We start from the raw sequence: 875245 nt of genomic DNA, 5'->3' as shown, positions 1-875245 counted from the left end.
TTCTCTCACTCTATTGCCATTTTCATGATACTTATTCTTATTAAGCCTTTTCTTCCTTGCAGGAGCTTTAGTTCTGCTGTACTACTATCTGTGACAGTTAGGGTGCGGAAGGTGGGTTAGATTATTAATTGTTGAGGATAATCCTGATGATATAGAACTAATACTACTTGCATTTGAGTAAACGGGGCTGCAAGAAAATATTGTTATTGCCAGAGATGGCGTAGAGGCAATTAACTATCTGTTTAGAGAAAACACGGCATTAAATTCCCTACCATCGCTCATGTTATTAGACTTGCAAGTACCCCGAATCAATGGGTTAGAGTGCTGCGGCTAATTCGTTCTCATAGTCGAACTAAGTTGTTACGTTATAATAGCTACATTCGTAAACCAGTCGATTATGACCAGTTTGTGATGGAACTGCATCGTTTGATTGATCCTCCTTTTGATTTAGAAGGCTTTATTATTTATGCCTCAATTACAATCGGTATAGTAGATAGTAGCATTGATTTTCATCAACCGGAAGAGTTTTTGTGAGCAGCAGGAATCGCTAATTACAATGCCAAGGAACAAGGATTATAATATCCCACAGTTATCTACGATCACAGTATGCAGAGCAAAGTTTTAGAGCGATTTTACATGGAAACAAAACTTAGACAAGCAATCAGTGAGCAGCAATTACAATTATTCTATCAGCCAATACTTGACCTAAATACTTTTCAAGTGCTGGGACTTGAAGCTTTAATTCGTTGGCAACATCCCCAGAGAGGATGGATATTACCACATGAATTCATTCCCTTAGCACAACAAACTGGGCTAATTATTCCCCTTGGTGATTGGATTTTGGGAGCAGCTTGCCGACAGTTAAGTATTTGGCAAGATCAATTTTTGGATGATCTACCTTTAAGTTTGTCAGTACATTTGACAGGTATACAGTTAGATGAACGGGATATAGGTTCTAAAATTATTCATCACTATCAATCTCTCCAAGGTCTTCAAGTAACTCTCAAATTGGAAATTACAGAGAGTATATTGATGATTAATACACAAACAATGATTAATTCTTTGGAGGATTTACGTGCAGTAGGTATCAAGATTAGTATTGATGATTTTGGAACTGGTTATTCTCCTTTATCTTATTTATTTACGTGATTTACCTGTTGATACCCTCAAAATTAATCGCTCTTTTGTCTCATGTATGGAAAAAGAAAAATGTAGCTTGGGAATTATACAAACAATTATTACTTTACCACATACACTAGGCCTAGATGTAATTTCAGAAGGTGTGGAAACAGTTTCACAAATGAAAATTTTGCGATCTCTTAGTTGGAAGTATAGAGAAGGCTATCTACTTCCTAAACCAATGCCACCCCATCAAATTGAGGATTAGTTGCAAACAGCAAAAACAAAATTAAGCCTAGATGCTAACCTAGATTTGCAATTAATATCAAAATCTCTTGATCTTTAATCATATGTTAAACAAGTTACAAAATTCTCAAATTGTCAGCAGTCTGTGGTCATTTAGGGCAATTGATGCAGTCACAAATAGGTTAAATCAAGCTCAACGGTATTTAGAAAATAGCTGGCAAACAGCTACACAAGTGAAAAATACCACATCCCAAGTAATTGACAATGCAATCACGGCTTATGTAAACAAATTAACGACCCAACATCCAACTTTTTTACAGTTTTTACAAATGCTCAATTGGGCAGTAAATCACCCAATTATCACTTTAGTAATTCTACTGTTTTTTATTGCTCTGGCTTGGAGCATTATTAAAGGTATTATTCGGTTAATTGAAACAGCCAGTTGCTCAATATTGAAAGTTCCCTTAAAATTACTGCAAGTTTTAATCAAAGCTATTTATTTATCATTGGCTAAGTTTATTAATAAATATTGGCACAACATACCATTTACTAATAAAGATAATTATGCTTCTAATGTCATATCTGTAGATACAACAAATTTAGAAAACGAATATCAAGATAAACAGAAAAGACTAGCAGAAATTTCTCATTCTTTAGAATTAATTCATCAAGAACAGCAACAACTTTTACAAGAAGCTGCTAATCTCATTAGTTCCGACAGAGGAAATAAGGAATAACTTACAGGGAATAAAATTAATAATTACGAATTACCAGTTGATTAATTATTTTATCTTCCTGACCAGATACAAATTTAGCAAAACGTTGGGTTAATTGTGGAACAAAAACAAAAGGTATACCCTGAATACTTCGGGGGAAGAATTTATTCAGGCATCCATCCCACCTTCCGCACCCTAACTGTCACAGATAGTAGTACAGCAGAACTAAAGCTCCTGCAAGGAAGAAAAGGCTTAATGAGAATAGTATCATTAAAATGGCAATAGAGTGAGAGAATAAAGTTTTGTAAAGAAGATAAAAGAAAAGAAAATTTAATGATTTAAAAATTAAATTAGAACAGAAGAAGAAATGATTGAATCACAACAGGAGTTGTGGATAATTCTTTTGTGAAATCAAAGCTTCAAAAAATGGAAATTCAAAACCTAGACCATTTAGGCATAGTAGCAGGAATAATAGACGCCATAGGAGTAGTAGAAATAATCCTTGAAATTGGAGAGAAAGTAAGTCCGGGTCATGTAGTAAAACCCATGATAATCAACGGGTTAGGATTTGTATAAAAACCCTTATATATGTTTCCCCAAGATTTTGAAACAATCCCCTGTGACCATCTAATAGGAGCAGGAGTAAAACCAGAACATCTCAAGGACGATAAACTGGGGAGAGTCATGGATAAACTATTTATAAAAGGATTGGATAGAATATTTTTTGTTGTCGCCTTAAAAGCAGCCCCAAAATTTGGAGTATCCCTATGAGCAGGGCATCTAGACTCATCATAAATGCACATACATTGGCAATATAATACCAGCTTACCAGAAGTAATATTTGAGAGTCAAAAAGTAGGAAATAATCAAGAAATAGAAGAATTAGCAGTAAAATCACCAAAAGAAATAACCATCACCTACGGTTATTCTGGTGACCATAGACCGGAGTTAAAACAGTTCATCATAGAAATGATATGTTCAGGAGATGGAGACATACCAATATATATTTTTAAAACTAGCATCGGGAAACCAAGCAGATTCATCATGCTTTGGTAAAATAGCAGTAGAGTACCAAAAACAATTAAAAGTTAACTAAAAGTTAACAGTCTCATAGTAGCAGACTGGGCCTTATATACAGAATCAAGTCTAAAAATGATGAATGATGTCATATTTAAGCTGGTTATGTCCAGTACCATTAAGCGTAGAATCAGCACAATGATTAATATCAACATTACCAGAACCAGAATTTGTTGATAGTAACTTACCCGGATATAAACTAGCTTCAAAAACAGTAAATTATCCAGGAATAGAACAAAGATGGTTAGTAGTGCAAAGTCAAGAAAGAAGAGAATCAGACCTGGGTAAACTCTCACAAAAAATTACCAAGGCACAATCAAAAGCTGTGCAAGATTTGAAAAAATTATCACCAGAAAAATTTGCTTGTGAAGCTGATGCTATCAAGGGGTTATCTAACCTATTCAAACAATTCAAATATCACCAAATTAACCAGAGTAAAGTTACTCAAATCGAATCTAAGAAAAAAGATAGTTCAGGAGAGATATCCTCTGAAATATCAGCTACAGTCTCCCAGAATAAAAGTAAAATTAATACAGAATTCCTGAGGGCAGGGCCTTTTATTATTGGTACAAACCTTTTGGATTCCAATGAACTTACCCATGACTCCATCTTGAGTGAATATAAAGCTCAACAGTCTTGCCAGAGAGGGTTTGCTTTTCTCAAAGATCCATTATTTTTGCAGACAGTATTTTCCTAAAAAGTCCAGAGAGAATAGAGTCCCTGGGAATGATTATGGGTTTATATCTGCTGGTTTATACTTTAGGGCAACGACAAATTAGAACCCCTTTGAAAGAGTCTAAATCAACAGTAAAAAATCAATTGGGCAAACCAACTGACCGCCCCACTTTACGCTGGATTTTTCAATGCTTTCAGTCTATTCATTTAGTTACACTTAACCAAGAAAAACACATCTATTACTGGACTCAAGAGAGAGATTTAATTGTGAATCCTTTACCAGAGCATTGTTTTCCCTACTATCAATTACTTACCTAATTTTTCTCTCTATTAATTTATCTCTATTAATTTAATTTCTATCAGAAAATAACCTAATGTCGTTGATTTATAGCTCTATTTTACTATGTCCATAATTTCTTTTTTCACTTCAATCTATTAGTCTAAGTTATGATTTATCTCTTGAATATCTTCATTTATCTGTTGACTCCTCTGGGCGGTGTTCTTTCTTATTGCTCCTTATTGAGAACAGCTTTTGATGCTATTTTTGGTGCTTTACTGTTTCTCCAATGCCTTTTTTCACTGCATATGTTTCTTTTTATGCTCCCTTGGATTTTTTCTCTCCGTAATTTCTCTCTGTGGCACTTTATGGTGCCGAATGTGGGTTGTATATGTCTAAGCCAGACTACTTTAAAAACAAATAGTTTATCAACAAAAAATTCAGAATTAATTCTGGATGATGGAAAAATCAATAACCGGCTTTAATACACCCAGCTTATAATTTAGTATTCTTTACAGCGTAGCTTTGGCGCGAATAATCATGGCTGGTTTTAGATTCCCCATAGGTTGATGATCATTTATGAATTCTTCTTCAAAAACCATTGCCCTTCTTGTAAGATAAAAACTCACTAGACCTATTGCAAAATTTTTATGTGGTATGATAGAGAGTTTTAGATTTTATTGATGTATTTTTGGTGTTCTTTGGGCTCGCTAATTCAAACATAACCGTGTAACTCTAACTTTTGGCTAAAACAAAGACAATTGCCCATTATAACATAAAATTAATTCTGCAAGAGGTGTAGTCTATAGGGTGAAATAAAAAGTTGCTCTTTCTCCAATCACTCCATTTGCCCACACATCACCACCATGACGACGAACAATTCTTTGCACAGTCCCTAAACCAATAGCTGTTCCTGGAAATTCTTCAACGGTATCGAGACGTTGAAATGCTTGAAATAGTTTGTTGACATAAGCTTTAGCAAACCCGACTCCATTGTCTGTGATCATGTATAGGACTAGTATTTGATTTATGAAAATGCTCCGTACATCTGGAGAGACGGAAAATCAAAGGTAGTGTTTTGAATGAACCACTCAAACATCCACTTAAGATGAGAAAATGTTGGGATTAAAGCACAAAAACGTCGCAGCCAAGTTTTCCCTTGCAACCAAACATCTTCTATGGGGTTTTGAGAGGGACAGTTAGAAGCAAAGCGGACGCAATAAATTTTCCATTGCTCTAAAGGTAAACCTTGGTTAATAGATGCTAAAAAATTTTGAATTTCTTTTGAACGATGATAACTAGCTCCATCCCAAAAAATAAGTAATTGTTGGTTAGGTGACTCTTCTAGTAAATAGCTGAGATAATCAATAGTATTTTTTGAGTTAGCTGTATCATAGGTTTTCAACAATAAATTTTTACCTAAATAGTCAACTGCTCCATAATAAGTTTGTTTATCTCGTTCGTTACTAATACTAATTGGAATGCTTATTTCTTGGTCAGTTCTACCCCAAACATATCCAATACTATCTCCCCAAAGTAAATGACACTCATCTAATAGCAAAACTCTCAATAGCCCAGCTTCTATATCTTCTCGGCAGGTCGCCAACAATGATGAAATCTCTTTTTTTTGCGGCAACTGCTTCTTCATTAGCTTTTGGATTTCCTGAAGATGTTTTCTTCTAACTAATTCCTGCCGCATCAAACAAGTCATAATAACTACGTTTTGATTCATAAAGTACATCATATTCAAAAGCCAATTTATACTCAATTTCGCCAAGCTTCCAACATTCCTTCGTTTGTAACCAAGCCAGTACTTCTTCTCTTTGTTGAGTATTCAAGTGGCTTTTTCTCCCTTTGTGTTTCAGGCGCAGTCCTAAAATTCTATCTTTCTCATAGGCTTGTTTCCATGTTGTTATTGAACCAACTGAAACATCTAAAATTGTTTGAATTTCCTCATACTTGTAGCTTTGATAAACCAGCTTCACTGCCAATGCTTTTCTTACTTCCCTTGCATCTGGACGCTCATCTATAAATTCTTGTAGTTCTGCAATTTTAGATTGTAGCTCCTGGTTGGTCATTGTTAGCTATTAGATAAGACAGTTTCCCAGTATTATCTCTTAGTCTCTTTCAAAAATCAAATATGATTTCTATAGGTTAAACGTGAATGATTATTGTGTTATAAAAAAATACAACTCAATTCAATTTTTTCCTGTATTTTAGTAGATGTCAACTTCCAAGCATTATTGAGTAAGTTCTCCATCACAATGCGTAAAAGTTGAGCATCACCCGAAACAATGAGATGAGGAGAAATCAGCCACTGTACCTGCCTTTCTGGTTCGTTTTCACTCAGTTGTTGAGCAATTTCTTGAGTGATCGCACTAAATATTAACTTGATCATATCGCATCGGAGTGCGGGTGACTCGTGAAAGTTGCAGCAAATTGTCAATTAGTTCACCCATGCGTTGAGTTTCAGCCCGAGTCCGAGTTAGATAGTGTTTACCTCGCTCATCTAATTGATCTTGATAATGTTCTAGCAATGTCTGACTAAATCCATCAATATTGCGTAAAGGAGCGCGGAGGTCATCAGAAACCGAGTAAGAAAACCCTTCTAATTCTTTGTTAGCTACAATGAGTTCAGCAGTGCATTGTTGTACTCTTTCCTCTAGTTGTTCATGAAGTTGGCGAATTTCCAGTTCAGTTTGTTTGCGAGCAGTAATATTTGTACAAGCTCCCACCCTTGAGGGGGCGACAAGAACCGTCTGTTTCGAGAACGGGTAAAGCCCACACCCAAAAACAGTGGTATTCTCCGTTTGAGTCAGAAATACAACATTCATTTTCATATAAACAATTTTTTGCGATTGCCTGTAACCAAACTTGTATTGTTCGTTCTCTATGATCAGGATGAAGAGCATATTGCCAGTTCAAGCCCTGGTATTCTGTAAAAGTCTGAGCAGTAAAAGCGTCCCAACTTTCCTGAACAGTAGTAAATTTTGCTACTTACAGCATCGGTATTCCGAATCACTTGTCTCAGTACTTTCTACCAAGGGACAGTAAAGAAACTTTACTGTACTGGAAGGCATTTTGGTCAGTAGCATTTAAATATCTTGCATTCCACCATACAATTCCACCTAAAAAAACGATATTGATAATAGATTGAACAATCAATCCCGTCTCAACAGAAATAGTATTAGTTCGCTATGCCGACAAAAATAATCCTGAAGTTACAATCGGAATACCAATCACCAAAGGCAAGAGATTGCCGGCAAGAATTCCACCAAGATCAGGACTCATCACTTCTTGTATCCAACCTTTTCTGGATCAGCAAATAAAACTCCTAACCCTAGTAACAGAAACAAAATACTGGTATGCACTGCCATATTAGTCAACGGTGTAATTTGATAAAAAGACCTAAGAAGCTATTAATAAAGTAAATGTAAAGGGGAGTAGAAAAGGAATGTTGGAAGGATAGGATACATCAGATATAGTGTATTTACATAGCTAATCATGGCACGAAAGTCTTACCCCACAGACTTAACTGATATGGAGTGGTAAATCCTGGCCCCATTGATTCCACCAGCCAAAGAAGGAGGGCATCCACCCACAACAGATATAGGTGAAATATGTAATGCCATCTATTATCATTTGAAAACTGGATGTCAATGGAATATGCTTCCAGGTGACTTCCCGCCAAGGTCAACGGTATATAGCTATTACAGTAAATGGCAGGGCCAGGGGGTTTGGGAAAAATTCAACCATACATTGGGTGGTCAAGTTCGCTCGAAATTAGGTAAATCAACACAACCTACCGCGCTCGCTGCAGACAGTCAGTCGGTCAACACTGACCAAAAAAAGGGGATGTGTATGGTTTTGACGGATGTAAAAAGGTAAAAGGAAGAAAGGGGCATACTTTAGTTGATAGCCTGGGACTTGTGTTGAAACTTGTTGTTAGTGAAGCGAATGCCCCAGAACGAATACTTGCTGCCTATGCACTAATGGAACTGCTAGATGAACCCACAGAATTATTGGAAAAAGTCCAAGTTTTATGGGTTGATTCCGGTTATGACGGTGATAAATTTGCACTTGCAGTTTGGTTCATGATTCAAGCTCATGTTGAAGTCATAGGACCTACTGAGCAAGAATTTAAAGTTTTACCACAACCCTGGGTAGTAGAAAGAACATTTGGGTGGTTTAACCAATATCCTCGTCTAAGCAAGGATTATGAGCGTTTAACACAAATGAGGGAAGGGGCTATATATGCTCTTATGACTAGAATTATGCTACTTCCTCTTGTCTCCTCAACATTTACTTTATAAATCATTTCTGACTCCAAGTATCTAACCAATAAACCCTAATAAGGCAATTAAAAAACTGCAAAAAGCTAAAATTTGACTTATACCTACCAGCTTGGTTCGTAGCAAAGTTAAGGCTGAACCTAACCATAAAAACCATACTGTATTATTATTAATAATATACCTCTAGTCATATTTTTTAAATCTATCCATTAAGGGATTGTCGTAAAAATTATACAGGGAGAATAGGCAGTAAATATCCTCCCCTGCTTCCCTATTTCTAATTAACTTCGCGCAACTTACGAGTATTATCTACCAAGCTTTGAGCAAACTGATCAAATCTTTGAGATAATTTTTCATCCAGCAGTTTACCTTCTGGACTGAAAGCACTATAAGCTTGTCCAATAGCAATCTGTTCGGGAATTACCCAACCATGCACCCATCTCATAATGATTCGCAGGTCATTGAGAGCATTACTATTAGATTGACCACCTAAAATACTAACCAATCCTATCACTTTCCCTGATAGTTGATCAAAACTCATTAAGTCTAAAGTATTTTTGATCACACCGCTAACTCCCCCATGATATTCTGGTGTGGCTAAAATTAAGCCGTCAGAATTGCCAACAGTATCGCGCAACCGTTGTACATCTGGATATTCTGGGTATTCTTTAGCACCTGTGCAGAATGGTAGCTGCATTTGCCGTAAATCCAGAATTTCCACCTCTGTACCTAAAGCCGCTACTCGTTGTGCTGCTACTTGTAACCCTAGCTGGGTATATGAGCCGGGTCTTAAACTACCACCAATACCAACAATTTTTACCATAGTTCACCCACAAAACTAGAATTCTTAAAAGGCGGAGTCATTACGATTATGATTATTTTAATGAGGAATTTTGTTATTTGTCAAACTCCTTTTGGGGGAGCATGGAACAAACCAAAAGTTGACAGAGAAAAGGCGATATTAATAAGTAGTCATGCCAAATAAATTGCACATTTCGGTAAGGGAACAGGGAACAGAACAAGATTATAGGGATTTCTATTTTGTGGCAAAATGTATAATTAATTTTTTAATTTTTCTCAGGTACTGATTCATCCATTTTCCTCTAGCCCTGGGTCATCATCTTTTCTGAACATCATTCACCAATTCCCGATATCTCGAAGTTAGACTAGATGAGAAAACTGTAATTTCCAGTTATTGCTATTTCTGCTAGAAGAATAGGCATAAAACCAAAAATCAGCTTATGCCAAAAGAAAAAGGGTAAATTTTATGACAAATCTTGGTAAGAAGGCATTGAGAAAACAGCTTCAAACAAAGCGAATTCCTTGGACTGGGGCATTAGCAGCTACTATGATGATTCTGCCAGGAATTTTTGGTGGTAGTCCCGTCTTGGCTCAAAAAGTAGAGCGTAACTCTTTATCTTATGGGGAATTACTCCAAAAAACTGAGCAAGGGGAAGTGAGAAAAGTAGAACTTGATGAAACTGAACAAATAGCTAAGGTTTATTTGGCGGATCAAAAGCCAGATGCACCACCTATACCAGTAAGACTTTTAGAACAAAATACGGAGTTAATCAATAAACTCAAGGAAAAAAACGTTGAATTCGGTCAGGTTTCCTCCGCTAACAGCAGGGCTGCTGTAGGGCTATTAATTAATATGATGTGGATTTTGCCACTGGTAGCTTTAATGCTGTTGTTCCTGCGTCGTTCTACTAATGGTTCTAACCAAGCAATGAATTTCGGTAAATCTCGCGCTCGATTCCAAATGGAAGCGAAAACTGGAGTGAAATTTGACGATGTAGCTGGAATTGAGGAAGCAAAGGAAGAATTACAGGAAGTTGTAACTTTCCTCAAACAGCCAGAAAAATTTACTGCTGTGGGCGCTCGTATTCCTAAAGGTGTACTGTTAGTTGGACCTCCAGGCACTGGTAAAACTTTACTAGCTAAGGCGATCGCAGGGGAAGCTGGTGTACCATTTTTCTCAATCTCTGGTTCTGAATTTGTAGAAATGTTTGTCGGTGTGGGTGCTTCCCGTGTCCGCGACTTGTTCAAGAAAGCTAAAGATAACGCTCCCTGTATCATCTTTATTGATGAAATTGACGCAGTAGGTAGACAACGGGGTGCAGGTATTGGTGGTGGTAACGATGAGAGAGAACAAACCTTAAACCAACTATTAACAGAAATGGATGGTTTTGAAGGTAACACAGGGATTATTATTATTGCTGCTACCAACCGTCCTGATGTTTTAGACTCTGCATTGTTGCGTCCTGGTCGTTTTGATAGACAGGTGACAGTTGATGCACCGGACATTAAAGGACGTTTGGAAATTTTAGAAGTCCATTCCCGCAATAAGAAATTAGATCCTAGTGTATCCTTAGATGCCATCGCCCGTCGCACACCTGGCTTTACAGGTGCAGATTTAGCCAACCTCCTCAACGAAGCAGCCATTCTCACTGCTAGAAGACGCAAAGACACAATTACCATCCTAGAAATTGATGATGCAGTAGACAGAGTAGTAGCTGGGATGGAAGGTGCAGCTTTAGTAGATAGCAAAAACAAACGTTTAATCGCCTACCATGAAGTGGGACACGCTTTAGTGGGAACTTTAATTAAAGACCATGACCCAGTACAAAAAGTTACCCTAATTCCCAGAGGACAAGCATTAGGTTTAACTTGGTTTACACCCAATGAAGAACAAGGATTAATTTCTCGTTCCCAAATCCTAGCGCGGATTATGGCAGCTTTAGGCGGTCGTGCTGCTGAGGAAATTGTTTTTGGTAAAGCAGAAGTCACAACAGGTGCTGGAAATGACTTGGAACAAGTGACAAATATGGCACGACAAATGGTAACGCGATTTGGGATGTCTGACTTAGGTCCGTTGTCCTTGGAAACTCAACAAGGAGAAGTATTCTTGGGGCGTGACTGGGGGAATAAATCAGAATATTCTGAAGAAATTTCTTCTAGAATTGATTCTCAAGTCCGGGGAATTATTAGCAGTTGTTACATCAAAGCCAAAGGAATTCTCCAAGAAAACCGCATAATTTTAGAACGTTTAGTTGATTTATTAGCAGAACAAGAAACTATTGATGGTGATTTATTCCGCAAAATTGTTGAAGAAAATACACAGGTTCAGGTAAAAGGCCAAAGGTTAGCTGTGCCTCATTAGGAATTTATTAAAAGGACTTACGCGAAGGGTGTAGGGGTGTAGGAGAAAGTCCAATGCCCAGATCCCTAATTTCCCTTTTCCCATGGGTTAGAAACTGTAAGTTCTGTAGAAATTGATCTTAATCTCATTAAATTAGTACAAGTAAACTATAAGTTCTACTTCTGTACACCAATGTTAAAGTTTCGTTAGAAATAGGCTTTATTTAAGGTTGCATCGTCATTAGCCAATATGTACTATAGGTTTAGCTATGGGGAATTGAATTAGGCTTTACACATCTTTACAATTTGATTTTCTTCTGGGGAGTCTCTATCATCAGTGCTTATGGTTGATTTTGCTGATTGGTAGGCAAAGAGGGACGATATCGCCAGAATAAATTGCCCAAAGTGCCTATTAAATTGTTTAAAGTTATGTAGCCTTTTACTTACAGCTTATCAAGCACTGGGGTAAACTATGCCTTGATTATGATTCCTTCGCAGAGAAGAACACCTGAAAGGAGCAGTTTTTTCAATGTCTCATACCGTAAAAATCTACGATACCTGCATCGGCTGCACTCAATGTGTCCGCGCTTGTCCCACTGACGTACTGGAGATGGTGCCTTGGAATGGCTGTAAAGCTGCTCAAATTGCCTCTTCACCCCGCACAGAAGATTGCGTAGGCTGCAAACGTTGCGAAACTGCTTGTCCCACCGATTTCTTGAGCATCCGGGTTTATCTGGGTGCTGAAACAACTCGCAGCATGGGTCTAGCATATTAGCACACTGAGATATTAAAATACTCGGTAACATAGTGCTGAGAACTGAGCTAGGGAGAAACAACTTGATTCTTCTCTCAGCACTCAGCACTAACAGCAGGAATCAGGAGTCAGGAGTAAAACTTTCCTACTGTCTAGGTTTCAATTTAGATACTGTACTTCATTGATCTGCAATCTGCTGTAACACTTTTGAATTATCTCCATAGAAAATGTCTTTAAGCTTTGGCAGCAGCCATTTCTGCCCAAGAAACTTGTTGTTTTAGTCTTGGTCAACCAAAATCTATAACAAAACCGAGTGGTCAAAGGAGCAACTTGCTCCTTTTTATTTGCTATAATCAGCCGTTTATGCTGACAACTATACTTAATTAATTTCCAGGAACAGCAAATTGTTAACAGTTGTCAAGCCAATAGTAGGGTAATGAAACCAAATATAACTGTTAAATACAACTAACTGATAACTGTTAATTGATAACTGATAACCGGAGTAGTGTAAACAATGTGCGGAATAGTTGGCTATATAGGCACTCAAGCGGCGACAGATATTTTACTGGCTGGATTGGAAAAGTTAGAATATAGAGGTTATGATTCGGCAGGAATTGCCACGATTTGGGAAGGTGACGTTCATTGTGTGCGGGCTAAGGGCAAACTGCTGAATTTGCGTTCTAAACTCGAACAAGTCGAAACTCCTGCTCAAATTGGGATTGGTCACACTCGTTGGGCAACTCATGGTAAACCAGAAGAATATAACGCTCATCCACACATGGATACGGCGCTGCGGATAGCCGTCGTGCAGAATGGGATTATTGAGAATTATCGTGAGTTACGGGAACACCTGAAGGGCTTAGGACATGAGTTTAGTTCTGAAACAGATACAGAAGTCATTCCACATTTGATCGCTGAATGTTTAAAGCATATTTCTGAAAATACTGTCTCTGCTTCTATGTTTCTAGAGGCTGTTCGGGAAGCGGTGAGTAAGCTAGAGGGGGCTTTTGCTGTTGCGGCTATTTGTGCAGATTACCCAGATGAATTGATTGTAGTTCGCCAACAAGCTCCTTTAGTAATTGGTTTTGGCCAAGGTGAGTTTTTCTGTGCTTCCGATACTCCGGCCATTGTTCCCTACACCCGCGCTGTATTGCCTTTAGAAAAGGGTGAAATTGCTCGTTTGACTCCTTTAGGGGTTGAGGTCTATAACTTTGCAGGACATCGCTTGAAAAAGCATCCCCGTACCCTGAACTGGAATCCCATCATGGTGGAAAAGCAGGGATTCAAACATTTTATGCTCAAGGAAATTTATGAGCAATCGGGGGTAGTGAGGGCTTGTTTAGAGGCATATTTTCCTGCTAGTGCTGAAAAACCTATGACGCTGGGTTTACCAGAGGAATTTTACGCAGATTTGGAACAAATTCAAATTGTTGCTTGTGGGACAAGTTGGCACGCAGCTTTAGTGGGTAAATATTTGTTAGAGCAGTTGGCAGAAATTCCTACTCAAGTGCAGTATGCTTCTGAGTTCCGCTATGCACCATCACCTATGACGGCTAATACTTTAACTATTGGTGTCACACAATCGGGTGAGACTGCGGATACTTTAGTAGCTTTATCTATGGAAAAGGAACGCAGACAGGGAAAAGAAGCTAAGTATCAAGCCCGATTATTGGGTATTACCAACCGCCCAGAAAGCACTTTGGGGCAGATGGTAGGTAGTATTATTAATACTCATGGGGGTATTGAGATTGGTGTAGCTGCGACAAAGACTTTTATTGCCCAGTTGATGGCGTTTTATGGTTTGGCTTTAGATTTGGCTCATCGTCGGCAAACAATTACGGCTGAAAGGTTAATAGAAATCATCGCAGGTTTGCGTCAGTTACCTACAAAAATTGAGGCGATTTTAGAAACCCAAGAAAGATATATTGAGCAGTTGGTTCATGATTTTGCAGAAACTAAAGATTTCATTTTTCTAGGAAGAGGAATTAATTTCCCGATTGCTTTAGAAGGGGCTTTGAAATTAAAAGAAATTAGCTATATTCACGCTGAAGGGTATCCAGCGGGAGAGATGAAACATGGTCCGATCGCTCTATTAGATGTGAAAGTTCCTGTAGTTGCGATCGCAATGCCTGGTAGTGTATATGAAAAGGTGATTTCCAATGCCCAAGAAGCCAAAGCTAGAGACTCGCGGTTAATTGGGGTGACTTCTGTTAATGATGGGGAAGCAGCAGAAATCTTTAATGATTTAATTCCTGTTGGGGAAGTTGAGGAAATTCTTTCACCAATTCTCACGGTTATACCTCTGCAATTGTTAGCTTATCATATTGCAGCGCGGCGGGGTTTGGATGTGGATCAGCCAAGGAATTTAGCGAAGTCGGTGACCGTGGAATAATTGCTTGTTTGCGAATTTATTTGTTGTAGGAGAATAATTTGGTTCAACAATAAATAAAACGACCCAACAATAAATACAACGGTTGAACAATAACCTCTAAAGCAGTACGATGGTACTAAGTAAATATGTGATCGTCCTGTGGAGTGGTACGCTACTTGCGATTGTGCCCAGCGCAGTACCAAAGGCGAGCCCTAATAGAGGTTATTTTTTATGCCTAGCAGTACCAAAGGCGAGCGCTAATAGAGGTTATTCTTTATGCCTAGACGTAGATATTAATGGACACAAGCTAAAATTGAGCGATATATGAAAGTTTAATTACTTGGAAAAATCACAATGGCGAGCGCTAATAGAGGTTATTTTTTATGCCTAGACGTAGATATTAATGGGCACAAGCTAAAATTGAGCGATATATGAAAGTTTAATTACTTGGAAAAATCACAATATTTCATCTGTTATTAGTTCCATGATATCACTAATTTTCTCTTTTGCCACTAATAAACGTTGCTGCTGTATAATTAAGTTGTTAATTTCTTTTTAACTCCTGTTTTATCTTGATAATTATCATTAATTTCTATATCTTCATTTTCCTGGAATCAATTACTTCCTGAAACACTCGAATAGCATTCATTTTGCAGATATTTCATTTTATCTGTTATAATTAAAAATATGTGATTTATCTGATTTAGTTGACATTGAGTAATAAAATAAGGTTTCTGTTTATTATTTGAATCAAATTCATTTACTATAAAGCCTTTAGATTTGGAACTCTGGGAGACAGGTGAGCGCAAAGAAATGAAAGCGTCTTTAGAACATATTGCTGAAACGCTAGAATACCTTTCCAGCGATACTGCTCCTATGAGAATTAGTAATAGTTATGTTGGTGATTATCTGTGCATAGCTAGAATTAAAGTCACTCACGAAGTTTTAGAGTCTTTACTGGAACTGGAACCTGTCAAGGAAATTGATTGTCGTCCCCAACCTGCATTTGATAGAACTGCCGATTATAATTTACCAACTTCCCGTTTACCCGAAGTTATTTCTCCACCTGAAGAGAATTCCGGCATTCTTGTTATCGATTCAGCTGTACAAAGAGATCATCCATTAATTGCGCCAGTGCTGACTGAAGCTGATGTATTTCCAGATCCAGGACAGGAATTAATAAAACGTGGTGCAGATGATGTACATGGACATGGTACAAGTTTTGCTGGCATTGCTATCTATAGAGATTTCGAAAACTCTATTGAAAAACTATCATTTGATCAATAATTAATTCACCTATGATATTAGTTGTAAGTTGTAATCGTAGTAAATCGGCAAATCCAGATGAGATTCCAATACAACTTTATGCTTTAGTTGTTAGTATTAGTCATTATGATCCTCAAGTTAATTTATATAATCTTATGAGACTCCAGATTGACCAGATTGACTAAAGAGAAAGAAACCGAGCAAGGGTTTAAATACTAAAAACCCAAAAATTAACGTAAACAAATAGAGATTTTGTGTAAGCATTTTGCTAACTCATGAGAGCGATATATCTGCGAGCGCACTTGTGGAACTCTAAATTTCCTATTATCAGGTTTCTCCATGTGGCTAAAGGCTTATGGTATGTTGCTTTGAGGGATTTTCTAATTCATTTATTTTTGTATCCTGTCAATACTGATATTTCCGTTAAGTATCCTAAAAAATGCTATATCTTCAAATCCTTGTAGGACAAGCATTTAAGAAAATGTTCAACCGTTTTATTCGGAGTTTGTTAACTGGTGCTAAGTATTATTAGGAACTCAATAAAAATGTTCGACCGTTTTTATAAAATCGTCGTAAGGATTGAGGTGGTGGGGTATTGACAAGTGTGATAGGAGAGGCAGAATATAGCAGTTATGGAAAAGAAGCTGCCACCAAAACTAGACAGCAAGATATTGAAGCAGTTGGGAACAGAGCAACTGGTAGAAATCATTATTGACCAGGGGAAAAGTATAGAGAACCTAAGAAATAGAGTAGTAGAACTGGAAAAAGAAATAGAGAAACTCAAAGTCAGTAGAGATTTAGAGACCATAACATAATCCAAACCACCCTTGGGAGACATCCTCAAAGAAACCGAGAACAAACAAGAAGATAAACCAGAAGAAAACCAGACACGAAACCGGAAACCAGGAGGACAACCAGGGCATAGGGGAAAAAGGAGAAAGGTGTTTGGTGGAGTAGATAGAATAGATTTGAGATAGTGGGACGGCAAGTCTGTGGATGGTGAGGTCAGGGGGAATTATTTGGCGAACCAATAAAAATCCAAACACAATAAGTAGGGGACTTGGTGGACAGGCCAATGGAAATGGATTTGGAGTGTGTGTAGGGAAAGACAAAGGGCACACTGGTCACCAGAGATAGTACCGGGACAAGATATAGGAATCACAGGACAAGCTTTTTTGGGATGGATCAATAACTAGGGCCATTGAGCCTATGAAAAACAACACTTGTTGATGTGGGAACTGGGTCAAATAGTAACATTAGTAGGTACCAATGAAGGAATAGATGGTCCAGTAGCTCAAAGTGTTGATAGCCTCAAACAGTGGATAAAACAAACCCAGCCTCATATCCTTGGGGATGAAACACCCTGGGTAGTCAAAGGGGTGAAACAATGGTTATGGATTTTTGCCAATAGTCACTTCCCTTGATTTCATGGGCCTGATACTCCTTGTCCTGGCGAATTAGAATCCATGGTGGGTTCAAGTTACTCTGGTGTACTCAGTTCTGATCACTTTACTGCCTATAAGGATTATCCCGTCACAGCTCAACAGAAATGTCAGGCATATCTACCCTACCCTGTCACTTCAAGACACTAATCAAAATTCCTGGCTTCAATCACCAAGAAATTGGCACAAAATTCATCGACCTCATAGATGAAGATTTTAAAAACTACCCTTTATTCCAACAAACCCAAAACCTTCATGAATTCTTGACTTGGCCATCCTAGTTTCAACCAAAAGTTGAATCTTCCATTCATTCATTAATCAACCCCCAGGGGAACCTGGTAAACTTTTACCTTCCTTAGGCAATAGACCTTGATCATAATTTAGCTGAACCAAGGTTAGGTTTAGTAGTGAGACAACGAAAAGTCTCTGGTGGTTCTCTTTCTCTGGAGCTATTCTAACATACTGCCAATTTATTGACCGTTATACAAACTTGTCCCCATCAAGCACTTTCTCTAATTGAGTTTTTTGACCAACCTATGAAGGCCATGGTTCACTCTGCTTTCCATACACCTTCTTTAATCCCTCTACCTTAGACCTGAATCCTTACCAATAGACCTCTTGCCTATTCTCCCTATTCTGATTTTAAATTCCTAGCCGAAATTGCTAATTCTGTGTCTGGCTTTTGTTTGCAAGCTGGCAATATTAAAGAAGTCTATGATGCTCTTTATAACACGGGAGATGTGTTAAAAGAAGCGATAGGAATAATCATAGAAGAACCTTTAGCTAGTGACTACAGTTATCAGCTGTTCTTCTACCCCACCGCTAAGAAAATTAATGGTACAAATCAAACTTTGAAAATTTTTGGTTTGAAACCAGAAGATGAGTCATATCTCTATAAATATAAGCAAATTACCAAAGAGGCTTATACTCAATTAACAGATGTTCCTATTGTTCAAAATGATCAATCTGTCTATATTTTTGCTAAGGCTAATTTAGCAGAAGGAAATCTCAATACTGCTAAATATGCGCTTGCGAGTACCTTTAACGCCCCTTTAACAGCAAGACACGCGAAAGCTTTAACAGATGAAGACATTGCTAAGTGTACTCAAGATTTAGAAATTGCAATCTTTTATGCTCATGTCTTAGATAAACATGAAATATGAGATCATGTAAAAGTGAATGAAAAAATTTCAGTTTCGGCATTGATGTATATTGTATCACAACATCGTCAACATATTATTATTAAGCTCAAATATCTGCAAGCAACTTACCAAAGAAAAGGTGTCAAGCGTGTTAATGGTGTGCGGGGAGAAAATCGGGAGTTAATTAAACCTTGGTTAGAAATAGAATATATTGAACCAGGTGATTATGTACAGATAGAGACTTTTACTGTTAATATGCTGATCCAGCAGAAAGTCAAGTTGGGAAAACCAGAAGATAAAACAGCAATTACTGAAGTTACTGGTGTGTTATTAAATAATTTAATAACTTTCAATAATTAGACTATTGTTAGTGATGGAGAAGTGAATATAAAGGCTTGAAAAGTGAAAATTCTTACTAAGGAAGCCTTTAAAGATGTAAAAGTACTTGGTGTGATTGATGGAAAATATTTTGATTTTCAAAAAGAATATACGATTCAGTTATAAGATTTGCCTTTAGTTAGTTTTGAGGGGAATTACAGGAGTATTGATAGGTTATTTACTCAGCTTGCGGAAATCAAGATTTCATCTAGTATTCTTGCTGCTCATTTACGGGAAGCATCGGATATATTTATTCCCGCGCAAATAGAAGAATTGAAAAAACATTATCTTTCTAAAAGTCTGTATCTGAACTTTCCTACGAAAAATGAATATAGAGACTTGAAGGTAGCTTTATCTGATAGTACAGTTGATTCAAGGGGAAGTTATAAAATTGATATTAGTGGTACAGAAATCCTCAAGTTGAGTAAGCTATCTTCTACTAATCAGTTTCTCGATAAGAGATATGAAGTTTATGATTCAAAATCTGGGGGAATTTTCACGAAACAAACTTTTGAAATGGGCCTAGATGAAAATATAGATTTTCGTCCTAAAACCTTATCTTCGAGAACGAAAGCTACAAAAGCTGATGATTTGATGAAAGGAATTTTTGATGCTTTTATGGGACTAGAAGCAAATGGTAAAGTTGCGGAAATTTTGAATTTAGTTGGTGCAGGAAGTTTGGCTTTATTATTACAAGCAAAACACGCTGGTACACCTGTAAATAAACAGGAAGTAATCAACGCTATGACAACTGCAAGAAATCAGTTAAAGTATTAAACAGAAAAAGTTTATCGAGAAAAGATTTCTCCTTTAGGATTTTACATTAGTGTAACTGGTTTGTTACCTGATGAAATGTCTGCTCAAGCGATGACTGCTGATGAAATTGGTAGTAAATACCCGGATTTGCGGTTTTCTAAAAGTGAGCAGGAAGCAACCTGATTTTTCGTAGTTGGTGACACTGTAATTAGTATTGATGCTCAAAACAATATTATAGTAAGAAGTCGGTTGTTGTTAGTTAGTCGATACCCAGATCCCCAAGTTCTTTGAATAATCTTAATTACTTACCAAAAATTGGGAGCATCCCGATTTGGCAAAAATATAAAGAATCCAGATTTAATCAAGTGGTTCTTCTGACTCTTGCTCAGATCCAGAACTAATGTCTAGCAAACAATCATCCAGGGTATGAATTGCTGCTCTTTCCAAGAGTATTCTCTGTATTTCATCACCAAGATAACGTCTAAAAACAGATATAATAGCATCAATATGCTCTTGAGTACCAGCTTTACCCAAATGCTTATATTTAATCAGTTTGTCTGGTGTCGGGCATTGGAAATATGGGATTGGCACTTGTAATTTGTAGTACCAATATTTCTTGAAGTTTTGACGGACTTGATAACCGGCTACCCAAGCCCCGGATACAGCCAGAACACCCTGCTTCAATAAAATGTTGTTTTTCTAAGGCTGTAATGGCCTTTTTAATCCACTAAAATTGAGCTATTTTATCCTGTGACGAATATCAGAGTCGGCAATTTCTGCAAATAGATTCCAAATTCTATCATGCCCATCTCCCAAGCAGTAAAGAGTTTTACCGATGTTTTGGCTATTGATCCAATTACTTAGGGAGAGATTGTCTTGAAAGAATGCTCCTTAATATATACCCTCTAATCGCCCTGTTTTATACTCCTTCCAGTATGCAGGCTTTCCTTTCTCTTGAGAGCGTAACCACACTTTTCCCTCCTCTAAGCACCTCTAAACAGACCTCTGTTAATTTCTGTTTTACCTTCGGGGGAGATAAGTCCACTTTTTTGACTTGGCGATGATAGGTACTATAACCAACTTCTATCCCTGTTAGAACCTTAAGGTCATTCTCTGCATCCTGGAATGACTCCTTGGCTGCAACTAACAAACAGCACTTTTCAACCAATGGGCTAAATCGCCTATACGATTCTCTCCCCAAAGGAGATGCTTGTTTGTTAGTGACTTTAATCTTACCAATGCAACTCCTGATTGTCCGTGTTTTACCTTTGTTGTGACAGTCTTTTCTACGACAAAAAAAAGGCGCTTTTCGGACTGACATGTTCTAAAACCTGGTCGCCTACAGATGTTTCGATGCCCTCAAATGTTTGGATTTTTTCGGGTGGGGTATTTTTATAAAAGATTTTGGCTATCTCTTTGATGTGAGCTTCTAAAAGTTTTTCATCTTCTGCTGTCATTGTTTTAAAGAATACTCTGTGATTCCCATAATTTTCTCAGTTATGGACCGCATTCGTATAGTCCCCCTGAATTCGCGAGGCATCATCGGGAATTATTTCTCCTTTCTTTCATCTTCTTCCCAAATTGGGATACCCCCCAAAAATTGAATTCAGAAGTCGGGGATCTAATCTGTAACTATAAAAAAGTATTTTGACTACATTTGAGGTTAATAAACAAATGACACAGGAGTTAATAGACCTCAGAAATAGTATTTTAGAACAACGTTATACAGAGGCCTTGGCTATTGTCGATGAGTTAGAGGGGATGAGTAGACAAGCAATTTTGCGGAATATTCAAGCTTTTGTTAAGGTGTTGTTGATTCATTTGATTAAAAATCAAATTGAGAAACGATTAACAAATTCTTGGGCTGCTTCCATCCGTAATTCCACTAGCGAAACTGAAAAACTCAATCTCAAGGAAAATAAAAAATCATATTATTTTAATCAAAATGAATGGTTTACTTATATTCAAGATGAAATGGAGAGGGCTATTCGTGATGCAAGTGTGGAAGTTTTAAATGGTGTTTATACTCCTTTTCAACTTGCTTAAATGGTAGAGAAAGAACAGATAATCGATCAAACCCAGGAGTTATTGAAATTAAGTTATGATTATTCACCTCAGGAATTACCAGCAGTAATTGATGATTATTTAGCTCAGTTACCTGGTGGAGGAAATTGGAAATTAGGAAAAAGATAAAGTACAAATATCAATTACTCAGATTGTTCATACCCTGCGCTACAAAATAGGGGTGCTATCAATGCACCCCTATAATTAATAATGAGGGATATGGGAGTATGTTTTACTCAACTACTGTAGCGGTAGTTCCCTCAGCTGATGGTGGTAGACTAGGTAACTCTAGACAGTATCCGGCACCATAAACAGTCTTGATATAGCGAGGATGACGGGGATCTGGTTCGAGTTTAGTTCGCAGATGGCGAATATGCACCCGAATGGTTTCTATGTCGTCGTCAGGGTCATAACCCCAAACTTCTCGCAGAATTTCGCTGGGAGAAACTGTTTGACCATGACGTTGAAGCAAACAATGAAGTAGTTCAAACTCTAAGTGAGTCAGTTTCACAGTTTCACCGAACCAAATGGCCTCAAATCTTTCTGGAACGAGGGTAAGAGAACCATAGTTGAGGATTTCACTGTGTTTTGCTGCTTGAGGGATACGGTCAGTCCTTCTTAATAAAGCCCGCACCCGCGCTAACATTTCTTCAACTTCAAATGGTTTGGTCAAGTAGTCATCTGCACCCGCATTAAATCCTTCTACTTTGTATTGAGTTTGGCTTAAAGCCGTCAACATCAATACAGGAATTTCTGCGGTGCGTTCATCCCGACGTAGGCGTTGGCAAATGGTAAACCCGTCTACTCTCGGTAACATGAGATCGAGCATTATCAAGTCGGGTTGTAGCTGGAGGGCCAGCGCCTGACCTTTGATGCCGTCTTCAGCTTGACTAACATCATAGCCAGCCATTTCCAAGTTGACGGCAACAAGTTCTGAAATCGCTGGGTCATCGTCTATGACAAGAATCCTCGGCATTCTTAAAAATTATGACTACTCTCTTTAAGGATAAATAAGAATCTTTGTGATATGCAAAGATTACTATTTGGATTGTAAAAAAGATTTTAAATCTAACATAAATATTAAGATTAAAGGATTGTTAAATCAAGATCAAATTACACCAATTTTCATATATGGTCTATGACTCTACCTACAATCCGCCATATTTCTTACGAAATGGCGTTGCTATGACTGCTTACACTGCCTTGCAGGCAGGACGTAACTGGGAAACTAGCGTTCCCTATCCAGAACCACTTTATCAGCAAGTGATATTTACTGGTGGGCAGGATGTAGCAATTTTCGGTTGGGTTGCTATTCCTAAAAATGCTCATAGCACTATTGTTGGTACTTATGGCATTACAGGGGAGTTGGAACAACAATGGTTTTTGAGGTTAATGGGATGTAAAGCATACTCGCAAGGATACGCTGTGGTGTTATTTGATTGGCGAGCGCATGGTAAAACGGCTGAATTATCCCCAACGTTAACTTCTGATGGGTTGTATGAAGGGGAAGATTTTGTGAGAATTGCGGCTGAAGCAGCAAAAATGGGCTGTCCAAATAAATTTTGGTTGACGGGGTACTCTTTGGGCGGTCAACTGGCTCTGTGGGGCATAAAAGCCGCTGTAGATTTAGGAATTAAAGGGATTGATGTTGCTGGTGGGGCGGTAATTTGTCCGAGTTTAGATTCCTTGCGATCCCTTACCTATTTAGTAACAACACCCTTTGGTAAGTACGTAGAACCCCGTATTGCTGGACAATTAAAAAAACTAGCCTGGAAAATACATGAACATCATCCCGGCCATTTTGATGCAGCAGCTATTGAACGTGCTAACAGCATTTGGGGATTTGATGAAGAATTAGTAATAGGGCGTTTGGGTTTTTCATCTGTGGGAGAATATTATGAAGCCACCAATGGGTTAAATATTTTACCTCAGTTACAAAAACCAACTTTAGTTCTTTATGCTGCGGATGATCCTTTATTTCATCCCGGTATTGTTCCTGATTTAAAAATTGCCAGTTCCCAAAATCCAAGCATAGATTTACTACTCACTCGCTATGGTGGTCATGTTGGTTATGTGAGCAGTAAGAAATGCCAATATCAAAATCAAGATCCTGATCAATGGTGGGCTTGGAATCGTATTTTACAGTGGATCGAGGAAAAACAAAGAGACAAACTAGAGCTAGTATCCTCATTTTGAATGTTCAATTACCTGTGAATACATTTAATCATTTTTGGCTACCTGCTCCCACAAATTTGATTTTGTCGTCAGATGATGTACATATCTGGAAAATAGACCTGATTCAACCGGAATCACAATTACAATTGTTTCGTGAATCATTATCTAGTGATGAAATTAGTCGTGCTGAACGGTTTTATTTTCCTGAACATAGTCAGCGTTTTATTGCTGGTCGTGGTAGTCTTCGCACTATTTTAGGAAGCTATTTAGGTGTAGAACCTGCACAGGTAGAGTTTGAATATCAACAGCGTGGTAAGCCAATTTTAGCAGCTAAGTTTGCTGATAGTGGGCTGTTATTTAATCTATCTCACTCTCAAGATTTGGGTTTATGTGGTGTGAGTTATCAAAGATTAATAGGGGTAGATTTGGAATATCTTCGCCCTATGTCAGATTTAGAAAATCTTGCCAAAAGGTTCTTTTTACCAAGTGAATATGAAGTAATCAAATTTCTTTCCAATGAACAAAAACAACAAGTATTTTTTCGTTACTGGACTTGCAAAGAAGCTTATTTAAAAGCTACTGGAGATGGTTTAGTTCAACTGGAAAAAATTGAGGTTTATTTGACACCAACAGCACCTGCTCAATTACTTCTACCTGGAGATTGGAGTTTGCAGGAGTTAGTACCAGCAGATAATTTTGCCGCAGCGGTAGTTGTGGCTAATACTGGTATAAGTTTCCAGTTTTGGCAATCATAAATTGTGCGCTTTCAAATCAAAGTCCTAGGTTTCATTTGAGTTTATTTTCATCTATTGTATGTTCAGAAATATTGTTTTAAAACTTCTGCTGTAGCAAGTCCGGTTTTTTCCCAGCTAAACAAATTTGCTCTCTCTATGCCTTTTTGACAAAGTTGTTTTCTCATTCCTGAATCATTGATAATTGCTTGCATTGCTTCTGTGATTTCCCCTGTGTTATGAGGATTAATGAGAATAGCAGCATCACCAGCTACTTCGGGAAGTGAAGAAAGATTAGAGGTAATAACGGGAGTTCCACAAGCCATTGCTTCCAGGACAGGAAAACCAAACCCTTCCCACAAACTCGGAAAAACGAGAGCAACTGCTTGATTTATGATTGTTGGTAGTTCACTGTAAGGTACGTAGTTGAGGAATTTGACACGATGAGTGATACCCAGTTCTTCAACTTGCGCTTGCAATAATGGGGTGTAACGTTTATCAGTGGGACCTGCTAACCATAGTTCATAATCTCCCTTATTAGGTAGCGCAGCAAAGGAACTGATGAGTCGCTGCAAGTTTTTGTAAGGGTCTTGACGACCGATGTATAGGAAGTAATTACTGGTGGGTAGGTTCAGACAACGGAAGTGAGTGCGATTGTGTGCTAGGAGAATAGGTGTGATTTTACTGGTGGGTATTTGGTAAAATTCGGTGATGTCTTTAGCGGTTGCTTCTGAGTTACAAATAATATGTTGTGCTTCCTTAAACACTTGGGGAGTATAGTAACGGTGGTATGGTGTTAGCGGTGAAAATGGTTTGGGAAAGTGTAATGGTATCATGTCATGAGACATGATGATAAAACGACAGTTACTGTAAAGAGGTGCTTCTGGTATGGGGGAAAATAAAAGTTGAGATTTAAAGTTTTTATATATCTTTGGCAGTTGAAATTGTGTCCACATTAGCCGGCGTAAATGTCCTTTAATACCGTCAGCAGGAGTAAGATCATTTGGGACTGGGTAGCAGTTGAATTCAGAATATTTTTGCGCTGTTAATAGGGTAGGTTGGAGAGATTGTAAATAGGGAAATAAATTTAGAGCATAGTTGCTGATGCCGGTTGGTTGAGAGAAGATAATAGATAAATTTATTATTAATTGATTAGAGAAGGAATTATTTACTCTGTTCATTAAGTAATGCTTTTCTTTGTCAAAATGCTGGAACTATAAGTTATAATGTGGGAAAATTAAGTGCGGTATGAATTGACATCTCTCTTTAAACTCCTAAGAAACACATTGCGTTGAGTCAGAAATAGGGATGAGTTCTAAGCCAAAAGCTTGAGCTTTTATCTTCAGGTTTTTAAGTATCCGGTCTCGATACTGTTGTTCGTAAGCATCAATACCATGGTCAGTATAGTGTTCGCCAGATGTCCAAAGGCGATAAAAAATACGTGCCAATTTATGAGCGGTAGCAGTAATGGCCTTGAGGGCGCCCATTCGTGATTGCATACGACGGTAATATGCACCCAAAGCAGAATGACTGCGACATAGAGTTTGTGCCGCCATGCGAAAAGCAGTCGCGCTGCGACTGGCAATAGGGCGAGTTTTGGAACTTTTAACTTTACCGCCAGTAACACGACTACCAGGACATAGGCCTAACCAAGAGGTAAAGTGCTTAACACTCTTGAAGCGTTTTGGATCTAAACCAACTTCAGAAAGCAGTACCAGTACAGTTAAAGCACCCAAACCATCAACAGCAGTAAAATCTACACCACTGATGCGATATAAATGTGTACGTAAATCAAACTGTGGTGCATTACCTGGTTGCTTTTTCCCCCGACGCTTGGGTTTAGCTAAAGGCTTTTTTTCAACATCAACTTTATCAGTAAATGAAGCCAAACATTGCTCAATTTGGTTATCGCACTTTTGGATTTGAGCTTGATAAAACTCGTAAAGTTGTAATTCTTGCTCAAGGATAAAAACTAATTCTGAACGATAGTCTCCAGTTAAAGAAGCAGCTATTTCTTCCAAGCTGGCTTTAATACGCCCATCCTTCAAACTGGCCAATTTTACTGGGTTTCGTTCCCCAGATACAATTTCTCTAATAATGCTCAGGCCAGTAGTGCCTGTAATATCATTGATGAAGCAATGTAATTGTATATTCATCTATATTAACGCTTTTTGCATCCTCTGTACATGGATGGAGTCACTTTTAATCAGATTATCCCTTTGACGTATGTAACTGCGAAGCTTACATATTTGGTCTTCGGGACGGAATGAGCCGGACAGTAAACCGTAAGTATGTAATTGTTGTAGCCACTGACAATCTAATACATCGGTTTTGCGACCCGGTACAGTTTTAACATAGTGAGCATTGACGAGTTTAACGTCAAAACCACGACTCTCCAAAATCTGGAATACAGGTATCCAATAAACCCCTGTAGATTCCATTGCCACGGTCTCAACACTGCACTGCTTTAACCATTCTGCCATTGCATAGAGGTCGCCAGTAAAACAAGCAAAACTGCGTATATTTTCCTCATCCCTCCCCACAGGCACACTTACCCAATGCCTATCAGCACCAATATCTATTCCTGCCGCATTCGAGTTGATTTGGGATAGTAAATTCATATCCAAATCTTGTTTTTTCGGCTTTTTATAGTTGCTCATGGCACAAGGGCAGCATTGATTGCATCGCTGATTTAAATTGGGTGTACCATGCCTGGGTGGGCAAGTAAATCTAGTCTCCTAAAAGGGATAGTAGCTTTAACTACTTCACCAATACCATTGCCAATAACACCCAGAACCACGCTCACATTCGGACGAATACTGTACTAGTGTAATAACGGCTTTGACTGTCATGATACTTTTTCAGTGTATAAGTTATTAGTCGTAGAAGTCTTGTTAACTGTGTTTCTTTCATTTATTGCGGGCGTGTAATCGCGCCCCTTGGGCGCTCACATCTTGCACCAACAAAAACTGACGGAATTAAATTACAGAGTATGTATTTTAGCAAAACCCTTGACTTACCCATAGAAACCAATAGAAATAAGGTGGTCTTATCACCCATATTTTTAGGTTGCTTGGGTTTGTACGGAGAGGTGCAAGATATGCCTCATGATGATCACTTATGTAGAAATCAGGTAAAGGAGACTGTTTAGTTATACCTTTTTGATGATATTGTAGCAAAGCCTTGTTGGTGGCAAAATGCTTCTTATCAAGGTATGTCTAAACGGTGAAAAAATTTATAGGTAAGATAGCCTTTCGTTCTTCTATCTTGATTAAAGCCGATGGAAATGGAAACTTCATTTTTCAATAGTTTCTGGGCTATAGCTATTTATGATGATGACGTAGTGTGGCGTTAGCCACACTTTATCCCCTAAACCCTGAAACTTGAAAAATCAAAACTTATTTTCTTCGCTGTAAATATAAATCCCAATGTTCACCAGAACGTGCTGTCAGGTAATCTTCAACAGTCAAGGATTTTATTTGTGAGTCAATATCTATATATTGAACTATAAATCCTGCTGCCTGTATATCTTCTAAAAATGATTTAGGATCATAGTTGCGATAACTACAAAACTCCATAATTATAATTATATTTTTATTTCTTTTTATGGTCTGCTGCATCCCACGCCAAATAGCTTCTTCTGATCCTTCAGCATCTATTTTAATCAAATCAACACGTGGCCAATCTTGAGTTAATTCATCAACTGTTACTGTCTCAACTTCCACTATACTATCTCCTGGTAGGTCAGCTGGTCTAGATATTGTTGCATCACCTAAATAACCACCTTCAGGAAGTACAAGATTGACTTTTGTCCCATTTGTATCTGAAACAGCTTTTTTCAAAACCTTAGAATTTCTTTTAAAACCATTAACAACTAAGCTTCGCTCTACAAGAGTAGCTAATCTTGGATTGGCTTCAACGGCTACAATCCGACCTGATTCAGCTACAACATCAGCCATAATTAGCGAATAATATCCGCAATTTGCACCAATATCGAGACAATAAAAACCTCTTTCAAGAACACGAACCATTGCTTGAGTAATCCAAGATTCCCAGTATCCATTAAGACAAAGGTGAGGAGTCAAACTCATGTCTTGAGAATTAACGTAGCACATATATTTAGTTAAAACTCGACATAAAATCATCTCATTACCTAAATACACTGTCTGGGACATTTTACGGCTATTTAATTCTAATTCTTTCCGTGTCAATGAGCTAACATCTTTTATGTTGAAATAAATGTTGTTGTTAGCAGAATCTTTTTCTAACCTTGATTGCAATTTACTATATATGCTTTTCATCAATTTAATTTTTTCCCAAAAAAATTCTAGATGAATATAGTTACTGTCTAATTTAGGCATATAAGTGTGATTAGTAAATATGACGAAAACTTCATTAGCAAAAATTGGAAAATATTTATCTAAAATTTTATCTAGAAAAGCATATTCTATATTTTCCATCATACCCTTATGGATAATGACCCACTGAAAATCATCACATGAATGCTCTCCGGTTAAGGAATAGTATATAACATTTGTTAATTTTTCTTCAAATTCAGTTGGTGCTATGATTTTATCTCCGTCTTGAATTCTTTGTTGTAAAAAATATACTGTATTTATCCAGTATTTATCATTGATTGGAAAAGTCATATTTTTGACCAGGTGTAAGGATTCAGTTAGCTACAATCAGCAAAATGCTTAGATTACTTTTGTATAAGCTTCATAAAGTTTATTTGCATAATTTTCCATACTAAATAGTTTTACTCTTTCTTTGCCAGCTTCTATAAGTTGGTTTTGTATTTGAGGATTATTTATCAACTTCTCAATTCCCAGTCTAATTTCATCTGAATCGAAAGGATCTACATAAAGAGCAGCATTTCCACAAACTTCTGGTAAAGAAGCTACATTAGAGGTTACAACAGGACATCCCAAAGACATAGCCTCTAGAGGTGGTAAACCAAATCCTTCGTACAAAGATGGAAAAACAAAACAAAAAGCACCATTATAGAGATATAATAAATCTTTTTTCTCTACATATTCCAATAACTTAATTTCCCTGCTAAAATCTTTACCAAATACTGCTTCTAATTTACCGATTTCATCTTCCCATAACCATCCTTTTTTGCCAACAATAACTAGCTGCATATCAGTATCTAAACCACTATATGCATCTATTAATCGGCCTATATTTTTTTTAGGTTCTATAGTTCCTACAAATAGAATATATTGTTTATTTTTAAGTTTATACTTTTTTAACTTAGTTTCTGTTGTATGGTTTTCAACCAAATGTGAATTATCAATTATTGGTTGATATGTCACATAAATTTTATCTGGATTAACATCAAAACAATGTAAGATATCATTTTTTGTACTTTCTGAAACCGTTAGAATAATCTCGGAATTTTTAATTGCATCCTTGATTAAATTAAAAAAACATTTTTTATCATCTAAAGTAGTATAAGGAAGTTTTAACGGAATTAAATCATGAATAGTTGTAATTTTTCTGGCAGCATTTACTTTAATAGGAATTGGATAAGTAACATGCCAGATATCAATTTTCTTTTTAATGTTTACTCTGGTTTGTAAGTGAAAATGTTTATATAAATTATTGGCTGTTCTATAACAATTAGAAATATTGAATATTTTTCCTGAACTAGCTAAATACTCAAAAATATAGTCGGCATCTCGTTTGATGACAAAATCACTAACTTGCACTTCTTTGGCTTGATAAAATCCTTGAATAGCAGCACTAATAATACTCTTAATTTCTAAATTGCTACTATTAGATTTTTGTATGTCGAAAAATAAAGCTTCATTTAAAAGTAAATCACTATTATAACTATTAGTATAACGACTACATAATAAATCTACATTTGCTTCTAGAGCAATCAGAGCCTTAACTAAGGTGAAACCGTAGGTTTTTATTCCTGTCCCTTGGATCATTTCTAGGTTATATCCATCTACTAATACATTAATTCCCTGTAAATCCATTAAATTTCTACCTTTATATTTGCATTTTATCTAATCTTTTTTATATCTGGTGATTTTCGTAATTTTACAAACTATTCAAATAATAATCAACAGTTTGGGCAGCATTACCAGAAAATATTATTTTTCCCTTATTTATCCAAATTGCCCGATGACAAGATTGTTTGACAAATTCTAAATCGTGAGAGACAACCAAAACAGTTGCATTATCATCCCAAAACTTATCCATCCTTTGCTTGCACTTATTCTTAAAACTTTCATCTCCCACCGATAACACCTCATCTAAAATCAAAATATCCGGCTGCACATCTGTGGCAATGGCAAAACCCAAACGTGCGACCATACCTGAAGATAAACCCTTAACTGGAACTAAAGCATAATCCTCCAATTCTGCAAACTCCAAAATAGACTGCGCTCTTTCTTTCATCTCAGTCCTAGAAAAGCCCAGCAATACACCATAAAGCAGTATATTATCCATGACAGAAATTTCTGAATCAAACCCTGCTCCTAGTTCAATCAAAGGAGCTACGTGACCACGTACTCTTACAGTTCCACTAGTAGGTTGTAAAATACCGGAAATTATCTTTAAAAGGGTGGATTTACCAGAACCATTAGCACCTATTATACCTATCTTCTCGCCTTGAGCAACTACTAAATCAACAGTACCTAAAACTAATTTTTTGGCGGGCTGGCGATATTTACCTTCTAAAATAGAAAGCATAGTTTTCTTTAAATCATAAGAAAATTCTTCTTGTGTACGTCGCCACAGTGCAACCTGATCCAGCCGAATAACTTCCATTTACAGTAAATCCATAAACTGATGTCGCCACAGATGAAAACAAGTCCATCCTAACGACAAAATAATTATGCCACTAAGTAAAGCGCCCCAAATTAAACCTAAATCTGGTGGTGCTCCTGATAATGTAATTTGACGGAGACTTTCAATTATGGGGGAGAGGGGATTTAAACTAAGGAATGGTTTGACTTGCTTTGGTACGATTGCTGCTGGATAAAAGATAGGGCTGCTGATCCAAATCACAAAGACAAGTAACTCATAAAAGTAAGGTAAATCTCTAAAAAATACATACAAAGCACTGACTAAAAATCCAATGCCAGTGGAAACTAGAATTAATGCCAAAAATGGAAATAGCAATGCTAGGACATTGACTGGACTTTTGGAATTAACTAAAGTCATCAATGCTAGTAACGGAAATGCCCCAACGGAAAACTGAAATATATTCGCTGCTACCATAGCTACAGGGAAAACACTGACTGGCAGACAGATTTTATTTAATAATGCTCCATTACCTACTACACTCATCAACGCTTGGGATGTGGAAGCTGAGAAGAAATTGATTACTACCAATCCTGTAAATGCTGCTAATACGTAGTTGAGGATTGAGTGACCATAATAGGATGAGAAGGTGGCTCCAAAAATGGCAGTGTAAAGCCCAGTCATAATTAATGGGTTCAGCAGCGACCAATAAACACCCAAGAATGAACCACGATAACGCACTTTGAGAGTCCGCACTACCAAGACGTGCAGCAGTTCCCAGTAACGCTGGACTTGCAACCAAGTTAAATTATCTTTGATAGAAATGGTCATTCTCAAGCACCACCAGAGGCCATAGCCAAGTTATTCCGGCATTTTATACTATTTTCAGTATTAATTTAACCCAAACTATCAGGATAAATTCCCAGCGATAGCGCAGCGCTACGAAGGAATCGCAATTTTTCTGCTAATTTTTCTGCTAATTTTCCCGCCCGTTGTCGTTCATTCTCGGCCTGTTCGGGTATTCAATGGTGAGATCGTTTAATTTGATGGTTGTCATAATAGTTTTTTCCTAATTTGCCAAACTATCTGGATCTACTCCTAGTGATCGCAAATGTGCTGCTAAAATTCGAGCTTTTTCCTTTTCCGCTGCTAATTGTCGCTCCACTTCCAGAGCTTGTTTTTGGGTAAGGATTCAGGTCTAAGGTAGAAGGATTAAAGAAGGTGTATGGAAAGCAGAGTGAACCATGGCTTTCATAGGTTGGTCAAAAAACTCAATTAGAGAAAGTGCTTGATGGGGACAAGTTTGTATAACGGTCAATAAATTGGCAGGATGTTGGAATAGCTCCAGAGAAAGAGAATCACCAGAGACTTTTCTTGATGTCAGTGCTAAACCTAACCTTGGTTCAGCTAAATTATGATCAAGGTCTATTGTCTAAGGAAGGTGAAAGTTTACCAGGTTCCCCTGGGGGTTGATCAATGAATGAATGGAAGATTCAACTTTTGGTTGAAACTAGGATGGCCAAGTCAAGAATTCATGAAGGTTTTGGGTTTGTTGGAATAAAGGGTAGTTTTTAAAACCATCTATGAGGTCGATGAATTTTGTGCCAATTTCTTGGTGGTTGAAGCCAGGAATCTTGATTAGTGTCTTGAAGTGACAGGGTAGGGTAGATGTGCCTGACATTTCTATTGAGCTGTGACCGCATAACCATTATAGGCAGTAAAGTCATCAGAACTGAGTACACCAGAGTAACTTGAACCCACAATGGATTCTAATTTGCCAGGACAAGGAGTATCAGACCCGTGAAATCAAGGGAAGTCACTATTGGCAAAAATCCATAACCATTGTTTCACCCCTTTGACTACCCAGGGTGTTTCATCCCCAAGGATATGAGGCTGGGTTTGTTTGATCCATTGTTTGAGGCTATGAATACTTTGAGCCACTGGACCATCTATTCCTTCATTGGTACCTACTAATGTTCCCACTCCAATTTCTATTTGACCCAGTTCCCACAACAACAAGTGTTGTTTTTCATAGGGTCAATAGCCCTAGTTATTGATCCATCCCAAAAAAGCTTGTAGTGTGATTCCTATATCTTGTCCCGGTACTATCTCTGGTGACCAGTGTGCCCTTTGTCTTTCCCTACACACACTCCAAATCCATTTCCATTGGCCTGTCCACCAAGTCCCCTACTTGTTGTGTTTGGATTTTTATTACTTCGCCAAAGAATTGCCCGTGACCTCACCATCCACAGACTTGCCGTCCCACTATCTCAAATCTATTCTATCTACTCCACCAAACACCTTTCTCCTTTTTCCCCTATGCCCTTGTTGTCCTCCTGGTTTCCGTTTTCGTGTCTGGTTTTCTTCTGGTTTCTCTTCTTGTTTGTTCTCGGTTTCTTTGAGGATGTCTCCCAAGGGTGCTTTGGATAATCTTATGGTCTCTAAATCTCTACTGACTTTGAGTTTCTCTATTTCTTTTTCCAGTTCTACTACTTTATTTGTTAGGTTCTCTATACTTTTTCCTCTGGTCAATAATGATTCCTACCAGTTGCTCTGTTCCCAACTGCTTCAATATCTCTCTGTCTAGTTTTGGTCCCAGCTTCTTTTCCATAACTGCTATATTCTGCCTCACTTATCACACTTGTCAATACCCCACCACCTGAATCCTTAGCTTTTACACAAGTTGATCATCCGTATTATCTCCCAAATATTTGATGGTCATCCAGTATTAAGGTTACCTTGTTCTAACCATAAAAAGTTAAGTCTGTAAGTCTTTTGTCAAGAGGCTTTCAGATAATTGTTGAAAAAACTGGTCATACCCTCTTTGAATATAGGGAAAATAAGCGACAATTAGCTTAATGGTTGGCTTGGGTAGGAGAAGAAATGCCTCCATTATGAAGAAGTTTGATGTTTTTGTAAAATCACGTCATTTCTAATTAACTGTTTTTGTAAAGCTACAACAATAGCCTGAGAGCGATGGCTAACTTCTAGTTTTTGTAAAAAATCATGGACCTGTACCCGCACTGTTCCCGGTGTAATATAAAGTGCAAGGGCAATTTCTTGATTAGTTTTTCCGGCTGCCAATATTAACAGAATTGTTCTCTTTGTGTTAGTCGATTAGCAGGTTTTAAGCTATTTTTTGCTTCCAACTGGCGATAGCATGGCTAACGCAGATATAAATGGCGAACGAACTTCCTTGGTTACTGTTTCATCCCACCAAGATGCGCCAGCAGCTACAGAACACAGAGCTAATAGCAATTTTTCAGCAGCTACTCCTTTGAGACAATAACCTTGAGCGCCCACTTCAACTAACTTCGTAATCAGGGATTTTTGGGAATGGGAACTGAGGAATAAAACTGGCAAATTGGGATATTCTTGTTTAATTTGGTGATAGGCTTCAATACCCCCGATTCCTGGTAATCCTACATCTAAAAGAACAACATCGAAACAATTCTGGTTGACTAACTCAATGGCTGTGTCACCATGTTCCGCTTCAGCGATAATCTCCAAATCTGCTTCCTGCTGCAATCGCACACGCAAGCCCAAACGGAAAAGTTCATCATCCTGAACTAGGAGAATTTTTATTGTGGTAGAAGACATCTCATGTGTTTAAGACTGAAATGGCAAAACAGGGAGCTTGAAACCAAAAATGGCATCATTGGAAACTGTGTTTTCTGCCCAGATTACACCATTATGAGCTTCAATAATTTACCGAGATAAGTAAAGTCCTAGTCCAGAACCTTTAGCTTGGCGCTGGGAAAGTCCACCGCGATCACTAGTTCCTTGGTAAAATCGTTCAAATAACTGAGACAATTGTTCAGGTTGGATACCTGCACCTGTATCTAAAATTTTCACAATTTGATAGGAGGTTTGGGTTTCTAAGACAACTTCGACATGATCACCGCGTAGAGAATGGTTAATAGCATTAATGAGAAGATTGTTAAAAACTCTTTGCAGTTGCAAAGCATCACCGTGAACCCAGAGCGCTCGCTTCCAATCGAAGCTACCATAGTTTAATGATAGATGAATGCGCCGATTTGGTGCTAATTCAATTAGTGTAACAGCCGCTGCTTCTGCTAAGATGGTTAAATCTACCGCTTCTAAATCCAGTTTTAAGCCTTCAGTATCATTGCGATAGATGTCTAACAAGGTTTCTAATAAATCTAGAGAAGTTTCATGACTGCGTGCTATTGTTGCCACAACTTTCTGGTGGGTTGGTAAAACTGCACCATATTTTTCTTGTTGAAAGGCTTTAATAGTTTCAATTGCACCCAAAAGTGCAGTTTTTAAATCCTGGGTCAGTGTGGAAGTGAAATTTTCTCTTAGTCTCACTAATTGGGCTTGGGCTTCTAGTTGAGTTTGAGTAAATGCAATAGCTTTTTGAGATTTTCGCAGTCGGTGACTTAAAAATCCTGTGACTATAAACGCCATGGCTGCAATTACTTGACTAGCAATAGGAGAGGCCCGAATTACTTCCCTTCCGGCTATCCACACATTAGACCTCTTGCAGAATTAATTTTATGTTATTATAATGAGCGATTGTCTTTGTTTTACCCAAAAGTTAGAGTTACAGGGTTATGTTTGAATTAGCAAGCCCAAAGAACACCAAAAATACATAAAACCTAAATCTCTCTATCATACATACCACATAAACAATTTTGCAATAGGTATATTTAGCATGGTTAGGTAAACAGTAATAAATGTTGCGCTTGTTGTTGCTATTCCTCCAAACCAATAATTAACTAATAAAATTGCTCCACTGTAGAGATATCCAAAAACATACTTAGTAAACATACTCAGTTGGGGTGGAATACTCTAAAACTCCTAGAAGTATAAATATAGTTACAACTAGCAGTACTTTACTGACTTGTAAGTTATAATTTATGAATTTATTTTCTAAATGTGCCATTTGTAAAGCCGCCTTTTATCACTATTAGACTTATCTTTAAAAGGAATTTTGTGGGAAAATAAACAGAAAGAATGTAACTGTATATATCAATAATGACAAGTTCCCTAGAAACAATAGAATCATACCTCCAGGAATCAAAAGCATTAATTGGAATTAAGTATGAAGACTTTATCACATAAGTAGCATTAGCAGAAAAAAGGTATCTAGAGAAACAAGCAGAAGTTGAAAAAAGGAAAATTAGGTTAATAGCCTCTGGAAGAGGATGTAAAGGAGAAATGACCCGAAAGGAGGGAATATATCTATCCCTAGTAGACCTCAGACAGAAGCCAACATTTTAAATTATAGGATTATTGTTTGATCTATGGAGGACAAAAGCAAATAACACATTTAATTATTGGGTAGAAATTCTGAGGGAAATTTTACCTGTCTCCCAAATAGAAGGAGCAAAAAATGATGAGCAAAAATATCAATAATTATGGGAAGGACTGAGTGAGTATAAATTAATAATAGATAGTGCAGAAGAAGCTATATAAAGACCAGGTAACTATCAAGAGCAGAAATAATATTATTCAGGCAAGAATAAAATACACACTCTAAAGAATCAATTTAGAGTATTGCCAGGAGGTGAAGATATAGTTGATGTTCCTATTGGACAATTAGGTAAGATAAGCGATATTACACTATTTAGAAATAATCGCCACAACCTAGATGCCAAACAAAGATTTTTGGGAGACAAAGCTTATATAGGAGAAGAATTTATTATCACAGCTTATAAGAGGCCCAAAAAAGCGGAACTTTCAGAGATTCAAAAGAAAGAAAATATCATCAATAAGAATTGGTGTTGAACATCTTATATGTCATATGTAGAGTCAAAACTTTTCGAGTGGCTAGTGATAGATTTCCTTTAGCCCGACATCGTTATAATCCGGTGATAATGGCAGTATGTGGATTAGTTAGCTTAGATCTAAATTATTCATTTATACTAAGTCATGATCTTTAAACTATCAGCCTTTAGATTTTCCTTTTTAGAAAGCTATGTTTCTCAAAACTTTTAATAATTTTCATATTTTCATCCCCAAAGCCTTATTTTTGCCTTCAGCCATAATTAGTGTTTCATCCCAGTTATAGTTCGTGTAAAGCTTTCAAAGTAAGCTTTTTATCTTTTGTGGACAAGTCTATTTTAAACTCTAGGAATCAAATAGGTATTTTTGGCGTTAGCCTGAAATAGCTGAATGCTTATGTATATTTTAATGGCCAGTTCAGTATTTGTGTTGGACGATAATTATATTAATTTTAGATGATCTGTCTCATTAAATATAGTGTTTATGGGGAATTATATCTAGCGTTTAGATTTACCCTAAACTCCCTAAACACTAATATATATCTTTGGGTAAACACCTTAATATAAAAATTCAAGATTTTTTATATCCTTCTATTCCTTGGTTTTGATTTCGAGAACAATATGAATTAGTTTAGGTAGCAAACTAATGACCTAAAGTAGCTTTTTTGAAAAGTAATCCTGGTGAAAAACTTAAAAAATTTATTTAAGGAGTGTGAATAATTCATGTTACAAGGATGGATACGGATTGCGTTGACATTAATTATTCTCATTGCAACTACTCCTTTTTTAGGAAAAAATATAGCTCGGGTTTTTCTGGGAGACAAAACACTGCTTAACTCTGTCTTAAATCCCTTAGAGAGAATAACTTTTGTTGTCAGTGGAGTCCGTTATGAAGATGAAATGACAGGTTTGCAATATGCCAAAGCGGTACTTTATAGTAATCTTGTCATGGGGATCTTGGTATTTTTGATTTTGATGACTCAAGGATTTTTACCGCTCAATCCTACAGAGTTAAAACCACCAACTTGGGATTTGGTATTACACGCCACTCTTTCTTTTTTAACTAACGCAGATCAACAACATTATTCTGGTGAAATAACCTTTATTTATGCCAGTCAAACCTTTGCTTTGGGTTTTTTAATGTTTACTTCAGCCGCGACAGGTTTAGCGGTGGGTATTGCCTTTATTCGCGGTTTAACTGGGAGAAGATTAGGTAATTTTTCCGGTGATTTAACTAAATCAATTACCCGGATTTTACTACCTATGTCTATTGTAAGGGGATCATTATTAATGATGACTGGTGTACCTGAAACCCTTGCAGGAGGAGCAACACAAGCTATCGCTCGCGAACTAGTCGCCCATTATGAGATAATCAAACAAATTGGTGAAAATGGCGGTGGCTTTTTTGGTGTTAACTCAGCCCACCCCTTTAAAAATCCCAACGGTTTTTCTAATTTATTAGAAACTTGGGTAATGATTACTATACCTTCAGCCTTGATTTACACATACGGGGTATTTGCTAATAATGTCAAACAAGCTTGGTTAGTCTTTTGGATGGTATTTATCATCTTTGTTTTATTGGTAGTAATCAGAGTAATTGGTGAATACCAAGGAAATCCTCTTGTTAATTCTCTGTTAGGATCACAGTAACCTAACTTAGAAAGAAAAGAAGTAAGATTTGGTTGGGTGCAAACAGCACTTTTGGCAATGATGACAACCACAACAATGTTTGGTACTGTCAATGGAGTGCACGATTCATTAATGCCTCCTGGCGGATTTTCTACACTCTCAAATATGTTTTTACAAATTATTTGAGGAGGACAGGGAACAGGGACAGCAGATTTATTTATCTACTAGATTTTGGTAGTATTTGTAACTGGTTTGATGGTAGGAAAAATACCAGAATTTTTAGGACGCAAAATTGAAAAATAAGAAATCGTTCTGTCCAGCATAGTCTTATTAGTTCACCCCTTCGCGGTTTTGACTTCTTGGTCGATAGTTTTTGCCTTCCCCGATGCTCTTTTAGGTATTAGTACCCCAGGAGTTCATCGCGTTTTTCAAGTACTTTATGAATATGCTTCTGCTGGTCTAAATAACGGTTCTTGTTTTGAAGGCCTGGGAGATTTTTTGTTTGCATTACGAACTCCGTTCTCACACACCCTACAATACCTAATTTTTCATAAATCAAATAGTAATCCTATATTAGGTTACAAACTACAGAATTAATCATGGGCAATATGTCGATTCCACAAGAAATAATTACATGAAAATCCCAAGCATAAATTGTATGTGGATTTTGGGTTTTAATACGAATTAAATCCTGGGTTTAAACTCTATGATTATGACCGAACTATCAGAATTATTTGCATTATCGACTTCTAACCGAAATCGCCTTCCTCTCAGTCTATTTTTACTGCTTTGTTTTAATTTATTAATATTACCAGCAGTCCAAGCAGCAACACCGGGAGCAGAATATCGTTTTCGGCTTACACAATCACTCTGTTCGGAGTTGTTACCCTGAGTCTTTGTGTTTATTTATTAGTTCTCATTTTTCAACCAGAGAAATTTTAAGTAATCATTGATAATTCGTAGATTGGGTTAAGCAACAGCACAACTGAATAAACAGTGTGAGCTTTTTGAAATGGAGGACTTTGAAAATAAGCCAGAGACATCAAATTAGTCATGCGATTCGTTCAACTTTAGTTTTGTGGGTGTTAACGGCTTTTATCTATCCCCTCTTTATGTTGATTTCGGGACAAGTTGCTTTTTCTGATCAAGTGAATGGTAGCTTAATTGGAAATTCCCAAGGGGTGATTATTGGTTCAGCGTTAATCGGACAACCTTTTGTAAGCGAAAATTATGGAATCGTCCTAGTACCACTAATTACAGCACAGCCAACCCAAAAAATGATGTAGCTGGAATCTTAAAAACTGGTGTATCTGATGCTAGTAATTTAGCTCGCAGTAATCCAGCCTTGCTAGAACGAACGGGATTGGAGGTGAAATGAAGCGACTTAAAAAAGCAGATATCCAACCTACAGGGGATTTAGTTTACACTTCTGGTTCGAGTCTTGATCCTCACATTACCCCCGAAACTGCGAAGGTGCAAATTGCCACAATAGCACAAGCGCGAGGAATTGAGGCAAAGCAACTAGAAACTTTAATTTCTCAAAACACTAATGGTCGTTTTTTGGGTATATTTGGTGAACCAGGGGTAAATGTTTTGAAGCTAAATTTATCATTAGATCATGTTTTCAGCGTCCTCTGAGAATTATGAGAAGCGACCCTAGTTTTTATAAGAAATGTTAAGCTAACTTGGCCTTAGGTTTCGAGGATCAGATTTTGGCTCACTATCCATAAGGGTATATTCCTTAAGACTTATGCTTATAGAGGTCATAACCCTGAAACGCCTATTCAACTTCAAATTCATAATTACAAAAAATTAAGTGTAAAGTTTAGTAAAAAAATGCTCATCTTTCCCGCAGCTTTCTATATACTGGACTTCACTGAATCAAAACAGTTAACTCGTAAACAACGAGCCACAACTGGAGTTCAACTTTAAACTTTGCTGTGTAATTGGGAGGAATAGTCATGGTTTCGGCTCAAAGCTCTAATCAAGGGAATACCTACTCCTTGCTGATGATTAAAAGCTTTTTAATCTGGACTTTTACATTGGCAGTATGTCTGTTAGTTGTCGGTTTTCCATTAGTTGTTTTAATGGCTACGGTCGGATGCCTGTTGTCGATTGTCCTACAATCTATAATGCCTGTAAGTGCAGTATTGCTGGTGGCAGGTGGTTTAATCATGTTCAATGTTATGGCAGTATTAATAGTGGCTGGTATACTAACTGCTAAAGGTATTCATCCCAACGAAATGAAATGGTTAAGCTGGTTACATGGTGAAGAAGATAAAGTTCAAACCACCGTTTATGCAGCTTGTCCTTTAACTTGTGAACTTAAAAATAATTAAGATCTCTAAATTCGACAAACAGTACATCTGCCCGGTAAAGCCGGGTTTTTTCATGTTTAAGGGAATAGGTGACAGGTGACAGGTGACAGGTGACAGGTGACAGGTGACAGGTGACAGGTGACAGGTGACAGTTAAAAAGTAATTTTTCCCATCTCTTTACATCCCTGTTCCCTTGTCAGTTGTCTAATGTCTAATGACTAACAACTGACTAACAACTAACGACTAATAACTAATGACTAAAAAAATTGGCATTATTTTCGGTACTCGTCCAGAGGCTATTAAACTAGCATCGGTAATTCAAGTTTTCCAAAGTTCTCCAGATTTTGTTGAATTACAGGTAATTCTGACGGGACAACATCGAGAGATGGTTGCACAGGTAATGCAAGTTTTCCACCTGCAAGCAGATTGGAATCTGGAGATTATGCAGCCTAAACAATCTCTGAATGATATTACCTGTAGGAGTTTACAAGGTTTAGAAGCTTTATTTATAGAACAAAACCTAGATTTAGTGATAGTCCAGGGAGATACGACAACAGCTTTTGCAGCAGCTTTGGCTGCTTTTTATCAAAAAATCCCTGTTGGTCATGTGGAAGCGGGGTTAAGAACTGATGACTTATTTAATCCTTATCCTGAAGAAGCTAATAGAAGGTTAATTTCCCAAATTACGCAGTTACATTTTGCTCCTACTTCTCTGGCGGTGGAAAATTTGCAAGCTTCTGGAGTGCTAGGGGAAATTCATCTGACGGGTAATACGGTGATTGATGCGTTGTTGAATGTGGCTGCAACTAACCCAGCTTGTGATATACCGGGTTTAAACTGGGGTGAATATCGGACTATTTTGTCTACAGTCCATCGTCGGGAAAATTGGGGTGAACCATTGCAAGCTATCGCCAAAGCATTTTTACGGATTCTAGATCAGTTTTCTGATACAGCGTTATTGTTGCCTTTACACAGAAACCCCACAGTTAGAGAACCATTGCAGGAGTTATTGGGTAATCATCCCAGAATTTTCTTGACAGAACCGTTAGATTATGGTGAATTAGTAGGAGCAATTGTGCGAGCGCACCTAATATTAACAGACTCCGGTGGTTTACAAGAAGAAGCTCCCAGCCTTGGTAAACCTATACTCGTTCTCAGAGACACCACAGAAAGACCAGAAGCTGTTACCGCAGGTACAGCTAAATTAGTGGGAACCCAAACAGAGAGTATTGTTACTGCTGCAAGTGAGTTACTCAGCAACCCAGAAGCATACACAGCAATGGCTAATGCAATTAACCCCTTTGGTGATGGTCATGCAGCAGAACGGATTTTGGAAATTGTGAAAAATTATTTGAAGTGATGGCGATTGGAGACTGGGGACTGGGGATTGGGAACTGGGGACTGGGAAATACTTTTACGAATTACGAATTAAATCAAGATGGCTACCAATTTATTCACAAAACCCACTAGTGCTTATGGTGGTGAAGTTCAAGAATATTTATGGTCTTGGGAAAATCAGCCTTTGCGGGTGATTTTCCCAAGACCATAGGAGAAGGTTCACCAGTTTTGTGACTTCCTGCTTTTAGTAGCGTTTCTACACGGGGGGAAGTGGGGGAACTAGCCAAATTACTTGCTTGCCATTTTCAATTTACCGCTTTAGATTAGCCGGGTTTTGGAGAATCTGACCGATTGAATTTAGATTACAACCCAGTTATATATCAGCAATTTTTAGCATATTTCGTGGGATTTGTTTTTAATACCCCGATTATTCTGATTGCAGCGGTTCATGCTACTGGTTCTGTATTGAAGCTAGCGATTAAAGAACCAGACGCTTTTTCACATATTGTTTTCATCGCATCGCACCGACTTGGCGTGGTCCACTGCTGACAATGGGAGTAAATCCGAATATAGGTGCTATGGTGAGAGGGATAGTCCGAGTCATACGGATCGCTACGCGAACGCCTATTCTTGGTCAAGGACTTTATAAACTCAACACCACCCCATCCTTTTTAAGTTGGATGTATAGCCGCCACGTTCTTACCGATACCGCTAAACTTACAACCGACTTCATCACCGAAAAATGGCAAAGCACCCAACAACCAAACGCCAGATTTGCGTCTGCGGCCTTTGTCATCGGTAACATTGATACCATTCATAGTCAATCTGAATTTCTGTTCTTGGTATAATCCTTATCTGTACCAGTAATGGCAGTTATAGGCACATCTAGACCCCCGAAATGACGTCAAGAAATGGACGCTTTAGCAGCTTTACCAGGAATAACCACCATTCTCGTTCCCGGTTCCTTGGGACTGCATGAAGAATACCCAGCAGTTGTTGTTGAAGCAATACTACCATTTTTAACCTGAGTGTGTTAAATAGAAAATAATTATCAACAAATCATCAAAATTACTTTGAATTATGATGGCTTCAGAAATTTCTAACTTAGTATCCGTAACTGTTTTAACCGGCTATTTAGGCGCAGGTAAAACCACCCTACTCAATCATATTCTCACTTACGAACACGGTAAAAAAGTTGCTGTTATCGTCAATGAAATTGGAGAAGTAGGCATTGATAATCAACTGGTTATTGATGCAGATGAAGAAATTTTTGACATGAACAACGGCTGTATTTGTTGTACAGTACGTGGCGACTTAATTCGCATAATTAGTAATTTGATGAAGCGGCGTGATCAATTCGACCATTTAGTAATTGAAACCACAGGATTAGCTGCTCCTGCACCTGTAATTCAGACATTCTTTCTTGACGAAGATATGCAAAGTCAACTAGCACTAGATGCGGTAGTTACAGTTGTGGATGCCAAGCATATTTGGCAACATTGGGAAGCAGACGAAGCCCAAGAACAAATTGCCTTTGCCGATGTTATTTTATTAAATAAAACAGATTTAGTCACACCAGAAAATTTAGAAAAATTAGAAAAACGGATTCGGTCGATGAATGCAATGGCAAAAATTTACCGCACTCGTAACTCTGAATTAGCAATGGATGCTTTGTTAGGAGTAAAAGCCTTTGATTTAGAACGGGCTTTAGAAATTGATCCGAATTTCTTAGGTGAAGATGCTCATGTACACGATGAAAGCGTCTATTCTTTAGCTTTAGTAGAAAAAGGTGCACTAGACGGGCAAAAATTAAATGCTTGGATGTCAGAACTTCTTAGCACCAAAGGCACAGATATCTTCCGCATGAAAGGCATTTTAAATATTGCTGGAGAAAATGATCGCTTTGTCTTCCAAGGAGTACACATGATATTTGATGGTAGACCAGATAGACCTTGGAAAGCTAACGAAACTAGGAAAAATGAACTGGTTTTCATTGGTCGTAATTTAGATGAAGCCAAATTAAAACAAGATTTTCAGGCTTGTATCGTCTAAGTTAACATGGGAATTTGGGAATAAAACTCAAATATTTCCTCTTCCCTATCCCTTAATCCCTATTCTCTGCCCAAAAATGAACTTTACAACTAGTAAATCAAAAAATTTTGACATCTACTATTCAGGTCAGCTTGCAGACTATGTCATATCTTTAGCTTGGTCATCTCCTGGAAAAACCCTTGCGATAGCTTCCGCTGCTGGAGAAGTTGTACTTTGGGAAGATGGCGAAATTACGAACTTACAAACAGCTACAGGTAAATCAATTGATTGTGTTGCTTTTTCCCCTGATGGTAAATATTTAGCCATTGCGGGACAAGATGGGAAAGTGAAAATCTGGCGAGAAAATCAATTAATCAATACATTAGAAAATGAACCTGCTTGGGTTGATAAATTAGCTTGGAATCATACAAGTAATTTGCTAGCTTTTAGTTTAGGGCGTTACGTTAAAGTATGGGATGCAGAGACAGAAGAAATTGTCATCACCCTCAATTTTGAAAAATCATCAATTTTAGGTATTGATTGGCGTAAAGATGGACACTACTTAGCTATTAGCGGCTATCAGGGAGTGAAAATTTGGGATACTAACAATTGGGATGAAGAACCTTATATTTTGGCTACAACTACAGTGAGTGTAGCAATGGCTTGGTCGCCTGATGGCAAATATTTAGCGTCTGGGAATATGGATCGCAGTGTGACAGTATTAGAATGGGAAAATCCTGACCCTTGGGTAATGCGTGGTTTTCCGGGAAAAATTCGCCAGTTAGCTTGGTCAGAAGTCACAACCTCTATAGGTGCGTCGCTTTTGGCTTCTTCCAGTGTAGAAGGTGTGGTGGTTTGGGAAAAATCAGCAGATGAATCATTGGGTTGGGAAGCGCGAATATTGACTAATCATGTGGATATAATTAATGTGATCGCCTATGCACCCCAAAGCCTCATTCTTGCGTCCGCCGGTGCTGATGGTTGGTTGTGTTTGTGGAACCAAGCCTATGAAGTATCCCAAATTCTCACAGGTGTCCGTGGGGGTTTCTCTACCCTAGCATGGCACCCCCAAGGTAAATTATTAGCCGCAGGTGGGGAACAAGGTGAACTAATAATTTGGTCAACAAGTACTGACTAATCATAAATAATTGGCTATGCTGTATCAGCAGCAGCTTTTAAGTGTGAACTATGAACATAGCTAAACTGATTTTCCTTGCTTGTCATGTCTTTATGGCATCTCTTTTGCTGGTAGTTAGTCCAGCGCACACATCTACTAAATTTAAAGGTGTACCTGCTGCAAAAATATTTATAGTAGCATCTGCACAAGCAAATCTAGAATTAACAGCACCAATATTAACTCAACCAAAACCTCAAATTATTAATCATATTAGTTGCAGTTGTAATACTTGTATCCAGTCCAATTTTAAAATGTTGCAAGGTAAGTTACCTGCTGCTGGCTTTCAATCAAGTTAGGACTTATAAAAATTTTCAAGGCACAGTAAGTCTGTGCCTTTATTAATTGAGATATCAGTACACAAAAGTAAAAATACATTCTTATTTTTGGCAGGAAAAATCCTATAGAAGAATTTACTTAGAAGTGCATTTTTGGTTTTAACAATTGGGTTTTCTGGGTGTGGAAATGAAATTAAAAATACAACATATATTCAGTCTAATGAAACCACTAGAATTAACAAAAATCTTCCTCAAGTTGTAGCAACCACAAGTGTATTTTATGACCTAACTAAACAGATCGCAGGAGACACAATTAATCTCATTTCCTTGATTCCTCCTGGTCTAGATCCGCTCATTTATCAACCAATACCAGAAGATATGCAAGCCGTTGAACAAGCAAATCTGATGTTTTATCATGGCTATAATTTTGAACCAGGTTTGATCAAAATTATTCAAGCTAATAAAAACAGTGCGAACAAAATAGCCATTAGTCAACGTGCTGTACCTTAAGCAGAAAGATTGCAAAAAAATGGGAGAACTTTCACTGAACCACATATATGGCACCATGTTAAAAATACCATCGAAATAGTGGAAGTAATTAACACTAATCTAGTTAAATTATTACCAACAAATCCAAAAAAATACAACAGTAACGCCAGCAAATTAAACCAAGAATTGACCCAACTACATAACTGGATTAAATCTACACTTGCTACTCTTCCTAAGAGGAATTGCAAATTAATGAGAACTCACGAAGCGATGATTTATTATGTCAAAGCTTATAATTTTTCCCTATAAAGGTAGTTGACCTAATATTAGCGATGAAGATAATTTGACAGATACAAGACTAAACAATTTAACTGAATATATTCAACAAGCAAAACTACCGACAGTTTTTGCAGATACAACAACTAACCCCATTTTACTTGAGCCAATTGCTAAAGAAGCAAATATGAAACTTTTCTCCAGACAAATTTATATTGATGGACTTAGTGAACCTGGTAGTGACGGAGAGACCTATCAAAAAATGATGGATGCTAATACGCACAGTATTGTGGAAGGATTGGGTGGAACTGATTTAAAATTTGATCCTAATCTTGCTAAGTAGACTTGAGAAAAAAAGGCTGTAGTGGGATATTCAGGACTTACGCAACCGGCACAGCAATGGCACAGAGCGCCCGTTATAGCGCCTAAATTCCCTTTTTTAGGCTATCCATTACTTTCAAGAAATATATTTCCTTGCCAGGTAAGGATTTCAGGTCTTAAATCTGAATGTGTTTCTTTCATTTGTTGCGGGAGCATAAACCGCACCTGTGGGAGGCTCACATCTTTCCTAATGGGACGTAAACAAAAATCAAGCCCAAATGTAGCCCAAACTGGCTTGATCAGAAGGAAACACGTCCGGATTCCAGTTGAACCAATCAATAAATAGAAAAGATATGGCTGTTCTCAACGCTTCTAAAGCTGCAGTAAAAGTATTCAAAGGTTTCTTAGCCCACCTTGGTCTTAATCCTCCAGTCCACTGATGGCAAAGAATAAAAGTGTAGGCACAGAAAACCAAAATAAAATGGCGCAGTCAACTGCTGTTATCTCCAACTTGATATTCGTTGAGTCCTAACCATCCCTTGGCTTCCCTGTAAACAAGTTCTACCCAATTTCTTTGAGAACATGTATCAACTATCCATTGGGGTGTGACAATTGCTCAGAAACATTGGTCATAAAGTACTCAATATCAGTGGCTTGAGAGAAAGTAGAACCGTTGATGACGATAGCAATATTCCCCTTTCCAGTTAGTTAAGGCTGATATTTCTACCTATTTAGTTACTACCCATAATGTTTTGGGTTTATCTAACTCCAGTTGAATTTCTGTAAAAGCCTCTTGGGGTAAACTTTGTACTAATTCATCTAACCTAATTATTTGTGGACTATCCTCTTGGTCACTGCTAAGGACTGTGGGATTTTTAGCTAATCCTCCTAAATACTTTAAATGCCGATTTTCTATCTTTAATAAGAAAGATGTATTGTGGCCATATCCAGGATCTATAATTACTATTCCTGGTTGATAACCATGGCTTAAGGTCAGATCTATTAATTTAATTCCTAACTCAGGTTTATTGTCAAATAGAGGGTCTTGTTTCCCTTTGAGTAAAGAATCACCATGGTGATATAACTCTATATCTAATGGTAAGCTTTTACTGCCATCATATAGATGTGTTGTTACTACTACTATTCCAGTATCCCTTTTCCCAATTTCTGCAATATTATATTGTCTTCCTACTCCATCCCTAAAATTCCCGCTTTTTCTATGGACAGAATCATCAATTATTAAGCTAAATCCTCTGGTGATTCTCCTCTGACTACACTTGTTCATAATCTCTAACCGACGGTCATTGACTTGGGAAATGGACCAAGATACTTCCGTTAAAACGTGGTGTAATCGGTGGTACGTAACTTCTAGGGCATTCTCTGCCATTTAAAATAGGTTTTTTCTCTCACTTTCACCCAATCATCCCCCTAAATCATGTCTAAACTCTCTTTTTTCCCCTTCATTAGTAAATACACCATCAAACCTTTAACACCATCTTTCAAACCATGGTGCCATTGCTGGGGCAGTGGTTTTTTTCATCAGCCTCTTTTAACGTGAAAGCTACACCGAAACCGCACTATACTCCTTTTTACTCTTAACTTTTGTTTAAGTCCCGTTAATAGCAGTTGACTATGGGGGATTTCTTAAATTTTATTCTGCGAACTAATTGGAGTAATTGGAGTAATAAATATTTATGGCTACAATTTTTTGCGCCTTATGTGCTTGGATAATGATGATTTTACTACTTTGGAGTATTTCGATAACTGTCACAAAATGGATAATTTATTTACATGATCTACATTAAATTCCTTGTCATAAATGTGAATATTTTACTAATGACTATCGTCTCAAATGTACGGTACATCCTAAAAAAGCTTGTTCTGAACACGCTATTGGCTGTGTTGATTTTGCGCCTAAAACTGCTGCTTATAATGCTTGTCAAAAAGGCCGTATCTGGAAAATATGAAAAAGTAATTTACAGTATGATTAAAATTTTCATCCTGATTACTCAGGATATACCATATAAATATTGTAATTTCTCACCTTATCCTTAGTAAGTTACTATGAATACTCAATCTGATTTTCTCTGTGAATTCTGTGATTTTCTGTATACTTGTCATCCCTATAATGGTCAATTAACGGCAGGATATTTATTATTTAATGGACATCTTCAAGAGTTTTCTCAACGACTAAAGTACATTTGCAATTTGCACAGTGGTGGTACAATTCCTCCAGAGGAAGCTTACAAAGAAATTCATTGACTTTGGAAGCACTTAAAGCGTAGTAAAAAAGGGATTCCGGTTGATTAGTTAGTCAGCGCTTTTGAGTCATCTGTAAAACTTTGTTGTTGCAAGGCTTTGTCACTCTCCGCAGAATATTTGATTTCGCTGTAAATTAGACCAAACAAACAGAAAATGCCGTTAGTTTCTGCTTATACTATACTATAAATGTTTATATCCCCCTAGCCCCTTTTTGATGGGGGCTATAGTCCTAGGGAAGATATCTGTATTACAAGGATTTTAAGCTGAACTTACTGGCTATTAAATGATCTTGGCAGAACGCAGACCAAATAGCAAACCTACAGCTATACCCATAAACACGCCTAAAAATACAATATATTCAACTACAGCCATTTCAGTTTCTCCACAATTTAGTTCACTAAATCTATTGAATCACTAAATAATTCATAATTCATAATTCGTAATTCGTAATTCGCAAAGAAGGGAATCGGTAACAGGTGACAGATGACAGATGACAGATGACAGGAGGTAAATTTATTCTCCTCGTCCTCCCCATCACCCTCATCCTCCCCAGTCCCCAAACTGCGGTAAAATACGGGGACGAGTAATTATATTAGGGTTTTTAAATGAGTTCTGTAATTAAAGTAGATATACCAGGAAAATCTTATGAAATTGTGATTGCACCTGGGAGTTTGGATAACCTAGGTAAACAGATGGCGAGTTTGAAACTGGGTAAGAAGGTATTGCTGGTTTCCAACCCGATGATATTTAAACATTATGGCGAAAGAGCAATCGCATCTTTACAAAATGCCGGCTTTGAGGTCACAAGCTATAACCTGCCACCAGGGGAACGCTACAAAACCCTAAACTCCATCCAAAAAATCTATGATATTGCCCTCGACAACCGCCTAGAACGTTCCTCCACAATGGTGGCTTTGGGGGGTGGTGTAGTTGGCGATATGACTGGGTTTGCAGCTGCTACATGGTTGAGAGGAATTAACGTTGTCCAAATTCCTACCAGCCTCTTAGCAATGGTAGATTCGGCTATTGGTGGTAAAACTGGGGTAAATCATCCGCACGGTAAAAACTTAGTTGGCGCTTTCCATCAACCTAGCTTTGTCTTGATTGATCCAGAAGTCTTAAAAACCCTGCCAGCGCGTGAATTTCGGGCGGGAATGGCGGAGGTAATCAAGTATGGCGTAATTTGGGACGCTGAATTATTTACCCAATTGGAAGCGAGTAAACACCTTGACCAACTCCGCTATGTAAAATCCGACCTGATAAATTACATATTAACTCATTCTTGTCAAGCAAAAGCAGATTGTATCAGCAAAGATGAAAAAGAATCTGGACTCCGTGCAATTTTGAATTATGGTCACACTATCGGTCATGCGGTGGAAAGCTTGACAAATTATCGTCTGTTCAAACACGGTGAAGCTGTGGGTACTGGCATGATAGCAGCAGGAGAAATTGCTGTGAAATTAGGACTTTGGCAAAAAGCCAACACAGAACGTCAAAACGCGCTGATTAAAAAATCTGGTTTACCGACACAATTACCAGCAGGTTTGGATATTCAAGCCATTATTGATGCTTTGCAATTAGATAAAAAAGTCAAATCAGGTAAAGTGCGGTTTGTGTTACCCACCCAAATAGGTGAAGTGAAAGTCACAGACGAAGTACCCACAGATATTATTAGGCAGGTATTACAGGAAATCCAATAATTAGGGCATTGGGCATTGAAGTAAATCAATAATCTCCTCGCCTTGAGGCAGGAGAGTGTCAAGCCCCTGAAATTTTTCTTTCATGTCCAGCCCATTCTTGATTTCGCAGGAGATATTTTTGGACTTTATCGGTGCTAGTTTTTGGTAAATTCGTAAATACAATGGCTATAGGACATTTGAAACTGGCTATTTGACTGCGACAAAATTGAATTAATTCTTGTTCTGTAACTTGCACATCTTCATGTACCACTGGTGTAATTAATGGTAATTGTCTCTATTTTATTTATTTGTTATTAACCAAGGTGTATTCTCAGGATTACCAGTTTGAAGAAAGTGTTTATACTCTTCTCCTTGTAATGGTTTAAAATCTTCCATATCATAAATATTAATAATATGTTTAACGGTGTTTAACTGATTCTGGACTGGGCGAATAATATCTGCTAATTCTGTATCAATAAAGAAAAATTTTGCCCCGCTATCGTTAAGAATATAGGCAACTTATTGAGGTGCTAAATGGGTGTTGATAGGGACTAAAATTCCCCCAGCTAAAGGTACAGCAAAATGGGCTCCTAGCATTTGGGGAGTGTTGAATACAAAAAAAGCGATGCGATCGCCTTTTTCAATTCCCGCATAACACAAGGCTGAGGCTAAACAATTGACACGATCTGCAAATTCCTGATATATAAATTTTTCCTGTCCATAGATAATCGCAACTTGTCATGGTGTTTAGTAATTAATACACTATGGCGTAAATACAGCACGAGTCAGGAGTAAAACTCTCTTGCTGTCTAGGTTTCAATTTAGATTCTGTAGCTCATTGATCTGCTATTTGCTGTAAACCACCCATTCCAAATTTCTGAAAAGCTTATGCTGTATTCATTTTTAATTTTTAATTTTTAATTAATGGTGGTACTAACCATTTGCAGGAATTTAGAAAAAGCAAATCTCGACTGGGATTCTGGGATATCCTTATAATAGAGATTCGCCCAAAGAAGTAGAATGAAGCTGGCAGCAAGAGTAAGTCAGGTGACACCCTCCATAACCTTAGCAATCGCAGCTAAAGCTAACGCCATGAAAGCAGAGGGTATAGATGTTTGTAGTTTTAGTGCTGGAGAACCAGATTTTGATACCCCAGCACATATCAAAGCCGCAGCTGCGAAGGCTTTGGATGAAGGTAAAACCAAGTATGGACCCGCGGCTGGTGAACCAAAGTTAAGGGAAGCGATCGCTCACAAACTAAAAACCGATAATGGTCTGGATTATAAAGCAGAGAATGTGATCGTTACCAATGGCGGTAAGCATTCTCTCTACAATTTGATTGTTGTACTCATTGACCCCGGTGATGAGGTAATTATCCCTGCACCTTATTGGTTAAGTTACCCCGAAATGGTAACTTTGGTAGGTGGTAAGTCGATAATCGTCGAAACCGATGCTTCCACAGGCTACAAAATTACCCCAGAACAGCTAAAAAAAGCCATTACCCCAAAAACTAAGTTATTTATCCTCAACTCTCCATCTAACCCCACGGGGATGGTGTACACACCAGAGGAAATTAAAGCCTTAGCGAAGGTGATAGTTGATGCAGATATCTTAGTTGTGTCTGATGAGATTTATGAAAAGATTCTCTATGACGGTGCAGAACATATCAGCATCGGTTCTCTAGGGAAAGAAATTTTTTCCCGCACCTTAATTAGTAACGGTTTTGCTAAAGGTTACTCAATGACTGGGTGGCGACTTGGTTATTTAGCAGGGCCTGTAGAAATTATTAAAGCTGCTAGTACCATACAAGGGCATAGTACATCAAATGTGTGTACCTTTGCTCAATATGGAGCGCTCACAGCTTTAGAAAGTTCTCAAAACTGTCTAGAAGAAATGCGTCAAGCTTTCGCTAAACGTCGTCAGGTAATGTTTGAAAGACTTAACGCCATTCCTGGTTTGACTTGTCCTAAACCAGACGGTGCTTTTTACCTATTCCCTGATATCAGCAAAACTGGTTTAAAATCTCTGGAATTTTGCAACGCTTTGTTGGAAGCACATCAAGTTGCAGTTATTCCCGGAGTAGCTTTCGGTGCTGATAACAACATTCGCCTTTCCTATGCTACTGATATGGCGACCCTTGAAAAGGGAATGGATAGGTTAGACAAATTTGTACGTTCTCAAATTTAGGGACTGGGGACTGGGGACTGGGGACTGGCGCAGATGGGGCAGATGGGGGAGAATAAATTTACCTTCTGTCACCAATCACCAATCACCAATCACCAATCACCAATCACCAATCACCTATAACCTTCTCTAATTAATTTCTCCACGGGTAAAAGGGAACAGGTTACAGGTTCAAGGCTACAGGGAAGAAGAGGAGTAGAGGAGAAAATAAGTAATTATGAATTACGAATTATTTCAATCCCATGTCTTGCAACCCTTGACGGAGACGTTGTGCTTCCTGGGGATTATTTTTTTCATGGAGTGCGATCGCATATTCAAACGCTGCTAAACTAGTTTCGACATCACCGGCTTTCAGTAGCACTACTCCCAAATTTTGATAAGCTTCTGCATAATCAGGATTTAATTGAATAGCCTTGTCATAACAATCAATGGCTTCAACCAACGAACCCATAGCTTTACATACCATCCCCAAATTATAATAACCAGTCACAAAACTAGGATCAATTTTGATAGCCGTTTCATAAGCATTTTTTGCCCCTAGAAAATCAGCTGATACCTTCAACAAATTACCTAAATTATTATATCCTCCCAACTTTAAAAGAGGATAAATCGGTAACTTTACAGCAGCTTGATAATGGGAAATTGCCTGGTTGAAATTTTTAAAATGTGTATGAGCAATTCCTAAATGATAATGTAATTCATACAAAATATCATAATTGGTTTCCTTAATATCTTGACTAAGAGAATTTCCAACTTTTCTTGATTGAGAATTTTGAAACCCCCTTAAACGGATTTTATCTTTGTGAACCTGATTATTTGACTGGTTTAATTGATTACCAATCATCTGACTTAATCCCTGATTTAATAATTCCATTCCCTCATTAATTTTCCCCATTTCTACATACAAAGCACCCAACTTACTGCAAACATAAACATCATCAGGATTTGCAGCAAAAAATTCCTCCATTGCGGCTGCGGCTTTACCATATTTGTGCTGCTGACTAATTATAGCTTTTTGATATCCAGCATGAAGAATAGCTACCTCTGGTAAATAGCCAATTTGCCAATAAGTCTCTTTAGTTGAAATTGCTGCAATACTATCATCAACCAACGCATGATATGGACGATCAAATTTAATCTTGGCATGGTTGCGAAATAGTCGAGAAACCAGAGAATACGGTGATTGAGTCGCACCAATTTCCTGACGGACGAGATTGATTAATAAATAATCTTGGATATTAATTGCTTCTTGCAAATAGGGCGCTATTTCTGGTGTTAGACTTTCATCAGCATCTAACACTAAGATCCAGTCTCGTGTAACATATTTTAAAGCTTCATTACGAGCCGTACTAAAATTATTACACCATTCAAAATAATGCACCTTAGCGCCGAATTGTTCAGCGATTTGGATTGTTTGATCACTTGAACCTGTATCGAGGACTACAATTTCATCTACCACATCTTCGACACTTTGCAAGCATTTTGGTAGGTTGGTTTCCTCGTTTTTGACAATCATGCACAGACTGAGTTTCATAAATTCATCATTTTTTATAGTGATAACTTATGTACGCTCAAAACAACAAGCTATAGTCGTGGTATAGCAAGGGTGTTGACAAGTAACTATCCAGCGCCTATTGAGGATTTTGAGGCTTATATTAAGTGGGCTGGTGATAAAGATACCAAAGCACAACGACAAGGTTGGGTGAGGGAATTGGAAGCCGGGAAAAATCCCTTTACTGATGAGGTGTTGAAGAAATTACAGTAGAATTGATGGGGTGATGGGGAACAAATCCCCAATTACCAATTACCAATCCCCAATTACCAATCACCATATTAAAGAGCAGCTTCTTGATAAATTATTTCTTGAAACTGAATCATATCTTTCTGTGGATCAGCAAGGCTCACTTTCACTAATAATTGTTCTCCTAAATTGACCGTCCTTCTAAAGGCCATTGGCAATTGTAAACCTAAATCTTCTAACAGAATTAATGCTAAATTGCTATCTTCTCGTAACCACATCAAAACTGTGATTTGCCATATCTGTTCAGGATGACGACGCAAATATTCTAGAGCATAATATCTGTTAGTTTGTCGTTCCACCATTGTCACTTCTTGGGTGGTAGTGGTGACGGTCATCATCACTTCTTTGAGTTGTTCGGCTGAAAAGGGCAAATCTTCACCCCGCAGGTGTGCCTTGAGTTGGAAGTGGGTTAATAGGTCGCTGTAACGACGAATTGGTGAAGTTGCTTGGGTGTAGGTATCTAGTCCCAAACCAGCATGGCGCACAGGAGTAATACTCATTTCGCTCTTGGGCATACACCGACGCATGGCACAGGCACGAACAAAGCCTGCGGGAAGTAGGAGTAATTCTTCTTCTGGTGGTAGTTCTGGTTGGGGTTGACCACGGAAGGGTAGGGGAATGTTATGGGTTTGACCGTAACGTGCGGCTACTTCTCCCGCAAGAATCATCATTTCGGCAACTAATTGCCGGGAGGAGGAATCATCTAAAATATCTATGGTGACATCATCGCCTTTGACTTTAATCATTGCCTCTGGCATATTGATGCTGATGGCTCCTTGGTTATATCTCCAGGTTTTACGCTTTTTTGCCCAATTTGCGATCGCAGCAATTTCTGGTTCTGCTTCTACCCCTAATTCCAGCATCTCATCTACATCTTCATAGGTGAGACGATAGGTAGGCTTCATCAAGCTGGCATGAATACAGTAATCTTCCACAGCCCCAGTTTCGTCCAAAACTATGCCAAAGCTGAGGGAGTAACAAATTTTCCCCTGTACCAAACTCATCGGACCAGTTGCTAGTACCTCCGGGAACATGGGAATCATCCCCGTCGGTAAATAAACAGTGCTTCCCCGCTTTCTGGCTTCTAAATCTAATTCATCTTCTGGCATTAACCACCGCGTAGGGTCAGCAATATGCACCCATAGCCGTTCCTGTCCATCTAGTAATACTTCCCAACTTAGACCATCATCTATTTCCGTGGTACTTTCATCATCAATTGTGTATACCTTGAGATGAGTTAGATCCAGTCGATTTGTATCTAAGTCAGTTGGTGGAAAATCCAAGCGTTGTTGCGCCACTTCTAATACCTTGTTGGGAAACTGGACGGGAATTGAAGAACGACGCAGGAACAGGTTCTCATGCGGACCCCACCAACCCAAGTCGATCAACAGTTGAAAGGCTGCTAGAGGTGTACCAGAACGTCCCAGCATATTCATGGTTTCTAAGACTGGGGCTGGAGGTGGGTAAGCGCGGGCTAAAGAATCGGAGTTTACCCCCGTCCGCACAATATCCGCCACTAAGGATGCATACTTTTCTAATGCTTCCAAACGCTGACGGTCTTGCCGTTGCCATTCTACTGCTTCACCCTTGAGTGCCTGTTCTACACGCGCTAAAAATTCCTGCTGTCCCTTAGCTTTTTGCGCTTCTACTTCTATTTGATGCTTACGTTCTGCTACTTGTGCTGCGCTGCGGGGTTCATAAGCTTCACCTTTTTGCTTGAAATAGAGTTTGTCTTCTGATAACAAGCAATGAGCAGCGTAACAGTATGGCGGTTCAGATTGTGAAAACAGCAAATTAGCCATTTGGCTAGGGGTGACTGTTTCTCCATCTTCCACCAATAATTCCCAAGCCACTTCTAAGCTAGATGGATCTAGGTACGGTTTGACTTGTTCTGAAAATTGGGCAATATCTGAGGGTTTGTAAGTTTCCCCGTTTACTGTATAGGTTAGTTGTCGAGGCGCGAGGCTGTGGGATTGACCTCGTTCATCTACTACAAACCAACGGGTCTTTCCGTCTGGACGATCTACCACTCCCAGACGGCGATCGCCTTGAACCCTAAATTCAACTAGCGTCCCCTTCTCCACAACTCTCGCACTTATTTAGTAATTTTAGATTTTAGATTTTAGATTTTGGATTGAATGACTAGTAACTTAAGTTACCTATGGTCTGGTTTAGTTTGGTAATTGGTAAAGTTCTTACCTGTTCCCTATTACCTATTCCCTGTTCCCTATCACCCAAATCCAAGGATTTGAAATCTGGAATGTTATTATACACTCCCTTAACCTGAATGGAATTTTAGATTTTGGACTGAAAGTAAACGTTTAATCATAATGCCAACGTTACTTATTTGGATCATTATCTCCAATCCAAAATCCAAAATCCAAAATTTTCTTAGCCTTCTGCGTTGATGAATGGCAACAATGCCACAATCCGGGCGCGTTTAATTGCTAATGTTAATTCACGCTGTTGCTGAGATGTCAACCCAGTAATCCGCCGGGGCAATATTTTACCACGCTCAGTGATAAATTTACGCAATAAATCAACATCTTTATAATCTATTGGCTCTCCTGGCTTAATTGGCGACAGGCGACGACGGTAATAGCTCATCTTTACTTGATTTCCTTGTGAACAGTGTGTTTATTACAGTGGGTACAGAACTTTTTCAGTTCTAAGCGGCCAGTGGTGTTCCGACGGTTCTTGGTGCTGGTATAGCGAGAAACGCCTGGAGAACGCTTGTCTGGGTTAGTACGACACTCGGTGCATTCTAGTGTCACTATTATGCGGGCACCTTTACTCTTAGCCATAATCTTACAAAGCCATAATCTTACAAACAGTAAAGCCGGGAGAGATTTAACACAAATGACAATCTTCTCACATTTCGCCGCACTTTTTCAACTATTCGCTTAAATTTTCAATCCAGCGAATAGCCGCGCTGTGACGAAACGATCATAGTTTTAGCATAGCGGTCATGGAGAGCCTGTCGCATCTGAGTCTCTGAGAAGGCTGCACCACAGTCAATCCCTAGGGGAAGCACTAGCAGTATAGCAGTCGGATTCGCTATTATGTTCCTCAAAAAAATTGAGCCTAAGAAGCAACCAAAGCAAATAATCCCCTCACGCTGCAATAATGCCTGTACTTCAGGTATTCTGCTGACTATTTGCCCATGGTCAACTTCTATAACTTTTAAATTAAAAGCCCATCTTCCTAAACTCTGTCCCTGATTGTTATAGACGATTAAAACCCGCAAAATCATCCAAGTGAGAATAAAAACAAAGATTTGGGCAAATTGAATAGCTAGATCATTGCTTCCCAAGAGAGAACTGACCAACCAACCATGCACCAACAAAATCTATTCCCAGTGCCATGCCTCGACGGGTAATTTCTGCCTTGGGATAGTGTTTTTGGGCTGTTTGAACTATGGTCATGTAGAATAGGTATTGATGTGTAGGTGTATGAAAAGAATTGTTGCCCGTATCTTTAATATTAAATTAAAGCGATATAGCAGCGTTCAGAACTTAGTTAAAGAAGAAGCAAAAAATAGTACAAATTAGCCCATTTTATAGGAAAAAAAGCTGAAACGAAGACAGGTAGGACTTGTGTGTACACCTTAGCCTTCACGCAAGGGATGAAAGCCGCAAATCACATCACAGGATTAGGTTTAAACGGTGATAAAATTAATTATTAATTCCCAAAGTTCTGGTTAAACCAGTGACTTCATCTGACCATCCTATAAGAAACTTAATTGTGACACTTGGGTAAGACCTATAGAAGTTGCACAACACTAGATTAAAATATCCAAAACTATCATAATTAAATATGCTGTCAGTCAGAGATGCAGAAGCTACTATTTTCAATGCTATACAACCGCTGGATAACCAGCAGGATATAGAATTTGTCGATTTGTTGATGGCAAATAATCGTATTTTAGCCACTCCTGTTACCAGTTCCTTCGATTTTCCCCATTGGGATAATTCGGCAATGGATGGTTATGCTGTGCGTTATGCAGATGTGCAGCAAGCAAGGGCTAATAAACCCATTATTTTGACAGTTGTGGAAGAAATTCCCGCCGGATATCAACCCCAAGTGACTATTAAACCAGGAGAAGCGGCGCGAATTTTTACAGGTGCGGTGATGCCAACAGGTGCGGATACTGTTGTTATGCAGGAAAAGACTCACCAGGAAGAAAACCGCATTTTTATCTTTGCTGCACCTCAACTAGAAGAGTTTGTTAGACGCAAGGGTGATTTTTACCAAGCTGGAAAGCAACTGTTACCCGCAGGTATTAGTTTAAATGCTTCTGAAATTGGGGTTTTAGCTGGGGCAGGACGTGAGCAAGTCTGTGTTTTCCGTCGTCCCCGTGTGGCGATTCTTTCCAGTGGTAATGAGTTGGTGATGCCGGAAGAAATGCTCAAACCTGGGCAAATTGTTGATTCTAATCAGTATGCTTTGGCTACTTTGGTAAGGGAACTGGGTGCGGAAGTGTTACTGTTAGGAATTGTTAAAGATGATCCTACGGCTTTAAAAGAAATTATAGATTATGCGATCGCCAACGCTGATATAGTTATTTCTACTGGTGGTGTATCTGTGGGCGATTATGACTACATAGATAAGATTTTAGTGTCTCTGGGGGCAAAAGTTCACTTTAGCTCTGTGCAAATGCGTCCGGGAAAACCTCTGACTTTTGCAACTTTCCCCAATTCATTATACTTTGGTTTACCTGGAAATCCTGTTTCTGGTTTGGTTACTTGCTGGCGGTTTGTACAACCAACAATTAAAAAACTGGCGGGACTTTCTAAAGGTTGGGAAGGAAAATTTTTGAAAGTGCGATCGCATTCAGAATTACAATCAAATGGTAAGATGGAAACTTATGTTTGGGGTAAGTTACATCTGGTAAATGGTGGTTATCAATTTCACAAAGCCGAGGGTAATGATAGTTCGGGTAATTTAATTAATTTAGCGCAAACAAATGCTTTGGCTGTCTTACCTGTGGGTAAAACTTTGGTTTATTCTGGTGAGGAAGTTTTCGTTTTGCAGCTATAGCTGGTGATTGGTGATTGGTGATTGCTGATTGCTGATAGAAGTTGTTTAATTTATCTATAAATCGTTCCTAATTTATTCCCAAACATAAGAAGTGTTGTTCTTCTGTTACTAAACCCAAAGAACTTTCCATAACTTGAGTCATAAGCCCTCCTTTGATGAAAGCTGTCATTATTAATAATGACGCAAAGTATACATATATTACTCTTCTTGCCTTTGCGTCTAATTCTAGAATATCCTAAACTACCGCTTCTACTTTTTCCTTTTCTGGAATATAAGGTTTTTCTGCACCTTGGGCTAAATAAGCGGCTAATTGACTTTCAATTTCATCGCGCACAATTTGCCGATATTCCATAAAATGTTCGATGTGGGCGCAAGTAGAAACGTACTGTTCAATTACTTTGGGGTTATGCTTGAGAATGCTCAAGAAGTGATGCCAGAATTTCCAGCGGGTTTCCCGTTTAAAACCTTGTCTCCAAATTACAATTAGCAGTGCTTTGATAACTACCCATTCTGGCGTTTTAGCTGGTGCTGTCCATTCGGGAGAACCCAACATTAAGAAACAGCGATAGGTGCGATCTAAATATGCCACTGGGTCATATAAAGCACAGAAGGCTTCCACATATTCCCTAGCAAGTTCTTCTAGGGGACGGGTGGGAATAAAATTCATCAATGTGGTTTGATTGATGTTTCCGTCTTTATTTTCCCGCAGTCTGCCTTCTTTTTTTAGGCGATGCCACAATGCAGTGTTGGGTAATGCTTGTAACATAGCAAAGGTGGTAGAAGGGATGGCTGCTTGTTCTGCAAATCTGACGATGCGATCGCCTGCACCGGCTTTTTCACCATCAAAACCAATAATAAACCCAGCCATTGGCCGCAGTCCAGCTTTAATGATAGTTTCTACAGACTCAGTTAAAGAACTGCGAGTATTTTGGAATTTCTTAGTTAGTTGTAAACTATCTTCATCTGGTGTTTCAATACCCAAAAATACTGCTTTAAATCCGCAATCAACCATCAACTCCATCATCTCTGCATCTTGTGCCAAGTCAATGGAAGCTTCTGTGTCAAAATTGAAGGGATATTGATGTTCAGCCATCCAAACTTTTAACTCTTTCAGCAACAATTTCACATTGCGTTTGTTGCCAATAAAGTTATCATCTACCATGAATACACCACGTCTCCAACCCAACTCATACAGATAATCTAATTCTGCTAACAGTTGTGCGGGTGTTTTGGTTCTGGGTTTGCGTCCATATAATACAATGATGTCGCAAAATTCGCACTGGAAGGGACAACCACGCGAAAACTGCACCGACATCATATCATAGGCATCAGATTCTAATAAATCAAAGCGGGGAATGGGTGTACCTGTGACATCAGGTTTTTCTGTAGCGCGGAAAACTCCAGATTTTTCACCTTTTTGTACAGCTTCCACAAACATGGGTAAAGTGATTTCTCCTTCATCCAAGATTAGGAAATCTGCCCCTGCTGCTTCTACTTCATCGGCTGTAGATGTGGGATAGGGTCCACCCAAAGCCACTAACTTACCACGTCTTTTTGCTTCCCGAATTTGATCTAGTAAGTCTTGTTTTTGGACAATCATAGCCGAGAATATGACTATATCTGCCCATGCCCATTCTTCTTCGGTGGCAGCGCGGATGTTACGATCTACAAGTTTAAATTCCCATTCTTGGGGCAAAATCGCCGCTACTGTGACTAAACCCAATGGTGGTAACAAAACCTTTCTGTCTACCAGTGCTAGGACTTTTTCATAGGACCAAAAGGTTTTGGGAAATATTGGATAAACTAGCAAAACACGCATAGTATCACCCCTCACGATTTATTTGTAATCTAACTGTAACCAAAATTAAGACTAATTGACTTTTTTCTATATTGGTCTGCTGTATGTGAGAATGGGGAAAGAATCTTTCTAGTTAAGGAGTCCTACAGTGCTTGCTCAATTAGATCGTATTACTGTTAATCCTAACGTTTGCCTCGGATAACGAACCATCCGGGGAATGCCTATTACTGTGGGCTTTGTGCTAAAATGGCCAGTAACCTTTCCGTTCAGGAAGTTTTAGAAGCTTATCCAGAATTAGAGGATGAAGATATCCGACAGGCTCTCAACTATACTCCTTGGACAGTTTCTGACAAAACTGTAGGTATTCCTTCAGCATGAATAACCTTCGCTTGATTGCTGATGTGCATATTTCCCCTCTAACAGTTGCAGCATTAACATTGAAGGGATATGACATTTTGCGCTGTACAGATAGATTTACTCCCTAATACAGCGGCTGATGTAGATATTTTGGAACTCATTTTTCTAAGTATCACTCTTATAATCGTAATGATCCTTTTTTTAATTTAGTAGATACTCAGACGAAAACTGAAATTATCAATTACTTGAAGCTGTATCATAAGTATGGTGATAATACTATTTCAATGGAGCAATTTACCCCATATATTTCAAAAGTTTAAAAAAAATTGTGAGTAATACTGAATACTATCTCCAAAACATTGAAAAGTATGCCAGCCCGTAAGTAATACAGTGCGATCACAGCGCTCACTCTTTTTGTAGATTTATATTCTTAAGACTTACGCAAAATCTCTCTGAATTTCTCTTTCTTTCCTGTCCTATCCCTTCGGGACGCTACGCGTTAGCGGAGCTTTCGCTTTAGCGATACGCTCCTTTGTGCTTCATTCTTTCTTAACTTCTGCCTTTTTTAGTTACATGAGAGCGATAGCTGGGAAGAGCAAAGCGATCGATCGCACATACCGAAGATCATTCTTGTTGTTTTAGCCAAACTTCCAAATCTGCCATCGTTGGTAAATTAAATACAACCCACCTTCCGCACCCTAACTGTAACCTAACTGTCACAGATAGTAGTACACAACAACTAAATCTCCTGGAAGCAAGAAAAAGCTTAATGAGAACAAGGATGATTAAAATGGCAATAGAGTGAGAGAATAAAGTTTTGTAAAGAAGATAAAAGAAAAGAAAATTTAATGATTTAAAAATTAAATTAGAACAGAAGAGGAAATGAATTAATCACAACTCCTGTTGTGATTAATTCTGTTGTGAAATCAAAGCTTCAAAAAATGGAAACTCAAAACCTAGACCATTTAGGCATGGTAGCAGGAATAATAGACGCCATAGGAGTAGTAGAAATAATCGTTGAAATTGGAGAGAAAGTAAGTCCGGGTCATGTAGTAAAACCCATGATAATCAACGGGTTAGGATTTGTATAAAAACCGTTATATATGTTTCCCCAATATTTTAAAACAATCGCCTCTGAGAGATGATTTATAAAGTAAATGTTGAGGAGACAAGAGGAAGTAGCATAATTCTAGTCATAAGAGCATATATAGCCCCTTCCCTCATTTGTGTTAAACGCTCATAATCCTTGCTTAGACGATGATATTAGTTAAACCACCCAAATGTTCTTTCTACTACCCAGGGTTGTGGTAAAACTTTAAATTCTTGCTCAGTAGGTCCTATGACTTCAACATGAGCTTGAATCAGGAACCAAACTGCAAGTGCAAATTTATCACCGTCATAACCGGAATCAACCCATAAAACTTGGACTTTTTCCAATAATTCTGTGGGTTCCTCTAGCAGTTCCATTAGTGCATAGGCAGCAAGTATTCGTTCTGGGGCATTGGCTTCACTAACAACAACTTTCAACACAAGTCCCAGGCTATCAACTAAAGTTTGCCCCTTTCTTCCTTTTACCTTTTTACATCCGTCAAAACCATACACATCCCCTTTTTTTGGTCAGTGTTGACCGACTGACTGTCTGCAGCGAGCGCGGTAGGTTGTGTTGATTTACCTAATTTCGAGCGAACTTGACCACCCAATGTATGGTTGAATTTTTCCCAAACCCCCTGGCCCTGCCATTTACTGTAATAGCTATATACCGTTGACCTTGGCGGGAAGTCACCTGGAAGCATATTCCATTGACATCCAGTTTTCAAATGATAATAGATGGCATTACATATTTCACCCATATCTGTTGTGGGTGGATGCCCTCCTTCTTTGGCTGGTGGAATCAATGGGGCCAGGATTTCCCACTCCATATCAGTTAAGTCTGTGGGGTAAGACTTTCGTGCCATGATTAGCTATGTAAATACACTATATCTGATGTATCCTATCCTTCCAACATTCCTTTTCTACTCCCCTTTACATTTACTTTATCAATAGCCTGTGAGCATCTAATAGGAGCAGGAGTAAAACCAGAATATCTCAAGGACGATAAACTGGGGAGAGTCATGGATAAACTATTTATAAAAGGATTGGATAGAATATTTTTTATTGTCGCCTTAAAAGCAGCCCCAAAATTTGGAGTATCCCTATGAGTAGGGCATCTAGACTCATCATAAATGCACATACATGGGCAATATAATACCACCTTACCAGAAATAATATTTGAGAGTCGAAAAGTAGGAAATAATCAAGAACTAGAAAAATTAGCAGTAAAATCACCACAAGAAATAACCATCACCTACGGTTATTCTGGTGACCATAGACCGGAGTTAAAACAGTTCATCATAGAAATGATATGTTCAGGAGATGGAGACATACCAATATATATTTTTAAAACTAGCATCGGGACACCAAGCAGATTCATCATGCTTTGGTAAAATAGCAGTAGAGTACCAAAAACAATTAAAAGTTAACAGTCTAATAGTAGCAGACTGGGCCTTATATACAGAATCAAATCTGAAAATGATGTTAGATTTAAGCTGGTTATATCCAGTGCCATTAAGCGTAAAATCAGCACAATGATTAATATCAACATTACCAGAACCAGAATTTGTTGATAGTAACTTACCCGGATATAAACTAGCTTCAAAAACAGTAAATTATTCAGGAATAGAACAAAGATGGTTAGTAGTGCAAAGTCAAGAAAGAAGAGAATCAGACCTGGGTAAACTCTCACAAAAAATTACCAAGGCACAATCAAAAGCTGTGCAAGATTTGAAAAAATTATCACCAGAAAAATTTGCTTGTGAAGGTGATGCTATCAAGGGGTTATCTAAACTATTCAAACAATTCAAATATCACCGAATTAACCAGAGTAAAGTTACTCAAATCAAATCTAAGAAAAAAGATAGTTCAGGAGAGATATCCTAATGAAATATCAGCTACATTCTCCCAGAATGAAAGTAAAATTAATACAGAATTTCTGAGGGCAGGGCCTTTTATTATTGCTACAAACTTTTTGGATTCCAATGAACTTACCCATGACTCCATCTTGAGTGAATATAAAGCTCAACAGTCTTGCCAGAGAGGGTTTGCTTTTCTCAAAGACCCATTATTTCTTGCAGACAGTATTTTCCTAAAAAGTCCAGAGAGAATAGAGTCCCTGGGAATGATTATGGGTTTATGTCTGCTGGTTTATACTTTAGGGCAACGACAAATTAGAACCCCTTTGAGAGAGTCTAAATCAACAGTAAAAAATCAATTGGGCAAACCAACTGACCGCCCCACTTTACGCTGGATTTTTCCATGCTTTCAGTCTATTCATTTAGTTACAGTTAACCAAGAAAAACACATCTGTTACTGGACTCAAGAGAGAAATTTCATTGTGAATCCTTTACCAGAGCATTGTTTTCCCTACTATCAATTACTTACCTAATTTTTCTCTCTATTAATTTATCTCTATTAATTTAATTTCTATCAGAAAATAACCTAATCTCTTTGATTTATAGCTCTATTTTACTAGAATTTATTTTTTTACTTCAATCTATGAGTCTAAGTTATGATTTATCTCTTGAATATCTTCATTTATCTGTTGACTCCTCTGGGCAGTGTTCTTTCTTATTGCTCCTTATTGAGAATAGCTTTTGATGCTATTTTTGGTGCTTTACTGTTTCTCCAATGCCTTTTTTTACTGCATATGTTTGTTTTTATGCTCCCTTGGATTTTTTCTCTCCGTAATTTCTCTCTGTGGCACTTTATGGTGCCGAATGTGGGTTACAACATCTCTCAAGAATTATAATTATTGCACAGGTAATACCTTAACTCATTCCATTAGTAATGAATTAACTTCACGAAAGCGATAATTTAGACAACTAGTAATCCATTTTAAAGCTTCTTCTTTTTTACCTTTTTGTAAAATATCCTGATAAATTACTGACTCTTGCATAATATCCTCCCGTCAAGATTGGCGAATAATGAGGAACATGAAGTTCGTGTACTTCCTACAGGTCGGCGACCGTTGCTGGGAACTTCTCTGCTGGAGTTTCGTGAGCTTGTGGTGTAATTTACAGAGGGTGGATTGATGACAATCGACGAGTTATAGCAGTCACTATAATGATTAGGATGTTGAACAGAAGCTGATTTAAAATTTTTAAATTCACCTTAAAAGGGCTATTTTTATAAAATTAATATTTATTTCCCACCTTTAACACCACTAATTTTCAAAACATCACTCATCGTTGCACAGTAATTAGGTAAATTGAAACTGCTGGGATTAATAGCGTTAGCATAGCTAAAATGACGATAGTTCATACAGAATCTATCCCAAGCTGCCATTTGAATGCGAAGTAAAGCAATAATCACATTTGCGAAACCTAAAAATAGAGGAATGCGAAAGTAAATCTTTTTACTTAAATAAGCGCAAACTTCTTCTATAGCTTGATTAGCAGTTAACGCAGATTGACCCAAAACAAATCGGCGTGGATCTCCTGGTTGTGGTGGATAATCAATTAAATATTGAACGATTGTAGCAATATCTTTGCCATGAATAAAGTGAAAACTGCCATCTGCTTGTAAAAAACGAATGATATTAATATAGTTAGTAACTTCAGGAATACCTGATGTGAGATGAGAATAAGGTTTTGTTTCATCACCACCTAAGACTAGGGTAGGAAAAACTGTAGTGATTTTGGGAAAAATAGCTAATTCTTGGATTTTATGTAAACAATCATATTTAGAACGGATATAATCTGTACCTATTTCTCCTGCTTCTTTGAGTGGTTGATTGTCGTGATCTAAGACACTGGCCGTTGAAAAATAAATTACGTGTTGACATTTCTCAGGATTTAGCAGGTTCATTAATTCTAGAGTCTTGGAGACATTGATATCAAAAACGCCGTTACCCCCCCAGCAAGTGGCTGTTAAAACAGCAATATCAATGCTTTTGAGTAAATTAGAGAAATTAGTAATTTCTTGCATATCACCCTGTAAAATGGTGATTCCTGGACGGGCTGTAGTATCAACTTGTAGTTTCTTTGGGTTTCTCACCAATAAATAAAGTTCGTGATTGGTGTTTTGAATTAAGGCTTCGCTGATATAGTGACCGATACAGCCACTTGCACCCGTGATTAAAATCCGTTTTTTGGTCATGAATTTGGAAGTTTTGGGTAGAGTAAGAGGTATTGTAAACTCAAGATTAATCGAATTTAAGGCAATTAAAGGCTTTATAATTTAAAATTTTTAGAAAATATAAAACGTATGTACTCATATATTATATAATTGGTTAATTTATTCACCTTATTCACCTGCTTTTAACTTTAATAAAGCTTTGGCTTTTGCTGCCCGTACCAAATGTTCTAAATACTGGTATTGTTCCCAAATCATCTCTTCAGTTTATTATCAGCAACTACTCTCAACTTTAGAAAATTTCCCCATAAAAATCAGGTGGGCTTTCTGCCCACCTAACTGACTAAACCAACGCATTCAGGTTTTTTGCGGTTTCAAAGAAGAACGCGACGTTTTCTTCTGGTGTTTCTGGAAGTACACCATGTCCGAGATTGAGGATGTGTCCCCAATTGCCTGCTTTGCGAACGGTATCCAAAACGCGATCACGGATAAATTCCTTAGAACCAAATAAAACACCGGGATCAAGATTGCCCTGTACTTTCACGTACTTACCTAATCTAGCTCTGGCATCTGCCATATCTACTGCCCAGTCTACAGTAATTATATCTGCACCAGAAGCGGGCATTCTTTCCAAAAGCCCTGCACTACCTGTCACCAACAAAATTAATGGTGTATCAGGATGAGTTTCTTTGACTTTCTCGAACACCATTTTTTGATAAGGTAAAGCAAAGGTGTCATAATCTTGGGGACTTAATTGTCCTGCCCATGAATCGAACATTTGCACTACTTGAGCGCCGCAGTCAATTTGATAGCGCACATAATCAGCAATGGAGTTAGCTAATTTTGTTAATAGCTGATGCAGAATAGTCGGGTCTGAGAAGGCCATGTTTTTGATGATGGAATAGGTTTTAGAACCTTTACCTTCCACCGCATAAGCTGCTAATGTCCAAGGTGCGCCCACAAAGCCTAACACCGTTGATTGATTGCCCACTTCCTTACGCAAGGATTCCAAAATCATTTTAATAAACGGTAGGGCTTTTTCTGGATCTAGGGGATGCAGTTTTTCAATTTGTGCTTGAGTGCGTATGGGCGAATAAATAATCGGTCCCTTCCCTTCCGCAATATCCATGTCAATCCCTATTCCTGGTAAGGGGGTGACAATATCGGAAAACAAAATCACTCCGTCGGGTTGGAAAGCTCTCCAGGGTTGGAGGGAAACTTCAATCGCTACTTCTGGAATTTCTGAGCGATCGCGAAATGAAGGATATTTTTCTCGCAAATCCCGATATACTTTCATATATCGTCCCGCTTGTCGCATCATCCAGACAGGGGGACGATCTACTACTTCACCACGTGCAGCCCGAAGAAGGAGAGGAGCCGTTGAGGAAACACCCATTTAACACTTCATCCTAAGTCACTTTTATATGTCACTGTTTAGCTTATCATCCTCAGATTCCCCTTTATCAACACATCTCAAAAGCTCTTAGAATTGCTTTACTTAACTTAATAAAAAGTTAAAAAATGAGGACTCAGGAGTCAGAATGTTTGTTATTTTTCACTCCCAATCACTTCTAAACGTTTTTGTGCCTCTTCTAAAGCTGCTTTTGCCTAAGAATTACCTAATAATGTAGTTTCAATAGCTCTACCCAAACTATCAGCAATCCGATTATAGCCAGCTACAGAAGGTACAGAATGTGCTACAGGCAACTGTTCAAAAAATACTTTGAGTAATGGATTTTTGTTAATATATTGCTGATAAGTTTGACTACGAGCTGCAGAAAAAGTAACTGGTAAAAAACCAGTTTTCATAGTCCATTCTGTTTGGAATTATTCACTTAAGACATACTCTAAAAATGTGAGTGCGGCTTTTTCTCTTTCTGCTGAGGTTTTCATCACAAACAAACTAGCAGTACCTTTGACTGTTGCGGATATTACCCCAGCCGATACAGGAAATACTTGATGCCCCACTGGAGATTTCATAATTAATGTCCAAGGCCCAGTAATCTGCATTGCCACACGACCTTCAAGAAAGGCATCCTCTTCGTAACCTCGTTCTGGAGCAGAAAGCAAAACTGAGCCATCTTTAATTAGGTCCTACCAAAATTGTAAAGCAGTGATTGCACCCGGATTACTTAAACTTGGGTAATGATCAGTGATAATTTCTCCTTGGGCAGCAAACAAAAACGGCAACCAACTAAAAACTGTCCATCCTCCTTTACCAAAAGTTAGTAACATTCCATACTGTTCCGGTCGATGATCTCCATTTTTGTCAATAGTCGATTTTTTCACTACTGCTCTCAATTCTTCCCAAGTCTTTGGTGGTTCCGTAATTCCTGCTGCTTGGAAAAGCTTAGATCGCTCAAGAATCCCAATATTACTGGTTTGCAAGGGAACAGAGCAAATCTGATCATTTATCTCCATCCCTGCTAATAAATTTGGTCTAATATCTGACTTGACTCCCAAGTTTTTTAACCAATCCTCTAAAGGTTTAATTGCTCCCAATTCTACAAACTATCCAGTACATTATGGTTAAAAAAATAAAATGTCTGGTGACGCATTACCAACAAATGCTGTTAATATCTTTGGTAATTGAGGATCTGGTTTAAATATAGGTTCAAATTTAATATTCTGATGAGTTTGATTAAATTTATTTACCAGCGTTTGAAAAAAATCTCTATTTTCAGGAGGATTGAGTGAATACCAGAGTGATAAATGAATTACCCCTTTGTCTTTTGGTTTTATGTGCTGACAACTGAATAAAAATAGCAGACAAAAGACCAGAATAATTCCTAAACTAGAAATTCGTTTCATCCTGTAGAAAATTTGATTGCCACAATTGATTATTTTGGATGAGTAAAGATTAATATTCATCTATAATTAGGAAATTAGGAGAGAATAATAGTCAAGTTCATTTATACAGTTTTTCACCAAACACCTCCTGGAGCAAAATTTCTAAGCTATTGGCACAGGTAGACTCACTAAAAAGTCTTTCTATTTGCTCAGAACGGTCTATTATTTCTTTAGGTGTTTCTACATGAGTAATAATTGCTTGTGCTAAAGCATCAACATCATTTGTTGGTACTAAAGTTCCACATTGCAGCACTTCAGAAATCTCACGGGGACCAACAGGACAATCAGAGGAAATAAACGTTACCCCACTAGCTACAGCTTCTACAAGCACCATACCAAATCCTTCATAATGAGAACCAAGTATAACTGCTCTAGATAATGAGAAGTAAGCTCTAGGATTAGTAACAGTACCTGCAAATAAAACAAGATTACTAATTCCTAAAGAAGTCGCTAATTTTTGGATTTGTGTTTCTAAACCACCATCTCCTAGTAAAATTAACCGGATGTTGGAGTGATATTGACTAGCTTGAGCAAATGCTTTGAGTAATGTTTGATGATCTTTTTGATGATGAAATCTGGAAGCAGATACAAAGGTAATTAAATCAGGGCTTTTGAACCACGATTCCGCTGTAGCATTTAACGGCTTATGACTTGGATCAGGTATTGCTGGATTATAACATATTGCTATGCGACGAGGACTTAAGCCCAGATCTAAGAATCTTTCATATAGACTTTTACAAACAAATACTAATCCACTAGCTTGCTGAAGACTACGTACACTAATCCAATTATCAATAAGTATAAATAAATTCTGTAATAGTTTTATCACTGAGTATAACCTGCTTTTGCTTTCAGCAGGTAGTTCAGAAATAACATCAGTATGAATATAACTGATAGAGGGAACTGAAAAACTGCCAGGAATAAGTTGAGAGATATAAAAAAGTTTAGTGATAAATGCCGTATGGCAAACAACAATATCTGGTTTTAGGTCAGAAATTACTTTCCTTAATTGGATAGCTATCCATAGTTGGTGTATCGGTCCACCGATATAAAATAAACTACCTGCAACTTTCATGATTATTAGTTTTTCAGCAGCTTGAAAGGCTACTATCCATTGAGGATCTAAATTAGTCAATACTACGCTAGAGACTTTGTACCCAGCTTTAGATTGGGAAGAAATTAGGGAATCCGCAGTCCGTGGCGCTCCACCAATATTACTCAAAACTATATGACAAATATGCTGTTTTGATTTTATCATTAGCTCTATTATTTCAGCTTAATTAAACAAATTTAAACAAGGAAATTAGGAGATCTCTGAAAAAGTTTTAGTAATACTATTTTCTCCTCTCGTATAATTATACGTTTCTGGTTTAGTTATTTTGGCAGTGGTAAGTATTTTTTCGGCTCTTGCCCAAAATTCTGCATCTTCAGCGTAGGAAATATGTTTAAATCCCCCTAATTCAAAAAATACTTTTCTTTTGCCAAAAAATGTCGGACCTAAAACACAATCTCGCAGATTAATTAATTTACCTGGCTGATAACAATCAGCAATAAAAATTTCTTCTTCACAATAAAAACCGCCTTCTATCAAATCAACTTCTGGATTGGCTCTCATGTATTCAATGCGCGATTCTAAATGGTTGGGTTTATATGAATCGTCGCTGTCGAGTAAGGTAATATATTTACCAAATGATGCTTGAATTCCAGCATTTTTGGCATAACATTGTTTTTTATTCTGATGTTTTAAATAACGAATATTGTTGAATTTTTGTAGATAAGGATTGACAATTTCAAAGGTATGGTCTTGGCTACCATCATCAGCTATAATTAATTCCCAATTTGGGAAGGTTTGATTGAGAACACTGTTAATAGTTTTATCTAAATATGTTGCTCTATTGTAGGTACAGACAACTACTGATATTTCAGGAACTGGGTCAAATTGGATAGGAGTCATAGGAGATTAAGGTTTGGTTGGTAAATGCAAGTAAGTAAATGTCAGTGATAGATTAGGCTCACACATAAAATCATTTATAAACTAGCATGAGTATCATACCAAGGTTCTTTGATTTTCAGAATTTATAAGAGAATTTTGGCGATAGCAAAACGGTAAATTATTCCGTTGAGTCCGAGTATTTTTTAGTCCGTATAAGTGCCTTTATATACCGTACTAGCCTCACTTTCTGATAGCCAATCACCTGGTGTTTCTTCTCCAGAAAGTCCACTAGCACCATATTCAAATTGATATGGAATATATTTGCCTTCTCTTGTTGGTGAGGGACAAACTTCTTGAGTTACTTTTGCTTGATTAAGGGCTTTAAATTTTTGATAACCAAGTTTTTTTAAAAACTCCAGTTCCTCAAGTAAAGCATTCCAAAAGGCTTTGTTGGATTCTTTGGATTCTATGGATATAAACTGTGGTTTAGTATCAAGCTGCTGTAATTCGCTTATAGGACATAAATCTGATCCTTCAATATCTACTTTAAGATAATAAGGAATGCCAAATTCCTCCAAGATGCTTTTAAATCTGCGTCCTGTGAGAGTCATCTCCACCGAACGAGTACTAAAAGAGCGATCGCTGGAGATGACTCTATCTGGTGAAATTGTACCCCAAAAACTTCTATCTAAGTTAGCGTAAAAGGTGATAGGGTCCTCTTTCGAGGATACAGCAACATTTAAAAAAGTAAGTTGTCCGCTTTCTATATATGAATTTAGTCGTCTCTTTGTGGATTCACAAATATCAGGATGAGCTTCAATGCGAACAACTCTAAAGCCTTTTTTTAAATAAAATTCTGTATCCTGTCCGGTGTGAACACCAACATGAATGATTAAGTTTCTATCCATAAATTATTTTACCCTCGAATAAAATAAATACAAATACAATGATTAATCTATCCCGATTTCCAGGATTTTAACACTATTGATGATATCAGGATACAGGCTGATTTCATTTGGATGAACCGCAAATAATAGAGGCTTTCTTTAAAACTTTTCAGAGTAAGTTTTTGGAAACTTTTCACCCTTACTATACCACAGCTCGTTGTTATCGTAAGAGGGGTTGAAGGAAATCTTTCAATAGTATGGTGGAATTTTCAAGATCCCCTGATTTGCATCCAAAGTAGCCATTACCCCTACAGGTAAAGCCGCATTGGGGCTATCATGACCAAAGGGTAAATCTGAAACTATGGGAATATTTAAGTCTGATAATCTATCTTGCAAAACTTCCTTTATACTCAAAATAGGTATATGAGGTGGTGTATCACACTTGGTAAACCCTCCCAAAGCAATACCGCAGACTTTAGATAAAACCCCACTTAAACGCCATTGAGTTAACATCCTATCAATCCGATAGGGTGGTTCTGTCACATCTTCCAGCGCCAATATTACACCATCAAGGTTAGGTAAAATCGGTGTACCCAAAAGATGGGTAGCAACTGTTAAATTCCCAGGAAGCAAAATTCCTGTAGCCACTCCACCACCCCAACTATTCCCCTTTAAAGGTGCGATCTCACGACCTTCTAAAATATCAAATAACCGCTTTATTGACCATTCTGGCTCATTGACTAGGGTAGTCATGACGGGACCATGTACACCCGAAATACTAGCGTTGTACAGACTCCACAACAGGGCTGTTATATCAGAAAAGCCTATCAACCATTTTGGATCTGCTGTGTTTTGTTGCCAAGTCCAATCTTCTAAAATGCGGGTACTCCCAAAACCACCTCTAGCGCAGATAATACCCCGACATTCCGGGTCATTCCATGCTGCTGCTAACTGTTGACGACGGTGGGCATCTGTACCAGCAAGATAACCATATCTATTTTCTATGCGATCGCTGATTTGGACACGGTAGCCGTGGGCTTTCCAAATTTCCAAACTTTGTTCAAAAGCCCCAAATTCGCCCAATGCACCACTAGGAGCAATAACGGGTAATAAATCACCTGGTTTTAGAGGTGGTGGTAAGATAGCAGATTTGAAATTGGACATTAATTGGTAATTTGTAATTTGTATTGATGATTGGTCATAAGATTATCATGTTTGTATTGTTCAATATAAATAAATTTTTAAACAATTTTACGAGTTTAATTTCCCCAGAACTAACAAGAATCTTAATTAGGAATTACGAATTATTAATGAGGGTTTTCTGTACTCGAATTGGACATTAATTGGTAATTTGTAATTTGTATTGATGATTGGTCATAAGATTATCATGTTTGTATTGTTCAATATAAATAAATTTTTAAACAATTTTACGAGTTTAATTTCCCCAGAACTAACAAGAATCTTAATTAGGAATTACGAATTATTAATGAGGGTTTTCTGTACTCGAATCAGTTATTTATCCGGTAAAGCTACGCATACGGTTAATTTGATTTAAAGCATATTGGGCTGTTGCTTGAACTTCTGGATCTGGATCTTCTAAGGCATAGCGTAAAATTTGACTCATCTGTGCCATCATGTCATAAATCCGCAATAAATCACGGATGGCATTTTTCCGTACTTGGGGATTATCATTTTGCATAGATATTGCCAAAGCACGGTTCATAGGTTTGAGGGTACGAGTACCAATTTCTGCCAATGCTGACAAAATCAAACCTTGTTGTTGTGAATCTGCATTAATCAGCAAATCTACCAAAGGTTGAACTGCACGTGAGTCACCTTGTTGAGCAATATTCCAAATCGCCTTTCGTTGTTGTGTCAAATCACCACTTTGTAAATCTGCCATTAATCGGTCAAACAAATTGAGTGTAGATACCATAGAAGTATGTTCAATTGGTAATAATTCTGTTGTAGAAGTTGGTGATGGAACAGAAGGAGCAGATTTGAGAAAAAATCTTCGTTTTTTTCGAGTAGATGAATTCAAAAGGGGTTGTTCTGAATTTCCAGGTTCTACATCTGGCTTACTATCAGCTAACCTTTGTGCAATGTACAAAAATGCGCTCACACTTCCTAAAAATCCAAAACTTATTATTTTCCACCAATTATCATTTTTTGGCTGAGGTTGTATTTGAGTCTTTATTTTCTCCGTCACAGGAGGAGAAGTATTACATTTAATTCTCCTGGATAAAACTTCTTGGAGATGCTGTCTTGTAGACTCATAAGCAATACCATCTGCTTTCTTGAAACCTTGTTCTTGCTGAAATCGAGTTACGGCATTTTGGGTACTAGAACCATATTGTCCATCTATCAAATCATTGTAATAACCTAACGCTTTGAGTTGGACCTGAATTACTTCCACTTCTGCACCTCGAACACCTGGACTGAGAACCATTAGTTGAATAGGCGCTGATTTAGGTGTAGCAGTTATGGCTTGATTTGGATATAAAACCAGACACAGACAAGACGATAATATCAGGAGGGAATTGGTAATTGGTAATCGGTAATTTCTGATTGATAATTTTTTCTTATCCCTCATTTTCCCCATCTCCTGCTGATTAAGTTAAGGTAAAACTTCTGGTTCGGATTTTATTACAGATAAAGTAACATTTGTAAATTTATTTGTGCTAGATGCTTCTAAACCTGGTTGTTGTTGAGTATTTTTTTCACTGACAGTCACTTTTTTATTTTGACCTGCTAAGTTTTATCGTTGGTTAATTAGATAAATACTAATTAGAGTTAGGAAAACTCCCACCCATTGAATGGGACTGAGAACTTCTGAGAGAAAAAGATGACCAAATATCAATGCAAAAACAGGTGTGAGAAAGGTGAGAGAACTTAAGCTAGTTAGATTCCCACTGGAAGCAAAATAGAAGAATAAACCATAAGCGATCGCACTACCAAATATAGTTGCATAACTTAAAGCCAACCAATCAGAGATCACCAAACCTTGCCACTGTTGCGATTCCACCACAGCAGAAATTCCCCACAACGGCAAACTGCCTAAAATTATATGCCACCCAGTCGCTGTAACCGGGTCAGCATACCTACACACATAGCGAATCAGCACAGTTCCCACAGCCATTGATAAAGCTGCCAGTAACATCAACCATTCACCACTCGCAAACAATTGTTGCCAGTTATCAGTTGTAATCTTTACCCCTGAGTCCAGAAGAGCAAAAATCCATTCTTCCGGCAAGCCAATTAAACTAATACCTGTGACTCCCAATCCTAACCCTAACCATCCCCAAAGGCCAATATGTTCTTGAAACAGCCACAAGGAAAGTAAAGCTACGGCTAAAGGTTGGGAGTCAATCATCACAGAACCTAAACCCGCACTGGTTATAACCAAACCCTCTGCTAAAAATCCTTGAAATAGGGTACCATCAACAAAAGCAAATATAGTAATCCATAGCCATGCTAACCATCCTTTGGGTTGGGGTCTACCCATAAATGCCCCAGTGATGAGAATTAACACCCCCGCAGGTAGCAAACGTACTCCTGCCATGAATAGCGGTGTGGTATGGGGTATTACACCTTTCATAGCTACCATTGCCGTACCCCAGAGGAAAAAAGGGGCAATTAACAGCAAAGAAGCTACGGTAGATTTAGATCCTCTGAGTTGCAGTTGCATTAGTTAGCTGTAGTCTTTAGTAAATTAGGTGGAAACATTACTTTACCTAATTTTACAGAAACATTGCTTTTTGTGTTAATCTAGCATCTTAGAAACCAAGAATTAATACTTAAAGGTAGCTAAAATGACAAGGTAACAGTAAATAATGAATTACCAATTACCAGCCTAAACTGGATGAGTAGTACAGTAAGGCGTAAATAAACCAACCATTTCAAATCTCTGAAAAGCTCACGCCGTATTCATCTTGAATTTTGTTAGCGTAGCTCTTCTGAAATAAGCATTTTGAATTCAGGGCGGTACTAGCAGCTTGAGTGAATATAGAACTAAATTTTAACCCTTACTATACAACAAACTTGGGTTCTGCTTATTTGGGCAATAGCTTGGAATTAATGGCAGGTATTCCCGATGAAAGTATTGATTTAATTTGCACCTCTCCACCATTTGCATTGGTGCGTGAAAAAGAATATGGCAACGTTGATGCAGACCAATATCTTGAATGGTTTCAAGAATTGGCAGCACAATTTCACCGGATTCTTAAACCGAGAGGTTCATTAGTTATTGATATTGGTGGTAGTTGGATTAAGAGAATGCCAGTTCGTTCTCTTTATCATTTTGAACTAGTTATTGCTCTGTGCAGATCAAAAGAAAAAGGTGGATTAGGATTTTTTTTAGCACAAGAACTATATTGGTATAATCCAGCCAAACTTCCTACCCCTGCTGAATGGGTAACAATTCGCAGAGAACGAGTTAAAGATGCAGTCAATACAGTATGGTGTTTGTCTAAAGAACCCCATCCTAAAGCTAATAGTAGAAGAGTATTAAAGCCTTATAGTAAATCAATAAAAAATCTGCTCAACAATGCTTATAAGCCTAAAATTAGACCATCAGGACATGATATTTCCAATAATAAATTTGGTAATGACAGAGGAGGTGCTATTCCTCCTAATATTATTGATAGATGTGAGAATAAAGAGCAAGAACAAATTGCTAAACCAACCCTTCTACAAGAAGAAATATTTCTGGAAGATTTAATACAGCCTGTTAATGTAATTAATGCTTCTAATACTGATTCCAATGATTATTATCAAAAGCGTTGTAAATAAGAAGGTGTAAAACCACATCCAGCCAGATTTCCGGAAGCATTACCAGAATTTGTAATTAACTTGTGTACAGAACCAGGGGATATAGTTTTAGATCCTTTTGCGGGTTCTAATGTGACAGGTAGAATTGCAGAAACTTTACAAAGATGTTGGTGAGCTTTTGAGATTGATGAAGACTATATCAAAAGCTCAAAATTACGATTTGAGTTTTGTGATATTAATGAATAATAACATCCCTGAGATCTGACATCAATTTATAATTTATTGATAAGATAAAAAAATAAATCGGGGATCTGGCGTTATAGGAATTCGAGCAACTTACCTAAGTAGCTAAACCCCCTTTCATCAAGCTGTTATGGATTTTGATTACGTAATAATACTAATGTGTTAATCTGTACTAACAAATAAGATCGAAATTAGATATTGAACATCTAATTTTGATTAACCAGGAGCATTAAAAATGCCGCTAGGACTGCCTGAGTTCTTGGAAACCCGGAAAAAGTTGTCCTGTAATTCTTCTACTTGATACTTCTGGTTCGATCTCAGGTCAGCCTATCCAGGAGTTAAATAGAGGACTGGCAGCTTTTAAGGAAGATGTATTAAAAGATGCTCAAGTTTCTTTGGGTGTAGAAGTTGCTATAGTCACCTTTGGCCCTATGCGACTGATACAAGATTTTGTCACTATTGATAATGTTTCTGCGAGAAACAAATAATCTAGATGATGATAAATATATTATTGATTTTCTTAATTCTGAACGACTAAATTCTCCTATTGATGATGATAAAACTTTGCTTTTGTGTCTCTGGGAAAGAGAGTAAAATTATATGACAGTTCTCACCTGTGCAATTACGGGGAAATCAATTACTCTTGTAGGTGAACCAATAGATAGTGGTGAAGTGAAAGTTTGGCGAACTAATCTAAATGGTTATTTAGCTAAAATATATCATTCACCAACATCTGAGTGTGTGCAGAAGTTAGCAGTAAAGATATCGCATCCTCCCACAGATCCAAGTTCTCACCTTAATCATATTTCTTTTGCTTGGCCTACGTCAGTCCTCAAAGATATTAATGGTAATTGTGTGGGTTTGTTGATGCCAGAAGTGAGAAATTCAAGACAAGTTATTGATATTTATGATCCGCAACATTGTAATAAGTTTAAATTAGGGATTAACTGGCGATTTCTGCACGTAAGGGCTTTGAATATTGCTTCATTTATTGCTGCACTCCACGATTCTGGTTATGTATTAGGTGATATTAAACCGCAAAATATTTTAGTTAATAATCGGGATTTACCTTCAATTATTTATACAGATCATTTTCAGGTAAAAAATCCTCAAAATCGGAAACTTCGTCGTTTTTTGGTAGGTTCTGAGGGATAGATATATACCACCAGAATTAATTGGTAAGGATATTTCCAGTATTGAACAGGAGGTACATGATAGATTTCGGTTAGCAGTAATTATCTATTAATTATTATTTGGTGGTAATAGTCCTTTTCAGGGTAACTGAATAGGTGCTGGGGAAACTCCTGAAATTAATGAACTCATCCGTCAGGGTTTATGGTTATATAGTCTACATAGTTTGATTCAACCTGTAGATAGAACAATTCTTCTGGAGATTGTGCATTCGGAGGTGAAAAAATATTTTCTTAAATGCTTTAATGATTGGTATAAAAACCCGAATCTGCGTCCTACAGCTAAAGAATGGATGCAGGTTTTAAAAGTTGGCAGTAATGAGCTAAATGTCTGTGAAATGGTAGATAGTTATTATTATAGCCAAACTTATGGTATTGAGGGGGCAATAAAGGCCCTAAAAACCTTTCTGTATAATGGTTCTAGCCTTTAGCCCCTACTGATAAAATGTCCACCTATTGCTAATAGAACTGATGAGTTGTTCCATTAACAAGACCATTCTCTTCGTATCTTCAGGGTTTATGCTGACGTAGCAGCCTGATAACTGCACAGTTAATTGTCAATACGCACCGTTTTTGAGCAATTTTTTCAAGAGGTCTATCACGTAACATCTTTGTCCTGTGATCGTTTCACCTTGCTTGTCGCCCCCTCAACTTATGGTAACTGTTATTGGTGTGATCGCTCTATAAAACTTGGTGTTGATATATTTGGGCTTGATAAACTAACAGAAAAACCTGCTGTTAATGCAAAAACAGTAGAAGGAATTCTCACTATTGACGGACATTCCAACTGGACAAATTCTATAGTATACAGTCCAAATAGTAATACTCTTGCTAGTGTAAGTCGTGACCAAGTTATCAAACTATGGAATACATCTACAGGAGGGTTAATAAAAATTCTCACTCGAAATCCTGATTGGGTTAATGCCCTAGGATACAGTCCAGATAGGAAAATTCTGCTTAGTGGTAGTGGTGAGAAAACTATTAAATTGTGGAATGTTTCTATAGCTAGGGAAATACACACTTTGAGAGGATATTTTAACTCTGTGCGTTGTTTGGTTTACAGTCCAGATGGGAAAATCCTGGCTAGTGGGAGTGCTGATAAGGGTATTAAACTCTGGCCGATACTATCACGAACAGTTCTTTCATCACCATCTATTCCTGTATCAAAACCAGTTCGTTTCCATACATCTACTCCAAAATCAAAACTAGTTCGTTCCCGTCCATCTAGTCCAGTAAAAACAATTTTTCAAGACTAATTGAGCAAGAAATAAGCCAAATAATCAAATATCATCCACTGTTATTATTTTATTACTCTGAGTGGTAGCAATTACCAGAAGCAGAACTTAGCTAATCAAGAAATACCAGAAGCGCATAATTTCTAATTATAGTAGAAAATGTCAACGGTCAGAAGTGATATTTAGCTTAATTCATTTTCTCAAATCTTTTGATATCAAACAACAAATTACAGCATGTATTAAAATCGTACCCCACTTAATGATAACAAGGAATTGATTTCAACTTCGTCCTCTACTGTATTTAGTCAGTTGAAAATGGCTAGAAACTAATAATGGGAAGAGTTATTTTTATCTGCGATGGTTACTAAACCATGTATACCTATTCCTGCGATCACAAATCCCAGTAACGGCCAAGTAGCATCTGCAACAACATTCATCCGATGGGCTAAAGCTCGGTGATAGGCAAGTTGTAGACTTTTTTCATTAGCCTTTCCGTCCCTTGCTAACTGTACAACATAACTTTCAGCTTTGATGAGTCCTGAATAATACACCTCTTGCAGAATTAACTTTATGTTATAAAAGGGGGTTTTCTTTGTTTTAGCCAAAAGTTAGAGTTACAGGGTTATGATTTGAATTAGCGATCACAAAGAACACCAAAAATATATAAAATCTAAAACTTCCTATCATACCACAGAAACAATTTTGCAAGAGGTCTAATCTGTAGCAAAATAATACAACGAGATTAGAAATACTAATAAACTAGGCATTACTAAAGTTAAAACCAGAATTCTTGGGCGTGTCTTCATAATAAGAGATGATTTATAAAGTAAATGTTGAGGAGAGAAGAGGAAGTAGCATAATTCTAGTCATAAGAGCATATATAGCCCCTTACCTCATTTGTGTTAAGCGCTCATAATCCTTGCTTAGACGATGATATTGGTTAAACCACCCAAATGTTCTTTCTACTACCCAGGGTTGTGGTAAAACTTTAAATTCTTGCTCAGTAGGTCCTATGACTTCAACATGAGCTTGAATCAGGAACCAAACTGCAAGTGCAAATTTATCACCGTCATAACCGGAATCAACCCATAAAACTTGGACTTTTTCCAATAATTCTGTGGGTTCCTCTAGCAGTTCCATTAGTGCATAGGCAGCAAGTATTCGTTCTGGGGCATTGGCTTTACTAACAACAAGTTTCAACACAAGTCCAAGGCTATCAACTAAAGTCTGCCCCTTTCTCCCTTTTACCTTTTTACATCCGTCAAAACCATACACATCCCCTTTTTTTGGTCAGTGTTGACCGACTGACTGTCTGCAGCGAGCGCGGTAGGTTGTGTTGATTTACCTAATTTCGAGCGAACTTGACCACCCAATATATGGTTGAATTTTTCCCAAACCCCCTGGCCCTGCCATTTACTGTAATAGCTATATACCGTTGACCTTGGCGGGAAGTCACCTGGAAGCATATTTCATTGACATCCAGTTTTCAAATGATAATAGATGGCATTACATATTTCACCCATATCTGTTATGGGTGGATGCCCTCCTTCTTTGGCTGGTGGAATCAATGGGGCCAGGATTTCCCAGTCCATATCAGTTAAGTCTGTGGGGTAAGACTTTCGTGCCATGATTAGCTATGTAAATACACTATATCTGATGTATCCTATCCTTCCAACATTCCTTTTCTACTCCCCTTTACTTTACATTTACTTTATCAATATCCTCTAAAATCATCATTAATTTTAATAGGTGTTAAATTTTGCCAAACTTTGGGCATAATACTGTTTCTGCTTGCACTTGGTTGGTTGAATATAACTACATGAACACGGCATTTTGGGGAAAAATCAGATTTGGGTGGTGGTTTCCGATATTGTGCTGCATTTTGGGTAGTGTTTTGGTATTGCTACCAGCATACGCAGTGTCTTCACCAACCATAAACAATCTCAAACAACAGCAACAGCAAATTCAGCAACAGCATCAGAATGTGGTTCAAGAACAGAATCGCTTAACGAATCTGCAAAAAGAAGCACAAAAAAATCTTGGTGGTTTAAATCAAAATCTCCAAACTACTAATAGCCAAATTAAAGATAGTGAAGCCAGGTTAAAATCCGCTACAAAACGACTCGAGCAACTCGAAGCTGATTTGGTTCTAGCAGAACGTAGTTATCAAGAAAGACAAGCTGCAACCGTGGCGAGATTGCGGTATCTTCAGCGTTCATCGGCTTCTCAAGGATTAGCTGTTTTGTTGCAAAGTCATAATTTGAGTGATTTTAATAGTCATCGTCATCAGTTGAAGTTAGTTTATCAGGCAGACCAACAAATTTTAGCTAAATTAGCAACCCAAGGAAATTTCTTAATTCGGCAAAAAACGGAAGTAGAAACGCAAAAAAATTTGATGGCTTTAATTAGAGAACAATTATTAGTTCAAAAAGCTGATTATCAAAATCAAGCGCAGTCACAAGCAGAATTAATTTCTCGTTTAAATAGCGATCGCTTGGCCTTGGAAGCAGCACAAAACCAACTAGAGAAAGATTCCCAAAATTTCACTGTTTTGATTCAACAAAAAATCGCTGAACAACAAGCGAAAGAAGCCAAGGAAGCAGCACAGACTAAAGCTAATAGCAAAATTTGGGTTCTTGGTACAGGTATTTTTGCCTTTCCTAGTGATGCACCTACCAGTAGTCCTTTTGGTTGGCGGATACACCCTATTCTTGGTTATCGCCGCTTTCACGCCGGTTTGGATTTTGCCGCTAGTTATGGTAGTACGATTAGAGCCGCAGATTCAGGTACAGTGATTTTTGCTGGCTGGTATGGTGGTTATGGCAAAGCTGTGATTATTAGTCATGGTAAAGGAATTACCACCCTATATGGGCATACCAGTGAGTTGTATGTGACAGAAGGGCAATCAGTTCAAAAAGGACTAGCGATCGCAGCTGTAGGTTTCACAGGTTTATCCACAGGTCCCCACCTCCATTTTGAAGTTAGGCGCAATGGTACACCTGTTGACCCAGCTAATTATTTAGGTTTGCTGTAGAAGTTCAACCAGGTATCGAGCCGAGATGATTGCAGGACGCTCTGGGTGATCGCCTCTCCCTAGAAAATTATCAGTTATACCCAAGGCATCCTTTAACTGTTATTCTGTTATGTACCAGTTATGACAGAAATTGCTCCTACTACTACCACTGTTTTATGTTCGTCCTACTGTTGAAAAAGTTTAATTACCGATTATTCGGTTTGAGCTGATTACGCTCTGCGTCATGATGATCAGGTTCGGCATAACGCTTTTTCTGTTGTAGGCGGGGTCGGCGATGTTTTACCTGTGGTTTTTTGCGTTGCAATTCCTTCTGGGGTTTTTTAGCCTGTTGTACAATCGGTGGATTGGGATCAGATGGAGCTTCGGCGATCGCTTGATTGGGTGCAACGAAATTGGATGTACCAATCACAAAAGGAATCACTGCTACGGCTAACATTCTACGAATATCCATCATCATTAACCTCGAAAATTACTGTTGTTGACATTTATGATTAATCCATCTGAAAATAACAGCTTGCCTACTTTCTGAATTACATTTTTGTAATTTGAGCTAAAGATTGATACACAGGAAATGCCAACAGAGATCCAAATTTCCATTGCCAATGTATCAATTGACATTCCCGCGAGCGAGCGCACTCACCTTTTCGACTGGTTCCATTGGAGCGATCCGGCATATAATACCGGTTCACTTTAAAGTTTATATAAATAGGCAGCAGGGAGCAGGGGGCACGGGGAAACAATTAAGCACCAATGATTTGTATCGGGCTTTTCGTGAAATGGTATAACCGCCAAGTTGAAGGCATTGGACTCGGACTGAGTTTAGCTCGTGAAATTGCTCGCGCCCATCGTGGCGACCTCACCCTCAATTCCATATCAATTCCAGAAAATTTAAAAAGTCTGCTATAGTAGTAGAGTGTTTGGGCGCGTGGCTCAGTGGATAGAGCAACAGATTCCGGTTCTGTGGGTCGGGGGTTCAAATCCCTCCGCGCTCGTTGGTTTTTGTCGATTGCCAAATTAAATGACTGCATTGACAAATTATTTGGGTTGTTTTACCTCTTCAATGACAATCCCTGCTTTATTTGCCTGACTTTGAATATTTACAATCAATCTGCCGTAACTCCATTGATAGACGCTAACTCGATAGTAAGGAAGCGGCTCAATTGACAGGTTCTACCCTTCGCTAGATAAAGTATTGGCAAGAGAAGTAGTGATCGCATCCCTGGATGAAGGTAAACCTGTAATTCCTGTGTGGTTAGATATTATTTATCAACACTTAGCATTACACACCAGGAATTGAACCGCAAACTAGCGATCGCTAGTTTGCGGTTCTGGAATAAGTCCAGATGATCATGTAGTTTTTTTGGTAATTAAATTTAAGTATTCTACCAAAATCATGGACATCGACTGGAAACTCTAAATAATGCCACTACTTACAAACACCCGCAGGCGTTCCATTCTTTCTCTAGCTATTATTCTTCCCATTGGACTTTTATACAGCCACTATCGCTATTCTATTTTGTGGTTGAACCAAGAAGTAGGAGGGATTTTTTTTTATGAAATATTTTGGTGCTTGTTCGCGTTTTTATTTATTCCCACTCGTTCTTCAATTACGGAAATCCCTTTATGGGTATTGATAATTACTTGCTTGTTGGAATTTATGCAATTGTGGCATCCACCATTTCTAAATTGCGTAAGTTCATTCTGGTAGGGAAAAATGTTAATCGCTACTGCCTTTAGTTGGGTTGATTTCCCCTATTATTTTATTGGCAGCAGCTTAGGGTGGCTATGGTTGCGGCTAATAGTTAGGCGAAAAAGGCTAAAAAGAGAATAGCATCAAAAACCGTCAACCCCTTCGGGGAATTAAAAATCCAAAACTCAAAATAAAGGATAATCAGTCGTGGGTTCAAGTCCCCACTGATTATAGACTACTGAATTTCATTCCGTGGAAGCCTGTACTCATAATTCAGTAGCTGAGCAAAATTGATTATACATTTTGCTACAAAATAGAAATCCCTAGTACCGCCGTGAAGTCAAAATTCAAAATGAATACGGCGTGAGCTTTTCAGAGATTTGGAATGGTTGGTTTATTTACGCCGTACTATACTAGGATCTTGTTCTGTTCCCTATTTTTTTATCGAAATGTGCAACTTATTCAGCAATCCCTACTTAATCAATTTGTACCAAATATTGCATCAACACAAGCAGGAGCTTTTCTTAATGATTTGAGTCCATTTTTGTATTTTTGTAACGTTGAGTTAAAGTAAAAACTTCATGGGGATTTTTGGAAGTTCCTAATAGTTCGTTTCTAGGATTAGACCAACTCAGATCTGCCAATAGACTGAGACTAAATGTGAAAATGGATGCTAATAATAGTTTTTCCAGCATAAGTGTTACTCTCCATAACCACCAAACAATAATTAAATTATTGAATTGATATAGTTTAAAACTGATTTACTTAACTCTAAGTTATTTCCTACTTCCATCAAGTAACAGTGATATTAAAGTAAAATTAAGGTGATTAATATCACAAGAGTATTTTTACTCTATTTTCAGATCCCTCTGCTTTTTCCTATTCCCTACATCCATGAGCCAATAAATTAAATTCCATAGTATATCTAATGATAGAAAGATAAATTACTCCAGGGGATTGATGAACCCCTCGTCAAAAAACGTAGTAATAATAGAGTTATTGCCTTAAGTACTTTCGGGAATAATTCTTTAGTATTTTTTTGGAGGAATATGAGTATGATTATAGGTAGACATAGACGCGCTCTAGGTGTATTTCCTCATCGTCGTGATGCTGAACAAGCAATGCATGAATTGAAAAATTCTAGCTTTCCAATGGAAAGAGTCTCTGTGCTCGCCAGACATCAAGATGATGGAGATGAAATAGCTGGTACGCAAGTGCGGGAGAAGGTTGGTGATAAGGCGGATGAAGGGGCAAAAGCTGGAGCGATTTCTGGTGGGGTTTTAGGTGGGTTAACTGGTTTATTAGTTGGGCTGGGGACTTTAGCGTTACCAGGAATTGGACCCATTATGCTGGCTGGAGCCACAGCTACGGCCTTGGCGACAACTCTGGCTGGGGCTGGGATAGGTGCGATAACAGGTGGTTTAATTGGTGCTTTGATTGGTTTAGGAGTTCCTGAAGAAAGAGCCAGGGTTTATCACGAAAGAGTAGAACGAGGAGAGTATTTAGTCATCATAGATGGTACGGATGCAGAAATTGCTAGAGCTAGAGAAATTCTTCATACCTGGAGAATTGAAGAGTTTGAAATTTATGATCATCCAGATGATAGACACGCAACCATGGATGTTGTGCATCGGGATGTGACTGTTAATAAATATGCCATTGGTTATTTCACAATGCTGCACGATGCAGAAGCAGCAATTAATGATTTACGCAATGCAGGTTTTCCGTTAAACCACACTTCTTTAATTCACAGGGAAAGTCCACAAAGGACTGCATTTCGCGGAATTCATGTGAAAGATCGCTTTGAGCCTACTCTTTTAAATCTGCCACCTAACCGGACTCAGTTCTACAACGATTGCATCCATCAAGGTAATTATATCATCATCGTTAGCGGTACTGATGCAGAAATCCACCAGGCTGGGGTAATTGTCAGCCGATATCACATTAAACAGTGGGAAGTTTATGAACAAAATGGCCATGGGAATATACCTTTGCAAACCACCAAAAGAGCTATCGGTATCTTTTCCCATCATCGAGATGCAGAAGCAGCATTGAGAGAATTAAGAAATGTTGGTTTTCCCATGAACCAAGTATCCCTGATTGGGAAAGACACAAATGGTGGTGTAAACAGGAATGTAGACAGAGGTAATAAAGCAGACGAAGGGCTAAAAGCTGGTGCTGCTACTGGTGGGGCTTTAGGCGGTTTGGGCGGTTTATTAGTAGGTCTTGGTCCCTTAGCAATTCCAGGAGTAGGCCCCGTAATCGCAGGTGGTGCAGCAGCTACAGCTTTAGCCACAACCATCACAGGTGGTGCTGTGGGTGCAGCAGTAGGAGGTATTGCTGGAGGATTGCTTGCCTTAGGAATTCCTCAATCACAAGCGCGAGTTTATAGCGATCGCTTCCAAAAGGGCCATTACCTAGTCATTGTCGATGGCACAGAAGCAGAAATTCACCAAGCAGAAACAATTCTCAAACGTAAAGGAATAGAAGAATTTGGTATTTATGATGCCCGTACTGTCAGCGAACCTCAACCCAGTTCAGTGAGAAATACCGAAACCATTCCCAGTCATTACGCTGGAGAAGCCCCTGTAGTCATTATTGACCACCGCGAAACAACAGTTTAATTCTTCAGCAATTATTCTCAATATTAGGAGCATTAATATCAAAATTTTGCTCCTAATTTATACCTCATATTAGTCACAAAATTCACAACTATATCAAAAACTCCACAAACCAATGAAAAAGCTAACTTCTTTCTTAATTGGTTCAATTTTACTTTTTAGTGCTGCTTGTAATAATACAGCCAAGACAAGTGTAAATGCGCCCGAACCGGGAGCAGTTCCAGCAACTCCCGCCGCGCAAACAACACAAGCTGCAAAAGAAGACGCTCAAAGTGAAGTCCGCAGAAGACAACTCAATGCAGATATCCGCGCCCGTGAAGAACGAAATTTGGCAACTGGTGATCGTACAAATAGAGCTACAGGGGATTTAGCAAGTGAAGTCCGATCTAAATTAGAGGCTAATATTCCCGGAGGACAATTAACAGTTAATTCCGCTCAAGATGGCACTGTTACCGTATCAGGAACTGTGAATAATCAAGAACAGTTAGCTAAAATTGAACCTTTAGCAAAAGAAATTAAGGGTGTAAAAAATGTAATTATCAAAGCAACTATTTTACCACCAAAAAGCTAAAGTCGCTAACAATTAATAAGCATAATTTGGTGGATATAAACCAATTCTCATCAAGATACAAACTGAAATATTTTTGACGTTTTCTTTTGTGAACAGGAATTACGCAACTGGCATATTAGTAGCGTGCGTCAGACCTATAAATTGGTTAATATCAAACAATTTTCGACATCTGATGCACCATACAAGAGACTTGATTGTGACACTTGCATAAGTCCTATAGTGAATTCAAAATAGTGCTTACAGCAGGCTTCCGTAAGCGTACTCCGACACGGTTTTTCAATAGTGATGTCTTTTTAGCTGGGGATGTACGTGAAGGATTCCCGCAAGGTAAGCCAAATCAGGCGTAAACGTCTCAGGAAATTTATGGTAGTATTGTTTTACTCGCTAAATACGGTGAAAAACCCGATCAGTGGAAACAAAAAAACACACAATCAAGGCAACATTGAGATTAAACTCAGTGAAGCTATTAGAGGTGCATTAACTAGACCTTGAAGAGTCCGTTTTAGGGCCACTTAAGAATCCCGGACCTAAATAAAAGTGCGGAGAAAAGTCAACAAAACTGTTCTGCCAAATGGCAAACGTTATGGAAATTCAACAACAGCCACCAGACACAGTAAATTCAGGTTCACCTGAAGGTGCATTAGCCCTTCAGGGTATAGCAACGGGAAATTTACCCAAACTACCGTCAGCTAAATCCTCTGACACCCAATGGCAGCGAATTAGCAAACAAATTATTGATTTGTTAGACCAACTACCAAACTATATAAGTAGTTTTTTCGACAAAAACAAGCAAGCTATTTTAACTCTTGTTTTGATTTTGTCTGGGTTTGTGACGGTCAAGGTCGTGATTGCCGTTCTAAATGCTATTAATGGTGTGCCACTGTTAGCACCCATTTTTGAGATAATTGGCATAGTTTATGCTATCTGGTTTACTTTCCGTTATCTCATCAAATCGGAAACTCGGCAAGAATTATCCTACAAAGTTAGTTCTTTCAAAAAAGAACTTATAGGGTAAGACTTTTCAGAGCTGTTAAGATAAATTTATTCACTAATTTAATGCGGGGTTGGTATTGTCTACCCTGCATTTTTTATCAGTTATCGACATCATCTCGGTTGATAGCAGGATATCAAGGTGGTTTTAGTTCTGCTCTACACGCCATCTCAAGATAGATAATCTAAAGTAATATTCTTCCTCAATTCAGTTCTTAAGACAGTATTTTTATATTGAAAATTAAACTAGTCTAGTTGTCGAAGTTATTCTCAAAAAAATTAAAGAGGAATAAATTTATGGCTAATAAACCAGTGAAAAAAACAATAGACTCTGCTCATCGAATTGATGCAGGTGCTTATGATAGAGGAATTATCCCAGCAGAAACAGCAGCACATATAGCTAGAGAAGGAGAACATTATAAACATCTTCCCACGGAGGAAAATCTCTTTAATGCACCTACAGATGATCAAACAGATATTGAAAGCATACGCACTACTGACGGTTACACTGTAGCAGGACTTACGCAACTGGCACCAATAGGGGGCGGGATGTAGCCCTGGCACGGAACAATTGAACTCAAACCAAGCACATAGGAAGACTTGGGCGTTTTAGTTGCTGAATTAAATAATTAGAAAGGAATCTATGCTTGTTTTGATAAACAGTTTGACCAGTTTGATAGGCTAAATTCTTTAATCTAATCTAAACTAACATTGCACAAGCAATATGATTTATTTGAAGCCTAGCTTTACGACATTGACAAGATTCAATGCCACTTATTTGTTTAATCTCTCGGTGAAACTCCTCCATTTTCCAACGAATTTTACACACCTCTTGTACAACATTCGTAGAACTTTGAGATAAGTCGTTAGTAGTGACATAATCCGTTCTGTTGGTAGAAACAGCAACCCGGAATAGTTTCACTTTTTTCTGAGCGGGAAACCCTTTAATTTTTATAATTTTACCACATTCTAACTCTTCAGTACTCCATTGTCATAATTCAATAGGTTTATCTTTTTCTTTGGCAAATGTATCATCAACTAACCGATCCTTTTTTAAAGGGCAATAATAAATTTTGTCTAAATTATCAATATACAGCATGAAACTCTTTACTGCATACCATGTGTCCATCAAAACCGTATCAAAGGGGAAAAGCTGATGATACACCAGGTTTTGCAGCATATCTTTCACATGGTCTATCTTGGTTTTACCATCCACATCAGCATTAAAAATGCGGTAATCTATTACCCCAAATCTTTGAACTTTAGGATTCACATATACACAACTGACTACACCAATTCCTTGGAGTATGCCATGTTCATTACCACTATATTGTCTCCTCACCATCTCTATTTCTTCAGAATATCTTTTGTCTAAAACACTATCATCAAAAAATATGATGTACCCATTACCATCAGGTTCTACTACCTCTTTCACCTTATCCCATAGTAAACGAGATGTTAACTTTTCGGTTTTTAAATAATAGTTAATTGCATCATGGCTAATACTTTCTAAATGCTCTGCTAAATTAGTTATTGTATAATTAATTTGACTACTTCATAAGTATTGGCAGTAATCAAGTTTAGTAAATCTCATTACCGTTAGCAACATTTATCTAATACAATCTCCTACCTATTTTCTCATGAATATTTGAATAATGTTTCCTGTTGCAGCTACTTCTTATGGGTTGATAAAGCTTTCCATATCCGATTTATTTAATACCGATGTACTATATTCACCCATCGCCTGTGCCAGTTGCCTAAGTCCTGTGTAGATAAGGAAGGTTTCTTGAATAATTATCCAGTTGAACCCGAAATGTATTATGAGGTTCCCGGTGATGCACGGGAAGATATGGCTGAAGACACTATAGAACGTTTGGAAGAACTTACAGAAGTCAATAAAGATAAAACAGGAGAGTTGACAGAAAAAGCAGATAGACGCGGTAAAGGAACGGGAATAATTTAGTTAATTATCTATCCGTAAATGAGTATTTTATCTCCACAGTTAAGTTAGGTAATCCCTCTAATTTTTCTGTCGGAATATATTCTGGTACGGTTGGGACGAAAACTCTCAAACCTGCGGGTATACAATTAATTTCTATAGGAGTTGTACCAACAATTTCTCCATCTATAACAACTTTTTGTGGTGGGTCGGTTGTAATTTTAAACTGTTTAGCTCGGATATAACCAATGTCATCCCGTTCTACTGGTGTGCCTGTAGAAGCTGTTTGAAATAAATGAAATGTGGCTGCGATCGCACCCGCTTTAGTCTCTGGTGATACAATGGTTAAATCTAGCAATCCATCATCGAAAATAATACCTGCTGGGCCTTGAGCTAAAACTGAAGTGGGAGGTGCTGCATTTGCCACTGTTACCGCAGAAGCAATAGTCTGAATTATCTTAATCTTCGGTTTCAATTTCAACAGCAAATTTTTGTAAGTTTCCTAATTCTTGAATTCCTGCCAGGATATATGCCATCATCCCAAAGCGATTTTTAGCTTCTCGGTCTGTTTTTGCCACAGTTCCCGCGTCAAAGTCAATACCCGCTAATAATACCATTGGTCGATCATTGCAATAGGCTACATCTATTCTCCGGGTTTTGCCTTGTAAAATTGTCTGACAAGCTGCGGCTATTGTATCAGGAATATTCAAAGCTGCAGCAAAAGCATTTGCTGTTCCCCGTGAAATAATACCAAAAGGGATATCTGTATTAATTACTGCTTCTGCTACTGCTGATAATGTCCCATCTCCCCCAGATGCAATTATCGCTTCTACACCCGGTTCTACTACTGCGCGTGCGAGTTCATCAGCATCTATTTTTTCTGTAGTGAAATAAACATCTAAATCAATTTCTGGTTGTAATATTGACCTAATCTCATCTAGTTCTAATTCTGGATTACCTTGACCCGCAACTGGGTTAAATATAAGGCAAGTGGAACGACTCATATAGATAAAATAATAGACTTAGGGATGACACCAAGTTATTTTTAGCATAGATTTGAGATTTAAACTTCTATCTATTGGTAGGTTTGGCTGTAGATTGGTGAAATTTTTAGCCAACCATTTCTTCAATCTTTTCCCGAAATTCCAGTGCCGCATCTAAAGGATCATTTGCTACTGCATAATATTGCGCCAAAATTTGCAAGTCTAAATTTCCCAATAACTCACTTTGGGAAACCACTTCATAAGTGTCACCCCGCAGATGGTAAATTTCAAATTGATTATTGTGAAAAAACCAAACTTCCCTTATCCCCAATCTTCTATAAACCTCTAATTTATCAATTCCCCCACTGGGGACTACAACTTCAATGGCAATATCAGGAACTTCTTTTTCTGTTCCTATACAATAGGATTCGTCTGGTTCTACTCCTCCTCTTTTTGCTTGTTTACGAAAGGTTGTAGAACCCAGGGTAAAATAACGAATACGTTTTTCTTGAAAGTAGATTTATAATAAAGACCCAATAACAGTTTTGCGAAATTAGTGAGGACGACTTGGTGAGAATAATTCTATCACTCCATCTAAATATGTCACTCTATAGTGCGGACTGTCACCTAAATCATTGAGTAAAGCTTCATAACTCTCCCAAGTAACACCAGTTATAGTTTGCCGTTCTTCTGGATCTTCGGCTTGTAATAGTTCAGATAATTCTTGAAGTAAAACCATAACATAAGTTATTAAAACCGAATTACTGCTAAGTTGATCATATTTTAATTTATCTAACTCGCTATTTATACAATTTTATTGTGAAATGCACTTTCTGTATTCTCAGGACTATCTGCTGCTACATATTGTGCCAATTTGGCAACTTTGTAAATAAATGTAAAGCAATTCCCAAATAAAATCCTCTGTAATTAGTCTCATCCAATCCAGTACGTCACTTGCTGCGGTAGTCTAGATAAATGTGAATTTACCGCCTGGTTTGACATATAGTTTTATGACTTCAGTTTTTAGTCCTCCGCGCCCTATTCGTATTGGTTCACGTAAAAGCCAACTTGCTCTAGTTCAAACATACTGGGTACAAGAGCAACTCCAGAAAAGCTTCCCTAATATCACTTTTGAAGTCCATACCATGTCTACCCAAGGCGACAAAATCCTGGATGTAGCATTGGCCAAAATTGGCGATAAAGGACTATTTACCAAAGAACTTGAACTGCGAATGATCAATAAGGAGATTGATTTTGCAGTTCATTCGCTTAAGGATCTGCCTACTAACTTACCAGAAGGTTTGACACTCGCAGCAATTACAGAACGAGAAAACCCCGCAGATGCGGTGGTCCTGCATAAAAAGCATAAAGATCAGCAAATTGAGACTTTACCAGCAGGTGCGGTGATTGGTACTTCTTCTTTGCGAAGACTGGCACAGTTACGCTATAAGTTCCCTCATTTTACTTTTAAAGATGTACGGGGGAACTTAATCACACGCATAGGAAAATTAGATGCAGGTGAGTATGATGCTTTAATTTTAGCGGTAGCTGGGTTAGAAAGATTGGATATGAGCCATCGCATCGATCAAATTCTCCCACCAGACATTTCTCTCCATGCAGTTGGACAAGGCGCTTTAGGCATAGAATGTCGTTCTGATGACACTGAGGTAATTTCCTTACTCAAAGCCATTGAACACTCACAAACACGCGATCGCTGTTTAGCAGAAAGATCATTTTTACGAGTTTTAGAAGGTGGTTGTCAAGTTCCGATAGGTGTAGATACGCAGATTAATAGTAAGGAATTAACATTAAAAGGTCTTGTCGCCAGTGTTGATGGTCAAAAACTGGTTAAAGATACCGTCACTGGTACTGCGGCTGATGCCGAAAAATTAGGAGCACAACTAGCCAGGATTTTACGGCAAAAAGGCGCGACAGAAATTTTAGAACAGATCTTTACTGAGATTCAACGCGGATCATAAAGTTATTGGGGACTGGGGACTGGGGGTGATGGGGGGAGATGAGGGAGATGAGGATGATGGGGAAGTAATTTTCCTAATCACCAATCACCAATTATCAATTACCAATTACCAATTACCAATTACCAATTACCAATTACCAATTACCAATTACCAATTACCAATTACCAATTACCAATTACCAATTACCAAATAAATACCATGCGAATTCTATTTGTTGGAGCGGAAGCTGCTCCCGTTGCGAAAGTAGGTGGAATGGGTGATGTTGTGGGTGCATTACCTAAACTCTTAAGACAAATGGGGCATGATGTACGGATATTTCTGCCTTATTATGGCTTTCTCCCAGACAAAATGCAGATTCCCTCAGAACCCATCTGGAAGGGATATGCCATGTTCCAGGACTTTTCCGTTTATGAAAGCGTTCTTCCTGGTACTGATGTTCCTTTGTATTTATTTGGACATTCGTCTTTTAATCCCCGCCGTATTTATGCTGGAGAGGATGAAGATTGGCGGTTTACCTTGTTCTCTAATGGTGCAGCGGAATTTTGTTGGAATTACTGGAAACCAGAAATTGTCCATTGTCATGACTGGCACACAGGAATGTTACCTGTTTGGTTGAACCAATCCCCAGATATTACCACCGTATTTACCATTCATAACCTGGCTTATCAAGGCCCGTGGCGCTGGTATTTGGAGAAAATTACTTGGTGTCCCTGGTATATGCAAGGACATAACACCATGGCCGCAGCAGTGCAGTTTGCCAACAAGGTAAATACAGTTTCTCCCACCTATGCAGAACAAATTAAAACCCCTGCTTATGGTGAACAAATTGAGGGTTTGCTATGTTTTATTAGTGGGAAATTATCAGGAATTATCAATGGCATAGATACGGAAATATATAATCCTGCCAATGATAAATATATCGCCCAAACTTTCACCACCGAGACATTAGAGCAACGCAAAGTTAATAAAATCGCCTTGCAACAAGAAGTAGGTTTAGAAGTTAATTCCAAAGCCTTTTTAATCGGCATGGTGACAAGGTTGGTGGAACAAAAGGGTCTGGATCTAGTTTTACAAATTCTCGACCGCTTCATGGCCTATACAGATGCTCAGTTTGTCTTGTTGGGAACAGGCGATCGCTATTATGAAACCCAAATGTGGCAAATAGCATCTCGCTACCCCGGACGCATGGCAACTTATTTACTGTATAACGATGCCCTTTCTCGTCGCATCTATGCCGCTACTGATGCCTTCCTAATGCCCAGTCGTTTTGAACCCTGCGGTATCAGCCAAATGATGGCTTTGCGTTACGGTTCTGTTCCTATTGTCCGTCGTACAGGTGGATTAGTTGATACAGTATCACATTATGATCCTGAAAATGAAGCAGGTACTGGTTATTGCTTTGATCGCTACGAACCTCTAGACCTATTTACCTGCATGATTCGTGCTTGGGAAGGCTTCCGTTTCAAACCACAATGGCAAGAACTCCAAAAACGAGGTATGAATGAAGACTTCAGTTGGTATCGTTCTGCTCAACAATACGATAATCTCTATCGATCAATGTACGGTTTACCACCACGAGAAGAAGAACCAACATCAGAACCAAAGTTAATTTTAACCGAAGCTAATGATAAATCCTAATTGATCACGTAGAGACGTTTGAACTAACGTCTCTGCAATTCAATATACTAACTTAAATTTTCAGGGTCAACACCTAATTTCTTTAACATTTCTGCTAATCTGTGGTTCTTTTCTTCAGATTCTAAACGCTTTCCTTCAAATTTTTGAATCCGTTCTTCTGGTCTGGAAAATCTTTTTCCTTCTTCATCAAACCAATACAACCATTCTCTAGTTATACCTTGATAAGTTCCTCTTTCTCTGCCGATTCCTAAACCTATTTCTGGTAGCCAAACAGGACTTCCTGAAATTAGTACATATTCACGATTTACTAATTTATAACCTTCTAAAGGTTCTTTTGTCTTTCTTTGGGGATTATAAACCAAATAATATAAAATCCCTAAATCATGGGCATAACAATCTTTTTTAGTGCTGTATTCTCCCCGATAGGTTTGGGAAACAACTTCTAATACCAAAATAGGTAATTTATTTTCTTCCCATAGCACATAACTAGGACGTAAACGCTAATCAATGGATCTATCTACCCCAATACTTAAAAAGCCATCTGGAACAATTGCAGGTTTATTTGGGTCATCATACATTCCCATATCTACACCGAAAAACCAATCCCATCTTTGAGACCAAATCAACACGAGTATGGCTTTTAATAAGCCGGGTATTAAATCTTGTAGTCCGTTATCCACTGGTGTGTCGCCAGAGTCGGGTAATTCTTCTGAAGATGGTAAACAGTCGAATGGGTTGTACTTTAGCATGATTGATGCTACCAATATCTATGTCGATTATATGGGAATGCTATTTGATTCATGCTGAAATCATCCCCCTTTTAACCCTGTCACCTGTCACCTATTTTAATGGTAGCAATTTTCCTGATGTTAGCTGAGAGATGTTGAAACAGCAAATAAAGAACTCAAGAGTTTCTTATGAAAAAAAATACTATTTCTCGGTTATGTAGTTCTACTTTCATTGGGTTGATATCTTTAAAATCTGTTGTAACTAAGACTACATCTGCATTACCTCAGACAACCAAAGCTTCCCTAGTTAAGCAAACTCCTTTACCTAGTAGTCACTTAATCTGGCCGACTCATGGGATCCTTTCTCAAGGTTTTCGTAAATATCAACATGAAGGAATTGATATAGCGGGTGCTATTGGCACTCCTATTTTTGCAGCTGCATCAGGTACAGTTCTTAAAGTCGGTTGGGATGATTGGGGATTAGGCAATTTTATCGAAATTCAGCATCCTGATGGTAGTGTGACAGTCTATGGTCACAATAATCGTTTGTTAGTCAGCAAAGGTCAACAAGTTAATCAAGGGCAAATTGTTGCAGACATGGGATCTAGCGGTAATAGTACAGCCCCTCATTTACATTTTGAATTTTATCGAGATCGTCGGTTAGTGATTGATCCTATGCCGATTTTATGCTCTTCAACCACTGCCAAACTACCATTAGAACAACCAGTTTCACCTTCACAACCAATTCCTCTCAATATTGCACCTATCCAAGCTGATGCTGAATGTGCTGGAATTACAGTTATTACAGCTGAGACTGCAAAAATTCGTGTTCAAGTCTGTGAAGAAAAGGGCCAACTGTTTTACATTGGACAATCAAAGCAAGATGCTAGTAAACCTGTCAAGATAGCTGCTTGGAATGTTGGTAACAATAAATATCGAGCAGATAATGAATGGTACTCATTCATACTTAGTTACTCCAGAAAAGGTGGAAGTGTGGCTAAACGGTAGTCAGATTCGTACTGATAGTTTTAATACTTCCTATAATGCTGGCAATTAAAATTACTTCTTAGTTTAGTTAATTGATGATTTTGATACAAATACCGTAATGTGACAGTTTACAGGGCGTAATATGGCGTCAAAAATTCTGCAAATTAAAGAGTATAAAATATATCTAGATTCAATCTATAAAGAATCACAGTCACTGTTTGTAATATCCCTAGTGTTTACATAAAGGAGCAAAAAATCATGGAATATATGGCTTATTCTTATATGTACATGGCGAATGAAGAGACTCCCGTTAATGTGGATTTGAATCTTCCCAAGTTGCAATTTAATTGGAAAAAATTACTGAAGTCTTCTGCGTGGTTAGCTTTAGCTGGTATTACTGTTTTAGTTGGTTCTGTTTCCCAAGTTAAGGAAGCTTCAGCAGATTATGTGAGAACTAATGGTAATTGTTTATATATCCGCAGGCGTCCTAGCAGTGGTAACTCATCTGTAGCTTGTGTACCTAATGGAACAAACATTGGAGATACTGGAAATGTGAGTAATGGTTTTGCTAAAATTACTTCTGGACGTTACCAAGGATATTATGTTGCTGAAAAATGGATTGGTATGAATCCTGAAACTTCACATGGTCGTCCTGGCCTTGGTGTTGGTGGTCGAGTTTTGCTGAGACAGGGCGCTAGAGGTGAGCGTGTGAGGGTGGTACAACGAGCTTTAGGTATAAGAGTAGATGGTGTTTATGGACCGAATACTGCTTACCATGTCCGCAATTTCCAAAGAAGAAATGGTTTGCTTGTAGATGGTATAGTTGGTCCTTCTACTCGCAGGGCTTTGGGTATTAGTTAGTGAGAACAAGGAATAGGGAATGGGTAACAACAGGTAGGAGAGTGTCAATCTCATCTGAATCAGTACCCAGGGATGCCCTGAATTTGTCGAAGGGTCGAAGTGTCCCCAGTCCCTAACCTTCTAATTTACATTCGAAAGCTTTTTTCTGCATGGTTTTGAAGATGTTGTAAAAACCATTGGCGCGGGAAGGAGTTAAACTAACATTTAAACCTGTAGCTTGAATAAAATCAGGAGTCAGTTGCACGATTTCTGTTGGTGCTAGTCCATTTAATCCTTCTATCAATAACGCGACTAATCCCTTAGTTAGCTGAGAATCCGAATCTCCTTGAAAAACCACTTTCCCGTCATGCAGTGATGCTGTTACGTATACCTGAGAAACGCAACCAGGAACTTTGTTTTCGGGAATTTTATAAGCTTCGGGAAATTCTGGCAGTTTTTCTGCATACCAAATTAACTGCTCATAACGCCGCTTTGGGTCAGCAGCACGTTGGAAGCGTTGAACAATCTTAGCTAAAGCAGGTGGTAAGGAGTCAAGACTTAAGGACATAGTTAATTCAGAAAATAATCAGTCTCACCTTGAGTTTAAATTATCTGGAGAGCGATCGCTGTTCAGGTTGGTAGACAGCTTAAATTCTCAGTATAGTGATTGTTTATGTTAAGGATTGGCAATAACTGTTAAATATTGCTGCAAGTTTGGGATTTTTCTTGAATTGTCTTAGTAATTCTGAAGATTATATTGTCAGTGATTCAATAATCTCAGGAGCAAATCCGGTGTTGACCTCAACTTTACTCGCTACTGTACCTACACCCCTAGAATGGAGTCCTACTGTTGGCATTATCATGATTATCGCCAACATTCTAGCTATCGCTTTCGGCAAATTTACAATTAAGTATCCCAGATCAGCACCAGCAGTACCCGCAGCTAATTTCTTTGGTGGTTTTGGTTTACCTGCTGTACTAGCAACTACAGCCTTCGGTCATATCTTAGGCGCTGGTATCATATTAGGACTGCACAACATAGGTAGAATCTAAGCCTTAGCCTCAAACCCGCCTGTATTAAATTGCTTATTATTCACTTTTCAACTTAAGAACCAGAGAGCAAGTTCTCTGGTTTTTTGTGTCTGTATAGAAAAACAGAAATCATTTTTTAACCGACCTTCGGCACCCTAACTGTACCCTAACTGTCACAGATAGTAGTACATATGAACTAAGGCTCCTGCAAGGAAGAAAAGGCTTAATGAGAATAGTATCATTAAAATGGCAATAGAGTGAGAGAATAAAGTTTTGTAAACAAGATAAAAGAAAAGAAAATTTAATGATTTAAAAATTAAATTAGAACAGAAGAAGAAATGATTTAATCACAACAGGAGTTGTGGATAATTCTGTTGTGAAATCAAAGCTTCAAAAAATGGAAATTCAAAACCTAGACCATTTAGGCATAGTAGCAGGAATAATAGACGCCATAGGAGTAGTAGAAATAATCCTTGAAATTGGAGAGAACGTAAGTCCGGGTCATGTAGTAAAACCCATGATAATCAACGGGTTAGGATTTGTATAAAAACCCTTATATATGTTTCCCCAAGATTTTGAAACAATCCCCTGTGACCATCTAATAGGAGCAGGAGTAACACCAGAACATCTCAAGGACGATAAACTGGGGAGAGTCATGGATAAACTATTTATAAAAGGATTGGATAGAATATTTTTTGTTGTCGCCTTAAAAGCAGCCCCAAAATTTGGAGTATCCCTATGAGCAGGGCATCTAGACTCATCATAAATGCACATACATTGGCAATATAATACCAGCTTACCAGAAGTAATATTTGAGAGTCAAAAAGTAGGAAATAATCAAGAAATAGAAGAATTAGCAGTAAAATCACCAAAAGAAATAACCATCACCTACGATTATTCTGGTGACCATAGACCGGAGTTAAAACAGTTCATCATAGAAATGATATGTTCATGAGATGGAGACATACCAATATATATTTTTAAAACTAGCATCGGGAAACCAAGCAGATTCATCATGCTTTGGTAAAATAGCAGTAGAGTACCAAAAACAATTAAAAGTTAACTAAAAGTTAACAGTCTCATAGTAGCAGACTGGGCCTTATATACAGAATCAAGTCTAAAAATGATGAATGATGTCATATTTAAGCTGGTTATATCCAGTGCCATTAAGCGTAGAATCAGCACAATCATTAATATCAACATTACCAGAACCAGAATTTGTTGATAGTAACTTACCCGGATATAAACTAGCTTCAAAAACAGTAAATTATCCAGGAATAGAACAAAGATGGTTAGTAGTGCAAAGTCAAGAAAGAAGAGAATCAGACCTGGGTAAACTCTCACAAGAAATTACCAAGGCACAATCAAAAGCTGTGCAAGATCTGAAAAAGTTATCACCAGAAAAATTTGCTTGTGAAGCTGATGCTATCAAGGGGTTATCTAAACTATTCAAACAATTCAAATATCACCAAATTAACCAGAGTAACGTTACTCAAATCAAATCTAAGAAAAAAGATAGTTCAGGAGAGATATCCTCTGAAATATCAGCTACAGTCTCCCAGAATGAAAGTAAAATTAATACAGAATTTCTGAGGACAGGGCCTTTTATTATTGGTACAAACCTTTTGGATTCAAATGAACTTACCCATGACTCCATCTTGAGTGAATATAAAACTCAATAGTCTTGCCAGAGAGGGTTTGCTTTTCTCAAAGACCCATTATTTTTTGCAGACAGTATTTTCCTAAAAAGTCCAGAGAGAATAGAGTCCCTGGGAATGGATTATGGGTTTATCTCTGCTGGTTTATACTTTAGAGCAACGACAAATTACAACCCCTTTGAGAGAGTCTAAATCAACCGTAAAAAATCAATTGGGCAAACCAACTGACTGCCCCACTTTACGCTGGATTTTTCCATGCTTTCAGTCTATTCATTTAGTTACACTTAACCAAGGAAAACACATCTGTTACTGGACTCAAGAGAGAGATTTCATTGTGAATCTTTTACCAGAGCATTGTTCTCCCTACTATCAATTACTTACCTAATTTTTCTCTCTATTAATTTAATCTCCATGAGAAAATAACCTAATGTCGTTGATTTATAGCTCTATTTTACTATTTCCATAATTTCTTTTTTTACTTCAATCTATTAGTCTAAGTTATGATTTATCTCTTGAATATCTTCATTTATCTGTTGACTCCTCTGGGCGGTGTTCTTTCTTATTGCTCCTTATTGAGAATAGCTTTTGATGCTATTTTTGGTGCTTTACTGTTTCTCCAATGCCTTTTTTCACTGTATATGTTTCTTTTTATGCTCCCTTGGATTTTTTCTCTCCGTAATTTCTCTCTGTGGCACTTTATGGTGCCGAATGTGGGTTCTAGCCCAGTCCTGTTTATGTCTATGATATCTATGGTCATCATGGCTAGACCAGTCCACGCTAGTCAAACTGTTAACCCTGTAGGTACTCATCTATCTTCTGTGCGTTTTCCCCACTAAGCAACTGTGCGTCAGGTATGTATACAAATGGATAATGCTACTCCAACTACTGCTAAACCAGCTATGCAAATAGCACAAGTTCAACCTGATAAAAATCAGCCCGATGAACTAGAATTTACGGAAGCAGAAAGTGATGAAGCAATCAAGTTGTTTGGCTGTGATTGTCCAGTTTGCCTTAATGCTGTACGTCAGTTGCATGGTATAGCACCCTTGCCTGTATAAAATCAGAAAAGTATTTATACGGTAAAACGCATGATTTTTTTACATTAAAACCCATATTCGGCACCATAAAGTGCCACAGAGAGAAATTACGGAGAGAAAAAATCCAAGGGAGCATAAAAAGAAACATATACAGTGAAAAAAGGCATTGGAGAAACAGTAAAGCACCAAAAATAGCATCAAAAGCTATTCTCAATAAGGAGCAATAAGAAAGAACACCGCCCAGAGGAGTCAACAGATAAATGAAGATATTCAAGAGATAAATCATAACTTAGACTAATAGATTGAAGTAAAAAAAGAAATTATGGAAATAGTAAAATAGAGCTATAAATCAACGACATTAGGTTATTTTCTCATGGAGATTAAATTAATAGAGAGAAAAATTAGGTAAGTAATTGATAGTAGGGAGAACAATGCTCTGGTAAAAGATTCACAATGAAATCTCTCTCTTGAGTCCAGTAACAGATGTGTTTTCCTTGGTTAAGTGTAACTAAATGAATAGACTGAAAGCATGGAAAAATCCAGCGTAAAGTGGGGCAGTCAGTTGGTTTGCCCAATTGATTTTTTACTGTTGATTTAGACTCTCTCAAAGGGGTTGTAATTTGTCGTTGCTCTAAAGTATAAACCAGCAGAGATAAACCCATAATCCATTCCCAGGGACTCTATTCTCTCTGGACTTTGTAGGAAAATACTGTCTGCAAAAAATAATGGGTCTTTGAGAAAAGCAAACCCTCTCTGGCAAGACTGTTGAGCTTTATATTCACTCAAGATGGAGTCAGAGATGATTTATAAAGTAAATGTTTAGGAGACAAGAGGAAGTAGCATAATTCTAGCCATAAGAGCATATATAGCCCCTTCCCTCATTTGTGTTAAACGCTCATAATTCTTGCTTAGACGATGATATTGCTTAAACCACCCAAATGTTCTTTCTACTACCCAGGGTTGTGGTAAAACTTTAAATCCTTACTCAGTAGGTCCTATGACTTCAACATGAGCTTGAATCATGAACCAAACTGCAAGTCCAAATTTATCACCGTCATAACCGGAATCAACCTATAAAACTTGGACTTTTTCCAATAATTCTGTGGGTTCCTCTAGCAGTTCCATTAGTGCATAGGCAGCAAGTATTCGTTCTGGGGCATTCGCTTCACTAACAACAACTTTAAACACAAATCCCAGGCTATCAACTAAAGTCTGCCCCTTTCTTCCTTTTACCTTTTTACATCCGTCAAAACCATACACATCCCCTTTTTTTGGTCAGTATTGACCGACTGACTGTCTACGGCAAGCGCGGTAGGTTGTGTTGATTTACCTAATTGCGAGCGAACTTGACCACCCAATGTATGGTTGAATTTTTCCCAAACCCCCTGGCCCTGCCATTTCCTGTAATAGCTATATACCGTTGATTTTGGCGGGAAGTCACCTGGAAGCATATTCCATTGACATCCAGTTTTCAAATGAAAATAGATGGAATTACATATTTCACCCATATCTGTTGTGGGTGGATGCCCTCCTTCTTTGGCTGGTGGAATCAATGGGGCCAGGATTTCCCACTCCATATCAGTTAAGTCTGTGGGGTAAGACTTTCGTTCCATCAGTAGCTATGTAAATACACTACATTTTATGTATCCTATCCTTCCAACATTCCTTTTCTACTCCCCTCTACATTTACTTTATCAATAGCCTCTCATGGGTAAGTTCATTGGAATCCAAAAGGTTTGTACCAATAATAAAAGGCCCTGTCCTCAGAAATTCTGTATTAATTTTACTTTTATTCTGGGAGACTGTAGCTGATATTTCAGAGGATATCTCTCCTGAACTATCTTTTTTCTTAGATTTGATTTGAGTAACGTTACTCTGGTTAATTTGGTGATATTTGAATTGTTTGAATAGTTTAGATAACCCCTTGATAGCATCAGCTTCACAAGCAAATTTTTCTGGTGATAACTTTTTCAGATCTTGCACAGCTTTTGATTGTGCCTTGGTAATTTCTTGTGAGAGTTTACCCAGGTCTGATTCTCTTCTTTCTTGACTTTGCACTACTAACCATCTTTGTTCTATTCCTGGATAATTTACTGTTTTTGAAGCTAGTTTATATCCGGGTAAGTTACTATCAACAAATTCTGGTTCTGGTAATGTTGATATTAATGATTGTGCTGATTCTACGCTTAATGGCACTGGATATAACCAGCTTAAATATGACATCATTCATCATTTTTAGACTTGATTCTGTATATAAGGCCCAGTCTGCTACTATGAGACTGTTAACTTTTAGTTAACTTTTAATTGTTTTTGGTACTCTACTGCTATTTTACCAAAGCATGATGAATCTGCTTGGTTTCCCGATGCTAGTTTTAAAAATATATATTGGTATGTCTCCATCTCATGAACATATCATTTCTATGATGAACTGTTTTAACTCCGGTCTATGGTCACCAGAATAACCGTAGGTGATGGTTATTTCTTTTGGTGATTTTACTGCTAATTCTTCTATTTCTTGATTATTTCCTACTTTTTGACTCTCAAATATTACTTCTGGTAAGCTGGTATTATATTGCCAATGTATGTGCATTTATGATGAGTCTAGATGCCCTGCTCATAGGGATACTCCAAATTTTGGGGCTGCTTTTAAGGCGACAACAAAAAATATTCTATCCAATCCTTTTATAAATAGTTTATCCATGACTCTCCCCAGTTTATCGTCCTTGAGATGTTCTGGTGTTACTCCTGCTCCTATTAGATGGTCACAGGGGATTGTTTCAAAATCTTGGGGAAACATATATAAGGGTTTTTATACAAATCCTAACCCGTTGATTATCATGGGTTTTACTACATGACCCGGACTTACGTTCTCTCCAATTTCAAGGATTATTTCTACTACTCCTATGGCGTCTATTATTCCTGCTACTATGCCTCAATGGTATAGGTTTTGAATTTCCATTTTTTGAAGCTTTGATTTCACAACAGAATTATCCACAACTCCTGTTGTGATTAAATCATTTCTTCTTCTGTTCTAATTTAATTTTTAAATCATTAAATTTTCTTTTCTTTTATCTTGTTTACAAAACTTTATTCTCTCACTCTATTGCCATTTTAATGATACTATTCTCATTAAGCCTTTTCTTCCTTGCAGGAGCCTTAGTTCATATGTACTACTATCTGTGACAGTTAGGGTACAGTTAGGGTGCCGAAGGTGGGCTAGAAAGCAAGGCCAAGATAAATTTTCTGTTCATTTTCTTTAAACAACTTTGTCACTAGGGAACCAAACCAATTCACTTATTCATATCAATTGGTGTTAATCAGTCCATCTTATACAAACTTGCTGACAATATGTGTTCTATTCAATGGAAACTATAATATTTTTCCATTGCCTTTCCACCTTGCAGTTTCTTGGTCTTACTCCCCCTCTGTAGATTAACTCAATGAGTAGAGCGATCGCACACAAAGATATATCAAACAACTCATTGTATATTTGCAAACGCCGAAAGGTGTATGAAATCTCATGGACTTGGGAACTTGCAGCTAGGCATAAAGTCATATAGGACATCAAAATCAAGTAACTTATTTGACCCATCAAGTCAGAAAAGGATTTCAAGAACTACAATTCTAGTACCGTAATTAATAGTATCAATCAGATGGATTTTGTCACTTTTTAATAAATGCGGAAATTTTGCTTAATTAAATAACAAGTAAGTAAGTCGGCGGGAAAAAACAGAAGTATGTAACATAAAGTAAAATCACCAAAAACCTCTTCCCTATTGTCTTTTATAACAACAATTTTTAACGCCAACTTACTTATAGGTGTAAAGACGTTCCGGTGAACGTCTTTACATGGGAACATACCCAAAAATCGGGATTTTTTGATTTGGCAGCCTCATAATTAAGGATACAAACCCCTATCAGTCAAAGCTTGCGCGAATCTACCCACACCCAGTGTATAAGCAGCTAACCGTCGATTTACTCCTCTCATCTGTGACCCTTGAATTACTTGACGATAAGCATTCACCATTAAGTGTTTCATTTCCCGGTTCACTCGCTCTTCATCCCAGAACAGGTAAGAAAGACCTTGTACCCATTCCAAATAACTCACCACCACACCCCCAGCATTGGCTAAAATATCCGGTGAAACCTTCACACCACGAGCTTCTAGAACTCCGTTAGCCTCTAAAGTTACAGGGCCATTAGCAGCTTCAGCAACAAACTGCGCTTGTATCTGCTCAATATTTTCCTCAGTGATTTGATTTTCCAAAGCTGCGGGAATCAAAACATCACAAGAGACCTGTCAGGAAAATTAAGTTGGTGTGGAAAAAATGGTAGAAGGGAATTTTGAGGGTGTAGCAAAAGGAAAAATCCACTAAATTAACTATATTCAAGAATATCCACATGGTAGAAAACAAATACTGGGAATAACTAACCATCAGTTTCAAAACTTGTTAGCCCAAGGTGAAATGCAGCATAAAAAACTTCAAGGTGACATAGAAAGTAAAAAGATAGGTATAAATCAGAAAGGAGCAGGGGGGAAAGGGAAACTAGAGATCAAAGAACAGGTATGTCTATCCTTGTTCTATTTGAGGAAAATGCCAACATTTGAGGTTTTTGCACTTCGGTATATCCAAAACGGAAGCATAGGACACATTTCATGACTGGCTAGAGATATTATGAGATGTTTCCCTGCTAGTCTCCTTGAACAGGTAGAAAAACATGATAGGGATTATGCCATGGCGACTCAGAACAAAAGGCAGGAAACAAAGAGTTTTCCACCAAGGGGATTTTTGTTGAACAGGTCATTAGACTTGTAAAAATATTCCGGGTACCTCAACAACGATTTCCCCTGAATTCCCCAATTTACTCACAAGTAATTCTTACTATTTATGGTTTAGTCACATTAGGAATTAGTTCATTAGTTTTGCCCATTTCGTAAATGTTATGGATATGAGGTCAGTTATGAATTTGTCATCAACATCTTCATGGATAGGAACTATCCGTAACTATTCCCAACCCTGATTCTTTCCTTGGCTCTTTCCTCATCTTAACACTATGGAAAGCTAGACACAGACAGACTCCTTTGTAAATTTTCGGACGTCTCTTTTGAAAGCGAAAATCACGGAATTAATTCAAAAACCCTTTGAAGCTCTCTTTCCTTTGCGTTCTTTGCGTCCTTTGCCGTTTGTTTATTTCATGCCTTGGATAAGTTGTTAGGTCAGATAAAAATAAGTAGGTTGGCGTTAAAAACTATCGTTATCAAAGGCAAAAGGCAACAATGAAGAGGGTTTTGGTGATTTTACTTCAAGTTACACATTTGGGATGCTTCCGTATCGAATCCCCGACTTCTTGGAGGAGTTGGGGATCTTATTTAGGAGTTTGTTGGGTTGCCTTAAGTTAATTGAATGAATATGTCTGGCGTAAACTTCCCATCTAAACCATAAGGAATATGATGTTTTAGATGTAGTTTTGCAACTGCACCTTTTTGAAAATTTTGAGCATCTAAGATGATTACATCTGAACGATGATGTTCTGTATCATAGACTAAAGATATTACCCAACCATCATCTTCTGATTGAGAGTTTGGACGAGAAATAAAAATAGGTTTACCTGTAAAACCGCATGGTGCACTACTCCATATTTCCTGTTACCCCGACTCTAAATCAAGTCTTAAAATTGCTTGTAAAGGCGCATTTCCTGTTAACTGATGAGCAGAAGCAGTATATTAATAACGGTAGGGTCTACCCACACATGATTCGGGTGAATAATGGGAAACTCAGAAGCCCGACTATCTATTAAGTTGCTTTGCACTTGATTTTTTTGTAAATAGAGATTAAAACGCCATAGTTGTCCTGGTGCATTAGCTTCAAAATTGGTTTGTCGATAATCACTATTTGCTTCCGAATCTGTTCATGATTCATAGCAAATAGAATCAATTACAATTTCGTTCCCAATTTCAAAAGCATTGACATGATGGGAAATAAATCCTGCTTTGGTTTCTAAAACTTTGATTCCTTGAGGTTGTGTTTCTGGCGTGCGAGGAATAACTATGATTTTTGTAGGTTGATTTTTCTTGAATTTAATACATTGTCCGGCGCTGGCTATTCCTAAAGTAAAGGACATGGGATTAAAATTAACAGGCTTTTGGAAGAAAATACAGTAATTTTCAGTAATTACAGAATCATGAATGAAGCAAAAACCAGGAACTTTATGCTTTTGTTTGCTGATAATTTCCTCAGGTGCATTTAGTACACTCCAGTATTTTGCTTGCATAGAAGTATGCATGATTTTGCTTTGCTAGGTGTTAAAACCAAAAATTAGGTTGGGTTTTTGTGGGCAATTAATTAATTATTAACTGAATTAGCTGGAAACGTTTTGATGTTGGTTTCTTCTGTATCTGACAAAAAGTTGAGAAATAGTAACGGTAAAAGGGCAAGTACATTAGTTATTATCACCAATATCCATAGGGTATCAAAGTTAGTATCTGTAATTCCTAACCAGTGCATAATTATCGCTCCAATTTCTTTGGAAATAGCTCCTCCTAAATTGAATATTGACATTAAGAGTGAAAATAATGTTGCTTCTATTCCCAAGGGACAAATTCTTGCTGCTAAGACCATGATGGGCATAAATGCAATTTGTCCCATGATGGCAAGAATTAAGCTATCTCCTAAACTAAACCAGTGGTCATCTATTCCTAATGCTCTATTTGTATGTGTAACTAACACTAACATTGTCATTCTCAATGCTGCGGAAATCACGATACTCCAACCACAAATGATGCGAAAAGAAACACTTTTAAAATAGCTTTGAAAAATCCAAATACCAATTAATGAGGCTAAGTTTGTGACTAAATGTACTCTGCCTAAGAATTCTGGTGCAAAGTGCAGTTCGTTGGTGAAGAAGTAGAAAAAAGCTGCTTCTCCACTAGGGGTAGATTGCCAGATAAATATAAATGCTGTGGGTATCCAAATTGCTTTTTGGGTAAAGGCTTGACCTAATTGTTTTATTTGAGTTGTGATGGTGAGGGGATGAGTTTGATCAGGCTGTTGTTGGATATCTTTGTTAACTGGTGTTTCATGAATGAACCAAGCTACTAGTGAGATAATTAACGGAAATATTGCAGTCACCAAAAATACTGTGCGAGTGCTGAAATATTCTAAAAGTAAACCGCTAAAATAGGCTGTAATTAAACCACCAAGGGCGGTAGTACCCCAACAAAGGGATTGGAGAGAACCTACTTGTGCTTGGGATTCTACTCTGGCACGTTCTACAACTAGGGAGTCAACTATTACATCACTGAAAGCGACGGAGAGGGAAGATAGTGCGATCGCAATTGTTGCAACCCAGGTACTATAAGCTAAAGTAGACAAACTCACCCAAGCAGCAGCCCCCAGTATTCCAGATAATACTAGATAGGGGCGGCGACGGTAGCCAAAGATTGGCAACCCATCGGAAATAAAGCCAAATAATGGCTTAATCATCCACGGTAGGGCAACTATGCCCAATAATACTGATACCTCAACTGGACTCAGATGCAATTCATCTTTGAGGAAGAAACTGATGGCTAGACGCGCTAACCCTAATATGCCTTGGACAAAGTAGACTACAAGAATCGCCATTAATTCTGGCTTAGGTTCATTACCCAAGAGAATTTTTTTGATTACTGAGTCTTTGACCTTGGACAAGCCAGAGGAGTGAATCAGCATTTGATAAATATTCTTTAAGTATTATCTACTTTTTTATCATATCTGGATAGGGATGAAGTTGACACTTATCAGTTTTTTCTATAAATAAAAACCCATTAGTTATTTAAACCAAAGAGCAAGCGTCATCTGTAGTTTGATGCTTGCCTTCAATTAATAGACCTCTTGCACAATTAATTTTATGTTATAATGGGCGTATATCTTTGTTTTAGTCAAAAGTTTAGAGTTACAGGGTTATGTTTGAATTAGTGATCGCAAAGAACACCAAAAATACATAGAATCTAAAACCCTCTATCATACCACAGAAACAATTTTGCAATAGGTCTAATATGCATTTGTTGTGTCCCACTCTGCTGATATTCAGAACGGTCAGCACCATAACATGTCACAGAATTCAAGGTCTATTTGTATCTGGGTTTTGCCAATACCTATACAGCAGGAGTCAGGAGTCAGGAGTCAGGACTAAAACTCTCTTGCTCTCTAGGTTTCAATTTAGATTCTGTACCTCATGGAGCTGCAATCTGCTGTAAGTAGGTGGGTGTTAAAAATTGTCGTTATGACAAGGCAAGAGGTGAACCAGAGCGGTCTTGGGAAGCCACTGCAGTGGAAGGATTTCCCGGCAAAAGCGGGGTGGCGTGGTTTTCCCCATGTAGGCGCTTCGCCTTCCCTCAGGGTCCGACTGGAGAACCCTAAGGGCAAGAGGCACTCATGCAATAGGGAAGAGGTTTTGGTCAGTTTTACTTTTCGTTACATACTACTCTCCAAGAAGCCGCTGCGTATCTACGGTTTTTTTCTGCCTTCCTACTTAGATTCCAGATGCTTTAGACTTTATGTCCTAACCTACGTAGGCTATTAGATATTAATCTACAGAAGTAACTACAGATGAAGTAACTACTCCTGTGTTACGGGATTCTAAATTATTCGATAAGCGACTCATGGTCAATAGCGGTACTTCTTGTCGGCACGACAGGCAAAACCAATATAGTTCACCATGACGAACATGACGCAGGATTGAACCACCGCAGCATGGGCAAGTATTCGCTCTATTACTCATACCAATGTCCTCCTAAAAAAGTTTGTTGTTGTAATTCAGAGAAAAAAATTTTGATTAAAGTCGACTGGATCTGTTGGTTTAAGTACCAACTACTCTGCTTGGTGATAGAAACTGGGATGCTATGCCTGACAGCAATCAGATTTTACTGCTGATCTTTTCTGCATCTTGATTAATTAGGTTGACATAACTTCTTACTAATCCTGAGATCATTTTATGGGGATAAAACATTTGTACTTACTGTTTGGAAATTTAAATTAACTTTTTTGAGTTCCAAAAGTGTAAACTGCATGTAATTTTGGTTAACTCTACCATCAATTCACTAACAGATATGTCAGAGGAGCAGTAATAGGTAATAATTAACGTCCCTTCTAAATTACAAGTGGACATTTAGTATTATCATCTATCTTGGGGATCATAATTAATTAAAATATTCTGTAGTCTAACTGACAATTTTTACTATTTTGTATTGCTGAATACGAATTTACTTCAGGGATCAATTAGTTATAGCCTACTTTGGGGTGAATGGCACCACAAACAAAAAAATTAACAATAGGAAATGATGACAAAAAATTTACAGTTTTTATATTTCTTGATTGGTCGTCATACTGATAAGTAACTAATGAAAATCGCTACTTGGAATGTCAACTCAATTCGTACACGCTTAGAACAGGTTATCAATTGGTTAAGTGAAAGTCCTGTTGATGTCCTGTGTTTGCAGGAAACGAAGGTTGTAGATAAGGATTTTCCCCTAATTTCCTTTGAAAACGTAGGCTATCATCCTTATATTTACGGACAGAAAGCTTATAACGGCGTTGCGCTCATTAGCCGTCAACCGCTGGAAAATGTGAGTATGGGTTTCTGTGCAATTTTACCAGAGTTAGAGCCACAATGGGACGAGCAGAAGCGGGTCATCACTGGTGTTATTGATGGAGTGAGGATTGTAAATACTTACGTTCCCAATGGTTCGGCGGTGGGAAGTGAGAAATATGAATATAAACTTGGTTGGTTAACGGTGTTGCGGAAATATTTGCAGGTGCTGTTGTTATCAGACCCGGCTATTTCTATGTGTGGTGATTTTAATATTGCTTTGGAAGATATAGATATTCATGATAAAGTGAAGATAGAAGATCATATTATGGCATCTGAACGAGAACGCCAAGCTTTAAGAGATATTCTTTCACTGGGTTTTGCTGATGCTTTTCGTAAGTTCAATAATGAAGGGGGAAATTATAGCTGGTGGGATTATCGGACTGCGGCTTTTAGAAGGAATTTAGGATGGAGAATAGACCATCATTATGTAACACCTGTTTTGTGCGCTCGCGCTCAAAGTTGTATTATTGATGTTGCACCAAGGAAGTTAGAACAGCCTAGTGATCATACGCCGGTGGTTGTAGAGTTTTAGTTGGGTATAGAGTTTAATAAAAAAATTATCGGTATTTCTGTTGCTCTTGGTTTTATGATTTTGGCAATGGAGTTGCAAGGTGGCCGTTCTCCATCTCTAATCACATCTTTCACCAAACCAGGATGCAAAATCAAAGGTAATATTTCCATTAACACCGGGAGAAGGTTTTATCATGTTCCTGGTGCAGAGGATTATGATTCAACAGTCATTGATCCAACAAAAGGAGAAAAATGGTTTTGTACAGAGTCAGAAGCCGTTGCAAATGGTTAGCGTAAAGCACCAAAGTAAAAGCACCAAAGTAAAATTTTTAAGTCTGTAAATTTGCTAATGCGATTGCCTACGGCAGCAATGGCATCCACCCATCAACGATAAAGAGATGGCCTGTTTTCATTAATCTTCAAAGATACTATCAAAAATTTCTCGCTTTACCCTGAAATTAACATCCCTAATTTGTTGGTTTAATCTATCTAAATCATAGATACTAATTTTACCATCTAGCTGTAATTTATGAATTACTGCTAAAGTTCCTTTAAGATTTAATCCTAACCTTACTGCTTCTTTTCTAGCTGCAAAGTCATCAAGAATAATATATATAGTTGGGTTGTAATTGTACACCTAAAATAATTGCCTCAGATTCTCCTATTCCTAAACGCTCATTTAACCGATTAGCTAAAGCAGCTAATTGTACTTTCTGTATTAATAATTTATCCTCACTGATTAGTGAATAAATATGTTTAGATGATTTATCTTGTTTAGCACTGATTTCTTGTATAACACTTTCTGGTCAGGAGAATTGAGATTCTAGTGTCGGAAATAAATCAAGAAAATCTAAACGAGATCAAAAAATTAAAGTGGAAGAATTAAATATTATTTTCATAATGCTTACCAGGTTTTTCCTGTAGCGATATCTTCAACTCTAAGATATGAAAAATCGATCCCCATTACTTCCAAAACTTCTTTCAAAAACATTTCTGTATCCATTTCCATTATTTCTGCTGCTTTATGCAAACTAATTAATCAAGATGTTCAAACGCCAAGTAGAAATATAAATGTTTCTTTTTGTTCTATGTTTTGGAATAATTGCACTTGGGAAGCAATTTCTCTAAGGGTAGTTTTGTGATTCATTTATCCCATACTTCTAAGTAGATATTGTAAATTTTACAAGTATATCAATTCTCACTGCTTTTATGGGGACTTAAACAAAAGTTAAGAGTAAAAAGGAGTATAGTGCGGTTTCGGTGTAGCTTTCACGTTAAAAGAATCTGATGAAAGAAACCACTGCCCCAGCAATGGCACCATGGTTTGAAAAATGGTGTTAAAGGTTTGATGGTGTATTTACTCATCAAGCCCAAAAAAGAGAGTTTAGACATGATTTAGGGGGATAATTGGGTGAAAGTGAGAGAAAAAACCTATTTGAAATGGCAGAGAATGCCCTAGGGGTGACCTACCACCGATTACACCACGTTTGAACTGAAGCACCTTGGTCCATTTCCCAAGTCAATGACCGTCGGTTAGAGATTATGAACAAGTATAGTCAGAGGAGAATCACCAGAGAACTTAGCTTAATAATTGATGATTCTGGCCATAGAAAAAGCGGGAATTTTAGGGATGGAGTAGGAAGACAATATATTGGAGAAATTGGGAAAAGGGATAATGGAATAGTAGTAGTAACAACACATCTATATGATGGCAGTAAAAGCTTACCACTAGATATAGAGTTATATCACCACGGCGATTATTTACCCAAAGGGAAACAAGACCCTCTATTTGAGAATAAACCTGAGTTAGGAATTAAATTAATAGATCTGACCTTAAGCCGTGGTAATCAACCAGGAATAGTAATTATAGATGCTGGATATGGCCACAATACATCTTTCTTATTAAAGATAGAAAATCGGCATTTAAAGTATTTAGGAGGATTAGCTAAAAATCCCAAAGTCCTTGCCAGTGACCAAGAGGATAGTCCACAAATAATTAGGTTAGATGAATTAGCACAAAGTTTACCCCAAGAGGCTTTTACAGAAATTCAACTGGAGTTAGATCAACCCAAAACATTATGGGTAGTAACTAAAGAAGTAGAAATATCAGCCTTAAGTGGAAAGGGCAATATTGCTATCTTCATCAAGGCTTCGACTTTCTCTCAAGCCACTGATATTGACTACTTTATGACCAATATTTCTTCATCAATTCTCATACCCCAATGGATAGTTGATACATATTCTCAAAGAAATCGGGTAGAACTTGTTTAGAGGGAAGCCAAGGGATGGTTAGGACTCAAAGAACATCAAGTTGGAGATAATAGCAGTTGACTGGGCCATTTTATTTTGGTTTTCTGTGCCTACACTTTTATTCTTTGCCATCAGTGGACTGGAGGATTAAGACCAAGGTGGGCTAAGAAACCTTTGAATACTTTTACTGCAGCTTTAGAAGCGTTTAGAACAGCCATATCTTTTCTATTTATTGATTGGTTCAACTGGAATCCGGACGTGTTTCCTTCTGATCAAGCCAGTTTGGGCTACATTTGGGCTTGATTTTTGTTTAACTCCCGCTAACTCACTTGTTTCACCAGGATAAAAGCGAGCATCCAATATTTCCGTCAAACTATAATGAGAATCAGAAGGAAAAGTGCGACTAGGTAAATCTGTTTCCCTAACAGCTAATTCCATACCTTTTAAATAAGTTTTACCAACCACCTCTTCGAAATAAGATTTCAAGTGAGGATTTTCTTCTAGTAATTCAATAGTATCTAAGCGTTTAATAGGAAGGGTTGCTAACGAACTAGGATTGGGGTGTTGTGGTTGAAATTGCTATTTTAGTTAATTTACAATTAAAATACTTAAACGATTTCGCGGTTCTTGGCATTGGTATTTTCTCAAAGATTTAATTTCTTTAATCACATTTTACAAGTCAATTTATTCCATTGATGGTTCCGTAGTAGAGAAACTTGTTCCTGTGTCCAAGCATAAAAGTCTCTTGTGTAGAGGCTGGATATAGCTATTGTGATCTTTGGATTTGTTTCTGGTATCTGCATCAGTTTTGTTTAACCCCAACATTTCCATTGTATGCAAAATAGTATAACTTCGGTTTTTAGGAATTTGCTGATTTCAAAATAGTGATTAAACTTAACTACATCAACAGCCCCATACTCAAATCCAAAACCTATGATTCTAGTCACTGGAGCAACGGTCGGAATTGGTCGCCGCGTCGTGCGCTTATTACGCCAACAACAGAAGTCTGTGCGGTCATTTGTTCGTCTCACTTCCCATTACAGCGAGTTAGAACACCGGGACTCAGATATCTTCATTGGTGATTTGCGACGAGAACAGGATATTCAGAAAGCTTGTCAGGGTGCAAAATATATCATTAGCGCCCACGGTTCAGGTAATGATGTTCTATCTTTAGATTATCGCGCTAATATTGAACTCATTGACCAGGCTAAAGTCCACGGTGTTGAACATTTTGTCTTTATATCCGTTTTAGGTGCAGAAAGAGGATATGAAGATACACCTGTGTTCAAAGCCAAACTAGCAGTAGAAAGATATCTGCAAAGTAGTGGCTTAAATTACACTATTTTACGCCCATCTGGATTAGCATCAAACCTGCTACCACTGGCGGAACAGTTTCGAGGAACGGGTTTGTATCTGCTCATAGGTGAACCAAAAAATCGTACATCTATTGTTAGTACCGATGATTTAGCCAGGATAGTTGTAGATTCTCTAACACTTCCAGATGCTCGTAATCAGATTTTACCAGTAGGAGGCCCAGAGATTTTATTACGTGAGGATATTCCTAAAATTTTTAGTCGCATTTTTAACAAAGAACCCATAATCATTAATGTCCCCTTATTCGCTGTTGATAGCTTCCGGGGTGCATTAGGTTTATTCAACTCCTCAGCACAAACAACTTTAGGAACTTTTCGCACTTTACTAGCTAATGAATTTTTCTGTACATCAGGAGAAATTGCCAATTTAGAAAGGATTTATAACTTTCAGTTGGAAACTGTAGAAAAGTTTTTGTGCCGTTATTTAGCAATTTGAATTTGGTAATGGGTAATTGGTTATTGGTTATTAAGAAATAAGCCATTACCCATTACCCATTACCCATTACCCATTACCCATTACCCATTACCAAATATATGAAATATTCCCTCGCTGCAAATGCTGTTCAAGCACGTCAAACAAAAGAGAGATTCGCAAAACCAGAGGAACAATTATCTTATGAATTAGGTAAAGCTGTACAGGAATTACCACCGCTATATGCAAGATTATTAGCGGGAACAATTAGCGTGATTATATTTGGCACAATTTCCTGGGCGCATTTTTCAGAAATTGATGAAGTAGCGACAGCACCAGGAGAATTAATTGCTTCTACTCAAGTTAGACCAGTGACATCTTTGGGTAGTGGATATATTTTAGCAGTGAAAGTCAAAGAGGGCGATCACGTTACCAAAGATCAAATTTTAATAGAACGTGACCCCAACTTACAACAAACCGATGTTAACCGACTGGCTAAAGCTATTAAATTAATTGAGGATGACTTGCAGCGTTTAGAAGCAGAACGTATCCGCGAAAAAACTGCCGGAACAAAACTGCAAGACGAACTTTTAAATTCTCGTTTATTAGACTACAAAGCCAAACAAGCAGCAGCAGAAGCAGAAGCACAACGCCAACTTTCAATTATCAATCAAGCAAAAGTTCGTTTAAGTCGCTTACAAGAAAATTTAGCCAACGCCCAAACCAGCTTTACTAATGCTCAAACTAACCTAGTGAATGCTGAAGGCATCCGTGCTAAAGTTGATAATAATTTAACCATAGCTCAAAAAAGAGAAGAAAATCTCCGCGCTTTATTAAATCCCGGTGCAGTTCCCAGAGTTGATTATTTAGAAGCACAGGAAAGATTAAATCGTGCCAGTACAGACATTATTAAAAGCTCAGATGAAGTAACTAATACCAAAAATAGACTGACAGAAGCAAAAGATAAAGTTAGATCTTTAGAAAAAGATATTGCTGCTCAAGACCAAGAAATTCGCCAAGCAGAACAAGCTTATCAAGCAGCACGTAATCAAGGCTTACGTTTAGCATCAGAACGCCAAAGTGAAATTTTAACCCAAATCAATAAACGCAAAGAAGAATTAACTAATGTTGCGGGTCAATTAGAACAAGCAAAAATGCAGAAAGATAGGGAAACTATTAAAGCACCTGTCGCGGGAACAATTTACAAAATTAAAGCTACTAAAGGTCCCATTCAATCTGGTGAAGAATTGCTATCAATTGCACCAGAAGGTGAAGAAATGCTTTTAGAAGTAAAAGTTCTTAACCGCGATATTGGCTTTATTCGTCAGAATATGAAAGCAAAAGTTAAATTAGAAGCTTTTCCTTTTCAAGAATTTGGAGTTGTTGATGGTGAGGTTTTACAAATTAGTCCCAATGCAGTAGTTGATAAAGACTTGGGTTTAGTTTTCTCAACCAGAATTAAATTGACTCAACATTCAATGAATCTCCGAGGACAAGAAGTGGAATTTACTCCAGGAATGGCTGCGAATGCAGAGATTATCACTCGTGAGAAATCAATTCTGACCTTCATAGTTGAGCCAATTACCCGCAGGTTTAGTGATGCTTTTTCTGTTAGATAATTGGAGAGAATTGGAAATTATTTCTGAATTAGTAGGGGGAAACCGCAATGCTAAACCCTTCTCTTGTAGGGTGCGTTAAATGTCAAAATTCTGTCGATTGTAAATGAACTATGGAGTCTGATGCACGCCAATACTACGGGAGCATCCCAATTTTGCAAAAATATCATAAATCGTCATTCTGTTAGCGAAGCGTGGCGTAACCGATAGGGAACGGAGTGAAGTGAAGAATCTCCGAAATGCTAGAGCCTCCGGCACGCTTCATGAACATTGCGCTGCGCTTCATACCCTGCGGGAAGCAAGCTACAGCATGACAATAAACTTACACATTTGGGATCCTCCCAATACTACTAATATGCCAGTGGTGTAAGTTGTGACATAATCGATAACTCTGCCAGAATTACCACTTATGTCTAATCCAGTCGTAAATTTCTAAATATTCTGCTCCGGGTATATTCTAACAATAGTCGTATTGCATACCCTCAGTAGCTAGTTTTTGGAACTGTTCAGGTTGCTGATATCACAAATCAATAGCTCGTCCCATTGCTGATTCCAGTGCTTGGTTATCCATTTGATGAAATACATAACCACTGGGTTTTTCTGGCGGTAAATTTTGATCGTAATCTCGGTCAAAAACTGTATTTACTAACCCCCAATACCACGCACAATGGGTACTGTTACCTATTTGAAACCGATCATTTGAGTTAACCCACAGGCTTCATAATTACTGGGAACAACAATCATGTCTGCACCAGCATAAATGAGGTGGGATAATTCTTCATTAAAACCCAGTTCTAAATGGACATCTGGGTTAAATTTCAAAAATTTTTTCTCATGTTGGAAATGAGCATTTATTGCTGGTTATCTGGCTGAACCTAGTAATACAAACTGCGCTCCTTTGCTCAAGGCGTAATACATAGCATGATGTACAAGGTGTACGCCTTTTTGATTATCTAATCGACCAATATAAGCCGGGTTTATCACCATGATATAACATCAGTTTTTCTCGTAAAGCTTTCTTGTTATATGCTTTTTGTTCAAAAAAATCCCAATTATAGTTATGGGGGATGTAACGGTCAATTTCAGGATTCCAAAAATCATAGTCAATCCCGTTGAGAACTCCAGTGAATTTCTCTTTTTGTAAATGCAATTTATAACCTAAACCGCAACCGACTTCATTCACTAGTTTGGGCTTCTACAGCATGATGTGGTGAAACTGTGGTGACTGCATTAGAGTAAATAATTCCCCCTTTCATAAGGTTCAAAGCAAAGGGATTAAAGTTATCACGCAGCTTATTATATTGGAAGTAATAAGATGCTTCATTTAAAGCAGTTGCTTGGAGAGTTCCCACACCACCCATACCTTGATGTTTAAAATTGTGAATGGTGTAACAAACTCGTTGATATTCCATGCCATGATATTTGTAAATTTCATACAGCATGATGGGAATTAAACCGGTTTGCCAGTCATGACAATGGATGATATCTGGTTTTTTATTGCTTCTGAGCAGAAATTCTAAAGCTGCTTTACTGAAGAATGCAAACCGCATATTGTCATCATCACAACCGTAATAACAACCGCGATGAAAGAAGTTGTCCTGACTGTGTGTGTGGTTGAATAAAGAAACAAACCCGACCATGTACCCAACCGCAGTATATAGAACAGTGGACTGCTCCGCCATACCAGGGTACCCACAGGTTGAGGTAGGCATCATGGAGCCCCCAAATATGGTCGTATCGCATACAATCGTACACGGATAATATCAGTTCGACTCTATTTCCCCAACCTTCTAATTCCCTCCTGAGTTGGTAAACAACATAACATCCCCTAACCCTCCGGCTTTAATCACAGGAGCGCATTCTGAGGTAATCTGTACAATGTACATTCCTAGCCCTCGCTTCATAAAACTTTATGCTTACTATATAGTAGTATATGAAAAATGTACTCATTGATAACCGTGTGCGGGGATGATGGAGCACTGGAATGAACTTTTGGGGATGGGGTGCAGTGTGTGGGTCTTCTGTAAGCGTTAGCAGCTCGACTTAGGCTTCACCGAACAATGTAGGGTGTATTACTGATTTGTGTAAGATGTGAGCATGAAAATCTATCCTCAGTATTAGTATTAACGAATTAAATTTCTAGACAAAATCATTGGATTTATGTCTTAAAAGGTGATGTTTAAAACCTAATTGTATAAAAATCATGTATCAATTTAATTTGGTTATTTCAATAGACGAATGTGAAAAATTTAGACAAAATTCTGTGATTTTATTCCTGATATAGGACTCTGGTTTGATTACTGATACCACAGCGTGCCCTAGGCATAAATACTTGTTTAGGCAGGCAAGAGGCAAAAGGCAAGAGGATTCCAGAATATTAAGGTGTACGGAGTTTTGTATGGCTACGCCACCCAAGCTATCAAAAATCAAATAGGAGTCCTATATTTAGTATTTCTATACTTAGGAGAACAGTATTTTTGATATTGGAATTTTCTATGATAGGAGTTTATTAATATAAAAATATATAAACATGGAAGTTTAATTTATCAATACCTTCGCCAAATTACGAGGATTAAACGGCTGTAGAAATATTATGAATACGACCAAGAGAGGTAAGTTTGGCAAAAATCTGGGCTAATAAAATAGGGTCTGGCGGTTGCGGAAGCATTTTTAACATTTCACGAACATATTGAAAACCACGACAGTAAGCCTTCAGATTAACAATGTCTGCACCAGAATTATCTTGACGAAACTAAGCTAGAAGATAATGGGACAAATTGACTATGAAAAAAGAAAGATTAGCAGGATTACTCACCGCAGTTTGACCCAGATTCATAAAATCTTCCAATCCCCAAAACTCCTTGGCATCCCGAAAATTAAATTCGATTTGGAAACGAAGTTCGTAGTAGTCGATTATTTTCTCATATGATAAATAATGGTCACTAGAAAACAGAATTATGTGACTGCGAGCATTAGTTTTCAGATTTGTTTTCACCAAAATAACTACATTCAGGGATTGGGCAAATTCTTTGTGGCATAAGGTGGCTTGCTAAGTATCGGTTTGGATATCCTCTTCAATACTAGTGTGACGCAAATATGCCCCAGGAATATTACGCCAGTCCAACTTCTCTCCGTATTTACGACGCGAACGATGATGAGGATCAGCATTGTGATTAAGTTATATATAACGCTGAATCGTGGCGTAAGTTTGAAATTATGTGCAAGTTTACCTGCCGAGCCATCTGCAAAGCATTATTATTTCCAAAGTGACCGTCCAAAACTAAGTATGTGAGGGAAATAAAGTTAGCTATTAACTGAAATAGCTCTTTAATCATCTTCTCTATTCTGAGTAATTCTGATGTGAAAATCACTTCTGTTTGATTTTGATTTTTACTTCCTTTTGGTCGTCCTCTTCCCCGTTTATCTTGAGGTTTTTTCCTGGGCTTGGTAAGCCACTACTTTTTTCTAAATCGCTCTTGATTATCTGTTCTATCTGAATTGAAAATGACTGTCTTTTTTCCACACTTACTAATGAGAACGTAAAGAAACATACTCCTGATACTGGGTTGCTTAATAGACTAGATTAGAATCTATCTAACCCATATGTTTTTTTACCTGCTTTAGTGATTACTACCTCGTCTCCTGCCAGCAAATAAACATCATTTGGGCAAAACAAATGCCGAGGAAAAAATACCCAAAACACTGTTGCCCAAGGTATGACTGTGTGAAAGAATCTCCTCACTGTGCGATAACTACCTCCCATAGCTGCCCAACGGGAGATTCCCAACATCGTTACTCGTCCGTTCATGGCTCACATGGCCACCATGATCCTGCTCAACTGCCGCATCGTCGTCACTTTTATCTCTGGTAGCAGGCATTGCAATAGTGATAGTATGTCGAACATGGGCTGTGTGTGGCTTTCGAGTTGTTGTTTTGGAAGACTATAACTCTACTACATCAGCCCTCTCTCTTCATACTCTTTTTTTTGGCTAAGGTATTGATTTTTGAGACATAATTATTGTATTTATGTCCTGTAAGTATATGCACAAAGCTTTATTTATATGGGAATATTAATTATATTATTTTTAATTTAGTTGCCTAATCCAAATAAGGTGGAATTCACATTTAGCTGAGAAGATCAAACAATGAGAAAATATTAATTGCAGACTTAAATATTAATCATGTGAACAGCCTTTTTTGTGAGCTATCTCAGGCTGAAATAGAGACTGTATATGGTGGTAGTGGTGGGAGTATTAATAATTATTAACTCACTAGTAATAGTGGAGACACAACAGTTGGAGCATCGCCTACTATTGAAACAGGTACTATCCATGGTAATTAAGATTAGCACTGTATATATGTCCAGATCAACAAATATTTGGATAAATTCTTGGTAATTAATTATTTTATTAAAGTGATGAAACTACAAAAGTTTTAGTTATAGGAACAGACAAGGCGGTTAGGACATTCTTGAAAGCTGATGATACGGTTTTTACTTTTGCCTCTTGCGTTCTGCCTTCTGCTATTTTTGGGGCAAAATACTGTTTTTTTATGGCATTTGTTGTCAGAGATTTTACCCACCATAAATTTTTACACCTGCTCATTTCTGGATTGTTAAATTAAGACAATAGCTGCAATGATGAATACTGAGTTATCTTCTGTTGAAGTCAATGGACTTTTTCATCAATTAACTTTAGAAGAAATAGAGTTAATATCAGGAGGTAATACTCTTATTCATTTATGGAATAGTGGTTTAAGTAATCTCTATCTTGGTAAGATTACTGATAAGTGAAATTGTTTGCAAAGTGCATATTAAAAACCATTAACTGTTTACAATAACAAGCTTTTCGCCGTCGATTTCTCGCAAATTGATGTCTATTTACTAGTATACTAATTTCTAGGGGTTAAAGGTTAGTTAACACCAAATCTTAACCCCTTAGTAATTAAACTGCTATAACAAGCTTTTCGCCGTCGATTTCTCGCAAATTGATGTCTATTTAGTAGTATAATAATTTGCGGAGGTTAAAAGTTAGTTTATACCAAATCTTAACCCCTTAGTAATTAAACTGCTATTGTCTCTAAAGTTCAAGATTGTTGCTGACGAGGACCTAGACAAATCATTTTAATAGGTTTATTTGGACCTGTCACCAAACCACAACCTTTTGGTTTAACTTCAAGAGTATTAACTAGTTCCATTTCCCAACCTTGAAGAATTTTAGCTAGTGCTAATCCCATTTCAAATTGAGCAAGTGCTAGACCAATACAACGTCCTGCACTAGCCGCAAATAGTGAAAATTGTTTTTCTAAAAAGCGTTCTGTGTTAAATTATTTAGGGTTGGGATAAATATCTTCCCGTTGGTGGGTTAAATAAATTGAACCCATGATGACTGTACCTGGTTCTAATTCATGACCATCTACAGAAATAGGTGTTTTGACTCGTCTAGGAAAAGTTAACATCCCCACTGGGTAACTGGCTAGGTTTCTTTACAAACGGCGGTGAGATAAGGTAATTGAAAGATGGCGCTGGAGTCTGGATTTTCAGTTAAACTATCCAGTTCTGCTAGTAACTATCGCAGTTGCTGTGGTTTCATGACCAGCTACTAATAAGGTCATTAACTCATCACGTAATTCTAGATCACTCATAGGTTCACCAGCTTCATCAGTTGCCAGCCCTTGCGGCCATGAGTAAGCTAAGGATATCTGTGCAGGATGGGTCAGGATTTTCGCGTCGTTGCTGAACTTCTTCATACAGGAGTTGGTCGGCTTTATTTTGGCGCTGTTGCTGTTTTTCCCAAAATTGGAACATACCAATCAAATTTTGTAGGGCGGGAAAATAAAGTAAGGCCACTCTCCATACCCCACTAGCTAACTCTAAAATTTCACATAGTTTCACATAGTAGGTGCTGTAGTTTTTCGGCACGTTCTCCTTCATATAGTCCAAATACAGCTTGCATCATCATCCGCAGGGTAATATCTTGGGTTACTGTTCGCACGTTCAAGGATTTATTTATTAGACCTCTTGCAAAATTGTTTCTGTGGTATGATAGAGAGTTTTAGATTTTATGTATTTTTGCTGTTCTTTGCGCTCGCCAATTTAAATATAACCCTGTAACTCTAACTTGTGGCTAGAACAAAGATAAATCCCCATTATAAAATAAAATTAATTCTGCAAGAAGTCTATTGGCTGTTTATTCATGACTTTCTCGGTGATATAGTTAATTACGTCAGCATAAGTTCGCATTCTTTCCTCATGTAAGGGAGGCATCATTAACTGCCGTTGACGCTGTTGTTCTTTACCACTTTGGGAGATGACTGAATTTTTACCTAGTAAATTTCAAAAATGTTATTCAATTCTCCTGGTGCTCCTAACTCTTTAGTATCCTTGCTTAAAAAGTGCTGCATCACTTCAGGAGTATGGATAAACACTAAAGGAAGTAAATTGTTTTGCAACTTGAGAGTGAAAACATGACTGTCAATTTTAGCACATTCTTCCATGTAGGGCATGGGACCAAATACCCAGCGTAGCATTTGCAAGGTGGCTGGGGTTTTGGGTTCTTTTGGTAGAGGCATAAAAATTTTTTTACTAGATGTACGTCTTTTCTTAAAAATTAAGTTAACTGGAAATAATTAGTTTTTCTAGGTTGAGTATTTAAATTACTTATCCTGATGTGGGAAAAAAGGAATCTACTGTTACAACCTGAAAGTTGTAAAATTTTGGTGACATTAAACGAGCTTATCCAGTTTATTAGCTTTTTATTAAGGTACTCAGCATGACAGCTACTACGACAAAGGCATCTTCCGCAGTTCCAAATTTTTGTGAAGGGATACAATATTTTAGGGAAGCACTGCCAGATTTTGACACTTATGGGACAACGCCGGCGATCGCATCTGGTAAAGTAGCTATATTAAATCCTACCGATACAAATGCAGTTTATCAAACCTTACTCGCTGCCGATGCCCTGCGGTACTTAACTCTTCAAATCACTGGTAGTAAGGCTTCTGGACATCCCGGCGGTTTTGCCAGCCAAGCGGAAGCTTATGCAGCTTTGGTCATGCTGGGACATAAAAATATTATCACCGAAGTGGGACATCACGCCCCTGGTTTCTATAGTGCCATGTTCTTAGACAGGTCTTTAGAAGACATGGGCATTTTTACAGTACAACAATTGCGTGATCGCTTTCGAGAAAAGCATGGATTATTAGGACACCTTTCCGGCTACATTCCCGGTATCCTTGCACCAGCAGGCCCCTTGGGACAAGGACAACATTTCGCTATGTCTGCTGCACTCCTGCACCGTGAGAAACTCTTCCCCTTCACCGTGGGAGACGGGGGACTGGGTGAACCCTATATCATGAGTTCAATGGCGCATTTTAACACTGCTTACCCCAGTGTCACCAACTTCTTACCGGTGTTAGTGTGGAACGGTTATAGCCAAGAACACCACAGCATGGTATCTCAGAAAACCAACGAAGAGATGATAGCCTACTGGCAAGGTAACGGTTTTAGCGAAGTCGTGTTAGTAAATGCCAAAGATTTTGACGACCAAAATCAAGACGGTGACTATGTTGATAGTACCGCATTTTCTTTTGATAACCGCCTAGATTTTACCAAAGCGGTATTAGTAGGAATGGATAAAGCTGAACGTTCTGCACTTAGCGGTAAATTGACAGTATTTATTATCAAACAACTCAAAGGTGCAGGGGTTCACGCCTTGGGTGCAAAATCACACAACCTCTATCCTAAAGATACTTTAGACGCGCCCCATATCGTTACCGCTTTACAAAAACGGGCATTACCTGTGGAAGCATGGGAAACAGTGCGAACAAATGCCGAACGTGCGGGAGGTGGTCCAGCAGCAAAAACCGCAGTGACAGAATTTGAATTACCCTTAGCAGATTTAGGGGAATTACCATTAGAAGAATATACAGTTGGCGGAAAACCAAAAGTTGCGACAACCGCAATGGGCAGGTTAGTAGGAATAGTTGGAAATAAGGATAAAAATTTCCTAGTTACTAATGCTGATGGAAACGAAGCATCAGGAATTGCTAACATTAACCAAGCTTTAAAAATCAATCACCCCACCACCGATGATTTATATAATCAAGCCCCAGGTGGTCAAGTTTACGAACCTTTGAGCGAAGATGCTTGTGCAGGTTTAGCCGCTGGTTTATCCTTAATGGGTGCGAGAACTCTGTGGTGTTCTTACGAATCTTTTGCCATCAATGGTTTACCAATTTGGCAAACAGTTACTCAAGCGATGGCAGAATTACGCCGACAAACTCCCTCGACCATTACATTATTTACAGCCGGGGCGTTAGAACAAGGACGTAACGGTTGGACTCACCAAAGACCAGAAATTGAAGCTTATTTTGCCTCTTTGATGAGAACAGGAAATATATTCCTATTATTTCCTCCAGATGCTAACAGTATTCAAGCTTGTTATGACTGGGCTTTGAGAACAAAAAATAAGGGCATTGTCATAACTGCCAGTAAATCTCCTTTGCCAGTTCGTAGCACCTTTGCCCAAACTGAAAAAGGCTTAATTGATGGTGCAGTATTATTACATGAAGTCCCTGGTGGTAAGACAGTTGTATTTGCTGTAATTGGCGATATGACATTAATTCCTGCTTTTGAAGCGGCGGCATTTTTAGAAACTGAAGGTATTGGTGTGAAGATTGTTTCTATTATCAATCCCCGCCGTTTATATCGTCCTTATGATACTGCTTGGGAGACTTGTTCTGAACCAGATGGTGGTTTTTTAAGTGATGCCGATTTTGAGCAATTGTTTGGTGGAGATGCCTTAATTGGTGTGACAGGTGGTGCTGCAGCGATGTTAGAACCAATCATGTTACGCAGTAATTCTAAACGTGATACTTTCGCCTGGAAACGTGGGGAAACTACCGCGAGTGCCGGTGAGTTGATGGCGTTTAATGGGTTGACTGCGGAAGCATTGACTAAGCGGGCTATTGAGTTAGCGCATTAAATAATACAGGCAGTACAATGTAGTAAACCCCATGTAGGTAAACTTCTAGATGGGGTTTACTATTCGTAAGGATTCGATGGATAAAACCACAATGATTAATCCAATCAATTTCCAAACTCCAATATTTTTTTGTCCTCCTCAAAATGGTGAGATTATTAATTTTAATGGTAAATTTTAATGGTAGGCAATATTTTATCGGTAAAAGTATTAATCAAGGGTATTTAGGTCAGGTATTTAAAGGCGAGGATGAATGGGGCAGCGAACTTAGCGAACTTGCAGCTAAAGTTATTGAACCCCAAAATCAGACTTATGAAGATGTTTGACAACGGTGGCTAAGAGAGAGAAATATTTTAATAAATCTGCGGCATCCAAATATAACCTATATTCATACTTCCTTTGAATGTGAAAATACTCTTTATGTCATTCTTGAACGTTGTCATTCTCGACTCAAGGATGTGATACAAATACAACAATATGATATACGTGAAGCTTTACTAGCATACATTGTAATAGATATTTTGCAAGCACTTGACTTTATTCACAATAATATAATAAGGAAGGCTATGTTCATCTAGATATACATCCTCGTAATATTTTTGTATTTGAAGTAAAAGATATAATTGTTCCAGAGAAAGATCCTATTTACAAGTTTAAAATAGCTGATTTGGGAATAAGTAGATCGGAAAAATATTTGAGTGTTTATAATACAATGGCAAAATGGATGCTACCTCCAGAGCATTTTAACCAAATATAATTTGGAAAAATTCAGCGTCAGGTAGATATATACCATACTGGATTATTACTATGAAGTCTGCTTCCTCCATACGTTCCACAATTCACGCAACAAGGAATTTTAGATCGAAAGCCACGCCAAATAGCAGAGAATCTTTCTTCGCCATATAGTGGCGCAATAGCGAGAGCATTATGTAGGCACGTTGCTAACAGAACCGAATAAGAGGATATTGATAAAGTAAATGTAAAGGGGAGTAGAAAAGGAATGTTGGAAGGATAGGATACATCAGATATAGTGTATTTACATAGCTAATCATGGCACGAAAGTCTTACCCCACAGACTTAACTGATATGGACTGGGAAATCCTGGCCCCATTGATTCCACCAGCCAAAGAAGGAGGGCATCCACCCACAACAGATATGGGTGAAATATGTAATGCCATCTATTATCATTTGAAAACTGGATGTCAATGGAATATGCTTCCAGGTGACTTCCCGCCAAAGTCAACGGTATATAGCTATTACAGGAAATGGCATGGCCAGGGGGTTTGGGAAAAATTCAACCATACATTGGGTGGTCAAGTTCGCTCGAAATTAGGTAAATCAACACAACCTACCGCGCTCGCCGTAGACAGTCAGTCGGTCAACACTGACCAAAAAAAGGGGATGTGTATAGTTTTGACGGATGTAAAAAGGTAAAAGCAAGAAAGGGGCAAACTTTAGTTGATAGCCTGGGACTTGTGTTGAAAGTTGTTGTTAGTGAAGCGAATGCCCCAGAACGAATACTTGCTGCCTATGCACTAATGGAACTGCTAGAGGAACCCACAGAATTATTGGAAAAAGTCCAAGTTTTATGGGTTGATTCCGGTTATGACGGTGATAAATTTGCACTTGCAGTTTGGTTCATGATTCAAGCTCATGTTGAAGTCATAGGACCTACTGAGCAAGAATTTAAAGTTTTACCACAACCCTGGGTAGTAGAAAGAACATTTGGGTGGTTTAACTAATATCATCGTCTAAGCAAGGATTATGAGCGTTTAACACAAATGAGGGAAGGGGCTATATATGCTCTTATGACTAGAATTATGCTACTTCCTCTTGTCTCCTCAACATTTACTTTATAAATCATCTCTCAGCACTCGATTTTTGGCGTGAAATATTAGAAGCAAGCAAATCTTAGCGTAATTAATAATGGGTTGGTTTCTTAGGGTGATTTGACAAAGGAAACCCACTAATTAAATGATTTAGATCTCCGACTTCTATAATTAATTATTTACCTGATAGAAAAATCCTGAAAAGAAGTCGGGGATCTTTAACTTTGCAAAAATTCACAACCTCATAATCATTGATACTGTTAGATCATAATAATGTATTATCTAATACTCCTAGTGATTACGTGCTCACAAAGTAGCAAAATAGTGTAGTGATAAAAAATGTCATCTACTTAGGAGGTATGGGAGAATTAGAGAAATAACTAAACCTTCTACAGCAGAATGCAATCTAGAAGATTAGACTCTGTTGTTGCTATCAGAACTAAAGCATGGGGGATGTTATAGATTGGCAGAGATATTGGAAAACGTTTCACATGATAGTGTGAATAGATTATTGCTCAGAGAGAGATAGGAACCGAAGCATTTATTCGATACAGTAAAGAAAATCATAAATATAGTAGGAGGGATTTTAACTGTAGATGACACAGTAGTATAAAAATTGTATCGTGACCCAAAACATGCAGAATTAATCAGTTATTTTTAGTCTGGGAAATATCATAAGAGCATCGAAGGAATAAATTTAATCACACTGTACTACAGTGATATGTATGGCAATTTAGTACCAAGAAATTACAGATAGCATTATATACGACAAAAAGGAGGGAAATACGAAGAACGATTATTTTCAGGAAATGCTCAAGGAAGTGATTGATTGGGGTGTAAAACCAAGAATAGTTACAGGAGACAGTTGCTATTCAGGGGTAGAAAGCTTAAAATTTTTAGAAAACCAGAAATTGGGTTTTCTATTTGGGATTGAGAAAAATAGAACCGTATCGAATAAACTAGAAAAGTATTGTCTCTTAAGGAGTTTAGAAATTATCGATGAAGGTTTGATAAGTCATTTGAGAGCATTTCGATTGATCAAATTGTTTAGGCAAGAGTTCAACAAAGAAGACTCTAGAGACTATATAGTGTATCTACCAGATCAAGAAGCTCTCAATCAAATCACCAAAAGTGAATTTGTGACAATGGGAGGATCCACTATTGGAAGATACACAAGTGATAGGAGAATATAAGGATAAACAAGTGTGGATTAGCAACCATGAACCAGGATAAAAAAGAACGGCTCAAAGCCTGCTTAGAAGAATAGGCAACATTGTTATATGAAGAAGCAGACAAAAGTCAGATAACAGACTTGGAAGGCATAGAAAAAACAGTAAGGAGTCAAATATTAGAAGTGGTAAGTCCAGAAATAGCCCTTTTTTTATTGAAGGAACAAGCGGAAGGAAAGTAGGTAAAACCAGGAAAGTCAAAACCTTGGTAGGAGAGGAGAACTAAAACTAAAAGCTAAATAGTTGCAGAGACTGGGTTTGAAGCCAAGAAGTCGATTAGGTCCATTACTTCAAAAGTGCTGCTTGAGGCTATCAGCTAAGGAATCATATCAAAAAGAAGAAGTTGAAATTGAGGCATTAACAGGAGTAAAAGTTGGCCATAGGAGGCAACAAAAACTAGTTGTGGAACAAGATTGGGAGCTACCACAAGGAAAACAAGCTGTCTGTGAAGTGAGGGTGGATGGTGGAAAAGTACAAATAGGGGGCAAACACCACAAGCAGGCTGGTACTGGCGAGACTATAAAACCCTTCGTCTACAAGGAATTTATGATGGCGCATTTTTTGATAACAACCAATCATTCATTAGTTGATTATGTTAATAGCCAGTCTTTGGTTAACCCCTTGTGTGTTTGGGGGATGGTCATGATGGAGTTTGGAATTTAGTTAAAGAGTTTGGAACTGAAAAATTCAAACCTTTGGAAATTTTAGATTGGTATCACCTCAAAGAGAATCTTTATCAAATTAGTGGTTCTTTAAAGCGTCTCCAAGCTGTTGGGAGTTTATTGTGGTAAGGTCAGATAGAGCCGATTCAACCTTTATTTAATAATTGTCGAGGCAAACAAGTTAAGAAGTGTTTCGACATAGGCGAAAAACATCCCACTGGCATTATTAACTACACCTACTACCAAGCTAAACAACTGTGTTCTATTGGTTCTGGATCTGTCGAATCTGCTATTCAACAGATTGGAGCAAGGATTAAAATTTCTGGCCCACAGTGGAATGTTGAAAGTGTCTACCAAATCCTTTCCCTTCCTTGTGCTTATCTCAATGGTTTACTTCCTATTTGAGTCTTTCTGCCAAAACTCCATGGTCCCGTGACAATTCATGATACTCATTGGGGGATTGAAAGTTTTCATAGAGCCATCAAACAAGTATGTGGAATTTATCAATTTATGGTTAGAGATAGCCAAGGAATTAAAACACAGATATTTTGTTCAGTATTTCTAATTGCTATGAATTGTAAAGGAACTTATTCACTTTAGTTGTGGGCGACTACATCGTGGAAAATCTTACCAATGCTGGTACTGCTTAATAATCATGGATGAGTTTTTTTATCAATGCGTAACTCCTAATTCACTAGAAAATAAATGTATATGTAAATATCTAGTCAAAAAATATCGTGTTTGTGTCTATAAAGGTATCCCTAATTACGACATTACAACGGAGATTTTATCATGATACTAGCATACATTCTTACAGAAAGTGATAGAGATATAGAAGTTGTACGGATATTACTGCCAAAAAAGCTGAGTCAAGACATTCAAATTATACCGACTCTAAGCTCTTACAGAGCTCGTTCTTTAGCTAGTTCACCAGGGGAAATGCACCTTATTTCCTAATAAAAACTAATGAGGATTTTAAAATCATCTATATATATAAGTGCAAAGCTTGATGGATATATAAACAAAATCAATCACTTTTTTATTAAGCGATGAATTAGCTTATCTCCAATTGAATAACTCTTAGCTAAGGATAAATGAGCTAACTATTCATCCATAAATAAGTAAACTTATCTGTAAAAATAAGCAGAAGAAAATATTAAGTAAATTGTTGACAAGTTAGTTGAGGCTAAAGCTAAAACTCTTTCTCAAGAGTTATTATCCATTTCTGCCAAAAACTGTTTATTTTTTATCCCCCGCTTCACGGGGTTCTCTTTACCCAAAAGATTGACTGCTATCTGGCGCATTACTGCAAAGTTTTGTGGAGCATTATCTTTCCTAATCCGGCAGTCATCTTGTTTTAAAGCTACATCTAATACCCAATGCAATGAATTTTCTGTTGCCCAATGGCTGCGGACAGAATTAGCCAATCGTTCTCCATTTGACTCAAGACTACTAATAAAATAACGAGTCTCTACTGTTGTTTTATCATCCACTTATCCGATAGATTCTACCATCCCAACACTTTTTAGATTTGACCAAACTGAATCAGGATCAAGCTGAAACCCAAAGTTGCGGATTTCATGAAGACCATGCCCTGTTTCTTCGGGTTTATATGTGCTATGTTGAAGCTCTTGAAAACCTGTACTTATCCCTGACTTAAATAGCTGTTCTACTGACTCATACAGATTACCTTGGTTCTTTTTTAAAGTAATTACATAATCTGCATTTTCTTGCGTAATTAACTTTACTATGTCTTTGTGACACCCGATGGCATCAATCCTGACAATACATCCAGCTAATTCTAAAACCTTTAATAATTCGGGAATTGCTGTAATTTCATTTGATTTCTCATGCACCTTCACCTGTCCCAACACTAATTTATTTGTAGTTGCCCATGCACTTACCATTTGGATTGCACTCTAGTCACTATTTTTACCATGAGAACTACATAAAGTTTTCCCGTCAATTGCCACAACTTCACCATCCCTTATCTTATGTACTGATTTCATCCAGTTCAAGAAACAATTTTGAAATTTTTGCGGGTTCAATTGTGCAAATACCCTTCCAAATGTGTCCTGGGACCGGAGCCCATTTCCTAGTTCTAAAAAGGTTTTTAACCACTTATATTTTGTGCAGCCATACAGTTCAATTGCCACCCAACTATCTGCTTCACAAATTACTGCACAAATTCCAATGGTAAGAATGTCAATTAACTTGTGTCGTTTCCTCCCCTCTACTCTTGGATCTTCCATCTGTGCAACGTGGTCAGTAATCGTGATTTTGGGCTAGTAATCGTGATTTTGGGCTTGAGCTTCACACTTTTTGGGACTTTCTTCTTCTACTTTTACAATGACTTTACCATCAGAGCCTCATTGGTCAACCTCCATATCATCAGCCCTCACTACCTTTCTCATTTATTAGTATATATGTACCATATATACATGCGTTCGCCCTGGGTTCAGCACTGCTTGCTACTCGAAAAATACCAATTGCTCTTGTCATAGATGCAGATACAACGAATCTCAAATATTTGAAAAGAAAGACTTGATGAATTATGTATTAAGTCAAGCACCATCTGGAATTCCTTTTCAAGTTTCTCTGGCAGTTCCAGAAATAGAATCCATATTTTTACAAGATAAATCATTAATTGAAAAAATAGCAAAACGTCACTTTAATGATTTAGAATGGCAATTAGCTCAAAGTAAACCTAAAGATTTTTTAGAGACAGTCTTAGATAAGAAACAGTCGCTCAATGACAAAATAAGTAGGTGGGCGGAAAAATTTATAACTATGTCATGGCTAATGCAGCAAAGGGGAATCAAGCAATGCCAAGGGTTTCAAGTAACTTACATTTTGTAACATACTTATATTTATTTGTGCCTCCCTACTTACTTAGAAATATAAATGATGAAGAAATTAAAAGATTGCAACAACATCCATTAATACGAGAAATCAAGGGTTTCTTATCATCACTTATGGAGTCTTCTGTTGCAATTAGTTAACCTACATAGATAGCACAAAATGACAAAAACTACCAAAATATAGTTCTTAGGTTGGGTTGAGGAACGAAACCCAACAATATAATAATCGAGCTCCCCGACTTCTAAGATTGATTATTTGTATTAGCGAAAAATCTTAAAAAGAATTTGGGGATATTTGGGACGGAAATAACACTCATGAAAAGAATCAATATTTCCTTACCTGACACATATCGGAACTTATATAGAATAGTAGCTCAAAGTGTTTACAGCAGCGAAGCGTGAATATTTTCGGGATTAGTACGACAATACCAAAAACACATCAGAAATGACTGCTCAAAATTGGGAAGATATTCGTCAAGCAGTGCGTGGAAGAATTAACAAACGTCAAGCTACAATTTATCCATAATGTTTGCAATTAAGAATTGATATCATAAATAGGGAATCTTTGACTTGCATAGATTATATTAATATAATAATACCGAAAAATTTTACTCAGTTGAGACAGAAATGACTGCTCAAGATTGGGAAACGTTAAGGTAAAATTTAACAGTGATGTTTGCAATTAAAAAGAACTCATAAATCGGGCATCATTGACAATGAGTTTTAATCAAAATAAAGTCATAAACATACAGCAGATTACAGATAAATGAGGTAAAGAATCTAAATTGAAACCTAGACAGCAAGAGAGTTTTACTCCTGACTCCTGACTCCTGCTGTAAATTAACGATGACTCTCCAAATCCTAGACAAAACTAACACAATTTTAGAACAGGTATCGCTTGACAATCAAGACAGTTGCTTGTATCTTAATTCTGAATTGATATTACCCAATAGGATAAACTAACTCTCTGACACTAGTTGCAGAATCTTGTTCTAATGCTATATTGGCTATAGCTTGTGCTTCTGTGATTGTTAGCTGTGATATTGCCCGTTTTAGCGGGGCGATTGCTTGAGGATTGACACTCAATTCATCTAATCCCAAACCTAATAAAATGGGTGCAACTAAGGTTTCTGCTGCTACTTCTCCACATAGTCCTACCCAAATATTAGCAGCATGGGCAGCATGGACAGTTCGCTGAATCATTCTTAATACCGCTGGTTGTAAAGCATCCGCTAAAGTTGCTACTCTAGGATTTGTGCGATCGCCAGCCATAACATACTGACTCAAATCATTTGTACCAATACTGAAAAAGTCAACTGCTCTGGCTAACTGATCAGCTATAGCTACTGCTGCGGGTGTTTCTATCATCATCCCCACATTCATATTTTCATCAAAAGGGATACCAGCTTGTCGCAGTTCCTCCTGTACCTGATTGAAAATTGCCTTAGCTGCTCGTAATTCTGTTAAAGTAGCAATCATCGGCCACATAATTTTGATATTATGCCCTACACTAGCGCGTAAAATCGCCCGTAACTGAGTTTTCAACAACTGAGGATTTTCTAAACAGAACCGAATCCCGCGCACACCTAAAAACGGGTTAGCTTCTGTAACAGACAAACTCAAATAAGGAAGTTGTTTATCTCCACCTATATCCAAAGTGCGAATAATTAACGGTTGCTTATCTAAAACTTGCGTAATCGCTTGATAAACTTTCAGTTGTTCCTCTTCTGTAGGTGCGCTTGTTCTGTCCAAGTACAAAAACTCTGTACGAAGTAATCCCACACCTTCTGCACCATGATTTACAGCTAATTCTGCATCCGTAATACTACCAATATTTGCCAATACTTTAATGTAGCAACCATCACGAGTAACTGCTGGTTGATGTGCCAGCTTTCGTGCTTCTGCTTGGGCAATTTTCCAAGTCTCTCGCTTGGCTTCTAGTCTATCTAATGTCTCAGTTGCTGGTGCCACCCAAACCTTGCCACTTTCACCATCAAGCGCCATCAATGTACCACTTTGCAAGTTTAAGACCTGGGCATCTATACCCAAAACAGCAGGAATACCAAGGGTTCGAGCGATAATAGCACTATGGGAAGTTGCACTTCCGGAGGTCATGCAAATACCCATCACTTTGCTTGGATCAAGCTTAACAGTATCTGAAGGACTTAAATCTATCCCTACTACAATAGATGGTTCTGTAAGTTCCAAGTCAGTGGGAGCATTACCTAGTAATATTCTTAATACCCTCTGTCCCACATCAACCACATCGTCAACTCGTTCTTGTAAATAAGAATCCTCTAGTTTGCGGTAGGAATTTGCTACTTCATCCACTACAGCTTGCCAAGCTACTTCTCCGTTGAGACGTTCTTCCACAATATGCTGACGTACGGCTTCTAGCATCACAGGATCTGCTAAAAATAGGAGATGAGCATCAAAAATTGCCGCTTCCGCATCACCAATTTGAATAGATGTGTGGGAGAGTAAAGTTGCAATTTCCTGTTTAGCAATTTGAATAGCTGTTTGTAATCGTTGCCACTCTACATTCACATTTTCTATGTGATATTCCGTACAAGCTACAGCGGTAGATTGATAATGAACTAATGGGGCGATCACAATTCCTGGAGAAGCCGCAATTCCCCACAGTTCACCCTGGGTCGGTGGGGTAAATTCTTGAGGTGGTGGTGTTAATCCGACAATGCTATCATCTTCCCCAAAATTGTTGATAATCAATTTCTGTAAAGCTTTTAGCGCCTCCTGGGCATCAACTCCAGTGGCAGTAATCAGCAATTCATGTCCTTGACGTACTCCCAAGGTAGCAACTTGGTTAATACTGTCACCCCGGACAGGTTCTGTATTTCTAGTTAGATTCTGTACCCTGATTTGCGCTTGAAATTTGGATGCAGTGGCAACAAACTGGGCTGATAGACGGGCGTGTAAACCCAAGCGGTTACGGACTTTTAACCGTATTTCGTTGGTGGGAATTTCGGAATTATTTGTAGGTTGGCGACTGACCGTTGATAATGGACTACTAATTAAACCTAGTTGTGTTTCTTTTGCTACTAATGCTCCTTGTGCTTCCGCCATAACTTGCTGGATACTTACACCCGTAGCAGCAGCGATAGTCGCAGCAATAGCACCTTCTACTAACGGTGCTGCACACAGATATACGTGATCTCGTTGTTCAGGGGGTAGAAACTCCAGTGCCATTTCCGCACTTATTAAAGCACTACCTAAATCCATCAATACGAGAACACCATGATCAGAGAATACAGAGGCAATCGCTTCATAAACCTTAATCGCATCTGTACCTAGTGGATTTTCTGGATCATCAATGCCTGCTGCCACAGCAAGGGGAACTTGTCCTTGAACCATCTGTGCAGCTAGTTCTTGTACTCCTAGAACTAATTGTTTACTGTGCGAAACAATAACAATGCCAACCACGGTAATACCTTAGCCAGTTACCCATTCCATTATTCCTTGTCAAAAGACAAAGACCGCATTTATTTAGGTTGTATTTAGGTTCTAGTGGACAAGATTAACTTTTATAACAAGAGGCGAGTACAGGAGTCAGGAGAAAGAATCGAAATATGTTTTTCAACATATTGCTTTTGTTAGGTAGGTAAGCACCTGAAATTCATAGAGATTGATGTCAGTATTAAGAAATCAAAATTCAGAATCCAAAATTGATATTATCCCTTATGCCTCGCTATCAAAATTCAGCCTATCTAATAAATATTTTGTAATACCAATTCTCTATGAGGCTGCACAGAATAAAGCTTGGTGAAACAGAGCTTCAAGGATGAAATCATAACTGGTCAAAGAGGAGATGACCTCAGAAGATAATTGAGCTAATTCATGTTGAACTCCTTGACGCAATTGGTCGAGATGTGAGAAACTTTCACCTTTGAACTGACGTTTAATAAACTCCCATAATCGCTCCATAGGGTTAAGTTGAGGAGAGTGAGATAGTTGAAAAATGGGAATAATATTTTTAGGGCAAGACAGTGCCAAAGCTTGGTGTGCAGAAGCTTGATCCATCTGCATTAATGCCATATCAGAACCTAATTCTTGAGATAGGACATCCAAGAATTTCTGAAAATTCTCACTGTTTAGATGAGGATATTCCTGACAAAAATGCCATCCAGAGGTGGGTTCAACAACTCCATAAAGCCAAAATGCTTTTCGTGGCCACTGCACCCTCACTACAGGTTTAACACCACGAGCCGTAATCACTCACTCCTCCAGTTTCGGTCTTCAAACCTAATCTGGTTTCGTCCTGGCACAGGTAACTCAGTCGTTTTCCCCCACCCAATAGTTTCTCTAAAGCTACCAAGGCAAGGGGGATGTTTTCTTAAAAAGGTTTATAGCTTGCTCATCTTGTGATGAGCTGATGGGTCGAGGTACTTTCAATTTTGCCCCTAGTTTGTAGGACACTAAACTGTAAACTGTCTTGTATTTGACTTGGACGTGCCATTCTTGCTCTAGCCATTCCACAATTTGCCTATAACTACTAAACCCTTGGGGGGATTCTAACTTTGATATTAGTTGTGATAGCATTTCACCTTGTATTAAAGGAGTTGCCCCAGGCGCAGTTTTTACCTCTCAAAGAGAAGATAGTCCTCCTTTTCCATACCTTTGTAACCATCCTGTTATTGTTGACCCATCTCTGCCCAATCTTCGGCTCACTTCTTGATGCTGGGTTACTTGTTCTGTTTTTATCCACCACAGCATTTGTAAACGTTCTTTGTCTAATGCTGTCCGCGCATTTTTCAGGCTTTTTGACAAATACTCAGCACTTTCTTGAACTTCTAGATTGAAAGGGCGTGCCATTGCTTCCTCATGAGTCTTTATCTTCCATAATCTTTATTCTACAGTTCTATCTACACTCATTTAGACTTGGTATAACTTCAATAAGCTCGAGTAGAGAGTTTAGAGTTGGTGGGGTAGTATTGAAACGGTGAGCGCTCACTCTTTTTTTATCGAGTCTAAAGCCGCATCTTCATATATTATTAATCACTTCAGTTGTTTAAGTTTATTATCTGCCAATTTCAATAACTGCTGTGCCTCAGAATAGGAAGTTGTTCCTGATTTAACATTACTAAGTTGATTCATAGTTCCGATAATTTCGGCTTTGATTTCATTTCTATTACTTGATTGTGAAGCAATCAAATGTTGAATTTTCCTTTCGCAATTAGCTTTACTGAGAGTTTTCTTAGCATCATTTTCCGCTTGACGACGATTTTTAACAGTTCCCGAATTAGTTTGATACTCTGCTATTAACTTCTTGGCTTCTACATAACTGGGTTCTCGAACTTGAAGATTTTCTAATTCTTGAATTGCTTTTCCCATAAATCACCAATTTGTTACCATTTCTGCACAGTATGAGGTGGATTCTGGGAAGCTTTCGCTGCTGCGAAAGCATATTGTTCTGCAGCCGCAATGTAAATGATAATGCGGGGATTAATCACAGTTTCTTGTTTAACTTGATAGGAGGTAATTAATTTTTGTGCATCCACATATTGGGGATTTTTATTTGGCACTCTTTCAAGTCTGTCAATTACCTGTTCCCATAATTCCGATGCTACCTGAGAATTTTTTGGTTGAATTTTCTGGGCTTCTAGATCAGATTATTGTGCAGCAGCAATAAAACTACTAATTCGCCCATATTCAAAATCGCGTTTGAAGGCTACAAGTTGAGTTTGGGCTGTTTTACCTGCTAATATTTTTTCAGAGATTTGATCTAATTGATCTATAGCAGCTTGCCATAATGCGAACGCAGTTTCTCGATCTTTTGTATTTTTAGCCTGTTCATATTGCTGTTTTGCTGTCAATAGAGCCTTTTTAGCTTCATTCAAGGGCACTAAAGCATTTTGAGCCTGGAAAACAACAGCTTCTAGCCGCGCTACTCGTTCTCTGGCCTGCTCAAATTCATCTAAAGTAAACTGCCACCTACAACTAAACAAACTACAATAACGCTGAGGATAGTAACCCAAAAACCAGACTGATAAATTATCCAGAAAAATTGGGAGCATCCCAAATGTGTAAGTTTATTGTCATGCTGTAGCTTGCTTCCCGCAGGGTGTGAAGCGCAGCGGAATGTTAGCGAAGGGTGTTGGAGGCTCTAGCATCTCGCAGATTCTTCACTTCACTCCGTTCCCTATGGCTTACGCCACGCTTCGCTAACAGAATGACAATTTATGTATGATATTTTTGCAAAATTGGGATGCTCCCGAAAAATTTTTTCGTCTGCACACAACCTCTAGGCAGCGTTACCACCATAAATAAATACTATGGAATCAATCAGATAATTTTTAAAATGTCAACAGCTTTAATTACCGGTGCGTCAGGTGGAATTGGCAAAGCTTTTGCAGAGGAATTAGCAGCATCCAAAACAAATCTTGTTCTCGTTGCACGTTCATCTGAAAAACTCAACCAAATAAATAGCCACAGAATGACAACAAAAACATCAACTACAAGTCGATATTATAGCCAAATATTTCACAGAAAACAATGCCAAAGATGAGGTATCTTATCTCATTGAAAACCAGGGTAAAACAATTTATTTATTAATCAATAATGCTGGTTTTGGTGATTATGGAGATTTTGCTGAACGGGACGGAGAACAGCAATTAAAAAGGATTCAATTAAATATTATGCCATTGGGAGATCTAACCCACAAATTTCTAGCTTTAATGCGTCAGCGTCGTTCAGGCAAAATTATTAATGTTTCTTCAATTGCTGGCTTTCAAGCAATGCCGTATATTCTTGTTTATGCTGCAACTAAAGCCTTTATTCTCAGTTTTAGTGAAGCATTATAGGCAGAGAATCAAGACTATGGTGTGAAAGTTTTAGTGGTTTGTCCAGGTCCTACAGAAAGTGACTTTTTTACAGAAGCGAAGTTTCCTGAAATTTTAGCAGGTGCAAATAATAAAATAGGGACTCCAGAAGAAGTTGTACACGATGCTTTACAAGATTTAGCAGGATACGCTCATGCATGACAAAGCGATGAATTAGAAAATAAAGTCATTGTTAATATGTACTGATTGTTACCACGAGAATCCTTAGTAAGTGCGCTCGCAAAACAGTTTAAGGATAATTCGTAATTCGCAATTATCAAGTAAGGATTCAGGTCTAAGCTAGAGGGATTAAAGAAGGTGTCTACAAAGCGGGAGGATCCACTATTGGAAGATACACAAGTGATAGGAGAATATAAGGATAAACAAGTGTGGATTAGCAACCATGAACCAGGATAAAAAAGAACGGCTCAAAGCCTGCTTAGAAGAATAGGCAACATTGTTATATGAAGAAGCAGACAAAAGTCAGATAACAGACTTGGAAGGCATAGAAAAAACAGTAAGGAGTCAAATATTAGAAGTGGTAAGTCCAGAAATAGCCCTTTTTTTATTGAAGGAACAAGCGGAAGGAAAGTAGGTAAAACCAGGAAAGTCAAAACCTTGGTAGGAGAGGAGAACTAAAACTAAAAGCTAAATAGTTGCAGAGACTGGGTTTGAAGCCAAGAAGTCGATTAGGTCCATTACTTCAAAAGTGCTGCTTGAGGCTATCAGCTAAGGAATCATATCAAAAAGCAGAAGTTGAAATTGAGGCATTAACAGGAGTAAAAGTTGGCCATAGGAGGCAACAAAAAATAGTTGTGGAACAAGATTGGGAGCTACCACAAGGAAAACAAGCTGTCTGTGAAGTGAGGGTGGATGGTGGAAAAGTACAAATAGGGGGCAAACACCACAAGCAGGCTGGTACTGGCGAGACTATAAAACCCTTCGTCTACAAGGAATTTATGATGGCGCATTTTTTGATAACAACCAGTCATTCATTAGTTGGTTATGTTAATAGCCAGTCTTTGGTTAACCCCTTGTGTGTTTGGGGGATGGTCATGATGGAGTTTGGAATTTAGTTAAAGAGTTTGGAACTGAAAAATTCAAACCTTTGGAAATTGTAGATTGGTATCACCTCAAAGAGAATCTTTATCAAATTAGTGGTTATTTAAAGCGTCTCCAAGCTGTTGGGAGTTTATTGTGGTAAGGTCAGATAGAGCCGATTCAACCTTTATTTAATAATTGTCGAGGCAAACAAGTTAAGAAGTTTTTCGACATAGGCGAAAAACATCCCACTGGCATTATTAACTACACCTACTACCAAGCTAAATAACTGTGTTCTATTGGTTCTGGATCTGTCGAATCTGCTATTCAACAGATTGGAGCAAGGATTAAAATTTCTGGCCCACAGTGGAATGTTGAAAGTGTCTACCAAATCCTTTCCCTTCCTTGTGCTTATCTCAATGGTTTACTTCCTATTTGAGTCTTTCTGCCAAAACTCGATGGTCCCACTTTTATCATTCTTTCGTAAGGATTTAGGTCTAAGGAAGAGGGATTAAAAAAGGTGTATGGAAAGCAGAGTGAACCATGGCTTTCATAGGTTGGTCAAAAAACTCAATTAGAGGAAGTGCTTGACGGGGACAAGTTTGTATAACCGTCAATAAATTGGCAGGATGTTGGAATAGCTCCAGAGAAAGAGAATCACCACAGACTTTTCGATGTGTCAGTGCTAAACCTAACCTTGGTTCAGCTAAATTATGATCAAGGTCTATTGCCTAAGGAAAGTAAAAGTTTCCCAGGTTCCCCTGGGGCTTTATCAATGAATGAATGGAAGATTCAACTTTTGGTTGAAACTAGGATGGCCAAGTCAAGAATTCATGAAGGTTTTGGGTTTGTTGCAATAAAGGGTAGTTTTTAAACCCACATTCCGCACCCTAAACTGCTACAGAGGGAAATTACGGAGACAAAAAATGCAAGGGAGCATAAAAACAAACATATGCAGTGAAAAAAGGCATTGGAGAAACAGTAAAGCACCAAAAATAGGATCAAAAGCTATTCTCAATAAGGAGCAATAAGAAAGAACACCGCCCAGAGGAGTCAACAGATAAATGAAGATATTCAAGAGATAAATCATAACTTAGACTAATAGATTGAAGTAAAAAAAGAAATTATGGACATAGTAAAATAGAGCTATAAATCAACGACATTAGGTTATTTTCTGATAAAAATTAAATTAATAGAGAGGAAAATTAGGTAAGTAATTGATAGTAGGGAAAACAATGCTCTGGTAAAAGATTCATAATGAAATATCTCTCTTGAGTCCAGTAACAGATGTGTTTTTCTTGGTTAACTGTAACTAAATGAATAGACTGAAAGCATGGAAAAATCCAGCGTAAAGTGGGGCGGTCAGTTGGTTTGCCCAATTGATTTTTTAAGGTTGATTGAGACTCTCTCAAAGGGGTTCTAATTTGTCGTTGCCCTAAAGTATAAACCAGCAGACATAAACCCATAATCATTCCCAGGGACTCTATTCTCTCTGGACTTTTTAGGAAAATACTGTCTGCAAAAAATAATGGGTCTTTGAGAAAAGCAAACCCTCTCTCACAAGACTGTTGAGCTTTATATTCATTCAAGATGGAGTCATGGGTAAGTTCATTGGAATCCAAAAAGTTTGTAGCAAAAATAAAACGCCCTGCCCTTAGAAATTCTGTATTAATTTTACTTTCATTCTGGGAGAATTTAGCTGATATTTCATTAGGATATCTCTCCTGAACTATCTTTTTTCTTAGATTTGATTTGAGTAACGTTACTCTGGTTAATTCGGTGATATTTGAATTGTTTGAATAGTTTAGATAACCCCTTGATAGCATCACCTTCACAAGCAAATTTTTCTGGTGATATCTTGCACAGCTTTTGATTGTGCCTTGGTAATTTTTTGTGAGAGTTTACCCAGGTCTAATTCTCTTCTTTCTTGACTTTACACTACTAACCATCTTTGTTCTATGCCTGCATAATTTACTGTTTTTGAAGCTAGTTTATATCCGGGTAAGTTACTATCAATAAATTCTGGTTCTGGTAATGTTGATATTAATCATTGTGCTGATTCTACGCTTAATGGCACTGGACATAACCAGCTTAAATCTGACATCATTTTCAGATTTGATTCTGTATATAAGGCCCAGTCTGCTACTATGAGACTGTTAACTTTTAATTGTTTTTGGTACTCTACTGCTATTTTACCAAAGCATGATGAATCTGCTTGGTGTCCCGATGCTAGTTTTAAAAATATATATTGGTATGTCTCCATCTCCTGAACATATCATTTCTATGATGAACTGTTTTAACTCCAGTCTATGGTGACCAGAATAACCGTAGGTGATGGTTATTTCTTTTGGTGATTTTACTGCTAATTCTTCTATTTCTTGATTATTTCCTACTTTTTGACTCTCAAATATTACTTCTGGTAAGCTGGTGTTATATTGCCCATGTATCTGCATTTATGATGAGTCTAGATGCCCTGCTCATAGGGATACTCCAAATTTTTGGGCTGCTTTTAAGGCGACAATAAAAAATATTCTATCCAATCCTTTTATAAATAGTTTATCCATGACTCTCCCCAGTTTATCGTCCTTGAGATATTCTGGTTTGACTCCTGCTCCTATTAGATGGTCACAGGGGATTGTTTCAAAATCTTGGGGAAACATATATAAGGGTTTTTATACAAATCCTAACCCGTTGATTATCATGGCTTTTACTACATGACCCGGACTTACTTTCTCTCCAATTTCAAGGATTATTTCTACTACTCCTATGGCGTCTATTATTCCTGCTACTATGCCTCAATGGTATAGGTTTTGAATTTCCATTTTTTGAAGCTTTGATTTCACAACAGAATTATCCACAACTCCTGTTGTGATTCAATCATTTCTTCTTCTGTTATAATTTAATTTTTGAATCATTAAATTTTCTTTTCTTTTATCTTCTTTACAAAACTTTATTCTCTCACTCTATTGCCATTTTAATCATCCTTGTTCTCATTAAGCCTTTTCTTCCTTGCAGGAGTTTTAGTTATTGTGTACTACTATCTGTGACAGTTAGGGTGCGGAAGGTGGGTTTAAAACCTTCATCTATGAGGTCGATGAATTTTGTGCCGATTTTTTGGTGATTGAAGCCAGGAATCTTGATTAGTGTCTTGAAGTGACGGGGTAGGGTAGATGTGCCTGACATTTCTGTTGAGCTGTGACCGGATAACCCTTATAGGCAGTAAAGTCATCAGAACTGAGTACACCAGAGTAACTTGAACCCACAATAGATTCTAATTCGCCAGGACAAGGAGTATCAGACCCATCAAATAAAGGGAAGTCACTATTGGCAAAAATCCATAACCATCTTTTCACTCCTTTGACTACCCAGGGTGTTTCATCCCCAGGGATATGAGGCTGGGTTTGTTTTATCCACTGTTTGAGGCTATGAATACTTTGAGCCACTGGACCATCTATTCCTTCATTGGTACCTACTAATGTTCCCACTCCAATTTCTATTTGACCCAGTTCCCACAACAAGAAGTATTCTTTTTCATAGGGTCAATGGCCCTAGTTATTGATCCATCCCAAAAAAGCTTGTCCTGTGATTCCTATATCTTGTCCCAGTACTATCTCTGGTGACCAGTGTGTGTGCCCTTTGTGTTTCCCCACACACACTGCAAATCCACGTATATCTTTGATTTTCTACTATTTGGATTGGCCTGTCCACCAACTCCCCTAGTTATTGTGTTTGGATTTTTATTACTTCGCCAAACAATTGCCCCTGACCTCACGATCCACACACTTGCCGTCTCACTATCTCAAATCTATTCTATCTACTCCACCAAACACCTTTCTCCTTTTTCCCCTATGCCCTGGTTGTCCTCCTGGTTTCCGGTTTCGTGTCTGGTTTTCTTCTGGTTTCTCTTGTTGTTTGTTCTCGGTTTTTTTGAGGATGTCTCCCAAGGGTGCTTTGGATAATCTTATGGTCTCTAAATCTCTACTGACTTTGAGTTTCTCTATTTGTTTTTCCAGTTCTACTACTCTATTTCTTAGGTTCTCTATACTTTTCCCCTAGTCAATAATGATTTCTACCAGTTCCTCTGTTGCCAACTGCTTCAATATCTCTCTGTCTAGTTTTGGTGGCAGCCTCTTTTCCATAACTGCTATATTCTGCCTCACCTATCACACTTGTCAATACCCCACCACCTCAATCCTTACATTATCAATTACTACCCAGTCCCCAGTCCCCAGTCACCTACATATATCTAGTTAATTGCATGCGGTAACGGTCTTTTTTAGTAACGGTAATTTCACCAACTTCTAAACGTCCTTTACCGGGAATGGCAATTAAATCTCCGGTTTTCAGTTGGGAACTAGCTTGAGTGATTTCTTTCCAATTCACACGCACATCACCGGAGTCGATTAAATCAACCATTTTGCTACGAGACATCCCAAAACCGGCTGATGCGATCGCATCTAATCTTAAAGAAGCTTCTACAGTCGTCAATTCTTTCTTTTTCGGTTCGCGGATTTTTAACTCATTGATATCAATGGGTTGAGTTTTTACTGGAACAGAACGCACCTGTTTCAAACTCATCTCCAAAAATTCTGTTAGTTCCGGGACTACAATTACTTGCGCTCCCCTTTCTCCCAAAACCATAATATCTCCAGTCTTTTCTCGAACAATTCCCGTCCCCAAGATCGCCCCTAAAAAATCGCGGTGAGTTGCAGTATCAAACAGAAAGTTACCGACAATTTCTAAAGCGGTGATTGCAACTTGAGATTGATCTAAGGGTAATTCAGAACGTGCGATCGTCACTCTTTGACGTTCAGCTTGAGGATATCCACCCCAAGCTACCAAATGCACATCTGTTAATCGACTAAACACCCGTTGAATTTCTGCTAACTCTGGCGGAGACAAAAAATCAGTTAAAACCACTTCCCAGGTCTTTATAGCTTGCTCTGCCTGGTCAATCACCCGAGCTATACTATCACGATTTTCAACACCTCTTAAAAGTTCTTTTCTGGGTAACATGGGGACTGGGGACTCGCTAGTAATTGAATAATTACGAATTACGAATTACGAATTAATTTATTTCTGCATAACCTTGGATATTTTCTGGGTCAAACTGGCGTAATATGCGAGTAGCTTGGCGAGTCAGAGTTTCTGAACCCTGAACGACAATTATGTATTTTCCAGCATCCAAGCGATTGCGGTAGGGTAAAGCATCTCCACCACCTGAAACTAAACCTACACCACCACCAACAAATACGCTACCCATAGCGCCGCTACCAGCACCAAGTAGCCCGCCAATTACATGATTGCCAATTTCTCCAGCCCAAGCAAAGGTATCTAAGGCAGTGATGAAACTGAAGGTAAAACCAGCAAAAAAGCCAAATGGTAGCAGCCAGAATGCCATCAATCTTGCTTGTTTTTTAGCTTCTTCCTTGGGATCAATCAAACCAAACTCATCAGCGGTTTTGTATCCTCTACCCAGGATAGAGCTATTTATACCTACTTTTTCTAGGTCTAAGTAAGCAGCTTCAGCTTGGATGCGATCGGATAATACGGCAACAAGGTAATTCATTGATCTAAAAATTGTTATCTGGAAAAAATTGTCCTTAATTAACAGGGTATCAGCAGTAGTATACTACGGCATCACATCAATAGAGCAACCATTTAAAATAGAGAAAAAGCCTACTCCATAATATTTCTGACTTTTGACTTTTGACTTTTGACTTTTGACTTTCGCCTTGTGCTACTAGCTCCACCCCACAGTCAGCACTAAATATTATTTTAAAGAATCCAAAGGCTCACAAAAATTATTCACGCCTTGCTTGAGGACATATATTAAAACTGGGGTTACCAAAATATTGGGAAACTCTGGGATACTTTTCAGGTGTGACATCATGCCAGCAACTGAGTCATTGAGCAAATCTTCCCGATATTCTTGTTCACACAGGACTGCACGCCATTTTTTTGCTAAAGCGTCTAACCACTCAGAATTTGTTCGTCCTGGTTCTTGTCCAGCTTTGATAGCAAGGGTCATAGCTGCATCTTCTAAGTCTCCATCACAATCCTCAATCAAGTCTAATGCTTCCATTGCTTGAAGATCATCTGCTAGTTGAGAGCGGAACTGGGCAATTTCTTTGGATGTGATTTTAGTCATTGGGCATTGAAAATTTAGTTATTTAACTGATAACTGATAAAAGCCTCATTTGCTAGTAATTACACTGCTAAATGAGGCTTTTGGCTCTTTTAAAAAGTTGATTTACTTCTTAAAAGCCCTAGATGTTACATAGCGTTGTAACTCGGTTAAAGCACGGTTGTAGTTCAAGATGGCGCGAACGCGATTACCTTCGGATCTGGTAAGTTCATTTTCCGCGTTAATCACATCTGTTTGAGTACCTACACCAGCTTGGAATCGCAAACGAGCTAACCGTAGGGACTCTTTGGCTTGCTCTAGAGCCGCGTTGGAAGTTTGGACGTTTTCCAAGTTAGCGATCTGGGTAGAATAAGCCTGTTCTACTTGAAAACGGATTTGGTTACGTTGTTCTGCAAAATTAGTTTCAGCGATCGCAATATTAGTTTTAGCCTGGGCTGCTCTTGCTTTTGCTGCACCACCATCATATAAATTCAGGGTGGCTCGCACTCCCACAGAATAACCATCGCTAACGTTGATACTATCATTAAACACATCTAGCAGGTCATAGCTGGCAACTAAACTAATTTGCGGTCCTAAAGATGCTAGAGCTTGTCTTCTTTGTTGTTCGCTAATATTCCGCTGTGCCAACTGCTGTTGTAGTTCGGGGCGGTTTTGATAAGCTAAGATAATGCTATCTTCTAAACCACGTTCCCAAAGACCAGCTAACTGCACAGGGTCAGCAGCAGTGATATTTATCGACTGTGGCAGATTTAGGCGAGTAGCTAACCGCCGCTGAGCGATGGCTTGCTGAGAACGAGCATCAGTTAACTCTTGTTCGGCATTGGCTAAATTCACCTGCGATCGCAACATATCAAATCTTGTACCCACTCCAGCCCTTTCCAAAGCCTGTGCATCTCGCAAACTAGCCTCAGAATTCTGTACCGCCGACTGAGAAATACGTACATTTTCATCTGCCTGTTGCAGATTATAGTAATCTGTGGCAACATTCAGGCGAATTTCTTCAGATTGTCTTTCTACATCTAATTCCTGAAATCGTACCTGTTCCTCAGCCTCTGTAATTGCTGCATTTCGTCTCCCAGACGTATAAAGATTATACGTAAGTTCTGCTTGACCACCAAAGCTAGTATTCGATTCAGCATCAGGTGACAGAGGATTTAACCTCTCTTGCTGTTTAGCTTGCAGTGTGTTGCTAGAACTACGGCTATTAGTGACATTACCATTCACCCCCAAAGTAGGCAACAAGGCAGCCTGGGCTTCTCGGAGAGCAGATTTACTGCGCTCTAACTGCAATATCGACACTTGTAATTCGTTGTTATTCTGCTTTGCCAGTTCCAGCGCCTCGGCCAAAGTAATGGGCTGATTTTTCTGAAGCCTGACTTCCTCTGGTTTTGTGGGAAATAGCAGAGGATTAGGATTAGAATTCAGGTTTTCCAGAGGTGACCCTTTAGAGTCTGTCGGTGCAGGTGTGGCAGTTTCTACGTTTGGAACAGATGGCTCTGAAGTATTAGGCGTTTGTGAATCACCAGGATTAGTAACTTGAGCTACCTTCTTGGACGCCCCATTTTTTTGTGAACAAGCCTTTAAAGCCAGAAGCATAGCAGCTTGGCTTTTTTGCCTTGCCTGTAAACATTTTTCCCCTTCCCGTAACTGTGCTAATTTTGCACTAGTCACTGCATTTGGCAAAAGTGTTTTCGGGCTGTTTTCTTTTGTCACGCTGCCATTATGAACCAAAGAGGCTTCTCTAACATCGTGACTAGCCACAGACGTCACACTCAGGTTACTAAAATCCAGAGTAGCTACTAAAGCTGGAGAATTATCAACTGCGGTATTGCGCTGCTGTCTGTTGATGTCGTCCACAACTGAGGGTTTCCCATTGGTTGCAGTCAAGATACTAGGAGAAGACACCACTTTGACGTCACCAACTTTATGGGTATTAGCCCAAGCCGATTGAGTCGTTAATACTGCTGCTGTTACACCAGGCAAGAAACTATGAAATAAGTGCTGTCCTTTCACCGCATCCCCTCACACGAAAATCAATCTATGTAGCGGCAGAAAACTTGTCTTCACATAGAATATAGCACGATACTAAATGAAGCAAATAATATACTACTATACCGAATTTAAAAATCAGAAATCTACTTCTCTTCAAAACGTTTGACAATGCGAGAAAGTTCCGCCTTTTCGTCCATGATAACGCGGGTAGGCGCTCCACTAACAATTCGTTCATAATTACGGAATGAATCTTTGATATTCGGCCCATCAGCCGTAATATTGTACTCCCTAATCCCCTTATCGTGCCACGAACCCCTCATCTTGAATACGTTGATTGCCCGTGACATTTCACCATGTATTTCCACATACTGCAACATGAGAATTGTATCAGTAATCGTGGAAATATGAGAATCAGTGATTGAATGTGACCCCATAAATTGGTCGCTTGTGTTCGTAAAGAACCCTGTTATCTCTTCTTGTTTGGCATAGCCTGTAACACCAATTACAAACTGACGAAAAGCATTATTGCTTACGCCTCTAGCCAGGGCTGAGAGAGAATCAATGGCAATTCTAGCTGGCTTAAAATCAGCAATTTCTGATTTAATAATTTGCAAGTGGTCTTCTAACCCAGTTGATTCGGGATAGGTACAAATTATTTTTAATAAGCCTTGGTGTTCTAATTCTTCAAAATCAATTCCCCAAGAATAGGCATTTCGAGACAGTTGAGCGCGGGATTCTTCATAAGCAAATAAAATTGCTCTCTCACCGCTCACACAGCCATCTTGAATAAATTTACTGACTAACAGAGTCTTACCAGTACCTGTGGCTCCTGTGGCTAAAATAATCGAATCTTTAAAGAAACCACCACCACACATTTCATCTAGAGTTTTGACTCCCGAAGATACGCGGACATTTGAAGACCTTTGTGTTAGCCGCATTGCTCCTAATGGGAAAATGTTAACTCCTGCATTAGTAATGGTGAATGGATATTCACCTTTCATGTGAGTTGTTCCACGTAATTTGAGAATTTCAATTGTCCGTCGTCGGCGTTCTCCTTCTAAAACGTTGCGAACAATGACTACATTGTCGGAAACAAATTCTTCTACTCCAAAAGAAGCTACAGGTCCATATTCTTCTCCACGTTCTGTGGTAATGATAGTAGTGACATATAATTGTTTGAGACGTGCTACTAGGCGAAATATTTCTCGTCGCACTACTCCCACTGCTTCATATTGTTGGAATACTGCTGTGATTGAATCAATGGAAACCCGATGAGCTTTGTATTTGCGAATGGCATACTGTAAGCGTTCAATTAAGGCTGATAGGTCAAAGTTGCCGACAATATCTTGACCTTCAGGATCCGGAGATGCATCGAGAATAAATAACTTTCCTTCTTCAATCAGTTTTTGCAAATTCCACCCAAAAATATGGGCATTTTTAATAATGTCGCTTGGTGATTCTTCAAAGGTAACAAATACTCCTGGTTCATCAAAGTAAGTGATGCCATTATACAAAAATTGTAGGGATAATAAGGTTTTACCTGTACCAGAAGTACCGCTGACTAAGGTTGTTCTCCCGACTGGTAAACCGCCATGACTAATATCGTCAAAACCCTCGATCATTGTGCGGATTTTCTCTACACCCCCAATTGGTGGATTTTGTTGCTCTTGTTGCGCTTTGTCACTCATTGCTGATCAAATATGGGTATTTAACCCGGCTTTTTAAATTACTTGGGTACTCAGTTTTTAGGAATTTTATGAATTAATATCTTAACTATTCCCAGTCTTCTTCACTCAATTCTTCATAAAGTAAGTCTAATCCTATCAAAACTCTTTCTCTATCTGAAAGATCGCCGATGATTTTGCGAACTGGGGGTGGCAAAATCTTGGATAATGTCGGTGTGGCTAGTATTTTGTCTTCTTCCGCTAATTGTGGATTTTTAAGAACGTCGATTACTTTTAGGGCATATACTCCTTGAAACTCCTGTTCTAGGATGTTTTTAAGTGTGCTTAATGCTCGCACAGAGTTGGGTGTGTTCCCTGCTACATAAAGCTTGAGAACATAGGTTTTTCTGGCTTTATTCATAAATTTACTAGTACCGCCGTGAATTTAAAATGCTTCTTTCAGAAGGGCTACGCTAACAAAATAGTGCTTCCAGCAGGCTGCGCTAACAAAATTCAAAATGTATACGGCGTGAGCTTTTCAGAGATTTGGAATAGTTGGTTTATTTACGCCGTACTCTACTAGATAGACTCTGAGTATTAGGAATACAATATACAGAGTATTACTAAATACATGATGTGTATTTACTTACCTTTGCTATGTACAAGGGGTTTTTGCTGCTGTCCGGTTAAAACGCAGTGCTAAATACCTACTGGGCGAAAACAGAGTGTGGGGTGTAGGGTGTAGAGAAAATCATACCAATTAAACAAGTTCAATTTATTTTAGAACTGGAAACTCTATAGACTTCACACAGATGTGCCAAAATATCTATCAATGTCAGCCTGTAATCTAATAATGTTTCATCGCTCCTCCCTTCTAATTTTAGTTGTTTGGAAAATTCGTCAATCAGTTCCATGTGGATTTCTATAATTTGTGGCACAGGAATATTAGCATAAAATAAGGCGTTGATGAATTTATCAATCGCTATTTTCAATGTTTTGTCTGTTGTGAAGTAATCTATCAAAATGTGTCGGTAATCTGATTTAAGTTGTGCTAATAGTTCCTGCCTTTCATCTGCACTCATTTTCTGAAACCATTGCTGGTTTTTTTGGTAATTACAGGCTAAGACGTAGGTATATTGAGTATTGTTATCTCCTGTTTGATTGGTATTTAACTGTCTCGTGTTATGTAGTTGGTGGATTTTTGCAGCACTAGTAGGAGTCAATTGTGAACCAAAAAATAGGTTCACAATGTCATCTATGACATTATTTAACGCCTCTATGAAACCTTCCTGCTGATTGGGAATAGCAATGTTATATAAATATTTTTTAACACCTAGTAGCCAAATCAATAATATGGGTAGTATCATTTATTTTTTATAAATCTTAGATGAGCGCCTCAATTATGATATTAAGGCTGAATTCAATTTGATTGAGCGAGGTAAAACCTTTTCGGTAAACTTTGAGTAAAGAACGCTTTATGTCGGCCAATTGTTGAGGAATTATGTATTTTATAATAAATACCTATTTTTGCAGATGTGTAATATAAGTTAATATCCAGTTGTTCAAGAGTTCAATAGAGGAGGATATAGTAACCAAATTTTATGAGCTGGGTTATGTATATCTATCTGAATATAGATAGATTTATCCATTTCACTCCTTGATTAAGATACATAAACGCAGTTAAAGTATTATCTCATTCTAAATCATTATAATTCCTCAAGGTTCTAAAGCGAATCTTTGGAGCGATAATTGTTTTAGCTGTAACTATAGATAAGGAGTTTCAATACCAACAAGATACGGGTAAGGATAGCGCGTTGTTGGCGAGAGTGGCAACCGGAACCACAGCTGCTCTGGAAATTGTGGGAGGCAAGCAATTGTCAAGGAGAGTCGATTTAATTGCTTCTATAAAATTTAAATTGCCACCAAGAACGCTTGTATGAATTTTCTTGGAGGAGATTTTTTCATGCATGAAAACCCTCAGCACTTTGGCAGATAATGGATGCCAAAGGCGGACAGAGGAAGAATGACCCCTTAAGTCTTATGTTAATGTTACATTACCCGCTTTATGACTTTCTATCAACCGTACCCAGCTGCCCGGAAACAAGCACTTTGGGAGTGGTGCTGGAGATTTTGGAGAAAGAGCAGTGCGATCGCTTGGTAGTGGTGAATCAACAACAATACCCTATAGGATTGTTGTACTCTGCCCGTTTAATCCCGAATTTATTAGCAGCAGCTAGTGGCGAAACGTTTTTAACTCTACACCAGTCAATCTGTAATTTAAGTCCCAGTCTGATTTCACCAATACAGACAATATCAGCTTCTGAGCATCTGGACAAATTTAATTTGTTTTTGCGTTATCAACAAAACCAAAAAAATAAAATTTTAGATTGGGCGTTGACTGATTCAGATGGTAAATTTGTGGGTCTGGTGGATAACTCACGCTTACTAAGTTTTTTGACTAGGAAGAGATCAACAATAGGTCTGGGCCTCCCAGGCATGGGAACAGAAAATCAGGGTGTGGACAAAACTCGCTCATACGACCAAAATGAGCATCAACCATTCAAGCACAAGCCTTTGGTTAAGTTGCTGGAAAGACTACCTTGGCCTTTGATGTTACAAACTGGTAATGGTGAGGTTTTAACGCAAAACCCTGCTTGGTGGCAACAATTAGGAGTCCTGAAAGATCCAGAAGGAATTAGACAACAAGTAGAAACTATTCTTGCTCCTGTCCGCCCTCAAGACCTAGAATACACTAATCAACAAGCGGTGAAGATTCATCCCCATAACAGAGTCAGCGAAACCGAAGAAAGAGCCACGGAGATGAAATGGCCTGCTGATAGTAATCACTTTTCTAGAAGAAATGAAGCTCTTCACTCACCATCGGTTTTACCAATTATCGACGAGCTACAAGTACCTGCAAATACTACTTCTGGTAGTCACTGCTATTTAGATGCTCAACAGGGTACTTGTACTTGTGTTGTGGAAGTGCAGAATGGTCAGGAGCGAATTTGGCAGTTTGCTAAAATTCCTTTAGATAGTCATGAATTAAAAGTTTTGAGTGGTGATTCAGAATTTACGCTCACCACTGAAAATTCAGAACTCTTAACTGAGGATCTCTGGTTGGTTTTAGCCACTGATGTGACTGAACAGCAACAACTTTTCAAAGAATTAGCAGCAAAAAATGCCGATCTGATTCAACTGAATCGGTTAAAAGATGAGTTTTTAGCTTGTATTAGTCATGAACTGAAAACACCACTGACAGCAGTTTTGGGTTTGTCACGTTTGTTGGTAGATCAACAATTAGGAGAATTAAACGAGCGACAAGCCCGTTATGCGAGTTTAATTCATCAAAGTGGCCGCCATTTGATGAGTGTGATTAATGATATTTTGGATTTGACTCGGATGGAAACTGGACAGATGGAACTTACTCCCTCCCCAGTGCAAATTCGGGAAGTGTGCGATCACGCTTTATCAGAAGTTAAAACACTCCACAATCAACCTAGCAAATTTATTCATTCCTCTCGATCTGAAAGCAAGCATTCACAGGATCATCAATTCAGCTTAAGTATTGAACCGGGCTTAGAGCAGATAGTTGCAGATGAATTACGATTGCGTCAAATGTTGGTACACTTGCTTTCTAATGCCTTTAAGTTCACCGAAACCTCTGGAGAAATTGGGTTGCGGGTGAATCGTTGGGAAGGTTGGATTGCTTTTACAGTTTGGGATACAGGTATTGGTATTCCTGAACATCAACAACATTTAATCTTTCAAAAATTCCAACAATTGGAAAATCCCCTGACTCGACAGTTTGAAGGCACTGGTTTAGGACTAGTATTAACAAGGGCTTTGGCTCGTCTACATGGGGGAGATGTCAGCTTTTTGTCTCAGGAAGGTAAAGGTAGCCAGTTTACTCTGCTATTACCACCCACTCCTCCCAGAACCAGCTTTGGGGAATCAGAAGGGGGAAATTCGGAATCACATCAACCCATTTCTTCTCAACGATTAGTGTTAGTGGTTGAAGCAGTAGCTCGATATATTGAAGACTTAACCCAACATCTTAAAAGTTTAGGCTATCGCGTGGTGATTGCGCGATCGGGAACAGAAGCACTGGAAAAAGCCCGTCGTTTGCAACCAAAAACTATATTTTTGAACCCCTTACTACCCCTACTTTCCGGTTGGGATGTGCTGACTTTACTAAAATCGGATAGTGTAACTCGCCATATTCCTGTGATTGTCACAGCAACGGGAGCAGAAAAAGAACACGCTTATGCTCACCGTGCTGATAGTTTCTTGAGTTTACCAGTTGAACATCAGGCTTTAGTACCGATTTTGGAAAGATTGTCTAATACACCAGAAGGTGAACAAATAGGTTTAGAAAATAACAACAACACCCCAATAAAAACGCCTTTGCGGATTCTGAGGTTGGTGAATTCCGAATTAGAATTTGTTAATCCCCAACCTTCTTTGCGAGAACATCGAGTCATTGAAGTAGATGATTTAGATCAAGCAGAACTTTTAGCAAGGGTTTGGCAGTTTGATGTCATTTTATTAGATGTGGAAGCTTCTACAGCCCAAAATTATCTCCAAAAGTTGACTAAGTATCCACGTTTAGCGGCTATACCTTTGGTGACTTGCGATGTTGCTACTACTTTAAGTGCTTCCCAAATACCAGAATTATCTGTGTTTCCTTACTTAACTCCTTTGGGCAAAGAAAATGCTAATTCCAAAGGAAAACCAGATGCTTTATTGTCAGTGCTGCAAATTGCTTCTGGTATTTGCTGCCCTCCCAATATTCTAGTAGTAGATGTGACCATGTTACGTGATTTGCCACAGGTAAAATCCAAGCAGGTTAAGGGTGAACAACTAGAAAAGAAATCTGCTCTCAAAAGTGAGTTTGCACAGGGTGAATCTTCTGCAAATACAGAACGGGGATCAGAATGGTTTCAAGCTTTAATTCAGTACTTACAAACTGCTGGCTTTAAAGCGGCTATGGGAAACTGCTGGGCAGAGATGCTGCAACAAATTCGCCATCAAAGTGTTGATTTAATCCTAATTTGTTTGGGTGAATCTGCTATTCATAAAGAAGTGCAGAAAGCATTAAAAGCTCTGCCAGATTTACAGTTGAACTTACCACCTATTTTGGTGATTGCTCAAAGATTGAATCAGGTGAAAAATGCAGAAGTTTCACAACCAAACAAGGAAGGATATCAGCTATTAAAAAATAATAATGTGGTTGGTGGTTTAGCAGATATTGCTGGTAATATTGCTACCCAGATATTACCTCGCTCTATCTCCATGGAAGATTTATTAAAACAAATTAATCAGGCTTTGCTAAATGGTAAAAATTGTTGATTGCGCATTGGGTAGGGGAGTAAATTACGAATTACGAAATGTCTGTTTTTTCCTTTTTGTTTTGTTTAATTCTCTGCAAGGGAATACGAATGAGATTATAAGCTCCTTTGGTGGCGATATTTTTATAAATATCTGGTGGTAAGTTCATATCAATTAACTTTTTCTGCTCGGTCAGAAGTAGCAGTGATGCTGGATGTGTTTTGTTGGCTGCTTGATTGTAAATATGGTCTAAAGCTTGTTGGGAAAATTCCAGGTAATTAACTTTGTTTTGAGTGTAGAAAGTGACGGTCGGTTTTTTGAAACCGACCATGACTAATTCTTCATTGGGTTGTTTTTCTTTGACTGCGAGCGCAGATAATTGTCTTAAAGGTTCCTGACGCTCTTGATCCATCAAGAATAAAGCAGGCATTAAAACCAATGATAAAAATGCTACGAAACCCACCAAATTAATAGTAATGATGGCACGCCAACGGTAAGAGAGGATCAAAATAGCGATAATTACAGCACCAGTCAGCCAAATTATACCACCCACATTAGCCATTCCTGAATTTTGTATTTGTTCGTACAATTCAGGTGCAGCGGGGTCTTTGCCGATAATGTGGGATATGTTGAATAATGCCACTCCAAGTGTTGAGAGAAAAGCCACATTCACCCAACTACTGATGTGGAAAGCTTGAGGAGTTTGTGTGTTTGGGTACAGGTTACTCCAAGATAAGGCTACAAGAATGGCTGCTGCTGGCATTAAAGGTAATACGTAACTGGGGAGTTTGGTGACGGAGATGGTGAAAAAGCAAAATACACCCAAAAACCAGAAACAGGCAAATAAACCCAATTGTTGAGAACGTTCCTGATTTTTCCAGTGCGAGCGCTGCCAAAATTTTAACCTGGCTATGGACATAGGTATAAAAACTGAATATGGTGCAAAACCCAACAATACTACCAAAAAATAAAAATACCAAGGGGCTGAGTGACCATTCACAACCTCTGTAAAGCGTTCTATGTTGTGATAAACAAAAAAGGTATTAATAAAATTCCAGCCGTTGCGCCAAGTCACCAAGATGTACCAGGGAGCAGATAAAGCGAAGACTATTCCCATGCCCAAAATCGGGCGCATTTCTCGCCACAGTTCGCAGAATTTGCCTAAGTATAGGGCAAAGGCAATCATAATTAATCCTGGTAAAACTATTCCCACTGGTCCTTTGGTTAAAATTGCTCCGGTCATCAATACATAACAAGCCAGATACCATTTATTGGGGAAGGGAGAAGGGGAAGAATTTTGAGCGTATCCCAAAAAGAAGCAAAGCAAAGCTGAGGCTATACAACCGGTGAGTAACATATCGGAAACACCAACTCTCCCCCAAACAATCATTTCGGGATTGAGTGCCATTAAAGCTGATGCAATAGCTGCTGTTAAGTAACGACGATTAGGATTTGCAACTTGCTCTAATTGATCTTTTTTGGCAAAATGCCAGTGTATACCGTAGAATGCCAAAGCTGTCACACCCGTTGCTGCTAATGCCGAGGGTATGCGTGCTGCCCATTCATTCACCCCCATAATAGAGTAGGCGAGCGCTTGACACCAGTAAATTAACGCTGGTTTGTCAAAACGAGTTTCACCATTAAAAAAGGGTGTAATCCAATCACCTGTAACTAGCATTTGCCGGGAAGCTTCTGCAAACAGCGGCTCAGTTTCGTCAATTAAGCCAATATTGCCCAAATTCCAGACAAAGGCGATGTAATTAATCAACAGCAACCACACTATTGAAATAGTCACAGCAAGGGCTGGACGCTGTTCTATCTTATTAATCCATTGGTCAACAGAGGAGCGATTGCTCAATTTTAGCCTCATAAATCCATACTTACAGACACGGTAAATGGTGTCTTTCCCTTAAACACAATAATTCAAAAGTCGTTCTTTGGTCAGATTTTATTCTGACAGAAGTCGGGGATCTGAGGAGCGATATTTATTTAACCATCTCTTTCCGCATCTTGAAGACCTTGGGGATCAAAACGATAGCGATAATGAAGTTCAATCAATGATGATAGGTTTAACTTTGTAAGCGATATCATTAACTATGGTTGAATTGTATCTATGGAATGTTGTTGAATTTGATCTGATAACAGGTTAACTTATTCTGCTGCTGAGATATATGCTAAGCTAAATTGCAGTGCAAACCGATCCATTTGGGCTTCTGGGAGGGGGTAAGTTCCAAGAGATTCAACTGGGTTTTGTGTGGCAATTACAAAAAGTGGATATTTTAGTTTTCGCAAGTTTCCATCCACAGTAACTTGAAATTCTGCCGTTGCTTCTAATAGTGCTGATTGGGTGCGGGGTGAAGCACGGTTGATTTCATCAGCTAAAACTATGTGAGCAAAAATCGCACCTTCATGGAAATTAAAGGTTTGTGCGTTGGGGTTTAAAATCGAAACACCTAAGATATCTGATGGTAATAAGTGAGGTGTAAATTAAATTCGTTTCAAGCTGACATCAACAGAAAATGCTAAGGCTTTAGCTAAACTGGTTTCACCAGTTCCGGGAGAATCTTCTCACAAGATCTGTCCACCACTAGCAAAGGCAGCTAACAATTTTCTAATTGCTGCTGATTGCTCTTTCATCACTTTTTGAATGTTGTTACCAATTGTTCGATAAATTTCTCGACCGGACAGTTGAACGTTTGAATCTGCCATAGGTTTGATCAATTTAATTTTTCCCAGCACCTTTAACCCTACACCTTTTAAGGAGTTAGTAGCAATTGCCATTCTTTGGTTTGGGAATTCCATTCTGGTGAGGAGGTTTCTCCAACAATATAGGGTCCCCAATAGCGTCGGGTGCCATCTTGGGCAAAGGCTACTAAAATATCTCCTTTTTCTAGTTTTAAATTACCCTCTGGGAGGGATAAAATTAAACCTTTTTGACTACCTTCTTGGGGAGCAAAATCCCAATGGGCTGGAAAATTATATTTATTTTTGCTGGCTGCGGAGTTTTTTACGGATGAATGTCGGGCTAATAGGGCTAGACGTACAGGTTGATTTGTTTGATTACTCATTCGCAAACTGCCTAAGCCTTTGCTTTTATTAGCTGGGTTTTCTGAAGTGGGTTTTTCTAATTGTTTATGTGTTGCACTTGTGACATTATCTGCACTAGCAGATATGACTTTTTGTGAGCCAGTTGGTGGGGCTATCTTTTCTTCTAATGCAGGAGTTTGATCAGTAAGTGTTGATAAAAGGTCTGGCTGGTCTGGCTCAAAGGATACACTCAGTCCTAAGCATCCGGCTATCAGTCCTAGTAGTCCCAATGCACAAGTTATAACTGCCAAGTTGCGATACATGGAAGATTTCATAATCATACTTTTTAGAGATAAGATTTTTCTTAGTTGTCAGTTTTAAGGGATATAGATACAAGGAAGAAGGCAAGAGAAGAAATTTCTCTCCAGTCCCCAGTCTCCAGTCTCCAGTCTCCAGTCACCTTCATGCAAAATACTCGTCTTAATAACCTATTAGATACTATTGCTAGGAGTTTGGGGCAATGGTTTGTTAATCCTTGGCGGCGATTTTCGCTGCTGTTAATTTCTTGGTTGTTTGGTTTTTTTATGGGTTCGGCAGTGTCTACTACTGCTGGACAAAAGGCAGAGTTGGATATTGTTGTAGCTGCTTTTTTAGTCTTACTGACGGAGATTACCAGCAGAATATTTTATAGTCGCAACTTTTTTGCTAGACAAGCAATTTGGGTAGAATCACTCAATTTACTCAAGATTGGTTTTATCTACAGTCTATTTTTAGAAGCTTTCAAATTAGGTTCTTGATTTGTTTGGGGGTGCTGATTATGACCGATGAGTGGCTAAATAAATTTTTTACTAAAGGTATTACGGATGCCTATTGGCAAGTTTCTGCACAAGAAGAAGCATTGACGGATTCTGTGAGGGCAAAGATTTTTGGCATTACCCCGGAGAATGTAGCTCAAGTTATTTTAGAGCGATCACAGCTACTTAAATCTGTTTTACCCACTTTTAGCCAATTTTGCCAAACTAACCTGGAAATGCTGTCTCAAGCCATGTTACAGGTTTTGTGGGATTTATGGCTACCGCTGGCGATCAAAATTGTTTCAAGTCGTCAAAATTTGGGTAGACCTTTTATCCAGGGGATTTTAGGTGGACAAGGTACTGGTAAAACCACAATGTGCCAGATTCTGAGTTTGATTATCCAGCAGTTGGGATACTGTACTTTGTGTTTATCTTTGGATGACTTGTACAAAACTTATAGCGATCGCTTGGCTTTAACTCAGCAAGATCCCCGTTTAATTTGGCGCGGCCCACCAGGAACCCACGATATCGACTTAGGTTTAATTTTACTCGATCAGATTCATGAAGGCAAGAGTCCTATAAGCGTTCCCCGCTTTGATAAATCAGCTTACTCCGGTGCAGGTGATCGCACCACCCCAGAAATTTTTACCCACGTTGATATAGTCCTATTTGAAGGCTGGTTTGTTGGTGTGCAACCCATTGAGCCCCAAACTTTTGATACTGCACCGCCACCCATCGTCACACATGAAGACCGCGCTTTTGCTCGTGACATGAATCATCAACTCCAAGCTTATTTACCATTATGGTCACGCTTAGATAGCTTAATAGCACTTGAGCCCAACGATTATCATTGTTCTTTACAATGGCGTAAACAAGCAGAAAAGAAAATGATTACTACTGGCAAATCAGGTATGAACGATGCAGAAATAGAAAAATTTGTCAATTACTTTTGGCGCTCATTACACCCAGAATTATTGATCAAGCCGTTACTGAAATCTGCCAAAGTTGATTTAATCGTGAAAGTTGATACTAACCACTCTTTTGGTGCAATATATAGTCATTACTCTTGATATTGCTAAATATATCAACCGAATTAGCTGTAAAGCGCTCACAATATAGCTCACTGAATTCTAAAAAAAGCCGGGTATATATAGGAGTTCTATATATTGGGTATTACATTTATTTTCACCCACCAACTAGAAAATATATAAAAAACATAAATGAATTATATATGAAAAATAAATACTTTAACATACCGGAAAGTCTCGATTATAGTAAATATGAACAACAACCAATTCACATCCCTGGTTATATACAGGCACATGGTGTACTCCTAGCTTTACAAGAACCAGATTTAACAATCTTACAAATTAGTGAAAATACAAATCATTTTTTTGGGATTCCCCCAGAGTCTTTACTGGGGCAAAACTTAAACTGCCTCTTATCTTCAGAACAAATAGAATCAATTACTCATTCGTTACAAGAGGATAAACCCGTAGTTATCCATTCATTAGAAATTACAATTTACAACCAAAAAAAGTCTTCAAGATTATTAGGAATCCTGCATCGTTCTAATGGAGTTCTAATCCTAGAGTTAGAACCTCATGCAGCTATCACAACAAATGCATTAGTAGGATATACTTATCTTTTAGAAACAGCAATTTTCAACATACGTAACGCCTTCCATTTATCGGATATTCATCAAATAATTGCCCAAGAAGTGAGAAAAATAACTCAGTTTGATAGGGTAATGATATACAGCTTTACCCCAGACTACAGTGGAGTTGTTATTGCCGAAGATAAACAAAGTAATTTAGAAAGTTATTTAGGATTACATTATCCTGCTTTTGACGTTCCTAATCAAGCCAGACAACTTTACTACAAAAATCGGCTGCGAATCATTCCAGATGTTAATTATCAACCTGTAAAAATTATTCCCAGCAATCATCCTCTTAGCAATGAACCCCTTGATTTAAGTTGTGCAATATTAAGAAATATCTCATCCTGTCATGTAGAATACTTACAAAATATGGGTGTGACTGCTTCAATGTGCATTTCACTCATTCATGAAAATAAGCTTTGGGGTTTAATTGCTTGTCACCATTACTCCCCCAGATATATTGATTATGAGATTCGGAAAATTTGTGAAGTAATCGGTCAATTCTCATCTATTGAATTAGTTAATCATCGCGAACGAGCCTTAAATTTCTACCGTCAAAAAGTCAAATTAATTCAACAAGAACTAAATCACAATTTAACCAATGAATTAGATCACATCGGTAAGGTCTTCCAGCGGAATAAAACAAATTTATTAAAATTATTAAAAGCGAATGGCACTGCTGTTTTATTACAAGGACAATTAATATTAATTGGTAATACCCCATCAGCAGAAGATACGCGGGATCTAGTAGAGTGGATATTAAATCAAAAAAATCAACAAGAAATTTTTTACACAGATTCGCTCCCACCACTATATCCAAACGCTAGCAAGTTTCAAGATATAGCAACTGGTATTTTAGCAATTTCAATATTTCTCCATCAGCAGTCTTATCATATTATCTGGTTCAGACCAGAGCAAGTTCAAACTGTAAATTGGGCAGGTAATCCCCATGAAGCAATAGCTGTGAACTCACAGCAAGAATATTACCTCACCCCACGTAAATCATTTGAACTATGGAAACAGACAGTTAAACACAAATCACTTCCTTGGCAAATATTTGAAATTGAAGTGGCACAAGAGATGAGAAATAGCCTCATGCTTGCTGCACTAGAGTTTTCCCAAGTAGCATTACAACAAGCAGCTGAACAGGCAGAAATTGCCAACCGTGCTAAAAGTCAATTCTTGGCCAAGATGAGTCATGAATTACGAACTCCACTCAATGCCATCTTGGGTTTCACTCAAATATTAACCCGTAATAGCTCATTATCTCAAGAAGATCAAGAAAATTTAGACATCATTAGTCGCAGTGGTGAGCATTTGCTCTCATTAATTAATGATGTATTGGAAATGTCTAAGATTGAAGCTGGTAAACCAACCCTAAATGAAACCTATTTTGACTTGTATCGTCTCATTTACTCAATTCAAGAAATGTTTGCTCTCAAAGCTGCAGATAAGGGAATAAATTTAATTACTGAATTTGGTGTCGAGGTGAATAAATATGTTTTTGGAGATGAAGGCAAACTCAAACAAATACTAATTAATTTAATAGGTAATGCTATAAAATTTACCGTTGTTGGTCATGTCGCTATCAGGGTATCCTGTCCTCCAAATTATGCACCTTTAGCTGTAACAAATGGCAAAGTTCTAATTGAATTAGAAGTGGAAGATACAGGTGCCGGTATTGCTCTTGAAGACCAAGAATTAATTTTTGAAGCATTCCTCCAGTCCAAAGGTGGAAGACAGTTTATGCAAGGGACTGGACTGGGATTAGCTATTAGCCGTCAATTTGCTAGACTCATGGGAGGTGACATAACAGTTAAGAGTATTTTAGGTGAGGGTACAACCTTTACTTGTCGTGTTCAACTCAGTCTTGCTAATAAGGGAGATATCATTTCTCCTATTAAAAATACCAAAAGAGTTGTTGGTCTAGAACCAGGACAACCTAGATACAGAATCTTAATTGTTGAAGACATTTTAGAAAATCGTCTTTTACTAGTTAAACTACTAGAATCTGTTGGGTTAGATGTACGTGCAGTAGAAAATGGTTTACAAGCAATTGATATTTGCCAAGAGTGGGAACCCCATCTGATTTGGATGGATATACAAATGCCAGTGATGAACGGGTATGAAGCAACCAAGCAAATTAGAGCCATGAATCAAGGAAAAAATATCATCATGATTGCTCTAACTGCAAGTGCTTTTGAAGAAGATAAACAAGCTATTTTACAAGTCGGTTGTGACGATATTATTTCTAAGCCTTTTGAAGAAAAGATGCTCTTTGAAAAAATGGCTCAGTATCTAAATTTACGCTATCTCTATGCAGAGATTCATCAGCAACAAAAACAAAATAAGCTGAAAACTGATCATAGATTAATAAAATTGAGTAACTCTGATTTACAGGTTATGGCACCATTTTGGATTGCTCAGGTTCATGCAGCAGCAATAGTGATTGACGATGCACAACTTTATGAACTGTTTGAACAAATACCCGCGGAACACAGACAACTAGCTGATGGTTTAAAAAATTTAGTTTATAACTTCCATATAGAAACAATTATTAACCTCACTGCTCCTGACTAAAATCAAATTAAATTAAATTGAATTATGTTCTCATCTGATTACGAACACAATTTCGGACAAATTTTAATTGTTGATGATAATCCAGACAATCTCCGTTTATTATCCAAAATGTTAGAATCAAAAGGATTTAAAGTAAAAAAAACAGTTAGTGGAGAAATTGCCATACAAGCAGCAAAGATAGAACCTCCTGATTTGATTTTACTGGATATTAATATGCCAGATATGAATGGCTATGAAGTGTGTAGACAATTAAAGTCTCAAGAAAAAACTGCCAATATACCTATAATTTTTATTAGTGCTTTAGATCAGACTACTGATAAAATTATAGCCTTTGAAATTGGTGGAGGAGACTACATTACTAAACCTTTTCAAGAATTAGAAGTATTAGCAAGAGTGAGGAATCAAGTTGTTATTTACCAGCAAAATCAGCAACTTATTCAACAAAACAAACTCTTACAACAAGAAATCAAAGAACGTCAACGATTTGAAGCAGCGTTGCTGGCAGCAAATCAGCAATTACAACTTTTTGTTTTTCTCGATGGATTAACAGGAGTTGCCAACCGTAGAAAATTTGATGAATATTTAAATTCAGAATGGCAAAGACTCGCTCGTGAAAAATTGCCTCTGTCTTTATTATTATGTGATGTAGATTTTTTTAAAAATTATAATGATACTTATGGTCATTTAACCGGAGATGATTGTTTAAAGCAAATTGCTAAAACACTTAAATTATCAGTTAGGCGGCCATCTGATTTATTAGCTCGTTATGGTGGAGAAGAATTTGCAGTAATTCTTTCCAATACCAATGATAAAGTAGCTATTTACTTAGCTGAAGACATTCGACAAAAAGTATATAATCTCAAGATTCCCCACGCTCAATCTAAAGTTGATAATTATGTTACTTTGAGTATAGGAGTTGCAACTATTTTCCCTAATATGCAAATTGCTCCCAATACTTTAATTGAAGTTGGAGATCAAGCACTCTATACTGCCAAAGCGCAAGGTAGAAACAGGATTGTATCTAAAAATTTGATGTCATGAAGATAGAGGAGAATTAAAAATTAAGAATTAAAAATTTAATTTAACTCTGGGGAAGTGGGAATAAAGAACCGCATGAGTGTCAAGTTTTTAACCTCTATAGAACTGACAATAATTCCTTGATGATACAAACCCCTAGATTTATTTATTCGTGGAATTAATCCGAAATCCAAAATCCAAAATCTTGGTTACGGCTAATCAGGATTGACAATACGGTGATCTCTTAGACCCTCTGACGAGATTGGCCAATCGGAAAAAGTTTGATGAATATTTAAATTTGCAATGGCAAAAACTTTCTCGTGAAAAATCACCCATTTCTCTATTATTATGCAATGTGGATTTTTTCAAAAACTTTCTTCATGCTGATGATCATTTAAAAACAGACAAATGCTTACAGCTATTAGCTACAGAAATTAAATCAGTAGTTAAACGTTCAACTGATTTAGTAGCCCGTTATGAAAATAAAAAATTTGCTGTAATTCTCGCTAATACTGATTCTCAATATCTGTTTATGTAGGCACGTTAATCCAAGAAGAACTAGATTTTTTAAAAATAAATCACTGTCAATTTAGAAACAATTTTTCCCAATGTTAAAATGCTCCCAAACTCTTTAGTTGATATGCTAGAAAAGGCTATTGATACTATAAAAGTATAAAGAATTTCCTCTAAGCAATACTACTCAGTTAAGATGCACATTTTCTGAAGATATCCCTTATTCCCTCTAAAAAAATGGGATAATAGAGGTATTTTAGCCCCAGGGGATGAATAGTATTGCCAGACTACTACATTAAAAAGGCGTACATTAATTAGTGGGGTGGTTATGTTACTGAAACTGTTGAACTAAATCATAGAAAGGTTGCCAATTATCTGCTTCTATTATCGGTTCCCAAATTGATTCAATTACAGGTCTTAATAAATTAGCTCGTGGATTATATTTAGTTAAATTTTTTGCAATTATTACCATTTTTTCAGGGTCAAAGTTATTGAGAATTTTATGATAAAGTACACACCAATTATGGAAAACTGCAGATGCTCCTAAAGCTGGAAAAATTTCAGAATCATTCATCACAAAAGCTGGCTCATCTCGCCATTGACTTGAAAAAGTAAGAGTCATATCCGCGAAGAATTGATGATAACTAACTTGACTATCTTTTAATAAGGTAATTGTCAATTCCAATAAATCATCAGCTTCTACAAAATGCAAATTGCCAAGCCCTAATTTTTTCAAAATTAGATTTCGATATTCAACCTGATAATATTCGGCAAATTTAGATAGACCATTTTGTAAATCAGCTATATCAATTACTGCCTTTAGCGGTTCTTGCAGCATTTCTAAATTCAAATGACAAATACTCGGTTGCTGACCGTAACAATAGCGTCGATAATAATCAAAGTATGCAGCGGTGAAGTATAAATCATAAGTAGGAATAAAGGCATAAGGTCCATAGTCAAAACTCTCCCCTGTAATTGACATATTATCAGTATTCAAGACTCCATGACAAAAACCTGCCGCCATCCACTGTGCTACTAACTCTGCTACTCGCTGCACTAATTCTGCATAAAAGAGGGCATATTTATCATGTTCATTAATGAGGTTCTGGTAATATTGCTCAATCACATGATCTAACAATTTCTTAGTTAAATCAGGACGTTTTAAATAGTGCAGTCTTTCAAAAGTTCCAAACCGGATATGAGATTTGCTCATGCGTATCATTACTGATGAACGAGTAGGGGAAGGTTCATCTCCACGCCATAAACCTAGTCCGGTTTCAATCATGCTTAAACAGCGGGAGGTTCTGACCCCTAAACGGTTAAGTGCTTCGGCTGCAAGAACTTCCCTGACTCCACCTTTGAGTGTGAGCATACCGTCACCAGCACGGGAGTAAGGTGTTCTCCCAGAACCTTTTGTACTAAAGTCGTATAATTCGTGATCGCTTCCCCGTATTTGTCCATAGAGAAACCCTCTACCATCACCCAAATGTGGGTTATATTCACCAAATTGATAACCGTGATAACGCAATGCTAAAAAGGGTTTTCGTTGTTGAAATTTACCAAAAGCGGTAATAAAATCTTCATTTTTTACTAGTTGTGGATCAAGTCCTAAACGGGGTAATAATGCATTATTGCGCCAACGCAGAATATGTTGAGGAAATTCCTCTGCAGCAACTTCATCGTAGTAATCATTACCTAGAGATTCTAAGGCGCTTTCGTAGTTGAGAGATAGTAAAGGATTACTAGAATCTTTGTAATTTCGAGTTTCAGCCAGTGTCATTATCAGCCATTCTTAATTGTTCTTATCTTTATCTTACATCTGATATGATTAGGGACTAGTAATTCGTAATTCGTAATTATCAGGATTCAGATCCCCCAATTCTTTAAGGAGTCGGGGATCTTGTTGTTAAGTATACTCCTGACTCCTGATAGTGTAACCTAGGGGAAGCTATAGCCATACTCCTGAATTTCTCGTAAGCATTCAGCTAATGCCTAACGGCACGCTACGCGAACAGCAGTCAGTTTTTTCAGGCTAACGCCAAAAATACCTATTTGATAATTAACCAATTTCTCAAACATTCTGACTCCTGACTCCTGACTCCTGAATTCTTACAATTTCTCTAATTATGGTTTCCAGTTATAATTAGTCAAACTGGTGAGAACATGATCTTCCCATTTACTATTAATTAATATATAGTCTCTAGCATATCCTTCAATTACAAAACCTATTTTTTTTAGCATGTTACCACTACGGCGATTGTGTGGCATATAATTTGCCATGATGCGATGGAAATTTAATTCTTGAAAGATATATTCTGTGCTGGCTTTGAATGGTTCTGTCATGTAGCCATGACTTTGTGCTGTTTCTGCTAGACTATATCCAACATTACAAAAATTAGCTGCTCCCCGCACAAAACTACTAAAATTGACAACGCCAATAATTTTCGTGCGGTTGATTTAGTGATATATAAATAATCTTAAGGCGCAGCCGTGAATTAATTCCAGATGATATTGTTCGATTTGATATTGCCAATATTCTGCTGTGAAAAACCATCAACCCAAGTGGGTGAAAATGGTGTAAGATAGGCTTTATTAATAGTAAAATATTGGATAATTTGTGGTATATCTTCGGGAATCCTGACTCTTAATAACAGACGATTGGTTATGTGATTAGTGGCAGTTCTGATTTCATACACTAGAATTATTAATTCTGTGTATTTAAGTAACAATCTACAAAAGGATAGTGAAGGTGGGAATACGCTACGATTGGCAGCAACATGAGATTTTGGCAATATATAATACACCATTTCTAGAGCTTATTTATCAAGCTGCTAGTGTGCATCGCCAATTTCATGACCCAAAACAAATACAAGTTTGTAAGCTTATCTCTATTAAAACAGGTGGTTGCCCCGAAGATTGTGGTTACTGCGCTCAATCTTCCCGCTATAAAACAGAGGTAAAGCCGGAAGCACTGTTAGAAAAAGAAACGGTGATTAGCATCGCTCAAAAAGCGAAAGAAACTGGTGTAAGTCGCGTCTGTATGGGTGCTGCGTGGCGGGAAGTGCGGGATAATTCCCAGTTTGAGGAAGTGCTGGATATGGTAAAGGATGTTACTTCCATTGGTTTGGAGGTATGCTGTACTTTGGGGATGCTAAATGCGAATCAGGCCAAGCGGTTAGAGGATGCGGGACTTTATGCTTATAATCATAACTTGGACACTTCCCAGGAATATTATAGTACAGTGATTACTACGCGCACTTATGGTGATCGCTTGAATACAATTGAAAATGTCCGCCAAACTAATGTTACTGTCTGTTCTGGTGGCATTCTCGGCTTGGGTGAAAGAGTGGAAGATCGTGTAGGAATGTTGTACACGCTATCCAATTTACAGCCCCATCCAGAGTCTGTACCGATTAATATTCTCTCACAAGTTCCTGGTACACCGTTGGCAGATCAACCGGAAGTAAAAATTTGGGATGTAGTGCGGATGATTGCTACCGCTAGAATTGTCATCCCTACTTCCGATGTCCGCTTAAGCGCAGGTAGAGCAAAACTTTCCCAAGTTGAACAAGCTTTATGTTTTATGGCGGGGGCTAATTCGATTTTCTCCAGCGATGACAACAAAATGTTGACGCTGACAACTCCTTGTCCTCATTATGATGCAGACCGGGAAATGCTGAATTTACTGGGTTTAGAAATGCGTCCACCATTCCAGAAACATGAAAAAACATCTGCTGCTTTGACTGTGTAGATCCTGATACAAAAGTGCTAACAATTGCTGAAAATTGTCCGCATTTTCTTCCTGCTTCATACCTACCGTGTACACACAAGTCCTACCTGTCTTCATTTCAGCTTATTTCGCCCTCTAAATCCCCCAATGATGGGCGACTTTGAAAATTCTTGTCACCCCAGGATTGGGAGTGAGGGGGAGGTTCGGTGAGGGCTTGGCTATATTCGAGCACTTGTGTGTACATGGTAGCTCTTACTTATACTCCCACTGCAATCTTCACCTTTTCCCGTTTACCAGTTGCAACCAACCATTTACCACCAGAAGGGGCTAAAGTCACACCCCGACGGATAGGTTGGACAGGAATATTATCAACTAATTCCAAATATAGCTGCGATAAAACTGTGGCTAGAACCAACTTCATTTCAAACATAGCGAACGCCATACCAATACAGATACGATTCCCACCACCAAAAGGAAGATATTCATATTGTGAATATTGACGTTCTAAAAAGCGTTCTGGTTTAAATTTTTTCGGTTCTGGATATAAATCAGGACGACGATGAGTTAAATATATGCAAGGTGCAAGTAAAGTACCTGGTACAAATTCATAACCCATAATTTTTGTTGGTGTTTTAACTATGCGAGGTAAAGTAATCATCGCAATCGGATAAATGCGTAATGTTTCTTGGCAAACGGCAGTCAGATAAGGCAAACGATAAATTTCATTTAATTCTGTATTTTCAGTAATACTATTTAATTCATTAATCAGCTTTTCTCGAACTATGGGTAAATTATGAACCCAATATAATGCCCATGTTAAAGCTGAAGCCGTAGTTTCATGACCAGCTAATAACAAAGTCATTAATTCATCACACAATTCTATATCTGTCATTCCTTCTCCATTTTCATCCTTGGCTGACATCATTAAGGAAAGGATATCAGTGCGAGATGAATCAGGATTATTTCTGCGTTCCTGAATTTCAGTGTACAGAATTTGATGAATTTTTTCTCTTTCACGCAGGAATTTTCCCCAAGGACTCCAAGCCCCTAAATCTACTTGTAATGCAGGAAAGAAAGTGACAGCAGAACGCAAAGGAGAACCTGATAAATCCAGTAAAGAAGCTACGAGTTTTTGTAACTTTGTCAAACCTTGTCCTTCACACAAGCCAAATACAGCTTGTAAAATTACCCGCAGAGAAATTTCTTGCATGGAATCCCGCACAGAAAAAGGTTGCCCAAGTTGCCAATCACTAATTACTTGTTTTGTAATGTTAGTGATAATTTGTGCGTAGGCTTTCATTCGTTCTCCATGAAATGGAGGAGTTAATAATCTCCTTTGATGTTGGTGAGTTGCTCCATCTATTAATAGTAAAGAGTTATCTCCAACTAAAGGTTTAATCAGTTTATTTGATCTTCCTGCATCAAAATAATCAGGAGGAGTTGTAAAAATTTCTTGAATCCCTTGGGGGTTGCTAATAAATACTATTGGTTCTGCATTTGTTAGCTGAAGTGTAAAAAAATCTCCGTAGGTCTTGGCAGATGTTTCCAAGAGTTTCAAAGGATTAAAAACCCATTGCAGACGCTGAATAAATCTGGGAATTTCTGAGCTAGGTGGGAGTTGCATGACGAAAATTACTATCAATTTATTTTCTGACTAGGCTAACAAATCTACCAATAAATGCCAAATATTTCTCAAAAATCTACCTTGAGGTGATTTCTACTTAAATGTAGACTCCATTAAGTTTGTAAAGGAGCAATTACTTTCTATACAAGTGTATACATAAATCTACGATAGATGTTTATATTTTGGATTTGTTGGTGAATGGTCTAGTTTTACTGATTGTTACTTTAGGATCAGGTTGGATTTCCCGTCTGCCTCTTTCTTTTGCCATGATCTACCTAATGGTTGGGAGGGTTTTTTTTAGGACCTTATGGTACAGGTTTGATTCAATGACGTCGTCATAAATTATTAAATGCCGAATTGCTGGAAAGATTAACTCAATTTGTTGTGATTATTTCTGTGTTTAGTTGTGGCTTAAAAATAGTTCCACTTTTCCAGTGGAAGTTGTGGAATATTAGAGCACGACTGATTGGATTGTTAATGCCAATTTCCATCTTTTCCCTGGCTGCTGTAGGGAAATTATGGTTAGGGATGAATTGAGGATAGGCAATTTTATTACGTGCAATTCTGGTACCAACTGACCCTGTATTAAGCTCGGAGGTGCAACTGACAGATACAAATGACGATGATGAGTTACGCTTTGATTTAACTTCTGAGGGAGGCTTAAATGACGCTTTAGCTTTTCCGTTTGTTTATTTTGGCATTTATGTCCTTAAAGAGAGTAATTGGCATAACTGGTTGGGAACATGGTTTATAGTAAATGTAATATGGCTGAGCGCATCTGGGATAGTTATGGGGCTGATTGTTCCTTAGACCTGTCAGGAAAATTAACTTAGTGTGAAAAAAATGGTAGAAGGGAATTTTGAGGGTGTACCACAAGGAAAAATCCACTAAATTAACTATATTCAAGAATATCCACATCGTAGAAAACAAATACTGGGAATAACTAACCATCAGTTTCAAGACTTGTTAGCCCAAGGTGAAATGCAGCATAAAAAACTTCAAGGTGACATAGAAAGTAAAAAGATAGGTATAAATCAGAAAGGAGGAGGGGGGAAAGGGAAAATAGAGATAAAAGAACAGGTATCTCTATGCTTGTTCTAGTGGAGGGAAATGCCAATATTTGAGGTTTTAGGTTTGCATTTCGGTATATGGAAAAGGGAAGCAAAGGACACATTTCATTACTGACTAGAGATATTACCAAATGTTTTCCCTGTTAGTCTCCTTGAACAGGTAGAAAAAGATTATAGCGATTATGCCATGGCGACTCAGAACAAAAGGCAGGAAACAAAGAGTTTTCCACCAAGGGTATTTTTGTTGAACAGGTCATTAGATTTGTAAAAACATTCCGGGTACCTCAACAAAGATTTACCCTGGATTCCCCAATTTAGTTACAAGTAATTCTTAGGATTTGTGGTTTAGTCACATTAGGAATCGGTTCATTAGTTTTGCCCATTTCATAAATGTTATGGATATGTTATGGATATGACGTCAGTTATGAATTTGTCATCAACATCTTCATGGATAGGAACTATCAGTTACTATTCCCAACCCTGATTCTTTCCTTAGCTCTTTCCTAATCTTAACAATATGGAAAGCCAGACAAAGACTCCTTCCTAAATTTTCAGACCTCTCTATTAGGAGCCCAATGAGAATTAATTTGTATTTCCCGTTCTTGGATAATTTCTGTAAATAAACTGGTAGGTAATGCTGCTTCTACAGGTGAAACTCCAGGGTGTTTGAGTTTACCTTCTAGGATTAATTTGGCGATACTACCAGTACCCATACTAGAAGCAACAGCAGTATTTTCATGGACTAAAGTTGCAGCATAAACAATTGTTTGACCATCTTTTTCTCCTGTCACTTCTGCGCGTACTACTACTCCAATTCCAGTAAAGATATTTGTAAAATTAGTCATGCTATGACTCACATGAGACAAAAATTCGATCATATAACGGCGCTGGATTAACCATTTTGGGAAAATATGGGCAGCTATCCAAGTTAGATGGTTGTAAACATCAGGAATTGAACCAAATTTAGTAATTACGGTTTTTACTGTGGGAAAAGAATGAGGTAGTGTGATAGTTTCTGGCATATCAAACCAATAAACTGCTCTGCTTTGATATGGATGAGGAAAGTTAATATTTTCCCGGTCAGAATAAGGTGCAACTAAGTGCCATTCACCATTTATCCAAGCTTCAAAAGAATGCTGTAAACCGAGAAATGTAGTTCGCATCACGGTAACTCCAGCGCCACCAGAACCGGAGACTAAATAACTTAAATGTATTTTTTCTGGTTTTTCAAATTGCTCGATTCCCTGAAGTACTAAACTGTTAGAAATACCAGGGAAAATACCGGTATTAATAATTGCCGTTACTCCCGCATCAACAGCTTTTTGATGTAAATTTAACGCCTTTTGGGTATAGGAACGGTGATCACTGACATCTAAGTAATTTGTACCTTGCTCAATGCAAGTTTCTAGAACTTGTGTATCTCGATAGTGAAATGGCCCAGCACAGTGGATGACTAGATTTGATTGTGTGATCGCATCCCTCAATTTGTCAAATTCCCTCAAATCTAACTGCAAAAACTGCACTCTCTCACCTAAAGATAAACTCCCCTCTGGGGAACGTCCAGTGATAGTAATATCTGTCTGTGTGTGATTGAGGATATCATTAGCAACTGCGCTACCAATGCGTCCCCGTCCTCCAATAATTAAAACACGGTCTGTCATGATTACAGTGTGGACAACATTATCTTTATTTCATCAGATTTATGTCCCTTTTGTCATCGGTAACAAGTCATACAATTTTAGATCTGGGATTGAGAATACCCTTCGGTATCCGAGTTTTCCATAAACATCCTCTCAAAATTATTTTTTAACTCGGTACTACATAGGAATCAATACTGATTACTTTGTGATTTTTAATTTATTATGTAGTGTAGATTGGTTTAGGGAAAAAGTTTGATTTTTCCTTTAAAAGCAAAAGCAAACACATATTACCAAAACTTCAGCAAGTTTTTATCTCAACTTAATAATATCTTTATTTGTTATGTGTTAGGCTTACCGACATTAGTAAAAATACAGTACATAAAGTTTTGGAGTTAATATCTTCAATGTATAAAATTAACGTGAATAAATCGGCAGACAGCTTTTAAGAGAAAATGAATTTCTCTGCCGAATCAATATCTTAATTAGTATCTACTCTAATTTTTTGGTACTCAGACAGGGTAATTTTATCGGCTGGTGGGCCTTTATCCATGACAAAAATCCAATCTGCCCTGAATCCTTACAAATTTACAAACCTATAACCTATAAAAATAGGTGCGTTAACGTTATGTAACGCACCCTATATCTCAGTTATAACTATCTAATACCAAATACCGACTCTACAGTAGACTTTATCGAATTACCCGCATCCTTCAAAGTCTGAGTAATTGGGTGCTTATTCTGCAAAAATACCCTCGCACAATTGCGTCCTGGCATTCCTGAAATTGAACCACCGGGGTGTGTACCTGCACCAGTTAAAAAGAGATTGTCAATGGGGGTTTTGTAGTTAGCTAATTCTGGCAAAGGTCGGAAAAATATCATTTGATCCATAGTCATATCAATATGATAATAATTTCCTTTGTAAGCACCTAATCTTTCTCCTAATTCTGCTGGACTTTCTACCCTTCTAGCTATAATTGAAGTTTTCAAATTTGGTGAATAAGTTGCTAGTTTGTCTACTACCCTATCTGCAACTTTATTTTTCAATTCATCAGTCCAACCTGTACCTTTTAAACCTGTACCTTCTGCACCTGCAATTTGATAAGGTCCAAAAAATTCAATCCACACTGTATGTTTACCTGGAGGTGCTAAACTGGGATCAAGGAAGCTGGGCATGACCACATACATTGATGGGTCAGAATCGGGAATTTCTCCTAATGTACATTTGCTATGAGCCTGTTCTACATGATTCATAGAATCAGCAATTAAGATCGAACCAGTGAGATATTCATCTTTATGATCATGGTGGGGAAAATGTAGAGGTTCATCTAAAGCTAAATCTATCTTCATGATAGTTTCATTGTTGTTAATGATGCGGCGTTCTAATCTTTCCCATAAATCAGAATCAACTGCATCAATATCACTTTTATCAGTCATTTGTAAAAACAAACGTTGAGCATCAATATTAGAAATTACTCCATATTTAGCTCGATATTCTTGACCACCTGCCACCCGCACACCCACAGCTTTTGCATCATCAATTAAAACTTTTTCCACGTGCTGGTCTGTAAGAATTACGCCACCTTTGCTTGTGACTAAATTCACCAATGCTTGCACCAATGCACCTGTGCCTCCCCGTGGTCTAGCCATACCGGGATTATGACGCATGGACATCATCATGACACCAATTGCCAGGTTTTTTTGTGAAGGTGGCGCACCCAGTTCTGAAGCTAATCTGGCCAGTGGCGCTTTCAAAAATTCTTCATCAAACCACTCATTGAGAATATCTTCTGCACTATTCAACATGGTACGCACAAAGTCAAGGCTTTTGGATGGAGAACCAACGACTGAAAATAAGTCTTTGACTTTTTGAATGTTGTAGTTACCAAAAATATCTATAATTGATTTTGGTGGGGCATTAAACATGGGAATCATGGCATTAATTGCCCGTTGCCAATAGTCTGTAAATTCAGCATATTTTTTGGCGTCTCGTTCGTTATAACGAGCAATTTCTGTACAGGTTTTTTCTAAAGATTTATGAGCTAAGAAATATTTACCATCAGGATGGGGACAGAAAACAACTGGGTCACATTCTAGATATTCTAAACCGTGTTTCGTTAGTTCTAACTCTTCAACAACTGGACCCAAATGAATAAATTCATGGTCAATAGCACACAAGTTAAATTTAAACCCCGGTGCTTTGTCTGGTATACATTCTTCGGTTGTGGCTGCACCTCCAGGAACAGGGCGCTTTTCTAGTAGCAGGACACTATAACCCGCTTTGAGTAAATAAGCAGCACAAACTAAACCATTGTGTCCTGCACCGATAATTACGACATCATATTCTTGCATGAATTTCATTGTCAAATAAACTAGGTTGTAGAGGTGAGAAAGTTTTAACTAATTTACATCATTTTCAATTTATTAACATTTACTGTTTACTATAGTAAGCCTTAATTGTCATAAAGTATAGTTAGTTGTATCGGCGCAATAAGTAGGGGTAAGAGAAAAAAAAGAAAAAGTTGAGGGTGGGACACAGGGCGTTATAAAATATGAGACATGAGGCAAAAAATTTTAGCAAAAGACTTATCACAAACAGAGTTGCTCCAAAGCATTGAGCGAAAAGGAATTGCAGAGGAATCCATAGGTCAGAAAGTAGAGATATTACTGAATCTAATAGAGCAGTTACAATTAGAAGTTAAAGAATTACGGGCAGAAAATCAAGGGTTAAGAGATGAAAACAACCGATTGAAGGGAGAAAAGGGTCAGGCAAAGATAAAAGCCAAGAATCAAAAAGGCTTCACAAGTAATCACTCATCGGAGAAAGAGCGACAAACGCTAAAAAAGGACAACAAAGGCAGTAAGAAGGCTCGGATTAAAATAGACAGAGAAGAAATACTAGAATATCCCCAAGAATTACTGCCAGCAGAGGCGCAGTTCAAAGGGTATGAAGAAGTAATCATCCAAGACATCATCCTGGCAACCGATAACGTACTATTCCGGAAAGAGAAATACTACTCACCATGAGAAGGAAAAACCTATTTGGTAGAACCTCCTTGGGGTTATGAGGGAGAATTCGGTTTAGGAATAAAAACCCTGATTATCAGCTTGTACTATGGGGGTAACATGACCCAAGGTAACTTGTTAGAGTTCCTAGAGAATTTTGACTTGCTGGAGCATTTTCAACTACCAACTAAATGGAGAAATACTCTCCAAGTATTACCTCAAGAAACTGTGTTGAGTGAGGCAGAGTTTCATACCCTACTGGATACACATCTGCCTAAACTGGGTTCACAACAACGGACTCGGATTATGGAAGCAGTAGCTATTGCTTTCTATCATCAACAAACTGATTGGCCAGTGAGTGGTGCAAAGTCTGGTTTATGATGATGCTCCTCAATTGAAGTTACTGACTGATAATATCGTTTTCTATTGGGTAGATGAAGGAAGAAATTATAAGAAGTTAAGTGCGTTTATTGCTTGTCACCAAAAGGTTTTAGATAAATTCCTGGATGATTTCTGGAATTACTACCGAGACTTACTCCCTGATCAAGATTCTCCCAGTCAGCAAACAGCAAATAAACTCCGGTATAAGTTTTGGAAGTTGTTCCACACTGACAGTGGTTATCGACAATTAGATGAGCGAAAACCATTAACTCTGGTCAAAATTTCTGAGTTGCTTTATGTTTTAGAGCATCCTGAATTACCTTTGCACAATAACCCGGCTGAGTTAGGTGCTAGAACTATGGTGCAGCGAGGCAATATTAGTGATGCCACTCAGACTCTCGAAGGGACTCAGGCTTGGGATACTTTTATGTCTCTTGGTCCTACTACTCGTAAGTTGGGAATTAGCTTTTCTGAATATATTCGTGACCGCATTTCTAAGGTTGGGAATATTCCCTGTTTGGCGACTGTTTTTGACGAAAAATCTGCTCTCAATCCTTTTGGGTGCTCATGGATGCCTGAATAGCTTCTTCCCCCGAAGTATTCAGGGTATACCTTTTGTTTCTCGTGAGGGAATTTGCCTAACGTGCGCTTCAAGTATGAGTATTAAATTACTCTTTTGTATTTCCATCTCTTTAATATAAAAGACCATGTTTTCCCACTCAAAAGATGGTAAATTAATAATTTCTCTAACTTTTTCTATGGCGGCGGCAATTAATTCCATTCTAGTTCCTTCTCCTTCCGTACAGCGAAAACTTTCCAGCATGGGAGGTTTGGTTTGAGTGCGTAGATGAGCGATCACATGATAACCTAAAATGTGAGTATCTTCCTTTTCTTTAATCCAGATTTAACCTTGAAATTCAAGTTTCCCATCACCGGTGAGCAATATTTGCATTTCTGATGGTTCAAAACTGACAATCTCTCCATCTACATTCAACCTGAATTTTTTCACTAAGCCGCTAATCATATCTGAGGTCAAAGCGTAGTTAATATCTGCTTCCGTGAGAACAATACGAATATTGGCATTTACTGGGGTATTGAGTTTAATTTGACCTAAAATAACACTTAAAGGATCAACAATAATATTATCTGTTTGCAGATTAATTTCTTGGATACGGATTTTCTTTTGTACCACCCATCCTTGACCTGCAAGGGAAACTCCATCTACTCTTCCCTGAAATATTTTCCCAATATCCGTTTGGACTTCTACATTTATTTGTTCTACTTCCTCTAGTGGTTCAGATAGACTTCTGGCGGCTTCTTGACATAAGAATTGATCCTCTAGTTTTGGCTTTTCAGATATTATAATAATATAATATATTTTGATCTCCCAGCCTCCTAGTACTAGCTAATGTAGACTCTGAATACTGAGAGTGTATCTATCTTTAGATAGAGCTAGTTAGATAGATGTTAATTCTTCCAAAGGGGTATTCAACTTTAATTGAGCAGTATTGGTACCAATTCCAAATAGTGTTTATAGCTAGCACAATACAGCGTAAATAAACCATTCCAAATCTCTGAAAAGATTACACTGTATTCATTTTGAATTTTGTTTGCGTAGCGTCTCCGAAGGAGATATTTTATTAGGGTAGCTCTTCTGAAAGAAGCATTTTGAATTCACGGCGGTACTAGTTAAGCCAATGAACTTTTAAATTAATGTAGAGACGTTTTAGGAAATATCTCTACATTAATTTTTAACGTATTTTAAAACTCACCAGCTAAAGCGGGAATACAGCGTTCACACAATAAGGGATGTTCTTCAGATTCACCAACATGGGTAGAATAGTTCCAACAGCGATCGCACTTCTGTCCATCTGCGTTTACTATTCCTATAGTCCAGTCTTCTGTTTGCGTGGAATATTTCAATCCTGCCATTTTCTCATTAGAGTCTAAAATTTCCACTTGGGAAGTCAGCAATAAATATCGCAGTTTATCAATACCGTTACCCTTCACAGGGTTAAAGGCTTTGATAGCTTCCCACAACTGTTTGTGAGGGATATGCAGTAAAACCTTTGCTTCCAGGGAAGAACCGATTAATTTTTCTACCCGCGCTTGTTCAATCACTTTGTTAACATCGGTGCGGAGTGAACGCAGAGTATCCCAAAATTCTGCTAAATCTTCATTTTCCCATTCATCATCTACCTGCACCCAACCAGCCTCAAATACTGATTTATAAGGTGTTTTGTAGGGGATAAACTGCCAAATATCTTCAGCAGTATGACACAAAACTGGTGCGATCGCTCTCGCTAAATTCTCCAAAGCAATCTGCAACACCGTTTGACAACTACGACGACGGAAACTATCAGCAGCACTGATATACAATCTATCCTTCGCAACATCTAAATAAAAATTCGACAAATCCACAACACAGAAATTCTGCACAGTTTGGAAAAAGCGGAAAAACTGGAAACTGTCAAAAGCTTCCGTCACCTCATTAAACACCTCACGGATGCGGTGCAGCATATACTTATCCAAATCTGGTAAATCATCAAACGCTACACCATCCTGTTTTGGGTCAAAATCATGCAAACTACCCAACAAAAACCGTGCAGTATTGCGAATCTTATTCCTAACATCAGCTAATTGCTTGATGATCTTACTACCCAAACGCACATCACCAGAATAATCTACCGATGACACCCACAACCGCAAAACATCAGCACCATAAGCTGGTTGTTGATTCTGGTTACTACCACCATTGATGATAACTTGGGGATCAACCACATTTCCTACAGACTTACTCATTTTCCGTCCTTGTTCATCCAAGACGAAACCATGAGTTAAAACTGTTTTGTAAGGTGCAATACCATTCACTGCCACACTGGTCAACAAACTTGACTGAAACCATCCTCGGTGTTGGTCAGAACCTTCTAAATACATATCCACAGGATAACCTAACTCTGGCCTTTGTTTCGCCACCGCTGCCCAAGAAGAACCAGAATCAAACCAGACATCCATAGTGTCTGTACCTCTGCGGTAAGTTTTGCCATTGTGACGATATGTTTCCGGTAACAACTCCTCCACCGACAAATCCCACCAAGCATCAGAACCCTTTTCAGCAAAGATAGATTGAACGTAGTTAATAGTTTCCGTATTTAGCAAAGCTTCCCCCGTTTCCTCATCATAGAATACGGGAATGGGAACACCCCAAGTCCGTTGACGAGATATACACCAATCAGAACGTTCTGCAACCATTGGTGTAATTCTATTCTCACCTTGTGGGGGAATCCAACGCACAGATGAAATAGCCTTTAAAGCATCTTCCCTAAATCCTGCCACAGAAGCAAACCATTGTTCAGTAGCCCGGAAAATAGTTGGTTTCTTCGTTCTCCAATCATAAGGATACTTGTGAGGATAGGCTTCCTCCTTCAACAGAGAACCCACTTCCGTCAAAGCATCAATAATCGCTTGATTCCCCTCACTCAAAACATTTAACCCAGAAAATTTACCAGCATCATCAGTGAAATTACCACTACCATCGACAGGTGCAAGAATCGGTAAACCATAACGCTGACCGACAATATAATCCTCTTGACCATGACCAGGAGCAGTATGAACCAACCCTGTACCCGAATCAGTAGTGATATAATCACCACCAACCACCACCTGACTTTCACGGTCAAACAAAGGATGACGGTAAGTAGTATGTTCCAAATCTTTGCCAGGGAAAGTTGCCTTTACCGTTAACTCAGCATCCAAAATCGCAACCAACCTTTCCACTAACTCAGCCGCAACAATCAGATACTTAAATCCTCTCTGCATCGCTGTGTCTGTGCGTGACACCTCCACCACAGCATATTCCAACGCACCATTCACAGCCACAGCCAAATTACCCGGAATAGTCCAAGGAGTAGTAGTCCACACAGCCACGCCCAAATCAGGCAAGAGACCATCCAAACTAGATTTTAACCCTTCGGCAACCTTTGTTACCGGAAAAGCGGTGTAAATACTACGAGAAACGTGACCTTCAGGATATTCTAACTCCGCTTCAGCCAAAGCTGTTTTAGAACTAGGACTCCAGTGAACAGGCTTTAAACCGCGATAAATATAACCTTTGAGGAACATTTCCCCAAAAACGCCAATTTGCGCGGCTTCATATTCTGGCTTCAGGGTTAAATAAGGATGATCCCAATCACCCCAAACACCGTACCGTTTAAAGCTTTCCCGCTGTTCATCCACTGTCTTCAGTGCGAACTCTTTCGCCTTTTGTCGCAATTGTAAAGGTGTGAGATTTTGCCGTTCTGCCTGTTTCATATTTTGCAGAACTTTCAACTCAATCGGCAGTCCGTGACAATCCCATCCAGGGATATAGCAGATTTTACTACCTTTGAACAATTGGTAACGGTTAATAATATCTTTGAGAATCTTATTTAAGGCATGACCAATATGCAACTGACCGTTAGCATAGGGAGGACCATCGTGCAGTATAAATAATTCGCCGGAGTTTTCTTCAGAAAGGCGAGAATAAATGTTGTTTTCCTCCCAGAATTTTTGGATTTCGGGTTCGCGCTTGATTGCGTTAGCCCGCATATCGAAGTTAGTTTTGGGTAAGTTGACGGTATCTTTGTATTTTCCAGTTTCGGTCACAGTTTCATGCCTAAGATATGTTTGCAGTTATTTGATCAATTATAAGTCAAGGTAGAAAGTCTAAAACCCTTCTGTGTCAGTTCTAGACATTGAGTAATTTAGAAATTACTATAGTTCCAGTATAGATAAAAACATTACCTATGAGTAACCATTCCTTTTTTGATGAACAGAAAGAGCAATTTTTAGTAGAAGCAAGAATTCTTGATAAATATTCTTGGGCTTGGGTAAAAGTAATTATGCCTACTGCTAAAAAAGCAGGTTCTAAGATTGCCTACATAGACCTTTTCTCCGGTCTAGGTATATATAAGTATGGAGCAAAGTCAACACCAATTAAAGTTTTAGAAACAGCAATTGCTGATCCAGATATGCGAAATATGCTGAAAACCTTATTTAAGGATGCCAATCCTGAATATACCAATTCTTTCCAAGAAGCTATAAGTAAAATTCCTGGTATTGATAATTTAAAATATAACCCAGAAGTGATAAACCATGAGGTAGGGGAAAATTTTGTTAAAGCGTTTAATCAGCTAAATTTTGTTCCTACATTATTTTTTCTAGACCCCTGTGGATACAAAAGACCTGTCAGGAAAATTAACTTGGTGTGAAAAAAATGGTAGAAGGGAATTTTGAGGGTGTAGGAAAAGGAAAAATCCACTAAATTAACTATATTTAAGAATATCAACATCGTACAAAATAAATACTGGGAATAACTAACCATCAGTTTCAAGACTTGTTAGCCCAATGTGGAATGTAGCATAAAAAACTTCAAGGTGACATAGAAAGTAAAAAGATAGGTATAAATCAGAAAGGAGCAGGGGGGAAAGGGAAACTAGAGATAAAAGAAAAAAGAAGAGGTATGTCTATGCTTATTCTATTGGAGGACAATGCCAATATTTGAGGTTTTAGGTTTGCATTGCTGTATATGGAAAACGGAAGCAAAGGACACATTTCATTACTGACTAGAGATATTACGAGATGTTTTCCCTCCTAGTCTCCTTGAACAGGTAGAAAAACATGATAGGGATTATGCCATGGCCACTCAGAACAAAAGGCATGAAACAAAGAGTTTTCCAACAAGGGTATTTTTGTTGCACATGTCATTAGACTTGTAAAAATATTCCGGGTACCTCAAGAAAGATTTCCCCTGGATTCCCCAATTTAGTCACAAGTAATTCTTACTATTTTTGGTTTATTCACATTAGGAATTGGTTCATGAGTGTTGCCCATTTCATAAATGTTATGGATATGAGGTCAGTTATGAATTTGTCATCAACATCTTCATGGATAGGAACTATCCGTAACTATTCCCAACCCTGCTTCTTTCCTTGGCTCTTTCCTAATCCTAACACTGTGAAAAGCTAGACACAGACTCCTTTGTAAATTTTCGGACGTCTCTAATGGATTATCTTTGGATCTTATTTGCTCAGTTTCTAGAGAAAATTAAGGCTGTGATTGTATATTCTTTTTTAACTATAATCGCATTAATATGGATGTAGGTAATAAGGTATTTGAATAAAATAATAATGTAATTCTTGAGGGAAATAGAGTAGATAAATTAGGTAATTATTTAGAATGAGTTAAACCTAAACTACAAGAAACAGACTTAATAATTATAGAATTTGTGAAGCTTTACAAGACATGCAGTTTGAATATGTTTAAAGCTCTTTCTTTAAACATGAAAACAGAAAATGTACTAGTTATTACTTAATATTTTTTGTAAGCAAGCACTTCAAAGGCTATGAAATTATGAAAGAGGTAATGGCAAAAGAAAGTTGTAAGTACAATCAGGGTGTCCCTTCTGTTGAATATAATGCAGCTATTCTTAGACAACCATTTTTGTTTGAGTTATCACGTCCTCTGGATGAATTATAACAAATGCTGCTTGATGAATTTGCAAGTCAAACAATAACGATGCAAGAAATTTATATACAGCACAATATTGGTAGATGTTTTATTAGCAAGAATTATAAAAATGCTCTCAAATATTCCCAATTTTTTGGTGCATTGACCAAACCATGTTTCAGCGATTTTTTTTATTTAAAATGCTCAAATTCTGTGATACTATCCTGAGGTAACTATTCCATCCTCAAATGATGATGTATAATATGAACAGCATGATTAGATGCAGTATAAAAGAGGTGTTTAGCTGCCTTAATAATGCGTGTTTTATTAGAAATAAAATCTTTAAACTTGACTATAATCAAAATATCAGCCTTACCTGCAAGTACCGTTTCTAGAATATGGGTATCTTCTTAATCAGGAATAGCAACTATACCAGTCCCACCTAAAGTTAATTGTGGAGAAAAATAAATTGCTCCGAGTTGGGTATAACTAATAATTGCAGATAGATAAGAATCGATAAATGCTGTGGGAATACTTAGCTGTTCCTCAAGGACTGAACCTAAACGGTTAATCATACCCGAAGATATAATTAACTGTACTAGCCCTAATTCACAATAGCCTTGCCTGATGATTCTTACTAAATTTTGACTGGATGAATTCTGCTTTCCTTTCCTATCCGACAGCAAAGATGCACATCAGATGTTAAGATCAAAACATAACTGTATTAAATTTGGTGGTTGGAGCATTTTCAGATAACATTTAACTTGATAAACTGACTTATTAATGAATATATAATTAGGTGTATTTAATCGTAGCCATTTCTAACTTTAGATAAAATACAGTTTTTATTGTACCACAAAGTTCACAAGGAATTTATATGTTTGAACAAACTAGATTGACTTAGACCGATAAAGAAATCGATAGCTTGATGAAAGATTCGTCTAAAATAGCCCAACAAATACAAGTATGAAATATTAATTTAAACTTGCAATTTTTAGCTAATCTTCCAGCAGAGGCTTATACAGCATTGTAACATAGAGAGGTAATAGCTTCACCTGAAGATTGGCAAAAAGTCACCCATCAAATCGCACCTATCTTAGTAGATGCTCAATATGAAATTACTCATCGTCAAATTATGGAACAGATGAAACTGGATAATTTAGATGAGATGGAATCTGATGATTATATTTTAGCTGCTGCTTTGAAACTTACCAGTTAGTTTATTAAGGTATTGCTCGTTTAGATGAATTAACTGAATAGTATATAAAATGAGTAAAATTCAACCCAAATTAATAGATGTAGTAGCATTAACAGTTGATATCCCTCTTCTGTCACTTTCCGGGTTTTCTGAATAAAAGAATAAAAAAAGGAAACCCTGAAAGGTAGGTGGGGTAATGGATGTAGAGTTACAAATCCTGAAACATTTAGCAAGAGATGCTCACCCAACAGTTGTCATGATAGATGAATATTGTGCAAAGTATAAAGACCTGTTTAAGGAAGTAAAAAATTATGAGTGCTTCAAGTATTATTTACACATGGGGATAATATCAACTATAAAACGAAAATCGGTACCAGAGATAGCAAAGGTAGTGAGCATAAACTCAGCCCAGTCATTACATCATTTTCTAGCTAATTCAGATTGGTAAGTAGATGAATTAAAACAACGAAGATTAAATAAACTCAAGCAAGAATTGAATGAGCAGGCGATTACAGTAGTAATACATGAAACCGGAGATAGAAAAAAAGGGAAAAAGACTGATTATGTAGCTAGACAATATTTAGGAAGCGTGGGAAAGGTAGATAATGGAAAAGGAACACTAAACGAGTCAGATAAATATAAAACTAAAATAGAGTTCCCATCAGAGATAATGACAGAATTAATGGAATCAGGGTTAAATATTGAATTAGTACTAGCTGATAGCTGATATGGCGAAAGTAGCCAATTCATTAGAAAATTAGGTGAATATAAGTTAGATTATGTAGTATCAATTAGAAGTAATCATGGAGTCTGTTTACCTTCAGGAGAAAGCGTTAGAGCGAATAAGTGGTGTAAATTTGAGAGAACATTTAGCAATCAAAAATCAAAGACTAGATACATTAGGGAAATAATTTATGGTAAAGAAAGAGCCATAAATTACTGGGAAATAACTACTGACCCAGAAACCATGCCAGAAAATTCCACCTCCTTTGTAATGACGAATCTTCAAGGTAACTTGAAGAAGACTTTAGGCAACTTATATGGATTAAGAACCTGGGTTTAATATGGGTTTAGACAGTGTAAATAGGAACTAGGATGGACAGATTACCGTTTCACTAATTTCCAACATATTGAGAGATGCTGGGAGATTATTTTTAGTGTTTATACGATGATTAGTTTAAATTCTCCAGTCTTCTTAGGCTTCAATCAATCTCATCAACTTGAGACTGAAGCACAAGAAAATAATGATGCTGTTTTTTCTAATCATCCGCAATGGAATCATGAATCTGGATGGAAGAATACTTTAAAGAATCTACGTCTCATTATCCAACCACTCTTACTATTTTGGTTAATTTATCCCTGGTTAAGTATTTTCCCTAATTCACATTTAGTGCTGGGATTTAATCATTTAATTGCTGCCATGAATCAATTTAAACCCTGTTATGCTTCTGGATGATTTAGCTTCTTTACTACTTGCTTATTCTGGAAAGTGACAGCAGAGAGATATACCTGAATATAAGTTATTGCGTGGTCAAGTTGGTACAATAGTCGAATTACTAGCAGATGGTACTGTATTTCAAGTATAATTTAGCGATAGTAATGGACAAACATACGAATCTTTTGGCTTGCTTCCAGAGCAAATTATGGTTTTACATTTTGAGCCAATATCCCCTACTTTAGTGCTGGATAGTGTTGTATTTGAAGTAGAATTTAGCTAAACCCGCCACAAGCCTGAAACTCAATTCCTTGAGTCAGTATTGAGAGGAATGACGAGTTTTTCATAGGTTTCAATGTAGTGGTAGCTACAAAATTAAAATCCTAGAGCTTGACTGCTTGCTTCTTTTCTGTAGTCTGGGAATTATTGCTACTGTTAACAGGTTGTGGATCTAAAAAAGCTTCTTTACCTGTAATCAATCGAGAGCGACGATTACGAGTGATATAATTCCACGCCCACTGAATTACTACTACTAATTTAGTATCAAACTCGATTAAGAAGTAGATGTGAATTACTAGCCAAAATACCCAAGCAAGGAAACCAGTGAGTTTGATGAAGCCTAAATCTACAACAGCTAAATTTTGCCCAATCATTGCCAAACTACCCACGTCGGTGTAATGAAATTCTGGCAAAGTATGACCTTGAAGCCGTAGTTGAATCAGTCCACCTACATACTCTCCTTGTTGTTTGGCTACGGGTGCAACACCAGGTAAGGGTTTCCCATTTTGATGGGAGAAGTTGGCTAAATCTCCAATTACGAAAATGTTTTTATAACCCTTGATAGTCAAATTCGGTTCTACAATTACACGCCCAGCGTGATCACATTCTACATCTGTACGTTCTGCTAAAATTCTCCCCAGTGCCGAACCCTGAACACCTGCTGCCCACAAGATAGTTTTTGAAGCAATTTCTATCAATTCACCATCTTGCTTGAAAGTAACAATGTCATTTTCAATATTTGTCACCCTGGTATTAGTGTGGATAACCACTCCCAACTTTTGCAAGGCTGCTGCGGCTGCTTGGGATAACTCTGGTGCAATGTGTGGGAGAATGCGATCGCCCCCTTGCAATAGTAAAACTCTCGTTTCTGAAGTGTTAATGTTGCGGAAATCTTCTTGTAGAGTTTTGTATGCCAACTCTGCGATCGCACCTGCTAATTCTACACCAGTCGGACCACCCCCCACAAGCACAAAAGTCAAAAAAGCACGACTTTTTACGGGATCCGTTTCTTTTTCTGCCCCTTCAAATGCTGAAAATATCCGGCGACGCATTTCTATCGCATCTTCCACAGTTTTCAAGCCAGGAGCAAATTCTCTCCAGTTATCCTTACCAAAATAGGAATGGTTAGCACCTGTAGCCACAATTAATGTATCATAGGGTATTATTTCATCACCCATAATAACTTTTTGCGCTTTTGGATCAATATTATTTACTTCTCCCAGCAGCACTTTTGTATTCTTGCTTTTGCTAAATACAGAACGCAATGGTGCAGAAATATCAGCAGGTGATAGCGTACCTGTGGCAACTTGATATAAAAGCGGCTGAAATAGGTGAAAGTTACGTTTATCAATGAGAGTAACATTTACATTTGTGTTAGCAAGAGCCTTTGCTGCATACAGTCCACCAAAACCACCACCAATGATGACAACCTCATGTGATGGCTTTTTTTGAGGTGAAACAACCATAGAAAATATTTCCTTTTGTTAAGACTTATGTAACGTTTCTTAACACAGATGTAACAAAATTATAATGTACTTTGCCGTTTATTTAGAACACCTAAAAAAATACTAAAAGTATTCAAAGTTACGAAATAAGTCAACCCCTTCGGGGAATTAAAGATTAAAAGCTAATCAGTGGAAGCTTGTACTCACACCTAGGAGAGTGAATAATTGAGAGAATTAGTAAGCATTCCACAGCAATTCCTATCCAAATTAAGGGCATCCTTGACACCATCACCAGTGAAAGCGACCACATGACCAAGGGTTTTATATGCTTCGACTAACCTGAGTTTCTGTTCTGGCATCACCCTGGCAAATACTAAATTCGTTTTGTCCTTGTGGAGTATTTGCCGTAATTGAGTATCAGAAAGATGTCCTAATTGTTCTCCTGTAATAATTCTAGCCTTGCCTTTGACTAAACCAATCTTTTGAGCGATTGCAGCTGCTGTTAAGCCATAATCACCTGTAATCATTGTCACTTGAATACCTGCACGATGACAAAGGGCAATCGCATTGGCAAATTCTGGACGTGGTGGATCAATCATTGCCACCAATCCCAAAAAGGTCAAGTGCTGTTCCAACAAATTATTACCAAGCTGTTTCAATTTAGCCCCACCTTGACTTGTTGCTACTCCTAGTACACGATAACCTTGACTAGCAAGTTGATCATTAGCCACCGCAATTTCTTCCCGCTGGGTTTGCGTCAGTTCCAGCTTTCCATCTGCATGCCATAAATATCGTGAATGTTGCAATACATCTAAAGTTGTATCCTTGCTAAAAACCAAGTACTGTGAATTTCCAGTATTGTCCAACTGCAAATGCCCTTCTAGCAAAACTGTCATCATTCGTCGATGGGAATCAAAAGGTACTTCCCGAATTCTTGGTGCTTGATGTTGCAACTCCTCCAATTTCAAGCCAGCCTTAATTGCTGCTACTAGTAGTGCTGCCTCCGTAGGATCACCTGATCCTAGCCATTGATTGGAGTTGGGCGGATGATTTAACTGCGCATTGGAACAAAGTGCCGCACCAGCCAACATTAACCGCACCTGAGACTCATATTCACCATAGGTAATTTCTACTTCTCCCTTGGGTTCATAACCTACCCCAGTTACATTAATCTGAGTATTGGGAATCCATAATTGGCAGACAGTCATTTCATTTCGAGTCAAGGTCCCGGTTTTGTCGGTGCAAATAACAGTTGTTGCACTCAGAGGTTCCACCGCAGACAAACGCCGTACTAAAGCATTCTTATTTGCCATGCGCTTAACACCAATAGCTAAGGATAGATTCACAGTAGGTAGTAAGCCTTCCGGGACAAATACCACAATAATGCCAATCGCAAAGATAAAACTTTCTCTGAGTTACATTCCTCCCAACAACTAACTTAGTAAGTAAAAATATCACCATACCCATACCCAAAGCAATCATGGTAATGATGTTAACTACTCTGGAAATCTGCACTTCTAAAGTGCTGGCTTCCCGCTTTACATTTGTTGTGAGATGGGCTACTTGACCAAATTCTGTATGTGTGCGTGTTGCATATACCACCGCCAGTCCCCGACCGGCTGCAATGGTAGAACCTGCAAATACGAAGTTACTAGCTTGGGTGGGAAGCATGGATATTGTCTGCAGTGACAGGTTGGCAAATCCGGGGAACTGGCAAAGATTCCCCTGTGAGTACTGACACATCTACATATAAAGACTGACCTGACTATCAATAATTCTGGCATCAGCGGAGATTTTATCACCTTCTGCTAACTGCATCACATCGCCGCTAACTAACTCACGGGCAGGAATTACAGATAATTTCCCATCTCGATAAACTTTTGCTTAGGAAGGTAAGATTTTTTTTAAAGCTCCTAAAGCTTTTTCCGCTTGAAACTCCTGCCAAAAACTAAAAATAGCATTAATCCAAATAACTGCCCAAATTGCCCAACCTAATTCTGGTGTTTGAGAAATAAAAGCTAAAATCCCCGCTATCCACAACCGCAACGCCATAAAATGGGTTAACTGGTCGGTGAAAGGTAGAATTAAAGGTCGTGTTTGTGGTTCGGGAAGTTCGTTATAACCGAATTGTTGTAATCTTAAGTTGACTTCTACCTCGCTGATACCTTGGCGAGTTGTTGTTAGATTCTTTTAGAGATCTGTAGGTGTCAGCGTCCAAATATGAGAATTTAAAGGCATACTCTCAGTATCAATCTGGCTTTGATATCCTAGATACTGAGTCTATACCTCTTCATCTGTCGGAGGTGAGGGGTATGTTTTCTAGGGTGGTTAGTATGTAGTATGTAGGGTGCGTTAGGACCGCGAAAATATCATAAACTATACATTAAATTATATACGCTCCTAAGAGATGATTTATAAAGTAAATGTTTAGGAGAGAAGAGGAAGTAGCATAATTCTAGTCATAAGAGCATATATAGCCCCTTCCCTCATTTGTGTTAAACGCTCATAATCCTTGCTTAGACGATGATATTGGTTAAACCACCCAAATGTTCTTTCTACTACCCAGGGTTGTGGTAAAACTTTAAATTCTTGCTCAGTAGGTCCTATGACTTCAACATGAGCTTGAATCAGGAACCAAACTGCAAGTGCAAATTTATCACCTTCATAACCGGAATCAACCCATAAAACTTGGACTTTTTCCAATAATTCTGTGGGTTCCTCTAGCAGTTCCATTAGTGCATAGGCAGCAAGTATTCGTTCTGGGGCATTGGCTTTACTAACAACAAGTTTCAACACAAGTCCAAGGCTATCAACTAAAGTCTGCCCCTTTCTCCCTTTTACCTTTTTACATCCGTCAAAACCATACACATCCCCTTTTTTTGGTCAGTGTTGACCGACTGACTGTCTGCAGCGAGCGCGGTAGGTTGTGTTGATTTACCTAATTTCGAGCGAACTTGACCACCCAATATATGGTTGAATTTTTCCCAAACCCCCTGGCCCTGCCATTTCCTGTAATAGCTATATACCGTTGACCTTGGCGGGAAGTCACCTGGAAGCATATTTCATTGACATCCAGTTTTCAAATGATAATAGATGGCATTACATATTTCACCCATATCTGTTATGGGTGGATGCCCTCCTTCTTTGGCTGGTGGAATCAATGGGGCCAGGATTTCCCACTCCATATCAGTTAAGTCTGTGGGGTAAGACTTTCGTTCCATCAGTAGCTATGTAAATACACTAGATTTTATGTATCCTATCCTTCCAACATTCCTTTTCTACTCCCCTTTACATTTACTTTATTAATAGCCTCTAACACACCAAAATTGATTCCAATTGATTTAATAAATTAAGTTGCCTTACTCTCGTCTAACACACCCTACTGTCTGAATCAGGATTTACAGGATTTGGTGATGTACAGGATAATGATTTCTAATATCTTAGTTGGTAACCGCTTAATAAATGGGGGCAGACTACCTTTTCAGGAACGATTTTACGCCATTTGAGGCTTCTCATTGAACGATTCACCCCGGATTATTGAGCGGTTACTTTAGTAGTTTGTTAATTTATTTAACATGCTGACAATTATGATGATGTATTGATGAGATACCCAAAACTAGAAGATACCGATTGAAAGGTCCCAAGAATTCTTAGAATTAGTAGACTACCTATAATTTTCCAACTCAAATAAATCAGCAGTTAAACAAATGTATGAATAGCTCGAGATTTACTATTTTTATCGTCTTTAGATTTCCTTGGATTTTCATGGATACTGCTGCTGTCATTGCTCTTCTTAAAGCATATGGTCAAGAAATTAGGTTTGGTAAAACAGGATTGATAGTTGCTATTTCTATCATTTTACCAATTATTATTACCCTGAGCTATGCAGCATTTAAGGGGACGTTTTAATGATGATTGTCAGAATCAGGATATTCAGGATGTTGGTTTTTGTTGCCTGTATTTACACTAGGTCCTTGAGCTTCTAATACATTCTTCATTTTCTTCCAAACAGACTTTGATCTTGCAGCGTCAATAAATTCATGTCCTTACTAAGTAAGCCTCTTTGCCCTCGCTTGAGGAGTAGTACTATGCATAGATGATACATCGATACTTTGCCTTCAACCAAACCACCATCAATCATAATAAAAATATCGTGACCAATTTGTTCATCAGTGTACCCATTGATTATTATCTTATTAGGTGCATATTGCAACCATATTTATTTCTCTGATTAAATCCATGTCACGTTTCATAAATTACTAGAGAAAATTTGATTTCTATTATCTATATCAGAAAACATTCTAGTAAAAGTAGTTGCAATATATTGAGCGATACTATATCCCAACCAGAATTCAGATGTTTTCCAGTGTTTACCCTTGTCTCGTTCATTTATTGGCGGAAAGCAATTTAATTTATCTCTTACAATTTCTATATCTTGATTATTCGTCAGTTTTATGCATTGCTCAACTGCCTCAACTAAGTTAAGACCAATTTTTTTTACTTGAGTTTCATCATTCCAGCCGTTTTTAATAATTAAGATTGCTTTCAAGGGGAGTATCCCAATTTGGCAAAAATAAAAGAATCCAGATTTAATCAAGTGGTTCTTCTGACTCTTGCTCAGATCCAGAACTAATGTCTAGCAAATAATCATCCAGGGTATGAGTTATTCTCTGTATTTGATCACCAAGAGAACGTCTATAAACAGACATAACAGCATCAGTATGCTCTTGAGTACCAGCTTTGCCCAAATGCTTATATTTAATCAGTTTGTCTGATGTCGGGCATTGGAAATATGGGATTGGCACTTGTAATTTGTAGTACCAATATTTCTTGAAGTTTTGACGGACTTGATAACCGGCTACCCAAGCCCCGGATGCAGCCAGAACACCCTGCTTCAATAAAATGTTGTTTTTCTAAGGCTGTAATGGCCTTTTTAATCCACTGAAATCGAGCTATTTTATCCTGTGACGAATATCAGAGTCGGCAATTTCTGCAAATAGATTCCAAATTCCATCATGCCCATCTCCCAAGCAGTAAAGAGTTTTACCGATGTTTTGGCTATTGACCAAATTACTTAGGGAGAGATTGTCTTGAAAAAATGCTCCTTAATATATACCCTCTAATCGCCCTGTTTTATACTCCTTCCAGTACACAGGCTTTCCTTTCTCTTGAGAGCGTAACTGCACTTTTACCCCCTCTAAGCAGACCTCTGTTAATTTCTGTCAGGACTTACGCAACTAGCACAAATAGCGGGCGGGATGTAGCCCTGGCACGCAACAATTGAACTCAAACCAAGCACATAGGAAGACTTGGGCGTTTTAGTTGCTGAATTAAATAATTAGAAAGCAATCTATGCTTGTTTTGATAAACAGTTTGACCAGTTTGATAGGCTAAATTCTTTAATCTAATCTAAACCAATATTGCACAAGCAATATGATTTATTTGAAGCCTAGCTTTACGACATTGACAAGATTCAATGCCACTTATTTGTTTAATCTCTCGGTGAAAATCCTCGATTCTCCAACGAATTTTACACACCTCTTGTACAACATTCGTAGAATTTTGAGATAAATCGTTAGTAGCGACATAATCCGTTCTGTTGGTAGAAACAGCAACCCGGAATAGTTTCACTTTTTTCTGAGCGGGAAACCCTTTAATTTTTATAATTTTACCACATTCTAACTCTTCAGTACTCCATTCTCATAATTCAATAGGTTTATCTTTTTCTTTGGCAAATGTATCATCAACTAACCGATCCTTTTTTAAAGGGCAAGAATAAATTTTGTCTAAGCTATCAATATACAGCATGAAACTGTTTAGTGCGTATCATGTGTCCATCAAAACCTTATCAAATGGGAAAAGCTGATGATACACCAGTTTTTGCAGCATATCTTTCACATGGTCTATCTTGGTTTTACCATCCACATCAGAATTAAAAATGCGGTAATCTATTACCCCAAATCTTTGAACTTTAGGATTCACATATACACAACTGACTACACCAATTCCTTTGAGTATGCCATGTTCATTACCACTATATTGTCTCCTCACCATCTCTACTTCTTCAGAATATCTTTTGTCTAAAACACTGTCATCAAATATGATGTACCCATTACCATCAGGTTCTACTACCTCTTTCACCTTATCCCATAGTAAACGAGATGTTAACTTTTCGGTTTTTAAATAATAGTTAATTGCATCATGGCTAATACTTTCTAAATGCTCTGCTAAATTAGTAATTGTATAATTAATTTGACTACTTAATAAGTATTAGCAGTAATCAAGTTTAGTAAATCTCATTACCTTCAGCAACATTTATCTAATACAATCTCCTACCTATTTTCTCATGAATATTTGAATAATGTTTCCTGTTGCAGCTACTTCTTATGGGTTGATAAAGCTTTCCATATCCGATTTATTTAATACCGATGTACTATATTTCACCCATGGCCTGTGCCAGTTGCCTAAGTCCTGTCTGTTTTAAGTTCGGGGGAGATAAGTCCACTTTTTTGACTTGCCGATGATAGGTACTATAACCAAATTCTATCCCTGTTAGAACCTTAAGGTCATTCTCTGCGTCCTGGAATGACTCCTTGGCTGCAAGTGACAAAAAGCACTCTCCAACCAATGGGCTAAATCGCCTATACGGTTCTCTCCCCAAAGGAGATGCTTGTTTGTTAGTGACTTTAATCTTACCAATGCAACTCCTGATTGTCCGTGTTTTACCTTTCTTGTGACAGTCTTTTCTCCGACAAAAAAAAGGCGCTTTTCGGACTGACATGTTCTAAAACCTGGTCGCCTACAGATGTTTCGATGCCTTCAAATGTTTGGATTTTCTCGGGTTGGGTATTTTTATAAAGGATTTTGACTATCTCTTTGATGTGAGCTTCTAAAAGTTTTTTATCTTCTGCTGTCATTGTTTTAAACCATACTCTCTGATCCCCACAATTTTCTCAGTTATGGACCGCATTTGTATAGTCCCCCCTTAATTCGCGATGATGCCTCGCGAATTATTTATCCTTTCTTTCATCTTCTTCCCAAATTGGGATGCTCCCCTTTCAAGTAAATTCCTACTGCCATTCTAGAAGTCTCAATGGCTTTTACTTGAGGACGTTCTTCCAACAAAAGAGACACTGTAGCTTGTAACTCTTTATGGGCGCTTTTTATAAAACTTGTAGCTAAGTGATTGAACGTATTTAATTGTAAGATATCGTCGTACCCATCAGCATAGTCTACACAGTTTAACCAGAGCAAAATGAATTCCCAGAAAATTTCATGTTTGGCTTTAATTTCAAGCTTAGAATTATCTGGCATTGATGTCGAAGAATGAAACGCATTTATAGGACACAAGCCAAATCCAATAGGAATATCAACTTGCCAAAAACATGAATCAAAGTAGAATGCTCATTTGTAGAGTTGTAGAGTGAGCCAATCTGATGAGAACCAGGTTTAGTATTTCTATAAAACCAGTTTTCAATTGTCTTATCAATATTTGATGGGGATATCCAAGAACAATTAAACTGCTTTGAATATTCTAAAATAGCCAGGCTCAGTCTTGCTGTAGGTAGTACATCTTCCCTACGGAATTTTCCATTTATTGGTTGCAGCCAATCTTCAGTTGGTTTCATATATATATAATTCACCTAATAAACCCTAAACTACTTCATATTACAAAATATTTCTTGTGGTGGTGTTTTAGCAATATGGCCTCAATTATTACAATAATAATACACTACAGATAGAAAAAGATAAAAACGCAAAGACACAAAAAACACTTTGCGTCTTTGTTTCTTAGCGTCTTTGAGCGAAACTCAACAGGGTAAGCTATTTCACTTACCGCATAAATTAAATGATGATAGTGCTTTCAAACAAATTCAAAACAATTTGAATTTTGAATTTTGAACTTTGAATTGTTTATGCACCTTCCCGCAACTTATCCAAAACACTGCGGTCTTCCAAAGTCGAAGTATCCCCCGATACCTGCTGACCTGCGGCTAAATTCCGCAATAAACGGCGCATAATTTTACCAGAACGGGTTTTCGGTAAGGCATCAGTAAACCTAATTTCACCAGGACGTGCGATCGCACCAATTTCTTGAACAACGTGCTTCTTCAGTTCCTTACTCAACTCCTCACTGGCTTGATAAGTACCCTCTAAGGTCACAAAAGCTATAACTATCTCACCCTTTAACTCATCAGGTTTACCTACCACCGCAGCCTCAGCCACCGCTGGATGAGATACCAACGCAGATTCTAATTCCATCGTTCCCAGGCGGTGTCCAGAGACATTCAGCACATCATCCACACGCCCCATCACCCAGAAATAGCCATGCTCATCCTTTCTTGCACCATCACCAGCAAAGTACGTATAGTTACCATCTTTGGGGGGAATATGTTCCCAATAAGTCCGACGAAAGCGATCAGGATCACCGTAAACAGTCCGCATCATTCCCGGCCAAGGATGACGAACCGCTAAATAACCACCTTCATTTTCTGGGACAGAATTACCTTCTAAATCCACGATATCTGCAATAATCCCAGGGAAAGGCAAAGTCGCTGAACCTGGTTTAGTGGGAATTGCACCAGGTAAGGGTGTAATCATAATACCACCAGTTTCCGTTTGCCACCAAGTATCAACAATAGGGCAGCGTTCACCACCAATGATTTTGTGATACCACATCCAAGCTTCTGGGTTAATAGGTTCACCGACACTTCCCAGTAAACGTAAGGAAGAAAGATTGCGTTTTCTCGGATGGTGTTCACCCATCTTAATAAAGGCGCGGATGGCTGTCGGTGCGGTATAAAAGATAGTTATGCCGTATTTTTCAATTATATCCCAGAAGCAACCAGGATTAGAACCACGGGGCGCACCTTCATACATAATAGTGGTTGTACCATTGGAAAGGGGTCCATAAACAATATAGCTATGTCCTGTAATCCAACCTACATCAGCAGTAGACCAATATACATCTGTGTCCTGGAGGTCAAAAATCCATTTTGTGGTAATATGGCTGTATAAGTTATAACCACCAGTTGTATGGACAACACCCTTGGGTTTACCAGTACTGCCAGAAGTATAAAGGACAAACAGCATATCTTCGCTGTCCATTGGTTCGGCGGGACAATCTGCGGAGACACCTTTTTGTAAATCATGCCACCAGTGATCCCGTCCTGGTTCCATCTGGGTTTTTTGACCTGTGCGTTTTACCACCAGCACATCTGTGACGCTGGGAACTGCGTTATCAGCTAAGGCTTTATCTACCTGTTCTTTCAGGGGAACGATCGCATCTTTACGCCAACCACCATCTGCTGTTACTACTAATTTAGCCTCAGCATCGTTAAGGCGATCGCGCAAAGCCTCCGCACTAAACCCACCAAAGACAACGCTATGGGGTGCGCCAATTCTCGCACAGGCTAACATCGCAATAGCAGCTTCGGGAATCATCGGCATATAAATACCAATGCGATCACCTTTTTTGAACCCCAACTGTTTCAGTACATTGGCAAACTGGCAAACTTCTCGATGCAATTGGGAGTATGTTAGCGTGCGGGAATCTCCCGGTTCACCTTCCCAAATCAAAGCAGCCTTATTTTTCCGCCAAGTAGTCAGATGTCTGTCAAGACAATTGTAAGAGATATTAATCTTACCACCCACAAACCACTTCGCAAAAGGAGGTTGCCAATCTAGCACAATATCCCATTTTTGAAACCAATCTAACTCCGTTTCCGCTAATTTTGCCCAAAAAGCCTGTGGATCAGCCTTAGCTTGATCATAAATCCGCTGATATTCTTCCAGACTTTTGATATTAGCCTGTTGCGAAAAATTACTAGAGGGATGAAAAAGTCGGTTTTCCTGTAGGATAGATTCTATAGTCGGTTGAAACATGATGATCTATGTAAACGATATAGTGACTGAGAACTATTTTTAATGGAGTTGTGTCAAGTAGTATTTAGATTTTCGTTAAGCTGGATGAAAATCTTTAATTTATTCAGTTGACACAAGTCAAAACTAAACCAAAATGAGTAGATTAAGACAGATTAAAGCTCAAGATAATAAGCTGTGGCCCATTTAAATTGTATAATTTTGAGCCTAAAATCCTTCTATAACCTAGTTCGGGTTAAAAAACTAGATGCGTGACAGTTTATTAAGTATGATTGAGGAAATGACAAATGGTGCATCTTGTACCTTGCTAAAGGGTAATATAACAGTGTACTGCTTAGTTAATAGGTATTTTGCACCAACTAACTGGGTAAAAACCTGGGTCGTCATATACTGAAAGTCTCGCTATCACAAGACTTGGGAGTAATTGCCAATAGCATTTTTTTTTAACCAAATTTAAACACTAAACCATGAATCATATATACAACTTAAAAGGGTATAAAATTTACAGCAAATAGTTAGTTACTGAAAAGTAGGGCGTAGTTTGCAAGCAAAAGAAATTAAGCATAAACTAAAGTTGCTCATTGAGCAAGCCTCGGCAATAGATCCTCAGTTATCAAAAAGATTAGATGAGATCAATCGGTGGGTCAAATATATTCGGCCTGGTTCCCTGACTGCTAAACCATTTGTCCTTGCTTTTCTTCTTGAGGTGATTACCGACTCTACAATTTGGCTGATAATTCAATCCTTACCTTCAGAAGCAGCACGACAAGCAAAATTCAACCAGATGACCCCAAATGAGAGGTATTGGTATAGCTATCTATTTCCTAAGTGGATAAACTCAACAGATGCCAAATTTTATATTTGGAAGAAAAAAATGATGGCGGGAGAGTTTAATCAGTTTGATGGTGATATCATTAAATCAATAGCTCAAGATATTGTGCGTCGTGAAGGGAACATTTGGCAGCGTTATATTGCCGACCTTTCTATGGCAACAGATTTAATAGTTAGTAATCATCAACAAAAACCACTCTGTATTCAAGTTACCAGTGTCAGCGAAGAGTTCCATGAGCAAAAGTATGAAAAGTGGCAAAATGCACTGCAATTGTGGCAAATAGAGAGAGGATTGTTCTTAAGTTACAATCCTGGGGAGAGTGACTTTATCAACCAATTAGTCAATGTGGCACTGTATAACAGTGACCATCTTGATCAAGGGAACTATCTAAATTTTTCCTGATATCAAATTTTTGATATCCAATATCTGAGTCCTAGCCTAAATTGTTACCTGCTTACAACAGCATTTATGGTTAACCAACAAGAAATGAACAGCATTACTCAAGTAGATGAATTTGCTGAAATTTTAGCAGCAGCCCGTAGAATGCAGCAAGACTGGCTAGAATATGGGCTAAATTTTGTTCACCTTTATGTTGAAGATGTAGATGGAGATTGGTTAGAAACGTGGGGAAATGATGAAATATTAGGTAATTCTCTATTAGATTCTATAAAAGAATTTCTGGTCAGTAATGACAATGTTGCTGTAAAAATTAGGTATGGCTTGGGAGATAGACCACTGTTTGATTTAGCAATAAATTTGGAAGAATGCTTGAGGATTACTAGAGAAGATGAAAAAACATCTGCTGTCAGAGATATTTTAGCTCGTCATCTTCTTGCTTGCGATATCGAATTGCTTGATTTAGCAAATAGTTTAGTAGAAAAGCTGATGTAAGTAAAAAGCAGAAGATAGAAGGGAAGAAAGCAAACTTTAGCTTTTTCAACTTTTGTCACTGGATAGTTATTTTCACCATGCTGCACTAGTAGTCTGTCAACCCAAGAAATGACGGGTGAAGGTAAGCAGGGGAAGAATAGAAATTTTTTTCCTATCATCACCCTTAAAATGTCTTTGACAGACTACTAGTAAAAAACGGTAAATTATTCAGTAGAGACGTTGCACGCAACGTCTCTACACATTCTCGTAGATTTTTATCAAAAAAAAGCACCTGCTAAGCTGGTTAGGACATCAACAAGATGATAAATCTTAGAGGATGTTTGAAAAGAGGATGTTTGAAAAGAGGATGTTTGAAAAGTTGGAAAAGGTATAATTTGTTATTCTGTATCCCTTCGTTTCACTGCGTGAATGCGAAGCGTGCCGGAGGCTCTAGAATCTAGGGTCTGAGCGATTAATCTGACTGCTTCACTGCGCTGCGCTACGTACCCTGCGGAAAGCAAGCTACAGCATGACCTTTCAAACACCCTCTTACACACAAACAGACTTGCACTATTTCACCTAATCTAGAAGTCTTTAAGGAACAAGAACACCTCTGAGTTCCTGCACGTGCTGTTGATAAACAAACCAGGTTTGATTAGTACCAATGTCATCTTGACAGGGAAGTGGTTTTTCAAGTATCACTTCCCAATAATCTCTCAACTTTTCAGTGTTACCTCTAGGAGGTGTAGGTGTAGTCTGAATTACTCTTCTAAGAGAAGAAATAGAAAATTTATTACCACACTACAGCCAGAGACAAGAGTAATTTCTGACTACCTAATCTAATTCTCATTTTGATTTTATTTAAGTCTCGTGAGTTTTACCTGAGAGTTTAGTAACATTATTTTTGCACGAATTACCTGATATTGATATCTAATGCTGCATCATTGCTATGAAATGCAATCATGCACCAAACAGCAGAGGATCTATCTGTACAAGGTAGACCTGTTTGAGTTATGGTGTGTGTCATAAGCGAAGCTTACAGCAGTTTGTGATCGCACCCTTAGCCCCTAAAGAGTTAATTTTTTCTTCCTCTTTAAAAACCTGGAGACATTGAGCACATCTTTTCTTTTTCTAATTTATAGCCCATAGAAATCCTCATTCAGAATTTGTCCAATGGAAAAAGGACAAGTTATAGGATACTCACTGTCTTCCGATACACGAACCCCAAATTTAGCTAGTTTACCCTCCTTAATTGCCACTTGACGGGCATCGGGATAGGCTTTTTCTACAGCTTCCATCAAAAAACTTTTTAGAGATGGGGTATCGGCCAAATTGTCGAGAACCCGTTGACGATGTTCAATAACTGAACTGTACCAACTTCCCTTCATTGAATCGGGTACATCATGCTGAATCTTGAACTTGAGTAAGTGAGTCAAGAAAATGTTCAGATTGCTTCTGAGGGTATTCTTCTCGGATTTACCCAAATTAACTAACTCCTCAATTAAATGCTCAATATCCAGCGACTCAAATTCATGATTTTGTAACTGCTGAATCGTTTGCTCAATCCATAATTGCAAATGGCTATGATATAGCGTATTAGTCATCTTTGAAGTTTACTCCTAATTCAACTAATTAGCCCCACACTAACAGTCTCTAGTTTACGAGCATTTAGATTGGTTCTTGGGTAAGACAACCTCTTTGAAATCTCATGGTTTTGGGAATTAGAAACCACCCTATAGTTTACCTGACGCAAAAACAGAAGTAGAAGCGTTGACATTGAGTTTTAGATATGCATTCATAGAATTGATAAGGAATAACTATTTAATAAAAATCCTAGAAGCTTAAAGAAACAGTTGATTCCTCTCTGCATCTCTGTGTGAGAAAACATTCTGAGAGTTGAGATTCTTCCTAAGAAGAATGTAATATTTGCGGTTGAGTAAACATGATAGATAAATATCATATTTTATTTTGTGTTACCCAAAGCAAATTTCTATGGTAAATACACTGCTGACTAAAAAAGTAGAGGCTATTGTTTTTGATGCTCCTGTATATCTATTTTATGCAGCTAATGAAGGCGTAAAGTAGAAGTTGTTGGTACTATCTTCCGTGAAGAAAACTACGGCAGAGTTCTACCGAACGAAAGCCCCGCCAGAAAAAGAATCAACAGTGCCTTACTCAGTTTGCGAGAAAATGTTACTTATCAAGCTTTGTATGATAGGTTGTTTGAGGCGAAAAAACCTTAAAGATTCAAAATTCAAAATTCAAAATTGGGTAATGGGTAACAGGTAGTTGGTAAGTGCTACCCAGTCCCCACCCCCTAATCTTTCGCCAGTTGGGCTTTAACCTGTTGCCAAAGTGCATCTAATTCTTCCAAGCTATACTCTGTCAGGGGGCGATTAATTACATCTTCCATTTTTTGTAATCGTTGAATAAATCGCTGACTCGTACCTTGCAAACCTGCACTCGGATCAAGATTATGCCATCTAGCAACTTGAATAATTGCAAATAGTAAATCACCTAATTCTGATTCTTGTCTTTCCGGTGTTTCCTCAGTTAAAGCCTGTTGAAATTCCCCTAATTCTTCGTGAAACTTTCCCCAAACTTCATCAACATTGTTCCACTCAAACCCAACACTAGCAGCCTTTTGAGAAATCTTCATTGCTGCATTTAAAGGTGGAAGACTACGCCGATAACGACTAAGTTTATCACTCAGTTTTTGCGTTGCTGGTGTTTCTCCTTTTTCTGCGGCTTTAATAGTTTCCCAATTTTGACGCACCTCCTCCATATTTGCCACTGTCACATCACTAAAAACATGAGGATGACGACGAATCAATTTTTGAGAAATACCTTCAGCGATTTGTTGCAAAGAAAAATCACCGGCTTCACTGGCAATTTGTGCTTGTAATACTACCTGTAATAATAAATCACCTAATTCTTCTGCGATCGCTCTTTTATCTCCTGTTTGAATAGCATCAACCACCTCATAAGCCTCCTCAATCACATAGGCCGTCAGACTTTCCCGCGTTTGTGCCAAATCCCAAGGACAACCACCTTCAGGCGATCGCAATTTTGCCACTACATCAATTAATTCTTGTAAAGCCACCAAAGTTTGATTATCTGCCATAAAACTTCCACCTACCTCCGGGTTTACCTCTGGGTACCTCTGGGTTTTCTCACCGCCTTGACACCCCTTATCGGTTTACGCTTCTTAATTTTGCCATGGTTCAGCAACCCTTGAATCCCCTGCTTTTGGAAACGTTTATAAGCCGAATTAGTCCAATCGCTGAGAGAATGACTCATAGCACCGAGTTCAAACCCCACAAACAGAGCAAAAAATTCCCCATAATATATAGATATAGTCCGCCCCACAATCCTCCAAACATCCCCCCAGTTGAAAGCCACATTACCCAACTTAGCGAAAACTACCAAAACCAAAATCGCCACAACCGCCAAAAAAGTCGTGAGATAAACCACCCGCAGAGTCGTACCAATAATTGGCCCATGGGACAAAAAAGACCGATGACGCAGACTTTTTTGATAAGGCAGCCAAATCCAACGCAAAAACCCCCAACGCTGAAACTGACGGGAGTAAATATCTAAATCTGGGCCAAACATAAACCCACCAAACATAAACCCACCCGCCACCAACAAAGTCACATTACTACTGCGAGTGGACACCAAAGTCACACCCGTCACCATAGGCAAAGACCAGATAGTAATGCGATCATGCGTTTGACCAGAAGGCATCTTGGAAAATTAAAAATAAAAAATAATTAAAGATTCAATACTCAGTAAGTATAACCGACAACCTAGCTCATGCCCGCAAAAAAAAATTTCCCCAAACCCCTTGCACAATTTAAAAAGAGTATGCTATATTAATTAAGTGATGAGAAGGGGCGGTTAGCTCAGTTGGTAGAGCGCCTGCCTTACAAGCAGGATGTCATCAGTTCGAGTCTGGTACTGCCCATTTAAAATAAATTTTCTGCCATAGCAGTTCACACTTAATTTGTGGGCTGCTACAAACTTTTTAGGGTAAATTGTAAACCAAAATTTTCTAAACAAAGCTTTTAGATTTGACAAATACTAGAGGCGCTATTGCGTTGGTAATCATCGGTAATCATCAAAAATTTAATTTGTAAATTCTCACTATATATAATAAAGTCCATTCCATTCCAGATAACCAACTCTTATATAGAGTATTTACTATGCTCTGTCAAGTCCTATTGACATTTTGTAACAATTTTGTTAAAGTAGTTTACATAAAGAAACAAACGAAGGAAAAACATTATGTATACCACCACCAACGAAGAAGGCATCCTCAACAACTACGCAACCGAACCAAAACTGTACTACGCTGAATATCCTTCACCTGAACAACAAAGCCGCTACCTTTTTCAAGGTGCAGTGGCAGCTTTATTCGTGACATTTACACTTTTAATCGCGTTGGGTGTTAGCTAAGATGTTTTAAATCTTTTCAGCTTCGGTATTGGAATCTAATCGTCATTCTTATTTCTCCTAATCAACCTCGGTCAGTTTCACCGGGGTTTTTTATTGCTTAATCACCGTATATTAAGCTAAAACTAGTAAATCTAAACTCCTAAAGATTATTAAAGCCCCTATGCAAAGCACAAAAATAAATCTTATTGACTCAATCAGCAGGGCATACACAAAATATTTTTGTCATACTGAGAAACATGTAGCCTAGGGAAGTATCTCAGCGATTCTCCATTTTGCTGACGCTACATTCAGAATGAAAGTTTTTTGGTCAAAGTGCGTAAATCCTCTTGCAATGACCTTTTTTGAATGTTTAATTCCCCAAAAGGGTTGAAATTGTCTAATTAATTCTGTTAAATAACTTATCTAAAGTTGCTATATATACAGCACTTTACATATAAAATGAACACATATAAATATCTAAAATGCTTATAGAGTAAGGGTTATAGGGTTTAATATTGTACCAAACCGTTGAGCAAAGTGCTGTAAAGGTAGAAAAATGCATTTATTTTATAAGCTTAAATTTACTCCTTCTCAGTTAGTAAGTCTGACAGTATTGCTAACATTACTATTATTTATTCCTCAAGTTTGGCTCAATTGGCAAGCATATTATAACTTCAACAATATTGCTAAACAGGAATTTCACCTCCAAAAATTAAGTAATGAAATTACTTATTTGGATGAAGTATTAACCATGTCAGCCCGGATGAATGCGGCTACAGGTAATATTCTTTGGGAAAAAAGATATCGCCAATTTGAACCTAAACTCGATCTGGCAATTAAAGAAGCTATTAAAGTAGGTCCTGAAACATATAAAGATCAGAATCCCCAAAAAATTGATATTGCTAATCAGCAGTTAATTGCCATGGAATATAAATCTTTTGATTTAGTTAATAAAAATCAAAAACAAGCTGCACAAAAAATATTGTCCAGCCGTAAATACGAAACTCAGAAACATATTTATACCGATGGTATTGCTAAAAGGAACAAGAATATATCACTTGCATTGGAACAAAAAGTTGCTGAATATCGCCAAGGAATGATTTGGGCTATTTTAGGTTCTATTTTAAGTTTAACAATACTTATCCCAATATGGATTTTAGTATTACGTCTATTGCAAGAATATTTAAAAGCTAAAAAAAATGCTCAAGCTGCCCTAGAAGAAACTAATTATATGTTAGAAATGCAAGTTGCAACGCGAACGGCAAGCTTAAACCAGAAAAATCTTCAATTACAAAAGACACTACAAGAACTTCAGCAGACTCAAGTACAACTGATTCAAACTGAAAAGATGTCTTCACTAGGTCAGTTAGTTGCTGGTGTTGCTCATGAGATTAATAATCCTGTTAATTTCATTTATGGCAACTTAATTCACGTTAGGGAATACACTCAGAATTTATTAACTTTGATTAACCGATACCGACAAGAAAATTCTAATTACAATCCAGAAATAAATATTTTGATTGAGGAGATAGAATTAGATTTTCTGATTGATGATCTCCCTAAAATATTATCCTCTATGGCAGTTGGTGCTGAACGTATCCGTGAGATTGTCTTAAGTTTACGGAATTTCTCGCGTCTTGATGAAGCAGAAATGAAGCCTGTTAATATTCATGAAGGGCTTGATAGTACACTGTTAATTTTGCAAGATATTATTAAAGGTCAGGAGGAACAGCAGGAAATTTTAATTATTAAAGACTATGGAAATTTACCTCTTGTTGAATGTTATGCAGGAGGATTAAATCAGGTATTTATGAATATAATTGTGAACGCTATTGATGCTTTGCGTCAACAGGAAATAGATTCTTCTAAAGATATTAACAAACACTTCAGTTCAATTATTATTCATACTCAAGTCAGAAATGACGAGAAGGTAATTATCAACATTCAAGATAATGGCATAGGAATAGGAGAAACAGTTAAAAATAAATTGTTTGAACCATTTTTTACTACTAAACCTGTAGGTAAAGGTACTGGATTAGGATTATCTATTAGTTACCAGATTATAGTAGATAAGCATAAAGGAAAGATCGAGTGTATTTCTGAACCTGAAAAAGGAACAGAATTTGTGATTGAGATTCCTATTAGACAGATAAAGCCAGCAAATACATAGCAGACGAAGTAACCTTTAGATTGAAGAAAAGTCAAATTCCTATAGCTTTACCGATAACCTGAGCGATTTTCTGATAAAATCAAAAATCTGACTCCTTTAACATAGATTTCAGTATGAGCAAGGGAACTCTGTTTGACAAAGTTTGGGACTTCCACACCGTTGGGACACTTCCATCAGGACTAACGCAACTATTTATTGGACTTCATCTCATCCATGAAGTTACCAGTCCCCAAGCCTTTGCTATGCTCAAAGAAAGGGGTTTAAAAGTTTTATTTCCACAACGCACAGTAGCGACAGTTGATCATATCGTTCCTACAGAGAATCAAGCCCGTCCCTTTGTGGACAGTATGGCCGAAGAAATGATCCAGGCTTTAGAAAAGAGTTCTCAAGAAAATGACATAACTTTTTACAATATTGGTTCAGGAAATCAAGGTATAGTTCACGTCATTGCCCCGGAACTGGGACTAACTCAACCGGGAATGACCATAGCTTGTGGAGATAGCCATACATCGAGTCATGGTGCCTTTGGTGCGATCGCATTTGGTATTGGTACAAGCCAAGTTCGCGATGTTCTAGCCTCCCAAACCTTAGCATTATCTAAACTCAAAGTCCGCAAAATCGAAGTTAACGGCAACTTAAAACCTGGAGTTTACGCCAAAGATGTAATTTTACACATCATTCGCACATTAGGCGTAAAAGGTGGTGTAGGCTACGCTTACGAATTTGCAGGAACAACCCTTGCAAAAATGAACATGGAAGAACGGATGACCGTTTGCAACATGGCCATAGAAGGTGGTGCAAGATGCGGTTACGTCAACCCCGATCATATTACCTACGACTATTTAAAAAATAGAGACTTCGCCCCTAAAGATGCCAATTGGGAACAAGCCGTTACTTGGTGGGAATCCCTACGGAGTGATGCCGATGCTGAATATGATGATGTAGTACTATTTAATGGCGAATACATTCCCCCCACAATCACATGGGGAATTACACCAGGTCAAGGAATTGGCGTAGATCAAAAAGTTCCCACAGCCGAAGAACTCTTAGAAGAAGACCGCTTTGTAGCCCAAGAAGCATATCGCTACATGGACTTATACCCCGGTCAACCCATCCAAGGAACAAAAATTGACGTTTGCTTCATAGGTAGCTGCACCAACGGACGGATTAGCGACTTACGAGAAGCTGCTAAAATTGCCCAAGGTCGCAAAGTAGCAGAGCATGTGAAAGCTTTCGTTGTTCCCGGTTCAGAGAGAGTCAAAAAAGAAGCCGAAGCCGAAGGACTAGATAAAATATTTCTCGCAGCCGGTTTTGAATGGAGAGAACCAGGATGTTCCATGTGTTTAGCCATGAACCCCGACAAACTCCAAGGTAGACAAATTAGCGCCTCCTCCTCCAACCGCAACTTTAAAGGAAGACAAGGTTCTGCTTCCGGTCGTACCCTACTCATGAGTCCCGCAATGGTAGCTACAGCCGCTATTAAGGGGGAGGTGTCCGACGTGCGCGAATTGCTTTAACCCCATCCCCAACCCCTGCAGCGAGGAGGGGAGTGAAGATACTTTCTTAAGCTCTTCTTCCTTCGTGTTCATTGCGCCTTCGTGGTTTATTTCTTCTTAAAACTATGGTAAGTGAAGTAAAACAAATCTCTGGTAACGCCCTTCCTCTCATTGGTAACGACATCGACACAGACAGAATTATACCCGCCCGCTACCTAAAAGCAGTCACCTTTGATGGCTTAGGAGAAGGCGTATTTATCGACGATAGAAAAGCTTTAAACGGTGAACACCCATTTGACCAAACCGAATATCAAGGGGCAAAAGTCTTAATAGTTAACCGTAACTTTGGCTGTGGTTCATCAAGAGAACATGCGCCCCAAGCCTTAGCCAAATGGGGAATAAAAGCTGTTATTGGTGAAAGTTTTGCGGAAATCTTCTTTGGTAACTGTGTCGCAATGGGGATACCATGCGTAACGGCACCAAGGGAAACAGTTAAACAGCTGCAAGACTTGGTAACAGCCAACCCTCAAGCATATATAACCATAGATGTGGAAAATCTACAAGTGCAAATTGGAGATTTTACCACCCCAGTCGTAATGAGTGAGGGAACAAGAACAGCTTTTCTTTCTGGAACTTGGGACGCTTGCGGACAGTTGGTAGCCAATGCAGAACAGGTAAAAGCAATAGCAGCGCAATTACCTTACATTGGTTGGGGTAAGTTAGCCGCTTAAATAAACAGGTTCTCCTCTTAGAGAAACTTCCCAGACAATATGACAATATTGTCTGGGAAGTTTCTCTAAGAGGATGTTTGAAAAGTTAGAAAAGGTATAATTTATAATTCTGAATGGAGCAAAGCGGAACGTATCCCTTTGGGACACTGCGTGAAGGCGAAGCGTGCCGGAGGCTCTAGAATCTAGGGTTTGAGCAATTAATCTGAGATGCTTGCTTCACTTCGCTGCGCTACCTACCCTGCGGTAACCAAGCTACAGCATGACTTTTCAAAAACCCTCTAAGAGAAGGGCGATCACTAACCAAAGACATTTTGTGATCTTTTAGATTGTGATTAGGTTGAACTTATTGAGTCAGAGATATCTTTAATGATTTAATTATTCTAAACGCATTGAGCCAGTAACTTTGCAATTAAAAGATCATCAGTATCATGGAAAATACCACAATGAGGCAAATCTTTTTCTCTCTAGCAAATTTGTGATGATATTTCTTCAAATATATATTGTTTAGATTGTTATCTATTGTTTAGATTGTTGTATGTTCAAAACAGGAAAATACCCATTAGGTTTACAATTAAAAGTTGTTTCTTCTTTCATATATCTTTTTGAGTTCTATGACATTTTCTAGTTCAGTTTCTTTCTGAAAAAAATCCAGCAAATAAAAAGACAACAATGCTTCTCCCTCTAGTCTTGGAAAAGCAGAACTTTGTGGCATTCTATTATCTAGACTTAGGGGTTTACAATAGCGGGTAATATTACCAATTTCGATTTCTGTTTTCGATTTCTGTCATTTTTATATTTCCTCATTTATATTTCTTAATGTAATGTATTTATATATAAATACATTACATTAAGAAATTTCATCATATCCATAATATACATAGAACCGTTCAAAATAATTCGTTTATCTATATCCCACCTTCGGCACCCTAACTGTACCCTAACTGTCACAGATAGTAGTACATATGAACTAAGGCTCCTGCAAGGAAGAAAAGGCTTAATGAGAATAGTATCATTAAAATGGCAATAGAGTGAGAGAATAAAGTTTTGTAAACAAGATAAAAGAAAAGAAAATTTAATGATTTAAAAATTAAATTAGAACAGAAGAAGAAATGATTTAATCACAACAGGAGTTGTGGATAATTCTGTTGTGAAATCAAAGCTTCAAAAAATGGAAATTCAAAACCTATACCATTGAGGCATAGTAGCAGGAATAATAGACGCCATAGGAGTAGTAGAAATAATCCTTGAAATTGGAGAGAACGTAAGTCCGGGTCATGTAGTAAAACCCATGATAATCAACGGGTTAGGATTTGTATAAAAACCCTTATATATGTTTCCCCAAGATTTTGAAACAATCCCCTGTGACCATCTAATAGGAGCAGGAGTAACACCAGAACATCTCAAGGACGATAAACTGGGGAGAGTCATGGATAAACTATTTATAAAAGGATTGGATAGAATATTTTTTGTTGTCGCCTTAAAAGCAGCCCCAAAATTTGGAGTATCCCTATGAGCAGGGCATCTAGACTCATCATAAATGCACATACATTGGCAATATAATACCAGCTTACCAGAAGTAATATTTGAGAGTCAAAAAGTAGGAAATAATCAAGAAATAGAAGAATTAGCAGTAAAATCACCAAAAGAAATAACCATCACCTACGGTTATTCTGGTGACCATAGACCGGAGTTAAAACAGTTCATCATAGAAATGATATGTTCATGAGATGGAGACATACCAATATATATTTTTAATACTAGCATCGGGAAACCAAGCAGATTCATCATGCTTTGCTAAAATAGCAGTAGAGTACCAAAAACAATTAAAATTTAACTAAAAGTTAACAGTCTCATAGTAGCAGACTGGGCCTTATATACAGAATCAAATCTGAAAATGATGTCATATTTAAGCTGGTTATATCCAGTGGCATTAAGCGTAGAATCAGCACAATCATTAATATCAACATTACCAGAACCAGAATTCGTTGATAGTAACTTACCCGGATATAAACTAGCTTCAAAAACAGTAAATTATCCAGGAATAGAACAAAGATGGTTAGTAGTGCAAAGTCAAGAAAGAAGAGAATCAGACCTGGGTAAACTCTCACAAGAAATTACCAAGGCACAATCAAAAGCTGTGCAAGATCTGAAAAAGTTATCACCAGAAAAATTTGCTTGTGAAGCTGATGCTATCAAGGGGTTATCTAAACTATTCAAACAATTCAAATATCACCAAATTAACCAGAGTAACGTTACTCAAATCAAATCTAAGAAAAAAGATAGTTCAGGAGAGATATCCTCTGAAATATCAGCTACATTCTCCCAGAATGAAAGTAAAATTAATACAGAATTTCTGAGGACAGGGCCTTTTATTATTGGTACAAACCTTTTGGATTCAAATGAACTTACCCATGACTCCATCTTGAGTGAATATAAAACTCAATAGTCTTGCCAGAGAGGGTTTGCTTTTCTCAAAGACCCATTATTTTTTGCAGACAGTATTTTCCTACAAAGTCCAGAGAGAATAGAGTCCCTGGGAATGGATTATGGGTTTATCTCTGCTGGTTTATACTTTAGATCAACGACAAATTACAACCCCTTTGAGAGAGTCTAAATCAACAGTAAAAAATCAATTGGGCAAACCAACTGACTGCCCCACTTTACGCTGGATTTTTCCATGCTTTCAGTCTATTCATTTAGTTACACTTAACCAAGAAAAACACATCTGTTACTGGACTCAAGAGAGAGATTTCATTGTGAATCTTTTACCAGAGCATTGTTTTCCCTACTATCAATTACTTACCTAATTTTCTTCTCTATTAATTTAATCTCCATGAGAAAATAACCTAATCTCTCTGATTTATAGCTCTATTTTACTATTTCCATAATTTCTTTTTTTACTTCAATCTATTAGTCTAAGTTATGATTTATCTCTTGAATATCTTCATTTATCTGTTGACTCCTCTGGGCGGTGTTCTTTCTTATTGCTCCTTATTGAGAATAGCTTTTGATGCTATTTTTGGTGCTTTACTGTTTCTCCAATGCCTTTTTTCACTGTATATGTTTCTTTTTATGCTCCCTTGGATTTTTTGTCTCCGTAATTTCTCTCTGTGGCACTTTATGGTGCCGAATATGGGCTATATGCGAACTGGGCTTAAAAATAACATACTCTAAAAAGTAATCTTTTTTAAACCGCACAGTTATTGAGTTGTTTCTATCTCTTTCCTATTCTAAATAAAAGAATCTACTTTCAGTTACTGTTAAACTACTAGGTTTAGAAATATTTCCAATGGTTTCAATAAATAAAAACATTCCTTTAAAAGATTCCAAAGAAATATGAGAATCTTCTTCTGAATCGCACAAATCTTTTAGTTCGCTAATCCGGTTTAAAAGATAATTATTTTTCAATTTAATAATATCAATACTATATTCTAGTATTTCTTCAAAGGTCAATAATTTATCTATTTCATGTATTTGAATTAATTTCTTGGTTTGTTTTTTGAGATTATAAGGGTTATATTCTTCAATTATGTTTATTGATTTGTTGGTTGTTAGTAAAATTTTATTTTCTTTATTTTCATTGAATACACGAAATCCAAAAAGATGTTTTTTTCTATAAAAAATCTTGGTTCTTCTGAAAACAAAGATGAAAAGAAAGAGGGACTGAGGTACTCTTGATATTGTTGACTACTGGGGGTTACTTCCATCTTACTCTTCCATTAATTTTTCAATCTCATCTGAAGTTGGGATCTTTTCATTTGTTTTTTCTTCAAATTCTTTCAAAGCTTTATCTAATGAGCTTACAAGTGATTTGGCAGTAATGTGAGAAGCATTGAGCACCGCTTCTGCTTTTCCATTGCGTCTTAATGAAATTAAAGTATCACTTTTAGATACTCCAATAGCAAACTCGTTGAAGTAAATACTATTTAATTCACCAGATTTGATTATCTATATCATACTTTGTTCTTGATTGTGTTTTTCTGAATCCACTACCTTGCCTCTTAGTGCTATTGCCAATATTATAGATTGATTCGAGGAAAACCCAGTTACTTTAATTTAATCTCACGCAAAAACCATAAAAACAACTTTGCGCCTTTGCGTCTTTGCGTGAAAATATCCTTCTACAGGCTTTGGAAATACTTATCTAAAGCCTCATGTACCAACTCAGTCATTGGCCGATCTTGCTTTTCTGCTGTTTCCTTAAGTTGCAGATAAACATCATCTCGCAAACTCACCCGATGACGAGATTTACCGCTACTGGTAGGTTCTCCCGGTGTGTAGTTAGCTGAAAATTCGCGGATAGCATCAAAACCTGTGCGATCACAAAAATCACCAAAACTCTCTTTACCCTTCCGCGACTTCTTAAACAAGACAAAAATTGGCTCTAAAAAGCTTTCTATGTCATTGTCGTGTAATTTTTCAATGATAGGTTGTGCTAACCGTGTTTGATCTGGTGAACCACCCAACCAAAGTTGATAAGATTCCGGCGCACTACCCACAAACCCTAATTCTGCCATATAGGGACGAGCGCAACCGTTAGGGCAACCAGTCATCCTTACTACAAAATGGTCTTTTTGTAAACCCAGTTTATCTAATAAAGCCCGGATTCTTTCTAAAATTCTAGGAATTGCCCTTTCTGATTCCGTAATCGCTAAACCACAAGTAGGTAAAGCGGGACAAGCCATAGCATAGCGGGTTAACGCTGCGATTTGCGTAGGGTCAACGATAATACCACACTTGTCGAGAATCTCTTGAATAGCTTCTTTATCTTCCGGTAGAATATCGTAAAAAATCAGGTTTTGGTTAGGTGTGAGGCGGATGGGTAAGTTAAATTGTTCAACAATTGACCGCAAAGCGGTTTTCAGTTGAAATTTACCTTCATCTTTTACCCGACCATTATCAATGGAAATCCCTATGAATAGTTTACCGTCGCCCTGTTCATTCCAGCCCAGGAAATCTTGATATTTGAACTTGGGTAATTCTTTAAACGGTTCGACAGATTTACCAAAGTATTCTTCGACTTTAGCGCGGAATTTATCTATACCCCAATCATTGATTAAATATTTTAATCTGGCGTGTCTTCGGTCTGTGCGATCACCATAATCTCTCTGAGTCGCAACAATCGCCTTAACGATATCATAAACATCATCTTTGACCACATAGCAAATTGGGTCAGCTAGTCGCGCAAAAGTTTCTTCTTTATTGTGGTTTCTTCCTAAACCACCACCCGCAAAAACATTAAAACCTTGGAGTTCCCCTTTCTTATTGGTCATTACGACCAAAGTCAAATCTTGGGAATACAAATCAACGGAATTATCACCAGGAACAGTCACGCAAATTTTAAATTTGCGGGGCATATAGTGAGTACCATAAATTGGTTCTACGGAATCATGAATAATAGTACCATTACCATTCTTTTCCCTAGCTGCTTTCACATCTGGATGCTCTTCCGCACTAATGGCTTTTTCCCCATCCAACCAAATCTCATAATAAGCACCAGTTTGGGGTGAGAGCAAATCAGCGAGATTTTGGGCATATTCCCAAGCATACAGATATTCTGGGCGATTTTTAAAAGGTACAGCGGGAGCCATAACGTTGCGGTTGATGTCACCACAAGCACCCAACGTTGAACCCAAGTTTCCAACAATTGTAGTGATCGTACTTTTCAGATTCTTTTTCAAAATCCCGTGAATCTGAAAACCCTGACGAGTTGTAGCTCTTAACGTATGATTACCATATTCATCCGCCAACTGATCCAAAGCCAAATAAAGCTGCGGTGGTACTAACCCACCAGGATTTTTTGTCCGCAGCATCATTTGGTAATCTTTCTCCTGTCCCTTAGCACGATTATCACGGTTATCCTGTTGATAAGACCCATGAAACTTCAGAATCTGCACCGCATCTTCACTAAAGTGGGTTGTATCCTGAAGAATTTCTGTTGCTACAGGTTCACGCAAAAAATTACTATTTTCTTTGATACCTTCAACTCTGGAAGGCTTGCGGTTGGTCAGAGAGGTAGGAGCAGTGTTAACCATTACAGTAGTATGTTTGTCAATAATGCACGAGTTAAAGCCAAATTTAGGAATTGAAAAATACCTTATTCAGCTGGTAAAACACCGAAAATCCGGTCGGGATTATGAAGAATAATTTAATCTTAACACGGTGAAATGCTGGCTTTATTAGTGATGTAACACTTAATAAAACCAGCATCAACAGTAAATAGGTGTAATTAAACACAACATATTTTTGCTTTCTCCTGTTGACCTAAGACTATGAACATAGTCTTAGGTCAACAGTATCTATAAACTTGAATTGCACCAACTTACTGAGGATATATATTCTATCAGACTAAGTTAGCAACTCAGCTAACTTTTTACCGAAAACGATAGCCGATACCACCATTGATGCTAACAGCAGAAGCATCACTATTTTGGTAAGCACCGAGTCCTACTTTAGCGTTAGTGTAGACTAGGAAATTTTTAGTAACTTCAGATTCCATCCCTGCACCTACAACTACAGCATCTCTGTTACCAATGGGAGTTGGTTTACCATCTGACTCTACAAAAGAATAGCCACCAGTGATAAAGGCATTTGTTTTATTAGCAATGGGTAAATCTACAGAAACTTCAGGAATGATCGCACTGGTTTCATCACTCCAAAGGACATTACCCCGTGCAGAAAAAGGAGTATTGCCCAATTTGACACGACCTGTAATACTTCCACCAAAGGTAGCCGCATCACCACTTTTTCCACCATTGGTAACACCAGCAGCTACACCAGCACCAATATAACTAGCATCTGTGCCTTTTTGTGTTTCAGCAGAAGCTCTACCAACAGACAGAAATGCAGGAATAATTACTAAGGAAGATAAAGCAGAAATTGTAACTAAAGACTTGAGAAAGCGTTTCATAATTTTCACCTAATTTTAGAAGTTTTACTGTTAAATTCTAGGTCGAATATCAGCTAAAAATGTTCCAGATGATTTTAAAATTTACTACAGTTATTGTTTGTTCCTATTGATGCAATCTATGGAAGATTAAGTGGGAGAAGTAAATTTTTGAATCATTTTGAATCAACAATTATAATTACACATCTAGAGCCTAGTATTCCAGATTCAGAGATTTACTAGCAATTTTCCTGGAAATTGAATCATGGTAACGACTGAAAACGTATTGTCGGGTTTAATCGGTGTATGTGTCGGAGATGCATTGGGTGTACCCGTGGAGTTTACAAGCCGTGCTGAACGCCTAAAATCTCCAGTCACATCAATGTTGGGTTATGGTACGTGGGATCAACCACCTGGAACTTGGTCAGATGACAGTTCACTAACTTTGTGTTTAGCAGAATGTCTTTATGAGGGATTTTCTCTCCATGCTATTATATATAGCCAAGTCCTTCTGGCGTTGGTACAAAGAAGGTTACTGGGGCGCTTACAGTGAAGTCTTCGATATTGGTGGCACTACAAGACAACCTGTTGTTAATTGCCATCAAGGTGTATCACCTCTAAAAGCAGGAGGTACTGGTGAAAATAGTAATGGCAATGGTTGTTTGATGCGGATTTTGCCAATGGCTTATTTTTATCAGACTTGGACTTTCCAGGAACTGATAGAACGAGTACATCAAGTTTCTTGCATTACTCACACCCATCTCAGTTCCCAAATGGCTCGTGGGATTTATATTAGTATTGCTGTGCAGTTATTGGCAGCACTGAAACCCAAACCCGCTTATTTGCAAGGCTTAGACAAGATTCAATCCCTTTATTCTAGTAGTGAATATGCTTTAGAGAAACCCCATTTTGATAGAGTTTTCAGTGATGAAATTGCCCGAATACCCATCGAAGAGATTAACTCTGGCGGTTATGTGATTGACACCCTGGAAGCATCTTTATGGTGTTTATTAAATAGCTCATCCTACGCCCAAGCTGTACTCATATCTGTCAACTTAGGGGGGATACGGATACTACTTACTGGGGCGGTAACTGGTGGTTTAGCGGGAATTCATTACCGTGTGGCAAATATTCCTACCGAATGGCTGGAGCAAATTGCCCGCAAATCGGACATTATAGACTTGGCAAATCGTGTCTCCCTAAGGCACTCTAAATCAGGGTGTAGGGAAAGGGGTGTTTCTGTCCTTCGTAACGGGTGTTTTACTACCTATTAGACTGCTCTGAGGAAGAATACTCACTCTATTTGCACTTGTTCATTGATCCATTGTTGCTAGCTAGGACTAGAGAGCAGAATCGGTAGAGCAATGATTTCTGGGAGTTGATAAGAATGGAGCTCTGTGATTTTGGCTTCTAAAGTTGAGAATAGCGCCAAATTTCTTTTCATCACCAACGGCCATTCATTCTCCTTGTGGATTTCTCCTTGCCATCTGTAAATAGAGTGGATAGGTGACAGACTGACCGCAGCCGCGAGTTTAGCTTTGACAACTGCTTGTAAGATCGCTTTAGCTTCCTGCTCAGAAGCAACTGTCACCAATACTACACCATAACCAGTTGGTTGCTGCATTTTTGCTAAACTAGAGACAAGGAGTAAACCTGGCCATCAATCAACAGTCGGGTAATGCCTTTGGCTTGTAGATGGGTACTAGCCTTATGCAGCATTCTACTGTCAGGAACTTTAATCACGCGATCGCGCTTAGTAGAGAAGCGTTTAGCAACTCGATGATTATCAAAAACTGGCAGAGTTTTCTGTTGAGTTTCGATAGTAGGAATCAGACCCAAATCCCCAAAATCCTTGAGTGGTCTGGTAATTAATTCCGCAGAACGGTCAATTACCAAATAGCAAGTTTTCGGCAAATGTGCCACAGACAAAGGTAAAACTTGAACAGCTACTTCCCCTGGTCTACGTTTTGTGACTAAGGGTTTGTGCTCCTCAAAGTCTTCATCCTCAAAGTCCTCATCATCTTCATACAAATCGTCATCTAAATCATCCAAATCATCAGACTCATCCAGCAAATCATCGTCGAATAAATCTCCAATAACGCTTGCCTCCGGCTCTTCATCCTCTAGAATTGTTCTAGGGATGCTGGGGAGTTCAGTCGGTCTATGTCTAACGATTTCTATTTCTTTAACTACTGGTAGTTTCAGTTTTTCCGTCCCTGGTTTTTCCGTCCCTGCTTTTTCCGTGGCTGAGGAGCGCGTTTTCACCCGTCTAATAGCCGGAATGGGTGGTGGAATCGTCTCAGACTTAGGAAGTTCTTCTATCGCTGGCTTCTCTGGTTCAAGATGAAGCAACTCTAAGCGGGGCCTATTACTGCTTAGAGTTGCTGTCTCTATCTGTGGTTGACTCAACAGAGGTAACTGCTCGTAACTTACCTGTGCTCTGCCTTCAGGGGTTCTAGCAGCACGTTTTAAAGAAACAAGGTATTCGTAATCTTCTTCAGGTAAGGTACTTTTGAGCAGTCTGCTAATTGTTGAGTTACTCACTCCATACCGTTCTGCCAAAGTCGAAGTAGTTTCGGCAGTCTCTCTATATAACTTGAGAATTTCTTGTTTGTCAGAATCTGTTAATTTTCTCACGGTAGACACCAAAATTTGCTAAGTTCGTTTGCGTCCACTTGTACGTCGCTTAAGGCTTAATGATGCTTCATATTCCAAAGTAGCGCCCATACCAAATAACACTCCACTAAATACCCAGAAAACTTCTAGTATGTCTCCACTTTGATAATCTGGAAGATAATTAGTGGCATATTTAAACCACATATCTGCAATGTATAGCGAAAATGCCGCTGCTGCAATCATTCTCCAGGAGAGAGAAACTTTTCCTCCCCAAAAAGCCAGCAACATAATAGTCGCAATAATTAATAGCAGTACATCACTAACTATATAGAACCAATTCAAAACAAAAGCAATTTGTTGATAAATAGGAGCAAGTCCCTCGGCCGGTCCCTTATTTGTCTGAGAAATCGACCAGGCTACAAAACTTCCTAACACTCCAATTGAGGCTACAATCAGCCACTGCAATTTTTCTAGATTGATGCGCCGTGAAAACAAAGCTAAAGCCATACCAGCGCCGAGAAATAAGTAAGTCAGTACAAAAAACACATCCCCTAGAGACACTTCTGGATCTTGCTTTAACACTACTTCTGTGTAGCCGAAAAATATGCCTCCAACGCAATAAGCAATCATACCCAAGCCGATCAAGAGCCAAACCTTTCGACTACTGACAATTTGAGTGCTGCGCCAGTTTCTTAAGCATAATACACCTGCACCCAAGTAAGCCAAAGCTTCAAAAATATTTGTTCCTAAGACGTACCAATTACCACGGATTTCTGTGTTATTTGACCCTGGTATTTTAGCGCTAAACAACAAAAAGTATAACAGAGCTAACACAGACCAGCTAATGCCAAGCAAGATGATGTTTGGAGTAGAGAAAATGGACTTTGAACGGTACGAATTGTCGTCAGATTTACTCATAGGTTTCAACTAGGTAAATGCACTTTAGCAATATTTTTGGCGGAATTGATTGTGTTACAGACAACAGTTGACTAGATAGAGCATAGGATTTTTCACCAAAACCACGACTAATGGATGGTTGGTGAGCAAATAATATCCATGCTACTGCCAAAGTTTACCTAGTGGAGATTGATTTAACCAACCGATAAATACTAATCGCTCTTCTTCTGGCATATCTTGTAATCGATCCTCTAATTGACGGGCAAAGTTGGTATCACCAAAATATGTTTTTCCTAGTCGATGTAGCTCTTCCAGGAGAATAATCACATGAGTTTCTTGCCAAGTAGGCAATTTGGGCATTTGTGAAGGCTCCACAGTTATCATAGATTTGGCTGACTCTAAAGAAGACGCTTGAGGAAATTGCTTTTGTTGTAATATCCCCGTTATCTCTTTTTCAAATAAACTAGCTTGCCGATTGCCTAATAAATCTTCAATGTCTAGATAAACGGCTTGCAGTAGTAGAATACTAGCCAACGTCAAAATTTCCGTGTTGCTATGCCTACCTGTGTCATTTTCTAGCTGTTCCAAGCGGATTTTACCCCAGACGCTATAACGTTCTGGTTCTTCTAGTAAGACACAGGCTTTACCACGATTGTCTGTGAGGGATCTCCACAAAGCTTTGGCTTCAACCTCTTGACTGGCTTTTAAAACACTTATCAGGCGAAAAGTTTGCCCCTGATAATGGAGGATCGGCACCTGCTGATCCCGCGTTGGGTGCTGAATTGTTGATATTTCAACATCCTGGCGTTTAAGAATAAACATGGCACTAGCAAATAACTCCTCACAGGGGCTGTTTTGACAAGGGATATGTCATGGACTTGGGCAAGATTGCCAAAAGTATAATTATTTATATTATGGTTATGGTGGGGTAAAATTAGGCAATTGCCAAATGCTTTACGAACTTATGCAGAAAATGGCATTAGTTGATATGAGCAAATTACCCCTTGACATCACAATATATCTGAAATCTGCCATTTGGTTAGTTTTTAGTGTACATCGACTGACTAACGACTAGGGAATTAGTGTTGATATTGGGAAATTTTTAATTTTATCTTGCTTGTTACTAGGAAAAAGAGATATCATGGTGTATGATGGCTTTTTGAGAAGCCAGATATTTGGTCTTGGGCGCGTAGCTCAGTGGATAGAGCAATTGCCTTCTAAGCAATCGGTCGCAGGTTCGAACCCTGCCGCGCTCGTTTTAATTTAAGATGTACCCTCAAAGCTCTTTAAGTAATGACATGGGCTAATGTAGGCTAAATTACAAAAGCTTTTCCTGGGAACTTTGTAATATACCGATATTACTTATAGATGTCGAGGTTAGCAAAAACGAAGCTGCTTTTTGGGCTATAACTTCAGAAAGCTTAACCTGATTGATAGTAACTAAACCTTCGTTGACGAATGAATCTCTCACTAAGGCTTTTTCTCCACTATTAAAAGAAGTTTCATAAAATACTTCTTTAATTCCAGCGGAGATAACTAACTTTAAACAAGATAAACAAGGTTCCAAGGTTACATATATACTAGCACCATATGTAGATATACCATAGTTTGCGGCTTGTGCGATCGCATTTGCTTCGGCGTGTACAGCCCTTGATGGTAAGGTCTTACTTGCATCACAACTAGTTAGCCCTGGATAGCAATATCCTTGAGATGTACAATGGGCTGAACCAGATGGTGAACCATTATAACCTGTGGCTACGACTTGCTTATTTTTAACAATTACAGCACCCACTGGAAAAGCTATACAAGTTGAGCGAGTCGCTGCTAGTTTAGCCAACATGAGAAAGTATTCATCCCAAGTTGGTCTTTGATGGTATTCGTTAGATGAGTCAATATCCTGCATAGTTTGTTAATTTTAAACTTTATTCTACTGCTGTAGTGACAACAAAAATCCTAGACGCTATTTTTGCCACTTTAATAGATTCCACTTTAATAAAACGGGTTTCAATTGATTTAAAGCATCTTCACAGTCATTAAATTGAATCTCAGTAATCACAGTGGGAATACCACGAGGAAATCTTGATATCCTTTTACTTCTTTCGTACATAATAATAGGAATTTTGTTATTTTCTGCATAAGCTAATTCCATTCCTACACCGAAAGAAAGGAAACCAAGATAAGCAATAATCAAGTCTGATCTGATATGCTGACCTGATGCTTATATTGCTCGAAAACTTCACGAGGAGTAATATCAGGATTATTTACTGGATCAGTGTGTAAATATGGTTCATAAGCTTGAAGAAAATTTCTTCACAAACCAAGCCTATTTTCTCATAAAATGCTTTAGTTTCTGCTGGATTTTTCACATCAATCCGCGCACCGGACACATACACTTTGTACATTTCTACTACTTACCTTTTAGCACAAAAACAGACAACTAAGTTTTATCACAAAAATCAGTGATTCAAATTATCAATATCTTTCTGCAAAACATAGAGGTTATTATTTTTATTTGCGTGTGGCTGAATTAACTATTGGATGAATTTGTGTTTTTATCTGTCTAAGAAACATATTTAAGTTGGAGGTATATGAAGATGAAGGTTTAAATAGGGCAATAGCTGAAATAATTACTGCTAATCAGGCTGCAATTGCACTTAGTGCTGTCCATCTTACCTGCTCATCTGAACCTAAAAAACTAAGCAATGTATCTTGAATACCTACTTTAAGTTTTTTCTTCTGATTCCAGCATCAGTTTATTTAGGAGTCCAGTATTATTTCTAATCCAACTATTTTCTCTGTGACTAAAATAATCATCAATTTCATTACGATGACGCTGTCCACGAAGTACATCTAGTGTTGCGGGATTATCCGAATTGGGTTCAGTTAAGGTTTTAGGACTTAATTTTTCAATTGCCTATTTGGCAATTGGGCTTTGAACATCTCTTACATTAACTCTAATGGCTTCCTCTGAAAAATTATGAATGGCTATACAAGGAACACCTGACCAGTTAGGATTTACTCTTGTACCAATATGTCCTAAACCAACTGAAACTCTATCAACCACAGAATAAAGTGGACCTCAAAATAGATTACTAAGCCAGAGAGATTCATCAGTCCATACTAGAGTAGTATCTTTTGGGGGTATGTAGAAAAACTTCTGTTCTTGATTAGGGTTATCTTGCTTTGCTTCTTTATCTATTGGTAAGCATTTTTTTAGTCCAATTGCATAAGCATACTCACTAGCCGTTAGACATAAATCAGAGGCTTTAATGCTAGCTGGTTTAAGAGGATGAAAAACTCTTCCTTTACCAAGCTCCCTAATAATATCCCGATCACTCAAAACTGACATGAAATACTCCCTGGGCTTTAGATATCATTAGAATTTTGTACAACCATTCGCAACAAGGTTGCTTGTTACCAGTTACTTATCTTGAATATATGACTTGTCAAGTTTAATACAGTCTGCCGCTTTTTGCAATTCCAAACCTAAATATGCAGCATGATCTGGACGTATTGCAGGGGAAGCAGCACAAATTTCTCTGACTAATTTTAGAGCATTTTTACCATAGTAGCAACCGACAATCTCCCCACTACCGGGGGTTGTATGTGTGACAACAATTTGACCATCTGCAATTTCAATTAAAAAGTTTCCTGTGGGATCATAGTAATCTATGTTCCTGCAAATAGCCACATATTGTTCTTGAATCAGTTGTTCTGCATTGCTCCAAGTATCATCATATATATGAGCTGACTGACTCAGAGTTATTAGTGGTCCCATTTTCAAATCATATTCAGAACGTTTAGCAATTTCATCTCTAATATGTTTTTGCAAAGCTCTTAATCCCATTGCATTTGCAGGCCAAGCGGCAAACATATCATTACTTCTGAGAGTCGCAGTTAGTGATAATTCATTATCAACAATTCTCAGCCAAATATGATTCAAACAAGGACTGCCACCTTGATCATGATCTTTTACATCCCATAATGTCATGACTGCACTAGCCGCATCAATTTCTCCAACTAATTTATTAACCACCTGCTCAATTTGATCTCGTCCAAACCAAGAACGCAAACGTTGACCATAGGTATATTTCACTCCTTCACGATTAGGTGAATCATCTAAAATTTGAGAAATATATTGTTCTAGAAAGCTTCTATGAATTGGTAAATAATTTGGTTCAGGAAAATAAAAATCAGCAGGTTCATCGGTGATAACTGCTATCATATCTATTAATTCTTGCCATTTGCCATCATAGCCAGTTGGTCTTATTGTGCCTGTGGTTTTAATGCGATGAATAATTTTTACCCAAGTTTCAGCTATGGTTTTACCTTCTATGCGATGTCCATAACGTGAACCAGGTAAAACTGTGGGTTCAACGGTAGACATGGGAAATTCTAATGGAAATCCCCAAGGCTCAATTATTTCTCTTTGAGAGTACTTTTTAACTAAATTAACTGCTTGTGTAATTGATTTAGCTTCTTGAACTTCTATTGAATGTCTGAGTTTTCCTAAGGAATTAATATCAATATCAATTTCAATATAACCAGGAATGGCAGAAAGAATTTTCCAGGATTTACGTCCGGTGTCACTTAAACTTTCTTCAACACCATTGTGAAAAAAGTCGAGTAAGCATTGAGAAGCACCTGCGTTTTTATCTTCTTTGGTGGCGTTAAGAATTACTAAATAACGAACATGGGGATTTAATAATAAATTACGGATGAGTAAATTTATCCCTCTGGTGGGAGAGTACAACTGACCGATAACGGCGTAATCTGAGGGTTGCAGGTGTTTAGTGATCGCTTGCTTGACTGTCCACCCTGTAATTACTGCTGTTTGCCCATTTCCATAAATCAACTGGTTAGGCTTATGTTGGGCTGTGTAACGAAATTGAGTTGTTTGACCTGTGTGTGTCATCTTTAGCTAAAGGTAAAATCTTCTTAAGATAACATTACTCTGATAGATCAATGTTTTTACTTTCACAAATCTTAACTTTTATTTAGCAATTTAGATTCTATCTAAAGATTTACGCAAGTGTCACACTCAAGTTGCTTGTAGGGTACGTCAGATGTAGAAAATCTGTTGATACTAAGCAATTCCTAGGTCTGACCCACCTTAGTAATATGCCATTTGCGTCAGACCTGGATCTCAATACCATCTTTAATGTAAGTTGTTATACTGCAAACGGGTGAAACTTGGTGGTAGCTGAAAATACTTGTAAAGTATTGATTTAATTGTTATATTTCTTTACATAGGCAAAATTATGGAAATAAAATCATGCGTGGAAGCGGTTCTATGATAGACGACCAAGGTAAAAGGAACAGCTTTGCAGTTGAGCCAAAGATATATGTAGACGAACAAGGCGATCACACAGGATTCACAACCTATGCAGAACTACTTAACGGTCGGCTAGCAATGATTGGATTTGTATCTTTGATAGGATTAGAAGTATTGACAGGACACGGTGCTTTAGGTCTTTTAGCAAGACTTTAAAAATCATTAAAAATTGCGTTATATAAAGTTGTATAAACCAGAGAGATGGGAATTTTTCCGTCTTTAATTTTGGGAACTTTTGAGGGAATTCAATGCTATACTATAAGTAGTAAGTACAGGGGGGAATCTATGGTTTTAACTGCTTCAACGATGTTATCTCTAGGTACTAAGGCACCAGATTTTTATCTACCAGAAGTTGGATCTGGAGAAATAATTTCGCTAGCTAATTTTGCAAATAAAAAAGCACTGTTAGTGATGTTTATTTGTCGGCACTGTCCATTTGTAAACCATATTCAAACAGAATTAGCACAATTAGGAAAGGATTACTTCAACACCGATTTAGGGATTATAGGTATTAGTGCTAATGATGCTAAAAATTATCCAAATGATGCACCGGAATCATTGAAAGAAATGTCCACTGAGTTGGAATTTAAGTTTCCTTTGTGCTACGACGAAACCCAAGCAATAGCGAAAGCTTACACAGCAGCTTGCACACCGGATTTTTTTCTATTTGATCAGGAAAGAAGACTAGTTTATCGCGGAGAATTAGATGATAGCCGCCCCAGTAACAACAAACCCGTAACAGGTGCAGATTTGCGAGCAGCGATTGAAGCTGTGTTGGCTGATCAAGCCATTACAAATGAACAACAACCGAGTATTGGTTGCAACATTAAATGGAAATCAGGAAACGAACCTAATTATCAGTAAGGAATAGGTTGTAGGGAGCAGTAGGGGAAAATAACAACTGATAACTGATAACTGATAACTGATGTTCAATGATCAATTTCCAAATTGAGGATATAGCGTCCTAGTTGGATTTTCTCTGACCACAATTCATACTCAAGCCGTAAATTTTCTGGTATAATTCTTCCGGTGATGTCTAGAGTATTCGTAAAATTACGTAAACGAATTGGTTTCTGCGGTTGTAAAGACTCATTGGGCAACCAATAACGACTAATGCCATAAACACCTTTTTCCCAGAAATGTCGGTAACTTACTTGAGTGTTACCTTGCATAGTCATAATTACTCGGTAAGGTGAAATCTCCAACCACAAAATTCTGGGACTGGTGGGAGTGTCAAAATTTTTTTGAGTTTGAGGAAGGGGATCTTCTGGACTGAGTAAACTTCCTACTTCACAACTAATTAGAGGTGGTGCAGTCAATAGTAAATGAAATCGCTCAGTATCTTTTTGATACAATGTCCCGGCAGTTTCAACTACAGACCAGACTGGCAAGTCAGTGGAAATAATGGATAAACAAACAGGTTTGCGGTGATGGGTGAGCATGAGAGCAATAAGTGTGAGAAGCCGTTGAATAAAATCAAATGAACATTAGGTGAGCTAAAAAGTTAGTTTAAACAACTAAATAGTAAAACCTGCTTAATATTAACCGAATCTAGTAATTTGTTAATCTGGACAAGTCAATATGCAAAAAGGTGTAAATTAAAGCTAAACAATAAAAATGATGCTTTTTTTAGAGATAATTAGTCGATAAATCAAGGTTGTGAATATTTTTCTCAAGACTCTCAGAATATAGCCAGAACTTAAGGAGAGCAAAAATTCATGGTTGAGGCACGAAAAGCGATAGGATACTAGGAAGGAATTCACCAGTGGCAGCTTAAGAAGTCACTGAGAGATTTCAAATCTATTCAAAAGCCAGTGTATCCTAATGTCGGCTGCTGTTATAATTTTAGAAACTCAAGAAAACGCTTCTCATAACTTAATTATTCAGCGACCCCCTGCTGGTCTGTCTCTACAGGGTCGCATCAGAGTTCCTGGGGATAAATCTATTTCCCATCGGGCTTTGATGTTGGCTGCGATCGCTGAAGGTGAAACTCAGATTCAAGGACTGCTTTTAGGTGAAGACCCCCGCAGCACTGCTAACTGTTTCCGGGTGCTTGGTGCGGAAATTTCTGAATTAAATACGGAATTTGTGCGGGTAAAAGGGATTGGACTGGGGAATTTTCAAGAACCTTTTAATGTGTTGAACGCAGGTAACTCTGGTACAACCATCAGATTGATGTTAGGCCTTTTAGCTTCCCATCCAGGGCGATTCTTTACAGTTACAGGTGATGATTCGTTGCGAGCGCGTCCTATGTCCCGTGTTGTCAAACCTTTACAACAAATGGCAGCAGAAATTTGGGGACGCAAAGGTAACTCGTTAGCACCCTTAGCAATTCAAGGACAAGCCCTCAAACCTATTCATTATCATTCTCCTATCGCTTCGGCGCAAGTGAAATCCTGTATTTTGCTTGCAGGTTTAAACACCGAAGGTCAAACTACCTTCACCGAACCCGCTTTATCAAGGGATCACAGTGAACGGATGTTACGAGCTTTTGGGGCAGAATTGAGTATAGACCCAGAAACCAATAGTGTTACCGTGACTGGTAATGCTAAACTCTACGGTCAAAAAGTGATTGTTCCCGGAGATATTAGTTCAGCCGCTTTTTGGTTAGTTGCAGGGGCTATTGTTCCCGGTTCTGATTTGGTTGTGGAAAATGTCGGTGTGAATCCCACCCGCACCGGAGTTTTAGAAGCTTTATCAATGATGGGAGCAGATATTGAACTGGAAAATCAGCGAGAAGTTGCTGGGGAACCGGTCGCAGATTTGCGGGTGTGTTCTAGTCAGTTAAAAAGTTGTACCATTGCAGGGGATATTATACCCAGATTAATTGATGAAATTCCCATTTTGGCGGTAGCTGCGGCTTTTGCCCAAGGGACAACCATTATTCGAGATGCAGCAGAGTTGCGAGTCAAAGAGAGCGATCGCATTACTGTGATGGCACAACAACTCAATCAAATGGGAGCAAAAGTGACGCAATTACCTGATGGAATGGAGATTACTGGTGGTACTCCTTTGATGGGTGCTGAGGTAGACAGTTATACAGATCATCGGATAGCTATGAGTTTAGCGATCGCTGCTCTTAATGCTAGTGGAACTACTACTATTCACCGTGCAGAAGCAGCAGCTATTTCTTATCCCAATTTTACCAACACTTTAGTAGAAGTTTGTCGTTAAAGGTGATCGAAGAGGCTCTTGTGCAGAGAGCTTTCTAGGAGGGGGGATTTTAAACTCCCCTATGCCACTCATGATTGCAAGCCACCACTGAATTAGGGCTTGCTGATAGCGTAGCGTGGCGTTAAGGCATATAAATGGAAAACCTGGATAAATCAATAGTTGAAGGGCTATTTAAGGTTGATAAGATACAGGAAATCCGCCTTGATACTATGAAAACTCAAACACTTTTTCAGATTCTATATGATTCTAAATCCTCCTGTTCTTCCTTCTTCCTTCTTCCTTCTGACTCCTAATCGCCACTAAGAACTTTTTCAGCACGCCCCAATGATCTTGAATTTTTAATTTTTAATTCCCCGACAAAGCTCACAGGGGATTTTTGATTTTCCCCTGTTTCCTTATATATTATAATTTTCTGTTTCTGGATGCAAAATACTGCCGATATAATTCACAGCTTGGTATTACTTTATCTTTTAACTGTTTAATCAACCCCATAGTACTCAGTATATAAATCATGATCGAATCTAATGATTTTAGTTCTTGAGCATTGATGACACTATCTAACGCTTTTGCTAATTCAGCGTCTTCTTACAATGTTGCTTGATGACATTGCAAATGAGAAGAATAAATTCCACTCGATGTAGCTACTGTATTCAGAAATTGAGCAAAGTTAATTTGCCCACGACTAAGATGATAAATAGCCGTATGTGTTAACGCTGGATGTCCTTCCAGCATCGCCATCAATTCTCCAGCTTCCTGGTAATCAGTCCATTTGAGTCCATAGCGTTGAGCTAACTGCTGTGCCTGCTCTAGATTAAAACTGCTTAACTCTATTGGCAATCCTACATTAAATGGCGATTGTTTTAATTGAAGAGGGACATAAATTTTAGTTCAGTGGACTATAATCGACCTTAACTTTTGCCAAATTCGTTCTCTCTTACCTTCTTCATACCAAGAACGAAACAAAGGTAAAACATCTTTTGCCACATGAGGATGTTCAAAAATATAATTGACTTCATCGAACGCTAAAACTAGTGGAGTATCAATTTGCTTTAAGATATGGTTGCAAAAATAAGGAGAACAACTAATTTTGCTGCCGATATCTTCATCCCAATAGTCTTCTAACTTTGATTCAAACTGAAGTTCACGAGTAATATTTGCACACAGCCAGCGCAAAAAGCGATTCAAATCGTCCAAAATTACGTCATCAATTTGTTCTAAATTTAAGCTAACAGTACGGTAGCCTTGGTGAGTGAAATAATTTAAAATTCTCAGTAGTAAAGAGGTTTTACCCATTTCCCTAGATGCTTTAGTTCGCACTAAAGACCCGGCTTTTTTAATTTCTTCATAAACTTGTATTTCCACCGTAGTTCGTTCAATGTAGAAAGGAGAATCGAGAGGAACTGCACCGCTTGGATAACAGGGAGAATTGAGGTAACTGTCCATATTTTCTATAGCCCCAGGAGGATAGGGGCTAATATGGGATGAAGATAGGGTTGCTGAGATGTCTTTGAGCCTATTTAACTCCGAATTAGTGGTAACTATCTGGTAATTAGACATTTGCCTTGTCAAATTGTCATTTACCCAATCTAAACTAAAGACTTTCCCATAGATTGGGTTCTTAACCGTTAAACTTCCTTGGTGTTGTGCCACAAGTCCCGACAAACGCAATTCTAGGTACTCAGGGGAATTGTAAGCAGGGATTTTTCGCTCTAGTATAATTCGCTTATATAGCTGCAATAATTGTGTGCTTTTTGGAGTATTGCGAAGCAAGGGCTCGCGAATCATCCTTAAATGCTCTGGTTCATCCTGACTTTCCCAATTCTTGATAATTATATTCTCTCTAGTTCGCTCCACCCACTACGATTACTCATACTCTTGAGGAGGACAAAATTCTGTATTCTCATTGTAAGAATTAACTATTAACCAACACAGTTTTTGAGTTGGAAAATGTTGTCCATTAGTCCAATATATAACTTCTTTTAAAATTGCTTCCGGGGTGCTAATTTTTCCTATCAATCCCTTGACTAAAGGCTGGCTATCTTGTAGATTAAATACTTGTAATTCAATAGACCTCTTGTAGAATTAATTTTATGTTATGGTGGGGGTTTTCTTTGTTTTAGCGAAAAATTAGAGTTACAGGGTTATGTTTAAATTAGCGAGCGCAAAGAACACCAAACAAAAATACATAAAATCTACAACTCTCTATCATACGACAGAAACAATTCTGCAAGAGGTCTAATGATAAGTCAATACCCATTTGCTGTATTGCTCTGACTTGAAATCCTGAATCCAAGTTATTGACTAAAGATACTTTGTTACTAAATCGATTAGGGATTTTATGATAAAAATTTTCACCTTTAATTTTTAAGTCTGGTGAAGGTGCAAACTCTTGAAATGAGGGATTTGGATACTTTCTCCAGATGTCAACTGGTTCAATAGTATGGGTATCTGCGTCAATAATTTTATATCCATTCAACATAAAGAGATTCTGCTATATATATTACTTTGAAACTACTGAAGTATACAGTTAACAAATACCTACTGAAGAGCAAATATGTAATTAATTTTGTTGAGTAAATTGTCAAAGTTGATTCTATTGTTAAAATAGCTGTAGGAGTGATAATTAGACTGTACGAGGTAACAGTATATATATGAAAGAGTTTTAGAAAAGTGAATACAGTCAACTAAGTTGAGCTTATTGAAAATTTAATCAATCAACTCAGAGATTGATCTGTATTCTTGAAAGTTTTTCCTTAAGAAAGCTTGTATAGTCTGGTTGTGATAGATTTTTACCACTCCTTCAGCATGCATGATGTAAATATGTTTTGAGCTTAGAAAGTAGCGGTAATATATGGAGCAGTAGGAGTAATATGTTGCTCATCATTATCATCAACCGATGCCTGAATCTGGTCATTTGTGAGGTTAAAATCAGAGAGATGTAGAGGATATGCTACTACTAAATTCCATTTACCATTGGTTGTTTATTGTAATTTTCCAACAAAGTCATTCCACTCAACCACAATATTCACTTTTCCTATAATTTCGGCGATCGCTACACCGTTATCTTCAAAAAGTTTGTTTATCTGGTCGGAATCTCCACTTAGTAAGACCTTTCTAATCTCTTCTCCTCCAGGAATTCATGATTTGGCAATTATCTGAGACATTTTTTTATTCATGCTCTGTAAAAGAGTCATGGTAGATTTGGAACTAGATTTTGCTGCACCTAATACTAATAAATTATTAGCGTCTAGCAGTCGCTCATTTATGTTATGGTTGAATTTACTCAACATAAACTTATTCCAATCTTCATAAAGAAGACTGAACTTTGTGTTCTTTATCATGGTCTTATAAATTCTAGCAAGTGATACAGAAAACAAAATTATTATTAGGTAGTTGCTTATGACAACTACATGAATCACCCTGATGTTACATAGATATATGGAACTATTATCTTAGTTGTTTGGTTTTAGATTTTTCACCCTCTCCCATCTTACGATATGCTTGTCCTCCCATCAAAAGACCCAAAGCAATTCTCTGCCACGCATTACTATTGGGCAAAATCATGAATCTTGGTTTTTGACTGAGATTATTGAAGTAAGTGGACAAAATTAATTAATCATACAAAATCTGGGCTGAAGTCTTTGTATAGCAAAGAATTGATAAAAATTAACATGTAATTAATTCTGTCCTGGTACTAATACAGCAATTTTAAATGAAATGTGAATCAACTTTAGGATTAGCTTCCAGGATTCAGTTCAGAACTAAAACGGAACTGCTATAGTATCTTTGGTTTTTCAACTCAAGAGTTGAGTTATAATCAGGAATATTAAAAAATTAAGTTCAGTTAAGTTCAGTTAAATTCAGGTATAGCAGATGCAAAAAGCCTCCGAGGTAAAGCTGATCTCGAAGACTAACTTTGTGGCTTGTTATAATATTGAACTCAGGTTAAATTAGATCCACACCGGATACGGCTTCAACTGGTCTTAAGTCAGAGACTCTTTCAACCAACCCATTTTGACAGGAGTATAATAAAGCCGTCCTGTACCTAAGCGTTTCCACATATGTCGCATTCCTGGCACAATTACCTTAGCTACTCTCAGTCCGATATCAGGAGGAGTCTGATCTAGAACTAGCATTTCCAAACCATTTTGCTCAACGATTTGTTGACAAAGCCTAATCTCTTTGAGAAGATCATCACTGGCTATGTGGGGATAATCTGCACAGACTTTCGGGACACTCTGATGATCTGGTGATCTGGAATCAGATAAGGTTGATTTGCTACAGTCGTAGATTTCCACCATTCTAGAGCTAGGGAATCGGCAGATGGGGGATATTGAGTGTTATCATCCTCTGTAGCCCTGAGAACATTAGATAGAATTTGGTTAACTTCGGTTAAAGCTCGACTAATAGCAATTTTCGGGTCGAAATAGACACCATATCCTAAAATAATATCTTCTGCTTCTCGATCTCTGTGGGGACTAATAGCAGCGACAGCGGCAATATTCAGGTCCCTAGTAATATCTAATACCCACAAGTCTCTGTTAAGGTTTTGGTAATATTCTTTGAGGTTTTAGAAATAACACTCATTGAAACTCCCTAAATCTACTTGGGATTGTGGCAATCTATTATACCACCACAATGGTATACAGTCCCACTCAACTATTTCCATAAATCCTTGGAGAATAGCTCCTTCGAGGGTATTACCTGCGGCACATCCATTGGACTCTGCCCAACAGTCTGGTGCGTGGGATGGGAAATAGCCATAATAGCAGTAAGCTGTTAGCAGATACTTGAATTCTTGGTGGGTTAAAGACCAACTGGTGTCCAGTCTATTTCTCTTTCTATATCAAAGGGTTCTGGGACTTTTTGGAACCAACCGTTAGACTCGGTATTCCATTGTTCTCGATTCTGGTATTGCTGTGGGCTGAAGTTCATACAGGTATTGGGGTGAATTGCTTTGTCCCCCATCTGTTGGTAACTGCTTTTGTGTCTGATTTCATCTCCCTGAAATACCCCAGAATACCTTTCAATGGCTTCACAGAAACCGCTAGCTCTGGCTTGGCTATCAGTCCTACCTTTTCCTGCACTTCTACCTCCAAGATTTTGGCTTCAGCTGTCTAAATCGTCAAAGATGCTGAGAAAATGATGGTTGCTTGGCTATGTAGGTATGCTTTAACCCATGACTTGATATTTTTTGCAGTTCTCGAACATTACCTGTAATGGGACTAATATGATGTTGATATTTTCTGAAAGTTTCTTGGGGTGAACAATAACGGTGTCCTCCCTCTGCGGTAAAGTTTTTCTTCCGGTGTCCTAAAACAATTGGTAAGGGTTTGTTATTCAATTCATTGGTCTTCTCTCCACAACTGCGACATTGGGGACGCTTGACGAGGATATGATTTGGGTATGGAAGGTAAGGGCATCATAGGTTAATAAAGTTCCTTCTAATTGTTGATTTCCGTTTTGGATAATCCACTTAAAAACTTCTGTAGCAACCATTCCTAATGCTGTTTACACTGTGGAAGCTAGCAATCCTAGAGGAGAAGAAATAGGGTTGGAAATATTTTTATACTTTTGAATAAACCTTTCAACGGGTCGATTATCTCCTAAGCGGTGTGCAAGGCATTCCCAACATCCAGTTTTTTTGGGATGAAATAGAGGGCCTATCCATATTTTTGTGCCAAGAGGATTGACTAACATCCAGGGAGATTGAGACTTTAATGCTTGTTGATTAAATTCTTCTAGTTGAGGGTGTAGGTAATCGTCAGTTAAGACTACTCTCAAATCTGCTGTATCAGCTACTTGAATATGTAGGGATTAAAGGATGGTGATGAAGTCTTCGGTAGGAAAAGAACCAATGACTTTGACTGCAACTTTGGCTGATTGCAGTCGTTAAGCAGCTACTATGGGAGTGATATCGATATGATGACAGAAGATGGTTAAGTGGGAGGGTAGTGAGTCATCTTGTTCTAGCAAATAGCCTTTTTGTTCCATTTGGAATAGGGCATACTGGGTCTGGATGCTGAGATTGATCATACTTTGGAAAAAGTCGCTGGTTTCTTGATTAGGTTTTTGTTCTGACAGTAGTTCTAGTTGAATGATGTTAATAATTTCATCAACGGTATAATCGTGTTCTTGTAGTAAAGAAGCTATGCGACAAGAAAGGCGAGCGCTTAAATAAGGTGTTTCTCTCTCGGATAAGAAAATACTTGCTCTGGTTCTATAATCTCAACGGAGTAAGCAGGTTTGAAGTTCGGTTTATTGATCATCTTTTTTGTTGTTGAATGAACTGACGAAAATTGATGAATAGACGTTTGATTGGTTGAACACACTGTCACTGGAATAGAAAGTACAGAGGTTACATGATTAGCCTTAACCATACTCTTGCATTTTTCTCTGTACCTCTGCGTGTCTGGGTAAATAAATCATTTTTCTACCAAGAATAAACCCCCTACTAAAATTTAGGAGAGGGAATAACAAAAGTTTTAATTAGTTTTAATTACTTAAAGTTTTGGTTTAAAAGTCGAAGCAACGTGCAGTTCTTTCAACTGCTTGGTATCCACAGCTGAAGGTGCATCTGTTAATAAACAACGTGCTTGTTGAGTCTTCGGGAAAGCAATGACATCACGAATTGATTCTTCCTCTGCTAACAACATTACCAAACGATCTACACCGTAAGCAATGCCACCATGAGGAGGTGTACCATATTCAAAAGCTTCTAACAAAAATCCAAATTTGTTTTGTGCTTCTTCTGTTGATAAACCAATAGCTTCAAACACTTGTTCTTGAATTTCTCGCTTATAAATTCGCAGACTTCCACCACCAACTTCAAACCCATTAAATACCAAATCATAAGCTTGAGCGCGGGCGGTTTTTAAGTCTTGCAAATCATCAGGATGGGGTGCTGTAAATGGGTGGTGTAATGCTTCCAACCCTTTTTGCTCAGCATTCCATTCAAACATTGGAAATTCTGTAATCCAGAGGAAGTTAATTTTATCTGGTGGAATTAAATTAAATTCTCTAGCTACAAATTGGCGAATTCTATCTAAAGTTTTATTTACAGTACCAGTATCAGCAGCTGCAAACAATAATAAATGACCTGCTTTTGCACCTGTGCGGGTGATAATTTCCTCTTTTTGTTCTGGTGTTAAATTATCTTTAATTGCCCCAATAGTGTCAATTTCTCCATTTTCCCGAATGCGAATATAAGCTAAACCCTTCGCACCAGCTTCTGCTGCTTCTCTGAAAATGTCTCCACCGGGTTTAATGCGAACATTAGAAATTACATCGTTACCGTTGGGAATGGGAAGAATTTTAACTATACCGCCTTTGGAAATAGCATCGTTAAAAACTTTGAACCGAGAATCTTTTAAAACATCGGAAACATCAACTAATTGCAAACCGTAGCGGGTATCAGGTTTATCACTTCCATATTTATCCATCGCTTCTTTATAGGTGAGACGAGGAAAAGGATGAGGTAAATCAATTTCTCTTACTGTTTTGAAAATGTGACAAACTAATTTTTCGTTGAGTTCAATAATTTCATTTTCAGACATGAAACTCATTTCCATGTCTAATTGTGTAAACTCTGGTTGTCTGTCTGCACGTAAGTCCTCATCGCGGAAACATCGCGCAATTTGATAGTATCTATCCATGCCCGATACCATCAATATTTGCTTAAATAGTTGTGGTGATTGAGGTAAGGCAAACCATTCACCTTCATTAACGCGACTGGGAAGGATATAATCTCGTGCACCTTCTGGGGTGGAACGGGTGAGAACTGGTGTTTCGATTTCGATGAAACCTTCGGTATCTTCCAAGTAGCGACGCATTGCTTTGACGACTTGGTGACGCAGTTGCATATTCTGCGCCATGCGTTCCCTTCGCAAGTCTAAATAACGATATTTTAACCGCAAGTCTTCCCGCACTGTTTCTATGTCTGCGGTGGAAACCTGAAAAGGTAACTGTTTGCGAACAGCGTTGAGGAGTTCAATTTTATCGGCGTATATTTCTAATTCACCGGTAGGGATGCGGGGATTCAGGGATTCTGCGGGACGTTGGGTTACTCTACCAGTAATTTCTACAACGTATTCATTGCGTATGGCGTTGGCTGCTTCGTAGGATTCTCGGGTGCGTTGAGGATCGCTGACGATTTGAACAATGCCTGAGCGATCGCGTAAATCTAAGAATATCACGCCCCCATGATCGCGGCGACGGTCTACCCAACCGTACAAGGTAACAGTTTCTCCAATATGCTCTTTTCGGAGTTCGCCGCAATAGTGAGTTCGCATAGTGATTAGTTCGTTTTTTTCTGGGCTAGATGGGTGAATAAATGTCAAGGCTTTCCCATTATCCAGCATCAATACTAATTCTAGTCATTTTGGGTCAAGAAAAATCATCTTTTTAGGAGTCAGGAGGCAGGAGGCAGAAGGCAGGATAGAATTTTTCCCAATGCCCAATGCCCCATGCCCTCATATCGTTACCGCTTCCCGTACTCCTATAGGTTCACCAGTCAAGCTAAAGGGGCGAACTTCGGTAATTTTCACCTTGACTATTTGCCCTTTGAGTTCGTTAATATCGCCTGTGAAGAAGGTCAGACGGTTTCCGCCTGTGCGTCCCATCACCTGTGTGTTATCTTTGGTGTTTTGGTCTTCTACTAGGACTTCTTCGACTCGTCCAAAATAACGTTGTGATCGCTCTGCTGCTTTGACGTTAACTAAATGATTTAATCTTTGCAAGCGCTCACTCTTCACTTCTTCACTCAATTGATTATCCCACAAAGCCGCAGGTGTTCCCGGACGGGGTGAATAAGCAGCGGTATTTAACAAATCAAAACCAATATCATCCACTAATTTCAGAGTATTTTCAAACTGTTCCTCTCTCTCCCCCGGAAAACCAACAATTGCATCACCACTAATGGACGCATCCGGCATATAACGACGAATAGTATCAATAATTCGCCGATATTTCTCATGGGTATAACCCCGTGACATCCCCTTTAATATCTGATTATCCCCAGATTGGAAGGGAATATGGAAATGTTCGCACACCTTTGGCAACTCTGCACAGGCTTTGATTAATCTTTCTGTAAAATAACGGGGATGGCTAGTAGCAAACCTGAGCCTTTCAATACCAGGCACATCATGAACATAATAAAGTAAATCTGTCAAGGTATGCAGATGACGACCTTCAGGAGTTGTTCCTGGTAAATCTCTGCCATAAGCATCAATATTTTGACCCAACAGAGTAACTTCCTTATAACCCTTTCTGCCTAATTCTTCCATTTCGGCGCGAATAGCTGTCGGTGTCCGAGATTGTTCCACACCACGCACGTTGGGAACTACACAATAAGTACAACGCTCATTACAACCATAAATCACATTTACCCAAGCTGTCACCTGACTATCCCGACGCGGTTGGGTGATATCTTCTAGAATATGCACTTCCTCAGTCGCCACAACTTGGTTCCCATCAAAAACAGACTCCAGCAAATCTTCGAGGCGGTTAGCGTGTTGAGGACCCATCACCAAATCTAATTCTGGCACACGCCGCAATAGTGCCTCACCTTCTTGTTGGGCAACACAACCAGCAACGACTAAAGTTAAATCAGGCCGTTCATGTTTACGTTTTGCTTGTCTACCCAAGTAAGAATAAACTTTCTGCTCCGCATTCTCCCGAATTGTACAAGTATTATAGAGAATCACATTTGCATCATTGGGATCTTCTGACCATTCAAAGCCCATTTTCTCTAATATGCCAGCCATGCGCTCTGAATCGGCTTTATTCATTTGGCAACCAAAGGTAGTAATGTGGTAGCGGCGGTTCATGGTCATGGGGAATTACGCTGAATCAGTATCATCTATTTTAAGTCTATTCACCATTCTATCGAAACCTATTACTTATGTAGGCTTGTAACACAGAAAAGGGAAATTGGAACAGATTTGAGATTATTGCTGAAAGCAGATGTACTTCATAAAAGTATGAGCTTGCGCTGATAAATTATGCTTTTCATACCACTTATAAGCATTATCCGCTACTATGTCTCCATCTGATATATTCATTTTCTGTTGATACCTGTCTCCCAACCAGTAATTTTTTCCTGCTACCAAACCGTCTAAGTTTTGTCCTTCATACCATATACCTATAGGCAAAAATTTGTGAGCGCAGTAAGCAGCAAATATTGTTGATTTTGTCAAATATTCCAACGGGTAATTAAAAAAGCTGACCAGGGAAGTTGATAATATACTGCTGATTTCTGAAGCGGACTTAATTCCTAAGCAAGTAACGGGAATATTATTAATTGGGAAAATTTTAAAATCCAGAGGAGATCGAATATCTAATATATTTCCTCAATTTCCAATTCATCACAAGTCCGCTGTAATGCTAATTGCGATTTTTGATAAACCCGAGAACGGGATCCACCACCACTAAATACTACTAAACACCGAGAACGTTCTGATAACGGGGTGAGATATTCTGGTTCACCCACATTAGAAAAAACTGGTAAAGCGGGAATATCAGAGTGTTTTCCTTTGCTGAAGTTACTAATAATCTCAGCATATCCTTGTTTCCTGGTAATACAGCGATCACTGTATTACCAAACGCGCTGCTAAATTTCTTTGTAGTGGTGATGTCTAAAACTGACTAGTCCAAATCGCCCCAAAAGCATAAATTCCATGGAACATAGTCACTCACGAAACGGCGATTATTTGCCCCTTTTCACAACTTTTATAAACCAGCCACCAACGAAACCGGACAACCTCTCCTTGCATAACCATAACCAACATCATGCAACAGTACAGTTTGTTCTCAATTCTGATCATAAAGTAATGATTCTAACGAAAATGATTCTAACAAATCAGTCTGGGACTGATTCCCTACCTGCTTAACAGGAAATCCTTCTATGAAATCTTGTCCAGACCAATTTGCATCCCCAATCAACAACTCAGTAATTACACTAAAATCTTGACGCATTTGTTCATCTAAATTTAGCCCATAGTCTCCTACTCCATCAATAGCAGGGGGTAAAGTAGGTACAATAACAGTGATTTGGTCTAAATTGATCATATCAATTACTTACATTCGATAATTTGCCCAACTACAGCTAAAATTAAAAATACCAATAAAATCAAACAGTGATCTGCTCAAATCAGTGCACAGTAAACAGTAGTCAAAAACTATAAACTTGAGTAAATAAAATGGAAGTCCTAGAACTCAAACACGAAATCGAAACGTTGTCTGGCCGCCTGGGTAAAACCCAGGACTATCTTTGACGTACCTGCACTCAAAGCCAAAATTCACGATTTAGAACAAGTATCAGCCCAACCAGAATTTTGGGACGACCAAACCCAAGCACAACAAACACTTCAAGAACTAAACGATCTTAAATCCCACCTCGAACAATATTATCAGTGGCACACCAACTTAGAAGATACCAGAGCAGTCATTGAGCTACTAGAGTTAGAAACCGACGAATCACTCCTGCAAGAAGCGGAATCTACCATTATCAAGCTTAATCGTGAACTTGACCAGTGGGAATTACAACAGTTACTTTCTGGCCCATACGACTCTCAAGGGGCAGTTTTAACCATTAACGCAGGTGCAGGTGGTACAGATGCTCAAGACTGGGCATTTATGCTGATGCGGATGTATACCCGTTGGGCTGAAACGCACGGTTACAAGGTGACATTAGCAGAAGAGTCAGAAGGTGACGAAGCCGGAATTAAATCAGCCACCCTAGAAATTACTGGTCGTTATGCCTATGGCTACTTGCGTTCCGAAACTGGTACTCATCGCTTAGTCAGAATTTCCCCCTTCAACGCTAACGGTAAGCGTCAAACCAGTTTTGCTGGGGTCGAAATAATGCCACAAATAGACAACACCGTCAAGTTGGAAATTCCAGAGAAGGATTTGGAAATTACCACAACTCGTTCTGGTGGTAAAGGTGGGCAAAATGTCAATAAAGTAGAAACAGCAGTACGGATAGTTCACTTACCCACTGGACTGGCTGTGCGTTGTACAGAAGAACGTTCTCAGCTACAAAACAAAGAAAAGGCCCTGGCTCGTCTCAAGGCCAAGCTGTTGGTCATAGCCCAAGAACAACGCGCCCAAGAAATTGCTGAAATTCGTGGTGATATGGTGGAAGCTTCCTGGGGAAACCAAATTCGTAACTATGTGTTTCATCCTTACCAGATGGTTAAGGACTTGCGTACTAATACGGAAACAACTGCCATTACGGATATCATGAACGGCGAAATTGATGCTTTCATCCAAGCCTATCTAAGGCAAGAAAATCAATTAGTAGACAGTAATTCTGGATAATTGTTGGTGGTTGGTAAAAACACATACATCCTCAATAAGAGGAAGATACCCGATTTATTCAACGAGTCGGGTATCTAATAGCACGCCATTTCGTAAACTATACATGATCGATTTTCACTAAAAATACCTGTTAAAGTTATAAATAGAGATTATTGTGAAAAAATTATGAGCAATTCTCCTTCAACCGAACCTAAGCCCAGCTATGTGAAACTTGCCATGCGAAACATGGTGAGGAAGGGTGGAACATCCCTCAAACATTTTGGACTAACTGCAGTAGGGCTATTAGCTATGCTCGTCGGTCTTGCTTACCTAACTCGCTAACTGAGGAGATTTTGTGCCTCCTAAAGTCGAATTATATGTAGAAAGTTGTTTTCAAGAATCTACTCCAGCAGTAGCGGTAAACATAGAAGCTAATCAGCTTCTAGTATCTGATGATACCTGGAAAGCCTGGTTTGATAAATGGTTGGAAATCCTTACACCTGATCTGCCACCTGCACTAAGTTACGAAATAGGGCTGCGTTTGACAAACGATACTCAAATTCAGGAACTCAATGCCCAATACCGTCAAGAGAATAAACCCACAGATGTTTTAGCCTTTGCTTCCTTAGAGACAGATTTTCCCCAAAGCGAGGAAATGCTTGCTTCTCAACCTTTGTATCTAGGTGATATTATTGTATCTTTAGATACAGGAAATCGTCAGGCCCAACAGCAAGAACATAGTTTAACGACAGAGTTAGCTTGGTTAACTGCTCATGGTTTATTGCATCTAGTCGGCTGGGATCATCCTGATGAGGAAAGTTTGATGGAAATGTTAAAACAACAAGTTATATTACTGGATGGGGTAGGTATTTTTATTAACTTAAGAGAATAAGTGTATATTACATTTTTGCTCTTGGTGGCGATTTTGACAACATTTTTGTCACAAATTCTTTAAAATTGCGTCAAAGTTTAATTGCCCCCTTAAAATTGATCAGCGATTTTAGATTTTTTGGTTTTACTTTCTGATCTAACAAACGTCCCGTTTACCCTAAGACTCTTTAGAGGTAATAAATAAAAATCTAAAATCCAAAATCTAAAATTTCTTGACCAAGATTTCCACTTTATAATATTTGTATTGTCTAGCCTATGTCCCAGCACCTTTCGCCACCACCTACACCAAACCGCCTATCAACCCTTGTGTCCAAAGAACGGGAACTTTCCTGGCATATAGCTTCTAATTTATTTGTTAGTTTTAAGTATGCCTGGGCGGGAATCAGCTATAGCTTTCAAACTCAACGCAATTTTCGTATTCATGTAGCTGTCTGTGCTTTTGCTATTGGTTTGAGTCTGTTTTTACATCTAGAAGCAGTAGAAATATCCATAATCGCTATCACTAGTGGTTTAGTTTTGACCTTGGAGTTAGTGAATACAGCCATTGAGTCTCTGGTTGATTTAACAGTTAAGCAAACTTACCATGACTTGGCCAAAGTTGCTAAAGACTGTGCTGCTGGTGCTGTGCTTGTATCTGCTTGGGTATCATTATTAGTAGCTGCTACACTCTTAGCTCCGCGCCTAGTAGCTTTAATCATGACTGCTCTTTAGAAGATGTTTATCAATCAACCCTTTCCCATATTATTTAAAATTGTGGGAAACAAGCTTTGTCTATCTTTGATGTAGAGATGCTCAAATTAAAGATGGCAATTGTTAATTTGGGTAAATTGGACAAATTAAAAAAATGATTGCGATAGATGGTTCTACTCCCAATCTGACACCAAAAGGGATTCCCAATCCAACATTAATTGTTCGACTGAGGCTCACGAACGTCTACCATTTAAATGGTATTAGGTAAAATTTGTGATTATAGTCATTGATAATTACGATAGCTTTACATATAATTTAGTGCAGTATTTGGGAGAACTAGCCGCAGATTTGCCAAATACTCCTGAGTTGAAAGTTTTTCGTAACGATAAGATTACCGTAGATGAAATTCGGGCATTTAATCCCGATGCAGTGGTAATTTCTCCTGGGCCTGGTCGTCCAGAAGATGCAGGAATTTCTCTAGATGTAATTGTAAAACTAGGATCTAGTTTACCGATTTTGGGTGTTTGTTTAGGACATCAAAGTATTGGTCAGGTATTCGGTGGTAAAATCGTTTCTGCACCAGAATTGATGCATGGTAAAACCTCTCTGGTATCTCACAAGGGAGTTGGGGTTTTTCAAGGATTAGAAAATCCCATTACCGCCACCAGATATCATAGTTTGGTGATTGACCGCGAAACTTGTCCGGAAGTATTAGAAATTACCGCTTGGGTGGAAGATGGAACAATTATGGGAGTACAACACCGGAACTATCCTCATATTCAGGGAGTCCAGTTTCATCCAGAGAGTGTGCTTACTTCTTCGGGTAAGCATTTACTGCAGAATTTTCTAGAACAATTACAGTCGAGAGAGTGATTCATGAAACGACGAGAGTTGATGGGTTATGCTGGAGCAGTTTTAGTGGCAGCATTAGTTGCTAATTTAAGTTCTAACCTTCCAGTTAATGCCCAATCTAGTGGTGTATCTGTTCAATGCTTGGGTCACACTTGCTTTCTATTTACTGGTGGTGGTGTGAAAATTCTCGTCAACCCATTTCGGACTGTTGGTTGTACAGCTGGATATCGTCCTCCAAAAGTTGCAGCTGATTTGGTATTTATTAGCAGTCAACTACTGGATGAAGGAGCAGTAGAGGATTTACCAGGAAATCCCAAGCTGATTTATGAACCGGGTGTTTATGAATTTAAAGGTATTAAGTTTCAGGGAATCTCCATAGATCATGACCGCAAAGGTGGCAAGCAATTCGGTAAAAATACTGCTTGGAAGTGGACTCAAGGAGGAATAAATATTGTACATTTAGGGGGCGCAGCTGCACCTATTAGCATTGAGCAAAAAATCCTCTTGGGTCGTCCTGATGTGGCATTTGTTCCCGTTGGTGGTAGTGCTAAAGCTTACAATGCTCAGGAAGCAAAACAGGTTGTGGGAGTATTGAATCCCAAGTTGGTAATTCCTACCCATTATCGCACCCAGGCGGCTGAGCCAGCTAATTGTGAAATTAAACCAGTTGATGATTTTCTTAATTTGATGCCTGGTGTAAATGTGAAACGGAGTAATGGTAATACGGTGGCTATTAACTCAAAAATGTTATCTGAAAATACGGAAATCCAAATTTTGAGTTATAGGTTTTGAGTGCCCAAAGGATGTTTTAAAAGTATCCCTAGTTTTCAAGTTTAGCAAATCTATCTGTAGCATCAATTAAAGTGGTACGTATTCCTGGTTCACTGATAGAATGTCCAGCATCAGGAACTACGATAAATTCTGCTTCTGGCCAAGCTTGATTGATACAATTCCCAAGCAGATACCATCGGATAAACAACAAACATCATAGCGTCCTTGCACAATTACACTAGGAATATGGCGGATGGAGTGAACATTGGCTAATATTATTGATTATGAGTTGCAAAAAAAACCACGATTTATAAAATAATGGCATTCAATCCGCGCAAAAGCTGCCGCAAATTCATCATTACCAAACTGTTGGATGAGTGTAGGATCTAATAATAGTTTACTTGTACTTGATTCCCAAATTGACAAAGGAAGCTCTCTTCGGGATTGAAATTTTTAAATCTGGATTTGTCAAGCATTTGTAATAAGCTGTTATCATATCCCCTCGTTCAGCGATGGGAATAGGTTTAAGATATTCGTCCCAAGCATCAGGAAAAATATAACTAGCACCTTCTTGATAAAACTAGGATAATTCCTTAATTGCATTTTGTCTTAACATAAAAATGCCACGCAAAATTAATCCTGTGCATTGAGAAGGATGGGTTTGACTATAAGCTAATGAGAGGGTACTCCCCCAACTTCCAGCAAATACTACCCATTTTTCTATTCCTAAATATTGTCGTAATTTTTCAATATCATTTACTAAATCCCAAGTGGTATTTTCCCGCAGTTCTGCATGAGGTGTACTTTGAACACAACCACGTTGATCAAACATGAGCAACCGCCATTTTTCGGGATGAGAATATTGTCGATAACAGGGTGGAGATCCACCACTAGTTCCTCCGTGTAGTAAAAGGATTGGCTTTCCTTGGGGATTCCCTGATTCTTCAAAATGAATTGTGTGCAACTCAGAAACTTGTAAATAATATTCTCGGTAGGCTGGAATAAGTGGGTATATTTCTCGCATTGTGGGGATTTTTATCAAAATAATGCTGTTATTATTGATTTATATTTTTCAGTAACAAATCCAGAAGAATTTTGTTTATAAAAAATGTATCGGTATATTTTCTCTTTAAATATTATATATTCAGTAGTTAATAGTAATTTTTGGTCTTTTGGCATTTTGGCAGATTTTCTATTTGTTGCATTGCTATCCTAGATGCGCGAATGTCTTTGTGCGATAATTCCGACTTGCAGAGTCCCTCGGTCTACAACCGGGGGTCTTTTTTGATTTGACTCTTCAAACAGCATTAGTGATTGATGATTGGACATTTACTAAAAAACTGCTTTAGGGAGTCCCAAAGCAGTTTCGTTAGTGCATCAATTATATTGATGCCCGATTTTTGGTATAGAGGGTTCAGTATAAAGTCCTGTCACCTCTATTCAAAATAATTTTTATATACCCCGAAAAATCCTGAAAATCTTTCCTTGGATGTATGCAATATGACTAAAAAATCTGCTCTTCAGATAGAGTGCATAAGTTTGTGATCAAGATAAATTTAGATCAAGACTAGTCCACATTCCAATGTCTTTGATTCTATCCTCCAGTGATTGACCTTCGCTGGAGGTGATTTTTCAGCAAAGAAGTTGAAATAATACAGAACTTAGACAACTGGCATAGTTAGTAGGGTGCTCACCGAAAGTAGGGTGTGGGGTGTAGGGAAAGATAGCTTATCGTGGATCATAAAAGGTACAAGCCTTTTAATTTTATTCAGGACTGACGCAACTGGTATATTAGCAGGGTGCGTCAGATGCCGAAAATCTGTTGATATTAACCAATTTATAGTTCTAACCAATCCTACAAGATACTTGATTGTGACACTTGCGTAAGTCCTATTAATTGATGGAGAAGACAAAAATGTGGCTCCAGACGCGCAGCGCCAAAAATACAAAGTCCTCATTTGAAACCCCTGATTTTAATGATGGGATTCCCTACACCCTATCCCCCTTTCCTCCTTGGTTGTGGGCTTATGAAAAAGCGCCAGTAAACGCGGATTTAAATCTGGCGCAGAAACTCTATCAGTTTTATGAGTGTTATAAATAAAGTGTAAACAACAGAAATCAGGACCAAGCTTATTCAGCTTAGATAAACTTTTTATGTAAGGATTCAGGTGTAAGGAAGAGGGATTAAAGAAGGTGTATGGAAAGCAGAGTGAACCATGGCTTTCATAGGTTGGTCAACAAACTCAATTAGAGAAAGTGCTTGACGGCGACAAGTTTGTATAACCGTCAATAAATTGGCAGTATGTTAGAAGAGCTCCAGAGAAAGAGAACCACCACAGGCCTTTCGTTGTGTCACTCCTAAACCTAACCTTAGTTCAGCTAAATTATGATCAAGGTCTATTGCCTAAGGAAGGTAAAAGTTTACCAGGTTACCCTAGGGCTTGATCAATGAATGAATGGAAGATTCAACTTTTGGTTGAAACTAGGATGGCCAAGTCAAGAATTCATGAAGGTTTTGGGTTTGTTGGAATAAAGGGTAGTTTTTAAAATCTTCATCTATGAGGTCCATGAATTTTGTGCCAATTTCTTGGTGATTGAAGCCAGGAATCTTGATTAGTGTCTTGAAGTGAGGGGGTAGGGTAGATGTGCCTGACATTTCTGTTGAGCTGTGACCGCATAATCGTTATAGGCAGTAAAGTCATCAGAACTGAGTACACCAGAGTAACTTGAACCCACAATGGATTCTAATTCGCCAGGACAAGGAGTATCAGGACCCATGAAATAAAGGGAAGTCACTATTGGCAAAAATCCATAACCATTGTTTCACCCCTTTGAGTACTCAGGGTGTTTCATCCCCAAGGATATGAGGCTGGGTTTGTTTGATCCACTGTTTGAGGCTATGAATACTTTGAGCCACTGGACCATCTATTCCTTCATTGGTACCTACTAATATTCCCACTCCAATTTCCATTTAACCCAGTTCCCACAACAACAAGTGTTGTTTTTCATAGGGTCAATGACCCTAGTTATTGATCCATCCCAAAAAAGCTTGTCCTGTTATTTCTATATCTTGTCCCGGTACTATCTCTGGTGATCAGTGTGCCCTTTGTGTTTCCCCACACACACTGGAAATCTACGTATATCTTTCATATTCTACTATTTGGATTGGCCTGTCCACCAAGTCCCCTACTTGTTGTGTTTGGATTTTTATTGGTTCGCCAAAGAATTGCCCCTGACCTCACCATCCACACACTTGCCGTCCCACTATCTCAAATGTATTCTATCTACTCCACCAAACACCTTTCTCCTTTTTCCCCTATGCCCTGGTTGTCCTCCTGGTTTCCGTTTTCGTGTCTGGTTTTCTTCTGGATTCTCTTCTTATTTGTTCTCGGTTTTTTTCAGGATGTCTGGCCACGGTGGTTTGGATAATGTTATGGTCTCTAAATCTCTACTGACTTTGAGTTTCTCTATTTCTTTTTCCAGTTCTACTACTCTATTTCTTAGGTTCTCTATACTTTTCCCCTGGTCAATAATGATTTCTACCAGTTCCTCTATTGCCAACTGCTTCAATATCTCTCTGTCTAGTGTGGTAGCTTCTTTTCCATAACTGCTATATTCTGCCTCACCTATCACACTTGTCAATACCCCACCACCTGAATCCTTACCTCTTGTAGTCGATTTATTTTAGCAACGAATATTTTAGAGACAAGCGAATTAGAAACCATAGAAATATTGAGAATATATAAAGAACCGTAATCAACAGAAAGAGGATTTAGATTTATTAAAGACCCGTTATTTTCCGCCCATAGTCTTTTTGTGAAAAATCCAGAAAGAGTAGAGACAATGATGATGTTAATGGCATTGTGTTTTTTGGTTTATAATCTGGGACAAAGACAATTAACGGGACTTAAACGAAAGTTAAGAGTAAAAAGGATTATAATGGGATTTTGCTGTAGCTTTCACGTTAAAAGAAGCTGATGAAAGAAACCACTGGCCCAGCAATGGCACCATCGTTTGAAAGATGGTGTCATTTGATGATGTATTTACTCATCAAGCAGAAAGAAGAGAGTTTAGACATGATTTAGGGGGATGATTGGGTGAAAGTGAGAGAAAAAACCTATTTCAAATGGCAGAGAATGCCCTAGTGGTGACCTACCACCGATTACACCACGTTTTAACTGAAGCACCTTGGTCCAGTTCCCAAGTCAATGAGCATCGGTTAGAGATTATGAACAAGTGTAGTCAGAGGAGAATCACCAGAGGACTTAGCTTAATAATTGATGATTCTGTCCATAGAAAAAGCGGGAATTTTAGGGATGGAGTAGGAAGACAATATATTGGAGAAATTGGGAAAAGGGATACTGGAATAGTAGTAGTAACAACACATACATCTATTATGATGGCAGTAAAAGCTTACCATTATATATAGAGTTATATCACCACGGTGATTCTTTACCCAAAGGGAAACAAGACCCTCTATTTGAGAATAAACCTGAGTTAGGAATTAAATTAATAGATCTGACCTTAAGCCGTGGTTATCAACCAGGAATAGTAATTATAGATGCTGGATATGGCCACAATACATCTTTCTTATTAAAGATAGAAAATCGGCATTTAAAGTATTTAGGAGGATTCGCTAAAAATCCCAAAGTCCTTGCCAGTGACCAAGAGGATAGTCCAACAATAATTAGGTTAGATGAATTAGCACAAAGTTTACCCCAAGAGGCTTTTACAGAAATTCAACTGGAGTTAGATAAATCCAAAACATTATGGCTAGTAACTAAAGAAGTAGAAATATCACCCTTAACTGGAAAGGGTAATAATATTGCTATCGTCATCAACGGTTCTACTTTCTCTCAAGCCACTGATGTTGATTAGTTGATTACTAATGTTTCTTGAGCAATTGTCACACCCCAATGGATAGTTGATACATATTCTCAAAGAAATTGGGTAGAATTTGTTTACAGGGAAGCCAAGAGATGGTTAGGACTCAAAGAATATCAAGTTGGAGATAATAGCAGTTGACTGCGCGATTTTATTTTGGTTTTCTGTGCCTACACTTTTATTATTTGCCATCAGTGGACTGGAGGATGAAGACCAAGGTGGGCTAAGAAACCTTTGAATAGTTTTACTGAAGCTTTAGAAGCGTTTAGAACAGCCATATCTTTCATATCCTTTCTATTTATTGACTGGTTCAACTGGAATCCGGACGTCTTTCCCTCTTATCAAGCCAGCTTGGGCTACATTTGGGCTTTATTTTTGTTTACGTACCGTTAAGAATCTCGTTAAAGACGCAAAAAGCGACAGTTAAAAATCAACTGAATAAACCTACAGAATCCCCTACTTTACGTTGGATATTTCAGAGCCAGTGCGTTGGGCTGGTTCCCCGACTTGTTCGGGAAAATCCTCTGAAAGAGGCAGCAACTGGTGTATGTTTTCAAGGGATTCATTTTCTGATTACACAAGGAGTTTATAGGATTCTGAACTTGACAGAGGAACGTTGTGGAATTTTCCAATTCTTACCTACAGCTTGTCAAAAGTATTATTTATTTTCTTAGTTTTCAAATCTCTAATTCACTATTGCATAGTCTTGTATTTTCATAAGTGATTGAGAAGTTCAAATTAAACGAAGTAGGGGACATTGTTGTCTAACTAGCTTTTCTTATACAATCAGAAAGCTGGAACTTTGACGTGCATGATTTATATTTTCATGGCTACTGGGTTTTAAAAAAAAATAGTTCTGAATTGCCTGTAAATGTAGTTGATTTATGCTACTTATTTAAGTGCGGAATGTGGGATAGAGATAATTGCATATTAAAATCTGAAGATGAAATAAACAGTAAATATTCAGTACCAGTCAGCAATCAGCAATAAAATCCTTTTGGTGTAAGTTTTTATTACTAAATTTTGTACTTCATTTACCTACATTAGTTCATAAATACCTGGTAATTAAACAGCAGAATACACACAGTAAGTATTGCGTCCTTGAGCCTTTTACTGATAAAGTGCTTGGTCTGGTGCGGCAATCATGTCTTCTTATAAAGCCCAAATGGTAGGAATCATACTAACAATACCAATACTCAATGTTACTTGACCACTAACAGATTATCGTTGATGAGAGATGGCTATTCTGGCTATTTGGGCTTGAATTTTTTGAGAGATATGAATTGCTCCCTCTAAATCTGTATTAGGTAGTAGGATGGCAAATTCTTCACTACCATAACGGGCTACCAAATCCGCAGAAACTTTGCAACTTTGTAACATTGCAACTACTACTTGACGCAAACATTCATCACCTGCTTGATGTCCATAGTAATCATTGTAGGATTTGAAAAAATCTATATCACTAAGTAACAATGCCAAAGGTAATTGTTCCCTTTACAATCGTAGCTACTCATTAGTCAGCGATTCATCAAAACACCTGTGATTGGCAATTTGTGTTAATCCATCTAGATTAGCTAATCGTAATAACTCCTTATTTGCTTGTTTCAAAGCTTCTTCTGTTTGCTTACGGCCAATAAGTCCACTCAATTCCAAAGCAACTGCATTTACCAACTCCACAAGTTCTGGATTATGAGGTAAAGGCGATAGCTTAAAAAAGCACATCACCGCAAGTATATTTCCTTCTATATTAATTGGTACTGCAAATACAGTTTTTAAACCGGCATCCTCCACCAATTCAACCCTTGAAAAAGAATCTCGCTGCACCAGAGAAGCATCCTGAATCCATTCCGGTTGCTGAGTTTTCCAAACTCGTCCTATTAGTTGAACTCCAGCTGCAAAACTGTACTGTTAACTGGCTCGATGAAACCGTCTTCACGCTTGATCAAAACAATCATAGTAAGCTTGATATAATTCCAATCTTGTACCATCTGAATTAGTCATCCAAGCCTCACGATATTCCCAATCAATCATCCGAAAACTTCACTCAATACAACCTCTATGGGATGATGTAAATTGGGAGCTTGACTAACTAAATTAATCGTTGTTAGTAACAACTTCAGTTTGGACTCAACTTGCTTGCATCCCTCAATTTACCTCGTTAAATCCTGATTATGTTCATAAAGTTACTGGCGTTTTATAACAATAGTTAGTTGATGCTGAACTCTAATTAATACATCCTCTGCTTGAAAAGGTTTAGTAATATAGTCAACACCTCATCTAACCTTAGTATTGGATAAATAGCCCATGAAAAAATGTGATTAAGTTGATATCACATTCCTAATGCTCTCAACACTATTTATTATGTAAGTTACACGATAAATATCTTATGTAATAAGCTAAATTATACATAAACTTTCCACTTCCTTTTGTTGTGAATAATGGTAAAAAATAAAAATACCATGCTTTCTGATGAAAGACATGGTAGTGGAATCGAAAATATGACTTAACAATACTATTGAGTTAGTTTTAAAAAACTTGATGCTATTTCAGCACAGCCCTTAATTGTCTCAGCACCCTACCAGCTTCCAGAAAGTTTTCGTTTTTTGATAGCTGTTTGAGAGTTTCTGGACTACTTTCTCGGACAATCTGGTTGTAACCATTGATGGCAGCATTTAACCTATTAATATCCATATTAGCCGTGTTAATATTAACATTCTCCACAGGATCTGCTTGGGAAATTACAGAAGTAGCTTTTAGAACTTTAAGACTTGCCACTAAATTGCCTGTTGTTACTTGAGCAGTAGGAAGACCAGAAGTTGCTGCTCTTCGCGAGAGACAAAGACCATATAGAGTCTTTACCAGTTGCTGTAAAATATGTGAGGAAGCGCCTAAATTCACAAAAATGGTTCTGATTTGAGTAGCCCCATCATCAGCACCATTTTGGGTCAAAATAAATGGTGCTGATGATAATAAGATTAGTTTTACTAAATTAGCTGGGGTTGTTTGTCTTGAATAATTGCTTCACTTTTTTGAGGAATAACTAGATTTTTTTCTATTTGCACTTCTGATGCTAATTTTTCTGTATCAGGCAAATGAAGATGCTTCAGCCGTTGGGCTATAACTCAATTCATTACTTTGATGCTCAGTGACAAATTTTTCATTAGCAGATGCGGTTTACTGAAAAGTAGCTGTAGCTACAAAAAGAAAACTTAGGAGGGTTGCTCCTGTAAACTGCACCCAATTAGGACTTATAGTAGTTAAAAATTTTATATTTGTCAAAATCTGCTCTCCTCACAAATCATGATTTTCTATAGTAAAGATTACAAAATTCATACCGAGACTTTACGGGTAAACACTAAAAATCATTCCTTGGATAGATTTATCGCATTTCGTAACTAAATAAATGTAAGTTAAGGGTTGATCACCTATATATAGCCCTGCGATTTGTATTTATGTATCCCTTATAGAAGACAAAGCCATATTCTTTATTGAGTCAGGGAATAGGCAACAAGAAACAAAACACATCTCCATCAGATGTGTACGCAATTTTGTAAGCGCAAAGCGCAGGCTAAGCCAACAAAAATCAGATATAAGTCCTATATTTGTGGGAGATGTATAATGTAATTCAGTATTAGATGGTATTTATTCTAACTAACGAAATAGAATACATACGATTGTATGTATAGTTTTGCAAAAACTGCCCCATAAGCAATTTTTGAGTTATTTGTTAATATAACATTTCCTTGCATAAGTGGATTTCTTAACGCCGACTTAGTTAACTGTTATTCAGAACGTCAAACATAGCTATGATAAATAGATTTTTCCTACAAAAAAATTGGATTCTCATTCACCAAAAATTAACACCTTATTTATTCTTATTACCTGCTTTAATCATTGTAAGCTTAACAGTCTTTTGGCCGGCAATACAAGCATTTTACCTCAGCTTTACCAGCTATCAAGAAATCGGAGAACCTACTAAATTAATAGGATTTGATAACTTTTTCCGGTTGTGGAAAGATGCTGTTTTTTGGAAAACCCTAGAAAACACTATTCTATATCTTATAGGAGTTGTACCAATTTTAGTAATTGCTCCTTTAATTTTGGCAATTTTGGTAAATCAAAAATTGCGGGGTATGAATTGGTTTAGAACTGCATATTATACTCCTGTAGTGATTTCAATGATAGTAGCAGGAATAGCTTGGAAATGGTTGTATGCAGAGAAGGGTTTACTAAATCAATTTTTTAAAAATTTAGGAATATTTCCTGAAGGAATTCCTTGGTTAAGCAGTCCTGAAAAAATCTTAGGAATTGTCCCCATTTCACTTGCCAGCGTCATGGCTGTAACTATTTGGAAGGGTTTAGGATATTACATGGTAATTTATTTAGCAGGGTTGCAATCTATTCCTCCTGATGTTTATGAAGCGGCAGCAATTGATGGCTCAGATGGTATTCGTAAACATTTAGATATTACCATACCTTTAATGCAGCCTTATTTAGCTTTGGTAGCTGTAATTTCTGCTATTTCTGCTACTAAAGTTTTTGAAGAAGTTTATATTATGACTGGAGGCGGTCCACTCAATAGTTCTAAAACAATCGTTTACTATTTGTATGAGCAAGCATTTATTAATTTAGAATTTAGCTATGCTTGTACAATTGGTTTGGTGCTATTTTTAATAATCTTAGGATTATCAGTTTTGCGATTAGTCATAAATCAGCAAGGGGATAATAATCTGAGTTAGCAAGTAATGAAATACCTTGAATTAAAGGACAGGTTAATTACTGTGCAGTATTAAGAGATTCAGATAAATCTAAATTACTGGCAATTTTGCTAGCTTTAAACTATGAGTGGTAGGGGAATTCCCAATCCCCCAGTTTTCCCCGCCCTGTACAAGAGCCTCTTTCGTAAGCATAAATTTGTGGTAAGGGTACAAAAACTTGGTTAGAGAACTTAACGCCAAAGAATATCCACTTTAGGGTGGAGAGCGTCAAGAAAACTTCCTATTAACTCTTATGAGTATAATTTTCCATATACCTTTAGAAAGATATTTGATATTTTTAGCTGATAAAGAGCTAAAAAAAAGCTGTTGTTATTAGAAAACTCAAGATATCAAGACGTTAATCGTTGTAACTCCCATTCTTTAGGTATAACATGAGAATATGTTTATCACAAGCTTTTACTAGCGCCTTTAGCGCCAGTTTTTTTTATGGACATTCAATTAATCAACATCGGTTTTGGCAACATCGTATCCGCCAATCGAGTAGTTGCCATTGTCAGTCCAGAATCTGCCCCAATTAAGCGCATCATTACTGATGCTAGGGACAGAGGCCAACTGATTGATGCAACTTATGGTCGTCGGACTAGGGCTGTAATTATAACTGATTCCAGTCATGTAGTTTTATCAGCGATTCAGCCGGAAACGGTAGCAAATCGCTTTATTATTTCCCGCGATCATCAGACGGCAGATAATTAATTAGATGTGGGTCTATAAACCCTCCTATTTGTTATGTATCGGCCGTAGCATATGAAATAGACAAGTGTTCTGTCACTAGTGCTACAAGTTTCTAATTTCTGAGTGCCTGGTTGCGCTGGCAACTAATACAAGACTGATGAATAGTGTCTACTGATTAATTCACAAGTTGAACGGATAATGCAAGTTTTACCCTTACCTAGTGGTGCTACTACGAAAGAAAGCCCGTCTCTGGGCAAGCTGATTGTTTTGACTGGCCCTAGTGGAGTCGGCAAAGGAACTTTGATGCAAAAGCTGCTTCAACGTCATCCAGAACTGTATTATTCAGTATCTGTAACGACTCGTTCTCCCCGGACAGGAGAAGTAAACGGCAAAAACTATTACTTTATCAGCTGCAGCAAGTTTGAACAATTAGTTGCGCAAGGGGAATTCTTGGAATGGGCAGAATTTGCTGGTAACTATTACGGTACACCCCGTGCAGCAGTGCTTGACCACATTCAGTCTGGTCAGTTGGTGGTGCTAGAAATTGAACTGGAAGGGGCAAGACAAATTCGTGCTTCCTTTCCTAGCGCCCTCAGTATTTTTATACTACCGCCGTCATCTTCGGAACTGGAGAAACGGATACGTGGACGGGGGCAAGATTCTGATGAAGCGATCGCTTGCCGTCTGCACCGCGCTCAAGAGGAAATACAAGCCGCACATGAATTTGATATTCAAATCGTGAATGACGATTTTGACGCTGCTTTAAACGAAATTGAAACAGTCCTATTTGGATAATTAGCAGTTGAATTTGGTAATAGGTAATGGGTAATTGTCAGTTGCTGCAATTACCCGTTGCCTATTACCCATTACCACACATGAAATTAACCTATTAAACCTTGGATTATGCCCAAATTGCTAGTCAAAAAGTAAGCAACTACAGCACCACCAATACCACCGATTAAGAAAGCACTAGCGAAGTTATTCCAGCTTTCTTTGGAGTTAAAAGCGTCTACTGGAGGATTGGGTACAGTCACACTGGGAAGAGCTTTAGCTGGATTGCTATTGGAATACAGGGATAGGCAAGCTGTAAGAATTACAACCAAGCCAATGCTACCCAGCAAACCAGCTAAGTTAGCATTGGGAGCATCGCGCAGGGGACCTAATTTAGAAAAAGGTCCAAACAGTAAGTAACCGTGAGCCATACCTACTTCTAACCCACGTCTCAAAGGAGTTAGACCAGGACGATAAGCAGGCAAGTTGCCAATAAACCATTTAACCAAGGGAGAAGAATTCACTGGGGTTTCTAGATTCCCATCTTGTGGATCACGTCCAGCAGGTCTTACTGTCTCCCTATTTCTAGGATCACTGGGGAGATTCTTGGATCTATCTACTGCTTGAGCCATATTTTATCTTGCCTCTAAATTCAAAATGTTGGCATTTATTTTAGTTATCAGTAAACAGTTATCAGCTATGGGATTGTTTACTGTTCACTGTTTACTGATGTCAATCCCGTTTTTCCCCTATGGTAGAGGGTGGAAAAGTAAGTCAGGGAAAAAGCGGTTAAATTCGATCAAAATGCCTGCTGTGATTGTCAGCCAGATAGTAGCTGCCACAGGTGCTGTGGAAATAAACTTGATCAAATAGGATGATTGATCGCTTTTGTCAGCCATGAATTTAGTCTCCAAGAACAATTGAATGAGAACAGATGAATTAGCGTGGCGAAATGGGAATTTCTGAATCCTTAGCTGTTAATTCACCAGAGAGAAGTTCTTTGATTGCTGCTGCTGGCCAAGCAAATCCAGTGCTGATAATGGGTAGTGCTAGACCCAAATCAATTTGGATTTCTTTTTGCTCAGTATCAGATTCCTTTTTGATCGCTTGTAGATAAGCACGACCAACCCAACCAATCCAACCAGCAATGTAAAGGAAGAGAATGCTAGGGATCAAGAAATCACCAGCGCGGTCAAGACGACCATCAACAATCAAGTGAGGATACCCTTCAGGTCCACAGAGTGCCTGAGAATAACGATCAAACCGCTTTTTACCAGATTCTGGGTCAGCAGTGGTATTGCGGGCATTTTCGGCTAGTGCTTGAAATGCGGGAGAGTCTTTACAAGGTACAAGGTTAGCTCCCAGAGCTTGTGCTTGAGGAGCAAAATTGAACCAAAGACCAATCGCTAAAATCAAAGCAAACAATCGTCGCATGGAGTTGTTTCCTTTTATTACAAAACAAGAAGTTATTTGTACAAAACGAAGCGGCTTGTACAGTGTTTAATTTGGATAACTAGCAAGTCATCATACTCTTGGCGGGTAATCGAGTAAAGTTTAAGTAAATAAAAGTTAAAGCTTCTCAACCAAAAGTGAGGATTGGGGATTGGGGACTGGGGAATATAGGGAAGTGATTTTCCTAATGACCCATACCCGAGACCCCATACCCCATACCCAATTACCAATACCTATGACAACCGTTTTAGCTATCGAAACCAGTTGTGATGAAACTGCTGTGGCAATTGTGAACAATCGTCAAGTGTGTAGCAGTATCATAGCCTCGCAAATTCCTGTCCATCAACAATATGGAGGGGTAGTCCCGGAGGTAGCATCACGCCAACACTTAGAAACTCTTAATCAACAGATAGCGCAAGCTATGGATGAAAGCTCTATGGGTTGGGAACAAATTGATGCGATTGCCGCCACTTGTGCGCCAGGACTGGTAGGAGCGTTGTTAGTAGGTTTGACATCTGCCAAAACTCTAGCGATGGTTCATAAGAAGCCTTTTTTGGGAGTTCATCACCTGGAAGGACATATTTACGCAACTTACTTGGCGCAGCCTACTTTATATCCCCCATTTCTTAGCTTACTCGTTTCAGGTGGACATACAAGCTTGATTTATGTAAAAGATTGTGGTAAATACGAAACTCTAGGAGAAACCCGTGATGATGCGGCCGGGGAAGCTTATGATAAGGTAGCACGGTTATTAAAGCTTGGTTATCCGGGTGGACCAATCATTGATAAATTAGCACAAACAGGCGATACCCACGCATTTGCGCTACCAGAAGGAAAAATTTCTCTACCAGGTGGGGGTTATCATCGCTATGATGCTAGTTTCAGCGGATTAAAGACTGCGGTGTTACGGTTAGTGCAGCAATTTGAGAAACATGGTAGAGAACTGCCAATAGCTGATATTGCGGCCAGTTTTCAGGAAACCATAGCCAAAGCTTTAACCAAAAGAGCGATCACCTGCGCCCGTGATTATAAACTAGATACGATCGCCGTAGGTGGTGGCGTAGCAGCCAACACTGGACTAAGAAAGCACCTACAAGCAGCAGCTGGGGAGCATAACATCAGAGCCCTCTTCCCCCCCTTAAAATATTGTACAGACAACGCCGCTATGATAGGCTGTGCAGCGGCTGATCATCTAGCCCGTGGACATACATCACCTCTAACCTTGGGCGTGAACTCTCGGCTATCCCTAAGTCAAGTTATGCAATTGTATTAGAAGGCAGGGGGAGAGATCAGGGAGATGAGGGATATGGGGAAGTAATTTTCCTAATGCCCAATACCCAATAACTAATGACTAATGACTAATGACCGAATGTGATCAGCAACTGCATCTGGCTGTTCTAACATAGCTAGATGTCCACAATTAGCAATTTCAATAAAATTATCGCCAACATACTGAAAAAGCTGATGAAAACTAGCTAAATGGCGTACAAACTTAGGTTCCATCACCTTATCATCAGCACCAGCTAAAAAATAAACTGGTTGCTTAATCTGTGAAACCAATTGGGGTAAGCGGTTAACTTCTTCCTCAGTGGTAGAGTCCAAAAGTGTCCCTAGAGCTGCTTGTGGATCAGCAAGTATGAAATCCATTACTCGTTGACGCGCCCAATAACGATTTAAAGGAATTGAAACACTCGCTCTAGTAAAGAGCAAATCAATCAAAGGAAATTGGGACAACCAACGTGGGCGAACTTGTAAAAATTTCTGCCCTGCCGAGCGAAACTGCTCAAAAGCTTCTTTGAGATAAATCCCACCACCAGCATTAATACAAATGATTCCCTTAACACAATCAGGTAATTGAGCAGCAGTTGTGATAGCAATAGTACCCCCCAAAGAATGACCAATTAGCCAAACACTTGAAAGATTCAGATGTTGCAGCAGGATGATTAAATCCTGAGAGTATGCACAGGGAGAATACGGAGATTCAAGGGGATAGGTGACCACATCATGATCTGTAGTGGCAGTTAAGCTGGAAACAGTTTCTGCTCGATTAAAATCCAATTTTGAATCAGACTGGGATTGGCCAAAACCTCGCAAATCATAAGACAAGCACTGCAAATCTGCTGAAAGGCGAGAAATCACGGGTTGCCAGTATACACGGCTATTGAGCCAGCCGTGGATAAAGACTAAAGCATGGGGGCAAGACGTGGGAGCCGTCAACTCGTATGCGTGTGGAACGCCTAAGATTTCTATTATTGCCATACGTATATCGTACCGCTTGGCAGGAGGTGGTAAAGAGGACAAGGAGTCAGGAGCAGGGATCAAGGGGGAGCAACGCGATTTTGTGAGATCGGGAGGCAGGGGAGGAAGGGACTTAACTAAACACCCAAAATGCGTGTATTTCTGAGCCAGTGAGAGTTGTCACTAATTTAATGAGAATTAAAACTATTTTCTTTTTTCCCCCTGCTCCCCCTGGTGATTTGATGATAAATGATCTCATTTTCTCGCGTTGCTCCCCTACTTCTTCCCCCACACCCTTCATTGACCGAGTAACCTCTGTCGCACTCCTTCAGCAATTTTGTGACCCAGATATTCAGGTATCAAGCTTTCATTGGGTCCTAACAAGTAAAGTATGAGTCGTGTACGTCCCCGCCAAACCAACAAATTGGCATTGACCACCAGCAGGTCTTCCTGCCAGATGCCGTACATAACTTTATAAAATAATCCCGGTTGATTATCAGCTTCAATAACTAAGGCTGGAAGGTGAAAAACTGGATCAACGTAGAACTCGGTTTGTACTTGTTCTAAACCAACATTCAGGTTAAATTCTACTGCTAACATCTCTTCTACCTCAAATCGACTGCCCAAGGCTTCACGAATAGCACGACAAACATTTTCGGCGGTTTTTTCGGTTAGAGCTTTGCTCCCACGAGATACTAGAAGTTTAATAAAAACTAACATTGGTGGTCGAATCTGACCATAAAGACTCAAACCGTGAATAGTTAAACCATAAGCTGCCAGTACACCAAAGATATCGCTGAGGAGAAAAGACTGATTACGGTATGCAAAATGCAATGCGCTTTTAGTCCCCTCCGATTTCATTTCTATAACAGCCCGCCTAGTTTTATATAAGCGGTATGCCAGTCGTAAATTTTGAAGTTGTATCTCGCTGCTAACAAATTGCTCATAAAATTGTGGAAACGCTCTGTTAAAGCGTTTTAGGAGTTCCAGTGTCGAAGATTTTAAACCAGAAGTCATTGTTGGAGGTAAGACTTGCTTGCTTTGTTAAAACTAAAGCTCACAACTGTGTTATTTACTACTTTGCTCTTAACTATGGCAACAGTTAGCAGTAAAACTAGCTTTATATTTGCTTTTGTAACTAAATTTTGTAATTCATTTACGTACAGAACTCTGTATTTTCCATTTTGGCGGCTTTCTCATAGGGTTTGCCCAATAGTGAGAATAGTAGTAGAGGTTTGATATCATACCAGCTACTCGTGGCAATTATACAGAATTTCTTCTTGCCTATTTAGGTGATTTACAGAAAAAAATTACCACACAATAAATATTATTCTATCGTCCGGATCAAAGGCTGTTCGCTCTCTTAAATCGGTAAAATCATTTTGAGAAATCACCTCAATATGATACCATCACTAATTTCTTGCTCTCTAATATTGCTGGAGTATGTATGTGTTTTTGAGCCTTTATCACCCGAAAGGTCTACAAAATTGTCAGTTTGGACAAATCACAATGCCTCATAATGTAGTATCTTGATTTTAGTGGATAAACAAAGCAACCACTTTCAAAAACCCAGGAGTCAAGAGGCAGCGCATCTGGAAAAAAATCTCCCGTGCTTTAGCTGGGGGAGTAAAACTAAATGTTAAAGTTAAAAATGATTGGTGTGAGACATTCAGTAGCTGGCTGTTATTATGGCTAATCCTCAAAATGCAAAACCAAAAATCTTGAGTTAAGTGTTTAGGGATAGAGTAAAGATGGTCATTTTATGGATGAATCAACACTCTCAAAGAGTAGCAATCAATTCAGTCATGTTACCCGCACCACGTTGGCATGGGTTTTTGGAAAACTTGGTTTAGTAGTTCTGAATCTGTAGCGACAAATAAAACAACCGCATTTGGTGAGCATACGGCGGGCGATAGAGGCAAATCTGGTGCTAGTAGCGATAACATCGTTTTTAGCACTGAGCGAGATATCGACCTGTATGAACTAGAAGAACTCTGTGATGCGGTTGGTTGGTCCCGTCGTCCTCTGAGAAAAGTAAAAAAAGCCATTGAGCATAGTTTTCTCGTCGCGTCTATGTGGCAAGTGCGAGGAAATAAAAGAAGGTTGATTGGTTTTGCCCGTGCTACCTCAGATCATGCTTTTAATGCCACTATTTGGGATGTGGTAGTTCACCCAGACTTCCAGGGTCAAGGGATGGGTAAGGCATTGATGAAATATGTCCTCAAAAAACTCAGAAGTGAGGAGATTAGCAATGTTACTCTTTTTGCTGATCCCCAAGTTGTAGATTTTTACCGGACTATGGGTTTTATGCCTGACCCAGAAGGTATTAAAGGGATGTTTTGGTATCCTCAGTAATCCTTAATTTGCGAACAAAACAGGTTGCCACCATAAATTCGCTATCATGCTGAAGATGTGCTATTCTTATTTGGTTTGGCGATAAGCAGTTATCTAGCAGGATCAACTTTGTCAGGCTAAGTCAACAAAAAAACTCTTACTGAGGAAGTAATTTAATGTTTTCCAGGTAAGGGGTTGGCAATCTGCTTTAAGAATGATATAGTTAGAGAGATGCTTAAGCAAAACATGATTTTAGTTATGTGCTGCTAAACTATCAAAAGCAAAATAGTATTTCCGGGATGTAGCGCAGCTTGGTAGCGCGCCTGCTTTGGGAGCAGGATGCCGCAGGTTCAAATCCTGTCATCCCGATTGTTAATAAAAATAAGTCTTTTAATTTTGGCTAGGGCAGAACTGTGCGATTTTTCTCTATGCTATAGAAAAAATGTCAATCTTGGTTGATTTTTGATAGTGCAATGGCACATGGAACGATTGATTTAGTGATAGCGTCATCCATAATTGTGAAAAAGAATAAAATAGCATTGTTCTTAATCATTAGGAGTCCCGGATATCAATCTTGCCTTGGGAAGAAATATAATAGGCCGATACAGCATTTAGTAATGAATAGAAAGCTCAGATTAAAAACAATTAGATAAGTCTATAAGTTATTTATACATTAAATAGCTTGGTATAACTAAAACTAGTTGTTGCTGTATGAAACGCCATAAAACGCCATCATTTTCTCAGATGTCTAAGTTAATTCAATTATTGATATTGAGGTGAGGAGTAGTTATGAAATCATTAGTTCGCTGGGGCACAAGCTTAGGTTTAATAGGTAGTACGCTGCTAGGAAGTGTTACGTCTCTCAATAGTCCTGTGTTGGCCTTATCAGAACAACAAATAAAAAATAAATTGGACTCAGTACCCGTTTATTTGATTACTAATGATAAAGGTCTGCCATTGAGTCGTACCTTGCCTCCACAAAATGGGAAACAAAGCGCCTCAGTAACAGGTGTATATATGAGTCGCCAGGAAGCTTTGGCTTTTATCAAAGAATTGCAGAAAGCTAAAATTAAAGACCCAAAACTGGAAGACATGGCAAAAAAACTGCAAGTAACTGCGGTGCCTCTGGGTGTAATTTATCAACAGTTGCAACAAACCAAGGATCAATCTAATCGACTTGTGTTCGCTTTCAAACCTGTAGAGAAAGAATTAAAAGGGGCTTTAGACTTGCTACGTGCCAGCGGTCAAAAAGTAGATCAATTTAAGAGTGTACCGATCTTTGCGGTGAGATTTTCACCAGATAAAGGATATGTCCCCATTCAACTGGGTCAAAATAAACAGCAAATGATTCCTTTATTCTTGAGTAGGCAAGATGCACAAGGTTTATTAACGCAAGTGAAGCCTAAATTTCCCAAGGCAGATATTCAAGTTATTGATGTGGATGGGGTGATTAAAACTTTAAAAGATAAAGACGAGCCTTGGTTAAACCAGGTGGTTTTGGTTCCATCCCGAGAGTCAAGAGAATATATTAGGACTCTGCCTCCAAATAATAATGCGCCTAAGCCTAAAGCTTAGCCTTCTAAGTAGGGTTAAATATGATAAATCAACAGCCGGTTACTGGTTTGGAACTTTGGCAGTGGCGAAATGAAGCTATTCAGAGTGCTATCACTCATGATATATCTCCTGTAGAAGTAGATTGGCTTTTACAGGAAATAGCTGGATTAGACCGCTTGAGCCTGCGTTTGGAATCTTTCAAAGCATGGGATAAAGTCCAGACCCAGATTTCTTTGGCAGAGTTAGACCAGTTGTGGCAAAGGCGCTTACATGACCGCTTGCCGGTACAGTATATTGCTGGAGTCACACCTTGGCGAATGTTTAAACTCGCAGTATCAAGTGCAGTTTTAATTCCCAGACCAGAAACGGAGATGTTGATTGATTTGGCTGTGGCCGCTGCTGTAAGTGGCGGTGTACAATCAGGTCATTGGGCTGATTTGGGGACTGGTAGTGGTGCGATCGCACTGGGATTAGCTGAGGTATTGATAAATGCCACTATTCATGCTGTTGATTTCAGCCCAGAAGCCTTAGCGGTTGCTAAAACCAATGCTGAAAATGTGGGTTTTGGGGAACAAGTTAAATTTTATCAAAGTTCGTGGTGGGAACCGCTAGAATCTTTGAAGGGTCAGTTTAGTGGAATGGTATCAAATCCGCCATATATCCCCACTGATACCGTACTGACTTTACAGCCGGAAGTGCTTAAACATGAACCACATCTAGCTTTAGATGGTGGTGCTGATGGTTTAGATTGTATTCGTCATTTAATAGAAGTTTCCCCTGCGTATTTGCGTCCCGGTGGAGTGTGGTTGATTGAAATGATGGCAGGACAAGCAGATATAGTAAGAGAATTATTAGAAAATAAAGGTCATTATTGTAATATTTCCATTCATCGTGATTTAGCAGGAATTGAACGTTTTGCTGTGGCTTATACAACTGTCTGAATCAGGATTTAGAGCATTAAGAAGATTAACAGGACTTTATTTTCACTTGCAGATTACTGATTAAGGAATATCAGCTTGTTAAAAAATTTGTTCAGAAGTAATTACCAATCCAGGAAAAAGAGGATCTTCTAAACTATCTGTACCGCGTTTTGTTTGAGGAAGTGCATGGGTTTCTGTCAACAATAGATAAGTAGTTTTTTAATATTTATGAATGTTTCTCTAGAAGTTCTGCTAAATGCTGCAAAAGCTGGAAAACTAATCAGCTTCCCCACAGGTACGGTTCCCGCACTGGCCACCATACCTGAACAAGCAGAATTGATTTATGCTGCGAAACAACGCAGTTTAGATAAACCCTTAATTTTAATGGCTGCTAAAACTGAGGATTTATGGGACTATGTTCAAGGTAGCGATATTGAATATCACATATGGCAAGAGGTAGTGAATAGATATTGGCCTGGTGCTTTGACTTTGGTTTTACCGGCTAGTAATAAAATATCCCAAGTCATGAATCCTACTGACCCTACAACCATTGGAATTAGAGTACCAAATCATACAGTTGCTCAAACTATTTTGGCACACACTGGACCGATGGCTACAACTAGTGTCAATTTATCAGGACAACCTGCTTTACAAACTCTTGCAGAAATAGAAATGCAGTTTCCGGAAGTTTTTACTCTAGAATCTACAGAATATAAAGGATTAGGTATACCTTCTACAGTTGCTAAATGGATGGGGAATGATTGGCAAATTTTACGTCAAGGTGTGATTAAAATAATTCGTGATTAAGTGATATAACGGGGATTTAAACCCCGCTACAACACTGGGTCATTTTATGAGGTGGGGGATTTAAATCCCCAGAATTTGTGAAAAATTAGAAATTAAAGATTAAAAATTAAGTATGATGAAAAAATGACAAGATATTATTGAGCATCAAGCATCAAACTTTTTATGACAACTTTAAACGATTGGTCATATTTAGCGGCAGGAATAGCAGTCGGGAGTAGTTTAACCTGGTTTTTGAGAAAATCATCACCAACGTCGTCTGATTTAGCTCCAGTATCTTCACAGACAGAGAACTTATTACAAGATAACTTATTACAACAGGTAAAAAATACAGAACTGGCTTACCATCAAGCTAGAGAAATGAGCCAATTTAAAGCCGGTTTTTTGGCACGGACTACCCATGAATTGCGATCGCCCCTCAATGGTCTAATTGGATTACATCAGTTAATTTTGAATGATTTGTGTGAAGATCCAGCCGAAGAGAGGGAGTTTGTAGCTCAAGCCTATGAGCGATCGCTAAAATTGCTCAAAATGATTGATGAAATTCTCAGCGTGGCCAGAACCGACCAAGGCACAAACAAATTAGAAATTCACTCTATACACTTAACCCAAGTTTTACAGGAAGTTCATCAATTAACTTATATACTGGCAGCAAATCGTAATTATTCATTTACTATATCACTTCCAGAACCAGAAATTTACGTTTTAGCAGACTATCGCTGGCTACGTCAAATACTAGTTAATTTAGTAAATACTACCTTTTTGCAAATGGAAGAAGGCGGTATTTATCTTTCTGCTAGTACCGCAGCTACAAATAATTGTGTTTATATCTGGCTTGATGTCCCGAATCATGCTGTAATTTACAGTGAACCTATAGATTTAATTAAATCTGGAAAAAAGATAAATCAAGAAAATATGGAAATGTCATCAGGAATGAAGCTGTTACTTAATCAAAAATTACTAGAAGCGATGGGAGGAAAATTAGAAATTATTCCTTCTCCCATCACCAAAGAGGCAAAGCAGGATTTGACCAGATTACAAATATCTATGCCCCTAGCGATTCCTGAAGCTGAACATCACCACATGAAAGAGAATCTAGATGAGATTGATTGTATAGCACCATTGTAGTTGTACTATTAGTTTGAAAACCTATCTTTTTGTAAAATGCATGTTGGTAAGTAGTCATCAGGTAAACTCGCTCTACCTGCATTCGTGGATGACTCAAAACGGTTTCTACTAATTTAATTCCCAGTCCATTACCTTGATACTCTGGATGAATGACTACATCCCAAATTGTGGCGCGATAAATACCATCAGAATTAGCTCTAGCAAAGCCAATTAAATGCTCTCTATCCCAAACAGAAACCACTGGTTCACTATTAGCAATAGCTATGCTTAAATCCTCAACACTACGTCCCTTCGCCCAGAAAGCGGCGATATTAAATAGGTTCTGGAGTTGGTAAAGATCAATTTCTGCATGGCGTTCGCTAAAATGAATTTGAGAATTTTTCATGTATAGACACCCAAGTTTGGTAGTATCTTCGCTTCTGTTATGGCATATTTTGGGGGAAAATCCTCCAACCGTACATATATATGCAACTAAACAATTGAAAATAGTGCTTCTAGCTGTTGCGGCTCCCAAACATAAACGCTCCGGCTTGCAAACAAGACAATTTGTGGCTCAAATTAATTGTAAACAGACTCAAAATAATTGTAACCAGCTTGCAATCAACCAGTTCGGGTCAAATTAATTGCAAATAATAAATACTGCCTGCACTTGCAGTGGATATGCTTGTCTATACGAGTATTGATCTTCTGCCATATTTAATGAACCAAATACAACTTGTGACTAAAGTGGTAGTCCTGCAACTAACATTTGCTCCTGTAATTCACGCGCACGAGTTGGATCAAGTTGCCCACGAAACAGTGATTTAATTTCAGCCGGTTTAGCATTTCTTCCGCCAAGCCTCTCACTTCATAGCCATGCCTTGTGAGAGTGGGTTCCAAATCATCAATTGGCTTCGACAGAACGGACTCCAAAATCGCCGTAGTAACAGGTTGAACCGCGACTCGGTATGCAGCCTCCAAAGCTAGGGTCATAATATTGTTCAATTTGTAGTGGTATCAATAGCCGCGTGGCAAGTAATTCAATAGCTTCTGCCTCCAATATTTCACCTATGGGAGGATCAGACATACTATATTCCGATACTAGCCATTCAATATATTCTCGCTGATTACCAAGAATACCTTCCAAGGAAAACAGAGTTGCTCGATACCCAATTTCCTCCATAGTCGGACGGCGCAAATCATTTTTCAATTTGGGATGACCAGCCAGCACCACCGAGATGCCAAGTCTGGGTTTACTTCATAGGCTATGCCCTCAACCCATACTCTAGCGGAGCCATCCACTTTCCTTCGTTGCGCTTCGCGGGCAAAAGTACAAAACCGCTCCCAACTACACATCTGCCTGATTCCGCTTTTGGGCAGATTCTGCAACGAATCCTCCAGGGGAGAGTGCGCTTCTATACGGTGTCCTTGGTAGTTATAATTTAGCAAAAACTAGCGTAACCATAGGTTAGCCTCAACTTCATTTTCTGGTTCGTGAAAGTGGTAAAGGGTTTGGTAGGCTTCTTTAACTGTCCGAAACGGTCTTTCAACTTTACCTTTGGACCGAGCTGTTACTCTTCTACCATCTTTACCCGCAGGGATATGGGTAGCAAGTTTCATTCCCAAGCATTCCATCACGTTTTGAAATACATGGCTTTTAGCAATTGGTCCGTTATCCGTATAGATCATCTCAGGAATCCCTTGGAAGGGGCATCCATCCGAGGGTTTCGCTGTCATGGCATTGAATAAGAGGCGCAAGGCTGCTGTCACATCCTCTCCATAGACGCAATGATATTCCTGATAACACACACCACTACGGTCATTGACGACACTATAAAGTATCAATAGCGGATTTCCGCCGATTCTACCCACAAGGGTTGTTTGACGTCTTTTAAATCTGACGGGCTAAGGTCGAAATGCCAACATTCATTGCTGTACTCTGCCTGAAAACCTACTGCAGGTAGTTGATGGGTCATTGTGAGATGGTCATAGCCCCATGTTTTCAAATAAGGGTTGACAGTAGCTTTGGTTAACAAGCCCTTGGGTGGTTGAATTAAAGCTTGTGGTGTGTTCATCCCGAAATCTTCTAAAAGTTCAATTGCCCGTGCCGTGGAGACGTGCCGCCCTTTCTTGTTGCACGTGCGAATTTTCGTCGCTGCAATGACTTTGCAGTACATTTCCATATCTGCTTGTTTCTATATCTGCTTGTGACAAGTTCCCAGGTGTGCCACTATCTGAGCGGTTGATGGATTTGGGTCGGGATGAGTTACGCAAAGCGCGATATAGGGGATCTATTGACACGCCGTACAAATTTCCCGTTTCTTCCATGAGCTGCGGACGGTCTCGGCAATGGCTTGGTAACATATCAAGTCGATGGCGCAAGTTGGTTAAAGATTCTGATGGGATTTTCTTGCGGATCATGCTCCAAGTATGTTTACCTCATTTACTTTTGTAGCAGAAAACTGACCACAGAAATTACTTTCTCTTGCTAGTTGGGTGAAAAAGTATCACAATTCGAGATAGATTAGTTTCAAATGAGGCTCTAAAACTCACCACAGAAATTTTTGAAGGAAGTTTAGTGCTGTGGATACACGGTTATTATCTGAGGCTGAAGCTCTACTAGTAGAGTATGAGGAGTTCCTAAGAGGTAAAATGCATAGCACTTTTGATGCTTATATCCGCGTTCTCAGACAACTTCTGCTTTGGATTGTAGAATGGCCTGGGTATGGAGGAGATTTTTATCCCGAAGAGTTGACAAAAACGGCGATGGAAATTATTTATCTTGCCTATCTGGAGCAGTCAGGTTCTAGCATTGCTCATAGGGCGCGGGTTAAATCTGCTGTCAGTGGTTTTGCTCGTTGGCTGATTGAGGAGAAGGGGATTTTGCCTCGTAATCCCACCAGAGGTTTAAACATTCTACCTCAAGCACTTTTAGCTCCAAGATAATTGAGTACTGATGAACGTTATATTTTACGGAACCTGATCGAAGAAGATGGTCATCGACGTAGCCACGCTGTGTGTGCACTGGGGTACTGGGCTGGTTGTTGCGACTGGGCTGGTTGTCGCGTGAGTGATGTTTCGTGGTTAAGGATGGAGCATACCCATATTGGCCTCAAAGTTGCTTGGTTGCACGTTGGTTACAAGGGCGGTAAGGCGGGAGATATTGATCTAAATTAATGCTGCCCAACAACCTTTGAATAAATATATTTATCACGATGGACGAGATCCTGAGAGTTCTTACACTTTTACTTCTCAGCGCAGTGAGCGGCTAACTGTTGCGGGCATTCATCGCTGGTGGAAAAACATTAAAGCACAAGCAAATGTTCGACAGTGGGAACTTATCCATGATGTAACTTTTCATGATCTGTAACATGATTTTGCTCACCGAGCGCGTGAAGCCGGATGGACTTTGGAGGAGGTTGCTTATTATCTCAGTCATATCATCAAAAAGGGAACTCCAGCTATTCAAACTACGGTTCGGTATACCTAAAGTAGCCCTTGAGCAAGTGAAAGACAAGCTTACCTTGCTCAAGGGATAAATCGTCTCTTCGCCATGTTACCCAAGTTCTTTTACTATTGAGATGACTCCAAAACCTTTTGCAAATAAACAGGATGCTTATTTGCAAAAGGTTTTGAGCGACAAGTTGTCTTGTTTGCAAGCCGGAGCATTTATGTTTGCGAGCCGCAACATCTAGTAGTAAGATATAATCGAATAAGACAACCAATAGGTATTTCCGTAGTATTTCAGGAGAAAAGCATTATGTCTTTAACCGTGAAAGAACTATAAGAAATACAGATAGCATATCCAGACTATCGGATGGAATTAGTAGGTGGGAGCATCATTATTATGAGTCCGTCAGGTTATGAACCTGAAGAAGTAGGTACTCAGTTTGCAGCTTTGTTAAGAAACTGGGTCAGGCCTCGTAAACTAGGCACTGTAGTTGGTTCTAAGGTTTTAAATTACCTAATTCTGATTTGCGTGCGCTCGATGTTACTTTTGTACGTGCTGATAGACTTAAGCAATCAACAGAAGATTATGCAGAATTAGTTCCTGACTTGGTAGTTGAAGTAAAATCTAAAACTGATTCTATAGATGAACTCAGAAAAAAGATTCAAGACTTTATTAATTTACCTTCAAAAGTGGGAATTTTAATTAATCCTAAAACAAGAAGAGTAGAAGTTTCTTGTAATGGTTAAACAGTGACTTTAAAAGATGGTAATATTTTAAAACTTCCTGATTTATTACCTGGTTGGGAAGTGGCGATTCCTGAAATTTGGTCTCCTGTTTTTGAGTAGTTTTGATAATGAGAATTAGTAATTAATAAAAAACTCTTATCAATCACCCTTCGAGTTCGCCAGTGAAGTCTTGGGGGTTTCCCCCAAGACTTCACTGGCTCACCAATAAACCATCACCAATTACCAAATTTTAACTTCTCAAACTCACTCCGAATTTCTCCACTAAAGCTTCACGAACTTTATTATGCACTGCTTCTACTTCTGCATCGGTGAGAGTGTGATCGATTGAACGATAAATTAACCGAAAAGCTAAACTCCTTTGTCCTGGTGGCACATTTTCACCACGATATTCATCAAACAATTCCACAGAATCTAATAACCCTTTACCAGCTTTCGTGATCACCTTTTCAATTTCCGAAACGGTGACTTTTACAGGAGAGAAAAAGGCAATATCTCTATCACTGGCTGGATAGGTAGAAAAAGGCTGGAATTTAGGAACTAACAGTTGATCATCATCCAGGGTATTCAAGAGCACATCTAAACTTAATTGGAACACATATACGGCCTCGGGCAAACTTTTTTCCCGTCGCAATTGGGGGTGAACTTGTCCAAAAGTACCCAATCTGATTCCCCGCACCCATAAAGAGGCGGTACGTCCTGGATGCAAACGGGAATCTCGATTTTCTGGTTGAAATTCTACCTGCAAATTAAATTGACGAAATACACTTTCTAAAATGCCTTTAGCTTCAAACCAAGTCAGGGTTTGTTCCCGTCCATCACGTGACCATTTACCAAGGGTAGAATCACCACCCATGATCCCAGCCAGCATTTCAGCTTCGTCTAAACCTTCTTCTTCTCGCCAGAAAATCCGCCCAATTTCAAAACCATTCAGCATCCCATTTCCCTGTTCTATATTATATTGACAAGCGTCAATTAAACCAGCGATTAAATCAGTTCGCAGTGCTGAATATTCGGCAAATAAAGGATTTGAAAGGACTATCTGTTTATCTTCTCCTGGTTTGACTAAAGAATAATGAATTAATTCCGTCAAACCTGCTGCCCGTAAATAAGATCGTATTTTGCGGAGTAGTTCTTGATCTAAAGATAAATAACCAGCTTCTGCTTTATCCGGTAAGGTGTCGCAGAATTTATCATAACCATAAAGACGGGCAATTTCTTCAATTAAATCAATTTCTCGTTCTAGATCACGATAACGATAAGGGGGTACTGTCACCTTCCAAGTACATTCCTCATCTTTCAATAATTCACATCCCAACGCAGTGAGGATTTTTTCTACATCATCTACTTCCAGTTCTCCAGTTTCTTCTTCTGATTGAATCGGACCTAGCACTTCATTGACTCTATCTAAACGCAGTAAGATAGAATGTGACCAAGTGGAGGGATCAGGACGAGTATCAAATATTTCTTGTTGGAGAATCACACCTGACGCTAATTCATTAATTAACGATAAAGCGCGGTTATTAGCTATTTCTAATTCGGCTCGATTTACGCCTCTTTCATATCTACCAGAAGCTTCACTTCTTAATCCCAGGCTGCGGGAAGAACGACGAATGGCGACAGAATCAAATAAAGCTGCTTCTAAAATTAGACTTTGTGTACTTTCATGAACTTGTGTTTCTTCTCCACCCATTACTCCTGCTAAAGCAACTGCTTTGTTATTAGCAGTAATTAACAAATTTTGGGTTGACAAAGTGCGGGTTTGTCCATCTAAAGTTTTTAAGGTTTCTCCAGCATCAGCAAAGCGCACACCAACGGTTAAATTTTCACTACTAGCTACAGATTGTAAACGCTCTTTGTCAAAAGCGTGGAGAGGTTGTCCCCATTCTAATAAAACATAGTTGGTAATGTCTACAACATTATTAATTGGTCTGACTCCAGCGGAACGTAAACGTTGTTGTAACCACTCAGGAGATGGGGCGATTTTGATTTGTTCAATAACTGTACTGATGTAAGCCGGACAAGCTTGAGTCTCACGGATTTTTACGGTTAAATTTCCTGTATTTTGGGCAATTGTCACGTTTTCTAGTTGTGGAATAGATAATTGACCACCAGTCAAGGCTGCGACTTCCCTGGCGATCCCCACCATAGATAAAGCATCAGCACGGTTAGCTGTCGCGGTGACATTTAAAATCACATCATCTAAACCCAACAATGGACGAACATCACTACCCAGAGACAGATTTTCTTGGGTAAAAATATGAATTCCGTCTAAATCTGTGGGTAAACCCAGTTCTTTTAAGGAACAGATCATCCCGTTAGAAGGGACACCTCTAAGTTTAGCGGGTTTAATTTTTAAATCAATTTTTGGTAAATAAGTTCCTGTGGTGGCAACTGGGACATAAATATCAGCACGGACATTAGCCGCACCACAAACAATATTTAAAGTCTCATCTGCACCAATATCTACTTGACAGATGCTCAATTTATCAGCGTTGGGATGGGGTTGACGCTCAAGCACTTTCCCCACAATTACGCCATTGGACCAAGTGCGGCGATCTTCAATATCTTCTACTTCAAACCCTGCTATTGTCAAGGTTTCGGCTAATTCTTCTGGACTAAGTTTTATTTCTACTAGTTCACGCAGCCAGGTTAAAGAAATACGCATGGAGTGTGCTTGTTTTCCGATTCGTCTTTTGCTGCTCTCATTTTAGAGTGTCTGGTCAGTAATTGAAAATTTCCAGGGAATGGGGTGTAGGGGTATATTGTCAGGGAATGCATATATACTGAAAACCGTTTAAAAGTGTCATTCTGAACGTTCGCAGAGCGTCTCTGAAAGAGATAGTGAAGAATCTCCGAGATACTTCGTTGCACTACGTTACCCATGCCTTACGGCACGCTGCGCTATCAGTATGACATAAGTCCAAGTTTCACCCCTTTGCAGTATTATGAGGCCTTGAGTATTAATCAAAACTTATCTAACCGAAAAATTTCTATATATATTATTTTTCTTTGTAAATAAGTATTAAGAAATTCTTATTAAAAAAGATTGCAATCTCTTGATTTAGTTGCTAAGGTGTGTAGTGCCAACCAACTGGTGAATGCTCGGATGAAAAAGAGGTAAAACCGATGCTCTGTATCCACTCTGCCAATCAACTTGAGTTTTGACTAATCTATGGTATCAACGAGGAATTTCTGTTTTGTACAGGCAATTAAGGGGTATTGCAAAGGAGTAATAAACAGAAATATCTGGCGTAACAATCTTACTGTTCATCAATTATCTTACCTTTTGGATAGCAAAAAGCAGAGGTAAGTCCAAGAATTTGGAGGTGAAAACCGATGAATATTCAAGGCAAAGTTGCTTTAATTACAGGGGCTTCCCGTGGAATTGGTAAAGCGATCGCATTAGAATTAGCCCAGCAAGGAGTAAAGCGGCTGATATTGGTAGCACGCGATCACCATAAATTAGCCCAAGTAGCCCAAGAAATTGAGGAAATAGGCACCGAAACGATTATCATCGCCTTAGATTTAACCCAATCAGTCAACGTGAATATTGCGATCGCCCAACTGTGGCGCAACTATGGACCTGTCCATATACTTGTCAACTGTGCAGGAGTCGCATATCAAAACTCATTTCTGCAATCAAAACTTCCCCAAGTGCAAGAAGAACTCTCCGTTAACTTGTTGGGAATGTATAACCTCACGAGTCTGATAGCGCGACGTATGGTTAGTCAAAGAGAGGGAACAATTGTCAATGTTTCCAGTCTGATGGGGAAAGTAGCAGCACCAACAATGGCCACCTATTCAGCCACCAAATTTGCAATTTTAGGCTTTACTCAAGCCTTGCGTCGGGAACTAGCAGAACACAACATCCGCGTTGTCGCTTTACTTCCCACCCTCACCGACACAGATATGGTGCGCGACTTAAAACTATTTCGTGGAGTCACCCCTATGACACCCCAGCAAGTAGCCCAAGCACTCATGATCGGACTGCAAAAGGATACATCAGAAATTTTAGTCGGATGGCAATCTCATTTAGCCGTCTGGTCTCAAAACTTTGCCCCTTGGTTGCTAGAGGTAGTTTTAAAACTAGCAGCACCCAGAAAACAACCGCAAATCAGCTTAATTAAGAGTTTAACTGCGAAAATACAGCACTTTAGTAATTGGTTGTTCTCTAAAAATAAAGTTGCGTTCGTATCAGAGCGCAAGTAATCAATCACAGGATCCCCGACTTCCTAAAAAAGTTGGGGATCTAAGAGGATACATAAATGCTAATTCATACAAGGTGATTTATCACCCAGCCAGACTGGGTGAAGATAATTATTTCTTGCTTGTCAAGACGGTAGTAAACATCATTAGCATTCCACCTAGAAGAATGGCGATCGCTAATCCTCCAATCACCAAGTCTAAAGTATGATTATCTATGTTCATGCTTAATTCCACCAAAAGTTACGTGATATTTTCTAGACACTTTTAGGATTATTCGTGTTGTTGTCTTGTTTGCCAAGAAAGGTAGAAAAACAAAATAGCCAGCAAAATATAACCCACAGCCCAACTACTACCTGTTCCTCAACCCACATAACCGTATCTGCGATCTTCTACTTATAGCTGTGCATCAAACCTACCCAAGATAAAACAGCCCCTGCTAATGACCAATAGGCAGCTTGACAAAAATCTCGTTCAATAACGTAAACAGTGATAGTAGCTAAAGTCATCAGTTAAACGCCGAACTAACTTTACATAGTTCTAACCAGACTTCTTTAATAGTAAATGCAACAACATTAACTATTAAACAACTCGATAACACCCTTGTCGAGTCGCATCTGGTATTTCAATTACCCCCTGAACTCTACCAACAAATAGACAGACAAGCATGATTCAACCTACAACCCGAATTACCTGGCTCTGTCTCCAATCGAGGATTTAACAGTGAAACTAATATAGAAATCATAGCTCTACTTTAAAACCTGATTTCCTACCACTCCTGTACCCACATTTGAATAATGCACCTGCTTCTCTTCATCAACTTAGTCAATCAGAACCCACTCATCTACTTTTTAACACAGAAAGTTGGTTAGGCTTACAAGTTAAACAACCACGTTTACCAGTTGAAACTGGCTACCGTAGCTTCTGGGATTACCTAAACCTATCTATAATAAATAAGGACATATCTGACAGCGCAAATTTTAACAGCGCCATTATCAATTTCTTCCAGGATTGGACAGAAAATAATCTTCAATCAATAACTGATGAAACCATTGCTCAGTCTCGAGATAAAATAAGCAAAGGGCTGTAAGAATGGATAGATAGTAGTATATCATCTATGGATGAAGAAACTATTTCTCAAAGATTTAAGGAAGTAGTAGAGGGGTTTAAGGGATTAGCTAATCCTAGTTATGACTATGAAGATATTTTTCAAAGATTGGTCAACTTTTTTTTATAGAAGATGACTGGGCATTTATCAAAATTGAAGGTGAACCTATATTAGGTCTTACCTGCCAAGGTAAAAATGGTACATGGAATTGCTACGCTAAAGTATACTCAAAACAGCAAATAGTTTTTTACTCAATTTATCCTACTCTCGTACCTGAAAATAAACTGTTGTCTGTTTCGGAATTTATCAATATAGCTAATTGTAACGAGCTAATTGTAAACTAGTTATAGGGAATTTTGAACTAGATTTTGAACTGAGAGAATTTCGCTATCAAACTAGTTTTGATGTATCTGTTGCTATTCCCACTTTCGGACTCATCAACAACTTAGTTTATACAAACATCACCACACTGGATGAATTTTCACCAGGACTTATATCTGTAATTGATACTGATATATTACCGAACTATGGTATCGACCAGATTGAATATGTTCCTAATTATACAGAGTCGTCTTCTTTGATTGATGAGGGTATTACAGTAACAGATGTTATAGAAAAAGCAGACAAAATTCAAAACTATCCACAGTCATCAGATATAGAGGAACAGCAATTATCTCTAGCATATATTGATGACGAAAAGATTACTAATGAGAACCATCCCCTGACTTTACTTGATAAGTAAGAAGAGAAGTGTGACAATATATTTCATATATTATCAAGATTAACACCAGAAGAAATTGCTCAATCTCATGCAGTGTTCTAGATGCAAAAACCCTATCAAATGAAACAGGCTTAAGTTCTCGTTTAGCAAGTTAAAAATTAAATGATTCAGAGATTAGATGCTGATGGTGAGGAATTATTTTTACAAGCATATACTTTCTGTAAACAAAATACATTTGATACTACAATAGTCAAATTAATCCAACTTTATTCAGGATTACCAGGACAGACACGGTTACTTCTGCAACATCTCAAATCTTGGACTGACGAGTACGGGGAACCACCAGTTAATTCCCAACCTCAGACAACTATAGTCGAGTTGAAAAAACTATTTGGGAGTATTGAAGAGCGCTGTCAAGAACTTGCAGCAGGGACGTTGCAAGGTAAACAAGAAGTAGAACTATTAATTGAAATTGAAGAATTCAGAGAAGGTTTAGCTTTTTTTTGATCAAACTATCAAAAATATAGGTGAAAATCCCAATATGGGGTTAGCCTCTGACGAATCAACATTTACTACCTCTGTGGAGTTCCTATTACCATGTTTAGTACCAAAAACCTTAAATTGGAAAAGATTGACCTCCAAAATTTGTTTTCTTTTATAGATAAATGTATGTTTTTACTCTTCTTTCATGACTTCACTTCCGTAGTAACCGATTCTGACAGTTAAAGGTGCGGAATGTGGGATAAAATATAAGTTTATCTGACGGTTAAAAATTCTTTCATGACATGGACTGCCATCCACGCCGAAATACATTGTACTATCCGCGCCCGTCATTTATTTGCACGTAACCAAAAGTTATTAGTCGCGGTTTCTGGTGGACAAGATTCTTTGTGCTTAATTAAACTATTATTGGATTTACAACCAAAATGGAAGTGGAGTTTAGCTATAGCTCATTGTGATCATTGCTGGCGTGAAGATTCCCAAGCTAATGCTCACCATGTGGAAAATTTAGCACACAATTGGCATACACCTTTTTATTTAGAAACCGCTACAAATCCAGTTAAGAATGAAGCCTCAGCCAGAAATTGGCGTTATCAAGCTTTAACAAAGATTGCCGAAGTTCATAATTATCAATATATTGTCACTGGACACACTGCAAGCGATCGCGCGGAAACTCTACTCTACAACTTGATGCGCGGTACTGGTGCTGACGGTTTACAAGCTTTAACTTGGCAACGTCCACTAAATGAGAATATTATCCTCGTACGTCCATTGTTAGAAGTTACCCGTTCCCAAACGGAGCAGTTTTGTCAAGAATTTAATTTACCAATTTGGCAAGATTCCACCAATCAAAATTTACAATATGCACGAAATCGCATTCGTCAAGAATTAATCCCATATTTAAAAGAAAATTTTAACCCCCAGGTAGAATCAAATTTGGCTCAAACTGCCGAACTCCTGCTTGCAGAGGTAGAGTATTTAGAACAAACAGCCCATCAATTGCGGTTGGAAGCGTCAGAAAAGGGTGAGAATGATATTTTACAACTAAATCGTCCCATCTTAAAAAGAGTACCCCTAGCCTTGCAACGTAGGGTAATGCGTCAGGTATTACAAAAAATATTACCTGATGCTCCCAACTTTGAACATATTGAGAAGTTAAGGGTTTTAATTACAGCCCCCAATCGTTCCCAAACCGATCCGTTTCCTGGAGGTGCGATCGCTCAAGTACAAGGTGACTGGATTTTCATAAGTTAATAAAAAAGAAGGATTTTAATCCTTCCTTTTTACTAAGAAACTAATACATCCGGCATATTCATCAAACTTTGAATGGTTTGACGCATTTCGCTAATAGTCTGACGTTGAGAATCACCAACCTCTTCAACATGAGTTAAAGAGTCTGAGATCGTGTGCAGCTTATCCCGCAAACTATCCAAGCAATCTTGAATAGGTTGTAGTGCTTGTTGATATAAATTTACCCTACCCCAGCATTCAGCAGTTGCCGTTTGCAAGTTGAGTAGTTGTTCTTCCATTGATTTGAGTTCTTGATCCTTGGACTCTAGCTCCTGAGTTTGATGATCAATTTCCCCCTGCTTAATCTCAATATCAGCACTTAGCTGTTGAATCTCATTTTCCAGCTTTTGCAATTCGTGGAAATTGTGTTGTCGTTGGTTATCAATTTGGGAAACAATTGAATCTAAATTAATCGTGTTATTACCTGGAGAGTCGATAACAAAGTGTCCTTGTCGTTGCAGCAGTATCTTTTGGTGCTGTTTAAAAGTTTGCTCCTGCCTGAGTAAATTATTGCGTTGAGGTCTTAAACTTTTATTGAGCATCCGATAGAGGTCTTTTTCTTCAGCTAGTTCTAATTCTAAATTTTTTAGTTCTTCTCCAGACACTTGTTGTATGTTTGCTTCTAAGTCTTTTATACCTTGTTCTTTGCAATTTAGCTCTTGTTCTTGGTCTTGAACGAAACTAGAATCAATTTCCAGTTTATCGTGCAAGTCTTGAACTATTTTTTGTAGTTCTTCCAGGGAAAGGTTCTCCAAAACTTCTACATCAACTTGCTGGCCAAAAAGCAGATTGTCAGCCATTGCTACCAAAGCCTGGGTTTGTTGGTATAAATCTTGTTGAGTTCCCAACTGTTCTTTAAGTATATCAGACAACCCTTGTTTGTTTTTAAGTGTTGCTGTAGTTAGTTGTAACTCGGCTATTTGTTGGTGTAGAGAATTTTGGAACTGTTGAAATTCGGTTTGGTGATCGCGCCAAGATTGCGACAGTTGTTCAACTTCACCTTGTTGTTGTTGAGCTAAAGACTGTTGCTGCTCCAGTTGTTGCCAATGTGGGTTGAGAGTAGCTTGCTGTTGTTCTAGGAGTTCAAAAGCAAAATTGAGGTTTTCCCGCAATGCAACAGTGGAACCAACACCACCAGACAAGCGATTGAGTAAATCAGTAATTGCCTTAGTTTGCGCCTCATCCACAACCGTGCCTTGGGGGGAATATGCTTGGAGGTCATCTAAACGACGCTGTTCTCCCCGCAAATGCTCCCAAGCACCTTCTAGTTCCTGACGATTGCGTTCAACTTCAGTCCGGAGCTGTTCAATTTGCTCACGGGATGATTTCACTTCCTGCTTTTGTTTTTCTAAATCTTGTACCTCATGTTCCAGGTGTTGCAGTTCTTCCCAGCGCGATTCCATCTCCATTTCTCGGCGATTTAGCTCTTGGACTTGAAACATTAGCGATTGCTTCCACTGGTCAATCTCATCTTCTTTCAGCTTAAATTTTTCCATTTGGCGGGAAAAATTCTGCAAAATATTTACTAGCGGACGACCTGCTTCCTGAATTCGCTTTACTTGACGATTCGGACTCAGTTCCACCAGTACCAGTGCGCCATCATTTAATTTACTGGCTTCTTCAGCCCCAATAGTTTCTTCCGATACAGTACTCCAATTCTGGTCGCTGCGTTGACAAGCTAGTAGTTTGAGTTCTGTTTTAGAACCACCACCGAGTAAACCGCCCTTCTGCTTTTGTACTTCTGCTAGATACAGCACACCGCTAGTCCTTTTGATGCACTTTATGTCCGTGTTTTAGGATATACCTTAGATTATTCTGTTAACTTATCTTATTTATGCTAAGTTTAGCAGCACAAGATAGACAAAACTATTTATGGAACTGATATCTCATATCTTGATATATCTTGATATATGGTAGATGCGCTCTGGGCGGAACTTTTATGTCCTGTATACATAATAGTGACTACGGCTACCGTGTGAACACTATTTTCGTCAAAAATCCATTACAAAATAATCATACTTGGTTACTAAAACTGCTGGCATAGATAATCATCCTGCCATTCTACTGGAAATATGGAAAACCTGAATTTAAGTAGGGTGCGGTGTGTGGGGGTATCCCCATCAATAAGTTGAAGAGCCACTGCGTTGGCAGGGTCTGCCCGCTGAAATCTAGTGGCGTGGGCTTTCAACCACTTGGGTATCGAGCAGGGTGTTGATTTAATCAAATAATTTTTTATTAGCCCAATACACCCTGCACCTTAACCCCTGCACCCTAATTTTGGTAACAATTAATCAAGTAATCTCTCTGGAAAGTCAAGGAGGGTTTTTTAGCTAAATGCAGGGGAATTTAAAGGAGATGGATATTTGCAGTATTCTACAACTGATTTCCTTAGGACAAAGAACAGGGCAGTTGTGGGTGGAAGCGCACAGCTCTTATCAGAGGCATAAACCTAGTCCAGAAGAAGGTATCAAGGATCATCCTGTGGGGGAAAGTAAACCACAGTCTTGGTTCGTATTTTTTCTAAACGGGCAAATAGTTTATTGTCAAGCTGGTGAAAGTAGTTTATACCGAATTGACGATTATTTGCGTCACTACCAAGTTGAACAACCGCGTAATAAAACGCAGCTTGCGAACTTAGAATCAATGATTTCTCTGGAGTATGGTTACATTTGGTCACTCTTGGAACAGAATATAATCACTCCAAAAGTAGCCCGGAATATTATTCACGGCTTGGTGCATGAGACACTATTTGATTTACTGAGTTTACACCAAGGTAGTTTCATTTTTGATTTAGGTGCAGCACTTGTCCCAGAACTAACTAACTTGGAGATTACGGTTTTGGTGACAAAAATTACCAATTAAGTGCAAAAACGGAAGCACATGTATCCACATATAGAATCACCAGAACAGTTACTAGTTCTGGCAGACACCACCAGACTCAACGACGCACTACTAGCATCAAAAGTGAATAAATTACAACATTGGGCTGATGGTAAAACAACTTTGCGCCAATTGGCTCGTTATGTGAATCGTGATATTTTAACCGTTGCCAAAGCAATATATCCTTACGTACAATAGGGATGGCTACAATTAGTATATTATGTGACTTCAGGTGCTAATAATCAACTACCAAACTGGCAGCAGGTAGATAAACACAAAGGACGGGTAGTATGCATTGAAGATGCAATCACCATCTGTGAAATAGTAGAGTCAATCTTAAAACCACAGGGGTATGAAGCAATTTCGATCACCAAACCTTTAGAAGCCCTCAGCCTCGTTTTTCAACTCAAGCCAGATTTAATTTTATGCGACATTGCCATGCCAGAATTAGATGGATATGAAATATGTTCCATACTGTGACATTCTACAGCATTTCGTCTTTTACCAATTATCATGCTGACAGGGAAAGAAGGATTTATCGATTGCGTCAGAGCCAGGATGGTTGGGGCTACAGATTATTTAACCAAGCCATTTGCAGACACTGAATTACTGATGCTTGTGGAAAAATATATCAACATAGATTCGGCTGTGGGAAAATAAACAGAATACAAGACTTGTGGATTTGCTCAAAGATAGGGTAAAAAATGTTATCACAGAATCAGCCAACACTAGCAAAACTGCCATACTCAGTAAACTAGTGAAGCAGTATAAATAATTTATACAATAAATCGCTTGTATAGACAATTGGGGAAAATTCCAGAGAAAGAAAGTATAAAGCAGGAGGTAGATAGGGATTTATGAGTACAGTTCTGATTGTTGAAGACAGTATCGCCCAAAGGGAGATGATTACAGACCTCCTTAAAGCTAGTGGTCTAACTGTTACCCATGCTGGGGATGGAGTAGAAGCTTTAGAAGCAATTCAAAGCACACCTCCCGATTTAGTAGTTTTAGATATTGTCATGCCCCGGATGAACGGCTACGAACTTTGTCGGCGTTTAAAGTCCGATCCCAAGACCCAAAATGTCCCTGTCGTCATGTGTTCATCCAAAGGTGAAGAATTTGATCGCTATTGGGGTATGAAACAGGGAGCCGACGCTTACATAGCCAAACCGTTTCAACCAACTGAATTGGTAGGAACAGTCAAACAACTGCTGCGAGGATAAGGATGAAAAGAACATGGTTAGCAAACCCGACTTTTTAAGTGGTAGTGGTCAAGACCAATTTCGCCCGGAATTACAACTAGAAAGTCCTGAAGGGGAGTTACATTTAAGATTTTACATTCCCTCGCATCAGGAATTTGCATTGCAAGCAACTGGCATCCGGGAAGTAATAGAACTTAGTCCTGATCGCATCACCCCAATTCCTAACGCTTCTCCACTGCTTTTAGGCACTCTTAATTTGCGAGGGCGATTAATTTGGGTGGCAGATTTGGGTCAATTTCTAGGGGATGCAACTCCCTTAAACACAGATAAATCTGAGATACCAGTAATTGCTATTGAAGATCAAGACATAATAGTAGGCTTAGGGGTCGAGCAAATCTGTGGTATGGGCTGGCTAGATGCACAATCTTTGATGCCGCCAAATAACATCCCAGATACTATGGCTCCCTTTTTACGTGGAGAATGGTTAGATACTAACAATAATAAGTATCTGCGACTAATAGATCAAACGGCAATTTTGCGAAGTGCTAGGTGGGCAGGATGAAGTCGGGAGGGTGGAAATGGCAACAACAAATATAGATGATCAAAATTCTAAATATCAGCAGGCAGTAACAGCGTATACACAAGGAGATTATGAGGTTGCGGCTACTTTAGTGGACCAAGCGGTAAATAATCTACCAGATGATCCTAATTCTCATCTGTTGCGGGGTCATATATACTATGTTTTGCAGCATTTTGAAACAGCAAAAGCCGAATATGAGCAGGTGTTTCATTTAACAGATGATGAAGGAATTATTGGTTCTGCCACTGGTTATCTTGAAAATATCAATCTATATCTACAATCTTTGCGTGAAGACGCAGCAGAAATAGAGTTCGAACAACTAATAAATTCTGAGAAAGTATCAAACGGGCTGGTAACTGATGAAGGAGAATTACTAGATTTAGGAGTTGATATAGACTTGGATAACTCCAGTTTTAATCTAAAATCTTTTGGTGATTATGAAGTATCTGAAGAAGCTCTCGAAGATATATCTGTGAGTAATCCGTTTGATAGTTCATTAGACAGTCTTAACTTTGATCGAATATCCAGTAACACAGTAGATTTTGGTAATGATCCTTTTGCTTTAGATCAACCATTTACTGAACTACAAGCAAGTAGCAGTGGCAGTGAAGCATTAGGAGAATTGGAATTATCTCCTGTCTGCCAAAAAAATAATCATTTCTCTGACCTTGATGGAAATTCTGATCAAGCGGATTCAGCCATGAATGATGTTCAAATGAACTCAGATTTTGGAGATATTAATTTATCAGATGACTATAACGCTTCATCGCTGGCTGAATCATTCAGGCAACCAGAAGATTCATCAGAATTTGAGAATATAAATATGGGGAATTTGGGCTTCTCCAGCAATAGTCAGAAAAGTCTTCATGTCATCATTGATGAACAAGAACTCCATGATGATTTCACTAGAGAAGATTTTATAGACATCAGTGACGAGACTTCTTTGAGTAGTGCAGACAGTTGGTTACAAAAAATTCCAGAGGAACTAAACAATAACTCAGCTTCTAACTTTAATAATCAAGTATCTTCATCTTTAAATAACAATTCTGATCATACCGATCAGCAGGCTAATTCAGATGGGAAACAAAATCAACATAACTTTGATGATGATAGTTTCGATTTAGAAGCATTTGAGTCTGCCTTTGGCTCAGAAAGCTTTGCTAGTGATGAAGATAATAACCGTTTGCAGGGAGAAACTCCACAAAATATTCAGTTTTTGGATGATTTTAACGAATTTGATCATTTAGGCAGTATTCCTAGCTTTGATCTCAGTGCAGATTCTAACTACAATGATATAGAGTTATTGTCAGACACCAGGGAAAATAGAGTTAGTAAAACCTGCGGTAGCAGTAGTTTTACTGATAATGCTTCACTGAATAACGTCGTTGACCGTGATGAAGAATTATTCACAATTACTGGAGCGCAAGAAGCAGTTCCTGTTTTTACAGAAACAGATGCTTCTAAACTAGAACCAACTGTCAATATAGATCAAGGCTTGTTTGGATTTTTTGAGAATGCGTCTCTAGAGAAGAAGCAATGGTATATCGCTGGCACAGTGGGGCTAACCTCAGCCGTGGTAGCAGCTTTGATTAGCTTTGGCGCTACAGAATTTTCAGAACCCTCACAACGGGAATCGGTGCGGAATACAGGTTGGGCAATGGCTTTGGCCGCAGGAGTAGCTGGTGGTATGACCGCTGGCTTTATGGGTAATCTCGCACTTAAGCAAATTCGGCGCACTACTAAAGATTTACAAGCTCAGTTTGATGCTGTCCGAGAGGGAAATCTCAATGTTCAAGCCACAGTTTACTCAGAAGATGAATTAGGCTACTTATCCACGAGTTTCAACGATATGGCGCGGGTAATTTTCACAACTACCAATGAAGCGCAACGCAAGGCGGTGGAACAAGAGGAAGCAAAAGAAAACTTGCAACGCCAAGTTATCCGCCTCTTAGACGACGTAGAAGGCGCGGCTAGAGGAGATTTAACAGTTCAAGCTGAGGTGACAGCAGACGTACTAGGTGCTGTTGCGGATGCCTTTAACCTGACAATTCAAAACTTGCGGGATATTGTGCAGCAGGTGAAAGTAGCTGCACGAGAAGTAACCAAAGGCTCGACTAATTCAGAAACTTTTGCTAGAGCATTATCTGGGGATGCTTTGCGTCAAGCAGAAGAGTTAGCAGTGACGTTGAATTCCGTACAGGTAATGACCGAATCTATTCAACGCGTAGCAGTAGCGGCAAAAGAAGCAGAAACTGTAGCTCGTGATGCCAGTGCGATCGCTCTCAAAGGAGGAGAAGCAGTAGAAAATACAGTGGCGGGGATTTTGGAAATTCGGGAAACAGTGGCAGAAACTACCCGCAAAGTGAAGCGATTAGCAGAATCTTCTCAAGAAATTAACTCTATCGTCGCCTTGGTATCCCAGATTGCTTCTAGAACCAACTTATTGGCGCTCAATGCCAGTATTGAGGCAGCAAGAGCAGGAGAAGCGGGAAGAGGATTTGCGATTGTAGCCGATGAAGTCCGCCAATTAGCTGATAAATCTGCCAAATCTTTAAAAGAAATCGAACAAATCGTGATGCAAATCCAGAGTGAAACTAGCTCTGTAATGACAGCGATGGAAGAAGGTACACAACAAGTAATTAAAGGAACAAAACTAGCAGAAGAAGCCAAGCGAGCGCTAGAAAACATTATCCAAGTAGCTGATCATATTGATAGTCTAGTACGCTCAATTACCAGCGATACTGTAGAACAAACCGAAACCTCTCTTGCTGTCGCTCAGGTCATGCAATCAGTGGAACTCACAGCCCAAGAAACATCCCAAGAAGCACAGCGAGTCTCAGCCGCTTTACAACACCTGGTGGGAGTATCCCGCGACTTGATTGCTTCCGTAGAACGCTTCCGGGTGGAAACCATTGAATCTAAATAAAGGAATAAGGATGAAGTATAAAATATATTTGTGCTTCACCTTGCTCCTACCCTGACATAAGCCTTTGGGCTACTTAAGAATCCCTTTACCTTGAGGTTGGGGAGTGTCAATCATCCTTTATTCTTCATCCTTGTTTATGCAGCCGGAACAACAACAACGGATTTTGGGTTACTTTATTGAAGAAGCTAGAGAACACCTGAATACAATCGAACAGGGGTTACTGAAGCTACAAGATACCCTCAACGACCCAGAAATGATCAACGAAGTCTTCCGGGCTGCTCACTCCATTAAAGGAGGGGCAGCTATGCTGGGCCTAAACAGTATCCAGCAGACATCTCACCGTTTGGAAGATTATTTTAAAGTTCTCAAAGAGCATCCAGTTCAGGTTGACCAAAAGCTAGAGTCTTTGTTTCTTGGTGTCTCTGATACTTTAAAAGCGTTGTTAGATCATGTGGGTAGTCCGTTTGGTTTGTCAGAAGAAACGGCTAATACTTTGATGTTAGAAACTGAACCATTCTTGGAGGGACTAAATCAACATTTAGAACTACTGCTTGAACAATCAGGAGCAACTACCACCCCCATTGCTGCAAATGCACCCATACAAGCACCAAAACAGGATTTAGTACCTCAACAAGAGCCAGCAAAAGCTGTAGTAGCTAGTGAACAGTGGTCAGAGTTTCACTCTCATGTACTAAAGTCCTTGCGGGAGATATTGCAACTGTTTAAGGAAGGTAACACATCTTCATCACGGGATAATTTAAAGGAATGCTGTCACAAGTTAGTTAAACTTGGTGAGACAATGAATTTGTCCAATTGGTGCAAATTGTCTCAAGCAGCTGCCAATGCGATAGCCAATCCTGATAATACTTATTTGACCTTAGCTAAAATAGTTATTACCGAAATTAAACAAGCCCAAGAATTAGTTATTCAAGGTAGAGAAGCAGAAATAACCATTTGTCAGGAATTAGAAGCACTGGAACTAATTCCCGAACTTGAGTGGCCAGATGAACTAAAACTTGATTGGGTTGAAGACCAACCAACAGTCACAGGAGTTGCAAATATACTAGAAAAACATACAGATAATGTACTGCTGCCAGAAATAGCACTAACTGAAACAGATATAACTTCTGTGAGTGCCACTTCCTTATTCACTGATCAAAACGACATATTCAATCTAAATAGCAATGCTCCTGACCATAATGGACTAGAGGTAGGAACTGCTGAATTGGGTGCCCTAGCAGACTTGTTTGAAGGTGAGACTCCTGATTTAGAAGAACATTGGCAAAATGAAGAAAACATAGAAACTACCATTCATCAAATAGGAAGTAATAACACTGGATTTGAATATGCTGATGCCGATTTAGCTGATTTACTTTCACCATTAGATAATGACACTAACAATGATCAGCGACAAAGCCCCACTAATATCACAGAAGACCTATTCTTTGGAGAACTCTTTTCAGAACTAGAGAATACAGAACATAGTGATATTGCCATTACTCATACAAATTTAGAATTTTCCCTAGCTAATATTGATAATGAAGAATTGACGATAAATGAGCCAGAAGAGTCACAATCTTCAGAAGAAATTGGCTTAACAAGTATCAATACGACGGATGAATTAGTGGAAAGTCTCTGGGGATTAACACCAGATGATGACGAATCTCCTTGTTCAGAGGAACTCACACCACCAGAATCCGTAGTCACTACCAGCAGTTTTGAAGAATTTTCAGCCACTAACAAGATCGATTCACCAGAGGAAATAACTGTAGCTGGTGAACCCACATCAGAACAGCATCAGCTTCAACTAGAAAACTTGTTTTCAGATAATTTGCTGGGCGAAATAGAACCCGTTATTCAAGCAGATTTATCAATAGAAACAACCGAAGATTTAGAAATTGGTGATATAAATATATTTTCTTTACCAGAAACATCAACAGCAGAAATTTCACAAGCTGAAAATGATTTTGACTTCTTGAATCCGACAGATACAGCAGCAATATTAGGAGTCAATGCTGGAGTCGGACAAGATGTAGTGAGGGAATTAGAAGAAGATATATTTGCATCATTTGGAGAAACTTTAGGTGATACTCAACAGCCACTTTCTAACCTGAATTACTTGGAAGACTTTGATTGTACTGCACAGGAGCAAGAAAAATTAGGGGATTTGGGATTGGTATCAGAGCCAGATAATAATATATTTTCTGACTGGTCAGATTCCCAATATACTTTTAGCATTGTTGATGATGGTGAATTGTATTTACCAGAAATGTATAGCTTCTCTCCTGAGCCAGAAACTCTGGATTTTAGTCCAGAATTTACTAAACAATTTTCCGAAACAAATGCTGAACTGGAACTAGATATTTTTGCTGGTTTTGATGACAATAAAGAGAATGTATTAGTCTCCCTAGAGAATATAAGTATAAGCCAAAGTTCCTCAACACTTGCTCGCCAGGAAAATACAAAGATTAATACTGCTCATAATTTCAATATTCTCAATTTGAGTGTCGCGACACAGCCAGAGGCACAAGAGGAAGAAGTCAACGAAACTTTGGTACAAGACATCAATACTGCCTCCTGGGATGCTACTTTCTTAGAATTGGGGCTAGAAAACGAAATTACAGATGATTTATCTGATCAGTTTCTGGTAAACCTTGAACAAGCAAATCATGAAGAACTAGAGGCAGAAACTACAGCAGTAGCTAATCCAGAAAATCAGGTTCATATCCAGGATGAATTTGCTGATTTAGAAACATTATTAGATTTAGAGGAAGAAATAGATTTATCCCCTAATGTCGATTCCATGCCAGATGTGGATTTTGCGGCTTTAGAAGCATTGCTGAATACAGATGATGCCCAAGCAACACAAACGCCTAAAACAGCACCGATAGTCAGTCAACCAACAGTCTCCAAAGCTCAGAATGCTTTTGTGGACTCAGAAATATCCGATGAATTTAGGAACTTAGAGAAATTGCTGGCTGAAGTCAATCAAACCATTGCAGCTCAAGGCAGAACTACAAAATCTACTGCCAGTAAAACACCACGTCCCACTACTCGTCGGCTCAGAGAAGAAGGCATGAAAATTCCAGTTAAACAACTGGATGAGATGAGTAACTTAGTTGGAGAGTTGGTGGTAAATCGTAACACCTTAGAGCAGGATCATGAACGTCTGCGACAGTCATTGGATAACTTGCTGATTCAAGTACAGCATCTTTCAGATGTGGGTGGAAGAATGCAGGAGTTATACGAGCGATCACTCCTAGAAGCTTCTCTGTTAAGCAGCCGCAGATCCAGAGACTATGGACAGTCTAGCAATGCTAATAATGACAGAGGGTTTAGCGAACTGGAAATGGATCAATTTACCCTTTTCCATACCCTCTCCCAAGAAACAATAGAATACATTGTCCGACTGCGGGAGTCAGCCAGCGACATTGACTTTGTCACCGAAGAAACTGAGCGTGTAGCACGGCAGTTCCGCCAAGTCACCACCCAGCTACAAGAAAGACTAACCAAAGCGCGAATGGTGCCTTTTGCTCAAGCCATTGATCGCTTGCGTCGAGGAGTGCGGGATAACGGTATCAAGTATGGAAAACAAGTAGAGTTGGTAACAGAAGGGGCAGATACATTAATTGACAAGATGATTTTGGATCATCTGACCGATCCACTCACTCATATGCTCAACAATGCGATCGCTCACGGTATTGAAACAACAGAAGTCCGCAAAGCAGCAGGTAAACTACCTCTGGGCATCATTACCATCCGTGCTTTCCACCAAGGCAACCAAACAGTTATTTCCGTGACCGATGATGGTGCTGGTATTGATCACCATAACGTCAAACTCAAAGCAATTCAAAAAGAGATCATCACACCAGAAGAAGCGCAAAATATGACCCGCCAAGACTTATATGAACTTTTGTTCCTGCCCAGTTTCAGCACCGCCGATGAAATTGATGATATCAAAGGCCGGGGTGTGGGCATGAACGTAGTTGAAAACGATATTAACGAAATTCGCGGCACAGTTAGCACAGATTCTGTACTAGGTAAAGGAACCACCTTCACTATTCGTCTACCACTCACCCTGAGTATCTGCAAAGCTCTCTGCTGCATATCCGATAAATCCAGAATTGCCTTCCCAATGGACGGCGTAGAAGACACAGTAGATATACCCATCACAGATATTCACAAAGATATTGATGGACAATCATTTATTTACTGGCGGGATACAGTTCTACCATTCCGACCTTTACAGGAAATTTTAGCCTTCAATCGCCAGATCAGTCGTGCCAGTATCTACAGCAGTACGCGAGATGATGACATGCTTTCTGTCGTGATCTTGCGGTCAGGTAATTCAATGGTTGCCCTCCAAATAGACCAAGTTCTCAGCGAGCAAGAAATAGTTATTAAACAATTTGAAGGGCCAGCACCCAAACCCAGTGGTGTAGCCGGTGCTACCGTTCTCGGTGATGGTCGCATTATGCCCATTGCCGACGTTTTAGAAATCATCGACATCTTCCAAGGTAAGATGTCCAGACAAATTGGTGGCGGTTCTTGGCCGCGGAAAGCCCTTCCTCCTATGCTTGAAGCCCCAGAAGTAAAAATTGAACCCACAGTTCTAATAGTCGATGACTCAATCACTGTTCGAGAACTACTTTCCCTCACCTTCAACAAAGCAGGTTATCGCGTTGAACAAGCCCGTGATGGTCAAGAAGCCTGGGATAAACTACGTTCTGGTTTACCTTGCGATATCGTCTTCTGTGACATTGAAATGCCCAGATGTGATGGACTAGAATTGCTATCACGCATCCAAAAAGACACCACTCTCAATCATTTACCTATAGCCATGCTCACCTCACGAGGTGCAGATAAACATAGACAAATGGCCGTTCAATTGGGTGCTAGTGGTTACTTTACCAAACCCTATCTAGAAGAAGCACTACTAGAAGCAGCTTCCCGGATGCTGAAAGGGGAAAAACTGGTTATCGCTTAAGTAGGGACTGGGGACCGGGAAAAGTCCTCACTACCCAAAACCTAATTTATATTCTTGAGTAGTAGCCTAAAGATGGGGATATGGGGAAAATAGAGAATGCACTGCAATAATTTCTATAACTATGTCTAATTCTCAAACTCCTCTCACCTATCCCACCACCAAAAAAAGCAATCAAGTTGATAATTATCACGGTACTGTGGTTGTCGATCCTTACCGTGCTTTAGAAGATCCAGATTCGGAAGAAACAAAAGCCTGGGTTGACGCACAAAATCAAATTACTTTCACTTATCTAAACCAAATTCCAGCGCGAGAAAAAATTAAACAGCGTCTCACAAAATTATGGGATCATGAAAAGTATGGTATTCCCTTTAAAAAAGGTGAAAACTACTTTTATTTCAAAAATGACGGACTGCAAAACCAAAGTGTTCTCTATATTCTGCCCATTTTAGATGCAGAACCTAGAGTTTTACTAGACCCTAATCAACTTTCCGCAGACGGTACAGTTGCTCTTTTGGGAATTGAAATTAGTGAAAATGGTCAACTTTTAGCATATAGTTTATCTACCTGTGGTTCAGATTGGCAAGAATGGAAAGTTAGAGATATTCAAACAGGTGAAGACTTACAAGATCATTTAAAATGGGTGAAATTTTCTGGTGCTTCTTGGACTAATGACCATCAAGGTTTTTTCTACAGTCGTTATGATGAACCAAATGAAAAAACCAAATTAGAAGATGTTAATTATTACCACAAACTTTATTACCACAAACTTGGTACATCTCAATCAGAAGACATATTAATTTATCATCGTCCTGATGAAAAAGAATGGGGTTTTAGTGGAACTGTAACAGAAGATGGCAAATATCTGATTATTTCTGTTTGGCTAGGGACTGACTACAGAAACTTGGCTTTTTACAAAGATTTGACTAACCCTAATGCTGAGGTGGTCGAATTAATTAACCAATTTGAGGCAGATTATAGCTTTATTGATCATGATGATGGAGTTTTCTACTTTCGTACAGATTTAAATGCACCACGGGGTAGAGTTATTGCCATTGATACTCAAAATCAAGCGTCAGAAAATTGGTTAGAAATTATTCCCCAAGCCCCAGAAACATTAGAAAGTGTTGGCATTTTAAATAATCAATTTGTGGCTGATTATCTCCAAGATGCTCACAGCCAAATTAAAATATTTGATCTCACTGGTAACTTTATCCGCGAAGTAGAATTACCAGAACTCGCTTCTGCTAGAGGCTTTGGTGGTAAACGTTATGATACAGAAACATTTTATAGTTTCACCAGCTTTATTAGACCGGACACTATCTACCGCTACTACATGAAAACTGGTAAAAGTGAAATTTTCCGTCAGCCCAAGATAGATTTTAATCCTAATGATTATGAGACAAAACAAGTCTTTTATCAAAGTAAAGACGGTACACAAGTACCGATGTTTATCACTCACAAAGAAGGCATTGAATTAGATGGTAATAACCTAATTTATCTCTATGGATATGGCGGTTTTAATATTTCTTTGACTCCTAATTTTTCCGTAAGTTTGTTAGTGTGGCTGGAAATGGGGGGAGTTTATGCTGTACCTAATTTGCGCGGTGGTGGTGAATATGGAGAAGAATGGCATCAAGCGGGAATGAAGGAGAAAAAGCAGAATGTTTTTGATGATTTTATTGCTGCGGCTGAATGGTTAATTGCTAATAATTACACTCAACCTAAAAAACTGGCTATTGGTGGTGGTAGTAATGGTGGTTTGTTAGTGGGTGCTTGTATGACACAACGCCCTGATTTATTTGCTGCTGCTTTACCCGCAGTGGGTGTAATGGATATGTTGCGTTTCCATCAATTTACTATTGGTTGGGCTTGGATAGCTGAATATGGTTCTTCGGAAAATGCGGAGGAGTTTAAAACTCTTTATGCTTATTCACCGTTGCATAATTTGCAGATGGGGACAGCTTATCCTAGTACTTTAATTACTACGGCTGATCATGATGATAGGGTAGTTCCTGCCCATAGTTTTAAGTTTGCGGCAGCTTTGCAAGAATGTCATGTTGGTAATGCACCGGTGTTGATTAGAATTGAAACGAAAGCTGGACATGGTGCAGGTAAACCGACGGCGAAAATTATTGAGGAAGCGGCGGATAAGTGGGCGTTTTTGGTGCGGGTTTTGGGGGTTGAGTTTTAGGTTTTTTCGTTGTGTCTTTGTGGTTGGAGAACAAGATAACCTGTAACTAATTCAATCACTTTCATTGTCGTTCCCACTATGAGCGGAACATGATGCTCATTTAGTTCTACATATTTATATTATGTAGCGGTGAGTGTCATAATTTATCTGTTGTTGCTTGGGGTGGCTAGATATTTTAGTCAATTTAATTAAGAGGAATTAAGTTATACCAATTCTCTATGAGGCTGCACAGAATAAAGCTTGGTGAAACAGAGCTTCAAGGATGAAATCATAACTGGTCAAAGAGGATATGACCTCAGAAGATAATTGAGCTAATTCATGTTGAACTCCTTGACGCAATTGGTCGAGATGTGAGAAACTTTCACCTTTGAACTGACGTTTAATAAACTGCCATAATCGCTCCATGGGGTTAAGTTGAGGAGAGTGAGATGGTTGAAAAATGGGAATAATATTTTTAGGGCAAGACAGTGCCAAAGCTTGGTGTGCAGAAGCTTGATCCATCTGCATTAATGCCATATCAGAACCTAATTCTTGAGATAGGACATCCAAGAATTTCTGAAAATTTTCACTGTTTAGATGAGGATATTCCTGACAAAAATGCCATCCAGAGGTGGGTTCAACAACTCCATAAAGCCAAAATGCTTTTCGTGGCCACTGCACCCTCACTACAGGTTTAACACCACGAGCCGTAATCACTCACTCGTCCAGTTTCGGTCTTCAAACCTAATCTGGTTTCGTCCTGGCACAGGTAACTCAGTCGTTTTCCCCCACCCAATAGTTTCTCTAAAGCTACCAAGGCAAGGGGGATGTTTTCTTAAAAAGGTTTATAGCTTGCTCATCTTGTGATGAGCTGATGGGTCGAGGTACTTTCAATTTTGCCCCTAGTTTGTAGGGCACTAAACTGTAAACTGTCTTGTATTTGACTTGGACGTGCCATTCTTGCTCTAGCCATTCCACAATTTGCCTATAACTGCTAAACCTTTGGGGGGATTCTAACTTTGATATTAGTTGTGATAGCATTTCACCTTGTATTAAAGGAGTTGCCCCAGGCGCAGTTTTTACCTCTCAAAGAGAAGATAGTCCTCCTTTTCCATACCTTTGTAACCATCCTGTTATTGTTGACCCATCTCTGCCCAATCTTCGGCTCACTTCTTGATGCTGGGTTACTTGTTCTGTTTTTATCCACCACAGCATTTGTAAACGTTCTTTGTCTAATGCTGTCCGCGCATTTTTCAGGCTTTTTGACAAATACTCAGCACTTTCTTGAACTTCTAGATTGAAAGGGCGTGCCATTGCTTCCTCATGAGTCTTTATCTTCCATGTTCTTTATTCTACAGTTCTATCTACACTCATTTAGACTTGGTATTAAATGTAAATAGAAAAACCTAGTTCGTCTATCCTCTCAGACTCTATTCTACAACTGTAACTTTTTTTCGTGAATGGCTTATGAAGCTACGTTTTTATATGGTCTTACCTTTGTGTCTCAGTCTGATTCTGAGTGTTCATGCCGTTTTCTGGCAATTTTACCACTGCTGCCACACCAGTAGTTACATCTCTTTCTGCACTCTGTTTTACCCAAGGGGTGCAAAAAACGGTGTTGGAAAATGGCTTAACTGTACTCACCAAAGAAGTACATACTGCACCTAAGTGTGCAGGTTTGGTATAAGGTTGGTTCCCGCAATGAGGGAAAAGGAGAAAATGGGATTTCTCACCAACTTGAACATTTAATGTTTAAGGGTACTACTGACCGTCCGGTGCAATTTGGGTAGTCAGTTTAATGCTTTTACTACTTTTGATGAAACGGCTTATTTTGATGAAACGGCTTATTTTGGTACAGTGCAGTGAGATAAGTTAGAAGCACTGTTGACTCTGGAAAGCGATCGCATGAAAAATGCTTTAATAGACTCAGAGCAACTAACTACTGAAAAGCGTGTGGTCATGAAGAATTAAACCGAGCGACAATACAACTCTAAGCTAGTTTTATTTTGAATAATCAAGATATCACGAGTCAAGCTAGTCACTTGGCGTATAACCAAGTTACTGCTGGAGACTTTCATTATATTGAAAAGTATTTGAGTGCGAGCGCTCAAGTTACCCCCGAAGATGTGCATACGGTGCAGTCCATCTGAATACAACACTAAATTTTGACTAAATTTTGAACCGGGAAGTGGTAAATTAGTTTAGAAAAAGGTTACAGGGTAAAGGTTTTTCTTTCCCTTTCCCCTTTAAGCAACAAATTTTGGGATGCGCTTCAGTAAATTTCCGTGTTGTCTAATTGACTGGTTATTCGTAAAATCATCATGAACACAAATAACAAAATATAGTCCGAAATAAGTTGTTTTTGGCAAAAAAACGAAAATTTTTTTGGTGTAATTACAGGAAATTTTATAAAAAAATGTGTTATTTATTAACTAATAGATGTAATACGCTTAATCTTAAAATATCTCTGCAACGAAAATATGACAATAGTACAAAATAAAAAAAACAGGATATTAATCCTCTGCGCGAAAACTTTTTTGCTCAAATCTCACCAGAAATAGCCGCCACTTTTACTAAAGAGCAAATTGAAGCCCTTAAAAAGGGTTTCCCAAATCGTGAATGGAATGATCATTCCATAGAACTGAGAATATCTTTTCTTGTTTCTCTAATAAGTTTTTATTTAGTGATATTGGCAGGTGAAGAAAGACGTTTAAAACAACCTCTGAATTCTCTTTGATCAAGTATATGAGAGGGGTGTATATTCCCATACCACACCCCCCAGACATCAAGCCTCTGGTAAACTCTCAAATAGCTGGTTGACCAGCATCTTCGTCTTATTTTCCAGATGTTGCCAATCCACTTCTCCTAAGTCATCGAATAAACTAGTATCAATATCCACTGAGATATTCTCAGCATCGTAATTTAAGAAACACACTTGATAACACAGATCCCACAAATCCACATTAACTTGCTGCTCTTGACGTTGCAAGCGCAAATGGTATCCTGGATGGGGCATAGGTAAAGTGGCAAGACTTTTCCTAAAATCTTCCACCTGTTGGGGTGTGGCATTTTCCATATCTTGCAACCAGTGTGTCACTACGACTTTTGTTTCATCAGTTGAACCAGGAGGCCAAATCAGTACATCATGATAAGTTCCTTTCCACGAGGATATATCAAGGTGCTTACGAATATTATCGACAACCCGAATAAAAGCAGGCTGCATCAGCAGTTCGGATTGCTGCCATACAGTGGAATTTGTTATCTTAGGTGGCATTGCTAGTTAACAGAGATGCTAAAAGAAAAGAAAGAACTTGTTAGTTTTATTCAAAAACTGTGTTTTTACTCTAAATCTTTTCTCAAGATAGCGGATTTCTTAGCAGAAAATCTGGAGATATTGACTACCAACTGGAAAATTAGGTGTTAAAACTGGGGAGGGAATATGATAGGCAAACTACTAGACCATCGGTACCAAGTCATACGCATTTTGGCAACGGGAGGATTTGGTCAAACTTATATTGCCCACGATACTAAACGACCTGGTAATCCCATTTGCGTCGTCAAACACCTCAAATCAGCTAGCACAGATCCCAAAATTTTTGAAACTGCTAAACGTCTATTCAATAACGAAGCGGAAACTTTAGAAAAGCTAGGTAATCATGACCAAATACCCAGGCTACTCGCTTATTTTGACGAAAATGAAGAATTTTTCTTAGTCCAAGAATATATTGATGGACATACCCTAAGTGAAGAACTAATCCCCGGCGAACCTTGGAGTGAAAGCCAAGTCATGCAAATGTTGCTAGAAGTTCTGGGTATTTTAGAATTTGTCCATCAACAAGGTGTAATTCACCGGGATATTAAACCAGACAATATCATTCGTCGGTCTTGTGATTATAGATTGGTGTTGCTAGACTTTGGAGCAGTCAAACAATTGAGATCGCCTTTAGTCACAGTTGCCGCACGGACTACTGCTACTGTAGCTATTGGTACACCTAGCTATATGCCTACAGAACAGGGACAAGGTAAACCCCGTCCTAATAGTGATATTTATTCCCTGGGGATTATTGCTATTCAAACTTTAACCGGAGTACCAGCCAAGCAATTACAAGAAGATTCTAATACCGGTGAAATCCTCTGGCAGCATTTTCTTCCTGTTAACTACCACTTGGCAGAAATCTTAAGTAAGATGGTGCGTTATCACTTCAAAGACCGCTACCAAACAGCTACAGAAGCACTGCAAGCGTGTAGAGATTTTCTAAATCTTACCTCTGGATATTCCTTATCTTCAGAAGCTCCGAAACAACTTAGCTACAAAGCCCACAAATCTCCATCTTTCCCACCCCCATCTCAAGTTGTTTCAGAGCACACTGTCGCTGTGGCCCCTACTAATCCTGTAATTAACAATGCAGTTAATAAACCTCTTACAGAATCTAGTAAACCTGATCCATTACCTTTAATCATTGCCATCTTATTAGCAGGTAGTGCAGCGGCTTTGGTCACAAATTTATATCCCAATGTGAAAAATATAGCTGCTAATTGGACAGCAAAAAGTAGCACGAAAAACTGCTTGGCTGTAGTCACAGCTAATTCTAATATCCGTTCTGAACCGAGTGCTATCAATTCTGATAATATTTTAAAAATAGTTGGTGATGCTAGTGAATTTGATATTACTGGTAAGCGCACAAAACGTGGTTGGATAGAACTGAAACTAAAATCTGGACGTTTGGCTTGGGCGCATTCAGATGTGATTTCTAATAATGATCAATGGATTTCTTGTTTAAGGGATCAAGGAATTTCCATTCAAACCGTAGATGATCAGCCTTTAATAGCATCTCGATCAACTCCTACACCACAAGCAAAACCAATTACTGTATTTACTTCCATTACTTCCAAAGCGGAAATATCTGATCAATCAACTTCTGAAACTGAGAGAAAGCCAGCTAATGAGGACAAACAGAAAATAGTAGGACGTGCCAGACAGAAGTTTGAGTCAGGTGATGTAAATGGTGCGATCACAATTCTCAAATCAGTTCCAGCTAATGCTGCTTCAGGAATCAAAGAAACTCTTGAAATTATGAATCAATGGCATAAAGATTGGGAAAAAGCCGAAGCACTTGCTAATGAAATTAACCGAGCCATTGATAACGGCCAATGGGATAAAGTCCTAGCTTATCGAGATCATCCAGAAAAGTTACCCAATATTAAATACTGGCAAGATAAATTAGACCCAATGTTTAAACAAGCAGCGCAAAATGCTGCTAAACAAGTTCTTCCCAAGGAAGATAATAAAATTTATGAAAAGACAACAACCACTACAAAAGCCCCTAGTGATACAGACAAGCCTGAAAGCACCTTTTAACTGCATGGTAATGGAAATCATATTTTTCCCATTAACAATTAATTACCCATTACCAATTACCAACCTGTTAGCGTAGTTCGTCGTATTCCGCATTCTCCACCACTCGTCTAGCTTCTGGGCGTGAGGATGGTAACAATTCAGCCCGTCGGACAGTAGCCAAAGGTGGTGTCGGTCCATTGTAGGGGTGAATCACCTGCACAGTGCGAGTAGGACGTTGCTTGGGAGAAAATAAAGATAAGACCCCAGCGACAACAACACCACCACCAATAGTGAGTGTAGCTCCTCCCACAGCCCAAATGATCGGTGAAGACCACCAGCGATTTTGTTCAGGAGGTAGTGCAGCTACTCTTGGTTGATTTTGCTGTTGGGCTAACTGCCACTGCTGTTGGGTGAAATTTTGTAATTGACCCTGTAATTGGATATTTTGTAACCGTATTTGTTCGTTGTCAGCTTTCAGCTTTTCTAACTGCGTATTCAACTTTTCCACTTCCGGACTCTGACTAGAATTGGGCGCTACGGGTTGTTGATTTGTATATACTGGTTGTCCGTAAGGTGGATACTGTATGGGCTGCTGCATAACCTGGGGTGCTACAAATGTGGCTGGCATTTGTGGAGCAGCAGCGAAGTTAGATTGTATTGGGGTGTTTGTTCCTTTCAACAGTAGGAGAGCCGCCAGACCAGCTACAGCAACTCCGCCGATAAATGCCATACTTTCACTCATCGTTTTTACCCCTCAACTCCGACGGTAGCATAACTTGATTTTAACTGACTCGCTCTCACACTCATAATGTCTTGCCTGTTTCAATTCACATAAAACTCAAACTATAAGCAAATTTATCAGGTAGTTTTTTTTCAGCTTGGTATGTGCTGTTAACATTCAAAACCACATTCAGTCAAATTGTCCACTACATAGATGATAAAAAAACTACGCTGTTACCTTTTTTAATCTACTTTTCCCAAATCATCAAGAGGTAGTTTTGATACCTGACTTCAGATTGTGGCAGAATTCTGCGATCGCATCAAGTCCTGCTTCCGGTGTTCCTTCTGCCAACCGCTTGACAATAGCACTCCCGACAATCGCTGCATCTGCACCCCATTCTCGGACTTGACGTGCTTGTTCCGTTTCCCAAATACCAAAGCCCACACCAATAGGTTTATCTGTGACAGAGCGAATTTGTGTGAGTAAATCAGAAACTCGGCTTTCCATTTGGTTTCGCATTCCCGTCACACCAGTTACACTCACCAAATAGATAAATCCTTGGGAAGCACGAGCGATCGCTTTTATCCTCTGGGCAGAACTTGTAGGAGCGACTAAGAGAGTTAAATCAATCCCCACCTCAGAAGCTGGTTCTAACAACCCTGCCGCCTCTTCCAGAGGTAAATCAGGAACAACCAAACCCGCTACACCAGCAGCCTTAATTTGTTCCAGAAACTTCTCAATTCCTCGATGCAATATCGGGTTGTAGTAAGTAAATAAAACAATTGGCGCTTGTAAACCAGGAGTAGTTGCGTGCAGCATTGCCAACACCTGATCCAAAGTAGTACCCCTCTCCAAAGCACGGGTAGCAGCCGCTTGAATCACAGGACCATCTGCCAAAGGATCAGAATAGGGAACACCCAACTCAATAATATCCGCACCAGAACGATCTAGAACTTGCAAAGCCTTACCAGTAGTTTCTAAATCAGGATCACCAGCAGTAATAAACGGAATCAGAGCGCACTCGTGATTCCGTCTGAGAGTTTCAAAACAACGAGAAATTGTAGTAGTCATTAGTCGTTACTCAGTAGTGAGTAGTAGTTGGTTAGATTCCCAATCCCAGCCCCCAGTACCCAGCCCCCATTCACTTGTCACCCAATTCTATTTCAGCTTGGATTTTCGCTAATTCTTCAGGAGTGAGTTCATCCAGTTGCTTTTGTAGGAACGCCTTTTCATACTCTTCCCGTTGTTGATGGTAGGTCATTTTTTTACTCCCTGCACGGAAAAGATAGGTGGCTAACCAACTAATCAAACCCACAACCAGTAAAGCTTGGCTCCAAATACCAGCACTTTGACTATCTAAACCGACCAGCTGCAAGATTGCATAAGCCAAGCCACCAGCCACAAAAATGCCAAAAGTAATTCCGATTGCGTCAATGCGTCGCATGAGAGTAATGACCTAACAAATCTAAATTAAACAATCTGTCTGCGCCGGGGTCGAAAATTTGCAATTGGTGAGAGCAGCAACAGACCCGGAAAGAAGAAGAACACTAAAAAGTACATAAAGCCACGCTCTATAGAACTAGCCGTATACCACCGCAGCTTTAGGTAAAGCATCACAGCCATTGGTACTACCAGAAGATAAGCTCCAGCCAAAATCAGATACAGTAGTGCTACAACCATAATTCTTTGTCGGATTTGAGAAGACTATTTGGTGCATCTACTCCCCATGATATGATGAACTGTCAGACTCAGGGAAGTATCACTGATAGCTTTTGCTAGAAAAGCAAATAGATTTTTCAACTACTTCTTGTCATAATCGCAAATTCCAGCTAGAATTATGATATAATGAATGAGATTTTGCCATAAAAAGCGATTAGTTGCTAGATAAGAAAAAATCCTGTTTAAGAACAAAATTTTTCAAACTACTTGCGCAAAAGATGCAACTAATGGTAAAATAGACAAAGAGGTCTTGACCTCCAGACATCGGAAACCCTTTGGGGGTGTGGCGGAATGGTAGACGCTACGGACTTAGAAAACTGGGCCTTGATAGAGAAATCTTTTAAGTGGAAGCTCTCAAATTCAGGGAAACCTAAATCTGTTTACAGATATGGCAATCCTGAGCCAAGCCCAGAAAATTTAGACTTGAGATTTGATTTTGGAGTTAAACTCAAAATTTAAAATCCCAAATTCAAAATTCCGGGAAGGTGCAGAGACTCGACGGGAGCTACCCTAACGTAAAGCCGAGGGTAAAGGGAGAGTCCAATTCTCAAAGCCTGAAGTTGCTGAAGCAACAAGGCAGTAGTGAAAGCTGCGAGAGAATGAAAATCCGTTGACTGTAAAAAGTCGTGGGGGTTCAAGTCCCCCCACCCCCATTAAAAAAATTCAAAATGAGAGGATGGGTAAATGGTAGTAAAAACTGTTTACCCATTTTTTCTTATTAACTAGCAACGCGTTCATCGAGGGAAGCTAAAACAGCGCCAGCGATTTCTGCGAAAATACTAATGAGACGATAGAGTGCGATCGCACTTATTACCAAAGCAGCAGGGAAACGATGCTGTAAAATTCCTATAGTCGTTGCTTCAAAAACTCCCAAACCACCAGGTGCGCCAGGAACAACTAATCCTAGCACCCAAGCAAAACTAAAAGCACCCAGTAATAAAGGAATTTGGCTCAAGTCTAACGAACCCAGAGCATACATAGTTAATATAAATCCAGTTCCACGCAATCCTAAAAAAACTAGTTCTCCCAACAAAGGACGTAGAGGATAACATTCAATACTTAAACTACTAATAGACTGATTCTCAGGGTCAGATTTTTTATTCTTTAACCTATATAAAAAGCGAATCAATAGGTTTAAAAGCCAAGGATGAACAGCACCAAGCACCACAAATAAACTTACAATTTGCAGAATTTGGATCACAAAATTACTATTATTTAATAATAATTGACTACCAAATAAAACAACAATAATCAAAGCCGCAGTAGCCATCAGTAAAGGTTCTAGTAAAACACTTAGAGTTGCTGCACCCGCAGAAACATTAGCATTCTTAGCCGCTAAAATTCGTCCATAGTAATGCCAAACATTACCAGGTAAATACTTAGCTATATTCGTCTTTAGGTAAACTTGGATAAACTGAGGCGATGATACAGATTGATTTAACTCTTGCAACACCCAAGTCCATATCCAACCAGCCCACGTATGTGCAAGTAAAGTTACACCTGTTGCAACTGCCAAACTTGCCCATCCTGCTGCATCAATACGCATAGAACTCACTTCTGACCAATTATCCTTTAAGGCTTTTCCTAAAAAAAACAGTGTTACCCCCAAAATGAACCAGCGTAAAACTTTTTTCATTAGTAGAATTTAACCGTAAAATTGCCAAAATTATTATATTAAATAATATCTCTCCATAGTTAGATAGAATTGTAATTTTTTCAGAAGTAAAATGTGACCTACGCCAGAGGTTGATAGGGTTTTATTTTTTTAAGTTGGTAAATGTTGTTGATGTATGTTAATAACTTAAGCCTCTACCAAATATGTGTAAGTATTGGCTGTGTAAATTAATAATCTGACAACTCATTGAAGTTTAATCCTGCATAAGGAGGAAAAAGTGAAATACTTGATAAATTTCTGTAAAAAATTGCAAATACGCCAAATTATAACTATCTTTGTAGCTGGAATATTATTGATAGTTAACACCGCTTGTAGTGGAGTAAATGCTCAAGGTGTACCCAAAAGTACTCCTGTACAAGCTGGTGGAGCAAATAATCCTTATCAGAGTGGTCGTGACAAATATACAAATTTGGGAATATCCACTGACCCAAAAGTAACTGCTAAACATGGTAATTCAGAGGATGATCAAGCTAGTTTACCTTTAACATCACAATTATTACTAGCGGTGAATAAAGAAGCAGAAATTCTTTACCCTGGTGCAGAAAAATCTTCAGGTAGGGTTAGGAAAGAAGCAGAACTACCAATTATCACACAAGAAGAATTCAAACATTCTGAACCAGGTGGATTAATTCAGCGTGAACCAGATATAAAAACTCGCATTCAAGAGCGAATGGAAACTGTCACAGAGTCAGTTGAAAAAGCTTCAGGATTTTTAAAAGAGAACGGAGATGAAGCCAGTGCTAAACCTGATCTATAAAAAGATCCAGTTGTAGGCAAATAGAACTTTGATTTTTAAATCAGATAATAAAATACAAGGAGAAGAAGGTGAAGAAATTAATTACTTGGGTACAGAATCTACGCCCACTGAAAATTATAACGGTATTTTTGGCAGCAACTTTTCTGTTTCTAGTCCAAGCTTGTAATCGTCCCACTATAGCCGGACAACCACCTCAACCTGCGGGACAACCGCCAAATGTGCAAAGATATGACCCCACAAAAGATTATCCTATTTCTCCATATCAAGGGGGAATGAACAATTTTAGTGATGTTGATCCTAGATCAAGAGAAGCACAAAAATCAGCCAGAGATAGAGCAGATGCACTAATAGAAAATGCTCAGAGAAACATTGAACGCAAAGGAATTGATACTACCGATCAATATGTCCGTAACTATCGGGAAGGAACGCCTTTTGGTGAGAGAGTAAAAAATTTAGGTGAAGATGTGGGAAGTTCAGCCAAAGAAGTGAGAGAAGGAGTAACTAAAGGGACTAAAAGAGGAGTAGAAAATCTTCAGGAGAATGTTGGAAATGCTGCCAAAGGTTTAACCAAAAATGTACAGCGTGGAACTGAAGATGTTGGTAAAAATATTCAACGCAGAACTGAAGATGCAGGAGAAGCAGTCAAAAGAACTTTAAGAGAACCTGATTGAAATTAATTTGATGTTGGTCAGGTAGACATTGCCCACCATTTTTTTATTCAATTTCTTCAATTAAGTCTAGTTTTTATCCCCTAAATCTGTTTTTTTTCAGAGTTAAGTTTGACAATACCAATTATGTAACGCCAAACGTTGAATTTCACGGCAGGGAATATTATGTTTTCGTGCTAAGTCTGCACAATCTTCATATTCTGGCTGCACGTTAGTAATACTTTTCTCTGTTGCTTGTCCTTTCCAGGCCACTTTCACACGCACATTACCATAAGGCGTTTCTACTTGTTGTATTTCCCGTTGTAAAATAGTGCGTTGTTCAGTAGTCCGACGAATTCCTAAAGTAGTGGTTTCGCGGAATAAAATCTCTTCACAACTGGCTAAATGTTCTGGATAACAAATTACAGTCAACAAAAGCCCTGGACGGGATTTTTTCATTCCTATACCTTGAGTAAAGACATCCACGGCCCCTGCGGCAAATAAAGCATCAAAGACATAGCCAACAGCTTGGGGATTTAAGTCATCAATTTGAGTTTCTAGGACAGAGATGATTTCTAAATTAGGACTAGTATTAGCAAAATCAGGAATATTTGTCTTTTCATTTACACTTTCACCGATCCAGAGTCGTAGTATATTGGGGATGAGTAAATCGAGAGAACCTGCTCCTAGTCCCACTTGTTTGAGGATAATTGGAGGTGGTGAACTAAAACTTCTAGCTAAGGTAGTTGCGATCGCTGCCCCTGTCGGTGTTACTAGTTCTTTGTCAATACCATTACTATACACTGGACAACTCCGCATTTCCCACAACTTCAATACTGCTGGTACTGGTACTGGCATTTGACCATGTGCAGCGCGAACAGTTCCCCCACCAGTCGGAAACGGTGAGCAGTATATCAAAGGTAATCCTTCCTGATTGCTGTCGATACCTAACCAATCCAACCCCAAGCAAGTACCAACAATATCTACAATCGCGTCTACAGCACCCACCTCATGAAAATTAACTTTTTCCGGTTCAATACCATGTACCGCTCCCTCTGCCACTGCTAACTGGCGGAATACAGCTAAACTCCAAGCTTCTGCCTGTGATGGCAATTTAGCTTTGAGAATCATCTTCTCTATTTCTGGTAGATGGCGGCCATGATGGTGATGGTGATAATGGTGGTGGTGTACTAAATGGACATGGATTTTAGTAGCTTGCTGAGTCTGCCGATGAACAAGTTCTGCTCGTAATTGGTATTCCTGCTCAATTCCCAAAGCATTAAGTTTTCCTACTAAATACTCTACGGGAACACCCAGACTTACCAACGAACCCAGGCACATATCACCGGAAATTCCCGTTGGACATTGAAGATAAGCAATTTTATTCATAAATTGGTCAGTTGTCAGTTGTCAGTTGTTAGTTGTCAGTGGGAAAAGGCAAAAGGCAAAAAGTAAAAGGTTAATTTCCCCAGTCCCCAGTTCCCAATCAGGTTATGGCCAAAACTTTTACAATTCATCCTGATAATCCTCAAAACCGTCGTATAGAGGATATAAAGTTGGCGCTTTCTAGTGGCGCTATCATGCTCTACCCTACTGATACAGTCTATGCAATTGGTTGTGATTTGAATGCCAAGTCGGCAGTGGAAAGAGTGCGGCAAATTAAGCAGTTAGGGAATGATAAACCATTGACATTTTTATGTCCTTCCCTTTCTAATGTGGCAACTTATGCCTTCGTAAGTGATATAGCCTATCGGATTATGAAGCGTTTGATACCAGGTTCCTACACTTTTTTGCTACCTGCAACCAAGTTAGTGCCGCGACTGGTGCAAAATCCCAAGCGAAAAACCACAGGAATTAGAGTGCCAGACCATACTGTATGTTTGGCATTGCTGGAAGCCTTAGGAAATCCGATTATTTCCACTTCGGCACATTTACCACCCAAGGACATAGACTATGAAATAGCTGAATTAGATTCAGAAAATATTATGTCGCGGGTAGAGCTATTTGACCGTTGGGATAACTTGGTGGACATTATTATAGATACAGGTGAAGAACCTACGTATCATGTTTCTACCATTTTAGACCTAACGGATGAAGAACCAGTCATTACACGGAGGGGGTTAGGTTGGGAAGCAGCAGCAGCTTGGGTATAATAATTAAGTCTTACAGATGCAACCCTCTGTTTCGCAAATTGTGATAAACATACTCCAATTTTGAAATTGTCATACAAAAAGATGCTGGGATCACGGGAAAAGGGATGGCAGCAAATCTTTGCATTCCTAGGGTTTGGACTAATTGTAGCGCCTACTCAAAGCCGATGTCTCACCTTTGATCTAGTTGCTGATAAAAGAAGCGACACACTTGATAAGCCCTTAACTTGTGAAATTTATTACAGTGTTATCAGTAAACCTCATAAAAGGTAAGTTTTGATGAATCAATACCAACAAAATTATCCAGTTATGACTGTGCTTAAATACTGTGTCTGCGTTTTAGTTAAGGTGCAATACCAATTTCAGGAAAAGTCATGAAAGCTAACCTCGTCAATCTGCCAAATTCCACACCTGCTTTTGATGGTGATATTTCAACCGAAGACTTATCAGATATTAACTCTGAGACTTTATTGCAACTGCTTTGTCAGGAAATGCAGAGTCAGGTAAAAGCTTCAACTGGATGTGTGCAAGCCGTAACTAAACGCATAGCTAAAGAAGTAGAACGGATATGTGATAAAAGTTCCCGCATCCAAACTTCAGGGCAAGTTAGGTCTTGGCAGATTACTTTAGCAAGACACCGTTTACAAAAGTGCCTGCGTTACTATCAATTAGGCTCAAAACAAGGGCGTGTAGAATTACATAGTAGTTTAGGTGCTATTGTTTATCGCCATGTTACTGTTGCTGGCTCAGAATTAGGTTTTGAAGCTCGTTACAATCTGATTGAAGATTTTCTGCAAGCTTTTTATATTGAAGCGATTAAAGCTTTTCGCAGAGAAAATGAATTAGCTGAAGATTACACACCACGTACTCAACTACAATTAGCTGAGTATATGGCTTTTACGGAGCAGTATGCTAAACGGCGGATTAATTTACCTGGTGGTGCTAATCAACAGTTGATTGTGTTACGCGCTCAAGGTTTTGCTCGTCGTCAACCCCAAGAAACGACTGTAGATATTGAAATGGCTGTGGATTCAGCTAAGACTGAAGAGGCAGAATCTTATCAACGTAATTTGGCCGTGCAACAAATTAGGTCACAGATGGTTGCTAAACCTAATTTTGATCCATCTGAGGAGTCGGAACGCGATCGCGTGATTACAGAGTTGATGAAATATCTGGAATCTCAAGGTCAAGCTGATTGCATGGATTACCTGTCTCTTAAACTTCAGGATCTCTCAGCACCGGAAATTGACCAAATTTTAGGATTAACTAGCCGTCAGCGCGATTATTTGCAACAACGCTTTAAGTATCACGTTGAGAAGTTTGCTAAACAACACCACTGGCAACTAGTACATCAATGGCTGGGTGCTGGTTTAGAACATAAGTTGGGTTTATCTTCTCAGCAGTGGGATGCTTTTTGGAATCAACTCACAGAACAGCAACAGCAAATCTTTCAGCTAAAAACTCTAATGGAGAATGATCAAGTGATCGCTAAAGCTGTCCAATGTACCCCTAAACAACTACAAAAACGCTGGACTCAAATGCTAGAACTCGCATGGGCTATCCGCAATGGTCATGCTGAAGTTAAAACCTGCTGAAGCTAAGGTGAAATTGCTAAATTTATCTAAATACCTCACCACCTCATACACCTGTTCCTACAAAACAAATATCTCCTCTATTTCTCCCCAAGTAAAGGGAGAATTAGAGAAGAAGTTAGGGAATAGATATTTTATATTTTTTCAGATTTTAAAATTTAGACTTTAATAAATATATCTGTTCTCAAGTACAAACTTATCATATTTATTATTTTTATCCAAATACTCAAATTTTATCTGACTTTCTTAATTTTGAATTCCTATTCCCCTTTACGACTGCTTTTGTGGAATTCTAGAATAAATAGGACTTTTCGCAGAGGATTTGAGTATGACTATGACTCAAGGGGGACAGGCCAATAAATCTGGAAAAATTTTCTAAAAAACTTTAGAAGGAACTTTCGCAGGGTATGGATACATCAACTTGGGAGAGCAAGTCAAAAAGAAACAACGTCTTGAATCTCTTTTAAGTTGTACCAATTTCCCAAAAAGATATGCAACGCAGGTTCACATAGGGAAGGGAATTTATAGTACCTATACATTTGTAGATTTCTATATCAGAGGCTATTGATAAGGTCAATGTAAAGGGGAGTAGAAAAGGAATGTTGGAAGGATAGGATACATAAAATCTAGTGTATTTACATAGCTAATCATGGAACGAAAGTCTTACCCCACAGACTTAACTGATATGGAGTGGGAAATCCTGGCCCCATTGATTCCACCAGCCAAAGAAGGAGGGCATCTACCCACAACAGATATGGGTGAAATATGTAATGCCATCTATTATCATTTGAAAACTGGATGTCAATGGAATATGCTTCCAGGTGACTTCCCGCCAAGGTCAACGGTATATAGCTATTACAGTAAATGGCAGGGCCAGGGGGTTTGGGAAAAATTCAACCATACATTGGGTGGTCAAGTTCGCTCGAAATTAGGTAAATCAACACAACCTACCGCGCTCGCCGCAGACAGTCAGTCGGTCAACACTGACCAAAAAAAGGGGATGTGTATGGTTTTGACCGATGTAAAAAGGTAAAAGGAAGAAAGGGGCAAACTTTAGTTGATAGCCTGGGACTTGTGTTGAAAGTTGTTGTTAGTGAAGCGAATGCCCCAGAACGAATACTTGCTGCCTATGCACTAATGGAACTGCTAGAGGAACCCACAGAATTATTGGAAAAAGTCCAAGTTTTATGGGTTGATTCCGGTTATGACGGTGATAAATTTTCACTTGCAGTTTGGTTCATGATTCAAGCTCATGTTGAAGTCATAGGACCTACTGAGCAAGAATTTAAAGTTTTACCACAACCCTGGGTAGTAGAAAGAACATTTGGGTGGTTTAACTAATATCCTCGTCTAAGCAAGGATTATGAGCGTTTAACACAAATGAGGGAAGGGGCTATATATGCTCTTATGACTAGAATTATGCTACTTCCTCTTGTCTCCTAAACATTTACTTTATAAATCATCTCTCATTCATTGGTTCTGTTTCAGATCCTTCCAGTTTAATCATTGAATGTGAATGTAAATGGCAAAATACTAGTGGTTCAGTTGATGAAAAGCTTCCTTATGTAAATGCGGACATTGAAAATTTCTATCCTGCACCAACAATTGTTATGATTGATGGTGGAGGTATAAAACCAGGTGCAATTAATTGGTTAAACACACAAGTTGGCAACAACAAGTTGGCAACAATAATAATTTGCTGGTAATTTGTGAACTAACTTCATTTATTATTTAGGCTAACAAAAATATTTAATAAGAAGTTACTAAGACTTCATTAATATTTCCACGCTTTTTAGGATTAGGATTAATTGATCTTGCTGCTGTTATCGTCTGAATATTAAAATTCCTATAAATATTACGAGTAAACTCACAATCTGAATTACACAGCATAACTTTTACACCGCATTTAGCTAATTCAATAAATACGTCTCTTAATTGAACTTGCTGAGTTTCACCAAAACAATATCGACTGTAAGCTGTAAAATAGCTAGTTTGACTGACAGGACAATATGGAGGATCAAAAAACACAAAATCATCACTGGTTTTCGCATATTTTAAGACTTCTGTAAAATCAGCTTGTTTAATCTCAGCTAGAGAAAGTTCTTGTGATGCAATTTTTAATATATCTTCTTGACAAATCCCAGGATTTTTATATTTACCCACAGGGACGTTAAATTTACCTTGGGAATTGACCCGATATAAACCATTAAAACAGGTTTTATTCAGATAAATAAACCGAGCCGCTTTTTCTATATCCGTGGTTTGAAGATCAGAACGTACTTCATAGTAATACTCTCGATTATGTAGGTTTTTATGTTTTTGAAGAAGTTCAATTAATTCTTCAACATTATCTCTAACGCAGCGATAAGTAGTAATTAGATCGGTATTAATATCAGTTAAGATAGCTTTAGTTGGTCGCAGATGAAAAAAAACAGCCCCTCCTCCTAAAAAGGGTTCATAGTAAGTTTGGTAATTTGTGGGAAAATATTGTTGATATTGCTGAATTAACCTACTTTTACCCCCTGCCCACTTCAAAAAGGGACGTGGACAAGTTTTTTTGGGGATTTGACTTATCATGTACTTATGATTAAAATAAAACTAACCTACTAAGCTAGTAAAAATAAAACCAATATAATCTAACAAATGATATTTTATATGAATTGAGCGATTTTCAGCACTATAGATTACAATTAAGTTAAATAAGCACCTGACAACAAACTACAGTTTATAACAAGGCAGTCTATATTCAAATGTTTGACGGATTTTGGGATAACGTATTTCGCTACCCCCGGTACTTGATTACTATTGTCTTAGGTCTTTTCCTGAATACCTTTGAGCCATTAATGCCGCTGTTGAAACGCCCAGTTACCTTAATAGCCTTTGTAGGCTTGTTTGCAGGTAGTCTGGTTTTCCTAACGCTCACTATTCGGGCGATGCTGGGCTTGAGTACAATTTAGACAATAGCTTTACCGGGTTTTAGCCTCACGGACTGTTGCTGTTAGTGTTATCAGCCGCAAGCACTGTCCTAGCTATTTTGTTTGCATCTATTTTGCATCTATTTATATCATACAACCTCTGTGAGAAGGCGGAATTTATATGGCTACAAATCGCCGCGTTTCCCGCGTTGCTGAATTAATTAAACGAGAAGTTAGCCAAATGTTGCTCAACGGTATTAAGGATGACCGTGTGGGGACAGGAATGGTAAGTGTCACCGATGTGGATGTTTCCGGTGATTTACAACACGCCAAAATCTTCGTCAGTATTTATGGGACCCAGGAAGCAAAGGCTGAAACAATGGCAGGCTTAAAATCAGCGACCGGTTATGTTCGCAGTGAACTGGGTGCTAGGGTAAGGCTACGTCGCACTCCAGAAGTGATATTTGTTGAAGATCGCTCTCTTGAACGAGGTACTAAAGTGCTAAGTCTATTAAACCAACTCCAGCAGGAGCGTTCACTGGAAAGCACACAGGAAGATGACCAAGATTTTCCTGAATAATTAACTTAAATTTAGCCTTTATTTCATCCAAAGCCTGGGTCTTATCCAGGTTTTTGTCTTTTGCAGTGAATTAAAGGTTTAAGAAATTATTTCTTAGTTTGATTCCATATATCTTATGGAATAAGCATAACTTATAGAACAGAGTACAAGTTAAAAGATTATTAACAAACAGGTGTCCAAGGAATTTATTGGTGTTACTTAATATTAGTAATCAGTAATTATGTTACGTCTTCGTTGTCAATGGATAGCTGGAAGTTGGCATAATTTCTGTAATTCCATTTTTACCTCTTTTATCCATCTTCAAACTGTCTAATATTTTAGACCTACAACTCCCATTTAACAGAATTTTCTATGGTAATCAATACATGCACATGCTTATTTGATTACTGACCTAAGCAGCTTATTCCCACCAGCCACAAATTATTGAATGCAAGTCTTCTTAGGATATTTTGAGAAGATACTTTGTCTTGCAATTTGATTTCTTTCCTGTGATTTATTTTACTTTCATTCCAAAGGAATATTTGGGCTATCTCTGTGGTTGGCGTAGCTAAAAGCACACTTTTTACCCCACCTCACAAAATCGCCTTGCTCCCTTAGGACATCAACTTATATATAAGCAAAGTTTTTACCCTGTAATTTCTTACCAGCTCTAGATTCCAGTACAAGATAGCTGGTTAGGTTGATTGTTTATGGAAAAATCGTAGTATTGTGAGCAAAGTCTTTATAATGATTATTTAAGCTATATATAAGCGATTTCTCATACCACTTAATTGAAAACACTAAATCAAATTGTGACCATAGATATATAGATATCAATGTGTTAAATCTGTTAATTAGTAGACAAGATTAGAAAAGTATATTTTGCAAGAGCAGGGAAAAGTTTCAAGGGTAAAGAAAAATTTTAGCCCTTTTCCCCTTAACCGACAGGTATTGGGATGTATTACGATTCAGCCTAGTTAGCTTAGCTGCTTTGGCGTTAATAATATGAAGGAGAGTTATAAAAAACGTTATCAATCCTTGACAAACTTAATATTTCTTTAGATAATTTACAGATATATAGCGTCAAAATGATAATAGTTCCGTATAGCAAACTACAAAACCTAACCACAGGTCTAAATTATCGTCATTTTTGTTCCTGATTAATGTTGGGAATACTATCTAAATCTAAATTTGTGAGTAAAAACAATGAGTGTGAATACGGTGTCCTCTATAAATTACTACTCTCTAGACGTAATCCAGGACGAAGCACGCCGACTGGTGCAAAAGGGAATTGTGAGCCGTCAACAACCAATATATACACTCTGTCAATACATTCCAGCGAGAGAGTGGGTTTGTGTTGAATGTGAATTGGAGAAATGTGACTTTTTATTGCGTGATCGCATTGGCGATTTAATAGGTCGGGAAGAATGGGACAACGACTAATAAAAAGTTGATAGTGACTTGGGTGTTAATTTTTCATGGGTGGATTTGACAAAAAATAATTAAACGTCAAATCTTAGGTTAATCTCCGATTTTGATGAGTATTTCCCGATTCATAAACATTTTTTTTGCTTGAAGGGGCGACAAGCAAGGTGAAACTATCATAGGAAAAAGGTTTTAGGTGATAGACCCCTTGAAAAAATTGATGAAAAAACGGTGCTTATTGACAATTAACTGTGCAGTTATCAGGGGGCTACGCCAGTATAAACCCTGAAGATACGAAGAGAATGGTCTTGTTAATGGAACAAGTCATCAGTTTTATTCGCAATAAGTGGACATTTTATCAGTAGGGTCTAAAGGATATAACCCTTATACAGAAACCTTTTTAGGTTCTTTCTGGCCCCTCAAGATTTTTTCCCTTAAACACAGAATTATTCTCATTAGAGACAGTTGGAATTTATACTACTTTTCTAGTGGACAATATCTATAACGGGCTACGCCTATGGGTCGTAAGTTTGAATAAGTAATAATTTTTTTTATGAATACTTGTCCAGGGTTCAAAACTTTGGGCAAGTATATTTTTGTCAAACTTGTTACCCTCATTATTCATTAACTCACATGAAGTGTAAATAGCAGTCCACTTTCGCAAAAATCAAAAAATCAAATAGGATTTCTATAGAGCGTGTTTAAGGAATCCTATCACCGACAGCACCCTACAAAAATAGGATGGCTGTGGCGGGCTAAATCTAGCCCGCCACAGCCATCCTTCAGCTGAGTAAACCAGGCATAATTAAGGTTGTCTAGCTTCCCTACCAGCACTATAGTAGTAATTGTAACTAGTAAGTTTTTGCTTATCCCCGTTAGCAACCACACCTAAGACATTGATGGGAGAGTTTATCAAGCTATCCTGAAGTTGCATCATAGCCGACTTATCTGTTTTGTCTATCCTCACCACCAGCAGCATACCATCAGTCTGAGGTGCTAGTAGTCTGGCATCAACTAACCCCAGCATGGGAGGAGCATCATAAATTACCAAATCAAAATTCTCATTGAAGTATTCCATCAGTTGTTTCATCTTATCTGATGCCAGCAATCTGGCTGGATCTGGTGGGACTGAACCAGCCGTAATTACAGATAATGAACTCATCTCAGGTAATTGTTGAATCACCTGTTCAACTGGCATATTGGAAGTAAGAACATTACTTAAACCTGACAAATTCTGCAAATTTGATAATTTATGAACCTGGGCGCGTCGTAAGTCACCATCCACAAGTAAGACTCGTTTCCCCAAGGCTGCTGCTATTTGTGCAAGATGGAAAGAAACTGTGGTTTTCCCATCTCCTGGCATAGTGGAAGAAATAGTTAAAGAACGAATTGGTTGATCAGAATTTAGCAGTTGAATATTGGCATAAAGAACCTGTAATGATTCCCAAAATAGCCCTTGTCCATAATAGTTATAGACTTTACTCTGACGACGGAAAAGATTAGATAACCAACCATTTACTTCAGAGCCCTTACGGGATTCAGATTGTGAACCAGAAGTGAAATTGAGGTAAGAAGATTGATAACCTGCAACGCTTCTGTCGATGGGAAGAGTTCCCAGGAAGGGCAATTTTATTTTTTCCTTCAGACTGCCAATATCATGATACGTATTATCTAGTTTTTCCAATAGGAAGCCAATAGCAATTCCCAAAGCTAAACTGCTAAATAATCCCATTAGTAAATTCCGGGGTATATTTGGTAATATAGGTAATTCCCCTTGATTTGGTGGTTGTATTAATTCCCACGGCAATTCTGTTTGAGCTACTTGAATTACCAGGCTTTCACGAGTAGCTAAAAACCGATTGAGACTTTCATTTGCTAGTTGCAAATTCCGCTGAATTTCACTGTATTGTCTGGCTAAAATTGGTAATTGCTCAAGTTTGATTTTTGTTTGGTTTTCTACTTTAGCTAGTTCTTGACTTTGTACCTCTAGTTTCTGAATCAGAGTAATTGCTTCAGCGAATTTTAACCCTATATACCGCTTTTGCTCGTCTTCTATGAGAGGCAAAATATTTTCTCTTTTTTCTTCTAATACTGATATGGATGGACTATCCGGTTGAAAACGTGCTAATTCTACAGATAGCTGAGTTTCCAACTGCCTCAATTGAGATACTAATTGACTATATATGGGCGCTTGATTTAAGGTTGCCTGTTGTCCTTGTGGTGTTGATAAGCCTACATAACTGGCTCGTGCTGTAGCTAACTGTTGATCAATTCCTAGTCGCTGCTCTTCCAATTGTTGGAGTTGTGTTGCAACTAGACCAGACTGGTTTTCTGGATCCAGAAAGTCGTATCTTTGTCGGAATATTTGCAATTGTTGTTGCAATTGAGCTACCCGATTTCTGATAGCAGGTAATTGTTTTTCTACGAATTGAACTCCCTGATTTAACTTGGTTTTACGTTTTTCTAAACTGTATTCTAGATAGAAGTTAGAAAGTGTATTTAATACAATTTCAATTTTCTTGCGATCTCGGTTTTTATAGCTTATTTCTATAACTTTGGTTGAACCCAAACGTCGGATAGTTAAATTTTTGAGCAGTGATTTATAGGTAATATCAGGATAGGAAGATTGTAAATTTGGCAAAATATCTTTCATCAATTCCTGGCTTCTGAGAACCTGAATTTGACTTTCGTAATCTAGATTAGATTTAGGGATAGTAGAATCAGGCAGTGGTATTTGGCCTAATGTACTATCGCTATTAACAGGTTCAACTAAAATCTGAAAATTGCCTTGATAAATGGTTTCTTCGTTGACCGTTGAATAAATAACAGTAGCCATGACTACAGATACAACGCCAGCAATTATTAAGACCCGTCTTTGAACAACAGCTAAGATGTTTTTTAGACTGCCTTCATCTTCTTCAGATTCCAAGTAGGAAAAGTTCTGATATGGCAATATTTCAGGCGTAATTATTGGCCTACCATTTTCATTAAAAGTTGAGATTCTACTAGCATTCTGCTTGTTCATAGATTTCTATTAGAAAAGTAATTAGTTAAATAAATATTTTCTGTTTTTAGAAGTTGGTTATTTATCAAAATAATCACCAAATATCCTTGACCGTTAGTTCTAAAAGATTGGTATATTTATACTTCCCTAGCCTTAACAATACTTAGTTCTCTATCTAAAATTAGATAATTTATTTTATTGTTTTTTTGCCTCATTGCGACATTTGGGTGAACACCAAGTGTTAATTTCATAGTCTAACTCTGTGCAGTGAGTCTTAATAACTTATCAAATTCTGGAATGCAATAGCGATAAATAGCGAATATTGTTTTGTATCGTTCGATGCCACAAATAGGATGTTTGTATTCTACACCTTACCTGTTCAGTTATGTAGTTTATGGTTAAATATATTTCAAGTCAAAGTATAACTGCTTATTTGTAAATACTATTCATATTGTGCGGGAAGAGGAGAAAAATATTCTACTTGCTCTATTCACCGTTTCTTCATGGGTTGACATTGATCATCGGCTCTAAAGATTCTCCAGTTACACTACCGAGAGTTAAAATAGCTCACCTTCCTACTGTGTCTCCTATACTAACTAATGTGTAAGTTTATTGTCATGCTGTAGCTTGCTTCCCGCAGGGTATGAAGGAAGCACAGCGCAATGTTCGCGAAGGGATACACTTACTTCACTCCGTTCCGTATGGCTTACGGCACGCTTCGCTAACACAATGACAATTTATGTTATGATTTTTTACTAAAATGGAATGCTTCCGATTTAGCAGCTATGCAACTACTTTCTTGAATATGGACAGGGACGGGAATGAGTTTAAAATCTGTTTGCTTGATTCGAGTCATGATTGCCAGTAAAAAAATAAACACCTTGGGATAGACAAACATGATTTTCGATAACTGTGGGTGCGGGTGCAAGGTTATCTAGCTAAGTATTTTCACTGGTGGAGACATGATTTGCAACAGTTAAATGCTAGGGAAACTTCACTCACACATACGCATACCCTTACCAAGGATGGCTCCAAAAAGCTTAATTATACCAACTTTTACAGATAAAATTGGCAGCCAATGAATTTCAACTAAAGGTGAAGTAACAAAGTACCACAAAAGTTTCTAAAGGTAGGGTGCACCAGGAGTATAATTGCCAATGGTGTATTTATCTAGACACATACAATGGAGACAGAAAACGAGGGTTTAAACTTGCTCCGGTACGACCTGATACAATCCACAATAAAGAGCGTCCACTATCACGGACAATGGGAAATATAGATTCTCTGGGTCGTTCGGAGGGAATAGAAATGGGGGTAAAGGTGATCCCTTGACTACCTAACACTAGCGTAGCTATGGTTTTAGCTCTGGGAAGGTGAAAATCTGAGGTAATTAGATAAATGTGTTTAATATGGTATTTGTGGAAATCGTGGACAAGGGTAGTACAATTAGTAACTGTATCAACAGCACGGTAGTCAAGGTGAATACGCTCTGTGGGAATACTTACTTCCTCAAAAATAGCAAAGGCTTGGGCTGGGAGTATACCACTGGAAATCCAGATGTGTAAATTAGGATGATTTTGGGCAAATTCAGCTGTAAACTTTTCTCGTTCTTGACCACCGCCAAGGGTAAGGATAGCTTGGGGATGGGGTGCTTGGTATGAGGCAATCGCAATTCTGATAGGGATAATGCTCAGAAAAACTAGACTAAAACTGGCTAAACTTAGAATCCAATATTTTTTTAGCAGGTAATATGACCGCTTCATAATGAGAATCAATGTGTTTTTGTTAGTCTTAACAACCACCTGATAGTTAGTAGCATTCAAAGAGATTTGTTTTGGTAAGCAGGGGGAGCAAGCCCCAGTCTAACCTTAACCTGTCACCCTTGTTCTTGATTAAGAATAGCTTGGTAAGTAGAGACTAACTGTTGAGCAACTGTCTGCCATGAATAGCGTTGCAGAGCAACGAGGCGACCATTTTTACCCATTTTTTCCCGTAATTGGGGATTCTTTAAAAGATCAGCGATCGCACTTTTTAAAGATCCTATTTCTCCTTCTACAATTATTCCAGCTTCAGCTTCATCAATTTCTGGAGCGATTTGTACACCTGGAGTTGTGATAATTGGTAAACCGGACACCATAGCTTCTGCTAAAGCAATACCAAAATTTTCCGAATAAGTTGGCAGTACAAACAAGTCAGAACCTTGTAACAACAAGTCTTTCTCATACCCACTAACAAACCCGACAAATGAAGTTTGGTTTGTTATATTGAGAGATGCGACCATTTTCTGCAAAGATTGAACATACGTGTCTTGTCCAGAACCAGCAATCAGTAAATAGAAGTTCTGTTCTTGTTTTTTTAACTCACCTAATGTTTGAATTAACAGTTCAGGACGTTTTTTATAGTGCAGACGGGAGAGAAAAAGAATAATAGGAACTTCCTCAGAAACATTATACCGATATTGTAATTGAGATTTAGCATCACCAATTAATGTTGGAGGATTAACTCCCAGGGGTAAAACAACTTTTGGCGGCTTCACTCCAAAAGCGATCACATCCTCCATTTCACCTACAGATGTACAGTGAATAGCAGCTGCTTGATTTAAATTACGTTTTTCAATTAAATAACTGTAAACATGCTTTTTTAACTTACTTTGTGCCAATGCCCAAGGCGTTAATTGTCCCATAATTCTCACTGTGTATGGAACTTGTTGCCACTGGGCAAAAATAGCAGCACAGCTAGGAAGATAGGAAAATAAATAGTGATTATCTAAAATGTCATAATTTTTGATGTTTTGCCACAACCACTGTGTAAATGCCAAAGAAGGTAAAAATGCTTTTATTCTAGCTGCATGGGGAAAAAACCAAACTGGTAATCCCTGGTATTCTACACACTCCAACAATGGCACATTTAGCAACAGTCCGTCATCATCATTAGTTGTGGCAATTTCTACATCAATTCCTTCTTTCCTTAAAGCCCGTACTAAATTCAAGACTACCTGAGTTGGACCACCGAGTTTAGGGCTGATAGAAGGAATTATATGTAAAACTTTCATTTAAAAAATACCACCATAGTTAAGTTATTGTCGCAGCTACTTTTGACGTAAACGTTTAACACCCAATAAACCGGGAAAAGTTTTAGCAATAAAGATTAGCCCCAGAATTGGTAACATAGATGTTGTCAGGGCTATCAAACTACGCATAGAAATTACAGATGTAAAAAAGCCCAGTGCATTGACGACTATACTGTATCCTGTAGTATTAAAAGCGGCTGTACGAGACCACCAATTAGCTAATACACCTATACAAAGGGATATTAATATTACTGCTACAATACCACCCATCATATAGCTTTCACCAACATAAGTAGCGGCTACTGTCCAACCATCAGCACCTACAACTTCTTCAATAGATATACTCAAACCTTCTGGTTTATCTGGCCATAATATTCTAGGTATGGGTTTAGTTAGGAATACTACTAAAAGTTCCAGACCTAGAAAATCATGTTTAGTGGGAAAAGCATCCACCAATAAACCTATACTATTTAGGTTGTAGTCAACAGCTAATGTTCCTTGCACTTTCTGAGTATCATAGGCTGCGGTTGCTAAATATCGGCTGATTCCCATCTCTCTAAAACCCAGCATATGACGGGTAGCAAACACTATTAAATACCCCATTATAGCAATAGGAATCACTACCTTAAATATATTGGGACGTTTTAATGTGAGTAAATATCCTCCCAGGAATGTAGCAATGTAAGATCCCAAGACATTACGTGTTCCTCCGGCAAATCCTTCAAACAAGGTAAAGGCAAAGATAAAAATCACCAGAAATATCTGCCAACCACGAAATGATTGACGACGATTCCAGATAATACCAGTTAGGGAAGGTATAACGAAAGAGAACAACTTTAATTCCGATAAAAATACTCGCCAGTCTCCTAAACGCCCTCGTCCCCAAGGTACACCAAATCGTGGTCCTAATAGAGCTTCTATCAGTTTCACTGGGTTGAAGTCAACTGACATGAACATATAAAAGTAGGCCAGGAAAGCTGATATTAAGAAGAATCTAAATAAAGCTTTGTCAGGGATGTTACTACAATCTAACCACTGTGGTAGTGCTGGCTTAAAAAAGTTTATATGACGACCGATAGCTAAACCTGCAAATCCTATTAGTAGAGCTTCGATAGCGTGCTTTGTTTGCTCAGGAGTCAAGAGTTGATCAAACTTGGTCTGTGGATATAAAAATTCAATCAGTGTTAAGAAATACAGAGCCACCATACAAGCTAAATCGCCTCGAAACAAATTGTTCCATCCCCGTCTGCTATCAAAGAATATGCTCACTCCTATGGCTATCCCTACCTCAATGGCAACTTGACGTACCATCAAACTAGGATTCAAGTCCAAGCTTATGCTTGTAAATGCAAGAACTAAGCCAGCAAGAAAGGCTAATGTGCCGAACCATGTTGCCTTAGCAAAACCTTTTCTTTGATTGGTAGACCCTGGTTCTGGATAGTAGGGATGACTGGAGATGTTCATGAGTAGGAATATGAGTCCTATTTAATTTGTGAGAATTGAAAGCGTTAGTTCCCTGACTTTTGTAAAACAATAGGGGGATTTGTTTTTTAGGTTGAGTTAATAATTTAGAATTGCTATATATAAGGATACGTAGGTATCTACCATTTTTTCCAGGGAAAATTGCTCTTTGATTATTTGATAGCCAACATTTGCTACTGCATTACGCTCCTGAGAATTAATAAAATTCTTTAGATCTTTAAATTGGTCTTGTTCAGAAGCTACGAAATAAACACCTTGAGGAAACTTTAACTCATCCGCCAGAGTTGAGGTAATTACACAGGGTAAAGACCAAGCCATTGCTTCTAATAGTGCAAATGGTAAACCTTCAAAGGCCGCAGGATGAAAAAATCCGTCTGCGGCTGCTAAATATGGTGTTACGTCATTTTGCCAGCTTAGGCGTTGGATATAGTCTTGGGCATGATTTTCTATCACCCATTGATCCCATAAAGAAGTTAAGCGACCATCTCCCACCCATAAGAAACGAGCAGATGGTAGATTGCTTTTGAGGTGACTAGCCCATTGTAAAAATAGCAGTGGTTGTTTTTGTGCTTCCATTCTTCCCACTGCTAATATTAATAATTCTTCTGGATGAAGTTTTAGTTGTAAACGAGATGCTTGTCGTTTGACTAAATGTTCTGTTTCCTCTGGTATTGGAACTCCATTCTGGATAACGACTATTTTTTCTGAACTTGCAGATGAGGTAGCAAGGAAAGATGTTAATTCTTTACCTCGATGTTCGGAAATTGCTACTAGTGAACCTCTATATTTTCTCAATGAGATTTTGGCTATTAAATCCCGCCACTTTCCCAAGAATGCCCCTAAGCTGTCCTGCGTTTGGGTAATATGAATGGTTACCAAATACGGAATTGATAAATAATGACTCCAGGATAGTAAATCTAAACCATCTTCTAAATTCTGCTTGTTGAAATGAAGAATATCAGGTTTAAATGCTTGCCACTGAGAAATAATCTTTTGATTTATTTGGGGGAATATATGGGTAAAGGATCTTAATTTAAGACTGTATGTGTTTTGGTATGGCGAGCGCAATACTTCTCCAAACCTACCAAATGAACTTGCTAATTCATTCATGATCGGATGTTGAGAACACCACAATCCCACAGCATAGCCCCGATTTGCTAGTTCTTGCCCCAGATAAATTAAATAGAGTTCACCTCCACCTCGTGACCCAGAACTGCTGCTAACAAATAAGATTCGCATTAAATTGTGATAATTAATTGTTGAATAATCTCTAACATAACTAACCCAAACAAACTATCGAGCCACTTTTTGAAACACTTCAATCCAACTTTCTGCACCTGCCTGTAGCGAAAAATTAATTGCTTTTTTTAGTGATTGTTCGCTTGCGGCTGCAATTGTTTCTGGATTGTTTAAATAATATATTAAAATTTCAGTTAGACTAACAACATCACCTGATGGAAATAGAAAGCCATTTTTACCCGTTTCAACTAAATCATAAGCAGCACCAACTGTATCAGAACAAATAATAGGTAATCCAGCCCCAAGAGCTTGATTAACAACTACTCCCCAGCCATCATATCGACTAGGTAAGACAAATATATCAGCTTCTCGAAAGAAATGAGGCAAATTTTCAGGAGATTGAAATCCTGCGTATTCAATTTTTTGCCGAGTTATTATGGGTAATAATTCTAACAATTGAGGAAGTTCTGCTTCTCTTCCCACCAGCAATAAACGAGCATCTAAACCAGCTTGAATCAGATTATCAAATGCTTGAGTGAGAACATCAACTCCCTTGCGGGCAATTATCTGACCACAAAATAGAATAGTAACGGGATTGCGTGGACGCTGGGGTAAATCTTGGCTAAAAGTACTTAAATCACAATAGTAAGGAATATTAAAAATAGGTTGATCAGGAAAACGTTGTTGGTAGTCTTGTTGTGCTTTAGTGCCAATGGCAGCGATCGCTCGACAATATTTTAAACTACCTGCTAAGTATTTTTGTAATTTTTCTTTAATTCCCTGTGAACCACCCACCATTTTTTCACCCCAAAAAATACAAGGAATTTTTTGAGCGTGCAATCTGAGTAACAATTGAGTAGTTACATTCATATAGCCATTTAGCACCACCACATCAACTCCAGTGGTTGATGGAAAATGCCAGTTAAAATGAAATCGGGATAAACCCCAAGCTAAATGAAACCCTGGTAATACTTGTTCATAAGGTTGCAAGGGTTTTTCAGGCCAAGGAGAATCGACATAAGCTGATTCTAAGTATAAGATTTTTAAGTTTAAACTAGGATGTTGAGATATGGCGTAGAACAAATCTCTTTGATATGGAGATGGCAGTATAGAATAGAAAATGACACTAATTTTTTGAATCTGGGCATATTTCATAACTTAGATTCTTCTAAAAGAAAGTTAAATTAGCAAATTAATATTCCCGATTTACTTCCTCTAAACAATCACAACAAAGCTCGGAAAATGCCGCAACTAGCCCTGCAATTACATACATATCATTGCCGCCAGTATCTTTGTAAATTGACTTTCAGGAATATGCAAAATGCTCAGCTTCTCATATTTATCATTTTTATTAGAAATAATTCAGGTAGTGATAGAGGCTAACTTCTTAGAGAATGGAATCTTGTAATGACTGAAATAAATTTGCAAGACTAAACTTTAATGGTGAAGCTAAACCATTAGACAAATATCGTAATTGCGCTGAATCTCTCAAAATAGACTGTATCAAATTAGCAATTTTATTGCCACTAACTTCCTCCAAAATCCAACCATTCACATTATCTACAACTACCTCACCACAGGAACGAGAAGCAATAATAGGTAATTTCCATGCTTGTGCTTCCAGTTGAGTTAATCCAAACCCATCGGAAATAGTCGGGAACAAAAACACATCTGCCCTCTGGTAGTATTGTGCTGTTTTACTCCTGTTAACATGGCCTAACCAACGAATTTGCGGATGGTTTTGGAAATGAGATGGAATCTCAATTTGCACAGAGCCGACAATCCAGAAGTCAACAGCAAATCCCTCAAGTAATTGAACAGCATCTAATACAGCCGCAATTCCTTTTCGCAAAATTACCTGTCCCAAAAATAATACCCTTAAAGGACGCTCTTGAGAAAATAATTCTGGATAAGTACGGACAAAGTTACTAGCTGCCTCTGGTGGAGTATATACTAATGGAATGATATGAATTTTTTTAGGCTCAACACCTGTTTTTTCTAGGAGTTGACTCGACCAATTGGAATTGACCACAATAACATCAGCTAGAGTACATTCTTCTCTCCAGGTTTGCCAATATTCAGGAGGTGCTGGTTGCCAGTTTGCACGATATTGGGGGTATCGTTCATACTCTTGAGTAACCATTTTTTCTTCCCACAAACCTGGGTCAATTTGACATAGGACTGTATACCATCCCTGTTGTTTTGCAAATCGAAAAATGTCTAAAGCCGCATAGCTGTAGGAAAATAGTATGAGAGGAGTTGTAATCTGGTCAGATAGCCCTGCTAAGGTCTTGATAGTCTGTTGTTGAAACCATTGATTACGAGCAATAACTCGTTCCCATCCTATCTTCTTTTGCAAACGTTGAGTTAATTCAAATCGAATTAAAGAACTATTGAAAGCGTGAACAGATGCTTGATTTAAGTCTGGGTGGTATCTTTCCCGTAAATTAGCTAAGACAGATTTAGGTAAATAATTTAGTGCAGATTGAGGTGATACCCAAGCATCTGTAATCAAGTGAGTAAGCTGTCCCTGCTGTTGTAAAGCTCTAGGTATGGTGTAATGCTCACGGGCTCCAATCTGGGAGGATATCCAGTTATAAGGTTCTGTAGGCATGGATGAGGAATCTATTTCTAATACTAAAATGAGATCCTCCACTTCTCAAAAAAGTGGAGGATATAAAAACTGGTATTAACTTTTACTTTTGAAAGATGTTTACCTACAGGTCAAGCATGACCATTAAGGAAAATCGATCAGGAATAAGTCTGTCGCTACTAATAGACATAGGAGTGAAAATTAAATATGCGATCCGTTTTCTAGAACCCTTGTAGAGACGTTACATGGGTAGGGATTCTCGGCTCTACATTGTTTTCTACCAGATGTCTATTACTATTTTTCCGACTTTTGCAATCGGAGGTTGTTGAATAATAAGATCCCCAACTTCTCAAAGAAATCGGGGATCTAAATAGTAAATATTAACTTTTACTTTTGAAAGATGCTTAACTATAAGTCAAGCATGGCTATTAAGCTATGAGTGATACGTCTGCGGCGGCTAAGGTTGCGCCTCCCAAGTTAGCGAAGGCTCCGCCTCCTCCCCAACCAAAAGTGTTCAAGTTTGCATTGTAGAAAAAGTCTCCAGTTCCTTGATTATAAACAAAGTAGGCATTTTGAGAATCAAGACCAGTATTAGTAGCTTGGTTGACTGAGATAAAACCATTAGCAACAGCTGATAAATCTAACCCTGCAGAACCTGCTAGTGCAGCGACGTTAAAGGTGCTAAGGTCTAGAGTAATATCATCTGTTCCAGACACGAAGTCCGTAATTGTATCTTTGCCGATGGTATTAGTTACTGTCCCTGTGAACCGTAAAAGTGTCCCTGTTTCTCCTAAAAATAGCCCAGTTAAAGCTAAAGCTTGACCACCAAATTCAAAATTGTCAGCGCCTGTTCCTCCTGTGAGAGTATCAGCACCAGCCTTTCCTTTCAGAGTGTCATCGCCTGCGCCACTGATGAGGGTATTAGTAGCAGAGTTTCCAATTATAGTGGTATCAACAGCGTTGGTTTGTGTGACATTAGCAGAGCTGGTTCCAGCGATATTAATGAATTCAACTTCTGCACTAGTAGTCCAAGTACCGCCAGCAGCAAGGACGGTAACGTCAACAGTATCAGTGCCTTCGACCGCAGCCTCTACGAGAGTATCAGCAGAATCAATAATGTACTTATCATTACCAATTCCACCAGTCAAGGTATCTGTGCCTGTTCCAGCAATTAAGATGTCATCTCCTTGATTACCGAATAATTGATCATTATCGGCACCGCCATCAATTTGATCGTCGCCGAAGCTGCCATAAATGGTATCAACACCAGCTAATCCAGTTAAGATATTATTTTGCTGATTGCCGATAATCTGATTGTTAAGGTTATTTCCTATGCCTGTAATGGCAGCGCTCTGAGCATCAAGAGTCAGGTTCTCGATCTGATTTCCGCTTGCAACTAATGTAACTCCAGTTGCACCACTTGATAAAGAAAAGTCCTGCTGTGAAAAAACGGTATCTGTTCCACCACCTGTTTCGTCGATCTTTAAGTCTGTGTATGCAAAAGAGTAAATCTTATAAACATCGTTTCCTGTACCACCTATATAAACACCTGCGCCAGCGGTTATATCAAGCTCGTCATTACCAGCTTCTCCTTCGAGTCTTGCATCGGCTGCTCCTTTTAAGATATCATCTCCACCTCCAGCTTTGACCTTGACGTTAGGTACAGTGGCACTAGAAGTAACAAAAACATCGTTAACGCCTGTACCGTTAATCGTTGCATTAGTAGGATTAGAAACTCCAACTCCATTCTGAGTGTAATAGCCATCATAGATAATGAAATTTGCCATATTCAAGAGACTCCTTGATGTGATCTAGGTCTAGAACTTAACTCAATTTTGGCACTCTTTCTCAGGATATTACTTACGTATATTATATGTAAGTAATATCCTGACACTTAATCTTAACTTTTTAGCTAAGATTTACTCAGTAAAAACTACTGATTGGTGAAGAGATTGGTGAAGTTACCAAAAATCTACGAATGTCTAAAATACTGACTTTGTTGATTGAGTATAACGTATGATTATTGAAATTCATTGAAATTAATTGAGGTATGAATTTCACGAGAGTAAGATCTTCTCTGAAGATACAGGAACAGTATTTCTACGTAAATGGAGATAAGATAGTAATGATTTGGCGGAAATCGGTTGACGTTGATGATGATATTGTCTAATCAGTTTAGGGATTAGAAATAATCCTTCTACAATGCCAGATGTTCTTCCGTGCCTGATTAACCAGAAAATACGGCTCAGACACTGTCCAATGCCTAACCAACAAAAGAGCATAGGATACCGCAGATAAGCTAATAACATTAGATTAGCGATGCTTGCAGCCGTAATGCGTGGGTTGTTGTGGTGTTCTAATTGAGTATTATGAAATACTCTCAGCCATGAACTTTCGAGAATACCCCACCGCATATGATGAAGCTGCAGAGATAAATCAACTTCTTCCATTCCATAAGCAACTGGCAAATTAACATATCCAGTAGTTTGTTGAAATACTTCTTTCCTATAAGCGCATCCACAGCCGATAAAATCGGAAACCCATCTACTGGTTGGTTGTGCAGGTAAAATTGTTTCATGCAGATGAAATATTCTAGCTAAAAAAATCGCTGCTCTCGGAAAAGAATTGAAAATTTTTGTTAATCTTTCAAAGTAGTTTGTATCTAGAGGATAGGAATCGTCATCAAAGCTGGCTATAATTGGGTTGGTAGCATGGCTAAGGGCTATATTTCTCCCTCCACCTGGACCTACTTGAATTGAACTTTTAATAATCTTGACGGTCTTAAAATTTCTGCTTTTGAGTCCTTCTTCCGTGGTGTTGTCATTACCATCTATATGAATAATGATTTCATCTGGTCGAGGATTGCAATTGAGAATTTTATCTAATGTTTCTAAAAGCTTTGCTAAACGATTATACGTAGGAATTATTACAGTAACTTTACAAGTATTCATAAGAATTATGATTTATCAGGGAACAGGGTTGAAAGTCTTTTGGTATATAAGTTTTGATCTCTTGGTGTTTGGTGTTCTGATTCAACTGACAACCGCTATCACCGTAGATTACTTATAAGTAACATCATCTTTCAATTTTCATCATTAGGTTTAGGTTAAATAATTTTATTGGCGGCGATAGCTAATTATTGACACACATATTATCAGCCATAAGAACCCAATTATATAACGAAACCGACCTAACCCAAGATGCCATAGGAATGTCTCTTTATATAATTGCCAACCTTTGTGAATTTCGTTTCCATGTAAACAGCTTACGCTAACAGGTCTAATATGTCTTGTCAATATTTCTAGTCTTTGTTTCTCTCGTGTTTTGCCACCAGGATATTGATTTTGTTTTTCTTGTTGTATTAGGTAGCAAGTTCCATCATAAGTTTTCGTAGCTATAGAGATGGCACTATGAGAATGTTGACGATAGGCTAATACATAGGGAGAATCAATGTAAACAAATCCTTCTGCTGTTCCTAATCTTAACCACAAATCGTTGTCTTCTGAATTAATCCATTGATCTGTGAAACCGCCTAATTTTTGTAAAATATCACGACAAATAACAACTGAACTGGTTAAAAATGACCTGACATCTTTACTGGATGCGTATAAATCTTGATAATATCTGTATTGAAGTTGGGGAATTTGTACAAATTCTAGCTCGTGTTCATTACTAAAAAATATAGATTCTCCTGCCAAAAAAGCTGGATTATTTGTTGCCTTAATGATTTGAGCATAAACATCTAACGTCCAAGGAAACCATAGATCGTCACTGTCAAGAAAAGCAATATAGTCTCCTTGAGAATGTTCAATGCCAATATTTCTTGCTTTTCCTGGACCTTGATTTTGTTGAGTAAAGATTTTGATTTTACTGCCGTATTGTTTTAAAATTTCAATAGTATTATCTATAGAACCATCATCAACAACAATAATTTCGTAATTATCAATATTAATATTTTGATTAAAAATTGAGTCAATTGTTATTGGAATTAAATTAGCTCTATTAAATACAGGAATAACGATGGAAAAAAATACCATACACCATACTAAGATTTTGAATTCAAAAATATTAATCAAATGTACCCGATTTAAAATCTCGTTTAAAGAGAGAAATTTTTTCTTCTAACTGATTTAGTTTATCATTAAATACTAAGTCTTTACTCAATTGAAACTTAGAGTGATGCACAAGCTTTTTAAGATAAGATACCATTCTTTTAATTTCAAAATATTTGAATACCGGATTTTTTCCGCTAAAACTATTAAATCTGTAAAACCGATTAATTTTGTATTCCATACTCAATGATTGGCAAAAATCCTTCCATTTAAAGTCGGGTATACCTGCATTAGATTTTACAGAGATCCAAGGTACTCGCAGTGCGTCAGCCACGATTGCACCATGCATAGCGGCGCTAACCACAAGTTCAGATTTGCTAATTTCTTGAAGAACTTTTTCTACCTTCCAACGTGGATCAATACAAATATAGTTTAATTGTCGACAAACTTCTAAGAATATTTCTGGGCTATTTTCCATCTCCCACGCATAGGGAATAAAAGCCACTTTATATTTTTTACTTGTATCAGCACGACGATAAATTCGGTTTACTAAAATAGCAGTATCAGCAATTCCTAATGCTTCTGGGAGGTTTAAGGCAGCAGCAGTCAGGGGACCTCTGACACAATATATTTTCCAAGTATCATCTATTTGCGGAAGTTTACCAAAACCATGACCAGTCCCAAAAATAACAGTACGTTTGAACTGTGGTAGATTTTCATTAAGCAGTGTTCCAAATCCTACAAATACGCTTTCAGAAGCATCATCATTAAAAACTCCGGGTAAAACTTGTGGCCAAAGCCAACCATTGAGATCATCACCAAAGTTACTAAAGGTAACATAACTTCTGGTTTTGTTTGCATAGTATAATTTCATTATAATTTCTCAATTACAGCAGCGATTCAGCATTCAGCAATAAAATCTTGTTGGTGTGAGATTTTGCAAGTCTCGTTGTGTACTTCATTTATCTGCAATATGCTGTATGTTGCAAATAATAACTAAGTCCAAATTCTGAGAGAATGCATTAATATTTTCAGTATTCTTTGGGTACAAGATTCCAAATGATTCGGTAGTTCGGCTGTATCTATAATATAACTTCCATCTTGTTGATCAGAATTTAGTTGATGAGAGTTGGTAATTTTATTTCGCCAATCTTTTTCTACAGCATGATCCCAACCAGGAAAACCCCGTTCTCTAGCAAGACGGCGAGTATCCAATCTTTTCTGAATTTGTTCAGGAGTTCTGTATTTATAATGCTTATATAAAATACGTTCTTTATTAACTACGCCTATATGTTTTGGCCATGAACCAATATCCCAAATTAAACCATCACGATGTCTGAAAAATCTAGGTTCAGAATTCTCAATTTTGTAAAACTTTAGTGATAATAATATTTCCGAGATTGGTTGACTAAAATCTAGGGAATTAATATCTTTATCAGTTAGGTAGTATTCGATAGCCATTCCCCAAACAACGTGATTAAACTGACTAACGTTAGCCAGAAATTCACGAGGAGACTTGAGATAAAATTCATCAGCATCAAGATGACACCACCAATCACCTGGCTTCGCTTGATGCTTGAAAGCATTGAATACTTCACCTCTGAGGGATTCTTGAAAGACTTTCCCATCTTGCTTCCAGGGAATAATTTGTCCATTCTGCATTGACAGAACTTTTTCCCAAGTACCATCTGTGCTTTCACCATCATAAACGTAGATATAATCAGACCACTGACAAGCTTGTTCTAAACAGAATCCAATAATATCAACTTCATTTTTGACTAAACAAATGGAGTGGATTTTAAATTTTTCCTTTTGCATATTTAATTATCTATTAAATTAAATCTAAAACCTGTCTTTTCAATTTTGCGGTTATTTCAGCAGCCTCAAAGCCAAAATAATGATATATGATCTGATATAATTTAGGCACTGTGGAGCTAGGTAACTGAAAATCGTGTTCTGATTTATAGATTTTCTTAATAATACTTTTAGCCCATGTTCCATTGAATAACCAAATTATTCTAGCACAGTCAAATCTCGATTTATTAATAGCATTAAGACGCTCATTATTAAGTTGATTAATTAATTTTAAATATGATTCTAAATCATCTGTGATTTCTGAACGATGCTGATAGGTTAATATTTTATCTTTTTTACAAAGAGTGGATTCACTCCATTGCCTGTAAACTGAACCAGAATCATGAAAATATGCAAATTTTTTCCCTCCTTTGAGAAGTCGTAAATATAACTCATGTTCTTGACAGACGGGTTGATTAATTTTCCATTTGCCTACATCTAAAAGAGCCTGTTTTTTCCACAGAGGACTACCTGTTTGCGGTAACTGCCACAAAGCTAACAAAATCCAAGGATCATGGGGTTCAGAAATAGGCAAAATCTCTTGCTTTACCATTTCTGTTTCCCAATATTCAAGAATACTGGGACTATAAATAATATCTATACTAGAGACTTGTTCTAGAAAATTGATTTGTTTTTCAATCTTGGTTAGCAGTAAATAATCATCTGCATCTAGATATTGTATCCATTCTCCTGTACTTAGTTCTAATAAACGATTACGGGCAACGTTACTTCCGCGATTTTCTCTTGTTTCCCAATAAATGGAATTACCAAAACCCTTAATTACTTCTAAACTTCCATCTGTAGAACCATCATCAACAACAATTACTTCTTTATAAGGATAAGTTTGATTTAATGCACTTTCTATGGCTTGTGCAATCCATTTTTCTGCGTTGTAGCAGGGAATAAGAATACTGACTTTTGGGTTCATATTGGATGGTTTTATACCACTAGAAAAATGAATAATTTAAACTGTCATTTCCTTTAGATATTTAGTTGCGTGGATTTGCAAGCGAGTTATCAAGTCATATTTAAAATTACTATGTGGTTTAATTACAATATCACTGTGTTCAGCGGCTGGAAAACTATTGAATAAATCTAGGTAAGTTTGATATGGATGATAGTCCGTAAGGATCTTATTCCTAGCTTGCGCCAGAGCAGGTTGGGCAGTTATATATATATCCTGAGTAATAGCTTGTTCTATAGATTTGACTGACCCTGCAATATCATTTACATCAATCATTTTTAATGATTCTGGCTCAAAATAGTCCAGTATATTTGGCGCTCCCCAGTAAAATGGAAAGCAGTTAGAAACAAAAGCATCGGCTAATTTTTCTGTCCAGTAATGTGGCCAAGCTCCATTTTCAAGAACTATATGATATTTGTAATCAAGTAGAGCATCTGCCTTACAATTAACCAATTCTTGAATACCTCTACCAAACCAATCTAACTGTCCACCAAGGTGTTTTTTGATTTCATACATAAAGTCTAGTCTTTGGCGATGACCAATAGTGTCAGTTTTGCTAGAAACTACTGCTGATATTAGTTTGGTTTTTGGTAAATTATATGTGTTAATTGCATCACGAATATTTATTTCCACATACCAATGATATCCAGCATAGGAAAGGATGCGCTTTGTGGATTTTACTCGATTATCTTGACCTAATGTACAGTAAAATTGTCTTGTATATCCTTCAGGAAGATGCAGGATATCTGGTGGTTCTTTTAAAACTAGCAGTGTGCGTGTTTTTGGACAACTCAGTTGGTATGTTCTATCTAATGCTTTGATGCTCTGATAGACTATGATTCCGTCAAATTTACCCTTTTCTGGATTAATAACAAATTGGGTCGATTGCCAAAAATTATCTCCATTTTCTGTAATAAATTGCTGAAAGTAATTTTGGGAATGAACGGAGGGATCTGACATTAATAATGCAATTACAGGCATAGATGAAAAAGTAATTAAATTAAAGTAATTATAAATTACTGGACTAATTAATTAATTAGTCCAAGACGTTTTCGTAAACCTGATAAGTTTTGATGCCAATATTATCCCATGATAATTTATCGCAACCATTTTTAACTAAATCACTTAATTTATTTAAGTCCACTTCAGTGCTTGCTTTTAATGATTTCAACAATCCCTCATTATCTGGGAATTCATAAAGCAACCAATCCCCTGATCCTAAAGTTTCAACTATGCTATTAGTACGAGGAGCAATAATTGGTTTATTGTAAGACATCGCTAAAATCAAACTACCAGAAGTTAAAATCTTTTCAAATGGTAACACGACTACATCAGCAGCACTAAAATAAAGATGTATTTTTCTATCTTCTACAAAGTCTGCATGAAGAATAACTCCTTGTGCCGAAGCAGCTAATTGAGTTAGTTTATGTAAATAAGGTTCATCTAATGCTTTTCCTGCTATCAATAAGGTGCTTGCTTGCAGAAATGCCTGGTTGTCACTCCAAACTTTTAGTAAATGTTCAAGTCCCTTGTAAGGTCGCAACATACCTAAGTTGAGGTAAATACGACTATCTAATGGTATTCCCAGAGCTTTTCTGGCTTCAATTTGAGAAATTAGGCTTCCGTAAATTTCTCTATAGTGTCCATGTGGAATAACTGCAAATTTTAATCTTTCGACTTGAAAATTCTGAGCAATATCTTCTATGGATAAAGCATGGTGAACAATAATTGTATCTGCTAATTTAAACAAATTTCGTTGCAACCATTTTTCTGAAAAAATAAATTGTGAATCATGGGAAATGTGATTATGATATGTCCAAACTATTTTCACACCTGCCCATTTAGTTAAGAAAATATCAATCAGAAGTTTTAAAGCATAAATTAATTTTGTGAATATATTTTTACCTTTGAAGTATGGATTTATCCAATGTAAATGTAAAATATTTATTTGTTTTTTACTTTTAATTGCTCTATAGATGGGAAAGACTCGACGATAACCACAAGGAAATAAAACTTTTACTCCTTGATTCTCTAAGGCTTTAGATAACAGTGTTTGATAAGGGTTATCAGTGCGGTAATCAGGTATCATCAAAACCCTTAAGGTTACTGCTAATTCTTCAGCAGAACTCATCGATGTAACTCCTTAAGAAATCCATTCTGCACCAAATGACGAATTCCTTCGCTGTACATTAGGTGTCTAATTTTGCCCACATAGTGACGAGATGGTGAACCGTTGATACTTCCTTCTAAATGGACATCATAAGCTGGTGGTAATAGTTCTACTCCAAAACGAGAACTACACAAAGCATAAATAGTTTGTTCAATGCGCCAGAAATGTCCAATAATATTTGGTAGGTCTAAAAATTCTTCTATCCAATTCAAATTCAATGAGTTTTTGTGAATTAGTCCTAATCCTGAATTGACTCTAGCAGCTAAATCAAAACCAATATTGGTTTTTACCATTTCTGGTCCAACTGTGTAAGCAGTATCTACATCAGCATTCAGTGTATTGAGTTGATAATCTGGGTTTTCAATGCGGTTGAGTAGTTCTGTGGGTTCTTTAAAAAATAAGATATCACTATCTAGAAGCAGCAAGCGATCGCTTTGCAAATATAAAGCGAAATCAAATACTTTAGGAGATAGGTGATTAGTCTTGCGAAACTCTAAACAGCGAGGATAAGATGATAATAATGGTAAAACGTTTTCCTCAGCTTGTTTTCTGTCAATAATCCGTGCATTGGGAAAATGATACTTAAAAGTTGCGATATTTTCCTGAGATAGAGTTCCATCATCGTGAATACACAGAGAATATTGACGCTGGGAAAAATGATAAAAAGACTTTAATGTCCAGACTAAGTTTAACCAATCTTTGGCAGAAGTCAGAACATGAATTTCACAAACTCTATCAGATGTATTAGGAATTGGCTGAGAATTTAATATACTTTTTCTCACACTATCTCTATAGTATGCTGTGATAAATCCATGCTTATATTTTTGTTGTAACTGATAAATTATTGAACCAATAGACATTTCTAATTCAACTCCATTTCAGTATTTTTCCGGTTCAGTATTTTTTTTTAAGTTTCAGTATTTTTTTTAAAACTGTTTTCAAAGAACTAGATAGAGTAAGTGAATTGTTTTGTTGATGCTTAACAAAATTTTGCAGATTTTCTGTTAAATATATTGACTTTTCTTTTTGTTGATTAACAAATAAACTAATTGTTTCTCTAATTTCGGATTTATTTGCTAAAACAAAATTTATTTTTTCAGAGAGTAAAGCAAATTCTGTAGTTTCTAAGCATAAATCTGAAAGATTAGCTTCTGCTAGTAAGCTATGCACTTTTTTATCGTAATTTATAGCGATAAATGGTTTTCCCATCTGCATAGCAAAGATGATAGCGTGATATCTACACGCCACCAAAATTTCACTTTCTCTTAATGGTTGCAAAGAAAATTCTTGGGGTGTTGAATCAACAAAATATTTCTTTAATAAATCAAAATCTCTATCCTGATTAAAATTTAATGGGAAAGGATTAAGTTGAAATGCTGATAATTCTTTAAACCACATTTCTACATCAAATTCTTTCCAGTGACATGGAACTAAATTGACTGCAATCTTATTGCTAGTGGAGCTATTGTTTTCTACTGGAAAAGGAAAACACCAAGTTAGGTCTGGATGCACTTCTACTTTGGGATGATTATTGAGTAAATACCTACTCTGATCATCTCTAACATAAAAGAATTCTGCTCTTTCAATTAAATCAGACAATTCAGCTAATAACTCTGGAGAAATTATATTGACTCCTAACCCAAGAACACCTATATTAGCTTTACATTTTTTTAGCCATTGTTTTGTATTTATCCATATTCCTACTCTTTCAAAGACTAGACCACCACCACCAATCAATATCCAATCGAAATTCTGAAGATATTCTTGTGGAGGAGGTAGATAGTGAGGTAAAAATATAATATTGTTACCCTGAAATAATTTAGTAATGCAGTATTGAATGCGGTCGTCTCCAGCATTAAGAGCATTATAGTAGCCAAAAACAGCAATTTTCATTATATATATGATATTTTTTCTAAAAAATATAAATAAAAGAGTTGATTTAATTTATGTTCTTAATAAATGAATTACTTTATAGCTTCAGTCACTTTATCAGAAAACACACCTCACTCATTCAAATAACTATCTCTTATAGTTAATTTAACTCGACTCCATTTTTTTGAAATCTTCTCATTGTTGGGTAATAAAAATTATTCAATCCATCCAGTGAACATTATTTTTTAATAATGACTTTATCCTGTTGACAAATCCTGAACTCAATAAAATTTGTGGATTAGTCAAAATAATTTTTAATAGCTTTGCATATCTCTTCTGTTTCCTATCGTTTGATTGAATAGACATTTTAACTTGTTCCAAGAATACAGCTTGGTACAACCAGTTACCCTGTAATAAGCATCGCTTTTGAAGCGAAATTATGGTGGAACTACTCCAAAGCAGTGGTTGTATAAGATGAAGTAATTCAGCTGCTACTTTTAAATTTTGATTGGATTTTTGATGCTCAGTACATCGAAAACAAGATAATTCAGAATCTATTTTCCTGACGAGTCCATCAGCTTGAATGATTCTGCACCAGTAGTCATAATCCATGACAAAGGTAAGTTCTTCCTTTAAAAAACCAATCTTCTCTGAAATGCGTCTTGTCCAAAAAACTTCCGGTTGCACAAATTGGCGTTTTTTCCACCATACATCCCACAAATCTAAAATTTCTTCTAAAGTTTGTATATCGCCAAATTGTTCACCGATTTTTTCCCCTTGTTGGTTTACATAGCGACAGACTCCGTGCAGTAAGTCAGTGTCAGGAAATTGGTGAAAATGTTCAGCTACCTTCAACAGTGTTCCTGGCAAGTAATAGTCATCACTGTTGATATAAGCGATGATATCACCAGTGGCTTTGGCAAGCCCTTTATTAATAGCATGAGTTTGACCGTTATCAGGTTCACTTACCCAATAATATATCGAAGGTTCATATTTATTGATAATATCAACGGTGTTATCTGTACTACCGCCATCAATAATTATATATTCTAGATTAGGATAACCTTGGAGTAATACTGAACGAATCGTTTCTTCAATAAATATCCCTTGATTATAGCTGGGTGTGATAATACTAATGCGAGGGTATGTAGAAATATTTGCTGTTTTGGATATGCAATCTTGCTGCTGATTAGTCCAAGGCCAATCTGATTTATGCAATGAATGTGAAGACAAATAATCCAAGCTCATATTCCTAGTTGTTCTGGTATATCTCTATATTTAGAGTGTTTTGCAGGGCTACCAAAAACTATTGAATATGGTTCAACATCTTTGGTGACTACTGAATTAGCGCCTATGACAGATCCTCTGCCAATAGTTATACCGGGCAAAATTACTGAATGCGTACCTATCCAAACATCATCCTCTATCACTACCTGCTTGTGGATCACGTTCTTACGCATATCCTGTTGTTGATAGTCATGGGTAACTGAAGTAATAGCTGTGTGAGAACCAATCAATACGCGATGGCCTATTTTAATTCCCCCTTCACACCACATATGTACATATGTGCCTAGTGAGACGTAGTTACCAATTTCCAGATTACTGGGCTTGCTAATATACAACGGCACGTAAATATGGCATCCTTCACCATGACTTTTTAACTGGTGTATCAAAGTGTACTTTTGACTTTCTAGCAAATATTCATTAATTTTTTGGAAAAATTTTACTCTGATTGGTATGATAAATTCTCTAATCCTTTTACTCAGCATACCAAGTGCCTTGAATACTTATTTTTCCTAAGCGTTGATCATATTTGTTCCCATTTATAAATGCTGATTCTACGTAAAATGATTCAGCAAGTTCTACCCAGTCAACAAAGCGTTTATTTTTATCAAAAATACCTGCCGATATTGTATATTTACCAGGCATTAGGGGATTAGTAAATTCTACACTTATTGTTCCATAATTGGATAATGGTTGAATATTACTGAGGGAATCTCTTTGGAATAAACTAGTTTGTACTTCTCCATCTTCTAAGTTGTAGATAAGCACAAAGAAATCTAATTCATCTATTGGTTTATTAATTTTATATTTAATAGAGATTTTGACTTTCTCAAAGATAGATAAAGCAATCTCAGAATTGTCTAGATTATTTATGGTAATTTTTTCTATTTCTGCTCTAAAATCACCTTTTATATGATGATATATATTTGCCTGATGAAAATGTTTTCCCTGAGTAGATTTTTGCATATACTGTGATATGGCCTCATGAGGATTACCTTGAAAAATTAAGTTGCCTTGATACAATAAAAATGCACAATTACACAGTTGTTTAACTGTCGCCATATTATGGCTAACAAATAAAACTGTTCTCCCCTCCTTTCCTACATCCTCCATTTTCCCCAAACACTTTTGCTGAAAAGCAGCATCACCCACTGCTAATACTTCATCTACGATTAAAATCTCTGGTTCTAAATGTGCTGCTACCGCAAAAGCCAGTCTTACATACATTCCTGATGAATAACGCTTCACTGGTGTATCTAAAAATTTTTCTACTTCAGAAAAAGCAACAATTTCATCAAATTTTCGTTTAATCTCTGCCTTACTCATCCCCAAAATTGCACCGTTAAGGTAAATATTCTCTCTTCCTGTCAATTCTGGATGAAACCCAGTACCTACCTCCAATAAACTAGCAATTCTTCCCTTAATATTAATACATCCGTGGGTAGGTTCTGTAATTCTACTTAAAATCTTTAAGAGCGTTGATTTTCCAGCTCCGTTACGTCCAATAATTCCAACTCTGTCACCTTGTTTAATCTCAAAAGATACATCCTTTAACGCCCAAAATTCTTCACAGTTAGGATTTTCGGTTTTGGCTTTAGGATTGATTAAACTACCAAGAGATTTAATCTGATTAGCTATTACATCGCGTAGGACAGTATACCTTTCCTGTTGCTGATGAGCAATAATATATTTTTTACTTAAGTTTTCAATGCGAATAACTGTGTCTGACATAGGTAAAAATTTTGTGGAGAGAAACATTAACTATACTCACAATTAATGCTTCTCTGAAGAATTACAAATAATTTAGATGAGTCAGTCCTAAACAAGCGCAATAATATACAATATACAGCAGCATTATAAAATATCAGACTTTTCTATGAATTTTACCATATTTTGTTCAATGTTTTTATATTTAGTTAAACAGTGAAATTCAGGCTTTAAAGCTGGTTCATAGCAGTCATCAAGCAGTCATCAAAACGTATAAAAACTTAATTCCTCATTACGTATAAAAAACTTAATTTCTCATTGACTTAATTTTTCATTGAGAGGAAAAATAAGTATTCGACGCTCGTTTATACTATACAAGCCTTTAACGTTCTGTTCTCGGAACATAGCGTTAGGCATGGGGAGTACTAAAGTTCAGCATAACTTTTCAAGAATATTCTTAGAGAATAGTGTTTCTGTTACTGATGTTCAATAATATATTTTCTGACAGCGAATCTAAATTACATCTGCGAACTTCCTTTCCATCTTGCGGAAATACCAGATACCACTCAACAATAGTGAAAATACAAGAATCAAAGAGAGAATAAACCCTGGTATATACAAATTTGTATCACCACCTAAAATTGCCCAACGGAAACCATCAATTACCCCTACCATTGGGTTTAATGAGTAAATAAACCGCCACTGTTCAGGAACAAGGCTGCTACTAAACCCTACTGGTGACATGTACAAACCAAACTGCACAATAAACGGCACAATATAACGGAAATCCCGATATTGAACATTCAAGGAAGCAAACCATAATCCTGCTCCCATTGAAGCAGCAAAGGCAATACTAATAAATAAGGGTAGGAACAAAATTCTCCAACTGGGGACGAAGTTGTACCAGGCCATTAGTGCTAATAAGATTATTCCAGAAATCATAAAGTCTATAAAGCTAACTACTACCGCACTTGTAGGTACTACTAATCTGGGAAAATAGACTTTGGAAATTAGGTTAGAATTGGTAATCAAACTGGTGCTGCATTCTGAGAGGGAATTGGCGAAAAACTGCCAAGGTAACATTGCACAAAAAACAAGGATAGGATAAGGCACACCCTGAGATGGCAATTTTGCTAATCGCCCAAACACGACTGTAAATACCACCATCGTTAAAAACGGACGAATTAAAGCCCAAGCAATGCCAATGCTTGTTTGCTTGTACCGAACTAAAATATCTCGCCATGCAAGGAAATAAAATAATTCCCGATAGCACCAGAGGTCTTTCCAGTATTGCCCTTCGGTTCTTCCGGCTTCAATTATTAATTCGGGCTGGGAAATTGTGTCTTTCATATCAGAAGTTTTCTTGCTGCTAAGCTCAATACACTACACTGGTTTAAATTCTCATAATCCTTAGTTAATCACCCAGAAATCTTTTATGGTGTTACCACCAATAACCTGTGATTGCCTGAAGGTAAACTCTCCTACAGAGGGGTTTCTATGGGGATTAATAACTCCTGTTGCTTGCTGCCAAAGTTCTGCTGATGCTAATGATAACTGATATACTGATTCACTTTTACGGATGTGATACCATTTGGTTGCCTGGCAATCTTCACACCAAAAAGCTTCTAACCACTCTCCCTCTAAAGGAACTGCCGTTTTGGCCGCTACTAACATCAGGGCTTCTTTTCGTCTTATGCCTCTCTCTTGTAATTGTCCTGCACGTTCAGCAAATAAGCTGTATTTTTGACTCATGCTGTCCATGTAGCAGCTATGTAGTGGACAATAAATACCTCGCCGTTTGGAACGATTCCGATTTCGGTCACACCTTCTCTTCACTTCGGCCTCCCTATAAGTAAGTTTGATATAAAAATATCACAAGAAGGTTGCGTTGGCAGGACTGAGATCAACAAGACCATCAAAGCCCTGCTCCTAATTTAAAAAAAGTTGAGTTATTAAATTGGAAAAACTAAGTTTAGTTAATTAGTTGCATATGTTAGCACATTTGTAGTTTATTGGCATACTGCAGCCAATAAACTACAAATGTGATTTTTGTAAAACCTGGAAATATTCTTTGGCTATAATTTGCGGTGTAAAATTTGACTGCAAGTACTGCCGTGATGCTTTGCCCATAAGTTCTGCTAATTGGCGATCGCTATTTAGCAAACGGATAAATTCAGCTAGAGCAAGACTATCTCCATTCTCTACACACACTCCACAGTTGCCTTCAGCAATGAGTTGTCGCAAATAAGAATATTTTGAACAAATCGCTGCTATTGGCCTTCCAGCTGCTAATGCTGGGTAAAGCTTGCTGGGAGCAACAAGACTTTCCATGCCAGCCTCTACACTTACTAAGGAGAGGTCGCAAGCTGTCAGGGAGTAAGGGAGTACCTGTTTGTCTTGATACGGTAGAAATAAAAAATTGGTTACTCCTGATTTATTTACCGCTTCTATGAAACTTTTTCGTTTTGCTCCACTACCAATGCAAACAAACTGAATAGGTTCGTTTCGTAGTTGTTTGGCAGTTTCCAGAATGGTGTCCATGTCGTGACACCTGCCCATATTACCAGAATAGAGGACAGTGAATTTGTTGACTAAATTATGCTCCTCGGCAAACCAATTTATTTCTTTAGCAATCGGGACAATTAAGTCAGGATCTCCCCAACTATGAATCACAGATACTTTATCTGCTACTTCTGGACAGATTGCTATTACTCTCTTTTTCATATCAGGACTGAGAACCACAATACCCTTGGATTTACGCCACATCATTCTGTTCAGTTGCCGCCAAAACCCTGCCAGCCAATGATTTCTTTTGATTACTTGCAAGGCGATCGCAATATCAGGATAAAGATCATAGATTAAGCAAACGTAAGAAATTTTCAAACATAGGTGTGCTAAATATCCTGCAATTGGTAAAAAAGGTGGCGCAGACGTTACTAGAAATACATTGTGCCGACGGAAATTCCTGATAATATGAAGAAAAGCACGCAATGTAAATAGGACACCATTTACTGCTTTGCCACGAATCCTTCCCGACCAAACTTGGGTAGACCGTGATCGCCGAATACGAATAGCACCTTCTTCCTCAACTGACGGTGCATTTGCGGTCGAAAAAGCATACCCGGGTTGCCCTGTAAATACCTCAATATTTACCCCTTGTTGCTCTAACTGTTTTACCAGTTCTTCAATTAACTGTCCAGTAGCCGCATAGTCTGGTGGAAAGAATTCCGTTATTATTGATACTTTAACTGATTTTGTAACGGAGTTTTCATTATTTTTAGCAGTATCAGATAAGTTTATGGTAGATAACCCCGATCCTGTAAATTTTTTCTCCTTATAAATTTGTTTGCTGTCACTAATTGGTTTGGTACCTTTCCTTAGTACGTCAGTACTATCTCCAAATTCCTGAGTTCGCGATGCTGTAGGATTAGAAGTTGTTGACTTTTTCGGCCAGAATGCCATGAGTGTAGTTTCCTGCAGAAAATTTTTATGCTTACAGGTAGGTAATATTGACAACAATTAACCAGTAAATATTTTTCCTCAATCGCTAGTTGTTCATTTGGTTAATTTTATATCACCTGTTATCAAACGCTGATATTGTCACTAACCATAGGGTAAATACCTGTTGCGGGAAGATTGATTCTTTAAAAATGACTAAGGAAAATCACTTTTCTCAATACATAGATTTATTTGCACAGCTAGCGAGAGAGTATATAGAGAAAACAAAGTTTTCAGGCATTTAGTTGAGTACAGTAGATAAAAAGCCATGATAAAAAATTCTCGTGAGTAAGAAAATACACTAGGAACAATCTTCATCAAATTTTGATAAACTTGTTCTATATATATCAGAATCAAAATATCTGAAAAAGTTTCCTGATCATTTTTTTAAAATTATGATATTTTAAGACCTAACAATTAGCGATTATACTACTAATCATCCAGAGAACAAGGTCAAATTAGCTTCTACTGTACTGTTATAGACTTAAATTATCACCAACTCTATCCTAACGCTTCAATAAACTACGTCGTAAATTATCCAAAGCCTGACAGGCACTCATATAACGAATAAACGATCGATGCCACATTGCCCCAAATCTGCACTCATAACTTTTCACTTCATCTCCTGAGCCAGCTAAACCAATATATACTAACCCCACTGGTTTAGCCACATTTCCCCCAGTCGGACCAGCAATTCCCGTAATACTTAATCCCCAAGTGGTGAAGAGACGACCTTTTACACCCACAGCCATTTGTTCTGCTACAGTAGCACTTACTGCCCCAAACTTATCTAAATCTTCTGGGTTAACTCCCAATAAACCAACTTTTACCGAATTGTCATAAGAAATTACTCCACCCAAAAAGTAATCAGAACTACCAGAAATTTCCGTCAACATTTGCCCCAGTCCACCACCAGTGCAAGATTCTGCTACTGATAAAGTTTCCCCTGATGACCGCAATAAGTCACCAACAACAGAAGCTAAAGTATCATCATCAGCACCGTAACAATCTAATCCACCTATTTCCCGAAGTTGTTTTTCAATTGGTGAAATTAAATCTGCTGAGGCTGTTGAGTCAGATGCTTTAGCAGAAATTCGTAGCCTGACTTCTCCATTACCCGCATAAGGGGCGACTGTCGGGTTAGGTAAATTCAGATAAGCAGATACCTTTTCTGCTAAAATAGATTCACCAATACCCCAAAATTTTAAACTCCGACTGTAAATAATTTCCTTGCCCCAACCTTGACTTTTCAGAAAAGGTACTGCTGTTTCTGACCACATTCGGTGCATTTCGCTGGGAACACCAGGGAAGGTAAGAATTGTTAATCCAGGTCGGGGTTGCCAAATAATACCTGGTGCTGTTCCTGTAGGGTTGGGTAAAATTTCTGCACCTTGGGGAATTAATGCTTGTTTACGGTTACTAGGAGACATTACCCGACCACGTTGGGTAAATTTCTCACTTATATCTTCAATAATTGCGGCGTTTTCAACCAAAGGAACACCAAAAAAATCAGCAATGGTTTCACAGGTGAGGTCATCAGGTGTAGGGCCAAGACCACCAGTGAAAATGAGAATTTGCACTCTGGAAGCAGCAATTTCGATAACTTGCTTAATTCGTTCGGGATTATCCCCAACTACTGTTTGATAGTAGTGCGGAATTCCTAGTTGTGCTAACTGCTGGGCAAGAAATTTGGCATTGCTGTTAAGGATATCTCCTAGTAGCAATTCAGTACCGACACAAATAATTTCTGCACTCATGGGATTGGGGGCTGGGGGTGATGAGGGTAATGGGGAAATAATTTTCCTAATTATTGACTAATGACTAATGACTAATGACTAATAACCAAAATTAGGATTGTCGAGACAGTTTCCAAACTCGCCAGATGGCAAGGCTTAATAAGGAGCTAGAAGCACAGGCGTAAGTCATACCACTGGGAATGCCAGCAATAGCTAATGCTAAACTACCTACCCACAGAGTTAAAGAATAAATAAACAACACTGTTAATCTATGGGACAAACCTACTCTTAAAAGTCTATGGTGTAAATGGCTGTGTCCATCAGCTACCCAAGGTAATTTACCCCGGCGTAGTCGGGTTAAAATGACGGCTGACATATCAACAATTGGTACTGCCAAAATCAAATATGGCAATATGACAGCTGTAAAAGCTGGAACTTTAACTAACCCAATTACACCCACAGCGGCTAAAGTGAATCCCATAAAATAGGAACCACCATCACCCATAAATATTTGGGCTGGGTTGAAGTTATAGCGGAGAAATCCTAATGCTGCACCAGCTAAGGCGGCTGCAATTAAGGCTGCTGCTGGTTGATGCATAAATAAGGATACGAAGAGCATGACTACAGCGGCAATTCCAGTTACTCCAGCGGCTAGTCCGTCTAAACCATCAATCCAGTTGATAGCATTTACCATTCCTACTAGCCAAATTACTGTAATCGGTAAACTCAGCCAGTGTAAATTAACTATGCCGATTGTGGGAATCGTAACGAAATCTATGCTGACTCCTGCTTTCCATGCACCAGCTGCCACAATTATTTGTATCAACAGGCGTACTAAGGGGGATAGGTTTAATAAATCGTCTGTTAAACCAATGAGAAAAAAGCCTACACCACCTAGTATTACACCGCAAACTTGCCACTCTTTGTCCGGTGGCAGATTTGCGAAACCCCCCAACCACCAGACAATTAACAGGGATATGAATGTACCGGCAAAGATAGAAACTCCTCCCAGGCGTACCATCGGACGTTGATGAACTTTTCTGCCTCCAGGTTTATCTAAATGTCCGCTTTTGATGCCAATTTTTTTGACATCGGGTATAGTCCACAGAACGACTATGGCGGCTATAAGGAAGGCAATCAGATGATAAATCTGAGCAGGCATCGGTATTTTTTAATAAGTATTTGTTATGAGAAAATTTGTTTGTGTGAGAGCGATTTCTATCTATATGTACTACATTTGGGACATTTATCACCATCAGAATATTTCAGAATAGCGATTTTAGAATTTAGAGTTTGAGATAATAATTCAAAATCCCAAATCTAAATTCTAAAATCGCTTACGCTAGAACTGGCTGGGGAATTTCTAAATGAGGATACAAGGGGAAGCGATTGCACAATGATGCTACTCGTTGCTTACAATCCTTGGCTACTTTATCTGAACCTGGGTCAAGTAAGCGATCGCTAATAATATCACCAATTTCCCTAAATTCTGTTGCACCTAAACCCCTTGTTGTCATTGCCGGTGAACCTAGTCTGAGACCACTGGTAATAAATGGTGATTCTGGCTCAAAAGGTACAGTATTTTTATTAGCAGTAATATTCACACCGCTAAGTAGCTGATCAGCTTTCTTACCGGTCATGTCGATAGAACGTAAATCTACTAATATTAAATGATTATCAGTCCCATCTGATACTAGCTTTAACCCCCTATTTTGTAGTTGGGTAGCCAAAGCGCGAGCATTTTCAATTACTTCACCAGAATAGGTTGTAAACTCTGGCTTGAGAGCTTCACCAAAAGCTACTGCTTTACCAGCAATAACGTGTTCTAATGGCCCTCCTTGAGTGCCAGGGAAAACTGATTTATCCAGCTTTTTACCCAGTTCTGGATCAGGGGTTAAAATCAAACCTCCTCTGGGACCCCGTAAAGTTTTGTGAGTTGTTGTTGTTACTACATCACAATAAGGAAGCGGGTTGGGATGATGTCCTGTAGCCACTAAGCCAGCAACATGAGCAATATCGGCAAGCAGGTAAGCACCTATTTCATTAGCAATGCTGCGGAATTTTTCAAAGTTTATAATCCGGGGATAAGCTGAATAACCACAAATTAACAGCTTAGGACGTTCTTTCAGGGCTAAATCACGGATTTGGTCATAGTCCAGTTGTTCTGTTTCCCTACTCACGCCATAGTGACGTACTTTAAACCACTTACCGGAAACATTAACTGGTGAACCATGGGTCAGGTGTCCACCGTGTGACAAGTCCATGCCCATAATTGTGTCCCCTGGTTCTAACAAAGTTAGAAACACAGCAAAGTTAGCTTGTGCGCCAGAATGGGGTTGAACGTTAGCATGAGCAGCACCAAATAACTGTTTAGCTCTGTCAATGGCTATTTGCTCAATTTTGTCAACGAATTCACAACCGCCATAATAGCGTTTACCTGGTAAGCCTTCTGCATACTTATTGGTTAATATAGAGCCTTGAGCCGCTAATACAGAAGGCGAGGTGAAGTTCTCACTGGCAATTAACTCTAAGTGGTCACGTTGACGCTGTAGTTCTTGGTTAATTAACTCGCTAACAGCAGAATCGGCGGATTTAAGTAGGTCTGAGTTGTTATTATTCACATTATTTATCCTTGTAGAGATTGGTGAAACTTGAGATTTTTTCAGTAGAGTATTAACTGTGTTATAACTCTTCTTTTAATTTTATTGACTCTTGACCTCATTATTCAGCGCCAAGCCAATCAATATCATGTATCAGCAAGCTGTTTTTGAATGCTTGACGACACAAATAGGTAACACTGTTAAAGAGATAGATAAAAATGGCATTTTTATCTATCTCTTTAACAGTGTTACCTATTTTTAATTATGTGTCTTTCTACTAATTGCATTCTGACTCCAGGCATCTAAAAATACACTCTGTTTTTTGTTTTCTCCGATGCAAAACGTAAATTCTTGCACAAAAACTAGTAATGATTGACACAAAATCTTTTAAGATATCTTCTGTTTCCTCTTCGGCAATATTTACTACTTTAATATCTTTGCCTTGTTGATTCAGTAAGAATTTTAGATAATTGAAACCTATTCTAGTTAAACGGTCTTTGTGTTCTACCACTATCCGATGATAGTTGTCTTGAAGTAATGTTATTAGTTTTTTCGATTATCGTTTACTCCACTCCCTACTTCTTTGACAACTCCTGTAATTTGATAACCTTTGGCTTCATAATATTTTTTCAATCTTTACTATTTGGCTATCAAGGTTAGATTTATTTTCTGCGCTAGAAACACGAGCATAGATAACTACGCCTTCAACAGTTTTGTTTGTGTCTACAATTACTGTACCTGTTGGTAGTTGGGAAGCTTTCAGTTCTACCCTTTTCCACTTTCCACATTATCCAGGCAGTGTGGTAACTTATTCCTTTCGATTTGGCATCGTCAGATAATTTCATTCTCTTAGTCAAGACCTTAACCAAAATAAAAGGCTACAAAAGTTTTGGCCAAACCGACGAAATTAAACACACATAAGCGTTTCGCTTAAAAGCTAGTTTGGAATCTCAAACCCTTATACTGCAGTTAATGCGTTAAAAAACACTTCTAGGAAACCTGGAAGGAATTTTTAACACTGATTGTTTTTGACAAGCCTCAAAGAAATGGGAGTTAATGGTTAAAGCATCATGAACTCACCCTCCTATTTCTCCTATTTTGGGGACGGTATTGCTTAGTATAACACAATTGATTATATCTGAATATATTTGACTATATTTTTTTGTGGTTTAAATTATACACCAGATACTAGCTTTTTATCTTCTGCCTGTAAATAAGCAATTATGAAAATCTCAGTATTAATTCTGACTAACAACAATGAATATCTGAAAAATATAATATACAATGAATCAACGTAGCCAATAGCAAATTTTTGCTATTGGCTACGTTTCTAGCTTGATGCTAAAAATAAATATCAATGGAGGTGGATTTCTTGGCTTTCTTGTCCACAGCAAATTACCAAAATTGACAAAGTTCAGATAGCACACAGATTGAAAGCTCCCTTGCAGTATATACTCATATCCTCCCTGGGATAAAATGTGGGCGGAAATGAGGATTTAGAGGAGGTATTTGGATGCTAGTCATTTTAATGGATGATTAAATCTTTACTCCTGAGCAGGTTTGCCAATCTTGTGTGTTCGCTAGTAACAGTGGAGAGCCTCGCTGGCATGGCGGTCAACTGCACTTTGGTCAAGCTATTCGGAAATTTGCTGAACAGCGGTCAGAATAGTATGAGTGTGTGATGGATTTTCGCATTGCCCATATAAATTAATCTAATTTTCTAGCAATATCAAGCAATTGCGTTATCCTATGGTCAAATAGCTATTGAAATTTAGCCATAGGAGAATTTACTATGTCTTGGCGCGGATCGATAACTGTTCCTGACCGAATTTTCGCTTGTTTGCCATATTTGCTACCTTTAATTGACAGTCTGGTCTTTAGTAGCTCTTTGCTTCAACAGTTTCCTGTATTGGCAATTCTGCTTCTACCACTGCAACCAGTGCAAAAAATTTACGCTGGTCTAGGGCAAATTGGTCAAATAATTGTGTTTTTTGCCTTGTTCATCTTGGTGGTGAGAAACGAAAAAGTTAGTCATTTCATTCGTTTTAACACAATGCAGGCAATTCTTTTAGATATTGTGATATTTTTATGTTCCATTCTACTGCGAATTTTAACTCCGATTCCTGGTACTGGTTTTGCCATAGAAACTCTGGCCAATACTATATTTTTAGGTATTGTGGCATCTGTTGTTTATTCTGTGTTCCAGTCTCTGATGGGACGCTATGCGGAAATTCCAGCAATCTCTGATGCTGTTTATCTGCAAGTGCGTTAGAGGTTAACGGGTTATCACACTATTTTCTAGGCGACCAATACCTTCTATTTCTACTCGAACGAGATCGCCTAGGTTTAATGGCCCCACTCCAAATGGTGTACCTGTTAGCACGACATCCCCAGGTAATAGTGTCATCACTTGACTAATATAAGACACTAAAAAATCTGGCGAGAAAACCATCTGATCAATACAGGCAGATTGGACTGGATGGGGGTCGTCATTTAAAAAGGTCTGCAATCTGGCTCCTGGATTTAATTCTCGGACAATCCAAGGGCCTAAAGGACAGAATGTATCAAAACTTTTGGCTCGTGTCCATTGAGCATCTTTTTTTTGTAAATCCCTGGCTGTGACATCATTGGCTATGGTGTAACCCCAAATTTTGGTTTGGGCTTCTTCTGGTGTACAGTCACAGGTGCGCTCGCCGATTACCAATGCTAACTCGCCTTCATAGTCTACTCTTTGCGACTGCGGAGGATACTTAATTTCTCTTTCCGAAGCAATTACAGATGTAGGCGGTTTGAAGAATATCAATGGTTCAGCAGGTACAGAAGTTCCCATCTCTGCTGCATGGTCGGCATAATTCTTACCTACCCCCACAATTTTGGAAGGAGAACAAGGAGCCAGAATTTGGTATTTGTCTGGTTCCAAAATTAAATCACTGGGTTGACCATCCAACCAAGGTGGAGCATCTAGAACTTCCACGTTGAATGATAGTTGCAGCAACCCATAGTAAATTGTGCCTTCTTGACTCTTAACTCGCACATAGCGTTGCGCCATAACCTTGATGAATATCCTTAAAAGATCCAAATTTCGGTTGATTTGGCTTAATGATTTAAATTGAAAACTGGTAAGATTATAGGATAAATGCTGAAAATTCCATCAAAAACCCCAAGCCTAAAGGCGGGAGCTTGAAAAGCCCTGATCTGACCAGACTAAGTACCTTGGGAACTACGTTTAGAGGCCAGAGTTCAAGACGTTTAACTCCAGAACTCCAGGGATTAAAACTAGCATCAAAGTTTATCTTGCTGTTAATTGTGTTAATATAGTATTCCTTGTTGCTTCAGATGTTAATTTGTACCACCAGTGTTTAGATAATACCTGTATACAGTAGCATCAGCAGCCTTTTTGTCCATAAGGTGACTAGAAATATATGACGACCGTTTACGAGACAATGTACATTCTCCGTCCTGATTTGGGAGATGAGCAAGTAGAGCAAGCTGTTGCTAAATATCAGAACTTATTAACTGAGCAAGGCGCTCAGAATATCGAAATTCAAAATCGAGGTAAACGTCGTCTTGCTTATGAAATCAATCGGCATCGTGACGGCATCTACATCCAATTTAACTATACAGCCCTAGCAACTGCGATCACACCCGTAGAACGTGCGATGAGACTTAGTGAAGAAGTAATTCGCTACATGACAACTAAGCAAGTAGTGCGTGAAGATAAAACAGCTAAAGAAGCTGTAACAGCCTAAAAACTGCTAAGTGGGGAATTCCTTAATAATTCCTCACTAAAAGCCTACCAATATTTTTTCTATCACAGGCATATTGGTTGCTATACAGTAACATTTAACACTTCAAACGCCAATTATCAGTAATTTTTAAATAAATTTGCATATTTGAACAGTTGTCAATTTCTCTTAATTGCGGTATGTTTTTCATAAAATAGTGGAGTAAGTGTTTTTGCCCTAACTTATCATGTATAGGAAAAAACAGTTCAGCATAAATCATGAATTTATTTTACAGACTATTATCGCAATCATACTTAAGAGATGTAAGCCACTGTGAGCCAATCTGACACCCCCAATATCCAAGCTATATCAACTGAAGTATCCCAGTTGCGTCAAGAGTTGCAACTTAGAGACCAATTAGTGCAACAGTTATCTCAAGAACTGTTCCGTTTGGTAAAGGGAAATACCAGTTTTATCCCTCAACGGTCTGAAACCCAGTGCGATTTAAGTCAATTAGAAGCTTTAAGAGAACAACTTCAAGCTGTCGAACAGCAAGTAACTTTCTATCAAGAGCAAATTACATCTCGTGACTCGGAAATTTACCAATTGCGACAATCAGTTCAAGAACTCACTGATCGTAGTCGCATGTTGGAGCAAGTAGTCCAAGAATTACCGCAAATTTACCGTCGGAAATTTGAGGAAAGGATGACTCCAGTGAGAGATAAAGTAGCAATGCTACAGCGAGAAAATCGCCAACTACAAGCTGAACTACAAAGTGTAAGTTATCGGTTAGCACTAAAAACACGGCACGCAAGTCATAGTGGTATAGACTTACCAAATTTCTCTAGTTCTATATCTGGACAAAGCAGTATATCTGCTCCTCAAAATGCCTAAATTTACGACAGGGAACAAGAGGTTTGAAATGATATTTTGTATCCCTGACGCAAACAATTTTTAATTTTTTCAATTTTGAATGTTATTAGTTGCATTTTTAAAACCTAGTTGCTAAATCTCTAGTTACCCTAGTACGGCACGGCGTAAATAAACCACCCATTTAAAATTGTTCAAAACCTGACATCATAGTCATTTTGAATTTTGAATTCGGCATGTTACTAGAGGTTTTTTAGGTCAAATAGAGATTTAGCTTCCTAGATCCAGAATTTAAAGGGTAATCATATTGGGTAATTTGCTAACAAAGTGAAAAAATCAAAGATGTTGTTTAACCTGGCTAATTTTTTCTGAGAAAAATCGGGATTTAGCCTGCTTTTACCAGACTTTGCTCATTGAAGCTAGAAAATATGTCTTCGTAATTGTTAACTATCTCAAACACTGAATCTAGATGAGTAAGTTCCAAAATTAATCTTACAGGAGCATGGACATTGCAAAGAACCAAACGACAACCTATTTGACGCACCGTTTTTAGTGCTTGAACAAGAGGAACTAAACCAGAACTATCCATAAAATCAACTTCTGCTAGATCAATAACCCAAAGCTGGTTAGGCAGGGGGGTTACTCCAGCCATCTCTTTGCTCAAGGCCGTACCAACTTCTAAGTCTATACTTGCTTGTGGTTTGAACAAAATAACCTGGCGTTCTTGTGTAAGAGTCATAAATTTAACTGGGTAGTTGAACTGGGCATTTGAAACCTTAAAAGAAGGGATATTACATCACTACTGATTAAGTTATAACAGTGTAATTACTGTTTTCACCCGATTCTTCGGGACTTAATGCAATTATAGTTGATACGATCTGATACAGAAATGACAACGTATAATTTTTGATAGATAAATCGAGTATAAGCATTAATGCTTCAGTATTTCGGTAGGGAATTTAACTATTCTGAAATTTTTATAACTTTTATATATTTTTATAACTTTTTTATAAGAAAATCTGAGTAGTGCAGAGCAAACAGAAAAAAAATGATTTTTTGTCGCATTTTGATTGACACTCTCACCATAAACAAGCCAAGATATACTAAACGTAAAAATTTGTAAAGTCGGCGGTGCTGGATGTCTTTTGAGCTAATTTCACTAGAAAACATCCAAGATTTTGCTCAATCCTACGGTTATTGGGCAATTTTTCTGGGGATTGTGCTAGAGAATTTGGGCATTCCTCTTCCCGGTGAAACTGTGACTCTAGTAGGAGGTTTCTTAGCTGGTAGTGATGAACTTAATTACTGGCTTGTTCTGGGTGACGCTGTTACAGGTGCTGTAATTGGCGGTAATTGCGGTTATTGGATTGGTAGGGTTGGTGGTTGGCCTTTCCTACTACAAGTTGGAAAGATATTCCGCATATCTGAAGCACGACTATTAAGTATTAAAGATCAATTTAGTGAAAATGCTGCTAAAGCTGTATTTTTTGGTCGCTTTTTCGCCTTACTGAGGATTTTTGCATCGCCACTTGCTGGTATAGCTGAAATGCCATTTGGGAAATTCTTGGTATATAATTTAGCAGGGGCAACTGCCTGGGCTGGTGTAATGGTAACGTTAGCTTTCTTTGCTGGCAGAATTGTTTCCCTAGAACAATTAGTTGCTTGGGTAAGTCAATTTGCTATTTTGGCGTTACTTATTCTAGTGGTTGTGATTGTTGTGCCTATTTGGTGGGAATCCCGCCAAGTTAAGCATCAAACTGGGGACTAGGGACTGGGCACTGGGGAGCAGGGGAGAAAAATATTCTCCCCTGCTCCCCAGCTTTTTATTTGTTGCTCTGCGCCCAAATGCGGGTAGGTAGACCCCAAACGTAGATAAACCCTTCTGCAGCTTTGTGATTGAATTGATCTTCTGCTCCGTAGGTTGCTAAATCAGGAGTGTAAAGGGAATTATCACTCCAGCGACCAACTATGGTGGCATTACCTTTGAAAAGTTTTAACCGCACAACACCAGAAACTTGCTCTTGTGTTTGTTGAATAAAGGCATCTAAGGCAGCTTTGAGAGGGCTGTACCAAAGTCCGTTGTATACAATTTTGGTGTAAGTTTCTTCAATGCCCCGTTTATACTGAGTAACATCTGCTGTTAAGGTCAGGCTTTCTAAATCGCGGTGGGCGTTGATGAGAACTACCATTGCAGGTGATTCGTAGATTTCCCGTGATTTGATACCTACTAAGCGGTTTTCAATGATGTCAATCCGCCCAATACCGTGATTTCCTATGATTTGATTGAGTTGTTCAATTAATTCAACAGGGTTTTTAGACGTACCGTTGATGGTCGTAGGAATACCTCTTTGGAAGCCAATTTCTAGATATTCTGGTTCCTTAGGAGTATCTGCTATGGCTTTGGTCATTTCATAGATTTCTTCTGGTGGCTCATTTGCTGGATCTTCCAACGTACCAGCTTCAATACTGCGACCAAGCAGGTTTTTATCTATACTGAAGGGAGAGGATTTTTTCACGGGTGCAGGAATACCAAATTGTTCACCGTAAGCTATGGTTTGTTCTCGACTCATTCCCCATTCTCTAGCTGGGGCAAGAATTTTCAGATTGGGATTGAGGGCTGTACAGGAAACATCAAAACGTACTTGGTCGTTACCTTTACCTGTGCAACCGTGAGCGATCGCATCAGCACCGTATTTTTGAGCTGTTTCTACCAGAATCTGAGCAATTAAAGGTCTAGCTAGGGCTGTTCCTAGAGGATAGCGATTTTCATACAGAGCATTGGCTTGAATTGCGGGAAATGCATACTCTGTCACGAAACTCTTTTTGACATCCGCTACCAGGGATTCACTTGCACCAGATTTGAGAGCTTTTTCTCGCACTAGTTCTAATTCATCTCCCTGACCTAAATCTGCTGCTAGGGTAATTACCTCTTCAACTCCCCACTCTTTTTTCAAGTAGGGTATGCAAACAGAAGTATCAACTCCACCAGAATATGCTAATACAACCTTTTTGGCGCGACCCATCAGTTTCTCCAGTTGGGAAAACAAACAATGAGTCATTATTATATCTGACTAGACAGTATATATTTTCATGATGCAACAGGCATCTAATTAAAAATTCTCAATTCCAAATCAAGAAACCGTGACCTGGTAATATTTGTCATATTCTAAGAATATAAGTAATTGCATTTTGGGTGAAACTGTGTTTTTTAGTGTTGTAATTCCAACTTATAATCGCCTACCGATTTTGCAAAAATGCCTGCGTGCTTTGGAGTCACAGCAATTGAGAGATGATAACCTTATTCAAGGTTATGAGGTGGTTTTGGTCGATGATGGTTCTACTGATCAGACTTTGAACTGGTTAGCACAACATAAAGAAGAGTTTCCTCATGTACGTTGTTTTGAACAAGATCATGCTGGACCTGCTGCGGCGCGAAATTTGGGAGTAGAACAAGCACTGGGAGACATGATTATTTTTATTGATAGTGATTTGGTGGTTCTGTCTAATTTCTTGGAAGCTCATACAGATGCTTTAATACAAGGAAGAGAGAAATTAGGAAGCGACAGCTTTTTTACCTATGGTGCTGTAATTAATACCTGTAATTTTGAAAATCCTACTTCAGAACCTTATAAAATCACAGATTTCTCTGCGGCTTTTTTTGCTACGGGTAATGTGGCTATTCCCAAACATTGGTTAGAAAAAGCAGGTTTATTTGATACTGGGTTTCAACTTTATGGGTGGGAAGATTTAGAGTTAGGTGTGAGATTAAAGAATTTAGGTTTACATTTGATTAAATGTCCTGAAGCTGTTGGTTATCATTGGCATCCAGCATTTAGTTTACAACAAATAACTAAATTAATTGATCAAGAAATTCAACGGGGAAGGATGGGAGTTTTGTTCTATCAAAAACATCCGACTTGGGAAGTAAAAATGATGATTCAAATGACTTGGTTTCATCGTTTATTTTGGGGAATTCTTTCTTTAAATGGGTTTTTGAATGAAAAAAGGATGGCTCCATTTTTGCAGTGGTTAATTAATTTTGGTAAGCCACAGTTGGCATTGGAAATTGCGCGGATTTTTTTGAATTGGTATAATGTGAAGGGTGTTTATCAGGCTTATGCTGAGATTCAAGACCAATAATTTTTTCGCGCAAAGTCGCAGAGGAGCAAAAGCTCAGAGGCAAGAACGATATAATAAAATCATACAAATGAGCAGGGTTTGATTATGCAAACACCGCAAATTGAAGAGGCACAGTTACAAGAAGGTGAAAATCTTTATGAAAGGGATTTTTATTTTTATGCTCGGACTCAACAACAGGTTAATGTGTTACTCCATCAACAATGGAATCAGCTTGATATTATAAATTTGTTTGAGGAGATTTTATCTTTGGGGAGAAGGGAATGTCAAGAATTGAGAAATCGTCTGGGGATTTTACTTGGGAGGATCGAGTTTTAGCAGAAAGACTCAAATAGGAAGTAAACCATTGAGATAAGCACAAGGAGGGGAAAGGATTTGGTAGACACTTTCAACATTCCACTGTGGGCCAGAAATTTTAATCCTTGCTCCAATCTGTTGAATAGCAGATTCGACAGATCCAGAACCAATAGAACACAGTTGTTTAGCTTGGTAGTAGGTGTAGTTAATAATGCCAGTGGGATGTTTTTCGCCTATGTCGAAACACTTCTTAACTTGTTTGCCTCGACAATTATTAAATAAAGGTTGAATCGGCTCTATCTGACCTTACCACAATAAACTCCCAACAGCTTGGAGACGCTTTAAAGAACCACTAATTTGATAAAGATTCTCTTTGAGGTGATACCAATCTAAAATTTCCAAAGGTTTGAATTTTTCAGTTCCAAACTCTTTAACTAAATTCCAAACTCCATCATGACCATCCCCCAAACACACAAGGGGGTTAACCAAAGACTGGCTATTAACATAATCAACTTATGATTGGTTGTTATCAAAAAATACGCCATCATAAATTCCTTGTAGACGAAGGGTTTTATAGTCTCGCCAGTACCAGCCTGGTTGTGGTTTACCCCCTAGTCGTACTTTTCCACCATCCATGCTCACTTCACAGACAGCTTGTTTTCCTTGTGGTAGCTCCCAATCTTGTTCCACAACTAGTTTTTGTTGCCTCCTATAGCCAAATTTTACTCCTGTTAATGCCTCAATTTCAACTTCTGCTTGTTGATATGATTCCTTAGCTGATAGCCTCAAGCAGCACTTTTGAAGTAATGGACTTAATCGACTTCTTGGCTTCAAACCCAGTCTCTGCAACTATTTAGCTTTTAGTTTTAGTTCTCCTCTCCTACCAAGGTTTTGACTTTCCTGGTTTTACCTACTTTCCTTCCGCTTGTTCCTTCAATAAAAAAAGGGCTATTTCTGGACTTACCACTTCTAATATTTGACTCCTTACTGTTTTTTCTATGCCTTCCAAGTCTGTTATCTGACTTTTGTCTGCTTCTTCATATAACAATGTTACCTATTCTTATCAGCAGGCTTTGAGCCGTTCTTTTTTATCCTGATTCAGGGTTGCTAATCCACACTTGTTTATCCTTATATTCTCCTATCACTTGTGTATCTTCCAATAGTGGATCCTCCCTTTTACTTGATCATTCATTGAAGTGGGAATCTCAACCAGATAAACGCAGTCGGAGTTGCTTAGCAACTATTAGAAATCAAAAATGATATATCTTAAAGTTACTAAATGATAATCCTAGCTTATGCTCTTATGTTGTAGAAGCAATTACAGAAGCTTATCAAAATGGTAGAGATTTAGCAGTAGGTGAAACAAATCTTCAGTGCTGATTTAGATTAAACTGGCACTTTTGGAGATTGGCCAGAGGATTTTGGTGATGTATCTGTACAACTACAAAACCGTTATTTGAGTCCTGCGGAAGCTCGTTCAATGCAAGGTATACATGGGAGCTAAAGTAAATTCTAAACGTTTGGTAATTGATGCTTCCGTGGCTCGTTATGCTGGTGATGAGGGAGCTAATTATCCAAAATCAGTTCACTGTCGTCAATTTCTCTTCCCAGTTTTATATATCTACCACCAAGTTGTGATGACACCATCTATAAAAGAAGAATGGGATAAACATCAATCAAAATTTGCACTCACTTGGCGACGATAAACAAATGGTAGCAAAGAGAAGGTGGAAGTATCTGACAATATCAATAAATGATAGTTTATGGACTCAAGTAGAAAAGATTGCTGGAAGCGTGAGTAATAAAAGAATTGAAGAAATGACAAAACACTTATGTTTATAATAAGCAGGAATGGCAACAGATAAAATTGTTATATCACTTGATTATAATACCACTAGAAAATTTTTTAGTGAAGCGTCTGTTAAAATCGATGAACTCAGGAATATTGCTTGGGTAAATCCTGATAAAATTGAAGGAGAACAACCGATCGAATGGCTAACAAATGGGTCTGAAGAAGAAAACTCTCGCTTAGTAATCAACTATAACCGCGACCAGATTAATTGATTTATTGCGAAAGAGTTCGGCAGAGTTCGGCTTGACCTAAAAATTAAACATATTTGTGCTACCCTAGTATAGTTGTCTAAAATTCCGCACATCCGGGAATTCGGGTGTTTCTGTTATGGAAATGCACCTGGGTGGAGGTTTAACCCGAATAGGAGTAACAAAATATGGCAGTCGTTTCTCTGGCTCAGATGATGGAGTCAGGTGTTCACTTTGGGCATCAAACCCGACGTTGGAACCCAAAGATGTCTCCTTACATCTACACTTCCCGCAATGGTGTACATATTATCGACTTGGTGCAAACTGCCCAGTTGATGGATAATGCCTACAACTATATGCGATCGCAAGCAGAGCAAGGGAAGAAATTCTTGTTCGTTGGCACAAAGCGCCAAGCAGCAGGGATTATTGCTCAAGAAGCTGCCCGTTGTGGTTCTCACTACATTAACCAACGTTGGTTAGGTGGAATGCTCACTAACTGGGCTACTATCAAAACGAGAGCAGAACGTCTCAAAGATTTAGAACGTCGGGAAGAAAACGGCGCACTAGATTTATTACCCAAGAAGGAAGGGTCAATGCTGCGTCGGGAAATGACGAAGCTGCAAAAGTACTTGGGTGGCATTAAAAATATGCGGAAAGTACCTGATGTGGTGATTATTGTTGACCAACGTCGGGAGTATAACGCAGTTCAAGAATGCGAAAAATTGGGTATTCCTATTGTGTCCATGTTGGATACAAACTGTGACCCAGATGTAGTAGATATTCCCATTCCAGCAAATGACGACGCAATCAGATCAATTAAGTTGATTGTCGGCAAATTAGCAGATGCTATTTATGAAGGCCGTCATGGTCAGCTGGAAGCAGAAGGAGATTACGAAGATTACGAAGGCGCTGAAGACGATTACGATTACGATGAAAGTGAGTACACTGATACGCTGATTCCGGACGAGGAAGAAGAAGAATAAGCAGAAGTTAGTAAGGGTGTATGGCAATACGCCTTCCGAAGAATAGCCTATGAAACTTCATCGCTTTTCTTCACTAGCCCTGAGTAAGATAGAAATACTCAACACCCGTGAGCGATCACAACTCTAGGTCAAGTTAGGAATTGAGGCAACATGGCGGAAATATCTGCAAAACTCGTCCAAGAGCTACGCCAAAAAACCGGTGCTGGCATGATGGACTGCAAAAAGGCGTTGAAAGAAACTGAAGGCAATATTGACGAAGCTATAGACTGGCTGCGTAAAAAAGGTATTGCCAAGGCAGATAAAGCAAGCGATCGCATCGCAGCAGAAGGCCTAGTAGACACCTACATTCAGCCTGATGCTCAGGTGGGTGTACTGATAGAACTCAACTGCCAAACAGATTTTGTTGCCCGTAACGAGGCTTTTAAATCTTTAGTCAAGAACCTGGCAAAACAAGCTGCAACAGCTGATAGTGTAGAGTCCTTGTTGGCTCAACCTTATATTGAAGATACCAGCGTGACTGTAGAACAATTTATCAAACAAGTAATTGCTACCCTGGGTGAAAATATTCAGGTGCGTCGCTTTGTTAATTTTTCTCCAGCACCAGGGGTATCAGGTATAGTGGACAGCTACATTCATACTGGTGGTCGAGTAGGTGTTTTGGTTGAACTCAATGCCCAAACTCAGTCAGCTATTGGTAATGAAGATTTCCAGAGCTTGGCTAGAAATACAGCTATGCAAGTTGCGGCTTGTCCTAATGTCGAGTATGTCAGCATAGACCAAATCCCTGCTGAAGTTGTCACAAAAGAAAAAGACATCGAAATGGGTAAGGATGATTTGGGTAAGAAACCAGAGAACATTAAAGAAAAAATTGTTCAAGGACGAATTGACAAACGCCTTAAAGAAATGACTTTGTTGGATCAACCTTATATCCGTGACCAAAGTATCTCGGTGGAAGAGTTGGTGAAGCAAGTTAAGTCTAAAGTAGGTGAAGATATCCAAGTGCATCGCTTTGTACGCTATGTACTAGGTGAAGGCATTGAAAAGCAAGAGATTAGCTTTGCTGAAGAAGTTGCTGCTCAAATGGGCGCTAAGTAATTTAGTCATTAGTTATTTAGTCATTAATCATTGGTCAGTTGTTATACATTTATAATTAACAATTAACTAAAGGCTTTTGACTATCAGCTTTTGAGTAATTATTACTGAAATAACAGGTCTAGCAAGGTTTGCTGGCCTGTATTTTATTGGAATTCAGTACACTAGTACAGTACGGCGTAAATCAACCAACTATTTTGAATTTTGTTGGTGCAGCCTGCTGGAACCACTATTTTGAATTCACAGCGGTACTAGAGGTAATTGGAAATCTCAAGTCCTGTGTTTTTAAATGTGGCAGAGATTTGGAGTGAGCAATTGTTAACATTTTTGTATTGGTTCAGATGGAAAATAACGAGAAGATATGGCCAGAGCAATTGAACGAATAGAACAGGATATTACAATCCTAAAAGAGGCGATTAGAGGGATAGCCACTGAACTCCACAGCAATTATGTTAGTTATTTAAATATCCTGGGCAAATCCTTACAAAAACAGTTGACTTTCGCAGCTTATCACCTTTGTACTCAGGGATATCCTGACAAGTTTCTGAAGTTGTCACTGAATCAGCAGCAAAAATTACAACAAGGCATTCGTAAATTAGGCCAAAAAGGCGCTGAACAGCTGCTTGTTTATATTCAGGGAGAGGCAACTCAGGTATCTGAGGAAAATGAGACCAATGAAGAACATGGTGAAATTGAGGAATCCCAGGAAATTGACGAAAGTGAAAATAATCCCTTCAGCTTAAGCAGTTCTCCATCGGTAGAAACCACTAATACGGCAGCTGCTACACTAAAATCCAAAATCCAAAATCCAAAATATTTCGGCCCTTCCAACCCTGTAGAAGTGGCTGAATGGCATCAGGACTTGGAAGCAGGAATTCAGGAGACGCTGAAAAGAATTTCCCATGATGCTAATGTTTTGTTTCAAAAGGCTGGGATTTTACCCAACAAATTACCAGAACCAATGTTAGCAGCCTCAGCCTCAGCCTCAGAAGCTTCTGGTGAGATGATACCAGGACCACCCAACCTATTAAACATAGTTATAGAAATCAGTAGTGAGAAGGAATTAGAAGATTCTCGTTTGACGCAACTGATGACTATTAACTTGCGACTGGGAGAAATTGAATTTGCTGATACCACACTCTTGTCAGGGCGTAAGCAAGTCCGTAATACTTTACTACAGTTGAGTAAGTTGGGACGAGATTATCAAAAAAAGCAACGAGAACTAAAAGTTGCAGAAGCGGAAGCTGCCTGGCGTGCTAGTTGGTTTGAGGACTAGCTGTAGGCAATAGATTACAGTTGAGAGGGAAGAGGTTTTTACTAATCACTACTGACCAATGACTAATAACTAATGACTAATGACTAATGAAAAGCCCGATTGGATCAGATTGCATAAGGCCTTGGCTGTAGAGGCTGAACATGGCTTTACAGATTTGGTGGGTAAGCAATATCGCTTCAGTGAATTTCTAAGTTTGACTTTTGGGAAATTCCCCCCAGGTTTGCCACCAAAAGAGCGATCGCACTGGCACCAAATAGCAATGCAATTTGATGAATATCCAAATTGGGAAGTACAAGTCAGACAGCACTTAGTAGCAGAAGTCAGAAGATATCTCTACCAATTACAAACAGATCTGGAGGAGGTAGACCAGAAAAGCGAAAGGGAGCAGGGGAGAATATACCCAAGCAAAGGCCAAAATCCCACAACCCCAATCGTTGCTGAAGTTAGTCGGCGACTCGGTCCCAAAATTGAGCAAAAACTCAGCGATATAGCAGAAATTGGTATTAGAAAAGCTGAAAACTTGGCGCGTTTGGATTTATTAACTGTCCGTGATTTATTGTTTTACTATCCTCGTGATCATATTGATTATGCACGTCAGGTGAATATTCAAGAATTGCAGGGGGGTGAAACAGTAACTATAATAGCAACAGTGAAGCGTTGTAACTGTTTTACTAGCCCTAAAAATAAGAAGTTATCAATTTTAGAATTGATGCTCAAAGATAATACAGGCCAAATTAAAGTTGCTCGTTTTTATGCTGGGGCGCGATTTAGTAGTCGTGCTTGGCAGGAAAGTTTAAAACGCCGTTATGCTGTGGATAGTGTGATAGCGGCTTGTGGTTTGGTTAAAGCTAGTAAATATGGTTTAACCCTGGATAACCCAGAGTTGGAAGTGTTGGCAAATCCAGGAGATGCCATTAATTCGCTAACTATTGGACGGGTTGTGCCGATTTATGCTTTGACTGAGGGAGTGATGGCAAATACAGTGAGACAAGCTGTAATTGCAGCTTTACCTGCTGCGGTAAATTTGAAAGACCCTTTACCTGGAGGTTTGCGGCAAAAGTATGGTTTGATGGAATTGAAGGATGGGATCGCCAATATTCATTTTCCTGAAGATAGCGACACTTTAAAAACTGCCCGCCGTCGTTTAGTTTTTGATGAATTTTTCTATCTCCAACTAGGTTTATTGCAACGTCAGCGAAAAGCTAAAGAAATTCAAACCAGTGCCGTCCTTGCACCAAAGGGCAAATTATTAGAACAATTTAACGAAATTCTTCCTTTTAAACTTACCAAAGCTCAACAAAGAGTTATCAATGACATACTCAACGACTTACAAAAACCTACACCGATGAATCGTTTAATTCAGGGTGATGTGGGTTCAGGTAAAACAGTCGTGGCTGTGGTTGCTATTTTAGCCGCTATTCAATCTGGTTATCAAGCAGCCTTGATGGCTCCAACGGAAGTATTAGCAGAACAACACTATAGGAAGTTAGTGAGTTGGTTTAACTTACTACATTTGCCTGTTGAATTATTAACAGGTTCAACAAAAACACCGAAAAGACGAGAAATTCATTCTCAGTTAGAAACAGGTGAACTACCTTTATTAGTAGGAACTCACGCCTTAATTCAAGATAAAGTCAATTTCCAACAATTGGGTTTAGTTGTCATTGATGAACAGCATCGGTTTGGGGTGGAACAAAGAGCGAAATTACGACAAAAAGGTGAACAACCTCATGTTTTAACCATGACTGCGACTCCAATTCCCAGGACATTAGCTTTAACAGTACATGGTGATTTAGATGTTAGTCAAATTGATGAATTACCACCAGGTAGACAACAAATTCAAACAACTTTGTTAATAGGTCAGCAACGACACCAAGCTTACGATTTAATGCGGCGAGAAGTTGTCCAAGGTAGACAAGTATACGTGGTTTTACCGTTGGTGGAAGAGTCAGAAAAGCTGGATTTACGATCGGCTGTAGATGAACATAAAAAATTACAAGAAAGCGTTTTTCCTGATTTTCAAGTTGGGTTATTGCATGGACGTATGACTTCAGCGGAGAAAGACGAAGCAATTACCAAATTTCGGGATAATGAAACGCAGATATTAGTTTCTACTACTGTAGTTGAAGTTGGTGTAGATGTGCCAAATGCTACGTTGATACTAATTGAGCACGCGGAAAGATTTGGTTTATCGCAGTTGCATCAATTACGGGGGCGTGTGGGTAGAGGTGCAGCGCAATCTTACTGTTTATTAATGAGTAGTTCCAGAAGTGCAGATGCTCAACAACGATTGAAGGTATTGGAACAGTCTCAGGATGGGTTTTTTATCTCGGAAATGGATATGCGTTTTCGGGGGCCTGGAGAAGTGATGGGAACTCGTCAATCAGGGATAGCAGATTTTACTTTGGCTAGTTTAGTGGAAGATGAGGATGTTTTGCTGTTAGCGCGACAAGCAGCAGAGAAGGTGATTGATATGGACGTAAGTTTGGCGCGTTGGCCGTTGATGGAAGAGGAGTTGAAGTATAGGTATGCCCGGTTAATGGGTGGATCGATTTTAACGTAATATATTTGGGTAAAATATTAATTACAGGGAATAAAATACTTTAATGTAATGGCAAAAATAGCTTTTACAGACAAGGAAATGGAGAAAGCTTGCCTAAGAAACATATCTGCTTATCACAAAACACCTATACCTCGTACCAATGCCCATCGCTTATTATTATTTTACGCCGTTGAATGTGGTCTTAAAGTAATGTTCATGAAAAAAAGTGTTGTACTCCCACTGATTTCCGTTCATTCCAAGAAATCATTGAATACCGACATACATAGTATAAATAATATGTTAGATTGTATAGGTGCTAATGGAAACTTAAGAATCCCTGAAATACGCATAGAGGACATACCCGATAAGATAAATAATAAGAAGAATAAAAAAGAAAAGAGAAAATTAGATAGTGGACAGATTAATCAAATATGGAGATATGGAGGAAACATCAAAAGACCTGTCCGGAAAATTAGCCTGGTGTCAAAAAAATGGTAGAAGGGAATTTTGAGGGTGTATCAAAAGGAAAAATCTACTAAATTATATTCAAGAATATCCACATCGTAGAAAACAAATACTGGGAATAACTAACCATCAGTTTCAAGACTTGTTAGCCCGAACTGAGATGTAGCATAAAAAACTTCAAGGTGACATAGAAAGTAAAAACATAGGTATAAATCAGAAAGGAGGAGGGGGGAAAGGGAAACTAGAGATAAAATAACAGGTATGTCTATGCTTGTTCTATTGGAGGAAAATGCCAACATTTGAGGTTTTAGGTTTGCATTTCGGTATATCCAGACAAAACGGAAGTAAAGGACACATTTTATTACTAGCTAGAGATATTGCGAGATGTTTTGCCTGCTAGTCTCCTTGAACAGGTAGGAAAACATAATAGCGATTATGCCATGGTCACTCAGAACAAAAGGCAGGAAACAAAGAGTTTTCCACCAAGGGTACTTTTGTATTTTTGTTGAACAGGTCATTAGACTTGTAAAAATATCCCGGGTACCTCAACAAAGATTTCCCCTAGATTCCCCAATTTACTCACAAGTAATTCTTACTAACTATTTGTGGTTTAGTCACATTAGGAATTAGTTCATTAGTTTTGCCCATTTCATAAATCTTATGGATATGAGGTCAGTTATGAATTTGTCATCAACATATTCATGGGTAGGAACTATCAGTTACTATTCCCAACCCTGATTCTTTCCTTGGCTCTTTCCTCATCTTAATACTATGGAAAGCCAGACACATACTCCTTTCTACATTTTCAGGCGTCTCTAATACTCAAAGCACGAGCAGCACTACCAAGAAAATAAATAACTTCAGGATCATTATCATTATAAATTGCAAAGAGTTGTTCAGTGTGTTGATCTGGTATCCAACTGCGAATAATTAAGCGTTCTCTTTCTAAAAAATTGGTCATTTCATCTTAGTCAATAAAAATTAACAATTATTCGAGATAATAACTCTAGATCAATAAAAAGGATAGAATGCACGATGTCACAATTAGAACGACTGTTAACAATGCTAGAAGATGAGCTAACTAAGTACAGCACTGATGCTCGGAAGATGGAAAAATTACGCAGGAAGATCGGTTTATCCATATCTTTAGCGGAACAGAGGCAAATTAAAGAAGAATTATTAGCTACAATACCATCTAATAAAATTGCAGAAATTCTAGAAGTGCAAAGACAAGCAGCAGCCTTACTATTTTGGGGAATTGCAGCTTTGGGTTTGTTATTTGGCATTTCTCTCAATCAGCCTATATGTTTGTTAGCAGCCATAGTTGGTACTGTTGCAGCTTTTAGAATTCAGAAATGGGGTTGGCAATTGCAGGCAAAGTCTCTATTATTACGCAGAGCAGAAGATATTGAAGCGTGTATTGCTAAACCAAACAAGTAATTTTCCCCATACTTGTGTGAGAACATCTAGGTTAGACCACCACCGCTTCTAAGGAAGTTACCAAGATCATGAGGAGAAGCTGAAATTATTGACTACCGATTAGATCAGGACTGTTAAAAGCCAACTATTGACTGCTGACGGCGATAACATCCAGAGAAGGCCCCTGATGTTGCTAAACTAACAATTGTTACTGTTTATAATCGGTTTTTACTAAAAAAGCATTGATGGAGATAGCAATTATGACAAAGTATGATAAAATTTTCAATTCCACAGAAACTTCAGAAGAATCACTGAGTCCAGAAGAGGCAGTAGCGGCTATAGCAGTAATTACTGCTATAGTTGATTCTTCCATTGAAGACTTAGATGCTGAAAGTTTAGCGGATATACTGTGGGAATTTGAGGTTTTTGACGAATACTCAGAAGAGGAAATGCTAGAAATAGTTGATAGACTAGTAGCGATCGCCCAGGATGAGGGATTAGGAACATTATTTAATACCGCCAACGCCAGCCTTTCCGATGAAATAGTATTAGATGGCTTTGCTGCTGGCGTCATCATGCTATTAGACGATCAAAACCTGACTATTCCCACACAAAAACAACCTTATCTCAAACAACTACAGCAAGCCTTAGAATTAGAAGATATAGAAGCCGAAGAAATTATCAAAGAGGTAATAGCCGCAATAGAAGAAACAGAAGAAGAATATGCACCCCAAGAATACGAAACAGTAATCTTAGATGAATTTGGTCAGCAAGTATATCAATCACCTTTAGGTAATTTTGTTGTTCCCATTCCAGTTACCTCAGAACAGGGGGGAACAATTCAAAGTCAAGAAGGAATAGTTGGCTTTTCTGATGATGTCGGAACTTTACTGAGAATTGATTATTATCCTCTCCCTCCAGAGTATTTAGAGGAAATCGAATCTCAAGGACAGGAAAAATACCTCCACTCTACTCTCATTAAAAAGTATCTACCACAAGCCATTTTTACCAATGTTCAAGGTGCAGAAATCAAATACACAGAATATCTGCAAGATACTTTAAAGGGATATTATTATGTATTAGTTGATATGCCTAAAGGTTCAACAATTTCTAAACAAGAAAATAATGGTAATGCCAACAGATTAGATGCTTATCGCGGGTTATTAGCTTTTATCAATGGAAAATTTTTGTATATAGTTAGCAGTCAGCGTACCTTTTTTAACGGTGATAGTCCTGGTTCTATTTTAGATGAAGCTGAGGACATCAAGCAGAATATTTTAGAGTTTGTGGAGACTATGGATTTTAATTAATTTGGAATTTTTGTGGTGGTAATTTAGGGGTGATAGCTGACAAGAAATCCCCTTTTTAAATTCCGTGATTTCGAAATTCTAAGACATCAGTAAGAACTTTTAAAACCTCCTTGTTATATAGTAACTTACTAAAGAAAATGCTCCTTGTTGAAAATGATGATGATTGCTCATTTGATTCTTCTTTGTATAAATAGTTATTACAATTTACAAAATAATCTATATGACCTTGGACCTCTATCTGTTTTAACTTGGATAAAATTCATTTTTGTGAGCTATTCTTTTGATCTGTAAATTCTTTGATTAATGGATAAATTTCATCAAGATACTCTTCTAGAATTGTGTCAATTTGTGCTTGGATAATCTGTATTTGTGAGTAAAAATCCCAAATGAATTACTATATTACTAGTACAGCACTATAAACTTCTGAACCTCCAGGCATAGTAATAACCTCTCCGTTGTAGTATTCGTGACGTTATTAGGCGAGGCAGTTTCTTCCATAGCTCGATACTCATCTGGACTGAAGTGAGTTTTTGTCACTTCTGAAGCCAGGATTGGCGGATTGGTTTGAGCAATAGCCACAATCACACCTCCTATAATAGACCTCTTGCAGAATTAATTTTATGTTATAATGGGAGTTGTATTTGTTTTAGCCAAACGTTAGAGTTACAGAGTTATGTTTGAATTAGCCAGCCCAAAGAACACCAAAAATACATAAGATCTAAAACTCTCTATCATACCACAGAAACAATTTTGCAAGAGGTCTAATGTTAGACCTGAAAGGATTATCAGTTAAAATAGAAAAAAGAAAGATAATTACAAAATCTCTTTCCCTAATACCCTACGCTTCAACGCTACTATTCTAGGTCGCGCACCTTGACTTGAAAAACCTAACCCTTATCGGAAAATTTCAGGAATATAAAATAGCTTAATTTCCTCTTTGTGTTTATCTTCATTAATCACTCCCATTTCTTCTAATAATGTTACTGTTTTTTAATCCATGTCAAAATCTTCTACAGCAAAGGGAATTATCCGTTAAATCGGATGATAGTTACGAAGTGTATCTTCTACCCATGTTTTGAAAGCTAGATATTCTTCTTTAGCTTCTCTCACTTTTTTTTCACTACATGGTTTCAGAGCGCTGCGAATTGCTGGAGGAGGTAAGAGTCGGCTTGTAGACCATTTTTCAAAATGTACTTCTTTAGCTCTATTTACTGTAATATCCGCTGCATTTTATAATAAACGGACAATATCTCTGGCTTGAAGTCTGCCATTAAAATCTGTCAAAGCTGCAAATACCCAAGAAGCTGTGTAGGCTTCTTTAGACTTATCTATCCCTAGTGTCTTACCCCATAGCTTCTCTAATTCATCTATGAGATTCTCTTTACTTAGACTGTAAATACTATCTTTTTCTGCACCTATCACATTAGATTCGCTACGAATCCAATAAACTAGTTTCAAGAAAGACAGGACTTACGTAACTGGCACAAATAGCGGGCGGGATGTAGCCCTGGCACGGAACAATTGAACTCAACCAAGCACATAGGAAGACTTGGGCGTTTTAGTTGCTGAATTAAATAATTAGAAAGGAATCTATGCTTGTTTTGATAAACAGTTTGACCAGTTTGATAGGCTAAATTCTTTAATCTAATCCAAACCAACATTGCACAAGCAATATGATCTCCTTGAAGCCTAGCTTTACGACATTGACAAGATTCAATGCCACTTATTTGTTTAATCTCTCGGTGAAACTCCTCGACTTTTCAACGAATTTTACACACCTCTTGTACAACATTCGTAGAACTTTGAGATAAATCCTTAGTAGCGACATAATCCGTTCTGTTGGTAGAAACAGCAACCCGGAATAGTTTCACTTTTTTCTGAGCGGGAAACCCTTTAATTTTTATAATTATACCACATTCTAACTCTTCAGTACTCCATTGTCATAATTCAATAGGTTTATCTTTTCCTTTGGCAAATGTATCATCAACTAACCGATTCTTTTTTAAAGGGTAATAATAAATTTCGTCTAATCTATCAATATACAGCATGAAACTGTTTACTGCATACCATGTGTCCATCAAAACCCTATCAAAGAGGAAAAGCTGATGATACACCAGGTTTTGCAGCATATCTTTCACATGGTCTATCTTGGTTTTACCATCCACATCAGGATTAAAAATGCGGTAATCTATTACCCCAAATCTTTGAAATTTAGGATTCACATATACACAACTGACTACACCAATTCTTTGGAGTATGCCATGTTCATTACCACTATATTGTCTCCTCACTATCTCTATTTCTTCAGAATATCTTTTGTCTAAAACACTACCATCAAATATGATGTACCAATTACCATCACCTTCTACTACCTCTTTCACCTTATCCCATAGTAAACGAGATGTTAACTTTTCGGTTTTTAAATAAAAGTTAATTGCATCATGGCTAATACTTTCTAAATGCTCTGCTAAATTAGTAATTGTATAATTAATTTAACTAGTTCATAAGTATTGGCAGTAATCAAGTTTAGTAAATCTCATTACCGTCAGGAACATTTATCTAATACAATCTCCTACCTATTTTCTCATGAATATTTGAACAATGTTTCCTGTTGCAGCTACTTCTTATGAGTTCATAAAGCTTTCGGTATGCGATTTATTTAATACCGATGTACTATATTCACCCATTGCCTGTGCCAGTTGCCTAACTCCTGAAAGAATCTTGATTCCAAGATAAATCATAAGCACGGTAAAGATTCTCAAATTGACTAAGATTTTGAGTAATCGTATACCTTAGAAAATCACGACGCAAGAAAATTATTACAACAAGATTAGATTGCCTAATTTCTGACAATTTTTCTGGCAAATCATCAGTCAAAGATTTTAAGGCAGTCTGCTGTTGATTACTAGAGGCAATTTCAGTAAAAATATCTTCTAACCCGTCAAACAAAAAGATTATTTTTAATCCTTTATTTTTTAAATCTTGATTTATGGTACCAAGAGTATTAGGAGTATCTAAATTTGGATTAATACCTATAGCTATGGCAATTTCATCAACCCAGAATTCTGTCCATTTTGGTTCATTCCAATTTTGCTCTTCAAGTTCCTTTTTAATCCTATCTGTATACTCTCAATGCACAAACTCAAGAACATTATTACCTAAATCTGCTCTAAGTTGAATTCTGGATTCTGTGATAACAGTTTTAGCATTTTCCTTAAGGAAATATATATGTTTTCGTCTCAGTTTCCTTAGTTCTACTATCAATAGAATTCAGAAAACTTTCCCATTATTTAAAACGTGATAACTGTATATAGTTAAAAGTTTTTCCAGCGCCTTTAGCTCCAATTGATACTATATGAAGTGATTTATCTATAAAATTAGTAGCTAAGTTCCGCAAAGGGACTGTTATCAGTAAGTCTTCTCCTTGTCCTGGTTCAGCGGACTTATGTCGTTGACATAAATCCCTAAGTCTTTTCACCTCTTCCCGTTTGTGTATTTCTGATGTTAATTCCTGATTTTTGGCATTTGGTGATAATTCTTTAGCGCAATTTCTAGCAATTTCCATCACTGAAGTTTGACTGAATTTTGAGCGTGCATCTTCCCAGTTATTTACATAAAGTAATTACTCTGTAAAGTAAGCTTGTTTAATATACAATCTTGCCTCATCTAACTTATTTTCTTGTGGTTCCACATAAGCGAATATTCAATCGGTTGTGACATTAGGGAGTGATTCTTTTAGGTCTTATTTTAAGTTGAAGATATTAATTATTTATTATTGTTGGCTCATAATATGTGTTATCTCTGACCTCTGCTTCTAGTCGTGCAAATTTACCAATTTCTTTTAAAATAAGACTTATACCTTTAATAGATTGATCATTAATTGTTGTAACTAAAAACCTTTGAATTCATAGATCAAAAATTATTGGACTGGATATTTAACTCAATCCGGCTCTCAAATCAATAAAATATAATCTGCATCAACAATTTTACCTAAGCCATAAATAGCATTGCTATATTCCCAAGTTCCATCTGGACTTCTAAGCAAATGTTCAGGTAAAATAGGAGTATCTAGTAATTGTTCATCTTTAAGACAGGCAGGTAAGAAATAAATTCTTGATTCTCCGTCATTTTTAACTGATTTTATAACTTCATCTGCAAATAAAGAAAGTTTTTCATCTCTATCAATACTAAGATAGTGGTAAATTTCTAAAAAATCAATAAAAAAAACTTCTGGCTGTTGTTTTTGAAAGGCATTCCAATAAGTAAGACCTGGTGCTTCTCAATCAGCATCAATCACCAAAATAGTTATAGATTCATTTAACTGTTTAGCTCTATCTAGCAAAGCAAAAAGATGGGCTGCTAAATTTAATGTTCTACCTACACCACCTTTAAAAGAATAAAAAGCTATTAAACTAGGCTTATCAATATAAGCCTCTGGAAGCTTAACTATATTTTTGGACGCGGGTTGTGTTTCTGAGTCACTTTCTAGATAAACAATTTCCTCCCAAAAATGACGTACCTCAATATCAGTTATGTAAGGTTCTTCTCCACTGAGAAGTTCTACAGGTAATGTAGTTTCACCAATATCAAAACAAATCACAGATTCTTCTTCCTGATACCAGTCTTTAAACCATTTCTTTAAATGATAAGCAACTTCCTCTCGAGACTCTTGAGTGGGAATATATATTTCTAAACTATCTGAATAACAGCGTATTTTCACTATTCCTGTTGGTAGATGACTACCGTAGTTAGTTGTTTAGCGAATAATTCTTCTGATATAGAAATCATATTTGATTCTTGAAAAGGACTAGGAGATAATACTGAGAAACTGTCTTGTCTAATAGCTAACAATGACCAACCAGGAGCTACAATCTAAAATTGCAGAACTACAAGAATTTATAGATGAGCTTCCAGATGCAAGGGAAGTAAGAAAAGCATTGGCAGTGAAGCTGGTTTATCAAAGCTACAAGTATGAGGAAATTCAAACAATTTTAGATGTTTCAGTTAGTTCAATAACAACATGGAAACAAGCCTATGAGAAAGATGGAATTTTAGGACTGCGCCTGAAACACAAAGGGAGAAAAAGCTACTTGAATACTCAACAAAGAGAAGAAGTACTGGCTTGGTTACAAACGAAGGAATGTTGGGAGCTTGGCGAACTTGAGTATAAATTGGCTTTTGAACATGATGTACTTTATGAATCAAAACGTAGTTATTACGACTTGTTTGATGCGGCAGTAATTAGTTGGAAGAAAACATCTTCAGCAAATCCAAAAGCTAATGAAGAAGCAGTTGCCGCAAAAAAAAAGAGATTTCATCATTGTTGGCGAGCCGCCGAGAAGATATAGAAGCTGCGCTATTGAGAGTTTTGCTATTAGATGAGTGTCATTTACTTTGGGGAGATAGCATTGGATATGTTTGGGGTAGAACTGACCAAGAAATAAGCATTCCAATTAGTATTAGTAACGAACGAGATAAACAAACTTATTATGGAGCAGTTGACTATTTAGGTAAAAATTTATTGTTGAAAACCTATGATACAGCTAACTCAAAAAATACTATTGATTATCTCAGCTATTTACTAGAAGAGTCACCTAACCAACAATTACTTATTTTTTGGGATGGAGCTAGTTATCATCGTTCAAAAGAAATTCAAAATTTTTTAGCATCTATTAACCAAGGTTTACCTTTAGAGCAATGGAAAATTTATTGCGTCCGCTTTGCTCCTAACTGTCCCTCTCAAAACCCCATAGAAGATGTTTGGTTGCAAGGGAAAACTTGGCTGCGACGTTTTTGTGCTTTAATCCCAACATTTTCTCATCTTAAGAGGATCTTTGAGTGGTTCATTAAAAACACTACCTTTGATTTTCCGTCTCTCCAGATGTACGGAGCATTTTCATAAATCAAATACTATTCCTATATCAAGCCAAGTGAATAATTTTATTCCATTCATAATTTGTCAATTTCTATTGCAATCTATTTTTAGATTACTAACAGTTTATTCTCTAGATCTTCATCAGTTACCTGTTTTTATTCTTTTTTAGTAATTAAACCAATAGAGAGTGTCAAAAATTTATAAAGGAGTCTGTGTCTGGCTTTCCACAGTGTTAAGATGAGGAAAGAGCGAAGGCAAGAATCAGGGTTGGGAATAGTTACGGATAGTTCCTATCCATGAAGATGTTGATGACTAATTTATAACTGACCTCATATCCATAACATTTATGAAATGGGCAACACTCATGAACCAGTTCCTAATGTGACTAAACCACCAATAGTTAGTAAGAATTACTTGTAAGTAAATTGGGTAATTCAGGGAAAGTCTTTGTTTAGGTAAGGTACCCGGAATATTTTTACAAGTCTAATGACCTATTCAACAAAAATACCCTTGGTGGAAAACTCTTTATTTCCTGCCTTTTGTTCTGAGTGGCCATGGCATAATCACTATCATGTTTTTCTACCTGTTCAAGGAGACTACGAGGGAAAACATTTTGTACTATCTCTAACCAATAATGAAATGTGTCCTTTTTCGATATACCGAAATGCAAACCTAAAACCTCAAATGTTGGCATTTTCCTCCAATAGAACAAGCATAGATATACCTGTTGTTTTATCTCTAGTTTCCCTTTCCCCCCTCCTCCTTTCTGATTTATACCTATGTTTTTACTTTCTATGTCACCTTGAAGTTTTTTATGCTACATCTCAGTTCGGGCTAACAAGTCTTGAAACTGATGGTTAGTTATTCCCAGTATTTATTTTGTACGATGTGGATATTCTTGAATATAGTTAATTTAGTGGACTTTTCCTTTTGGTACACCCTCAAAATTCCCTTCTACCATGTTTTTCACACCAAGTTAATTTTCCTGACAGGTCTTTTGAGTCACAACGCCAGCATTTAATTGACGAGCAATTGCACGAACACAAAAATGCTACTGGCTCTTGGGCAATTGTTGAAAAAGATACAAGAAAGATTGCGGGGGCTATTATGCTCTGCCAACTGCTAGATGAACATCACGTACCCACCCAAGATATAGAAGTAGGATGGTATTTAAAGCCTTCTGTTTATTTAGAGCCTTCTGTTTGGGGTAAAGGATATGCTACCGAACCTGGACGCACTATAGTTGACTACGGCTTTAGTAAATTGCATTTATCAGTCATTTATGCTGTAGTGAAACCAGAATATTATGCTTCTATCCGTGTTACTGAAAGATTGGGAATGAAACCATTAGGATTAACAACCAAGTATTACGGTATAGAACTGCTTTTATTTCAACAAACTGCATCTGATAAAATCGAGAAAATAGAAAATAAGTAATAGGGAAATTAACCTCTTGCCTTCTTCCACTGATAAATGATAACTGACCAATGACTAAAAAATGGTTTCGGATATGTATGACAGCGATATTCATCCTGTCATTTAGCTTACGATTTTGGGGATTAGACCGATTTAATACCCTCGTATTCGATGAAATTTACTTTGCTCAATTTGGTAATAACTATCTTACCCATACACCCTTTTTCAATGCTCATCCTCCACTGAGTCAATATATAATTGGTCTGGGCATTTGGATTGGTAATCATATTCCTTTTTGGCAACATACTGTCAATGGGTCAACAGGTTCTTTATTATCTCCTTGGAGTTATCGTTGGGCAAATGCTTTTGCAGGTTCATTGATTCCTTTAATAGTTATTTTACTAACTTACCAGTTAAGTTATCGTCGTGGTTTTGCTTTATTAGCAGGATTTATTACGGCTTGTGATGGTTTGTTATTGGTAGAATCTCGCTATGCTTTAAGTAATATTTATATAGTTTTGTTTGGTTTGATTGGACAATGGTTTTTTCTGTTAGCTTTAGGAAAGCAAAATAAACAACGTTGGTTTGCTTTAGTTATTGCTGGGATTAGTTTTGGCGCTTCCGTTGGTACAAAATGGAATGGTTTATGGTTTCTAGTGGGTACCTATGGGATGTGGATAGCAGCTTGGATAATTCGGTGGTTGCAATCTTTTGCACCGTCATCTCGTGTTCCCTTATTTTCTTATCTACATCCTTTAATTAATTCTACAAACCCTCAATTTAACAGTGATGAAATTAATATTCAAACCCCACTACAAAACCTAACTCAAATCAATATTGTACAGATGTTATCCTGTTTGGGAATTATTCCCGCAGCAATTTATAGTCTAATTTGGATTCCTCACCTACAACTAGATACAAGGTATGGATTTATAGAGGTTCATAAACAGATTCTACAGTTTCATCTTCAGTTGGGTGGTAATAGCTCTAGTGTACATCCTTACTGTGCAGCTTGGTACAAATGGCCGTTATTAACTCGACCAATGGCTTATTATTATCAAACAGCTCAGAGTTTTAAAGATCCCCTTCCTGTATTTGGACCACCCTTACCTCCTGGTGCGGGGAAAGTTGTTTATGATGTCCATGCGATGGGTAATCCCTTTTTATGGTGGTTCGGCTTGTCAGCGATGATATTTTTAATAGGGATGCTATTTGCAAAAATAGTTATATCAGGGATACAACAAAAACGGGTATTTATTCCCAAAAATATGGGTGTTGATACTTGGATTGGTTTATATATAGTTATCAACTATGCTGCTAATTTTTTACCTTGGGTGAAGGTAAATCGCTGTGTCTTTATATACCATTATATGTGTGCAGTGGTTTTTACATTTATTGCGCTCGCATGGTTTATTGATCAGTGTCTTCGTAGCTATTATCCGAAACTGCGTATACTTGGTCTAACAATAACCTTCACTATCATGGTTGCTTTCATTTTTTGGATGCCCATTTATTTGGGGTTACCTATTTCTACTGATGATTATAGAATGCGGATGTGGTTTAATTCTTGGATTTGATTTTTAGTTAACATAGCTACATGAAATAGCATTTATCCAATCACCTGTATTTCACATTTCTTATTGGTATTTAGGATAACTGACTGTTAGAATGTATGCAGTTGGAAAATTAGGGTAACTCTACCCAATGACAACTAATACAAATAATAATATTGACCAGACTAAAAAATTAGAAGAGCATGGTGAATTAAAGATTAGCTCAATAGCTGATTTATTTTTCGCTCGCTATGTTGGTGGGATTTTTATCAGAGTGACAGCATATTTCTGAATAATCTGCGAATTAATTTAACAGTGCTAAGAAAGTTACATTTGGGTAGGATACTAAACCTGACAGGTGAGAGAATCTATCGCTAACTCCACTCTTGATGCACCTAAATAATAGAGGGGAACAGTGATGGATATCGGCTTAGAAGTGGAAAATATTCCAAGTGTTAATATAACTAGCTTGAAAGAAGCACCAATTCATATTTCGAGCAAAATTCAACCTCATGGAATTCTATTAGTATTGGCAGAGCCAGACTTAAAAATATTACAAGTTACTAATAACACCTTAAATGTTTTCGGAAGATCTGCCGAAGATATGGTGCAAAAAAGATTAGTAGATTTACTAGATGCCTACCAGCTAGACAGAATTAAATCCGGGTTATCAGAACAAAATCTGGAGTTTATCAACCCTACCAAAATTTTGGTTAGGAACAAAGGTATCGCGTAATTATATCTCTTACTCACGGTAAAACTCGTGAAGAAGCAATTTATCATGGTAAATTCATATCCCCGACCTCTGACATCAACTGATAATTTCTTTACAAGGAAGATAGAAAAAAAGAAGTCGAGGATCTTAGAGCGTTAGGCTATTAACTATAAGCCTCCATAGGTAAACAAGAACAAACAAAATTCCTATCACCAAAAGCCGCATCTATTCTTCCCACACTTGGCCAGAGCTTATATTCCTTATTCCAAGGTGCAGGATAAGCAGCTTGTTCACGAGAATAGGGATGATTCCATTCACCAACAATCAAACTTTCCGCAGTGTGAGGTGCATTTTTCAACACATTATCTTGAATATCCATTTCACCAGATTCAATGGTAGCCACTTCTTCACGAATTGCAATTAACGCATCACAGAATCTATCTAATTCCTCTTTAGATTCGCTTTCCGTTGGTTCGACCATAATTGTACCAGCCACAGGCCAAGATACAGTAGGTGCATGGAAACCATAATCCATCAAACGTTTTGCAACATCATCAATTTCGATATGCGCTGATTTTTTCAAAGAACGCAAATCTAAAATACATTCATGTGCGACTAAACCATTTTTTCCCTGATATAAAATCGGATAATACAACTCTAATCTCTTAGCGATGTAATTAGCATTCAGAATGGCAATTTTGGTTGCTTCTGTCAAACCATCTGCGCCCATCATGATCATATACATCCAAGAAATAACCAAAATACTCGCACTTCCCCAAGGTGCAGCAGAAACAGCACCCAATTCACCACCCATTCTAACTACAGAATGTCCTGGTAAAAACGGTAGAAGATGGGAAGAAACACCAATAGGACCCATACCGGGACCACCACCACCATGAGGAATACAGAAAGTTTTGTGTAAGTTCAAGTGACAAACATCTGCACCAATATCACCAGGACGACAAATACCCACTTGGGCATTCATATTAGCTCCATCCATGTAAACTTGTCCACCGTGATTATGAACAATAGCGCAGATATCCTGAATTGCTTCTTCAAACACACCATGAGTTGAAGGATATGTCACCATTAAAGCAGCAAGTTCATGACTATGTTTTTCTGCTTTAGCTTTTAAATCTTCAACATCAATATTACCTTGCTGATCACAAGTAACTCCGATAACTTTCATGCCACACATTACCGCGCTTGCAGGATTTGTTCCATGTGCAGATTGAGGAATTAAACAAACATTTCGATGTCCTTCTCCTCGACTATGATGATATTCATTAATTACTAGAAGTCCTGCATATTCACCTTGAGAACCTGCATTCGGTTGTAAGGAAATTCCCGCAAAACCTGTAATTTCTCCCAACCATGCTTCTAGTTGCTGGAAGAGAATTTGATAACCTCTGGTTTGGGAAGTTGGAGCAAAAGGATGTATTTTACCAAATTCTGCCCAAGTAACAGGAATCATTTCTGAAGTGGCATTTAACTTCATTGTACAAGAACCCAACGGAATCATAGATGTTGTTAATGATAAGTCCTTGGTTTCTAGTTGATGCAAATAACGTAATAAATCGGTTTCTGAATGATAGCGGTTGAAAACTGGATGAGTGAGATATTGAGTTTGACGAAGTTGGGAAATGTGCGGATAAGAAGAAGTTAATCTTTCTACTGTAAAAGGTAATTCATCTTTCAGAGCGAAAATTTGCCATAGGTCGATTAAATCTGCTTCTGTGGTAGTTTCATCTAAGGAGATACCCACGTTTGAATTATCAAAAATGCGTAAGTTAATATTTTTATTGTTGGCAGCATCAAGAATTGCATCTAATCTGGTATTTCCTAATTCTACCCGTAAGGTATCAAAGAAGTTTTCAGAACTAATTTTATAACCTAGTTTTTTCAATCCTGCTGCTAAGGTTGTAGTTAATTGATGGATATTTTTAGCAATTCCTCTGAGTCCATCGGGTCCATGATAGACTGCATACATACTGGCCATTACTGCCAATAAAACCTGGGCTGTACAAATATTACTGGTGGCTTTATCTCTGCGAATATGTTGTTCACGGGTTTGCAAAGCGAGACGGTATGCAAGTTTTCCATGAATATCTTTTGATACCCCGACAATGCGACCTGGAACTAGCCGTTTATACTCTTCTTTTGTGGTAAAATAGGCTGCGTGTGGTCCCCCAAATCCCAAGGGAATACCGAAGCGTTGTGTGCTGCCTACGGCAATATCAGCCCCTAATTCACTGGGGGGTGTGAGTAATGTTAAACTCAAAGGATCTGCTACTATAGTCACCAATGCACTGTGAGCATGGGACTTTTCTATAAAATGGCGATAGTCGTAAATTGTGCCATCAGTTGCAGGATATTGTAGAATTGCGCCAAAAATGGATTCTTGAAAATCAAAACTCTGATGATCACCAATAATGATATTTATGCCCAGAGGTTTTGCTCTAGTTTGCAATACGTTAATGGTTTGAGGATGACATTCACGGGAGACAAAATAGTTATGTGATTTATTTTTGCAGATATCATAACTCATACTCATGGCTTCTGCTGCTGCTGTGGCTTCATCCAATAAAGAAGCATTAGCAATTTCTAAACCTGTTAAATCAATAATCATGGTTTGGAAATTTAACAGTGCTTCTAAACGTCCTTGGGCAATTTCTGGTTGATAAGGTGTATAAGGTGTGTACCAACCGGGATTTTCTAGGATGTTGCGTTGAATAACCGTTGGGGTAATGCAATCATAATACCCCATGCCGATGTATGAACGGTAAACTTGATTTTGATCAGCTATTTGTTTTAATTTTCCCAGTGCTGCATATTCGCTTTGTGCTGCTGGTAATTGTAGGGTTTGATTAAAGCGAATAGCTTGCGGTACTGTTTTATCAATTAATTCGTCAAGGTTTGTCAAACCTAATACTCCTAGCATTTGCTGAATATCACCAAAGTTTGGTCCAATGTGTCTTTGGGCAAAACTGGTTAATTTCTGACTGTTGTCAGCCAAAATATTGCGCCCAGACTGAGGACGAGGGGGATTAAGTACCACAAATTATTCTCCTGATGCTACTTTAATATATTGTAATGATTACTGTTGTTCAGAAAGAGACAACTTTTCTATTTATCTGAAATTTCATAATTCGTTGATATATATAGAGACGTTCCATGAAACGTCTCTATATGTTAGAGATTGTGAGTTTTGAATTCTACTAAGTTGAAAAATGATTGCAACAGATGGAAAGATAAAAAACTTACAAACTGTAGTCGTGCAAAATAAATTGTACATTTAGGAGAGGGAACTCTTAACAGGGAACAGGGAACAGATAAGCATTATAGAGATTTTTATTTGTTCCAAAAATATTCAATTAATTTTGCTCAGGTACTTATCGCAAGACTTTCACAATCCAAAATCCAATATCCAGAATCCAAAATGTATTACTTACTCACCTTCCACTAAAGCCCTATACTCATCAGATGTCAAAGTATCATCAATTTCGCCAAGGTCATCAACACGCACTTTGATAAACCACCCTTCACCATATGGGTCATCCGATATTAGTTCAGGATCAGCAATTACGCTGTCATTGCGTTCTATAACTGTACCACTGACTGGTGCATTGACTTCTTCAACAGCTTTCACAGATTCAATTGTGCCAAATCGCTCTCCTTTTGAGATAGCATCACCAATTTCTGATACATCCAAAAATACAATGTCACCCAATTGTTCTATAGCAAATTCGCTGATACCAATAGTGGCGATTTCTCCATCTAGGCGTACATATTCATGAGTATCTAGATAGCGCAAATCCTGCGGATATTCACACATAAAACTTCCTCTTCCACGTTAAAAAATTGGTGTTACTAGAGTAACCCAAAAGACATTATTCCTTAAAAACCCCAAAGGTTATCAGCTAGTAACACGATTTTGTGACCGATAGAAAGGACGTTTGACCACGACTGAGGGATAAGCTTTGCCGCGAATTTCCACTTCTATCTGCTGTTTTGTGGTTGCTAACTGGCTAGGAACGTAAGCTAAAGCAATGGGATAACCAAGTGTAGGTGAGAAAGTACCACTAGTTACTTGTCCTACTGTTTTACCCGATGATAATACGGAGTAGCCGTGACGGGGAATATTTCTGCCTTGGGTTTGCAAACCTACAAGTTTACGCTGCACTCCCTTGGTTTTTTGCTGTTCTAAAACACTACGCCCAATAAAATCACCTTTGGTATCTAAATTTACTAGCCAACCCAAACCCGCTTCTAGGGGTGTGGTGCTATCGTCGATATCTTGTCCATAAAGCGCCATTGCGGCTTCGAGACGGAGGGTGTCTCGACAACCAAGTCCACAGGGGATAACACCAGCATCATAGAGACGTTGCCATAATTCTATTCCGATTTCTGAATCTACCATGACTTCAAAACCATCTTCCCCAGTGTAACCTGTACGAGCTAGGAATGCGGGTCGTCCAAAGATTGTTGTTTCTAGGTGTGCAAATGCTTTAATGGGGGTTAAATCTGCTGTCACCAAGGACTGAAGATAGCTAGTAGCTTTTGGTCCCTGAACGGCAATTAAGATTTTATCCCGTGAATGGTCTTGAAATTCAACTGTTTGAATATCAAGGTGTGTCAATATCCAGGATTTGTCTTTATCAGTGGTTGCGGCATTGACTATAATTACTACCTTTTGTGTACCAATGGTGTCTAGACCTTGGTAGTAAATAATTATGTCGTCAATAATTCCTGCTTGGGGATTTAATAATACTGTGTATTGAGCTTGACTAGGTTGCAGACGACTTAAATCTGAGGGAACTAAATTCTCCAGTTGGTCAATGAGGTTTTTGCCTTGGAGAGTAAATTTACCCATGTGGGAAATATCGAATATTCCAGCATTATTTCTAACAGCTTCGTGTTCTTTGGTAATACTGCTATATTGTACAGGCATTTCCCAGTCCCCAAAGCTGGTAAAACGGGCTTTAAGTTCTACACCGATTTGATATAAAGGGGTTCGTGCTAGAGATTGGGTGATATTTTCTTGATTAGCCACAGGTATTTTAGGCGATCACACATCAATATTAATCTATCCTATGGGATTATCATTACTTGTCTTCCCTAGTGCTGTTTAATAATAAATAGTGTAATTGTTGAGATTTATTAAGCAAAAGTTATGAAGTATTGGCAAATACTCGCTAGTTTGGTTTTAGCAGTAGTGTTCTTTGTGTTTCCCCTGTCAGCACAAGCAGCAAGTTCTTCCAGCATTACCCATTCTGCTGGGGAAAAACTACAAGGTCAGGATTTTTCTGGACAAAGTTTAATTGGTGTTGAGTATACCAACGTCAAGTTACAGAATACGAACTTTAGCAATTCTGACTTACGGGGTGGAGTTTTTAACGGTACTTTGTTGGAGGGTGTAAATCTGCATGGTGTGGATTTTAGTCAAGGTATTGCCTATCTAGTAAAGTTCAACAATGCTGATTTCAGTGATGCAATATTAACAGATGCAATGATGTTGCGTTCAGTTTTTGATAATGTTGATGTCACTGGTGCAGATTTTACCAATGCGATTTTAGACGGGGTAGAAATCAAGAAACTCTGTCTTAAGGCTAGTGGTGTAAATTCTAAAACTGCTGTAGATACTCGTGAATCTTTAGGATGTAGATAAGAAAGGGGTGTAAGGGTGTGGGGTGTAGGGAAAGATAGTTTGTCCCACCTCATCATTTATCGATGAAGAAAACAAAAATGTGACTCCAGAGGCACAGCATCAGAAATACAAAGTCCTAATTTAAAACCCCTGATTTTAATTATGGGGTTCCCCACACCCATTTGACTTTTGACTTTCGCCTTGCGCTACTAGTACAGTAGGGCGTAAATAAACCAACCATTCCAAATCTCTGAAAGGCTCAGTCCGTATACATTTTAAATTTTGTTAGCCTAGGGTCTCCGAAGGAGATATTTTGTTAGGGTAGCTCTTCTGAAAGAAGCATTTTGAATTCACGGCTGTACTAGTTGTATAAATTTCAAACCGTATTGTTCAATTGTGTCAGCCATACGGTGTTTTAGCTTAACCTGAGAGAAGCTTAAATCTGACCTGATAGGGCAAAGTGGGATGAATGTTGGAACAAAAGCGGTTATTATGACCCAATGCTGATTAGCACAGATAAAAATTGTATAGTTTAAGCTGTCAATTATTGATTTTTCCTGGGCACAAGCTTTTCAGATGGGAAGAAGAGCAGTTGAAAGGCATAATATGCCAAAACGATCAACAATATTTGATATCTTAACAAAAATCGAGGAATTAAATATGCTGGAATTATTAGGTTCAGGTTTGGTTTCACTTTGGCTGGATATGGCTGGAGTCAAAATCCAACCTTTAAATGCTTTAGATGCATTGGCTTGGCAAAGTAGTCCTGGCTTTGTCATTGCCCCTGATCCAAACCCAGCAGGAGCTATGACAGTGCAGGAATATCTCAAAGACTTGATGACCTCCAAGGTAGTCACGCCAAATTTAATCAACCATCAGGGAATTTGGTTGCAGTCTGGACCGATGTTAATGGCTAATCACCAAGGGACAATACCTCTACCCGCAGCATCTTTAACTAAGGTGGCTACTTCATTAGCTGCTGTTAAAACTTTCGGGCCAGACCATCAATTTGAAACTTTGGTTAGTGCTACAGGCCCCATAGTCAATGGGGTGGTAAATGGTGATTTGGTGATTAACGGAACTGGTGATCCCATGTTTGTGGGTGAGGAAGCGATCACACTTGGTAATGCTCTCAATAAAATCGGTATCAACCAGGTCAACGGAAATTTGGTAGTTGTTGGCAATTTTGCCATGAATTTCCAACGTCAGTCTCTCTTAGCTGGTCAAATGCTTAAACAAGCACTGGATCACAAAACATGGAATCGTGCTGTGATTTACCAATACTCAATTATGCCCAAGGGAACACCTAAACCCCAAGTGGTGATTGCTGGTACTATCAAAATAGCAGCACAGCCTAACCCTAAACAAACTATACTGGTTCGTCATCTCTCCCTCCCGTTAAAGGAAGTAATTAAGGAGATGAATGTTTACAGTAATAACGATATAGCAGAAATGTTAGCGGAGTCGGTGGGAGGAGCAAATGTAGTAAAAACAACAGCAGCCGCTCTTGCCAATGTACCACAGTCGGAAATTCAGTTAATTAATGGTTCTGGACTGGGACGAGAAAATCGGATTTCCCCCAGAGCCGTCTGTGCTATGTTCATCGCATTACAAAGAGAAGCATCTGTCCATCAGTTGACTTTAGCTGACTTGTTCCCCATGTCCGGGTTAGATTACCGAGGTACATTACACTCTAGACACCTACCCGGTGCAACAGTGATTAAAACTGGAACTCTCAGCGATGTCAGTGCTTTAGCAGGAGTTTTACCAACACGCGATCGCGGTTTAGTCTGGTTTGCTATCATCAATCGTGGTTACAATGTCTCCAGTTTTCGGGCTGAACAAGATAAACTTTTACAACATCTGGTCAAACAACTGCAAGTATCATCTAATATTCCTACCGCGCTTACTCCTCACTCACCGAAAAATACTTTACCAAAATTAGGCGTACCCAGCCGCAATGAAATTTTGTATAAAAATTAATCATGGGGAATAGGTGACAGGTGACAGGGAAGAGGGAGCAGAAAAGTAGAAGAGTAGAGGAGTACGGGAGCAGAGGAGAAAATGACGAATTACGAATTACTAATTCATTCCTGCGGAATAATTTCTGTTACCACTCTGTCGTTATAACTGCCACCTTTAACAACAATATTGTCTGTTTGTAGATTAGCCAGTGCGGTTGCACCTTGAAGATTTAACGGTGGATCAACTTGAAGATAAACCACATTCCCCTGGGCTTCTAGTAATTTTCTTTCTAAATACCAAGTAAGTAGATTTGATTTTAAAGATTGCTTGTGTTGTCCTACAGCATTCACATTGCCTGTTAAATAAACACTTTTTTGTAGAATCTTTACTTCTGCTTTATTGCCAGTTACAGTCACATTTTCAGCTTGGTGAAAAACACGCACAGGGGAATTTGCCTTAACAGTTTCTTGATTGATATTCCAGGTCATAGAGTTACTAACTATCTGCATAGGTGGTTCTATTAACTCTAGTTTGGCTTTAGGTCCAATAGTAGCAATTTTGGTTTTTAAGTTAATTTCTGCAGCATTTCCTTGACCACGATCAGTGATTTTATTATCTTTATAGCGGTCAATTTGAATGGGGCACTCGCTAATTAATTTTCCTTCTTTAATCTGCCAAATTAACCTTTCAGTTCGCATTTGCAACTGAGGATCAGCAGATATCGCAACTACTTTACCAGCAAATTCTATTCGTTGTTCCCGGGTTTTTACTCTTACTTCTTGAGCGGTTGCTTGTAGTTCTTTATGAGTCCCATTTAATTGATTACGAACAATTAATAAATCTTCTTTATGTCGCCATTCTAATTCATTACCTTTTAAGATAGTACCATTATGGGGATCGGTAGCAATAATCTTACCTTTAAGGAATAGCTGTTTTCCATCCTGCTGAATATCAGCTGTTTCACCTCTAATTGTGTAAACTACTTTACCATCTTGGTAGAGTTCACCATCGGGATTTTGTGCTTCACCAATTTCTTTTTCTTTAGTATATTTTGCCTTTTTAGCTTTGACTTTCCAAATAGGTCTACCTACTTCATCAAATTGTTCTAAAGCAACGCCAAAAAAAGTTAACTTACTATTGGTATCCTGGTTAGATGAATCCCCTCTATTTGGTTTATGAGGAGAAGGATTACCACAAGCAAACAAACCAATGACCAAAAATAAGGTCAAAGGCAGGTAAGACCAATTTTGTGGTAATTTTAAATTATCATCAGAATAGAAGCGGGGAAATTTGGTTTTACTTCCCCCCTGAAGTTGTGAATTTGTGCTTCCATTCGTCCTGCCTTGTTGATGTTGCATGATTATTCGGGAATTTCTAGATGTCCTTCGCTATCTCTAGAATCGTCCAAGAATCCCAGACTCGATAATGGTCGATAGGGATAGCTTTGACGGGGTGTTTTTTGAATATCTTCTTTGATGGCTTCTAAATCAATATAGCGATCACTCACATTAATTAAGCTATCACTAGTCATAGATCGCAAGCTCACCACCTCTACCCTGACACCCCGATAACTGACCGAATTTACAGCATAAGCTAAATCGCCATCACCACTAACTAAAACAGCGGTATCATAGGAATCGACCAAGGCCATCATATCAACAGCTATTTCCACATCTAGGTTAGCTTTTTTCGACCCATCTGGCAGTTGCACCAAATCCTTAGCAATGACCCGATAGCCGTTCCGACGCATCCACAACAAAAACCCCTGCTGTTTTTCATTCGTCCGGTCTACACCAGTGTAGAAGAAAGCCCGCAATAGTCTTGACCCCCCAGTTAAACGGCATAAAAGCTTAGTGTAATCGATTTCGATTCCTAATTGTAAAGCAGCATAAAATAAATTTGAGCCATCAATAAATATTGCTACACGACCACGATTTTCTAAAACTTGTTCAGGCGTAAAAATAGAATCATTTTCCAAATTATTCAACATCATTGTCATACCTCGGTTGTTATCCCTGTTATTTTTGGTAGAAATCACGAATACCATTTTGAATTATGGATTATGGATTGGAAATCGCTTTATGCGTTTACGTTATGTACATCCATTTGTTACCATCATTTTTCTTTCTTGGTATAAGTTTTACATAATTGTTAGATTGGCTTATGATAATTTGCCGGGGCTGAATTTTTCTAGCCCTGTTCAGTCTTTAAACTCAATGACAAATGGAAAGTCTTAATCGTTTTTTAGGGTATCTATCCGTTTAAAAATGGGTTGGGGTGTACCCAACTGTTGTTTATCTGATAGCAAGCCCCATATTGCATGGGTACTAAAAGGCGCAACAATTGAAGTTTCTGTTTGATCGTTAAAATTAATTCCCCAGCCTAGTTGCTGATAAATATCACTGCTGATATTAGGAATAATCGGGGATAGGAGATAAGCTGCTAGTCTCACAGATTCAAGAACTGTGTACAACACCACTTCCACTTCTTCCTGCTTTCCCTGTTTATATAATGACCAAGGAGCTTGTTCATCAATGAACTTATTACTGGCTTGTACCAGCGATAAAACAGAGTGGCAGGCTTCATTAAAAGCTAAAGCTGTGTATGCTTGTTTCACCTGTTCTCCTAGACCTAAGCCAATCGCTTTTAAAGCATTCTCATTCGGAATCGCTTCTGGATCGATTGACGGCACTTTACCAGTGGAGTATTTCTTCACCATGTTCAAGGTACGATTTAACAAATTACCTAAATCATTTGCCAAATCTGCATTAAGAACATTGATGAACCTAGTTTCATTAAAATCTCCATCCTTGCCAAATTCGATTTCCTTAAGGAAGTAATAACGAACGGCATCACTACCATAACGTTGGACTAATGAGATAGGATCAAGGGTATTACCTAGAGTTTTTCCCATTTTTTGACCATCTTTAGTCAAAAAACCATGCCCAAATACTCGCTCTGGTAAAGGTAAACCAGCTGACATGAGCATTGCTGGCCAATAAACTGCATGGAAACGCAATATATCTTTACCGATTAGGTGCAGATTAATAGGCCACCATTTTTCTAAAGCATTGGCTAAAGTCGCTTCTGCATCAGGTTCTAACAATGCTGTTACATAACCAAGGAGCGCATCAAACCAAACATAAAGGGTATGTTTAGGATCTACCGACACTGGAAAACCCCAATCCAGATTTACCCGCGAAATCGAAAAATCTTGTAAACCTTGACCGACAAAGTTGAGGACTTCATTACGTCGGCTTGGTGGTTGAATAAAATCTGGGCTAGATTGGTAAAATTCCTCCAGTTTGGTTTGATACTTGGATAGACGGAAAAAGTAGTTCTGTTCGTCTCGCCACTCTACTTCTTTGCTAGTATGTATAGGGCAGCGTTTTCCATCTAGTAGTTCTCGTTCTTCCTTAAATTCTTCGCAGGATACACAATACCAGCCTTTTTGTTGTCCTTGGTAAATGTCGCCATTTTCCCAAACTCGCTGGAAGAATTCTTTAACAATGGCGTAATGGTTCAAAGCAGTAGTGCGACTAAAGCGATCATATTGAATGTTGAGAACCTCCCACAAATTGATGAAACTGGGTACAATTTGATCACAAAACTCCTGTGGTGGTTTTTCTAAACTTGCTGCTGACCGCTGAATTTTTTGCCCATGTTCATCTGTACCCGTAACTAGCAATACCTGATGTCCTAATGAGCGTTGAAACCTAGCTACAACATCCGCAGCCATTGTGGTGTAAGCACTACCAATATGGGGTACATCGTTTACATAGTATAGAGGTGTGGTTAGTGCAAAGGTTTTTGAAGTTTTATTCACTAGATTCATACACAATAAAAAACAAATTATTAAACAGATTTTTTTCTTAGTTAATCCTGTAAAACCAGGTAATTATATAACATTGCAAGTATTTTTTCAAACTAAAACTTAACATTAGCAAATTTCTCACCTCAAGAATTGTTTTTTAGTATCTAAAAATCGTGCTGATTTATCCAAAAATTACGGAAAATACTTGTTATTAATCATGTTGTAAGCTGTTCATTACTCAACTTCGATGCTCCTATAAGCCAATTAAAATCTATAAAGATTAGGCTTAGTCACCCAAATATGTGATTTATACATTTCTATCTGATAACCCAGCATAGCGTTATTAATAGATGCTGAACCTTATAGTGAAGAAATGTAAAAAATACATCAAGAAAAAATGCGAAATTTTTACAAAAAATATACTAATTGACTGGGGATAGGAAATTGGGGACGAAGAATCACTTTTATGAATTATGAATTATGAGTTACCTGCCTTAAGTGAGTTTGTGAAGGATGGGTTAAGCGATTTCACTTATTCATATATAATTCATTCAAACTTCACTAAAATCTGTAATCATAGTTTCAGACTCGGCTGATTTTTATCTCGAGAAGCTGATTTAGTCATTGGTTCTTGGGAATAGGGAACAGTGAACAACAATAAAGAAAGTGCGATGGCTGATAACTGATAACTGACCCATCTCCCCATGATTGCCAATGGAACGGTAGAGTAAAACCAATACCGTCGCCAAAATAGGAGGGTGAGTTGATGATGCTTTAAGCATTAACTCCCATTTCTTTGAGGCTTGGCAAAAACAATCAGTGTTAAAAATTCCTTCCAGGTTTCCTAGAAGTATTTTTTAACGTATTAACTGCAGTATAAGGGTTTGAGATTCCAAACTAGCTCTTCAGCAAAACGCTTATCTGTGTTTAATTTTGGTAAAATGGCAAAATTCCTGTAGCCTTTTATTTTGGCTAAGGTATTGTAAAACAAGATCTAATAGATTGTAGATACATTGGCAAAATGGCAGACGTTGAACTTAAACCTTGTTTCCTGACTCCCAAACGAGTACAACTAGAATATCCGCTGTTTGTCTATTTGCCTGGAATGGATGGAACTGGTCAACTGTTGCGATCCCAAACTGCTGGCTTAGAAGTAGGCTTTGATGTCCGTTGTTTAGCGATCCCCAGAAAAGACCTCACAACCTGGGAGGTGCTGACTAGTAATGTTTTAGACTTGATTCACGCAGAATTAGAAAGAAGCTGTCACCGTCCAGTTTATTTATGTGGGGAATCTTTTGGCGGTTGTTTGGCTATGAAAGTCGCTACCCAATCACCACATGTGTTTAAACGTATTATTTTAATAAATCCCGCTTCAGCTTTTCAACTGCGCCCTTGGTTGAACACCTTATCTCAACTAGCTGATTTAGTACCATCATGGTTTTATGATGTTGGTGCATTGGGATTATTACCATTTTTGGCATCGTTATCACGGATGTCTAGTAGTATTCGCCATGAACTACTCAGAACTATGCGTTCTCTACCCGCAGAAACGGTAAATTGGCGTTTGTCGTTATTGCGTGAGTTTCATATTGAAGAGGACAAATTGCAACAACTCAAGCAGCAGGTCTTACTTATAGCCGGGGGGAGCGATCAGTTGTTACCTTCTGTAAGTGAGGTAGAACGGTTAGATAATATTTTACCTAATTCTCAAAATTTAATCTTACGTGATAGCGGTCATGCATGTTTGTTGGAGGAACATGTGAATTTGTATGCAATTTTGAAAGAGAATGAATTTGTAGAAACTGTAAAATACAGTCATGCTACTAGAATTTAAGACAGAACTTGCCGTAGTTGGTTAAATAAGCTATGAGGTTCTTGGTATCTAGTTGAGAGCATTGTGAGTGAGTAGCCCCACCACGCGATCGCCCGGAAGCTGATCTGGCGCTTATTTTACCAGTAACAATTGACTGGATGCGCTCAAAAGCAGATTGAGCCTGTGCCTGTGGCAGAAAAACAGGGGACAGTAAACTTCCAGACAACAGGGTTATAGGTGTGCAGATAGTTATAGTTTGGCGTAAGAGCGAGCGCTTGATCATCAGTCAATAACCTCCTGAGTAAACTAAACTTTTCGTAATTGATAAGTTAAAAAAACAACTCCTCCACCTATAGCCAGTAATGCCAAGGTGGGCGGTACAAAAGGAATCCAACCACTTTACTTTGGTAAACTAGAATCAGATAGCAGACATTGATGAGACTCAAAACCAGATGGTAAGTCTTGTATATTATTCCAATAACTGTCAACCAATAAATGTGTTACCCAAACCCACCGCATCAGCAATGATAGAACCTCGGTGTCTTTCAATTACTTTGACGGATCTTTGAAACCCTTCTTGTTCAAAACTTGCTAATTCTAAGGTTTTACCAATCTCACCAATAATGGTTTCATCTTTAAATAGTTCGTATAGTACCTTGAGAAATATCTCATAGGGTGTATATGCTTTATTACCAAATTTGGAGGTATTAAGATCATCAATTAAGTTGGCTTTGTAGTCAATATCAACACTGGGGTCATTCTAGGATTTTTCAAACCAGTTATGTCTGAGGTCGTGAGCAATCGCCCCAATTTTCTTGACAATATTTAACACTGTTTAAGCCAACAAGTGACTGTTGTGGAAGGGGCTGTAGATGTCTTACAAGTATTAAAGGAGCATGGACTGATACAGGAAGTTTTTACAGAAACTCAAATTGCTGCATTAAGTCAACGCTTTAGATAAATTATCAGAGAGGGAGATACTCATTTAAATAGGCAAATTGCATATCTCAATGACTTAATCCCATGATTTAAATGAAGCTTTACATTGGTAAGTTCTGAGATCAGATGGAAGGTCTTCATACTGGGAGGCGAAGGTTCTTACGTAAGTCTTCATGGTCCTGGAGTGCCCTTACCCAATCCCAATTTGGGCATCCCTCGAAATCCCTTTGGCAGTCCAGGTGTAACAAAAAATCCTAATTTAAGACTTTCGCCTGCCCATGACGGCGATAGGGTGACGTTGATTGAAGTTCCTCATAACCCTGGCTGCTATATTCCTAAATATAATCCCCCAATAGGTGGTGCTTCTACACCTTCTTCTCACAAAGCTGGTGCGATCGTTCCTGTCAAAAATACACCAGTTAATACTGACTTATCAGTACCTTTTTCTCACCAAGGTGGAGTGATCGCATATATAAAAGCTTCACTCCCTGCCACCGGGACTAACAACACTGGGGGGCAGATAGTTCCACCAAATCTTCGCAACTTAATACCTGAAGTCAACACCCCGCCAACTGAACCTCCACGACTTCTTCCAGTCAAAGTGGAGCGCTCGCATATATAAAAGCTTTACCCCCTGCCAGTGGGACTAACAACACTGGGGGGCAGATAGTTCCACCAAATCTTCGCAACTTAATACCTGAAGTCAACACCCTGCCAACTAGAACTTTAACACCCGCTACTCATCAAGATCAGGGTATGACTCATAACCTACTTGGGGGAATTTCTACACCCAAAACTTGTGGTGAGGTTTCTCATCCAGGAATCGAAGTTAAAGTTACTGAAGATGGTGAAGGTTTAATCTGTTCCCCTTGTAAAGGGATCAATAAGGAATATGACCCAGAGCTAAAAGATCCTGCGAACCAACACCTCAAAAATAAGCTTGAAGCGGCCAAAGCAATACCGGATAGCGACCGAGTTGCAAAAGCTGAAACTGTAGCTAAGGTTAGAGACAAACTCCAATAGGATCTGAAACCGAGAACGGTCAACCTTACAAATCCCAAGAAGGACATTTATCAGAATATTCCCACTTATATCAAGACATTCCAGGAGGCAATTAACAACCTTAACAAGTACAGATGCTATATCAAAGACCCCAATAAGATTAGTGAAATTGATGCCTCCATTAATCGAGCGCAAAATTGGATTAATAAAATGCAGGCTGCTTTAAGTGAGTGGAACAAGCGTGTGTTAAATTACCCAAATATATGGAATCCTGATGGTAGGTCGAAGGCACAGCCCGACTGGCCATCTGACCCCGTGGCGGCTACCAGAAGAAATTGAAGCAGATTTAAATTGCCAAGATCCCCAACGTATTCTAGCAGGGCTTCGAGACCTCAAGGACTGCATGGACGAGTTTGACGAATTTTAACTTGCTCCTATAGGTACAGATATTCTCAAGCCTTTCGGTAGTACTGTTTCGAGTGAAACCCAGCTAGACCTGCTCCACATACTAGTACTTTAGTAGATTTAGGTGATGCCGTAGCGGATGAACTTTCTCTGCCCTTTGATGAAATCTCATTAGAAATGATTTATCGTCGTCTTTATCATTTTACGATGGCTCATTAAAAAGTAATGCAACAGAAGAAAGTTAAGTATTTTGCTGACCTCCAAAATCGAGATTTAGGTATTATCAAACAACAGCGAAAACCAAATGTTAGTTTAATTGTTGCTCCGTTTCCTGATCTTCAACGAGGTCCTGAGCAGTTCTTTTTGCATATTTCTCCAAAAGCCTCTTGACAAAAGACTTTCGGACTTAAGTTATTACCAAGGATTTAGGAGGATATCAAATTTTTAATGCTTTAGCTACAACCTTTAAAATATTATTTTATGAAGCTAATTTAGGAACTATCAAACTTCGTCGTTTAAGAATCACCATTTCATTACCAACAACAGGATTGCGTGCTATTAAATTATCTTGATAATCAAGAATTTCTAAATGAGTGAAATCTAATTCTTGAGAACGCTGTAAAATATCAGCAGCTAATTGGTTTTGTTTATCCGTTTCCAAAGCATACCAATCATCAGCAATTTTAACAGTTAAATCGCTAGAACGGAAATTGGCTTGAATAGATTTGATCAACTTGGTAGAAATGATTTCCTCTCCATTGCGGGTTAAGGAAACACTAATTTCAGCTAATTGATCTTCAATAGCCGCAATTAAAGCTTGTTCCGGTGTTAATTGTAAAATTGGAGTAGGTATTGGTTCAGGTTCAAGTTTAGGTTCTAGTGTAGGAGTTGCTTCTAGCGTAGGAGTTGCTTCTAGCGTAGGAGTTGCTTCTAGTGTAGGAGTTGGTTCTGGTGTAGTAGTTATTTCCGGTTCTGGTAATACAGCTACAGTTGGTATTGGTGTTGGTGCGGTAACTTTCTTAACTGGGGGAAGAGTCCCTACCTCAGAAGGTTTAAGAATAAACACCGTTGTTGTCCCAACTATCACCACAGCAACTCCCACGAGAATTCCTGTCAAAATAGTATCTGACAAATTGTTAGAAACATTTGACGGTAAAAACAAGCGAAATGTCCTTAAAAATCCATCCCAACTCGATAACACCCGTTGCAAAAAATTAGGTTTTTTCTCAGTACTAACAGGTGTATCTGTCTCCAGTTGGACGACTGTGTTTTCTAAAACCCCAATTGTTCCTTTCAGAACTTGGATAATTGTCATCTTCCAAATTGGTATATTTTTCTGATATGGTTTTTTAGAAGGTTGATTATTTTTGGACATGGAACTTTCACCCAGATTAAGGAATCAAAGACTCAGATAGTAGATTCTGACTCTTACTATGTATTTATTTTGCCATTTAATAAACTTAGTCATTTATGAAAGGCAAACGCCGTCAATTTTTATTTTTCAGTAGTCTTACCGCCATTGGTACAGGATTTATAGGATGGAAATTATTTTGTCAAAATCTTGAAAATCCTCTTTTAGAACCAGTAATAGCTGCTAACCCAGCAAAAAAAGATTTATTATTGCGTTTTGTTTCTGTTGCTGATATAGGAACTGGTGCGAAAGGACAGTATGTTGTAGCCTGGTCAATGAATTCTTATCACCAAGAAAATCCTTACGATTTAGTGATTTTAGCAGGTGATAACATTTACAATAACGGCGAAATTGAGAAGATAGATGCAGTTTTTGAGCGTCCTTATCAACCTTTGCTGAAAAAAGGTGTGAAATTTCATGCTTGTTTAGGTAATCACGATATTAGGACTGATAACGGTGTTCCCCAAATGAACTTCCTGGCTTGAATATGACCGGACGTTATTACACATTTATTCGAGATAATTTGCAGTTTTTTGGTTTAGATACTAATGGTAATGCTGATTGGAAAAGTCAGTTAGTTTGCTTGGAGAAGGAATTAAGCCTAAGCAAAGCTGATTGGAAAGTTTTATTTGGTCATCATCCAATTTATGCTTCTGGTGCTTATGGGAGTAATCCAAATTTTATCAAGATTTTTACTCCTTTGGTTCAAAAATATAATCTTCAATTATATATCAATGGTCATGAACATCATTATGAACGTACTCGTTCTATTAATGGGACGACTTATTTAATTTGTGGTGCCGATGCTCGTAATCATTCTGTTAGTCTTTCTGTGTGGACTGAATATTCTACGAGTAATTTGAGTTTTGCTAGTTATGAAGTGTATGCAGATAGAATTGAGGTAAGTGGTATTGATACTTATAATCGGGTTTTTGATCGTGGTGTGATTAAGTTGAGGAGTGTTTAAAAGCAGTGGTATGAGGAAGAGTTCTTAACGAGGTCTAGATAATTTGTTCAAGAAATTGAGTTCATTGGAGTTTAACTTATGAGAGTTAAGCAGTTAAAAATGCAAGCTTTTCGCGGTATAATTGATATCCTAGAGGATATATTAGACCTCTCGCAGAATTAATTTTATGTTATAGTGGGGGTTGTATTTGTTTTAGCTAAAAGTTAGAGTTACACGGTTATGTTTGAATTAGCGAGCCCAAAGAATACCAAAAATACATAAAATCTAAAAATCTCTATCATACTACATAAACAATTTTGCAATAGGTCTATTGTGATTAAATTCAATACCTTAGCCAATTTACCAGGGTTCAACAGATGTAGGCGCATTGTGAATAGGACCGAGAGAGGTAAGCTTAGCAAAATCTGTGCTAAATAAAATAGGCTCTGATTGTTCCGGAAACATTTTTAACATTTCATGAACATATCGAAAACCACGACAGTAAGCCTTAAGATCAACAATCCCAGAACCAGGACTATCTGGACGGAACTGAGCTAAAAGATCATGGGAGACTGTAATTAATTGGGTAAAAAAGGTTGGTAATACTTTGCCTGACAAGCCGGAAAAGGATGAAATACCAGAAATTACTCAAATTTATGAGTTGGAAACATAATTTGGTTATGGACAGTAGTAAATAAGCACATTTCCGGAGTTATAGCCTGGGTTTTAGGAGACCGTAGTTCTGAAACTTTTACGCTTTTGTCTAAGAATTGAGGAGTGAGGAGTCAGAATGTTTGAGAAATTGGTTAATTATCAAATAGGTATTTTTGGCGTTAGCCTGAAAAATCTGACTGCCGATAGCTGAATGCTTACATAATCTTTACGGGAAAATATTATGATTCTTGAGGCAGTGATTTTGTATATTAAGCCTGGATTAGAAAAGAATTTTGAATCTACCTTCAGAAAGGCCTCTAGTATTATTTCTGCAATGAATGGATATTCATCCCACATTCCGCATTTAAATAAGTAGCATAAATAAACTACATTTACAGGCAATTCAGAACTATAGTTTTTAAAGATCCAGTAGCCATGAAAACATAAATTATGCACGTCAAGGTTGCAGCTTTCTTATTCTGTGAAAAAAGCTAGTTAGACAACAATGTTGAATTTAAATTTTTAAATCACTTATGAAAATACAAGACTATGCAATAGTGAATTAGAGATTTGAAAAATAAGAAAATAAATAATACTTTTGACAAGCTGCAGGTAGGAATTGGAAAATTCGACAACGTTCCTCTGTCAAGTTCAGAATCCTATGAACTCCTTGTGTAATCAGAAAAAGCATCCCTTGAAAACATACGCCAGTTGATGCCTCTTTCAGAGGAGCTTCCCTAACAAGTCGGGGAACCAGCCCAAGGCACTGGCTCTGAAATATCCAATAATTCTTACCTTCAATTATCTAGGCAATTATTATACTCTCCATGCAAATGCAATGAGGTTGAATCTAAATGGGAATATTTGGTTGCTACTCCATATTTTTTTACTACTTCTAAGGCAATTATTAGGAATAATTTAGTTAATCCATATTTGTATAACTTATCCATTACTCTGCCTATTCTATCATCATTTAAATCTTCGCCTTCAATTCCCGCTCCTAATAAATATTCTATAGCTTTTTCCTCAAAAAGTTGAGGAAATAAATATAATGGTCTCCATAGAAAACCTAGTCCATAATGATTGCTTTGACTATTTCTCCTGTATTCACTTTCTCTCTACTATCTATTCAGAATATCTTATTGATTTTTTCTACAATTCCTATGTCATCTATTATTCCCAAGTGATCCAAGTTCTTACTCTTAAAGTCTTATTTTTAGTAATTCATATTTTTGGGTATTTTTATTTAGTCCAGGCTCATTTACATTTATCTTCTCATCTTTTATCCTGAATTTATTGTCAATACTTACGAGTTCCAAGTTGTTGGCAATTTTTATTGTATTGTCTATTTTTTTACTATTTCAATTATGTGCTTACTACGTAGCTTTCTATAATTATACAGGTACGTGTACTACGAAATGAAGTGCTGAATGTGGCTTTATTACTTGTTAAATGGGAAAGTCTAGAAGCGCATACTGTGGGTTTTAGAAGTTCAACATATCAAGAGTGGGAAAAATTGCTGCACCATTATTATAAGCTATAATGAGCCATTTCCTACTGTTGAACATTTTGAAGAAGTCGAATTGTAGAAAATTAGATCAATCCATTTTTTGCAACTGCGCGACTCTAGGGTGAATAATTTTCTGTCCCAAATTCACAAATTTAATTGCTACAGAAAGTTTATTTCCTTCTCCGAAAACGTGGGTTATTTCCCCAACACCAAACGATTTATGTAAGACTTGATCTCCTACTTGCCACTTCTGATTGGTTTCTGGGTTCTCACTTTTTGTAGACGCTGTTTTAGTAAAGGTGCGAGTAACTTTGTTTTCAGTGGTTAATAACTCTTCTGGTAATTCGTCAAGGAATTGTGATCGCATGGCTGGTTCTCTTAAACCATACAGTCTTCTCTCTCTTGCATGACACAAGTATAACCTCTCTTGGGCGCGCGTTATTCCCACATAACACAAGCGACGTTCTTCTTCTAAAGATGCAGGATCTTGTAAGGAACGATATCCAGGAAATAGTCCCTGTTCTAATCCTACTAAGAAGACTACTGGAAATTCTAAACCTTTAGAAGCGTGTAATGTCATTAAGGAAACAGTTGTTTTTCCTTCTTTTAAGTTATCTAAATCTGAACTCAATGCTGCACTTTGCAAAAATCCTTGTAAGGAAATATCATCACCTTCATTTTCTTCCTGAAATTGCGATATTGCATTATAAAGTTCATTAACGTTTTGGATTCTATTATCAGCTTCATCTGTACCTTGATTTTCCAAGTCTTGGACATAACCAGAATCTTCTAAAATTCCTTGCAAAATCTCAGAACCAGGAATTTTTGAGATTTGTTCTTGCCATTTTTGAATAATTTTAGCAAAACCATTGACAGATTTTGCAGAACGTCCCGCTAAGGTATTAACTGATGTCTCATCAGTTAATATTTCCCACAATGTTGTCCCTAGTTGTTGGGAAGCATTCACTAAAGCTTCAATGGTAGCTTTACCAATTCCCCGACGAGGTGTATTAATTACTCTCAATAAACTAACTGTATCAGCAGGATTGTTTATTGCTCTCAAATATGCGACAATATCTTTAATTTCTTTCCGATCGTAAAATTTCATTCCTCCCACAACTGTATAAGGAATTTGATATTTTACTAATAAATCTTCAAATGGTCGAGATTGAGCATTAGTCCGATAAAGGATGGCAAAATTACCCCAGTTTAATTCTGGGTTGTGATGTTCTAATGTCCGAGTTTGATTAATGACAAAAGCTGCTTCTTCTATTTCATCTTCAGCTTTATAGCAGTGAATTTCTTCACCTGCATCTCTGGTGGCTTTGAGAATTTTATCAATACGTTGGGTGTTATTTTCAATTAATTCATTTGCAGCTTGGAGAATGTTTTCACAAGAACGATAGTTTTCTTCTAATTTCACCATTGTTCTGGTGTCATCATCTTCTAACCCATCGCCAAAATTTTGCTGAAATTCTAGTAAAATTGTGAAGTCTGCCATTCTAAAGCTGTAAACTGATTGGTCAGCATCACCTACTACAAACACAGATCGATTTTCCCAGTTCCATTCACTCTTTCTATTTTCGTCGTTTGTTACTAAAAGCTGAATTAAATCATATTGTGTACGGTTTGTGTCTTGATATTCATCTACTAAGATATGGCAAAATCTGCCATGCCAATAACCTAAAACTTGTTCATTTTGTCGAAATAATCGTGTAGGAATTAATATTAAATCATCAAAATCTAAAGCGTTATTTCCTGCAAGTTTATCTTGATAAAGACTGTAAACTTCAGCAATTACCCTTCCCCGGTAATTGGGTTGTTCCTGTTCAAACTCCTCCGGTGAAAATCCCTGATTCTTGGCGTTGCTGATAGCGTAACGAACGGATTTAGGTTCAAATTTCTTACTATCTAAATTTAAGTCTTTTGTAACTATTTCTTTAATTAAGCTCTGTACATCAGATTCATCAAAGATGGAAAAGTTTTTATTCCACCGTCGTCCTTTTTCATCTTGATATTTTTCGATATCATAGCGCAGAATCCGAGAAAATAAACTGTGAAAAGTGCCACACCACATATCTTTAATGGTGGTACGGTAAACCTTGGATTTGAGTTGTGTTTGCTCGTATTCTGGTAACGAATCTAACTTTTGCCCGTATTCTTTAAGTGCTAATTGTTCAGAAAATAACCTTTGAATCCTATCCTTCATTTCCCGTGCGGCTTTGTTGGTGAAAGTCACTGCGATGATATTTTCAGGATTTACACGGTGTTTAAGAATCAAATTAGCAATTCGATAAGTCAGCGCACGGGTTTTACCAGAACCAGCACCAGCTACAACTAGCAATGGTCCGCAGTAATGTTCGACGGCTTGACGTTGACTGGGATTGAGATGGCTAAGGAAGTCAATGTTTGTGGTCATGGATATGCGTGAGCTATGCGGTGACATCTATAAATTGTAGCTATTGGTCAGGTTACAATATCCTAGTGAAACTTGGGCAAAGAAATATCAGATGCAAACAGGCCTTAAACTTTTTCACCTGTTACCTATTACCTGTTATACTCATTGCCGCACTGTCAAAGGTAAACTTACCTTAAAATTAGAACCAACCCCAAGCTGACTGTTAACAAGAATTTCACCCCCCATCATCTGGCAAAAATGACGGCTAATAGCTAATCCCAAGCCGGTACCACCATATTTTTTGGTAGTGGAAATATCCCCTTGTATAAAGGGTTGAAACAATTTCTGCTCTTGACTGGGTGACATTCCGATTCCGTTATCAGTTACGGTGAAAATAATTGATCCGAAGGGTGCTTCTTTAAGGATGATTGTTTTATCAATCTTAACAGTTAGTGTTACTTTGCCGTTGGTAGTAAACTTGGCTGCATTGCTCAGTAAATTTAATAATACCTGTCGCATCCTCGTTTGGTCAGCATACATCGTCCCCAAATACTCATCACATTCTAATACTAAGGTGTTGCCATTTTTTTCTATTGCTGGTTTCACTGTCAGAACAACATTATTAATCAGAGTTATGATGTCAAATGTCTCTGGGTAGAGAGTCATTTTCCCCGCTTCGATTTTTGATACATCTAGGATGTCGTTAATTAGTTCTAGTAAATGTCTACCAGCAGAATTGATAGTTTCTAAGTCGGTGATAAAATCTGGCGATGCACCAATATCAACAGCATCATCTTTTAGCAGTTGACTTAAACCAATTACTGCATTTAAAGGTGTACGTAACTCATGACTAACATTGGCCAAAAATTGGCTTTTGGCTTTACTAGCAGCTTCGGCTAATTCTTTGGCTTGTTGGAGTTGTCTAGTACGCTCAGATACTCGCTCAATTAAGCGATTTAGCGATTTAGCTAGCAACCCAATTTCATCGTCAGTAGTAATGGGAGCGCGTAAATCAAAATTGGATTTTCTAGCTACCTGTTCAGCTACTTGTGTTAATGTAATTACAGGTTCTGCGAGCGCTCGACTGGTACGCCATGCCACAACAGCAGCAACAGCAACCGAAACCAGCATACTAACTATGACAATAGCTCTCTCAACAAATCTAGCTTGCTCTACATCTGTCCGTCTCTTTAGCTCTTGTGTTTGAGCAGTCTCTAAAATTCTAGTTAATTGATCCGATAAAAGATTGAGCTGCTCAACTATCTGACTATTCATAACTCCCAGTAACTGCTCTCGCGCTATCTCTACTTGTTCCGGTTGTATTCTTGGCGTGTCAATTCTCGTCAAAATAGGTTCTATCTGGTTAATAAATTCTTCTAAATACTTAGAATAATTGAGAAATAAAATTTCTAAAGTCGATTTGTTTGCTGCTAAGATCTGAGGATCGCTGTTGATATATGTATCAATGCTTTCTTCTAATTTTTGTGCTTGAGCAACAGACTTGAGAAACTTATCTTTTTTAATTTTTAATTTTTCTGGGTCGTTCAATACCGCTATCAAGCTTGAGCTATGGAGTTGAGCCTCAATTACTGCATCTTTATAATTATTTAGTAATCGTTCTTGCTCATTAGCTTGATTGAACTGCCTGACTTCTCTACCTCGGTAATAGTTAGCCAGTACCAATCCTGTCAATGAGCCAAAAAAGCCAATAGCAATAGCCACAAAGTAACCATAGCCAATTTTTTGATGGATACGCCAGGAACTGGCTTTGAGTTTCCGACGAGAGGGAAATTCTATAGTTGGGAGTTCTTCTATTTTCCGCTCTTGAGTTGACACTTTTTTGAGTTCCGAACTTTTGTCAACAAAGGTTGGCTTTTGATTTGGCATCCATAAAATATCCTAAACTTTAAACCCAGTCTTCCGGTAATTATAATTGACTTTAACTTATTCAATAATAGGAGTAAATCTTTTTCCGATCAAAGGTAAGATATTTTTATAAAAATATGAATCCCTAAAAATCTAACTCATACCATATAAAGCTCTTAATGTCTAGTCTATATGAACAGACAAGACAATTGTTACATATTAATATCAATCTGAATAAGTTGATTGACGAAAGAGGCTGAAGATAGCTTTAATATCAGATAAAATCAGCGTTTAGACTTGAATGCATCAGAGGTAGACTGATTTTTGCATGATTTGTGCTTCGATGAGTACGATTATGAGCAAATAACATGGCATGGGATAATCACAGCCTGAGAATTCCAGTTGGTTAATTGACAAAACAGAACTCAGAAAGCTGACTTTAATACATCCTGTCGCCGTTTGACTTCTATCCTCTTGCTGACTTTCTACCCTGTAGTTGATGCAGTGGAGGTAATGGGGCAATTATGGTTATAGGACAATAAAACTCCTTTTTAACCTAAACTCAATTGTGCTGATGCAGCAGTCAATTGCTTACTCAACAGCCTTGTAGTTGGAACTGTGCAAATCAAGAAAACTCAACTCTCAAAATTATGGAAGTGAAAATGCAAGAACCAGAATACACAGAAACCACGTCAAAAGAGACAACAATCCCAGATATTAACACCCAAGCAGGAAGCATCACCAAACTCCAGCCTCCTGTACAGTCTCAGGAAGAATGGCTCAAATATGGGCAACAAATTTCAGGCTTTTTAGGCACATTACCTGACTATCTAGGCAACTTCCTTAATCAATATAAGCAGCCTATCGTTAGTGTGGGATTAGTAATCACAGCAATTGTTACAGTTAAGGTACTATTAGCTGTACTAGATTCTCTCAATGATATTCCTTTGGTAGCACCTACTTTTGAGTTAATTGGTATTGGTTATTCTGCCTGGTTTGTTTATCGCTATTTACTCAAAGCTTCAACTAGGCAAGAGTTAACCAGTGAAATCACAACCCTCAAATCACAAGTTGTTGGTAAAGACTCTTAATTATTAAGGAGTTCAGGATTCAGTGAACAGTGAACAGTGAACAGTGAACAGTGATAACTGATAACTGAATCCTGCCTTTTCAAAGTACTCTTAAGATGCTGGGAATGCTATCTATTGCTTCTAGGGTTTGAATTTCGGCTAAAGCTTGTCTAAAATCTCCTTCCCGAACATCATGGGTGACAACAACAATCTCGGCTAGTTCTGCCTGAAAACCAGTTTGCACTAGGGACTCCAGGCTCACGCCATATTTGCCAAAGCAAGTACCTAATTTACCAATTACACTTGGTTGGTCTTTTGTCAAAAACCGCGCATAAAATCGGGTTACAAGTTCAGAAATTGGTGCAATTTGTAGGTAATTTTGATGTCTACAGGCTAAGAGAGGATTAGATTTGGGGGTATTAATTTTCAGAGTTGCTAACAGATTTAAGATATCCGAGCAAACGGCACTAGCAGTAGCACCAGCACCAGCACCAGGCCCAAAAAACATCACTTGGCCAATGGGTTCTCCTTCGACAAGAATGGCATTATAAACACCGTTAATACTGGCTAAAGGATGTGTTTGAGGTACTAGGGTGGGATGAACTCTAACTGATAGTTGAGAGTTATCGCTAGTTTGCCCTTTGGCAATTGCTAATAATTTAATCACAAATCCTAACTTGGTGGCGTAGCTAATATCTGTCTTACTGACTTGACGAATTCCCTCACAATACACATCTTGTAAGTTGATGCGGCCATCAAAGCCTAATGAGGCCAAGATAGCTATTTTATCGGCTGCATCTAAGCCATCAACATCAGCGGTGGGGTCAGCTTCGGCATAACCTAATCGTTGAGCATCAGCTAGGACATCATCGAAGTCACTGCCTTCTGTTTGCATCCGTGTCAGGATATAGTTAGTTGTACCGTTAACAATGCCTGTGACAGCATGAATGCGGTTGACACTCAAAGACTGTTTCAGGGGTTGAATTACGGGAATGCCACCTCCTACGGATGCTTCTATCATCACATATACCCCGGCTTGATTGGCGGCGGTAAATATTTCTGCACCAAATCGAGAGATAGCGGCTTTATTAGCAGTAACTACGTGCTTACCATTTTTAATAGCGGTGAGGATGAGCGATCTCGCTGGTTCCAATCCACCCATAATTTCAACAATTATATCTATTTCTGGGTCATTGACAATCGCTTCTAAATCTGTAGTTACTACCTCTGGTGGCAATTCTACCAAACGGGGTTTGGAGAGTGATCGCATTCCCACCCGATATATTTCTATTTCTTTTAATAGAGGGTGACGACCTTCGCTGTCTTGCAACAGTTGTACAGTCCCCGTTCCCACAGTACCTAATCCCAATATTCCTAGTTTTATACCCACAGATTTCGCACCCAAAAAACTCTATATACAAAACAATTGTAGGCAGGGCATCGCCCCACCTACTGATTATCCATAAAAAGACAAAAGGGAAAAGGGAACAGATCACAATAAAGACAAAAGGGAACAGATCACAATAAATACTGTTGCCCGTTGCCCATTGCCTATTAGTATGTTTCTACATGCCAGCGATGTGCCTTCTTGAGATCCTTTTGGTAATCACTCCAAGTCACACCTTCCTTAGCAGCAGCAGCACTCAAAGCTGCATCAATCCCACCTTCCATACCGCGTAAACCGCATATGTAAGTGTGGGTTTTTTCATTTTTAATCAACTGCCACAGTTCATCAGCGTGTTCTGCTACACGGTCTTGGATGTACATTCTGCCACCTTCGGCATTTTTCTGTTCCCTACTGATAGCATAGGTGAGGCGGAAGTTATCTGGATACTTTTGTTGCATTTCTTCCAGTTCTTCCTTGTATAGAATGTTGGGAGTCGTTGGTACACCAAACAACAACCAAGCAAATCCTTTAAATTGGTACTCTGGGTTAGCTGCTCTTTCACCATCTTTAAACATCCGCCACAAGTAAGCCCGCATGGGAGCAATACCTGTTCCTGTTGCCAACATAATCACATTGGTATCAGTGTCATCAGGTAACAACATTTCCTTACCAACAGGACCTGTAATTTTTACATCTGCCCCTGGTGCCAACTGAGTCAGATAAGTAGAACAAACACCATAAACTGTTTCACCGCTTTCTGGATGCTTGTACTCTAATTGGCGGACACACAATGATATTGTCTTATCATCCACATCATCGCCATGACGAGTTGAAGCAATCGAGTAAAGTCTTAGTTTTTCTGGTTTACCATTTTTGTCAACACCTGGTGGAATAATACCGATACTTTGACCTTCGATATATTTTAAATTACTACCAGCAAGGTCAAACTTCAGGTGCTGAACAATACCAATGCCACCTTCTTTAACTAACGGTTCATTCGAGATACACTTACCGATAAACGGAGCGTTAGGACGGTAAGTATTTACAGGAACATCAGCGTGTTTGGCTTTCCCTTGAGTCATGGTATTGCCTTTTTTCTCCTTAGCAGGTGATTTAGCAAATCCTTTAGATTCGCTATTTGTATTCACAGGTGTGGCTTTACCATTATCCTCAGTGTTAGCATTCACTGGAGTAACTAACTCGCTTACTTCGCTGTTTGTACTTGCCACAACAGCTTGACCATTAACTGGCCCTAAAACTGTGCTTGGCTGAATACTAACAATTTTGCCGCCTAGACGAGCGATCCGTCGCATTTCTTGATTCATGCGGTTGTAAGGCACTCTGATGAACACACTGCCACTTTTACGAATAGGGTAGTTAGTTTGGTCAGTTGCTTCGTTCTGACGCAGACCCACCACTTCGTAAACGAAGATGCGGCTACCTGATCCTATATTGGCAGCACCCTCAACAGCACCTTGATTGTACATTCGTTCTACCACTCCGATATTTACTTAACCGTTTATCAAAAAATAATTCCCATCCTATGCCAGCTTTAGTTTACCGGATTTTAGTTGCATAAAACTGGCTATCTGGGAAAACAGCATCATTAACACTTATCAGTTATCAGTTTTACCACCCTCATTTAATTCCCTACCAATTGCAGCAAGGTTTTATGATGGGTTTCAATAATTTACCTAATGCTTGATAACGGTTAACTGTGGACTGATTGATAATGATGCCCTGCTCAGTACACTCGGCCAAGGCATATCGGCATGGTAAAAAACACACCTGTTCACTATTCAAGGTAGAGGATAAGTCTTCAATAGAATGTTAATAGTGAATCAATTTAAGGTTTTTTTCGGGAACTGCATCATGGGGAGGAGTATTGCTTACGCAAGGCTTCGCTATCAGGAGACAGGAGTTCAGGAGGTAATACATAATTTTTCCCATTACCTCATCGCCCTCATCTCCCTAATAACCCAACACCCTATTTCTTCATAAGGAGTGCAGGGAAAAAAAATTAAGTTTTTCTTCAGTTTCTGCTACGCTTTTGATTGGTACACTAAAAGATTGTTTTTAACAGCAAAACTTGTTACAAAATACATCTTTCTGTTAAAATCTAGTATAACACTAGGATTAAATACTTACCAGCCAAGAATTCAGGATAGTTCAGTAGGTAACTAATTAACAAGCATGACTATGTTGCTCACTGCCCTGATATTCTATTTTTATGCTGGATAGCAAGAATGCAGGATTTTACCATTGGGGTAAGCTCTTGGTTTCACAAATCTGTTGTGAGAAGAATTATTCATTGACACATCTTTTTTAGTATTTAGAGGAGATTTATGACTAAGCCGGAACGCGTGGTACTGATTGGAGTAGCCGGAGACTCAGGGTGCGGTAAATCTACATTTTTGCGTCGATTGATCGATTTATTTGGTGAAGACCTGATGACAGTTATCTGCTTGGATGACTATCATTCCCTAGATCGTAAACAACGCAAAGAAACTGGTATAACTGCACTAGACCCCAGAGCTAACAATTTTGACCTGATGTATGAGCAAATTAAGGCTCTCAAAGAAGGCCAAGCGATTGATAAGCCGATTTACAACCACGAAACCGGCTTGATCGATCCGGCAGAACGGATTGAACCAAACCATATTATAGTAGTTGAAGGTCTACATCCTTTATATGATGAACGGGTGAGAGCCTTGCTTGATTTCAGTGTTTACTTTGACATCAGCGATGAAGTCAAAATTGCCTGGAAGATTCAACGGGATATGGCTGAACGAGGCCACCGCTACGAAGATGTGTTAGCGCAAATTAACTCTCGTAAACCTGACTTTGACAAGTTTATCGAACCACAAAGAGAATTTGCTGATGTGGTTTTGCAAGTATTACCCACAAACTTAATCAATAATGATACAGAGCGCAAAGTTTTGCGGGTACGGATGTTGCAACGAGAAGGTAAAGAAGGATTTAATCCAGCTTACTTGTTTGATGAAGGTTCCACTATTCAGTGGACTCCTTGCGGACGCAAACTGACTTGTTCCTACCCTGGTATGCAAATGTACTATGGTTCTGATGTTTACTACGGTCGCTACGTTTCTGTATTAGAAGTAGATGGTCAGTTTGACAACTTAGAAGAAATCATTTACATCGAAAACCATCTCAGCAATACTTCTACTAAATACATAGGTGAGATGACTCACTTATTGCTACAACACCGTGAATATCCAGGTTCCAACAATGGTACTGGTTTGTTCCAAGTACTGACAGGGCTGAAAATGCGTTCTGTTTATGAGCGATTGACAGCTAAGGAAGCAAAGTTAGCGGTTCAAGTCTAAAGCCAGCAATGTTAATAAACAAAAGGGGTTGCATCTGTGGGTGTACCCCTTTTTTTATGGATTAATGTGTTGTCTTAATAGTCCAAAATATAGACAGTGAGTCTGTAAATATTGTTATGATTTCAGAAATTAATAGCTGAACTAAATGCCTGAATTTAGCCAGTGAACAAAATTGATCTAGGAGGAATTCCTTTGTCTCGACGCTATTTATTTACTTCCGAGTCCGTAACTGAAGGTCATCCAGATAAAATCTGTGATCAAATTTCAGATACTATTCTGGATGCTCTACTTACTCAAGACCCCACTAGTCGGGTTGCGGCTGAGGTTGTTGTTAATACTGGTCTGGTGCTAATTACTGGCGAAATTACTACCAAAGCCAATGTGAATTTTGTCAATTTGGCGCGGAATAAAATTGCAGAAATTGGCTATACTGATGCAGTCAACGGCTTTTGTGCTACCAGTACTAGTGTGCTAGTAGCTTTAGATGAACAATCACCTGATATTGCTCAAGGTGTAAATACTGCTCAGGAAAGCCGTGCTCAGGATAGTGAAGAACTATTCGATAAAATTGGTGCTGGTGATCAAGGTATCATGTTCGGTTTTGCTTGCAACGAAACACCAGAATTGATGCCTTTACCTATTAGTCTAGCTCACCGCATTGCGCTTAGGCTGGCAGCAGTGAGGAAAATGGGTGATTTAGTTTATCTGCGTCCTGATGGTAAAACCCAAATTACTGTGGTTTATGAGGATGGCAGACCCGTAGGTATCGATACGATTTTGATTTCTACTCAGCATACACCTAATATTGGGGATATTACGGATGAGGCTGCGGTACAAGCCAAAATTAAGGAAGAGCTGTGGTCAATGGTGGTAATACCTGTGTTTGGCGATATTGAAGTTAAGCCAACTGAAGAGACACGCTTTTTAGTCAATCCTACAGGTAAATTTGTGATTGGTGGACCTCAAGGTGATTCTGGTCTAACTGGAAGGAAAATCATTGTTGATACTTACGGTGGTTATTCCCGACATGGTGGTGGTGCTTTCTCTGGTAAGGATCCCACGAAGGTAGATCGTTCTGCTGCTTATGCTGCTCGTTATGCAGCTAAAAATATTGTAGCGGCGGGGTTAGCAGAAAAATGTGAAGTGCAGTTAAGTTATGCCATTGGTGTAGCCAGACCTGTAAGTATTTTTGTGGATACCTTTGGAACTGGTAAAGTGGATGATGAAATTTTGCTGCAATTAGTCAAAGATAACTTTGAATTGCGTCCAGCAGGAATTATCCACACTTTCAATTTACGTAACTTACCCAGTGAAAGAGGCGGACGTTTCTATCAGGACGTTGCAGCTTACGGTCACTTGGGAAGAACTGATTTAGATTTACCTTGGGAACGCCTTGACAAGGTCGATGTGTTAAAAGTAGCGGCTAATAAGTCTCTTTCAGAAGCCATCGCACCAGTATTAACATAAAATCTGGTGGTCTTAAATCATAAGATATTCCATGAGCATACCTCTGCTTAATTTTAATGAAAGCAGAGGTTTTCTATTTGTTCTATGAGTAAATTGCGCCTAAAACAACCTTAATCTAGAGTTTATTTCCAATCAGGAATTTGCGCGTCTTCTCCACCAATGCCGATACCAGTATTATATATTTCTGCACCAGTAATAGTTAGGTCATTCATCGATGCTTGATATACGTTGGAATCGTTAATAGTAGCACTGGTTAGGTTTGCACCATTGAGATTAGCTTGTTTGAGGTTGACGTTGGTGACAAAAGCTGATGTTAAATTTGCACCTGTCAAATTTGCGCCTGTGAGGTCAGCACCTTCGAGGTTGGCTTCTGTTAAGTTAGCACCGCGGAGATTTGCGCCTCGTAAATCTGCACCAATTAGATGAGCGCCGCTGAGGTTGACTCCTGATAGTTCACAACGCTGACATTCCCCACTGGACAAAAGTTTTTGTAAGTCTTGTCTATTCCCAGCTTGAACTGAGTTAGCAAACAATAGGGGAGCGACTAAGGCTATAGCGGTTAATAGCTGGCGTTTCATAATGATTCCCCCTTCCTTATATAGAATAGCATCCGTTCTTTTCCTCACAAATTGATTATCTCACTAAATGCGGGAAGAAGGTTAATTTATTTCACAAGCTAGATGTGATGTTTTTCCAATTGGTTACTAATGCTCTAACTACTACTGGGTTTAGGTTTGAGGTATGTCTAAATGCTGATTTGAGATAAATTGCGGTTACTAAATTTAGTGTTAACTATTTTGAAGTTGCATTACAGAATAAGGTTTTACTGTGGTACAAAATGAATATTTTTTCCTAGTACGTAGATCGTTGTAAGCGAGAAATTCTCGTATATACTTTGTAACCGGTTCTGGCTGTTCCTGCTGAACCCAATGACCAGAATTAGGAATATATTTGATTTGTCAGTTCTTGACATATTCTTGAGTACCATAAAGTAAGTTCTTTTCCTAGTGCGGTGTCTTGTTCTCCCCAAATCATGAGGGTGGGAACTTCGAGAATACTCCAATTTTTGTTGAGGAGGCGCTGTTGAAAAATATTACAATAGTAATTTAACATAGCTGTGATTGCTCCTCCTTTACCAGCAGCGTCTTTGTAGGCTGCTAGGTCTGCTGTGGTGAAGGCGTTTTTATTGAAAGGTTTCTTTGGTAATAGCTTCATAGTCAGAAGCTTGCATGACTAGTTCGGGAAGCAGAGGAAGTTGAAACAAAAAGATATAGTAACTGCGTAAAAGCTGCTGAGGAGTGCTTAAGCCTTGGGAAAATTTGGCTGGATGGGGGAGGTTTAGTATAATTAGTTTTTCTATCATGTCTGGGTGAGCGTAGGCAAAATTCCAAGCTATCGCAGTACCCTAATCATGACCAACTAAAACACAACTTTCATATCCTAAACCTTGAATTACTTCTTCAATATATTTAACAAATTCATCCATGACATAAGCAGATTGTGTTTGGGGTTTATCACTATCGTTATAGCCACGTAAATCAAGAGCAACAACTTGATAATTTTGGGTAAATTCGGGGATTTGATGCCGCCATGAGTAGCAAAATTCAGGAAACCCATGCAACATTAACATTAAAATTCCTTCACCTTGGGTGACATAATGTAATTTGATGCTATTAGTAGTTATATAAGCGTGTGTCCAAGAATTTTCTATGATAGGCATAAATTCAGATTGAATTGGTGACTACTGTAACTGTTTATGAAATAGATTATACAATAACTTTTGCAGAACAACATCTATTAAAGGTTATACCAAGGGGAAAAACAATTGCTATTGACAGATTCACATAACCTAGTACCGTCGTGAATTCAAAATGCTTCTTTCAGAAGATCTACCCTAACAAAATATCTCCTTCGGATACCCTACGCTAACAAAATCCAAAATGTATATGGCGTGAGCTTTTCAGAGATTTGGAATGGTTGGTTTATTTGCGCCTTGGGGTACTAGTCCCCAGCAAGATATTCGCAATCCAAAATCCAAAATCCAAAATCCAAAATCCAAAATCTAAAATGGTGTCAGGGTGTAAATGAATAAAGTAGAAATACGTGGTATCTGGTTAACCACAACTGATAGTCAGGTTCTCAGATCAAGACAAAACATTGCTGAAGCAATGGAATTTTTAGCTGAAACGGGATTTAATGTCGTCTTTCCTGTTGTTTGGAATCAAGGAGTTACCTTGTATCGGAGTTCCACAATGTGGAATATGTTTGGTATAGAAATTGGTTCAAGTTTTTTAGGGCGTGATCCTTTAGCCGAATTAGTAGAAGAAGTACGACGAGTAGGTTTAAAAGTCATAGCTTGGTTTGAATATGGTTTCGTCAGTTCCTATAATTTAAATGGCGGGATGTTATTACAACAAAAACCAGAATGGGGAGCATATAATTACCAGGGTAACTTCCTGAAAAAGAATGGTTTTGAATGGCTGAATGCTTTTGGTTTTCAGGTGCAGGAATTTCTATTAAATTTATTTTTGGAAGTTGTTAAGAATTATGATGTTGATGGAATTCAGGGAGATGATCTTTTTCCGGCGTTAGCATGGGAAGGTAGATATGATCAATGGACTGTAAACCGCTACCGTCAACAGTTTAAGAAATATCCACCAAAGAACCACAAGGATAAACATTGTTTAAAGTGGCGAGCCAATATTCTATCTAAGGTTTTAGCACTGCTTTACCAAGAAGTGAAAGTAGTTAATCCTGATTTATTAGTTTCAGTGGCACCTAATATTTAGGATTGGGGATTTCGAGAATATTTACAAGATTCACCAAGTTAGTGAAAGCGGGGAATTGTTGATATTGTCCATCCACAAACTTATCGACGTGATTTTTTCAGTTATAAATGCGTTCTTAATAGGTTGGTAAATAACTAATTTCCAGATGCTATGTTACGAACACTAGCACCAGGGATTTTAATCAAATCAAATTAGGAAATTATAGAATTAGTCCAGATTATTTATTACAGATAATTGAATATAATCGTCAATTGCGAATTAATGGAGAAGTATACTTATTTTATGAAGGTTTGCGGGAGAATAATAATCAGTTAGCGAAAGTTTTAAAAAAAGGACCCTATGCTCAGTCGGCATTATTTCCAAATTTGGTAGATTTACAATAATTTACAAGATATTAATTTGAGTTATCGCAGGTCTACTTCCATGTTGCAGCGATTAGAGAAACAATTGAGAAAAATTTTTAAGGGAGAAAATCAGTGGTTAAGTTACAACCTGAACAGATTATCGAAACTCTCAAACAAGATTTACCGACTTTGTTTGAGCAGGATATTTTTTATGATATCTATTCACAGGATATCTTTTTTCGTGACCCGGTGAATAAGTTTAAGGGTAAGTTTAATTATCGGATTATTTTTTGGACTTTACGTTTTCATGGTCAGTTGTTCTTTAGGGAAATTGCTTTTGATTTACATGATGTGTGTGAGTCGGAGGAGAATACAATTTTAGCAACGTGGACTGTGCAGGGTGTGTTGCGAGTTCCCTCGAAGGCGCGGTTATTTTTTAATGGATATTCGACTTATAAGTTGAATAATGAGGGTTTGATTTATGAACATATTGATACTTGGGATAGGGAAGCGGGCGAGATTTTAAGGCAGTTTTTTAGGAAGGGGGTGTGATTTCGCATTGGTGTTGAAAGTGGGTGGTAATTGAACCACGAAGAAGCGTTCGTGTAGCATCCCGTAGGGATAGAGCGCGAAGGAAGAAGGAAGAAAAAAATAAGGAAGAGTTTTTATTTCTGAATTTATTTGCTTTCCGAGTCTTCCAGTTTTAACTTAGGAATACGTGAAAATTCTCTGGTATTGTTGTGTGTCACTAATATTAAATTGTTAGCTAAGGCAATAGCGGTAATTTGTAGATCATACGCGCCGATGGGTGTTCCTATAGCAGTCAGTTGAGCGCGAATTTTACCAAAACATAGAAGCAGCTTCATCATTAAAAGGTAAAGAATCATAATAGACCTCTTGCAGAATTAATTTTATGTTATAAGAGGGGTTGTCTTTGTTTTAGCCAAAAGTTAGAGTTACACGGTTATGCTTGAATTAGTGATCGCAAATAACACCAAACAAAAATACATAAAATCTACAACTCTCCATCATACCACATAACCAATTTTGCAAGAGGTCTAATGATCGAGAAATGATTGTTGTTTTTCCAATGTGCGTTTAGAATTATTACTTCGCATTGCACCATAAGAAAGTTCTGCTTTTACCACAGAACATACAGCTATATCTTTAGTTAGTACTGATAAAATCCGGTTTTGAACAGATACAGACCGAGCATTCAAGTACATTACACAAACATTAGTATCAAGTAGGTAGAGCATTTGTTTAATCAAACATTCCTTCTATTTTTTCATCTAGGTTATCAAAAATACCTTCATTATCAATGATAATAGGATCATCAGCGCAAATTTAATCTAATGATGCGAGTGATGCTTTTTCAGCCTTGGGTTTTTATTGATAAACGATTATTACTTCTACATCAGCATCTCGTATCTGGGGTAAAGGTATGTGTAATATTCCATCATTACCAATGTGAGATTCTAGTTTCATGCTTTGCATAATCAGTTTTTTTCCCTATATTCTGATAGCTCTGATTTGATTGTAAACAATTTTAGGAATGCTTTTATATAATACCCAGATCCCCGACTTCTTTTTTGACCTTGTAAATAAATTATAAATTGATGTCAGAAGTCGGGGAGCTTATTCGACTCATAATCCTCACTATCCTCACTTAGACAACTGCCGAATATTGCTTCAACACCTGCCTTAAATATTCCCCAGTATAAGAACGTTGATTTTCCGCCACATCTTCCGGTGTACCTGCAATAATAATTTGTCCTCCTTGATCTCCTCCTTCTGGTCCCAAATCTATTACCCAATCAGAACAACGAATCACATCTAAATTATGTTCAATGACTAAAATCGAATTTCCTTTATCCACCAATTTTTGTAAAACATCCAACAATTTATGTACGTCGTAAAAAGACAATCCTGTTGTTGGTTCATCTATTAAATAAAGAGTCTTCCCTGTTGCACGTCGAGATAATTCTGTTGCTAATTTAACCCGTTGTGCTTCTCCACCAGATAAAGTTGTGGCTGGTTGTCCTAACTGCACATAACCTAAACCCACATCCACTAATGTTTGTAATCTGGTGACAGCTTTGGGAATGTTTTCACAAAATGCTAATGCTTCTTCAACGGTCATATTGAGAACGTCGGAAATTGATTTATCTTTATATTTAACTTGTAATGTTTCCCGGTTGTATCTCGCACCTTTGCAAATTTCACACTGTACATAAACGTCAGGTAAAAAGTTCATTTCAATGACGTTTACACCTTGTCCGCTACAAGCTTCACATCTTCCACCTTTAACGTTGAAAGAAAATTGTCCCGGTTTGTAGCCTCTGGTTTTGGCTTCGATAGTTTGGGAAAACACATCTCGAATGATATCGAAGACTCCGGTGTAGGTTGCTGGGTTAGAACGGGGAGTTCTACCAATTGGTGATTGGTCGATGACTATGGCTTTGTCAACGCAGTTTAAACCTTTAATTTCATCAATATCTTTGGGAAAGGGAATTCTTTTTAAAAGATGATGTTGTAATGCTGGATAAAGTAGTTCATTGATTAAGGTAGATTTTCCTGAACCAGAAACACCGGTGACAGCGACAAGTTTACCTAAAGGAATTTCGACATCTATATTTCTGAGGTTGTTGCGATGAGCGTTTCTAATTATTAAAGTTCTGCCATTTCCTTCTCTTCTAGAGACTGGGGTATTAATGACTCTTCTTCCTGATAGGTAAGCACCGGTTAAAGAAGCTTCTGCATTTAATAAATTTTCTAAATTTCCCTGAGAAATAATATTTCCGCCATGAATTCCTGCACCAGGACCAATATCTACTATATAATTAGCTGCACGTATGGTTTCTTCATCATGTTCGACGACTATTAATGTATTTCCTAAGTCGCGTAATTTGGTTAAAGTTTTCAATAAACGTCCGTTATCTCTTTGATGTAAACCGATGCTTGGTTCGTCTAAAACGTAGAGAACTCCTGTTAATCCAGAACCAATTTGTGTTGCTAACCGAATTCGTTGGCCTTCTCCACCTGATAATGTCATGGCGGGACGATCTAACGTGAGATAATCTAACCCGACATCTAATAAAAACTGCAATCTGGCTTTAATTTCTTTGAGAACTAAATCGCCAATTTGTATTTGTCGTGGGGTCAATTTCAATCGGTCTATTCTTTCTCGACATTCGCGGATGGAGACGCTGGTTAAATCTGAAATTCCATATTGTCCTAATTTCACGGCTAAGGCTTCGGGTTTTAACCGCTTTCCTCCACAAACTTCACAAGGTTGATCGATTAAATATTCTTCTAGTTTCTGTTTAACTAATTCTGTGCCCCCTTCATATTGTCTTTGTAAGATGGGAACTACTCCTTTAAAGGCTTGTTTTTTCCCTTCTGCGGGTTTTTCTTCTCCATATAAAATTATCTGCTGCTGTTCTGGTGTCAATTTGCTCCACTGGGTCTGTAATTCAAATCCATAGGCTTGTCCTAAACTATACAGTAATTCTAAATAGTAGGAATTTTCTTTTTCTGACCAAGGTGCGAGCGCAGCATACATGGGCGAATCTTGGTTAGGTATGACCAGTTCTGGAGAAAATCTTTTTAAAGTCCCAATGCCATGACAATGGGAACAAGCACCATAGGGAGAATTAAAAGAAAACAAACGTGGTGATAATTCTTCCATAATTGCACCATGTTCTGGACAAGCAAAGTTTTCTGAAAATACCATTTCTGATGCTAATTCTTGTGCGGAAATATCTTGATTTTCTCCCCCATTTGATATATACTTACTATGTGGTACCTCCTGCTTTACTTTATGGCAGGTATGATTTAATACTTCGATTATAGAAATCCCGTTGGATTGGTTAAGGCAGGTGGTGAGAGAATCAACTAAACGCTCTTGAATACCGTCTTTTTTAACTAACCTATCAATAACCAGTTCTATATTATGTGTAATATTTTTATCTAACTCAATGAAGTCAGATAGTTCTAAAACCTCTCCATTGACCTTAATCCTGCCAAATCCTTGTGCGGCTAAACTAGATAATAATTTGCCGTGAGTTCCCTTTTTCCCCCGGACGACAGGTGCGAGAATTTGGAAACGGGTGCGGTCTGGAAGTTCCATGATGCGATCGCACATCTCGTCAATGGTTTGGGGAGAAATACAGCGATCGCATTTAGGACAATGGGGTTCACCAGCACGACCATATAACAAGCGCAGATAATCATAAATTTCCGTTACCGTTCCCACCGTCGAACGAGGATTATGGGAAGTTGATTTTTGATCAATGGAAATCGCGGGACTTAAACCTTCAATCGCTTCCACATCAGGTTTATCCAACTGTCCCAAAAATTGCCGAGCATAGGCGCTGAGAGATTCCACATAACGCCGCTGACCTTCTGCAAAGATGGTATCAAACGCCAAAGACGACTTACCAGAACCAGAAACGCCGGTAAAGACAATCAAGCGATCGCGAGGTAGTTCTAAATCAATATTTTTCAGATTATGCTGCCTAGCACCCCGAATCCGAATAGTATTCTGGCTGTTGTCGGGGTAAGGAAGACGATGATTTAAAGATGTTGCTAGGTGTTCTGACATATTGACAGGCTAGGAGAAAGTTGCACTGTGAAACAGTTCTTAATAATACTATTTTTATTCAAGATATGCTAGGAGACAGGCAAGATCATCTGTTAACTTGAACATATTAATACTAAAATCTTGTTGACGATAGAGTTATGGTTTTGCAAATCTCAGCCCCAAGCCAGCCAGAAGTCATTTACCCAGATTGCGACGGACAACCGGTGTCAAACAATACTATTCAATTTCGCTGGTTAGTAGAAATTCAGCAAAACTTAGATTATCTTTTTGCTGATGACCCAAATGTATTTGTTGCTGGAGATTGATCTTGGTATCCAGTGGAAGGAAAAAACACCATTGTCACTGCACCTGATGTATTAGTGGTCTTAGGTAGACAAAAAAAAGATAGACTTTCCTATCTACAAATGGCAAGAAGATAATATTCCACCTCAAGTAGTATTTGAAATTCTTTCTCCCAGCAATACAAAATCGGAAATAGAGAGAAAATTACTTTTCTATGATCGTTATGGAGTGCAAGAATACTATTATATATGATATGATCCTGAAGAAAGTCATCTCCAAGGTTGGTTAAGAGGTGAAGATGGTTTGGATTTCATTTCTGAAATAATAGACTTTGTGAGTCCGCGTTGAAAAATTCGGTTTCTATTAGGTGAGGAGACTTTACAGCTTTATCATCCTGAGGGTAGACCATTTTTAACTTACGCAGAAATTGCTCAACAGGTAGATAAAGAAAAACAACAGGCTGAACAAGCAGAAAAAGCTAGAGAAGATGCCATACCCAAATTATTACAAATGGGTTTGAGTGTGGAACAAATAGCCGAAGCTTTGGGTTTATTAGTTGAGGAAGTACAAGCAACTAGTGCAAAAAATACAGATTAACAGTCAACCAAAGATAAAATAAAGATAGTGCGTAAAACACGTAGGAATTCAGGAGTCAGGAGTCAGAATGTTTGAGAAATTAGTTAATTATCAAATAGGTATTTTTGGCGTTAGCCTGAAAAATCTGACTGGTGATATCTGAATACTTACTTCAAGACTTAACGCATTTTAGGAATATTATCTGTGATATTTAGCTTAAATTGAGCATTGGAATTAATAGCATTACCAGGTTGATAAACCATCAAATTAGTTCCTAGTGTAGCTAATATTCCCAGAGTAGCTAACCCTAGCATAGCTATAGTTTCTTTATGATCTATTGCTGAAACTAAATAATCTATCTTTTTTCCTGAAGTAAGCAGACGAATTGGCTTGAGTTCCTTTAAAGCATCCGCAGCATTAGTATAGCGTTGTTTCTGGTTAGGTTCTACCATTTTTCTTAACCATGACCGAAAACTTAGACTGAGATGAGGAAGTAATTTCTGACAATTGAAGCCATAGTTGTCATCCATTAATTGACCGATATCTTTAGCATGGGTATTAGTTAGTAAGCAAATTAATGTTGCACCTAAACTATATAAATCTGAAGCTTCTGTTAACCCATGACCAAATTGTTCTTCTGGTGGTATGAATCCAGGAGTACCTGCTACAAAGGTACTCAAATCTACTTTAGTATCTTGGAGTTTCGCTAACCCAAAATCAACAAGATAAATGTTTAATTTTTTATCTACTAAAATATTTTCTGGTTTAATATCTCGATGAATAATCGGAGGTGTATGTTTTTGTAGATAAACCAAAATATCTAAAATTCACAAAGTAATTTGTTTGACTTCTTCAGGATAAGAGCAGCGTTTTGAACCTAAAGATGGGGCTTTTTTATATTCCTGGATGAGATAGAAAAAACCAGATTTTTCAAAATAATTTAGATAACGAGGGATGCGGGGAGCATCCAATAGTTGCAAAAGTTGAATTTCCCTTTCATAGGCTTTCACACCAGACCAGTCAGCCGTTATATCCGCAAAACAAAATTCTTTAATTACTACTTTTTGCTGAGAGTTCATGTGATTAGCTAAATAAGTAATGCGTCCTCCTTCTGAGTTGCGTCCTAACTCTTTAATGACTTGATAGCCAACTGCAGAAAAATCTGGATAATGATTGTAGGAATTAGTCCTTTCATCTCCATGATTTACATTGAATTCTATCATAGACACACATACCTCGGGTATTGTCAAGACAAAATTCAGAAAAAAGTAAGTAGGTGGGCGGAAAAATTCATAACTATGTCATGGGGAATGCAGCAAAGGGGAATCCAGCAATCCCAAGGGTTCAAAGTAATTTACATTTCGTTACATAGTTATGTTTATTTGTGTCTACCTACTTATCATCCCTTCTAGAGATAGGAATTAGGTAATGGGTAATGTTTTTCTCTAATTATCAATTACCAATTACCAATTACCAATTCCAGATGGTTTTTGTGTTTTACCCTACCGACTCCAAAACTTTTTGTGCTAACCAATCTATAATTTGAGCATTGACAACTTCTGGAACTTCGTCATGGGGACAATGACCGACACCAGGAATAGGCACAATTTTGATATCTTTGCCATTTTCACGCGCCTCTTCATAAATCTGAGCCCCAGTAATTGGTGTCCAAGGATCATTAGCACCCCAAATTACTAATAAAGGATATTGTACCTTAAGCAATAACTCCTCTGGAGTGGGGCCGGGAGGTGCAGTGAGGATGGAAGCAAAAACTTGTTGCGCTCCTGGATCACAGGATGGTGTATAGAGTAAATCAACGAGTTCACCAGTTACTGCATGGTGATCGCAATATACTTGATACAATGTGCGACGAATTTGCGATTTTTGGCGAATGCGGTTAAACACGAATTTACCAGTGATAGGGTTAGCTACCAACTTATTAAAAGTGGCCATGACAACTCGGAGAACTGGGTTCAGTTCATTGGGACGGTGACTCAAACCACCCGCACAGTTGATTAACACACCACCAGTAGCAATTTCTGGGTATTCTGCTAACACAATTAAACTCAAAAGTGCGCCAATGGAATTCCCAATAAATATCGCTGGTGTTTGGATATGTGCATTCCAAAAATCTTTTAATAGTTCTGCCCAGACTTCCATGCTATAATCTATGGCTGCTTTATCAGAACCACCAAAACCCAACAAATCCAAAGCAAAGACCTGATAACCAACATCAGCTAAAACCGGAATATTTTTGCGCCAGTGACCAATGGAAGCACCAAAACCGTGAATCAGTACCAACGGCTGACCACTACCCATCACAGTATATTGAATGCTGTAATCTCGCCAAGTCCAAAGCTGTTTTTCCAATGGTTGTAAATTCTGGCTTGTTATGGTCGTCATTAGTTAAGATTCCTAAAGTATTATCTCTTTATGATAATCCTCCTGGCATTCTGGACAAAAAATTATGGAAAAAGCGATATATGACGTACACTATCACCTGTAAGTTTTACCTAGATAAAAAAGCAATCAGTTAAGTAAGCTTATTACCTACTTAACATTCTAGGTGCATAAGTACGGTGTGATATGAATACTATGATTCTAAGTATACTGACTCATTTTAGGAAAGTCGCTATTGCCGCAGTTTCTGTTATAGGGTTGTCGGTAACACATTATACTTTGGCAGCATCACATTTATCTGCTACAGTCACATCAAAACCTAGTGGTGATAGTCAGCAGCTTTTAGCACAAAAACCTACTCGTGAAGTAGTAGATACAGATAGGACAACAACTATTGGAGGGGAAACTGTAACTACTACTACTGCTACCACTGTAAAGAGGGAAAAATCAGGATTTACTCTTTATATTTGGCAACCAGGAGGAACAATTTCCGAAGTAATTGCCCGTGTTTCCATTAAAGATAAACATGGTAACAGGTTTAATAAAGAAAGATTTTTAGGTGATTACAAATATAAAATTAAGCAGAAAGCCAAATTTGTGAATGGGTTTAAATTGGGTGATCGCATAGTTGTAAGATTGTATGATACCCGAAATCGTTTTATTGGCTACACAGAATTTGCGTGCTTACCCTACCATACAGCCGTCAACTTGATTTTATCCGCCAACCCCATACAAGATCAAGTAGTTCGTGTCTTTTATGGCGTTGATAACAACGAAGATAGCATCGTTGACAGAGATGCCACCATTAGCTACGATTACTTCACCCGACTCCATAAGCAAAAAGTTACCTTTCTCGAAACTTCGGAAAACATTAAAATCACCCAATACCAAGCCGCAGGATTTTCCAACGTAGCTAAAACCAGCGTTTATCCTGTATCCTTCAGCGAAGGAGATTTCGCCTTAGTAGGAAAATCCATTAGCACCGTTGATTCAAACCTAGCAAAAGCTATAACAGCCGTTCCTGGCACTTTAGTACAGCTAACTCAACTTAGCAATAACCCGACATATCAACTCAGCCAGTTATTGAGTAAATATCGTTCAATAGGTGTAGCCAAAGGTATCCAAGTCACATTTTCCGATATCTCCAAAGACTACTGGGCTAAAGACTATATCGCTGAATTAGCAGCAATGGAAATTATCGAGGGTTTCCCCGATGGTACTTTTCGACCTAATGCCCCAGTCACACGCGCCCAATTAGCCACCCTGTTGCAAAAAACCTTTATCAAAAGCAAAATTCGTCCAGCAATAGCCTTTAGAGATATTCCTAAAGGATATTGGGCTGAAGATGCCATCCGTGAAACTTATGAAATGGGCTTTTTCACCATCCTTGATCTTGATAGGAAAAACTTCAACCCCACACGAAAGCTTACTCGCTTAGATGTTTTAATCACATTAGCCAAGGGATTGAATTATAAATTCACCGGCTCCATAAAAGATATCGTATCAATTTATAACGATGCCTCCAGCATCAAAAGCGAACACCGTAATTTCATCGCTGCCCTAACACAAAATGGTGTAGTTGTCAACTTTCCTAATATTAAATTGCTGAATGGTAAAAAAGTTGCTACCAGAGCAGAAGTTTGTGCATTATTATACAGAGCAATGGTGAGTGCTGGTGAAGCAGCTGATTTCGCTTCCAAATATACCATCAGGCCAGTTAAACCAGACATGACAGGTGAGAGAAGGCGTTGATCAATTTTCCCCTGCTCCCCTGCCCCTCTACTCCCTACACCCTTTCTTTACTTAAAACTTTTCCATTTCAGAAAGTGATTAAATCTCATCATTTCTCTGCAGTTCTACCAGTTACACAAATTGTCATTAGTTGGCAGAAAACAGATTTTATAGAAGTTTTAAAAAAAGCTGCTAACACTGCTGGACTAACCGTAGTTCGTGAACTAGCTTTCGTGAACTACCTTTTGCATTTCAATCACAAGGAGTATCAGCAGTTGTTTTATTGTCAGAATCTCATATAGTACTGCACTTTTGTCCAGAAGAAAATAAAGTGACAATTGATATTCATATATGTGATTCTCAACAAGAGAATTTAGCAAAAGCGCAACTTTTAACACAGATACTCGCAAAAGAAATCAGCAATTCTGAATAGATAAATAAGTAGCATTATTTATCTATCACTAGTTAGAAGACTTTAGCCCCCATTTAATAAGACCAGAAACTGATAACTTTTAAAAGCACCAAGTAATTACAAAAGAAGCAGCAATATACGCAAAAGCCTCTATTAAACCTGCACCCACATTTGGTATTTCTTGATTTACAATTTCGTCAGAAATTTTCACACCAGGAACTAAAATTAAATCTGCTAACCAAGGAATTCCTACTAGGAACCTAAACAAAACAATAGAATTAAATCATATTGAGTAAAACTCACAACCCAATTTACAAACTCTGCGGAAAATGCCACTCTGACTATATATATTGTCCAGTTGCAATCAGTAAACCAGCTAAAGCTACTCCTGCGGCTGGATTATTGCGTTTTTCAATTTCTACAAATACATTAGACCTCTTGCAGAATTAATTTTATGTTATAATGGGGGTTATCTTTATTTTAGCAAAAGGTTAGAGTTACACGGTTATCTTTGAATTAGCGATCGCAAATAACAACAAAAATACATAAAATCTAAAACTCTCTATCATACCACAGAAACAATTTTGCAATAGGTCTATTATATTGAGTTACATGGGGATTACCATAATTTACCTGTTGAATTTCAATATCAACTCTATACATACAAGTTTACCCATGAGTAACTGTAACTTTCAAAACCTGCTTGAGAGATACATCAGTATATAATCTATTCCTAGTTTTTCCCAGAAAACTTCAAATCAATTTACGTAGACAAACTTCAAATTTGATTGGTATGAATTAGCATATAGTTATACCTGTATTCACAAAAATCCGCAGTATTAATTCAGTTATTGTGCATATAAATATCTCAAACAGGAAAAAGAATTTGAATTCCTTCTTGCTGATAGTGTTTATGTGGCGTCTTTACAAACAAATGTTTACCAACTCGCTGGTCGAGAAATTCGCTGACACGCATATAAAGAGTAAAATAAATACTAAAATCATTAAAAGTATGAAAGCTCATATAAGGTTAATTTTCAATTAATTCTGGTGCAATTTCTTGCATCACCTCTTTAGCAACTTCCACAGTTACTCTTTCTACTAAATCCAAATCGCTATCGTAGCTTACACCCACATTCATAGTCAAAGTAATTTCTTTAGCAGGAAGATGGTATTTTGTAAAAATCGCCGAAGCCAACTTAGAATTAGGAACAATAATCACATTATTAGAAATTTCCTTGATCGTCGTATTTCGGCAAGTAATATCTGTGACATAAGCCTGATGACTATCATCTGATTTTAGATAATTTCCAGTTCTCACCTGTTTAGAAATAACCAAATAAAAACCAGAAAATAAATTAGCCAGAGTATCCTGGAGAGCTAAACCTACTGCTAAACCTCCAATTCCTAATGTCGTCACTATGGGAGTAACTTGAATACCCACAGTTTGCAATAATATTAACTTTGCCAAAACTAGAACTGCAATTTTAGCCAGATTAGAAAGTAGTGATTTAGAAACTCCTTCAGTTCTATGCACGAATAAAGTTACAAAACCAGATGTTAGTCTAGCCAAAACTAACGTCACCCAATCAAGCAAAATTATCGTCAGGAATTTTCGCATAACTAACATTGATAATATCTGGTTTAAGAGGAGAACTCAGAATAGCCCGAAAAAAACCTGCGAAAACAAACTAAATAAATGTCATTCTGTGCAGTGATAAAAATATCATCTCACTACGAGGGATTTGTTTATTAGCAACAAATGTGTTGAGCTTTCGAAGACAAACCTTTTCACCAATTAATCCAGCTAGTAAGCGAGCTAAAATAAATCCAATCGGTATCATCAATTGCATCATAGATAATTGTGAATTAAGAACTTCAGAATTAGGTTATCGGTGACAGGTAACTAGTTCATCCGTCTTTATCTGCAGTTATCTGCGTGCATCTGTGGTAAATTATTCTGGAAATCTTAATTCTATGTAGCTTAATCTTAATTTTGTATAAAATCTATGTATAATAGACCTATCTTTAAAAGAAATTTTGTGGGAAAATAAACAGAAAGAATGTAACTGTGTATATCAATAATGACAAGTCCCCTAGGAAGAATATAATTATACCCCTAGCAATCAAAGATATTAATTGTGATTAAGTATGAAGACTTTATCACATTAGTAGCATTAGCAGAAAAAAGGCATCTAGAGAAACAAGCAGAAATTGAAAAAAGAGAAATCAGGTTAATAGCGTCTGGAGGAGGACGTAAAGCAGAAATGACCTCAAAGGAGGTAATATGTGTATGCCTAGTAGACCTTAGACAGAAGCCAACATTTGAAATTCTATGATTATTGTTTGACCTATGGAGGACAAAAGCAAATAACACACTTAATTATTGGGTAGAAATTCTGAGGGAAATTTTACCTGTCTCCCAAATACAAGAAGCAAAAAAAGATGAGTTAAAGTATCAAGAACTATGGGAAGGACTGAGTCAGTATAAATTAATAATAGATAGTGCGGAAAAAGCTATAGAAAGACTAGGTGACTATCAATAGCAGGAAAAATATTATTCAGGCGAGAAGAAAATACACACTCTAAAAAATCAATTTAGAGTATTGCCAGGAGGTGAATATATAGTTGATATTTATATTGGAGAATTAGGTAATATAAGCGATATTAAACTACTTAGAAATACTCGCCAAAAGCTAGATGCCAAACAAGGATTCTTGGGAGACAAAGCTTATATAGGAGAAGGATTTATTACCACACCTTATAACCCACATTCGGCACCCTAAACTCCCACAGAGAGAAATTACGGAGAGAAAAAATCCAAGGGAGCATAAAAAGAAACATATGCAGTGAAAAAAGGCATTGGAGAAACAGTAAAGCACCAAAAATAGCATCAAAAGCTATCCTCAATAAGGAGCAATAAGAAAGAACACCGCCCAGAGGAGTCAACAGATAAATGAAGATATTCAAGAGTCAATCATAACTTAGACTAATAGATTGAAGTAAAAAAAGAAATTATGGACATAGTAAAATAGAGCTATAAATCAAATAAATTAGGTTATTTTTCGATGGGAATTAAATTAATAGAGAGAAAAATTAGGTAAGCAATTGATAGTAGGGAAAACAATGATATGGTAAAAGATTCACAATGAAATCTCTCTCTTGAGTCCAGTGAGAGATGTATTTTTCTTGGTTAAGTGTAACTAAATAAATAGACTAAAAGCATGGAAAAATCCAGCGTAAAGTGGGGCGGTCAGTTGGTTTGCCCAATTGATTTTTTACTGTTGATTTAGACTCTCTCAAAGGGGTTCTAATTTGTCGTTGCCCTAAAGTATAAACCAGCAGACATAAACCCATAATCATTCCCAGAGACTCTATTCTCTCTGGACTTTTTAGGAAAATACTGTCTGCAAAAAATAATGGGTCTTTGAGAAAAGCAAACCCTCTCTGGCAAGACTGTTGAGCTTTATATTGAGCTTTATATTCACTCAAGATGGAGTCATGGGTAAGTTCATTGGAATCCAAAAGGTTTGTAGCAATAATAAAAGGCCCTGCCCTCAGAAATTCTGTATTAATTTCACTTTCATTATGGGAGACTCTAGCTGATATTTCAGAGGATATCTCTCCTGAACTATCTTTTGTCTTAGATTTGATTTGAGTAACTTTACTCTGGTTAATTTGGTGATATTTGAATTGTTTGAATAGTTTAGATAACCCCTTGATAGCATCAGCCTCACAAGCAAATTTTTCTGGTGATAACTTTTTCAAATCTTGCACAGCTTTTGATTGTGCCTTGGTAATTTTTTGTGAGAGTTTACCCAGATCTGATTCTCTTCTTTCTTGACTTTGTACTACTAACCATCTTTGTTCTATTCCTGGATAATTTACTGTTTTTGAAGCTAGTTTATATCCGGGTAAGTTACTATCAACCAATTCTGGTTCTGGTAATGTTGATATTCATCATTGTGCTGATTTTATGCTTAATAGCACTGGACATAACCAGCTTAAATCTGACATCATTTTCAGATTTGATTCTGTATATAAGGCCCAGTCTGCTACTATGAGACTGTTAACTTTTAGTTAACTTTTAATTGTTTTTGGTACTCTACTGCTATTTTACCAAAGCATGATGAATCTGCTTGGTTTCCCGATGCTAGTATTAAAAATATATATTGGTATGTCTCCATCTCCTGAACATATCATTTCTATAATGAACTGTTTTAACTCCGGTCTATGGTCACCAGAATAACCGTAGGTGATGGTTATCTCTTTTGCTGATTTTACTGCTAATTCTTCTATTTCTTGATTATTTCCTACTTTTTGACTCTCAAATACTACTTCTGGTAAGCTGGTATTATATTGCTAATGTATGTGCATTTATGATGAGTCTAGATGCCCTGCTCATAGGGATACTCCAAATTTTTGGGCTGCTTTTAAGGCGACAAGAAAAAATATTCTATCCAATCCTTTTATAAATAGTTTATCCATGACTCTCCCCAGTTTATCGTCCTTGAGATATTCTGGTTTTACTCCTGGTCCTATTAGATGGTCACAGGCTATTGTTTCAAAATACTGGGGAAACATATATAACGGTTTCTATACAAATCCTAACCCGTTGATTATCATGGGTTTTACTACATCACCCGGACTTACGTTCTCTCCAATTTCAACGATTATTTCTACTACTCCTATGGCGTCTATTATTCCTGCTACTATGCCTCAATGGTATAGGTTTTGAATTTCCATTTTTTGAAGCTTTGATTTCACAACAGAATTATCCACAACTCCTGTTGTGATTAAATCATTTCTTCTTCTGTTCTAATTTAATTTTTAAATCATTAAATTTTCTTTTCTTTTATCTTCTTTACAAAACTTTATTCTCTCACTCTATTGCCATTTTCATGATACTTGTTTTTATTAAGCCTTTTCTTCCTTGCAGGAGTCTTAGTTCTTTTGTACTACTGCCTGTGACAGTTAGGGTGCGGAAGGTGGGTTATTAAGAAGCCCAAAAAAGCTGAATTTTCAGAGATTCAAAAAGAAGAAAATAAGAAATTACCTTCAAGAAGAATTGGTATTGAACATCTCATATGTAGAGTCGAAACTTTTCGAGTAGCTAGTGTATAGATTTCGTTTAGCTGGACATCGTTATAATCCGGTGACAATGGCAGTATGTGGATTAGTTAGGTTAGATCTAAATTATTCACTTATACTAAGTCATAATATTTGAATTATCAGCCTTTAGATTATCTTTTTCAGAAAGCTATGTTTGTTTCTCAAAACTTTTATTTTGATATTTTCATCCCCAAACCCTTATTTTTGCCTTCAGCCATAATTAGTGTTTCATCCCAGTTATAGTTCTTGTAACGCTTTCACAGTAAGCTTTTTATCTTTTGTGGACAAGTCTAATAGTAATCTGTTCAAAAATTTCTGATCCATTTTTGCAAAGATTATTTATATAACCACGTTATTTTCGTAACATTTCTGAAATTGATACCAATCTCACTGCAGAGAAATTTTCTACACATATGCTGAGTAGTTGTTGACCTAAAAATTTAATGGCTTAACTTGCCTAAGCAATGGATTTACCTATTATTTATCATCAAGATTATATACCTCCTCTACCACCAGGGCATCGCTTCCCGATGTCGAAATTCGGACAACTGTATGAATTGCTGTTAACGGGACGTCAACAAAAATCAAGCCCAAATGTAGCCCAAATTGGCTTGACTTGATAAGAAGGAAACACGTCCGGATTCCAGTTGAACCAATCAATAAATAGAAAAGATATGGCTGTTCTAAACCCTTCTAAAGCTGCAGTAAAAGTATTCAAAGGTTTCTTAGCCCACCTTGGTCTTAATCCTCCAGTCCACTGATGGCAAAGAATAAAAGTGTAGGGATAAAAAACCAAAATAAAATGGCGCAGTAAACTGTTTTTATCTGGAACTTAATATTCTTTAAGTCCTAACTATCCCTTGGCTTCCCTGTAAAAAACTTCTACCCAATTTCTCTGAGAATATGTATCAACTATCCATTGGGGTGTGACAATTGATCAAGAAATATTGGTCATAAAGTATTCAATATCAGTGGCTTGAGAGAAAGTAGAACCGTTGATGAGGATAGTAATATTCTGCTTTCTAGTTAAGGCTGATATTTCTACTTCCTTAGTTACTACCCATAATGTTTTGAGTTTATCTAACTCCAGTTGAACTTCTGTAAAAGCCTCTTGGGGTAAACTTTGTGCTAATTCATCTAACCTAATTATTTGTGGACTATCCTCTTGGTCACTGCTAAGGACTGTGGGATTTTTAGCTAATCCTCCTAACTACTTTAAATTCCAATTTTCTATCTTTAATAAGAAAGATGTATTGTGGCCATATCCAGTATCTATAATTACTATTCCTGGTTGATAATCACGGCTTAAGGTCAGATCTATTAATTTAATTCCTAACTCAGGTTTATTCTCAAATCGAGGGTCTTGTTTCCCTTTGGGTAAAGAATCACCGTGGTGATATAACTCTATATGTAATGGTAAGCTTTTACTGCCATCATATCATATAGATGTGTTGTTACTACTACTATTCCATTATCCCTTTTCCCAATTTCTCCAATATATTGTCTTCCTACTCCATCCCTAAAATTCCCCCTTTTTCTATGGACAGAATCATCAATTATTAAGCTAAATCCTCTGGTGATTCTCCTCTGACTACACTTGTTCATAATCTCTAACTGACGCTCATTGACTTGGGAACTGGACCAAGGTGCTTCAGTTAAAACGTGGTGTAATCGGTGGTAGGTCACCCCTAGGGCATTCTCTGCCATTTGAAATAGGTTTTTTCTCTCACTTTCACCCAATCATCCCCCTAAATCATGTCTAAACTCTCTTTTTTGCGCTTGATGAGTAAATACATCATCAAATGACACCATGTTTCAAACCATGGTGCCATTGCTGGGGCAGTGGTTTCTTTCATCAGCTTCTTGGAACGTGAAAGGTACAGCGAAACCGCACCATACTCCTTTTTACTCTTAACTTTTGTTTAAGCCCCGTTAAATGAAAAAGTAGCACATCCAGAACAATTTCACAGTCCTGAACGTCCACCCCAAGAGTTGATTGAATTAATTCATACCCCAAATTATGTTCAAGCTTACTGCGAAGGAACATTAGAAGCAAAAGCACAGAGACGCATTGGTTTACCTTAGAGTTCAGCTTTAGTAAATCGTATCTATCATCGCATTAGGTGGAACAATATTAACTGCTAAATTAGCAATCAATGAAGGTTTAGCTTGTAATATTGCTGGTGGAACTCATCATGCTTTTCCCGATTATGGGTCAGGCTTTTGTATCTTGAATGATTTAGCAATTGCTGCTCGCGTCATTCAAAAATTAGGACTTGCCAAAAAGATATTAATTCTCGATTTAGATGTACATCAAGGAGATGGAACAGCCTTTATATTTGAAAACGATAATAGCATTTTCACATTTTCCATGCACTGCGAAATAAACTTTCCTGGTAAGGATTCAGGTGGTGGGGTATTGACAAGTGTGATAGGTGAGGCAGAATATAGAAGTTATGGAAAAGAAGCTGCCACCAAAACTAGACAGAGACATATTGAAGCAGTTGGGAACAGAGCAACTGGTAGAAATCATTATTGACCAGGGGAAAAGTATAAATAACCTAACAAAATAGAGTAGTAGAACTGGAAAGAGAAATAGAGAAACTCAAAGTCACTAGAGATTTAGAGACCATAACATGATCCAAACCACCGTGGCCAGACATCCTGAAAAAAACCGAGAACAAATAAGAAGAGAATCCAGAAGAAAACCAGACACGAAAACGGAACCCAGGAGGACAACCAGGGCATAGGGGAAAAAGGAGAAAGGTGTTTGGTGGAGTAGATAGAATAGATTTGAGATAGTGGGACGGCAAGTGTGTGGATGGTGAGGTCAGGGGCAATTCTTTGGCGAACCAATAAAAATCCAAACACAACAAGTCGGGGAGTTGGTGGACAGGCCAATCCAAATAGTAGAATATGAAAGATATACGTAGATTCGCACTGTGTGTGGGGAAACACAAAGGGCACACTGATCACCAGAGATAGTACCGGGACAAAATATAGGAATCACAGGACAAGCTTTTTCGGGATGGAGCAATAACTAGGGTCATTGACCCTATGAAAAACAACACTTGTTGTTGTGGGCACTGGGTCAAATAGAAATTGGAGTGGGAACACTAGCAGGTACCAATGAAGGAATAGATGGTCCAGTGGCTCAAAGTATTCATAGCCTCAAACAGTGGATAAAACAAACCCAGCCTCATATCCTTGGGGATGAAACACCCTGAGTAGTCAAAGGGGTGAAACAATAGTTATGGATTTTTGCCAATAGTGACTTCCCTTTATTTCATGAGCCTGATACTCCTTATCCTGGCAAATTAGAATCCATTGTGGGTTCAAGTTACTCTGGTGTACTCAGTTCTGATGACTTTACTGCCTATAACGGTTATCCGGTCACAGCTCAACAGAAATGTCAGGCACATCTACCCTAGCCCGTCACTTCAAGACACTAATCAAGATTCCTGGCTTCAATCACCAAGAAATTGGCACAAAATTCATGGACCTCATAGATGAAGGTTTTAAAAACTACCCTTTATTCCAACAAACCCAAAACCTTCATGAATTCTTGACTTGGCCATCCTAGTTTCAACCAAAAGTCGAATCTTCCATTCATTCATTGATCAACCCCCAGGGGAACCTGGTAAACTTTTACCTTCCTTAGGCAATAGACCTTGATCATAATTTAGCTGAACTAAGGTTAGGTTTAGGAGTGACACAACGAAAGGTCTGTGGTGGTTGTCTTTCTCTAGAGCTATTCCAAACATCTAGAGCCAAGGAGATATATTTTATTATATTAAACCAAGAAAAAATAATTTAGTAATTTTGCTGGCGGTTAATCCAAATACCCCTCATACCAGCCTTTCTAGGGCCATGATAGTCATCTGTTATGCTGTCTCCAATGTGCCATGCTTCCTCTGGTGAACAGTGATGACTTTGCAAGGCGATGTTAAAAATTTGCGGATCTGGTTTAGCTGTACGGACTTGGGTGGAAATGGTAATGGATTTGAAATAGTCTCTCAGTCCTAAGCTTTGTAATACTGAGTATAGACGGGAATCAAAATTAGACAGTACACCTAATTCAACTCCTAACCGTCGCCAGTTTACCAAAGCCAGAGGAACATCTGGATAGACAAACCAAGGTTCAGCAGTACCAAAGTGAATATAAAGTTCGCTAAAAAAAGCGGAAAAATCAGAAAATTCATTGAGAACACCTGCACCTTCAAAGGTTTTGAGGGCAATAATGCGCCACCAATCAAATTCTCGCTGGGGAATATCTTGAATATCTGTATGGAGAAATATGGATGGTGGTGCAGCTTTGAAGCTTTTAAGAAAGTATTTATTGAGGATTTCCGGAGAAACTGCAACGCCAAATTCCTGGGCTATTTGACTATAAACTTTGCCTACACTACCTTTAACACCAAAGAGTGTACCTACCGCATCTAAAAAAATAACTTTTGGTTTTTTCATAATTTCTAAAATTAATGTCAGTTACTGGTTAGGAGTTTAGGAGTATGGCTATCGCCACGCTATGCCTACGGTACACTACGTGTGGCTTGCTTACCATAGGGTAAGCTATCAGGAGGAAGGCTCAATTTTTCTCCCCCAGCCTCCCCACCAGCCCCAGGACCTCTACTCGTCTGCCTTCTGTCACCTATTCGCTGTTACCTATTTTACTGAGAAAGGGTTTTGATGATAGGACTGACTAACCAACTAAACCCAACTTTCAATTGATGTTCTAAAGTTGGTAAACGATACAAATAAGCTAAACGACGGGCGATGTATGCTAAAGAACCATCTAATTTGATGCCTAAACCTGTGAGGGTAGCGTTGTCTACTCCCAAGGCCATCATTTCTCCTAATTGTTGATAGCGGAAGGGAAGTAAAGGACGATTTGTTAGAGATGCCCAGATGTTCCAAGCGGTATAATCGGCTTGTTGGAAGGCGACTTGCGCTGTAGCTGGTACTTGCTTTCCTTCTGTATCAAGACAGTCTGCTAAATCTCCTAAAGCGAAAATTTCGGGATGTTCCAGGACTTGCAGTTTTGATGTGGTGGTGATTTGTCCACGTTGGTTTTGCTTGAGGGGTAGGGTTTTTACGAGTGGGGCAACTCTTGTCCCAACTGTCCAAATTACCAAATCTACGGGAATTTCGTCTACTTGAGTTTTATACTCTAGGGAGATGGTATTTTCTCCAATCGAGACTACTTTGGTTTCTAAGTCTATAAACACACCTCTGGTTTCTAAGGCTTTTTTCGCTGCTTGGCGGTTAAATTCTGGGGAAGTTCGCAAAATTTGATCGCTGATTTCAATTAGGCGGAAGCGTCCTTTTTCGCCAATTCTATCTGCAAGTTTACAAGCTAATTCTACGCCACTGTAACCTGCACCGACTATGGCTATACGAATTTTTTCTGTTTCTGATGCTTCTAAAACTCGTAGGCTTTCTTCTAGGCGATAAACCTCTGTGATGCTACGGAAGTGGTGAGCGTAGGTTGTAGCACCTGGAACTAGATCAAGAGGTGTTTCGCCACCTAAAGCTAATACTAGTCGGTCGTAGGCTATTTCTAGTCCGTTTTGTAATTGTACTTGTTGCTTGTCGGTATCGATTTCTGAGACAACTGCTTGATGAAAACGCACACCTGTTCCTTGTAGTAGTTCTTGGTATGGTGGGGCGATTTCCCAAGCTTGCAGTTCTCCAGTGAGGAGTTCATACAGGAAGGGAGAGAAGAGAAAGCGATCGCTCTGATCTACTAATATAATCTCAGGTTTTGGTGTAGACTCCCACGGTAATTGGCTTAAACGAAGGGCGGTGTAAAGTCCACCAAAGCCGCCACCTAGTATACAAATTCTTGTAGTTGCTTGAGTCATAGTTTTTATAGGCACCTAAATTCCACCAAGGTAATTTATTCTTAGTGTAGTGAATTATTACGTTTTATTGCCATTAACCAACAATCCTGATATTTGCCCTCATAGAGTTCATGAGATGGTAACAGCTTAATTTTTACAAATCCACATTTTTCATAGCAGTGAATGGCACGGAGATTCCTAACATTGGCATCAATAACAATTTTTACAGCGTGCACTTCAGTAAAAATATAATTTATCACGGCTGAAAGCAATTTTGTACCTATTCCCTGATTCCAATATTTAGTTTCACCAATAAATAAATCAATTCCATAGATATTATCTGTTTTTTCTAGAGAATACATTTGTTTAATATGTGGTGGTAATTGATTGAGATCATAATATTGCAAATAACCAATTTCTATATTTTTATAAGAGAAAATGCAGGGAATTAGAGGTTCTTCTCCCAAAATTCTAGGTTGATATGTTTCTACGACTTTTTTCAAATCATAAGGATAATCTCTACCGCCATAAAATTTTAACACTTCCTCATCAGAACGCCATTTTTCCATTAACAGATAGTCTTGTTTATCATCTCGCATGAGACGAAGTTTAATTTCGTCTTTGATAACTAGCATGGCTTGTAGTTAATACAACTTAGTCTTATTTATTTGAAGTTGCTCTAAATTCAGCAATAACTTCAATCATATCTACAATATTAGCATTAAATGCATCTAATTTCTCAGCAGGTATCCAATACTCTTGCTGTTGAGCACTACTGACAGTTCGCAAGCTGTATTGTCGATAAATTTTGTTTTAACTTAAAATATTGTTACATAACCAACATATCTAGATGTTTTGTCTTTTGTGTTCCACTCTCTAGCAATCTCTACACCATAGGCTTCGTTAAGTACAGGATAAAAAATTGGTTGGAAAGGAAGTCGGGGTAGAAAGGCTGTATAGTTGCAGCGATTAAATCAAGTTCTGCTTGACCACCTGCACGAAAGAGTGTTGTAGTATTGCTCATGGATAATTTCCAATGAAAAGCGGTTTCTCATTATAAAGACCGCCTATAAATTAATATTTATTTTTTAGGTAATTAATTACCACCAGACATGACAGCTTTATGATGTATGGCAGGATCTTCTGGTTTTCTATGCCAGTTACCTTCTCTGTCTGGCTCATATTCATTGTGAACACTATTCCAGGCTACTTCTAAAGAAGTATCTTCATTCATTCCGTCACTTTGAGCAGCATTGAAAGCAGCTACAAAAATCTGTTGAGCGTGTTCTGGTAGTCGTGTTTGGATATCTTGAGGTAATTCATTTATTTTGTTATAAGGCATAAACTGACTCCGGCTATTTAAGTTAGGTCTATGTTAAGAATATTATTCTACGATTTCATCTTTCTATAAGTAGAGAATCATAGTTCCACACCTTTGATAGAGTTAACACTTTCGGGAAATTCAAAATTCAAAATCTACAATTCAAAATTGAATATTCTATCTAAAATTGCTCATCAAACAACGTTTAAATTAGTGCCGCAAGATATTATATTGATACTCATAGCAAGAACGGTAGTCTTAAAAAAGAAGGAAAACACACCATGCAGCAAAGTTAAGCGCCTCATAGAACGTACTGTTGTTTGCACGTCAGAGAATTGACCAGTCATAGCAATCACAAAGGAAAAATATAAAAAGTCCTAGTAATCTGGATAGTTCTCGTTAGGAAAACCTAAGCCTCCAGCTATATTTCCAAGATTGATTTCACAATCATGTTGGTAACAAGTGCGTCCATATAGCAGAGCAAACATTGTATGTACTAGGTATGTACTAGTAAGCAAGGACTGAAAATCGTCATACTTGCAAGCATGACGCGTAGGGGTAAGGAAATCGTCAATAGCCCATGTTTATGATAATTCAGGAGGGATGCGATCACTAACATACTCATACAAGAAGCGAAGACAATGAATGTGTATATCACCAAACGACCTTTGTATTCACGCTGTGCATAAGAGCGGTTTTCTTCCGCAGTAGCTTTAAGCATTTTCCACCAAGTCAACCCCAAAAAAACATAGGCGCTAGAGTTCCAAATACAGAGAATAGGAGTAGGTAAACGCAACCAAGACGGGAGTAGTCCTGATACGAATACAGCACAACCGAGAGAAATGATTAGTCGGGTTAAAGGGCTAAACGTATAGAATAACCTGGGTATTACAGACACTTTGACTTTAGAGCAGAGTAATGGGTATCTATTACGTTAGAACGTATAGTTTATGAGGTGGCAATGCACAGATCTTTTTATACTATTTGGCTTACCTCCCGCACCATCACCCCACATATTATTAAACTCTTCAGTAAATAAAGTTGCTAATTCTAGACTGTCGATTTTTAGTAAATTATTGGCATTAGCTAAACTCCTAGAATTACTAAAACCTCCTGATGTATCACTTAATGTAAAATTAGCAGCAGTAATAATGGCAGAACGATTATCTACAATTCCAAATCTATGATGAATAAAACTGCTACCCGCAGTACCATCTGGTGTATCATCTATCCAAGGAATTTGGGCATTTTGGATCATGAGTAAAGCATCACGTTAATTAATTTCATCTATTGTGATTTGATTATCTTAGTTGATATCAACAAATTGGCGAAATTCTTGATATAGTTCTTATTCTCTTGTTTCTAGTTTCTGTATTTCCCTTGTAGGTAAGCTACTCCAAGGACCAGAATAGTTATTTTCTACAATTATCCTGACCTTGACACCAGCTTTTTGTTCTACAGCTAATGCTTGAGCAATTTTAGGGGAAAGTAATTCTTGGACTGCTATATCTATGGTAGATTTTGCCTGACAAATAGCATCAATAATCTGTTTTTATCAGTCGTCTCCTAAATGGGTTTGCTGACGATAGGTTTCTTGGTATTCTGAAGATTCAGCATGGTTGAAGTAAACTTGAATTAATGGTTCTTGTGGCAATGGTGCGAGAAGCTGATTGGAAGATTGGACTTTTTAACAACCACTGAGAGTCAATAGGAATAAAAAGATATAAGATAGAAATCAAATCTCATATGAGGAAAAATAGACACGGTAATCTGATTAAAATAGATTGAGGGTAGACATTATTTATTATTGCCCATAAGGTGTATGTCTAATTATGTAAAAAACTGGTTGTACCAAAGATGCTAAAAGTCCACCCATTAACATAAAATTACTCGGTCTTTTTACTGATTTAGCAAAGTAACTGTACATACTTGATCATCTCAATTATGGTTTTATGCAAATATATCTAGATTACAGTGCTACTACTCCTACTCGACCCGAAGCGATCGCTACAATGCAAGCAGTCTTAAATCAACAGTGGGGTAATCCTTCCAGTTTACATGAGTGGGGCAACCGTGCAGCATTAGTTGTGGAACAAGCAAGAATACAAGTTGCAGGTTTAATTAATGCTGTTCCCGAATCAATTATCTTTACTTCTGGGGGAACAGAAGCAGATAATTTAGCAGTTATGGGTGTGGCTCGATGTTATCCTGTACCACAACATATCATTATTTCTAGTGTGGAACATTCGGCTGTTTCTGAACCGGTGCGAATGTTAGAAAATTGGGGTTGGGAAGTTACCCGTTTAGGTGTAGATGGTAAAGGTAGAATTAATCCCGAAGATTTAAAAGCAGCTTTGCAACATAACACTGTTTTGGTATCAGTGATTTATGGACAAAGTGAAGTGGGAACTGTTCAACCGATAGCAGAACTAGGAAGAATTACCAAAATCCATGGTGCTTTATTCCATACAGATGCGGTGCAAGTTGCGGGACGTTTAGCGATAGATGTCAATAATTTAGGTATTGATTTATTGAGTTTATCTAGTCATAAAATATATGGTCCCTTGGGTGCAGGTGCTTTATATGTGCGTCCAGGCATGAACTTAATACCATTGTTAGGTGGTGGTGGACAAGAACAAGGACTGCGTTCAGGTACACAAGCAACACCTGCTATTGCTGGGTTTGGAGTAGCTGCGGAGTTAGCGGGACAGGAGTTAGAAACAGAAAGACTAAGATTAACAGAATTGCGTGATCGCCTCTTTACCAAATTAGCAGATATTCCCAGTTTAATTCCCACAGGTGACAGAATTCACCGCTTACCCCATCATCTTAGCTTTTCTTTAGAATATGCCGATGGCGAAAAAATTAGTGGTAAAACCCTAGTCCGTCAATTAAACTTAGCAGGAATCGGCATTAGTGCAGGTGCTGCTTGTAATAGTGGAAAATTAAGTCCCAGTCCGATTTTATTAGCAATGGGGTATTCACAAATAGCCGCTTTGGGCGGAATTAGGTTAACTTTAGGAAAACAAACAACAGCAGCAGATGTTGATTGGACAGCAATAGTTTTGAAACAAGTTCTACAGCGATTGACAGCAGATTTATCCTTAGTGATACAATCCACCTCAATCACTTGCCAATTAGCAATTTGACCAATTAATATACCCAGCAAAGCTAAAGGAATGGAATGAAACGTACTCACAACAGCTTGCCAAAAAGGTTGATAATAAACCTCAGACCAAATCTGTTTTTCTGGTAAACGGTAAACAAACTTCATCAAAAAGTAGAACACAAAGATGGGAATATCTGGAAGGACTGCACGGATCAGAATTGCTGCAGTAAACTGAGTTCGGATTTGTTGATTAAATATCACCAAACTTAAAATAGCGTGACTGGAAGTATTCATTACTCAATATCGGTGCAGAATTAACAGTTATATATCGTTTCTGAGTAATATATAGATATAGATGTTGAAATTACCTCATAATCTGCCCACTTTGCCCGAAATCATCAATGATTTACCTAATATTTCTGGGTGGGAAACAGAAGTGCTGTCTGTAGTCAACCATGATCAGGCTGTATTTTTACCAACAACCAATCTTAAATTAGCAGATATTGACGCTGTGTTTGCAATCGCTCTCCACATGCACCAGCCCACTATACCAGCTGGACATAGCAGTTCACTCATTAGCAACCTGCAATATATGTTTGAACATCAACACGAGGGAGACAACCACAATGCAAAACCTTTTGCCTATTGTTACAGTCGCATGGGAGACTTGATCCCCGAACTTGTAAATCAAGGTTGCAATCCCCGTGTCATGTTGGATTATTCTGGTAATCTTTTGTGGGGACTCCGACAAATGGGACGAAGTGACATCCTCGACAACCTCAAACGGATTACTTGTGAGACCACCTATCAGCCTTATGTAGAGTGGCTAGGGACAATGTGGAGTCACGCTGTAATTCCTTCCACCCCCATAGCAGATATGAAACTCCATATTATCGCTTGGCAACATCATTTTGCGGCAATTTTTGGATGGGAAGCACTAGGACGAGTCAAAGGATTTTCACCCCCAGAAATGCACCTACCAAATCACCCAGATATCCTATTTGGATTTATCAAAGCCCTCAAAGAATCTGGATATCTTTGGTTATTAGTACAAGAACATACAATAGAAACAATTACTGGTGAATCTATCACGCAAAAACATTTACCACATCGTTTAGTTGCTCGCAATTCCCAAGGAGAAACAATTAGTATTACAACCTTAATTAAAACCCAAGGAGCAGATACTAAATTAGTCGCTCAAATGCAACCATATTATGAAGCTAAAACCTTGTCTAAACAACAGTTAGCTTCTAATTTAGTACCGCCAATCGTCAGCCAAATTGGTGATGGTGAAAACGGCGGTGTAATGATGAATGAATTTCCCAACGGTTTTAAACAAGCCTGGTGGGATATGGTGCAGCATGGCGGAGGTAAAACCAGAGTAGTGGCTGTCTGTGGTACAGAATATTTAGAATTATTAGCAGATGCTGGTTATCTACCTGAAGACTTTCCCCCTTGTCAACCAGTGGGACAACATCAGATCTGGCAACAAATTCCCGCAGATAATTTTTCACCAAATGCTGTAGAAAATGCCATACAAGGAATTATAAAAACTAATCCTAATTTTCATGTAGATGGCGCATTATGGACTAATCATATTAGTTGGGTGCAGGGATACGAAAATGTTTTATCTCCCATGTATGAATTAAGTAATTCATTTCATCGGCAGTTTGATCACTTCTTAGCCAACAACTGAGGTGAAGCTATCACCAAAAAAACCTACTACCGTCAAAATTTATTATATAACTTGTTGCTGCAAACAAGCTGTTTTCGATATTGGGGACAAGGTACTTGGACTGATTACGCACGGGAAATATACAAAGGCGGACAGAAACTTTCACCGTGCTTCGTTCATTAACCAGAGGAATTTTCTCCAAATTATTGAAGTTTGCAGAAAAAATTTCAGGGAGGTATGTTTTTTAAGCCGGGGATGATTATACAATTCGCTTTTGTATAATGGCACAAAATGAAAACAAAGATCATATAAACTTTAGCTGTATATTATGACTGCGGCTGAAGCCACTACCGACTTATCCCCATGTCTAAAGCCAGGAGCTTGCGTCTCGCTTTTTAGTCAATATCCTAAAACTAGGATTAAGTACCGTAGGCATACGGGAACTTACGCTTGCGGAGATTTGATTTGCCCTTTTGGGCGGATTGGTGCCAACCAGTCGTCTAACGGCGAGTCTGTGAACCAAGAATCCCCTCGGCTTTAGCCAGGGGAGTGTCAACTTAAAGCTAGGTGATTGAGCTAGGAAATCAAAACTACAACAGAAGTCCTAGAATGCTGAATCAGGAGTAGAAAAGGCTTGTGATTTGGTTTTTAACCTAGATTCTGTAAGACTTTGGCTGTTAATATGCTGTATGTGTGAGGTTCAGATCATCTGAGAGATACTAATGTTTACATTTCCCAATTTACTATTGATCCCCGTTTAATTCTGATTTGGATAAAATGACTAGGCATAACCCTAAAACTCAAAACCGCTTTTGACTGCGACATGATAATGAATCAACTTAACAATGGTTTCACCCTATTTCTGAGTCTGCTAGTCGAGGCGATGCCTTTTTTGCTGCTAGGGGTGTTATTCTCCAGTTTGCTGCTGTTTTTTATTGATGAACGCAAATTGGTAGAAAAAATGCCCAAAAATGCCCTACTAGGGGCTTTAGTTGGCAGTATGATTGGCTTTTTATTTCCGGTGTGCGAGTGTGGTAATGTGCCAGTAGCGCGGCGGTTATTGATGCAGGGAGTCCCCACACCGGTAGCAATTGGCTTTTTACTAGCAGCACCGACAATTAACCCAATTGTAATTTGGGCAACTTGGACAGCATTTAGAGATCAACCAGAAATAGTAGTGTTAAGAATTGTATTATCTTTAGCGAGCGCTACTATTATCGGTTTTGCTTTTAGCCTTCAACAAGACTTAAGTCCCTTCTTACAACCTACGCTCGCACGTTATATTAAATATAATCCACCCCCTAAACCAGAATCTAAACGCAAGGGAAAATATTACCAGGTAGAAGAACAAGCAACGGCTAATACTATCTTGCAATCAGGAACTTATATTCTCGGTGGTAAAGCAGGTAGATCTACCAAGATAGGTGGTATAAACGAAACAAATATCGCAACTTCTAACCTCAATAAACCTTTTGCAGATAAACTCCTTCTATTATTGGATAATATCATCCAAGAATTGCGGGAATTAGGAGGAGTAATGGTGTTAGGAAGTGCCATTGCTGCCGCGATTCAAGTCTTAGCACCCCGTGAATTAATCCTCAGTTTGGGTGCTGGGCCAATTACTTCAATTCTGGCCATGTTGATTTTAGCTGCAGTAGTATCAATCTGTTCTACAGTCGATTCTTTCTTTGCTTTATCTTTTGCTTCCACCTTTACCAGTGGTTCTTTGTTAGCATTTTTGGTATTTGGTCCGATGATTGATATCAAAGGTGTGGGTTTGATGTTATCAATTTTCAAACCTAAAGCCCTATTGTATATATTTGCTTTAGCCGGACAGTTGACACTTTTATTTACCTTATTTTTGAATCTGCACGTCATGTAATTTTTGGCAGTTATCTGTGAAACTTACAACTGACTTAATAAATCAATAAATAATGACTTCAATCCAAAAACAAAAACAAAAAATCAAAAATCAGTTACTTCCTTGGCTGGATGTTATAGCAATCATAGCTTGGGGAATTTTAATGCTCAAATACTGGTTCACAGGCAAACTAAATTTATTGATTCATCCTGACTACTTTTGGTTAGTAATTGTGGGTGCAATAGGTTTATTGATTGTTGGTTTTTTCAAAGGGATACAATTGTGGCAACAATGCCGTCGTTATGAAGCACCTAATAACCAACAACAACATATAAATTTATTTCCTCCTGGTTGGGGTAGTGCCTTACTCTTAACCACAGCAATTTTAGGATTTATCATTACCCCCCGCGTCTTTGCCTCTCAAATAGCACTTAAACGGGGTGTCACCGAGTTATTGGGAGCGACACGCGCCCAACCCCAAGCATTTCGCCCTACCATTCGACCAGAAGAGCGCTCGCTCATAGACTGGGTACGCACACTTAACGTCTATCCAGAACCCGATGCCTATACAGGGCAGAAAGTTAAAGTCCAGGGATTTGTAATCCATCCTCTAGAACTAGATCAAAACCACTTGTTATTAGCTCGATTTGTGATTACTTGTTGTGCTGCAGATGGCTATCCAGCAGGATTACCAGTTCAACTGGGAGAAAACCGCAATCAATACCCACCAGATACCTGGCTGGAAGTAGAAGGACAAATGTTCACAGAAAACATCGCCAATAAACGTCAATTAACTATTAAAGCCTCCTCCCTCAAAAAAATTCCCCAACCTGAAAATCCATATAGTTATTAGGTGACAGGAGGCAGGGTGTAAGGGTATAGGGGGAAATGCAATGATGAATGCCCAATGCTCAATGCCCAATGCCCAATGCTCAATACCCAATGCTCAATACCCAATGACAAAATCTTATAAATTTATTCAACCACTAGATCGTGTTGTGATCGCCCTCATGATCCTCTTGAGTCTACTGATTGGCTTTGTCATCTGGCAAGGTGATGCAGTCAAGCCCATCGTCCGTAACTTTACCTGGCAGAATCAACAAATTGGAGCAGAAGACACAGCTTTTACACTCACTTTTAGTCGTCCAATGGACACCAAAAGCGTAGAAGAAAATTTAAAAGTCTGTCCAGTAGAAACCAAAAGCGAAGAAGAAAACTCAACAACCTGTCCAGTTCTCGCAGGTAAAATCAGTTGGGCAGGGCGAAGACTAGTTTACACACTAGTAACACCAGCACCTTATGGAACAACTTATAAAGTTTCATTGCAAGGAGCAACAGATAGATTTTCCCAGAAAGAAGGAAAAAAGAGGGAAATTCAACCGTTTACGGGCAGCTTTATCACAAGAGATCGCGCTTTACTTTACATAGGAGCTAATCAACAAGAGCAGGGAAAATTAGTAATCTATAACCTAACCCAAGGGCAAAAAAAGGTACTTACCCCCAAAGAGCTAATTGTGATGGACTTCGAGCCATTTCCACATGGAGAGAAAATATTATTTTCCGCTCGTTCCTCTAAAAATCCAGACATACTCTCAGCCCAGCTATATACAGTCACAACAGGAATTTCTAGCACAACTGGTCAACAACCACAACCACCAGGCAAACTAGACCTGATTTTAGATAATAAGCACTATCAAAACTTAAAATTTGACCTATCCCCTGATGGAGCAACAATTGTTGTCCAACGCGGCAAAATAGATAATCCAGGCGACTTTGGGCTATGGCATTTATTAACAACTCAAGATAGTTCAGGAACAAAACCCACCGCAAAACGCTTACAAACTCAACCACCAGGCGATTTTCTCATCACACCTGATAGCAAAGCAGTAGCAGTTGCTCAAGGACAAGGAACAGCAATTTTATCCCTTCAAGGAGAAGCTACCAAACCTCTAGATTTTCTACCCCAATTTGGCTTAGTTCAAGCTTTTTCCAAAGATGGTTCACAAGCCGCAATGGTCAAATTTAATACTGACTTCACCCGAGACCTATTCCTAGTCACCAATCAAGGGGTGCAGAAACAACTATTAAAAACCACAGGCTCAATCCTTGATTGCAATTTTGATCCTGCCTCACCCACCCTCTACTGCTTACTAACACAACTAATATCAAAAGAACAATATATAGAACAGCCTTATTTAGTCGCGATTAACCTCAAAACCGACCAACAAAAACCACTCTTAATGCTACCCCCAGCCCAACGAAATGTGCACATGAGTTTAGCACCCGACGGTTTGGGTCTAGTGTTTGACCAAATAGTACCAATAGAAAACTCAACAACCACATTACCTGCAAACACCTTAAAAACTGATGATGGTGAACCGATTGCTACCAGCAGTCTGTGGTTAATGCCTCTTTTACCCATCACTGATGTAGCCAACATCGAAATCAAACCAGAACAACTTCCCTTAGTTGGTTTTCATCCTCACTGGCTACCTTAAGGGGAGCAGGGGTGTAGGGGGAAAATTTTTTCTTTCTCCTTATACCACAGGGTGGCGTAAGCCATACTCCTTCTTCTGAATTATTATATTTTTAGTAAAATTTAATACTTTAATCCCAGATAATATCTACCAAACAGCAGTAGTTGAGTGAATAGGTCGGGGATCATAATATTTTTTAGCAAGTTAATCTAACTTTTAACCTACGTCAAGTAGGTTCACACCCTCTACCACTTAGGGACAAAAAGACTACATCATAAATAAACTTGACGCACAAGAAACTGACATACCATTTTCAGTATTATTAGCATCAAGCAATTTTAGATTTTGGATTTGCGATTTTGGATTTACCCCTTGGCTTGAGATCACAAAACCTTGTGTCTTTAAACTGCTTGTTTCGACACAAACCTTTTTCCTATGCTGGTTGTAAAACCAAGAGCCTGTATTTATTATTACTAGTCCCAAATCTAAAATCCCTTAATTCTAGATTCACAATTAGGACACTCTCTCATCACTAGTACCGCAAGGCGCAAGTCAAAAGTCAAAAGTCAAAAATCTTTCTTATGGAGTAGGCTTTTCCTCTAATTTACAACTTGGCGGAAATAAACAGACAGTTAGCAACCAGACAAAAAATTAAATTCCGTGAGTATTAAGGCTTTCTAGCTGATAGCTGCCTTCATGTACTAGCCACTAATGCTGAAAGAGAGTTAAACTTGGCTTCTAGAGGAAATCCTGATTGCCGTAGGCAATTGAATGTATTTGATCAGCAATGCTGGCAATAGTATTGCTGAATATTTTTAAGCAGGTGGGTCAAGAGTGATGAATATAGCTGACACCTCAAATAACGGCACTGTGATTGAACCCCTAAATTCTCCAACAAATTCGGTACTTTCAGAGCAGGCGGGTTGTCATTTTTACTCAGTTGTGCATGATGAAAATATGGACGTGACTAATTTGCCACTCCTGAATCCAGTCACCGATGTCACCAATGGGTTACACCTACAGCAGTGTGAATCTCCAAATACAGAGAATTTGAAAAATAATCCACAACAGGATTGGGTTGCTGAACCTGACAGTGAAAAACAAGCCGTTGTGAACTCGGAATTTCAAAACTTACTGACATTGAATCAAGAATTAAGCACAGCTAACAGTGATTTATACAGTCAGGTGGAGCAACTCAAACAGGAACTAACTGAAGCAGAAAAGATTTTGCAATGGCAAAAAAAACGCTCCAGCGTTACTGATTCGATGCTAAATCAACAAACTCAGGAACTTTCAGCTGCCCAAGAGCAAATTCAGTCTTTGTTTCAACAGTTAGAAACAGCTATACAAACTGTTCAACGACAAGATATTTTCATCGAAACTCATAAAGCACAGTTACAAATTAGCCAACAGCGCCTAGCTCAATTAGAGCGCGAATGCTCATTGCTACAAACTAATTACAGTGAACAGTCTCAGCAGCTATTACACTCAGAAAATACTGGTCGCGAATTGCGGACTCGACTGATGCGTCAACAACGTCAAACGCTGCAATTTAAAGCGGCTTTAGAAAAATGTCTAGATACCTCCGTTCCTAACTATGACACCCTAGAAGACAAAGCTCATCATCCCCACGACGTAACTGGTGGACACACAAGATTCTCTAGAAAAGCACGATCTTTGTTTCCCAATGCACAGCCTATTAAACCTTGGTCAGCAGAATCAGATTTTGTCAGTGATGCCTGTGGGGGATTACACCAGCTTACCGATAATTCCTGGGTAGAATCTTCAACTCCATCCCCTCACGAAAAAAATTACTCTGCTCCCATTTCAGAATCTTCTGATCTGTGTTCAGATGAAGACAATACTCTCACATCCACAAAAATCGCTGCCTCTTTAAAAGTTGATGAATTAATTACATCAGAAACTGCGTCTTCTGGTTCTTCCCAACTAGACCAGCAGTTAGAGAGTCTTATTCAAATGTTTTTTACCTCCCAATCGACATCAGTAACTCCACTTACTACGGGAGATACTCCAAACAATCATCAAACTAATTTGTCAATCAGGGAAACTTCAGCGTCTACTACGGAAAATGCTGAAGAACCAAAAAGGATAATAGGAGGGAATTTAGAAGTGGAAATAAATTATGGTGCTGGAGCAGAAAATTTGTTAATCTCTCCAACTAATGAACCACCAATAACTCCTACTTTTCCACATAAACAGATAAATGCAGGAGATAGTGAGGACTCTTGGGCTGAAGTTTCATCGTCTACATCCTCTAAATTGCCTTTACATAATTTTTCCCTAGAACCAATGGGTGAATATCACCCAGAAAATAAATCACCTTCTCCGTTGATTTATCCCCAGCGTCCACCCAAGGGACGTAAATCCTTAGCATCTGTGGAATTACCAAGTTTTCCCCCCCCAGAATCATCAATCAAAGGTCAATGCTGAAGAATCTATAGCAAGTGACAGGTGACAGTTAACAGTTAACAGTCAATTGGGGAAATTAACCTTCTAGGTCTTACGTCTTACGTCCTACCAATGAACAATGACCAATGACTAATTACTAATGACCAATTTGAGTTACTGCTTTTGAGTTAACTTTAACTACCTGATTATGCCGCTGTGGTTTACCAGTAGAAATTCCATAATTAATGGTTAATAATTGCAACCATAATCCGGGATAACGGGGTTCTAACCAAGATTGACTTGATTTCAGGAAGTCTGAAAACCATCTACTTAACAAAAGGCTAATAAGGGCGTGACGACCAAAGTTGAAATAATTACCAAACCACCTCAGTAAGTCTTTTAACCCAGCCATTTGCCATATCCACAGCAGTAAAGCAGGATTTTTCCTGGCTGCTTTCAAGGCTAAACGGTTAAAAGTTAACCAATCGCAACGATCTTTCATGAAATTATCTACCACTTCTGGGGGTTCATCTGCTAATAAACCAAAGAAGGTATTGAGCATGGAGTTTACCCTTTGGGGCGGGATAAATTTCCCTGTGGGAACCATCATTCCTTTGGAAAATAACCAAGTCACGGAAACGTTACTTTGGTAGGCACGAATTTGATTTAAGTACTGAAAACTCAATAGGTTGTGTTTCAGGGCTGTATTTAATAGGGTAGTTAACCGTTCTAGGTTGCGAACGAGAGAACCAAAACCTGTAAAAATCAGGGGAGACTGAAGGGAAGCAGCATCACCAATAGCAATTAATCTATCAAAGGCAATGGTGCGATCTCTATTACTTACACTAAAATGCCCTGGTATATAGCCAAAAGTCGGCTTCTTCCACACCAGCTTATCCATATCACAGCGGCGATACTCCGGCAAAATCATGAAAAAGTCCTCATACATCTCCAACAAAGAACCAGGATTTTCCCCATTCACCTCATGGTAATGAAACAGATAAATTGTTAGTTCCTCCTCAACCCCAGGAAACAACTCCCAAATCAACTGTCTACTTCGAGAAATATCCCCGTGGCTGTAGAGAACATCTCCATACTGAACATCCCACACACCATGCTCAAACCCGTTCTCAATTACTGCTCCCACAGTTGGACACACACTATCAAAAGCCCTACCACCATTTAATTGCCAAGCAATAGGAGAAGCAGTTCCCATTGCATCCACCAGCAATCTTCCACTCACTTCCTGCTCATTACCGCTAGGTAAATGCTTGACAGTAATACTTACCTGTGCATCGCTGATATCAGCCCGAATAAACTCAGTTTCATCCCAGATATCACCACCAGCACCTTTGAGTTTTTCTCCACATACTTGCAGCAACTTATCTGAATCCAAAGCGATATTTAGCACCGTCGGCGTGTGCAGAATCGGCGCTTTCAGGCCAGAAGGATTATTGGCATCAAAAAATTTATTGAAACCGTCTTTATACTCCCTAGCAATAATGCTTTCTAACTCAGCACTTGTCAGCAAACCCAGATTTACCAAACTTTGAATTTCATCACGAGAAATATTCCATTCCCGGTTCATCCTGCCAAACGGCAAACGTTCCACCAATAGCACCTTATAGCCCAACTTTGCCATCAAAGCCGCATGAATTGAACCTAAAGCACCACCAATATAAATAAGGTCATATTGAAGATTGGGACTTTCGTTTCCCTCTTCCCCTTGACCAGAAAATAACACCTGACGGGGCTGCTGAGGATTTCTCACCCCTTCACGCCAACGTTGCTCCCACCAGTAAGCACGCTTCAGATCATATTCCCCATTTGGCATTTTCTGAAAATACTTGACAGTTAGGGGATAATAAGGTTCTAACTCTGCGAAAATTGACTTTTGAGCATCAATTTCCGGCGGTTGTGGATAACTATGGGGAAAGCGGCTGCGGATTCCTGTCGTTAGACGTTGAAGAATTTGCCTCTCATTAGCAAAAGGTTTATCTGCCCAACGGAATACCTTGAGATAAGTAGTACGCTGTACCGACCAGACAAATATAGACAGTTCATCTGGTATACTCTCCGTCACAGACACACCAGGGTTTCTCAAGCGAAAACCTTCTGGGGTAAGCAATTTCTCTCCATTACCTGGTGCAAAATCCACTTGTAGCCAGTTGCGTACAGCCCCAGTATCTGGAGTAGGAACTTCTACATAAAGAATCTCTTTCATATTCTGTTGACATCTCCCATCAATCTACTCACTAAGAAAGATTTGACAAAGGCAGAAAGTACGTTACACTCCGCCCTATCAGTTGCATCAAGATTTAATTAAGAAACTTTAATAGTTTGTTAAATTTATTAATCATTTTGGAAATTCTGTAAACTCATACCATGAATTATCCTATCCCAGACAGTCCCCAAGAAATTTTCGCACTCCGACAACAGCCAGTTGATGAAGAACTGGTAGCTGCGGTAATTGCCGGAGTAGTCAAACTTGTCCGCGCTCAGGGTCAATCCTTAGAAGAATTAACTGCCGAGGTCTTAGAAGATGATCTGGTGTTAGATAGACAACAACGACGCTGGTTAAGCAAGTTGGTTGCCCAAGCTTGGGAAAGTTTTCCCTAAATTCATCGAGTTTTTACCAACGCCTCCTTAAATTAAATTGTGCTGCGGTTTGAAGTTGAATTTGCGGTTTTTCTGTTAAAGCTCAATCTATCACTTTTGCTAACTTTTCAGGAATATGACTATCACGTTGACGAATGGGTACAGGATCATTTCTCAACACAGAAGCCTAAGAATCACCAACAAAATCACGGGGGAAATATCCCGTTAACATATTTTATAGACAAGCGGCACTCGCCCAAACATAAACTTCTGGTAATGCGTGTTTAAAGTCTAGGACTTATTGGCGAGACATAAATACAGGTGTTCCCATTTTTGTCCATGTGAAAGTTCGCCCACTTAAACCTGCTAAATCAAAGGCTTTAGCTAAACCATAAGGTCCAATTTTTAGTACCATTTTACCATCACATCACATCAATATTTGTCAATATTTGGTGTTTTCTGTTTCTCTGAAAAATATTTTCACACCCATTTCTTGAGCAGCAACGACAGGTAACATGATTTTGAGTGCGACAAGTTTCTTGGTTTGACTATGTTGAGCTAAAAATACTTCTCCACATCCGCCTTTACCTAATGATTTAATAATCTGACTATTTAAAAATTACTTGTAGATTTGGATTTCCTTAATTGGCTAAATTGAGAAGGTTTTTAATAATTTCAAAAAAATTCGGGTTCTGCTATATATAAGTTATTTGTATGAGATTTTGGGGAAAAATACTTTTATCAATAAGAGTGGCTATATTCTCATTATTATTGAGAATATAGTCAATAATTTAAGGAGTTTTAGTGATTTCAGCCAGGGGGGTTGACAGTGTTCCGAGTTTTGGGTATGCCTAATATTAGATTTGTAAATTTATTGGCGCATATTCCATATATTATAGTAAGTTTTCGGATTTCAACATTATTAATTAATTGTCTGAAACATTATTTACAGGATTGTTATTTGTTTGTGATTTTTAGTCAGTTGGGTAAAATACCCAAAGTGACAAGACGCTATATATTTGATAAGGTCACAATCTTGTGGATGAGAAATGGTATGTGATCGCTATCTCATCTAATTAGATAATCTAGTGATATCATCCTGTAAATCCTTTAGTCCTGGATATCCTGGTTCAGACAACCAACACTAATATAGTTAAGTTAATATTTATTAGACCTATGGCAACATTGTTTCTGTGGTATGATAGAGAGTTTTAGATCTTATATATATTTTTTTTTTTGTGTTATTTGCGAGCCCTAATTTAAATATAACCGTGTAAGTCTAACTTTTGGCTAAAACAAATATAACCCCCATTCATTATAACAGAATATTAATTCTGCAATACGTCTATTTTAGGTAACACTGATATAGATGAAATACTCTGTTGAAAATAATAAATTTGGCAAACATCAAACTGATATAGATATATATGATCCCACCTTTTCCACCAAAAACATAATCATAATGAAAATTCAGATATTTATCCTAAACTTTCAGAGCCTTTTCAGCTTGGAAATTCAACAACAAACCATATTCCAAACCTTCAACTACAGCTTGATAGGAAGCCTCCAAAATATTTGTAGAAACTCCTACAGTTGTCCAACGTTGTTGACCATTTCCCGATTCTACCAAAGCACGGGTTTTTGCTGCTGTACCCGTATTTCCGTTGAGAATTCTGACTTTATAATCTGTCAACTCAAAGTCGGCAACTTGCGGATAAAAGTTCACCAAAGCTTTACGTAAAGCATCATCTAAAGCCGCCACTGGTCCATTACCTTCTGCTGCTTCAAGAATATTTATACCATTTACACCTACTTTCACCGTTGCTAAAGAATTAGTAGTTTCTTTCACCTCTACTAAATCACAGTGGACTTGAAAACCTTTAACTTCAAAAAACTGTTCTCGCAGTCCCAAAGCTTCATACATTAATAGAGCAAAACTGGCTTCTGCAGCTTCAAATTGATATCCTTCACTCTCCAATTCTTTCATACGTTGAAGAATTTGCCGGGCTTGGGGATCATTTTTATCTAATTCCATTCCCAAAGACCGAGCTTTAGCTATGACATTACTTAAACCAGACTGTTCAGAAATAACAATGCGGCGACGATTCCCCACTTGTTCCGGCTGAATATGTTCATAAGTAAAAGGATTACGTTCTACCGCAGATACATGAATACCACCTTTGTGAGCAAAAGCAGAACGTCCCACATAAGGCGCGTGTTCATCAGGCGCAAGATTGACAACTTCGCTGACAAACCGACTAGTTTCTGTAAGTTGATTTAGCTGGTGTTCACCGATACAGCTATAATCAAGCTTTAACTGTAAATTGGGAATCACAGAACACAGGTTAGCATTACCACAGCGTTCCCCATAACCATTGATTGTACCCTGCACCATCTTCGCTCCTGCCATGACTGCTGCTAGGGCATTAGCAACCGCCATCTCTGAATCATTATGGGTGTGAATTCCGATTTGGGGAAGTGGAGATTGGGTCAGAGTTTTTTCTGTATTCCCAGTCCCCAGTTCCCAGTCCCCAGTTGCCAACACAACATTTTTAACGATCCGCGTAATTTCATGAGGTAAAGTACCACCATTAGTATCACATAGTACTAACCACTCGGCCCCTACTGTTGCGGCTGCCTTTATTGTCTGGAGAGCATAGTCAGGATTTTGTTTGTAGCCATCAAACCAATGTTCAGCATCATAAATCACACGCCGTCCTTGAGAACGGAGATATGCAATTGTATCGCTGATCATGGCTAAGTTTTCTTCTAAACTGGTCTTGAGTCCTTCAATGACGTGGAAATCCCAAGACTTACCAAAAATTGTCACCCAGCGAGTACCCGCAGACAGTATGGCTTGCAGCATTGGTTCTTCTGCTGCTGTAGAGTGAGGACGACGAGTTGAGCAAAAGGTAACTATTTCTGCTTGTTTGAGGGGATTTTCTTGGAGTTGCCAGAAAAATTGAACATCTTTAGGATTAGCTCCTGGCCAACCACCTTCAATAAAGGGTATGCCTAATTCATCGAGTCTGTGAGCAATGCGTAACTTATCTTCTATAGACACTGATAGTCCTTCCCGTTGCGTACCATCCCGGAGAGTAGTGTCATAGAGCCAAAGTTGATTTGAGGGAGTTGTGGTCATAAAATTGAGACCTAAGAGACAACTTTGTGGCGATGTGCCAATATATAGCAGGTGACAGATTATAGGGTGAAAAGTCTGTCGAGGAGTTGGCAGTTGTGGTACTTGTGCGGTTACAGTAATAGGCGAACTGTCAGCAGCGAATTGGCGTTATCAAACGCGGCTATTTCGCTTGGTCTACATTTTCCTACAACTGACTTACGTTTAACCTGTCAAACTCAGGTTCTAAGTGATGTAAATGTAGCAAAAATTGACATATCTTTGAGTATCAATACAGTTACCAAAAATTTAGCTAAACTTCCTCAGTTTTGCTCATTTTTCTAGTTAGACACGAATAATGAGTAGGTTTTGGCGGTTCTTACTTTTCATAATACTATTTTCCTTGTATTATCCAGCCATGAAGCTAGTTGAATGTCATATCATCACAAAAAACCATCCTTTCTGGTCGTCCATTGATCATAAGGCGTTTTTGTCTAAAAATTTGTTTAACTTAGCTAATTACCATTATCGGCAACATTGCTTTCAACACCACCAGAAATTGAACTTTAATCAACTCTATCACCAATTGTCTCAAACTGATGATTACAAAGCTTTACCAACAAAAGCTAGTACGCAAATTATCAGAACATTAGATTCATCATGGACAAGTTACCTTCATGCTGTAAGAGCCTGGAATGAACATCCAGAAAAATTTTTAGGAAAACCGACAATTCCTAAATATAAAGATAACATAAAAGGGCGAAATCTCTTACCATATACTCATGAATCAATCTCAAACAAAGCCTTAAAAAAGCGAATTTATCTCCTGTCAATGAGTAACATCAGAATTACTACATCACAAAAGGAAATAATTGAGGCGAGAATTGTTCCTAAAAGTAAAGGAATAAAAGTAATAATTACGGAAGAATCTTATACATCCCAATCTAGTGCTTTAGATGGTGATGCTTTACCTAAGTATGGTTATATAAAACCTGAATTTACGGGGAAGAGAATGGCAAGAGGATTGTATAAAATCGGGAATAGTAGGTTATTAAATGCCGATATTAATGGGTCATTTAATTTAAGATGAGAAAAGTAATTCCTGATATCCTTGACCAAGGAATAAAGGGTTTTCCCTTTAACCCTGTATTGCTTGATCCACTACGAATGACCAGACTTTCCAACTTTGAGTAAGTTTGAGTAGGCTTCGTTGATCGGTCAAGGTTCTCAATTAGTTTAGACACCAGAAGGTTAAAAAGGAGAGAAACAAGATGGGTAGATGGACACCCTTGATTTTGATGGCTGGTGGTGTGGCAATTTTACTAGGTACTTTCCTAGGGATTAATTTTCCAATGGGTGGACAGCAAACTGCTAATGTTCCACCTGGACGCAGAGCATCTAGGGTTCTTCCGGCTAATATTAATGTTAATAGCACAGCTACTAGGGATGATGCTGAAACGGCTACTAGAAATAATTCTGCAACTGCTAACGGGAATAATTCTGCAACTGCCAACGGGAATGGTTTTTCTGATGATACCAGCCGAACCAGTGTAGCTCAAAATAACGCTTCTACTGAGCCGATTGGAACGCTTGGTAATGCACAAGACACCAATAATGATAATTCCACAACTGAGACTAGCTCAAATTCAGGTAATACGAATCAAGACCAAGAACCTATTCGTGCTTTGTGGTAAGTTCTGAGTCTTGAGTTCTTAGTCTTGAGTAAATAAGTTATTAGTTATGAGTTATGTAATTATATATGACTTATAACTAATGACTATTGACTAATGACTAGCGACGTTTTAATTATTGGTGGTGGCATTATCGGGTTGGCTTGCGCTGTGGAGATGAAATTACGTGGTGCAAATGTGACTGTACTTTGCCGTGATCACTCTGCTGCTGCCAGCTATGCTGCCGCAGGAATGTTAGCTCCTGATGCAGAAAATATCGCCAATGAAGCGATGTTGTCTTTGTGTTGGCGAGCGCGTGCTTTATATCCCGACTGGACAAGCAAATTAGAAGAATTGACGGGTTTAAATACAGGTTATTGGCCTTGTGGCATCCTCGCACCATTGTATAAAAAACCAGGGGAGCATGAAGTCAGCCAAAGAGCAATCCCTTACGCTGACCGGGGGAGCAGGGGAGCAGAGGTGAAAAAAGAATTTATTCCCAGTCCCCAGTCCCCAGCTTATTGGTTAGACAAAGATCCCATTCACGAATATCAGCCAGGTTTGGGAGTGGATGTACTTGGCGGCTGGTGGTATCCTGAAGACGGGCAAGTTGATAATCGGGCTTTGGTCAAAGTTTTGCGGAATGCGGCTGTGTCTTTGGGTGTGGAATTCAAGGATGGAGTAACAGTAGAAGCGATCGCTCAACAGCAAGGAGAAGTTATAGGTGTTCAAACTAACATTGGTTTACTTCGTGCTGACCATTATCTTTTAGCCGCTGGTGCTTGGGTAAATCAATTATTACCTTTACCAGTGCGTCCCCGCAAAGGCCAAATGCTGCGTTTGGGAGTACCAGAATTTGTGACAGAATTACCTTTGACGCGGGTGTTATTTGGTGACAATATTTATATTGTCCCCCGTCGCGTTGTCAGCGGCGAGCGTAGCTATCGCTCTATAATTTTAGGGGCAACTAGTGAAGATGTGGGTTTTACTCCCGATAACACACCAGCGGGGATTCAAAGTTTACTCCAAGCTGCAACTCGTCTGTTTCCACAATTACAAAATTATCCCATCCAAGAAATGTGGTGGGGATTTCGCCCTGCTACCCCCGATGAATTACCGATTTTAGGCGATAGTCACTGTAGAAACTTAACCTTCGCTACTGGTCATCATCGCAATGGTATTTTGCTTGCACCAGTCACAGCCGTGTTAATTGGTGATTTGATTTTGTCACAAAAAACTGATCCTCTTTTAACTAATTTCCATTATTCGCGCTTTCAAAACCAGTCATCTACGACAACATCCATGCTTACTCATCCTGCTAATTTCACTAACGGACATAGTAAAAATTTATCTCTACAAGCTGCGGAGCTGAAACTGCAAGATTCAGGATTAATAATTGCTGGTAAAACTTTTCACTCTCGTTTGATCACGGGAACTGGTAAATATCGCAGCACTGGGGTCATGCAGAAAAGCGTTGCTGCTAGTGGTTGTCAAATTGTGACGGTAGCAGTGCGACGGGTACAAACCAATGCACCGGGACATGAAGGTTTAGCGGAAGCTTTAGATTGGGGTAAAATCTGGATGTTGCCTAATACTGCTGGCTGTCAAACTGCGGAAGAAGCGATTCGAGTGGCACGCTTAGGACGGGAAATGGCAAAGTTATTAGGACAGGAAGATAATAATTTTGTCAAGTTAGAAGTTATACCTGATTCTAAGTATTTGCTTCCAGATCCGATTGGCACTTTGCAAGCTGCAGAACAATTGGTAAAAGAAGGTTTTGCTGTTTTACCTTATATTAATGCAGACCCGATGTTAGCCAAGCGTTTAGAAGATGTTGGTTCTGCAACGGTGATGCCTCTAGCAGCGCCTATTGGTTCAGGACAAGGGCTGAAAACTACTGCCAATATTCAGATTATTATTGAAAATGCCACGATACCTGTGGTGGTAGATGCTGGTATTGGTGAGCCTTCGGATGCTGCACAAGCGATGGAATTAGGTGCGGATGCGTTGTTAATTAATAGTGCGATCGCACTGGCTGAAAATTCCCCAGCAATGGCTTATGCGATGAATTTAGCAACTGTAGCGGGCCGTATGGCTTATTTAGCGGGAAGGATGCCGATGAAAGACTATGCTAGTGCTAGTTCTCCTTTGACTGGGACCATTACTGGGTAGCTAATATTTAGATCCCTGATATTTGGGAAAAGTTGGGGATCTAACTTTTGATATAACGAACCGCAGAGGCGCAGAGAACGCAGAGAAATAAGCAGGGGAAACGCACCTTATTTCCTAATAAAAACTAATGAGGATTTTAAAATCATCTATATATATAAGTGCAAAGCTTGATGGATATATAAACAAAATCAATCACTTTTTTATTAAGCGATGAATTAGCTTATCTCCAATTGAATAACCCTTAGCTAAGGATAAATGAGCTAACTATTCATCCATAAATAAGTAAACTTATCTGTAAAAATAAGTAGAAGAAAATATTAAGTAAATTGTTGACAAGTTAGTTGAGGCTAAAGCTAAAACTCTTTCTCAAGAGTTATTATCCATTGCTGCCAAAAACTGTTTATTTTTTATCCCCCGCTTCACGGGGTTCTCTTTACCCAAAAGATTGACTGCTATCTGGCGCATTACTGCAAAGTTTTGTGGAGCATTATCTTTCCTAATCCGGCAGTCATCTTGTTTTAAAGCTACATCTAATACCCAACGCAATGAATTTTCTATTGCCCAATGGCTGCAGGCAGAATTAGCCAATTGTTCTGTATTTAACTCAAGACTACTAATAAAACAAAGAGTCTCTACTGTTGTTTTATCATCCACTTGTCCGATAGGTTCTACCATCCCAACACTTTTGAGATTTGACCAAACTGAATCAGGGTCAAGCTGAAACCCAATTCCAGGTAACATCACATAATTGCGGATTCCATGAAGACCATGCCCTGTTTCTTCGGGTTTATATTTGCTATATCGAAGCTCTTGAAAACCTGTACTTATCCCTGACTTAAATAGCTGTTCTACTGACTCATACAGATTACCTTGGTTCTTTTTTAAAGTAATTACATAATCTGCATTTTCTTGCGTAATTAACTTTACTATGTCTTTGTGACACCTGATGGCATCAATCCTGACAATACATCCAGCTAATTCTAAAACCTTTAATAATTCGGGAATTGCTGTAATTTCATTTGATTTCTCATGCACGTTCACCTGTCCCAACACTAATTTATTTGTAGTTGCCCATGCACTTACCATTTGGATTGCACTCTAGTCACTATTTTTACCATGAGAACCACATAAAGTTTTTCCGTCAATTGCCACAACTTCACCATCCCTTATCTTATGTACTGATTTCATCCAGTTCAAGAAACAATTTTGAAATTATTGCGGATTCAATTGTGTAAATACCCTTCCAAATGTGTCCTGGGACCGGAGCCCATTTCCTAGTTCTAAAAAGGTTTTTAACCACTCATATTTTGTGCAGCCATAGAGTTCAATTGCCACCCAACTATCTGCTCCACAAATTACTGCACAAATTCCAATGGTAAGAATGTCAATTAACTTGTGTCGTTTCCTCCCCTCTACTCTTGGATCTTCCATCTGTGCAACGTGGTCAGTAATCGTGATTGTGGGCTTGAGCTTCACACTTTTTGGGACTTTCTTCTTCTACTTTTACAATGACTTTACCATCAGAGCCTCATTGGTCAACCTCTATATCATCAGCCCTCCCTACCTTTCTCATTCCTTAGTATATAAGTACTATATTTACATAGGTTCGCCCTGGAGAAATAAGAGTTTGAGATAATATATCCTGTGTGAGTTCTAATTCACATACTTTCTTCTAACACGTTACTTTTATATTTGATCAGAGCAAGAGTATCTTTACCATTTTGTTGTTTAAGACGTTTCTTGAGTTTAAGTTCAATAGAACTATTAATATCAGGAGTTGGATTTCTATTTAATACAATACGTGCATGAATTTTGAATTCTTGTATTTCAGTCAGCAGTTTAGTTATAGATGAATATATTTGTCCAATTGCTTTTTTTAAATCATGTCCTTTTAATTCCACAAAAAACGCTAGTTTATATTCACAGGATACAATTAGATAATCACATCTTTCACCTTCTGTGATTAAACAACCATATACCTTCATTTTACAAATCTCTCTACCGTTGTTGTTAGTAACTAGTTGAGTCGAGAGGGGACATTATTCCCCGCCCCTCTCAGTTAAATCTGGGCCTGGGACTTTCACCGCACCGAGTTTCCGATTTTCTTAGCTTTCGCGCTTGCTGATATGGATATAATCGTGGCACCTTTCATGTATTGCTAGAAGGTTTTTAGTTTTCCAGTTTTGATGGTTTCCATCAACATGATGGAGATGTACCTTCTCATCACTAAGCATTTTTAATCCACAATGTCCACATTTATGGTTTTGCCGTTTAATTGCTCTAGAGGTATTATCATCCTATAACTTACTATTGCGTTCGCTCCAATAAGTTAAATCACCGTCCTAGGGTGATTTCTCTCCTTTGACATTGATGTGTTTGTTTTCGGAATAAGGAACTGATGGGAATGCTTTGTCTAGTAATTGCAATAGTAGGGACTTTGAGAATCCGGGTTTTACCATCCTTTTTGGGAATGGGTATTTCACGTAATCCCTGATGTTCCCATATTAACTTCGGTTCTAAGCTTCTCACTTAGTTCAAACCTTTGCTCAAAGGAGAGTGCGGTTTTCCCCTCTATTCCCCTGTCTTTTTCTCAGCATTTAGCTGTGTTACTTGACGGATGGCCAGTAATCTTGCAGAGGTAGATTTCAGAATCAGCTTTTGTAGTGACTGCTCTTTCCGCTTGTAGCCAACTTGAATAGCTTTATATACGAGTCTTTGTAGGCGGAAAAGGTTACCTGGGAAGAAATTCCCAGGTAACCTTTTCCAGGATTCACTAGAGTTGTCTCTGTGTCTAAATCATGCTCTGCTCCAATTTGTATATTCTCAACACCTCAAACCAATTTACGGTTTGTCCTACCCGAATTGAAGGGGTTCCGCTGCTCGTCCAGCCTACATAGGGTTCGACCTCCCTTTGACCTTCAACCCGTCTTTATTCGTTCCCTCGGTTAGATAGATTGTTCCGTTAGGTGTAGCCAATTCAACCAACAGACATGCAGCGGGATTTAGCTCCAATAAAGTCTGTATCCTGCTCATAAGTTGGTTGCTTTTTGAGGCTCTGTTTCACCGTAGGAATTCCCCGTTAGCACCAGAGTCACCCCACAACGGATCCCTGATTATGCCCTGTTCCCAGCTTCACCCTCTAGATACCGAGTCTAGTCAGTGTGGGCAGATAGGGAGTCATACCTGAGTCTGGTAGATGGGACTTTCTTTCACCCATATCAGACCGAGAGTTCAGCCTTTTCTATTACTAAATTGGGCTGTTTAGCTTATGTACGGACTGATTACCGTGATTCAACTAACAATGAATCGCACCTGTACTCTTGTTTATTTCCTGAATCTTTGATAATTAGGGCTTTTTACATATCACAAAATTCATGACATTCACTTTTTCTAAAGAAATCCTTACACATATTTCAGTCATCTAGGTTGAATAAATCATGAAATTTGTCTTTAATTATACTGGATGCGCTATATATTTTTTCAGCTTGAATTAATTTTAATTCTTGCTCCATAATTGACTCACAGCGATTTTCATAAGTAAAATAAGCTGAAATGCGAGCAGGGGCAATCCAGCTTTTACTATTGACAATGCTTTCTACCGCTTCTCATTCGTTCATTAACAACTTTATTTTTAGCGACTTGATAAGCATATAAAAGATTGTTAAAAGCAGATAAAATGTAGGGACTATGGGTGGTTTTAATTATTTGATTATGATAAAGATTTGCTAATAAACCAATTAGTTCTACAATATCACTTTGGGTTTCAGGATAAAGATGTGCTTCTGGTTCTTCAAAAACCATAAATACACTCGTTTCATCTAAAATATATCTAAATATCAGCAATAAAATCCAAACGGACTCTTCCTGTCCTGATGAAGCATATTGTACTTTAACATAGTGGTTATTCTTAAAATAAGTTCTTTATTTATCAAGATCAGCATTAAATCTATATTCACCCTTGAGGATTTTTTTAAACCTATAGTATTGATAAATCAATACCTGTATCTGAAGCAACATCTTTATTTTTAATTAAAGTAGTTAAATCATCTGTAAAATAAGACTTCAATAAATTAATTGCCTCTAGAAAAGATTTAGTAAAATAGTCTAAAGTATCTGGGTTTTTGATATCTTGAAGTTGATCACTCAATGTAGACATCAAACTTCTACCCGCAGGAATAAATACCGGATAGTTTGTTTCTTCAAGAATACTATCAATGCGTGATTTAAAATTCTTAACCTGTAATCTTCTGGTTGATTCTAGTTCTCTTAATTCTTCTAATGACTTAAGTTTATTCTGTTGTTATTTAGAAATATTTTTGTAATTTAAAATTCCTCTAATTAGCAAAATTAATTCATTTTGTAATGAAAGGCTTAATTTTATATCTAGATTATCTTCAGATTTATAAATTCTTAGTTGTTCTTCACTTTAATATTGATATGTAATCCTAAATTGTTCTGAATCTGGGTTCAGTCCAAAATATTGGACAAAATAGATTTTCCTCAACCTTAATAAGGCATTAATTAATTATATATATAATGGTTTGGGAAATACTCTATATTTCTATATTTTCTGCATATTATTATATATATAATCATCATATAATTAATAATTTCATCTTTAATAGACTTAAATATAAAAATTGACTTACTGATTGTAATTTTTCCGCTTGACCGCGCTCCAATTAATAACATTACATCTGTTACATCAGCCTCAAGCTTTTTAACTGGTCTAAAATTTTCTATAGAGATTCTTTGCATAATTATAATATTGAGATATTTATATGCTACGCAGATTCACTTAGTATAGGAACATACTTATTTTATATGGATATTTGTGTTAATAGAATTCTTACTCAAAGAGGAATAAATTTACTAGGGAAAAGTAAACATCAGTGAATCCTGTAGTCACGAAGTGCGTAAAAACAGCATCTCACGAGAATACTGACCGTATTGAATGAGTTCATAAATTGTTTAATTTGTCAATACTTAAGCTATAGCTAAAAATATAATTTTTTACTAGATGTAACTATTTATAGATTTTTATCAAAGTAAAACTATACAAACTATAATTTATGTAACATTAAATAAACGAAACGAAGATCAAAAGGAATCACTTCATGCCCTATACCAACGAAGAAGGCGGTCTTATCAACAATTTTGCCCGTGAACCCAAGGTTTATCAAGCCGAACCTCCCACGGATGGGCAAAAGCGCACTTATTTTATTTTAGGGCTTGCTGCTGCGCTTTTAGTTGGTGGCTTGATTTTTGTCGCCTTCTCTGTTTCCAACCTCAGTTAAACTCAAAATATTTTAATAAAATTTAATTTTTTCGCATCTCAGGTTCTCATATTAGGATGAGCCTGATTTTTTTATTTTTTGTTAAAATTAAAAAGCTTATAAAGCTAATTCAATACTAAGTGTCTTGTCAAGCTTTGAAAACTCGATTTATCCTGAGCAGAAAACATTTACTTGAAAATCAGAAATATGAGATTTTCTAGTTAACTTTATTTGCCTGACTTTAAAATCTATAGTGTATTTCGGCTTTTGTAGCCACCATGAGCGTGAATGAAATCCTACCTCCAGATATTTTTGCTTGGAATCGGCAAGTATATCAACGCCTGAAATTTGCCCTGAGTATTGGCTTGCGACGACAGATATTTTTTGCTGTATGTGATGACTTACATTTAAGAAATCAAATAGCTACTCGGTTGCATTCAACCTTGGCTTATCCAGTAGGACAAGTGCTATATCAACCAGCAGAGACTGGGGGAATTAGCACTCCAGCTTATCCAAGGTTAGTGACATTGCGGTTGAATTTAAATGATCCCAATCCTATAGCACAGATAAATCAATGGTTAGCTAATTATCCTCCACCGATTGTGGGGGAATCAAAAGACACTCCTGGCCGTCCGTTACCAATACCAGCATTTCAAATTGTTGGTGTGGAGTTGCTAACTAAACAATCAGTAGCGGTACAGCGTTTATTTCTGCAGTATCTTCGTTTGAGCGAGCAGTATTTTCCTACCCAAGAACCTAGTTCATTTCTAGAATCTAGCCTGCTATTTTGGGTTCCCCGTCCTTGGTTGCATGCTATCCAGCAATCAGCACCAAAATTTTGGCATTGTCGGACAGGTGTATTTATCTTTGTTGGAGAACCGACACCAAGTATTGATAATCGAGATCATCAAAATTTCTCTAGTTTACGAAGTGTAGATTTAGGAAATTTGGAGATATCTATTGTTGATGAATCAATTCCCTCTGATGAGTCCTTAGACAAGACTGTTCAAGAATTCCAGTTTATTCAAGATGATGATTTTATAAACCAAACATCCGAAATCCTTCAAAATCAACCACCCAATGCAACAATAATATCTGCCGTTAAAACTAGTATTCCTCTACTTTCATTTTTCTCCCATATTAACAATGAGTTAATTTTCTTAGTCAAATCAACATTTGACAACAATATTGCTGAAGATGCAGATGAAAATTTGCAACCACAACAACTTCTTTGGGTAATTGAACAATTACAAATACAGGAAGCTAGCCCGGAAAAATTAGCAACAGCTTATAATAATTTAGGGAATTTATATCGGCTTCGCATTGAGCAAGGACAGTCCAGTCCGAAAAACTTAATGGTGGCCATTATTGCCTATCAGGAAGCAGTTAGCTATGATTACACTTCACCACAACTCCCAGATACTTTAAATGATTTGGGAACACTTTACTGGATGCTCCACCGCACAGCAGGGAGTGGTGATGACGGCAAAACTTATATCGAGCAAGGAATAGAATTTTATCACTTGGCAATTAAGCTAATTTCACCTGATAGTCAATCAGAAATTTATGCTCGTGTGCAGAACAACTTAGCGACAGCTTATGGTGATTTAGCGCGGTTTTCCAACCCTGTGGAAAATTGGCAGCAAGCAGTTACAGCTTACAATGAAGCACTTCTGTACCGAACTGAGGAAACTGATCCTTTGAAATATGCGGCTTGTCAAAATAATTTGGGAACTGCCTATTGGCATTTAGGGCAACATATCCAGCCTGTGGAACATCTCAAACAAGCTATCGCAGCTTATAATTCAGCACTTACTTACTATCAACCTGCTGATGAACCTCTGAAGTATGGCATGATCCAAAATAACATTGGTACTGCTTATTGGAATTTATCCCAATATGAAACACCATTGGAAAACTTACAATTGGCGGTTGATTTCTACCTGGAAGCTTTAAAATATCGTACATCGGCTCATGTTCCTAATGCCTGTGCAGGAACTCGCAATAATTTGGGTACTGCCTACTGGCACATAGCCAATCTGCCACAAGTAACTAAAGAAATTCGCCAAAATTTCCTGCAATTATGTATCAAAACATATCAAGAAACTTTGAAAATAGCCGATTCTTTGAGTCGCACAAATATCAGTTTTGATGTGTTGGCAACACAGAATAATTTGGGTTTAGCTCATTATCAATTAGTCACAGATCCATCTTTTACTGGTGACAAAAGAATCCTTTCTCAGCATTTAGAAGCCTCTTTGGATAATCATGTACATTCATTAAATGGCTTGGATAAGAACACGGAAGCTTATTACACAACTTTTACTCACATAGTCAAAATTATTCGGACTTTCCATAATGAATTAGGTATTAAAGGACAGAATCTGGCTTTATCCAAAGTTCCCGGTCATTTAATTCCAGAGATTTTACCCAAGTTATAGGGGACTGGGGAAAAGAATTAATTGATCATTGTAACCAATAGTTACCCAGAACCGGGACACAGAAGGGGATTTCCAATCTAAAATCCAAAATCGTGTAACAATCGGTAAAATTACCGCTATGGGTGATCAAAAGCTGAAGAAGTCTTTTGTTATCTGTTCCCCATTCCCTGTAATTACTACCCCAGATTTATGAAAGAAACTATCCTAGAGGTTCGCAATCTACAAGTTGAGTTTTCCGGTGATGACAGCGCAGTTAAAGCTGTAGATGGGATTAGCTTTGAATTAAATCGAGGTGAGACTCTAGGAATAGTGGGAGAGTCTGGGAGTGGTAAATCAGTAACCGCTTTAGCTGTGATGGGTTTGTTGCAATATCCCGGTAAAGCTAATGAAGGACAAATCTGGTTTCGTCCGCAGGAAAATGCCGAACCGCTGGATTTACTGGCTTTACCTACCCAAGAAATGCAGCTTTACCGGGGTGGTGATATTGCTATGATTTTTCAAGAACCGATGAGTTCTCTCAACCCGGTTTATGATATTGGGTTTCAGCTGACAGAAGCAATTATGCGTCATCAAAATGTCAATGCAGTTGAAGCCAAGAGAATTGCGATCGCAGGTCTACAAGAAGTTAAACTTTTACCTAGTGACCAAGAAATTCAAGAGCAATATCTTGATAGTAGCCAGTTAACTGACTCTAAATTATCTCCAAGCAGTGATTATCAAATAGCTCAGTTGGTGAAAGAACACAAAGAAGCGATGTTGAAACGCTATCCCCATCAACTTTCTGGGGGTCAGTTACAACGGGTGATGATTGCAATGGCAATTTCTTGTAACCCATCACTGTTAATTGCTGATGAACCGACCACAGCTTTAGATGTGACAGTACAAGCAACCATTATTGAGTTGATGCGGGAATTGCAGCAAAAACGCAACATGGGGATGATTTTTATTAGTCATGACTTGAGTTTAATCGCGCAAATTGCTGACCAAGTAGGGGTGATGTACAAAGGTAAAATTGTGGAATATGGTGCAGTATCGCAAATTTTTAGTAATCCCCAACATCCCTATACTAGAGGTTTGGTAGCTTGTCGTCCTACTCTACATTGTCGTCCGCACAAACTCCTCACAGTTTCTGATTACATGAGTTTACAGGAAGATGAAAGTGGACAGCTAGTAATTCGAGCCAAAGAACCAGCAAAACCACCGCAAATTACTCAGGAAGAACTTAACCAAAGATTGGCAAATCTGCAAGAGAAATCTCCCCTTTTACAAATTCATCATCTCAAAGTTGGGTTTCCTGTGCGGGGAGTGTTTGGCGGCACAAAACGCTACAATATAGCAGTGAATTCTGTTTCTTTTGATGTTTATCCAGGCGAAACTTTGGGATTGGTAGGAGAATCTGGTTGTGGTAAAACCACTTTGGGTAGAAGTCTGCTCAGATTAATTGAACCCATGAGCGGTCAAATTACTTTTAAAGGACAAAATATCACTCACCTTAAAGGAGAATCGTTGCAAAAATTGCGGCGAGAAATGCAAATTGTTTTTCAAAATCCTTTTAGTTCCCTTGACCCCCGGATGAAAATTGGTGATGCAGTTATGGAACCATTGTTGATTCATGGTGTGGGTAAATCAAAACAACAGCGAAAAGAAAGAACTATACAACTTTTAGAACGGGTGGGATTGAGTGCGGATGATATGAAACGCTATCCCCATCAGTTTTCAGGTGGTCAACGTCAACGGATTTGTATTGCGCGGTCGTTGGCTTTAAATCCTCAGTTTATTATTTGTGATGAGTCGGTTTCGGCTTTGGATGTTTCGGTACAAGCACAAGTTTTGAATTTGTTAAAAGAATTGCAAAGGGATTTTAATTTGACGTATATTTTCATTTCCCATGATTTAAGTGTGGTCAAATTTATGAGTGATCGCATTTTGGTAATGAATCAAGGGAAAATAGTGGAAGAAGGGACATCAGAAAGCATTTATCTTCAACCCAAAGAAGAATATACGCAGAAATTAATCGCGGCTATTCCGACAGGGAATAAGTGACAGGTGTCAATTAATGGACGGGATCAGAATGCGGCTAAAAACATTCAAATGGTTGGGGCATCAACCATTGGGTTAGGTGATGTCAGACAGGCGTAACCCTGCAACTGCTGTTTGACCCCAGAATCTCCCCCCTTCTAAGGCGGGGAGTATGTCAATCTACTTTCATATTGAGAGTGTATTCTTTGAATCTCTCTAAATCTGCTTGAATTGTTGATTCAACAACTTTTCCTAGAAATAAATTATCCATCAGTTTACCCAGAAAACCAGGGATAGCGTAAGAAATAGTCATTTTTACAATACTCCCAGCATGACGATCATAAAAGCGAATTGCGCCCTGATTTGGCAAACCATCAACAGATTCCCATTGGATAATTTGGTTAGGAACAACTTTGAGAATTCTGGATTTCCACTTAAATTCTAAACCTCCTGTACTCAAATTCCACAGAGAAATATCTGGATCATCCGGCGAAATTTTCACTGAATGAATCCATTTCATCCACTTAGGCATTTGTTCTAAATCAGACCACAGACTCCATACTAATTCCATAGGAGCCTCTACTTCTACCTGTACGCTATGTTCTAACCATTCAGCCATTGGATTTTAGATTTTAGATTTTAGATTTTAGATTGGTAACTGGTGATTGGTGATTGGTGATTAAATCACTATTCCCTATTCCCTATTCCCTATTCCCTATTCCCTATTCCCTATTCCCTATTCCCTATTCCCTATTCCCTATTCCCTATTCCCTATTCCCTATTCCCTATTCCCTATTCCCTATTCCCTATTCCCTATTCCCTATTCCCTCTTTACTGTCACCTTTCATCTGTCACCTAATTATTCAAACTTTCCAGAATCACTTTAGCTGCAAGTCTTCCAGAAATAGTTGCACCTTCCATGCTGTCAATGTAGTCTTGCTGGGTATAACTACCAGCTAGGAAGAAGTTGGGTATAGGTGTTTTTTGGTCAGGACGGTAAGCGTCCATTCCTGGTGCTTCTCTATATAAGGATTGAGCTAGTTTAACTACACTGTACCAAGTCATGTTCAATTCTCTTGACGATGGGAAGAGTTCATGGACTTGTTTGAGGACGTGCTGTGCGATCACTTCATTACCTTCTTTAATAAAAGGATCTCCCGGTGTCAATACCAGTTGCAACAATGAACCCTCCCTAGGACGATAATAATCTGCTGGACTGGTTAAAGCTAAATCAGCAAAACAAGAAAAATCAGCATCGGCGGTATACAACAAATTATCTATCCCTTCGGCCTGATTTAACTGTTTCCGTTTTTCCTCATCTTCCAATTCCGTTACCCAACCATCAAACCGTAGCTGCACTGTAGCCACTGGGACAGCATCAAGTTTATAAATGTTGTCAAATTCTGACCATTTCCGCCATGCTTGCGGTAAAACGCGCTGAATTCCTGGCACATCACAAGCACAAACGTAAGCGTCAGCGGTAATTATTTCTTCTGTATCACCTTGGGCAACAACTATACCAGTAACGCGGGTTTCTGCCTCTGATTCAGCAAAGTGAATTTCCCGCACTTGACGACGGGTATATATTTTTGTGCCTCTGGCTTCAAGATATTCAATAATTAGCTTGTGTAAATATTCGTGAGGTGAACCTTCCAGCATTCGCAGAATAGAAGCTTCAGTTTTGACTGCAAAAAACTGGAAAATTGTCAACATACAACGGGCAGAAATATGATCGCAGTCGATAAAACCGAGAGCATAGGCAATAGGATTCCACATCCGTTTGATGCTGCCTTTACTGCCACCATGACGATAAAACCAGTCAGAAAAGCTAATTTTATCTAAATTGCGGATATTTTTCATTGCCCCGTCAAAGTCTATTAAACCCTGAACAATGGGGCTAGTTCCCAATGCGATCACATTTTGTAATTTATCCTGTAGGGAAAGTTGGGAAGTGGTGAAAAATGCTTTTAAGCCATTAAAAGGCGCACCAGTGATGAAACGAAAATCTAAAGCCCCAGTACGTGCACCTTTGTTGATAAAAGTATGGGAATGTTCCTTAAGACGTAAATTTTCACCTGCTCCCACCTTTTCCATCAACTCAAACAGATTGTAATAGCACCCAAAAAATACGTGCAACCCCATTTCAATGTGGTTGCCATCACCATCTACCCAACTACCGACTTTACCACCAACAAACGGACGAGATTCGAAAATTTGTACCTCACAACCCGCATCAGCTAAATCTACAGCAGTGGACAGCCCAGCCAGTCCCGCACCTACTATTGCAACACGCATTCCTTAGTTCCTTTATGGCTTACGCCACTCCGTGCTATCAGTTTCTTTACAGATTGTAACTGAGTTAATGTCGGAATTTGCGGCTGATTGAGGATGGGGAGGATGGGGAGGATGGGGAGGATGGGGAGGATGGGGAGGATGGGGAGGATGGGGAGGATGGGGAGGATGGGGAGGATGGGGAGGATGGGGAGGATGGGGAGGATGGGGGAGAAATTTTTCTAATGCCCTATGCCCTATGCCCTATGCCCTATGCCCTATGCCCTATGCCCTATGCCCTATGCCCTATGCCCTATGCCCTATGCCCTATGCCCTATGCCCTATGCCCTATGCCCTATGCCCAAAATCAGGATTTTTCGCACCCTAACCGTGAGTCCTCAGTTAAGTTATTTTCCTCTGTTGCCCCTAAACCCTAAACCCTATTCATTTCTTATCACCTGTCACTTATCACCTCTTCCGTGACGGGTAAACTTCTAATCAGTTCTCGAATCACATCAGTAGCGGGTCTACCTGTCTGGTGACAATATTTTTCTAGTTTTTCCGCTTCTTGCGTTGCTAGATTAACAGTTATACGTTTAACAGCCCATTTTTTATTTGTCATTATCATGCAATTTGCTGTATTTTAATAGGTTCAGACGAATCGGTCTACAAAATGGAAAAATGATAATATCAGAGTTAGCTTCCAGAAAATAGCAAGGTCATAAATAAATACAGTTCTTTGTAGAAAAATTATCTGTTGAAGTAGAATGTAGAAACAAAGGGGACAGGACTAGAAAAAGCTTTTTTCCTGTAATCAACTTACTAAAGTCAGTAGGCTGTATTACTTGTAATAGAATATAAGCAGCATCAAAATACCAATCTACTACTCTAAGTTACTAGAACCTAGATAATAACATTTTGGATTTTAAATTTTGGATTCTCTGATTAAGTCTCTCATTTACTTCAAGTAAATTTTCTTTACGTCCCTTCATCTGGATGTCTGTGCTTTACTCCTAATTATGGGTAATCATGTGAACGCAATATGCAGAATTCACTGCTCATCGCATTGAGGATTGTTTTTGTGGCAATCATTTTTTTGATTAACATCACTCTCTTTTAAAGAATTATGCAGCAAGAAACCCTCTAATGTAATTGTAGAAATCCACAGATAAATCTAATCTATTGATGTAGTGGATATATATTACTCTGTGGTAATTACATAGACTACAACACTACTATGATTAAGGTAGTTCACAACAAATCAGAGGAAAAATGTTTAATATTCTCCATGTTAATAACTAGCATGGGTGATTATTCAAATTCTAGTTGAGGCATAAGTTGGAGTGTACCAAGACCTAAATCTTGAGGAGAAAGCGATCGCGCTTCAAACAGAGCCATCATGTCTTTTAACTGTGGATTACCACGTGAAGCTCCCCTTAATCCCTTAGCAATAATCACACCGCAATAACCATTGGTATTTTTACATCGCTGAGTCCATTTTTTTCTGGCTTCCACATGGATGGGGTCATTATCTAAAAACTCCCCAAACAAGAAAAGTTCCCCATTTTCAGTTTGTAACAGCCCTAAATCGTATCGTTCACCATTCAAGGGATTTGCACCTGGATTAAAGCAAATGGCGTTCAATCCTCCAGCATCCTGAATATTTTCAATTACAGTTTTGGCTTTGGGACGGGAAGTTTGAATTAAAATCACGGGTAAACCATCACCAACTTCCGCAATTTCCTCTCCTGTGTGGTAATTCACTTCCTGATGTAGCGACTTCAACATTTCCCAAGAAATCACACCCACGCTGAGAAAAGAATCTTCAGGGATGAGGTCATCTCGCAAAGACCGAAACTCTGTAGTATCAAACTCGTCTTGCTCGGAGATATCAAAACCTGCCATTCCTTCCAACTCTGCTGCCAATTCCGGCATAGTGGAGACAGTCACAGATACTGATTTGGTGGCTTCATCTGCATTTGGGACAGAAATCCGATAACGACGATTGATGGAGGGGAAGTCTTCTTCATATAACTGATGACGGTAATCTCGGATAAAGCGAAGCAGGCTTTCCAAAGACACAAACATCACTAAAGCTTCATCTTCATACAAAACTGATCGCAGTCCTTCCAAGGGATGAATATTCCCAAAGGTGGGTTCAATTTCCGATAACGGTAATTCTGCTAAATCTTCATCTTCGTCTTCATCTTCGTCAACTTGCTCAAAGGTCAGAAATAAGCAGTCTTGCTTCAGAAAAGCCTCTTCTAACCCCTCACTTGATTCTTCATTATCCTGTAACACATCTGCACGGAAACGCTTAAGAGAGTCCTCAGAGCGATACAACAAAATCCCATACTCCATCCCCAGCATTCCCATTACTGAAGCATAGAGTGTCCCTACATCCCATGTATTAATTTCTATGGACAAAATTTGCTGTTCTTCCAGAAAATTCCAAGGTGCTGCTTCCCAGGTGGCAAAAGCCTTCTGGTGGAGGAGCTCTGCATACTGTGGAGGTAAATTGGGAATTTGGCTATCAATAATATCCGCAAAAGAATGGAACAGTTCATCAATTAAAGGTAGTTCTGATACATAGTCAATGGCAATATCCAAATCTTGCAATACCCCGCGCAGGTAAAATTGGATTTCCCTATCTCTGACTACAATTCTTTGTGGTCTAGCTGGTTTAGCCGGACTGTGAGGATGCTCCATTGCTCGCATTAAGGTGCGAACTATGGCTTCTGGACCGAGTTCTGGAGATACCATGTCCATAGCTCTAACAATACCTTGAGAGCCATCCACCCATAAAATACATTCCCCCTGGGAATCTTGGGAGTCTTTGGTTTGGGTCTGTGATGATGATAACGGTCGGCGATCGCCCTCCCATATAGAAGGAATTTGGGGTAATTTCTTCAAACGACGACTGGTAGAGCGATTAAAACTTGTCATAGAGTAAGTTAATCAAAAAAAATCTATTTTAGAAGTTAACTGTAGGGAATGGCTAAAATTCGGATCACACACATTTTCCCTGCTGTACGTTAAGAGTGGTTACTGCTCAGACTGCTTGTGGCTGAAACTGGAAATATACCCCATCTCTCAATACACCGAACCTCTCAATTCTAGAATAAAAATCCTTAGCTGCTGTTGATAAAGTGTTGAGAATTTAGGTCTATACCTAATCAATGCAGTTAGACCCGGATTTCTCACAAAAAGATAAAAAAAAGGGGTTAAAGACTGCGAAAATTTATATATAGCAAGCATTTCAGCAATTGTAAACCATGACCCCATCTTCAACAGATTGTATACCAAAACAGTTGAAATTTGAGCAACGAAAATGGCTGCCAGTGATAGTCAATTTCTAGGGTGGACAAGTAAGAACAGATGCAGGATTAAGCTTAATTGCTGAAATAGACAGAAAATTGCAAATCACATCACAGTTTGCACAATGTTTCCAAGATTACCGAAAGCCAAATCGGATTGACCATTCAATAGAGAGCTTAATTAAACAAAGAATATACGGGCTGGTCATGGGGTATGAAGACTTGAATGACCACGAAGAATTACGTCATGACCAGATGTTTGCTATAGGTTTAGGAAAAAGGATTAGAGTAGAGAATGAACCTGCAACATTGGCAGGAAAGAGTACATTAAATCCCCTGGAACATTGTCCTGAAGATGTGGAACAAGGAACAGACAGCGGGTACCATAAAATCGGGCATTCTCCATCAGCAATTGAAAGCTTATTTGTCAAAATATTTCTAGAATCTTACGCCAAAGAAACAACATAAATTGTTTTGGATTTAGATGTAACTGATGACTTAGTACACGGCTATCAGGAGCAAGTTTTCTTGAATACTTATGATGGGGGATACTGCTATGCTCCACTTTATGTTTTCTGTGGAAAACATCTATTAGCAGCCAAACTTCGCCCTTCAAACCTAGACCCAGCATTTGGGGCATTATCAGAAGTACAAAGAGTGATTAAACAAATAGGTCAACAGGAGATAGTGCTTATTCTAGAGACGATATCATGACATGGTATGAATCCAAAATGGGTGTGGATTATGTTTTTGGATTGGCGCAAAATAGTTGTTTAATTGGGATGACTAGAACGACTCAAAGTAGAGCATCCCTTGAGTTTGAGCAAAAACTACCAACAGTAGTTTCATTCTTAGAAACTATGTTTAAACCAGATGAAGAACTTGCAGAATTTGCTGGTGACTTGATTAATAACTCAATTTGCTATAAATCTTTAGACTATAAAGCTCGTGAATCTTGGAGCCGTAGTCGTCGTGTTGTTTTTAAAGTTGAATATGGAGTAAAAGGGACTAATGTTCGTTTTGTTGTAACTTCACTCTCTACTAATAAAGTACCTCCTAGTCAACTATATAGACAAAAATATTGTCATCAGCGAGGGGAGATGGAAAATCGTTTTAAAGAACAACAATTAGAACTTTCTAGTGATAGAATAAGCACCCATACATTTGCGGGAAATCAATTAGGTTTATGGTTCTCTTCTATAGCTTAGGTTTTGCTCAATGCCTTGGGTCAAAAATGTTTAGCTAAAACCGAATTACAAAATGCTACTGTTGGGACTATTCGTACCAAATTATTGAAGTTAGGAGCTTTAATTACTGTAAGTACACGTCCCATTTTAATTGCGATTACTAGTTCTTGCCCATACAGACATATCTTTACTAATGCTCATAGACGCTTAAGAATGCTTACTAATACTGCTTAATTTGAAGTTAAATTGCCTTTAACTTATTTCTAATTAATCAGACTTCGCCCTTGGGTTGATTCAAGTCTTGTTTTGTCATGCTTAATTTTATGAACAGAGCATTTTGATTTTACTACCAATAAAAAGATAGTGACTTTTTTAGCTTTATAAATGCGATTTTATATTTAATTTATCTCTGTGATTCAATTTTGATGGATGATGTATCAAAATTTAGTCTCACATCAGGTCATGTAAATTTATTTTTTACTGCTTGTGAGAAATCCGGGTTAGAATAGAACAAAATATTGAAAGAGCAGCCCCAAAGCTAATAACAGCATATACAGGGTATTGTTTAAAATAATTCAGGAGTGGAAACAGCACATGACACAAGCAACTCAAACTCAAGAACGCGGCATTTTGTTGAGTGAAGCAGCATTGGTCCAGGTAAAATCTCTCCAAGCCAGTCAAGGACAAGACTTATGTTTACGGGTGGGAGTTCGTCAAGGTGGTTGTTCTGGCATGTCTTACATGATGGATTTTGAGGACATTAGTAAGATAACCCCACAGGATGAAGTTTTTGATTATGATGGCTTCAAAATTCTGTGCGATCGCAAGAGCTTATTATATCTCTATGGACTGATGCTAGATTACAGCAATGCCATGATTGGTGGGGGTTTTCAATTCACTAACCCCAATGCTTCTCAAACCTGCGGTTGCGGCAAATCCTTCGGAGTGTAATATATCAATGGTGAGATGTCAGCGGAAAAAGGCAATAGGTAATAGGCAATAGGTGATAAATTACGTTTTCCCTACAGCCTACAGCCTATCCCCAATGACCAATTACCAATGACTAATGACTAATGACTAATGACTAATGACTACCACAATTGAAGAACTTTTTGATACAGGTTTAGAACGCTATAAAGCCGGAGAATCAGCAGAAAGCCTCATCCCTGTATTTAAAGAGGTGTGCGATCGCTCTCCCAAAGCCAGTTCAGCTTGGATTTGTCTAGCTTGGCTATATCTACTTGATAACAAAGCCCAGTTAGCTTACAAAGCCGCAAACAAAGCAATAAAATTAAACCCACAAGACCCACAAGCCAGAATTAATCTGGCCTTGGCCATGTTAGAAATCGGTCAGAAGGGTTTGCGCGAACATATTGATTTTGCACAACAGTTGATTTTTGTCAACAAAGAATGGGAAGAAGAAGTTAAAAAGAGCATTGAAGACGGATTAACCAGAAAACCCGATTGGCAAGGTTTGGCTAAAGTCAAAAAATGGCTGTTTGAAGAATAATTCGTAATAGTGCCTTCCAAGTGTCTTGAGGGATACGTAATTCATAATTCGTAATTACAAATTACGAATTATGATAACTAATCTTCTAAAATTCCCTTTCTTAATAGATTAAGATACCGAAAACAAATGGACATGAAAGATAAACTATTAAATTGGCTGAACTTAATTTTAGTAGCTGATGTTTTCCTGGTGACCTTAGGTTTTATTTGGTTTGCTGTAGCCGTTGCTGGTAATGCTTCAGGAATCAATTTAGGTTTAGATTTATGGCATAAACTATGGATACCTATATTTAACCCAGCTATTGGCATCCTTATGGGGGGGGCGCTTGTGAGTGGAATTACCAGTTGGGTTTCTAAGAAATTGATGAAAAACTAGTTATAGCAGATGAAAGGTGACAGGTGACATTTAAGAGGGAATAGGGAATTAGGGAATAGGGAATAGGAAATATGATTTAATTACCAATTACCAATTACCAATTACCAATTACCAATTACCAATTACCAATTACCAATTACCAATTACCAATTACCAATTACCAATTACCAATTACCAATTACCAATTACCAATTACCAATTACCAATTACCAATTACCAATTACCAATTACCAATCTAAAATCCTATCTAAAATCCTAAATTGAATTACAAATTAATTCAAGATTTCCGTTAATGCTGATTGTAAATTTGGATATTGATACTGAAAACCCGATGATTGAGTGCGTTGAGGGATAACTTTTTGACCCTCCAACACCATAATTGCCCCATCTCCCAACATCGCTTCTAAAGCAAAAGAAGGAACAGGCAACCAAGAAGGACGATTCATCACTTGTCCCATCGTTGTGCTTAAATCTGCCATACGCACAGGATTAGGGGCAGTAGCATTATATATGCCTTGCATATTAGGCTTGGTTAAAGCTTGCAGAATCAAATTAACAATATCATCTATGTGAATCCAAGAGAACCATTGCCGACCACTACCAATTGGACCACCTGCAAAAAGTTTGAAGGGAGTAATCATTTTACCCAAAGCGCCACCATGACCCAAAACAATACCAAAGCGCAAAATTACCCAGCGCACATTAGCATCTGTTACCTTTTGTGCTTGTGCCTCCCACTCTTGACAAACTTGGGCTAGAAAATCTTGACCTGAAGGGCTATTTTCATCAAAAGTAGCAGTTTCACTAGTTCCATAGTAGCCAATAGCTGAAGCGTTGACTAGCACAGTGGGTTTAGGGTTAGCCTTGGCTATAGCTTCCACAATTTTTTGTGTACCCAGTTTGCGGCTGTTGAGAATAGCTTGCTTGCGTTCTGGTGTCCAACGTTCCTCTGCAATGGGTTCTCCTGCCAAATTTACCACACCATCACAACCAGCAATCGTATCTTGCCAAGCACCAGATACACCTGGTGTATAGCCCATAATTTCTACATTTGGGAAAGCCTGAGAGGGAAAAACCTTGTGGGCAGAATTGGTATTCCGGCTTAACACTAATACTATATTCCCTTCATCTTGCAGCCGTTTTACCAAACGACTACCGACAAATCCTGTTGCTCCCGTGATTGCTACTTTCATTTTTAACTTAAGCTAAAGCACATTGCACAGTCTTAACTGTTAACTTAATTTAACAATTTTTTGGTCTGTACTGTCTTCCTGTTAAGTTAATTTCTCTTCTCTCACCTATTACCTGTGACCTGTCACCTGTATTTTGTTAACTCGCGTTTTCCCAGTCACTGAGTGATTCACGTTCTTGCTGTTTCGCTTTGCTTTTGCGGACCGGTACTTTAGGAGTACCAATATCAACAGGAGGAAAAGACTGTTTTGTCTTTTTAGCAGACTTGTTTTCTTGTGTGTTTGTCATGGTTCGATACCTTCTTGAAAAGCTCAGTTCTTGGAACATCAAATTTTGTCAGACATATTCTGGAAGAAAGATTTTATTTTTTTGAAGAAATTCATCAATTTCTAGAATGTGGAGAAATGGTGGGATTGGCTACAGAAAAACCCTGTCTTGTTAGTTGAACATTTCCTACCTCGACTTAAAACTTTATTTGCTGGTGCAGCTTGCTGCTTCTGGCTTCCAGAGTCCAATTTCCAATGCGTAATTGCCAAAATATCTTATTGTTTGATTGTGTCTTTGATTGTGCAGATAACTTTCTCCCGTTTAGCCACCACTCTATAGACTGATGAGAATTGCCAGCAACTTTAAATTTTAGTTTTTGCCGTCCTTCTGCACCGGGAGAAAGAAGAAATAAATCGCCCTTACGGGGAAATAGAATCCTTAACTCATCAGATGAAAAATTTGCTTGTGGCTGTTTTGCTAACCATTCATCATATATAGAAGATAAAGTTGCTTATGAAAATCAGCAGAATTTTCATAAGCAACTTTATCTTCTAAGGAGAAATATTCCTCACTACTCAACTACAATTACAATGAGGTGTAGGGTTTAACTCTGTATTAGCACAGATGGGTAACTGCACTAATCATTTTGGTGTTGAAAAATCTGCGGGTGGTTGATTTTCATGCAGATGTAACATGATGCGGTTCCATGAAGGTGGAGCCTCGGTAACACCAGATACTTGACGCATTAGTTCACCGTTGAAGTTACCCACCCAAGTAGCGACAGTATAATCTGTGGTAAAGCTGACAGTCCAAGTATCCCGATAATTTGAGGAAGTGCCAGTTTTAATAGCAACAGGGTAGGTTAAGTTTAATACTGAGTCTACACCAAAAGCAGTTGCACGGGCATAGCGATCACTCAACATATCAATAATTAATTGCCAGTTTATGGAGTTAGGGACTGGGGACTAGAGACTGGGGAATTATTTAATATAGTTAGTTGTTACCAATGGCGTACTTTTCCCCAACCTGGCCATAGTTAAATAAGCCCTTGGAAGTTCCCATAAACTCACCTCACCGCTACCTAAAGTTACGCCCAAACAGTAATATTCAGCACTTTGATTCAGATGTGTGAACTCCAATTCATGGAAGCGATTTAAAAAAGTTTGTACACCGACTTTTTCTAAAACCTTTACCGGAGGTAAGTAGGTGGGCGGAAAAATTTATAACTATGTCATAGGGAATGCAGCAAAGGGGAATCAAGCAATCCCGAGGGTTTCAAGTAATTTACATTTTGTTACATAGTTATGTTTATTTGTGTCTACCTACTTACATTTAAATAACTTGCTAAAGCAACTCTTACCCGTACAGGATGGAGAAAACTGTTAGTCTAATCTGTAGAGCTATATAATTTTGCCCCCGGAATCTCATAATGAGAAGGAATATCCGCCTAAATAGTATTAGGTTTAATTAAGCCTTTTTCCAAACCTAATTCATATACAAACGGCTTTAAAGTAGAACCAGGTTGACGCAAAGCTTGAACTCCATCATTTTTCCCTAATTTCACATTATTAAAATAATCAGGTGAACCGAAGTAAGCTAGAACCTCCCCAGAGTAGTTGTTAATTATCAAAGCAAGAGAAGCAATAACTTGTTGTACTTGTGCTTCCATAAATTCCTGTAAAGGGCGATTTATTTATGGTAGTTTGAATAAGAGATTGATCCCCCATTTTCCCCCCTTCCTAAGGGGGAAAAACTAAAATTTCCCTGAATGTTGATGAAAATATATTCCCAGAAATAGGAGGTTTAGAAATTCAATTAGCTAGTACCTTAATTAATTCACGGCATTAAAGCACCAGTAAACCAAGTTTTAGTAGATCATGATTTACCATTTTCTGAACCAGCAGCGAGTCAACTATTAATTACTGCAAATTCGCCAAATATCACCCAATAATATAATCAAACATTTGCAGAATTCTATCCTCAAAAACAAGCTAACCTAGCCAGAGAACAACTGAGAAAACTACAAATTGCTGATGGTGGTTTTAGAGGTTTACCAACTGGACATACAGCAACCTTGAATTTACCCCAAAGTTGGACTTGGATGAATTCACCGACAACAACCCAGTCCCAAGCATTACGGTTATTTATTGACCAAAAAACACCACCAGAAATCATTGATAAATTATTTCAAAGTCTGTTAAATTTACGTCGTCATGGTACGTGGACAAAAACTTATAACAATGCCCAAGGTTTAACAGCTTTAGCAGAATATAGTCAACTCCAACCCACACCACCTAATTTTGCCGCTACTGTCAAATTAGCAGGTAAACAGTTAAAGGGACTTAAACAAAAGTTAAGAGTAAAAAGGAGTAGAATGTGATTTCGGTATAGCTTTCATGTTAAAAGAAGCTGATGAAAGAAACCACTGGCGCAGCAATGGCACCATGGTTTGAAAGATGGTGTCATTTGAGATGTATTTACTCATAAAGGGGAAAGAAGAGAGTTTGGACATGATTTAGGGGGATAATTGGGTGAAAGTGAGAGAAAAAACCTATTTGAAATGGCAGAGAATGCCCTAGGGGTGACCTACCAACAATTACACCACTTTTTAAATGAAGCACCTTGGTCCAGTTCCCAAGTCAATGAGCGTCAGTTAGAGATTATGAACAAGTGTAGTCAGAGGAGAATCACCAGAGGATTTAGCTTAATAATTGATGATTCTGTCCATAGAAAAAGGGGGAATTTTAGGGATGGAGTAGGAAGAAAATATATTGGAGAAATTGGGAAAAGGGATAATGGAATAGTAGTAGTAACAACACATCTAATCTATATGATGGCAGTAAAAGCTTACCATTACATATAGAGTTAGATCACCACGGTGATTCTTTACCCAAAGGGAAACAAGACCCTCGATTTGAGAATAAACCTGAGTTAGGAATTAAATTAATACATCTGACCTTGAGCCGTGGTTATCAACCAGGAATAGTAATTATAGATCCTGGATATGCCCACAATAGGTCTTCCTTATTAAGGATAGAAAATCGGAATTGAAAGTATTTAGGAGGATTAGCTAAAAATCCCACAGTCCTTAGCAGTGACCAAGAGGATAGTCCACAAATAATTAGGTTAGATGAATTAGCACAAAGTTTACCCCAAGAGGCTTTTACAGAAGTTCAACTGGAGTTAGATAAACTCAAAACATTATGGGTAGTAACTAAAGAAGTAGAAATATCAGCCTTAACTAGAAAGCAGAATATTCCTATCCTCATCAACGGTTCTACTTTCTCTCAAGCCACTTATATTGAGTACTTTATTACCAATGTTTCTTCATCAATTGTCACACCCCAATGGATAGTTGATACATATTCTCAAACAAATTGGGTAGAAGTTGTTTACAGGGAAGCCAAGGGATGGTTAGGACTCAAAGAATATCAAGTTGGAGATAACAGCAGTTTACTACGCCATTTTATTTTGGTTTTTTGTCCCTACACTTTTATTCTTTGCCATCAGTGGACTGGAGGATTAAGACCAAGGTGGGCTAAGAAACCTTTGAATACTTTTACTGGAGCTTTAGAAGCGTTTAGAACAGCCATATCTTTTCTATTTATTGATTGCTTCAACTGGAATCCGGACGTGTTTCCTTCTTATCACGCCAGTTTGGGCTACATTTGGGCTTTATTTTTGTTTACATCCCGTTAGGAGAAACCAGATTTAATGGTTATAAAAATCCTAGCTTACAGGCAGGTAAGTATCCCAATGGATAAATTACCCCGTGTTCGTCATGATTTGCTGTTGTAAAAGTCTGGAAAAGGTAACTTACATTATTTAGCTGCTTACCGTTATCGCCTACAGGGAAATCAACCGAGAAGATTTAACGGTTTATGAGTAACTTAAGAAATTAGCAAAGTTAATACAGAGAAAATTCTGCACAAAATCGGAATGTACGCTATTGATAAATCTTTGACTTTAGCACCAGGAGAAGTGTATGATATTGGTTTCGAAATAATCACAGATCATCCAGTAGATCATCTAGTCATAAAGGACCCATTACCAGAAGCCTTAGAAGCAGTAGATGGAAGTTTTCAAACTGCGACACCAGCATTACAAGCAAAAGCCGATAATTGGTAATTAGGATATAAAACCATATATAAAGATAGGATTATTTCCTATGCAGATCATTTCCAAGCAGGAATCTATCGTTTCCATTATTTAGTCCGTTCTGTCACTCCTGGAGCATTACTTTGGCCTGGTGCAGAAGTACATTTACAATATGCACCAGAAGAGTTTGGACGCACTGCAGATTCTACTTTGATTTTAGAAGCAAAAAATTAATGCTATGATCCTTATTAATCTGCATGCATCTGCGTTTATCTGCGTTCAAAAACATAAAATTTTTTTTAGAATGCCAAAACTCTTTTACAGCAGTTTTCATGTATTTGCATCACAATTCATAGACCTAACCCCCAACCCCTTCCCTACAAGGGAAGGGGAGAAAATCAAAGCCTCTCCAAAAAATAAAAGTTATTCCTTTCCCCTCTCCTTGTAAGAGAGGGCTCTAGTTATAGTTCATTATTACTATCTTCCCAAAAATGTACTGATAAAGAAAAATTAATAATGCACAAAAATCACAATACAAAATTATTATTTCCACAACACAACAGGGAAAATAGGCTATTTCTGTATTAACCAAAGTGTTCCTTAAAACACTGCATTAACCGATACAGTAAAATACTACAAATTCTTTTATAAAAAATCAGCAGATGCGTGTTAAGGTTTTATTTCTGTTGTCTTCCCCCATCTATTTTTGAGTGCTTCTGCCCATGCTTGTGGATTATTTACACCCCCAACACCTTGAAGAACTTGTTGAAGATAGTAGTATAGATTCATACTTAGCACGATTAAATTTTAGATCGCTGCAAGGTGTGAATGCATATCAGTATCTACTCATATCCGAACAACTCCCACGCACCAATACTGGCATGATCAAAAGTTCATGGTTGCAACGTTACAGCCATATTACAGCAGGTGGTTGGTGGTGTTCTGGAAGAGACCCCCTGAATAATTGGCAGAAAATGGAATGGGGATGTTTTAAACCAACCCAACCGCGACAAAACAAAGATGGTAAGTCTATTAAATATGAACATCCCCCAAGCACAGCAACAAGGGTATTTTGTCTGCGTGTAACTTTGCAAATTTGGCAGCAAGTTTCCCAACGGTATAATATTCCCATGCCTGAAAATATCATCATTACTGAAGATGGTGAAGCAGAAGGTTTTTGGCAATGGATAATGGAATGTAATATCTCAATAATTATTTGTGAAGGTGTGAAAAAGGCTGCCGCTTTGTTAACACAAGGTTATCCAGCTATTGCCATTCCGGGAATTACTAGCGGTTATCGAGTTGTAAAAGATGAATTTGGTAAAGTCACCCGTCGTCAACTCATTCCTGATTTAGAAGTTTTTGCTACAAGACAACGAAGTTTTTATATATGTTTTGATTTTGAAAACCAAGCCAAAAAGATGGCTGCTGTTAACAATGCAATTTCTCAACTTGGTTGTTTATTTCAACAACAAGATTGTCCTGTTAAAGTTGTGGAGTTACCGGGAATAGAAAAAGGTGTTGATGAGTTTATTGTTGCTAAAGGTGCAGCTAATTTTGAAATAATTTATCGTCAAAGTGTATATTTAGAAATTTACCTTGCTCAAACTAAACCTCACGGGGAATTAACAATTACTCCTGCACTCACTTTTAACCAGCCTTATTTAGAAAAAATCCCCTTTCCTACTTCTGGCTTGGTAGGAGTGAAATCCCCTAAAGGTACAGGAAAAACCACTGGACTGCAAGCAGTTGTCAATCAAGCTAAAAGTCGTAATCAACCAGTTTTATTAATTACTCATCGCATTCTTTTAGGAAGATTTTTATGTGAGAAGATTGCCATTCAATGGGGAATTAGCCATCAAGCATGGAGTATTGAAGAAGACCCGACATTACCAATTAGTAGTTATCAATTACCAATTACTAAATCCTTCGGTTTATGCATTGATTCTATTTGGAAACTGAATCCAGAAGATTGGCATGGAGGCATAGTTATATTAGATGAAGTAGAACAATCTTTATGGCATTTACTTAATAGTAATACTTGTAAACAGAAGCGGATTAAGATTCTTAGGATTTTTCAGCAATTGATTGCTACTGTTCTCACAACTGGGGGTCTAATAATTGCCCAGGATGCAGATTTAACAGATATTTCTTTAGAATATTTACAAGGTTTAGCAGAGACTAAAATTACGCCTTGGGTGGTTCTTAACCAATGGAAACCACAGCAGGGTTGGGATGTAACTTTCTATGATTCCCCTAACCCAACACCTTTAATTCATCAGTTAGAATTAGATTTAATTGCTGGACGTAAATGTTATGTAACTACTGATAGTCGCACTGGAAGTTATAGTTGTGAAACTATTGAACATTACCTCAAAGAAAGATTACTTAAATTAAGAAAGGAATTTCCTAATACTTTGGTTGTTAGTAGCCATACTACTAATACACCTGGTCATGCTGCGGTTGATTTCATCACGGCTATTAATCAGAAAATTACAGATTATAATACTGTATTTGTTACTCCTAGTTTGGGGACAGGAATTAGTATTGATGTCCAACATTTCGACCGCGTTTATGGAATTTTTCAAGGAGTAATTACTGACTCAGAAGCCCGTCAAGCATTAGCACGAGTTCGGGATGATATACCCCGTGTTGTTTGGTGTGCCAAACGTGGTATTGGTTTAATTGGTAGTGGTAGTACAAATTATCAGTTGTTATCTCATTGGTATCAAGAAAATCAAAAAGAAAATTTAGCTTTGCTGAGTCCTTTACACAAAATAGATGTAGATCTACCTATGGTATATGACCCTGTGCATTTACGAACTTGGGCTAAATTATCAGCTAGGGTAAATGCTTCTATTCGTCTCTATCGGCAATCATTGCAAGATGGTTTAATTGCTGATGGACATCAAGTTATGATGCGGAGTAATACAGTCCAAAATAATATTATTCGGGATTTACGCTTGGCTTTCTTTGCTACTGATGCTAGTGATTTAGAAACTAGAAAGAGGTTAATTGTCGAAATTGTCAAAGTCCAGAAAGATTGGGTGAAAAGTCGTCAAAAAGCTAAAGATATTAAGCGCAAAATCCAGGAAATTAAACAACACAATCAATTATTAGCTGCAAAGGCTGTAGCTAATGCTAGTGATATTGATTATTGTGAATATAATCAATTATTAAATAAACATTCTCTTAGTGATAAGGAACGTAACCAAATAAATAAATATTTGCTCAGAGATATGTATGGGATTGAAGTAACTCCTATGCTAACATTGCGCGATGATAAGGGTTATTATGGACAATTATTAACTCACTATTATCTGACCCATGAAAGTGAATATTTCCATGTCAGAGATCAACAAGAGTGGCATAAACAATTATATTGGGGTGAAGGAAAGGTCTTTTTACCAGATTTGAGAACGTATACTCTCAAAGTTGAAGCTATGCGAGCATTAGGTATGTTGGAATTCTTGGAAAATGGTAGAGTATTTAAGGAAAATGATGCTGATTTGATTTGGTTGAAGAATGTGGCTGTGCAAAGTAATAAACATATTAAACGAGCGTTGGGTATTGATGTGGTACATGGGAAGGAAGTAGTTTCTGGAATTAAAATCCTGGGCAGACTCCTAAATTTACTAGGTTTGAAGTTACATCACGTAAATGATATTTATCAAATTGATTCGCAAACATTAAATGATGGGAGAGGAAATATATTTAGTGTTTGGCAACAACGTGATGAGTTGCGGTTGTACCATTTGTATGGTGATAATACTACAATTTTTGATGATTCTTTAAATTCCCAGTCAATGGCACTGCAAGTAATGTAATATTTATGTTGGTAGCAAGGTTAGAAAAATAAAGATGCTATGAATGGTGAGCAGTTGATAAAACAGGGAGTGCAGAAAAATTTATATGGAGATTATGAAGGGGCGATCACAGTCTTTAATGAAGCTATACAGCTGAATTGTAACTTGGCTGAAGCTTATTATCACCGTGGTTACTCCTGCTTGGAATTGGCAGAATTTAACCAAGCGATCGCAGACTATCAACAAGTCACAAAAATACTCAAAAATTCTGCTAAATTAGCTGGAAATATCAATTTTTATCTTGCTAAAGCATTCCATAACCGTGGTTTAGCTGCTTTTCAATGCGGAGATGATCAATCCGCTGTTACAGATATTAACGAAGCCTTAAAATTCTATCCTGAATTTATCGCTGCCTATAGTAATCGTGGTAATATTCTGCACATTCTTGGCAAATATACAGAAGCAATTTCTGATTACAACCAAGCAATACAACTAAATCCTCATCTGGCAGCAGCTTATCATAATCGAGGTAATAGTCGCTATGCTCTCCAAGACTATCAAGGTGCGATCGCAGATTATAATCAGGCATTAGAAATTAATCCTAACTTTGGTGAAGCTTACTATAATCGTGGTTTAGTAATGTCTCATCTCCAAGATTATCAAGGTGCGATCGCAGATTTTAACCAAGCAATCCAACAGGATCCTGAAGACATTCAAGCATACCTCGAAAGAGGTTTGATTTACAGAACATTACAAGACTATGAAAATGCCATTCAAGACTATAATCAAGTATTACAAATAAATCCCACCTTGCCCACAGTTTACGGCTTACGGGCTAATGCACGTCGTCACCAGAAAAATCATCAAGGTGCAATTGCAGATATCAATAAATTATTACAACTAAATCCTCATTTAGTAGAAGGATATTGCGATCGCGCAGTCTCTCGTCGTTTTTTAGGAGACTATAACGGTGCGCTCGCAGACTATAACCGAGCATTACAAATAAATCCCAACCTAGCAGCCGCTTACTATGCTAGAGGCGAGATTTACCAACATTTCAGAGACATTCCAGCAGCCATTGACGATTTCCAAAAATCTGCTAATCTCTTTGATCAAGAAGGCAATAAATTATACTATCAAGAAATTATCAATTTAATTGCCAAAATTCGGAAATAGGGTGTGTAAGTGCAGAGGTAAAGGTAAGAATTCAGGAGTCAGGAATCAGGAGTTAAAAAGGTTGTAGAATATAGGGCAATACGGTTCAAAGCATTGTCCGCTGATTCCGGAAACTCATCATTTAATTAACAGCGGTGCGAACGAAATCCGTCATCAACCAGAAAAAGCCTTAGTTGCTTAATAATTAGAAGTGGAAATAGATGGCTGCGCCATGTGTAGCCATCTTTGTTAAAATTAATTTCTATTCAATCAATTTTCATCCCTACCATGAACCTGAGCCGGAGGACTAGTAGCCTCAATTGCTGTAAATGTTTCCAGGATTTTATAAGAATGCCTAGCACCCTTTGGTACTACCCAAGAATTTCCCTTTTCTAGCAAAATTTTTTGCCCTTCAATGTCCAACTCTGCGCGGCCATTAATTACAAAACCAACAGTTTCATATTCTCTTTGTGTTGGCTGCTTATCTTCCTCTGGTGGTTCATTCTCCCATAATCGCATCGCCACATTTTTACCAGATGCAAGATACTTTTGACCCAGTTTACCAGTTGGTGAATAACTAGAATCAACCTTTTTAACACTCGTGTCACTCATAATATTTTCACCCCCAATCATCATCAAATAGCTAGTACCGCCGTGAATTCAAAATGCTTCTTTTAGAAGAGCTACCCTAACAAAATAGTGCTTCCAGCAGGCTACGCCAACAAAATTCAAAATCAATACGGCGTGAGCTTTCCAGAGATTTGGAATGGTTGGTTTATTTACGCCGTACTGTGCTAGAAATATCAACTCTAAATTACTTAGGGCGCAGGGAAACAGGGGAGAGCAGACACAATACTGTTCGGTTAAGCTTTCAAAATCGTTAAGATGCCCGGGGGGATCTTAACCGACAAGTACTAAGGGGAGACCTTATTATCTCTTACCTATTGCCTATTCCCCTAACTATCTATTATTTCTAACTGGACTTTCCGGGATATTGTCTTGGTAATACCCACGGTTAGTACCAGTAATTGGCTTGACCGTTTTTTCAATGTTCGTTTGTACATCCTGTAAAAACTCTTTTGTTGAATCAGGAATTGGTTCATCAAGATTGGGTTTTTCTCTCACATTTTCAGTAGTTTCTTTAAGCCTTTCCTGAGCATTTTCTAGCTGCTGGTTATTTGTAACTCTTTCCGTATCAGGAGTACCTTTGTAATAAATACCTTCTGGAGTCTTGACTGTATCAGCTTGTGCCAGTGGCATAGATTGACCATAGTTCACAGATTGGATGCCAAATAAAGTCAAAACTAACAGACAAATAATCACTATCTGACGTAAAATATTCTTCATAAACAACCTCAAATGTATTATACAAAAGCAATCAGCAGTAAGAGGATATTTTAAAAATAGAGGACACCTATTATTGTCATTCGCTATCGCTACATACCCTGGAGGAGCCAGGCTACAGTATAACATTTTAGACTTTTAAAACATCCTCTACTCCCTTCCCAGTATAAAATTAGGGGTGTGGGATTCAACCTTACGCAGAAGCATTATCCCTCTACCCTATTACTATGACCTTATTCTTTTAGTGGGAAGGGAGTAAAAACTGCTTGTTTAAACTTGAGTTACAGCCGCCCTAGAAGTTGGTTTAGGAGGCCTCACACCAGCAGCAATCCGCCCTCGATAAAGCTCAATCAATCGCTGTTCATATTTACCCAAATCGTTGTGAATTTGTTTAAAAATTGCCGTTGCTACTGGGTCAGTAAGCATTGCAGACAAGTTGGTAATATCACCAATTGCTGTTTGTATATCACCCAATGCACAACGAATTTGATAGATACTCTCACTACCCGTTAAAGCTGTTTTAAGCTTAGCATATTGATTAGCAATATTTGCAGTCAAAGACGGTTTTTCATGGAAACGATGAAGATAACTTTCCAGCTTTTTAATGTGCTGATTTTTATTAGTTATCATCTCTTGAAACAGATTTTTCACTTCCTCATCTGATTCTTTCTCTAAATATTTTTCTAAAGCTTCTAACGAATAACGCTCACCACCTAAAGCAGTATTCAAACCTTTAACAATTTCGTTTTTTGTTGAACCACCCCAAGCATCAGCTAATTTCCACCATTCAGCACCAGTATCTTTTTCATTAGGTAAAACAGCATCTTTACCACCATAACCTAAACGATTTAACAGTACCGTTGTAAAAATTGCCAAGTCTCCAGGTTCACGAGATGTAATCAAATTACCATCCACAACTACTGGTTCATCTAGATAATTGGCACCAGCATTAGTTATGTCTTTGCAAATAGCAGCAAATCCTGTTACTTGTTTACCTTTCAGTAAATCACCTTCAATTAAAACCTGTGGACCGTGGCATACTGCGGCTATTAATTTACCTTGCTTCATAGCCTCCATTACAAACCAAACTGTATTACAATTGCGGCGCATTTTATCAGGAGCCATACCACCAGGAATTACCACTGCTGCAAATTCATCAGCCACAACTTCTGTTGTCGTTGCATCAGCTTGGATGCTGAGTTTGCCTCGTTTACCTTTATATTTTTCATTCATCCGTGAACCAAGCACTATTACCTCTATTCCTGCTTGTTTCAAACCATTAAAAGGAACAATAAATTCTACGTCTTCTACTCCTTGTTCAATCAGGATAGCAACTTTTTGATCTCCAATAATATGATTATTATTTCTCATGACTTTTCTTCCTATGGTTGATTTTGGACTTCAATATACGAGATATTTGATTAAGCAATATTCAAGGATTAAACAAGCATTTAACTTGTCGTTTATCCGACAAATAATTCTTCATAATCATGTGAAAAATAAGCATGGAATTTTTTAAATTCCTCAGGATTAACCGCATTCTGTAAGACTGCAAACACAGCCCGGACGTGCATTGCTGCTGTCGTAGGTTCTATGTTTTCTTTATGACTAGCACGTTCAATAAATTCTTGCAGATGGAAAGATTGACTAGCTTCAATTTCTCTTCCTTGCAAACATTCACTTAATTCTGGAGGTATTTGTGCTGCTAATTCTCTTGCTTGATGTTTAGGTATAAGTTCTTTCAGAGTTTCTAATGTTGCACGAGTAGCCATTTCTGCTTCTTCACGGGAATTTGATTGAGTTAGACTTTGTACATGGGTAATAAACTCTGTATATTCCATTTTAGTTACCTCCTTTATTTTAATTCTAAATGAATAGTCATTATTAAGGATTAATTAGATTAGATAACTCCAGCACTTAGGCAACTAACTGGCATAATATTAGTATGGTGCGTCAGACCTATAAATTGGTCAATATCAACACATTTCCGACATCTGACGCACCCTAGAAGAGAATTGATTGTGACACTTGCATAATTCCTAAACTCTCCAAAATATCTAAAATAACTAATTGCTAAATACATAAAACAAACAGATTTTATTCTAAGGTCATATCTATTCTAGATAATAATATTATCTTCTATTATTTATTTATTTTCTATTGATTTATTATTAAATTAATAAGTCGGCTGTGTTACGGCTATGTGAAGATTCTGGAATTTGAGGACGTAAAAATCAGCTATGAAGCACCCTAGAATTTAAAATTTACTTTTATGAAGATAAACCATCTTTAAAAATTATTTTTATGAATTATTATCAACTAGCCTAACCTTTAATAATTGACAATAGTTCTATCTCTGGAGATAGATTATTTATAACTTAGGTTATAAATTGCTAGTTAGACAAATCTTAATTAGTCAAGCGTTGTAATCAAACAAAATGCTGAAAGTAGCTATTCTCATGAATAAAAAACAAGAGCAACATGAAAGTAAATCTGATGATTTACCAGAGAAAATTACTGAATCATACGGTACGTGTGTAAAACATTTACCCGGTTATAATGTTGGTGAAAGTTCCCGACAAGAATATACAGAAAGAAGTCCTGAATTTCCTGCTGAATTCACCATTACTGATGATGAACTTGATACTTATTGGCAAGAAACTGTAGGAGATGAAGCTGTTGGTGGTACTGTTGCTACTCCTGAAAAAAATGTAACTGAGGAATTCGCGAAAGCAGTCGGTTTAGAAATGAATGATGATGCCTTTTTTTGCACCGACGAAATTTTAGAACATCGTGATGAGGCTCGTTGGGAACTAGATCCAACGTCCGCTGAAGATTATCAAGAAAGACGGGAATAATATAGCAGTTTTCAGTTAAATAAGAACAGATAGTGATCTTGACATTTAGATAGATGCAAAAAACCTTCAAACCTATTCTCTATTCTCTCCTATATCAATTTTGGATTGGATAGGGAATAAATTTATTTATCTGAAGTTACCCATAGTTCTTTTTGGGTAAAATGTAAGCCCCCGGATTTATCGGTGGGGTAACTCCAAAATTGGATAACTCCTCCACATTGCTCAACATTATCTATGCTTTATAATTACCTCTTTAAGCAATTATACATGCTAATATATTGGCAATCACTCCGCCCAATTTAAGTTCTGTTCTTAGTTTAATTCTTCTTGTTAAAGAAAATATCTATCTTCAGTAGTGTTTTAAATACGTATGTTTTTGTATAAATGAGTAATATGATCCATTAATTATGCCTGATTGGAGCAGTAATGACATTTACACAAACAAGTGATCCCGTTATTCGTGAACATATCCAATTTTGGCGTACATTGGATGTGGAACAACAACTAGGTTTATTTTGGTTTATTTATCAAGAAATGGGTGATTCAATTACACCAGCAGCCCCTTATGCCAGCACTATTTCTTCAGAAATTGCTGAAGCTTTATTTCATCAAGTTGAACAATTATCACCAGAAGAACAGCTACAAATTCAACGTGATTTAATCAATCAGTCAGATAACTTAATTTCTCGTGAATATGCTTCTTTGAATGATACCACTAAGTTGTTATTTTGGTATTTACTAGCGCAAGGAATAGACAGTCAGACGATTATTTCTATTCCTGGTAATTTCCAACTTTCCTTAGCAGCAGAGAATCTGTTCAACAGAATTAAAGAATTATCTTTTGAGCAGCAAATTACTCTTTTCCGCGATTATGTTTCCCCAATGGGTACTGAAACAAAAACTGGTGCTGACATTTAAGTTTAATAGTGTCTATATAAAGTAGGATTTACGTAAGTGTCATACTCAAGTTTTTTGTAGGGTGCCTCAGATGTCGAAAATCTGTTGATATTAACCAATATATAGGTCTGACACTGCTAATATGCCAATTGGGTAAGTCCTGTAAAGAAACACAGAAAAACACAGAGTAAACACTATGCTTATTACTCTGTGTTTTTTATTTTAGTGCCTGAATCTACTGCACCCTTAAATCCTAATGCCCTTTGCTTATTATTTGTTAATATAAATTTATTTATATTTGCCTTCATCTGTCTTTTGGCTGGTTTGAATATATTAAATTTAAACTACTGCTTTGCCTTTTTATACCTTGCTAGATATTGCTACATCTCCAACTTAAAAAACGTTGAAACCTAAAAATATTGGAAGTTTTTAGGTTTCAACTTTGGAGTTCTTAATCTATTTTTTTATAAGTGGTTAACTTTCCAATTTGCTAAATCTGCCAAAGCGCGATCGCGATAACGTCCATATTTTTCCGGTTTACTCTTGATTTTCACTCCCAAATCTGGCAAAATGCCGAAATTAGGAGCCATCGGTTGAAAATGCTTAGGTGAAGCGGATCTGATAAACTCAAACAAAGCCCCCATCATCGTTGTTACAGGCAGAATTAGAGGTTCTTTACCCAAAGCTAACCGCGCTGCATTTGTTCCCGCTAACCAACCACCCGCAGATGCAGCAGTATAACCTTCTGTTCCTATTAATTGTCCCGCAGCTAATAAAGTTGGACGTTCTTTAAATTGCAAACTTGCAGACATTAACTGTGGTGCATTTAAAAAGGTATTGCGGTGCATGACTCCTAATCTGACAAATTCGGCTTTTTCCAAACCAGGAATCATTTGGAATACGCGCTTTTGTTCACCCCACCGCAGATTAGTTTGGAATCCTACCATATTCCAAAGTTGATGGGCTTTATCTTCTTGTCTTAATTGAATTACCGCATAAGGACTTTCTCCTGTGCGACTATCCGATAAACCCACCGGTTTGAGAGGTCCATAACGCATGGTGTCTTCCCCCCGTCGTGCCATTTCTTCAATCGGTAAACAAGCTTCAAAAAATTTTGCTGTTTCCTTTTCAAAGTCTTTTAATTCTGTTTGTTCGGCTTTACGTAATTCCTCCCAAAAATGTAAATACTGCTCTTTATTCATGGGACAATTAAGATAAGCTCCTTCACCTTTGTCATAACGGGAAGCCATAAATGCAACATCTTTATTAATAGAATCTCCAACAATAATAGGACTGGCAGCATCAAAGAAATTGAGATATTCCATCCCGGTAAATCGTTGTAAATCTGCGGATAAATCGGGACTGGTTAAAGGACCACTTGCCAAAGCTACAATACCTTCGGGAATTGCTGTCACTTCTCCCCGTCGGAAATCAATTAAAGGATGATTTGCTAACGTTTGGGTTAAATCTTCCCCAAATTGTGCTCTGTCTACTGCTAATGCACCACCAGCGGGGACTGCGTGTTCGTCAGCTTTAGCAATAACAATAGAACCGAGTTGACGTAATTCTTCGTGTAATAATCCTGCCGCGCGATCGCTCGCCATGGACCCGAAAGAGTTACTACATACCAATTCTGCCAAATTTTCGGTATGATGGGCAGGGCTGAAGCGTTTAGGACGCATCTCGTGGAGAATTACAGGAATGCCAGCTTGGGCAATTTGCCACGCCGCTTCTGTTCCCGCTAGTCCACCGCCAATTACTTGTATCGGTTGTTGTGTCATAGTTATTTTTTCATTATACTATCAATCATTAGGACGATGCCGACCACTGATTACCCAGTGTTTAGGAGCAACTATAATCAGTGGGTTATTCATGCGTAGCCTAATTATTGTAGCGCGAGCTACAGCAGTTATACCTTCCACCCCTGTACCGTCAGCACTCCACACAAAAAAAATGGTCAGCCCATTTCTTTTGACGAGGGTTTAAAAGTGGTGAAAATACACCACTTAAAGGATCTATAGACTCAGTTAAGTTACTCTTAAATTCATTACAAGAACGACAAGCTAAACAAATTATAAGCTTATATATTTTCTTCCCAATCCTCAATTTTTAAATTTTCAATTCTGTCAAACTCTCTAGTATTATGAGTGACTAAAATAAGATTATTGGCTAATGCAATAGCAGCTACTTGAAAATCATAAGCACCAATAGGAGTCCGTAGTTTGGATAATTCAGCACGAATTCCACCCACCAGGAGTTCTAGCTTATTTTCCATCAAAAGGTAAGCTGATATATTGGGAGAAAAATAACTCATATAATTCTAAATCTTATTCTTTTTTAAGAAGAGGACAATCTCCATAGTATAGTCCTGCTTTGATAACATAACACAAACAAATATTTTGACGTGGAGTAGTTTAGAATTTATTAATTACATTTTCACTACGTCCTGTTAAATATTGAAGACAGGAGAGACGTCCGAAAATTTAGAAAGGAGTATGTGTCTGGCTTTCCACAGTGTTAAGATTAGGAAAGAGCCAAGGAAAGAATCAGGGTTGGGAATAGGTACGGATAGTTCCTATCCATGAAGATGTTGATGACAAATTCATAACTGACCTCATATTCATAACATTTATGAAATGGGCAAAACTAATGAACCAATTCCTAATGTGACTAAACCACAAATAGTAAGAATTACTTGTGAGTAAATTCAGGAATTCAGGGGAAATCTTTTTTGAGGTACCCGGAATATTACAAGTCTAATGACCTGTTCAACAAAAATACCCTTGGTGGAAAACTCTTTGTTTCCTGCCTTTTGTTCTGAGTCGCCATGGCATAATCACTATCATGTTTTTCTACCTGTTTAAGGAGACTAGGAGGGAAAATATTTCGTAATATCTCTAGCCAGTCATGAAATGTGTCCTTTGCTTCCGTTTTCCATATACCGAAATACAAACCTAAAACCTCAAATATTGGCATTTTCCTCCAATAGAACAAGGATAGACATACCTGTTGTTCTATCTCTAGTTTCCCTTTCCTCCCTTCTCCTTTCTGATTTATACCTATCTTTTTACTTTCTATGTCACCTTGAAGTTTTTTATGCTGCATTTCACCTTGGGCTAACAAGTCTTGAAACTGATGGTTAGTTATTCCCTGTATTTGTTTTGTACAATGTGGATATTCTTGAATATAGTTAATTTAGTGGATTTTTCCTTTTGGTACACCCTCAAAATTCCCTTTTACCATTTTTCTGACACCAAGTTAATTTTCCTGAGAGGTCTAGGTATTAGTATCTAACAAATAGATCATTCGTCAATATCCCAAACTCTTTGATCACAATCAAATAAATTTTCTCTTACTAAAACTTCATCTTCCCATTTTCCACACCAGCAGAAAGCACTTCAATTAGTAATTCTGGCGCACCTGTTAAATGTCCATCATCATCTAACAAAGTTGCTAAACTTTCATTACTTGCCCAAACTACATCAGGAATAACATTATCAGCATCAGTAAAAATAATACCGGGAGCAGTAGCAGCTTCTCCTCAACCAGGTTCTCTAGACTAAGGTGTGAGTTCTGTACAAATATTGTTAGAGGCTTTTTGATGTTTCCAATGCGGTGCTATTATCACAAATAATTCTCCATTAATTATTTCATAACGGTTGCTATTATCTGGCAACCGTTCAAGGTCGGAACTTGTCCAGCCTACTCCTTCATATATCTGGGTCATACGGACTCCTGTAATGGTGATAAATAATTATATTCTAGAATTTGTAGCAATCTTGTTGTTATAGGAAGTGGAAAAATTGTAGATATTAGAAATCGCTTTTTCAGGGGCAGGTAAAATAGCTACCCTACAAATTAAATTTCTAAGCGCAGAGAGCTAAAATTTGCTCAAGAATTTGACGATTAACATATCTGTTTTCTCCCAATGCTGTCATCCTCCTGCTTTTCTAAATTCTTGATTACTGCGGGAATGGTTTCTAGTCCAACACTATAGTCAAATAAACGAGTGCGGACACCGAATTTTTAGTAGTTACATTCCAAGTGGTTAGTCCAGAAGTTAGTATGATTCCAGTAATTAAATTTGGTGCTAATTTAACTCATTGAATAACCACTGGTGATAAAGCACCTTGCGCTACTAAAATTGAAGGTTTTTTAACTACTGTTTGTAAAAAGTATTGTAACTGTTCTGCCCAATAAATTGGATGATAAGCTTTCCGGGGTGTATCACTTTCACCACATCTCAATAAATCGGGATTGTAAATCATACTTCTATGATTGGGATTATACCATTCGCGGCAAAATCGCTGCTAAAATTAACGTGACAATCCTACCCCAATGGGATGGATTAAGAGTAAAGGAATTCCTTCCGGATCAGAATTTATCGGTTGATGTACTTCATAAGCACAGGGATAATTTTGCCAAGTATAAAATTGGGTGGGTGATGCTGTTAAAATAGAGGAATTATCTAAAATCGGTGATCGCATAAGCCTAAATTTCCATGGCTGCTAAAAAATGATGTGGGGATGGATAAACTCGTATCCTGCGTCTTTTAGCTTTTGATTAGACACCCACGTATTATAGGGGCGGTTACTCTTGTTTGTTACATCCCAAATCACATTAGGTAAATTATTTTTTGTCAGTACATTATCAATTAATTCTCGACTGGTGAGATGGGAATCATCAACTAGGTTATAAATCCCTTGTAAGCGGTGATAGCGAGCAAATTCTATAACTCCAACAATATCTTCTAAATGCACCCAATTTGAGATATCCTCCCCTTTACCAGGACAGGTTGTACCAGCTATTCGTCCAAATATTTTTACCAATTCTCTACCGGGTCCATAAATTCCCCCTAATCGCAAAATACAAACTCTGAGGGTTTCATTTTCTGCTGAGAGCAATACATCTTCTGTTTTTCGGAGAATCTGAGCATTTAGATTAGGTGGTGCAGTTGGTGTTTCTTCATCGACCCATACACCATTTCTATCTCCATACACTGAATAGCTCCCTGTGTAGATTAATTGCTGAGTATTTGGCAAAGTACGCAATAATGAGACTAGATTTTTGGCAGTTTGTAGATAAGTTTCTTCATAAGTAGTTGCTGCTTTTGCTCCTACACTTAAGAGGATAACATCTTGATTTTGTAATACTGATTTTAGTGATTCTAAATCATTCCCTTCGGTAACTATCACTTTTTGAGCTACTGTTCTTAACCCTGGGACACGCTCAGGAGTAGTTGTGGTTGCAGTGATGATAAAGTTTTTATTTTGCTGCCAATATTGAGAAACTGCATAACCGACATAACCACAACCAATTATTGCTATATTCATGATTTTCTCAACAAAAAAATTAAATTACTTATGAGATTCTATTGGCAAAATATTGATATCATCAGAGTCTATAACTAATGACTGTTGCTACTTTATCCTGTATTATTTACATAATACCCAGTAAAAAATTTATCATAACAAATGGATGGCGTAAAAGAATTTTTAGTCTATGTCTTAGAATCCAAAATCCCCAATCTAAAATTGTTGGACTGAGGCTTGCGAATGTCTAAAATCCAAAATGCTATGATCCCGTTCAAGTAGCTTTCTACAAAATATCGTAGGGCATTTAGTTACAGAAGATACGATTTTTACAGAGATTATTCTCTCAGGAATATTACTAAGTTTCCCATATTGTAGGTACTCTTGACAGCGTTTTTTATTTTTTATTCACTCTGGTTAGGTTCAGCGATGAATTGCGCCATCAGGCATAATAGCTCCAGCTAAGTTAGCTCCAATCAGTTTGACTAGCAAACGATCGCCTGAGCGAATTCTAGCACCTGTCAAGTCAGCACCCCTTAAGTCAGCACCACTGAGATCCGCACCAATCAAATTAGCCGAGCGTAAATTTGCTTCTCTCAAGTCTGCTAACAGCAGGTTAGCTCTAAACAAATTGGCTTCCGATAAATCCGCACCTCTAAGATTAACTTTGTGCATAAAAGTATCACTGAGATTAGACCCGCTTAAATTGGCATAACTCAGGTTTCTACCTGATAAGTCTCTATTACTTAAATTAGCTCGACTAAAATCTTTACCACTCAAGTCTGGATTCTGATTTGGTTGTTGATAGTTTGTTTGTGGTGGTTGGTTGTAGCTGGAAGATGGTTTTTTTTGTTGAGTTGGTTTAGAATTATTTGCAGTTTGAGATTTATCCCTTAAGGAACGTAATTTATCACGAGCTTCATTAAAGGCTTTGAGCTTGTCTTGAGCTTTCTGTTGCAAGCGCTGATTGTCTTTAGGGAGTCTATCAGGATGCCAAACAAACACTAAATCTTTGTAAGCCTGGTTTACCTCTTCTAGTGTCGCTCCAGGCTCTAATTCCAAGACTCTGTAATACCGCTCCAGTTCGCTCATAGAATGTTGGGGAAAATCAAATAATCATTAAATTAATTATGAGTGAAAAGCCATCGGTCATCCTCTAACAGGATTTTCGATTGACCCCAAGGATAAATCTGGGAGATTAAGTCTCCTGTGAGCTACTATCCCCCTAGTATACTAATATACTGGCTTGATGTATAATATTAAAATTCAATGTGATCGCTCAAATAATAAATCTTCAATCAATCTAATTTTATTGCCGCCCAAGCTTTGCTCCAAGTTTACATGGGTATCTCAACAGCGATCTCACAGACCAAAAACTAAACTGCATCTGGTTCTATTCTGACATTAAAAATTTTCAGTAAGCATTCAGCTATTAGCCATCAGCAGTCAGCATTTTGAGGCTAACACCAAAAATATCTATTTGATAACAATACCTTCGCCAAATTACGAGGATTAAACGGCTGTAGAAGCATTATGAATACGACCAAGAGAGGTAAGCTTGGCAAAAATCTGGGCTAATAAAATAGGGTCTGGCGGTTGCGGAAGCATTTTTAACATTTCACGAACATATTGAAAACCACGACAGTAAGCCTTCAGATTAACAATGTCTGCACCAGAATTATCTTGACGAAACTAAGCTAGAAGATAATGGGACAAATTGACTATGAAAAAAGAAAGATTAGCAGGATTACTCACCGCAGTTTGACCCAGATTCATAAAATCTTCCAATCCCCAAAACTCCTTGGCATCCCGAAAATTAAATTCGATTTGGAAACGAAGTTCGTAGTAGTCGATTATTTTCTCATATGATAAATAATGGTCACTAGAAAACAGAATTATGTGACTGCGAGCATTAGTTTTCAGATTTGTTTTCACCAAAATAACTACATTCAGGGATTGGGCAAATTCTTTGTGGCATAAGGTGGCTTGCTAAGTATCGGTTTGGATATCCTCTTCAATACTAGTGTGACGCAAATATGCCCCAGGAATATTACGCCAGTCCAACTTCTCTCCGTATTTACGACGCGAACGATGATGAGGATCAGCATTGTGATTAAGTTATATATAACGCTGAATCGTGGCGTAAGTTTGAAATTATGTGCAAGTTTACCTGCCGAGCCATCTGCAAAGCATTATTATTTCCAAAGTGACCGTCTAAAACTAAGTATGTGAGGGGAATAAAGTTAGCTATTAACTGAAATAGCTCTTTAATTATCTTCTCTATTCTGAGTAATTCTGATGTGAAAATCACTTCTGTTTGATTTTGATTTTTACTTCCTTTTGGTCGTCCTCTTCCCCGTTTATCTTGAGGTTTTTTCCTGGGCTTGGTGAGCCACTACTGTTTTCTAAATCGCTCTTGATTATCTGTTCTATCTGAATTGGAAATGACTGTCTTTTTTCCACACTTACTAATGAGAATGTAAAGAAACATAGTCCTGATACTGGTTTGCTTAATAGACTAGATTAGAATCTATCTAACCCATATGTTTTTTTACCTGCTTTAGTGATTACTACCTCGTCTCCTGCCAGCAAATAAACATCATTTGGGCAAAACAAATGCCGAGGAAAAAATACCCAAAACACTGTTGCCCAAGGTATGACTGTGTGAAAGAATCTCCTCACTGTCCGATAACTACCTCCCATGGCTGCCCAACGGGAGATTACCAACATCGTTACTCGTCCGTTCATGGCTCACATGGCCACCATGATCCTGCTCAACTGCCGCATCGTCGTCACTTTTATCTCTGGTAGCAGGCATTGCAATAGTGTTAGTATGTCGAACATGGGCTGTGTGTGGCTTTCGAGTTGTTGTTTTGGAAGACTATAACTCTACTACATCAGCCCTCTCTCTTCATACTCTTTCTTTTGGCTAAGGTATTGTGATAATTAACCAATTTCTCAAACATTCTAACTCCTGACTCCTGAATTCTTACAATTTTCAAATTCAAAAAATCACCTGATTATACCATCTCTCCAGCGATTAATTGCTCGCAAATATGCCCCAATTGGTATCTGATAAACTTCAATAAGAATCCAAATGATAATTGATAAATGTAACAAAAAAGTGAGTACTGTCCAGATATATGGTATACTCGAAAAGGGGAAATTTCTATCTGGAGGAAAATAATAAGCTCCTATAGCAATCAAAGTAGTAGGCAAGATTACAAAAGCAATTGCAGCCACAACATAACCACAGCCTAATTCCACACCTTCTAATTGGGCTTGATTCCACTTGTAGCCATTCCACCACCAAACCAGAGGTGGTTGTCGAGAAGGCATTTCAATTTGCTGTAATTCCAAATTGACAGTAAAAATCTCTTGGCAAAAGTCACAAGACATCGCTTCCATTAACGGCATTTGGGAAACTTTACCGAGCCGGCAAACAGGACATGGGTAATCTCCTTGATAATTTAAAGATGATGAGAAAATTTGGGCATTGGACATAATCAAATTACTACTTATAACCAAATTAATATTAGACATGTTCATGAAAGCTAAACAGCTTACTGTGAAGGAATTACAGGAGATTTTATTGACATAAAACAGCTATCGTTGCTGAACGTAAAAATGAGGGTTTGGGTATGAAAAGTTCAAAATCATCAAAAATTTTGAGAAACATAGCTTTCTAAAAAGGTAAATGTCAAATCTGATAATTCAAATATTATGGCTTAGTATAAATGAAGCATTTATATGTAACCTAACTAATCCACATACCGTCTCTATCACCTGACTATAACGATGTCGAGCTAGGCGAAATCTGTCACTGCATAAATACACCCCTTCTTTTGGTCTCATTGGTGTCATTTCTGTTTTACATCCTCCTCCAGAAGCAATTAACCTAACTTTTCTTTTTTCATTTTCTGCTTGTTTTTCTCTATGCCTTTCTTCTACTAATCCTACTAATGTGATAAAGTCTTCATGTTTGATTCCAATCAATCGCTTTGATTCTTCTGGGTATGATTCTATTCTTTTTAGGGGACTTGTCATTATTGATACTCATATCTTTATCTAATCTGTTTGTTTTCTAATACAATTTATTTTAAAAATAGGTCTATTAGTCTAATATTAATAATAGATTAACTAAAAAGAATTAAGTGTCATATTTCTCACAATTTAAGTGCAGGGCTTGGAGGAATAATAACATATAAGCGCATAAAAAAGTATCTGCTTCTGCTCCTAACTCCTCCCTCGCCTGAAGGGCTGTGATTAATTTTTCCATGTTAGGGGTTATAAAGTTCCCTAAACCATGTTATCATCATCTTAGCTCGAAAAGTAATTAGTATGATTGTTTTTGAGTTCAAAGCCAAAGGCAAGCGCAATTAATATCAGAAAATTGATGAACCAATACGGATCACTCAGTTCATCCGTAATAAATGCTTACGGTTTTGGATGGATAATTCATATGTAAAACCTTAGGACTTAAATAAATACACTACTGTTTTGGCTAACGAGTTTGATTTTGCTGACAAATTAAACTCAATGGCAAGACAAGCAGCAGCATAAAGAACAACTTTTGCGATTAAAGGATTTTTTGATAATTGCAAAGCTAAAATTCCTGGTAAAAAAGGATATCCTCAGTTTCAGAAAAATAACCGTTCTGTTGAATATAAAACTAGCGGTTGAAAATTATCAGATAACCAGAAACACATTACTTTTACAGAGAAATGTGTTTCTGGTCAAATAGAATTAATTGGAACTTGGGATTTAAATTTTTACCAAATGGATTTAAATTTTTAGCAAATTAAGCAAAGTAAGAGAATCAGATTAGTCAAGCGTTCTGACGTTTATTACGTTCAATGTTGTGTAGATGCAGAACGAAACATTGAGATTGAGCCAACGGGTAAAACCATAGGTTTAGAAGTTGGTTTAAACAGCTTTTACAGCGATTTTCACCGGAATGAAGTTGACAATCCCAGATTTTTACGAAAATCAGAAAAAGCTTTAAAACGACTACAAAAAAGAGTTAGTCATAAAAAGAAAGGTTCTAATAATCGTAAGAAAGCTATTAACCGTCTTGCTAGAAAATACTTGAAAGTTTCACGCTAGCGTAAATACTTTGCTGTAAAGACAGCATTGTGTGTAGTCAAATCTAACGATTTGGTGGCGTTTGAGAAACGGCAAGTGAAGAACATGGTGAAAAATAGCAAATTAGCTAAGTCAATTAGTGATGTTAGCTGGTCATTATTTACTCAATGGTTAGAATATTTAGGCAAAATATATGGGCGTGTGACTGTACCAGTTGCACTGCAATATACTAGCCAAGATTGTTCTAGCTGTGGGGAAACTGTAAAAAAATCATTGACAGTTAGAACTCATATTTGTCAGTGTGGGTGCATACTTGACCCTGACCACAACGCAGCAATTCATATTTTGTCAAAAGCATTAAAATAAACTAGCTATGACTTAAGTACGGTGGGGCGCACCGGAACTTTCAACCCTTGTGGAGAGATGACCCTTTACCTAGATTTGGTAACAAGTTTGGCCAAGGTTGCTCGTTGAAGCAAGAATCCTCGCGTCTTTAGACTGGGGAGCATCAATTCTGGATGAGCCGACAGTGGGATTAGATCCGGTTGCGCGCTCGCAAGTATGGCAGCTAATGGAACAGTTGCGAATTGAGTACAGTACAACTATCTTTTTAACCACTCACTTTTTAGAAAAAGCAGATAGTCTTTGTAACCGAGTTGTGATTATGAATCAGGGTAGAGAGATTATCACTGGTTCACCGACAGAGTTAAAAGCAGCCATAGGGAAACCAGACGCCACTTTAGACGATGTATTGATCCACTACGCAGGAAATCAAGCTGATTTCCCACTTAAATCCTTTGACCTATAAAGTCGATGCTTTACCGGGTGGAATGCTGGGAAATGGCTCAAGTATTTATGGATTCGGGTTAGACTGTATAATTCACTTGGTAACATTAATAGGTTTAACCTTCATCTGTGGACGACTTTATCCACGGGTGGCAATGTAATCTCGAGAAAAACAGTCTTATGATTTTGGATAAAGTCTCTGAAGAATGTGCCGCAAGGGTTATGGAAACGGTTCCATTATTGATGCGGTTTATCCGAGCCGAAATGCGGACTTATAGTTCTGACTGTTGATCTATACCAAAGTTGCGAGGGCTCGCTTTTCTCAATCGCAATCCTGGTGCTTCTTTATCTGAGGTAGCAGATCATCTTGGCATTACCTGTGCTACAACTTCAACAACTATAGAAAGATTAGTCCAACGCAATCTGGTGAAACGTACTGATAATCCTTAAGAACGACGACGAGTAGTTCTCAATTTGACGCGAGAGGGAAAACTGCTATTAGAACAATCCCAGGAACAAACTCGTGCGGAGATTGCGGAAATTTTAGAAGGTTTGACACCAGAGTAAGTATCACATATTGAATCAGGCTTGACTCTACTAAAAAATGTCTTCGAGCAAACAGAAATCAACTCACCATAACAGCAAGGCTGCACAACACGATCCTTTAGCAGCCATGAGATTTCGAGATTATCGGCTATTTACCATTGGGCGTGTACTCCTCTTCACCGGGGGACAAATGCAGACCGTGGCGCTGGGTTGGGAGCTTTATGAGCGGACAAATTCAGCGATAGTATTAGGTGGAATAGGACTGGCGCAAGTTCTACCAATGATTGCACTAACTTTGATTACAGGACATATTGCTGATAAGAGCGATCGCAAACGCATTACTTTATTCTCAATTTTGCTGCTAACTCTTTGCTCAATAGCTTTAGCAGTTATTTCCTTTAATGAAGGTGCAATTTTTCTAGTTTATGGTTGCTTATTATTAACAGGTGTAGCCAGAGCATTTCTCAAACCTGCCGGTGATGCACTGATGTGGCAGTTAATACCCACGAGTGCTTTTACCAATGCAGCAACTTGGAATAGCAGTAGCTTTCAATTAGCATCAGTAATTGGGCCAGCTTTGGGAGGATTCAGCGTTGTTCTTTTCGGAAATGCGACAGGGGTATATATATTAGCCACATTGGCAGCACTATCATGTTTTTTCCTCACAGCCGCAATTAAACCACAAAAAACTAACTTTGCCAAAGAACCAACATCTTTAAAAACTCTAGCTGCTGGTGCCGAATTTGTTTGGAATAATCAACTAATTCTTGCAGCCATCACCCTCGATTTATTTGCAGTCTTGTTAGGTGGTGCAGTTGCATTATTACCCATCTTTGCCAAAGATATTTTGCAAGTTGGTCCGGTAGAATTAGGCTATTTACAAGCAGCCCCATCCATAGGTGCATTGATTATGGCAGCATTGTTGGTATATTTGCCACCTATCCACAAAGCCGGCCCTGCCTTACTTTGGTCAGTTGTCGGGTTTGGGATTGTGACAATTATTTTTGGGTTATCCCGTTGGGTCTGGCTATCGTTGTTGATGTTGGCATTAAGTGGGGCGTTAGACAGCATTAGCGTGGTGATTCGTCATACTTTGGTGCAAATTCGCACTCCTGACCATTTGCGGGGTCGAGTTGCAGCTATAAATAGTGTATTTATCAGTGCTTCCAATGAATTGGGAGGTTTTGAATCTGGTTTGACTGCGGCTTTATTTGGGCCTGTTTTGTCTGTCGTTGGTGGAGGTGTGGGGACGATTTTAGTAGTGGTAGCAACAGCCATGATTTGGCCGGAAATTCGCAAATTAGGAGCTTTGCATGAGGATTAATCATCTGAATCAGGATTTTAGAGGAGTTAAGCCCAAAGGGTGTAAGGGTATAGGGTAATACAGTTCAGATAAGCCTTTACATACTTCGGTTTTTTTGTGCCTTCCTACTTATACTTAATATTGCTGCAATTACATATTGCTGAGTTAAACTGACAAGCAAGTTAATACAAAAAATTCATCGGCTGCTCTTCGGTTTGGGCATTACTCACAATGGCACACTGGCAATTTATGATACAGAAAAAAGGCGATCACGCTTGGGAAACTTTGGAATCGCCAACTCTGCAAATTTTAGCAGGTAAGTACAGAGTTTTGGCTCGCTCACACCTACCAAATACAGATGTAGAAGTGCGGGTAACTCACTCCTCAATCCAGGAAGTTCCACCCAAAGGGCGAATTTTTAAGCGTTTGCGCCGCACTAATGCAGATGGACTTATGGCGGTAATTCCCTTTACTGAACTCAAACCTGGCATTTGGGAGTTACGATGCTCTGGCGACTTAATGACGGATATGCTGGGTAAATCCTGGCAATATAGCCTGCTCATTAAAGTCTTTCCCCAAGAGACTACTGAGCAGCCATATCTGGGTAATAATGATCAATTTGACAAAGAACTGGATGAATCTACCATTACTTTGCCTCCTCACCTTGATATCAATGCTTTATTAACACAAACAGAAGAAGATATAATTATTAATCAGCCTGTCAGCCCAGTTTTATTCAAAGGCCAGACAGCAGAACAGCTTTTACAAAGCTTGATAGATTTAGCTTTACCCAACCCAGAATCACCAGAGGAAGATCCCACATTTGAGCATTTTCAGCCTGTATCCTCACCTTCACTAATTCAGCTATATCTAGAACAGGACAACTACATCGCTCCTTGGGGAAAAACTTTTACATTAAATGGCCGTGCAGAACTAGCAGCAACGGAAAACCCAAAAGATCAAACAATATCTATAATTAACCTTGATCAACTGCAACTATTCATTGAACTGCGCTCGCCCTTAGAATCAAAAGTATTAACTCAATTCAGTCAGCCTTTACCAAATAAAATCCTGCCCTTTACCTTCGCTACCTCCATTAATATTCCCACTGAGTGTGAATCGAAATTGATTTTGGCAGATATTAATTTATATGGTGCTGTTAACAACGAAAAGGAAGTTAGATGTTTAGGTACTTATGCTGTCACAATTACAGCCAGTGTCACCGAATTACTAACAGTTACTTTACCAAAATCTCATCCAGCATTCTTATCTGAAAGCAACCAACTACCAATTTCTACCACTACAGCACAACCAGAAAGACCAAACAAAGTTAGTTTAGAACTTTTCAATCTAGTCAAAACTCCCAAATTAGCTCAATTCCATATTTTAAAGCCATCTACAAACAAACCTCTACCACCACGAATTAAACCAGTAATTGTCTTAAATGGCGTTTCGCCAAAACTGCCGAAATTGCCACGAATTAACAAAAATATAATTGCAGAATCCCTCATATCTGAAGTAAATATCAAGACACCTGGTACAATCGCCCCCATAAATCTGGAAAAATTAGTAATCAAACCAATTAAAACTGGTTTTCCTTATTTAAAACGGTTAAAATTGACTCCAGGACTGGAACAAGAAGCACAAAACCATCTGCTCAATACCCCAGAAACTCAGTTATATGAAACAGCAAATGCACTGGAATTATTACCCAGTTATAAAACTGAAGATCAATTTCGTGGGGAATTAATCACAAATACTATTCCTGAACTTTATACTCTAAATACTGAAGAATTAATCACAACAGAAATACCAGCAACAGCAGTAACATCTCCTCTTATTCAAAAATGGATGCAAAACCAAGGATACATTTTACCTGAAGGTATCACTTTGGAATATAAAGAGGATGATAGTAAAGAATCAACTTCAACTATCAGTGTAGAAGACCAGAGTGTTGAGATTGAGTTACCTTTAAATATAGATACAAATTTAGATGTAAATTTAAATAGGGAAATAGAACCTGAGGCAAATAATTTAGAACTTCTTGATTTAGACACCAATGAACCAACTCCAGAACCTGAAAACATACCCTCTTGGTTGTCTCAAGAAATCGTGATTGACGATATAATATATATTAGCCTGAGCAATGAGGAGAACAATCAGCTTTCTGAAGAACAGCAACCAGAACCAGAAAATTTATCTCCTCCTCTGCTTAATTCCTTACCAACACCCCAACTATTTCTACCCAGTGGTGAATTATTAGCTGGTACATCTATCAAAGTACGTTTAGAAATGTCCGAGATAGCCTCCAGTGTGGCTATCAAGTTATGGGTTGAAGATTATCAAACTCGTGCTTTACTAGATGGACCTCATCTGATCAAAGACTTGCGGACGACTCCGTGGGGAAGTTGGGAAGCGATAACTCAATTAATTGTACCTTTAGGCTGTGTAGAAATTCTTGTGGGTGCGATCGCTCTCGATTTAACTAACCAACAGGAAAGTCATAAAGTGACAACAGTCAAAACTATAATTCCTCCCAACTTAGCAAGTATGCAAATAGATGAACTATTGGATCTTTGACTTATGAACTACCTCCCCTTAATTCGTTGAGGACGATAGATTTTGTAGGCAAAAGGCAAGAGGGAAGAGGTTTTGAGTAATTTTACTTTTCCTTACATACTACTCTCCGAGAAGCCGCTACGCGTCTACGGTTTTTTTTCCGCCTTTCTACTTAGACACATACATTGCTATTAAACCCACATTCGGCACCCTAAACTGCCACAGAGAGAAATTACGGAGAGAAAAAATCCAAGGGAGCATAAAAAGAAACATATGCAGTGAAAAAAGGCATTGGAGAAACAGTAAAGCACCAAAAATAGCATCAAAAGCTATCCTCAATAAGGAGCAATAAGAAAGAACACCGCCCAGAGGAGTCAACAGATAAATGAAGATATTCAAGAGATAAATCATAACTTAGACTAATAAATCGAAGTAAAAAAGAAATTATGGACATAGTAAAATAGAGCTATAAATCAAAGACATTAGGTTATTTTCTGATATTAATTAAATTAATAGAGAGAAAAATTAGGTAACTAATTGAGAGTAGGGAAAACAATGATATGGTAAAAGATTCACAATGAAATCTCTCTCTTGAGTCCAGTTAGAGATGTGTTTTTATTGGTTAAGTGTAACTACATGAATAGACTGAAAGCATGGAAAAATCCAGCGTAAAGTGGGGCTGTCAGTTGGTTTGCCCAATTAATTTTTTACTGTTGATTTAGACTCTTTCAAAGGGGTTCTAATTTGTCGTTGCCCTAAAGTATAAACCAGCAGATATAAACCCATAATCATTCCCAGGGACTCTATTCTCTCTGGACTTTTTAGGAAAATACTGTCTGCACAAAATAAATTGTTTTAATAGTTTAGATAACTCCTTGATAGCATCAGCTTCACAAGCAAATTTTTCTGGTGATAAATTCTTGAAATCTTGCACAGCTTTTGATTGTGCCTTGGTAATTCTTTGTGAGAGTTTACCCAGGTCTGATTCTCTTCTTTCTTGACTTTGCACTACTAACCATCTTTGTTCTATTCCTGGATAATTTACTGTTTTTGAAGCTAGTTTATATCTGGGTAAGTTAGTATCAACAGATTCTGGTTCTGGTAATGTTGATATTAATGATAGTGCTGATTCTACGCTTAATGCCACTGGACATAACCAGCTTAAATCTGACATCATTTTCAGATTTGATTCTGTATATAAGGTCCAGTCTGCCACTATGAGACTGTCAACTTTTAGTTAACCTTTAATTGTTTTTGGTACTCTACTGCTATTTTACCAAAGCATGATGAATCTGCTTGGTTTCCCGATGCTAGTTTTAAAAATATATATTGGTATGTCTCCATCTCCTGAACACATCATTTCTATGATGAACTGTTTTAACTCCGGTCTATGGTCACCAGAATAACCGTAGGTGATGGTTATCTCTTTTGCTGATTTTACTGCTAATTCTTCTATTTCTTGATTATTTCCTACTTTTTGACTCTCAAATATTACTTCTGGTAAGCTGGTATTATATTGCCCATGTACGTCCATTTATGATGAGTCTAGATGGCCTGCTCATAGGGATACTCCAAATTTTTGGGCTGCTTTTAAGGCGACAAGAAAAAATATTCTATCCAATCCTTTTATAAATAGTTTATCCATGACTCTCCCCAGTTTATCGTCCTTGAGATATTCTGGTTTTACTCCTGGTCCTATTAGATGGTCACAGGCTATTGTTTCAAAATATTGGGGAAACATATATAAGGGTTTTTATACAAATCCTAACCCGTTGATTATCATGGGTTTTACTACATGACCCGGACTTACTTTCTCACCAATTTCAAGGATTATTTCTACTACTCCTATGGCGTCTATTATTCCTGCTACTATGCCTAAATGGTCTAGGTTTGGAATTTCCATTTTTTGAAGCTTTGATTTCACAACAGAATTATCCAAAACTCCTGTTATGATTAAATCATTTCTTCTCCTGTTCTAATTTAATTTTTAAATCATTAAATTTTCTTTTCTTCTATCTTCTTTACGAAACTTTATTCTCTCACTCTATAGCCATTTTAATCATACTATTCTCATTAAGCCTTTTCTTCCTTGCAGGAGCTTTAGTTCCTGTGTACTACTATCTGTGATAGTTAGGGTGTGGAAGGTGCGATTAAACGTATTTTTGCTAAGAATGATGAATCAACCAAAATAAAATTGGAATACTTGAACAGTTTGTAAACACAGTGATGGGGGTAAAAACTGGTAATCAACTACAGTCTCTAAATACAGCAGTAGTTACCACACGACAGCTAGATATCAAGGCAGTTTTAGTTTATAAACTAGGGACCATCCTCCAAATAGGAGTGATGATTCTTGTGTTGCTGGGAATGGAAAAATTATTAATGTTTATTGATAACAATTATTCTGTTCCTAGTTAGTTTAGAACTTTAGTGACCGGATTATTTTTTGCTATATTAAGCATCCATTCACGAATTTTCTCTCTTTTAGAGAATACCCGTTCTCCTCTGACTTATGACCAGGTAATCAGACCAAGATTGTCTCCTCCACCTTTAGGATTTCCCATAGTTTGGATGATAATTGCCGTTTTACGGGAATTTCTTCGAAATTACTTTGGCAGGATGAGAATCACCAATTTTTAGTGTTGCTGTTAATTCTGTTTGTGGTACATCTGGCTTTAGGGGATACCTGGAATACGATTTTTACCGTAGAACGGAGATTAGGTGCGGCTGTTCCTGTTGTGATTTTGGGTCCTTGGTTATCTGCAATAGTGGTGACAGCAATTTATTGGCAAAGTGTTCCTTTAGCGGGAATGATTTTATCTTTTTCTTGTGTGTGGCTAACTGTAGCTTCTGTGTTAGGATTGAGAGTATGGCAATTAAATGGATCTGAGCCTTTGTATCCTTTAAAGCTTGCACCTGTGGAGAAGTAAAACTAAACATTATAACCAGCTATGCGATGCCTACGCCCGCAGCCGGCATCGCTCACTTCACCATCATTATTATCACTGATAATCACGCTCCATATCACCAGAGAAAGAGACAGGGACTTTATCATCGCTCAAACCCTAGATTATAGAGTATCAGCCATGCTTCGCGTTCACGCAGTGTCCCGAAGGGATACGTTCCATTTTGTTCCACTCAGAATGACAAATTATACCTTCACCCTCTTAGAGAGAGATCGCAGAGAACACCAAAAATATCTCAAGTCTAAACCCCTTTATCATACCACAGAAACAATTTTGCAAGAGGTCTAATTATATCAATAAACATGGATCTTGGTTTGATATTAATCCCATTTCACAACAACCACCAAAATTTAGGTTATGAATAATCAACACCAATCAAATAATTTAGATTTTGATAATCAGGGTAGTTCCCAAAGATTAAATAATATCCTCGACGATATCAAAGAACGCAACCAATTTAAAGGGCATCAGGATTGGTTCTAGAGTGCGAGTTTCAGCCCTGACGGCACAACCATCGATCTCTACCGCATCCGATGACAATACAGCGCGGTTTTGGCCTGTGCGGAATTTAGACCGATGACTTGTGGATAGTTGTGATTGGTTAGAGTAATCCAAGGAAAAAGTGATCCAAAAGTGATCCAAAACTAGGTATACTGAGAGGATAATTAGCGTGCAGTATGGTTTATGTCTCCAGAACCATTAATCCAACTAAGTGATAGTCTAAGGTCGTTAAGGCGGAATTCAAAATTGAAAATTCAATTCGCTCACAAATTTCAACTGACAATTCAACTGGCTTATTATCCTCCTTATCATAGTAAATATAATCCTGTTGAGCGTGCTTTTGGTTGGCTTGAGCAACATTGGTGTGGTAGCTTACTCGACACCGTTGATACCATATTACGATTCGCTTCTAGCGGAACTTAAACAAAAATCAAGCCCAAATGCAGCCCAAACTGGCTTGATAAGAAGGAAATACATCCGGATTCCAGTTGAACCAATCAATAAATAGAAAAGATATGGCTGTTCTCAACGCTTCTAAAGCTGCAGTAAAAGTATTCAAATGTTTCTTAGCCCACCTTGGTCTTAATCCTCCAGTCCACTGATGGCCAAGAATAAAAGTGTAGGCACAGAAAACCAAAATAAAATGGCGCAGTCAACTGCTGTTATCTCCAACTTGATATTCTTTGAGTCCTAACCATCCCTTGGCTTCCCTGTAAACAACTTCTACCCAATTTCTTTGAGAATATGTATCAACTATCCATTGGGGTGTGACAATTGATGAAGAAACATTGGTCATAAAGTAGTCAATATCAGTGGCTTGAGAGAAGGTAGAAGTGTTGATGAATATAGCAATATTGCCCTTTCCACTTAAGGCTGATATTTCTACTTCTTGAGTTACTACCCATAATGTTTTGGGTTTATCTAACTCCAGTTGAATGTCTGTAAAAGCCTCTTGGGGTAAACTTTGTGCTAATTCATCTAACCTAATTATTTGTGGACTATCCTCTTGTTCACTGGCAAGGACTTTGGGATTTTTAGCTAATCCTTCTCAATACTTTCAATTCGGATTCTCTATCTTTCAATAAGAAAGATGTATTGTGGCAATATCGAGCATCTATAATTACTATTCCTGGTTGATAACCACGGCTTAAGGTCAGATGTATTAATTTAATTCCTAACTCAGGTTTATTCTCAACTAGAGGGTCTTGTTTCCCTTTGGGTCAAGAATCACCGTGGTGATATAATTCTATATGTAATGGTAAGCTTTTACTGCTATCATATCATATAGATGTGTTGTTACTACTACTATTCCATTGTCCCTTTTCCCAATTTCTCCAATCAATATATAATATATTGTCTTCCTACTCCATCCCTAAAATTCCCGCTTTTTCTATGGTCATAATCATCAATTATTAAGCTAAATCCTCTGGTGATTCTCCTCTGACTACACTTGTTCATAATCTCTAACCGACGGTCATTGACTTGGGAACTGGACCAAGGTGCTTCAGTTAAAAAGTGGTGTAATCGGTGGTAGGTCACCCCTAGGGCATTCTCTGCCATTTGAAATAGGTTTTTTCTCTCACTTTCACCCAATCATCCCCCCAAATAATGTCTAAACTCTCTTTTTTCTGCGCTTGATGAGTAAATACATCATCAAATGACACCATCTTTCAAACCATGGTGCCATTGCTGCGGCAGTGGTTTCTTTCATCAGCTTCTTTTAAGGTGAAAGCTACACCGAATCCGCACCATACTCCTTTTTACTCTTAACTTTTGTTTAAGTCCCGTTAGTAAATCTTTCAAGGGCAAAAATCCTGTGGTTACTTTGGTTGAGGTAATTTATCATACAGGAGTTAAACTGACACAACAAGCAATGGCGGACATCGAAGAGCTGATTCACTGCTTACCAACTGTGAAAAAACGGTTTGTTAAAATTTTTTATCGAAGCCACTGACGTTTTGGATCATTTTTTAGTTGGAACACTCTAACTAACTGAGAGGGATACCTTCGGTCAGCTTTGCTATCGCACATCTTCCACTATAAACTAACGAAAACTGATCGCACCACTTTCACTATGAATGTATCTCCCAGTATAGGGATTGAGTTATTGCTTGACTAAGTAAAATGTTTGATTGTCTTTTATTTCAGGCTCAACACTTATACCTCCTCTTTTGTAAGATGCTGTTATTTAGAGCTTTCCCGACTTGTAATAGTATTTATCAATTTTAAAGAAAGTTGAAAATGATTATCTCTAATCTTTCCATCTACTTCATTATATTCACATACTACGTTAGATAGAGAATCAAGACATTCCTTTCTATATGACGATAAGCAAAGAACCGCAAGACTAATTCAACATCTTCCATTTTCCGATAAGATTCACTTTAAAGTGATTTTTCTTCTCCTTCAATTTCTAAAGGTATTTGCCACATTTGGACGAAATAGTCACTTTGAGAAACTCTTAGACATAATTGCTTAAACTTCCCATTATGTAAGGTATTTCTTCTTTCCTATGGAGTGAGTTTTCTTCCTCCACTATTTAATCTTTCAAAAACGATTTTTTTTAAATTCTCAGCTTCTTCTTGAGTTTTGGCTGTTTCCTGTAATGAAACAATAGATAGACGATATTTATCGTCTATCTATTCCTCTTCTAACTTCCTCAGGCAAGTTTTGATAGTTTCTTCCATCAAGCTCTCGCCAATATTATTTATAATCCCTCTAATTTAAAATCTCCTTTATAAAAATCATAAGTGGTATTGTAAACTCTGGGAAAATTCTTCCTTGTTGACGACGAAGCACAGGTTTTGTATTAGTCATGATTCACCCTACCTTATTTCTGTAAGTCGCCAATTATTCTTGAGTTTAAAACCAATTTTGACCATTAGTAAAACTCTAGGAAAATTATCTGATTTCTTCATTTCCATCTTTAATTATTGCCTGTTGAACTTCTTCTTCCCAATTTTCATCAGTGGGGTTAATAGTAATCATATATACTTCAGATTTTGAACGAGCTATCTATGTATGCGTGAAAAGCTTGAATATCTTCTCTGTGAGAGAGAACATAACGACGTAGCTCATTAAGAATCATTGTTTGATAATTAACTAAAGTCACTGTAAATTCCCAACTATTCTTTGTGTTCAAGTAAGGTTTTACCATTACTAAGACGCTGCAAAAACTCAGGATAATTCATCACAAATCATCAACAGATTCTGATGGGGGCATTTCTACCCAATTTGCCTCAGCATTCAATTTATTTACATAAATGTAGAATGTCTCTTGATCATCTCGATGAGATAAAGCATAAGCACGTAATTCTTTTGTAATCATACCTTGGAAGTTAGGCTGACTCATACCACATACCTTCATTTACCATTGGGATATATTTCTATCATATTCTCTTCACCCCCGAGGATAAACACATTACCTGTACGTTTATCAACTCGACCCAGGTTTATGGGTAAATATAGTTTAGTTAACCAACAACACAGAATAAATAACTGCGTTTTTTGCTCCGATCTAGGAATGACCTGTACTCCTCAATAGCACTCATGACGACCAATATATCACTCTTTCTATTCTTTGCGCCTTTGCTTATTAGCGTCCTTGCGCGAAACGAAAAAAACGGCAGAGAACCTACATCCTCCACCGCTTAATTAACAATTTAAAAAACCTAACTATGACTCAACACCCTGGGGTAACAACTCCCGACGCGGTTGAGAACTAACTTGAACAATGCCATTTTCATCAACATCAACAAGAGCAGTATCACCGTCTTTGATGCGTCCAGATAGAATTTCTTCCGCTAAACTATCTTCTAACAAGCGCATAATTGCCCGACGTAATGGCCTTGCACCGTAGCTGGGACTGTAACCCTCTTGAACTAGGCGCTCTTTGAAGCGATCACTCACTTCTAAAGTAATGCCTTTTTCTGTTAACCGACCGAACACTTCCTTCAGCATGATTTCGGCGATTTGGGTAACTTCAAGCTTGTTCAACTGACGGAAGACAATAATTTCATCCAAACGGTTTAAGAACTCAGGACGGAAGTATTGCTTTAGTTCCTCGTTCACCAAAGAACGAATCCGGTTGTATTGAGATTCGGTCGCATCCTCAGCAAACTCGAAACCAATACCGCTACCACCTTTTTCAATTACCTTAGAACCAATGTTGGAAGTCAAAATCAGCAAGGTGTTCTTAAAGTCCACGGTGCGACCCTTCGCGTCAGTTAAACGACCATCTTCCAAAATTTGCAGCAGCATGTTGAACACATCGGGGTGTGCTTTTTCGATTTCGTCAAACAGCACTACTGTATAAGGACGACGGCGTACAGCTTCTGTTAATTGACCACCTTCGTTGTAACCAACGTAACCTGGAGGTGAACCAATCAGTTTACTAACGGTGTGACGTTCCATGTACTCGGACATATCCAAGCGAATCATTGCTTCTTCAGAACCGAAGAAGTAAGAAGCCAAGGATTTAGCCAACTCAGTTTTACCAACCCCAGTTGGACCAGAGAAGACAAAACTGGCAATTGGCCGATTAGGATTCTTCAAACCAACACGAGCGCGACGAATAGCGCGGGAAACAGCCTTCACAGCATCATCTTGACCGATGAGGCGCTGATGTAAGGTGTCTTCCATGTGTAGCAACTTCTCGGATTCAGATTCAGTGAGTTTGTTCACTGGTACACCTGTCCAAGAAGCAACAATGTGAGCGATGTCTTCTTCTGTGACTACAGGTTCAACACCGTCACCACCAGCCGCGTTGGTTTTGGTTTGAGCAATGGTGCGTATTTCCGCTTTGATTTCCATTTCTCTGTCCCGCAGTTCTCCGGCTCGGTCAAAGTCCTGAGAACGGACAGCATCATCTTTTTCTTTTAAGATTTGCCGCAATTCCTTGTCTAACTCTTTAGCTGCTGGGGGTAGCTGGGAGTTAATCAAGCGCACCCGTGAGCCTGCTTCATCAACCAAGTCGATGGCTTTATCTGGGAGGTAGCGATCGCTAATATATCGATCAGACAACTTCGCCGCCGCGACTAAAGCTTCATCGGAGATTTTTAACTTGTGGTGTTGCTCGTAGCGATCGCGCAAACCATATAAAATTTCAATTGTTTCATCAACAGAAGGCTCACCTACCATCACAGGCTGGAAGCGTCTTTCCAACGCTGCATCCCGTTCAATGTGTTTACGATACTCATCTAAAGTGGTCGCACCGATACACTGCAACTCACCCCGTGCCAAAGCTGGCTTGAGGATATTCGCTGCATCAATCGCCCCTTCAGCCGCACCTGCACCGATTAAAGTGTGAACCTCGTCAATAACAAGGATGACATTACCCGCAGAACGGATTTCATCCATGATTTTTTTTAGGCGTTCTTCAAATTCACCCCGGTATTTCGTTCCTGCTACCAGCAAGCCAATATCAAGAGTAACAACACGCTTATCTTCGAGAATGTCGGGGACATCTTTGTTAGCTATCCGGCTCGCTAGACCTTCAGCAATAGCCGTTTTACCTACCCCTGGTTCACCAATTAGCACTGGATTATTCTTAGTCCGGCGACCCAAAATTTGAATCACGCGCTCAATTTCTTTAGCACGTCCCACCACAGGATCAAGTTTATTGTCTGTGGCCATTTGGGTCAGGTTGGAACCAAATTCATCCAAAGTCGGGGTTTTCGTGCGACCAGATGAACCTCCCCCTGGTGAAACTTCGGCTGTTTCTCCCAACATACGGATTACCTGGGTTCTCACCTTAGATAAATCCACACCGAGGTTTTCTAACACCCTGGCTGCTACACCTTCCCCTTCGCGGATGAGGCCCAACAGCAGATGCTCGGTGCCTATGTAGTTATGCCCCAGTTGGCGTGCTTCTTCCAAGGATAGTTCTAGAACTCGCTTTGCCCGTGGCGTAAACGGAATTTCCACGGCTACAAAGCCTGAACCCCGACCTATGATTTTTTCAACTTCAATGCGGGCATCTTTAAGATTAACGCCCATTGATTTCAGCACCTTGGCGGCCACTCCTGTCCCTTCCCCTATGAGACCCAAGAGGATCTGCTCGGTTCCAACAAAGTTGTGACCTAAACGGCGGGCCTCTTCTTGGGCCAGCATGATTACCTTAATGGCTTTTTCTGTGAAGCGTTCAAACATGGCATTCTTCCCATCACCTGCGTCGTGCCGGTACGCTGATTTTAGCACAGGCTAAAAGTTTGGATGTCTGTATACAAATTTTTGACCTCCAACTGCGATTACAAATTGAGTTAATTGCTAACTTTTTATTACTTTTTATGTAGCCTGTGTACTGAAGAGGTTGAATTTACCAGCCTTTTTGGGACTAATGACAAACAGATAAAGCCTTTATGTTGAGATTTTGTTGATTTAATCCCAAGCAGAAATCAATATCATATAGCTTAGTTTTTTGTCAATGATTTGCATGTTTAATAGCTTTGACTTATATAAAATCTAGATTTAGTTTAAAATTCTGATTGAAGTTAAGTAGCATGAAAATTGCGTTTTTTGTTATTAAGGCGAGAAATCGAGATACAATTCAAAATTCCAAATTCCTACCTATTAGTCTGTCTAATAGGTAGGAAAAAAGTTTCTATTGTTCCCCTACCTCAGCAGCAGCTTCACCGGTCATTTTTGGGAGACGACTATTCCCTTTCACCTCTTCCGCATTCACTGACCAACAAGATTGACTGAGGCGATCTTTCACTATGCTATGCCAATCGTCCAAAATTTTGAAAAACTTTGGCTGTTGTAAATCAGAAACCCAAAGAATCAGCGCGTCTTCTTCATTATCTTTGTAGTAACACGGTCTTCTGCCAGCGATTTTAAAGCCAAATTTTTCATATAACGAGATAGCCCCGTTGTTGGAAGCTCGGACTTCAAGAGTAGCTCTCTCCAAACCGCAATCGCTGGCTGTCTTGAGTAAAGAATACAATAAAGCCTGTCCCAAACCTTGACGGTGATATTGAGGATGAACCGCCAAAATCGTAATATGTGCCTCCTCTAAAATTGACCAAATACAGCCCATTCCCAGCAACCCAGAACTAGAAAACGGGGAAAATAAACCTAGAAAATGACTATTAGGGCTTTCCAACTCACGTCCGTAGCCATCCATTGTCCACAAGCCATTAAAACAAGCCTTATCAAGCTCCAGCAATTCACCCAAATGCTCTGGTGTCAAGGATTGAATTTTTAAATCTAATAATTTCACGATTAAAGAAACAGGGAATAGGTGACAGGTGACAGGTAACAGATGACAGGGAATAGTTAAGAAGATGGTCTATGGGAAATGGGGAACAAAGGTGCGGGAAAATTCTTCAGAATCATGGCTTCTGCCTCTTACCTCCTATTACCAATCACCAATTACCCATTTCCCATTACCAGCCTTCCTGTAAACTGGGAATCGAGATAATAACTCACGCCCGTAATCTTAACCAGGACAACTCTTAATTAGATATGGTATCGACTCACCCCCTCGGGATTCAAGCTTCTGGCAGTCAATATTTACCTCAAAAGCTCAACAACACAACTCTTTCACCTAATCAAGAACTCTTACCCTTGAGTGCTAGAGTGAATCGTCATGACTCCCTAGAAATCGGTGGGTGTGATGTCACAACGCTGGTTGAGCAGTTTGGTTCACCTTTATATATTTTAGATGAAGAAACTCTACGGACAGCCTGTAGGCAATACCATGATACTTTCAAACAACACTACAAAGACGAATCTCAAGTATTGTACGCTTCTAAAGCATGGAATTGTCTAGCTGTTTGTGCCATTGTTGCCTCGGAAGGCTTGGGAATTGATGTGGTATCTGGTGGTGAACTATACACTGCGCTCAATGCGGGTGTGACTCCAGATAAAATCTACCTACATGGCAATAATAAATCTCGTGATGAGCTAGTTTTAGCTATTGAGTCAGGTTGTACAATTGTTGCGGATAACTGGTACGAATTAAAAACTTTGGTAGAATTGGTAACAAAGTCTTCCCCAGTTCGCATTATGTTGCGGTTAACTCCAGGGATTGAATGTCATACCCACGAATATATCCGCACCGGACATTTAGACAGTAAATTTGGTTTTGATCCCAGTGATTTAGATGAGGTATTTGCCTTTGTTAGCAAACAACCAAGTTTAAACTGTGTAGGGTTACACGCTCACATAGGTTCACAAATTTTTGAACGTCAACCCCATCGAGATTTGGCTGCTGTGATGGTACAGTGGTTGCGGGACGCAGCCAAATATAATTTGGAATTGAAAGAGTTAAATGTAGGTGGTGGTTTAGGGATTAAGTACACAGAATCAGATGATCCCCCAAGCATTGAAGAATGGTCAAAGGCAATTTGTGAAGTAGTTCAACAAGCTTGTGCTGCTGAAAATTTGCCCTTACCTAAATTACTCTGTGAACCAGGGCGATCGCTGATTGCCACAGCTTGCGTTACCGCCTACAGTATTGGTTCAGCTAAAGTTATTCCTGATCTTCGTACTTATGTGACAATTGATGGAGGAATGTCTGATAATCCCCGCCCCATCACCTACCAATCAGTTTATCGGTCAGTGGTTGCTAATAAAATGTCTGCTGCTTTAACAGAAACAGTCACATTGGCTGGTAAACATTGCGAATCAGGAGATATTCTGATCAAAAATGCCCAACTGCCTAAAACTGAACCAGGTGATATTCTCGTCGTTATGGGAACTGGTGCCTACAATTACAGTATGGCATCTAACTACAACCGCTTGCCCCGACCAGCAGCTGTTTTAGTGGCGAATGGCGAAGCAAACTTAATTTTGCAACGCGAAAATTATCAAGACATAATTCGACAAGATTGCCTACCAGAAAGACTGAAATAGTCAGTGGTCAATTGTCAGTGGTCACTTATTTCAGACTCTGACCACTGACCACTGACCACTAACCACTGACAAAGTTTGTAATCCAGATGTCATGAGAGATTGGTGGAAGCAATGGCTGATAAACCTGGGATGGTCACAGTCCTTGCTATTTGGGACTCTGGATATTGTGTTGGTGCTGGCGCTGACATATATGATCCTTGTGATTATTAGTGAACGCCGAACGCTGTGGATGGTAAGGGGATTTATACTCTTGATGCTGGCCTCAGCATTCAGCGGTACTTTAGCGCTACCTCTGCTCAATTTCGTTCTTGAAAAGTTGGTAATTGGTTGCGCTGTAGCGATGGCTGTAGCACTTCAATCAGAGTTTCGCCGCTTCTTGGAACAACTGGGACGAGGTGAGTTCCGGCTGTTATTTCAACCCAACCGCTTGGCAGTCCCCAAATCTGATAGCGTGATTGATGAAATTGTCGAAGCTGTAAAAGAACTGTCAAAAAATCGGATTGGCGCTTTGCTAATTTTGGAAACTTCCGGGCCAATTGATGAGAGAGATTTTTCAGTACCTGGAGTAAAGTTAAATGCAGAGGTGTCTAAGGAGCTGATACAGACAATTTTTCAGCCAAAAACTTTATTGCATGATGGGGCAACATTGATCCGGGGTTCGCGAATTGTGTCATCGGGTATAATTTTACCACTTTCGGGACGTACAGCCTCGCGCCAGTTGGGTACACGCCATCGGGCAGCAATGGGAATTACTGAACGGGTCGAAAATTGCATTTGTGTCGTTGTATCAGAAGAAACGGGTTCTATTTCCTTAGCGGAAAGGGGAACTCTATACAGACCACTGACGATTAGGAAGTTAAAAGAGTCTTTACAGGCTCGATTTTCTCCCACTGTAGATAGGGACACTGTAGCTCCTGGTCTTGTCAGTTTAATTCGTCAAATTAGTGGTCAGACACTAGCACTGGTGTCACGTTTACTCAAATTACCAAGTCTTCGACACGGTATGCGTAGCTTGCTTCCCCGTAGGGATACGACCCCTTCTCGCCAAAAAAATAAGACCGAAAAATGACTACACAACAGACTGAACTGCAATATTTACCCTCTGATTTAAAACGAGAATTACTCCCCCAGCACGTTGCGGTGATTATGGATGGCAATGGTCGATGGGCTAAAAGTCAAGGTTTACCAAGGATTATGGGTCACAAACGGGGAGTTGATGCCCTCAAAGATTTGCTGCACTGTTGTAAGGATTGGGGAATTAAAGCCCTGACTGCCTATGCTTTTTCGACGGAAAACTGGAAAAGACCACAGGAAGAAGTGGAGTTTTTGATGAGTCTGTTCCAGGGTGTCTTGCGTCAAGAACTACGGGAAATGGTAGAGGAGAATGTACAAATTCAGTTTGTGGGTAATTTACAAGCTTTACCAACAGCACTTCAGGAAGAAATTTCTCGTTCAATGGCAGAAACTAAGGATAATCGCAGTATTAAGTTTACAGTAGCCACAAATTATGGTGGTAGACAGGAGATTTTACAAGCTTGTAGAGCAATCGCTCAAAAGGTACAACAAGGTATATTAAATCCTGATGAAATTTCTGAAGAATTGTTTGAAAGTCATTTATATACAGCCGGAATAACAGATCCAGATTTACTCATCCGCACCAGTGGGGAAATGCGACTTTCTAATTTTCTACTTTGGCAAATGGCCTATGGAGAAATTTATATTACCGAAACTCTCTGGCCAGATTTTGACAGAAAAGAGTTTCAACGGGCTTTATGTGCTTACCAGCAACGGGAAAGGCGATTTGGGAAAATTTAGGTGTAGGGGTGTAGGAGAGAAAGAATTCAGGAGTCAGGAGTCAGGAGTCAGGAGTCAGGAGTCAGGAGTCAGTAGTCAGGAGTCAGGAGTCAGAATATTTGAGAAATTGGTTAATTATCAAATAGGGATTTTTGAAGTTAGCCTGAAAAAGCAGACTGCTGATGGCTGTTCGCGTAGCATGCCGTTAGGCATTAGCTGAATGGTTACAAACAAATTATGAATTAAAAATTAAAAATGAAACATCTTTTCTGCCTGTTCCCTGTTCGCTTCTGCCTGAATTACGAATTACGAATTACCCAATTTATGGACCGCAAAATATGGCTTGTTCTATATCTTGCCGACTTAGGGAATATTTAAAAGAACGTTGGATATTCTGACCATTTTCTCCAGCTTGAATATATCTAACTGTAATTTGCTCTATATCTAGCCAAATTTCTGCTTGCCAGCTAGGTTTTTGCAATCGCCAACAATGTAATTCGTTTTCATCTTGTTGGCAGCCTTGGTCTTTTAGCCATTGTTCAATTTGTGGAAGTGGATGGCTATATAGAGGTGTATTGGAGGGAAGAATAGACATAAGAAATTTCAAATAGTACTTACAGCAGGCTACGCGAACAAAATTCAAAATTATTAGTTTGTATCGGGTGTGGAAGTTGGGAAATATGGGTGATTTGCTGTTGTGTATTTGGTGTGGTTGGGAGAAGTTGTGTTTATAAACTGGACTCACCACGAAGAACACCGATCGCGAGCGCTAATATCATACAACCCACAAAGGTTAAGCCTAACACAAATAATACAAAGATTTCTCCTGATGAGAGGGGGCGATAGCTTGCATCAAGATACATTGATTTTGACCAATCATGAGGTCGAGAAGCTCGATGGTTTAAATCTGTAGGTGCTTGAATGACACCAAACCGAGAATAACCAATTTTCAAATCATATCTTAAACGCCGTTCTGGATGGCTGAGAGTAGCGTAAGCCTCGTTAATTTGCTGAAATTTTTCTGTAGCAACTATCGCTGGTAATTCTGTAGTATCTGGATGATACTGTTTACTCAATTCCCGATAAGCGCGACGGATATCTATTACCGACGCGGAAGGATGAAGTCCTAGCAGGGCGTAATATATGATTTCGCGGCTTTGTGGCATTACCCCATTGTCATTCACGACCGTTTGAGTCACTTTGCTCAAAAATGTTTTTTATATTTTAAATCTTTTGGGTGCGGCTCTTCTGAAAAGACGTAATAATACATTCGCATTACACATTTCTGAATCAACCTATATCTACATTTCTGTTTTTTAACCTAAGAAACTAAAATCAAGCGATCCTTAGGATCGCTTTACTATCGCCTACTCCCTTCCCACTAAAAGAATAAGGTCATAGTAATGATGATAGTTGCCTTCATCATGATACCTTGCAATTTCTTACACCTCTTAGCTTTGCGTCTTTGCGTGAGGGATATTTATAGATTGTAAAACCTGACAACTAAATTAAATCCGCACGGGGTTTAAAGGTTTCAACTTCCCGCAATTTTTCATAAAGCTGTCTTTCTTCATCTGTAATATTTTTGGGTGTAACTATCTGAACTTCTACTAATTGATCACCGCGTTTTCCGTTTTCACCTGGGTAGCCTTTGTTAGCTAAACGGAATCTTTGTCCAGACCGGACAGCAGGAGGAACAGTCATTTTTACGGGACCGTCGAGAGTTGGTGCTTCGACTTGTCCTCCTAATACTGCTTCACTGGGAGTTACAGGAACTTGACAGAAGATGTTAGAACCTTCTAGTTTAAATAACGGATGGGGTTCAACGGTAATTTTTAAGTATAAATCGCCTCCACCAATGCCTTGATTTCGCAAGCGGATGGTTTGACCTGTCACCATTGCTGGGGGCATAGTTACTTCGAGCGAGCGCCCATCTTCTAAGCGTATCCTTTCATTACCACCTTGATAAGCTTTTTCTAGTGGTAAAGTTAATCTGGCTTCTATATCCCTGCGGGTAGTGCGGGGTGGGGTGTTAACTGTATATGAGACTTTGGTTCTGGGAGTCCGAAATGGGTCGGTAGTGGTTGTATTATCTGCTGTAGTTCTGCTATCTTTGCGACTCCTAACACCAATGACCTGATTAATAAAACTTTCAAAATCAGGAAACTCGCTAGGATCTACTTCTTGATTACTGCGACCGTTGTTAGGGCGATTATCTCCCCAAGCTTTGGGTTTTGGTGTCTGTTTACCACCAGCAAAGCCTTTTTGTTTCCAGTAGCGGCTAAACTGGTCGTATTGGGATCGTCGACTGGGATCGGAAAGAATTTCATAAGCCTCCCCAATAGTCTTAAATTTTTCTTCTGCTTCTTTGTTACCTGGATTAAGATCAGGGTGATATTGCCTTGCTAACCTGCGATAAACCTTTTTAATTTCTTCGCTAGAGGCTTCTTTATTTACTCCCAAAATCTCGTAATAATCGCGGAAATTTTGCAAATTTTGCATATTCATTAATGATCAATTATCTGTTATCAGTGGAGGAAGGCAAAAGGTAAGAGGTGAACCAACGCGGTCTTAGGGAGCCACTGTGGTGGACGGGTTTCCCCGCATAAAGCAAGTAAGTGGCGTGGTTTCCCCCATGTAGGCGCTTCCCCTTCCCGCAGGGTGCGACTGGAGAACCCGAAGGGTAAGAGGCAAAGGGCAAGAGTTTTTTAATTTTTAATTTTTAATGATTACTGTCACCTGTCACCTAATTTTCTTCTACCTCCTGCCTCCTGCCTCCTGAATCTAAAATCCAAAATCTCAAATTCCTTTACAGCCAATCATCGTCTTCATCCCAATTATCCCGGTAGGTGGGACGGCGGCGGTGTGGTGGAGGACTATCATAGGAGGGAGAACGATTGTCTCTACCATAGTCTCGACTATAGTCTCTGTTATTAGAATCGGGTTCCCGATAGTTTTCTCTGGAATAATCCCGTTCCCGTTCTTTATCACCAGTGAAGATGTCACGGATGGCACCAAATAGGTCTTCATCTTCATCTTCAGCATAATACTCTCGCACTTCGCGATTTAGCTCATACAGAGCATCTTGCAGGTCAGAGTAAGCTTGGTCAATACCGCGATCATCATTATCTTTTAAACTTTCACGCAGTTCCCGGCAAATATTGTCAATGCGTTGACGACGGTTACGGGCAAACTGCATCCCCATTTCCAAGGCTACTTCCCTCAATTGCCGTTCTGCTTGTAAAATCAATGCCTCGGAACGAGTGCGTTTTTCTACCCGTTCTTTCCTTTCCCGGTCAACATCAGCATATTTTTGAGCATCTTGAATCATGCGATTTACTTCTGATTCACTCAAGGTAGAAGCGCCTTGAATTGTGATACTCTGTTCTCTGCCAGTGGTACGATCTAAAGCCGTTACCTGTAAAATCCCGTTGGCATCAATATCAAAGGATATTTGAACCTGTGGGATGCCTCGTGGTGCTGGTGGGATGCCATACAGCTTAAATCTTCCCAAAGACTTATTATTTGCTGCCATTTCTCTCTCACCTTGGACAACGTGGATTTCTACGCTGTTTTGGTTATTTTCAGAGGTGGAAAAAATGTCGGAGCGTCGTACTGGTATTGTGGTGTTACGGGGAATGAGCTTTTTCATCACGCCACCAATGGTTTCCAGTCCTAAAGATAGGGGTGTGACATCTAACAGCAATACATCTTTGAGTTCGCCGGCTAAAATACCTGCTTGAATTGCTGCACCTACGGCCACAACTTCATCAGGGTTGACGTTTTCGTTGGGTTCCATACCTATGAAGTCCCGCACTAGCTGTTTTACTATTGGTATCCTGGTGGAACCGCCTACTAGTACAACTTCTTCAATATCTACTGGGGAAAGTCCGGCATCTTTTAGCGCCCTTTTGACTGGTGTTCGCACTCTGCTGATTAAGTCACCACATAGTCCTTCAAATTGCGATCGCGTCAGGCGTGTTTCTAAATGTTTAGGTCCGTCCTCTGTGGCGGTGATGAAGGGTAGGTTAATATCGGTGACACTGACAGCAGAAAGTTCAATTTTGGCCTTTTCTGCGGCTTCCATTAACCTTTGTAAAGCTTGGCGATCACTTCTTAAATCTACACCCTCTGCTTCTAAAAATTGTCCTGCCAACCAATCAACTATCTTTCTATCAAAATCATTACCACCTAATTGCGTATCTCCACTAGTGGCTTTAACCTCGAATATGCCGTCACCTACTTCCAAAATCGACACATCAAAAGTCCCACCACCCAAATCAAAAACTAAGATGGTTTCCGTTTCACCCCGATATAATCCGTAAGCCAAAGAAGCCGCAGTCGGTTCATTGAGAATTCGCAAAACATCTAAACCAGCAATTCTCCCAGCATCGCGGGTAGCCTGGCGTTGGGAATCATTAAAATAAGCTGGAACGGTAATTACAGCCCCAGTGACAGTTTCTCCCAAATAGCGACCAGCATCATCTGCCAATTTCCTCAGCACCATAGCTGAAATTTCTTCTGGGGTAAATTCTTTATTTAAGCGGGGACACGCAACTTTAATACTGCCTATTTCATCTTTGCGGATGGTATAGGGTACACGCTTGGAATCTGGGTTAAGTTCACCATATTTCCGCCCAATGAAGCGTTTAACTGCAAAAAAGGTATTTTGGGGATTAAGAACAGTTTGCCGTCTTGCCATTTGTCCAACCACCCTTTCACCTTCTTTGGTGAAGCCAACAACAGAGGGAGTTGTTCGCATACCTTCAGCATTGGCAATCACCACCGGCTTGCCACCCTCCATTACGGCGACTACTGAGTTGGTTGTACCCAAGTCGATGCCGACTACCTTGCCCATGCGTTACTTGTCTCCTAAGCGTGTCCTGTACGTCTATTATGATTAGATGGTACTACCTCTAGCTTGCTGCTAAATGATAAAAATTACCCAATGGTATAATTATCATCATTAAATTCAATAATTTACATAATTAGAGAAATTTTAGCTTAAGGTGCTACTTGCCAAACTAGGATAGCATTTGAAGAGAGGAAAAGAAGAAGAGGCTGTAGGGTGTGGGGCGTGGGGAACAGAGACAGTAATTTTCTCAATCACCAATCACGAATCACCAATTTGACTTTAAAACAACAATTACAAAATCATCTCCAAGAGATAGCATGGGAACGCGATCCCTATATGGCGAGTACCGGACATTTCTTTGTTCAAGAATACATTCGCCAACAACTTGCACAATGGGGAAGTGTGGAAATCCACACCTTTCAAGTCAGGGGTAAAACCTGTAACAACCTGATTTTAAATTTACCAGCCCAAACACAAAGGCAAGAAACAAAGTTACCACCCATTTTAATAGGCGCTCATTATGATGGTGTACCTTATACAGTGGCTGCTGATGATAATGCTACTGGTGTGGCTGTGTTGTTAGAGTTTGCTCACAGTTTTACCCAAATACCAGCTAGATATCCTTTGGGACTTGTTGCTTTTGATATGAAAGAATACGGCTTATTAGGTAGTGCTGATTATGCTGATTTATTACGTAAACAAGGACAACCTCTACGCTTGATGATAGCATTGGAAATGCTAGGCTATCAGGACTTTACTCCTGGTTGGCAAAGATACCCAGCTTTTTAGATAAGTTTTACCCCAACACTGGAGATTTTATTGGTTTAATTGGTAATTGGCGGGCTTTGCGCGATTTAATTAGTTTAAGTCGAAGTATTCGCCAAGTGGGTGTACCTAGTCAATGGTTACCAGCGCCCAATCGGGGGTTACTGGTTTCCCAAACTCGACTTAGTAATCATGCACCTTTTTGGGATCAGGGTTATCCAGCAATGATGGTGATAGATACTGCGTTTTTACGAAATCCAAATTATCACAAACCAAGTGATACTATTGCTAGTTCGGACTTAGACTTTCTGACTGGCGTGTGTGAGGGTTTAGAAATGGGGATTAAGAAGTTATAGAAAATTATTGGTTAATTTAGTTTAAACTTGATCTAATTTATTAAGTATTTACTAGATTTATGCTTATATTATCTTCTTTGAGTGCCAGAAGAATTCTTTATAAAATATTTTAATCTAAGAGCACGCATGATCCTGCTTTAAATAGAAATTTGGTTAGTTATCAAGGAAATAAACAAACTCCTTTTTCTTCTTGGTTCAAATATAGGAAAGGATTTTCAAAACCTCTAATTACCTAAATGTTACAAACATTAAAGCCTAATCCAGGTATAGTAATAGATCCATTTTCAGGAAGTGGAACATCACTCACTATTGACTGCTAGTAAATTAGGATGGATAACCACGGAAATTCAACTTCTACCAGTCGGCATTTTTGCTACTGAAGCTAGAATAATAGGGAGCATCCACTATTGGAAGATACACAGCTTTTAGCAGAATATAAGGATAAATAAGTGTGGATTAGCAACCATGAACCAGGATAGAAAAGAACGGACCAAAGCCTGCTTAAAAGAATAGGCAACATTGTTATATGAAGAAGCAGACAAAAGTCAGATAACAGACTTGGAAGGCATAGAAAAAACAGTAAGGAGTCAAATATTAGAAGTGGTAAGTCCAGAAATAGCCCTTTTTTTATCGAAGAAACAACCGGAAGGAAAATAGGTAAAACCAATAAAGTCAAAACCCCTTGCTAGGAGAACTAAAACTAAAAGCTAAATAGTTGCAGAGACTGGGTTTGAAGCCAAGAAATCGATTAAGTCCATTAGTTTAAAAGTGCTGCTTGAGGCTATCAGCTCAAGCTTTATTTAATAATTCTCGAGGCAAACAAGTTAAGAAGTTTTTCGACATAAGCGAAAAACATCCCACTGGCATTATTAACTACACCTACTACCAAGCTAAATAACTGTGTTCTATTGGTTCTGGATCTGTCGAATCTGCTATTAAACACATTGGAGCAAGGATTAAAATTTCTGGCGCATAGTGGAATGTTGAAAGTGTCTACCAAATCCTTTCCCTTCCTTGTGCTTATCTCAATGGTTTGCTTCCTATTTGAGTCTTTCTGCCAAAACTCGATGCTCCCGAATAATAGCTCAAAAAATAGATATACAGGAATTTAAAAGAGTAATATATAAACTGCAAAAACTAGATTACCAAAACTAGTATCAAGAAATTTATATATTTAAACATATAACAATTACTCATGATGCATCTTCCCAAATGAATGAAAAGTAATCAATGGGCTATTTATCTTATTGTCATGACTTTATTACAGATACGAATATCCAGAAGATACTGATATATATGCAGCTTTTTCTATCCTTGAAGATATTAGTTCTTCTAGAAAAGATGGGCAATATCTCCGCTGGTATTTTCGTTCAGGGCGTTCAAAAAGTAAATCTGAATTTAATAAAGGAGCAATTTTATCTTTTGAAGAGGCTATTGAACGTAAGCTTAAGCAAATTATATCAGACTTAGAGTGAAGTTCCATACAACTAGATTTATCTCATGATGATCAACTACCACAATTGTTCCCTAGCAAATTTGGCGATCTAGAAAATGTAGAACCTAACCTTTATGAAGGTTCATTTTTAGAAATTCTTCCTACTTTTCCAGGTGATAGTGTTGATTTCGTTATTACATCACCACCATATCTGAACTGATATGATTACACTCGTACCTATGCTCTTGAACTTGCATTTTTGGCATGTAGTGAAAATAAAGTCGAAAATCTACGTCAGCAAATACTTTCATGCACAGTATCAAATCGCGATAAACGTACATATTTATAATAATACTATATAAGTAAACAACTGGATAACGTTTTCTTAAAAATAGATTCTGTTTTTAAACAACAGGATGCACTACAAGAAATATTAATGACTTTAGGAAAAAATAAAAATGAAGGGACTTCGAATAATCAAAAGATTTACAGAATGGTACATAATTACTTGTATGAAATGTGTCTTGTTATCTATGAGTTAAGTCCCATTCTCAAATCAGGTGGCATAATCACAATAGTTAATGATAATTTCAAATACGCAGGGGAAGAGATTCCTGTAGATTGAATTCTATCAGATATCGCAGAATCCTTTGGACTGACAAATAGATCTATTTAGACACTAGGAAGAGGAAGTTGGGAAGACTGGAAAAACTGGGGTATTGGAGAAGATACGTTTGCTTATATCAGTAACCATTCCGAATTAGAACTTATTCAAGTATTTTGTCACCCTCGTTTAATTCGAGAACACTCTTTATTATTAGCCTACTATCGTAGTATATCTGTACTTACTCAAGAAGCAGTTCAGTATTTAGCTAAAGTAAATTTAAAGAAGATTGAAGCTAATGAAGACAATAAAATTCCTCTAACAGAAGATAAAGCTTTGACAGTTTCCCGACTATTTAATGAACACATATCTCTGATTATTGATAGTTCAATTGACAGCCTGACGTAAGCAGAATTATATGGCACAATACTAGCTTCAACTGGAGCGCAAATTGATGGTTCTTGGCGTAATGCTATTGGAGAAGAACCTGAACAGGTTGTACAGGGACTACTGATCAAAGAGGCAAAAGAACGTAATTTAATTTAGTTGTTGCCTTTCTTCCACTTAAGGGTATTGAAGTTGAAATATATAATCCTGATAAAACTGAAGCACAATTAGCATAGGAAATGTAGAAGCGTATCGGGGTCTAATGTTGGCTAATCATACTTCTGTTCTTTTCTCACAAGAACCAGATATTTTACTTCTGAATAATCAGGGGAAAACAGTTGGTGTGATTGAAGTGAAAGGAGTAACTGATCCTGCTGGTGCATTAGAAGGTTATGGTACTGCTAAAAAATCTTTTGAAGAAGCATTGTGTATAAATCCAGAAGTACAAACTATTCTTATTGCTAATTGTATTACACCTGAAGATAAAAATCGGATTGAGAATGCTCCAACAATATCTACCTACTTTAACTTGACAGAAATACTGAGGGAAACATTGAAAATATACGATCAATCTCTTAAAAGAGTATTTTCAACACTATATGGATGATATATATCAATATCATCTAGAAATCATATGTTTTTGGTGTATGAATGTAGGCTAGGTCTTAAACTCATTAAATCATCAATGTTGCGTTTCATGTTCGTACAAATATTATCCAGAGGTAAATCATTATCATCATAGCCAAAGGGATTTTCATTTTCTAGACTAATAGCTTCAATCCCTAACAAACTAAAACTCACTAAAGCCGAAATTATCCCTGTCCACAAATCCAAACTTGCGACAACTTGAAATAGTAGTAATAAGCAATATAATAAGAGTCATTGTTTCAAATGTATGGCATAAGATAGAGGAATTGGTGTTTTCAGAATTCTTTCACAAGCTCCTAAGTTATCAACTAAATTATTCAATAATTCTTGCATTGATATTAAGTGCTAACTATTTAAGCAATTCTAATTATACTATTATTGTAAATAATCGCCAATCCAAAAGGCAATTTCTATAGGTGGGTTATTGACAATTTTTCGATTCTGGTATTTTTCTGCTGGCATTAATGCTTCTAACTCTAAATTAATTTTTTCTCCTCTCAGTTGTAATTTTGTTGCTACGGCAAATGCTAATAATAAATTTAAATCTATGAATTTGTTATCTTTATCTTCTAAAGAATTTTCGTCAACTGATACCCAAATTTTTCGTGCTAGGTTATGGATAGTATTTACCATTGAACCCCAAATTTTTCTACCTTCCCAATACCTTTCATAAGCGGTGTTGGTACGAAATACTAGTAATAAACCTAAAACTATACTGGGAATAAAAGTCCCTAAAACTGGTTTGGGAACTGGTAGTTTATACTGATAAAGTATAGAAATGAATACACCGAACATCCCGCAAAATATCACTTTTTGATAAATAGCTAAGATGACTGAACCTTTTATCTGGAAAGCTGTTATAAACCATCTCTGCTTCTTGGTTGCCATGCAATTTCTCTTAACTCAGATGTTTGCAAAAAAAGCGATCATGTGGAATATTAAATCTGAGTTAAAATATACAGGTGCTCGCTACATTTGACAATTCTCGATTCACTAAGCAGCACTTCGTGAAGCATTAAGACAAATTAAATTACTATATGGCTACTATATGGGATGGGTATATAGTTCTGTATTCTTTAACTTGAGAATAGCTTATTATCATGTATGTAAGCATTTAATGCAGTCATTAAATGTAACAAATATTTACTCTAAATTATGAAAGCATAAAAATTAGAAAATCTGTTTTTGGCATTGCAAAAGTTAGCCATGCATATATATTATCAGATATATTGACCTATTTATCCTTTGACTCTGCTGTTATATATGTCTAAGACTTACGCCGTTGAAATCAACCACCAAGGCAAAATCTATAATTTGCAAGTTCCAGAAAATGAAACCATCTTAGCTACTGCAGAAGCAGCGGGTTTAGAAATGCCGGCTTCTTGTCATGCTGGGGTTTGTACAACTTGTGCTGCTTTGATCACTGAAGGAAGGGTAGATCAATCTGAGGGTATGGGTGTAAGTCTAGACTTGCAAGAAGAAGGTTATGCACTGCTTTGTGTTTCTAAACCTCTTTCTAATTTAAAAATTGAGACAGAAAAGGAAGATATAGTTTATCAAAGGCAATTTGGTAAAGATCAGTAAATTGGGGAATGGGAATTTAATTTTGGATTTTGGATTGTATTTAAATTAACTCCAATCTAAAATCTACGATCTAAAATTTTTTACCAATTGCCAAAATATAGTTGTATTGTAGAAATCACAAAGACATAGGTTTGACCATCATGACTACTCATTTTATTACTGCCGAAATCGACTTGCAACAAACTCCGACAGAGTTGCAGAAAGCTATTGAAGCAGAATTGAAAAAACAAGGTGAACCCCTGCGCTGGGCTATTACTGCGGTGGATAAAGAACAGGAAAAAGCAACTGTAGAAGCTGTTGTTACTACAGGTAGTAATCGGTAAGAAATTATATGATTGTAGCGATTGATCATCATCTTACCTAAATAATCATGCACCGACCATATACAGCGGTTTTAATTATTCCTACTGGCATTGGGGCTGCTATTGGGGGATACGCGGGAGATGCCTTACCAGTAGCCAGAGTTATATCACAGGTGTGCGATCACTTGATTACTCATCCCAATGTCTTAAATGGTGCAAGTTTATACTGGAATATTCCCAACGCTTCCTATGTTGAAGGTTATGGACTTGATCAATTCGCTGCTGGATGCTGGGGTTTACGTCCTGTCCATAGTAATAGAGTAGGTTTGCTTTTAGACCAAGGAATTGAACCTGAATTAATGCTGCGACACCTGCAAGCCTCAGATGCAGCCAGAGCTACATTAGGATTAAATATTACCAATCATGTCATTACAGATTCGCCCTTGGACGTAGAATTAAGCATTTCTGCCTCTGGTGCAAGTTGGGGAACAATAGGCAACCCAGACAGCTTATTAAGGGCAGCAGAGATATTGATTAAAAAAGAGAAAGCAGAAGCGCTCGCAGTTGTTACCCGTTTTCCCGATAAAATAGATGAAGAAGCAGCCCAAAACTATCGTCATGGTAAAGGCGTAGATCCACTAGCAGGTGCAGAAGCCGTAATTAGTCATTTATTAGTCCGAACTTTTCAAATTCCATGCGCCCATGCGCCAGCCCTTGCTCCAGCATCCCCAGATCCTGATTTATCACCCTGTTCCGCTGCCGAAGAATTAGGTTATACTTTTTTACCTTGTGTCTTTGTCGGCTTAAGTCGCGCTCCCCAATTTATCACCAAAAGAGAAGTTATCAATTCTTTACAGGCAGATATTTGGGCAGATCAAGTTGATGCTGTTATAGTACCGGCAAATGCTTGTGGTGGCAACGCATTGCTGAATTTAAGCCAGAACCAATGCCAAATAATTACAGTGGCAGAAAATAAAACTTTGATACAAGTCCCTGCGCCAGCTTTGGGAATCAAATCTATACAGGTAAACTCATATTTAGAAGCAGTAGGTATCCTAGTCGCTCACAAAGCAGGTATTAGTCCTTGGTCATTAGTAAGAGAATAGGTGACAGGTGACAGGTGATAGGTGACAGCGAAGAGGGAAAAATAACAACTGATAACTGATAACTGATAACTGATAACTGATAACTGATAACTGATAACTGATAACTGACCCATTACCTAAACGCCTGTGGTTGAACAACAAAAACAAGAACCAGAAATTCCCTATCTTACCCGCACCCAAGTGCTTGTAGCTATGGGCGCAACAGCTATTCTTTTGTGGATACTCGCCAAGGTGTGGTTACGCTTTGGCAATGTTTCTTTATTTAAGTTGTATTGGTATCCCAGAGATTTATTTTTGGGAGTGGGGTTGGGCTTAGGTATTACTCTTTTAAGCGGACTAACTCATCGCTTTTCTGCTCCTTATCGTAAAAGTGCAGACTATTACCTAGAAATTGTACTCAAGCCTTTAGCTTTGCCAGACTTAATTTGGCTGGGATTGTTACCGGGGTTAAGTGAAGAATTATTATTTCGCGGTGTGATGCTACCCGCTTTAGGTGCTGATCATGTAGCGGTTATTGTCTCCAGTCTTTGTTTTGGTATTTTACACCTTAGTGGTTCAGAACAATGGCCTTATGTGATTTGGGCAACTATTATTGGCATTATTTTTGGATATAGCGCCCTATTAAGCGGCAACTTATTAGTCCCAATTGTCGCTCACATCCTGACGAATTGGCTATCTAGCTATTTGTGGAAAATACGGCGATTCAGCTAAAAAATAAATTACACCCAGAAATTGTTAACAATTTCTGGGTGTAATTTATACCCATCTAACTCTTTTTTGTAAAAACGCTTACAAACTGGCTTGTTCCTTAGAAATCATCAAGATACTGACTCAGACGAATAATTACAGGGTCAACCTCTTGGGGAGTGGGATCAGGAGTAGAAGCAGAATTATTAATTACTTCTACCATTGGTACTGATGAAGTAAGAGGCTGAGTAGATCCTCCTTGACTAAGGATAATTGCCAGTTGTGCTACTTGTTGACTAAGCTGCACGATCTGGTTTTCCATTGTCTGCAAACGATGGGATTCCTTAGCAAAAAAACGTTCCTCAAGGCCAGCTAATTGACGTTGCAATTGACCGACTTGTTGTTCTATCGGCAGTGCTGCTGTATTCGGAGAAGGTCGTACAGAGTCCGGTACACATAAAGCTTGCCAAAGAGCTTCTTTACAGAGGTCGCTGAAAGTCTTTTCGGGCTGTGCCTCCAAGTAGCTTTCCACCTGTGCCAACAAACTCTCATCAGCAATTTCTGGATTAAAAGTGACGGATTTAACTACCTTTTTTGACCATTGGAACATCAGTTTTATTACCTAGCAGCGCGAACAGCAGATAATTGCGCCTCTCCATAAATATACTGCCCTAAAGCATTAGCTTGGCGTGAGGGTGCCGCCAAATGGGCATGAATTTTGGCTTCTTTGAGCAGACGTTGTACATCTTCCCAGAAGAACTCACCACCGCCACCTGTGATAATCACATCAGTTACACGCTCTGGTAACCAGGCTAACACGATCGAGCAAATTTCCCGTGAGAACTGCTCTGTGAGGTTAGGGAGAAAATCGTCTAGGTTAGCGGGTTTGCTTGCACCTTTAGGACGATAAAAGCGATCACCTTTGGGCTTGTTTACAGCAGAAATCAGTGCTAGAGATTGACTATCAGCACCTTCTATTTCCTTAGCCACCATTTCATAAAACTTGCTCATACCAAAGTCTTCACTCTTGGAAGCACCTCTAGCAAAGCGGAAGTTATCAACCATCAACAAGTCAATGGTTTGATGTCCAATATCCACTATACCCACTGATACCTTTGTCAAATCAGGCATCGAAGAGCCTTTATTTGGTTGGGTTTCACACCACAGCAAGCTACCATAGCCTTCTGGCATTACCCAAACTTTAGTGACGTTTAACGATACAGTTTCGCCACGGAAATTCATCACATGGGGACCACTAATCAAACTCATCAGTTGAGCTTTTTCCCGTTCAAATTGCTCTAGAGAAAGGAAAGGCAAACCAACGATGACAGAAATTTCATCTTTGAGCTTAAAGTAACCAGCGGCTACCAGAACTTTAGCTAGTGCATCTTCTACCTTAGATTGGCCTACTCCTAAATTAGCACCAAAATCTGCTGCCAGTTGACCCACAGCATATCCGTTACCTTGATATTCCATCCACAAATCCATCAAAGGATCTGTGGCTTTAGATTCAAACACACCACCGCGTATTTGTTCTATTGACATTTGCTTAACATTGGCAGGAATGAAAGCAACATTGGCAGGTTCGCGGTTGACACAAGTTTTGGTAGAGGTTCTACCTAAATCCACGCTGAGAATATTTTTCCCCGAAACACTAACTGGCTTATTAACATTGTTGTTTATAGGGGTTGGAGCTACTCGATTCATAGGGATAGCTGCGGCATTCATTGGGTTAGCTACGGGAGGTTGGTCTGTCATGAAAGCTCCTATGTGGTGACTTAACTGTAAAAAGTTATCATGCCCATCTTACAAAAATGCAAGGTCAGAAAAATTTTCAGTTGGGTCAAGTGTAGCTAGAAATACGTCAAAAATTATTGTAGGCGATTGAAAATTTAGCATTATTCTGGGTTAATAGCGCAGACCAAATTTTCACATACATATTATTTAACTGTTAACTTACTCCTATCCTTCAAACCAACAGAGAACCAAATTCATCTCCGAGTTCGTTGGCCTTGGCGCTTGAGTACCCAAGAAAAGAATACTAACACTAAACCCGACAAAACTATTTTAGATAAAGGCGCAAGGTACTTGTCGACAAGTTCATACTGACTACCCAACCAGTATCCTGAAAATGTCAACAAGCCAACCCAGGAACCACTCCCCAGGATTGTGTAAAATAAAAAGGAAGGCAAGGGCATATTACTCATACCTGCGGGAATGGAGATTAAGGTACGGATTCCCGGCACAAGGCGACCAATTAATACTGTTTTGCTACCTTGTTTATTAAACCAGCCTTTAGCCTTATCAATATCTTCGCTCGATATAGTCAGCCACTTACCGTACTTGTTAGCCAAAGCTTTCAAGGGTCGTTCTTCTAAAAACTTACCTGGATAGTACCAAATTAGTGCGCCCAGTACAGAACCCACAAGTCCTGACAAAAATACGCCTACTATATTCAGCTTTGCACCTCCTGGTTGATAGGGGCTGGCTGTAAATCCTGCCAGTGGCATGATCAATTCAGAAGGTATGGGGGGAAAAAGGTTCTCTATGAACATCAGCAAAGCGATTCCCACATATCCCAGGGAGTTGATTGTGTTAATTATCCATTCGAGCATATTGGTAATTGGTAATTGGTAATTGGTAATTGGTAATTAGATGCTTATTCCCTATTCCCTATTCCCTATTCCCTATTCCCTATTCCCTATTCCCATCTTCTAGACAGTTGGCGTTAGTGATTGTACTCTTGATTCGGATTGCCAGTCTAATGGATTCCAAACCCGTTCTTCCAAAGCCATCTGCTCAATTAAACTCGCTAATCTCAGAGCTTTGAGGGCTTGTTCACCACCCACTGAAGGCTGATTGCCACCATGCACGCAGTTGACAAAATGCTCTAATTCTGCACTGAGAGGTTGAACGTTACTAGTATAGACTTTTTCTATTAAACCATCTTGTCTGTAAAGGACTTGTCGATGGTCGTTGAGAGGGTTGGTATTAGTTTGGCGATGAATCAAAATTTCATTCTTCAGGAAATCGGCTTCCGTGAATGAGTTTTTGCAATGGGCAACAATGCGGCGGATTTTGCGGTGAGTAACTTTACTGGCAGTGAGAGTAGTGACAATACCGTTGGCAAACCCTAAAGTCGCAGTCACATAATCTAAATAACCAGAGTCTAGGGAACGAGTGCCGTTAGCTGTCAATTTCACGACGGGAGAACCAGCTAATTCTAAAAGTAGGTCAATGTCATGGATCATTAAATCCAACACTACGGAAACGTCATTAGCCCTAGCTGAATAAGGACTCATTCGATGAGCTTCTAAGGCTAGTAATTCTTCCGTTTTCAGGACTTGACTGAGTTCTTTAAATGCTGGATTGAAACGCTCAATGTGACCTACTTGCAAAATACATTGGGATTCGGCAGCAGCGTTTACGAGAGATTCTGCTTCAGAAATACTTGCAGCGATCGGTTTTTCAATCAAAACATGAATTCCCGCCAACAGGCAGTTAATGCCCACGGCATAATGTAAGCGGGTTGGTACGGCAACACATACTGCATCTACATGGGGTAGGAGATCGCAGTAGTCTTCAAAAAAACGTACCTTGTATTTGCTTGCGGTCTCTAAGCCGCGCTCAACGTTAATGTCTGAAACACCTACTAATTCAACATCTTTCATTGAACTCAGTACGCGGGTGTGATGTTGTCCCATGTTACCGACCCCAATCACGCCTATGCGGATTGATCGTGGCTGGTTGCGCTGTGAATATAGGTTTGCTTCTGCCACTGACATGCTATTTTGCACTATTATTTTCTCCTCAACCACCAAATTTAGAGACGCTACGGTCGTTGGCCTTTATACTGAAGTGCCAGGTGCGATCCGTCTAAAACCATCCAGATGCTAACATAGTGGCTCTATTTATGAAGAATTTCAAAGTTTGTGTTCAGTTCCCACTATATGGCTATGTTTTAGATAGATAGATAGTTATTAATTGCTGCATTTTTTGTAATTGACACAAAAGACAATGTGTTGTTTTGTTGACTTTACAAGTTCTGTTAAACCTAAGTGACAGTTCTCAGGTTGCAGTTGAGCAATTAATTACCGAAATATCTACTTGATTTTCGTACTGTTAAATTGAATACGTTGAAATTCCAGTAAACTTATTAACTATAATAATTCTCAGCAAGATTGTCTGTAAGAATTTTGCCATAGATACGGTAGATTATTGTTCTCATTTTAAATTTAATTTTCTGTTTGTTGCATTTTGTTGATTGTCTCACCTTTTGGGTGAAATTGGTGTTAGTGATTTTTTAGGGTGATTTTGAGTGATGAAAGCTGTAATTTTGTTGTCTGGGGGATTGGATTCTTCTACGGTTCTGTACCAAGCAAGGGCTGATGGTTGTGAGTGTTATGCTATTTCTTTTGATTATCAGCAGCAACACTGCCGAGAGTTGCAGTCAGCTGTCCTTGTGGGGAAATCTGTGGGGGTAGTTCAACATCAGGTAGTGAATTTTGATTTACGGCTATGGGGTGGTTCTGCGTTGACTGATGATGCGATTGCTCTACCTCAAGCCCGTTCCCTAGATGAAATGTCACAAAATATTCCTGTCACTTATGTACCTGCCCGTAATACTATCTTCTTGAGCTTTGCTTTGGGCTATGCTGAGGTGATCGCCGCTGAAAGGGTTTATATAGGCGTTAATGCTTTAGATTACTCTGGTTATCCAGATTGTCGTCCCGATTATATCCAAGCAATGCAAGAAGTTTTCCGCTTGGGAACCAAACAAGGGCGTGAAGGACAACCAATTAACATTATTGCACCATTAGTTAATTTGAAGAAAACTGAAATTATCCAACTTGGTAATCAGTTGGGAGTTCCTTGGGAATTAACTTGGTCTTGTTATGCTGGTGGTGATAAAGCTTGTGGTGTGTGTGATTCTTGTCGGTTGCGGTTAGCGGCTTTTGCTGAGTTGGGATTAGAAGATCCTGTAGATTATGTGTAGCTCACTTTATTTTATAGCTTGTTTCTCCCAGATTCAAGCATCTGTCACCTAAAAATAATTGTAAAAATATCACACAAATCAGCCGCAAAATGAAAAACGATAAAATCTTTTATACTCTCTTTCAAGTTTTTACAAAACTGATTTTTCAATTAATAGGAGAACCTCCCAATGTTTCTCAAAGCTTTATAACCCAAATTCCGCACCCTAAAGTGCCACAGAGAGAAGTTACGGAGACAAAAAATCCAAGGGAGCATAAAAACAAAAATATGCAGTGAAAAAAGGCATTGGAGAAACAGTAAAGCACCAAAAATAGCATCAAAAGCTATTCTCAATAAGGAGCAATAAGAAAGAACACCGCCCAGAGTAGTTAACAGATAAATGAAGATATTCAAGAGATAAATCATAACTTAGACTAATGGATGAAGTAAAAAAAGAAATTGTGGACATAGTAAAATAGAGCTATCTCTCAAAGAGATTAGGTTATTTTCTGATAGAAATTAAATTAATAGAGATAAAAACTAGGTAACTAATTGATAGTAGGGAAAACAATGCTCTGGTAAAAGATTCACAATGAAATCTCTCTCTTGAGTCCAGTAACAGATGTATTTTTCTTGGTTAAGTGTAACTAAATGAATAGACTGAGAGCATGGAAAAATCCAGCGTAAAGTGGGGCGGTCAGTTGGTTTGCCCAATTGATTTTTTACTCTTGATTTAGACTCTCTCACAGCGGTTCTAATTTGTCGTTGCCCTAAAGTATAAACCAGCAGACATAAACCCATCATCATTCCCAGGGACTCTATTCTCTCTGGACTTTTTAGGAAAATACTGTCTGCAAAAAATAATGGGTCTTTGAGAAAAGCAAAGCCTCTCTGGCAAGACTATTGAGCTTTATATTCACTCAAGATGGAGTCATGGGTAAGTTCATTGGAATCCAAAAGGTTTGTAGCAATAATAAAAGGCCCTGCCCTCAGAAATTCTGTATTAATTTTACTTTCATTCTGGGAGACTGTAGCTGATATTTCAGAGGATATCTCTCCTGAACTATCTTTTTTCTTAGATTTGATTTGAGTAACTTTACTCTGGTTAATTTGGTGACATTTGAATTGTTTGAATAGGTTAGATAACCCCTTGATAGCATCAGCTTCACAAGCAAATTTTTCTGGTGATAACTTTTTAAAATCTTGCACAGCTTTTGATTGTGCCTTGGTAATTTTTTGTGAGAGCTTATCCAGGTCTGATTCTCTTCTTTCTTGACTTTGGACTACTAACCATCTTTGTTCTATTCCTACATAATTTACTGTTCTTGACGCTAGTTTATATCCGGGTAAGTTACTATCAACAAATTCTGGTTCTGGTAATTTTGATATTCATGATTGTGCTGATTTTACGCTTAATGGCACTGGACATAACCAGCTTAAATATGACATCATTCCCAGATTTGATTCTGTATATAAGGCCCAGTCTGCTACTATGAGACTGTTTTTTAACTGTTTTTGGTACTCTACTGCTATTTTACCAAAGCATGATGAATCTGCTTGGTTTCCCGATGCTAGTTTTAAAAATATATATTGGTATGTCTCCATCTCCTGAACATATCATTTCTATGATGCACTGTTTTAACTCCGGTATATGGTCACCAGAATAACCGTAGGTGATGGTTATTTCTTTTGCTGATTTTACTGCTAATTCTTCTAGTTCTTGATTATTTCCTACTTTTTGACTCTCAAATATTACTTCTGGTAAGCTGGTATTATATTGCCCATGTACGTCCATTTATGATGAGTCTAGATGGCCTGCTCATAGGGATACTCCAAATTTTTGGGCTGCTTTTAAGGCGACAAGAAAAAATATTCTATCCAATCCTTTTATAAATAGTTTATCCATGAGTCTCCCCAGTTTATCGTCATTGAGATATTCTGGTTTTACTCCTAGTCCTATTAGATACTCACAGGGGATTGTTTCAAAATCTTGGGGAACCTATATAAGGGTTTTTATACAAATCCTAACCCGTTGATTATCATGGCTTTTACTACATGACCCGGACTTAGTTTCTCTCCAATTTCAAGGATTATTTCTACTACTCCTATGGCGTCTATTATTCCTGCTACTATGCCTCAATGGTCTAGGTTTTGAATTTCCATTTTTTGAAGCTTTGATTTCACAAAAGAATTATCCACAACTCCTGTTGTGATTAAATCATTTCTTCTTCTGTTCTAATTTAATTTTTAAATCATTAAATTTTCTTTTCTTTTATCTTCTTTACAAAACTTTATTCTCTCACTCTATTGCCATTTTCATGATACTTGTTCTTATTAAGCCTTTTCTTCCTTGCAGGAGCTTTAGTTCTCGTGTACTACTATCTGTGACAGTTAGGGTGCGGAAGGTGGGATAAATTTGAACCCGTTGGAGTCAAGGAATTAGCTTTTCGCCTAGATGGTGTATTCTTTCTAGATGAATATCATCCTGATTATCCCATTTATTTTGTTGAAGTACAATTTCAAAAAGATGATGTTTTCTATTGGCGATTTATCACAGAAATCTTTATTTATTTGAACCAGTATAAACCCTCACATCCTTGTCATGCCATAGTTATCTGGACAAACATACCTTAGATGAAGGTTTACCATTAGCTTATCAAGAATTATTGGTCAGTCAAAATATTCACACGATATACTTGGATCAACTCAACCAAGAGTCTAGCAACTCTCTGGGTTTAGGGATTATCAAATTCAGGAGCAGAAGCAACTGAAACAGTAGAGTCCTTAATTAACCAAGCAAAACAGGAAGTTACTGATGAAGTGAATTCAACAGAAACTCCTAGAATTAATTAAAAAACTGATCGTTTATAAATTTCCTCAAAAAAGCCGTCAGGAGTTAGAAAAAAAGTTCAACTTAACTGAATGGAGACAAACAAAATTCTATCAGGAAGCAAAAGTAGAGGCTGAAGAAGAAGGAAAGTTAAAAACTGTGCCTTTGTTATTAACACTAGGATTAAATCTCAAACAAATTGCCCAATAGTTAGAAATAAATATTGATAAATTTCGTCAATTGACAGCGAATCAGAATAATTAATTGTCTTGAGTGCTCGCCTCCAGAACTGGGCTTCCAAATTCCATGATTCCCGGTGCTCGCTAAACAATTTAAGCTGAACATTCATCTAGTAACCTTCTGATTTGAATTTGGTGCAAGCGTGGTCCGATAACTGATATTACAGTGAATTCAAGATTACCATAGTGGAATATTTCGCCTTTAGCGGGGATTTTTTGCCACTGGTAGAGTACAAATCCTCCTAATGTTTGATATTCTCGTATCAGAGGTAAATTGAGATGTAAGACCTCATTGAGTTCTTCCAGATTCACTTGTGCTTGTACTAAAAATGTTTGCTTATCTAACATTTGAATTAGTAAGTCATCACTAATTCCTGGTTCACCGGCATTACCGATAATTTCTGCAATTACATCTTGAATTGTAACTAATCCCACAGTACCACCAAATTCATTCACCACAATCACCATAGCTGGTTTTTCTTGCTGCATCATTGGCAAAAGTTCACTCAAAAGAGTTTGTTCTGGAACAAAGCGAGGAGAACGCATCCAAGGTTGAATTTGTGTTTCTAAATTCAGTTTTCCAGTAGCTAAAGGTCTTGCTAAATCTTGAAAATAAACAATACCGCAAATATCGTCTAAAGATTCACCAATAATGGGATAACGGGAATGCCCTGTTAAGATCATTTCTTGTAGTAAGGTGTGGAAACTAGCATCTTCTGGTAAAGCGATAATGCTAGTACGGGGAATCATGACATCTTCAGCGGTTATATCCCCAAATTCAAAAACATTATTGAGTAATTCTCGCTCTGATAACTCTAAACCGGTAGATTCTCGTTCTGTTGAGATAATTAATTGCAATTCTTCCGGAGTTACAGGAGGTCGCCAGCTCTGACCAGTGTATTCAATCCCAAATAATCTTAATAGGTAGCGTGTGGATTGGTTGAGAATCCAAATCACAGGACTGAAAAAACGAACAATAGCTTTGACAGAAGGACCCAAAAACCTTGCCAGTTTTTCTGAATACAACATAGCTACTGATTTAGGAAACAATTCTCCTAAAACAATTTGTAAATAAGCAATTAAAAAAAAGGTGATGGGAACTGAGAGAGAATGTGCCAGAACGTTACTTAAACTGATGGGTACAGTCCAGGATTTTAACCATTCTTCCATCAGCACAACAATTGTACTTTCTCCAATCCAACCTAGTGCCAAACTAGATAGGGTAATACCTAATTGAGCCGTAGATAGCAACCTGTCAATACTACGTTGTAACATTTCCACTGCGATCGCAGGTATATCACCAGCCTGAACCAGCTGATGAATCCGAGTGCGCCGCACCGTTACCATTGAAAATTCCGCCGTGACAAAAAAGGCATTAATTGCAATCAGCAATAGCACTGACAACAATCGTAACCCCACATCTGTCCAAATTAACTGAGGAAAACCACTCACCGCTAACGCTCGTGTAAAACTTACGCCGATACTAAAACGCTAACAATAGCATTTCTATTTTTCCACAGGAATATCGGACACCTGTAATTTTAGTTTTTGAGCAGGATAATCCGTTAGCGCCAAGGAGATGTTACCCACATCATCAAGTAAAGCAGTAGGAATGCTCACTGTACCCGTAAATGTCGAACTCTTGCCAGGTAATTCTGCGGGTAACCCTTCCGTAATGGCGCTCAATGTTCTACCTTTATCATCTGTGACATCTAAAAAACTATATAAAAACCTCACAGAATCAGCGCCTTGGTTTTGCATTTTCACTTTTAGTAATAAATCACCACCAGAGTAGCGAGCCGATTGTACAGATAACATTACCCCCTCACTCTCAGCCACAACCGGGAATCCAGGTTGCAGTTTTTCTTCCGTCACTTCTTGAGGCTTGTCCTCAGTTTTGGGCTTCCGGGTTTTTATTTCTTCATCTTCTTCCAGTTTTCTGATCTTTTTATCATTTTTCTTATCATCCATCCGCGATTTGACAGTTTTCAGAATATCCTCTTCCTTTAATAAGGTGATTCCCCCTGCAAGCTGCTGAGAGTTATTAGTCTTACCGCTGGCAAATTTACTTGCAGGACGACCATCTGGTGAGGTGACACCCTTGAGAGCAGAACTTCCCATCGAAAACCCCAAAAATGCGCTCACAGAACCTGCTCCCAACATTAGGGTCAACAAAATCAAGGTCAGAACTACAGTGGAATTTATTTTCATCGTTGACAAGCTATAACAAACTAACAATATTTTATTTACAACTATTAACAAAGCAAACGGAAGGAGGCAGTTGTTCAACCCTTCAACAAGCTCAGGGGATCCCAGGCTGACCAAGTAGGTAGGAAACAGAGATTTTTGTGTACTTGATTTTTCCCCTATACCCCACACCCTAGAGTTTTCAATCAGATTCTACAACCTGATCAAATTTTTTTAATTTTGCCACGGTTGTAAAATCATGCTACAGTTATAGACGTGCATTTGTCTAAAAGTCAATAATCATTGACTCAAGCTTAAATAATAACAAAGAGTTAGCATTTAGGCTTATGTAGACAAAACTAAAATCTAGTACAACAAGCGCCTTTGGCCGATTGGGGAGGCAACGAACTCATAATTCGTCTTCAGGCTGGTTCGATTCCAGCAGGGCGCATTTTAGAATTATCTAGTTGTAATCACAGTTTCGTATTGGGAGAACCGTAGTTACTTAACTATCTACTTTCTCTCAGTACAAATAATTGTATCCCTAGAACGACTACTTAGGGGTAATTAGTTGGTTGACATAAAATTGTTGACATAAAATTATTGCATATTATTTTTTAATATAATTAAATTGAGACTTTCGAACCATGAAAACGATATCTCCAACAGGTGTAGTATTCATCACTACAGGAACGCTAACAGGTGCGAGGATATCTTCCACAGTTGGAGGTATGGGAATAGCAGGAAGCTTTGGTGCAGTAGGAATAGGTGCAAATTATATCACTGCGGCGGGTGCGGTTATAGGTGCTGCTATATACGGTGCATTTACATGAATAGCAACAGGTGACACAGCCGCTTTTAGCATAATGGTAATAGGTGCCATCGGTGGTTTTGGTTTTTCTAATATTGTTGGTGGAATAGGATTTGTAGCGCCTAAAATTGGGTTAGCTTATGGTATTGGTGCAGTACCAATGACGGGAATAGGTGCAGTTTTAGGACTTGCTGCTTATGGTATCTATCGTCAAAGTGTTAGATGATTCAGAATTTACAGAAACTCCCATGCAAGTTTTTGAACGAATATAAGCCAAAGTTTTAGAAATGGACTATTACAGCGCCGCATTAATAGAGTTATCTGGTGAGAATATTAATCAAAAATTTGCAGCTTTGGAAATTGAGGATGATTTAGAAACACTTAAAGCTAAACTAAATAGTAGCTCTCCCCAAGTTGAAATAACAACCGTTTCTATCACCAACCAATTACCCCACAAGTGGCAATGTGTAAAAATCCTCAAAGGACATTTTGGGGCAGTGAATGCAGTAGCTATTCATCCTGATGGTGGAATTTCAATTAGTGGTAGCGATGATAGACAAGTCAATTTGTGGAACTTGAAAACTGGAAAATCTCTATCTACCTATATATTCTCTCTGGACAAGCTGAAGCACTTTTATCTGTGGGTATTAGTCCCGATGGAAAGTAGATAATTAGCGGTAGTGTAGATCGAAAAATCAGCAGTTGCCAATTGGATAAAAAAAATTTCACCGCACATTCTATTATTTAAATTCTCCCTACAATCACAACGGTTTTGTCAATACAATTGCTTATAGTTCAGACGGTAAAATTATTGCTAGTGGGAAGTACAGATAAAACTATTAGAATTTGTGGACCATATACCGGACAATAAAAACGCATTTTCAACGGGCATAGTGATGCGGTGTTAGCAGTTGTTATAAGTCCCAATAGTACAACTTCACTTAGTGGAACTACTGGTACAACCATCAGAATTTGGGATTTACAACCCACATTCGGCACCCTAAACTGCCACAGAGAGAAATTACGGAGAGAAAAAATCCAAGGGAGCATAAAAACAAACATATACAGTGAAAAAAGGCATTGGAGAAACAGTAAAGCACCAAAAATAGCATCAAAAGCTATTCTCAATAAGGAGCAATAAGAAAGAACACCGCCCAGAGGAGTCAACAGATAAATGAAGATATTCAAGAGATAAATCATAACTTAGAATAATAGATCGAAGTAAACAAAGAAATTATAGTAAAATAGAGCTAGGAATCAAAGACATTAGGTTATTTCCTGATAGAAATTAAATTAATAGAGAGAAAAATTAGGTAAGTACTTGATAGTAGGGAAAACAATGATATGGTAAAACATTCATAATGAAATCTCTCTCTTAAGTCCAGTAACAGATGTGTTTTTCTTGGTTAAGTGTAACTAAATGAATAGACTGAAAGCATGGAAAAATCCAGCGTAAAGTGGGGCGGTCAGTTGGTTTGCCCAAGTGATTTTTACGGTTGATTTAGACTCTCTTACAGCAGTTCTAATTTGTCGTTTAGCTAAAGTATAAACCAGCAGACATAAACCCATCATCATTCCCAGGGACTCTATTCTCTCTGGACTTTTTAGGAAAATACTATCTCCAAAAAATAAACGCCCTGCCCTCAGAAATTCTGTATTAATTTTACTTTAATTCTGGGAGACTGTAGCTGATATTTCAGAGGATATCTCTCCTGAACTATCTTTTTTCTTAGATTTGATTTGAGTAACTTTACTCTGGTTAATTTGGTGATATTTGAATTGTTTGAATAGTTTAAATAACCCCTTTATAGCATCAGCTTCACAAGCAAATTTTTCTGGTGATAACTTTTTAAAATCTTGCACAGCTTTTGATTGTGCCTTGGTAATTTTTTGTGAGATTTTACCCAGGTCTGAATTCTCTTCTTTCTTGACTTTGCAATACTAACCATCTTTGTTCTATTCCTGGATAATTTACTGTTTTTGAAGCTAGTTTATATCCGGGTAAGTTACTATCAACAAATTCTGGTTCTGGTAATGTTGATATTAATGATTGTGCTGATTTTACGCTTAATGGCACTGGACATAACCAGCTTAAATATGACATCATTTCCAGATTTGATTCTGTATATAAGGCCCAGTCTGCTACTATGACACTGTTAACTTTTAATTGTTTTTGGCACTCTACTGCTATTTTACCAAAGCATGATGAATCTGCTTGGTTTCCCGATGCTAGTTATAAAAATATATATTGGTATGTCTCCATCTCCTGAACATATCATTTCTATGATGAACTGTTTTAACTCCGGTCTATGGTCACCAGAATAACCGTAGGTGATGGTTATTTCATTTAGTGATTTTACTGCTAATTCTTCTAGTTCTTGATTGTTTCCTACTTTTTTACAAAACTTTATTCTCTCACTCTATTGCCATTTTAATCATCCTTGTTCTCATTAAGCCTTTTCTTCCTTGAAGGAGCTTTAGTTCCTGTGTACTACTATCTGTGACAGTTAGGGTGCGGAAGGTGGGTTACAAACTGGTCAGCAGCAGTTTATTCTCACTCAACATTTAGCAGCGGTAAACACACTAGCTATTACTCCAAATAATCAAATTTTGATTATTTGGAGTAGGTACAATACTATTAGAATATGGAATTTACAAACTGGATAATGAATCCGCACTTTAACAGGAGATTTAACAGCAATTTCACCTGTTGCTACTCACCTAGATGGTAAAACTCCTGCTAGTAGCAGCCAAGACGGGATTATCAAAGTTTGGAATTTATAAACTAGCGAGATTTTAGAAACTTTTTCTGGTTTTAGTCCTCTAGCTTTTAGTGCAGATGGGAAGACTTTGGTTATTGCGGGTAAAAATCGGAGAATCAAAATTTAGCGACATCTAGAAAACACCGGATATTTAAATTTAACAGGAGAATAGTGGGAAATATTAGGAGTTGATAAAAATGCTTCAAGCTCTTAAACTTGCCTATCGGCGATTAGCAAGATTGTATCATCCTGATATGAACAATTCAGAAAGAGCTAAAGCTGCAATGCAAGTTGTTAATCTAACTTATCAGAATTTTCAGACGTTTGTGAATGTTCAAAAATAAATCGGCATTTAATATATAATTTTGTGTAACTAGTTACATAATTTTTTTTTCGTAGAAACGTTTTATAAAATGTGTTGCAAAAGGATTGATGTAGGGAGAATTGATACGACACAAGAACTAGCTAATTTTGGCTTTTTTCAGGTCTAGTCAGCTTTAAGGATAATAACAAAAGCAATAGTATTGCTCTTAAATACTTTGTTTATAGGGAATTTTCTCATAAATCTAGTTATTTAATAGCTTATTTGCTCATTAGGGTAGAATATATTTTTTTTTAGAAAAATACCTCTTGCAAAACGGTAAAGAAAAATTACAGCCTTTTCCTGAATTCTGCAAAAATTTTAATGTTGATATCCTAAATCTTTTAAGTATCTATATTGCATATTGCGAAAAAACGTTATAAATTGTTAATTTATAGGGGAATAATTTAATTAGCAGTTTGAAACAGTGAGTCCTAGTCAATTCAATATACTTCAATGGGTATAAACCTTACACAAACCTGAAACAGCAATGGGGATACGTTTTGTTTAGTACAGCAAAGCCCCAATAAAAAATTTGGGGCTTTGCTGGATATAAAAATGTATCCTTCTTTAACTGTTTTGAGGTTAATTTCTATGGTTAGCTGTGAATAAACACAACACTGGAATTGAGTAAAAAATAAATAATAGGAAGCTAATTAATTATCAATTAATTTGCTAATCTGCAACAGTTCTAGTTGTTAAGATTTGAGTATTACTATATTTAGTATTTTCAAGTTCAGACCTGTAATACTGATAATAGCAAAGGCAAATAACAAATAAAGGCGTATCTACTCTACCACCAAGTTACTATCTAAATGGAGTCATTCTGGCGATGCAACTAAATGAATTAAGCGCAACTGAAAATATAGAAAAAGAGGCATGGCAAGCACTAGAAAATTCCATCCTCTACTACAAAGGTCGTCCCATTGGGACTTTAGCAGCTTATGATCCATCTGTAGAGGCTTTGAATTATGACCAGTGTTTTATTAGAGATTTTATTTCTTCTGCATTGATTTTTCTCATTAAAGGGAGGACAGATATTGTTAGAAATTTCCTAGAGGAAACCTTGAATTTACAGCCTAAAGAAAAGGCTTTGGATGCTTATAAACCCGGTAGAGGGCTAATTCCAGCCAGTTTTAAAGTGGTATCTATCAATGGCGAAGAACATTTAGAAGCTGATTTTGGTGAACATGCGATCGCCAGAGTTACACCAGTTGATTCTTGTTTATGGTGGCTGATTTTATTACGTGCTTATGTAGTCGCTACAAATGATTATTCACTAGCATATCAGCCTGAATTCCAAACAGGAATTAGGTTAATTATGGATATATGTTTGGCAAATCGTTTTGATATGTACCCGACGCTATTAGTTCCTGATGGCGCGTGTATGATAGATAGACGTATGGGGATTTATGGACATCCTCTAGAAATTCAAGTTCTATTTTTCGCTGCATTGCGTGTAGCCAGAGAACTATTAATTTGTCAAGGAAATCAAGATATAGTTGAGGCAATTGATAACAGATTACCCCTATTATGTGGTCATATTCGTCAGTATTATTGGATAGATATTAATCGCTTGAATGCTATTTATCGCTTTAAAAGCGAAGAATACGGTAAAACTGCTGTCAATCTTTTCAATATTTATGCAGATTCTTTGCCTTATTATGAATTGGACAAATGGCTACCAAAAATAGGTGGTTATTTTGCTGGAAATGTCGGACCATCACAATTAGATACTCGTTTCTTCACTCTCGGAAACTTGATGGCAGTGATTTGTGATTTGTCTAGTGAAGAACAGTCCCAAGCAATTATTAATCTCATCGAAAAACGATGGGAAGATTTAGTAGCAGATATGCCTATGAAAATCTGTTATCCTGCCTTACAAGGTGAAGAATATAGAGTTGTGACAGGATGTGATCCAAAAAACATACCTTGGTCATATCATAATGCTGGTAGCTGGCCTGTTTTAATGTGGATGTTAGCAGCAGCAGCAGTGAAAACCAAGAAACCATATTTGGCTGAAAAAGCTATTAAAATTGCTAAAGTCAGACTAAGTGAAGATCAATGGCCTGAATATTACGATGGTAAGAAAGGTAGATTAATTGGTAAACAAGCTAGAAAATATCAAACCTGGACAATTGCAGGGTATTTATTAGCGCAAGAACTAATAGATAATCCTGATTATTTACCATTAATTAGTTTTGATAAATTACCGCTAGAAACAATTTCTAGAGCCTGTGAATTTGAAGTTACTGGTTTAGATCCTTATATGAATCTGTAAACTACACGCTCTGACCTGACGGTTCTATGTGACATTCTGTAAGCACGGGGGAGTTCCGCAACTTAGACTTTCGTCCGAGTTTTGATTTTACCTCCCCTGCTACAGTGGAGACTGCTGAACCTTTATCTTTAATTTGAAATTAATAAATACAAGCTCTGCTACTTCCACCAGTACCATAATATCTCCCTGTTTTCGTGCCATTTATTTCAGTGATAAAATACAGGGACTAATTTTATAGTTCTCTTTAAAAGAGTTATTTATTAGTGGCTCTTAAAAAAGAATTTTATTGATTTATAAAACAATATTTGATGGTATTCTAAGTACTCTTTCATCTGTTGATTTTCTGATTTACATTATTTGTGATTAAGATTAATAATAATTTTTTTTTAATTTTAAATTACTGCCATAGTGTGTTACACTTGACAAGACTCAATGCGAGAAAGAATTCTACATAAGCAAACCCAACAAACACCAAGTAAAGGTAAGGTTTATAGTTTATCAACAACTTGTTAATATTTCCGTGTTAGCAGTTTTATTAATATGTTTAATATCCCGTTCCTTTTTGCATATATTATATTATGACTAATCCCCGCCAACTTGCCTTTATTGCCCTCAAAGAAGTACATAAAGGGGCTTATGCTGATGTAGCTCTAGACCGTGTGCTACAAAAGTTTAAATTACCCGACAATGATCGTCGTTTAATGACAGAATTAGTCTATGGTAGTGTTAGAAGACAACGCACTCTAGATACTCTAATTGATAAATTAGCTACAAAGAAGGCACACCAACAACCACCAGAACTTCGTACTATTTTACATCTCGGTTTTTATCAATTGCGTTATCAAGAAAAGATCCCTGTTTCTGCTGCTGTGAATACCACAGTTGAACTAGCAAAGGAAAATGGCTTTTCTAGTTTAACTGGTTTTGTGAATGGTTTGTTACGTCAATATCTACGTCTTATAGAAAGTTCATCAGAACCATTAAAGTTACCAGAAAATCCGGTAGAGAGATTGGGAATTTTACACAGTTTTCCTGATTGGATAATTGAGGTGTGGTTAGAACAATTGGGTCTTAAAGAAACAGAAAGACTCTGTGCATGGATGAATAAAACCCCAACTATTGATTTACGGGTAAATATCCTTCGCAGTTCCCTGGAAAAAGTGGAATCAGCTTTTAAATCTGCTGGTGTTTTAGTTAGACCTATTCCCTATTTACCTCAAGGTTTAAGATTAATTAGTAGTACCGGGCCAATTAAAAATTTACCTGGTTTCCGAGAAGGTTGGTGGACTGTTCAAGATAGTAGCGCCCAATTAGTTAGTCATTTGCTTGACCCAAAACCGGGCAATGTGGTGATTGATGTTTGTGCGGCTCCAGGGGGAAAAACCACCCATATTGGTGAGTTAATGGGAGATAAAGGTAAAATCTGGGCTTGTGATCAAACTGCTTCCCGGTTACGTAGACTCAAGGAAAATGTCCAACGTCTACATTTAGAATCTATCGAAATCTGTACAGGGGATAGCCGCAATTTGACCCAATTTAACAACATTGCTGATTGTGTATTATTAGATGCACCTTGTTCCGGTTTAGGAACTATGCACCGCCATGCTGATGCACGTTGGCGACAAACACCGTCTTCTGTTCAAGAACTCTCCCAACTACAGAAAGAACTGATATCACATACAGCTAATTTTATCAAGGTTGGAGGGGTTTTAGTTTATGCCACTTGTACACTCCATCCCATGGAGAATGAAGAGGTAATTTCTCAATTTTTAGCTGTAAATCCCCATTGGCAAATTGAATCTCCTGGCTCGGATTTAGTTGATATTGCTTCTCCAGGGTGGTTAAAAGTCTGGCCTCATCAACGGGATATGGATGGTTTTTTCATGGTGCGCTTAAGAAAAACCAAGGATTCCGAGTGAATACTGCTAAGGACTGTACCATTTGATGAAAGCCCGAATCTACTAGAGGAGGCGGTAATGGTTAATCATTCCCATGTAAAAAACTTAGTTAAGATTCTGATCGGAGCCGCTTGGATTGATGGTAGAATCCAGCCTGAAGAACGGCAATATTTGAGGGAAATAGCCCAGGCTAAAGGCTTGGCTAATGATCCAGAGATTAAGCCTTGGTTATATGAATTAGTACCAGTAAAGCCAAATCGATGTTATGAATGGGTGAAGGACTATTTAGGCGATCGCCCTAGCCTGGAAGATTACGAAAATTTAATAGAAGCTATCAGTGGCTTAATTTACAGTGATGGTGAAGTAGCAATTGAAGAAGCAAGATTGCTGACTACATTGGAGGAGTTGAGCAAATCTCATGAATCAATCCAACCAGGTCATGTAACCTTGCTTAGACAAATTCAAAAACTGTACCGTCGTTGGGTTGATGTGCAGAATTAGGGGACTGGGGACTGGGGGATGAGAGAGATGGGGGAGAATAATGTATTATCTCCTTCCTTCTTCCTTCTTCCTTTTTCCCTCTTCCCCCTGAATTCCTATTAGTCTTTATCAACCTTGGGTACAAAGTCAGGGCGTTCTTTGCTTTCCCAACCGGGTGGACGTTTTGAGTTGTACCAAGCTATTGAACCGATGGTGACAGCAGCAATAAAACCAACTACATACACCAATGTAAAAGCTAATGGAAAATGTGGGCTTGCGGCGACTGGCGCTGCTGTTTCTAGTAAAAATTGCACGAGTATATTCTCCGACTTCATTTTACACTTCTTAACAAAGTATAAAACGGGCTTGTCACCTACATCTCTCATAGGTTGGAAATACTTGATCTTTGAGAGGGAAAAAGTAGTATGGCTAAAGTCATGCTATGTCTACAACTCCCCTAAAGGATACGCTATCAGGAGAAATAAGTTATTTCCCCTACACCCTTACATCCCTACACCCAATTACTCTGATGAAGAAGATGAAGAAGAACCTGGTTTTAGTCGCTCGCGCCAAGAAGGTTGAGATGGAGAAGAATTGGCAGGACTATTACTTCTACCAGAGGAAGAACCTGAAGAGTTAGATTCTTGACCTTGGTTGCGCCGTCCAGAAGAAGAGCTACTACTTGAGCTTTCATCTCTGCGCTGTCTTTTGGAGATTGTATCTTCTTCTTGTTGTTTGTATCGCCGTCTGCGTCTTGGGGTATAGTCTGATTGCTGCTCTACTTCACTATTAGTTTTTCTGTGTCTGCGTCTTCTTGATGAATCATCATTTTTGGTGTTATCTTCATCGGATTTTTCATCATTATCAGCAGAAATAGAACTATGAACAATTTTGTTTGGTTTGATAGGCTGAGCTTTAATTGTGCCTTTGCGATTTTCTAATTTAGGTCGTTCAGGAAACTTTTCTACTGGCATTCCCTCAATCGCTTTTTCCATAAATTTATGCCAGGTATAAGCGGCGCTACTACTGCTACCATAAGTCGGGCGATTGTTATCGTTACCTAGCCAAACTCCTGTTACTACTTGGGGAATATAGCCAATAAACCACAAATCACGGGCTTCATCTGATGTCCCGGTTTTTCCTGCTACCTGTCTATCATTTAATTGGGCTGCAGCACCAGTTCCGTTATTGACTACGTTGCGTAGCATCCAGGTCATAATGGCTGTGCTATCAGCATCTAAAGCTCGCTTGGGTTGAAAATTAGCAGACCAGATTACTTTACCTTGACGGTTGAGGATACGACGAATACCGTGTACTTCTGTATGTAAGCCTTGTGTGGCAAATGAACCGTAAGCACTAGTTAATTCTAGGAGATTGACTTCATTGGAGCCAAGAGCTAAAGAGTAGGTCGGCTTGAGTTCTGATTTAATCCCGAGATCTTTGGCTAATTTAATAGTTGGTTCATATCCCACATCTATTAATATTTGCACTGCAATTGTGTTAATAGAACGGGTGAGAGCATCTCTCATATTCATCCAACCGTAGAATTTTTCACTGTAGTTTTTTGGTTCATAACCATCTACTACTAATGGTGCATCTAGATAGCTGTCATAGGGACTCTTACCTGTTGCGATCGCTGTAGCATAGACAAATCCCTTAAATGTCGATCCTGGTTGGCGCTGTGCTTGAGTGACACGATTAAACTGATTTTTGCTAAAATCTTTACCACCTACCATTGCTTGGATTTCACCATGGCGAGGATCGATCGATACTAAAGCTGCTTCCTTAAAATTTTCCCATCTGCCTTGATGTTTTAGAGTTTTAGCAATTGCTGCTTCTGCCGCCTTTTGCCAAGTCGGGTTTAAGCTGGTTTCTACAACTAACCCTCCTGCTGCTAACACATCAGGCGAAACATATTTTGGTAATTCTTGTTGAACGTAGGTACTAAAGTAAGGGAACTCGACTTGAAAGCGTCTGGGTAAATTGCTTTTAACTGTGAGTGCTTCTTGGGATGCAAGTTGCCTTTCTTCTGGCCTAATTACTCCGTCTTCTTGCATCCTCTGTAGCACCATATTTCGCCTTTCTAGGGCTGCTTCTGGATTCTTGTCTGGGGCATAAACATTAGGCGCAGGAGCCAGTCCGGCGATGGTGGCCATTTCTGATAAGGTTAGTTGATCCACTGATTTACTAAAGTAAACCCAGGCCGCATCTCCTACACCATAAGCACCCGAACCCAGATAAACCAGATTGAGATAACGTTCTAAAATCTCGTCTTTGGTGAGTTCTTGCTCCATTCTCTGCGCCAGACGAACTTCCTTGAGTTTGCGCCAGATTGTCCGTTCTTGGGTGAGGAAAAGGATTCGTGCTACCTGTTGGGTGATGGTACTACCACCTTCGACCACATTTTGCGATCGCAAATTATTTATAACTGCTCTGAGAATACCCTGAGTATCCACACCACTGTGTTGTAGAAATCTACGGTCTTCTGAAGCGATAAAAGCTTTTTGGAAGTCATCTGGAATTTGTTCTAGCTTTAGCTGTTCTCTCGTCACTTCTCCTTGCTGCTGGAGAACAGTACCATCACCAGCTTTAATAGTTAGTGTTTGCTCCCGCACAACCGCATTGAGTTCAGATTTATCTGGCAAAGAACTATCTATGGCACCAATACCATAACTAATAGCAATTATCCCACCACCTAAACCTAAGCCCGTCCAAAACCAAACCCGACGATAAAAAGGTTTATCGCTCCTACCAATTCTAGCAACCATCCCAGATGATAAACTCGACATCTGGCTCAGTAAATGCTTCGCCTTTACCAGCATTGTCGGTAGTAAGTTTTCATGTGTGCATTCCTCGTCTTTTTAATGATTCCCAAGAGGCAAGAGCAGTTTCTCCTCATCAGAGCTACTTAAGATTTATTAATTTTTCTCTCAATAAGTTATAGCCACCTAACTGCCTTGTACGAATGCCAGGTTGGGGCAATAACTTCGTGCTAGTATAATAGCCCATAAATAATCAAGTTAATTCAGTACCAAACCTTGTTATTACCAAAACTGTTAATTAAAGTGGGTTCTGCAAATTCTTAAATAATTTTTGGGGCATCAAAACCATTGGAAACCACTACAAACGATGAAGCAGGATTGATCCCTATCGAGATAGAGAAAAGATTACCCATAGCTGATGTCTCTAACAAATCGGCGCGAAGTGCGATCGCTCTCGGCAGTAATATGGGTGATCCCCAAGTAATTTTAGCAGCGGCTCTAGAGACTTTAGCCCAAACTCCTGGTATTATTCTCGAAGGCAAATCCAGTTTGTATCAAACTAAAGCCATAGGTCCACCTCAGCCAGATTATTTAAATGGCTGTGCCATACTGCGAGTAGCAATGCTACCTCAAGCATTGTTAGCCACATTGTTAACTATTGAAAATAAATTTGGGCGTGTGCGTCAGGAACATTGGGGACCGCGAACCCTAGATTTGGATTTGTTGTTATATGATGACTTAATCTTGAATGAGCCAAATCTTCAAATCCCCCATCCCCGGATGCATAAACGAGCTTTTGTATTAGTCCCATTGGCTGAAATTGCCCCAACTTGGATAGAGCCAGTATCTGAGCAGACAATTCAGAATATGCTGCCAGAGGTTGACTGTTCTGATGTACATTTAGTTAAGGTAAATAACTAGTACTGTGCGGCGTAAATAAATCAACCATTCCAAATATCTGAAAAGCTCAGTCCGTATACATTTTGAATTTTGTTAGTGTAGGGTCTCCGAAGGAGATATTTTCTTAGGGTAGCTCTTCTGAAAGAAGCATTTTGAATTCACGGTGGTACTACTCAATAATTTGCTAACTATCAATAACTAATGCTACGATTTGCCCATGGCATATATACCACTCAGAAAAGCGGTCGAGTTTCTGGGATTGCACCGAAATAATTTGAGGAGATATGCAGATAAGGTTAAAATCAAAAGCATCAGAAATCCAGTACGGCAAAGGTTGTAATAATTGAATCGCCTCTGACGTAAGATTCAATTATTACAACCTTTATTACCACTATTTGTTACTGCTGAGTCAGTTCCTCAAAGCAGCGAGATGACCTGGATAGACAAATCGCCTATATGCAGTCCCTCTACCCAGACGCAGAAATCATTAAAGACATCGGCTCAGGACTCAACTTTAAACGAAAATGATTGCAGTCCTTACTGGACAGGCTTCTGCGAGTAGATAAGTTCAAGCTTATTGTTGCCTGTCGTGACAGACTCGCAAGATTTGGATTTGAACTCCTACAGTACATGATTGAATAAAACGGTACACAAATCGTGGTTCTCGAGAAAACTGTACACTACCCTCAATCAGAACTCACACAGGATTTACTCTCAATGCTTCACCTCTTTTCCTTACGAATGCAGGGACTCAGAAAATACTCTAAAAAAATCAAAGAAGATTTATCTAAAACTGACTCCTACCCCAAGGTAGAAGGTTAAATATTGGTTTGATGCTGCCAGATTTGCCTATAATGAGACAATTCATTATAGGCAACAACCAGGAAGAAAAGCGAATTGGAAAGAGATAGAAACTGGTATTATTCAACACCTACCTGACTGGGATTAATCAACGGCTGTTAGAATTTACCATCACTCAACCCAGAAAGACCCTGATTTCATCACACCACCCCGTATATATTCTGTGTATTTGCAGACAATAGAATTTTACTATGCCACTAGGTAGAGAATTACCACAGCTACTCAAGCAACGTTTGTTTCATAAAGGACGCAAGTTTGACTTTGAAGTTAATCGCTTGCGTTTACCTAATAAGTCTGAAGGAGAATGGGAGTGCATTCGTCATCCTGGTGGCGCTCTGGCTATTCCCGTCACCTCTGACGGTAAACTGATCCTTGTACGCCAATATCGTTTTGCAGTTCAGGGAAGATTGTTAGAATTCCCAGCCGGAACTGTAGAACCCAATGAAGAACCCTTGGAAACAGTGAAAAGGGAAATTGAAGAAGAAACAGGCTACCGCGCTCATAATTGGGATAAACTGGGAGAGTTTTTCTTGGCTCCTGGCTATTCCGATGAAATTCTTTATGCTTTTTTGGCTAGAGATTTGGAAAAGCTGGAAACACCTCCACAGCAGGAAGAAGATGAAGATATTGAAATAGTATTTTTCAGTCCTGAAGAACTAGAAACAGCCATTCGTGACGGACAACCTGTAGATGGTAAAACTATAGCCAGCTTTTTCCTAGCCCGTTCATTTTTAGTGAAATATTAATATGCTGCTTGAATTGGCTATTGGTGATGCCTACGGTGCTGGTTTTGAATATGCCAATGAGATGATATTTGCCAATGATTTGAGTCGATACATTAAACATCCCCGTCATCGACTCATCCCAGGCAGTTATACTGATGATACGCAGATGAGCATGGCCATTGCTGAAACTATTGTGTTCCAGGGATCCTGGGCACCAGAAGTTTTAGCAGAGAATTTTGTTAACGCCTTTAAACGTGATCCCAGAGAAGGCTACGCAAGTAGGTTTTACGATTTTTTAGTTAGCATCCAGTATGGGAAAGAGTTTCTAGCCAAGATTTATTCTGGTAGTGATAAGAGTGGTGCAGCAATGCGAGCAGCACCCATTGGCCTTTATTCTACACCTGAAAAGGTAGTTGCACTGATGTACCATTGTTTTATTTACCAGCTGGGAAACAAAAGCGCATTAGGCAAGTTTATTGAAAGTTATATGCCTGGCGGTTGCTCACAACCTTGGCAGGGTAAAGTCAAAACGGCAGCAAGGCGATTTTCTGAGGTCGGGCAAAAAGTAAGTGTGCCCTAGCTAAACCCAAAACAGGCATCGATAAAAATCATTTACCGTAGAATTATATTCTATATATACAAGTTGTCAATTTAACAATGAAAGGAAACAGTAAATTTTGGTTAACAGAAAATGCGGAAATTATGTTACATCTTCCTTGTCAATGGATAGCTGGAAGTTGGCATAATTTCCGTAATTCCATTTTTACTTCTTTTATCCATCTTCAAACTGTCTAATATTTTATCCCACATTCGGCACCATAAAGTGCCACAGAGAGGAATTACGGAGAGAAAAAATCTAAGGGAGCATAAAAACAAACATATGCAGTGAAAAAAGGCATTGGAGAAACAGTAAAGCACTAAAAATAGCATCAAAAGCTATTCTCAATAAGGAGCAATAAGAAAGAACACCGCCCAGAGGAGTCAACAGATAAATGAAGATATTCAAGAGATAAATCATAACTTAGACTAATAAATCGAAGTAAGAAAAGAAATTATGGACATAGTAAAATAGAGCTATAAATCAAAGAGATTAGGTTATTTTCTGATAGAAATTAAATTAATAGAGATAAAAACTAGGTAACTAATTGATAGTAGGGAAAACAATGCTCTGGTAAAAGATTCACAATGAAATCTCTCTCTTGAGTCCAGTAACAGATGTGTTTTTCTTGGTTAAGTATAACTAAATGAATAGACTGAAAGCATGGAAAAATCCAGCGTAAAGTGGGGCGGTTAGTTGGTTTGCCCAATTGATTTTTTACTGTTGATTTAGACTCTCTCACAGCGGTTCTAATTTGTCGTTGCCCTAAAGTATAAACCAGCAGACATAAACCCATCATCATTCCCAGGGACTCTATTCTCTCTGGACTTTTTAGGAAAATACTGTCTGCAAAAAGTAATGGGTCTTTGAGAAAAGCAAAGCCTCTCTGGCAAGACTATTGAGCTTTATATTCACTCAAGATGGAGTCATGGGTAAGTTCATTGGAATCCAAAAGGTTTGTACCAAAAATAAAAGGCCCTGGCCTCAGAAATTCTGTATTAATTTTACTTTCATTCTGGGAGACTGTAGCTGATATTTCAGAGGATATCTCTCCTGAACTATCTTTTTTCTTAGATTTGATTTGAGTAACTTTACTCTGGTTAATTTGGTGACATTTGAATTGTTTGAATAGGTTAGATAACCCCTTGATAGCATCAGCTTCACAAGCAAATTTTTCTGGTGATAACTTTTTCAAATCTTGCACAGCTTTTGATTGTGCCTTGGTAATTTTTTGTGAGAGCTTACCCAGCTCTAATTCTCTTCTTTCTTGACTTTGCACTACTAACCATCTTTGTTCTATTCCTGGATAATTTACTGTTTTTGAAGCTAGTTTATATCCGGGTAAGTTACTATCAATAAATTCTGGTTCTGGTAATGTTGATATTAATGATTGTGCTGATTCTACGCTTAATGGCACTGGACATAACCAGCTTAAATCTGACATCATTCATCATTTTTAGATTTGATTCTGTATATAAGGACCAGTCTGCTACTATGAGACTGTTAACTTTTAATTGTTTTTGGTACTCTACTGCTATTTTAGCAAAGCATGATGAATCTGCTTGGTTTCCCGATGCTAGTTTTAAAAATATATATTGGTATGTCTCCATCTCCTGAACATATCATTTCTATGATGAACTGTTTTAACTCCGGTCTATGGTCACCAGAATAACCGTAGGTAATGGTTATTTCTTTTGGTGATTTTACTGCTAATTCTTCTAGTTCTTGATTATTTCCTACTTTTTGACTCTCAAATATTACTTCTGGTAAGCTGGTATTATATTGCCCATGTACGTCCATTTATGATGAGTCTAGATGGCCTGCTCATAGGGATACTCCAAATTTTGGGGCTGCTTTTAAGGCGACAATAAAAAATATTCTATCCAATCCTTTTATAAATAGTTTATCCATGACTCTCCCCAGTTTATCATCCTTGAGATATTCTGGTGTTACTCCTGGTCCTATTAGATGGTCACAGGGGATTGTTTCAAAATCTTAGGGAAATATCATATATAAGGGTTTTTATACAAATCCTAACCCGTTGATTATCATGGGTTTTACTACATGAACCGGACTTACTTTCTCTCCAATTTCAAGGATTATTTCTACTACTCCTATGGGGTCTATTATTCCTGCTACTATGCCTAAATGGTCTAGGTTTTGAATCTCCATTTTTTGAACCTTTGATTTCACAACAGAATTATCCACAACTCCTGTTGTGATTAAATCATTTCTTCTTCTGTTCTAATTTAATTTTTGAATCATTAAATTTTCTTTTCTTTTATCTTCTTTACAAAACTTTATTCTCTCAGTCTATTGCCATTTTAATCATACTATTCTCATTAAGCCTTTTCTTCCTTGCAGGAGTTTTAGTTATTGTGTACTACTATCTGTGACAGTTAGGGTGCGGAAGGTGGGTTTTATACCTACAACTCCCATTTAAGATAATTCTCTGTGCTAATCAATACCTGCTTATTTGATTACTGACCTAAGCAGCTTATTGCCACCAGCCACAAATTATTGAGTGCAAGTCTTCTTAGGATATTTTGAGAAGATACTTTGTCTTGCGATTTTATTTGTTCGCTGTGATTTATTTCACTTTAATTCCAGAAGAATATTTTAGGCATGTCTGTGGTTGGCGTAGCTAAAAGCACACTCTTTGGCCCACCTCACAAAATCGCCTTGGTCCCCTCCACCACCTAAGCCAGTTCAGGCTTGTAGTAACCCTGCACTAAATTATCCCAACCAGACTAGCACAGGAAATACCAGTATAGTCAATGTCTATTCCTCTTTATTTTCAGATGTATTTTGCTTGAGAACTTAAAATGGTAAATGGAAGTTTATGAGTAAATTAAAAGATAATTAATACTTATAAAAAACTGATTTAGTTTTTACTAAAAATCTAGATTTTTGTGATATGTAAATACTTTAATCCTCGAATTTATCAATATATTCTAGTAGTCTGCCAATGCAATTTTGCTATGTTAAGTGCTCGGATATAAACGCTGCATTTTTTGACGTGCATCCTTGGTTTTAAAACCCCAATAAACACTGGGTTTTTGTTGATTACGCTGTGACTCCCAAGTAGCAATTTCAGAAGATAATATTTCTACATTAGGAATACGTCGTTCTAAGCATTGGCGAGATACAACTGATAATTCAATTTCTACTTGATTCAACCAAGAAGCGTGTTTAGGAGTATAGTGAAACTCTAATTTCCGAATAATGCGGCCTGCTTCTTGTGGAGAGAAAACTTCATATAAAACACTTGGAGTATGAATGTTTAGGTTATCAACAAGTAAAGGTATCACATCAGATTGGGGGTAATAAACATCTACTAAATCTTTTAATTGTTTAGCAAAATCAGCTTTTGTCCGACTTTGTGTAACTTCAATATGCCTCCACCCGGCTATTGGTTCAAAAAAGCCAAATAAATTTACAATACTATTGCGTTTATACTCACAATCATAACCTTCAGGCTGATGTGGTTCTGGTGGCAAAGGAAGTCTTACTTTTTCTACTAATTGATATGGGCATTCATCTAGGCAGAGTGTAGGTTTTTTCGGATCATATGGCTCATTGTACAAATCCAAAACATCTTCCATTCTGAACACATACTCTGGGTTAACTTCGGGAATACACCACTATTCTTTTAACCACGGGTTAATTTCATTTTTCTTAGAGTTTGGCGTATTGTTTCGTCTGAAATGGAATCTATGATACCAACCTTCACTAAATGCTCCGCTAATAATTGCATTGTCCAACGCACTCTTCCTCCTGGCGGATTATAACAAGCAGTCGCAATCAAAAATGGTTCTTGTTTTTCATCTAATTTTTTGGGTTTTGGTGGATTTTCCCCATCCTTTAAAGCAAAGTCTAATCCACCAATCACAAACTTTTCTCTTGTCCTTTCCACCGTGGCAACATGAACTCGAACTGCGGCAGCGCCGTGTCTGTTTCTCCCTCAGATGCCATTCAAAGAATGTTTGCACGGGTTATAATTCTTGCTTTGTGCTTTCCTTTTTTGAGGATTGCTTGCAGTTGTAAAACTTCCTCTTTGCTTAAATCTACAACATACTTTTTTGCCATGGTCAACCCCTTTTTTGACTAGTTTATCAATTAGAGGGGCTTACCCAGCAACATTACCTTGGTGGACTACTAGATAGTATAGCCCTTAATAGACCACTATAGGATTATTGATTTTTGATAGCTTGCGTAGCGTAGCCATACAGAATTAGGCATTCTAGGGTGTGGGACAGACTATCTTTGCCTACACCCCACACCTTCTTTTCCGGCAAAAAAGTAATTGGTGTTGGTGATTGTTGATAAGTAAGTGGGCGTTAAAAATTGTCGTTATGACAAGGCAAGAGGTCAACCACAGCGCTCTTGGGGAGCCACTGCGGTGGAAGGGTTTCCCAGCATAAACCAAGTGGCGTGGTTTCCCCCATGTAGGCACTTCACCTTTCCCCAGGGTGCGACTGGAGAAGCTGAAGGGCAATAGGCAAGAGGCAGTAGGCCAGAGGTTTTCAGGCTAATTTACATTTTTTTACATACTTTTCTTTTTTCACGTCGTTCTACTTACAATCCAGGTTTTAATTCTGGAAATCATGATTTAGAAAATTAGAAATCGAATGTGGTGCGGAGTACGACGAGATACTGTGTATAGTTTTTACTATTGTTTCCCGGGTTAAGAATTACCCAAAAACTAGGAGTCACTGAAATATTATCGCTTACCCGCAAACGGTAAAAAGCTTCGATGTGATATGCGTGATCGCTCTCTTTACGAACATCACTGCTGGTAACGCTGGGATACCAAGGAGGATTCCTGATATTGTTGCTCGTCTGATTCAACTGTATGAGCAAATTCTACAACGAGGGTTGAGTTTTCAACATAACCAACCACCCCTAACTCGTCAAGGTCATCGCGGACGGGTAAAACGACGGGTTGCTCATAACCTGCTCTTGCGGTTTCAAAATTTCCGTGCTGATGTTTTACGGTTTCTGACTGAACCTGATATTCCCTTTATCAATAATCAAGCTGTTCGCATAGCGTCCCGAAGGGTACGTGATTTACAGGTGATGAAGTGTAAGCAGAAAATTTCTGGTGGCTTTCGCTCCTTGGCATCATGGTCGGTTTAACCGGAATTGGTGGGGCTTCTCTAATTACCCCCATGTTGATTTTTGTTTTCCAAGTGGCACCTTCTGTTGCTGTGAGTTCTGATGTTGTAGCAGCCACATTAATGATGTTAGTTGGTAGCGTTAAACACTGTCAACAGCAAACCTTAGACACAGAAATTGTCAAATGGTTACCAATGGGTAGTGTTTCTAATTCACTAGTAGGGGTGCGAATCTTACACCTGATTCGACAGAGTGGTGAATATAATCTAGATCAAATTTTGCTGCGGTTATTAGGGCTCATGATTTCGTTAGTCACATTGTTGGCACTTATACAATTATTATTCATAACTTTTTTCCCCAACTTCAATTTACCTAAATTGCCAAAATTAGATATCACAACCAATAGGGGACGATTTCTCACTATAACTATAGGAGAAATTTTAGACTGTTTCGTTGGTTTAACTAGTGTCTCTTCTGGTTCAATGTTTGCCTTAGTTTTGATTGGCTTCTTTCGGCTTGATACCCGTAAATTAGTAGGTACAGATATTGCACAACCAGCCATTTTATTACTGTTTACATCCCTTGGGGATTTTACTTTGGGTACAGTTGATTGGAGTTTAGTTTTACCGATATGGTTAGGCTCATTTCCGGGATTTTTATTAGCTGCAAAAATTTGCCAGATTACTCCTCAACATCCATTGCGGTTTATCATTTATGCCATTTTGATGATGGTAAGTTGGAAGTTAGTAGCTCCTGTTTAACGGAAACTTCCAGAAATATAATCACGACTGCGGTAATTAAAAGTATGGGGTAAGAATTTCTTCGTAGGGGCAAATTATAGAATTTGCCCAATACGATTTTCATTGTAGTGAAATAAAGCTGTGAAATCTGATAAACGAGAAACTTGCTGGACTTTGTAAGAAATAAATACAATTGTTAATTCATAAGGTAAACATTCGATGAGTTCTTCAGTTTTCATGGTAGTGACCGGATCAAGCCCCGAACAAAGGTCATGCATGAGGAGAACTTGCGGTTTAACTGCTAGAGCACGGGCAATACACAATCTATGTTGTTGTCCATAAGATAGTTCTAAAGCAGATTTATAGAGGTTGTTTTTTACTTCTTCCCAGACATCTGCTGATTTAACTGCTAATTCAACAATCTCATCTAATTCTACTTTTGGATGCCATCCGATTAATTTAACGCCATAGGCAACATTATCATAGATACTCATAGGAAAAAGATGTGGTCTGGCATAACATAAATCATACTAATTTGACGCCGCAGCCGAGCCGATTTAAGTTGACACGACGACCGTAAATATTATTATACCCAAAAAATTCTAGGTTACCTTCAATTTTTACCTCTTCTTGTAATTCATTCATCCGATTAAGAGATTTCAAAAAAGTATATTTACCACAACCACTTAGACCCATAATAGCTGTGATTTTATTTTGGGGAATATCCAGTGACACATCTTCAATAATTTTTTGGGTGTCGTAATAAAAGCTAAAATTTTCGACTCTGATGGCCGGAATTATTTTACTCATGTTGACAAAGCTTATACAACAACTATTGACTGGTAAAGATAGTAAGAAAAAAATCGCTGCTACTCCCTTCCCACTAAAAGAATAAGGTCATAGTAATAGGGTAGAGGGATAATGCTTCTGCGTAAGGTCGAATCCCACACCCCTAATTTCATACTGGGAAGGGAGTAAGGTTTAATTATGTTGCTTTGTTAAATGTGTGACGAGTAGATGAGATGGATAAACAGCAAATCTCTGGTCATTAGAGGTGTATAGTAATCTATGATATGAATAGAATTTTATCTTCGCTAGAATTTTAATCACCACCTTTCACTATATTACTGTGTTTGGTCACATAAGAAATGAGACGTTCGAGAAATTAAAAAATAAAGACTTGATGAAGGTAAGAATTCAGGAGTCAGGAGTCAGGAGTCAGAATGTTTGAGAAATTGGTCAATTATCAAATAGATATTTTTGGTGTTAGCCTGAGAAAGCCGACTGCTGATGGCTGAATACTTAGTGATAAAGACAATTCAGAATCAGGAACAAAATTTAATGGACGATAGCGATATTTATCAATTGGATGCGCGTCAAACCAGTTGTTATGCTAAATTCTCTAGTCAATTTTGAACAGGAATGGTGGGTTGTTTATGCTAAGACATTTCAGTGTGATAGTTACTACTTTTATTTTCTGGCATCTGTGCAGTTTTGTCACACTGGCAGAGGGTAAAAAGCCAGAACAAATGGATAAATTCCCTCCAGGTCCGTTGGAGATGACTACTCCTGATCCTTTAGTACGGGGTTCTGTGGAAAAACAGCCATTAACCTTGGAAGAGTTGCAAAAGTTGGAAACTGCGCTAGATGAGTTAAATCAAGAAGCTACAACGACTCTACAAATAGGGGATAAGCTGACTGCTTTTGATATTTGGAATCGAGAATTACGACTGCGGCGTTTTTTAGGTCCATTGGCTGAGGTACACGCATTATCAGGGGTCGGTGCGATCGCATGGAATGAAAATGAGCGTCAACAGGTAAAATATATTACTGAGAGATTGCAGGTAATTGAAAAACAGATGCTCAAGCAAAAAAGCACTGATTTAGAATTATGGCGATCGCTTGGTGAAGCTTACCAAAATATTCATGTTCCTAAGTTGGCTGTGGTAGCTTATCAGCAGATTTTAATATTGTTCAGACAGCAGAATAATACTACTTCTGAGTTAGGAACTCTTAATAAGATTGCGGAACTACATTTAAGTTGGTTTGATTATTCCCAAGCTGCTACAATTTACCAAGAACTGTTAAATCTTGCTATTAGTCAAGGTGATAGACCAAATGAATTAGGATACTTGCAACAACTGGTTCACATTTTTGAAAAAGCAAAACAGCATCAACAAGCAATTAATGTACTGAGTAGACTAGCAGGAATTTACACCAGTGATGGTAATCTTACCCAGATTCCAGCTTTAAAAATTGCGATCGCACAAAATTATCAATCTTTAGCGCGGGAAAATCCCAACTTACTACAAGAAGCCTTTAACAAGTATCAAGAGGCTTATGTTACAGCATGGCAATCACAACAATATGTGACTGCTAGTGAAGCTTTACAGAAATTAATCAAGCTTTACCGTTCCCAAAACCAAATTGATGAAGCTTTGCAAACTGCTGAGATTTTATTAGAAACAGAAACACTAGCTACTAATTTTTACGGTTTGATGCAAGCTTATGATCAAATAGGACAATTGTATTTAGAAAAGAAAGAAGATGGAAAAGCACTAACAGCTTTTCAAAAAGGATTAGAAATAGCCCAACAACTCAAATATCAAGAAACATACTTTTCCCAAAGAATTGAAACATTATCAAAAGGTAACTTTTAAATAGCTAACATGATAAGATGAGAAGATAGAAGTTAGGAGTGAATAATTAACCAATTTCTCAAACATTCTGACTCCTGACTCCTAAATCCTTGCCTTTTTCCTCTTCTTCTGAATCATTTCTATCATTAGATATATTCCTGATGATAATAAAAAACATGATTTCCTCTGATCTTTCCCTACAACTATGAAATAGTAACTATACTCTAGTGCACTAGTATTCTGTCATAAGCTAGAGGAAAAGGATTCCAAAAATTTCTAAGATTTTGAAACAAACATAACATACTTTTGAAACTTGGGAACAATTATAATGCCACTTTATAAACTAGAAACCTACGATCCAAATTATCGAGAAACCTTTGGAGGAGATGATGTAAGAACCTTGCATCTGTATACAGAAGGAGGAGTAGAAGTTGGTGCAGTGGACGATGTTTTAGTTGATGATAATGGGCGATTTAGATATTTAGTTATTGATACAAGTTTAGATAGTGTTGGTAAAAAAATATTACTACCTATTGGACTAGCTCGGATTAATTATCCAGCTAAATGCGTCTATGTCGATGGACTAAGTAAGCAGCAAGTAGAACAGTTACCAGAGTATCAGGAACACATCATTGTGGATGAAGAATTTGAAGAAAAAGTACGCAATGTTTATCGCTCTCCCATCAGTAGCATCAATTATTCTCGGGAAAACTACACCTATGAACAAGAACCAAGTTTATATGGTTTGAATCAACAATATCATCAAACTCTCAGACTGTATGAAGAACGTTTAATAGCCGATAAACACCGAATTAAAACTGGAGAAGTCGCTGTTGGGAAACACATTGAAACTGAAACAGCAAGAGTTAGAGTACCTATTCAGAAAGAACGGATTGTAATTGATAGAGTTCAAGCTACAGCTACAAGTACAGTAGTAGATCCAAATGAAATTAAGTTCCAAGAAGGGGAAGTAGCCCGAATAGAAGTTTATCAAGAAACACCAGAAATTCATAAGGAAACATTTGTCCGGGAAGAAGTGCGAGTGAGGAAAATGGTAGATCGGGATATGGTGGAAGCAGAAGATATAATTCGTAGGGAAGAGTTAGATATTAATACTTCCGGTGATTTCAATTTGCGGGAACATGGTGTAGGCAGTGATCAATCTTCTTAAATTCTGATGAAATCAGTCCAAATATTGAGAAATTAACCATAAATAAATTCAAAGTTCATTCAAGATTAAATTCATTCAGGAGAAGGAGGAAAAAAGGTCAATAAACTTCTAATGTGGAAATTAAGAAATGCTATCTATGATAGTTGGAGGAAAAATATATGGTACTTTACAAATTAGAAGACTTTGATCCTCAGTACCGCGATTCTTTTGAAGGTAATGAAATTAAAGGTGTAGGAGTCTATACAGAAGGCACTGACGAAAAAATTGGCACTGTTCATGATGTTTTAGTTGATGAGCAAGGACATTTTCGTTATTTAGTAGTTGACTTAGGTTTCTGGATTTTTGGTAAAAAAGTCTTGCTTCCCATTGGTCGTAGCCGGATTGATTATGCAAGTGATCGCGTTTATGCTATTGGTTTGACAAGAGAACAAGCGGAAAACTTACCAGAGTTTAACGAAGGTCTAGCCACAGATTACGACTACGAAGAAGGAGTGCGCGGAGTATATCGCAATCCCCAATACCGGACTCCACCAGTAGAAGCATCAGCCCCTGTAGAATCATCAACACCTGTAGAATCCTCAACACCTGTAGATGCACCACCGATAGCAACGACGACGACTACTACCCCTGTGACTAATATTACGGCTACTTACACCCCTGATACCTACCGCTACGAACAAGAACCGGATTTATTCGATTTAAATGAGCGAAATCATCAAAAGTTGAAATTGTATGAAGAAAGGCTGATTACCAATACACGCCGCCACAAAATGGGGGATGTTACCGTCGGGAAGCGCGTAGAAACCGAAACAGCACGAGTAGCAGTACCCCTAGAAATAGAACACATTGTTGTTGAACGGACCACACCTGAAGATGCTGGTAGAGTAGTTTCTCCTGCGGAAGCTAACTTCCGAGAAGGTGAAGTTGCACATATGGAAATCTATGAAGAAACGCCGGAAGTTCGCAAGGAAGCATTTGTTCGGGAAGAGGTGAGTGTTAAAAAAGTTGTGGAGCAACATACACTTGAAACACAAGCAACTGTGCGTCGGGAAGAGTTAGATGTGAAGGCTCCTAATTTACCAGTTGAAGAACGATAATCACATAAGTTAGGAGTTGAGAAGATAAGTTACGAGTTGAGAAGGCAGAGGTTTATTAATTTTGTTGGCGTAGCCTACCAGAAGCAATATTTTAAATTTTTCTCTACCTTATACACCAAGACGGTTCAGTTAAGGAAAATTATCTGTTTAGGCAGGCAGAGGAGGCAGGGGGAGCATGCCAAATGTGTAAGTAGGAAGGCACAAAAAAACTATAGACGCGCAGCAGCTTGTCCGATAGTAGTATGTAACGAAAAGTAAAATTGACCAAAACCTCTTCCCTATTGCCTCTTGCCTTGTCATAACGACAATTTTTAACACCCACCTACTTATGCCTGAATATTTAACCTCAGAAACACCAGGGGAACAGCAATTAATCAACAATACCTCCATAGCAGAGGAAGAACAAATTATTCCTATTTTAGAAGAAAGAATGTTTGTTGATAAACACAAACAAAAACTAGGAGAGGTAATTGTTCGTAAACAAATCGAAACTCAGATGATACATGTCCCCATCCGCAGGGAAAAATTGATTGTTGAACAAGTTAGCCCAGAACATCAACAATTAGCAGAAATTGATTTAGGGGAAGGTGTAATTGCGGAGGGAATTGATAAATTAACTACATCAAAAACCCCAGAAGTTGCCTATTTTGATAGTGATTTAATAGTGAGTGGAGAGTTTAGTTCACCTAAGATTGCTAGTTTACTGTTAAATGCGATCGCACTAGAAAAAGATCACGGCTGTCAGGAGGTAAAAATGACAATTCTAGTAGAGAATAAATCCCAACAAAAAAAATATCAAGAATGGTTTAATCGCTGTTCTGAGAGTTAATGATCAGGTGGGTATTTCCCACCTTTTTAAAAAATTAGGTCTGACTGGAATTGTCACACTCAATGTCTCTTGTAGGCTGTCTCAGATGTGGGAGTCCACATTTTCGGATATGCTTCAGGTAATTCCACGAGTTGATATCAAGATCAACAATGAAAAAGTTAATTACAACCATTTTCACGATGTCTTACCTGTAGATGAAGAACTCTAATTACCCTTTTCTAGCTAATCAAAATAACTAGCTGTTCACGAAGAATTTAACCCAAACTACTACCACATCTTTGATGTGTAAGGGATCTCTGATCAAATATTGGGAACTGCTGGTTTTTAATTACTGCTTTTCAAGTCCCATTCATTTGCTTCCACAATGGCATGGGTGAAAAAGAATTTGCGGTAAGTCCAATGGATGCCCAAAAAAATTAAACTGACTAAGGTGAGTAGAATCAGTCCAAAAACTCTACTGTAGGCGTGGCAATGCCACAAAAACTTCTTTAATTGGGATTTACCTAGTTTCCAGAGATAGACTACATTGATCGGCTGGGACTTATATATAATATTCATGTTCAAGAATGTTGGTGTGTTCTGCTGTGCGATCGCTAACAACGGGAGCTTTGCGTCTTTGCTTGGCATCTATAGGACAATCACCAATTTGAAACTACGGTAATTCCATAGATCTTGTAGTGTATCCATAGAGTATGTGACATAGCTGGCTTATCAAAGCCAGAGAAAAAATTGCTGTTTGGATACCAATTAACTGGAAGTTTAGCTGTCACCTACGATATGTAAGTTTTACTGAAACTCAATTGGTTCAAAAAACTCCAGTTTTGTTGCGAAGAGCTTTTAGGCTTTCAGCTTGTTGTAATACTCCTTCTGTAATGCGATCACACGCTAACTCACACAACTTAAAAGTCACTGGGTCAGCAATCTCGTAATAGGCGCTAGTCCCTTTCGGCTGATGAGACAAAATCCCCCCTTGAGTTAATACTGTCAGATGCTTACATAGATTTGCTTGCCCCAAACCAGTGGCCTCTGCAATCTCCATCACATTCATCGAACCTGACTTCAGACAGGTCAGAATCTGTAGCCGACTCCCCTCTGATAGCACCTTAAAATAGTCAGCAACTGCCGCGAGAATAGCAGGATCAATCTTGGATAGCTTCGTTTTTAGCATGGGGAAACTCAATCTTTAGCACAATAATTGCTTAATAACTACTTGGCATTATAACTAGCTGTCAATTAACAACGGCGAACAAAACTTATTACTTCTTAAAACTAATGTCAGGTTTACGCTGGTTATGTAGAGTGCTATTAAGTATGAAAACAGCACAATCACTAATATCAACATTACCAGAATGAGAATTTATTGACAATAACTTGCCAGGATACAAACTTGCTCCAAAAACAGTAAATTATGCAGGAATAGAACAAAGATGGTTAGTAGTGCAAAGTCAAGAGACAAGAGAATCAGACCTGCGTAATCTCTTGAAAGGGGATTTACTTTTCTTAAAGACCCATTATTGTTTGCAGATACTATTCTCGGCTATTAGTAGATTTCTTAATTCATTAAGAAATTATAGTTTTTCAGAAAAATTTACATTTCAAGCTAAAAGATATCCCTTACGCTATGTTTTTGATTTTCTTCTGTCAACTCCTTATCTCTGGGTTCAGTTATCAGAGTTAGAGTGGATCGAGATTATGAACTCTATAAATCCCAGACTAGATCCCCTTAAATTGAGCCTGGACAGTGGATAGCCCAATCCTGATGTCAGAGGAGCGGATCAAACAAGTATAGATTTAATCAGTGTTTGAAAACAGAAATTATGTGTATTTTGTTAATTTTTTCAGCCCTATTTAAAAAATCTACAAAACTTGCAAATTTAGCTCATTAAATTCTGGACATACAACTAAATTCTCACCAGCAACAATCTCCACTTTGTGATAAATCTGTCGATTAATTCCCACACTAAAACAGTTTTATTTTCTGGATCAATAATCCAATATTAAGGAATACCCAATCTTGATATTGTCAACGCTTGGCTATAAAATCCCTATCTCTTTGTAATTCACCAGGGCTAACCAGTTCAACCACTAACAAAGGTGGTAACATGGATAATCTGATAGTATTACGTTTAGATAATTGTTGAATATGTTCTTCTCGAAGAATAGTTAAATCAGGATCATGGTTTCTCGGTTCTCCTCTCACTTCCGACTCTATACCATGTCCCCGTACTCTATCAATTCCTATTAATAATGCAAACATGAGTAAAATGCAATTGGTAATTCGTACGTTAATCCCTGATGACGGTGGCATTCCTATTAACTCTCCATTAAATAATTCATATAATTTATCTGAGCCATTGTCATAAGCTAAATATTCTTCAAAACTTTGAAAACGTGGCTTAACTTCTAACATGATAATTCCTCCATTATTCAGTTGTAACATTCATGAACAATAAATTCTGAATATGCAGGTAAAGCTCAAATTTGGGGATAGAGAAGATGCTATGAATCTGGATAATTAACAGGGCGAACGCATGTAAGTATAGTACATATATACTAAGGAATGAGAAAGGTAGGGAGGGCTGATGATATAGAGGTTGACCAATGAGGCTCTGATGGTAAAGTCATTGTAAAAGTAGAAGAAGAAAGTCCCAAAAAGTGTGAAGCTCAAGCCCACAATCACGATTACTGACCACGTTGCACAGATGGAAGATCCAAGAGTAGAGGGGAGGAAACGACACAAGTTAATTGACATTCTTACCATTGGAATTTGTGCAGTAATTTGTGGAGCAGATAGTTGGGTGGCAATTGAACTCTATGGCTGCACAAAATATGAGTGGTTAAAAACCTTTTTAGAACTAGGAAATGGGCTCCGGTCCCAGGACACATTTGGAAGGGTATTTGCACAATTAAATCCGCAAAAATTTCAAAATTGTTTCTTGAACTGGATGAAATCAGTACATAAGATAAGGGATGGTGAAGTTGTGGCAATTGACGGGAAAACTTTATGTAGTTCTCATGGTAAAAATAGTGACTAGAGTGCAATCCAAATGGTAAGTGCATGGGCAACTACAAATAAATTAGTGTTGGGACAGGTGAAGGTGCATGAGAAATCAAATGAAATTACAGCAATTCCCGAATTATTAAAGGTTTTAGAATTAGCTGGATGTATTGTCAGGATTGATGCCATCGGGTGTCACAAAGACATAGTAAAGTTAATTACGCAAGAAAATGCAGATTATGTAATTACTTTAAAAAAGAACCAAGGTAATCTGTATGAGTCAGTAGAACAGCTATTTAAGTCAGGGATAAGTACAGGTTTTCAAGAGCTTCAACATAGCACATATAAACCCGAAGAAACAGGGCATGGTCTTCATGAAATCCGCAACTTTGGGTTTCAGCTTGATCCTGATTCAGTTTGGTCAAATCTAAAAAGTGTTGGGATGGTAGAATCTATCGGACAAGTGGATGATAAAACAACAGTAGAGACTCGTTATTTTATTAGTAGTCTTGACTCAAATGGAGAACAATTGGCTAATTCTGTCCGCAGCCATTGGGCAATAGAAAATTCATTGCATTGGGTATTAGATGTAGCTTTAAAACAAGATGACTGCCGGATTAGGAAAGATAATGCTCCACAAAACTTTGCAGTAATGCGCCAGATAGCAGTCAATCTTTTGGGTAAAGAGAACCCCGTGAAGCGGGGGATAAAAAATAAACAGTTTTTGGCAGCAATGGATAATAACTCTTGAGAAAGAGTTTTAGCTTTAGCCTCAACTAACTTGTCAACAATTTACTTAATATTTTCTTCTGCTTATTTTTACAGATAAGTTTACTTATTTATGGATGAATAGTTAGCTCATTTATCCTTAGCTAAGAGTTATTCAATTAGAGATAAGCTAATTCATCGCTTAATAAAAAAGTGATTGATTTTGTTTATATATCCATCAAGCTTTGCACTTAATATAGATGATTTTAAAGTCCTCATTAGTTTTTATTAGGAAATAAGGTGCGTTTCCCCTGGGATGATTAATAATCAATTATTTTGACTCACATTCCCGTTTTGTAATAAAATTCCGATAATGAAACATTGCTTCTAACTGCACTTGTAACAACCAACCGCTGACAAATTCCACCCCATCACCACCTGGCATAGAATAAGAAATATGATCAGTTAATTTCGTCTTTCCATTTTGATCTGCAAACTCATGACAATGTACCCAAGACTCAAAAGGCCCAGATATTTGTTCATCAGTAAACAGACGATATTTTTTATAATCAGTATGACGTGCTAAGCAAGTCAAAGGTAATAGTCCAAGGAACAACCTAAACTCAGTTATTGGACCTTCATCCAGTCCCCCTTCCCGACGCAGAACTTGTACAGGTTTCCAAGCTGGGGTAAGTAGTTGTAAAACATCATGTCTTTCATGGAATTTCCAAACTACTTCAACAGGTGCATTAATAATGGAAGAATAAGTAAAGTGCAGCATGAAAAAGAACCTAAACTTTAACCTTCATATTCACTATCTATTTCAATATCTAGCCTATCTTCATCAATCGTGACATACAAAGTATTAGGAAGACAGCAAACTTGACAATCTTCTATAGCAATCCTAAATGAATCATGAGAAAATACTGTTACTGCATTTGTAACTTATAAAGCTAGAATTTAAAACTATGAATTACCGTTAATATATCACTTCAGCAAAAAAACATAAATTTATTTAGTATTTATGTTATGTTTAATGAATTAAGTATTTTCTCACCAATGATTCCGGATTGCTATATATAATTGTATAATTGTGGTGCATTCCTACACTAAAATCAATAAAAGTCAAATTTTCTTCACTACAATAAGCACAATAAAACTCAGATGTATTTTGCATTCTTTAACTCTGGGAACTTCTTTATTATTTCACTTGTGAATCAGATCGAAAATGACTCATTGCTTCAGCCAAATGCTTTATTAGCGTAGACTGAGGTAAGGGACCTTGCAAGTGGTTCCAAGGTAAAATTTGCTCAGTTGACCAATTACTATAAACGTAATAATCTAAGTCGGGAATTTTTCCCTTTAATTCCTTGAAAGCGCGTTTGTAACTGCCCAATGAGTCACCAAAATCACGAGTTAGTTCTAACAGATAGGAAAGCCTGCGATCACCTCTCGATAACAAAGCCTGTATAATAGACCAATTATAACTTTCAGGACGAAAATCTATACCTTGGGGTTTTAGCTGTTTCTGTAAAAACTGTAACCGCTTCTCAGATTGTTTATTCACCGCAAACCACTGAAACGGTGTGTGGGACTTTGGAACAAAAGTGCTGCATCCCAGAGTTAACCGCAAACCAGGAGCAGCTTTTTTAACAGCCTTCATCACTGCTACCGTTGCATCTAAATCTTCCGTTTCTTCTCCAGGAATGCCCACCATTCCGTATAATTTCAAACTCGATAAACCACCAGCTTTCGCGTTCACCGCAGCTTGGATAATTTCATCGTTATATAATTTTTTATTGATGATTTGGCGTAATTTGTCTGAACCACTTTCTATCGCAATGGTAAGCGATCGCGTATCCCGTTTCGCCAAAGTTGTAGCTAACTTTTCCGTTACCGTATTCGTTCTAACAGAAGCAACACTCAACCGCACATCATCATGTTTTGGTTGACTAATATAATCTAGTAACTCTGGAAATTCAGGATGTTGAGTTACCGAAGCACCCAATAAACCCAGACGGTTAGTAACCTTTAAACCTTGTTGAATAGCGGGAATTAAAGAATTTTCTAAATTCGCAGTTCTAAACGGTAAAGTTAAATAACTTGCTAAACAGAAGCGGCACATTTCAGGACAACTCCGCACCACTTCCACCATGAAAATATTTTCCCAGGCAGCTTTTTCTGTCACCGCAGTCGAAACAGAAAGAGTGTTTCCCCGGTAAGTTTGCTTTTGAATAACTGCGGGAACTTCTGAATAAATTGGATTAATTGCTAATATTTCACCATCCGAACTAGAATATTTAATATAATATAAACTCGGAATATAAATGCCTGGAACTTGTACTATTTTTTTTAATTGAGCTTCTTTATCAGCATTTCTAACTTCTTTATAAGCATCAATAAAATCACCCAGCAGATTTTCTCCATCGCCCAATAAAATCACATCAAAAAAATCAGCAAAAGGTTCAGGATTAGCAGTTAGAACAGGACCGCCACCAAAAACTAGAGGATGATTTGCAGTGCGAGAACTGGCACGAAGAGGAATTTGTAAATATTCCAAAAGATTGAAAATATTCACATAATCTAATTCCCAAGACATGGAAAAACCAAGTATTTCCGGTTGTCTAGGAAGTTGTTCATGAATATCAGTAAATAAGCGACTCACCTGCAAATCATCACGCATCGCCAAAGTCGCCCATACCACCTGATAGCCAAGACTGGTTATTCCCACCGTGTACTCATTGGGGAAAGCAAAAATCACAGGAATAGCATCAGTTTGGGGAGTAGCGGGTGTAAATAAAAGGCGTTCAGAATTAAATACAGATGATGTCACAGGTTTATCTAATGCGTTATTTATATTTCATCCTAAACCAGATAATCATAAAATTGTGGTAAGGATTGAGAATAGCTCTTTACCCGTACACAGCCAATTTACTCATTGGTGATCGCCATAGTATCCTGTGCTGGAGCGATCGTACTATAGGTGAAACAGCTACATCAAACTATTCTGCTGGCTAGAGATATGTATTATGCTCTTCCCTATTGCCTATTGCCTATTGCCTATTGCCTATTGCCTATTGCCTATTGCCTATTGCCTATTGCCCTTCAGGTTCTCCAGTCGCACCCTGGGCGAAGGCGAAGCGCCTACATGGGGGAAACCACGCCACTGGGTTTATGCCGGGAAACCCGTCCACCGCAGTAGCTCCCCAAGACCGCTCTGGTTAACCTCTTGCCTTGTCATAACGATGATTTTTAAAACCCACTTACTTACAGTGATTAAATATCCCTTCAGCGGTAGATGTTACTTTTTCTTCAAGCCTTTATACTGATTTGAGAAACCTTATAACTAGGAGAAAATTGTTTATGGGTTGGCTAAAAAGACTGTTTGGATTAGAAAAACTGGAAAATGCACAAGTAAATCCAACTCCCCAAATATCTCAGTCTACAACTACAGCTACGGAAAAGATTCCACCAGAACGTCTAGGACTGAACGGAGAATATGACCAAAGTGGTTTAGCTAAGCGCGTAACATTGGCTTTTGATGAAGATCCTCAACTTGATGATTTCAATACCCTCTGGGTTGCTCAGACAGGAAGTACTGTGGTGCTAAAAGGCAAAGTTCCCAGTCAGAATATTCTCAATAAGATGATATCTGTCGCTAATTCTGTAAATGGCGCTACATATGTGGACACGACTCAAGTCACTATTGGCTAGTGCAGTTTGTAATTCGTAATTCGTAATTTGTAATTCAAAAAATTGCTCCTGTTCCCTGTTTCCTGTCACTTATTTCTCTGAATCCAATCTAAAATTGCTTTGTTCACCTGTTCTGGGGATTCATCATGGGGACAGTGACCCACATCTTCGAGATACAGCAGTTCTAGTTTGTCGTTATAGCGAGCAAATTCACTGGCTAGAATTGGAGGAACAAATCGATCTTTTTGTCCCCAAATTAATAGCATCGGAATTGTTAAGTTTGGCAATATTTTCTTGACGCTGGGACTAAAATCTATACCGATTGAGGCTTTGAAGAGGGCAATAAAAGCGCGAGTAGAGCCTCTATCTTGAGGTGGCCCTGCTAAAATTTCTATGAGTTCATCTGTAATAGCTTCTTGACTAGTATAAGCAAGACTAGCCCACCGTCTTATTAAACCTGGACGCTTTAAAAATATAAAAAGAGCTTTGAGTAATAAAGGAGAAGCAATAATACTTTTAATTCCTCTAACTAGTGGGTGTAGAAATGTAGGCAGGGCTTCTTGTTCTAAAGTGGGATCTGGTAAACTCATCATTACTATCCCCTGCACCATATCAGGATGGACAGCAGCAGCCACTAAAGCGATTAGTGAGCCGATAGAATTACCTACTAATATGACCGGTTGGCGGATAAATGTTTGCCAAAATTCGTAAACCTGTTCTACCCACAGTTCAACCCTGTAATTAACTGGTGCTTTTTCGGAAGCGCCGAAACCTAGCATATCTAAAGCGTAAACTGTGTGATGTTCAGCCAAAACCTCTAAATTATGTCGCCAATGACCAATGGAAGCACCAAAACCATGTAGCAAGATTAAAGGTGTTGTGTTTGGCTGGTTTTGACTAGGAATGATAAAATCCTTATCTGATAAGTTTTTTTTCTTGTCCTCAATTTTCTGTGGCTGTGGGAATATTCGCTGAACTGAACTACATTGAGAGCGAATGTAGGTATAACGGATTTGCCAACCTCGCCAAACCCAGTCTCTTTGATTCCCAACCCGCTGCTGCCAATTTACTGCAGTGTTCATGCATCCCTCCACGTCGTAATTTGTAATTATTGATTTTCTCCCCTACACCCTTGTTTAGATTTATTTTTTTTTTTTTAAAGTCAAGATATGAATGAGTCATTGTAATAATAATTAACGTTAGCTAAGTTTGTGTAATTTAGATTAACTATTGTAGGGAAATCTGATCAAAGTGAGTAGAATCAAAAATTCAAATAGACTAACCAAATATTGTATGGATTAGTTACCCTAAAGATATCGACTCATTTTTAAGTTTTGAGTCATTTCCGTATTTTGCCTCTATGGGCATAGAAAATAAAACCAAGTAAACTAAGATCAAGCCAAATCCTTAACTAAAGAGCTCCTAAAAATCATAATGCCTGTGATTGAGAAAAAAAGAACTCGCGATCTGCCCCAAATTAACGAACGCATTCGCTTCCCGAAAATTCGGGTCATTGATACTGATGGTGCCCAACTGGGTATTATGCCACCACAGGAAGCACTACAACTAGCGGAAGAAAAAGAGCTAGACTTGGTGCTACTCAGTGACAAGGCTGACCCGCCTGTATGTCGAATCATGGACTATGGGAAATATAAGTTTGAGCAGGAGAAAAAGGCGCGGGAAGCCCGGAAGAAGCAGCACACGGCTGATGTGAAGGAAGTGAAGATGCGCTACAAGATAGAAGAACATGACTATAATGTGCGCGTCAAACAAGCAGAACGCTTCCTCAAAGATGGTGATAAAGTCAAAGCTACCGTGATGTTCCGGGGTCGAGAAATCCAACACAGTGACTTAGCTGAGGAGTTGCTTAAACGTATGGCTTCTGATTTAGAACCTTTTGGTGAGGTGCAGCAAGCGCCAAAGAAAGAAGGCCGAAATATGATGATGCTGATTTCACCTAAGAGGTAAGAAGCTAAAGGGTTAAGGGTTGAGGTTTTAGGGTTTAGGGAATAGGAGAAATTTGTGAAGAATAATCAGTTCCCAGTCCCCAATCCCCAGTCCCCAATCACCATTCCCTGACTGTGAATTTATTTCAAGATGATAGTCCTGACACCTGAGTGGGAAAGATAATACTCAGTTGTTCAGGACTTTTGCCATTCAGTAACTGTTATCCTAATTACTTAGCTGTTGTGCTGTGATTAACTGTTTCACACCTCAGAAATTAAAATTACATGGAATTGAAAAATCACTGGTTGACTCCCAATAGAGGCGCTTTGGCACAAATGCTTAAGTGGGTGAATCTCCGACCAGAGGAGTTAGAACGCACTTGGACGATGTTTGCCTTCTACACGATTGTATCTGTGGGATTGCGATGGGCAGAGGATAGCACTCTAGCTCTGTTTTTGGATCAATATGGTGCGGAAAAACTACCTTGGATTTATATTGCCAGTGCGGTGACAGGTGCTGGACTGGTAGTTTTATATTCTTGGTTACAAAAGGTTTTTCCCTTACGTGCAGTGATTGTGGCGATCACACCGGGCATGGTGGTGCCATTATTTCTGTTAGTGTTTTTGTATGGAGGGATAAATATTCCCTACCTAGCAGTAATTATCATCTTTCTGCTCAGGTTATGGGTAGATGCCTGCTATGTGGTCAATGACCTTAACACATCTATTGTTGCCAACCAACTATTCAACATTCGCGAGATTAAGCGCACCTACCCGTTAGTCAGTAGTGGCATATTAGTAGCTGATGTGATCAGTGGCTTTAGTTTACCTTGGTTACTCAAATTCACCAACCTAAATACAGTTATTCTCATCGCCTGTTTTGTCATTTTATTCGGCTCAGGAATTTTATTTTATTTAACTTATAAATATCCGACAGCTTTCCCCCATACGCCACAACGGGAGATTACGGAAGAACAAGCCTCTCGTCATCGCCGCTTAGAAACACCTCTAAAACGCTATGTTTGGCAGTTGTTTGCATTTTTTGCACTGTTACAAGTGATTGGCTTGTTAATAGATTTTCAGTATTTGCGCGAACTGAATTCTAGTTTAGGTCAACAAGAACTAGCCAGCTTTTTAGGGGTGTTTGGTGGCATTGTAGGACTGTGTGAATTAGTTACCCAATGGTTTATTTCTAGCCGATTGATTGAAAAGGTGGGAGTATTTTTCACAGCCGCACTTTTACCAATTACTGTGGGCTTTTTATTACCAGGTGGAATCTCAGTTTTGAACTTATTTCCAGCGATTGAAGAGCCTGGATTTTTTTGGGGTTTAATGAGTCTCAAGTTCTGTGATGAACTCTTGCGTTATACCTTTGTGATTAGTAGCGGTCCGGCACTTTATCAACCTATTCCTGACCGAATTCGTAGCCGGATGCAAGCTTTATCCAGTGGGACAGCCGAAGCGATCGCCTCTGGTTTGACGGGATTAGTCATTTTTGGTAGTGTATCGCTGATTGATCAATTTGTCCCTCAATCACTGCAAAAGTGGGTATTAATAGGTGAAATAGTCATCGTTGCGGCCACCTGTTTAAAAGTTGTTTGGGAATTGCGATCGCGCTATGTGGACGTATTAGTTTTAAGTGCAGAACGGGGTGGATTGAGTCCCGTAACTGTGGGTTTGCGAGCCTTCCAACAGGGAATAGTTAAAGCTTTGGTAGAAACAGGAACTACAGCCGATAAAAGCTCTTGCTTAGAACTTTTAGCCCAAATTGATCTCCCCAGCGCAGGACAAGTTTTAGCACCATTACTGCTTAAATTACCTACAGATTTACAATCCCAAAGCCTAGAATTAATGCTCAAATCAGGTATAAATCCCCTTTATGTACCTGAAGTCCGTCGATTATTAGACCAACCCCAAGCAACCATTGACCCAGAAGTGTTTGCTTTGGCTATGCGTTACCTTTGGCTGGCCGAAGAAAATCTCAATTTAAATCTTGTAGAAGAATACCTGCATCAACAAAACCATCCATTGATCCGCGCCACCGCAGCTTCATTACTACTGCGTCAGGGAACAGAACAACAAAAAACAACAGCCACCAAAACAATGCGTCGGATGCTCACCCATCAACAAGAACGAGAACGGATTAATGGAGTCAGGGGACTCAAAGAATTGGTTTATTTACAAGCTCTGCGGGTTCACATTCCCAATTTATTGCAGGATGATTCATTGCGGGTACGCTGTGCTGTATTAGAAATGATTACCGCTACCTGCTTGGAGGAATACTATCCCACACTCTTAGCAGCACTCTACTACAAATCCACTCGACAAACAGCCATGCAATGCTTGGTGAGTTTGGAAAATGAAGCCATCCCGATGTTGTTGAAACTAACCACAAATATTTACAAACCAGACGTTGTGAGAATATGCGCTTGGCGTATCATTGCTCAAATCGGCACACTAGAAGCAAGAGAAACTCTATGGCTACATTTGGAAACATCCAGGGGTAATACGAGGGACTATATTCTCCAAAGCTTACTGAAGATTCAGCAAAAACCAGGAAATATCAATGTCGTAGATCAATTCTATGAAAGTAGGGTAGAAATTTTAATTGAGCAAGAATTACGATTTCTCGGTGAAATTTATGCTGCGTACATAGACTTCCAAAATCTATACTCTCTAGAAAATTATCAAGGAAATGAGAGGCTTTTGACTATTGCTCAATTGCTGCAACGCTCACTACTAGAATTAGCATTGGATGTGAGAGATAGGTTATTGCTGTTGTTGAAGTTGCTTTATCCCGCAGAAAAAATGCAAGCCGCAGCCTTCAATCTCCAATCTAAGTCATTAATCAATTTAGCAAGAGGCTTAGAAATATTAGATCACACTGTAAATTTGCCTTGTAAGTCTTTGTTGTTGAATATTTTAGATCGACGACCAGAACATGAAAAGCTCAAATATCTGATCGAAGCGGGATTTTGGCAAAATGAAAATATGCCAGTCAAAAAGCGCCTCTCTAAGATGATATCTCAGGGACATTTGCTTTCTGATTGGTGTTTAGCTTGTTGCTTGCACTTTGCACAAGCTGCTTATGTTCGACTCACGACTGCGGAAATTTTAGCAAATTTGCGCCATCCTACAGGGTTTGTTAGGGAAGCAACAATTTCATACTTGAGTGTAGTTTCCCAGCGCGTTCTTCAGGAAATTCTCCCCCATTTAAAAACAGATCCCCATCCACTGGTGGCTGCTCAAGTCAACGAGTTGATAGCAAAATATAAAGAAGGACTTCAGGATTAATTAGCCCCTGGTGAAAAGGTTGTTTATTGATAGCGTAGCGTGGCATAAGCCATAAAATAAGAGTTACAGCAGGAGTTAGGAGTCAGAAGTAAAACTCTCTTGTTGTCTAGGTTTAAATTTAGATTCTATACCTCATTGATCTGCTATCTGCTGTAGTAGACACGTTCGGACAGAACGTCTGTGCAAGAGTCAGGAAAGGAATTTATTAGAGGGCAATTTACCCTTTTTAGGGCAGTATTCCGAGCAATTTACAGCTTCTTCTGTGAGGACTATATCAGGATTTACAGCACATTTAAGATAATGATTATTGGAGTAAAATTTACAATTTTTACAAGGAACCTGATGCAGACTATTAATACTAAAAGCTATTTTATTGTCTGCATGAGAGCGAACTCTTCGCAAGATAAACAAAAATATTGCCCAAATAAAGACAAAGCTGAGTGGAGTTAAAGCTATTGCCAAATCAGAGATATTTATTCCCTCCTGTTGTGCGACATATTCCTGTTTGATTTGACCATGTGTTAACTGATGAAAGCTTTTTTTCGCTGCTAGTTTCTGTTGTAATATCTGCTCAACATACATATTATTTACCTTCTATATTTATTTACCTTCTTCTATATAATATATATATGTTTTGCTCAGCAATGTGAAAATTAGATTCTTTACAAGAGTTCAATTATATGTGTTACAATATATGTGTAACAAAATCAGATTTCAGCTATCTCTGTCCATAGGTTTGCTTGCAAGTTTCTAAACCTATATCAAAAGTAATATATTTAAAAAGTACCAATTCATGAACCATGGCACAAAAAATTGTTAAATAAGTCTATAGATAGATGAAATTTTTGAGAAAATGAGTCTATAAAAAAATAGACAAAGGACAAAGAATATATTGATCAGAAAAATATATTGATCAATTTAAGGTATTTATTCTAGTAGAATTAGAAGAATGGGAAATATGAATTTGTTATTTTTCCACAGGATTCCTGTAACTGCTTTAGCATTACTTTGGCTGGCTTACAATCTTCTAGGATGGTATCTTGCGGCTCATCAGATTGCTTGCTTAGTGGGAGCTTTTGTGGCTGCGATTGCTATAGCTATAGTCAGAAAAAGTAACATTTGGTTAGAAAATCTATTAGCCTTTGGTTCTCAAACCTTAGTTGTCGTCTTAGTTTTAAGCGCATCCATAGCTTTAATCGCAATTTGGTCAATCTTATTCAGCCTATTTTTAATACCGTTGACAACCACACTATTAGCTGAATTAGAAATGCGTTTTTCTGGTTTTAGTCAAACCGATTCCTTTTGGATTTTAACAGTCATTGCTGGCTTAGGTTTGGCTGTAGGTGAGATGATAGACATCCTTATTCCAAGTATTAAATACTAAGTTTCTCGTCACCGTCTCACCCATAAATTTCCTATTTTTCTTTTTTCTCTAATCTAGCTTTGATATCTGCTGCAAAGTCTTCATATCTTCTCAGGGGAGTTACTTCTACCTACACATTTTCACCCATTTTTTTCATGATAGGTAAATCCAAGAGAATTTGGTCAACTGTGTCAGGTGTGGGAACATTCACAATTGCAATTGTGAATGTTCCCACACCTGACACAAATCTACAACGACTCCTGCTTGTTTAGCTTGCAGTGATGCATTTGCTTCTTCACTCCAAATTGTAAATAGTTCTTGTTGTCTCATGTAATCGGGGTATTCGACGTGAAAATATAAGTGATATAGCATGGTTAATATTCCTAAGAGTATTTGGTTAAGTACAAATAATAAACTACTACATAGTTTGTCAATATCACAGATCAATAACAGCTATGTTTGAGTATCTAGTTCATTAATAATACGTTGCAATTTTTTATCTCACATTCCGATCGTATCGCCAATATTATTTATAGTTTCCAGGCGCAGCACAAACTAGGAGGAAATAAGATTAATCAATTAAGTACTGCAGCCCGACCTCATTTCAGACGTAAGATAAAGTCTATTTTTATGCTTTATTTTTTTTGTTAAAAAGGATACAATTTTAAGATAAAATTTTGTAAGAAACTTCAATATATACTTACTTTGCGATTAGAACAAAATTAATTACTGCGACCAAAATCCTCATTAGAATTTGGGTCTTTTTACTCAAGTTAGATTCAGCAATCCCCAATCACTAATTCCCAATGACTACTAAAATGGGTTTTGTGACCGCCACCTAACAAAGCGGTGATTGGAGATAAATAACTGATAATTATGGGTAAGCAGCGCGTTCTGTCGGGAGTTCAACCAACTGGTAACTTACACTTGGGTAATTACTTAGGTGCGATTCGCAACTGGGTAGAAATTCAAGATCAGTATGAAAATTTCTTCTGTGTAGTCGATTTACACGCTATTACTGTACCACACAACCCCGCTACTTTAGCAGCTGATACTTACACCATCGCTGCTTTATATTTAGCCTGTGGCATTGATTTAAAATACTCTCACATCTTTGTCCAATCTCACGTTTCTGCACACAGTGAACTTTGTTGGTTGCTAAATTGCGTGACTCCCTTAAATTGGTTGCAAAACATGATTCAATTTAAGGAAAAGGCTGTTAAACAAGGTGAAAATGTCAGTGCTGGGTTGTTGACTTATCCGGTGTTGATGGCTGCGGATATTTTGCTGTATCAAGCGGATAAAGTGCCAGTGGGTGAAGACCAAAAGCAACATTTAGAATTAGCGCGGGATATTGTCAACAGGTTTAATCATCAATTTGCTAAGGATGCATCTGTACTTAAGTTACCAGATCCTTTGATTAGAAAGGAAGGTGCAAGGGTCATGAGTTTGACCGATGGAACACGGAAAATGTCGAAGTCTGACCCTTCGGAATTAAGTCGAATTAATGTTTTAGATTCACCTGATCAAATTACTAAAAAGATTAAAAAATGTAAAACTGATTTGGTGCGGGGTTTAACCTTTGATGATGCAGACCGTCCAGAATGTGATAACTTGTTAACTCTGTATATGCTGCTGTCTGGGAAGGGAAAGGAAGCGGTAGCGGCTGAATGTGCAGATATGGGTTGGGGACAGTTTAAACCTTTATTGACAGAAACAGCAATTAATGCTTTAAAACCGATTCAAGACAAATATCAGGAGGTAATGGCAGATAAAGGTTATTTAGAGTCAGTATTAAGAGATGGTCGGAAAAAAGCGGAAGCGATCACTAATCAAACTTTAGCAGATGTGAAAGCTGCTTTAGGCTATACCATCCCCCTCTAAGGTTTACTCTTGAAGGTGTAAATTGTTTTACCCTTTAAGAAAACCTCAAGATTAAATTGGAACCATGCAGGATACCCATAGCACCAGTGCTTTAAATAACTTCCGAAAAGCGGTAGAAGCGGGAGATTTTCTTGTTACTGCTGAAGTTGCACCTCCGAAGGGGGGAAATGTAACCCATACAATTGAAATGGCAGCGACTCTTAAGGGGAGAGTTCATGCTGTCAATATTACTGATGGTAGCCGTGCTGTGTTGGGGATGTCGTCTCTAGCAGCTTCGGTGATTTTATTGCAACATGGAATTGAGCCGATTTGTCAAGTTGCTTGTCGCGATCGCAATAGAATTGGAATACAAGCAGATTTGATGGGCGCTCATGCTTTGGGTATCCGCAATATTTTAGCTTTAACTGGCGATCCTGTAAAAGCAGGTGATCATCGTGAAGCAAAAGCCGTTTTTGATTTAGAAGCTGTGCGGTTATTGCAGTTAATTAGGAAGATGAATCAAGGTATTGATTTTAATAATAAAAACCTGAATGATGGTGCATTAGATTTATTTGCAGGTGCAGCCGTAGATCCGCAAAGTGCCAGTTGGTCAGGTTTAGAAACTCGATTTGAAAAGAAGATAGAAGCTGGAGCCCAATTTTTTCAAAGTCAATTAATTACTGATTTTGAAAGATTAGAGAAGTTCATGGATAAAATCGCCTCTGGTTACAATAAACCAATTTTGGCAGGAATTTTTCTGTTGAAGTCAGCAAAAAATGCCCAGTTTATTAATCGGATGGTTCCAGGTGTGAATATTCCTGAACACATTATTGATAGGTTAGCGAAAGCAAAACAGCCGTTAGAAGAAGGGATGAATATTGCAGCGGAACAAGTGCAAATTGCGCGGAGTTTGTGTCAAGGTGTGCATCTGATGGCAGTGAAAAAAGAAGATGCGATCGCACCCATCTTGGATTTAGCAGGGGTGGGGAAGGTTAGTTAAGAGGAAAAGCGATCATACTTAAGTTAGGTGTGGTGCGATCGCCTTTTCGCCTTACATTGCTAAACTAAGGCAAACCTCATAAAATCCGAGGATCTTATGAAATTTACTACAGATACTGCGTATACAGAAACGTCCCTTCTAGATCACACCGAACTCCCAGAGTCTGATGGTACTTTTGTGAAAAATTGGCAAGAACATCCCCAAAGCATTCTTCTAACGGATTCAATCACACCAGTATTACAAAAACTTCATCCTGATAGTTAATATTTGATAGGACAAGATTTAGGTATTTATTGGCGTATTACTGAACCAAGAGAACGTGGTGCATAAGCTCAAAATTGGTTTTATGTAGCTAATGTACCACCTGCCTTAAATAGCAAAATCCGACGTTCTTATGTACTTTGGCAAGAATATATTTGGCCAGTGATTGTTTTAGGATTTGTCTTTGGAGAGGGTATAGAAGAGCCAGATCAAACCCCTTGGCAGGGTAAATTCTGGATCTATAAACAGGTAATTCGTACTCCTTTTCATGGCATTTATGAAGTGAAGAAAGCAAGTGTAGAAGTTTGTGAATTAATTGGTGGATAATAATATCAGTTATTACCAGCAAATGAACAGGGACATTATCCGATTGGACCTATGGGACTAGAGTGAGGTTTATGGCAAGGAGAATATCAGAATATCGAATTACCCTGGCTGCGGTGGTGGAATTTGCAAGGTAATTTGTTGTTGATTGGTGAGGAAAGATCCGAACAGGAAAGCCAAAGAAGCGATCGTTTATCCGCACAGTTGCGTACTTTGGGAATTGAACCAGAAGCCTAATATTAAATACGATGGCTATGCCTGCTACAGGCATAGCACTGTAGTTTAACTATACTTAATAGTGAGAATTTTACTGGTGAGAAGTTAAGTCCATAGAATAGATATAACCTACCATGTATTTCAAATTGAACCAACAAGAACCTGACCATTGTGAATTAAAAATGTGATCGCACTGATTTTGGATTTAGCGGGGGTGAAGCCCATAGCATAGTAATTTCTTAGTAATGAACACTACATAGAGGCGTTAAATTTAGCGTATCTATTACTTCGGGAAATAGTAATATTGAAATATTTCAGTTAATAAAAATCTATTTACTTTGGACCACACCTATTTAATGAGATATTAAATTTTCCAGGAGATTTACCAGGACAATTAGGTACGAAAGGTAAATATACAACACATTTTTTATATATCAGTGGACGTGAACCAATGCCCATAGCAAATCTCAGCTACCCTGAAGCAAAATAAATGGATCTTATAGACCAGGTAGAAGCTTGGATGAGAGAAGTAAGTCCTGGACTTAGCATAGTAATTAACGCTATTTTAGAAATAGATTTAGTGAATATACAATATTTTTATGGAGATAGTAACCGTTATCGTGCAACCAATGTAGGATTTGGAATTACCTACACCTTACCAATTATTATATCTGTACTTTCATGTCGTCCTAGTTCACTAATTTTAGTGGAAAATCCAGAAGCATATCTTTATCCCAGAGGAAAAGCAAAAATGGGAGAATTATTAGCACTTGCAGCTAGTTGTGGGATTCAAGTAGTAATAGAAACCCATAGCGCTCATATTTTATATGGTATTCGTCTTGCTGTTCATCGGCGTAAAATTAATTACGAAGATGTACAATTACACTATTTTCAACGTCAGGAAATAGGAACTAACAAAGTTCTCACAGAAGTTGGATCTCCACATAATATTGATAAATATCGCAGAATTGATAGATGGACTGATGGATTCTTTGACAAAATGGGAAAAGATATCATGGAGTTGATGTACATGCAACTACTGATTAATGAAAATCAATTTATTGGTCAAGCTAAAGATAGTTATGATGCTGATGCTCTCATGGAAGTTTTATTAGCAAAAAACCAGGAATTAGAACCTATTCAGGGCGAAAAACAAATACTGGATTACTCATAGTAGCTTTTTTGATTGTTATATATCCAGTGGTTAAAGCAAAAAGTAATATCCTCTAGTCAAGAAGATAAAGAAAAAAGTCCAATATGGTTAATCAAATTGATGAATAAGGGACTATTTATAGACATCATTTTAGATGGAGAACTTGATTATCATGAATGCTCTTTTAATCATCAAGATGTTTCTGGCAGTTCTTTAGCAGGATCAGTCTATTTAAAAGGGATTGTAATTAGTTTACAAAATGCACCTAATTTTGCATCTGATTATATTCAGTTAAAATATAGTGAAGATAGCAAACTTCATGAAGAAGTCGAGATTCTTAATTTAACTGAGTTAACTCATGCTAAAAAATTACGTCCCCGTTATGTACCTAGTCCTAAGCATACGCCAGATGGACTAGGTATTTATCGTGGTTCAAGGGGAACTCCTATGGATTTAGGTGATGAAGTTGCTCAGTCAGTTTTAGATGAAGCAATAGCAAATGTAGACAGTATTATGCTTACTATCAGGAAAAATTCTATGAATTCCAATGAGATAATGCTGGTGGTTTTCATGGTTATCCTGTAGAACAGAACGAACTTCCTCATAAAATTATTGAATATTTTAAACAAAAATGAAGTTAGAAAGTCTGTAAATCTCCATAAAGCGATCACTCCCCCTTCCTCCTCTATACCATAAAATTGCTAAAGTGAACTATATAATAGCCTTCTACCCCAGATAACCTTCATGACTACCATTATCTGAGAACTACCTGAAGAAATATTTTCACCAAATTTGACAGACTAGTAGAAGTCAGTAGAGACGTTCCGCTGGAACATCTGTCAAGGAGTCAGAATAATCTCGAACCTTAGAAATTGTATAAAATCAACCTTGAATACCCCTTAAAGTATGATTTATATAGGCTTTCGGTTTATTCAGCCAATCCTAAATCAAACTAATTAAGCTTAAACATTACAATGTTCAAGCTAAAGTCTGCTAAAACTCAATTAACTTAAATCCCCAAATTTTCAGAACAGTAGTCGCTATTTCCGGATCTACACCATCATAAGCTTCCCATTCCGAGTTCTTATCTTTAGGATGTCCCTCACCGACATGACCTGCAACTTTTATCACCGGAACACCCACTAAGTAATCACGTTCCATCCCCTTGGGGAGAGCTAGTTGGATTCTGCGGCCTATGAACTTTGATCCACTGGTCTTAGCTACAGATTCACGGACTAAACAAATATCGCCAGCAGTCCCCCAAGTAGTTTGGTAGATGTGGAGAAAGGATATGTAGTTTTCTGGTTTGATGGCTCTTTTGAGAACTTGCATTATTTAATCCTAACTGATGGTTTTTGACTCAAGAATTTCATTCAGACACTACCTGCTATATTACAATTTTTGGCTTTTAATAAAATAAAACGAGGGAATTAAGCCCTTTGTTATCATTTAAAACGTTAAGTTTTTAACAATTTCTGGCAAGAAAGCTACGGAGATTCTTCAGTAGTCCAAAAACAGACTCTTAAAGGCGTAGTCAATGCGCTCCTACTAACTCCATCAAGATTTAATCCCAATGTTGACTTTACTTTTCTCAATATGTTTGGTGCACCATTTCCATCAGCATTAATGTTGAAGCTTTTACTCTACTTCTACTTTACTTGGTGAGCCACCTTGGTCTTGGGGCTTTCTCCCATGAGTGACTGACAAACCGGAAGGGTGCAAGCCTGGCCTGTGAAAGTTTTGATGATGAATGCAGACGAATCTCAGTGGCTGTCTTCTCGGAGACTGTCAATGGGAAATCTTACTCACCATAAGTTCATATTTGAAGGCTGTGCTATAGTTTTAGGATATAAGGATTATTTTCGGTTGAGTAAGTCGTTTTAATTTCTTTTAAATGAGTCTCTCCGAATCTAACTCTCTACACTCTTTGGTTTGGGAGACCATCCATACTATGTCGATTTACGTTGGGAATTTGTCCTATCAGGTTACAGAAGACGACCTGAAACAGGCTTTTGCTGAGTACGGTAAAGTTAGCCGTGTGCAGTTACCTACGGACAGGGAAACAGGCCGTCTACGTGGTTTTGCCTTCGTGGAAATGGAGACTGAAGACCAAGAAACAGCAGCCATTGAAGCACTTGATGGTGCTGAATGGATGGGACGAGATTTAAAAGTGAACAAAGCAAAACCTCGTGAACCTAGAACTTCTCCACGTGGAAACTGGGGCGGTAGTGCTGGTCGTAGTGATCGCCGTTATTAATCCTGAAAATTTTTAAATCTAGAGTCTCCAGCAGATGCAGCTAAAAGTTCGACTCTGCTGAGATATTTTTTTGCTCTAGTTTGTATGTATTAAACCACAATAAGGAGGAATAAGAATGACACAAGTAGTTTTGGGAGAAAATGAAGGTATTGAATCAGCTCTACGGAGATTTAAGCGTGAAGTTTCTAAAGCCGGAATTTTCCAAGATATGCGTAAGAATCGCCATTTTGAAACACCTTTAGAAAAAGAGAAGCGCAAAGCAATAGCTAGACATAAGCAACGTCGTCAACAACGTTCTCGCTTCAAGTAATAGCTTCAGAGTAATGCTCACCGCGACTGTAAATTCAGTCAGCATCTCCTCATTATTCGATTTAACGTTTGTTGTTTGTGGCAATGTATCTTAACAGCTGCAAGTAACTAGCAGAAATTAAGAAAAAACCTGTTTGTAGTAGTGTTGTATTTATTGTCGGCACTACTACAAGTTGTATTTAGGCTCAAAAATTAGCTAGATTTCCGCCACTGCACGTTCAATCAAGCGTCGACCTAAAGTTTGCGTTCCAGTGTGTTCATAGTAATTTGTAGATACATCCAAGAAAGCCGCTACATAGTCTAATTTATCATCACTAAATTCCAGAAAACCCTGAAAATGACTAACAACTTTCTGTGCTGTTAAAGCATTAGCAGAAACTATGCCATTCATCCAACCTTTAACTGAATCAAGGCTTTGACCAATAAAATCCAGTTTATCACCGGTACTGCTACCAGGGATGAAGTTGCTCATGGCTTTGAAAGTAGAGTTTTGGTCTAAATCCTGGGGATTCATCTGACTCATTATAGTTAAGGATTTTTGGATGAAATCTGGTCCCAAGGGGATGATACCATCAACACAAATTAATGCTGCCATGCGAATCATGGATTCTCCACTATATTCACGTAAAGAACCTACAAAATCGCTAATACTATCACCGGGAATACCGTTAATTTGGCAAAAAGCGACTAATTCAGCAACTACCTTTAAGGTTAAGTCAATAGTTTGAGCTTTATCAGCTTTGGGAGTAATAAAGTTTAAAAAACCCAAGAGGGGAATTGATTCACCGACTTTATTAGCCAAAGCGGCTGCACCCAAAGCTTTATCAGTACCATCAACCGTTTGATAAAGCCATAAAGCGGTTTGATATCCTTGGGATTTGTCGTTGAAAAGATAAATTGCTCTTTCACCAATAGCCTGAATTAAACTCTCGTCATCTTCACCAGTAACGGTTTTAATAGTATTGACAAAACCAACAGTATTTTGCCACTCACCAGGAGCAATAAAATCTAAAGCATTTAACATGGAAATAGTTAAACCACTGGTTGGTAATTTATCAACTAACTCAAATATTGATTTGCTCACAAAAATCTCCTAATTGATGGTTTGTTATCTGAAGTTGCAAGTAAAAGTCATTTCAATTTAGCCAAGTCGTCAAGATCAAATTTTTCTATCCAATCTGTTCGATCGCTGGCGTTAAATAATGGATCTTTAGAAATCACCTTTACTTGATACTTACCAACTAAAATAGAAGTTTGAGTTTTACCTAGTTCTACAGCCGGATAACCGTCAATTTTCTTAGTGCTGTTGGCATATTTTAATGCTACTGTTGGCGTGCTGCTTGTGTCAGAAATCGCCAATTGCGCGACAACCTTACCACCTTTTTTCAAATTCGCCTCAGCAAAACCTTTTTTCTCTTGGGTATAGACTCGCTCATAGCCATCTTCACTATCAGGAAAGAAACCGTTTAATTCGCTGCCCTGTGTGGCCTTTTTAGCAACAGCTTGACCACTTTTTTGTTTCGTGCTTTCCTGTTGTACCTCGTCAAAACGACTGGGTGCTTTTGCAGCACAAGCTGTAGTCAGTAGTAAAATAGACAACAACAGACCGGCTAAAAGCCTACGTCCACGGAATAAACTCACGTTTTTTCTCCTTCAAAGCTTGGGGTTTGAGGCAATTATCTGCTCTGGTTTACTGTTTATACCAAAAAATTCACTTTTTGATCATGATTGGTATTGAGGGCTACTGAATGTTCCAGGATCTTTATGATTCAAGGCGATAAGCTATCACCGCATAAAAGGGATCTCCTGTCGGTAAACCTAACCATTGCAAGAAATTCGGCGCTTTTGATTGATTAACAATTACTTCTGGAGTAGTGAATCCAGGTAATGAAGCAAAGTAACGCTTCACTAATTCGACTCTAGACGCTTCTGAGGCATCCCGCCAAATTTGAATCGCCTTTTGATAAAACATCTGATTAGAAAAACTGATAAGAGCTACACCACTAGGTTTAAGAATGCGGTGAATTTCTGAAAATACCGCTTCTGGATATTGGATGTACTGCACAGAAACACAGTTAACAACAGCATCAAAATCTTTATCTAGTAAGGATAGCTGAGGTTGTGAGTTGATATTCTGCACACAATAATGGTGAAACCGAGGATTACGTGCTCATTCTTCAGCATTTAGTCCATGTCCCTCAACATGGTCAAACTCTATTTCTTCTGGTAGATGAGACCCCCAACTACTCATCATATCAAAGATGCGCGTGTTTGGTTTAGGTCGCTGAAGGTATAAATATGTCAACTTCTGACCAAACCCTTCATCAATATACGTGACAAAGCGTGGTTAATTATAAAACAACTAATCATCAGTATCATCTAACTTAAGGCGTTAATTTGGTCGCAACAGCATAAATTTCTATTTTGGAAAATTCTTTCACTAAATGGTGCTAATTTCGTATACTAATTTACATTATTTTCATTACAATACTAAACTTAGGCGCTCACAACTCATAATATTCAATATATTCAACTCGTATTCAATAAATGTTGTACAAATTACCTTTATTTGTCGCTATTAAACAGCGAATTCTCCTACTGAAGCAATTTCCCCACATCAGTTTGTTAATTTGGCTAATTCCTTTATTGTTATTTACTTCTGGTGAAACTAGTCTGATGGCCCATGATGAAACTCTTTATGCGAGGAGAGCGCGATTAATCTTTGATTCTGGTGACTGGATAGCACCTTGGAAAACAGCCCATCATAAAACCCCTGGTTTTTATTGGTTAATTGCTATTTTTTATCAGTTATTTGGCGTTAGTGATACTAGTGCGCGAATACCTAGTATGATTGCCGGAATTTTGAGCATATTAGTTATATATGAAATAGCGAAGATATTGCTATATCAAAAATTAGCTTACCTATCGGCAGCTATTTTGAGTGTGGAATTTCTCTGGCTGCAATATTGTCGCCTAACTGCACCTGATGTACCAATGATTTTATTGGTATGTTTAGCTATTTTGTGTTTATTAAAAGCAGAAATATATCCTAAATATCGAGTTATTTATGGTTTTATAGTCGGTGTCAGTTTTGGGTTAGGCTTTTTGATGAGAAGCTTTATGATTTGTTTGCCAATAGCGGCATTATTACCTTATTTAATTTGGGAACATCGTCGGCATCGTCATCTTACTAACCCAATGCTCTATTTAGGAGGTTTAGTCGGTTTAATTCCTACTTTAGTTTGGTTATGGTTTAACTGGCAGCGTTATGGTGGTGATAGTGTTGGTCATTTGTTGGGATTTGTGGCAGAATTAGGTAGCAGTAAACGTCCGGGTAATGGCATACTTTACTATTTGTGGAATGTGCCGTTAAAATCTTTTCCTTGGTGTTTATTCAGCATTTTAGGGTTAGTTTTAGTAATTCGTAAACCCATCTCTCGGTACCAACTACTATTAGTAGGTTTTCCAATATTTCTATTTACAGAAATCACTATATTTTCCACTCGGTTAATGCACTATAGTCTTTGTTTATATCCCTTTATCGCTATGTTGGCGGCTGTGGGGTTAGATTGGTTAGCAAAAATTTACCAAGAAGGAAAAGCGAATAAAATTAATGCCCATCTTCCTAGAAATATCAGCTATTCTTTTGGTGTTCTAGGCATTATCTTAATAATAGCTGGTATAGTGGTTTTAGTTGCAAATTTGGTTGATATTAAAAAATATGCCATTGTGGCTTTAGTCACAGGGTTAGGTTGCTTAATTGTGCCTTTAATTTGGATTTTACGTTACTCTCTTCATCAAAATTTTCTTACGGCTCCTTACTGGGTGAGTGGTTGGTTAATAACAAGTTGGCTATCTATAGCTACGGCTGGTAGTTTAGGTTTGTTAGGAGATTTTAATCCTGCATTTAGAATATTTTTTCACCAACAATCTATTGTGAAAATTCTCCAAAATCATCCGGTCTCTTTTGTGAATTTAGAGGGTAAAAATGCTGTATTGATTAATTTTTATACTCCTATTCATGGTCAGGAAGTAAAGTCTGTTTCTCAATTACCACCTTTGAGTTATGCTTGGATTTATACGCCTAATTCTGGTAATTTAGTTAAAAGTTATCGCGTTGTTGGTAGTGTGAAAGATTATCAATTAATTCAAGTTTTATCATCTCTAGCACCTTCACCATAAATGCTCAGATACCCAAGTTTTTTACAAAGGTCAGGGATTTATTACTGAAATTTATTTTTGTCAGGATTCAGCTATCAGCAGTCAGCTTTTTCAGACTAACACCAAAAATAGCTATTTGATAATTAAGCAATTTCTCAAACATTCTGAGAGGATGTTTTAAAAGTCTAAAGTGTCATACTCTAGGGGAGCATCCCAATTTGGGAAGAAGATGAAAGAAAGGAGAAATAATTCGCGATGATGCCTCGCGAATTAAGGGGGGACTATACCAATGCGGTCCATAACTGAGAAAATTATGGGAATGAAAATTATGGGAATCAGAGAGTATGGTTTAGAACAATGACAGCAGAAGATCAAAAAGTTTTAGAAACTCACATCAAAGAGATAGCCAAAATCTTTTATAAAAATACCCCACCCGACAAAGTCGAAACATTTGAGGGCATCGAAACATCTGTAGGCGACCAGGTTTTAGAACATGTCAGTCCGAAAAGCGCCTTTTTTTGTCGGAGAAAAGACTGTCACAACAAAGGTAAAACACGGACAATAAGGAGTTGCATTGGTAAGGTTAAAGTCACTAACAAATAAGCATCTCCTTTGGGGAGAGAACCGTATAGGTGATTTAGCCCATTGGGTAAAAAGTACTGTTTATTACTTGCAGCCAAGGAGTCATTCCAGGACGCAGAGAATGACCTTAAGGTTCTAACAGGAATAGAAGTTGGTTATAGTACCTATCATCGCCAAGTCAAAAAAGTGGACTTAATCTCCCCCGAAGGTAAAACAGAAATTAACAGAGGTCTGCGTAGAGGGCGGAAAAGTGCGGTTACGCTCTCAAGAGAAAGGAAAGCCTGCGTACTGGAAGGAGTATAAAACAGGGCGATTAGAGGGTATATATTAAGGAGCATTCTTTCAAGACAATCTCTCCCTAAGTAATTGGGTCAATAGCCAAAACATCGGTAAAACTCTTTACTGCTTGGGAGATGGGCATGATGGAATTTGGAATCTATTTGCAGAAATTGCCGACTCTGATAGTCGTCACAGGATAAACTAGCTCGATTTGAGCGGATTAAAAAGGCGATTACAGCCTTAGAAAAACAACAAACACTTTTATTGAAGCAGGGTGTTCTGGCTGCATCTGGGGCTTGGCCCGGATTTCTCACAAGCAGTAAAAAATAAATTTACATGACCTGATGTGAGACTAAATTTTGATACATCATCAATCAAAATTGAATCGCAGAGATAAATTAAATATAAAATCGCATTTATAATGCTAAAATAGTCACTATCTTTTTATTGGTAGTAAAATCAAAATGCTTTGTTCGTAAAATTAAGCATGACTAAACAAGACCTGAATCAACCCAAGGGCGAAGTATGATTAATTAGAAATAAGTAAAAGGCAATTTAACCTCAAATTAAGCAGTATTAGTGAGCATTCTTAAGCGTCTATGAGCAGTACCAAAGATATGTCTGTATGGGCAAGAACTAGTAATCGCAATTAAAATGGGACGTGTACTTACAGTAATCAAGGCTCCTAACTTCAATAATTTGGTACGAATAGTCCCAACAGTAGCATTTTGTAATTCGGTTTTAGCTAAACATTTTTGACCCAAGGCATTGAGCAAAACCTAAGCTATAAAAGAGAACCATAAACATAATTGATTTCCCGCAAATGTATGGTTGCTTGTTCTATCACTAAAAAGTTCTAATTGTTGTTCTTTAAAACGATTTTCCATCTCCCCTCGCTGACAATATTTTTGTCTATATAGTTGACTAGGAGGTACTTTATTAGTAGAAAATGAAGTTACAACAAAACGAACATTAGTCCCTTTTACTCCATATTCAACTTTAAAAACAACACGACGACTATGGCTCCAAGATTCACGAGTTTTATAGTCTAACGATTTATACCAAATTGACTTATTAATCAAGTCACCAGCAAATTCTGCAAGTTTTTCATCTGGTTTAAACATAGTTTCTAAGAATGAAACTACTATTGATAGTTTTTGCTCAAACTCAAGGGATGCTCTACTTTGGGTCGTTCTAGTCATCCCAATTAAACGACTATTTTGCGCCAATCCAAAAACATAATCCACACCCATTTGGGATTCACACCATGTGATGATATCGTCTCTAGAATAAGCACTATCTCCACCTACTAAAATCTCAACATTCTTCCATTGTTGACCTATTTGTTTAATCACTCCTTGTAGTTCTGATAATGCCCCAAATGCTGGGTCTACGTTTGAAGGGCGAAGTTTGGCTGCTAATAGATGTTTTCCACAGAAAATATAAAGTGGAGCATAGCAGTATCCCCCATCATAAGTATTCAAGAAAACTTGCTCCTGATAGCCGTGTACTAAGTCATCAGTTACATCTAAATCCAAAACAATTTCTCTTGGTTCTTTGGCGTAAGATTCTAGAAATATTTTGACAAATAAGCTTTCAATTGCTGATGGAGAATGCCCGATTTTATGGTACCCGCTGTCTGCTCCTTGTTCCACATCTTCAGGACAATGTTCCAGGGGATTTAATGTACTCTTTCCTGCCAATGTTGCAGGTTCATTCTCTACTCCAGTCCTTTTTCCTAAACCTATAGCAAACATCTGGTCATGACGTAATTCTTCGTGGTCATTCAAGTCTTCATACCCCATGACCAGCCCGTATATTCTTTGTTTAATTAAGCTCTCTATTGAATGGTCAATCCGATTTGGCTTTCGCTAATCTTGGAAACATTGTGCAAACTGTGATGTGATTTGCAATTTTCTGTCTATTTCAGCAATTAAGCTGAATCCTGCATCTGCTCTTACTGGTCCACCCTGGAAATTGACTATGATTGGCAGCCATTTTTGTTGCTCAAATTTCAACTGTTTTGGTATACAATCTGTTGAAGATGGGGTCATGGTTTACAACTGCTGAGATGCCTGCTATATATATTTTCGCAGTCTTTGACCCCTCTTTCTTATCTTTTTGTGAGAAATCCGGGTTGGGTAGCTCGTTATCAAGTCCGTCAAAACTTCAAGAAATATTGGTACTACAAATTATAAGCGCCAATCCCATATTTCCAATGCCTGACATCAGACAAACTGAGTAAATATAAGCATTTGGGCAAGGCTGGTACTCAAGAGCATATTGATGCTATGATGTCTGTTTTTAGACGTTATCTTGGTGATGAAATACAGAGAATAACTCATACCCTGGATGATTGTCTGCTAGATATTAGTTCTGGATCTGAGCAAGAGTCAGAAGAACCACTTGATTAAATCTGGATTCTTTTATTTTTACCAAATTACTGTAGCTTGCTTCCCGTAGGGTATGTAGCGATAGCGAAATGTTCGCGGAGTGTACCGTAGGCTTTAGTATCTCATCACTTGACGAAAAATCGAGATTCTTCCCTCCACTGCGTTCTGGTCACAATGACAAATTATAGGTATCCTCTAGTGTTCAAACATCCTCTGACTCCTGAATTTTTACTTGTTTCTTAACAAGAGTCTCTTTATTCCCGGCTTCTTTATCTTTGAATAAATCAGCAGTTGTTAATAGTAGTTCTCGCAAACTTTGCTTTAGCCCCCGCTCTCTTCTAGCTATAGATACACCGAGTTCACCTAATTTATTGTCTAACTGAGAGTGCTTTTCTTCTACTTGTTTAACCATCATTTCTGCTTGGGGATGGACTTGATTGTACCAGGTTTGGGCATCGTCTAAATATTCTTTGATTTCTACAGAACGTCCACCATAACGTGCGGCTAAATTTGCTCGAATAATGGCTAGCTGTGCTTGCAGGTGGGCGTAGCGTTTCTTCAATAAAGCAACTTCTTCACTATCTTGGATACCATTAATTGCTGATGCGAGCGCAGTCTTTGTATTAGCAGATTTATCTTGACTCGTGTGTTCGATTTCCGTTAACATTCCCTCAACTTCTTTCTGAAGTTGTTCTTCTTCATCATCTAATTTTGCCTGGATTTGTTTTAGTTCTGTTTGGGTTTTGACAATAGCATCATGTCTTTTAGTATTTACCGCTTCTAAAGCACCTTCAATAGCAACTGTTACTTCTTCTTTAATTTCGCCACCTTTGTCTTGGAGATTTTCAATAACTGTAGAAACAGCATCTTTCACTAAGGTGCGTAATTCGCTAGAACCTTCTTTTAATTCACTAGCGATCTGAGAAACTGCGGTTTTGACAATTTCTCTAATATTCTCAGTTCTTAATTGTCCAGTTCCTTTAGCTTCTTGTAAATCTGCTTGAATTTTTTCTTTAATGTTGTTAGTCATTTTTACCCCTTAGAATTTAGCTAATTTGGATATAAGACATAATGCTACATCTGTATTGTGGCGTAGGTTTTTTTATATAAACACCTCCTTTAGATAGAAAACATAGATTCAAATTGAATATTTGTGTAAAGTTACCTATTTGTGAGATGATGAATACCCAGATCCCCGACTTCTCAAAGCAGTCTGGCATCTATATTTACAAATTAACTATGTGGCACGTAAATATCACTTGTGATGGGGCAGCTTGGAAACGCTATACTGCTGAATTTAAGACAATGGCGGAAGAGTATCAAAGTGAATTGATTGGCTCTAAAAAAATGCCAGATGGAACTAGTATCATGTCTTACAAAATTGAGGATGTCAGTGATGCAGAAGAGTTTCAAGAGAAATGTGCCAATTTTCCAGGTTTTACATCTGATTTAGAATCTTTATAATCATGAAAAAACTAATGATTTTGATATTATTCACTTGTTGCTTGTGGATAATAATTTTACCTTTTTACTTTACCTGCTAACCCCTTGGATACTAATAAAGGTGGAGAAGTTTTTAGCATCCATTGTGCAGGATGTCATATCAATGGTGGTAACATTATTAGAAGAGGAAAAAATTTTCAAAAAAATAAATACCCTAAAAAAATATGGCATGGCTTCTTTAGAAGCCATTACAAACCTCGTTATTAATGGTAAAGTAATATGTCAGCTTATAAAGAAAGATTGACAAAATAGGAAGTTAAAAACGTTGCAGCTTATGTTGTGGAACAAGCAGAAATAACTGGAGATAATAACATTAAAAATATCATGTTACCTCAAGAAAGTTATTTACAATTTACGCCTGATTTAGAAATCTACCGACTTTTAAATGGAATGTGGTATGTCTCCCGTGGACATGGACGCATTAACCCCAGAATTGCTATTGAGTCAATGTTTCAATATGTGGATGCTGGTTTTACCACTTGGGATTTAGCAGACCATTATGGACCAGTAGAAGATTTAATTGGTGAATTCCGTCGTCAATTAATTGTGACTCGTGGTGAAGAAGCGGTGAATAATATTCAAGCTTTTACAAAATGGATTCCTCGTCCAGGAAAGATGACGGAAAACATTGCTGGGAATATAGAGACTCTAACTATTTAGATGCTCTCAAATACATGGTAGAATTGCAACCTGAGGGTAAAATCAAATATTCGGCTTTAACTAACTTTGATACAGAAAATCTGCAAATTATCACGGAAGCAGGCATCAAAATTGTTTCTAATCAAGTGCAGTTTTCATTAGTTGACAGAATACCACAAGTAAATATGGTGGAATTCTGTCAAGAATATGATATTCAATTATTTACTTATGGTAGTGTTTGCGGTGGTTGATTATCAGAGAAATATTTAAGTAAACGAGAACCACGCGGTTTTGATTTGAATACTTCCAGTTTGAAGAGATACAAAAATATGATTGATAACTGGGGTGGTTGGTGATTATTTCAAATTTTAGTTTCTACCCTGAAACAAATAGCTGATAAGCATCAGGTAAATATTGCTAATGTGGGTGTGAATTATATTTTCAATCAGCCAGCAGTAGGGGGTGTAATTGTTGGTGCAAGGTTAGGAATTGCTGAACATATAGAAGATAATAATGCTAAGGTATTTGGTTTTAGTTTGGATGCTGAGGATTTAGAAAGTATAGATGCTGTTTCACAGCAGTCGCAGGATTTATATCAGTTAATTGGCGACTGTGGAGATAAGTATAGAAGGTAGTTGAATAATTCAGATTCCCTACTTCTTTGTTTGATTTTGTAAATAGATCCTGAACTGAGGTCAGAAGTCGGGAATCTAATGTTCATCAAAATCATCAGCCATTGTTACTATTCCCTTCGCACTACCAGATTTAGGACGAATTTTAACTGGGAATACTGGTGTTAATTTTACAGCAGGTTTATTACCTTTCATGATAATAATTTCTTCACCTTTAAGTGGTTCTTCAGTCAAGTTAGATAACTTTTGAGATGCTTCAGCTATAGTATATATATGCATATTTATCACTTCAGAATCAATGAAATAAAATGGGCTCTCCCAGTTTGGATATGATAAATTAATACATAAAAATGGCTGAGAACATTTATATGATAAGGTTTTATCCATACAAAACAAAAGATTTAATAAAAATACAATTTAATTGTATTGGTTCCCTTGCTCTCTAATCAATTTAATCTCGTATTAAGTATTAATTTAACATAGCAAGTCTAGGAGAGCCATAAGATCTAGTTGCTATTTAGTATATTGCATATTCCCAAATAGCATCATAATGTGAATCAATTTTCTGGGTAGGTTAATGACAGCATAAACCACCATTTTGATTAATTGCTGCTTTTGAATTACTTGCTTAGTATTATTCTAATGGGGTATCGTCTATTTCTTCAGGTTTATCAGAATAATTGAACATGAAGAACAATTTACTTTTAGGTAGAATTAATGTTGGCAGATAGAGTGGTTGCCCATCCCAAAGTTGTTTCTTCCCACCTTTTGAATAGTAAAGTAAAAAGGTAGGAATATCTGGATAATCAATTTTAGGTTTACATAGCCTTATGAATTTCTATAACAAAACTGCGGATAACCTTCTCTAAAGTGCTATGAGTGAGTGATACCTTTATGGTAAATATAGGCTAGGAAGGAGTATTTAGCATCTGGATGATTTGCAGTTTGTATCTTATATATTGAACCCAAGAAGAAACAGCATAAAGCTAGTCTAAGTCCAGGATAAATATCCCAATTATTTCCAGGATTTATCTTTCTACCCTGTTTCTTTAGTTGCTCTAGTTCTTCTATATCAACTTTTGTACAGCAGTATTTACTATCATCTACAAAAAATAAACCTCCTCCAATGTAACCATTTCCATGTTTAGGGATGGCAGAACAAAAAACAGGTTTGCAGGGATGATCTAAACTTTGCAATAATAGGCCTTGAGGAGTTGCAGTAATCTGTAGATAGACATGATTAGCTACTTCCTTCCTAAGGTTACCTATTTCATCGAAAATTGCACTATCTGGAACTACGTATTTTCCTTTTTTGCTTGTTGAGCCTCGTTAGTATTTGGACTAGCATTATCAGCTTCATCATCAAATATAAGAGTAGGTACACTACTAGGACGAGAAGATTTGATAACTTTCAATAACTTATCTAAATGAGTTACGTCTTTGGTAGATACTGAAACAACACCAGTATGTTGTATGTAGTCAAGTAATTGATTAGTAGGAAATTCTTCTGGATCATTTCTCCATTGTTCCCAATTAAAAACAACAGGACCACCTTATAAGTTGATTGGCAAAACGATCAGCAGTTTTTTTGCCAAACCAAGTATTATTTGAACTTAATACAATAAAACAACGGAAATGATTAGGCCCAGCAAGTGCTAATGTAGTAATGGTGGTATTAGTTTTACTACTTTGAACTTTGCCGTAGATTAATCCGGTAGTACAATCGGCTATTTTTCCCTTATGAGATTTATTAACAACTCCTGTACCATTAGCACCAACATCACCAAATCCGAAAGTTTTGGAGTAGACATCAACACAATTCTGAACCACTTCAACAGCAGTTTGTTTTAATTGTTCTCCTGCTGTATCCCCAATTTTACTTTTAACTCTCTCAATAAGCTGATTTCTACAATATCCATCAGTTGCAATATCTATGTTACTCATCGATTTTATCCTATTTGGAAAAAAGTACACGAGGCCAGTCATTGTGAGGCACTGTTTGCTCCATTTTCTGTCTACCAGGTTCACTTACATGATAACTACCATGTGGTTTGCGAGACACAGATATATGCTGACCAGCAATACATATATCTGTGTCTAATACACTCCAAAGGCGTTTTTGTGGTATGCAGCAGATACCATCTTCATGACAGATGAGGGCTAAAAAAAGTGAACTCCCATCATATTTACTGGGTAAAATCTCTAAGGCTGACTCTTCCTGATTGCTTAAGGTGAAAGACCATGCAGATTTCGGTTTCTTAGAAACTTTCAACAGAATAGCTGACTTAACTTACTGTTACCAGTATCAACCAAGTAAATTGATGGGTGTATCCAGGATAAGTGAGTGATTGTTATCTGTTCTCCATGATCAATTAGCCGTAAAAACCCAGCACGATGAAGGAATTCCTGATCATTGATCATTGTCAAGTTTAGTCATAGTAGAATGTTTCCCCCTCTAGTATCATCTTAACGCAAATATACTGGTATTCAGACATTTGCTTGCGTTAGACTGTATGAAACAACTCTTAATTCTTCATGTCTTTTGAATTGTTAAAAATGATTTCTAACAATACTATTCCCACCTGCTACCTACGAAAAGTCCATCATATCGCTTTAAATCCCACCTTCCCCACCCTAACTGTCACACATCAAAAGAAGCTGGTAAAGTAGTACACAAGAACTGAAGCTCCTTCAAGGAAGAAAAGGCTTGATGAGAATAGTATCATTAAAATGGCAATAGAGTGAGAGAATAAAGTTTTGTAAAGAAGATAAAAGAAAAGAAAATTTAATGATTTAAAAATTAAATTAGAACAGAAGAAGAAATGATTGAATCACAACAGGAGTTGTGGATAATTCTTTTGTGAAATCAAAGCTTCAAAAAATGGAAATTCAAAACCTAGACCATTTAGGCATAGTAGCAGGAATAATAGACGCCATAGGAGTAGTAGAAATAATCCTTGAAATTGGAGAGAACGTAAGTCCGGGTGATGTAGTAAAACCCATGATAATCAACGGGTTAGGATTTGTATAGAAACCGTTATATATGTTTCCCCAGTATTTTGAAACAATCCCCTGTGAGCATCTAATAGGAGCAGGAGTAAAACCAGAATATCTCAAGGACGATAAACTGGGGAGAGTCATGGATGAACTATTTATAAAAGGATTGGATAGAATATTTTTTATTGTCGCCTTAAAAGCAGCCCAAAAATTTGGAGTATCCCTATGAGCAGGCCATCTAGACTCATCATAAATGGACGTACATGGGCAATATAATACCAGCTTACCAGAAGTAATATTTGAGAGTCAAAAAGTAGGAAATAATCAAGAACTAGAAGAATTAGCAGTAAAATCACCAAAAGAAATAACCATCACCTACGGTTATTCTGGTGACCATAGACCGGAGTTAAAACAGTTCATCATAGAAATGATATGTTCAGGAGATGGAGACATACCAATATATATTTTTAAAACTAGCATCGGGAAACCAAGCAGATTCATCATGCTTTGGTAAAATAGCAGTAGAGTACCAAAAACAGTTAAAAGTTAACAGTCTCATAGTAGCAGACTGGGCCTTATATACAGAATCAAATCTGAAAATGATGTCAGATTTAAGCTGGTTATGTCCAGTGCCATTAAGCGTAAAATCAGCACAATGATTAATATCAAAATTACCAGAACCAGAATTGGTTGATAGTAACTTACCCGGATGTAAACTAGCTTCAAAAACAGTAAATTATCCAGGAATAGAACAAAGATGGTTAGTAGTGCAAAATCAAGAAAGAAGAGAATTAGAGCTGGGTAAACTCTCACAAAAAATTACCAAGGCACAATCAAAAGCTGTGCAAGATTTGAAAAAGTTATCACCAGAAAAATTTGCTTGTGAAGCTGATGCTATCAAGGGGTTATCTACACTATTCAAACAATTTAAATATCACCAAATTAACCAGATTAAAGTTACTTAACTCAAATCTAAGAAAAAAGATAGTTCAGGAGAGATATCCTCTGAAATATCAGCTACATCCTCCCAGAATGAAAGTAAAATTAATACAGAATTTCTGAGGGCAGGGCGTTTATTTTTCGCAGACAGTATTTTCCTAAGAAGTCCAGAGAGAATAGAGTCCCTGGGAATGATTATGGGTTTATGTCTGCTGGTTTATACTTTAGCGCAACGACAAATTAGAACCCCTTTGAGAGAGTCTAAATCAACAGTAAAAAATCAATTGGGCAAACCAACTGACCGCCCCACTTTACGCTGTATTTTTCCATGCTTTGAGTTTCTTCATATAGTTATACTTAACCAAGAAAAACACATCTCTAACTGGACTCAAGAGAGAGATTTTATTGCCAATCTTTTAGCAGATTATTGTTTTCCCTACTATCAATTACTTACCTAATTTTTCTCTCTATTAATTTAATTAATATCAGAAAATAACCTAATCTCTTTGATTTATAGCTCTATTTTACTAGAATTTATTTTTTTACTTGAATCTATTAGTCTAAATTATGATTTATCTCTTGAATATCTTCATTTATCTGTTGAGTCCTCTGGGCGGTGTTCTTTCTTATTGCTCCTTATTGAGAATAGCTTTTGATGCTATTTTTGGTGCTTTACTGTTTCTCCAATGCCTTTTATCACTGCATATGTTTCTTTTTATGCTCCCTTGGATTTTTTCTCTCCGTAATTTCTCTCTGTAGCACTTTATGGTGCGGAATATGGGTTAAATGTCCGCAATATGCAAGCATCTCGGTATTTTTATGGTCATATCTTAGGTTTACACGAACTCACAGGAGAGGAAGTACCAGCAACTTTAGTAGAACTTGTAAATGTTGGAAAAATCACTAATTTTGTCACTCCTGATGGAACGATATTAGACTTATTTGGAGAACCGGAATTATTCCCACCAGACCCTGACCCCAGTAAGTCCTTTACTAGAGCTTACCATTTGGCGTTTGATATTGAGGCAGAATTATTTGATCAAGCTGTATCCGCGCTCAGAGAAAATAATTTAGTAATTGCACACGGACCAGTTACTCGTTCTACAGGTAGAGGTGTGTACTTTTATGACCCTGATGGGTTTATGATTGAAATTCGTTGTGCTCCTCATTAAGTGGGAAAATGGAAAAAGTTTTAAAAGTTATTGAAGACGTAATTACTAACCCACCAATTCCTCACGAACCCTATAAGCAATCTTTGAAAAATTGGGCGATGTATTGTTTACGCGATAGGGGTTTTATTGTTGTCTATGCCCAAAAATGTGATTTTGCTGTGGAAGTTAAAGGAGGAGGAAAGCTGTACTTTAAAGTTACCAATAATGCGGTTGATTTGGATGATAATATCAACTGGATTGTTTGGGATGGTGCAGCTAAAAACCCTAGTTTGATTCCGCATGTTCAATAATATGAGCGATATTAAGAGGTAATTAGCCGCAGATAAATGCAGATGATTTATCTGTGTGCTGCGGAAATTATCAGGGATTTTTGAAATACTATAAAATGCTATTGTGGTAATATGTTTTTTGTTTCTTGAAAAACTAAACCTACTGCCTGCATTTCTTTTCTCACTTGTTTTTGAGTCATTTTGTGGAGATGTTTAATCATAATGAAGGGATTTTTAGCACGCTATTCTACTAAAACAACTGTACCACCTAGTTTTAAGGCTTTCACTATTTCTGTCATTACTTCTTGAGGATATGCTAATTAGACCTCTTGCAGAATTAATTTTATGTTACAATGGGGGTTTTCTTTGTTTTAGCCAAAAGTTAGAGTTACAGGGTTAGGTTTGAATTAGCGAGCCCAAAGAACACCAAAAATACATAAAATCTAAAACTCTCTACATACCACAGAAACAATTTTGCAATAGGTCTATTCATGATAAGCATCTACCATGATTGCTAAAATTGGTTCAATATTATTGATATTTTTCTCTTGTTTAAAAGACTCCATTATTTCTAACATTTCTGGCTGAATATCAACCGCTAAAACTCTACCTTCTGGTAATAATGGTGCTATTAAAAAACTTAAATAACCTGTACCAGCACCAGTATCTGCAACTACTTCATCAGGTTTTAAGTTGAGGAGATTGATTATTTGACTGGGTTTTTCTTCTGCTTCTCTGTTCGGTCTTTCTAACCAACCTGCACCTATATATCCGATTACTTGGGCAATTTCCCATACCATGTAGTATTTACCGATACCGTCTGAACTGTGATTTTCTTGCTGTTCATAAACGGGAGATGCTGCTGTGGGAAGGTTGGAGAAAGATAGTAATATTCCCCAAGTGAGAAGAAGGATGAATACTAAATTATAAATGATTCTAAAGAGCAATCACACCATTTCCCCTCTATTAATTCTGTAATTAGTGGTGTAATAACAAACTTAGCAGGGAAACCAGCTTTCACATCCACCCGCACGCAGGAATAAGGCTTTTTCCTCTGGGAACCGTAACTGCTGCGTCCCACATAAAGCAGTAAATCTGCAACTTTATATGTAAAACTATTAGGATTACATATGATACTATTTACTAGTACTGTTCCTTCCTGTCGTTGACGACGGGGACGACGACCACTTCCACCACAGACAATATAGTTAATGTAAGAATCAGCATATCCTGTGTTCACTGTCCGCAGATATTCCAAACAATGTGCGTGACCGTTAAAAATCATGTCTACCAGCAGTCTACCTTCAGTCATATTACCCAAGAAGTTTCCCGCCACTTTTTCAAATACTCGCCGTAAACGATGACGTACAGCTAAAGTCTGTCCTTGATGCCACTTAGTTGCTTCTGTCACATAAGGAGGATGATGAAAAAATATCACCCGTCCCCGCACTTCTGAATTATGCCAAGATTCAATTAAGCGATTTTGTAACCATTGCAGTAGTTCAAAATCGACATCAGCATTTCTATGAGTTTCTAATTGCTTTTTAATATCAATCTTGACTTCATTGAGTTGATCTACCTTAGCACCCAAATCAGCCAATTATTCAGATTCTGCGGGATTTTCCGAATTAAGTTTTTCACACTCTGCCAAAATTTGCAACTCTTCTTGTTCCAACTTCTGACGACGGTGTAGTAACTCCCGACGGTAAATATCTCCCGCTTGGTTTTCTGGTAAAGGTTCTGGTGTATTAAAAGTATTAGAATCAAGGGCAAAAAAGTCAATTCCACCATAACGAAACGTATAATACCGATTAGGTAAGCGGGTGAAATTTCCCGGTTGATAACGCAAACATACGCCAGTATGACTTTTAACAGTATAATGTAAGTCTAAATGATTTTCCAACTCACTGGCAGCAAGAGCCGCTAAATAATCAATAAATGCTCTTGTATAAGCATCTCCTTAATTTGAACCATGCCAACCAATTTCAATATCTCTATAGTGATAGATTCGGCGCAAAGGTAAAGTCGCACCCGTCACAAACCGATACATCAAAGGTACATCATAGTAATCATGATTACCCAAAACTGCCAAAATGGGTAACTTAAAAACCATCTCGTCATAAGCAATATTGTTGGGATTTTCACCACCTACCAAAAATTCCTGGTAAGGTTCAATAAAATTAGCCGGATAATACTCGCGAGAACCCACCACATAAATCACATCACCAGTATGTAAAACAAAACGGCAATCATCACTATTATTCAGAATCATTTCCGCAACTTGACGTTGAGCCCGGATTTCTCACAAGCAGTAAAAAATAAATTTACATGACCTGATGTGAGACTAAATTTTGATACATCATCAATCAAAATTGAATCGCAGAGATAAATTAAATATAAAATTGCATTTATAATGCTAAAATAGTCACTATCTTTTTATTGGTAGTAAAATCAAAATGCTCTGTTCATAAAATTAAGCATGACAAAACAAGACTTGAATCAACCCAAGGGCGAAGTCTGATTAATTAGAAATAAGTAAAAGGCAATTTAACTTCAAATTAAGCAGTATTAGTGAGCATTCTTAAGCGTCTATGAGCAGTACCAAAGATATGTCTGTATGGGCAAGAACTAGTAATCGCAATTAAAATGGGACGTGTACTTACAGTAATTAAAGCTCCTAACTTCAATAATTTGGTACGAATAGTCCCAACAGTAGCATTTTGTAATTCGGTCTTAGCTAAACATTTTCGACCCAAGGCATTGAGCAAAACCTAAGCTATAGAAGAGAAGCATAAACCTAATTGATTTCCCGCAAATGTATGGGTGCTTGTTCTAGCACTAAAAAGTTCTAATTGTTGTTCTTTAAAACGATTTTCCATCTCCCCTCGCTGACAATATTTTTGTCTATATAGTTGACTAGGAGGTACTTTATTAGTAGAAAGTGAAGTTACAACAAAACGAAGATTAGTCCCTTTTACTCCATATTCAACTTTAAAAATAACACGACGACTACGGCTCCAAGATTCACGAGTTTTATAGTCTAACGATTTATACCAAATTGAGTTATTAATCAAGTCACCAGCAAATTCTGCAAGTTCTTCATCTGGTTTAAACATAGTTTCTAAGAATGAAACTACTGTTGATAGTTTTTCCTCAAACTCAAGGGATGCTCTACTTTGAGTCTTTCTAGTCATCCCAATTAAACGACTATTTTGCGCCGATCCAAAAACATAATCCACACCCATGTGGGATTCACACCATGTGATGATATCGTCTCTAGAATAAACACTATCTCCACCTACTAAAATCTCAACATTCTTCCATTGTTGACCTATTTGTTTAATCACTCTTTGTACTTCTGATAATGCCCCAAATGCTGGGTCTACGTTTGAAGGGCGAAGTTTGGCTGCTAATAGATGTTTTCCACAGAAAACATAAAGTGGAGCATAGCAGTATCCCCCATCATAAGTATTCAAGAAAACTTGCTCCTGATAGCTGTGGACTAAGTCATCAGTTACATCTAAATCCAAAACAATTTCTCTTGGTTCTTTGGCGTAAGATTCTAGAAATATTTTGACAAATAAGCTTTCAATTGCTGATGGAGAATGCCCGATTTTATGGTACCCGCTGTCTGTTCCTTGTTCCACATCTTCAGGACAATTTTCCAGGGGATTTAATGTACTCTTTCCTGCCAATGTTGCAGGTTCATTCTCTACTCTAATCCTTTTTCCTAATGCTATAGCAAACATCTGGTCATGACGTAATTCTTCGTGGTCATTCAAGTCTTCATACCCCATGACCAGCCCGTATATTCTTTGTTTAATTAAGCTCTCTATTGAATGGTCAATCCGATTTGGCTTTCGCTAATCTTGGAAACATTGTGCAAACTGTGATGTGATTTGCAATTTTCTGTCTATTTCAGCAATTAAGCTTAATCCTGCATCTGCTCTTACTTGTCCACCCTGGAAATTGACTATCACTGGCGGCCATTTTTGTTGCTCAAATTTCAACTGTTTTGGTATACAATCTGTTGAAGATGGGGTCATGGTTTCCAACTGCTGAGATGCTTGCTATATATACATTTCCGCAGTCTTTGACCCCTTTTTTTATCTTTTTGTGAGAAATCCGGGCCAGGAGGACAACCATAGTGGGATTTAGTTCCACTATCACCTATCACCATAAATGAAAAATCTGGACTTGCCTCCTTACCATCATCTAAAATCATCGCAGTTTGGTCAATTCCACGCTGCAAGATGCTAGGATGCTGCCATCGCACCCTTTGCTTCATCTTTTGGATTTTTATAGGAACTGATGGTTCAGAAATCAATTTCATAGCTGAAATTAGGTAAAGTATCTACTAAATACCTTAACTTATCAACTGGATTACACCCCACTGTCCATTGGTTAACCAATTAGGATCAGTATTTGCTAATTCCAGTATAACTTCAGCTGTCAGTCCCGTAGCAACTTCTGATTTTAAGGTGCGTAAAGCTACCATTGGTGCAGGCAAATAAGAAACTATATCTGCAAATTTTGTGGTAAAATCCCAAGAGCGATCCCCTAACAAACGCCGATAATTAGCATCACCTTTAACAATCATTAAATTCGACTTCGCTAACTCATCTTTGAGTAATATTGGCATTTCCCAAAACGCTAAAGGTGAAGTCCAAAAATAATCTTCAGCTAAAACTAACCGACCGGAAGCTAAATTTTCTGTTAATCTCTTTCCCAAAGATTGAACTTGAGGATGGCTACTTTGTACTAAGAAATCTTTAGTATAAACTACATCTTTTACCATCGCATCAGATACAAAAGTTGGATGGGGCTTTAAATGAAGATAAACCTGATTGGTAAAACCACCACCCAAGAGAAAATCTACCAAACACAAATCACAAGTTAACTCAAAACCTGCATTATCAATCACAAAATCAATGCGGTTATTCTGGGATTTAGTTAATAGTTTAGTAACAGCAAAGGAGTCATCTATTAAAATATTATTTAATTGAATCTGAATATCAAAACTACTTCTGTCATCTTCAAAAGCCGACCATAAACTTAAATCAACCCGGTTTCCCCACAATGCAAAATATAATAAAGTAATGAGAGATGACTTACTGGGTTTCCCTTCTTGTTGAGACTGAATTAACCATTTCTCCACTGGAGTACATAAAGAAATAATTGAATTGATTGATGTTTCTAGACCTTTAATCTTTTGTAATAAAAATGGATCAATACATTGTGAGCCACCTGGTTGGAAGTAATTAGTAATATTGAGAATCAGACGATAAAAATAAGTTTCCGCAAAAAACCAAGGTACATCTACCCAATGCTGATGTTTATAGAGTTCTAAATATTTCTCCCAGTTGTGAAAATCTGCACCAGTATCATTGGTTAAAGTTCGTAAATATCCACTTGGTAGTTCTGCGGCTAATTCTTCCAAGCTTTGATTTATGTCGATAGAAAATTTATTTTCTGCAATTACACGACGAGCAATATCTGGCATCCTTTGAGTTACTGTAAACTCAGTGAAAGAACCAGCATCTGAGCCTACAAGAGGTGCTGGCAGTAGTAAATTGGGGATTTGAGGTTTATTCACCAAAAACTGCTATATCCCGTTAATTTTTACTTATTGTAACCTGATTATAGAAGTTTAGATTCGGAATTTCTAAAAAAGTCGGGTATCTTGTCAAAGTCAATTAGTTATTCATCATTATTTTGGGTAAAATTAACTTGTTCATATAAGTCACTGAAATCAATTTGAAAATCTATTGTTTGCAGTTTTAAAAAGGATTACAGGCTCTCCCTGTAATGTATGATTCAGTGATCACTGCTTCTGGACTTACCCCTGTGGGAGATGTACGCTTAGTACCAGATTGGTAAACTCTAACACGTTTACCTTATTCTCTCGGTCATGCCCGTGTATTGAGTAACATGATAATGGCAGGTTAACCTTGGGCTTTGTGTCCCTGTGGGTTCTTATTACGGATGACTGAGGAGGCAAGAAAGGAGGGTTTAGAAATTCAGGCAGCTTTTGAGAACGAGTTTTATTTGTTACAAAAGAATAGAGAGGAAATAGTCGGTGCAGATTCCACAGTATTTGCTGCTACTGCCTCTATAGATGCCAACTTAGAGGTAATTAATAATGTAGCAGATGCTCTAATTATTCAGGGAATACCCGTAGGAGAGTATTATACAGAATCGGGACCAGGCCAGCAGGAAATATCGATGAGGTACACAGAAGCTTTAGAAGTATCTGACTGGCAAGTTGTGTTTAGAGAAACAGTGAGAGCGATAGCGAAGCGCTGCTGCAAGCAGTTCGCACATCGTCATTATTTAACTGCATCTTTTTTACCTAAAATCTTTGCGGAAACTTCTGGTAATGGCTGTCACCTACATCTTAGCCTCTGGCGTGATGCTAAAAACATTACTCCAGATTCTCAAGGTATATGTGGTCTATCCTCAGTCGCCAGAGCCTTTGTTGCTGGTATTCTTCATTACTTATTTCTACGAGTAGTAATTACTACCCCTAGTCCTAACTCATACCGTCCCATCCGTCCCCTGTCACAAGTCCAAATAACCCCAACCGGATAAATATTGAACTACGGTAGTCATGCTTTATAACTGCTGAAATACTTTGTATATATATAGGAGTCCTATACATTTTCATAGCGGTAGCTATGATTTGACATACAATTTACTCCTATGCCCTGTTTGGGTAGATACTCTTCTTTAGTCTAAACTCCAGTGAAAAAATAAAGCCCCACCACAAGGGGGGGTTTCTCTTGCTTGTAAAGATACAAATTTACTATACAGATAGGGGATTTGACAGGGGAGCGCTGAAAAAACTTTACATTTATCAACAAAAACAATATAAATTTATGTAACCATTTACTGATATACACTCATTGATAAGTTGGTATCAGGAGGAATATCTTTTGCAAGTTAAAGCGGCAGTAGCTTATAGTGTGGTTCAGCCCTTAAGCATCGAAACGGTAGAACTTGAGGGACCACAAGCTGGGGAAGTATTAGTTGAGATTAAAGCCAGCGGTGTTTGTCATACCGATGCTTATACGCTTTCTGGTGCTGATCCAGAAGGTTTATTTCCGGCGATTTTAGGACATGAAGGTGCGGGTGTGGTTGTGGAAGTGGGGGCTGATGTAAAAAGCGTTAAACCCGGTGATCATGTCATTCCTTTATATACACCTGAATGTCGTGAATGTGAATATTGTCTTAGTTTTAAAACTAACCTTTGTCAAGCCATTCGCGCTACTCAAGGCAGGGGTTTAATGCCCAATGGTACTAGTCGTTTTAGTATCGGTGGCAAAATGATACATCACTACATGGGAACATCAACCTTTGCTAATTATACGGTGTTACCAGAAATAGCTGTGGCTAAAATTCGTGAAGATGCGCCCTTTGATAAAGTTTGTTACATTGGCTGTGGAGTAACGACAGGTATAGGTGCAGTTATATATACAGCTAAAGTTGAAGCAGGTGCAAATGTAGTAATTTTCGGTTTAGGCGGTATTGGTTTAAATATTATCCAAGCGGCAAAGATGGTAGGCGCAAATATGATTGTGGGAGTTGATATTAATCCCAAAAAACGCGCTTTAGCTGAAAAACTTGGCATGACACATTTTGTTAATCCCCATGAGATTGAAGGTGATTTAGTTCCTTATTTGATAGATTTAACTAAAGGTGGTGCAGATTATTCTTTTGAATGTATTGGCAATGTCAATGTCATGCGTCAGGCTTTAGAATGTTGTCATAAAGGTTGGGGTGTTAGTGTAATTATTGGCGTGGCAGATGCAGGACAAGAAATCAGGACTCGTCCATTTCAATTAGTAACTGGGCGCGTTTGGAAAGGTTCAGCTTTTGGTAGCGCAAGAGGGCGTACAGATGTGCCGAAAATTGTTGATTTATATATGACTGGGAAGATAAATATTGATGATTTAATCACTCATGTGATGCCCATTGAGCAAATTAATCATGCCTTTGATTTAATGCACACAGGGGAATCAATTCGCAGTGTGGTGACTTTTTAATAGGGACAAAAAATCCAATATATTTCAGTTAATCAGTTTTTCTTCTCTCTCTGTTCTCTGCGCCTCTGTGTTTAGTTGAAAAAAATCAATCTGTACTACTCCATGACTAATATTAACCTGGTATCAGAATATAAATGCTTTGATGGTAAACTCGGCTTTTATTCATATTTCTCTACTACCTCTAACGGTGAAATGCGTTTTGCAGTTTATCAACCACCACAAGCAACGCAAAAACCTGTACCAGTGCTTTATTTTTTGTCCGGTTTGACTTGCAGAGAAGATAATTTTATGATTAAAGCAGGGGCGCAAAAATGGGCTTCTAAATACGGGTTAATGCTAGTTGCACCAGATACGAGTCCCCGAAATACGGGTATTGCAGGTAAAAATGATCAATGGGATATAGGAACAGGTGCAGGCTTTTATGTAGATGCAACAGAAGAACCGTGGCGATCGCACTTTCAAATGTATAGTTATATCATCCAGGAGTTACCCACTGTAATTAACACCAAATTTCCCACTGAACCCAATCAAACCAGCATTTTTGGTCATTCAATGGGGGGATATGGGGGGCTAATGTGTGCCATGAGAAATCCACAACTATATAAATCAGTATCAGCTTTTGCACCTATTGTTGCACCCATTGAATGTTCCTGGGGTCAAAAAGCATTTAGTCCTTATTTAGGAAATAATCAGAAAACGTCGCATGAATATGATGCCAGTCAATTAGTTCAGAAAGTAGGATATCATAGTTCAATTCTCATTGATCAAGGAACATCAGATCAATTTTTAACCGGGCAATTGTTACCTAATGTATTTGAACAAGCTTGTGGAAAAATAAAACAGCCTCTCAACTTCCGCTATCAAGCAGGTTATGACCACAGTTATTATTTTATCTGTACTTTCATCGCCGACCACATTCATCATCATGTCAAATATCTAGGATTGATAGATTGATTCAATAATTGAAAAAACGATTTTTCCGTAGAGTCGATATTACCCACCCCTACAAAATTGTATTGCATTATTAACGCGATGGAGTACATTGATTAGGACTACCCGCTACTTTTACTTTATCTTCACCTGGTGCTTCCGGTGTAGCAGTTTCCCTCGCATTACTTTTTTCAGCATCTCCAGTTTTGCGAATATCCTCTTCTAAGGGAGTTTGATAACCACCAGAGGCAGTTGGAGTAATCTCTTACTGGTCAGATTTTTTCTGTTTTTTTGATTTTGCGTTCATGAATCAACTCCGATTAATTTTGGCATTATTATAGGGAATTAATCAGCATCTATTTATCTACCTCTAATCTAGAGATAACAAATTTATTTACCGTGGGTATTGTTTATACTTATGTAAGTTAATAGTTACAGGCATAGACAAAATCTACAGATTCAACAGTTATTCATCAGACTAAATAATATTACCTGACTTAAATCACCCTATTTTGTGCTAAAAACTGAGTTACCCTACAGAGACACAGTGTTAATCATGAGTCTAATTTGGCAAACTGATTTTTATCGTAGTCCGTTGCGAGATTCAGCAGGACAGGTATTATGGGAGTTATTGATTTGTGATCCCACCCGTAAACTTGAGTATGTCGCTACCTGTCCCCAGTCACAGGCAAATTCAAATTGGCTGACGGAACAATTTCAGTTAGCAGGTGCGGAAAAATTACCTGATATAATTCAAGTATTCCGTCCTCAATCTTTGAGTTTAATAAGTGCTGCGGCAAGTAACTTAGGTATTAATATTGAACCAACCCGTAGCACTTTAGCGTTAAAACAATGGTTGCAAGAAAAGAAATATCCTATACTAATTGATAAACTACCACCAGAACCATTACTGGAAAACCTCTGGGGAGAAGAGTGGCGTTTTGCAAACATTTCCGCAGGTGATATTGTAGATGAATTCACAGACCGTCCGATTCCTATTTTGCAAATACCAGAATTTGTGCAACCGATAAATTTGGGTCTAGCCTCTACAGTTCGTATTCCCGGTGTGGTAATTTATGGTGGACGGCAATCTATGCGTTTGGCAAAATGGTTACAAGAAGCTAATGCTGTCAGTTTAAATTATATTGCAGGTACGCCAGATGGTTTAATTTTAGACGCTGGTTTAGCAGATAGATGGATTTTGGCGACTTTTGACGATGACGAAGTTGCAGCAGCAGCTAAGGTATATACACAGCGAAAACAAGTAAGCAAAGGATTGCATTTTTTATTGGTGCAACCTGATGATTCGAGGATGACTTACAGTGGTTTTTGGTTGTTGGGAGGGGAAGATTAAAAAATGTCACCTCCTATATATCTATACCTGATAAGCTTGCAAAAGATGTTCCCCATTGAAATGAATCAAATGAGTTGCATCTTGTGCTACCCATACACCAGTTTCCCAAGACATTTCTGGTAAATATTCTTTCATTGCTTTACGGTTAAGGAAAGCTGTCAGCATAACCAGTGGTATTTTACAGTCTTGGAATATACTTTGGAGTTCAGTTTTGCGTTTGGCATCTATTGGACAATGTGATGTCACAGCTTCAATTAAAACTAACCAATTTTGAGGTTGAAAATGCATTATGACATCTGGGCATTTTACCATGGATGCCAATTCTAATTCCTAATTCTAACAATGCTGGCTCATCAAAATATGCAAATTTTTCATCTGTATCACTAACATAGATTATTTTGCCATTAGGTGAAAATTGGTCACGAAAATGATTAATTATTTTCTCGATTAAAATATTTTGTCCACCTGGTGACATTGTAATTGATTTCATGTTATTTATAAGCATTCGATATGGAGATATTTTCTAGTTTGCCAAAACTGTTAAAGACACAATTTATTTATTTGAAATTTGGTTAAAATATTAATTCAAATTATTGAGTGCAAGTTGATAAAAATAATGGTATAATTAATACAGGTTCTTAATGAACAGGACTGACGCAACTGGCACAAATAGCGGGCGGGATGTAGCCCTGGCACGGAACAATTGAACTCAAACCAAGCACATAGGAAGACTTGGGCGTTTTAGTTGCTGAATTAAATAATTAGAAAGGAATCTATGCTTGTTTTGATAAACAGTTTGACCAGTTTGATAGGCTAAATTCTTTAATCTAATCCAAACCAACATTGCACAAGCAATATGATTTCTTTTAAGCCTAGCTTTACGACATTGACAAGATTCAATGCCACTTATTTGTTTAATCTCTCGGTGAAACTCCTCGATTTTCCAACGAATTTTACACACCTCTTGTACAACATTCGTAGAACTTTGACATAAATCGTTAGTAGCGACATAATCCGTTCTGTTGGTAGAAACAGCAACCCGGAATAGTTTCACTTTTTTCTGAGCGGGAAACCCTTTAATTTTTATAATTTTACCACATTCTAACTCTTCAGTACTCCATTCTCATAATTCAATAGGTTTATCTTTTTCTTTGGCAAATGTATCATCAACTAACCGATTCTTTTTTAAAGGGCAATAATAAATTTTGTCTAAGCTATCAATATACAGCATGAGACTGTTTAGTGCTTACCATGTGTCCATCAGAACAGTATTAAATGGGAAAAGCTGATGATACACCAGGTTTTGCAGCATATCTTTCACATGGTCTATCTTGGTTTTACCATCCACATCAGGATTAAAAATTCGGTAATCTATTACCCCAAATCTTTGAACTTTAGGATTCACATATACACAACTGACTACACCAATTCCTTTGAGTATGCCATGTTCATTACCACTATATTGTCTCCTCACCATCTCTATTTCTTCAGAATATCTTTCGTGTAAAACACTATCATCAAATATGATGTACCCATTACCATCAGGTTCTACTACCTCTTTCACCTTATCCTATAGTAAACGAGATGTTAACTTTTCGGTTTTTAAATAATAGTTAATTGCATCATGGCTAATACTTTCTAAATGCTCTGCTAAATTAGTAATTGTATAATTAATTTGACTAGTTCATAAGTGTTGGCAGTAATCAAGTTTAGTAAATCTCATTACCGTCAGCAACATTTATCTAATACAATCTCCTACCTATTTTCTCATGAATATTTGAATAATCTTTCCTATTACAGCTACTTCTTATGGGTTGATAAAGCTTTCCATATCCGATTTATTTAATACAGATGTCCTAGATTCACCCATCGCCTGTGCTAGTTGCCTAAGTCCTGATGAATACTTTTATAAGTATATTACAATGGTTAAGAAAGTTGCCTTATTCAACCATAAAGGTGGTGTTAGCAAAACCACTACTACTTTTAACTGAGGTTGGATGCTTGCTGCAAAAGGTAAGAGAGTCATCCTTGTATATACTGGTTCACAATGTAATCTTACAGGTATGGCTCTAAAAAAAGAAGAATCTGAAGACGATGAAGCGAGAATAGAAACCATTTACAATACACATTCCAATATTAAGACTGGTTTGGCTTCGGCTTTTTAGTCAGAACCATGAGCTATTGAAGCGGTAGATTGTATTTGGATAGAAGGCCAAGAAGGTCTATTTTTATTACCTGGTCATCTGGGCTTTGGTGAATACGAAGTAATATTAGGAGAAGTAACATTAGGAATTGCACAAGAACTAAGTGGTTCAATTCAAACACTTAAAAACTTGCCAGGTGCAATTTCTGCTCTCTTGGAAAAAACTGCTAATTAAGTTTAATACTGACTATATTGTAGTTGATATGAGTCCAAGTTGAGGATCTATGAATCGAAGTTTATTAATGACAAGTGACTTATTTCCAGTGCCTACTACTGCTGATTTTTCCTCTGTAATCGCAATTGATTCACTATCTAGAATCCTACCAAACTGGTGTGCTTGGGCAAAGATGGCGCGCGTGAACCCTATATTAAAGGAAGTTGCTTATCCATTTCCTGAATTCAAATTAAAATTTTTAGGCCCTATACTTAAAAAGTATAGAATCATTAGAGGTAAAGAAACAACAGCATTTCAAACTTGGATAGAAAGAATTGAAAAGATAGTTACTGATAAGCTAACATCTCTATAAAAAATAACTTGTTGTTACCTAATGCACTATATACTGAAGTGAGTATTAATAGTATTTCTACGACGACTAAAACTTCTGATCTCAATAGTTTAATTGCTCATTCACAAGAACACTGTACACCAGTTTATGCCCTCACGCCGGCACAATTAAAACAACAAGGTACAGTTTTAGAAAAAACTCAAGTCAAACAAGAAGAATTTCGAGAAATTTTTTGCGATTTAGCAGATAAAATTATTGCACTATCATTGAGTTATGCAGTCACCCCTTGATCAACTTCGTATTAGTATTCAGCGTGTTCAGGATTTAATTTCTCTGCATAACTATATTAAAGCTCAAGCTACTGCTGCTCTCGATGTTTCAGATATTTTACGATCTGCCCTAGTCTTAGGTGTAAGTGCCTTGGATTATTATGTTCATGAGGTTGTAACATTGGGTATGCTGGAAATTCATCGAGGAACACGCCCTTAACCAGCAGTTACCGCCAATGCTACTCAATCAGCTTTTTCAAGGTTTAAAGTCTCGCTGGGTAGTGCGCGTGAAGATAGAACAATAGCTATAGATATTTATTGCTAATTGGATAGAGAGTGAAATACAGCAGAGTTATGGGGATGATATTTTAGAGCATTCTCATCATATCTATAGTTTAATTCCTGTCTAAATAAAAAAATAACAATTTATGGTTAGAAAATGAAATTACAAAAGAGTTCAGCAAACTAATTTTTCAGAGACAAGACAATATTGCTGATGCAATTAGGTACATATCAAATAAAAAATTATAGGATGAAGTTGCTATTAAAATCAGTGGGAATATTAAACAAGCTATCCAGATAAAACAGTAACTTATTGTGATTGTAGATCGTAGAAACAAAATTGCCCATCAAGCAGATATAGATCCCACGTTAGATTTAGGTAATCGCTGGCCTATAGATCAATTACTGGTTGGTAATTCAATAGATTTTATTGAACAGGTAGTTGAGAGTATTCATCAAACTTTATAGCTGTGTTATTTTTCCCTAACCACCCCCCCAATTTAGATAAAATCTATAAGCTGAGGTAAACCCCGACTAACCGAAATGACAAGCACCACCACACCAAAAATCAAACTCCCCGAACTCCTAGCACCTGCGGGTAACTGCGAATGCGCTCAAGCACCAGTAGAAAATGGTGCAGATGCGATTTATTTTGGTTTAGATAAGTTTAACGCAAGAATGAGGGCTGAGAATTTCACCGAAGAAGATTTACCAGAATTAATGGAATTGCTGCACCTGCCGGGAGTCAAAGGATATATCACCTTAAATACCCTGATTCTTCCCCAGGAACTTACCCAAGCGCAGCAATACCTCAAAACAATCATTTCTGCTGGTGTTGATGCTGTCATTGTTCAAGATATTGGCATTTGTCGTTTAATTCGTCATCTTTCTCCAAAGTTTCCCATTCATGCTTCAACCCAGATCACTATTACTAGTGCTGCGGGGGTAGAATTTTCCGAATCTTTGGGATGTCAATTAGTAGTTTTAGCACGAGAATGTTCTATTAAAGAAATTAATAAAATTCAACAACAAATATCTCAAAAAGATGCCGTTTTACCTTTATAAGTTTTCGTGCATGGTGCTTTTCATGTTGCATATTCTGGACAATGTTTAACCAGGGAAGCATTAGGAGGAGGTTCTGCACATGGGGGAGAATGGGATCAAGCTTGTAGAATGCCTTATGATTTAATGGCAGATGGTGAAGTTGTTGATTTAGGTAATCGGACATATTTACTTAGTCCTCAAGATTTATCTGTTTTACAAGTTTTACCGGAATTGGTTAAATCTGGGGTCACTTCTTTAAAAATTCAAGGAAGATTATAAACACCGGAATATGTTGCCAATGTGACTCAAGTTTATCCAAAAGCGTTGGATAAAATAGCAACAATTAATTTAGAAAATTTACAGACAAAGTCTCTACAACTTGTGTCTAATGGAAATAAAGATAAATATAATTTAGAAATGGTATTTTCTCATGGACTGTATACTGGTTGGTTTGAGGGGATTAATAATCAAGAATTAGTTCACGCAAGATTTGGTAAAGAACGCGGTGTTTATTTAGGGGAAGTTACCCGCGTTAGAAATGAACAAATAACAGTAAAATTGGCAGCACCTGGGAAACCTGGTGATGGTGTCATGTTTGACTGTGGACACCCATGCGAGAAGAAGGTGGAAGGATATATGGGGTTGTAGAAGAAGGAAACGAGGTAATTTTAACTTTTGGTAGAGATGATTTGGATTTATAAAAATTTATAAAGGTAATAAAGTTTGGAAGTTTGGACAACTAGTGAGCCAGAACTAGATAAACAAATCCGTCAAAGTTATGAGGGAGAACATCCCCAATTTACAATACCTATTAATATAGACTTTTTTTTATGGTAAAATTGGAGACAAATTAATAGCTGTTGCTCGTGATGAATTTGGTACTTTAGTTAAAGTATAATCAGAAATCTTGCTGGTTTAAGCACACACTAAACCCCTGACCACAGAAAAACTAAAACAACAATTAGGACGTTTAGGTAACACAGCTTTTTGCTTAGGAACTATCACAAATAACATCAATTTTAATGCTATGTTACCCGTCAGCGAATTCAAGAAAATGCGTCGGTAAATTGTCACCCACTTAGAAGTATTAAGAAGTAAACCCAAATTTTGGCAATTAAATCATCATGGGAAATGGCAAGATTTCATTACACCTCAATCTTCTCCAGGTTATGCTTCTCCTTCCCTGATTGTTTTAGTCAGAAACATCAACCAAGTCAAAGTAGCATTACAAGCAGATATTAAAACCATATACTATGAATTTGAAAACCCCCGCAACTATCGAGAAGCAGTAAAAATATTCACAGAATGGAGACATTCTGCAATAAACTCAGTCCCCAGTCCCCAGTCCCCAGTCCCCAGTCCCCAGTATCTTTGTAGCACAACCTCGGATATATAAACCTGGATAAACTTGGATTTTCAAACAAGTGAAAGATGCTAAAGCTGATGGTTATTTAATCAAAAATTATGACCACTTAGAATATTGTGCCAATGAAAGATGTATTGCTGATTTCTCTTTAAATATTGCTAACCCCTTAACCACATATTACTTGAAATAACGGTTTAATTTAGAAAGATTAACAGCATCCTACGACTTAAATATTAACCAACTCGAAGATTTAATTACAAATTACCCACCACAACGTTTCGAAGTAAAAATACATCAATATATACCAATGTTTCACATGGAATACTGCATGTTTTGCCCTTTCCTATCTGAAGGAACAGATTACACTAACTGCGGTAGACCTTGCGAAAAACAGGAAGTTAAAATTAGAGACAGAGTAGGTAGTGAACACATCCTCAAAGCAGAGGCAGGATGTCGAAACACTATATATAACGGGACTGCAGAAACTGGTGCGGAATATGTGCAGAGATTAATTAGTTTGGGGTTACAATATTTCAGAATTAAATTTCTCAACGAAATACCAGAACAAGTTACCAAAACAATCCATTATTATCAACAACTTTTGCAAGGAGAAATCACAGGTTCTCAACTTTGGCGAAAATAGAAGTTACAAAATTAACTAGGTGTAGCTCGTGGTGCATTGAGTATGATGTAGCTAACCTGCTATAAGTAGTGTTACAATTTTTGTAAAGAGTTTCTACTAGTTAGTAAGTACAATTTAGCACCCCAATGTCAGCAACTACAATCACAAGTCGAATCTATTTTACAAATTTTACACCAAGAAGCGGCTTTGCATTCTCAAGATATTACTTCTATCCAGATATCTTGAGATAAAGCTGTTTCTGCTAGATTTGAAATTGTATTTGCAGGCGCTTTTAGTGCAGGTAAATAAATCTTGATTAATGCACTCTTGGAGAGAGAACTATTATATAGTCCAGAAGGACACCCAACTGCTGAAGAATGCAAAAGTGAGTATGTACCAGCACATGGAAAAAGATTTGTTTTAACTTTTTTAGGTGAAGCAGACATCAGAGAACAAGCGGTTTTTTTGTGTCAATAATTGGGGTTTAATACAGTTGTAAATATCAATAAACCTGATCCCATTGATTGACTCCATCAAGGTTATAAGGCAATTCTTCAACAAGAAGGAGGAGAAAGTAAATCACAACGTGCAAAACAAGCAAAAGCCTTGATTTTATTGTTACATGGATATTTAGTAAATCGCGATTGCATCAATATAATTAATAATGCCACATATTCAATGGAACAATGTAACCTTTCTAACCTCAAAGAAACTGCTGGATATGCGCGAGGTGGTAGTAATGGCGCAGTGTTGAAACGGATAGAATATTACTGTCATCATCCGCTTTTAGAAGATGGTATCATCATTATTGATACACCAGGAATTGATGCACCTATAGAGAAAGATGCACAATTAACTTATGCAAAAATTCAACATTAAGATACATCAGCAGTAGTCTGTGTTCTCAAACCTGCGTCAGCAGGAGATATGACAAAAGAAGAAACAGAACTGTTGGAAACAATGCGGGAGAATACAGGAATAAGAGACAGAGTTTTTTATATCTTTAACCCCATAGATAAAACTTGGTACAATAACCAACTTAGACAAAGATTAGGAGATTTAATTAATCGCCAATTTCGAGATAGTAGGAGAGTTTATAACACCAGTAGTTTACTAGGTTTTTACGGTAGTCAACTTAAACAGACCACGAGATTAGATAGATTTGGGTTAGATTCAATTCTTGTAGAAAGTGTCAAAAGCTTCGATGGGAAAGAAGAAATACGTCAATTTGTGAATGGATTTAATCGTTATTATGCTAATTCTGGAAACCTATCTCGCAGTCAATTTCGTATTTCTTTTAACAGGTTTGAAACTCCCAATCCAAACTATGTGAGAATCTTGAGTGAACAGGCAACACCACTCATTAACCAAGTCATCCAAGATAGTGGAATTGAAGACTTTCGCACACCAATTACCCGCTATCTCACAGAAGAAAAACGTCCACAGTTATTTAAAGATCTTGCGAATGACTTAGGCGATATTGTCTTAAACTCAAGAAACACTATCAAATTGTGCAGATTAACTTAGATAGTCAACCACGAGCAATCGAAAGTATGAAAGAATATGAGTTACAAAAATCAAACCAGTAACTCCAGCAAGTTGGGAGAGAGTCTCATCAACATATTAATGATAAAGTCAACAAGCTAATTAATAATAATTCTGAAAAATTTGAAGCATATTTTCGGCAATTAGAACCACGAATTATTCGTCGTCTTGATGAATTATTAGATACCTTTTCCATAGCCGATGCTTATCGTCGTGTAACTTTGAGTCATCCCCGCAATGCAACTGCAGCTTTATTAGCTATTTTAGTAGAGGCTTTTTATTACCTATCAAATCAATTGGAAGATATTTTCTTTGAGTCTTGTCAACCAGTAATTACTAATCTATTTCAACAGCTAATGGAAAAAATTAGAAAATCAGAATACTACCGCCAATTGTATCGGTTATATTGTATCGGTTATTAGGTAATAATGGAGGAATAGAATCAGAGGTAAAATTAATTGAACGAGTTATTACTCAAGCTTTAGTAAGTGCTGCAAGCGTAGAATGCGATCCCTTTGTCAGAGAAAGTCCTAGATTTTACGATGAAGGCACATTTTCAATTTATCCATTTCGGCAAACATTACAACAAAGTTCTCAAGGTTACGACCCAGAACTTATCATCGAAGCAGAACCTGCTATTAGACAATTATTGAAGTTGGACTTTGAACCCAAAGTTTCCCACACCATTCGTAAATCTTGCCGTTAAACTATTAATCAAACCATCAAAACACAGTTATTACCAATGGGGAAAGAACCGGCTGATGATAACAACGATATCCCCATGTAGGTGCTTATTTAGAGAGAACATTGCAGCAATAAGCTGAGGAAAAGATTGCTAATAATCAGCATTTATTAAGTGAACTTGATGGCAATATTCAGGAATATAATACAGCAATTGTGGGAATTAATAGCTGTTTATAAGGAATGCAGTTATATGAAAATTTACTACCAGTAATTGGGGGAGAACAGGTATAATACTTTGGGTGAATGCATGGTTTTTCTGTGTTCACCTAGTTTTATGGTTTTGTTGGACAAACCACAGAGAGAAAGAGAACATAGAGGAAGAAAGAAATGGAAAATAATTTTCAGTTCATAGAGTGTAATGATGATGATATAATTGAATGTAATGAATTAATTTATAAATTTAGTAATTTTAAAAAAGCATGAGAAATACTTGTTGACAATGAAGGACTTCTGGAAAAAGTCTGGAATCTATTAATAATAGAGGAGAAAATTAATTATTTGCAAGAGGGTTATTATGCTCTTGAATTTTTTCAAGAAGGTATGGATGCAGCAATACTAACTTTAGGTTCTAAATCTTGGAAGAAAGGAAAATTAAAATTGAGTCTATGTATTAAATTTTATGCGGTGGGAGAAATAGAACAGACTAAAGAAACACCAGAAATTAAAGAACCATAATCACCACTTGATGATTTACGACATAAGATAAATAATGCTACTTCATAAATTAATTAGTCCACGAAGGTGGACTATGTTTGTGTAAGTGTGATTTCTAATCGCTTAATTATCTGAATCAGGATGTCCAGGATTTACAGGATTATTAATTGTTACAATCAATATCTTCTCAAAAACTAATTAATGTAAAGATTGATAATTAAGAAGAAATCTATTATTAAAGTTAGTGAAGTTGGTAAAAACTAAAATAAGCTATTAAGGAAATAGAAGGTAAAACACAAAATGATGAACCTTAAATATCAAATGATAATTCAATGGTCAGAAGAAGATAAGTGTTTTTAGTAGGTTCTTCTGACTTTCCCGGACAAAATTGGCGGATACATGGAGATACTTATCAAGAAGAAGTTAATAATGGAATAGATACTTTAGAATCATTAGTAATCGCTTATCAAACAACAGGTTATACCCTTCCACAACTAACATTTAATCAAGCTGTATACATCAAAGATACCCAACTTATTGCTATAAGATTTGGATCCGATGAATAATTAATCATATAAGTGTGAAATCTTTTCCATGGCATAATTACATTATAGAATATGCACGTTATTACTCTCAAAAACTTAACCAAGATTTTGATTAATTTCGTCAATTAATATCAATACAACGCCACACATCCCCATACCTCCAGAAGTGAGAAACTATATCTTTCAAAGGGATAAATATCAGTGTCAAAGCTGTGGTAAAACTTCCCAAGAAGCTAATCTCAGCATTGATCATATTATCCCTTTGTCTCGTGGTCGAAAAAACGATATTAGCAATTTACAAACGCTCTGTTTAACTTCCAACCAACGTAAAACAGATAAAATTGACCATCGTTTTCACCGACATTTCGAAATTTAAACTCTTTTTTCTTTTTCTCTCTATGTTCTCTGTGTCTCTGTGGTTCGTTTAGAAAAATCTACATCCTTAACCCAAAATGCAACCACTACGCGCAGGAATGTTTAAATAAGCATCTTTAGCATTCCATTTTATTTCACCTCTACCATACATTAGTTTTTGCGGTTGATTTTGTAATTGAATACAATCAAAACTAGCTGTAACTGACTCATTACCTACATTTACAGCAATAATTAATTCCTCATTTCCCAAAGTTCGCGCAAATACATACAGCGTTCTTTCTGCATAAAGAACTTGATAATTACCAATCCGTAAAGCTGGATATTGATGACGTAGTGAAATTAATTGTTTGTGAGTTTCCAGTATTTCCAAATTCCAATTTGCTTCTAACGGAAAACCACGACGACTGTCGGGATCTAACCCACCAGGTAAACCAACTTCATCACCATAATATATACTCGGCGCACCAGGGAATGTCAATAATAACAAAGTTGCTAGTTCCATACTAGCAATATCACCATCGGCAATGGTAATTAATCTGGCTGTATCATGACTTGCTAATAAGTTAAGTTGTGTTAGCTGAATTTCCCAAGGATACAATTTTAATAAATCCTCAATCTTTCCAGCATATTCAGCAGCAAATAACGGTGGATAGGTTTCATAAGCACGTCCTTCTACCTGTTGTAAATCTACGCGATCACCTGCGGTAAATGCAATAGTCGGACCCGTAAATAAATAATTCATTACCCCATCGAATTGACTTCCATCCAACCACTCACGGGAATCTGTCCACACTTCCCCCACAATATAAGCATCAGGATTTATGGCTTTTACTCTTTCCCTAAATTCTTGCCAAAAACCTGGAGTTTTGATTTCAAAAGGTACATCTAAACGCCAACCATCAATACCGAATTTAAGCCAATATTCGGCAATTTCCATAATATATTCCCGGACTTCTGGGTTATCATGGTTAAATACTGGTAAAGAACGAATTCCTGCCCATCCTACATAATTTGCAGGTGCATTACCTGTGTATGGTGCAAGTGGCCAACCTTCAATTTTAAACCAATCTACCCAAGGTGAATGGGGTCCATTTTCTAAAATATCGTGAAAAAAGAATATACCCCGACTCGCATGATTAAAAACGCCATCAAGCACTATTTTAATAGTGCGCTGATGTGCCGCATCTAGTAATTCCTTAAAAGCTTCATTACCTCCCAATAATGGATCAACTTGATAATAATCATGGGTGTGATAGCGGTGATTACAAGCTGATTGGAAAATGGGAGTAAAGTAAATAGCGTTAATTTCCAAACTTTGGATATAGTCTAATTGTTCTAAAATACCCCATAAATCGCCACCTTTATAACCTTGGAGTGTGGGGCAAGCATCCCAATCTTCCCATTTTGCATCATTTAACAATCGTTTATGTGGTTGTTTGCTTTTAGCAAATCTATCAGGGAAGATTTGATAGAAAACCGCGTGTTTAACCCAGTCTGGTGTGTGAATTGGCATATTTACTAATAACTTATCAAGTTATCAATATATCCAATAAATTCTCCCAGACTAGGAACAGTATTAGCAAGTTTTATATATATAAATTCATAATCTAAATTAGATCCCAGCCTATTAAGTTGTTTTTCACTTTTATTGAAACCTTTTCCTACATGATTATAAATCTGCTTCAAATTATCCGAAGGTTTCCGTCTCGTTTCCATATCCTCAGTTGGAGGCTCAAAACCAAAAATCTCCTGATTTCTATTTGGTGTTAAACTGAAATCTAGTTTAACAAAATGATTATATTCTGCTGAAAACCATACTTCTAGTTCCATGATAGCACGCACTATATTTATATTTAGAGGAATTAAACCCTTTAGTAATAAAGAATGTAAATTACTTTGCAGCTTAGATTTGTCAGATATGCGTGTTGGATCAACATCTTTTAATCTAATAACTCTCTCCTAGCTAGATACCATTAGCTTACCATACTGTTTTTTCATGTCAGAAGCCACTCTTTTGTGACCGAAGGAGTCTTATATTAAAACATAAGATTTTGTTACACAAATAATAAGTGGTTTCTTAACTGAATAAATATCTCGTCCAGATTGATTAGCATTTACAGAAGTTATCTCTATAGCAATTTTATTTTCTTCAGCAATTTCTTGAAGTAATGTTTCTACAAATATATGTTCTGTTTTACCTTCTACAAAAATAGCTAGTTTTCTCACTGATCTAGATGCTCCTCATTACCAAATCCTTTTAAGTAAAATTGAGCTTCAAAAAAGTCAAAATAATTTTGAACAACGAATTTAGAATCTTCAAATATTTGTTTCGAATTATGTATATAATATTATGAAGTTTTGCCAATGCTGGTTGTCTCTCAATTACTGACTAATAATCTAAAAGAACACCATTCATAACCATTCATAACATAGCTATCATTAGTTGTCGTGATTAACTGAACTAATCCACTTTCAGATTCACATTTACTAATAAGTAACTTAATCATTACTGATGGTCTTTCAAAATCTAGTCCTTCCCCAATATCATCTATTAAAATACAATTAGGCTTTTTAGCTAAAACCGAATAGTTTACTTAAATGATTAGAGATAATACTCTAAACATACCTTGAGACATTATTGCTTGCTCAGTTTTATCTTTTAGCTCATTTTCTTGAACATAAAGATATTGGAAATGTGGAACTAATTCCTTTTTAGTTAAAAAAACCAGACCATATAGTATTCTTATTCATATTTGACATATGTTGTAACTGACAGATGCCATATCTGATTTTATAGCTTCAACGAAATTTCCTCCGAATTCTTCTTTGCCTGAATTGAATATTTCAATGACTTGCTATGTATCTTTTAAGCCTATCCTTATCGAGTTAGCAACTGTAACACGACCTTTTCCTAAATCTGTGCCAAATTGACAATATTTTAATGACTTTGCCCAATTATAAATTTCCTCAAAGAAATGATGTTGGATAGAATCTCTCCGTTTTAAAGGAGCAATTTCATGAATAGGAGTCTGAAAGTCGATTTCTATTTTTAGTTTTTCAGCCCAAACTTTACCCTCACCTGAATTATTCCTTTCAAGGAAAATCTCAGAGGCAATAGTTAATTCCTCTGTAACTACACGACCATTCTCAACTATTAATATGTAAACTATTATGTATTTTTTCGGTATTAGAAAAGATTAATTTCCATTTTCTTGACCTATGTTGAGGTCTGAGCATTTCGTCACCACATAGCAAATGCGCTAAAAAGTTAATAGCTCTAAGTATTCTCGACTTACCAGAGGCATTCTGACCAACAGCTAAGTTTATATTACCTAACTGACAATCATCTAAACGCCACTCACTTGCCTTACCTTTATCCTCACAATATTCTATAAAGTCTAATCTCATATACTTACACTCTTTACACTTAATTAAGGTAATCAGGGCTGATTATATCCCATTAGTAATCATAGTAACTCTAATCTTATAAGAGAACCTTAGCCCTGATGTTGATTTGAGTAAGACCATTCACATTCACGAAGTCTGAGCGAACTTAAATAAAAAGTGCCGCAGAAACGTGGAAAAACTCTCCCAAAGCTTTAGCTTATGCTTTACTAATGGATCTTTTCCCATTCACAATCTCTGAAATAACACCCTTTGAACCTCTAACTTCAACTAGATCTGCCTGTTTAAGTCCTCCTGCATTGATTAAGATCTAATAGAATTTATTGGGGAGATGCTGATTCTAGAGAAAATTGGGAATCTTCATACATTTCCACAAGAATAGATAACAGTTCTAATAGAGAAGTTTCCTTTGCAGAAAGTTATTCTCCAGATTCCATCAGCTTGTCTATAGATTCAATAGCAAGATTATACTCTTCCTCAGAAATAATAACTTTAGGTTGGTCTTGTTTTAAAAGAGAACCGTGGCTTTTTCTGTTCAGTGTGGCTGAAACAGGTTTGCCAGTAGAGTCTTTTCCTGTCATCTGTCCATATCATTTAGCTGAAGTAACAGAAGATGAGTTTTTACCTCAGTAAGCACTGCATTGAACTAGTACCGCCGTGAATTCAAAATACTTCTTTCAGAAGAGCTACGCTAACAAAATAGTGCTTCCAGCAGGCTGCGCAACAAAATTCAAAATGTATACGGCGTGAGCTTTTCAGAGATTTGGAATGGTTGGTTTATTGACGCCGTACTGTACTATACTGCAAACGAGTGAAACTTGGACTTATGTCATACTCAAAGAGATGGCGAAGTATCTCGGAGATTTTTTACTATCTCTTTCAGAGACGCTCCGCGAACGTTCAGAACGACACTACTTTTAAACAGTTTTTAGTATAGCATCCTAACCTCTAATATCATTAATACATGAGTTCTATTTTACCTACCTAAACCCCATCTCAAAAATTCCTTCCCAAGATTCTTTGATCCCCCCTTATCAGCTGCCACTCATAGTCCTAAACTGTAGGTGAGAGTTGAAAGGCAGTCTGGAGAAATTTTGTGAAAAAAGTTTTAGCAATCATACTTGGTGGGGGTGCGGGTACTCGGCTTTATCCGCTAACCAAACTCCGCGCTAAACCCGCAGTACCTGTGGCTGGGAAGTATCGTCTCATAGATATCCCTGTTAGCAACTGCATCAATTCAGAAATCTTTAAAATCTACGTCCTCACACAGTTTAACTCAGCTTCCCTTAATCGTCACATCGCCCGTGCTTACAACTTCAGCGGTTTCAGTGATGGTTTTGTGGAAGTGTTAGCAGCACAGCAAACACCAGAAAACCCCAATTGGTTTCAAGGTACAGCTGATGCTGTGCGTCAGTACATTTGGATGTTGCAAGATTGGGACGTGGACGAATTCCTGATTCTTTCTGGAGACCACCTCTATCGGATGGATTACCGTCTGTTTATCCAGCGTCACAGGGAAACCAATGCGGATATTACCCTTTCTGTGATCCCCATAGATGATTATCGCGCCTCAGATTTTGGTTTGATGAAAATCGACAACTCTGGTAGGGTAATTGACTTTAGCGAAAAGCCCAAAGGTGAAGCTTTAGCGCAAATGCGTGTCGATACTACCGTGTTGGGGTTAACAAAAGAACAGGCTGAATTACAACCCTACATCGCTTCGATGGGGATTTATGTCTTCAAAAAAGATGTTTTGATCAAACTGTTGAAAGAATCTTTAGAGCGGACTGATTTTGGTAAAGAAATTATTCCTGATGCAGCTCAAGATCACAATGTTCAGGCATACTTATTTGATGATTACTGGGAAGATATTGGGACAATTGAAGCATTTTATAATGCTAATTTAGCCCTTACTCAACAACCAATGCCACCTTTTAGCTTTTATGATGAAGCAGCACCAATTTACACCCGCGCTCGTTATTTACCTCCTTCTAAATTGTTGAATTGTGATATTACCGAATCAATGATTGGCGAAGGTTGTATTTTGAAAAATTGCCGAATTCAGCATTCAGTTTTGGGAGTCCGATCGCGGATTGAATCAGGCTGTGTAATTGAAGAATCCCTACTCATGGGTGCTGACTATTATCAGCCATCAGTTGAACGCCAATGTAGCTTAGAACAAGGTGACATCCCTGTAGGCATTGGTACAAACACCATTATTCGCAGAGCAATCATTGATAAAAATGCCCGTATCGGTCACGATGTCAAAATTATCAATAAAGATAACGTCCAAGAAGCTGAACGCGAAAAACAAGGCTTTTTTATCCGTAGTGGAATTGTTGTCGTTCTCAAAAATGCTGTAATTCCTGATGGTACAATCATTTAGTCAGTTGTCAGTTGTCAGTTATCAGTTGTCAGTTGTCGAAACTAATTAATCAACCCAAAATAGCTAATGACTAATGACCAATGACTAATGACTAAACTACTTTTGCTGATTGGTCTTCTTGGTAGTGGCAAGTCAACGTTGGCAAAACAATTACTGACAGAATGCCCCCAGATGCAGCTAATTTCTACAGATGCCATCCGGGGGCAAATCTTTGGTTCCGAAGCAACTCAAGGACCGTGGTTCTTGATTTGGCGGGAAATAGAAAGACAATTTCAGCAAGCTACTACTCTAGCTATCCCCACTATTTTCGATGCTACCAACGCCCAGAGAAGAAATCGCCGGAAAATCATAGAATTAGCCCCTGATTTCGCTTTTAATCACATTACTGGGCTATGGGTAAGAACTCCTCTTCGGCTGTGTTTAGGACGTAATAAACAGCGCGAACGACAAGTTCCTGAAGAAGTTATTTTGCAAATGCACCGCCAACTCCGGGATGCTCCCCCTAGCTTAGACGATGGACTAGATAGGCTGACTTGCTTTCCCCAATTGCATGAGTACGGTAATTTCGCTGGCACTATGAGCGACAACCACACTAGATTTTTGATATCCTTTGCTAATTTAATAGCATAATCTTGTTGTCTGGCATTAGGCTGGGCAAACAGCAAATCTGATTTTTTAGAAAAAAACATAAAAATTTTTACAGGAGGCTGGTAGATGGCTGCAACCGACTTTAAAGACTATTACTCAATTTTAGGAATCAATAAAACCGCCAGTCCAGAAGATATTAAACAAGCTTTTCGTAAACTAGCCCGTAAATTCCACCCTGACGTTAACCCTGGTAACAAGCAAGCAGAGGCAAAATTTAAAGAAGTTAACGAAGCTTACGAAGTTCTCTCTGACCCGGATAAACGCAAAAAATATGACCAATACGGTCAATATTGGAAGCAGGTCGGTGAAGGTTTCCCTGGTGGTGCGGGGGCAGATATGGGTGGCTTTGACTTCAGTCAATACGGCAGTTTTAATGATTTCCTCAATGATTTGTTCGGTGGTGCAGCACCTGGCGGTAGGAAACAAAATTACTCTTATCGCACTTCCACTGGTAGACCAGGTGGCAGTTTTAACCATTTTGGTTTTCCAGATGCTGCTGCTGGTACTGCCCAAGATAGCGAAGCTGTAATTAGCTTAACTTTTGCTGAAGCATTCGCTGGAGTTCAAAAACGCTTCAATTTAGGTAACGAAACAATTGATGTTCGCATCCCCGCAGGTGCAAAAACTGGTACTCGTCTGCGGGTGCGGGGTAAGGGTCCAGTTAACCCCATGACTCAACAACGGGGAGATTTATATTTAAAGGTGGAACTTCAATCCCATTCTTTTTTCCAAATTGAAGGTGATAATCTGGTGTGTGAAGTGCTAATCACTCCTGATGAAGCTACTTTGGGAGCTACTATTGATGTACCTACACCCGATGGGAATGTAAATGTGAAGTTGCCTGCGGGAGTTCGTTCTGGTCAGTCTCTGCGCTTACGTGGTAAGGGTTGGCCTCTAGCTAAAGGTGGACGTGGTGATCAGATGGTGAAGGTGGCGATCGCACCCCCAAAAGACCTCAGCTCACAAGAGAGGGAATATTATGAAAAAATCCGGGCTATCCGTACTTACAACCCCCGCAGTCATTTGGTACAGGTGAAATTATAAAAAAAGGGTGTAGGGGTATAGGGGAGGAAAAACAAGTTTCTCTACTTCCCCACTTTGTTGGCGTAGCCTGTTGGAGGAACTATTTTGAATGTTGAATTCATATTATCCTGTTCTGGACATTAACAGTTTCCGAAAACCTTCTATCATCTCTGGTCTTGCTTAGGTAGTTTGCTATGCTGGAAGCGGAACTAAGTGATCGTACCAAGCTTTTAATGTTGGATAGTCATCTAAGTAAATGCCCCCTCTTGGCACCCAGAGTACAATACTTCCCGCTACAATTTCAGCTAAAGTTAGGTTCTCGTTGCCAAAGTAGGGACGGTCATCCAGTTGATTCTCGAAAAAATTCAATGCTGTACTAATTTTTGTCTTAGCTTGCTCAATTGCTTCTGCATTTTTTCCTGGTAAATCTAATATTACTGACATCAGTGGAGTAATAGCAGGTAATAATTCATTCACACTGACTATTTCCACCATTCGCACAATTGCTAAATCTTCGGCATCTTTTGGCAACATCACAGGAGTTGGATATTTAACTTCTAAATAGTCCAAAATTGCTAAAGACTCTATTACATTAAAACCGGCATCTACCAAAGCAGGAATGTGGTGGAAGGGGTTAATTGCTAAAAATTCTGGTTTAAACTGTTCTGCACTTAGTTGAACTTCTACCAGTTCAAATTCCAAGCCTTTGTCTATTAATGTAATCCAGACTCGGCGTGAATTTTGAGAAATTGGCAAATGATAAAGTGTGAGCATCATTAAATCTCACAAATTTAATTATCAATTCCTATCCTACAGGTTTTCAGGGAAATAATTAATATCAAGTAGCTTTAAATGCGCGATAGCTTATCCACTTTTCCTGAATTGAATCGTTCTAGTAATGTCTCTATACTAGCATTGTGATCTAAAAAAGAAAATAAATGCCTGTAAAGTAATTTACCATCTTTATCTAATACAAACTGCGCTGGTAAAGGTGCTCCTAATGCTTGTCCTGCTTTGTAAGTCCGAAAAACATAACAACTAGGATCACTCAATAAAGGCATTTTTAAACCTAAGTCTTGCACAACTATTTGACTTTGCTTTCTATCGGTGCTAGTAATCATTAAGACTTCTATTCCCCGATTTGTAAATTCCTCATAATTTTCATTCAAAGCTTTAATATGGGGATAGCAAAATGGACAATATTGTTTTTCTGTGAAAATTCGGGTAAATGCAAGTAAAACAGGTTGTTTACCGCGATAATCTGATAATTTTAAGGTACGATTATTGGTGATATCTGATAATTTAAAGTCTGGTGTTCCTACTCCCAATCTGAAATCATCTAATGCTGGTTTTGGTAAAAGATTACGGAAGAATCGCTCATTAAATAAGCCAGTAAAATATGTGGATGTCAGCATAAATAAATATTACAAATTAAAAGCTAATAATTAATCGGGGATTGGTAATTGGTGATTGGGAAAAACTCTTGCCCAGTCACCAGTCACCAGTCACCAGTCCCCAGTAACCTACACTGCTGTGAAATAAACTTTAGACTTCACAGGGTCGGGAATCATTGTTTTTTCTCCAGGTTGCCAACCAGCAGGACAAACTTCGTCGGGATGAGACTGAACGTACTGAATGGCTTGTAATGTACGCAGAGTTTCTTCAACGCTACGACCAAAGGCAAGATTATTAATAGTAGCGTGTTGAACTACACCATCTTTATCAATGATGAACAAACCACGCAAAGCAATGCCAGCTGAGGGGTCGAGAACGTTGTAAGCAGCGCTAATTTCTTTTTTGATATCGGAAACTAGGGGATAATTTAAATCGCCTACACCACCAGATTTACGATCTGTTTGAATCCAAGCGAGGTGTGAGAATTCGCTATCAACAGAAACACCGAGAACTTCTGTGTTAAGCTTCTTGAATTCTTCGTAGCGATCGCTAAATGCTGTGATTTCAGTGGGGCAAACAAAGGTAAAGTCTAAAGGGTAGAAAAACAGGACGACATACTTACCGCGATAGTCGGTAAGTTTGATTGTCTTAAATTCCTGATCCATAACAGCAGTTGCTGTAAAGTCGGGAGCCTGCTGACCAACGCGAAGGCATCCTTCTGTTCCGTAAGTGAGCGTCATTAACCTAGTTCTCCTTCAACTTATATCCATTTTTTAGCGCGTAGGTTCGCGGTTCTCCGGTAAAGTTAGCTTTGATAATGTTAGAGGTCGGTAACTATCCAAACAGCACTTCCTTAACCCTTAGATGTTTAACTGTTCGGTTCTAGAGCAAAGGACTAGCTTCACATCCCTTGGTAGGTCTTGAACTCTTACCTCTAACGTAGTACCCAACAAGGTACTTAGTCTGGTCAGATTAGGGCTTTTCAAGCCCACGCCTTCAGGAGTAGGCTTTCTGACAGTTTAATTACGATCTGTTACAACTATATCATAGTCATTACGATTTTGAGTAGCCAATGACGGATTTAGATACTAGAGAATGGTTATTAACCAATGGCTTGGGTGGTTTTGCCAGTGGTACAGTTTCGGATGTGCATACAAGGACCTATCATGGTTGGTTATTTGCGGCTACGAATCCACCTTCTGTCCGAAAATTCTTACTTTCCCATTTGGAAGCAAGTTTAGAAATAACTGGAAAAGCAATAGCACTGGGAACAAATATTTGGGGTAGTGGTGAAATTGAACCCAGAGGCTATAAATTCCTGCACCATTTCGATATTAACCCTGTTCCCAAATGGGTTTGGAGTGGGGATAACTGGCAGTTAACTAGACAGTTCGTGATGCCAAATGGGAACTGGGAAAGGCAGGGGAGCAGGGAGCAGGGAGCAGGGAAGAATAAATTACCACTTCCCAATACCCAGAGAATTTTGATTCAATATCGGTATGAGGGTAAGGAGCGAGGGATTTTAAAACTAAGATTGTTTATAGGCGATTGCAATTTTCATCATCAACAAACTGGCTGTAAAGAAATACAGTTTTCTCAATTGGTCAATCAACAGATGGTTTGTTTGCAAATAAATGATGGTGGTCAATTTGGTACACCTTGGCATCTGCGCTGGACACAAGGAGAGTATCAATCCGATGGATTATGGTATTGGAATTATAGTTTACCCGAAGAAACAAAACGGGGATTAGGCGATCACCAAGACCTTTATAGTCCCGGTTCTTTAACAGTTAACCTCCAACCAGGAGATACTGTCACCCTAGAAGCTCAAGTAGGTTTACCCGACTCTCAACCAGCAATTCTTTCCCCTGATAGTTTTGCAGAAGCAGTAGACGCAGAACAAGAAAGACTTACTCGAATTTTCGGCTGGAAAGAAGAAGCAGGGAGCAGAGGAGAAAATCCCTCATTTCCTAGTCTCCAGTCCCCAATTCACCAAACCCTACTTAAAGCCAGTGATCAATTTATTGTCTATCGAGATTCTATAGCTGGCCCTACGGTGATTGCGGGATATCACTGGTTTGGTGATTGGGGACGAGATACTTTAATCGCTTTACCGGGATTGACACTAGTTCCACAACGCTTTGAAATAGCAAAAGGACTGTTACAAACTTTTGCCCGTTATTGTCGTCATGGGCTGATTCCCAATGCTTTTCCCGATGTTGATAGCGAACCTTTTTATAACAGTATTGATGCTGCTTTGTGGTGGATTGAAACTTTAGGACTTTATTTAGAAGCTACTCAAGATTGGCAGTTTTTGGTAGAGCAATTTCCAGTTGTGCAGCAAATTCACACAGCTTTTATTGGTGGTACTCGCTACAATATCCAAGTTGATGCCATTGATGGGCTAATTTCTTGGGATGCTGATGGTGTGGCTTTGACTTGGATGGATGCACTGGTGGAAGGATTACCTGTTACACCCCGCTGGGGTAAAGCAGTAGAAATCAATGCTCTGTGGTATTCGGCTTTATGTTGGTTGAGTCAGTGGGCAGAACGATTAAGCCAAATAGATGCAGGTAATTTTTTACCTTTGACTAATCAAGCACAACGCTACGCACGGCAAGCAGAACAGGTAAAAAATTCGTTGCAAAAGTTCTGGAATCCACAACTAGGTTATTTGTACGATTTCATTGACCCAGATGATCACCGGAATTCGCAAATTCGCCCCAATGCAGTTTTGGCTTTATCTTTACATCATTGCGGTTTTTCTCAACAGCAAGGTCGTCAAGTTTTGGATTTGGCAACTTCTCGATTATTGACTCCTTACGGTTTGCGTAGTTTAGATCCCAGTGATCCAGAATATGTAGGAAAATGTGAGGGTAGTCCCCATAAACGCGATCGCTCTTATCACCAAGGTACCGTTTGGACTTGGTTGATTGGCTCTTATGTCCGGTCTTGGGAGCGTTTTTACCCGGAAGTACCCATACCTTTTGACTGGCAACCACTTTTAGATCACTTCTTATCTAGTGCTTGTCTGGGTTCAATTTCGGAGATTTTTGATGGTGATACACCGCATATATCCAGGGGTGCGATCGCTCAAGCTTGGTCTGTTGCTGAACTGATACGCTATTTTAGATGATTCGTAAGGTTTTTCGTGCAAATATGCAAAGCATCAAAGACGCAAAGAGAAAGATAAGGGCTATGAAGCGTTATTTACATTAATTAGAATATTAGCATCTATACAGGTATTATTTTGTAGTTGATAAGTCGTAATAATTGCCTGTTTAATTGCCTACTTGGTATTTTATAGCTTATGATCTAATTTATGACAACCACCAAAAAAATTACTTACAAGTAAGATCGTATGGATTTTGTTGTTTTAGATAGGGAAGGCAACCTGATTTTAAGTGAATTAGCTATTATTGATAGTAGACCTCATGCAAAATTGTTTCTGGGGTATGATAGAGAGTTTTAGATTTTATGTATTTTTGGTGTTCTTTGGGCTCCCTAATTCAAACATAACCCTGTAACTCTAATTCTTGGCTAAAACAAAGATAAATGCCCATAATTATAACATAAAGTTAATTCTGCAAGAGGTCTAGTCAAGGTGTGGTAATTTATGAAGTTTTTTGTGATGGTAATTCCCATGGATTTCAAAGTGTTTTACATCTCAAAGATGTAAAAACCTTATAAGCAGAATTTCTAACTATTGTTCAAGATAAAAAAATTATCTGTCACTATGCAGAACATGATATAGATATCCTCAAGGGGAGTTTTAAACAAGTTGGTTTAACTTGGGAAGATTTACAATTTGATTGTACTTGGCTTCTGGCTAAACACTATTTTCCCAATTTAGAAAGCTATTCTTTAGAATATAGAAATCATATTTGATTTTTGAAAAAGACTAAGAGATAATACTGAGAAAGTGTCTTGTCTAATAGCTAACAATCATCAACCAGGAGCTACAATCTAAAATTGCAGAACTACCAGAATTTATAGATGAGCGTCCAGATGCAAGGGAAGTAAGAAAAGCATTGGCAGTGAAGCTGGTTTATCAAAGCTACAAGTATGAGGAAATTCAAACAATTTTAGATGTTTCAGTTGGTTCAATAACAACATGGAAACAAGCCTATGAGAAAGATGGAATTTTAGGACTGCGCCTGAAACACAAAGGGAGAAAAAGCTACTTGAATACTCAACAAAGAGAAGAAGTACTGGCTTGGTTACAAACGAAGGAATGTTGGGACCTTGGCGAACTTGAGTATAAATTGGCTTTTGAACATGATGTACTTTATGAATCAAAACGTAGTTATTACGACTTGTTTGATGCGGCAGGAATTAGTTGGAAGAAAACATCTTCAGCAAATCCAAAAGCTAATGAAGAAGCAGTTGCCGCAAAAAAAAAGAGATTTCATGATTTTTGGCGAGCCGCCGAGAAGATATAGAAGCTGGGCTATTGAGAGTTTTACTATTAGATGAGTGTCATTTACTTTGGGGAGATAGCATTGGATATGTTTGGGGTAGAACTGACCAAGAAATAAGCATTCCAATTAGTATTAGTAACGAACGAGATAAACAAACTTATTATGGAGCAGTTGACTATTTAGGTAAAAATTTATTGTTGAGAACCTATGATACAGCTAACTCAAAAAATACTATTGATTCTCTCAGCTATTTACTAGAAGAGTCACCTAACCAACAATTACTTATTTTTTGGGATGGAGCTAGTTATCATTTTTCAAAAGAAATTCAAAATTTTTTAGCATCTATTAACCAAGGTTTACCTTTAGAGCAATGGAAAATTTATTGCGTCCGCTTTGCTCCTAACTGTCCCTCTCAAAACCCCATAGAAGATGTTTGGTTGCAAGGGAAAACTTGGCTGCGACGTTTTTGTGCTTTAATCCCAACATTTTCTCATCTTAAGAGGATCTTTGAGTGGTTCATTCAAAACACTACCTTTGATTTTCCGTCTCTCCAGATGTACGGAGCATTTTCATAAATCAAATACTATTCCTATATTTGTGTAAGTATTTTAATCTTAAAGATCATAATCAATATTTATTTTATTCCTAAAATGGCATATGGGGCATACTGCTGATTCCAAATCAGGATTAACTTTTGTCACTACTGATCAAGAATAGTATCACGGGATTTTTACCGAATTTGGTTTTATTTCGCCCAAGGAATAAAATCTCAACTAGGTGAATGATAAAGTTTACTTTCTTTCCTTGTGCCTGCTTGTACTATTGCTGCTTAGAACAAAACACAGATTCAATATCTGTCTTAATCCACATACATTTGCGGTTAGTTATTAATGGATTTTTAAAATGGCTCAGGTCAGATTTGAACTGACGACCCCAGGCTTATGAGTCCCGTACTCTAACCAACTGAGCTACTGAGCCGTGTTGTTTTATCAACTTATATTAAGATAGCATACGATTCTCGCTATGGCAATTCCCAAATCAAAATTTTCTCCCAAAATAAAAGAGGGAGCAAATCTCCCTCCACGAACAAGACAATTACTTAGTTAACAAACAGCCAGGCTTTTATAGACGTGCCTGTGATGGTAGGAACGCAATTGGGTTCACTGCACCCTTACCTGCTGGGTGGACTTCAAAGTGGCTGTGAGGTCCAGTGCTAAAACCAGTGCTACCCATAGCAGCAATAGTTTGCCCTTGTTCCACTTGTTGACCTACTTGCACTAAAATTCGGCTATTGTGACCATAACGAGTCATACTACCATCGGGATGACGGATATCAACCACATTGCCATAACCACCGTTATTCCAACCTGCTCTTTCTACCACACCGGGAGCAGATGCATAAATTGGTGTGCCTACACCGTTAGCAATGTCAATACCTCTGTGCATTCTGCCCCAGCGCCAACCATAGCCAGATGTGAGAACACCCTTAGCAGGCCAAATGTAAGATGCTGAAGAGGTAGATTGAGGATTACTATTTTGGTCAACATTTTTAGGCAGGTATAAATCAACTGCCGCTAATGGTGGTAATGCTGGGGATACTCTGGTTCCTCGCAATTTACCCAAGGAGTCGGTCGAGTTAAGACTAGGAGAAGGAACAACCAATCTGATACCAGATGAGTTATTGCGATCAAAATTACCAGATGAAGTTGTTTGATTGGGCAGGAATTCTGGGTTAATTGGCTCGTTCATGGGACGAGCAGCACGCAATTGGGGCTTAACAGGTTGTTCTCTGTAACTGGGTAGTATTGGTCTTGGTACAGGAATTGCTACCGCATTCCGTTGAGAATTAACTCTAGAGGGGGCAAATAGATTGCCTATTTCGATTGCAACTGGCGCTGTGGAATCATCGCTTGCACTCGGTGTTTGTACAGTTACACCAGACTCTTGAGGACGATATTTTTCGCGTAGTCTCTCAATTTCTACTTGTAAGCTGCGGAGACGTTCGTTACCTTTGACCTTGGCTACCTTTTGAGGTTGTTTTTGAGCCGTTGGGATTTTGGTGACGCGATCGCGTGATGGAGTTTCACCACCAACACTATAAGGCATAGGGGAAGATAGGTCATTTTCTCCTGACTGTTGCTCATTATCGTGAGCTACAGGGACAGTAATGCTAACGCTATTGGTGGTAGCAGCCGGAGTATTGACCTGAAATTGGTTTTCCTTAACTTTGGGAATAGAAATAACAGCAGAGTTGCTATTTCTGACTCCTGATGGCTGTGAGACTTGAGGTAGACTGGCATCTAAATCAAGTTTGTTCAGAGGAGAACTAGCAACTGTGGCAATATTGTTGGACTGGACGAAAGTACGCTGAACTGCTAGAGTTGACTGGTCGTAACTGCTCCGTTCTGCTATAGCTGTGGGAATAATCAGTTGTTGACTGATTTGTAATTGATTGGGGTCTGCTAGATTATTAGCTTTAACTAGTTCTGAGACTGAAATACCGTAATTACTGGCAATCTCAGCTAATGTATCTCCAGGTCTGACTTCATAGGTTGTCCCAAATGATTGGGCAACAACTTTAGGTGCGGCTGGTGCAGATGATGTTACCTTCTGCATTCCTGCACTTGTTTGTTTTTCCTCTTTTAACCTGGATATCAAACTAGCTTGGCTGCTATCTGTCGCTTCTTCCGATTGTGCTGCTACAGTTTTGTCAGCTACAGTTGTTGGTTGTGCTATTTCAATCTTACGAGTTTGTGGTAGCTTTTGAGTATCGTTAGACCGCAACTCGGCTAAACGATTTTTTAATCGGTTCGATTTTTCCTGTAAGCGATTCAGGGCAAATTCTTGCTGCGCTTTCAGTTGTGCATCAACATCATTGCTGACTGTGTTTGCTGATTCCACAATTACGGTTGTGGGTTGAGAACCTGCAATACCTTGACTGCTGGATAGTTTTTGTACTCTGATTTCAGGTAATTGGTTGGCTGTTTGTAATCTGGATTGAACTGAGTTAGTCTTAAATCCCTGATTTACGTGGGATTCCAAGTAGATAGCATTTTTGTCAGCTTCTGATGTAGGAATTTGGACAGCCATTTCGTTGACTGTAATCGGCCATTTAGCTTCAAGCCCAGGCACTTGCGAAACTGCTGTTGGTTCCAGAATAACAGGATTTTCAGGCAACCTCGCTGAAGAGACTGCTTGGGACTCCAGCTTGGTGGCGGCAAATTTTATCTCAGTGTCAGAAACAGCAGGAATCGTTGAGGCTGCTTTTTGACTGCCAACAGGAGCCGCTGCTTGGGCTTGATCGCTTTGTCGAGTCACCAAAAGGCTGGTTGCGCCCATTGAGATTGCCAAGCCTATCATAGCGGCTTGGGTTCTAGCCCGGCAGTTTGCTTTGTGATTTGTCTCATTTAACTGCTCGACCGGGGCAGCATCGCTGTTGGGGTTATTGTTTAACACAGCCTTTACTCTCTTCTTCAATGCTCGTTTCAAAGACGACCTCCTATGAATGATCACGCTTCGCTTAACTGACCTTGATTTTTTTAGTTGGATATTAATCCATGATTGAGATCACATCAAACGATATATCAAGATCACTTTCACCAGAGATACTTAGGCAAGATTAACCTGCTTCTCTGATTTAGACAAGTTCATACTTGTTTGTAAACCTTAAAATTCTTGTATTGACTTGTCTGTAACCACTCCTCATACAATCCAGGATTGTTCGTTGTTGACAGTTATCGTTGCTGATTTTGCTTTTCCAGCGGGATCCAGACAAATATGATAGCTTTGCTGAGTCCAATTTAGCTGTTGGCATTTGGTCTGCGCCGATTTCCGACAAAACTATGTTCCTGCTGTAGATATTTTCTAGGTTTTTTTATTCAATCCGTCTTATCAACTGGAGACTTTACGTTGTTTCTTCCCTAAAAAACAACCGTACACATTACTAAGGATTTTTGAGTCCTATGGTTGTGTCTAAGGATATAAATAGCTAAAATGCTTTCCAGTAAATGCTTTGATTGATTTTATCTCTAGGCTAGACAGAATTTGAATTCACTAAAATCTATCATTGACTATTCACTAGGAATCAAAGCTAATATACAAATTTCTTATATATCTCTCATTCAACTAATCTGGTTTTTTTACTTAGGTAGGAAGGGTATTGGCACTTGACCCCACCAATGATTAGTTTACGTAATATCGCTGAATCTTCTCCGATGTGACTTAAGTATTTCATATATGACTATACCAGTGGCAAGTTGAGGTTCTAGATGGTGAAAGGTTTATGAGATAGGCTTTTTGGTCTTTTATCTATGGCTATTGTTGTTGAAGATATATGAGTTTTTATACGTAACCAATTTTTAACTATTGTAAACAATTTGCCTAATATTATTGCTTTGCTATCTGCAGAACTTAAGTTAAATAGCCTAACTGACGGCGGGATTCAAATAAGCCGATAGCTACACTGATGGATAGATTCAAGCTGCGAACTCCGGGTTCATCTATGGGTATGTAGAGTGTGGAGTCACAGGTACTGAGAACGGTTGCTGGTAAGCCTGTGGTTTCACTGCCATATAATAGCCAATCATCGGCTTGAAATTGATAATTGATATAGTTAAAACTACCACGGACTGTAAAGCCTAACAATCTGCCGCCACGCTGCTGATGGATGGTTTGGAATGCTTCCATAGATTCGTGATAGTGGAGTTTGACATAAGGCCAGTAGTCTAAACCTGCTCTTTTGAGGTAGCGATCACTAATTTCAAAGCCTAAAGGACCAACTAGGTGTAACTCCGTCCCTGTAGCGGCACAAGTACGGGCAATATTACCTGTATTGGGTGGAATTTGTGGGTTAACTAAGACTATCTGGGGCATATAAAAATTCAAAATTAAAAATTCAAAAACTAGTAGGTAAGGGGAGAATATCAGGATTGATGACGATATGAAACAAAATCTACCCCTAGACAGACAGATATGACTTATAGGTTTTGTTAATAGGCACTAATCTCTGGGGAAAGATTAGATTTTTAAAACCGAAAATGAGGGAAAAAGAGGGAAGAAGAAGAGAAATTTCTCTTCTTCTTCCCAGTCACTAGTCCCCAACCCCCAATCCCCAGTTCTCAATCGCCTCTAAGCAAGCAAAGAGGAACACAATTTGTTTTCTAGTTCCTGTTCTCGTTCTTGGGTGGCGATAATTGCCTGGTTAATGACTCGCTGGGCATCAACACCAATTTTGTGTAGATGTAACCACTGTTGGGCTTCGTTGCCTTCGCGGAGAATTTTGTGTACGGGGGAAAGGAAACAACTGAAGCCTTTTTGTTTGGCTATGCCCCAAACTTCTTGATATAGTTGGGCGACCCAGTCTCTGGCGAGTATGGTACTACCATCTTGCCAATGTTGTAATTGGGCATCTAGACTGGATGTGGCTGCTGCCATTTCATTTTTAGTGGTTAAGGTAATTAGTTCTTCTGGGGAAAAACTGCTTTGGCTGAGGGGGTCGATGTTGGAGTTGTCGATAATTTGTAGCAATCGTGCTTCCAGGAGGGCCGTAATTCCTAATAAGGAAATGGGATCTGTGACTAAATCACAAATTCGCAGTTCTAGACGATTTAAATTATAAGGACGGCGATCACCATTTGGTCTGACTGATGTCCACAAATGCCGGACGTTTTGCATTGTTCCGGCTTTTAGCTGTTCTTCTACCCATTGAATATGATGGGCATGACTGGCAAATAAGGGTACATAATTGGGGGTTTGAGGGAAGAGTCCCCAACGGGTGGAATGATAGCCTGTGGCTTTTCCATCTAAAAATGGTGATGAGGCGCTCAGGGCAAGGAATAAAGGTGCTTCCAGGCGAATAATTTGACAGGCACGTATTAAGATTTCTGGATCGCTGATGCCAATATTAATATGTACGCTGGCAGTGACTACTTTTGTGCCGTAGGTTTGCTCAATGTAGTCATGATAGGGGTTAGTTGGGTCGGAACGATGAAAGTGATCGCTTCCACCCAAGGATAGGGTACTGCCTGGTATTAATGTGTAATTGTTCAATCGCTGCAAATATTTACGCAACTCCTGCCGAGGACGCAGCAACCCACACAATTGAGATTCATAATTGGTAGATGGACTAGTTATGTACTCTACGTTGCGGCTATCTGGCTCCCGCATAAATCCTTCTAAATCTGTGATGATTTGGTCGGAGAGTCCGACAATTTCACCTTGAGGCGTGCCAGTATACATCTCAATTTCAAAGCCTTTTGTTAAGACCACTTTTTTTTCCTCGGCTCTCCTTATTTGAATAAATTGTATCGAATTAGACGATTTTTTGCATCACAGTAATTGTGTGAAATTGAGGATTAGATTTATTGACCGCAGATAAACACAGATAAATACTGATTTGATTCATTGATTAGTTGCTATCCCTTTTTTTGTTCTGGTTTTTTTTTCTTGCTTCTGATGTGTTGTTTGTTTTAATATAAATTGATCTGGTAATTCATCTGGTTGAGCAATTTTGAGGCGGATAAATTGCGCCCATATTTCACCGCTGAGTCAGTTGACAACTATTTGAGGATTTTGTTGAGCGATAGTCTGCAAAACTGCACACCATCCCTGATGTAATAAATCAATAAACGTCTCTTCACTTGAAATCTGACTTAAGAATAAAAGGGAAGTTTGTAAACTTAGTGATATATCGGATAAATTCCTTGTCCTTATTCCTTGATGTACAAGATTTAGCCACACCGATAGAAGTTCCAGCCAGTTATTTTCTTCTATTTGTTTAATTCCCAAATCTGTCATACCCAACGCACCCCAAATACATAGGGCTTCTACAGCTATTTGAAAATCACTATTTTGTAAAGCATTTTTCCATAATTCCTGAGCGTGGTATTGGTAGCGATGAGGGAGAAATTGATATGCTTCTTGAACTTGCTCAGGAATTGTAACCTTATAAACTCATTCACCCCGTGGTAGATAATCACCTCAATAGGAAAGCCAGTTATGATAACTGCAAAGATGAATTTTTCTATCAACTATGACTTCCGTAACCTGAGAATTTCCTAACCCAAAAATCTGTATACCTGGTAAACATTCAGGTGTTTTTACTGCTTGTAATTTATGCTGAACTTGCGGTGGTATTGGTTTTTCTTCATCTTCTTGTCGTCGCGCAATTCCATACCCAATTAAAATACCCACACTACGATTTACTAATTTTTGTAGCAGAGTTATAAATTTATCATCGAGCACAGCGTGATTTATCCAAGGAGAATAGATGAGAATTTGATGTTTTGCCGAATTTAAAACTTCTAAAAAAGCTTCAGCAATTTGTCCATGACGTAACTGCACCGCTGTACCTGTTGTCTGTGCAGTTTCTAGAGTCTGTTGACGAATCTTATCTACTCTGAATTCTATTTCTCTATTTTTCTGATTCAGAACTGTCTCTCACTCAAAATTGATAGATTCGTCTGATCATTTAGATAATGACTGCAAGGATATTTTCCCTTCATTTAGCAGTTGCTCTAGCCAATTTGATGCTAGTTATAAAATTTTCTTACCGTTTCTGATTTGGATACTCAATCTTTCTTCCAGTGCATTGAACATCACAAATACAGATATCGTTTTCCAAAAAGTTTGAGTTGGTGGTATTGCTTTAAAGGCAGTAACTATTTTCCCGTCTGCTGGTACATGAAACGCAAAACCTGAATTTTGAATAATCGGCTGTATTTTTTCAAGGTTTAAGGAAGAAATATTGTTTATTTTATTTTCAATAATTACAAATGTTGCTAAATCAGGTAAGTTGACTGTCACATCATTTAATGATTCAGATTGAAAGGTAATATTTCCACCTAATAAGTCAGTAACAGCATAAATTTGAACAGATTATGGTGGCTGGGTTACAGTTCCTCTCTCATAAAATAAACGCCCTTCTTCAGTAACTGTAATTGGTGATTCTACAGCCATGGTTTATAATGTCTGAAGAGTTGCAATAGTGCTGTTTACAAATACAGAATTAAGTCCAAGTACAGAAGCTAATTTATTGGCTGTTGGAGGAGGAGTAAACTCAATACCAGCATGGATAATGAATTTTCCTATTACACTAAATCCGCGGGGTTTTCTCATAGTTATTTATACAGTATTTTGACGCAAACTATAGCGAAATTGACGTGCAGCTAAAACTGATAAACTAGCACTTTGCTCTTCAATTTCTGTTACAGCTTTTTTGAGATTTTCACCAATAGGTTTAGTATTAGAAGCAAGAAACATCAACAAAACCTCCATGATGACTTACAATATTGGCAACTTCCGAATACACACCACCAACTGTACCTGGTTTGCTGGTGAAGAAATCGTGAAAACCGATAATTACCAGCAGTTGTTGAGCGCGGTAAAAACCCACATTTAGCCGTTCTGGCTTTTTAGCAAATCCCACGTCTCCCTGATAATTATTCCGCACTATACTGACAATTACAACTGGTCTTTCCATTCCTTGGAATTTCTCAACTGTACCTGTTTTTATTTGTAATGAAGGGAAAAGTTTAGATTTTAAACGTTCATCAATTTTTCTGAGTTGAGCGCCATAAAATGTAATTACAGCTATTTTCTTTTTGGGTTCACAGTTGGTAACTTTAGAACTCCAAATATTTTCAAATTGCTGACATATTCTTTCTATGAAATCAATTTATTTAACATTAAAAGATGAAGTCCCCAAACGTTCTTGTTGAAATATATTTTCTCTGGGCGTTATTACCCAAATTAAATGGTGTTATGGCTTAATTATTTCCCCTGCTAGATAATGAGCGCGTTTACTATCAGGTCCTGAAATTCCACATTCTAATTTACCATCATAAAATTGATTGGTTGCTCCCATGATGTCTGGGTTCATTCGATATTGGGTATTTAGCATTTGTTTAATGCTTGAATCAGCAGTTTCAAACTGACTTTTAAATAATGATTCTTCTAAAAATGGCATTTCTTCTCTTGTATGTCTAATTTTGGCAGCAACTTCTTCAACGGTGCTAGTATCCAGCATGGGTGGTAGTTGTCGATGATCTCCTCCCATGACTAATTTTTTACCTTTTAAAGCGGGAATTAGTAATTCTGGAGGAGTGCATTTACTAACTTCATCAATAATGACAACATCAAAAGATTGGAATTCTTCAGAGAAGTTGTAATTTGCAGCTTGAACGCAGGTGATACCAACTACGTTAGCATTATCTAAATAAATTCGTCTCAAATCTTTACTATCACGTTCTGAAGGTTGATGTAGTTTTGTAATCCAATTTCGGACAAAATTCTGATATTTTTGCAGATAGTTTTCTTCATGTTATAGTTGTTTTTGCCAAATATAAAACCTAGTTAAAAATAGGTTTAAAGATTCTAGGTTGAATAAATCAGTTTCTGGCTTTCTCACCTTGAATTTATCAGGTATTTCTTGCCATACTATTTCCCACTAATTACGTTCTTTGATTAAAGCAACTGGTGTCTGTAGTAGTTGTAATTGCTGTTCTAATTCATCTATTTTAGTTTGTGCTTCTTTGATTGTTTGCAGGACAGATCTAGTTTCTTTTTTAAGTTGCAGTAATTGTTTATTTAGAGATTATTTGATCATCTCTAATATAGTAGATAGTAAAAGTTCTAGTGAGGGAATTAATATTTTAAGTTGAATTATACTATTTTACCACAACCTAACTTGCTTGGCAAATTATTGATGCAGTTCTGAAATATTGGATTGTGTGGCTAAATATTGTTGCGTGAGATTATGTAATTGGGCTGGTATTCTTGGTTGTTTATTCAGTTTTTCCAAGATATTGAAAACTTTTATAAGTTGGAAGTTAGCATCTTGACTAGCTTTTTTTACCGGAGATTGAGTTTCCAAAATTTGTCCTTGTGTAATATCATTGTTGGGGTTTCCATATAACTTTTGTTGTTGTTTCTGTAGAATATTAAGTTTTTGTTCGGCTTGGGTTTTGATTTTTGAAACGCATTGACGGGTATTTGCTAGAATAATATCTAATATTTCTTGTGTAATTCGAGTTAAAGTAGAGTCAAGGTTATTTAACTCATAAGCTGTGCTGTAGGTTTTTTTCAGTTTATCTAAGAAAAATTGGGTATTTTCAACCAGCAATTTCCGTTGTTTAGAGGTTAGGAATTGATAATCTTCAAACTTTTGATAAATCTCTTGCCATTTTGTGCGCTCACTTTTTGATAGCACTATAGGAATTTGACTGAAATTCCGTTGTAAAAAATAACTAAAATTAGACCGATTACCCTGTCTATCACTAAACTTACTCTCTATTTCATAAGAGATTGCTTTTGCTAACGGTTGCTAATCTGTTAGTTTAATTTGGTAATTATTTGGTATGGGTGGTAACTTTAAACTATTAGCAAACATCACTAAACCTAGTGCAAGGTTCAGCATATTATCAGTTAGTGGCAAATTAGATTGCTGACAGTCTTTCAACAATTGATAAAGATGGGTATAAGCTGTAATTTTCCATTCTATAACTGCTTCGATAATATAATCAATTTCTCGTTTATAGTTTTCCTACATTTTAATAGTTGGTTGCAAGTATTGTCCTTGATTTAGAGATTGCTGATACTCTGTTTGTAACTGATGCAAATATGTAGAAGTCTGTTTGAAAATATTTACTAATATACTATTATAGCTAATTCTGACATAGGTATAGTCCCATCATTAGCATAAATCAATGCTGGTTTAAATTCAGAAATCTCTGTTGCTATAGTTTCACGTAACCAAACCGCTAAACCAAATGCACCACTTACAGGACTAACAAAGCCAAGTACATCTGTATATTTAATAGCTTGACGAACATTTGCACGTAAATTTTCTACTTGATGCTTTCCTTCTTGACAGGGTTGAAGAAGTGGTAAAAATTCTTTAACTTCTGAACTATCCCAATTGATATTCTCTCTAGATTTTAGCAGTTTATCAAAATTTCTAGTTAAGGATTCGATTGCAGCTTTTTGGGTTAAGGCCTCATTATACACAAGTTCTTGATTCTTACAGATTATATCTATATTTTCCTTCTCTTCTTTGAATTCATCTTCTTGTTGATTGAACTCTGGTTCAGCTTGAAAATATTCTGCGAATTCTTTTTCTAAGACTAATAATTTACGAAGAATTTTGATATTCTCTTGTCGTTTGGCAAGATTATTTTCGCAATTGGTGGCGGGATTTTCTAGCCATCTATCAATTACTTTATCTTGTAAAAATGCTTGTCCTTCTTCCCCGATCTTTTCAGCTTTTCCTTTTCTAACAGCCCGAATTACAGGATTATGAACTAATCTACTTAGGGCATTATCAACTGCTAAATTAGCTTGAGATGTAATTAATGTGCGTCCACCCCACCCCGTAAAGCAATTCGATAGCAAATCTCGGCTATTACAGTAGTTTTACCTGTTCCTGGTGGTCCTTGAATTAAAACTAAATCATCGGCTGCGAGTACCTTTTCGACAGATGCTTTTTGACCTGAATTTGCAGCAGATAATAACAGATCTTTGGCTTTAAGTTTGACAGTTTTTTGTATAGGTCTAGCCTGGTAAGCGTCAAATAGGAAGTCACCTAAATAGGGATTATGTGTGCGTCCTTGTCTTAACTGTTCTAAGGCTTTTTATTTACGTTCAATCTGTTTGATATCACCAGCAGCATCAAAAAATAAATATCCTGTTTTTGGTAGTTGGTAATTTTCTGTTTCTATATATTCAACTAGATCTCGCTCTATTCTGATGTTTATAAGATTATGCTTTGGGTCAATTTCTTCAATAGTTCCTAATTGACGACTACTGCGCCGATTTTTTTCTGTGGCAATAGAATCAGAAAATTTGATATCTTGATTTTTTCCCTGCTTTACTCATTCCCACAACTTTTCTAGTTATTTCTGAACAGTTATCTTCTGACCCATCGTGGCTGAGCTGGTATTAATTTATAAGGCGATTTCTCTTTTATTTTCAGTATATTTATAATTGATGCAATATACACAAAATCGTCTGGCTTTAGCAATTCTTTCCTCAACTTTTAAAAATGCTTTCCATGCTTGTAATTGATCTTCTGTCGGTACATGATTGCCCCATATTGGCATCTTGGCTATTTGTGCCAATAATTTGGGAGCAATATCAATAGGATAATGATCATTTGGAAGTAATTGCAAGGACAATGGTAAAGGATAAGTATCGGCTTGTCCCCGTGAGGTTTGTAATAAATAAGCTGAGATAATTTTTAACCCGCTAGAGCCATTTTTTTTGACTACGGCTCTAAATCCTAGAGTTTTATTTAACTATTTGAGTCTTTTGGGTAATGGAAATTCACTTTCATCTGTAGCTATTGTTAAATCCCAAATTTCTTCTCCTTTTTCTTTTGCAGCACCTTGACGACGGATATAAAATAGGCAAGGTTGTTTACCTACACATTCAAGTATTAATTATTGAGCGCGTTCTCGCCGTTCTCTAAGTTCGGGGTATGACTTCAGTGTTTCTTGACCTTCAAGGTGGCGAATTAAATTATCAATTGTGGAATTTATTAAGGTGTATCCCCAGGTTTCTGTGTTTTTGTTCTTTGGTAAATTTGGCATGAATGCTCCTGGATTTTGTGCTCACTGCACTTCTGCACTGAGGAATTTGATTGATTTTCGGAGTTAGAGATGAAATTGGTGGTAGGTTTGACTAGCTGCTCAATGTAATAGGGAATGTCTCCAAACTAGGGACTTCTTTATATCATCTGCATAACCTCCACCAATGACGCAAGTTACTGGATAACCGGCACTAACACAGCAGGTGGTTAAAACTTGCATTTTTCTGCGAAAAATGCCTGTGTCTGTTAGGGCTAGTTTGCTGAGTTTATCATCTATGTGGGTGTCAACTCCAGCATCATAAAATACTATATCTGGTTTAATTTCTGATAAGAAATCTGGTAGGTAATTAGCCAAGGTTTGTAAGTAAGCATTGTTTTCCATTCTTATTGGTAAAGGAACATCTAAATCACTTTTTTGTTTTATTCCAGGAAAGGTAAGGATTCAGGTCTAAGGAAGAGGGATTAAAGAAGGTGTATGCAAGGCAGAGTGAACGATGGCTTTCATAGGTTGGTCAAAAAACTCAATTAGAGAAAGTGCTTGAGGACGACAAGTTTGTATAACCGTCAATAAATTGGCAGGATGTTGGAATAGCTCCAGAGAAAGAGACTACCAGAGACTTTTCGTTGTGTCAGTGCTAAACCTAACCTTGGTTCAGCTAAATTATGATCAAGGTCTATTGCCTAAGGAAGGTAAAAGTTTACCAGGTTCCCCTAGGGCTTGATCAATGAATGAATGGAAGATTCAACTTTTGGTTGAAACTAGGATGGCCAAGTCAAGAATTCATGAAGGTTTTGGGTTTGTTGGAATAAAGGGTAGTTTTTAAAACCTTCATCTATGAGGTCCATGAATTTTGTGCCAATTTCTTGGTGATTGAAGCCAGGAATCTTGATTAGTGTCTTGAAGTGACGGGGTAGGGTAGATGTGCCTGACATTTCTGTTGAGCTGTGACCGCATAACCGTTATAGGCAGTAAAGTCATCAGAACTGAGTACACCAGAGTAACTTGAACCCACAATGGATTCTAATTCGCCAGGACAAAGAGTATCAGGCTCATGAAATAAAGGGAAGTCACTATTGGCAAAAATCCATAACTATTGTTTCACCCCTTTGACTACTCAGGGTGTTTCATCCCCAAGGATATGAGGCTGGGTTTGTTTTATCCACTGTTTGAGGCTATGAATACTTTGAGCCACTGGACCATCTATTCCTTCATTGGTACCTACTAATGTTCCCACTCCAATCTCTATTTGACCCAGTGCCCACAACAACAAGTGTTGCTTTTCATAGGGTCAATGGCCCTAGTTATTGATCCATCCCAAAAAAGCTTGTCCTGTGATTCCTATATCTTGTCCCGGTACTATCTCTGGTGACCAGTGTGCCCTTTCTGTTTCCCCACACACACTGCAAATCCACGTATATCTTTCATATTCTACTATTTGGATTGGCCTGTGCACCAACTCCCCGACTTGTTGTGTTTCCACTTTTATTGGTTCGCCAAAGAATTGCCTCTGACCTCACCATCTACACACTTGCTGTCCCACCATCTCAAATATATTCTATCTACTCCACCAAAGACCTTTCTCCTTTTTCCCCTATGCCCTGGTTGTCCTCCTGATTTCCGTTTTCGTGTCTGGTTCTCTTCTGGTTTCTCTTCTTGTTTGTTCTCGGTTTCTTTGAGGATGTCTCCCGACGGTGGTTTGGATGATGTTATGGTCTCTAAATGTCTACTGACTTTGAGTTTCTCTATTTCTTTTTCCAGTTCTACTACTCTATTTGTTAGCTTCTCTATACTTTTCCCCTGGTCAATAATAATTTCTACCAGTTGCTCTGTTCCCAACTGCTTCAATATCTCTCTGTCTAGTTTTGGTGGCAGCTTCTTTTCCATAACTGCTATATTCTGCCTCACTTATCACACTTTTCAATACCCCACCACCTGAATCCTGACAGCAATTTTAATCGCCGTCAGGATTCTTCTATCAATTCGCTAATGCTGACACCTAGCTCTTGAGTGAGATACTCTTTTTATGTTCTCCCATCCAAGGCATGAAATAAATAAACAGCAAAGACGCAAAGAATGCGAAGGAAAGAGAGCTTCAAAGGGTTTTTGAATGAGTCCCGTGATTTTTGCTTTCATTGGGATGCTCCCATCAACTCAACAGTGCGATCACAGCGTAACAGCTTACTTGTCCCCCGACTTACCCCCCTTTCCCAGATGAAGGTATCCCAAGCTACCATATGAACTCCCTTGACAGTACCTAACACTACAAAAGTACCTGCAAACCATAGATTACTGTTAATTATAGTACAACAGTAAACTTTTTCAATATAAACACCCGCCACTAGATATAATTTCCTATAAGTTGAAAAAATTCTTAAGATTAGCGTAACAATTACATTAAGATAAAGATTACGCTTCTATTAAGCTGACTAGCTGATACCCAAATTAGGAGGATTATATATGGCGCTTGTACCAATGCGGCTACTTTTGGATCACGCTGCTGAAAATGGTTATGGCATACCCGCTTTTAACGTAAACAACTTAGAGCAGATTCAAGCCATTATGAACGCAGCGGCTGAAACAGACAGCCCTGTAATTTTACAAGCTTCTCGCGGCGCACGTAATTATGCAGGAGAAAACTTCCTGCGCCACCTGATTTTGGCAGCAGTAGAAACCTATCCTCAGATCCCCATTGTCATGCACCAGGATCATGGTAATGCTCCTTCTACCTGCTATTCAGCAATCAAAAACAACTTCACCAGCGTGATGATGGATGGTTCTTTAGAAGCTGACGCTAAGACTCCTGCAAGCTTTGAGTATAACGTTAAAGTTACCAGCGAAGTTGTCAACGTAGCTCACTCTTTGGGTGTCAGCGTTGAAGGTGAATTAGGCTGTTTAGGTTCTCTAGAAACCGGCGCTGGTGAAGCTGAAGATGGTCATGGTTTTGAAGGTACTCTTGACCACTCTCAACTTTTAACTGACCCTGATGAAGCTGTTAACTTCGTGGAAGCAACTCAAGTAGACGCTTTAGCTGTTGCTATCGGTACTAGCCACGGTGCTTACAAGTTTACCCGTAAGCCTACTGGTGAAATCTTGGCTATCAGCCGCATTGAAGAAATTCACCGCCGCTTACCTAATACCCACTTGGTAATGCACGGTTCTTCTTCTGTACCTGAAGATTTGATTGCGCTAATTAACGAATTTGGTGGTGCTATTCCTGAAACTTACGGTGTACCTGTAGAAGAAATTCAAAAAGGTATCAAGAGTGGTGTACGTAAGGTAAATATTGACACTGATAACCGTTTAGCTATTACTGCGGCTGTCCGTGAAGCATTAGCAGCTAATCCCAAGGAATTTGACCCCCGTCACTTCCTCAAGCCTTCCATTAAATATATGCAGAAGGTTTGTGCTGATCGCTATGAGCAGTTTGGTACTGCTGGTAATGCAAGCAAGATTAAGCAGATTTCTTTAGAAGATTTTGCTGCTAAGTATGCTAAAGGCGAATTGGTAATGAGAGCGGCTGCTAAAGTTTAATTTTTTCCAGGAATAAATAGAGGCTAATTATTACAATGCCTCTACAGAAATAAATAAACCGGGTGGCTTTAAAGTTTCCCGGTTTTTTGTTTTTATCTTAGGGAACTCCAAAAATTAAATTACCCAATTCCTCCATCTAAGACGACTATCAGATTCTTCTCACTCTGCTTATCCTGCTCACTCAGCGATTGGTTATTTTTTGCGATTGGTTATTTTTTTATGAGGCTCTGCTTCTAAACTTGTCCCCATGCAAAGCATGGGGACAAGAGAATGTTTTTGAGAAATTAGGGTAGGTTATCGGAGTTCCTAAAACACCCGATGCTGTAAAGATGGCATTTGGCGACGGACTTGTTCTAATCTAGTTGGTTTGATTTCTGCGATCGCAACTCCTGGTTTATCCCCTACATCAGCTAAAATTGTCCCCCAAGGATCAATAATCATTGCGTGTCCGTGGGTTTGACGACGGGCATAGTTAGTACCTGTTTGGGCTGGTGCAATTACGTAATAAGTATTTTCTATTGCTCTAGCTTGTAGTAATACTTGCCAATGGTCTTTACCTGTAAAAGCAGTAAAAGCCGCAGGAACAAAAACAACATCGGCTCCTTTGTCTGCTAAATGGCGATATAGTTCTGGGAAGCGGACATCATAACAAATAGAAAGTCCGATATTACCTAATTGTTCCGAGAAATGGACTGGAGGCAATTCTTTACCAGCCATGACAGTGCTAGATTCTTGATAGGTGTTACCATCAGGGACATTCACATCAAATAAGTGTGCTTTGTGGTAGCGCGCAAGTTCTTGAGCGTTGGGAGCGATGAGTAAAGCCGTGTTGTAAACTTTGCCGATGCTATCAACAGGGACAGGAAAACCGCCGCCCAGGATAGTAACTTGAAAGCGTTGCGCCATTTTTTCCAAAAATGTTTCTGTTTCTTGAGCAATGGCATCCGCTTGAGCGAGTTTATCTTTTTCCTCACCCATAAAAGAGAAATTTTCTGGCAAACCCACCAACTCTGCACCCTGACGCACGGCCAGATCGATTAGTTCTTCTGCCTGTGTCAAGTTTTTCTGTAGATCTGGCACACTAGTCATTTGAATAGCGGCGGCTAAATAAGACTTCATAGATTCAATAACAAACAGTGGATTACGGGATAGATTCTCAAATATATCGTTACTTCCAGATTGGTGGAGGCTAGTCAGAATTGCGTAAATTACGCTTTTCTGGAAAATACTTATCTCAGCTATCCCTAGCGTCTTATCTTAATATTCCTGTTGATTCTAGGAAACTATTTACAGCTATTTTTACGTTCATTATTCTCCCAAAAGTTTTTCTAAGGCTGCTGGCAGATTGTTAGCCGTTTCTAGCCCCTCTACATCTTCCCAGTTAGTATTTTTATCCCAGCGCATATCACCAAACAATTCATGGCTTAAGTTAGCATCCATCAGATATGCACCGCTGAGATTAGCACCTGTCAAGTTACCACCACTTAGGTCTACTCGACTCAGGTCAGCATCTTGGAGGTTAGCATTACTCAGGTTAGCACCTGCCAAGTATGTTTGAATGAGCCTATAAGCAGTTAATTAAGCAGCACTAAGGTTAGTTTTCAACAAATAGGTGCGGCTGAGGTCTGCTTGGCTCAAATTAGTGTGACTCACGTCTGCTTGGAAGAGATAACTAGCTCGCAAGTGAGTAGCACTGAAAAATTGCCCAACAATACTTTTAAAACTATCTTCCTGCAAGCAATTACAGTAGTTAATAATTTTCAGCAAATCTGATCTTAAACTATCTGCTTGGGGTTGACCAGACGCATAGAAAATGATGTACTCAAGGAATACATGATTTTCTTGAGTATATCGCTGTAATTCCAACAGCAAAATCATCACATTCAACCCTGCATAAATATCAACCTGAGGCTGACCTAATTTTTTAAAATTGTCATGTTGTCTATAATTTTGTAGACTCTTCAGCTTGATCTATACTAAAGTTTCTGCTGATGTATCAATGAATTATCCTTCACAGATTTTTGTATAATAAGATACTAACGACTCCAATAGATTGCTCCAGTATAAATCTGAAATTTGTGTTAATAACTCTATTACAGATTCTACTATTTCTAATAGACCTGTCAGGAAAATTAACTTGGTGTCAAAAAAATGGTAGAAGGAAATTTTGACCGTCTACCAAAAGGAAAAATCCACTAAATTAACTATATTCAAGAATATCCACATCGTACAAAACAAATACTGGGAATAAGTAACCATCAGTTTCAAGACTTGTTAGCCCAAGGTGAAATGCAGCATAAAAAACTTGAAGGTGACATAGAAAGTAAAAAGATAGGTATAAATCAGAAAGGAGCAGGGGGGAAAGGGAAACTAGAGATAAAAGAACAGGTATGTCTATCCTTGTTCTATTGCAGGAAAATACCAATATTTGAGGTTTTAGGTTTGCATTTTGGTATATCCAAAACGGAAGCAAAGGACACATTTCATTACGGGCTAGAGATATTTCAAAAAGATGTAAGGATTCAGGTGGTGGGGTATTGAAAAGTGTGATAAGTGAGGCAGAATATAGCAGTTATGGAAAAGAAGCTGCCACCAAAACTAGACAGAAAGATATTGAGGCAGTTGGGAACAGAGCAACTGGTAGAAATCATTATTGACCAGGGGAAAAGTATAGAGAAGCTAACAAATAGAGTAGTAGAACTGGAAAAAGAAATAGATAAACTCAAAGTCAGTAGAGATTTAGAGACCATAACATTATCCAAACCACCGTCGGGAGACATCCTCCAAAAAACCGAGAACAAACAAGAAGAGAAACCAGAAGAGAACCAGACACGAAAACGGAAACCAGGAGGACAACCAGAGCATAGGGGAAAAAGGAGAAAGGTGTTTGGTGGAGTAGATAGAATAGATTTGAGATAGTGGGACGGCAAGTGTGTAGATGGTGAGCTCAGGGGCAATTCTTTGGCGAAACAATAAAAGTGGAAACACAACAAGTCGGGGAGTTGGTGGACAGGCCAATCCAAATAGTAGAATATCAAAGATATACGTGGATGTGCAGTGTGTGTGGGGCAACACAAAGGGCACACACACTGGTCACCAGAGATAGTACTGGGACAAAATATAGGAATCACAGGACAAGCTTTTTCGGGATGGATCAATAACTAGGGCCATTGACCCTATGAAAAGCAACACTTGTTGTTGTGGGCACTGGGTCAAATAGAAATTGGAGTGGGAACATTAGTAGGTACCAATGAAGGAATAGATGGTCCAGTGGCTCAAAGTATTCATAGCCTCAAACAGTGGATAAAACAAACCCAGCCTCATATCCTTGGGGATGAAACACCCTGAGTAGTCAAAGGGGTGAAACAATAGTTATGGATTTTTGCCAATAGTGACTTCCCTTTATTTTATGAGCCTGATACTCTTTGTCCTGGCAAATTAGAATCCATTGTGGGTTCAAGTTACTCTGGTGTACTCAGTTCTGATGACTTTACTGCCTATAACGGTTATGCGGTCACAGCTCAATAGAAATGTCAGGCACATCTACCCTACCCCGTCACTTCAAGACACTAATCAAGATTCCTGGCTTCAATCACCAAGAAATTGGCACAAAATTCATGGACCTCATAGATGAAGGTTTTAAAAACTACCCTTTATTCCAACAAACCCAAAACCTTCATGAATTCTTGACTTGGCCATCCTAGTTTCAACCAAAAGTTGAATCTTCCATTCATTCATTGATCAAGCCCTAGGGGAACCTGGTAAACTTTTACCTTCCTTAGGCAATAGACCTTGATCATAATTTAGCTGAACCAAGGTTAGGTTTAGCACTGACACAACGAAAAGTCTCTGGTGGTTCTCTTTCTCTGGAGCTATTCCAACATCCTGCCAATTTATTGACGGTTATACAAACTTGTCGTCCTCAAGCACTTTCTCTAATTGAGTGTTTTGACCAACCTATGAAAGCCATGGTTCACTCTGCTTTCCATAGACCTTCTTTAATCCCTCTTCCTTAGACCTGAATCTTTACCTTTCGGAAACGGCTAACCCCTATGTGTAAAGCCAGGGGCTTGCTCGCCGTTGGATTATTGGTGAGATTCAGGATTTGCAGCATTTAATGAGTAATCATGTATTTCTTGATTCTGTTCATTCTTGAATCTTGATCATCCTGATTCTGACTACTTATTATTAGTCTCTTAGTCAATTTTCAAGTTAAACGGTAAACGAGCATAAATTCCTTGAGGATCGTTCACTTTGTTTAAAGTAGAAATTTCCTGTTGTAATTTTTCCAATTCTGCTAAAAGCAGGCTATTTGGTTTGAGTTGAGTTTTTTCAATTCCTAATGTTCCTTGGGCCTGTTGTAGTTTCTTGCCAAATAAACGTTCTTCTAAGCTAGTAACTCTCGGATATTCTTCCAATTCCCAATTCTTGCCTAATTTGGCTTGTTTAGCAGCATATTCAATGGCAACATTCAAACCACCAATTTCATCAACTAAACCGATTTCTTTAGCTGCTACACCTGACCAAACTCGACCTTGGGCAATTTCGGCTACTTTTTGTTGTGGTAGTTTCCGTCCTTGGGCAACTTTATTGATAAACATATTGTAAATACGGTTAACACTGCGTTGATAAAGTGCTAATTCTTGGGGTGATTTTGGACGGGAAACTGTTTGATTATCTGCATATTGGGCGGTTTTAACTGTATCCCAAGTGATGCCGTTGTTTTTGGCTAACTTTTGACCGTTCAATAATAGGCCAAATACGCCGATAGAACCTGTAATTGTGTTGGTTTCGGCAAAAATGCGGTTGGAATCACTGGCGATCCAATAACCACCAGATGCAGCTACATCACCCATGGAAACGATGACTGGTTTGGCTTGTCGAGTTAGTTTTATTTCTCGCTGAATGATTTCGGAAACTGTGGCGCTACCACCTGGACTGTTAATTCTTAACACCACAGATTTAACATCTTGATCTTGACGAATTTTGTTGAAGATTTTGGCAAAGCGATCGCCTCCTATTTCTCCGTCTTCTCCTTTACCGTCAACTATTTCTCCTTCTGCATAGACAACGGCAATTTTATTTTCTGAGTTGCGTTCTACACCCATTGATTTTCCAGGAACTTCGGCGTAGTCGCTAAGATGAATTTGTCGGAAGCTTTTATCATCTTTATCACTAGCAGTTAATTTTTTTAGGTCAGCGACTACTTGATCTTGGTAAGCTACTTGATCTACTAAACCGTTGGTTTTAGAGGTGTTAGCTTCTAAAATAGGTTGACTATCTGCAATTGCCTGCAATTTTTGTGGTTGAATTTTCCGGCTTTTTCCTACAGATGTCCGCCACTCTCCCCACACATCATCTAATAATTTCTGGGTTTGTTGCCGATTTTCGGGACTTAATTTATCAAGTATAAACGGTTCTACTGCTCCCTTAAATTTCCCTACTCGCACAACTTGAATACCAACACCATATTTCTGCAATGCTCCCGCTAAAAACACCGGTTGTGAACTCAAACCGTTGATTTCCATCAGTCCTACGGGATTGAGTACGATATTATTAGCTACTGAACTCAGATAATATTCTCTTTCATTCCAGTCTGTGCTGTAGGCGATAATCTTTTTACCAGATGCACGGAATTTATCTAAACCTTGACGAATTTCTTTCAGGGAAGCATAACCCAGTCCACTTGCTGCACCTGATTTAGTAGCATCTATATAAATACCAACAATGCGCGGATCGCGTTGTGCTTTTTCTAGAGTTTCTATAACTTTGCGGAGTGTAATTTGATCTTCATTTACTCCTATTAGGGTTTTTTTCAGAAAGTCGCTGGAACTGGGTTGACTGTCGGTAATTTTCATTGACAAGTCAAAAACCAATATGGATTTATCTTTGACTTGTGGCCCTGTATCTTTAGAAGTAGCAGCAATCACAATCAAGAAAAATAAGCTCAGAGTGGCGATACCAGAGAAAATAGTCAGTCCTAGTAGGCTACCAATTAAACTAGCAAAAGTTTGTTTAAGAAAGTTAGTCATTAGTTATTAGTTATTAGTAATTGATCATTAGTCATTAGTCATTAGTAAGAAAAACCAATGACTCATGACTAATGACCTGTTTAGTTTATTGTATACTTTGCAAGCTGTTAGAGTACTGTAACTGATACAAATTTCTGTTGCCAGTACAGAATAATACGGTAGTAATTTCAGCAATTAATACCTCTGTCAACTCTTGCAGTGCGTATTCTGATACATCTGCGGCTTGTAGGAAGGGTATTGCTAAACCAGCAATATCTGCACCGAGTGCGATCACTTTCGCTACATCTAATCCATGACGTAACCCACCAGAAGCAATTAAAGGTATTTCCGAAAACTGAGCGCGAATACTAGTAATACATTTTGCTGTCGGTATGCCCCAATCTGCAAAAGTCTTACCTAAGCGCCGCTGTAAAGGATTTTCTGCCCGTTCGCTTTCCACCAATGCCCAAGATGTACCACCAGCACCAGCTACATCAATGGCCTGTATTCCCACAGATATGAGTTTTGCTGCCATTGTCGCAGAAATGCCGTTACCCACTTCTTTGGCAATTACAGGTACTGGTAATTTACTGCATAAATTAGCTATTTTATCAAATAATCCCCAGAAATTTGTATCACCTCTGGGTTGAATGAATTCTTGTAGGGGGTTAATGTGTAAAATCAAAGCATCAGCTTCTAAAATATCAATAATTCGCAGACATTCATCAACCCCACATTGATAATTAAGTTGTACTGCACCCAGGTTAGCAAACAGCAGCACATCAGGGGCATACTTGCGAATAGCAAAGGTATCAGCAACTTGGGGTTTTTCCAATGCCACACGCTGAGAACCTACACCCATAGCTAGTTTATATTGTTGGGTGACTTCTGCCAAACGACGGTTAATGATTCCTGCGTGTTCTGTTCCTCCGGTCATGGAGGAAATTAACAAAGGTGCATTGAGATGTTTCCCTAAAAAATTCGTGCTGATATCAATATCTTTGCGATCGCATTCCGGTAAACAACAATGAGTAAAACGATAACGTTCTAATCCCGTGCTGACTTGCTGACATTGTACATCTTCCTCTAGACAGATACGGATATGATCTGCTTTGCGATTTTGCGTTTGTGTCGGGGTACTGGTAGGAGGGTTTACGGGTAATACCATTTTGGATTCTAAATTGTGAAAGGCACTTTAAGTAGGTGGGTGTTAAAAATTATCCTTATGACAAGGCAATAGCCAAGAGGTGAACCAGAGCGGTCTTGGGAAGCCACTGCGGTGGAAGGGTTTGCCGGCAGCAAGTGGCGTGGTTTCCCCATGTAGGCGCTTCGCCTTCCCACAGGATGCGACTGGAGAACCCGAAGGGCACTCATGCAATAGGGAAGAGGTTTTGGGCAATTTTACTTTTCGTTACATACTTCTCTCCGAGAAGCCGCTGCGCGTCTACGGTTTTTTTTGTGTCTTCTTACTTAGAATTAACTCTCGATAAAAGAGACGCAAGAACCATAACTAATAACTGATTTGTTACCTGCCTAAAAACCGACTAGCTAACTTAATAGCATCAGCAATATCAACATCTCCATTTCCATCAGCATCAAGGAATTTATTCAGCATCGGATTTCCACCGGATTGGAAGAAACTCAGAACTAAAGGTACTAAAGTAGGTAATAATTGTTGAATTATTCCCACATGTAAGCCAGTACGTTGCGCTGCTTTCTCTGCTACTTGTTGTTGCACATCTGGCGAAAATAGGGAACTCACAGCTTGAGAATCGGGAGAATTTCCTGCAAATTGATTTACCAGGTTTTCTACCGCTTCTATTCCCTCGCTGACTTGCTTTTCTTGCAAAGATGAATGTACCTGTTTACCAACTACTGACAAAACTAATTGAATAGTTGAATTATCTGTACTACTAGTGTTACTTATGTGCTGGATTGTATTGGCAATACTTAAAAGTTGACCTAAACCACCTTGTTGATTAGAATTACCAACAGCACCAAGAATTTGATCAAAAAGTCCCATTGAGCTTATTCTCCATTTTTTTTAATTTTAGTAGATAGACGAACCTTTTTCATTACTCATACAAAATATCAAATCTTCAATTACCATCAAGACTGATTAATTGGTAGGTAAATCGCAAATTCTGTACCTTGCTCCAACTGAGAATTACAACTAATTTTACCTTTGTGTTTTTCCACCACAATTTGATGAGTAATTGCTAAACCTAAAGCTGTACTAATACCCCATGGTTGAGTGGTGAAAAAAGTTTCAAATATTTTGTTCTGATGTTCTGTGGTAATTCCCGGTCCATTATCTCCTATTGGCACTACCACCTAATCATCACTTGCACATTCTGTAGTAATAGTGATTACTGGTAAAAATTCCGTCTGTCTCTGAGATTTTTATTCCAAGACATCAATAGCATTACTGAGCAAATTCATAAATACTTGATAGAGTAAACCCATGTAACAGGTAATTTTAGGAATTTCTTCATAGTTGCGAATAATTTTAATACTATTTTTGAGACAATTGTTTACAATTAAAAATGTACTCTCAATAGATGTATGTATGTAAATCTACTAAATGCCGTTGACCTTCATCTAGCCGCGATAAGTTTTTTAAACTGCGGACTATTTCGCGTGTGCTTTCAGTTCCCAATGTCATGGAGTTAAGTATTTTTGGTAGATCAGTTTCCAAAAATTCTAAATCAATTTCTCTAGCTACAGCTTGGACTTGAGTGGGTGGATTAGGAATAGCTTCTGGATATGTTATTAGTAGTTTTAATAAATTATTAACATAAGTTTTGGCATGGACTACATTACCTGAAATAAAGTTAACAGGATTATTAGTTATATGAGCTACACCAGCTAACATTCGACCTAAACTTGACATTTTCTCGCCTTGAATCAGTTTTATTTGGGATTCATTTTCTTGCACTTCTAAAAGGCGTTTTACTTGTTGAATTAGCTGGTTTAAAGCATCAGCTAAAGTACCAATTTCATCTTTTGTGGTGACAGGTGCTTGTAATTTAAAATTAGCTCCTTTGGTAACTCTTAGGGCTATCTTTGTGACTGCATTAATGAGATGGGCAATAATTCTACTAGTGTATACAGCTAAAACTGTGGCAATGGCTACTTTCAGTAGCATATTAGCAATAATGATCTACGCTTGCAGTGCTTCTGCCTGACATTGGTCTATATCAACCTGTTCTTGTTGTGCATTAACTGTTTGTGTAAACTCAGTTAAATCATGGGAAAATCTAAAAAAGTTCTGTGCAGTTGGACTTTGGTAAAAATTCCAACTTAACTGTTGCGATTTGGTTAATGCTTCTGGTTGAGAACCAAGTTGAGAAATTTGCTGGTTCAAATCGCTGAGTTTTTGGATATATTCACTGATGTCACGGTTGTGTTTCTGGAGTATAAACCGCAAATGATACTGGGATTCAAGGAGGCTAAATTCTTTTAGCTTGGAAAACAAAGTTTCAAATTCTTGGAGATGCTCCTGAAACTCCAAATCTACGGGATGGAGATTTGGCTGTGGAGTTATAATTGGTGTTAGTTATTACTGATGAACTTGAATTTCTAACAGCAATCCTTGTAAACTAGTCAGCCCAGCTTTTTCCTGATCTGCCAAGAGAATATTGTCTCTAGCACCTTGGAAGTAGCGCTCGCCTATCAACAAACCACCCGTTGTCCCCAAAACCGCAATTCCCAGTGACAAAGCATATCCAGTGACAATTTTTTGTCTAATACTGAGTGCGTTAAAAAATTTTCGCCGCCTTTTACATGAACTTGATTCAGATTTATACTTCATTGTATAACTTGCCGTTGAACTTTTATTTTTGAGACGTTTTGACAAAAAATGAAGAATTCAGCAGCCAGTCATCCTCAGTTACCAGTTACCAGTTACCAGTTACCAGTATTTTTACTGCTCACTGTTGACTGAGTTGGGGGAACATTCAATACGCACACTTATCTTAGTTTAGCAAAATCAGGTTTTTTTTGCCCCTGATCACTGGAATAGAGAGATCATAAATTTACGAGGGATGGTGTATTACGGCGATTCGGATCAAAAACTGTTCACTTTAGGTGGTGTACGTACTTGATGAAAAATATTATGATTCAGAATCATCTGATTTTAATTATCGGTTTTCCTACAACGCCGGTCGCCATCCTGCGGGAAGCCGCGCAAACCGCGTCTACAAGTCGGGAAACCCTCCCACGGCGCTCACCCTAGCCCCTACACCCTTTTCATTCCTACCTTTTGCCACTGACCACCGACCACTGACAATTCTAATTTTTTCTATTCATGCCACTTTCCCGCATAGTTACAATCATTGTCGGTCTGATTATCATTCTGGGGTTAGCCCTGTGGCTAATTGATTCGCTGTCTCGGCTTTACTGGCAGTTATCCTATTCTCCCGTATTAGGTAATCTGCTGCTGTTGTTGTTAATTCTACTTTTAGGAGGATTGCTTGCGGCTTTTATCTATTATGTGTTGGTTCTGAGGTCTGGTGAGGAAAAATCGGGCCGTAATCGTAGACGAGTTACTCCGGTACAAGTTCCTGCGGCTAAATCTGATGCGGCTTCTTCTACTCTCCAAGCTGTGCGTCAACAGGTAGCGCAAATTCAAGATGAAGTGACTCGTCAAGCTTTACTCAGTCGCACTAAGGAAATCGAAGCCAATTTAGCACGGGGTGAAATTCAAGTAGTCGTGTTTGGGACGGGGAGTTCGGGAAAAACTTCCTTGGTGAATGCTATTATAGGGCGAATGGTGGGTGAAGTGAATGCACCAATGGGTACAACTCAGGTGGGTGAAACCTATTGTTTGCGTTTGAAGGGATTGGAACGGAAAATTTTAATTACGGATACACCAGGGATTTTAGAGGCGGGGGTAGCAGGAACAGAAAGGGAACAACTGGCCAGGGCTTTGGCGACGGAAGCTGATTTACTGTTATTTGTGGTAGATAATGATTTACGCCGTTCTGAATATGAACCACTGAAGGGTTTAGCGGAAATTGGTAAGCGATCGCTCTTGATTCTCAATAAAACTGATCTATATATACAGGACGATCAAGAAGCCATTTTATCCAAGTTGCGTCAACGGGTACGGGAATTTATCGCTAGTAATGATGTAGTGGCGATCGCTGCAAATCCCCAACCTGCAAAATTAGAAACCGGCGAAACTTTCCAAGCAGAAGCAGATATTGTCCCCCTATTGCGACGCATGGCTTGTGTATTACGCGCTGAAGGTGAAGATTTAGTTGCAGATAATATTCTCTTACAATCACTACGTTTAGGTGAAGAAGCCCGCAAACTAATTGATTCCCAGCGTCGTCGTCAAGCTGATAAAATTGTTGCCCGATACCAATGGATCGGGGCAGGAGTGGTATCTGTAACCCCTTTACCAGTTGTAGACTTACTAGCTACAGCCGCAGTTAACGCCCAAATGGTAGTAGAAATTGGTAGAGTTTACGGTTGTGATTTGAATATGCAACGGGGGCGAGAATTAGCCCTCTCTTTAGGAAAAACTATTGCTGGCTTAGGCATAGTTAAGGGTGCAATTGAATTACTCTCAACTGCTTTGCAACTTCATGTTGCAACTTTTATAATTGGTCGAGCTATTCAAGGGGTGACAGCAGCTTATTTAACCCGCATTGCCGGCAAAAGCTTTATTGAATATTTTCGTCATGATCAAGATTGGGGTGATGGGGGAATGATAGAAGTTGTACAACAGCAATTTCAGATCAATCGCCGAGACGAGTTTATCAAGGTATTTATCCAAGAAGCGATCGCTAAAGTAGTAAAGCCGTTAACAGACAGTGAATAGGTTGTGGGTTGTGGGTTGTGGGTTGTGGGTTGTGGGTTGTAGCGAAAGAATAACCTATTGCAACTGATAACTGTTTTCCTCACTATGTTAAGAAATATTTCACTAATAACATCCCAAAGATATGACTAGGGATATAAAAAATCTTGGTTTTAAAGCTTTAAACTCCCTAATGGAATAAATAAGAAAGGAGCAGCAAAATTCCCAAATCGGTTGATAACGTGATGTATCTAATTAAGCCAGCATATCAGTGTCTTTGCTCTGATCTGATACCGCTTTTCTATCTATAGGCAGAACCCAGCTAAACCCCTCTCCAACTTACTATACTACCTCAGACCCCTACTACCTCAAACCCCTACTACCTCAGACCCCTTATTATGGACAGTAATTAAAATTACAAATCTATTAGTATATGTATTGAAAAAACAAATATTAAAATTTCAGGAATAGCCGTGGCTTAAGTGTATTTAATTTCACCTGACTCCTAATATCCCCCAGAAATCCGAAAAGCAAAAATAGCTTATTATTAGGTCATTGTAGGCTTTTTCATCATGAGAATAGAAATTTGCAAGCAGGAATTTGTGGAACTCAACCTAATTTAAAGTTACAAAGAATTATTTCTCAGTATTCCGGAAACAGCCCGCGAATTCAGAAAAGGTAGGTAACAACTTATGTAGAAATTCCTCAGTAAGGAAATTATGAGCAAGCAAACAGTCAGTCAGTTATTGCAAGGACGCTATCACATCCTTCAAAGCCTTGGTGCAGGAGTATTTGGACAAATATACATTGTTGAAGATGTAGACTATCCAGAAAGACCCAGATATGTTGTTAAACAGCTAAAAGTTAACAACTATCAGTCTAATTCCTATTTTTACTACCTCAAACTGCGTTTTTTTACAGAAACCGAAACTCTCAAGCATTTAGGACAGCATGATCAAATTCCTCAACTTATCACCTGTTTTGAGGAAAATGATCGGTTTTATTTGGTGCAAGAATACATTTCTGGGCAACCCTTATCTGTCGAATTAAAACAGAATCAACAGCAGGGACGCAAATGGGATACAACCGCAGCTATGGCATTTCTAGAAGATGCTTTAGGCATTCTTGAATTTGTTCATTCTCAAGGATTCATTCACTGTGATCTCAAACCAGAAAACTTAATCCGACGCTCTTGTGATGGAAAATTAGTGCTAATTGATTTTGGTTCAATTCAGCCAATTGATTTTAGCATTGATACAGAATTATTGATTTCTCAGATTCCTGTGAGTTCATTAGGTTACATCCCACCAGAACAATTTCTTGGTCAAACACAACCTAATAGTGATATTTATGCTTTGGGAATGATTGCTCTCCAAGGTTTAACAGGTTTAACACCTCTGCAACTAAAAATTAATCCTGCGAATAATGACCTGCCTTGGTGTTGTGAAAATACTAAAATTGATGATTATCTAACCGTTTTTATCAGCCAAATGATTCGCTATAATTATCAAGACCGTTTTCACTCTGCCAGTGAGGCGATTTGGGTATTTGAACAAATCACATGGCAACACCATACAGAAGCAATTATGTCACCAAAGTCTTCAAAAGTTCCTGAACCAAAAGCTAAAATTGTTCCAGTTAAAAATCAAAATAGCACGGTTAAATCAGACCCATTATTAGCAGGAATGCGATGGGGCATCATGATTAATTCTTTAGTAGTTGGCTTAGGAGCATATTCTTTAGCTAGTCAATCTCAACTCCACCCAGAAACAGTAACCTTATCTCAAGCAATATCAGAGTATCAAGCCGGGAATTTAGGAAAAGCAATTAATTTAGCTAAATCAATTCCTCCCTACAGCAATGTATATCCGGAAGCTCAAGATTCAATTGCTGAATGGCAAAAGCAATGGCAAGCTGACACAGAAAACTATTTAGTCGCTGAACAAGCCTTAAATAAAGGTAAATTATCAGAAGCAATGCGTGCTGTTCCGCAAATTCCCTACACTTTATATTGGCGTTCTAAAAGAGAAAAAATACTTGAACAAACACAAGCTAACCTGGAAGCAAAAACAAATGATTTATTAAGTCAAGCTTATGGAAAAGCTAAAATTAAAGATTTCTCGGCTGCTTTAGAATATCTGCATCAAATTCCTCCAGAAACTGCTGCGGGTGCTATGCTGCAACAAAAATTGGTTGAATACAATCAAAAACGACAAATGAGAGCAGGATATTTCTTGCATAAAGCCTACCAAAAAGCATTAGTGAATGACTTTTCTGGAGCGATAAAATTGCTTGACAACGTTCCCCAAGATACAAGTATTTATCCTCAAGCTCAAATCAAATTGAAAGAGTATAGCGAAAAACTCCTACTTAGGGAAAAAATTAAAGGAATTGTCAACCAGACAAAAATGTCTGTTGTCAGTCAACCCAATCTGTTTAGTCAGAAAGATTCAGATGCCAATATCGCATATTTTTCTACACCAGATTATCCAGTAGAAGTGAATATTAGCACTTAGTTAATTTCAACTTGAAATCATTTATTTAAAGATATTTAATAATTTGGATTAGGCATTCGCACAGTTGGTACAATGATGGGGCGATTTTTTGGCTGTGGTAATTGACTTTCTGCCTGTTTGAGTGCTTCTATTGCTTGTTGGTAATCAGGTTTATATTTAATAGCTTGTTGATAAGATGCTATAGCTTCTGGATATTTTTGTAAATTTAATAAAGCGTTACCTCTACTATACCAGCTTTGGTAATGATTTTTCAGATTCTCTAGTGCCTTATTATACAATATAATATACAATTATTGAGCATCTTCACAGTTTTGTAAATTATATTGTGAATTACCTAAATTATACCAGACTAGATAGTCATTATTGTTCACATAAATGGCTTGATTATAAGCTTATATCACTTCTGCATAACCTTGACTTTGATGTAATGAGCATCCTAAACTATACCATGCTTGATAGTTATTAGGATTATATTTTATGACCTGCTTAAAAGAATCAATTGCTTCTGGATATCATCATAAGGTAATGAAGATATTACCCCTAGAAAACCATCATTGAAAATGATTTGGTTTGATATTCACTACTTTTTGATAAACTGCTAGTGCATCTTCATATCTTTGTAATTGTAAAAGTGTGTCTCCTTGTTTATATGATTCCGTGGCATTATCAGTATTGATTTGGTTAAATATGTATATTGATGCCATTCCCCCCATCCTCAGTAAAAAGATTCCTAATGCTAATTTAATCAATACACTTTTTTTAGATTTCTCAGGTTTGATACTATAAATTTGAGCAGCAGGACTGAAGACTATTGTTCCAGAGGGAGGTGTAATTAACTCTTGTAGGGCATTTAAAGCTAGAGTTGCAGAAGCATAACCTTGACGAAAATCATAACAAACCATTTTATCTAAAAATTCTGCAAATTTTGGTGTGACTGTTGTATGACCACGCCAAATAATTTCATCAGTATCTGCATCTTTTGCTGGTGAGGTGATAATCCTGTGATGGCTTGAATGCCAATAATTCCCAAAGCATAAATATCACTACTTAATTTGGGTGTGCCTTGTGCTTGTTCTCCAGGAACATCACCAGGTGTACCAATAGCAACTGTAGATTGAATTTGAGCTGTGGGATTAATTAATTGAGTGGTGATTTCTTTAACTGCCCCAAAATCAATTAAAATTAATTTCCCATTTTCCTCTCGTCTCAATATATTGTGTGGATTCACATCACCGTGAATCACTTTCTGTTGATGGACAAAATCCAAGATTTCTAAAATTTCGTGTAACAGCGAAATGATTTCATCTTAACTTAACTTTTTGCCTGGTGATAATTCTTGACTTAGGTCATGACTGGGAACACATTCTTGGACAAGATAGAATTCTGCATTTTCCTCAAAGTATGCTAAGAGTTGGGGAATGAGATCATGAGTTCCTAATTTGTATAAAACTTGCGCTTTAGTATCAAATAGCTGTCTAGCTATTTCTAAAGTGGCTGTATTACTAGACTTAGGCTTGACTTTCTTGACAACACACTGTGGTGAGCCAGGTAAATGAGTATCATAAGCCACAGAGATTTCGCCAAATCCCCCTCCTCCCAAATGGCTGATAATTTGGTATCTTCCAACAAGTCTGTTTCCTAGCATCTCGGTTGCTGAGTTAAGTACATCATTACAATCTTGCCACAGGGATTCGGGGACTGGGGATAAATCAATTCAAAATTCAAAATTGAAGAATCTATATATTCAATTACGAGTTAGAATTACTAATTAATAATTACTATGATTCCTATTAGTGATAACATTCAGACTTGGAAAAAGCCAATTATTACTTATTGGTTGATTGGCATTAATGTTACTATGTTTTGCTGGAAACTTAAACTTGATCCGATTGAGCAATTAGGTGATTCTGTCAACATTTAGGGGATAATTCCAGCAGACATTAAAGCAGCAATAAAAAATGCAATTTTTTACAATTCAGCAGCTTGGATAGTTGTATTTTGGCGATTAATATCTTTACCTGTATCGCTGTTTCTGCATAGTATTTTTAGTCAAATTATAGGTAATTCACTATTCTTCTGGGTGTTTGGTAAGACTATAGAAATGTTTCTCAGACAACAAAGATATTTATTACTTTATTTAGTCGCGGGTGTTTTTTGTGGAATAGTTCATATTTTTAACGCATCAAAATTAAAAGTTGCATTGATTGGAGCTAATGGTGCGATAACATCTATCTTAGGTGCTTATATTATCCATTTTCCTAAAACTAAAATATATTATTTTTCCCCTTTAATTGTTGTCTTTATTCCTGTGCAAGTTCTGGATTTTTTATATTAATTTCGCTGGTTTCTTCAGCAGTTATTTTATGGAATCGGTAGTTTGAATATCCCTGGTGGTGTGAATCATCTTAGTTATTGGGGGCAGTGTGTCGGATTAGTGACAGGTGCGGCTTTTATGCGAATGGTGCAACGACGGTAAAATAATTCGTAATTCGTAATAGTGCCTCTAGTCTTGCTAGAGATAGATAATTAGATTAATATAAAAGTATTAACGGGACTTAAACAAAAGTTAAGAGTAAAAAGGAGTATAATGGGATTTTGGTGTAGCTTTCACCTTAAAAGAACCTGATGAAAGAAACCACTGCCCCAGCAATGGCACCATGGTTTGAAAGATGGTGTCATTTGATGATGTATTTACTCATCAAGCGCAGAAAAAAGAGAGTTTAGACATTATTTGGGGGGATGATTGGGTGAAAGTGAGAGAAAAAACCTATTTCAAATGGCAGAGAATGCCCTAGGGGTGACCTACCACCGATTACACCACTTTTTAACTGAAGCACCTTGGTCCAGTTCCCAAGTCAATGAGCGTCGGGTAGAGATTATGAACAAGTGTAGTCAGAGGAGAATCACCAGAGGATTTAGCTTAATAATTGATGATTATGACCATAGAAAAAGCGGGAATTTTAGGGATGGAGTAGGAAGACAATATATTATATATTGATTGGAGAAATTGGGAAAAGGGACAATGGAATAGTAGTAGTAACAACACATCTATATGATATGATAGCAGTAAAAGCTTACCATTACATATAGAATTATATCACCACGGTGATTCTTGACCCAAAGGGAAACAAGACCCTCTAGTTGAGAATAAACCTGAGTTAGGAATTAAATTAATACATCTGACCTTAAGCCGTGGTTATCAACCAGGAATAGTAATTATAGATGCTCGATATGGCCACAATACATCTTTCTTATTGAAAGATAGAGAATCGGAATTGAAAGTATTGAGAAGGATTAGCTAAAAATCCCAAAGTCCTTGCCAGTGAACAAGAGGATAGTCCACAAATAATTAGGTTAGATGAATTAGCACAAAGTTTACCCCAAGAGGCTTTTACAGACATTCAACTGGAGTTAGATAAACCCAAAACATTATGGGTAGTAACTCAAGAAGTAGAAATATCACCCTTAACTGGAAAGGGCAATATTGCTATCGTCATCAACGGTTCTACTTTCTCCCAAGCCACTGATATTGAGTACTTTATGACCAATGTTTCTTCATCAATTGTCACACCCCAATGGATAGTTGATACATATTCTCAAAGAAATTGGGTAGAAGTTGTTTACAGGGAAGCCAAGGGATGTTTAGGACTCAACGAATATCAAGTTGGAGATAACAGCAGTTGACTGCGCTATTTTATTTTGGTTTTCTGTGCCTACACTTTTATTCTTTGCCATCAGTGGACTGGAGGATTAAGACCAAGGTGGGCTAAGAAACTTTTGAATACTTTCACTGAAGCTTTAGAAGCGTTGAGAACAGCCATATCTTTTCTATTTATTGATTGGTTCAACTGGAATCCGGACGTGTTTCCTTCTTATCAAGCCAGTTTGGGCTACAGTTGGGCTTGATTTTTATTTACGTCCCGTTAATAGTTCCTAAACTACAGCGATCTCTTGGGGGATATGTATTGATTAGTTAATTAGCCGTTAGTCAAAAAAGCCTCCCAAATGGGAGGTTGAAAATATAGCTGAGATAAGTTGGACACTTAAATCAACACCACAGCGATTGCACCTCCTAAAGCCGCAGAAATACCGGAAACAACCGCTGTTGCAAACAACCACCAAGAGGCATTAGCAGCTGCTTTGCGCGTTTCCTCGGCTTGACGCTGTGCCTGATGTTTCACCTGTTCTAGCCGATGCTGCGCTTCGTGCTGTAGCTGTTCAGCCCGTTGTAAAACAGTATTTCGGGCGCGTTCAATTTGGTCAATAATGTGTTTAGCATCGTCCTCAGAGATATCCTCACGAGAACTTAAAATAGCTATCAAGGTATCATGATTGAAAGATGAGAGGCGATCGCGCAATGCATCAAACCCGGCTTGGGGATCTTCAAACAATTGGCGGATATCATGCTTAATGGCATCATAATTAAGTTCCGGGCGTTCTAGAGAATTAAGATAATTGCGAATACTGGCAAAAATCCCCTCAATTACATCTTGAATACGTCGTTGAATACCCCGAACCTGTTCTACAAATTGATCACGCACGAGGATAATATTATCAGCAATTCTCCCTGCTTCTTCATCACTTATATCTTCCCGGATTTTCAACAACGCAATAATTGTGTCTCTGTCGAAATGCGAGAGGCGATCACTCAAACTTTCCATCCCCACTCGTGGATCATGCAACAATAATTGCACATCCCGCTTAATGCCTTCGGGGTTCAATTCTGCTTTACCAGTTAATCGTAAATACTCCTGCAAATAAGTTTGAAAAGTTTGTATTCTTTGTTGTGTCCTGCTTGCTAACCGACGCGGCGCACGGATAATATTTCTAATTGATGTCTGTACACTATCAATAATTTGATTAACTTGTTCCTCACTCAAATCTTGACGTTGAGTCAACAACTTCACCAAAGTATCCCTGTCAATGTGCGATAAACGGTGACGCAGTGCGACAACACCTTCTCTGGGATGTGCAAATAACCTAGTTAAATCTTGCTGAATAGCTTCAGGATTCAATTCTTCCTTACCAGTATTTCGCAGATAATCTGCAATAGTAGAGGTGATAGAATCATATTGTTCTTTTGCTTTTTGTGGTGTGTGGAGAATACCACCCCATATTTCTTCCACCACGTCAATAATTTGATTAACTTGTGCTTCATTTAAATCTTGGCGTTGACTCAACAATTGCACCAAAGTATCTCGGTCAAAGCGAGACAACCGCGCCTGAATAGCCATAATTCCCCCTTGGGGGTCTTCTAACAGTCGTTTCAGATCAGTGCGGATAGCATCAGGATTTAATTCTTGCCTACCCGTGTTACGTAGATATGATTCAACATTCAACCACAGAGTTTCCACTTGATGTTGTGCCTGTTTGGACATGCTGAGAGACTCTAACAACACGCGATCACGCTGCATTTCCAACTCATCTAAAATCGGGTCTAATTCCCACTCCTGAATATCATTACGTCCTAACAGGATTTCTCCCATTTGTTCCCGTTCAACTTGTGCTAATCGCCGGGATAAAGATTGATAATCTGCCTCTGAATCTGCTAACAAAGGTTTAAAATTTTCCTCAATTCCTGCTGATGTCAAGTCTGCTTTAGGAGTCACAAGTAAATAACTTTCAACTCTTCTTTGCAAATCTTGGACAATCTCTCTTTCTTCCTGGGCAATTACTGTTATCAATACTTCATTTTTTACTGCTACCAATTGATCAGCAATTTCCTGAATTTGACCTTGAGTTAACAGTCCCTTGGCTTGCAAAATTTTGACAAAATCTTGACGGGTAATTTTCTCTAATTCGCTACGTATTACACCAGGATCAGCAGCAGGATCATAGATCACATCTCGAGATTCTTGAACAATATTCTTCGGACTTAATTGCCAAGGATGGGTATTGAGTAAGTAATTTTCAATATCAGCGCGAATTGGATTATAAGGCTGTTGTATAATTTGTTTTGTGAATTTTTCTCTAGCAGTAGCTAGGGAATCCCAAATTTTTTCTACATCTAAATCAGACAAATCTGCCCTATCTAAAACTACCGCACTCAGTGCTGATATTGCCTGTTTTATCATACCAGGCTTTTGTTCTGTTTCTTTGGAAGAATGAATTTCTGTAATTAACTGGTCAAGTTTAGCATTGAGTTCGTCTGTTTTAGTTTGTCCTGGCGGCAGGGATTTGAGATAATCAACCAACTCAGCCAAGCGCTTATTTGCGGGTACGTTATGAGTGATTACTTGTTGCCAAGCATCATATAAAGAATCAGCGACACGGTTAACTTCTCGTTTAGATAAATCCGTGCGACTGCTGACTAAATCAATAAACCGCTGACGGTCAATATTACGGAGGTCTGAACTACTGGCATAGGCTTTAAATTGCGGTTCACTCAGTAACCTTTCAAATTCAGAACGAATCCTCGATATATCAATTTCTGGAGGACGTAGCTTTTCTATGTACTCTTCTATATTTTGGCGAATATTTGCTGGTGTCAATGCACTCCCTAACTCCCGCCGCACAGCCGATGCAGCCGCTTCCGCCGTTGCCACCACTTGCTGATTTACAGCCCTAGTACCCAAAGCAGCCGTAGCAGTTCCCATAATCGCCTGAAAACTAGAAGTGGCCGTATTCACGACCGAACCAATTAAAGATCCTACCGTAGTTGTGCTGACCCACATTAGTAATAAAAAGTATGCACCCCAAATTACCAAGCCCAAAATTGCACCTAATCTGGGATCTAAAATTAATAGACTCAATTTTACAGCCAAGAAACAAGCTATGAATAAAGCAACTGTTACCGTAACTAAAGTCCAAATTCCCAACCTCGTCCCAATTTTGCGAATCGTACCCCCGAAACTTTCAACTTCCTGCGACTCTGACGGATGCCCCAAATAGGAAATCCCAGCGGCAATTGAGAGATTTGTTAACACTAATTGGAAGGCAAAAGCGAGAATTACCCCAGAAATTAAAGCCACAAAAAAGCGCGGACCGGAAGTAAGAACCGATGCCTGTGCTGGTGTGACGTTGGGGGTGTTTACAGGTATTTGTGCCATCCACCACAATATGTACATTTCCTGCATGATTTATATTTCCTGCCTCTAAGTTTCTCTTTAAACTTAAATTTGCTTTCATTAAGGATTTAGTTGTATCTATGTATGTCAATATTCAAGTACCGCAGCTTTCAGAATCCAGTAAATGAGCCGTTTTTAGCATCTCTCTTAAGTTGGATACCTTTATGTAACGCTAGATAGACCTTGAATAGACCTCTTGCAGAATTAATTTTATGTTATAGTCGGGGTTGTCTTTGTTTTAGCCAAAAGTTAGAGTTACACGGTTATCTTTGAATTAGCGAGCCCAAAGAACACCAAAAATACATAAAATCCAAAAAAAAAAGTATATATCATACCACATAAACAATTTTGCAAGAGGTCTAATATTATATTGTGATTGTTAATAAGTGTTAAATTCTGGAGAATTTTCAGTAAGATATTTTTACTTAGTAAATCATAGATTTTGAATTTTCTCTGACCTAAATCATGAATTAATTATCGGGATTTCCACTTATTTATAATTAAGTGTCTTGTCACCCTCTCCAGGTGGATTTTTTCCTGCAAATCAGTTCCTGATTATCTTCCATAAGAGTGCCTCTAGTTTGTACCTATAGGCATAAAGTGGCTTTGTGTGCAGAAGGTAAATTTAAGTTAAGCATTAAATTGTTTAGGATAAAAGATTAAAGATTTCAAACTTGCTGAACTTTGGAGGCAAAACATGGAAACTCGTTCTTCTACCGATATACCACCAGTTGCTAAAGCATATAATGGAGTAGATCGTAACGCCTTTATCTTTGGTTGGAATCCCCAAGCTGAATTATGGAATGGACGCTTGGCAATGATTGGATTTTTAGCCTACCTGCTGTGGGATTTAGCAGGCTATAGCGTTCTCCGTGATGTCCTGCACATTATGAGATATTAGATCAAATAAATAGGGAAGTCAGAATGCAATTACAGCAGAATTTCTAACTCTTGAATTCTGTTGTAATTATCTCTATTTAACGTAAGTTACTAGTTATTCAATCAAGACTAAATAAAGGGAATTTTGAAGATAAATTAGACTAATACAGCAGGAGTCAAGAGTCAGGAGTCAGGAGTAAAATTTTCTTGCTGTCTAGGGTTCAATTTAGATTCTGTACCTCATTAATATACTATCTGCTGTAATTCCTAACTAGCAACTTCGGTTATCCACTTAAACGGTTAAATTGCAATTTTCATACTCATAGATCAAACTTAATCAAAACATATAAAGCGGCAGTTACAAGTTGTAATACAGTAATGGGAATTCCATAATGGAGAAAAGTTTGAAAAGAAATGTGTTTCCCATGCTGTTCAGCAATACCAGCAGCGACAATATTAGAATATGCTCCCACTAAAGTACCATTTCCTCCCAAAGTTGCGCCAAACATCATTGCATAAAACAAAGGTAAAACTTCTAGAGGAAACTGTCCTTGGAAATCTGGTGCTAAAACTTCTACTGCTGCTAATCTCACATTGAGAATATATTATTTCAACAAAAGAACCATTGCGACAACTAACAGAATATTGGGAACAACCCTGGATAATATCCCCACCGCAAATAACAACAGTATAGAACCCAGCAGAATATTTGTACCTAGAAAAACTCCTAACAGGACGTAAATAAAAATCAAGCCCAAATGTAGCCCAAACTGGCTTGATAAGAAGGAAACACGTCCGGATTCCAGTTTAACCAATCAATAAATAGACAAGATATGGCTGTTCTCAACGCTTCTAAAGCTTCAGTAAAAGTATTCAAAAGTTTCTTAGCCCACCTTGGTCTTAATCCTCCAGTCCACTGATGGCAAAGAATAAAAGTGTAGGCACAGAAAACCAAAATAAAATGGCGCAGTAAACTGCTGTTATCTCCAACTTGATATTCGTTGAATCCTAACCATCCCTTGGCTTCCCTGTAAACAACTTCTACCCAATTTCTTTGGGAATATGTATTAACTATCCATTGGGGTATGACAATTGATGAAGAAACATTGGTAATACAGTAGCCAATATCAGTGGCTTGAGAGAAAGTAGAAGTGTTGATGAGGATAGCAATATTGCCCTTTCCAGTTAAGGGTGATATTTCTACTTCTTTAGTTACTACCCATAATGTTTTGGTTTTATCTAACTCCAGTTTAATTTCTGTAAAAGCCTCTTGGGGTAAAGTTTGTGCTAATTCATCTAACCTAATTATTTGTGGACTATCCTCTTAGTCACTGGCAAGGACTTTGGGATTTTTACCTAATCCTCCTAAATACTTTCAATTCCGATTTCCTATCTTTAATAAGAAAGATGTATTGTGGCCATATCCAGCATCTATAATTACTATTCCTGGTTGATAACCACGGCTTAAGGTCAGATCTATTAATTTAATTCCTAACTCAGCTTTATTCTCAACTAGAGGGTCTTGTTTCCCTTTGGGTCAAGAATCACCGTGGTGATATAAATCATATATCTAATGGTAAGCTTTTACTGCCATCATATAGATGTGTTGTTACTACTACTATTCCATTATCCCTTTTCCCAATTTCTCCAATATATTTTCTTCCTACTCCATCCCTAAAATTCCCAGTTTTTCTATGGTCATAATCATCAATTATTAAGCTAAATCCTCTGGTGATTCTCCTCTGACTACACTTGTTCATAATCTCTAACCGACGGTCATTGACTTGGGAACTGGACCAAGGTGCTTCAGTTAAAAGTGGTGTAATCGGTGGTACGTCAGTCCTAGGGCATTCTCTGCCATTTCAAATAGGTTTTTTCTCTCACTTTCACCCAATCATCCCCCTAAATCATGTCTAAACTCTCTTCTTTCCCCTTGATGAGTAAATACACCATCAAACCTTTAACACCATCTTTCAAACCATGGTGCCATTGCTGGGGCAGTGGTTTCTTTCATCAGGTTCTTTTAAGGTGAAAGCTACACCAAAATCCCATTATACTCCTTTTTACTCTTAACTTTTGTTTAAGTCCTGTTAAAACGCCTGATAAACGTTTAATAACTCCTGTTTTATGTAATCCACCAATTAATACAAAAATACTCATAAAGAATATTAATGTACTCCAATCTACATCTTTCAAAAAATTATTAACTGAATCAATTCTACTTTGGTACGCTAGTAATAAAGCTAAAGTTACACCTAATAAAGCTACAGATGTAGGGGAAATAGGAGTTGGTAAAGATTCGCCAATTACGAAAAATATCAACACCACAGTTACGATAACCCCACCCATCATTAAAACTCGTGGATGATTAATTTGTGGCTGGGGCAATTCTGCGAGATTATCTAGATTTGTATTCCAAATTCTATAAAATTGGTAGTATTCCTACTACAGTAGGAACAGCAAATACTCCCGCCAAACTCAATTCTCCTAAATAATATATAAAGCTAATATTGACAGCATCACCAAGAATAAAGGTGGCAGGGTCTCCTACTAAAGTTAATAATCCTGCGCTATTAGCAGCAAAAACTATCACAATTAATAAAGGTACAAAATTAACTCCTATTTCTTGTGCCATTGGTGGAATTAACGGTGCTAATAACATTAGCGTAGTTGCGTTAGGTAAGACAGCACAAATTGGGGTAACTAATGCCACAAGACCTATTAGTAATCTTTTGGCAGTACCTTGAGCAAGAATGACTATTTGTATCGTGATATAACTAAAGATATTAGTAGGTTCAAATGCCCTAACTAAAACTAGTACTCCAAAAATAAACCTAATGTTCCATGACCTTTGCCAATGTAACCAACAGCTTCTGGTAAAGTCATAATATTAGTTAGAACTAATATTAATGCCCCTAGTAAAGCAGCAACAGTTCGATTAACCCATTCATTCTGTCATGATGACAACAATGACAGCGATAAATCTGATGATACTTAGGACACCTTGGTAATTCTCCATACTATATTTCCTCTCATTGCATTTGCATGGAGAGTATAATAATTGCCTAAATAATTGAGGACAAGAATTAGGAATGAACCGGGAAAATCAGATTAACATCACACAAGGATATTCTCGTGACCATTGTCCAGACTTAAAACAATGTATATTAGATTTACTAGTAAGTAGTGACGGAGATATACCCTTATTTTTTAGAGGAGCATCAGGAGATGAATCAGATAAAGCAGTATTTGCTCAAATCTTGGTGGAGTATGACAAACAAATAGATTTTGAAGGTATAATGGTGGCTGATAGTGCATTATATAGCGAAATTAATTTAAAATTAATGTCGAACATGAAATGGATAAGTCGAGTACCCTTATCCATTGAAAAAGCCAAAAACTTGGTCAAATTATTTACCAGTACAGAACTGAAACCAAGTGAAATCAAAGGATATAGCTATCAAGCAGAAAAAGTATCTTATGGGGGAATAGAGCAAAGATGGCTATGAGTAGAAAGTGCAGACAGAAAAAAAGCAGACTTACACAAATTAACCCAAAGCATTCAAGAGGAGTTTCTGAAAATCAGTAGACAAGTAGGTAGATTAGTCAAAGAGGAATTTGAACAGACATCCTTAGCAGAATTAAAAATTAAAGAACTGGCATCAAAATTAAAATATCACAAAATATCGGACTTAGAAATTACTGGTCCGTTAAATAAAGCATAAACAGTACTGTATAAAGTAAGAGGTAAACTAATAGAAAGTCAGGAGTTAATCACCCAACATCATAACTCTTGTGGTCGATTTATTTTAGCAACAAATATTTTAGAGACAAGGGAATTAGAAACCATAGAAATATTGAGAATATATAGAGAACAGCAATCAACAGAAAGAGGATTTAGATTTATCAAAGACCCGTTATTTTTCACCGATAGTCTTTTTGTGAAGAATCCAGAAAGAGTAGAGACAATGATGATGTTAATGGCATTGTGTCTTTTGGTTTATAATCTGGGACAAAAACAATTAAGAATCTCGTTAAAGATGCAAAAAGCTACAGTTAAAAACCAACTGAATAAACCTACAGAATCCCCTACTGTACGTTGAATATTTCAGCGACAGTGGGTTGGGCTGGTTCCCCGACTTGTTAGGGGAGCTCCTCGGAAAGAGGCAGCAACTGGCGTATGTTTTCAAGGGAATCATTTTCTGATTACACAAGGAGTTCATAGGATTCTGAACTTAACAGAGGAACCTTGTCGAATTTTCTAATTCCTACCTACAGCTTGTCAAAAGTATTATTTATTTTCTTAGTTTTCAAATCTCTAGTTCACTATTGCATAGTCTTGTATTTTCATAAGTGATTGAGAAATTCAAATTAAAGATTGTTGTCTAACTACCTTTTTTTACACAATAAGAAAGCTGGAACTTTGACGTGCATAATTTATTTATATTTTCATGGCTACTGGATTTTTAAAAACTATAGTTCTGAAGTGCCTGTAAATGTAGTTTATTTATGCTACTTATTCAAGTGCGGAATGTGGCTTAGAAAGCAATACGGAGCACTTTGCGAATCTGAAACTTGTCAGTTGGTTTGGAGAATGGTCAAAGGGTAAAGGTTTTTTATTCTCTTTCCCCCCTAACCGACAAGTATTATTATTTGTGTATTGGGATTAAAAATCTATGTCTGCAATTATTTCGTGATTAATCAAGACAACTGGGTATACCCAACACAGCACAAGGAAAATCACTACCTAAACTATCAATCAAAGGATGATGGCTAGATTGACAACCTAACACCAGAACATCAGCAGCTTCTAATTCCACGACTTTTTTCAACTCAGTACCTAAGTTGCCAAACCGCAGATGAGATTTAAAATAACTCTGCCATTCTTGGGCTAAGTTTTTGGCTTGCCAAAGAATTTTATCTGCTTGATCTGGTATTGAAGTGGTCATTAACTGGGGTTTTGATTGAGTTAATACCAGTGTTCTTGATTGGGGTACATCACAAGTTGGATACTCTACGGCAAGCTGCTTTTGGGGCATACTTAAGTTATGATCAGAATAACTGCTTGGTTGTTCTTCTAATACATATACAGCCTTGACATTAACTTGAATATTCGTAGCTAAATTGGTTTGATGAGCAATACAAAAAGCAATATCTAAGGCTGTATGACTATTAGGTGAAGCATTATAGCCAACAACTAAATTGATGGACTTTGCTTGCAAATCTTTTTCACTAACGCATTTTTGAGGATCAGGTATTAGTATCATTTGCTCCATTAGGTCATAGCGACCAATGGCACTTTGTAATCTTGCTAAGAATGGCTTAATTCTCACAGCTTTAACTTCTCTCCCTTGAAACGAATCATCAATGAGAAGCAGGGATGACAATTTGAGATTATTGACTTTAGATTTTATTAGATTTATCGGAAATCCAAAATCATCCGTCTAAAATCTAAAATTGATTAAGGAAACCCCAACAACAACTGGTATTACAGCCAAGGTTTTGGAGGTTCCTTCCATTGCCGACGGAGTTAGCTGACGGGCTAAGACTGGAAGGTGTCTCTCAATTAAGATTAGCCCCAAACATTGGTTCCTCCGCTTCAAATTCAGCTTTCATGAATTTGAATTAGGCTACCCACTATAGGAATCCGACTTGATTACTGATAGCGCAGCGTGGCGTAAGCCATATTTACTTGTGTAGGTAGGCAAAAGGTAAAAGGCAAGAGGCAAAAGGGTTTTAGAGGATTCACTTGTACTGAATTTTGTATGGCTACGCCACGTAAGCTATCAAGACTCAAATAGGACTCCTATAGATAATAATACTATTCCATTAGCTTGAGGTAAAGTCAAGTTTAAAAATCTTCAGGTTCTGGTTGTAGAATGCAGCTTAATAGTTGCTTTTTCCAGTTTTTGTCATAAATTTCAGCATTCAAACTTTTTTACCTGGTGAAAATGCACAATGCTGACTGATTTGTAGGTTACATTGAACGCTAGGATTGTACCTGTGAAAGTGTAGGGGATATAAAGGATAATTATAATCAGGACGAACAGAATAATAGCATATCCCTATGTTGTATATCCGCAAATTTTGTAAATCCTCAATTCCGATGAGTTTATCATTAACTATCATTTGTTGATAATGATGATTCTAAAAACCTAAAAACAATTTTTAGATACATTGTCTACACGCTCAATTTGTTAGTAAATAACCATAATTCAAGAATTCCAATTTCTTTAAAATGACTACCACATTATTTCATCTGATACACTCTAAATCATGGTTGTGAGTGTGCCGTTAATTGTCTTAAAACAATCCTTGGTTTTTTAACTTTGCTATTGCATCTTCAGCAGCAGCTTTTTCCGCTTCCTTCTTGTTTTTTCCTTTCGCTTCTCCGTATTCTTTACCATCTACTAATACTCTAGCTATAAATTCTGGTGCGTGAGATGGTCCCCCTATTTGTTCTGTTACATATTTTGGAGGATTTGCACCAATTTCTTTTTGTACCCATTCTTGAAAACGATTTTTTGAATCTACATTTGAGCGAGGTTCTATAATATCTTCTGATACGGAATCAAATAGTGGTTCTATAATGGTGCGAATTGGTTCAACTTCACAGTTGTTATCTAAATAATAAGCACCAATCACTGCTTCAAAGGTACTACTGAGTAAGTTAGGGTTTTGAAAACCTCCATCTCTAATAGCGCCTTTCCCTAATCGCATTCTAAAGTCTAAACCTACTTCAATTGCAAATTTTGCTAGTTGTTTTTCTTCTACTAAGGCCGAACGACGACGAGTTAATTCGTCTTCTCCTTTTTGGGGATAACGACGATAGAGATATTGTCCACTGATGAAGTTTAGAATAGCATCACCGAGAAATTCTAAGCGTTCGTTGTGTTCTCCTTCTCCTGGGTTTTCGTTGACATAGGAACGATGGGTGAGTGCTTGACACAGGAGTTTCTCTCTATTGAAGGTGAGAAGTTTGTGCATTTTGGTATTTTATCTTTTGTATTAATGGCAATAGTTCATTTTCTCTAAATATGAAAAAACTGCAAAATGCGTTTATCATAAGCCATTTAATTCAATCAAATGGTTTTATTAAAACAAATTCAGGCAGGTAGTTTGTCTAATGGTAAAAAAAAAATCCTGATTTTGTCTGATAATTTTACCTTCTTTGACAACCATATCAACAAATTGTCCAAAACTTTTAAATTCTCTGCCATTATCTGTTGGCAAAATCTGGATACAACATGATGGAACTGAAATTGGTATAGCAGATGAATTAGTTAAATTAGAAGTACCAAGAGAATAATTGTTTTAGCTTTCCATGAACCTTTGGTGAGACAATATACAGGTTTTGCAGTTGGTTAATTCTAGATATTATTTTCCCATATTCCTGACTGCTTCAAAAAGTTGGGGATCTAATCTGTTAGATTACAGGAGAAACCCTACTTGAATCAAGCTATAAATCAGGAAAGTATGTAAAGATATAATCTGATTCGGTAACACAATTCGTTTGATTGCATATCCGAAATCAACAGGGTAACTTTGATAAAGTTCACTGTAGCATTCTCAGTACTTATCTAATAAGTTAAAGATCCAATGATCAAAGATTACTGCTTTTACACAAAGGTGGTATTTTTATTTATTGATCATATTTAATACAAGAGTGTGCGACTTCTATAACTAACAAGATATCTGAGCCTTAAGGGTGAGATGACCAATAATCATCATCTCGAGTTTTAACTATGGAAAAATCTGGTTCTGATTAGCTTTTTGGTGGTATGGTAATGGGAGATTGAGATTGTAAAGTTACTGTATTCCCTATGAGTTGTGCAAGTTCCTTTAATAATTTTCTTAAACAAGTTTCATGCGCTCTACCTTTTGCTACCATTTCTATCAGTTCTCCATTGATTAATTCAATGTGATCATCTTCATGAAAAAGGCCCATTTCTGTAAGTTTGTGATATTCTTCTAGGGTGAAGCGTTTAGCCTGAATGGTAGTCATACATTTTGCTCCTTTTGGGAATTGCCATTACATATATTCTAAAAGTTCCGAAAATTGCTATGCTAAAAATATAATAACTATTAAGGAAACAATGCCTGCGCCTACTATTACCCCGACAATGACTGCTTTTCCGCTGACTGCTGTGGTTGGTCAAGAGGCAATTAAGATAGCTTTGCTGTTAGCAGCGGTAGATCCCGCTTTGGGGGGTGTGATAATTGCAGGCCGTCGAGGTACGGCTAAATCTGTGATGGCGCGTGCTATTCACGCTTTATTACCACCTATTGAAGTTGTTCAAGGTTCTGTTAGTAACTGTGACTCGAACCACCCGGAAGAATGGGATGATAAGCTCTTAGCTGAGGAAAGACACGAGATAGAAAGGGAAATTATCCCTGCACCTTTCGTCCAAATACCTCTTGGTGTGACGGAAGATCGACTTTTAGGTTCTGTGGATGTGGAACAGTCGGTTAAACAAGGTGATACGGTTTTTCAACCGGGTTTGCTGGCCACTGCTCACAGGGGTGTGTTGTATGTGGATGAAATCAATTTATTAGATGACCAAATTAGTAATCAGCTTTTAACGGTATTGTCTGACGGACGTAACCAAATTGAACGGGAAGGGATAAGTTTTCAACATCCTTGTAAGCCGTTGTTTATTGCGACTTATAACCCAGATGAAGGGACGCTAAGAGAACATTTATTAGATAGAATTGCGATCACACTCTCAGCAGACGGAGTTCTGGGTTTAGATCAAAGAGTCCAAGCAGTTGAACAAGCGCTCGCCTATTCTAAATCTCCTCAAGAATTTCTGCAACAATACAGCGAAGACATCGACTCACTCAAAACTCAAATTCTCCTTGCACGGGAATGGTTAAAAGAAGTCACCATTACCCAAGAACAAATTATCTATCTTGTCAATGAAGCCATTCGCGGTGGTGTAGAAGGACATCGCGCAGAATTATTTGCAGTGCGTGTAGCAAAAGCAGCAGCAGCATTAGAAGGACGCAACACCGTCAACGCCGAAGATTTACGTCGTGCTGTAGAATTGGTCATAGTTCCCAGAACAACAATTATTCAAACCCCACCACCAGACCAACCACCACCACCCCAAAGTCAAGACGATTCAGAAGAGCAGCAAGAAGACGAACAGGAAGAACAGGAAGAACAACAAGAAGAACAGGAACAGCAAGAACCACCGGATATTCCCGAAGAGTTTATCTTTGATCCAGAAGGAGTAATTCTCGACCCAACTGTGCTGTATTTTACCCAAATGGCACAACGTCAGGGTAAATCTGGTAGTCGCAGTATGATCTTCTCAGACGACCGGGGACGTTACATCAAGCCGATGATACCCAAAGGCAAAGTTAAACGCATTGCCGTAGATGCCACATTAAGAGCCGCAGCGCCGTATCAAAAAGCACGACTAGCTAGACAACCAGACAAAAAAGTCATTGTCGAACAAGGAGATATGCGTTCTAAGCGATTGGTAAGAAAAGCTGGTGCTTTAGTAGTATTTGTGGTTGATGCTTCTGGTTCAATGGCTTTAAATAGAATGCAATCTGCTAAAGGTGCAGTTATGCAACTCTTAACCGAAGCCTATCAAAACCGTGACCAAGTATCTTTAATACCCTTCCGGGGAGAACAAGCAGAAGTTTTATTACCCCCTACCCGTTCCATTGCTTTAGCCAAGAATCGGTTAGAAAGATTACCATGTGGTGGGGGTTCACCTTTAGCACATGGTTTAACTCAAGCCGTGCGTGTGGGGATAAATGCCCAAATGGGAGGAGATATTGGTCAAGTTGTTATCGTAGCAATTACTGATGGTCGTGGTAATATTCCTTTGGCTCGTTCTTTAGGTGAACCCCAAGAACCAGGAGAAAAGCCTGATATCAAAGCCGAATTACTAGATATTGCAGGCAGAATCCGCGCTGCTGGTATGCAATTATTGGTAATTGATACAGAGAGTAAGTTTGTCTCTACTGGCTTTGCGAAGGAATTAGCCAAAACAGCCGGAGGTAAATATTATCACCTACCCAAAGCAACGGATAAAGCTATTGCGGCTATGACGAGGGGAGCTATAGCGGATATAAAATCGAGATAATGAGTCATTAGTCATTGGTAATAGTTAACAGTGAACAGTGAAAAGACTGATAACTGTTAACTGAATTAAGCACTTAAGACTTCTGACTCCGCTTGTGGTTGCAAATAGCAAATCAAATCTTTCACACCTTTGTGTAGATAGCGCGTAACTGTCATTGGACTAGTACCAATTTTCTTAGCTGCATCCTTGCGAGTCAGTTCTTTAACTAATACCAACTCAACTACTATCCGGCGCTTATCATCTAACATACTTATAGCCCCTTGGAGTTGTAATCTTTCCTCTTCTTGTTGCTGAAGCAGAGCAGTACGGAGACAAGGAAGAATATCACCTAAAGTTATTTGATAATCAACGTAGTTAGCTGTAGTTGCATCTAAACTCAAAGGTATCCGGTTTTGAACAGCCAATTTACATTCTTGCCATTCTTGTAAAGAAATGTTAAGTTTGGTGGCGATATCAATTTCTCTAGGAGGACGACCTAGAGATAGTGTGAACTGTTTACGAATTTTTTGCCCTGCATTGTAAAGTTCTTGCCAACGACGAGGAATTTTTAGTAAAGTAGAGTGATCGCGCAAAAAATGCAGCATCTCCCCACGAATATAAGGTATAGCAAAGGAACTGAACGCATATCTCTGGTGAGGATTGAAACGCTCAATAGCCCTAATTAAACCCAAATAACCAATTTGTTCTAAGTCTTCATAAGGCTCATTACATTGATGGATAAACTTATAAGCCATCTTCCGTACTAAGCCCTTATGCACTTCTACAAGTTGATTACGTAGTTTGATTGAAGGATTTTGGTGGTATAAGTGTATTAGCTCCATACCATCATACTGCACAGAGGACTCACTTGCTGCCATATCAATTCCTTTGTAGTAACTCCTTATTCAAAATGAACAGAGTTAGTATAATTTGTTTAAGACTGTCATTATTCTCCTTAGATCAGGCTAAATAAACCATAGTCATTTCACTGAAATTATTTTAAATTCAGCGCATGCTTCCGTAAGCATACGGAATGATTCCCATTTCTATATGTGTTGCAAGAGGACACGTGCTACACCTGAAAGGTTGGCAGCTAGATGAATTGTGGCCCGTATAAAAGCAACTGTATAAAGACTTACAAGTAGGGCTTGCTGATAGCGTAGCGTTAAGCCATAGAAACGGAAAACCTGGATAAATTAATAGTTTAAGGGTTATTTAAGGTGGATAAGATGCAGGAAATAAGCCTTGCTCCCATGAAAACTCAAAGACTTTTTCAGATTCTAGATTATTCTAAATCCTCCTGACTCCTGACTCCTGACTCCTGACTCCTGCTGTAACTGATAACTGTTAAAACCTTCTTTCAAACTCAATAACTGCACGACTATCATCTGTTAAATTTGTGGAAGCACGGATACGAAACTCTTCATTTACTCGGTAATTAATACCCCATTGAAAAGGGTCACTGGCTGTCAAAATTTTGATACTGGAAATAGAAAATTTGCTGGAAATATCGACACCAGCTTCTAATGCTAATTCTAAAGTCGAGTTGCTTTTACTAGCTTCAGGTCTATCAGAAAGAATAGTAGGAAATAAACGCAGTTCACTTAACCCAAAAGCATCACCAATTTGGTTAAATGCAGATTGAAAGTTATTGAAAACAGCCGAACCAGCAATATTAATTAAACCTAATGTACTGTCACCACGGCCTTGGGTATCGACAAACCCACCTCCTAACAAAGTGACGATTTCTGTTTGTGAGCGTCTGGGACTGCTTTTCAATTCTAAATTATCATTTAGCTTGCTCGCTGGACCTTTGACGGTGGCTTCAACTTGCACACTTTCTAATGCGGATAATCCTGTAGAAACTTGTCTGCTGAGTTCACTGGTTTGGATTCCATCTAATACTTTAGCAAAGAGATTAATATCTAAGTCAGGGTCACGGGGTTGAGAAGTTCTAAACGTTGCGGTATGTTTATAGTTACGAGCTAAATTGAATTGGGTTGTAAATAAATTTACCCCACCTTTGGTTAATTTGATAGTTCCTTCAGGAATAGGGTCACTTAAAGAACCAGTAAGATTTAAATTGCCAGATGCTAGGAAGTTGAAAACTGGTGGACGGGCAATTTTTACGTTTTTTCCTAACTTTATTTCTAAGTTATTTAACTTTGTAATTCCGCTGTTAACATCGTTGATTTTGTTTTGTTTTTCAGCTGCGAGAAGTGATGATTCAGAACTATTCTTAGCTACGGTAGAGGTGCTAGATTCTGTTAATAAAACTTGGCCGTTAAATAATTCTATATTACCACCAATAGCTGGCTGCAATACAGAACCAGTAATTTGTAAATTACCACTAGCACCACCTTGATATAATGACTTGAGATTTAAGGCTAATTTTTCCAGGTTGACGGTGAGAGGATTATCTATTTTTATATCTTGACTGTTGAAAATGGGAATTTTTCCTGCGGCTTCAACTTTACCATTACTAAACTGCCCTTGGAGATTTTCTACTAAGACTTTATCAAAATCAAATTTTGCCTTTCCAGAAACATTTGTTAGCTTACCTGGTAGAGCTTGGGCTTCAAAGGTGGCATTATTAAGAGAGGCAATTCCTTTAACTAATGGTTGTTGTCTTGTTCCCCGGACAGTCAGGTCTATTTCTCCTTCACCACTCTCAAAGGCTATCTGGTTAGTGAACAAGTTTAATAGTGCTAATCCTTCATCTTTTACTTGTACATCTAGACTAATTTGGTTATTATCTGGTTTGACAGATGCAAAAGGTAATTTATAGGGGATGTTGCCTGTAATATTGACAGGTTCTGTCCCAGTAGCTATAACATGACTGCCAAAGTTTAAGCGTCCATTTGTATAACTGAAACTGGCAATAGCTGATTCTATTTGTTTTTGATTGAGTGTTCCTTCTGTGATGTCTAATTGTCCTCTGGCTTGAGGATTGGCTATACTACCTGCTAATGCAGCATCAATATTGAGATTACCTGTAATCCCGACTGGTAATTTGACAAAGTTATTTAATAGTCGGATTGGGAAACGTTTCACTGTTAATTTTCCTGATTGTTCTTTACCAGTGATATTACCAGTGAAAGCTACTAGTCTTTCTTTAGATGCAATGCGTAAAGGTTGTAAACGCAAAACGCCTTTTTCAAAACTACCTTCAGCGATGACTTTATCAGCACGATAGAAACGATTTGGTTCTGTTTCTCTACCCCAAGTAAAGTTTTGTCCTTGTAAGTTAAACTGTAATGCCAATCCGTTGACTGTGGCAGTATTAATGTCAATTTCTCCGTTGAATATTCCCTTTAAGTCTGTTAAATCTGGGATGGGTTTGGATTCTAAAAATTTTTCTTCTTGTAATGCTAGGAGTGCCTTAATTTCCGATAGACGCTGAATTTGACTAAATAAAGGTTGTTCTGATAAACCTGGCGGGTTGGTTGTTAAATCCGCAGATGTACCGTAAGTTGGTGCTGCTAAACCTCTTTGTAGGCCTTGGAGTTCAAATATTTGAGCAACTGTGAGTAAATCTTGAATGTTGCCTTGGTTGATGTTTATTTTGGCTTGCAGCTGTGGTCTGGTGGTGGTTTGTTTGAGGGTACCATCAAATAGGTAGCGGCTTTGGTCTTTGGTAAATTCGCTCCTCGTGAAGGTGGCTATATTGTTGTTGTAGTTAAATTGAGTTGTGAAGCGATCGCCCCTAATTCTAGCAAGTTTTGGTTGTGCGATCGCAATATTTCCCCTCGCTGCTAATGTCTGTTGATTAATCTGCAAATCTCCAGTTAACAAACCAGCTAATGCACCTTTACCCAAAAAAGTATTATTAGGTAAATTTAAATTTAAGGCTTGTAAGGGGAAGTTATTGACTTTAACTGCCCAATTATCTCCTTTTGCTTGACCTGTAGCTGATGCTTGCTGCCACTGCACTAAAAAAGCATTAGCTTGATTATTAGAATTTAAATTAGCTGCTAGTCTCTCGCGTTTACCTGCAACATCCAAATTCAACCCCCCACCCTGCACAAAATTGATATTACCAGTTAATAATGGTTCAAAGGCAAATTTCTGAACTTGTAAATTTCTTAAACGCAGAGTTCCCACAACATTTGGTCCAGTTGGCTTCCCTGTAATTTGTCCCCGAAAATCTACTCTTCCTGTCACATCTACAGCATTAGGGAATTTTAATGGTAATTGTTCCAGGTCAAAATTCTGAGCTTGCACATTCAGATTTAATTGAGTAATTTCTGGTATTCCTGGTTGTTGAGCATTAGCTAAAATATAACCACCAGCATTTAAATTTGGAGTTCTGGCTTGGGGAATCGTAAGTTGTTGACCATTCCAAGATATTGCTGCATTTAAAGGAGAATTAATTCCCGGAATACCCCTACTAAACTGCACCTGACCAGCAGCACATACATCAGCTAATTTAGCAGAACCCAAAAGACCTGCAACTTGTAACTGACCAGCAAATTGACCTTGTAACTGTTGATTGAAACGATTTAATTCCACACGTGAACCAGCAACTACAGCTTGGTAACGACCATTAGCTACTTGAAAGTTAGCCGCTGTAACTGTTCCTCCAGCCAGATTTAGCCGTCCTTGACCTGTGGCTTGAATAGTTTCTGGTTTAAAAGATTCAACCGAACCTGCAACATTGAACTGACCTACTAATATTCCTTGTAGTTGGGGTGGAAATGTTGCTAATTTCTGTAAAGGTAGATTTTTAGCTTGAATTTGTGCCTTATAACGACCATTACTAACTTGAATATTCTTAGCGGTAATTGTGCCGTTATCAACTTCTAAACTGCCTTCACCAATAGCACCTAAACTCTTAAGGCTGAAATTTTCCGTATTACCTGCAATGGTGAATTTTCCTGCAATGGGATTATTTAAAATCGGGGGAGACTGTTTCAATATCTGCCCTAAACGCACATTATTTGCTATCAAGTCAGCAACAAAATTCTTATCTTCCCACTGAAGACGAGATATAGCAATTCTGCCATCAGCAACGTTAATACCAGCCCCTTCCGAACGAATATTAGTCACTTTAAAAGGTCTAGAAATTCCTGATAGCACTAACTTACCGTTAAATTCTGCCTCTTTTAACGAGATATTTTCTAGTTTTTCTTCTTTCATAAATGGTGTTAACTTCACACTAGAAACTTGAGCAACAGTTTGCCAACCTTGAGGATTATAACTGCCATAACCTCGCACCACATTACCAGCAATATTGACAGCAACATCACGGAAGGAAATAGTGCGGTCAGAGTTAATAATGGTTTCACCACTAGCAGCGTAGGTAGCTTGTGGGGCGTCCCATTTTACCAAAGTTTGGACATTACCAGGGAGACCGTTAATGTTAGCTGTGGCTGAAATAGTACCGACTTGGAATGTAGGTTTAAGATTATAAAGTTGTGCGATCACATCCCCTGGAACATTCTTAGCTGTTAAATTAACATTCATTTCTGGGGAGTTGCCAAGTTTAATTATTCCCCCTCCTGTCACACCACCACCGAATGTAGTCTGTCCTTGAATATCCTTGAGAGTAATTATAGCATCACGACTTGAAAGTTCAAATTTACCACTAATTTCTTGGAAATCAACTTTATCAACTTCAGCAGTTTTGATATTAGAAACTGTACCAGAAAGCACCGGAGCAGAGATTTTACCCAATATCTGCAAATCTGCCTTGACTATACCACTCAAAGGAAAAGGCGACTTAACATTCAGCGTTTCTAGGGCATGGGATAAACTCACCGCATTGACACGACCTGCTAATTTAAAACCATTTTCCCTATCAATTAAACCTGTAACAGCTAAGGGAATTTTGCCATAGTTACTAACTACATTATCTAGCTCTATTCCCAACCCTTGAAACTTGACATTTCCCTGACTGTTACTTAATGGTTGAGTTACTTTGGGTATTTGCAGCGTTACCCCTTGCAAAGCAGCACTACCATATAACAAAGTTTGCTGCCCTGGTATCAACTGAATTTGTAAATCACCATTGACTCGACCTGTTTGCAAATCCAGTGGCAACTTAACTAAACGAGTAACATCTGCGGCGAGTAAATCTTTCCCTCTGAGCTTTAATTTACCTTCTAATTTTGCTTCGGGGCGAATATCTCCTTGCAGAAAAATACTACCTCCATTCTCTGGTTTTCCTGCTAAATCAAACCTAATTAATCGGTTATTTTCTATCAGTCGAGCAGTTCCATATATTCCTGATAATACTACAGGGACTGGGGATTGGGGACTGGAGACTGGGAACTGGGAAATAGATATTTCTCCTCTTTTATCCTGTGTCTTTGTTACCTGATTTCCTACTAACACCAACTTGGCATTACGAAACCGCAGTTTATCTAAATTGGTTTTAATTAACCCCTGTTTACCAGCTGGACCTATGGTAGTTGTGATCCAACGTTGTTGGTCATCTTGTTGAATATAAATATCTGGGTTAATTAAGGTAACTTCTAATTGAAGACAGTGATTAACAACCAACTGCCAAGGATTAAAACCCACATCTACAGCTTCTATCGTCGCCTGATCTGTATCCGTAGGTGTTGCTGGTATTGCAGAAGCGGCAAACCTTACCCCTGTCAGAGAAAATTCTTTTACCTGTCCAAGTTGGATGGGACGGTTGAGAGTATTAGTCAGATTTTTTTCTGCCAATGGTGCTAACTCTTTTTGGATAAAATCCCGTAACCGCCAAACACCACCGATAATTAAGAGTAGCAGGAATGCTCCTAGAGCAATGCCACCACGACTCAATATCATCAACCATAGGCGTTTAGAGCTTTTAGTTGGGGTATAATAATCTTGACTGGAAGAGTTAGACATTGATTTTCAGTTTTTAACTGCCCGATTTATTTGGCAAACTGTATAACTGATAGCACAATATCAAACTGTGCCACTTCTAGGATACTGTTCTCAGTGACCAGTTACCAGTTACCAGTTGTCATTGGTTATTCTCCCCTGTTGCCTGTTTCCTTTTCCCTGATTAAATAAAAATAGTATATATAGACCTCAAAGGTTGGATGATGCGTGTTTTTGTACTAATTTTCAATGTTGGCACTGATAATGAAGGGATTCACTCGATTCGAGTGGGTAATCGCAATAAAATCATGATGTTTGAGTCGGAAGATGATGCCACACGCTTTGCTTTAATGTTAGAAGCTCAGGATTTTCCCACACCTACACTTGAGGGCATGGATGCTGAGGAAATCAAGGAATTTTGTAAAAGTGCGGGGTTTGATTGGGAAGTTGTTCCAGAAAACGGTGATTTAATCATGCCCCCGGAATTGAATGTGGAAGAGACTGATTGGAAACCAGATTCTGAAACCGAGGATAATGATGATTCCTTCCGTCCTAGTCCAGCAAGTGAGACTGTACAGGAAATTCCTAATTCTGAACTAGACAGTATCCGTCGCAAACTAGAAGGTTTATTGTAGTTAGTTATTAGTTATTAGTCATTAGGAAAAGGGAATAGGGAACAGGTGAAAATAACAATTGATAACTAAGAGAAAAATGACAAATTTGCAGGAACGCGGGCATCTTTTGACGGAACAGGTAAATCCCAATAGTTTAAATTTAGACCAACTTAATGCGCTGGAGTTGGTGGAATTATTTAATCATGAAGATGAAAAAGCTGTAGCTGCTGTTGCTGGCGCTAAAATTCAGTTAGCAGGAGCTATTGAACGCACAGCGGAGCGTTTGCATCAAGGTGGACGTTTATTTTACATTGGTGCGGGAACTAGTGGCAGATTAGGGGTGTTGGATGCGGCTGAGTGTCCTCCAACGTTCTGCACACCTCCAGAGTTGGTACAGGGGATTATTGCTGGTGGTGCTGGGGCGCTGTTACGCAGTTCTGAGGGGTTAGAAGACCTAGCTGAAGATGGAGAAAGTGCGATCGCCCAACGTCACATAACTCAACTTGATGTAGTCGTCGGTATCACCGCTGGAGGAACTACTCCCTATGTTCACGGTGCCTTAAACGCTGCCCGTCAACGCGGTGCTTTAACTGTTTTTATAGCCTGTGTTCCTGCTGAACAAGTAGATTTTGATGCTGATATTGATATTCGCTTGTTAACTGGTCCGGAAATCTTAGCCGGTTCGACTCGTTTGAAAGCTGGTACTGCGACTAAACTGGCTTTAAATATCCTTTCTACCAGCGTGATGGTGAGGTTGGGTAAAGTTTACGGTAATCGGATGGTTGATGTTGCGGTAACAAATCAAAAGTTGCGCGATCGCGCTTTAAGAATTTTACAAGACTTGACCGGTTTAAGTCGAGAAGCAGCCAGTTTTTTACTTGAACGCAGTGGTAAATGGGTGAAACTGGCTTTGTTAATGCACTGGACTGATTTAGATAAAACCGCTGGTGAACAACTTTTATCCGTACATCAGGGTAATTTGCGTGCTGCTGTTGATAGTTATAAAAAAGAGAAATAGGGATATATCTTAGATCCCCCCAACTGTTGAAAAAGGGGGGCTAAATTCTTCAAAGTCCACTTTTCAAGGGTTAAGACTTTTGATGGAGAAAGTGATCCTTTAGGTCTTGACTATATTCTTGATAAAGATATAGTCATCAGAACCTTTACCAGCAAAGGAGAACAAAGAGGAAGAAACCCAGATGCGAGTGTGGTAAGTCCATCTTTCTTTATGGAATTCTAATGTAACAACTTACGGTGCTGTGATTGAACCGATTCAATTAGCTGTAGAAGTAACATCCACAAATTGGGAAGATGAAATTGGGAAGATGATTATGTTGATAAATTAGAAGAATATGAAAATTTAGGAATTAAAGAATATTGGATTCTGGATTATTTAGCTATTGCTTCTAGGAGTTATTTAGGCAACCCTAAAATTACCGACCGTATTTGTTTATGAATTGGTTGATGGTAAATATCAAGTAAGAGCATTTACAAGAAACGATAAAATTATTTCTCCTACTTTTCCTGAATTAAACATCAAAGTTGAGCACATTATCAATGCTAGTCAAATTCATAATTTGTGATAAGTAGGTGGGCGGAAAAATTTATAACTATGTCAAGGCGAATGCAGCAAAGGGAGATCAAGCAATCCCAAGGGTTTCAAGTAATTTACATTTTGTTACATATTTATGTTTCTTTGTTTTTACCTACTTATCTGAACAATTTAGATTAGAATAGGACTTACACAAGTGTCACACTCAAGTCTCTTGTAAGGTGCGTCAAATGTTTTGAAAATCTGTTGATACTAACCAACTTATAGGTATGATGCACCCTAATAATATGCCAGTTGCGTAAGTCCTGTAGAAGTTTACCAAAGATAGCAATATTTTAGTCAAAGTCAAGCCCAAAAATCTAAAGAACTATAATTAGTACTATACTGTTAGTATATTTTTATTCTTTATTAAGTTTAATAAAAATGCGATCGCACTCCTGCAACTGCAAAAGAACACCCTATGTTTTTAAACTAAATAGTCAAAATCTAGGGAAAGTATTTATTGAATTTTCTAAAACCTATGCCAGGAAGCAGATTTGAACTGCTGACACGAGGATTTTCAGTCCTCTGCTCTACCAACTGAGCTATCCCGGCGCGGGCTTCTTTTATGTTCGCCACCATTAATAAATTTAGCAAAAGAAAAAGGATATGTCAAGTAGGTTGCCAAAAGAACTTTTAAGCTGCTTTTATCCCTAACTTAACCCAGGTGAAAACGACGACGAACACCAGGAACTGCACCAAAACAATACTAGGGCCAGAAGCTAGGTTAAACACTCCAGAAACCATAATTCCAGCGATGCTACTGCTGGAACCAACAAGGACTGACATAAGCAAAAACCAGCTAAATTGATCAGTCACCATTTTAGCGGTGGCTGCGGGAATTACTAAAAAGGCGTTTACGAGTAAAACCCCGACGGCTTTAATTGCTACGGCTACGGCTAAAGATAGCAAAATCACAAACCCATAACGATATAATTTAACAGGAACGCCTTGTACCTGGGCAACATCTGCGTTAAGGGTTAACAAAATTTGCGATCGCAATGTTGATAATAAAAAAATACCGCTACCCACAAGTACCAGCAGCGTCAAAATTAAATCTATAGCATCAATAGCTAAAATATCGCCAAATAGTACAGCCATCAAGTTTCCGCGATATCCTTTAATCATACTGGTGAGGATGACTCCGATCCCTAACGCCCCTGATAGAACTATACTAAGAATACTATCACTAGCTAAATCCGTTTTGTCAATTAGGTAGAGGACAATTACACCGAAAATTAAGGTAAATGGCAACAACATCCATGTAGGATTTATGTTTAATAACACACCTAAAGCCACACCTACTAACGCCGCATGGCCTACAGCGTGACTAAAAAATGACAACTGGCGCAAGGTAACAAAACAGCCTAATAAACCACCCAGTATTCCCATTAATACAGCACCAATAATGGCACGTTGCATGAAAGGAAACCCTAGCAATTCCACTAAACCATGACTATTTGTAATAGCTAACAAGTTGCTTTGAATATCAACCAATAAATTCATATCTCTGTTTTACAGTAATTTTTATCTATCCTGTAAATAGATTATCTTTTATTTCATGACTAAATATTCAATTTTAAAGCATATATTTACACCTGAAAAACTCTTATTCTTTAAAATCAAGTTAAGAACAAATCATGATTCAATCTAATCCACCAATTACTTTAAATAGCAATATTCTTGAAGCCATTCCCAATAAACTAATCAGCACAGAAAAACCCCAACGCATGGCAGAATTTTTTAGCTTTTTAGGAGATGCTAACCGCCTGAGAGTTCTTTCCATATTAGCAAACAAATAATTTTGTGTCAGTGATTTAGCAGCCTTACTAGAAATGAGTGAATCCGCTGTTTCTCATCAACTGCGAAACTTACGCGCCATGCGTTTGGTCAGTTACCGTAAACAAGGGCGTAATGTTTTCTATCGCCTCCACGATAGTCATATTTTCCATCTTTATCAATCTGTAGCTGAACACCTAGATGAAAAAGATTGACAGTCAGAAGACAAAATTCAACCCCTTCGGGGAACTGAAAATTCAAAAAAGGTCAATCTTGAAAACACAAAAGGTAGCAGTTATCAAATTTTAAATTTTGTTGGCGGTAGCCTGCCGGAGGAACTATTTTCAGTTTTTAATGCTTGTGTTGATAACGAGTAAAACCGGGTCCATAAGTTGCTAAAAGATTTTGCGGTGAAAGGGCAATTTCTGGCTTACCAGTACATACTACAGTTTGATTAAGACAGAGGACGCGATCGCAATGACGATTTACCATATCAATATCATGGGAAACCTGTAAAACAGTCCAACCCTCTTCTCGTTTTAACTCATTTAGTAAAGCATAAAAATCAGCTGCACCTTGCATATCTACCCCAGCAAAAGCTTCATCCAATACCAATAATTTTCGTGGTGTTACCAAACAATAAGCCAATAACACCCGCTTGAGTTGACCACCGCTAAGAGTCCCAATAGTCTGATTTCTTAAACGATATATATTTGTTCTGTGTAAAGCTGCTGCTATAGCTGCTGTTTTTTCTGTATGTTTTTGCCAAAAATTGGGGAATAATAAATTTTTTTTGTCACCTATTACCTGTTCCCTCTCACCTATTCCTAGTCCTACTAACTCAGTCACAGAAATAGGAAAACTACGATCAAAAATAAAATTTTGTGGCATATAGCCCAAAAAATGTCGTAAACTTCCTAACCTGGCAATGGGACGACCAAAAATTTCTATTGTCCCAGAACGTCGGGGAATCAAATCTAATATAGCCTTAACTAAGGTACTTTTACCAGCCCCATTTGGTCCTACTATCGCTGTATCTGTTTCAGGAAATAATTCAAAGGAAACATCCCGTACAGCGAGGAAGTTTCCTTGATAGACAGTTAATCCCTCTACTTTTAATATTGGCAATGTGATTGCTTGCTGGTCGTCAGTCATTCGATTTTGGATTTTCGATGGATGTTACGGATAAATCAGAAACTAATTAGCGGTCTAAATTAAAAATTACGTTTGCGTAGCCTGCCAGAGGCACTATTACGAATTACTTACATCCTGTTGCTAAATTCTTTAAATTATCCTTCATTGCCTGAAAATAATACTGGGGGTTTGTTTCACCATTTTCTAGAGAATTTAGAGGATATACAGTTAACTGCAAATCTTGTGAAAGGCTGGTCAGTAATTTGTTATCTATTCCTGGTTCACTAAATAAGGCTTTAACTTTGTACTTTTTAACTGCATTAATAGCATTCTGCACATCCGCTGGTGAAAGTTGGTCTTCAGGAATTTCTACAACTGCCATTTGTTTGAGATTATAGCGTTTGGCCATGTAGGGAAAGGCATCATGAAAAGTAATAAATGTACAATTAGGGGTCTTTTGTAAAGTCCGCCGAAATTCATTATTTAAGTTGTCTAATTCCTGAATATAAGCCGCTGCATTAGCTTCATAAGTTGTTTTATTTCCTGGATCAGCAGTTATTAAACCATCCCGAATATTGATGACTTGCTGTTTAGCAAAAACTGGATCTAACCAAACATGAGGATTTCCCGCAGTGTGTTCATATTTGTGGTCTTTCTCGTTTGTTTCCTCCACGGGAGAAATATCATTTATCACTTTAATACTTGTACTGGCATCAATTTCTACTAATTTAGTATTTTTGGCATTCTTAACTGTTTCTGTGAGAAATGCCTCTAAACCTAAGCCATTTTTTACCAAAACATTAGCTGTTGCGATCGCTTTTACATTATCTGGTGTCGCCTGATAATCATGTATATCCGTACCTGGTGGCACTAAAATCTCCACATCTGCTACATCTCCAGTTACGGCTTTTGTAAACAAATACACGGGTAAAAATGTTATCACTACTTTTGGTCTCTCCTGCGTATTATTCTCTGTTTTATTGTTAGATTCTTTACAACTTAAAATACCCACTGACAATAATAGCAGCGTCATTAAACCCAGGATATTGCTTCTTCTGCTCCTGATTGTGAGTTTTATATAATTTCCAAGCATTGATTTTTCCCTCCTTAATAAATAATCCTGCTTTTCTGTGTATCAAGATTTCTGTTGGCAAGAACAAGAAGCCAATCTTACACTTATAATAATAATCATTATCACCAAATATTAGCAACAATATCATGCAATTTTGTCAAAATTTTACTGTGTCTGTAATGACGACAAAATTTTTGCAGTCCATAATACTTTTTTGATGTTATTTTATAGATTTATCAATTCATCACGATTTCTTGACCTACTGGTAAAAAAATGGTAAAAAAAATCGCTTAATTAATAATGTTATTATTTTAAGAATATTTATTAGTAGCTTTACCCTGCTATATATGTGGGACAGGTGTGAATTGTAAACAGGTGTGAGGAAACTATGCAAAAATTCTGGGCATATCTATTAGCAAGTCCGGCAATTTGCGGTGCGATGCTTTCTATGGGGACGGGTCCATCAGCCGGGGAAGTAACAACGACAACGGAAACTAGTGAACCAATTGGAATTACTAATCTAACGCCAAAACTTGGAAAAATTAATCAACAGGAGTTGATATCACAAGTAACATCAGTATCTGAGTTATCAGACGTGCAATCCACAGATTGGGCATTTCAAGCTTTGCGATCTTTGGTAGAACGTTACGGTTGTATTGCTGGCTATGCCAACGGTACTTATCGTGGTAATCGTGCTATGACAAGGTATGAATTTGCAGCCGGGTTGAATGCTTGTTTAGATCGAGTTAACGAATTAATTGCCACTGCTACTGCTGATCTAGTAACAAAACAGGATTTAGCCACACTGCAAAAACTACGAGAAGAATTTGCGGCTGAACTAGCAACCTTGCGGGGTCGTGTAGATGCGCTGGAAGCCAGGGCTGCTGAGTTAGAAGCCAATCAATTTTCTACCACCAGCAAATTGCAAGGGCAACTAGTCGCCGTCTTCAGTGAGGTTTTTGCTGGTAACAGTGGTGACAATAAAAATAGCACTCTAGGCGCACGGGCGCGGATTGAATTTGTCAGCAGCTTTAGTGGTCAAGATACGCTGTTTACCAGAATTGAGAGTAATAATATCAATAGCCCTATCAGCAGTCCACAACAGGGTAATTTGTTTTTTGCTGGTAGTGGTACTAACGATACTTTCTTAGGTACACTGTGGTACAAATTCCCAGTAGGTAACAAAACACAGGCAATAGCTATTGCTACTGGCGGTGCAGCAGATGACCTTACCAGCACAATTAATATTTTTGATGGTGATGGTGATGGTGCTTTGTCCACCTTTGGTACACGCAACCCAATCTATAACCAGATCAGTGGTGCAGGTTTGGGAGTAAATCACCAGTTCAACAAGAATATAACCTTAAGTTTAGGGTATTTAGCAGGTACTACCGACAATCCTGCCTCAAACCCTGCCTCTAAAAATGGTTTGTTTGATGGACCCTATGGTGCAATGGCACAGTTGACCCTCAAACCATGTGATCGCATTGCCCTTGGTTTAATCTATATCAATTCCTACAATCAACCAATACTCACAGGTAGCGAAGCTGCAACATCTGATATTAGCAGTGAAGCATTTTCCAGTAATTCTTACGGTCTCCAAGCATCCGTTGCCATCAGTGAGAAATTTGTATTGGGTGGTTGGGCTGGATATACCCGGAGTCAAGTGTTAACAAGAGAGAAAGGAGATGTAGACATTTGGAACTATGCCGTTACCCTTGGTTTTCCAGACTTGGGTAAAAAAGGTAACTTAGCTGGTATGATCCTGGGCATGGAACCGAAAGTTACGAGTTCTAGCACCTCAGTGGTGTCTGAAGACTTAGATACCTCATATCACATTGAGGCATTTTATCAATACAAAATTAGTGACAATATCACAATTACCCCTGGTGTTATTTGGATAACAGCACCAGACCATAATGATACTAATAATAATGATGTGGTAATTGGTGCTTTGAGAACCACCTTCAGTTTCTAAACTTCAATATCATCATTCTGAAAAAAAACCAGCCCCTCCCACAGGGCTGGTCTTAAAAAACGTTGTTCGTGTTGTCTTCTCAATAGAGTCAAAACCAAATTGCGCGTTCCCAAAATGCAACGGGCAACTTTTCTTAACAAGATTGTAACAGTCAGTACAGATTTTTCATGTAAAAATCTCAAAAAATATCTGTCCTTAGGTGAGTCGGTCTTTATATTTGTGGGGGGATGGGGACTGGGGACTGGGGAGAGTGAGGCAATAAATAATCACGAATTACGAATTATTCCCGGTTGTCCCCAAATAATAGTTTCTTGCTTGTAAACCACAAGCCCTGGTTTAGTACCTTTGGGTTTGTAGACCCGGTTGGATCGGGTGTAAACTACTGGTACTTGGTCACTTTGACGGGCACGACTAAAATAAGCAGCAAGATTGGCAGTAAATTGTAAATCTGTTTCTTCAGGAACTTTACCCGGTTCTAGACGTAGTAGAACATGACTCCCGGGGATTTCTTGGGCGTGAAACCACAAGTCATAATCTCCTGCGACACGAAATGTGAGATAATCATTTTGCTTGTTGTTCCGACCAATTAAGACTTCAAAGCCGCTGGGAGTGCGGTAACAATGAAAGTTGGTACTTGCTCTATCGGTTGTGCTTCTGCTGCGATATTCTAAGGCTTCTAGATATTTTTGTCCAATTAGTTCATCACGGATTTCTTCTAGTGCTTGCAAATCTGCTGCTGTTTGATATTGATCAATTTGGGAAATTGCAGCTTCTACTTGTTCCAAATAGTCAATTTCTGTTTGCACTTCCCACAGCAATGGTTCGACAGCAGCACGGGCGCGTTTAAGTTTTTGATGTTGTTTATAAAGTTTTTGGGCATTTTGGACAGCGTTTTTATCTGGTTGAAGTGCGATCGCCATTGGTTGGTTTGTCTCAAAATCTGCCAGGATAATTTCCTTCATCCCCGGTTGCCAGTTTTGCAGATGCGCCATTAACAAATCAGCTTTCTGCCGATATTCATCCGCTTGATCTGACTGTTGTAATCTGTCTTTAAATGTTTGTGCCTTACTGCCTAACTTACCCAGAATATTTTGTAACTTCTGACTTAACTGATGGCGTAGTTGGGAAAATAACTGTTGACGTAACTGGTCGGTGTAATACTGGTTGAGTAATTCTTGAATGTTGTTGGCTGGTGCTACTTCAGCCCAACCCATCACCGTATAGCCATTTTCAGTCCCAGCGGGTTGGAATTTACCAGTTTCTAAAGTTTGTAGCCATTTTTGCCAACACGCAAATAGTCTATCCCAATCATCACCAGTTAAAGCATCTGTGCTTGTATCTGTTGCTATATTCGCAGTCAGCAACATCGTATCTAACAAAGCCGCACTCAAACCACTATAACTTTTCAGTAACTGTCGTTTAATCCCTCCCGGTATCAAACTGACTCCTTCTTGCCAGCGTGCTTGAGATTTCCCCAAACTGGGAATAGTTCCCGTAAGTTTTGGTGGCGGTTCATAAGGCTGTCCGGTTTGGATGGGACGGACGCTAGATTGCTGCTGACTAACTTGATGCGCAGCGGTGATAATTTCATTTCTAGCATCTGTGAGAATAGCATTACTATATTTACCCATTACTTCGACGTACAGGTGATAAAGTGCTTCTTCTCCTGGACGACGGGCAAATTTTAAATCAACCACTCGTTCCCAAGGGGCGATAAAATCAATAGCAACTAAGGCCAACCCACCCAACTGATGAATTAGTTGTTGGCTAAAAGTGAATGTGTCTGGTATGCGTGGTGGTGGTTCACCAATACAAATGCGTGTAGCTTGGGGATGCCAAGAAATATCTAGCCAATCCCGCCTTTTCATAGTCCGTAAGGCTATGGCAATAGTATAGCGATCGCGCTGGAAAACCTGTTCTGTTCGCGCAGGTAGCCAATTAGCCCGTAGTTCACCACAGGCAGCTTTGAGAGTTGTAAAATCAACTGGTTGCAAAACAATTAGTCATCCGATTTTAGATTTTGGATTTTGGACGTTCGGGAGCCTTAGTCGAACGATTTTGGTTTTATTCCTCGGATGAATCCGATGGTTTATACCATTAAGGAATTATTGGTAACAATAATATAGTTTTTTCTTTTTGGCTCAGAGCCAAAAAGAAAACCGTCAGATATTCCGATTTCCTTCAGAATCATTCTAACGGTCTAACACTTTTTCCTGTTATTGCCACGGTGAAGGAATAGCAGTGGTTGACAGCACCTTGTCTGCCATTAACCTCAAAGCTGTTTTACTACAGTTCGGGCAGGTAATTTCCAGATACTGTGAAGCTGTGACATCTACCTCACTCAAAAGACCTTGTTTACAATGCCAGCATTCAAAAATCACTCTACTAACTGGTTCATTACAATCTAATATCTTAATGTGTTGAGAAGCCGTTGGTTCACTGTCCAGTTTTCTGGGCCTGGGGAATTTTTTGATTTCTTGGACTTCCATCGTTTTTCCTGCTTGACTCTCTATATAACTGTACCCTCTGCGCTGGGAGTGAACAAAGTTAAACTCATCAGTTTTCGCACTTGATAGGAAAAAAAGGCTCAACACCCCATAAAGTATATGATTTTACCGTAATATTTAATACAAAGCAGATGTTACTACTGAGTGGTGTTGTCAACGATATAATTATGTTTAATAACTCACTGAATAACACTATGTCCATTAACATCATTAAAGAACATATTGAGATCACTCCTGGTATTTGTGGAGGAAAACCTTGCATTGCTGGACATCGTATCCGAGTGCAGGATATTGTAATTTGGCATGAACAAATGGGAATGTCTCCCGATGAAATTCTCTACCATTATCCTAGCATTACCTTATTTGATATTTATGCTGCTTTGCCATATTATCATGATTATCGAGAGTAAATTAACCAACAAATTGCACAATCAGAGGCTTTGATTTAAGAAATCCAAGCACAAACTCCTTCGATTTTGGAGGAAAAGCTGAAAAAACGCGATGACTGAGAGAGTTAACTTTCAGATGTAAGTAATGCAATTACATTAGGTTCACGTCGTGGAAGAATTGATGTGACTACGACTCCAGAAGTCGGATTAACTGGTGTATCAGACAGAGAACAAATTGCTTTTGCCTTATCTGAAAACCCTACCTTGATTACTCAGAATGATGATTATGTCATACTTAATCGTGGCGGAATGAATCATGCAGGAATTACTTATTATGACCAAAGACGCCGCCGTTCAATTTGTGAAATTTTAAATACCTTAGTTCTGATTTGGGAAATACTTGAACTAAAAGATATGAAAAATTAGTTGAAGTTTTTATGAGATTAAAGCAAACGGATAAATTAATTCAACATAGTCATTTAATTAAAAAGATGATCACTACATGATTTTTCCGTAGTCAATTTTGCTTGAAAGATACGTAGAAATACGATTAATTTTGATACACTAGATGATTTAATCTATATCTATATTAAATTAGACTAAGTAAAAACTTGTAATACAGAAAATCTTATACTCTTCTATTCTCGTTTAGGCTAGTGAATCGCTCAACTAGACTCAAAGCTTTGGTTAGTGGTCTTTAGAAGATTTTTTGGGACTGTTGCAAGATGTAAGTTTGCAAAGTTAACTCGATATTCTTAGATACATTTCTCTTTTGTATAGATAACAGAATCACAATCAGGAAAAGAAGTTCAAATAACATTCAAGATAATAACTCTAACCTAAAAATACAAAGACCAATTCAAAAAATTATCCTTGGAACTCCAGGAACTGGAAAAAGCCATAAAATTGAATATGAAATCATTCCAAGTTTCGGAATAGAAAATTCAGAAAATGTTGTCAAAACAGTTTTTCCCCCAGAATATACTTATGGTTATGGGTAAACTTGTGCCAATAACAAAAGGTAAAAATGTTAGATAAAAAAAGTTTTCTGAAGGTGATCTTGCGATGGCTATTACTAAATAGTATCAAAAGATAATCGAAAAATATCAAGATATAATCAACAATATAGATTTTAAAAATTAGAATAAGGAGAAAAAGAGGAAAGAATTAAACAGGCTCATAAAGATGCTTGTAATGAAGCCCACAAGGTTATTTTAGTTATAAAATTAATTGAGGTAATTATTCAGCTATTTTCGGAACTATTTTTCAAGTTTTAGATATACAAGATAATGGATGGTCATCTTATTTAATTAATATTAGACAAGTTGAACTATTAAGTATACTTCAATTATTAGGTGTTGCACAAATAGAATTAGCAGGTAATAATTCCGAATAGGAATTTCCAGTTGAATCAGAGAGAAGAAATCTATTTTTTAAAGTATAGTTGATTTCTTAAATATGAGTATTAAAGATCGCTAAATTAAAAATCCTCCTAATCCTAATGTCTCAATTCTTGGAACCATGAATGAATACTTCTGATAATTCTATTGACTTTATGGATAGTTCATTTAGACGCCGTTGGGAATGGGAATTTTTAGATTGTGTGAAAGTAAACCTGAAACTACAAACTATTCAGAATTTGATGTTGACAATTGGCGCAAGTTAGTTAGACAGATTAATATTTTCATTAAGAGTCATCATGATTCAGTTAGAGGAATGGAAGATAATCAAATCGGATATTACTTCATCAAACTACTAGTCAGTTCTATAGATACCCAAAATAAATTAATGTTCTTTGTATGGGATAGCGTTTTTAGTCGAGATAAAAAACAATTAATAGATTTTTTATATATATCAATATCCCAACTAGTTAAATTTGGAGATTTCACTAAATTATATAACAAATTGATTATAAATATAATGGCTTTTACTTCTGAAGTATAGGAATATCACAAGCATAAATTATCATGGATTTTTCAGAACTTAAGCTAGTTACATTAGAAGAAAGAGAAAGAGGGGATAATTTTGTTGGTATTCGTAAATCATCATTAACAAAAAGCCTTTGATTTTGTCTTCATAATGGTCTTGATAAAGATAATAGTGATAGTAATTTCAAGCAAATAAACGATCTATTTCTCAAAAATAACCCTACCTTAAAATAACCGTACCTTTAATAAATTTGAAAAAGATACTAAGCATAGTGAAAAATTTAAAATAAATCAACCTGAATATCAAAAAGAATAATATCAAACTACTCTTTCTTCCGGTGGAGTTACCTTTGAAAGAAAGAAAGAATGGAGAACCTTGTGTTATCCATAGTAAGATTAAATTAAAATGATTGGGCAAGTTCTGCTTATAATGATTTAGCAATTGATGCTATTCAAAACCAGATTAGTCGTACTGATCAAATTGAATTGATTATTCTCAAATTTATAAATATTTAGATAAAGCCATTTATTTAGATGATAATATAATTCATGTTGAAATAATGAGTTACCTACGCTCATGAGTTAGTTACGAAAGCACGGATTTAAGTGATATATACTGCTTTATTTACGATGAAATTTTCCAGCAGTTAGAGGAAGATGCACGTGATAATATTAAACTTCTTACTCAAGATATTAAATTGTTTGCTGAACGATTTAAAGATAGCTACTTAAGTAATAACCAGTCTATTTATGATGGTGACACTTATGCTGCAATAATTAATATTTTGAAAGAATCACTTGAGCAAATAGATCATCATACTTTCTATAAACATGCTGACTATTGGGAACTTTACGAAGCTATGAAAACTTTTTTGGACAACTAGATTCAAATAAAAATGACGGAGAATATTGGCGATTTAAAGGATTTTCTCTAGTTTGGTAAGATATATGTAATACATACTTCTTTAGCCAGTACAAAAATCATATTTGCTATGCTGACATGGATATAGTGTTAAGAAGTTTTGATAATTATCAAAGAATAAGTGAACAAGAAAATAGAGTAGGTAATTATTGTACTCGTGATAGTTCTAAAGATTGGGGAGGATGGATTTATATAACAACTTCCAATATTGAATATCCTGAGCAAAAAGGATATTTTGGATGGAATCGACTATTGGGACTTAAACAAAAGTTAAGAGTAAAAAGGAGTATAATGTAATTTCAGCATAGCTTTCACGTTAAAAGAAGCTGATGAAAGAAACCACTGCCGCAGCAATGGCACCATAGTTTGAAAGATTAGGGCGAACGCATGTAAATGTGGTACATATATACTAAGAAACGAGAAAGGTAGGGAGGGCTGATGATATAGAGGTTGACCAATGAGGCTCTGATGGTAAAGTCATTGTAAAAGTAGAAGAAGAAAGTCCCAAAAAGTGTGAAGCTCAAGCCCAAAATAACGATTACTGACCACCTTGCACAGATGGAAGATCCAAGAGTAGAGGGGAGGAAACGACACAAGTTAATTGACATTCTTACCATTGGAATTTGTGCAGTAATTTGTGGAGCAGATAGTTGGGTGGCAATTGAACTCTATGGCTGCACAAAATATGAGTGGTTAAAAACCTTTTTAGAACTAGGAAATGGGCTCCGGTCCCAGGACACATTTGGAAGGGTATTTGCACAATTGAATCCGCAAAAATTTCAAAATTGTTTCTTGAACTGGATGAAATCAGTACATAAGATAAGGGATGGTGAAGTTGTGGCAATTGACGGGAAAACTTTATGTAGTTCTCATGGTAAAAATAGTGACTAGAGTGCAATCCAAATGGTAAGTGCATGGGCAACTACAAATAAATTAGTGTTGGGACAGATGAAGGTGCATGAGAAATCAAATGAAATTACAGCAATTCCCGAATTATTAAAGGTTTTAGAATTAGCTGGATGTATTGTCAGGATTGATGCCATCGGGTGTCACAAAGACATAGTAAAGTTAATTACGCAAGAAAATGCAGATTATGTAATTACTTTAAAAAAGAACCAAGGTAATCTGTATGAGTCAGTAGAACAGCTATTTAAGTCAGGGATAAGTACAGGTTTTTAAGAGCTTCAACATAGCACATATAAACCCGAAGAAATATGGCATAGTCGTCATGAGATCCGCAATTATGTGATGTTACCTGGAATTGGGTTTCAGCTTGACCCTGATTCAGTTTGGTCAAATCTAAAAAGTGTTGGGATGGTAGAATCTATCGGACAAGTGGATGATAAAACAACAGTAGAGACTCGTTATTTTATTAGTAGTCTTGACTCAAATGGAGAACAATTGGCTAATTCTGTCCGCAGCCATTGGGCAATAGAAAATTCATTGCATTGGGTATTAGATGTAGCTTTAAAACAAGATGACTGCCAGATTAGGAAAGATAATGCTCCACAAAACTTTGCAGTAATGCGGCAGATAGCAGTCGATCTTTTGGGTAAAGAGAACCCCGTGAAGCGGGGGATAAAAAATAAACAGTTTTTGGCAGCAATGGATAATAACTCTTGAGAAAGAGTTTTAGCTTTAGCCTCAACTAACTTGTCAACAATTTACTTAATATTTTCTTCTGCTTATTTTTACAGATAAGTTTACTTATTTATGGATGAATAGTTAGCTCATTTATCCTTAGCTAAGAGTTATTCAATTGGAGATAAGCTAATTCATCGCTTAATAAAAAAGTGATTGATTTTGTTTATATATCCATCAAGCTTTGCACTTAATATAGATGATTTTAAAGTCCTCATTAGTTTTTATTAGGAAATAAGGTGCGTTTCCCCTGTTTGAAAGATGGTGTTAAAGGTTTGATGATGTATTTACTCATCAAGGGGAAAGAAGAGAGTTTAGACATTATTGAGGGGGATGATTGGGTGAAAGTGAGAGAAAAACCTATTTGAAATGGCAGAGAATGCCCTAGGGGTGACTTACCAACGATTACACCACGTTTCAACTGAAGCACCTTGGTCCAGTTCCCAAGTCAACGACCGTCGGTTAGAGATTATGAACAAGTGTAGTCAGAGGAGAATCACCAGAGAATTTAGCTTAATAATTGATGATTCTGTCCATAGAAAAATGGGGAATTTTAGGGATGGAGTAGGAAGACAATATATTGGAGAAATTGGGACAAGGGATAATGGAATAGTAGTAGTAACAACACATCTATTATGATGGCAGTAAAAGCTTACCACTAGATATACAGTTATATCACCACGGTGATTCTTGACCCAAAGGGAAACAAGACCCTATATTTGAGAATAAACCTGAGTTAGGAATTAAATTAATAGATCTGACCTTAAGCCGTGGTTATCAATCAGGAATAGTAATTATAGATGCTCGATATGGCCACAATACATCTTTCTTATTAAAGATAGAGAATCGGAATTGAAAGTATTGAGGAGGATTAGCGAAAAATGCCAAAGTCCTTGCCAGTGACCAAGAGGATATTCCACAAATAATCAGGTTAGATGAATTAGTACAAAGTTTACCCCAAGAGGCTTTTACAGAAATTCAACTGGAGTTTACATAAACCCAAAACATTATGGGTAGTAACTCAAGAAGTAGAAATATCAGCCTTAACTAACTGGAAAGGGAAATATTACTATAGTGATCAACGGTTCTACTTTCTCTCAAGCCACTGATATTGGCTACTTTATTACCAATGTTTCTTCATCAATTGTCACACCCCAATGGATAGTTGATACATATTCTCAAAGAAATTGGGTAGAAGTTGTTTACAGGGAAGCCAAGGGATGGTTAGGACTCAACGAATCTCAAGTTTGAGATAACAGCAGTTTACTGCGCCATTTTATTTTGGTTTTCTGTGCCTACACTTTTATTATTTGCCATCAGTAGACTGGAGGATTAAGACCAAGGTGGGCTAAGAAACCTTTGAATACTTTTACTAAAGCTTTAGAAGCGTTAAGAACAGCCATATCTTTTCTATTTATTGATTGGTTCAACTGGAATCCGGACGTGTTTCCTTCTGATAGAGCCAGTTTGGGCTACATTTCATTTAGGCTTGATTTTTATTTCCGTACCGCTATTATGTATTGAACTCGATAACCAACGAGCAACCTTTGTTTATAATGCTCCTCAAAGTTCAGATTTTACACAAATAAATAGAAAAAACGCCTTACGTAGATTTCCAACTCGTGATATTGTACTAACTTTTGATTATAAAGAAATATGGATTATAGATTTTTAAAATATACCCTATGAGTTTTTTCAAAGAAATGCAAAATTACCTTTTGATAAATTTCAATCCATATTATATTTAAGTGAAAATACATGATTTTAGATCATAGAGATAATTTTATAACAGTCTCTGACTTATTTGAAATAAAAACTCATTTCATTCCTTGCATTGCACTTAAAAGTCAAGAGCAAAAAGAAACTGCAGAGAATTATCTAATTGAAGAAGCAAAAGATTTTTTCACAAATATTCTTAAAGTAAACTACGATATTATCCGAATTCCTTATGCACATTTAATTATTAAACAGGAGTTTAAGAATATAAATAATTATCCAATTGGGTAGTTTTACGAAAATTGATTTTATGATTTAGGTGAAAGAGACTCCAATGGAAAATTAAAGCCTAAAATTAAGTGGGTAATCACATTTGACGAAGAAAATACTCCTATTGAAGTAGGACGTTTTAATCACCAAAATAAGTTTGTCAATATTGATAATCGTCGTCCTCGCCCAAGTCTTTCTTATCGTCCAACAGATAGACACTTAATGCTTTTACGCAAATAAATAGGGAACTATAGATATTAATTATCCACCTATTTTTCACTATCTTCACTTTACAATTCAAGAAATTTTAGATGCTATCAAACGTAGATTATCAACTGAGCCAGTAGTTTGGTTTTAGCTAACGAAATACCACTTTCATTACTCATTCTTCGTTTAAATATAATGAGTTTGTGGTAAATTTTCATGTTCTGATACACGAATAAAATTAGCCAGTAATATATAAACAACTAAAATAGAACTAAAATAAAAATGTATCTATCAGAGCTGATCTAAATGAATACCCAAGTTAGTGAACCGAAAACAACACAGAACTGGTTATCTCTTGGGAAGCATTACCCGATGATTTTCAGTGAGAGGATGAACCAGTGGAAAATACAGGACAACCTATTTTAGCACGTGCATTAAGGGAAAGTTTAGAAATTGCCGGTTTTATTCAACTGCAAATGTTAATAGTTCCTAACTTTGCTGTTTGTACCACAGTTAATGAACAAATTCTTCTTAAAGTACCTGACTGGTTATACGTACCATCGGTTAAATCTCTTTAACCAGAACGCAGAAGCTATACACCAAAGTTAGAAGGTGATATTCCCGAGTAATGGAACTTTTATCTGATATCGATGGGGTAAAATATTCTTTTAAACGGACTTATCCCCCCGGAAAATGTTTTTTTATGACCAAATATTAAAAGTTACTGTTTATGTAATTTTCGCTCCTGAAGATGGTTTATTAGAGTTTTATCAATTATAAAATGAGGGATATCAGTTAAAATAGCCAGATGAAAACCGTTATGATTGGCTTGATAGTATGGGCTTATTTTTAGGAATTTGGTAAGGTTCAAAAGAAGGGAGAACAGGTTATTGGTTAAGATGCTGGAATCAAGATGGTCATTTATTAATTTGGGCTGTAGAACAAATTGAGAAAGAACGTCAAGAAAAAGAAAAAAGGTATAGATCCTAATAATTTACCCATCTAGCAGTTACAGGAGTTCTCATATATTTGTACAAAACTCTACTCTTGTTTTTCTCTTCCTTTGTATATTTTGCGTACTTTGCGGTTAGTTCCATAAAAATTAAGCAATATAAAAGGGTAAAAGGACAAGAAAAAATCTTCACTCTTTACCCAAATAAATTATTTTATTTTCTCCGAAAAAGATCACTTACTAACTAAAGCAGGTTCTTTTTCTTTAACTGGTTGCAGTAGTTGGGTGTATAGGGCATCTAACTGACTAGCTACACCGTCCCAGCTAAACTTACTCATTACCCGTCTATTACCCGATTGACCTAGTTGTGCACGCCATTGGGGATTACCAAGAATGCGGTCAATGGCGTTACTAAAGGCTGCTACGTCTTGGGGTGGTACTAATAAGCCAGTGTTTTCATTAACAACGGTAAACTGAAGACCACCAACATCACTAGCTATAACTGGTGTTCCACTGGCCATTGCTTCCACAGCCACGAGTCCAAAGGGTTCATAGTGACTGGGAACCACACAAACATCAGACGCACCGTAATAAGTTGGTAAGACTTCTCGACTGAGACGACCAGGAAGGGAAATAAATTTACTCATTCCCAATTCGTTAACAATTCCCTCGATGCGATCACGTTCTCTACCATCACTGTTACCTGGTGTACTTCCACCACCAATAATCAGTTTTAAGTCTTTATCACCATAAAACTTAGACTCACGCACAGCACGCACTAAGGTTTCTATCCCTTTGCGTGGGTCAAAACGCCCTACATACAAAACAACTTTGGCTTGTGGATCAATTCCCAATGCTTCTCTAGCTGCTTGTCTATCCACTGAACCAAAATGGCGAATATCTGTACCACAAGGAATAATATCAATGTTTCCTTGATGAGAAACCAGAGTTCTCATGTGTTGTTTTTCTTGCGGACTTGTCGCCACAATTCTTTCCGCTGTTTCCAATACTTCTTTTTCCACTGCTAGACGTTGACTAGCAACTAGAGGAATATTTTCTATTGTGTTGTATTTGACTATTCCTAAAGAATGATATGTGTGAACCTGTTTACTTCCTTGGATTTGTTTCAGCTGCAACCCAACCCAACTAGATAGCCAGTAGTTAGTATGAACCAACTCATATTTAATGCTGTTTTGTTTTTGAAATTCCAATAACTGCTCCACAAATTCTGGCAAGTATTTAAAACCGTTATCTCGTGGTACAAATTCAACTGGTCCGGCTGTTAAACGAATGGTTCGACAACGAGAATTATGTTGAACGATATCTTCTTGGTCAACACTCACTTTGCGGCTAAACATATCAACTTGCCATCCTAGCTGGGATAGTGCTTCACCCACTTGGCGAACATAAACATTTTGTCCTCCAGCCTCCTCTTTCCCAATTTCAATCGCCGGATCACCGTGGACTGAAATCAAGGCAATGCGTTTGTTAGTGGTAGAGTTCATAAGTTGTGTGTTGCTGATTCTCACAAGGTAGTATGCGGTTTCAAGTTGGCGTTACTCACGCTTACCTGAATTATTTAGAAACTTTTATTAAATTTCATATAAATTTAATTATGTCATAAAAAATATTTGTCTACTACCAAATTAGATAGTTTATTTCAGGATTTATATTTAACTTTATTATGTCTAATTTTTGTATATTAATCTCTAATCATTTGATTTTGATAGATGTAATCTATTGTTTTATGGAATAATTAAATCTTATCCATTCTAAATAAATAGAGCCTTAATTACTCACCGGAAGATCATTGCCGTGTTTATATTACAGCAATAATAAATTAATATTTAATGTTACTAACTCAGCAATTTAAAATATCTAGTTGCTCCAATGACTAATATTTAACTACTTAAATTAATAAGTAATTAATTTTTACAGTAGTTCCATAATTACAAGAGTTCCTTGAGGAAATTAGTTTTTTGAGAATTGCATTTACTTATAGTATATAGTATTATTATAGATTATTTTTTTTTGTTAAATAAGATACTTTTTATTAAAAGATTTACATATGTCTCAATATTTCAGAGTTTAGGAGGTAATACATAATTCTCCCCATCACCCCCACCCTCACAAGGGTAGGTTTTTTACTTGCTCGTGAGGGCAAGACTTGGTGGACAAGGTAGACAAGGTCACAAGGGAGGAAAAAAACAATACAAATCATGTACGTTTGGTAACAATAACAGACCATCAAAAGACCATTTTGCGTAGAAAATCTTCCAAGTCTTGCCTTCACAGATAATATTAAAAAACCTATCCCTGTAAGCCCCCACCTTCCCCATCTCTCCACAAAAAACTGAGCAGTGCGAATAGCCAGAATCGGCTATTCGCACTGCTCATGTCCTGTTTTATTGGTGGTGATTTGCACAAAGAACAGTCCCGTAACGGGTCTGGTAATTTTAGTCTTTGATTAACAGGGGAATCTGACTTACTCAGATGAGTTTAGTAGCTTTAGTAATAAGAGAATAATTAAAAATTAAAAATCACAAATGCTGATTTTTAATTTTTAACTTTTAAGTCTCTTTCCCCTCAATTTATGGGGCTTGCTTACTGCTGACAGCTTTTCTGACGACATTTGCCAATAGATGAATAGTTGTCAAGTTACTGTTTCCAACCCTATAGGATTAGTTAGTCGCTTGTGCGGCTAACATCTGCTTCAGCTTTTCTAAATCAGCAGCCCAACGTGGATCGGGACGAATTGCGTCTGAATCTACTGTGGTAGTTGTTTCACGATTTCCACCACCACCACCACCACGGCGAGATTTCTTAGCGCCTTTGTCACGACGGTTTTCCTTGTTGATGCTAGGTGCGGGGGCGCTACTAGCTTGACTAGCAGGCTTGGGTGCTTGCTCGTCACCTTCTTCACCTTTTGTCCGAGGTAATGCTTTTTCTAGCTTGATGGCTGTGTCTTTGAACAATTGACCATTATACTTTTCAATAATTTGGTCTGCTTGTTCGTCATTGTTCACCGTTAGAAAACCGAAACCGCGACATTTGCCTGTTTTGCGGTCTTTAATTAGTTTAGTGGTGACAGCATCGCCTTCAGATGCAAACACTGCTTGCAACTCTTGACGATCTATTTCTTCTTTGGGCAAATTACCTATATACAGGCGAACGGACATGAACTATACCTCCAGAGTTGAAATGAATATGACAAGACAAAAACAATCACTTGGCTTTGGCTTTTCAATAGATGCTATTAATTAAAATCGCCGTAAACCAATTTTTTTAATCCAAACTATCAACCTATACAATACAGTTTTTTGTTGGGATCAAGCTTATTTAGGACAAAAGCACTAATACGCCCGGCTAATACCACCTTAATTCTAAGAATTGTAAATTTAATAGCCCACCGTCCGCCACAGTAAATGATTTTTTCCTAGCTTTTATTCGCAGAGTCAAATACCATCTCTTAACATTATCACGGTATTTTCTACGTAACTAGTTCAGCACCTACATTTTTGCCCATAGTATAGTATTAATGCATCGTAGCATAAAATACAATTTTTGCAAAAGGTTAAAAATTTGAAATAAAAACCAGCCACTGGCTGGTTGATTTGCTGCTCTGTTGGGAGGAGCTAATGGGGATAGGTTAGTATTAGCAGCCAGACTAATCACCAGGTTGGAGGGCTGATTTACTTTGGGTTCTATGGATTTCATGAATAAATGTAACATTTGGAAAAGAAATCTACAACTTCTGTTTACATTTCATCTAGTCAGCCGAGAATTTTAGTATTAACCCCCAACAGATTGGGCGGTGAGCATAATATATGCTCCCCATGCTTGGGCGATGACTGCTAAAACAGTAGACCAAATAGGATGAGGGCTGTTAATGGTTTTGCCATTTTGAGTTTCTAGGGTTTGGATATCTATCCAAGGTGTTGCTCCTCGTCGTAACCAACCTGTGACGATAATTTGCCGACCAATTAATTCTTGGGGAGTAACTGAGAGTCCCCACAATGGAACATGGTGTAGTTTCACTAAACCTGTGCTGGACTGTAGAATCAGGTCTTGGGATAGACAGTTGCTAATTCCACGACGGCCTAATAGTTTACCAACAAACCGGACACTGATGCTATCTACTGGTAAAACAAAGGGGTTGGTTAATAGCTGAGGCAGTTGGTCATCAGCTTGTAAGGCGAGAGGTTTGATTTCGGGAAAGAAGGCATTAATCCGCATCACTGTACCTATACTAAAGCCGATCATCATAAACCCTGTCATGAAAGACCAATCATCATAGATCCATTGCAGGTTGACTAAATGAAATGTGTATGATGTTTGCCATATTAGCCAAAACATACCTGCTAATACAAACCCCAGGGGTATTCCCAACCAAGGGGCGATTTGTAATAGGAAGGATTGAGGTTTAACGGGGAAGGATTCTGGAATGGTTAGATGTAGTTCAGTTTCTAGATGCCAATGATGGGCTATTTGACTTATGCGTTGGATGCGATCGCCCATTAATGGATGGCTATTATTAACAGTAAACCATTGCCGATAAGGATTGGAGTTTTCCCACATTAAGAATGATTCCCAGGGCAGATATCCTGCAATGCTTCCCAAACACAGACTTTGTTGGTGGCTAACTGGGGCGACAATATTTAAACTTTCCAATTGCCAACTCGTGTGTTCTTGTTTTTTGATATCATCAGCAATACCAATGGCAATTTTGAGTAAGGCACGAATTAACCCATTGGGATTTCCTGTAATTTCAGCTGCGTAGCGATCGCTAGAGTCAAGCCGAAACCGGGAATTAAGCAAAGTCGTACCAGCCAGCAAACACCAAATTCCATAACTCAGACTACTCAAAGCTGTAGCAGTCCAGCGCCAAATTTCCTTGTCACTCTTATTTCCCCAAGTCGATGCTTGCTGATATAGCTGATAAACTGGCAAGGTCACCAGCAAAGCCAAAGACATGACCAGAAAATCCAAGCGGCCAATTTGCCCTAAAGCCAAGGCGTAGATAGTGGCTATTTCATCATCACTTAGTTTTTCTAACAATCCTTGACTAACGACAATCCGGGCTGTGCAGGGTAAATTACCATAGGTCAACATAATTGGTGCTGCCATTGGTAAAATCTGGAGTCTGGGAACAGGCCAATGTCTTAATTGACAAGCACGTTGTGTCACCCGGAGTACTTCACGGCTGTGGCTGTACAAGATTTCTTTAGATAGCGGTTGTTGTCCATAAAATTTTGCCAATAGCCAATCTAGCAACCAAGGAGACAATCCGAGTAAAACCAATAATAGGAATAATATTAATGAAGCAGGATTGGTATATAAAAGTGGCAATGGATTTACATAAGGCAGTTTTTCTAAAATTTGGGTGATCAAAGCCATTAGCAAACTGATTAATCCCCACAATACCCAAAAAATGGCTATGAATGTTCCCAGCGCCAGCAGCCGGGATAGGATGGAGTTATATTTACGGAGAGGTTGCCATACCTTAGCACGTCTAGCGTGTCGCCAATAAATACTAACTGGTTCAGTGGCTGTAGTATTTGGGATATCTATATCAGGATTAGGAGTATTTTTTTCTGGGATACCTTCTTTTTGTTGTCGCGTTGTGGTAGAAACTAAAGGAGTAGCTAAGGAATTATCAAAAGCCACAAATCCATTTTCAAGTGTCCTAGTTTTTTTGTGGCGTTTTTGCACTTTATTCAAGTGTTCAAGAGCGCGTTGTGCCCATTCTTGAACTTGCGGATTAGTGCTTCTAATCAAATAATCACAAAGGGTAATCGCCTTAGTAATTTCGCCTGTACGCGCATAAGCCATAACTAGCCCAACTTGAGCTTGCAAACAAGTATTGCTCTGATTTTTGCTGTTGGCAATAGGTACAAGTTGAGTAATTGCGGCGTAGTAATTTCCCTGCTTGAGGGCAGCTAAACCAGCCTCCAAAGACGGCTGTTGATATGAAGGCATAGAACTTGTGGTACTCCAATTTCTGCTAGGTAATACACGCGATCTAATTCAAAACTGAAAATTGAAAACTCAAAATTCAACAATTATGATGCGAGTCCCTGAATTTATTTAGGAGGAGGGGGCAGGAGTCAGGAGGAGGAGGCAGAAGGAAGCAGTAATTAATTACAACGAATTATTCTGTATCCTGTTTTTGACTGGAAAATACAGGGGCGATCGCAGTTAATTTCAACTCTGGATGGTCTCCCTCCAACTGTTGACAATTCCATTCATTACGGAATAGCAATACAGGTCTTCCCATACTGTCTTTAACAGTAGTCGTGTTAAATAAACGTCCCACCTGATTCAAAGCTTCCCAACCGCCTTCAACCCATCTAGCAACACTGTAGGGCAATAAATCTAATATGGTTTCCACACCATACTCATTTTGTAGACGGAACTGCACCACCTCAAATTGCAACTGACCAACCGCTGCTAAAATTGGATCGCGCTTGGCTTCATCATTTGAGTACATAATTTGTACAGCACCCTCTTCCCGTAATTCAGAAACACCTTTTTGAAATCGCTTGAATTTCGAGGGGTTGGGATTTCTGAGAGTGGCAAAAAGCTCTGGTGAGAAGTAAGGAATTCCCTCATATTCCAGTTTTTGACCTGTATAAATTGTGTCCCCAATCGCAAAAACGCCGGGATTATTCAAACCGATCACGTCACCAGGATAAGCCACATCAATTGATTCTCTCTCTTGGGCAAAGAGCTTTTGTGGTCGAGACAGACGGACAACCTTGCCTGTGCGGGCATGATTAACTGTCATATCCTTTTCAAACTTACCTGTACAGACCCGGACAAAAGCTACTCTATCTCTATGTTTCGGGTCCATGTTGGCTTGGAGTTTGAAGACAAATCCTGAAAATTCCGGGTAGGTAGGAGGAATTTCGCCGACGCTACTCCTATGTGTACCTGGTTTGAGGGCATAGTCAAGGAAATATTTGAGGAATAATTCCACCCCAAAGTTAGTCATGGCACTACCAAAAAACACAGGTGTCATTGTTCCTTCATGCACTAATTCTAAATCCAGTTCCCCTCCTGCTCCTTCTAATAGCTCTAACTCATCTTTGAGTTGGTGATAAAGGTCTTCTTCTAGTAGTTCTTCAATTCTGCTTTCACCTAAATTGATGATGGTATCGCGGGCTTCTCGGCTACCGTGGGCGCTGCGTTCAAATAAATGAATTTGCCGCTGGTGGCGATCAAATACACCTTTAAAGCGATCGCCCATCCCTATAGGCCAATTCACTGCGTAAGTTTGTAACCCCAATTCTTGCTCAATTTCATCCAACAGATCCAGAGGTTCTCTCCCCGGACGGTCCAGTTTATTCACAAATGTGAAAATAGGAATACCCCTCAGCTTACACACTTCAAACAGTTTCCGGGTTTGGGGTTCCAACCCCTTAGCCGCATCAATTAACATCACCGCGTTATCGGCAGCTGCTAAAGTGCGATAGGTATCTTCACTAAAATCTTGGTGTCCAGGGGTATCCAGTAAATTAATTTGACAATTACGATAGACAAATTGCAACACTGTAGAAGTAATAGAAATACCCCGTTGTTGTTCCATTGCCATCCAGTCAGAAGTTACCTTGCGCTGGTCTCTTCGGGCTTTGACTGCCCCTGCTTCGTGGATAGCACCTCCGTATAATAATAATTTTTCCGTTAACGTAGTTTTACCAGCATCAGGATGAGAAATAATCGCAAAATTGCGCCGCATTTCCACCGCTTTACCCAGTTCTTCCACAAGTTCAGTAGTCATAATCAGTAATTTGTTCTTAACCTTATTTAATTGAATGTAATCTTTTTCAGGACTAGGAAACACATTTGTTAATTATATTCATTCTTACGTCGGATTCCTCAATCTTAATTCAGAAATTTATGACTGAGGTAGTTGACAAATAGCAGAGCTTACATTATGTCTAATATAGTGGTAGTGGTAATTTTTATTTGCGCGCATACTATAGTATAGTATCTTGTTTTTGATTTCCCAGATCGCCTGAATCAAGATTTAAGGATTTACAGGATTTAAGAACTAAATATTAACTAACGCTTCTTTAAATTTTGCAGACAAAAAACTTGCCTCAATTTTGATAATTTATAGAGAAATAGCTGCATTATCCTCATTTAAACTAACAACATCTACAAAACGTGCAACTGCAAAAATCTTGCAGTTGAGCTTAACTTGTTCAATTTTCTGCAGTGTTTCTGCTGTCATGTAACTTTCACCGCTATGAGGACAGCTAATAATAGGTACATTTTCAATTACCAGCAGTTCTTCCCCTTTTCCATAGGTTCTGTTAACGTTGCAGATATGTACACCTTCACTATTACTACAAATATTGCATTTCATATTTCTGTTACCTGATTTTCAAGTTGAGTATAGTTAATACCAGTCTAAAATTGTCAGTCGCGAAACTCTGGAAAATTCAATAAGAGAACTCCACAAAAAGAAATGCGCAATGTCAGTCTGAACGTTCGCGGAGCGTCTCTGAAAGAGATAGTGAAGAATCTCGGATATGCTTATTCTTGCTATGGCTTACGCCACGCTTCGCGATCGCTACACTCAGCATGACAAGACAGGATCATTAGACCTATTGCAAAATTGTTTATGTGGTATGATAGATAGATTTATATTTTATGTATTTTTGGTGTTCTTTGGGCTCCCTAATTCAAACATAAGCCTGTAACTCTAACTTTTAGCTAAAACAAAGAAAACCCCGACCATAACATAAAGTTAATTCTGCAAGAGGTCTATTTATTTTGTGGCTTACTCTAAGAGTATTCCAACTAAAAAATGATCCAAAACGTCAGTCGCTTCGACAAAATATTTCAAAAAACCATTTTTTAAAAGTTGGTAAAATGTTATGGTAGTAGGCTCAGATATACATCTGCTAGCTATCCTGTCCCGCAATGGGGAACTAAATAAAATTGCCGATTTTAAAGAGCTTGCCGACAGAGGAGGAATGGGAATATGCCTGTCGTGCTGGCACAACTACACCGTTTCATTTTGGGGAAAATATCACCACAAACATTGCTAACTATCATGACAGATTCCCAATATATGCTAGAGAAGCCAAGGGCGTGAATCGTGGAGAAATAACAGAAATCGGGTACTTTCAGGTAGCCAATGCCTTTGGGCTGTATGATATGCACAGAAAGGGGAATGGTGTGATAGTCAGTATCTGCCCTATAAAGGAGGTCCACTAGAAATTGGCGACGAGATAGTTATTGGTTGGATTTTAGAAATCATCGCATACTGCGTGGTGGTGCTTGGACATCTTTTACAGACAGTTGCCGCTCTGTGAACCGTGGTCGTTGTGATATGGAATATAGTTCTAGCTTATTTGGTATCAGGGTTGCTTGTTCAACTTATGACTGAAAAAACGTTTGAATTTGATATTATTCAAGTTCACTCCCAAGGAGAAAAAATCCTTGGGAGTGAAACTGGAAATGGTTTCTATTCCAGGGGAAACATTTTGGATGGGTTCGCCCCAGGATGATGAAGAGGCAAAAGTCACAGAGCAGCCACAAAATGAAGTGAAAATTGCTCCCTTTTACTTGTGCAAGTACCCTATCACCCAAGCACAATGGCGGGCAGTAGCATCTTCACCCAAAGTCACATTTTATATCAATCCTAACCCCTCCGAATTCAAACGGGCAACTAAACCCGTAGACTCAATATCTTATGTTGATGCTGTAGAGTTTTTTTATCGGTTATCCCAAAAGACAGGGAAACTATATCGCTTGCCGACAGAAGAGGAATGGGAATATGCCTGTCGTGCTGGAACTACTACACCATTTAATTTTGGGGAAAATATCACCACAGATATTGCCAACTATGATGGTGATTTCACCTATAATAAAGAACCTAAAAATATGTTTCGTCAAGAAACAAGAGAAGTTGGTTACTTTCAGGTAGCTAATGCCTTCGGACTCTAGGATATGCATGGGAATATTGCAGAATGATCTGAAGGAGGACCGCAAGAAATTGGTGATAGAGATGTTTATTGCTTGGAATGTAAAAATTGTCGCGTAGTGCGTGGTGGTGCTTGGATGGCTTCTGCTCACGGTTGCCGTTCAGCGAACCCTAGACATTCTGGTATGGAACACGGCTTGGGCATGTTAGGGTTGAGGGTAGCTTTTTCAAGGCAATAAATGAGTATTTTTGTGAATTGATGCCAAAACCAGATTTTGAGTTTCCTATCAATAACCAGGGTCTGGAAGAACTACCAACAGATAAGTTGCTAGGTGACAAATAACTAATATATTTACTTAAGATTGAATGATTTAGAGAGCAGTTAGGCTTTTTTTGATAAGAGTAATCCAAGGAAAAAATGATCCAAAACCAGGGATACTGAGAGAATAATTAGCGTGCAGTATGGTTGATGTCTCTATAATCATTAGTCCAACTAAGTGATAGTCTAAGGTCGTTGTATATCAAGACAGCACAAAGGGTAAAAGGAAGTGACTGAAGACAATTAATCCTGAAATCCTTGGATATCCTAATTCAGACAATATCAATGGTGCGTTACGTTGCGTATTTAATTTATCTCTATATTTTACTATCTTTTCGCCCTCCTAAGGCACCCTACAGTCTTTATGAGGTTTCATTACATCATTGATATTGATTGAATTGAAGTGTAATTTTCTCCCTTTTTTTTTGTAAAATTTTATCGAAAATGACATGATTTCTTTTGTTTTTCAACCTAGGTTAGGTTATGTTAGTATAACACTATCATCTTGTAAATCCTTAATAATTATTGTCAAGGCTTCGTTAATAAACTTAACCTGTTGTTCTCCAAAGTCTTACCTCATTTGCATGGTTGAGTTCAGGGTTTTGATGGCGTATAATTTAGCCGTGCGGGGTTCTAAAACTGTGTAACTAATACCAAAACCACCCCTACCCACGGCTTTACTCTGAATTGAATAATAAATCTACCATTGTTGATTTGTTGCCCTAGTTGCCAAATAATCATACCTTTGAGTGTAGCCAGAATTTCACTGGTCTAGAAAGGTTAATCGTGTAGATGGTTGTTCTTACTCACACCATAATTTTACATCAAAATCGGTGAGGCGTTTACCCCTGACCTGGCTTTCATCCCCGGCTTAAAAGATAAAGTTACTGAATGAAATCCCAAAAAGATTTCAGGAATAATCTATTATGGGGTTTTCAGCCTTTTCCCTTATAAAATTAAAGTATGAAAGAGATTTATGGAGCATAGAATGTACGACAGCGATAAACGTAAACTGTTATCAGCCTTATCTCACGGAGCGATTTTTTTCAGTACCACAGTTGTCTCCGTTGGTTTACCGATGGCTTTATTATTGGTCTTTGACGATCCAGTCGTTAAAGACAACGCCAAAGAATCCATCAATTTCCATTTGAACGTCTGGTTTTATGGTGCTATTCTGGGGAGTTTATTTTTTCTAACTGGTTGGTTAGTGTTACCATTGGTGGTATTATTACCATTAGCAGGGCTAGGTTATTTGCTACACTGGGGACTAACAATTTGGGCGATCACTAAGGTTTTTGCTAATCCTGATACACCTATTCGTTATCCCTTTATCGTCAGGATTTTTTAGTCCCAAGAGAGTAATAATTGAGGCAATAATTGAGGCTAATCTACCTCTGATTACAGCATACATTTCTGATGAGTCAGCAGGAATATTTAAGATTTTTTTTGACTTTCCTATAGGAATAATGTCAACCAAGTTGTAAAATACAAAATTGCCCCACAGCTTCATCAACAGTAGGGCAAAAGACAGTTAAGCACTGTTTGTAGTTTGTCGGACGGGAGCAAGTCAAAACCTTGCTTTTATGACGCTTTCTTGTGTGTCCATTCCTCTTTCCTTGATAACAGTTTATTTATGTTTCCTACCCATCGCCCCCGTCGCTTACGTACCCATCCCCAACTACGCCGCATGGTACGTGAAACCGTTTTAACAACCAATGATTTGATTTATCCTTTATTTGCTGTTCCAGGTGAAGGTATTGCTAATGAAGTAAAATCTATGCCTGGTGTTTACCAACTTTCGGTAGATAAGATTGTTGAAGAAGCAAAGGAAGTTTATGATTTAGGTATTCCCGCAATTATTTTATTTGGAATTCCTGAAGATAAGGATGTAGATGCTACAGGTGCATGGCATGATTGTGGTATTGTTCAAAAAGCAGCAACCGCAGTAAAAGAAGCTGTTCCTGATTTAATTATTCTGGCTGATACTTGTTTGTGTGAATATACAAGTCATGGACATTGTGGTTATTTAACAACTGGTGATTTAACTGGTAGAGTTTTAAATGACCCAACTTTAGAATTATTAAAGAAAACCGCAGTTTCCCAAGCTAAAGCAGGTGCGAATATTATTGCACCTTCGGGAATGATGGATGGTTTCGTTCAGGCTATTCGTGAAGCTTTGGATGAAGCGGGTTTTCAAGATATACCCATCATGTCCTATGCTGCTAAATATGCTTCGGCTTATTATGGTCCATTCCGGGATGCAGCAGACTCCACACCGCAGTTTGGTGATAGACGCACTTACCAAATGGACCCCGGTAACTCCCGTGAAGCTATCAAAGAAATTGAGTTGGATATTTCTGAAGGCACTGATATGCTAATGGTGAAGCCAGCTTTGGCATATATGGACATTATTTGGCAGGTGAAGCAAGCTAGTAATTTACCTGTGGCGGCATATAATGTCTCTGGTGAGTATGCGATGGTGAAAGCTGCGGCTTTAAATGGTTGGATTGATGAGCAGCGTGTGGTGATGGAAACTTTGACTGGCTTTAAACGGGCTGGTGCTGATTTGATTTTGACTTACCACGCTAAAGATGCGGCTAGGTGGTTGTAATTAAGTATTATCTCACGCAAAGACGCAGAGAGTATTTGAGTGTCTTTGCGTGAGATTGTTTGTATTTTTGATGTACTAGTGGACAATTGTTCTGTCTCAGCAATACTCAATTGAACAAATTACTTATCGTATTTGTTACAGATTTAAAAATATGGCGCTATCATAGCTATGTAGCGACTTCTTCTCATACTAACTGAGAATTATTACACAGAAAGAAAAAAGCTATTATCTATCAGGGAGTCTCCTATTCTTACCGAGAAAATGACTGAATTAATCAATGATTTTTTATTTACAGTACATAGCAATAATAATATTGCTAGTCAAATATTATTTAAGTTTGTTGATAAATTAGAAAAAGAATTATCAATATCTAAATTTAAACATGAGATAAAAGATGAATATATTCTATCAATGGAGTTAGAGTAGAGTAAAAACTCTACTCCACTTTAACCTAAAGCAAAAACTCTTAATGATTATGCGAGGGATTATTTTGAGCCTGATATTATTCTTGAATCAATACATGATGAGTAGAGTTAAAATAAATAACTGTGATACTTATTTACCACTAAGCGACAGTAGCTCATTCATAAATATCCTTAATTTCTCGTAATTTCTTGAATTATTTTAACATAGGTGTTTCCGCCACCGTTTAAGCCAAGTGAGAATATATTTTTTTGTTAGTGGTTCAACTGCTAAGATAGGTGGTAAGTCCGCGTAACTAAAAAATCTAACTAAATGTTCGGAAATTAATTACTAAAATTACATTTGGCCAACACCGGATATCTTTGATTTCTGCAACGGGAATTTTTAAGACTAAAGCAACTTCTTCTTCGGTGACAAAGCGAAATAAAGGGTTGACAGAGTTAGATTTCGATTATTCAATAGTGATCATAGTGATAGATTCCTATCTTTTGGGTAGATAAACTTGGTTTTTGGGTGAAAGATGCCAAGAGGTTGAAACTAATATTTGTTATTTAAATTGCCGATAGCACTTTTGTTTGGCAGACTAGGGGCGCTCGTTTTTTATTACTTGAACTAGTAAAGGGTAAGTATATACCTTTTGTCAAGTATGGGTCTAGTAAGGTTGCGAATTAAAGAATTCGCCGCTGACAATGGTCGGACATTAAAAGAAGTGTATGATCGCTCTGGTGTAGGCTACAGTGCGCTCAAGGTGTATGCTCGTTCTCCTGGGTTAGCAACTGTTAATGTAACATCCTTACACAAGTTAGCGCGAACCTTTAACGTGCTGATAGAAGACTTGTATGAAATAGTGCAGGAATAATAAACTATGGGCTTGGTGAGGTTGCGGGTCAAGGAATTTGCCGCTGAGAAGGGCTGGACGCTAAAATAGGTTTCAGAGCGTTCAGGAATTGCATACACCACGCTCAAAAACTATGCTAAGTCTCCGGGATTGGCCACTGTGGATGTAACTGCTCTGCAAAAGCTGGCACGGACATTTGAAGTTTTGATTGAAGATTTATATGATGTTGTAGAAGACTAGGGCAATTCAATTCAAAATTCAAAATGAGGAATGCTAGCTAGCTACCCAATCCCCAATCCCCAATCCCCAATCCCCAATCCCCAATCCCCAATCCCCAATCCCCAATCCCCAATCCCCAATCCCCAATCCCCAATCCCCAATCCCCAATCCCCGATAAGAGTAAGATCTCTGACGGTATTAGGGACGATGGGACGATAAAATTTGAGAACAATAAATTGTAATAAAGGTCTAAATGGCAGAAACACTATTTTTCAACGCCCTGCGGGAAGCCATTGATGAAGAAATGGCGCGTGACTCTAGCGTATTTCTTCTTGGTGAAGACGTAGGACATTACGGCGGTTCTTATAAAGTTACCAAAGACCTATGCAAAAAGTATGGTGATCTGCGTGTATTAGATACACCCATTGCGGAAAACAGCTTTACTGGTATAGCAGTAGGAGCAGCAATGACTGGTCTAAGACCTATCATTGAAGGTATGAATATGGGCTTTTTGCTTCTAGCCTTCAACCAAATTTCTAATAACGCGGGTATGTTGCGCTACACTTCCGGCGGTAACTTTAAAATCCCGATGGTCATTCGTGGTCCTGGGGGTGTGGGAAAACAGTTAGGTGCAGAACATTCCCAACGTTTAGAAGCTTATTTCCTAGCTGTTCCAGGGTTGAAAATCGTAGCTTGTTCCACACCTTACAACGCTAAAGGGTTACTGAAAGCAGCTATCCGTGATGATAACCCAGTCTTATTTTTTGAACACGTTTTACTCTACAACTTAAAAGAAAATCTGCCAGAAAAAGAGTATGTATTACCACTGGATAAAGCAGAAGTAGTCCGTCGTGGTAAAGACGTGACAATTATCACCTACTCCCGGATGCGTTATCACGTCACGCAAGCGGTAGAAACTTTGGAAAAACAAGGATACAATCCAGAAGTTATTGACTTGATATCTCTCAAGCCTCTAGATTTTGATACCATTGCTGCATCCGTGCGTAAAACTCACCGTGTAGTTATTGTGGAAGAGTGTATGCGAACTGGTGGTATTGGTGCAGAGTTAACAGCCTCCATCAATGACAGCTTGTTTGATGAATTAGACGCACCTGTACTGCGGCTTTCTTCCCAAGATATCCCCACACCTTACAACGGTAATCTGGAACGATTGACTATTGTTCAACCAGAGCAAATTATCGAAGCTGTACAGAAAATGGTAGCTTTGCGAGTTTAGAAGATAGGTGACAGGTGACAGGGAACAGGTGACAGTAATAAGGGAACAGGTGACAGGGAACAGGTGACAGTAATAAGGGAATAGGGTAAAAATTCATTCTAACTCCTGACTCCTGACTCCTGAACTCCCGAGTCCTGACTCCTGTGAAATCTTCTACTCAAACCTGACAAAAAGAACGCTATTATAGCCTTTGTCAGTTGTGAGTGATGGTATGCAAAGACAGCGAGCGCTATTAGCGTTAATTATAGTTTTGGTAATCGCCGCTATTACGGTGATTGCGACAATTCCTGTACCCTTAGGACTGGACTTACGGGGAGGCTCACAGCTTACAATTCAGGTGAAACCAAGCGAGGAAATTAAGGAAATTACCGAACGCGAATTGGAAGCCGTGAAAAAAGTCGTCGAAGGTCGTATTAACGGTCTAGGCGTTTCTGAACCAGTGATTCAAACAGTCGGTACTGATAAAATTTTAGTGCAGTTGCCTGGAGTCAATGATCCACAACAGGCAGAACGGGTACTAGGTGGTACAGCCCAGTTAGAATTTCGGACTCAAAAACCAAATACAGAGACTCAAATATTTGCGCTACAAGTATCACGAAAAGAACTAAAAGCCAAACAAGAAGAGTTGAGAAAGAGCAACGATAAAGAAGCGATCGCCAAAAATAAAGAAGAGTTGCAGAACAATAACCGAGCGATCACCGAATTATTTGAAAGCACCAACCCACCACTCACAGGTAAATACCTCAAAGATGCCTATGGTGAACCCACCCAAGGTACTAACTGGAATGTAGCCATCCGCTTCGATCCTAAAGGTGGTGAACTATTTGCTGACTTAACAAAAAAGTTAGCAGGAACAGGTCGCACCATCGGTATTTTTCTAGACAAAGAATTAATTAGTTCTCCCACCGTAGGAGTAGAATTTGCTTCCACTGGAATAACAGGCGGTTCTGCAGTAATTACAGGACGCCTTGAAGCAGAAGAAGCTAACAACTTAGGTGTACAATTAAGAGGTGGTGCCTTACCCGTACCTGTAGAAATCGCTGAAAGAAGAACAGTGGGCGCAACCTTGGGTAAAGACAGTATTCAAAGCAGCATTTACGCCGGTATCGGTGGTCTAATTTTAGTATTGATATTCATGGTAGTCTACTATAGACTACCAGGCCTTATTGCTGATGTATCACTAGTGATATACTCCCTTTTAAGCTGGGCTACATTTTGCTTATTGGGTGTCACCCTCACCTTGCCAGGAATTGCTGGTTTTATTCTCAGTATTGGAATGGCTGTAGATGCCAACGTACTAATTTTTGAACGAACGAGGGAAGAATTGCGAGCAGGTAAATCATTATATCGTTCTGTAGAATCTGGTTTTTACCGGGCATTTTCCAGTATTTTAGATAGTAATGTTACTACCTGGATAGCTTGTGCCGCCCTATTTTGGTTAGGTTCTGGTTTAGTCAAAGGCTTTGCCCTCACCTTAGCTTTAGGAGTTGGTGTCAGTATGTTTACAGCCATCACCTGTAGTCGTACCTTGATGTTTTTAGCTGTTTCCATTCCCTCTTGGCGGAAAACAGAACTCTACTGTCCCAAACTGCCAGCATCAAATAAGGCTAAGGTGGCTCAATGACATTACGTATTAACAAAGCTCGGAGTATTTGGTGGACTATTTCCGCAGCCATCATTCTCAGTGGTATCATCTCAATGGTGATTTCTTCGCAAAATCCCAACATTAAAGCACCATTACGTCCTAGTTTAGATTTTATCGGTGGGACACGCTTACAATTAGTGCGGGATTGTAGCCAGCTTGGTAACTGTGACAAACCAATAGATATTAACACCGTTCGGGAAGTCGCTAAAGACCAAGGACTTGGAGATAGTAGCATTCAATTAATCTCTGAAAATGGCCAAGAAAATGGCATCACCATCCGCACAAAAAACCTGGAAACCGAGCAACGCACGAATTTACAAAACGCATTAAGCGAAAAAATCGGTGCTTTTGACCTGCAGAAAAACCAAATTGACTCTGTTGGTCCGACTTTAGGAAGAGAACTTTTTAGGTCTGGTGTTTTAGCTCTAGTAGTTTCCTTTACAGGTATTACTATTTATATGAGCTTGCGTTTCCAGGTAGACTATGCAATTTTTGCCATTGTTGCCTTATTTCACGATATTTTGGTGACAGTGGGGGCATTCTCAATTTTAGGTCTAGTTGCAGGTATAGAAGTAGATAGTCTATTTATTGTTGCCTTGCTAACCATCACTGGTTTCTCAGTTAACGACACAGTGGTAATTTATGACCGCATCCGGGAAACTCTCAAAATTAATCCTGACAGACCTATTGCTGATATTGTTGATGATGCTGTCAATCAAACTTTATCCAGGTCAATCAACACTACTTTAACAACTTTGCTGACTTTAACCGCTATTTTTCTATTTGGCGGTGAAACTTTGAGGAATTTTTCTCTAGCTTTAATTATTGGCTTTTTAATGGGGGCTTATTCGAGCATTTTCATTGCCAGTACACTGCTAACATTATGGCGAGAGCGTACAGGCACAATTGAAAACATTGATAACTCTGTTAGTTCCTAGGATGGTTAATAGACCTCTTGCAGAATTAATTTTATCTTATAATCGGGGGATGTATTTGTTTTAGCCAAAAGTTAGAGTTAGAGGGTTATGTTTGAATTAGCGAGCCCAAAGAACACCAAAAATACATAAAATGTAAATTCCTCTATCATACCACATAAACAATTTTGCAATAGGTCTAATAGAGAAAATAGCAACACCAATTTTCAGGTAAATTAACCGCACTTTAAGAGGATGTTTGAAAACTCATGCTGTAGCTTGCTTCCCGCAGGGTAAGTAGCGCAGCATATCAGAGTAATCGCTCAAACCCTAGATTCTAGATCCTCCGGTACGCTTCGCGTTCACGCAGTGTCCCGAAGGGATACAGAATGACAAATTACAAATTATACCTTTTCCAACTTTTCAAACACCCTTTAATGAAAATTTAGTGCAAAGGAAGAAATTGATTAATTTACGGTGTGGTCTAAATACATGAAAACTGCTTTCAGCAGAATTCTAGAGTCATAATTGCAAATCCAAAATCCAAATTATAAAATTGTTATTGCCCTATGGCTGAACAAGAAGAACCACCAATTGATGACTCGATCATTTATAACTCTGATGTTTCTTTTCTTGAGCAAGTACAGAGATTACACCAGTTGACAGTATATGGCAGGTGGTTGTTTGTCTGCTGTTTATGGCTAATTATTTCACCTGCTTGTTTGTGGGATTTATGTTCAGAAATTGCTTTATGGCAACAATACTTTACTTGGTCGGCTGTGCGTTATGGACTCTTTTTTCATCCTCTATCTACTTTGGGTCTAGCCTTTTGTATCGCTATGACTGTTTTGGTTTTAGTTTGGCAAGGTCGCAATATTCTGGTGGGACTACCGCAACCAGAAAAGCAACGTTTAGAAAAACAAGTTTGTCGAATACGTCAACAGGGTTCTACTCATCCTCTATGGAAATGGGTCTGTCAGTAATTGGAGACAGGAGAATTTTAGATTTTGGATTTGGGATTGAACAATAGTCTAGAGGAAAGGGTTTTTGAAAATTTGAATTTTGAATTTTTTTGGCGCAGCCCATACCTGTTGCGGCTCGCAAACATAAATGCTCCGGCTTGCAAACAAGACAATTTGTGGCTCAAATTAATTGCAAATAAGCATCCTGCTTATTTGCAAAAGGTTCTGGAGTCATCTCAATAGTAAAAGAACTTGGGTAACATGGCGAAGAGACGATTTATCCCTTGAGCAAGGTAAGCTTGTCTTTCACTTGCTCAAGGGCTACTTTGGGTATACCAAACAGTAGTTTGAATAGCTGGAGTTCCCTTTTTGATGATATGACCGAGATAATAAGCAACCTCCTCCAAAATCCATCCGGCTTCACGCGCTCGGTGAGCAAAATTATGTCGCAGATCATGAAAAGTTACATACATCACGGCATGGCTATGAGGTGAGAGCCTTGGCGGAAGGTGGGCTTTAATACTATTTGCCTTATTTATGGTGACAGATCCCCGGTCTATTCCTAATACACGTACAGGTTGTATAGTTTGGGCGGTTTGTATTGTCCTATTCGCATTTATTTTGCGGAATTACTTCTTCCTTTCTACCGCCGTTTTTTGGGCATTATTTGCCCTTGCACCATTAACTATTCTCATAGATACTCTTTGGTTCTCACCCAAGTTTTCTTGGCTGGAAGAAGAAGAAAAGGAGTTCATAAATTCAAGAGTAAAAGAGAAAAAGATCATCTAAATTGAAAGTATGATATCGAGCTATTCTATATATCAAGCTTTTCTATTTCTGCCTCTAATCACCAATCAACCATCACCAAGAAAATGAAATAACCTATTTATGCTTTTAATAATAGCACTTTTCACTATCTTCCCTTTTGTACCTAAAGCGATAGCTTTTTATGGTTTTTATGTTGCGAAAGCCGATACTAAATTGTACAACCAAGCTTCTCAAGTGGTTATTGCAAGAGATGGAAATCAAACAGTATTAACAATGGCTAATGACTTTCAAGGTGAAGTTGAAGATTTTGCTCTATTCGTGCCTGTACCAACAGTAATGAAAGAGAAACAAGTGTGTGGCGTGTTGCTGAGCCTAAAATTATTGAAAGATTAGACGCTTTTAGGGCCCCTAGATTAGTAGAATATTTTGATGAAGACCCATGGGCCCCAGCTGACAAAACACTGGATATGCCAGTACCAATGGCAGCAGCGATAAGAGGAAGTGCGGAGGAAAATAGGACACAAGATAATAGTTTGGGTGTCACTTTTGAAGCACGGTTCAATGTTGGTGAATATGATGTTCACATCCTCAGGGCCAAAGAGTCTGGTGGTTTAGAAACTTGGCGACGTAATGGTTACAAAATTGCTAGAGGGGCAAATCAATTACTAAAACCTTACATTCGTTCTTCCATAAAGTTCTTTGTTGCTAAAGCTAACTTAGATAAATTTGAGGAATTAGGTTATCAATTTATACGAGCTTTGCAAGTTCCCTAGGAGTCACCTAAGTTTATGTTACCCATTCGTTTGGGTATGATTAATGCCACGTCTGAGCAGGATTTAATTGTTTATATTCTGTCACCCAAAGGACAGGCTGAAGTCACTAAGTACCGCACAGTAAAAGTCCCTTCTAGTGTCAATCTTCCTGTTTCTGTGAAAAACGAATTTGGCGATTTTTATAAATCCATGTTCCAAACTTCTTACACCAAAGCATATTCAAGAAAATAAAAGCGACTTTTCTTGAATATGCTTTGGTGTAAGAAGTTTCGATCCTTGTTCTGCTGAACATCCCAACAATGAAGAACTCAAGCAAGCAGGTGTATTTTGGTTAGATAATAATGTTGATAATGATAGAATAGCGCGACCTGATTTTGGTTGTCCTTTCCCCACCAATAATGTTTTCATTACCCCTTTGTACGTCTGCTAGACTCCTAATAAATTTCCCGAAGATTTGATGTTTCAAACAAATTCCAACCGAGAATCTTTTCAAGGAAGTTATGTTTTATAACATCCGTTGACAGGAAATGTACAATGTTCTGCTGGTAGAGAATATAAACGGTCTTTATCTCGGCGTTTTGAACGAGAAGCGCAGACTCTAGCCCAGTTCGAAAACTAGAATATTCAAGATATCCGCCGAAAAATGAAGCTGAGTGTCGGAAATCTCACAACTTCTTGGTGGGAAAATATGATGATTTTTTTTGGATTTTAAATTTTAAATTCTGTCCTGCGGTACTAGCTCAATAGATGGACGGAATTATGAATCTGTTGAGCAGTTTTAATCCCTAATTCTCATGATTTCTGAATCCATCCGTTTATAACTAATTTGGTACGGAATCTCATCTATTCAGGGAATAGGATTCCTATATCTAATACTCATAGGGGCTGAAAACTGGGTGCGGAAAGGTTACTCAAATTTTTCTAATGTAAATGCTCCCTATTCTCTAACTCTTGGATATTCGGGACGACAGGGACTCCCCCAACAAACTTGACCTGGTGGCATATTGGTAAATACACTACTACGCGTACCTATCACTGCATTAGCGCCAATTTCTACTCCTGGGCCGATAAAACAATCTGTTGCTACCCATGCACCGTTACCGATGGTAATACTTGCAGTTTTCAAACCAAAGGCTGGATCTTGGATGTCATGACTACCTGTACACAGGTAACTTTTTTGGGAAACTATGCACTGTTCACCAATGTGAATCTGATCCAAGCTGTAGAATATTACGTCATCACCAATCCAACTGTAAGCACCGATGGTAACTTTCCAAGGATAGGTAAAACGGGCTGTGGGTCGAATTACTACGCCTTTGCCGATTTTAGCTCCAAACAGCCTTAGTAAGGCACAACGGAGATTATTTAGTGGGTGGAGAGTGAGGGGAAATGCGATCGCCTGTACTAACCACCATAATAAAACATACCAACCTGGACGACCGCGATCAAACCGGGATTGGTCATATTTCCGTAAATCTACAAATGGTTTGTCATCGTTCATTGGTGATTGGGGACTGGGTGAGTAGTTTATAGGTTTTTAACTCATGACTAATAGCTAATGACTAATGAATTAAATTGCTGTTTTTTCAACTTCTTGATTTACCGGTTTGGCTGTGTATGCAGGGGTTTTGGCAACGTTTAATGTTCCACCTAAAGTCTGTAATTCGTAAAGTTTGACTCCAATTTGATATTCATATTGACTTAGTAGACGACCGTAAATATATCCGGCTTTGCCATCTAAAAAACCACTCTGAATTATATAGAACAAAATAAATCTTAATAATGGTTTAAATGGTAAGCGTACCCACACGGTTTTTAAGAAGCGTTTGCGTTGTACTGCATCACCAAATAGATTTGCGCTAATGGTGCCGCTTTTATCTTTACCTATGAGCAAATTTAAATAAACACGGGCTTCCCAATTAGAATAGCGATTATGTCTTTCTAACCAGTGATATAAATCCCGAAAGTCTTCGTGGAGAATCTCATGTTTAAGATACCCAACTTTTCCTTGCAAGATGACGTGTTCGTGAACTTCGTTATCCCCTGTGTTGGGAATATCTTCGGTGCTGAGGTTTTCGTAACGGCCTTTTTGATGTTTAAATAACCGGAGATTCCAATCAGGATATTTTCCTCCGTGACGAATCCATTTCCCTAAGAAAAATACACGGCGATTGATATAATAACCATTACATTCTTCGTTTTGAATTACTTCGGCAATTTCAGCCCAAGATTCAGGTGTAATGCGTTCATCACAATCAACGATTAATACCCATTCATTGCGAAAAGGTAGATTTTCTAATGACCAATTTTTCTTTTTCGGCCAACTGCCATTAAATTTAAATTGTACGACGTTAGCACCGTAAATTCCAGCAATTTCTATGCTTTTATCAGTGCTTTGGGAATCGACGAGAAAAATTTCGTCGGCTGGTTGTAAACTTGTTAAACAAGCTGGTAGGTTTGCTTGTTCGTTTTTGGCAGGAATAAGTACGGAAACTGGTATTTTAGATGTCATAATAAGATGTCATAATAAGCTATTAATTTAAGTTATTTTTTGTTCTCTTTAAACAGAAGTCTGTGAATTGCCGCCTTTAAGTAACCAATCTGACCATAAACATAAACTAGGTTATCAAATCTTTCCGCTGGATCAGTAATATATTGTAATGATTTATATAAGCCACGTACAAACTTTTCGCTACCTCGTTGTAGTTGGCTAATATCGGCTTGACCAGCAAGTTGTTCTCGATAGCATTCACTGATACCTTGCCACCAACCCCGACTTAAGAACCAGGAGGGTTTGAGGCGTTCTGGGGCGACTTTGTGAGCTACTAAGGCTTGGGGAAGATAAGCGACTTGCCAGCCACGCTGAAGGGCAAATTCAGTCATTTGCAGTTCTTCATTGGATAATAGGTTTTTGCCTACTCGTCCTAACTGCGGATCAAAACCGCCTATTTCTTCTAGAAAACTGCGTCTGATGGAGTAATTTAAGCCTCTTGGGGTTGAACCTGGCTGTTGAATGTAGAGCATGTTGTCTCCTAAGTCATAGGCTCCTAAGTTGGCAGCTAGTCCGGGAGATAACCATTTTGGTGGTTTGATGTCTGGAGGCCATATCAGAGTAACTTTACCTCCTGCGATCACTAGTTGAGAATTATCTTGATATGCAGAATACAAAACCTGTAACCATTGGGGAGTGGCTACTGCATCATCATCTAAATAAGCGAGAATTTCCGCACTGGCAATTTTAGCACCTGTGTTGCGAGCTACGGATAAGCCAAGGGTGGGTTCAAATATATACTTGAGGTGGGGATGGCTGGATCTTTGTTCTACAACTTCACGAGTGAGATCGCCAGATCCATTATCCACTACCACAATTTCAAAGTTAGCTGTAAACTCCTGTGCTAATAGACTATCAATTGCTGCACCTAAGTAGGTATCTCGATTGTGAGTACAAATGAGGACAGAGATTTGGATATCTGGCATTGTCTTGATTGGTATATAGCAGGGAACAGGGAATAGAGAACAGGGTTAAAAGCTTTTTGATGTAAGGCTTGTTAGGTAAATTTTGTAACTCATTCCAGTGCATACGGCTATCATAACTTTTGAGTTCTAGTTTAGATTGAATTTTATAGTTGCTCTTTACCTGTTAATTTACCCTATAATTACGGGTATAGAAACTTAATATACAGTGTGGTACTGATAATTTTTACGAGACATCATTGGACACTTTACTACAACTTCATACTTGTTGTATATGACTATGCAACGCTACAAGTGTTTCCGCTAGTTGGCTCAAGCGAGTTTCTAAATATTGTTTGCGCCCAAACAGTTGACGTAATTTTTGGTAACGGGCAATGGCCATACTCACATTTGGCACTTGTTCGACTGGACATTGACGCGACCAGACTTTACCAGCAGCATTGATTCCGCACAGGCGGTAGTCAGTACATGAGGAGTGATAACGTATCTTATCACTAGGTTCACAAATTTCTTCTACGTAATGCATTAGCCGCTCAACTTCAGCGTGACGCAGTGTAGCAGTTCCCCCTAGTTCTGATTCTTGAGGATTGGATTCTAACCAACCATTAATCACTGGACCTTCTAAATAAATATCCTGAATTTGCTGGAGAATTAGTTGTAGTTCTGTTTGCCAACCTCCCACAGTTTCTTGAATGTCTTGCAAGAGATTCATGGCAAATGCTGGATTTGCTCCGTGCCGATGATTACTAAAGCTTGGTGTTTTAAACTTAGGTAAGCTGGGCATTTTCCCTCCATTCTCCTCAGTAGGAAAAGTTTGTACGGAATTATGTTTGGGAAATAAATCTGGCTGTGAATCTGAAGATATTTCCGTATTTATATTGTTATTAACTGTATTTATGCATTCATCATCTGAAGTTGCTTTGCTTTCTCTAGATTTGGTAGATCCAACGCTAATCCTAAAGGAGAAGGGGCGTTTTGTAGCATCACCTGTTTCTGATGACAAATCAGTAGTGCGTATCCCCAAATCATGTAGAGTTGCCTCAATGCGTTTTAAGCCTGGTTTCATAGAGAGATCCTGAAACTTGTGTTGGTGGTATTGACTAATTTCTATTCAGAGTGTGTTAAGAGTGCAAATTATTGACAGAATTAAGAAACGGAAACTTCTCTTTATTGTATATCCAGTCTGACGCACCCTAAAAGAGACGAGGAGTCTGATAGAATTATGAGTAGAGTTATATTAATAACAGGCCCAGCACGTTCAGGTAAAAGTGAATGGGCTGAATATCTAGCTATTGAATCGGGAAAACCAGTTATTTATATAGCAACAGCTACTGAGAATTTCCGTGATCAAGAGTGGCAACAACGCATTCAAAAACACAAAGAACGCCGTCCTGAAGATTGGGTAACTCTGAATATACCTGTAAAACTTACTGCTGCCTTAACAGATGCCAAGCCTAACACCTGTATTTTGGTTGATTCTTTAGGAACTTGGGTAGCTAATTTTATAGGGCAAGATGATTTAAGTTGGGAAACGACCTTGGGAGAGTTGTTAGAAGCAATACCGTTAGTTGAGGCTGATTTGCTATTCGTTGCCGAAGAAACTGGTTGGGGTGTGATTCCAGCTTATCCTATGGGTCGAACATTTCGGGATCGCCTTAGTGCTTTAATCCGTCAGTTAGGTTCAGTGTGTGAAACAGTTTACTTGGTTACTGGTGGTCATGTTCTTAATCTCAGTGTTCTGGGTTTTCCCTTACCACCTGCCAAGTCTTAATTCAAAATTAAAGATTGATCAGGTAAAATTTCTGAATTAGCCACTAAAATCAAGATATGGCAAACAAACAAGACGTTAAAAAATATCTCGCTCACTGGTTTCAGTTAGGGAAAAAAGTGATAGTAGGTAATGGAGAAGCAAGCCTGTTACCTACATCTGTATTAAATGGCGAGCGCTATAGTCCGGAATTTGAAGAATGTTGGGAGAAAATTATTTCCTTAAAAATCAGTGAATGTTATTTAGAAGGTACACAAGAAACCATAGCTGAACTCCTAACACCCACTTGGGAAGTCCTTGCTTGTGGACGTTGTGCTATGCCGATACCCATTAAGACAATGGGTATGCCATCATTACTGTGTCCTTGTTTTTATCTATCGACTTGGCCTAATAATGAACTACCATCACCACGATGTCCAGTTAATAGCCAAGACCAATTGACAGACATTCGTGATGCTTGCGGTGAACGGAGCGATCGCTTAGTAGATAATATTCCCTCAGAGGTTTAACAACTTTTTCACTATATAAATAAGTTGTTAAATCATTATTTTTAATATTTCTTTATAATATATTAATATACCAATCTTATCTAAGTTATAAAAATCGCTCACTCTCATATCCCCGATTTGTCTATGAAGTTGGGGATATTGTTTTTTACAGCACGCTGCGCTATCGAACATCAAGCGGCGTTCACTCCTGATTGCTGAATTCTGCTGTAAATACCTCTCTCCAATACTTGTAATTAGCGCGTGTATTTATCGGAAATAAGGATTTCTAAATCTGGAAATTAATTTGGCAGAAATTGAGCATGACTCCCAAAGTTACTTCTTTCTCGATATTGTATTAAACAAGCGAGGGGGTGAGGAGCACGCCAAGGTCACTCAGGAACTCATAGTCAATGTGGTTTGATTTAACAGTAATCATTCATTCTCACAATAAATAAACTACTAGCGGGACTTAAACAAAAGTTAAGAGTAAAAACGAGTATAATACAATTTCGGTGTAGCTTTCAGAGATGATTTATAAAGTAAATGTTGAGGAGACAAGAGGAAGTAGCATAATTCTAGTCATAAGAGCATATATAGCCCCTTCGCTCATTTGTGTTAAACGCTCATAATCCTTGCTTAGACGATGATATTGGTTAAACTACCCAAATGTTCTTTCTACTACCCAGGGTTGTGGTAAAACTTTAAATTCTTGCTCAGTAGGTCCTATGACTTCAACATGAGCTTGAATCAGGAACCAAACTGCAAGTGCAAATTTATCACTGTCATAACCGGAATCAACCCATAAAACTTGGACTTTTTCCAATAACTCTGTGGGTTCCTCTAGCAGTTCCATTAGTGCATAGGCAGCAAGTATTCGTTCTGGGGCATTCGCTTCACTAACAACAAGTTTCAACACAAGTCCCAGGCTATCAACTAAAGTTTGCCCCTTTCTTCCTTTTACCTTTTTACATCCGTCAAAACCATACACATCCCCTTTTTTTGGTCAGTGTTGACCGACTGACTGTCTGCAGCGAGCGCGGTAGGTTGTGTTGATTTACCTAATTTCGAGCGAACTTGACCACCCAATGTATGGTTGAATTTTTCCCAAACCCCCTGGCCCTGCCATTTACTGTAATAGCTATATACCGTTGACCTTGGCGGGAAGTCACCTGGAAGCATATTCCATTGACATCCAGTTTTCAAATGATAATAGATGGAATTACATATTTCACCCATATCTGTTGTGGGTGGATGCCCTCCTTCTTTGGCTGGTGGAATCAATGGGGCCAGGATTTCCCAGTCCATATCAGTTAAGTCTGTGGGGTAAAACTTTCCTTCCATCAGTAGCTATGTAAATACACTACATGTTATGTATTCTATCCTTCCAACATTCCTTTTCTACTCCCCTTTACATTTACTTTATCAATAACCTCTCACGTTAAAAGAAGCTGATGAAAGAAACCACTAGCCCAGCAATGGCACCATGGTTTGAAAGATGGTGTCAAAGGTTTGATGGTGTATTTACTCATCAAGGGGAAAGAAGAGAGTTTAGACATGATTTAGGGGGATGATTGGGTGAAAGTGAGAGGAAAAACCTATTTGAAATGGCAGAGAATGCCCTAGGGGTGACTTACCACCGATTACACCACTTTTTAACTGCAGCACCTTGGTCCAGTTCCCAAGTCAATGAGCATCGATTAGAGATTATGAACAAGTGTAGTCAGAGGAGAATCACCAGAGGATTTAGCTTAATAATTGATGATTCTGTCCATAGAAAAAGGGGGAACTTTAGGGATGGAGTAGGAAGAAAATATATTGGAGAAATTGGGACAAGGGACAATGGAATAGTAGTAGTAACAACACATCTATTATGATGGCAGTAAAAGCTTACCATTAGATATAGAGTTATATCACCACGGTGATTCTTTACCCAAAGGGAAACAAGACCCTCTATTTGAGAATAAACCTGAGTTAGGAATTAAATTAATAGATCTGACCTTAAGCCGTGGTTATCAACCAGGAATAGTAATTATAGATCCTGGATATGGCCACAATACATCGTGCATTAATATAGATGAATTTATTGCTTCAGCAGTAGGAGAGTATTCTAAAACTCTGGTTAAACAAAAAAATTATCTTTTACGTGCCTATGGGGAAGAACGTTTGAATTATGCTAAAGTTTTAGCCCGTAAATTACCTATTGGTAGTGGAGCTATGGAAAGTTTAATCCACCAAGTTGTCAATTTAAGAATGAAAGAAAACAGTAAATTTTGGTTAAAAGAAAATGTGGAAATTATGTTACATCTTCCTTGTCAATGGATAGCTGGAAGTTGGCATAATTTCTGTAATTCTATTTTTACCTCTTTTATCCATCTTCAAACTGTCTAATATTTTATACCTACAACTCCCATGTTAGAGAATTCTCTGTGCTAATCAATACATGCCTATTTGATTACTGACCTAAGCAGCTTATTCCCAGCAGCAACGAATTATTTAATGTAAGTCTTCTTAGGATATTTTGAGAAGATACTTTGTCTTGGAATTTTATTTGTTTGATGTGATTTATTGTACTTTAATTCCAGAGAAATATTTTAGCCATGTCTATGGTTGGCGTAGCTAAAAGCACACTTTTTGCCCCACCTCACAAAATCGCCTTGCTCCCGGTGAAAGTAAGTAGGGGAAGCAGGGGAAGAATAGCATTTCTTTCCTATCATTACCCGTCAAAATGTCTTTGACAGATAACTAGTAGCGTAGTGAATTCAAAATGCTTCTTTCAGAACAGCTACGCTAACAAAATTCAAAATCAATACAGCCTAAGCTTTTAGAGATTGGGAATGGGTGGTTTATTTACGCGGTAGTGTACCAGTGAGTTATCATAGGTAAATCATTGAATTCTGGCATTTTGCTCCTTCTTTAGTGGCTGATTGCCGACAGCATTGTGTTCAATAACAGTGTCGCTATAAAAAATAAATCTTTATACTGAGCGAGAAGAAGGCCAAAAAACGCTGTGCAGATAACATTTTTAGGGACGAGTTCCGGTGTACCTACAAGATCACGTAATGTTTCCAGTGTCGCACTGAGATTACCACAACGCGCAGAATTGTGGTTGTTTGACTGTGGTGAAGGTACACAGCATCAACTTTTGCGGAGTGACCTGAAAAGTAGCCAACTTTCCCGAATTTTTATCACCCACCTCCACGGAGACCACATTTTTGGCTTGATGGGGCTTCTGGCCAGTTGTGGTTTAGCTGGTAATGTAGATCGAATTGATATTTATGGGCCATCTGGGTTAAATGAATATCTGCAAGCTGCATCACGTTACTCCCAGACCCACTTCTCTTACCCCATTAAGGTACATACGGTCCATCCAGGGGTAATTTACGAAGACAATGAGTTTCTCGTTAGTTGTGGTCTATTACATCACCGCATTACAGCTTTCGGCTATCGTGTGGAAGAAAAAGACCGCACTGGACGCTTTGATGTAGAAAAAGCAAAAGCTTTACAAATTCCTTCTGGCCCAGTTTATGGTCAACTCAAGCGCGGTGAAACTGTCACCCTACCAGATGGACGAGTAATTGATGGTAGTGAATTATGTGGCCCTACGGAAATTGGTCGCAAGTTTGCCTATTGCACAGATACTGTTTATTGTGATGGTGCAGTGCAGTTGGCACAGGATGCAGATGTATTGATTCATGAAGCTACATTTGCCCATCAGGATGCTGATATGGCTTTTCAAAGGTTGCATTCTACAAGCACAATGGCGGCACAAACAGCTTATGCAGCAGGTGTACATCAATTAATTATGACTCATTTTAGTCCCCGCTATACTCCGGGTAATGCGATCGAGTTAAAAGATTTACTTCGGGAAGCCCGTGCTATTTTTCCTAAAACTATTATGGCTCAGGACTTCATGGTTTATGACGTACCTAGACGGAGGGAAGTTGTCAGAAATTAAATCCCTTCATTCCTAAGCAATACAATCATGTAAATCATTAAGAGTAATCACTAATATCATTGGTTCAAGCGGAGACAAATTAAAACCTAAAGCTAAATAAAAATCCTTAGCTTCCTCAGAAATAGCATGAACAATAATTCCTCTAATGCCAATGGTATCAGCACCTTGAATAACTCGTAGTGCAGCATCACGAAATAAAGCACATCCTAAACTCTGACCAGGAGTAAGGCGATTTTGTGAGGTGGGGCAAAAAGTGTGCTTTTAGCTACGCCAACCATAGACATGGCTAAAATATTTCTCTGGAATTAAAGTACAATAAATCACATCAAACAAATAAAATTCCAAGACAAAGTATCTTCTCAAAATATCCTAAGAAGACTTACATTAAATAATTCGTTGCTGCTGGGAATAAGCTGCTTAGGTCAGTAATCAAATAGGCATGTATTGATTAGCACAGAGAATTCTCTAACATGGGAGTTGTAGGTATAAAATATTAGACAGTTTGAAGATGGATAAAAGAGGTAAAAATAGAATTACAGAAATTATGCCAACTTCCAGCTATCCATTGACAAGGAAGATGTAACATAATTTCCACATTTTCTTTTAACCAAAATTTACTGTTTTCTTTCATTCTTAAATTGACAACTTGGTGGATTAAACTTTCCATAGCTCCACTACCAATAGGTAATTTACGGGCTAAAACTTTAGCATAATTCAAACGTTCTTCCCCATAGGCACGTAAAAGATAATTTTTTTGTTTAACCAGAGTTTTAGAATACTCTCCTACTGCTGAAGTAATAAATTCATCTATATTAATGCACCTTATCTAATCTTTTCTTCATCGTCCTTCAAAGTTTCTCCATTCCCTTGCAGAATTTTATTTCTTTCTAAAAGTTTCGTAACTTGCTCTTGAGAATTTTTCAAACATTTGCCTATTTCAAGACTTGAATATATATTTTTTGTCATTAATGGTAGGCCTTCCCTGTTTTTTATTTGGAAATCCTACCTTTTTTTTTGACCACAATACCAGTCTGTCTCAACTTCCAATACTGTTCGGTTAAGGAAAAGGAGAGGGTAAGAACAAGAGAAAAGAGTTCGCTTTTTCATTAGGATAACTAACAACAAAAAAAAGATCGATAAATTCTCACACACTCTCAAAAAAGTGATCAGAGACCAAATAGTCAACCTGTTCAATTATAAATTGAGAAAGAATAAATTACTGTAGCGTGAAAATAGATAGATTTAACTTGCCCGTCTAATAATTCAAAAAGATAATTGTTATCGGGGAGTACAATTATTTATGTGACTGCGTTTTTTAGTCTTAAACTTAGAACGTGCTTTCTCGAGCAGTCTGGGATTACTTCGCCGTTGTCGTAAAGGAGTTTCCAAATCAGATATTTCTGCCATCAACCAACTATAATATAAATCGATATCCCCCAGAGTATGTATCTGAAGTTGAAATTCAGGAATAGCAAGTCGAATCACCCGTAAACTACCAACAAAACTTAACCTGAAAGGAGAAATATTCCTCAAATTAGCAGGTTAAAAAATCAAACAACGTAGGCAATATTGAACCAATAACCAACCATAAATTTCTTGCACTACCTCACGATGACTCTTAGAAAGAATAGGAATTTTGCGTGCCAATAGATGTACTTTCAATTCATCTAAAGTATTCTCAGCTTCCCATCGTTTATGGGAATCCTGTGCTAATATCAAAGCCGGAAACTTATCAACATCAATTAAATTAGTAATCAACCGATACGTTTTCAGAGTACCATTCTCATTAATAACATATTCAATAATATGAGCCGAAATTCGTTTTGCACCCTTCTTTTTCGACACTCTATCAGGTGGAATCCATGATAAATAAGAACCATCTATCAACGTTTTAACTACTTCAAATTTGACATGGGCAGGAAGGCGACCAAGAAAAAAGACCTTGTTGTTTGATGACAGCATGAACCATCTTAAAAGAAAGAATGTAATCCTCTGTGCCACATTAATAACATACTAGAGTTAATACTGCGTAGTAGTTTTAAAGCATTTCTTCCTTCTCTCATGCGATAGGGAGAACAAAAAGCATCTATGATTAAATGAGTAACTGGTTCCACTAAAAATACTAATCTAACTTTAGGAAAGGCTGGATATGTCCCTTGGGGAGAACCAGGATAGCTGAATACTCTAGCATTTGTTGGAGTATATGGAACATCAAAAACTGTTCCATCTATAGCCATGATTCTTAATCCTCCCAAAAAGGGACCAGGCGTTAATATTGTTGCTAAGGGTTTGACTACTAGTTCAAATAATCTCCTCATTACAGCTGCTCCGGTTCTTTGATGGGATTCTGTAATTGATCAAGCAGATGGGGTTTAAAAACCTAAACCTGATGGTATGTGTAAAGAACTCAAACCATGAGTGAGATTTTTGAATACATTAACTATTAAGTCAGATGACCGAAAACTCATGGCAATTACTAAGGTGACTATGACATAATTTGGTAGTATTCTTAGTCTCCGTTGAGAGCTACAAGTAGTTTCAATGGCATTGGTTATGGTTTGTGGTAGAATTACCTGTGACAAAGCCTTAATTACTTGTTTAGGATCTACACAGGCTGTTTGTAACTGAAAATTTACCAGTGACATATACTATGAATTGAATGAAGTCCTTGTGGAATTTTCGTTATCAAGTTTTAAGATATTAAATTTAGTCGTGTTCTCGATAGTATTTCGAGAACAATATAACTTTTCTAAATTGATCATGTCTACGAAAGAAGATGATCTGATTGCCAGAGCGGAAATGCTGCAACAAGCGAGCGATTGCGATGGTGCAACTGATGATTCAAAAAATTAAAGCTAGTGGGGAAATAGCGCCTCCTGGTTGCTGTGGTTCTCGTTACCAAGCACGGGGTAAACAAGGGGTTTAGTGGGACTACAAGTTACACGCTTTTCAAGCAATTTTTCCTACCACTCAACCAGACAAATTGAGTAAGTACAACCATTTAGGCAAGGCTGGAAGCCCTGCTCATATTGATGTAGTCCGCTCAGTTCCTAGAAGGACTTAAGTTGATTACTGACAATCATGTATTGATTCTCTCTGACAAAACTGGGCTGATTTATACAACAGTCTCAAAGAGAAAAAGTAAGCCTCTCAATTTTTATAGTTCTCGTAAGCAAACTACAAACTCCTTTCTCTTGTTCTTACCTCCTGTTTTTCCTTAACAGAACAGTATTGTCTCCACTTCTCTCATCTGATAAATCTATCTAAGTAATGCCAACCAATATCTATTTATAAGCTATTTTGACTGTACGGTAAGTGATTTTTATCGATGCCTGTTTTGGGTTTAGCGATCGCACACTTTTTGCCCCACCTGACAAAGCTGCGTTGCTCCCACCCTGACCTTGGTAAGAACTGTCTGTTGATTTATTATCATAGGGATATTGCTAAATTCTTAGAAAGAAATACTTAATTGATCGGTAATTATATTAACCAGTTGCTGGAACAGGAATGAAATCGTCAACAGGAAAACAGCACTAACTATCAGAAATCTTCCCAGTCGGTAATCAATCAGACTTTACAAACATCTTCTTAACAGTGAGCAGACCAGATTTATATATCAACCTTAATATATTCCCTTCTTATCCTTCATTAAATATTTAAAAATCTAATGAATAAATTTACTATCATAGTGCTGACCGAGCATATATCTGGATGAATTAATTATAGAATAGCTGCTTCAAGATACATTCTATTAAGTAGTTCTATCATCCTGGCAAGAATAATTATTGGTGATTCAAGAGATAAATGTGCCTATAAATTATCTCCTAATTTGTCTTGTCATCATCTTCCAGATATATTGTTTTGATAGTAGAGGATTTTTATAGTGGCTACAACTGGTTTAAATCGGAAACAACTGGTTACTACCTCTCAACAAAGGGTGTTTAATTTGAGACAAATATCTACAATTCTGTTTTATCGACGCTTTTTCATTTTGGGTGTTTCCTCTGTAGTAATGACAGCGACAAGTCTTTTAGCTGTTATTACTAAACCCATGTACCAAAGTTCTATGCAAATCATGGTCAGTGGGAATATGGATCAGGAGTTACTCTCTAGTCATCTCCAAAAAAATGTTAAAAGCGAGTTAGTTAGGCCTCATTTTACATCTGTAGAATATACTAATCAGATGAGGATTATGATGAGTTCTAAGCTCATTCAAAAGACTGTTAATTTATTAGGTTTTCATTATCCTAATTTAACGATAGAAGATATAAGAGGTAAAATCGGTACTGGTAAAATGGGATTTTTACAAATAGTTCCATCCGAGAAGATATCAGATTTTAATCAGGTATTTGTAGTTTCTTTTAAAGATCCCAATCCAGTGAAAACCAAAAGAGTATTACAAGCTTTACGGAAAGTTTATGAAGACTACAATCTTGAACAAAGAAATCAGCGTGTCAATCAAGGTTTATTGTTCGTTCAAAATAGATTACCTAAGTTGCAACAAGAGGCAGTAGCTGGAGAACAGAAATTAGAATTATTTCGCAGGAAACACAGTTTAATTGATCCTTTCCTCCAAAGTAAAATATTATTACAATCTCTAGCTGATATTCAAAAACAAAGACAGACTATTCGCACACAGATTGCAGATATACAGAGTCGTTACAATAGTTTAGAGGAAAGTTTAGCATCTTCTAACCAGGATGCAAAGTTGGCTGCTAGTTTGAGTCGTTCAAGTAGCTATCAAGCTTTAGTTGATGAGATTAGAAAAACAGAAATTTCTTTAGCTGAAGAACGTCTGCGTTATACTGAAGATTCGCCAGTGGTGGTTAGACTGAGGCAAAAATGCCAGGTGCAAATGGCATTATTACAGCAAGAATTGAAAGTACAAGATATTAATGCTAATACGACAAACGAAAAATTATCGGACTTTGAAACTAAGTTAACTAATGAGTTAATACAGCTGGGCAAAATCTCGGATGGACTAGTTTTGAATGAGAATAACTTAGCTAAATCTGAACAACTAATTCGCTCCCAGTTAAATACTTACCCTGGTCTAATAGCAGAGTATAATCGGTTGTTATCAGATGTAAAACTCCAACGAAAAACTCTTGGGCAACTACTTCAGCTACAACAGTCCTTGGGAATGAAAATTGCTCAGGGGGGATTTGATTGGCAAATTTTGGAAGAACCAGACCTGGGAATTTATATTGGTAATAAGAAATGGTTGTTGATCATTGGAGGATTTTTAATCGGTCCAATTTTAGGTGTGAGTTTTACTTTGATTTGGGACATGTTTAATAAGGCAATTTTGTCACCATTGGATTTACAGAAGCTGACGAATCTGAGATTACTGGGCTCTGTACCGCAATTGGGTAAACCTAGTTTTAAAACTAGATTGAATAAGATAGTAAGATATAAACAACAGAATTCAAATCCTCCAATATCGGGACCCAAAACTAAATTATCCAGTCATGAAACTCTGGATATGATTTATCAAAATCTGCAAATATTCAAGAATTCCTTACCTTTTAAGTCTTTGATGTTGACCTCTGCATTACCAGGAGAGGGAAAAACAACTTTAGCCTTGGGTTTGGGAGCTAGTGCAGCGCAGATGCATCAACGGGTTTTAGTTATTGATGCTAACTTGCGAGCGCCTAGTTTACACAAAATCCTCGCAATCTCTAATGATTGGGGTTTATCGCTGTTATTGCTGGACGACATCAAGACTCAATTTCAGAATTATATCCAACCTATTCATCCGTCAATTGATGTTTTGACCGCCGGACCAACACCAGATGATGTAGTAAATCTGCTGACTTCAGGACGGATGAAAGAATTAATTGAGTCCTTTGAAAAAATTTATGATCTCGTTTTGATAGATGCTTCTTCGGTTTTAGATAACGTTGATGCGAGAATTATCGCTTCTGTTTGTAATGGCATTGTCATAGTGGGACGTATTGGGCAGTTAACACCACAGAAACTCATACAAGCAACGGAAGTTTTGAGCCAGTTGAATTTAATTGGTATTGTTGCCAACGAAGTCAATAATTCGCCAAAAGTTACCAAAACTTCAAAACGTTATGAAAAAGTTAAATCGGCTGATTAAAACACCATAAGTCTAATCAAACTGCATAATAATTAGGTTAGCATTCAGCTAATGCCGTTAGGTATGCTGCCTAAACACGCATCAGCAGTCAGCTTTTTCAGGCTAACACCAAAAATACCTATTTGATAATTAACCAATTTCTCAAAATTCTTACTCCTGACTCCTGAATTCTTAGATAATCTTACATAAATAGAAGTGGCAACCTCTTCACTAGGAGAAATGTCTGATTAAACTTGTAGAGGCTTGTGATTTAACTATAAGCATGAAAATCCAACTTTATTTAGGCGCTTTATTTTCCCGAATTCAAGGAAGACATTGGTGGATAGGTATCCTCTTGTGGTTTGCTTTAGTTGCTCCTGCTCAAGCATCTGTCATCCTGCGTGTGGCAATTGAAAGGGGAGTAAATCAGGTCAAAGTTGGTGCTTCCACGACAGCAACTGTCAAAGATAGTGCTGGCCGTTCTCTTGGACAACTACCAGGAATGAGTGCTTATGCTGCTCAAGCGGTTCCTGGGGGAGTTGCTTTAGATAAATGGCAATCTAGTTTATTTTGGATTGAACCAACAGGCAAGGGATTTGTTTATATAGGCGATCGCTGGTTTCGTGGTAGAACTCTAGTTATCCCCACGGAAAAAGGTTTAACAGCAGTTAATTGGGTAGATTTAGAAGAATATCTCTACAGCGTCATCGGTGGAGAAATGAACTCTAGCTGGCCACAAGAAGCCTTAAAAGCCCAAGCGATCGCAGCCCGGACTTATGCCCTCTATGAGCGAGAAAAACAGCGCAACAATCCCATTTTCGACTTAGGAGATAGTCCCGATCGCTGGCAAATTTACAAAGGTGTCAGCAGCGAGTCACGTAACACTTACGCAGCAGTAGACCACACAGTAGGAAAAGTCCTCACCTATAACAACAAAATTATTCTCTCAGTCTTTCATGCTTGTTCCGGTGGACACACAGAAAACGTAGAAGACGTTTGGGGAAATACCCTCCCTTATCTACGTGCAGTCCAAGACTTTGATCAAAACGTCAAAGAATGTAACTGGGTAAAAACCTTCTCCCCAGGGGAAATAAGCAGCAGAATTTCCGGTATAGGCAATATTAAAGATATGATTGCCGAATCCTTCTCACCCTTCCGCAGCGTTAAAACCTTAAAAATAGTCGGTGCTCAAGGTACAAAAGTTCTCCAAGGTGAAGAAGTACGCACCGCACTCAAACTAAAAAGCACCCGTTTTAGCGTTAGTAAAGATGCAAACGGCAATTTCATCCTGCAAGGATTAGGTTTTGGACATGGTTTAGGGATGAGCCAGTGGGGAGCATACAATTTAGCTCAACGTGGAGTAAACTACCTACAAATTTTAGGACACTATTACAAAGGTGTAGCCTTAACTCCTATTCAGGCTAAGTAGACTGGGGATATGGGGATATGGGGATATGGGGATATGGGGATATGGGGATATGGGGATATGGGGAGGTTAATAACAATTACCAATCAGTAATTACCCATTACCAATCACCTATTCCCTATTTTCATCTAACCGGTTTTGCTTTTTCACTTGCTCAAATTCCTGTTCCAGTAAATCTGTGTCACTGGAATAAATTAAATCTTCCTTACCAATCACTTTCTCCGTTGCGAACTGACTAGCAAAAGCAATCTTCTGCTGTAAAAAATCATCCGCATTTGCTAAAAATCTGGCTCTTTCCAAACGTTCACGATTACGACCTGCAAGTTTACCATTACGCCATTGAATCCAAAAATAACGTACTAAAGGTATACCTAAAAAACCAATACCATAAGCTAACAGCAACCAATAAATTCCTTGCACAAAACCAACCAGTACTCCTATTTTCGCTGCGGCTGTGGCACCACTCAATAAACTACCTAACATTAGAGCAGCCACCAAATTCACGGCACCCAAACCAGCACTGAGCATAATTTGTTCAGAACTCGCCTCACTAAAACGCCAGGACAATTCCTCCAAATATGGTGCTATGGACTGACGCTGCTTTTTACTAGCTTTTACCTGCAATTCAGGAAAATAATAGACAATTTGCCCATCAGGACTTACCTGGGGTTTACCATTAAATTGAACCAGCACAGGCAACATATAATCTTCATGTTCTTGCTGATATTTTTCACCCAAATTATCCAAATAGGGCGCAATTTGTTCTGCTACCACTGCCCCTTTATGATTACGAATTAAAGTACCAATTTCTTGCCAACGACGTTCTTCTAAATTGGCGTTAGGATTCCCATCACCAAACAGAAACGAAAACACCGACTCAAAAAAATTGAATTTGCTATCTTCCCTTCTTTCTCTTCGTCGTTCCTGGGAATAATAATCAAGGCTAAAATACCAGAATAAATCAGGGAAAAAGAAGAAATTGAAGCCACTAGAACTACTGCTCCTATTATCTCCATCTCGGTCTGAGTTAGCAGCAGTAATAATGATGATGACAGTAACAGTAATCAGCGCAATAGAAGCTATTAACAAAAGGCCAAAGGAAATACGAATTAAGTAAAACAGCACCCCCCAAATCTTCTTCCACCATTCCTGCAATCGCAATTGCAAGTATTTATTACGCAAAATATTTCTAAAATTTTGCGGAAATTGATAAACAATATCACCGGATTCTGCTACCTGCAAATGTCCACCGGCGTCAGACGCTAGGGCTAATAAACCTTGATTAGCTTCACCTACATTTAAACCAGCCTGAGTTGCCACATCACCAACAGTAACACGGTATCCCAATTGTTCTACAGAGCGCATAATGGCGGGATTAGGAGTCATAGCTCTCCTCTCCTCTTATATTGTACAGTGCTTTTATTTAGTATAAAGTTGAATTTTATCCAACGACACATAGCACAAACTCTTGAGTAAATGATATGGTCATGATGAAACAAGATATTTGATGTCTTTAGACCAGGCTTGGTAAACCAGGAAATTTTTCTCCCACTATGGTTCAATATACTCTCGCTCAAAGCCCAGAAATTATCTTGACAGTTTCTGGTAAAGACTCCGCTAAAGCTCGCGAAAAAGCAATGGATCAGTTGATGGAACTCATGGAAACTGGTAAGCTACCCACAGAACTAGAAGAAGGATTTGGACCCCAACAGTTAATTGAACTTAAGGAACAAATTATTGATAATACCAGCGGTGAGGATGCCATTACCCAAGCCGTTCAAGTTCTGAGCAATTTGGCTACACTAAAGTTGAAAGTGCAGGAAACTCGGACTGAAGCTTTGGAAATTCGCAAAGCAGTTGATGTTCTATTCTCAGATAATTCTGTGACTGAGGAAGAGATTACCCGTCTCAAGGAGGGTTTTAAAGTTCTGAAGAACTTTGCTCAAGCTAATCTCCGTTATCAAGAAGCACGCAATAAAGCGGAACAAGCTAGACAGGTTTTAGACCAGGCTCTCAAATCATCAGAAAAGTAACAAGAAAGAAATCTTTCACTCTGACAACACAGACAAAAGTAAAAAACTAAAAAGGGCAGACTTAAAAATCTACCCTTTTTAATGCTGGGGCGCTAGGATTCGAACCTAGGGATGGCGGGACCAAAACCCGCTGCCGTACCACTTGGCTACGCCCCAATGAATCAACTTTAAATAATATAGCAGTTAACCTATGGTTTCTGTCAAGTATTTTTTCAAAAAACATTTCGATTTGTAAGGAGAAGGAAAATATCTCTTATTTTGGCAAGCATCAGAAGGAGGTGGGGGGGTTTTATCTCAGCTACTCCAACAACTAAAAGCCTTTTAAAAAATTGCCAATGCAGCATTAGATATCTGCCATTTCTTAGAACCCAAGGATACCTGTGTTCAAGCTTGCTATGAGTGTTTACGATAAATATACTTCTGTTTTCTCACTTTCAAAATCACTGTGGTTTTTAATCAGTAGATTAGATAAGTAGCCTGCTGATATGGAAATGCCAATATCCTCTAAGAACTCTAACAACTTGCCTTAGGTCATGTTGCCCCCATAGTACAAGCTGATAATCAGGGTTTTTATTCCTAAACCGAATTCTCCCTCATAACCGCAAGGAGTTCTGCCAAATAGGTTTTTCCTTCTCATGGTGAGTAGTATTTCTCTTTCCGAAATAGTACGTTATCGGTTGCCAGGATGATGTCTTGGATGATTACTTCTTCATACCCTTTGAACTGCGCCTCTGCCGGTAGTAATTCTTGGGGATATTCTAGTATTTCTTCTCTGTCTATTTTAATGCCAGCCTTCTTACTGCCTTTGTTGTCCTTTTTTGGCGTTTGTGGCTCTTTCTCCGATAAGTGATTGCTTGTGAAGCCTTTTTGATTCTTGGCTTTTATCTCTGGCTGACCCTTTTCTCCCTTCAATCGGTTGTTTTCATCTCTTAACCCTTGATTTCCTGCCCGTAATTCTTTAACTTCTGATTGTAACTGCTCTATTAGATTCAGTAATATCTCTACTTTCTGACCCATGGGTTCTTCTGCAATTCCTTTTCGCTTAATGCTTTGCAGCAACTCTGTTTGTGATAAGTCTTTTGCTAAAATTTTTGGCCTCATCTCTCATATTTTATAACGCCCTGTGTCCCACCCTCAACTTCTTCTTTTTTTCTCTTACCCCTACTTATTCCGCCGATACGCTAAGGATTCCAAAGATCGTCAAGACTGGAAGCCTCCAGTAGCAGACAAAAAAGCAGTTAGTATAAACAAACTTCGCATTTACTCAGAATATTAATTATGTCTACTTCAAGTGGTTTCCCGCGCTCGCTCCTTCAGAAAAAAAACCAAGAAGGATAAGCTTGACTATTTTATTTCTTACCGAATAGCTCATCCAAACCTGATAGAAGCTACTGAGATAGTTATGCGTAAGTAATATTGAAGAACCTGCGGCAGTATCGTTTATTTTTGTCTATGGGCCAAGCAGTATAGGTAAAACAACGATGAGACTGCGAGTTGAGCAGAAACTAATAGAACAGGCATTACCTGAACTAGAAACTGATAGATGTCAAATCCCAGTTGTTGGTATTGAAGCTATTGGCACAGAATCTAACCGATTCAACTGGAAAGATTATTTCACCCGTTCTTTAATTGCTTTAGAAGAAGCACTCATTGAATATAAGGTTGATTATGGCTCTAGAGGTATTCATCGTAATCATCAAGGGGAACTTATTCTTGAGCCAAGAGTGACTGCTCCACAACTACGTCGAGGCTTGGAAAATGCTTTAAAATACCGTCGCCCAAAAGCCTTTCCTATTGATGAAGCCCAGCATATGCAAAAAATGGCTAGTGGTCGTCGGCTTCAAGACAATATGGACTGCTTAAAGTCCCTTCCAAATTTAACAGGAGTCATGCATTTACTATTTAGTACTTATGAACTGTTAACATGTCGGAACCTAAGCACCCAACTGAGCCGACATACTGTTGACATCCATTTTCCGCGATACAATTCCAAATTAAGCGAGGATGTTGACGTTTTCATGAATGTGTTGTGGAATTTCCAGCAGCATCTACCACTACAAGAAGAACCAGACTTATTAAATAATTAGGAATACTGCTATAAATGTAGCCTTGGTTGGGGATACCGAAAGACTGGCTCACTCGTTCACTCAAAGAGGCATTAGACAAAGGCTCGGAAACATTAACTCTATAACATCTGCAACGACGAGCCTCGTCTGTCGCCCAACATCAAACAATGTTGAAAAAAATCCAAGAAGCTGAAGAGCAACTCACCGAAAGTTCAAACAAATATAAACAATTCTGTTTTGCTCTTGGACTAGATGGAGAAATATCCACTCCATTAGAAAATCCTTTAGCAAAAAATACAGAGCAGGTTGCAGAGGTGATTACAAAATCACAGGGAAGAAAAAGGTAGGTAGGTAAACGTAATCCTAAGGGAGATCAAATTGGGGAAGCAAAACAAAATGAAACTGAATAAGCTTGAAACATATGAGTATTGGAACTTAGAAAAACCAAATATTCTATCTCCCAGTCGGTTGTATGCACTGGCACCAGTTGGTGTTGGCACGCCGTATGCAGAAAGCCTAACAAGCTATATTGCTCGATTAGCTGAAACTCATGTTGTAACTACGGGTATATTAGTTCATTCTCAACTTGCACCATTTCTTAAAGAAGAAGACACATTTCAAAGTAAAAATGGAGGGATAGATCAAATTTTCTTTCACCACACAAGAATGATAGACCGAATAGAAACAGGGGTTATAAAGCTGATCCATGCCTTGGAATCATTAACTTTACCCAATGACTTGAAGTTTCTGACAATGCTGAACTGGGCTGAAAGAATTCCTAAACTAATCTTTCTTGATTCTGTAAGGGCATGGTGTCCAATCTGCTATTAAAATTGGCATATAAATCAACAAATAATATATGAACCGCTTCTTTGGTCACTTAAGAAAGTAAAGGTTTGTGTACATCATAATCAGCATCTTTATACCACGTGTCCATATTGTCAGAGAGAAAATAAATGATTTGATTGGAATTCAAGACCTGGTTCTTGTTCAAAATGTCAAGAGTGGCTTGGTTTGAGTAAAGAGAAGGTATCCTTAGAACCTATACACCTACAGGAAACTGAAATTGAGTGGCAAGATTTGGTTACAAAAAATCTTGGAGATTTAATCGCTGCTGCACCAACTTTATCTCCACTACCTCAAAGGAAAATTCATGAAACTCTTTCTACTTACGTCAATATAATTGCAAGTGGCAACATAGCTGCATTTGCTAAACACATTGGCAAATCTCAATTTCAAACTCGTGGATGGTGTCTAGGGAAAACTCTACCTACAATATCTACTCTTTTAGACATCTGTTTTCAACTGAAAATATTATGACTGGATTTCTTAACTAAAGAAGTATCTATCACAGATTTTGAGAACCTTCCCATACCAAAACTGGAAGAAGCAAGTGGGAAAATCAGAAAATGCTAAAGGACTAAAACCAACTAATTGCCGAATTTTAGCAGATTTAAGGACACGAGCAGTAATTCTCAGCCAAGAGGCTATTGCAACAGTTAAGGAGATTAGGCATGAATTAGGCTGGGAATAATAAAGTACTTTCCAATGACAAGGAAATTCTTCATACGCAATTAATTTACTCAATATAAAAAAACTTAGGAGTAAATGTGCGAATTACATACAATTCATGGGATTTATAAAAGCCTTGTATACCTAAACGTAGTAACCTATATCAACTAAAGTCTCTTGGCATTGGGACACATTACGTGGAAAGTTTGACAGGCTATATCGCTCGCCTTTCTGAATCTCACAATGTACTTCCTAGCGTGTTGATTGTCAGAGAAATTGCCTCACTTGCTAAGACAAAATTTATCAAACATATTACTAGTAGGGGATTAAGTGCCTTTTTCGAGTGTGCAACGGCTGTGAACAGTACAGAAGATATGGCACAAGATTTAGTTCAGGCACTTCAATTACTAGACACGGCCGAAAATTTAGAAACGAGTCTGTGTCTAGCTTTCCATAGTGTTAAGATGAGGAAAGAGCCCAGGAAAGAATAAGGGTTGGGAATAGTTAATGATAGGAACTATCCATGAAGATGTTGATGACAAATTCATAACTGACCTCATATCCATAACATTTATGAAATGGGCAAAACTAATGAACCACTTCCTAATGTGACTAAACCACAAATAGTTAGTAAGAATTACTTGTGAGTAAATTGGGGAATTCAGGGGAAATCTTTGTTGAGGTACCCGGGATATTTTTACAATTCTAATGACCTGTTCAACAAAAACACCCTTGCTGGAAAACTCTTTGTTTCCTGCCTTTTGCTCCGAGTCGCCATGGGCATAATCGCTATCATGTTTTTCTACCTCTTCAAGGAGACTAGCAGGCAGCTTAATGGGAATACCGAAGAAGACTTTGTGCATGTGGCAAACTAAAAAAGCTCTACTAACTAGTGCTGGATATGCTACTAAAGATCTGCTATCGCCTTGAAATCTCTTTCCTAGACTTTCTTAATACAGATAACCTGTATAATAATTCTTATACAAAGACATTACACAGATATTTAATACCTTCACGCACACCAAGAACACCTCAAAAATCATTCGACTCTAATCGAGGCAAAGATTTTTTACTAGCAGTCCTTGCAAGTGAAGAAGATCCACCACGAACCATGAAAGAGGTTTCTATACGTATAGGATATGATAAGCGGACAATTAATTGTTAACCACCTACCAGATTTAAGCAATAAAATTTCAGCCAGATACCTTATTTATACGAAAGCTTGTCACATCAGGAAAATAGAGCAGTCATGGAAGGAAGTTCAACAAATTGTGATTAAACTGCATCACCAAGGAGAATATCCTACAGAATTTAGTGTATCTGAACTAATGGCTAATCCGGGTCATTTTAGATATAAGCAAGTCCGTACATTTTTAGATAAAACACCACGTGAACTTGGAGTCTAAATTTATATCTAATCTGAATTGGTCTTGGAACTCTTGCCTATCTTGAATGTAATACGGGCTAGAGACACAGAAATGGCGTACCTCTCACCTGTATTTTACCTAATCTAAACTTGCTAGAATTAACTTGAAGCATAACCTTGCTGAATTGAATTGGAATCATAACTTTGCCGTTGCGACAAAGTTATGATTCCAATCACAAGTTCATATGCCGACAAAAGTTTTTCAAAGTGGGCAGGAGGAGAATCGAACTCCTATACCTTTCGGTGCCGCATTTTGAGTGCGGTGCGTCTACCAATTCCGCCACCTGCCCTTGGGTGTCACTATTGTAAGTTTAGCCTATTTTCTTATTTTGGCAACAGGTATTTAGACTTATTTAGGGATTGGGGAAGAATTATCAATGAGCAAGCTTTTGTATGAATGTGGGAACGTAATCAAGGCTTCCCTAGAGCCCACCTTCGGCACCCTAACTGTCACAGATAGTAGTACACAAGAACTAAAGCTCCTGCAAGGAAGAAAAGGCTCAATGAGAATAAATATGATTAAAATGGCAATAGACTGAGAGAATAAAGTTTTGTAAAGAAGATAAAAGAAAAGAAAATTTAATGATTTAAAAATTAAATTAGAACAGAAGAAGAAATGATTTAATCACAACAGGAGTTGTGGATAATTCTGTTGTGAAATCAAAGGTTCAAAAAATGGAAATTCAAAACCTAGACCATTTAGGCATAGTAGCAGGAATAATAGACGCCATAGGAGTAGTAGAAATAATCCTTGAAATTGGTGAGAAAGTAAGTCCGGGTCATGTAGTAAAAGCCATGATAATCAACGGGTTAGGATTTGTATGAAAACCCTTATATATGTTTCCCCAAGATTTTGAAACAATCCCCTGTGACCATCTAATAGGACCAGGAGTAACACCAGAATATCTCAAGGACGATAAACTGGGGAGAGTCATGGATAAACTATTTATAAAAGGATTGGATAGAATATTCTTTATTGTCGCCTTAAAAGCAGCCCAAAAATTTGGAGTATCCCTATGAGCAGGGCATCTAGACTCATCATAAATGGACGTACATGGGCAATATAATACCAGCTTACCAGAAGTAATATTTGAGAGTCAAAAAGTAGGAAATAATCAAGAACTAGAAGAATTAGCAGTAAAATCACCAAAAGAAATAACCATCACCTACGGTTATTCTGGTGACCATAGACCGGAGTTAAAACAGTCCATCATAGAAATGATATGTTCAGGAGATGGAGACATACCAATATATATTTTTAAAACTAGCATCGGGAAACCAAGCAGATTCATCATGCTTTGCTAAAATAGCAGTAGAGTACCAAAAACAATTAAAAGTTAACAGTCTCATAGTAGCAGACTGGTCCTTATATACAGAATCAAATCTAAAAATGATGAATGATGTCAGATTTAAGCTGGTTATGTCCAGTGCCATTAAGCGTAGAATCAGCACAATGATGAATATCAACATTACCATAACCAGAATTTGTTGATAGTAACTTACCCGGATATAAACTAGCTTCAAAAACAGTAAATTATCCATGAATAGAACAAAGATGGTTAGTAGTGCAAAGTCAAGAAAGAAGAGAATTCAGACCTGGGTAAACTCTCACAAAAAATTACCAAGGCACAATCAAAAGCTGTACAAGATTTCAAAAAGTTATCACCAGAAAAATTTGCTTGTGAAGCTGATGCTATCAAGGGGTTATCTAAACTATTACAACAATTCAAATATCACTAAATTAACCAGAGTAACGTTACTCAAATCAAATCTAAGAAAAAAGATAGTTCAGGAGAGATATCCTCTGAAATATCAGCTACATTCTCCCAGAATGAAAGTAAAATTAATACAGAATTTCTGAGGGCAGGGCGTTTTATTATTGCTACAAACCTTTTGGATTCAAATGAACTTACCCATGACTCCATCTTGAGTGAATATAAAGCTCAATGTAAATAAAGCTCAACAGTCTTGCCAGAGAGGGTTTGGTTTTCTCAAGGACCCATTATTTTTTGCAGACAGTATTTCCCTAAAAAGTCCAGAGAGAATAGAGTCCCTGGGAATGATGATGGGTTTATATCTGCTGGTTTATACTTTAGGGCAACGACAAATTAGAACCCCTTTGAGAGAGTCTAAATCAACCGTAAAAAATCAATTAGGCAAACCAACTGACCGACCCACTTTACGCTGGATTTTTCCATGCTTTTAGTCTATTCATTTAGTTGCACTTAACTAAGAAAAAAACATCTCTCCCTGGACTTAAGAGAGAGATTTCATTGTAAATCTTTTACCATATCATTGTTTTCCCTACTATCAATTAGTTACCTAATTTTTCTCTCTATTAATTTAATTTCTATCACAAAATAAGCTAATGTATTTGATTTATAGCTCTATTTTACTATGTCCATAATTTCTTTTTTTACTTCGATTTATTAGTCTAAGTTATGATTTATCTCTTGAATATCTTCATTTATCTGTTGACTCCTCTGGGCGGTGTTCTTTCTTATTGCTCCTTATTGAGAATAGCTTTTGATGCTATTTTTGGTGCTTTACTGTTTCTCCAATGCCTTTTTTCACTGCATATTTTTGTTTTTATGCTCCCTTGGATTTTTTCTCTCCGTAATTTCTCTCTGTGGCAGTTTAGGGTGCCGAATGTGGGATAAATCGAAGTAAAAAAAGAAATTATGGACATAGTAAAATAGAGCTATAAATCAAATACATTAGCTTATTTTGTGATAGAAATTAAATTAATAGAGAGAAAAATTAGGTAACTAATTGATAGTAGGGAAAACAATGATATGGTAAAAGATTTACAATGAAATCTCTCTCTTAAGTCCAGGGAGAGATGTTTTTTTCTTAGTTAAGTGCAACTAAATGAATAGACTAAAAGCATGGAAAAATCCAGCGTAAAGTGGGTCGGTCAGTTGGTTTGCCTAATTGATTTTTTACGGTTGATTTAGACTCTCTCAAAGGGGTTCTAATTTGTCGTTGCCCTAAAGTATAAACCAGCAGATATAAACCCATCATCATTCCCAGGGACTCTATTCTCTCTGGACTTTTTAGGAAAATACTGTCTGCGAAAAATAATGGGTCTTTGAGAAAACCAAACCCTCTCTCGCAAGACTGTTCAGCTTTATATTCATTCAAGATGGAGTCATGGGTAAGTTCATTTGAATCCAAAAGGTTTGTAGCAATAATAAAACGCCCTGCCCTCAGAAATTCTGTATTAATTTTACTTTCATTCTGGGAGAATGTAGCTGATATTTCAGAGGATATCTCTCCTGAACTATCTTTTTTCTTAGATTTGATTTGAGTAACGTTACTCTGGTTAATTTGGTGATATTTGAATTGTTGTAATAGTTTAGATAACCCCTTGATAGCATCAGCTTCACAAGCAAATTTTTCTGGTGATAACTTTTTGAAATCTTGTACAGCTTTTGATTGTGCCTTGGTAATTTTTTGTGAGAGCTTACCCAGGTCTGAATTCTCTTCTTTCTTGACTTTGCACTACTAACCATCTTTGTTCTATTCCTGGATAATTCACTGTTTTTGAAGCTAGTTTATATCCGGGGAAGTTACTATCAACAAATTCTGCTTCTGGTAATGTTGATATTCATCATTGTGCTGATTCTACGCTTAATGGCACTGGACATAACCAGGTTAAATCTGACATCATTCATCATTTTCAGATTTGATTCTGTATATAAGGCCCAGTCTGCTACTATGAGACTGTTAACTTTTAATTGTTTTTGGTACTCTACTGCTATTTTACCAAAGCATGATGAATCTGCTTGGTTTCCCGATGCTAGTTATAAAAATATATATTGGTCTGTCTCCATCTCCTGAACATATCATTTCTATAATGAACTGTTTTAACTCCGGTCTATGGTCACCAGAATAACTGTAAGTGATAGTTATTTCCTTTGGTGATTTTACTGCTAATTCTTCTAGTTCTTGATTATTTCCTACTTTTTGACTCTCAAATATTACTTCTGGTAAGCTGGTATTATATTGCCCATGTACGTCCATTTATGATGAGTCTAGATGCCCTGATTATAGGGATACTCCAAATTTTTGGGCTGCTTTTAAGGCGACAATAAAGAATATTCTATCCAATCCTTTTATAAATAGTTTATCCATGACTCTCCCCAGTTTATCGTCCTTGAGATATTCTGGTGTTACTCCTGGTCCTATTAGATGGTCACAGGGGATTGTTTCAAAATCTTGGGGAAACATATATAAGGGTTTTCATACAAATCCTAACCCGTTGATTATCATGGCTTTTACTACATGACCCGGACTTACTTTCTCACCAATTTCAAGGATTATTTCTACTACTCCTATGGCGTCTATTATTCCTGCTACTATGCCTAAATGGTCTAGGTTTTGAATTTCCATTTTTTGAACCTTTGATTTCACAACAGAATTATCCACAACTCCTGTTGTGATTAAATCATTTCTTCTTCTGTTCTAATTTAATTTTTAAATCATTAAATTTTCTTTTCTTTTATCTTCTTTACAAAACTTTATTCTCTCAGTCTATTGCCATTTTAATCATATTTATTCTCATTGAGCCTTTTCTTCCTTGCAGGAGCTTTAGTTCTTGTGTACTACTATCTGTGACAGTTAGGGTGCCGAAGGTGGGATAGAGATGTTGCAGCCGCACAAGTCGTCCTCCAAAGAGGGTATGCAGCCCTTGGGCAGACGGTCAAGTGCTTGCTGAGGGTAAATTCATTGGAATTCCGAAGATGCAAGAATCCCACGGCTTTTAATTAAAACGACCTAGGCGATGTTTTGATACCCGTAGGAGTATCAACAAAGTTGAATCAATATCTTGCAAATTAGCACAGCCGCTGAGTGCCATGGCGGTGGTTAACTCATCTTTGAGTAGGGAGATGATTTCAGATACTCCTGTTTTTCTAGATACCGCCAATCCCCATAAGACAGGGCGACCGGCGATGAAGACAGCTTTTGCGCCGATGGCTAAGGCTTTGAGGATGTCTGTACCACGACGAATACCTCCATCTCATAGGACTCCTGCTCTACCGTCTACTGCTGCTATGATTTCCGGTAGGGCATCTAAGGATGCGATCACACCATCTAATTGTCTACCACCATGATTAGAAACCACAATCCCTTGAGCGCTATATTCTACAGCCCTCACTGCATCATTACCCCGTAAAATCCCTTTCAATACAAACGGTAGCGGACTCAGAGATTGCAACCATTCCAAATCTTTCCAAGTCAGCGCAGGGTTAATTTGTTGGGCAAAATAGGTTAATAACCCAGATTCTCTCTGGGCATGAGGAATGTCTAATCCTGATATCTTGGTTAAACTAGCAGGATGCAAACCAGGGGGTAAGGTAAATTCATTGCGTTGATCTCGTTCTCGCTTTCCCAAGATCGGCGCATTGACAGTTAAACACAGTGCTTGATAACCTGCCGTGTAGGCTCTTTCTACCAAAGCACGATTTAAACCCCTATCTTTGTGGATGGATGTCAAGCTGAAACCATTGTAAACGATTGGAAACTGTTGCAACTTCTTCCAAACTCTTGGTAGACAATGTACTCAACACCATGGCTATACCTGCTGAAGCCGCAGCGGAGGCTGTAGCAATTTCCCCTTCTGGATGTGCAAGACATTGAAAAGCCATGGGTGCAATTACCCTTGCTAATTGCAAAGATGCACCCAAAACTTTGGTTGTCAGGTTAATCTCACTCAGATCCACTAGCATTGTAGGACGGAGTTTCACTCGTGAAAAAGCGGCACGATTATCCTGCAAGGTTATTTCATCCCACGCACCACTGCTGTAATAATCAAAAGCCATCTGTGAAAGATGTTCTTTTGCTAGTCGTTCATATTCAAATAAGTTTATGGGTGAGTTCATCTCTTGCACTTCGCCTGCTTTCCTGTCACCTGTATTTACCAATTGCGCCATCCGCCGCCTTTGGGTGCGGTTTCAACCTTGTCATTAAAACCGTGATTTTGCAGTAATTTCTGGTACTCTAAACTACTACTCCAACGGTCAATTTCCCTGGCTCGTAATACTGGTACTGGATGACTTAATTGGGCGGTGCGGGCTTCTTTTACCATGACTCCAAGTTGGGTTTTGCTGATGTCATCATAAGCATGTGCTTGGGCAACAAAGGCATCAAGATTTAGCTTGGGTGCTAAGGTGGGAGAACCACCGGCTAACTTCATTAATACTGACATGACAACTTTGGGGTTTTGGGTAGCTAACAAAGCGGCGCGATCGCAGGTAAACTCAGCACAACGTACCCATTCTAATAATTGTGCCTGTAATGCTTGAGCTACAACAGCACCGACATTAGGTAAAATTGCTGCGGCTAAGACTAATAAATTCACAGGTGTTAAATAAACGCTGTGGTCACATTTGAGATGTCCCAACTCATGGGCAATTACAGCTTGAATTTCCTCTGGTGTGAGAATATCAATTAAGGAAGTGTGCAGAACCACAAAAGGCTGTTTACCACGCATTGCAAATGTATAAGCATTAGGCGCAGGATGTTGGCGGACATATAACTGTGGTGGCTCAATATCTAAAGTTTTGCAAGCTTCTAATAATAAATTGTGTAAATCAGGTAATTGTTTTTCACCTACCAAAATACTAGAAGCAATATTTTCTACATAGAAAACCTGTTCAGCCATTGGTCCTACCCAATTTCGCACCATCATATCTATCCCTGGAACTTGCTTGAGAGTTTTCGTTGCTTCCAAGTCCAGAGGATGGCGGAATGAGTCAGCTTTTAAACCAATTAGGCGGGTTTTAAGTAAAGACATAATTATGGTAATCAATAAAAAATACAACTCCCACAGATAGTATAGCGATTTCAGTAGAGTGGTACTGGTGATCGCTACTAAGGACTTTTCAAACATCCTCTGAAGTAGTGCGTAGCATTTTAGTAAATTCAATAAAAACAGGACTTACCCAACTGGCATATTAGTATGGTGCGTCAGACCTATATATTGGTTAATATCAATAGATTTTCGGCATCTGACGCACCATACGAGAGATTTGATTGTGACACTTGCGTAAGTCCTAAAAAAATAAACTAATGGCGGATTTTACCTGTTGATATTTCATCAACAGGTAAAATCCGCCATCAAGTCACCAAATACCAAATCCCCTAACTCTAGATAGATACCGAAGCCGGAGGATTACTGCTATTCCTATGTAATTCTGCATCTGCTGATGCTTCGTTTATACGGATAATCTTTGCTCCGAGTTGCTGCAATTTTATATCCAGGCGATCATAACCACGATCTAGGTGGTTTAATCCTTGAATGGTGGTTTGTCCTTCTGCGGCTAGTCCTGCTATCACCAAGGCTGCGGATGCTCGTAAATCCGTGCCTATGACTGGTGCACCGGATAACATTGGTACTCCCCGCACAAAGGCAGTATTACCTTTAACGCGAATATCTGCTCCCAAGCGATTTAACTCAGAAGCATGACGCAGACGATTTTCAAACACAGATTCATTAATGATGCTGTCACCTTCTGCCAAAGTCAGCAATGACATAAATGGCGCTTGCATATCTGTAGGAAAACCCGGATGGGGCAAAGTATCAATATCTGTAGCTTTGAGTTTTTCTGCTGGCAAAACGCGCAAACAGTCTGATGCTTCTTCAATGATGGGTACGCCAATATCTCGCAATTTGGCAATGACGGGAATTAAATGATCTGGTGCTACTGGAGAGAGCAACAGTTCCGAACGAGTCATGGCTGCGGCGAGTAAAAAAGTTCCTGTTTCAATGCGATCGGGAATAATTGAATAGTCGGTAGAATGTAATTTATCAACACCAACGATAGTAATAGTACTTGTGCCTGGACCTTGAATTTTTGCTCCCATTGATTTACAGAAGTTAGCTAAATCCACTACTTCTGGTTCTCTGGCCGCATTTTCAAGGATAGTTTCCCCATCTGCTAGGGTAGCTGCCATCATAAGGGTTTCTGTTGCACCAACGCTGGGAGTATCTAAGTAAATTTTCGCACCCTTCAATCTGCCATTATTACCAGGCACGTAGGCATTACAAATACCATGCTCAATTTGCACTTCTGCTCCCATTGCTTGCAGTCCCCTGACGTGCAAATCAACAGGTCTAGCACCAATGGCACAACCCCCCGGTAATGGCATCTGTGCTATTCCCATTCGTGCCAATATTGGCCCGATGGCAAAAAAACTGGCTCGCAGTTGGGTAACTAGTTCATAAGGTGCTTTAGATGTGCTAATTTTTCTGGCATTGACATCTAAAATGTCGCTGTTTCTGGTTAAGCGCAAACCTAAAGCTGATAAAACTTGCCCCATGCGCTCTACGTCCGCTAATAGGGGGACGTTGCGAATACGACAATCTCCTGAACAAAGCAAAGCCCCAGCCATGATTACCAGTGCTGAATTTTTTGCCCCGCTAATTCTTACATGACCCCGCAGAGGATGCCCACCCCAAATTTGCAAGACTGAGGAGTCTGCTTCAGGTGACAACTTGGCATCTGGTAAGCTGCTAGAAGAATTAATAAGCCTACCTCCAAAAAATAAATAATAATAAAGGTTTGAAGTTGGTTTTGATTTTACTCCAACGCTCCCACCCCTCAAGGATACAACACACTGAAATTTGCAGAATTTGAAAGTGTTGTTGGTAGGGTCTTAACGCTGATCACACTATTCTGTAAAAAGTTGATTTGTGCAACATTATTTTCCTGCTAAAATTATTACTCGGTGATAAACTGTTTGTTTTTTCTCACTTTTCTAAAGATTATAGTGATAGTTAGGTTGACAAAATCAAATAATTAAGTGACTATTAATAAATAAATTGTGGATAAAACTACAAATGCCAGCGGAACTGGCGGAATTGGCAGACGCGCTAGATTCAGGTTCTAGTGCCGCAAGGCTTCCGGGTTCAAGTCCCGGGTTCCGCATATTGAGATGTTTTAGGTTGAAAATTCAGTTGAAAATCGAAGGGTATCAAAATTTAACTGAATTTTTAGGTCTTTGATTGAGTCTCCCCCACTTGTGGGATGGGCAATTCTTTTGGTATGGTCTAAATTTATGTTACAAAACTGAAAATTACGAATTACGTATCCCTATCGGGATTATCCGTTCTATTACGAATTTTTCTAAAATCGTGCTGACAAGTTTACAAAATTCCCTGGTTAAGCAAATCCGTAAGCTGCACTCTACCAAGGAGAGGCATAAGCAGCAGTTATTTTTATTGGAAGGGACGCACTTACTAGAAGAAGCTTGTGCGGCTAATTACCCTTTAGAAGTGGTGTGTTGCACTCTTCAATGGCAGCAAGCACATCCGCAGTTGTGGTCTGAGGTTTGTAGTCGGTGCGATGCCTCCGGCGGGGGAAGCCATCGAGCAGAAGTTGTCAGTGAAGAAATTTTAGCAGCGATCGCCACAACAGTACAACCGGATGGGGTAGTAGCGACTGCAAAACGGAGTCAACAGCAAACTCAAGTTCCCTTGACTGGTTTGGTGTTGGGGGTGGAAACTCTCCAAGATCCTGGTAATTTAGGAACTATGATTCGTGCTGCAGCTGCTGCGGGGGCATCGGGTTTATGGTTGAGTGATGATAGTGTTGATTTAGATAACCCCAAGGTTCTACGTGCATCTGCTGGGCAGTGGTTTCGCTTAGATAAGGCAGTAAGTCCAGACTTAAAAGCTACTGTTCAACAATGTCAGCAAGCAGGAATGCAGGTGATTGCTACTTTACCAACTGCTAGTTTAACTTATTGGGAGGTTGATTGGCGCAAACCTAGTTTGATTTTACTGGGCAATGAAGGTGCTGGTTTATCGGATGATTTAGCAGCGATGGCCGATACCCAAGTCAAGATTCCCCTCAATCCTGGAGTAGATTCATTGAATGTGGCTATCGCAGCCGCTTTAATGTTATATGAAGCCCAACGACAAAAAATTTATGGATGGTTTTTATGATTTTTTTGTGCGAAATAAATATTGTTCAATATCGGCAACCGCATCCTCTAATGCCGCTAGATCAATATTTACTGTATTTTTACTGGTTTGTACGTTAGTAGCTTTACTAGTTTCAACTTCTGTGATATCTTGACCATCATTGGGATTAACTTGTAAGATATCTCCCAACTGGATAAGAGATTGTTGAAAATTCTGAGATGTAGCGCATCGTTGATGTTGCTCAATAGGTTTCATAACCTTGATTTAAAAATAATTGTTTAGTGCTTGAACTTCTGGATTGCATTTGATATTCCAGTGGAATGGAGCATCTTAAAATCATTATGAGATTTATTTGCTCACTATTATTTAAGTGAGTATCAATTTTACACATTAATAGGCTGGATTGCCAAATTAGTGGTATTGCCAGGAGGCAGGAAGTTATTATTCCCTGACACCCTTCTATCACTGATTTTAAAAGCCAGTGGAGTGAATAACTGATAGCTGATATACTAAGAACGGTTTAAAAGTGTCATTCTGAAAGAGATAGTGAAGAATCTGCGAGGTACTTCGCTGCACTACGTTACCCATGGCTTACGGCACGCTGCGCTATCAGTATGGCATAAGTCCAAGTTTCACCGGTTTCCACCAGTATAAACGGAATGAATAAATTAACTAAACAAATAGTAATTTGGCTGGGTGCAGGTATTATTGTTCTCAGTTTGATGGGGTACGAGCGCTTATTTCCCCCTGCTGGTGATATTGTGGAACGGGTAACCGATGGTGATACATTGGTATTGAAAGGCGTTGATGGTCAGAAATTCACGGTACGCTTTGCTTGTGTGGATGCACCGGAAATACCTCACTCGGAGAAGGAGAAGAGTAGTAAACGGGTTCAGGATGTGAATCAATTTAGTTGGGGTATGAAAGCACAAACAAGGGTAGAGGAACTTATAAAACAGTCAGGTGATCGCGTAAACTTGAATATTATAGAGAGCGATCGCTATGGTAGAAAAGTTGCAGAAGTGCGTTTAAAAGATGGCGCTTTTGTCCAACAAGTTTTATTACAGGAAGGATTAGCGAAAGTATATGGGGCTTATTTACGTAACTGTCCCAGTAAAGCTTTATTGCAACAAGTCGAAGCGCGAGCGCAACAGCAAAAGATTGGTATTTGGAATGATCAGAAATTTATTGACCCTTGGGAATATAGGAAAGTGAGTAAATGAAATACTTAGGGCTTGCTGATAGCGTAGGGTGGCTTTAAGCCATATAAACAGAAAACCTGTATAAATCAAGAGTTTCAGGGGTTTAATGAAAAATGATTGTTACAGATGCAAGGTTCGGTTAAGCGACAGCGTAACCCAACAAACTCCCCAAAATGTTGGGTTGACGTAAGGAAACCCAACCTAAATCTTAAAATTTTGATTCAGACACCTCTCCATTTCATCCATTTTTCTAAGCGACTAATGGCTTGAGAAGAAACCAATGTCAAACATAAATAAATCACAGCCACCGCAGCGTAAATTTCAAAGGCGTGATAATTTTCTGCCACTATTAGTTGTCCTTTTCGGAACAATTCTGCAAAACCAATTACAGCTACTAAACTAGTATCTTTTAATAAACTAATCAATTCATTACCCAAAGGTGGAATCATCCGCTGTAAAGCTTGGGGAAAAATTAGATGACGCATTGTTTGAAGTGGATTTAAAACCAGTGAACGGGCTGCTTCTGATTGTCCAACTTCGATTGATTGAATCCCAGCCCGGACAATTCCTGCAATATAAGCTGTGCTGTTTAAACTGAAAGTAATTACTCCAGCTAGGAGGCGATTTAATAAAAAACTAAAACCTAACTCTTAGAAAAATCCTGGTAACCCAAAGTAAATCATAAATATCTGCACTAGTAAAGGAGTGCCTCGAGAAAAATCTACATAATCCCTCGCTAACCAACGCACAGGTTTAATTGCAGAAAGACTAAAAATACCAATTAAAGAACCACCAGCTAAACTCGATATTACTGATATAAATGCTAATTGGAATGTTAATAATACGCCGACTAATAAAGTTGGTAGAGACTCTAATATTAAGCTAAACTAATTTAATCTAGCTTTATGTTGATTAGTAAATAGTGATTATTTTGCTAATCCTAAACTGTTATTTTCAAGCATTCATTTTGATAATTCTGTTGAGGATTCCCCTTTGCTAAAATCTTTCTTTAACCTTGGTTAACCAAAGATAAATAAGGGTAATTTTTAGCAGTAGTAATTCTTTAAAATTCCTCTGTTAGTGATTTTACTATGACTTTGATTCCTTGAAGATTACCTCTATTTATGGCATATCAACTTATGGTGGCATATAAAGTTATCGGTGCATCATTAATAACTACATCAACATTACCATTTAGTAATTCTTGCAATGCTAGAGGTGCAGAATCAAAACTACTAACTTGGGCCCTAGTCACACTTTTAGCCTTTTCTGTGCCTGTTGTACCAATCTGTACAGCGATTTTTTTCCTTCACAGACTTTTAAAACTAGTAATATTTTGATTATCTGCGCGAATTGCAATTGCTAACCCAGGTTTAAAATAAGGACGAGAGAAAGCTACTGTTTTCGATCTCTCTTCTGTAATGATCATCAAACTAATTGCCGCATCTATACTTTTAGTTTGCAGTGCGGTAATAATGCCATCAAAAGGTTAACTTTGGAATTCTACCTGAAAACTAGCAGCAGTTGTGATCGCTCTCATCAAATCAATAGAAAAAGCCTCTAACTCTCCACCCTTCCCCTGAAACTCAAAAGGAGGAAAAGCCGGTTCAGTCGCTACTCGTAGAGTTTTTCTACCACTAGGATTCACACTACAACCAGCTAACAAGCAACTACTTAACCCAACCACCAAAAACCAAGATAAGCAGCGCCTAAAACCAAACTTGATCATTTCTCCTCTCAGTTTTAGCTGCATCCTATGCGGTAGGTTTAATTTCCTTTAAATATGCCTACATAACAGATTGTAAACTATTTATGTATCTATTAAGGATATACACTGGGATAATTTATTGAAATCTCCATGGCAACAACAATTTTATAAATTAAGCATAGCTACTTTATTAGCTCTATCTGGACTTTACATACATTCGCAAAAAACTTTCCTTACTCAATTACAACTATATCATACATTAGTGGTGGTAGTGATACCCTAAATAGTCTTGGTAATGATACCCTAAATGGTGGGCTTGGTGCTGATGGATTTGTCTTCAACTCGGTTTTAGAAGGCTTAGACATTATCAAAGATTTCAATTGGGCTGAAGGTCACAAGATTCAGATTTCTAAAGTTCAGTTCGGTATTACTAACCTCACTGGTCTCAGTTACAATTACGCTAATGGTGGCTTGTTCTTCCAAGAAACTCAATTAGCTACTCTTGAGAATACACCTGCTAATTTTATGGTTAGTGTGGACATCCAGCTTGTTTAAGATTCTCTAGTAATTAGTTTCACAAGTTAATTATTTAAGCCTAATAAGTACACTCAGTAATTATTTTTTAATTCCTGGGTGTAGTTTCTTGACTAATAATTCCTTGATGGTACAAGCCCCCGAATTTATCCTTGGATTAAGTCCAAAATCCTGTTAGAGGATGTTATAGACCAGTAAGGTGTAGCGATATTCAATAATCGTCCTGTCGGCATTGTCGGGTTTTTTCAAATTCTGAGGGGATGAAAATTTGGTATCGGCTCAATAAGTAGGGGTAAGAGAAAAATAAGGTAAGTAAGGGAGACAGAATATCATAACATATGAGACATGAGGCAAAAGCTGGATTCGAGTAAGAAGTCGGCAGAAGAGATACTGCAAACCATCGAGCCAAAAGGAATTGCAGACCAATCAATGGGTCGGACAGTAGAAATATTACTGAACCTAATAGAGCAATTACAAACGGAAATCAAAGAAATAAGAGCGGAAAATCAACAGTTAAAAGATGAAAACAAGCGCGTGAAAGGAGAATAAGGTCAGCCAGACATCAAAGGGAGCAAAAAAGGATTGACCAACAATCACTCATCAGAGAAAGAGCGAAAACCCCCAAAAAAGCACAATAAAGGCAGTAAGAAGGCGACTATTAACATAAATAAATAGAGAACAAATACTGGAATACCCCCAAGACAAACTACCAGCAGACGCAGAATTTAAAGGGTATCAAGAAGTAATCGTCCAAGACATCACCCTGGCAACAGACAATGGACTATTCCGTAAAGAGAAGATTATTCAGCGTCAGAGGGGAAAACCTATTTAGCCGAACTTCCTTGCGGTGATGAAGGAGAATTCGGACCAGGAATCAAAACCTTAGTGATTAGCCTGTACTACGGGGGTAACAGACCCAAGGCAAATTAATTAGAGTTTTTAGAAGATATTGGTATATCCTATCAGCCGGATACTTATCGAACCTACTGATTAAACCCACATTCTGTACTTCATTGTGTAGTATACATAGAAATGTAAAAGAATTACAAAAAGCTACGTAGTAAACACATACTTGAAATAGTAAAAAAATAGACAATACTTACGATTACCAACAACTTGGAAATCGTAAGTATTGATAATAAATTAAGAATAGATGAATGTAAATGAGCCTGAATTAAATAAAAATACACAAAGATATCAATTACCAAAAAGAAGAGTTTGAGAGTAGGAACTTGGATCACTTGGGAATAAGAGATGAGATAGGAATTGTAGAAATAATCAATAGGATATTCTGAATAGATAGTAGCGAAAAAGTGAATACAGGAGAAATAGTCAAAGCAATCATTATGGACTAGGTTTTCTATGGAGACCATTATATTTATTGCTTCGATCTTTTGAGGAAAAGTCCATAGAATATTGATTAGGAGCGGGAATTGAAGGCGAAGATTTAAATGATGATAGAATAGGGAGAGTAATGGATAAGCTATCCAAATATGGATTAACTAAATTATTCCTAATAATTGCCTTAGAAGTAGTAAAAAAATATGGAGTAGCAACCAAATATTCCCATTTAGGTTCAACCTCATTGCATTTGCATGGAGAGTATAATAATTGCCTAAATAATTTAGGATAAGAATTAGGAATGAACCGATAAAATCCGATTAACATCACACAAGGATATTCTCGTGACCATCGTCCAGACTTAAAACAATGTATATTAGGTTGAATAGTAAGTAGTGACGGAGATATACCCTGATTTTTTAGAGTAGCATCAGGAAATGAATCAGATAAAGCAGTATTTGCTCAAATCTTGGTGGAGTATGACAAACAAATAGATTTTGAAAGTATAATGGTGGCTGATAGTGCATTATATAGCGAAAGTGATTTAAAATTAATGTCGAACATGAAATGGATAAGTCGAGTACCTTTATCCATTAGAAAAGCCAAAAACTTGGTCAAGGCATTTACCAGTACAGAACTGAAACCAAGTGAAATTAAAGGATATAGCTATCAAGAAGAAAAAGTATCTTATGGGGGAATAGAGCAAAGATGGCTATGAGTAGAAAGTGCAGACAGAAAAAAAGCAAACTTAAAGAAATTAACCCAAAGCATTCAAGAGGAGTTCCTAAAAATCAGTAAACAAGTAGCTAGAGTAGTTAAAGGAGAATTTGAACAGACATCCTTAGCGGAATTAAAGATTAAAGAACTGGCAGCACAATTAAAATATCATAAAATATCAGAATTATAAGGTCTATTTATGCTATTTATTGAAGTGCGGAATGTGGGTTAAAAACCAAGCTGATTTCGAAAGGGAGAAAAGTGAAGTATATGCGTCGATTCTTGGATGATTTCTGGGATTACTATCGAGATTTACTCGATTACAAAGATGCACCCAGTCAGCAAACGGCTGAAAAACTCGGGTCTGAGTTTTGGAAACTTTAGGATACTAAAAGTGGTTATCAACAGTTGGATGAGCGAAAACAATTAAAGCTCCTGAAAATTTCGGAGTTGTTATATGTTTTAGAGCATCCTGAATTGCCTTTGCACCATCGTCCGGCAAAATTAGCTGCCGGACGATGGTGCAGCGACGTAATATTAGTTATGCCACTCAAACTCTACAAGGTACTCAGGCGTGGGATACTTTTATTTCTCTTGTTGCTACTACTCGTAAGTTAGGTATCAGCTTTTTTGGGTATGTGCGTAACCGCATTTCTCACACTAGAAAAATCCCAACTTCAGCGACTATTCTTCGTGAGCAGTCTTCTCTTAATTCCTTTGGTTGTTCATCGATACCCCAATAACTCCTTACCCGAAATATTCCGTAGATACTTTTGGTGTTCTTTGCGATTACTAATTCAAACATAACCGTGTAACTCTAACTTTCGGCTAAAACAAAGACAACGCCTAATTATAAGATATAATTAATTCTGCAAGAGGTCTATTGGGTGCACCACAGACAGAAATATTACCTGTAAATTTACATCCGCCATCAGTTCTGCATGTTCTTGTTTGCGCTGGACAATTTATTTGTGGGTGAGAATCTTTGATTCATCAAAACCATAAATCTATAGCTATATAGCCTTAATTATAAAGCAAGTTTTTCAAAACTTAATTTTCAATAAAAGGGGTTTAGGGGGGAAGGGTCTAAGGTGTGGAGAACCCCATAATTAAAATTGCCCAAAAGCTACCTACGGATTCAAGGTAAGCCATTGTTCGTGTTTCTCACAAGTATTGCTATAATATCTGCGCTCTCTTTGAGATGCTACCTAATCCCCGAAGGCATCCTATTCCCCCTCATTCTTGGCCAAAATATGTTTCAGGCAGTTATTTCTGATGTAGATTTTACGTATTTCTTCTATTGTCAGCAGCTTATTAATCGTATGAGAATACGTTTGTAATAAAAAAATACCATAACTTCCATATATATGGTATTTAAAGGCAAGCACAAAAAGAAATCACCTATTTCTTCGATTTTAAAAATATCTAGTAGCTTATGTGCCTTATGTGGTGCTATTTTATTAGCATCTAAAACCATAATTAGTGGATATGGGTTTATCTTTTTAGCAATTAGTTCTAGTCAATTACTAGTAGCGAGTATCTTACTAAAAGATAAAATTAGGATTTTTTTGCTGGTTGCGTCTTTATATTTGTTGATTGTTTTGGAGTTTACAGATGGCTATTGAATTAACTATAGGTGCAAAAACTACTACTAGTGTAACTATCGGTACTTATACCAGTCAACACACATTAAAAAATGTTTATCAAACTCTTAAGGGTGATAAACAATCAGATATTCCTTTCATGGTTTGGTTATTAGAAAATCCTCAAAGTTTTCTACCCTTTCCTGGAAAAATAGACCTTTGCAGACATGATTATCTACATATATTACTAGGGCGAGGATTTTCTTTAGAAGATGAATCTTTTATTGTTGGTTTTACAATGGGCAATGATATAAAAAGCAAATCTTTGCATTGCGTAATTTTTAAATTTATATCTCAATATCTTTATCCCCCCAGTTATAGATTCACTCAACAACATTTTTCATCATTAGATTTGGGGTTTCTATATGGAAGAAAAGTAAGAATTAAAAATATTAATAATCTTAATTTTTCCATTTATGAAGATACAGCAATATCAGAAATGAGAAAGGAGTTAGGGATAGAGATAGACGACTTAATTTTGATTAGTAAACTTGAGGCATTGTTACACGATTGAAAAGCTAATAAGTGGTCTGCGATCAGTCCCGGGTTCAAGCTCCCACTAATTATCTTTAATTTTTAATTACCCGAAGGGGTTGACTGTTGTTTTTCAACATCATAATCAGGTAGAATATATTCCACATTTGTCAATTTTGGGTAAGCATATACACCTAAACCAACTAGCAACAAACCTAGAGAGGAAATTACATATAGATAGATAGAAGTGCCATTCCCGCACCTTTAGCAGTGGCAAATAAACCACTAAATAAGGGAGTAAGGCTACCTCCAGGCATCATCGCAGGTTCAAAAATATGGTCAGCAAGCAAAGCAGAAATAAAGACTGCGATCGCAGAAACAATTTTTTGAATACTAGATTCAGTAGCAAAAACTCTTCCTTGTACATCTGGTCTAACTTTACTCAACAAAATAGCTGCACTGGAACTTGTTAACATGGGAAAATTGAGAGAGGAAAAAAACTTCGCCGGTAACGAAATCATTAACCATTGTGCGAAACCAAATACTATTTTGCTCATTGCAGTACCAATCATTCCTAAGAAAAAACCATTTATCCGTCGTTTATAACCACCCCAAATACTCAAAATTATAGTTCCTGTCACTCCACCCAAACCGGCAGCAGAAGATATCTTACCTAAGACTGTAGCATTATTATCTGTGCGTGCCAAAATCATGGCAGACAACAAGGTTGCACCGATGTCATGACCGAACCAGAATAAAGACCCAGTTGTGATAATAGCTAACAGACTCGGATGCGCTGTAAGATAGCGAAAGCCAAAGATTATTTGTTTCCAAAAACCAATATCTTTCTGAGATTGATGGTTTATTTTTGCTTTAGGAATATGTATTTTAAAAATGCTAGCGAGCGCAACTGTAAAAGTAACAATATCAATAATCAAAATTCTACTTAACCCAATTATATAATAGAGTAAACCTGCCAACCCTGGAACTATAATGATTAAACCATAATGAATAGCAGAATTCATACTTGTAGCGCCGGTGTAATGCTATTTGGGAACTGGCGTAGAAATTGATGTTGAATATGCTAGGGATTGAATTTAACTAAAAGCTCCATTTACGGCACCAGTTAAATAAAGATACCAAATGTCTAATTGATTATTTAAATAAATATAACAGATGAATATAGTGGATATAGCTGGTACTGAATCCCCAATAATAATCAATAGTTTTCTGCTTACACGGTCTACAATTAGTCCTGAAAGCAATGTGATAAAAATACTAGGAATCAGCAAAAAGAAACTGATTAAAGCTAATGTAGTTACCTGATCTGTCAGTGCCCAGGTCCAGAGTTTGATAGCAAACTTGGTCATATAACTACTAATACTTGATATAAACTGACCAAAACAGATACTAAAAAAAGTACGTATTCTGGATTAATTGTGTATTTTTTGGTAATGAATTTATTTAAATAAATCATGAATTATGGTATTAGCTGATAAAAGACTACCAAATATGCAAGAGCTAGGATCAACACTATAAAATCGTTGATTTTTGACTACATTTAGTATTTGCCAAAGCTGACTATTTTGATATTTACGAAACAATTCTTTAGCTCCTACATCTACTGCTACAAACAAAATATCTGCATCGAGTAAATCTATTCGTTCCAAACTGAGGATAATTAAATGATCATCAGGAGATTTGACTAAATTCATTTGATTAAGTCGCATAGAAATGCCTAACTCTGCCAAAATATTACTAGGAAAAGAAGATTGAGAACGGAATTCAGGTAGTTGTACTTGTCCATGAAATCTACTCACAGAAACTTTAATTTTCTCTAATTTATCACCCAAGAAATACCTGGAATTTGTTACCATCTCATGGTATTTACTTAGGAATTCTTTGGCAACATTACTTTTCCCTAATACATCCCCCATTTGTTGCAAAGAATCTTGCCATCCACTTTAAGGATATTTCACCTTAAGCGTAGGGGCAATTTGCGAAAATAATTTATAATTTCCTGGATTAATAGCATATAAACTAACAACCAAATCCGGGTGTAAATGGACAATTTCCTCAATGTTTAACTGATTCTCCTTACCTCGCTTATCTTATCACCCAAAAAATTAGCTTTATTAGCTACAAAATCCCATTCTGGAGCCGCTATTGGTTTGATTCCTAATTCTAAGACAACTTCTAAAGCTAATTGTTCAGTGAACCCATTTTGGGTGAATTGGAACACAACTTTCACCTAATTCATGTTTAACTAATCGACATTCTGCCGGTAATGCTGATAGCTTTGGTTTTATTTCTCCAGTATTTTGATAAAAACTACCATGGCAAGCAGTAACTATCAATAAAGAAATAGTAGTTAGAATACATACCTTCAGATCAGCAAAATGTGGTTTTTTCATTGATTACAATTTTTAAGCCCTTTAAAATTCAAAAGAAACAGTTCCCAACACTGTTAATGGTGCTGCCGGAAAAATATAGAAACTTTGACGCTCGTAATATTTAGTATCTAGCAGGTTCTTAAAGTTAATAGCAGCAAGCCAATTATGTCGCTTATAGGAAATACTGGCGTCCGTTCTGATAAAGGAAGGAATTTTCATATTGTTTGGTAAACTAGCCTCTCTCTCTCCAGCATAAACAAATCCAAGCCCTAAACCGAAACCCTGCAAGTTACCTTTTTGAAATTCGTAAGTAGTGCATAAACTTGCACTATTGTAAGGTACACCACCTAACCTATCATTAAGTAATGATGAGTCATTATCTTGGCTAATGTAGGCATCTGTGTAAGCATAAGTACCAATGAATTTCCAACCAGGGAGAATTTCACCAACAAGGTCTAATTCAATTCCTCGACCTTTTTGTTCACCTGTTTGAATGCTAAAGTTATCATCAACAGGATCTGTAGTTAAAAGATTTTTGTTGGTGATATCAAAATAAGCTAAAATTGCTGACAGACGCTTATTAAAAGATTCCTGCTTAATTCCTAGTTCAAATTGTTCTGCTGTTTCTAGTTTAAAAGGTTCATCATTCCGATTTCGAGTCAATATTTGCGGGTTGAAGGAATTATTCCAACTAGCATAAATTGATATATGATCAGTAGGTTGATAAACTAACCGTATTCTTAGACAAAACTTAGAGTCTGAATTTTCGTTATAGACTGTACCAGTTTCTACATCTCGATAAAAAGAATTAACAGTATCAAAACGACCACCAGTAAGTAATTTGATTTGTGGTGTTAGTTCCACTAAATCCTGGAGATAAATGCCAATATTATTGCCGCCATACTCTTCATTAGACCTAGTAAGATTTTCTGGTGCTGGTGCGCCATAAACAGGGTTGGAAATATCTAAATCGCTAATCCTACCACTATAAAAGTCGTAGGCTAATTTGTCGCGGGATAACTCCACTCCGATAAGTGCATTATGGACAATTGAACCAGTTTTAAATTTGCCACAAATTTCATTTTGAAATGTCAAATTATTGTGGGCTTCACCAACATAAGGATATGCTTGCGTTACTGTCTGTCCATCGGCATTGATACGCCTTGGTCGCACTCCTCTCCTATTACCGCTAACCATAGGGACATTGAAGGCTTGACGAAATTTACAGTTATTGTTGTACCCAAATTCACTTTCTAGTGTATAGGTAGAATTATTAGATTTGAGTTCACCTCGATTGAGATTTGGTTGACCTAAAAAGCCGTTGATGGTCAAATCGAAAACTACTTTATTATTGGAAGGAAAACCCCGGTCAAAAGAATGATTTGTTCCTTATCCCACTTTGACGGTAATCATTGGGGCAATAAAGGTACTTTCATTTTCTACAAAATCATGGAAACTTTTCGCACTTTCATAAGCTGCATTAACACGGTAGAGTGCGGCACGATTTTCTAAAAAAAGTCCATAAAGATCAACTGATGTCCGATAAAAGTCATTGTTACGAATAGTGCCATTAAGTTGATAAAAAGGATATTGAATGGGCTTTTTGGTAATGGTATTAACTATACCACTGGGACTGGTGAAGCTACCATAGAGAACTGATATTGGTCCTTTAAGAAATTCTACCCGCTCAATATTAGCGACATCACGATGACTCAAAAAACCAGTATCTTTTACGCCATCACGAAGGGTTTTAAAACCTGTAGCAAAACCGCGAATAAAGTAACCTTTAGATGCTAGTCTGCCATAGGTTTCTTGAGGACGCACACCACTAAGGTTATCTGCTAGTTCGTTGAGTCTAACTACTTGCCTGTCTTGAATGAGTTCTTTGGGTATAACCTGTATAGATGCAGGAATATCACGCAATGGTGCAGCAGTTTTAGCAGCAGTTGTAGCTTCGGGGATAAAGTAACCGCTATTTTTTTCGCCTGTAACTATTAGTTCTATTGGTGTTTCTGAAGCGGTTGGTTATTCTGATTGAGTTGGATTTTCTGACTAGGGTGCTGGTGTGGGTTGTGCTTCTGCTTGAGAGGTAGATCTTGTTGAGGTAATGCCAAAAATTAAACATTCGTTACTATCAAATAGTTCTACCTTGGGTGTATTATCTGTTCCCGTAACGATAACTCTAATAGTGTTGCTATTAAAGTTAGTAACTGTGATATCATGAACTCCTGCACTGGGTTTTTGTTGGCTAACTGTATCACGATTGGGTAGACTAAGTTGGGCTGAGGGAATATCAATAATGAATTTGTTTCCCTCAGTTTTGCAAGATATTTGCAGTTTCTCACCTTCTGGAGTGGCTAAGATAATTTCTCAGCCATTGGTGGTAGTCTTAAATTTAACTTCAGTAATTTGGATTAATGTTTGACTTTGCTGTGGTGAAATGATAGGAAATGCAATGGGTGCAAGTTCAAACATTAAGCCTTCATCACCATCAAATAATTCTGCGGTTGGTACACCTTTTTCACCTGTAACTGTTAGTTGGACGGTATTGGCGTTAGTTTGGGTGACGCTGACATTGGTTATACCTGCAGCTGGATTCTTTTGGTTAAAACTGTTTTGTTTACCTAGTGATAGAAATGTATTGGGTATCTCTACTATAAAATCGCTGCATTGACTTTTATTAACTAGCTTAACTGCTTCTATACCAGGACTTTCTAAAATTACCTCAATACCTTTATTAGTGGTATTAATCTTAACGCGTGTACTTCCAGTGACTGATCTATTGTGGTTTTATGTTAGTAATTGCGCTGCGCTGGTTGAATAATATTCTTTGTCTTCAACCCTAGATATTTCTTTTGTTTGCTTTTCTGCATAAGCCGGTTGTACTAAGCTGCCAATAACAGTCAATACTAATCCTGCTGAATGTATCTCATTCATTAACTCAAACTTCATTCCCGTTACTCCTTCCCCTACACCTGTAAACTGAGTCTTCCTAAGTGTTCTAGTTATGTACTAGTCTCTGCATGCAGTAGAAACTTTCACGCCTAAACTAAAACTGTAACGCAATATTCCTTAATAAGCCTTGATCTTTTATACCTATACTTTATCAGTAATTAAATACAACTATTTACACTTATAGCAATCACTATTAAGAATAGTGATCATAAAGGCTTTTATAAAGCAAGCATTTTTCCAACCCTGCTATAGCTGTACTGGCTGAAGGGGAGTTAATGGAATAGATGGAACATCTAGACTAAAATCCTTGTAAAGTAAGGATCTCATGTATTCATTTAGAATGGATAGTTGTTACTTTTAAGTCATAATTCTGTGATATAAGAGTTGGTGATCTGTCTAAGGTAGTAATTTAGGAGGGTATAAAAAGTTATGCGTGACAAAAATGGTGATAAGCCTTATTGATTATTTTCTGGTTGTAATTTTTCACTAATTGCTATAAGCTAGGATCAATAATTAAATATTCTTAGGAAGAAATACTTCATTATTAGGAATAAATACTTGCTAATTGGAAGGAACAGATCAACTAGACGCGAATAAAACGCTGCTAATACCTGCATACTAACCAGTTATCATTAGGGTGATAACCCTTTGTTAAGGTTTTTCAACTGGCTTCAATTCAATTCTCTTGTGTGCATCAAGACTGTGAAAATACAATGACGAAATCTGTCCATGATTTTTCTACGGTTGTAGGTTTACTGCGTTACAGGTATTGAGAACAACTAAATACTGAGGGTTTTACTTTTCTGCAAGATGGAGAAGTACAAGCAAAGTGCCTGACTTATAACGAGTTAGAGCATCAAAGTAGAGCGCTCGCGGAAGCGCTAACTTGTAAGTTCGCATCTCGAATACAAGCTCTGGGTTTAAGCGGTGAACGAGCCTTGCTGCTATACCCACCAGGACTAGATTACCTAGCTGCCTTTTTCGGTTGTCTGTATGCTGGAGTGGTAGCAGTTCCTGCTTATCCGCCACTTAACTAGCGCAACACACCCAGAATCTTAGAGATTTTAAAAGACGCACAAGCCGCAGTTATCCTGACGACATCAGGAATATTGTCACAGGTGCAAAGTTTACTTACCTATAAAATAGATAATATTCATTGGCTGACCACCGATAACCTTGATCCAGCCATAGAAGCAGCTTGGCAACAGCCTTTAATTAATCAGGAAACTCTAGCCTTTTTACAATACACATCTGGTTCTACTGGCACACCCAAAGGTGTAATGCTCAGTCACGGCAACCTGTTACACAATGCGGCTGTGACACGCTAATATATGGAACATACCTCCAGTAGTAAATTTGTAACTTGGCTACCTGCTTATCATGACATGGGATTGATTGGCGGTATACTGCAAACTTTGTATGGAGGTTTTCCTTATATCATGATGCCACCCCGATCCTTTTTGCTCCCTATCGGTGCTTAAAGACAATATCTGATTATAGAGGTACAACCAGTGGCGCTCCTAACTTTGCCTAGGAGCTATGTAAAAAATCACCCCAGAACAACGGTCAACCCTAGATTTAAGCAGTTGGAATGTACCATTTAATGGTGGTGAACCAATTCGACAGGAAACTTTAGAGCGATTTACTCAAACCTTTGCTTAATGAAGTTTTCCCCCATAAGCTTTTTATCCTTGCTATGGCATGGCAGAAGCAACCTTAATGGTTTCTGGTAGTGTCAAATCTGCCTTAGTTAAAACCAAAAGATTACAAAAAACCGCTTTAGAATCCAACCATGTAATTGATGCGGCTGCTAACGCAGAGAATGGAATTCAGATAGTTACTTGTGGTCAAGTTGTGACTCAACAACAGATTATTATTCCTAACCCAGATACTTTAACTTGTTGCACTACTGACGAAATTGGGGAAATTTGGGGATCAGGTCCTAGTATAGGTCATGGTTACTGGAACCGTCCAGAAGAAACAGAGCAAACATTCCACGCATATCTGCAAGATACAGGAGAAGGTCCATTTTTACGGACTGGGGACTTAGGATTTCTGCACAATGGTGAACTTTTCGTTACTGGACAAGCAAAAGATTTAATCATCATCAGGGGACGCAATGTTTACCCCCAAGATATTGAACTCACAGCAGAACGCAGTCATAAAATGTTGCGTGGGGGAAGTGTTGCGGCTTTTGCGGTGGAAGTAGAAAAAAAAGAACATTTAGTAGTAGTACAAGAACTAAATTTTCGTACTAAACCGAATATAGAAGAAGTTACAGCTGCTATTCGTCAAGCTTTAACCCCAGAACATGAAATACAAGTTTATGCACTTGTTTTAATCAAAGCTGGCACAATTTCTAAAACTTCCAGTGGTAAAATTCAACGTCGTGCCACAAAAGGCAGATTTTCAGAAGGTACATTAGAAGTTGTTGGGAGCAGTATTCTAGAAATTAGCCAGACAACAGAACCAGAAGCAGTTCTCACACGCAACAACTTACTAGCACTAACACGACAAGAAAGACAGCAATTATTAAATTCTTACTTACAAAAATTACTAGCTAGGGTATTGAGGGTAAAACCTGAGCAATTAGATAGTGAGAAACCTTTGAGTAGTTTAGGTTTAGACTCTCTCAAGGTTTTCGAGTTAAGAAACCGGATAGAAGTTGATTTTGAGGTGGCTATATCTGTAGTTGAATTCTTTGATGGTGCTGGTATCTCTGAATTAGAAAACCAAATACTAAACCAAGTGAATAACAACTTTACTCATGTATCCTTGCCTATTTTTAAAGTTGAGAGAAGTACTCATTAACATCCACTCACATTTACTCAAGAACAGTTATGGTTTATTATAAATCAACTGCAACCAGGAACAGCTACATATAATATTCCTGTAGCGGTTCACATTCAAGGACATTTGAATTTATCAGCACTGGTTCAGAGTATCAACAAAATTATTCAAAGACACGAAAATTTACGCACTAGCTTTGAATTATTAGATTTAGATGGTGAACCTGTTCAGGAAGTTGCAGAAGTTGTTAGCTTAACTGTAACGTAAGTAGATTTACAGCATCTTGAACAACAACAGCAATAAATTGAAATTAAAATATTATCTTTACAAGACGCTCAGGCATCTTTTGATTTAGGTCCAGCACCATTATTGCGGGCGAAACTGCTGTATTTGCGACCAGAGAAATCAATATTAATTCTGACACTACATCATTTAGTCGGTTATGGTTTATCAATCAATATTTTAGTTAAAGAACTTGCTGTAATTTATCAGGCTTTCTGTGCTGGTAAACCCTTTTGCTATTAGTTATGGTCAATTAGCATTAACAGCTTTGTTTAGGGCAAATATTTAAATAGGTCATCTAAAACTTAATTAGTGCCAATAATGCCCCATGCGCCAATCCAGATATCACTTTCAACTGGATAACACGATTTTGTTGAACGGCTTGTAACCGTGACCACAGAGGATGATTGGTTAATTGTTTCAACCTTAATTCACTGTGTCATCCGAGAATTAAGAAAATAACATCACCACTGATTTGAGGACTTAATTCTAAGGAAGTATTTTCCTGATATTTACCTTGATTTTCATATGCACGAAGGTAAATACCCTGATCAATAAATTGTTTCTGATTGACATGGTCCTGATAATAGGGATGAATACCCGAGCTATAGCAGAACACAGGAAAATAGTTTGACTATTGATTAAACTGTTATTAATGACTTTTCAAGATAAAAAAGTTTTGTAAGCGTACACTGAGAAATAGTTACTAATTCATCATGACCACATTCTCCTCGAAGGCTAACCCTTTTACTAGGATCATCAACCACATTACGTCTATGACTTTCTACTATAGCATCATGTGTTGTGAAAGTTATTTCTACTTTCCTAAAAGTTTACTAAAAGTTTCATCTTGATGTTGCTCAATTACATGACCTTGCACTTGATAATTAAACCAAGACCAATTATATGTTAGCATTAACTCTTTTTCTAAAACTTGCACTTGCCAGGGTGAAATTTCCCAACCGCGATAGACATTTTCTAAACATTGGATATCACCAGCTCGTTTAAAAATAGTAGTAAAGGATTTTTGGTCTAACCGACCGTAATATCTCCCTTCTGGAAGGTCAATCATGGTTGGTGTAAAACGATGTCCACCAAAATGACTACCTTGCCAAACTCGAGTATTAGATAATAATAAATCTTTTAATGTTGTGATAGCTTGACGATAAAAAGGATTACCATATTTAGAGCAACATTTATCATGATTACCATGAGTACATACTAAAAAAATTCTAGGTTGAATATTTATGTCTTCGAATTCTTCTAGAGTTTCATTTCTGATACACCTTTCTATGATTGGTACTACATCATTGATATCTGATAGGATATATTCTTTCTTGCTATACCCTGAAAAAGACTCTTCAGTTTGGTAATAGATAATTAGACGAGTTTGCCCAAGTTTATAATAATTAGCATTGTAAATAAATACCAAGCGTAGAGACCATGCACCCTCATCAATAGCTGATCTTAAAGCTTGTAATTTACTAGTAATACATTTGGAATCTAGGGGATAAAATGTCCAAGGTGGTGGAGATGCAATCAGAACATAGTATCGGTGATTTGATGCACGACCAATGGGATCTTCGTTCGCTTGACAAGATTCTTCTGCACAGAAAAAACCGTTCATAATCAACTAGGAAATGAGAGATAATAACTTCACTTAATTACAACTATTAACAACAATGGAATATAATTTGCGTTTTTCTAGGTAGAGTTTTAGATTATCTTTGCTAACCCCTATAAAAAGGGGAGCATCCCAAATGCATAAGTTTACTTATTATCTGATTTAGTTACAGGCTTCATGGTTAGCGGCATTATTCAAGTAAAACCTTGGTATGATTCTCAGTATTTAATTCCTTTATTGGCCATGATCTTAGGCAGTTCTCTAACAAGAAATTCTCTAAGTTTAGAAGGCTTTACAGAAGATTTAATTAATCGTAGAGAACAAGGCGATTGCATAGCTAGTCTTAATTCTTAAAAAACCTCTGTGGAAAAAGTGAACAATCTCAGCAATTCTGAATATGTAGCCGCAGCTACTCAAATATTCAACACCAACGCACAAGAACAAATAGCTTGAGAAGAACTAGCAGCTTGTGTTGGTTTATCCACACCCGAAATAACAACTATCCTCAATTAACATAAAATCTTCATCAAACAGAAGGGGTTCTGAAATTCCTGGTTACTTACACCCAAATCTTGTAGATAACCCATCGCTTGGAGGGTTACTACAAGATTACCGCTGACTATATCATGTCCGTTTGATTTGAAGTATTTACATTTATTGGCTTGATACGGCGGGGCTCCCACCACATTACCAAGCCAGTAACAAAGAGAATCATGGGTGCTAAACCTACAATTATGTAGAGAATCCGGCTATAAATTCCCCCGAATCTTCCATACTGTAAAGGTTCAAAAGAATTGAGAATGTGATCGCCTAAAGGTAAAGAACGACTCTCAACTATTTGCAACGCCTTGCCTGTGTATTGATCAAATGAAATCTCACTCTGACCATACATAGAACTACCATCAGATAGCTTTTTAGCAACTGTAATTGCTTCCTCTGGTTTGTTAGCTACACGAATATATGTAGTTTTGGCATTTGGTATCGCTACTTCTGCTCTTTGCAGGATTTTCGACAATACCATTGGAGATTGACCAGAAACCGGTTGGGAAGAAACTTATGGACGTTTAGGTATCAAAGTAAGAGCATGAATAATCGGAACAGACTGATCATATAAATAAATTCCAACAAAAATCAGTGAAGCCAGTTAAAGCTAAAAATACAGCTACCATAATCCCTATCACTTTGTGAAGATCAAAACTTAAACGTTTAGGATGTCTATACCATTTAATTTTGAATCCATCCATGATTTTTCTCCAACCAGGGCACAATATTACTTCAGTAACACTAAGAATAAATAATAGTAGACCGACAATAGCAGTCGTAATTTGTCCAGGTTTACCTGCTCACAGTTCATAATGTAAACCTAAGGCAATACCCAGGACAGGATATTTTTCTCTTCCTGAAGCAAGCCCATTACCTGACCTGTATAAGGATTAATAAAAATTTGGGTTAGTTTATCAGCACTATCCTAAAGTCTGAAATGATAAGCAAAACTAACATTTTTAGGTAAAATAATTGTGCCAAGTTTTAAACCAGCTTGATTGGATATTGCTCCATGAATGGTATTGAAAATCGTATCAATTGAAAGAGGCTACCCCTGGGGATTCACATGACCAAACTTGCAGGTAACCAAAAAATCCTCCATTTCAGGTTCAAAGATTAAAAAACTACCAGTTAAACCGATAATTGCCGCAATTAACCCAACAACTAACCTGATATAGTAGTGAAGAATAAACGCCATGTCACACAGTTTTTTAGACTTCATTTTTCTGCCTTATCAATTTTCTGCCTTATCAATTTTCTGCCTTATCAATTTTCTACCTTATCAATTTTCTGCCTTATCAATTAAAGACTTTTCGTTCAGTTAAATGAGTTTTTATTTCCTTGCGTGTACGCCATGTTGTGTCGCATTTCCGTAGCTGGTAAGTGCCATTGCACTTACCATGTGAGAAAACTCAACTGCTGCTACAAAGGAATCACCACTCACAGCTTGAAAACGTCCCTCTGTTTCTGGTGTAAAATTAACAGCTCGAAAAAGTCCTAAATATCCATCACCACGATTGCTGGGTAAATCTATTTACCCAGCACGCAGACGGAAAACTTTTCCCCAATTAACATCTAAGCTGCCATATTTTTTTCTACTTCAGCGCCTACTGTTTCTAATAATTCAACCGCAGCTTTAGGGTTAGCTAAACCATCAGGTGTAGTGCGTGGTTGGCTTTCACTCCAAGGTTGACTGAAGGCTGTATCAAAATCTAATTTATCTGCCCAAGCGGTAAATAAAACGGCACCCCTACTATCTGCATCCGCTTGTCTATCCCATTTTGCGAAGATATCAGCGGCTCGTTTTGCTAATTCGTTACCATATTTGCGGGCTGGGGGAATTAAACCATCAAGAATTCGGTCTGCTAATTCCATGCGTGTAGAATGCTTATAGGTAATCATTTCCTCAAAGGAAATACTTTCATCGGCAGCTAACATTCTGGCAGAACGCTGGGGGCGGAAATTCATTGGACCCAGTGGTGCCATATATGGTGGATAATTATCTGCTTTGATAGCAGTGGGAAAAGTAGTTGTCCAAGGTGAATCATTGGCATTTTGTAACCAACCACTGGGCGGATCAATTACTTTTGGTAAATCTTGATAAGGGTGAAATTTAGTCCACAATCTTTTGGATATGTCCCCAGGAATAGTACCTTGCCAATATTTAAAGTCTCCTTGTTTTCCCACGGGAACTAGACCGTTAAACAAGTGCATAATATATCCTTTACGGTCGGCGTAAATTATGGTAAACATCGGCAGTTGCAACCGTTGTACTGCTTTTTCAAATGTGGTGAGATTTTTGGGGTTTGCCATATCCCACCACTGTTCTAATATGCCTGAACTCTCTTGGACAACTACCCTTAGTGCAACAACTTTAACATTTTTTTCACTAATTACAGAACCGTGAATAGAGTTTTTAACTGTGAATATTTGTTCTCGTAAAGAGCCATTTTTTTGTTTGACTTTTAGTTAAAAGTCTGCTTAGCGGGACTTAAACAAAAGTTAAGAGTAAAAACGAGTATGGTGCGGTTTCGGTGTAGCTTTCACGTTAAAAGAAGCTGATGAAAGAAACCACTGCCCCAGCAATGGCACCATGGTTTGAAAGATGGTGTTAAAGGTTTGATGATGTATTTACTCATCAAGGGTAAAAAAGAGAGTTTAGACATTATTTAGGGGGATGATTGGTTGAAAGTGACAGAAAAAACCTATTTGAAATGGCAGAGAATGCCCTAGGGGTGACGTACCACCGATTACACCACTTTTAACTGAAGCACCTTGGTCCAGTTCCCAAGTCAATGACCGTCGGTTAGAGATTATGAACAAGTGTAGTCAGAGGAGAATCACCAGAGGATTTAGCTTAATAATTGATGATTCTGTCCATAGAAAAACCGGGAATTTTAGGGATGGAGTAGGAAGAAAATATATTGGAGAAATTGGGACAAGGGACAATGGAATAGTAGTAGTAACAACACATCACATGTATATGAATGATGGCAGTAAAAGCTTAGCATTAGATATAGCCCACATTCCGCACCCTAAACTGCCACAGAGAGAAATTACGGAGAGAAAAAATCCAAGGGAGCATAAAAACAAAAATATGCAGTGAAAAAAGGCATTGGAGAAACAGTAAAGCACCAAAAATAGCATCAAAAGCTATTCTCAATAAGGAGCAATAAGAAAGAACACCGCCCAGAGGAGTCAACAGATAAATGAAGATATTCAAGAGATAAATCATAACTTAGACTAATAAATCGAAGTAAGAAAAGAAATTATGGACATAGTAAAATAGAGATATAAATCAAAGACATTAGCTTATTTTCTGATAGAAATTAAATTAATAGAGAGAAAAATTAGGTAACTAATTGATAGTAGGGAAAACAATGATATGGTAAAAGATTCACAATGAAATCTCTCTCTTGAGTCCAGTAACAGCTGTGTTTTTCTTGGTTAAGTGTAACTAAATAAATAGACTGAAAGCATGGAAAAATCCAGCGTAAAGTGGGGCTGTCAGTTGGTTTGCCCAATTGATTTTTACGGTTGACTTAGACTCTCTCACAGCGGTTGTAATCTGTCGTTGCGCTCAAGTATAAACCAGCAGAGATAAAGCCATAATCATTCCCAGGGAATCTATTCTCTCTGGACTTTTTAGGAAAATACTGTCTGCAAAAAATAATGGGTCTTTGAGAAAAGCAAACCCTCTCTGGCAAGACTGTTGAGCTTTATATTCATTCAAGATGGAGTCATGGGTAAGTTCATTTGAATCCAAAAAGTTTGTAGCAAAAACAAAACGCCCTGCCCTCATAAATTCTGTATTAATTTTACTTTCATTCTGGGAGACTGTAGATGATATTTCAGAGGATATCTCTCCTGAACTATCTTTTTTCTTAGATTTGATTTGAGTAAATTTACTCTGGTTAATTTGGTGACATTTGAATTGTTTGAATAGGTTAGATAACCCCTTGATAGCATCAGCTTCACAAGCGAATTTTTCTGGTGATAACTTTTTGAAATCTTGCACAGCTTTTGATTGTGCCTTGGTAATTTTTTGTGAGAGTTTACCTAGGTCTGATTCTCTTCTTTCTTGACTCTGTTTGCACTACTAACCATCTTTGTTCTATTCCTGGATAATTTACTGTTTTTGAAGCTAGTTTATATCCGGGTAAGTTACTATCAATAAATTCTGGTTCTGGTAATGTTGATATTCATCATTGTGCTGATTCTACGCTTAATGGCACTGGACATAACCAGCTTAAATCTGACATCATTCATCATTTTTAGATTTGATTCTGTATATAAGGACCAGTCTGCTACTATGAGACTGTTAACTTTTAATTGTTTTTGGTACTCTACTGCTATTTTAGCAAAGCATGATGAATCTGCTTGGTTTCCCGATGCTAGTTATAAAAATATTGGTATGTCTCCATCTCCTGAACATATCATTTCTATGATGAACTGTTTTAACTCCGGTCTATGGTCACCAGAATAACCGTAGGTGATGGTTATTTCTTTTGGTGATTTTACTGCTAATTCTTCTAGTTCTTGATTATTTCCTACTTTTTGACTCTCAAATATTACTTCTGGTAAGCTGGTATTATATTGCCCATGTACGTCCATTTATGATGAGTCTAGATGGCCTGCTCATAGGGATACTCCAAATTTTGGGGCTGCTTTTAAGGCGACAATAAAAAATATTCTATCCAATCCTTTTATAAATAGTTTATCGATGACTCTCCCCAGTTTATCGTCCTTGAGATATTCTGGTGTTACTCCTGGTCCTATTAGATGGTCACAGGGGATTGTTTCAAAATCTTGGAGAAACATATATAAGGGTTTTTATACAAATCCTAACCCGTTGATTATCATGGCTTTTACTACATGAACCGGACTTACTTTCTCTCCAATTTCAAGGATTATTTCTACTACTCCTATGGCGTCTATTATTCCTGCTACTATGCCTAAATGGTCTAGGTTTTGAATCTCCATTTTTTGAACCTTTGATTTCACAACAGAATTATCCACAACTCCTGTTGTGATTAAATCATTTCTTCTTCTGTTCTAATTTAATTTTTGAATCATTAAATTTTCTTTTCTTTTATCTTCCTTTACAAAACTTTAGTCTCTCACTCTATTCCCATTTTTATGATACTTGTTCTTATTAAGCCTTTTCTTCCTTGAAGGAGCTTTAGTTCCTGTGTACTACTATCTGTGACAGTTAGGGTGCCGAAGGTGGGTTTCATCACAACAGGAGTTGTGGATAATTCTGTTGTGAAATCAAAGGTTCAAAAAATGGAGATTCAAAACCTAGACCATTTAGGCATAGTAGCAGGAATAATAGACGCCATAGGAGTAGTAGAAATAATCCTTGAAATTGGAGAGAAAGTAAGTCCGGTTCATGTAGTAAAAGCCATGATAATCAACGGGTTAGGATTTGTATAAAAACCCTTATATATGTTTCTCCAAGATTTTGAAACAATCCCCTGTGACCATCTAATAGGACCAGGAGTAACACCAGAATATCTCAAGGACGATAAACTGGGGAGAGTCATCGATAAACTATTTATAAAAGGATTGGATAGAATATTTTTTATTGTCGCCTTAAAAGCAGCCCCAAAATTTGGAGTATCCCTATGAGCAGGCCATCTAGACTCATCATAAATGGACGTACATGGGCAATATAATACCAGCTTACCAGAAGTAATATTTGAGAGTCAAAAAGTAGGAAATAATCAAGAACTAGAAGAATTAGCAGTAAAATCACCAAAAGAAATAACCATCACCTACGGTTATTCTGGTGACCATAGACCGGAGTTAAAACAGTTCATCATAGAAATGATATGTTCAGGAGATGGAGACATACCAATATTTTTATAACTAGCATCGGGAAACCAAGCAGATTCATCATGCTTTGCTAAAATAGCAGTAGAGTACCAAAAACAATTAAAAGTTAACAGTCTCATAGTAGCAGACTGGTCCTTATATACAGAATCAAATCTAAAAATGATGAATGATGTCAGATTTAAGCTGGTTATGTCCAGTGCCATTAAGCGTAGAATCAGCACAATGATGAATATCAACATTACCAGAACCAGAATTTATTGATAGTAACTTACCCGGATATAAACTAGCTTCAAAAACAGTAAATTATCCAGGAATAGAACAAAGATGGTTAGTAGTGCAAACAGAGTCAAGAAAGAAGAGAATCAGACCTAGGTAAACTCTCACAAAAAATTACCAAGGCACAATCAAAAGCTGTGCAAGATTTCAAAAAGTTATCACCAGAAAAATTCGCTTGTGAAGCTGATGCTATCAAGGGGTTATCTAACCTATTCAAACAATTCAAATGTCACCAAATTAACCAGAGTAAATTTACTCAAATCAAATCTAAGAAAAAAGATAGTTCAGGAGAGATATCAGGGCGAACGCATGTAAATATGGTACATATTATATACTAAGAACCGAGAAAGGTAGGGAGGGCTGATGATATGGAGGTTGACCAATGAGGCTCTGATGGTAAGGTCATTGTAAAAGTAGAAGAAGAAAGTCCCAAAAAGTGTGAAGCTCAAGCCCGAAATCACGATTACTGACCACGTTGCACAGATGGAAGATCCAAGAGTAGAGGGGAGGAAACGACACAAGTTAATTGACATTCTTACCATTGGAATTTGTGCAGTAATTTGTGGAGCAGATAGTTGGGTGGCAATTGAACTCTATGGCTGCACAAAATATAAGTGGTTAAAAACCTTTTTAGAACTAGGAAATGGGCTCCGGTCCCAGGACACATTTGGAAGGGTATTTGCACAATTAAATCCGCAAAAATTTCAAAATTGTTTCTTGAACTGGATGAAATCAGTACATAAGATAAGGGATGGTGAAGTTGTGGCAATTGACGGGAAAACTTTATGTAGTTCTCATGGTAAAAATAGTGACTAGAGTGCAATCCAAATGGTAAGTGCATGGGCAACTACAAATAAATTAGTGTTGGGACAGGTGAAGGTGCATGAGAAATCAAATGAAATTACAGCAATTCCCGAATTATTAAAGGTTTTAGAATTAGCTGGATGTATTGTCAGGATTGATGCCATCGGGTGTCACAAAGACATAGTAAAGTTAATTACGCAAGAAAATGCAGATTATGTAATTACTTTAAAAAAGAACCAAGGTAATCTGTATGAGTCAGTAGAACAGCTATTTAAGTCAGGGATAAGTACAGGTTTTCAAGAGCTTCAACATATCACATATAAACCCGAAGAAACAGGGCATGGTCTTCATGAAATCCGCAATTATGTGATGTTACCTGGAATTGGGTTTCAGCTTGACCCTGATTCAGTTTGGTCAAATCTAAAAAGTGTTGGGATGGTAGAACCTATCGGACAAGTGGATGATAAAACAACAGTAGAGACTCGTTATTTTATTAGTAGTCTTGAGTCAAATGGAGAACAATTGGCTAATTCTGTCCGCAGCCATTGGGCAATAGAAAATTCATTGCGTTGGGTATTAGATGTAGCTTTAAAACAAGATGAATGCCGGATTAGGAAAGATAATGCTCCACAAAACTTTGCAGTAATGCGGCAGATAGCAGTCGATCTTTTGGGTAAAGAGAACCCCGTGAAGCGGGGGATAAAAAATAAACAGTTTTTGGCAGAAATGGATAATAACTCTTGAGAAAGAGTTTTAGCTTTAGCCTCAAATAACTTGTCAACAATTTACTTAATATTTTCTTCTACTTATTTTTACAGATAAGTTTACTTATTTATGGATGAATAGTTAGCTCATTTATCCTTAGCTAAGAGTTATTCAATTGGAGATAAGCTAATTCATCGCTTAATAAAAAAGTGATTGATTTTGTTTATATATCCATCAAGCTTTGCACTTATATAGATGATTTTAAAATCCTCATTAGTTTTTATTAGGAAATAAGGTGCGTTTCCCCTGGGTGCGGAGTAAACTTTGTGCTAATTCATCTAACCTAATTATTTGTGGACTATCCTTTTGGTCACTGGCAAGGACCTTGGGATTTTTAGCTAATCCTCCTCAATACTTTCAATTCCGATTCTCTATCTTGAATAAGAAAGATGTATTGTGGCCATATCCAGGATCTATAATTACTATTCCTGGTTGATAACCACGGCTTAACATCAGATCTATTAATTTAATTCCTAACTCAGGTTTATTCTCAAATAGAGGGTCTTGTTTCCCTTTGGGTCAAGAATCACCATGGTGATATAACTCTATATCTAATGGTAAGCTTTTACTGCCATCATAATAGATGTATGTGTTGTTACTACTACTATTCCAGTATCCCTTTTCCCAATTTCTCCAATATATTTTCTTCCTACTCCATCCCTAAAGTTCCCACTTTTTCTATGGTCATAATCATCAATTATTAAGCTAAATTCTCTGGTGATTCTCCTCTGACTACACTTGTTCATAATCTCTAACCGACGGTCATTGACTTGGGAACTGGACCAAGGTGCTTCAGTTAAAACGTGGTGTAATCGGTGTTACATAACTTCTAGGGCATTCTCTGCCATTTGAAATAGGTTTTTTCTCTCACTTTCACCCAATCATCCCCCTAAATCATGTCTAAACTCTCTTTTTTACCCTTCATGAGTAAATACACCATCAAACCTTTAACACCATCTTTCAAACCATGGTGCCATTGCTACGGCAGTGGTTTTTTTCATCAGCTTCTTTTAATGTGAAAGCTACACCGAAATCCCATTATACTCCTTTCTTTTTACTCTTAACTTTTGTTTAAATTCCGTTAGTTATTTGCATTCTTTCCCATTTGATAACCTGAAAATTGATCGGTCATCTATTCATCATTTACACGAAGAATCTGACAATTTGGGGCTTGTAAATGCAATTGTACAAACTGTCAAGATAATAATAAATATGCATATAATTGCTGAAGGCATTGAAACACATAATCAATTAGACCAGTTGAAGTTATTAAATTGTCAATTCGGACAAGGATATTTGTTTTGTAAACCCCTAGATTCTGAAAAATCACCTAAATTTATTTTAGATATTTCAGAATTTAAACTCAACTCTGAACAGTGATAATTTCCGTAACATATGTGTTCTATAGTTGAGTTGATTTACTAGCCACGAAATTATCATCGTTCTTCACGAAGGTAGTTTGATTTACCATAACTGCTCGGAAGGTGGTTCATAATTTATCATTGAAGTTCCCATCAGCAAATATTCGCAATAGGTTTTCCGATCGCTTTCTTCATAACATTATTAATTTTGAGAAACTGCTGCACAAGTTAATGATAGTTGCACCTGCAGAGAAGATTTATCATCGGCAACTAACTCAATTTTGCCCAAGGCATTGCGGTGCCAAGATGTAGCTTGAACGAGAGTTTCTGGGGATGAAGATATTTGTGCTGTCACCTCACCAGTTTTGGGGTATGGTGAGATATCACGTGCATCAGACCAAGGGCGCGCGCCTCATATCCTGTGTCGGATTTTGCGGTATTCCACCCCTTTCTGTGGCCACAAAACTGCTGTCATTTGTATTCGCGCAACCTATAGCAATTAGCTGGTATGAATCAACTAAGTTTACGGGTAATTCCACTAATCCAAAATTGGGATTGACTTGAGGTGTAGTAATTTGTACTGTGCCATTCACGCCAAATTCGGAACTGGCTGTAATGTCATTATCGGGAGTCAGTTGGTTGCGGAAGTCTAAACCGAGAATGCTATTAGTGGTGATGTTAATATTCCCACCGCGACCACGTACAGCATTAGCAATGCTATCACTATTCCTAGAACCGATGATAAACGGGGCATTGATACTAATGTTACCACCATTACCTGTATCACCAGCTTGGGCATTGAGTACACTGTGATCGCTCTGGCGCAAAAACTCAGAAAGATTTAACAGTAAGTTACCGCCATTACTAGCAACAGTTGAGGCATTGATTTGAGCATTTTGGTTGAGAACCAGCAATCGCCCTGTAATTTCTACAGTACCACCGTTGCCAGTTCCCGTACTGCGACTGGTAATTTGAGAGCCAGTTTGTAAGTTAATGCGGTCGGGGGCGGTAATACTTAAGTTGCCTGCTGTTCCCGATTGGGATGCCGCCGTGGAAATCACGGCATTGTCGATTAAATTTAAGGTGTTAGTATCAACTTTAAGCGTACCACTGTCACCTTACCCCAAGGATTGCCTATTGATGCTGCTTTGACTGAGGGCGATCGCATCAGCAATGATATCAACTACACCTGCATTGCCAATGCCTGTTGTATTGCTCGATATGCTACTTTGATTGTTCAGTTGTAAGCGTCCGGTGTTTAGCGTAATCTCGCCCCCTTTGCCAGTGCCACTCGTACCTCCAGAGAGCATGCTATTATCAAGATTCAAGGTGTTAGCCACTTGCAGATGTGGAGGAGTTGATAGAACTACCGTTCAGGAGGCTGAAGTCACCCGTGTTAATACCGATATTCCTAGCTCTTCCCTTACTACTTGTACTCCTGAGAATTTGACTCTGATTCAAAGTTACTAGACCTGAACTGGTGAAAGTGATATTCCCAAGGGAATCACTGCCTTTGCTGTCACTTTGAATCCTGCTGTTGGTGAGAGTGAGATTCCTAATACTACTAATGCTAACATCCCCCGAGCGCCCTGTTCTGTCACTCGGAATTGTGATTGAGCCTGTCACTCCGGTGTTTAAAGTCACTGGTTTACTTGTCTGGATCACGAGATCGGCGATCGCCAAATCTCCTTGACCAACAATTGACACAGTCCCCCCCTCAGCAGTATTGGATGTTAATGCAGATAATTGGTTTTGAGCTTCTAAGGAGACAGGACCGCCATTCCTGGGAGTTCCTTGGGGTGCTGAAAAAGTATACAAGCTGCTGCCATTGCCCAAGATATCCCCGTTTTGTGCCTTAAAGGCTATATAACCCCCATTCCCACTATTGCCTGTGACTGAGTAGGATAAGGAGTATAAATTGCTCTGATTAGAGAGGTTGCCATTAGTTGTGGATAGTATTATATCACCTCCATTCCCACTGTTTTCTTGTGCGCTGGAAAAGGAGTAGACAATTCCCTGGTTGGAGAGATTGCCATTAGTCGTGGATAGTGTGATATTGGCTCCATTCCCACTATTCCGGAGTGAGGTGGAAAAGGATATCAAACTGCTCCGGTTGGAGAGGCTGCCATTGGTTGTGGAAACTGTGATATTGCCTCCATTTCTAGATATACCATAGTAAGAAAATACTAATGAAATTCAGCTGCCATCGAGAGAAATATCACCCTTATTTGTGGAAATTATGATATCGCCACCGCTCAGAAAATGAGTATTACCAGAAATATTCCCGTTACTGATCAAATTCAGATTGCCCCCACTCTGAAGTGCCGCCTTGGGATGCTTGAAGGCCAGGATATCAATGCTCTGATTCCCCTGAACTGTTAGGTTTCTGTCTGCTTGGGCAACAAATGGAGCCGTGACGCTATCACGTATCTGTATGGTATGTTGAGCTTTTAGGGTCAAATCTCTCCCTGCTACCAGTTGCCCTTGTAATTCCAGGCTACCTGCTTCTAGGGTCAGATCTTGTCCGGTGGTGAGTTTTGCCCTGCACTTGAATCTGTGCTGCATTCTGTCCCATTTGTAACCCGATTGGCACACTCATTCTTAACAATGGCGGACTACTCGGATTGAGTGGACTAAACTCCGTCCCATCAGCAAATTTAATACTATTGGCTGTCGTCCCCACAAAGGAACCACCTAATATTGAATCGGGCATTTTGCCCAAAAATAATGCCCCTGGGGTTGAGCAAAAATAAATTGGCACTACCATTGGCTTGAATTAAACCATCAACATGAGAAACATTGCCGCCAGTTACACGACTAAAAATATTTTGGATATCTGTGGCATTGTTAAAAACTGCCGAACCATTTCTAGGAAGGGAGAATTGGCTGAAGCTATGAAATAAATTATTACCAACACGGCTACCGTTGGTGACGCTGTAATTATTACTTCCGGTCACAGTAGTGTTGAGAGTGCCATCGGGAATAACTTGAGCGTCAACGCCAATGTTATCAATATGCAGATGTGAAAATTGCGCTAATTTAGGATTAAGCCAGCAATACTTACTTTCATCACAATACCTTAGCCAAAAAAAAGGGTATGACAAGAGGGCTGATGTAGTAGAGTTATCGTCTTCCAAAACAACAAGTCAAAATCTCGCGGATTGCCCATCTTCAATATCCTAACGCTCTTGTAAAGACTGCTGCCAATCTTAACACTCTTACGAAAACTGCTAAGTAGAACGACGTGAAAAAACAAAAGTATGTAACAAGATGTAAATTAGCCTGAAAACCCCTTCCGTATTGCATGAGTGCCTATTGCCCTTTGGGTTCTCCAGTCACTCCCTGGGGGAAGGCGAAGCGCCTACATGGGGGAAACCACGCCACTGGCTTTATGCCGGGAAACCCGTCCGGTCCCCAAGACCACGCTGGTTCACCTCTTGCCTTGTCATAACGACAATTTTTAACCCCCAGTTACTTACCAGAAATAAAAGTGACGACGATGTGGCAATTGAGCTCCTTCGTTATGGCCATGTTAGCGATGAGTGACAGAGTCAGAATGTTGGCAATCTCTCGTTGGGCAGGCATAGCTGGTAGTTATCGGAAAGTGATGAGATTCTTTCAAACCAGAACTGGGGTCAACACCGATAGTATTAACTTGAACAGTGCCAGTCACACCAAATTGCGAACTGGCCGTGATATCACTATCAGAAGTTAGTTGGTCACGGAATTTCAATCCAAATATGCCTTGAGTAGTGATTTAGATGTTGCTACCTTGTCCAAATACAGCATTCGCTGAAATGTCGCTGTTTTCTTTTGGGACAGCAATAATAGACCCCGCACTCACGTTCATGTTGCCTCTTAAGCCTTGAAGATTTGCGATGGGCGACCAAAGAAGTTGAGTGCTGGCGTTCCTTGGGTGCGAATCCTTCCTTCCGGTATTTGCTCCAAGTAGCAATCCGACTGACTGGCAGACTCATAGTTAATAAGGGTAGTGGTGTGGCATCGCTGGCATTAAACTTGAATCCATTGGCAAATTTGATGCTGTCGGCTGTAGTCCCAATAAACGATCGACTCATATTCAAGCTGGCATTAGGCCCAAAAATAATAAGCTGTTAAGCACCTAAATTTAATATTTAGTAGCCTAGAGTCCTTGTAACAAGCCTTTTAGGTAAAAAAAGTAAATGCGTTAAGCTGTTACGCATTCTTTTAATGGGAGGGGAGTATCAAAAAAACTGCTAAAATATCTTAGATTAAAAAGTCTCAGTGTCTTTAGACCTGAGAGCGTAAATCTGTTAATAGCTGGCTGTAAAAAACAAAGTCATTCATATTCACTCAGTATTGTCTCAACCAACATTAAACAAGTTGTTAAATTTCATCTTTAAACTAAAACTTCTAAAACTGGGCTTGATTCTAGCAGCGGTATTATGCAGCTACCATCAAGCAAACGCTCAAACTTCCAATTCTCCGACTTCACCATCTGGACGCTTAGAAGATATTCCTGTTGCTCCCTTACTGTCGGATGTGTTACCTCAACCATCAGATCAGGAGCAATTACTTCCACTTGTGCCACTACCGGAACAGCCAGCACCAGGAGAGGATGATGCTAATACCAAATTCCAGGTTGATCGCATTAAAGTTGTCGGTAGTACAGTTTTCACACCAAAACAGTTTGCGGCGATTACATCTCCCTTTGTCGGACGGGAGGTCTCCTTTGTAGAGATATTGCAAATTAAAGATGCCATCACTAAGCTATACACTGACCATGGTTATGTCACAACAGGGGCTTTAATTACACCACAGACATTAGAAGCTGGAGTCCTTAAACTTCAGGTGGTAGAGGGCAGTTTATCAGAAATTAAAATCGTTGGTAATCGGCAATTGCGTAGTCAATACATTCGCGAGCGCATCCGAATAGGTGCTGGTAAACCCTTGAATATACCGCGCTTAATCGAAAAGCTGCAACTCCTCCGCCTCGATCCGCGCATTCAAAACTTGTCAGCTGAGTTACAGATGGGTGTGCATCCCGGCAGCAATATATTGCAAGTAGAGGTTCAAGAAGCTGACACTGTCTCACTCATAACAACTTTAGATAATGGGCGATCACCTAGTGTCGGTAGTTTTCGTCAGGGTGTGGATTTCAAAGAAGCCAATTTACTAGGTTTAGGGGACACGCTCAGTGTGGGATACACTAATACCGATGGCAGTGATACAATCAATCTGAATTACAAACTACCGATTAACGCTGGCAATGGTACTGTCTGGTTTGGTTTTAACCAAGGATGGAATCATGTAATTGAAGAACCGTTCAGCATCCTTGATATTCAATCACACACTAGGTCTTACGAATTCGGCTATCGGCAACCACTGATACAAAAGCCAACCCAGGAATTGGCAGTGGAACTATCGTTATCACACCAAGAAAGCCACACTGAGTTAGGTCTTAATGATATTGGCGGGTTTCCTTTATACGTCGGTGCAGATGCGGACGGAAAAACTAAGATTTCTGTCCTGCGTTTTACTCAGGAGTATAACCAACGCAGTAATCAGCAAGTTATTGCAGTGCGATCGCAATTTAGTTTGGGGGTAGATTGGTTCGAGGCTAATGTCAATGAAGATAAGCCAGATAGCCGCTTTTTCGCGTGGCGAGGACAGGCACAGTGGGTGCAACAGTTAGCACCAGACACTCTGTTTTTAGCTAAGGGCGATTTACAACTAGCAGCAGATACTGTCGTGCCTTTCGAGCAATTTGGCATTGGTGGACAACTAAGTGTACGAGGCTATCGCCAAGATACATTACTTACTGACAATGGCATATTATTTTCAGCTGAATTTCGGTTGCCAATTTTGCATACCTCCAATCTGGGAGGATTGCTACAACTGACCCCATTCATCGACGTGGGTCAGGGCTGGAATACTAAGGGTGACAATCCATCACCTAGTATGTTAGTTGGTACTGGGTTAGGACTACTGTGGAAACAGAGTAATAACTTCTCAACCCGTCTGGATTGGGGTATTCCTCTCACATCAGTAGATAGCGAAAAGCGCTCGCTTCAGGAAAATGGATTGTACTTCTCCGTGCAGTATTCGCCATTTTGACCTTCTGTTTCTACAGGATATTAAGGATATTATCCACTATTTAATTTCTCGAATTTGGCAGAGTAATAATAAATTTCGTTCCTTTGCCAAAAGTTGAAAAGCAATTGATTTCTCCATTGTGTTTATCGACAACAATTTGGTAGCTGATAGCTAACCCTAGACCAGTTCCTTTACCCACAACCTTAGTTGTAAAAGAGGGCTCAAAAATTCTAGCTTGCACATCAGGTGGCATACCAATAGCATTATCTTCAATGCAAATTGCAACATTTCGTTCCTCATTATCGACCGATGTAGTGATCGTGATGGTGTGAGGATAACAAACAGCTATCTCCTGATCTAAATGGTTTTGATGCAAGTCATCAAAGGCATCAATCGCATTGGCGATAATGTTCATAAATACCTGGTTCATCTGTCCGGGATAGCAAATGATGGAAGGCAAAGTACCATATTGCCTAACAACCTCGATTGTGGGGCGATTACCTTGATTTTTGAGTCGATGTTTCAATAACATTAAGGTACTATCCATCCCTTCATGAATCTGAAACTCCACTTTAGATGAGATATCAGATCGGGCAAAGGTTCTGAGAGAAAGGCTGATGTCCTTAAGACGATCAATTCCCTGATGCATTGATAGGAGAATTTTTGGTAAATCCTCTATCAGATACTCTAAATCAATTTCTTCAAGGAGTTCTTCAATTTCCGGGTCTAGATGTGGTAATTTTTGCTGTTGGAGATTTACTAAACGAAGGATGTCCTTAACATATTCCTCAATGTGATAGCAATTTCCACTAATAAAACCAATGGGGTTATTAATCTCATGACCTATACCTGCAACAAGTTGTCCAAGAGTGGACATTTTCTCACTTTGGATGAGTTGTAGTTGGGTTTGTTTTAACTGTTGTAGAGATTGGGTTAACTCTGCGGTGCGTTCTTGGACTCTTTGTTCTAGGGTACGGGTGAGATTGGATATTTTTAGGTGTAACTTTAATCTAGCAATGACTTCTTCATGTTGGAAGGGTTTGGTAATGTAGTCAACTGCACCAATTTCCAGTCCTTTAACTTTGTCTGTAGGATCGCATAAGGCAGTCATGAAAATGACCGGGGTATTGTAAGTGAGGGGATTGGCTTTTAATCTACGACAAGTTTCAAATCCATCCAGACCTGGCATCATTACATCGAGGAGAATCAAATCAGGATGAGCATATTCTGTTTGTCTGATCGCTGACTCTCCATCCGTCGCCATCAGAGCTTTCCAACCACATCGCTGAATTGCTTCTGATAAAACTTTGAGATTATTGGGATTGTCATCTACCAAAAGGACGTATGTTGTTTTCAAAAGTGGTTTGGTGATCATTGATGTGACTCCCCAGTAACAAATGATTTCAGGAACTGACAAATTTTTGTAGTTTGGAAGTTGGCAGCAAGTTTGCTCATTTCAGTGGTGAAGGGAGCTAGCTGACTGTTTTGCTGAATTAGCTCTTCTATTATTCCCTCAATCTCCGATATATCTCCCATCATCGCCAAATGATAGAGTTGCTGTAAAACATCCTGTGATGGTAGAAGTAATTCATCACTATTTTTATGCTGAGATTGATAAGAAGATCGTAAATCTGGAGATTGGGCATAAATCCACTCGACTTTTAGCAGCGATTGCAGGACATTGAATAGTTCATCAATTTGCAGGGGTTTGGGTAAGAACGCTGTTGCTCCGGCCTGCAAACTCTGTTGCCGATTTTCCTCGAATACACTCGCTGTAGAGACAATGATTGGAATAGAACTAGTTTGTGGATTCTCTTGCAGGTGAACCATTAGCTCCAAGCCATCCATATTAGGCATAGCTAAATCAAGCAAAATCACATCTGGGTGATATTGGTTTACCATTTGTAGTCCCTGTTTACCATCGCTTGCTTCTAGAATTTGACAGCCAATGTTTTCTAGCAGACAGTTCAGGATAGAACGGTGGTTGCCATCATCATCGATAATCAAAATTTGTGGTGTACTACCCCGAATACCGATGACTTTCTGGTGGGTTGGGGCGTAACCCGATGTCTGCCAGTCATGGCAAACTGGTACGGGTACTGTCAAATCCAGCCAAAATAGACTACCTTTACCCAGCTGACTATGTACTTGAATTGGGCTACCCATCAGTTCCGCGATTCTTTGACTAATTGCTAATCCCAAACCAGTACCTTCAGATTTCCGTCCCACTTCACCTACTTGTTCAAAGGCCAAAAATATTTTCTCTAATTGGTCTGATGACATCCCGATACCTGTATCTTCTATCTGGAAGCGAATCTTCTGATATGTTATTTGTGTAGTTTCATTTGTTATTTGTTGAAACTCTGGCTCTATGAAATCTGCTTTGAATGTGACACTACCATCATCTGTAAATTTGATAGCGTTGCCTAGTAAGTTGATCAAGACTTGGCGTAACCGCTTCTCATCTACTTGAATGACAACTGGTAAGCGATCACTTATGGAGACATGAAATGCAATTCCCTTCTGCTCTGCTCGGATACTACAAATCTCGCTCACACCATGTAAAAAGCTGGGCAGATGTACATTAGTTGCCACCAGTTCGAATTTACGAGCTTCTATTTTTGACAGGTCGAGAATATCATTAATCAACAATAAGAGATGTGAACCGCATTGGTAAATAATGTTCACGCCTTCTCGATCTTTCTGTTCCATAGTTGGTGATACCTCCAGCACCTGAGCAAAACCAAGGATACCATTAAGCGGTGTACGTAGCTCGTGGCTCATATTTGCTAGAAACTCGCTCTTGGCCAAGCAAGCAGCATCAGCTCCTTGCTTGGCTTCCAGTAGTTCATAAGTTCGCTCTTCAACTTTTAACTCCAGAGTTTTGGAATAATCTAAAAGTTGACCATTGGCAATTTCTAGTTGCTGATTAGTTTCTTCTAACTTCTGTTGTTTATAGGTATTAGTTGTGGCAATTACACAGATGATAAAGCTAGCTAAGGAGGGTGTCACTGGAATCAAAACACCATGTAAAAACATTCCGTAGCCACCCCCCAGCAATCCTGCACTTATGGATACAGTTGCCCAAAGAATTTTTCCCCCAGGAATCTGTCTTCCCTTACGCGCACTGACTAACCACCAACTACCACTAGAACCAATTACAGACCACAAAATAATCCAAAGCGACGCAGCTATACCAGAAAGACCATGCAGGTTGCCTTTCCCTGTTTTTGCCCCTCGCACTAGTTGATGGGCAATATTGGCATGGATCACAATCCCAGGTGTTGCTTCACCAGATGCAGGTTTTTGGATAGAAATCAAGGAAGAGCTGAATGGTGTGTCAAAGAAGTCTTTGATACTGACAGCGGTTGACCCAATAAATACCATGCGATCACGCATCAGGTCTGGGGGAATTTTTCCTGCTAACACATCGCGCATGGCAACCCTGTGAAACGCAGTTTCCGAACCATACCAATTGAGGAGAATTTGATAGCCTCCTAAATCAAATTCGGTATACCCTGCTACTTTATTTCCTATTGGTAAGTAGATTTGCTTGCCCAGGCTAAACTTCTGTCGCTTTGCATCAACGGATTTTAAGCTGATGTTTTCGGATTCCAGGTACTTGATTGCTACAAGGGTTGCCAATCCTCCTTTGGGTTGGTCGTTTGCTTGGGCATCGTTCGCTGTCAAGAGGGCGCGGCGCACATGGCGATCACCATCCAACAACAAATCGGCTAATCCTACTTGCTCTTTTTTCAGTTCCGGTGGTGGTTTGACACGCTCACCGCTAATTTTTTCAACACCAATCAAATTAGAAGTAGTGCGGAAAATTTCGACGAGTTGTTCATAACCATTACCTTCTGGTAAATCCCGATAGAGATCCAAGCCGATAACGCGGGGTTGTTGCGCTCGGATTATTTCCAGTAATTGTGCTAGTGACCTATCTGGAACTGGCCATTTACCCACTGAATGGATATCATCTTCATCAATTGTGACAATGACGATTTCGTTAGCTAATGTATTGGGCGAACACCACAGAAAAGTGCCTGCTTCACACGAACGCATTCGCACCCATTCATCACGAAGTTTCCACTCAGGCAAATTGAAAATTCCCAACAACTCCCCAACAATTACTGTCAGGGCAACACTAGGAGTAATAATAAAAACGCTACGAGTACGATGGATGAAAGCTTGGAATTTACGCCACATATTTCCGTGACACGCTTGAGTGAGGGTTTGTTAAAAAAGTTTTTTCGTGATAGCGTAGCGTGGCGTAAGCCATGAAGTAGAAATCAGGAGTTAGGAAGAGAAGTGAAAGAGTTTTCAAAATTATTTAAAACCTTAAAAAGTGTTTGAATTTTTATACTAAGTAGGTTGGCGTTAAAAATTGTCGTTATGACAAGGCAAGAGGTGAACCAGCGCGGTCTTGGGGAGCCACTGCGGTGGACGGGTTTCCCGGCATAAACCCAGTGGCGTGGTTTCCCCCATGTAGGCGCTTCGCCTTCCCCCAGGGAGTGACTGGAGAACCCGAAGGGCAAGAGGGACTCATGCAATAGGTTTTGGTCAATTTTACTTTTCGTAATATACTAATCTCCGAGAAGCTGCTGCGCGTCTACGGTTTTTTTGTGCCTTCCTACTTATCAAGCCTTATTTTTCCCATTTTCTCTAGCTCGAATAATCCTAAAGTTATTAATCTATAAGGATTTTATGTTTATTCCGCAAGTTGTCATTAATATTGATTAATATTGGAAATTAGGGATTGGGTGTCAGGAATAAATTTTCCTTAACCCCAGTCCCTAGTAGTCTGTCAAGAACTAAATGAGGGATATAGATTTGCCAAAAGATATTTATAAAATACAAAGCTTCTAGATTTTCGCAACCCATCAAAATCTATTTGACAGACTACTACTACCGCAGGGCATAAGTCAAAATTCAAAAGTCAAAATGAATACGGCGTAAGCTTTTCAAAGATTTGAAATGTTTGGTTTATTTACGCCGTACTGTACTAGTCCCTAATTAGGAGATGCTAATAATGGAGCTTTGACAATCTCCTTCAAGCTAACGGAGGAGAGGAGTTCTTCCCAATGTTTGACGATATTTACATTGTTGGGTTGGGAGATGTACAGTTTGGCCAGTGTTTCCACACAGTCATACCAAACTCCAGATTTACAAAAAGTATTTGCTCGTCTCAAACCATCCTTTTCCTGCATCGCTGTTGTCACTTCAGCAGTAGGTTGGATACGCTGAATCCAACCATCGACGTAAGGCGTACTAGGACTGAGTTTCCCATTCACTTTCAGCGCCAGAAACCATTGGTAGTCTTTTCCCACGGCTAAACCTGGTGCATCTGTAGGTAATTTGATTGAGAGCACCCCAGTTTTCTCTGCAACAGGAATGGTCATTTGATACTGTGTATTGCCAGTTTCATTTTTGAGACTGAATAGAACTTCTTCTGCATTAGATGCAGGTAGATATACCAGAATTGTAGGACGTTCAGACACCGTTGAGCCATTGAAGCTTTCGGGTAAGAGGGCAGTCAAGGCTGCTGGGCCTGCGGCTGGTACAATTGAAGGATTTAAGTAGTTAGTAGCAACACGAGAAGCTCCTCCACTTACCTGTTTAGGAGCGCCTTGATCAGGAGCAGATGTAAAAAGGTTGCCTCTGGAAGCCCCTCCACTTGCCTGTTTGGGAGCGCCTTGACCAGGAGCAGGTGTAAAAAGGTTGCCTCTGGAAGCTCCCCCACTTGCTTGTCTGGGAGCGCCATTATTGATTGGTGGGGTAAATGTAACAGCATAGGCACTGTTCCATATACCGCTAGTCAGCAGAGCAATGAAGCTCAATATACTACATAAATATGGAGGTTTCATGATTCAGATCCTTGTTTGACAAAAGGTAATACTAAGTACATTATTAGTTTTTTCCTCCTTACCTTATACTAAGATATTTAGCGACTGTAAAAAATTTACAAATAAAATTCATATGTTACCCATAACAAAAAATGATACAATTTGAGATTTTTTTTTCAAATAAATATGGAAATTTTCCACTGAAATGCAGGAATTTTAAGGCTCTAAATAACATCACTTTGTACCTCTACACTTGCTTAGCTTAGGTTAAAAAAATTTAAACTCCTATTTAGAATAAGTTCTAGCTTTATTCAGTAAACTGTGTTTAGGCTAAGTTAGCACAAGAAAAAGTAAAACATCACAAGTCATATGAGTCACTTATATCTAAGACAACTCCACAAAAAGAAATGCCCAATGTCATTCTGAAGGTTCGCGGAGCATCTCTGAAAGAGATAGTGAAGAATCTCCGAAATGCTTCTTTTCGCTATGGCTTAAGCCACCCTTCGCCAACGCTACACTCAGCATGACAAGACAGGATCATTTATTTTGTGGCTTACTCTTAGTCCTAAATACTGAACTATACGCTTTCTAAGCATTTCTATGAAATATATAAAGATTGTACAAAGTATGATATTCCCCTAACTTCAATCACGTATACTAAAGCCAATTACCAACCAGAACGAAGGCTGACCAAAAGAAAGGATTGTAGAAATCAGTTTGGCGAATCAGGTTGATCTGGGCTTGCCGTAGTGCTTCAGCTTTAGTGATTTTGGGCTGCCGCAGATAGTCATAGAAGCGCGTCATTAGTATCTCAGCTGCTTTATCTTTGACAGGCCAGAGAGTGGCGATAGTTGAACGGGCTCCAGATTTGATAGCCAAGCCTGCTAATCCCAGAACGGCACGATCATCCCCGGCTGCGGTGTCACAGGCACTCAGTACCAATAATTCGATCGCTTGTGATGAATCCTCACTATGATTTTTCAGGAGTTCAGACAACTCTTGAACATTCACTTGTCCATTCCACGTAAGTAAAAAGGTTTCTTCTAGACGGGAACTGAACTGTCCGTGGGTTGCCAAATGAATAACATCGGCACGACTAGATTTGACGCGGTCGGCAAGGGATTGATTAGTAAATTTCTGGTTTAGTAACATTGAAGACGGTAGTGTCTGGGAAATTTGCTTGACTTCTAATTCAACACCAGGTAAAGCACTAAAGCCATTACGCGATTCACTTATACCAGCAACGATCGCCTTAATTTTAGTTTGCTGGAATGATTGGACAGCCATCAGTTGCAACCCAGGAGAGAGAGCCACAGCATATTTTTCAATCAGATATTGCTGACCATCAAAGAGGGCGGCTATGGGTATGTTTCGCAATTTACCATCTAACACAAATACTAATGTTTTGGTGTTTTTCAAAGCTTGTTCCTGTTCAGGAGGACTAATCAGCCAATCATAAATTTGTTGAGACAATCGACTTTGTTCTTGGGAATCGGAAACAGGGTTGATAGTTATTAAGAAATTATCGAGTGTTTGTTCGATATCAGTTTGAGATTTATGCGTCACATAGTAGCGCAGAGGTTGTCCAGCTTGGGAGAGAATCACCGCGAGGCGATCGCTTAAAATAATGGGATAAATAACTGTGGCTGTGGGATCAATGTTGTCAATCTGCTGCGCTTTATCTAAACAAGCTTCGCGGAAAAAGTTATCAAGTTCGGCAATTTGCAGCGACTCAATCAATTCACGAGCTTGCATCAAAGCAGGTTGTGTTGGTTTTTCATCCAGAAGTAAACCTACCAATTCCCGATAAACAGGCTCTACACTTTCGCGGAAAGAAAATTGAACATCGGGGTTAACGGCAACCATATCTCCTCGCAGTGCCTTTAATGACTTAATCGCTTCTGTATAAGCTCTGATTGCCTCTGGGTGATCGCCTTGTTGCTTATATAATCGTCCTACCTGCCATGCGGATTGAGCAATGATATCGTCAGCCTGGAGTTGACGGGCAATATTGAGGGATTTCTGGGCTAATTCCTTGGCCTTCGTCAACTGATTTGTACGATGGTAAAGTTGTCCCCACTGATGTAGTGCATAGGCTTGGGCTGGAGCATCCTGAATTTGTTGTGCAGATTTAACCGTGACTGACATCAGGTTTGCTAGTTCTGGAATTGGTAGAACTCTTTCAGGCTTTTCCAATCTATTTAAAGTAGCCACAAAATTAATTGCTGCGTAGAGGGAACTATGACTAGGTGGTAGTTCTAACAACTGTTGTTGTAATTGAAGTGCGAGGGAAGTTTCAGCTTCTAGTTTGTCGTAATCCACCAAGACTTTGAAAGTAGCTAAACGCGCTTGCAAAAGTTCATTTGGGTTCGTAGCTGTTGTTTGTGCGTCTTTAAAGTACTTTAATGCTGCTTCCGAGTCTTGGGAATCAGAGGCAACTTTCCCTAAAATCACCAGAATGGAACTTAACTGAGTTTTAGCCTTAATTTTATTTGCTATGGCTAAACTTTGTTCTAAAACTTGCTGGCTTTTGCTATCATCGATCGCGTCCAGAGCTAAACCCAGGGATCTCAACCCACTAACTTTGATTTCCGAATCTGGCATCACAGCTAACTTTTGCGTTAGCATTTCTAAATGCTGTTTCGAGCGACGGTAAAATCCCAAAGTTTGCAAGGCTTGTGCTTGGTTGATCTGACTACCCAAGCTGCCCATATTGTCGCCCACTTGTTCATAATATTTTTGAGCTTGTTGCCAAATTTCCAGTGCAGTTTCAGTTTGACCTGTACTTAGTTCCAAATTTGCCTGGGTATTCAGTATTTGGGCCCAGATAATAGCATTAAAAGAAGGTTTAGCGGTTTGCAAAATCTTCACACTTTTTTCGATAGATTGTCTGGCAGCTTCCCATTGGTTGAGTTCCTGTTGTGCCAATGACAGATAACTCAAGCTTAGGGCTTCATTGGTGCGATCACCTTGAGTATGGTAATTGTTTGCAGCTCTTTGCCAAGCTATTACAGCCTCCGCAAAGCGTCCTGATTGATAAAGGTTACGCCCCTGTTCTAATCCGTTAGTGGATTGAGAATTTGATAATGACACATTGAAGGTAGAATTTGTCTGCATCAGTACAGATGGTTTTGCAGGAGTAATGGTAACTGCTAAACACAAGCTCACAATACTTAAGCAAATATAAAGGCAACGATTGTGTTTGATAGAGAAAATCATAGAACTATACGGTATCTGAAAAAATTAGCCTCTTTAAGTCTGAGAAGGAAACAATACAAGGAACTTTAATTGCTGTGCTTTTAATTAAAAGTTAAGGTTGTTAACCCTCATGATTTCAAAACGATAGTTCCAAAAAGCATAGACATATATCTCACTTTAACCTCAACCCAATTTACATGATTAAGGTAAAACTAACAACTTGAAGGCGCGGTAGACCAATTAACCTAATCAAGGTGTCAGCAACCTTTATTTTTTTCATCCCCTGACCTCGGCCATTTGAACTCTGTTTGGATAATGTCTTAGTCCCTCCACAATATGTGCACAATTACTTTGTAAAGTAGTCACAACCATATTAAATCGACTCAGTAACAAAATCCCCAAGAGTTTTCATACCAGGGTATTTTCCAATCTTAAATGCAGTTTTTATTATTAAATTTTCCACGTTTTCAGCTGAATAACCGTTTAGTTGAATATAAAATCTCTGGATGGTCAAAAAAGAGGCAACAGTGGTCTAAGATCAGTGATGTGTTCAAGTCCGCATTGATAATTTTTAGTTTTTAATTCCCCGAAGGATTTTCATCTAGCTTTTCTTATGAAGACTAACTTTCCCTAAAAGCTAACAATTGTCGATCATTGATTCTTCCTGCTTGGTGCAAAGTATTCACAATTTCCGAAATAGTTAAAATCGAATGACCACGATAACCTTTTTGTTGTAATCTTTCTTTTACGCTTTAATTTATCGGAAAAGTTCATTTTTTATTTCCTAATCAATTTTATTTTGCGTTATTATATATATAGGATGTTTTAAAAACCTAAGATGTCATACTGTAGCTTGGTTACCGCAGGGTATGTAGAGATAGCGAAATGTTCGCGGAGCGTGCCGTAGGCTTTAGTATGTCATAACTTGACGAAAAATTTAGATTCTTCCCTCCACTGCGTTTCGTTCAGAATAAAAAATTATACGTATCCTCTAGTTTTAAAACATCCTCTTATCAGAATGTTTAAACTGACGATGACTTCTTCTTATCCTTGCTAAATACCAAGCTTCAGCTTCCATTCACTGAATTACTGCTCGTACTTTCATTCATATTAACGCCTATCTGTATAGGTGAAATTCCTGGTGTGTGTAGCCCAATATTTATAATCCAGCAAACCATTCATAACCTTGATCTTCCGAATAACCTTTAAACGCTGATAAATGGCTGGTTAAAGTAATTTGCGTTCCCCATGTACTTTGTTTATAACCCAGTTTAATGGGGGAAGCTAAACGCAAAGGCACACCATTTTCAACAGGCAATTTTTAAGCATTTTTTTGAAATGCTAACAAAGTTTGAGGATGGGTAGCAGAAGCTATATCCCACCTTTCATAATAACCATCGGCTGATTCAAAGAAAGCATATTTAACATTTGCTTCCGGTTGAGCTAAGGTCATCAGATCACGTAAGCGTATACCTCCCCATTGCACAATTGCAGCCCATCCTTCGACGCAAACATTACGAATAATCATGGAAGTCAAAGGTAAAGTCTAAATTTGAGTCATACTTAGATTCAGGGGATTACTTACTTCACCATCAATAGTTAAACGGAATCTGTCTAAATCAATAATGGGTGTATTGCGAAAACTATTAATTATTAAGGCTTCTGGTTGAATTTCACTAGCAGCAAATTCGGGGACAAGTTTTTGTGCTTAGAAAATTAGTTCTTCAACTTTTTGATTTAGAGGTTCTTAAAGCTTACCTACTAAATCTTCCACTGCTGGTCTACCACAACTACCAAGGAACAAACCTATGCTAGAAATACCTGATATTTGTAAGAGTTTCCAGCGTGATAATTGAGGTTTGACGATATGAATTATATTTTCGTTATTCGCATGATTCATGATTTTATTATTCCAAATAATTTTATTAAATTGTAGGGTGTGTTAGCGTCAGCGTAAGGCACTATGTAAGCTGAATGCTTACTGCACTATCTTAAACTTAATCAAAAAACTACCAAAACATCGATCCTGTCAGTTCTTCTCCTGTGGCTTTTTGTCCTAAATGCTAATGAATAATTACAAATGTTATCACCAATGGTACAGAGGCAAAATGCACGACTCTTAATGCTTGCCAATCACCAAACATATCAACTATCCAAGGAAATTGAGCAGGTTTGTACATTCCAATTACTGTCAAGATTGCTAACAATAATATAGGAATAGTGGCTGTGTAAGTAATTCGATACTAAGCATAAGTTAGACTTTGAGAATTCTGAGTTTCTTGTGATGTCATTTTAGCTAAAAAATCTATGTCGCCAACGTCGGGGCATGAAAATGTAAATGCCATACCCTACAAGATTGAGAGAAAATAGCCACATAGCTGCAAAATGGCAGTGTCTACCTCCTGCTAACCAAGGGCCTAAAGTGAAAACGGGGGGGAATATGTAAACCTGCACGGCCACCAAAAACGGGATTAGCGTTGTAGATTTGCAATCCACTGGTAATCATTAAAAAGAGGCTGATGATATTGAGAGAATGAAATATTTATCTTAGCGCCTATAGCTTGTATCGGTAATTTACGGGGTTTTGCAGGAGAATTCATTACAGTAATATTTGGGGGATATGAAAATTATCTGTTCAAAATTTTATATTCTATTTTAGATCTTGTAGAATTTTAACATACTTAAAAAAACTAAAGTTTAATAAACTTGGATTTTATACACTGGAAAACCTTTCCACAGTTTCGTATGTATACTGATAGCCTTGTGTTTCAATTTTATATTGAACCGATAGACTGCAAACGGGTGAAACTTAGACTGATGTCATACTGATAGCCCAGCGTGGCGTAAGCCATGAGTAACGTAGTGCAGCGTATCCTTCGGGACATTGGGTGAACCCGGAGGGTGCGGTAGGCTCTAGTAGTCCACCAAGGCAATGTTGCTGGGTAAGCCCCTCTAATTGATAAACTAGTCAAAAAAGGGGTTGACCATGGCAAAAAAGTATGTTTTAGATTTAAGCGAAGAGGAAGTTTTACAACTGCAAGCAATCCTCAAAAAAGGAAAGCACAAAGCAAGAAGTATAACCCGTGCAAACATTCTTTGAATGGCATCTGAGGGAGAAACGGACACGGCGCTGCCGCAGTTCGAGTTCATGTTGCCACGGTGGAAAGGACAAGAGAAAACTTTGTGATTGGTGGATTAGAGTTTGCTTTAAAGGATGGGGAACGTCCATCAAAACCCAAAAAATTAGATGAAAAACAAGAAGCATTTTTGATTGCGACTGCTTGTTCTAATCCGCCAGAAGGAAGAGTGCGTTGGACAATGCAATTATTAGCGGAGCATTTAGTGAAGGTTGGTATCATAGATTGAATCTCAGACGAAACAATACGCCAAACTCTAAGAAAAATGAAATTAACCCGTGGTTAAAAGAATAGTGGTGTATTCCCGAAGTTAACCCAGAGTATGTGTTCAGAATGGAAGATGTTTTGGATTTGTACAATGAGCCATATGATCCGAAAAAACCTACACTCTGCCTAGATGAATGCCCATATCAATTAGTAGAAAAAGTAAGACTTCCTTTGCCACCAGAACCACATCAGCCTGAAGGTTATGATTGTGAGTATAAACGCAATAGTATTGTAAATTTATTTGGCTTTTTTGAACCAATAGCCGGGTGGAGGCATATTGAAGTTACACAAAGTCGGACAAAAGCTGATTTTGCTAAACAATTAAAAGATTTAGTAGATGTTTATTACCCCCAATCTGATGTGATACCTTTACTTGTTGATAACCTAAACATTCATACTCCAAGTGTTTTATATGAAGTTTTCTCTCCACAAGAAGCACACCGCATTATTCAATAATTAGAGTTTTACTATACTTCTAAACACGCTTCTTGGTTGAATCAAGTAGAAATTGAATTATCAGTGTTATCTCGCCAATGCTTAGAACGACGTATTCCTAATGTAGAAATATTATCTTCTGAAATTGCTACTTGGGAGTCACAGCGTAATCAACAAAAACCCAGCGTTTATTGGGGTTTTAAAACCAAGGATGCACGTAAAAAAATGCAGCGTTTATATCCGAGCATTTAACCTACCAAAATCGCCTTGGCAGACTACTAGTATCTCGGAGATTCTTCACTATCTCTTTCAGATACGCTCCGCGAACGTTCAGAATGACACTTTTAAACCGTTTTTAGTATATTTTTAGTATAGAGGTAGATCATTTTTCCAAAGGCAAAATTCGCTGAAAATGATTGCGCCCAAAGAAATTGAACAACTATTCTCTCCATACAATCTCATAACTGAAACGAAGCTGTCAGCGCTACCGCTAAAGCATCTGCTGCATCATCAGGCTTAGGAATTTCATCTAAATCCAACTCCCGCATCACGGCATCTTGCACTTCTCCCTTGTCGGCCTTGCCATAATTTGTCAAAGCTTGTTTAATTTGAGGAGGGGCAAATTCCACATAAGGAAGCTTGCGCTGTCCCAAAACTAACATCAGCACACCCCTAGCCTGTGCAACAACAATAGTATTTGCCATACGATAGAAGAATAATTTTTCAATTGCCACCAAATCCGGTTGCAAATCGTCCATTAGCGTGTGTAAATCGTCAAATAAAGTAGACAGTCGCTGACTCATTTCCATGTCGGCTGAAGTCCGAATTACGCCAAAATCCAGCATCTTTACGGTTGTATATTGTACTTTAGCTTGACTTTGGTTCCATGAGATCGCCCCAAATCCTATAATTGCCAGTCCTGGGTCTAATCCTAAAATTCGCTTTTCCATAACAATACCGTCGCCAAAATAGGAGCGTGAGTTGATGATGCTTTAACCATTAACTCCCATTTCTTTGAGGCTTGGCAAAAACAATCAGTGTTAAAAATTCCTTCCAGGTTTCCTAGAAGTGTTTTTCAACGTATTAACTGCAGTATAAGGGTTTGAGATTACAAACTAGCTTTTAAGCGAAACGCTTATGTGTGTTTAATTTTGCCGATTTGTCCAAAATTTTTGTAGCCTTTTATTTTGGTTAAGGTATTGCCATAAAATTTCCATAAAATTTATTTATTTTTACTAAGTTAGGGTGCATAACTCAAGTTACGCTTCGAGTTAGCCATCAGGGGGAACGAATGAATCAGCACTTCAGGCGTTTTCACTGGTGTGGCCTACGGTCGGCAGTATTTTGAATTGATTTCACCCTTGGTCTTGAAGCCAGGTGGTGTACAGTGCTGTTAAACAATGTTTGTACCCACTGTTCCCTATTAGGTATGTCAATCGGTTTTCTCAGACAAGCTATCAACGCCCTACAACTCCAGTCTCATGGACGCACTTCCCATCGGGTCAACCAGTGGTTTAAGTGGTTATCACCTGGATTATCAGTAAAACGCTGGTTTTTCGTCAGTGTTGGGGGTTTTTTACTGGCAAGTTTGGGGTTGGCTATTTGGATTAAGCTAACCCCGATTTTCTGGATATTAGAGTTTCTCAGAGGTTTGCTGGGTTTCCTCACGGACATACTACCCAACTATATCAGCGGACCTTTGGTTTTACTGTGCGGTATCTTACTGCTGCTGTGGGGACAATCCCGCACCGTAGGTTCAATTACTGAAGTGCTAAGACCACAGGGGGATGAGGAAGAACTGATAGATGTTTTGCTGGCACATCGCCGTTTATACCGGGGTCCGAAAATTGTCGTCATTGGTGGCGGTACTGGACTGTCTACTTTACTCAGGGGCTTAAAAACCTACAGTGCTAATATTACTGCTATTGTTACCGTGGCTGATGATGGTGGTTCTTCTGGCAGGTTGCGTCAGGAATTTGGCGTTTTACCTCCTGGGGATATTCGCAATTGTTTGGCTGCACTAGCTGATGAAGAAAAGTTATTAACAGAATTGTTTCAATATCGTTTTCGCGCAGGAGATGGGTTGACAGGTCACAGTTTTGGTAACTTGTTTTTAACTGCCATGACTGATATTACTGGAGATTTAGAAAGGGCAGTTGCAGCTAGTTCCAAAGTTCTTGCCGTGAGGGGACAAGTTTTACCCGCAACCCTCAGTGATGTTCGTCTTTGGGCAAAATTAGAAGATGGGCGCCGGATTGAAGGTGAGTCCAGCATTCCCAAAGCTGGGGGAAAAATTGTTCAAATTGGCTGTATTCCTGAAAATCCTCCCGCCTTACCCGCAGCGATTAAAGCAATTAAAGAAGCTGATTACATTATTATTGGACCGGGCAGTTTGTATACTAGTCTAATACCTAATTTATTAGTACCAGAAATTGCCGATGCGATCGCAGCCCAAAATATTCCCCGTATCTATATCTGCAATATCATGACCCAACCGGGAGAAACAGAAGGATACACCGTAGGCGAACACATCCAAGCCATTGATAAAGCTTGTGGCGACAGAAGGCTGTTTGATGCCGTACTAGTACATAAAAAAACCCCATCAGCCCAAGCCCTCATTCGCTACGCCCAGCAAAATTCCCATCCCGTTTTCCTAGACCGAGAAACCGTCATCAAACTAGGAAGAAGAATAGTCCCCTCCAACATCTTGTATGAAGACGAAACCGGATTTGTTCGCCACGACCCACAAAAACTAGCCAAGGTTTTATTGAAATGGTATAATGGAGCGCAGCATGGGAAGTAATGGGGAGTGGGGACTGGGTCATCAATTTTATTTTTCCCAATCACCAATCACCAATCACCAATGACTAAACTTTTCCTTCCTAATACACAAGCAACACAGCAGTTAGGTATCACCTTGGGGAAAAATTTGACTGCTGGAAGTGTCATATTACTAGAAGGTGATTTAGGTGCTGGCAAAACTACCTTAGTGCAGGGTATTGGTAAAGGTTTGGGGATAAATGAATCTATTGTCAGTCCTACTTTTACCTTGATTAATGAATACATAGAAGGACGCATTCCCCTTTATCACCTGGATTTGTATCGCCTAAAACCCCAAGAAGTAACAGGATTGAATTTAGAAAGTTACTGGGAAGGGATAGAAGTAACACCGGGAATTGTCGCTATTGAGTGGGCAGAAAGAATGCCATATCTACCAGATAGTTATTTCAGGGTATGCTTAAAATCGGGTGAAGACGGCGATCGTCAACTAGAAATCACTGCTGTGAATTGTCAAATGATAGATAATCTCATATCCAGTTAAAAGTTAAAATTTCTCCTTCTTCTTCTTCTTCTACTGAAATTCTTCTATATGGGAATCCCACCATCACCTAAATTTGCTTTCAAAGAAGCAAAATGTTGTCCACCTAGTTCAATTTGTTCTGCTACACACCCATGTTTTAACCTATCAACTAGATAATCCATATCATGAGCAATAAAATTTGTACCATGATCTGGTTCTATCAAACTCACTAATTTAATATTTTTCGTTTGTTGACTAGCTAAATTAGAAAGACCTAAAAAATTAAACACACCTGATTCATAAGTTCCACAGGGTACAGAAGGATTATTAACACCGACGCAATATTCATTTTCTTTAAACCAATCAAATGCCGGATAACCGTGAAAATGAACAATTGGCGCACCATTTTTGATTAATTCTGGCGTATATAAAGCAGCAGCTAGACTAATAGCCAGCATCACATAGATATCATAAGAAGGTTTGAAATCAGATTTACGTGACAAACTTCCTACAGGTAACTGCAAATGTAAATCATCTTTTAAACCAATACGAATAATATCTTCTTCAAGATTTAAGTCTGTTTTATTAGAACCAGAACGAGAACTCACTAGCCAAATATCGGGAATTTGCTTAAATACATATTCTCCATTAATGATGATTTTTATATAACGTCTACTTTCATCATTTTTCCGAATTTCATTACTACTAAATCCAGCAACAGGTAATAATTTATCCCATTCATAAGTAGAGATTTCTGGTTTTCCTACATAGTAGGGAGGTTCAGCATAAGCTACAAACCCGTAAGAAACACCAGTTCTACCATTAACAATAACATTGACAATATCTCTGTGGGATTTTCTTTTAATAAGTTCAGCCAACTTAAATCCAGGTGGAAGTAGACCAGTTGAGGCTAATTCTTGACCTAGTTTAACCAATTTAGGGGTATATTTAGACATATAAGGATTATATTGTGCTATTTTAAATCTACTCATTAATAGAGGAGTAATAGGGACAAAAACTTTAGGAATAAGTGAGTTTGAAACAAAAGCATCCATTTCTGATTTAAAGAAAGTAGAATCAGAAAGATTCATATTCAGGATAGAAATTTGCTCAGGAGATATGCCAATTACGATTTCTGAGAATGTTTTAATTAGTGTATTAATACCAATCCTAATTTTTTCCTGATATTTCGTTAAGGGATTGATAAAATCATAATTTATATCACTAAGAATGATCACCTGCGTATTGGTTGGATCTTCAACATATTTAGCAGCATGATCTTCAGCCCAACTACTTAATTTAGCAATTTGTACCACAGACATTTTTTGCTGATTGAGTAACCAAGGATAAGATAACTTATAAAAAGTTTCAGCTATGAATATTCCTAACTTTCTCAGCCATGAATTTGGTCTTTCCACATCTATTACTGCATCAATTTCTGCTCGAACTCCCTTAATTTTAAATGAGCAATTCAAGTTTAATATAGGAATTCTAATATCATAAAAAATATCTGTTGTCGCTTCCTGCCAAGAGAGAACATTAACTCCAAAACTTTTTAATTTTAATGCTAATTCCTGCCGGAATTTCATAATAATTTGATTATGATAGCCATCAGGTAAAGGTCTAAATGTAACATTGAGGTTTTGAGCCATTAATTTGGGGTTAATAATTGGTGGCTGATATCCTACAGGTGATTCACCAGCAAAACCACCTATTAATCTCCCAATAGTTGGCAAGCTGATTCCCTGACTTAATGGTTCAGAAGCAGATTTTGTAACAAGGTTCATCTCCTGTAATAATGCTAAAATATCTCCTTTATATGTAGCTATTTCTGCCTTAATTGTTGATGTTATTACACCTTTAGGAGAACGGATATTAATTTTGTTATTTTCTACCCAAAATTGAACACCTTGTTGAGTAAGCTTCGCCAAAATTTCTGATGCGTTCATGAATAAATCTCCCAGTTTTTAACAAACTATAAAGAATAGAGAAAAGAAGACACTTTGGTGAATGATATTTCCCCCATTCTGGCAAAGTGTCCGTCTTATAGGAGGAAAAACTTGAAATTCTCTAGTGCTGATATTTCAATACAGTCCAGTTAACCGTTTTTGTAGGTTGTATGAAGCGATAACGCAACCTAACAACAGATTTAGAATTAACTGAACGGTATGGGGTTAGATTTGCAAAATTTCTGATTCTGAATTTTCTAATTCTTCAGCTAAACGTTGTGCTAATTCTTCAATAGTAGGATAATACCATAAATGAATTAGAGATAATTTAAATCCAAGAAATTTCTCAGCCTGACTAGCGATAATCATAGCTTGTGCTGAATCTAAACCATAGCTATCTAATGGTTCTTTAATATCTATTTCATCTGGTTCAACTCTCAGTAAAGAAGAAATACTAGCAACTAACCAAGCTTGAATATCTGCTGAGGTGTAAGCTTGTTTTCCAGGTAAATTATTCAGATCATTACTCATGTATAAGACTCCTATCTAATTATTATGAACCTGTATACACCTTAGTCTCGTATGATTTTACCAGCCCACATCAGTACTTTTTATAATCAAACTAAATTGTTATATATACCTGTCAACTGTAAAGAATCTGATGAGATATCCAAAATATTATCAATAGTTTGATCTACAAGATATTCCATAGCTTGCCTACTAATTCCAGGTTGAGAAAAGACAAAATTTAACAGCATTTTTTCTCGAAAAGTTGCTGCATGAAGGATGAACATACCTGCATACAAAGCATGAGAACCCGCAAAACTGATTTCCTCTAGTTCTAATTCACCATACGCGTTAGGAATGTTTACTCTGCCAAGATTAGACACTGAAACTGTAGCAGCTACTTGTTGGGGAAATAACAAACAAATATTAATCAAATGCTTGGCAACTAATATCATATTAAAAATATCACCATGCTTGATGTTAACCTCTAGGTTTTGTTTGACTTCCCGCGCTAACTCCCAGAATGATGTATGGGTTTTAATAGTATAAAATCCCATTAAAGACGTAGCTAAAATAGCCAAGTTCTCTTCACTTATTGGAGGCTGAACCCGTTTGCGTAAATCAAGATATGATAGACAATTAACTCGCATATTTTTTTGTTGAAACTGCAATATTTCTTTAGTTACTGTCAACATGAGAACTGCGCATAAAGCACTGTGAATCGTAGTCTCTTCTTCTTTACATCTCTGAATAAACATCTGAGTTAATTCAGCATCAAGTTGTCTATGAATAAGTTCACTTTGTCGCTTGTGAATGGGGGTATATTTTCCAAAACCTAATGTTTTCGGTTGGTGATAAAGTTTCAAAATACCCATTTTTAGCAGAAATATAATATTACTGATCTTTCCTATCCAACCCTGTGTATTTTTGGGTAGTAGTTTTTCAATAGGTGGTAATGGTTCTAAAGTAGTGACTGGTTTAACAGTTTCACCAGAAGAAATTTGTTGACAATAATTTAAGATTTCTGACTGAAGCTGAATGCTTGATAAACCATCAGAAATTGCATGGTGAATTGTTGTAATTAAGTAATTAAGATTTGATTCATGTAGAATATGAACAAGCACTACTCGTAGTAAGCATTTACTGCTATCAATTTCTTGATTCATCTCTTGATTAACAATTTGTGTCCATTGTTTTTCAGGCAAATCATGAACAATTTTTAAAGCAATTCTGTTTGTACCTGCGGTTTGAAAATAGAAATTGTTTCTAAAATGAATAATGCAGGAATTTAGACGAGGATGGCGATATTGAATAATGTGTAAGGCCTGTCTAAGAACAGCTTCTTGGAGGTTGCCTTTAATGCGACTAATAGTAACTATATTCCAGGTTTTAGCTCGTCTATTAAGGATTTCCATTGCTCCTTCTAGACTGCTTAATTTTCTGTTGTCTGGCATATTTACAATGATGAGGGATGATATTGACTGTACTGATTAGGAATCTGTAACCCCTGAATTTTTAAAGTTTGAATTCTGTGTAAATATGCTGTACCTGTCATAATCTGATCAGCAATTTCTACAACATGACGATTTTTGGGTTGTGACAAATATGAATTTTTTACCCAATTATTAAAGCTACCCATTGCAGGCCCACACCAAATTTGATAATCAATTTCTCTACCTTTTTCACCAGTGTTAGACCAACGAGAGGATAATCCCAGATACCAACGAAAAATTAAAGCCATTTTTAGTTTGGGATCACTTGCTGCTTTACTTAATTTTTCGGGGTTACGTTGGGATAAATAATTCACTGTTTCTTGCCAAACTTCAGGTACAGTTTTTCTCAAGATTTGTCCTTCTAGTTTCTCTCGTTCTGCGGCAGAAATTTCTTCAATTGAGTTGTAGTTTTTGTATAATTCGTATAGTTTTTGAGCGCGGAGAGGGAAGAGTGTTCCACGTTTAAGAACTTGCAATTTCACACCCATTTCAAACATATCGGCTGCGGGAGCCATCATCACATCAGCCATTTCAGCTTGTCCTAATAATTCCTTGGTATATTGAGAAGTTCCGGCTTCAATACAGGACTGATTAATTGAGCCAGTGACTACATAAGCAGCACCCATCATAAAAGCAGCTAAGGCTGATTGGGGTGTAGATATCCCACCAGCTACACCAATTCTGACAGGGGTTTCATACCTATATTTATTTTGAATTTCATCTCGTAATTCTAATATGGAAGGTAATAAACAAACAAGAGGACGATTATCTGTGTGACCTCCAGAATCTGCTTCTACAGTGATATCATCAGCCATAGGAACTGTTTCTGCAAGAGTGGCTTGTAATTCACTAATTAAACCTTGTTGAACTAATTGTTTGAGAATTTTTGTAGGTGCAGGTTGGAGAAATTTAGTTGCAACTTCACGGCGAGAAACTTTGGCGATGACTTTATTCGTGATGTCAATTTGATTGGCGTAATTCAAACTGAGTCCGGCGGCTCGATAGTAAACAATGTTGTCAGTTAAATCCAAGAAAGCAGAGGCTTCAATAATTCTGACTTGATATTTGAGATATAAATCAATGCTACATCGTTCAATTGCCGGTTCACTAGGACTGTGGAGTAAATTAAAAGCATAGGGTTTTTGTTGCAAAGCTTGTTGAATTTTTTTGATGGCTGTTTCGATACGGGAAGGAGATAAACCTCCGGCACCAAAAGAACCTAAAATACTTGCTTTTCCTAGTGCAATAACCATTTCCTCAGAAGCAATTCCCTGAGCCATTGCACCAGTCATATATGGATATTTAACACCGTAAAATGTTAAAAGATTGTGATCACCTAACTGTTGAAGCGATATAGGTGGAACAGATATGAGGAGTTCTAATTGGTCTGTTTTACCATTACTTATATAAGGTAAGTTACCTTCATTAGTAATACCAATTAAATTTCCTTTTCTTACTATATAACAGTGTTTTTCTAAATGCCTTAGTTTTGATTTAATTGTATATGAATCAAAAGCAACACTGTTTAAATCGCCGTACCAATGTTGTGTTCTATTATAGAATGTCGGAGAAAATTTGAAACCATTATTTACTAAATTCTCGGTGTTGAACACTTTATTTAACCCCTAAGAAATTTTCGATGTATTACAGCTACTTCCAAATAAATTAACCAAGCTTCTGTATCATAGAGAGACACTAAAATCAAGATATTTTATCTATCTTTCTGAGTCTCAACTATTTTTTTGTAAGAATCTATTTGATATTGAATGAGCAAAATTATTTGCTCTAGTGATTGTTGGCGGGACTTTAATAAAAATGTGTGAGATTTGCTTATGACTGCATGATTATCCATCAATTTTGGATAATAACTATTGGGTGAAAGAGTGGAAAGAGATTTTAAGATTTTATCTTCCCGTTGAACAGTGGAATTATCTGGAGAAATTACAGGTTTATTTTTGTGAGGTGTGTGAATTTCTAATTTATGTTTTAGCTGAGGATATAAGGGTGATAAATCTAATTTAACTTGATGGCTGAGTAGTTTAGCTAAGGCTCTAACAATTGAAGTATGATCATCTACGCCTCTTCTGTTAATAGATACGGCAATGTGTTCTCGTTCTTTGAGAGTTGCACTAATCCATCGGGAACAGTTACTACCAACTCCTACTTCAATAAATATTCTGATATTGTCCTTGTAGACGCGGTTAATTAAGCGAGGAAAATCAAGTTGCTCACAAAGAGATTTGGCAATATTATTGCCTATAGTATGAGTATCGAGGGTAATTGGTTCGTAGTTTGCGGCAGAATAAAAAATTGAATTTGGTATATTTTGGATAGGTAAAGTGTTGATCTTTACGAGTTCATTATACTCGGAGTGCATTGGCTCACAATGAATGACATGATTAATAGATGTAGGAAAGGCATCACAATTGAGTTTTTGAATTACTCTTTGACAAGCTTGTGTTTCTCCTGCAATGACAACCTCTTCAGGTGTATTAATCAAAGGAATATACACGCGGTTTTCATGTTTGATTGCTTCTTTAACTTGAGAAACTGGACAAATAAGAATGGAGTTACTCCAAAAGTCTTTATTGTCGCCATCTAAAGGTAGTCCCCAAGCTTGACGAACTGCATTTTTAGGGCCAGATAGTTGAGTTCTAAATAGAGGAGATGAGTTTAAGTAATCACTAGTATTTTTGAAGCTAGTCCAGATACCTTGTGCTAACATCATGCTAGTTTCACCAAGGCTATAACCAAAAGCACATTTAGAGTGAATTTGGAAATAGTTTTTGAGGATTGCAGTCATAAATCCAGCAAAGCCAACTTCGGATTCCAGCATGGATACTGGATCATCTATTAATTTCTGTTCTATGGTTTCTAATTGTCTTTTTGATAACTTAGTGATACTGCGGGGATAAATGAGTTGTTCGATGTTTGCAACTCGTTCATAAACATTGTTGATTACTGGGTCATTATAAATTTTGGGAAATAGTCGAAAAAGATTTCGTCCTATTCCAATATAAGAAGTGAAAGAACCAGGATAAACAAAAGCAACTTTACCCTTTTTTCCCTGTGGGTTGGCTGTAAAATAGCTACCAAGAGGAGTTAGCCAGTCTTTTCCAGTATCAAAGGCAATGTTAACACCTTGAATTGCGCACTCTATTTCTCGTGTTAATTCTTGTTGATTACGTGCCAATATTGCAATGGTGTAATTTGAATGCTGATGTTTTTGAAATTCTCTGAATGTTTGACTGGCAAGTTGAGAGAGTGAAGGTGAATTTTGGAGATTTATTTGGAGTGCAGTAATTTGGTTTAATAGAGAAGCGCGATGATCAGATGCAAGCGCAAATAAATAATAAGGCATTTGCTCTAAATATTTGCTATTGCGTTCTATTTGACTTGCTGCTTCTGATAAAATCAAATGTGCATAACTGCCATCTATTTCCATCCTATTAATAGCAGCTATTCTTCTGTTTGCACCTGATTCTAAAAACCAAGGTTTAGATTCTGTGGCTACATAAAAGGGACTCTCACGCCAAGTATCTGGGGTTTTTACGCCAGTCCATTGAGGAACTGCGGGAATATAGCGGTGATATAGACAAAGTGCTGTTTTGATTAAACTAATAATTCCTGATGCAGCGCGAGTATTACCGATGTTAGCTTTAACACTACCTAAAGCACAACTGAGATGTGATTTTCCAGTTTTATAAGCTGTGATTAAACCTTGGATTTCTGCCTCATCTTGTTGGGGGATACCACTACTATCAACTTCCAAATAGCCAATATCTTTGGCTTGAATATCTGCAAGATGAAATGCTATTTCACAAGCTTGAGTGATTGCTGCTACTTGATTTGAGGAATTCTGCACCATACTCAAGGCATCAATTACTGCATATATGCAATGATTATCTTTGGCAGTTTCATGAAGTTGTAATACTATAGCGGCTGCACCGTCTCCTACTATAGTAGCATCGCTATTTTGGTCATAACTAAGGGTATGTATATCAGGAACTTTATGTTCCTCTTTGGTAAAGTCAATTGCTGCAATTAATACAGCATCTACTTGTTTATTTGTTAATAATTTCTGCGCTAAATTTAAGGCTGAAAAAACAGACTTTTCTTCACCAAAAGCTGGACTGGTTGCATCCCAAAGACGAGAAATATAACTTGCTAATTTATTAGGTTGATGATTTTGAGATTCACTCACCATAATCACGGCTATTTTTGTCTCTGGATGTAATTTGCCATGTTGGAGAGCGTTATTAGCTACCTTTAAAATTAATTGTTGTTGAGGTAGTAATTGTTGAATTTCTGCTGTTGGAATTGGTAATAATCCTGTGTTGGTATGGGAAAGAGGGAGAAAATTCTGTTTTCCTTCGTAAATACTACGTTCAAATGTATCTAATTCTTGATAAGCATTGGTCATGCAATCTAGCCCTATAATGGCCATTTTTGCAAATTCATTCATGATTATTCTCCATTTTTAGAGTTAAGAGGTAATATCACGCAGAGGCGCAGAAAGGTAAGGAGTAAGAATGTTTGAAAAATTGGTTAATTATCAAATAGGTATTTTTGGTGTTAGCCTGAAAAAGCTGAATGCTTACGCAGGAAGAATGAGGAGATGTACGTTGTTAATATTTTTGAGATTCTTCCAATCTCTGCATCCTTGTATGAGGTATCTATCCTATTTGTTTGGTTAAAATAGTTCCCTTAGCACCAATCATGCGATTATAAATTTTTCCTTGGCGATTGTGGGTAATGATATCAGCAATTACTTGTGATTCGGTTTTGGATTTGACTTCACAAGTAACATAAAATGTTTCGTCAAATGGCACAGGTGCAAATTGTTCAAAGGTTTGAATTTCTGAGGGTAAACAACCGACTTTATGAAAGTGTTGAATCCAAAGCCAGAGGGCGTGAATCTGTACGTCAGCTATGTAGGGATTGAATGTTTGAACTGGGAATTGTCCCTGTTTTTGGGCTGTAGGTTGTGGTAATTTACATTTGATGGTGAGTTTACCGGGACTGGCATTTAGTACAGATTTTACACCTTGAAATGTGATTCCATGAAATAAGCTACCTCCCCGGTTCTGATAAAGTAATTGATTTGTGATGAGGAATTGCTCATCTAGGGTTAAGTTTAGCAATTCGTAGTTTAGGGCGGTGTCAATTTGGCGCTTTAGTATCACATTAGCACTAAAGTGATATCTGATTTTTCCTTCTGGATTAATGCTGCTAATTTTAGCTGCCAACTCTATTTCTTTATTTTCAATTTTAGCAATGTCTTGGATTGCTAGAGTGTATTCACTTGATAAATTTTCATCAAAAACTATTCCTTTCAGAACTTTGAAGTTGTTGCAACTAAAGGCTTTAAATCCAGGATGGATTTGTTCGCAAGCGTTAGCCATCCATAATAATCCACAAGTGGCGGGAAGGACGGGACGACTTGCTATTATATGATCGTGTAAAAATGGGTTGGATTTTAATGTTAATTGGCGTTTTAGGCGATAGGTTTTTAAGTCGCTGGATAGGGTAGTGGGAATATAAACTAATGGGCTACCAATTACGATTTGTACATTTTCTTGATAGGTGTTTATTAGTTCTTCAACTAACATTTGTGTACCGGTTTCTAGGGGTATGGTTTCAATTCCTCGTTCTGCAAAGGCTTTTTTTAATTCTGGTGATACCATCCCACTTTGCCAAGGACCCCAGTTAATGGCTACTACATGACAATGGGGATAATTATGTTTGATAAGATGGGCTGATTTATTGAGGATTTCGTTAGCGATCGCATAATCAGATTGTCCTATATTACCATAAAAACCAACCACCGAAGAAAATAGAATTAAATATTTTAGTTGGCTTGGAGGTACACAATTTAGCAGATTTTCTAAACCCTTAACTTTGGCTGCATAAACTGTTTCAAAATCCTGAATTGTTTTTTCCTCAATTCGTTTATCAGCTAAGTTACCAGCACCGTGAATAATGCCAGTTATCGCCCCTAAATATTCAACTACAGGTGCAATTTTTTCTGCTAGCACAATGCTTTCAGTGACATCCACACTCACATATTCTGCTTTTCCTCCTGCGGCTGCAATGGCTTTGAGGGTATTTTGGATTTCGCGCTGAGAGGAAATATCATGATACTTTTTCTGTATCATTATTGGTGTCGGTTTTTCCCCCTGTGCTTGAAAATACTCCATAATTCGCTTTTTTAATTCGGCTTCATTTTCACAATCCTCAGCCCAAACTGGTTCTGTTTCTCTACTAGAGCGACCTAAAAGAATGAATGTACATTGATATTGTTGGGCTAATTTAATCACACATTGGGCTGTTATTCCTTTTGCACCTCCACTGACAAGAAATACTTGAGATTGGGGATTGATGATCGGGGATTGGAGACTGAGGGAAGAGGGTTCTGCAACTAAAGTAAATCTACCTTTGCTGCTATATCCTACTTCTGTAACTAACAAATTGGGGTCATGAATTTCTGCAAGTATGTGTTTTACAGATGTTTGTGGATCTAAATCAGGGCTTAAATCAAGGGAACGACAAAATACACTTTCCCATTCTTGATTCAAACTCTTAGTTAATCCGAATAGTCCTGCACTAATAGGACTAAAATTAGTTGTGTTTCCTAGTCCAAATTCACCATCTAGACGCGCAATACAAAGAAAACAACTACGTGATTTTGTTGCTGCTTCATTAAGTGATGTTTTGAGATGTTTAGCGATTAAGAAGACATGACGGAGAATCAATATTTCTATTTCATTACTACCGCTGAATACAGGGTTTAGATGAATGAAAGTAGCTACAGCACCAAAATCATCTGCAATGTTACTTAACTGTTGTTGTAAAGTTTTCTCATTCCAATCAGTTAATATTACCCGATTAATTTCCGCCGGTAAATTTGATTGAATGTTAGGGAAGCTTAAAACTACAGGTTTCACACCTTTTGCTATCAAAGATGTAGCTAATTCTTCAGTAGTAGAATAGCCGTCATCTGTGATTAGAATAACATCGGTTTCAGGAATTATAAAATCTAACGCATCTGGTTGGGAAAGCAATTTTAATGTTGCCGGACTGCGAAGAATTTGAGGATGTAATTCTGTCGATGTAAATTCTTCTTTCTCATTAGTTAGTAACTTGGTTACACCCTGAGCCTGATGTTGCATATACTCAACAATTTGTCCCAATGTCCTTAATTCTGCTAATTCTTCAGGGTTAGGTCTGGGTAAATCTGGATAAAGTTCTAACAGTCCTCCTAATATTTCCACCCGTTTGATAGAATCAATTCCTAAATCTGCCTCAATATCCATTGACAGTTCTAACATTTCTGCTGGATAACCTGTTTTATCACTGACAATGGTGAGGAGAACGTTACTCAAATCTGCGGGTATTCTGATTGCTGGTGCTTTTTCTACTATCTGCGTTATTTGATCTCCAGTAGATTGTTTTACATCATCTTCGCCGGAGGAAATTAAATTTTCTGTATCAGCAACATTGGGGTGAGATTCTAAAATTTGTGGTTCATCCGCAACATCTTGGTGAGGAACTGCCACTAACATTTGCACTGGAAAAGTTGTTGCTCCTGAAACTTCTACCTTCTGACTTAATAAGTCTAGAACTAGAGTTTTAATATACTCCGCAATTTGTCCCAGTGTCCGCAATTGACCTAATTCTTCTGGGTTCGGTTTTGGTAAATCTGGGTAAAGTTCTAACAATTCTCCTAATATTTCCACCCGTTTGATAGAATCAATTCCTAAATCTGCCTCAATATCCATTGACAGGTCTAACATTTCCACTGGATAACCTGTTTTATCACTGACAATACTAAGTAGAGTTTCTCCAAGAGTGGAGGTATCAATATTAATGGGAATTGTGGGTATGACTGTGATGGTATTTGAGTTTTCTTCTAACTGTTCCTCTTGTTGAGGAGGAAAAATTAACTTCTCTCCTAATCCCTCTCCTGCAAAGGAAGGGGAAATATTAGCCCCACTTCTATTAACAGAGGTTTTTCCATTGGTTTCTTCTACTAAATGATGCTGAGGAACAGAAATATCATCAGTAACAAACAAAAAATTATAATGTTTATGCAGTAATTGGAAGTAATTGTTGGCATAATCTTGCTGATAGTTCAAATATATTTCATGAATGCGGAGGGTGTCAGCTTGATGATCATGAAACCGCATCATGTTACGTTCACAACTAGAAATAGCTAGTTGTTGTGTTTGTGCTTGATATTCATTTATATCCCCGTTTTCTAACAACTTATACTGTTGTTGCATCAATTCATAAAAAGTCTTTGTGTATTCTGTTTGATTTTGTAAATATTGTTCATGAACGTGTATTATATCACGTTGTTGACGAGTAAATTCTGCTAAGGAATGTTCTAAACTATCAATAACTCGGGCGTAATTGGGAAGTTGAATTGCTACTTTCTCCAAATTGCTATTGTTCCTATGATTTACATCATTTACATCTGTACCATAACTGTATTCTTCCTCTAAATCTTCCCTAATTCTTGGTAAGGTAATAGTTGTTTCAGCAACAGCAGGTTGTGGTTCTAGTTGGGGAGAATTTGCACTGATTCGATGACCATTTTCTAGTGCTTTTGCAAATGCTCTTTGTGCTTTGTGGGTGATATTAGTGCTGTTGAGTGGCACATTCAAAACTTTCTTTTGATTAACTTCAGGAATTTTGGTTTCAATTTGATAGGGGTCGATATTTTGCAAAGCTACACCAGCAACTCGCAATTGTATTACTGCTTCTCGTAATCCTAAATCGCTATTTTGAGTTGAATTCCTATTCAAAGCGACAGCAATATGGGGTTTATCACCTAAAATTTCTTTCACTAAGTTTGTGAGAACGTTTTTGGGACCAAACTCCACAAAGCAATAACCACCAGCTTTATAGATATTCTCAACTTCTTGTTGGAACAAGACCTGATTTAACAAATGTTCTTTGAGATTTTTTTGAATTGCTGGCGCTTCATTTGGGTAAAATCCACCAGTGAGATTTGTATAAACGGGAATTTTAGCAGAATTAAAAGTTACCTTTTCAATCGCTTGAGCAAAAGGTTTTTGGGCATGGGATACTAATGGTGTATGGAAAGCTGCGGAAACTTCTAATAAAAATGTAGAAAATCCCTTCTCTTTCAGAACATTCTGCACTTTGGTAATTTCTGCTGTTTTTCCAGCTAAAACCACCTGACGCTGAGAATTCCAATTAGCAATAGCAACTTGGGGAAAATCTTTAATTAATTCCTTTAGCTGATTAATATCACCCTTTACCGCCAACATTCCCCCCGCGTCAGATTCTGCGGGTGTAGCCATTGCTTTTCCCCTTTCTCTGACTAAGAAGAAATAATCTTCTTCACTTAAAACACCACCAGCCCACAAAGCTGTCAATTCTCCAAAGCTATGACCGGCGACAAAATCAGCTTTAAAACCAGCTTGTTGTAATATCTTGTATAAACCTGCACTAAAAACGCCAATTCCTGGCTGTGCATATTCTGTTTTTTGCAGTGTTTCTAGCTGATTTTGCTTTTGTGATTGATCAAAAACTGGCTGGGGAAATACAACTTCAGAAAGGGGTTTTAACCCATCTTCACACAGCAGCTTATCCATATAAATATAGGTTTCACGTAAGCAGGGAAAGTTAAGTACTACTTCTCGCCCCATTTCCAAATATTGAGAACCTTGTCCAGAAAATAAAGCTACTATTTTACCTGTAGTTTCTATCCCTTTTTGGCGGTAATAAATTCCTTTGGGATGTTCCCATGATTCGGCTTCTGGTTTATTTCGTAACTGATTAATACTAATTTGCAAAAATTCCTCAGCTTGGGTTAAGGAATCAGTAACAAATCCAATCCTCACGCAATTGACAGGAATTTTTAGAGATTGAGATCCTCTAATTATTTGTTGATAATGTATTTCTTTTTCTGGTGATGTTAATTGTCGTTGAATGTCTTCACAGCGAGATAACAATTCTTGGGTTGTGGATGCAAATAATAAAACTGATTTTGCAGTATTGTGTAAACGATATGAGTGATGATGTTCATTTTCATATTCCTCCAAAACAACGTGATAATTTGTCCCTCCAAAACCAAATGCACTGACACCAGCACGTCTGGGTCGGTTACTAATCCAAGGTCTAGTTTCTGTATTTAAATAAAAGGGTGAACTCTCAATATTTAATTTTGGATGTGGTTTAGTAATGTTCATTGTGGGTGGTAATACTTTGTGATGCAATGCCAAAGCTGTTTTAATTAAACTTGCTGCACCTGCTGCCGCTTTGGTATGTCCAATTTGTGATTTCACCGTACCTAAAGCAATATGTTGGGTTTGGGAATTGTTTTCACCAAATACTTCTTTAATAGAGGTAAATTCTGTGGGGTCTCCTACCATTGTTCCTGTACCATGTGCTTCAATTAAACCCACAGTTTCCGGTGAATACCCGGCATTTTCATAAGCACGACGTAAGGCTTTAATTTGTCCTTCGGAATGGGGTGCATATATGCTCTTATACTTACCGTCGCTAGAACTGCCAATACCTTTAATAACAGCATAAATGCGATCGCTATCTCGCACTGCATCTTCTAACCGCTTGATTACCAACATTCCCACGCCTTCACCTAACATCATCCCATCAGAATCTACATCAAATGGTTTGACTTTATCACCAGGAGAAACCGCTGGAGTTTTGCTAAAACACATATAGGCAAAAATCGAATTATCGGTGTCAACTCCACCAGTGATCATCATATCGGCGCGATGTTCGACTAATTCGCTAATTGCCATTTTTAATGCACCTAAAGAACTGGCGCAAGCTGCATCCACTACACAGTTTATTCCTCCCAAATCCAGGCGGTTGGCGATACGTCCAGAAATCACATTAGCTAACATTCCAGGGAAGGCATTTTCGTCCCACTGTACATAAGCACTTTTGACTTTATCAATCACTTTTTGGGTATCTACTTCTGATAAACCACTGTTCTTGAGAACTTTTTCCCAGATTGGATATTGCAACCTTGCACCCAAAGGTACTGCTAATTGTCTACCAATAGCTACACCTAATATGACCCCAGTACGTTCACGATTAAACTGTCGAGATTCGCTGTAACCAGCATCTTCCATTGCCTCTTTTGCTACTAACAAACCTAGTAATTGAGAAATATCTGTTACCTCTAAAATATTCGGAGGTAAACCAAATTCCATCGGATTAAAATCAATATCTGGGATAAATCCACCACGCTTGCAGTAAGTTTTATCTGGGGCTTTGGGGTCAGGATCATAATAATCTTCTATACTCCAGCGGGAAGGGGGAACATCAGTAATACAATCCACTTTTTGAATAATATTTTCCCAATATTCCTGTAGATTCTTTGATTTGGGGAATATTGAAGCCATCCCAATAATTGCTATATTAGTTTGTTGCGATTGTTGATTAATTTGATTAATGACATTTGTATTTTTCGACATATTACTTCTCTCACTGATCATCTGGAACAGAGCTTTTTCACAATTACTGACTTCAATTTGCAATTGTGATAATGCAGCTTCTAAGTTGGAAGCAGCCATGACTATTTATTCACTATTTTGTCGTGGAATGTGAAGATGATAATAAATTTGTTTGTTCTCTAAATTAAAAAACTAGAGATGACAAACTTCTCTATGTAAACAAATTATTAAGGTTCTTCAACTTGGTAAAATGCTTCGCTTGGCGGCTCAAGCTAGAATAGTTTTTAGAGAAAACGTAATTCTCTACCCTGTACTTTCGGTTCAACTGCCGCTTAGACTTATTTTATATGGGTGACAAAACTTTTGCAACTCAAATGCAACTCAATAAAACTAGGAAAAATATCAAGTTGCTTGAGGCATAGCGATGAATTATTTACTTATCCAAGTAATATCAATAATTAGCTGATATTGCCAAGTTAATATCTAAAGTTGCATATAAATTGCACGAAATCATAGAAAAGGTGTAAAGTCAAGCAAAATTGAGATGGATGTAAGTAGTCAAATAAAATTGGCAGATATTTTCACATCTATCTGAGAGGAGATTTTCAATTAATAGTCTGGATCTGATTTATCAGGTGGTTAATGAGCATATAAATATTCCTTCAAATCATTAATGAATAAACTGGTAATTTTGGTTACTCGTTATTATGTCTAAAGTATGAAATAATTAAGATTATAAGAAATATAGATACTATTACTCGGTAAATCAGTAACAAATGAAAACAAGCCTTATGAGCTAGTAATTAATTTGCAATGTCCTAGAAATTTGATTTAGACATATTTGTTGCATAAGGGTTGAAATTGTGTATTAATCAGTTTATTGTTTGTGGTTGAATGATGTAAATGTAAATCCATACTGTTTGTTTAGGTTAGTGACTAGACATAGAATAAGGTAGACTAAATATATAAATTCACCTGATTAATTCATTAGTCTATTCAGTCTTAAACTGATAGTATCGCAGTACAAAATCATGCAATTCGACCAGATTGCATTTACGGTTCTGCAAAATTGGAATTACAAGAAACTATTAAGGGCTTGCTGGCATGAGACTATCTGAGCTAGATCCACTCATACCGCTAAATGAGTTGAGAGAAGAACTTCTCAAGTTACCAAAAGGCTACTCTTTTTATGAAGACGAATTGGTAGATTTCCTATCACGACGCAGATGGCCTGAGAGCGATCGCCGGATTGATAGAACAACTTTCTGGCGGTGGCGCAACGACAACGGAATTGAGCATCAAAAAGTATTTAGCCGCTTGGATATCCTGAAACTCTGTCAAATTTGTGATCATTATCGAGTGGATGGAACTCGCAACGAATACTTAGCCATCATGAAAAAGAAAAAAGAAGTGATGCTCAACAAATAACTCTATTAACTACCGATATAGCTAATACCAATTTTGGATTTTAGATTATGAATTAACAGTCATTACTAACTATCCCAATTTGGTATCAAAGATGGACGGATATTTCTATAATCTGTCCATCTTTCTAGCTTTATCTTCGCCAACTATTTAGAAAAAACGTTATCAGGGAATGCTATCAAGTGTACTTATCTGTTCCTAAATAACAGAAATAATGTCATTTATAGAAAACAAAGTGAAAACCTAATTGCTAATGTAAAATACAAAAATTATGGTACACAAAGAAAAGCATTCATTGACAAACCCTGTAAGTTGGTTGTCCATAACTTTGGCAATTACGACAGCTATAACTACTGCTACAGTATCTCTCTACAGCCTATCAAAATTTAATTTTGAATCTAAGTCTAATGTTCGAGTTCCTATCAGGAATTCTACCCCTATAGCGACTGCTATTGCAGCTTTAGGACGTTTAGAACCCGAAGGAGGAATTATTCATTTGTCTGCTCCTAATTCTCAAGGGGGAGGGGTAAGAGTAGCTAAACTTTTAGTAAACAAAGGTGATAAAATCCGTCAAGGACAAGTAGTAGCAATTCTTGATAGTTATACTCCTAATATTGCTGCTTTAGGAAAAGCTAAACAACAAGTGGAAGTTGCTCAAGCTAGTGTCAAACGAGTAGAAGCTGGTGCAAAACAAGGTGATATTTATGCTCAAAAAGCTACAATTGCTCGTCTAGATGCTGAATTGCGTGGAGAAACTTATGCTCAAAAAGCTACAATTGCTCGACTAGAAGCCGAATTCAATAATGCAGAAATAGAGCATCAAAGATATCAGAAATTATATCAACATGGTGCTATTTCTGCTTCTGATGGAGATACTAAACGATTGCGAAGAGATACATTACAACAGCAACTCAATGAAGCCAAAGCTTCCTTAAATCGAACTGTAGAAACGCTGCAAAAACAGTTAAATGAAGCCCAAGCTAGGCTTAATAGTATTGTTGAAATTCGCCCTACTGATATACAAGCCGCGCAAGCTGATGTTAATAGTGCAAAAGCTTCTTTTAAACAAGCTCAAGCAGAACTAGATTTCAGTTCTATCCGTTCTCCTATAGATGGTCAAATACTAAAAATTAATGCTTGGCCAGGAGAAACAATTGGTAATAATGGCATAGCTGAATTAGGTCGCACTCAAAAAATGTATGTAGTAGCAGAAGTCTACGAAACTGATATTAAAAAAGTGCGCTTAGGTCAATCAGTTGTCATTACTAGTGATGCTTTTACAGGAAAAATACAAGGAACAGTCACAGATATTGGTTTGCAAGTTGGTAAACAAAATATCTTCAATAATAATCCCGGTGCAGATACAGATAATAAAATAATTAATGTCAAAATTCGCATTGATAAATCAACGGACAACCAACGAGTTGCAGCTTTGACTAATTTACAGGTGCAGGTACTCATTAAAGTATAATCCATCTTGGATTTTAGATTTTAGATTTGGATTAGGGTAATAGTCTGCACGAAACATAGAAATTACATAGAGTGGGAATTACCCACTCTACACTCATTCAGATTGTGCAGATAATTGAGGATTCCTAGAATCTATACATACTACCAGAGGTTTTAAATATGATTCTTAATATACCTCTAGCTTGGCTACAACTAGCTAAACAAAAAGTGCGCTTTTTTGTAGCTTTAGCAGGAATTGCTTTTGTTGCTGTTTTGATGTTTATGCAAATTGGCTTTCAAGATGCTCTTTACGCAAGTGCTACACAGGTACATAAAAATCTCAAAGGAGAGTTGTTTTTAATTAGCGCCCAATATAAATCTTTGACCTCTAATCAAAGTTTTTCTCGCAGTCGTTTATACCAGACATTAGGTTTTTCGGATATTGAATCTGTTGAGCCTTTATATGTGCAGTTTGCTAAGTTAAAAAATCCTATTAGTGGACGCAAGTATCCTATCTACGTACTTGGATTTGATCCAGTAAAACCCATTTTTAAATCACCAGAACTTCAGGAAGATTTTAAGTTACTGCAAATCCCTGATCAGGTTTTCTTTGACCGTGCTTCTCGTCCAGAGTTTGGACCAATTGCTGAGTATTATCAAGAAAATAAACCTATGAGTCTGGAAATATTTAGTTATCTGGGTTTAGTAGGTTACAAAATAAAAATTTGCGGCTTATTTAGTCTTGGTCCTTCCTTTGGAGTTGATGGTAATTTAATCGTCAGTTCTTCTACTTTCATGCGAATATTTCAAGAACGTGATGCTAACAAAATAGATATAGGCTTAATTCATCTCAAACCTGGTACTAATCCCAAACAAGTTTTGGCAAATTTATCAGCCAAATTACCTAAAGATATTGTCGTGATGACTCGCCAAGAATTTATTAACTTTGAGAAAGACTATTGGACCTTAAGAACACCAATTGGATTTGTATTTAACCTGATGGTATTTATGGGTTTTGTGGTTGGAGTAATTGTTGTTTATCAGATTCTTTATAGCAATATATCCACACATTTTGTTGAATTTGCTACTCTTAAAGCAATGGGATTTAGAAATAAATATCTCTTGGTCCTGGTTTTTCAACAAGCCTTAATTTTAGCTATTTTGGGCTATATTCCTGGTTTTGCTATATCTTTAGGACTGTATGATCTTGCTAAGAGTGCAACTAAGTTACCAATTACTATGGATATAGAGAAAGCATTGATAGTTTTAACTTCGGCAATTTTAATGTGTTTAACTTCTGGATTCTTCTCTACCAATAAATTACGCAAGGTAGATCCAGCAGATATTTTCTAAATTTCTGTAATATGATGCAATCAAATTTTATTTTGGAAATCACTAAGCTTAATCATTACTTTGGTACAACCAAGTTACGAAACCAGATATTATTTGACGTTAATTTGATAATCCGATCTGGTGAAATTGTGATTATGACTGGTCCATCTGGTTCGGGAAAAACGACTTTACTAACTTTAATTGGGGCTTTACGTTCAGTTCAGGAGGGAAGTTTAAAATTTATTGGACAGGAATTATTTGGAGTCAGTAATGAAAGATTAGTGCAAGTACGTCGTCAGATTGGTTATATTTTTCAAGCACATAATTTACTGGATTTCTTAACAGCCAGACAAAATGTACAAATGTCTTTAGAATTACAAAGTAATATTTCACAATGGGAAGCTAAAATACAGTCAGAAGCAATACTTAATGCTGTAAAATTAGGTAATCGCATTAATTATTATCCATCTGATCTTTCAGGAGGACAAAAGCAAAGAGTTGCTATTGCTCGCGCTTTAGTGAGTCATCCTAAATTAGTCTTGGCTGATGAACCTACAGCAGCTTTAGATAGTAAATCAGGCCGAGATGTTGTCAATTTGATGCAAGAATTAGCAAAAGAGCAGAATTGTGCTATTTTAATTGTCACTCATGATAACAGAATTTTAGATATTGCTGACCGAATAATTCAGATGGAAGATGGTAGGTTAATCAAACAAGGGACATATTGAGTTATAGTAAGAGTCAGGAGTCAGAATTCAGAAGTAAAACCCTTTTGTAGTCTGAATTGAACCATTAATTAGTGTCCTAATCACCCTATCTAGTGCTATATATCTTATGGGGGAACAACATATCTGCTTTAAGGATGAAGTGAACCTTTTTCTGTTTATGTAAAGTGTAAGGATTCTAGATGCCAGAGTTTTTAAATAACTTGGTGATCTATTTTTTATGAAATCAGGATAGGGTAGTTACAATATAAATTGTAAGAATTCAGAAGTCAGGAGTCACAATGTTTGAGAAATTGGTTAATTATCGAAATTGGTTAATTATCAAATAGGTATTTTTAGCTTTAGCCTGAAAAAGCTGACTGCTGTTCACATAGCGTGCCGTTAGGCATTAGCTGAATGCTGACTATAAATTAATGATGCAACTGAGGTTAATAAGGTTTGTATTCATAATTTTTTACTCCTTACATTTTGAATTGATATCATGGTGCAAGATCTGATTGTTTGCCTACAAGAAGCAAGTTTATACTTTATACTTAAAAAATCATGGATTTCCAAACATCCTGATGAATGTTTTGTGAATCTTCCCTGCAAATGTCAGAACCCTGGTCAAGAAATTAAATGTGAAGATTGTACGTATTTGGAGGAATGCTTGTCTAGTTGGAAGCTGAATAAAAACTAAGTTAGTAAACTCGCAGAATTTACATCTAAAAATAACGTGGCTTGTGGTTGTTTACGCAATATAGAAGCTGGATAATTTGTGGTAATATATCCCTGTAATATCTCTTTGACTATTTTGGATTTGCGTGTATCTGGTGCGAGACAGATAATTTTTTTGGCTGTACAAATCATGGGAATAGTGACAGTAAAAGCATATTGAGGAACTGCTTCTAAATTGGCAAAATATCCTGTTTTTACCTGTTGCTGACGGTTGATTTGATCTAGTTTTACGAGTTTAATTTTAGCGGTATCTTTAAAATTTGCCACTGCTGGGTCATTAAAGGCTAAATGTCCGTTTTCTCCGACACCAAGAAGACATAAATCAATTGGTTGAGCTTCTAATAATTTAGTATAGCGATCGCACTCAACAATTGGTTCTAAAGCATCCCCTGCTATATAATTAAATCTCTGTGGAAAAACTTGTTTTTCTACCCTTTCCCGCAGAAAATACTGAAAACTAGCAGGATGATCAGCATTAATTCCTAAATATTCATCAAGATGAAATAAAATTATGTTTGACCAATCTATTCCACCTAAAGCGATTAAACCATCCAGAAATTTAAGTTGAGAATTTCCAGTAGCTAACAACACTGCTACTGTATTCTGTTGTTCAATTTGATGCTGTAAATACTCATGTGCAATTTCGGCAACATCCTGTGCCATTTCCACTTCAGAATTGTAAATCTGCACTAAGAGATCATCGACACGAAAAGATTTTGTAGCGGCTGGCATTTTCTTAAACAATTGGTAATTGATAATTGGTATTCTTGATTAGGAAAAACGCTGAATATATTCTCTATTCCCTATTACTTGTTCTCTAACTGCCAATTTACGTTAAACTAGGTAAATTAACTTAACGCTTATTTACATTTTACCAAAAAACGATGCTAACGACAATTCTCTTTGACCTAGATGGCACTATTGTCAACACTGACCCAATACACTACCAAGCTTGGAGAGAAATGCTGTTAAATTACAGCATACAAATTGATGAAATTTCCTATAAATCCCGAATTAGTGGACGACTAAACCCAGAAATTGTGAAAGATATTCTACCGCAATTATCAGTAACAGAAGGTGAAAAATTCGCTGATGAGAAAGAAGCTCTTTTCCGCGAACGTTCTTCCCATTTGCGACTTATGGAGGGATTTTCAGAGTTGTTAGCATGGACACAAACACATCAAATAAAACGTGCATTAGTAACTAACGCTCCCAGATTAAATGCTGAATTTATCCTAGAAGTTCTTGGCATTAAAGAAGTTTTCCATACCATTGTTTTAGCAGATGATTGTATAGCCGGGAAACCAGATCCAGAACCATACAAAGTTGCTCTCTACAAGTTGGGGATTACAGCAGAACAAGCTATTGCTTTAGAAGATTCTCCTTCCGGTATTCGTGCTGCTGTTGCTGCTAATATATCCACAATTGGCATTGCTTCTACCCATGATCCCCAAGAATTGCAGGAAGAGGGTACATTGATGGCAATTCGTGATTTTACGGATTTACGCTTGTGGACTTTCCTTAATTCCTTGATAGAACCCAATCTAGCAGTAATTGCATCTAATGTATGAGCGAGCACTTATAGATGACAAAGAACATAATTTCTGGTGAACACCCATCCCCCATCATTTATTAATGGGGGTTTTACTATGCCATACTTGTTCAAATTCTGCCTCTGAAATTTCAAATTCTTCAATATTCTTGTCATCTAATTTCTTATCGCATAACATCCCATAATCATCAGCTGAATGGTTTTTATCATAGAATAATACGTTGCCATTTTCATAAATTTCCATTTGTCTGCGAGCATATAAATTGCAATCAATTTCCATAAAGTAGGTGCTAGTACCCCACTCATCATATTTGCCACCAAGAGATACATCCCATGACCATTTATAATATTTCTTCACCTTTTGTAATGTAGACATAATAATTTAACTCCTAATGCTGAATTACCACTTTAAATCTTACAACTTGCTCACTTACCTCGTATCTACCCATTTTAAGCATTAACTATTGACCGTAATGATACTATACTTAAAATCACCCTACAGGCAACCTTATGCACCTATTGTAGAGTGAAATGAAATGTTATCATATTTTGTGATATTTTTTCTTCATGTTTTCTGATTGCTCCGAAAATATGGGTTGATTCAGAGTTACCAATGTTTCTAACCTGAGTATTTACTAAACTCGTCATATTTCCCATACTTCCATTAAAATGATGCCTAGCATATTTTTACCACTACCATCAGCACCACAACCCCAATAATAGTCTACAGGTGAATTTTCAACTATTTCTTCATTACCTTTAGAAAGTAGCATTTCTCTAATATCTGCATGGGTAGAAAGCTTACATAACACTGCTTGTCGCATAATAAGTAGGTGGGCGGAAAAATTTATAACTATGTCATGGCGAATGCAGCAAAGGGGAATCAAGTAATCCCAAGGGTTTCAAGTAACTTACATTTTGCTACATAGTTATCTTCATTTGTGTCTACCTACTTATCATCTTTTAGTGGTTCCCAATCTGAACGCAGGGGAAGAGTTCTTTGTCTACCCATTTTTGCCGCATCTTTTGGGGTTTTAACAAGACGAATTTGTTCTAAATGAGATGTACCAAGAAATTTTTGGGCTTGAAAGTAATGTTCCCTAGTAAGCCAATACAAATCATCTAACATAAACCCGTGAGGTGAGAAATTAGAAAAACAAGTATATTGATCACGAGAATGATAAAAGTAGACTGCCATGATTAGGAACTCAGTAGTATATTACTATTAATGAATATAGCGTGAGCTTTTCAGAGATTTGCAATCGGTACATGAGGTCAACTTAACATAAAACCCCACTACCACCTGGGAAATATGGCTTATGCCACGCTACCGCTATTATTTATTTTATGGATCAAACTAATTATCTGTCAATTTTTTAACATGCGCAGGGAATTGAGCATTTTTGAGAGATTGCACAGTTGAAGAAGAATCTTGTACCCAAAATTGTTGTCCAAAACGTACTAATTCACAATGGTTTTCTGATTTAATAATACCAATTACAGGTACTTTTACTTTATCTTTATCTCCTGATTGTTCCTTCAAAATTGATCTGAGCCGATGTTGGACTTCAATAGTTCCAGCCTCCTGGGGATTCAATTCCACCATTACCATATGGACTTTTTCAACTGGTTCTGCGTCTTCAACTATAAATTGATTCTGCTCATCTCTTCGGTCTACTTTACCCCAAATTATTAATCTGGCATCAACTTGTAATAGTGAACTAACTCGTTCATAATTTTTAGGAAAGACAATGGCTTCTGATGATGCAGTTAAATCTTCTATTTGTAATATTGCCATCGGATCACCTTTTTTCGTCACCACTTTTTTGACATTATTCAGCATGACGACTGCACAAAGCATTGTATTATCTTTCTGGTCTCCTAATTGTGAAAGATTAATTGGTGCGAGCAGTGATGATGATTGTTTAATATCTTTGAGTGGGTGAGCCGATACATAAAAACCTAATAGTTCCTTTTCCAGTCGCAATTTTTCCTGTGGGGGAAAATCCAGAGTTACTTCAGCTTTAGGCGCAGATTCAAAGGCATTATTTGATTTCTGTAGATTACTATTATTTGCAAAACTACCACCCATTAAGTCAAATAAATTTCCCTGTCCACTAGCTCTCTCTTTAGCACGGGATTGCGCCCAATCATATACTAATTCTAAGTCTCTAATTAATTGTTGGCGGTTGGATTCAATTTTGTCAAAGGCTCCACACTGAATCAGTGATTCTAAAGTACGACGGTTTACAGCACGTAAATCAATGCGATCGCAAAAATCCCCAAGAGATTTAAACTCTCCTCCCTCTGCTCTTGCTTCCAGAATACAGGCGATCGCATTTTGTCCCACATTCCGCACCGCCGAAAATCCAAATAAAATCTTCTTTTCTGCTGGTGTAAAATCTAACCCAGAACGGTTAATATCCGGCGGATCTATTTCAATCCCCATACTTGTGCAGTTGTTAAGATATTTCTGAACTTTGTCCGTATCCCCACTGTTAGAGGTTAACAGCGCCGCCATATATTCTAAGGGATAATTGGCTTTTAAATATGCCGTTTGATAAGTGACGTAACCGTAAGCCGTGGAATGCGATTTATTGAAGCAATTAGAGGCTATTAAACCGTTTTTAATCGCAAAGTTATGGTCTTGTGCAACTCCAATATCATAAACATTGGCTGGACCTAAGAATTGACGTGAAATTATTTTAACCATATTATTTAGCTTTTCTAAGCTATCTCTAGATATTAGACCTCTTGCAGAATTAATTTTATGTTACAATGGGGGGGTTGTCTTTGTTTTAGCCAAAAGTTAGAGTTAGAGGGTTATGTTTGAATTAGGGAGTGCAAAGAACACCAAAAATACATAAAACCTAAAACTCTCTATCATAACCATAGAAACAATTTTGCAATAGGTCTATTTGCTTAAACTTCAATTATACTTTACCGAGCAGTTTGTCATACTCTCTGGAGCTAACGCTTTCAGTTTACCATCTCCAATATCATACTCTAACAGTTGATTTGTTATCCTTATACTAGTAACGCCGTGAATTCAAACTGCTTCTTTCAGAAGAGCTACGCTAACAAAATATCTGCTTCGGAGACCCTACGCTAACAAAATTCAAAATGAATACTGTATGAGCTTTTCAGCGATTTGGAATCGTTACTTTATTTACGCCGTACTGTACTAAGTTATTGCTTAACAAATTCTTGCGATTTAGCGAGCGCTCCCCATACTTTATGCGAAAATATTCCAACTCATAGGTTGAGATATTTTTAAACGCGATGACTATTGCTAAATTTGCGCTAAATTTACCGCTTCTTGAAAATGGCTATCGCTTGGTTGCTTGCATCGTTCAGAGTTGGAACGTTGTTATGCGGCTGCAGCCCATGTCAAAAAAGCTGAATTCATTGAAGGTATTGTATACGTGGCTTCTCCTTTACGCTTTACACCTCATGCCAAACCTCATACCAAAATTATTACATGGCTCGGTCTGTATTAATCATCTATTCCTAACATGGAAATGGGTGTTGAAACCACTGTACGGCTTGATGATGAGAATGAACTGCAACCCGATGTAATTTGATTTAGAGTAGATGGACTGGATTTTACCCTGTGGAATATCCCAATGGTAGGACGAACGATAATTCTGGAAATATCAGTTTTTTATGAGCAGTGCTAAAAAATCTATCTTCAGAAGTTTTTACATTCTCTAGAACATGAAGGATTTCTGAAAAATATTTTTTGAAGTGTATGTATGAGTTCTCAAGTTCTGGAATCTTTGTATTTTTCACAAGATGGGGATCAACATAAAACACTGAATCTAGGTCTATAAATCCATTAAACACACCCTCGTTTTTTAGATCATCCTCAGAAACCCCAAAAATTTCACTTATTCTTTTAGGCATAACACTACTACCAATACTATATCTAACTATTATACATAGGTGTTTACGTATATTTAGAGAATATTATACCTAATTACATATTTTTCAGTACATTAGTCACTGAATATCCAGCAATTTTCTCCACAACAGTCAAATTCCCCAATGCTATAAAATAGATAAAAGCTCAACCTTAATTCTCTACTCATGAGTCTCCATCCCCTCTTGAAAGTTGAAATTTCTGAACTCAGCATTGCAGAACGTATCCAACTTGCTGAAGATTTATGGGATAGCATCTTAGAACAACAAGAGGAACTGCCCTTAAGTCCAGCACAACAACAGGAAGTAGAACGACGGTTAGAAAATTATCAAAAAAACCTACAAATGGTTCTAGTTGGGAAGAGGTTCAAAAACGTTTAGATAGAATTTAATAAAACTTCTCTTTTCGCCTAAAGCACCTTATATCACACCATATCCTGTATGTTGCCTAACATTTTGCGGCTGAAAACCCAACACAACTTTATCTTTAGGAACTCCAGCCGCTTCTAATTCATAAGTAACACCATCTTCTGTATCATCTCGTTGTACCCAGACAATAATATCAAGATGAACTAAGCAACCATGAATTCTTTTAGCACTCTCCCAACCAACAGTTATTAGTAAATAGCTATCATTTTCACAATCAAAAACTGTTTTACATTCAATCACTCCATAGGAGTAGGGGATTTGTCTATAAGGTACTAATACTTCTTTAATAATACGGCGATATTTATCTAAGGTATCCATTGTGTGATCCTCTCAGTTTCACGATTGAAAACAGGTAAATTTACATTTACGCTTTCCATTAAAAGTTTACCAATCAGTTCTTTAAATAAAGCTGTAAATATAGCGTCACGTATTCCTAAATATAAAATTCTGTCAGGTTCTAGACGACTCATCAAAGCACGATACAAAACAAATCCACCAATAGCACCTTTCAAGTCTGCTATTTCTGAAGGACTGACAAAACTTTTAATTTCTACAGCGATTTTTTTAGTTCCTTGTTCTTCTGCTAAAAGTTGTTTTGCTCCTAGATCTACATACATATCCTTTTGACCCCATTTTAAATGTAGGGGATCATTTGTAATTATCCAGCCTTCTTTAATTAAGCCATTTTTAACAGCATTGTGATAAATATCTTTTGCAGGCATATTTAAAGACGTTTTTTATTAATAAAAAGCGAGCAAGATTCCCTGTACTACATTACACAGACAGTATAATTGCCAAAAAGACTCGATGGGATTCAGAAGTTCAGACGAAAATTCCCTAATCCTCAGTCCTGTAAATGCTAAAATCAATGACCTGAATGATAAAGAGAAAAATTATTTATGGCATCCATTCGCGAGTTGCACACACAGCTAGTAAAAAAAGAACGTTCTGCCGTTGAAATTACCCAAGAAGCTTTAGATCGCATTCAAGCATTAGAATCAAAACTGCACAGTTTCTTAACTGTCACGGCACAACAGGCTCTAGAACAGGCTAGTGCTGTGGATGCAAAAATCGCTGCTGGTGAAGAAATAGGTATTTTAGCAGGGATTCCCATCGGTATCAAAGATAATATATGTACCAAGGGTATTCGCACCACCTGCGCTTCTCGGATTTTAGAAAATTTTGTCCCACCTTATGAATCAACGGTAACGCAAAAACTCGCCAATGCTGGGGCCGTAATGGTTGGTAAAACCAACTTAGACGAGTTTGCAATGGGTAGTTCCACAGAAAACTCTGCTTATCAAGTTACAGCTAATCCTTGGGATATCTCACGGATTCCTGGTGGTTCTTCTGGTGGTTCGGCGGCGGCTGTAGCGGCTGAAGAATGCGTTGTCTCCCTGGGTTCGGATACGGGGGGTTCGATTCGTCAACCGGCTTCTTTTTGCGGTGTGGTAGGGATGAAACCGACTTATGGGTTAGTTTCCCGTTATGGTTTGGTGGCTTATGCGTCATCTTTGGATCAAATTGGCCCATTTGGTCGGTCAGTGGAGGATACGGCGATTTTATTAAATGTGATCGCAGGTTATGATCCTCAAGACTCCACAAGCTTAAAAGTAGAAATTCCTGACTACGCTGCCAGCTTAACACCAGACCTGAAAGCAGGGAAAAAACTAAAAATTGGTGTAATTAAAGAAACCTTTAGTGAAGGATTAGATCCAGAAGTAGAAGCAGCAGTAAAGAATGCGATCACTGAACTAGAAACTTTAGGTGCAGAAATTCATTATATTTCCTGTCCCCGATTCCGTTATGGCTTACCTAGCTACTATATTATCGCCCCATCGGAAGCATCAGCCAACCTCGCCCGTTACGATGGCGTTAAATATGGCTTGCGGTCTCCTGACGCAGACAACGTGCTTTCCATGTACACTAGTACCCGTGCGCTCGGCTTTGGAACAGAAGTCAAACGCCGGATTATGATTGGTACTTATGCCCTCAGTGCCGGTTATTATGATGCCTACTACTTGAAAGCACAAAAAGTCCGCACCTTAATTAAAGAAGACTTTGGAACAGCTTTTCAACAAGTAGATGTTTTAATTTGTCCCACCGCACCCACCACAGCATTTCAAGTCGGCGAAAAAATCACCGATCCCTTGAGTATGTATTTAAATGACTTGATGACTATTCCCGTCAATCTTGCCGGTTTACCCGGTATTAGCGTACCTTGTGGTTTTGACAGCAAAGGTTTACCAATTGGATTACAACTAATCGGCAAAGTATTGAGAGAAGACCAGCTTTTACAAGTAGCATACTCTTATGAACAATCAACTACTTGGCATCTTCAAAAAGCGGAAATAGCCTAATTTGTCAGTGGTTAGTGGTCAGGTTTTCTATTGTTTATTGTAAGTAAAATCCTTGACTTGACCATTTTTCCCTAATAGTTTCGGTTCTTCTTCATTAACAGAAATTAAAACTACACCAGCATTACCAGAACGGACAGTCAACGATTTTTTGGCTGTCCAATTTTTTCTTTCTCCCTTAGTTAAAATTCCCTCAAATTCAGTTTTACCATCAGCTTTTACTTGTACCCAAGAGTCACCTTTAAGCTCTAAAGTAACAGCAACATCTGAAATAGATGTACTAGTTTGAGAAGGTGTTGCTGTGGAAACAGGAGCGGTATTTGGAGATGGTAATATTTCTGACTTTAAAGGAGATGTTAGCGTTTTTTGTGGAACGCTCAACATAGGATTTTGTTTCTGAGCTGATGACTTATCTCTAAAATCTATTTTGAGTAAATAGAAGAGTCCCACAGCAGCAGCTATTAATAAAAAAATGTAAGGAACAAACAGCGGTATATAAATACTTGGTTTTCTAATTGAATGATTAGATTCTAAAGGAGCAAAATTAATTTCAAAGTTGTTAGCTATAGCAGTACCATCTAGTTCTAATCTATCTGCATAACGGCGAATAAAACCTTGTATAAAAACAGGCTCAGGTAAATCCTCAAATCGCCATTCTTCCAAAGCTTGTAAAAAACTTAGTCGAATATGTGTTTGAACAGAAATTTCTTCTAGACTGATATTTTTTTCCTCTCTGACCTGTTGTAAATTGGCAGTTATTTCTTTTAGTTGTTCTTGTTGGGCATCATTTAAAACAGTCACCTTTATCTCCTCTAAAGTCAATACATATAATATTATATACTTATATATATAAATTAAAGAAAAGTATTCAATTATAGCGGTTATCAATTGAATGAGAATACACGGTGATGCGCTATCAGTTACAGATAGATTTTAAACCCTGTTAAGATTTCCTTGCTTTATGCTGTATCCAGAACCCTTGCAGAGATATTTTATACAAGGTTTCTACATTCTTGTTAACCAGATGTCTAATCCTCACTTTCACAATGGCAACCCTTAGTTACCATATTTTACTGTTTATTTGCGCCCATTTATTGTATTTATCCATACTTACTTACAAGGCTGGATATACATTCTATGGTCATAAATAACTTATCACCTCTACTGGAAGAATTATTTAGCTGGTGCTTTTGGTAGGAATAATTACAATATTCTGTTGATAATTGATCAGTCTTTTTTGTTCCCAGAGATAATGATATTAGTAATAATTCTGAGTTTTAGCTAAAGATGCTCGAAAATGATACCTGAAAATCCGGATATTGCAATTCATCGTAGAATAAATGACACAGATAAAACCGCTTTTTCCTCTGACACCCGGAGAGAATAAGATCATGACCATGGCATCTGCATATTTTTTCAAAATTCTCAGAAATTCTACTGTGCAAATTAGTAAAGATGAATTGCGATCGCTACTGAGAGAAATAGAATCTGAACTATACCAGAGTAAAGTTTATCGCCTAGCAGTAGCTAACTTACAAAAGTTACTAGGTTCAACCGATGAACAAGCCAAGACTTTATTTAAAGCCGTGGGTAGAGAAGCCATCACTTTAGCATTTAAGCGATTTGCACGAAAACAGCAGACAGTCACAGATATCAATCTGAAAGTAGATGACACCGAGTTACCAAATCCAAAGTTAGAACAATCTAGTAATTCCACACCAACCTTAAATACTATTTAATCCACCCCAGAACCAGCATTAATAGAGACTAAACAAAGTAATTTACCACCAACATATAAAACAGATTCAGTAGCAAATGAAACCATAAAAGACCAACCAAAAACACCAACACTAAGCAACAGGCTTCCCAAACGGCACAAACTTTCTAAAAGTCAACTAGCAGCACAACTAGCAGCACAACTAGCAGGAGAACAAAGGTTAGAACGTCTGCGTCAAATTGGTGAACAACTCAGACAAGCAAGAGAATCTCAAGGTCTGACTCTGCAAAACCTGAATATTTACACTCATATATCAACATTAAACCAGGCATCAAATCTACTTCCACTGGTATCTGTATCTGTGTTGGATCTGATATTTCCCCACCAGAAGCATTGTAATCTTACCTTCCACAGCCATTACTTGATACAATAGACCTCTTGCATCAATCAAATCATCAATAATTAACCGCAGTTAAATGCGGTTAATTATTGTTATTTTGGGACTTTTGCAAGAATTTCCATGAAATTCCAATTGAATGAAATTGCCCAGCCACAATCCCCATTGTCATGAGTAGCGACACCCAACTCAGTCTCTTTGACGGATCAAGTTTCAACCAAAAAGACTTGATTCCCACAGACGCAAAAATTCCTATTCCATCCGGAACTTATGCGAATATGCCGGAATTAGCACAGCATTGTAACAACTGCCGTCGTTGTGGGTTGGGGGACAATCGCACTCATGCGGTTGTGGGACGTGGAAATCTCCAAGCTAAAATCATGATTATTGGGGAAGCACCAGGACAAAGCGAAGACGAAACCGGTTTACCATTTGTCGGTAAATCAGGGCAATTATTAGAGAAAATTTTGGCATCTGTAAATTTAAGTACAGAGGAAGATGTATATATTGGTAATATAAACAAATGCCGCCCACCAGAAAACCGAGTTCCCACAGCGGAAGAGATGGCAGCTTGTAAACCCTATTTATTAGAACAAATACGTTTAGTTGACCCGAAAATCATCTTATTAACTGGTGCAACTGCTGTTAAAGGCATTACAGGAAGTAAACAAGGAATTACGAAAATTCGCGGACAATGGCTAGAGTCGGAAGGGCGTTTATGTATGCCAATTTTCCACCCTTCCTATTTATTGCGTAACCCATCACGGGAAAAAGGTTCGCCAAAATGGTTGATGTGGCAGGATATCCAGGCTGTAAAAGCTAAGTATGACGAGATAAAGGGTGAGAATTAAAGACTTTTTTTCACACGGAGGAGAACACTTGCACAGGTGGCTCTCCCGAATTGTCAAAAATTTTAATCTATGAAAAGGCAGTGATTGGGTACTAACTAAACAACGTTCCGAATATCTAAACCGAGATTTGACCGAGATGGAAATTGAGGACTTGCGAGGCATTCTAGTAGAAGCTGCTGGTGTGTTGTGCAATCAGGTCGTGAATATGCAGATCTAGCGCCTGAAGATTTAGATAGAGGAAATATGATTGTAATTATCATGGGATTTACTGGCTCAGGAAAAACCACCGTTGGTCAAGCACTTGCAGACAAAACTGGATGGGAGTTTCATGATGCAGACTCATTTCACTCAGTAGAAGCCAAGGAAAAAATGAGCCGCGGAGAACCATTGACTGATGCCGATCGCACACCTTGGTTACAGACGATGGGAGAAGTGATCGCCCAATCGCTAAAAGCAGAAAAAAATACCATTCTTGCTTGTTCCGCACTCAAAGCCAACTATCGCCAGATTCTCAGCGTCGATGATCCACGGATAAAGTTAGTTTACCTTAAAGGTAGCTATGAGTTGATTGATCAGAGATTGGGCGATCGCATTGGTCATTTTATGAACCGCGACTTTTACAAAGTCAGTTCGATACTCTAGAAGAACCAACAACTACAGAAGCTATATATTGATATTGATATTTCACAGAATTTAGAGGCGAGCGTTCAGGAGATAAAAAATTACCTGTAGCTGTTGATATTCTTACCAACCTCTAGAGTTTTTCCAACTTCCGATGCAGCAACTTTTGTATTCACACTCAATCTAAAAAAATGATTCAATCTTGATGCATCAACCCAACTAGGCATAGTTGCTTTACGTTTCTGCACAAATATCTTTTGAAAGTTGGGGTAAGCCTGACCTAAATATGAGTCCCGCATGCATAGGAACAACACAACGTTGACAAGGGTTAACTCCCAAAAACTACACATCTCCCACTACAAAAGATACAGTTTCACCGCTGCCAGTATACAGCCTATCTTCCCAAAACGCTCGTACACCATCAATCTCAATATTCGCACGCATCCGACGGAGCATTTGATCTACACTCATACCAGGAAACCAAGAAGCTGCTTCCGTGTTGGGGTGCTAATCACCGTTGGACCTGGTGAGTCTGTTTCATCAGGAAAACCCATATTCGTGTTTTGCATTGATTTGACACCAAGCCCGAAAAAATCACTTAAAATTGCTTATATCGGTGTGAGTTCTTCATGAAGATGGAAAACCTGTGGTGATTGACCACCAGGGAATTGGAGACGAATAACTCTTTCTTGTAAAGAAAATTCTGAGCGCAATAGATGAATTTTGGCATCGCGTTTACTATTGAGAAACTTGCCTTGTGCATCCATAATTGCAAATTCTCGCTCATAACGAAGTGCGCCACCAGGTAGAATTGTCGCCTTTTCTACTTCCACACCATCCAATGACTTAATCGGATACAAAAGTATCCTAGCTAGATTAGCCATTGAAATATTTCGTAATTCGTAATAGTGCTTCCTACTCCCGTAAGGGATACGTAATTTGTAATTCGCAAAGAAGGGAACAGGGAACAGCCAAGAGTAGACCTCTTACAAAATTGTTTCTGTGGTATGATAGAGAGTTTTAGATTTTATCTATTTTTGGTGTTCTTTGGGCTCGCTAATTTAAATATAACCGTGTAACTCTAAAATTTTGGCTAAAACAAATATAACCCCCTTTTGTCACATAACACTAATTCTGCAAGAGGTTTAGTAAATAATTCTTAATTTTGAATTTTGAAATCTATAACGGTAGCCTTTTTAATATTTACTTTATTAATAGGCTCTAAGGATTTGCAGATGGATACAACGGAGGCTTATCTATCGAGCCAACATTATTAAGAGGCCAAAAACGAACTATGGCACGACCAATAATATTTTTCTGAGGTACTAAACCCCAGCAACGACCATCATAACTGCTACCACGATTATCACCTAAAACTAGATATGAGTTGGGTGGTATGGTTTCCGGTTGAGCCAAGAATGGGCGTTGTTGCCCTGATGTACAAACATCAACAACTGTAAGCACAGAGGGGGGTAAATATTTATCTTCTTCTAGAACTTTGTTATTAATATAGACTTGGCCTTCCCTCAGTTCTACTTTTTCTCCAGGCAACCCGATGATTCGTTTAATGAATGCATCATGGTATTGTTCTTTTTGTAATTCTTCCGTCGGTGAAAATACAACTATATCTCCCCGTTCTGGCTTACTAAATTTATACTTCACCTTATCAACAATAATCTTATCCGCTTCCCATTGGTTTGGTGTACCATGGAGCGTCGGTTCCATTGAACCTGAAGGAATCCATCTTGCTTCGGCGACAAAGGTACGAATTCCCAAGGCCAGAAAGACGCTCAAGATAATTGTTTTGCCTAGCTCTAAGATCCAGGAATTATCAGGTTGGGGGCTAGATTTTTTATCAGACACTTGATTTTGCATGAAATTACTTAAATTTTAGGGTAAGAGGCAAGCACTAAACTCATCGGGGAGAGACTTTATTTATTATTTTAACTAGAGAAGCGTGTTTTCCTGATTAAAATAGCATTTGCAGAATTGTCTGCATCAGCTTATTTTCTTGTAAATCCATGTCATATCCAACAAGTTTACTAATTCGTCAAGCAAGCCTAATGTTACCCAATGGTGAGTTGATAATTGGCGATGTGCTGACGGATGGACGGCAAATAGTCGAAGTAGCCTCAAAAATTTCTAATGCCTCACCAACTCAAGAGATTGACGCACAGGGTTTAACTTTGTTGCCAGGTGTGATTGATCCGCAAGTGCATTTCCGAGAACCAGGTCTGGAACATAAGGAAGACTTGTTTACCGCTAGTTGTGCTTGCGCTAAAGGGGGAGTCACATCCTTTTTAGAAATGCCCAATACAAGACCTTTGACAATTAACCAATCAGCTTTAGATGACAAGCTAGAACGGGCTGCTAATAAGTGCTTGGTTAATTATGGCTTTTTTATTGGGGCCACAGGAGAAAATCTATCAGAATTGCTTCTAGCGCAGCCGACACCGGGAATTAAAATTTTTATGGGGTCAATGCACGGTCAGTTGCTAGTTAACCAAGAAGGTTTGCTAGAGTCGATTTTTGCCCAGGGAACTCGCTTAATTGCTGTTCATGCTGAAGATCAAGAGAGGATTAACCAACGCCGTCAGGAATTTGCTGGTATTGATGATCCTGCCATTCATTCCCAAATTCAAGATAATCAAGCTGCACTGTTAGCAACACAATTGGCATTAAAACTTTCTAAAAGATATCAACGTAGGTTACATATTTTGCATCTGTCAACGGCTGAGGAAACTGAGTTACTGCGTCAGGATAAACCCAGTTGGGTGACAGCGGAGGTAACACCACAGCATTTGTTGTTAAATAGCAGTGCATATCAAACGATTGGTACTTTGGCGCAGATGAATCCACCGTTGCGCTCGCCCCATGATAACGAAGTTCTTTGGCAAGCGTTACGAGATGGAGTCATTGATTTTATTGCCACCGACCATGCACCCCACACCTTGGAAGAAAAAGCCCAAAGTTACCCCAACACACCTTCAGGAATGCCCGGTGTGGAAACTTCCCTACCTTTAATGTTAACTTCCGCAATCGAAGGAAAATGTACTATTGCACAAGTTGCTAACTGGATGTCTAAGGCTGTAGCTACCACTTATGGTATTCCTAACAAGGGAGAAATTACCCCTCGTTACGATGCTGATTTAGTATTGGTGGATTTAGACACGTATCACCCCGTTAAGCGGGAAGAACTGTTAACCAAATGTGGTTGGAGTCCCTTTGAAGGTTGGAATTTAACAGGTTGGCCTGTAACAACAATTGTCGGTGGTGAAATCGTCTACGACAAAGGCCAGGTAAACACGCAAGTCAGGGGACAACCGTTAACATTCTTGGATTAGGGATTAGGGAGGGGGCATGGCGCATTAGAGTTTCCCCCACACCCCTTTTATTACATTTGCGCCATAAAGCCAGAGTTATGGCAGGATGGAAAGAAGCTGGTGCAACAAGAAGCCGGAAATTAGTGCTGCTGCTTTCACTAGCAATGAGAAACTAGATCAAGGTCTTTATGAAAGCCATGACCTGGCAAAATGTCCTTAGTTTCGCATTGTTTACAAAAAGTCTTGGCGAAAGAATATCTATTATCGTCGGAATGCTTGTATTTGACTGCGAAAAAGAATATGTACTCCAAACCTTGACTATTCAATGAATCCAGACTACTCAGAAACTTACATCAATCATCCAACGTGGGGTTTACTATATAGGATCTGTATGGTTGATGATAACCAGGATCTTTTCACTACACTTTATGCCCAACGCTTATTTTTTTTGGTAACAAGTGACGTTAAAGGTATTAAATTTCAGTCTATTGGTAGGACTGAAGCCAGGATGATGCTGGAAAATCGTTTACGTACTTTGCGTCGCAGTGGTAAGTCCCAGGAGTACGATCAACTTCAGAGTGTTTTCCAACGCACCTTCCAATGAGTAGTTCGATTAGTCAACGTATTGTTACCATTCGCGCTTCACTTCCTGCCTCTGTTCGGTTGATTGCTGTTAGTAAGCAAGTTACGACTGAACTGATGCGGGAAGCATACACCGCAGGAATTCGTGATTTTGCTGAAAGTCGTATCCAAGAAGCTGCCAGTAAACAAGCTGAGTTGCAGGATTTGCCGGACATTACTTGGCACTTTATTGGAAATTTACAAAGTAACAAAGCTAAAAAAGCTTTGGAATTATTTGATTGGATTCACTCTGTTGATAGTCTCCAGATAGCCCAGCGTTTAGATACCCTAGCGTCACAACTAGGTGTGACTCCCTTGGTTTGTCTACAAGTCAAAATTCTCCCCGATCCTAATAAGTCTGGTTGGATGGTATCGGAATTATTAGCTGACTTGGAGGCACTAAACCAATGCAAAAATTTACAAATTCAAGGTTTAATGACAATTCCACCCTTTGGGTTGGATCATGATGAAATTTCAAGTATCTTTAATCATACTCAGAAATTAGCTAAGGAAATTGAATCACAACAATGGTTGCATATTAAAATGCTGCATCTATCAATGGGTATGTCTGGAGATTATCAATTGGCAGTGCGAGCAGGTGCAACAATGGTAAGATTGGGAACAATTTTGTTTGGAAATCGCTCCTAATCTTTTAGTGTTTAGTTGGATACAAGGATATAGAAATAAGCATAGTATAATTTCCTGAGAAGTTCAGTGCCTGTTGCCAAAGAATGTGTTTAAAGATATAGTGTTGAGAAATGTAATCACTAAGAGAAAATTAGATGAAAGGGACTTTTCGTTACTCAAACATTAGGATATAATCTTGACTCATTGTTATGCCCATATCAGGTATAGTCTTTTCTAGCGCAAAATTTCTTGATGAAAACCTGTACTAGAGGCTACAAACAGCAATAAAATTGCTCAAGGCAGCAGCTACTATACTTACTGGCTACCAAAATTTATAGCCAGATCAATTAAGGTAATTTCCACTAGGAGCGTACAAAATGAACAATATATTTTCCAAGCTTAGGGACTTTGTGGGATTGAATGAGCAAGTAGAATACGAATATTACGAAGAAGAACCAGATAGTGATAGTTACCAAAATCTGTATCAGCAAGAAAATCCTCAACCCACTCCACAAGAAACCCCTGCTCCCAATCGACGTTGGCGCGAAGGTACCTCTACAATGGGAGATGAAGTAGCAGCAGGATCAAAGCCTATGAGTAATGTGATTGGTATGCCAGGCGCAATTAACGGAATTTCTGAAGTTTTAGTTCTCGAACCACGTACTTTTGAAGAAATGCCCCAGGCAATTCAAGCATTACGTGAGCGTAAATCGGTAGTTCTAAATTTGACAATTATGGACCCTGATCAGGCTCAACGTGCTGTAGATTTTGTAGCTGGTGGTACTTATGCTCTAGATGGACATCAAGAGCGCATTGGTGAAAGTATCTTTTTGTTTACACCAAGCTGTGTACAAGTGAGTACTCAAGGTGGTTTCTTACACCAAGTTCCCCAACCACCAGTACGTCCAACCCGTCCCGCAACCACAACTACTCCAGCTTGGGGCAGTGAAGTTAATCGGATGGCGCAATAATGAAGTTGAATTAGTCATTTGTCCGTTGTCTTCATGCTCATGACAAATGACAAATGACAAATAACCAATGACTAATGAATATTAACTAAATGACTATTAAATTTGGTTTAATTGGCGGTGGGGTAATGGGAGAGGCTCTATTATCCCGCCTTATTGCGCGTGGAATTTATCAAGGCGCAGAAGTGATTGTCAGTGAACCCCAAGCGGCTCGCCGGAGTTTTTTACAGCAGCAATATGGGGTAGCTGTAACGAGTGATAATTGCTTGGTTTTCGCTGAGGTTCAAGAAGCTGTGATGTTGGCGGTGAAGCCCCAGGTGTTTAGTGCGCTCGCTCAAGAATTAGCAGATATATTACCTATAGAACATTCACCTCTAATTATTTCTATTTTGGCGGGTGTGCTTTTAAAACAGCTAGAAGCCGCATTTCCCCAAATGCCAGTAATTCGCGCTATGCCCAATACACCCGCTACAGTGGGAGCAGGAATGACGGCCATTTGTTTAAGTGCTTACACCCACCCAAGCCACCAGCAAAAAGCACAGCAAATTTTTTCCGCCGTGGGGGAAGTGGTAGAAGTTGCAGAAACCCTCATGGATGCGGTGACAGGTTTATCTGGTAGTGGTCCGGCTTATGTGGCGTTGATGATAGAAGCTTTGTCTGATGGGGGAGTTGCAGCGGGTTTACCTAGAGAAGTAGCTAAAAAATTAGCTTTGCATACGGTATTGGGAACGGCAAAACTCATAGAAGAAACTAAATTACACCCCGCAGAATTGAAGGATAGAGTTACCAGTCCTGGGGGGACAACTATTGCCGGAGTGAGCGAGTTAGAAAAGGCTGGGTTTCGTTCTGCCTTAATTCAGGCTGTGAAAGGTGCTGCTCATCGTTCTCAGGAATTGGGGAAAGGGTGATAGGTGGTGATTGTTTAAAAATTTTTTTTGTGTTTTATTACGTGAAACTAATATAGGAAGGTGATCGCTTGAGCAGTTGAATTACAAGCAGATAAACTTTAGAAATTTGTAGTGGTGCTGGTTCAGCAACAATTACCAGTGTCATTATGCAAGACTAATAAAATATATATTAGCTTTTATAGTAATGTAAGTTTCTAGTTACGGAATACTCAGAATAATTAACCACCAATTACCAATTACTAATTACCAATTACCAATCAGGTTATGATAGTAGATAGTCTGGATGCAAAAGATGATTGAGTGAACTATCCCGCCCCGTCTTCAGAAATTAACTTAGGGTCGATTTTTCCCTTTGAACTGGATCAATTCCAACAGGAAGCGATCGCCTCCTTGAATGCTGGCCGCTCAGTAGTTGTCTGTGCACCCACAGGTTCAGGTAAAACATTAATTGGGGAATACGCCATTTATCGAGCCCTAGCGCGAGGGAAACGAGTATTTTATACCACACCCCTCAAAGCGTTATCGAATCAAAAATTACGTGACTTTCGAGAGAAATTCGGGTTTGATCAGGTTGGACTGTTAACCGGGGATGCCTCCATTAACAGGGATGCCCCAATTTTAGTCATGACCACCGAAATTTTCCGCAATATGCTCTATGGCACACCCATAGGACAAATTGGCATCTCCTTGGTAGATGTGGAGGCTGTTGTCCTGGATGAATGCCACTACATGAATGATCGCCAACGGGGTACGGTGTGGGAAGAATCAATCATCTATTGTCCCCATGAAGTGCAACTTGTCGCCCTTTCCGCTACTGTTGCTAACAGTGACCAACTCACCGATTGGCTAAATCGTGTTCATGGTCCAACAGACCTGATTTATTCCGATTTTCGCCCAGTTCCCTTAGAATTTAACTTTTGCAATCCCAAAGGACTCTTCCCCCTCCTCAATGAAAGTAAAACCAAAATTAACCCCAGGCTGATTAAACGGGGTAAAAAAGGACCAGGGGAAAAAGGCAAAGGCGGTAGGCCAGAAGCACTCAGTATCATTTATACCATCAGCCAATTAGAGCAACGGGATATGCTGCCAGCCATTTTCTTTATTTTCAGCCGCCGAGGATGTGATAAAGCCGTGGCAGAAGTAGGGGATTTATGGTTAGTCAATAATGACGAATCCCAAATATTACGCAGACAGATTGATGAATTTTTAGCTCGTAACCCAGAAGCAGGACGTTCTGGACAAATTGCCCCTTTGTACCGAGGAGTTGCAGCCCACCATGCCGGCATTTTACCCGCCTGGAAAGTTTTGGTAGAGGAACTATTTCAACAGGGGCTAATTAAAGTCGTCTTTGCAACGGAAACCTTGGCAGCGGGAATTAATATGCCTGCACGGACAACGGTAATTTCTACTCTTTCCAAACGCACCGATAATGGACACCGGTTGTTGAAGGCTTCGGAATTCCTGCAAATGTCAGGTCGGGCAGGTCGTCGGGGCATGGATTTACAAGGCTATGTGGTGACATTACAAACTCCCTTTGAGGGGGCAAAAGAAGCTGCATATTTGGCTACATCTCCAGCAGATCCCCTAGTTAGTCAGTTTACACCCAGCTATGGGATGGTGCTGAATTTGCTGCAAACCCATACTTTGGAACAAGCTAGGGAACTGATAGAACGCAGTTTTGGACAGTATATGGCAACGTTGTATTTAAAGCCAGAATACGACGAAATGGGGGAAATAAAAGCAGAATTAGCAAAAATTCAGGCAGAATTCGCAGCAATTGATGAAAATGAATTGGCGCTGTATGAAAAATTGCGACAACGGCTAAAAGTAGAACGTCATATTCTAAAAACTCTCCAAGAACAAGCACAGACAGATAGACAAGAACAATTGTCGATGATGCTAGACTTTGCCGTGTCTGGGACGCTTTTGAGTCTCAAAGATAAAAGTATGATAGCAACTTTGCCAATTACAGCAGTTTTGGTTGAGAAAGCCCCTGATGTTGGTCAAGCTTCTTATTTTGTCTGTTTGGGTCAAGATAACCGTTGGTATGTGGCAACAGTTGCGGATGTGGTAGATTTGTATGCTGAATTGCCCAGGGTGGAAGTGTCGCATGATATTTTACCACCAGCAGAATTGGCATTAAAAAGGGGTCAGTGTGTGTGTGGTAATCAAGAAACTGCTGCGATTGCTCAGAGTATACCCGACCCAGGGGAATTTATGTATATGCCACCAGAAGTTGTGGAACAACTTGCTCGGTTTAATGCTGTGCAAGCACAATTAGAAAATCACCCCTTACATCAATCAGGAAACATAGCCAAAATATTTAAAGACAGAGCGCGTTGTGTAGAATTGGAAGCCGAACTGGAAGAGTTACAAGAACAGGTAGAACAACAGTCTCAAAGACATTGGGAACAATTTCTGAATTTAATTCAAATCTTGCAGCAGTTTGGCGGTTTAGATAACTTAGTACCCACAACACTGGGACAAATGGCTGCTGCGATTCGGGGTGAAAATGAATTATGGTTAGGTTTAGCGATCGCCAGTGGTGAACTAGATAGTTTAGACCCCCACCATTTAGCTGCTGCGGCTGCGGCCTTAGTGACAGAAACCCCACGTCCAGATAGTAAAGTACATTTTGACCTCAGTAGTGAAGTAGCTGATGCTTTGGCAAAGTTGCGGGGGATTCGTCGCCAATTGTTTCAAATACAACGACGCTATAATGTGGCACTGCCTATTTGGTTAGAATTTGAATTAATCGCCATTATCGAACAGTGGGCTTTAGGTATGGATTGGGTACAACTATGTGCAAATACCACTTTGGATGAAGGTGATGTAGTCAGGCTTTTACGCCGGACTCTAGATCTATTATCCCAGATTCCTCATGTTCCATTAGTCCCGGACTCTTTGCGGAAAAATGCTCAACGGGCTATGCAGTTAATTGATAGATTCCCTGTGAATGAGGCTATGGAGTAAACCTAAAACCTATAGATATCAATACTTGAAGAGTGTTCAAAGTTGATAATATCCAAAAAATAAGCCTTGATAACCCTCTTTCATCACTTTCGGCAATACAAATTTGAGACCTTTATTTAACAAGGGTTTTAGCGATTTATTAATGTTTCAAAATGTTCACCATATTTTGTTAGTAATAAAATGTTCAAACCTTTATACATCTGGAGCGTGAAAATTAGGAAATTATTTTTGTAATTCCTAGTTTGACGAAAGAGGGATAAGCTGTAGCGCATTTAAATTGGATAATTTGGAGGCTAAGACTCTTATAGAGCCTAGTTCGGGTTAAAATACTAGATGCGTGACAGCTTACCATTAAAACTCAAACACTTTATACATTTTGCCAAAAAATAAAAATCCCTAGAATCTTTTTCTGTTCCGTGTTTGCCCTTCCCTGTTCCCTTCTCGAAATGTGCAATTTATTTTGCACTACTACTTATATTGTGGACTAATAAGTACCTGGACAAAACTAATTAAACATTTTTAGGAAAAACAGAAATCTCTGTATTGCTTATATGTTCCCTTTTCCCTCCTCTAAATGTACAATTTATTTTCCACCACTAGTTAGCAAGTGAGAGACGACATGAATCAAAGAAAATATAGGAACAAATAAGCCGAATCCGATTACTTCATTCCATTGAAAATTGGTAAATTTCTCGAAGAGGAAGATTATAGATACAGGGAGTTTTTAAGTAAAAGGACCACATCTTCTTTGTATCACACAGAAGAGGAATCAAATTTTGTATAGCAATAAAAGAATTGACATAGAGAATAATTTTAAAGTTTGTTCTATTGTATACATTTTTAAATATTGCTAGTCGTTATACTCATTGCTAAGGTTCTACCTGGGAATTGATGAAGTGGCAAAACCACTTCATTTTTATTGTTCAAAGGCGGGATTTTCAATCATTAACTAGCTCATCACGCCATTTTTCGCGGTTTTCTCGTTTTTCTATCTCTCGCACCTCACCATCACGAACTCTCTCTAAATTCCAACTTCCCCATTTCAAAGCTTTCTGTCCTTCTAAGTGGTTAATGAATTGTACTATAGGCTGATCAAGCTCGATGGGAGATTTTAAGTTAAACTGAATAGTCTGGAAAATCTTACTATCATTTTTGATGAAGTATTGAGCTAAAAACTTACTCAGCCACAGGATAAAACGATTATAAAGCCAACCGAAAATACCACGGCGTTTTTCAGCAATAAAGATGATTAGACCTTCTGTTTTTCCACCTTCAATCAGACGCAAAGCAAACATAATGTGGAAATGTAAGAATTCTGTACCAACTGTCACCATTCCCGTAGTCCCATACCAATAGCAAAGATCATAAATCACAGGTTTTTTGTAGAAAGGAAATATCAGTTTAATTAACCAAAATTTAGGCTTTTCCTGTGTATGATTACTGAAGGTAATAGCATTTTCGTTCAGTTCCTGTTTTTCAAGATTAAATTCTGATAATAGATTGTGAACCGTATTAAAATGTTGCGCGTCTATAGCATTAACCATGACAACATTCGGGTGACAGTTTGTGATAAACTGTGAACCAAAAGCACTATCACATTCCTCAAGTTCTAACTCAGTAATAAATGGTAACGGTTGTTGTGGTGTTTCTCCAGTCCAAACCCAAACCAGCCCATATTTTTCTGCGGTAGGCCAAGTTTTGACTTTAACATTAATTGGTTCATCTAAACAAGGAACTTCAACACAGAAACCTTCTGTATCATATTTCCAATGATGAAAAAAACAGCGTAGTTCATTACCCTCAACTTTGCCTTCCGCAAGATGAGCACCCATATGTGGGCAGTAAGCATCAAAAATTACTGCTTGTCTATCTTCACCACGATAAATTACTAAATCTCTACCCAAAATTGTCACAGGTTTAACTTCACCAACTCGCAATTTTATTGAGGGTATTACCCAATACCACCCCTCAATAAAACGCTCTGGTTGATTGAAAATCTTAGGTTTCCTTGCGTAGTTCACATTTTCAGCGTTGACGTTCATTTTTAGGGTTTAACTAGCAGTCAAGCGGTTAATCTAGAAATATCATGGCAAGCTCAGAAAAACAGTTATCTTTGGTACTTCATGAATGGGGAATTAGTAATACATAACTAAGAAAAACTCTTACCTGTGACCTGTCTCTTATTGTATGTCATAATAAGAACAACAGTTGGGAATTCTATGGTGTTAATTCAAGATAAATAACTACTTTTAGTTGGTCAGGTAACAGAAAAAAGTGGCGTTCCTATCAGGACAATTCGCTATTATGAAAGTCTAGGGTTAATTCAATCATAAGCACGCACAAAAGGAGGCTATCGTCAGTTGACTGCGGATGTATTAACGAGATTAGTTTTTATTAAAAGAGCGCAACATTTAGGTTTAACTTTGGAAGAAATTCTAGATATATTGAAAGTCTATGATCACGGACAACCTCCTTGTTATGACATTCATGAAAAGTTGCAAGAAAAATTATTACAGATTGATCATCAAATTGAGCAATTATTAACTTTACGTTCAGAAATTAACCAATTACTTTCAGGTTGGCAGAATTTAAAAACTAAACTAGAAGATAGTATTTGTCCAATTATTCAGAAATAAATTAGGTGATTGGTGATCGGTGATTATTTATTTCCTCTCTCCTGCACGCTGAGTCTTGACTCCGGCAATGGACTTACTGAAAATAAACCACCATAATTCTATGCCCATTAAACCTAAACCACCAGTAGTTAGAGCAATTTTCACACCTAAAGGTTTTTCAATATGTTGCAATTGCTGATTGTGTGGTGAATGAGAATTGGATATTTTTGCTGATGCGGGGCTTGATGTCAATAGCACTAAACAGGCAAGCATCATCCAGAATTTTTTTTGATTCAACATTTAATTGATTCCTGCTTGAAAGTTACGCAATCTTAAAGCATTAGTAACTACAGAAACGGAAGAAAATGCCATTGCTGCACCGGCGATAATTGGGTTTAGTAACCAACCAAAAATAGGGTAGAGAATACCAGCGGCAATGGGAATACCAATGATATTGTAAATAAAAGCAAAGAGGAGATTTTGCTGAATATTATTCATGGTAGCGCGACTGAGTTGAATAGCGGTGACAATTGCTTCCAAGTCTCCAGAAATTAGGGTAATATCACTTGCTGCCATCGCTACATCTGTTCCTGTGCCAATAGCTATTCCCACATCTGCTTGCACTAATGCTGGTGCATCATTAATTCCATCTCCCACCATCGCTACAATTTTGGATTTTCGATGTTGAATTTTCTTCCCCAGTCCCCAGTGTTGCAATGACTTAATAATAGCTGCTTTTTGGTCTGGACGAACTTGGGCAAAAACTTGGGTAATACCAACTTGATGTGCGACCGCATCCGCTGTAGCGCGATTATCTCCTGTTAACATGACCACTTCTAAACCCAACTTTTGGAGTGCTTTCACCGCTTTGGCAGAGGAAGGTTTAAGGGCATCAGCAATACCCATTATCCCTTCTAATTGCCCATCAATAGCAATTAAAATCACCGTTTTCCCTCCCACTTCCCAACCAGGTTGATATTCTTGCAAAGAATCTGTATTAATGCCTAATTCCGTTAACCAGCGTTCTGTACCGATTTGTAACAAATGATCATTAACAATTCCTTGTACACCACTCCCAGCAATAGCTACAAAATCCTCAACTTCTGCTAAACTCACCTCTTGAAATTCGGCATATTTTACCACTGCTTCCGCTAAAGGATGCTCAGAATTTCTTTCTACAGATGCAGCTAACTTTAACAATTCCAGTTCATTTTGATTTACTGTACCTTGAACAGTGGCAAAATCTGTAACAGTCGGTTTACCTTGAGTTAAAGTCCCGGTTTTATCAAGGACAATAGTTTGAATTTTGTGTGCTGACTCTAAACTTTGAGCATCTTTAATTAAAATGCCATTTTCTGCACCTTTACCAGTTCCAACCATCACAGAAGTAGGAGTGGCTAAACCCAAAGCACAGGGACAGGCGATAATTAACACACCCACCATTGTCATCATTGCCAGAGTAAAGTTACCTGTCAGATTAAACCAGATTACAAAAGTTGCGATCGCGATCGCAATTACACCAGGTACAAACCACCCCGTCACCTGATCCGCTAACCGTTGAATAGGTGCTTTTGAACCTTGCGCTTCTTGTACTAATCTGACAATTTGCGCCAGAAATGTATCCTTTGCTACCCTAGTTGCCCTAAACTTAAAACTACCAGTTTTATTAATTGTCGCTCCAATTACTTCATCTCCCGGTTGCTTCTTTACAGGTAAACTTCCACCCGTTACCATAGCCTCATCCACCGTCGAACTCCCATCAATAACTTCCCCATCAACCGGAATTGTTTCCCCAGGACGCACCAAAACCACATCATTAATTTTCACGTCCTTAATAGGAATATCTATTTCCACCTCATCACGCATCACCCTAGCCGTTTCCGCTTGCATTCCCATCAATTTGCAAATAGCTTCGGAAGTTTGTCCCCTAGCACGATGTTCCAAAAACCTCCCCAAGAGAATTAATGTCACTACCATTGCTGCAACTTCATAATAAACATGAGTTTGCAAACCCTGGGTAATAAAAAAATCAGGGAAAAGCGTAACCACTAAAGAATATAAATAAGCTGCACCTGTACCCAGTGCAATTAAAGTATCCATAGTTGCTGTATGGTGTTTCAAAGACTTACACCCATTACGAAAAAAAGACCAGCCACACCAAAATTCTACTGGTGTTGTTAATACCAACTGCAACCAAGGATGATGTAAATAATCTGGAACAAAAGATAAACTTAACCCCATCATCATCGGTAAGGAACCAAAAAATAACAGGCTACTAATTACACTACATGTCCATAATTTACGTTTTAATTCTTGTTGTTCTGCCAGCCGAATTACCTGTTCGGAATCATCTTCATCTTGTTCTTCTAGTAGCGAAAAAGAAGAATAACCAGCAGCATCAATAGCAGCTTGAATTTTTTCTACATTTGTCTGTTTTTCGTCATAATTAATAGTTGCTTGTTCTGCACCAAAGCTAACACTGCAATCAATCACACCAGGAACTGCAAGTATTGCCTGTTCAACATTATTAGCGCAGGAAGCACAACTCATACCCCGAAGTTTGAGAGTGAGATTATCCATATAAGGAATAGGGAATAGGGAATAGGGGAAGCAGAGGTACGAAAAATTAACCTTCCACCTCAAGGTTTTTGCCTTTTTCCACTGATAACTGATAACTGATAACTGATTTTTAAGCCGGAGGATAACCAGCAGCAACTAATGCTTGTTTAATTGCAGTTTCTGAAGCTTGAGTATCTACATTAACAAGCTTGGTTTTAGGGTCAGCTTTAACATTAGCGTTAGCATCTATAGCTTTGACTGCATTGGTAATATTATTGGCACAAGCAGGACAAGCCATTCCTGGAACTGTAAGTTTGATTGTCATAACTTTAAATGAGTGAAAGAAATTAAGATTCAGATGGAGACAACTGTTCCAACTTTTGAATTTGAGCAGTTTGCGTTTTGATGATAGCTTGAGCGAAGTCACGAATTTGTGGCACAGTAGCAGTTTCGGAAGCTTTCTTGGCCATGTTCATACACATTTGCTGATGTTAAATCATTCCTTGCAGAAATTCCTGGTCAAAGTTAGGGGAATTTTGCAAAGATTCTAAACTCATCATTTTTCCCATTCCCTGACCTTGACCCATTCCCATACAGTTCATGGCATTAGCAGTAACTTCTGTGCGATACAACTGTTTGTACAAAGCTTGCAATTGCTCAATTTCTTTGGTTTGGTCGGTTTTGATCTGGGTTGCCAATACTTTGATTTGCGGATTTTTCGCCTTCTGTAACGCCAAATCCGCGATTTTTATCGTTTTTTGGTCGTGGTGAACCATCATTTTCACGAAATGCTGATCTCCCTGCTGCTGCGGACTGGTGTTAGTCTCACTAGCACGGGTAAATGGTGACTGTTGGTTTTGTTGGGCTTGGACGCTGTGGTTTAGGGATAAAGCAGCAAGTAAACCTAAAAGACCAGAATTGACGGATTTGTTAAGCATAGCTGTTGCTCTTTCCACTTCCCAAGGAAGGTTGAGGGCATTTCCGCTAGAAATTAGTAAATTATTGTTGGTCTTTACTAATTTTTGGCTGAGAGTCCTATTACATTCAGTTTAAACCATCCAGTTAGCTAGAGAGTCTAGAGAAGCTTGACAAATCTTAAAATTCTGAATTGATCTCTGTCACCTGTCACCTATTTACATATACCCTAATAGACCTGTCAGGAAAATTAACTTGGTGTGAAAAAAATGGTAGAAGGAAATTTTGACCGTCTACCAAAAGGAAAAATCCACTAAATTAACTATATTCAAGAATATCCACATCGTACAAAGCAAATACAGGGAATAACTAACCATCAGTTTCAAGACTTGTTAGCCCAAGGTGAAATGCAGCATAAAAGACTTCAAGAAAAACTTCAAGGTGACATAGAAAGTAAAAAGATAGGTATAAATCAGAAAGGAGCAGGGGGGAAAGGGAAACTAGAGATAAAAGAATAGGTATGTCTATCCTTGTTCTATTTGAGGAAGATGCCAACATTTGAGGTTTTAGGTTTACATTTCGGTATATGGAAAACGGAAGCAAAGGACACATTTCATTACTAGCTAGAGATATTACGAGATGTTTTCCCTCCTAGTCTCCGTGAACAGGTAGAAAAACATGATAGCGATTATGCCATGGCGACTCAGAACAAAAGGCAGGAAACAAAGAGTTTTCCACCAAGGGTATTTTTGTTGAACACGTCATTAGACTTGTAAAAATATTCCGGGTACCTCAACAAAGATTTCCCCTGAATTCCCCAATTTACTCACAAGTAATTCTTACTAACTATTTGTGGTTTAGTCACATTAGGAATTGGTTCATTAGTTTTGCCCATTTCATACATGTTATGGATATGAGGTCAGTTATGAATTCGTCATCAACATCTTTATGGATAGTCCCTATCATTAACTATTCCCAACCCTTATTCTTTCCTTGGCTCTTTCATAATCTTAACACTATGGAAAGCCACACACATAAGCCTTTCTAAATTTTCCAACGTGTCTAATGACCTGAGACTGCAAAAACTTCCTTGGCATTTGTGGGATTTACTAGAACGCTATCCCAAAGCTCAAATCGCTCTGAGTGCGCCTAGTTATGAATAAGTTAACCGCAGCCAACTACAGGAAATGGCAGGAGTCTTTTTACAAGCACAGATGATTTATAAAGTAAATGTTTAGGAGAGAAGAGGAAGTAGCATAATTCTAGTCATAAGAGCATATATAGCCCCTTCGCTCATTTGTGTTAAACGCTCATAATCCTTGCTTAGACGATGATATTGGTTAAACCACCCAAATGTTCTTTCTACTACCCAGGGTTGTGGTAAAACTTTAAATTCTTACTCAGTAGGTCCTATGACTTCAACATGAGCTTGAATCATGAACCAAACTGCAAGTCCAAATTTATCACCTTCATAACCGGAATCAACCCATAAAACTTGGACTTTTTCCAATAATTCTGTGGGTTTCTCTAGCAGTTCCATTAGTGCATAGGCAGCAAGTATTCGTTCTGGGGCATTCGCTTCACTAACAACAACTTTCAACACAAGTCCCAGGCTATCAACTAAAGTATGCCCCTTTCTTCCTTTTACCTTTTTACATCCGTCAAAACCATACACATCCCCTTTTTTTGGTCAGTGTTGACCGACTGACTGTCTGCGGCGAGCGCGGTAGGTTGTGTTGATTTACCTAATTCCGAGCGAACTTGACCACCCAATGTATGGTTGAATTTTTCCCAAACCCCCTGGCCCTGCCATTTACTGTAATAGCTATATACCGTTGACCTTGGCGGGAAGTCACCTGGAAGCATATTCCATTGACATCCAGTTTTCAAATGATAATAGATGGCATTACATATTTCACCCATATCTGTTGTGGGTGGATGCCCTCCTTCTTTGGCTGGTGGAATCAATGTGGCCAGGATTTCCCACTCCATATCAGTTAAGTCTGTGGGGTAAGACTTTCGTTCCATCAGTAGCTATGTAAATACACTACATCTTATGTATCCTATCCTTCCAACATTCCTTTTCTACTCCCCTTTACATTTAGTTTATCAATAGCCTCTTAGTCAGTTGTTGAGTGCAGGTTTAGATGGACTGCCTCTGTTATGGGCTTGGAATGTCTGGGGTGAAGTGATTTGGATTTGGAGTTGGGCGATAACAGGGAGTTTACTTGCTGCTTATTTCCGACAACCCACTTATTTAGGCTTGGCCGTTGGGGCAGCATTGCTGAGTGTATACGGGATTTGCCTGATAGTATTAATACTATACAGTTGTTGGATTGCCTTCATACCTGCGGCGCTCACTTTAGGAAGTAGTGCAATTATCTAAATAGCTGCCATTAAACCTGTAAAATCAGCCTAAAAACGCAAAATTTCGCGCTCATATTCGTCTGGAAAAGGCATCACTTCCCAAACCCAGCCTTCACCCGATTCCAACATCTCCTCCACAGACAATTCTTCTACAGGTGTTGTTGCTATATCTTCATCGTTAGGAAATGGTTGTAAATCTTACGTCAACAATCTGAGTTGAAACCCAACAGGAATCATCCTTCTTGGATTAGTGCTGGCGTAATTCAAAGCGTCAAATTTGTTCTTCCAGATTGGCTTTTTGTTCTTCCAGATTGGCTTGAGGTAAAGTTTTTAACTCATAAGTATTAGCTGCTACTATAATTTGCCGGGATAAGCCTCGAATAGACGCTTGGCTTTTTTGACTTCTCATCCCCGAAAGCAAAGCTGTAAATTGTCGTAGTTCCCAGCCTACTTGTTGAGAAAAATTCGATACATTTTCCTGAAGCGATATCCCTGTAGATACTGATTATGCAATTCCTTGGCACAACTCATATAAGCATTATCTGAAACCGCCATGAGCTATTAATACTCCCCAAAAGGAAAAAGGAATATCTAAGGGGGGAAACACGTAAAGATGATGCTAAATCTGCTGGTAACTTATCCAATAAATTATCTTATTCTTGTCCATCAATAGGAGCATCCACAGAAATAGACTTGGGATATAAAAAAACACGCACAGCTTGAGCGCAATTACTCAGCCATTATTCTATCTTTTCTGGAGTCAGTTGGCTCAAACTTTGTGGATTATTATAAAGTTCAGTAATTGTTTGCCACGTCGTCATATTAGTTTTTCCCAACTGATGGATGGTTGTGCTGTTACTGGTATAGAGTTCCTTAAAACATTCCCAAGCCAATACATAATTATTGATTATTTGACTGCTAAAACCTGCATTTTCCAAAGAATTTACCAATCGCCTACGAGTGATTTTATGTAGCAACGCCCAATTTGTGCAGATACCTGCTTCCCTCTATCTGACGGAGTGAATCTATGAGACAAAGCTCAAAAGCATATCTCGCATAGCTTTTTAGATTTGTGCTGTATTCGGGATTAAAATTTTAATTTTTGAGAATTTTGTCAATACAGGAAATAGCAATTTGAAAATAATCAGCAACAGAAAATTGACTGATAAAACTTTTACCTATTTAGGACAGTCAGTAGCATACCTCTTGTAAATAAGCAGAAATATGTCCCACAGAAAGGGAACTGGAATCAAAGTCCCCCTTTGTTAAGGGGACTTAGGGGGATCTAAAAGTTTTTGATACATCACTAAGGACTTTTCAAACATCCTCTAAATGGTGCGATTACTAATGCAATTTTTCAGGAAATTTACGGTATTAAACTAATGGGAGGGATAAATTTTACAGGTTACTCCAGCACAAAAAATTTTTTCAGCCAGCCCTAATTAACAGATATTCATTGGCTTATATATCTGACTAGAAAAACTAATAGCTTAATTTGCAGTTATTTTCCAAAATCGTAGTTATGGCTACATACAATTATAGAAAGTATAGATAACACTAAAAAAAGATTGTACTGGAAGAAACCATTTTGAGAACAACCTTTTGTGTTCTGTGTTTATCTTCTTATCTTGCGGAAAACCGTATATAGGAGTCTATCTTCTTCAGAAATTTACCTGAGTTTAATAATCTAAAATTCCCCTGGTTTGATCTTTTAGGCTATAAGTTACCCCACAAGATTGAGGCAGGTATTAACGAAAGCCTGTCATTATCCAATATAGGCTAAACGCAAAGGAGTTTACTATGCATCAACAAATGTGCTGGTTATCTAAGTCCAGTGGCGATGGAGATAAAATTTTGCATTTGCAAACTGCACCCGGTCAACCTTGGCGGCCTTACACGGCGTTTCCTCAATTTTCAGTTGCAGATTATCAAATACCAGGTGGTTCTAAGGGCTGGGCAACTTATCAAAAACTCTTGAAAACATTCTGGAGTTTAGTTCCTAGCCCACACGTAAATGAGTTTAGCAGTAATTTGGCAGAGTCAACCGTGGAGAATTAATAACTTCTCCAATAGCCATCACCACGGGGATCTGCTGCTCCTTCTAAATTACCATTTTCTGTAACAGCGATTCGCATTAATATTACCCCAAGGGTGCAGTTTCTTTGATTTTATGTCCCTGAAGGTGTAAGTCTTGCAAGGTTAACGCATCTAAACCCCATGCATCTGCACGCAACTCATCGGGTAGCCACTGGTGATGTATGCATGGGAGAGATACGGTGGCATCAACATCCATTTTCGATTCCAAAACATTCAAGATGACTTGCAACACTCCGGTGATAATACTGCTACCACTGGTTGCACTTGCTGTTAACAGTAAGCAGTTGTTTTAAGATGGGCATTGCCCATCCTACTTTGCGTTCTCTTTGTGAGATAAATCAATCCATTAATCAAACTAAAACTGCTTCAGGAATAGCACCTTGCATTTTTCCGAAAGCATCTATTAAAGTTTGCAATTGTTGTTCGGCTTTCAACACACCTAAACCTCTTGCTGTCACCTTTCCACTGGAATAAACAAAGCGATTTCGCATAGTTTCAGTCAAATTTTCTGCTAACAAATTCCAAGCTGGTTCTTCCATTGGTGTTTCTAACACAATATGCTGTTTGTTCTCAGGTTTAATGCGGCTAAATCCTATATTTCTCGCTAATTGTTTTAATTCCATAACTCGCAAGAGTTGATTTGCTGGAACTGGTATAGTTCCATATCTATCAGTCCATTCCGCGGCAATGGATTTTAATTCTTCTTTGGATTTTGCAGTTGCTACTGCACGATAAGCACTCATTTTTTGGTCAATATCGGTAATGTAAGTGGAAGGAATAAACGCGGTGAGATTAAGGTCAATTTGGGTATCATCAACTTTGGGTATTTCTTGACCTCTAATTTCTCGAATTGCTTCCTCTAACATTTCCATGTACAAGTCAAATCCGATTGCATCCATTTGACCTGACTGTTCTGCACCTAACAAGTTACCCACACCACGAATTTCCATATCTCGCATTGCTAATTGATATCCAGAACCGAGTTGGGTAAATTCTTGAATTGCTCTTAATCTTAGTCTGGCTGCATCGGATAATTCACGCTGTTTATGATAAAATAACCATGCGTGAGCTTGTATTCCTGCACGTCCCACACGACCACGTAATTGATATAATTGAGCTAAACCAAAACGGTGAGCATCTTCAATTAAAATTGTGTTAACTCGCGGAATATCTAAACCGGATTCAATGATTGTTGTGCAAACTAGGATATCAGCGTCATTATTTCCGAAGGTGAGCATGGTTGATTCTAACTCGCTTTCTTCCATTTGACCGTGTGCGATTGCAAATCTTCCCCCCGGTATCATTTCTCGCAAATTTGCAGTTGTTTCTTCAATTCCCTCCACTCGCGGAACTACATAAAAAACCTGCCCTCCTCTATCTAATTCTTGCCGAATTGCACTTCTGACAATTTCCGGGTTTAAAGGTGCAAGATGGGTTTGAATTGGTCTTCTGGTGGGAGGTGGTGTGGTAATTAAACTCATTTCCCGAATGCCAGATAAAGACATATACAAAGTTCTGGGAATGGGAGTCGCAGAAAGAGTTAAAACATCAACTTGAGTTTTCAGGCTTTTGATTTTTTCCTTTTGATTCACACCAAATCTTTGTTCCTCATCAATTACCAACAGTCCCAAATCTCGAAATTGTACACCTTTACCTAATAATTGATGTGTCCCTACAACAATATCTAATTCTCCAGTAGCCAGACGCTTTTGAATATTACGCTTTTCTTCCGCACTACGAAAACGATTAAGTAAACCCACATTTACAGGATAAGGTGAAAAACGTTCTTTGATTGTGTGATAATGTTGTTGGGTTAAAATAGTTGTTGGTGCTAAAACTGCGACTTGTTTACCTGCGGTAACAGCTTTGAAAATAGCCCGAATTGCAACTTCAGTTTTACCAAAACCCACATCACCACACACTAACCGATCCATCGGTCTTTCACTTTCCATATCCCGTTTCACATCTTGCACCGCTTTTAGCTGATCGGTGGTAGCTTGGTATGGAAAAGAATCTTCCATTTCTTCCTGCCAAGGCATATCTGCGGGATAAGCAAACCCTTGTTGTTGCGATCGCGCAGCATACAACTTTAACAAATCTACTGCTAATTTCTTAATCGCCTTACGGACTTTATTCTTGGTATTATCCCAAGCTTTACCCGTCATTTTATGTAGTGCGGGTGTTTGATCTCCACTGGTTCTAAACCGAGATAGAGAACCAACTTTATCAGCAGCAACTTTCAACAAACCATCGGCATATTGAATAACTAAATAATCACGGGTTTCATTATTAATTGTTAAACTTTCTAGTTCGACAAATTTACCAATGCCGTGACTACGATGAACAACAAAATCTCCTGGTCGTAATTTATTGGTATCAACTTGTTTAGATATAGCTTTGCGACGTTTGCGGACATAACCAAAATCCGCTAAGGAATGTTGTCCATAAAATTCGCGATCGGTAACAATAACAAGACGGAAAGAAGGTAAAATGAAACCTTCTAATTCTGCTAAACCAGAATATTTGAGTGCAATAGGCGTATGATTTATTTGTAGTTTACCAATCGCTTGATAATCACGGGGATTAGGGATAAACTGGGCAGGACAATCATGTTCTTGGAGTAGAGAAACAGAACGGGAAGGTTGAGCAGAAATTAGCCAAACTGCAAACTTGCGATCGCGTTCCTGTCTAATTTTCTCAGCTAACTTGGCAAACTGGTGAGGTGTTACAGGTAAAGGTCTACTAGCTAAATTAGTACCGCTGTTTTCTTCCGCTAATTCTGATAAATATAACTTTTGAAAATTTCCAGCTTCATCTAAACACTCATTAAAAGTCCGATGAATTTTGGGAACTTGCTGAGATTCTTCCCCAGTCCCAAGTCTCCACTGACTATCCGCATTTTCCACCCAGCGAGCGCTATGGGCATGACACTGTTCTACCTCATCAATGGCAATAAGGGTATTTGCTGATAAATAATCTAAAAGTGAAGCGGGTTTGGCAAAAGCTAACCCTAGAAAACGCCTGCTTCCCTCCAGTCCTAAATTTTCCAAATCATCTACATCAGAATTTAAGTCAGCACTCAACACACGAAACTCAGAACTCTGTTTGAGTGCTGCCAAAACAATCCCTGAAAAACTTGTTGGGGTAAGAAATATTTGTTCAACTTTATCTAAAGCAGAACGTTGAGTGGCGGGATCAAATTCCCGAATTTGTTTGATTTCATCCCCAAACCATTCCAACCGCACTGGTAACTCCGAGGAAACAGGAAACACATCCACAATATCTCCCCGTCTACTCCATTGTCCTTCCGTTTCCACCAACGGCACCCGTTCATAGCCCAAACTGGTGATTTTTTCACTGAACTCATCTAAATCGTATTCCAGACCCTTTTTTAAGGACAGACAAAAAGATCTAAATACCTCTAGAGGTGGTAAATGCGGTTGTAATGCGCCTACAGTAGCAATAATGGCCGTATTCCTATTAGGTAACTGACTACTGACGACTGACCATTGACCATTGACCAAATCGGCTAAAACCTGCATTTGTCCCCAACTTAACTCAGTTTCCGGGTCAAAAGGTTCATAGGGAGAAGCTTCTGCGGCAGGGTAAAAATGCACAGTTTTCCATCCCATCGCTTCCATTTGGGCATAAACCCGTCCGGCTTCTTCGAGAGTGGCACAGACCACGCACAAATCCCTACCCTCATTGTTGGCTAAAGCTGAAGCTACCAGACCCTTGGGTAAACGGGAAATGCCATTTAACCGCAATTCTTGGTACTTTTTGAGTTTGGTAATTAGTTCGGCGGTGAGAGGTGATCGCGCCAAGGCACGCACAATAGAAGAAAAGGCCATAAGTTAATACTAGAATTACAAGTCTTGAGAAGTGCAAAAATTTTAGATGTTATATAACCATTTTAGAAGCCAGATGAGGGATATGGGGGAGATGAGAGTGGTGGGGAGAACAATGTATTACCTCCTGACTCCTGATTTCTTACTCCTGAACTCCTACTTATTCTCTGTTCCCTTTACATTAGATACTAAGAATCAAGCTACCTTCGCTTTTTATAGCGGCAATTTTAAAAATGTCTTCCATCAGTGTTGAAATTCTCATTATCTTGGTGCTAATCTTTGCCAACGGTGTATTTTCGATGTCCGAGATGGCGATAGTCTCCGCACGGAAGGTGCGATTACAGCAATTAGCTAATCAAGGCAACCTCAATGCCAGGGCTGCATTAGAACTAGCCGAATCTCCCAATCATTTTCTGTCCATTGTCCAGGTTGGAATTACACTGATCAATATTCTCAATGGTGTATTTGGTGGTGCTACCATTGCCCAAAGGCTAGAAGGCTATGTGAAGCTAGTTCCATTCTTAGCTGGTTATAGCCAACCCATAGCTTTTAGTTTAGTTGTATTACTAATCACCTATTTTTCCCTAATTGTCGGTGAACTCGTACCTAAGCGGTTAGCATTAAACAACCCTGAACGAATTGCAGCAACTGTTGCTATTCCCATGCGGGCTTTGGCTGCTTTAGCTTCCCCAGTGGTGTTTTTATTAAGTGCTTCTACAGAAACGGTGTTGCGAATTTTGGGAATTACACCTTCAGATGAACCGCAAGTTACGGAAGAAGAAATAAAAATTTTAATAGAACAAGGGACGGAAGCGGGAACTTTTGAGGAAGCAGAACAGGATATGGTGGAAAGGGTATTTCGGTTAGGCGATCGCCCTGTAACTGGTTTCATGACACCCAGACCGGATATAGTTTGCTTAGACTTAGAAGATCCCGCAGAAGAAAACCGCCAAAAAATGGCCGACAGCGCCTATTCTCGATATCCAGTTTGTCAAGCAGGACTAGATAACGTCCTGGGAATCATCCCTGTTACGGACTTATTAGCCAGAAGTTTACGCAATGAACCCTTAGACTTAACCCTAGAATTACGTCAGCCTGTATTTGTACCGGAAAGCACTCGTGGTTTAAAAGTTTTGGAGTTATTCAAGCAAACAGTAACTCACATGGCCTTAGTAGTCGATGAATACGGCGTAATTCAAGGCTTAGTAACTTTAAATGACATCATGAGTGAAATCGTCGGTGATGTTCCCGCCGGACCCGGACAGGAAGAACCACAAGCTGTACAACGGGAAGATGGTTCTTGGTTAGTGGATGGAATGTTACCTGTAGAAGAGTTCTTGGAACTTTTTGGTCTCGAAGAACTGGAAAATGAAGAAAGAGGAAATTATCAAACATTAGGCGGTTTTATTATCACCCATTTAGGGCGTATTCCCGCAGCCGCAGATCATTTTGAATGGGATGGTATACGTTTTGAAGTTATGGACATGGATGGCAACCGGGTAGATAAGGTATTAATTATGCCAAGAGTACCTAATAATAGGTAATAGGTGATTGGTAATAGGTGATTGGTAATTGGTAATTGGTAATTGGTAATTGGTAATTGGTAATTAGTAATTGGTAATCGGTGAAAGATTATTTTTAGTTATTTTACCGATTATCTTTCGATTATCTTTGCTTGTTAGAGTCCTCAATGATGTAACATTTGAGGCTGATCTTAAACAGCCAATATGTTGTTGTATTTTCTTATTTGGAAGTCCCTAAATCCATGCCTATGTTGACAGCTTTGGCCGCAAATTGAATCATCTCTTCTCGCTCTATACTGTTTTCATCGTGTGGAAATCCTCTTTTTACACTGTCAGTATAGTTACTGCTCTATTGTACAACGTGGCGGTAAAAATAGGCTTTTCCCATTCTGCTTCTAGCTTGCTATGTGCTCCCATCCTTTTTTTAGCTTGTCTAGTAGCGCACTATTGGCAGATTTAGCCTCATCCAAGTTAATAAGCAAATTACTGTGATATCCCATAATAATTTTCTCCTGAATATATTTTTTACCCATATCCTATCATCGTATATATATATTAAATATACTACGTTTCTAGTCCTTAAGTCTGCGACAATCGCTTCACCTCTGCACCCCCTAATATATCCTGGGCTTTCACCAACATCTGCGGTATTTTTTCAGAGTGGGGACTATTAACAAGACATTCTCGCAAATCGAATTCATTGAGTTTATCAGCTTTATTGCTAGGAAACTAGGAATTACCATTACCTAAGAGGTAATAGCGCATTTTCCCATACTCCATCATGTCATAGGCTAAAGCTAAATCTAACAACCACAAAATTACGCAAATATTTATTTTTCCTGGTGTTTTTTCCCAAGTTGGTAACTTCTGTTCCCAGGTTTTGAGCCAAGGTTCTCCTAAAATTTCTATGGCTACATTTTCTAAAATTTTAAGAATTGGCTGTAGAATTTCTTCACTTTTATCTAACAAGTTCAATGTTTTTAACTGTTCATCAAAATCACTTGGTTTTGCTGCCCCAATACTCGAAGTATGCACCTGGGGATGACTTAAACAAAATAAATCATTAAATACCATCGTACTCAATGGACTACACAAATTAAATAATTTTTCCGATAGTTGATATAATAATCCACCTTTATTAGACGGGCTAATAATAAATACGCCCATATCTAATTTTTTAGCAGCTTCAATAGCAGACAAATTCCATTGATTAATGTAGCACCAGTGTAAGTTCACATAATCGAATTTATTGGTATTAATTCCCTGTATAATTAAATCTGTAGGACCATCAGTAGACAAACCAATAAAAAATCTAATCTTTCCTTCAGATTGTAACTCTTCTACTACTTCTAACCAACCACCTACACGAATACTATAGATCCCAAATTTCAGCATTATTAATTCCATGCAAACCAAATAAATCAACATAATCTAACTGGAGATAAGCCAAAGATTTTTCAAAGGTCTGGCCAAATTCTTGGGGAGCTGCAACAGGAGAAACTTTAGTTTGGACAATTAACTTTTCACGGGGAAACTGAGGGAGGATTTTTCCCAACTGCATTTCTGAAGTTCCATAACCTCTTGCAGTTTCAATATGAGTAATTCCTATTTCTAATGCACGACGAATCACTGCTTCTAGGTTTTCTTGATTATCTTGAGGAATTTTCTCTGGTCTCACATCTTGCCATTTAAATTGATATCGCATTCCCCCGCAAGAAAATACGGGCATTTGTAATTCTGTGCGTCCAAATCTTCTATACAACATCATATTTAAGATTCTAATTTTTAATTTTTCAGGTGGGCATTGCCCACCCTACTAATTCTAACTACATTCTCCGCACAACAGGTTTACCGTCAATCACTTCACCAATTAAAACCACATCAGCACAGTTGACGAAAATGCCATTTTCCAAAACACCAGGAATATTGTTCAGGGTTTTTTCCAAATTTACAGGGTCACTTATATTATCAAATCTGACATCTATGACCATGTTGCCTTGGTCAGTAATCACAGGCCCTGCTTTTTTGACACCCATTCGTAACTCTGGTATACCACCTAGTTCTTTAATCGCATTAGTGACAGGGGTAAGTGCCATTGGGATCACTTCCACAGGTACAGCAAAACTAGAACCCAATCTGTCCACTAGTTTGCTACTATCAACTACAACAATAAATTGAGCTGCGAGATAATCTACCACTTTTTCCCGGGTATGTGCTGCACCACCGCCTTTAATCAAGTTTTTGTGGGCGTCAACTTCGTCAGCACCATCTATGGCAATATCAATATGATCAATAGCGTCTAAAGTGGTGAGAGGAACGCCGTACTGTTTGGCTAAAACTTCTGACTGAAATGATGTGGGGACACCAACAATATCTTTAAGTTCACCAGATTTGAGGCGCTCACCCAAATACTGAATCGTGTAAGCTGTAGTTGAACCTGTTCCCAATCCTACAATTGAACCTGATTTGACCATTTCAGCGGCGGCTTTGCCAACTTCTTGCTTCATCAATTTGACCGGATCTGCTGCTACGGACATTCCAAAACTCCTGGAAATTGAACAAACTCTCACAGCCGACTATACTATATTCGCAGCAATTGAAAATACGAAGCTGCAGATAAATGAATATAAATTATGTTGCACTTTTGTTAGTTTTTTCAAAATGACTAGTGCAGAATCTCTGAAGAGAACATTTGCGACAATGCCTGAGAATAAGGCATTAAGGTGTTAATTTCTTGAGGAGTCAAGCGAGCACTTATTTCATATCTTAGCAAATACATCATTTGTTGAACCATTTCCCACTGCACTTTTAATGTGGGGCCAAGCATCACATACAGAGCGGATAATTCTTCTTGAATAGCAACAATGCTTCCTTCTAAAGCACATACCCACAGGTATACTTGGAAGATCTCCACATCCCGGATACTAGCAGTTTTCACCACTGGGTCACTCAACATCCCAGACATGGAACTGTAAGCTCGGAATAATTCAGTCACCCCTTGACAAATATTTTTGGCAATTTGTGTACTAACGGGACTTAAATAAAAGTTAACAGTAAAAAGGAGTACAATGCAATTTCCGTGTAGCTTTCACGTTAAAAGAAGCTGATGAAAGAAACCACTACCCCAGCAATGGCACCATGGTTTGAAAGATAGTGTCATTTGATGATGTATTTACTCATCAAGCAGAAAAAAGAGAGTTTAGACATTATTTAGGGGGATGATTGGGTGAAGGTGAGAGAAAAAACCTATTTCAAATGGCAGAGAATGCCCTAGAAGTTATGTAACACCGATTACACCACGTTTTAAC

The 875245-nt window shown here is 38.1% G+C and carries 671 protein-coding genes, 10 tRNA genes, 194 pseudogenes and 1 riboswitch (1 of these 876 running past the window's edge); of the genes and pseudogenes, 417 read left to right on the top strand and 458 right to left on the bottom strand.

The window, feature by feature from the left end; all coding sequences use genetic code 11:
- Positions 1–321 precede the first annotated feature (321 nt).
- The 5 genes and pseudogenes from AAZO_RS40430 to AAZO_RS44415 all read left to right on the top strand — a co-directional run bounded on the left by AAZO_RS40430 (position 322) and on the right by AAZO_RS44415 (position 4151).
- On the top strand, positions 322–534 hold the full coding sequence (locus AAZO_RS40430) for a hypothetical protein (RefSeq protein WP_041642240.1): 213 nt from the start codon (positions 322–324) through the stop codon (positions 532–534).
- 102 nt (positions 535–636) lie between these two features.
- The gene (locus tag AAZO_RS34590; RefSeq protein ID WP_049790968.1) at positions 637–1149 is read left to right on the top strand and encodes an EAL domain-containing protein; all 513 of its coding nucleotides are present in this window, start codon (positions 637–639) and stop codon (positions 1147–1149) included.
- Entirely contained in the window at positions 1103–1387 is a 285-nt protein-coding gene (locus AAZO_RS41935) for an EAL domain-containing protein (protein WP_049790967.1), read from the top strand. The genes AAZO_RS34590 and AAZO_RS41935 overlap by 47 nt, the downstream gene beginning before the upstream one ends.
- An 82-nt stretch (positions 1388–1469) precedes the next feature.
- Positions 1470–2102 (top strand): hypothetical protein, encoded by a 633-nt coding sequence (locus AAZO_RS24930; protein WP_013193266.1) that lies wholly within the window; start codon positions 1470–1472, stop codon positions 2100–2102.
- Between the two features lie 405 nt (positions 2103–2507).
- Positions 2508–4151, top strand: a pseudogene (locus tag AAZO_RS44415) (IS1634 family transposase).
- A gap of 762 nt (positions 4152–4913) precedes the next feature.
- On the opposite strand, the gene AAZO_RS24915 reads toward AAZO_RS44415, so the two are convergent.
- From AAZO_RS24915 to AAZO_RS44410, 5 genes and pseudogenes are all read right to left on the bottom strand, one after another.
- Entirely contained in the window at positions 4914–5117 is a 204-nt protein-coding gene (locus AAZO_RS24915) for an ATP-binding protein (RefSeq protein WP_041642230.1), read from the bottom strand.
- A gap of 20 nt (positions 5118–5137) precedes the next feature.
- Positions 5138–6188: pseudogene (locus tag AAZO_RS33010) on the bottom strand (IS630 family transposase).
- 98 nt (positions 6189–6286) lie between these two features.
- Positions 6287–6508 carry a hypothetical protein gene (locus AAZO_RS27955; RefSeq protein ID WP_049790966.1) on the bottom strand — a complete coding sequence of 74 codons (222 nt, stop codon included), beginning with the start codon at positions 6506–6508 and terminating at the stop codon, positions 6287–6289.
- Positions 6489–6845 carry a sensor histidine kinase gene (locus tag AAZO_RS24900; protein WP_049790965.1) on the bottom strand — a complete coding sequence of 119 codons (357 nt, stop codon included), beginning with the start codon at positions 6843–6845 and terminating at the stop codon, positions 6489–6491. The genes AAZO_RS27955 and AAZO_RS24900 overlap by 20 nt, the downstream gene beginning before the upstream one ends.
- Positions 6805–7077: pseudogene (locus tag AAZO_RS44410) on the bottom strand (PAS domain-containing protein); the annotation flags it as partial. The pseudogene AAZO_RS44410 and the gene AAZO_RS24900, both read right to left, overlap by 41 nt.
- Before the next feature lie 585 nt (positions 7078–7662).
- On the opposite strand from AAZO_RS44410, the gene AAZO_RS32445 reads away from it, so the two are divergent.
- Positions 7663–8423 (top strand): IS5 family transposase gene (locus AAZO_RS32445; protein ID WP_228371782.1). Its coding sequence is split into 2 segments (ribosomal slippage): positions 7663–7951 and positions 7951–8423, totalling 762 coding nucleotides; the frame shifts between segments, so codons are not numbered across the junction.
- Between the two features lie 256 nt (positions 8424–8679).
- On the opposite strand, the gene AAZO_RS24885 is transcribed toward AAZO_RS32445, so the two are convergent.
- Positions 8680–9225, bottom strand: coding sequence for an NADPH-dependent FMN reductase (locus AAZO_RS24885; RefSeq protein ID WP_013193263.1), 546 nt, complete (start codon positions 9223–9225; stop codon positions 8680–8682).
- A 444-nt stretch (positions 9226–9669) separates the two neighbouring features.
- On the opposite strand from AAZO_RS24885, the gene ftsH reads away from it, so the two are divergent.
- From ftsH to AAZO_RS40400, 11 genes are all read left to right on the top strand, one after another.
- The gene (gene ftsH, locus AAZO_RS24880) at positions 9670–11565 is read left to right on the top strand and encodes an ATP-dependent zinc metalloprotease FtsH (RefSeq protein WP_013193262.1); all 1896 of its coding nucleotides are present in this window, start codon (positions 9670–9672) and stop codon (positions 11563–11565) included.
- 507 nt (positions 11566–12072) lie between these two features.
- Complete coding sequence (gene psaC, locus AAZO_RS24875) at positions 12073–12318, top strand: photosystem I iron-sulfur center protein PsaC (RefSeq protein ID WP_013193261.1); 246 nt, start codon at positions 12073–12075, stop codon at positions 12316–12318.
- A gap of 493 nt (positions 12319–12811) precedes the next feature.
- On the top strand, positions 12812–14689 hold the full coding sequence (gene glmS / locus AAZO_RS24870) for a glutamine--fructose-6-phosphate transaminase (isomerizing) (RefSeq protein WP_013193260.1): 1878 nt from the start codon (positions 12812–12814) through the stop codon (positions 14687–14689).
- Between the two features lie 759 nt (positions 14690–15448).
- Entirely contained in the window at positions 15449–15955 is a 507-nt protein-coding gene (locus AAZO_RS24865) for a S8 family serine peptidase (protein WP_041642222.1), read from the top strand.
- 611 nt (positions 15956–16566) lie between these two features.
- On the top strand, positions 16567–16749 hold the full coding sequence (locus AAZO_RS32440; protein ID WP_081462669.1) for a hypothetical protein: 183 nt from the start codon (positions 16567–16569) through the stop codon (positions 16747–16749).
- Positions 16750–16761: 12 nt separating this feature from the next.
- Positions 16762–16911: a hypothetical protein gene (locus AAZO_RS35965; protein WP_187289568.1), complete on the top strand. Its 150-nt coding sequence runs from the start codon at positions 16762–16764 to the stop codon at positions 16909–16911.
- A gap of 246 nt (positions 16912–17157) precedes the next feature.
- Positions 17158–17358, top strand: a complete 201-nt coding sequence (locus tag AAZO_RS27945; RefSeq protein ID WP_144031373.1) for a hypothetical protein — start codon at positions 17158–17160, stop codon at positions 17356–17358.
- Positions 17359–17403: 45 nt separating this feature from the next.
- Positions 17404–17526 (top strand): hypothetical protein, encoded by a 123-nt coding sequence (locus AAZO_RS41930; protein WP_266887285.1) that lies wholly within the window; start codon positions 17404–17406, stop codon positions 17524–17526.
- Between the two features lie 521 nt (positions 17527–18047).
- Positions 18048–18539 (top strand): hypothetical protein, encoded by a 492-nt coding sequence (locus AAZO_RS27940; RefSeq protein WP_013193258.1) that lies wholly within the window; start codon positions 18048–18050, stop codon positions 18537–18539.
- A gap of 12 nt (positions 18540–18551) precedes the next feature.
- Positions 18552–18878, top strand: a complete 327-nt coding sequence (locus tag AAZO_RS40405; RefSeq protein ID WP_228371411.1) for a hypothetical protein — start codon at positions 18552–18554, stop codon at positions 18876–18878.
- Positions 18879–19025: 147 nt separating this feature from the next.
- Positions 19026–19673, top strand: coding sequence for a hypothetical protein (locus AAZO_RS40400; protein ID WP_013193255.1), 648 nt, complete (start codon positions 19026–19028; stop codon positions 19671–19673).
- Positions 19674–20009: 336 nt separating this feature from the next.
- On the opposite strand, the gene AAZO_RS24850 is transcribed toward AAZO_RS40400, so the two are convergent.
- Positions 20010–20336: a hypothetical protein gene (locus AAZO_RS24850; protein ID WP_013193254.1), complete on the bottom strand. Its 327-nt coding sequence runs from the start codon at positions 20334–20336 to the stop codon at positions 20010–20012.
- A gap of 60 nt (positions 20337–20396) precedes the next feature.
- Positions 20397–21109, bottom strand: a pseudogene (locus AAZO_RS32435) (ISKra4 family transposase); the annotation flags it as partial.
- A gap of 217 nt (positions 21110–21326) precedes the next feature.
- Between AAZO_RS32435 and AAZO_RS24840 the strand changes: the two are divergent.
- A pseudogene (locus AAZO_RS24840) lies at positions 21327–21845 on the top strand (hypothetical protein).
- A 103-nt stretch (positions 21846–21948) separates the two neighbouring features.
- On the opposite strand, the gene AAZO_RS24835 reads toward AAZO_RS24840, so the two are convergent.
- The gene (locus tag AAZO_RS24835; RefSeq protein WP_013193253.1) at positions 21949–22692 is read right to left on the bottom strand and encodes a response regulator transcription factor; all 744 of its coding nucleotides are present in this window, start codon (positions 22690–22692) and stop codon (positions 21949–21951) included.
- A gap of 155 nt (positions 22693–22847) precedes the next feature.
- Between AAZO_RS24835 and AAZO_RS24830 the strand changes: the two genes are divergently transcribed.
- Positions 22848–23912: a YheT family hydrolase gene (locus AAZO_RS24830; RefSeq protein ID WP_013193252.1), complete on the top strand. Its 1065-nt coding sequence runs from the start codon at positions 22848–22850 to the stop codon at positions 23910–23912.
- 14 nt (positions 23913–23926) lie between these two features.
- Complete coding sequence (gene hetI, locus AAZO_RS24825) at positions 23927–24646, top strand: 4'-phosphopantetheinyl transferase HetI (RefSeq protein WP_013193251.1); 720 nt, start codon at positions 23927–23929, stop codon at positions 24644–24646.
- A 62-nt stretch (positions 24647–24708) separates the two neighbouring features.
- Here hetI and AAZO_RS24820 read toward each other — a convergent pair whose 3' ends face one another.
- From AAZO_RS24820 to AAZO_RS24780, 11 genes and pseudogenes are all read right to left on the bottom strand, one after another.
- The gene (locus tag AAZO_RS24820) at positions 24709–25803 is read right to left on the bottom strand and encodes a glycosyltransferase family 4 protein (protein WP_013193250.1); all 1095 of its coding nucleotides are present in this window, start codon (positions 25801–25803) and stop codon (positions 24709–24711) included.
- Between the two features lie 93 nt (positions 25804–25896).
- Positions 25897–27243: pseudogene (locus AAZO_RS24815) on the bottom strand (IS110 family RNA-guided transposase).
- A gap of 777 nt (positions 27244–28020) precedes the next feature.
- A complete protein-coding gene (locus tag AAZO_RS24810; protein WP_013193249.1) occupies positions 28021–29271 on the bottom strand; it encodes an FkbM family methyltransferase in 1251 nt (416 codons plus the stop codon).
- A gap of 48 nt (positions 29272–29319) precedes the next feature.
- Complete coding sequence (locus AAZO_RS24805) at positions 29320–30612, bottom strand: glycosyltransferase family 4 protein (protein WP_013193248.1); 1293 nt, start codon at positions 30610–30612, stop codon at positions 29320–29322.
- A gap of 64 nt (positions 30613–30676) precedes the next feature.
- Positions 30677–31408, bottom strand: coding sequence for an ABC transporter ATP-binding protein (locus AAZO_RS24800; protein ID WP_013193247.1), 732 nt, complete (start codon positions 31406–31408; stop codon positions 30677–30679).
- A complete protein-coding gene (locus tag AAZO_RS24795; protein WP_013193246.1) occupies positions 31409–32215 on the bottom strand; it encodes an ABC transporter permease in 807 nt (268 codons plus the stop codon).
- A gap of 975 nt (positions 32216–33190) precedes the next feature.
- Positions 33191–33403, bottom strand: coding sequence for a hypothetical protein (locus AAZO_RS27930; RefSeq protein ID WP_144031372.1), 213 nt, complete (start codon positions 33401–33403; stop codon positions 33191–33193).
- A 246-nt stretch (positions 33404–33649) separates the two neighbouring features.
- Positions 33650–33916: a hypothetical protein gene (locus tag AAZO_RS27925; RefSeq protein WP_049790961.1), complete on the bottom strand. Its 267-nt coding sequence runs from the start codon at positions 33914–33916 to the stop codon at positions 33650–33652.
- A gap of 360 nt (positions 33917–34276) precedes the next feature.
- A pseudogene (locus AAZO_RS44405) lies at positions 34277–34486 on the bottom strand (LuxR C-terminal-related transcriptional regulator); the annotation flags it as partial.
- 30 nt (positions 34487–34516) lie between these two features.
- On the bottom strand, positions 34517–34984 hold the full coding sequence (locus AAZO_RS24785; protein ID WP_420807039.1) for a response regulator: 468 nt from the start codon (positions 34982–34984) through the stop codon (positions 34517–34519).
- 9 nt (positions 34985–34993) lie between these two features.
- Positions 34994–35866 (bottom strand): annotated as a pseudogene (locus tag AAZO_RS24780) (sensor histidine kinase); the annotation flags it as partial.
- Between the two features lie 777 nt (positions 35867–36643).
- On the opposite strand from AAZO_RS24780, the gene AAZO_RS41925 reads away from it, so the two are divergent.
- The 14 genes and pseudogenes from AAZO_RS41925 (at position 36644) to AAZO_RS41920 (ending at position 47010) form a co-directional block, all read left to right on the top strand.
- Positions 36644–36766 (top strand): hypothetical protein, encoded by a 123-nt coding sequence (locus tag AAZO_RS41925; RefSeq protein WP_266887270.1) that lies wholly within the window; start codon positions 36644–36646, stop codon positions 36764–36766.
- A gap of 102 nt (positions 36767–36868) precedes the next feature.
- A pseudogene (locus AAZO_RS32430) lies at positions 36869–37138 on the top strand (transposase family protein); the annotation flags it as partial.
- A 719-nt stretch (positions 37139–37857) separates the two neighbouring features.
- Positions 37858–39258 (top strand): annotated as a pseudogene (gene kdpA / locus AAZO_RS24770) (potassium-transporting ATPase subunit KdpA); the annotation flags it as partial.
- 217 nt (positions 39259–39475) lie between these two features.
- Positions 39476–39655, top strand: coding sequence for a hypothetical protein (locus tag AAZO_RS24765; protein ID WP_228371410.1), 180 nt, complete (start codon positions 39476–39478; stop codon positions 39653–39655).
- Positions 39628–39705: a potassium-transporting ATPase subunit F gene (locus AAZO_RS44400; RefSeq protein ID WP_420807082.1), complete on the top strand. Its 78-nt coding sequence runs from the start codon at positions 39628–39630 to the stop codon at positions 39703–39705. The genes AAZO_RS24765 and AAZO_RS44400 overlap by 28 nt, the downstream gene beginning before the upstream one ends.
- A gap of 86 nt (positions 39706–39791) precedes the next feature.
- Positions 39792–40401 (top strand): annotated as a pseudogene (gene kdpC / locus AAZO_RS27920) (K(+)-transporting ATPase subunit C).
- A 323-nt stretch (positions 40402–40724) separates the two neighbouring features.
- The gene (locus tag AAZO_RS24750) at positions 40725–41102 is read left to right on the top strand and encodes a hypothetical protein (protein WP_013193243.1); all 378 of its coding nucleotides are present in this window, start codon (positions 40725–40727) and stop codon (positions 41100–41102) included.
- A 232-nt stretch (positions 41103–41334) separates the two neighbouring features.
- Positions 41335–42441: a non-hydrolyzing UDP-N-acetylglucosamine 2-epimerase gene (gene wecB, locus AAZO_RS24745; protein ID WP_013193242.1), complete on the top strand. Its 1107-nt coding sequence runs from the start codon at positions 41335–41337 to the stop codon at positions 42439–42441.
- A 78-nt stretch (positions 42442–42519) separates the two neighbouring features.
- A pseudogene (locus AAZO_RS35960) lies at positions 42520–43447 on the top strand (alpha/beta fold hydrolase).
- 52 nt (positions 43448–43499) lie between these two features.
- Positions 43500–44471 (top strand): CobW family GTP-binding protein, encoded by a 972-nt coding sequence (locus tag AAZO_RS24730; protein WP_013193241.1) that lies wholly within the window; start codon positions 43500–43502, stop codon positions 44469–44471.
- A gap of 76 nt (positions 44472–44547) precedes the next feature.
- Positions 44548–45588 carry a WD40 repeat domain-containing protein gene (locus tag AAZO_RS24725; protein ID WP_013193240.1) on the top strand — a complete coding sequence of 347 codons (1041 nt, stop codon included), beginning with the start codon at positions 44548–44550 and terminating at the stop codon, positions 45586–45588.
- 50 nt (positions 45589–45638) lie between these two features.
- Complete coding sequence (locus AAZO_RS24720) at positions 45639–45923, top strand: hypothetical protein (protein WP_013193239.1); 285 nt, start codon at positions 45639–45641, stop codon at positions 45921–45923.
- A gap of 132 nt (positions 45924–46055) precedes the next feature.
- A pseudogene (locus tag AAZO_RS24715) lies at positions 46056–46700 on the top strand (metal ABC transporter solute-binding protein, Zn/Mn family).
- 34 nt (positions 46701–46734) lie between these two features.
- A complete protein-coding gene (locus AAZO_RS41920) occupies positions 46735–47010 on the top strand; it encodes a metal ABC transporter solute-binding protein, Zn/Mn family (RefSeq protein WP_266887256.1) in 276 nt (91 codons plus the stop codon).
- A 246-nt stretch (positions 47011–47256) separates the two neighbouring features.
- On the opposite strand, the pseudogene AAZO_RS32425 reads toward AAZO_RS41920, so the two are convergent.
- Positions 47257–48528, bottom strand: a pseudogene (locus AAZO_RS32425) (IS701 family transposase).
- A 154-nt stretch (positions 48529–48682) separates the two neighbouring features.
- On the opposite strand from AAZO_RS32425, the pseudogene AAZO_RS44395 reads away from it, so the two are divergent.
- Together AAZO_RS44395 and AAZO_RS24700 are read left to right on the top strand one after the other, a co-directional pair.
- Positions 48683–48955 (top strand): annotated as a pseudogene (locus AAZO_RS44395) (hypothetical protein).
- 97 nt (positions 48956–49052) lie between these two features.
- The gene (locus AAZO_RS24700; RefSeq protein ID WP_049790960.1) at positions 49053–49250 is read left to right on the top strand and encodes a DUF7219 family protein; all 198 of its coding nucleotides are present in this window, start codon (positions 49053–49055) and stop codon (positions 49248–49250) included.
- A 279-nt stretch (positions 49251–49529) separates the two neighbouring features.
- On the opposite strand, the gene petL is transcribed toward AAZO_RS24700, so the two are convergent.
- Positions 49530–49622: a cytochrome b6-f complex subunit PetL gene (gene petL / locus AAZO_RS24695; RefSeq protein ID WP_013193238.1), complete on the bottom strand. Its 93-nt coding sequence runs from the start codon at positions 49620–49622 to the stop codon at positions 49530–49532.
- Positions 49623–49855: 233 nt separating this feature from the next.
- Here petL and aroB point away from each other — a divergent pair, with 233 nt between their 5' ends.
- Entirely contained in the window at positions 49856–50950 is a 1095-nt protein-coding gene (gene aroB, locus AAZO_RS24690; RefSeq protein ID WP_013193237.1) for a 3-dehydroquinate synthase, read from the top strand.
- Positions 50951–51008: 58 nt separating this feature from the next.
- Here the strand turns inward: aroB and AAZO_RS24685 are convergent, their stop codons facing one another.
- Together AAZO_RS24685 and AAZO_RS32415 are read right to left on the bottom strand one after the other, a co-directional pair.
- Positions 51009–51200 (bottom strand): AMP-binding enzyme, encoded by a 192-nt coding sequence (locus tag AAZO_RS24685; RefSeq protein WP_041642199.1) that lies wholly within the window; start codon positions 51198–51200, stop codon positions 51009–51011.
- A 248-nt stretch (positions 51201–51448) separates the two neighbouring features.
- The gene (locus AAZO_RS32415) at positions 51449–51634 is read right to left on the bottom strand and encodes an AMP-binding protein (protein ID WP_266889848.1); all 186 of its coding nucleotides are present in this window, start codon (positions 51632–51634) and stop codon (positions 51449–51451) included.
- Positions 51635–51949: 315 nt separating this feature from the next.
- On the opposite strand from AAZO_RS32415, the gene AAZO_RS24680 reads away from it, so the two are divergent.
- Positions 51950–53116 carry a pyridoxal phosphate-dependent aminotransferase gene (locus AAZO_RS24680; RefSeq protein WP_013193236.1) on the top strand — a complete coding sequence of 389 codons (1167 nt, stop codon included), beginning with the start codon at positions 51950–51952 and terminating at the stop codon, positions 53114–53116.
- Positions 53117–53342: 226 nt separating this feature from the next.
- On the opposite strand, the gene AAZO_RS24675 is transcribed toward AAZO_RS24680, so the two are convergent.
- Positions 53343–54647, bottom strand: coding sequence for a tetratricopeptide repeat protein (locus AAZO_RS24675; protein WP_013193235.1), 1305 nt, complete (start codon positions 54645–54647; stop codon positions 53343–53345).
- Positions 54648–54719: 72 nt separating this feature from the next.
- Here AAZO_RS24675 and AAZO_RS35955 point away from each other — a divergent pair, with 72 nt between their 5' ends.
- Positions 54720–54878 carry a hypothetical protein gene (locus tag AAZO_RS35955; RefSeq protein WP_187289567.1) on the top strand — a complete coding sequence of 53 codons (159 nt, stop codon included), beginning with the start codon at positions 54720–54722 and terminating at the stop codon, positions 54876–54878.
- Positions 54879–54946: 68 nt separating this feature from the next.
- Here the strand turns inward: AAZO_RS35955 and AAZO_RS24670 are convergent, their stop codons facing one another.
- From AAZO_RS24670 to AAZO_RS24660, 4 genes and pseudogenes are all read right to left on the bottom strand, one after another.
- Positions 54947–56998 carry a ribonuclease catalytic domain-containing protein gene (locus AAZO_RS24670; RefSeq protein ID WP_013193234.1) on the bottom strand — a complete coding sequence of 684 codons (2052 nt, stop codon included), beginning with the start codon at positions 56996–56998 and terminating at the stop codon, positions 54947–54949.
- A gap of 307 nt (positions 56999–57305) precedes the next feature.
- On the bottom strand, positions 57306–57521 hold the full coding sequence (gene rpsR / locus AAZO_RS24665; RefSeq protein WP_013193233.1) for a 30S ribosomal protein S18: 216 nt from the start codon (positions 57519–57521) through the stop codon (positions 57306–57308).
- A gap of 2 nt (positions 57522–57523) precedes the next feature.
- Positions 57524–57718, bottom strand: coding sequence for a 50S ribosomal protein L33 (gene rpmG, locus AAZO_RS32410; protein ID WP_013193232.1), 195 nt, complete (start codon positions 57716–57718; stop codon positions 57524–57526).
- Positions 57719–57825: 107 nt separating this feature from the next.
- Positions 57826–58339 (bottom strand): annotated as a pseudogene (locus tag AAZO_RS24660) (RDD family protein).
- Positions 58340–58730: 391 nt separating this feature from the next.
- On the opposite strand from AAZO_RS24660, the gene AAZO_RS24655 reads away from it, so the two are divergent.
- Positions 58731–59954: a molybdopterin molybdotransferase MoeA gene (locus AAZO_RS24655; protein WP_013193231.1), complete on the top strand. Its 1224-nt coding sequence runs from the start codon at positions 58731–58733 to the stop codon at positions 59952–59954.
- Positions 59955–60189: 235 nt separating this feature from the next.
- On the opposite strand, the gene AAZO_RS24650 is transcribed toward AAZO_RS24655, so the two are convergent.
- Positions 60190–61773 (bottom strand): B12-binding domain-containing radical SAM protein, encoded by a 1584-nt coding sequence (locus tag AAZO_RS24650; RefSeq protein WP_013193229.1) that lies wholly within the window; start codon positions 61771–61773, stop codon positions 60190–60192.
- 225 nt (positions 61774–61998) lie between these two features.
- On the opposite strand from AAZO_RS24650, the gene AAZO_RS40385 reads away from it, so the two are divergent.
- A complete protein-coding gene (locus AAZO_RS40385) occupies positions 61999–62130 on the top strand; it encodes a DUF433 domain-containing protein (RefSeq protein ID WP_228371409.1) in 132 nt (43 codons plus the stop codon).
- A gap of 920 nt (positions 62131–63050) precedes the next feature.
- A pseudogene (locus tag AAZO_RS24640) lies at positions 63051–63197 on the top strand (DUF4277 domain-containing protein); the annotation flags it as partial.
- 58 nt (positions 63198–63255) lie between these two features.
- Here AAZO_RS24640 and AAZO_RS32400 read toward each other — a convergent pair.
- Positions 63256–64064, bottom strand: a pseudogene (locus AAZO_RS32400) (IS5 family transposase).
- 81 nt (positions 64065–64145) lie between these two features.
- On the opposite strand from AAZO_RS32400, the pseudogene AAZO_RS44390 reads away from it, so the two are divergent.
- Positions 64146–65590: pseudogene (locus AAZO_RS44390) on the top strand (IS1634 family transposase); the annotation flags it as partial.
- 123 nt (positions 65591–65713) lie between these two features.
- Positions 65714–65953, top strand: a complete 240-nt coding sequence (locus tag AAZO_RS40360) for a hypothetical protein (protein ID WP_013193227.1) — start codon at positions 65714–65716, stop codon at positions 65951–65953.
- A gap of 24 nt (positions 65954–65977) precedes the next feature.
- On the opposite strand, the gene AAZO_RS41915 is transcribed toward AAZO_RS40360, so the two are convergent.
- The 12 genes and pseudogenes from AAZO_RS41915 to AAZO_RS24575 form a co-directional block, all read right to left on the bottom strand.
- Complete coding sequence (locus AAZO_RS41915) at positions 65978–66100, bottom strand: hypothetical protein (RefSeq protein WP_266887235.1); 123 nt, start codon at positions 66098–66100, stop codon at positions 65978–65980.
- Positions 66101–66345: 245 nt separating this feature from the next.
- Positions 66346–67302: an NAD-dependent epimerase/dehydratase family protein gene (locus tag AAZO_RS24615; protein ID WP_013193226.1), complete on the bottom strand. Its 957-nt coding sequence runs from the start codon at positions 67300–67302 to the stop codon at positions 66346–66348.
- Between the two features lie 319 nt (positions 67303–67621).
- A complete protein-coding gene (hemE, locus tag AAZO_RS24610; RefSeq protein ID WP_013193225.1) occupies positions 67622–68674 on the bottom strand; it encodes a uroporphyrinogen decarboxylase in 1053 nt (350 codons plus the stop codon).
- A 212-nt stretch (positions 68675–68886) separates the two neighbouring features.
- Positions 68887–69087, bottom strand: a complete 201-nt coding sequence (locus AAZO_RS44695; protein WP_476691471.1) for a hypothetical protein — start codon at positions 69085–69087, stop codon at positions 68887–68889.
- Positions 69088–69105: 18 nt separating this feature from the next.
- The gene (locus AAZO_RS44690) at positions 69106–69348 is read right to left on the bottom strand and encodes a hypothetical protein (protein WP_476691470.1); all 243 of its coding nucleotides are present in this window, start codon (positions 69346–69348) and stop codon (positions 69106–69108) included.
- 24 nt (positions 69349–69372) lie between these two features.
- Positions 69373–69780: an extracellular solute-binding protein gene (locus AAZO_RS44685; RefSeq protein ID WP_476691469.1), complete on the bottom strand. Its 408-nt coding sequence runs from the start codon at positions 69778–69780 to the stop codon at positions 69373–69375.
- A gap of 406 nt (positions 69781–70186) precedes the next feature.
- Positions 70187–71386, bottom strand: a complete 1200-nt coding sequence (locus AAZO_RS24600; protein WP_013193224.1) for a glycosyltransferase — start codon at positions 71384–71386, stop codon at positions 70187–70189.
- Between the two features lie 45 nt (positions 71387–71431).
- Entirely contained in the window at positions 71432–72082 is a 651-nt protein-coding gene (locus AAZO_RS24595) for a glycosyltransferase family 2 protein (RefSeq protein ID WP_013193223.1), read from the bottom strand.
- 182 nt (positions 72083–72264) lie between these two features.
- A complete protein-coding gene (locus AAZO_RS24590; RefSeq protein ID WP_013193222.1) occupies positions 72265–72969 on the bottom strand; it encodes an FkbM family methyltransferase in 705 nt (234 codons plus the stop codon).
- 228 nt (positions 72970–73197) lie between these two features.
- Positions 73198–74112, bottom strand: a complete 915-nt coding sequence (locus AAZO_RS24585) for a S66 peptidase family protein (RefSeq protein ID WP_013193221.1) — start codon at positions 74110–74112, stop codon at positions 73198–73200.
- 352 nt (positions 74113–74464) lie between these two features.
- The gene (locus AAZO_RS24580) at positions 74465–75541 is read right to left on the bottom strand and encodes a peptidoglycan-binding protein (RefSeq protein WP_013193220.1); all 1077 of its coding nucleotides are present in this window, start codon (positions 75539–75541) and stop codon (positions 74465–74467) included.
- A gap of 24 nt (positions 75542–75565) precedes the next feature.
- A pseudogene (locus AAZO_RS24575) lies at positions 75566–76636 on the bottom strand (DMT family transporter).
- A 317-nt stretch (positions 76637–76953) separates the two neighbouring features.
- Between AAZO_RS24575 and AAZO_RS24570 the strand changes: the two are divergent.
- The 6 genes and pseudogenes from AAZO_RS24570 to AAZO_RS34570 all read left to right on the top strand — a co-directional run bounded on the left by AAZO_RS24570 (position 76954) and on the right by AAZO_RS34570 (position 80663).
- Positions 76954–77892: pseudogene (locus AAZO_RS24570) on the top strand (DNA-methyltransferase).
- A 304-nt stretch (positions 77893–78196) separates the two neighbouring features.
- Positions 78197–78428: pseudogene (locus AAZO_RS40350) on the top strand (vWA domain-containing protein); the annotation flags it as partial.
- A gap of 133 nt (positions 78429–78561) precedes the next feature.
- Positions 78562–79116, top strand: coding sequence for a hypothetical protein (locus AAZO_RS40340; RefSeq protein WP_049790955.1), 555 nt, complete (start codon positions 78562–78564; stop codon positions 79114–79116).
- A gap of 202 nt (positions 79117–79318) precedes the next feature.
- Positions 79319–79582, top strand: a complete 264-nt coding sequence (locus AAZO_RS40335) for a hypothetical protein (protein WP_049790954.1) — start codon at positions 79319–79321, stop codon at positions 79580–79582.
- A gap of 123 nt (positions 79583–79705) precedes the next feature.
- Complete coding sequence (locus tag AAZO_RS27895; protein ID WP_081462878.1) at positions 79706–80407, top strand: WD40 repeat domain-containing protein; 702 nt, start codon at positions 79706–79708, stop codon at positions 80405–80407.
- A gap of 94 nt (positions 80408–80501) precedes the next feature.
- A complete protein-coding gene (locus tag AAZO_RS34570) occupies positions 80502–80663 on the top strand; it encodes an Imm30 family immunity protein (protein WP_144031418.1) in 162 nt (53 codons plus the stop codon).
- A gap of 49 nt (positions 80664–80712) precedes the next feature.
- Here AAZO_RS34570 and AAZO_RS24560 read toward each other — a convergent pair whose 3' ends face one another.
- Together AAZO_RS24560 and AAZO_RS32375 are read right to left on the bottom strand one after the other, a co-directional pair.
- Positions 80713–80991: a hypothetical protein gene (locus AAZO_RS24560; RefSeq protein ID WP_049790952.1), complete on the bottom strand. Its 279-nt coding sequence runs from the start codon at positions 80989–80991 to the stop codon at positions 80713–80715.
- A gap of 214 nt (positions 80992–81205) precedes the next feature.
- A pseudogene (locus AAZO_RS32375) lies at positions 81206–82014 on the bottom strand (IS5 family transposase).
- Positions 82015–82205: 191 nt separating this feature from the next.
- Here AAZO_RS32375 and AAZO_RS24545 point away from each other — a divergent pair.
- Positions 82206–83420, top strand: a complete 1215-nt coding sequence (locus tag AAZO_RS24545; RefSeq protein ID WP_013193217.1) for a murein hydrolase activator EnvC family protein — start codon at positions 82206–82208, stop codon at positions 83418–83420.
- Positions 83421–83604: 184 nt separating this feature from the next.
- Here the strand turns inward: AAZO_RS24545 and AAZO_RS24540 are convergent, their stop codons facing one another.
- A complete protein-coding gene (locus tag AAZO_RS24540; protein ID WP_144031370.1) occupies positions 83605–83877 on the bottom strand; it encodes a hypothetical protein in 273 nt (90 codons plus the stop codon).
- A 314-nt stretch (positions 83878–84191) separates the two neighbouring features.
- Here AAZO_RS24540 and AAZO_RS34565 point away from each other — a divergent pair, with 314 nt between their 5' ends.
- The 7 genes and pseudogenes from AAZO_RS34565 to AAZO_RS24515 form a co-directional block, all read left to right on the top strand.
- Positions 84192–84326 carry an ATP-binding protein gene (locus tag AAZO_RS34565; protein ID WP_187289680.1) on the top strand — a complete coding sequence of 45 codons (135 nt, stop codon included), beginning with the start codon at positions 84192–84194 and terminating at the stop codon, positions 84324–84326.
- A 13-nt stretch (positions 84327–84339) separates the two neighbouring features.
- Positions 84340–84412, top strand: a tRNA-Arg gene (locus AAZO_RS24535).
- A gap of 428 nt (positions 84413–84840) precedes the next feature.
- Positions 84841–85251 (top strand): annotated as a pseudogene (locus tag AAZO_RS32370) (ribosomal maturation YjgA family protein).
- A gap of 914 nt (positions 85252–86165) precedes the next feature.
- A complete protein-coding gene (locus tag AAZO_RS24530) occupies positions 86166–87734 on the top strand; it encodes a hypothetical protein (protein WP_013193214.1) in 1569 nt (522 codons plus the stop codon).
- A 112-nt stretch (positions 87735–87846) separates the two neighbouring features.
- Positions 87847–88302 (top strand): BON domain-containing protein, encoded by a 456-nt coding sequence (locus AAZO_RS24525; RefSeq protein ID WP_013193213.1) that lies wholly within the window; start codon positions 87847–87849, stop codon positions 88300–88302.
- 571 nt (positions 88303–88873) lie between these two features.
- On the top strand, positions 88874–89317 hold the full coding sequence (locus AAZO_RS24520) for a CAAD domain-containing protein (RefSeq protein WP_013193211.1): 444 nt from the start codon (positions 88874–88876) through the stop codon (positions 89315–89317).
- Positions 89318–89589: 272 nt separating this feature from the next.
- Positions 89590–89805: pseudogene (locus tag AAZO_RS24515) on the top strand (hypothetical protein); the annotation flags it as partial.
- Positions 89806–89869: 64 nt separating this feature from the next.
- On the opposite strand, the pseudogene AAZO_RS24505 reads toward AAZO_RS24515, so the two are convergent.
- Positions 89870–90838: pseudogene (locus AAZO_RS24505) on the bottom strand (IS701 family transposase).
- 222 nt (positions 90839–91060) lie between these two features.
- On the opposite strand from AAZO_RS24505, the pseudogene AAZO_RS24500 reads away from it, so the two are divergent.
- A pseudogene (locus AAZO_RS24500) lies at positions 91061–91255 on the top strand (hypothetical protein); the annotation flags it as partial.
- 4 nt (positions 91256–91259) lie between these two features.
- Here the strand turns inward: AAZO_RS24500 and AAZO_RS24495 are convergent.
- Both AAZO_RS24495 and AAZO_RS24490 read right to left on the bottom strand, forming a co-directional pair.
- Positions 91260–92235 (bottom strand): annotated as a pseudogene (locus tag AAZO_RS24495) (YegS/Rv2252/BmrU family lipid kinase).
- A 106-nt stretch (positions 92236–92341) separates the two neighbouring features.
- Positions 92342–92953: pseudogene (locus tag AAZO_RS24490) on the bottom strand (Uma2 family endonuclease).
- 271 nt (positions 92954–93224) lie between these two features.
- On the opposite strand from AAZO_RS24490, the gene hemC reads away from it, so the two are divergent.
- From hemC to glgA (AAZO_RS24480), 3 genes are read left to right on the top strand one after another with little or no spacing between them, the layout of a single operon-like run.
- Positions 93225–94193, top strand: coding sequence for a hydroxymethylbilane synthase (gene hemC, locus AAZO_RS24485; RefSeq protein WP_013193210.1), 969 nt, complete (start codon positions 93225–93227; stop codon positions 94191–94193).
- Positions 94194–94221: 28 nt separating this feature from the next.
- Positions 94222–94386, top strand: coding sequence for a hypothetical protein (locus tag AAZO_RS35950; RefSeq protein ID WP_013193209.1), 165 nt, complete (start codon positions 94222–94224; stop codon positions 94384–94386).
- 5 nt (positions 94387–94391) lie between these two features.
- Positions 94392–95831, top strand: a complete 1440-nt coding sequence (gene glgA / locus AAZO_RS24480; protein ID WP_013193208.1) for a glycogen synthase GlgA — start codon at positions 94392–94394, stop codon at positions 95829–95831.
- 47 nt (positions 95832–95878) lie between these two features.
- On the opposite strand, the pseudogene AAZO_RS24475 reads toward glgA (AAZO_RS24480), so the two are convergent.
- Positions 95879–96580 (bottom strand): annotated as a pseudogene (locus AAZO_RS24475) (Uma2 family endonuclease).
- Between the two features lie 168 nt (positions 96581–96748).
- Between AAZO_RS24475 and AAZO_RS24470 the strand changes: the two are divergent.
- On the top strand, positions 96749–97567 hold the full coding sequence (locus AAZO_RS24470) for a M23 family metallopeptidase (protein ID WP_420807038.1): 819 nt from the start codon (positions 96749–96751) through the stop codon (positions 97565–97567).
- Positions 97568–97813: 246 nt separating this feature from the next.
- Positions 97814–98407 (top strand): peptidoglycan-binding domain-containing protein, encoded by a 594-nt coding sequence (locus tag AAZO_RS24465; RefSeq protein ID WP_275450197.1) that lies wholly within the window; start codon positions 97814–97816, stop codon positions 98405–98407.
- Between the two features lie 112 nt (positions 98408–98519).
- Here the strand turns inward: AAZO_RS24465 and AAZO_RS24460 are convergent, their stop codons facing one another.
- Complete coding sequence (locus tag AAZO_RS24460) at positions 98520–98954, bottom strand: SufE family protein (protein WP_013193206.1); 435 nt, start codon at positions 98952–98954, stop codon at positions 98520–98522.
- A gap of 224 nt (positions 98955–99178) precedes the next feature.
- Between AAZO_RS24460 and psaK the strand changes: the two genes are divergently transcribed.
- The 4 genes and pseudogenes from psaK (at position 99179) to AAZO_RS40305 (ending at position 102134) form a co-directional block, all read left to right on the top strand.
- On the top strand, positions 99179–99439 hold the full coding sequence (gene psaK / locus AAZO_RS24455) for a photosystem I reaction center subunit PsaK (protein WP_013193205.1): 261 nt from the start codon (positions 99179–99181) through the stop codon (positions 99437–99439).
- Positions 99440–99815: 376 nt separating this feature from the next.
- Positions 99816–101461, top strand: a pseudogene (locus AAZO_RS44385) (IS1634 family transposase).
- Between the two features lie 115 nt (positions 101462–101576).
- A pseudogene (locus tag AAZO_RS44380) lies at positions 101577–101792 on the top strand (hypothetical protein); the annotation flags it as partial.
- 147 nt (positions 101793–101939) lie between these two features.
- A complete protein-coding gene (locus tag AAZO_RS40305) occupies positions 101940–102134 on the top strand; it encodes a hypothetical protein (RefSeq protein WP_013193203.1) in 195 nt (64 codons plus the stop codon).
- On the opposite strand, the gene AAZO_RS40300 is transcribed toward AAZO_RS40305, so the two are convergent.
- The 5 genes and pseudogenes from AAZO_RS40300 to AAZO_RS24395 form a co-directional block, all read right to left on the bottom strand.
- Complete coding sequence (locus tag AAZO_RS40300; protein WP_013193202.1) at positions 102088–102399, bottom strand: hypothetical protein; 312 nt, start codon at positions 102397–102399, stop codon at positions 102088–102090. The genes AAZO_RS40305 and AAZO_RS40300 overlap by 47 nt on opposite strands.
- A 115-nt stretch (positions 102400–102514) precedes the next feature.
- A pseudogene (locus tag AAZO_RS24420) lies at positions 102515–102908 on the bottom strand (IS1634 family transposase); the annotation flags it as partial.
- Positions 102909–102932: 24 nt separating this feature from the next.
- A pseudogene (locus AAZO_RS32350) lies at positions 102933–103726 on the bottom strand (IS5 family transposase).
- 82 nt (positions 103727–103808) lie between these two features.
- Positions 103809–105042, bottom strand: a pseudogene (locus AAZO_RS44375) (IS1634 family transposase); the annotation flags it as partial.
- A 969-nt stretch (positions 105043–106011) separates the two neighbouring features.
- Positions 106012–106404: pseudogene (locus AAZO_RS24395) on the bottom strand (glutamate dehydrogenase); the annotation flags it as partial.
- A gap of 385 nt (positions 106405–106789) precedes the next feature.
- Here AAZO_RS24395 and AAZO_RS40280 point away from each other — a divergent pair.
- The gene (locus AAZO_RS40280; RefSeq protein WP_228371404.1) at positions 106790–106930 is read left to right on the top strand and encodes a hypothetical protein; all 141 of its coding nucleotides are present in this window, start codon (positions 106790–106792) and stop codon (positions 106928–106930) included.
- Positions 106900–107052, top strand: coding sequence for a hypothetical protein (locus tag AAZO_RS40275; RefSeq protein ID WP_228371776.1), 153 nt, complete (start codon positions 106900–106902; stop codon positions 107050–107052). The genes AAZO_RS40280 and AAZO_RS40275 overlap by 31 nt, the downstream gene beginning before the upstream one ends.
- Positions 107053–107505: 453 nt before the next feature.
- On the opposite strand, the pseudogene AAZO_RS32335 reads toward AAZO_RS40275, so the two are convergent.
- The 3 genes and pseudogenes from AAZO_RS32335 to AAZO_RS40270 all read right to left on the bottom strand — a co-directional run.
- A pseudogene (locus AAZO_RS32335) lies at positions 107506–108362 on the bottom strand (carotenoid oxygenase family protein); the annotation flags it as partial.
- Positions 108363–108457: 95 nt separating this feature from the next.
- Positions 108458–109822 carry a folate/biopterin family MFS transporter gene (locus AAZO_RS24380; RefSeq protein ID WP_013193199.1) on the bottom strand — a complete coding sequence of 455 codons (1365 nt, stop codon included), beginning with the start codon at positions 109820–109822 and terminating at the stop codon, positions 108458–108460.
- An 856-nt stretch (positions 109823–110678) separates the two neighbouring features.
- The gene (locus AAZO_RS40270; RefSeq protein ID WP_013193198.1) at positions 110679–110873 is read right to left on the bottom strand and encodes a hypothetical protein; all 195 of its coding nucleotides are present in this window, start codon (positions 110871–110873) and stop codon (positions 110679–110681) included.
- A 619-nt stretch (positions 110874–111492) separates the two neighbouring features.
- Here AAZO_RS40270 and xth point away from each other — a divergent pair.
- Both xth and AAZO_RS24370 read left to right on the top strand, forming a co-directional pair.
- Complete coding sequence (gene xth / locus AAZO_RS24375; RefSeq protein WP_013193197.1) at positions 111493–112275, top strand: exodeoxyribonuclease III; 783 nt, start codon at positions 111493–111495, stop codon at positions 112273–112275.
- Positions 112276–112545, top strand: a complete 270-nt coding sequence (locus AAZO_RS24370) for a sunset domain-containing protein (RefSeq protein WP_013193196.1) — start codon at positions 112276–112278, stop codon at positions 112543–112545.
- Positions 112546–112665: 120 nt separating this feature from the next.
- On the opposite strand, the gene AAZO_RS40265 is transcribed toward AAZO_RS24370, so the two are convergent.
- Complete coding sequence (locus AAZO_RS40265) at positions 112666–112890, bottom strand: PIN domain-containing protein (RefSeq protein ID WP_228371403.1); 225 nt, start codon at positions 112888–112890, stop codon at positions 112666–112668.
- On the bottom strand, positions 112853–113005 hold the full coding sequence (locus AAZO_RS44680; protein ID WP_476691486.1) for a hypothetical protein: 153 nt from the start codon (positions 113003–113005) through the stop codon (positions 112853–112855). Before AAZO_RS44680 ends, AAZO_RS40265 begins: the two co-directional genes overlap by 38 nt.
- Positions 113006–113540: 535 nt before the next feature.
- Here AAZO_RS44680 and AAZO_RS24355 point away from each other — a divergent pair.
- A pseudogene (locus tag AAZO_RS24355) lies at positions 113541–114806 on the top strand (IS701 family transposase).
- On the opposite strand, the gene AAZO_RS41900 reads toward AAZO_RS24355, so the two are convergent.
- Positions 114729–115034, bottom strand: a complete 306-nt coding sequence (locus AAZO_RS41900) for a DUF29 family protein (RefSeq protein WP_338027272.1) — start codon at positions 115032–115034, stop codon at positions 114729–114731. The pseudogene AAZO_RS24355 and the gene AAZO_RS41900 overlap by 78 nt on opposite strands.
- A 134-nt stretch (positions 115035–115168) precedes the next feature.
- The gene (locus tag AAZO_RS41895; protein WP_266887189.1) at positions 115169–115306 is read right to left on the bottom strand and encodes a DUF29 family protein; all 138 of its coding nucleotides are present in this window, start codon (positions 115304–115306) and stop codon (positions 115169–115171) included.
- A 130-nt stretch (positions 115307–115436) separates the two neighbouring features.
- On the opposite strand from AAZO_RS41895, the gene AAZO_RS24345 reads away from it, so the two are divergent.
- Positions 115437–116312: an SDR family oxidoreductase gene (locus AAZO_RS24345; RefSeq protein WP_013193195.1), complete on the top strand. Its 876-nt coding sequence runs from the start codon at positions 115437–115439 to the stop codon at positions 116310–116312.
- A 98-nt stretch (positions 116313–116410) separates the two neighbouring features.
- Positions 116411–117907, top strand: a complete 1497-nt coding sequence (locus AAZO_RS24340; RefSeq protein WP_013193194.1) for a beta-barrel domain-containing protein — start codon at positions 116411–116413, stop codon at positions 117905–117907.
- A 454-nt stretch (positions 117908–118361) separates the two neighbouring features.
- Here the strand turns inward: AAZO_RS24340 and glgA (AAZO_RS24335) are convergent.
- A pseudogene (glgA, locus tag AAZO_RS24335) lies at positions 118362–119790 on the bottom strand (glycogen synthase GlgA).
- Between the two features lie 686 nt (positions 119791–120476).
- Positions 120477–121808 (bottom strand): annotated as a pseudogene (locus tag AAZO_RS24330) (transposase).
- A 732-nt stretch (positions 121809–122540) separates the two neighbouring features.
- On the opposite strand from AAZO_RS24330, the gene AAZO_RS35940 reads away from it, so the two are divergent.
- Positions 122541–122696, top strand: coding sequence for a hypothetical protein (locus tag AAZO_RS35940; RefSeq protein ID WP_013193192.1), 156 nt, complete (start codon positions 122541–122543; stop codon positions 122694–122696).
- 293 nt (positions 122697–122989) lie between these two features.
- Here AAZO_RS35940 and AAZO_RS43025 read toward each other — a convergent pair.
- The 3 genes and pseudogenes from AAZO_RS43025 to AAZO_RS35935 all read right to left on the bottom strand — a co-directional run bounded on the left by AAZO_RS43025 (position 122990) and on the right by AAZO_RS35935 (position 124474).
- Positions 122990–123361, bottom strand: a pseudogene (locus AAZO_RS43025) (cytochrome P450).
- Between the two features lie 202 nt (positions 123362–123563).
- Positions 123564–123797, bottom strand: coding sequence for a hypothetical protein (locus AAZO_RS43020; protein ID WP_049790945.1), 234 nt, complete (start codon positions 123795–123797; stop codon positions 123564–123566).
- Positions 123798–124228: 431 nt separating this feature from the next.
- Entirely contained in the window at positions 124229–124474 is a 246-nt protein-coding gene (locus AAZO_RS35935; protein WP_041642127.1) for a hypothetical protein, read from the bottom strand.
- 200 nt (positions 124475–124674) lie between these two features.
- On the opposite strand from AAZO_RS35935, the gene AAZO_RS24310 reads away from it, so the two are divergent.
- The 7 genes and pseudogenes from AAZO_RS24310 to AAZO_RS44365 all read left to right on the top strand — a co-directional run.
- The gene (locus AAZO_RS24310) at positions 124675–126888 is read left to right on the top strand and encodes a phosphoketolase family protein (protein WP_013193191.1); all 2214 of its coding nucleotides are present in this window, start codon (positions 124675–124677) and stop codon (positions 126886–126888) included.
- Between the two features lie 164 nt (positions 126889–127052).
- The gene (locus AAZO_RS35930; RefSeq protein WP_187289566.1) at positions 127053–127211 is read left to right on the top strand and encodes a hypothetical protein; all 159 of its coding nucleotides are present in this window, start codon (positions 127053–127055) and stop codon (positions 127209–127211) included.
- Positions 127212–127226: 15 nt separating this feature from the next.
- Positions 127227–127463 (top strand): annotated as a pseudogene (locus tag AAZO_RS44370) (protein kinase domain-containing protein); the annotation flags it as partial.
- A 472-nt stretch (positions 127464–127935) separates the two neighbouring features.
- Positions 127936–128744 (top strand): annotated as a pseudogene (locus tag AAZO_RS32315) (IS5 family transposase).
- Between the two features lie 391 nt (positions 128745–129135).
- A pseudogene (locus tag AAZO_RS24295) lies at positions 129136–129862 on the top strand (IS701 family transposase); the annotation flags it as partial.
- A gap of 125 nt (positions 129863–129987) precedes the next feature.
- Positions 129988–131010: pseudogene (locus AAZO_RS24285) on the top strand (ISKra4 family transposase).
- A gap of 27 nt (positions 131011–131037) precedes the next feature.
- A pseudogene (locus AAZO_RS44365) lies at positions 131038–131255 on the top strand (IS701 family transposase); the annotation flags it as partial.
- A gap of 555 nt (positions 131256–131810) precedes the next feature.
- Here AAZO_RS44365 and AAZO_RS24280 read toward each other — a convergent pair.
- Positions 131811–132884 (bottom strand): annotated as a pseudogene (locus AAZO_RS24280) (ISAs1 family transposase).
- Positions 132885–133152: 268 nt separating this feature from the next.
- Here AAZO_RS24280 and AAZO_RS32310 point away from each other — a divergent pair.
- A complete protein-coding gene (locus AAZO_RS32310; protein ID WP_013193187.1) occupies positions 133153–133464 on the top strand; it encodes a hypothetical protein in 312 nt (103 codons plus the stop codon).
- Positions 133465–134408: 944 nt separating this feature from the next.
- Here the strand turns inward: AAZO_RS32310 and ptsP are convergent.
- The 7 genes from ptsP to AAZO_RS35910 form a co-directional block, all read right to left on the bottom strand.
- Positions 134409–136907: a phosphoenolpyruvate--protein phosphotransferase gene (gene ptsP / locus AAZO_RS24270; protein WP_013193186.1), complete on the bottom strand. Its 2499-nt coding sequence runs from the start codon at positions 136905–136907 to the stop codon at positions 134409–134411.
- 312 nt (positions 136908–137219) lie between these two features.
- Positions 137220–137699, bottom strand: coding sequence for a transposase (locus tag AAZO_RS24265; RefSeq protein WP_041642117.1), 480 nt, complete (start codon positions 137697–137699; stop codon positions 137220–137222).
- A gap of 93 nt (positions 137700–137792) precedes the next feature.
- A complete protein-coding gene (locus AAZO_RS44360) occupies positions 137793–138023 on the bottom strand; it encodes a winged helix-turn-helix domain-containing protein (RefSeq protein WP_049790944.1) in 231 nt (76 codons plus the stop codon).
- A gap of 45 nt (positions 138024–138068) precedes the next feature.
- Entirely contained in the window at positions 138069–138296 is a 228-nt protein-coding gene (locus AAZO_RS34535) for a helix-turn-helix domain-containing protein (RefSeq protein ID WP_041640488.1), read from the bottom strand.
- Positions 138297–138479: 183 nt separating this feature from the next.
- Complete coding sequence (locus tag AAZO_RS35920; RefSeq protein WP_041642114.1) at positions 138480–138815, bottom strand: hypothetical protein; 336 nt, start codon at positions 138813–138815, stop codon at positions 138480–138482.
- A gap of 14 nt (positions 138816–138829) precedes the next feature.
- Positions 138830–139006, bottom strand: coding sequence for a hypothetical protein (locus AAZO_RS35915; RefSeq protein WP_187289565.1), 177 nt, complete (start codon positions 139004–139006; stop codon positions 138830–138832).
- Between the two features lie 87 nt (positions 139007–139093).
- Positions 139094–139459, bottom strand: a complete 366-nt coding sequence (locus AAZO_RS35910) for a hypothetical protein (RefSeq protein WP_228371402.1) — start codon at positions 139457–139459, stop codon at positions 139094–139096.
- A 323-nt stretch (positions 139460–139782) separates the two neighbouring features.
- Here AAZO_RS35910 and AAZO_RS24245 point away from each other — a divergent pair.
- Together AAZO_RS24245 and AAZO_RS24235 are read left to right on the top strand one after the other, a co-directional pair.
- Positions 139783–140509, top strand: a pseudogene (locus AAZO_RS24245) (SDR family NAD(P)-dependent oxidoreductase).
- 250 nt (positions 140510–140759) lie between these two features.
- Positions 140760–141782: pseudogene (locus AAZO_RS24235) on the top strand (ISKra4 family transposase).
- A 459-nt stretch (positions 141783–142241) separates the two neighbouring features.
- On the opposite strand, the gene AAZO_RS40260 reads toward AAZO_RS24235, so the two are convergent.
- The 11 genes and pseudogenes from AAZO_RS40260 to AAZO_RS32285 form a co-directional block, all read right to left on the bottom strand.
- Positions 142242–142433, bottom strand: coding sequence for a C4-dicarboxylate ABC transporter (locus tag AAZO_RS40260; RefSeq protein WP_081462876.1), 192 nt, complete (start codon positions 142431–142433; stop codon positions 142242–142244).
- Positions 142434–142548: 115 nt separating this feature from the next.
- Positions 142549–144135: pseudogene (locus AAZO_RS44355) on the bottom strand (IS1634 family transposase).
- 348 nt (positions 144136–144483) lie between these two features.
- Positions 144484–144861 carry an IS66 family transposase gene (locus AAZO_RS27855; protein ID WP_049790942.1) on the bottom strand — a complete coding sequence of 126 codons (378 nt, stop codon included), beginning with the start codon at positions 144859–144861 and terminating at the stop codon, positions 144484–144486.
- A gap of 276 nt (positions 144862–145137) precedes the next feature.
- Positions 145138–145287, bottom strand: coding sequence for a hypothetical protein (locus AAZO_RS35905; RefSeq protein ID WP_187289564.1), 150 nt, complete (start codon positions 145285–145287; stop codon positions 145138–145140).
- 292 nt (positions 145288–145579) lie between these two features.
- Complete coding sequence (locus AAZO_RS24215; RefSeq protein WP_013193185.1) at positions 145580–146359, bottom strand: photosystem II electron transport protein, Sll1252 family; 780 nt, start codon at positions 146357–146359, stop codon at positions 145580–145582.
- A gap of 52 nt (positions 146360–146411) precedes the next feature.
- Complete coding sequence (locus AAZO_RS24210) at positions 146412–146912, bottom strand: hypothetical protein (protein ID WP_013193184.1); 501 nt, start codon at positions 146910–146912, stop codon at positions 146412–146414.
- A 204-nt stretch (positions 146913–147116) separates the two neighbouring features.
- Positions 147117–147494: a hypothetical protein gene (locus AAZO_RS24205; RefSeq protein WP_013193183.1), complete on the bottom strand. Its 378-nt coding sequence runs from the start codon at positions 147492–147494 to the stop codon at positions 147117–147119.
- A gap of 102 nt (positions 147495–147596) precedes the next feature.
- Positions 147597–149504, bottom strand: a complete 1908-nt coding sequence (locus tag AAZO_RS24200) for a TolC family protein (RefSeq protein WP_013193182.1) — start codon at positions 149502–149504, stop codon at positions 147597–147599.
- A gap of 122 nt (positions 149505–149626) precedes the next feature.
- Positions 149627–151171, bottom strand: a complete 1545-nt coding sequence (gene kaiC / locus AAZO_RS24195; protein ID WP_013193181.1) for a circadian clock protein KaiC — start codon at positions 151169–151171, stop codon at positions 149627–149629.
- Between the two features lie 85 nt (positions 151172–151256).
- Positions 151257–151568: a circadian clock protein KaiB gene (gene kaiB / locus AAZO_RS24190; protein ID WP_013193180.1), complete on the bottom strand. Its 312-nt coding sequence runs from the start codon at positions 151566–151568 to the stop codon at positions 151257–151259.
- 349 nt (positions 151569–151917) lie between these two features.
- Complete coding sequence (locus tag AAZO_RS32285; RefSeq protein WP_013193179.1) at positions 151918–152514, bottom strand: KaiA family protein; 597 nt, start codon at positions 152512–152514, stop codon at positions 151918–151920.
- Positions 152515–153187: 673 nt separating this feature from the next.
- Here AAZO_RS32285 and AAZO_RS24180 point away from each other — a divergent pair.
- Positions 153188–156499: an ATP-binding protein gene (locus AAZO_RS24180; protein WP_041642101.1), complete on the top strand. Its 3312-nt coding sequence runs from the start codon at positions 153188–153190 to the stop codon at positions 156497–156499.
- Positions 156500–156530: 31 nt separating this feature from the next.
- Here AAZO_RS24180 and AAZO_RS24175 read toward each other — a convergent pair whose 3' ends face one another.
- The 4 genes and pseudogenes from AAZO_RS24175 to AAZO_RS24165 form a co-directional block, all read right to left on the bottom strand.
- Positions 156531–158348 (bottom strand): ArnT family glycosyltransferase, encoded by a 1818-nt coding sequence (locus tag AAZO_RS24175; RefSeq protein WP_013193176.1) that lies wholly within the window; start codon positions 158346–158348, stop codon positions 156531–156533.
- 281 nt (positions 158349–158629) lie between these two features.
- Positions 158630–158953: pseudogene (locus tag AAZO_RS44350) on the bottom strand (AAA family ATPase); the annotation flags it as partial.
- 93 nt (positions 158954–159046) lie between these two features.
- Entirely contained in the window at positions 159047–159187 is a 141-nt protein-coding gene (locus AAZO_RS40240) for a hypothetical protein (RefSeq protein ID WP_228371400.1), read from the bottom strand.
- Between the two features lie 47 nt (positions 159188–159234).
- A complete protein-coding gene (locus AAZO_RS24165) occupies positions 159235–159840 on the bottom strand; it encodes a hypothetical protein (RefSeq protein ID WP_041643715.1) in 606 nt (201 codons plus the stop codon).
- A 129-nt stretch (positions 159841–159969) separates the two neighbouring features.
- On the opposite strand from AAZO_RS24165, the gene AAZO_RS24160 reads away from it, so the two are divergent.
- The 5 genes from AAZO_RS24160 (at position 159970) to AAZO_RS24140 (ending at position 166094) form a co-directional block, all read left to right on the top strand.
- The gene (locus AAZO_RS24160) at positions 159970–160302 is read left to right on the top strand and encodes a DUF565 domain-containing protein (RefSeq protein WP_013193174.1); all 333 of its coding nucleotides are present in this window, start codon (positions 159970–159972) and stop codon (positions 160300–160302) included.
- Between the two features lie 20 nt (positions 160303–160322).
- Entirely contained in the window at positions 160323–161369 is a 1047-nt protein-coding gene (locus AAZO_RS24155) for a hypothetical protein (RefSeq protein WP_013193173.1), read from the top strand.
- A 161-nt stretch (positions 161370–161530) separates the two neighbouring features.
- Positions 161531–164539: an ATP-binding protein gene (locus AAZO_RS24150; RefSeq protein WP_013193172.1), complete on the top strand. Its 3009-nt coding sequence runs from the start codon at positions 161531–161533 to the stop codon at positions 164537–164539.
- A gap of 24 nt (positions 164540–164563) precedes the next feature.
- The gene (locus tag AAZO_RS24145; RefSeq protein ID WP_013193171.1) at positions 164564–165580 is read left to right on the top strand and encodes a diguanylate cyclase domain-containing protein; all 1017 of its coding nucleotides are present in this window, start codon (positions 164564–164566) and stop codon (positions 165578–165580) included.
- A gap of 229 nt (positions 165581–165809) precedes the next feature.
- Positions 165810–166094 (top strand): diguanylate cyclase domain-containing protein, encoded by a 285-nt coding sequence (locus AAZO_RS24140; RefSeq protein WP_081462875.1) that lies wholly within the window; start codon positions 165810–165812, stop codon positions 166092–166094.
- Between the two features lie 306 nt (positions 166095–166400).
- Here AAZO_RS24140 and AAZO_RS24135 read toward each other — a convergent pair whose 3' ends face one another.
- Both AAZO_RS24135 and AAZO_RS24130 read right to left on the bottom strand, forming a co-directional pair.
- Positions 166401–167849, bottom strand: a complete 1449-nt coding sequence (locus tag AAZO_RS24135) for a protein adenylyltransferase SelO (protein WP_013193170.1) — start codon at positions 167847–167849, stop codon at positions 166401–166403.
- A gap of 344 nt (positions 167850–168193) precedes the next feature.
- A pseudogene (locus AAZO_RS24130) lies at positions 168194–168761 on the bottom strand (GNAT family N-acetyltransferase).
- A 57-nt stretch (positions 168762–168818) separates the two neighbouring features.
- Between AAZO_RS24130 and bioB the strand changes: the two are divergent.
- On the top strand, positions 168819–169820 hold the full coding sequence (bioB, locus tag AAZO_RS24125; protein WP_013193169.1) for a biotin synthase BioB: 1002 nt from the start codon (positions 168819–168821) through the stop codon (positions 169818–169820).
- A gap of 235 nt (positions 169821–170055) precedes the next feature.
- Here the strand turns inward: bioB and AAZO_RS24120 are convergent, their stop codons facing one another.
- On the bottom strand, positions 170056–171423 hold the full coding sequence (locus AAZO_RS24120; protein WP_013193167.1) for a cytochrome P450: 1368 nt from the start codon (positions 171421–171423) through the stop codon (positions 170056–170058).
- A 167-nt stretch (positions 171424–171590) separates the two neighbouring features.
- Between AAZO_RS24120 and AAZO_RS24115 the strand changes: the two are divergent.
- Positions 171591–172227 (top strand): annotated as a pseudogene (locus tag AAZO_RS24115) (cation:proton antiporter domain-containing protein); the annotation flags it as partial.
- An 817-nt stretch (positions 172228–173044) separates the two neighbouring features.
- Here the strand turns inward: AAZO_RS24115 and AAZO_RS24110 are convergent.
- On the bottom strand, positions 173045–174154 hold the full coding sequence (locus AAZO_RS24110) for a saccharopine dehydrogenase family protein (RefSeq protein WP_013193166.1): 1110 nt from the start codon (positions 174152–174154) through the stop codon (positions 173045–173047).
- A gap of 633 nt (positions 174155–174787) precedes the next feature.
- Positions 174788–176482, bottom strand: a complete 1695-nt coding sequence (gene crtO, locus AAZO_RS24105; RefSeq protein WP_013193165.1) for a beta-carotene ketolase CrtO — start codon at positions 176480–176482, stop codon at positions 174788–174790.
- 207 nt (positions 176483–176689) lie between these two features.
- Between crtO and AAZO_RS24100 the strand changes: the two genes are divergently transcribed.
- From AAZO_RS24100 to AAZO_RS32265, 3 genes are read left to right on the top strand one after another with little or no spacing between them, the layout of a single operon-like run.
- Positions 176690–177157, top strand: coding sequence for a hypothetical protein (locus tag AAZO_RS24100; protein ID WP_041642086.1), 468 nt, complete (start codon positions 176690–176692; stop codon positions 177155–177157).
- A gap of 15 nt (positions 177158–177172) precedes the next feature.
- Positions 177173–177517: a hypothetical protein gene (locus AAZO_RS40235; RefSeq protein WP_041642081.1), complete on the top strand. Its 345-nt coding sequence runs from the start codon at positions 177173–177175 to the stop codon at positions 177515–177517.
- Positions 177495–178100 carry a hypothetical protein gene (locus AAZO_RS32265; RefSeq protein WP_228371399.1) on the top strand — a complete coding sequence of 202 codons (606 nt, stop codon included), beginning with the start codon at positions 177495–177497 and terminating at the stop codon, positions 178098–178100. The genes AAZO_RS40235 and AAZO_RS32265 overlap by 23 nt, the downstream gene beginning before the upstream one ends.
- Before the next feature lie 18 nt (positions 178101–178118).
- Here AAZO_RS32265 and AAZO_RS40230 read toward each other — a convergent pair whose 3' ends face one another.
- The 3 genes from AAZO_RS40230 to ileS form a co-directional block, all read right to left on the bottom strand.
- Positions 178119–178376: a hypothetical protein gene (locus tag AAZO_RS40230; protein WP_041642078.1), complete on the bottom strand. Its 258-nt coding sequence runs from the start codon at positions 178374–178376 to the stop codon at positions 178119–178121.
- A gap of 45 nt (positions 178377–178421) precedes the next feature.
- Positions 178422–178877, bottom strand: a complete 456-nt coding sequence (locus AAZO_RS40225; protein WP_228371774.1) for an LmeA family phospholipid-binding protein — start codon at positions 178875–178877, stop codon at positions 178422–178424.
- Positions 178878–179278: 401 nt separating this feature from the next.
- A complete protein-coding gene (gene ileS / locus AAZO_RS24075; protein WP_013193164.1) occupies positions 179279–182161 on the bottom strand; it encodes an isoleucine--tRNA ligase in 2883 nt (960 codons plus the stop codon).
- A 140-nt stretch (positions 182162–182301) separates the two neighbouring features.
- On the opposite strand from ileS, the gene tcmP reads away from it, so the two are divergent.
- The 3 genes from tcmP to AAZO_RS44345 all read left to right on the top strand — a co-directional run bounded on the left by tcmP (position 182302) and on the right by AAZO_RS44345 (position 184231).
- Positions 182302–182766, top strand: a complete 465-nt coding sequence (tcmP, locus tag AAZO_RS24070; RefSeq protein ID WP_041643710.1) for a three-Cys-motif partner protein TcmP — start codon at positions 182302–182304, stop codon at positions 182764–182766.
- Positions 182767–183907: 1141 nt separating this feature from the next.
- Positions 183908–184033, top strand: coding sequence for a hypothetical protein (locus AAZO_RS41880; protein WP_266887143.1), 126 nt, complete (start codon positions 183908–183910; stop codon positions 184031–184033).
- A gap of 3 nt (positions 184034–184036) precedes the next feature.
- Positions 184037–184231 (top strand): hypothetical protein, encoded by a 195-nt coding sequence (locus AAZO_RS44345; protein WP_420807037.1) that lies wholly within the window; start codon positions 184037–184039, stop codon positions 184229–184231.
- 182 nt (positions 184232–184413) lie between these two features.
- On the opposite strand, the gene AAZO_RS40215 is transcribed toward AAZO_RS44345, so the two are convergent.
- Positions 184414–184689, bottom strand: a complete 276-nt coding sequence (locus AAZO_RS40215) for a hypothetical protein (RefSeq protein WP_228371398.1) — start codon at positions 184687–184689, stop codon at positions 184414–184416.
- 708 nt (positions 184690–185397) lie between these two features.
- Between AAZO_RS40215 and AAZO_RS32255 the strand changes: the two are divergent.
- Both AAZO_RS32255 and AAZO_RS32250 read left to right on the top strand, forming a co-directional pair.
- Positions 185398–186657: pseudogene (locus AAZO_RS32255) on the top strand (transposase).
- 49 nt (positions 186658–186706) lie between these two features.
- Positions 186707–186919 (top strand): annotated as a pseudogene (locus tag AAZO_RS32250) (DUF4926 domain-containing protein).
- Positions 186920–187019: 100 nt separating this feature from the next.
- Here AAZO_RS32250 and AAZO_RS24040 read toward each other — a convergent pair.
- The 7 genes and pseudogenes from AAZO_RS24040 to AAZO_RS32245 form a co-directional block, all read right to left on the bottom strand.
- Positions 187020–188381: an NAD(P)/FAD-dependent oxidoreductase gene (locus AAZO_RS24040; protein WP_013193163.1), complete on the bottom strand. Its 1362-nt coding sequence runs from the start codon at positions 188379–188381 to the stop codon at positions 187020–187022.
- A gap of 188 nt (positions 188382–188569) precedes the next feature.
- The gene (locus AAZO_RS40210; RefSeq protein ID WP_228371397.1) at positions 188570–189706 is read right to left on the bottom strand and encodes an HAD family hydrolase; all 1137 of its coding nucleotides are present in this window, start codon (positions 189704–189706) and stop codon (positions 188570–188572) included.
- Entirely contained in the window at positions 189678–190031 is a 354-nt protein-coding gene (locus tag AAZO_RS40205) for a cation-translocating P-type ATPase (RefSeq protein ID WP_228371396.1), read from the bottom strand. The genes AAZO_RS40210 and AAZO_RS40205 overlap by 29 nt, the downstream gene beginning before the upstream one ends.
- Positions 190032–190103: 72 nt before the next feature.
- Positions 190104–190211: a P-type ATPase actuator domain-containing protein gene (locus AAZO_RS44675; protein WP_476691485.1), complete on the bottom strand. Its 108-nt coding sequence runs from the start codon at positions 190209–190211 to the stop codon at positions 190104–190106.
- Between the two features lie 33 nt (positions 190212–190244).
- A complete protein-coding gene (locus AAZO_RS41875) occupies positions 190245–190406 on the bottom strand; it encodes a hypothetical protein (protein WP_266887138.1) in 162 nt (53 codons plus the stop codon).
- 33 nt (positions 190407–190439) lie between these two features.
- A pseudogene (locus AAZO_RS41870) lies at positions 190440–190523 on the bottom strand (cation-transporting P-type ATPase); the annotation flags it as partial.
- Between the two features lie 264 nt (positions 190524–190787).
- Positions 190788–191581 (bottom strand): annotated as a pseudogene (locus AAZO_RS32245) (IS5 family transposase).
- A 544-nt stretch (positions 191582–192125) separates the two neighbouring features.
- Between AAZO_RS32245 and AAZO_RS24020 the strand changes: the two are divergent.
- Positions 192126–192269: a hypothetical protein gene (locus AAZO_RS24020; RefSeq protein WP_013193161.1), complete on the top strand. Its 144-nt coding sequence runs from the start codon at positions 192126–192128 to the stop codon at positions 192267–192269.
- A gap of 340 nt (positions 192270–192609) precedes the next feature.
- Here AAZO_RS24020 and AAZO_RS24010 read toward each other — a convergent pair whose 3' ends face one another.
- The 7 genes and pseudogenes from AAZO_RS24010 to acs all read right to left on the bottom strand — a co-directional run bounded on the left by AAZO_RS24010 (position 192610) and on the right by acs (position 198245).
- Entirely contained in the window at positions 192610–192909 is a 300-nt protein-coding gene (locus tag AAZO_RS24010; RefSeq protein ID WP_013193160.1) for a hypothetical protein, read from the bottom strand.
- Positions 192910–192949: 40 nt separating this feature from the next.
- Entirely contained in the window at positions 192950–193258 is a 309-nt protein-coding gene (locus tag AAZO_RS24005) for a hypothetical protein (RefSeq protein ID WP_013193159.1), read from the bottom strand.
- A 60-nt stretch (positions 193259–193318) separates the two neighbouring features.
- Positions 193319–193582, bottom strand: a pseudogene (locus tag AAZO_RS34530) (ISKra4 family transposase); the annotation flags it as partial.
- Between the two features lie 64 nt (positions 193583–193646).
- A pseudogene (locus AAZO_RS32240) lies at positions 193647–194612 on the bottom strand (IS701 family transposase).
- A 223-nt stretch (positions 194613–194835) separates the two neighbouring features.
- Positions 194836–195277: pseudogene (locus tag AAZO_RS32235) on the bottom strand (ISKra4 family transposase); the annotation flags it as partial.
- Between the two features lie 109 nt (positions 195278–195386).
- On the bottom strand, positions 195387–195674 hold the full coding sequence (locus tag AAZO_RS23990; protein WP_013193156.1) for a hypothetical protein: 288 nt from the start codon (positions 195672–195674) through the stop codon (positions 195387–195389).
- Positions 195675–196274: 600 nt separating this feature from the next.
- Positions 196275–198245, bottom strand: a complete 1971-nt coding sequence (gene acs, locus AAZO_RS23980) for an acetate--CoA ligase (protein WP_013193154.1) — start codon at positions 198243–198245, stop codon at positions 196275–196277.
- A 538-nt stretch (positions 198246–198783) separates the two neighbouring features.
- On the opposite strand from acs, the gene AAZO_RS23975 reads away from it, so the two are divergent.
- Together AAZO_RS23975 and AAZO_RS23970 are read left to right on the top strand one after the other, a co-directional pair.
- Positions 198784–199476, top strand: coding sequence for a hypothetical protein (locus AAZO_RS23975; protein ID WP_013193153.1), 693 nt, complete (start codon positions 198784–198786; stop codon positions 199474–199476).
- Between the two features lie 66 nt (positions 199477–199542).
- Positions 199543–199965: a hypothetical protein gene (locus AAZO_RS23970; RefSeq protein ID WP_013193152.1), complete on the top strand. Its 423-nt coding sequence runs from the start codon at positions 199543–199545 to the stop codon at positions 199963–199965.
- A 1115-nt stretch (positions 199966–201080) separates the two neighbouring features.
- On the opposite strand, the gene AAZO_RS23960 is transcribed toward AAZO_RS23970, so the two are convergent.
- The 3 genes from AAZO_RS23960 to AAZO_RS23950 all read right to left on the bottom strand — a co-directional run bounded on the left by AAZO_RS23960 (position 201081) and on the right by AAZO_RS23950 (position 203691).
- On the bottom strand, positions 201081–201548 hold the full coding sequence (locus AAZO_RS23960) for a DUF29 domain-containing protein (RefSeq protein WP_013193151.1): 468 nt from the start codon (positions 201546–201548) through the stop codon (positions 201081–201083).
- 713 nt (positions 201549–202261) lie between these two features.
- A complete protein-coding gene (gene mazG / locus AAZO_RS23955) occupies positions 202262–203068 on the bottom strand; it encodes a nucleoside triphosphate pyrophosphohydrolase (protein ID WP_013193150.1) in 807 nt (268 codons plus the stop codon).
- A 23-nt stretch (positions 203069–203091) separates the two neighbouring features.
- Positions 203092–203691 (bottom strand): metal-binding protein, encoded by a 600-nt coding sequence (locus AAZO_RS23950; protein WP_013193149.1) that lies wholly within the window; start codon positions 203689–203691, stop codon positions 203092–203094.
- A gap of 147 nt (positions 203692–203838) precedes the next feature.
- On the opposite strand from AAZO_RS23950, the gene AAZO_RS23945 reads away from it, so the two are divergent.
- From AAZO_RS23945 to leuD, 5 genes are all read left to right on the top strand, one after another.
- Positions 203839–203911, top strand: a tRNA-Val gene (locus tag AAZO_RS23945).
- A gap of 320 nt (positions 203912–204231) precedes the next feature.
- The gene (gene psb34, locus AAZO_RS34525; RefSeq protein ID WP_013193148.1) at positions 204232–204402 is read left to right on the top strand and encodes a photosystem II assembly protein Psb34; all 171 of its coding nucleotides are present in this window, start codon (positions 204232–204234) and stop codon (positions 204400–204402) included.
- Positions 204403–204937: 535 nt separating this feature from the next.
- Positions 204938–206551 (top strand): sensor histidine kinase, encoded by a 1614-nt coding sequence (locus AAZO_RS23935; RefSeq protein WP_013193147.1) that lies wholly within the window; start codon positions 204938–204940, stop codon positions 206549–206551.
- 113 nt (positions 206552–206664) lie between these two features.
- Positions 206665–208068, top strand: a complete 1404-nt coding sequence (gene leuC, locus AAZO_RS23930) for a 3-isopropylmalate dehydratase large subunit (protein WP_013193146.1) — start codon at positions 206665–206667, stop codon at positions 208066–208068.
- Between the two features lie 104 nt (positions 208069–208172).
- On the top strand, positions 208173–208778 hold the full coding sequence (gene leuD / locus AAZO_RS23925; protein ID WP_013193145.1) for a 3-isopropylmalate dehydratase small subunit: 606 nt from the start codon (positions 208173–208175) through the stop codon (positions 208776–208778).
- A gap of 571 nt (positions 208779–209349) precedes the next feature.
- Here the strand turns inward: leuD and AAZO_RS35900 are convergent.
- Positions 209350–209490, bottom strand: coding sequence for a hypothetical protein (locus tag AAZO_RS35900; RefSeq protein WP_013193144.1), 141 nt, complete (start codon positions 209488–209490; stop codon positions 209350–209352).
- Between the two features lie 486 nt (positions 209491–209976).
- Between AAZO_RS35900 and AAZO_RS44340 the strand changes: the two are divergent.
- Together AAZO_RS44340 and AAZO_RS44335 are read left to right on the top strand one after the other, a co-directional pair.
- Positions 209977–211585, top strand: a pseudogene (locus AAZO_RS44340) (IS1634 family transposase).
- Positions 211586–211700: 115 nt separating this feature from the next.
- The gene (locus AAZO_RS44335) at positions 211701–211952 is read left to right on the top strand and encodes a hypothetical protein (protein ID WP_013193143.1); all 252 of its coding nucleotides are present in this window, start codon (positions 211701–211703) and stop codon (positions 211950–211952) included.
- 51 nt (positions 211953–212003) lie between these two features.
- On the opposite strand, the gene AAZO_RS23915 is transcribed toward AAZO_RS44335, so the two are convergent.
- The 4 genes from AAZO_RS23915 to AAZO_RS23905 all read right to left on the bottom strand — a co-directional run bounded on the left by AAZO_RS23915 (position 212004) and on the right by AAZO_RS23905 (position 215688).
- Positions 212004–212231 (bottom strand): hypothetical protein, encoded by a 228-nt coding sequence (locus AAZO_RS23915; protein WP_013193142.1) that lies wholly within the window; start codon positions 212229–212231, stop codon positions 212004–212006.
- 255 nt (positions 212232–212486) lie between these two features.
- The gene (locus AAZO_RS41855) at positions 212487–212618 is read right to left on the bottom strand and encodes a hypothetical protein (RefSeq protein ID WP_266887122.1); all 132 of its coding nucleotides are present in this window, start codon (positions 212616–212618) and stop codon (positions 212487–212489) included.
- Positions 212619–212899: 281 nt separating this feature from the next.
- Complete coding sequence (gene sir, locus AAZO_RS23910) at positions 212900–214813, bottom strand: sulfite reductase, ferredoxin dependent (protein WP_013193141.1); 1914 nt, start codon at positions 214811–214813, stop codon at positions 212900–212902.
- 338 nt (positions 214814–215151) lie between these two features.
- Positions 215152–215688 carry an autotransporter outer membrane beta-barrel domain-containing protein gene (locus AAZO_RS23905; protein WP_013193140.1) on the bottom strand — a complete coding sequence of 179 codons (537 nt, stop codon included), beginning with the start codon at positions 215686–215688 and terminating at the stop codon, positions 215152–215154.
- 241 nt (positions 215689–215929) lie between these two features.
- Here AAZO_RS23905 and AAZO_RS23900 point away from each other — a divergent pair.
- Positions 215930–216938, top strand: a pseudogene (locus tag AAZO_RS23900) (ADP-ribosylglycohydrolase family protein).
- Positions 216939–216994: 56 nt separating this feature from the next.
- Here AAZO_RS23900 and cutA read toward each other — a convergent pair.
- The 4 genes from cutA to AAZO_RS23880 form a co-directional block, all read right to left on the bottom strand.
- Positions 216995–217288, bottom strand: a complete 294-nt coding sequence (gene cutA / locus AAZO_RS23895; RefSeq protein ID WP_013193139.1) for a divalent-cation tolerance protein CutA — start codon at positions 217286–217288, stop codon at positions 216995–216997.
- Between the two features lie 5 nt (positions 217289–217293).
- Positions 217294–218301 carry a transposase gene (locus AAZO_RS23890; protein WP_041642046.1) on the bottom strand — a complete coding sequence of 336 codons (1008 nt, stop codon included), beginning with the start codon at positions 218299–218301 and terminating at the stop codon, positions 217294–217296.
- A gap of 18 nt (positions 218302–218319) precedes the next feature.
- The gene (locus tag AAZO_RS23885; RefSeq protein WP_013193137.1) at positions 218320–219198 is read right to left on the bottom strand and encodes a hypothetical protein; all 879 of its coding nucleotides are present in this window, start codon (positions 219196–219198) and stop codon (positions 218320–218322) included.
- Between the two features lie 141 nt (positions 219199–219339).
- On the bottom strand, positions 219340–219999 hold the full coding sequence (locus tag AAZO_RS23880; protein WP_013193136.1) for an Npun_F0813 family protein: 660 nt from the start codon (positions 219997–219999) through the stop codon (positions 219340–219342).
- 361 nt (positions 220000–220360) lie between these two features.
- Between AAZO_RS23880 and AAZO_RS23875 the strand changes: the two genes are divergently transcribed.
- Positions 220361–220433 (top strand) — tRNA-Arg (locus AAZO_RS23875).
- A gap of 62 nt (positions 220434–220495) precedes the next feature.
- Here AAZO_RS23875 and AAZO_RS23870 read toward each other — a convergent pair.
- The 4 genes from AAZO_RS23870 to AAZO_RS23855 form a co-directional block, all read right to left on the bottom strand.
- Entirely contained in the window at positions 220496–221080 is a 585-nt protein-coding gene (locus AAZO_RS23870) for a deoxycytidylate deaminase (RefSeq protein WP_013193134.1), read from the bottom strand.
- Between the two features lie 57 nt (positions 221081–221137).
- The gene (locus AAZO_RS40165) at positions 221138–221368 is read right to left on the bottom strand and encodes a hypothetical protein (RefSeq protein WP_228371394.1); all 231 of its coding nucleotides are present in this window, start codon (positions 221366–221368) and stop codon (positions 221138–221140) included.
- A gap of 888 nt (positions 221369–222256) precedes the next feature.
- Positions 222257–222526 (bottom strand): hypothetical protein, encoded by a 270-nt coding sequence (locus AAZO_RS23860; RefSeq protein WP_041642040.1) that lies wholly within the window; start codon positions 222524–222526, stop codon positions 222257–222259.
- Between the two features lie 72 nt (positions 222527–222598).
- Entirely contained in the window at positions 222599–224092 is a 1494-nt protein-coding gene (locus AAZO_RS23855; protein ID WP_013193133.1) for a thymidylate synthase, read from the bottom strand.
- Positions 224093–224452: 360 nt separating this feature from the next.
- Here AAZO_RS23855 and AAZO_RS23850 point away from each other — a divergent pair, with 360 nt between their 5' ends.
- Positions 224453–224668 (top strand): chlorophyll a/b-binding protein, encoded by a 216-nt coding sequence (locus tag AAZO_RS23850; RefSeq protein ID WP_013193132.1) that lies wholly within the window; start codon positions 224453–224455, stop codon positions 224666–224668.
- Between the two features lie 129 nt (positions 224669–224797).
- Entirely contained in the window at positions 224798–225376 is a 579-nt protein-coding gene (locus AAZO_RS23845) for a thioredoxin family protein (protein WP_013193131.1), read from the top strand.
- A gap of 65 nt (positions 225377–225441) precedes the next feature.
- On the opposite strand, the gene AAZO_RS23840 is transcribed toward AAZO_RS23845, so the two are convergent.
- Positions 225442–225954: a hypothetical protein gene (locus AAZO_RS23840; protein ID WP_013193130.1), complete on the bottom strand. Its 513-nt coding sequence runs from the start codon at positions 225952–225954 to the stop codon at positions 225442–225444.
- Between the two features lie 382 nt (positions 225955–226336).
- Here AAZO_RS23840 and aroA point away from each other — a divergent pair, with 382 nt between their 5' ends.
- Complete coding sequence (gene aroA, locus AAZO_RS23835) at positions 226337–227686, top strand: 3-phosphoshikimate 1-carboxyvinyltransferase (RefSeq protein ID WP_013193129.1); 1350 nt, start codon at positions 226337–226339, stop codon at positions 227684–227686.
- A 402-nt stretch (positions 227687–228088) separates the two neighbouring features.
- Here the strand turns inward: aroA and AAZO_RS23830 are convergent.
- The 11 genes and pseudogenes from AAZO_RS23830 to AAZO_RS40140 form a co-directional block, all read right to left on the bottom strand.
- Positions 228089–229129: pseudogene (locus tag AAZO_RS23830) on the bottom strand (AAA-like domain-containing protein).
- Between the two features lie 709 nt (positions 229130–229838).
- Positions 229839–230165 (bottom strand): hypothetical protein, encoded by a 327-nt coding sequence (locus AAZO_RS23825; protein ID WP_041642035.1) that lies wholly within the window; start codon positions 230163–230165, stop codon positions 229839–229841.
- Between the two features lie 1504 nt (positions 230166–231669).
- Entirely contained in the window at positions 231670–231987 is a 318-nt protein-coding gene (locus AAZO_RS41850; RefSeq protein WP_266887100.1) for a YcaO-like family protein, read from the bottom strand.
- A pseudogene (locus AAZO_RS40160) lies at positions 231888–232717 on the bottom strand (YcaO-like family protein). Before AAZO_RS40160 ends, AAZO_RS41850 begins: the two are co-directional and overlap by 100 nt.
- A 94-nt stretch (positions 232718–232811) precedes the next feature.
- Positions 232812–233030 (bottom strand): hypothetical protein, encoded by a 219-nt coding sequence (locus AAZO_RS41845; RefSeq protein ID WP_266887097.1) that lies wholly within the window; start codon positions 233028–233030, stop codon positions 232812–232814.
- 167 nt (positions 233031–233197) lie between these two features.
- Positions 233198–233470: a TOMM precursor leader peptide-binding protein gene (locus tag AAZO_RS41840; RefSeq protein ID WP_266887094.1), complete on the bottom strand. Its 273-nt coding sequence runs from the start codon at positions 233468–233470 to the stop codon at positions 233198–233200.
- 719 nt (positions 233471–234189) lie between these two features.
- Positions 234190–235977, bottom strand: coding sequence for an aspartate--tRNA ligase (gene aspS / locus AAZO_RS23810; RefSeq protein WP_041643705.1), 1788 nt, complete (start codon positions 235975–235977; stop codon positions 234190–234192).
- 180 nt (positions 235978–236157) lie between these two features.
- Entirely contained in the window at positions 236158–237519 is a 1362-nt protein-coding gene (gene miaB, locus AAZO_RS23805) for a tRNA (N6-isopentenyl adenosine(37)-C2)-methylthiotransferase MiaB (RefSeq protein ID WP_013193125.1), read from the bottom strand.
- Positions 237520–237633: 114 nt separating this feature from the next.
- Positions 237634–237882 carry a hypothetical protein gene (locus AAZO_RS40150; RefSeq protein ID WP_228371393.1) on the bottom strand — a complete coding sequence of 83 codons (249 nt, stop codon included), beginning with the start codon at positions 237880–237882 and terminating at the stop codon, positions 237634–237636.
- Between the two features lie 140 nt (positions 237883–238022).
- A complete protein-coding gene (locus AAZO_RS40145; protein WP_228371392.1) occupies positions 238023–238175 on the bottom strand; it encodes a hypothetical protein in 153 nt (50 codons plus the stop codon).
- 320 nt (positions 238176–238495) lie between these two features.
- Complete coding sequence (locus AAZO_RS40140) at positions 238496–238753, bottom strand: hypothetical protein (RefSeq protein ID WP_228371391.1); 258 nt, start codon at positions 238751–238753, stop codon at positions 238496–238498.
- A gap of 131 nt (positions 238754–238884) precedes the next feature.
- Between AAZO_RS40140 and prfB the strand changes: the two genes are divergently transcribed.
- The 6 genes from prfB to AAZO_RS23775 all read left to right on the top strand — a co-directional run bounded on the left by prfB (position 238885) and on the right by AAZO_RS23775 (position 243211).
- A protein-coding gene (gene prfB, locus AAZO_RS23795; protein WP_144031368.1) for a peptide chain release factor 2 occupies positions 238885–240007 on the top strand; the annotation gives its coding sequence in 2 pieces (ribosomal slippage) (positions 238885–238956 and positions 238958–240007; 1122 coding nt in all).
- 165 nt (positions 240008–240172) lie between these two features.
- Positions 240173–240328: a DUF3285 domain-containing protein gene (locus AAZO_RS32220; RefSeq protein ID WP_013193124.1), complete on the top strand. Its 156-nt coding sequence runs from the start codon at positions 240173–240175 to the stop codon at positions 240326–240328.
- 13 nt (positions 240329–240341) lie between these two features.
- Positions 240342–240878 (top strand): rRNA maturation RNase YbeY, encoded by a 537-nt coding sequence (gene ybeY / locus AAZO_RS23790; RefSeq protein ID WP_013193123.1) that lies wholly within the window; start codon positions 240342–240344, stop codon positions 240876–240878.
- A gap of 254 nt (positions 240879–241132) precedes the next feature.
- Positions 241133–241588, top strand: a complete 456-nt coding sequence (locus AAZO_RS23785; protein WP_013193122.1) for a diacylglycerol kinase family protein — start codon at positions 241133–241135, stop codon at positions 241586–241588.
- A gap of 252 nt (positions 241589–241840) precedes the next feature.
- The gene (locus AAZO_RS23780; RefSeq protein ID WP_013193121.1) at positions 241841–242440 is read left to right on the top strand and encodes an anthranilate synthase component II; all 600 of its coding nucleotides are present in this window, start codon (positions 241841–241843) and stop codon (positions 242438–242440) included.
- Positions 242441–242443: 3 nt separating this feature from the next.
- Positions 242444–243211: an MBL fold metallo-hydrolase gene (locus AAZO_RS23775; RefSeq protein WP_013193120.1), complete on the top strand. Its 768-nt coding sequence runs from the start codon at positions 242444–242446 to the stop codon at positions 243209–243211.
- Between the two features lie 28 nt (positions 243212–243239).
- Here the strand turns inward: AAZO_RS23775 and pip are convergent.
- A pseudogene (gene pip / locus AAZO_RS23770) lies at positions 243240–244214 on the bottom strand (prolyl aminopeptidase).
- A 1140-nt stretch (positions 244215–245354) separates the two neighbouring features.
- Positions 245355–246820: pseudogene (locus tag AAZO_RS32215) on the bottom strand (IS66 family transposase).
- A gap of 39 nt (positions 246821–246859) precedes the next feature.
- On the opposite strand from AAZO_RS32215, the pseudogene AAZO_RS40135 reads away from it, so the two are divergent.
- From AAZO_RS40135 to AAZO_RS40130, 3 pseudogenes are all read left to right on the top strand, one after another.
- Positions 246860–247090, top strand: a pseudogene (locus AAZO_RS40135) (IS1634 family transposase); the annotation flags it as partial.
- Positions 247091–247167: 77 nt separating this feature from the next.
- Positions 247168–248467, top strand: a pseudogene (locus tag AAZO_RS23755) (IS701 family transposase).
- Positions 248464–248748, top strand: a pseudogene (locus tag AAZO_RS40130) (hypothetical protein); the annotation flags it as partial. The pseudogenes AAZO_RS23755 and AAZO_RS40130, both read left to right, overlap by 4 nt.
- Positions 248749–249295: 547 nt before the next feature.
- Here AAZO_RS40130 and AAZO_RS40125 read toward each other — a convergent pair.
- The 3 genes from AAZO_RS40125 to AAZO_RS27815 all read right to left on the bottom strand — a co-directional run bounded on the left by AAZO_RS40125 (position 249296) and on the right by AAZO_RS27815 (position 251023).
- Positions 249296–249553: a diguanylate cyclase domain-containing protein gene (locus tag AAZO_RS40125; RefSeq protein WP_049790937.1), complete on the bottom strand. Its 258-nt coding sequence runs from the start codon at positions 249551–249553 to the stop codon at positions 249296–249298.
- A gap of 27 nt (positions 249554–249580) precedes the next feature.
- Positions 249581–249901, bottom strand: coding sequence for a hypothetical protein (locus tag AAZO_RS40120; protein ID WP_338027267.1), 321 nt, complete (start codon positions 249899–249901; stop codon positions 249581–249583).
- 714 nt (positions 249902–250615) lie between these two features.
- On the bottom strand, positions 250616–251023 hold the full coding sequence (locus AAZO_RS27815; RefSeq protein WP_013193117.1) for a hypothetical protein: 408 nt from the start codon (positions 251021–251023) through the stop codon (positions 250616–250618).
- Positions 251024–251880: 857 nt separating this feature from the next.
- On the opposite strand from AAZO_RS27815, the gene AAZO_RS23735 reads away from it, so the two are divergent.
- From AAZO_RS23735 to gmk, 3 genes are all read left to right on the top strand, one after another.
- Positions 251881–252813: a carbohydrate ABC transporter permease gene (locus AAZO_RS23735; RefSeq protein WP_013193116.1), complete on the top strand. Its 933-nt coding sequence runs from the start codon at positions 251881–251883 to the stop codon at positions 252811–252813.
- Between the two features lie 465 nt (positions 252814–253278).
- A complete protein-coding gene (gene remA, locus AAZO_RS23730; RefSeq protein WP_013193115.1) occupies positions 253279–253545 on the top strand; it encodes an extracellular matrix/biofilm regulator RemA in 267 nt (88 codons plus the stop codon).
- Between the two features lie 174 nt (positions 253546–253719).
- A complete protein-coding gene (gmk, locus tag AAZO_RS23725) occupies positions 253720–254319 on the top strand; it encodes a guanylate kinase (protein ID WP_187289673.1) in 600 nt (199 codons plus the stop codon).
- Positions 254320–254405: 86 nt separating this feature from the next.
- On the opposite strand, the gene AAZO_RS23720 is transcribed toward gmk, so the two are convergent.
- The 3 genes from AAZO_RS23720 to AAZO_RS23710 form a co-directional block, all read right to left on the bottom strand.
- On the bottom strand, positions 254406–254927 hold the full coding sequence (locus AAZO_RS23720; protein WP_013193113.1) for a photosystem I reaction center protein subunit XI: 522 nt from the start codon (positions 254925–254927) through the stop codon (positions 254406–254408).
- Between the two features lie 117 nt (positions 254928–255044).
- On the bottom strand, positions 255045–255194 hold the full coding sequence (psaJ, locus tag AAZO_RS32205; protein WP_006276004.1) for a photosystem I reaction center subunit IX: 150 nt from the start codon (positions 255192–255194) through the stop codon (positions 255045–255047).
- Positions 255195–255234: 40 nt separating this feature from the next.
- The gene (locus AAZO_RS23710) at positions 255235–255729 is read right to left on the bottom strand and encodes a photosystem I reaction center protein PsaF subunit III (protein ID WP_013193112.1); all 495 of its coding nucleotides are present in this window, start codon (positions 255727–255729) and stop codon (positions 255235–255237) included.
- Between the two features lie 253 nt (positions 255730–255982).
- On the opposite strand from AAZO_RS23710, the gene tsaD reads away from it, so the two are divergent.
- On the top strand, positions 255983–257020 hold the full coding sequence (tsaD, locus tag AAZO_RS23705; protein WP_013193111.1) for a tRNA (adenosine(37)-N6)-threonylcarbamoyltransferase complex transferase subunit TsaD: 1038 nt from the start codon (positions 255983–255985) through the stop codon (positions 257018–257020).
- 71 nt (positions 257021–257091) lie between these two features.
- Here the strand turns inward: tsaD and AAZO_RS23700 are convergent, their stop codons facing one another.
- From AAZO_RS23700 to AAZO_RS23695, 3 genes are all read right to left on the bottom strand, one after another.
- Positions 257092–258006: an alpha/beta fold hydrolase gene (locus tag AAZO_RS23700; protein WP_013193110.1), complete on the bottom strand. Its 915-nt coding sequence runs from the start codon at positions 258004–258006 to the stop codon at positions 257092–257094.
- 112 nt (positions 258007–258118) lie between these two features.
- On the bottom strand, positions 258119–258286 hold the full coding sequence (locus tag AAZO_RS35895; protein ID WP_013193109.1) for a hypothetical protein: 168 nt from the start codon (positions 258284–258286) through the stop codon (positions 258119–258121).
- Positions 258283–259002 (bottom strand): hypothetical protein, encoded by a 720-nt coding sequence (locus AAZO_RS23695; RefSeq protein ID WP_013193108.1) that lies wholly within the window; start codon positions 259000–259002, stop codon positions 258283–258285. Before AAZO_RS23695 ends, AAZO_RS35895 begins: the two co-directional genes overlap by 4 nt.
- An 810-nt stretch (positions 259003–259812) precedes the next feature.
- Here AAZO_RS23695 and AAZO_RS23690 point away from each other — a divergent pair.
- From AAZO_RS23690 to AAZO_RS23665, 6 genes are all read left to right on the top strand, one after another.
- A complete protein-coding gene (locus AAZO_RS23690; RefSeq protein WP_013193107.1) occupies positions 259813–260340 on the top strand; it encodes a GNAT family N-acetyltransferase in 528 nt (175 codons plus the stop codon).
- Positions 260341–260614: 274 nt separating this feature from the next.
- A tRNA-Pro gene (locus AAZO_RS23685) sits at positions 260615–260688 on the top strand.
- Positions 260689–261108: 420 nt separating this feature from the next.
- Complete coding sequence (locus tag AAZO_RS23680; protein WP_013193106.1) at positions 261109–261894, top strand: Tic22 family protein; 786 nt, start codon at positions 261109–261111, stop codon at positions 261892–261894.
- A gap of 20 nt (positions 261895–261914) precedes the next feature.
- Positions 261915–262814, top strand: a complete 900-nt coding sequence (gene prmC / locus AAZO_RS23675; RefSeq protein ID WP_013193105.1) for a peptide chain release factor N(5)-glutamine methyltransferase — start codon at positions 261915–261917, stop codon at positions 262812–262814.
- 207 nt (positions 262815–263021) lie between these two features.
- A complete protein-coding gene (locus tag AAZO_RS23670) occupies positions 263022–263600 on the top strand; it encodes an L-threonylcarbamoyladenylate synthase (protein ID WP_013193104.1) in 579 nt (192 codons plus the stop codon).
- Positions 263601–263762: 162 nt separating this feature from the next.
- The gene (locus AAZO_RS23665; protein WP_013193103.1) at positions 263763–264725 is read left to right on the top strand and encodes a sensor histidine kinase; all 963 of its coding nucleotides are present in this window, start codon (positions 263763–263765) and stop codon (positions 264723–264725) included.
- Here the strand turns inward: AAZO_RS23665 and AAZO_RS23660 are convergent.
- From AAZO_RS23660 to AAZO_RS23645, 3 genes and pseudogenes are all read right to left on the bottom strand, one after another.
- The gene (locus AAZO_RS23660) at positions 264643–265110 is read right to left on the bottom strand and encodes a GNAT family N-acetyltransferase (RefSeq protein WP_013193102.1); all 468 of its coding nucleotides are present in this window, start codon (positions 265108–265110) and stop codon (positions 264643–264645) included. The genes AAZO_RS23665 and AAZO_RS23660 overlap by 83 nt on opposite strands.
- 498 nt (positions 265111–265608) lie before the next feature.
- Positions 265609–265938 carry a hypothetical protein gene (locus AAZO_RS35890; RefSeq protein WP_187289679.1) on the bottom strand — a complete coding sequence of 110 codons (330 nt, stop codon included), beginning with the start codon at positions 265936–265938 and terminating at the stop codon, positions 265609–265611.
- Positions 265939–265943: 5 nt separating this feature from the next.
- Positions 265944–267110: pseudogene (locus tag AAZO_RS23645) on the bottom strand (transposase family protein); the annotation flags it as partial.
- A gap of 177 nt (positions 267111–267287) precedes the next feature.
- On the opposite strand from AAZO_RS23645, the gene AAZO_RS23640 reads away from it, so the two are divergent.
- Together AAZO_RS23640 and AAZO_RS23630 are read left to right on the top strand one after the other, a co-directional pair.
- Positions 267288–267650 (top strand): site-specific integrase, encoded by a 363-nt coding sequence (locus AAZO_RS23640; protein WP_041641997.1) that lies wholly within the window; start codon positions 267288–267290, stop codon positions 267648–267650.
- A gap of 871 nt (positions 267651–268521) precedes the next feature.
- Positions 268522–269000: pseudogene (locus tag AAZO_RS23630) on the top strand (Uma2 family endonuclease).
- Positions 269001–269130: 130 nt separating this feature from the next.
- On the opposite strand, the gene pheT reads toward AAZO_RS23630, so the two are convergent.
- Entirely contained in the window at positions 269131–271566 is a 2436-nt protein-coding gene (pheT, locus tag AAZO_RS23625; protein ID WP_013193101.1) for a phenylalanine--tRNA ligase subunit beta, read from the bottom strand.
- Between the two features lie 671 nt (positions 271567–272237).
- Here pheT and AAZO_RS23620 point away from each other — a divergent pair.
- From AAZO_RS23620 to tilS, 4 genes are all read left to right on the top strand, one after another.
- The gene (locus tag AAZO_RS23620; RefSeq protein WP_013193100.1) at positions 272238–273110 is read left to right on the top strand and encodes an SDR family NAD(P)-dependent oxidoreductase; all 873 of its coding nucleotides are present in this window, start codon (positions 272238–272240) and stop codon (positions 273108–273110) included.
- 1679 nt (positions 273111–274789) lie between these two features.
- Complete coding sequence (locus AAZO_RS35885; protein ID WP_013193097.1) at positions 274790–274954, top strand: hypothetical protein; 165 nt, start codon at positions 274790–274792, stop codon at positions 274952–274954.
- 141 nt (positions 274955–275095) lie between these two features.
- Positions 275096–275440: a hypothetical protein gene (locus AAZO_RS23610; protein ID WP_013193096.1), complete on the top strand. Its 345-nt coding sequence runs from the start codon at positions 275096–275098 to the stop codon at positions 275438–275440.
- A 273-nt stretch (positions 275441–275713) separates the two neighbouring features.
- Entirely contained in the window at positions 275714–276688 is a 975-nt protein-coding gene (tilS, locus tag AAZO_RS23605; protein ID WP_013193095.1) for a tRNA lysidine(34) synthetase TilS, read from the top strand.
- 32 nt (positions 276689–276720) lie between these two features.
- Here the strand turns inward: tilS and hmpF are convergent, their stop codons facing one another.
- Complete coding sequence (gene hmpF / locus AAZO_RS23600) at positions 276721–278481, bottom strand: pilus motility taxis protein HmpF (protein ID WP_013193094.1); 1761 nt, start codon at positions 278479–278481, stop codon at positions 276721–276723.
- A gap of 577 nt (positions 278482–279058) precedes the next feature.
- On the opposite strand from hmpF, the pseudogene AAZO_RS23595 reads away from it, so the two are divergent.
- The 6 genes and pseudogenes from AAZO_RS23595 (at position 279059) to AAZO_RS23570 (ending at position 291490) form a co-directional block, all read left to right on the top strand.
- Positions 279059–280264: pseudogene (locus AAZO_RS23595) on the top strand (response regulator).
- 197 nt (positions 280265–280461) lie between these two features.
- Entirely contained in the window at positions 280462–280827 is a 366-nt protein-coding gene (locus tag AAZO_RS23590; RefSeq protein ID WP_013193093.1) for a response regulator transcription factor, read from the top strand.
- A 13-nt stretch (positions 280828–280840) separates the two neighbouring features.
- Positions 280841–281368 (top strand): chemotaxis protein CheW, encoded by a 528-nt coding sequence (locus AAZO_RS23585; RefSeq protein ID WP_013193092.1) that lies wholly within the window; start codon positions 280841–280843, stop codon positions 281366–281368.
- Between the two features lie 16 nt (positions 281369–281384).
- On the top strand, positions 281385–284312 hold the full coding sequence (locus AAZO_RS23580; protein ID WP_013193091.1) for a methyl-accepting chemotaxis protein: 2928 nt from the start codon (positions 281385–281387) through the stop codon (positions 284310–284312).
- A 136-nt stretch (positions 284313–284448) separates the two neighbouring features.
- Positions 284449–289299 (top strand): hybrid sensor histidine kinase/response regulator, encoded by a 4851-nt coding sequence (locus AAZO_RS23575; RefSeq protein ID WP_013193090.1) that lies wholly within the window; start codon positions 284449–284451, stop codon positions 289297–289299.
- 121 nt (positions 289300–289420) lie between these two features.
- Positions 289421–291490, top strand: coding sequence for a prolyl oligopeptidase family serine peptidase (locus AAZO_RS23570; protein WP_013193089.1), 2070 nt, complete (start codon positions 289421–289423; stop codon positions 291488–291490).
- 216 nt (positions 291491–291706) lie between these two features.
- Here AAZO_RS23570 and AAZO_RS23565 read toward each other — a convergent pair whose 3' ends face one another.
- From AAZO_RS23565 to AAZO_RS34505, 3 genes are all read right to left on the bottom strand, one after another.
- On the bottom strand, positions 291707–292186 hold the full coding sequence (locus AAZO_RS23565) for a transposase (protein WP_041641988.1): 480 nt from the start codon (positions 292184–292186) through the stop codon (positions 291707–291709).
- A 93-nt stretch (positions 292187–292279) separates the two neighbouring features.
- Entirely contained in the window at positions 292280–292510 is a 231-nt protein-coding gene (locus tag AAZO_RS44330) for a winged helix-turn-helix domain-containing protein (protein ID WP_049790495.1), read from the bottom strand.
- 45 nt (positions 292511–292555) lie between these two features.
- A complete protein-coding gene (locus tag AAZO_RS34505; RefSeq protein WP_041640488.1) occupies positions 292556–292783 on the bottom strand; it encodes a helix-turn-helix domain-containing protein in 228 nt (75 codons plus the stop codon).
- A 171-nt stretch (positions 292784–292954) separates the two neighbouring features.
- On the opposite strand from AAZO_RS34505, the pseudogene AAZO_RS32185 reads away from it, so the two are divergent.
- Positions 292955–293431 (top strand): annotated as a pseudogene (locus AAZO_RS32185) (M16 family metallopeptidase); the annotation flags it as partial.
- Positions 293432–293475: 44 nt separating this feature from the next.
- The gene (locus tag AAZO_RS35880) at positions 293476–293619 is read left to right on the top strand and encodes a hypothetical protein (protein ID WP_187289563.1); all 144 of its coding nucleotides are present in this window, start codon (positions 293476–293478) and stop codon (positions 293617–293619) included.
- 635 nt (positions 293620–294254) lie between these two features.
- Here the strand turns inward: AAZO_RS35880 and AAZO_RS23550 are convergent.
- Positions 294255–294743 carry a hypothetical protein gene (locus AAZO_RS23550; RefSeq protein ID WP_013193088.1) on the bottom strand — a complete coding sequence of 163 codons (489 nt, stop codon included), beginning with the start codon at positions 294741–294743 and terminating at the stop codon, positions 294255–294257.
- Between the two features lie 165 nt (positions 294744–294908).
- Here AAZO_RS23550 and AAZO_RS23545 point away from each other — a divergent pair, with 165 nt between their 5' ends.
- Positions 294909–296828 (top strand): serine/threonine-protein kinase, encoded by a 1920-nt coding sequence (locus tag AAZO_RS23545; RefSeq protein WP_013193087.1) that lies wholly within the window; start codon positions 294909–294911, stop codon positions 296826–296828.
- A gap of 67 nt (positions 296829–296895) precedes the next feature.
- Here the strand turns inward: AAZO_RS23545 and AAZO_RS23540 are convergent, their stop codons facing one another.
- The 5 genes from AAZO_RS23540 to AAZO_RS23525 all read right to left on the bottom strand — a co-directional run bounded on the left by AAZO_RS23540 (position 296896) and on the right by AAZO_RS23525 (position 300883).
- Positions 296896–297549: a hypothetical protein gene (locus AAZO_RS23540; RefSeq protein ID WP_013193086.1), complete on the bottom strand. Its 654-nt coding sequence runs from the start codon at positions 297547–297549 to the stop codon at positions 296896–296898.
- Positions 297550–297792: 243 nt separating this feature from the next.
- Positions 297793–298599 carry a tryptophan synthase subunit alpha gene (gene trpA, locus AAZO_RS23535; RefSeq protein ID WP_013193085.1) on the bottom strand — a complete coding sequence of 269 codons (807 nt, stop codon included), beginning with the start codon at positions 298597–298599 and terminating at the stop codon, positions 297793–297795.
- Positions 298600–298669: 70 nt separating this feature from the next.
- Positions 298670–298972: a DUF3007 family protein gene (locus AAZO_RS23530; protein WP_013193084.1), complete on the bottom strand. Its 303-nt coding sequence runs from the start codon at positions 298970–298972 to the stop codon at positions 298670–298672.
- Positions 298973–298998: 26 nt separating this feature from the next.
- Positions 298999–299208, bottom strand: a complete 210-nt coding sequence (gene ndhL / locus AAZO_RS32180) for an NAD(P)H-quinone oxidoreductase subunit L (RefSeq protein ID WP_013193083.1) — start codon at positions 299206–299208, stop codon at positions 298999–299001.
- A 757-nt stretch (positions 299209–299965) separates the two neighbouring features.
- Positions 299966–300883 (bottom strand): lysylphosphatidylglycerol synthase domain-containing protein, encoded by a 918-nt coding sequence (locus AAZO_RS23525; protein ID WP_013193082.1) that lies wholly within the window; start codon positions 300881–300883, stop codon positions 299966–299968.
- Between the two features lie 256 nt (positions 300884–301139).
- Here AAZO_RS23525 and AAZO_RS23520 point away from each other — a divergent pair, with 256 nt between their 5' ends.
- On the top strand, positions 301140–301679 hold the full coding sequence (locus tag AAZO_RS23520) for a DUF6658 family protein (RefSeq protein ID WP_013193081.1): 540 nt from the start codon (positions 301140–301142) through the stop codon (positions 301677–301679).
- Between the two features lie 68 nt (positions 301680–301747).
- Positions 301748–302350, top strand: a complete 603-nt coding sequence (locus AAZO_RS23515) for a DUF6658 family protein (protein WP_013193080.1) — start codon at positions 301748–301750, stop codon at positions 302348–302350.
- A gap of 102 nt (positions 302351–302452) precedes the next feature.
- Here AAZO_RS23515 and larC read toward each other — a convergent pair whose 3' ends face one another.
- Entirely contained in the window at positions 302453–303715 is a 1263-nt protein-coding gene (larC, locus tag AAZO_RS23510) for a nickel pincer cofactor biosynthesis protein LarC (protein ID WP_013193079.1), read from the bottom strand.
- A 104-nt stretch (positions 303716–303819) separates the two neighbouring features.
- Between larC and AAZO_RS23505 the strand changes: the two genes are divergently transcribed.
- From AAZO_RS23505 to AAZO_RS44325, 4 genes and pseudogenes are all read left to right on the top strand, one after another.
- Positions 303820–304479 carry an L-threonylcarbamoyladenylate synthase gene (locus tag AAZO_RS23505; RefSeq protein WP_013193078.1) on the top strand — a complete coding sequence of 220 codons (660 nt, stop codon included), beginning with the start codon at positions 303820–303822 and terminating at the stop codon, positions 304477–304479.
- A gap of 371 nt (positions 304480–304850) precedes the next feature.
- A complete protein-coding gene (locus AAZO_RS23500) occupies positions 304851–306071 on the top strand; it encodes a HetZ-related protein (protein ID WP_013193076.1) in 1221 nt (406 codons plus the stop codon).
- A gap of 646 nt (positions 306072–306717) precedes the next feature.
- Positions 306718–307511: pseudogene (locus AAZO_RS32175) on the top strand (IS5 family transposase).
- Between the two features lie 2 nt (positions 307512–307513).
- On the top strand, positions 307514–307774 hold the full coding sequence (locus tag AAZO_RS44325) for a PD-(D/E)XK nuclease superfamily protein (RefSeq protein WP_420807081.1): 261 nt from the start codon (positions 307514–307516) through the stop codon (positions 307772–307774).
- Positions 307775–307817: 43 nt separating this feature from the next.
- Here AAZO_RS44325 and AAZO_RS23485 read toward each other — a convergent pair whose 3' ends face one another.
- A complete protein-coding gene (locus tag AAZO_RS23485; protein WP_013193074.1) occupies positions 307818–308645 on the bottom strand; it encodes a DNA adenine methylase in 828 nt (275 codons plus the stop codon).
- 173 nt (positions 308646–308818) lie between these two features.
- On the opposite strand from AAZO_RS23485, the gene AAZO_RS32170 reads away from it, so the two are divergent.
- The 3 genes from AAZO_RS32170 to AAZO_RS23475 all read left to right on the top strand — a co-directional run bounded on the left by AAZO_RS32170 (position 308819) and on the right by AAZO_RS23475 (position 310985).
- The gene (locus AAZO_RS32170) at positions 308819–309025 is read left to right on the top strand and encodes a DUF751 family protein (RefSeq protein ID WP_013193073.1); all 207 of its coding nucleotides are present in this window, start codon (positions 308819–308821) and stop codon (positions 309023–309025) included.
- Positions 309026–309164: 139 nt separating this feature from the next.
- A complete protein-coding gene (gene rbfA / locus AAZO_RS23480) occupies positions 309165–309563 on the top strand; it encodes a 30S ribosome-binding factor RbfA (protein WP_013193072.1) in 399 nt (132 codons plus the stop codon).
- Positions 309564–310748: 1185 nt separating this feature from the next.
- Positions 310749–310985 (top strand): DUF4327 family protein, encoded by a 237-nt coding sequence (locus AAZO_RS23475; protein WP_013193071.1) that lies wholly within the window; start codon positions 310749–310751, stop codon positions 310983–310985.
- A 787-nt stretch (positions 310986–311772) separates the two neighbouring features.
- Here the strand turns inward: AAZO_RS23475 and AAZO_RS23470 are convergent.
- The 27 genes and pseudogenes from AAZO_RS23470 to AAZO_RS44320 all read right to left on the bottom strand — a co-directional run bounded on the left by AAZO_RS23470 (position 311773) and on the right by AAZO_RS44320 (position 344937).
- On the bottom strand, positions 311773–313992 hold the full coding sequence (locus AAZO_RS23470; RefSeq protein WP_013193070.1) for a GumC family protein: 2220 nt from the start codon (positions 313990–313992) through the stop codon (positions 311773–311775).
- A 1145-nt stretch (positions 313993–315137) separates the two neighbouring features.
- On the bottom strand, positions 315138–315734 hold the full coding sequence (locus tag AAZO_RS23465; protein WP_013193068.1) for a YdcF family protein: 597 nt from the start codon (positions 315732–315734) through the stop codon (positions 315138–315140).
- A 113-nt stretch (positions 315735–315847) separates the two neighbouring features.
- On the bottom strand, positions 315848–317023 hold the full coding sequence (locus AAZO_RS23460; protein WP_013193067.1) for a glycosyltransferase: 1176 nt from the start codon (positions 317021–317023) through the stop codon (positions 315848–315850).
- 36 nt (positions 317024–317059) lie between these two features.
- The gene (locus AAZO_RS23455; protein WP_013193066.1) at positions 317060–318505 is read right to left on the bottom strand and encodes a hypothetical protein; all 1446 of its coding nucleotides are present in this window, start codon (positions 318503–318505) and stop codon (positions 317060–317062) included.
- Between the two features lie 96 nt (positions 318506–318601).
- Positions 318602–319762: a glycosyltransferase family 4 protein gene (locus AAZO_RS23450; RefSeq protein WP_013193065.1), complete on the bottom strand. Its 1161-nt coding sequence runs from the start codon at positions 319760–319762 to the stop codon at positions 318602–318604.
- Positions 319763–319816: 54 nt separating this feature from the next.
- Entirely contained in the window at positions 319817–320917 is a 1101-nt protein-coding gene (locus tag AAZO_RS23445) for a glycosyltransferase family 4 protein (protein ID WP_013193064.1), read from the bottom strand.
- A 232-nt stretch (positions 320918–321149) separates the two neighbouring features.
- On the bottom strand, positions 321150–322376 hold the full coding sequence (locus AAZO_RS23440; RefSeq protein ID WP_041643696.1) for a glycosyltransferase family 4 protein: 1227 nt from the start codon (positions 322374–322376) through the stop codon (positions 321150–321152).
- Positions 322377–322783: 407 nt separating this feature from the next.
- Positions 322784–324142, bottom strand: coding sequence for a calcium-binding protein (locus AAZO_RS23435; protein ID WP_013193062.1), 1359 nt, complete (start codon positions 324140–324142; stop codon positions 322784–322786).
- Between the two features lie 270 nt (positions 324143–324412).
- Positions 324413–325306 (bottom strand): glycosyltransferase family 2 protein, encoded by an 894-nt coding sequence (locus AAZO_RS23430; protein WP_013193061.1) that lies wholly within the window; start codon positions 325304–325306, stop codon positions 324413–324415.
- 165 nt (positions 325307–325471) lie between these two features.
- Positions 325472–326392, bottom strand: coding sequence for a glycosyltransferase family 2 protein (locus AAZO_RS23425; RefSeq protein ID WP_013193060.1), 921 nt, complete (start codon positions 326390–326392; stop codon positions 325472–325474).
- A 31-nt stretch (positions 326393–326423) separates the two neighbouring features.
- Positions 326424–327281: a polysaccharide pyruvyl transferase family protein gene (locus tag AAZO_RS23420; RefSeq protein WP_013193059.1), complete on the bottom strand. Its 858-nt coding sequence runs from the start codon at positions 327279–327281 to the stop codon at positions 326424–326426.
- 122 nt (positions 327282–327403) lie between these two features.
- Positions 327404–328225 carry a glycosyltransferase family 2 protein gene (locus tag AAZO_RS23415; protein WP_013193058.1) on the bottom strand — a complete coding sequence of 274 codons (822 nt, stop codon included), beginning with the start codon at positions 328223–328225 and terminating at the stop codon, positions 327404–327406.
- A gap of 13 nt (positions 328226–328238) precedes the next feature.
- A complete protein-coding gene (locus tag AAZO_RS23410) occupies positions 328239–329189 on the bottom strand; it encodes a glycosyltransferase family 2 protein (RefSeq protein WP_013193057.1) in 951 nt (316 codons plus the stop codon).
- A 36-nt stretch (positions 329190–329225) separates the two neighbouring features.
- Positions 329226–330206, bottom strand: coding sequence for a glycosyltransferase family 10 domain-containing protein (locus AAZO_RS23405; RefSeq protein ID WP_013193056.1), 981 nt, complete (start codon positions 330204–330206; stop codon positions 329226–329228).
- A 55-nt stretch (positions 330207–330261) separates the two neighbouring features.
- The gene (locus AAZO_RS23400) at positions 330262–331356 is read right to left on the bottom strand and encodes a glycosyltransferase (RefSeq protein ID WP_013193055.1); all 1095 of its coding nucleotides are present in this window, start codon (positions 331354–331356) and stop codon (positions 330262–330264) included.
- Positions 331353–332255, bottom strand: coding sequence for a hypothetical protein (locus tag AAZO_RS23395; RefSeq protein ID WP_013193054.1), 903 nt, complete (start codon positions 332253–332255; stop codon positions 331353–331355). Before AAZO_RS23395 ends, AAZO_RS23400 begins: the two co-directional genes overlap by 4 nt.
- A 34-nt stretch (positions 332256–332289) precedes the next feature.
- On the bottom strand, positions 332290–333288 hold the full coding sequence (locus AAZO_RS23390; protein ID WP_013193053.1) for a polysaccharide pyruvyl transferase family protein: 999 nt from the start codon (positions 333286–333288) through the stop codon (positions 332290–332292).
- Positions 333289–333486: 198 nt separating this feature from the next.
- A complete protein-coding gene (locus AAZO_RS27800) occupies positions 333487–334500 on the bottom strand; it encodes a glycosyltransferase family 2 protein (RefSeq protein WP_228371389.1) in 1014 nt (337 codons plus the stop codon).
- An 11-nt stretch (positions 334501–334511) separates the two neighbouring features.
- Positions 334512–335036: an acyltransferase gene (locus AAZO_RS42000; RefSeq protein WP_013193051.1), complete on the bottom strand. Its 525-nt coding sequence runs from the start codon at positions 335034–335036 to the stop codon at positions 334512–334514.
- Positions 335026–336282, bottom strand: a complete 1257-nt coding sequence (locus tag AAZO_RS23375) for an ABC transporter ATP-binding protein (protein ID WP_013193050.1) — start codon at positions 336280–336282, stop codon at positions 335026–335028. Before AAZO_RS23375 ends, AAZO_RS42000 begins: the two co-directional genes overlap by 11 nt.
- Before the next feature lie 489 nt (positions 336283–336771).
- Entirely contained in the window at positions 336772–337608 is an 837-nt protein-coding gene (locus tag AAZO_RS23370; protein ID WP_013193049.1) for an ABC transporter permease, read from the bottom strand.
- 60 nt (positions 337609–337668) lie between these two features.
- Complete coding sequence (locus tag AAZO_RS23365; RefSeq protein ID WP_013193048.1) at positions 337669–338094, bottom strand: hypothetical protein; 426 nt, start codon at positions 338092–338094, stop codon at positions 337669–337671.
- Positions 338095–338292: 198 nt separating this feature from the next.
- The gene (locus AAZO_RS23360) at positions 338293–339720 is read right to left on the bottom strand and encodes a glycosyltransferase family 4 protein (RefSeq protein WP_013193047.1); all 1428 of its coding nucleotides are present in this window, start codon (positions 339718–339720) and stop codon (positions 338293–338295) included.
- 542 nt (positions 339721–340262) lie between these two features.
- Complete coding sequence (locus AAZO_RS23355; RefSeq protein ID WP_013193046.1) at positions 340263–341513, bottom strand: competence/damage-inducible protein A; 1251 nt, start codon at positions 341511–341513, stop codon at positions 340263–340265.
- 91 nt (positions 341514–341604) lie between these two features.
- The gene (locus AAZO_RS23350; RefSeq protein WP_013193045.1) at positions 341605–342654 is read right to left on the bottom strand and encodes a glycosyltransferase family 4 protein; all 1050 of its coding nucleotides are present in this window, start codon (positions 342652–342654) and stop codon (positions 341605–341607) included.
- 175 nt (positions 342655–342829) lie between these two features.
- Positions 342830–344113 (bottom strand): serine hydroxymethyltransferase, encoded by a 1284-nt coding sequence (gene glyA / locus AAZO_RS23345; RefSeq protein WP_013193044.1) that lies wholly within the window; start codon positions 344111–344113, stop codon positions 342830–342832.
- Positions 344114–344369: 256 nt separating this feature from the next.
- Positions 344370–344937, bottom strand: a pseudogene (locus tag AAZO_RS44320) (IS607 family transposase).
- A gap of 947 nt (positions 344938–345884) precedes the next feature.
- Here AAZO_RS44320 and AAZO_RS23330 point away from each other — a divergent pair.
- Complete coding sequence (locus AAZO_RS23330; RefSeq protein ID WP_013193043.1) at positions 345885–346364, top strand: Tic20 family protein; 480 nt, start codon at positions 345885–345887, stop codon at positions 346362–346364.
- A 3-nt stretch (positions 346365–346367) separates the two neighbouring features.
- Here the strand turns inward: AAZO_RS23330 and AAZO_RS23325 are convergent, their stop codons facing one another.
- Positions 346368–347141: a fumarylacetoacetate hydrolase family protein gene (locus AAZO_RS23325; RefSeq protein WP_013193042.1), complete on the bottom strand. Its 774-nt coding sequence runs from the start codon at positions 347139–347141 to the stop codon at positions 346368–346370.
- Positions 347142–347514: 373 nt separating this feature from the next.
- Here AAZO_RS23325 and rpsF point away from each other — a divergent pair, with 373 nt between their 5' ends.
- Both rpsF and AAZO_RS23315 read left to right on the top strand, forming a co-directional pair.
- On the top strand, positions 347515–347841 hold the full coding sequence (gene rpsF / locus AAZO_RS23320) for a 30S ribosomal protein S6 (protein WP_013193041.1): 327 nt from the start codon (positions 347515–347517) through the stop codon (positions 347839–347841).
- Positions 347842–348150: 309 nt separating this feature from the next.
- Positions 348151–348711 (top strand): Npun_F5560 family protein, encoded by a 561-nt coding sequence (locus AAZO_RS23315; RefSeq protein ID WP_013193039.1) that lies wholly within the window; start codon positions 348151–348153, stop codon positions 348709–348711.
- 361 nt (positions 348712–349072) lie between these two features.
- Here AAZO_RS23315 and AAZO_RS23310 read toward each other — a convergent pair whose 3' ends face one another.
- Entirely contained in the window at positions 349073–349426 is a 354-nt protein-coding gene (locus tag AAZO_RS23310) for an STAS domain-containing protein (protein WP_013193038.1), read from the bottom strand.
- Between the two features lie 399 nt (positions 349427–349825).
- On the opposite strand from AAZO_RS23310, the gene AAZO_RS23305 reads away from it, so the two are divergent.
- Positions 349826–350455 carry a DedA family protein gene (locus AAZO_RS23305; protein WP_013193037.1) on the top strand — a complete coding sequence of 210 codons (630 nt, stop codon included), beginning with the start codon at positions 349826–349828 and terminating at the stop codon, positions 350453–350455.
- A gap of 55 nt (positions 350456–350510) precedes the next feature.
- On the opposite strand, the gene AAZO_RS23300 is transcribed toward AAZO_RS23305, so the two are convergent.
- Entirely contained in the window at positions 350511–351710 is a 1200-nt protein-coding gene (locus tag AAZO_RS23300) for an argininosuccinate synthase (RefSeq protein ID WP_013193036.1), read from the bottom strand.
- 178 nt (positions 351711–351888) lie between these two features.
- On the opposite strand from AAZO_RS23300, the gene AAZO_RS23295 reads away from it, so the two are divergent.
- Positions 351889–352827, top strand: coding sequence for a glycosyltransferase family 2 protein (locus AAZO_RS23295; RefSeq protein ID WP_013193035.1), 939 nt, complete (start codon positions 351889–351891; stop codon positions 352825–352827).
- An 84-nt stretch (positions 352828–352911) separates the two neighbouring features.
- Entirely contained in the window at positions 352912–353142 is a 231-nt protein-coding gene (locus tag AAZO_RS23290) for a DUF29 family protein (protein WP_049790935.1), read from the top strand.
- Between the two features lie 9 nt (positions 353143–353151).
- Here the strand turns inward: AAZO_RS23290 and AAZO_RS23285 are convergent.
- A pseudogene (locus AAZO_RS23285) lies at positions 353152–354223 on the bottom strand (ISKra4 family transposase).
- A gap of 161 nt (positions 354224–354384) precedes the next feature.
- Between AAZO_RS23285 and AAZO_RS44315 the strand changes: the two are divergent.
- The 9 genes and pseudogenes from AAZO_RS44315 to AAZO_RS34500 all read left to right on the top strand — a co-directional run.
- On the top strand, positions 354385–354501 hold the full coding sequence (locus AAZO_RS44315; protein ID WP_228371767.1) for a DUF29 family protein: 117 nt from the start codon (positions 354385–354387) through the stop codon (positions 354499–354501).
- Between the two features lie 113 nt (positions 354502–354614).
- Positions 354615–354827, top strand: coding sequence for a hypothetical protein (locus tag AAZO_RS40100; RefSeq protein WP_228371388.1), 213 nt, complete (start codon positions 354615–354617; stop codon positions 354825–354827).
- 145 nt (positions 354828–354972) lie between these two features.
- Positions 354973–355185 carry a hypothetical protein gene (locus AAZO_RS40095; RefSeq protein WP_228371387.1) on the top strand — a complete coding sequence of 71 codons (213 nt, stop codon included), beginning with the start codon at positions 354973–354975 and terminating at the stop codon, positions 355183–355185.
- Positions 355186–355349: 164 nt separating this feature from the next.
- Positions 355350–356144, top strand: a complete 795-nt coding sequence (gene rpsB, locus AAZO_RS23270; RefSeq protein ID WP_013193034.1) for a 30S ribosomal protein S2 — start codon at positions 355350–355352, stop codon at positions 356142–356144.
- Between the two features lie 150 nt (positions 356145–356294).
- On the top strand, positions 356295–357239 hold the full coding sequence (gene tsf / locus AAZO_RS23265; protein WP_013193033.1) for a translation elongation factor Ts: 945 nt from the start codon (positions 356295–356297) through the stop codon (positions 357237–357239).
- Positions 357240–357597: 358 nt separating this feature from the next.
- Positions 357598–358512 carry a hypothetical protein gene (locus AAZO_RS23255; RefSeq protein ID WP_013193032.1) on the top strand — a complete coding sequence of 305 codons (915 nt, stop codon included), beginning with the start codon at positions 357598–357600 and terminating at the stop codon, positions 358510–358512.
- A gap of 79 nt (positions 358513–358591) precedes the next feature.
- Positions 358592–361075: an ATP-dependent DNA helicase RecG gene (gene recG, locus AAZO_RS23250; RefSeq protein ID WP_013193031.1), complete on the top strand. Its 2484-nt coding sequence runs from the start codon at positions 358592–358594 to the stop codon at positions 361073–361075.
- Positions 361076–361123: 48 nt separating this feature from the next.
- Complete coding sequence (locus AAZO_RS23245) at positions 361124–361552, top strand: hypothetical protein (RefSeq protein ID WP_013193030.1); 429 nt, start codon at positions 361124–361126, stop codon at positions 361550–361552.
- Between the two features lie 235 nt (positions 361553–361787).
- A pseudogene (locus AAZO_RS34500) lies at positions 361788–361919 on the top strand (transposase family protein); the annotation flags it as partial.
- A 405-nt stretch (positions 361920–362324) separates the two neighbouring features.
- Here AAZO_RS34500 and AAZO_RS32990 read toward each other — a convergent pair.
- A complete protein-coding gene (locus tag AAZO_RS32990) occupies positions 362325–362480 on the bottom strand; it encodes a hypothetical protein (RefSeq protein ID WP_187289562.1) in 156 nt (51 codons plus the stop codon).
- A 74-nt stretch (positions 362481–362554) separates the two neighbouring features.
- On the opposite strand from AAZO_RS32990, the gene AAZO_RS23240 reads away from it, so the two are divergent.
- Entirely contained in the window at positions 362555–362959 is a 405-nt protein-coding gene (locus AAZO_RS23240; RefSeq protein ID WP_013193029.1) for a hypothetical protein, read from the top strand.
- 239 nt (positions 362960–363198) lie between these two features.
- Positions 363199–364248 carry a tellurite resistance TerB family protein gene (locus AAZO_RS23235; RefSeq protein ID WP_013193028.1) on the top strand — a complete coding sequence of 350 codons (1050 nt, stop codon included), beginning with the start codon at positions 363199–363201 and terminating at the stop codon, positions 364246–364248.
- A gap of 1230 nt (positions 364249–365478) precedes the next feature.
- Here AAZO_RS23235 and AAZO_RS23230 read toward each other — a convergent pair.
- The 5 genes and pseudogenes from AAZO_RS23230 to AAZO_RS35865 form a co-directional block, all read right to left on the bottom strand.
- Complete coding sequence (locus AAZO_RS23230) at positions 365479–365706, bottom strand: hypothetical protein (RefSeq protein WP_041641951.1); 228 nt, start codon at positions 365704–365706, stop codon at positions 365479–365481.
- Positions 365707–365777: 71 nt separating this feature from the next.
- Positions 365778–366740: pseudogene (locus tag AAZO_RS23225) on the bottom strand (IS701 family transposase); the annotation flags it as partial.
- Between the two features lie 211 nt (positions 366741–366951).
- On the bottom strand, positions 366952–367197 hold the full coding sequence (locus AAZO_RS35875) for a hypothetical protein (RefSeq protein WP_049790934.1): 246 nt from the start codon (positions 367195–367197) through the stop codon (positions 366952–366954).
- Between the two features lie 337 nt (positions 367198–367534).
- The gene (locus AAZO_RS35870) at positions 367535–367813 is read right to left on the bottom strand and encodes a hypothetical protein (RefSeq protein ID WP_187289561.1); all 279 of its coding nucleotides are present in this window, start codon (positions 367811–367813) and stop codon (positions 367535–367537) included.
- 714 nt (positions 367814–368527) lie between these two features.
- Entirely contained in the window at positions 368528–368968 is a 441-nt protein-coding gene (locus AAZO_RS35865) for a P-loop NTPase family protein (protein WP_049790932.1), read from the bottom strand.
- A gap of 130 nt (positions 368969–369098) precedes the next feature.
- On the opposite strand from AAZO_RS35865, the gene AAZO_RS32985 reads away from it, so the two are divergent.
- A protein-coding gene (locus AAZO_RS32985) for an IS630 family transposase (protein WP_144031366.1) occupies positions 369099–370150 on the top strand; the annotation gives its coding sequence in 2 pieces (ribosomal slippage) (positions 369099–369546 and positions 369546–370150; 1053 coding nt in all).
- A 448-nt stretch (positions 370151–370598) separates the two neighbouring features.
- Here the strand turns inward: AAZO_RS32985 and AAZO_RS27780 are convergent.
- Positions 370599–370859, bottom strand: a complete 261-nt coding sequence (locus tag AAZO_RS27780; RefSeq protein ID WP_081462873.1) for a helix-turn-helix domain-containing protein — start codon at positions 370857–370859, stop codon at positions 370599–370601.
- A 194-nt stretch (positions 370860–371053) separates the two neighbouring features.
- On the opposite strand from AAZO_RS27780, the gene AAZO_RS23200 reads away from it, so the two are divergent.
- From AAZO_RS23200 to AAZO_RS23190, 3 genes are all read left to right on the top strand, one after another.
- Complete coding sequence (locus AAZO_RS23200) at positions 371054–371560, top strand: GNAT family N-acetyltransferase (protein WP_013193025.1); 507 nt, start codon at positions 371054–371056, stop codon at positions 371558–371560.
- A gap of 50 nt (positions 371561–371610) precedes the next feature.
- Positions 371611–373116 carry a dolichyl-phosphate-mannose--protein mannosyltransferase gene (locus tag AAZO_RS23195; RefSeq protein WP_041641943.1) on the top strand — a complete coding sequence of 502 codons (1506 nt, stop codon included), beginning with the start codon at positions 371611–371613 and terminating at the stop codon, positions 373114–373116.
- 394 nt (positions 373117–373510) lie between these two features.
- A complete protein-coding gene (locus AAZO_RS23190) occupies positions 373511–373828 on the top strand; it encodes a phytochrome family protein (protein WP_013193022.1) in 318 nt (105 codons plus the stop codon).
- Positions 373829–373970: 142 nt separating this feature from the next.
- Here AAZO_RS23190 and gcvP read toward each other — a convergent pair whose 3' ends face one another.
- From gcvP to gcvT, 3 genes are all read right to left on the bottom strand, one after another.
- Entirely contained in the window at positions 373971–376865 is a 2895-nt protein-coding gene (gcvP, locus tag AAZO_RS23185; protein ID WP_013193021.1) for an aminomethyl-transferring glycine dehydrogenase, read from the bottom strand.
- Between the two features lie 390 nt (positions 376866–377255).
- Positions 377256–377642 (bottom strand): glycine cleavage system protein GcvH, encoded by a 387-nt coding sequence (gcvH, locus tag AAZO_RS23180; RefSeq protein WP_013193020.1) that lies wholly within the window; start codon positions 377640–377642, stop codon positions 377256–377258.
- An 81-nt stretch (positions 377643–377723) separates the two neighbouring features.
- On the bottom strand, positions 377724–378860 hold the full coding sequence (gene gcvT, locus AAZO_RS23175) for a glycine cleavage system aminomethyltransferase GcvT (protein ID WP_013193019.1): 1137 nt from the start codon (positions 378858–378860) through the stop codon (positions 377724–377726).
- Between the two features lie 120 nt (positions 378861–378980).
- Between gcvT and AAZO_RS23170 the strand changes: the two genes are divergently transcribed.
- Complete coding sequence (locus tag AAZO_RS23170; RefSeq protein WP_013193018.1) at positions 378981–379475, top strand: pentapeptide repeat-containing protein; 495 nt, start codon at positions 378981–378983, stop codon at positions 379473–379475.
- A gap of 639 nt (positions 379476–380114) precedes the next feature.
- A complete protein-coding gene (locus tag AAZO_RS23165; protein ID WP_013193017.1) occupies positions 380115–381437 on the top strand; it encodes a D-alanyl-D-alanine carboxypeptidase in 1323 nt (440 codons plus the stop codon).
- 104 nt (positions 381438–381541) lie between these two features.
- Here AAZO_RS23165 and lptC read toward each other — a convergent pair whose 3' ends face one another.
- The 3 genes from lptC to metG all read right to left on the bottom strand — a co-directional run bounded on the left by lptC (position 381542) and on the right by metG (position 385254).
- A complete protein-coding gene (gene lptC / locus AAZO_RS23160) occupies positions 381542–382777 on the bottom strand; it encodes an LPS export ABC transporter periplasmic protein LptC (RefSeq protein ID WP_013193016.1) in 1236 nt (411 codons plus the stop codon).
- A gap of 2 nt (positions 382778–382779) precedes the next feature.
- Positions 382780–383409 carry a LabA-like NYN domain-containing protein gene (locus tag AAZO_RS23155; RefSeq protein WP_041641937.1) on the bottom strand — a complete coding sequence of 210 codons (630 nt, stop codon included), beginning with the start codon at positions 383407–383409 and terminating at the stop codon, positions 382780–382782.
- 243 nt (positions 383410–383652) lie between these two features.
- Positions 383653–385254: a methionine--tRNA ligase gene (gene metG, locus AAZO_RS23150; RefSeq protein ID WP_013193014.1), complete on the bottom strand. Its 1602-nt coding sequence runs from the start codon at positions 385252–385254 to the stop codon at positions 383653–383655.
- 1000 nt (positions 385255–386254) lie between these two features.
- Here metG and AAZO_RS23145 point away from each other — a divergent pair.
- A complete protein-coding gene (locus AAZO_RS23145) occupies positions 386255–387067 on the top strand; it encodes an alpha/beta fold hydrolase (RefSeq protein WP_013193013.1) in 813 nt (270 codons plus the stop codon).
- Here the strand turns inward: AAZO_RS23145 and AAZO_RS23140 are convergent.
- Positions 387057–387329: a hypothetical protein gene (locus AAZO_RS23140; protein WP_013193012.1), complete on the bottom strand. Its 273-nt coding sequence runs from the start codon at positions 387327–387329 to the stop codon at positions 387057–387059. The genes AAZO_RS23145 and AAZO_RS23140 overlap by 11 nt on opposite strands.
- A 762-nt stretch (positions 387330–388091) precedes the next feature.
- Here AAZO_RS23140 and AAZO_RS23135 point away from each other — a divergent pair.
- The 4 genes and pseudogenes from AAZO_RS23135 to AAZO_RS23125 form a co-directional block, all read left to right on the top strand.
- Complete coding sequence (locus tag AAZO_RS23135) at positions 388092–388607, top strand: hypothetical protein (protein ID WP_013193011.1); 516 nt, start codon at positions 388092–388094, stop codon at positions 388605–388607.
- A 134-nt stretch (positions 388608–388741) separates the two neighbouring features.
- Positions 388742–389008: a hypothetical protein gene (locus AAZO_RS23130; protein WP_013193010.1), complete on the top strand. Its 267-nt coding sequence runs from the start codon at positions 388742–388744 to the stop codon at positions 389006–389008.
- A gap of 253 nt (positions 389009–389261) precedes the next feature.
- Positions 389262–389414: a hypothetical protein gene (locus tag AAZO_RS35860; RefSeq protein WP_013193009.1), complete on the top strand. Its 153-nt coding sequence runs from the start codon at positions 389262–389264 to the stop codon at positions 389412–389414.
- An 83-nt stretch (positions 389415–389497) separates the two neighbouring features.
- A pseudogene (locus AAZO_RS23125) lies at positions 389498–389782 on the top strand (IS4 family transposase); the annotation flags it as partial.
- An 88-nt stretch (positions 389783–389870) separates the two neighbouring features.
- Here the strand turns inward: AAZO_RS23125 and AAZO_RS23120 are convergent.
- Positions 389871–390767, bottom strand: coding sequence for a hypothetical protein (locus AAZO_RS23120; RefSeq protein ID WP_013193008.1), 897 nt, complete (start codon positions 390765–390767; stop codon positions 389871–389873).
- Positions 390768–390862: 95 nt separating this feature from the next.
- Between AAZO_RS23120 and AAZO_RS23115 the strand changes: the two are divergent.
- Positions 390863–391770 (top strand): annotated as a pseudogene (locus AAZO_RS23115) (metallophosphoesterase family protein).
- Between the two features lie 339 nt (positions 391771–392109).
- Here the strand turns inward: AAZO_RS23115 and AAZO_RS23110 are convergent.
- Together AAZO_RS23110 and AAZO_RS34490 are read right to left on the bottom strand one after the other, a co-directional pair.
- Positions 392110–392319, bottom strand: a pseudogene (locus AAZO_RS23110) (IS4 family transposase); the annotation flags it as partial.
- Positions 392320–393221: 902 nt separating this feature from the next.
- Positions 393222–393595: pseudogene (locus AAZO_RS34490) on the bottom strand (DUF4277 domain-containing protein); the annotation flags it as partial.
- Between the two features lie 228 nt (positions 393596–393823).
- On the opposite strand from AAZO_RS34490, the pseudogene AAZO_RS40085 reads away from it, so the two are divergent.
- A pseudogene (locus AAZO_RS40085) lies at positions 393824–393946 on the top strand (antibiotic biosynthesis monooxygenase); the annotation flags it as partial.
- Between the two features lie 55 nt (positions 393947–394001).
- Here the strand turns inward: AAZO_RS40085 and pcrA are convergent.
- Positions 394002–396332: a DNA helicase PcrA gene (gene pcrA / locus AAZO_RS23105; RefSeq protein WP_013193007.1), complete on the bottom strand. Its 2331-nt coding sequence runs from the start codon at positions 396330–396332 to the stop codon at positions 394002–394004.
- 141 nt (positions 396333–396473) lie between these two features.
- A complete protein-coding gene (locus tag AAZO_RS23100) occupies positions 396474–398198 on the bottom strand; it encodes a sensor histidine kinase (RefSeq protein ID WP_013193006.1) in 1725 nt (574 codons plus the stop codon).
- Between the two features lie 641 nt (positions 398199–398839).
- On the opposite strand from AAZO_RS23100, the gene AAZO_RS23095 reads away from it, so the two are divergent.
- A complete protein-coding gene (locus AAZO_RS23095) occupies positions 398840–399268 on the top strand; it encodes a CAAD domain-containing protein (protein ID WP_013193005.1) in 429 nt (142 codons plus the stop codon).
- 79 nt (positions 399269–399347) lie between these two features.
- Here AAZO_RS23095 and AAZO_RS23090 read toward each other — a convergent pair whose 3' ends face one another.
- Both AAZO_RS23090 and petH read right to left on the bottom strand, forming a co-directional pair.
- A complete protein-coding gene (locus AAZO_RS23090) occupies positions 399348–400637 on the bottom strand; it encodes a homoserine dehydrogenase (RefSeq protein ID WP_013193004.1) in 1290 nt (429 codons plus the stop codon).
- A gap of 164 nt (positions 400638–400801) precedes the next feature.
- Positions 400802–402121 carry a ferredoxin--NADP reductase gene (gene petH, locus AAZO_RS23085; protein WP_013193003.1) on the bottom strand — a complete coding sequence of 440 codons (1320 nt, stop codon included), beginning with the start codon at positions 402119–402121 and terminating at the stop codon, positions 400802–400804.
- Between the two features lie 858 nt (positions 402122–402979).
- On the opposite strand from petH, the gene AAZO_RS23080 reads away from it, so the two are divergent.
- Together AAZO_RS23080 and metK are read left to right on the top strand one after the other, a co-directional pair.
- Positions 402980–403981: a phosphoribulokinase gene (locus AAZO_RS23080; RefSeq protein ID WP_013193002.1), complete on the top strand. Its 1002-nt coding sequence runs from the start codon at positions 402980–402982 to the stop codon at positions 403979–403981.
- A 192-nt stretch (positions 403982–404173) separates the two neighbouring features.
- Positions 404174–405448, top strand: a complete 1275-nt coding sequence (gene metK / locus AAZO_RS23075; protein WP_013193001.1) for a methionine adenosyltransferase — start codon at positions 404174–404176, stop codon at positions 405446–405448.
- Positions 405449–405570: 122 nt separating this feature from the next.
- On the opposite strand, the gene AAZO_RS23070 is transcribed toward metK, so the two are convergent.
- Positions 405571–406026 (bottom strand): pentapeptide repeat-containing protein, encoded by a 456-nt coding sequence (locus AAZO_RS23070; protein ID WP_013193000.1) that lies wholly within the window; start codon positions 406024–406026, stop codon positions 405571–405573.
- A 297-nt stretch (positions 406027–406323) separates the two neighbouring features.
- Positions 406324–407168: pseudogene (locus AAZO_RS23065) on the bottom strand (alpha/beta fold hydrolase); the annotation flags it as partial.
- A gap of 364 nt (positions 407169–407532) precedes the next feature.
- Between AAZO_RS23065 and AAZO_RS23060 the strand changes: the two are divergent.
- A pseudogene (locus AAZO_RS23060) lies at positions 407533–408620 on the top strand (glycoside hydrolase family 10-like protein).
- Positions 408621–408713: 93 nt separating this feature from the next.
- Positions 408714–409133, top strand: coding sequence for a C6orf136 family protein (locus AAZO_RS23055; RefSeq protein ID WP_013192999.1), 420 nt, complete (start codon positions 408714–408716; stop codon positions 409131–409133).
- A gap of 125 nt (positions 409134–409258) precedes the next feature.
- Here AAZO_RS23055 and AAZO_RS23050 read toward each other — a convergent pair whose 3' ends face one another.
- The 3 genes from AAZO_RS23050 to uvrA form a co-directional block, all read right to left on the bottom strand.
- Positions 409259–409468 (bottom strand): PIN domain-containing protein, encoded by a 210-nt coding sequence (locus tag AAZO_RS23050; protein ID WP_338026980.1) that lies wholly within the window; start codon positions 409466–409468, stop codon positions 409259–409261.
- Positions 409469–409639: 171 nt separating this feature from the next.
- Complete coding sequence (locus AAZO_RS23045; RefSeq protein WP_228371385.1) at positions 409640–409840, bottom strand: type II toxin-antitoxin system VapC family toxin; 201 nt, start codon at positions 409838–409840, stop codon at positions 409640–409642.
- Positions 409841–410250: 410 nt separating this feature from the next.
- Positions 410251–413187, bottom strand: a complete 2937-nt coding sequence (gene uvrA, locus AAZO_RS23040) for an excinuclease ABC subunit UvrA (RefSeq protein ID WP_013192997.1) — start codon at positions 413185–413187, stop codon at positions 410251–410253.
- A gap of 137 nt (positions 413188–413324) precedes the next feature.
- On the opposite strand from uvrA, the gene AAZO_RS43010 reads away from it, so the two are divergent.
- Both AAZO_RS43010 and AAZO_RS43005 read left to right on the top strand, forming a co-directional pair.
- The gene (locus AAZO_RS43010; protein ID WP_338026979.1) at positions 413325–413492 is read left to right on the top strand and encodes a hypothetical protein; all 168 of its coding nucleotides are present in this window, start codon (positions 413325–413327) and stop codon (positions 413490–413492) included.
- Between the two features lie 79 nt (positions 413493–413571).
- Complete coding sequence (locus AAZO_RS43005) at positions 413572–413721, top strand: Uma2 family endonuclease (protein WP_338027258.1); 150 nt, start codon at positions 413572–413574, stop codon at positions 413719–413721.
- 503 nt (positions 413722–414224) lie between these two features.
- Here the strand turns inward: AAZO_RS43005 and AAZO_RS43000 are convergent.
- The 3 genes from AAZO_RS43000 to AAZO_RS23025 form a co-directional block, all read right to left on the bottom strand.
- Complete coding sequence (locus tag AAZO_RS43000; protein WP_338026978.1) at positions 414225–414860, bottom strand: protein kinase domain-containing protein; 636 nt, start codon at positions 414858–414860, stop codon at positions 414225–414227.
- Positions 414861–414872: 12 nt separating this feature from the next.
- Positions 414873–415268, bottom strand: coding sequence for a hypothetical protein (locus AAZO_RS42995; protein WP_338026977.1), 396 nt, complete (start codon positions 415266–415268; stop codon positions 414873–414875).
- A gap of 274 nt (positions 415269–415542) precedes the next feature.
- On the bottom strand, positions 415543–416448 hold the full coding sequence (locus tag AAZO_RS23025; protein WP_013192996.1) for an alpha/beta fold hydrolase: 906 nt from the start codon (positions 416446–416448) through the stop codon (positions 415543–415545).
- Between the two features lie 183 nt (positions 416449–416631).
- Between AAZO_RS23025 and AAZO_RS23020 the strand changes: the two genes are divergently transcribed.
- Positions 416632–418197, top strand: coding sequence for an S-layer homology domain-containing protein (locus AAZO_RS23020; RefSeq protein ID WP_013192995.1), 1566 nt, complete (start codon positions 416632–416634; stop codon positions 418195–418197).
- A gap of 262 nt (positions 418198–418459) precedes the next feature.
- Positions 418460–418609, top strand: a complete 150-nt coding sequence (locus AAZO_RS44310; RefSeq protein WP_081462869.1) for an S-adenosylmethionine decarboxylase — start codon at positions 418460–418462, stop codon at positions 418607–418609.
- Positions 418610–418688: 79 nt separating this feature from the next.
- On the opposite strand, the gene AAZO_RS34485 is transcribed toward AAZO_RS44310, so the two are convergent.
- Together AAZO_RS34485 and AAZO_RS23005 are read right to left on the bottom strand one after the other, a co-directional pair.
- Positions 418689–418856 carry a DUF350 domain-containing protein gene (locus AAZO_RS34485; protein WP_228371384.1) on the bottom strand — a complete coding sequence of 56 codons (168 nt, stop codon included), beginning with the start codon at positions 418854–418856 and terminating at the stop codon, positions 418689–418691.
- A gap of 600 nt (positions 418857–419456) precedes the next feature.
- Positions 419457–420444 (bottom strand): annotated as a pseudogene (locus tag AAZO_RS23005) (mechanosensitive ion channel family protein).
- Between the two features lie 285 nt (positions 420445–420729).
- On the opposite strand from AAZO_RS23005, the gene AAZO_RS27775 reads away from it, so the two are divergent.
- The 3 genes from AAZO_RS27775 to AAZO_RS27765 are packed head-to-tail and all read left to right on the top strand — an operon-like array spanning position 420730 to position 421374.
- Positions 420730–420927 carry a hypothetical protein gene (locus AAZO_RS27775; protein ID WP_049790928.1) on the top strand — a complete coding sequence of 66 codons (198 nt, stop codon included), beginning with the start codon at positions 420730–420732 and terminating at the stop codon, positions 420925–420927.
- 3 nt (positions 420928–420930) lie between these two features.
- Entirely contained in the window at positions 420931–421134 is a 204-nt protein-coding gene (locus tag AAZO_RS27770; protein WP_049790927.1) for a hypothetical protein, read from the top strand.
- Between the two features lie 60 nt (positions 421135–421194).
- The gene (locus AAZO_RS27765; protein ID WP_049790926.1) at positions 421195–421374 is read left to right on the top strand and encodes a hypothetical protein; all 180 of its coding nucleotides are present in this window, start codon (positions 421195–421197) and stop codon (positions 421372–421374) included.
- On the opposite strand, the gene AAZO_RS42990 is transcribed toward AAZO_RS27765, so the two are convergent.
- Positions 421340–421558, bottom strand: coding sequence for a C4-dicarboxylate ABC transporter (locus tag AAZO_RS42990; RefSeq protein ID WP_085940220.1), 219 nt, complete (start codon positions 421556–421558; stop codon positions 421340–421342). The genes AAZO_RS27765 and AAZO_RS42990 overlap by 35 nt on opposite strands.
- A gap of 126 nt (positions 421559–421684) precedes the next feature.
- A pseudogene (locus AAZO_RS44300) lies at positions 421685–423304 on the bottom strand (IS1634 family transposase).
- Between the two features lie 860 nt (positions 423305–424164).
- Between AAZO_RS44300 and AAZO_RS34480 the strand changes: the two are divergent.
- Positions 424165–424266: pseudogene (locus tag AAZO_RS34480) on the top strand (histone deacetylase); the annotation flags it as partial.
- Between the two features lie 8 nt (positions 424267–424274).
- Here the strand turns inward: AAZO_RS34480 and AAZO_RS27755 are convergent.
- Positions 424275–425556, bottom strand: a pseudogene (locus AAZO_RS27755) (IS701 family transposase).
- A 76-nt stretch (positions 425557–425632) separates the two neighbouring features.
- Here AAZO_RS27755 and AAZO_RS22975 point away from each other — a divergent pair.
- Together AAZO_RS22975 and AAZO_RS35855 are read left to right on the top strand one after the other, a co-directional pair.
- Positions 425633–426098: pseudogene (locus AAZO_RS22975) on the top strand (histone deacetylase family protein); the annotation flags it as partial.
- A 673-nt stretch (positions 426099–426771) separates the two neighbouring features.
- Positions 426772–426927 carry a hypothetical protein gene (locus AAZO_RS35855; protein WP_187289560.1) on the top strand — a complete coding sequence of 52 codons (156 nt, stop codon included), beginning with the start codon at positions 426772–426774 and terminating at the stop codon, positions 426925–426927.
- 586 nt (positions 426928–427513) lie between these two features.
- On the opposite strand, the gene AAZO_RS22965 is transcribed toward AAZO_RS35855, so the two are convergent.
- The 7 genes and pseudogenes from AAZO_RS22965 to AAZO_RS22940 form a co-directional block, all read right to left on the bottom strand.
- The gene (locus AAZO_RS22965; protein WP_013192993.1) at positions 427514–428167 is read right to left on the bottom strand and encodes an HAD-IA family hydrolase; all 654 of its coding nucleotides are present in this window, start codon (positions 428165–428167) and stop codon (positions 427514–427516) included.
- Between the two features lie 203 nt (positions 428168–428370).
- Complete coding sequence (locus tag AAZO_RS22960) at positions 428371–429564, bottom strand: NAD(P)/FAD-dependent oxidoreductase (protein WP_013192992.1); 1194 nt, start codon at positions 429562–429564, stop codon at positions 428371–428373.
- A gap of 41 nt (positions 429565–429605) precedes the next feature.
- Complete coding sequence (locus tag AAZO_RS22955) at positions 429606–430178, bottom strand: GNAT family N-acetyltransferase (RefSeq protein ID WP_013192991.1); 573 nt, start codon at positions 430176–430178, stop codon at positions 429606–429608.
- 461 nt (positions 430179–430639) lie between these two features.
- The gene (locus AAZO_RS22945; protein WP_013192990.1) at positions 430640–430885 is read right to left on the bottom strand and encodes a ChaB family protein; all 246 of its coding nucleotides are present in this window, start codon (positions 430883–430885) and stop codon (positions 430640–430642) included.
- A gap of 173 nt (positions 430886–431058) precedes the next feature.
- A complete protein-coding gene (locus AAZO_RS40070; protein ID WP_266889788.1) occupies positions 431059–431211 on the bottom strand; it encodes a DUF1345 domain-containing protein in 153 nt (50 codons plus the stop codon).
- 149 nt (positions 431212–431360) lie between these two features.
- Positions 431361–431762 (bottom strand): DUF1345 domain-containing protein, encoded by a 402-nt coding sequence (locus AAZO_RS40065; RefSeq protein ID WP_228371381.1) that lies wholly within the window; start codon positions 431760–431762, stop codon positions 431361–431363.
- An 81-nt stretch (positions 431763–431843) separates the two neighbouring features.
- Positions 431844–432610, bottom strand: a pseudogene (locus tag AAZO_RS22940) (phospholipase D-like domain-containing protein); the annotation flags it as partial.
- Between the two features lie 206 nt (positions 432611–432816).
- On the opposite strand from AAZO_RS22940, the gene AAZO_RS22935 reads away from it, so the two are divergent.
- The 6 genes and pseudogenes from AAZO_RS22935 to AAZO_RS22910 all read left to right on the top strand — a co-directional run bounded on the left by AAZO_RS22935 (position 432817) and on the right by AAZO_RS22910 (position 442437).
- Positions 432817–434013 (top strand): cysteine desulfurase family protein, encoded by a 1197-nt coding sequence (locus AAZO_RS22935; RefSeq protein WP_013192989.1) that lies wholly within the window; start codon positions 432817–432819, stop codon positions 434011–434013.
- Positions 434014–434328: 315 nt separating this feature from the next.
- Positions 434329–435831 (top strand): annotated as a pseudogene (locus tag AAZO_RS22930) (glycosyl hydrolase family 57).
- Positions 435832–436477: 646 nt separating this feature from the next.
- Complete coding sequence (locus AAZO_RS22925) at positions 436478–437530, top strand: permease (RefSeq protein WP_013192987.1); 1053 nt, start codon at positions 436478–436480, stop codon at positions 437528–437530.
- Between the two features lie 52 nt (positions 437531–437582).
- Complete coding sequence (locus AAZO_RS22920) at positions 437583–438362, top strand: TIGR03943 family putative permease subunit (RefSeq protein WP_013192986.1); 780 nt, start codon at positions 437583–437585, stop codon at positions 438360–438362.
- Positions 438363–438465: 103 nt separating this feature from the next.
- Positions 438466–440007: an Ig-like domain-containing domain gene (locus tag AAZO_RS22915; protein ID WP_013192985.1), complete on the top strand. Its 1542-nt coding sequence runs from the start codon at positions 438466–438468 to the stop codon at positions 440005–440007.
- An 816-nt stretch (positions 440008–440823) separates the two neighbouring features.
- Entirely contained in the window at positions 440824–442437 is a 1614-nt protein-coding gene (locus tag AAZO_RS22910) for a GumC domain-containing protein (RefSeq protein WP_013192984.1), read from the top strand.
- 115 nt (positions 442438–442552) lie between these two features.
- Here the strand turns inward: AAZO_RS22910 and AAZO_RS22905 are convergent, their stop codons facing one another.
- A complete protein-coding gene (locus AAZO_RS22905; RefSeq protein ID WP_013192983.1) occupies positions 442553–444619 on the bottom strand; it encodes an NAD(P)/FAD-dependent oxidoreductase in 2067 nt (688 codons plus the stop codon).
- 161 nt (positions 444620–444780) lie between these two features.
- Between AAZO_RS22905 and AAZO_RS22900 the strand changes: the two genes are divergently transcribed.
- On the top strand, positions 444781–445014 hold the full coding sequence (locus AAZO_RS22900; RefSeq protein WP_013192982.1) for a hypothetical protein: 234 nt from the start codon (positions 444781–444783) through the stop codon (positions 445012–445014).
- 1462 nt (positions 445015–446476) lie between these two features.
- Here AAZO_RS22900 and cimA read toward each other — a convergent pair.
- On the bottom strand, positions 446477–448135 hold the full coding sequence (gene cimA / locus AAZO_RS22890) for a citramalate synthase (RefSeq protein ID WP_013192980.1): 1659 nt from the start codon (positions 448133–448135) through the stop codon (positions 446477–446479).
- Positions 448136–448211: 76 nt separating this feature from the next.
- Between cimA and AAZO_RS40060 the strand changes: the two are divergent.
- The 4 genes and pseudogenes from AAZO_RS40060 to thiO all read left to right on the top strand — a co-directional run.
- A pseudogene (locus AAZO_RS40060) lies at positions 448212–448456 on the top strand (2Fe-2S iron-sulfur cluster-binding protein); the annotation flags it as partial.
- A gap of 241 nt (positions 448457–448697) precedes the next feature.
- On the top strand, positions 448698–449201 hold the full coding sequence (locus AAZO_RS40055) for a hypothetical protein (protein ID WP_049790925.1): 504 nt from the start codon (positions 448698–448700) through the stop codon (positions 449199–449201).
- Between the two features lie 181 nt (positions 449202–449382).
- Entirely contained in the window at positions 449383–449805 is a 423-nt protein-coding gene (locus AAZO_RS22880; protein WP_013192978.1) for a hypothetical protein, read from the top strand.
- Between the two features lie 93 nt (positions 449806–449898).
- On the top strand, positions 449899–451953 hold the full coding sequence (thiO, locus tag AAZO_RS41995) for a glycine oxidase ThiO (RefSeq protein WP_013192977.1): 2055 nt from the start codon (positions 449899–449901) through the stop codon (positions 451951–451953).
- 366 nt (positions 451954–452319) lie between these two features.
- On the opposite strand, the pseudogene AAZO_RS22870 reads toward thiO, so the two are convergent.
- From AAZO_RS22870 to AAZO_RS27740, 6 genes and pseudogenes are all read right to left on the bottom strand, one after another.
- Positions 452320–453429: pseudogene (locus AAZO_RS22870) on the bottom strand (ISAs1 family transposase).
- Between the two features lie 182 nt (positions 453430–453611).
- The gene (locus tag AAZO_RS22865) at positions 453612–453938 is read right to left on the bottom strand and encodes a hypothetical protein (protein WP_187289559.1); all 327 of its coding nucleotides are present in this window, start codon (positions 453936–453938) and stop codon (positions 453612–453614) included.
- Between the two features lie 349 nt (positions 453939–454287).
- Positions 454288–454482, bottom strand: coding sequence for a hypothetical protein (locus AAZO_RS44670; RefSeq protein ID WP_041641926.1), 195 nt, complete (start codon positions 454480–454482; stop codon positions 454288–454290).
- 42 nt (positions 454483–454524) lie between these two features.
- A pseudogene (locus tag AAZO_RS44665) lies at positions 454525–454659 on the bottom strand (reverse transcriptase N-terminal domain-containing protein); the annotation flags it as partial.
- Between the two features lie 873 nt (positions 454660–455532).
- Positions 455533–455802 (bottom strand): AAA family ATPase, encoded by a 270-nt coding sequence (locus AAZO_RS27745; protein ID WP_228371765.1) that lies wholly within the window; start codon positions 455800–455802, stop codon positions 455533–455535.
- A gap of 127 nt (positions 455803–455929) precedes the next feature.
- Positions 455930–456109, bottom strand: coding sequence for a hypothetical protein (locus AAZO_RS27740; RefSeq protein ID WP_049790923.1), 180 nt, complete (start codon positions 456107–456109; stop codon positions 455930–455932).
- 961 nt (positions 456110–457070) lie between these two features.
- On the opposite strand from AAZO_RS27740, the gene psb34 (AAZO_RS22845) reads away from it, so the two are divergent.
- The 4 genes and pseudogenes from psb34 (AAZO_RS22845) to AAZO_RS40040 form a co-directional block, all read left to right on the top strand.
- Positions 457071–457250: a photosystem II assembly protein Psb34 gene (gene psb34, locus AAZO_RS22845; RefSeq protein WP_013192976.1), complete on the top strand. Its 180-nt coding sequence runs from the start codon at positions 457071–457073 to the stop codon at positions 457248–457250.
- A gap of 257 nt (positions 457251–457507) precedes the next feature.
- A complete protein-coding gene (locus tag AAZO_RS22840) occupies positions 457508–459670 on the top strand; it encodes a tetratricopeptide repeat protein (RefSeq protein ID WP_013192975.1) in 2163 nt (720 codons plus the stop codon).
- Positions 459671–459859: 189 nt separating this feature from the next.
- Positions 459860–461713 (top strand): ABC transporter ATP-binding protein, encoded by a 1854-nt coding sequence (locus AAZO_RS22835; RefSeq protein WP_013192974.1) that lies wholly within the window; start codon positions 459860–459862, stop codon positions 461711–461713.
- A gap of 6 nt (positions 461714–461719) precedes the next feature.
- Positions 461720–461809 (top strand): annotated as a pseudogene (locus AAZO_RS40040) (RNA-guided endonuclease InsQ/TnpB family protein); the annotation flags it as partial.
- A gap of 55 nt (positions 461810–461864) precedes the next feature.
- Here AAZO_RS40040 and AAZO_RS22830 read toward each other — a convergent pair.
- The 4 genes from AAZO_RS22830 to AAZO_RS22810 form a co-directional block, all read right to left on the bottom strand.
- The gene (locus tag AAZO_RS22830) at positions 461865–462308 is read right to left on the bottom strand and encodes an SRPBCC family protein (RefSeq protein WP_013192973.1); all 444 of its coding nucleotides are present in this window, start codon (positions 462306–462308) and stop codon (positions 461865–461867) included.
- A gap of 236 nt (positions 462309–462544) precedes the next feature.
- Positions 462545–463984, bottom strand: a complete 1440-nt coding sequence (gene zds, locus AAZO_RS22825) for a 9,9'-di-cis-zeta-carotene desaturase (RefSeq protein ID WP_013192972.1) — start codon at positions 463982–463984, stop codon at positions 462545–462547.
- Between the two features lie 430 nt (positions 463985–464414).
- Positions 464415–464588, bottom strand: coding sequence for a ribbon-helix-helix domain-containing protein (locus AAZO_RS22815; RefSeq protein ID WP_013192970.1), 174 nt, complete (start codon positions 464586–464588; stop codon positions 464415–464417).
- A gap of 683 nt (positions 464589–465271) precedes the next feature.
- A complete protein-coding gene (locus tag AAZO_RS22810; protein WP_013192969.1) occupies positions 465272–466906 on the bottom strand; it encodes a DUF6930 domain-containing protein in 1635 nt (544 codons plus the stop codon).
- 329 nt (positions 466907–467235) lie between these two features.
- Here AAZO_RS22810 and AAZO_RS32075 point away from each other — a divergent pair.
- From AAZO_RS32075 to AAZO_RS22790, 4 genes and pseudogenes are all read left to right on the top strand, one after another.
- A pseudogene (locus AAZO_RS32075) lies at positions 467236–468698 on the top strand (IS1380 family transposase).
- A 360-nt stretch (positions 468699–469058) separates the two neighbouring features.
- A complete protein-coding gene (locus AAZO_RS22800) occupies positions 469059–469415 on the top strand; it encodes an iron-sulfur cluster assembly accessory protein (protein WP_013192968.1) in 357 nt (118 codons plus the stop codon).
- Between the two features lie 136 nt (positions 469416–469551).
- A complete protein-coding gene (locus tag AAZO_RS22795; protein ID WP_013192967.1) occupies positions 469552–469974 on the top strand; it encodes a tetratricopeptide repeat protein in 423 nt (140 codons plus the stop codon).
- 132 nt (positions 469975–470106) lie between these two features.
- A complete protein-coding gene (locus tag AAZO_RS22790; protein ID WP_041641924.1) occupies positions 470107–470349 on the top strand; it encodes a hypothetical protein in 243 nt (80 codons plus the stop codon).
- 272 nt (positions 470350–470621) lie between these two features.
- On the opposite strand, the gene thyD is transcribed toward AAZO_RS22790, so the two are convergent.
- From thyD to AAZO_RS44295, 3 genes and pseudogenes are all read right to left on the bottom strand, one after another.
- Positions 470622–471542 (bottom strand): thylakoid membrane protein ThyD, encoded by a 921-nt coding sequence (thyD, locus tag AAZO_RS22785; protein ID WP_013192965.1) that lies wholly within the window; start codon positions 471540–471542, stop codon positions 470622–470624.
- A gap of 136 nt (positions 471543–471678) precedes the next feature.
- Entirely contained in the window at positions 471679–471828 is a 150-nt protein-coding gene (locus tag AAZO_RS35845) for a hypothetical protein (protein ID WP_013192964.1), read from the bottom strand.
- A gap of 94 nt (positions 471829–471922) precedes the next feature.
- Positions 471923–473500: pseudogene (locus tag AAZO_RS44295) on the bottom strand (penicillin-binding transpeptidase domain-containing protein); the annotation flags it as partial.
- Positions 473501–473556: 56 nt separating this feature from the next.
- On the opposite strand from AAZO_RS44295, the pseudogene AAZO_RS32060 reads away from it, so the two are divergent.
- From AAZO_RS32060 to AAZO_RS22750, 5 genes and pseudogenes are all read left to right on the top strand, one after another.
- Positions 473557–474142, top strand: a pseudogene (locus tag AAZO_RS32060) (hypothetical protein); the annotation flags it as partial.
- A gap of 77 nt (positions 474143–474219) precedes the next feature.
- A pseudogene (locus AAZO_RS32055) lies at positions 474220–475506 on the top strand (IS701 family transposase).
- Positions 475503–476139 (top strand): annotated as a pseudogene (locus AAZO_RS32050) (alpha-2-macroglobulin family protein); the annotation flags it as partial. The pseudogenes AAZO_RS32055 and AAZO_RS32050, both read left to right, overlap by 4 nt.
- Before the next feature lie 488 nt (positions 476140–476627).
- Entirely contained in the window at positions 476628–479732 is a 3105-nt protein-coding gene (locus tag AAZO_RS22755) for a plasmid replication protein, CyRepA1 family (protein ID WP_013192963.1), read from the top strand.
- Positions 479733–479771: 39 nt separating this feature from the next.
- Entirely contained in the window at positions 479772–480887 is a 1116-nt protein-coding gene (locus AAZO_RS22750) for a tetratricopeptide repeat protein (protein WP_013192962.1), read from the top strand.
- 249 nt (positions 480888–481136) lie between these two features.
- On the opposite strand, the gene AAZO_RS22745 is transcribed toward AAZO_RS22750, so the two are convergent.
- From AAZO_RS22745 to AAZO_RS22730, 4 genes are all read right to left on the bottom strand, one after another.
- Positions 481137–481478 (bottom strand): cupin domain-containing protein, encoded by a 342-nt coding sequence (locus AAZO_RS22745; protein WP_013192961.1) that lies wholly within the window; start codon positions 481476–481478, stop codon positions 481137–481139.
- A gap of 348 nt (positions 481479–481826) precedes the next feature.
- A complete protein-coding gene (locus AAZO_RS22740) occupies positions 481827–482213 on the bottom strand; it encodes a hypothetical protein (RefSeq protein WP_013192960.1) in 387 nt (128 codons plus the stop codon).
- Positions 482214–482480: 267 nt separating this feature from the next.
- On the bottom strand, positions 482481–483581 hold the full coding sequence (locus AAZO_RS22735; RefSeq protein WP_013192959.1) for a DJ-1/PfpI/YhbO family deglycase/protease: 1101 nt from the start codon (positions 483579–483581) through the stop codon (positions 482481–482483).
- Between the two features lie 92 nt (positions 483582–483673).
- Positions 483674–484051 (bottom strand): DUF2267 domain-containing protein, encoded by a 378-nt coding sequence (locus tag AAZO_RS22730; RefSeq protein ID WP_013192958.1) that lies wholly within the window; start codon positions 484049–484051, stop codon positions 483674–483676.
- 618 nt (positions 484052–484669) lie between these two features.
- On the opposite strand from AAZO_RS22730, the gene AAZO_RS22725 reads away from it, so the two are divergent.
- A complete protein-coding gene (locus tag AAZO_RS22725; protein WP_041641911.1) occupies positions 484670–485068 on the top strand; it encodes a DUF6335 family protein in 399 nt (132 codons plus the stop codon).
- A 426-nt stretch (positions 485069–485494) separates the two neighbouring features.
- Positions 485495–485986, top strand: coding sequence for an orange carotenoid protein N-terminal domain-containing protein (locus tag AAZO_RS22720; protein ID WP_013192956.1), 492 nt, complete (start codon positions 485495–485497; stop codon positions 485984–485986).
- A gap of 443 nt (positions 485987–486429) precedes the next feature.
- On the opposite strand, the gene trmFO is transcribed toward AAZO_RS22720, so the two are convergent.
- The 11 genes and pseudogenes from trmFO to AAZO_RS22665 form a co-directional block, all read right to left on the bottom strand.
- On the bottom strand, positions 486430–487746 hold the full coding sequence (trmFO, locus tag AAZO_RS22715) for an FADH(2)-oxidizing methylenetetrahydrofolate--tRNA-(uracil(54)-C(5))-methyltransferase TrmFO (RefSeq protein WP_013192955.1): 1317 nt from the start codon (positions 487744–487746) through the stop codon (positions 486430–486432).
- 21 nt (positions 487747–487767) lie between these two features.
- A complete protein-coding gene (locus tag AAZO_RS22710; protein WP_228371380.1) occupies positions 487768–487911 on the bottom strand; it encodes a hypothetical protein in 144 nt (47 codons plus the stop codon).
- A 134-nt stretch (positions 487912–488045) separates the two neighbouring features.
- A complete protein-coding gene (locus AAZO_RS40035; protein ID WP_228371379.1) occupies positions 488046–488279 on the bottom strand; it encodes a PIN domain-containing protein in 234 nt (77 codons plus the stop codon).
- Between the two features lie 434 nt (positions 488280–488713).
- A complete protein-coding gene (locus tag AAZO_RS44290; RefSeq protein WP_013192954.1) occupies positions 488714–489070 on the bottom strand; it encodes a helix-turn-helix domain-containing protein in 357 nt (118 codons plus the stop codon).
- 268 nt (positions 489071–489338) lie between these two features.
- Positions 489339–489692, bottom strand: a pseudogene (locus tag AAZO_RS44285) (Uma2 family endonuclease); the annotation flags it as partial.
- A gap of 292 nt (positions 489693–489984) precedes the next feature.
- A pseudogene (locus AAZO_RS32980) lies at positions 489985–490452 on the bottom strand (alpha/beta fold hydrolase); the annotation flags it as partial.
- A 21-nt stretch (positions 490453–490473) separates the two neighbouring features.
- Positions 490474–491298 carry an SDR family oxidoreductase gene (locus tag AAZO_RS22685; protein WP_013192953.1) on the bottom strand — a complete coding sequence of 275 codons (825 nt, stop codon included), beginning with the start codon at positions 491296–491298 and terminating at the stop codon, positions 490474–490476.
- Between the two features lie 402 nt (positions 491299–491700).
- A complete protein-coding gene (locus AAZO_RS22680) occupies positions 491701–492369 on the bottom strand; it encodes a pentapeptide repeat-containing protein (protein ID WP_013192952.1) in 669 nt (222 codons plus the stop codon).
- 420 nt (positions 492370–492789) lie between these two features.
- A pseudogene (locus AAZO_RS22675) lies at positions 492790–494121 on the bottom strand (transposase).
- Positions 494122–494289: 168 nt separating this feature from the next.
- Positions 494290–494781, bottom strand: coding sequence for a hypothetical protein (locus AAZO_RS22670; RefSeq protein ID WP_013192951.1), 492 nt, complete (start codon positions 494779–494781; stop codon positions 494290–494292).
- A gap of 210 nt (positions 494782–494991) precedes the next feature.
- Positions 494992–495324 carry a hypothetical protein gene (locus AAZO_RS22665; protein WP_013192950.1) on the bottom strand — a complete coding sequence of 111 codons (333 nt, stop codon included), beginning with the start codon at positions 495322–495324 and terminating at the stop codon, positions 494992–494994.
- 753 nt (positions 495325–496077) lie between these two features.
- Here AAZO_RS22665 and AAZO_RS40030 point away from each other — a divergent pair.
- The 7 genes and pseudogenes from AAZO_RS40030 to AAZO_RS22640 all read left to right on the top strand — a co-directional run bounded on the left by AAZO_RS40030 (position 496078) and on the right by AAZO_RS22640 (position 501577).
- Positions 496078–496383 (top strand): transposase, encoded by a 306-nt coding sequence (locus AAZO_RS40030; RefSeq protein WP_338027253.1) that lies wholly within the window; start codon positions 496078–496080, stop codon positions 496381–496383.
- 27 nt (positions 496384–496410) lie between these two features.
- Positions 496411–496728, top strand: a complete 318-nt coding sequence (locus AAZO_RS40025) for an RNA-guided endonuclease InsQ/TnpB family protein (RefSeq protein WP_144031365.1) — start codon at positions 496411–496413, stop codon at positions 496726–496728.
- 148 nt (positions 496729–496876) lie between these two features.
- A pseudogene (locus AAZO_RS22655) lies at positions 496877–497170 on the top strand (ABC transporter ATP-binding protein); the annotation flags it as partial.
- Positions 497133–497309, top strand: a pseudogene (locus tag AAZO_RS40020) (ABC transporter permease); the annotation flags it as partial. The pseudogenes AAZO_RS22655 and AAZO_RS40020, both read left to right, overlap by 38 nt.
- A 133-nt stretch (positions 497310–497442) precedes the next feature.
- A pseudogene (locus tag AAZO_RS22650) lies at positions 497443–497787 on the top strand (MarR family winged helix-turn-helix transcriptional regulator).
- Positions 497753–499018 (top strand): MFS transporter, encoded by a 1266-nt coding sequence (locus AAZO_RS22645; RefSeq protein ID WP_013192948.1) that lies wholly within the window; start codon positions 497753–497755, stop codon positions 499016–499018. The pseudogene AAZO_RS22650 and the gene AAZO_RS22645 overlap by 35 nt, the downstream one beginning before the upstream one ends.
- Positions 499019–499246: 228 nt before the next feature.
- Positions 499247–501577: a hypothetical protein gene (locus AAZO_RS22640; RefSeq protein ID WP_228371378.1), complete on the top strand. Its 2331-nt coding sequence runs from the start codon at positions 499247–499249 to the stop codon at positions 501575–501577.
- Between the two features lie 147 nt (positions 501578–501724).
- On the opposite strand, the gene AAZO_RS44280 is transcribed toward AAZO_RS22640, so the two are convergent.
- Together AAZO_RS44280 and AAZO_RS22635 are read right to left on the bottom strand one after the other, a co-directional pair.
- The gene (locus AAZO_RS44280) at positions 501725–501967 is read right to left on the bottom strand and encodes a hypothetical protein (RefSeq protein WP_013192946.1); all 243 of its coding nucleotides are present in this window, start codon (positions 501965–501967) and stop codon (positions 501725–501727) included.
- Between the two features lie 114 nt (positions 501968–502081).
- Positions 502082–503459, bottom strand: a pseudogene (locus tag AAZO_RS22635) (IS1634 family transposase).
- A 323-nt stretch (positions 503460–503782) separates the two neighbouring features.
- On the opposite strand from AAZO_RS22635, the gene AAZO_RS40015 reads away from it, so the two are divergent.
- The 4 genes and pseudogenes from AAZO_RS40015 to AAZO_RS40005 all read left to right on the top strand — a co-directional run.
- A complete protein-coding gene (locus tag AAZO_RS40015) occupies positions 503783–503974 on the top strand; it encodes a hypothetical protein (protein ID WP_228371377.1) in 192 nt (63 codons plus the stop codon).
- Positions 503975–504195: 221 nt separating this feature from the next.
- Complete coding sequence (locus tag AAZO_RS40010; RefSeq protein ID WP_266886833.1) at positions 504196–504486, top strand: tryptophan-rich sensory protein; 291 nt, start codon at positions 504196–504198, stop codon at positions 504484–504486.
- Between the two features lie 393 nt (positions 504487–504879).
- Positions 504880–505005, top strand: a complete 126-nt coding sequence (locus AAZO_RS41820; RefSeq protein WP_266886830.1) for a hypothetical protein — start codon at positions 504880–504882, stop codon at positions 505003–505005.
- 201 nt (positions 505006–505206) lie between these two features.
- A pseudogene (locus tag AAZO_RS40005) lies at positions 505207–505443 on the top strand (ISAzo13-like element transposase-related protein); the annotation flags it as partial.
- A 10-nt stretch (positions 505444–505453) separates the two neighbouring features.
- Here the strand turns inward: AAZO_RS40005 and AAZO_RS32020 are convergent.
- Positions 505454–506734, bottom strand: a pseudogene (locus AAZO_RS32020) (IS701 family transposase).
- 84 nt (positions 506735–506818) lie between these two features.
- Here AAZO_RS32020 and AAZO_RS44275 point away from each other — a divergent pair.
- Positions 506819–506977, top strand: a pseudogene (locus tag AAZO_RS44275) (ISAzo13 family transposase); the annotation flags it as partial.
- 1041 nt (positions 506978–508018) lie between these two features.
- Here the strand turns inward: AAZO_RS44275 and AAZO_RS44270 are convergent.
- The 5 genes from AAZO_RS44270 to rimI form a co-directional block, all read right to left on the bottom strand.
- Positions 508019–508111: a DUF6887 family protein gene (locus AAZO_RS44270; protein WP_420807079.1), complete on the bottom strand. Its 93-nt coding sequence runs from the start codon at positions 508109–508111 to the stop codon at positions 508019–508021.
- A 102-nt stretch (positions 508112–508213) separates the two neighbouring features.
- A complete protein-coding gene (locus AAZO_RS22615) occupies positions 508214–508390 on the bottom strand; it encodes a DUF6887 family protein (RefSeq protein WP_338026970.1) in 177 nt (58 codons plus the stop codon).
- Positions 508387–508512, bottom strand: a complete 126-nt coding sequence (locus AAZO_RS44265; RefSeq protein ID WP_420807078.1) for a DUF6888 family protein — start codon at positions 508510–508512, stop codon at positions 508387–508389. Before AAZO_RS44265 ends, AAZO_RS22615 begins: the two co-directional genes overlap by 4 nt.
- A 186-nt stretch (positions 508513–508698) precedes the next feature.
- Positions 508699–511173 carry an ATP-dependent Clp protease ATP-binding subunit gene (locus AAZO_RS22610; RefSeq protein ID WP_013192942.1) on the bottom strand — a complete coding sequence of 825 codons (2475 nt, stop codon included), beginning with the start codon at positions 511171–511173 and terminating at the stop codon, positions 508699–508701.
- Positions 511174–511624: 451 nt separating this feature from the next.
- Positions 511625–512242 (bottom strand): ribosomal protein S18-alanine N-acetyltransferase, encoded by a 618-nt coding sequence (gene rimI, locus AAZO_RS22605; RefSeq protein ID WP_013192941.1) that lies wholly within the window; start codon positions 512240–512242, stop codon positions 511625–511627.
- Positions 512243–512487: 245 nt separating this feature from the next.
- Here rimI and lysA point away from each other — a divergent pair, with 245 nt between their 5' ends.
- From lysA to AAZO_RS22585, 4 genes are all read left to right on the top strand, one after another.
- Positions 512488–513879: a diaminopimelate decarboxylase gene (gene lysA / locus AAZO_RS22600; RefSeq protein WP_013192940.1), complete on the top strand. Its 1392-nt coding sequence runs from the start codon at positions 512488–512490 to the stop codon at positions 513877–513879.
- A 91-nt stretch (positions 513880–513970) separates the two neighbouring features.
- The gene (cdaA, locus tag AAZO_RS22595; protein ID WP_013192939.1) at positions 513971–514948 is read left to right on the top strand and encodes a diadenylate cyclase CdaA; all 978 of its coding nucleotides are present in this window, start codon (positions 513971–513973) and stop codon (positions 514946–514948) included.
- On the top strand, positions 514945–515694 hold the full coding sequence (locus tag AAZO_RS22590) for an isoprenyl transferase (protein ID WP_013192938.1): 750 nt from the start codon (positions 514945–514947) through the stop codon (positions 515692–515694). The genes cdaA and AAZO_RS22590 overlap by 4 nt, the downstream gene beginning before the upstream one ends.
- The gene (locus AAZO_RS22585) at positions 515681–515893 is read left to right on the top strand and encodes a hypothetical protein (protein WP_041641900.1); all 213 of its coding nucleotides are present in this window, start codon (positions 515681–515683) and stop codon (positions 515891–515893) included. Before AAZO_RS22590 ends, AAZO_RS22585 begins: the two co-directional genes overlap by 14 nt.
- 102 nt (positions 515894–515995) lie before the next feature.
- Here AAZO_RS22585 and AAZO_RS22580 read toward each other — a convergent pair whose 3' ends face one another.
- The 4 genes from AAZO_RS22580 to dnaK form a co-directional block, all read right to left on the bottom strand.
- Positions 515996–516268 carry a DUF3143 domain-containing protein gene (locus AAZO_RS22580; protein WP_013192937.1) on the bottom strand — a complete coding sequence of 91 codons (273 nt, stop codon included), beginning with the start codon at positions 516266–516268 and terminating at the stop codon, positions 515996–515998.
- Positions 516269–516401: 133 nt separating this feature from the next.
- Positions 516402–516857 (bottom strand): J domain-containing protein, encoded by a 456-nt coding sequence (locus AAZO_RS22575; RefSeq protein ID WP_081462923.1) that lies wholly within the window; start codon positions 516855–516857, stop codon positions 516402–516404.
- Between the two features lie 319 nt (positions 516858–517176).
- Positions 517177–518175: a DnaJ C-terminal domain-containing protein gene (locus tag AAZO_RS22570; protein ID WP_187289557.1), complete on the bottom strand. Its 999-nt coding sequence runs from the start codon at positions 518173–518175 to the stop codon at positions 517177–517179.
- A gap of 307 nt (positions 518176–518482) precedes the next feature.
- Positions 518483–520531 carry a molecular chaperone DnaK gene (dnaK, locus tag AAZO_RS22565; RefSeq protein ID WP_013192934.1) on the bottom strand — a complete coding sequence of 683 codons (2049 nt, stop codon included), beginning with the start codon at positions 520529–520531 and terminating at the stop codon, positions 518483–518485.
- Positions 520532–520801: 270 nt separating this feature from the next.
- Here dnaK and AAZO_RS22560 point away from each other — a divergent pair.
- The 4 genes and pseudogenes from AAZO_RS22560 to AAZO_RS22540 all read left to right on the top strand — a co-directional run bounded on the left by AAZO_RS22560 (position 520802) and on the right by AAZO_RS22540 (position 524682).
- Positions 520802–521649 (top strand): annotated as a pseudogene (locus AAZO_RS22560) (M28 family peptidase).
- 519 nt (positions 521650–522168) lie between these two features.
- Positions 522169–522697 (top strand): annotated as a pseudogene (locus tag AAZO_RS32005) (hypothetical protein).
- Between the two features lie 472 nt (positions 522698–523169).
- Positions 523170–523304, top strand: a complete 135-nt coding sequence (locus AAZO_RS41815) for a hypothetical protein (protein WP_266886818.1) — start codon at positions 523170–523172, stop codon at positions 523302–523304.
- A gap of 1033 nt (positions 523305–524337) precedes the next feature.
- Entirely contained in the window at positions 524338–524682 is a 345-nt protein-coding gene (locus AAZO_RS22540; protein WP_013192933.1) for a hypothetical protein, read from the top strand.
- A 23-nt stretch (positions 524683–524705) separates the two neighbouring features.
- Here AAZO_RS22540 and AAZO_RS22535 read toward each other — a convergent pair.
- Positions 524706–525611: pseudogene (locus AAZO_RS22535) on the bottom strand (bestrophin family protein).
- Positions 525612–525986: 375 nt separating this feature from the next.
- Here AAZO_RS22535 and AAZO_RS22530 point away from each other — a divergent pair.
- The 4 genes from AAZO_RS22530 (at position 525987) to AAZO_RS22515 (ending at position 528426) form a co-directional block, all read left to right on the top strand.
- Complete coding sequence (locus AAZO_RS22530) at positions 525987–526307, top strand: 2Fe-2S iron-sulfur cluster-binding protein (protein WP_013192932.1); 321 nt, start codon at positions 525987–525989, stop codon at positions 526305–526307.
- 140 nt (positions 526308–526447) lie between these two features.
- Positions 526448–526630 carry a hypothetical protein gene (locus AAZO_RS22525; RefSeq protein ID WP_013192931.1) on the top strand — a complete coding sequence of 61 codons (183 nt, stop codon included), beginning with the start codon at positions 526448–526450 and terminating at the stop codon, positions 526628–526630.
- A 47-nt stretch (positions 526631–526677) separates the two neighbouring features.
- The gene (locus tag AAZO_RS22520; RefSeq protein WP_013192930.1) at positions 526678–527715 is read left to right on the top strand and encodes a DUF3326 domain-containing protein; all 1038 of its coding nucleotides are present in this window, start codon (positions 526678–526680) and stop codon (positions 527713–527715) included.
- Between the two features lie 126 nt (positions 527716–527841).
- Positions 527842–528426 carry a CPBP family intramembrane glutamic endopeptidase gene (locus AAZO_RS22515; RefSeq protein WP_013192929.1) on the top strand — a complete coding sequence of 195 codons (585 nt, stop codon included), beginning with the start codon at positions 527842–527844 and terminating at the stop codon, positions 528424–528426.
- A gap of 97 nt (positions 528427–528523) precedes the next feature.
- Here the strand turns inward: AAZO_RS22515 and fcmC are convergent, their stop codons facing one another.
- The 4 genes from fcmC to AAZO_RS22495 all read right to left on the bottom strand — a co-directional run bounded on the left by fcmC (position 528524) and on the right by AAZO_RS22495 (position 532199).
- A complete protein-coding gene (gene fcmC, locus AAZO_RS22510; RefSeq protein ID WP_013192928.1) occupies positions 528524–529012 on the bottom strand; it encodes a filament morphology membrane protein FcmC in 489 nt (162 codons plus the stop codon).
- Positions 529013–529020: 8 nt separating this feature from the next.
- A complete protein-coding gene (gene fcmB / locus AAZO_RS22505; protein WP_013192927.1) occupies positions 529021–530160 on the bottom strand; it encodes a filament morphology actin-like protein FcmB in 1140 nt (379 codons plus the stop codon).
- 233 nt (positions 530161–530393) lie between these two features.
- Positions 530394–531017 carry a DedA family protein gene (locus tag AAZO_RS22500; protein WP_013192926.1) on the bottom strand — a complete coding sequence of 208 codons (624 nt, stop codon included), beginning with the start codon at positions 531015–531017 and terminating at the stop codon, positions 530394–530396.
- A gap of 99 nt (positions 531018–531116) precedes the next feature.
- The gene (locus tag AAZO_RS22495; RefSeq protein ID WP_013192925.1) at positions 531117–532199 is read right to left on the bottom strand and encodes a Gfo/Idh/MocA family protein; all 1083 of its coding nucleotides are present in this window, start codon (positions 532197–532199) and stop codon (positions 531117–531119) included.
- A 524-nt stretch (positions 532200–532723) separates the two neighbouring features.
- On the opposite strand from AAZO_RS22495, the gene queC reads away from it, so the two are divergent.
- On the top strand, positions 532724–533398 hold the full coding sequence (gene queC, locus AAZO_RS22490; RefSeq protein WP_013192924.1) for a 7-cyano-7-deazaguanine synthase QueC: 675 nt from the start codon (positions 532724–532726) through the stop codon (positions 533396–533398).
- A 149-nt stretch (positions 533399–533547) separates the two neighbouring features.
- On the opposite strand, the gene AAZO_RS40000 is transcribed toward queC, so the two are convergent.
- Complete coding sequence (locus AAZO_RS40000) at positions 533548–533802, bottom strand: hypothetical protein (RefSeq protein ID WP_013192923.1); 255 nt, start codon at positions 533800–533802, stop codon at positions 533548–533550.
- 114 nt (positions 533803–533916) lie between these two features.
- Positions 533917–535509 (bottom strand): annotated as a pseudogene (locus AAZO_RS44260) (IS1634 family transposase).
- Between the two features lie 291 nt (positions 535510–535800).
- Between AAZO_RS44260 and AAZO_RS44255 the strand changes: the two are divergent.
- Positions 535801–536147 (top strand): annotated as a pseudogene (locus tag AAZO_RS44255) (DUF2887 domain-containing protein); the annotation flags it as partial.
- Positions 536148–536538: 391 nt separating this feature from the next.
- On the opposite strand, the gene AAZO_RS22475 reads toward AAZO_RS44255, so the two are convergent.
- Together AAZO_RS22475 and AAZO_RS22470 are read right to left on the bottom strand one after the other, a co-directional pair.
- Positions 536539–537897, bottom strand: coding sequence for a hemolysin family protein (locus tag AAZO_RS22475; RefSeq protein ID WP_013192922.1), 1359 nt, complete (start codon positions 537895–537897; stop codon positions 536539–536541).
- A gap of 54 nt (positions 537898–537951) precedes the next feature.
- Positions 537952–538656 (bottom strand): hypothetical protein, encoded by a 705-nt coding sequence (locus tag AAZO_RS22470; protein WP_041643650.1) that lies wholly within the window; start codon positions 538654–538656, stop codon positions 537952–537954.
- Between the two features lie 354 nt (positions 538657–539010).
- On the opposite strand from AAZO_RS22470, the gene AAZO_RS22465 reads away from it, so the two are divergent.
- The 5 genes from AAZO_RS22465 to AAZO_RS44250 all read left to right on the top strand — a co-directional run bounded on the left by AAZO_RS22465 (position 539011) and on the right by AAZO_RS44250 (position 540584).
- A tRNA-Ile gene (locus tag AAZO_RS22465) sits at positions 539011–539083 on the top strand.
- Positions 539084–539279: 196 nt separating this feature from the next.
- Entirely contained in the window at positions 539280–539465 is a 186-nt protein-coding gene (locus AAZO_RS39975; protein ID WP_049790917.1) for a hypothetical protein, read from the top strand.
- Between the two features lie 33 nt (positions 539466–539498).
- Positions 539499–539669 (top strand): hypothetical protein, encoded by a 171-nt coding sequence (locus AAZO_RS39970; RefSeq protein WP_228371373.1) that lies wholly within the window; start codon positions 539499–539501, stop codon positions 539667–539669.
- 61 nt (positions 539670–539730) lie between these two features.
- Complete coding sequence (locus tag AAZO_RS39965) at positions 539731–540114, top strand: WD40 repeat domain-containing protein (protein WP_049790916.1); 384 nt, start codon at positions 539731–539733, stop codon at positions 540112–540114.
- 230 nt (positions 540115–540344) lie between these two features.
- The gene (locus tag AAZO_RS44250; RefSeq protein WP_420807036.1) at positions 540345–540584 is read left to right on the top strand and encodes a hypothetical protein; all 240 of its coding nucleotides are present in this window, start codon (positions 540345–540347) and stop codon (positions 540582–540584) included.
- A gap of 168 nt (positions 540585–540752) precedes the next feature.
- On the opposite strand, the pseudogene AAZO_RS44245 reads toward AAZO_RS44250, so the two are convergent.
- Positions 540753–541842, bottom strand: a pseudogene (locus tag AAZO_RS44245) (IS1634 family transposase); the annotation flags it as partial.
- Between the two features lie 560 nt (positions 541843–542402).
- Between AAZO_RS44245 and AAZO_RS34450 the strand changes: the two are divergent.
- The 4 genes from AAZO_RS34450 (at position 542403) to AAZO_RS22430 (ending at position 547246) form a co-directional block, all read left to right on the top strand.
- Entirely contained in the window at positions 542403–542549 is a 147-nt protein-coding gene (locus AAZO_RS34450) for a J domain-containing protein (RefSeq protein ID WP_144031364.1), read from the top strand.
- An 849-nt stretch (positions 542550–543398) separates the two neighbouring features.
- A complete protein-coding gene (locus AAZO_RS22440) occupies positions 543399–544847 on the top strand; it encodes a glycoside hydrolase 100 family protein (RefSeq protein ID WP_013192920.1) in 1449 nt (482 codons plus the stop codon).
- A 578-nt stretch (positions 544848–545425) separates the two neighbouring features.
- Entirely contained in the window at positions 545426–546766 is a 1341-nt protein-coding gene (locus AAZO_RS22435; RefSeq protein ID WP_013192919.1) for a 16S rRNA (cytosine(967)-C(5))-methyltransferase, read from the top strand.
- A gap of 57 nt (positions 546767–546823) precedes the next feature.
- Positions 546824–547246 carry a tellurite resistance TerB family protein gene (locus tag AAZO_RS22430; RefSeq protein WP_013192918.1) on the top strand — a complete coding sequence of 141 codons (423 nt, stop codon included), beginning with the start codon at positions 546824–546826 and terminating at the stop codon, positions 547244–547246.
- A 98-nt stretch (positions 547247–547344) separates the two neighbouring features.
- Here the strand turns inward: AAZO_RS22430 and psb35 are convergent, their stop codons facing one another.
- Both psb35 and AAZO_RS22420 read right to left on the bottom strand, forming a co-directional pair.
- Complete coding sequence (gene psb35, locus AAZO_RS22425) at positions 547345–547560, bottom strand: photosystem II assembly protein Psb35 (RefSeq protein ID WP_041643645.1); 216 nt, start codon at positions 547558–547560, stop codon at positions 547345–547347.
- 186 nt (positions 547561–547746) lie between these two features.
- On the bottom strand, positions 547747–550047 hold the full coding sequence (locus AAZO_RS22420) for a transglycosylase domain-containing protein (protein WP_049790910.1): 2301 nt from the start codon (positions 550045–550047) through the stop codon (positions 547747–547749).
- A 321-nt stretch (positions 550048–550368) separates the two neighbouring features.
- On the opposite strand from AAZO_RS22420, the gene folK reads away from it, so the two are divergent.
- From folK to AAZO_RS34445, 4 genes and pseudogenes are all read left to right on the top strand, one after another.
- Positions 550369–550908: a 2-amino-4-hydroxy-6-hydroxymethyldihydropteridine diphosphokinase gene (gene folK / locus AAZO_RS22415; protein WP_420807077.1), complete on the top strand. Its 540-nt coding sequence runs from the start codon at positions 550369–550371 to the stop codon at positions 550906–550908.
- A gap of 1031 nt (positions 550909–551939) precedes the next feature.
- Positions 551940–552494 carry an NUDIX hydrolase gene (locus AAZO_RS22410; protein WP_013192914.1) on the top strand — a complete coding sequence of 185 codons (555 nt, stop codon included), beginning with the start codon at positions 551940–551942 and terminating at the stop codon, positions 552492–552494.
- A 1-nt stretch (position 552495) separates the two neighbouring features.
- Positions 552496–553053 (top strand): ADP-ribosylglycohydrolase family protein, encoded by a 558-nt coding sequence (locus AAZO_RS22405; protein WP_049790909.1) that lies wholly within the window; start codon positions 552496–552498, stop codon positions 553051–553053.
- Positions 553054–553112: 59 nt separating this feature from the next.
- A pseudogene (locus AAZO_RS34445) lies at positions 553113–553268 on the top strand (ISLre2-like element ISCst1 family transposase); the annotation flags it as partial.
- Positions 553269–553329: 61 nt separating this feature from the next.
- On the opposite strand, the gene AAZO_RS39950 reads toward AAZO_RS34445, so the two are convergent.
- From AAZO_RS39950 to AAZO_RS41790, 4 genes and pseudogenes are all read right to left on the bottom strand, one after another.
- Positions 553330–553491 carry a hypothetical protein gene (locus tag AAZO_RS39950; protein WP_081462863.1) on the bottom strand — a complete coding sequence of 54 codons (162 nt, stop codon included), beginning with the start codon at positions 553489–553491 and terminating at the stop codon, positions 553330–553332.
- A 115-nt stretch (positions 553492–553606) separates the two neighbouring features.
- Positions 553607–555243, bottom strand: a pseudogene (locus AAZO_RS44240) (IS1634 family transposase).
- 812 nt (positions 555244–556055) lie between these two features.
- A pseudogene (locus tag AAZO_RS44235) lies at positions 556056–557160 on the bottom strand (IS630 family transposase).
- A 531-nt stretch (positions 557161–557691) separates the two neighbouring features.
- On the bottom strand, positions 557692–557811 hold the full coding sequence (locus AAZO_RS41790; protein WP_266889724.1) for a carbohydrate porin: 120 nt from the start codon (positions 557809–557811) through the stop codon (positions 557692–557694).
- Positions 557812–557838: 27 nt separating this feature from the next.
- Between AAZO_RS41790 and AAZO_RS27680 the strand changes: the two genes are divergently transcribed.
- Positions 557839–558210 carry a hypothetical protein gene (locus tag AAZO_RS27680; RefSeq protein WP_049790908.1) on the top strand — a complete coding sequence of 124 codons (372 nt, stop codon included), beginning with the start codon at positions 557839–557841 and terminating at the stop codon, positions 558208–558210.
- Positions 558198–558950, top strand: coding sequence for a sulfite exporter TauE/SafE family protein (locus AAZO_RS22380; RefSeq protein ID WP_013192912.1), 753 nt, complete (start codon positions 558198–558200; stop codon positions 558948–558950). Before AAZO_RS27680 ends, AAZO_RS22380 begins: the two co-directional genes overlap by 13 nt.
- Here AAZO_RS22380 and AAZO_RS22375 read toward each other — a convergent pair.
- Positions 558947–559739 (bottom strand): annotated as a pseudogene (locus tag AAZO_RS22375) (ATP-binding cassette domain-containing protein). The gene AAZO_RS22380 and the pseudogene AAZO_RS22375 overlap by 4 nt on opposite strands.
- Before the next feature lie 626 nt (positions 559740–560365).
- On the opposite strand from AAZO_RS22375, the gene AAZO_RS22370 reads away from it, so the two are divergent.
- From AAZO_RS22370 to AAZO_RS22355, 4 genes are all read left to right on the top strand, one after another.
- Positions 560366–561589 carry a tetratricopeptide repeat protein gene (locus AAZO_RS22370; RefSeq protein WP_013192910.1) on the top strand — a complete coding sequence of 408 codons (1224 nt, stop codon included), beginning with the start codon at positions 560366–560368 and terminating at the stop codon, positions 561587–561589.
- A 307-nt stretch (positions 561590–561896) separates the two neighbouring features.
- Positions 561897–562739 carry a DUF2382 domain-containing protein gene (locus AAZO_RS22365; protein ID WP_013192908.1) on the top strand — a complete coding sequence of 281 codons (843 nt, stop codon included), beginning with the start codon at positions 561897–561899 and terminating at the stop codon, positions 562737–562739.
- A gap of 158 nt (positions 562740–562897) precedes the next feature.
- Positions 562898–563836, top strand: coding sequence for a DUF2382 domain-containing protein (locus AAZO_RS22360; RefSeq protein ID WP_013192907.1), 939 nt, complete (start codon positions 562898–562900; stop codon positions 563834–563836).
- Positions 563837–564164: 328 nt separating this feature from the next.
- The gene (locus AAZO_RS22355) at positions 564165–564665 is read left to right on the top strand and encodes a YsnF/AvaK domain-containing protein (protein ID WP_013192906.1); all 501 of its coding nucleotides are present in this window, start codon (positions 564165–564167) and stop codon (positions 564663–564665) included.
- Between the two features lie 324 nt (positions 564666–564989).
- On the opposite strand, the gene AAZO_RS22345 is transcribed toward AAZO_RS22355, so the two are convergent.
- Both AAZO_RS22345 and AAZO_RS22340 read right to left on the bottom strand, forming a co-directional pair.
- On the bottom strand, positions 564990–565292 hold the full coding sequence (locus AAZO_RS22345; protein WP_144031363.1) for a hypothetical protein: 303 nt from the start codon (positions 565290–565292) through the stop codon (positions 564990–564992).
- 178 nt (positions 565293–565470) lie between these two features.
- Complete coding sequence (locus AAZO_RS22340) at positions 565471–565833, bottom strand: ArsR/SmtB family transcription factor (protein ID WP_013192904.1); 363 nt, start codon at positions 565831–565833, stop codon at positions 565471–565473.
- A gap of 95 nt (positions 565834–565928) precedes the next feature.
- On the opposite strand from AAZO_RS22340, the pseudogene AAZO_RS44230 reads away from it, so the two are divergent.
- Positions 565929–566144: pseudogene (locus tag AAZO_RS44230) on the top strand (IS1634 family transposase); the annotation flags it as partial.
- 378 nt (positions 566145–566522) lie between these two features.
- Here AAZO_RS44230 and AAZO_RS22330 read toward each other — a convergent pair.
- Positions 566523–567075, bottom strand: a pseudogene (locus tag AAZO_RS22330) (Uma2 family endonuclease).
- A 247-nt stretch (positions 567076–567322) separates the two neighbouring features.
- Here AAZO_RS22330 and AAZO_RS22325 point away from each other — a divergent pair.
- Positions 567323–568414 (top strand): annotated as a pseudogene (locus AAZO_RS22325) (ISAs1 family transposase).
- 288 nt (positions 568415–568702) lie between these two features.
- Here the strand turns inward: AAZO_RS22325 and AAZO_RS22320 are convergent.
- The 3 genes and pseudogenes from AAZO_RS22320 to AAZO_RS22315 form a co-directional block, all read right to left on the bottom strand.
- The gene (locus tag AAZO_RS22320; RefSeq protein ID WP_013192903.1) at positions 568703–569152 is read right to left on the bottom strand and encodes an SRPBCC family protein; all 450 of its coding nucleotides are present in this window, start codon (positions 569150–569152) and stop codon (positions 568703–568705) included.
- 17 nt (positions 569153–569169) lie between these two features.
- Positions 569170–569268 (bottom strand): annotated as a pseudogene (locus AAZO_RS31950) (zinc ribbon domain-containing protein); the annotation flags it as partial.
- Positions 569269–569572: 304 nt separating this feature from the next.
- Positions 569573–571204, bottom strand: coding sequence for a B12-binding domain-containing radical SAM protein (locus AAZO_RS22315; RefSeq protein ID WP_013192901.1), 1632 nt, complete (start codon positions 571202–571204; stop codon positions 569573–569575).
- A gap of 209 nt (positions 571205–571413) precedes the next feature.
- Between AAZO_RS22315 and AAZO_RS35840 the strand changes: the two genes are divergently transcribed.
- Positions 571414–571596 (top strand): hypothetical protein, encoded by a 183-nt coding sequence (locus AAZO_RS35840; RefSeq protein WP_187289556.1) that lies wholly within the window; start codon positions 571414–571416, stop codon positions 571594–571596.
- Between the two features lie 138 nt (positions 571597–571734).
- On the top strand, positions 571735–572085 hold the full coding sequence (locus tag AAZO_RS22310) for a phospholipid-binding protein (RefSeq protein WP_013192900.1): 351 nt from the start codon (positions 571735–571737) through the stop codon (positions 572083–572085).
- A 65-nt stretch (positions 572086–572150) separates the two neighbouring features.
- Here the strand turns inward: AAZO_RS22310 and AAZO_RS22305 are convergent, their stop codons facing one another.
- Positions 572151–573146 (bottom strand): alpha/beta fold hydrolase, encoded by a 996-nt coding sequence (locus AAZO_RS22305; RefSeq protein ID WP_013192899.1) that lies wholly within the window; start codon positions 573144–573146, stop codon positions 572151–572153.
- Between the two features lie 352 nt (positions 573147–573498).
- On the opposite strand from AAZO_RS22305, the gene infC reads away from it, so the two are divergent.
- The gene (gene infC, locus AAZO_RS22300) at positions 573499–574032 is read left to right on the top strand and encodes a translation initiation factor IF-3 (RefSeq protein WP_013192898.1); all 534 of its coding nucleotides are present in this window, start codon (positions 573499–573501) and stop codon (positions 574030–574032) included.
- 263 nt (positions 574033–574295) lie between these two features.
- Positions 574296–577304 carry a hypothetical protein gene (locus AAZO_RS22295; RefSeq protein ID WP_013192897.1) on the top strand — a complete coding sequence of 1003 codons (3009 nt, stop codon included), beginning with the start codon at positions 574296–574298 and terminating at the stop codon, positions 577302–577304.
- 189 nt (positions 577305–577493) lie between these two features.
- Here the strand turns inward: AAZO_RS22295 and AAZO_RS22290 are convergent, their stop codons facing one another.
- Positions 577494–577886, bottom strand: coding sequence for a hypothetical protein (locus tag AAZO_RS22290; RefSeq protein WP_013192896.1), 393 nt, complete (start codon positions 577884–577886; stop codon positions 577494–577496).
- Between the two features lie 376 nt (positions 577887–578262).
- On the opposite strand from AAZO_RS22290, the gene AAZO_RS22285 reads away from it, so the two are divergent.
- Positions 578263–578688, top strand: coding sequence for a hypothetical protein (locus AAZO_RS22285; RefSeq protein WP_041643633.1), 426 nt, complete (start codon positions 578263–578265; stop codon positions 578686–578688).
- A gap of 186 nt (positions 578689–578874) precedes the next feature.
- Here AAZO_RS22285 and AAZO_RS22280 read toward each other — a convergent pair whose 3' ends face one another.
- Positions 578875–579039 carry a muconolactone Delta-isomerase family protein gene (locus AAZO_RS22280; RefSeq protein ID WP_228371367.1) on the bottom strand — a complete coding sequence of 55 codons (165 nt, stop codon included), beginning with the start codon at positions 579037–579039 and terminating at the stop codon, positions 578875–578877.
- A 504-nt stretch (positions 579040–579543) separates the two neighbouring features.
- Here AAZO_RS22280 and trpS point away from each other — a divergent pair.
- The 5 genes and pseudogenes from trpS (at position 579544) to AAZO_RS22255 (ending at position 584069) form a co-directional block, all read left to right on the top strand.
- On the top strand, positions 579544–580551 hold the full coding sequence (gene trpS / locus AAZO_RS22275; protein ID WP_013192894.1) for a tryptophan--tRNA ligase: 1008 nt from the start codon (positions 579544–579546) through the stop codon (positions 580549–580551).
- Between the two features lie 64 nt (positions 580552–580615).
- Complete coding sequence (locus AAZO_RS22270; protein ID WP_013192893.1) at positions 580616–581530, top strand: methylenetetrahydrofolate reductase; 915 nt, start codon at positions 580616–580618, stop codon at positions 581528–581530.
- A gap of 96 nt (positions 581531–581626) precedes the next feature.
- A pseudogene (locus AAZO_RS22265) lies at positions 581627–582352 on the top strand (Uma2 family endonuclease).
- Positions 582353–582821: 469 nt separating this feature from the next.
- The gene (locus AAZO_RS22260) at positions 582822–583505 is read left to right on the top strand and encodes an AAA family ATPase (RefSeq protein ID WP_013192892.1); all 684 of its coding nucleotides are present in this window, start codon (positions 582822–582824) and stop codon (positions 583503–583505) included.
- A 12-nt stretch (positions 583506–583517) separates the two neighbouring features.
- Positions 583518–584069 carry a hypothetical protein gene (locus AAZO_RS22255; protein WP_013192891.1) on the top strand — a complete coding sequence of 184 codons (552 nt, stop codon included), beginning with the start codon at positions 583518–583520 and terminating at the stop codon, positions 584067–584069.
- Positions 584070–584477: 408 nt separating this feature from the next.
- Here the strand turns inward: AAZO_RS22255 and AAZO_RS22250 are convergent, their stop codons facing one another.
- Positions 584478–584816, bottom strand: a complete 339-nt coding sequence (locus AAZO_RS22250) for a hypothetical protein (RefSeq protein ID WP_013192890.1) — start codon at positions 584814–584816, stop codon at positions 584478–584480.
- Between the two features lie 619 nt (positions 584817–585435).
- On the opposite strand from AAZO_RS22250, the gene AAZO_RS22245 reads away from it, so the two are divergent.
- Positions 585436–585741, top strand: coding sequence for an RNA recognition motif domain-containing protein (locus AAZO_RS22245; protein ID WP_013192889.1), 306 nt, complete (start codon positions 585436–585438; stop codon positions 585739–585741).
- Positions 585742–585856: 115 nt separating this feature from the next.
- Entirely contained in the window at positions 585857–586051 is a 195-nt protein-coding gene (gene rpsU, locus AAZO_RS22240; RefSeq protein ID WP_013192888.1) for a 30S ribosomal protein S21, read from the top strand.
- Positions 586052–586246: 195 nt separating this feature from the next.
- On the opposite strand, the gene AAZO_RS22235 is transcribed toward rpsU, so the two are convergent.
- The 3 genes and pseudogenes from AAZO_RS22235 to AAZO_RS22225 form a co-directional block, all read right to left on the bottom strand.
- Complete coding sequence (locus AAZO_RS22235; protein WP_013192887.1) at positions 586247–587134, bottom strand: hypothetical protein; 888 nt, start codon at positions 587132–587134, stop codon at positions 586247–586249.
- A gap of 47 nt (positions 587135–587181) precedes the next feature.
- Positions 587182–587691 carry a hypothetical protein gene (locus AAZO_RS22230; protein WP_013192886.1) on the bottom strand — a complete coding sequence of 170 codons (510 nt, stop codon included), beginning with the start codon at positions 587689–587691 and terminating at the stop codon, positions 587182–587184.
- Positions 587692–587812: 121 nt separating this feature from the next.
- A pseudogene (locus AAZO_RS22225) lies at positions 587813–588412 on the bottom strand (class I SAM-dependent methyltransferase).
- Between the two features lie 185 nt (positions 588413–588597).
- Between AAZO_RS22225 and AAZO_RS22220 the strand changes: the two are divergent.
- Together AAZO_RS22220 and AAZO_RS31945 are read left to right on the top strand one after the other, a co-directional pair.
- Positions 588598–590232, top strand: a complete 1635-nt coding sequence (locus tag AAZO_RS22220; protein ID WP_013192885.1) for a glycosyltransferase family 39 protein — start codon at positions 588598–588600, stop codon at positions 590230–590232.
- 336 nt (positions 590233–590568) lie between these two features.
- Positions 590569–591271: pseudogene (locus AAZO_RS31945) on the top strand (ISKra4 family transposase); the annotation flags it as partial.
- 367 nt (positions 591272–591638) lie between these two features.
- Here the strand turns inward: AAZO_RS31945 and AAZO_RS31940 are convergent.
- Positions 591639–593126 (bottom strand): annotated as a pseudogene (locus tag AAZO_RS31940) (IS1380 family transposase).
- A 237-nt stretch (positions 593127–593363) separates the two neighbouring features.
- Between AAZO_RS31940 and AAZO_RS42965 the strand changes: the two are divergent.
- On the top strand, positions 593364–593486 hold the full coding sequence (locus AAZO_RS42965) for a hypothetical protein (RefSeq protein ID WP_338026968.1): 123 nt from the start codon (positions 593364–593366) through the stop codon (positions 593484–593486).
- A gap of 181 nt (positions 593487–593667) precedes the next feature.
- Here the strand turns inward: AAZO_RS42965 and AAZO_RS22195 are convergent, their stop codons facing one another.
- On the bottom strand, positions 593668–594495 hold the full coding sequence (locus AAZO_RS22195; protein ID WP_013192884.1) for a hypothetical protein: 828 nt from the start codon (positions 594493–594495) through the stop codon (positions 593668–593670).
- A 209-nt stretch (positions 594496–594704) separates the two neighbouring features.
- Between AAZO_RS22195 and AAZO_RS22190 the strand changes: the two genes are divergently transcribed.
- The 3 genes and pseudogenes from AAZO_RS22190 (at position 594705) to AAZO_RS22180 (ending at position 596242) form a co-directional block, all read left to right on the top strand.
- A complete protein-coding gene (locus AAZO_RS22190; protein WP_013192883.1) occupies positions 594705–594929 on the top strand; it encodes a hypothetical protein in 225 nt (74 codons plus the stop codon).
- Positions 594930–594963: 34 nt separating this feature from the next.
- Positions 594964–595212, top strand: a complete 249-nt coding sequence (locus AAZO_RS22185; RefSeq protein WP_420807035.1) for a hypothetical protein — start codon at positions 594964–594966, stop codon at positions 595210–595212.
- A 77-nt stretch (positions 595213–595289) separates the two neighbouring features.
- Positions 595290–596242: pseudogene (locus AAZO_RS22180) on the top strand (aldo/keto reductase).
- A 75-nt stretch (positions 596243–596317) separates the two neighbouring features.
- On the opposite strand, the gene AAZO_RS22175 reads toward AAZO_RS22180, so the two are convergent.
- The 4 genes from AAZO_RS22175 to AAZO_RS22165 form a co-directional block, all read right to left on the bottom strand.
- Positions 596318–596518 (bottom strand): type II toxin-antitoxin system Phd/YefM family antitoxin, encoded by a 201-nt coding sequence (locus tag AAZO_RS22175; RefSeq protein ID WP_013192882.1) that lies wholly within the window; start codon positions 596516–596518, stop codon positions 596318–596320.
- Between the two features lie 594 nt (positions 596519–597112).
- Positions 597113–597436 carry a hypothetical protein gene (locus tag AAZO_RS27660; protein ID WP_049790905.1) on the bottom strand — a complete coding sequence of 108 codons (324 nt, stop codon included), beginning with the start codon at positions 597434–597436 and terminating at the stop codon, positions 597113–597115.
- A gap of 336 nt (positions 597437–597772) precedes the next feature.
- Positions 597773–598183 carry a hypothetical protein gene (locus tag AAZO_RS27655; RefSeq protein ID WP_049790904.1) on the bottom strand — a complete coding sequence of 137 codons (411 nt, stop codon included), beginning with the start codon at positions 598181–598183 and terminating at the stop codon, positions 597773–597775.
- Between the two features lie 10 nt (positions 598184–598193).
- Positions 598194–598511, bottom strand: coding sequence for a hypothetical protein (locus AAZO_RS22165; RefSeq protein ID WP_013192881.1), 318 nt, complete (start codon positions 598509–598511; stop codon positions 598194–598196).
- A 609-nt stretch (positions 598512–599120) separates the two neighbouring features.
- Between AAZO_RS22165 and AAZO_RS44225 the strand changes: the two are divergent.
- The 4 genes and pseudogenes from AAZO_RS44225 (at position 599121) to AAZO_RS22140 (ending at position 601637) form a co-directional block, all read left to right on the top strand.
- Positions 599121–600633 (top strand): annotated as a pseudogene (locus tag AAZO_RS44225) (IS1634 family transposase).
- Between the two features lie 109 nt (positions 600634–600742).
- Positions 600743–600934 (top strand): C4-dicarboxylate ABC transporter, encoded by a 192-nt coding sequence (locus tag AAZO_RS39895; RefSeq protein WP_081462862.1) that lies wholly within the window; start codon positions 600743–600745, stop codon positions 600932–600934.
- Positions 600935–600957: 23 nt separating this feature from the next.
- Positions 600958–601347, top strand: a pseudogene (locus tag AAZO_RS22145) (VOC family protein); the annotation flags it as partial.
- Positions 601348–601355: 8 nt separating this feature from the next.
- Positions 601356–601637, top strand: a complete 282-nt coding sequence (locus AAZO_RS22140) for a hypothetical protein (RefSeq protein ID WP_013192879.1) — start codon at positions 601356–601358, stop codon at positions 601635–601637.
- 467 nt (positions 601638–602104) lie between these two features.
- Here AAZO_RS22140 and AAZO_RS32975 read toward each other — a convergent pair.
- The 5 genes and pseudogenes from AAZO_RS32975 to AAZO_RS22110 form a co-directional block, all read right to left on the bottom strand.
- Positions 602105–602509: pseudogene (locus AAZO_RS32975) on the bottom strand (class I SAM-dependent methyltransferase); the annotation flags it as partial.
- A gap of 26 nt (positions 602510–602535) precedes the next feature.
- A pseudogene (locus AAZO_RS22130) lies at positions 602536–603906 on the bottom strand (metallophosphoesterase); the annotation flags it as partial.
- 268 nt (positions 603907–604174) lie between these two features.
- Positions 604175–605662: pseudogene (locus AAZO_RS31920) on the bottom strand (IS1380 family transposase).
- An 86-nt stretch (positions 605663–605748) separates the two neighbouring features.
- Positions 605749–605949: pseudogene (locus AAZO_RS32970) on the bottom strand (metallophosphoesterase); the annotation flags it as partial.
- 33 nt (positions 605950–605982) lie between these two features.
- Positions 605983–607212: a damage-control phosphatase ARMT1 family protein gene (locus AAZO_RS22110; RefSeq protein ID WP_013192878.1), complete on the bottom strand. Its 1230-nt coding sequence runs from the start codon at positions 607210–607212 to the stop codon at positions 605983–605985.
- 362 nt (positions 607213–607574) lie between these two features.
- Here AAZO_RS22110 and AAZO_RS22105 point away from each other — a divergent pair, with 362 nt between their 5' ends.
- The 4 genes from AAZO_RS22105 to AAZO_RS22090 all read left to right on the top strand — a co-directional run bounded on the left by AAZO_RS22105 (position 607575) and on the right by AAZO_RS22090 (position 611945).
- On the top strand, positions 607575–608207 hold the full coding sequence (locus AAZO_RS22105) for a type I glutamate--ammonia ligase (protein WP_338026967.1): 633 nt from the start codon (positions 607575–607577) through the stop codon (positions 608205–608207).
- Between the two features lie 344 nt (positions 608208–608551).
- Positions 608552–609661 (top strand): S-(hydroxymethyl)glutathione dehydrogenase/class III alcohol dehydrogenase, encoded by a 1110-nt coding sequence (locus AAZO_RS22100; protein ID WP_013192877.1) that lies wholly within the window; start codon positions 608552–608554, stop codon positions 609659–609661.
- A gap of 102 nt (positions 609662–609763) precedes the next feature.
- On the top strand, positions 609764–610615 hold the full coding sequence (gene fghA, locus AAZO_RS22095; protein WP_013192876.1) for an S-formylglutathione hydrolase: 852 nt from the start codon (positions 609764–609766) through the stop codon (positions 610613–610615).
- Between the two features lie 532 nt (positions 610616–611147).
- On the top strand, positions 611148–611945 hold the full coding sequence (locus tag AAZO_RS22090) for a Tab2/Atab2 family RNA-binding protein (RefSeq protein WP_013192875.1): 798 nt from the start codon (positions 611148–611150) through the stop codon (positions 611943–611945).
- Positions 611946–611966: 21 nt separating this feature from the next.
- Here the strand turns inward: AAZO_RS22090 and AAZO_RS41785 are convergent, their stop codons facing one another.
- From AAZO_RS41785 to AAZO_RS31900, 3 genes and pseudogenes are all read right to left on the bottom strand, one after another.
- Positions 611967–612257 carry a BsuBI/PstI family type II restriction endonuclease gene (locus AAZO_RS41785; RefSeq protein WP_266889720.1) on the bottom strand — a complete coding sequence of 97 codons (291 nt, stop codon included), beginning with the start codon at positions 612255–612257 and terminating at the stop codon, positions 611967–611969.
- Positions 612196–612420, bottom strand: a complete 225-nt coding sequence (locus tag AAZO_RS41780; protein WP_266889717.1) for a BsuBI/PstI family type II restriction endonuclease — start codon at positions 612418–612420, stop codon at positions 612196–612198. Before AAZO_RS41780 ends, AAZO_RS41785 begins: the two co-directional genes overlap by 62 nt.
- A 234-nt stretch (positions 612421–612654) precedes the next feature.
- A pseudogene (locus AAZO_RS31900) lies at positions 612655–613620 on the bottom strand (IS701 family transposase).
- 322 nt (positions 613621–613942) lie between these two features.
- On the opposite strand from AAZO_RS31900, the gene AAZO_RS39885 reads away from it, so the two are divergent.
- The 10 genes and pseudogenes from AAZO_RS39885 (at position 613943) to AAZO_RS22040 (ending at position 622101) form a co-directional block, all read left to right on the top strand.
- Complete coding sequence (locus tag AAZO_RS39885) at positions 613943–614110, top strand: hypothetical protein (protein WP_228371364.1); 168 nt, start codon at positions 613943–613945, stop codon at positions 614108–614110.
- Between the two features lie 262 nt (positions 614111–614372).
- Positions 614373–614675 (top strand): hypothetical protein, encoded by a 303-nt coding sequence (locus AAZO_RS39880; protein ID WP_228371363.1) that lies wholly within the window; start codon positions 614373–614375, stop codon positions 614673–614675.
- Positions 614676–614683: 8 nt separating this feature from the next.
- Complete coding sequence (locus AAZO_RS39875; RefSeq protein ID WP_228371362.1) at positions 614684–614944, top strand: hypothetical protein; 261 nt, start codon at positions 614684–614686, stop codon at positions 614942–614944.
- Positions 614928–615143 (top strand): hypothetical protein, encoded by a 216-nt coding sequence (locus tag AAZO_RS39870; RefSeq protein ID WP_228371361.1) that lies wholly within the window; start codon positions 614928–614930, stop codon positions 615141–615143. The genes AAZO_RS39875 and AAZO_RS39870 overlap by 17 nt, the downstream gene beginning before the upstream one ends.
- Before the next feature lie 377 nt (positions 615144–615520).
- Positions 615521–615673, top strand: a complete 153-nt coding sequence (locus AAZO_RS39865; protein ID WP_228371360.1) for a hypothetical protein — start codon at positions 615521–615523, stop codon at positions 615671–615673.
- A gap of 75 nt (positions 615674–615748) precedes the next feature.
- Positions 615749–618258 (top strand): annotated as a pseudogene (locus tag AAZO_RS22060) (peptidase U32 family protein).
- 156 nt (positions 618259–618414) lie between these two features.
- A pseudogene (locus AAZO_RS22055) lies at positions 618415–620703 on the top strand (dynamin family protein).
- Between the two features lie 249 nt (positions 620704–620952).
- Positions 620953–621201 carry a KGK domain-containing protein gene (locus tag AAZO_RS22050; RefSeq protein ID WP_228371761.1) on the top strand — a complete coding sequence of 83 codons (249 nt, stop codon included), beginning with the start codon at positions 620953–620955 and terminating at the stop codon, positions 621199–621201.
- Positions 621202–621480: 279 nt separating this feature from the next.
- Positions 621481–621746: pseudogene (locus tag AAZO_RS22045) on the top strand (type II toxin-antitoxin system HicB family antitoxin).
- A 109-nt stretch (positions 621747–621855) separates the two neighbouring features.
- Entirely contained in the window at positions 621856–622101 is a 246-nt protein-coding gene (locus AAZO_RS22040) for an HNH endonuclease (protein ID WP_041641856.1), read from the top strand.
- A gap of 66 nt (positions 622102–622167) precedes the next feature.
- On the opposite strand, the gene AAZO_RS22035 is transcribed toward AAZO_RS22040, so the two are convergent.
- The 4 genes from AAZO_RS22035 to AAZO_RS35835 form a co-directional block, all read right to left on the bottom strand.
- Entirely contained in the window at positions 622168–623613 is a 1446-nt protein-coding gene (locus AAZO_RS22035) for a glycoside hydrolase family 13 protein (RefSeq protein ID WP_013192870.1), read from the bottom strand.
- A gap of 5 nt (positions 623614–623618) precedes the next feature.
- Positions 623619–623930 (bottom strand): hypothetical protein, encoded by a 312-nt coding sequence (locus tag AAZO_RS22030; protein WP_041641851.1) that lies wholly within the window; start codon positions 623928–623930, stop codon positions 623619–623621.
- Between the two features lie 201 nt (positions 623931–624131).
- Positions 624132–624326 (bottom strand): TOPRIM nucleotidyl transferase/hydrolase domain-containing protein, encoded by a 195-nt coding sequence (locus AAZO_RS22025; protein ID WP_041641846.1) that lies wholly within the window; start codon positions 624324–624326, stop codon positions 624132–624134.
- A gap of 1598 nt (positions 624327–625924) precedes the next feature.
- Complete coding sequence (locus AAZO_RS35835; protein WP_187289555.1) at positions 625925–626086, bottom strand: hypothetical protein; 162 nt, start codon at positions 626084–626086, stop codon at positions 625925–625927.
- Positions 626087–626601: 515 nt separating this feature from the next.
- On the opposite strand from AAZO_RS35835, the gene AAZO_RS22015 reads away from it, so the two are divergent.
- The 3 genes from AAZO_RS22015 (at position 626602) to AAZO_RS22005 (ending at position 629583) form a co-directional block, all read left to right on the top strand.
- The gene (locus AAZO_RS22015; RefSeq protein ID WP_013192868.1) at positions 626602–627891 is read left to right on the top strand and encodes a glucose-1-phosphate adenylyltransferase; all 1290 of its coding nucleotides are present in this window, start codon (positions 626602–626604) and stop codon (positions 627889–627891) included.
- Between the two features lie 87 nt (positions 627892–627978).
- Positions 627979–628521, top strand: a complete 543-nt coding sequence (locus AAZO_RS22010; RefSeq protein WP_013192867.1) for an AAA family ATPase — start codon at positions 627979–627981, stop codon at positions 628519–628521.
- Positions 628522–628605: 84 nt separating this feature from the next.
- Positions 628606–629583 (top strand): DnaJ C-terminal domain-containing protein, encoded by a 978-nt coding sequence (locus AAZO_RS22005; RefSeq protein ID WP_013192866.1) that lies wholly within the window; start codon positions 628606–628608, stop codon positions 629581–629583.
- A 171-nt stretch (positions 629584–629754) separates the two neighbouring features.
- On the opposite strand, the gene AAZO_RS22000 is transcribed toward AAZO_RS22005, so the two are convergent.
- The 3 genes from AAZO_RS22000 to AAZO_RS21990 all read right to left on the bottom strand — a co-directional run bounded on the left by AAZO_RS22000 (position 629755) and on the right by AAZO_RS21990 (position 631697).
- Positions 629755–630339 carry a glutathione S-transferase family protein gene (locus tag AAZO_RS22000; protein ID WP_013192865.1) on the bottom strand — a complete coding sequence of 195 codons (585 nt, stop codon included), beginning with the start codon at positions 630337–630339 and terminating at the stop codon, positions 629755–629757.
- A 71-nt stretch (positions 630340–630410) separates the two neighbouring features.
- Positions 630411–630977, bottom strand: coding sequence for a peroxiredoxin family protein (locus tag AAZO_RS21995; RefSeq protein WP_013192864.1), 567 nt, complete (start codon positions 630975–630977; stop codon positions 630411–630413).
- Between the two features lie 108 nt (positions 630978–631085).
- Positions 631086–631697: a peroxiredoxin gene (locus tag AAZO_RS21990; protein ID WP_013192863.1), complete on the bottom strand. Its 612-nt coding sequence runs from the start codon at positions 631695–631697 to the stop codon at positions 631086–631088.
- 332 nt (positions 631698–632029) lie between these two features.
- On the opposite strand from AAZO_RS21990, the gene AAZO_RS21985 reads away from it, so the two are divergent.
- Both AAZO_RS21985 and AAZO_RS32960 read left to right on the top strand, forming a co-directional pair.
- The gene (locus tag AAZO_RS21985; protein ID WP_013192862.1) at positions 632030–634093 is read left to right on the top strand and encodes an amylo-alpha-1,6-glucosidase; all 2064 of its coding nucleotides are present in this window, start codon (positions 632030–632032) and stop codon (positions 634091–634093) included.
- Between the two features lie 835 nt (positions 634094–634928).
- Positions 634929–635953 (top strand): IS630 family transposase gene (locus AAZO_RS32960; RefSeq protein WP_420807076.1). Its coding sequence is split into 2 segments (ribosomal slippage): positions 634929–635373 and positions 635373–635953, totalling 1026 coding nucleotides; the frame shifts between segments, so codons are not numbered across the junction.
- 329 nt (positions 635954–636282) lie between these two features.
- Here AAZO_RS32960 and AAZO_RS21970 read toward each other — a convergent pair.
- The 14 genes and pseudogenes from AAZO_RS21970 to AAZO_RS21915 form a co-directional block, all read right to left on the bottom strand.
- Positions 636283–636356, bottom strand: a tRNA-Met gene (locus AAZO_RS21970).
- A 144-nt stretch (positions 636357–636500) separates the two neighbouring features.
- On the bottom strand, positions 636501–638867 hold the full coding sequence (locus AAZO_RS21965; RefSeq protein WP_013192860.1) for a peptidoglycan DD-metalloendopeptidase family protein: 2367 nt from the start codon (positions 638865–638867) through the stop codon (positions 636501–636503).
- 921 nt (positions 638868–639788) lie between these two features.
- On the bottom strand, positions 639789–640250 hold the full coding sequence (locus AAZO_RS21960; RefSeq protein ID WP_013192859.1) for a tRNA (cytidine(34)-2'-O)-methyltransferase: 462 nt from the start codon (positions 640248–640250) through the stop codon (positions 639789–639791).
- Between the two features lie 255 nt (positions 640251–640505).
- The gene (gene gshA, locus AAZO_RS21955; RefSeq protein ID WP_013192858.1) at positions 640506–641645 is read right to left on the bottom strand and encodes a glutamate--cysteine ligase; all 1140 of its coding nucleotides are present in this window, start codon (positions 641643–641645) and stop codon (positions 640506–640508) included.
- Positions 641646–641924: 279 nt separating this feature from the next.
- Positions 641925–642173: a hypothetical protein gene (locus AAZO_RS39860; protein WP_041641835.1), complete on the bottom strand. Its 249-nt coding sequence runs from the start codon at positions 642171–642173 to the stop codon at positions 641925–641927.
- Positions 642174–642356: 183 nt separating this feature from the next.
- Positions 642357–642719, bottom strand: a complete 363-nt coding sequence (locus AAZO_RS39855) for a phospholipase D-like domain-containing protein (RefSeq protein WP_041641831.1) — start codon at positions 642717–642719, stop codon at positions 642357–642359.
- 192 nt (positions 642720–642911) lie between these two features.
- Entirely contained in the window at positions 642912–643181 is a 270-nt protein-coding gene (locus AAZO_RS39850) for a hypothetical protein (protein WP_228371359.1), read from the bottom strand.
- 318 nt (positions 643182–643499) lie between these two features.
- Complete coding sequence (locus tag AAZO_RS39845; RefSeq protein ID WP_228371358.1) at positions 643500–643637, bottom strand: hypothetical protein; 138 nt, start codon at positions 643635–643637, stop codon at positions 643500–643502.
- A pseudogene (locus AAZO_RS44220) lies at positions 643621–647296 on the bottom strand (AAA domain-containing protein). The gene AAZO_RS39845 and the pseudogene AAZO_RS44220 overlap by 17 nt, the downstream one beginning before the upstream one ends.
- 21 nt (positions 647297–647317) lie before the next feature.
- Positions 647318–647542, bottom strand: a complete 225-nt coding sequence (locus AAZO_RS42940) for a hypothetical protein (RefSeq protein WP_338026964.1) — start codon at positions 647540–647542, stop codon at positions 647318–647320.
- 270 nt (positions 647543–647812) lie between these two features.
- A complete protein-coding gene (locus AAZO_RS42935) occupies positions 647813–647962 on the bottom strand; it encodes a hypothetical protein (RefSeq protein WP_338026963.1) in 150 nt (49 codons plus the stop codon).
- Positions 647963–648061: 99 nt separating this feature from the next.
- Positions 648062–648400 (bottom strand): annotated as a pseudogene (locus AAZO_RS21930) (arginase family protein); the annotation flags it as partial.
- Positions 648401–648409: 9 nt separating this feature from the next.
- Positions 648410–649846 (bottom strand): annotated as a pseudogene (locus tag AAZO_RS31880) (IS66 family transposase).
- Positions 649847–650091: 245 nt separating this feature from the next.
- Positions 650092–650301: a hypothetical protein gene (locus AAZO_RS21915; protein ID WP_013192857.1), complete on the bottom strand. Its 210-nt coding sequence runs from the start codon at positions 650299–650301 to the stop codon at positions 650092–650094.
- Between the two features lie 118 nt (positions 650302–650419).
- Between AAZO_RS21915 and fba the strand changes: the two genes are divergently transcribed.
- Positions 650420–651493 carry a class II fructose-bisphosphate aldolase gene (gene fba / locus AAZO_RS21910; RefSeq protein ID WP_013192856.1) on the top strand — a complete coding sequence of 358 codons (1074 nt, stop codon included), beginning with the start codon at positions 650420–650422 and terminating at the stop codon, positions 651491–651493.
- Between the two features lie 306 nt (positions 651494–651799).
- Here fba and AAZO_RS21905 read toward each other — a convergent pair whose 3' ends face one another.
- The 3 genes from AAZO_RS21905 to AAZO_RS41770 all read right to left on the bottom strand — a co-directional run bounded on the left by AAZO_RS21905 (position 651800) and on the right by AAZO_RS41770 (position 653371).
- Positions 651800–652612, bottom strand: a complete 813-nt coding sequence (locus AAZO_RS21905) for a carbon-nitrogen hydrolase family protein (protein WP_013192855.1) — start codon at positions 652610–652612, stop codon at positions 651800–651802.
- A 189-nt stretch (positions 652613–652801) separates the two neighbouring features.
- Entirely contained in the window at positions 652802–653053 is a 252-nt protein-coding gene (locus AAZO_RS41775) for a pentapeptide repeat-containing protein (RefSeq protein WP_081462860.1), read from the bottom strand.
- Between the two features lie 18 nt (positions 653054–653071).
- Entirely contained in the window at positions 653072–653371 is a 300-nt protein-coding gene (locus tag AAZO_RS41770) for a pentapeptide repeat-containing protein (RefSeq protein ID WP_049790893.1), read from the bottom strand.
- Between the two features lie 411 nt (positions 653372–653782).
- On the opposite strand from AAZO_RS41770, the gene AAZO_RS21895 reads away from it, so the two are divergent.
- A complete protein-coding gene (locus tag AAZO_RS21895) occupies positions 653783–654034 on the top strand; it encodes a helix-turn-helix domain-containing protein (RefSeq protein ID WP_228371357.1) in 252 nt (83 codons plus the stop codon).
- Between the two features lie 33 nt (positions 654035–654067).
- Positions 654068–655509, top strand: a pseudogene (locus tag AAZO_RS31875) (IS66 family transposase).
- Positions 655510–655689: 180 nt separating this feature from the next.
- Here the strand turns inward: AAZO_RS31875 and sppA are convergent.
- From sppA to AAZO_RS39820, 7 genes are all read right to left on the bottom strand, one after another.
- Positions 655690–657525: a signal peptide peptidase SppA gene (gene sppA / locus AAZO_RS21885; RefSeq protein WP_013192854.1), complete on the bottom strand. Its 1836-nt coding sequence runs from the start codon at positions 657523–657525 to the stop codon at positions 655690–655692.
- 85 nt (positions 657526–657610) lie between these two features.
- Complete coding sequence (fni, locus tag AAZO_RS21880; RefSeq protein ID WP_013192853.1) at positions 657611–658672, bottom strand: type 2 isopentenyl-diphosphate Delta-isomerase; 1062 nt, start codon at positions 658670–658672, stop codon at positions 657611–657613.
- A gap of 357 nt (positions 658673–659029) precedes the next feature.
- Positions 659030–659527 (bottom strand): DUF937 domain-containing protein, encoded by a 498-nt coding sequence (locus AAZO_RS21875; RefSeq protein ID WP_013192852.1) that lies wholly within the window; start codon positions 659525–659527, stop codon positions 659030–659032.
- 86 nt (positions 659528–659613) lie between these two features.
- Entirely contained in the window at positions 659614–659838 is a 225-nt protein-coding gene (locus AAZO_RS39835) for an ATP-binding protein (protein WP_228371356.1), read from the bottom strand.
- A gap of 220 nt (positions 659839–660058) precedes the next feature.
- Positions 660059–660652: a HAMP domain-containing protein gene (locus AAZO_RS39830; RefSeq protein ID WP_228371355.1), complete on the bottom strand. Its 594-nt coding sequence runs from the start codon at positions 660650–660652 to the stop codon at positions 660059–660061.
- Between the two features lie 15 nt (positions 660653–660667).
- Positions 660668–660982 (bottom strand): hypothetical protein, encoded by a 315-nt coding sequence (locus tag AAZO_RS39825; protein ID WP_228371354.1) that lies wholly within the window; start codon positions 660980–660982, stop codon positions 660668–660670.
- An 84-nt stretch (positions 660983–661066) separates the two neighbouring features.
- The gene (locus AAZO_RS39820; RefSeq protein WP_228371353.1) at positions 661067–661318 is read right to left on the bottom strand and encodes a hypothetical protein; all 252 of its coding nucleotides are present in this window, start codon (positions 661316–661318) and stop codon (positions 661067–661069) included.
- 495 nt (positions 661319–661813) lie between these two features.
- Here AAZO_RS39820 and AAZO_RS21865 point away from each other — a divergent pair, with 495 nt between their 5' ends.
- Together AAZO_RS21865 and AAZO_RS21860 are read left to right on the top strand one after the other, a co-directional pair.
- A complete protein-coding gene (locus AAZO_RS21865; protein WP_013192851.1) occupies positions 661814–663334 on the top strand; it encodes a YcjF family protein in 1521 nt (506 codons plus the stop codon).
- A 695-nt stretch (positions 663335–664029) separates the two neighbouring features.
- The gene (locus AAZO_RS21860; RefSeq protein WP_013192850.1) at positions 664030–665826 is read left to right on the top strand and encodes a serine/threonine protein kinase; all 1797 of its coding nucleotides are present in this window, start codon (positions 664030–664032) and stop codon (positions 665824–665826) included.
- A 35-nt stretch (positions 665827–665861) separates the two neighbouring features.
- On the opposite strand, the pseudogene AAZO_RS21855 reads toward AAZO_RS21860, so the two are convergent.
- Positions 665862–667471, bottom strand: a pseudogene (locus tag AAZO_RS21855) (protein kinase domain-containing protein).
- Positions 667472–667606: 135 nt separating this feature from the next.
- Between AAZO_RS21855 and AAZO_RS44215 the strand changes: the two are divergent.
- A pseudogene (locus AAZO_RS44215) lies at positions 667607–668302 on the top strand (rhomboid family intramembrane serine protease).
- Between the two features lie 149 nt (positions 668303–668451).
- Positions 668452–669732: pseudogene (locus AAZO_RS31870) on the top strand (IS701 family transposase).
- A gap of 137 nt (positions 669733–669869) precedes the next feature.
- Here AAZO_RS31870 and AAZO_RS21845 read toward each other — a convergent pair.
- Positions 669870–672902, bottom strand: a complete 3033-nt coding sequence (locus tag AAZO_RS21845; protein ID WP_013192849.1) for an MFS transporter — start codon at positions 672900–672902, stop codon at positions 669870–669872.
- Positions 672903–673590: 688 nt separating this feature from the next.
- Between AAZO_RS21845 and AAZO_RS21840 the strand changes: the two genes are divergently transcribed.
- Positions 673591–673794, top strand: coding sequence for a chlorophyll a/b-binding protein (locus tag AAZO_RS21840; protein ID WP_013192848.1), 204 nt, complete (start codon positions 673591–673593; stop codon positions 673792–673794).
- 298 nt (positions 673795–674092) lie between these two features.
- On the opposite strand, the pseudogene AAZO_RS21835 reads toward AAZO_RS21840, so the two are convergent.
- From AAZO_RS21835 to AAZO_RS21825, 3 pseudogenes are all read right to left on the bottom strand, one after another.
- Positions 674093–674506: pseudogene (locus AAZO_RS21835) on the bottom strand (transporter); the annotation flags it as partial.
- 14 nt (positions 674507–674520) lie between these two features.
- Positions 674521–675786 (bottom strand): annotated as a pseudogene (locus tag AAZO_RS31865) (IS701 family transposase).
- A gap of 77 nt (positions 675787–675863) precedes the next feature.
- Positions 675864–676791: pseudogene (locus tag AAZO_RS21825) on the bottom strand (ArsB/NhaD family transporter); the annotation flags it as partial.
- A gap of 1 nt (position 676792) precedes the next feature.
- On the opposite strand from AAZO_RS21825, the pseudogene AAZO_RS44210 reads away from it, so the two are divergent.
- A pseudogene (locus tag AAZO_RS44210) lies at positions 676793–678037 on the top strand (IS1634 family transposase); the annotation flags it as partial.
- A 432-nt stretch (positions 678038–678469) separates the two neighbouring features.
- Here the strand turns inward: AAZO_RS44210 and AAZO_RS21815 are convergent.
- The gene (locus AAZO_RS21815; RefSeq protein ID WP_013192847.1) at positions 678470–679159 is read right to left on the bottom strand and encodes a universal stress protein; all 690 of its coding nucleotides are present in this window, start codon (positions 679157–679159) and stop codon (positions 678470–678472) included.
- Positions 679160–679276: 117 nt separating this feature from the next.
- Positions 679277–679393, bottom strand: a riboswitch (cyclic di-AMP (ydaO/yuaA leader).
- Positions 679394–680075: 682 nt separating this feature from the next.
- A complete protein-coding gene (gene rnc, locus AAZO_RS21810; protein ID WP_013192844.1) occupies positions 680076–680759 on the bottom strand; it encodes a ribonuclease III in 684 nt (227 codons plus the stop codon).
- A gap of 226 nt (positions 680760–680985) precedes the next feature.
- Here rnc and AAZO_RS31850 point away from each other — a divergent pair.
- A pseudogene (locus tag AAZO_RS31850) lies at positions 680986–681140 on the top strand (element excision factor XisI family protein); the annotation flags it as partial.
- Between the two features lie 397 nt (positions 681141–681537).
- Here AAZO_RS31850 and AAZO_RS44205 read toward each other — a convergent pair.
- Positions 681538–681777 (bottom strand): Uma2 family endonuclease, encoded by a 240-nt coding sequence (locus tag AAZO_RS44205; RefSeq protein WP_420807034.1) that lies wholly within the window; start codon positions 681775–681777, stop codon positions 681538–681540.
- A 91-nt stretch (positions 681778–681868) separates the two neighbouring features.
- Here AAZO_RS44205 and bchD point away from each other — a divergent pair, with 91 nt between their 5' ends.
- Positions 681869–683875 carry a magnesium chelatase ATPase subunit D gene (bchD, locus tag AAZO_RS21800; RefSeq protein ID WP_013192842.1) on the top strand — a complete coding sequence of 669 codons (2007 nt, stop codon included), beginning with the start codon at positions 681869–681871 and terminating at the stop codon, positions 683873–683875.
- Between the two features lie 65 nt (positions 683876–683940).
- Here the strand turns inward: bchD and AAZO_RS21795 are convergent, their stop codons facing one another.
- Positions 683941–684732: an RNA polymerase sigma factor SigF gene (locus tag AAZO_RS21795; RefSeq protein ID WP_013192841.1), complete on the bottom strand. Its 792-nt coding sequence runs from the start codon at positions 684730–684732 to the stop codon at positions 683941–683943.
- A 469-nt stretch (positions 684733–685201) separates the two neighbouring features.
- Entirely contained in the window at positions 685202–690697 is a 5496-nt protein-coding gene (locus tag AAZO_RS21790; protein ID WP_013192840.1) for a translocation/assembly module TamB domain-containing protein, read from the bottom strand.
- Positions 690698–690897: 200 nt separating this feature from the next.
- Here AAZO_RS21790 and AAZO_RS21785 point away from each other — a divergent pair, with 200 nt between their 5' ends.
- Positions 690898–691308, top strand: coding sequence for a DUF3110 domain-containing protein (locus tag AAZO_RS21785; RefSeq protein ID WP_013192839.1), 411 nt, complete (start codon positions 690898–690900; stop codon positions 691306–691308).
- 76 nt (positions 691309–691384) lie between these two features.
- Complete coding sequence (murQ, locus tag AAZO_RS21780) at positions 691385–692305, top strand: N-acetylmuramic acid 6-phosphate etherase (RefSeq protein WP_013192838.1); 921 nt, start codon at positions 691385–691387, stop codon at positions 692303–692305.
- A 1055-nt stretch (positions 692306–693360) separates the two neighbouring features.
- On the opposite strand, the gene AAZO_RS21775 is transcribed toward murQ, so the two are convergent.
- Positions 693361–693433, bottom strand: a tRNA-Phe gene (locus AAZO_RS21775).
- A gap of 81 nt (positions 693434–693514) precedes the next feature.
- The gene (locus AAZO_RS21770) at positions 693515–694384 is read right to left on the bottom strand and encodes a metal ABC transporter permease (RefSeq protein WP_013192837.1); all 870 of its coding nucleotides are present in this window, start codon (positions 694382–694384) and stop codon (positions 693515–693517) included.
- 224 nt (positions 694385–694608) lie between these two features.
- Between AAZO_RS21770 and AAZO_RS21765 the strand changes: the two are divergent.
- Positions 694609–694872 (top strand): annotated as a pseudogene (locus tag AAZO_RS21765) (ArsR/SmtB family transcription factor).
- Between the two features lie 136 nt (positions 694873–695008).
- On the opposite strand, the gene AAZO_RS21760 reads toward AAZO_RS21765, so the two are convergent.
- Both AAZO_RS21760 and AAZO_RS21755 read right to left on the bottom strand, forming a co-directional pair.
- A complete protein-coding gene (locus AAZO_RS21760) occupies positions 695009–695812 on the bottom strand; it encodes a metal ABC transporter ATP-binding protein (protein WP_013192836.1) in 804 nt (267 codons plus the stop codon).
- Positions 695813–695915: 103 nt separating this feature from the next.
- A complete protein-coding gene (locus AAZO_RS21755) occupies positions 695916–696884 on the bottom strand; it encodes a metal ABC transporter solute-binding protein, Zn/Mn family (RefSeq protein ID WP_013192835.1) in 969 nt (322 codons plus the stop codon).
- A 367-nt stretch (positions 696885–697251) separates the two neighbouring features.
- On the opposite strand from AAZO_RS21755, the gene AAZO_RS21750 reads away from it, so the two are divergent.
- Positions 697252–698841 carry an iron uptake porin gene (locus AAZO_RS21750; protein WP_013192834.1) on the top strand — a complete coding sequence of 530 codons (1590 nt, stop codon included), beginning with the start codon at positions 697252–697254 and terminating at the stop codon, positions 698839–698841.
- Positions 698842–699107: 266 nt separating this feature from the next.
- On the opposite strand, the gene AAZO_RS21740 is transcribed toward AAZO_RS21750, so the two are convergent.
- The gene (locus tag AAZO_RS21740) at positions 699108–700835 is read right to left on the bottom strand and encodes an Rqc2 family fibronectin-binding protein (RefSeq protein WP_013192832.1); all 1728 of its coding nucleotides are present in this window, start codon (positions 700833–700835) and stop codon (positions 699108–699110) included.
- A 222-nt stretch (positions 700836–701057) separates the two neighbouring features.
- Positions 701058–701330, bottom strand: coding sequence for a hypothetical protein (locus AAZO_RS21735; protein WP_013192831.1), 273 nt, complete (start codon positions 701328–701330; stop codon positions 701058–701060).
- Positions 701331–701479: 149 nt separating this feature from the next.
- On the opposite strand from AAZO_RS21735, the gene AAZO_RS21730 reads away from it, so the two are divergent.
- The 9 genes and pseudogenes from AAZO_RS21730 (at position 701480) to AAZO_RS21690 (ending at position 709427) form a co-directional block, all read left to right on the top strand.
- Positions 701480–701758, top strand: coding sequence for a DUF433 domain-containing protein (locus tag AAZO_RS21730; protein WP_228371352.1), 279 nt, complete (start codon positions 701480–701482; stop codon positions 701756–701758).
- A gap of 129 nt (positions 701759–701887) precedes the next feature.
- A complete protein-coding gene (locus AAZO_RS21725; protein WP_041641816.1) occupies positions 701888–702163 on the top strand; it encodes a DUF5615 family PIN-like protein in 276 nt (91 codons plus the stop codon).
- 1099 nt (positions 702164–703262) lie between these two features.
- Complete coding sequence (locus AAZO_RS35830; protein WP_187289554.1) at positions 703263–703403, top strand: hypothetical protein; 141 nt, start codon at positions 703263–703265, stop codon at positions 703401–703403.
- A 960-nt stretch (positions 703404–704363) separates the two neighbouring features.
- A complete protein-coding gene (locus AAZO_RS21715) occupies positions 704364–704549 on the top strand; it encodes a hypothetical protein (protein ID WP_041641813.1) in 186 nt (61 codons plus the stop codon).
- A gap of 116 nt (positions 704550–704665) precedes the next feature.
- A complete protein-coding gene (locus AAZO_RS21710) occupies positions 704666–704884 on the top strand; it encodes a hypothetical protein (protein WP_041641810.1) in 219 nt (72 codons plus the stop codon).
- A gap of 216 nt (positions 704885–705100) precedes the next feature.
- A pseudogene (locus AAZO_RS21705) lies at positions 705101–706210 on the top strand (ISAs1 family transposase).
- Between the two features lie 268 nt (positions 706211–706478).
- Positions 706479–707752 (top strand): annotated as a pseudogene (locus AAZO_RS31840) (IS701 family transposase).
- A gap of 234 nt (positions 707753–707986) precedes the next feature.
- Positions 707987–708235 (top strand): hypothetical protein, encoded by a 249-nt coding sequence (locus AAZO_RS21695; RefSeq protein WP_013192827.1) that lies wholly within the window; start codon positions 707987–707989, stop codon positions 708233–708235.
- A gap of 492 nt (positions 708236–708727) precedes the next feature.
- A pseudogene (locus AAZO_RS21690) lies at positions 708728–709427 on the top strand (hypothetical protein).
- Between the two features lie 179 nt (positions 709428–709606).
- Here AAZO_RS21690 and AAZO_RS21685 read toward each other — a convergent pair.
- From AAZO_RS21685 to AAZO_RS21660, 5 genes are all read right to left on the bottom strand, one after another.
- The gene (locus AAZO_RS21685) at positions 709607–710878 is read right to left on the bottom strand and encodes a glycosyltransferase family 4 protein (RefSeq protein WP_013192826.1); all 1272 of its coding nucleotides are present in this window, start codon (positions 710876–710878) and stop codon (positions 709607–709609) included.
- Positions 710879–712054: 1176 nt separating this feature from the next.
- Positions 712055–712552: an RNA recognition motif domain-containing protein gene (locus AAZO_RS21680; RefSeq protein WP_013192825.1), complete on the bottom strand. Its 498-nt coding sequence runs from the start codon at positions 712550–712552 to the stop codon at positions 712055–712057.
- A gap of 613 nt (positions 712553–713165) precedes the next feature.
- Entirely contained in the window at positions 713166–715352 is a 2187-nt protein-coding gene (locus tag AAZO_RS21670) for a M48 family metalloprotease (protein ID WP_013192823.1), read from the bottom strand.
- Positions 715353–715524: 172 nt separating this feature from the next.
- On the bottom strand, positions 715525–717153 hold the full coding sequence (prfC, locus tag AAZO_RS21665) for a peptide chain release factor 3 (RefSeq protein WP_041643602.1): 1629 nt from the start codon (positions 717151–717153) through the stop codon (positions 715525–715527).
- Between the two features lie 336 nt (positions 717154–717489).
- Positions 717490–717744, bottom strand: a complete 255-nt coding sequence (locus AAZO_RS21660) for a type II toxin-antitoxin system MqsA family antitoxin (RefSeq protein ID WP_013192821.1) — start codon at positions 717742–717744, stop codon at positions 717490–717492.
- Positions 717745–718322: 578 nt separating this feature from the next.
- Here AAZO_RS21660 and AAZO_RS27605 point away from each other — a divergent pair.
- The 10 genes and pseudogenes from AAZO_RS27605 to AAZO_RS21605 all read left to right on the top strand — a co-directional run bounded on the left by AAZO_RS27605 (position 718323) and on the right by AAZO_RS21605 (position 728499).
- A complete protein-coding gene (locus AAZO_RS27605; RefSeq protein ID WP_228371351.1) occupies positions 718323–718601 on the top strand; it encodes a formylglycine-generating enzyme family protein in 279 nt (92 codons plus the stop codon).
- A gap of 231 nt (positions 718602–718832) precedes the next feature.
- Complete coding sequence (locus AAZO_RS21650) at positions 718833–719333, top strand: formylglycine-generating enzyme family protein (RefSeq protein ID WP_228371760.1); 501 nt, start codon at positions 718833–718835, stop codon at positions 719331–719333.
- A gap of 1284 nt (positions 719334–720617) precedes the next feature.
- Positions 720618–720977, top strand: a complete 360-nt coding sequence (locus tag AAZO_RS21645; protein ID WP_013192820.1) for a DUF4870 domain-containing protein — start codon at positions 720618–720620, stop codon at positions 720975–720977.
- Positions 720978–721262: 285 nt separating this feature from the next.
- Positions 721263–722240: a porphobilinogen synthase gene (hemB, locus tag AAZO_RS21640; protein WP_013192819.1), complete on the top strand. Its 978-nt coding sequence runs from the start codon at positions 721263–721265 to the stop codon at positions 722238–722240.
- Positions 722241–723309: 1069 nt separating this feature from the next.
- A complete protein-coding gene (locus AAZO_RS21635) occupies positions 723310–723522 on the top strand; it encodes a helix-turn-helix domain-containing protein (protein WP_013192817.1) in 213 nt (70 codons plus the stop codon).
- 6 nt (positions 723523–723528) lie between these two features.
- Positions 723529–723741: pseudogene (locus AAZO_RS39810) on the top strand (helix-turn-helix domain-containing protein).
- Positions 723742–723973: 232 nt separating this feature from the next.
- Positions 723974–724957: an alpha-ketoacid dehydrogenase subunit beta gene (locus AAZO_RS21620; protein ID WP_013192816.1), complete on the top strand. Its 984-nt coding sequence runs from the start codon at positions 723974–723976 to the stop codon at positions 724955–724957.
- Between the two features lie 211 nt (positions 724958–725168).
- On the top strand, positions 725169–726581 hold the full coding sequence (gene secD, locus AAZO_RS21615; protein ID WP_013192815.1) for a protein translocase subunit SecD: 1413 nt from the start codon (positions 725169–725171) through the stop codon (positions 726579–726581).
- A complete protein-coding gene (secF, locus tag AAZO_RS21610) occupies positions 726578–727540 on the top strand; it encodes a protein translocase subunit SecF (protein WP_013192814.1) in 963 nt (320 codons plus the stop codon). The genes secD and secF overlap by 4 nt, the downstream gene beginning before the upstream one ends.
- A gap of 545 nt (positions 727541–728085) precedes the next feature.
- Positions 728086–728499 carry a hypothetical protein gene (locus AAZO_RS21605; RefSeq protein WP_013192813.1) on the top strand — a complete coding sequence of 138 codons (414 nt, stop codon included), beginning with the start codon at positions 728086–728088 and terminating at the stop codon, positions 728497–728499.
- A 293-nt stretch (positions 728500–728792) separates the two neighbouring features.
- Here AAZO_RS21605 and AAZO_RS34410 read toward each other — a convergent pair whose 3' ends face one another.
- Positions 728793–728954: a site-specific integrase gene (locus tag AAZO_RS34410; RefSeq protein ID WP_187289553.1), complete on the bottom strand. Its 162-nt coding sequence runs from the start codon at positions 728952–728954 to the stop codon at positions 728793–728795.
- 37 nt (positions 728955–728991) lie between these two features.
- Between AAZO_RS34410 and AAZO_RS21595 the strand changes: the two are divergent.
- Both AAZO_RS21595 and AAZO_RS27600 read left to right on the top strand, forming a co-directional pair.
- Positions 728992–729267 (top strand): annotated as a pseudogene (locus AAZO_RS21595) (Na+-transporting NADH:ubiquinone oxidoreductase, subunit NqrB); the annotation flags it as partial.
- 99 nt (positions 729268–729366) lie between these two features.
- Positions 729367–730731, top strand: a pseudogene (locus AAZO_RS27600) (DUF2330 domain-containing protein).
- Positions 730732–730956: 225 nt separating this feature from the next.
- On the opposite strand, the gene hpsU reads toward AAZO_RS27600, so the two are convergent.
- The 4 genes from hpsU to AAZO_RS21560 form a co-directional block, all read right to left on the bottom strand.
- Positions 730957–731520 (bottom strand): hormogonium polysaccharide biosynthesis acetyltransferase HpsU, encoded by a 564-nt coding sequence (hpsU, locus tag AAZO_RS21575; RefSeq protein ID WP_013192812.1) that lies wholly within the window; start codon positions 731518–731520, stop codon positions 730957–730959.
- Between the two features lie 69 nt (positions 731521–731589).
- A complete protein-coding gene (locus tag AAZO_RS21570) occupies positions 731590–732531 on the bottom strand; it encodes a glycosyltransferase family 2 protein (protein WP_013192811.1) in 942 nt (313 codons plus the stop codon).
- A 32-nt stretch (positions 732532–732563) separates the two neighbouring features.
- Positions 732564–733496, bottom strand: a complete 933-nt coding sequence (locus tag AAZO_RS21565; protein ID WP_013192810.1) for a glycosyltransferase family 2 protein — start codon at positions 733494–733496, stop codon at positions 732564–732566.
- Positions 733497–733752: 256 nt separating this feature from the next.
- Positions 733753–734559 carry a hypothetical protein gene (locus AAZO_RS21560; protein ID WP_013192809.1) on the bottom strand — a complete coding sequence of 269 codons (807 nt, stop codon included), beginning with the start codon at positions 734557–734559 and terminating at the stop codon, positions 733753–733755.
- 156 nt (positions 734560–734715) lie between these two features.
- Between AAZO_RS21560 and cobU the strand changes: the two genes are divergently transcribed.
- Together cobU and AAZO_RS21550 are read left to right on the top strand one after the other, a co-directional pair.
- Positions 734716–735264 carry a bifunctional adenosylcobinamide kinase/adenosylcobinamide-phosphate guanylyltransferase gene (cobU, locus tag AAZO_RS21555; RefSeq protein WP_013192808.1) on the top strand — a complete coding sequence of 183 codons (549 nt, stop codon included), beginning with the start codon at positions 734716–734718 and terminating at the stop codon, positions 735262–735264.
- A 56-nt stretch (positions 735265–735320) separates the two neighbouring features.
- Entirely contained in the window at positions 735321–735770 is a 450-nt protein-coding gene (locus tag AAZO_RS21550) for a hypothetical protein (RefSeq protein ID WP_013192807.1), read from the top strand.
- Positions 735771–736281: 511 nt separating this feature from the next.
- Here AAZO_RS21550 and AAZO_RS31835 read toward each other — a convergent pair.
- Positions 736282–737090 (bottom strand): annotated as a pseudogene (locus AAZO_RS31835) (IS5 family transposase).
- A 110-nt stretch (positions 737091–737200) separates the two neighbouring features.
- Here AAZO_RS31835 and AAZO_RS31830 point away from each other — a divergent pair.
- From AAZO_RS31830 to AAZO_RS21525, 3 genes and pseudogenes are all read left to right on the top strand, one after another.
- Positions 737201–737810 (top strand): annotated as a pseudogene (locus AAZO_RS31830) (IS701 family transposase); the annotation flags it as partial.
- Positions 737811–737819: 9 nt separating this feature from the next.
- Positions 737820–738137: pseudogene (locus AAZO_RS44200) on the top strand (ISLre2-like element ISCst1 family transposase); the annotation flags it as partial.
- Positions 738138–738756: 619 nt separating this feature from the next.
- Positions 738757–739704, top strand: coding sequence for a ribonuclease Z (locus AAZO_RS21525; protein ID WP_013192804.1), 948 nt, complete (start codon positions 738757–738759; stop codon positions 739702–739704).
- 493 nt (positions 739705–740197) lie between these two features.
- Here the strand turns inward: AAZO_RS21525 and AAZO_RS21520 are convergent.
- A pseudogene (locus tag AAZO_RS21520) lies at positions 740198–740515 on the bottom strand (ISLre2-like element ISCst1 family transposase); the annotation flags it as partial.
- A gap of 644 nt (positions 740516–741159) precedes the next feature.
- Positions 741160–742349 (bottom strand): annotated as a pseudogene (locus tag AAZO_RS21515) (IS4 family transposase); the annotation flags it as partial.
- A 140-nt stretch (positions 742350–742489) separates the two neighbouring features.
- Here AAZO_RS21515 and AAZO_RS39805 point away from each other — a divergent pair.
- From AAZO_RS39805 to AAZO_RS21500, 3 genes are all read left to right on the top strand, one after another.
- On the top strand, positions 742490–742630 hold the full coding sequence (locus AAZO_RS39805; protein ID WP_228371350.1) for a hypothetical protein: 141 nt from the start codon (positions 742490–742492) through the stop codon (positions 742628–742630).
- A gap of 957 nt (positions 742631–743587) precedes the next feature.
- Positions 743588–745810, top strand: coding sequence for a GumC family protein (locus tag AAZO_RS21505; protein ID WP_013192800.1), 2223 nt, complete (start codon positions 743588–743590; stop codon positions 745808–745810).
- Positions 745811–746072: 262 nt separating this feature from the next.
- Positions 746073–747218 carry a SpoIID/LytB domain-containing protein gene (locus AAZO_RS21500; protein WP_013192799.1) on the top strand — a complete coding sequence of 382 codons (1146 nt, stop codon included), beginning with the start codon at positions 746073–746075 and terminating at the stop codon, positions 747216–747218.
- A 108-nt stretch (positions 747219–747326) separates the two neighbouring features.
- On the opposite strand, the gene AAZO_RS21495 is transcribed toward AAZO_RS21500, so the two are convergent.
- The gene (locus AAZO_RS21495; RefSeq protein WP_013192798.1) at positions 747327–748601 is read right to left on the bottom strand and encodes a hypothetical protein; all 1275 of its coding nucleotides are present in this window, start codon (positions 748599–748601) and stop codon (positions 747327–747329) included.
- Positions 748602–748768: 167 nt separating this feature from the next.
- Here AAZO_RS21495 and AAZO_RS21490 point away from each other — a divergent pair, with 167 nt between their 5' ends.
- Positions 748769–749248 carry a hypothetical protein gene (locus AAZO_RS21490; protein ID WP_013192797.1) on the top strand — a complete coding sequence of 160 codons (480 nt, stop codon included), beginning with the start codon at positions 748769–748771 and terminating at the stop codon, positions 749246–749248.
- A gap of 84 nt (positions 749249–749332) precedes the next feature.
- On the opposite strand, the gene AAZO_RS21485 is transcribed toward AAZO_RS21490, so the two are convergent.
- Positions 749333–749404, bottom strand: a tRNA-Gln gene (locus AAZO_RS21485).
- 477 nt (positions 749405–749881) lie between these two features.
- Entirely contained in the window at positions 749882–750349 is a 468-nt protein-coding gene (locus AAZO_RS21480; protein WP_013192796.1) for a hypothetical protein, read from the bottom strand.
- A gap of 314 nt (positions 750350–750663) precedes the next feature.
- Between AAZO_RS21480 and AAZO_RS27595 the strand changes: the two genes are divergently transcribed.
- From AAZO_RS27595 to AAZO_RS21450, 7 genes are all read left to right on the top strand, one after another.
- Positions 750664–751335, top strand: coding sequence for an AAA family ATPase (locus AAZO_RS27595; RefSeq protein ID WP_228371759.1), 672 nt, complete (start codon positions 750664–750666; stop codon positions 751333–751335).
- Between the two features lie 146 nt (positions 751336–751481).
- Entirely contained in the window at positions 751482–751661 is a 180-nt protein-coding gene (locus tag AAZO_RS27590; RefSeq protein WP_049790885.1) for a hypothetical protein, read from the top strand.
- A gap of 49 nt (positions 751662–751710) precedes the next feature.
- Entirely contained in the window at positions 751711–752145 is a 435-nt protein-coding gene (locus AAZO_RS21470) for a TniQ family protein (protein ID WP_144031357.1), read from the top strand.
- Between the two features lie 249 nt (positions 752146–752394).
- Positions 752395–752634 (top strand): hypothetical protein, encoded by a 240-nt coding sequence (locus AAZO_RS21465; RefSeq protein ID WP_187289552.1) that lies wholly within the window; start codon positions 752395–752397, stop codon positions 752632–752634.
- 73 nt (positions 752635–752707) lie between these two features.
- A complete protein-coding gene (locus tag AAZO_RS35820) occupies positions 752708–752848 on the top strand; it encodes a hypothetical protein (protein WP_013192795.1) in 141 nt (46 codons plus the stop codon).
- A gap of 175 nt (positions 752849–753023) precedes the next feature.
- Positions 753024–753317, top strand: coding sequence for a hypothetical protein (locus tag AAZO_RS21460; protein ID WP_144031356.1), 294 nt, complete (start codon positions 753024–753026; stop codon positions 753315–753317).
- Positions 753318–753965: 648 nt separating this feature from the next.
- On the top strand, positions 753966–754232 hold the full coding sequence (locus tag AAZO_RS21450) for a hypothetical protein (RefSeq protein WP_041641756.1): 267 nt from the start codon (positions 753966–753968) through the stop codon (positions 754230–754232).
- 228 nt (positions 754233–754460) lie between these two features.
- Here the strand turns inward: AAZO_RS21450 and AAZO_RS21445 are convergent.
- Positions 754461–754542 (bottom strand) — tRNA-Leu (locus tag AAZO_RS21445).
- 385 nt (positions 754543–754927) lie between these two features.
- Between AAZO_RS21445 and AAZO_RS44195 the strand changes: the two are divergent.
- Both AAZO_RS44195 and AAZO_RS42920 read left to right on the top strand, forming a co-directional pair.
- Positions 754928–756578: pseudogene (locus AAZO_RS44195) on the top strand (IS1634 family transposase).
- A 115-nt stretch (positions 756579–756693) separates the two neighbouring features.
- Entirely contained in the window at positions 756694–756912 is a 219-nt protein-coding gene (locus AAZO_RS42920; RefSeq protein WP_013192793.1) for a hypothetical protein, read from the top strand.
- A 100-nt stretch (positions 756913–757012) separates the two neighbouring features.
- Here AAZO_RS42920 and AAZO_RS44190 read toward each other — a convergent pair.
- From AAZO_RS44190 to murA, 4 genes and pseudogenes are all read right to left on the bottom strand, one after another.
- Positions 757013–758647, bottom strand: a pseudogene (locus AAZO_RS44190) (IS1634 family transposase).
- 370 nt (positions 758648–759017) lie between these two features.
- Positions 759018–760137: pseudogene (locus AAZO_RS21420) on the bottom strand (alpha-hydroxy acid oxidase).
- Positions 760138–760172: 35 nt separating this feature from the next.
- Positions 760173–761051: a M48 family metallopeptidase gene (locus AAZO_RS21415; RefSeq protein WP_041643599.1), complete on the bottom strand. Its 879-nt coding sequence runs from the start codon at positions 761049–761051 to the stop codon at positions 760173–760175.
- Between the two features lie 353 nt (positions 761052–761404).
- Positions 761405–762784, bottom strand: coding sequence for a UDP-N-acetylglucosamine 1-carboxyvinyltransferase (gene murA / locus AAZO_RS21410; RefSeq protein ID WP_049790983.1), 1380 nt, complete (start codon positions 762782–762784; stop codon positions 761405–761407).
- Positions 762785–763103: 319 nt separating this feature from the next.
- On the opposite strand from murA, the gene AAZO_RS21405 reads away from it, so the two are divergent.
- A tRNA-Leu gene (locus tag AAZO_RS21405) sits at positions 763104–763185 on the top strand.
- Positions 763186–763391: 206 nt separating this feature from the next.
- Positions 763392–764204 carry a TrmH family RNA methyltransferase gene (locus AAZO_RS21400; protein WP_013192789.1) on the top strand — a complete coding sequence of 271 codons (813 nt, stop codon included), beginning with the start codon at positions 763392–763394 and terminating at the stop codon, positions 764202–764204.
- Here AAZO_RS21400 and AAZO_RS21395 read toward each other — a convergent pair.
- Complete coding sequence (locus AAZO_RS21395; RefSeq protein WP_013192788.1) at positions 764199–764438, bottom strand: hypothetical protein; 240 nt, start codon at positions 764436–764438, stop codon at positions 764199–764201. The genes AAZO_RS21400 and AAZO_RS21395 overlap by 6 nt on opposite strands.
- 404 nt (positions 764439–764842) lie before the next feature.
- On the opposite strand from AAZO_RS21395, the gene AAZO_RS21390 reads away from it, so the two are divergent.
- Entirely contained in the window at positions 764843–765406 is a 564-nt protein-coding gene (locus AAZO_RS21390; RefSeq protein WP_013192786.1) for a thermonuclease family protein, read from the top strand.
- 200 nt (positions 765407–765606) lie between these two features.
- On the opposite strand, the pseudogene AAZO_RS21385 reads toward AAZO_RS21390, so the two are convergent.
- Positions 765607–767114 (bottom strand): annotated as a pseudogene (locus tag AAZO_RS21385) (ABC transporter permease subunit).
- Positions 767115–767972: 858 nt separating this feature from the next.
- Here AAZO_RS21385 and AAZO_RS35815 point away from each other — a divergent pair.
- From AAZO_RS35815 to AAZO_RS21360, 4 genes and pseudogenes are all read left to right on the top strand, one after another.
- Positions 767973–768176, top strand: a complete 204-nt coding sequence (locus AAZO_RS35815) for a hypothetical protein (RefSeq protein ID WP_187289551.1) — start codon at positions 767973–767975, stop codon at positions 768174–768176.
- 647 nt (positions 768177–768823) lie between these two features.
- A pseudogene (locus tag AAZO_RS44185) lies at positions 768824–769872 on the top strand (IS1634 family transposase); the annotation flags it as partial.
- Between the two features lie 331 nt (positions 769873–770203).
- Positions 770204–770428, top strand: a complete 225-nt coding sequence (locus AAZO_RS34395; protein WP_041641749.1) for a hypothetical protein — start codon at positions 770204–770206, stop codon at positions 770426–770428.
- Positions 770429–771299: 871 nt separating this feature from the next.
- Positions 771300–771842 carry a hypothetical protein gene (locus AAZO_RS21360; RefSeq protein ID WP_013192784.1) on the top strand — a complete coding sequence of 181 codons (543 nt, stop codon included), beginning with the start codon at positions 771300–771302 and terminating at the stop codon, positions 771840–771842.
- Between the two features lie 187 nt (positions 771843–772029).
- Here the strand turns inward: AAZO_RS21360 and AAZO_RS39760 are convergent, their stop codons facing one another.
- From AAZO_RS39760 to AAZO_RS35810, 9 genes and pseudogenes are all read right to left on the bottom strand, one after another.
- Entirely contained in the window at positions 772030–772827 is a 798-nt protein-coding gene (locus tag AAZO_RS39760; RefSeq protein ID WP_228371346.1) for an MFS transporter, read from the bottom strand.
- Between the two features lie 435 nt (positions 772828–773262).
- Positions 773263–773739 carry a TroA family protein gene (locus AAZO_RS39755; RefSeq protein ID WP_228371345.1) on the bottom strand — a complete coding sequence of 159 codons (477 nt, stop codon included), beginning with the start codon at positions 773737–773739 and terminating at the stop codon, positions 773263–773265.
- A gap of 27 nt (positions 773740–773766) precedes the next feature.
- Positions 773767–773853: a hypothetical protein gene (locus AAZO_RS42910; RefSeq protein WP_338027231.1), complete on the bottom strand. Its 87-nt coding sequence runs from the start codon at positions 773851–773853 to the stop codon at positions 773767–773769.
- A gap of 32 nt (positions 773854–773885) precedes the next feature.
- Positions 773886–774044, bottom strand: a complete 159-nt coding sequence (locus AAZO_RS39750; RefSeq protein WP_228371344.1) for a hypothetical protein — start codon at positions 774042–774044, stop codon at positions 773886–773888.
- A gap of 193 nt (positions 774045–774237) precedes the next feature.
- A pseudogene (locus AAZO_RS39745) lies at positions 774238–775536 on the bottom strand (TonB-dependent receptor); the annotation flags it as partial.
- A gap of 48 nt (positions 775537–775584) precedes the next feature.
- On the bottom strand, positions 775585–776118 hold the full coding sequence (locus AAZO_RS39740) for a TonB-dependent siderophore receptor (protein ID WP_228371342.1): 534 nt from the start codon (positions 776116–776118) through the stop codon (positions 775585–775587).
- Between the two features lie 129 nt (positions 776119–776247).
- Positions 776248–776559, bottom strand: a complete 312-nt coding sequence (locus AAZO_RS39735; RefSeq protein ID WP_228371756.1) for an AMIN domain-containing protein — start codon at positions 776557–776559, stop codon at positions 776248–776250.
- A gap of 6 nt (positions 776560–776565) precedes the next feature.
- Entirely contained in the window at positions 776566–776898 is a 333-nt protein-coding gene (locus AAZO_RS44180; RefSeq protein ID WP_420807075.1) for an AMIN domain-containing protein, read from the bottom strand.
- An 87-nt stretch (positions 776899–776985) separates the two neighbouring features.
- A complete protein-coding gene (locus AAZO_RS35810) occupies positions 776986–777147 on the bottom strand; it encodes a hypothetical protein (protein ID WP_013192781.1) in 162 nt (53 codons plus the stop codon).
- An 806-nt stretch (positions 777148–777953) separates the two neighbouring features.
- On the opposite strand from AAZO_RS35810, the pseudogene AAZO_RS42905 reads away from it, so the two are divergent.
- The 3 genes and pseudogenes from AAZO_RS42905 (at position 777954) to AAZO_RS42895 (ending at position 780465) form a co-directional block, all read left to right on the top strand.
- Positions 777954–778478: pseudogene (locus AAZO_RS42905) on the top strand (AMP-binding protein).
- A 373-nt stretch (positions 778479–778851) separates the two neighbouring features.
- Positions 778852–779961, top strand: coding sequence for a phosphopantetheine-binding protein (locus AAZO_RS42900; protein WP_338026960.1), 1110 nt, complete (start codon positions 778852–778854; stop codon positions 779959–779961).
- Between the two features lie 36 nt (positions 779962–779997).
- Positions 779998–780465 (top strand): annotated as a pseudogene (locus AAZO_RS42895) (condensation domain-containing protein).
- Between the two features lie 55 nt (positions 780466–780520).
- Here the strand turns inward: AAZO_RS42895 and AAZO_RS41755 are convergent.
- On the bottom strand, positions 780521–780646 hold the full coding sequence (locus tag AAZO_RS41755; RefSeq protein ID WP_266886624.1) for a hypothetical protein: 126 nt from the start codon (positions 780644–780646) through the stop codon (positions 780521–780523).
- Positions 780647–781039: 393 nt separating this feature from the next.
- Positions 781040–781849 carry a sucrase ferredoxin gene (locus AAZO_RS21330; protein WP_013192780.1) on the bottom strand — a complete coding sequence of 270 codons (810 nt, stop codon included), beginning with the start codon at positions 781847–781849 and terminating at the stop codon, positions 781040–781042.
- Between the two features lie 171 nt (positions 781850–782020).
- Between AAZO_RS21330 and AAZO_RS31795 the strand changes: the two are divergent.
- A pseudogene (locus AAZO_RS31795) lies at positions 782021–782200 on the top strand (ABC transporter permease); the annotation flags it as partial.
- A gap of 265 nt (positions 782201–782465) precedes the next feature.
- Here the strand turns inward: AAZO_RS31795 and AAZO_RS39725 are convergent.
- From AAZO_RS39725 to AAZO_RS21320, 4 genes and pseudogenes are all read right to left on the bottom strand, one after another.
- On the bottom strand, positions 782466–782867 hold the full coding sequence (locus tag AAZO_RS39725) for a PepSY-associated TM helix domain-containing protein (RefSeq protein ID WP_228371341.1): 402 nt from the start codon (positions 782865–782867) through the stop codon (positions 782466–782468).
- 85 nt (positions 782868–782952) lie between these two features.
- Entirely contained in the window at positions 782953–783138 is a 186-nt protein-coding gene (locus tag AAZO_RS39720) for a PepSY domain-containing protein (RefSeq protein WP_266889695.1), read from the bottom strand.
- 299 nt (positions 783139–783437) lie between these two features.
- Positions 783438–783611: a PepSY domain-containing protein gene (locus AAZO_RS39715; RefSeq protein WP_228371340.1), complete on the bottom strand. Its 174-nt coding sequence runs from the start codon at positions 783609–783611 to the stop codon at positions 783438–783440.
- Between the two features lie 76 nt (positions 783612–783687).
- Positions 783688–784858 (bottom strand): annotated as a pseudogene (locus tag AAZO_RS21320) (penicillin acylase family protein); the annotation flags it as partial.
- A gap of 92 nt (positions 784859–784950) precedes the next feature.
- Here AAZO_RS21320 and AAZO_RS31790 point away from each other — a divergent pair.
- Positions 784951–785423: pseudogene (locus tag AAZO_RS31790) on the top strand (transposase); the annotation flags it as partial.
- On the opposite strand, the gene AAZO_RS39710 reads toward AAZO_RS31790, so the two are convergent.
- Together AAZO_RS39710 and AAZO_RS44175 are read right to left on the bottom strand one after the other, a co-directional pair.
- Positions 785400–785624 (bottom strand): hypothetical protein, encoded by a 225-nt coding sequence (locus tag AAZO_RS39710; protein WP_013192779.1) that lies wholly within the window; start codon positions 785622–785624, stop codon positions 785400–785402. The pseudogene AAZO_RS31790 and the gene AAZO_RS39710 overlap by 24 nt on opposite strands.
- A 115-nt stretch (positions 785625–785739) precedes the next feature.
- Positions 785740–787372 (bottom strand): annotated as a pseudogene (locus AAZO_RS44175) (IS1634 family transposase).
- 303 nt (positions 787373–787675) lie between these two features.
- Between AAZO_RS44175 and AAZO_RS44170 the strand changes: the two are divergent.
- Both AAZO_RS44170 and AAZO_RS21270 read left to right on the top strand, forming a co-directional pair.
- A pseudogene (locus AAZO_RS44170) lies at positions 787676–788802 on the top strand (IS1634 family transposase); the annotation flags it as partial.
- A gap of 139 nt (positions 788803–788941) precedes the next feature.
- Positions 788942–790051: pseudogene (locus AAZO_RS21270) on the top strand (ISAs1 family transposase).
- Between the two features lie 279 nt (positions 790052–790330).
- On the opposite strand, the pseudogene AAZO_RS31770 reads toward AAZO_RS21270, so the two are convergent.
- Positions 790331–791073: pseudogene (locus AAZO_RS31770) on the bottom strand (IS701 family transposase); the annotation flags it as partial.
- A gap of 31 nt (positions 791074–791104) precedes the next feature.
- Between AAZO_RS31770 and AAZO_RS31765 the strand changes: the two are divergent.
- Positions 791105–791452 (top strand): EAL domain-containing protein, encoded by a 348-nt coding sequence (locus AAZO_RS31765; protein ID WP_081462854.1) that lies wholly within the window; start codon positions 791105–791107, stop codon positions 791450–791452.
- 183 nt (positions 791453–791635) lie between these two features.
- On the opposite strand, the pseudogene AAZO_RS27580 reads toward AAZO_RS31765, so the two are convergent.
- The 5 genes and pseudogenes from AAZO_RS27580 to AAZO_RS27565 form a co-directional block, all read right to left on the bottom strand.
- A pseudogene (locus AAZO_RS27580) lies at positions 791636–792308 on the bottom strand (filamentous hemagglutinin); the annotation flags it as partial.
- Between the two features lie 243 nt (positions 792309–792551).
- The gene (locus tag AAZO_RS27575) at positions 792552–792773 is read right to left on the bottom strand and encodes a hypothetical protein (protein ID WP_049790883.1); all 222 of its coding nucleotides are present in this window, start codon (positions 792771–792773) and stop codon (positions 792552–792554) included.
- The gene (locus tag AAZO_RS34390; protein WP_144031355.1) at positions 792766–793251 is read right to left on the bottom strand and encodes a hypothetical protein; all 486 of its coding nucleotides are present in this window, start codon (positions 793249–793251) and stop codon (positions 792766–792768) included. The genes AAZO_RS27575 and AAZO_RS34390 overlap by 8 nt, the downstream gene beginning before the upstream one ends.
- A 378-nt stretch (positions 793252–793629) precedes the next feature.
- Positions 793630–793998, bottom strand: coding sequence for a hypothetical protein (locus AAZO_RS35800; protein ID WP_049790882.1), 369 nt, complete (start codon positions 793996–793998; stop codon positions 793630–793632).
- Positions 793970–794453: pseudogene (locus tag AAZO_RS27565) on the bottom strand (filamentous hemagglutinin N-terminal domain-containing protein); the annotation flags it as partial. The gene AAZO_RS35800 and the pseudogene AAZO_RS27565, both read right to left, overlap by 29 nt.
- Positions 794454–794737: 284 nt before the next feature.
- Here AAZO_RS27565 and AAZO_RS35795 point away from each other — a divergent pair.
- Both AAZO_RS35795 and AAZO_RS41740 read left to right on the top strand, forming a co-directional pair.
- Positions 794738–794884, top strand: a complete 147-nt coding sequence (locus AAZO_RS35795; RefSeq protein ID WP_187289549.1) for a hypothetical protein — start codon at positions 794738–794740, stop codon at positions 794882–794884.
- Positions 794885–794932: 48 nt separating this feature from the next.
- Complete coding sequence (locus AAZO_RS41740; RefSeq protein ID WP_144031354.1) at positions 794933–795148, top strand: hypothetical protein; 216 nt, start codon at positions 794933–794935, stop codon at positions 795146–795148.
- On the opposite strand, the pseudogene AAZO_RS39665 reads toward AAZO_RS41740, so the two are convergent.
- Both AAZO_RS39665 and AAZO_RS44165 read right to left on the bottom strand, forming a co-directional pair.
- Positions 795047–795250: pseudogene (locus tag AAZO_RS39665) on the bottom strand (hypothetical protein); the annotation flags it as partial. The gene AAZO_RS41740 and the pseudogene AAZO_RS39665 overlap by 102 nt on opposite strands.
- Entirely contained in the window at positions 795201–795509 is a 309-nt protein-coding gene (locus AAZO_RS44165; RefSeq protein ID WP_420807033.1) for a hypothetical protein, read from the bottom strand. The pseudogene AAZO_RS39665 and the gene AAZO_RS44165, both read right to left, overlap by 50 nt.
- A gap of 262 nt (positions 795510–795771) precedes the next feature.
- On the opposite strand from AAZO_RS44165, the gene AAZO_RS21240 reads away from it, so the two are divergent.
- Positions 795772–797529 (top strand): ShlB/FhaC/HecB family hemolysin secretion/activation protein, encoded by a 1758-nt coding sequence (locus AAZO_RS21240; protein WP_013192777.1) that lies wholly within the window; start codon positions 795772–795774, stop codon positions 797527–797529.
- Positions 797530–797569: 40 nt separating this feature from the next.
- Here the strand turns inward: AAZO_RS21240 and AAZO_RS21235 are convergent, their stop codons facing one another.
- The 7 genes and pseudogenes from AAZO_RS21235 to AAZO_RS31755 form a co-directional block, all read right to left on the bottom strand.
- On the bottom strand, positions 797570–798883 hold the full coding sequence (locus AAZO_RS21235) for a hybrid sensor histidine kinase/response regulator (RefSeq protein ID WP_013192776.1): 1314 nt from the start codon (positions 798881–798883) through the stop codon (positions 797570–797572).
- Positions 798880–801717: a CHASE2 domain-containing protein gene (locus tag AAZO_RS21230; protein ID WP_013192775.1), complete on the bottom strand. Its 2838-nt coding sequence runs from the start codon at positions 801715–801717 to the stop codon at positions 798880–798882. The genes AAZO_RS21235 and AAZO_RS21230 overlap by 4 nt, the downstream gene beginning before the upstream one ends.
- Before the next feature lie 184 nt (positions 801718–801901).
- A complete protein-coding gene (locus tag AAZO_RS35790; RefSeq protein ID WP_187289548.1) occupies positions 801902–802075 on the bottom strand; it encodes a hypothetical protein in 174 nt (57 codons plus the stop codon).
- Between the two features lie 445 nt (positions 802076–802520).
- Positions 802521–803375 carry a DUF928 domain-containing protein gene (locus AAZO_RS21225; protein WP_013192774.1) on the bottom strand — a complete coding sequence of 285 codons (855 nt, stop codon included), beginning with the start codon at positions 803373–803375 and terminating at the stop codon, positions 802521–802523.
- A gap of 636 nt (positions 803376–804011) precedes the next feature.
- The gene (locus AAZO_RS21220) at positions 804012–806573 is read right to left on the bottom strand and encodes a CHAT domain-containing protein (RefSeq protein ID WP_013192773.1); all 2562 of its coding nucleotides are present in this window, start codon (positions 806571–806573) and stop codon (positions 804012–804014) included.
- A gap of 1138 nt (positions 806574–807711) precedes the next feature.
- Positions 807712–808452 (bottom strand): annotated as a pseudogene (locus tag AAZO_RS21215) (molybdopterin-dependent oxidoreductase).
- A 163-nt stretch (positions 808453–808615) separates the two neighbouring features.
- Positions 808616–809152, bottom strand: a pseudogene (locus AAZO_RS31755) (cytochrome b/b6 domain-containing protein).
- 386 nt (positions 809153–809538) lie between these two features.
- Between AAZO_RS31755 and AAZO_RS44160 the strand changes: the two are divergent.
- Positions 809539–810643 (top strand): annotated as a pseudogene (locus tag AAZO_RS44160) (IS630 family transposase).
- Positions 810644–810849: 206 nt separating this feature from the next.
- Here the strand turns inward: AAZO_RS44160 and ruvC are convergent.
- Positions 810850–811341, bottom strand: coding sequence for a crossover junction endodeoxyribonuclease RuvC (gene ruvC, locus AAZO_RS21200; RefSeq protein WP_013192772.1), 492 nt, complete (start codon positions 811339–811341; stop codon positions 810850–810852).
- A 479-nt stretch (positions 811342–811820) separates the two neighbouring features.
- Here ruvC and AAZO_RS21195 point away from each other — a divergent pair, with 479 nt between their 5' ends.
- Both AAZO_RS21195 and AAZO_RS21190 read left to right on the top strand, forming a co-directional pair.
- Complete coding sequence (locus tag AAZO_RS21195; protein ID WP_013192771.1) at positions 811821–813194, top strand: gluconeogenesis factor YvcK family protein; 1374 nt, start codon at positions 811821–811823, stop codon at positions 813192–813194.
- A 60-nt stretch (positions 813195–813254) separates the two neighbouring features.
- Positions 813255–813713, top strand: a complete 459-nt coding sequence (locus AAZO_RS21190) for a bifunctional alanine racemase/tRNA (adenosine(37)-N6)-threonylcarbamoyltransferase complex ATPase subunit type 1 TsaE (protein WP_013192770.1) — start codon at positions 813255–813257, stop codon at positions 813711–813713.
- A gap of 44 nt (positions 813714–813757) precedes the next feature.
- Here AAZO_RS21190 and AAZO_RS21185 read toward each other — a convergent pair whose 3' ends face one another.
- The 6 genes from AAZO_RS21185 to AAZO_RS21160 form a co-directional block, all read right to left on the bottom strand.
- On the bottom strand, positions 813758–815641 hold the full coding sequence (locus tag AAZO_RS21185; protein WP_013192769.1) for a TubC N-terminal docking domain-related protein: 1884 nt from the start codon (positions 815639–815641) through the stop codon (positions 813758–813760).
- A 225-nt stretch (positions 815642–815866) separates the two neighbouring features.
- Positions 815867–816172, bottom strand: a complete 306-nt coding sequence (locus AAZO_RS21180) for a phosphopantetheine-binding protein (protein ID WP_013192768.1) — start codon at positions 816170–816172, stop codon at positions 815867–815869.
- An 86-nt stretch (positions 816173–816258) separates the two neighbouring features.
- Positions 816259–817602, bottom strand: coding sequence for a phthiocerol/phthiodiolone dimycocerosyl transferase family protein (locus AAZO_RS21175; RefSeq protein WP_013192767.1), 1344 nt, complete (start codon positions 817600–817602; stop codon positions 816259–816261).
- Positions 817603–817604: 2 nt separating this feature from the next.
- Complete coding sequence (locus AAZO_RS21170) at positions 817605–819254, bottom strand: PfaD family polyunsaturated fatty acid/polyketide biosynthesis protein (RefSeq protein WP_013192766.1); 1650 nt, start codon at positions 819252–819254, stop codon at positions 817605–817607.
- 98 nt (positions 819255–819352) lie between these two features.
- Positions 819353–822106, bottom strand: a complete 2754-nt coding sequence (locus AAZO_RS21165; protein ID WP_013192765.1) for a PfaB family protein — start codon at positions 822104–822106, stop codon at positions 819353–819355.
- A 211-nt stretch (positions 822107–822317) separates the two neighbouring features.
- Positions 822318–829220 (bottom strand): type I polyketide synthase, encoded by a 6903-nt coding sequence (locus AAZO_RS21160; protein WP_013192763.1) that lies wholly within the window; start codon positions 829218–829220, stop codon positions 822318–822320.
- A gap of 984 nt (positions 829221–830204) precedes the next feature.
- Here AAZO_RS21160 and AAZO_RS21155 point away from each other — a divergent pair.
- The 4 genes from AAZO_RS21155 to AAZO_RS21140 all read left to right on the top strand — a co-directional run bounded on the left by AAZO_RS21155 (position 830205) and on the right by AAZO_RS21140 (position 834034).
- Complete coding sequence (locus AAZO_RS21155; RefSeq protein ID WP_013192762.1) at positions 830205–830528, top strand: hypothetical protein; 324 nt, start codon at positions 830205–830207, stop codon at positions 830526–830528.
- A 268-nt stretch (positions 830529–830796) separates the two neighbouring features.
- The gene (locus AAZO_RS21150; RefSeq protein WP_013192761.1) at positions 830797–831996 is read left to right on the top strand and encodes an ABC exporter membrane fusion protein; all 1200 of its coding nucleotides are present in this window, start codon (positions 830797–830799) and stop codon (positions 831994–831996) included.
- 158 nt (positions 831997–832154) lie between these two features.
- Positions 832155–833327: an ABC transporter permease DevC gene (gene devC / locus AAZO_RS21145; protein ID WP_013192760.1), complete on the top strand. Its 1173-nt coding sequence runs from the start codon at positions 832155–832157 to the stop codon at positions 833325–833327.
- Positions 833328–833338: 11 nt separating this feature from the next.
- Positions 833339–834034, top strand: a complete 696-nt coding sequence (locus AAZO_RS21140; RefSeq protein WP_013192759.1) for a DevA family ABC transporter ATP-binding protein — start codon at positions 833339–833341, stop codon at positions 834032–834034.
- Positions 834035–834706: 672 nt separating this feature from the next.
- On the opposite strand, the gene AAZO_RS21135 is transcribed toward AAZO_RS21140, so the two are convergent.
- Positions 834707–835480, bottom strand: a complete 774-nt coding sequence (locus tag AAZO_RS21135; protein ID WP_013192758.1) for a glucosamine-6-phosphate deaminase — start codon at positions 835478–835480, stop codon at positions 834707–834709.
- Positions 835481–835632: 152 nt separating this feature from the next.
- On the opposite strand from AAZO_RS21135, the gene AAZO_RS21130 reads away from it, so the two are divergent.
- Entirely contained in the window at positions 835633–836319 is a 687-nt protein-coding gene (locus AAZO_RS21130; protein WP_013192757.1) for an HAD family hydrolase, read from the top strand.
- A 54-nt stretch (positions 836320–836373) separates the two neighbouring features.
- Here the strand turns inward: AAZO_RS21130 and AAZO_RS21125 are convergent, their stop codons facing one another.
- From AAZO_RS21125 to AAZO_RS21100, 4 genes and pseudogenes are all read right to left on the bottom strand, one after another.
- Positions 836374–836676 carry a hypothetical protein gene (locus tag AAZO_RS21125; protein WP_013192756.1) on the bottom strand — a complete coding sequence of 101 codons (303 nt, stop codon included), beginning with the start codon at positions 836674–836676 and terminating at the stop codon, positions 836374–836376.
- A gap of 268 nt (positions 836677–836944) precedes the next feature.
- Positions 836945–837498 (bottom strand): annotated as a pseudogene (locus tag AAZO_RS44155) (NADAR family protein).
- Positions 837499–837657: 159 nt separating this feature from the next.
- Positions 837658–839013, bottom strand: a complete 1356-nt coding sequence (locus AAZO_RS21110) for a helix-hairpin-helix domain-containing protein (protein ID WP_013192755.1) — start codon at positions 839011–839013, stop codon at positions 837658–837660.
- Between the two features lie 893 nt (positions 839014–839906).
- Positions 839907–840206, bottom strand: a complete 300-nt coding sequence (locus tag AAZO_RS21100; RefSeq protein WP_013192754.1) for a hypothetical protein — start codon at positions 840204–840206, stop codon at positions 839907–839909.
- Between the two features lie 183 nt (positions 840207–840389).
- Here AAZO_RS21100 and AAZO_RS21095 point away from each other — a divergent pair.
- A pseudogene (locus AAZO_RS21095) lies at positions 840390–840613 on the top strand (addiction module protein).
- 28 nt (positions 840614–840641) lie between these two features.
- Here the strand turns inward: AAZO_RS21095 and AAZO_RS21090 are convergent.
- A complete protein-coding gene (locus tag AAZO_RS21090; RefSeq protein ID WP_013192752.1) occupies positions 840642–840968 on the bottom strand; it encodes a XisI protein in 327 nt (108 codons plus the stop codon).
- Positions 840956–841372, bottom strand: coding sequence for a XisH family protein (locus AAZO_RS21085; protein ID WP_013192751.1), 417 nt, complete (start codon positions 841370–841372; stop codon positions 840956–840958). The genes AAZO_RS21090 and AAZO_RS21085 overlap by 13 nt, the downstream gene beginning before the upstream one ends.
- 177 nt (positions 841373–841549) lie before the next feature.
- On the opposite strand from AAZO_RS21085, the gene gatA reads away from it, so the two are divergent.
- Positions 841550–843010: an Asp-tRNA(Asn)/Glu-tRNA(Gln) amidotransferase subunit GatA gene (gene gatA / locus AAZO_RS21080; RefSeq protein ID WP_013192750.1), complete on the top strand. Its 1461-nt coding sequence runs from the start codon at positions 841550–841552 to the stop codon at positions 843008–843010.
- 27 nt (positions 843011–843037) lie between these two features.
- On the opposite strand, the gene AAZO_RS21075 is transcribed toward gatA, so the two are convergent.
- Complete coding sequence (locus AAZO_RS21075) at positions 843038–843808, bottom strand: helix-turn-helix domain-containing protein (RefSeq protein WP_013192749.1); 771 nt, start codon at positions 843806–843808, stop codon at positions 843038–843040.
- A gap of 596 nt (positions 843809–844404) precedes the next feature.
- Here AAZO_RS21075 and AAZO_RS27550 point away from each other — a divergent pair.
- The 3 genes from AAZO_RS27550 (at position 844405) to AAZO_RS21060 (ending at position 846614) form a co-directional block, all read left to right on the top strand.
- Positions 844405–844746, top strand: coding sequence for a hypothetical protein (locus tag AAZO_RS27550; RefSeq protein ID WP_187289547.1), 342 nt, complete (start codon positions 844405–844407; stop codon positions 844744–844746).
- A gap of 545 nt (positions 844747–845291) precedes the next feature.
- Positions 845292–845972: a uracil-DNA glycosylase gene (locus AAZO_RS21065; RefSeq protein WP_013192747.1), complete on the top strand. Its 681-nt coding sequence runs from the start codon at positions 845292–845294 to the stop codon at positions 845970–845972.
- A 186-nt stretch (positions 845973–846158) separates the two neighbouring features.
- Positions 846159–846614 (top strand): gluconokinase, encoded by a 456-nt coding sequence (locus AAZO_RS21060; RefSeq protein WP_228371336.1) that lies wholly within the window; start codon positions 846159–846161, stop codon positions 846612–846614.
- 80 nt (positions 846615–846694) lie between these two features.
- Here AAZO_RS21060 and AAZO_RS21055 read toward each other — a convergent pair.
- Positions 846695–847477: pseudogene (locus AAZO_RS21055) on the bottom strand (MOSC domain-containing protein).
- Between the two features lie 337 nt (positions 847478–847814).
- Complete coding sequence (gene lepB / locus AAZO_RS21050; RefSeq protein ID WP_013192745.1) at positions 847815–848468, bottom strand: signal peptidase I; 654 nt, start codon at positions 848466–848468, stop codon at positions 847815–847817.
- A 146-nt stretch (positions 848469–848614) separates the two neighbouring features.
- On the opposite strand from lepB, the gene AAZO_RS21045 reads away from it, so the two are divergent.
- From AAZO_RS21045 to AAZO_RS21020, 6 genes are all read left to right on the top strand, one after another.
- On the top strand, positions 848615–849937 hold the full coding sequence (locus AAZO_RS21045) for a dihydroorotase (RefSeq protein WP_013192744.1): 1323 nt from the start codon (positions 848615–848617) through the stop codon (positions 849935–849937).
- A gap of 304 nt (positions 849938–850241) precedes the next feature.
- Positions 850242–850520, top strand: a complete 279-nt coding sequence (gene pipX, locus AAZO_RS21040; RefSeq protein ID WP_013192742.1) for a transcriptional coactivator PipX — start codon at positions 850242–850244, stop codon at positions 850518–850520.
- Positions 850517–851185 carry a YggS family pyridoxal phosphate-dependent enzyme gene (locus AAZO_RS21035; protein WP_013192741.1) on the top strand — a complete coding sequence of 223 codons (669 nt, stop codon included), beginning with the start codon at positions 850517–850519 and terminating at the stop codon, positions 851183–851185. Before pipX ends, AAZO_RS21035 begins: the two co-directional genes overlap by 4 nt.
- Before the next feature lie 356 nt (positions 851186–851541).
- Positions 851542–852135: a cell division protein SepF gene (locus AAZO_RS21030; RefSeq protein ID WP_013192740.1), complete on the top strand. Its 594-nt coding sequence runs from the start codon at positions 851542–851544 to the stop codon at positions 852133–852135.
- A gap of 89 nt (positions 852136–852224) precedes the next feature.
- Entirely contained in the window at positions 852225–853040 is an 816-nt protein-coding gene (proC, locus tag AAZO_RS21025; RefSeq protein ID WP_013192739.1) for a pyrroline-5-carboxylate reductase, read from the top strand.
- Positions 853041–853340: 300 nt separating this feature from the next.
- Positions 853341–856013, top strand: a complete 2673-nt coding sequence (locus AAZO_RS21020; RefSeq protein WP_013192738.1) for a DEAD/DEAH box helicase — start codon at positions 853341–853343, stop codon at positions 856011–856013.
- 938 nt (positions 856014–856951) lie between these two features.
- On the opposite strand, the gene AAZO_RS21015 is transcribed toward AAZO_RS21020, so the two are convergent.
- Positions 856952–858055 (bottom strand): aromatic ring-hydroxylating dioxygenase subunit alpha, encoded by a 1104-nt coding sequence (locus AAZO_RS21015; RefSeq protein ID WP_013192737.1) that lies wholly within the window; start codon positions 858053–858055, stop codon positions 856952–856954.
- Positions 858056–858232: 177 nt separating this feature from the next.
- Between AAZO_RS21015 and AAZO_RS21010 the strand changes: the two are divergent.
- A pseudogene (locus AAZO_RS21010) lies at positions 858233–858649 on the top strand (heavy metal-responsive transcriptional regulator).
- 27 nt (positions 858650–858676) lie between these two features.
- Here the strand turns inward: AAZO_RS21010 and AAZO_RS21005 are convergent.
- The 4 genes and pseudogenes from AAZO_RS21005 to AAZO_RS20990 all read right to left on the bottom strand — a co-directional run bounded on the left by AAZO_RS21005 (position 858677) and on the right by AAZO_RS20990 (position 862125).
- Complete coding sequence (locus AAZO_RS21005; protein WP_013192736.1) at positions 858677–858928, bottom strand: hypothetical protein; 252 nt, start codon at positions 858926–858928, stop codon at positions 858677–858679.
- Positions 858929–861208, bottom strand: a complete 2280-nt coding sequence (locus tag AAZO_RS21000) for a heavy metal translocating P-type ATPase (protein WP_013192735.1) — start codon at positions 861206–861208, stop codon at positions 858929–858931.
- Positions 861209–861317: 109 nt separating this feature from the next.
- Positions 861318–861512 (bottom strand): heavy-metal-associated domain-containing protein, encoded by a 195-nt coding sequence (locus tag AAZO_RS20995; RefSeq protein ID WP_013192734.1) that lies wholly within the window; start codon positions 861510–861512, stop codon positions 861318–861320.
- Between the two features lie 22 nt (positions 861513–861534).
- Positions 861535–862125: pseudogene (locus AAZO_RS20990) on the bottom strand (DUF305 domain-containing protein).
- Positions 862126–862491: 366 nt separating this feature from the next.
- Between AAZO_RS20990 and AAZO_RS41735 the strand changes: the two are divergent.
- Both AAZO_RS41735 and AAZO_RS39650 read left to right on the top strand, forming a co-directional pair.
- On the top strand, positions 862492–862620 hold the full coding sequence (locus tag AAZO_RS41735; RefSeq protein ID WP_266886556.1) for a hypothetical protein: 129 nt from the start codon (positions 862492–862494) through the stop codon (positions 862618–862620).
- 12 nt (positions 862621–862632) lie between these two features.
- The gene (locus AAZO_RS39650) at positions 862633–862725 is read left to right on the top strand and encodes a transposase family protein (protein ID WP_228371335.1); all 93 of its coding nucleotides are present in this window, start codon (positions 862633–862635) and stop codon (positions 862723–862725) included.
- 611 nt (positions 862726–863336) lie between these two features.
- Here AAZO_RS39650 and AAZO_RS31725 read toward each other — a convergent pair.
- Positions 863337–864130 (bottom strand): annotated as a pseudogene (locus AAZO_RS31725) (IS5 family transposase).
- 100 nt (positions 864131–864230) lie between these two features.
- Here AAZO_RS31725 and AAZO_RS20975 point away from each other — a divergent pair.
- On the top strand, positions 864231–864488 hold the full coding sequence (locus AAZO_RS20975; RefSeq protein ID WP_187289546.1) for a hypothetical protein: 258 nt from the start codon (positions 864231–864233) through the stop codon (positions 864486–864488).
- A 252-nt stretch (positions 864489–864740) separates the two neighbouring features.
- Here AAZO_RS20975 and AAZO_RS35780 read toward each other — a convergent pair whose 3' ends face one another.
- On the bottom strand, positions 864741–864878 hold the full coding sequence (locus AAZO_RS35780; protein WP_187289545.1) for a hypothetical protein: 138 nt from the start codon (positions 864876–864878) through the stop codon (positions 864741–864743).
- Positions 864879–866269: 1391 nt separating this feature from the next.
- Here AAZO_RS35780 and AAZO_RS20960 point away from each other — a divergent pair.
- Complete coding sequence (locus AAZO_RS20960; protein ID WP_013192730.1) at positions 866270–866527, top strand: hypothetical protein; 258 nt, start codon at positions 866270–866272, stop codon at positions 866525–866527.
- Here AAZO_RS20960 and AAZO_RS31720 read toward each other — a convergent pair.
- A pseudogene (locus AAZO_RS31720) lies at positions 866524–866828 on the bottom strand (gamma-glutamyltransferase); the annotation flags it as partial. The gene AAZO_RS20960 and the pseudogene AAZO_RS31720 sit on opposite strands and share 4 nt — an antisense overlap.
- A gap of 88 nt (positions 866829–866916) precedes the next feature.
- The gene (gene mfd, locus AAZO_RS20950; RefSeq protein ID WP_013192729.1) at positions 866917–870417 is read right to left on the bottom strand and encodes a transcription-repair coupling factor; all 3501 of its coding nucleotides are present in this window, start codon (positions 870415–870417) and stop codon (positions 866917–866919) included.
- 230 nt (positions 870418–870647) lie between these two features.
- Here mfd and AAZO_RS20945 point away from each other — a divergent pair, with 230 nt between their 5' ends.
- Complete coding sequence (locus AAZO_RS20945) at positions 870648–871958, top strand: hemolysin family protein (protein ID WP_013192728.1); 1311 nt, start codon at positions 870648–870650, stop codon at positions 871956–871958.
- 558 nt (positions 871959–872516) lie between these two features.
- Here AAZO_RS20945 and AAZO_RS20940 read toward each other — a convergent pair.
- From AAZO_RS20940 to AAZO_RS20930, 3 genes and pseudogenes are all read right to left on the bottom strand, one after another.
- Positions 872517–873702: pseudogene (locus tag AAZO_RS20940) on the bottom strand (aldo/keto reductase).
- Between the two features lie 61 nt (positions 873703–873763).
- A complete protein-coding gene (gene rpiA / locus AAZO_RS20935; protein ID WP_013192727.1) occupies positions 873764–874474 on the bottom strand; it encodes a ribose-5-phosphate isomerase RpiA in 711 nt (236 codons plus the stop codon).
- Between the two features lie 128 nt (positions 874475–874602).
- Positions 874603–874932, bottom strand: coding sequence for a hypothetical protein (locus AAZO_RS20930; RefSeq protein ID WP_187289543.1), 330 nt, complete (start codon positions 874930–874932; stop codon positions 874603–874605).
- 111 nt (positions 874933–875043) lie between these two features.
- Between AAZO_RS20930 and AAZO_RS31715 the strand changes: the two are divergent.
- A pseudogene (locus AAZO_RS31715) lies at positions 875044–875245 on the top strand (IS701 family transposase) (its annotated part continues 913 nt past the right edge of the window); the annotation flags it as partial.

Origin of the sequence: 'Nostoc azollae' 0708 (assembly GCF_000196515.1) — a bacterium.
In the GTDB taxonomy this organism is placed as follows: domain Bacteria; phylum Cyanobacteriota; class Cyanobacteriia; order Cyanobacteriales; family Nostocaceae; genus Trichormus_B; species Trichormus_B azollae.
This window is presented reverse-complemented; position numbering and strand designations above follow the sequence as displayed.

Excerpts from the sequence above, each read along its gene's own strand:
- AAZO_RS34590 (WP_049790968.1), top strand. The coding sequence starts at position 637 with ATGGAAACAAAACTTAGACAAGCAATCAGTGAGCAGCAATTACAATTA.
- AAZO_RS41935 (WP_049790967.1), top strand. The coding sequence starts at position 1,103 with ATGATTTTGGAACTGGTTATTCTCCTTTATCTTATTTATTTACGTGAT.
- AAZO_RS24930 (WP_013193266.1), top strand. The coding sequence starts at position 1,470 with ATGTTAAACAAGTTACAAAATTCTCAAATTGTCAGCAGTCTGTGGTCA.
- AAZO_RS24915 (WP_041642230.1), bottom strand. The coding sequence starts at position 5,117 with ATGATCACAGACAATGGAGTCGGGTTTGCTAAAGCTTATGTCAACAAA.
- AAZO_RS27955 (WP_049790966.1), bottom strand. The coding sequence starts at position 6,508 with ATGATCAAGTTAATATTTAGTGCGATCACTCAAGAAATTGCTCAACAA.
- AAZO_RS24885 (WP_013193263.1), bottom strand. The coding sequence starts at position 9,225 with ATGGTAAAAATTGTTGGTATTGGTGGTAGTTTAAGACCCGGCTCATAT.
- ftsH (WP_013193262.1), top strand. The coding sequence starts at position 9,670 with ATGACAAATCTTGGTAAGAAGGCATTGAGAAAACAGCTTCAAACAAAG.
- psaC (WP_013193261.1), top strand. The coding sequence starts at position 12,073 with ATGTCTCATACCGTAAAAATCTACGATACCTGCATCGGCTGCACTCAA.
- glmS (WP_013193260.1), top strand. The coding sequence starts at position 12,812 with ATGTGCGGAATAGTTGGCTATATAGGCACTCAAGCGGCGACAGATATT.
- AAZO_RS32440 (WP_081462669.1), top strand. The coding sequence starts at position 16,567 with ATGGAAAAGAAGCTGCCACCAAAACTAGACAGCAAGATATTGAAGCAG.
- AAZO_RS24835 (WP_013193253.1), bottom strand. The coding sequence starts at position 22,692 with ATGCCGAGGATTCTTGTCATAGACGATGACCCAGCGATTTCAGAACTT.
- AAZO_RS24830 (WP_013193252.1), top strand. The coding sequence starts at position 22,848 with ATGGTCTATGACTCTACCTACAATCCGCCATATTTCTTACGAAATGGC.
- AAZO_RS24820 (WP_013193250.1), bottom strand. The coding sequence starts at position 25,803 with ATGAACAGAGTAAATAATTCCTTCTCTAATCAATTAATAATAAATTTA.
- AAZO_RS24810 (WP_013193249.1), bottom strand. The coding sequence starts at position 29,271 with ATGACTTTTCCAATCAATGATAAATACTGGATAAATACAGTATATTTT.
- AAZO_RS24805 (WP_013193248.1), bottom strand. The coding sequence starts at position 30,612 with ATGGATTTACAGGGAATTAATGTATTAGTAGATGGATATAACCTAGAA.
- AAZO_RS24800 (WP_013193247.1), bottom strand. The coding sequence starts at position 31,408 with ATGGAAGTTATTCGGCTGGATCAGGTTGCACTGTGGCGACGTACACAA.
- AAZO_RS24795 (WP_013193246.1), bottom strand. The coding sequence starts at position 32,215 with ATGACCATTTCTATCAAAGATAATTTAACTTGGTTGCAAGTCCAGCGT.
- AAZO_RS24785 (WP_420807039.1), bottom strand. The coding sequence starts at position 34,984 with ATGTCTTCTACCACAATAAAAATTCTCCTAGTTCAGGATGATGAACTT.
- AAZO_RS24765 (WP_228371410.1), top strand. The coding sequence starts at position 39,476 with ATGACCGAACTATCAGAATTATTTGCATTATCGACTTCTAACCGAAAT.
- AAZO_RS24750 (WP_013193243.1), top strand. The coding sequence starts at position 40,725 with ATGGTTTCGGCTCAAAGCTCTAATCAAGGGAATACCTACTCCTTGCTG.
- wecB (WP_013193242.1), top strand. The coding sequence starts at position 41,335 with ATGACTAAAAAAATTGGCATTATTTTCGGTACTCGTCCAGAGGCTATT.
- AAZO_RS24730 (WP_013193241.1), top strand. The coding sequence starts at position 43,500 with ATGATGGCTTCAGAAATTTCTAACTTAGTATCCGTAACTGTTTTAACC.
- AAZO_RS24725 (WP_013193240.1), top strand. The coding sequence starts at position 44,548 with ATGAACTTTACAACTAGTAAATCAAAAAATTTTGACATCTACTATTCA.
- AAZO_RS24720 (WP_013193239.1), top strand. The coding sequence starts at position 45,639 with ATGAACATAGCTAAACTGATTTTCCTTGCTTGTCATGTCTTTATGGCA.
- AAZO_RS24700 (WP_049790960.1), top strand. The coding sequence starts at position 49,053 with ATGAATACTCAATCTGATTTTCTCTGTGAATTCTGTGATTTTCTGTAT.
- petL (WP_013193238.1), bottom strand. The coding sequence starts at position 49,622 with ATGGCTGTAGTTGAATATATTGTATTTTTAGGCGTGTTTATGGGTATA.
- aroB (WP_013193237.1), top strand. The coding sequence starts at position 49,856 with ATGAGTTCTGTAATTAAAGTAGATATACCAGGAAAATCTTATGAAATT.
- AAZO_RS24680 (WP_013193236.1), top strand. The coding sequence starts at position 51,950 with ATGAAGCTGGCAGCAAGAGTAAGTCAGGTGACACCCTCCATAACCTTA.
- AAZO_RS24675 (WP_013193235.1), bottom strand. The coding sequence starts at position 54,647 with ATGAAACTCAGTCTGTGCATGATTGTCAAAAACGAGGAAACCAACCTA.
- rpsR (WP_013193233.1), bottom strand. The coding sequence starts at position 57,521 with ATGAGCTATTACCGTCGTCGCCTGTCGCCAATTAAGCCAGGAGAGCCA.
- rpmG (WP_013193232.1), bottom strand. The coding sequence starts at position 57,718 with ATGGCTAAGAGTAAAGGTGCCCGCATAATAGTGACACTAGAATGCACC.
- AAZO_RS24655 (WP_013193231.1), top strand. The coding sequence starts at position 58,731 with ATGCTGTCAGTCAGAGATGCAGAAGCTACTATTTTCAATGCTATACAA.
- AAZO_RS24650 (WP_013193229.1), bottom strand. The coding sequence starts at position 61,773 with ATGCGTGTTTTGCTAGTTTATCCAATATTTCCCAAAACCTTTTGGTCC.
- AAZO_RS40385 (WP_228371409.1), top strand. The coding sequence starts at position 61,999 with ATGGCCAGTAACCTTTCCGTTCAGGAAGTTTTAGAAGCTTATCCAGAA.
- AAZO_RS40360 (WP_013193227.1), top strand. The coding sequence starts at position 65,714 with ATGATTTATCTCTTGAATATCTTCATTTATCTGTTGACTCCTCTGGGC.
- AAZO_RS41915 (WP_266887235.1), bottom strand. The coding sequence starts at position 66,100 with ATGCAAGAGTCAGTAATTTATCAGGATATTTTACAAAAAGGTAAAAAA.
- AAZO_RS24615 (WP_013193226.1), bottom strand. The coding sequence starts at position 67,302 with ATGACCAAAAAACGGATTTTAATCACGGGTGCAAGTGGCTGTATCGGT.
- hemE (WP_013193225.1), bottom strand. The coding sequence starts at position 68,674 with ATGGGTGTTTCCTCAACGGCTCCTCTCCTTCTTCGGGCTGCACGTGGT.
- AAZO_RS44695 (WP_476691471.1), bottom strand. The coding sequence starts at position 69,087 with ATGAAAACTGGTTTTTTACCAGTTACTTTTTCTGCAGCTCGTAGTCAA.
- AAZO_RS24600 (WP_013193224.1), bottom strand. The coding sequence starts at position 71,386 with ATGATAAAATCAAAACAGCATATTTGTCATATAGTTTTGAGTAATATT.
- AAZO_RS24595 (WP_013193223.1), bottom strand. The coding sequence starts at position 72,082 with ATGACTCCTATCCAATTTGACCCAGTTCCTGAAATATCAGTAGTTGTC.
- AAZO_RS24590 (WP_013193222.1), bottom strand. The coding sequence starts at position 72,969 with ATGGATAGAAACTTAATCATTCATGTTGGTGTTCACACCGGACAGGAT.
- AAZO_RS24585 (WP_013193221.1), bottom strand. The coding sequence starts at position 74,112 with ATGTCCAATTTCAAATCTGCTATCTTACCACCACCTCTAAAACCAGGT.
- AAZO_RS24580 (WP_013193220.1), bottom strand. The coding sequence starts at position 75,541 with ATGAGGGATAAGAAAAAATTATCAATCAGAAATTACCGATTACCAATT.
- AAZO_RS40340 (WP_049790955.1), top strand. The coding sequence starts at position 78,562 with ATGACAGTTCTCACCTGTGCAATTACGGGGAAATCAATTACTCTTGTA.
- AAZO_RS24545 (WP_013193217.1), top strand. The coding sequence starts at position 82,206 with ATGAACACGGCATTTTGGGGAAAAATCAGATTTGGGTGGTGGTTTCCG.
- AAZO_RS24540 (WP_144031370.1), bottom strand. The coding sequence starts at position 83,877 with ATGATGATGGATATTCGTAGAATGTTAGCCGTAGCAGTGATTCCTTTT.
- AAZO_RS24530 (WP_013193214.1), top strand. The coding sequence starts at position 86,166 with ATGATTATAGGTAGACATAGACGCGCTCTAGGTGTATTTCCTCATCGT.
- AAZO_RS24525 (WP_013193213.1), top strand. The coding sequence starts at position 87,847 with ATGAAAAAGCTAACTTCTTTCTTAATTGGTTCAATTTTACTTTTTAGT.
- AAZO_RS24520 (WP_013193211.1), top strand. The coding sequence starts at position 88,874 with ATGGCAAACGTTATGGAAATTCAACAACAGCCACCAGACACAGTAAAT.
- hemC (WP_013193210.1), top strand. The coding sequence starts at position 93,225 with ATGACTTCAGTTTTTAGTCCTCCGCGCCCTATTCGTATTGGTTCACGT.
- AAZO_RS35950 (WP_013193209.1), top strand. The coding sequence starts at position 94,222 with ATGGGGGGAGATGAGGGAGATGAGGATGATGGGGAAGTAATTTTCCTA.
- glgA (WP_013193208.1), top strand. The coding sequence starts at position 94,392 with ATGCGAATTCTATTTGTTGGAGCGGAAGCTGCTCCCGTTGCGAAAGTA.
- AAZO_RS24470 (WP_420807038.1), top strand. The coding sequence starts at position 96,749 with ATGAAAAAAAATACTATTTCTCGGTTATGTAGTTCTACTTTCATTGGG.
- AAZO_RS24465 (WP_275450197.1), top strand. The coding sequence starts at position 97,814 with ATGGCTTATTCTTATATGTACATGGCGAATGAAGAGACTCCCGTTAAT.
- AAZO_RS24460 (WP_013193206.1), bottom strand. The coding sequence starts at position 98,954 with ATGTCCTTAAGTCTTGACTCCTTACCACCTGCTTTAGCTAAGATTGTT.
- AAZO_RS40305 (WP_013193203.1), top strand. The coding sequence starts at position 101,940 with ATGGATAATGCTACTCCAACTACTGCTAAACCAGCTATGCAAATAGCA.
- AAZO_RS40300 (WP_013193202.1), bottom strand. The coding sequence starts at position 102,399 with ATGATTTATCTCTTGAATATCTTCATTTATCTGTTGACTCCTCTGGGC.
- AAZO_RS40280 (WP_228371404.1), top strand. The coding sequence starts at position 106,790 with ATGAGATGTTTCCCTGCTAGTCTCCTTGAACAGGTAGAAAAACATGAT.
- AAZO_RS24380 (WP_013193199.1), bottom strand. The coding sequence starts at position 109,822 with ATGCTGATTCACTCCTCTGGCTTGTCCAAGGTCAAAGACTCAGTAATC.
- AAZO_RS40270 (WP_013193198.1), bottom strand. The coding sequence starts at position 110,873 with ATGAGTAATAGAGCGAATACTTGCCCATGCTGCGGTGGTTCAATCCTG.
- xth (WP_013193197.1), top strand. The coding sequence starts at position 111,493 with ATGAAAATCGCTACTTGGAATGTCAACTCAATTCGTACACGCTTAGAA.
- AAZO_RS41895 (WP_266887189.1), bottom strand. The coding sequence starts at position 115,306 with ATGCAGATACCAGAAACAAATCCAAAGATCACAATAGCTATATCCAGC.
- AAZO_RS24345 (WP_013193195.1), top strand. The coding sequence starts at position 115,437 with ATGATTCTAGTCACTGGAGCAACGGTCGGAATTGGTCGCCGCGTCGTG.
- AAZO_RS24340 (WP_013193194.1), top strand. The coding sequence starts at position 116,411 with ATGAAATATTCCCTCGCTGCAAATGCTGTTCAAGCACGTCAAACAAAA.
- AAZO_RS35940 (WP_013193192.1), top strand. The coding sequence starts at position 122,541 with ATGATGAATACTGAGTTATCTTCTGTTGAAGTCAATGGACTTTTTCAT.
- AAZO_RS35935 (WP_041642127.1), bottom strand. The coding sequence starts at position 124,474 with ATGCCTCTACCAAAAGAACCCAAAACCCCAGCCACCTTGCAAATGCTA.
- AAZO_RS24310 (WP_013193191.1), top strand. The coding sequence starts at position 124,675 with ATGACAGCTACTACGACAAAGGCATCTTCCGCAGTTCCAAATTTTTGT.
- AAZO_RS35930 (WP_187289566.1), top strand. The coding sequence starts at position 127,053 with ATGGTAAATTTTAATGGTAGGCAATATTTTATCGGTAAAAGTATTAAT.
- AAZO_RS32310 (WP_013193187.1), top strand. The coding sequence starts at position 133,153 with ATGAATTATGTATTAAGTCAAGCACCATCTGGAATTCCTTTTCAAGTT.
- AAZO_RS44360 (WP_049790944.1), bottom strand. The coding sequence starts at position 138,023 with ATGCTATCACAACTAATATCAAAGTTAGAATCCCCCCAAGGGTTTAGT.
- AAZO_RS34535 (WP_041640488.1), bottom strand. The coding sequence starts at position 138,296 with ATGGCACGCCCTTTCAATCTAGAAGTTCAAGAAAGTGCTGAGTATTTG.
- AAZO_RS35920 (WP_041642114.1), bottom strand. The coding sequence starts at position 138,815 with ATGGGAAAAGCAATTCAAGAATTAGAAAATCTTCAAGTTCGAGAACCC.
- AAZO_RS40260 (WP_081462876.1), bottom strand. The coding sequence starts at position 142,433 with ATGATTTATCTCTTGAATATCTTCATTTATCTGTTGACTCCTCTGGGC.
- AAZO_RS24215 (WP_013193185.1), bottom strand. The coding sequence starts at position 146,359 with ATGTTACCCAGAAAAGAACTTTTAAGAGGTGTTGAAAATCGTGATAGT.
- AAZO_RS24210 (WP_013193184.1), bottom strand. The coding sequence starts at position 146,912 with ATGAATTACCTTGTTGCCGTATTATCCGATCGCATCCAAGCTGAAGCT.
- AAZO_RS24205 (WP_013193183.1), bottom strand. The coding sequence starts at position 147,494 with ATGACTAAAATCACATCCAAAGAAATTGCCCAGTTCCGCTCTCAACTA.
- kaiC (WP_013193181.1), bottom strand. The coding sequence starts at position 151,171 with ATGAGTGACAAAGCGCAACAAGAGCAACAAAATCCACCAATTGGGGGT.
- kaiB (WP_013193180.1), bottom strand. The coding sequence starts at position 151,568 with ATGAATAAAGCCAGAAAAACCTATGTTCTCAAGCTTTATGTAGCAGGG.
- AAZO_RS32285 (WP_013193179.1), bottom strand. The coding sequence starts at position 152,514 with ATGATACTACCCATATTATTGATTTGGCTACTAGGTGTTAAAAAATAT.
- AAZO_RS24180 (WP_041642101.1), top strand. The coding sequence starts at position 153,188 with ATGTTAATGTTACATTACCCGCTTTATGACTTTCTATCAACCGTACCC.
- AAZO_RS24175 (WP_013193176.1), bottom strand. The coding sequence starts at position 158,348 with ATGAGGCTAAAATTGAGCAATCGCTCCTCTGTTGACCAATGGATTAAT.
- AAZO_RS40240 (WP_228371400.1), bottom strand. The coding sequence starts at position 159,187 with ATGGCAGATTCAAACGTTCAACTGTCCGGTCGAGAAATTTATCGAACA.
- AAZO_RS24165 (WP_041643715.1), bottom strand. The coding sequence starts at position 159,840 with ATGAAATCTTCCATGTATCGCAACTTGGCAGTTATAACTTGTGCATTG.
- AAZO_RS24160 (WP_013193174.1), top strand. The coding sequence starts at position 159,970 with ATGCAAAATACTCGTCTTAATAACCTATTAGATACTATTGCTAGGAGT.
- AAZO_RS24155 (WP_013193173.1), top strand. The coding sequence starts at position 160,323 with ATGACCGATGAGTGGCTAAATAAATTTTTTACTAAAGGTATTACGGAT.
- AAZO_RS24150 (WP_013193172.1), top strand. The coding sequence starts at position 161,531 with ATGAAAAATAAATACTTTAACATACCGGAAAGTCTCGATTATAGTAAA.
- AAZO_RS24145 (WP_013193171.1), top strand. The coding sequence starts at position 164,564 with ATGTTCTCATCTGATTACGAACACAATTTCGGACAAATTTTAATTGTT.
- AAZO_RS24135 (WP_013193170.1), bottom strand. The coding sequence starts at position 167,849 with ATGACACTGGCTGAAACTCGAAATTACAAAGATTCTAGTAATCCTTTA.
- AAZO_RS24120 (WP_013193167.1), bottom strand. The coding sequence starts at position 171,423 with ATGCAACTCCCACCTAGCTCAGAAATTCCCAGATTTATTCAGCGTCTG.
- AAZO_RS24110 (WP_013193166.1), bottom strand. The coding sequence starts at position 174,154 with ATGACAGACCGTGTTTTAATTATTGGAGGACGGGGACGCATTGGTAGC.
- crtO (WP_013193165.1), bottom strand. The coding sequence starts at position 176,482 with ATGCAAGAATATGATGTCGTAATTATCGGTGCAGGACACAATGGTTTA.
- AAZO_RS24100 (WP_041642086.1), top strand. The coding sequence starts at position 176,690 with ATGAGGCAAAAAATTTTAGCAAAAGACTTATCACAAACAGAGTTGCTC.
- tcmP (WP_041643710.1), top strand. The coding sequence starts at position 182,302 with ATGAGTAACCATTCCTTTTTTGATGAACAGAAAGAGCAATTTTTAGTA.
- AAZO_RS41880 (WP_266887143.1), top strand. The coding sequence starts at position 183,908 with ATGAAAGAGGTAATGGCAAAAGAAAGTTGTAAGTACAATCAGGGTGTC.
- AAZO_RS44345 (WP_420807037.1), top strand. The coding sequence starts at position 184,037 with ATGCTGCTTGATGAATTTGCAAGTCAAACAATAACGATGCAAGAAATT.
- AAZO_RS24040 (WP_013193163.1), bottom strand. The coding sequence starts at position 188,381 with ATGGTTGTTTCACCTCAAAAAAAGCCATCACATGAGGTTGTCATCATT.
- AAZO_RS40205 (WP_228371396.1), bottom strand. The coding sequence starts at position 190,031 with ATGCTTCCCACCCAAGCTAGTAACTTCGTATTTGCAGGTTCTACCATT.
- AAZO_RS24020 (WP_013193161.1), top strand. The coding sequence starts at position 192,126 with ATGGATACTGCTGCTGTCATTGCTCTTCTTAAAGCATATGGTCAAGAA.
- AAZO_RS23990 (WP_013193156.1), bottom strand. The coding sequence starts at position 195,674 with ATGCCAGATAATTCTAAGCTTGAAATTAAAGCCAAACATGAAATTTTC.
- acs (WP_013193154.1), bottom strand. The coding sequence starts at position 198,245 with ATGTTTCAACCGACTATAGAATCTATCCTACAGGAAAACCGACTTTTT.
- AAZO_RS23970 (WP_013193152.1), top strand. The coding sequence starts at position 199,543 with ATGGTTAACCAACAAGAAATGAACAGCATTACTCAAGTAGATGAATTT.
- AAZO_RS23960 (WP_013193151.1), bottom strand. The coding sequence starts at position 201,548 with ATGACTAATACGCTATATCATAGCCATTTGCAATTATGGATTGAGCAA.
- mazG (WP_013193150.1), bottom strand. The coding sequence starts at position 203,068 with ATGGCAGATAATCAAACTTTGGTGGCTTTACAAGAATTAATTGATGTA.
- AAZO_RS23950 (WP_013193149.1), bottom strand. The coding sequence starts at position 203,691 with ATGCCTTCTGGTCAAACGCATGATCGCATTACTATCTGGTCTTTGCCT.
- psb34 (WP_013193148.1), top strand. The coding sequence starts at position 204,232 with ATGTATACCACCACCAACGAAGAAGGCATCCTCAACAACTACGCAACC.
- AAZO_RS23935 (WP_013193147.1), top strand. The coding sequence starts at position 204,938 with ATGCATTTATTTTATAAGCTTAAATTTACTCCTTCTCAGTTAGTAAGT.
- leuC (WP_013193146.1), top strand. The coding sequence starts at position 206,665 with ATGAGCAAGGGAACTCTGTTTGACAAAGTTTGGGACTTCCACACCGTT.
- leuD (WP_013193145.1), top strand. The coding sequence starts at position 208,173 with ATGGTAAGTGAAGTAAAACAAATCTCTGGTAACGCCCTTCCTCTCATT.
- AAZO_RS35900 (WP_013193144.1), bottom strand. The coding sequence starts at position 209,490 with ATGCCACAAAGTTCTGCTTTTCCAAGACTAGAGGGAGAAGCATTGTTG.
- AAZO_RS44335 (WP_013193143.1), top strand. The coding sequence starts at position 211,701 with ATGATTTATCTCTTGAATATCTTCATTTATCTGTTGACTCCTCTGGGC.
- sir (WP_013193141.1), bottom strand. The coding sequence starts at position 214,813 with ATGGTTAACACTGCTCCTACCTCTCTGACCAACCGCAAGCCTTCCAGA.
- AAZO_RS23905 (WP_013193140.1), bottom strand. The coding sequence starts at position 215,688 with ATGAAACGCTTTCTCAAGTCTTTAGTTACAATTTCTGCTTTATCTTCC.
- cutA (WP_013193139.1), bottom strand. The coding sequence starts at position 217,288 with ATGCAGCAACCAACTGGTTATGGTGTAGTATTGGTGACAGTTGCTTCT.
- AAZO_RS23885 (WP_013193137.1), bottom strand. The coding sequence starts at position 219,198 with ATGAGTAAATCTGACGACAATTCGTACCGTTCAAAGTCCATTTTCTCT.
- AAZO_RS23880 (WP_013193136.1), bottom strand. The coding sequence starts at position 219,999 with ATGTTTATTCTTAAACGCCAGGATGTTGAAATATCAACAATTCAGCAC.
- AAZO_RS23870 (WP_013193134.1), bottom strand. The coding sequence starts at position 221,080 with ATGCAGGATATTGACTCATCTAACGAATACCATCAAAGACCAACTTGG.
- AAZO_RS23860 (WP_041642040.1), bottom strand. The coding sequence starts at position 222,526 with ATGTCAGTTTTGAGTGATCGGGATATTATTAGGGAGCTTGGTAAAGGA.
- AAZO_RS23855 (WP_013193133.1), bottom strand. The coding sequence starts at position 224,092 with ATGACACACACAGGTCAAACAACTCAATTTCGTTACACAGCCCAACAT.
- AAZO_RS23850 (WP_013193132.1), top strand. The coding sequence starts at position 224,453 with ATGCGTGGAAGCGGTTCTATGATAGACGACCAAGGTAAAAGGAACAGC.
- AAZO_RS23845 (WP_013193131.1), top strand. The coding sequence starts at position 224,798 with ATGGTTTTAACTGCTTCAACGATGTTATCTCTAGGTACTAAGGCACCA.
- AAZO_RS23840 (WP_013193130.1), bottom strand. The coding sequence starts at position 225,954 with ATGCTCACCCATCACCGCAAACCTGTTTGTTTATCCATTATTTCCACT.
- aroA (WP_013193129.1), top strand. The coding sequence starts at position 226,337 with ATGTCGGCTGCTGTTATAATTTTAGAAACTCAAGAAAACGCTTCTCAT.
- AAZO_RS23825 (WP_041642035.1), bottom strand. The coding sequence starts at position 230,165 with ATGTTGAATGGATATAAAATTATTGACGCAGATACCCATACTATTGAA.
- AAZO_RS41850 (WP_266887100.1), bottom strand. The coding sequence starts at position 231,987 with ATGGTGGAAATCTACGACTGTAGCAAATCAACCTTATCTGATTCCAGA.
- aspS (WP_041643705.1), bottom strand. The coding sequence starts at position 235,977 with ATGCGAACTCACTATTGCGGCGAACTCCGAAAAGAGCATATTGGAGAA.
- miaB (WP_013193125.1), bottom strand. The coding sequence starts at position 237,519 with ATGACCATGAACCGCCGCTACCACATTACTACCTTTGGTTGCCAAATG.
- AAZO_RS40140 (WP_228371391.1), bottom strand. The coding sequence starts at position 238,753 with ATGATCAATTTAGACCAAATCACTGTTATTGTACCTACTTTACCCCCT.
- AAZO_RS32220 (WP_013193124.1), top strand. The coding sequence starts at position 240,173 with ATGAGCAATTCTCCTTCAACCGAACCTAAGCCCAGCTATGTGAAACTT.
- AAZO_RS23785 (WP_013193122.1), top strand. The coding sequence starts at position 241,133 with ATGTCCCAGCACCTTTCGCCACCACCTACACCAAACCGCCTATCAACC.
- AAZO_RS23775 (WP_013193120.1), top strand. The coding sequence starts at position 242,444 with ATGAAACGACGAGAGTTGATGGGTTATGCTGGAGCAGTTTTAGTGGCA.
- AAZO_RS23735 (WP_013193116.1), top strand. The coding sequence starts at position 251,881 with ATGATAAATAGATTTTTCCTACAAAAAAATTGGATTCTCATTCACCAA.
- remA (WP_013193115.1), top strand. The coding sequence starts at position 253,279 with ATGGACATTCAATTAATCAACATCGGTTTTGGCAACATCGTATCCGCC.
- AAZO_RS23720 (WP_013193113.1), bottom strand. The coding sequence starts at position 254,927 with ATGGCTCAAGCAGTAGATAGATCCAAGAATCTCCCCAGTGATCCTAGA.
- psaJ (WP_006276004.1), bottom strand. The coding sequence starts at position 255,194 with ATGGCTGACAAAAGCGATCAATCATCCTATTTGATCAAGTTTATTTCC.
- AAZO_RS23710 (WP_013193112.1), bottom strand. The coding sequence starts at position 255,729 with ATGCGACGATTGTTTGCTTTGATTTTAGCGATTGGTCTTTGGTTCAAT.
- tsaD (WP_013193111.1), top strand. The coding sequence starts at position 255,983 with ATGACAACCGTTTTAGCTATCGAAACCAGTTGTGATGAAACTGCTGTG.
- AAZO_RS23700 (WP_013193110.1), bottom strand. The coding sequence starts at position 258,006 with ATGGCAATAATAGAAATCTTAGGCGTTCCACACGCATACGAGTTGACG.
- AAZO_RS35895 (WP_013193109.1), bottom strand. The coding sequence starts at position 258,286 with ATGAAGGGTGTGGGGGAAGAAGTAGGGGAGCAACGCGAGAAAATGAGA.
- AAZO_RS23695 (WP_013193108.1), bottom strand. The coding sequence starts at position 259,002 with ATGACTTCTGGTTTAAAATCTTCGACACTGGAACTCCTAAAACGCTTT.
- AAZO_RS23690 (WP_013193107.1), top strand. The coding sequence starts at position 259,813 with ATGGGTTTTTGGAAAACTTGGTTTAGTAGTTCTGAATCTGTAGCGACA.
- AAZO_RS23680 (WP_013193106.1), top strand. The coding sequence starts at position 261,109 with ATGAAATCATTAGTTCGCTGGGGCACAAGCTTAGGTTTAATAGGTAGT.
- prmC (WP_013193105.1), top strand. The coding sequence starts at position 261,915 with ATGATAAATCAACAGCCGGTTACTGGTTTGGAACTTTGGCAGTGGCGA.
- AAZO_RS23670 (WP_013193104.1), top strand. The coding sequence starts at position 263,022 with ATGAATGTTTCTCTAGAAGTTCTGCTAAATGCTGCAAAAGCTGGAAAA.
- AAZO_RS23665 (WP_013193103.1), top strand. The coding sequence starts at position 263,763 with ATGACAACTTTAAACGATTGGTCATATTTAGCGGCAGGAATAGCAGTC.
- AAZO_RS23660 (WP_013193102.1), bottom strand. The coding sequence starts at position 265,110 with ATGAAAAATTCTCAAATTCATTTTAGCGAACGCCATGCAGAAATTGAT.
- pheT (WP_013193101.1), bottom strand. The coding sequence starts at position 271,566 with ATGCGTATTTCTTTAACCTGGCTGCGTGAACTAGTAGAAATAAAACTT.
- AAZO_RS23620 (WP_013193100.1), top strand. The coding sequence starts at position 272,238 with ATGAATATTCAAGGCAAAGTTGCTTTAATTACAGGGGCTTCCCGTGGA.
- AAZO_RS23610 (WP_013193096.1), top strand. The coding sequence starts at position 275,096 with ATGATTCAGAGATTAGATGCTGATGGTGAGGAATTATTTTTACAAGCA.
- tilS (WP_013193095.1), top strand. The coding sequence starts at position 275,714 with ATGACATGGACTGCCATCCACGCCGAAATACATTGTACTATCCGCGCC.
- AAZO_RS23590 (WP_013193093.1), top strand. The coding sequence starts at position 280,462 with ATGAGTACAGTTCTGATTGTTGAAGACAGTATCGCCCAAAGGGAGATG.
- AAZO_RS23585 (WP_013193092.1), top strand. The coding sequence starts at position 280,841 with ATGGTTAGCAAACCCGACTTTTTAAGTGGTAGTGGTCAAGACCAATTT.
- AAZO_RS23580 (WP_013193091.1), top strand. The coding sequence starts at position 281,385 with ATGGCAACAACAAATATAGATGATCAAAATTCTAAATATCAGCAGGCA.
- AAZO_RS23575 (WP_013193090.1), top strand. The coding sequence starts at position 284,449 with ATGCAGCCGGAACAACAACAACGGATTTTGGGTTACTTTATTGAAGAA.
- AAZO_RS23570 (WP_013193089.1), top strand. The coding sequence starts at position 289,421 with ATGTCTAATTCTCAAACTCCTCTCACCTATCCCACCACCAAAAAAAGC.
- AAZO_RS44330 (WP_049790495.1), bottom strand. The coding sequence starts at position 292,510 with ATGCTATCACAACTAATATCAAAGTTAGAATCCCCCCAAAGGTTTAGC.
- AAZO_RS34505 (WP_041640488.1), bottom strand. The coding sequence starts at position 292,783 with ATGGCACGCCCTTTCAATCTAGAAGTTCAAGAAAGTGCTGAGTATTTG.
- AAZO_RS23550 (WP_013193088.1), bottom strand. The coding sequence starts at position 294,743 with ATGCCACCTAAGATAACAAATTCCACTGTATGGCAGCAATCCGAACTG.
- AAZO_RS23545 (WP_013193087.1), top strand. The coding sequence starts at position 294,909 with ATGATAGGCAAACTACTAGACCATCGGTACCAAGTCATACGCATTTTG.
- AAZO_RS23540 (WP_013193086.1), bottom strand. The coding sequence starts at position 297,549 with ATGAGTGAAAGTATGGCATTTATCGGCGGAGTTGCTGTAGCTGGTCTG.
- trpA (WP_013193085.1), bottom strand. The coding sequence starts at position 298,599 with ATGACTACTACAATTTCTCGTTGTTTTGAAACTCTCAGACGGAATCAC.
- AAZO_RS23530 (WP_013193084.1), bottom strand. The coding sequence starts at position 298,972 with ATGCGACGCATTGACGCAATCGGAATTACTTTTGGCATTTTTGTGGCT.
- ndhL (WP_013193083.1), bottom strand. The coding sequence starts at position 299,208 with ATGGTTGTAGCACTACTGTATCTGATTTTGGCTGGAGCTTATCTTCTG.
- AAZO_RS23525 (WP_013193082.1), bottom strand. The coding sequence starts at position 300,883 with ATGAAAAAAGTTTTACGCTGGTTCATTTTGGGGGTAACACTGTTTTTT.
- larC (WP_013193079.1), bottom strand. The coding sequence starts at position 303,715 with ATGAATAAAATTGCTTATCTTCAATGTCCAACGGGAATTTCCGGTGAT.
- AAZO_RS23505 (WP_013193078.1), top strand. The coding sequence starts at position 303,820 with ATGGCCAAAACTTTTACAATTCATCCTGATAATCCTCAAAACCGTCGT.
- AAZO_RS23500 (WP_013193076.1), top strand. The coding sequence starts at position 304,851 with ATGAAAGCTAACCTCGTCAATCTGCCAAATTCCACACCTGCTTTTGAT.
- AAZO_RS23485 (WP_013193074.1), bottom strand. The coding sequence starts at position 308,645 with ATGATAAGTCAAATCCCCAAAAAAACTTGTCCACGTCCCTTTTTGAAG.
- AAZO_RS32170 (WP_013193073.1), top strand. The coding sequence starts at position 308,819 with ATGTTTGACGGATTTTGGGATAACGTATTTCGCTACCCCCGGTACTTG.
- rbfA (WP_013193072.1), top strand. The coding sequence starts at position 309,165 with ATGGCTACAAATCGCCGCGTTTCCCGCGTTGCTGAATTAATTAAACGA.
- AAZO_RS23475 (WP_013193071.1), top strand. The coding sequence starts at position 310,749 with ATGAGTGTGAATACGGTGTCCTCTATAAATTACTACTCTCTAGACGTA.
- AAZO_RS23470 (WP_013193070.1), bottom strand. The coding sequence starts at position 313,992 with ATGAACAAGCAGAATGCTAGTAGAATCTCAACTTTTAATGAAAATGGT.
- AAZO_RS23465 (WP_013193068.1), bottom strand. The coding sequence starts at position 315,734 with ATGAAGCGGTCATATTACCTGCTAAAAAAATATTGGATTCTAAGTTTA.
- AAZO_RS23460 (WP_013193067.1), bottom strand. The coding sequence starts at position 317,023 with ATGAAAGTTTTACATATAATTCCTTCTATCAGCCCTAAACTCGGTGGT.
- AAZO_RS23455 (WP_013193066.1), bottom strand. The coding sequence starts at position 318,505 with ATGAACATCTCCAGTCATCCCTACTATCCAGAACCAGGGTCTACCAAT.
- AAZO_RS23450 (WP_013193065.1), bottom strand. The coding sequence starts at position 319,762 with ATGCGAATCTTATTTGTTAGCAGCAGTTCTGGGTCACGAGGTGGAGGT.
- AAZO_RS23445 (WP_013193064.1), bottom strand. The coding sequence starts at position 320,917 with ATGAAATATGCCCAGATTCAAAAAATTAGTGTCATTTTCTATTCTATA.
- AAZO_RS23440 (WP_041643696.1), bottom strand. The coding sequence starts at position 322,376 with ATGCCTACAGAACCTTATAACTGGATATCCTCCCAGATTGGAGCCCGT.
- AAZO_RS23435 (WP_013193062.1), bottom strand. The coding sequence starts at position 324,142 with ATGGCAAATTTCATTATCTATGATGGCTATTACACTCAGAATGGAGTT.
- AAZO_RS23430 (WP_013193061.1), bottom strand. The coding sequence starts at position 325,306 with ATGAATACTTGTAAAGTTACTGTAATAATTCCTACGTATAATCGTTTA.
- AAZO_RS23425 (WP_013193060.1), bottom strand. The coding sequence starts at position 326,392 with ATGGTATTTTTTTCCATCGTTATTCCTGTATTTAATAGAGCTAATTTA.
- AAZO_RS23420 (WP_013193059.1), bottom strand. The coding sequence starts at position 327,281 with ATGAAATTATACTATGCAAACAAAACCAGAAGTTATGTTACCTTTAGT.
- AAZO_RS23415 (WP_013193058.1), bottom strand. The coding sequence starts at position 328,225 with ATGCAAAAGGAAAAATTTAAAATCCACTCCATTTGTTTAGTCAAAAAT.
- AAZO_RS23410 (WP_013193057.1), bottom strand. The coding sequence starts at position 329,189 with ATGAACCCAAAAGTCAGTATTCTTATTCCCTGCTACAACGCAGAAAAA.
- AAZO_RS23405 (WP_013193056.1), bottom strand. The coding sequence starts at position 330,206 with ATGCCTGTAATTGCATTATTAATGTCAGATCCCTCCGTTCATTCCCAA.
- AAZO_RS23400 (WP_013193055.1), bottom strand. The coding sequence starts at position 331,356 with ATGAGTTCTGCTGAAGAATTAGCAGTAACCTTAAGGGTTTTGATGATA.
- AAZO_RS23395 (WP_013193054.1), bottom strand. The coding sequence starts at position 332,255 with ATGTCTATTGGTTCAATAATTTATCAGTTACAACAAAAATATAAGCAT.
- AAZO_RS23390 (WP_013193053.1), bottom strand. The coding sequence starts at position 333,288 with ATGAAAATTGCTGTTTTTGGCTACTATAATGCTCTTAATGCTGGAGAC.
- AAZO_RS42000 (WP_013193051.1), bottom strand. The coding sequence starts at position 335,036 with ATGCTGAGTAAAAGGATTAGAGAATTTATCATACCAATCAGAGTAAAA.
- AAZO_RS23375 (WP_013193050.1), bottom strand. The coding sequence starts at position 336,282 with ATGTCAGACACAGTTATTCGCATTGAAAACTTAAGTAAAAAATATATT.
- AAZO_RS23370 (WP_013193049.1), bottom strand. The coding sequence starts at position 337,608 with ATGAAAGACACAATTTCCCAGCCCGAATTAATAATTGAAGCCGGAAGA.
- AAZO_RS23360 (WP_013193047.1), bottom strand. The coding sequence starts at position 339,720 with ATGGCATTCTGGCCGAAAAAGTCAACAACTTCTAATCCTACAGCATCG.
- AAZO_RS23355 (WP_013193046.1), bottom strand. The coding sequence starts at position 341,513 with ATGAGTGCAGAAATTATTTGTGTCGGTACTGAATTGCTACTAGGAGAT.
- AAZO_RS23350 (WP_013193045.1), bottom strand. The coding sequence starts at position 342,654 with ATGCCTGCTCAGATTTATCATCTGATTGCCTTCCTTATAGCCGCCATA.
- AAZO_RS23330 (WP_013193043.1), top strand. The coding sequence starts at position 345,885 with ATGTCTTGGCGCGGATCGATAACTGTTCCTGACCGAATTTTCGCTTGT.
- AAZO_RS23325 (WP_013193042.1), bottom strand. The coding sequence starts at position 347,141 with ATGGCGCAACGCTATGTGCGAGTTAAGAGTCAAGAAGGCACAATTTAC.
- rpsF (WP_013193041.1), top strand. The coding sequence starts at position 347,515 with ATGACGACCGTTTACGAGACAATGTACATTCTCCGTCCTGATTTGGGA.
- AAZO_RS23310 (WP_013193038.1), bottom strand. The coding sequence starts at position 349,426 with ATGACTCTTACACAAGAACGCCAGGTTATTTTGTTCAAACCACAAGCA.
- AAZO_RS23305 (WP_013193037.1), top strand. The coding sequence starts at position 349,826 with ATGTCTTTTGAGCTAATTTCACTAGAAAACATCCAAGATTTTGCTCAA.
- AAZO_RS23300 (WP_013193036.1), bottom strand. The coding sequence starts at position 351,710 with ATGGGTCGCGCCAAAAAGGTTGTATTAGCATATTCTGGTGGAGTTGAT.
- AAZO_RS23290 (WP_049790935.1), top strand. The coding sequence starts at position 352,912 with ATGCAAACACCGCAAATTGAAGAGGCACAGTTACAAGAAGGTGAAAAT.
- AAZO_RS40100 (WP_228371388.1), top strand. The coding sequence starts at position 354,615 with ATGGGAGCTAAAGTAAATTCTAAACGTTTGGTAATTGATGCTTCCGTG.
- AAZO_RS40095 (WP_228371387.1), top strand. The coding sequence starts at position 354,973 with ATGGCAACAGATAAAATTGTTATATCACTTGATTATAATACCACTAGA.
- rpsB (WP_013193034.1), top strand. The coding sequence starts at position 355,350 with ATGGCAGTCGTTTCTCTGGCTCAGATGATGGAGTCAGGTGTTCACTTT.
- tsf (WP_013193033.1), top strand. The coding sequence starts at position 356,295 with ATGGCGGAAATATCTGCAAAACTCGTCCAAGAGCTACGCCAAAAAACC.
- AAZO_RS23255 (WP_013193032.1), top strand. The coding sequence starts at position 357,598 with ATGGCCAGAGCAATTGAACGAATAGAACAGGATATTACAATCCTAAAA.
- recG (WP_013193031.1), top strand. The coding sequence starts at position 358,592 with ATGACTAATGAAAAGCCCGATTGGATCAGATTGCATAAGGCCTTGGCT.
- AAZO_RS23245 (WP_013193030.1), top strand. The coding sequence starts at position 361,124 with ATGGCAAAAATAGCTTTTACAGACAAGGAAATGGAGAAAGCTTGCCTA.
- AAZO_RS32990 (WP_187289562.1), bottom strand. The coding sequence starts at position 362,480 with ATGACCAATTTTTTAGAAAGAGAACGCTTAATTATTCGCAGTTGGATA.
- AAZO_RS23240 (WP_013193029.1), top strand. The coding sequence starts at position 362,555 with ATGTCACAATTAGAACGACTGTTAACAATGCTAGAAGATGAGCTAACT.
- AAZO_RS23235 (WP_013193028.1), top strand. The coding sequence starts at position 363,199 with ATGACAAAGTATGATAAAATTTTCAATTCCACAGAAACTTCAGAAGAA.
- AAZO_RS35870 (WP_187289561.1), bottom strand. The coding sequence starts at position 367,813 with ATGGAAATTGCTAGAAATTGCGCTAAAGAATTATCACCAAATGCCAAA.
- AAZO_RS23195 (WP_041641943.1), top strand. The coding sequence starts at position 371,611 with ATGACTAAAAAATGGTTTCGGATATGTATGACAGCGATATTCATCCTG.
- AAZO_RS23190 (WP_013193022.1), top strand. The coding sequence starts at position 373,511 with ATGGATATCGGCTTAGAAGTGGAAAATATTCCAAGTGTTAATATAACT.
- gcvH (WP_013193020.1), bottom strand. The coding sequence starts at position 377,642 with ATGTGTGAATATCCGCAGGATTTGCGCTATCTAGATACTCATGAATAT.
- AAZO_RS23170 (WP_013193018.1), top strand. The coding sequence starts at position 378,981 with ATGAAGTATTGGCAAATACTCGCTAGTTTGGTTTTAGCAGTAGTGTTC.
- AAZO_RS23165 (WP_013193017.1), top strand. The coding sequence starts at position 380,115 with ATGCTGGAATTATTAGGTTCAGGTTTGGTTTCACTTTGGCTGGATATG.
- lptC (WP_013193016.1), bottom strand. The coding sequence starts at position 382,777 with ATGCAACATCAACAAGGCAGGACGAATGGAAGCACAAATTCACAACTT.
- AAZO_RS23155 (WP_041641937.1), bottom strand. The coding sequence starts at position 383,409 with ATGTTGAATAATTTGGAAAATGATTCTATTTTTACGCCTGAACAAGTT.
- metG (WP_013193014.1), bottom strand. The coding sequence starts at position 385,254 with ATGAATCTAGTGAATAAAACTTCAAAAACCTTTGCACTAACCACACCT.
- AAZO_RS23145 (WP_013193013.1), top strand. The coding sequence starts at position 386,255 with ATGGCAGACGTTGAACTTAAACCTTGTTTCCTGACTCCCAAACGAGTA.
- AAZO_RS23140 (WP_013193012.1), bottom strand. The coding sequence starts at position 387,329 with ATGATCAAGCGCTCGCTCTTACGCCAAACTATAACTATCTGCACACCT.
- AAZO_RS23130 (WP_013193010.1), top strand. The coding sequence starts at position 388,742 with ATGACTCATAACCTACTTGGGGGAATTTCTACACCCAAAACTTGTGGT.
- AAZO_RS35860 (WP_013193009.1), top strand. The coding sequence starts at position 389,262 with ATGGTAGGTCGAAGGCACAGCCCGACTGGCCATCTGACCCCGTGGCGG.
- AAZO_RS23120 (WP_013193008.1), bottom strand. The coding sequence starts at position 390,767 with ATGTCCAAAAATAATCAACCTTCTAAAAAACCATATCAGAAAAATATA.
- pcrA (WP_013193007.1), bottom strand. The coding sequence starts at position 396,332 with ATGACCACAAACATTGACTTCCTTAGCCATCTCAATCCCAGTCAACGT.
- AAZO_RS23100 (WP_013193006.1), bottom strand. The coding sequence starts at position 398,198 with ATGCCAAATCAAAAGCCAACCTTTGTTGACAAAAGTTCGGAACTCAAA.
- AAZO_RS23095 (WP_013193005.1), top strand. The coding sequence starts at position 398,840 with ATGCAAGAACCAGAATACACAGAAACCACGTCAAAAGAGACAACAATC.
- petH (WP_013193003.1), bottom strand. The coding sequence starts at position 402,121 with ATGTACAATCAAGGTGCTGTTGAGGGTGCTGCCAATATAGGATCAGGT.
- AAZO_RS23080 (WP_013193002.1), top strand. The coding sequence starts at position 402,980 with ATGACTAAGCCGGAACGCGTGGTACTGATTGGAGTAGCCGGAGACTCA.
- AAZO_RS23070 (WP_013193000.1), bottom strand. The coding sequence starts at position 406,026 with ATGAAACGCCAGCTATTAACCGCTATAGCCTTAGTCGCTCCCCTATTG.
- AAZO_RS23050 (WP_338026980.1), bottom strand. The coding sequence starts at position 409,468 with ATGATTCTTTACCTTTTAATGATGAAGCTGCTTCTATGTTTTGGTAAA.
- AAZO_RS23045 (WP_228371385.1), bottom strand. The coding sequence starts at position 409,840 with ATGCTCTACCTACTTGATACTAATGTTTGTGTAATGTACTTGAATGCT.
- uvrA (WP_013192997.1), bottom strand. The coding sequence starts at position 413,187 with ATGTCAGAACACCTAGCAACATCTTTAAATCATCGTCTTCCTTACCCC.
- AAZO_RS43010 (WP_338026979.1), top strand. The coding sequence starts at position 413,325 with ATGGTTTTGCAAATCTCAGCCCCAAGCCAGCCAGAAGTCATTTACCCA.
- AAZO_RS42995 (WP_338026977.1), bottom strand. The coding sequence starts at position 415,268 with ATGATAGAATTCAATGTAAATCATGGAGATGAAAGGACTAATTCCTAC.
- AAZO_RS23025 (WP_013192996.1), bottom strand. The coding sequence starts at position 416,448 with ATGACGACCATAACAAGCCAGAATTTACAACCATTGGAAAAACAGCTT.
- AAZO_RS23020 (WP_013192995.1), top strand. The coding sequence starts at position 416,632 with ATGAATACTATGATTCTAAGTATACTGACTCATTTTAGGAAAGTCGCT.
- AAZO_RS22965 (WP_013192993.1), bottom strand. The coding sequence starts at position 428,167 with ATGAAAAAACCAAAAGTTATTTTTTTAGATGCGGTAGGTACACTCTTT.
- AAZO_RS22960 (WP_013192992.1), bottom strand. The coding sequence starts at position 429,564 with ATGACTCAAGCAACTACAAGAATTTGTATACTAGGTGGCGGCTTTGGT.
- AAZO_RS22955 (WP_013192991.1), bottom strand. The coding sequence starts at position 430,178 with ATGCTAGTTATCAAAGACGAAATTAAACTTCGTCTCATGCGAGATGAT.
- AAZO_RS22945 (WP_013192990.1), bottom strand. The coding sequence starts at position 430,885 with ATGCCTTATAACAAAATAAATGAATTACCTCAAGATATCCAAACACGA.
- AAZO_RS40070 (WP_266889788.1), bottom strand. The coding sequence starts at position 431,211 with ATGACTGGTCAATTCTCTGACGTGCAAACAACAGTACGTTCTATGAGG.
- AAZO_RS22935 (WP_013192989.1), top strand. The coding sequence starts at position 432,817 with ATGCAAATATATCTAGATTACAGTGCTACTACTCCTACTCGACCCGAA.
- AAZO_RS22925 (WP_013192987.1), top strand. The coding sequence starts at position 436,478 with ATGAATCAACTTAACAATGGTTTCACCCTATTTCTGAGTCTGCTAGTC.
- AAZO_RS22920 (WP_013192986.1), top strand. The coding sequence starts at position 437,583 with ATGACTTCAATCCAAAAACAAAAACAAAAAATCAAAAATCAGTTACTT.
- AAZO_RS22915 (WP_013192985.1), top strand. The coding sequence starts at position 438,466 with ATGACAAAATCTTATAAATTTATTCAACCACTAGATCGTGTTGTGATC.
- AAZO_RS22910 (WP_013192984.1), top strand. The coding sequence starts at position 440,824 with ATGAATATAGCTGACACCTCAAATAACGGCACTGTGATTGAACCCCTA.
- AAZO_RS22905 (WP_013192983.1), bottom strand. The coding sequence starts at position 444,619 with ATGAAAGAGATTCTTTATGTAGAAGTTCCTACTCCAGATACTGGGGCT.
- AAZO_RS22900 (WP_013192982.1), top strand. The coding sequence starts at position 444,781 with ATGAATTATCCTATCCCAGACAGTCCCCAAGAAATTTTCGCACTCCGA.
- cimA (WP_013192980.1), bottom strand. The coding sequence starts at position 448,135 with ATGACCACAACTCCCTCAAATCAACTTTGGCTCTATGACACTACTCTC.
- AAZO_RS22880 (WP_013192978.1), top strand. The coding sequence starts at position 449,383 with ATGGGTAGATGGACACCCTTGATTTTGATGGCTGGTGGTGTGGCAATT.
- thiO (WP_013192977.1), top strand. The coding sequence starts at position 449,899 with ATGACTAGCGACGTTTTAATTATTGGTGGTGGCATTATCGGGTTGGCT.
- AAZO_RS22865 (WP_187289559.1), bottom strand. The coding sequence starts at position 453,938 with ATGAAGGTATATGGTTGTTTAATCACAGAAGGTGAAAGATGTGATTAT.
- AAZO_RS27740 (WP_049790923.1), bottom strand. The coding sequence starts at position 456,109 with ATGTCTACATTGAGTGATCAACTTCAAGATATCAAAAACCCAGATACT.
- psb34 (WP_013192976.1), top strand. The coding sequence starts at position 457,071 with ATGCCCTATACCAACGAAGAAGGCGGTCTTATCAACAATTTTGCCCGT.
- AAZO_RS22840 (WP_013192975.1), top strand. The coding sequence starts at position 457,508 with ATGAGCGTGAATGAAATCCTACCTCCAGATATTTTTGCTTGGAATCGG.
- AAZO_RS22835 (WP_013192974.1), top strand. The coding sequence starts at position 459,860 with ATGAAAGAAACTATCCTAGAGGTTCGCAATCTACAAGTTGAGTTTTCC.
- AAZO_RS22830 (WP_013192973.1), bottom strand. The coding sequence starts at position 462,308 with ATGGCTGAATGGTTAGAACATAGCGTACAGGTAGAAGTAGAGGCTCCT.
- zds (WP_013192972.1), bottom strand. The coding sequence starts at position 463,984 with ATGCGTGTTGCAATAGTAGGTGCGGGACTGGCTGGGCTGTCCACTGCT.
- AAZO_RS22815 (WP_013192970.1), bottom strand. The coding sequence starts at position 464,588 with ATGATAATGACAAATAAAAAATGGGCTGTTAAACGTATAACTGTTAAT.
- AAZO_RS22810 (WP_013192969.1), bottom strand. The coding sequence starts at position 466,906 with ATGACAAGTTTTAATCGCTCTACCAGTCGTCGTTTGAAGAAATTACCC.
- AAZO_RS22800 (WP_013192968.1), top strand. The coding sequence starts at position 469,059 with ATGACACAAGCAACTCAAACTCAAGAACGCGGCATTTTGTTGAGTGAA.
- AAZO_RS22795 (WP_013192967.1), top strand. The coding sequence starts at position 469,552 with ATGACTACCACAATTGAAGAACTTTTTGATACAGGTTTAGAACGCTAT.
- AAZO_RS22790 (WP_041641924.1), top strand. The coding sequence starts at position 470,107 with ATGAAAGATAAACTATTAAATTGGCTGAACTTAATTTTAGTAGCTGAT.
- thyD (WP_013192965.1), bottom strand. The coding sequence starts at position 471,542 with ATGAAAGTAGCAATCACGGGAGCAACAGGATTTGTCGGTAGTCGTTTG.
- AAZO_RS35845 (WP_013192964.1), bottom strand. The coding sequence starts at position 471,828 with ATGACAAACACACAAGAAAACAAGTCTGCTAAAAAGACAAAACAGTCT.
- AAZO_RS22755 (WP_013192963.1), top strand. The coding sequence starts at position 476,628 with ATGCTTGTGGATTATTTACACCCCCAACACCTTGAAGAACTTGTTGAA.
- AAZO_RS22750 (WP_013192962.1), top strand. The coding sequence starts at position 479,772 with ATGAATGGTGAGCAGTTGATAAAACAGGGAGTGCAGAAAAATTTATAT.
- AAZO_RS22745 (WP_013192961.1), bottom strand. The coding sequence starts at position 481,478 with ATGAGTGACACGAGTGTTAAAAAGGTTGATTCTAGTTATTCACCAACT.
- AAZO_RS22740 (WP_013192960.1), bottom strand. The coding sequence starts at position 482,213 with ATGAAGAATATTTTACGTCAGATAGTGATTATTTGTCTGTTAGTTTTG.
- AAZO_RS22735 (WP_013192959.1), bottom strand. The coding sequence starts at position 483,581 with ATGAGAAATAATAATCATATTATTGGAGATCAAAAAGTTGCTATCCTG.
- AAZO_RS22730 (WP_013192958.1), bottom strand. The coding sequence starts at position 484,051 with ATGGAATATACAGAGTTTATTACCCATGTACAAAGTCTAACTCAATCA.
- AAZO_RS22725 (WP_041641911.1), top strand. The coding sequence starts at position 484,670 with ATGAATAAAAAACAAGAGCAACATGAAAGTAAATCTGATGATTTACCA.
- AAZO_RS22720 (WP_013192956.1), top strand. The coding sequence starts at position 485,495 with ATGACATTTACACAAACAAGTGATCCCGTTATTCGTGAACATATCCAA.
- trmFO (WP_013192955.1), bottom strand. The coding sequence starts at position 487,746 with ATGACACAACAACCGATACAAGTAATTGGCGGTGGACTAGCGGGAACA.
- AAZO_RS40035 (WP_228371379.1), bottom strand. The coding sequence starts at position 488,279 with ATGAGTTATTTTTCTCCCAATATATCAGCTTACCTTTTGATGGAAAAT.
- AAZO_RS44290 (WP_013192954.1), bottom strand. The coding sequence starts at position 489,070 with ATGCAGCATAAAAAACTTCAAGGTGACATAGAAAGTAAAAAGATAGGT.
- AAZO_RS22685 (WP_013192953.1), bottom strand. The coding sequence starts at position 491,298 with ATGAATATAGCAATAATTGGTTGTGGTTATGTCGGTTATGCAGTTTCT.
- AAZO_RS22680 (WP_013192952.1), bottom strand. The coding sequence starts at position 492,369 with ATGAGCGAACTGGAGCGGTATTACAGAGTCTTGGAATTAGAGCCTGGA.
- AAZO_RS22670 (WP_013192951.1), bottom strand. The coding sequence starts at position 494,781 with ATGTCCAATGCCCAAATTTTCTCATCATCTTTAAATTATCAAGGAGAT.
- AAZO_RS22665 (WP_013192950.1), bottom strand. The coding sequence starts at position 495,324 with ATGACAAGTCCCCTAAAAAGAATAGAATCATACCCAGAAGAATCAAAG.
- AAZO_RS22645 (WP_013192948.1), top strand. The coding sequence starts at position 497,753 with ATGTCTTCGAGCAAACAGAAATCAACTCACCATAACAGCAAGGCTGCA.
- AAZO_RS22640 (WP_228371378.1), top strand. The coding sequence starts at position 499,247 with ATGATACAGAAAAAAGGCGATCACGCTTGGGAAACTTTGGAATCGCCA.
- AAZO_RS44280 (WP_013192946.1), bottom strand. The coding sequence starts at position 501,967 with ATGATTTATCTCTTGAATATCTTCATTTATCTGTTGACTCCTCTGGGC.
- AAZO_RS40015 (WP_228371377.1), top strand. The coding sequence starts at position 503,783 with ATGGGGGTAAAAACTGGTAATCAACTACAGTCTCTAAATACAGCAGTA.
- AAZO_RS41820 (WP_266886830.1), top strand. The coding sequence starts at position 504,880 with ATGAATAATCAACACCAATCAAATAATTTAGATTTTGATAATCAGGGT.
- AAZO_RS44270 (WP_420807079.1), bottom strand. The coding sequence starts at position 508,111 with ATGATTCTTAATGAGCTACGTCGTTATGTTCTCTCTCACAGAGAAGAT.
- AAZO_RS22615 (WP_338026970.1), bottom strand. The coding sequence starts at position 508,390 with ATGAAGGTATGTGGTATGAGTCAGCCTAACTTCCAAGGTATGATTACA.
- AAZO_RS22610 (WP_013192942.1), bottom strand. The coding sequence starts at position 511,173 with ATGTTTGAACGCTTCACAGAAAAAGCCATTAAGGTAATCATGCTGGCC.
- lysA (WP_013192940.1), top strand. The coding sequence starts at position 512,488 with ATGGTATCGACTCACCCCCTCGGGATTCAAGCTTCTGGCAGTCAATAT.
- cdaA (WP_013192939.1), top strand. The coding sequence starts at position 513,971 with ATGAGAGATTGGTGGAAGCAATGGCTGATAAACCTGGGATGGTCACAG.
- AAZO_RS22590 (WP_013192938.1), top strand. The coding sequence starts at position 514,945 with ATGACTACACAACAGACTGAACTGCAATATTTACCCTCTGATTTAAAA.
- AAZO_RS22580 (WP_013192937.1), bottom strand. The coding sequence starts at position 516,268 with ATGTCTATTCTTCCCTCCAATACACCTCTATATAGCCATCCACTTCCA.
- AAZO_RS22570 (WP_187289557.1), bottom strand. The coding sequence starts at position 518,175 with ATGCAAAATTTGCAAAATTTCCGCGATTATTACGAGATTTTGGGAGTA.
- dnaK (WP_013192934.1), bottom strand. The coding sequence starts at position 520,531 with ATGGGCAAGGTAGTCGGCATCGACTTGGGTACAACCAACTCAGTAGTC.
- AAZO_RS22540 (WP_013192933.1), top strand. The coding sequence starts at position 524,338 with ATGTTGGCTAATCATACTTCTGTTCTTTTCTCACAAGAACCAGATATT.
- AAZO_RS22530 (WP_013192932.1), top strand. The coding sequence starts at position 525,987 with ATGTCTAAGACTTACGCCGTTGAAATCAACCACCAAGGCAAAATCTAT.
- AAZO_RS22525 (WP_013192931.1), top strand. The coding sequence starts at position 526,448 with ATGACTACTCATTTTATTACTGCCGAAATCGACTTGCAACAAACTCCG.
- AAZO_RS22520 (WP_013192930.1), top strand. The coding sequence starts at position 526,678 with ATGCACCGACCATATACAGCGGTTTTAATTATTCCTACTGGCATTGGG.
- fcmC (WP_013192928.1), bottom strand. The coding sequence starts at position 529,012 with ATGTTCCAATGGTCAAAAAAGGTAGTTAAATCCGTCACTTTTAATCCA.
- fcmB (WP_013192927.1), bottom strand. The coding sequence starts at position 530,160 with ATGACAGACCAACCTCCCGTAGCTAACCCAATGAATGCCGCAGCTATC.
- AAZO_RS22500 (WP_013192926.1), bottom strand. The coding sequence starts at position 531,017 with ATGCTCGAATGGATAATTAACACAATCAACTCCCTGGGATATGTGGGA.
- queC (WP_013192924.1), top strand. The coding sequence starts at position 532,724 with ATGAAAGCTGTAATTTTGTTGTCTGGGGGATTGGATTCTTCTACGGTT.
- AAZO_RS40000 (WP_013192923.1), bottom strand. The coding sequence starts at position 533,802 with ATGATTTATCTCTTGAATATCTTCATTTATCTGTTAACTACTCTGGGC.
- AAZO_RS22470 (WP_041643650.1), bottom strand. The coding sequence starts at position 538,656 with ATGAAAATAAATTCCACTGTAGTTCTGACCTTGATTTTGTTGACCCTA.
- AAZO_RS39975 (WP_049790917.1), top strand. The coding sequence starts at position 539,280 with ATGAAAACGATATCTCCAACAGGTGTAGTATTCATCACTACAGGAACG.
- AAZO_RS39970 (WP_228371373.1), top strand. The coding sequence starts at position 539,499 with ATGGTAATAGGTGCCATCGGTGGTTTTGGTTTTTCTAATATTGTTGGT.
- AAZO_RS39965 (WP_049790916.1), top strand. The coding sequence starts at position 539,731 with ATGGACTATTACAGCGCCGCATTAATAGAGTTATCTGGTGAGAATATT.
- AAZO_RS34450 (WP_144031364.1), top strand. The coding sequence starts at position 542,403 with ATGCTTCAAGCTCTTAAACTTGCCTATCGGCGATTAGCAAGATTGTAT.
- AAZO_RS22440 (WP_013192920.1), top strand. The coding sequence starts at position 543,399 with ATGCAACTAAATGAATTAAGCGCAACTGAAAATATAGAAAAAGAGGCA.
- AAZO_RS22435 (WP_013192919.1), top strand. The coding sequence starts at position 545,426 with ATGACTAATCCCCGCCAACTTGCCTTTATTGCCCTCAAAGAAGTACAT.
- AAZO_RS22430 (WP_013192918.1), top strand. The coding sequence starts at position 546,824 with ATGGTTAATCATTCCCATGTAAAAAACTTAGTTAAGATTCTGATCGGA.
- psb35 (WP_041643645.1), bottom strand. The coding sequence starts at position 547,560 with ATGAAGTCGGAGAATATACTCGTGCAATTTTTACTAGAAACAGCAGCG.
- AAZO_RS22420 (WP_049790910.1), bottom strand. The coding sequence starts at position 550,047 with ATGCTGGTAAAGGCGAAGCATTTACTGAGCCAGATGTCGAGTTTATCA.
- AAZO_RS22410 (WP_013192914.1), top strand. The coding sequence starts at position 551,940 with ATGCCACTAGGTAGAGAATTACCACAGCTACTCAAGCAACGTTTGTTT.
- AAZO_RS22405 (WP_049790909.1), top strand. The coding sequence starts at position 552,496 with ATGCTGCTTGAATTGGCTATTGGTGATGCCTACGGTGCTGGTTTTGAA.
- AAZO_RS39950 (WP_081462863.1), bottom strand. The coding sequence starts at position 553,491 with ATGATTTATCTCTTGAATATCTTCATTTATCTGTTGACTCCTCTGGGC.
- AAZO_RS22380 (WP_013192912.1), top strand. The coding sequence starts at position 558,198 with ATGGTCGGTTTAACCGGAATTGGTGGGGCTTCTCTAATTACCCCCATG.
- AAZO_RS22370 (WP_013192910.1), top strand. The coding sequence starts at position 560,366 with ATGCTAAGACATTTCAGTGTGATAGTTACTACTTTTATTTTCTGGCAT.
- AAZO_RS22365 (WP_013192908.1), top strand. The coding sequence starts at position 561,897 with ATGCCACTTTATAAACTAGAAACCTACGATCCAAATTATCGAGAAACC.
- AAZO_RS22360 (WP_013192907.1), top strand. The coding sequence starts at position 562,898 with ATGGTACTTTACAAATTAGAAGACTTTGATCCTCAGTACCGCGATTCT.
- AAZO_RS22355 (WP_013192906.1), top strand. The coding sequence starts at position 564,165 with ATGCCTGAATATTTAACCTCAGAAACACCAGGGGAACAGCAATTAATC.
- AAZO_RS22345 (WP_144031363.1), bottom strand. The coding sequence starts at position 565,292 with ATGCCAAGCAAAGACGCAAAGCTCCCGTTGTTAGCGATCGCACAGCAG.
- AAZO_RS22340 (WP_013192904.1), bottom strand. The coding sequence starts at position 565,833 with ATGCTAAAAACGAAGCTATCCAAGATTGATCCTGCTATTCTCGCGGCA.
- AAZO_RS22320 (WP_013192903.1), bottom strand. The coding sequence starts at position 569,152 with ATGCTGCACTTTACTTATTCTTCCATTATTAATGCACCTGTTGAAGTA.
- AAZO_RS22310 (WP_013192900.1), top strand. The coding sequence starts at position 571,735 with ATGGGTTGGCTAAAAAGACTGTTTGGATTAGAAAAACTGGAAAATGCA.
- AAZO_RS22305 (WP_013192899.1), bottom strand. The coding sequence starts at position 573,146 with ATGAACACTGCAGTAAATTGGCAGCAGCGGGTTGGGAATCAAAGAGAC.
- infC (WP_013192898.1), top strand. The coding sequence starts at position 573,499 with ATGCCTGTGATTGAGAAAAAAAGAACTCGCGATCTGCCCCAAATTAAC.
- AAZO_RS22295 (WP_013192897.1), top strand. The coding sequence starts at position 574,296 with ATGGAATTGAAAAATCACTGGTTGACTCCCAATAGAGGCGCTTTGGCA.
- AAZO_RS22290 (WP_013192896.1), bottom strand. The coding sequence starts at position 577,886 with ATGTATGTTGAGCAGATATTACAACAGAAACTAGCAGCGAAAAAAAGC.
- AAZO_RS22285 (WP_041643633.1), top strand. The coding sequence starts at position 578,263 with ATGAATTTGTTATTTTTCCACAGGATTCCTGTAACTGCTTTAGCATTA.
- AAZO_RS22280 (WP_228371367.1), bottom strand. The coding sequence starts at position 579,039 with ATGCTATATCACTTATATTTTCACGTCGAATACCCCGATTACATGAGA.
- trpS (WP_013192894.1), top strand. The coding sequence starts at position 579,544 with ATGGGTAAGCAGCGCGTTCTGTCGGGAGTTCAACCAACTGGTAACTTA.
- AAZO_RS22270 (WP_013192893.1), top strand. The coding sequence starts at position 580,616 with ATGCAGGATACCCATAGCACCAGTGCTTTAAATAACTTCCGAAAAGCG.
- AAZO_RS22260 (WP_013192892.1), top strand. The coding sequence starts at position 582,822 with ATGGATCTTATAGACCAGGTAGAAGCTTGGATGAGAGAAGTAAGTCCT.
- AAZO_RS22250 (WP_013192890.1), bottom strand. The coding sequence starts at position 584,816 with ATGCAAGTTCTCAAAAGAGCCATCAAACCAGAAAACTACATATCCTTT.
- AAZO_RS22245 (WP_013192889.1), top strand. The coding sequence starts at position 585,436 with ATGTCGATTTACGTTGGGAATTTGTCCTATCAGGTTACAGAAGACGAC.
- rpsU (WP_013192888.1), top strand. The coding sequence starts at position 585,857 with ATGACACAAGTAGTTTTGGGAGAAAATGAAGGTATTGAATCAGCTCTA.
- AAZO_RS22220 (WP_013192885.1), top strand. The coding sequence starts at position 588,598 with ATGTTGTACAAATTACCTTTATTTGTCGCTATTAAACAGCGAATTCTC.
- AAZO_RS42965 (WP_338026968.1), top strand. The coding sequence starts at position 593,364 with ATGATGTCTGTTTTTAGACGTTATCTTGGTGATGAAATACAGAGAATA.
- AAZO_RS22195 (WP_013192884.1), bottom strand. The coding sequence starts at position 594,495 with ATGACTAACAACATTAAAGAAAAAATTCAAGCAGATTTACAAGAAGCT.
- AAZO_RS22190 (WP_013192883.1), top strand. The coding sequence starts at position 594,705 with ATGTGGCACGTAAATATCACTTGTGATGGGGCAGCTTGGAAACGCTAT.
- AAZO_RS22175 (WP_013192882.1), bottom strand. The coding sequence starts at position 596,518 with ATGCATATATATACTATAGCTGAAGCATCTCAAAAGTTATCTAACTTG.
- AAZO_RS27655 (WP_049790904.1), bottom strand. The coding sequence starts at position 598,183 with ATGAGTAACATAGATATTGCAACTGATGGATATTGTAGAAATCAGCTT.
- AAZO_RS39895 (WP_081462862.1), top strand. The coding sequence starts at position 600,743 with ATGATTTATCTCTTGAATATCTTCATTTATCTGTTGAGTCCTCTGGGC.
- AAZO_RS22140 (WP_013192879.1), top strand. The coding sequence starts at position 601,356 with ATGGAAAAAGTTTTAAAAGTTATTGAAGACGTAATTACTAACCCACCA.
- fghA (WP_013192876.1), top strand. The coding sequence starts at position 609,764 with ATGACTAATATTAACCTGGTATCAGAATATAAATGCTTTGATGGTAAA.
- AAZO_RS22090 (WP_013192875.1), top strand. The coding sequence starts at position 611,148 with ATGAGTCTAATTTGGCAAACTGATTTTTATCGTAGTCCGTTGCGAGAT.
- AAZO_RS41785 (WP_266889720.1), bottom strand. The coding sequence starts at position 612,257 with ATGGTAAAATGCCCAGATGTCATAATGCATTTTCAACCTCAAAATTGG.
- AAZO_RS41780 (WP_266889717.1), bottom strand. The coding sequence starts at position 612,420 with ATGTCACCAGGTGGACAAAATATTTTAATCGAGAAAATAATTAATCAT.
- AAZO_RS39885 (WP_228371364.1), top strand. The coding sequence starts at position 613,943 with ATGCTTGCTGCAAAAGGTAAGAGAGTCATCCTTGTATATACTGGTTCA.
- AAZO_RS39880 (WP_228371363.1), top strand. The coding sequence starts at position 614,373 with ATGAATCGAAGTTTATTAATGACAAGTGACTTATTTCCAGTGCCTACT.
- AAZO_RS39870 (WP_228371361.1), top strand. The coding sequence starts at position 614,928 with ATGCAGTCACCCCTTGATCAACTTCGTATTAGTATTCAGCGTGTTCAG.
- AAZO_RS22035 (WP_013192870.1), bottom strand. The coding sequence starts at position 623,613 with ATGCCAATTCACACACCAGACTGGGTTAAACACGCGGTTTTCTATCAA.
- AAZO_RS22030 (WP_041641851.1), bottom strand. The coding sequence starts at position 623,930 with ATGGAACTAGAAGTATGGTTTTCAGCAGAATATAATCATTTTGTTAAA.
- AAZO_RS35835 (WP_187289555.1), bottom strand. The coding sequence starts at position 626,086 with ATGACAGGAAAAGACTCTACTGGCAAACCTGTTTCAGCCACACTGAAC.
- AAZO_RS22010 (WP_013192867.1), top strand. The coding sequence starts at position 627,979 with ATGACTAAACTACTTTTGCTGATTGGTCTTCTTGGTAGTGGCAAGTCA.
- AAZO_RS22005 (WP_013192866.1), top strand. The coding sequence starts at position 628,606 with ATGGCTGCAACCGACTTTAAAGACTATTACTCAATTTTAGGAATCAAT.
- AAZO_RS22000 (WP_013192865.1), bottom strand. The coding sequence starts at position 630,339 with ATGATGCTCACACTTTATCATTTGCCAATTTCTCAAAATTCACGCCGA.
- AAZO_RS21995 (WP_013192864.1), bottom strand. The coding sequence starts at position 630,977 with ATGCTGACATCCACATATTTTACTGGCTTATTTAATGAGCGATTCTTC.
- AAZO_RS21990 (WP_013192863.1), bottom strand. The coding sequence starts at position 631,697 with ATGACGCTCACTTACGGAACAGAAGGATGCCTTCGCGTTGGTCAGCAG.
- AAZO_RS21985 (WP_013192862.1), top strand. The coding sequence starts at position 632,030 with ATGACGGATTTAGATACTAGAGAATGGTTATTAACCAATGGCTTGGGT.
- AAZO_RS21960 (WP_013192859.1), bottom strand. The coding sequence starts at position 640,250 with ATGCCCCAGATAGTCTTAGTTAACCCACAAATTCCACCCAATACAGGT.
- AAZO_RS39860 (WP_041641835.1), bottom strand. The coding sequence starts at position 642,173 with ATGACAGATTTGGGAATTAAACAAATAGAAGAAAATAACTGGCTGGAA.
- AAZO_RS39845 (WP_228371358.1), bottom strand. The coding sequence starts at position 643,637 with ATGTTTCTTGCTTCTAATACTAAACCTATTGGTGAAAATCTCAAAAAA.
- AAZO_RS42935 (WP_338026963.1), bottom strand. The coding sequence starts at position 647,962 with ATGCCAAATTTACCAAAGAACAAAAACACAGAAACCTGGGGATACACC.
- fba (WP_013192856.1), top strand. The coding sequence starts at position 650,420 with ATGGCGCTTGTACCAATGCGGCTACTTTTGGATCACGCTGCTGAAAAT.
- AAZO_RS21905 (WP_013192855.1), bottom strand. The coding sequence starts at position 652,612 with ATGAAGTCTTATTTAGCCGCCGCTATTCAAATGACTAGTGTGCCAGAT.
- AAZO_RS41770 (WP_049790893.1), bottom strand. The coding sequence starts at position 653,371 with ATGATTTTGCTGTTGGAATTACAGCGATATACTCAAGAAAATCATGTA.
- AAZO_RS21895 (WP_228371357.1), top strand. The coding sequence starts at position 653,783 with ATGCAGCATAAAAAACTTGAAGGTGACATAGAAAGTAAAAAGATAGGT.
- sppA (WP_013192854.1), bottom strand. The coding sequence starts at position 657,525 with ATGACTAACTTTCTTAAACAAACTTTTGCTAGTTTAATTGGTAGCCTA.
- fni (WP_013192853.1), bottom strand. The coding sequence starts at position 658,672 with ATGGTATTACCCGTAAACCCTCCTACCAGTACCCCGACACAAACGCAA.
- AAZO_RS21875 (WP_013192852.1), bottom strand. The coding sequence starts at position 659,527 with ATGGGACTTTTTGATCAAATTCTTGGTGCTGTTGGTAATTCTAATCAA.
- AAZO_RS39830 (WP_228371355.1), bottom strand. The coding sequence starts at position 660,652 with ATGCTACTGAAAGTAGCCATTGCCACAGTTTTAGCTGTATACACTAGT.
- AAZO_RS39820 (WP_228371353.1), bottom strand. The coding sequence starts at position 661,318 with ATGAAGTATAAATCTGAATCAAGTTCATGTAAAAGGCGGCGAAAATTT.
- AAZO_RS21865 (WP_013192851.1), top strand. The coding sequence starts at position 661,814 with ATGCCACTTTCCCGCATAGTTACAATCATTGTCGGTCTGATTATCATT.
- AAZO_RS21860 (WP_013192850.1), top strand. The coding sequence starts at position 664,030 with ATGAGCAAGCAAACAGTCAGTCAGTTATTGCAAGGACGCTATCACATC.
- AAZO_RS21845 (WP_013192849.1), bottom strand. The coding sequence starts at position 672,902 with ATGCAGGAAATGTACATATTGTGGTGGATGGCACAAATACCTGTAAAC.
- AAZO_RS21840 (WP_013192848.1), top strand. The coding sequence starts at position 673,591 with ATGGAAACTCGTTCTTCTACCGATATACCACCAGTTGCTAAAGCATAT.
- rnc (WP_013192844.1), bottom strand. The coding sequence starts at position 680,759 with ATGCACAAACTTCTCACCTTCAATAGAGAGAAACTCCTGTGTCAAGCA.
- AAZO_RS44205 (WP_420807034.1), bottom strand. The coding sequence starts at position 681,777 with ATGACTACCATTCAGGCTAAACGCTTCACCCTAGAAGAATATCACAAA.
- bchD (WP_013192842.1), top strand. The coding sequence starts at position 681,869 with ATGCCTGCGCCTACTATTACCCCGACAATGACTGCTTTTCCGCTGACT.
- AAZO_RS21795 (WP_013192841.1), bottom strand. The coding sequence starts at position 684,732 with ATGGCAGCAAGTGAGTCCTCTGTGCAGTATGATGGTATGGAGCTAATA.
- AAZO_RS21790 (WP_013192840.1), bottom strand. The coding sequence starts at position 690,697 with ATGTCTAACTCTTCCAGTCAAGATTATTATACCCCAACTAAAAGCTCT.
- AAZO_RS21785 (WP_013192839.1), top strand. The coding sequence starts at position 690,898 with ATGCGTGTTTTTGTACTAATTTTCAATGTTGGCACTGATAATGAAGGG.
- murQ (WP_013192838.1), top strand. The coding sequence starts at position 691,385 with ATGACAAATTTGCAGGAACGCGGGCATCTTTTGACGGAACAGGTAAAT.
- AAZO_RS21770 (WP_013192837.1), bottom strand. The coding sequence starts at position 694,384 with ATGAATTTATTGGTTGATATTCAAAGCAACTTGTTAGCTATTACAAAT.
- AAZO_RS21760 (WP_013192836.1), bottom strand. The coding sequence starts at position 695,812 with ATGACTGACGACCAGCAAGCAATCACATTGCCAATATTAAAAGTAGAG.
- AAZO_RS21755 (WP_013192835.1), bottom strand. The coding sequence starts at position 696,884 with ATGCTTGGAAATTATATAAAACTCACAATCAGGAGCAGAAGAAGCAAT.
- AAZO_RS21750 (WP_013192834.1), top strand. The coding sequence starts at position 697,252 with ATGCAAAAATTCTGGGCATATCTATTAGCAAGTCCGGCAATTTGCGGT.
- AAZO_RS21735 (WP_013192831.1), bottom strand. The coding sequence starts at position 701,330 with ATGGAAGTCCAAGAAATCAAAAAATTCCCCAGGCCCAGAAAACTGGAC.
- AAZO_RS21730 (WP_228371352.1), top strand. The coding sequence starts at position 701,480 with ATGTTACTACTGAGTGGTGTTGTCAACGATATAATTATGTTTAATAAC.
- AAZO_RS35830 (WP_187289554.1), top strand. The coding sequence starts at position 703,263 with ATGAATACTTCTGATAATTCTATTGACTTTATGGATAGTTCATTTAGA.
- AAZO_RS21710 (WP_041641810.1), top strand. The coding sequence starts at position 704,666 with ATGGATATAGTGTTAAGAAGTTTTGATAATTATCAAAGAATAAGTGAA.
- AAZO_RS21695 (WP_013192827.1), top strand. The coding sequence starts at position 707,987 with ATGATTTTAGATCATAGAGATAATTTTATAACAGTCTCTGACTTATTT.
- AAZO_RS21685 (WP_013192826.1), bottom strand. The coding sequence starts at position 710,878 with ATGAACTCTACCACTAACAAACGCATTGCCTTGATTTCAGTCCACGGT.
- AAZO_RS21680 (WP_013192825.1), bottom strand. The coding sequence starts at position 712,552 with ATGTCCGTTCGCCTGTATATAGGTAATTTGCCCAAAGAAGAAATAGAT.
- AAZO_RS21670 (WP_013192823.1), bottom strand. The coding sequence starts at position 715,352 with ATGCCTTCATATCAACAGCCGTCTTTGGAGGCTGGTTTAGCTGCCCTC.
- prfC (WP_041643602.1), bottom strand. The coding sequence starts at position 717,153 with ATGACTACTGAACTTGTGGAAGAACTGGGTAAAGCGGTGGAAATGCGG.
- AAZO_RS21660 (WP_013192821.1), bottom strand. The coding sequence starts at position 717,744 with ATGAAATGCAATATTTGTAGTAATAGTGAAGGTGTACATATCTGCAAC.
- AAZO_RS21645 (WP_013192820.1), top strand. The coding sequence starts at position 720,618 with ATGTACGACAGCGATAAACGTAAACTGTTATCAGCCTTATCTCACGGA.
- hemB (WP_013192819.1), top strand. The coding sequence starts at position 721,263 with ATGTTTCCTACCCATCGCCCCCGTCGCTTACGTACCCATCCCCAACTA.
- AAZO_RS21635 (WP_013192817.1), top strand. The coding sequence starts at position 723,310 with ATGGGTCTAGTAAGGTTGCGAATTAAAGAATTCGCCGCTGACAATGGT.
- AAZO_RS21620 (WP_013192816.1), top strand. The coding sequence starts at position 723,974 with ATGGCAGAAACACTATTTTTCAACGCCCTGCGGGAAGCCATTGATGAA.
- secD (WP_013192815.1), top strand. The coding sequence starts at position 725,169 with ATGCAAAGACAGCGAGCGCTATTAGCGTTAATTATAGTTTTGGTAATC.
- secF (WP_013192814.1), top strand. The coding sequence starts at position 726,578 with ATGACATTACGTATTAACAAAGCTCGGAGTATTTGGTGGACTATTTCC.
- AAZO_RS21605 (WP_013192813.1), top strand. The coding sequence starts at position 728,086 with ATGGCTGAACAAGAAGAACCACCAATTGATGACTCGATCATTTATAAC.
- hpsU (WP_013192812.1), bottom strand. The coding sequence starts at position 731,520 with ATGAACGATGACAAACCATTTGTAGATTTACGGAAATATGACCAATCC.
- AAZO_RS21570 (WP_013192811.1), bottom strand. The coding sequence starts at position 732,531 with ATGACATCTAAAATACCAGTTTCCGTACTTATTCCTGCCAAAAACGAA.
- AAZO_RS21565 (WP_013192810.1), bottom strand. The coding sequence starts at position 733,496 with ATGCCAGATATCCAAATCTCTGTCCTCATTTGTACTCACAATCGAGAT.
- AAZO_RS21560 (WP_013192809.1), bottom strand. The coding sequence starts at position 734,559 with ATGAAACCAGGCTTAAAACGCATTGAGGCAACTCTACATGATTTGGGG.
- cobU (WP_013192808.1), top strand. The coding sequence starts at position 734,716 with ATGAGTAGAGTTATATTAATAACAGGCCCAGCACGTTCAGGTAAAAGT.
- AAZO_RS21550 (WP_013192807.1), top strand. The coding sequence starts at position 735,321 with ATGGCAAACAAACAAGACGTTAAAAAATATCTCGCTCACTGGTTTCAG.
- AAZO_RS21500 (WP_013192799.1), top strand. The coding sequence starts at position 746,073 with ATGAAAATCCAACTTTATTTAGGCGCTTTATTTTCCCGAATTCAAGGA.
- AAZO_RS21495 (WP_013192798.1), bottom strand. The coding sequence starts at position 748,601 with ATGACTCCTAATCCCGCCATTATGCGCTCTGTAGAACAATTGGGATAC.
- AAZO_RS21490 (WP_013192797.1), top strand. The coding sequence starts at position 748,769 with ATGGTTCAATATACTCTCGCTCAAAGCCCAGAAATTATCTTGACAGTT.
- AAZO_RS21480 (WP_013192796.1), bottom strand. The coding sequence starts at position 750,349 with ATGAGGCCAAAAATTTTAGCAAAAGACTTATCACAAACAGAGTTGCTG.
- AAZO_RS27590 (WP_049790885.1), top strand. The coding sequence starts at position 751,482 with ATGTTGAAAAAAATCCAAGAAGCTGAAGAGCAACTCACCGAAAGTTCA.
- AAZO_RS21470 (WP_144031357.1), top strand. The coding sequence starts at position 751,711 with ATGAAACTGAATAAGCTTGAAACATATGAGTATTGGAACTTAGAAAAA.
- AAZO_RS21450 (WP_041641756.1), top strand. The coding sequence starts at position 753,966 with ATGATAAGCGGACAATTAATTGTTAACCACCTACCAGATTTAAGCAAT.
- AAZO_RS42920 (WP_013192793.1), top strand. The coding sequence starts at position 756,694 with ATGATTTATCTCTTGAATATCTTCATTTATCTGTTGACTCCTCTGGGC.
- AAZO_RS21415 (WP_041643599.1), bottom strand. The coding sequence starts at position 761,051 with ATGTCTTTACTTAAAACCCGCCTAATTGGTTTAAAAGCTGACTCATTC.
- AAZO_RS21395 (WP_013192788.1), bottom strand. The coding sequence starts at position 764,438 with ATGAAACCTATTGAGCAACATCAACGATGCGCTACATCTCAGAATTTT.
- AAZO_RS21390 (WP_013192786.1), top strand. The coding sequence starts at position 764,843 with ATGAATAAATTAACTAAACAAATAGTAATTTGGCTGGGTGCAGGTATT.
- AAZO_RS35815 (WP_187289551.1), top strand. The coding sequence starts at position 767,973 with ATGAGGCAAAAGCTGGATTCGAGTAAGAAGTCGGCAGAAGAGATACTG.
- AAZO_RS34395 (WP_041641749.1), top strand. The coding sequence starts at position 770,204 with ATGGTGCAGCGACGTAATATTAGTTATGCCACTCAAACTCTACAAGGT.
- AAZO_RS21360 (WP_013192784.1), top strand. The coding sequence starts at position 771,300 with ATGGCTATTGAATTAACTATAGGTGCAAAAACTACTACTAGTGTAACT.
- AAZO_RS39760 (WP_228371346.1), bottom strand. The coding sequence starts at position 772,827 with ATGAATTCTGCTATTCATTATGGTTTAATCATTATAGTTCCAGGGTTG.
- AAZO_RS39755 (WP_228371345.1), bottom strand. The coding sequence starts at position 773,739 with ATGGGGGATGTATTAGGGAAAAGTAATGTTGCCAAAGAATTCCTAAGT.
- AAZO_RS35810 (WP_013192781.1), bottom strand. The coding sequence starts at position 777,147 with ATGAAGTTTGAGTTAATGAATGAGATACATTCAGCAGGATTAGTATTG.
- AAZO_RS42900 (WP_338026960.1), top strand. The coding sequence starts at position 778,852 with ATGGCAGAAGCAACCTTAATGGTTTCTGGTAGTGTCAAATCTGCCTTA.
- AAZO_RS21330 (WP_013192780.1), bottom strand. The coding sequence starts at position 781,849 with ATGAACGGTTTTTTCTGTGCAGAAGAATCTTGTCAAGCGAACGAAGAT.
- AAZO_RS39725 (WP_228371341.1), bottom strand. The coding sequence starts at position 782,867 with ATGGTATTGTCGAAAATCCTGCAAAGAGCAGAAGTAGCGATACCAAAT.
- AAZO_RS39715 (WP_228371340.1), bottom strand. The coding sequence starts at position 783,611 with ATGAAGTCTAAAAAACTGTGTGACATGGCGTTTATTCTTCACTACTAT.
- AAZO_RS39710 (WP_013192779.1), bottom strand. The coding sequence starts at position 785,624 with ATGATTTATCTCTTGAATATCTTCATTTATCTGTTGACTCCTCTGGGC.
- AAZO_RS35800 (WP_049790882.1), bottom strand. The coding sequence starts at position 793,998 with ATGCAGCACAGATTCAAGTGCAGGGCAAAACTCACCACCGGACAAGAT.
- AAZO_RS35795 (WP_187289549.1), top strand. The coding sequence starts at position 794,738 with ATGAGTGCCTATTGCCCTTTGGGTTCTCCAGTCACTCCCTGGGGGAAG.
- AAZO_RS41740 (WP_144031354.1), top strand. The coding sequence starts at position 794,933 with ATGTGGCAATTGAGCTCCTTCGTTATGGCCATGTTAGCGATGAGTGAC.
- AAZO_RS44165 (WP_420807033.1), bottom strand. The coding sequence starts at position 795,509 with ATGAGTCGATCGTTTATTGGGACTACAGCCGACAGCATCAAATTTGCC.
- AAZO_RS21235 (WP_013192776.1), bottom strand. The coding sequence starts at position 798,883 with ATGATCACCAAACCACTTTTGAAAACAACATACGTCCTTTTGGTAGAT.
- AAZO_RS21230 (WP_013192775.1), bottom strand. The coding sequence starts at position 801,717 with ATGTGGCGTAAATTCCAAGCTTTCATCCATCGTACTCGTAGCGTTTTT.
- AAZO_RS21225 (WP_013192774.1), bottom strand. The coding sequence starts at position 803,375 with ATGAAACCTCCATATTTATGTAGTATATTGAGCTTCATTGCTCTGCTG.
- AAZO_RS21220 (WP_013192773.1), bottom strand. The coding sequence starts at position 806,573 with ATGATTTTCTCTATCAAACACAATCGTTGCCTTTATATTTGCTTAAGT.
- ruvC (WP_013192772.1), bottom strand. The coding sequence starts at position 811,341 with ATGGAAAAGCGAATTTTAGGATTAGACCCAGGACTGGCAATTATAGGA.
- AAZO_RS21195 (WP_013192771.1), top strand. The coding sequence starts at position 811,821 with ATGTCAATCGGTTTTCTCAGACAAGCTATCAACGCCCTACAACTCCAG.
- AAZO_RS21190 (WP_013192770.1), top strand. The coding sequence starts at position 813,255 with ATGACTAAACTTTTCCTTCCTAATACACAAGCAACACAGCAGTTAGGT.
- AAZO_RS21185 (WP_013192769.1), bottom strand. The coding sequence starts at position 815,641 with ATGAACGCATCAGAAATTTTGGCGAAGCTTACTCAACAAGGTGTTCAA.
- AAZO_RS21180 (WP_013192768.1), bottom strand. The coding sequence starts at position 816,172 with ATGAGTAATGATCTGAATAATTTACCTGGAAAACAAGCTTACACCTCA.
- AAZO_RS21175 (WP_013192767.1), bottom strand. The coding sequence starts at position 817,602 with ATGCCAGACAACAGAAAATTAAGCAGTCTAGAAGGAGCAATGGAAATC.
- AAZO_RS21165 (WP_013192765.1), bottom strand. The coding sequence starts at position 822,106 with ATGAATGAATTTGCAAAAATGGCCATTATAGGGCTAGATTGCATGACC.
- AAZO_RS21160 (WP_013192763.1), bottom strand. The coding sequence starts at position 829,220 with ATGGCTGCTTCCAACTTAGAAGCTGCATTATCACAATTGCAAATTGAA.
- AAZO_RS21155 (WP_013192762.1), top strand. The coding sequence starts at position 830,205 with ATGAGACTATCTGAGCTAGATCCACTCATACCGCTAAATGAGTTGAGA.
- AAZO_RS21150 (WP_013192761.1), top strand. The coding sequence starts at position 830,797 with ATGGTACACAAAGAAAAGCATTCATTGACAAACCCTGTAAGTTGGTTG.
- devC (WP_013192760.1), top strand. The coding sequence starts at position 832,155 with ATGATTCTTAATATACCTCTAGCTTGGCTACAACTAGCTAAACAAAAA.
- AAZO_RS21140 (WP_013192759.1), top strand. The coding sequence starts at position 833,339 with ATGATGCAATCAAATTTTATTTTGGAAATCACTAAGCTTAATCATTAC.
- AAZO_RS21135 (WP_013192758.1), bottom strand. The coding sequence starts at position 835,480 with ATGCCAGCCGCTACAAAATCTTTTCGTGTCGATGATCTCTTAGTGCAG.
- AAZO_RS21130 (WP_013192757.1), top strand. The coding sequence starts at position 835,633 with ATGCTAACGACAATTCTCTTTGACCTAGATGGCACTATTGTCAACACT.
- AAZO_RS21125 (WP_013192756.1), bottom strand. The coding sequence starts at position 836,676 with ATGTCTACATTACAAAAGGTGAAGAAATATTATAAATGGTCATGGGAT.
- AAZO_RS21110 (WP_013192755.1), bottom strand. The coding sequence starts at position 839,013 with ATGGTTAAAATAATTTCACGTCAATTCTTAGGTCCAGCCAATGTTTAT.
- AAZO_RS21100 (WP_013192754.1), bottom strand. The coding sequence starts at position 840,206 with ATGCCTAAAAGAATAAGTGAAATTTTTGGGGTTTCTGAGGATGATCTA.
- AAZO_RS21090 (WP_013192752.1), bottom strand. The coding sequence starts at position 840,968 with ATGGATACCTTAGATAAATATCGCCGTATTATTAAAGAAGTATTAGTA.
- AAZO_RS21085 (WP_013192751.1), bottom strand. The coding sequence starts at position 841,372 with ATGCCTGCAAAAGATATTTATCACAATGCTGTTAAAAATGGCTTAATT.
- gatA (WP_013192750.1), top strand. The coding sequence starts at position 841,550 with ATGGCATCCATTCGCGAGTTGCACACACAGCTAGTAAAAAAAGAACGT.
- AAZO_RS27550 (WP_187289547.1), top strand. The coding sequence starts at position 844,405 with ATGGCATCTGCATATTTTTTCAAAATTCTCAGAAATTCTACTGTGCAA.
- AAZO_RS21065 (WP_013192747.1), top strand. The coding sequence starts at position 845,292 with ATGAGTAGCGACACCCAACTCAGTCTCTTTGACGGATCAAGTTTCAAC.
- lepB (WP_013192745.1), bottom strand. The coding sequence starts at position 848,468 with ATGCAAAATCAAGTGTCTGATAAAAAATCTAGCCCCCAACCTGATAAT.
- AAZO_RS21045 (WP_013192744.1), top strand. The coding sequence starts at position 848,615 with ATGTCATATCCAACAAGTTTACTAATTCGTCAAGCAAGCCTAATGTTA.
- pipX (WP_013192742.1), top strand. The coding sequence starts at position 850,242 with ATGAATCCAGACTACTCAGAAACTTACATCAATCATCCAACGTGGGGT.
- AAZO_RS21035 (WP_013192741.1), top strand. The coding sequence starts at position 850,517 with ATGAGTAGTTCGATTAGTCAACGTATTGTTACCATTCGCGCTTCACTT.
- AAZO_RS21030 (WP_013192740.1), top strand. The coding sequence starts at position 851,542 with ATGAACAATATATTTTCCAAGCTTAGGGACTTTGTGGGATTGAATGAG.
- proC (WP_013192739.1), top strand. The coding sequence starts at position 852,225 with ATGACTATTAAATTTGGTTTAATTGGCGGTGGGGTAATGGGAGAGGCT.
- AAZO_RS21015 (WP_013192737.1), bottom strand. The coding sequence starts at position 858,055 with ATGAACGTCAACGCTGAAAATGTGAACTACGCAAGGAAACCTAAGATT.
- AAZO_RS21005 (WP_013192736.1), bottom strand. The coding sequence starts at position 858,928 with ATGTTGAATCAAAAAAAATTCTGGATGATGCTTGCCTGTTTAGTGCTA.
- AAZO_RS21000 (WP_013192735.1), bottom strand. The coding sequence starts at position 861,208 with ATGGATAATCTCACTCTCAAACTTCGGGGTATGAGTTGTGCTTCCTGC.
- AAZO_RS20995 (WP_013192734.1), bottom strand. The coding sequence starts at position 861,512 with ATGACAATCAAACTTACAGTTCCAGGAATGGCTTGTCCTGCTTGTGCC.
- AAZO_RS35780 (WP_187289545.1), bottom strand. The coding sequence starts at position 864,878 with ATGAGAAGTCAAAAAAGCCAAGCGTCTATTCGAGGCTTATCCCGGCAA.
- AAZO_RS20960 (WP_013192730.1), top strand. The coding sequence starts at position 866,270 with ATGCATCAACAAATGTGCTGGTTATCTAAGTCCAGTGGCGATGGAGAT.
- mfd (WP_013192729.1), bottom strand. The coding sequence starts at position 870,417 with ATGGCCTTTTCTTCTATTGTGCGTGCCTTGGCGCGATCACCTCTCACC.
- AAZO_RS20945 (WP_013192728.1), top strand. The coding sequence starts at position 870,648 with ATGTCTTCCATCAGTGTTGAAATTCTCATTATCTTGGTGCTAATCTTT.
- rpiA (WP_013192727.1), bottom strand. The coding sequence starts at position 874,474 with ATGTCCGTAGCAGCAGATCCGGTCAAATTGATGAAGCAAGAAGTTGGC.